Source organism: Mediterraneibacter torques (genome assembly GCF_044591705.1).
Lineage (GTDB): Bacteria > Bacillota > Clostridia > Lachnospirales > Lachnospiraceae > Mediterraneibacter > Mediterraneibacter torques.
In genome coordinates, this window is the sequence record NZ_CP172594.1 from 115343 (window position 1) to 1038088 (window position 922746).

Sequence of the window (922746 nt, forward strand, 5' to 3'; positions counted from 1 at the left end):
CCAATCGACCGGATTTTATGCAAGCGACGATCAGATTTCAGATTATGAATCGCTGGGAACAAAAGAGCGGCCTCTTAGCTATAATGAGGCGGTCTTAAATCCGGTAAGCGGAGCGTTCTTCCGGTTGAATCCGATACAGGAAACAGATGTTGTGAACAACGGAAATGACCTCATGGTCAGATCGAGAGGACTGTTGGAGCTTACAGATGGAAACAAAGCGTCTTTTGTCGATAAATTCCGTGAGGGAAGTTATTTGCAGATCACACAAGACGATCCGCTGAGAAACAAAGTATTTCGGACTTCATGGTCGATTTTGGAAAATTCGGTATATGACGGTGCGTCGGGAATGTATACGGAAGGTTATATTGCGGATAACATTCTTGCGCTGCATCCGACGGCAAGAACGGTGGAAAATGATCCGGAGATTTTGAATAATACAGTGACGGATGTAAGAACATATACGGCGTCAGACGACAGAAATGTAAAGAGCGCGGACGGAAAAGGGTATCACTATCCGAGTTCAAACAGAGAAGGACATGTATCGGAAAAGAACGAGACTTTTGTTTTCAGAAGCTATCTCGATCCTGACAACCTTCAGAAAAACGGGATCCATCTGACTGTGGCGTATAAAAACGATCTGATCAGCGGAGGACTGATCATTACAAAAACCGTCGATCAGATCGATCCGAAAAAAGATCATACATATAAATTTCATGTTCATTATACTGACGTAGCCGGAATGAGCCTTGAAGGAAATCTCGGATCGGGAAGCATGTCGGAAAGCGGAAGCAGTATTGTTCAGGAAATCGACGTAACTGTTCCGGCGGGAAAACAGACTGCAAGCGTAGCAGTGTACGGTATTCCGAAAGAGACTGTATATACGATCCACGAGGAAAATGAGATACCGCAAAATATCGAGATCGGCGGGAATTATACTTATCCTCAAAACGTGGCAAAAAATTTCGTGCAGACAGATCCTGACAGAGGCGGTGTACGCACAGGTGATGAGTATGACCACAAGGTGAAGGTGGGAACAAAGAAATATAATGTGAACGGAACGGAAGTCGAATATAAAACGGCGGAAGGTACAATGAAAGAAAGCGTACAGGAAGTTACGTTTGCGAATAAACAAGTGCCTGCTCACGGAGAAATTAAGATTACGAAAAAACTTCAGGGAAAAGCGTATGGAGAAGAGCGGGGTTATTTGTTCCATATCCATTATAAAACAACGGATGAAAACAATAAGGAAAAGGTCGTTGTCGTTCCGCAGACTGTAGTTGTAAAAGCAGGGGAATTGACAGGAAGTACTGTCTATGAAAATATCCCGCTTGGCGCACAATATGAAGTACATGAAGTAGATGAAACCGCTCTTCTGACTTTGGAAGCGGACGCAGGATCAACGGTATTGGGAAGTGATGACCCACTTTCGGATACCGAACAGAATCATTCTCATACAGATGTAAAAGCAGAGAAGAAGCATATTTCGATCATTCCGGAAGAAGAAGGGGCGATCGGAAGCGAATGTGCGAAGAAAGGGTTTTGGACAGCGCAGGGCGGAACGGGAGAAAGCCGTCATAATTTTACGTTTACAAATATCGGCTCTCATAATGTTGCGGTCTTGAAAACAGACAGTTCCCGAAACGTGCCTTTGGAAAACGCAGGTTTTACGCTTTATGATACGGAAGATAATATCGTTCAAAACCGGACGGCCGTTTATATGTGGCAAAATGAGATCAGTATAAGCGATCCGAATTATGACAGTTCGAGCGGAAGGTATCATCGGGGAGATACGTCTTATACGGTATATACGCTGAAAGGCGATCCGGCTGAGAAAAACGTTTATTATGTACCGCTGACGAACGAAGAGATTGCCGCATATAAAAAGGGAATGGAAGATCCTGAAAGCGCGGAAGGAATGGATGCACAGAATCGTGAAAAAGTTCGCGCGGCGGCATGTTTCGAGAACCTTGCGGCAGGAGAATACGTTTTAAAAGAGACGACGCCTCCGAACGGATACGGCGCGTCAGATCCGATTCGGTTTAAATTATCGATACAGGAGGGAGAGGAAAATCAGTTTGTACTTCCTTACGGAGTAAGTTTGGAAAGTCCTCTCTCCAATAAAGAAAATGTGACTCTTCAGGTGAGAAATGAAAAAAACAGCGGAGTCGTAAGCTTTACAAAGGAAAACCGAAAAGGAGAGCCTTTGAAGAACGCGAAGTTCGCTTTGTACCGGCTGATCTGCAGCGATCCGTCTCATGGAGGAAAGCATGATAAAGATCTGATCCGGCACGATGAAAACGGTAGTCTCGACGCCGGATATGCGTATAAAGATTGTTGGAAATTGCAGGGAACGGCGGTTTCGGATGAAAACGGAACAGTCGAATTCCTAAATCTTCCGGCAGAAGAAGGCACAGAGTACCGTCTGGCGGAGTTGAAAGCTCCGAGCGGATACGTGACGGCGAAAGGTCAGTGGAAAGTCACATATGAGAAAGAGACTCATGAACTGAAGATAACCGGAAGCGTAAAAAGGCCTCCGGCATTTTCGGGGGAAGGAACGGATGAGAATCCGTATAAAGTGATCAACTATACTTATGCCGAATTTCCGTTATCAGGCGGAAGGGGATACAGCTATCTTGCAGGCACGGTTCTGATCGCGGCGGCAGCCGGGTTGTGGTTTTGGTATGATTCGAGAAAGAGAAAAACTGTAAGATCACGCGGCATGAGAAAAGGGGGATATAAATAATAAGGAGCTTCCTGTATAATAAAAAATGTGGATGTTGAAAATTGAAAATACCTCAGAGTACAATAAGACTACTGACTGGCAGGTTAGTAAAAATCTTATTGAACAGAGAGGTATCTACAATGAAGTCTAACACACAGAACGCAAAAATTGAAGCTATTACAGAAAAAACTTTGGTACTCGGAATCGATGTCGGAAGTGAAACGCATTATGCCAGAGCTTTTGATTACAGAGGAGTCGAGTATTCGAAGAAACCATTCAAATTTAGTAACACGGAAGCAGGATTCGTGACATTTAAGGCATGGGTTCTGGATATCAAAGAAAAGCATGGGAAGGATAAGGTGATTCCAGGGATGGAACCAACTGGTCATTACTGGTTTAATCTTGGAAAGTTTCTTCAAGATAATGAAATGAAACCGGTTCTTGTAAATCCTCACCATGTGAAGAAATCAAAAGAACTCGACGACAATCATCCGACAAAGAATGATCGTAAGGATCCAAAAGTCATTGCAGGATTAGTTAGAGAGGGACGATACATGATCCCATACCTGCCAGACGGTGTTTATGCTGATCTTAGAACGGCATCAAACATCAGATTTCAATTACAAGCGGAGCTTACACGAATTCAAAATAGGATTAATCGTTGGTTCAATATATATTTTCCTGAATATAAGACGGTATACGGTAAGCCGGATGCCAAAAGTGGAATACTGATTCTAAAGGAAGCACCACTCCCAGAAGATATTCTGACGTTGAGTATTGATGGAGTGAACCAGATTTGGCGGGATGCAAAGTTGAGAGCAGTTGGAAAGGCGAGGGCAAAGACCCTGATCGAAGCTGCTGAGCACAGTGTCGGAAGCAAAGAAGGTGCAGTATCTGCAAGAATGGAAATCCGAATGCTTCTGGAGGACTATGAATCCAGAAATATACGTCTTCAGGAAGTGATGGGTCTGATTGAAGGATTGGTAAATCAGATTCCAATGGCTGAAAAGCTGTTGGAAATCAAAGGTGTAGGAATCAAGACAGTGTCTGGATTTCTTGCAGAGGTAGGCGACATCAGACGCTTTAATGACCCGAAAGAACTGCAGAAACTTGCAGGTTTAGCACTGGTTGAAAATAGTTCTGGAAAACACAAGGGCAAGACAACAATAAGCAGACGAGGTCGAAAGAGACTTAGATACCTGCTCTTCGAGGTTGCAATGTCGCTTGTAGCGAAGAACCCAGAATTTAGGGAACTCCATAATTACTACACAACTAGAAGGCTAAATCCATTAAAGAAGATGCAGTCACTTATGGCAATAGCAGCGAAGCTGCTTCGTGTTTTTTATGCCATACTGACAAAAGGCGTGGGCTATGATCCCAAGAAGATGGTCAATGACATCAGGAGACCGGCGGCTTATGCGCAGGCTGCGTAAGAAAAACAAGTAACTATAGTGGAGGCTGTCATCTGGGCAGCCACCGAATAAGCAGAATGTAACAGATAACGTCCACTGAACACAGTGCTGGAACAGGAAGCGAGTCAGTAATCAATAATACAAAGAATGAGCCAGTAGTCGGCAGGAATATTTTCCATGGGGCATGACCCCGTTAGGGAGCAAAGCTGACACCTTGGTTATGGGCAGGCAGTACGAAGGAAGTTAGGATCTCTGGAGACAGAGATGATCCTGGTGGATATAGGAGGTTAGCTGCCATAGAGGGAAGGGTATACACAAGGCCAGTAAAGCGAAAAACAATGACGTTTTATTTCGTATACCCATTAATCACTATTTCAGTACCCGATACACGGAAATGCTTGTAGCTGAGGCCTATTCACTGAGATATAAAAGGTTGAAAAACCTTGAATTTTCAATAAAAAACACTTGATTATATGAGGAGGTACTACTATGAGCATTATCCGACCATTTAAAGGAATCCGCCCTCGCGCAGACTTAGCTTCTGCCATAGCCGCCCTTCCTTATGATGTATACAACAGCGAGGAAGCAAGAGAAATCGTGGCTGCCGAACCGAAGTCTTTTCTTCAGATCGACCGAGCCGAGACGCTTCTTCCAAAAGGCACAAATCCATACAGCGAAGCAGTATATAAAACAGCATCTGAAACACTGAACCGTATGATCGATGAAGGTTCTTTTCTTCAGGACAAAGAACCTTGTTACTACTTATACGCGCTTACAATGAACGGAAGAACACAGACAGGGCTTGTAGGCTGCGCTTCGATCGACGATTATTGCAACAATGTGATCTTAAAACACGAAAATACACTGGAAGCAAAAGAGCAGGACAGAATCCGTCACATCGACGCATGCAGCGCCCAGACCGGACCGATCTTTCTCGCTTACCGCGCCGACAAAAAACTAGGAGAGATCATCAAAAACGTCCGATTAACACCTGAAGTCTACGACTTCACCTCTGACGACGGGATAAGACACGAGGTGTGGCGTATAGATAAAATGTCAACGATTGTTGACATTTCTAAGATTTTTGAGGCGATTCCACATCTGTACATTGCAGACGGACATCACCGCGCAGCTTCTGCTGTCAAAGTCGGACTGAAACGCAGAGCAGAAGATCTCCATTTTTCAGGAACAGAAGAATACAATTATTTTCTTTCTGTCCTCTTCCCCGCGGACGAACTGGCGATCTACGACTACAATCGAGTTGTTACGGATATGAACGGGTATACATTTGAACAATTTCTTGATACAATAAAGAGCAGGTTCGATGTGGCTTTGGCCGGCGTAGAAGCAGTCCGCCCGCAGAAAAAAGGCGAATTCGGAATGTATGCCGACGGAAACTGGTATCGTGTAAACGCAAAAGCAGACCTTTTCTCCGGCGATCCGGTAAAAGATCTGGATGTTTCCGTTTTACAGGATCACATCCTTTCCCCGGTTCTGGGCATCAGCGATCCCAGAACAGATTCCCGCATCCGTTTTATCGGCGGAATCCGGGGACTTGACGCGCTGAAAGACGCCGCAGATCAGACAGGCGGGATCGCATTTGCAATGTATCCCACTTCTATGACTGAATTGATGGGCGTTGCGGACGCCGGGCTTCTCATGCCTCCGAAATCAACATGGTTTGAACCAAAACTGCGAAGCGGCCTTTTCATTCACCGCTTTTAAAATACAGTAATAAAATAACTACAAGGAGATGTTATTCATGGAAAGAAATGAACTCTGTTGGTGCGGCAGCGGCAAAAAATACAAAAAATGCCATATGCCGATCGAAGAAAAAATTCTTCTGCATTCAGAACGCGGCGAGATTGTTCCGACACGGGCAATCCTCAAAACGGCTGAACAGATCGAAAAGATCAAAGAAAGCGCCAGATTAAATACCGCTGTACTCGATGAAGTCGCAAAGCACATCCGCATCGGAATGAGCACTGCCGAGATCGACGACATCGTATATACGTTCACGAAAGAACACGGGGGAATCCCCGCGCCGCTTAATTATCAGGGATTTCCGAAAAGTGTCTGCACTTCGCTCAACAACGAAATATGCCACGGTATCCCGGATAAAAATATCATTCTTCAGGACGGCGATATAATCAACGTTGACGTCTCTACAATCTTAAACGGCTACTTTTCCGACGCCTCCCGTATGTTTAAGCTCGGAACGGTTTCCGAAAGAGCCGAAAAAATCGTCCGCGTAACAGAGGAATGCGTCAACCTCGGACTTGCGGCCGCAAAACCGTGGGGACATCTCGGTGATATCGCGCATGCGATCAACACTCATGCCCGGGAAAACGGCTATTCTGTCGTAGAAGAGATCGGCGGACACGGAATCGGACTTGAATTCCACGAAGATCCGTTTGTCAGCTATGTCACTCCAAAAGGAAGTGAAATGCTTCTCGTTCCCGGTATGATCTTCACGATCGAACCGATGATCAATGAAGGCAGTCCCGACTTCTTCGTTGATGAGGATAACGGTTGGACTGTATACACGATCGACGACGGACTGTCATCCCAGATCGAATACATGGTACTTGTCACAAATGACGGCGTAGAAGTTTTGACGAAATAGTAAATACCGCAGAACAGTAGTCTTCTTTTCTTCTGTTCTGCGGTTCTTTTATTTTCTCGCCGCAAACATCCTGCCTGCGAAAACAAGCAGCAAGATCCCTGCGATAATCATAACAACATACTCTTTCACCCATTGCGGCATTCCCTGATTCTTTTCATCATCGAACGCCTCACCCCCATTTTCTTCCGCCACTTCATACGGAATCCGTTCTCCGCGTACTAAAAGCCTGTGTGTATTCACTCCGTAAGGCGTACAAGTCAGAAGCGTCACATAATCTTTATCGTGATATGTCTGCAGTTGTTCCAATTCTTCCGGCTTAATAACTCTCACCTGATCTACCTTGTAGGCGAGCGTTTTATCAAGGATATGGAGAAAAAAACGATCTCCCTTTTCCAATTCATCTAACCTTGTAAATAATTCCGCGCTTGGAAGACCTCTGTGCGCGCTGATGACCGGATGCCGGTTCACTCCGCCGATCGGAAGAGCGGTCACGTCGACATGTCCCGCGCCTTTTTCCAAAACTTCTTCACTTGTGCCATGATAGATCGGAAGATCGACTTTGATCTTCGGGATCTTCAGATACCCCATTACGCCGTCTTTGTTTACATTCAGCACACTTTCATAATTATCGGGAAGCGCATATCCTGTTCCCGGAATAAACGGATCATGAACGGGATCACCGAGAAGAGTCTCGTTGTATTCTTCTGCCAGTTCCCACTGTCTTGCCATCTTGTCTTTATCAATTTGTTCTACAGTCTGAGCGTACTCTTCTATGACTTCTTTTTGCTCACGCTGCGCCAGATAGTTGCTTAACGCCGGATAAATGAAAATCCCGACGCCCGCCGCAAATAAAAGCAGGGACGTCAGGAATATGACCGGTGTTAATATCTGCCCGCGTTTATTGTGCCGTTTTCGGCTTTTTCTTTTTTCGCGCATACAGACAAACCCTTTTCTTTCTGTCTTTTTCTTTCTCTATTTGTTTTTCTGCCTTTTCTCTGTCTGTTTTCCGTTCGGAACTTTTTTCTTTTCTTCCTGAAACTTCCTATCTTCTGCTTCTGCGGATCGCATATGTAAGAAGCATTACCGCTCCTGCCATGATCATAATTCCGCCGATCGTAAAGACTGCCGTTCCGATGCCTCCTGTAATCGGAAGGTTGAAATTACTTTTGCCGTTTGTAAGAACGAAGTTCAACTGCCATGTTTTTTGTGTATCAACAGATGCCGAGTTTGCTTTCACATTCGTTCCTTCTGCTTTTGACTCATCCAGCGTACCGTTTACAGCGTCTTTTTCAGACAGCGTGATTGTCGTCTCAGGATTTCTCGGCAAAGTATAACCTGACGGCGCTTTCGTCTCTGTCAATGTATATGTTCCAAGATCAAGACCTGCGATAAGCATTTCTCCATTTCCATCTGTCGTCAGTTTTGCATCTCCGTCTGCTGCCGGATAATACATCTTTCCGCTTTTCGCAAACTTTATTTCTGTATCGCCTTTTTTCAAAGCAAACTCCGCACCTTGAAGCGCCGTATTCTCGTCCTTGTTGTCTACCTTTTTAATCTTTACGCCATACGTATATAACTGACGGTCCACATTGATCTTTTTTTCAACGCCCTGTGTATTATAAGAAACGCTGTTGTACTTCAAATACGCTACGTTTTTCAAGTTATCCGGTGTTTCATAAGCTTCTGATACAACTTTTGCCTTATAAGTTACGATAATCTGACTTGCACCGTTGACTGCTGTTTTCAAATTGCCGTAATCTTTGACGCTGTATTCAAATTTTCCTTCTGTTTTTATAAAGTGTTCCGAAAGATCTGTCTGCGCACCTGACGGGTTGATTGCCACTGAATCTTCAACCAACGCTACACCGGATGGAAGAACATCTCCGAAAACAAATGTTTTTACATTTGCACTATCAGGATAAACCGGAATATCAACTGTCAGTTCGTAAGTTACCGTATCTCCGATCGCCGTCGTAGATATTTCTTTTCCGTCTGCATTTTTTACAGTTTTCTTGATCGTCGGGTTTGTTCCCTTTGCGGTAATTGTAATATCTCCGTCTACGATTGCCCATTCTTTTGTATCGTCGCTAAACTTCGGATAAATATGTGTAAATACCGGAGAATAGATCTTGCTTCCGCCTGTCATCAGCAGAAGATATCCGCCCATTGAAAGATTTCCGATCGTCGATTCCGTCTGACCTTCACCCGGCTGAACGCTTCCTGCCGCTCCCATCTGAATCGTATCTGCCGCGATCGCCGACGACATCTTATCTGCAAATTCTTTTACCTTAACCGCATCCTTATCCGTATCCATTGTTATAAACGCTTCTGTTACGCCGTTGCCGTCCGCTTCAATATAATCTTTAAAGTTTGTTCTGACCCATTCTGCGGCGTTTTTGTTCCACACATAAGCAGGCTCTTTCGGCTGCTGGTTGTCAAAATCAAAATTCACATCGATCACCCGGTACGCCGATGCTGTCCATCCGCTTTCATCTGCCGTAACTTTGATAGAACCTTTCGACTCTGCATCGATCTGCGCCCATGCCGGCATCGTCATCCCGATGACCATGATTACCGCAAGACAGATTCCCAACACTTTTTTCCAAATACCGCTTGCCTTTTTTTCTTTCATTTTTGTTTTCTTGTCCATTAACTTTTTCCTCCTCATATAATCAAGTGTTTTTTATTGAAAATTCAAGGTTTTTCAACCTTTTATATCTCAGTGAATAGGCCTCAGCTACAAGCATTTCCGTGTATCGGGTACTGAAATAGTGATTAATGGGTATACGAAATAAAACGTCATTGTTTTTCGCTTTACTGGCCTTGTGTATACCCTTCCCTCTATGGCAGCTAACCTCCTATATCCACCAGGATCATCTCTGTCTCCAGAGGTTAGTAACTTCCTTCGTACTGCCTGCCCATAACCAAGGTGTCAGCTTTGCTCCCTAACGGGGTCATGCCCCATGGAAAATATTCCTGCCGACTACTGGCTCATTCTTTGTATTATTGATTACTGACTCGCTTCCTGTTCCAGCACTGTGTTCAGTGGACGTTATCTGTTACATTCTGCTTATTCGGTGGCTGCCCAGATGACAGCCTCCACTATAGTTACTTGTTTTTCTTACGCAGCCTGCGCATAAGCCGCCGGTCTCCTGATGTCATTGACCATCTTCTTGGGATCATAGCCCACGCCTTTTGTCAGTATGGCATAAAAAACACGAAGCAGCTTCGCTGCTATTGCCATAAGTGACTGCATCTTCTTTAATGGATTTAGCCTTCTAGTTGTGTAGTAATTATGGAGTTCCCTAAATTCTGGGTTCTTCGCTACAAGCGACATTGCAACCTCGAAGAGCAGGTATCTAAGTCTCTTTCGACCTCGTCTGCTTATTGTTGTCTTGCCCTTGTGTTTTCCAGAACTATTTTCAACCAGTGCTAAACCTGCAAGTTTCTGCAGTTCTTTCGGGTCATTAAAGCGTCTGATGTCGCCTACCTCTGCAAGAAATCCAGACACTGTCTTGATTCCTACACCTTTGATTTCCAACAGCTTTTCAGCCATTGGAATCTGATTTACCAATCCTTCAATCAGACCCATCACTTCCTGAAGACGTATATTTCTGGATTCATAGTCCTCCAGAAGCATTCGGATTTCCATTCTTGCAGATACTGCACCTTCTTTGCTTCCGACACTGTGCTCAGCAGCTTCGATCAGGGTCTTTGCCCTCGCCTTTCCAACTGCTCTCAACTTTGCATCCCGCCAAATCTGGTTCACTCCATCAATACCCAACGTCAGAATATCTTCTGGGAGTGGTGCTTCCTTTAGAATCAGTATTCCACTTTTGGCATCCGGCTTACCGTATACCGTCTTATATTCAGGAAAATATATATTGAACCAACGATTAATCCTATTTTGAATTCGTGTAAGCTCCGCTTGTAATTGAAATCTGATGTTTGATGCCGTTCTAAGATCAGCATAAACACCGTCTGGCAGGTATGGGATCATGTATCGTCCCTCTCTAACTAATCCTGCAATGACTTTTGGATCCTTACGATCATTCTTTGTCGGATGATTGTCGTCGAGTTCTTTTGATTTCTTCACATGGTGAGGATTTACAAGAACCGGTTTCATTTCATTATCTTGAAGAAACTTTCCAAGATTAAACCAGTAATGACCAGTTGGTTCCATCCCTGGAATCACCTTATCCTTCCCATGCTTTTCTTTGATATCCAGAACCCATGCCTTAAATGTCACGAATCCTGCTTCCGTGTTACTAAATTTGAATGGTTTCTTCGAATACTCGACTCCTCTGTAATCAAAAGCTCTGGCATAATGCGTTTCACTTCCGACATCGATTCCGAGTACCAAAGTTTTTTCTGTAATAGCTTCAATTTTTGCGTTCTGTGTGTTAGACTTCATTGTAGATACCTCTCTGTTCAATAAGATTTTTACTAACCTGCCAGTCAGTAGTCTTATTGTACTCTGAGGTATTTTCAATTTTCAACATCCACATTTTTTATTATACAGGAAGCTCCTAAAAATCATCTGTCAGATAACTATACCACAGGCGAAAGCGGTTTGTCACGGGAGAGTCGACCTGAAGTGCGGTAAAAGTGGATATCTGTATGGCTGAACTGTTAGACAAAAACCGACATTTTACTTGCCCGAATTATAAAAATATAGTAGTATTAATTTTTAAAGGAGAGGAAATTATGTGGTATTGGATTATAGTAGCTTTACTTGTGTCGGGCTGTGCCGCGATGTTGTTTGTATCGTTTTCGGGAATCAAACAGAGCAAAGCGGAGTTGGCGCGGGCAGAAGGAAGAGGAAGAAAAAAACGTCGGGATGAATATGAAGATGAGTATGAGGCGGAAGTCCGCACGCGTTCAAAACGAGAACGAGAGGCGCAAGCGTATGCAAAGGATCAGCGCCCGAAACGTAAGAAACGCCGCTGGAAGATCATTCTGGAAGATATTGACAGTTGGGAAAAATATAGCTTTACATTTTGCGACAGCGTAGGGATCGGCAGAGGAAAGGACGGAAGCATGTATGAGAGATATCTTCCGCTCACTTCTGACGGAAGGATCTCCAAGCTTCATTGTGTAATCATACATAAGAATGACAAATTATATGTAAAAGACGAGGATTCGAGAAACGGTACATATTTAAACGGTGTCCGTATCGACCGGCCGATGGAGATCCAAAGAGACGATATTATCGGAGTCGGGGAGACGCGGCTTGAAGTGCAGAGGATTTTGCGTGAGAGCGATTAAACGCAGCATATAGAAAAGAACAGTCCGTTTTGCGGGAAGGCAGACAGTTGCCGCACTGTAAAGCGGGCTGTTTGCCGTATAGGAAGCGGCGCGTTTTTGGCAGTCACATTTTCGGGGAATGAACATATAGTACACATATAATATCAGTTCGGGAGTGAGTGCGATGAACGAAAAACTGCCTTATTATATGGCTTATCCGATGCCCTTTTCTTTTGATGACGAGCGGATCGAGAGAATGGATCTTGAATATTTGAAAAGTATGTATCCGAAGATTCCGAAACGGATTCTTCCGTATGTAGAAGAAGAATGCGACCGTATGGAATACGAAAACAGTATGGTGTACGACGCATATCCTGATAAACTGCAGTTGAAGCTGATGTGCACGCGGGTGTGTGACAATATCAGACGGCATGAACATATTTGCCGGGAAGAGGATGAGAAGGAGGAAGATTTATCCGAAGATGAAGCAATAACTATGGAGAATCTGAGGGATCTTGTGGAGGTAATGCTGTTTCAGGAGTTATACAAACGCCGTTGTGACCACAGAAGATGTTGTCGCAGATTTTTTAAATAAGCGGAACTGTTTTATGCAAGTTTTGTGAGGCGAAGCGGAACTGTTTGGCAAAAAATATGTTTTAGTTGAAAATTACATGAAATATTTGCTTGAATTTTATGTATATTTTACAGAAATTTTCAAAGAAGCTCTCTTGATGTCAATAACTTATGAAAATGTCACTTTTTAATATAGAAATTTATTTGAAAAAATGTCACTTTCATAAAAGGGCTAATGCCCTTTTATGAAGCTGACTGCTGCTTCTCGAAAAATAGCTCATATAAAAATTTAAGTGACAGATTATAATCCTCCATCCACCAGATTGCTTTCCATTCATCACTGCTGTGACGCAGCTGAAGGTGTGGTTCTACTGTTTTTGACACTTTTTGGGGAACTTCTGTATTGGCATTTTTGTTCTGAGGTTTCAGATAACGGATGGTATTATAGATTCGTCCGCCGTACTCTACACGAATTCCAAAACGTGGGTTAATTAATACAGTGATCTCACGGCGGGCATTGATAATCGGAAATCCCTCATCTAGGATTTGAAAACACCGATTTTTAAACGAAAATGTCCCGGCTGCATCTGTTTTTCTCGTGTGCTTTACACAAAGGATGGAATCCAGATTCAAATCTTTTGCGGCAGAGACAAAAATAGACTCTGCTTCCGGCTCAACGGCAAACCTCTGATTGAAAAGTTCCCTGTACTCTGTTTCCAGAAAACGGTTTGCTTCTGACACAGTAGTAATCCCACGTTTTGCGAACTCAACAGGGAGCCTGCTCTGCAGTGTGACCCATAAACGTTCAATCCGCCCCTTTGCCTGAGGAGTCTTTGCGAAAATAAGGTCAATGCCCAATTCGTGCAGGGAACGTCCGAACTGGGTAAGATGGACAGTCTTGCCTGCGATTAGTTCATCAACAGTCAGCTTTCCGGTTTTAGGAGAACGGAAGATGGTATGGTTGTCAGAATAAACCGTCTGTGGGATGCCGAAATCAGAGCAGCATTGACGCATGGTTTCCAGATAACCGTAAAGGCATTCATTCTGTGTCAGGAAAAGTCCGACGACCTGCCCGGTAGCATCATCGATAGCACCATGAAGGGCGTATTTGATATTTCCCCCAAACCACTCGTAAGGCGTGGCATCGATCTGGATGAGCTGTCCGGGATGGGGCTTACGTTTGCGCCGATGTGTGCGGTGTCGGATTTTTTTCTTTTTAGGGCTTTCAAAACCAGCATTTTTTAGTATACTGGAAAGAGCAGAGTAGGAAAGTTGAATTCCGAAATCTGCAGAGAGTATATCTTTGAAATGGAGGAAGTTGGCATTAGAGAATTCTGGGCGGGAATAAATCTTAAGGACAGCTTCCTTCAATTCGTCAGAAACGGAGTGAACGGGTTTTCTACCGGTATTTTTATGAATGAGGGATTGAGCGCCAGAGGTAAGGACTCCTTTCTTTAAGCGTGTGATCTGGCGTGTGGAGAGACCCAAAAGTTCAGCAGCCTGTTGTCTGGAAATAGACTTGTCAATGAAACGGTTGATGACAGTCAGCGTTTTCAGTTGTTCTTGTGACAATGTAATTTTACCTTCTTTCATAGCTTTAATAGAATACCAAAAAGAGACAAAACCTCAAGTGAATCTTAAGGAGACATTATCACAAGTTAATAACACAAAGAAGCTCTCTTGATTTACTATTAAGATGAAATGTGATAAAATAAATAAGATATAGTAATGTATATTAGGTGGGGAATAAAATAAGGCGGAGAATACATATGAAAAAAAATTTGATTTTTATAGGGATGCCCGCAGTAGGAAAGAGTACGGTCGGCATCGTTGTGGCGAAGCGTCTCGGAATGCAGTTTATCGATACAGATCTGTTGATCCAGGAGCAGGAGAAGAAACTTTTGTGTGAGATTATAGCCGAAGTGGGAGAAGATGGGTTTATTGAGATCGAAAACAGGGTGAATGCAGACGTCGATGCGGAAAACGCGGTCATTTCCCCGGGCGGAAGTGTGATTTATTGCGAAGAGGCGATGAAACATTATAAAAATATCGGAACGGTCGTATATTTGAAAGCGTCTTATCAGACAATAAAAAAGAGAATCCGCAATCCGAAAAAGCGCGGAGTTGTTCTGCGCGACGGACAGACGTTTCGGCAGCTTTATGAAGAGCGCGTGAAGTTCTTTGAAAAATATGCGGATATTACGATCTGTGAAGACGGATGCGAGATCGAAGATACGATAGAAAATGTCCTGGAAGAAGTAAAAAAACTTGACAATGTACAGTGAACAACACTAGAATGATACGTTGACAAAAGTTGGGATTTAAAAAAAGCCGGATATGTGGTAGAATAAAAACGGCAGACTGAAAAGATATTATAAAGAATATAAGATAGAAAAGAGATATAGAAAAAACGTACGGGAAAGTACAAGTATGATAATAAAATCTAAACAGAGGTGTGATATGGAACAATATATCATAAAAGGCGGAAATCCGCTTGTCGGAGAAGTGGAGATCGGCGGCGCGAAAAATGCGGCGCTTGCAATTTTGGCGGCTGCAATCATGACGGATGAGACTGTTCAGATCGATAATCTTCCTGATGTGAATGATGTGAATGTGATGTTGGAAGCGATCGAGGGAATCGGCGCGATGGTGCAGAGGATCGATCGTCATACAGTAAAGATCAACGGAAGTACGATCGGCGATTTTAATATAGAGTATGATTACATTAAGAAGATCAGAGCGTCTTACTATTTGCTGGGAGCTCTTCTCGGGAAATATAAAAGGGCGGAAGTCGCGCTGCCGGGAGGATGCAATATCGGAAGCAGACCGATCGATCAGCATTTGAAAGGATTTCGGGCTCTTGGAGCGGACGTTGATATTGAACACGGCAAGATTGTCGCAGAGGCGGAGAAACTTCGTGGAACGCATTTGTATTTTGATGTTGTGACAGTCGGGGCAACGATCAATGTGATGATGGCGGCTGCTATGTCCGAAGGTCTTACGATCATGGAAAACGTGGCGAAAGAGCCGCATGTTGTTGATGTGGCAAACTTTTTAAACAGCATGGGCGCGAATATCAGAGGCGCAGGTACTGACGTGATCAAGATTCGCGGCGTGAGATCGCTTCATAAGACGGAGTATTCCATCATACCGGATCAGATCGAAGCGGGAACATTTATGTTTGCGGCTGCGGCGACAAAAGGAGACGTAACGGTATTGAACGTAATTCCGAAGCATCTTGATGCGACGATCTCTAAATTAGTGGATATCGGATGCGAAGTGGAAGAGTTTGACGATGCGGTTCGCGTTGTTGCAAAGAAGCGTCTGAGGTGTACCCAGGTGAAGACGCTTCCGTATCCGGGATATCCGACGGATATGCAGCCTCAGATCGGGGTGGCGCTCGCTTTGGCAAAAGGAACGAGTACGATCACGGAAAGTATTTTTGAGAATCGTTTCAAATATCTCGGTGAACTGGCCCGTATGGGAGCACAGGTAAAAGTGGAAGGCAATTCTGCGACGATTGAAGGCGTTGAGCGGTTTTCGGCTGCTCGTGTGAGCGCGCCGGATCTTCGCGCGGGAGCAGCGCTTTGCATTGCGGGTCTTGCGGCGGAAGGCATTACGATCGTGGATGATATCGTTTATATTCAGAGAGGATATGAGCGGTTTGAAGAGAAACTTAGAGGGCTCGGCGCTATGATCGAGCGTGTATCCAGTGAAAAAGAGATTCAGAAGTTTAAATTGAAAGTTGGTTAAAAAAAGGCAGAACCGAGAAACGGTTCTGCCTTTTGGCTCTTTCGGCGATGGAAGATATAAAAAGAAAAAGTGCGGTTTCCGGGAAGTGGAAAGGAAACTGCACTTTTGGCGTTTTGGATAGTTTTTATCGGATTTTTCGAGTGGACTCCCGTACTTTTAATTCTACAGGGAGAAGGATCTGCTGTTTTAATACGGAGTTGCTTTTGATCTGACGAATCAACACTTCTGCCGCCAGTTTTCCCATTTCGGCAGAAGGAAGCCGGACGGTTGTCAGGGCAGGCGAAAAATTCTTGGAAAGGGAGATGTCATTAAAGCCGACGACACCGATGTCCTGAGGACATTTTAAGTTCAGCTTTTTAAGCTGAGAAAGGATGACGCTTGCCAGAGAATCCGAACCGGCGAAGATCACTTCGGTTTCGGGATGCTTTGAGAGCAGTTCCTTTACCTGTGCCGCACATACTTTTGAATCCCAGTCGCAGTTATAGATCAGTTCGGGATCGTAAGGAATATTATTTGCCCGAAGCGTTTCACGGAAGATCATCATGCGGCAGCAGGAGTCGAAGTCGGATGGGGCGGATGAGTTGGAAGCGCCGCCGATGTAGGCGATCTTTTTGTAACCGCATTTGATAATGTGGTCGAAGATCAGTTGGTTTGCATATACGGTGTTGTATCCTATATTGCAGTATCCGTCAATATAGTTGTCGACAAATACGATTTTTTTATTGAGCGTTGTAATAAATTCAAGAGTTTCGGGCGGAATTTCCGTAATGATCAGTCCGTCCAGTTCCGAAAGCTGCTTTTTGAGTCCGGGAGTCATATTATGCAGCTGGGAATAACTTACGATCAGGGAAATAAACGCATTGTGAGATGCGCAGTAAGATTGAATCCCTCCCAGAATATCATTGAAATAAGGATCGGAGTAACTATAAGTAAGAGACATGATGCAGCCGATGTGGAGCTGACTTTTTTTTCCTGTATACTGATAATGAAGTTCCTCTGCTGTTTTCAGAACGCGTTCTCTTGTTTCCTGACTTGCCCGAAAATCGGGATCGTTAGAAAGAATTTTGGAAACAGTAGTAATGGAAACGTTTGCCGCTTTTGCGACTTCTCTAATTGTAGCCATAATATCCCTCCTTGTTTAGTAAACATAGTATCACAAAAAATAGAGAATGTAAACCTGAATTTTATGTAAATTATCAACAAAAAATAAAGTTTAGTAAACAAAATAGGTTAAAATAACTATAAAAACCAGACGAAAATAAAATAATTTGTTAAAATTACTTGAAAATAAATAAAACAAATATTATTATCTAGATAAACAAAGACAGATTATTTAGTAAACGGAGGTGCAACATGAAAAAATTTACATTTATAGGAGCAGGATCTTTGGATTTTACAAAAGATCTTGTAAGAGACATTCTTACGTTCGAGGCATTTCGGGATGCGGAACTTATGTTGATGGACATTGATCCGAAACGTCTTGAATATGCGGTAAAAGGAGTACAGAAAATCGTAGATGCCGGAAAATATCCGGCAGTAGTAAAAGGAACGCAGGACCGGAAAGAAGCATTGAAAGATGCGGATGGCGTTCTGATCACGATTTTGCAGGGAGGTGTGGAAGTATGGCGTCATGATATCGAGATTCCGAAGAAATATAATGTAGATATTTGTGTAGGAGATACGCGTGGCCCGTCCGGTATTTTCCGTTTTTTGAGAACGGCTCCGGTGCTTCTCGATATTATAAGAGACTGTGAAGAGGTATGTCCGAACGCGGTAGTTCTCAATTATACGAATCCGATGGCAATGCTCGTAAGTTATCTGCAGTCGATGTCTGACATGAATATTACAGGATTATGTCACAGTGTTCAGGGAACGGCGGAAATGCTTGCAAAATGGATCGGAGCAGAAGAAAAGCAGGTTCGTTATACATGTGCAGGAATCAATCATCAGGCGTTTTATCTTGATTTTGAAGTGGATGGAAAAGATGCTTATCCGGATCTTTATAAAGCAATCGAAAGAGAAGAAGTGGCGGCTGAAGAACCTGTCAGAATCGAAATGTTCAAGAAACTTGGATATTTTAATACAGAATCGTCGGGACATAATTCGGAATATGTGGCATGGTTTAGAAAACGTCCCGATCTGATCGAAAAATATTGTACTCACGGAACAGGATGGAATCCGGGAGCGTACGGATTTATACTGGATGAGTATTTAGGACGGGAAGATACATGGGAAAAGGAATATACGGACTGGCTTGAAAACGGAGAAGTCGATCTTGAAAGAGGAGAGGAATACGCTTCCAATATTTTCAACGCAGTGTTCGGCGATCACACACCTTACTTCTTTAACGGAAACCTGAAAAACCATGGTTATATTACAAATGTGAAACAAGGCGTATGTGTGGAAGTTCCGACAGTCGCAACAGAAGCGGGAATCGTTCCGATCAAACAGATCACGCTTCCGGATCATCTGGCAGTGCTTGTAAATAATTCGGCGCTGATCGAAGACCTTGCCGTGAAAGCTGCCATTGAAGGCGATCCGAACCTTGTATTCCAGGCTGTTTTGTATGATCCGCTTACAAGCGCGGTCTGCAGCATGGATGAAATCCTGAACATGGTTCAGGAGATGCTTGATAAAAATGCAGAGTATTTGAGTTACTTTAAGTCGTTAAAGATAAATATGGAGGTGCTTCATGAAAAAGAGAATCGTTAGTTTAATATTATGTGGGCTCATGGTATTTTCAGCGGCAGGATGTTCAGGCGGCGGAGAAAATAAAGCAGGAAAAGACGACGTTACACTGACAATGTGGACACATATCAATGAGCCGTGGAATGCGGCATATAAAGATGCGATCAAAGAGTTTGAATCGGAAAATGAAGGCGTTCGGATTAAACTTGAGACGTTCCCATATGATGAGTTTGAATCAAAAGTACAGACCGCTTTGATCGATGGTGAAGGCGGAGCGGATATTTATGAATTGTGGGGAGGCTGGGCATTAGATTTTACTCCTTACGGAACATTGATGGAACTGCCGGAGGAAATGGCAGAAAAAGTGAGAGAAGAAAATTACGAGCCGACATACGGAGCACTTGAGTATGAGGATAAAATGTATGGTATCCCGCTGGAATATAATATCGAGTACGGCGGAATGCTTGTGAACGATACATTGCTCAAGGCGAAGGGGCTTACTGTTCCGAAAACATGGGAAGAACTTCGTAAAACGGCAATCGAAGGAACAGAGCACGACGGCAATATTTTCCAGTGCAAAGGTTTTGATTTTGTGAACTGGGATTCTGTGCCATATTATTTCCTTGCCTTTATCCTTCAGCAGGATGCGGATTACATGACGGCGGACGGAAAATTCGACGTGACGACAGATGCGGCTAAGACAGCGTTTAATGAACTTGCGACAATGGTAACAGAAGATAAAGTTACAGATCTTGAAGGACTGACAGGCGGAGCGGATATGGAAGGTTATCAGCAGTTATATGCCGGACGCAACATGATCGTACCGCGCGGACCGTGGACGATCTCCGAAGGAGAACAGTCATTCGGATTAAAACTCGGCACGGATTTTGATTATGCAGCTATGCCGCAGTATGGAAACAATCAGAAATTTGCTTCGGAAAACGGATGGTCGCTGGCGGTAAGTTCCAGTTGTAAAGAACAGGAAATCGCTTTGAAATTCCTTGAATATCTGTATCAGGATGATGTTATGTTAGAGCATAACATACGCTGCACACAGATTCCGGCAAAGAAAAGTCTGGCTCAGAGCGAAGAGTACAAAAAAGAAGTTCCGTACGCGGACGTTCTTGTAGGAATTCTCGATCAGGGACAGTTTATCGGAAACTTTAACACGGATCGTCTGAAAGAAACAATCAACAATACGTTTGTTTCCTATTGTTCCGGGGAATACGGATCGTTGGACGAGGCGATGGAAGATATGAATACGAAACTGAATGGAATACTGGAATAAAATAAAAAGACTGCCGTAAAACGGCAGTCTGACTCACAAGGGGGTGCGTCATGAAAAATAAAAAATTTGTAGGGACGGTCATGGTACCGGCTATGCTGCATATGTTTGTATTTATCGTTATCCCGATCGTGATAGGTCTTGTGATTTCTTTCTTTAACTATAATCCACTCAGTTCAGACAATAAATTTATAGGACTGGAAAACTTTGTAAGGCTTGTTCAAGACGCGGATTTTCGTAAGGCGCTTTTAAATACGCTGTTATTCGTGCTCATCACGGTTACTTTGAATATCGGCATCGCGCTCGTTGTGGCGCAGATGATCTCATGGTTTAAATCAAATAAGGTGAGAAGTTTTTTCCGTATGGTATTTTTCCTGCCGTGTATTGCGCCTATGGTTGCAACATCCGTTGTATTTGCCCGTTCTATCTTCCCGACGACAACAGGATTTCTGAACGTGGCTCTGAACAAGATCGGGATCGACTCGATCAACTGGCTCGGAGATCCGAAAGTAGTGATGATCTCACTTATTATTTATACGATCTGGGTAGACGTCGGTTATAACGTGATCCTGTTTTCGGCAGGTATTGACGGAATTCCTTCTTATGTGTATGAGGCGGCAGATCTGGACGGAGCGAGCGAATGGGTAAAATTCCGCAAGATTACATGGCCTTTGCTCGGAAGAAGCTTTCAGTTTGTCATTGTACAGACGTTGATCTCACATTTTCAGATGTTTGCGCAGTTTGCAGTGCTCATTTTGAAAGACGGCCCTCAGAATTCAGGACTTGTTCTTTCAAGATATATTTACAAGATGGCGTTTGAGTATAAAGACATGGGATATGCATCGGCTGTGTCGCTTGTTCTCTTTGTCATTATTATGACACTGTCATTGATCGAGCAGAAGAAGAGCGCGGTAGACTGGGAGTATTAGGAGGCATATTATGAAAATGTTAAAAGACAAAAAGAACAGAAAACTAAGGATTATTTCATTCGTGATTTTGTTTTTGGCAGCGATCGTGTTTCTTGCGCCGTATTTTTGGATGCTTTCCAATTCCTTTAAATCTACGAAAGAGATTTTGCTGGAGCCTACGAATATGCTGCCGAAGCAGTTTACGCTTGACGGATATGTGAAAGTGATTACAGATTCGCCGTTTTTCAGATGGATGGGAAATTCGCTTTTTGTAACGGTTATTGATACGCTTGTCGTTTTGTTTACGAGCTCTTTGATCGGATTTGTGCTGTCGAAATATAAATTCAAACTGAACAAATTTTTGTTTTATGTAATATTGATCACAATGATGATGCCGACGGCGGCAATGATGATCCCGAACTTTTTGCTTATATCAAAACTGGGATGGTATGATAAGATCATTTCTCTTGTTGTGCCTACGTTTGTAAATGCATTTGGAATTTTCCTGTGCAAACAGTTTATCGACGATATGCCGAAGGAACTTTTCGAGTGTGCGATGCTTGATAATGCGGGGCCGTTTACGATCTATCGAAAGATCGTGCTTCCGGGAATCCGCCCGGCGCTCGGAAGTCTGACGATCTTTACCTTTTTAGGATTGTGGAATGATTACCAGACGCCGTTGATCTATTTGAACAGCTCGGAAAATATGACTCTGCCTCTTGCAATGTCGTATTTTTCAACTCAGCATTTATCGGATCTTTCGGCGACGATGGCTGCCGCTTCCCTTATTATGATTCCTGCGTCGATCGTATTTATTATATTCCAGAAGCAGTTCATCAAAGGAATTACGATGACCGGAATGAAATAACGAAAAATGTGGAAAAGAAAAAGTTAAAAAAGCAAGAAGTATAAAGATAAAATGTAAATGCTAAGGACATAAAAAGAGGAAAACATAAAAAAGAGAATCAGAAGGGGTGATTCTGTATGGAATTGGAAAAATTTGATCCTGTCTGCGCCGCAGTGCTGAAAAAAACAGAAATTGAAAAACCGGCATATCCGGTGATAGATTTCCATATGCATATGGGAAAAATGCTGTTGGGCGAATCGTATGAAACAAAGTATGACACGAAGGAATATGTCCGGGAACTGCAAGATGCCGGCGTTGTATGCGCTGTGAATATGGATGGATATTTCGGAAAAGATCTGGAAAAGATGCAAAAGAAACAAGAAGGATTCGAGGAAATGTTTTTTAATTTTATGCAGCTTGATTTTTCTGCGTATGATGATCCTGATTTTTGCGATAAAACGAAAAAGGTAATAGAAGATTCCTGTATGCGCGGATGCCGGGGGATCAAATTATGGAAAGATCTTTCGCTGTGGGAGCGGGATAAATACGGCAGGCCGATCCGTACAGATGATCCTCGTTTTGATATCATCTATGATACGGCGGCGAAACTGCACATTCCGGTGCTGATGCATGTAGCTGATCCGGCGGCGTTTTTTACTCCGAAAAGTGAAAAAAATGAACGATGGGAAGAGCTTGATGTCTGTCCGGAATGGGATTTTTCAGATCATGAAAAGTATATGAGTTTTGAAGAACTTATGGAAATGCAAGAGAATACGGTACGCAGTCATCCGGAAACGACGTTTGTGATCGCTCATGTCGGAAGTTACGCGGAGAATCTGGAATGGGTAAGCGGGCAGCTGGAAAAATATCCGAATATGTATATAGATGTTGCGGCCCGGCTGGCGGAGCTGGGAAGAGTTCCGTACAGTGCGAAGAAGTTTTTTGTGAAGCATCAGGATCGGATCTTGTTCGGTACGGATTGTACGCCGCTTGGTATGGGATATCATAAGATTTATTATCGTTTCTTCGAGACAAAAGACGAGTATTTTCCGTATCAGCCCGAAGGAGAACTTCCGGGACAGGGAAGATGGGCAATCTACGGAATCGGACTGGAAGATGAGATCTTGAAAAAGATATATTATAAAAATGCATGTAAAGTTCTTTCTCTTGATGAAAACCGCTTTGTAGGAGGTGTGAGATGAGACGGTATTTAAGCGTTGATTGTGGCGGAACAAAGACGGCGTTTCTTTTGTGCCGTGAAACGGGAGAGCTGGAAGCTGCGTGTACGTTAGGCCCCGGCAACTATATGGTGAACGGAATCGATCATGTGCTGTCAGTATTAAAAGACGGTATTTTGCAGATCTGCTGTCAGGCGGCAATCGCGCAAAGTGAGATCACTCACAGTTTTATAGCTATCGCAGGGTTTAAAGATATACCGGCGGATGTGCCGGTGCTTACCCGCCTTGTACGGGAAACGTTTCCGAGGATGTCGATCACTCTCGGGAACGATACGGAAAATGCACTGGCAGGATCTCTTCTCGGAAAACAGGGAATCCATGTGATCGCCGGAACGGGATCGATCGGGCTTGGATTTGACAAGGACAGTTACTATGTGCGAAGCGGCGGATGGCATCATCTTTTCGGAGGGGATGAAGGAAGCGGTTATTGGATCGGATGTCAGTTGATCCGGCATTTTACAATGCAGGCGGACGGAAGAGAAGAAAAAACGATGATGTTTGATTATATTTTGGAAAAATACGGTCTTGCGTGTCCTGAAGAGATATTAAGGCTCGTTATTAATGAGTGGAAGGGAGAACGGGATAAGATCGCATCTATGTCAAAAGATGCATATGAACTTGCGGAACAGGGCGATTCTGCGGCGGCAGGCATTTTTAAAAGCGCGGCGCGCGAACTTGCGAAGATCGTAAAAGGCGTGTACAGAAACGGGAATTTTGATATACCGGTTTATGTGTCTTATTCCGGAGGTGTGTTCAAAGCGATGAAGTATATAAAAGAAACGCTGGAAGAAGAGCTGCGGGACGTATCGTGCGTTTTCACAGAGCCGTGTCTGCTCCCGTCGGCAGGCGGGATTATACTGGCGTGCAGAGCTGCGGGAAACGAAGTGAGTGAACAGATGATAGAAAATCTGCGTACGGCACAGCATATGCGGGTATAAAATTGATATGAAAAAATGAAAGAAAAGTATAAAAAATATATTGGAAATAAAGCCTTTTATATGATGGTCATGGCGATCGCCGTTCCGATCATGATCCAGAACGGACTTACAAATTTTGTGAACCTTTTGGACAATATTATGGTTGGAAGACTGGGAACAGAAGAGATGTCGGGTGTTTCGATCGTCAATCAGATCATATTTGTGTATAATTTATGTATTTTCGGCGGAACAGCAGGTGTGGGAATCTTTACCGCCCAATATTTCGGACAAAAAAATGATGAAGGGATACGCAGTACATTCCGATATAAGATTTGGTTGGCGCTGATAATTACTGTCGGCGCCGCTTTTCTTCTTCTGTTTTTCGGAAAGCAGCTGATTCTTTTGTATCTGATGGGAGAAAACGGAGGAAATGAAAAGCTGGCGCTGGAATATGGGATGACGTATCTTCGGATTATCTTATTGGATCTTCCGGCGTTTATGATCCTGCAGGTTTATGCCAGTACGATGCGTGAGTGCGGGGAAACAGTAGTGCCGATGAAGGCGGGAGCTGCGGCTGTGGCGGTCAATCTTATTTTCAATTATCTGCTGATATACGGAAAGTTCGGATTCCCCCGGCTGGGGGTGGCGGGAGCGGCTGTGGCAACGGTGCTTTCGCGTTATACGGAAACGGCGATCGTCGTAATATGGGCGCATACCCATGAGAAAGAAAATACATATATGACAGGACTTTATAAAACGTTGTCCGTGCCCCGGGATCATGTAAAAAAATATTTTATAAAGGGAACGCCGCTTTTGCTGAACGAAGCGTTATGGTCTTTCGGTATGGCGGTTTTGGCACAAAACTATTCTGTGCGCGGGCTGACGGTGATCGCGGCGATGAACATAGCGAATACGATCAATAACTTATTCAGCGTTGTGTTTGCGGCGATGGGAGAATCCGTGGCGATCATAGTCGGGCAGGCGCTTGGCTTCGGAGATATGAAAAGAGCGAGAGAGATCGACAATAAGATGATTGTATCCTGCGTTCTTATCAGTTTCGCAGTATCGGTTTTTATGTTTCTTTTCGCGCCGTTTTTCCCCCGGATTTATAATACGACGGAAGCTGTGCGAAAGGCGGCTATGGGACTTGTTTTGGCACAGGCGGTGTTTATTCCCCAGAATGCATTTCTCAACGCCGCTTATTTTACCCTTCGGGCAGGCGGGAAAACAGGTGTCACTTTTTTCTTTGACTGTGTATTCTTATGGTGCGTCAACATTCCGATCGTTTTTGTTTTATGCCGATATACCGGACTTGCCCCGTGGGCGGTCTACAGTGCGATGCAGATCGGGGAATGGCTGAAGTGTATTGCGGGCGCGGTAATGGTGAAAAAGGGAGTGTGGCTTGAGAACCTGACCGGTAAAGGGGAAGATGAAAAATATCTTCTGCGGGAAAATGAAGAAAAGCATTGACATTTCCGAGTGTACATTGTAAAGTCTTGTTTGTAACAAAACAGTTTAATAAAAATACTTTCTCTTATTCAGAGCAGTGGAGATACAAAGGATCTGAGAAGCTGCGGCAACCCCTGAACAGGAAGGTGCCAACCTGAGCGAGTCATCGAACAATAAGAGGATTGTTGTGATAGAGAGACAGTCCGCTTTTACGGGCTGTTTTTATTTGCGGCGGCGAGTCAAAGTCCGGGTCATCCGGGGATCTTGACGACTGCTTATGATCCGAAGCAGTCTGCCGCAGGCAGATATCTTTCTTGATCGTAAAGAAATAGAGAAAGTGAACGAAAGGAGAATGGTTATGGAGAGAGAAAAGATTTTATTTACTTCCGAGTCGGTTACGGAAGGACATCCGGACAAGATGTGCGATCAGATTTCGGACGCTATTTTGGATGAACTTATGAAGCAGGATCCGATGAGCCGTGTCGCATGTGAGACATGCTGTACGACAGGCGTCGTTATGGTGATGGGAGAGATCACGACGAAAGCTTATGTAGATATTCCGAAGATCGTACGTGACACGGTTCGTGAAATCGGCTATACAAGAGGAAAATACGGATTTGACGCCGATACATGCGGCGTGATCACAACGATTGACGAACAGTCGTCCGATATTGCGATGGGAGTGGATAAAGCGCTCGAAGCAAAAGAAAATAAAATGTCAGAAGACGATATTGAAGCCATCGGAGCAGGAGATCAGGGAATGATGTTCGGTTATGCGTCTGATGAAACAGAAGAATATATGCCGTATCCGGCGGCGATGGCGCATAAGCTTGCGCGCCGTCTGACAGAAGTAAGAAAGAACGGAACACTGCCGTATCTTCGCCCGGACGGGAAAACACAGGTAACTGTGGAATATGATGAAAACGGCGTTCCAAAGCGTTTGGATGCGGTTGTGCTTTCTACACAGCACGATCCTGAAGTGACGCAGGAGCGGATTCATGAAGATATTAAGAAATATGTATTCGATGAAGTGATTCCGGCAAATATGACAGATGATGAAACAAAGTTTTTCATTAATCCGACAGGACGTTTTGTGATCGGAGGACCTCATGGAGACAGCGGTTTGACAGGACGTAAAATCATTGTTGATACTTACGGAGGAATGGCGCGTCACGGCGGCGGAGCTTTCTCGGGAAAAGATTGTACAAAAGTGGATCGTTCCGCGGCATATGCGGCGCGTTATGCGGCGAAAAATATTGTTGCGGCAGGTCTTGCGAGACGATGCGAGATCCAGCTTTCTTATGCCATCGGCGTAGCGCAGCCGACGTCGGTATCCGTAGATACGTTCGGCACAGGGAAGGTTTCGGATACAAAGCTTGTGGAGATCATCCGTGAGAACTTTGATTTCCGTCCGGCGGGAATTATTAAAATGCTGGATCTGCGCAGACCGATCTATAAGCAGACCGCTGCGTACGGACATTTTGGAAGACTTGACGTTGAACTGCCGTGGGAAAAACTGGACAAAGCAGACGATCTGAAAAAATATCTTGAATCATAAAACAGATTTACCGGCGGGAAAGACCGGTATAGAAAAAGGATAGAAAACTAAGATGACGATTCGGCCGTCTTTTCGATACAGGGTAACGGATATCCATATCGAAGAGGCGGCTGATTTGTTTATAAAAAGTTTCGTTGAAGAAGGGGAGGGGTAACGGTATAATATATAATATCATGCAAAAGTGAGAATCTGTTTTAGGAGGAGCGCCTATGAAGCTTAGGACAAAATTGATCGTGGCATTTATGTCTGTTATGATTTTGCCGATGATCTTTTTGAATGTAGTGATGCATACGTTCGCGTCGCGGGAAGTAGGAGAACTTCAGCAGCTTTATATGATTGTCGTATTCATCACAACGACGCTGCTGATTTATTGGATCTACCGTTCGGTTTCTGTTCCGCTGGCGAAACTGCAGAAGGCGGCAAGAAATATCAAGGAAGGGAATCTTGATTTTGAGATCAGGCAGGAGTCGGATGATGAGATCGGACAACTCTGTCAGGATTTTGAGGAGATGAGGCTTAGGCTGAAGGCGAACGCGGAAGAGAAGGTTGCATTCGACCGGGAGAACAAGGAGCTGATCAGTAATATTTCCCACGATCTGAAAACACCGATCACGGCGATCAAAGGATATGTGGAAGGAATCATGGACGGGGTTGCGGATACCCCCGAAAGGATGGACAGATACATTAAGACAATATATAATAAAGCAAATGAGATGGATCTTTTAATCAACGAACTGACGCTTTATTCCAAGATCGACACGAATCGTATTCCGTATAATTTTACGACGATATCGGCGAAAGGGTATTTTGGAGACTGCGGGGAAGATCTGCATATGGAGCTTGAGTCGAAAGGAATCGAATTTACTTATTGCAATACGATGGAAGAAGACTGCAAGGTGATCGTTGATCCCGAGCAGCTTAGAAGGGTGATCAATAATATCGTATCGAATTCGTTGAAATATATGGACAAGCCGAACGGAAAAGTCACGATGGAAGTAAAAGATGTCGGCGATTTTATACAGGTTGAATTAGGCGACAACGGCAAAGGGATCGCCGCAAAAGACCTGCCGTACATTTTCGATCGCTTTTACAGGACGGATGCTTCCCGCAATTCATCGAAAGGCGGAAGCGGAATCGGTTTGTCGATCGTGAAGAAGATCGTGGAAGAACATGGAGGAAATATATGGGCGACCAGTGAAGAGGGCGCCGGAACAACAATGTATTTTGTAATCAGAAAATATCAGGAGGTATCTATTGATGAGTAAGCGTATTTTGATCGTAGAGGATGAAGAGAGTATTGCGGATCTTGAGAAAGATTATCTTGAACTGAGCAACTTTGAGGTGGAAGTGGCGAATGACGGAGATACAGGTCTGCAAAAAGGACTGGGCGGAGATTTTGACCTGATTATTCTTGATCTGATGCTCCCGGGAGTTGACGGTTTTGAAATATGCCGTCAGATCAGAGATCAGAAGAATACGCCGATTATTATGGTTTCTGCCAAAAAAGACGATATTGATAAAATCAGAGGTCTGGGCCTTGGAGCGGATGATTATATGACGAAGCCGTTTAGCCCGAGTGAGCTTGTGGCCCGCGTGAAAGCGCATCTTGCCAGATATGAACGGCTGATCAACAGCAATGCGGAGGAAAATGAAGTGATCGAGATCCGCGGATTGAAGATCGATACGACGGCGAGACGCGTATGGGTCGGAGGAGAAGAGCGGTCATTTACGACGAAAGAGTTCGATCTTCTTACATTTTTGGCGAGTCATCCGAATCATGTGTATACGAAAGAAGAGCTGTTTCGCGAGATCTGGGATATGGAGTCGATAGGAGATATCGCGACTGTGACAGTGCATATTAAGAAGATTCGGGAGAAAATCGAATATGACACGTCTCATCCACAGTATATCGAGACGATATGGGGAGTGGGATATCGCTTTAAAGTGTAATGGCATGACGAAAACACAGTTTGATTTTATATTTGTCATGAGAGAAAAGGGGTTTCGTTTTTCGGAACTCCTTTTCTATTGTAAATGAGAATAAATGCGTGTATCATATAGAAGTCAAAAGGGAAGCGGCATAATATGGAATATATATGCCGTGTATGGGGAAAACAGATTAAGATCATAGGGTGGTTTTTAGAAATGGAAAAGAAAAAAAAGAGTCCGAGGAGACTGAAGTTCAATACGGTGCAGACGGTTGTTATCGGATTTTTCGGGGTGATACTCGGGGGCGGAATACTTTTGAGCCTTCCGATCTGTAATCAGAAGCCGATCGAGTTTATAGACGCGCTTTTTACGTCTGTCAGCAGCGTATGCGTTACCGGCCTTGTGACGATTGTTCCGGCGGAACAGTTTACATTGCTAGGGAAAATTATTTTACTGCTTTTGATACAGGTCGGCGGACTTGGAGTGATCGCCTGCATGTCTGCGTTTTTCCTTTTATTGGGAAAAAAGATCAATATGAAAGGAAGAATCACGATCCAACAGGCATATGGACTGGATACGCTTTCAGGTCTTGTAAAGTTCGTGATCCGTATTTTAAAAGGAACGTTTTTGGTAGAGGGGATCGGCGCGGTACTTTTTTCGCTCCGGTTTATTCCTGAGTTTGGGTTTATAAAAGGCGTCGGTTACGCAATCTTTCATTCTGTTTCGGCATTTTGCAACGCGGGTATCGATATACTTGGAAGTACGAGCTTTATACAGTATTCAGGGTCGTGGCTTATTAATTTTACGACAATGTTTCTGATCGTTATGGGCGGACTTGGTTTTCCGGTATGGCATGACATTGCGATCAATATAAAAAAGATGACGGAAATCAAGAAAAGACCTTTAAAATGGCTGTTTACAAGACTTTGTCTGCAAAGTAAGATCGTTCTTACGATGACGGGACTTCTAATCCTGTGCGGCGCCGTCGGATTTTTCCTGCTGGAGTTTAACAACCCCGAAACAATGGGAGATATGAATCTTCTTGAGAAGATGACGGCATCTTTATTTCAGTCGGTGACGACAAGAACGGCGGGATTTGCGACAGTTCCGCAAGGAGACTTAAGAGAAAGTTCGAAGCTTTTGGGCTGTATGCTTATGTTCATCGGAGGATCTCCGGCGGGTACGGCAGGCGGCGTTAAGACAACGACGATCGCGATGCTTTTGCTGACGGTTCTCTGTGTACTGAAAAACAAAAGAGATACAGAGTGTTTTGCAAGAAAGATTGATAATAATATCGTCAGATCGGGAATTACGATCACAATGATCACTTTGATCTTCCTGATGTCGGGAATTACCGCACTGACAATCTTTGAACCCGGAATTGATTTCCTTGATCTTACTTATGAAGCGGCGTCCGCAATGGGAACGGTCGGACTGACGGCAGACCTTACTCCGATCCTGAGCAGGGGAAGTCATGTGATCCTTATGATCCTTATGTATGTCGGAAGGATAGGACCGCTTACTATGGCGCTTGCATTATCGGGAAGAAGCGATAAGATTTCTAAGTTCAGAGAACTTCCGGAAGAAAATGTGATGCTCGGCTAAGTGGGAGAGACAACGTAATGCTTGGATAATTGGGAAAGAAAATGCAATGCAGAGCATGAAGATGAGAATATGGACAGAGAAATAAAAAAGTAGAAATACAAAACCGGAAATGTAAAGACAGAAGCATTTAAAAGGAGGGAACATATTATGGATAAACAATTTGCGGTGTTGGGACTTGGAAGTTTCGGGTCAAGCGTTGCGCTTACATTGGAAAATATGGGATGCGATGTGCTCGTCGTAGACGAGTCTTACGAGAAAGTACAGGAAATATCCGACAAAGTTTCTTACGCGGTCAAAGCGGACGTGTCAGAGCCTGACGCGCTGCAGGCTCTCGGAGGACGTAATCTTGACGGAGTGGTAGTTGCCATTTCGGAAAGTTTAGAGGCAAGTATTATGGCGACGATGCTTTGCAAAGAAATGGGAATTCCTCTCGTCGTTGCAAAGGCGAAAGACAAACTTCAGGGCGCGATCCTGCAAAGAGTCGGAGCGGATCGTATCGTGTATCCTGAGATCGAGATGGGAAGCCGCGTGGCAAAAAGCCTCGTGTCGAAAGAATTTGTGGACTGGATCTCTCTTTCAAATGATTACAGTATGGTAGAGATCGTCGTGCCGCAAAACTGGGTAGGAAAGAGTCTTGTCGATCTCGGAGTCAGAGAGCGTCTGGGAATCAATGTCGTCGGTATTATCAAGAACGGAAAGATCGAAGTCGCGATCAATCCGCAGGAGCCGCTTCGGGAAAAAGAAATATTGATCGTGATCGGTTCTAACGATATTCTTGAGAAATTTGACATGAAAAACAGATAGAAAATGCAGGTGAGAAAATGATTACAAGTACATCGAATATACAAGTAAAAGAATTGCTTCGTTTGCAGAAAAAAAGCCGTGAGCGGGAGAAAGAGGGCGTATTTATCGTAGAAGGACCGCGCATGGCGGAAGAGATCCCACGGGAGCGCATTGTAAAACTGTATGTGTCGGAAAGTTTTCAGGCGAAATGCGTCAAAGAAAAAAACGATCGGTTTATTCAAGAGGCGGAAGTGATGTCGGATACGGTATTTGCGCATGTGTCGGACACGAAGACTCCGCAGGGAATCCTTGCCGTCGTACGCCGGATGGAGTATACGGCGGAAGATATTTTAGGGGAGACTCCGCATGTGCTCGTTCTTGAAAATATTCAGGATCCGGGCAATCTCGGAACGATTTTCAGGACTGCAGAGGCGGCGGGGGCTACAGGCATTGTTTTGAGCAAAGACTGTGTAGATCTGTATAATCCGAAAGTGATCCGTTCTACGATGGGAGCGATTTTTCGGATTCCGTTTATTTATACGGATGATCTGAAAGGAACGATCGACGAACTGAAACGGGAAGGAATCACGGTTTATGCGGCGCATCTTAAAGGGGAAAACTCCTATGATATGGAAGATTACAAGACGGCATGCGCATTTCTTATCGGAAATGAAGGAAACGGTCTGACAGAAGAAACTGCGGCATGTGCGGATCGGAAAATACTGATCCCGATGGAAGGCGGCGCAGAGTCGCTGAATGCAGCGGTGGCTTCGGCAGTACTTATGTTTGAAGCGGGCAGACAAAGGCGGAACAAGAGAAAATAAGGCGGCGCGAGTCTGTAAATGATGATCAAAGTAAATGAAAACAAATGTGAATAATTGAAAGTAAATAAATACAGATAAAAAATAAATGAAAAGAGAGGATAAGACAATGGATTTAAAAGGAAGACATTTTTTGACACTGAAAGATTTTACACCGGAAGAGATCATTTATCTTTTGGACCTTGCCGCAGAATTAAAAGAAAAGAAGAAAAAAGGGATACTTGTCGATCATCACAGAGGGAAAAATGTGGCGCTGATCTTTGAAAAAGACAGTACGCGTACACGCAGTTCTTTTGAGATAGCGGCACATGATCTCGGAATGGGGACGACTTATATCGGAACGATGGGATCTCAGTTCGGGAAGAAAGAGAGCATCAAAGATACGGCAAGAGTACTTGGAAGAATGTATGAAGGAATCGAGTACAGAGGATTCGGACAGGAGATTGTCGAAGAGCTGGCTCAGTATGCGGGAGTACCTGTATGGAACGGATTGACAAACGAGTATCATCCGACACAGATGCTGGCAGATATGCTGACGATCCGTGAACATTTCGGGAAACTGAAAGGTCTGAAACTTGTATATATGGGAGATGCCCGTTATAATATGGGCAATTCGCTCATGATCGCCTGTGCAAAACTCGGACTTGATTTTGTGGCGTGTACGACAGAAGACTATTTCCCGAATGAGGAGCTTGTAGAGGAGTGCCGCGTATATGCAAAAGAATCAGGTTCTGAAATTACATTGACAAGCGATGTGAAAGAAGGAACAAAAGGCGCTGACGTCATCTATACAGACGTATGGGTATCTATGGGAGAACCTGACGAAGTGTGGGAGAAACGGATCAGAGAGCTGACTCCGTACAAAGTAACAAAAGAAGTGATGGAAAATGCAAAACCGGAAGCAATCTTTCTTCACTGCCTTCCGGCGTTTCATGATCTTGGAACGAAAGTCGGAAGAGAGATCGGCGAGCGTTTCGGAATCACAGATATGGAAGTGACGGACGAGGTATTTGAGTCTGAACAGTCGAAAGTGTTCGATGAGGCGGAAAACCGGATGCATACGATTAAAGCGGTTATGGATGCTACATTGAAGTAAAAAATAAGTAGAAAAGAAGATAAAAACAGAGAAGATACAAAGGCAAAAAGCAAGAAAGATAAAGACAACGAAAAGCTGAGAACGTAAAAAAGATAAAAAGTCGAGAGAATAAAAAGACGAAAACTTGAGAAGGCAAAAAGCCAAGAAAGTAAAATCAGAGAAGGCGAAAAGCAGATAAAATTATGAAAGCAGAGATTTTGAAAATGCTGCGGGAAGCAGACGGGTACATTTCGGGGCAGGAAATCTGTGAGAAGTTCAATGTGTCGCGCACTGCGGTCTGGAAGGTGATCCGCCGGCTTCAGGAAGACGGCTACGAGGTGGAAGCTGTGCGAAACAAAGGGTATCGCATGGTGGAAAGTCCCGACATTTTGACAAAAGAAGAAGTGGAAAGCTGTATGCATACGGAATGGGCGGGAAGAAATGTCGTATGTTATAAAGTGACGGATTCAACGAATCTGCGCATCAAGCAGATGGGAGATGAAGGCGCTTTAGCCGGAACGCTGGCTGTGGCGGAAGAGCAGACGGCGGGAAGAGGGCGCAGAGGACGTTCGTGGGAATCACCTGCCGGAGCGGGGATCTTTATGTCGGTTCTTTTAAGACCGAAGATCACGCCGGATAAAGCGTCTATGCTGACGATCGTGACGGCGTGCAGTACGGCGAAAGGAATAAAAAAATATTTTGAAAATGAGGGAGCTTCCTGTCCGGATATTCAGATTAAGTGGCCGAACGATCTCGTTGTCAACGGGAAAAAACTGGCAGGTATTCTCACGGAGATGAGTACGCAGATCGATTATATCAATTATGTGACCGTCGGGATCGGAATTAATGCAAACACAAAAAAGTTCCCGGAAGAATTAAAAGATCATGCAACATCGCTGTATCTTGAATGCGGACATATGGTGAAACGAGCGTCTGTCATTGCGTCGATCATGAAATGTTTTGAGGAAGATTACCGCCTGTTTCTTGAGACGGAAGATTTATCCGGACTGATGGAAACGTATATGTCGATGCTTGTCAACCGGGATCGGGACGTTCTTGTACTTGATCCAAGCGGAACATATAAGGCAAAGGCACTGGGGATCGATAAAAACGGAGAGTTGATCGTGAGAAGGGAAGACGGAACTTCGGAACATGTCTATGCCGGAGAAGTCTCGGTCAGAGGTGTGTACGGTTATGTATAAATGCATGTGCGGGATAAGAAATGCATGCATAGGATAAGCTGAGAGATATGGATGAGTATAGACGAACTAAATGCAGATTTTAAGTTCGGAAAAAAACAGGAAAAAGAGAGGTAATGTATGGAAGAAGAGGTTGTGCTTTGTGCGGCAAGCGCATATGAACAGAAATTTTATTTGAATCCTCAGTTTGAGTCGCTGCCGGAAGCAGTGCGTCAGGAACTGCAGATCATGTGCGTATTGTATACGGAAGATGTGGGAGGCATTCTCCTTGTCGTATATGATGAAGAAGGAAATCTCGAGTTAAAAGTAGAGCACGAAGAAAATGATTTTGCTTTTGATGAGATAGGAAGTGTGCTGAAGATCAAACAGCTTCAGCAGACGAAAAGAGAATTGTTTGAATCGCTTGAAACATTTTACAGGGTGTTTTATCTCGGAGAGGAGTAGGGTGTGGAATTTTTACAAAAGGTCATCCAACTGTATGCTGAGAGAAAAGAATGGTTTCTGGATTTGTTTGCGGCACATGTGGGGCTGGCTTTAACGGCGGCTGTGAGCGCGGGGATCATAGGACTTCTTTTAGGGATTTTTATTTCGGAACATAAAAAAGCGGCAGGTCCCGTTCTGACGATCGCAAATATCGGTTATACGATTCCGGCGATCTCACTTCTGGGAATGCTGATCCCGGTTTTGGGGATCGGAGATAAGACGGCGATAACCGCTCTTACGATTTACGGCATCATGCCGATGGTGCGAAATACGTATGCGGGAATTACCGGCGTCGGGGAAGAAGTAGTCGCGGCGGCGGAAGGAATGGGGAGCACGCGCTTCCAGATCATGACAAAAATCAAACTTCCACTGGCAGCGGGAGTCATCATAGCAGGCGTAAGAAATATGGTCGTTATGACAATCTCTGTGTCGGCGATCGCGTCGTTTATAGGAGCGGGAGGTCTTGGAGTAGCGATTTACAGAGGTATTACGATCTATGATTCGGCAATGACGTTTTGCGGTAGTTTTCTGATCGCGCTTCTGGCGATCGTAAGCGATCTTTTGCTCGGATTGCTGGAACGGAAAGTGAAAAAGAAAACAGGCATAAAAAACAGATAAAACAGGAAAACATAAATAAAAAAACATAAATAGAAAAATATAAATAGAAAAATATAAACAGAAAATCATAAAAGGACACTATGAATAAGGAGGCAAAAGATGAGATTAAAGAAGATCACGGCGCTTTTTCTGACCGGCGCGCTTATACTTTCGATGGCCGGATGCGCGGGAAACGGAAGCAAAGATAAGAAAGAAGGAAGTGCGGGAAACGAAGCTCAAGAACCGGTTAAGATCGCCACAAAGCCGATGACAGAGCAGTTTATCCTCGGAGAAATGTTGAAAAAGCTTATCGAGGAGAAGGCAGGTTATGAAGTAGAACTTACAAAAGGTATCGGCGGAGGAACGAGCAATATCCAGCCGGCAATGGAAAAGGGAGAGTTTGATCTCTATCCGGAATATACATCCAGCGGATGGATTCTTGTGCTCGGACATAAGGCAGGTGAAGTAAGCGATGATAAGATGCTTGCAAAACTTCAGGAAGAATACGAAGAAAAATTCGATATGACGTGGGTAGGGCTGTATGGTCAGAACAATACGTATGCCGTTGTCGTAAGAGAAGATACGGCAAAGAAATACAATCTTGAGACATGCTCGGATCTGGCGGCGGTTTCGGATCAGCTTGTTTTCGGAGGAAACCCGGATTATATCGAGAGAGCGGACGGTCTTCCGGGGATGTCTGCGGCGTATGGATTTCAGTTTAAAGAGATCAAAGATATTGATATCGGTTTGAAATATCAGGCGCTTAGAAACGGTGATATTGATGTGACGAACGGGTATACGACAGACGCTCAGATCAGTCAGGATGATGTGAGAGCGTTAAAAGACGATAAGTCTTATCAGGTAAATTATTTTTGTTCAACGGTTGTCCGCAAAGATGCGCTTGAAAAATATCCGAAGCTCAAAGAGACGTTAGAGCTGATGGACGGAATTCTTACAGATCAAAAAATGGCGGAACTGAATTATCAGGTTGAGGAAGAAGGACGTGACGAAGCGGAAGTGGCGGAAGAATTTTTAAAAACGTCCGGGTTACTGTAAAATATTTTCCGAAAACCGTGAGAACAGAACCGTTTGAAGAAACTTTCGAGAAGAAACAAAAAAGTACAGGGGAATGAATGCGTATGGAAATGATACGTCTGGAACATGTGACGAAAAGCTTTGGCAGATATAAAGCATTGGATGATGTGAGCATTGTTGTGGAAGAAGGCGAATTTTTGACGGTGATCGGCAGATCGGGATGTGGAAAGACGACGATGCTTCGGATGATAAACGGATTGCAAAAGCCGGATTCGGGAAAAGTATATGCGGCAGGGGAAGACGTAGGAGAGGCAGATTTGATCCGGCTTCGAAGAAAGATCGGCTACGTGATACAAAATAAAGGGCTTTTTCCTCATATGACTGTTGAAAAAAACATTATTTACGTTCCTGTTATAAGCGGACAGAAGGATAAACGGCAAAACCGGAAACTGGCGGAAGAATTGATCGGTCTGGTCGGTTTGGAGCGTGAGATGCTTGACCGTTATCCCGAAGAACTCTCCGGAGGTCAGCAGCAAAGAGTCGGGATCGCAAGGGCGCTTGCGTCCCGCCCGAAACTTCTTCTGATGGACGAGCCATTCGGGGCGCTGGATGAAATTACAAAGCGGGCTATGCAAAATGAACTTCTGGCATTACAGAAAAAATTAGGAATGACAGTCGTGTTTATTACGCATGATATCAGGGAAGCGATGAAATTGGGAGACCGGGTTCTTGTGATGGAGCAGGGAAAGATCGCGCAGTGCGATACGCCGGAAAATGTAAAGAAAAATCCGGCGGATGAATTTGTGAAAGAACTGATCGGATGAAAAAACTATGAAAAAACGTAATCTGACAAAAGGAAATGTGACGGCTGTAATGCTGCTGTTTGCCGTGCCGATGATCCTTGGAAACATCATGCAGCAATGTTACAATCTGGCAGATACATGGATTGTCGGGAGGTTTGTCGGCGCGGAAGCGCTGGCGGCTGTCGGAAGCGCATATACGCTTATGACGTTTTTAAATTCGATCCTGATCGGCATGTGTATGGGGAGCGGAGCGCTTTTTTCAATCTGTTATGGCCGAAGAGCGTTAAGAAAACTAAAAGAATATATTGTTTCATCGTTTGTGCTTATTTTTTCAGTGACAGTGATTTTGACGATTGTTTCATATGTGTGCCTTGATCCGATTCTCACGCTGATGCAGATTCCGGCGGATATTTACGGACTGATGCGCTCTTATATGGGGCTGATCCTCGCCGGATTGATCTTTGTTTTTCTCTATAATTATTTTGCGTTTCTGCTCCGTTCATCGGGAAATTCGGTGATTCCTCTGATTTTTCTCGGCGTCGGAACTGCGCTTAATATCGGACTGGATTTTTTCTTTGTCGCAAAACTCGGGCGCGGAGTGAAAGGGGCGGCTGAGGCAACGGTTCTTGCTCAGGCAGCGGCAGGACTTGGAATCGCATTATACGCTCTTGTGAAAGAACCGGAACTTAACATGAAGAAAATGAAAGAAGAGGGGATCGGTATAAGGGCAGATCTTTTGAAAGAGATCTTTTCTTATTCTGCATCGACGGGAATCCAGCAGTCTGTGATGAATTTCGGGATACTTATGGTTCAGGGACTTGTGAACAGTTTCGGAACATCGGTTATGGCGGCGTTCGCTGCAGGGGTAAAGATTGATACATTGGCATATATGCCGGCACAGGAATTCGGGAATGCATATTCGATATTTATCTCGCAGAATTATGGGGCGGATAAAAAAGAACGGATCAGAAAAGGAACAAAAAGCGCTGCCGTGACTGTCATAATGTTTTGCGCGGCGGCATCTGCGGCAGTCTTTTTCGGAGCAGAGTTTTTGATGGGGATTTTTATTGATCCGCAGAAAACACAGATCATTCAGATCGGAACAGGGTATTTGAAAACAGAGGGAGCGTGTTATTGCGGGATCGGAATCCTGTTTTTGCTCTACGGATATTTCCGGGCAGTGGAAAGACCGAAAGTTTCTCTTCTTCTTACGATCCTCTCACTTGGAACACGGGTTGTCCTTGCCTATGCATGTGCGCCGTTGTTCGGCGTTGGAGCGATCTGGACGGCGATACCGATCGGCTGGGCGATGGCGGATGCGGCAGGAATCATCCTGTTAAGACGCGGCGAGCGTACTAACAGGATGAATGAAATTATGTAATTGTCGTCTGTCAACGTATAAACTGTTTTCTGTAAGCGGTAGGAGTCATGCCGCATATTTTTCGGAAACATTGGGAAAAATAGCTTGAAGAAGAGAAGCCGCACTGTTTTGCAATCGCTGCCTGGTTCAGATCCGTTGAAGTAAGAAGTTCCTGACTTGTGAAGATCCGTTTCTGAGCAAGATAGTTCATAGGCGCGATCCCGTAAATTTCGGTAAATGTATGGGCAAAATAATATTTATTCAGATGGGTCAGCTCCGCAAGTGTGTCAAGAGTGATGTTTTCTCTGAAGTTAGAATCGATGAAGCGCTTTGCGTAACTGCATTCGCGGGTAATCTTTTTTGAGGAAGGAAGCATTTCTACGGGCGATCCGGTATGTCGTGAAAGTTGAATGATGAGAGCTTCGAGAAGATTTTGACAGATCGTCTCGTAGCTTTCTTTTTGTTCGTCCATCTCCCGGAGGATCGTATGAAAGTAGAAGTCGAGATTTTCGGAGAAATCTTCGCACTGTATATTTAAATATTCTTTGTCGTTATAAATAAGAAAGTTTAGTCCCTCCACGCCGAGGACAATGTATTCCAAGGGAGAATTTTTGTCTGAAACTTCCGTGTGGCGGATGCTCGGGTTGATGATGATCAGATTCTGTTTTCGGATCGGAAATGATTCTTCTTCTACAATGAAGCTTCCGCATCCGTTCAGTACGTAAAAAAGCTCGGAAAAATAATGGGTGTGCGGGTAGCTTTCCCAGTCTTGTTCGTACTTTGAATAACTGGAGTAGAGCAGGCGGTACGGCATTTGCGAAAATGTTGTTTCCTGATTAGAAGTGTTGAATGAATGTCGTATATTTCCCATAAATACAGCCTCCGTTGTTTATCTGGAATAGTTTAGAAATTTTGTTTTTAACTAAAAAAGTAAAAAATTAATGTGTTTATTATAGTGAATTCTTAAAAAAAAATCAAGGGAAAATGGATGTATTGTAGAAGCGGCGAAAAAAGAAATTATATATAATGCACAAAAAAATAAATATAAAAAAGTTTTTGTCGGAAAAACGCAAAAAAAGTCGGGGGAAATACAAAAAAGCAATATTTATAAAAAAAAGGACAAGAATGGGTATTGAAAAATTATCGGATTTCGTTTATTCTAAGACCAAGAGAAACAAATCGTTAAATAAAGGAGGACCAACGATTATGAAAAAGAAAAAACTGATCAGTCTGTTACTTGTTGCTTCTATGGCATTCAGCCTTGCAGCTTGTGGTTCATCAGGCGGAGACGACAAAGACGCTGACAAAGGTGGAGACGAAAAAACACTGAAGGTTGCAGCGGTAGAAACAGCTTACGGCGCAGACATGTGGAAAGAAGTTTGCTCAGCATTCGAGAAATCTCACGAAGGCGTTAAGGTTGAACTTACAATCGACAAAAAGCTCGAAGATGTAATCAACCCGCAGATGAAATCCGGCGAGTATCCGGACGTGATCTTAAGAGCTGTAGGAGCTGAATCGGGAATCACAGAGACATTCGTAAAAGACAACAACCTTGTTGATCTGACAGATGTTCTTGATATGACAGTACCGGGCGAAGAAGTAACTGTAGGAGACAAGATCCTTCCGGGATTCGTTGAGAATACAATTACAAATCCGTACGGAGACGGAAAAACATATCTGATGCCGATGTTCTACGGCCCATGCGGACTGTTCTACAATGCAGGACTGTTTGAGGAAAAAGGCTGGGATGTTCCGACTACATGGGATGAGATGTGGGCACTTGGCGACAAAGCGAAAGAAGAAGGAATCGCATTGTTTACATATCCGACAACAGGTTACTTTGACGCATTCTTCTATGCTTTGATGCATGAGACAATGGGAGACGATTTCTCTAAAGCGCTGACATATGAAGATGGTATCTGGGATACAGAAGGCGCTAAACAGGCATTTGACATTGTTGCAAAACTTGCTACATATACAGAAAAAACAACACCGGCTAATGCAAACGACAACGATTTCCGTAAGAACCAACAGCTTGTACTTGACAACAAAGCGCTGTTCATGCCGAACGGAAACTGGGTAATCGGCGAGATGGAAGATGCTCCGAAAGCAGACGGATTCGAGTGGGGATTCACAGCTCTTCCGGCTGTTAAAGAAGGCGGAGAGAGAGCTTCTTACACATTCTTCGAGCAGATCTGGATGCCGGCAGAAGCAAAAGAGCAGGATCTCGGAAAAGAATTTATCGCTTACCTGTACTCTGATGAAGCAGCTAAGATCTTCTTCGATAAAGGCGGAGCAGTTCAGCCGATCGAAGGAATGTCTGATATGATCACAGATGATAATACAAAACTGTATTACTCAATCTACGACACAGGCGCAGTTGCAGTTATGGATGCATTCGCAGCAACAGAGCCGATCGAAGGTCTTACAACACGTTCTACATTCTTTGATCCGGTTAACTCTCTTGTAACTGGAGACAAGACAGAGCAGGATTGGATCGATCAGATCAAAGCTGACAGTGCTAAATTCCATGAAGCGCTGAAATAAATAAAAAATAAATCACCGGAAATTTACCGGTTCTGATGACCGGAAGAATATCACAGGTGTAGGCGGGCGGTGAATCTGTTTTCACCGCCCGTTTTATCCTGACAGGAGATGAATTAATGAAAGCAAGAAAAGGAAAAGGGCTGTTTGTATTTTGCTGTCTTGCCCCGGCAGCGATATTGTTTATCGTATTTATGATCCTGCCTACGATCGATATTTTCCGTATGTCTATGTTTAAATGGGGTGGATATACAGATAATAAGACATTTGTAGGATTGGACAACTTTAAAATACTTTTCAAGAGTGACAAATTTTATCAGGCGTTCCAGAACTCGATTTTGCTGATCGTTCTTGTTACACTTGTAACATTTACATTTGCGCTTGTATTTGCTTATATTTTGTCACGGGAAAAAATTAAAGGAAAAACATTTTTCAGTGTTATTTTCTACATTCCGAACATTTTGTCGGTAGTAGTTATCAGTGCTATTTTCTCGGCAATCTATGATCCGAACCTTGGACTTTTGAACTCTTTTTTGAATCTGTTCAAAGGAGCGGAAAACCCGACGCTTTGGCTTGGAGATCAGAAGATAGTTATTTACAGTATTGTGATTGCACTTGTATGGCAGGCAATCGGTTACTATATGGTTATGTATATGGCAAGTATGGCAAACGTGCCGGAAAGCCTTTATGAGTCGGCGGCTTTGGAAGGCGCGGGAAAGATCAGACAGTTCTTTACGATCACAATTCCGCTGATCTGGACAAACATCAGAACAACACTTACATTCTTCGTTATCAGTACGATCAATATGAGTTTCCTGCTTGTAAAAGCAATGACAAACGGCGGACCGGACGGAGCGTCAAATGTATTCTTAAGTTATATGTATCAGGAAGCGTACACGAACTCTTCCTATGGATATGGTATGGCGATCGGTGTTATGGTATTCCTCTTCTCGTTTGCACTTGCGGGAATTCTGAATGTGGCAACAAAACGTCAGGAAATCGAATTTTAAGGGAAGGAGATCAAGATGGGAAAAACAAAAGTAAAAGAGTCAAAAAAACCATTGACACTTTCAAAAGTGGTAGTATATATCTTATTAATTCTCCTTGCGATCACAATTATCATTCCGGTCGGCTGGGTATTTGTTGCATCTGTTAAGCAGAATTCAGAGTTTTACGGAAGTCCGTGGGTACTTCCGGAGAAGATTTATTTCCAGAACTTTATCGATGCGTGGGAGAAGGCGAGCATGGGAACTTACATGCTCAACTCAGTGATCGTAACAGCGCTTGCATTGCTTTTGCTGATCGTGATCTCTCTTCCGGCGGCATATGTATTGTCCAGATTCAAGTTTAAAACGTCAAAATTCTGGAACGTACTTTTTATGGCAGGCCTGTTCATTAACGTAAGTTACATTGTTGTACCGATCTTCCTTATGCTCAATAACTGGGATAAAACGCTTCGTCAGCTCACAGGAGGTACGTTCTTTTTGAACAACCTGTTTGTGCTGGCTCTTGTGTATGCGTCTACGGCGCTTCCGTTTACGATCTATCTTTTGTCCGGATATTTCAGATCTTTGGCAAAAGATTTTGAAGAAGCCGCTTATGTAGACGGAGCAAGTTACTTTACAACGATGGTAAAGATTATTTTCCCGATGGCAAAACCGAGTATTGTTACGGTAATCTTGTTCAGTTTCCTGTCATTCTGGAATGAATACATTATTTCAATGACACTTCTGACAAAACCGGAACTGAAAACTCTGCCGGTAGGACTTATGAACTTGATGGCGGCGCAGAAATCTGCAGTTCAATACGGTCAGATGTATGCAGGTCTTGTTATCGTTATGCTGCCGACGTTGATTTTGTATATCTGTGTACAGAAGAAACTGACACAGGGTATGACACTCGGCGGATTGAAGGGGTAGGAGGTTGATATTATGGATGAAAGAACAAAACAGGTTTTAGTAGGAATCATTGTTGCTGTTATTTTTATCGCGTCTGTAGCCCTTATCATTATCGGTCAGAAAAATATCGGACCGCAGGGGCTTCTGACAATGCTTGCAGGACTTGCGGGTCTGATCGGACTTCTTGCTTTTTATAATCATAAATATAAATAGCAAAATATAACAGAAAACAGAAAAAGAAAACAGGAAAGAACAAAGAGGGTATAATTCATGGAAAATTCAAAAGGACTTGTGACCATCCCTACAGATCTCGACGTTGTTCCCGAGACTTTGGAACTGATGAAGCGCTGGGGAGCAGATGCGATCAGAGACTGTGACGGTACAGATTTTCCGGAGGCGCTCAAAGACGCAGACGCGGAAATTTATTCTACATATTATACGACAAGAAAAGACAATGAGTGGGCGAAGGCAAATCCGGAAGAGATACAGCAGATGTATCTTATGACGCCGTTTTATACGGCTGATTCCGAGAGTCTGTCGATTGAGATCATGAAAGGTCTTTATCCTGACATGCTCAGTCCGAATACACGGGATGACATTAAGCGTTGGTGGGAGGTTGTAGACCGCACGACAGGAAAAGTCGTTCCGACAGACGAGTGGGATTATAATGAAGAGGAAGGAAAGGTTACGATCAAGGCAGTTCCGTTCCATGAGTATACTGTGAGCTTCCTCGCCTATATCATGTGGGATCCGGTGCATATGTACAATGCCGTAACAAATGACTGGAAAGATGTAGAGCATCAGATCACCTTTGATGTCCGTCAGCCGAAGACACATGAGTATACATTGAAACGTCTGAGAAAATTTATTGAGGATCATCCGTATGTAAACGTACTTCGTTTTACAACATTTTTCCATCAGTTTACACTTGTATTTGACGAGCTTGCCCGTGAGAAATATGTAGACTGGTACGGATATTCGGCGTCGGTAAGTCCGTATATCTTAAAACAGTTTGAAGAAGAAGTGGGATATCCGTTCCGCGCGGAATATATTATCGATCAGGGATATTACAATAATCAGTATCGTGTTCCGAGCAAAGAATTTCAGGATTTTCAGGCGTTCCAGAGAAGAGAAGTTGCCAAGATCGTAAAAGAGATGACAGAGATCACGCACGAATGTGGTAAAAAAGCAATGATGTTCCTCGGAGATCACTGGATCGGAACAGAGCCGTTTATGGAAGAGTTTAAAACACTTGGTATTGACGCTGTTGTAGGAAGCGTAGGAAACGGTTCGACGCTTCGTCTGATCAGTGATATCGAAGGAGTGAAATATACAGAAGGACGTCTGTTGCCGTACTTCTTCCCGGATGTGTTCAACGAGAACGGAGATCCGGTCAAAGAAGCAAAATATAACTGGGTGACAGCAAGAAGAGCAATCCTTAGAAAACCGATCGATCGTATCGGATACGGCGGTTATCTTAAACTTGCGCTTCAGTTCCCGGAATTCCTTGATTATGTAGAGCAGGTATGCAACGAGTTCCGTACGCTTTATGCAAATGTAAAAGGAACGACACCGTACTGCGTGAAGAAAGTCGCAGTGCTTAACTGCTGGGGCAAGATGAGAGCATGGGGATGCCATATGGTACATCATGCACTGTATCAGAAACAGAACTATTCATATGCAGGAATCATCGAGTCGCTGTCAGGAGCGCCGTTTGACGTTGTATTTATCAACTTCCAGGATATTCTGGATAATCCGGCGATCCTTGACGATATCGATGTGATCATCAATGTCGGGGATGCAGATACGGCGCATACAGGAGGAGAATGGTGGGAAAACCCGAAGATCATCGAAGCGATCCGCGGATTCGTTTACAACGGCGGAGGAATTATCGGTGTCGGCGAACCTTCCGGTCATCAGTATCAGGGACATTTCTTCCAGCTTGCTAACGTATTCGGTGTAGAGGAAGAAACGGGCTTCACACTCGGATACGACAAATACAACTGGGATGAGCATGAACACTTCATTTTGGAAGATTCTGAAGAAGTAGATTTCGGAGAAGGCAAGAAGAATATTTATGCTCTTCCGAGTGCAACGATCCTTGTGCAGAAAGAAAAAGAAGTACAGATGGCAGTAAACGAATTCGGAAAAGGACGCGCTGTTTATATCAGCGGACTTCCGTACAGCTTCGAGAACAGCCGTGTACTTTACCGTGCAGTGCTTTGGAGCACACACAGCGAAGATGAACTGAACAGATGGTTCAGTACAAATTATAATGTAGATGTACATGCTTATCCGAAGAACAACAAATACTGTGTTGTAAATAATACGGATGAGCCGCAGCAGACAACGATCTACCGCGGAGACGGAAGCAGCTTTGAGCTTGCTCTTGAGCCGAACCAGATCATCTGGTATGAGATCGCGTAATGTCTGGATCGTATCGTGCAGGCAGTGTTCTGCCGATTCATTTGCGGTCGTTTTGTTGGGGAACAGACGACGGCAGAAAAGTTTGTGAAAAAGAAAATAGAATGAATGAAAAAATATTACGGTTCATATGTATATATGAGCCGTAATATGATATTGGAGGAAAGCAATGGCGAAACGTGAGAAAAATCCGGCATCGGATAAAACGGGAAACGACACAGGCATCTCGTTGCTTGTGCTCGGTATTGTGAGCGTTATTTTCGCACTTTGGATTCCGATCGTCGGGATCGTTCTGGGGACTGTATCGCTTGTAAGAGTGCGGAAAAGAAATGATCTGTCAGGAACAGCCATGGCAAAGGCAGGAAAAGTCTTAAGTATCGCGGGAATATGTATAGCCGTTGTAAACTGGATTCTGGCAATCGTCCTTACATTTATGACGTTAGCATAAGCATGATAAGAATAGCATAGGAAAGAGGAGCAGACAGGAGAAATGTTAGCATACACATATGAAGAAAACGGAAAGTTTGTTTTGAAAGAGAAAGAAAAACCAACGCTGCAAAGTGAGGACGACGCGATCGTACGTGTGACTTTGGCAAGTATTTGTTCCAGCGATCTCCATATCAAACACGGCGCCGTTCCGAGAGCAGTTCCGGGGATAACGGTCGGTCATGAGATGGTCGGGATCGTGGAAGAGACAGGAAGGCGTGTGACAAAGGTAAAACCCGGAGATCGTGTCACTGTAAACGTCGAAACATTTTGCGGGGAATGTTTTTTCTGTAAAAATGGGTTTGTGAATAATTGTACGGATCAAAACGGCGGCTGGGCGCTCGGATGCCGGATCGACGGCGGGCAGGCGGAATATGTCCGTGTTCCTTATGCCGAGCAGGGGTTAAATAAGATTCCGGATTCGGTGACGGATGAAGCCGCTCTTTTTGTAGGAGACGTCCTCGCAACCGGGTTTTGGGCGGCGCGGATTTCAGAGATCGGAGAAGAGGATACGGTCGTCATTATCGGAGGAGGACCTACGGGAATTTGTACGCTTTTGTGCGTGATGCTTAAGAATCCCGAAAAGATTATTTTATGCGAAGTAGATCCGAAGAGGATCGCATTTGTAAAGGAACATTATCCGGACGTACTTGTCGTGAATCCGAAAGAGACGGATGCAGAACGATTCGTGAAAGAAAACAGCAGGCATAACGGGGCGGATCGAGTTTTGGAAGTGGCGGGAAGCTCGGATACATTTGAACTTGCATGGAAGGTCGCGCGCCCGAATGCGATTGTCACAGTCGTGGCGCTCTATGAAGAAAACCAGACGCTTCCGCTTCCGCAAATGTACGGGAAAAATCTTATTTTCAAAACAGGAGGCGTAGACGGATGTGACTGCGATGAGATATTGAAACTGATCGAGCAGGGACGTATCGACACAACGCCGCTTATCACACATACATTTCCGCTGGAAGAAATAGAACAGGCATATGATATTTTTGAAAATAGAAAAGATAATGTGATCAAGATCGCAGTCAGTCACATTTAATTGTGATCATCGTAATGTAATCACTTCGGTCTTTGATAGACATTTCATTTAGTCCTTCTTCGTATGCATACCCTGTAAGCGTCAGATTGTGTTTGCGGGCATAATAAAGGATCGAGCGGTAGATTTCGGGAAGTTTTCCCCAGTCACCGATGCAAAAAGCGCGCAGATATGTTCCGGCAGGCAGGATTTCATCATATACGTCAGAAGTTTGCGGGCAGTATGCAAAGAAGGAGTGATAGCTGTTAAAACTGTTTTTTTGGATATCTTCTATGGAAATACAGCTTCCGAAATTGTCATAAAGATGAAATAATTTTTTCAGGCGGAGAGAGAACTCCGCGGCGATGGAAAAATCGTCTTCGTCGTATTCTCCCGAAATAGGGGATGAGAAGATGATCTTTCTCTCGGGCAGCGTACAGCGTTCGATCGTTCCGTGCTGCGAATACATTCCTATTTTTAATCTCTCTGCTTTTTGTTCTAAAAAAGCCTGTGCAGATAAAAGCTGTTCGATGGACTCGTCGATCAGCTTTTTCTTTTTTGTCATCATCTCTGTAAAAGATTCGTCGGAAGGGCGGGATGAGTAATCTTTGATCTCGTCTATGGACAGACCGATCTTGCGCAATGTAAGGATCAGTTCTAACTCTGTAAATTGAAAGCATGTATAGTAGTGGTATCCGTTCTCTCCGATAATTTCGGGGCGGAACAGCCCGATTTCATTGTAATAGTGCAGCGTGCGTTTGTTGACTCCGGTCAGTTTTGCAAATTCCCCGGAAGAATATAAATAATTTTTTCGATTCATAAAAAACTCCTTGACTGTACAGTTACTGTACATTATATGATACATGATGAAAAGAAGAAAATCAATGATAAAGCGCAGAAAGGAGATCGGGATGGAGTTTATATGTGCCGAGGAGAAACAGTGGAAAGAGATAAAAACAATTTATATGGAAGCATTTCCGAAGCGGGAGAGAAAACCATATTTTGCACTGCGGCATTCCGTAAAAACGAAAAAAGCGGTTGTTATGGCAGCAACCGAAGGTGAACAGGTGTTGGGATTTATCGTCCTTATTCCATATAAAGATATGGTAATGGCAGATTATCTGGCAGTGTCATCTAAAGTTCGCAGCAGAGGAACCGGAAGTTATATTATGCAGAATGTGTGCAGGCAGTACAAAGATAAAAAAATTGTTCTTCTGATCGAGCGCCTTGATGATAAGGCAGAGAACAAAGAACAGAGGATTGCCCGCAGAAAATTTTATTTGAAAAACGGATTTACGTCGTCTGATATTTTTATAACGGGAGCAAGCGGGGAAATGGAGATTATGAATTTCGGAGAAAAGGTTTCGGAAGAAGCGTATATAGATCTGCAGAAATATGCGCTTGGAACGGTGATGTTCAGATTGTCCAAGATCAAAGTGGCAGAGAAAACGCCGCATAAGAAAAGAGAGGAGGCTGACCAGGGATGAAAACAATATTTTCAAAAGTAAAGTTAAGGTCGGGTCAGATCGTTCAGTTGTTTTTGCTTGTATTGCTGTCGGCAGTAGGGCAGATGCTTTTACCGTCGTTTTTGGCACAGATGATCAGCCATGGCGTGGCGGAAGGAGAAAACCGTATTGTCTGGATGTATGCCGTGATCATGGCGGGAGTAACATTGTTTTCCTGCGTGATCAGTTTTCTCTCTGTTAAGATTGCATCTTATATTTCTACAGATTTTGCGGCACAGCTTAGAACTCAGGTCTTTTCTAAAGTGCAGGAGTTCTCGGCGGCAGAGATGGATCGGTTCGGAACAGCGAGTCTTGTCACAAGAAGCACTTCGGATATTACGAATGTACAGAACTTTTTGACATTGCTGCTTAGAGTCGGATTGCTTGCGCCTATGATGGCTGCGGCAGGACTAGTGTTTTCCGCAGCTACGGGAGGAGAAGTCAGTTCGGTTCTTCTTGTCGCGATACCGGTTCTTCTGACTGTATTGACGATCATCATGGTACTGGCATCGAAGTATTCGATCCGTCTGAGAAAAAAGCTCGATCAGATCAACAGATTGTTTTTGGAATCGTTGGAAGGAGTACGCGTGATCCGCGCGTTTAATAAGCAGAAGACAGAAAATGCACGTTTTGAAGAGGCAAATGAAGATTATGCGATGACGGCAATGGCAGCAGGGCGGATCACAAGCCTTCTGATGCCCGCTATCAGTGTGATCTTCGGAGTGACGACGGCGGCTGTATTGGGCATGGGCGCATATTATGTAAGTACAGGCGCTATGGAAGTAGGTTCTTTAGTGGCAAACAGCCAGTATATCAGTATGGTACTTACATCTGTGATGATGCTGTCTCTTGTCATTATGATGTTTCCTACAAGTTATGCATGTGCGAAACGAATCGCGGAAGTTTTGCAGACAGACAGCTCGATACGGGGTGGAAAGTTTCAGATGGAAAATCGTCCGGTGCGCGGAACGGTTGAGTTTCGTCATGTGACATTCGCTTATCCGGGAGCGGATGAGCCGATCCTGAAAGATATTAGTTTTGAATCCCGTTCGGGAGAAGTTACGGCGATCATCGGAGGAACGGGACGGGGAAAATCAAGTATATTAAAACTGATCCCCAGACTTTATGATCCGATGTTCGGAGAAGTGCTGATCGACGGAGTGAACGCGAAAGAATACCGCACGGAAGATCTTCGTTCTTTGATCGGATACGTACCGCAGAAAAATGTTCTTTTCTCGGGAGATATTGCAGATAATCTTAATTTCGGAAATGAAAACGGAACGGAAGAAGACTGGAAACAGGCGGCAAAGACTGCCTGTGCGGATGAGTTTATCTGTAAGAAGAAAGAAGGATATCACGATTCGGTCGCCCAGGGCGGCACGAACTTATCCGGCGGGCAGCGTCAGCGTATGGCGATAGCGAGAGCGATGATGAAAAAACCGGAAATTTATGTGTTTGACGATAGTTTTTCTGCTTTAGATATGAAGACTGACCGTCAGCTCCGTCAGAATCTGAAGGAAAGCATCGAAGATGCAACGGTCATCATGGTAGCGCAAAGGATTAGCACAGTTCTTGACGCAGACCGGATATTAGTAGTTGACGACGGGCAGATCGTAGGAAACGGAACGCACAGGGAATTGTTGGATACTTGTCCGCTTTATCGGGAAATTGCAGAGATTCAGTTAGGAAAGGAGGCGCTTTGATATGAAAAATACGACAATATTTAAGAGGCTGCTGGGCTATTTAAAAGCGTACAGACTTCGGTTATTTTTTGTACTGCTTTCAGCAGTTATCAGCACTGCCTTTATGGTTCTTGCTCCGTTTCTTGTAGGAAAGGTGACGACGACGTTGTTTGCAAGTATTGCCGATAAAGTTTTTTACTGGGAAACGATCATCTGGCTTTTGGCGGCGTTGGTAGCGTTATATTTTGTATCACAGTTGTTTTCCTTTTTGCAGGGATTCGGTATGGCAAAGATCACTGCAAATGTGATGCAGACGATCCGCAGGGAAATCGATGAGAAAATGCATCGGCTGAAACTGAATTATTATGACGTTCATACACACGGAGATATTCTCAGTGTAATTACAAACGATGTAGATACGATCAACAATACGATCAGTCAGAACTTAACTTCGATCGTAACACAGGTTACGACTGCCATCGGCGTACTTATTATGATGCTGATGATCAGCCCGAAGCTGTCTTTGATCCCGATTGTTATGGTGCCTCTTTCTCTATTGAGCGCCGCAGGAGTGATGAAAGCGAGCGAAAAGTATTATGGAGAACAGCAGGAGCTTCTCGGTAAGCTGAACGGATATGTAGAAGAGATGTATAACGGACAGTCCGTTGTGCAGACGTTTAATTATCAGGAACGTGCGAAAAAGAAATTTTCTCAGTTGAATGACGCGCTTAAAAACAGTTCAAGAAAAGCGGAGACAACAGCAGGGGCGATCAGTCCGATTACAACTCTTGTGAATGATCTTGGGTATGTTCTTTGCGCCGCTTTAGGATGTCTCTGGGCGATCGCCGGAAAGATCGCAGTCGGAAACGTACAGGCTATGTTGGAGTATACATGGCGTTTTGCAGAGCCGTTTTCCGCAATCGCCGGAATGGTAGGAAGTTTCGGAGCGGCAGCGGCAGCAGGAAACCGTATTTTCGGACTGCTTGACGCAGAAGAGGAAATTCCGGATTCAGACCAGTGCATCGTACCTGATGACCGCAGCGGTCGCGTTACATTTGAAAATGTGACGTTCGGATATACGCCGGATCATCTTTTGATGAACGGGATCGATTTGACGGTAGAACCGGGGCAGAAAGTTGCGGTAGTAGGACCTACCGGAGCGGGAAAAACAACGCTGATCAATCTTTTGATGCGCTTTTATGAGGTAAATAACGGATCGATCAAAGTGGACGGAACTAAGATCACGGATATGCCAAGGGAAGAACTGCGCGACAGATTCGGTATGGTTCTTCAGGATACATGGCTGTTTGAAGGAACGATCGGAGAGAATATCGGATATGCCGAGGATAATATGAAGAAAGAGAAAATAGTAGAAGCCGCGAAATCGGCATGCGCCCACAGTTTCATCAAAACACTCCCGGGCGGATACGATATGACGCTTAGTAAAGGAGCGGAGAACATTTCGCAGGGAGAACGCCAGCTTCTGACGATCGCAAGAGCGATCGCTTCCGATCCTGAGATCATGATCTTAGACGAGGCGACAAGTAACGTAGATACCCATACGGAAGTTCTTATTCAAAAAGCGATGGCAGAACTGATGAAAGGACGCACAAGTTTTGTGATCGCCCACAGACTTTCTACGATCCGTGACGCAGATATGATCCTTTATATGGAAGACGGAGATATCAAAGAAGTCGGAAATCATGAAGAACTGATGAAAAAGAACGGGAAATATGCGGCTCTTTATATGAGTCAGTTTGCGTAACCGGATTATAGAAATTTTACAGCGGGGCAAAGGAACTGAAATAGAGGGGAAAGATGCACTATTCGTAAAATACTGGAAATTCGTTGTTTTTTGTAAAAAACGCTTGCAGAAAGTAAAAAAAGAAAGTATATTATCAAATGGGAAAAATAGTGTAACAGAATAATAACCGGAGTCTTGCGTGATCTATTCCACAACTCTCCGGTTATATTTATGTAAAGGTATATTTTGTAAGGAGGGAAAGCATGAAGATGCAGAAGAACAAGAAACTTGTGCAAGCTGCTGCGGTAGGACTTTCAGTCTGTGTGCTAGCAGGAGGCGGTCTGTTCGTATGGAATATGTACGGCAAAAATGCAGAAGAAAATGAAAAGCAGATCGTATCAGATGAAGTTGCGGAAATTGAAAGCTTGAATTCACGCGACAATGTTGTAGATTTGGAGGAGCTTTTCGAGGGAGAAAAGGCGTCGGGAAAAGAAGATGTGACGAGCGAGAAAACGGAGAAGAAAGAAGATTCTTCGACGAAGTCAGGCTCTTCTCAAAAGTCGGATTCTTCTAAGCAATCAGGCGGGGCAAAAAAACCGGAGTCATCAAAAGATACAGATACATCAAAGAAGCCGGATAAGAAACCATCCAAACCGGACGAGAAGCCATCAAAACCGGATGAACAACCGTCAGAACCGGATGACAAGCCGTCTGTGCCGGATGAGAAGCCGTCCGTACCGGATGAGAAACCGTCCGTACCGGATGAGAAACCGTCCGTACCGGATGAACAACCGTCAACCCCGCAGAAACCGGCATTGCCGCAGGTGAATGAACCGGGGTGGATCACAGGTATATATTAAGGAAGGAATATGAGAGGGATGAATCAAAAGAGAAAGAGATTAGGGTTATGGATACTTTTTCTGGCAGCGCTGCTTTTGACGCAGTTCACCGTTCCGGTTAAGGCATCCGAGCCGCAGATACAAGATGTAAACATACAGATGGTTGGAGGGCAGATTCGTACGATCGATCCGATGGGGCTGCGAATGGTTGCCTGCATCAAGAAATCATATATTCAAGAGTTGGAAAAAAGCGGAGCGACGGTAAGTTATGGAATCGTACTGCTTCCGAAAAAGTATTTGACAGAAGGTCAGGCATTGACGCTTGACGGCAAGTACCTTTATAACGGCTCGGTCTATAAGCCGGCAAAAGTACCGGCAGTAAAGAAATTTTCAGAAGACAATGATAGGATTTACTTTACAGCCGTTTTGGCAAATCTGCCGAAAGAAAGATATAAAAATGATTACGCGGCGAGAGCTTATGCAGAAATCACGAGAACTGTGACAGAAGACGACGGAAGTCTAACGATAAAGTATCTACAAAATATATTACGATGCAGTCGCTGATCGATCAAATGAAGGCAAATCCAGGCGGAACTTATACTCTGGAGCATGATATAGACGCAAGTATGGTTCAGGGAGATGATTACCTTGTTCCGACATTTAGCGGTACGTTTAACGGAAATGGATATAAGATCAAAGGTCTGACAACAACTCTGTTCGGAACGGTTTCTGGAGGTAAGGTACAAAATGTTAAACTTGAAAATGTTTCCATTACAAAAGTAAACAGTTATAAAGATGCAGGTGGTGGAACAATAGCGAATAAAGCTCAGAAAGATGCTGTGATCGAGAACGTACATGTAAGTGGAAGTTTGAAAAGTACAAACAGCCGAGAACTTCTCGGAGGTCTTGTAGGGCGTATGGATTATGCGAAAGTAAGTAAATGCTCTGCTAATCTGGAGATTACAGGATCTTTCAATACGACGGGCGGACTAATCGGTCAAATGTCCAATCAAAATGAAGGTCCTAATATTGTAGAAAATTCATATGCTGTTGGATCAATTCGAGGAAATAGAACGAATGGGGCGCTTGGCGGACTGATCGGATGGCATAACTGTAAAACAAACTTTTCAGTAACAAATTGTTATGCCGCTATCAATATGGAACTGACTGGAACCAACAGACAGCCAGGAGGATTCATCGGATATATAGGAGAGGCTGATGCGACAGGTGTACTAAAGAGCAATGTTTCATACAGTACCGGAAATGCAGGATATAAGTTTGATGGATCAACTGAAACTATCAAATATACTACGGCACAGATTGAAAATCTTTATAGTTTAAGAGAAAGCAGACTGAAAAGAGAGAGTAGTCGTACCGGAAATACGAATCTGACTCAGATCACAGATGTTACAGTGGATAAACTTTCACAAAAAGAGTTTTACACGAACATGGGCTGGAGTGAAGACGTTTGGGATTTTGCTCCTCTGAAAGAAGGAAAAACTCCAATCCTTGGTGGATTTTCAAAACCAAGACATATGCATGTAATGATACCAGACAAAGTAGAGATTTCCAGAAAGGCACAATTACAGACCGATATAAAGAAAGCCGATATAGAGCTGAAAAATGAGCTTTCATATGGTCGGAATGATAACTCTACGAAGGATATAAATACGGCATCTAATAAAGTAATAGAGAAAAATAATACAAGTAATAAGTATGGAGTAAGTAGTTACAGTATAAAGAATCAAAAGATAAATTATGAGTGTGGGGAGGGAGAAAGCCTGTGATGGATGAGATACAAACATATTTAGGTGCAGATGGACTGATGCATTGTACTGTTTGTAAGGAACCTGTGGAAGCATTTTATCCAAAAGGCTCATTACTTGAAATGAAAAAGCATCACAGGCAGTGTGCGTGTGAACGACAGGCATATGCAGAAGAGGCACAATATTTTAAAGAAAAAGAACGTAGGGAACTGGTTGTAAGAAATAAGAAAATCTGCTTTGAAGAAAAAGAAATGGAGGGTTTTACATTTCAAAATGTAGACAGGGGAAAAGCGTTAGTGTCGAACACGTTTTGAAGTTAAAAAAACAGTTACAAGGATATGGAATTGTACCTAAAAAAATTGAAGATATTTTATATTCTCGAGATGATGAAATTAGATTTATTATGTCTGGAAATATTGATGAGTATGAGGTGTATACTTATAATATTCCTGTACCACAAAAGATGAATGCACATCCTTTTTTTGCAAAGGCAACACTTGCCTATTTCCCGCAAAGTGATAGAAATCAAGGAGTTGATTATACATCAACAGAAATGGATATTCATTTTGGAAGAATAAAGGGACAGGATGAAAAGGCAGTTATTAAAGCAATAGATTATAATAAACAGGCAGAAGAGGGACTTAATACGATTTATGAAGAAGATGCACGAAAACTATACCGGAAATGGGATAATGTTAAGCATATAAGTGAGGCGTTAAAGGAAAATGGACGCCCGCGTAAAGTGTATCAATCGGGACTATGGGGATTAAGTATTAAAACAAAAGAGAGACTTGATCCCAAAGCAGGACGCGGATTGCGTTTTGGAATAGTAGTTACTTTAAGAGAAATGAATGGTGAAAATAGAATTGATGACTTCATAAAAATGTGCATGATGAGAGGTTGGATTGTTAATAGACTTGATGTACAAGCACAGGCAGATGTATATTTTAAAGCAGAAGAAGAAATTACTTTTGAATAATATTAAAAAAATGCACAAAAACATAGAGAACGTTGAATTTTCAATTGTTCCCTATGTTTTTTGTTTACTATTTTATAATTTATTGTATAATAAAAGAAGTAACAGAACGATACAACTATAACAGAGAGGTGACACTATGAACATAGCAGCCTATTGCCGAGTCTCCACCGACAAAGCCGATCAGCTCAACAGTCTGGAAGCCCAAAAGGAATTTTTCTCAGAATACACAAAACGCACAGGGGACACTTTAGTAAGATTATATGCAGATGAAGGCATTTCCGGAACTAAAATTAAAAATCGAAAAGAATTTCTTCGTATGATGACTGATGCAGAGCATGGATTATTTGATATGGTTGTTGTAAAAGACATCTCTCGTTTTGCAAGAAATACTGTAGATCTTTTACAAAATGTCCGTAAGCTAAAATCATTGGGAATCGAAACGCAGTTCTTAACCGCAAATATGACCAGCATGGGAAACAGCGAGTTCGTACTAACCATCTTTGGAGCTCTGGCACAGGAAGAAAGTGCCAATACTTCCAAGCGTGTAAAATTTGGAAAGAAGATGAACGCAGAAAAAGGACGAGTTCCTAATATTGTATATGGATACGATAAAACAATCGGAGATTATTTTAATCTTGCAATCAATAAAGAAGAATCTAAAGTTGTACAGCAGATTTACAAGTGGTATACAGAAGAAGGTTACGGTGCGGCCAAGATTGCAAATATGTTAAATGAAAAAGGTTATAAGACAAAACGAAATTGCAAATGGAGTCAGAATGCAACGTGCCGTATTTTAACAAATGAAATATATACCGGAAAAATCATCAATGGCAAGCAAGAAGTCAGTGATTTTCTGACAGGTCAGAGAAGAGACAAGGACGAGACTGAATGGATGGTTGTGGAGCGACCGGAACTTCGAATCATAGAAGATGAGACATTTGAAAAAGCACAGGAGATTTTAAGAGGCAGACATGATGCATTTAATCTTAGTCACGAACGGCAGAGTAATAAGCATCTGTTTTCGACATTGATCAAATGTAAAGAATGTGGCTGGTCCTTCCGTAGAACGGTTCGTACTTATAAGAACACGTATGTACGGTGGGTATGCTCGGGGCGAAATGGCCGGGGCGTAGATAGCTGCCCCAATAAAACGGTTGTGGATGAGGAAGAACTCATTGAAGTTCTGCAGGAATATTTTACAAATGTATTGAAACAAAAGAAAAAAGTCATTGCTCATGTGGTAAATGAGTTTCAGCGTGTATATAAAGCTAAAGATGAAAATGTAGAGTACGAAAAAGAATTAAATGCAGAACTTGCTAAATTGCAAAAGACCAGACAAAAATATATGGATATGTATACGGATGATTTGATTTCCCGTGAAGAGTTGAATGAGAAGATTGGCGGTTCTCGTCAAGAGATGGAGCGGATAGAAAATGAACTCAAGATGGTATCTTATCATTTAACCAAGGGAGAACAGTTAGAGAACATTTTAAATAATACATTTAAGGAGATTGAGGACATCACAGATGTACACCAGATGACCAATCAGCAGTTAAAACGATTGATTCAGAAGATAGAAGTAGATAAGGAGGGAAATGTAGATATTTATTTACGCTTGCTTGGTGATCTTGGGTTAGATGAGTCTGTATTAATTGAAGAAAATGAAACCGTTCTAAATTGTGACGACCAAACATAAAGATGTAACCGAACGACTCATACAGATCAACCCGGCTTTAGCAAAAGAGGCGCGAAAGGTATTGGATACGAATAAGTCAGAACGTCATATTCGGGGAGGGATGGCTACGCGGGAAAAATATTTGCACAAAATGTTATCTGAATAGAAGTGAAAGTTCTTTACAAATCGAGTCAGAGCCGAATATACTAGAAAGATACAGTAAGGTACGAATTAGCAGTAAGAGATAAACGCGAAGGTTTATATTTAGGCGGAGGTGACGAATGAGGATCGTAATAGTTGACAGCGAAGAGACATCCAGAGAAGTCATTAAACAAGCTATAAACACAGTGGTTGAGACACATAAAATAAAATCAGGGTGCAAAATTGTCGGGGAAGCGGCAGACGGACGGAAAGGGTGTGAGATAATCGTGAAAGAACGCCCGGATCTTATTATCATGGATCTTGAACTGCCGGGGAAAAACGGTTTGCCACTTTTGAAAAAGATACGGTCTGAGCAAATTCACAGCAGAGTGCTTGTAATTACAAAAGATAATGATTTTGACAGGACAAGACAGGCAATTAGTTTTGGAGTGGACGAATATTTGCTGAAACCGGTGAAAAAAGTGCAAATTGCAAAAGCGCTGCAGATGATTGAGGACAAGTTGGCGGGAGAACTTGTGATAGAAACAGCTCTTTCCGTAGAAAATATTTTTATGGCATGTTTAAACGGACAGATCCACAGAGATGAGATTGTTGACGGAATTACACACGAAAAGTATGGATTTACGCTTGCCGATCGCGGAAACCTGTTTGTGGTATGGCTTGGAAACGGCTATATGGAGCAGAGGGAGATGACGCAAAAAATATTAGAAAAACTTGGACAGAATCAAGAATTTTCGGTTTGTGTGCTTCCTATTGATGAATGGCATCTTTTTACTGTGATCATATATGGACCGGAGAAAAAAACAATACGGTATCCTTTTTTCAAAAATGAGGTAGTGTCACGATTAAGCGGAATGATCCGAGGGGAACTGGTCTGTTTGTGGGAGGATGTGCAGCATTTAGAAATGTTGAATGTATCACTTAAAAATCTACGGATGATACGGGAGTGGAATCTTTTCTTTGACAGAGGAGATCTGATCAGACGCGAGGATGTAGAATCTATGGAAATCGTTCCTCTTAAATATCCGGCAGAACTGGAGAACAGGCTGCGCCGGTCGGCAGTTATTTCCAATCGAAAAGAAATCATAAAGTGTTATTATACGTTGTATGATCTGTGTAAACGCGACCCGCATAGTCCGAGTCAGATAAAAGAAGTTTTGATTCGTTTTAACATGGCTGTTTTGAACGCATATAAGCTGAAAAGAGAAATTCATTCGGAACTGCAGGTGCAAAAAAGCATGCAGGATATTGCGAAGGCGATGAGTTGGGGAGAAATTCGCGCCGCGGTAGAATTATTTTTCAGGACACTGAATTTTCAGGCAGAGGAAGAAAACGAAAATGCCGATTTAAGTCCGCTGATTCAAAAAGCGCTGCAGATGGTAAAAAAGGAATACGATCAGGGGATTACCTTGGAAGAAATGGCAGATAAATTATTTGTATCAGAAGAATATTTGAGCAGTCAGTTTAAAAAAGAAATCGGGGTAGGCTTTAAAGAAATGGTTCGTACATTACAAATAGAACGAATCAAAGAACTGCTTACCAACACGAAACTGAAATTGAATCAGATTGCGGAATTGGCAGGATATTCAGATGCAAAATACATGAGCAGAGTATTCAAAGATGAAGTGGACGTACTGCCAAGTGAATTCCGTAAATCGGCGCATTGCTGATACGATAAATGCATTAAAAAAGTACTCTTTTATAAAGAAATTCACCCTTTTAACTTTGGAAAAATATGATAATATGAGGTCTGGAAATTACAGATGATTGTTTTTAGGGAAAAATAGAAAGAAAATATTCTAAAAATATAAAAACAATTAAATTTCGCATAAATATTCAAAGGAGAGGTGAAAAATGAGTGAAATGAAGATTACATTCAAGCATCCTGATGAGATTCTTGATTTTGTAAACACGGTCTCCAAGTATGAATTTGACATGGATATGAAAAAAGGACATGTAGTCGTAGATGCAAAGTCATTACTTGGAATTATGCATCTTGGTATTAATAATGAAATTGCTTTGCAGATGTACACAGATGACTGTGAAGAACTTTGCAGAGAAATTGCAAAATATGCAGCATAAGAAATTTTATGTTTAAAGAGATGTGTATGAAAGGTTGTCCGAATCTTGAAATTACAATCTTGCAAATAAAACATGAATAGAACTTGAATTAAAACCGAATTAAAACCGAAACGATGGAAACTACAAAATAGTTGAGAATAATAAATTCCTGACGTATAATAAAATACGTTGGGAATTTTTGTTGCACTTGTAAAAACGGAAACGCCCAACTATAATGAGTACATAAAAAGCGGTTATCATGCCGTGTTAAACAGGAGGACAATCTTGAAGAATGAACTTGTGATCGTGCTTGATTTCGGCGGACAGTATAACCAGCTTGTTGCCAGGCGCGTAAGAGAATGTAATGTATACTGCGAGATCTATTCTTACAAAACAGATATTGAAAAGATCAAAGCAATGAATCCGAAGGGAATCATCCTGACAGGAGGACCGAATAGCTGCTATCTGCCGGATTCACCTACCTATACAGAGGAATTATTTAAACTGGGCATTCCGGTACTTGGCTTGTGCTACGGTGCACAGCTTATGATGCATGTTCTTGGCGGGGAAGTGAAGAAAGCAGATGTGAGAGAATATGGAAAAACAGAGGTTTTGATTGATAAAACTTCTTCAAAGATTTTTGATAATGTTTCACCATCTACAATTTGCTGGATGAGTCATTTCGATTACATTTCCCGAATTGCTCCGGGATTTGAAATATCCGCACACACGGCAGACTGTCCTGTAGCTGCCGCAGAAAATGCAGAAGAGAAGCTTTATGCAATTCAGTTTCATCCGGAAGTGCTTCATACGGTAGAAGGAACGAAGATGATCAATAATTTCGTGAAAAATGTGTGCGGCTGTACCGGAGATTGGAAGATGGATGCGTTTGTAGAAAGCACGATTGAAGCAATCCGCGCAAAAGTCGGAGACGGAAAAGTGCTGTGCGCTCTTTCGGGAGGCGTAGATTCTTCTGTTGCTGCAGTTATGTTGTCAAAAGCAATCGGAAAGCAGCTTACTTGCGTATTTGTCGATCATGGTTTGCTGAGAAAAGATGAAGGCGATGAAGTTGAAGCCGTTTTCGGACCGGAAGGACCGTATGACCTCAATTTTATTCGTGTCAATGCTCAGGAAAGATTTTATGCAAAATTAAAAGGTGTGGAAGAGCCGGAAGAAAAACGTAAAATTATCGGTGAAGAATTTATACGTGTATTTGAAGAAGAAGCAAAGAAGATAGGTGCAGTTGATTTTCTTGTGCAAGGAACAATCTATCCGGATGTAGTAGAAAGCGGTCTTGGAGGCGAGTCTGCGGTTATTAAGTCGCATCATAATGTAGGCGGCTTGCCGGATTATGTTGATTTTAAAGAAATTATAGAACCGTTGCGAGATCTTTTCAAAGATGAAGTGAGAAAAGCCGGATTAGAATTAGGAATTCCGGAATATCTTGTGTTCCGTCAGCCATTCCCCGGTCCGGGACTTGGTATCCGCATCATCGGAGAAGTGAACGCTGAAAAAGTGAAAATCGTGCAGGATGCGGATGCCATCTACCGTGAGGAAATCGCAAATGCAGGATTAGATAGAAGTATCGGCCAGTATTTCGCGGGGCTTACAAACATGAGAAGCGTCGGTGTTATGGGCGATGAGAGAACTTATGATTATGCTATTGCACTCAGAGCGGTGAATACAGTTGATTTTATGACTGCGGAAGCAGCAGAGATTCCGTATGAAGTGCTTAATAAGGTAATGAGCAGAATTATCAATGAAGTTAGAGGCGTGAATAGAGTTATGTATGATCTGACAAGTAAGCCGCCGGGAACGATTGAGTTTGAATAGTTGACGCTGGGCTACAAAGCCCGTAACCACGGGGCTTTGCGGCTTTGGGTGTTTGAAATTGCATTATCATTGCATTTTTATATTTCTTTGTGATACATTGCAGTATGCTGATTACTGGTATAATTAGCAATACTTTGAGAAGCTGACTGGTAGCTGAGAACCCCGGTCAGCTTCTTTGCAATCTCAATATTGGTGTTTGGATACAGATGACCATAAGTTCCTAGTGTCGTCTGTATTTTTTCATGTCCAAGACGCTCTTTAATCAGCAGTGGATTTTCGCCCATGCTGATAAGCAGGGAAGCATGCGAATGTCTCAGGGCATGAATTTTGATTCTGTGGACACCAGCTAAATTTGCCAATTTCTCTAATGCTCTTGGAAGCGTTGTTTTGCTGGTGGGTGTACTGTTATAACTCAGTACGAATCCACAATTTGGTAAAACCTTTGCCTGGACCGCCTTCCATTCTTGTAATTCCTTGATGGTATCAGCATCAATATAAATGGTACGGTTGCTTGCCTGCGTCTTAGGTTCAACGAATTTGTAGTCATTCATTGTTTTATAGTACAGTGTTTTACTAATAATCAGCATACCTGTTTCAAAATCAATATCATCCCACTGTAAGGCGGCAGCCTCTCCAATACGCATTCCAGTCATAAATAAAAGCCAGAACGAGATGAAGAGATAGTGCTCGTAGTAGTCACCTTTGTACAGCAGGGATATTACCTTCTGAAACTCCTCCAAAGTCCAGAAGTCGATCTTTACTTTTTTAGATTTGATATTGCCGATCATGCGGGCAGGATTCTTCTTTGCAAGTCCGAGGATAATCGCCCGGTCAAAAGCTAAACATAACATTCCCTGAACAATGCGTACATAGTTTGGACTGAATTGTTTTGCCAACTTGAGCTGCCAGGTCTGTACATTTATCGCTTCTATTTCGGACACTTTCTTCTTGTAGAAATAGGCAAAGTGTTTTTGAATGGTCGAGTAACGATTCTTGTAGGTACTTTCTTTCACCTGAGTTTTGTACCACGGAAGATAGATTTCTTCAATAAACTTTTTGAAGGTAATGTCTTCCTTCTTATCAGCTAATTCTTCCGTTGATGCAAGAATCAATTTGGAATACTCGGCACGGGCTTCTTTTTTTGTTGAGAATCCGCTGCGGTATTTTTGAATCTGTTTTCCGGTTACAGGATGATATCCGAGGTTGGCTCGAAAATAATAAGTGCCGTTTTCTGCTTTTTTAATTGGATCTTTTGCCATGATTTCACTCCTTACTAAAATGCAAAAAGCACGATCATTCTTGCTTATCGGGCAAAGTAATCCCTAATAATTCTTCAACGGCTTCTTTTGGAACCCTGTCTAATTTTCTGGATTGATAATAGGTATGCCCCTTTTCTACCATAAGTTCCTTTGCTTTTTTGATAATATCAGCAGCAAAGGAAGGACCGTAGCCTAATTCAATCAAATCCCTTTTTGTTACAGTTATCATGAATCTCCTTTCCACAGACAGGGAATCAACTTGATACCTGTCTATTATTATATCAAATTTTGAGTAAAAGTTCTCTAATAAAAGCGCTATAAGCTAAAATCCCAAAAGTCTATGTTATTCTTTCAGAAGCCAGTTCCTATGCCCGTTCCGGCCACGTAAAACGGTGTTACTTTGTAACTATTAAGCTGCAGGCGTGCGAAGATGCAAACTATCTGCAGTCACCTATATCAATCTCCCGAAAGATTTCTTTTGTTTTCAAGGTACGGCGAATGGATATATTACCCATTCAATTAAGGAATAGGGGGCTTTTCTTTAAGATTGAAAAATTTTAAGAAAAAATGATAAAAATAAAAGCTGCCTTGATTTGGCAGCCACGGAAATCTATTTGCGTTTTAGAGCCAGACGATTCAGCATGGAAATGAGCGCAAGCATATCCTCGTCATCGAGTTGTTTCATCAGATCAGTTGCTTTGTCAATCAGAGGAAGATTGTGCAGCTCTGAATCGAAGAACTGTTGAGGAGTGACTTCCAGATAGTCACAGATATCCAGAAAGCTCTGCATGGTAGGCAGAGAACGTCCGGAAGTGAGGGACTGGATGTAGCTTTTATTTTTGCCAAGATCCAGACTCATCTGATATTCAGATACATTTTTCTTTAAACGCAGTTCGCTGATGCGTTCTCCAATAAAGTTTTTATCCATACATTTACACCTCTCTTCCACATTTTAAACTATTTACTTACAGCAAATTACGGAATAAAATAGAGATATATTTGAAATATAGTGATTATTCCGTAATATAACCGTAATTTACTAAAATGATACAAAAAAAGAAATTATGGATGATAGAAAATGGATTTTGGGGTATGATGATAGCAAAGGAAGTGGATGTCTGTGCGGATTATAGGAAATGAGCAGGAAATTGAATGGGCGAAGGAAGCACTGCGGAATCAATGTAACGATTGTCCCTACTTGGACTGCTGTAATGAAAAGGCGAAAGAGGAGTCAAAGCAGTGTGGAACGGTTCGGTTTGGCTGCCGGGAGTATCTGAAAGAGAAGATTGAATTCGTAGTAGAAAAATAGATGTAGTATTTTGAACAAATATAAACACCATATATAGTATAAGCCTGAATTGACATGAGGAATATCTTGTGCTAGTATACTGATATAGTTTATTTTATGCACACCCTTTTTGGGGAGTTTCGGGATTCATAAGAATCTCCAAACTTACAGGAAACAGCAGGAGCTGATTCCTGGCATAAGTAGTTTATGTTTGTAGTGAGTGTCACGGTATGCCTTTTTTGGCTGCGTGGCACTTTTGTTTTTTCAGGAAGAAACCAGACTTTTAAGAATGAACAGAGAAAAGACTCTCTTTTCATTCTTTTTTTGTGCTTACATTTAGGTTTCGGCATAGTTGCATGCCACAACCAGCTTCGGCTGTTGATGGATAAATATTATTTTAAGAAAGGTGGAATAAGAACATGAATGAAGCAAGAGTGTATGCAGATGGATTTGAGAGATCCTTTGCAGAAGTAAAAGATCCTTGATATGAAAGCCATGTTTGAGACAACCTGCGAATATCTGAATCTGAATTTCAAAGGCAGTGTTTACATGGAGGGCTCTGGTATCTATGACCATTCCATTGTATCTGCCATGTGGAAGCTCGGAGGAAGTCAGGAACTTCTGGATACTTACCGAAAAGCACTGGATGCACACGGAATGGATGAGAAGATCCTGTCACCGGCACTTCGTTTTACCACATCTGACGTGGCAGCGAGCGGTGCAAATCTGTATCCGATGCTTTTGACAGACGGACCAAACGGCGTTATCAGTCTGGGAAGTCCAATCAAGCTGGCTCACGATAAAGGGGCAACGATTCTGGACTTCCGGAAAAATCTGGAGCAGGTATGCGCCCGCTATGTGGATGCGATGAAGAATCTTACTCAGCTTATGGACATTGAGATCCGTAATCCGGTGAACTGCCTGAAGCTGCTGATGAAGGAACTTGGCATTAAACAGAAGATCCGGAATGAGGTGGTGGAGCTATTTGTATCCCAGAACGGGGAAGGTGCCTGTACGGCACATGATCTTTATTATGCCATGAATGAAGCCTCCTTTTTTGCAGCCTGTGAAGGAATGTCCGGACAGGGCATCCTGAAGCTGGAGGAGGATATTACGAAGGCGCTTATAAAAGACTGGAAAAAATATGACGTTTATGGAGCAGTCAAATGTTAGGAGGAATTGGAATGAATAACAAAGCAGAGTATACACCGGAAAAGGTTGTGGATATCAGTAACCTGTCAAGAGAAGACTGGTTGGAATACCGCAAAAAAGGAATCGGCGGCAGTGATGTAGCGGCAATCATGGGGATCTCTCCATTTGCCACTATCCGGGATCTGTTTTACAACAAAACAGGTGTGCAGCCGGTCATTCAGGAGGAAGAGGAAAGCAACTGGGTTGCCAAGGAAGTCGGACACCGGCTGGAAGATCTGGTGGCAGAAATCTTTTCCAAAAAGACCGGACTGGAAGTATTTCCGGTACGTGTCATGTTCCGGCATCCATTATATCCGTTCATGCTTGCAGATGTGGATTTTTTTGTTCGTATGCCGGATGGGACATTTGCGATTCTGGAATGTAAAACCTGCAATTATAATGCGAAAGATAAGTGGGCTGATGAGGGTATTCCAGCTCATTATGTGCTGCAGGTAAGGCATTATCTGTCTGTGATGAATATGCAGAAAGCCTTTATCGCATGCCTGTATGGAAATAACGAGAATGAGTTTGTGTATCGCACCATTGAGCGTGATCTGATTGAGGAAGAAGACATCATTGATCAGGAAACGTATTTCTGGCAGGAACATGTATTGAAAAATGTAGTACCGCCGCATAACGGGAATTCCGATCTGGTTCTGGCAAATATCCGTAATTATGGTGGTTTTGCAGACAAATCTATTCCAGAAATTGTGCTTTCCGGTCTGGAATCAAAAAATCTTGAGAAGTATCTTACCCTTTCGGAGGAAAAGTCACAGTTGGAAAAACGGAAAAAGGAAATCGAAGCAGAACAGCGGGCAATCAGTGTTCCTTTTGTGGAACAGCTGGGGCAGGGCTGCAAGGCAGTGCTGGAGGACGGCACGAACCGTTACCGTATTACCTATAATCCGACCAGACGTACTTCGGTTGGGAAAGACCAGATGGAGAAGCTGAAAAACCAGCATCCGGATATCTATGAGGAATATACAAAAACAACGGAGAGCCGTACTTTCCGAATTAAGAAGGAGGCGGCGTAATGAGAAAACCAAATGAATGGATGCGGATAAAAAGCTGGAGGGATATAAACAATGAGGTGCAGATTTAAACATAAGATTTTCCAGAATGAGGAGAATGGGTATACGATTGCCATATTCACCACACAGGATACGTCTGTCCCCCTGTCAGCCAGAGACAAATATCTGGCATCCCGGAATATCATCGGCTTCTCAGCGATTGGATTCGGTCTTCCGCTTACAGACGAGATTGAGCTTGAGATGGAAGGCAGATGGGAGAGCGGAGAGCATGGAACTCAGTATCAGGTGGAAAATTTCATGGAGGTTGTACCACGGACAAAGGAGGGTATCTTAGGATACCTTTCTTCCGGTGCAGTCAAAGGTATCGGTCCCAAGATGGCAGATACTATTTTCCGGAAGTTTGGGCTTCAGACACTGGAAATCATGGAAAACAACCCGCAGGAACTCTTGAAGATCCGTGGAATTTCCGAGAAGAAGCTGGCTGCTATTGTGGAATCCTATGGAAAAAACCAGGTGTTCCGGGAACTGATGACGTTTCTGGCGCCTTTTAAGGTAACACCCAAAAAAGTGAATATGATTCTGAAGAAATTCGGAAATGAATCGGTGGATATTATCCGGCACCGCCCTTACATGCTGAGTGCAGTCAAAGGCTTCGGGTTTCTGACTGTGGATGCGATCGGAAGACAGTGCTGCTGTGCACTCAATGATCCCATGCGGATATCCGGGTGCATCGGACATATCATGAATCAGGCAATGAAAGAAGGACATCTGTTTAAGCAGCGTCAGGAGGTTATCAGGGAAGCACTGGAAATGCTGAACCGGGATCTGCAGGTCATGGCAGTATCGGAGCAGGATGTCAGTCAGGTGCTTTACCGGCTGGTGCTGCAAAAAAGCATTGTTGTGGAGGAAGAACGGATCTATTCTATCCGGCAGTATGAAGAAGAAACACAGACCGCTTCCATGATAGCCAGACGGCTTTTGGAGAAGCCGGTTTTGCTGTCCATTGAACCGGAGCTGGAAAAGGCACAGAAGACACTGGGGATCACGCTGTCAGAAACACAGAAACAGGCAGTGCGAATGGTGTTTGCACATCCCATCAGTATTATTACCGGAGGTCCCGGAACCGGAAAGACAACGGTTCTCAAGGTGATTCTCTATATCCATCAGGCGTTATGCAGGTCAGAGGTACAGCTTATGGCTCCGACCGGACGTGCGGCAAGACGTATGGTGGAGAGTACCGGCTGTGAAAATGCATCCACGATGCATCTGGCCCTGGGGCTTTTGGGAGATGATACGGATTTTGAACCGGATTTTGAGTACCTGTCTGCCGGATTTCTAAATGTAGATGAGGTGTCCATGGTGGACATGCATCTTGCCTATGAATTTTTCCGGCGGGTTAGCAGACATGCCAGAGTCCTTTTAGTCGGGGATAAGAACCAGCTCCCATCCGTAGGAGCCGGGGATGTGTTCCGGCAACTGATTGCCTGCGGGCTGATTCCGGTCACGGTACTGGATCTGGTTTACCGGCAGGGCGCTTTGAGCAGCATACCTTATAATGCAAAACTGATGCAGGAGAACAAGACTAATCTGAGCTTTGGGGAGGATTTTCAGTTCATTGCCTGTAAAGGAGCAGATGAAGCGGCAGAGATTGTCCGGAGGATTTATCTGGACGAGATTGCAAAAAACGGCATGGATCAGGTACAGATCCTGACTCCGTATCGGAAACGCAGTGCTGCCGGAGTGGATGAATTGAACAAATCTCTGGAAGATTTTGTAAATCCGCCGATCGCAGGGAAGAAGGAACTGCATATCGGCAGTCAGGTGTTCCGGGTTGGCGATAAGATTTTACAGAATAAAAATACCGAGATGGCGAGTAACGGCGATATGGGCAGGATACTGGACTGTATCACGGATGAGGATGGAAATGCCAGGGCAGTGATCGGATTCCCGGACGGGCGGCAGGTGCAATATGAAGCTGACCAGATGGAAATGATCGAACATGCAAACGCAATAACCATCCATAAGGCACAGGGTTCCGAATGTCCGGTTGTCATCATCCCTTGGGTGAAAGCCTTTTACATGATGCTGAAGCGCAATATTCTCTATACCGGAGTGACCAGAGCGAAAAGCAAGGTTTATCTGGTAGGGGAATGGGCTGCAGTCTGTCAGGCAATCCACACGGACGACAGCGGGACAAGGAACACCATTCTGAGTGAGCGGATCGTACAATATTACGATCAGTATCAGAGTGAACAGAAACCGGAAATGGAGCAGTTAAAACTTGTTGTTTAAAAATATTTTTCAACTTTTGAAATAAGCGGACTATTACTCTTATATAGGGGAACGTCTGCTTTTCTAAATGAAAGGAGCAGAGAATGAAAGAATTATTGTATAAGAAATCAGAGGCAGTTGCCGCTTTAAACCGTGTGGATGGCTTCCATCCGATGGAACTGGCAAGAAAGATTGGAGAAGAAGGGCAGGAGGAGCAGCTTTATCTGGATGTGAAATACCGGAAGCTCTGGTTTCGTCTGGTCAATCCGGCAGGAAAGATCATCAGCCGGATTATCACTTTCACAGAGAATATGGCAGTTGTGGAAGCACGTATCTATCTGGATAAATGTGATCAGGAAGACAATTATGTAGCCAATTCCTTTTCGCAGAAATTCCGGAGCGATGATCCGAAGTTTGGAGACAAATTTTTGGAAATGGCGGAAACAGCAGCCGTAGGAAGGGCATTATCGGATGCCGGATATGGTGTGCAGTTTGCGGATGTGGGAGAGGAAAATGATCCTGCACAGGTAGATGCCGGAATTCCATATCAGAATCCACAGATGCCGGATTCAGATGCCATGGCAAATGCCGCTATGCCAAATTATGGAGAGATGCCAGGTCAGCCGGAATATGCAGGCCAGCAGATGATGAATCAGTTCTATCAGCAGGCACAGGCGGCGGGAAGCACCATTTACCATGGCAGTGGACAAATGCCTGGCTACGGTTCCGCTCCGGCTGCCTCTACGCCGCCAAAGACCGGACAGATGCTGCAGGGAGCATTACAGAATCTGGATACGTCCCTTCCGGTAGAAGAACTGATGAAACACATGAACTATGAAATGGCAGTCGGGACTGTGATTCCGGGAAAGGGAAAATACGGCGGAAAGACCATGGGACAGGTGGCAGTTGAAAGCCCGTCAACGATCCAGTGGTTTGCCGAGCAATATTCCGGACCGAACAATCTGGTTCCGGCGGCAGCAAAGGTAATTTTACAAAAAGCAATGCCGATGGCTGGTTAAGGAAGAACCCCGCAGAGAGCTTTTTTCTGCGGGGGAAAGGAGGAAGAGACCGGGATGTATTATGATATGTCTGGGTTTGATTATGGAATACTGGATGTGGTGCAGGTGCTGCATCTCAGAAAGCGGCGGGGAAACTATTATGACTGCCCGTTTTGTGGAGAGACGCATGGAAAACTGAATATCAATGTGGAAAAGAATGTATTCCGGTGCAACCGCTGTGATGCGTCCGGGGGGATGCTGAAGCTTTATGCGGATTTGCACAATGTTACACTCTCCGAAGCAAATCAGCAGATCCGGGAAGCATTAGGAAAAGGAGAATACCGGACGGATTATATCAAAGCAACGCCGGTACAGGAAGAAAAGGCAACGGCAGAGCTTGCACCCATAGAGGAAATCCACCGGACGTATCAGAGAATGCTGTCCATGCTCACGCTTAACAGGAAGCATCAGGAGGATCTGCAAAGACGAGGATTAAAACCGGAACAGATCGAAGCACAGCGTTACCGGAGTGTCCCGCTGTTTGGAATGAAGAAGCTGGTCAAAAGGCTGGCAGAAGAAGGATATATGGTGAAAGGCGTGCCGGGATTCTACCGGGATACAGACGGAAACTGGACGATTAACTTCAAAGCAGAAAACTCAGGAATCCTGATTCCCATAGTTTCTTTGGACGGGTTCATCCAGGGTTTTCAGATCCGGGTAGATCATGTGACTGACACGAAAAAATATATCTGGCTGTCCAGTGTCAATTATGACCAGGGAGTTTCCTCCGGAAGTCCGGTACATGTGATCGGTGATCTTGCCGCAGAACGTGTCTATCTGACCGAAGGAGCCTTAAAAGGGACCATAGCCCATTATCTGTCCGGCGCTACCTTTGTGTGCGTTGCCGGAGTGAACCAGTACCGGAATCTGAAACCGGTGCTGGAGCGGATGAAAGGATATGGGATGAAACAGCTTTTGGAGGCGTATGACATGGATAAGAAGATGAAAGTAGCCTGCAATAAGCATGACAGTAAGTGTGCGGTCTGTTTTGAGCGTTCCCCTGTTATCTGCCAGCATAAGGCGGAGAAACGGAGGATTATCCAGAACGGCTGCAATAAGGTCTATGAAATCTGCCGGGAGCTTTCCCTGCCGATGAACCGGATGGTCTGGGATATGGACGAGAGCGGGGAGTGGAACGGGAAACACAAGGGGATTGATGACTATTTAGCCGCCATCAAACAGAAGGAAGGAACCGGGGCACAGACTTCGGCTCTTCCGAAAGGAGAACAATCATGAGAAAAAAAGGAAATACGGTTCTTGCAGGACTCATTATCTGCCTGTTGCTTGTTTTTCTCGCAGCGGCAGGAAAACTCTTTGGTGCTTATCTGAAGTATCAGAAAGGGGACGTAAGTTACGAGAAACTGCAGGAATATGTTCAGGAACCAGAGGAAGAAGAATCACCGGAGTCTGAGAAAGAAAAGGAGGAACCTAAGAATAGGTATCTAGAAATTGATTTTGCAGGTTTAAAAGCGGTTAATCCGGATGTCATAGCGTGGATTCAGATTCCGGCACTGGATATTAGTTATCCGGTGGTACAGGGGAAAGATAATGCATATTATCTTCATCACCTTTTTTCGGGAGAATCCAATATCAACGGGAGCATCTTTGTGGACTGCCATAATCAGCCGGACTTTACGGATCAGAATACGATCGTGTACGGGCATAATATGAAAAACGGGAGCATGTTCGGAACTCTGGATAAGTACCAAGACAAAGAGCTATTTGAACAACATCCGGAGTTTTATCTCTATTTGCCGGACAAGATCCTCAAGTATCGTATCTTTTCCTGCTATGCGGGAAGAACCGGAAGTGAGGGATATAGGTATCATTTCCCGGAAGCGGAAGATTTTCAGACGTTTCTGGATACGGTGTCTTCTTATAGGGATTATGATACCGGCACCGAGCTGTCGGCAACGGATCGGATAGTTACGCTGTCTACCTGTGTCAATTCCAGACGGAATTATCGCTATCTGGTACATGGAAAATTAAGCAGTGAGATCATCACAGAGGAATAAAAGAATCGTGCTGGTGTGAGAAGAAATTTCTTATGCCAGCTTTTATTATGGGAGGAAATGTAATGGGAACAGCATTGGTTATGGAACATGCAAACGCACTGGCACAGATGATAGTCAGTGAAAAGGACAAGTTATTTGATGAAAGAGTGGAGGCTCTTGTAAAACTTTATAGAAGGGCGGAATTTTATCTGAAGCAGGGATTTCTGGAGAGCATCGTCTGCGAGTTCCATCGGAAGAAAGTGGAAATGATTATGCAGGCGGAAACAAAAGGAGAGATTACGGAAATACTGAAGTTATCAAAACCGCATTTTGACGGGAAAAAATTTGTCTATACCTCTCCGTATGCTGTGGAAGAGGAAGAGCTTCTCCTTTGGTCTCTGACATCACTGCAAGGTCCACTCCGGGATGAAGGGTATCGAAGATATCGGGAATTATTTGAGAAGTGCCTGCCGGAGATGGCAGAAAAGATTCCGGCGTAGAACAATGGCATAACAAAGGAACGAAAAAACTATCTTTTATTTTACTGTAATTTCACTCTTTATTGAATCTGCAATACTTTACAAAGTTTTTTACGGAAAAATGCTTCGGATTAATATACTTAACACCAGTATCTATCAGCTTAAATTTTGAATAACCAAACACCAGTGTTTCATTATTCACAAAAATCGTCATCTATCCAGAAAGCAGGTAAAATATGTTCACAATAATCAGAGTATTTTCTGCATTCAATACATTCTTCATCTAAAGAATCTACGCCGACATAATGAATATGATAATCTACAGTATCGTTTACAAATCTTTCAAGGAAGATGTTCAAAACAAAGGCTACTCTATCATCACAATAAACATAACCAATTAAATTCTTATGAATGATACAGTAAACGAGATAAACACAGCGTGTATCAACGATGCAGTTGAAATTGTATCCAGATTAAAGCCTATTTATACTTTAAAGCATGCACGGAGACAGCAAGAAGACCTATTCCTGTACGGAAGAGGTCTTCCCGTCCTTATACTAAAGTTAATTGGTATGCTGAAGTCCCGCAAAAGCAACATTTAATTTACCTCCAGATTACCGCTTTTAAGAGATAGATAATCGGAACTTCCGCTAAGCAGATAGAAAAAATATTCCCCTTTTTCATCTGGTGAGAAACTATATTTTCCACTCAGTTCATCGAACACTTCTCCTTCATACATTATCCCGTCTTTTACATAACCGATAATCAAATCTTGGGATACTGTAATGTCTGATTTATATTTATCAAACGAAATGACTATATTATCTTTATCAGTTAGTTCCCATCCCTTTCCATTGTCTTGTGTAAGTACACAAAGTGAATTGTTGATTAGAATTATTTCTGGAATGATATACATTTCATCTGATTTATCAGTAGGAATCTCTACTATTGATGATGGTATGAAATTAGGCATCAGACTGCTTTTAACAATTCTGCTTTCAGGAAATTCTGATGAAGATTTGGCTAATTCCTCAATATCAACAACTTTCCCATTTTCATTGGTATATACACCGTCTTTTAATATGATGTAGCTTCTATCATTGGTTTCTGTCCCGATTAAATGTCGATTAAATAACATGCTTCTACCTCATAAATTCAGTGAATACTATAGCAGTGGTTTAATAATGGGAATGTGTATTTTCAAAAAAGGGAACCGAGAAACCAAGTTAAAAAGCTTCAATTAAAATCAGGATAAGTACTCACCAGCACTTGAAATATTTTCCACTATTAAAATGTAATAGAAAATGATTTGATTGTAAAGGCATCAGAGGACAGATTAGTTACCATGCCGTAATAGTAATCTGTTGCCTGTGTCGTAAATCCTGAACGCAAACCACTTGCTGTAATCTCACGCACAAATTCTGATGAAGGTCCAGCTACGTATGCGCGTACTCTTGAACGATGAAAAGCAGAACGGCTCAAAGTGTAATTTATAGTTATGTATCTGCCGCTATTACAATAAAGTCCCATACTGTTATTTGATGGTGTTAATATGGCGACTTCGCCATTTTTCAATGTGATTCCGCGCCAAGTATATCGGGCATATGCATTTGGAATAACACCTTCTTCAACAACTTTCTGCAGGCTTTCGTCAGCAAACACAGTGTACTTCCATTCAATCATATTAGGGTCATCTGTAAGCGGCTCTGCTGCAAAAACATTAACACTTAGCGACAGCATCATAACGAGTGTTAGGATAAAACTGATTATTTTTTTATAAGCCTTCATATATGTACACGACTCCTTTCCAAGGTTCCCTTTGTAATAAGATACACAGTAAATATTGTAACGGTTGCATTTATTTAAAAAATTAAAAAAGATAATTTTTAATTTTTGTTTTTTGAATTTTTTGATTGGTAAAATAAGAAAATGGATTATAAAGAGTTGCACTCTAGGTACCTCCTACGTACAGAATAAGTATCAAATACAAAGGAGTGAAATCATTATGATTAAAAAATTAAGAGTAGCCGTGGATCACGGGAACCGGAACATGAAAACCTGTCATTTTATCTTTACCACAGGACTGACGGAACAGGATAAAAAGCCTGCCAGGGGAGAGAAGTATCTGAAATATCAGGGAAAGTATTATACCCTTAGTGAGAAGCGGATTCCGTACCAGAGGGACAAGACGCAGGACAGCCGGAACCGATTCTGGATTCTGACCTTATTTGCCATTGCAATGGAGCTGGAGCAGAAAAGCCAGATCCAGCCGGAGGATGTCATTCAGGTGGAACTTCCGATTGGGCTTCCGCCGAAGCATTTTGCAGAGCTTTGTGAGAGATATGAACGCTATTTCAAAGGGGACGGGAAGGTGCAGGAACTGTGCTTCAACGATAAAGTCTATCACCTCTGTATACAGAATGTAATGGCGTTTCCGCAGGATTATGCAGCCATGATGACGAGGATGATGGAAATCCGTGAGATTCCGAAAGTCGTAGGGATTGATATTGGCGGATTTACTTCTGATTATCTTCTGATGAGAAGTGGCAGACCGGATATGGATTATTGTGATTCTCTGGAAAAAGGTGTGATTACCATGTATAACGATATCATTTCCAGTATTAAAGCGTTTTTTCTGAGTAAGGGATCTCCGGATGATTCTGTAGGATCATGTAAGGGGACTGCCCCTGCATAATCAGTGGGGAAACCAGTTCATCCAGCCTTATCAAATCTTCAGGAGAAATGTTGATACCAGTTCGCGATTCAATCAGAACGGTTCGATATTCCCTGTGAGCAATCGTGGCTCTATAATAAGCCTTATCCAAACGGCATCCGCTTTTTTTACTGCAAGCATTGCATACAAAGGGAGCTTTATCTAGTTTGGAACAATGATAACTGCGAGGAATGAAATCATCGCAATGGGAATTACAGTGGTTGCAGAGTTTACACATTCTTTTGCATATCGGAGCATAGATTTCACAGATATTCTTTTTTTTGCAGTCTTTTATTAGAGCACATTTATTTTTTGATTCATTGAAGTGGCTATGTTCCTGAATAGTGCGGTGCTTTTTAATTTCTTTGGAGATAGTGGTTGGATCTTTTCCTAACTGTAGCGCAATGCTATGGAGGGAGTTTCCTTGATCCAACCTTTTTTCAATTATAATACGCTGATCCATTGTCATATGCTTTTGATTTCCAGGGATAGATTTACACATAAGTACCTCTTTTCTACTGCGGATAGAAGGTACTAAAATAATATAGGATATAGAAGAAGAGAGTAAGACTAAATTCAGCATGATGGTGGAATTTAGTTTTTCATTTAAGGCATATATTTTATCGTAGATTAACACTATACGAAATGCGTTAAAGTGCGTTATGATAAGCAGGATAACACATGCACAAATGGCAGATTTGATGAAGATCTGTATCAGGAACTGGTAAGTACATTGCTTCAGTGTATCCAGAGATTCCAGATAATTGAGTAAGTTATCTTAAACAAAGGCTGCAATCACTCTCAGGGGAGTAACATCCTCTGGGAGTGATTGTTTTTTGAAGGGTGATATTGCCTCAGTTCGAAGCGGCAGACGGTGTTGATCTATTATGTTGCCTGATGCTTTAATGCTCTTTTGTTGTTGCCAGTTCTTTATGAAGATGTAGAGCCATAAACACAGTAACAATAGCAGAAATTACATCGGCAATCGGTTGTGCATATAGTATTCCATTTATGCCCCAGAATGATGGGAGCAACAGAATGATCGGAACAAAGCAAATACCTTGTCGGCAAGCCCCAAGAACGAATCCGGCGGTGCCTTTTCCAAGTGCAAGAAACAGAGAAGAATACACTGTGTAAAATCCAAATACGAAGAAGGAAAATCCATTTGCCATTAGCGATTTTTGACCTACAGAAATCATCTCTGTATTGCCTTCTGTAAATTGCGAAATAATCTGTGTGGAAAATAGGGCTATTGTCAATCCCACAACTACACAAAATATTGTTGACCATAAGATAGAAGTTTTAATTGCTTCCCTGAGCCGATCAAACTTTTTGGCACCATAGCTAAAGCCGGCAATTGGTTGGAAACCTTTTAAGAAGCCGAACACAACCAGAGTTCCCATTGAAGTGATTCTTGTAACAGCGCCCATTCCGGCGATAACAGCATCTCCATAGATATTAGCTTCCCGGTTTATGAATGCGATAGAAAGGCTTGTAAGAAGCTGGAAAGTCAATGTGGGTATACCGATTTTCAGAATTTCAGTTATGATCTGCTTAGAAGGACAAAATTCCTTAATGGAAAATGTAAAAGCGCTTTTTTTCTGTAATGCATAAATTAAATATACAAGAGTAGAAGCCATTTGAGAAATTGCTGTAGCGATTGCCGCACCAGCAACCCCCATGTCGAGAGTATAGATGAAAATAGGATCTAAACCAATATTCAATACAGCTCCTAATAATAATGCACACATAGTTGTTTTTGCGGCGCCTTCACTTGCAACGATATTGTTCATCGTTACATTAAATACATTGAAAATACATGAAATAACATAGATTCTTCCATAAGAAAGGGCGTATGGCATAATCGTGTCTGTTGCACCTAACATGGTTAAAATAGGTTTCAAAAAAATTGCAGTTCCGATAATAATAACTGCGCCAATACAAACACTGCTGTATAATGCAGTACTGGCGACTTTACTTGCAGCTTCCCTATCTCCTCGCCCTAAAAGTCTTGATAAGTAGGAGGCGGCACCATTGCCAAACATCAGACCTAAACCAACAACTACTTGTCCTAAAGGAAACGCAATGGAAATTGCACCCATTTGACTCTCGCCAAGTCCTCCTATGAAATAAGCATCCACCAAATTGTAGAGAGCGTTAATAAGCATACCAATCATTATCGGTATACCAAGAGCCATTAGTGCTTGGGGAACAGGTGCATTTCCTAATAAATCCATTTTGTTGTTATTCTTGTTCATTTCAAATACTCCTTTCAATTAAGAATATAAATTATAGTAGTATAAATTATAGTATACTACGTGAGAGAATACTACTATAATTTATAGTAGTTGTCAAGCGTGTATCCTGCAATTTCCTTGACAAGAGGTATAAAATCAAATACTATAAATTACAGTATATATAACCGTAAGTATTTTATAGCTTTCGTGGATATAGAAAGTGGGTGAACTATGGCTACAATAGATTTAATTGTGTTAGGAATATTGAAAAAGGAACCGATGGGAGCCTATGATATTCAAAAATTAGTGGAATATCGTAATATATCAAAATGGGTAAAAATCAGTACACCATCCATTTACAAAAAAGCAATTCAGTTGGAGGAAAAAGGCTTCATTAAAGGAGAAATTGTGAAAGAAGGTAAGATGCCTGAAAAAGCAGTTTATTCATTAACAGATGAAGGCGAAAAAGAATTTGTAAAGCTTATGATGGAAACAGCCTCTAAACCCATTCACTTTTTTTTAGATTTTAATGCAGTAATTGTAAATTTGGATAAGTTACCGCCTGAAAGTCAACAATCATGTATTGCCAGTATTGAGGAAAATATTGAAATATTAAAAACTTATCTGGAGGAAAATCTTCGAGAGAAAGAGAATGATCCGGAAATCCCTAAGACTGGTATGGCAGTATTGCAACAGCAGATAGTTTTGGCGGATGCTATTGAAAAATGGATTATTTCTCTAAAAAAAGACTTTTGATGAAGAAGTCACTAGCTGATTTCTTATTAGGTCTGCAGGATTGGGAAGAAACAGGGATGGATGCCGACCTATGTTCCGGCTTTGTAGCCAGAACATAGAAATTTTCTTAGTGGGGAATCTCCCTCAAACCCGGTGCTCCTTATATCCTGCAGATTAAACTTCAAATTTATACCCATATCCAACTACTGTTTTTATGTAATTCTTGTCGCTGGAATACTTTTTTATCTTCTTGCGTATTTGAAAAATAGTGTTTTCCACGGCGTGGAAATAACCATTTGCTTTTTCATGCCAAACTGCTTCATAAATCTGTTGTTTAGTAAAAGCCATCCCTGGATTAGAATATAGCATATAAAGTACATCAAATTCTTTTACAGAAAAGTTAATGTCTTTTCGTACTATTAAGCCGTAGGTCGTAAAGGTCTGCGACTTTAACTTTACCCGGAAAGGAGCTGCCACATATATAGGCAGTGCTGTAATTTTAACAGTAACGGTCACCAATCTATGGGGATGGCTTGTATATCCGGCTGAAATGCTAAAAAATCAGTGGTTCTTATTTATCACTTCACTCTGCCCCGGTAATTATGTGTTTGCCGTTTCTGGCTCTTGCAGCTATTGCGATTCTACTGGTCTATTACCAGACTATTTGCAGGTAAAGCATTGCTCTGGTTTTGAATTTGAGTTTTGGCAGTCTAATAATAGCATTTTAGATTAGCTGTGATAAGGTGAAACAGATTAGGAGGAAAGTAAATTGCATTACAAAGACAAAAACCTACAGATAGATATTCGCTGTCATACTGTTTTTATGAATGATCAAAAGATTGAATTGAGTCTGAAAGAATTTACGGTACTAAAATATCTAACAGAACATCCTGGCTGGGTATTCTCTCACGAGGAGATTTATCGTAATGTCTGGAAGGAAGAACCGATTGACTGTGCTAATGCGGTTATGTGCTGCATTAGCCAGCTTCGTAAAAAGTTAAAAGTAGATTCACGGAACTGGAATTACATCCGCACCGTCCGAGGTGTGGGCTATAAGTTTCAACCACTCTCAGGGGAGTAACATCCTCTGGGAGTTTTTTGTCATATTTGTTGCACTTTTCGGCTCTGGTACGTACAGAAATAGAAAAGAAACATATCCCAAAATGTATACATTTTAGAAGTACGTTCCGGAAAGGGGGATTATATCTTAAAAAGGTTACACACACAGTTTTGAGATATGCCAACAAAAGTGTGGATATTTTGGGACAGGGAAAGGAGAAATGTGGATGCAGATATATGGATATCACCGCACCAGTACAAAGGAGCAGCATCTTGATCGTGGCATACAGGAAATTGAGCGGTACTGTAACGAGCATGAGATGGCACTTACGAATATTTTTACGGATCAGGAGACAGGGAAGAATTTTAATCGTCCGAGATATACCGTTTTAGTGGAGGATGTCCTGCGGCTGGGAGATATTTTGATTGTTACAGAATTGGACAGACTGGGGAGAAACAAGCATGACACCATGCAGCAGATCCAGCGGATCAAGGACATGGGAGTGCGGCTTATGGTTTTGGAACTGCCGACTACGCTTATGGACTTATCTGTGATGGATAATGCGATGGCAAGGATGATGCTGGAAACAATCAATAACATGATGCTGGAGCTTTATGCTTCTATGGCGCAGGCAGAGCTGGAGAAAAAGGAGAAGCGACAGCGGGAAGGTATAGAAGCGAAGAAATTGCGGGGTGAATGGGATGATTATGGAAGACCAAGCGTGATGAAGCAGGAAACCTTTGACGAGAACTTCCAGAGCGTTATTTCCGGAAAAATGACACCGACGCAGCTTCGGAAGAGTCTGGGAATGACACACTCGACTTTTTACCGGTATCGTAAAACTTTTTATGAAAAATATCCGGAACTTTCCAATACCTAGAATGAAAGCCCTATTACTTATATAGAACAAAGAATTTCAGGAGGAAAGCAATATGAGTGAAAAAAGAATAGGTACTTTGATTTATGATCCATCTATGGGAAGATATGATATCCGGTTTGGTATTGAATCCTATTATGGGGGACTGCATTGTGGAGACTGCTTTGATGTGAAGGTAAGGGATGTATGGATTCCGGTTCGGATTGAAATGGACGAGAACTGGTATCTTGTGGGACTTTCGAAGACACGCCTCGGCGGGCTGACTGTTCGGATGTAGAGGAGATAGATGATGGAAGCCAAAAAGAAATATGTAAAGCCCGCCTTCCGATTTGTGACAGATCTGGGGAGTATTCTGGAATGTCTGTATGAAGTATATGGAACGGATGGGGAGCTGCTGCTTAAAGGGGAAAAGCTGTCAGATACAGTAATCTGCCCGTTTGTCCGCATGGTTCAAAAGAAATGCAGTGTGGTGGATGCGGAAATCCTGCATTTGATGCTCTGGAAGATATATATGGTAAGTGCGAGGAAAGAAGCATTTGTAGCGGATGCTAAGAAAGAGCTACATCCCTTATTTGACCAAGAAAGATGAAAAACAGATTGACACCACATATGACACCACATATACTATAGATAGGAGGCATTAAAGATGTCGAAATGGGATAAACTATTGACAAGAATTTGCTCATTATCGAAAGACCTTCGTTTTGATGAATTAAGAAAAGTATTAGAAAGTTATGGATATGAGATAAATGCTCCGAGAAGTGGGAGCAGCCATTATACATTCCGTAAAGCGGGATGCCAGCCGATAACAATACCGAAACACGAACCAATCAAGAAAATTTATGTTGAAATGGTAAAGCAGATTGTAGAAAGTGAGGCGAAAAACGATGAAGACACTGAATGATTATTTGGCAATGTCCTATCGCATGGAAATTGTGGAAGATAAGGATGAAGGTGGATTTGTGGTTTCTTATCCGGAACTGCCGGGATGCATCACCTGTGGAGAGACGATAGAAAGGGCAGTTGAAAATGCAGCGGATGCAAAAAAAGCATGGTTAGAAGCTGCACTGGAAGAAGGGATTGAGATTCACGAACCGGGAAGCCTGGAAGAGTATTCGGGACAGTTTAAAATAAGGATGCCACGCAGCTTACACCGGGATCTGGCGGAACACTCAAAAAAAGAAGGCATCAGTATGAATCAATACTGTATATATCTTCTTTCAAAGAATGATGCGCTGTTAGTAAAATAAATATACAAGAATATAGATGAAAAGAGCCGTCCTTATGGGCGGCTCGAAGTATTCTTTCTTTGATTAAAAATGATATTGTTCTAGCAGATAGATAGGAAGTGTTTGTACATTCCCAGCGGTTCCGCCTTTGGTATCACCTTTCAGATATAGTAGTTTATTGGCCTTCCCCTGTTCCAATGCCTTCAAGGCAGTAGATGCAGTTCCCTTACCGGCTTTAACTTCAATCAGATAGCGGATGTGAGTTTTCAATGTCTGAGCTACAAAATCAATTTCACCACCTTTATAAGTAGCAAAAGCCGGTGTCTCAAAGATAATTTCTTCCGGGAATTCCTGGCGTTTGGACAAGTTAATGTAAACATAGTTTTCGTTCAATGAGCCATCCATAGTTGATACAGTAGCACCAGTTCTGGAGAGATAATAATATGCAACTCCAAGATCCATGAAGAAGCAGCGGCTTCCCGGTTTGAAATTCAGGATGTCCAGTTCTGTGATTTTGCCACAGAAACCGATGATTCCAGAATGATAAAGCCAGTTGATAGCACGATAGCAGGTTGCTTTAGAAAGATTACTGGAGTAATTCTTTGTAACGAGCTTTTGCAGTTCTTCACTTATACTGTCCTCATCTAATCCTTTCTTTTCACGAAGCAGAATACGGCAGATGCTTAAAAAGATGTTGGTAAAAACACTAATATCTGTGATGTCATCAAAGTACCGCATAGATTCGTTTAAGAAAATGCGGATGATTCTAACAAGCTCTTTTTGAGCTGCTTCCACGTCTTTTGTGTTAAGGTATGTTTCCACAACCTTTGGATAGCCGCCAATCTGTCTATAGATGTCGTAAACATTCTTTAATTCGTCATATAGTTCCGGTACGGTGTCATCTGCATGATCCAGTGGAAGTGATAGATATTTCTGAAAAAGCTGGTCATCCAATGCTTCCAAAAACTCTTTAAAGGAAAGGGTATAAATACGGATACTGGTAATATCTCCACTGGAGAATTTGAATTCCGGTTCCAGTACACGTCCCAGATAACTTCCAGTTACAATGAAATGCGCTTGAAAATAGCGGGTAAATTCTCGGATACGGTTGAATATCTCTGAGGATTCCTGAATTTCATCAATAATGATGACTGTATCGTTGGTATCTTCAAAATCCGGATCGAAGAGTTTAAAAGCATCGTGAAGCGGCTGCTCCGGTCGTTTTGTACCGGGAGTCCAGTCTGTGGCTTTTTTGTAACATTCCATAAATTGTTTGCCGGACAAATCAAACAGGTTAATGTAGATCTTGTGCCTGAAGTTCTCATCCGCAAATTTATTGATAATATATGTTTTTCCGACCTGTCTGGCACCATTCACTTCCAAGGTGCTGTGGACGGTATCGTTTTTCCAATCCAGAAGCTGATCGTAAACTTTTCTTTTCAGATACATGGGAAATGCTCCTTTCTTTCAACTGTTCCTATTATATCAAAATATGAATGGATAATATAGAGGGTAATTTCTGATAAATGATGAATTGTCTAGTCTGAGCAGTTCTTCACGGGTATTCCGGTTTCTGTCATTACTTTTTCGTACTGAAGAAGCTGTTCCCAGGTCAGCCATTCCGGTTTCTGATCTGTGGGAAAACCATTCCATAATTCTTTCATACGGGCAATATGGTTTTGAACGCTATGATTGCATAGGATAGACGGACTGCGATTTCCGTAGCCCAGATAGTATTCACAGTCAGACTGTAATTTACTTAACATCCGGTACTCGAATTCATAGGAACTTCTTTGATACGGAGCCGGATGAAATGTGTACTCCTGCTGTATGGGATGGGAAGGTTCTCCATCAATATGGTTAAAAGATAAAGAATAAAGATTCGGTTCAGGCTCTTTGCCAAGGTCAATATCCTTCCACAACTTTCCGAATTGGTCCTTATATACCGGACAGGAAAAATCATCCATGCCAGTATACTCAAGCACTAATTTTGTTTTTGCATTTTCATTCATTCTATTAGACCATCCTTTCCTTTATTGCAGACATTGAGGTATATTATTGGGCGCTGTTTCTGCATTCCACTGCAGCTTCGCACGTACATCCATCAGGATGATTCCTAACTGGTTTTCTCCGCAGTTATTGACTTTGCCCCAGAAATAGTCACCCCAGTTGTTTCCTTCAATAAGTGTGGACTCTCCGGTTGCAAGAAGTTTATCCCGGAGTTCCGGGTTCTGCATGAATTTGCACATGCAGATTTCATACATGAGCCGGACTTTCACTTTTTCCCAGTCCGGGCGTAATGTAAGATCTCTGCCGAGTTTCTTTGCATCAGAAGGATTATGCATCCGAAAAATACAGAATTTGCGTTGCTCTCTCGCAGAGAGTGTTTTCTGCGCTTGAAAAGCAGCTTCATTATTTGCATAGGTTTGTCCCATGTAAGAGACCGGTGCCGGATAGAAATTGCTTAGAAAAGCATAATCTCCCCGAAATTCATTGATCTGTGTAGGTATGCGCTTGCTTGTATTTGTTTGATTCATTATAAATTCCTCCTTTGTAAAAGAGGTGCGGCCTTTCAGCCACACCTCAAAATAATTCTCATCTATTGCAGAGATGGTTATGCAATCATCTCCAAAAATTCAGCTTCTGTAAGAATTGGAATACCAAGGCTCTGGGCTTTTGCCAGTTTGCTGCCGGCTTTTTCCCCGCAGATCAGGTAATCGGTTTTCTTTGTTACAGAGCTGCCAGGTTTGGCACCAAGCTCCAGAATCTTATCGTTGATACCGTCTCTGGTAAAATGCTCCAGTTTCCCTGTTGCTACGATGGTACATCCTGTAAATTTGTTTTCTTTTGTCATAATGGTCTCTTCCTTTCTTTGTTCAAATGTGAATTCGTTCTGTAAGTTTTTCCATAAATCAAGATTTGCTTCATCTGCAAACCAGGAATGGATGTTGTGATTTAAGATTTCGCCAAAATCCTCTAACTGAGTGAAGTCGTAATCTCCGACAGCCGCCTGTTCAAATGCAGTTAAATTTCCGGAAAATACGGTGTCCAGAATCCGGCTTTTGGTTCTGCCGATCATAGGAATATCCATGGAAACCAGATAGCGGACAAAGCTGGTCCTCCGGCTGGCGTTGATGGATTCCCACAAGCGGTCGAAAGATTTCTCACCATATCCGTCCAGTGCCACAATATCTTCCCGGTGTTCCTCCAGATGATAGATGTCCTGAAAAGAGTGCAGATAGCCCAGATTCAGGAATTTTTCTAAAGTGGCTTCTGACAGTCCTTCGATGTTCATTGCCTTCTTGCTGGCAAAATGGACAAACCTTCTTGTGATCTGGCTGTCGCACTGCGGATTATCACAATGCAGAGTTTCTACGGTGCGACCGTCGCTGGTCTTACGGCTGTAGGTTCTGGTTTTGGAACCACAGCAAGGGCAGACCGGAGGCGTGATGTCGGTATACCTTCCACGATCCAGATTATCCTCTATATGTGGGATGATCATGTTTCGTTTGGAAACAAGAATCCGGCATCCGGGTACAAGCTCCAGATTTTTGATAAAGGTCAGATTATGAAGGGAAGCTCTGGAAACATCACAGCCGTCAATCTCCACGGTATCGAAGATGCCGACCGGAGCAATCTCTCCGAATCTGGTCGGTGTCCATTCAATTTCACGCAAGAAAGTTTCGTAGGTATCATCCTCAAACTTATAGGCGAGGCCGTCCTTATAGTGGTGTCCGGTTTTTCCGCAGCTTTTGGAGTAGCTGAGACTGTCAAAAATCATGACAATGCCATCGATAGGAAGATGTAAATTTGCTGCTGTGGATACCAATTCCTGAATGAATTTCTCCGCATATTCTTTTGAAAGTCCGGTTCCTGAAATTGAGAAAAACGGGCAGTAACCAAAGCCCAGGTGTGTTAAACCTTCTAATTTGCAGGCTCTGCTGTCCGGGAAGGGAACATCCTCCATTCCTTCTAATACATTGAACGGAAGAAAGCGAACACAACGTCCGATACAGTTCTTCGGATCAAGACTTCGTACTGATCCGGAAGCAAAATTACGTCCGTTTTTATAAGGTTTTCCATTTCCATCACGCAGAGTATCTTTCAGACGTTCAAAATCATTGGTTGGTATAAAAGACTCACCGGTAATGACCAGACGTTCTTTGTGTGGAATGGTAAGCGGTACATTTAAAAATGCCGGGATATTGTGTGTAATATCTTCCCCCACTTCACCATCTCCACGGGTAGAAGCCTGAATCAGTCTGCCATCTTCGTAAATGAGTTTGCTAGTCAAACCGTCCAGTTTCAGCATAAAGAGAACTTCCTGTCCTTTCATGAAATCTAAAAGCTCTGAAATCAGTTTTGTTTTCTCAAGCGAGAGCAGTGGAATCGGATGGGTGACTTTGGCAAGTTCACTGACCGGATAATATCCAACCGTCTGTGTCGGAGAATTTGACAGGATGAAACCAGTCTGTTCCTCCAGTTCCTTCAGTTCGTCAAAGAGTCGGTCATACTCGGCATCAGATACCAGAGGGGCATCCTGATTGTAGTAGGCATGACGGTATTCATTGAGTTGTTTTACAAGATTCTTAATTCTTTTGACTGACATAGAGTCTCCTTTCTTTTGTGGCGTGCCAGTTCCGGAATCATTTGTTTCCGTAATCCTCCTTTCCCCGCGTTCAGGCATAAAAAAAGAGAATGACGCTTATGTTCATTCTCAAAATAGATGCAGTTTCCTGCAAAATAAAAAAAGCCAGAAGTCCCTGCTGCTTGTTGGGCATAGGAAAACTCCTGACTACGTTTCAAACCTAAACTGCGTGTGATAAATCCTTTCCGGATTGACACAAATAATTGATATAAGAACAGTATAACACTAGATGTAGTATATGTCAAATGAAATAGATTCCTCAATGAAGCTTTTGCCTTATGTTGATGACAAATTTGTCGGCTACAGGAATAAAAGCGTTCAGGATTTCAGATTTGCCCTAAGCGAAGGAATTCGTAGCCAGGTATTTTTTGCCACTTTCGTGGAGAAAGTCGAAAACCAGATAAAATCAATCTCTGTCATAAATGCCTCTAAACTGTTTTTACATCGTAGTGGTTATGCAAGTTCTAAATTTAAAAATAATTTTCACGAATAACTAACTTTTCTATATGCTGAATTGTCATAAAATATAGATTATTAAATTTGAAAGCAGATTGAAGGTGATAAACATGAGAAGTTATAAACGGTATACCAGGCGAAAGAGACTTTTGAAGCAAATCGCTGTGGTTGCTTTATCTCCTAATCGGGTATTCACGAAAGAACAGACCTAACATTTAAAAATGGAGTGACAGCGGTAGATCATGTGGATCTGGAAATCCCACATACGTATCATTCCATTCCATGTAGCTGACATTTCCACGAAGAGATATTCCGGTGGAATCTATTTTCTTGTGGGAAAATAAATTGCCAATCCAGCATAAATCAGGATTCTGGTTCAGAATGATGTAGGTTTCCAGGTCCTCCCACAAGTCATATAGTCCTTCCGGATTTCCTTCTGTATAAAAGATCACATCATCACAGCAGATATTTGCCATTACACATCCACCTCCGTTCCAAAAGTTTCACCCATATTCTGGTTGGAAACCGTAAGGTTTACAGGGGATAAGGTGCCAGAGGCAAGCCATTGTTCGATTGCATCAATTACCTGCTCCAGCGTGTCGTTATAAGCCACATTGCAGTCTTCCAGTCGGAGAAACTGCAGGTATGCTTCATGAAGAAGGCTTGGATCATCACGCAGCGTTTCATATGGAAGGTTGCAGAGTCCGATTCTTTCCTCCAGACGTTCCATGGAGCGGCGGATGAAGTCGCAGGAAATAAATTGTTCCCGGTAGATGTTATAAGCAGCTTCAAGCTGGTCATAGGTCAAAATAAATGAGACTTTCTCGCAAGGATTAGATGGTTGTTCTTTCATGGTAAATTCCTCCATTCATACTATGATTGGCTGGTGGTACGGATTCTCTTTGTTCGGGAGTAAGATGTACCAGTAGTTTCCAGCGCAGGTCGATTTCTCGGTGAATCCAGGTATCATTTTCATAAACTTCATGTGTCAAAAAATTGTAAATTGTCGGTTCTTTTTCTATATCATCCAGATCTGCGACCAGACAAGTTGCCTGATTCACATAGGGCCAGAGTGCCTGTTCGACCATATGGCGTAGTTCCAGTATCAGAGGATATATCTGTCCTACATCATAGGTTTTGGACATGCAGGAGCTGATTTTCTTCAGCATCCCGGAAGTTTGTATCATCTGGTTGATGACGGTACATTGTTCCTCCACATCTGCATCCGGATTCAGGACCAGCCGGTGGAGCAGCACAGATTTTGCATAGGCAGAAGCGGTCAGGTTGATGTTTCTGACCAGTTCTTCATACGGCTGCTTATACTGTGTCTTCAGCACTTCCAGAGGCACATGTTCCCGGTTCTTCTTTAAGGTGGAGAGGAGCCCCGAAAGGCAGCTCTCCAGTTCTTCCATTCTTGTCAAGCACACATCGCCTCCAGCTCCATCGGAACACGGGTGTAGCTGAGACGGTAAATACTGTTGCAGGTCTCAAATACCACACCGTTTTCGGATACTTCCAGAATACTCTGCACCGGACTGGTAGCAAAGGTCTGGTTATAACTATAGATCCACGCCCGTTCTCCCAGATGGAGGGGCAGGGACAGGATTCCGGTGAGGACATATTCTTTCTTTTGGGTGGTGTGTAAGGTTATATTTGTATTCTTCATTGATTTCACGCTCCTTTCCTTACTTAATTTTGTTTGCAATTACGGCAGCGACCAGTTTAGCGCATCCCAATTCCATCTCGGATAAATGCTGTCCGGTTCTGGAACAGAGAAGAAGTGCCAGCGGCTCTCTGTCTTCCCTTAAAATCGGGAAAAAAGCACAAACCGGTTGACGGGTGTTGGATACCGGGTAGACAGGGCAGTTCTCAGCAGAGATCAGTTCCTGGCCGTCCGCAACCAATTCGGCGAGTTCTTCTGTAACGGGAGTGCCTTCCGGAAGATAGATGCCCGCAGATACGAGTATGTGAGCCTCACTGCAAATTGCGATACCACAGTGGATGACACTGTAGAGGACGGAAAGATAGGAAGCCATTTCCTCTTTTCCGTTTAAGTGGGTAGGGCATTTGCGTAAAAGCAGCTCCATTCCCACATTTTCCAGTTCCAGTGCATCTCCGTCTGAGAGCTTCATTTGTTTCCGGATTTCTGCAGGGATGACGATACGCCCCTGAGAGTCCATGGTCCGGATGAGTGCAATATTCATAACTAAAGTCTCCTTTCTTAAAAAGAGGAGAAGCAGTAAAGTACCGCTTCTCTTCTGAAAATTTAGGCAGCGTAAGGCGGAGCCTGTGCTGTCTGTTGCATTTGACTGTTCTGCTGGTCTGCCAGCATCCGTTTTCCGTTATTGATCAGTGATGCAGCAATCACCGTTTCCCAGTTGGAAATATAGGAATCCGTCCGCTTCAGAAGCGTGAACAGATCCATGTCGGTAAGCTGGATGGCTGTCGTCTTTTCGGACTGGAAGCTGCGTGGCTGCATGTAGGAACCACCGTTCTTATTCTGTGCTTTGATGCCTTTCCCATTTACAATCTGGATTTTCCATGGGCTTTTCATAGGCTGCCCTTTGGAATCATAGGGATGTCTGGAGATATAAAACATCTGGGCTGTGGAATAACCGTTCTGATCGGGATTGCCGTAGATCTTGCTCTGGCTCCATTCAAATTCCTGAAAACCGGAAGTGATCCGGGTTAAGAGGAACTGGATCTGTTCCGGTGCCAGGTTGAAACGGGTGATGATATTCCGGTCTCCGGTACCGTTGGAATAATCCTGAATGGTGATGCAGATTAAAGAATGTACTTTATGCCCGTTTTCCTGATATTCCCCTTTGGCATGTAGCTGTGCATAGTTGCCGAGTGGTGCGTAGCGGAGCCGGTCATAAAAGGCAATGAGTGCCCGGTCATTCTGGATCTTGCAGATCTGGTCGGTAATCCGGTTTTGATAAGTTTCATTCATGAGTATTCACCTTCCTTTATTTGAGATGCTGTTTGACAAGCTGTGCCATATTCTTTGGAAGCTCTTCCAGTTTCGTGATATCCAGGAATCCGTCCTTGTAAATCCTGCGGATATTTTCCTTATCGTCACCAATGGCAGCCGCAAACAGGATGACATCCCGTTTTTCGTATTCTTTCTTGATGCCCCGCAGATCTGCCTCTGCTTCCGTTCCGCTGTAGCCGTAATCGGCTGGCTGACCGTCAGAAATCAGGATCAGCAGCTTCTGAAGCTCCGGGCGTGTGCACAAATGCTCTGCTACGAAGCGGAGAGCTGCGCCGTCCCGGTTCCCGTTGCGGTCGCACATATCCATCAGCCGGTAACAGTCCTCATTGTCCACAGAATCAAATTCTGCATAGGAGTAAAGAGCAACGCCGCCTGCATCCGTGGAATGCCCGTAAATGGTGATAGGGATACCGAGGCTTTTACAGAAATCATAAAGGACAATGGCAGTCTTTCTTGCATGTGTCATCCGGTCACCCCAACCCATCGAACCACTCTCGTCAATCAGGAGGGCAACAGCCAGACGTTTTTCCTCTCCTGGAAGTCTGGTTCTGGTAAAGATGGTTCCGTCTGTCTTATAGAGAGCATGGGAGTCCAGACGTTTTCCAAACAGGAGATTCTTCTGCTTTCCGCCTTGCTGTTCTTCTTTCAAAAGCGGCAGGATGGTGCTTTGCAGCTTTTTGGAAGCCCGCAGGAGCGGGGGAGCAACTGTCTGGTATTCATTCTTCAGGTAATCGGAAACACTGGTCAGGCGATGGATGGTAACATGGATGCCTGCATGGGCATTGCCGTAATGAATATCATTGGCTGTTTTCTGCAGTTCCTCGGTCAGTTCCGTCTGACAGTCTTCCTGCACCTTTTCTGCAGCCACATCGTTCAAGATCCGGAACAGATCCTCTGCAGCATGCTCATAGCCGCTGCCCTGATACTGACTGACATAAGTGACGCCGGGGTTGTTTTCATCCAGAATGGTATTGGTCTTTGTAAGAGCGATGCGCCCGCCTTCTTCCGAAAGCACCTGTTTGGCTTCCTCTATAGCATCCTCTTTGGTACGTGGACCGGAAGGAGCATTGCCCTCATCATTCCCGCTTCCTTTTGGGGAAGCTGGTTTGATATTCTTTGGAATGGCACCGCTTTTTCCGGTCGGAAGAGGAGCGCCGCTGCTGACTTCATCCCCTAGAAGATCTTCCAGAGCATCGGCAGCGGAATCCTCGCCATGCATTTCCAATTCCTCCCGTGTTTTTTCGATGAGCGGCTGGATATAGTTCCAGGTCAGGGCTAAGAGCGCATTGGAAACCAGCATCCGGTCAGTGCCTTTTTCCGATTCCATTGCCGTATCCAGAAGATCGGTACAATCGGAAATGGTATCCAGATAATCCCCCTGATAGCCGGTGGGATTGTTGATGTTTCCGGTCCGGCAATAGGAAAGGATCAGGTTGGCAATGATGGAAAATGGCTGGTATTCTTTGTCAATTTGTTCCTGTATGGAAGGAATCTGTTCGGACATACGCAGGTTATTGAGTTCAATCCCCTGTCGGAAGGTGCCGTGGAATTCCTCACACATACGGTCTTCAATATGGATGTCTTCCAGAATGTTTTGAAAAGTTGCGGCGCATCGTGCCAGTGTCAGGCATCCGGCTTTGTCCTTTTCTTCTAACACTTCTTTGATCTCCTCCAGTGCTGTCTGATAAGCTGGAAGGGATAGCTCCGGCTCCTTCGGATAGAAGGAACCGTTTTCCAGACTCCTCAGATGAACAGCGTGGGCTGTGAAATCAGAATAGAGTAAGTGCCCCACTTCATGCCCGGTGATCCCTGTCAGGCTCTGGGAACGTAAGAAACGGGTGGGGAAAGACTGGGTGATCGGGTTCGCTGCGTTGAGATGTACCTTATAATTGTCGGTATATGCAACGCCTGCCTGTTCGGAAATGTCCCAGTCCAGCAGTACCTGCAGTCCATACCGGTAACGTCCGGTAACGGCTCTGGCAAGGGAGGTCTGGTACTTCTGATAGGCAGCGGAGAGGAATAACTCCTCATCCGCAATGGAATCCTCTTTTGCCCGGATTAGTTTCTTTAAATTTCTTTGGCTGTGATTCACGTGATATTCTTCCTTTCTTTTCTTAGATTTTTTGTCAGCAGTTCCTCCATCGTGCAGCCGTAATACACAGCAAGGCGAAGGACGGCATAAGCCATCGGGGAGGAGTTTGCATTTTCATAATTCATAATGGTTTTCGGGGGAAGATTTAAGATTCTGGCAACTGCCTTTTGTGATAACTTCGGTGTTTTGGCTTGCCGGAGATAAGACAGATTATCTGCCAGATGCTTTCGGATCTGGGCTTCTGTGAGTGCTGCTTTTCTCATAGGCGTGTCCTACGCAGCAAGCACAGTATCCAGACAGCTTTCTTCCACTTCCGTACGGTTCTCAGCATCGGCAGAGGCAGAGGCAAGCACCGTGTAACGGGCCGCTTCCCGGATATCCCCGCAGACCATGTAGGACTGCACCCAGGAAATCAGCTCCCTCATGCCACAGCAGCCATCTGTAATGAGATTTTCCCGGCAGTAGACAGCCATGGATTTGACAATGCGTGTCATCAGACGTACCGTTTTTGCATCCTTGCATCCGGTAACAGCCATGGCACGTTCTACCTGTGTATCCTCATCCGGTTCATCCAGATCAATCACAAGGTTCATTCGGGAAATGACAGACTGGTTCATCTGTTTACAGCCTGCATAGTCATTGTTTGTGGTGATTACGATGGTCGTATCCGGATGACGGTGGATGGTTTCTCCGTTTGGAAGATATACGCTGTTACAGCGGTCTAAAAGGGAGTTAAGTCCAACCAGTACACCGGGATTAGCAATGACCGTAGGCTCCTGTATCTCAAGAATATACCCATAGCGGATGGCTTCGACTAGAGGCGTATCCACATACTGGAAGTTCTGTCCGGAGGTGTGTTCCTTATAATAGCTGTGCATTTCATCAAAAATCGTATCGATCAGCTTCTGGTAGGTGCCCTCGGCAGAAATTTCTTCATCATAGTTTCCGGTCAGCTTCTGATAGGCACCGGAGGGATCTAACTGGATTTCCTGAAAAGACGGGTACTGCCGCTGAAGCCGGGTGCGTTTTCCGTCCACATCCGGAAGAATCTGACCTAAAAGGTCGAATACCTCTGTATTTGCGGAACAGGTAATGCAGCGGTAAGGAAGGTGAAGTGCGGAAGCAATGGCTTTGGCTCCTTCGGTCTTTCCGGTACCTGCCGGTCCCCGTAAAAGAAAATTCCGCATCGGCTGTGTGGTATCCGTTGTCAGTTTTGCGTGTTCGCAGATCCGTTTGATTTCCGGAGGGATGATGTACCACTCTGCCAATGTCGGAACAGATACCTCCTCTTCCGGAGACAGCCTTCGGGATGCGGTCAGGATAAATTTCCCAACAAAATCATCTCTGGAAATGGCTGCCTGTGCTTTCTTAAATCCACTTCCTGGACGTAACACCTGAAAGTCTCCATGGAGCACTTCGGTTGGTGCATAGACCCCCTTCTGGATATTTAACGGTTTGATCAGCGACAATACGCCGTTTGCCGGAAGGTCAATCTTAACACCACCGGTCGGGAGACCTGATGCATAGCGGGTTCTCCGGTAAATGTTGTCGCAGAGAACGGCTGCTGTTTCCGCAGCGGCGTCCAGATCGGGATAACCGTTGTCCCGGTGCGCTTTTAATTCCTGATACTTTTCATTACACTCTTCATCTGCCAGAAAAACCGGCATCAGTGCGAACAGCAGAGCCGCACCGGACTGTTTGGAGTCTTTAAATTCGTATTTTTCCGGTGTGCTTTCCACATCCGGCGGAGGAGTATAGCAGCCTCCGTAAAACTTTCCGTTTAGCTGGTTGTAGACAACCACCTGAAGATCACCGGTTTTGCTCGGATATTCCGCCACAACAAAATTGTTGGATTGGGTACCGACCGCCCCAAGCTTTTCCGGCGGGGTACTGCCAACCGGGTTTTCCAGCTCCAGATAAGCAAGGACTGCCCGCAGGGTAGCTGCATGAAGCGTGGATTTTTTCCGTGGCTGAGTACAGTATTTGGATGCAATGTCATCAAAGATTGCATGGTCCGTATAATCCTCAAATGGTTCCGGGAGTTTGCGTTTGAACCCCCAGGTTGCTACGATGTTATTTGCCATGATTCGTTCCTCCTTCTTATGAGATCCAGGACAGTTCCAGTGCCTGCTCGGTCTCTTCTGTGGTCAATTCATCTTCAGTAAAAATCTCCGTCAATTCGCCCCAGTAATCTTTGGGCGGGAAATGTTCCAGCTTTCCCCGGACTTCCGGTTCAGTGCCGTTCAGAATATAGACATCTCCCTGCTCGTTGATAAACAGCTTTTCATAGCCCCTTGCCTGTAAGTCACCGACCAATTCCATCAGTAGCGGTTTCCCAATCAGGGAATACCATGATTTGGGATTAACGGCTGGTCTGGAATCCGGATTTCCTTCTGACGGTTCCTTTTTATGTAAGGATTCAATGGTCATCATCTGAAGCGTCAGACTGCCACGGGCATCCATGAGAATTTCCGCAAAATTATAACTTCCGGTATTCCGTGTGCGAATCCGTAATGGTTCCCCATCCAGTATCTGGGAGAGCGGTGGTTCTTTCACAAAATCCCATGTGGCATCCGGGAAGGCTTCCTTGAGCTTTCCGGTAATCTGGAATTTGATCTGTCTCCAGAGAATGGTTTCCAGATCAGGTGTTCCTTCCAGATGACGAGTTCTTTCTGGGCGTTTTCGTAGCTTATGCTCCCTGTTTTTCAGGCGTTCCGTGAAAAGCGGGAGAAGATAACTGAACAGCGTGACTCCGATACCGATCAGGGCAATGCCTGCAATCAGAAGCCGGTTGGCATCCTGTGGTACGAAAAGTGCTGCAAGAAACAGTACAAGCACGACAAACTGTAAGAATTTTTTTCGATTTGATTTTTTCATGAGCTGATTCCTTTCTGATTCATGATTCTTAGACAAGCCCGGAAGCTGGATGGGAAATCGCCGCTTCCGGACATGAAAAAGAGGAACTGCATCATCACAAAGATGATAAATGCAATTCCTCAACATAGGGTTCCTTGAGAGTTAATAGGGCAACTGGGATGCCATCTGTTCCGGCACATTTTGAAAGCCGTCAGTTGGCTGACTGCCCGGCATACCTCCGTAATTTGGCATTCCGGTATAACTGCCCTGCGGCGGGTAGCTGCTCTGTGGCTGACCGGTTCCGTTTGGCGGAGCCTGATACTGTCCGCCATTTGCAGGAGGCGTGTAGGCACCGTTAGCAGGAGCCATTCCCTGCTGTGGATAGCCGCCAGGCATTGCCTGATTCTGGTAGCTGCCATTGGGATTTCCCTGCATTGGGTAGCTGCCATTGCCGGCTGCACCGGGCGTTGCCGCACCACCATTCGGCTGGCTGTTCTGGTTTGCACCCGGATGTCCGGTATTGCTGTCAGAACGGTTGGATGGTACAAAGTGCCAGTCCTTGACATTGATCCTCGGACCGGCATTTGCCTGCCCCGCATTCTTTCCTTTCTGATAAATGAACGGATGAAGCTCCAGATCACCATAGATCATCAGCCCGGTTCCTTTCTTTACGCCTGCTTTTGCTAAGCGTTCTGCAAGGAACTTGTTAAAATAGCACTGATAGTAAATGGTTTCTTCCTTTCCATCCTGGCCTCGCTGTGAAACTGCAATGTCCAGAGAAACATATTCCGTACCGGAATTTTTTCCTTGCTGCATCTCAGGATCTCTTGTGGCCCTCCCTAAAATTGTTAAAATTGCTGACATAAAAATTCTCCTTTCTGCCTCTTTGGGCGTTAAAATAGATTAAAATAAAAAAAGTGCCATTATAGCACCGTATAAAACGGCAGTATAATGACACGATTTTCCAAACTTAAACTGCATATGCTTCTGGATGAATGGTCCAGACTCCCATGACGGGACAGCACAAAAACTTAAATACAAGATTATATTAACACAAGATATAGCATATGTCAAAAGAATTAGAACTATATATAGCATATGTAGACGAGGTGGAAGGATAATATCAAAAGAATTTTGGACATAGTTATAAAAGTGCAATATAATATTGTTTAAATCGGAAAATGGAAGGATGAGAAAAATGGAGCAGAAAAACAGAATTCTGATTGTAGAAGACGATACGGATATCAATAATCTTTTATATACGGCATTACAGAAAGCAGGGTATGAGACGGTACAGGCTTTTTCCGGGACGGAAGCGAGGATGCTGTTCCAGATGGATAAGGCGGGCTTTTCTTTGATTCTATTGGATCTGATGCTTCCGGGAATTTCAGGAGAAGAGGTGCTTGCCCAGATTCGGAAACAGGGCAATACGCCGGTTATTGTCCTGACAGCCAAAGACGGATTGGATGAAAAAATCGGGCTTCTTACCAGTGGGGCAGATGATTACATTACAAAACCGTTTGAGATACAGGAGGTGCTTGCCCGGATTCAGGTTCAGCTCCGCCATATGCAGCAGGAGCCGGAACATAAAAGCGTGTCATATAAAAACCTGGAACTGGACCGTGAGCGCTTTGAAGTCCGGATTGCCGGAGTGCTGCTTCCCAAAATTACAAAGCAGGAATTTGCAATTCTGGAGCTTTTACTGGAGCATCCGAAACAGGTCTTCAGCAAAGAAGAGATTTTTGAATATGCGTGGGATGAACACTATATGGGAGAGACAAAGACACTGGATGTACATATCAGCAATATCCGGAAAAAGATAAAAGCAGTAACGCAGGAGGAATATATTGATACCGTATGGGGAATCGGCTACCGTCTGCATTCTTAATCTTTACTCTTTTTTTACTATTTATTTGCGTTTGATTAGGATTTATCCGATATGATAACAGCAGATAAGAAAAGGAGATGAAAGCATTGAGTGAATTGTTATTAAGTACAAATGGATTGACGAAGCAGTATGGTCATCATAAGGCAGTGGATAAAGTAAACCTTCACATAAAAAAGGGTGCTATCTATGGATTTATCGGACGGAACGGTGCGGGAAAGACGACTTGCCTGAAGATGATCAGTGGACTTGCAAGACCGACAGCCGGAGAGATTGAGATGTTCGGGTGTAAAGGAAAAGAACTGGAGAGGATTCGTTCTCGTGTGGGGTGTCTGATTGAAGCACCGGGGCTGTATGGCAACATGAATGCATATACAAACCTGAAAATAAAATGTGAATTGTTTGGTATTCGGAAAAAGGGATACATCGAAGATATCTTAGAGACGGTCGGACTGGAAGGTGTCGGAAAGAAAAAAACGAAACATTTTTCCCTTGGAATGAAGCAGCGTCTCGGAATCGGGCTGGCACTGGTCGGGGAGCCGGATCTCCTGGTCCTTGATGAACCGATCAATGGGCTTGATCCCCAGGGAATTGCAGAGGTGCGTGATACCATACAGAGACTGCGAGATGAACGGAATATGACGATTTTGATATCCAGTCATATTTTAGAGGAATTATCTAAGATTGCAACGGATTATGGAATTATCCATAATGGAAGTCTTCTGCAGGAGCTGACAAGCGAAGAACTGATGAAACGCTGCAGTGAACGGATTGAAATAGAGTTAATCCATCCGGAGCAGGCAGTCCCGATTCTGGACAGAATGGGATTTACCAACTATCAGGTTACAGATAAGAGCCATATCCATATATTTGAACGATTGAATGAAAGCGCCAATGTCAATATGGAACTGGCAAAAGCAGGAATTTTGGTCAATGGAATTTCCATTACCAGTGAAGAACTGGAAACCTATTTCTTGAATCTGACAGGAGGGAATCAAAATGCTTAATATGATAAAAATGGATCTGTACCGGATGGTCCGGACAAAAAGTATGTATGTGGTATGGATTGTGATGGCGGCAGCTATATTCTTCTCCACATCCATGTCGAAACTGGATATTGATACGATGAACAAGGAAGCGGAACAACAGCAGACAGAAAGCATTGCAGAAACAGTGAAACCAGAAACCATCAATATGGGAATGTCCGTATTCCTGCCGACACAGCCGGGAGAAAAAGTAACGGTCTTTGATCAGGTATATGCAAACCTGCAGGCGAAGTTTGTGGCGTTGTTTCTGGTGATTTTTACAGTGCTGTTTTCCAGTGCAGATATAGGAAGCGGTTATATTAAAAATATCGGCGGGCAGGTAAGGAGCCGGAGAAACCTGATCTTTTCCAAAGCTTCCGTGTTGTTTGTGTATACGACTGTTACCATGCTGCTTTATTTCATCATTCAGATTATTGCACAGCAGATGTACTTCGGATATCTGGAGTGGGGGAATGGAAGCGAGTTGCTGAGATACTTTGGTATTCAGATTTTGCTTCATTATGCACTGGTACTAATCAGTATGGCGATTGCGGTGGTTTTGAACAGCAACGTGTTCAGCATGACGATTGTTATCTGCCTGTGCATGAATACCATGATTGTCTTATACGGAGTGATCAATCATTTGATCCAGAAGGCAGGTGTGGAGAATTTCCAGATTTTGAAATATACAGTGACAGGAAAGATTGCACTTTTATCCATGTCACCGACCAATAAGGAATGCCTGACGGCAGTTGTGATTGCGGCGGCGTTCGGAATCGTGGTTACATTACTGACAGCATGGGTATTCAGAAAGAGAGATATCTAAATGATAAAACTAGGGTTCGTGCTATTGATAGCAGTGATACTGGTACAAGGAATGTTATTTTGGAAATACCAGCGGCAGGTGAAAGACATCTGCCGCCAGTTGTCGTTTCTGATGAAGCACGACAGCAACATGCTGATTACCAGAGAAATGGATTTTGGAGGCATTGGTGAGTTGGCAGATGTTTTAAACGAATGGCTGGAACTGAAGCGAAGGGAAAAGAAGGAATACTTGAAGAAAGAGGAGATGATTTCGGATACATATACAAATCTCTCACATGATATCCGTACTCCTTTGACATCCCTTGACGGATATTTTCAGTTAATGGAAACCTGTGAAGACCAGGAAGAGCAGAGACGGTATATGAAGATCATACAGGAGAGAATCGGCAGCCTGAAAGAAATGCTGGAAGAATTATTTACTTTTACAAAACTTAAAAACGATTCTTTTCATCTGGAAATGTCATCCTGCTGTATCAACAAGATTTTGAAAGATACCATATTTTCCTACTACGATGAATGGACGGGCAGAGGAATTGAACCGGAGATACAGATTACAGATAAACTGCTGTTTATGAACGGAAATGAACAGGGAATCCAGAGAATTTTTCAGAATATCATAAAAAACGGACTGGATCACGGGGAGAAGAAAATCAGTATTTCACTGGAAGAAGTTGAAAACAACATCCGGATACAGATAAAAAATCAAGTATGTCATGTGGAAAAAATAAATGTAGATCAGGTGTTTGAACGGTTTTATAAAGCGGATGAAGCACGCAGTAAGACTTCCAGCGGTCTCGGCTTATCAATTGCGAAAGAGCTGGTACTTCGTATGGATGGGAAAATCAGCGCCCGGATAGAAGGGAATGAGTTCTGTGTGGAGATTGTGTTTCCAAAATAAAAGGAAAAATTTATATTAAAGCAAGTGAAAATGGGGAATGACTTTATATAGGTTTCATGGTAGAATTACAGTAGAAAGAGAAGAGTCACTCAGTCATTTGTTGTATGAAAGGATGAGTATAATGTATAAAGTAGAACTTAAATTTGATACAAGCAAGCTCGCTCCGGAAACGGTAAATCAGATGTGTGAACAGGCAGATCAGATTTTTGAGCAGGAGGATTTAAGCTGTGCAGTCAAAGCCCTTGGAAGCAGGATTTATCTTGACCGGGGACGCAAGCAGGACTATGGAAGATTCTGGGCAGCAATCTTTCAGTTGAAAAACTCCGTAGGAATTGCAGAGAATTTGTTAGAGTGTTTCTGGTATAACGGAACAGAAAAGGAGAACCTGATTACAGACTTTATAAGGAACTAACAGATGGACAGCTTACAGAGGAAAGGCATCAATTTTGACCTGAATACACAAGCACTAAAGGAATATTATCCGAAAGGTGACTTGCATAATGCATATGCGGATGTAAGGGACTTTTTTGAAGCAAACGGATTTGAGCATATTCAGGGATCGGGATATCATTCGGTGGAAGCAATGTCAGAAGCAAAAGCCATGGCAGTTATTTATCAGATGACAAAAGAATTTCCATGGCTCAATTATTGTGTGAATGTGTGTACCATATCAGATGTACCGGAACTGTTTGATATCTCGCATGTATTTGCCAGAGAAGCGGAACGGTTGGAAAAGAAAAATGCATGATTTGACAAATTATTTCCAATATGTTATATTTATCTCAAGCAAAAAAGGGAGTAGCTGAACGCCTTGAAAGAGGTGGTTTTGTAACCGACAACCGGTATCGAGAGATACCCGTAGCAAATGAGATAGCAAGACTTTTATTGTGGCAGAGGTCATGATAGGAGTCTTTTTTTATTATGAAATATAGAAAATCTGCCGCAATAGTCTGCTAAAAAGAAAGAGAGGATAAACGATGAGTAACGAAATGATGAAACGGGAAATGCAGGAAGCAGTACAGGCAGGGGAGCGGGCGCTTCAGAGCCTTTACGCAGCAAGGGATAAGTTGGGAAGTGCGAGAAACTGGGGCATTTTTGATATGCTTGGAGGAGGCTTTATCAGTGACTTTGTGAAGCATTCTAAAATGAATGACGCAGCTGCGTTGATGGAACAGGCGAAAAGCGATATTCAGCGTTTTCAGAGAGAATTAAGAGATGTGCAGGTTTCCTTGGATCTGCGCATGGAAATCGGCAGCTTCCTTTCCTTTGCGGATTTCTTTCTGGACGGGCTGGTGGCAGATTATATGGTGCAGAGCAAGATTGCAGATGCAAGAGAACAGGTGGATGATGCCATCAACCGGATGTGGCATTTCAAATATGTGGTTTAGAAGTAGAAGAAAACTGAAAACCGTATTCCACGATTTGAAAGGATAGAGGTAAATGAGCATGGAAAAAACAGTATATATCACAGAGAAAGAACGGGAAATGTGCTACAAAGTAATTGGTGCGTTTGCGGAACTGTACGAAATGGAAGATGAAGATATTTTAGTGGTTGATGTTGGTAGGTACGGTTTTGTTAAATTGCAGTGCTATACATCGTCATATGGCTTTGAAGAACTTGACACCTATACAGACAGCCATAGTTTATTTGAAGGGCTTTGGGAGGAATGGCTTAGTCTAAATGTGTTTTTACTTGCTAGGGAAATGCAGTTAGACGATATTCTTTATGAGGATTTATTCAATAATCTGCCAAAGGAAAAACAGTCGGAACTTACCGGGAGAAAAGGCTATTTTGCAAAAAAAGCGGGTATCATTCTGTAAAATGAATTTTGCAGAAAGAAAACGCTCTATGTAGAGGGTAAAAAGATTAGAATGGCTCTGTATATGATAATATGCAGGGCTTTTCTTAATAACCAATATGCTCATTTTGATAAAGACCAAAAGACAAGCATTGTGGAAATGTGCATAACTGGCTATGGAATCATGGATAACTCTATTCACAGCACATGGAAAAGCTAAAGTGCAGCTTTCCCACGTCCTGCAAACAGAGTTACCCACAATTCCATGATACAGCCAGTTATACACATTACGCACGATGCCGACTACTACGGAATCCAAATCATTTTTTCACAGAACAAGATTTGCTTTTACAGAAAGAGATTATAGGTTGGAATGGAGATAAGGGAACCTGCATAGAGCACAGCGGAAAAGTTGAAGAAACTGATTGAGGAAGAATTTGCCGGGCTTGTGTTTCTGTCTGCTGAAGATATGGAGTAATAACAAATTGGGACATAATGGTATAACTCTTTGTCCCAATTTGTTTATTGTTTAAATTACCCGTATTAGAATTGATATGCTTGCAGAAATCAAATATCTAACATAATTCCTCCCACTGTAATAATACCATACAAATTTTATGAATACAAGACTGTTTATATAAGCTGACACATGCTAAACTAGCCTAGCAATGTTTCAGTAAAACTTTCTTTCATTTTTCAAGGAGGTCATAATCATTATGGGGAATAATCAGACAGAAAAAGCGTTTGAAGAAAAAAGATTAGCACAAACAATCTCTTTAGCCGAGGAACAATTAAAGCAGGCAAAAGAAGCGGCAGACAAAAAAAAATCAGAAATTATCGAAGCCAAAAAAGATGTGCGTGAAAATACAGAACACGGCATTACATCACTGTACACATCAGACGGTTTCGAGGCACTTGTTGAATTAAGCCAATATATCAATCCTGTTACAGACAAAATTATAGATTATGAAGAAGAAGAACATAAAATACTTCTGTTAGAAAAGATGATAAAATCGCCCTATTTTGCCCGAATTGATTTTAAATTTGATGATGAGGACGAATTTGAAAAAATATACATTGGACGTTCTTCTCTACGAAAAAACAGCTATCAAGAGATGTATGTTTATGATTGGAGATCGCCGATTGCCAGTGTTTTCTATCGTTTTATGACAGGCGAAGCGTTTTATGACGCTCCATGTGGACGAGTAACAGGCGAACTCAATTTGAAACGCCAATATGAAATAAAAAACGGAACACTGGAATATTTTTTTGATTCAGATGTTCAGATTGTTGATGAATTTTTAAGGCAATTACTGTCACAAAACACTACTGCTAAAATGAAAGCTATTGTTGAAACAATTCAGCATGAACAGGACGTGGTTATTAGAGATATGGAAAATGACCTGCTAATGGTACAGGGTGTAGCGGGAAGTGGAAAAACCTCTATTGCTCTCCACCGGGCTGCTTATCTTATGTATCAAGGTTTACAAACAAAGCTGTCCGCAAATAACATTATGATTATTTCCCCAAATTCTATATTTGAGCAATATATTTCAAATGTATTGCCCGAATTGGGAGAAGATAATGTTATTTCTTCCGTGTTTGAAGATATACTTAGTGAGTTATTAAATGGCAGGAAAATTCAGTCAAGAAATGATTTTTTAGAAAACTTGATTGTCAATTCAAAATACAAGGAAATTTCAAGAAATAGTATAGAATTTAAAACGTCAAGTTTTTTTAGGGAAATTTTAGACCAATTTCTCATTGATATACCCCGCCAGTGGATAGAATTTGAAGATGTTTATTATGAAGGAAAATGCGTTGTAAGCGAGCAAATTCTAAAAGACAAGATATTAGGAAGACCAGAAACACCATTAGGCATAAAATTAGAACAATTAGAAGATTATATTTTAGAACAAATATTTGGAACAGGAAAAGGGCGGGGGCATAAAGAAGAAAAAAATCTAATCAAGCAGGAAATACAGAAATTTATAAAAATTGACATTGTTGAATTATATAAAATATTATTTAGCAATATCTGATTATATACAGATTGAACCCATGCAGATCACAACCGCTTCCGTGTTATCTTTTCCGGGACTGGAAATAAAGCAGAACCAACGCCGGGTATTTCAAGACGGGGAGGAAGTAAGCCTTACCCGCCTTGAATACAGTACCCTTGTATATCTTGCTTCCAACCCCGGCATTGTCCTCACACGGACACAAATATTTGAAGCCGTTTGGAACATGGAAAGTGAAAGCTGCCAGTCAAGCGTTGCAAATGTGATTTACAACCTGCGGAAAAAAATAGAGCCGGACAGCCGCAAGCCCACCTACATCAAGACGGTTTTAGGCATGGGCTACAAGTTTGCTTCCGGGGAATGAAAACCAAATAACCGCCGCCCATTATGGCGGCATACCATGACAGGAAATCAAGAAAAGGTTTCCTGTTTTTTTGCGCCAAAAAACGAGCCGATTTTTCAACTTTGTCGAAAAGTTTTATCAAAAAGTTTCCCAAAACTTTGCCATATTTGCATTTCTCTGCGTAGTAAGGAATAGAGGGGGAAATTTACGCTGTTTTCTTAGAGCAAGATTCTACCACAGTACCAAATTTCGCTGACCGCTCAATTTTGTCCTGCGGGAATCTTGTTGGGGTTGCCACCCCAAGCCCGCCTTTTGCGGCTTGCGCCGCTTTGAAAAATCCCCGAAAATTTTTTCGGATTTTTCAAAAAACACTTCCGCTTATGCCCCTGTTTTTCTCCTATTAGTGAAAGGGCAAAGCATAAAAAGAAAGGAGGTCTACGACCATGAAAAAATACAATACGCCCCACCGCCACCGGGTAATCAAGACCCGCTTGACCGAGGAAGAATACGCCGAGTTTTCCGAGCGTGTTTCCCTCTGCAAAATGAGCCAAGCCGAGTTTATCCGGCAAGCACTAACCAAGTCAAGGATATGCCCGGTCATTACTGTTTCCCCGGTCAATGATGAACTGCTCTCTGCCGTTGGGAAACTTACAGCAGAGTACGGCAAAATCGGCGGGAATCTGAATCAGATTGCCCGCTGTCTGAACGAATACGGCGCACCCTATAACACACTCTCCAATGAGGTACGCGCCGCCATAGCGGAGCTTGCCGCCTTGAAGTTTGAAGTCTTGCAGAAAGTAGGTGAAGCCGTTGGCAACGTTCAAACATATCAGCTCTAAAAATGCCGACTACGGGGCGGCTGAACAGTACCTAACCTTTGAGCATGACGAGTTTACCATGAAGCCCACCCGTGATGAAAACGGGCAGATTGTTCCGAGGACAGGCTATCTCATTTCCTCTCTGAATTGCGGTGATGAAGATTTTGCAATCGCGTGTATGCGCTCCAATCTGAAATACGGCAAGAACCAAAAACGGGAGGACGTAAAGAGCCACCACTATATCATCAGTTTTGACCCCCGTGACGCACAGGACAACGGCTTGACCGTAGACCGGGCGCAGGAATTGGGCGAGCAGTTTTGTAGAGAACATTTCCCCGGACACCAAGCCCTTGTATGCACCCACCCGGACGGGCATAACCACAGCGGCAACATTCATGTGCATATCGTAATCAATTCTTTGCGGATTGCGGAAGTGCCGCTACTGCCCTACATGGAAAGACCAGCGGACACAAGGGAGGGCTGCAAGCACCGCTGCACGGACGCAGCTATGGAATATTTCAAAGCGGAAGTCATGGAGATGTGCCACCGGGAAAACCTCTATCAGATTGACTTACTGAACGGGAGCAAGAGCCGCATTACCGAGCGGGAGTATTGGGCGAAACGGAAAGGACAAGCCGCACTGGATAAAGAGAACGCTTCCCATGCCGCCACAGGAGAACCGCCCAAACTTACAAAATTTGAAACCGATAAAGAGAAGTTACGGCGCACGATCCGCACCGCCCTTTCCTCTGCCATTTCCTTTGAGGACTTCTCCGGGAAGCTGCTGCAACAGGGAGTGACCGTCAAGGAGAGCCGGGGGAGGTTATCGTATCTCACGCCGGACAGGACGAAGCCAGTCACCGCCCGGAAGTTGGGTGATGATTTTGACCGCACCGCCGTACTGGAAACACTCACCATAAACGCACAGAACGCCGTCAGAGCCGCCGAAACGCCCGCACCCAAAGAGGAACACCCCCGCAGCATAAGGGAGCGTTTACAACGTAATAAAGCCGTAATAAACGCCCCGAAACAGGACACTTCCCAACGGGAAGCTGTACAGCGCATGGTAGACCGGGAAGCCAAGCGAGCCGAGGGCAAGGGAATAGGATATGACCGCTGGGCGGCTGTACATAACCTAAAACAAATGGCGGCGACCATGAGCATTTACGAGGAATCCGGCTTTTCTTCCCCGGAGGAACTGGAAGCCACCCTTGCTGCCGCCAGTGCGGAACTGAACAGCGTCCACGCCGGACTGAAAGCCGTGGAAAGCACTTTACGGGAGAAAAAAGACTTGCAGAAACAGCTATTAGCCTACATCAAGACCAAGCCCACCCGTGACGGGCTGAAAGCACAGAAAACAGAGAAAGCCCGCAAGAACTACCGGGAGCAGCACGAAAGCGATTTTATGATAGCCGAAGCTGCCACCCGGTATTTTAAGGCAAACGGCATTGCCAAACTTCCAGCTTCCAAGACCTTACAAGCGGAAATTGAGCAGCTTATGAGGGAGAAAAACACGCTTTACAACGAGTACCGGGAAAAGCGGGAGAAAACAAAGGAATTGCAGACAGTCAAGGGTAACATTGAGCAGATTTTAAGGCGTGAGCCGGAGCGCGGAAAGGGGCGGGATAATGAACGATAAACACCCATACATGGACTATTTACAGTACCGGGCGGCTTGCCGGCTTGTGCATGAGTGCTGTAATTACGATAACGGCAACTGTATCTTACTGGATAACGGCGAGCCTTGCGTATGTGTGCAGAGTATCAGCTATTCGCTTCTCTGCCGCTGGTTCATTGCCGCCGTGCTGCCGCTGGACGGGAAGCTGGAAGCCGCCCTTTTGCACCGGGCAGACAGAAAACGCTGTACCGAGTGCGGCGGGTATTTTCTCCCCAAGTGTAATAATTGCTTTGGATTTGTTACGCAGTAGAAGCGCGGTTTCGGGGAATAAGGTATAAATCCCTTGCCGCGCCAGATACACACCCGCAAAACCGCTTGTAGCAAGGCTTTTTCTGCCCCTACTGCGTAACAAAGGGCATGAAAAAAGCGGCGTTCCTGTTCTCCCATGTAGAGAGTAAGAAACGCCGCTTCTGCGTCGTATTCAGTTTTTAGTACAATACCCTGCTTGTCCGTCGCTCGAAAAACCTTGATTTTCCAGTGTTTTCAAAAGTATCGTTATCTAACGTCAGCTTTCCAAAGACCCGGCTTCCAGTCCATGCTTGCCGACATTGAAGCGGGGCTTGTGGGGACGGTCATTGTAAAGGATATGTCAAGATTAGGGCGAAACTACTTACAAGTGGGAATGTACACGGAAATGATTTTCCCACAGAAAAACGTCCGTTTCATTGCAATCAATGACGGCGTTGACAGCGCACAGGGCGACAATGACTTTGCCCCTCTGCGTAACATTTTTAACGAATGGCTGGTGAGGGATACGAGCAAGAAAATCAGAGCGGTCAAGAGGTCAAAAGGCATGAGCGGGAAGCCTGTCACAAGCAAGCCCGTGTACGGCTACCTCATGGACGAGGACGAAAATTTCATTATTGACGAGGAAGCCGCACCCGTGGTAAAGCAGATTTACAGCTTATGCCTTGCCGGGAACGGACCGACCAAGATAGCCCGTATGCTTACGGAGCAGGAAATCCCCACGCCGGGAACGCTGGAATACCGCCGGACAGGGAGAACCCGCCGCTACCACCCCGGCTATGAGTGCAAGTGGGCGGCAAATACCGTGGTGCATATCCTTGAAAACCGGGAATACACGGGCTGCCTTGTGAACTTCAAGACCACCACCCAATCCTACAAAAACAGCAAGATTATCTACAACAGCGAGGACAAGCAGGCAGTATTTGAGAACCACCACGAAATCATCATAGACCGTGACACATGGGAACGTGTGCAGGAGCTACGCAAGCAGCGCAAACGCCCCAACCGCTATGATGAAGTGGGCTTGTTCTCCGGCATACTCTTTTGTGCCGATTGCGGCAGCGTCATGTACCAGCAGAGGTATCAGACAGACAAGCGGAAACAGGACTGCTACATATGCGGCAGCTACAAGAAGCGCACGGCAGACTGTACGGCGCATTTTATCCGCACCGACCTGTTGACCGAGGGAGTGACCGAGAATTTGCGGAAAGTCACACAGTATGCCGCCAAGCACGAAGCCCGGTTTATGAAGCTCTTAACCGAGCAGACCGAGGACGGGAGTAAACGCCGGAACGCCGCCAAGAAGAAAGAGCTGGAAGCCGCCGAGAAGCGTATAGGCGAGCTTTCCGCAATCTTCAAGCGGCTATATGAGGACAGTGTAGCCGGACGCATTTCAGACGAGCGTTTCACGGAATTGTCGGCAGACTACGAAGCCGAGCAAAAGGAACTGAAAGAGCGTGCCGCCGTTCTGCAGAGCGAGCTTTCACGGACGCTGGAAGCCACGGCAAACGCTGAAAAGTTTATGAAAGTGGTACGCAAGTACACCAGCTTTGAGGAACTCACCCCTACCCTGTTACGGGAGTTTGTGGAGAAAATCGTAATCCACGAATCGGAAGCCCTTGACGGGAAACGCCGGGGGAAGCTCCGCAGACAGGAAATTGAAATCTATTATTCTTTCGTCGGCAAGGTAGAGTTGCCCGACGCATAAAGCCCGACCTGTCCGGCAGTCAGCCGGATAGGAACGGCAAAATTTTTTACATTTCTTTTACTTCTTTATCTCACATGAGCAAATGCTCATGGCATTGAAGCGGATACAAACACTATTGTTTGATAGAAATAAGAGAGGTTATTTATAATAAAATGAGCCGCCAGAACTGTAGGGGTGATGCAGTACGGGCGGCTCATTTTCTATCTAAACGGATGTATCCGGAAGTTCCGGCAGTTGATCGGTGAGTTCTTCATATCCGAGAATATCTCCGGCACATGGCATCGATTGCCCTGTTCCCTGCTGTGGTTTCCGGAAGTACAGCCGATACCGATGTCCCTCTAGGAGTTTGATATTCTTTTCCAGTGAGAAGGCGTATTCCTTTCCGTTATCACTGGCAAACCAATATTGCTGGTTTTTCCCGAAGAGTGTCTGTTCCCGTTTCGTGCAGCTTACGTCCAGTGACAGATAAGCATGTGTATGGATCAGGTGGTAGAAACTGAGTGCACGCAAGATGCTGCAGATTCCGATGAGGAGGCTCATGAGGATAAAGAGCCGGTCATGGGTGGCGATCCCGAAGATGCACCCAAAAAGTACACAGAAAAAGCCGATTGCACTGATGGCAACCAGCTTTGTGAAAAATGGTTTTGGCATAAGGTTCCTTCCTTTAACATGTATGAAATGTGATTTGTTTATTCAGGTACAAATTAGCAATAGCCTGCAGCACTGGATACTGGGTATGGTGAATCTGGACATCATCCACAAGTGTTTGGTAAGTTGTCTCCGGTTCTGTGTATAACTCATCCATAATATCCGATTCGTTGTGGATTACTTTTTCCTGCTCCATACTTGTGACAAGCTCAGCGGTCGTGAGGGATACCTTATCAGCCAGCTTCAGAATGGTATCTTCCATCGGTGAAGAGGGTTTCTTCTTTAAATATCTGCCAAACTCTTTTGCACCAATAGTTCCTTCCAGATAAAGCTGAACGCAGCCAAAGAGCCGGATGGGAAAGGTATCCTTCAAGGGAATAATGGTCAGACTGCCGAGAAGGCGATATAAGGCATCCACCCCTGTCAGTCCAATTCCGCTTACAACCAGACCGCGTAAGGAAAGTCGGTTCAGATAGTGTTGGAAGGATAAGCCTTTCGGACCTTCTTTCTGTATCTGGCGCAGGGTATAGGCATCCTGGAGTTCATGGAGCGTCAGAATCTGGAAGGCAAGACAGCTCCAGAGCAGCAGCTCGTCATCCGATAGTCCATATTCTTGTCCATCGTTGATTACAAGAGGAATGGATTTTCCGCCTGTCGTTTTTTGAAATTTTAAGGTTCCGACAGCAGTATAAAGTGTCAGCATAAAAGTTCCCTCCTTCAAGGTTAAGTCAGAAGTGCATAGAGTGCATCATCCTGCTGTAATAGTTTCCGTGCTTTGCTCTGCCATGCCCGTACACGATTGGCTGGTACTTGGTAGTGTTTTGCCAAGTCAAAGCTGGTATATCCCTGCTGTTGCAGATAGAGGGCTACAATTCCCTTCTGAATAGTTGAGGACTGTCCGGTGCCAAGCTGGGTTAAATGCTCAAGAAGCAAGGTCTGGTTTGTGTCCTTTTCCGGGTGAGTTGTTTGTGTATCCTCGTAGGAAAACAAATCACGATAATGGAGATGTTCATCTTCAGATGATGCTTCGTCCAGAGAACAGAGCATGGAGCGGTCACGGGCAATTTTCCGCCAGTAGTCAAAGATGGCATGACGGATGATAGTTTTGGCATAAGGCTGGAATGATCTTCCTTCCTCAAATCCGACAGCCGACCGGCACAAAGCCAGATATCCAATCTGACATAATTCCTGTTGTTCTTCCTCAGTTACATAGGCAGCGGTGCGGGTCATGGAACGAATCATGATCGGAACCAGATCCATGGATTTTTCCACCAGTTGTTTTTGCTTTTTATTTAGTGGTAAGGTCATCATCAATCACCGCCTTTCAGCTGGCTGCCCGGAGGCGGAAGGGAATATGGTTGTTCTTTAAAACATCTGCGGATTCCCGAATGAGCTGGTCGCACATATAGTTGCTGAACTGTCCGATGTGAGCCTGCTTATCTGTCAGACAGAACTTATCTGCCACCCAGCGATATGCTTCCGGTTTGGAAAGGATGCCCTGTTGCCAGATCTGATCGAAAATTCGATGTGCCTGAATCCGCTTTTGACGAAGCTCCCGGTTGGCGAGCGTTCCTTTTGGTATCTTGGTTCCCGGATGTACCCCGACATAGGAATTGCAGGATGGATAGTGGGAGCAGACATAAACCTGTCCGCCATGAGAATGCGTTCCATATACAAAGGATGCATCTCTTAATATTGCTGTTCCGCCGCAGTAAGGGCAGCGGATGATTTTTGGTTTCTTCATCTGTTTTCACCTCGCTTGTACATACACGATACGTAACGTGTACGTGAATAACCAGTACGTACTGTATACTTATATTGTAAGTAAGCAGGTGATGAATTCCCATAGGACGCAAGCGGATACTGATCCCAGATTCGGACTAAATGGCACGAATCCCCATTTTTCAGATGCCGGGATAGAAAATTGCTCGGATGAGCGGGAATAAGCCGCTGTCTGTGAAACGTGGATAATTAACCGGTGTAAAGATGAACTTCTCACAGAAAATCCGTAGCAGGAATAAGCTGATCAGTACCAGACAGAGCAGGTAAGTGTTCCTGCGCCTTCTGGTCCATGGCTTTTTCGGACGGAATTTCACATACAGGACAAAAATCATGGGAATAAATATCAGGTTCGTAAAGACCTGATCGATACATTGGATGATTGAAATTACGTTTAACATAGGCAGTGCCTCCTTTCTTTACATATCCTGTACGTATAAGAGCCTGAAAGTGCAACTTTTTGTTACCAGTCATATTGCTGGTTCTCCTGAAGCCGGAGCAGTGCCGGAATGGGACATGGCTTTAAAGGCAGCTTCTGAGCGGCCAGATAGGGCAGATAAAGCTCTGTAAAAGCAGCAATGCTCATGCTTCCGGTACATTCGGTTGGCTCCGGTATCCGGGGAAACAAAAGCGCTGCATCTGAAAGAGGGAGGATGCAGGGGCTTCCCGTTTCATCCGGATGGAATAAAAAGCCAGAGTTCTCACAGCTTTCCTGTGCGTTACAAGTGCGGCACCAGACGTAGATACAGGAGTGCCAGTTCCCTTCACAGAGGTTCAGAAAATGACGGATGTGCTTGGCATCTGTCTTGCAGTGGGGGTGTTTCATATTCATCACCTACTAAAGAAGCAGGCAGTTCCATGTGGGAGCTGCCTGCAGGAGTCTTCGTTATGAGTTACTGATGTTTCTTTTTGCGTTTGAAGTAAACGATGCCCAGGACACTTGCACCTGCAAGTGCAGCTATGGCGATTCCGGCATACAGGAGAAGCGGCGTCTCATCGCCGGTCTTTACAGGCGGAGCTACCGGAGGCGTCTCCGGTTCTTTCGGAAGCTCCGTCATGTGTACGGTCTGACCTTCATCCTTCAGATCCTCATGGGAAGCAATCTCATGCTCGGTTTTTCCGTCTGTATAGTAGAGCTTTTCAAAGACAACCACATCCTGTCCGGCAAGAGCAGAAGCGTCGAAGGTAAAGGTAACTTCCACAGAGCCGCCAGCTTTTTCTGCTTTAAATTCTGCCTGAGCGGTAACTGGTTTTCCGTCTTTTAACAAAGCCTCTCCGGTTTCCTTATTCATCAGGGTTCCGATGACTTTGTACTCAGATCCAGGCATCAGACCATGATAAGTGACCGTATCTACGATAGTCGCTTCCTTGGAAGCAGAGACATCCTGATCCCCGTCACTGCCGTCTTTGGCTGTGGTTTTGATTTCCGGGAAGTAGATGGTCTGGTTGGCATCTTTGATGTCCGCATGTACCGCTACTTCGTGATCTTCAAAAGTCATTGTTTCAAATGCCACGAGCGTTTTTCCGGAAAGTGCAGAGGCATCAAAGGTAAAGGAAAGCTCTACGCTGCCGTTAGCTTCTTCCGGAGTGAAACTTGTTTCTGCAGTCACAGCTTTGCCATCCACATCGAAAGGTTTTTCGGTTTCCGCATCCATGAGTGTTCCTGTCAGCTTGTACTCTTTGCCTGGGATCAGGTTTTTGTATTCCACAAGGTCTGTAAGCGTCAGTTCTTTTTCCGGTTTTGCATAGTGTGTGCCGGAAGCAGCATCTGTTGCAGTGGTTTTGATTTCCGGGAAGTAAATAGTCTGTCCTTCATCCGCAATGTCTGTGTGTACGGCAACTTCCTTGTCTTTGTAAGCCAGGGATTCAAAGACAACTACTGTTTTCCCTTTTAAGGAGCTGGCATCAAAGGTAAAGGTAACATCTACCGTACCAGCGGATTCTTTTGGCTTGAAGGATGCTTTTGCTGTCACCGGTTTTCCGTCTGCTTCGACTGGTTTCTTTGTTTCTTTATCTATCAGAGTTCCAGTCACTTCATATTTCTGGTTAGGAACCAGCCCCTTAAAGGAAACCGTATCCACCAGCGTGATTTCTTCCTTTGCACAGGAAATATTGGAGTTCGTGTCCGCATCTTTCGCAGTAGTCTTGATTTCCGGGAAATAGATGGTCTGGTCTTCATCGTTGATGTCGGTATGGACTGCAAGCTGCATCTCATCCTGATATAATTCCTCGAAGACAACGGTTGTTTTTCCCTTTAAGGAAGTTGCATCAAAGGTAAAGGTTACTTTGACGGAGCCGGAGGATTTCTTTGCAGTAAATTCAGTTTCAGAAATCACCGGTTTTTCATCCACAAGGATTGGTTCCCCGGTTTTTTTATCCATTAAGGTTCCAGTCAGTTTGTATTTCTGGCCCTTTTTCAGTCCTTCGTATTCCACAACGTCTTCAATGGTCACTTCTTTTGCCGGCTGGCTCATGTGTGTACCGGTCTCGGCATCCAGAGCAGTCGTACCGATCTCAATGGCATCATCGGTCAGAGTTCCAACCTGTATCAGAACAGAATCCTTATAAACCTTGACTTCAAAGGTTAAAAGATCCATGCCTTTGTTGGAATCACAACGCTGTTCCGCCAGAGTGTAAGTATCGTAAATGAGAGCGCCTTTGGAATCATCCGGTTTGGAGGTGCCGAACCAGATGCCGTCTTCCGAAGACTCACCCCGGTTGGTATTTGCGGTATGTTTGTTCCATTTGGAGGAAGTGCTGGCATAACCGTTGGCATCTGTCACAATCACATGGCTTTCGCCTGTTGTTTTGGAAGTGATCTTAAATGGCACATTTGCCAGACGGTTCTGGCTGCCGTCAGCAATCTTGACAAATTCCAGATCCCCGCGGATGACCTGATTGGAGATGGAATTGTCTTTTGCAGTCAGTTCCACGATTTTTCCCTGTTCTGTGATGTCAAATTCTACAGAGATCTTTCCGCTGTTCAGATAACCGGAAGGTGCAGTTGTTTCATCCACACGGTAATGTCCGAATGGGAGAGCATCTTTTGCAGTTGCAGCAGAACCGGATTTATCGGCAGTAAGTGTAAGGACAACCTGATCTTTCGTGTAGGATGTTCCGTCTACTAATACCGGATTTTCATTTAACGTAGTGATCGCAAAGACAGTACCTTCCAAAGTGGCAGAACCCTGCGGTTTTGCTTCTCCGGTCTCGCTGTCACGTTTCTGGATCTTCACTCCGCCACGGATGACAGATTCTTCTATGGTAGAAGACTGGTATACCGAAACCATTTCCTGCTTACCGTCACCTGTAATTTTCTGTACGAAGACAGTTGGATTGAGCTGGTATCCGGCAGGGGCTTTGCTTTCCTGTACCGTTATGGTACCGAGCGGAAGACAGACGGTCTTGCCATCACTGGTATAGTAAAAGGCATCGCCGCTTACAAAGGAATCTTTGGTAAAATGCATCTTTCCGGAAACATCTGTTTTTAATACCCAGGTACGTGCCGGTTTCTTTCCAGCTTCCGCAGGATCACTGTCAGACTGCTCGGTATAGAACTTGACTGTAAATTCTGCGTTTGCAAGGGAAGCTGCTCCCTGTGGGGAGGCTTTCTTTGTTTCGGCATCCAGCTTTTCAAGCACCAGATTCATGGGATTATTCTGCGGAATATCTGTTACGTTTGCAGCAGAAGTCTGTTCTGCTTTTACGGTGACTTTGTGAGCTTTGGTGTCTACAATGTAGCCTTTGGAAGCAGAGAGCTCTTTTATGGTATAATCGCCTTCCTCCAGTTCGCCGGATCTGGCATACCCGTTTTCATCAGTGGTCAGTTTCTGGATGAGCTTCTCACCCTGATAGATCCCATACACAGCACCCTTTAAGCTGTAATTCGGATTCCCGTCCGATACGCTTCCGTTGGCAGAAGATTTTTTCAGTTCGATCCAGCCGTTTGGAACCTGATACCAGCTTCCGGCAATGGTCTGGCTGCCCTGTCCCGGAACGATGAATGCCCGGAAGCCTTCCGGCGGGTTCGGAAGTCCCTGAATGGCACTGGCTACTTCCAGTGCTTTATCAATATAGGACTGCGGGGCGCCATGGAAAGCTCCGGTGTCAGCGGAATTACCGGCATAGATGTAAGCGACAACCAGATGTCCGATGACATAGCTGTTATCATCACTCCAGCCACTGAAATATTTATCCTTGACGACTTTATCGTAGCCGTAACCGCCGTTTAAGTAGTAGAGCGCTTTTCTGAGCGGGGAGTTCTGGCTTAAAAGGTCATAGGAATAGGAACCAGAGGAAGGTGTTTTCTTCAGTGGTTCCACGCAGTAGGCAGTATTGCTCCCGTCAAAGCTCATGCGGGAGGTAAAATAGCTGCCGTAAGGGATATTGGCACCTGCCTTATAGCTGATGGTGCCGTCGGCTGCATGAACCGGAAAACTGCCGGAAAACAATGCGCCGACTGCGACAAGGACTGCCAGCAGCATAGCCAGCGTCCGTCTGGTATAGGATTTGTATGTCTGTAACATAAGTCTCCTCCTTCTTGAAGTTCAAATGAAAAGGGCAGCGTCAGTGCTGCCAAAAGTTACACAGCCTGTTTCTTCTGTTTCGCAAGGATTTCCAGAAGCTCCTGCCGATCTGTGGTAATCAGCTCCTTTTCCAGATTGGAAGCCTTAAATTCCACAGTGATGTTATTGTTGTTGGTTGAGATCAGACCGTTGCCCCGCTGGAAATGGGTGATGTTCATTACTTCTGTTTCCGATAGATGCAGGATAGTCTTCACCCGCTGTGCCTCTTCATCCTCCATGTTCAGGATAATCTTGGTCTTGCAGTTATTGATGATACCCTTGCCGTACTTCCCGTCATCCAGAGCAAAGAAGTCGTTTAAATCCTGTGTGGCAAAGATGCCGGCTCCGGAGTAAGCACGGATGATCTTGGCAATCTCCAGTACGAATTCCGCTGCAAGCCGGTTGCTGGATGCACCGATGAGCTGCCAGACCTCATCGACAAAGATGGCTTTCTCTTCGGTACGGTTTTCCTTCGCTTTATCCCAGACATAATCCAGGGCAACGAACATGCCGACCGTTAAAAGATCGCTGGAACCGGTCAGTTCGGAGATATCCAGTACCGTATATTTATTGGTCAGGTCCACATTGGTCTGCTGGTTAAAGGAAGAAGCAGAACCGTGAACCAGGCGGTTCAGGATATGAGCCAGACGTTTGGTATCCTCGCTTTCCAGCAGGACATTGTAGACATCCTCCAGAATGGGCATCTTTTTGTACTGCTCCGGATGCTGCGGATCTGTCAGGGATTCATTTTTATGTGTAATCCCTTTTCTGGCATAGGTTTTGATTAGGGCTTCATCCAGAAGCTGCTTCTCCTCATGGGACATATCCGGGATCAGCAGACTGAAGAAGATGTGAAGCCTTTGGATCTTGCCTGCCAGTGCGGAGGCATCCAGTGTCGGTCCGTCCAGCAGTTCATTTACAGAATTGTCTACCTTCCGGATTTCCATGATGTTGATACAGTTCTTACTGGCAGGAGAGATCTGGATAAATTCTCCGCCGACATTCCTTGCAGCCCGGTAAAATTCGTGTCCCTTTAGCGGAGCGATGATGAACACCTGGATGCCTTTTCTTCGCATCCTTAGTGCCATGGTCTGCATGGTGAAGGTCTTTCCTGCTCCCGAACAGCCTAAGATACAGATGTTGCTGTTCTTGTACTGCCTGGAATCAAAGATATCCGCAATGACCAGGGAATTGTTATGCTTGTTTACCCCAAAGAGGATTCCGTTATCATCGCAGATACTGTAGCTGACGAAGGGATAGCAGCTTGCCGCCCCGGAAGTCAGTACGTTCCGCTTGGACAGCTTAAAAAGCTTCTTGTCCAGATTTGCCAGCGGCAGAGAGGATAAAAATCCCTGCTCCTGTAAAAAGTAGCAGGAGTGTAAGTTCATATCCTGCGAGATCAGGAGCTTTTTCATTTCCTGAATCCGCCACTGCAGTTCTTCCAACGTGGAAGCAGTAATGGTGATGAGAAGATTCATGTAATAGAAATCTTCGTTGTTGGCAAGTCCCTGCTTCAGAAAATATCCGGAGCGGATGGCAGAATCCAGATCGTCATAATCAGTGTTGGTATCGGACGCATCCTTTAATTTGGAACGGTTGATACGGATCTGCTGACCGAGACGCTGCTGAATCTTGTCCTTTGGCTGTTTCTGGAGAAAGAAATCAATATCAATCCCTTCCCCGGCATTGACAAGGAGTGACAGCCATCCGGGAGTTACCCGGTTTTTGTAGCCGTCAGACGGCACAAGCAGGTAGGAATGGTAAAGCCCATTGATCTGCACATAATGGGAGTGCTTGAAATCCACACTTTCCGGTGCGAGAAACTCGTTGATCCGGATGTGATCCAGTTCCTCCATGCGATTTTCCTTTGTATAGGCGGACAGTACAGTGCTGATCCGGTTCGAAAGCGGAACCTCCGTACAAAGGGTACGGTTTAAAAGGGTGTAGAGAACATCCGTAGTAAATTCATCCTCATTGTCATGGGAGACCACTTCATTCCCGCACTGGTATAGAAAGGTTTTGGCGGTCTGGGAGGCTGTCTCAAGAGCAGCAAGGATTTCCCGTTCCTCTTCCTTTCGGTTTGCGTTGAATGGTTCATATTCAAAGATCAGAAAGAACCGTCTGGATACTGCTTCTCTGGAACTTAAGTTCTGGACAAACTGGATGTAGTCACGCTGCAGTTCCTGACAGTGGGGATCGGTTTCCCGCTCCAGCTCCAGCTGGGACTGCTCCAGATGCTTATTGATGTCTGCTTTTTTGGAGATCATCTTGATCTGGAGTTTGACAGGGCTGATCTTTAAGTAACTGATAAAGCTGTAGATAATGCCCTGCTGTTCCCTGGCACTTCGAAGCAGAAAGTTGATTGGTTCAATCTCCAGGATCTTCACGTACCGTCCGTCTGTGGTATAGACGATTCCGTTTGCGATTTTTTCCACCGGAAGATAATCCTCCAAGGTCTGGTCTTTCTTTCGCTTTTTCCGGGAAACGGGTTTTGACGTGGCAGATGAGGTGTCCTCCTTGGAAACCACCTTTTTTTTCTGCTCTTTTTTTGCAGCCCGCTTTTCGGAAACTGCCCGTTTTTCTTCCTCCTTTCGTCTCCGGGCTTCCGTTTTTTTCTGTATTTTTATCTGTTTCGCCGCCTCTTTTTTCTGTCGGCTGGCTTCTTTCTGCTCCCACTTCAGATAACGGATATCTTCCTTTGCCTGTTTTTTGATGCCCCGCTTGGTGGAGGTATCAAACTGCCGGTGTTCTTTTTTTTTACTTTTTGGCGGAGCTGGTGCGTCCGGTTCAGACTGTGGGGGGAGCCGATGCCATTACTTTGGAAGGCTCTGCCATTTTTTCTGCTTTCCGGTGTTTCTTTGTCTTTGGCTCTTTGAAACGTGGTTTCCTGCGTGGCTTTCCTTCCGGAAGACTGTCGGACCTCCAGATTACCCTGCGGTTCACTACAAAACGCAGGGCATTCATCAAAAAGGCAGTGATGCTCTCCCCGCCGATTCCAATCAGGGCTACCATTGCCGCTGGAAGTGCGGTCATGCAGAGAATGATGATGCGGGCAGTCAGGGACAGCGGCAGGTGGAAAACAGGGATACCGATTGCCAGGGAAAGAACAATGCTTTCTATGGCATTGCGGATGTCAAAAGTTCCGTTTAGGATCTTGCCTTTCTCAATGAAGTTGGAAGGGATAAAGGAAACCGGTGTTTCTTCTGGCTGTGTCATGGCTGCACCTCCTTTTTCGTATCTTTCGCATCTTCGGAAGGCACAGAGGCACTGCCGGATTCTGTGTCCGGAGCTTCCGGGCTGTCAGAAGTATCCGGATACCCGCCTTCCTGCAGGTGTTCAATGTCCTGCGAAGTCAGGGACGGCAGGGAATCATCGGTTTGCTTTTCGTAAACAGTCGTATCTGCAGAGACCTGTACCCCGTCTTCTCCAAATAAAAACACACCCGTCGGGGTGTGGTAGGTAACCGGAAGCGTATCCTGATCGGAAAGTGAAAACATCAGGCAGACGGTTGTTTCGGTAGGGTAGCTGGTTTTTTCCGGCAGGAAGGTGATGCTTGTCTGTTCTTTTTTGACATACTCTTTTAGGTAGACAGGAAACTGCCCTTTGAGAGAAGCAATCTGGCTGTCGGAGAAAAATGCTTTTAAAGCATCAAAATCCAGATATTCCGGCATGGGGGTATCAGAATTTGTTTCTGTTGTTTCCTTTGCCGGTTCCCTGCCTTTGTTTCCGGAAGCTTCTTTTTTCTGGCTTTTCCAGAAACTGGGGAGAACCAGTCCGGCAAGCAGCAGAAACAGCATCAGAAAAATGGAAAGAATCACTTTTGTTCTGTTCATAATGGCTCCTTTATTTTTTGTCGAAGATCCAGTAGGCATTTGCCGTAGCATGGATTTCCGACATCATATCAAATTCACGGTTAATATAGTTCTTTGCGTCACTGTCATTGGGATCATTGACCAGTACCTTGCCGTTTGCCGTAACACCTCGGAGTACGATGAAGTGTCCGCCGCTGGTGAAAAGTCCTGCCCGCTGAGAGGAGATGACCGGACAGCCTTCGGAGAGTGCCTGAAGTACCGTATTGGCATTGCTGGTCTGTGTGACGCTGCCACAGCCGAAATGACTGGCTGCAGCCTGAAAGTAGCTCCAGTAGGTTCCAACTCCCGGCTTGTAATAGGAATTCCCGCACCATGCCACCGCATCCGGAGGGGTAATGGTATTCCCGGTCAGGTAGCTGGCGATCATGGCAAAGCTGGTAGGCCCGCAGCCGGAAGATGCGATGGAGCCGCCGCCATAAGGAATGTTCCCGTAATCGGTCTGGAGATAGTGCGGAATCTGCATTCCGTTTGCCGGATAGCTTCCGCCGGTATTGGTAATCTGATAATACCGGAGAACATGCTCCACATATTCCTTGTCCCCATACCGGTCATAATGCCAGTTCGGACGGGCACACATCATATCCGAATAAGCAATGGCGTTTTCTTTGGTATAACCGCCGTCACGTTCCATTGCCCAGTCGATATAGCCGGAGCCGTAATTGTAACCCTGAAGCGCCAGCTTGATGCGGTCCAGGTCGGTAGGTCCGGTACATCCTGCTTTATCCAGTGCATACTTTAATTCCTGAATCCCACATTCGATGGAATAAGCAGGATCGGTGATGCCGTTGGGGACATGGGGGTATTTCTTATTAAAGCCGCCTTCTGCCGCCTGCATGGGATCGCTTCCACGCCCGCCGCTTTCCTGCATCATGACTGCCATGAGGAGTTCCACATAAGCTTCCATGCCGTATTTCTGTGCGACCTGCTGGATGGTAGCCCGGTAAGCCAGCACCTCATCGCTGACACCTACCGCCATGGCAAGACCGGAAGCGGAGCCGCCAAAGAACATGGTCAGGTTTTCCACATAACTGTCTGCCGTTTTTTTCTGCTTATCGGTCAGATGAAAGACGTGATCTGCAAAGTAGGCATCTCCGGCATAGCTGACCGTGTATGTATGGCGGGTAAAAGTAACCTTTCTGGGTGGTGCATTTTCCTCTTCCGCCGGAACTTCCACCGTGGCCGTTTCTGAAGTAACGTCATAAGAAAAAAGCCCGTCCTCGTTTTCCCGGATCAGGCTTTTGAGTTTGCTGATATTTATATTTTTATAGTCATCCTGGCTGGCACAAAACTGTGCGATGAGCTGGTTCGCATTTACGATGATACTGGAAGCGTAAGGATCGCTGATAGAGGCAGTATCTCCTTCCGGGAGTCTGGCAATTTCCGCATTGATCTTAGCAAGCAGTGCATCATGGCTTTCCTGAAGCACCTCCACGATTGCCTGATTGGAAGCCCGGATATTTTCACTGATTACCGTGTTGCTGGTCAGTGCTCCGGTATTTTCAGAGAGGTCTCCGAAGACGAGTCCCGGAAGCATGACAAGGAACAGAATGGGAAGCATCAGTACACCGCCGACGGCTGCTCCAGTTTTCGCAAGGGTGCGCCTGTGCCGGAATACTGTACCGATGACAGCAAGAGGACTGCCCATCAAGGCTGTTTTTGGCATGTTACATACGCTCCTTTCGCTGTGGGGCTGGCGGCAGTTTCTGGACAATGGATTCATTGTAGGCTACTTTGCCGCTGCCGGAAGTATATGGTGTTTTTTCGACCGTATCCTGTGCATACTGCTTGTACCAGGTGGAACCATCCACGGACTGTACCGTAGAGTAGGAGCCCTGAGTAGGAGCTGCATACTGGTCGGCATGGTACAGGGCAAAATCCCGGTTTCCGGAGCTTCCGGTTTCGGTACCGGTGATCCTTCCGCCACCGATTTCTACATTATCATAGGAGGAACCGCCGCCCGGATTGATGCCCATATAGGAAGTAAAGGCTTTCTGTGCGTCTGCTCCCTTGATGGAACCTACCTGACCGTAATTTCCCTGTGCAATGTTGCTGATGACCTGATTGGCAAAGTCTCCGCCTTTGTTCAGGGATGACTGGTAGAGCATGTTTCCGATACTGCTGTGTTCGGTATAACCGGTTGCGGAATTGACCGCTTCTCTTTGTACCTGTCTTCCCACTGCCCCGGCAAGCCCGCCGGATAGGAAGCTTCCTGCGACAGCCGCACTTCCGGGAGAAGAGGCTTTGTGGTAGCCGCCACCACCATGGGAACGCATGGAACCGGTCAGGCTCCGTCCTGCAATCAGAAGTTCAGCCATCATGTTTCCTCCGGTATTGCCGACATTGATGCCAAGCGATGCCAGAAAAGAATCAATTTTCTGGGATACCTTTAAAAAGGCAATGGCACACAGGAACCAGACGAAGACATTTCCGGTTACCGCTTCCTTTCCCTGACTGGCAACTGCCGCTTCCACGTCTGCTTCCGTAAGCTCCGCTGCAAAGACCGGCATGGAGCAAAACAGTACCAGACAGGCAGTTAGTACCAGGAATGGTATGAGTTTCTTTCTAAGTTTCATTTTGGTCCTCCTTTCTTATAGGGATAACGGATTGGCAAGGAAGGTGCCGACCATAGAAGTAAACAGCCGCAGGCACCACGCATTCATCAGAAGCAAAAAGAACTGGCCGCCAAGCATCCGGCACCAGCTTTTGAAGATATTTCCGGTTGACTGGCTGGCACCCATGGAAAAAGCTGCCGGGGCTGTGTAGACCAGTACCCCCAGAAGAATATAGCGTTCTGCCGCTTCAAAGAGCAGTTTGATGTAGTTCCACGCCAGAATCAGTACCAGAATCAGTGCAATGATGGCTACCGCCCCATTTGCACAGACTCCCAGGATGACTGTGACTACGGAGTTAAAATCCGCAAATTTTAAAGGCGGCAGGTCTTCCGTCAGAATCCAGTTGTACGGTGTTCCTGAAATCTTCAGGAGCAGATCCACAATATCTTTCGCATAGAAGGTGAGAAAGATAAAGAGGAAGGAACGGATGGACAGCTTAATGGGATCTTCCGCTTCGATACCGGCTCCCATAAAGTAATTTTTAAAGAGCTGCCATACCCAGTTTAAGAGGATCAGCCCGATGCCCAGTGCCAGAAAGACCTGATACATGGTCTCGGCAGCAGGAAAGTAGCGAAGAAACGTATCCATGGAACAGCCCAGAGCACCGAGGACTGAAGTGGTGATCAGATCCAGAATGTTCATGACCTGTTCGGCAATCCATTCCACGATTCCGTCAAGTATTCCCATAGTGGCATCTCCTTTCGTCTATCCGTTCCATTTTCCGCCTGCAAAGAACGGGGTGATGTAAGCCATGATAAAGCCAAGCCCGTTTAAGATCGCCCAGGTAATGACGATACGCTTGAGCCATGCACGTGATTCGTCCACGGTTTTTCCGCTTTTGGAAAAATTCATCATCAGAAGGGCAACCGATGCCGTTACGACTGCAGCAATGGTGGAAATGAGGATAATCTGGTTATAGACATCCTTCATGATCTCATTGGCTTTGGTCCAGATGGTAGCGGCAAAAACCGGCTGTGTGTATCCGCAGAGGACTGTGACAGCCAGAAATGCAGCATACAGGCATCTGCCATAATTGACATGCCGTTTTGTGTCCGGCGGAGCGTTTTTCAGTTTGTGTTTCACGTAAAAGTACCTCCTTTTTATAAGAGCGGCAGGAGAATTACCTCCCCTGCCTTTGCTTATGGTTTTCCTGCCTCAAGAAAGGACGCAGCCCGGTCAATGCAGGCTGCGTCCTAAATCAAAGTATGAAATTGTAAAGATCCTCCTATCTTACAGAAAAAACGCAGCTTATTTGCCGCAGGAGAGGCTTCCCATACGGCAGTGCTGCGTTTCGTTCTGCATATAATTTTGACAATATCAATTTTAACATGGGTAAATTACCGCTACAATCGCAGGACTGTGCCAGTTACAGACGATGGAGTGCCAAAAATGTGACCAACGCTAAAAGCGTTATAAATGCAATCCTTATGGATACTGTAAGCGTGATTTGCAACCAATTATACTGGATTTACATGACTAATGCTTTAAGCGTTAGTGAATACTGGAAGGAGGAGGTGTGCGTGTGAAAGGAATGGGAAAGGCAATCCGCAGGTACAGGGAAGAGGCAGGAATTACGCAGGAGAGACTGGCTGAACTGGTGGATATCAGTACCAACCATCTGGGTGCGATTGAGCGGGAAGTGAAAACACCTACGATGGAAACATTTGTAAAGCTGTTGAATGTATTAGGTGCGGAACCGAATGAAGTGCTGAAGGAAGTGATTCCTCTTACCAGAATGGAACATACTTCTGTAGTGGAAGGAAAGCTGGAAAGGCTCACACCGAAGAAGCAGGAAAGCGTGCTTCGGATGCTGGATGTGATAATTGAAGAGATGATGAAATAGAAGCTGTCTGCGAAATTGCCGCAGGCAGTTTTTTTGAAAGCTGTATATGCAATAAAACACATAAAAATATGCGATTTATGATGAAAGTGATTGCAAGATTTGATATAGTAATCCTAAAAGCATTATAAAACTAATTCTTAAAGGATGACTATAATATGAAAAAGGGATATGTGGGATTATTGGCATGTGCGTCAGGAATTCTGATCGGACTGGGAATCAGCCGGCTGGATCTGACAGGTTATCTTGAAAAAACACAGGAGCAGGAATATCACCCGGTAGAAAGAAAGGTGCCTGAATCAGTAGAAAGCAAGCTGAAAGATCCAAAACAGTGCTGGCTGTGTGGAAGCGATGAACGGAGTATGATGGATTATTTCCGGAAGTTTGACGATCTGGGAGTGATCTGTACCAATCACTGGTATGTGATGGATATGCATATCCGGAATCATGATGAGGACGGGAATCTTACCGGCCCGCAGGGAAACGGGCATATGGGTTATACCGGGACAGGAGAAGGCGGCTGCTTTTTCCATACGGAGCAGATGTCGGATTACGGGATTTCCGAAGTATCGGTGGATTACGGGGAAGATAGTATCTTCGATGTGAAAAAAGTACAGAACCATCTGTGTCAGGAATGCCTGGATAAGCTGGTGGAAAGCATGGAGGTATTCTGTGAGGAAACGCAAAAACCCAAGCCCCGTGATCTGGTACTGGTGGATTTTCAGACATTGGAGCTGTACGCCATTCAGGAGCATAATGCGGGATACTTTATCCGGGATTATTATGTGGAAATTGAGTCGGAGGAAGATGGGGTGGAAGTAAAGGCATTTTACTGCCCGAAGCTTAATAACGGGAAAAAGGATGGAGAATAAATTGAGGTTTGCATTGGTGAGGAGTATAATGTAAGTACGTGTTATGTATTGGAAAAACTTGAATTTAGCAGAAAGAAGGATTGTTATGAAATTTATCAATACTAGAAAATTCACATGGATAATTTGTATAATAGGATTTTTGCTTGCTCTTGTAAGTATATTTTTCTTACCGAGTATTATTCCAGTACATTTTGCAAATGGGATTGCGGATGATTATGGAAGAAAAATACAAATATTTTTATTTCCTATATTACAAGTGCTTATCACTTTTTTGACTGGACGAGAAAAAGTAAAATATTGCCTGACACATTCAAAAACTTTCTTAACGGACATTCAGTTTAATTGGATGATAGATGGTGTACTTTTATTGGTAATGTTTGCAGAAATATGGGTTATCTATGCTTCATTTGCATAGAAATACTTGCATAACAATTTACATTTGATTGAGCAGATAAAAATGATTTGAGGTGGTAGCAATGAAAAAGCGATTGGGAATCATAGCCGGAATTTTAGGAATTGTATTGGCAGTCATTGGCATTGTACTGAAGCAGAAAGAAAACACAGCCGTTTCTGTTATTGGTGGTGCGGATGGCCCGACTTCTATTTTCATAGCAGGGAAGTTAAATGGTGATAATTTTATTTTTATGATTGTAGTTGGAATTATTTTATTGATTTTGGCAGGAGTTATTTTTTACAAACGTAAGCATTAAGTTACAGTTTTTTAGACTGTGTATGGCGGAAGAACCGGGAAAGTGTAGATATATCATGGGGATTTTGGAAAAAAATAAAAAAAGTAAGGGTACAGCGTTTGTCTATGATGAGAATAATGATTACTATAAGATGGAAATAAACGGGATTGAATTTGTCTGTGACAGTATACATTCCGATTATGAGAAGCATGCAGTTGAACTGGCACAGGCGTATGAGAAAAGGCTGCCGGATATCGTGGATTATCTTATGCCGGATATAAAGGAGATGTTTGGAATTACAAATCCAGATGTAATAGCAAACTCACTAGGAAAGCCGAGTATAGATTTGGATAGAGGAACACTGACTTATCTGGAGCACACAATGGACAGCCTACATATTATTGAAATGGAATTTGACGGTATCTTCACGGCATTCTATAACTCCTGTATTGATGGATAGGACTTTAGTAACATAGAGCTGCAGTTGTCTACAGCTTTTATCCAGACTTCGGATGTTACAGAGAAGCAATCAGAAATGGATTGATCGATTTCTGAAGCAGTATCCGGTGAAATCCTTGAACATATGAAGGAAAAGTATGTATGTTAATTTTATTTTTATTGTAGACAAAAGATAGGACTGATATGATAAAAGAACAGGTTATTACAAATAGAGGTGGAGTATTTGATGCAGAAAATATTATTACTGGAGGATGACTTGAATCTAAATCGGGGAATTGCCCTGTTACTTTCACGGGAAGGGTATGAGGTTCGTCAGGTTTATACAATAAAGGAAGCAAAAGAAGCATTTCAAAAAGGAGATTATGCTCTTGTTATCAGCGATATTACATTGCCGGATGGTACAGGACTGGATTTTGGAAGGATGGTACGTGCAGGTGGAGATACATATCTTATCTATCTTACGGCTTTGGATCAGGAAATAGATATTGTAAATGGTTATGATACAGGGGCAGATGATTATATTACCAAACCATTTTCACTGATGGCTTTGGTGTCGAAGGTGAACGCATTGATGAGACGGCTTTCTAAGGTACAGGCACAGATTATGTCTTCCGGAGAGATTACGGTGCATATGAAAACGATGCAGGTGTATAAAGGGGATGAACCAGTTACTTTAAGTAAGAAAGAATTCTCTCTGTTGCTGTATCTCTGGGAGAATGCAGGACAGATTGTTTCAAAAGAAAGTATCCTGGAGCATGTATGGGATATAGACGGTCAATTTGTCGATGATAATACGGTTACTGTCAATATAAGCAGACTGAAGAATAAACTTGGAACAGAAGAGATAGCGAATGTGAGAGGACTGGGATATATATGGACCGGAAAGGTAAACAAAAATTAAAACGGTATTTTATCGTATATGTAATCTTTGCAGTATTTTTTACAGTAGGAATGTATCTGATAACAAAGTATGAGGAAAATGCGAAAGCAACGCAGATAGCACTGCTCCTTGCAGAACATCCTGAACTGGAAGGGGAAATAGTTGCAATCTGGGAAAAGTCAGGAACAGTAGATTTTATAAGAGACCGGGACGATCAGAAGATAGAAAGAGTCGTACAGATGCTGGAAGAAACTTATGGTTATCACTCAGGGAGTGGATCTTCAGATGTGGTTATAAGGATTATCTGGGGAATTGGATTACTAGTGGGAGTCATAGTATGTAGCCTGTTCTTGTACCTGGACCGAAGAAAAAACTGGAGCAGATACGGTGATGAGGAACAATTACAGCAATTATATGAATGTCTGCAGGAATTCAGAAAAGGAAAATTCCAAACATATCCTGAAGAAACATCAGAATCGGAACAATGGTTAAAGGTGTGGGAATCTGTAAAGGAGCTGGGGCAATATTTCGAAGATTTGAAGGAACGTCTGGAGCAGGAAGAAAATGGTACGAAGAGTCTGATTACAGATATTTCCCATCAGTTGAAGACTCCGCTTGCATCACTCCGGATGAGTCATGAGCTGGTGGCAGAAAATCGGGTTACAGGAGAAGAACAGAGGGAGTTTCTGGAGCAGGAATCACAGGAACTTACCAAACTGGAACAGCTCTTGAATGAACTGGTAAATCTTTCAAGGCTGGAAACACATATGATCCAGATACATTCGCTTCATGAAAGCCTGAAGAAAACGCTAACAGAGGCTGTCAGTCAGATTTATATGAAGGCAAGAGGAAAAGATATTTCCATTCAGGTGGAGATGGATGATGATATAGTTGTGAACCATGATTCAAAATGGACGGTAGAAGCATTAACGAATATCCTTGAGAATGCAGTCAAATATTCACCGGAACATACAACGATTACAGTGAGGACGCAGGAGCTAGCAAGCAATGTGCTTATTGAAGTAGAAGATGAAGGAATGGGCATTCCTGCGGAGGAACTGCATAAGATCTATCAGAGATTTTACCGGGGAAGGAAAGCAAAGGAACAGGTAAAAGACGGAGCGGGTGTCGGTCTGTATCTTGCCAGAAAGATCATAGAAGAACAGGGGGGGACAATAGCAGCCAAAAGAAAGGCTGAGAAAGGTATGATATTTAAAGTGACACTGCCGCTCATAATAGGAGAATAGTCGGAACCCTTACAAAACTGTTATGGTTGTTGTAAGGGTTTTGTAATGCAGGAATGTTATAGTAGGGGTATGAAATGGAAAGGGGACTTGAAGATATGAGTAGTATTTTAAAAGTAGAAGATCTAGTAAAGTATTATGGAGAAGGCGAGAATCAGGTGAGAGCCGTGGATCATACAAGTTTACAGATAGAGAGAGGCAAGTTTACAGCTATCGTAGGACGTTCCGGCTCCGGAAAATCTACACTTCTGCATCTGATTGGAGGGCTTGACAGACCGGATTCCGGCAAAGTATGGATTGATGGAACCGATATCTATTCTCGAAAAGATGATAAACTGGCACAGTTTCGAAGAAAGAAGATAGGATTTATCTTTCAGGATTTTAATCTGATTCCATCGCTGAATGTGTGGGAGAATATCGTTCTTCCGCTGGGACTTGATAATCGCAAGGTAAAGCCGCGGGAAGTGGAAGATATTCTCAAAAAAATCGGACTGCAGGATAAGAAAGATGCGATGCCGTCTGCTTTGTCTGGTGGACAGAAACAGAGAACTGCGATAGCCAGGGCATTGGTGACAAGACCGGCGATAATTTTGGCGGATGAGCCGACTGGAAACCTTGATTCCCAGACTGAGCTAGAGGTTATGAGCCTATTGAAAAGCTGCGTGTCGGATTTCGGGCAGACGCTTATCATGATTACCCATGATGAAACGATTGCCCAGATGGCGGATGAAATGATTATCATTGAAGATGGCAAGGCGGTGAGAAGATAATGAAGATGACGACCAGAGTTGCATATTGCAATATGCGGCATTATAAGAGCAAAAACATACTGATTGGAATTGCCATTATCCTGACAACATTACTGCTGTTCGTAATCCCATCAATCGGAAAAGATATGGTGGAAGTGAACTTTGCGGTAATCAATAAGATTTATCCAACATGGCATGCCCTTTATCGGAACGTGGACGAGAGTACAGTTATGAAACTGGCGGCACATCATGATGTGAAAACTTACGGACTCCGCAGCGATGCGGGGTACATGAATCTGGAAGATGCGACGGTTTCCATGATGTATATGGACAGAACAGGGATGGAACTTTATAAAGTGAAGCTGAAAGAGGGGCAACTTCCGCAGAAAGAAAATGATATTGTGGTTTCAAAAGGAATACTGGAAGCATTAGGACAGAATGGGAAAATCGGTGACACTATCACAGTACCTTATCAGATTCTGAAAGATGACGGACTGGATTATACGAAGGAGAAAGACTTTCGAATCTGTGGTTTTTTAGCAGATAATGAGAGCAGCAAAGAACAAAAACAATATACATCATTGGTTTCAGAGGCCTTTCTGAAAGCGGAGATACCGGTAGAACAGGTGAAATATCGGTTTTTACTTCAGGTGAATGGACAGAAAGGAAATACGACTGCAGATTATACAGAGACGATACAGAATATTGCCAGACAGTTCGGGATTTCCGAGGATGACATGAATATTAATAAAGAGTATCTTGCAGCAAATTATGTGGATCCGGCTACAATTCCGGTGATTGTAGGAATCATGCTTATTGTTGTATTGGCGGGCATTATCACAATTTATAGTGTTTATTATGTATCTATGAACCAGAGGGTTCGGGAATTTGGAAAGTTAAAGGCAATCGGGGCTACGAAACGGCAGCTTAGACAAATCGTACTAAGAGAGGGAATGGGAGTGGCGTTGTTTGCCATTCCGATAGGACTTTTGATCGGAACAGTTGCTGTGAAAGTTGTACTTCTCCAGTTTGTAGAACATGCAAAGGATTCAAACGTACTTATAACAGAGGCATACAAGGTTGTAGCTAAAGGAGAAGTCCAACTTTATTATTGGTGGATTTATCTGTTGGCAATTGCAGTGACTCTGTGTACAGTGTATCTGTCACTGATGAAGCCTATGCGTATGGCGGCGAAGGTATCAGAAATAGAAGCTATGCGTTACCAGGGAGGCAGTAAGCGACAGAAAAGCAGCAGGAAGGGATATCAATTTCTGAATATCGGACGACTGACCAAGAGAAATCTTGCAGAGAATAAAAAGAAGAGTACTATCACGATTGTATCTATGGCCGTTACCGGAATATTTGTCATGATGGTAGCAACGGTGCTGTCTTGTGCAAATCCGATGGAAAGTGCAAAGAGTTCGATTGTGGGGCAATATGAGATTTCTCCAATTGTGGAATCCGGGAATAAAGAGCATCCTGAATATGAATGGGCGGAGGTTCAAAAGAATAATCCATTAAATGAAGGACTAAAGCAGCAGATAGAGGAGCTTGACGGTGTTGAGCGGGTAGATGTGTTTACCGCGTTGAAGGTATCAGGAGGACCTTTTGAAGAAAAAATTGGAACCGAATTTATCAATGGAGTGCCGGAAGAATACGCAGAAGAGCTGAAAAAAGGAATCACTGAAGGCAATGTCACATACGAGGAATTGAAATCCGGGGATAAAGTGATTCTGGACCGCGCGCTACTTCACTGGTATCCAGATATTAAAGTGGGAGATAAGCTGAAACTCAATATTCATGATGGAGATAATACCTTTCAAAAAGAGATTGAAGTGGCAGCAATTGGTGAATATGGAACAGGTCTGACAAACTATAACTGTCTTATCATGGCAAAAGAAGGGGCAGAGAAACTTACCATAAATAATTCTTCCAGCTATTTTCAGGTGATTGCAGATAAGGATTATGATGAGGCACTGGAAGCATCTCTACAGGCTATTGTGGATGGATCAGGCAGACTGCAGATGCGTACCTGGAAGAATGAGTACGATACATGGGAAAATGCCATACAGATGACTAGAGGTGCATGTTATGCATTTATCATCATTCTGGCAGCAATCAGCATTATGAACTTGATTAACACAATGATCAATAGTGTCCATGTGCGAAAAAAGGAGCTTGGCATGATGCAGGCAATCGGAATGTCGGACCGTCAGTTGATGAAGATGCTCCAGTTGGAAGGTATATTCTATACAGTAGGCACTCTTATTATCAGTATCGGAGTGGGAAGTCTTGCAGGATATCCGTTGTTTTTATATGCAAAGCGTACAGGAATGTTTGATATCAGCACATACCATTATCCGGTAACAGCAGCTATTATTATAATTTTAACATTGTTTGTGATACAGATGTTATTGGCAATATTCATTGCAAAGTCAGTAAGGAAAGATTCATTGATAGAGAGAATTCGTTTCAGTGAGTAAGAATATAAATTTCTGATGTTTAATGCAGATACTAATCAATGTCATAATAAAAAGGGGGACTTGATTTCTCAAATCCCCCAGTGTATAATGAACTCAAGAAAGGTATTCAGATGCAAAATCTGATGCCCTCAGTTAAATTTTATATTCTATGTATAAGTCATAGCATCCAAAACTTTCCTAGGGTCGTGGATGCTATTTCTTATTATGTCGATCTATATAAGTCAAAGCCGCAAAAATTACCAATAGTAAAGTCAATACTTCCATTGTATTCATGGGCATCACCCTCCTTGGATACTAGAGGGCAAAATCGAAATGCATCCGTCTTTCCGGTTCAGTAATACCGAATCAGTATAACACGTTACCGTTTTCAGTACAATAAGGTAATGGTCTGAAAAATACTTTATTCTGTCACCTTATGTAGCTGTATCGTGAGTATTTGCTGGACTAATTGGTGCTGTATATGAAAAAAAGCTATTTAAAAATAAGGTGGAAGCCTTATATGGTCTGCTTGATGATGCGGGTGATGATGCCGAGGGCAACATTACGCTCTTCATCAATATGCGTCACCACAAAGGATACCTGATCCTTTTTCCCGACTGTCCGGCTGTCATAGCAGGAGTGGGCAATGGCATTGACACCGATGGAGAGCCGGACAAAGACGGTGCCTTTATGGATGTCTTCCACAGTTCCGGCGTATTTTCCCTGAATCTTACATTTTTTCATGTTTTCCTTGCTGGTGTTGCCTTCCACACTTTTGACATCTGCGTGGACAATGACCTGCTCCGGTGAGTCTGCCCGCACATCCAGGATGCGTACCAGGATGTGATCGCCTACCTGGAAGCGTTCTCTGGCATCACCCATCCAGTCGAAGGACAGGTCTCTGGCAAGAATGGAGGTTTCCACACCGAAAATTTCTGCCCGGACTACCTTTTCCGCAACAGCAATGACTCTTGCCTGCACGATACGGTCTTCATAAACTTTCGGCATTCCGGAAGCATCTTTATCCAGATAGAAGATCTGGCGTTTCTTCAGCATCGCTTCTTTCCGGCTGGCGACAATGCTGCGTGTCTTCGGATCTAATCCCTTAATCAGAAAATCAATCTCACATCCAAGCATATTGTTGAGGATTTTGTTCTGCCGCAGAGCAAGCTCCCCATAATCGTGTGCTTCATCCTGCATGAGATGGATCATCATCTCAGTTACTGGGATGACAGTACGGAAATCCTTGTAGTAAACCACGGCAATGAGGCTGCCGTTTTCTGTTTTCTCGATACCGCCAAGCATTCCGGTTAAGATCCGGCGGGTACGGTAGGCATTCTGGATCTCATGCCAGGTAAGGTCTGAAATGGACTGGGCTGTTTCCAGCTTCGCATCGGAATCCAGAGTTAAAATAGGTGTGTTGGTTGTTTCGTTTGGCATCATAGTGTCTCCTTTCAAATTATGACATGATAGAATCTTTATCTAAAGGAACCATGTCTGTGTGATCCGAATAGTTATCTGCTGAGAAGTCATCCGGGAAATCGTGATAGCCAGGTTCCTGATAAACGCTTTGCTGGTCAAAGTGCGGTTCAGCTTTTTTCTTTTTCTGCTTTCCATAAGAAGCGGTTTTTTTCGGGTGGGAAGCAGGAATAGTTGGAGTGTACGTATATTCTTCACTACATGCTCCTTTTCTCCATTCCGGAATATGTTCGGAAGCCTTCCGGGGAATGAGTTTTTGGGCATCCGGGTGCAGGGTGTAATCGTATTTTTCTACCTGCAGTACCTTCTGACCACGCAGGATAATCAGTGCAGTATCCAGCGGGAGCCGCAGGATCTCATCCGGAGTTAAGAGCTTTCGTTTCCCGATGGATCTGGTCTGGCGGTATTCCGGTGTATAATCGGATACCCTCCAGCTATTTAATTGTTTGGCTTCGCTGCTGACACCAACGGTCACATCACCGGAGCGGTTAGAGATAAATGTAGCAGTTACCTCATCCGTACAGCCTAAAAATAGCTGAGTGTCGCAGTTCCCGATGATTTCCTGCCATTGGTTTAAGGGATACCGGTTCTGCATCTGAGGCAGGTTTTGGAAAATGCAGGAAATACTGAGGTTTCGACTTCGGATCACGGAAATCTTTTTGTTGAGCGATAGGATTGCTCCCGTATTCGCCAGCTCATCAGCCAGGATATGTACCGGAACCGGCAGTTTTCCATCTTCCCCATAGGTGTCTGCATAACGGACCAGTTTGATAAATACGAAGGTCATAAACAGGGAAGAAAGAAAATCAAAAGTGCTGTCTTGATCCGAAGTGATGCAGAAGTATGCACATTTTTCTTTTCCCGGCAGCGTCAGGTTGATCTCATCATAGGAAGTGATCTGGCGGATCAGCTTGTTCTGGAATACCTGAAGTCTGGAACCGAGTCCGATGATGACGCCGGAACGTACCGTGTCACTTGCCTGCTTATAGATGCAGTAGGGGACTTTTGCCGGATGGGAGACCGGAAGCAGGTCAAAGAGGCTGTTCAGTTCTTTTTCCGAACTCATGGTCAGGAGTTTGTATACCTGTCCGATATTCTTTGCCTCCGGTGGGAATCCCTGATCCACATAGAGAATCAGAGCTTTTAATAAGTTCATCTCGGCATTGTCCCAGAAGTGATCGCCTTTGGCAGAACCGGTATTCTGGATGATGACATCAGCAAATACCTGTGCCATGGTTTCCTGTCCGCCAATTTCACCCAGACAATTCCAACTATCCGAGTTTTCCGGGTTTACAAGATTAAAGGATTTCACGATATATCCGGCATTCTCAAGGTAAGTGGCTGTACTTTCGTACAATTCCGATTTTGGATCGGTGATGATGAGGCTTTCCCCGCGGGCAACACACTGGAAGATCATGTTGCGTGCAAAGGCCCGGCTTTTCATGGAACCGCTGGCACCGTAAACGGCAATATTCCGGTTCATGCGGGTATCCTTCGGGAGACAAACGGCTTTTCCGTTCAGTTTTCCAAGAATGGTTCCCTTGTGTTTCTTGACATCATTCGTAAGCTCCAGTACCTGATGCATTTCCTCCAAAGTCATAAAACCGGAAGTCCCATAGGTTCCCTTTGTGGAATAATTCAGGTTCCGGCCCCGGTCTGTTATTTCCCCGTTTCGGTCAAATCCCATACGCATGAGAAGGAAGGTCAGGAGTCCAAAAGCTGCCAGACATAGAAAAATCCCATACAGATTGTACGGGAAAGCAGTCAGGGCATCCAGACAGGCGAGCGGGTGCGGGGAGGGGATCTGCGGGGCAGTTCCGTTTCCGGCAAAATTGCCGGCAGATTCCCAGGTCTGATAGTTGCGGATAAATTGAGCAACATAGCCTCCTGCATAGAGGGTGCAGAAGGTGATCGGAAGCATATAAATGAGCTTCCACCATTTACGGTTCATGTAAAAACCCCCTTTTGAATTTGCAAAGGTCAATACTGGAGAAATGGATTGTGGCAGTTAAGTATTTTTTCAGGACCGGAATCTGAAAATCGAAACAGATCAGGTTCCCGGATCTGCCGTATACATTTAAGCCGGTATTGAACCGGTTGATTCGCTGCATGTCAAAATCATAAGCAAGAAGGATGGGGTTCCCGGAAGCATCCGTGGCATCATGTTCCAGTGGAATTGAATCGCTGCGGCAGCCCAGATCGGACAGCAGGAGGTTGTCCAGCTTTTCCATGATCTCAGGGTGAACCAGCAGTTTTAAAAGCACTTCCCCTTCCGGAGTATTGGGAAGGTAATGGAAATGCTCGAAGGAGGTGTCCAGCATAAACAGGCTCTTTTTGTAGCCTCCGGTACTGGTAAACAGCCGGAAAGCCATTTCCATGTCGGTTCCGGTCATGATTGCCCGGATCTGTGGATGTCCGTTGTAAGGGTAGCCTTGCAGGTAATGCTGCAGGAAGGCGTTTAAGCGGACTTCCGTTCGATATTCCCATTTCAGGACTCCGTTTCCCGTGTTATAAAGGACATAGACACATTGCGGTGCCATCAGGATGCCCATGCTGCGGGAGTTCCTAATCTTCGTGGTCTCCGGGCCCAATTCCTTAATTTCTCTGGAAGCGTAAAAAAGAGGAAGGCTTCGCATACCGATGGAACCAGCTTCGCGGTGATTACAGAAGATGTCAGGTTTTACATCCGGATAAAAGGGAATCCCGGCATGAAGGAGTGTCAGATACGTTTCGGCTTTCTGATGTAAGCGGATACGTCGGGATACTTCACTTCGGATGAGGTTCGTCTCGGTATTGCCGGTCAGATAGCACTGGAAGCGTAGCGGCGAGACAGATAACAGCATCTCTTTCGCAGCTTTTGTAAGACGGTAGCCTCTGAGAGCATCCCGGTAGTGGGTACGGATGAGGTGTTCCGCCTTCAAATCCGTAATGAGTTTTTCCGCATAGGAGGCACTTGGGATGAGTCTGTTTAGCTGGTCTGCGGGAAATTCCCCGCACATCCCTATCATTTCCAGTAAGCGGTATTTCGTAGTGTCAGGTCTTATCAAATAAGCATCACCTCAATTCAGTTCTTACCCATGCAAGCCTATACTTGGGTAAATCTCCGGTGGTTTGGAGATAAAAAAAGCAAGAAAACAAAGTTCCCTGCGGTGGTTCTTACCGATGTCGGATTTCTGCCTGAGAAGTCAGGAGATTTTCCGACATGCTTTCGTGATGATTTTTCTGGTTCTGCAGCCATTTCGGAAAGTCAGCTTTTTCCATAACCGATACCAGTGTACAGTCCTTTAAGCCAAGCTGTGTCGTGTAGTAGGAATCACAGAAAAAGCCGCTGTCATCTGTCAGAACATAAGTACAAAGTGTATCCAGAATCTGTTTAAACTCCAGATTGTCATAATCCCGGATACGTCTTTGAGGAAGTTCCCTGTCATATATTTGACTGAAACATATCACGCAGTCACGATAGAGGGGCAGGGCATTTTGTTTTACATACTCCCGAAGCATATAATTAAGCGGTTCATGGAGAAATGCAGTGTTTGTGTGGACTCTTCGTTTCGGAAGCAGTCCGGGAAGCGTAATGGTGAGAATCCCCTGCTGTTCTGCAATCCGCATTCCCTGTGCATCTGCCGCTTTGGGAAGATAAGCTGCTTGATTTGGGGAGAGAGCCGGACAGACAAGGTTACGCATCTGGCAGGCAATCCGCTCCGCCCGAAGAGCAGCACTGACGCTCAGTTCCTCAAAATTTTTATCATAATTCTGGATATCAGTGACCTTCAGAGCGTAAACGGTATTCGTCAGTTTTTGCAGCTCCCCTTCCAGTTTTTCAAGCCGCTGGTAAATGGTTGGTGTATTTTGCGTCATAATAACCTACTTTCTCATGTAGTAACTGACAGCACCGGATTCATTTACAAGGCAGTAAGCGGCTACATCATCAATGGTGATTTTGGCAGCCTGGCTTTCGGATTCTAAGACAATCAGGCGTTTGGAACCATGTGATGGGATACTTTCCATCACATGATTGATCAGAGCCTCCTGTTCTTCACCGATATAGATGATTTCGTATTGTTCATCTTGCGAAAAGAAATTGAGCTTGATTGGAAATTCGCCACTGGTGTGGTATACAACACCTTTCTTAAAATCCAGCAGTACCCAGAAGCATGTAATTATAGCATAGTCAGGATTCTCAGCAGACTGCTGGCTGTCACAAAGAAGGTCATGCTCTTTATCGTAAATGATGCGCCCTTGTTTGATGAGGCTGGTAATCAATGACTTGATAGACTGCTCATGTCGGGAGAAAAGTTGTAAAACCTGGTCATACCTCAGAGTATGGTAAGTGGTAATGAACCGTAAGAGCTTGGCTCCCTCTCCTTGATAGATTTCGTTCCTTGTTTTCATGATTGACTCCCTTCTATATATAATAGGAAACTTTATACATATGGCTGTACGTACAGGATACGTTTGGTATTGTAAGTATAGTGTACGTACAAAGTACATAGAACCTGCTGTCAGCGATTGAATTTACAGGTACAAAAAAAGCACCATCTATGGGTGCTGGAAATAAGGAAAACTATAAGCAATACCTATTGTAGCATGGGTAATTTTACGCTTCAATCGCAGAAGCAGGTCATTTCTGTGCCATTTTCACTGGTTGGCATAAAAAAAGCAGGAAACCATTTTGATTCCCTGCATGGTGTATTGTTGTGCTTTTGTGTAGTTCTAATGATTACTTGTCTTTATAAAATGCTTCGAAAGCTTGTGCGAAGAATTCGGCTGTACCATTGCCGTATTTTTCATCTATCATAGGTTTGATTTTTTCATTACGGTAATATTGAGCCTGTGCAACCATCAGACCGTGTTCTTTCTTTATCTGTGAAAGTTGTTTCATAAGAAAACCGTATTCGGAAACAAGTTCTCTTACTTCAGAAGAATCTGGTGAACATACTTTTTTAGCTGCTAATTTGTATAAAAGATTGTCAAATTGTTGGTTGTAACTTTCTGCAGCCTCTTTGCTAATAGGATTGTTGGCAACAGACAGGAATTGCTCTTTTCCTCCATACCACTCAACAACTTTAGCATAGCCTTTCTGCATTTCTTCTGATGAAACTGTCTTAATATAATGCTTTTTCCATTCTTCAATGCTTCCAAACTCTTTTACAGCAAGTTCTTTCATATTGTCAGGCATATGTTCAAACATAGTTTGGAACATTTCTTCAACTTCCGTTTTACTAAAAATCGCAAAATCCATTTTATTCTCTCCTTTCAGGATATCATCAATGCTGGCAATCAGATGTTCCATACGTTCTTTCTTTGCTACCAACATTTTTCTCTGCATTTGCAAGATCTGGTTCCTTTCAAGAGCAGGATTCTCCAGAACAGCTTTGATTTCTTTCAAAGGAATGTCAAACTCACGGAAAAACAGAATCTGCTGTAATATTTCCAATGCCCTATCGTCATAAAGCCGGTATCCCGCATCACTTTTTTGTGTTGGTTTTAAAAGCCCGATTTCATCGTAATAGTGAAGCGTGCGAACGCTGATACCTGTAAGTTCTGATATTTCTTTGACTGTCCTCATAGTTGCTGACCTCCTGTTCCTGATAAGATAACTGTACGCTATGACGTTCCGTGAGAGTCAATATATATTTTGCATTTTTTAGTATAACATTTTTATGATATTACGAAAAGCCGAGGAGATAGGCGATATGTATTACTCTGGAAAGAACTTGTTGAGCGTATCCAATGTCTCTTTTGCAGTAAATCCCCAAAGGATGGTACTGAGTGCTTCAATCGCAGCCCTGCGTTTCCGGTAATAGGTGCGGTAGGAAATATTGGTGATGTGGTGAGCCAGCTTATCCAATATCTCATCTGTATTTTTCATTTCCTGTGGAGAGAGAAAAGCGTAGTAGAGAATCCAGTAATACTGTTCCCCATGCTTGTGATTGTTCCGGAGGAGATCGATGGATGATTCCAAAAGCTTCAGCATCTGGTTGCTTCTGGCAATACTTTTTGCCCGTTGTTCGATGTCGCTTCCGGTAAGATCAGCCCCGGCAGCATAGATGGAGTCCAGAAATTTGTCGATGTCATTGTCGTATTGGAGCTTAAACTGGTGCTCCATCTGGTGTACGACTACCTTCAGGCTGTAGGTTGCATCCCGGTATCTGCGTAAAAACTGATAGGTGTCGTGAAAACGTGGATCTTCTTCGGGTGAAGGAAATCCCTGTGTATTGCGGTTTGCCATGTCTATTCCCCCCCTTTCAGTGCAGAAGGCTCTGCCACGGCAGGCATCTTTTGGGCAGACTCATCCCCTGGACTTACGGACAACTCAAACCGATAAGCGGCATTTCCGTAGGGACAGATAATATTTAGAGTAAATGTATTAAATATATCTTTGCAGGCTGATAATGGAGATAATATATAGCGGGTTTTGGAGCAGTGGCAACATGGAATCCCTTGTGAATCCAATAGTTCTGCGACTTTTTGCACGATAAATTTCATGTGTGAATCTGGAACGCAGGAATCATTTTTTGTAACGGTGATTTGTGAGTCTGTGACAGTTTCTGAAACGCTAACAGAAGCAGAATCCTCAATAGTGATTTCTTCAGGTACATGGATTGGTAATTGCATCTTCATAGCGATCTCCTCCTTGTCAATCATAACGTCGCTGATATTAAACATCACGGACAGGTAATTGTTGAGATAAATTACGCTTCCGTGTTTTCCTGTAAATGAGATAAGTGTAATGTATTCTTTTTCCTCCAGTTTCTTCAAGAGTCGTGATACCGATGCCTTTGACAGACTCCACCTTTCACCCAGTTCATTAAAGCTGGTAAGGGGATTTCCGGTATTATCCCGGTAATAGACAATGGGACCGGAATCAGATCCCAGGACAGAGGAATCGTTGTAAACTGCATGAATCCACAGATCCAGAATAACATCCATTTCCGAGCATTTTCCAATGCCAATTAGTTCGTGAACTTTGGCAATCGGGAAAAAGAAAAACCCTGTATCTTTTTTACAGGGATAGTTGTATTCCAATACGGTATTGTCTTTGGGCCAGTCTGATATTTTGAATTTGACCAGGCGGTTTTTGCCGAGAAGAGAGTAGGTAATGTAATTCTGCTCTTCAAAAAATCGAAGGATGGACAACGCTTGATGTTGGAAACGGCAGCGAAACCATTCCTGAAGATGAAGGACATTTCTTCTTGGGAAGGTTCAGCAACGGAACTGGTTTCTCTGATAAAGGTAGAAATTCAGCCCCACGTTATTACAAGAAAACTGAACATTCTTTCAGGGAGATTGTATGCAGAACATGGCATTTATTATAAGAACAACCGTACCCATGATGGAAGAAAAATACGGTTTTGGAAAGACGATACGGAAACAGCGTGACAGTTGGTGACAGTTGTGACGGTATTTTTGACAACGGGGGCAGTATTAAAATAACCGTCACAACTGTCACATACCGTCACAGAGAGGATGGGATACGATGAGAAATGTGCAAATATCACAGGAATTATTTATGCAGCTGCTCCGCTTTCATTTGATTGAAGATGAGAGTTGCGAGAAAGAAATTAAGAAGGAGTTGGAGAAAAAATTGGACAAGATGGTCATGCGTGACCTGTTTGGAAAATCAAAAACTGCACCGACAAAGGAAGAACGGGAACGGGCAAGAAAAGAATATCTGGACAGACGTGGAACTGACAAAAGCAGAGGAAAAAACTCTGATCTGGCTTGCCGGATGGGAAGAAAGTACCGTAGATAATCTGCTGTCAGTCATAGAAAAAGCAGCCCGGATACGGGCAGAGAAAAAGGGCGGATACGCCCATAAATCTAAGCATGAGTCCGAGAAGTAATCGGATTTTGTTAAACAAAAACAAGCCCTCGGCGTTTGAGAGCGAAATACACCCATCGCACAAACTTCGTTTATGCTCGGCGTATTTCGCCCTTGCAGGGGGCAAGCCGCCGATAGGCGGATAAGTTCGTAAACAGGTGCCTATGCACCTACTCACAGTAAAGCCGGCGCAAGCCGAGAAAGGAGGATGCTTATAGGCAGACATTCATTTATCAGACAAAGTAAGCTGTCCGATGTGGCAGGGCGTATTGATTATATTTCCAATCCCAAAAGGCAGGAACATCTCTATGCTACCTATCAGACGGAAGGGGCAACACCTGAGTTTTGGAAAAATCTTGCAAGAGAAAATCAGTTGGATTTTAAGGCGAGAGGAACGGCAGGGAAATGTATCGAAGGGCGTGAGTTTATTATTGCACTTCCCGAAAGTTTTGTTCAGTATAGGGCAGATGATGTGGTAAGACTTTTTACGGAAACTTTCCATAAAAGATATGGCGTGGAGTGCAGCGCAGCCCTTCATCACAACAAGACAAAGACGAATTATCATATTCATCTGGTATTCAGTGAACGGAAAATGTTGGAGCAGCCCGAAGTGAAGATTGCCACCCGAAATATGTTTTATGATGAGCAGGGAAAGCATAGACGCACGAAAAAAGAGATTTTAGACGTGCAGGGAAATATCCGAGCTGGGTGCAGTATTATCCCTAAAGGGGAAGTATATGAAAGTCATATCTTCACAAAAAAAGAGGAATGGTTTAAGAACAAAGCCTTTACCAAAGAAGTTAAAGAACTGTTTACCGATACGATTAACTGTTATGTAAAAGAAGAATCAGAAAAACTTTCTGTATTCCAACAGGGCGGTGTTTATCTGGCAATGAAGAAAATCGGAAAGAACAATCCGAAAGCGGAGGAGATAAAGGCAGACAATGCGGCAAGGCAGGAATGGAATCGGACAGTTGATGTGGCATTGGTTGAGGGTGTTCCTGAAGAAGATATTTTGAAGATTAAGCAGGAAAAAATCACAGACGAAACGCTGCAATCTATCAGGACACACGGTTGGCTGCCGGATATGTTCCGTCAGATTATCCGAGGAGCAAAAGACTTTTTACAGGAGGTGATTTTCAAATTTAAGCTGCCGCCAAGAACTGTGCCAAAGATTGACTTGCAGGAATGGAAGGATATGCAGAAGCTCATGTATGAATTACAGGGACAGTCAAGGGAGATAAAACGCACACAACAGGATATTTCTTCTTTGAAAAAGCAACTGTCAGAGTTACGAGGACTATTTAAAGGCAAAGAACGAAAATCTCTGGAAGGGAAAATTGAGCTGTTAGAGGATTTGGAAAAGCGTTTGCACAGGAGTATGGGGCGGATCGTAAAACGGGAAGGTTATCCCAATGTGCAATCCTTTCAGAAGGTTTATAACAAGGCAGAAGAACTGATTATGGAATACAATGAAGAACTGAGAGCGTGGAAAAATCAGACGAAACCGAAGAAAGAGAATCCGTTAGAACAGCCCCAAAAAGCGAGTGTACTGGAAAAATTGCACCGCTATCAGCAGGAAGGCAGGCAGCAACCGAAACGGTCAGTTAAGAAAAAATCTATGGATAGAGAACGATAAGAAAGGTGGAAACGATTATGAAGAAAACAATATTTGAAGAAATGGGCGGCATTTATATCAGACACGGGGATTATCTTATCCCCTGTCTTACCTTGCCGGAGGAAGAAGAACAGAGATTTATCGGTGTATGGGGACAAAGGCATAAACGCTATTTGAAAGAACATAAGAGAGCGGCTTATATTACTCTGCTTACAAGTGGCAGGCTGAATAGTTATCTTGCAGATATAGAAGAACAGGCACAAGAACGCTTTGAAAGGATTGTAGAGCAGATGAAACAGGCGCAGGGGGCAGGGGATTACAGAATAGTTAAAGGCAGATGATACCTTAAAATGGATAGGGAGAATGAGTAATATACAAACGTGTGCGAGGGAGATTGTGGATAATGAGATGATTTATCAATAAGAAAAGGTGTATGGTGGAAAGCAAGTCTGAAAACAAAATGATAATATTAGCTCGTATAGGCAGGATAATATGGATAAATCAAATAATCAAAAGAACTATAAACACGATAACGAATAATATCTAAACAAAATTGATTAGGCGTTGTCAGATTCGAATAACAGACAGAAAACCTCGGATGCCCATTTTACAAGGGTTTCCGAGGTTTCTTTATGCCTGTTGGATCTATTTTTTTGACGGAGTATTATTTATGCGTTAATACCGAAAAACTTCTCCATATCCTCTTCCACGGTGCCAATTCCTGCAATGCCGAAGTTCTCGACCAAGACCTTTGCAACATTCGGGCTGAGAAATGCCGGAAGTGTAGGGCCAAGGTGGATATTCTTCACACCAAGATATAAAAGAGCCAGAAGAACGATAACAGCTTTTTGCTCGTACCATGCGATATTATAGATAATTGGCAGATCGTTAATATCGTCAAGCCCAAAGACCTCTTTGAGTTTCAAGGCGATTACAGCAAGGGAATAGGAATCATTGCATTGACCTGCATCCAGAATACGCGGGATGCCATTGATATCGCCTAAAGACAACTTGTTATATTTATATTTTGCACAACCGGCAGTAAGGATGACAGCGTCCTTCGGCAGAGCCTTAGCAAATTCTGTATAGTAGTCGCGGCTCTTTGCTCGACCATCACAGCCCGCCATAACCACAAACTTTTTGATTGCACCGCTTTTTACAGCTTCTACAACTTTATCTGCCAAAGCCAGAACCTGCGCATGGGCAAATCCGCCGATGATTTCACCGGTTTCGATTTCACTCGGAGCGACACATTTTTTTGCATGCTCAATAATCGCAGAAAAATTTTTTTGTTCGCCAATTTCTCCCGGAATATGTGTACATCCCGGATATCCCGCAGCGCCGGTAGTGTAAAGTCTGTTTTTGTAACTATCCTTAGGAGGAACAATGCAGTTGGTTGTCATTAGAATAGGACCGTTAAAGGATTCAAATTCTTCTTTTTGTTTCCACCAAGCATTCCCATAATTACCAACAAAGTTAGGATATTTTTTGAAAGCGGGATAATAATGAGCTGGCAACATCTCGGAATGCGTATACACATCCACTCCAGTTCCCTGTGTCTGTTCTAACAGCATTTCCAAATCGCGCAGGTCGTGGCCGGATACCAGAATGCCGGGGTTCTTTCTGACACCGATATTTACCTTTGTAATTTCGGGGTTTCCATAGCTGTCTGTGTTAGCCTTATCCAGCATTGCCATACCGGATACTCCGTATTTTCCTGTTTCCATTGTTAGAGCAATCAGATCTTCTACACTAAGGTTGTCATTCAGCGTGGCAGCCAGTGCTTTCTGAAGAAATGCGTCAACTTCATCGTTGTCCTTCAACAGCACATTTGCGTGCTTCGAGTAAGCGGAAAGTCCCTTCAAACCGTAGGTGATTAACTCGCGCAGAGAGCGAATATCCTCGTTTTCGGTAGAAAGAACACCGACAGTTCTGGCTTTTTCTTCCCAGTTTTCAGATCCGTTCCATTTTGCGGCTTCAGGCAGAACAGTCAGATTGGTAACTTGCTTTAGCAGAACTTCCTTTTCGGTCAGTGTAGCACGGATTCTTGATTCAATGCTCTCTTTATCAAAATTTGCGTTGGTAATGGTAGTGAACAGATTCAGAGTAATCAAGTGATTGATTTTGGCAGATACCTGCTTACCTTCCTGACGCAATGCAGTCGTAATAGCCGAAATTCCTTTTGTGACATAGACCAACAGATCCTGCATGGCCGCTACATCAGGTTTCTTTCCGCATACGCCGGACATGGTGCAGCCCTTGCACCCGGCGGTTTCCTGACACTGATAGCAAAACATTTTTTGTTCCATAATATACCTCCTAAAAACTATTAAAATTTGAAATAATGTGGTTTCTTCTCAATCAAAAAAGCATATAGACGCGTTTGAATTAATCTTCCCAGGCGATTGCAGACACAGGACACGAGTCGATGGCCTCCTGTACAGCACCTTGATTTTCAGCGTTTGCTGGTTGATACGCTTCCGCCTTTCCCTGCTCGTTCATACGGAAAACTTCGTCGCAGATCCCACAGCAAAGCCCACAGCCAATGCAGAGATCCTTATCTACTTTTGTTGCTTTCATAAAATCACCTTCCTTTGTCAATTTTGCGTTTGATTAAAATACAACTACTAAAAGCATCTTGAACGCTTCCTGCCCATATACCGCATGGGGATGGCCTGCTGGCATGACAATAGATTCTCCTTCGTGCAGCAGATATTCAACGCCATCAATCGTGATTTTTCCGATACCATCCAAGCAGGTGACGAAGGCGTCCCCACCCGATTCATGGGTGCTGATCTCTTCGCCCTTTGCGAATGAGAACAGGGTAATACTTACTGCCTGGTTTTGTGTCAAAGTTTTGCTGACAACCTGCCCCTCCTGATAAGAAATTTGTTCTCTCAGCGTCAGTACTTCTGATTGAGCAATGTTTTTCATTTTTTTACTCATAGTATCTCTCCTTTTATTCCAAAATTTTACCATCCAACGAAATCGTAACAATCTGCCAAGGAATGAATTTTCCGCTTGCCTGCAACGCTTTTTTGGCAGCTAATTCCAGTCCGCCGCAGCAGGGAACTTCCATGCGTACAACCGTCACACTTTGAATGTTGTTGTTTTGAATGATCTGCGTCAGCTTTTCGCTGTAGTCTATGCTGTCAAGCTTTGGACAGCCGATAATCGTAATTTTCCCACGCATGAAATCCTCGTGCATTCTGGCATAGGCGTATGCACTGCAATCCGCTGCAATTAACAATTTTGCGCCGTCAAAATATAGTGCATTAGTCGGTACCAGTTTGATTTGGCATGGCCATTGTCCCAACTGTGATTCTGTCTGTACCCGGGCAGAAGGAGTTGTTTCTTGTGAATGTTGAATACGCTGCATTCGACTGCCGGGGCAGCCTGTATGGGGAACAGCGGCATGATTGCTTTTCGCTTTTTTCCTCATATTTTCCTGCACAGCTTTTTCATCATAGGCGGCAGCTTCTCTCTCCACAAAGGAAATTGCACCTGTCGGGCAGGTTGGCAGACAATCTCCCAAACCATCACAATAATCATCTCGCAGAAGCGTTGCTTTGCCGTTTACCATGCCGATTGCACCCTCGTGACAAGCTTCGGCACACGCACCACATCCGTTACATTTTTCTTCATCTATTTGGATAATTCTTCGAATCATTTTATACCATCCTTTCTCTTGTCTTTCTGGGCATAGTATATTATAATTAAAAATAAAAATCTGTTGTTATAACAACGAAAGGGCAAAAAATATGAAATTATCCGATATGCAGCTATTCCGTGGGTTAGAAGAAGATGACATCTCCTCGCTTTTAAGCTGTTTGAATAGTGTAAAACGCAATTATAAAAAAGGAGAAGTAATTCTTTCAGAAGGGAGTATTATAGAGAATATCGGCATTGTGCTGTCAGGCATGGCAATGATATCTTGTAACGATATTTGGGGGAATACCGGCATTTTAGGAAGTGTTGCGCCTGGTTCTGTATTTGCTGAGGTATATGCCTGTATTCCGGGACAGCCGATGCTGGTTACAGTGTCTGCCGTGGAAGATACCTCTGTGTTGTTTATGAATGTGGGACGTGTTCTGACTACCTGCACAAACGCCTGCCCTTTTCATACAAACCTTGCACGAAATCTACTGACTGTCTGTGCTCATAAAAGTCTGCAACTTTCACAAAGGATTTTGCACACCAGTTCCAAATCCATACGAGGACGATTGATGTCTTATTTTTCAGAATGCGCAAAACATGCCGGAAGTAATTCTTTTCTGATTCCATATAACCGTCAGCAGTTAGCAGATTACTTGAATGTTGACCGCAGTACTATGTGCAACGAGCTTTCTAAAATGCAGAAAGATGGCATGATTGAATACAAAAAAAATCGTATTTTGCTCAAAGACTGAGATTTAAGGAATGGTATGAATTTGAATAGGGATTGATTTTTTAAGCAAAATCGCTTATGATCTGAAATAGAATATAGTGCTATTATCCACAGTTACAGAGCAAGTGTTATCAACACCGATAACAAAATGATAACATTAGCCTGTATAGGCAGGATAATATGGATAAATCAAATAATCAAAAGAACTGTAAACACGACAGAGAATAATCTCTAAACAAAATTGATTAGTAATTGTCGAGTTTGAATAACGGACAGAACCCCGGAAATGCTGATAAAATGGGCATTTCCGGGGTTGTTTTATGGTTTTTGGCCCTAAAATGGCTCTAATTCTAGTAAGAAAAAATGCTATAACTTTTTTGAGTTGAGTAACATAGGCTTCAGAGATACCTAACTGAAATGCAATGTCTTTTTGTTTCATTCCCTCTGCCAATGTTCATGTGCGGTAAAGTATCACACAAGAAATTGAAAGATAGACACCCCTCTATTTCGTAAAAATTTGGGGGAATTTAATTTTAGTAACCAGGCAGGATTTCCTGCCAGGAAACGATTGTATCTTAAAATGATTTTTGCTATGATATAAATAATAAATTTGTAACGCATTTTGCAACAATCAACAGAAAGCTTCTACTTTCACAGTACCCTATAAAAGGAAGAAACGGAGGAATGGGAATGATAGTGACAACGACAGTGTCTGTAGAAGGAAGAAGAATTACGGAATATAAGGGAATTGTATTTGGAGAAGTCATATCTGGCGTAAATTTCGTGCGCGATGTTGCGGCTTCTTTCAGCAACTTTTTCGGCGGAAGATCAGGAAGCTATGAGGAAGAGCTTGTTTAGGCGAGACAGAACGCCCTGAAGGAGATGGAACAGCGTGCGGCAGATTTGGGGGCCAATGCGGTTGTAGGCGTTGATATCGATTATGAGGTGCTCGGTGCAGGTAACGGAATGCTTATGGTAACGGCAAGCGGAACGGCAGTGGTTGCCGAATAGCTTCGGGTGTGAACAGAAAGGGTGAGAGGGAAATTTGATGGACAGATTTATAAGGGAAATCGCAATTACAGAGATAGATGGCGTATCCATAGGACATGCGCAGGATAATGAAGCAAAGACAGGCGCAAGCGTATTGTACTTTAAACGGGGCGCACAGGCAGGCTGCGACATCAGCGGGGGAGGTCCGGCGTCGAGAGAAACGCCGCTTACAGACAGCATGACGGCAGATAATCCGCTGAACGCTGTCGTGTTGTCAGGAGGAAGCGCATATGGTCTGGCGGCTTCGGACGGTGTGATGCGCTGTCTGGAGGAGCAGGGGATTGGATACGACACGGGATTTTCCAAAATACCTCTTGTATGTCAGTCCTGCATTTTTGACTTGGGATACGGAAGAAGCGATATCCGTCCGGATGCGGATATGGGATATGAGGCCTGTAGAAAGGCGATGGAAGGCTGCGATGTATCGATGGGAAATGTCGGAGCAGGAACGGGAGCCAGCGTAGGAAAGCTGTTTGGAATGGAACGGGCGACAAAGTCCGGTCTGGGTATCTATGCGCTTCAGGCAGGGGAGCTGAAAATAGCGGCTGTCGTAGTCGTTAATGCATTCGGAGATGTTTTTGATCCGGAGAACGGACAAAAGATAGCAGGCCTTATGGATGCGGAAAGAACGAAATTTGTGGATTTGGAAGAGGCGTTTGTAGAAATGATGACGACGCCTCAGGATTTATTTCATACAAATACGACGATCGGCTGCATCGTGTGCAATGCACGTTTTGATAAGGCAAAGCTGAATAAAATTGCTTCTATGGCAAGAAATGCGTATGCGAGATGCATCAATCCGGTTGGAACTATGGCTGACGGAGACAGCATCTATGCCTGCAGTGTGGGAGAGGTAGAAAGCGATGTAAATGTAGCCGGAACACTGGCGGCAAGGGCGATGCAGCAGGCGATAAAAAGAGCTGTGACAGCGTCCGCAGTGGATGATAGAGAATATTTGAAATATTGCTTGCGAAACTAAAGGAAAATCAGTAAAATAAAAATGTTGGAAATAATCTGACCAGTTAAAAGGAGAGACAAATGAAGCAGGATATGATTGTTATTTTGGATCTGGGAAGTACAGAGAATACGGTACTCGCCCGGGAGATTCGTGAACTTGGCGTATACAGCGAGATTCATCCTCATGATATTACAGAGGAAGAAATAAAGGCTCTTGACAATGTAAAAGGAATTATTTTAAATGGCGGAGAAAACCGTGTGGTAGATGGAAAAGAAGTGGAAGTAAGACCAGAGCTTTATACATGGGGCTATCCGGTAATTTCCGTAGACTATCCTGCATCCAGATGCGACGTTCGTTTTGACAGCCTGCCGGATCAGGAGACGTTGAAAAAGTTCGTATTTGATGAATGTAAGGCAGAAGCAAACTGGAACATGAAGAACTTTATTGAAGATCAGGTAGAGCTGATCCGCAGACAGGTAGGAGACAGAAAGGTTCTTTTGGCGCTGTCAGGCGGCGTAGATTCTTCCGTAGTTGCAGCGATGCTGATTAAGGCGATAGGACAGCAGCTCGTCTGCGTACATGTAAATCATGGTCTGATGCGGAAAAATGAATCTGAAAGCGTTGTAGAGGTATTCCGCAACCAGCTTCATGCAAATCTGATTTATGTAGACGCTACAGAGCGTTTCCTTGGAAAGCTGGAAAATGTATCTGATCCGGAAGAGAAGAGAAAGATTATCGGCGGAGAATTTATCCGTGTTTTCGAGGAAGAAGCGAGAAAACTGGAAGGAATCGATTTCCTTGGACAGGGAACGATTTATCCGGACATTATCGAGAGCGGAACCAAGACTGCAAAGATGGTAAAATCTCACCACAATGTGGGAGGACTTCCGGAAGATTTGCAGTTTGAATTGGTAGAGCCGTTAAAGCAGCTCTTCAAGGACGAAGTTCGTGCCTGCGGTATTGAGCTTGGCCTGCCTGCTGAAATGGTTTACCGTCAGCCGTTCCCGGGTCCGGGACTTGGTGTTCGCTGCCTCGGCGCTATCACAAGAGATCGCCTGGAAGCTGTCCGTGAGTCAGATGCTATCCTGCGCGAGGAGTTCGCAAAGGCAGGACTGGACAAGAAAGTATGGCAGTATTTTACGGTAGTACCCGATTTCAAGTCTGTGGGAATGAAGAATCATGCAAGATGCTTTGAGTACATGGTAATCATCCGTGCAATCAATACCATCGACGCGATGACAGCCAGCATCGAGCACGTAGACTGGGAGATTCTCGACAGAATCACTAACAGAATCCTGGCAGAGGTCGAGAACGTAAACCGCGTGTGCTATGATATGAGCCCGAAGCCCCCGGCGACGATTGAATTCGAATAATATATTAGAGCCAAGAAATGCCTATTTTGCGGGCTTTCTTGGCTCTCTATGTCTAGTGACAATCAAATGACAATAATTTTGAAATTCTTCATCCGACATACGTTCATTTGAACGATGTTCAAACAGGAATTTTAGATATTATCCATTGCTCTTTTCTCCACGTCGCCGGCAGGATTAGAAACCGAATCTACAATAATCTTAATAATCCCATATTTCCAACGCCGTATAAGCGTGACTGTAATGATACCCTAATTTTTCTGCCAGTGCGGCGGATGCTTTGTTATGTGCATCCCAACTGGGATATAAGTTCCGCTTTAAGCATTCTAAGATCAGTTTTGCGGCGCATATGCAGGCAAAGCCGTTTCTCCGGTATTCTTTTCGTGTGTCAATTTCGATTTCGATGCCGTTTTGATATCTGGAGTAGGATGAAGCACCGGATATGATCAGCCCGTCTTTGGATATTACAACGCCTATTCCGAGACGGCGGTATTTTTCGTAAGTTGAAAATTGTGATACGAGATCTTTGCTCCATGCTTCTGATTTGCATAATTTGTAAAAGTGCGAGTCGATCATGGAAAGTGTATATTGTTTTGGCAGGGAAGCGACGATTTTTTCTAAATGATGTTTATTGAAAATAGGAGGTTCCTTTTTTGTTGCGTAGCGAGAAATTATTTTTGCTTTTTTACCGTAAAATTGAGTGAGCATGTTTTCCCAAAGTTTATTTTGAGGAACGGCGATCATAAAGTTTTGAGTACAGTGGGGCGGTCTATAAGCGATCAGTTCCGGGCATGGTTCGCCTGCGAAAAAGGTGAAATCCCCGATCACGGCCATAGCCGCAGTAGGGGCGGTGAGGTCGTTTGCATATATTTTCCCCATGATTCCCTGCAGGCATGACCAGATAAGGGTTTCTTCCCAGTGTCCAAATAAAGGTGAAATTTTGTTTGTGTCTTTTATTTCGTATATCATTGTTTCCTCTTGTTTCTCATTATTATAAGGAGCGGATCATTATAAGGTGTGGGCAGACTGTCAGGTGGAACAGTGGTATTAGGAGCTGTTTGCTGGAACGGTGGCTTTTCACAATACTGAAATGTGTCGTTTAGTGCTTCCGGTAATTATGTAGTGGCAGGTTTGAGTATAGTTTAATATGTTTGGTGTAAATAAGCAAACAGGAACGGAGGAAGAGAGTTCTTTTCCTTGAATTTCCTCAGACAGTATACTACAATTTAAAAAGAAGATCTGCTGCTGTGTTATATGACGGCAGAGAGTGCAGGAGTGTATGACATGAGAGATTTTGAGCAAAGTATTATAATAAATGAAAAAATAAAGCTTGAAGAAAGATTCGAGTTCCGAACTATATTCTCTGAGGAAGCTGTGCAGGCTGCGTCTGTCGAAAGAGTATGTTTCCCTCCTAACGAGGCGTGTACCGAAGAGATGATGAAGCAGCGGGCTCTTAAGATTCGGGAATTGTTTTTTGTGGCGGTTGACAGAAAAAGCGGTGAAGTGGCAGGTTTTTTGAATGGTCTGGCAACGGACGGGGATTGTTTGAAAGATGAATTTTTCAGGAATGCAGACTTGCATGATCCGACAGGTGATAACGTGATGATACTCGGTCTTGCAGTTTTGCCGAAGTACCGGGGAATCGGAGTGGCATCAGAACTGATGCGGCGGTATTCCGGGATACAAAGGCAGCAGGGGAGATGTGCGTTGATCCTGACATGTCTTGACGCAAAAGTCGAGATGTACAAAAAGATGGGCTTTGAAGATGAAGGGATATCGGATTCATCTTGGGGCGGAGAACAATGGCATCAAATGCGGAAGGGATTATAAAATAAATGAATTAAAATGGTAACAGTTCAGCCCGCGCTATTCGTAAAACCGCACTGTGTGCTTATCGTGGCTGATGCCACTGTTTTACTCATAGACGGACGCTGTATGGCTGAACTATTTACCTAAAATGCGGAAAATACCGCAAAATCAGATCGGGGAGATAAAATGTATATTGCAGATTTTCATATCCATTCCCGCTATTCTTATGCGACGAGCAAGACATGTACGCTGGAATATCTTGATTTATGGGCAAGGAGAAAAGGAATTCATATTGTTGGGACAGGTGATTTTACACATCCGGCATGGCGGGCGGAGTTAAAAGAAAAGCTGGCTCCTGCGGAAGATGGATTATATATATTGAAAGAAGAATACAGACTTTATGATGAAGCGGACGGGAAAAAAATCGACGCATACGGGCGTGGACAAAAAGAGATGATTCCGCGTTTTATTATAAGTGGGGAAATCAGTTCGGTGTATAAAAAAGAAGGACGTTCCCGGAAGGTGCACAGTCTACTTCTCCTTCCGGATTTTGAGGCGGCAGAGCGGATCGCGGATCGTCTTTCACAGATTGGAAATATCTGTTCGGACGGTCGGCCGACACTTCGGCTTGACTGTCGGGACCTTCTTGAACTGGCGCTTGACGAGTGTGGGAATTCGATTTATATTCCGGCTCATATATGGACGCCGCATTTTTCGGTATTCGGAGAGTTTTCGGGATTTGAAACGCCCGATGAGTGTTTCGGCGATATGACTTCCTATGTATATGCTATGGAGACGGGACTTTCGTCAGATCCGTTGATGAACCGAAGAGTATCTGTATTGGATGATTATCGGCTTATTTCTAATTCGGACGCTCATTCTCCGGGAAATTTAGGTCGGGAAGCGACTCTTTTTGATGTGGAACTTTCTTACAGAGGCATTGCAGAGGCGATTCGGACGGGAAACGGTTTGTGCGGAACGATTGAATTTTTCCCTCAGGAAGGAAAGTATCATTTGGATGGACATCGAAAATGCGGAGTTTGTTTTACTCCTGCGGAGACGAAAGCACATGGAGGAGTATGTCCTGTATGCGGGCGCGCGGTGACGGTAGGAGTGGCTCACAGAATCGAGGAGATGGCAGACAGATCGGAAGAGGAGGCGAAGTCTGCGGCGGGGAAAGAACCGTTTGAGAGTCTGATCCCGCTTAAGGAAGTGATTGCCATGGCAAATGGATTTGCTGTGAAAGGGAAACGTACAGAACGAGAGTATATGCGGCTTCTTGTGCAGCTTGGCCCTGAATTTGAAGTGCTGCGAAAGATACCTGTAGAACAGATCAGCCGGACGGCAGGGGAACAGACGGGATGTCTGGTTGACAAACTTCGGAAAGGGAAGATAAAATGGAACTCCGGATTTGACGGAGAGTATGGAACAATCGATCCGGGTGTGATACAATAAATAGAAAGTTTTGTTTCAGAACAATAAAGGAGAAAATGTATGAAACTGGGAGAAAAACAAGTTCTGACTGTTGTGAAGATCGTTGATTTCGGCGTATATCTGGGCAACGACGAAGAGAGGGTGCTTCTGCCTAAAAAGCAGGTGCCGCAAGGGATAGAAGTCGGAGATCCGATAGAGGTGTTTTTATATAAAGATTCATCAGATCGTATGATAGCAACTACGAATGAACCGAAGCTTACGATCGGAAAGACGGCTGTGCTTGAAGTGACGGATGTTGGAAGGATCGGAGCATTTTTGGATTGGGGATTGGAAAAAGAACTTCTGCTTCCGTTCAAAGAACAGACGGAAAGAGTAGAAAAAGGCGATCGATGTCTCGTTAGTCTTTATATAGATAAGAGCGGCAGACTGTGTGCGACGATGAAAGTGTATCAGCTTCTTCGTACTGATTCACCGTACAAAAAAGACGATATGGTCAGCGGAACAGTGTATGAATTAAGTCGGGATTTCGGCGTGTTTGTCGCTGTGGACGATCAGTATTCGGCGATGATCCCGAAGCGGGAAGTTTACGGGAAGATGTATATCGGTCAGCGCATTGAAGCGAGGGTGACGGCTGTGAAGCCGGACGGAAAGCTTGATCTGAGCATACGCGGGAAGATACCGGAACAGATGGATGCGGATGCGGATAAGGTGTTTGGACGTATTGAAAAGAATGGCGGCATGCTTCCGTTTACAGATAAGGCGGATCCGGAGAGGATTAAGTCGGAGATGGGGATGAGTAAAGCGGCGTTTAAACGTGCGGTCGGAAGACTTCTGAAACAAGGAAAGATACAGATCGACAACGAGGTGGGAAAGATTTTTGCGGTAAACAAGAACAGATAGACCTTTTGCGGGTCGGCTTACGAGGTGAAAGATGAGTTTTGCACATTTGCATGTCCATACAGAATACAGTCTTCTGGATGGTTCTAACAAGATAAAAGAATATGTTGCAAGAGTGAAAGAGCTTGGGATGAACAGTGCGGCGATCACCGATCACGGAGTAATGTACGGAGTGATTGATTTTTACAGAGAGGCGAAAAGTCAGGGAATTAATCCGATCTTGGGGTGTGAAGTTTATGTCGCGCCGAATTCCCGTTTTGACAGAGAAGTGACCGGAGGAGAAGACAGGTATTATCACCTTGTACTTCTTGCGGAAAATAACGAAGGTTATGCCAATCTTATGAAAATCGTATCAAAAGGCTTTGTCGAGGGATACTATTACAAACCCCGTGTAGATAAAGAACTTCTCAGAAAATATCACAGCGGCATTATCGCGCTGAGCGCCTGCCTGGCAGGCGAGGTGTCGAGATATCTGATGAAAGGCTTATATGACGAAGCGAAGAAAGCTGCGTTGGAGTACAGAGATATCTTTGGAAAAGATCATTTTTATTTAGAACTGCAGGATCACGGTCTGCCTGATCAGGGTCTTGTAAATCAACAGCTTTTGAAAATGTCCCGGGAAACGGGGATCGAACTTGTGGCGACGAATGATGTGCATTATACTTATGCGAAAGACGAAAAAGCGCATGATATCCTTTTGTGTATCCAGACAGGGAAAAGGCTGGCGGATGAGAACAGGATGAGATATGAAGGCGGACAGTATTACATCAAGTCTGAAGAAGAGATGAAAAGTCTTTTTCCGTATGCGCTTCAGGCGCTTGAAAATACGCAGAAGATTGCGGACCGCTGTTTAGTGGAGATTGAGTTCGGGGTAACAAAGCTTCCCAAATATGACGTCCCGGACGGATATACATCGTGGGAATACTTACGGAAACTGTGTTACGAAGGACTTGAGAAACGCTATGCAGAACGGGCGGATGAACTTCGGGAACGGCTTGATTATGAATTGGGCACGATCAAAAATATGGGGTATGTAGACTATTTCCTGATCGTGTGGGATTTTATAAAATATGCGAAAGATCATGGGATCGCAGTCGGACCGGGCCGGGGGTCTGCAGCGGGAAGTATTGTTTCCTACTGCCTGGGAATTACGACGATCGATCCGATCAGATATCAGCTTTTGTTCGAGCGTTTTTTGAATCCCGAACGTGTTTCCATGCCCGATATCGACGTTGACTTTTGTTATGAACGCAGACAGGAAGTGATCGACTATGTTGTGAGAAAATACGGAAAAGACAGAGTTGTTCAGATCGTGACATTCGGAACGCTGGCGGCAAGAGGTGTGATTCGAGATGTGGGGCGTGTGATGGATATGCCGTATGCTTTTGTCGATTCGATTGCGAAGATGATACCGCAGGAGCCGAAGATGACGATTGAAAAAGCGTTGAAGGTAAATCCTGAACTGCGCAAGATGTGTGAAGATGATGAGGAAGTAAAATATCTTATCGAGATGGCGAAAAGACTGGAAGGACTTCCGAGACATAGTTCTATGCATGCGGCCGGAGTCGTGATCAGTCAGAAGTCTGTTGACGAATATGTGCCGTTGTCGAGAGCGGCGGACGGCTCGGTGACGACCCAGTTTACGATGACGACACTGGAACAGCTCGGACTTTTGAAAATGGATTTTCTGGGACTTCGTACGTTGACGGTTATACAAAATGCGGTTCTTATGGCGAGAAAAAAAGATCCTTCGGTAAATATGGACACGCTGGATTATGATGATAAAAAAGTGCTTGAATATATCGGGACCGGAAAAACAGACGGCATCTTCCAGTTGGAAAGCGCGGGAATGAAAAGCTTTATGAAAGAGCTGAAACCGAACAGTCTGGAAGATATGATCGCCGGAATCTCTCTATATCGCCCCGGTCCGATGGATTTTATTCCGCAGTACATCAAAGGGAAAAACGACGCCTCTTCAATTTCATATGACTGCCCGCAGTTAGAGCCGATCCTGAATTCGACATACGGCTGTATCGTTTATCAGGAACAGGTTATGCAGATCGTTCGCGACCTTGCGGGATATTCCCTCGGAAGAAGCGATCTTTTGAGGCGCGCCATGTCAAAGAAAAAAGGCGAAGAGATGAAACGGGAACGGCAGATTTTCCTGTACGGTGACGAGGCTTCCGGTATTCCGGGATGTGTAAAAAACGGAATTGACGAGCAGGTTGCGAATAAGATTTATGATGAGATGCTTGACTTTGCAAACTATGCGTTTAATAAGTCGCATGCGGCCGCATATGCGGTTGTGGCATATCAGACTGCGTGGCTGAAATATTATTATCCTGTTGAATATATGGCGGCTCTTATGACATCGGTGATAGACAATCCGTCGAAAGTAGCTGAATATATTTATGCAAGCCGGCAGATGGGCATTCAGATCCTTCCTCCTGACATTAATAACGGAGAAGCGGATTTTTCGGTTGACGAAGGGAATATAAGATACGGGCTGTCTGCGATCAAAAGTGTCGGGAGACCGGTTGTTAGGGCGATGCTCGAAGAACGCAGGACATTTGGTCCATATAAAAATCTTGAAGATTTTATTACCCGTGTTTCATCGAAAGAAGGACTGAACAAGCGAACTATTGAAAATCTGATCAAAGCAGGGGCGTTGGATACTTTAGGCGGAACCCGAAAACAATTCATGAGTATTTATATTCAGATCATGGATCATGTGAATCAGGAGAAAAAATATTCCATGTCCGGTCAAATGAGTTTGTTTGATCTTGTGGGAGAAGAAGAAAAGGCGGATTTTCAGATCAGAATGCCTGATGTAGGCGAGTATTCAAAAGAAAATAAGCTTGCGTTTGAAAAAGAGGTGCTCGGCGTTTATATAAGCGGTCATCCGCTTGAGGAGCACGAGGAGAGATGGCGGCGGATGATTTCGGCTACAACGGCAGATTTTCAGTTTGACGAGGAACTGAATAGAACGAAGGTGCATGACGGAGAAAAGTCGGTTGTCGGAGGGATGATCGTTGACAAGACGGTCAAGTACACAAAGACGAATCAGGTGATGGCGTTCCTTACGCTGGAAGATTTGCTCGGCACTGTGGAAGTTGTTATTTTTCCGAGAGATTACGAGAAAAATCGTCAATGGCTTGAAATAAACGAGAAAGTGTTTATCAGCGGAAGGGTTTCGGAAGAAGACGAGAAGGCAAGTAAGCTGATCTGTGAGAAAGTGATCCCCTTTGAGAGGACAAAACGAGAATTGTGGATTCAATTTCCGGATAAAGAGACGTTTCTTGATGAAGAACAGATCGTTTACGGATACCTGGCAGATTCGGAAGGCGAAGACGAGGTTATTATATATTGCGCAAAAGAACGGGCAGTGAAACGACTGCCGAAAAACCGGAATATTCAGATCAATGAGCAGGTTTTAAGCAGGTTAATGAACCATTTTGGTGAAAGTCGGGTAAAAGTGGTTGAAAAAGCTATTGAAAACCACTTCTAAATAATGTAGAATAATTTTCGACTATTGTTAAAAAAATTACAATGAATAAATATTATTAATAGCGACACTTTGCAGAAAGGTGGAAAAATCATGGCAGAGAATCAAAAAGAAAAGTACTTAGAGGAGATTGAAGATCAGATCCGTACAATCGGAGTTCTTACAAGCGGCGGTGATGCGCCGGGTATGAACGCGGCTATTCGTGCAGTCGTAAGAACGGCGCTTTCAAGAGGACTGAAAGTGCGTGGTATCAGAAGAGGATTTCACGGACTTTTGAAGGAGGAGATCATTGATCTTTCAGCGCGCGATGTGTCTGAGAAGATCCAGCGCGGAGGTACGTTCCTTCAGACGGCGCGTTGTAAATCTATGCGTACGGAAGAAGGACAGCAGAAAGCGGCTGCAATCTGTAAAAAATACGGTATCGACGGACTTGTAGTTATCGGAGGAGACGGTTCTTTTGCCGGAGCTCAGAAACTTGCGAACCTCGGCGTAAATACGATCGGCATTCCGGGAACGATCGATCTTGATATTGCCTGCACAGATTACACGATCGGATTTGATACTGCTGTAAATACGGCGATGGAAGCGATCGATAAAGTACGTGATACTTCGACGTCTCATGAAAGATGCAGCATCATCGAAGTTATGGGGCGTGACGCGGGATATCTTGCTTTGTGGTGCGGTATTGCCAATGGAGCAGAACGTATCCTTATGCCGGAAGAGCATGACTTTGACGAGCAGGAGATCATTGATGATATTTTGAAAAATAAAAAACGCGGTAAGAAAAATTACATTATCATCAATGCGGAAGGTATCGGCGATTCGATCAACATGGCAAAGAGAATCGAGGCGGCGACGGGTATTGAGACGAGAGCGACTATTCTCGGACATATGCAGCGTGGAGGAAGCCCGACATGTAAAGACAGAGTATATGCTTCGATCATGGGATCTATGGCAGTTGATCTTCTTTGTCAGGGAAAAACAAACCGTGTAGTAGGATATAAGAACGGCGAGTATGTAGACTATGATATCGAAGAAGCTCTGGCTATGAAAAAAACAGTATCCGAGTATCAGTACGAAGTGGCAAAAACACTTGCACTGTAAGAAAAAACAGACATATATTTCTAAAAACATGCCGGTATAAATTTATACCGGCTGTTTGCACGATGGAGGGAATCATGCAAATGGACTGCAAAAAGACCGCGCCTGTCGGAGTTTTTGATTCCGGAGTGGGCGGACTTACGGTTGCGAGGGAGATTTCCCGGCAGCTTCCGAATGAAAATATCGTATACTTTGGAGACACGGCAAGAGTTCCGTACGGAAGTAAGTCGCAGAATACAATCATCCGTTTTTCAGAGCAGATTATACGCTTTTTGAAAACAAAGCAGGTAAAAGCGATCGTTATTGCCTGTAATACGGCGAGCGCTTTGGCGCTGGATGCCGTGAGAGATGAATTTGATATCCCTATCATGGGTGTTGTGATCCCGGGCGCAAGAGCGGCTGTAGAGACAACCCGGAATCAGAAAGTCGGAGTTATAGGAACGGATGCGACTGTACAGAGCGGAATGTACACGAAAGTCATCCAAAGCATGGCTCCGGATATTGAAGTGATCGAAAAGGCATGTCCGCTGTTTGTTCCGCTGGTGGAAGAAGGGTTTAAGGAACATGTTGTTACAGAAGAAGTGATCGAATATTATTTGGAGTCAATGCGGCACACACAGATTGACGCTATGATTTTGGGGTGCACCCACTACCCTCTTCTTAGATCTAAGATCCGCGATTATCTCGGAGAGGAGATCAAGATTGTGAATCCGGCATATGAAACGGCTATGGATCTGAAAAAGCTTTTGTATGAAAAAGAAATGGCAAATGACGGGACAGATGCACAGCACAGTGTATACTCCTTTTATGTAAGTGATGCGGCGGAAAAATTCCGCAGATTCGCAAATACAGTAATGCCGTTTGACGTGCCGACAACGAATGTAGTGAATATTGAGGAGTATTAGATTGATGACAAAAGATGTATTAGTCAGCATTTCGGGGAAACATATCGATATTATGGACGATCCTGCAAGGGGATATGAAGTCGGAGAAGATGGGATTGAAGTTGTGACTCCGGCAAATTATTACTGCCGGAATGGAAAACATTATATTCTCTATGATGAAGTTCTTGAAGGAATGGCAGGCACGATTAAAAATAAGATCAAGATCACGGGAACGGACTGTCTTGAAATTATGAAAAGCGGAGTTACTTCCTCTCATATGGTATTTGAAAAAAATAAAAAAAATCTGACATATTATAAGACACCTTATGGTCAGATGCTGGTAGGCGTAAATACAAAAAATATGGAGATCAGCGTAGACGAAGATCAGATCGGCGTTAAAGTCGCTTATGAATTAGATGTAAATCACGAACCTATGGCAGACTGTCGCATTAATATGAGCATTGTGCCGCGAAACAGTAAAGGGGTCTCCATGCAGCTGGATATCCGGTAGGAAAGAAAAATAACAAAAAACAGACGCAGCAGAAAAGGAATATTCCTTCGTGACGTCTGTTTTTTTGCTTTTTAATTATTTTTTGAAAAATCCTTTTTTCTTTTCAGGCTGTTCGATAGAACCGCCGCGTACGCTTTTGATCTCTGTTATGTAGAGTCCGCTTACAACCGCTTTGACTTCTTTTTTCACCGGAAGAACTTCAAACACTTTGTTCTCGCACATAAGAGTCATGATCTTTGCGCCGATCTTTGCTTTTACGACCGGAACTTTTGTACGGCGAAGATACTTCGGCGTATTGTCTACGACCATCTGCGGAAGTCCCGCTTCTTTTAATCTTAGTTTCTTTTTATCGATGATGAGCATGCTGACAACTTGTGCCGCCGCTGCCATCTGCTCCTGCTGTTCCGCCTGTTTTTTCTCGGCCTTCTTTCCGAAAATGTAAAGACCGACGAGCACCCCGATCAATATCACGAGAATGACGATCATCACAATGGTGAATGTACTCATGACAACTCCTCCTAAATCCTACTGTATAATGTTATTTTCCGCATTTACGCAAATATCATTGTAACATTGTTTTTTGTGTAGTGCAAGTAAAAAGGGGTTTACTTTTGAGTAGGTGAACGAGTATACTGTTATAGTACATGAAAGTACATAAAAAGGAGTTATATTATTTATGGCAGAAATGATTTGGAACGCAGCGGTGAGTGTCTATAATTTTATTATGGATAATATTGTTCTGATCAATATTTTCCTTGCGCTGGTCATCGTCTTTTTTCAGCGCAGATCCCCGCAGACTGTTTGGACATGGCTGCTTTTGCTTTATTTTATACCGATCCTCGGATTTGTTATGTATTTGATCATCGGACAGGATTTCCACAAGAGCAGGATGTTTAAAGCAAAAGAGATCGAAGGTGAACTAAAATATGCAGTCCGGCGGCAGGAGGAGACGATTTATTATAAACGGCTTCGCATGGCGAATCCGGAGATGTCAAGGTTTAAAGATCTGATTCTTTATAATCTGGAAGCCGGGGAAGCGGTTCTGACAGATAATAACGATATTCGCGTTTATACGGACGGAAAAGAGAAGTTCCGTGCGCTTATAGAAGAGATGAAGCAGGCGAAGAGATATATCCACATGCAGTATTACATTATCCGCAACGATGAATTGTGGCAGGAAGTAGAGAAGGTACTTATTCAAAAAGCGAGAGAAGGCGTGGAAGTTCGTGTCCTTTTTGACAGTATGGGATGCAGAACGATGAAAAACCGTGACTGGGAGCGCCTCGAAAAAGAAGGAATTCAAGTTGCGGAATTCTTCCCGGCGCTGCTTGGGCAGCTGCAGCTTCGTGTGAATTACCGGAATCACAGAAAAATCGTTGTTATTGACGGAAGAGTCGGTTTTGTAGGAGGATTTAACGTCGGAAGAGAGTATCTCGGACGGGATAAGAAATTCGGTTATTGGCGGGATACCCATCTGTGTATCGAAGGCGCGGCGGTAACGTCGCTGGCAGTCCGGTTTGTTCTCGATTGGAATTATGCGGCGAAAGAAAACTTGTTTTTAGAAGATTCATTGTTTGAAATTCCGCAATATACGAGAAACGGAAGAGATCCGGTGCAGATCATATCAAGCGGACCGGACTCGAAAACGAAGATGATCCACGACAATTACTTACGACTTATTCATAGGGCACAGGATCATGTCTATATCCAGACGCCGTACTTTATACCGGACGATTCGATCTTGGACGCTTTGAAAATCGCCGCAAAATCAGGCGTTGATGTGCGGATCATGATACCGTGCAAGCCGGATCATCCGTTTGTTTACTGGGCGACTTACTCTTATATCGGAGAGATGGTTGCCGCCGGAGCAAAATGCTATGTGTACAACAACGGATTTCTTCACGCTAAGACATTGAGTATCGACGGCATGGTCGCATGTGTCGGAACGGCAAATATGGACTTTCGGAGTTTTGGGTTGAATTTTGAGGTGAACGCAGTGATTTACAGCGAGCGTACAGTACAAAGATTGGAACGTGCGTTTGAAAACGATATGACGCTGTGTACGCAGGTGACAAGGAAAGTATATGATGAAAGAGGACTTGTCATAAAAGCGAAAGAACAGTTTTCGCGCTTGCTTTCCCCGCTTTTGTAAAAGGATGATAAAGGAAAGATCAGGCGTATATAGATGGAACTCGTACGTGAAAATCAAAAAAACGTACGGCAAATATGCATGCAGTAAAAATAAATATAAATAAAAGACGCGTATAAAACGCGGACAAAAAAGGAGATTATTATGAAAAAAAGAATTGTATCAATGATGCTTGCGGCAATGGTGGCTCTTTCCGTTGTAGGATGCGGAAGTAAAACATTGTCAAACGACTATGTAACGGTAAAGCAGTATAAAGGTCTTGAAGTTGCACAGGTAGAAAAGGTTGAAGTGACAGATGAGCAGGTTGAGCAGTCTGTTCAGGCAAACTTAAATGCGGCGGCAGAAAAAGAGCCGATCAAAGATCGTGCGGCGGAAAAAGGCGATTGGGTAAACATTGACTATACAGGATATATCGATGATGTGGCATTTGAAGGGGGAACAGCGACGGGATCCGATCTGGAGCTCGGAAGCGGAAGCTTTATCGGAGCAGAGGGCGGTTATGCCGGATTTGAAGATCAGATCATCGGACACAGTACAGGAGAAGAATTCGATATAGAAGTGAAGTTTTCGGATTCTTATCCGGGAACAGATGTGGCAGGAAAAGTTGCACGTTTCCACATCGTATTGAATGAAATTTACAAACAAAACATTCCGGAATTGACAGACGAGTGGGTGGCAAGCAACAGCAAGACGGCAAAAACAGCGGACGAATACCGCAAAGAAGTCCGTAAACAGATTGAAAGCAGCGCGGAGACAGCAAATGAGACAACATTAAAATCAGAGATCCAGGAAGCGCTTCTCGAAGAGATCGATGTGAAAAAATATCCGAAAGACGCTGTGGAAGAACAGAAAAAGCAGATGACAGATTACTATACACAGATGGCAGGATTATACGGAATTGAATTGTCTGAGTTCATCACGACATATCTGCAGATGACAGAAGATGAGTTTAATTCAAAAGTAAAAGAAAGCGCACAGCAGACAGCGGCGTTTGACGAGGCAATTAAACTGATCGCGGAAAAGCAGAAACTTGAGCCGTCAGAAAAAGAATACAAAGAAAAATTCAAAGAATATGCAGAGCAGGCGGGAGCCGATGTGGATGCTTATGTAGAACAGGTTGGAGAAGATGTGCTGAAAGCTGCGATTTTAAGAGACGCTGTGCTTGATTACCTTGTGGATAATTGTGTTCAGGTAGAAAATTCAGACAGTGATGCCGACAGTAATTCAAATAACAAGGAAGACAGCAGTAAATAAGATCTGTGCCGGATGCCGGTAAATGAGATATGTGAAGGCAGGACATGCGCTGCCTGAACCGGATGTGGATCGGGCAGTGTAAAAGCAAAAGAAAGTATTCAGGGAAAAGGAGACAGAGGCAATGAAAATGGAAAACGAACGGCTCTGTATTGAGATTTCAGAGCATGGGGCTGAGGTTACCCGTATATATGATAAAAAGAAAGAGACGGAACTTCTGTGGGAGGGAAATCCCACGTATTGGAAAAGACATTCCCCGATCCTTTTCCCGAACGTAGGAAAAACCTATAAAAATAAAGTAAAGATTAACGGAATATCTTATCCGACGTCAGGACACGGATTCGCAAGGGATAACGATTTTAAATGCATCTGTACAAAGCCCGATAAGGCAGCGTTTTTGTTCTCATCAGGGGAAGAAACAAAAGAAGTATATCCCTTTGATTTTGAACTGATCGTTACATATATTCTCAAAGAAAACAGCCTGATCGTGAAATGGGAAGTGCACAATACCGGAGACGACGATATGTATTTTACGATCGGTGGGCATCCGGCTTTCCGTTTTCAAAAAGCGGATGAGAAAAAGACGGATTATAAGTTGAAATTTCCGGATAAAAAGGCACTTGAATATATTCTGGTAGATCTCTCCGAATGTGTAGCCGATCCCGGCACAGTGTACAAGCTGGAGCTGGAAGATGGATTCTGCGCTTTGAATGAGGAAATGTTTGAACACGACGCACTGATTTTTGACGGCGGTCAGTTTGACGAAGTATGGCTCTGTCACAAAGGTGGAGAACCATATGTAGGCATGAAATGTAAAGGATTTCCGAATTTCGGCATTTGGTCTGTGAAAGACGCTCCTTTCGTCTGTCTTGAACCGTGGATGGGACGGTGCGACGATGTCGGCTTTGACAAAGAACTTTCGGAAAAACCATATATCAATAAAGTGAAGCCGGGAGAGAGCTTTGAACAAAGTTATGAAATATTGACGGCAGAATGTTGATCGGCCGATCAGATAAAATCGAAAATATATATTGAATATATTTTTGGAAAATACCGATGAAAAGATTCGGTACAGCGGGAGGAAGAAGACAATGCTTCTTACGATTGATATAGGAAATACAAATATTACAATGGGTGTGTTCGAGGAAGAGTTCCTGCTCGGTATGTTCCGTATGACGACAAAACGGGCGAGGACATCAGACGAATACGGATTCACCATATGCGGAATACTGGAGCACAGAGGAATCGACTCAAAGCAGATCGATTCGGTGATCGTTGCGTCGGTTGTCCCCGACATTATGCACTCTTTTACAAGCGGTATTATCAAATATTTAGGAACGGAACCGATGATCGTATCTTCTCAGACAGATACAGGAGTTCGTGTTGTGACTGAAAATCCGACGCGGACAGGACCGGACAGAATCGTCAATGCGGCAGCGGGGTATGCTATTGCAGGAGGACCTGCGATCGTGGTTGATTTCGGAACGGCTACGACGTATGATTTGATAGGTCCTGAATGTACGCTTGAAGCATGTGTGATCGCCCCGGGCATTGAAACGGCAGGACGTTCTCTGTGGGACGGAGCGGCGATGCTTCCGGCGATTCAGATCCGAAGACCGGAATCCGTGCTTGCATCGGAGACGATTAGCGGAATGCAGGCAGGACTTGTATACGGAGCGATCGGACAGACGGAATATATAGTAAAAAAAATGAAAGAAGAGTCGGGATATAAAAATGCCTATGTGATTGCCACAGGCGGGCTGGGTAAAATTATCGCCGATGAAACAGAATGCATAGATCTGTATGATCCACAGCTTACACTGAACGGCTTGCGAATGATTCATGAGAAAGTGCAGAAAAAAAGATGAAGAAGCTGAAAATAGGAAATGTAGAATTGGAAAACCGATACCTATTAGGACCTATGGCAGGGGTGACAGACCTGCCTTTTCGTTTGCTGTGCAAGGAACAGGGAGCGGGTCTTTTAGGGATGGAAATGGTTAGTGCAAAAGCAATTTTGTATCAAAATAAAAATACAGAGAAACTCATGGAAATACATCCAGAAGAGCAGCCGGTATCTTTGCAGTTGTTTGGTTCTGATCCGAAGATTATGAGCGAGATGGCGAAAAGAATTGAAGAACGTCCTTTTGCGATTCTCGATATCAATATGGGGTGTCCGGTACCGAAAGTTGTAAAAAACGGGGAGGGGTCTGCTTTGATGAAAAACCCCTCTCTTGTTTATGAGATTGTAAACGCGATCGTTAAAGCAATAGAGAAGCCCGTTACGGTAAAAATCCGAAAAGGGTTCGACGATGCGCATGTAAATGCAGTCGAAGTCGCAAGAGCGGCGGAAGAAGCGGGAGCGTCGGCGGTTGCGGTTCACGGAAGGACGAGAGAGCAGTATTATAGCGGAGAGGCGGACTGGGACATTATCAGGCAGGTGAAAGAGGCGGTTTCCATTCCTGTAATCGGAAACGGCGATGTCACTACACCGGAAAAAGCAGAAGAACTTGTTCAAACGACAGGATGCGACGGAATTATGATCGCAAGAGGCGCACAGGGAAACCCGTGGATCTTTTCGGAAATGATCGGCAAGGAAAAAAACGGAGTAACTCCGCCCAGACCTGATAAAGAGGCAATACGGAATATGATCCTCAGGCATTCAAAGCTTCAGATTCAGTATCGCGGAGAATTTGCGGGAATGCGGGAGATGCGCAAACATGTAGCCTGGTACACGAAAGGACTGACAGGAGCGGCAGATCTCCGGCGCAGAGTAAATGAGACAGAGACATTAGATGAACTGATGATGTTATTGGAAGAACTATGAAAATCTGCACAAAAAATATCCTTTAATATGTGAAGCGGCAAGATAAAAATAGTAAAAATGCCAAAAAGCAAAAACGACCTTACAAAAATGTTACGGTAATCTATACAAAATAAACAAAGTTTTGTATAATTTATATATTACGCATAGTAACATGGAGAAAAAGGTCGTTTTTCTTTATTTCGTTTCATGGAATATGCGTGAAAATTCAGAACGAAGGAGTGCTCCGGAACTATAGGGGCGAAAAAGTTTATGAAAAATCTCAAGTGGAAGAAAGCAGGTTCGGCAGTTCTTGCTACAGCTTTGGCAGGAAGCATGGTGTTGCCGGCAACAGCCTACGCACAGGGTGAGATCGTTCAACTGGAAGGGGGAACTTCGACGCAGACAAACACAGCGCCGGAGCAGGTGTTCCTTAACAAATACAGCGGAACGGTCAGAACGCAGAACTTCAACGATAACTGGAAGTTCTATTTAGGAGACGCAAGCGGAGCGCAGACTCCGGCATTTGACGACTCCTCATGGGATCAGGTGAACCTGCCGCATGATTACAGTATCGACCAGAAATATTCACAGAAGATGGAGGCGGAAAGCGGATATCTTCCGGGCGGTACAGGATGGTACAGAAAAAACTTTACTGTAGACGAGAGCCTGAAAGGTAAGAGAATCAGTATCGACTTCGGCGGCGTTTACATGAATGCAACTATTTATGTAAACGGTAAAAAGCTTGGTACACATCCGAACGGATACACACCATTCTCTTTCGATATTACAGATAATGTGAAGTTCGGAAAAGAAAACGTGATTGCCGTTAAAGTAGATCACCAGACACCGTCAAGCCGTTTTTACTCAGGAAGCGGTATTTACAGAGACGTAGACTTTGTTGTAACCGATACAGTTCATGTAGATAAGAACGGAACAAAGATTGAGACACCGGATCTGAAAGATCATGCAGATGGAAACAATGTTGCGGTAAAAGTAAAAACAACTGTTGTAAATGAATCCGAGAACAATGCATCTGTAAAAGTAAAACATACGATCTATCCGAAAAACGGAACGGCAGAGCAGGCGGTTGGGACATTTGAGACGGAAGTTGCGACTGTGGACAAAGGTAAATCAAAAGATGTACAGGCAGATTTTACTGTATCAGGCGTAAAGCTTTGGAGTACGACAACTCCAAATCTCTATACTGTGAAAACAGAAGTCCTTATGGACGGTACTACAGTTGATACATACGAGACAGATTATGGATTCCGTTATTTTGATTTCAATAATAATACAGGATTCTCTTTGAATGGTCAGAAGATGAAACTTCAGGGAGTATGTATGCATCATGATCAGGGCGCGCTTGGTTCGGTTGCAAATGACCGCTCTACAGAGCGTCAGGTAGAGATATTGAAAATGATGGGATGTAACTCTATCCGTGTGACACATAATCCGGCGTCAGACGAATTGATCGATGCATGTAATAAACACGGAATCTTAGTGATCGACGAGGCGTTTGACGGATGGGTAGCTCCGAAAAACAGTAACTCGAACGATTATTCTAAGTGGTTTAATAAAAAGATTGAAGACGGCAACGAGATCATGGGCGCTGCAGAGAACATGACATGGGCGCAGTTTGATCTTACAGCAATGATCGAGCGTGGTCAGAACGATCCGGCGATTATTATGTGGTCGCTTGGCAACGAGATGTGGGAAGGAACAGGCGGATACAGTGATGATTATAAGACTGCTCAGGACAACCTTGTGAAATGGGCAAAGGCGGCAGACACTACACGCCCTGTTACAACCGGAGATAATAAGCTGAAAAGTAATGAGACAGGTGCTATTACCCTTGGTCAGGAATTACAGAAAGCCGGTGGAATACATGGTATGAACTACTCTCAGGAGTGGAAAAATCATGCAGGAAAGACTCATTACGATATGATTCATGAAGCTTATCCTGAATGGTGTATGTATGGCTCTGAGACTGCATCGGCAGTTAATAGCCGAGGCATTTATAAAGGAATGGGTAGTCAAACAGATTATGGCGATTATGATCTGACATCCTATGATACATCGGCAGTTGGTTGGGGCGCTACGGCAAGCAGCGCATGGTATGAAGTAATCAAGCGTGATTTTATTGCGGGAGAATATGTATGGACAGGATTTGACTATATCGGAGAACCGACGCCGTGGAATGGAACAGGACAAGGCAAACCGGGTAATGCGTCGAGATGGCCTGCACCGAAGAGCTCCTATTTTGGAATCGTTGATACTGCCGGACTTCCGAAAGACAGCTATTACTTCTATCAGAGTCAGTGGAATGACAGCGTGAATACACTTCATATTCTTCCGGCTTGGAATGAAGAAGTTGTATATAAGAAGAGTGGAAATGATGTTCCGGTAGTTGTATACAGCGATGCAAAAAAAGTAGAACTGTTCTTTACTCCGGCAAGCGGCGGTGAACAGAGATCGCTCGGTGCAAAAGAATTTACAGAAAAGAAGACGACGGCAGGATACACATATCAGATGTATGAAGGAACTGGAAAGAGCAATACAGAACATGAGAATCTGTACATGACATGGATGGTTCCATATGAAGCCGGAACAATTACCGCAAAAGCGTGGGATAAAGACGGTAAAGAAATTACAGAGAATCTTCAGGGACGAACATCAGTAACTACAGCAGGTGAAGCTAAAAAATTAAAAGTTGATGTTGATCGAACAAAAATTACAGCAAATGGAGAAGATCTTTCTTATTTGACAGTAAGTGTTACTGATGATAAAGGAAATCTTGTACCGAATGCGGATAATAAGGTGACGTTTGAAGTCAGCGGTGATGGTGTGCTTGCAGGCGTGGATAACGGAAGACCTGTAGATCATCAGTCTTACAGAGACGATAACAGAAAAGCATTCAGCGGTCAGCTTGTAGGAATCGTTCAGTCTACAAAATCTGCCGGAACAATCACTGTGAAAGTGAAAGCAGAAGGAATGGAAGATCAGACGGTAACGATTACAACAACACCGTCTTCTGACAGTTCAGAGAGCAAAAAGGCGATCAGCAGCGTAAAAATGTCGAAGAGTTATTATGTTAAAGTCGGCAATCAGCCGCAGCTTCCGGGACAGGTAGAAGTTGTACTGACAGACAAGACAAAAACGACAGGCACAGTGACATGGGAGAAAGCGACAGCAGAGCAGATCGGTCAGGCAGGTACGTTCAGCTTAACGGGAACTGTTTCTGTGGAAGGTGTTGAAAAAGCAGAGACGGTGTCAGTTAATGTCAATATGATTGATACAGTAGCAGCGCTTTTGAATTACTCGACAACAACATCAGTCGGAGTAGCGCCGAGTCTTCCGACATCAAGACCGGCAGTAATGGAAGACGGAACTGTTCTTACAGCCGCATTCCCGGTAAAATGGGAAGCTCCTGAAAAAGGATATGATGCAGAAGGAATCGTGAACGTAACAGGAACGGCAGATGTGTTTGGTGAATCTATGCCGGTTACAGCTACAGTTCGCGTTCAGGAAGCAGAATATACAGTAGGTAATAACGTTGCAAAAGAAGCGATGACATTGTCGCAGGATATCCCACAGGAGATGCAGTCTGATGATCTGGAAGCAATCCGTGATGGAAACAGAACAGTAGACGGAAATCAGGGCGGTAATACAAACTCTACAATGTGGAGTAACTATAAAAACAGCAAAGATGCCAAAGACAATGATGCTGATATTACATTCCAGTATGCGACACAGCAGATATTTAATCAGATTAAGATTTTCTTCAGATCTGACAGCCATGCAGCATCTTATCCAGCAGATAATACGACAAAAATATATGTTTCCGAAACAGGAGAAGAGGGAACTTGGACAGAAGTAACAGCAACAGAGTCACATCCAGAGGAACTCCCTGCGATTGGCGTCGTGGAATATACATATGATTTTGTTCCGACAAAGGCTGTATTTGTAAAAATCCATGTTGTAAATAATCCGGATGCAAGCGGAAAAGGCGGCGGATTTACATGTACGGGAATTGTAGAAGCAGAACTGTATCTTGCAAATCAGGCTGACTTTACAACAAACACAACAGCAAAACTTGAGAGTCTGAAGATCAACGAAACATCTGCTCCGGCAGAAGTACTTGCAGCAGGTGCAGGAAGTTGGGGAACGAAAGAAGTTGAAGCAAAAACCGTAGAAGCGGTTGGAGCAGACAATGCGGCAGTTACAGTTCTTCCGACATACGAAAATGCAGTACGCATTATTATCGAGTCAGAAGACCATAAGACAACAAATACGTTCGTTGTAAATTTGGACGCTGACGCAACAGATGATTCAAAAGATTACGATAAAGCAAAGATTACTTCAACGGTTGGAAGCGCACAATCCGGAAATGAAAAGGAGAAAGCGTTTGACGGCGATACGAATACATTGTGGCATACCCAGTGGAATAATACAAATCCGGCAGAAAGATGGATCGAGATGGAACTTGAGGATGTTCAGAATGTAATCGGTTTAAGATATCTTCCGAGACAGAATGGCGGACAAAACGGTATCGTTAAAACATATAAGATTGAAGTGAAAGCCGCAGAGGGAGACGAATGGAAAGAGGTAGCCGTTACAGAAGGAACAAAAGTGTGGGCAGTTGACAACACATGGAAGATGGCAAAATTCGAAACTCCGGTTCAGGCAAAATATATCCGCTTCAGTGGTGTAGAGACACATGATGACCAAGGCGGAAACAAGTGGATGAGTGCTGCTGAAATCAGAGTGAAAGTAACAAAAGAAGAAGTAGTGCCACCGACAGCAACAGAACTTTCATTGAAAGCACAGCCTACAAAGACGGCGTATGCAGTCGGCGAGAAATTTGATCCGGCAGGACTTGTTATTGGCGTGAAATATTCTGATGGAACAGAAAAAGAGGTCGCTTATGGACAGGATAACGCAGGAGAATTTACATTTAATCCGACACTTAGTACAGCTTTGACAAAAGATTATACAAAAGTAGAAGTTGGATATGCAGGTTTGAAATTAGATGTTAACATCACAGTATCTGAATCAGAACCAGTTATACCGGAAGCTCTTGAAGTTGTAAGCGCACCGGCAAAAACAGAGTATGAAGAAGGCGAAATGTTCAATCCGGCAGGACTTTCTGTAAAAATAAAATACAGTGACGGTTCTTATGGTGATGAAGTTGCATACGGAACAGCAAATGCGGATCAGTTTACATTTAACCCGACGCTTGATACAGCACTGAAAACAAGCGATGAAAAAGTGACTGTAACATATGCTGAGAAGACGGCAGATATCAAAATTAAAGTAAACAAAAAGACACCGGTAGTACCGGAGAACCCGACGGTAGAAAAAGTTGAGATTAAAGCAAATCCGGCTAAGACAGAGTATAAAGAAGGCGATAAATTCGATCCGACAGGACTTGTGCTTACAGTGAAATATGACAAAGGCGAAGATAAAGAAGTAGCTTACGGCGATGCAACAAAAGCAGACTTCACATTCATCCCAAGCCTTGACACAGCACTGAAAACAAGTGATGAGAAAGTAACAGTAACATATGCAGGCAAGACGGCAGAAATCGGTATTGAAGTGAAAGCTGACACACCGGTAGAGCCGGAAAAACCGACGGTAGACAAAATTGCCGTTAAGAAAGTGCCAGCTAAGACAACTTACAAAGCAGGAGAGACATTCGATCCGAGCGGACTTGTTCTTACAGTAACGATGTCAGACAAGACAACAAAAGAAGTTGCATACGGAAACGAAACAGCAAAAGATTTTGTATTTAACCCGACACTTGATACAGCACTTACAGAAGGTATGAACAAAGTTGATGTAACATATGCCGGCAAGACGGTAGACATCGGTATTGAAGTGAAAGCTGACACACCGGTAGAGCCGGAAAAACCAACGGTAGAAAAAGTTGAAATTAAAGCAAATCCGGCTAAGACAGAATACAAAGCAGGAGAGACATTCGATCCGACGGGAATGAGTCTTACAGTAACGATGTCAGACGGAACAACAAAAGTTGTTGCATACGGACCGGAGACGGCAAAAGATTTCTCCTTTAATCCGAGTCTTAATACAAAACTGACAGCGGATACGAAGAAAGTAACAGTAACATACGGCGGACAGTCGGCAGACGTAGCTGTATCGGTGAAAGCAGATCCGTCAGAGGATAAGAAACCGAATACAGAGAAACCGGACAAAGGCGGAGCGGTTCAGACAGGAGATAACTTTAACGTAACGCTGCTGATCGGACTTGTAGTTCTTGCAGGTGCGGTTGCAGGCGGAGCGGCTCTGACAATCTTCAAAAGAAACAAAAGAAAATAAGCCTTATCCGTAAATAGTACGGAAAAATGCAGGGCTGCCACTTAGTGGCGGCCCTGTTTGCATTGGAGCGGCAATGAACGAAAGACAGAAGGATCAAGACCTTGGAAAGCCGCCTGTAATCCCGGAATGTGTCTTTGGGAACTTACGGTAATTCCGGCATAACGCTGTATTGTTAATAAGCGCTATATTTTCTGCGCAATATCATGTAAAAGCTGTCTTGTTTACGCCAAAAACCTTGACATTAATGGGGTTGATGGTTATAATATTGAAATTGTGAAATAAACTAAAAGAGACAGCGTGCAGGGACAAGTTTTCCTGTCGGGAATAGACAAAAAACAGTGAAAAAGAATGACAGAAAAGGAGCGTTATCAATGGCGGAGGCAAAGAAAAGATTACTTACTTATGCCGGATTAAAGGCACTTGAAGATGAACTTGAAACTCTTAAAGTTGTCAAACGGAAAGAAGTTGCAGCTAAGATCAAAGAGGCAAGAGAGCAGGGAGATCTTTCCGAGAATGCAGAGTATGATGCGGCAAAAGATGAACAAAGAGATATCGAAGCGCGTATCGAAGAACTTGAAGGCATCCTGAAAAACGCAGAAGTGGTTGTTGAAGATGAAGTTGACTTTGATAAGATCAATGTCGGATGTACGGTAAAGGTATTTGACATAACATTCGATGAAGAGATGGAATTTAAAATTGTGGGATCAACAGAGGCAAACAGCTTGGTAGGAAAGATTTCAAACGAGTCTCCGGTTGGTCAGGCATTGATCGGAAAAAAAGTGGGAGATACGGTAAGCGTAGAAACACAGGCGGGAGAAATCAAGTACAAAGTGCTTGAAATCAGCCGTTCAATGTAAACAGATGATTATAAACAGACCTCTTTTTAAGAGGTCTGAATTCGCATGTATGGGAATGTTTTAAAGAGGCGAAAAAGGCAGATAAAGAGAAAAAAAGCGTAACGGAATAATAAGAGATAAAGCAAAACAGAGAAAAGTTATCCGGGAAAGGAGATAAGAAAGTGGCACAGGAGCAGAAGAATGTACAGGAACAGGATCTGAATCAGTTGAGAAAGGTACGCCGTGAGAAACTTGCAGAGCTGCAGGGAAGCGGAAAAGATCCGTTCGTGATTACAAAATATGATCAGACACATCACAGTGTAGAAGTAAAAGAAAATTACGAGGAGCTTGAAGGAAAGCAGGTTTCCATCGCAGGACGTATGATGTCAAAGCGAGTAATGGGAAAAGCATCTTTTTGTAATGTTCAGGATTTAAAAGGAAATATTCAGTCTTATGTAGCAAGAGACAGCATCGGTGAGGAAAATTATAAAGAATTTAAGAAACTTGATGTCGGTGATGTGATCGGAATCGAAGGAGAGGTATTCAAGACAAAAACAGGAGAGATTTCCATTCATGCATCTCATGTAACACTTCTTTCCAAGAGTCTTCAGATTCTTCCGGAGAAGTTCCATGGACTGACGAATACAGATATGCGTTATCGTCAGAGATATGTGGATCTTATCATGAATCCGGAAGCGAAAGATACATTTATCAAACGTTCTAAGATCATCAGTGCGATCCGCAGATATTTGGACGGCGAAGGATTTATGGAAGTGGAGACTCCGATGCTTGTTGCAAATGCCGGGGGAGCTGCGGCAAGACCGTTTGAGACACATTTCAATGCTTTAAATGAAGACTTGAAACTGAGAATTTCTCTTGAACTTTATCTGAAACGTCTGATCGTCGGAGGTCTTGAAAGAGTGTACGAGATCGGTCGTGTATTCAGAAACGAAGGACTTGATACGAGACATAATCCGGAATTTACATTGATGGAGCTTTATCAGGCATATACAGATTATAACGGAATGATGGATCTTACAGAAAATCTTTACCGCCATGTGGCACAGGAAGTTCTCGGCACAACGAAGATCGTTTACAATGGCGTTGAGATGGATCTCGGAAAACCGTTTGAACGTATTACAATGGTAGATGCCGTGAAGAAATATGCAGGCGTTGACTGGAATGAAGTTAAGACTTTGGAAGAGGCTCGCAAGCTTGCAGACGAGCATCATGTAGAATATGAAGAGCATCATAAGAAAGGTGATATCTTGTCATTGTTCTTTGAAGAGTTTGCAGAAGAACATTTGATTCAGCCGACGTTCGTAATGGATCATCCGATCGAGATTTCACCGCTTACGAAAAAGAAACCGGAGAATCCGGAATATACAGAGCGTTTCGAGTTCTTTATGAACGGCTGGGAAATGGCGAATGCATATTCAGAGCTGAATGACCCGATCGATCAGAGAGAACGTTTCAAAGCTCAGGAAGAACTTTTGGCACAAGGTGACGAAGAGGCAAATACAACAGATGAAGATTTCCTGAATGCACTTGAGATCGGTATGCCGCCGACAGGAGGTATCGGATTCGGTATCGACAGAATGTGTATGCTTTTAACAAACAGCGCCGCGATCAGAGACGTACTGCTTTTCCCGACGATGAAGTCGCTGAACTAATGTTCGATTGCGGTCAACGGGTAAGATTATCCAATCAGCAAATGTAGCTCCATGGATAGACATGGACTTACATGAAATTACCCGGACCCGTAAGGATTTAAATGACGTTGTATGGATTATAAAAAAATAGGAAATGGAGTCCTATGGATTCCTGACTATTTGACATTATTTGTCCAAAAAGAGTTAAATATTGATTATTTTTGAGGAGCATTTTCAAGAATAAGGTGTTTGAAGGACACTTCACTTTTGGTAGAAATACCAATTGGGAGTGTCCTTTTTGTTTTGCAAAAAAGCACGTCCTATTAGCACCTGCGAAAAAAGAAATCCATAAATTCATAATTTAAAGGATTTCCAACACAAGGAGGAACTGATGAGAAAAAGAAAAGCACAAGCACCTGATCTGGAAAAGTATCTAGATGGGAAAGGGCGTAGATTTGTAAATTATGCACAGGGTGCAAAACTCTATGACGTATCCTACTGGTCTTTTGTCAGAGCAGCCAAGGAGGCACAATCCAATTATCCGATAAGAAAAACAGCGATTGTGGATCTGAATATTCTGGAAAAGTTTTTAGAGGAAAATCCACAGGTTGTTGCCAGATTGGAAGAATCAAGGAGGAAGCGACATGAAAAATAGGAGAAAGAAGATTCCAGAATTGGAAAAAATGGTTCAGACAGGGAGAAAAAAGTTTGTACGTTATGAGGAAGGCGCAATGCTTTATTCCATGGGATTGCATTCATTTCAGAATTTGGCGAAAGATGCCGGAGCCGTATATCACGTAAAGAGGATTGTGCTTGTTAATTTGGATATCATTGATGAATATCTGGAAGCGTTTAGAGACGAAGATTTTTAACAATATAACGACAGGAGGAACGAATAATGTGTAAAGTAATTTGTGTTGCGAATCAGAAAGGCGGAGTTGGAAAGACAACAACAACCGTAAATTTAGGAATTGGACTTGCAAGAGAGGGAAAGAAAGTATTATTGATCGATGCAGATCCGCAGGGAAGCCTGACAGCCAGTCTGGGATATGTAGAACCGGATGATCTTGGGGTTACTCTGGCGACAATTATGATGGCAGTAATCAATGATGAAAGGGAGGAACTGTTGCCGAGTGAGAAGTAATAGAGCTTTCTATGCTTGTATACTTGACTAGAAACTGCTAAAATAATGTGCGAACCAATATTTACGGAGGATAAGGAATTATGTGTGAAGAAAATGTAAAAGTTGAAGAAACAGTAGCTGAGACAGCAGAAAATACAGAGGAAGTAACAGAAGCAGTTGAAGAAAAAGCGGATGCTGTAGAGATAGAGCCATTATTTGAAGAGTTTGTTGATTTTGACACATTCAGCAAATCTGATTTCCGTGTTGTAAAGGTTAAAGAATGTACTGCAGTTAAGAAGAGTAAGAAACTTCTGCAGTTTGTACTGGATGATGGTACAGGAACAGACCGTATCATTCTTTCTGGAGTACATGCTTTTTATGAGCCGGAAGAACTGGAAGGAAAGACACTTCTTGCTATCGTGAATTTACCACCGAGAAAAATGATGGGAATTGAATCTTGCGGTATGCTTTTATCTGCAATCCATAATGTCAACGGAGAAGAGCAGTTAAATCTGGTAATGCTGAATGATGCAATCCCGGCGGGAGCAAAACTGTACTAATAATAAAAAAGAGAGGCAGCGGAGAGATCCGTTGCCTCGTTTCGGTCTTACGATAGTTAATCTAATTCAGATGCCAGTTCGTGCATCCAGAAAGATGCAGCTTCGTACTCCCTGGGTTCAGAGAGAACAGGGACTGTGAGAATTTCAATTGGTACACCCAGCGTAGATGCAAAAAGTTTTAAAAGATCTTCTTTGGGTGTACGGATATCGCTTTCATACTGAGCAATCCGGACGTCGGCGCAATTTTCAGGGAATCCCATGGCTATACCGAGTTCTTTCTGGGTGAGATGATTTTTCTGTCGTAAGTGTTTTAGTTTTCTTCCAAATGTAATCATAGTAGTTATGCTCCTGTACTTCCAAATGCTCCGGTACCTCGCTCATTTCCGAGATCCAGAACAAAATCTGCGATTAAAACGGGCGTGATCACGAGCTGACCAACCCGGGTATCTTTATGAATGATCTGTGTTTCGGTGCTTACGTTGCTGAGGATTGCATGAATTTCTCCACGATAACCGGAATCAATTGGCGGAAGTTCGCATACCAGTCCTTTTGCTGCCATGCTGCTTCTTGGAAAGACATATCCGGCAAATCCGTCAGGAATGATCAGTCCGAACCCCAGAGGAATTCTGGCAATCTCTCCTGGCTGTAAAGTACAGTCATAAGGCATGAATACATCAGCACCGGCATCATTTTCATGTGGTCGGAAAGGATAGTGCTTTTCTTTCAGACCGAAATCGATGAGTTTAATTTTCATTGGGTTGCACCTCCTTCTTGATAAGCAATGGATAATCGGCTTCTAAAATATCAGCGGGAGTCCAGATCTGAGAAATAGGATTCTTACAGGACATCTGTTTTTCCATGCAGGCACTTCTTTGACAGAATGGACCTGTCAGATCGGGAGCAAAAAGTATGGGACTCAGGCTGTATAATTTCTTCCAGATGTTGAGCATTACAATTCGAGTTTCATCTGTATTTCTACGGCAGGTCCTCTGACCAATCATGTGCTTCCACTGGTAAGGTGTGGCGCTGATGATCAGAACATTACGTAAGCCCTGAGGTGTTGCGTATCCGGCTGCATCATGGTCAATTCCAGCTGAAATGAGTTTTTCATAATTATCGAGATCCGACTGACAGCTTTGGCTGTAGAGTTCCCGGATGCTGCTTTCTGCTTTTAGAATTTCGTATGGAATGGCAAAAGCCGCATGTCCGGAATAATTGCTGTACTGCAGAGAAGCACTCATGTATTTTACTTCATTCTGATGCCGGGTAATCTGTGTCAGAAATCGTCTGCTTGCACCAACGATGGCTATGGTGATGACCATAAATTTCTGAACAGTTGGATGTGGAAGACTGGCAATATTTTCTACTGTTTTCTTGCTATATGTCTGGTGGTAAAGAGTCATTAAATCTTCCATGTTACGGATTGTATGACCATGTTGTGTGAGTCTGGCAGCAAAGACCATATTCTGTTCTGCTTCCCGGATTCCGTAACAGTTCAGAATAGCTGTTTCAATGTGATCCATATGCCTGTTCCTCCTTTACCAGTGCTTTTAACAGAATAAGATAATTGATGCAGTCCGTGATTTTTTCATCCCACTGATCCATATCAAAATGAAGCAGGCTGGAATAGCACATATCGTAAAGAGATACGACATGTTTCGACATCATACCTGCCAGTGCAGCTTTCGGATCGCAATTCTGTAATGCGGCAGCAATCTTGAATGCGCTCAACCGGTCAAGATTGTCGCCAGTATATTCTTTCTTTTTATGTGCAAGAATATCAGAGCACTTTCTCATTTGAAGTTCGAAGACAACATTAAATTCTTCTTGTGTCATGTAACAATTCCTCCTTTGTTTGGCGTGATTTATCGTTCTGGTTCTATTGATTTTTCTTTGCGTTTTTCTGGAATCTGCATATGGAGAATAGCATCAATATTCTGATCTGCAGTTTCCAAATCTTTTAACTTTTCTTTCAGAGATTTTATGGATTCTTTGTCTGAATCTATGGTCTGCTGTAAATTGTTTTTTTGGATTTTCAGATCCTTTATACTGGTCATTTTTCCATCCTGGTAGAAGGACTTTAACCAGTCTCTGGCTTCTTCAAATGCCTGAATTTCAGCCGCATGTTCTTTTCGGTATTTTCCTTTGATTTTCGATTTTACAAATTTGGAGTAGACTTCCTTATTTGCAAAATACTGTCCGGTATAATGAATCTGATTGTTGAGTGTTTTTGCTTTCGTGACGCGTTGAGCAAACTGATCTTGGTATTCAGCAAGTTCTTTCTGTGAGTCAAGAAGCATTCTTTTTAACTCAGTCTGTGTATCAATTCCAAGCTCCTGTACATAGATAATCGTATTTGCCATTTGTTGTAGATTGGTAAGTTTTACACGACGAGCATAAGCCGGACTCTGCATGGCTTTGACATTTGTCTGGAGATCCACGACCAGTCGCAGATGCGATCTGACATAAAGGATGGCAATTGGATCTTTGTGCAGAAATGTCTGTTCCAGATGTTCTTTCCCATATCTCGTTCCGAGTGCACGTTCTGTGATTCGTTTCTGTCGGTCTGGATGAAGGTAACTGTATCTGCCACGATGATCAACAACAGAAATATGAAATTGCTCAAACAGTTTTGTCTGGAATTCATCAAAGCTATCGGAAGTAGCAGCACATTCATCAATGGCATTTCGCAAATAATCTTTCTGTGTCTGGAAAACTGTGGATGTTGGTTTCAGTCCGTCTGCTACGATTTCCTGATTGACTTTTTCCAATTTCTCCTGACCGGATTTTTGTGCCATATATTCTGCCTGTGTGATTTTTCTTTCAGCAGGAGCAAGTAAATCTATCTGGTGAAGCCCTTCTTGCTGACATCTATCCATGACTGCTTTTTTGAAAAATTTTATGAATTTATCAGTGGATCGGTGCTTGTAACCAGCACGTTCTTCATGTGGTTTGTCCATGTAAGGCTGCCGGTCCACTGCATATTTCCGGACACTGTTTATCACGATGTGAGTATGAATATTTCCTGATTCATTATGACCATCGGTATGTGTGACAACCAGTGCCTGGTATCCTGGAAACATTTGCTTTGCAAGCTCAATACTGATAGCCTGTGCTCTTTCGCCGGTAAGTCCGTTTTCCGTCACATCGGCAGGATCAAAGCTGATGATATAGTGATGACTTTTGATATCAGAGCGTTCCCGATTCTTATGAAAATGCATATTTGTCAGTTCGCATTCTTTATCAAAAGACATCGGATCACAGTTCAGTCCATCCATATAAAATTCTTTTCGTAGGATGCTACGGCCGGATTCATCAACAATCTTTTTCCCGGTTTTTTCATCGTGCTCAAACAGCAGATAGTTGATGGCATCTGAGTAATTTGCGTTTCTGCTTTTAATATGTTTTACGATTGCTATTCTTACCACCTGCCAGTTTCAGTACTTCTTTTCTTAGCTGGAATAAGTCCGCAATGCACTGATGGATTTCATTTTCCACAGCGAGAGAACGGGAGCCGCCAGTGTTAAAATATCTGGCAATCTGATTGAGATTTGATCCGATCTTTCCATATTCGCTGACCAGTTTTTTGAGATCATTCATGTCTGCAACGACTTCCACCTGATGATAGATTTGCTTTTCTAAAAGTAGCTTCCTTACATATTCGGAGCGACTGATTGAAAAAGATGCTGCACCCTGATCTAATAAATTCAGCTCGACATCTGTAAGACGTACTCCTATAAAATGTCTGTGATTTAATTCTTTATCTTTGTTTTCTGTTCTCATACTCCTCCTTCTGCTGAGAGTATTCCTCCCTTCGGGAGTCCACTTATTTCAATATCGGCTGTCCCTTCCGATATTAGAAATAGTGCTGTGAACGCCTTTGGGCGGAACCACCAGACGAATGAAACGTCTGGTATTGAAAGGGTATGGGGAGATTCCCATCAAGATAAAACCCATAGAGCAACAGGATGCCAAACGGCAATACTGTTAAACATGGGTGGATCTTGCTCTGTGTCTACGAACCCTTTCACATATACAAAAGATGGAGGGGAAAAATACAGGGTGTGAGTGGAAAATAATCTAAAAAATAATTACAGATAAATCCGATATGGCAAAGCAACGGCATATCCATACGAAGAAACAGAACGATTACATTATCTGGGATTTCCTTTAGAACTTGATACAAAAAGTGTCGAGAAATTGTATGAAGTTGTTTGAGATGATGTACATGAATACGGCTATGAATTATGAATCGATATTTGGACGATATGGCGGAATAATGTGTACTTGCGAGATTACAGGGAAAGGTATCTCTTATCAGATGCTTCAAAATCTAATAAAACAAGGAAGAGTACTCTTTTTTTGAAAAATAAAAACGAATTATCCGTTGATAAAAAATAAAAATATGGATATAATAGCAGTAAAAGAAAATTAACTACGTAAAATCTGTTTTTAATTTGGAGGCGTTATATGAAATTATTGAGAGTTACTGCACAAGGCTTGCCATTATTTAAAGAAAAACTGGATTTACCTTTTTATGCACAGCAAAGAGTTGCAGAAGAAGATAAAATAAATCTGTATTCCTTGTTTTCAAATATATATTTGAATCCGGCCAACGCGTTTATAGGAATCAATGCCTCTGGAAAGACATCAGTATTAAAGGTTCTTCTTCTGGCATTAGGTATTATAAATAATGAACCAATCAATCATATTAATACAAAGGAAATATTGGGAAATACAGAGAAAGCTGTTTTGAATGTATATTTTTATTCAGAGACTACCAAAGAAATTTGCAGACTGGAAACAGTTATCACATCTAAGAATACGAAAGTAGAAGGAACAGTGTATCGTATTGACTCAGAGTCACTTTGGTCAAAAAAGATAGAAGAAGTAACAACTCGTAAAGCTATGCTGGATTTTGAGGGGAGAGAACCAATCATTGTTCGGGATGAACAGGAAAGCTTTCTGTCAGATGATGTAAGTATTATGATTGCTTACAATAAGAAAACTGGTGAGCATATCAAAGCAGTCAGTATGTTGCTCTTTACCAATATTAATGTGTTGCCGTTTTCTGAAGGAATCCCGGCTGAGGTGATTTCTTACCTGGATCCAACAATTGAAAATTTGTTTTTTGAAGAAAAAAATGAAAAACCAATTATTCATTTAAAATTTAAAGGAAAAGAAGAGATTGTCCTGAACAATGCAATAGAATTAAATAATTATCTTTCGTCAGGAACTGTAAAAGGAATGATTACATTTACATTGGCACAGGAAGTTCTGAGAGATGGAGGATGTCTGATTGTTGATGAGATAGAAAATCATTTCAATAAAGAAATAGTAAGCACTTTGATTCGTTTCTTTATGGACGGAAAATTAAATAAAAATGGTGGAATGCTAATTTTTTCTACTCATTATCCGGAACTTTTAGATGAATATGATCGTAACGACAGTATTTTTATTATCAGAAATAGAGATGGAATTACAGCAGAAAATCTTTCCCATATTTTAGGAAGAAATGATATCAAGAAAAGTGATGCTTATCAGAGTGGATTTCTGGAAGGGACGACACCTACTTACGAAGCCTATATGCAGTTGAAGAAAAGCATAGCTGCATCTCTGAAATAGGAGGTGCGTTATGGAATTGGCAAAATATAAAGCATGTATATGTGAAGGTGCTGCAGAAAATGCGATTATGGATATTCTTCTGGATGAAGATTTACTCGTGTTTTCGAGAGAAGAGATGTTAGAGGAGTCGGTAATTCGATGCAGGGATGGTAAGAAATTTGAACAGAAGTATTTGAGAAAAGGATTTGCGGAGAAGATATCAGTAATCAGAATATTGGATTCAAGAAGAGAAAATTTTAAAATTGGTAAAGCGTATGAACATAAAATTGATGTGATCAATGTGATTACTGCACCGGAAATTGAAATGTTGATTATCTTTGCCGAAAATCAGTATAAAGAATTTAAAAAGTCAGGGAAAAAACCAAGTGATTTTTGCAAGGAAAATCTTAAAATGCCCGATGTAAAGTCTTATGATTATGTGTTGGATTACTTTTCTGATTCCAGAATTCTTGTAGCGGCAATAAAAGAGTATCATAGAACAGCTAAGATTCCGAAAGGCGAATATACTCTGCTTGATTTGTTAAAATAAAAAATTGCATATCAGAGGCTGTATTTTTACCCTTCTTCTTTTGTATATATGAAAGATATTTTTTATGTACAAGAGAAGGAGGATTTTTTATGCCTAAAGTAAGAAAAGAAATTCCAGAACTGGAGAAACTGGTTCAGACCGGAAGAAAGAAATTTGTCCGTTATGAGGAAGGAGCAAAACTATATTCCATGGGAGTTCATACGTTCCAAGAATTAGCGAAAGATGCGAAGGCCGTCTACCATGTGAAGCGGATCGTTCTGATCAATACGGAACTGATCGATGAGTATCTTGAGAACTTTCGAGATGAATTGTAAAGACAATCTATGAAATACGTTGAGGAGCAGAAAGTTGCTGACTTATCGATAGATAAACTGTATAATAGAAGAGTAAGAAATGAATTACAAATAGCAGGTGCTTAAGAAGGACTTGCAGCTATTATGCAGGCAGGATAAGCACAATTCATATGCTCCTCACATTATTTGTGAGGTGAAAAAATGGCAAATTCAAGAAAAGACAGCCGGGGCTATGTGTTGCGGACCGGCGAGAGTGAGAGAAAGGATGGCCGTTATTCCTATTCTTATACAGATCTGGAAAGAAACAGACGGACCGTCTACGCAAAAACATTAGTTGAACTGAGAAAAATAGAAAGAAAGATTATCCGTGATAAGGAAGACGGACTGGATCCGCAGCTTGCAGACCGGATGACACTGAATCAGTTATATGACAAATATATTGAACAGAAGTATGATTTAAAACAGTCTACCAGGGTAAATTATCTGTATATGTACAATCATTTTGTCAGACCGACATTTGGGAAAAGATTTATCGGAAAAATCAAGTATTCCGATGTAAAAAAATTCTATTACAAGATGATCTTGAATGAAGAAATGAAAGCAAATACTTTGGATAGTATTCATACGCAGCTTCATCCGGCATTTCAGATGGCTGTAAGAGATGGACTGATCCGGCAGAATCCGACAGAAGGTGTGATGAGGGAAATTAAGAAAAGTCATATCTGGGAACATAATCCAAGACATGCGCTTACGATTCCCCAGCAGAAAGCTTTTATGGGTTATCTGAAAGCACATCGGGAATATCAGGGATGGGTTCCGATTATTACAGTCCTTTTGGGAACCGGAATGAGAATTGGAGAATGTATCGGACTTCGATGGGAGGACGTGGATTTCGAAAAGCGGATCATCAGTGTGAACCATACATTGGTATACCGACCGGATGAAAACGGAAAATCCATGAAGCATATCTCAACGCCTAAAACGATTTCAGGGCGAAGGACAATTCCGATGATAGATGAAGTGTATGAAGCATTTCTGGATGAGTATGAGCTCCAAAAATGCATTGGTTTCTGTTCCGAAGAGATTGAAGGATATTCAAATTTTATTTTTGTGACAGCAACAGGAACCGCATATTTGCCGAATGCCATAAACCGTGCAATCGAAAGCGCCAGGAATGCATACAATACGGAAGAGATTGAAAAAGCGGAGAAAGAAGACAGAGAGCCTCTTATTATCCCGCATTTTTCAGCTCATCATCTGAGGCATACATTCTGTACAAGATTGTGTGAGAACGAGTCTAACTTAAAGGTAATCCAGAGTATTATGGGACATGCGGATATTACAACGACGATGGATGTATATGCGGAAGCAACACAGGAGAAAAAGCAGGAAATTGTTGCAAATCTCCGTGGAAAGATTATAATATAGTTAGTGATGTGTCTTGACGCTTGATGGACAGATCCATGCAATGAAAAAAGGGGAAAAATCGTTGATGATGTTTGATGAATTTCCGTTTTCTAAAAAAAATTTTGTACCACAAATTTGACTATACCGAGTTGGAGCTTGGTGGACTTCGGTGGAAGAATTAAAAAACTGATTCTTGGATAAGTATGGTACTCTATAGAGGAAAAAGGATAATCGTGGAAGACTTCACTACATCAATCCCGACAATGAAAACACAGGGCGGAGCTAAGAATGAAGCAAACAATTCAGTACAGGCAAAAACAGAGGAAAAACCGGCAGAAAAAATTGATTTTTCCAAAGTTGAGATCGAGCCGTTATTTAAAGACGATGTAGATTTTGAGACATTTTCTAAATCAGATTTCAGAGCGGTAAAAGTAAAAGAGTGTACGGCAGTGCCGAAATCTAAGAAACTTCTGCAGTTCACATTGGATGACGGAACAGGAGAGGATCGTACGATCCTGAGCGGAATCCATGAATATTATGAGCCGGAAGAATTGGTTGGCAAGACATGTATCGCTATTACAAATCTGCCGCCGAGAAAGATGATGGGAATTGACTCCTGTGGTATGTTGATTTCAGCGGTTCATAATGAAGAAGGGAAAGAAAAACTTCATCTTCTGATGGTTGATGAGCATATTCCGGCAGGCGCAAAATTGTACTAATTAATGTGAAATAAAATAAAAAATGATTTTTATATCAATTTTGTACCATAATGAAAACAGATTTAAAACGTTATAAAGAGATATAAAGAGATATAAAGAGATAGGCTCATGGAATGTATTTTCTATGAGCCTGTTTGTGTTATGTAAAGGCAGATGACAGTAGATGAAAGATTATCGAACCATGATTATTATTATGAGTGGAAGAAAAACAGGATTATATTTTGAAAATTACGAAAAAGAGTGGGTACTTGACGGAGCAACTGTTCTCTACGGAAGCGCCCGGAACTAAGAGCAACTCTTGAATATGATTTTTTGCAGGAAAAAACTTTATTTACAAAGGGTTTTCGATGGAGGAAATCATTCATCATCTTGCAGTCTTTGTTTCAAGATTATGGCAAATCCATATCTTTGGTGAGGAAAATACAAGAGCGACGGCAGTATTTTTAATCAAGTATTTGAGAACGCTCGGATTTTCTGCCACAAATGATATTTTTGCGAAAAATGCTTGGTATTTTAGAAATGCACTTGTCCCGGCAAATTATACGAACCTGCAAAAGGGTATCCACGAAACAACCGAGTATTTGGAGGTATTCTTGAGAAACTTGCTGAGGTTATACATAAGAAGGACTGGCTCAAATAGCAAATGTATCAGTTCAGACAATTACACAAGTGCAGTAAAAAAAGAATTGCAACAGTTAAGCACATTCTCTCAAATTAAAGAAATTAGAGACAAAGAACTAAATTCAGTAATTCTCTCGCATCTTGAAATGAGTGAAGATTTAGTTGAGGGAATCAAGAGCGAGTGGGAACAGAAGAAAATATTCAAAAAACAGATAAAGGGTGATGATGGCACTACATTAATCGAAGATAGCTATTGTACGAGAAGTTATGTTAGGGAAATAATTCTAAGATATTGTCAAAACAGAACGTTCTTTAGAACAAAATTTAACATTAAGGATGGAAATTTGTTTTGATAAATAGACTGCGAGGTGTTAGCAAATTGCGATACCTCAATTTTTGTCAATAAGATAAAATTTGATTACATACAGTTATAAAAGATGGGTTATAAAAGATGTATAGAGAGTACCTTTTGTTTTTAGAGGAATTACGTTATAATAAAATCGAAACAATCTGTTATATGTTATAATCAGAGGAGTATGAAAGAAATGTGTACACGAAATGAATTGAACTTAATATTGCAGGCGATGACTCAGGCGTATCAAGCGGTATATGGAGCAAATGTTGTGAAAATTATTTTGTATGGTTCTTATGCTAGAGGCGATTATCAAAAGGATTCAGATATAGATATAGTCGCTATTGTACAGGGAGATAGAGAAAAACTTCAACAAGGCTTGAAAAGTGTGTGGGATATTTCTTCAGACTTGGAATTAGAGTATGGTACGATAGTGTCTCCAACGGTTATTCCTTTTGCTGAATATGAGAAGTATAAAAATGATTTACCTTATTATAGAAATATCGAAAGTGAGGGGGTAGAAATCGTTGCCTGATAATAGAGAAGAATTAAAAGTATATCGCTTGGAAATGGCAAAAGAGCGACTGCATTCCTCGAAAATACTATTAGAGGCTGGAAGTTATAAAGATTCTATAGGTCGTTCCTATTATGCAATGTTTACAGCGGTGCGTGCATTGCTGGCGGTAGAAGGACAAGACTTTTCAAAGCATGCCGGAGTTATTGCATATTTTCAGAAAGAATATGTGAAGACAGGAAAGTTTGACAAGAAATATTCAAAATATATCAGTCAGGCATTTCAAATTCGAAACAATACCGATTATGCGGATTTTTTTCTTGTGTCTCTGCAAGATGCAAAGGAACAGTATGATAGAGCTGAAGAATTTGTAAAAGTGATTGAAGAGTTCTTGAAAATGGAATAGAGATTCCTACATTAGCACTACACTAAATTTACATCAATTTCAAAGAAACTTATGAAGGAGTGCAAAGGTTTTTGTGTGTTACTTAATATCAACTCTCGATAAAAATTCAGCAAGTGATATCGGAAAACGAATCCCTTTATCATGAAAATACTGAAGGATATAATCTTCAGATAAAAAATATTTTCCTATCAATTCATGAGTTATTCTTAAACATTCTGCCGGAAAGAGGACAGCGGGATATGTGAGAGTATTTATGAATCCTCTGTCGTTATAAAACAGAAACGGCTTGGAATGTTCAAAAGCTGTCATAAAGATTTCCCCGTAGAGCCTCTTTTCGATTGTTTTGACAGAGTGCTTGAATTCCGAAAAGTAGTCTCTGTCGGTTTTTAAAGATGTATATTGCTCAGGGAAGGCGTGAGAAGCCTTCCTGACGTTGTTTTTGAAAGTCAGGATCGTTTGTGAAAAAGAATTGGCAAATGTTGTAAGGGCATCTGTAAGCAGACAACATCTGTAATTCAAGTTTTCTTGATCAAGTTCTAATTGTCCGTTAGAGAGAGCGTGACTGACAGCGGGGGCGTTTGTTATATTGAGATAGAATGTTGTGATTTTTTCTTTTTCTTTCTCAATCTGCTGTTCTATGTCGTTTATGATCTTAGTGCATCCGTTGGAAAAGGTTTCGTAGTCTTTCGCCGAGATATGGTGAATGGAATGGTCATCTAAAGTTTCTTCTGCAAGAGAAAATATTTTTGCAGAAAAGGAAGACAGAGAATGTTTTATGCTCTGCATCAGTTCGTTTTCACCTATAATAGTCCACGGCTTTTTGTGTGGATATAAGGTCGTTAAATCTAGTTTTTTATTTTCTGAACAGGTCTGTTCATATAATTTTTCCCTGAAAGTATTTAACAGAATATATGCGTTTGAAACAACCGGAGCAGCGGAATAATTTTTGAGGCGGCTGTTTTGCAAAATTGCGGTTAATGTTTCGGTTAAATGAAAAATACAATGCCGGAGCGCCTCTTTTTGGAAATCGTTTTTTGAGAAAGTATTATAAATTTCTTCCGTAGTACAAAAATATTTACGGCAAAGAATTTCATCAGTTAAAATCCGATATTCTGTTTGGGTAAGATCGTTTTGAAATTTTTCTGTCTCTGTAAATGTCTCGTCAAGTTCATGGAAAAACGAAGTGACAGGGGCATTTTTTTTGAATTTACTGGCAGCTTTGATATAGCAGATTAAAAAAGGCGTAATGGGAGCGGGAACATTCCATTTGATCGCTGTGCGATCGTATTCGGATGCAAGATCGGTATATGGAGGAAACTGCAAAAAGCAGGGGGTTCTCAGGCAGAGAAACTGATACATCAACTTATGAATATATAAAAATTCATAAGGATATTGCTCGCTCTTTTTAACTGCATTGTAAGTTAAAGAAAGAAACATAGGATTAGAATAATCGGAAGAGGCGTAATACATACATTTTTTGAAAAAATTAATCCATTTGTGTAAAGTGCGTTCGTCATAAGAAGAAGTCAGATTTCTGAAAGCGCATAAAATATCGGATTCTGAAGTGATGGGAATTGTGTTTTTGTTTGCTGCTTTCATTTTTGAATCCTCCTTCGGTATAAAAGGCTGCAAAAAAAATCGGAAATTTTTTGCGGCTTCATGCTGTTTGATAAAGATGGTTTAATTATAGTGTCAGGCAATAAAATAATCTGTTTATATTGTAATGCAAAGTGAAAGAAATAGAAATAGGAGAATGAGTATGTTTCAAAAGCCGGAAGAATCAAAAAAGAACAGCTCGGCAGATAAGACTGAAAAGATAAGAGAGATTTATCGCTTCTTACTGTCTGAAACCGATTATTTGAAGGAAATTGGGAAAGAGATTGACGAAGAGACGGAGAGGCTGTTGAAAGAAAATAGAGTGAATTTGGAGAAAAAGACGTATGAAGAGGTTCGCGATGAGTTATTTGCATTAACGGAGGCTGCAAAAGAAAAAGGATTCATACAAGGTTTTCGATATGCCGTAATGTTAATGAGAGAAATTACTGTAAAGCTTTGACAATTTTCAAAATCTGCTCTTTTGTTTCATTATTGCAGGAGTGTAACTCATGGAGAATTTCCTGTTCGATGGCAGAGGATGAGTCGTTATATTCATCGGAAAGAATATAGTCAACAGTAGTATCTAACGCATTACATATCTGCACTAAAACAGAAAGAGAAACTTTGACACGGTTATTTTCGATATTACTGATATGACTTGTATTCACATCAGCAGCATTAGCGATATATTCTTGTGTTAAGTTTTTGGAAAGGCGGATTTTCTTTAATTTTTCGCCTATTTGTTCAAAGTTTAAAGTGTCCATGCAGTAACCTCCAAAAAAATATTGATTTAATTGTAATATTTACTTAGTTATAGTATAATTATCTACAGCTATAAAAATATTAGTTATAAAGGAAGTGCAAAAAGGAATGAAGTGCGAAAATTGTGGAAATGAAGTTAGGGAGGGGGCGAAATTTTGCTCAAAATGTGGAAGCAATATATTGGAGCAGCAGGAAGATCACAGCGGTAAACATAATGTTCATGAGACGAAAACGGAGAAAAGGTGTGTGAATTGTGGGAATGTACTTAGAGAAGAGTCAAAATTTTGCCCTAAATGTGGGAGCAGTACATTGGAACAAAAAGAGGATGTAAGTACATTAAAAGATGAAGAAAAGGATAAAGCGGAACAAAGTAAAGGAACATTTTATTTTGAAAAAGTAAAAATGATCGGAAGATTACGATACAAAATTATCCGAACAGAAGTAAGTAATAATGAAGAGCGTTTGGAGATAAGTCAAAAGATACATAGATTTTTAAGGAAAGAAAAAGAAAACCATTTGGAGATAAAATTATCAGAAATCGGTTCAATGGAATTAAAAACAAAAATGGATTTTTGGGATACATTGTATGCAGCGCTATTTGGGGTAATGTTTCTGATGAATATAACAGATGTAGCATGGCTTTTATTGATAGCAGTCTTTCTTTATACAGGTTATGGAAAGGTTTTAAATTTAAAAATGAAAAATGGACTGAATTTTGAAATTCCTGTAAATGGAATGACTGAAGATGTGGAACAGTTTCGGTTATTGATCGGAAAAGAATAAGGAGCGTGCGAGATGAAATATTGCAGAAATTGTGGAAAAGAATTAAATTCAGATATTCAATATTGTCCGAATTGCGGCGCTTCTGTAAGTGAGGAACAATCAGGGAAAAATGAGAATTCATATCAGGAAAGTAACGCGGATGGATCGCTTTGGGAATCTCTTGTCGAATTTTTTAAAGCGCTGATTGAATATATGAAAGAAGCGGGGCTTCATATTATCGATGCGATTGACAAAATCATTCAGATGCCGCCGAATATACCGAAAGATTCTATATGCCCGTATTGTAACAGCGAGGATACGTTTCCGATTGTTAAGAACGAGACAGAGATTAAAACAAAAGGATACAGTATGGGGCGCGGGTGCTGTGGAATGTGTTTGCTCGGTCCGTTTGGATTATTGTGCGGAGCGCTTTTCACGGGCTCTAAAGTAAAGAGCAGATCTATCACCTGGTGGGGATGTAAAAATTGCGGAAGACAACATTTAGCGCAGCATGACGCTGTTGAAACGTTAAGTTCGTTGATGGATAAAATGACAGTAAATTGTCTTTGCTATGGCGCGCTAGGTTCTCTTTTGCTTTACCCGATACTGGATGAATTAGTGCATGGATTTTTAAGAACGGTCATCGTTGTTTTGATCGCTGTCATAGTGGGAGTTTCCTTGCCGTTATATTTTTGCTATCAGTTATGCGAGGATATAGACAAACAGTTAGGGTATAGTATTTGGGATATTTTAGAAGTAGAAAAGAAACAGGAAATTTGGAGTTGTATAAAATTTTCAATGCTTTCTTTAGCCGGTACACTGATTTTTGTCTGTCCGATCTTAGTACATTTTGCAGAGTAAGATGATGATGGATAAAAGAAAAATATATAAGAAACTTATGGTGATAGGAAGAGCGACGGGATGTCATCAATTACCGGAACGAAGCTTTTCCTTTCGCGGAAAACAATTTCCGGTATGTGCGGATTATGGACAGGTGCATTTAGATGCCCGGGTGGTAGGACAGATCATAAACTATACGGCGGAAACTTGGCAGCCGGACAGACCGAAGAAAGAGCGGGAATGTAATATAGAACAGGGGAAGATCGCGGAGGAGATCACCGAACAATTTATTCGTCAGTATTATTCTCAGGAGTTGTCTTTGAAAACTTACGATGAGATCAGAAACGATGATTTTAAAAAACATGCCCCGTTTGATTTTCTGCTCTGGAAAACCGGAACGGTCAACATTGCTTTTATAGAAGAAGCAATCAGGCAGGATATTGCAAGAACACCTAATAAATTTGTGAAACTGAGCAATGTTACAAGGCGGTTATGCAGGACATTAGGCGTGAAGATCGTAGAAGTAAAATCTACGAATATAAGAAACGATTTGAAAGTAGAAAGTGATTTCACAGGGGATTATGATAATGTGAAGTCAGTGCAAAAACTGTTGGAGACGATCCGGCGTAAAGATGATGTATTCTGTTATCCGAAGTTGAAACGGCGGGAAAGTGATCCTGGATATTGTCTGGATGATTACTGCAGGGAAGTTCAGGAAAGGTTTTCGGAATTTGACGGATGTAAGGGCGAAAACCTGCGGTGCAGAGTGATCGCATGGGAGTGCGAAAATCAGTGCTGTGATATCTTTGTGAGAGTTTACCTGGATCGTCCGGCAAAAAAAGGATTTGTGATCGGATGGATGCAGAAAGAGGAATTGCTCGATGATACGGTTCAATTTAAGCGTATGAGACAGAAAAATAAATCAGAACTTGCCTTGTATTTTGCAAAGAACTTAGGAGAGACAAAAGGTATTGACTGTTTGGCGCAGGCGTTTGGAAAGCCGAAGCAAAGAGTGTATGCAAACCCATATACGCCGACAAATTTTTATCATAAAACAGATGACTGCAAGTTTATAAGAAGAGTGCTGAAAGAGGAGCTGCTCATTTTTGACAGTGAAGAAGCGGCGATTCAAAACGGAAGATTTATAAACCGATGCAGAGAATGTTTTTCAAAAGACGGATGAAGTATGGCAGAGCAGGAAATAGTTGAGGAAAGACATAGATGGAAAAGATGAGATTTGAATCTGTTGACGGTTTTCAGGAAAATATCCGCAGGCTTGCGGATATTTTCCCGTCATGCGTAAAAGAACAAAAAGATAACGATGGGAAGACAATCCGAAAAGTCGATATCAATACGTTGCAGCTTCTTTTGGGAATCAATCAAAAGGAAAGCGAAACATGCGAATTTTCATGGGTCGGAAAGCGGGAAGCCGTAAAAGAAGTTTATAAACCGATCAGAAAAACGCTGCGTCCCGTAGTGCAAGACTCTGTTGAGTGGGATTCGACAGGCAATCTCTATATAGAAGGCGATAATCTGGATGTGCTGAAACTTCTTCAGGAAAGTTATTTGGATTCGGTAAAAGTAATCTATATCGATCCGCCTTATAATACGGGAAATGATTTTATTTATGCGGATGATTTTCGGATCAGAGCGAGAGAATATGTGAATGCAGGCGGAGCTTCTCAAGATGATAAAAACCGGATGTATCAGAATTTGGATTACAGCGGAAGGTATCATTCGGATTGGTGCAGCATGATTTATGCACGGCTTCTTGCCGCCAGAAACCTTCTCTGTGATGACGGAGTAATTTTTATCAGTATAGACGATAACGAGCAGGCAAATTTAAAAAAAATATGTGACGAGGTTTTCGGCGAACGAAATTTTGTCAACTGCTTTATATGGAATTGCTCTACGGCAGGCGGTATCCGGCCGAAATTTGCGAGTAAGACACATGAATATATATTGTGTTATGCAAAAAATAAAACTTGTCTGGATATGTTTTTTGCGCCGTTGTCAGGGGAAGCGATCAAGATGTATCGGGAAAAAGACGAGCGGGGATTATACAGAGATAAAGATTTTGTGTTTAAAAATAAATCGACAAATGCAAACCAAAAATACGAGATCATCTGTCCGGACGGGGAGAGAGTGCGTCCGAAAGACGGATATATTTACCGGTTCGTGCGGGAAAGGTTTGAGCAGGCAAAGGAAGAAGGTCTTGTGACATTTAAAAGAACGAAGACAGGTCCGCTTGTCGATCAAAACGGAGATCAGGCACATTGGAACATCTATATTAAAAAATATTTGGGAGACGCGATGGGTGCTCCGTCCACTTTGATTCCGAAAGAGGCAGTCAGCATATACAATGCAGGTACGCAGTGCGTACAGGAACTGTTTGACGGAAAAAGAGTGTTTGAGAATGTAAAGCCGGTCAACGTCATACAATATTTTATCAATATGGCGGCAAAAGACGGCGATATCGTAATGGATTTCTTTTCAGGATCGGCGACAACGGCTCATGCGGTGATGCAGACTGAGGCGGATAAAAACATAGATCTGCACTATATTTTAGTTCAGATACCGCAGGAATGTGATAAAAAAAGTGAAGCGTATAAGGCAGGATATAAGACAATCTGTGAGATCGGAAAAGAACGGATCCGCCGGGCAGCAGAAAAAATAAAACGGGAAAACGGATGCGAAAACAGAGATTTTGGATTTCGTGTGCTGCGGCTTGATGAAAGTAATATGGAGGATGTTTATTACATGCCTGAAGAGTATACGCAGGAAATGCTTTACGGACTTGAGACAAATATTAAGCCTGATCGTACAGACTTAGATCTTTTGTTCGCCTGTCTGACGGAATGGGGACTTTTATTGTCAAAGCCGTACTCTTCGGAGAAAATCAGTGGTTATACAGTGCATTATTATGACGGAAAAGAGTTAGCCGCCTGCTTTAATGAAAATATATCCGAGACTGTGATCAGAAAGATTGCCGGACAGCATCCGCGCCGGGCAGTATTTTGTGACGCAAGTTTTTCGGACAGTGCTGCGAAGATCAATATGAGCGAGCTTTTTCGTACGATCTCACCGGAGACACAGATAAAAGTAATATGAAAGAGTCCTGGAGCAAAGTTATAGTCGGCAACTAAAGTCATAGTCTGCGGAAAAACTATAGTCTGTAGTCAAAGTTATAGTCAGCAGCCCAAGTTATCGTTTGCGACCCAAATGGGAGTGATATGTCCGCATATACAAAACAAAGCTGCAGTTAGATCAAAGAGAAAAAGTGTAAGTGTCCTCCGTGGAATGAGAGGGAGAAAAACGATATCCCAGTTCTTTGAATTCACGGATGTCCGAAACGCTTTCGATTTTCTGATCTGCCATCCAGCGTACCATTTCGCCTCGGGCAATCTTAGCCTGAGTGCCCTTGACTTTTATTTTTCCGTTTACCTCTTCGCCGAAAATACATGTAATGCAGCGGATATTTTTGTAGGGAAGGATTACTTTACTGTATTCTGCGGAAGCGAGATTGACAAGTTCGGTCATCCCTTCTGCGAGGAGACTTTGGTACAGCGTATCGCTCCAGTATTCATAAAGGTCGTTCTTTTTAGCAGCTTCTAACTTTGCCTGCATTTCCAAACGATAGGGAATAACTTTGTCTGTCGGTTTTAAGATTCCGTAAAATCCGGATAAAATGCGAAGGTGAACATTTACATAATGCCACTGGGCATCTGTAAAAACGGAAGGAGCAATGTGTTGATATTGAATTCCTTCATAGGCAAGAAGCGCCGGTGTTACCGCCTGATCGGGAGAAAAGGCATGAAGTCTTTGATAATTCTGTTCGGCAAGTTTATCACTGCATTTCCAAAGTGTTTTCAGTTCCTGTATATTTTTATTTTTTAAAATCCCGTGAAGCACATCTGCCCGGTCAGAAAAGACCGGGACAGTGGCGTTACAGGGGAATTCATCTGTGATATTCATCTTTTTTGCCGGTGAAATGACAATTTTCAGCATGGTAATTATTCCTCTGTTCTTTCTTTTTGTTTTTTCAGTGTGTTTTAGCAGTTTTCTCTGTCATTCGTAAGTTTTAGCTTATCGAAGAGGAAGAACATCAATCCCATGATCATTCCGACAACACATGCCAGTACCATACCTGTAAGCTGAATACTTCCAAACTGTACTTTGATACCGGATAGTCCGGTTACGAAAATAATAGAGGTCATTGCCATATTTCTTGATCTTGCGTAGTCAACTTGAGAATCGACAAGGATGCGGATACCTGACGTGCCGATCATTCCGTACAGAAGGAATGAAATTCCGCCGATAACAGGGCCGGGGATAGTGCTGATCAAAGTCGTCATTTTCCCAATGAAAGAACAGATGATCGACAGTACTGCGGCGCCTGCGATAACGTATACGCTGTAAACTTTTGTCATAGCCATAACTCCGATGTTTTCGCCGTATGTTGTTGTCGGTACGGAGCCGATAAATCCTGAGATCATCGTGGAAAAATTATCTGCAAAGAGGGAACGGTGCAGGCCCGGATCTTTCAGAAGGTCGCGTCCGACGATTTTGCTTGTTACGATCTGATGTCCGATATGTTCAGAGGCGATAACAAGGATAACAGGCAGAATGATCACGATTGCTTCCCATTTGAATTTTGGCGTGGAGAAGTTCGGAAGCGCAAAAAATGATGCTGAAGCAACTTTACTGAAATCAACGATTCCACATAAAAGAGCCGCGATATATCCGGCAATGATAGCGATCAGGATCGGAATCACGGCAAAAAATTTGCGGAACAATACAGATCCAAGGACAGCGGTTAAAAGTGTGACAAGAAATACGATCACATTTTTCGGATCGATGGAAGATGCCGTAAGACCTGCATTGGAAGCGGCTGTTCCGGCAAGTTCAAGTCCGATCAGTGCGACAACCGGTCCCATAGCGGCAGGGGGAAGTACAACGTCGATCCATTTGGAACCGAATTTGCGGATGATCAAAGCAAGGACACATCCTAAGAATCCGACTGCCACAAATCCGCCGAGTGCATAGCTGTAACCCCATTTTTCAATTACAATTCCCGCCGGTGCAAGAAATGCAAAACTGGAGCCGAGGTATGCAGGCGCTTTTCCTTTTGTAATCAGGATGAACAATAATGTTCCGATTCCGTTCATAAATAAAACAACGGCCGGATTCAGTCCGAATACGAACGGAACAAGTACGGACGCACCGAACATTGCAAACATATGTTGTATGCTTAGCGGTACGAGCAGCTTGAAAGGTACTTTTTCTTCTACTTGGATAATTTTTTTGTTTTCCAAAGTTTAAATCCTCCTCATTTTCATATTTCTCATATGTTTTTCTCATAATCTTTTACATTTTAGCATAGTAAAGGGAAGGCTGTCATTATAAATTTAGCCTCAAAGAGCTGCTTACAGTATAAATCGTCGGAAGTGCCAAAAGGCACATCATGAGATTGTAAGCAGTAGATGGGGTTTGGGCAACTTTGGACTTTTTCCTTTTTAATCATACAAAAGCATATAAGATTAATTTAGATGAAATTGCTTGATCAAATGAGAAATATTTTCTTCCGTATCTTCAAGATCATTTGCAATTTCGGAAACTGTTTTTCCTTTTTCAAGTTTTTTCTGAATGAGAGAGCAGATTTTTTGGAGAAATTCTTTTCGTTCCTCTTCTCGTCCCTGCATTCTTCCCTCTTCTCTTCCCAGTTTTCTTCCTTCTTCTCTTGCCTCTTCTCTTTGCACTTCAATATCTGTCTCATAGTCGTATTCGTCTAATAACATATTGACAACCTCGCTTCCTTTTCGCATTAAATAATCAGCAAGAATTCCTCTTTCGATGCACTCTTTTATCGCTTTTTTATAAGGCTCTTCCTCCCCGGAGATCTGATAGTTCTGCACGATTTCCATGAACTGGCTGTATTCTTTCAGTACCTGACACCTTTCTAAGATTTCATGATGTTCTTCCGGCCGGATATTGATAACTTTCACTTTCAACTCCAGACTCGGCTCACCGTCTTTTACGATATAGGCATCTGACAGGCGCAGTTCTTTTTCCTTTTCCCACTTTTCTTTTCCGTTATAGAATGTGTAAAATTCCGGTGTCGGAAGGGAAACGATTTTCTTTTTATACCGGCTTCTCGGCGGTACAAGCCTTTCATAAGCACGTCCGATGTACAGCAGACTCCGAAGGGGCATGTTTTCATTGACCGCAGACTGATGCTCGCCGAATACGATCACTTTTCCTCCTGCGTCAAAAGAAATATCGTTTTGAAAATTCATATAGATCGTATTGTCTACACGGAATTTCCGAATCTTCGTTCCTTCCGGCAACGGCTCATCATGGATTGCATTAAAAAGCGCGATCTCGTTCGCTTCTGCTGATTCGTCCTCATAGAACAGATCTACAAAGACACTGTTTTTAATTTCTCTGTTTTCTTTTCCTGTCATAGGCTCTCCTTTCATGTGCATGAATGAGTCCTATAGAACAAGAAAACTCTTTTCTGAAACGCCTTTTGCTCGTGATTTTTAAAAGGATTTTAGAAAAACGAGTTTCTTTTATTTAGAATCAGTATACGAAAAAAAGAGCTGTTCTACAAGACTATCCATGCAAAAACTGTTGTTGTATTGTATCGGGTAATTTTGAGGGAATTCCTCAGACCGGTGAAGCTGCCGGTATTTTTCACAGAAAGAATTTCTGTGAGTGGAATTATCATAGCATATCTGTAAATGAGAAACAATAATATATTATCTGTTTTGCTATTAGAAAAATTGATATAAAAATCTGTGGGAAGGAAGAATGGTGGGGAATCTGAAAATGTAAATATTGGCAAAATAGAGTAAAAATGCACAAAAAAATTAAGATATAAAAGAAATATTAGAAAAAAATACACAAAACATATTGACAGAAAAATACAGGGGGGGGGGTAAAATTATAAAGATATAACATCATTTATCATTCGAGTCGAAACAGAGATTTCGATAATTATAAGGGAACCGGGAGGTGAGGGAAGAAAAGCAATATATGAATATTTCTGCAGACCGTTGAATTATGGATTGCAAGTATAGAAAAAAGGAAGAGGTGGATAAGATTATGAAAATGAAACAGACATTCGCTTTATTATGCGCTGGAGCGATGGTTATTACAGGAAGCGCATTTCCGGTGAACGTACAGGCAAGCGCTGATTGGGTATGGAATGAAGAAGTCAGTGAATCGGGGTATAAGAAAGTGCCTTATACAGAGCTGACGACAACAGCGGATACGGAGGCGGATAATGAATCAAGTACAGGTGAAGGCGCGGCATCGCCCGGAACGGGACATGCAGTCAATGCGACAGACGGAGTGATTACGTCTTATTATCATTCGTGTTATAGCGGAGATAATCAGCCGAACAGGGAAGACGGCGCTCTGACAGGCAACAATACGATAACAGTAGAACTTCAGAACGCGCAGAGCATCCAGGGGATTACTTATCTTCCGAGGCAGGACGCGTTTGGAAACGGAACAGTGACAGAATTTAGTGTTTCGGTTCAGAAAGACGGAACTGAAAATTGGGAAAATGTAGGAAATAACTTACATATTAGTTATAACAACCCGGGAGCTAATTGGTCGGCAGAGAATAAATCCGAAAAGGAATTTGTATTTGATGCAGAAGTTGAGAATGTCAAAAAAGTAAAACTTACTGTCATTCATACGGATGGAAGCGCTCCCAATCAGCATATATCGGCGGCAGAAATCAGTATATTGACTCCGGTAAAAAAAGATGCGGAAACAGAAGCTTTAAAAATCAGAATACGAGAAAAACTTGCACAGATGGAATCACAGATGGAGTTGAACGTGCTTAGCGGAAACGCAGATTCGGGTAAAGTATATTCCAGAGCAAAATTTGATCCGATTAAGGCAGAGGCAGAAGCAAAGTTAGCGCAGGAAAGCACGACAAAAGAAGAACTTGAGGCTGTTTTCCAACAGTTGGAACAGTTCAAAATGGAATTTCAGGATGAATTGGGAACAGGAGTTTATGTGTCGGATTTAACGCACTTGTCCGGAAATACTGCATGGGGTGGAGTTAAGAAAGATCTGTGTCCGGATGGAAACAGGTTGATAGCAATCAAGAAAGATACGTCTACAATAAATACATATACAAAAGGCATAGGTGCACATGAGCCGTCTTCGATTGTATATGATGTGACAGGCTACAAGATGTTTTCTGCCGACATCGGTGTCGAGAATCATCAGATTGCGTCAGACGGCGGTGTTTTTGCAAATGTGAAAGCGAAATTTAAAGTTTCTACAAGTACAGACGGAAGTAATTATACACAGCAGTATTATGCAGAAGATCTTTCGGCAAACGGTGGATTGCGAAGTATTCGTGTGAAATTACCGGAAGGAACGACTCATATGAAGCTAGAGTGCCCTGCAAGCGCATGGAACAACGGAAATGGCGGGAAACTGCATACGTGTTGGGCAAATGCAAAATTATATGAAACTGTAGAAATCGCAGTTACGGGAATAACATTAGATCAGGATGCATTGGCTTTGAAAGTCGGAGGAACGGAAGAGCAGAAGACGGCGACGCTGCAGGCAGCGATCACCCCGGAAGACGCGACAGATCAAGAAGTTTTATGGGAATCTGATAATGAGGAAGTCGCTACTGTTGACGGCGGAGTTGTCACAGCTCATAAAGCGGGAAATGCAACAATTAAAGTAAGTTCTGTGAATTATCCTAATATAACGGCACAGTGTATTGTTACGGTTACCCGCGACGATACGGCGTTAGAAGAAGCGATTGCTGCGGCAGAAAGCAGGATGAAGGAAGAAAATTTTGCGGAGAAATATACGGAAGCAACGAGAAAAGCGCTTGAAGACGATCTTGCAGATGCAAAAGCAGCGAAAGACAATACAGCTCTTTCAGTAGAAGAGGTGAAATTGATTGTTGAATCTTTGAAGACGTCGATCGAAGGATTGCAGTTAAAGGCGGTTGTTACGATCAATAACAACGGAAACACAGAAACAAAATATTGTGAAGTCGGAGATCAGGTAAGAGTTGTAGCAGCACAGGCTCCTGAAGGAAAGAAGTTTTCACACTGGACTGTGAATGAAAAACCGATCTGTTACAATGAATCTTATACATTTACAGTATATAAAGACATAGCTGTGACATCTGTTTATGTTGAAGAAGCAGAAGAAATTCAAAAAGAAGTTTCGGTTTTGTGCGATGTGTCCTATGCAAATGGAAGAGTGAAGTTTTTGTCAAAATATTCTGTTCCGACAGATGCAGATTATAAAGTTATAAAAGCCGGTGTTGTGGCAACTGATAGTACAGGCTATGCAGCAATTCAGGAAGTACAACAAGAATTGACATTAGATACAACAGCAACTACCCGTTTGAAAAAATATGGTGTAAATACAGATTTATATTTGGCAAACTTCACACAGTATTTAAAAACGAGCAGAACAACAACTTGGTATGCAAGAGGATATGTAACATATCAGGACAATAGTGGTGAGCAACATACTGTATATAGCGACATGGCGCAATATACAATTCGATAAGAAGAGAAGGCAGGAGGAATAGAAGTGAGAAAAACATTTTTAGAGCCGGAATTAGAAGTTGTAAGATTTGGAACAGAGGATATTATTACAACATCTTTTGTTAATGATGGCGGTACTGAAGGAAATATTGGAGGCGGCGAGGATACTGATGAGTGGGGGCCAGAAACTCCATAACTAAAGTTATTTTCATTAGATGAAAAACATCCTTGGCAGATTATAAAGATCTGTCAAGGATGTTTTTATAAAATTATCTGTAGTGAAAGATAGATTTTATAGAGGAGACGTTATGCGCAATACATCTTTAGAAGAAGAACTTCGATCGGGGAAAACCTGTGTCTCTACAACCGTCGGAGACAGCATGGAACCGATGTTGCGTAATCGAAGGGATACAATTATTATAGAACCGGTTCATGGAAGATTAAAGCGATACGATCTTCCGCTTTATCGGCGACCGGACGGAAAATATGTGCTGCATCGTATCCTGCATGTGAAAAAGGAAGGATATATCATCTGTGGGGACAATCGCTGGTGGAAAGAGAATGTGCCGGAGGAGTGGATACTTGGTGTCGTGACCGAATTTTATCGTGGTGAGAAACATATTTCTGTGAGATATCCGACATACCGTCTATATGTTCATTTGTGGTGTGATTTGTTTTTGATCCGAGCGGCAATTCTTCGTATAAAAAATAAGCTGCAACGTATTAAAAAAGCCAGGACTGCTCAATGAAATAATTTATGTAAAGTATGTTTTTTACAAAGGGTGACATTCTTTGTGTACACATATACATTGGTTGTTGTATACTTGGAGTAAATAAAATAAATAGAAGAAAGCAGAGAAGTGAAAATGCAGACAAAGAAAAGAATTATTCTTGGGTCGGCTTCCCCGAGAAGGCGGGAGCTCCTTGAGCAGATCGGAATTTCATTTGAAGTAAGAGTCAGTGACAAAGAAGAAGTTTATCATAGTCTGATCCCCGAAGAGATTGTAAAAGAGCTTGCGCTTTCAAAGGCGGAAAATGTTGCGGATGATTTACGGGAAAAACAAGAGCAGGTGAAGCAGATAAGTTTTGATAAGAAAAATAATGTACTGTTGGATACGATTGTGATCGGAGCGGATACGATCGTTGTGTCAGACGGAAGTATTTTAGGGAAACCGAAAGATGAGGCAGATGCCGTCCGTATGATCCGAAGTCTGCAGGGAAGAAGTCACAAAGTGTATACAGGCGTGGCAATTTTGGATTATGACGATGAGGGAAAAAGAAAGTCGGTTGTTCATGCAGTTGAAACGGAAGTTTTTGTCAATCCTATGAGTGACGAAGAGATTCGGGAATATGCCGCAACAGGAGAACCTCTTGACAAAGCCGGAGCGTATGGTATACAGGGGCAGTTTGCAGCTTATATCGAACGGATCGACGGAGATTATTATAACGTGGTCGGACTCCCGGTATCTTATGTGTATCGACAGTTAAAAGAAATAGCGGAGAAGGACTGATGGGGGCACAGCGATGCCCATATAAAAGGCCGGACAGGATGATTGTTCAAATTTCTTGACATTTTTTGTCAAAGAGGTTATTATGGATACGGTCAAAGATGTAACAGTTTATCCCACGCCATTCGTAAAACCGCACTGCGTGCTTATTGTGGCTGACGCCACTGTTTTACTCATAAATAGGCGCTTAGCACATACAGATGTCCGCTTGCAAAAACATGCAGGCATGTTTTGTGCTTCACACACACTGTATGGCTAAACTGTTACTAAAAAATTACATATAGATTGATGACAAGGGGAGCTTGTGTTACAGGCTGAGAGGAAGTTGGGAACTTCGACCCATAACCTGATTTGGATAATGCCAACGTAGGGATTATGTTATGAGTGTTTATACCTTTTGTTTTCAATCTGAGAACAGGAGGTTTTTTTATGTTTGATTTACTTGTAAATGCAGAAGGCGGGCTGACAACTGCGGGATATGTTGTCACGATATCCGTCGGGATCGTACTTTTTCTGGCGGCAGTATTTTTCGCGGGAAAGAGATCTAAGCGTCAAAAAATGACGACAAAGCAGCTAGTATTTTGTGCGGCTGCAATGGCCCTGGCGTTTGTTACGTCTTATGTAAAGATTTTTCAGATGCCATGGGGAGGCAGTGTGACATTATGCAGCATGCTGTTTATTGTACTTGTGGCAAACTGGTACGGTGTCGGAACAGGAGTTTTGGTAGGTCTTGCTTATGGAATCCTGCAGTTTATACAGGAACCGTATGTACTTTCTTTTTTCCAAGTGTGCTGTGATTATATTCTGGCATTTGCAGCTCTTGGTGTGGCAGGATTTTTTGCAAAAAAGAAGCACGGACTGCTTAAAGGTTATATCGCGGCAGTTTTGGCAAGAGGTGCGTTTCACGCACTTGGGGGATATTTGTATTGGATGGATTACATGCCCGATAACTTCCCGAAATCATTGACAGCGATCTATCCGATTGCATATAATTATAGCTTTCTTTTGGCGGAAGCGGCGATTACGCTCGTGATCATTTGCATTCCTGCCGTGGCAAAGGGACTCGGTAAGGTAAAGCAGATTGCGGCGGAATAAAATAAAATTCACATGTGTAAAGATGACAGGCGGTTCGGAAATAAAGAAATTTCCGGATCGCCTGTTATCGTTTGTGGTATAATGATTGCACGTTGTGCAATCCAAGCCGATTGCCCGGCTTGCCGCCACAAAAAGTGGCGGATTATACCGGCGATCCACTGCTTGGAAAGGAAATGTATGAAAGGAAATTCCCGACGGCCTTTTATAAGAAAAATTTAAGAATTACATCGAGTTTTTTTTAACAGTGGAAGTGTACTGTTTATATCAGATAAAGGAAAACGAGAGGAGAGAATGATGGCAGAGGAAATGAATATGGGAGAGGTTGTCATGGTTGTTGATGACAACAAAGAAATTGTATATTCGATCAGTGAACTTTTAAAATACGAAGGATACCGGGTGATTCCGGCGTATGATGGAATGGAAGCGTTAAACTTGCTTGAGCAGAATCCGGTAGATTTAATTCTGCTTGATGTTATGATGCCACGGTTAAATGGCTTGTCTGCTCTTATGAAGCTTCGGGAGAAATACAGGATTCCGGTTATTATTCTTTCGGCAAAGACGGAGGAAAGTGATAAGGTATCGGGACTTGTGCTTGGTGCGGACGATTATGTGGAAAAGCCCTATAATCCGGCGGAGTTGATGGCTCGCGTGAAAGCGCATTTGAGGAGATACAGGGCGTGGGGAGGCGAGCTTCCGAAGGAAAATGATGATCAGATCATAAACGGAGGCCTTGTACTTGACAAAAAACAGCGGATCGTACTTGTGGAAGGGGAGGAAGTGAGGCTGACGGCTACGGAGTATAAAATTTTAGAACTTTTGATGGAACATCCGGGGCAGGTGTTTTCTTCGGAGCAGATTTATGAAAATGTCTGGCAGGAATCGGCAAACTATACAGTGGAAAACACGGTAATGGTTCATATCAGACACATTCGGGAGAAAATTGAGATTGATGCAAAGAAACCAAGATATGTAAAGGTGGTGTGGGGTATTGGATACAAAATGGAAAAATATTAAGTCAAAGGCGAAAAGTTTTTTAGAGAAATGCTGGCTTAGCAGTACAGGGATTGCAGTGAAACTATTTTGTTTTGTGCTGGCAGGGTTTGGAATCGCATTCTGGTATAGTGTTGTAGTGTACCGTACGTACCATCCGACCGGAGAATCATTGTTTTTCGGGATATTGGGAAATGCTTTATTTGGAGCAGGGCAGATGATACTGACCGCATTTCTCATTATGAGGAAATTCCGTGAATGGGATCCGGGAGAAAAGGATGCGTATGTGAAATGGCAGAACAGGTGGAAAATCAGGAATCGCAGACTGCAGTGGATAGGCGGAACAGCTCTTTTGATCGCTTTGTGGTATATGTCGTACTTAATGAACGGCGGAATGTATATAGGAACAGGATGGCAATACAATTATGCATCGGGTTATGTCATGATTTTATCGGCGCTCGTTCAGTTTGTGCTTGCCGGAGCGGTGATGAATCACTTTAAAAAGAAACAGTTAGACATGATCATGTGTAATTTTGAAAAGATAAATCAAAACAGGATCAAAGAAGCGCTAGAGATCGAGCGAAAGAGTCTTGAAAAAGTATCGCGCAGCGATCAGCTCAGAGTAGATCTTATTACAAATGTTTCCCATGATCTGAAAACGCCGCTTACGTCGATGGTCGGCTATATTGAACTGATCAAGAGGGAAGAATTAAGCGATATTGTCCGCGATTATGTGGATGTGATTTCAGAGCGGGCAGAGAAACTAAAAGAAATGATCAACAGTTTATTTAATCTTGCAAAAGCAAGCAGCGGAAATGTAGAGCTGCATCCGGAGCCGTTCGAGGTAAATCGGATGATCGAACAGATCTTTGCGGATATGGATGACAGGATAAAAGAAAGTCATTTGGAATTTGTTACCGATCTGACAAAAGAAGATACACAGCTTATATCGGACAATTCTTATTTTTACAGAATCTGCCAGAATCTGATTGAAAATGCGTTGAAATATTCTGCAAAGGGAACGCGTGTCTTTGTGAAAACGAAGCTTTTGCAGTCGGAAGGAAAAGAGGAAGTATGGCTGGAAGTAACAAACACATCGGGATATCCGATGGATTTTACAAAAGAAGATATTATCGAAAGGTTTGCAAGAGGAGATAAGGCAAGAACCGGAGACGGAAACGGACTTGGACTGGCGATCGTAAGTACTTATGCCAAAGCGCTCGGGGGAGAATTTGATATATTGATCGACTGCGATCAGTTTAAAGCCTGTTTGAAATTTCCGAAAAAGACAACATAATTTTGATTATTATGCAGAAGAATGCAGAAAAGCAAAAAATCACCCGTTTCTTATGTGAGTATATTACTTTATGATGATTCGGGTAATTTTTTGCTTTTTTACTCTCGCAGCGCAGATAGTCCAAGTCCGGGTCTATCTAAGATTTTATCGGCTGCTTACAATTTTGGAACATGCTTTTTAGAACTTCCGGCGATAGTTTTATGGGTTATGTATATATAGTAGATGATAAATGCAAGCGCTGTGATAACCCATGTTACCGGATAGCTTAAAATAATCGCCGATATCGTCGGTGAGATTTTCAGCATGGCGGCAAGCCATGCGATGCGAAGGACGCAGACGCCAAGCAGAGTAATGGCTACCGGAACGACGACGTTTCCGACTCCGCGCAGCGCTCCGGCGATAACTTCGATAAAGACATATACAATGTACCATGGCGTGATCAGAACGAGCATGTCGCATCCGATTTCAATTACATGACTGTCGTTTGTAAATAACCGGAATAAAAGGAATCGTGCGGCGATCAGAAAGACAACAAGTACGGCGGAAACAATAAAATCCATAAGAAGGCATACGCGGGTACTTTTGCGTACGCGATCCATTTTTCCGGCGCCGTAGTTTTGCCCTACGAATGTTGTGATCGCAATTCCGAACGCAGTGCTGACCATCCAAAAAATTGCGTCCAGTTTTCCGTAGGCTGACCATGCGGCGGTTGTGTCCGTGCCGAAAGTGTTGACAGCAGATTGAATGGCAATATTTGTAATAGAGAACAGGATCGCTTCAAATCCGGTCGGCAGTCCGAGTTTTAACTGCATTTTCAAAATCGAACCGTGGAAACGGATCTGTTTGACGGAAAGTTTTAATATGCCTTCAGAGCGCATCAGTTTTAAAGTGACAAGTACGGCGCTTACAGCCTGTGCGATGAGGGTGGCAACGGCAACTCCCATAACACCCATATGGAATACGATAACGAATAAAACGTCAAGCACGATGTTGATGATGCAGCAGACGATCAAATAATAGAGCGGACGTTTGGAATCTCCGGTGGCGCGCAGTATTGCCGATCCCATGTTGTAAATGAGGACGAAAATGATTCCGGCAAAGTAGATCCTTAAGTAAACGGCGGAATCTGCTACAATATCGGCAGGCGTATTCATCATCTCTAAAAGAAACGGAGTCAGAATTATTCCTGATACGGTAAGGATCAAACCTCCGAAAGCGGCGATCGCGTAAGCTGTGTGAAGACCTTTATTTGCAGAGCGGGAGTCTTTCGCACCGAAAAATTGTGCAATCGTTACGGATGCCCCGGAAGAAAGCCCGGTAAAAAATCCGACTACAAAAGCAACGATCTGAGCAGAAGAACCTCCTACTGCGGCGAGAGCTTCTTTTCCGACGAATTGACCGACGATAACACTGTCAATCGTGTTGTATAGCTGTTGAAAGAAAGTCCCGAGTAAAATGGGAAAGAAGAAAAGTAGAAGCTGCCGCCAAATAATGCCTTCTGTAATCTGGTTTTTCTGAATGTTGGTAGACATAGAACCATCTCCTTTCAATAATTTTCGGTATTAGGCGTTTGTGAAACGCCTAATATTATATATGAAAAGCGAGGTAAAACCAAGTGAAATTCAAACATATGTTGTTTTGCGGAGCTGTTTTCAAAGATGATAAAAATAAAATAAGAAAGAGCCGAGTCTTTAAGATTTTAAAGATTTTGGAAATCCGGAACAGCTCCGTTCACTTTGTCCGTCGTCTGTCGGATGAATATCATCTCTTACAGAAGCAAGAGTGCGATTAAACAAAGATTCGATCTCTTCGGATAAGGTTTTCATTGCTTCCATATATATCTGTGCTTTAAACTCACAAGTCTGTGAGGTACAAGTTTGTGGGTTGCATTGCTGATGATGCCGTTCTGCCTGATGTCTGCGGCGTTCTTGCCCGATTCGAAGATAGAGTGTCCGCAATAGCGTGGAGTTCTGTCTGTTTGTCAGATCCAGATAGCGGGATACCATATCAGGATCACCTTTTGTAAGTGCAATATCGAAAGCGTGTCGTATGGAACGCTCTACTCTTGATGGTGTTGTGTGATACTTTTTAGCGATATCGATATAGAGTGCTGATATCTTTCCGTCAGGATAGTATGGATCGGTATTAAATAATTCTATTGCGTCGCAAATATAAGTAAAACCTTTGATTCCTGCCGGAACTCCGATGTTCATCAGTACATCTATTACATAATCTTTCATCATGCCCCTCGATTCTAGTTGTTAATATTACCTAAGAAAATTGATTCATATTAAGAAAATATACCAATTTTACGGCTATTTCTACATCAGTTTACGACAGATTTAATAAAATGTCAATGAGAAACTACAATAATCTTGAAAAAGCGATTGCTTTTACAGGAAATTTGTAATATACTTTGAATAATATGTGGTGAAGAGAGGGTTAAAATCATGACGATGATCAGAAATAAGATTCGTAAGCGACGTCAGGAGTTAAACATGTCAAGAGTACAGCTTGCCGAAGCGGTGCAGGTTACACCGTCTGCTATTGCAAATTATGAGAATGGAATCAGCTATCCGAAACCGGATATTTTTGTTGCGCTGATGATCACGCTTGAAGTAGATGCGAATTACTTTTATGAAGAGTATGTAAGAAACAGAGAGATTGCCATCGCATGTAAAAGAGCGATCACACAGGATGAGATATATGCTCTTGAAAAGTACAGGCAGTTGACGAGCAGCGGGAAAAAACTTGTTCGTATGGTGATCGAAGAAGAGTATTCGAGAATGCAGCAGGAAGAATGGATTTCTTTTCCGTGTATGAAAGATATGGGAGGAGGGATTGATGCGATTTGTAAAAAAAGAGCAGAATATTTTGAATTCCGTGTACGCAAGGAGAATATGATAGACGGCATGGAATTTTGCCTGCAGCTTCAGACAGACAGATACGAGCCTGTTTTTCGGAACGGGGATGTGATCGCATTGACCGAAAAAAAAGCAGGTCAAAATGAAATAGGAATTTTCTTAGTAAATGAAGTTTATTATTTGAGATTATTATATCAGGAAAATGAAGAGAAAAAGCTGAAAGCATTGAACGTATTGGAACAGGATGTAGTAGTAAAGCCGAAAGACCGGTTTATCTGCATGGGAACAGTTCTCGGGAAGGTACAAGGGATGCCTGATTTGTGATTCTCGTTTCCGTGCAGATAAATCCGATCAGAGAAGATATCGATCATAAGAAATTCGGCTGTAAAAATTTAATCATAAAAGTTTTGTCTATAAAGAGTTTTTAATAAAGTTGTCTATAAGAATCTTCGGAGCGGTTTGATAATTTGTCTTAATGTTGCGTAGAATAATTTCTTTCCGGTGCTTAATTCTTTTGTTTTGTAATTTTCCCCGTAGGTATATTTTCCGTTTTCCATCGTTTTTGAAAAGGTTTTATCATGTTCGGCTTCTTTTCGTATAATTGCGTTTAATTCGGTTGAATCGACGGCAAGCATTAATTCGGTATCAAGATATGTGCTTCGCATGTCAAGATTGTAAGAACCGACGATACTCATGCGGTCATCTATGAGAACGGCTTTCGTATGGCAGGAATGGGGAGCCATATATTCGTAAACTTTCACACCGGTTCTCCATATCTTTTCTTTTTCATTTAAGTAATCTGTACAGCCCCACGGATTGGCGCCTTTTGCGACATCATTTGTAATGATCTCGACAGAGACGTTATTATCTGTGAGCTGAGAAAGATCGTCGTACATTTCCCTGCCGCATATAATGTAAGGGGTGTAGATCGTCGCCTGTTTTCCGGACATCATAAGCCGGTGAAGAGAGTACCACATCCACGGTTCTTTGTTTTCTGATTCGATCGGATTGCTCAAAAGAGTGATCTTATTTGTCTCAAATGTCAGTTCTTCCCAGTTTTGTTTTTCGTATGCGGCAGGATATTTTTTCTGTAGCTCTTTGTAATGTTTTTTCAGAGCTTCTGTTTTTTCGACCGTCTTTTTTCCGTTTCTTGAGCCACGGCACGGTTTGCTGTCAGAAGAATCCCATATGGAATCAAAATAAGTCTGAAGCTGGGACATAGAAGTGTTTTGCATATTTTTGCCCGGATCTGTTTCGTAAACAAACAGCTCCTTGTCGATGTTTTTTCCTTTTGAATAATCTCCGAGAAACAGGTTTGTTGTGTTGCGTCCGCCAAGTGTATACATCTGGTCATCGATGATCAGATATTTGTCATGAAGGCGGGCCTGCATATCCCATGGTTTCAAAAAATTCACAGGATTATAAATGCGGACCTGAGCGTTTTTATGAGCGTCTAAAGCAAGAAACCACGGATTGTGCTGTACATCCATAAATCCGCTGATTCCATCGACGATAACACGGATATCGACGCCCCGGTCCGCGGCGTTTAGTAAGGCGGAAAGAATATCCTGCCCCGCCTCATCATCGTTAAAATCAAAGGTCGATAAAATGATGGATTTTTCTGCTTCTTCGATCATACCGAGCCGATACAAAAGAGCGTCGTTATTATCAGTGATGTAGGCGATGCGCTCTGTCCCGGATGTGTCGGAATAATATTCGGCTGCCGCATCTTTTTCTTTGTATTCTTCCGATACAGTTTTATGCGGCAGATAAGGAACAGTAAGGAGGATAATATAAATAAGGATTAAGATAAGTACAATGTATTTCCATGAAATATGTTTTGCGAGAAAAGAAAAACTGTTTTTCATATTTTCGTAAAATCTCCTTTCTTTTGGAATAAGATAGCACATTTTTTTAAAAGGGGCAATTCATTAAGACAAAACGACAACGCGTTAGTAACATGGGGTGACACGGGATAAATGTATGCATTTTAATTCGATTTTTATTTTAACGAATTTTATTCACACTTTAAAGTGTTGAAGTAAACAAAAAGTTGTGATATACTGTATCCATATTTGCAGTGCGCCTGTTTTGAGAGCGCATGATCATGGAGGGAGAAAAGATGGAAAGAAGAATTAACGGACATACAAGGCTTTACGCGCTGATCGGTTCACCGGTAGGCCATTCGGGGTCTCCGGCTATGTACAACTACAGTTTTGAAAAGCTAGGGATCGATGCGGCGTATCTTGCGTTTGACATACCGCTGGAGAAAACAAAAGATGCGATTGACGCATTCCGCACATTAAACGTAGGCGGTTTTAACATAACGATGCCGAACAAAACCGCGGCGGCACAGCTTGTAGACAGATTGTCCCCTGCGGCGGAACTTGTCGGAGCGTGTAACACCGTCGTTGTGGAAGAGGACAAAACGATGACAGGGCATATTACAGACGGGATCGGATTTGTCCGCAATCTGAAGGAACAAGGAGTCGGGATAGAGGGAAAGAAGATCGTTTTGCTTGGTACAGGCGGAGCGGCGACTGCGATCGCAGTACAGGCGGCGCTTGATAAAGCGTCAGAGATTGCGATATTTAACCGGAAGGATGAATTTTTCGCAAACGGAGAAAAAACGGTAGAAAAGATTAAAAAAGCAGTACCGTCGATGAAAAAAATCTATATTGAAGATATTGATGATGAGAAAAAATTAGGAGAAGCTATCGCCGGAAGCGATCTTTTGATCAATGCAACACGCGCCGGAATGAGTCCTTTGGAAAACGTGCTTCCCGTTCCGGAAGAATTACTTCATAAAGATCTGGCTGTTGCGGACGTCGTGTATAATCCGAGAGAGACGCTGCTTATAAAAAAAGCAAAAGAGGCAGGCTGTAAAGCCGCAGTCGGAGGAATCGGGATGCTGCTCTGGCAGGGAGCTGCGGCGTTTGAACTGTTTACAGGAAAAGAAATGCCGGCACAGGAAGTGATGGAACTTTTCTTTTCCTGAAAAAGTATCGTGACAGCTCTTACAGATTGTATGTGTGAGCCGATATAAAAGATTTCTTTATCGCATAAACGTATCGATCACATGGAGTACGCCGTCTTCGTCATTGGAACGAGTGATGAAGTCGGCGGTTTCTTTTATGATCGGCTGTGCGTTTTCCATGGCGACTCCAAGACCGGCATATTCGATCATGGACAGATCGTTGAAGCCGTCGCCGCAGCAGATCATCTCATTAGCGGTCAGACCGATGCTGTTTAACAGCTTTTGGAGAGACTGCGCTTTGTCAATGTTTTTCGGCATGATCTCCAAGAAAAACGGTTCGGAAAGATAGATATTTAAAAGCCCGTGGTACTGCTTGCGGAGCGGTTCGATCATCGTTTCAAGTGTTTTCGGATCGCCGCAGATGAGCAGCTTATTTACCGGGAAATCAAGGGCGGATGGAAAGTCGTCCGTTGGAACAATTTCCATATTGTTTATTCCCGATTCTATTTCTACATATTTGTTCGGACAAATCCCTGAGAAAATATGAGTGTCATCGTAAGAGATGATATCCAGTCCCGGAAATGTCTTTACGTATTCCCAGACCGGACGGATGATTTCTTTTGGGATCGTTTTATTGTAAATGATCTCGCCTGTGGAACATTTTGTAATACGTGCGCCGTTAAAGGAGAGCATGTATCCGCCGAAAGTATCCATCTGAAGTTCTTTTGCAAGAGGCGCAACACCGTTGATCGGCCGCCCGCTGGCAAGAACGACAGTGCGGCCGGCTTCCTGAATCTCAAGAAGCGCCTGTTTTGTCGGCGCGGTAATTTCCTTTTTTGAATTGGTCAAAGTGCCGTCCAGATCAAGGACGAGAACCTGATATTTCATAATCCTTCTCCTATGCTTTATCAAAATATAATATTATTGCTGTAAAAATTCGACGATTTCCGGAAACTCCATTCCGTGTGAAGCCTTTACAAGTACGGTATCGCCTTCTTTTAAAAGTTCTTTCGCCTCGCGCAGAAAATCTGCCTTTGTGGCGAAATGGCAGATCTGAGTCGGAAAATGCGCAGAAGACGAAGGCGTCTCTTCGGTATGTTCTGCGTTTTTTTGCTGCTCAAGATATTCCAACGCTCCGTCTGCCGCCGACTTCATCAAACTGCCGATGCAGATCAAAACATCGATGCCTTTTCTGACGGCGTGAATGCCGACTTCGCGGTGCATCTGTTTTTCGTTTTCTCCGAGTTCAAACATATCTCCGAGTATTGCTGCTTTGCGAGTATCTGCAAAGGCAAGAACATCGAGAGACGCTTTCATAGAAGTAGGGTTTGCGTTGTAGCAGTCGTCGATGATCGTAAAATGGGGCGCACGGATCAGGTTATTGCGTCCGGCAATCGGAACATTTGCTTCGATTCCTGCGCAGATTTCCCTGTCTGTCATACCAAGAGCGTATCCGACTGCGGTAGCCGCAAGCGCGTTGTACACCATGTGAGCGCCCGGGATGTTGATATGTGCCGTAAAAGAAGAATTTGGTGTGAAAAACTGTGCGTCCGTTCCGTTTAAACCTTTGCCGGAAATATTTTCGGCGTGAAAACCGCAGCTTTCATCAAGACCGAAGTAGACAGGCGTGATTCCGTTTTCGGGAGAATATCCGCGCAGTTTGTCATCGTCTCCGTTTAAGATTATTGTTCCGTTTTCATTCATATAAGCAAACATTTCTGTTTTTGCTTTTAAGATCCCGTCTCTTGAACCTAGATTTTCCATATGGGCGACACCGATATTTGTGAGAACGCAGATGTCCGGCCGGGCAACTTTCGCAAGGCGCGTCATCTCTTCGAAGCCGCTGATCCCCATCTCAAGAACCGCGATTTCATGTTCCTTACGGAGGTTGAAAACAGTAAGAGGAAGCCCAATCTCATTGTTAAAGTTTCCTTCTGTTTTCAGAACCGAATATTTTTGTGACAGGACAGAGGCGATCATTTCTTTTGTGCTCGTTTTTCCGACGCTTCCCGAAATGCCTACAACTTTGATATCAAGGGAACGCCGATAGTGTTCTGCGATATCTTTTAAAGCCTGTTCACATGACGCCACTTTAATATAAGAATAAGGAACATCTCCGAGATCTTCTTCGGAAACGGCGCAGAGCGCTCCTTGTTCCATTACTTTCGGAATAAAGGAATGTCCGTCGACGCGTGCCCCCCGGATCGCGATAAACAGACTGTCTTTTTCTGCTTTACGGCTGTCGATGACGACGCTGCTTACTTCACGGGGGAGAAATTCAGATCCGCCGTAGTATGTACCGCCGCAGGCTGCGGCAATTTCCTGTAATGACATATATTTCATAAGATAGCTCCTGCCTTTCTTAAACAACATGTATTAATAACGCGCTTCTAACGATTTTTTGATGATCAGTTCACACAGATCGCCGTATTCGATTCCTGCCGCTTTCGCTTCTTTCGGCAGCAGGCTGGCTGCGGTCATGCCCGGCAGAGTGTTCATTTCCAGACAGTAAAGATTTCCTTTTTCATCCAGAAGAAAATCGGCGCGGCTGTATACGTTGAGTTTCAGCGCACGGAATGCTTTTACGGTAAGTTCCATCATCCGGGAAGCTGTCTCTTCGGGAATGTCCGCAGGGCATACTTCTAAAGTCGCGTCCGCCTGATATTTATTCGCATAATCGAAAAATCCTGTTTTCGGTATGATTTCGATCGGAGGAAGCGCCTCGTTGTCAATTACGCCACATGCAAATTCACGTCCTTTTATATACTCTTCTACAACGACTTCATCCTCATAGAAAAAGGATTTTTCCAAAGCTTCTGCATATTCTTCTTCTGTACTGACGATATATACCCCGATGCTCGAACCTCCAGAACATGGTTTTATAACGACAGGAAGGGAAAGACCTGTTAAAGCAAGAGAGCGGTCTTTTGATTTCTTGTGAATGGTAACGCCTGCCGGCGTGTCGATGCCTGCCTGGAGAAAGACTTGTTTTGTCAGTCCTTTATCCATAGCGACGGCGCAGCCGAGAGAATCGGGACCTGTGTAGCGGATACCGAGCAGGTCAAAAGTAGCCTGAAGTTTTCCGTTTTCTCCTTCACCGCCGTGAAGTCCGAGAAATGTGATATCTGCCAGACGACATAATTCAATGACGTTTGGTCCTAAGAAACAGTCGGATTGATCAGGCCGGGATGCTTTTACAGCGGCAAGATCAGGTTCTTCACAACTGATGTTTTTCGCAATCTCAAGACCGTGACCGGGAAGGGTAAATACGTCTTCCAAATGTTCGGGAGCGTGTTCCAGCCCTAAAAATACGTCAAGAAGAAAAGCGTCATGACCTTTTTCGATTAATGTACGGCAGATGCCGGCGGCAGAAGCAAGAGAAACGTCTCTTTCAGTGCTTAGTCCTCCGGCGAGTACGATGATTTTCATAATTGTTTATACTCCTTTGATTTCGAGATATTCGTTTTTGTTTATTTGATTTTCAGATATTCGTTTAGTTTCATTAAATTATAATATGGAACGTTTCGGTTAAGTCGTCTAAGTCGTCGATCTGATATAGATTCATAAGAGAGTTGTTCCTATCGGTTTACGTTATTTAACAGTTCGGTTTTTGTATCATAAAGTCTTTGTGAAAGGTCTACATATACTTTGTGCGGGTTAAAGAGACGCTTTGTCTCATCCCACAGAGTATTTTTCTCCTGTTCGCAGAAAGAGGCAATCTCTTTTACGGACGGAGAAGTGTATTTACATTCGCCACGGATAAAGATCGGTTTTAAAATCTCTTTCATTGTATATGTGCCGCCTTCAAGCCGTGTCTTTTTCCATGTGGAATTCGGATCAAAAAGAAGCAGATCTTCAGAAGTATCGTAAGTTTCATCTGCAAAACAGATTAGATCGGCGCGGATTTTTCCTGTATCTTTATCATAAATGCGATAGATCGTTTTGTTTCCGGGATTGGTGATTTTTTCTATATTTTCGGAAATCTTGATTTTCGGAACAAATTCCCCGTCTTTATTTTGGATGGCGGCAAGTTTGTAAACCCCTCCGAATGACGGACAGTCTTTTGATGTGATCAGATTCGTTCCGACACCCCATGAAGTGATGGCAGCTCCCTGAATTTTCAGATCGTTGATCAAAAATTCGTCCAGATCATTTGACGCGGCGATAACTGCGTCAGGAAATCCGGCTTCATCGAGCATTTTCCGTGCCTTTTTGGAAAGGTAGGCAAGATCGCCGGAATCAAGACGGATTCCGTAACTTTTCGGATGGATTCCGGCATCTTTCATTTTCTGAAATACACGGATCGCATTCGGAACACCTGATTTTAATGTGTCGTATGTGTCTACGAGAAGCGTACAGGCGTCAGGATACAGTCTGGCGTATTCTTTAAATGCCGTATATTCGTCAGGAAAACTCATGATCCAGCTGTGTGCATGTGTTCCGAGAACAGGAACGTCAAACATTTTTCCCGCGAGAACATTGGACGTTCCGACACAACCTCCGATCATGGCTGCCCTTGCCCCGTAAAGACCTGCATCAGGTCCCTGGGCGCGGCGCAGACCGAATTCCATCACGCCGTTTCCCTGTGCCGCGTGGACAACGCGGGAAGCCTTTGTTGCGATCAAAGACTGATGGTTGATAATGTTTAAGATCGCGGTTTCGACTAACTGCGCTTCCATGATAGGGGCGATCACTTTCACGAGCGGTTCCCGCGGAAAGATGACGCTGCCTTCAGGAATGGCATAAATATCGCCGCTGAAGTGGAATCCGCTCAAGTAGTGGAGGAAGTCCTCGCTGAACAGTCCGAGTCCCCTTAGATAATCTACGTCTTCATAAGAAAAATTCAAGTTTTTAATATATTCGATCACCTGCTCTAAACCGGCCATGACAGAGTATCCGCCCTTGTTTGGATTTTCGCGGAAAAACACGTCGAAAATGACCGTTTCGTTTGCCTGCGATTCAAAATATCCCTGCATCATTGTCAGTTCGTAAAGATCTGTCAGCAAGGTGAGATTTTGTGCGCTCATGGTTATTCCCTCTTTTCATTGCCATGCATAAGACGAAACGATGAAACTGCTTTCGTCTGTATCGTAAATTTGCAGAGGAAGCAGAAGTGGTTTTTACTGCGGCTTCCGTCTGCCAACGCTCATTATATCACAAGAAAATAAATTTAGAAACGAAAATCTCTTCTGTTATCCTGCTCGATCAGTTTCAGATTTTCCAAAACGACGGCACGCGCTTTCTCATTCGGAACATTGAGAACTTCTCTGTCGATCAGCCGGTCTCCGATTGCCTTTGTCTCAGGAGACGCATAATCCATCAAATATTCTTTCAGTGTCATGAGAGCGTTCGGATGACAGCAGTTTTGGATCTGTCCGCTTTTGCAAAGAGACATAAACCGATCTCCGGTTCTTCCTTCACGATAACATGCGGTACAAAAACTTGGGATGTAATCCATTTCCATAAGCCAGCGGACAACTTCGTCAAGTGTGCGGGTATCGCTGACGTCAAACTGTTCGGATTTGGCATCTTCAGGTTCCGGTTCACAGTACCCTCCTACGCTGGTTCGTGATCCGCCGCTGATCTGGGAGATTCCAAGATGAAGGACGCGCTCCCGTGTTTTCTGGTTTTCGCGGGTAGAGATAATCATTCCCGTATATGGAACGGCGATTCGGATGCAGGCAACGATCTTGGCAAAAGTATCGTCGTCGATTCCGTTGTCAAACTGATCGGGATCGATATCGTCGGCGTGTTTCAGACGAGGAACGCTGATCGTGTGCGGACCGACTCCGAACGCCGCTTCCAGATGCTCGGCATGCATGAGAAGCCCGGCAAATTCATAGCGGTATTTGTCCAGTCCGAAGAGAACACCCAGACCGACGTCGTCTATGCCGCCTTCCATGGCGCGGTCCATCGCTTCGGTGTGATAGTTGTAGTCGTGTTTTGGTCCGGTCGGATGCAGTTCAAGATAGCTTTCTTTATGGTATGTTTCCTGAAACAAGATGTACGTTCCGATGCCGGCTTCTTTGAGCAGGCGGTAATTATCGACTGTCGTAGCCGCAATATTAATATTGACACGGCGGATCGCGCCGTTTTTATGTTTGATGCTGTAAATCGTTTTGATCGATTCTAAGTAATAGTCCATCGTATTGCGGACAGGATCTTCGCCTGCTTCCAAAGCAAGCCGTTTATGCCCCATGTCCTGAAGTGCGATGACTTCTCTTCGGATCTCTTCCTGAGAGAGCTGTTTCCTCATAATATGTTTGTTTTTCGCGTGGTACGGGCAGTAAGTACAGCCGTTGACACAATAATTTGACAGATAAAGAGGAGCAAACATTACGATTCTGTTTCCGTAGAAATCTTTTTTGATCTGTTCTGCAAGCTTATAGATCTCTTTGTTTTTTTCTTCGTCCGAACAGGCGAGAAGAACTGATGCTTCCCGATGTGTCAGCCCTTTTCGTTTTTTTGCTTTTTCAATGATCGCATCGATCAGTTTCATGTTATTTTTATTCTCATCTGCATAGGCGAGCGTTTCGAGAATTTCTTCATGATTGATAAAATCATCTGCATGTTTTGAATTTACATCGTACATAGTTGAGTCTCCTTTTAATTTTTAATATTATTTTTCGGAATTTTAAATCGTTTTATCTGCTTTCAGACAGGGAAAATGTTTCGGATGAAAGTGCTTTTTATATGTTCAGGGAATCTCCTCTGGAAACTGTGATTTCATATCCGATATTTTGTATTCTCTGCTTTAAAGAACGAAGGCTTTCGGCGGCTTCGTCACCGGTGCACAGTTTACTGTCGTAAAGTAAATATTTTTCTCTCACCTGCGGCGGAGAAAGATTCGGCATGATCACGTTCGCTCCGGCAAGAATTCCCTTTTCGCGGCCGTCGGAATCAATCGTGCCAAGAGCGGTCGTGGCAGGGAGAAGGACTTTCGGAAGAAGCAGACGGATCAATCCGAGCAGAAACAGCGTTAGATCAGCGCTTCCGGCCTTTTGATCTGCAAACGGGGTGTCATGATGGGGGATGAAAGGACCGATCCCGACCATCTGTGGATTGAGTTCTTTTAAAAACAGCATATCGTCTGCCAGATTTTCAAAAGTCTGATAGGGCGATCCGACCATAAATCCGGTGCCGACCTGATAGCCGATCTTTTTTAGATCAAAAAGACATTGCTTTCGTCTGGCGGCGCTTAAGGCAGGGGGGTGAAGCTTTCCGTAATGCGTGTCATCGTATGTTTCATGTCTTAAAAGAAAGCGATTCGCTCCGGCGTCATAAAGTTGCTTGTAGCTTTCATAAGAACGTTCTCCGATTGAGAGTGTGATCGCGCAGTCACTCCATCGCGTTCGTATAGAAGAAATAATATCAGTCAGCCGGTCATCCGTAAATGAACCGTCCTCACCGCCTTGCAGAACGAACGTCCGAAAGCCGAGAGCATATCCCATCTCACAGCAGGAGAGTATCTGCTCTTTTGTCAGACGGTAACGGTTGGCATTTCTGTTACTTTTTCGTATTCCGCAGTAGAAGCAGTCGTTTTTACAATAATTTGTAAATTCGATCAGTCCGCGGATGTATACGCTGCGTCCATAATGGCGTGTGCGGACGGCCTGTGCCCGTTCAAATAAATAGTCTGCATCATCGGCCGTTCTGTTTTGAATCAGGCGGATCCATTCGTCTCTGGAAAGATTACGGGTTGCTTCTAATCGGTCAATCAGTTGTTTTGTATCGTTTTTTTCGGTCATAGTCGTGTCCTCTCGCAGAAAAATAAGTGTGACAGTTCAGTTCGCGCCATTCGTAAAACCGTACTGCGTGCTTATCGCGGCTGACGCCGCTGTTTTACTCATAAGCGGGCGTTTGGATCATATAGCTGTTACAAATAAGTTACGTTGTTTTGCCGTAGATCGTTTTCGTGCTGACGCCCGGAAGCATTCCGAGTTTGCCGGAAAGGGCGCTGATGATATTGTTCGGGGCGTCTACGGCGATACTGATAATATGGATTCCTTTTTCTTTGTATGGCAGTCCCATTCTTCCGATTACATATTCTCCGTAGTCGCTTAGAAGATGGTTTAGTTTATCGACGGATTCTCGGGTTTCGAGAAGAACGCCGATAAGAGCGATTCTAGTGTCCATAGTATGTCTCCTTGTTATAATTCGTATAGTGTAAGCAGTTGACAAGGTTTCAGACAAGTTCGGACTTTCGTTTGCAGACATTGTAAAAAGCGCGCCTGAAAAGGCGCGCGGATATACAAAGAAAGAGGGAGAGTCCCTCTGATATTCCATATGTGCGCCTTTTTGCTCAGGAGGATGCCTTTGCAGTCAGAACGTATGTCTTGTGTTTGAGTATAGCATAAAGTTGGAAGAATGACACGAAAAATTTTGGGATTCACTTGTTGTTTTATGTATTATGCATAAAACTTTAATATGTTTTTAGTGCGGTTTCTATAATATGATTTTTATGATTTCATTTGTGATATAGTCACTGTTAAAAAGTTTTTATTGGTTTAATATGAAACTAGAGTATAATAGAAAAGGGTTCGTAAATTCATTTCTATGATTGAAGCATATATTTTCAGAAATTGAGGAGGCGGTAATATGGCAGAGATCAGAAAACGGATCGTTTTTCACGGACGCGTTCAAGGCGTCGGATTTCGTTATACGGCAAAATATCTCGCGCAGTCTTTGGAATTGACAGGCTGGGTTCGCAACGACTGGGATCAAACTGTGACAATGGAAGTTCAGGGAAGAGAAGCGCTGATCAATAAACTGCTTGTCGGCTTGAATCAAGGGCGTTTCATCGATATTCAATGGATGGATACTGAAGAGATTCCGTTAGAGGAAGAACGGGAATTTACGGTGAAGTATTGAAAAATGAGCAAAACGAAAAACTGAAAAAATGATAAAACAGAGAAAATATTGAATAGAACGACGACAGATAAAAGGAAAATAGAAATATGGAAAAGGAGAATAAGATTATGAAATTAGGATTTATCGGAACAGGAAATATGGCGGGCGCGATCATGGGAGGCATTATCAGAAATGAGATCTTTAAGCCGGAAGAGATCATCGGCGCGGATATTTCAAAGGAAAGCCGAAGCAAAGTGCAATCTGCATATGGGATCAATGTGACAGAGGATAATAAGAAAGCGGCGTCAGAATCAGAAGTTCTTGTACTCTCGGTGAAGCCGCAGTATTATGCGGAGACGATCAAGGAGATTAAAGACTGTGTAAGAGAAGATCAGCTTATCATTACGATCGCTCCCGGAAAGACGCTTAAGTGGCTGGAAGAACAGTTTGAAAAAAAGGTTAAGATCGTTCGTGCAATGCCGAATACACCGGCGCTTGTAGGAGAGGGGATGACAGCCGCATGTGCAAATGATGCGGTGACAGAAGAAGAAAAAGAATATGCGTTGAAAATCTTACGTTCTTTCGGAAAAGTAGAGATTGTGGCGGAAAATATGATCGATGCTGTCGTTGCCGTAAGCGGAAGCGCTCCTGCATATGTATTTATGTTTATTGAAGCGATGGCGGATGCGGCTGTGTCGGAAGGAATGCCGAGAAAGCAGGCGTATGAATTTGCCGCGCAGGCAGTTTACGGAAGTGCAAAGATGGTGCTCGATACGGGAAAACATCCGGGAGAATTAAAAGATATGGTATGTTCTCCTGCGGGAACAACGATAGAGGCTGTCCGCGTTCTGGAGGAGAAAGGACTTAGAAGCGCGGTGATCGAAGCTATGAAAGTATGCGCTGATAAATCGAGAAAGATGTAATAACGAAGAAATAAAGTGCTGCAAAACAGACTTTTACAGAAGCAAGGAAGCGAATTGAATTTTGCAGAATGAAAGAAATAAACAGGTCGTTTAGTGACAGGAAAAAAGGAGATGAAAATTATGTATGATATCGGAATCATCGGTGGCGGGACTGCCGGAATGACAGCGGCGATCTATGGTCAGAGAGCGGGAAAAAGAACAATTATTATAGAAGGAGGAACATTTGGCGGTCAGATCACTTCGTCTCCGAATGTAGAAAATTATCCGGGGATCGCAAGTGTGAGCGGAAGCGAATTTTCCATGAATCTGCTCGATCAGGCAATGAAACTCGGCGCAGAGACACAGATGGCGCAGGTGACGGGAATTCGTGATGAAGGAGAAGTAAAAGTAATCGTTACACCGGAAAAAGAATATCCGTGCCGGAGTATTGTTTTAGCAACCGGAGTGACGCACAGACATCTTGGAGTACCGAATGAAGAGCGGCTGACAGGGGCGGGAGTTTCCTATTGTGCAACATGTGACGGAATGTTTTTCAGAGGAAAAGAAGTCGCCGTAGTAGGCGGCGGAAACACAGCGATCCAGGATGCGGAATTCCTTTCCGACTATTGCAGTAAAGTATATCTGATCCATAGAAGAGATGAGTTCCGGGGTGAAAACAGCGGTGTGAAGCGGCTGAAAGAAAAGGAAAACGTAGAGTTTATCCTCAGCGCGACAGTGAAAGAACTCGTCGGAGAATCCATGGTGGAAAAATTAATTTTAAATGATAAAAAGACGGGAAAAGATTTTGAACTTCATGTGTCAGGTGTATTTGTCGCAGTCGGCCAGATCCCTAAAAACGAGACGTTTGCAGATACGGTAAAATTAGATGAGGGAGGATTCGTTCTCGCATCGGAAGACTGCCTTACATCTCATCCGGGAATTTTTGCGGCGGGAGACTGCCGTACAAAAGAAGTAAGACAGCTTACGACGGCGGCGGCAGACGGCGCGGTGGCGGCGCTTGCGGCATGTAAATATATCGCAGATCAGAGTTTGTGAGATTTTGTGCTGAATTATCATTTTAATAAGTAAAATAAAAAACAGTTCCGTTTTACAGACAGTTCGATGAGTCTGTATGAAAAGCGGAACTGCTTTTTTATTTTTTTGATATTTTTATTTGAGTTTAAAAATATAATTTTGCATTTTTTTCAATCGTTTCTTTGATGATCGATTCTACGTGATCTCCGATATGACGTTTTGTTTCTTTATCAAGCCGGTCCGGATAGATCGGTTTTTGGTATTCGATCACGACATGGGTTTTTCTAATCTTCGGAAAATGATTTTCAAAAATTTCAGCCGTGTTGTTCATGCAGATCGGAACGATCGGACAGCCTGTTTTTGTGGCGATTTTAAAAGCGCCGTCTTTAAACGGAAGAAGGGAAAGCTCCGCTCCTGTGTTGCGCGTCCCTTCGGGAAAGATGCAGATTGAAATCCCCCGTTTAATGTAATCTATAGCAGTCAGTATAGTCTTTAGTCCTTGTTTTGGATCGGAACGGTCAAGGAAGAGACAATACAGGCGACGCATCCACGTTGTAAGTGTCAGATATTTCTCCATTTCTTTTTTTGCGACATATCCGGTGAGACGTTTGCATCGGCTGTATGTCAGGAGAATGTCGAAGTAGCTTCGATGATTTCCTACAAAGAGAACCGCTTCGTCGGGAATGTTTTCCTCTCCGATGACCGTCGTTTTTACTCCGGTTATTTTTAAAATCACTTTGAATCCCCATTGTACGATGCGCAAAGAACTTATGTCGCGGGCGTTCGGGGCAAATTTTCCGATGATCCATTCAACGATGAGGATCGGAATTGTAAGGATGAGAAATAATATAAGAAAAATTACAATACAAATAAAACGAAACATAAATAAACCTCATTTTCTTCTTAAATTTGCAATACAACGGTAATTATACAGCGGAGGATAGGAAAACACAAGACTTATAAAAGGATAGAATGATATAGGCATAAGGAAGGTGTACAGCGCATATGTTTGTATGGAAAAATGCAGAGGTTCGATCGGAATGGACCGAGGATATGCAAAAAGAAAGCTGTTAAAAAAAGATACGCAAAAGGCGGCAGTGTTCGGAGCGGTTCTGATCTGTGCCGCAGCGTTTACGGCAGCGCTGACAGGATGTGTTTCAACACAGGCAGAGACGGAAAAGATACGAGATATGAAGTACGAGGTGATTGAGGAAGAAGATATTCCCCAAAGTCTTCGGGAGATGATCAAAGGAGGAGAGAAGAAACCGTTTCGGATTACATATTCGGATCAGGGCTTCCTCTATATCGCACAGGGATACGAGGTTCAGCCGACAACCGGTTATAGTGTGGAAGTGAAGGAACTTTATGAGACGGAAACGGCCGTCTGTATAAAAACGACTCTGATCGGTCCGAAAAAAGGGGAGGAAAAAGAAAAAGCAGAAACATACCCCTATATAGTCGTGCAGACGGAAGATGTAAAAAAAGATGTTTTGTTTAAGTGAGGAGGAGAAAGATGGATCTGACGAAAAAAACAGTTCATTATACACAGGAGGGAAAAACCGTTTTTGACCGGTTTTATCTGGATGAAGATTACAATGTGCCCGAGCAGAAAGAAGCTGTTCAAAGAATCGTGTACAGCAGTGCCAAGCTTAAGACAGAGGATGTTCGTCCTGTGGAAAACTATGTGAAAGTAACAGGAAAAGCGTATTACAAAATCCTTTATATGACGCAGGGGGAGACAACGCTTTCGGTGTTGGAAGGAAAGATTCCGTTTGAAGAGATGATCTATGCGGAAAATGACGGCGAAGAGACGTTTTTTATCCGAAATGAAAGGACGGAATTTACTGTATCGGTCGTTCATTCAAGAAAACTGACTCTTCGGGTAGCTGCGGAAATGGAACTGGGAAGGGAACGGATGAGAGATGAAGAATTGACGACAGATGCAGAAAGTGATTTTCCGGTATACAAAAAACGACAGAAGATGAATGTGTCGGAATTAAAGATTTCAAAAAAAGATACGTACCGTATCAAAGAAGAAATAGTACTGCCGGGAACGAAAGAAAGTATCGGACAGATTTTATTTTTTGACATAAGCGGAAGAAAAGCGGAAATCCGCCCCGGACAGGATGAACTGCTTATACGGGGCGAGGCGGAAGTATTCTGCATGTATCTGTCACCGGAAGAAAAAGTGGAATGGATTGAACAGAGCGTGCCGTATGAGGGAAGGATTCCATGCGAAGGCGCAGAGGAAGATATGATCTGTCAGATCCGGCAAAGTCTGGAAGATCCTATCGTCGATATCCGTCAGGATGGAGACGGAGAAATGAGAGCTCTTGGTATCGAAGCGACTCTTTCTATGAAAATGAATGTTTATTCTGAAGTGGAAACAGAGATATTAAAAGATATGTATTCTCTTGACAGAGAGTGCGTACTTGAGAAAAAAGAAGGCATTTATGAGGAAATGCTTATGTACAATCAGGCAAAATGTAAGATTGCGGAGCGTCTGACGCTTCCTGAGCTGAAAGAGGACGTTTTGCAGATTATTCACAGTGAAGGCAGTATCCAGGCAGAAAGCGAGCGGTACACTGAGGAAGGAGTGGAGATTGAAGGAATACTCCATATTTCTTTTCTCTATCTGAGAGCGGATGACGAACAGCCATATGGAAGTTGGACAGGGATGATCCCGTTTTCGTATCTTGTGGAATATCCGAATCTTCCGAAAAATGTCAGCGCAAGTCCGGCGTATCATGTCGAGCAGCTTGCCGTGACTCTTGCGGGAAGCGAGGCGGTCGAAGTGAAGGCGGTGCTGACCTTTGATATCTTTTTGAAAAAGCTGATATCGGCAAGTATGATCACGAATGTTTCCGAACGGCAGTTCGATACGGACGCTTCTGTAAAACGCCCGGGGATCGTCGGTCATATTGTGCAGGATGGGGAAGATTTGTGGAGTCTGGCAAAAAAATATATGACGACGGTATCCGGTATTATGGAAGTTAATTCTATGGACAATGAAAATGTGAAAACGGGGGATAAATTATTGATTTTTAAAGAAAATATGAGTATACTGTAAGCATAATGTATACAAGATACAAGTAAATGTACAGATACACAGAGGCGGAAAACGGGCGGAGGACGGAAGATGAATGAGATTGAATTGAAATCACTGGCAAAGATCAATCTTGGCCTGGATGTGCTGGGGAGGAGAGAAAACGGTTATCATGATGTAAGGATGGTAATGCAGTCGATTTATCTCCATGATGAAGTGAAGATCGAGAAGAAGAGAAGGGAAGGAATCGAGATTGTATCGAATTTAAGATTCCTTCCTATAGGTGAAGGAAATATAGCATACAAAGCGGCGCACATGCTGATAGAAGAATTTTCATTGGAAGGCGGAGTCAGGATCACTTTGAACAAGCATATCCCGGTTGCGGCAGGACTTGCGGGAGGAAGCTCGAATGCGGCGGCGGTTTTGTTCGGTATGAACCGGTTGTTCCGGCTCGGTTTATCTAAAGAAGAACTGATGGAAAGAGGAGTGAAGCTCGGCGCAGACGTACCATACTGCATTATGAGAGGAACGGTTCTGGCAGAAGGGATCGGAGAAGAACTAAAAGAACTTCCTCCGATGCCGAAGTGTACGGTTCTTATAGCAAAACCGCCGATCAGTGTTTCTACAAAGGTTGTATATGAGGCTCTGGATGCGAAAGAAATCTCAGAACATCCTGATATCGACGGGGTGATCGAAGGATTGGAAGAAGGCAGTCTGAAAAAGGTTGCCTCTGCTATGGGAAATGTTTTGGAAGATGTGACGATTCCTATGCATCCGGTTATTGAAGAGATCAAGCAGGAAATGAAAGAGTGCGGAGCTTTAAACGCAATGATGAGCGGAAGCGGTCCGACTGTGTTCGGTTTGTTTGAGAACAGGACTGCGGCGCGTGAAGCACAGAGACGTATCAGGGAGAAGTCACTGGCAGGACAAGTGTATGTGACCAGTATCCATGGAGTGAGGAGGAATTAAGATGCCGATTGATTTTGAAGTGACGATGAATGAATACCTTCCCTTGAGAGATGTCGTATTCAATACGCTCAGGCGGGCAATCTTAAGAGGAGAACTAAAGCCCGGAGAGCGGCTGATGGAGATACAGCTTGCAAACAAACTGGGAGTGAGCAGAACGCCGATCCGGGAAGCGATCCGAAAGCTGGAATTGGAAGGACTTGTGCTCATGATACCGAGAAAAGGCGCGGAGGTAGCGGAGATTACAGAAAAAAATCTGCGCGACGTACTGGAAGTTCGGTGTGCGCTTGAAGAACTTGCCGTACAGCTTGCGTGTGACCGCATTAATCAGGAGGAAATACACGAACTTCATGCCGCTGCTGCCAGATTTGAACAAATGTTTGACAGTGACGATATAACAAGTATCGCACAGGCAGACGAGGCGTTTCATGATGTGATCTTTCAGGCGACGGATAATGAAAGACTGATTCAGCTTTTGAACAATCTACGCGAACAGATGTACCGCTACCGGATTGAATATTTGAAGAAAAAGGAATGCTATCCGCAGCTTATCGCAGAACACGAAGCGATCATGCAGGCAATCGAAGGACACGACAAAGCAATGGCGACTCAGATTACCGGGCAGCATATCAATAATCAGGTAGATACCGTAGTCGGAACGCTGCGCAGTAAAATGCCGGATTTTTGATGTATAAAAGAAAAAGAAATGTCCATACTCTCTGTAGCATAGTTATAAAAACAGCAGACGGAGGGAATACATATGGACAGAACAAAGATCAAAGATCAATTCGGACAGTTCGGCAGGAGGCGGGAATACGGGGCGGATGATGACAGAACGACTAGCCGGCAGATGAAAAAATCAAGGCGGATGTGCGCCGCAGCTGCGGTACTATTTGCATTCGCTGCGGCGTTTGCTCTGACAACGGCGGTTTACAGGATGGATGCGAAAGCGCAGAGTGATCTTCAGCGACGATTATCAGAAGAAGTGCTTCGCTTTCATGTTCTGGCAAACAGCGACAGCAGGGAAGATCAGGCGCTGAAATTAAAAGTGCGTGATAAAGTGCTGGAGTTTCTGGAGGCAAACATGGCGGATGAACAGCATATGACAGAGGATGAAACCGTGATGTGGATACGGGAGCATATCGATGAGATCGAGGATGTGAGCCGCCGGTGTGTTGCCGAAGAAAACTATGATTATCCTGTAACGGCGGCGGTGACAACTTGCTGGTTTCCCGATAAAACATATGGCGATGTAACGTTTCCGGCAGGAAATTATGAGGCGCTGCGTATTGAGATCGGTTCGGCAAAAGGACATAACTGGTGGTGCGTTCTCTATCCGAGTCTCTGTTTTCGCGATGCGGCAAATGCAGTCGTTCCGAATGAAGGAAAAGAAAAATTGAAACATGTTTTGACAGAAGAGGAGTATTCAGAAATCACGGCAGGAACAGAGTTTAAAATAAGCTGGTATTTTTGGAAGAAGAAATAAAATGACACAATTTTTAATAGAACATTTCGTAAAAGATTATGAGGACGTAGAGAAGATATCTGTAAGAACGGCGTATGGAGTGCTGGCAAGTATTGTAGGTATCTTCTGTAATGTCTTTTTGTTTGCAGTAAAATTTACTATCGGAGTGATCGCGCACAGCGTGTCGGTTATGGCGGACGCTTTCAACAATCTGTCGGACGCAGGTTCGTCGATCATTAGTTTTATCGGAGTGAAAATGGCGGAGAAACCTGCGGACAGAGATCATCCGTTCGGACATGGAAGGATTGAATACATAGCGGCGCTAGTAGTTTCTTTTCTTATTTTGGAAGTAGGGTTTACTTTTCTGAAAGATTCGATCGGGAAAATACGAACGCCGGAAATGCTGAATTTTCAGATAGCTTCGGTCATTATACTGATCTTATCGATCGGAGTGAAACTGTGGCTTGGTCTGTTCAACAAGCGGCTTGGCGAGAAGATAAATTCTAAAGTGATGATGGCAGTGTTTGCGGATTCTATGGGAGATGTGATCACAACAGGCGCGACGATCCTTTCGCTTATCGTTTTTCGAATTACGGGCTGGAACATTGACGGAGTGGTCGGAATCGGAGTTGCCCTTGTTGTAATGTGGGCAGGAGTCGGCATTGCAAAAGATACGTTGGAACCGCTGATCGGTGAAGCAATCGATCCTCAGGTATATGATCAGATTAAAGCTTTTGTAGAAAAATACGACGGCATTGTAGGAACGCATGATCTGATCGTTCATAATTACGGACCGGGAAGGAGCATGGCTTCGATCCATGCGGAAGTACCGAATGACGTAGATATCGAAAAATCCCATGAGATCATCGACCGGATCGAGAGAGATGCCAAGCAGACGTTAGGTCTGTTTCTTGTCATTCATATGGATCCGGTGGAGATGAAAGATGAAAATGTGCTCAAGATACGGAAAGTGGCGGAAAAGATCTTAAGAGAACTCGATCCTTCGTGCAGTCTGCATGATTTTCGTATCGTTCACGGAACAAGACAGATCAATCTTGTATTCGATATGGTCATTCCCATCAATTATGATGAGGAGAGAAGAAACGAGCTTCCGCTGCTGATGATGGAGAGGCTGAAACAGATCGACAACAGATATGAGTGCGTGATAACAGTCGATTATGAATTTGTGGCGAAAGCGGAAGCAGAAGAGTAGAGCGAAGGATAAAAGACGGATGAAAGAAGAATAAAGGACGATCGGAAAATGCTTTAAAAGAGGCGGAAAAGCGAAAAACAGCTGCAAGAAGAGCGTGAAAAACAACAAGAAGAATGGCAGGAAGAAGGAATAAAAATGGAGAGAGCACATAAATACGAATTTGAAGGCAAGGTAAGATACAGTGAGATCGATCACAGGGCGACAATGACTCTTCCGGCGTTGATCAATTATTTTCAGGACTGCAGTACCTTTCAGTCCGAGCAACTCGGATATGGAATGGATGTGTTGAAAAAAGAGAAAAAAGCGTGGGTTTTGGCATACTGGCAGGTGATTGTGAAAAGGTATCCGAAGCTATGCGAAAGGATCACAGTCGGAACATTTGCTTCAGGTTTTAAAGGGATGTTCGGAAACCGTAATTTTTATATGAAAGACGAAAGCGGAGAGCAGATTGCCTGTGCGAACTCGATATGGGTGTATATGGACGTAGAAAAAGGAAAACCGGTTCGTGTTGACAAAGAACAGGCGGAAGCCTATGGGATTGACGAACCGCTGGAAATGCCGTATGAGGACCGCAAAATCGAAGAAGCGGAGTCTTATGAGGAAAAAGCGCCGTTTCCGGTGCGAAAATACCATATAGATACAAATGAGCATGTAAATAACTGTCAGTATGTTCAGATGGCGCTGGAAGTGCTTCCGAGGGATATCTTAGTCAGTCAGGTCCGGGTTGATTATAAGAAGTCCGCAGTGCTTGGAGATAAGATATTTCCGGAAACAGCACAGAAAAAAGACCGCGTGATCGTCCGTCTTTGCGATGAAGACAGAAAACCATATGCGGTCATAGAATTTAAAACCGGATGTCGGTCTTAAAGATCGAGTCCGGCAAGAATATCTTCAAGAACTTCTTCTACAGAGTCGGTAATATACTTTGCATGTCCGGCGATGCCGGGGGCAGCGTTTGACATGGCGTATCCCATGCCGACTGTTTCAAGCATTTCCACATCATTATATTGATCGCCGAAGGCGACACATTCTTCGGGGGTTATGCCGAAAAGATCCATCAGATTTCGGAGCGCGCTTCCTTTGTTGCACCCGGGAACGATGAAGTCGATCCAAATGTTTCCGGAAGTGACAACTTTGATTTCGGATGAAAATTTCTCCTGAAGTTCTTTCAGACAGTCCGTTGTTCTGCGGGAAGTCATGTTCGCGAACGCAATCTTTAAAAAAGGACCTTTGACAGTTAAGAGGTCGTCCACGATCTCGGTTGTGTTGTGCATCACATTTACAATGTGGTTTGCGAATTGGGAGTTATTGTTTTCGATCAGGCAAGTATCTTCTCGTGATACTACAATCTCAAATCCGGGTTCTTTTTTTAATTCGCGCAGAATGCGGTAAGCGAGATCGTCCTCAATCAGTCCCCGGGAGATAACTTTCCCCTGATGAATGCACAGAGAACCGTTTTCGGCGATGTAGGAGATATCGTCTTTGATCTCGTGAAAGAGAAGTCGTTCGTTTGCATACTGGCGTCCGCTTGCGGCAACAAAATGAACTCCTTTTTGGGTCAGCGCCCGGATAAGTTCGATTGCCCGGGGCGTCAGCTCCTGCGCTTCGTTTTGAAGCAGAGTGCCGTCTAAGTCGCTTGCAATTAATTTGATCATAGGTCAATCCCTCCATAAAGTTATAGAAAAGTTATAGATAAATATAAGGATAAGTGTTTCTTCTGCGTGTCCGCGTATTAGATTATAACGTAAAAAATATCGGCAGTAAATAAAAAATAAGACTTAAAAAGCGCATGAAAAAGCGCTTGATAAGAGAACTTTTTGATAGAGGCAAGAAAAATCCGAAGTTAAAAAATGAGTAGAAAGAGTGAAAGTCAGATGAAAAAAGACAAGATATGGATTTTCGCGGGAACAACAGAAGGCAGACTGCTCACCCGGTATGCATCACAAATGAAAATGAAGTGTTGTGTCAGCACCGCAACCGAATATGGAAAAAGCGTTCTGGGAGAGAATGAGGGAATCCGGGTCATACCCGGGCGGATGGATCAGTCAAAGATGAGAGCGTTTATAAGGGAAAATAATATCGGACTTGCGGTGGATGCAACCCATCCGTTTGCAAGACAAGTTACAGAAAATATTTGCGCCGCATGCGAAGAAGAAAAGATCAAATATGTTCGCTGTCTTCGGGAAAGAGAAACGAACGATCCGGCTGATCATGCGGGAGAAACGAGTGACGGAAGACCCATATCTGCGGCTTCGGTAGAAGAAGCGGTGGAATATTTAAAAAAGACAGGCGGGAATGTGCTGATATCTACAGGGAGCAAAGAACTGCATTTGTATACCCGGATAAAAGATTATAAAGAAAGATGTTTTGCAAGAGTCCTTTCGACGCAGGAGGCAGTCGCAGAGGCAGTCCGTCTTGGTTTTGAGGGGAAACATCTGATCGCAATGCAGGGTCCCTATTCGGAAGAACTGAATCTGGCAATGCTCAAACATATAAATGCAGCTTATTTTGTGACGAAAGAATCAGGCGGCGCAGGCGGGTTCGAGGAAAAGAAAAAGGCGGCGCAGAAAGCCGGGGCGGAACTTATCGTGATCGCGCGCCCGAAAGAAGAAGGAAAAAGCCTTCAAGAGGTGAAAAAACTTATGGAAGAATTCCTTGCAAAGGAAAATCTTCTATGATATACTACGAATGTTGCAAAAAAACACGCATGCGGTTATCTCCGTCGGTGCCTAAGCCGGAGAATCCGGACGGTTTCGGAGGAAAACAAAACATGCGGAAGTAAAAAACCAATTTGGAGGAAAGAAACATGGGCGTTATTTCAATGAAACAGCTTTTAGAAGCAGGTGTTCATTTCGGACATCAGACAAGAAGATGGAATCCGAAAATGGCTCCGTACATCTACACAGAGAGAAATGGTATTTATATCATCGACCTTCAGAAATCAGTAGGAATGGTTGACGATGCATACAAAGCCGTTTCTGACATCGCGGCAGAAGGCGGCACGATCCTTTTCGTAGGAACAAAGAAACAGGCTCAGGATGCGATCAAAACAGAAGCAGAGCGCTGTGGAATGTATTATGTAAACGAGAGATGGCTAGGCGGTATGCTCACAAACTTTAAGACGATCCAGAGCCGTATCAAACGTCTCAAAGAGATCGAGACAATGTCAGAAGACGGAACATTCGATGTACTTCCGAAAAAAGAAGTTATCGAGCTGAAAAAAGAGTGGGCAAAACTTGAGAAGAACCTTGGCGGAATCAAAGATATGAAGAGACTGCCGGACGCAATCTTCATCGTAGATCCGAAAAAAGAAAGAATCTGCGTACAGGAAGCACACACACTTGGAATTCCGTTGATCGGTATCTGTGATACAAACTGCGATCCGGAAGAACTGGATTATGTGATCCCGGGTAACGATGATGCTATCAGAGCTGTTAAGCTGATCGTTTCTAAGATGGCTGACGCTGTGATTGAAGCAAATCAGGGAGCAACAGACGAAGAATACTACGAAGCAGAAACAGCAGTAGAAGCTGAAGAGGCTGTTGAAGAGTAAGAAAACGAGAGCTTCAGCCTAAAAATAGGTTGAAGCTTTTTGCTTGTATAGGCGACGAGCAAAAGTCCGGGCCTGCCCGAGACCTTGGCGACCGCTTACAATCCCGGAAGACGCCGTTTGGCACTTACGGTGATTTGTTTAGGTGAAAAAGAATATTGAGAAGATAATGGAGGAAATTATCATGGCAATCACAGCAGGAATGGTAAAAGAATTAAGAGAAATGACCGGAGCGGGAATGATGGACTGTAAAAAAGCTCTCTCTGAAACAAACGGAGATATGGATGCGGCAGTAGAATTCCTCAGAAAGAACGGACAGGCAAAAGCTGAGAAAAAAGCTGGAAGAATCGCAGCGGAAGGTATTGTAAAAACAGTTGTAAAAGACAACAAAGCTGCAATCGTAGAAGTAAACTCTGAGACAGACTTCGTTGCAAAGAACGATGAATTTCAGGGATTTGTAGAGACAGTTGTAAATCAGATCGTTGATTCCGAAGCGGCAGATATGGATGCGTTCATGGCAGAAGCTTGGGCAGCAGATACAACAAAAACTGTAAAAGACGCTCTCGTAGAGAAAATCGCAGTGATCGGAGAAAACCTTAACATCAGAAGATTTGAGAAAGTTGCTGCTGACAACGGATGCGTTGTATCTTACATCCACGGCGGCGGACGTATCGGAGTTCTCGTAGTGGCTGATACAGACGTTGTGAATGACGACATCAAAGCATGCCTTAAGAATGTAGCTATGCAGGTTGCTGCTATGTCTCCGAAATATGTATCCCGTGATGAAGTTTCTCAGGAATACATGGAGCATGAAAAAGAGATCCTTCTTGCTCAGGCTAAGAAAGAGAACCCGGAGAAACCGGAAAATATCATTGAGAAGATGATCATCGGACGTCTCAACAAAGAGATGAAAGAAATCTGCCTTCTTGATCAGGTATACGTTCAGGACAGCGACCTTACAGTTGCAAAATACGTTGACAAAGTAGCAAAAGAAAACAATGCTAACGTAACAGTTAAGAAGTTCGTTCGTTTCGAGACAGGCGAAGGACTTGAGAAAAAAGTTGACGATTTCGCAGCAGAAGTAGCAGCACAGGCTGGAATGTAAGCGTTTAGCACAAGCGCGACATATACAAAAAGAGGATTCGATATGAGTTTACTCATATCGAATCCTTTTTTTGTATATACCGTGCGACGCACGGTAGTGAGATGTAGCGAAGCGGAATCGAACTAAGCGCTTGTGCGGACGAATCGAGACGCACGGTAGTGAGATGTAGCGAAGCAGAATCGAACTAAGCGCTTGTGCGGACGAAGCGAGATGCACGGTAGTGAGATGTAGCGAAGCAGAATCGAACTAAGCGCTTGTGCGGACGAAGCGAGATGCACGGTAGTGAGATGTAGCGAAGCGGAATCGAACTAAGCGCTTGTGCGGAAAAAGAAAAATGTAACATATAAGAAATACTTGTAACTTTTTCGTAATGGTAATATAATGTGTTTATGTCACAAAAGAGAGTAGAAGATTCTTTTGCAGCATAAATATTATAAAAGAACAAAGAGGATAATCATTATGGGAAAATATTTTGGAACGGACGGCTTTCGTGGTGAGGCGAATGTTGTGCTGACAGTAGAGCATGCATTTAAGGTAGGACGTTATCTCGGCTGGTATTTCGGACAGGATCATAAGGCAAGGATCGTGATCGGAAAAGATACGAGAAGAAGCAGCTATATGTTTGAGTATGCTCTTGCGGCGGGATTGACAGCGTCAGGCGCGGATGCGTACCTTCTTCATGTTACGACAACCCCCAGTGTTTCATATGTGGTGAGAACGGAAGATTTCGACTGCGGTATTATGATTTCTGCAAGTCATAATCCGTTTTATGATAACGGGATCAAAGTGATCAACAGCGCAGGACATAAATTAGAGGCAGAAGTAGAAGAAAAGATTGAGGCGTATATAGACGGTGAGATCGGAGAGCTTCCGCTGGCGACAAAAGAAAAGATCGGACGTACTGTCGATTATGCAGCGGGAAGAAACCGTTATATCGGCCATCTTATCTCAGTAGCAACACGTTCTTTCAAAGATATGAGAGTCGGATTGGATTGTTCTAACGGAAGTTCATCTGCAATCGCGAAAAGCGTATTTGACGCGCTCGGAGCTAAAACATATGTTATCAATAATGAACCGGATGGTACGAACATCAATACAGACTGCGGATCTACACATATTCACGTTCTTCAGGAATTTGTGAAAGAGAAAAAGCTTGACGTCGGATTCGCTTATGACGGAGATGCAGACAGATGTATTGCTGTAGATGAAAACGGAAAAGTGATAGACGGAGACTTGATTCTCTATATATGCGGAAAATATCTTATGGAACAGGGCCGTCTTGAGGGGAACACGATCGTAACAACGGTAATGTCTAACTTGGGACTGTACAAAGCGTGTGATAAGATCGGTATGAAATATGAGCAGACGGCGGTCGGCGATAAGTACGTCTATGAGAATATGCTGAAAAACGGTTATATTCTCGGCGGTGAGCAGTCAGGCCATATCATTTTCAGTAAACATGCAAGAACAGGCGACGGCATCCTTACCTCACTTTTGATTATGGAAGTAATCCTTGAGAAAAAACAGTCTCTCGGCACACTTGCGGGAGAGGTGAAGATCTATCCTCAGCTTTTGAAAAATGTCCGTGTCACAGATAAAAAGACGGCGAGAGAAAATCCGGCAGTTCAGGAAGCAGTTCAAAAAGCGGCTGACGAGCTTGGAAGCGACGGACGTATCCTTGTTCGCGAAAGCGGTACAGAGCCTGTGATCCGTGTAATGGTCGAAGCGGCAACTGATGAAATATGCGAAAAGTATGTAAACAGCGTTGTGAAGGTGATCGAAGATCAGGGGCTGACAGAATAAGCATTACGATTTCGCGGGTAAAAATAGAGATCGGGAATTAAAAATATATGGATTTGAATAAAGAAAATATGAAAAAGATGAGAGAATTGATCGTTTTTACGATCATTCTTCTCATTGCACTTTGGAACTATAAACTGCTGTTTGAGTGGATCGGCTTTGCGTTCGGCATTGTTACTCCATTTCTTATAGGCGGAGGAATCGCTTTTGTGCTGAACGTGCCAATGAGTTTTTTTGAAGAAACTTTGTTTGGAAATAAGCGGGTAAAAGAAAAGAAACTGGCGAAAAGGCTGGCTCGGCCGTTGAGTCTTGTGCTTACGATCGTGGCAGTGATCGGAGTTGTCGTTCTGGTGATGTTCGTCGTTATTCCGGAGCTGGCGCAGACAGTGCTTTCGCTTGGAAAGACAATACAGGCATTTGTACCGGAGGCACAGCATTTTCTGGAAGAGTTATTTACAGACAACAGTGAAATACGCGCGTGGCTGAATAATCTGGACGTAGATTTGGATAAGCTTTTGGACAGCGTGATCGCTTTCTTTAGAAACGGCGCCGGAAACGTGCTGAATTCTACGGTATATGCGATCGGTTCTATCGTAAACGGTGTGACAACATTTGTAATCGCGTTTGTATTTGCATGTTATATTTTGCTTCAAAAAGAGAAACTCGGCGTGCAGGTAAAAAAAGTGATGCATGCGTTTTTGAAAGAAAAATGGGAAAAAAGATGTCTGAAAGTGTGTACACTGACTTCCAAAACATTTTCTAATTTTTTGACGGGACAATGTCTTGAGGCGCTTATTCTCGGGTCGATGTTTTTTGTGGCGATGAGCCTTTTCAAGATGCCGTATGCGCTTCTGGTCGGTGTGCTCGTGGCATTTACAGCGCTTATTCCGATATTTGGGGCTTTTATCGGCTGTGTTGTAGGAGCGTTCCTCATTTTGATGGTCGATCCGCTGCAGGCATTGTTTTTTGTCATTATGTTTCTCGTGCTTCAACAGATTGAGGGAAATCTCATTTATCCGAAAGTTGTGGGAAATTCGGTCGGTCTGCCTTCCATATGGGTGCTTGCGGCAGTAACGATCGGCGGCAGTTTGATGGGCGTTGTGGGGATGCTGATCTTTATTCCGTTAGTGTCGGTTGTATATACGCTGTTTAGAGAGAGTGTATATAAAAGACTGGAACAAAAACAGAGATAATTCATATATTTCATGTAGAAATGAATGGAATTTAATAAACATCTTGACTTACTTCCGTTTTTCGTGGTACAATACTACGGCGAATGGAAGTAGGTCTTTTTTTTATGCCTAAATTTTGACGGGGTCGCAGCCGTCAGCAACAAGTAGTGAATAATTAAAGCGGAGGTGGAAGTTGTGCGCACAAGAATTACATTGGAGTGTACGGAATGTAAAAACCGTAACTACAACATGACGAAGGATAAGAAAGCTCATCCGGATCGCATGGAAACTAAAAAATACTGCAGATTCTGCAAATCACACACACTGCACAAAGAAACGAAGTAGTCGTCAGGGGGAAGTGGAATTATGAGTGAAACAGAAAAGACTCAGAAAAAGAGCTGGTTCAAAGGACTTCAAGCGGAATTCAAAAAGGTTATTTGGCCGGATAAGAAAACACTTGCAAGACAGACCACGGCAGTTGTTGCTGTTTCCGTAATCCTCGGAGCGTTGATCGCGGTGATCGACGTAATCCTAAGATACGGTATTGACTTATTGATAAAATAGTTGACCGCAGCGGAAAGGTGATTTTATGTCAGAAGCAAAATGGTATGTAGTTCATACTTATTCAGGGTATGAAAACAAAGTGAAAGCGAATATTGATAAGGCGATCGAGAACCGTCATCTTGAAGATCAGATTCTTGAAGTACGCGTTCCTATGGAAGAAGCGACAGAGTTGAGAAACGGTGTTCAAAAAGCGGTTCAGCGCAAGATGTTTCCGGGGTATGTGATGATCCATATGGTCATGAATGACGATACATGGTATGTAGTCAGAAATACTCGCGGAGTGACAGGCTTTGTCGGACCGGGATCAAAACCGGTTCCACTCGAGGAGCATGAGATGGAAAATCTCGGCATCCAGAGAGATAATGTTATCGTGAATTTCGGAGTCGGCGACATGGTTGTCGTACTTAGCGGAGCATGGGAAGGCACAGTGGGAACTGTGCAGAGCATGAACGAACAGAAGAAGAGTCTGTCGATCAATGTTGAGCTGTTCGGCCGTGACACACCGGTTGAACTTAGTTTTTCAGAAGTGAAAAAAATGGATTAAAAGTAAGTGGGAGGGGCTTGTCCCCGACAATACCACAAGGAGGTAATTGAAATGGCAAAAAAAGTAGAAGGTTATATCAAATTGCAGATTCCTGCCGGCAAGGCAACTCCGGCACCGCCGGTTGGTCCGGCTCTTGGACAGCACGGCGTTAATATCGTTGAATTTACAAAACAGTTCAACGCAAGAACAGCAGATCAGGGCGATCTGATCATTCCGGTTGTCATCACAGTATACAATGACAGAAGTTTCAGCTTCGTTACAAAGACACCGCCGGCAGCAGTTTTGATTAAAAAAGCTTGCAAGATCCAGTCCGGATCAGGCGTACCGAACAAAAATAAAGTTGCGACGATCACAAAAGCTCAGCTTCAGGAGATCGCGGAACTGAAAATGCCGGATCTTAATGCGGCAACAGTTGAGTCTGCTATGAGTATGGTAGCAGGAACATGCCGTTCTATGGGTGTAGTAGTAGAAGAGTAGGCACAGAGTTTCGTCTGCATATTCAAAGCGCGGTGAGGATGAATCGGTTTTGAAGGGCAGAATGTAAACATCCGTGATGCATTGAAACAAACATCAAGTGATTTGAAAGAAGTGGGAGGGGCACGTTCCCGCAAATACCACAAGGAGGTTATTGTAAAATGAAACGAGGAAAGAAATATATCGAAGCTGCAAAACTGATCGAGAGAGGAAACCTCTACGAAAAAGAAGAAGCGGTAGCATTAGTGAAAAAAGCAGCAACAGCAAAGTTTGACGAGACAATCGAGGCTCACATCAGAACAGGTTGTGACGGACGTCATGCAGATCAGCAGATCCGCGGCGCGGTTGTTCTTCCGCACGGAACAGGTAAAAAAGTTCGCATTCTTGTATTTGCAAAAGACGCAAAGGCAGAAGAAGCAAAAGCAGCAGGAGCTGATTTTGTAGGAGGAGACGAGCTTATTCCGAAGATCCAGAACGAAGGATGGCTTGACTTTGACGTAGTTGTAGCTACACCGGATATGATGGGTGTTGTAGGACGTCTCGGACGTGTACTTGGACCGAAAGGTCTTATGCCGAACCCGAAAGCCGGAACAGTTACGATGGACGTGACAAAAGCGATCAACGACATCAAAGCCGGTAAGATCGAGTACAGACTTGACAAAACAAACATTATCCATGTTCCGATCGGTAAAGCATCCTTTACAGAGGAACAGTTAGCGGACAACTTCCAGACGCTTATCGATGCAATCAATAAGGCAAGACCGTCAGCGGTTAAAGGACAGTATTTGAAGAGCATTACTCTTACATCTACAATGGGACCTGGCGTGAAGGTTAATCCGATGAAACTTGCATAATTAAAGTAATATACAGCGAGACAGCATATCATAGTATGTGCTGTCTCGTTTGTTTTATAGGAAGCTTATAGAAACCGGATGAAAGTCCGGATATGCCCAGAAACTTGGCGATCGCTTATTTGTTTTAAAGTATGTGAATATGAAACACATGTGTAAAAAAGTAAAAATAGTAAAATTGACAAATTTTTGAAGAGAAGATGCGCCCGGAAAGGCTGTTTTCATAGGATGAAAAAGGAAATATTGTTAAAAATCACAAAAAAATTATGTAGGGTTGAGTGAATAAGTAAATTCCATATGTAAAAGTAAATTCCATACAGAAGACTAAATTCGATATTTTAGGGTTTGACGAATTGTGTCAAATCCTTTAAAGTGGAATTTAACCAGATAATAAATGCTTTTCTGCAATAAAAATGTATGCTAATGAGACAACTGGAATCTGCTCTGTAAGACTAAATTCCACTTGTCTGGTATGTGTGATATGGAGCCTTTATCCGCAGATTTGTTTTATTATCTGGTTTTATTTTTTCAATAATGCAGGCGTTAATACGATCTCATCTGCCGGTATTTCAGTGAGAGCAAAAAAATTTAAAAGTTCATGTGGGAGCATGATTTTTGCAAGAGCCATAGGCGACAATCCACCAAGGCTTTGTCTTGGAGTACTGTTGATATGGCTCATCATCAGATTGATCTCTTTTTGCGAGTAATCGTCAAAGGATGTTCCTTTCGGGCATATTTTTCGGATATATTCATGGTTCTTTTCACAATGCGGCTTTTGCCAGGAACACATCGGATCACAATAATAAATACTTGTCCGAATCAGGTTGTCTTCACCACATTCCAATGCATCCGGAATCTGAAATTCACCGCCTCTGTCCGTTAAAATCAGCGAAAAAGCAGAGGCAAAAGAAAAGGTTCCAATCGCATGCTCAATGGAGTCAAATACATTTTTTATATGATCGGATTCTTTGCTGTCAAGAAGATACGCCATCATAAAAGAACATTCGGAAAAGTGGAAAGTGAGTAACACCTTGTGGGAACCTTCACAGCCGAGAACGGTATCCATTTCAGTAACTCTTGTATCCGGGAACTCTTTTAAAAATGCCTGAAAGTCTTTGTAAGTACGACCTTCATAGATTGTTTTATCAACTAATTCAGAAGAGCCGGAAGAACGGAGCTTATATTTTACTTTTTTAGGCAGATCGATATTTTTAACACTCAAAGCTCCGGATTCAATGTAATTGTAAAGCGTTTTTTCTGAGTAAGGGATCTCCGGATGATTCTGTAGGATCATGTAAGGGGACTGCCCCTGCATAATCAGTGGGGAAACCAGTTCATCCAGCCTTATCAAATCTTCAGGAGAAATGTTGATACCAGTTCGCGATTCAATCAGAACGGTTCGATATTCCCTGTGAGCAATCGTGGCTCTATAATAAGCCTTATCCAAACGGCATCCGCTTTTTTTACTGCAAGCATTGCATACAAAGGGAGCTTTATCTAGTTTGGAACAATGATAACTGCGAGGAATGAAATCATCGCAATGGGAATTACAGTGGTTGCAGAGTTTACACATTCTTTTGCATATCGGAGCATAGATTTCACAGATATTCTTTTTTTTGCAGTCTTTTATTAGAGCACATTTATTTTTTGATTCATTGAAGTGGCTATGTTCCTGAATAGTGCGGTGCTTTTTAATTTCTTTGGAGATAGTGGTTGGATCTTTTCCTAACTGTAGCGCAATGCTATGGAGGGAGTTTCCTTGATCCAACCTTTTTTCAATTATAATACGCTGATCCATTGTCATATGCTTTTGATTTCCAGGGATAGATTTACACATAAGTACCTCTTTTCTACTGCGGATAGAAGGTACTAAAATAATATAGGATATAGAAGAAGAGAGTAAGACTAAATTCAGCATGATGGTGGAATTTAGTTTTTCATTTAAGGGAAAAATTATGTAGTGATAAAAAATATTGAGTTTTATGATGAAAAAAACTATAATAATGAGAGAGTCGCTAGAGGCGAGTTGGTTTTTTATATCGACTCTGACTAAATCAGGATATAAACTTTTTACTGGAAGTTTATTAGCAGAAGTAACGAGAGAAGTACGAAAACGTGTTTTCTCTCGTTAAAAATTTTAAGAAAGCAGAGAGGTAAAAAATGGGAAGGAAAATGAAAAAGTTAACGCGCGCCGGCGCGGGAGCGCTTGCCGGAGTAATGGTCTTCGGATTGGCAGCTCCGCTTGCACCTCTAAGTGTTGAGGCGGCAGATGAAGTGAAAAATCTGGCGATTGGTTCAACAGCAACAGTCAACGATAAAGAAACAGACTATTGGGGCGCGGATAAAGCTGTTGACGGTATTGTTAACAGAACTGCAGCAAAAAGAGATCAGTCCCGTTGGGCAACGAACGTAGGCGGAGATGCAGATGCAAAGTGGCTGAAGATTGATTTGAAAGAAGCAAAAACATTCCAGTCGTTTGTTCTTGCATGGGAAAGAAGAAATATTACCGGTTATAAAATCCAGATTTCACAGACAGGCGAAGATAATTCATGGGAAGACGTCTATACAAAAACAGGAGCAAGTCATATTTCTCATATAAATGAAAATATTCATTTGCCAGAGGCAAAAACAGCACGTTATGTACGTTTATATATTGACGGATATACGGCGAATGCGGCAGATGATCAGACAAATTGGCGATCAGTTTCTCTTTATGACTTCCAGATCTATGCAAATGAGATTCCTGATACGGTTCTCCCGGATGAAAACTACTGTCTGGAAGGAACAGCAGAAGCAAGCAATTTTGAAGAGGTTCAAAGCGAGCCGGGAAAACAAGGTCCGGCAAAAGCGATTGACGGAGATTTAACAACACGCTGGGCAACAGAAAGCGATGGAAAAGGAACGACAGCCCGTACGCTGACTGTGAAGCTTCCGGCAGCGCAGTGGGTAGAATATGTGAAGATCGACTGGGAAATGCCGGCAAGCGGAGTTCCTACTCCGAAGAAATATACGATTGAATCGGCAGAAAAAGAAGGCGGCGAATTTACTGTAGTTCATACAAACAGCGAGCAGGTTACAAAAGCCGAGCAGATTATCAAGTTAGACAAACCTGTATGGGCAAAAGAACTGAAATTAAACGTAACGGAGTACGGCGCTGCGACAGGAACTTGGTATAATGTTTCTGTGGCAGAATTCGGCGCATATGCGATGAAGCCGGAGTCAGGCGTCATCGATGAGAATGCAACAGCAAAACAGATTGCGGACAAGCTGGCAGCTCCGACTGTAAAGGCGGACAAAACCGGATTAGAGTGGCAGGATGTGCCGGAAGGAGTTACTGTAGAGTTCCTCGCAGATTACGAACAGGTTGTCGGAAGAGACGGCAAGATCTATCAGCCGCTTAGAGAGACAACTGTAAAGGGAATTTACAAAGTAACAAAAGGTGAAGAGACAGCAGAAGGCGCAAGAGAACATACAGTTACGATTCCGGGTAAATATGATAACGCTGGAACAAATGCGAAACCGGTTGTAATTCCGGAACTGGCAGAGTGGTATGGCGGAACAGAGGCCGGATCTGTTAAGATCGGTGAAGGCACAAAGATCGTTTATAAAGACGCCGCGTTTAAGGCAGCGGCAGAAGCTCTTGCAGCAGATTATAAAGCAGAGTACGGCGTTGATCTTCAGGTTGCAGACAGCGGAGAAGATGCAGGCGATATCGTCTTTACAAAAGATGATAAAAACGGACTCGGTGAAGAAGGCTATATCATGGAGATGGACGATAAAGTAAATGTAAAGGCTGAGCAGGCGCAGGGAGCTTACTGGTCGACACGTTCCATTCTTCAGATCGTGAAACTGAATAACGGTGAGATTCCGAAAGGTATTACAAAAGACTATCCGAAGTTCAAAGTAAGAAGCTTTAGCTTGGATGTTGCCCGTAAACCGGCATCTCTTGAGTCATTGGAAGATTTTGTAGACGCTATGGCATACTACAAGATGAATGATTTTCAGGTTCATTTGAATGATAACTTGATCTTCTATGAGAATTTTGAAAGCGCAGAAGTCGCTCGAGAAAGGGCGTATACAGGATTCCGTCTTGAGTCCGATATTAAGGCAGGCGGAGAAAATAAAAAAGATCTGACTAACGAAGACCTTTTCTATACAAAGGAAGACTTTAGAAACTTTATCGAAGAGTCTGAAGCGCAGGGAGTAAGTATTGTGCCGGAAATTGATGCTCCGGGACATTCGGGTGCATTTACAAAAGTTCGTCCTGATCTGATGCTTCCGCAGAATCAAGCTGTCAACGGAAATGCAAAACGTGCAGGCGAGCAGTTTGACTTAAGCGGTGATGTGAATTCCAAAGACAGTCAGTATGGTAAGAGCCTTTCATTTGTTCAGGGTGTGTGGGATGAATATCTGACAGACAATATGTTCGACGACAGTATGACAGTACATATCGGAACAGATGAATATTATGGTGAAGAGAATGCTTTCCGTCATTTCTCCGATGATATGATCAAATATATTCAAGGTAAAGACCGTACAGTCCGTATGTGGGGAAGTTTGACGCAGATTGACGGAGACGGAACAGTTCCGGTAAAAAGCGAAAATGTACAGTTGAACGTATGGAATACAGGATACTCCAATCCGAAACAGATGTACAACGATGGATTTGATCTTATCAATACACTGGACGGTTCTCTCTATATGGTTCCGAATGGAAGCGGAAGCAGAGGAGGATATGGCGATTATCTGAGAACAGAAGACCTTTACAAAAATTGGATTCCGAATAATATGGGCGGAACAGTAATTCCGGCAGGATCTGATCAGATGCTCGGAAGTACGTTTGCGATTTGGAACGATAATATTGACACTGCTGCACAGGGAATCTCAGAAGTTGATAACTTTGAGCGTTTTGAAGATGCGCTTCCGATTCTTGCAAGCAAAGGCTGGGGCGAAGGTGAAGATCTTGAGTTTGCCGCAGTAAAAGAAAAAGCGGAGAAACTGGGAGATGCTCCGGGAAGCAATCCGTACTATGAAGAAACGGCAGATAAAGACGGCAAGTATATGTCTTACGGTTTTGACAATAAAGAAGATTCGTCTGAAAACAACAGAGATATCAAAGAGACAAAGAATGCAGATATTGACGGCGCGCTGAAACTGAAAGGCGGCGAAAGTTATGCGTCGACACCGATTGAAAAACTTGCAGTCGGAAACGCCCTGTCATTTGACGTTACATTAACTGAAGAAGCAAGAGCAGGACAGATCCTGTTTGAAGCAGATACACCGGGCGGAGAAGATTATGTACATGATATCCGCATCATGGATGACGGAAGAGTTGGATTCAGAAGAGAGCTTTATGATTACTACTTCGATTATAAACTTCCGGTTGGCGAGAAAGTTCATATGGAAATCGTGACAGATACGTTGAAAACTGTGTTGATCGTAGACGGAAAAGAATATCAGGCAACAGGAATTTACATCAACAGACAGACTGATAATACGCTCAGAAAACAGGGGATTAAAAATGCAACACTGCTTCTGCCTGTTCAGCGTATCGGATCAAAGACGAATTCAATCGTCGGCACGATCGATAATGTAGAAGTAAAGACAGCAGATCCGATCTCGTCAAAAGATGAGTATAATAAAGCGGCATGGACAAAAGTATCTGTTGATACAGAAACCAATATTGCTGATAGTAAAACAGAAGGTCTTTTCACATATGCATTTGACGGAAAATCAAATACAATCTGGCATTCAAATTGGAAAGATGGAAAAAGCGATAAGCTGAAACCGCAGGGAAGTTTTGATGAGATCGGCGGAGTGATCAATCTCGGTCAGAAATATACGATCAATCAGTTCTCCTTCACTCCAAGACAGGGAAATGCAAGTGGTCAGGTGACAAAAGCTGATTTATATGTGAAGGCAAATGAAGGTGACGAATGGGTAAAAGTTGCCGAAAATACAGAATTTGCCGCTGATGCATCTAAGAAGACATTCTACTTTGACGAGCAGGAAGTTCAGTTTGTAAAATTCGTTGCAAAAACATCTAATGACGGTTGGGTAGCTGTATCTGAATTTGATGTTGACAATGAAAAGGTAAAAGAAATGACAGTTTATGCTGCGGCTCAGAAGGGCGGAAAAGTTACAAGCAGCGCAAAAGACGGAAAAGTAATGCAGCACGAGAACGTTACTGTAACAGCGACTCCGAATAAAGAGTATAAGTTTGCAGGATGGTATGATATTCTTACAGGAGAAAAGGTATCTGATGATGCGGAATATACATTTGCTGTAGAAATGAATACATCTTTGATCGCTCATTTCACGAAAAACGGTGAAACGCCGGATCCGCAGCCGAAAGAGTGGACGGTAACGATCGACGGGACAGGACATAAAGTAAAAGACGGCGAAACACTGACAGTAGAAGAGCCGTCTAAACCGGGTCATGCGTTTGCAGGGTTCTACCTTGTTGGAACAGATACGGCTGTAGATTTCACAAAACCGATCACATCTGATATGAATGTTGAATCACGCTTTACACAGTATAAAGTTACAGCAGTAGAGAGTGAGAACGGAACAATCACAGTCAGCGAGATGAATGACAAAGGTGAAGTAACTGTTACAGCAAAAGCAAATGACGGATATGCACGCCCGATGTATAGCAGACTCCGAAGGAGCATGTTTTCGTTGACCGTAGACGGATGCTCGCCGAATACGATCACTTTTCCTCCTGCGTCAAAAGAAATATCGTTTTGAAAATTCATATAGATCGTATTGTCTACACGGAATTTCCGAATCTTCGTTCCTTCCGGCAACGGCTCATCATGGATTGCATTAAAAAGCGCGATCTCGTTCGCTTCTGCTGATTCGTCCTCATAGAATAAATCTACAAAGACACTGTTTTTAATTTCTCTGTTTTCTTTTCCTGCCATAGGCTCTCCTTTCATGTGCATGAATAAGTCCTGCAGTACAGGCGGGAAAATACTTTTAAGCTTACTGTTTTCAAACTTGCTGCTTTTAAGCTTGCTTTCGTCAAAAGTCTTCCTCTGAAAAAGAAAATTTTTTCTCTTTTTTAAGACCTTCTCTTAAAAATCAGTATACGAAAAAAAGAACTGTTCTACAAGGCTATCCACGCAAAAACTGTTGTTGTATTGTATCGGGTAATTTTGAGGGAATTCCTCAGGTCGGCGAAGCTGCCGGTAGCTTCCACAGAAAGAATTTCTGTAAGTGGGATTATCATAACATACTTACTAATTAGAAGCAATGATCTTTTATCTATTCAATTTTCACCATTAAAAAATATCAGAGTAGCTTAATGGCGAAAGGGAAGCAAAGAAAATCCCCTTTTGAATTGTCGAAATGCACAAAAAATATGATTTAAAATAGAAAAAGTATACAAAAATTATATTTTGTGTAAATAAAATATACCTGAAAAATGTAAAGGTGTTATAATGAATATGATTATGCTCGGTGTTTTGTGAAAAACATAGATTATGTCTAAATCACCGTAACAAAGATTAAAAAGGAGAAAGTGTATGAAAAAGAAAGTAGTGAGCTGTTTGTTGGCAGCGGCTATGGTCGTAAGCAGCGGAGCGGCTGTTCCGGGATTTTTCTTTACGCCTGAAAAGGTACAGGCTGAGGAAAATGATACGAAAGCGGAAAAAGAAAATCTTGCGTTAAAAGGTACAGCTGCGGCAAGCGAAGCAGAGGCTGATTCCACATCGGCGGCTAAGGCGATTGATGGAAATAAAGGTACGCATTGGGGCACATCACAGAACAAAGTGACAAACGAGTGGATAGAAGTGACACTTGAAAAGCCGACGAAAGTAAGCGAAATCAAGGTGTTTTGGGAGAGAACGGGAGCAGCCGGAAATCATCAGAATAACATCAAGCAGTGGAAAGTTGATGTGAAGACGATGAGCGGCGAGTACAAAAATATTTATCAAAAGACGGATGAAGATACATATGCGCCGTCAGAGCAGACGATCACAGTGGCAGAGGACGCGCAGGAAGTTGTGACTGCAGTTAAGATCACAGTGAACAAGGCGGATAGAGGACCGGATGATTTCTGGAGCAATATCGGACTTAGCGAAATAGAAATTTACGGAGAGGAGTCCGATATCGAAGCGGCAGAGAATAAGAATCATGTGAATGCAGCAGGCGTTACGGCGGAAGCGTCTACGACAGAGGCATCTTCGCTTCCGGTTTCTAATATTAAAGACGGCAACAACCAGACGCGCTGGGCTTCGGACTATTCGGAAGCAAGTAAGCAGACGGTAACGGTAACATTTCCGAAGGTGACGCTTGTAAAAGAGCTGGATTTTGATCTTCATACTCGAGACGTGGCGCCGATGCCGTCTAATGTGAAGTCCTTTGATCTTGTTTATGCAGATGCGGCAGGAACAGAGCATACGGTTAAGATCAGCAACGCGAAATCGACAGAAAGCGGCAAGACAGGCTATGTGACAAATGTACAGCACATTTTTGAGACGCCTGTTTATATGAAGAGCTTCAAGATGACGAACTTTGATCTTCAGATTGACATTGAAGGACAGAACGGATATAACAACATCAGTATTCTGGAAGTGAGAGCATATTCCAATGATCAGTCTGAGACGCCGCAGGGTCAGACACTTGACGAGGTTGTTGCTTCGATCAAAGGCACTAAGATTGCAAAAGATGTAAATGAATTTACACTGCCGAATGTACCGGACGGATTTACGATCGAGTCGAACGGAGCTGATTTTGAGCAGATCATCGGAGAGGCGGATAAAGAGACAGGAAAACTTCCTGTTGTTCATCCGATGACGGACAAAGAAGTGCAGATTTCTTTCAATGTAACTGAGACAAAAACAGGAAATGTGAAAAATACCGGAGATCTTGCATTTACGGTAGAAGGTACGAAAGATACTACAAAGGCGAAAAATGCGAAACCTTCGGTTATTCCGGAGATACAGGAGTGGTTTTCGGAATCCGATCAGAAAGTGTCGGTTGATACACTTACGGAAGTAACATACAGTGATGATTCATTAAAAGCGATTGTAGATGAATTTGTATCGGATTATAAGGATTTTACAGGCAAAGAGTTAAAAGCAGGCAAGAGCAGCGAAGGAAAGGCAAATGCCTTTAACTTTAAGAAAGCCGCGCCTGATGAGCTTCTTGGCGACGAAGGTTATACGATGGATATCAAATCCGACAGGATCGACGTACAGTCTGTCTCTGTGACAGGTAATATGTACGGTATGCAGACGATCCTTCAGATGTATAAGGGAAGTGAAGACGGCGGATATAGTATCGGTACGATGCGCGACTATCCGAGATACGAGACGAGAGGATTTCTTTTAGACGTTGCCCGCAAGCCGGTTTCTCTTGAGATGATGAAAGAGATCACAAGGACGATGCGTTATTATAAGATGAATGATTTTCAGGCGCATTTGTCGGATAACTATATCTGGCTTGGCGAATACGGAAAAAATGGAACGGAAAACAATGCGTTTAGTGCGTACGAGGCATTTCGTCTTGAATCCGGATTGACAAACGAAGCAGGAGAAAGTCCTACTGCGAAAGATTACTCGATTACAAAAGAACAGTTCAAGAAATTTATCGCAGACGAACGCGCGGTAGGAATGAATATTGTTCCGGAGATCGACGTTCCGGCGCATGCATTGTCATTTACAAAGATCTGGCCGGAATTGAAAGTGAGCAATAAGCTTCATAACAACAACCCGCTGATCGATCATTTTGATCTGACAAACGACGCTGCGGTTACGAAGATCAAGGAAATTTTTGACGATTATACAAAGGGAACGAATCCGACTTTCGATGCAGATACGGTTGTTCACATCGGAGCGGATGAGTTTATGGCGGATGCAAAATCATACAGAGAGTTTGTCAACGAGATCATACCATATGTAGACAAAACGAATACCGTTCGTATGTGGGGCGGCTTGACGCAGATCAAAGACAATCCGCCGACAGAGATCAACAAAGACGCTATTGATGGCGTTCAGATCAATCTTTGGTCAAAAGACTGGGCAGACGGAATCGATATGTACAATATGGGATATGATCTGATCAATACGATCGACGATCACGGATATCTCGTTCCGGACGGAAGTCTCACAAGAAAAAATGCTTACGGAGATTTGCTGGACATAGGCCGTATTTTTAAAGACTTTAAAGTAAATAATGTAAGAACGAAAAACGGAGCTTATAAAGCGGTTCCTTCAGGAGACGATCAGATGCTCGGCGCGGCATTTGCCCTGTGGAGCGACAACATTGACAGAAAAGCTTCGGGACTTTCCGAGTCTGATCTGTATTGGAGATTCTTCGATGCGATGCCGTTCTACGCAGAGAAAACCTGGGCGGCAACAGGACAGGAAAAAGGAACTTCGGCAAAGCTGACAGCTCTTGCAGAGAAGATGGGAACAGGTCCGAATACGAATCCGTATTATCAGGAGGAGAAAAAAGGCGAAGAGTATGAGAAATATGAGTTCGCTGATATGAAAGACAGTTCAGAGAATAAACGAGATCTGAAAGAAGGAAAAGGCGCGGAAGTCAAAGATGGCGTATTGAATCTTGGCGATGAAGAAAGTTATGTCACAACTCCGATCGAGCAGCTTGGAAACGGCAATGCTATTTCCTTTGATCTTGAACTGAACAAGCCTTCCAAACCGGGAGATATTCTGTTTGAGGCAGATCCGGCGTACGGAACGCACGATATCCGGGTGATGGAAAACGGAAAATTAGGATTTACAAGAGAGCTTTACGATTATTATTTCGATTATGAACTTCCGGTAGGAAAGAAAGTCAATCTGAAAATTGTTTCTACACAGCAAAAGACAGAATTATTTGCAGACGGTCGATCCGTAGGAACGGCTGTCGGAAAATTCGTGCATAACGGTCAGGTGAAGAAAGAAGGAATTAAAAACGCTACGTTTGCGCTTCCGATTGAGCGAATCGGATCTAAGACAAATGCGCTTGCAGGAAAGATCGACAATGTTGTTGTATCGGCAGTGAATACAGAAGATAAGTATAATAAAAAAGATTGGACTATTACTACAGACTCAGAATATTCCAACAATTCTGCGACAGAAGGTGAAGTTACAAAGGCGTTTGACGGAAAAGCGGATACAAAGTGGCACTCAGAGTGGCAGGCGGGAGCAGGAGAGACAAACGGAAGACTTCATGACGGAGCGCCGACAGGTCAGGGTACGGTAGATACGATATTCGCACAGGCAAAGTTTGACAAAGGTTATGAGATCGACAGGATCGCATTTACACCGAGACAAGATCAGCCAAGCGGATATGTAACAAAGGCAGACTTATATATTCAGACAGAGAAAGACGGAGAAATGAAGAAAGTTGTCACAGACGCACAATTTGCGGCAGATAAGACGCAGAAAGTATTCCGTTTTAATAAGCAGACTGTATATGGATTCAAGTTTGTTGCGAAAGCGTCCAATGACGGATGGGTAGCAGTGTCTGAATTCAATGTAGGCGATGAGATTCAAGTTGTCGAATCCGGAAAGAATACAATTTTCGTAAATGCAGAAAAAGGCGGAAAAGCCGAGATTGTCGGAGCAGAAGCAGGAAAACCGTTTGAGGTGGATAAAGGAGCGAAAGTAACGGTAAAAGCAACTCCTGATAAAGATTATCATTTTGTAGGATGGTATCATTCATCTAATGCAGAAACTCCGGTTTCTACAGATGCAGAGTACGAATTTACGGTATCGGGAAATTATGCGCTGACAGCGAAATTTGAAAAAGATAATGTAACGCCGCCGGTTGAAACAAAAGATGTTACATCTATCGACAAACCGGAAAAAGTAACGGTAGAAGAAGGAACAACATTTGAAGATCTTAAGAAAGACCTTCCGAAGACAGTGACCGTACATTTCGGAGAAGGCGAGAAAGCAGAGACGGCAGACGTAGAAGTGACATGGGAAAAGGGAGAATATAAAGGAGAAGCAGAAAAGACATATACGTTAAGCGGAACACTTGGAAAACTTCCTGAAAATGTTACGAATACGAAGAATCTGAAAGCTGAGATCGAAGTTGAAGTGACAAAGAAAGAGGTAACGCCGCCGGTTGAGACAAAAGATGTTATATCCGTTGAAAAACCGGAAAAAGTGACGGTAGAAGAAGGAACAACATTTGAAGATCTTAAGAAAGACCTTCCGAAGATAGTGACCGTACATTTCGGAGAAGGCGAGAAAGCAGAGACGGCAGACGTAGAAGTGACATGGGAAAAGGGAGAATATAAAGGAGAAGCAGAAAAGACATATACGTTAAGCGGAACACTTGGAAAACTTCCTGAAAATGTTACGAATACGAAGAATCTGAAAGCTGAGATCGAAGTTGAAGTGACAAAGAAAGAGGTAACGCCGCCGGTTGAGACAAAAGATGTTATATCCGTTGAAAAACCGGAAAAAGTGACGGTAGAAGAAGGAACAACATTTGAAGATCTTAAGAAAGACCTTCCGAAGATAGTGACCGTACATTTCGGAGAAGGCGAGAAAGCAGAGACGGCAGACGTAGAAGTGACATGGGAAAAGGGAGAATACAAAGGTGAAGCGGAAAAGACATATACGTTAAGCGGAACACTTGGAAAACTTCCTGAAAATGTTACGAATACGAAGAATCTGAAAGCTGAAATCAAAGTTGAAGTGACAAAGAAAGAGGTAACGCCGCCGGTGGAAAAAGAAGAGTACACGATTACAGTCAGTGTAAACGATTCGAAGATGGGAACTGTGAAGCTTAATCCGGAAAAAGACAGCTATAAAGAAGGAGACGTTGTAACTGCAACGGCAGCGGCAAAAGAAGGATACAAATTCGTGAACTGGACGGTAGACGGAAAAGCAGTTTCAGATAAAGCGGAGTTTACGTTTAAAGTTGACAGAACGCTGACTTTGAAAGCGAACTTTGAAAAAGCAGCGGAAAATCCGAATCAGGAAGATCCGAAGGATGATGATAAAGCAGTGCAGACAGGAGACACGGCAGGATCACCGATCGTTCCGATCGCAGGACTGGCGTTGGCAGCAGGCGCTGTTATGGCAGCTGTTAGAAAGAAAGAAGACTGATGCTGTGCAAGTGATTGGTTATCGCTGATATAATAAGATTTAAAAGAAAGACATAATAAAAATTCCGTATCAAGATCGGTAAGATCGAGATACGGAATTTTTATATGCTCATTTATATTCGATATAGGTATAAGATGTATTATTTTTCCTCGGTGAAAGCTGTCTGTGCGGCGCTTTCAGAGGAAGAAAGTTCGCTTTTGTTGTCAGCATCATGTTTTTCTGGAAGATACATACGAACAGATTCTACCCGGTTTTTATCAAGCGCCTCCACGATAAGGCGAATTCCGTTATCGGTACATACTTCATCTCCGACTTCAGGGAGGCGATCCAGATGTTCGATGATAAATCCGCCGAGGGAATCGTAATCTTCGGATACAAGATCCGTTTCCAGACGGTCGTTTATATCGTCCAGATTCATAGATCCTTCGATGATATATTCTTGTTCGGAAATCTGTCGGAACATATCGTCCTCTTTTTCGTCGTATTCGTCATGAATCTCGCCTACGATTTCTTCCAGAATATCTTCCAGTGTGATCAGTCCTGCCATTTCGCCATATTCGTCAAGGACAATGGCGATGTTAAAAGTAGAATCCCGCATTTCCACAAGAAGTTCGGAAATATCTTTGTATTCATATGTGAAATGCGGCTCGCGCATAATATCACGAATGTTGAACGTCTCTGTCTTTTTGTTATAGAGCAGAAGATCTTTCATATTAATAATACCGACGATATTGTCCGGAGTATCTTCATAAACAGGAAGACGTGTGAACTTATCTTCGCGGAAAATGGCGATCAACTCTTCGTAAGTATTATTTACTTCTGCGAATGTAACGTGAACGCGGGGAACCATAATATCTTTTGCGTTGGCATCGCCGAGATCGAACACGTTGTAGATCATCTCTTTTTCGTCTGATTCGATTACTCCGTCTTCGTGACTTACATCGACGATCGTACGAAGCTCGTCCTCTGTCATTGCGGTTGAAGCTGCGTTCGGATCGATACGGAGCAGAAACATAAATGCGCGCGAAAAAAGGTTGATGATGAAAATAAACGGAGTCAAAACGATCATAAAGAATCGGATGATCGGTATAAATTTTAGAGTTAATTTTTCCGTGTTCATTGTAGCGTAATTTTTAGGGGTAATCTCTCCGAAGACAAGGATCATAACCGTTAAAACAGCAGTGGCAATGCTGACCATATAACCGCCGAATGAATAGGCGAGAGAGGTAGCGATTGCCGATGCGGAAAGGTTGACGATATTGTTTCCGATCAGAATGGCGCTCAGCATTTTGGAAGTTTTATTCTCCACAATATCAAGAGCCAGGGCGGCCCGCTTGTTGCCTGATTCGGCAAGGGAACGCAGCCGTATTTTATTTACGGACATGAGCGCTGTCTCGCTTGATGAAAAAAATGCTGAAAGCACTAAAAGAATTATAAGTATAATTAGTTGAAAACTGTCACCAGAATCCACAGTTCTAAATTCACTCCTTTTTAATAAAAAATAAAATAAGCCATTTTATGGCATGCAAAAATATAGATACCTCATCAGTATACACTCTTTTGGAGAAATTTGCAAGAATCGGATAATAATGACAAGGAGCGGATAATAATGACAAGGAACGGAGAAGAGAATCCGATAATATCAGTAAAATCGGATATGCGGCGGTAATCGGTGACGTTTCGCTTTACTTTGCATTAGGCGTGAATTATAATGTATCATTATAATGAAGATAATTAATATATAAAAAACAGAAATATGGAGATATTTATGGAGTTGTATAAAGCATTATGTGAAATATCAGGAGAAGGTAATGTATTAAAAGACGAACCGATGAAGATGCATACGACATTTCGCATTGGCGGACCGGCAGATTATTTTATTCAGCCGTCGAAGATAGAAGAGATCCGCCGGATCGTTGCTGTGTGCCGGGAGTGCTCTACCCCATATTATATTATGGGAAACGGGAGTAATCTGCTTGTAGGTGACAAAGGATTTCGGGGAGTGATCGTACAGGTCTTTAAGCAGATGAGCGATGTGTATGCAGACGGAGAGCGCGTTTATGCACAGGCGGGAGCTCTTTTATCAAAAACGGCTGCTGTTGCGTGCGAGGCGTCGCTTACAGGGATGGAATTTGCATCGGGCATTCCGGGAACGCTCGGCGGCGCGCTTCGTATGAATGCGGGAGCATACGGCGGAGAGATGAAACAGATCGTCGAAAGTGCGGAAGTGCTTACGTCTGAAGGCGAAGTTTTAAATTTGACGAATGAAGAACTTGGTATGGGATATAGAACAAGTGTTATTGCGAAAAATGATTATGTGGCTCTGTCTGCGGTTTTGAAACTGGAGAAAGGAGATCGGCAGGAGATCCGTGCATATATGGAAGATTTAAAGGAACGACGCGTTACAAAGCAGCCGCTTGAATTTGGAAGCGCCGGCAGTACGTTTAAGCGCCCGGAAGGGTATTTTGCGGGAAAACTGATACAGGATTCCGGTATGCAGGGATATAGAGTCGGAGACGCTCAAGTGTCTGAAAAACACTGCGGATTTGTTATCAACAGAGGAAATGCTACGGCAGCGGAAGTCATGCAGTTGATGAAAGATGTTGCGGATAGAGTGGAAGAGAAGTTCGGGGTACGGTTAGAACCGGAAGTAAGAAGGATAGGAGAGTTTTAACAATGCGTTTTGTTATCGTGACGGGAATGTCAGGGGCAGGAAAATCGACAGCGCTTAAAATGTTGGAGGATATGGGGTATTTTTGTGTAGACAATCTGCCGATCCCGCTTCTTCCGCGTTTTGTGGAGATGTTCAGCGAACCGGACGAAGAAGTGAAAAAGATTGCGCTCGGGATTGATATCAGAGGAGGACAGGATTTCGGAGGACTGAAAGATGTTCTTGATGAGATGGATGTCAAAGAGATCGAGTACGAGATTCTTTTTCTTGACGCGCAGGACGATGTGCTTATTAAACGGTATAAAGAGACAAGACGTCAGCATCCGTTGAGCGGTTCCGGGCGTGTTGATACAGGGATTGCAAAAGAACGAGAAAAGATCATGTTCTTGAAGATGAGAGCGACTTATATATTGGATACAAGTAAGATGCTTACGAGAGAATTGAAACTGGAACTTGAGAAGATTTTTGTGAAGGGACAAAACTTTTGTAATCTTTATATTACAGTTATGTCATTTGGTTTCAAGTATGGGATTCCAAGCGATTCGGATCTCGTATTTGACGTGCGTTTTTTGCCCAATCCTTATTATATAGACGGACTTCGGGAGAAGACGGGAAATGATCCGGAAGTTCAGGATTATGTAATGGGAAATGAAAAGGCGGAACAGTTTTTGGACAAATTAAAGGACATGACAGAATTTCTGATTCCGAACTATATTCTGGAAGGTAAAAACCAGCTTGTTATTTCGATCGGCTGTACGGGAGGAAAACATCGTTCCGTAACGTTGGCGAACGCGTTGTATAAAGTTTTGGAAAAACAGGAAAATTACGGGGTGCGTATTGAACACCGCGATATTGAGAAAGATACAATTACAAAAAGGAAGTGAGACGATGTCTTTTTCGGGAAAAGTCAGAGAAGAACTTTCTGAGAACATCAGTCAGGCGAGACATTGCCGGATCGCAGAACTAGCTGCGTTTATCGGCATGTGCGGAACAGTATCGATTGACAGTTTTGACAGATATCATATTAAGATTCATTCGGAAAATATCGTTGTTGCAAGAAAAGTCTTTACATTGTTAAAAAAAACATTTAATATAAGAACTGATATCTCTGTAAAGAGAAATGTAAAAAGAGAGAGTGTATCATATCTTGTCGTGATAAAAAGTCACGAGGATGCGCTCAGAGTCCTTCAGGCAACGAAGATGATCGGAGAACAGCAGGTGGGAACGGATGCGATTTGCGGATTTAATCCTCTTATAATCCGTCAGGTCTGCTGCAGAAGAGCATTTCTGCGAGGCGTATTTCAGGCGGCAGGCTCTATGAGTGATCCGAATAAATCATACCATTTTGAAATTGTATGCACGATTTCGGAGATTGCCGAGCAGATCAGGTCGGTTATATGCAGTTTTGGTCTTGACGCTAAGATTGTACGCAGAAAAAAGTCTTATGTTGTTTATTTGAAGGAAGGATCTCAGATAGTAGATATATTGAATGTAATGGAAGCGCATGTAGCTCTTATGGAATTGGAGAATGTAAGGATTCTGAAAGAGATGCGTAATTCCGTAAACAGGAAGGTGAACTGCGAGACTGCCAATATTAATAAGACGGTGTCCGCGGCGGTAAAACAAGTCGAGGATATTACATATCTCAGAGATATGATCGGTTTTGAAAATATGCCGGATAATCTGGTTGAAGCGGCATATGCAAGGCTGGATCATCCCGACGCTACGTTAAAAGAACTGGGAGAGAGTCTTACTCCTCCTGTCGGGAAGTCGGGGATCAATCACAGGCTGAGAAAACTGAGCGAAATGGCAGAGAGTCTCAGGCAGAAACAAGGAGGATTATTATGATTAAGACACCTGTTGTAGTAAAGACGGAAGAAGATTTTGATGGACGTCCGATCGCATTGCTTGTTCAGGAAGCAAGTCAGTACGCAAGTACGATTTATATTCAGGTCGGAGAGAAACACATTAATGCAAAAAGTATTATGGGTATGATGAGTCTGAGTCTTGCCGATGGGGAAGAGATCACTGTTGTGACAGATGGAGAAGACGAGCAGCGAGCGGCTGAAGGTATAAAAACATTTTTTGCAAAAGGCAGAAAATAGAGTGGATGGATAAAACGAATAAAAGGAGGAGGGCTGTACATCTGTGTGCAGTCCTCTCTTTTCACGAGATGGAAATAACAAAGTATAGGGGCGGTGACGCAGTATGAAAAAAATGTTATTTATCTATAATCCGAATGCCGGTACGGGAAAATTAAAACCTAAACTTGCGGATGTTTTGGATATTTTTACGAAGAGCGGATATGAAGTGACTGTTTATCCGACACAGAAAAGATATGATGCGGCTGAAAAAATACAAGAAAGCGGGAGTCAGTATGATCTGATCGTATGCAGCGGCGGAGACGGTACTTTAGATGAGGCGGTTACAGGAATGCAGCTTTGTAACTGTAAAGTTCCGCTGGGATATATCCCGGCGGGGACGACGAATGATTTTGCGACAAGTCTCGGCATCCCGAAAGATATTCTTGAGGCGGCGGAGACGGCGGTAAACGGAACGGTCTTCCCGTGTGATGTAGGGATGTTCGGGGAAGATTATTTTGCATACATCGCAGCGTTCGGACTGTTTACGGACGTGTCTTATGCCACGGATCAGAATGTGAAAAATGTTCTTGGGCATATGGCGTATATTTTGGAAGGCGCGAAAAGAGTGTTTAATATTCCGTCTTATAAGATTAAGATCACGCATGACGGCGAAGTGATAGAGGATGAGTTTATATTCGGAATGGTGACAAATTCCCGATCTGTCGGTGGATTCAAGGGGATTATCGGTCCGGAGATCGTATTTGACGACGGAGTATTTGAAGTTACGCTGATCAAGACACCGAAAAACGCAATAGAATTGAATGAACTTCTCGGCGCGATCGTGATGAAACAGTTAGATTCAAAACGGATGTATTCGTTTAAGACGGGAGAAATTAAGTTTGAGTCAGAGGAAGAAATCCCGTGGACGTTAGACGGAGAATTTGGCGGGGCGCACAAAGAAATTACCGTTAAAGATAAGAAGCAAGCCGTGCAGATCAAAGTTGACTCAGAGGTGGCGGCAGGTTTATCAGTGGATTCCGAAAAAGTAAAAAAGTAAAATGTAAAAAATAAATCAAAAAAATTAAAAAAATACTTGCATATAGTAAAAACATATGTTATATTTATATTCGCTGTGAGGAACACCAAACAGCGAATATAAATAAGGCTCCGTGGTCAAGCGGTCAAGACGCTAGCCTCTCACGCTGGAATCAGGGGTTCGATTCCCCTCGGAGTCATTTGGAAAGTCCGTATTTACGGACTTTTTTTATTTTGCCAAATGGATTCCCGCGACTGTTCCGTCTGCGACTGCCGTTGATACTTGACGTACTTGTTTTACTCGGATATCTCCGACTGCATAAACTCCTGCTATGTTTGTTTCCATATTTTCATCAACCGGGATAAATCCGTTATCTAATTCTAATTCTGAATATAACTCTGTATTCGGTGTCGTTCCGGCGTAGACAAAGATACCGCATCCGCAGTCTGCGATCTTTTCGACAGAACCTGTCTTTTCATCGGAAATTTCCAACGCTTCTACCTGTTCTGCTCCATATACGGCGTGAAGTCTTGATCCTAAACGCAGTTTTATGTTTGGAGTTTGTTCTGCTTTGTTTTTAAACTCCTCAATGCAGCCGAGTGTATCTTCAAAATGAATGATCGTAACTTGTTTCGCAAATTTTGATAAATACAGAGCTTCCTTTACAGCTCCGTCCGCGCCTCCTACGACGTAAATGTTTTTGTCTGTATATTTTCTTCCGTCTCTTTGAGCGTTCATTCCCATCCCTTTGCCGGTAAGTTCTGCTTCTCCGGGGATGTTGAGTTTTCTGGGGGTTGTACCGTTTGCCAGAACGATTTTTTTTGCATCATAGGCGCCGTCTTTTGTGAACACTTTTTTAATGCTGCCCTGCAGCTCAACTTGCGTCACTTCTTCGTATATGATATCAATACCTGTATTTTCTGCCTGGATTTTCAGTCTCTTGGCAAAAGAACTTCCGGTTTCTTCTGTCATAATTCCCGCATAATGGGTAACGGTAGATACTTTTCCGATCAATCCTCCCACGGTGTTTTTTTCTGTGATCAACACTTTTTTTCCTCTGCTTGCCGCATAAATTCCCGCGCTGATCCCTGCCGGTCCTGCTCCGATGATCACTACGTCATACATCATAACTTCATCCTCTTTTCTTTCATAAATTGCATTTTAAAGTGTTCCCTTAATTCATACTATACACTTGGATAGTTATTTTGTAAAATTATAATAAACTATATATTCATAAATATTTATTATGATAATAGGCATTATATAAAGAGCGGATTATGGATATTTTCAAAATATAATATGAAGAAAACAGTATTGTAAAATCGTTATGAGAGCGTTATTTGAAATTTCATTCGTGACGTCTGTAATATAAATCGAATTTTGATTGTCTTTTTTTAAGAGATAAGCTATAATGAACGCAGAGCTTAAATTAACATTTTCGGTCAGATGCAGCTTGCTTATGAGATGTATCTGCGCGGAGAAGAGAATTGGAGGAAAACAATATGTTAGTATCAGCAACAGAAATGCTTCAAAAAGCAAAAGCAGGACATTATGCAGTAGGACAGTTCAATATCAACAACCTTGAGTGGACAAAAGCAATTCTTCTTACAGCACAGGAGTGCAACTCTCCGGTAATCCTCGGTGTATCTGAAGGAGCCGGAAAATATATGACAGGATATAAGACAGTTGTAGGCATGGTAAACGGAATGCTGGAAGAACTCGGAATCACAGTTCCGGTTGCTCTGCATCTTGATCACGGCAGCTACGAAGGATGTATGAAGTGTATCGAAGCAGGATTCTCATCTATCATGTTCGATGGATCACATTATCCGATCGAGGAGAACGTAGAGAAGACAAAAGAGCTCGTTAAGATCGCTCATGAGAAGAACATGTCCATCGAGGCAGAAGTCGGTTCTATCGGCGGAGAGGAAGACGGAGTAATCGGAAAAGGCGAGTGTGCCGATCCGCAGGAGTGTAAGATGGTTTCCGATCTCGGAATCGATTTCCTTGCAGCAGGTATCGGAAATATCCACGGAAAATATCCGGAGAACTGGGAAGGATTAAGTTTTGAGACTCTGGATGCGATCCAGCAGCTTACAGGCGATATGCCGCTCGTTCTTCACGGAGGCACAGGTATTCCGGAAGATATGATCAAAAAGGCAATCAGCCTCGGCGTTGCTAAGATTAATGTAAATACAGAGTGTCAGCTTGCGTTTGCGGCAGCTACACGCGAGTATGTTGAAGCAGGAAAAGACCTTGAAGGAAAAGGATTTGACCCGCGTAAACTTCTTAAACCGGGTACAGACGCAATCATGGCTACTGTAAAAGAGAAAATGGAATTATTCGGTTCTATCGGACAAGCTTAAGCAGCGGCGCAGCATATCTGACGTCTGCTTTCGGCGGCTGAATTTTTCAAAAAAATACTTGCCTTTTTTAGTTGGCGGAGTTATACTGACTGACAGAGACATGAACAGGGGCGTTCCAGCATAGCATGGAGTGCCCTTTTTGTAATAGCAACGAGCTAAAGCACGGGAGTGCCAGAGATCTTGGCGGCTGCTTACGATCCCGGAATGTTCTCTTCGGTGCTTCCGGTGATTTATGGTATGCCATAATCTTTTTTGTATTATATTGTAAAAGCAGTAATACATAGAGTAGTCTGATACAAAAAAGCGTTCATGCAGTCTTGTTAAAAGGTAGGAAGGAAAGGTGAATTATGAGTACAGAAGCAATCAATGTAGCTGAAATTTTTGGACAGAATGTTTTTGACGATACAGTGATGCAAGAGCGTCTGCCGAAAAAGATTTACAAAAATCTGAAGCACACGATCGAAGAGGGCAGGGAACTTGATCTGGAGACGGCCGATGTCATAGCTCATGAGATGAAAGAGTGGGCGATTGAAAAAGGCGCGACGCATTACACACACTGGTTCCTGCCTTTAACAGGCGTTACGGCAGAAAAGCATGATTCATTTATATCGGCTCCCCAGCCAAGCGGAAAAGTTCTTATGAGTTTTTCGGGAAAAGAATTGATCAAAGGAGAACCGGATGCTTCCTCGTTTCCGTCAGGAGGATTAAGAGCTACGTTTGAGGCAAGAGGGTATACAGTGTGGGATTGTACTTCTCCGGCATTTATAAGAGAAGACGCGGCAGGCGCGATCCTGTGCATCCCTACTGCATTTTGTTCTTATACCGGAGAGGCGCTTGATCAGAAAACACCGCTTCTTCGTTCGATGGAAGCGCTCGATACGCAGGCAATGCGTCTGCTTCGCTTATTCGGAAATACAACTTCAAAGAAAGTGACGCCGTCTGTCGGTGCGGAACAGGAATATTTCCTTGTAGATTCAGAAAAGTTTCTTCAGAGAAAAGACCTGATCTATACAGGAAGGACGCTGTTTGGCGCGATGCCTCCGAAAGGTCAGGAGATGGACGATCACTATTTCGGAACGATCAGACAGAGAATCGCATCGTTTATGAAAGATGTAAACGAAGAACTTTGGAAGGTAGGCGTTACGGCGAAAACTCAGCATAACGAGGCTGCGCCGGCTCAGCATGAGCTTGCTCCGATCTATGCAAAAGCGAATATTGCGGTAGACCATAATCAGATCGTGATGCAGACTTTGAAACGGGTGGCAAGCAGGCACGGAATGAAATGTCTGCTCCATGAGAAACCGTTTGCAGGGGTGAATGGATCGGGAAAACATAATAACTGGTCGCTGATAACAGACGATGGCATCAATATGCTCGAACCGGGAAAGACACCGCATGAGAATATTCAGTTCCTTCTTGTTCTGACATGTGTTTTGAAAGCGGTCAACAGACACGCGGAACTTCTCAGAGAATCTGCGGCTGATCCGGGAAATGATCACCGGCTTGGGGCAAATGAAGCGCCTCCGGCAATTATTTCCGTTTTCCTTGGAGAGCAGCTCGAGGATGTGATCGATCAGCTTGTAAGTACAGGGGAGGCGACACATAGTTTGAAAGGCGGAAAGCTGGAGACGAGTGTGCGTACTCTTCCTGATCTGATGAAAGATGCGACAGACCGGAACAGAACTTCTCCGTTTGCATTTACGGGAAATAAATTTGAATTCCGTATGGTAGGTTCGAGAGACTCGATCGCATCTGCCAATATTGTGCTCAATACGATCGTGGCGGAAGCGTTTTCGGAAGCATGTGATGTTATGGAACAGGCGGATGACGTTCAAAAAGCGATCCATGACCTGATCAAGGAATATGCGATCGAGAACCAGAAGATCATTTTTAACGGAGACGGATATTCACAGGCATGGGTAGAAGAAGCGCAAAGAAGAGGACTTCCAAACATTAAGTCTATGGTTGAGTCGATCCCGGCGCTTGTATCTGATAAGTCGGTAGAACTTTTTGAGAAATTCGGAGTATTTACACGCACAGAGCTTGAATCCCGCGCGGAAATTCGCTATGAAAATTATTCAAAGGCGCTCAATATCGAGGCTCGTACGATGATCGATATGGGAAGAAAACAGTTTATTCCGGCGATCATTAAATATACAAAGACGCTGGCGGATACGGTTAATTCGGTAAAAGCCGCAGGTGTGGATGCCAGTGTTCAGCTTGCGACGCTTGATGAGATTACCGTGCTGCTCAAAGAAGCAAGCCGCGCTCAGGCACAGCTTGAGAAAGTGACGGAGACGGCTTCTTCCATGGACGACGGTCCTGATAAAGCGGCTTATTATTATGAGACAGTGTGCCCTGCAATGGAGGATCTGCGTGCGCCGATCGACAAGCTGGAGATGATCGTTGATAAAGAGGCATGGCCGATGCCGTCTTATGGAGATCTGATATTTGAAGTATAATTAGAAACAATGTTCTTGCGAACGATGTTTCGATAAAGTGGAAACAGAGACTTTTTGAGATATGATTCCGAAAGCCTCTGTTTCTTTTTATAATTGACATCTGAAAAATCTCGGGGCATACTTATTGCAGAAAGAAGAGCTGGAGACTGTATTATTACCGGAATGCGGCAAAAACACACATTGTCCGAAATGAAAACAGGAGGTTGTACTATGATAGGAGGACACTTATTACACGGTGGAGACTATAATCCGGAACAATGGATCGAATATCCGGAGATATTGGAAGAAGATTTAAAGTTGATGAATAAGGCAAATGTAAACTGTGTGACGCTCGGAGTGTTTTCTTGGGCGGAGTTAGAGCCTAAGGAGGACGTTTATACGTTTGAATGGCTGGAGGAAATTATAGATAAACTCCGAGAGAGGAAGATACAGGTAGTTTTGGCGACTCCGTCGGGAGGAATGCCGCACTGGCTTACACAAAAGTATCCCGAGACGCTTCAGGTGCAGGCGGACGGTACGGTAAACCTGCCGGGGAAGCGCCATAACTTCTGCTATTCCTCTCCGGTCATGAGGCGGAAGGTAAAGCAGATAGACCGGGCTCTTGCGCAGCGATTCGGAAAGAAAGAAAATGTGATCCTCTGGCATATTTCCAATGAGTTCGGAGGAAACTTCAAAGATTCCACATGTCATTGTGAAAAATGTCAGAAAAAGTTTCGGGAATGGCTGAAAAACAAGTACGGAACACTGGATAAGCTTAATGCGTCGTGGTGGACGGGATTTTGGAGTCACAAATATACAGATTGGGATCAGATCCACAGCCCTTCTCCGCAGGGCGAATGTCTGACGACAGCGTTGACTTTAGATTGGAAGAGATTTTCTTCCGAGCAGATTACAGATTTTTGCAAAATGGAAGCCGATGCATTGAGAGAATTTTCCGATCTTCCGACAACGACGAATATGATGGGATTTTTCAAAGGAGTTGATTACAATACTCTGAAAAATGCAGTTGATATCATATCATGGGATAATTATCCGTTTTGGCATGAGAGAAAAGATGAAGTGCCGGAGGCGGTATATACATCTGCGGGTAATGCTCTTATGAGAAGTCTGAAAAGAGAGCCGTTTCTTTTAATGGAAAGCACGCCCTCTTCTGTGAGCTGGCGTTCTCACAATCCGCTGAAAAGACCGGGGATGCACATGCTTTCTTCTATGCAGGCAGTTGCGCACGGAGCAGATTCGGTTCAGTATTTTCAGTGGAGAAAGAGCAGGGGCGGCTATGAGAAATTTCACGGAGCAGTCGTAGATCATAAGAACGGTTCTGATACGAGAACATTTCGAGAAGTGACGGAAGTAGGAAAGCGGCTGGAGCACTTAAGCGGCGGGATCAAAACTTTTTTAAACAGGGCGAAAGCGGCCATTGTTTTTGACTGGGATAAAATGGAGTACAGTTTATAGTAGTGTATAGCGTGTACCAAGTTATAATTATGGGGTTGAAAATAACAGTATACACAGATAATGTGGAAAAATGTGTATGACGTTTATATAGAAAATAACATTGAAAAAGAAATTCAAGAATGGGTAAATTCATTAAATTTAAAATAGAATAATAATTACATGAGTGACAGAAGATAAGAATCTGAATTCCCTGTCACTTTTATATTATTTGATAAGAAAAAAGAACTGGTTTATATCCGATAAGAATATAGACTGGTTCTTATTTTTAATATGCTATTATATACACAGGGAGTCGGGGAATGTCGAACTATAGCAAGCCGGAAAAGAAAGCATTGATATCGGTATGAAAGAGTTTTGCAAGTGCAACTAATTCAGATGCCTTAATGTTCATGCGATTTGTTTCCAGTTTGGCATAGGTACTTTTGGTGATGGAGATACCCATAAGATTTAATTTTGCAACTACTTGGTCTTGAGTCATATTGTTTTTATATCGAATTGCTTGGATATTTTTACCAATATCCATATCTGGTCTAATCTTTTGCATAATGATGAACTCCCCTTATAAAATAAAAAGTTTCGTAATACAGAAACATATATATTGATTCTAAAGAATTTAAATTTTATAATGTTTCGTAATAAGGAATTATTTTTAACAGGAAGAGGTAAAAGTATAATGGATGTGGAGATGGAAAAGAGAAAATTTTTAAATCTATGTGGCAAAAGAGATCGAGCATTATTGTCAGGTGAAAAAAGAATGACATTGGGGGATATGGAACGATTGACATATCTGACAGAATTTTTTGAACTGGAGAACTATGGAATCGCCTTATGGAAAGAATTTGGTGATGATGTAAAAGAGCCATTTGAAGCGATGATGAAAATGTTAGATGAGCCGGAGTGCATAGAAGATCGATGGCTTGATGACGAAGCAAAAGGGGAAAAGTGGTTGTTAGAATTTCAGGAACTGGCATTAACGGAAGAATACAGGGAATGGATTCGAAATTATATCGATAAAAAATATGAAGAAAGAGGATTACCATATCCGACAGGAGCAGACTTCGATTAAGAGGTCTGCTTTTTTCTGGTCTTTTGGGAGGTGATAAGAGGTGGAAGTAAGTATTTATGAACTCTTGGCGGCAGCAAGAGAATCGGCTAAATCTGATTATATAAAAGGGGACAGCATTTTGTGTGAGAAGAGATTTCATCCAGATACCCATTACATGGTAGAAATAGAACTGCTGAAAAATGATAACAAGCTGGGAAAAAAGGGCAATTATATACGGAAGTTTTTGACAGAACCGGAGTATCTTCCCATTTTACAAAAGCAGGAAAAACATCTCATAAAAATAAAAAGACAGGCAATTGTTCAAAAAGGAAACTTGCGATATATCCCTCCCCCGGACAGGCCTAACCGCCGCCGGGAGAGGGATCTTTTATAACCGGCTGGGAAGGAACAGTAGTGTTCCTCTGGCGATAGTGGTATAAAAAAGCCAGATTTTCCGCAGGTTTTGGGACGCTGGAACATAGAAAAGTGTTCACGAATGGCACTTTTGCAACGATCCGTTGCAGCAGTGACAACATTTTTGACCTTACGTTAAACAGAAAAAATGAAAGGATGTGATTGCGATAATCATAGGAATTGATCATGGCTATTATGCCATTAAAACAAGACAAGTGTCTTTCCCAAGTGGAATTATTGGGTATGATTACGAGCCGTATACCATGCAGAATGTTCTGCAATATCAAGGAAAGTATTATGTCTGCGGTACGGGAAGACAGACGCTGGTAAAAAATAAAACGTCAAATGATAATTATTATCTGCTGACGTTGGCAGCCATTGCAGAAGAAATCAAGCATCGGAAAGCGGAACGAAAGACAGAGGTAATTCTGGCTGTTGGACTTCCGCTTTCAAGTTTTGGAAGAGAGAAACAGGGATTCAGGGAGTATCTGTTGCGGAAAGAGCAGCCAGTGCGATTTTTATATGAAAGTGAGTTATATGAGATAACAATAAAAGATGTGAAACTGTTCCCACAGGGATACTCTGCGCTTGCTCTGCATCCAGAGTATCTGAAGAATGAACCGTCTGTTCTGCTTGTTGATATTGGTGGCTGGACCGTTGACCTTATGAGGCTGGACAATGCTGTTCCGAATGCAGCAACGTGCAGAAGTCTGGAACTTGGAGTAATCCGATGTATTGATGAGACAGCAGAACAAGTGCGTAGAAATACCGGACTGTCTGTGACAGAAACTCAAATTGAGCGTGTGCTTCGGGGAGAATCTTGCAGTATGGCAGAAGAGGCCAGACGGATCATACAGGAAAACGGACGGAAATATATAGAAAGAATACTGTCTGCGGTGACAGAATCCGGGTTTGATCTCCGGGCAGTACCCACCGTATTTATGGGGGGAGGCTCTGCAATTTTAAAACGCCACGTGACCACACAGGACGCGATTTGCCGCCCCGTTTTTATAGAGGACGTCCATGCCAACGCAACAGGGTATGAACGGATTGTAGAGCAGATGTGGACGAGATGACACGCCCGGTATATTCGTTCCGCCCGAACCTGAAAAATCCAGAACACCAGAGGGCATGGGAGAAATTTCAAAGTGTTCCAGAAGGGCAGAAAAGCCAGTATCTGGTTCAGGCAATTCTGGAAAAAGAGGATCGGAAATGGATGGAAGAAGTCATTCAAAAGACGATAAAAGAAAGTGTTCGAGAATTAGGAATATGTGGCACTACGGAACAATCGACAACGAACCCATCATCGGAAGAAATACCAGATCAGATGATGGATTTTCTATCTCAAATGGAAAATTTGTAAAGGGGGTGAGGCCTATGATTGCACGATACATACATTGTTGGATCTGCTAGGGGTAAGGCATAAAATGCATCGTTATCTTTGGTGGGTATTGTGAATAGCTTTCCATGCGGCTTTGGAGTATGTTGTGTGTAGCGAAAGAGAAAGGAGAAAGGTTATGGCAGAAATGAAAAATATCTGCGGAAAGATCCCGATGGACTTACATGAGAAAGTAAGAGAAGAGATTGAACTCACAGAAAGCAGCACACAAAAATTTTTACAACAGGTCATTGAAGAACATTTCAACAGACTGGAAGGAAAAGGAGAAATAAGCATGGGAGCAGTAAGAACAGTAGCAGTACAGGTATCAGAGGAATTATTCCAGAGATTAAAAGTAGTCATCGGAAAGAAACACATGAAACAGAAAGACTTCTTAATTCAGATTATAGAAGAAGCACTGGAAAAGGCAGAGGCCGAATGGCAAAGCAAAGATCAGCCTGAAGAATCCGAACAGACAATTGGAGAATTGGGAACAGAAGAAACACAACCGGAAGAAAGCACTGAGCCGGAAAGGGACAGCGAACCAGAAGAGGAAAGCGAACCAGATGGAGAGAGCGAACCGAAAGAGGAAAACGAACCAGAAGGGGAGAGTGAACCGAAAGAGGAAAACGAACCAGAAGGGGACAGCGAACCGGAAGAGGAAACTGAACCAGAAAGAGAAACTGATCTGGAAGAAGAAACCAAAACAGAAGAACCAACAGAATGGTAACCAATTGATACAGAATAACGAAGGGCGGTATGAGAAATCATGCCGCCTGTTTTTATCAGCAAAAAGGAGGTTGATAGCCGCAACCATTCAATTTTTTGATCTCTTTAGCGGAATCGGGGGATTCCGTGAAGGCTTAAGACGGGCAGGAAACTTTGTCTGTGTCGGACATTGCGAGGTGGATACTTATGCGGATAAGAACTACCGATTGCTGTTTGACACAGAAGGGGAGTGGTATTGTAGTGATGCAAGAACAATTGAACCAGAACGAATGCCAGATTTTGATTTACTCTGTGCAGGATTTCCTTGCCAGGCATTCTCTATCGCCGGAAAGCGAGAAGGATTTGCTGACGCAAGAGGAACTCTCTTTTTTGAAATTGCCCGGATTCTTGAAGCTAAAAGACCATCGTATTTTATCCTTGAAAATGTTCCCGGTTTGTTATCGCATGACAAAGGCCGGACGTTTTGCACCATCCTCAGTACGCTTTCTGAACTGGGGTATCATGTCGAATGGAAAGTGCTTAACAGCAAGGATTTCGGAGTCCCCCAAGCAAGAAAGCGGGTGTATATTGTCGGATATCTTGATTTCCGATGTGCCGGAAAAGTATTACCTGAACCAGAAACAAATGGAGCAGCTCTTGTTCAAATCCGGGCAGGAAGTCAGGGAAAAAGAGTCTACAGTCCCAAAGGATTAAGCTGTACCCTGACATCACAAGCCGGAGGAATGGGTGGAAAGACAGGATTATATGATGTGGGTGTTCCAATTAAAGAAAATACAAAGCTCGGCTACAAACTTGCAAGAGAGGGTGACAGCATCGATTTAGGCTATGCGAATCTCAACAGCAGGAGAGGAAGAGTCGGACACCAGATCGCACATACCCTGACAACAGGTGTTCAACAGGGAACGCTGCACTTTGTCGATCTTTCACCTCCGCCGGTGGTAACGGAAGAATGCAGAAGCCTGAATACCAGACAATGCGGTGTCCACAAATACAAAGGAGAATGTTCTGGTGTATTAGCAGAGGATGGAGCAAGAGCAGTCTTAACACCAGCAAAAGAGAATGTTCGTCAGAACGGCAGACGTATGAAAGAACCCGAAGAACCGATGTTTACAATTACTGCAACCGATCGTCATGGCATCTTGTATCACGGCAGAATAAGAAGGTTAGTTCCGAGGGAATGTCTGCGACTGCAGGGTTATTACGACTGGCAGATTGATAAGATCATAGACAGCACTTCTGACGCACAGCTTTATAAACAGGCTGGAAACGGAGTAACTGTCAATGTTATCGAGGCAATTGGCAGATTGTTACAAAAGGCAGACTCCGAACTCAACACACAGGAAGTGTCTGAGAAAGGAATCCATTAGGCATGATCGGTATAAAAGACCAATACTTTGGCACAGAAATCGAGATGACAGGAATTACCAGACAACGTGCTGCAGAAGTTGTTGCTGAAATGTTTGGAACAGAAGCATATTATGACGGCACTACTTATGGAGTCTGGTCAGTGATAGATTTGGAAGGAAAAAAGTGGAAATTTATGTCTGATGGGAGCATTTATACACAACGAAAAGTATACGGTCGAATTGTAGACGCAGGTGGAGAATATTCAACAGAAATGGTATCTCCGAAATTATCCTATGATGAAATGGGTAAGTTACAGGAAGTAGTACGATGTCTGCGACAGCATGGCGGTTTTGTAAATGAGTCCTGTGGTCAGCATGTTCATGTAGATGCATCGAATCATACACCGCAGAGTCTGAAAAATGCACTGACAATTATGTATGCAAAGGAAGATATTCTGTTCAAAGCACTGAAAGTGCAGGAGAGAAGAGCAAATAGTTATTGTCAGAGGGTGCGACCGGAGGTATTGGAGAAAATCCGAAAAATACCAAATAAATCAATCACAATGGACCGAGTAAGAAATGTCTGGTATGGAGGCAGGGATGGAAGTCATACCCATTATGATCATACCCGTTATTATGCTCTGAATCTTCATGCTGTGTTTTCAAAAGGAACTTTGGAATGGCGCTGTTTTGAAAGCACACTTCATGCAGGAAAGGTAAGAGCAAATATTACTCTGGCATTAGCCATTTCCGCACAGGCGATCAATCAGAGATCGACACAGATGAAAAAGACACTGATATCAGAAAATCCAGCATTTACATTTCGTACATTTTTATTGAGACTTGGGTTAATTGGAGACGAATATAAAAATGTCCGAAAACATTTGCTGGCAAATCTGGATGGTGATCTTGCGTGGAGATATGATAAAAGCACGTATGAGTGTTTGAAGAAAAATCAAAGGACAGAAGGAGTCAGATAGAGGTGAGAAAAAATGGAAGATAGATATTACTTCGCTTATGGCAGCAACATGAATCTGGAGCAGATGAAGTACAGGTGTCCGGCTGCGGAAGTTGTGGAAAATGTCCGGCTTGAAGATTATCGGCTGGCATTTCGAGGAAAGGCTCCGGGTAACGGAGTAGCAACGGTACTGCCGGAAAAGGGAAGCTGTGTCGAAGGAGTTTTATGGAAAATCACAGAAGCGTGTGAGAAGAGTCTGGATTTCTATGAAGGATTCCCAAGTTTTTATGGGAAAGAATCGATTCAGGTAAAAAATCAGGATGGAGTGGAGAAAGAGGTGTTTGTATATATGATGAACGCTCCGCACAAAGATGTTCCGGCAAGACCATCGAAGTTTTATCTGGATGGAATTCTGGAAGGATATAAGGATAACCAGATTCCAACAGATTCTGTCATGAAAGCGGTGAAGCGTACCAGACAGGAAGTGAAAAAAGAAAAAAATCGATATACAAGATAAAACGTACCGCAGAGGAAACATCTTCTGCGGTATTTAATTAAAAAAATCTATTTATAATTAGGAAGGAAAAGCACATGAAGGTTAGAAAATTAAAGACCAGAATAGCTGCTTTTGGACTGGCTGTCCTGATGGGCATCAGTACCTTGAGCAGTGTAAATGCGTTTGCGGTCGAACAGACAGGCTCGGAACAGCAGACGGAAGTACAGGCGGTAACAAGCCAGAAAGATACATCGGTTACAGCAGATGATATCACAAAAGCGGTTTCGGATGAAACATTTGCGGTGGAAACCTGTATGGAAGGAATCCATTATGATGCAGAAAAAGAAGATGTTACGCTTGTAAGTATCAAAGATGAGAATGGTGGAGAGTATCATTCTGACAAAGCAGGAACATATATTGCCACTTATATGGTCGTTCCAAAAGATAAGAGTGACAGCTATACCATCACCCGGAAAGTGACTCTGACGGATACAGAAGGTCAGGCACATTCTGAAGAAAATGGTGGAGAGAAACAGAAGTCAGATACAGAATCTGAAGATGATTCGGATTCGCCTGTGCAGAACTACACAGATGTAGAAATTGAAACATCCGAAGAAGATGCATCTGCACAGGCAGTCAAAGAACTGAAAGAGGACATCGAAGAGGGAAATGTGATGGTATTGTCTGCGGCTGAAAGAGCTACAAGCAGCGGTTCCACAGTTACATTGACAAAGGGGAGAACTATTTATTATCCAAGTTATATTGGAAATTATCTTACTTGCCTGTTTACAGTCAATGGGAAAATTGCATACTGCCTTCAGTCCCAGAAAGCATCCCCACCGAGTGGAAGTTATGTAGCACAGGTACTGGACAGCAATAAAAATCTACAGAAAGTCCTTTATTATGGTTATGGCGGGGCAGGAGATCTGACAGGAAGTTATCTGTCTGGAAAAACGGAAGATGAAAAGTATGTGTATACACACATTGCAGCCAGCTACGCTTATGCAGGAGAAGCCGGATTTACAGGGTGTAATTATAATGACCTTGTAAATGCAGGGGTTATCGCATATATCAATTATCTGTTTGGACAGGAAGAACCGCCAAAAGGTGAACTGAGCCTTTCAAGCACAAAGCTGAATGCAGTACGGGATGGAAACATCCAGAAAACACCAAATATCACACTGTCTGGAGATCACAGAAACTATGTGACATTGAGTGTACCGGAAAATGTGACAGCACATAATCTTTCCAAAGGAACAAGTGTTACAAATGGAAAAATCCAGATTTATGGTGGAGATACATTCTATCTGTCTGCGGATTTATTACTGACAGGCAGTTATGCTTCCGGCAACTTATATGGTTCTGTCGGAAAGACATGGAGAACACTGGTGCTGACAACCGGAAATTCCAAGCAGGATATCGGTGTATTTGAAAGTGAAACAGCAGCTCCGGTAAGTTTTAGTGTACAGTGGCTGAATATGACACGCATTGAACTTATGAAGAAAGATGTCAATACACAGAATCTACTGTCAGGAGCAGTTTATGGTATTTATACTGATAAGAAGTGTGAAAACCTGCTGATGACAATGTCAGCAACCGGAAGAGATGGAAAAGCAGTCAGCGATTATTTTGATTCTGCACTGAAAACTGTGTATGTAAAAGAGATCACTGCTCCGACAGGATATAAACTGAATACAGAAGTATATAAAGTAGATGTTGCAGCCGGAAAGACATTGAATGTAACAGCAACAGATGAGAGAGTCACCGGAAAAGTAAAAATCGCAAAGATCGATAAAGAAACACTTGCATTTAAAGCGCAGGGGGACAGTGCTCTTCGTGGTGCGGTGTATGGTCTTTATGCCAAAGAGGACATCGTGCATCCGGATGGCACAACAGGAGTTCTGTATAAACAGGACAGCCTGATTGCACAGGGAGTCATCGGAGATGACGGAACACTGGAATTTTCAGAATTATACCTTGGAGAAATGTATCTAAAAGAAATCACTCCACCGGAAGGATATACACTGGATACTACCAAATATGAGGTATCAGTAACTTATGAAGGTCAGGATGTTGCCGAAGTGACAAGAGACCTTACGGTAAAAGAGCAGGTAAAGAAACAGGCATTCCAGTTAATCAAAATCAGTGAAGATGGAGAGCAGACAGAAACGGACCTGGTTGCAGGAGCAAGATTTAAGGTATATCTGATCAGCGACCTGACACAGGTGAAAAATGGGAAACTGAAACCGTCCAATGGAGAAAGCTATACAGCAAGTGATTTCAAGAATTATGACTTCAGCAAAGAGCAGGTTGCAGTTACTTATGAGAATGGAACCGCCGTACCAGTACCGGAACTGATCACTGATACCAAAGGATATGCAGTCAGCCCGGAACTGCCGTATGGAAGTTATGTTGTAGTGGAAAGCACTACCCCGGAGAATCTGAAAACCATTGATCCATTTGTTGTAAATGTGGAAAATGACAGCAGAGAACCAATGCAGTGGAGAGTATTTGATGACCGTCCGTTTGAATTTTTGTTGAAAATCGTAAAGAAGGATGCACAGACTGGAAATACGGTTTTAAAGGCCGGAGCCTCTTATAAGATTTACGATGTGACAAATAAGAAATATGTGGAACAGGTTGTTCAGTATCCGAAGAAAGAAAAGATCAGTGTATTCAAAACAAATGAGGAAGGATATCTGATCACACCGCAGGAACTGAAGTGCGCTACCTATCGAATCGAAGAAGTAAAAGCACCGGAAGGATTTGTAAGACAGGGAAGCGAAGAGTCCCTGTATGATGGAACAACGATTATTTCACCATTAGAGCAGACTACAAAAGGAACATATAAAGAAAATCCACAGAATGGTATTGTAATTACAGTATCCTCAAACACTGCACATCAGATTGATCCGGATACAGGAGCTGCGATTGTAGAAGTAGAACAGAAAAATGACGAACAGGTAGGAAGCCTGCTCCTGACGAAAAAGGGAGAACAGCTTACCGAAGTAACCGGAGATTCTGTTCTGGCAAAAGTAAAAGCACTGGTTTCTAAAGTAAGAAATACCGTATCTGGTAAAGAAGAAACAGGTATTTATAAAGGCTTTAAATATGAAGAAACCGGAGTAGAAGGTGCTGAATTCGAAGTATATGCCAAAGATACCATCTATTCACCGGACGGAGCAAAGGACGAAGAAGGAAATCCAGTTGTTCGTTATGAGAAAGATGATCTGGTAGCCAAACTGACTACAGATGAAAATGGAACAGCAGTTATCAACAATCTGCCACTGGGAACGTATTATCTGAAAGAGGTTGTAGCAGGAGAGAATTTTGTCCTGAATACAGAACAGAAAGAATTTACCCTGACAGCAGAGGATGATACACAGGCAGTCGTTTATGAAGGCGTTACCTATAAAAATGAAAGACAGAAAGTTTCCGTATCGGTAGAAAAGAAGGATTCTGTCACAGGAGAAAAGCTGGAAGGTGTTATTTTTGGACTGTATGCTGCGGAAGATATTCTTTCTAATCAGGGAGAGGTTCTCGTAGAGAAAGATACCCTGCTGGAAAAGAAAGCAACAGATACAAAGGGAACACTTACTTTCGACAGTGATCTTCCACATGGAAAATACTATGTCAAAGAGGAAGTCAGAAAAGCCGGATATCTTCCAAATGAAGAAGTATGGAATGTAGATGCAACCTATGAAAATCAGAATCTTGCAAAGATTGAACTGAACAAAGAAGTTGAGAATCAGCCGACAGAAACACGTATTACCAAAACAGATGCAACAACCGGAAATGAGCTGGAAGGAGCAAAACTGCAGGTCATTGATAAAGACGGAACTGTTGTGGAAGAGTGGATTAGTACGAAGGAAGAACATGTCATTTACGGACTGCCGGAAGGAAGTTATACCTTACATGAGGAACTGGCTCCTTATGAAGATGGCTATGTGTCTGCCAGCGATGTGACGTTTGAAGTCAAAGAAGATGGAAGTGTGACAAAGGTTGAGATGAAAGACGAATATTCCAAAGTGGAAATTTCAAAAACAGACCTAACAACCGGAAAAGAACTGGAAGGGGCAAAGCTTCAGATCATCCGCAAAGATGGAACTGTTTTGGAAGAGTGGATTACGGATGGAAAGCCACATTCCGTTGCAAAGCTCCCGGTCAATGAAGAACTTACTCTGCGTGAGATCACAGCGCCGGATGGTTACGAGATTGCGGAAGATGTTACATTCACATTGAAAGATACAATGGAAGTCCAGAAAGTAGAAATGAAAGATGCCAGAACACCGGAGAAAACAACAGAAAAAACAAATGCACCAAAAACAGGTGATAACCAGAAAGTATGGCCGTTTGTTCTGCTTGCACTGGCATCTGCCGGAACAGCTACAGGAGTGACTGTATACCGCAGAAAGAAGTCAAAAATGACAGACAACAAAGAAGAAACAGAAGTAAAATAAAATAAAAATTACAGGATAAACCAATCTGACAGGGCAGGAGATGTTCATAAGGCAGCGCCTGCCCTGTCTGTAGATAAGGAGAAGAAAGATGAGACGTTTTTATACAGCAGAATCAGTAACAGAAGGACACCCGGATAAAGTATGCGATCAGATAGCAGATGCAATCTTAGATGAATGTCTGCGTTACGATCCATCTTCGAGAGTGGCGTGTGAAGTCCTTGCTACAAGAGGAAATGTGTTTGTAGCAGGAGAAATCACCAGCGGATATGAACCACCAGTGTTTGATGTGATCCGAAAAGTTTTAGAAGAGTGTGGATATTGTACAGATGGGATAGAAATGGATACGTTTGTACACCAGCAGAGTCCAGATATTGCGAAAGCAGTGAGTGTGTCGAAAGAATTTCGGGATAATATCGGCGCAAAATTAAGAGATAGAAGCAGGGGAGCTGGAGATCAGGGTGTTATGGTCGGATATGCGTGTGATGATACTCCGCAGCTTATGCCAATGCCGACTGTTCTGGCACACCGGATCACACGTGAACTTTCGGCTTGCAGAAGAAGCGGATATATCAAAGATATCTTTTCGGATGGAAAAGCACAGGTAACCGTAGAATATGAAGATGGAAAACCAGTGAGACTGGAAAGTGTTGTTGTTTCCTGCCAGCATGGTGCAGAAAAGAACCTGAAGAAGTTAGATGCCGAGATCAGAGAGAAAGTGCTTCGCTCAGCACTCAGATTACTGCCGCCGGATGAGGATACGAAGATTCTGATCAATCCGTCAGGAAAATTTGTGTGCGGAGGATTTGATGCAGATACCGGACTGACCGGAAGAAAGCTGATGGTGGATACTTATGGCAGTATGGTTCCGCATGGCGGCGGTGCATTTTCGGGAAAAGACTGTTCGAAAGTAGACCGTTCGGCAGCTTATATGGCAAGGTATATCGCCAAAAATATAGTAGCTGCTGAGTTTGCAAGCAAGTGTCAGGTGTCTTTGGCTTATGCAATCGGAGTAGCAGAGCCGGTTATGATTGAGGTAGACACCTTTGGTACAGGAAAAGTGTGTGCGGATGATTGTCTGGCGGCAGCAATCCCTCTGGTGTTTGGAGTGACACCTGTCCAGATCATGGAATCTCTCCGGCTGAACCGTCCGATTTTCCGTCAGACCGCAGTTTTTGGACACTTTGGAAGAAAGGAGTTTCCTTGGGAGCGAACCGATAAGGTACTGGCTCTTCAGGATACCATTCTGTAATGCCCTGGGTAACGGAAGAAGAGATTCAGGCAGCAAAGAATATGACTGCGTATGAGTATTTGCGAACGCATCAGGCACAGAGACTGCAAAAGACAAGGACCAGAAATGAATGGCAGTTGACGGATCATGACAGTTTTAAAATCAATGAACTGTCCAGCAAATGGCATTGGAAATCCAGAGATATCGGTGGCGTGTCCGCACTGCGGTTCCTGATTGAAGTAGATGGAATGAAATTTACAGATGCCGTAAAACTGTTGTGCGAAGAGAGTCCGTCTTTTATTCCGACACAGTCTGCGAAAAAGGAAAAACCACCCTTTAAGCTGCCGGAGAGATATTGTAATTGCAGACGAATCAGGGCTTATTTAAACCACAGAGGAATCAGCGATGAAGTGATCACGTATTGCATTTCGCATGAAATCCTTTATGAAAGTGTCCCGTACCATAACGCTGTTTTTGTTGGAAAAGATGAATCCGGAAAAGCAAGATATGCATTCCTGCGAGGAATCTATGAAAAAAACGGGAAAGGATTCAAGATGGAGCAGACCGGGAGTGAAAAAAAGTACAGCTTTTGCATTCCACCGGAAAGAGAAACAAAACGAGTTGTCGTATATGAAGCGTGTATTGATGCACTGGCCCACATGACACTGGAAGAAGGAAAGAGGGATAAATATCGTCTTTCCCTTGGAGGAATCGCTGCTCCGAAAGAAAACACACAGATACAGAGTGAACGTTTTAAAAAGCTGCCGGATGCACTGGAAGAGTTTCTGAAGAACCATCCGGAAATCAAAGAAATTGAAATCTGCACCGATAATGACTTTGCCGGGAGATGGGCGAAAGAACAGATGAAAAAACATTACGAGGGAACGTATCAGATTATTTGCAATCTGCCGGAAAAAGAAGGGGCAGATTATGCAGACCTTGCGAAAGAAAAAAAGCAGACAAATAAATGCAGGGACAGACCATTAGAAAGAAGGTGATAGAGAATGGAAGAAAAAGGAACGATGCACGTACATCTGTTGACGGAGCTGACTGGAAATCTTTATTCAGAAGAATCCGAATGGGAAGAAGAGTGGTCGGAGAGTGATGAATATGGAATGCCATTAGATGGAACAGAACTTGCCGATTATGAAGAAGTCATCCGAGAAGAACTGGAACGCTATGGGGAAGATGATCTCATGCAGTATTTTGACGGAAGTGAGTCCATTCAGGAAAAGATACAAAGTGCAGTTGTTACGATAGAAAACAAAGACGGAATCCTGTACGGCTGTACCAAACTGGAATTAAATGAATTTTTAAGTCAGGAAGAACTACAGGAATTCACCGAATACATTACAGGGCAGTACAGTGACGGGTGGGGTGAAGGATTTGAACAGAGGGATATCAAGGTAGATGGTGGAACGATGAATGTGCATTTTTGGCATCCTAATATGGAACAGCCGAAAATGTATGAAAAGAAAACAGAGCAGATTCCGACAAAGCCTGAGAAACAACGTCCCAAGTTACAGCTCCTTGGACATGATGGGAATATTTTTTCCATTATGGGCGATGCCTCAACTCTTTTGAAAAAGAATAAACAGACAGCAGAAGCAAAAGAAATGCGTAAAAGGGTATTGGAAAGTGGGGACTATTACAAAGCACTTTTGATTATCAGCGAATATGTAGAAACTGAGTTGAGTCCGCCGCCCAAAGAAAATAAAAAGACAAAGAAGAAAAATCAGCCGGAACGCTGAGAAAAGAAAGGATGATGCCTATGACAAATGGCCTGAGTTTGGAAGAACTTATGAAAGAGGGAACATACCCGGAGGAATATACTGAAGGGGAAAACTGGAAAATATTACATGGAGATACATTAAAACTGGTCAAAGCATTCCAGCCGGGAATCTTTGATGCAGTTATTACCGATCCGCCGTATGCATCCGGTGGAACAAAACAGAATGAAAGAAATCGTACTACAAATCAGAAATACAGCAGTATGAGTGCTGCCAATGCACTTCCGGATTTCGATGGGGATAACAAAGACCAGAGATCTTGGACGCACTGGATGGCTGAATGGCTCTATGATGTGCGGAAAGCCTGCAAGAAAGGTGCTCCGATCTGTCTGTTCATTGACTGGCGTCAGTATCCATCGATTACCGATGCATTGCAGTGGGCAGGATGGATCTGGCGAGGAACAGCGGTGTGGGATAAGGGAAACTCCCGTCCACAGAAAGGCCGTTTCCGCCAGCAGGCTGAATATATTGTGTGGGGCAGAACCGAACGATGCCGATCAACCGTCCGGTATCTTGTCTGCCGGGCGTCTTCCGATATGGCAATCCGCAGAACCGGATTCATGTGACAGAGAAACCGTTGCAGCTTATGAAAGATGTTATCCAGATTTGTGAACCGAGAGGGCTGATCCTGGACCCGTTTGTCGGAGCAGGAACAACTGTCCTTGCAGCGGTTATGACAGGTTATCGTGCAGTGGGAATTGAGGTAACAGATGCCTACTACAAACTGGGAAGTGACAGAGTGAAAATTGCATTAGAAGCAGAGCAGAAAGAGGATGAAAAGTAGCCGGGATGTCCAATTGGACATCTTGTTTTTTATAGAGAAAATGAGTGGCATCCAACTGGATGCAGGAAGGAGATGGAGCGTATGGAACAGGCGCTGGCTTATGTGTGCTGTTCAGCAGAAGAAAGCCGGGTAAAAGTGCAGAAATATTGCAGAAAAATCTATGAACTTGGGTATGTACCAATCTGTCCGAGATTTGTATTCTCACCATTCTTGGAAGAGTCTGATGCAGAAGATATGCAGGGATATGGAAGAATGTCCCATATCCTTTTACGGAGATGCCGGATGGTAGTCGTATGTGGGAAAGAAGTGACAGGAACAATGAATACCGAAATCAGTATGGCAGACAGACTCCATATCATTTGTACGACACTTGATGGACTGGTACAGATAAAAGAATCAAAATAAATCAGAATCGAGTCAATCCGGTGCTACAGAAACTGGCGGTACTCGTTTTGCAAGCATAGCGTTTGGATATCCAAACGCACTTTGGGGAGAACCCCAATCCCCCGGACACAGACGGAAATGGAAAGGAAGGATCAAGTCATGTTAAGAAATGGAGTAATGATTGTAATCGCATTGATGAGCGGAGGATTTATAGGAGTGATAGTGACCTGTTGCATGGTTGCAGCGAAAAAATCCGATGAGGATCTTGGCGGTATGATGAAAGAGGAAGAGAAAAAAGAAGGGACGGTGATGCAATGCGAAAACGAAACCATGTGATCCCGGTACGGCTTAATGCAAGGGAAGTCAGGGAACTGAATGAGCAGGTCGAAAGAAGCGGTCTGAGCCGGGAAGAGTTTATGCGTTCGTTGATTTTAGGAGCGCAGGTTCATGCAAAACCCTGTGAGCATCATCCCGAATTGCTCCGAAAGATTGCAGGCTTATGCAACAATGCCAATCAGCTTGCACATGTTGCCAATGCTTCTGGTATGGCAAGCGAGCAGAGTATTCAGGAAATGCTGCGGCTTACCAAAGAAACATGGCATCTGGTAAAGGAAGAGTGGTAATGCCGGATGGCTTATACAAGTGTTATCCCCGTCCACCGCCTGGACCGTTCTATCGAATATGTGAAAGATAAAGAAAAAACCACACAGAAAGCGGACTCTCTGGAGGCTGCCATCGATTATGCCATGAATCGGACCAAGACGGAACAGGCGGTCTTCGAAGATACCATCGGATGTACCAATGAAAATGCGTATGAAGATATGCTGGCAACGAAAAAGAGATTCCATAAGATGGGCGGTGTAGAAGGATACCATCTGGTACAGAGTTTTGCAGAAGGTGAAGTGACACCGGAACTGGCACATCTCATCGGGCAGGAATTGGCAGACCGGCTCTTAAAAGGACAATTTGAAGTCGTCATAACAACACATCTTAATACCAGACACTATCACAATCATATTGTCTGGAATTCTGTAAGCATGGTGGACGGACATAAGTACCATAGTAATGCCAAGAGTTATTATACGGAGATCCGTAAGATTTCCGATGACCTGTGCAGAAAATATGGTCTGTCTATCATTGAATCCAATCAGAAAAAATCAATCCCTTATGTACAGTGGAAAGCAGAACAGGAAGGAAAGCCGACATGGAGAACGGCGATCCGTTTGGATATCAGGGAATCGGTACAGGAAAGCTACTCCTGGTCACAATTCCTAAAAGAGATGGAAAAGCGGGGTTATACATGGAAACTGAACAGGAAATACATTTCTTTAAAAGCTCCGGGAATGGAGCGGTATATTCGTCTGCGTTCCCTTGGAAAAAATTATTCTGAAGAGGAAATACGTGGGCAGATACTACAGCCCAAGGTGAAACGAGTCTATCAAAAGGCAGTACAGATTCATCCCAAAAAGAAACTGACCGGGATTCAGGCACTGTATTATTCCTATTTATATCAAATGGGGGTACTGCCAAAAAGACCGAAAAGGAGTCCATACGCTGTCAGAGAGGATATCCGGAAACTGGAACCGCAGGATTGAACAGATTGAATTTCTAATGAAACATGACATCATAACCAGAGAGCAGCTTGCCGCATACCGAGAGCCATTGCAAAAGCAGATTGCGGAACTTATGAAAGAACGCAGAAGATTGTATCGGAATGGGGGCAGCAAGACGGGGGAAGAACGATTGTCCGAAATCAATGAGGAATTGAAGCGACTCCGTAAGGAAGTTCGTATGACCGTTCAGATTGAGAAACATTCCTTGGAAATCGAAGCGAAACTTCAGAAAGCAGAAGAACAGAGCCAGAATGAAAAACGTGTGGAAGATAAAGAAAGAATGCAGAAGAGTCAGGAGGTGAGATAAGTATGAATTATGGAGCAGAACCGGCTGATCAGGTGGTGCGGTACAGTCTGGAAGGAATGGAATACTCTTTGAAGATTACCGGAAATGTGGCAAAGCACGTGGCAATCTTTATTGCGGCCGCATTAAAGGATCAGAAAAAGACAAGAGGGAAAACAAGGCTTACCAGAATGTTAAAGGAACAGCGCCCGATGAAATTTTTTACCGTTCCGGGTGACCGTTTAAAAGAATTTGCAAAAGAAGCCAAGGCGAGAGGTATCTTATATGTAGTCATCAAAGATAAGGTGAATCCGGACCAGACAGAGGTCATGGTATTTGCAGATGATGCCGCGAAGATGAACCGGGTATTAGACCGGATGAATCTGGATTTTGTAAAAGCAGAATCAGGTTCTATGGTTACAGAAGCAGTGGAAAAAGAGACTGCACCGGAAAAGACAGAAAACCAGATGGAAAAAGAATCAAGGGAGAATGTACGGACAGAGACCGTTGTCCTGCCGGAAGGCAAGATAGAATTTGAACTGGACGATGCGGAAGAAATGTTCCAGATCGGGGATGAGGCTTTCCCGGAAGGAAATTTTACACAGGCGCAGGAAGGGGAAGAAAAGAATCCATCCGAACCTTTCTCGCGCAACAGAAATACTTCTTCCGATCGGGAAACTAGCTGGAAAGAAAAGAATGAAAAACCATCTGTGCGGAAAGAACTCGGAGATATCCGCAAGGAGCAGGAAGAGAAACGTAAACGGCCGGACAGACGGAAAAATGCCAGAGAGAGCAGGAAGAAACGCAAGAATATGAAAACGAAAGGCAGGTAATGTATATGGATTTAACAGATATGATTTCAGGTGGAACGGAAGAACAGCCGATTCCTGAACAGAAATTGACGAAAGAAGAATATGCAGCCAAAAAACAGCAGGAAAGAGAAGAGGTATGGGCTGAAGTAGATTCACAGGCACAGGGAGTTTTTCAGGATGGAGAAAAACTGAAAGGTTTTCTGGATTTTATGGCAGAGTGTAATACACAGAGAACACCGAATCTGCTTTTGATCTATGGACAGCATCCGGATTTTAAGGTGGTAAGGTCTTATGAACGCTGGAGAGAAGAACACCGTTCGGTAAAAGCAGGGGAGCATGGCATTACTTATATGATTTCCACTGAATATGAAAAAGATGGAGAAATGCGGAGAGGGTATACGATCGGAAAAGGATTTGACATCAGCCAGATGACAGGGAAGCCATTGGAAGAACGCCCTCAGCGAAGCCTGACAGAACTGGTAGGAGCTGCCTTAAAAGACCAGTCGGTACGTGTGCAGATTGAGGATAATCTGCCAGACAAAGTGCAGGCCCAGTACAATCCAAGATATCGTACCATCTATATCCGCAACGGAATGAGTGAAGTAACGACATTCCATGCACTGAACAGAGAACTGGCGTGTGCAGCGATGGATCAGCATACCGGAACCTACAGCCGACAGAAAGTCAGCGCACAGGCTTATTGTGCTGCCTATGTGATTGCGAAACGTTATGGTGTAGATGTTACCGGATTCAATCTGGAGTATATTGCACAGAGGAATGAATGTGGAAAGAAAGATCCGCAGGAACTGAGAGACTTTTTAAATGATGTCCGTCAGGCTTCCTACAGTATCCGAAACCATATCGAACGCAATTTTGGTGCAAAGGAACAGGAGTATGTAACCGATGAGTTCGCAATCGGAGACCCTGTAAAAACACCGGAAACCAAGGATGAAAAAGCATCCGGAAAAGAGAAAAAAGCAAAGAACCAGCCGGAACGATAAAAGTGAAAAAGTTGGACGGTTGGAGTAGCTATTACGGAGGTCTTGTGATATGGTTGGTGTAACAAAAAAAGGAGGTCAGCCAGATGACAAAATACTATTTGAAGATGGATAACATTATGAAAAATATGTTCGTGGTGGCACTGAATGATGAGCTGCAGGCACAGAATGAGCAGGACGAATGTTTGGAAGAAACGAAAGCTCTTCTGAAAAAAGTAAGTGAATACGACCTCGCCCAGAAACGGCTGCAGATTACAGCCGGGGAACAGAGGCAGATCCGTAAGGCACTGAACAGACTCAGAAGTAAATATCTTGCAGCCGGAAGATACAGTGACGGAATAGATAAAGTCATCCTTCAGGTTGCAAAACCGAATACCACCAGACACATGTTCTGGTAGAGAAAGGAGTGGTTGATTGGTCATTTATTCAAGAGAAAAAGTGGCACGACTTAGAGAACAGTATCCGGCAGGAACAAGAATCTGTCTGGATTCGATGGACGGAGAAGCGGATATGCCGCAGGGACTGGAAGGAACTGTGCAGTATGTGGATGATGCGGGTCAGCTCGGCATCAGTTGGGACAACGGCAGAAGTCTCTCACTGATACCGGGAGTGGATTCCTTTCATAAGAAAGAAGGACAGGGACATCCAGAAGAAAAGCCACGAAAGAAAAGAGAATCTGACTTGCAGAGATAAGTACAAAAAAGCAGGACTGGGTTCTGTATCTTGTCTTTCTGCCATTTGTCTGGTGGGCGGCAGCGATTACCGCTTGTGCCATTGCACCGGATAAGAATTTTATTCAAATCTTAGAAATGCTGAGCGAAAAACTCGAACAGCCGTTTTTTATCACGTATACACCGTATACGTTCAAATGTATTCTGATATTCACAGCAGCCTATTTCTTAGGCATTGGTATTTATGAATCCCAAAAAAGAAATTATAGAAGAGGTGTGGAACATGGTTCCGCAAAATGGGGCAACGTGTCCGAAATCTGCAGACGTTACTGCGAAAAACAATACACGCAGAATCTGCTTTTAACACAGCATTTCCGTATGGGACTGGACGGCTATAAGCACAAACGAAACCTAAATGTGCTGGTAGTCGGAGGTTCAGGAGCTGGAAAGAGCCGGACGTATGCAATCCCAAACATCATGCAGTGCAACTGTTCGATGGTGATTACTGATCCCAAGGCAGAACTTTTGCGTAAAACCGGAGGTGTTCTGGAACGGAATGGATATGAAGTCCGGGTTTTTGATTTGATCAATCCGGAGACTTCCTGGTGTTATAATCCGTTTGCGTATGTCCGGGATGATAAGGATGTACTGAAGCTGATCAATAACCTGATCCGCAACACAACACCGAAGGGAGCGCAGAGTTCAGACCCGTTCTGGGAGAAGTCCGAGACTGCACTTTTACAGGCACTTATGCTGTATTTGCTGCATGAGGCTCCACCGGAAGAACAGAACTTTCCGATGATCATGGAAATGCTTGGAAGCGCTCAGGTCAAAGAAGATGATGAGGATTACCAGTCCCCATTGGACATTTTGTTTGAAAGACTGGAAATGCGGGACCCGGAGAGTATTGCGGTCAAGCAGTATGCCATTTATAAGCAGGCGGCCGGCAAGACTGCGAAATCTATTTTGATTTCTGTTGGTGTCCGTCTGGCAGCGTTCAATCTGAAACAGATCGCCAATCTGACCTGTACAGACGAACTGGACTTATACAGTATCGGGGAGAAAAAAGTGGCACTGTTTTGCTGTATTCCAGATGCGGACACCAGTATGAATTATCTGGTCGGCATGATTTACAGCAATCTGTTTCAGACACTGTATTATGTGGCAGACCGGAAGTACGGAGGAAGGCTTCCGATTCCGGTACACTGTATTATGGATGAATGGCCAAACGTAGCCTTGCCGGATGATTTTGACAAGATTCTGGCAACCATGCGTTCCAGAGGGATTTCCTGCAGTATCATCATCCAGAACATCGCACAGATGAAAGCCTTGTTTAAAGACTCGTATGAGAGCCTTATCGGTAACTGCGATGAATTTTTATATCTGGGTGGAAATGAAAAAGAAGGACATAAGTATGTCTCGGAATTATTGGGAAAAGAGACATTGGATACCAATACCTACGGACAGACAAAAGGGCGTAGCGGCAGCTATTCGGTGAATTATCAGCAGACTGGAAGGGAACTTTTAACACCGGATGAAATACGGCTTTTAGATAACCGCAAAGCGATTTTGTTTATTCGTGGGGAGCGTCCGATCATGGACGATAAATATGATTTAAAAAAGCATGTGAATTTCAGATACACAGAGGACGGTGGTGCATCGCCTTATGATTATGCGAAAATACCACTGGCTCACGACGACCTAAAGATTGACATTAACAGATTAGACGACTACGAACTGCTGTCTACCGAGGACATTCTTGGTGAATAGCAGTTTTTTGATGGATGGGAGTGATGTGTATTGAAGAAATTTCTCACAGGAGAAAAGAATAGAACAAAAAAGAATACAACTGAAAAAATGACAACCCCGATGCCGATGGGGAGAAAACAGAAAAAGTGGATGAGTCTTTATATGGCACTGGTACTGACCGTAACGGTCGGAGCAACGACCGCATTCGCAGCCGGAGATCCGCTGTCCGTTATCAATAACCTGTCTACTTTTATTTTTTCCCTGATTCGTGCGATCGGTTTGATTTTGCTTGGATTTGGTGTTGTGCAGGTTGGTCTGTCTTTAAAAAGCCATGATCCAAGCCAGAGGGCAAATGGATTTCTGACACTGGCCGGAGGGGTAATTATTACGTTCGCCAAAGAAATCCTGGATCTGATTATGGCGTAAGCCTCTTTGAAAAAGTATATCAGGAGACAGCAGGAGTGCCGGAAGGTACTCCTGCATTCAAAAATATGTTCAGGGAGGTGAGAGTTTTTGAGTGATAACTGGATTGTACAGAATCTAAACTCAGCACTATCCACATGGAGTGAAAAGATGGCAGAACTGTGGACTCTGCTGACTGAAAATCCGGCAACTTTTAAGGGTGGCGGCATCTGGCGGATTATGACCAATATCAATGATACACTGACAGCCATTGCCTATGGATTACTGGTGTTATTTTTTGCAGCCGGAATCATAAAAACGTGTGGCAGTTTTACAGATCTGAAAAAGCCGGAACATGTGCTAAAAGCATTTATCCGGTTTGCACTTGCTCAGGGAGCAATTACATACGGGATGGAACTTATGCAGGCACTGTTTTCCATTGTGCAGGGAATCGTGACAACCGTAATGAGTGGCTCCAGTATGGCAGGAAGCGTGACGGAACTGCCAACGGAGATTGTAGATAAGATTGAGAGCGTGGGAATGCTGGAATCCATTCCGTTGTGGATTGTCACACTGCTTGGCAGTCTGCTGATTACTGTATTGTCATTTGTAATGATTCTGACAGTGTATGGCAGAATGTTCAAAATCTATATGTATACAGCAATCGCCCCGATTCCGATTTCCTCGTTTGCAGGAGAACCCACGCAGTCCATCGGAAAGAACTTTATCCGTTCATATATAGGCGTGTGTCTGGAAGGGGCAATTATTGCACTGGCGTGTATTATCTTTTCTGCTTATGCGGCAAGTCCTCCGGCAGTCGGAGATACGGAGCTGAGTGCAGTTACAATCGTGTGGAACTATGTAGGAGAGCTGGTATTCAATTTACTGGTGCTGGTTGGAGCAATTAAGGCATCTGACCGTATTGTCAGAGAAATGATGGGACTTGGAGGTTAAAAATATGGATACAAAGAAAACATTAAGATATAACTGGGAATTCGGACGTGAGACAGTAGCGATACGAGTGAGCTCTTATCGGAACAATGGAAATTTATATGTAGGACTCTGCCATAAGGAAGGGAGAGACTGGGAAGATTTTGGAGATGTAACCATTAATCTGCCCTATCAGTTCTTAGAGCCAAATGAGGCTTTTATAACAGGAGATTTTACCAAGGATATGCTTCATTTTATCAAGGAACATAAACTTGGAAAAGTGTTGAATGAAACAGGAAGATCAGGATATGCAACCTATCAGAAGGTAGCGTTTGATCTAGCAAGACTTGCGGAATTTGATCCGGAAGGCGTTGCGGAACACTGTAGATTTGCTGGGATAGAAGTACCGAAAGAAAAACCACAGAAAACGAAGAAACAAAACAGGGGAGAGGAACGATAATTTATGGAAGTAAAGATGAACAAAGAAATCAGGGACTATCAGGAATCCATGTTTATGGGACTGGACCTGAGACAATGTGTGTGTTCTGTTCTTGCGATTCTTACAGCAATCGGAATTTACTTTGGAATGCGTGATATTACCGGACAGGAAATAACCGGATGGCTGTGTGTGCTTGGTGCTGCTCCATTTGCTGCCTGTGGCTTCTTCAAATATCATGGTATGACAGCCGAACAGTTTTTATGGGCAGTGATCAAATCCGAATTGCTGTATCCGAAGAAACTGGTGTTTCAGTCGGAAGATATCTACTACTCCTGCATGCAGGAGACCATCTCGCTGGGAGAAAAGAATCAAAAGGATGGAGCGGAAATCATAAAAGAGCGGGAGCAAAAAGCAGAAGCAAAACAGAGAAAGAAACGCAAGGGAAGGAGTGATGCCTTTGATTAAAACCTTAAGTCAGGCACTTCGGATGGATAAGGAACGCTTCAAAGTTCCGAAATCCGTCCAACAGGCAATTCCCATCCAGCGAATCTGGCCGGATGGAATTTTTCAACAGGGAACGAAATTCTCAAAAACATATCGTTTTACAGATATCAACTATTATATTGCGAGTAAGGACAATAAGACAGAAATGTTTCTGGATTATTCCGAACTCTTAAATTCACTGGATTCCGGTATTTCTGCCAAAATTACCATCAATAACCGGAGAATCAATAAAGAAGAATTTGAAAAATCAATCCTGCTTCCAATGAAGGAAGATGGACTGGACCACTATCGGGAAGAATACAACGAAATGCTCCTGTCTAAGATTACAGGAACAAACAACAGCATCTATCAGGAACGGTATCTGACTGTCAGTGTACATAAAAGATCGATTGATGATGCAAGAACCTATTTTGCACGTATCGGAACAGACATCGTAACACATCTGGCAAAGTTATCATCCACAGCAGAAGGACTGGACGCAGAGAGCCGGCTCCAGATTTTCAGGGACTTCTTTAAGGGAGATGTCCCACAGGCATTTCCGTTTGATCTGAAACAATTTGCCAAGAAGGGAACAAGTTTCAAGGACTGGATGTGTCCGGATTCTATGGAATTTGAACGTGACCATTTTAAAATCGGTGACAGGTACGGAAGAGTCCTGTATATGCAGGATTATGCAAGTTATGTCAAAGATGACATGATTTCAGAACTGTGTGACTTCAGCCGGAATCTGATGTTGTCGATTGACATCCTGCCAGTCCCTACGGATGAAGCAGTAAGGGAAATCCAGAACCGACTGCTTGGTGTGGAAACCAACGTGACCAACTGGCAGAGAAGGCAGAACGCAAACAATAACTTTTCAGCTATCGTCCCATACGATATGGAGTTGCAGAGGAAAGAAACGAAAGAAATGCTGGATGATCTGACAACCAGAGACCAGCGGATGATGTTTGGAATTCTGACGATGGTACATCTGGCAGACAGTAAAAAGCAACTGGATTCCGATACAGAACTGCTCCTGTCGGTGGCAAGAAAGCATCTGTGCCAGATGTCAACATTAAAGTGGCAGCAAGTGGACGGACTCAATACAGTGCTTCCTTACGGACTGCGAAAGCTCAATGCGCTGCGTACACTGACAACGGAATCAACGGCTGTTTTAATCCCGTTCCATACACAGGAAATCCTGCAGCCGGGAGGTATCTATTATGGGCAGAATGCAGTCAGCAAGAACCTTCTGGTAGCCGACCGGAAGAAACTGATGAATGGAAACAGTTTCCGGTTGGGCGTCAGTGGATCAGGAAAGAGCTTTTCGGCAAAAGAAGAGATTGTGCATCTGGCATTGAGTACCGATGACGATATCCTGATTCTTGATCCGGAGTCCGAATTCACAAAATTAGTAGAGGCTCTTGGTGGACAGGTTGTAAAAGTATCTGCGACATCAGACAATCACCTGAATGCAATGGATATGGACGCAGCCTACGGCAATGAAAAGAATCCACTGATTGAAAAATCGGAGTTTATCCTGTCTGTGTTCGAACAGTTGGTTGGAGCAGGAAATCTGTCAGCAAAAGAAAAGTCAATCCTGGATCGCTGTGCTGCAGATGTGTACCGGGATTATATCCGAAGTGGTTATACCGGAGAAGTTCCGACATTGAAAGATATGTACCGACAGCTGATGTTACAGCCGGAAGAAGAGGCAAGAGGACTGGCATTATCATCCGAACTTTTTATCAATGGAAGCCTGAACACCTTTGCACAGCCGACCAATGTGAATAAGAAGAACAGGATCATGGATTATGATATCCGGGAACTGGGGGAACAGCTGATGCCACTGGGAATGCTGGTTACCTTAGACAGTATTTTCAACAGGGTAATTCAGAACTGGAAAGAAGGAAAAACGACATGGATATTTGCCGATGAGTTTTATTTGTTATTTCGCTATGAATACAGTGCAAATTTCTTCTACCGACTGTACAAGAGAATCAGAAAATACAATGGATTCGTGACAGGTTTAACCCAAAATGTTGAGGAACTTCTGAAATCGGACACTGCAAGACTGATGTTGGCAAACAGTGAGTTTTTGATTCTTTTGAATCAGGCAAGTACAGACAGGGAAGAACTGGCAACTCTTTTGAATATTTCCGAAAACCAACTGTCCTATATTACAAATGTATCGGTCGGCAGTGGTCTGATCCGTTGCTCTGGGAATATCGTACCATTTGAGAATACATTTCCAAAGAATACAGACCTTTATAAACTAATGACAACAAAACCGGGAGAATCATAATGAAGAAAAAAGAAGAAGTAACGATAACTTTTTATGCTGCAGAGTGCGGTGAGTTCCATGATTTAGGAGAATATACAAAATGCAGAACGCTGGAAGAGGCATATAAAAAGTACCAGAAGTATTGTAGAACATCTGCCAATATGTGTCCGGCTATTGAGTTTTCTATCCATGATCCAGAATCAATTTATTCAGACATGGAATATCCATTACCGTTGTCATCAAAAGACAGGGGGGATTTGGAACTTGTGCCATATTACAACGAGCATCCACTGGCAAATGAAGCAATCAGACAGTTGGAGCAGTTGCAGAAACAGCAGGAAAAAAAGAAACATCGGGATGTTGCCCGATGAGATAAGAGATACGGAAAGAGGGTGACCGGATGAGAGATATCAAGGAACGGGTAAGGGATAAGAATCCGAAGATTCGAAATCCGGCTGCCCGGCTTCCGAAAGAGCTGGTTCGCCAGACGGTACTGGAGGCAAAAGAAAAGCCAAGGGAACTACATGAGAAAAGCAGTGGGCAGTCAGACTCCCCAACACAATATGGAACTGAAAAAATAGAATCCGTACAGTACAGGGCGGCGAGTGTGGCAGGAAGAACCATAGGAAAAACCACATATCGAGGTGGAAAAAAACTTGCCGGAGTGACCTACAGGAAGATAAAGGAAAGAAAAAGCAGACAGGAAGAAGCGAAAGCCGCTGAAGAAGCAATGGAGCAGGGGGCAGAAAGCGGAAAAAAATTAATCAAGCTGAAACCGGAGCAGGCGGCACTTGCCAAGGAGAATGGTAAACGGCAGGTGAAAGCAGCACCGAGAGTGGTAAAAGTATCCGGTCTGTCTCAGGAGAAAATAAAGACACAGGCATCCATGCAGAAACAGCAGGTGGAAAAGAGCCTTCAGGCGATGCAGAAAGCAAGAGTAGTCCAGATGGCAAGAAAATCGGCACAGGCATCGGCAGAAAGTGGAAAAGCAGTCTTTCAGGTAACTGGAAAGGGTTCAAAGTTATCCGTACAGGGAATTACAGCAGCGATTCAAAAAGGGGTAGTAGCTCTTGAAAAAATGGGAAAATGGATTGCTGCCGGAGGTGGTGCATTTCTTCTGGTATTTATTCTGATTGTGGGAATCATTGCAGGAGCAGCTTTCAGCAGTAGTTCGGAAAGCTCCGAATCCCTAAGTGAAGAAGTGCTTGCGTATACTTCTGTGATACAGCAGTATGCATCCCAATACGGCATTCCGGAATATGTGTCTGCGATACAGGCCATCATGATGCAGGAATCTGGAGGCAGGGGAACAGACCCGATGCAGTGTTCGGAAAGTCCATATAATACAAGATTCCCACACACTCCTGGTTCTATTACTGATCCGGATTATTCGATAGAGGTTGGAGTACAGACCTTTGCAGACTGTATCAGACAGGCAGGATGCAGCAGTCCACAGGATCTGGACAAGCTGAAACTTGCATGGCAGGGATATAACTATGGAAATGGCTACATAGGATGGGCATTGCAAAGAGGCGGTTATACAGAAGCCAATGCATTGCAGTTTTCACAGGAACAGGCAGCTTCGCATGGATGGAGCAGTTACGGAGATCCCCAATACGTTCCCCATGTGATGCGGTATTATTCCGGTGGCAGCCTGTTTGCTGGTTTGTTTGGTAATCAGCAGATTGTGTCGGTTGCAATGGGGCAGCTTGGAAACAGTGGCGGTCAGAAGTTCTGGAGCTGGTACGGATTTGACAGTCGGGTAGAATGGTGTGCCTGTTTTGTAAGCTGGTGTGCGGATCAGAGCGGTCTGATTGCAAGTGGGAATGTTCCTAAATTCTCATTGTGCAGTGATGGAGTGTCCTGGTTTCAGGGAAAGAATAAGTGGCAGAGTGGCGGAACAACTCCGACAGCTGGAATGATCATCTTTTTTGACTGGGATCATGATGGAACATCGGATCATGTAGGAATAGTAGAAAAGTGTGAAGGTGGAAGAGTTTACACGATTGAGGGAAATTCCAGTGATCAGGTACGGCAGAGAAATTATGCAGTAGATTACAGTTCTATAATGGGATATGGGGTGATAAATTGATGGTTTCTTTCATAATTTGTTAAGGATTTTATAAGGGAGTTAATGAATCCTTTGGAAAATAGTCACAAAATAGGCACAGTTGATTGATAAATTGTTATTGTAACTTTTAGTGATAGACATATAAAGAGTTAGAAATCTTTATAATTGACTTGAATTAGGAGGTAGTGAATATGAGTGATCAGAATGTAAAAGCAGCACAAAAATATTTAAATGCGATGTTTGGTGGACATAAGGATTGGGTAAAACTGGATGAAGATGGAAAGACCGGAACAGCCGTGATGCAGGGAATCATTCGTGCATTTCAGATTCAGAATGGAATCTCAACGATTACAGGAACGGTTGGACCACTTACTATTAATACCATGAAGAAGTTAGCCATTATTACAAAAATGGATCCGAATGATACTCCGCAGGTTAATGTATGCTTGATTCAGTGTGCTCTGTTTTGCAAAGGATATGCTGCTGGAGGAATTACTGGAATTTATTATACATCAGGAGTAAATGCAGTTAAAAAGATGCAGGAAAATGCAGGACTGGAAGTTACGGGCAAAATTGATTGGAAAGTTTGGTCTGGATTGTTATCCCTAAACTGGTTTACAAAGGTTTCTGGTGGGGATTCCAATATTGTTCTTATTCAACAGCAATTAAATAGTGACTGGTCAGATGTTATTGGTGTTGGACCTTGTGATGGAATTGCCTCAAGACAGACAATTTTGTCTTTAGTTGGTGCATTGCAGGCGGCTGAAGGAGTTACAACTGAATTAATTACAGATTTGAATTCAGTTAATTTTGGCGATGCAACAACAAATGCGTTTCCGGGTACATTACAGAACGGACAGAACTCGACGAAATATGTTCCATTTAATAAGATTGCTCAATACGGACTATATTTTAACGGATATAATCCGGGAAGATTCGATGGCGTGTTTGATTCGACTACAGAGTCAAAGGTGTCAGAATTTCAGGAGTTTTATGGTCTGACAGGAATTGGACTTGTAACAAAAGGAAAAGTAAATGTTTCTACTATGAAATCATTGCTTACGAGTAAAGGCGATACAAACAGGGCAGCAAAAGCGTGTGACTGTGCAACAGTATTAAATAAACAACAGGCATTAGATATAAAAAATGCAGGGTATACTCATGTAGGACGTTATCTGACAGGTTCTGTTGGAAAAGAACATACACCGAAATATTTGACATCAACAGAAGTGAAAAACATTGAAAATGCAGGATTATCGGTATTCCCGATATATCAGGATGGAGGATATGAATTAAACTATTTTAAGGATCCGTCCCAGGGAAGTGTTGATGCACAGACAGCAATTTTAGCAGCCGAGAGAATCGGTATACCAAGTGGAACGACTATATACTTTGCAGTGGATTTTGATTGTTATTCATATCAGATTGATACATTTATTATACCTTATTTTGAACAGATTCACATGATCTTTTTCAGTTCGACAAATGATAAAAATTATAAAGTCGGCATTTATGCACCAAGATATGTATGTACTAAAGTTTATGAAGCAGGATTGGCAAGTAAATCATTTGTGGCAGATATGTCAACTGGATTTAGCTGTAATTTGGGATATTCGATGCCGAAGAACTGGGCATTTGATCAATTTTGTGAGTTGAACTCATTTTCTTCATCACCTTCGTTCCCACTGGATAAAGATGCATATTCAGGGAGAGATACTGGATTTAAAAAGTTCGATGCCGTATCGACAAAAACAGATGAGGAAATAGCGCAAGAAAATCTTCGGGCAAAGGTAAAAATAGCACGAAATCAATATGTCTATAATGTAATGGAGCCGCTTGGTTATCTGAATAAAATTATGGATGTGGGTGTGGAGTATGATAAGGAAATTTCACTGGGAACAATGATGAGTCCTCAAGGAGCAATTGATATTTCTACTAAAATATCCACATCGCTTGAAAGTTCAACTGGTAAAATTTATAATATAAAAGTGGATATAGGAAATGATGGAGAATTGACACAAACTTGCAAAAATCAAATTATGGAGATTTCATCAAATTTATCAGATACAGGTATAGAGGGAGCAGATAACTTTGGAAATACGATAGAAAAAATTGCTTTATCGGTTAAATCTGGTAATATTGCTTTTGAAATAAATAATGTTTTTGCCAATAGTGTAGAGTTTTCCATTGTATTTAGTACATCAGATTTGCTGCCAGAAGAGGAAAAAGAGTGGACAATATCGGTTGCTTTGATTTTTACAATGACATTAAATTCTAATAGTGGTCTTGAATTTAATGTTGTAGAATTCACAAAAGAGCATAGTAATATACTGGCAGGAGCCGTAATATTAGTTCTTGCGGGTGCATTAGTTGTAAATGCAATTCCGTCAATTATTGCTTTATTTTCAGCTGGAGCAGGTACTGTTTTTGGTTTGTTGATTCAAGCGCTGTAAATTGTAAAAGAATAAAAGAGACAATGGCCAGAGGTTCGATTTTATAAAGAGGACCTCTGGCAAAAGGGGGATTAAGAAGAATGCATATTAAATCAATTGTGTCAGATGAGGATAGGGAAGAATTAGAAAGAATGCTTTCGCTTGGGTTTATAATTCCTAATCAATTATTTAAAACAAGACAGAAAAGTAGAATGATTATCTATATTTTTACACCTGTAGAATTTTTACTGTCGATTAATTGTTATCTGTCGGAAAGTTATTTGATGTTTGGAATAGGGATTGGAACTTGTGTGGCTTGTGTGGCTTGGATTATTTGGTATCAAATGATTGGTAAAAATTTTGAAAAAAATGTTCATGAATTTGTCTGGGGTAGATCAGGATATGAAACGGTGGATATCGATGAAAACGCAATTAAAATAGATGAAGATCAAATTTATGAATTTAAAAATATTGATAGAATGTTCTTATATAAAAACTTCTTTTTTTTCATAACAAATGAAAAGAAAATATTTATATTTAAAACGACAGATATGGAGTCGGATGAACTTATAAAAATTATTAAAACAACAGGGATTTTATTTGAAAAAAAAGAAAAACCATTTAATATTTATAAGTATTGTAAAAAAGGAAAAAGTTTTTAAAAATAAGCAGAGGATGGTGGATTTATCATCCTTTTAGAGAAGAGCATGTATTTTAAAGGGAATCTGGTTTTGCAGGTTCCCTTTTTGCCATCAAAAACGTTGATGTTTTATCAAATGACGCTAAAAATAAAAAGAATAATGCAGGGGGTGACATTATTAGTTATCGCTGTAATATTTGGATAAAATATAAATAAAACATAAAAAATATAAATAAATTATAAAATGGCGACAGTTTTTTCTTGTTCAAGTGTTTATTATATAGAGGACAAAATAAGACAGCAAAGGAAGTGGTGCTGTTGCATCGGAAAAATGACACAAAATTAGTGATGTCCATTCGGGAAAAGAATTGAAGGGGATTCTTTTCCCCATTTGTCGTGTTACGAAAGACTGAGGGTAAGAAAATATGCTAGAACTTGCAATCTGTGATGATGACATCATCCTATGTAATTGGTTAGAACAGAAGCTGCTCCATTATGGGAAAGCGAATGACTGTCAGATATCTATAGAAATATACTATTCTGCGGAGCAGCTTCTTAACAGGCTGGAAGAAGAATCCTACGATATGTTATTCCTTGATATTTGTCTGGAACATGAGAATGGAATTGATATCGGAACGGAGATACGAAAGAAAAATTATGGAAAAGAACTGCGGATTACCTATATTTCAACATATCAGGAATATGCTATGAAATTATTCCGTATTCATCCATTTGATTTTCTTGTAAAGCCAATCCGAGAGGAAGAACTTTTCCGGGTGATAGGTGAATTACGGGAACTGTTAAAAGAACGGAAGAAAATATTTGAATATACGGATACAAAAGGAATCCACAAGATTTCTTATGACAAGATCCTGTATTTTTATAGTCTGGGAAAAAGAGTACATATCGTGACATCGGAAAAAGAATATGAATATCGAGGAAAATTAAAGGATGTAGCGGATGTAACAGAAGAATATTTCTTACTGATTCACAAGTCCTATCTCATCAATATGGAACACGTGGAGCATTACGAATATGACAACGTGGTTATGAAAGACAAGACACGTCTCAGTATCAGTAAAGCAAATCGCAAGAAGGTCAGGGAAAGACTATTACAAACGGAGAAGAAAAGATTATGAATATCCATTTGATCACTTATCTGACAAGTAAATTATTCTGGATTTATACTGTGTTCCGTTACAATACCATCCTGTATCCAAAAAATGAGGATACACAAAAGCTATTTGCATATTTTTGTGCATATCTGCTTTCATGCTGGGGAAGCATGCAGTGGGGAACGATGTACGGAGATCTGATCTTTGAGCTGATAGCTCTGTTAATTATAACAGTGGCATATCAGGCAGACTGGCAACATCATGTCTGGAATACACTTATGGTATATATTATGGGAATTTTATGTGATGGGATTCCAATCGTGTTCTTTCAACGGTATGCGGTAGCAAGAAATCCGGTGCATCATCACATGGGACCGGGAACTATTGTAATGGGAAATTTTATATTCTTTTTACTGGAAGTCATTATTGAAAGAAAAGTAGGTGTAAAGAGAAGTTATTATATAAAGAACCGTCATTGGCTTGCTATGCTTTCTGTCCCGGTGATCAGCATTATAGTCTGTATCAGGATATTGCTGCCAGACAGAAGAGGTGTGCGGTCTACGATTGTATTATTCTTACTGTTTATCAATGTGTTTATTTTCTATCTGCACGATGAGGTTCAGAAAAGTTATATTGAAACAGCAAAACAGGAAGAGATGAAAATTCAGATGAGCCAGTATGCAAAAGAACTGGAGATGATGATGAAATCACAGGACAGGCTGAATAAGATACATCATGATTACAAGCACCATCTTACAACAATAGGGGCAATGGCAAAAACGGGAGGAAATGAAGAGATTCTATCGTATCTGAAACAAATGGAGAATATAGCCGGAACAGCCTTATGTCATCATTTATATACAGAAAACCGTAATATGAATAATCTGCTGAATTATATTTTGGAAGATTCGAAATCAGTAATTGAAAATCCGGAGATTTCTGTAGAAATACCGAATCATATAGGGGAAGAATTATTTGATATAAGTATAATAGTGGGAAATCTTATGGATAATGCTATTCGTGGGACAGCAGCTTCAGATGAAAGGAGATTATCGTTTCAGATGTATTATGGAAAAGGAATCATGAATATCCAGATTGAGAATAGCATAAAAGATACACCAAAAGTGCGGAATGGAATTTATCTGACAACGAAAAGCAGGAAAGAAGGACATGGAATAGGATTACAAAATGTGAAACTCGTAGTAGAAAAATATCATGGTCAGATGGAGATCTGCCATACGGAGAAATCCTTTCAAGTGAAAATATTATTATATATGAAATTAGATGAAAAATAGTAAGGCGATGGTGTCTTACTATTTTTTTCGACCGATTTCGTCTATTTTTGCCACCTCAAGGGGCATTTTTACCATTTATGAAAATTTTGTGATTTTTTAGATTAATGTAGCAACGGAGACAAGAGAGGATGGAAAGACAGCCTCTTATACTTATAATGAGCAGAATAAGCTGACCAGTGCAACTGGATATAACGGAGCAACGGTTACTTACAGTTATGACGGTAATGGAAATATGGTCACATCTACAAAACCGGATGGAACAGCCATTACCTATACTTACGATGACAAACATCGTATGGTATCCCAGACAGACGGCAGAGGTGTCACAACAACGTATTCGTATGACGGACCGAACATGACCGGATATGTGGATGGAAATGGAGCAGCATGGGGATTCACGTATGACGCGATGAATCGTGCAGTTACCATGACAGATCCACTTGGAAATGTAACCTCGAACAGTTACGATGCGAATGGCAATCTGACTTCCAAGACAGCAGCCGATGGCGGTGTGACCGCTTATACGCTGGATGGTGTGGGAAATATTACAGCAAGTACTGACGCACTGGGGAATACCACCACTTATACTTATGATAAGATGTACAACATGACCAGTGGTACAGATCCGAAAGGAAATCAGATCAGCTACGTTTATGATAAGAATTATCAGCAGGTCAAAGCAACCGATGCAAAAGGAAATACAATTACTTATAAGTATGACAGCATGGGACGTGTCATAGAAGAGAGTAATAAAGATTTTGGAACAAAGCTCTATGAATATGACAAAGCAGGAAATCTGAAAAAATATACCGATGGAAATGGAAATGCAACCGTATCCAAGTTTGATTCTCTTGGACAGGTGCTTCAGTCCAAAGATGCAGTTGGTAATATAACCAAATATGAATATGACGCATTAGGAAATGAAACCAAGATTACTTATGGAGATGGAAGCAGCCATTCCAAGGAATATGATAACTGCGGAAGACTCGCTAAAGAGACAGATGAATTAGGTGCAGTTACCACTTATACTTATGATGCGGCAGACAATCTGGTATCAAAATCAGATGACAGTGGAAGAACCTGGACTTATACCTACGATAATACAGGAAACCGCTTAAGTGAAACCAACCCAGAAGGTGGAACTACCACATATACTTATGATAAAGCAGGAAATCTGGTATCTTCTACCGATGAAGAGGGAAGAACAGATACTTATGCTTACGACAAGGCAGGAAATCTGACTACATCCAAAGATGCCCTTGGATATACCGTATCCATGAAGTATGACTTAAATGGAAATCTGGTATCCTCTACCGATGAAAATGGAAATACCAGTACCATGACTTACGATGGTAATGGAAACATGACATCGGTAAGCGATGCAAAGGGCAACATTACAGCAATGAAATATGATTCCACCGACAATCTGGAACAGACGGTGGATGCCCTGAAAGGAAAGACCACTTACGAATACGATTCACAGGGCAACAGCACAAAGATGACAGATGCCCTCGGCAATGCGTATAGTTATGTGTATGATAAAGAGGGAAATAACACATCCATAATACTGCCGACAGGGGACAAGGTGCTGATGGAGTACGATGCCATCGGACAGCTTGTAAAATGTACGGATGCACAGGGACTCGTAATTACCTATCAATATGACGGAGCAGGCAACCTGATCCATTCCTCCGACAATGGTGGAAACAGTATGGATTATACTTATGATGGTGCCGGAAATGTACTGACACAGACCGATGAACTCGGCCGGACAGCAACCTATCAGTACGATCAGTATGGCAGACTCCTGAAACTTACTGAAGCAGACGGAAGTACCACATCTTATGGGTATGATGTTATGGACCGTATTACAGCGGTAACGGATGCAGAAGGACATAGAACCACCTTTACTTACGATAAAGTTGGCAACCAGTTATCTATGACAGAAGAAGACGAAGCCACTTACCAGTACGCATATGATAAGAAAGACCGGGTGATCTCCCAGACAAATCCTCTCGGAGCATCTAGTACCTTTAAATATGACGGAAATGATAATGTGACGGAAGCGGCGGATGAAAACGGTACAGTCACCAAATATGCTTACGATAAAAACGATAATCTCGTATCCCAGACCGATGGAAATGGAAATACGACAACCTACCAGTATGATGAACTGGACCGCAAAATTGGAGAGACATCTCCATTAAAAGAAACCAATGAATACCGCTATGATGCCATTGGTAATCTTACCAAATCGAAAGATCCGATGGGACTTATTACGGAATACAAATATGACAGCTTAAGTAATCTGACAGAACAGATTTCTCCAAAGGGAGCAGTTACCAAATATGATTACGACAAGCATGGCAATGTCATTTCTGTAACGGATGCAAAGGGAAATGAGACACAGTACAGTGTTGACCTGAATGACAATGTCACAAAGATGACACAGGCGAATGGCGGAGAGTATACCTACAGTTATGATAAAGCCGGACGTCTGAAGAGTATGACCAGTCCACTGGGTTATACTAAAAATTTCTCTTATGATAAAGTGGACAATGTGGTAAAAGAAAGCGACAGCTTAAAGAGTACCACCACTTATACTTACGATAAGCTCCATAACATGAAGTCTTCTACCAATGCACTGGATGGAACAACCAGCTTTTCTTATGATAAGTATGGCAATCTGGTGAAGGAGACAGATCCACTTGGACGGAGCAATACCTACAGTTATGACATGGCAGGCCAGATGACTTCTGCAGCTGATCCGCTTGGTAAGATAACTGCTTATACTTACGACCCGGCAGGAAATATTACTGAGATCACCAAACCGGGTGGAAGAAAGACCAGCTATGGATATGATAAGAATTATAATGTTACATCTGTAACAGACCCGATGGGCTATGTTGCAAAGACAGTCTACGATAAAGACAACCGTGTAACAGAAGAGACCGATGCACTGGGGCAGAAGGAATCCTATACCTATGATAAGGACAGCAGGGTAACTTCTATTACAGACAAGCGTGGATTCACAACGGGATTTGATTACGATGCACATGGTAATATTCAGGTTGTTACAGATAAGACCGGATTAAAGAGCCATCTGGAATATGACAAGAATGACAATCTGACAAAAGTAACCGATGCCCTTGGCGGTGTAACAACTTACGGTTACGACAACATGGATAACCTGGTGACCTTCACCAATGCAGCAAATAAGACAACGAATTATACTTATGATTTGGAAGGCAACCTGACATCCATCAAAGATCCGGCAGGAAGAACAGAGAAATTCGACTATGATGAAAAAGGCAGACTGACCGGACATACACAGGCAAGCGGCAAGAAAACCACGTATGATTACGACAAACTGAATGACCTGTTGGAGAAATCATATCAGGACGCAAAAGGCGAGAAATCCGAAAAGGACGTGACCTACGCATATAACAGCGCCGGGGAACGGGTATCCATGAAGGATCAGACTGGTAAGAGCAGTTACGAATACGATGCGCTCGGAAGAATCACAAAAGTAACAAGCGGTTCGAAAAAAGATGTCAGCTACGTCTATGATGATGCAGATAATCTGCAGGCAATCGTATACCCGGATGGTACAAAGGTCAGCTATGAATATGACTTAAATGATAATCTGGTAAAACTGACAGACCGTAATGGAAAAGTAACCACCTACAAGCATGATGCACTGAATCGTGTGACAGAAGTCATTAGAAGCAATGGAACAAAGACGGAAGTATCTTACGATGCAGAAGATCATATCACAAAGATTGTGAATACCTGTGGTTCCTGCGGCAAGGTAATCAGCACTTATGAGTACAAGTACAATGATCAGGGATATGTAGTCAGCGAGACAGCGACCGAACTGGAAGCCGGAACAAGAAAGGCACCAAGCTGGGAAGACTGGTACAACTGGGGCGACACACAGAAAGAGACAGACAAAGCAGACTGTGAGCATCAGGAAAAAGAGATCCAGACGACTCGTACCTATGAATACGATGACAACTGGGAACTGACGCGCTGTACAGAAAAAGCAGAGGGCGGTAAAAAGACAGTCCATAATTATACTTATGACAAGATTGGAAACCGGACCTCTTACGAGAAGATCGAAGATGGTGTCAGCAAAGCAAAATATAACTACAAGTACAACGATTCCAACCAGCTCATCAAACGCACGAATGCAAAAATCTGGGGCGATCCGGGAACAACCTACAGCTATGATAAAGATGGCAATCTGATCCAGGAATGTGATAAGACAAACAGTGCAGATCCGGTCACTTATGAATACACAGCTGAGAATCGACTGGCAGTCGTAAAACAGGGTGGAACAGTCCTGATGGCAGCCATGTATGATGGAGATAACAACCGGGTATTCGAACTGGATAACACCTATAAATGGGAAGACTGCTATGGCGATGAAGTCCTGATCCCGGAGAACCAGCGTACAGAAGATGGTGACAGTCCGAAAGAACAGCTTGCATCTCTGGTAAAAGGTGGTTCAAATGCTAAAGGTTATACACTGACAGAGTATATCAACGATATCAATCGTGAAAATACAGAAGTCCTTGCAGAGTATGGATCAGACGAGAAAGTACGTCAGGCTTATACTTATGGAGAAAGTGGAATCGGAGAACGGGTAAGCGTTGATAAATCGAAAGAAAGCAGTTATTATTTATATGACGGAAGAAACAGCGTGACCGGAATCCTGACCGAAACAGCTAATCTGACGAACAGCTATCAGTATGATCCATACGGAAACCTTACATCAGGAACCGCAGATGGAGTCAATTATTATGGCTACAACGGGGAGTCCACAAATGTAAAAACAGGACTTCAGTATCTGCGGGCAAGATACTATGACGCAGAGAACGGAACCTTTACAACTGAAGATAGTGACCTTGGAACGACAGAAAATCCATTAACCAGAAATCGCTATGACTATACGACCAATAATCCGTTGAATTACAGTGATCCAACAGGACATTCATTATGGAGCAGGATTAAGAGTACAGCTAAAAAAGCAGCAAAAGCAGTCAAGAGTGTCGGCAAGAAAATCGTTAATACTGCAAAAAAGGTAGTCAAAACAGTAGTAAATACAGCTAAGAAAGCGGCAAAAACTATTGTTAATGCAGTAAAGGGTGCAGCAAAAACTGTAAAAAATGCGGTTACACATCCAAAAAAGACATATCAATCTGTGCGGAGTAGCGTGACGAATTCATACCGAAAAGTTGTATCAAGAGGTAGCAGTTTTGTCTGTTCGGTAAGTAATGGTGTTCAGAAAATTGGAAAAACTTATACATCTTTTAAATCCTATGTTTCAGAACGAACATCAGAAATTCGTTCTGAAGTAGTACGCCACATGTGTACCACAACGAATCGTATTACAGATCAGTTGGGCAAAGTAAACTGGAAAAATGTAGCGATTGGTGTAACAGCAATGGTAGTGTCCGGTGTTGTGGTTGCGGCAACAGGCGGTTTAGCAACTGGAGCAGTTCTGGCAGCATTGCCAGCAATGGGTGGATTAGGAACTGCGATGGTTTCAGGAGCTGTAGCAGGTGCAATTGGTGGTGCTTCTTATGGAGCAATAAGTTCTGGATTGTCAGGAAATAGTTTGAAGCAAGTTGCAAAAGATACCTTAACAGGCGGATTAACAGGAGCAATATCTGGAGGTGTTTTGGGTGGTCTTACTTATGGCGCCGGTAAAGCACTTAGTGCAGTGAAGGACTTGGTAAAAGGAAAATCTAGTTCAACTAAGCCGGGGCATATCACTGAAATGGCTACAAAAAAACTGGATTATACAAGTGAAAATGAAGCACCTTTATTAACACAAACAGATCAATCTTCCGCTTCAAAGGTTACCGCAAGAAATAATTCCGCTTCTATATCGGACAATAATATTGAGTCAGTGGCTGCGGGGAATAATACTACTAAGTCGACTACAGCATCAAAACAAGGAAATAATGTAAAAACAGCTACTACGAATACCGCTGAAAATAATGCTGAAGCAACATCGGGATACTATAAAGATAATAATGGTAGATGGCATAGGAAAAATGGACAGTTTGCATCAAATGAAGAGGTTGGCATACCATCTAAGAAAACAAGTGCTAGTCATAATCATGGAAACTCTTTGGAAGATACAAGAACAAATTATGGATATGCATTAGTGGATAAAGATACTAATGAAATATTAAAATTTGGTGAAACATTGAATCCTGAAAAAAGATATTCTCAAAAGTATCTAAATGAAAATAATGCGGTGATGAAAGTTATAGAAAGTGGAAGTAAGCGAGATATTCATATGTGGCAATATGATATGAACAAATATTATGAATCAAAGTATGGAGAATTTCCACCATTATTAAAAAGTAAGGGATGGTGATGAAATAATAAATAAAAGTTTAATTAATGAAATTGTTTAGGTAGTTGGTAATGAATATAGAAGGAGGTTATAAGAAATGGAATTGAATATTAATTCGCCATCATATTTTACAAAACAATATGGGGTTATCGATGAAATCTACAGCATGTGCAGAGGTATATCAAAACATGTTGAAAATAAGCAGTACAGTGATCTTGTAGATATAGTTGGTATAACACCAATTATAGCACCTAAAGATATTATAGAACAGGGCCTTTTTAAACAAGAAAAGAAGTGTGATATAAAATATGGTTTTGCATCGGTTAGTCTCTGGATTGATTATGATGAATACTTAAAAGCTGATATAACGGATAAACAGATTATGATAGTAAAAAATATATTAGCATCCATAAAAACGATATCTCGAAAAGCAAAAATAGATTATAAACAGTTTTGTGAGGATATATTTCAATATTGCAAGCTGATAAATCTTCCGATAGAATCAAATTTAAAAGTATAAATTAGTCAGTGGAGGTGAGAGGCATTGTTAATAATTACAATGCCTCGAAAATATGAGACGAAAAATTATAATAGTAATTGTAGTTGTGGTTCTGGTTATAGTAGCTACAATAACATTTTTTGTGATAAAAGATTTACAGCAGGAGAAAAGTCTTCGAAAAGAAATTGATGAAATTCAAAAAGAAATGGTAGATTTTGAACAAATAGATGTAGACAAAATAAGCAAAAAATTAAAAGCTACAGTAACTACAGGAGATTATGCCAAAATTGAGAAAGCCATAAAAAACTATATGGCAGATAATTTAAATACGATGCTAACAATTTCAGAGGCTTTAAATGATGAAGTAATACCAAATGCGCTTACTGCAGAAAATTATCAGAATGATGGTCCCGATTTTGTAAAAACAAGGAAAATTTTAAAAAATACACAAGATAAACTCAGTGCTTCAAAAGAGACGATGATAATATTGTCAAAAGACGATACGGTTATGTCTTATTTAAAGAATGTTGATGATTCGTATTATATTGATTTATATAAAGAAATGGTGGGAGAAGAAAGTTCGGTTGATGATATTAAAAAAAATATTGACGATATAGTGAATTTGATTCAATCCCAGCAAAATGTTTTGGAATTTCTTTCAGAAAATAAAAATATGTGGAATGTGCAAAACGGAAAAATTCAGTTTGATGATGATATTTTATTAAATCAATATAATCAATTACTTTTAGCCGTTCAATAAAAAACGAAGGAGAGAATATGCAAAAGAAGAATTGTGTTTTGTGCATAAGTATAGGAATTATAGTATGTATATTGTTATCAGCTTGCTCCAAACAACCAGACTTCGATGCCAAATCCTACGTCCAAAGTTCTCTTGATGCATACTATCATGGAGAATATAAGGACTATGCGAATCTGTTAGAAATCTCGGAAAAAGATGCCAAGAAAGAAATCGAAGAGGATTTTAATGAGAGCATCCAACAGCAATTTGATGATTCTGATAACATTACGGACAAAGGAATTGCTGATTATGCGGAAAAACTGGCAGAAGTAAAGAAACTGGCAAAATACAAAGTACAGGATGTGAAAGAAGAGGATGGAGTCTATACAGTAAGTGTACAAGTTGAACCATCCAATGTATTTCAGACATTGCAACAAAGCTCTACAGAGGTAAGCAATGAAAAAATAAAGCAGGGATTGGATGGAAATGATCCAGAAGTCTTTGCAGCTGTATTAACAGAAAGTGTCCAGAAGAGTCTTGAAAAGAACAGTTATGGAAAAACTGTTACTGTAAAAGTATCAGTGGAAAAAGATAATTCAGGAAAGTATGGTCTTTCGGATACAGAGATGAGTAAGCTGGAAACAGCGATGTTTCCAACAGAATAAGAATGAATGGAAAGCTATCAGAGGAAAAAAACTGGTAGCTTTCTTTTGTTTCAAAAACAGAGACTTGTTAAAAAGCTATTGTAATAAGCGAATCAGAAAAGTTATAATAAATGATAATGGATGGCAGAGGTCATCCATTCATTATGAGAAAAAGAAGGGATCCCACATGAACCAACAAGAAATATTCACATACATCCAAAAGCAATACCCCACCCATCCAGACACCATCAACAAATCCGGATACCTCGTCACCATCTTCAAAAACCCAAGAACCGCCGCACCTTATGCCATCTTTTACCAACCAGCTGAAAGAACAACTTTCATGGAAGTTCAGGCAGAGCCGGACATGATAGGCAACTACATCGAAATGTATCACCTTGCTCCGGCAAAGTACATGGACAAGAAGCACTGGCTGGCAGTTCCGTTGGATGGTTCTGTCAGCGATTCAAAAGTTCTGGATTTACTCGATATGAGCTACGACCTCGTAGACGGACAGGCAGAAACAGATGGAGAGACAGGAGCAGATAGATAGGGGCAGACGGACAGGCAACAGACAGTACGCCAGAAGAAAAAGATTGACAATTCTGACCACACATTCCATAATGACGATAGTGGTTCGAGAGAACTAACAGGAAAAATGGGAGAGACAACATGAAGAAAAAAAGCTCATACCGATGGCTGATATGGATCATTCTGGCAGTGGTTTTAATCGGGGTAGCACTTATGCATATCCTTCCCCCATACATCGACCGATGGAAATCCGCCAGAGATTATGACAAACTTGCCGAGGAGTATGTAAATGATGAGTCCGAACCAGATGATGGAAAGCAGAAGAAAAAAGACTGGTGGGCAACAGACGTAAAAGTAGAGTTTGACAAACTGAAAGCCGAGAATCCAGATGTTATCGGATGGATACGGTTTGATAATCAGGACGAACTTGGCATCAATTATCCAATTCTGTATTCAGGTGACAATGAGAAATATCTGAGAACCGACTTGTATGGCAACAGCCACATCGCAGGGTGTATCTTTTTGGAAGGTCTTAACAAATCTGATTTTTCGGATTATTACAACATCATCTACGGTCACAATATGAATGACGGAAGCATGTTTGGGAGCCTGAAAAAATATAAGGATGACGGATTCTGGAAAAAGAATCAATACTTCACTGTATATTCTGAGACAACCGCCTACCGTTATCGAATCTTCTCTTATGAAGATGCGGTCAATGGCGGTGATGTGTATAAAGTAGGATACCAGCCTGGCGAAGAGTATCAGAAATTTATCGATCAGATGATAAAAGATTCCGATGTCGATACAGGAGTAAAGCCGCAGACCAGTAACAAGATACTGACACTTTCTACCTGTACAGGGAACGGATACAGCAAGCGGCTTGCCATCCATGCAGTCTGCGTTGACGCACAGACTACGGATGAGTCAAAATTAAAGGAAACAGGAAATTAACTATGAAAATATCCAAAAGTATGTGAAAAAAGAAATAAAAACATATTTTTGGATATTTTTATATGGAATTATAATGTTGTAGCGGAAAATGCATTGACAAACCTGAAAAAAGGACAATATAATTAAAAATACATGGTTTGAACCAACTAACCAAAGCGTAATCGGGAAATAAGAAACAGAGGAAAAAAAGTAATGGAAACAAAGAAAGTGGCAAAAGAATACCTGCAAAAAGATATTCTGCGGACGATTTTTCAGATGTGGTATTCCTTTTACACCACAGAGATTGGAAAAGAGAGAAAAGCGGCTATCGAAGATATGCGGTTTAAACGGGATGGCTGGCTGTACATAGAGCCTTGGGAGATTTGGTTGGAACTAACGGAGCATCCGGAAAATGAGGATGATAGAATAATCTGGTATCAGAACATGCATGGAATCTGGAAGAAGGCAGAAGTAAATGATCAAATCATCAAAATCCCTGCCACAGCATTTCACATAGAGTACGAACAGCAGTGGTTGGGTGAAATACACTTCACCTGTAATCTGGGGGTGTCGCAGAGAAAAAGAAAGGCTCCAAGAAAAAAACGATATGCTTACTGGATGGAAGGCTTTTGCAGAAAATACCGGATATCGTGTAGCGGACAAATATATAAAAAAGACAGGTGGGAAAGGTAAAATGGTAAAGAAGATTGAAAACAGAAATATTGATGTGACAAAAGCCAGAGGCGAACTGGAAGAAGATCTTCTGGAATATGTCTACCGGACATGGAGGCAGGGCAGACAGATCACATCGAAAGAGTATGCCAGAGAAGTGAACATAACCGGATATGAAGCGGCAGGCCTGGTGCGGAGTCTGGTGAAAAAAGGATTTTTGTGTGAGCCGGAAAACGGACATCTGGAACTGAGCGATAAGGGAAAACTGGAAGGTATGGAGTGCCTTGCACGCCATGAGAAACTGACACAGTTCTTTCAGATGGTAAGTGGAATGGATCAGCAGAGGGCGCAGGAAGATGCCTGTAGAGTGGAACATTATATCAGTCCGGAAGGGTTAAAAGGAATTGAAAACTTTCTGCAGTACGGTGACGTATACGACAGAGTTTATGACGATATGGACTTGTATACCTTTTATGAGGATGGTGAGTTCCCGATGGCATTCGGACTGTATGAACCGGAACGACGCAATCCAAGGTTCCTTGCACCAGAGTACGGGAAACTGGAACACTCTGTCATATTAAGAGTGAAAAAGTCACAGAACTGTTTCCTGCTCAAGACAAAAAAAGACGAATCCATCGGCTATGTATGGTACAGAAGAGATGATGAATGGATACAGGCGAAAGAAGAAAAAGGTGTTTATCAGTTACCGACAGACATCTGTACTTATACTGCGAATACAGGAATCCCGATTACAGAAGCAGTGGCAATCATTGCGATTACACGCTTTGAACAGAAGCCATTGCCAATCGATTATCGGGAATTGAATATTCATGTATGGTGACGAAGAGAGGAACAGGAAAATGGAAAAAGGTGAACATCTAAAGAGACAGAACAGACCTACGATGCTACAACTGCAATATTTACAAGGTCTGTCAAAAGTAGAAAAGAAACGTGGAGCTCAGGGAAGTATCGCAGAATATTATGGCGTGAACCGATCAACGGTGAACCGTTATTTTAAGAACTGCATAGAAAGAGGAATTCTGACAGAATCACTGGAATTTACTCCTGTGGGAGAAGAATGGCTGGAAAGATATACCAAGCTGTATGAGAATCTTGAAAAATATCTGGAAGAAATCGGTGCAAAACCGGAAGAAATCGAGGAATCACTGGATGTTATGGTGGAGAATATCGACATCCACATGCTGGAACTGATGATTAACGCCTATACAGAGAAAAAATCAGTATACAAGAAAAAAGAGAATGAACTGGATCAGGAGATACAGCACAATCTGCAGAAATGTGAAAGGCATCCGGTAGTGTTCCGACTTTACCGGATGAATAAAAAGCAGGGGCAGGGAAGAGACTCTATGGCGATGAGAGGATTTGAAGAAATAGCCGAAATCGTTCAGGAGAATGGAGAAAGCTATCTGGAATTAAAGCTGAAAGAGATGGCAGCACACTCCAGAGTGAGTGGTGAAATGATGGCTGGAAAACTGAAAACATTGAAGTATGAGCATAATGAAGTCCTTGAAGAAGCAAGAATAGAGAATAATATAGTGAAAATCCCGATGGAAGCGTGCAGAATCCACCGATGGACGGGGATTGGCACGATGGGAATTGTACCAGTTACCGTTACCTGCAGCGTAGGACCAATGCACATGCCGGAAAGCACTGCACTGTTATATTTCTGGGTATAAATAAGAAGTGAGAAAAATTCTCATTTACGCATATCATGTAACAAAATAAGAAAAAATTTCAATAAAGTGTCGCTGTTGATAAAACACTATCAATAACGGCACTTTTACGTCTATTGTTGTCTGAATAGCAACAAAATCAAAGGAAATAACGGCTCGTTTGTTGCAATTCAGGCAACAAACTTGTAAAAAATGGTGTTGACATTGGATGGCAAATTATGGTATCTTTTGGACAAGGAGTTAGACGTGGGTAACCGGAATAATTCTCATGGAACTCTAAGTATCATAACTAATAAATTATTAGCAAAAAAGCTAATGCCAAAAAACGAAAAGGAGGATTACAGTTATGAGAAAGATCAAGAAATTAGTTGCTACACTGTTAGCAGCAACAATGGTAATGGCAATGGGAGTTACAGCGTTTGCTGCAGATTCATTAGCAGATGGTAAGTACACAGCAAAGCAGAATCTTTATAAGAACTCAGCTTATACAACAACATCTATGGGAGATGCTGCACTCAATGATATGCGTGCAGAAATTACGATTGCAGATGATGAGGCAACACTTGTTGTTCATACTCATGAGATTACATATTTAGGTCTGACTGGACATTTAGGAAAAATGGTAGTTAATGGAAAAACAGTTACTCCGAAACAGACTACAACTAATGGCGTAACAGATTACTACTTCACATTCACAGGTTTAGATGCATCTACAATTTATGAAGGCTGTGTAATTACTGGTAAATTCACAACATACGTTGGAAGTATGCCGATGAACGCAACAGGATATTTGAAACTTACAGACATCACAGCAAAATAAAATAAGTAAATATGTATGTAAAGCAAGCTGCTGTACCCAAAAGTGCAGCAGCTTGTTGATACGGAGACCAGCTATGAAAAGTCAACCATAAATTAGCAAAAAATTTCTTTTTCATATCGGTGGTAAAAAAGGGTAACTTTAATAGAGCTCCCTTAGGGTGCTTTTTCAAAATCTATCGATATAGGTATACAGATCTCTTACTCGAGGTTAAATTCTACTTCGTCAGTGAGCATCTTCCAGATGACTCTGACAAGCTTGCCGGCACAGTGCCCAAGTGCATTGTAGTGAGACCGGCCTTCAGCCCTCTTGGCATCATAATAAGCCTTGAAGGTTGCGTTGTTCCTGACAACGTTCCAAGCTGCATTTACAAGAGCATATCGTAAAACACGAGAGCCACGTTTGGACATCCTTGTTGTCTTAGCCTGAAAGTTACCAGACTGATAAACAGAAGGATCCAGGCCTGCAAAAGCAAGCAGCTTGTTTGGATTGGAGAAACGGTGAATATCGCCTATTTCACCAAGGATCATTCCACCATTGATATAACCGATACCAGGAATGGTCATGATGACAGAATCGTTAAATTTCATGATATCCGTCATCTCAGCTTCAATCTTTTCTAATTGGCTATCCAGTAACTCGATTTGTTGAATGGTTTGAGTTATCTGAATAGATATAGCGCTGTCGTTGGCACCGACAGACTTCTGTGCGAGAATTCTTAATTCTTTGGCCTGCTCTTTAGTAAAATGTCCGTGCGAGTTCACTTTGAGCAGATTTGCCAGATGAGTCATATGCATGGAAGCAATCTCTTTTGGAGAAGGTGCTTCTTTTAAAAGAGCATAGACAGCATTCTGATGCAGACCGGATTTGAAAAAGTATTGAATCTCCGGGAATACTTGATCAACATAGGTTGTCAGTTGGATTTTCAATCGGGTGCGTTGCTTAATGGTTTTCTGCCGAAAGCGCCCCAAGGCCTTAAGATCCATCATATCGAGATCAAAGAAGGTAATAAATCTTAGGTCATCCTGCATCATAAGAGTTTTAGCAATAACAAATGTGTCGACCTTATCTGTCTTTGTTTTACGAACATTGTTCTTACGCATCTGACAGGTTTTGATGGGGTTCAACACACACACTTGGTAGAACTCAGCAACAAGGTATCGAACAAGGTTGTCACCGTAGTGTGCCGTCGACTCAAGACCGATGATGATGCTGTTCTTATCGAATGATTCGAGCTTAGAGACCAGCAGTTGGAAGCCATCAGCGTCGTTTGTGAATTTGAACGGCTCAATGAGTATTTCACCGTCCGAAGAAATCGCAGCGGCGAAATGGTTGAGTTTGGCAATATCAATGCCTACAAAAATTTTCATGAGGTTGTACCTCCCTTTCATAAAGTCTGATACCATGATGTCCACCATCGATTATCATCGTAGACTTGATAGAAATAAGTACTCTGAGTGAAAAACACTCCGGCAACATCCAGCTAATAAACAATTCAGATAAAGGTAGCGGCAATACACTCCAGTCGAGTAGTCAAGGCTACAGGGAAAAATCAAAAGTCCATAGTATCTGAATTGTATTGAACCACGATATTAAAAGAAAGGAAACGTGTGATAATTAACTTCCTAATTATCATACAAGGAAAAATGAAAAAAATAAAAAAGATATTAGCCTTTGTATTGAGTACAAGTATGTTACTTGGCGGTATGAATATACAAGCGTTTGCTGGTGAACAGAAAGAAACAAATACCGCAAATACAGAGTTAGATAACCAAAATGAATATGTTGTTCCACTGACTTTTTATGGACCTTCTGGAAAACTGCTTACGGAGGAGCCTTATTCGGGTACAGTTCAGGATTACATGGATAATGTTGCACTAGTAAAAAAGAATGATAATGGAACATATCATGTAACCTTACAGATTGAAAATTATGAAAAAATTGATATTTTGCAGTTCTCAAAACCGGGTGTAATTTCAGATGATATAGCACCTTCGAATGCACCTATGGGAACTTTTAATATTCCAGAAAAATATATTGCTAATAATGAGGAAAATCCATCAGAGGCAACGGAATATTTGAAGGAACAAGGACAAATTAATGAAGAGTGGAATGATAAATACATTCAAAATTATTCTGTTGAAAAAGCAACAACGGGTGTGTCGTGGTATTCTTTTGATGTGGATACACTGGAAGGAACGATGTATACTAAAGCTTTCTATAGTTATGGAAGAACAGATGATGACTTGGAAAGCTATATGTACGGAATTGTAAACGGAAAATTTACATTTGATGTAAATAATGCAGTAGTTGCTAAAGAGATTAACGAAGAAAATTATAAAAATATTGGATTGGAGCTTTCTAAAGTTGTAACCAGTGTTGGAGATTCACCGGATTTCACAGGATTTGTAGCAGAAGAAAAAACTGCAAATGATTTGTTTAGTGGTACTTGTGAAGCAAAAATTGAGAATGGAAAAGTTACTGTTACAGCAGAGACAAGTAGCATTGATTCAATAAGAGTACTTGAAGAAATTATGGATTTAGGCGAGTGTACTTATCCTTCAACTTCTTCATATCGTCAATATATGTATGCGTATTCGAGAGAAGTAAAAAAGAATAAGTATATTTCTGTTTATTCAGACAATATTTTGGAAGATGGAAAATTTTCCATTGAATACGAAAACTTAGAAGAAGCTATTTTTGGAAAACAGGTTGAGATACAAACAGAAGATGGTACCTACTATGGAGAATTGCGAGTAAGAACAACACCGAAAGAAAAACTCGAATTGACAGATGGTGATGTTACACTTGTAACAGATAACTATACAGTTAATAGTAAAGCAAAATTTGGAGCAGAACTTTTACAGGAAACCTCAGATGAAGATAGTGAATATAACAAATATTATTCTTTATTAGCAGGAAACGCTTCAAAAGCATTGATCTATAATTTGTCATTAAAAATGAATGACTCGCAGGTTATTCCATCGAGAGCAGTAGAATTAAGAGTAAAAATTCCGAAAGACTGGGATACGAGCAAAATAGAAGTTCAATGGTATTATCCAGTAAATGAAATGTTTAATCCGATAGAGTATTTTGATTCATCTTCCTATAAAAATGATGATGGAAGTATTCACATGGAGGGCGATGAACTGGTTATAACAGGCACTACTCGTGTTTATAATACAATCGCCATTACACAAAAAGCGGATAAAGTAGATATTTCAGAAATCCAGGACGGAACATATAATGTTAATGTTACTATGTGGCAGCAGGATCAGCCGGATAGATTGTCTATGAGCAATTCTGCGGTTGTAAATGATTCAGCTCGTTTGGTAGTAGAGAATGGAAAGAAACATATCTATTTTGATACACAAGGAATTGTGATTACGGGCAGATATGGTTATACAAATGGAATATTCTGGGCAAATAATGAGCAGACAGAAGAAAACGGACTTCCGATATTAAGTGAATATACACCGCTTGATTATTATAGTTACTACCTAAATGATTCGGGAAGCACAGATATGGATTCCTATGCGGAAGAATATGACTTATATTATCCGAAGAGCGTAGGTTTTGAATTTCCAGAATCAGCAGACAGAGATGATGGGGTATATTTGAACTTCTTTGTTCCTATCATGGATGAACTTCAGCATAAAGTTCCTGGATCTGGTGAAGGATGCAGAACTGCATTTATGACTTTATCTGGTTTAACACCTGTGGCAGAAATTAACGAGCCAACCCACGATAAATCTGTTTTAGTTGTAGCAGTTGATAAAGCATCTAAATATACAGCCGACAATTATACAGAGGAATCTTACAAAGTATTATCTGACGCAGTAGCAAAAGCTCAGAAGGTAATCGACGGAACAACTTCTGCAAACGATTCTGAAATCGTAGCATTAGATAAAGAAATTTCTGATGCAATCAGCGGATTAAAAGAGGCAACTGGACTTGACAAATACAATAAAGTCCTGAAAAATGCCAAAGCATTAAATGAAGCAGATTATACAGCAGAAAGCTGGGCAGACCTTCAGGCAGTGATTACTGCTCAGGAAGGAAAGGTAACAGAAGAAAATGCAGATCAGGCATCCGCAGACCTTCAGTCAGCAGTAGATGCACTTGTACCGATGTCAACAGCCGTTTCCATGGAAAAAGGTGTTTACGAAGTACAGGCAACACTTACCAATCAGGATGGAACAGCAAGTGATTTGAATGCAGGATTAAAATCTGCTCGTTTATATACAGATAAAGACGGCAATGTAACTGCTTATCTGTACGTGGACGGAATTACCGGTATGCAGTATCGCAAGGGTGCCGGATATGCGGATGCAGATACAGACGCAGGCAGACTTGTAGTGAAACTTCCTGCAAATGTAGAAAACCATAAAGTAAAAGTAACAACAGAAAGCGGAGAAGCAGAACTCCTGTTAAATCTTGATTTAAAATCTGCAGTAAAACAGGAAATTAAAAAATCCGATCTGGAATCAAAACTGAATGATGCAAAAGTATTAAAAGAGAAGAATTACACAAGTGATTCATTTGCAGTATTGACAAATGCCATTGCTACAGCAGAGAGTGTTCTGGCAGACAAAGTGGCATTCCAGTCAGAAATCACAGCAGCGGAAGTTACTCTGGACACAGCAACAGCAGGTCTTGTAATGAAAGAAGACGTAAAAGCAAGAGCAGAACTGGATCAGGCAGTTTCCGATGCGAAAAATAATTATGCAGAAGCAAATTATACAAAAGACAGTTATGAGAATCTGAAGGCTGCAATCAAGGAAGCTGAAGAAGTATTAGCAAAATCTGATGCGACAGTAGATGAAATGAATGAACAGGTTGACAAGCTGGATAAAGCAGTGAAAGCACTTGTTCGTCTGGATGATGCAGTAGATAAGTCAGAATTAAATGGCTATATCGAAAATGCACTGACCAAGACAAATGACGGCACTTATACAGACAACAGTTGGAACAGTTTCCAGGCAGCAATCAAATCTGCTCAGAAAGTATCCGCTGATGTCAATGCAACAAAACCAGAAGTAGAAAAGCAGACAAAACTGCTGACCTCTTCTTATGAAGCACTTGTTGTTAAAAACAAACAGAGTGATCTCTTTGAAAAATATCCGCAGATTTTTGAAGGTACATATTCCGTACCGATCAAACTGCTCAACGCAACATCCGATGAAGATTCTATGGGAAATGCTTCCATGATTCAGAACGGAATTGTAAGAGTTACGGGTAAAGGTGAAGTAACACTGGAGATGAACTTCCAGTCCATGAAATTTGCCGGAATGACAGGTTATCTGTACAAACTGAAAAAAGTAGATATGGATACGGTTGAATACAACAAATATAATTATCCGGTAAAATATGAAGCTTCCGATGCAACAATTCTGGAAGAGTACACAGATGTTTACGATTTATTTAATGACAAGAACTCTGAGTATTACGACAAGAATACAGAAGGAAACTGGTATCCAAAAAAATTATCAATCCCGATTGAACTGAACGACAACCTGTTCTATGTAGAGGTTTATGTTCCGGTTATGGAAAGCATCGGTGAAGGACAGGGTACAAAGGTTGCCAGAGTTTCTATCGACTGGGCAAACATCAAACAGGAGACAGGAGTAGAAAGAGACAACAGTGTAATCGAAGCACTTCTGAATCAGGTATCCGGTATGCAGCAGGGTGATGTTGCTGACGAATACTGGAACGCTTTAAATGCGGCTTACATGACAGCTCAGGATGTTTACAATGATATGAATTCTACACAGAAAGAAATTGATCTGCAGGTGACAGCTTTACAGGCAGCCGTAGATGCAGTAGAAACTCAGATCGTAGACAAGACAGAACTGAATGCTTTGATTGAAAAAGCAACAGCAGAAGCAAATCGTACCGATGTTGTTTATACTTCTGCAACATTAGAAGCATTAAAGACAGCAATCACAAATGCACAGGCAGTAGCAGCAAAAGAAGATGCTACCAAGGCAGAAGTTCAGGCACAGGTTACAGCACTTCAGACAGCACTTGACAGTTTAAGAGTTGTTGATAAGACAAACTTAAATGCCCTGATTGAAAAAGCAAAAGCTGAGGCAGCAAAAACAGATGTTTATGAAAGCAGCAGTTTGACGGTCCTGAATACAGCAATTACACTGGCTGAGAATGTTGCAGCAAATCCAAAAGCAACAGAGGCAGAAGTTGCAGCAGCAGAGAAATCTCTGACAACTGCATTAAACGGACTGGTAGAAAAAGCAGTTGTAGATAAGAGCAAACTGGAAAGCAAGATTGCAGAAGCAAAGACATATTTAAGCCAGACAGACATTTATACAGAAAGTTCTCTTGCAACATTACAGAGTGCAGTAGGTCGTGCTCAGAATGTAATGGATAATGATTCTGCATCACAGAAACTGGTAGATGATCAGGTGACAAAACTGACAGAAGCAATCCAGCAGTTAGCAAAGAAGAGTGATGGAAAACTGGATATCAAGAACCTTGCTGATGGGGTTTACTCTATCTATGGAACAATGGTGAAAGTAGACAAGAATACTTATTCTATGTCAAATGAAGCAATCAACCATACAATTAAACTGACAGTGAAGAATGGTAAATACTATATCACTCTGAACTTCAACGGACTGACCGTAGGACAAAAACTTGGATATTTAAGCCAGCTGAAATACTTCACAACAGGTTATAGTGTTGATCCTCAGTATGGTAATCCGCAGGGATCACTTGCAGATGTTACCGTAGATAGTTATCAGAAGAATGCAGATGGAACGTTAGTATCTGATTCTTATGGAACAAACTATCCAGATGTCGTTACATTCGAATTGATTCCGGAAGCTCTGAATGATGGATATGTTCCGTTACAGGTATTCGTTCCGATTATGGACGCAATCAGCTCTGGTACAGGAACACAGCCAGTATACCTGAAACTGGATAGGAGCTCATTAAAAGCAACAACATCCGATGATCCAGACTTTGATAAGAACGACAACAATAATAGTAATTCCAACGGAAATAACAACAGTAATTCTTCTATTGGAAACAGCTCACTTGGAAATAATACCCTTGGAAGCAGTTCTCTTGGAAGCAGCAAACTTGGTTCTTCCTCACTTGGAAGTGGTTCTTCAAGTCTGAAGAGTGGAACATCCAGCCTTGGATCAGGTTCCAGCCTGAAATCAGCATCCAACGTTAAGACTGGTGATGTTGTACAGAACAATACCCTGTGGGCAGCTATCCTTCTTCTCGGAGGAGTCGCTTTACTGGCAGGAATCATGGAGTACAACAGAAAGAAAAAAGCAAACATAAAATAATTAAGTAGAGATTTGGCAGACGACCCTCCCATTCCTTCGGGACTGGGAGTCTGCCAAACTCATTTAACAGGAGATAAGGAATGAAATTAGCAGCGAAAAAAAATAAAATATTGTCTGCCATTATGACTTGTGTGCTTGCCATTACTTTAATGGCAGGCTTTCCTGCTGTTAAGGCTTATGCCGCAAGCGGGACAGTGTATAGCTGTACAATTAACAGATGTTACGCACACCCGGTTACCGGAGTAATCGAAGATTCCGGTGGAGAGAGTTCTTATGCAACAGGACAGGGCATGGTAGAAGGTTGTGTATACAGCAATGGTATCTTGGAAGTATCAGACGATGGAGCTTATTATCTGACCATCCGCATGAGTCTGATGGACTACACCAGTGGACATAGTTTTCAGGTACAGAATGTAGGAGATTCCGGCTGGTCTACACCATCAGAAATCGGTATTACAGGAAATGGTTCAGACAGCAACGGTACAACAGCCGATGTGTGTATGCGTGTGCCAAGCGAAAACTGTGTAGTCAGAGGTTCCATGTATGTAGAACCGATGGGAAGAGATGTTATTTTCTATCTGTATCCGAGCAACTACAGTGAAGGAAACAATACAGACATGAACGCAACTATGGTAACAGAAAGTTCTGATGGAACAGCAGTAGAATCCAGTGGTTCTGGTTCAGTAGATAATTCAGGTTCTACTTCCAGTGGAAGTTTAAGTTCTGGAAGTTCTTCTCTTCAGAGTTCCGGCTCATCCGATAAAAGCAGTTCTTCCAGCAGCTCATCAAAGAAACTGGAGAGCAGTATTACAGAAGCTGCAAAACCGAGCAGTGATTCTTCTTCACTGGATACAGAAAATCCAGTAAATTCTTCAGAAGGATTAAGTCTTTCTACTGCGAAAGATGGAACAAGTGACAGCGATTCCGATAGCGGAAATACTTCTTCCGGCAACCGGATTTTTCAGATTGCATTGGCAGTTGTAGTAACAGGTCTGATTCTGCTTGGAGCAGTATCCGGAGTGATTTATTTCTTCCGTAAGAACTGGAAACGTTGGGGAGGTGCAGAGGACGATGATGAATAGGCGTTTGAAAAAAGCATCGGCTGTTCTCCTTGCAATGACCATGATTTTTTCTCTGGCAGGTTGTGTAGACCAGAGTCAGGGAAAGAAAAGCAGTGATTCTGCTACGCAGACAGAGAGCAGTACAGATGAGACAGCCAGCAGTAAGACGGCAGATAAAAAGACTTCTGACAGCAAATCGGACAAGGATTCTTCCAATGAAGATGCCAAGTCTCTCTTAGAGATTAATGATCCGGAAGAAAAGGCAGCCGTAGAAGCAGCCAAGAAAAAAGTACAGGCTATGAAAGAAAGCCCAAGAATTATAGCGACTTCTCCGGCAACCGCAGATATCTGTGACAAGCTGGAACTGGATTTGGTAGGTGTTTGCAGTAGCACCGTATCCACAATTCCAGACAGATACAAAGATGTAGATACAGTCGGAACAGCCATGAGTCCGGATATGGAGATTGTATCCTCACTTAATCCAGACTGGATTTTAAGTCCGGTGTCATTGCAGAGTGATCTGCAGCCGAAATATGAAGCAATCGATACAGACTGGGCGTTTTTGAATCTTAGAAGTGTGCCGGGTATGTACCGTTCCATTCAGGAACTGGGTGAGATTTTCGACAGAGAAGATCAGGCACAGAAACTGGTGGACGAGTTTACAGAATTCTATGATGATTATAAGAAAAAGAATGAAGGAAAAGACCATCCGAAGGTAATGATCCTGATGGGACTTCCGGGGTCTTATATTATCGCAACACCGAATTCCTATGTAGGAAGTCTGGTGGAACTGGCAGGCGGAGAGAATGTATACTCTGACACCGATCAGGAATTTTTGACCGTAAATACTGAAGACATGAAAACCAAAGAGCCGGATATTATCTTACGTGCCGCACATGCACTGCCGGATCAGGTGGTAGAAATGTTCAATAAAGATTTTGCGGAGAATGACATCTGGCAGCATTTCGATGCTGTGAAGAACGGCAGAGTTTATGATCTGACTTATGAATATTTCGGTATGAGTGCTACGTTTAAGTATCCACAGGCACTGGAAGAATTACAGCCAATCCTTTATCCGGAAAGTGATGAAGATTCAGCAAAAGCAAAAGAAACCAGTGATAATGCACAGAAGAAAGCAAAGGATTCTGACGCAACTGAAAAATACAACGAACAGCAGAGCAAGTAGAAAGGAGAGGACAGATGAAAGAGACAGAATTAAAAAATACTTCTGAGACTTCCGAAAGGGAAGTCCAGAACCTCTCCGGTCAGGATAAAGCAAGAAAGCATCGGAAAACAGCAAAAGCAGCCATTTCCTTTATTGTAATGATCGTATTGCTGGTTGCATTATTTTTTGCGGCAGTGAATATCGGAAGCCTGAAAGTCAGCTTCCCGGAACTACTGAAAGGATTATTTGTAAAGTACAATGAAGACGTGGCAACAATCTATGACTTACGATTCCCACGAATTGTAATCTCCATGTTAGCCGGAGCTGCGATAGCGGTATCGGGTGTGTTATTTCAGGCGGTATTAAAAAATCCACTTGCCGATCCGGGAATCATCGGTATTTCCAGTGGAGCAAGTTTTGCGGCGGTACTCATTACCGCATTTGCACCGACTTTATTTTTCTTCACTCCATTATTTGCATTTCTTGGTGGTGTGATTGCATTTGTCTTAGTTTACAGCCTGTCATGGAAAGGGGGATTAAGTCCCTTAAGAATTATCCTTGTCGGTGTGGCAGTCGATGCAATGTTCACCGGATTATCCAGTGCGCTGAATTCAATGAATGGCGGAAACATGTCTGGCGTGGCAGCCATCGTCAATGGTAATATCACAATGAAAACTTGGGATGATGTGAAAACCTTAGTACCGTATGTAATTATCGGACTGGTTCTGGCACTGATTATGACGAAGATGTGTAATCTGTTAGCACTGGAAGATAAGACAGCACGAAGCCTTGGAATCAATGTCAATGCAATGCGTATCGTGATTTCACTGATAGCAGTATTGCTTGCAAGTATTTCCACAGCAGTAGCCGGAGTGATTAGTTTCTTAGGACTGATTGTTCCGCATATCGGAAGAATTTTAGTAGGAAGCGACCACAAGGCATTAGTTCCATTTAGTGCTTTGTTCGGAGCGTTTACGTTCCTGCTGGCAGATACCATCGGAAGAACGATAGCTGCTCCGTATGAGGTATCCGCATCCATCATTATGAGTGTGGTCGGAGGCCCATTCTTCATCATTCTGTTAAGGAGGTCTAAGAAGTATGCGAAGTAAAGAAAAGAATATGGATTTGACTTCTACAGAGAATGAAGCAGCAAAGAAAGTGAAAAAAGCGGATAAGTGGGCAGACAAGCCTGCGATGGAAGTTAGAGATCTGCACTTTTCCTATGGAAAAAATAAAGTCTTAAAGGGCGTATCCCTGAAGATTGAAGAAGGTAAAATCACAACGATTATGGGAGCAAACGGATGTGGAAAATCTACATTGTTTTCCCTGATGACGAAAAACTTATATCCGAGAAAAGGAAATATTTTCCTCAAAGGAAAGAATATCCAGAACCTGAATTTAAAAGAATTTGCCAGAAAGGTTGCGATTGTTCAGCAGTATAACAGTGCATCAGACGATATCACCGTTGAGAATCTGGTGGCATTCGGAAGAACCCCACATAAGAAAATGATGCAGGGAGACAGTGCCGAAGATGAGCGTATGATTCAGTGGGCATTGGAAGTAACCAATCTGACAGAATATCGTGACAGAGAAGTGTCAAGACTTTCCGGTGGACAGCGTCAGCGTGTATGGATTGCAATGGCACTTTGTCAGGGAACAAAGACGCTGTTCCTCGATGAGCCGACTACCTATTTGGATATCCGGTATCAGATTGAGATCCTGCAACTGGTGAAAAAACTCAATCAGGAATTTGGAATAACCATCATCATGGTACTGCACGACATCAATCAGGCAATCGCATATTCAGATAATGTCATCGGCATGAAAGATGGAAAAGTGCTGGTGGAAGGTGATCCGGAAGAAGTGATTACGGAAGAGAGCATCCGGGAACTGTATGGCATTGAGCTTGGTGTGACAAGGGTTGATGGACGGAAGTTTGTGCTGGCGGTGTAAGAAGAAAATAGTAGTAGAACGACAAGAAATAAAGGGGAGGAAAACTCCCACAGGAGAACAGAAAGAAGATGAAAAATCCTTTAAAAGTAGTATGGATCGTGCTTGGATTTCTTTGCCTGGGACTTGGTACGATAGGAATTGTACTTCCTATCCTGCCAACCGTTCCGTTTTATATGGCAACACTGTTTTGCTTTGCAAAGAGTTCTAAGAAACTGCACGACTGGTTCGTAGGAACGAATCTTTATAAGAAACATCTGGACAGTTTTGTTCAGAAAAGAGCCATGACAATAGGAACAAAATGCAAGATTATCGGAATGGTAACGGTAGTCATGGCAATCGGCTTTATCTGCATGAAGAATGTACCAATCGGAAGAATCTGTATCGCAGTGGTTTGGGTATGCCACCTGTTATACTTCTTCCTTCGAGTGAAAACTTTAAAAGTGAGAGAAGAATTACCGGAAGGTGCAGAAGTGGAATAATATGATGGATAAAGTAGAAAAGAAACGACAGAAGGAACAGCATGTCGTGGAAGAGATGATCCGGCTGTATTGCCGGAAAAAACATCCGAAAGAAGACAGGCAGGCAGGGCAGATTTGTCCTGTCTGTCAGGAACTTTTGGATTATGCAAGACTTCGAAGTGAAAAGTGTCCTTTTATGAAAGAAAAGACATTTTGCGCAAACTGTAAAGTGCATTGCTATAAGCCAGAGGTGAGAGAACAGATCAGGCAGGTTATGCGTTTTTCAGGACCAAGGATGTTATTATACCATCCAGTTCTTGCAGTATGGCATCTGGTATGCAGTAAAAAAGAATCGAAGAAAGAAACAAAAGGGTAAGATTTTTATGATTAAAACAAGACTGGTGGGGCTGTTGTCCCACGCAAAAAAGTATATCGTGTATACGATTTTGTGGCAGTGGGCAGCCCTCCTGTCGCAAGTGTTGGCAGTCTTTTCTATCGCAGATTTACTGGAACGGGTAGTGTACCGGGCAGTAACCGTACCGATCATTGAGCGGACAATACTGATTTTAGTTCTGGTTGTGGTGATTCGATTTATCTGTGAACGGATGGGAGCAAGGTCTTCCTATCTGGCGTGTGTGGATGTAAAGCGGATTCTGCGTGAAAAGATTTATGAGAAAATGTTAAAGTTGGGAGCTTCCTACAGTGAGCAGGTATCCTCTTCGGAGGTCGTACAGGTGTCAACTGAGGGTGTGGAGCAGTTGGAAACATACTTTGGAAAATATCTTCCACAATTATTTTACAGCCTGATTGCACCACTGACATTATTTATCATTCTTTGCAGAGTGAGCCTGAAAGCGAGTGTGATCCTGCTGATCTGTGTACCACTGATCCCGATTTCTATCGTGGTGGTACAGAAAGTGGCGAAGAGATTATTAAATAACTATTGGAGCATCTATACTGGACTGGGAGATTCGTTCCTTGAAAATTTACAGGGACTTACCACACTGAAGATTTATCAGGCAGACCAGCAGAAAGCAGATGAGATAGATGTGGAATCCCAGAATTTCCGTAAGATTACGATGAAGGTGCTGACCATGCAGCTCAATTCCACAAGCATGATGGATATTGTTGCCTATGGTGGAGCTGCGATCGGTATGGCAGTCGCGGTGTCCGAATTCTTAAAAGGAAATATCAGTGTAGCAGGAACGTTATGTATTGTTCTGCTTGCCAGCGAGTTTTTCCTGCCACTCAGACTGCTTGGTTCATTCTTCCATATCGCAATGAATGGTATGGCAGCGAGTGATAAGATTTTCAAGATTTTAGATCTGCCGGAACCACAGGCTGGAGAAAAAACACTGCCGGAGGTCGCGTTAGATGTTACATTAAAAGATGTGCACTTTTCTTATGAAGAGGACAGAGAGATTTTAAAAGGAATCAACTTAAATCTTCCGGCAGGAAGTTTTGTATCACTGGTTGGTGAATCCGGATGTGGTAAGAGTACGATTGCCGGAATCCTTGCAGCAAAGAACCGGGGATATAACGGAGAAATTACCATCGGTGGCGTACCGCTTAATGAAGTGAATGAAACCAATCTGATGCAGAGGGTTGTTCTGGTTCGCCATAACAGCTACCTGTTCAAAGGTACAGTAGAAGAAAATCTGAAGATGGCAAAACCGGACGCAACGAAAGAAGAGATGGAAGCTGTCCTTCAGAAAGTGAATCTCTTAGGGTTCTTACAGACACAGGATGGCTTGCAGACACAGTTGCTGGAAAAAGCAAGTAACCTGTCCGGCGGTCAGTGTCAGAGACTGGTGATTGCCAGAGCGTTGCTTCGGACAGACAGTGCGGTTTATATTTTTGATGAAGCCGCATCCAATATCGATGTAGAAAGTGAAGAACTGATCATGAATGTGATTCACGAACTGGCAAAGACAAAGACGGTGCTTCTGATCTCTCACAGACTGGCAAATGTTGTGAAGTCTGACAAGATTTATTTCTTAAAAGACGGAGAAATCAAAGAAAGCGGAAAGCATGACGAACTGATGAGCCGGAATGGTGCGTACAGACATCTGTATGAAAGCCAGATGGCATTGGAAAACTATGGAAAAGGAGGAGTGGCATAATGAGTGAAAATACGAATACAACAAAACGCAGAAGTGCCCTCCAGATCATGGGAAGTCTGATTGGTCTGGTAAAACCCCTGCTCCATATCATGCTGGCAGCAATCATCCTTGGAACATTGGGTTATTTATGTGCAATCTTCCTGACGATACTGGCAGGACAGGTCATCGTGCATGGTCTTCTGACAGGAGTAGCCGGAATGATTGTTCCGGTGGACAATATGTGGCTGGTATTTACTCCAGTAAAAACGATTATCACAGTCATGATCGTAATTGCAGTGCTTCGTGGAATCCTGCATTATGTGGAACAGTATTGTAATCATTTTATCGCATTTAAGCTGTTGGCAATCATCCGCCATAAAGTGTTTGCAGCACTGAGAAAACTCTGCCCGGCAAAACTGGAAGGACGGGACAAGGGAAATCTGATCTCGATTATTACAACCGATATCGAATTACTGGAAGTGTTCTATGCACATACCATTTCCCCGATTGCGATTGCAACACTGACCTCAATTATTATGGTGATTTTTATCGGAAGATATCACTGGTTAGCAGGCGTGCTTGCACTGGCAGCTTATCTGATTGTCGGAGTAGCCATCCCGATGTGGAATGGAAAACGTGGCAGCCAGAAGGGAATGGAATTTCGGACAAACTTCGGAGAACTGAACAGCTTTGTTCTGGACTCTTTACGAGGATTGGACGAGACCATCCAGTACGGACAGGGTGAAAAGAGAAAAGAGCAGATGTCTGAGCGTTCCAAAAATCTTGCAGGAATGCAGGAGTCATTAAGCAAAATGGAAGGCTCACAGCGTTCATTTACGAACATGGTTATCCTGCTTGCATCCTTTGGAATGCTGGCACTGACAATCTGGCTGTACGACAAAGGTGCGATGGGATTCGAGGGAATCTTAACCTGTACCATCGCAATGATGGGTTCTTTCGGACCGGTAGTAGCATTATCAAGCCTTTCCAACAACCTGAACCAGACATTGGCAAGTGGTGAACGTGTTCTCTCCCTTCTGGAAGAGACGCCGCTTGTGGAAGAAATTCCGGGGGATGTGGAAACTTCCGGTGTAGAGAGCATGGAATATGAATTTAAAGGAGCAGAGGCAGAGAACGTAACATTTGCTTATGGTGAAGAAGTTATTTTAGATAACTATTCACTGAAATTACAGCCGGGTAAAATCACAGGGATTCATGGTGCGAGCGGTTCCGGAAAATCTACACTCTTAAAACTGTTGATGCGGTTCTGGGATGTGCAGGATGGAAGTGTATCGGTAGACGGTACAGATGTCCGCAAGATTCCAACCAAGCATTTAAGAGATATGGAAAGTTATGTTACGCAGGAAACACACCTGTTCCATGATTCCATTGCAAACAACATTGCCATCGCAAAGCCGGGAGCATCCAGAGAAGAGATTATGGAAGCCGCAAAGAAAGCATCTATCCATGATTTCATTATGACACTTCCGAAAGGATATGATACAGAAGTCGGAGAACTGGGTGATACGCTGTCCGGTGGTGAAAAACAGAGAATCGGAATTGCAAGAGCATTTCTCCATGAATGCCCCCTCATTCTACTCGATGAGCCTACATCGAACCTCGACTCTTTAAATGAGGGAATTATCTTAAAATCATTGAAAGAATCGGCCAAGAAGAAAACAGTTGTCTTGGTATCCCACAGAGTATCCACAATGAATGTGGCAGATGTGGTATATGAAATGGAGAATGGCAGAATTTCTTAACAGCAGGAATGCAGAAGAAATACTTTCCAAAAGGGGATAAAGTAGTATATGAAAATTGGAGAATCCAAAGAAGATTATCTGGAAGCGGCGTATGTATTGAAACGTCAGAAAGGATATGTTCGTAATTCTATGCTTAGTGATTATCTGAACTATTCCAAAGCGAGTGTTTCAGTTGCAGTACGTGGACTGCTGGCAGATGGATATGTAATAAAAGACCGATATGGCAGCATTGAACTGACAGAAGAAGGAAGAAAGATTGCAAAAAAAATCTATGCAAGGCATGTGCTTTTAGAAGAATTTTTACGACGAATAGGAGTATCTTCGGAAACTGCAAATCATGATGCGTGTCGGATGGAACATACAATCAGCGAAGAATCTTATAAAAAGATTCAAGAATTGGTACGGAAGATGAAGGAAGAGAATACGTTAAACGAAGAAATGAAATTAACGAATTAAATCAAAAACAGGAAAGGCGGTGGAGAGATTTCACTGTCTTTTCTGCTTTAAAAATGAAGTAACATAAGAAAAGGGATACAAATGAAAAAAGTATTGATTGCTGCGGATGAGGTAGATAAGTGGAGTCAACTTTGTGAAGGGTTAAAAAATGAGTGGGAATGTACGACCGTTAATCTGGATGTGTTTGAAAAATTCCATACCATAGCGGTCTATGACGCAGTATTGATGCTTGTGAGAAATGATAACGGAAAGCTGGGCAGGCTGATTTGGGAAGTCCGGCAGTACAGCAGGGCTCCGATTATTGTAGTGATACCGGGGATTCAGGCGGTAAAAAAGTATATCGAATGGGGTGCAGACCTAGTATTTCCACATCCTTCGGTCAGCTTGATCAACACGTACCTGTATGCATTACTCAGACGTTCCGATATCACATGGAACACTGGAAGAAAAAAGAGAAAAGCAGGAGATCATAAGGAAAGGAAAACTTCTAATTGACTGCCGTTATCATACTGTTTACTGGGGGAAGCATGAGCTTGCAACCCTAAATGAGCGAGAAAAGGCATTCCTGTATCTGTTGGCAGATGCCTCCAGACAGGTAGTTACCCATGAGATTATCTTTGAACAGTTATGGAAAGAACCATATGGAGATGACTCTGCCAACATGATCTGGTGTTTTGTACGCAGACTCCGCAAAAAAATGGAAAAGACAGAACCGGAGGCTGCAAAGATAATTCAGAGTATACGAAAGGTGGGATATTATTTAGATATAGACAGACATTGAGCAAAATGTAGAAAAATGTCGAATTATGCGAAAAGTGACTGGCAGATGACTGTTACATTACACAGTTCTGACAGTCTTTTTCTATATACTTCTTTTTGTGGTGTTTTAGTAAGGCATGACAAGGAGAAGAGTTATATTTGCATCAATGGAAGTCCTTAAAAAAACAAAAGAGTAAGGGAAAAAGAAGTGCTGTAATCGAAGAGGTTGCAGCATTTTTTTATTCGACATTTTTCGAACATTATAACGTACATATCCGGTCACCGCCATGCTCCGATTTGATTTCTATACCAAAAATCAGATCGGAGGAAAGCTAAATGGCTTATAACAAGACAAGTGAAGAACGAAAGTGGAATTATTGGAAAGAACAGGAAGAAAAGAAACTGCGTGAACTGGGAATGGAAGAAGAGAAGATCCAAAAGTTGCGCCAGATGGACAGGGAAGATTTTCTGGAAGAGCGCAGATTCCGGGAACATCTGGATGAAATGATGCAGGATATGGATTCCATAAAACAAAGGGACAGAGGACGGTTTGCACAGGATATCCGAGAACTTTTAGACAACATTGGAGACCGACGGATCTATGAATTATTAAAGGGCACAGAACATCAGACATTAGAGATACTTTTGCTTAGTACATGGGGATATTCAGGAAGAGAGATTGCCAAAATTATGGGAATGGCAGAACAGACCGTTTATACCAAAAGAAACCGTTTAAGAAAAAAATTAAATAATTTGTCGAAAATTGAATAATAACAGCATTTTTCATCGGCTATTTAATAGGCAGGTAAATTTTGCCAGTGTACTTTGACAATCCTATACCAGCATTACAGGTACGTTCCCGTAAGTAGAAGCGTGTTAGGAAGGCGCGAGGACAAATGAAAATGACAGGAAAGAATATAAAAAATTCTTTGCTGGTGTTTTTGTTTCGAGCGAATTACCTTTAACTGAAACAGACCGTGGCGGTCTTTTGCGAGGATCACTTACGAGGGGATAATGATACATAGGAACTGCCAGTGAGCAGAGGATGGACTTTGGGTTGTAATCAGCAAGACCTTTAGAAAATCCATGAGTGGTGCAATGCCAAGCATCCGCCTGTAATGTTCCCGTAAGGCAATGGGGGAGTCGAGGACAAATACAACGCCAAAAAACAAAAGTATAAGAAATCAAGGAAGAATGTGTCGTTGATATCAGATACATGCGGCTGTAGGGAGAAATCCTTTACAGCCGTATTGATGTGGTATCAGCACGCATATTAGGTAACAAATTATGTATTACACAAAAGAATATTTAAAAAGAGCGCATCGTGAAATTGATACAATCTTTCGTGTGCTGTTTCCAGAACATGGAATGGCAGTAAGGGAAGAACAGATTATGTTATGCCACGAAATGCTGGATAACCTGCTGGGAAGAAACATAGCACTGTGTGATGCGGGTGTCGGTATCGGCAAGACGTATGCCTATCTGGTGGCCTGTGTTCTGATGAGAAAATATTCTCTCCTTGCAGAAGGATGTTCCCCTTATGAGCAGCGTCCGATCGTGATATCTACTTCCAGCATTACACTCCAGAAAGCAATTCTTACAGAATATATCCCTTTTCTCTCCCGGATTCTTCAGGAGAACGGGACGATTCAGGCCCCTATTAAAGCTGTGATACGAAAAGGGAAAGAGCATTTTGTCTGCGATGAGAGGTTGGAGCAACGAATCGTTGCAATCGAAGAAAAAAACAAAAATGCGTTGCAGAAAGAAGCTCTGCTGTCGTTGAAAGAACATTATGATATGGACGAAGTGTCCAACTTAAGTGGGTTTGACAGAAGGATGGTGAGTGTACCGAAGTTCTGTTCGGGAGACTGCCCGAAAAGAGGCTCATGCAGGTATCAGCAGTATCTGGAGCGTTCCAGAGATCATGAAATGTTCATTCAGATCTGTAATCACAATTATCTGCTGGCTGATGGTTATCACAGGCTGCAGGATTACCGCCCGTTATTAAAAGACTACCGGGCATTGATTGTCGATGAAGCACATAAGCTGCCGGATGCGGCAAAGCAGATGTTCGGGAAGAGCCTCTGTTATGACGATATCCGGGAAATCTGCTTTTATCTTGGGAAAGAGTACCAAGGCCCGGAGATAAGAAAACTGTCTGGGACGATCCGTATGGTGCTGGACATCATAGGAGAAAACCACAGAACCAGATATGGGATAAAAGAAGAATTCCACATGACAGAAGAGTGTGCAATGTATTTATGTGAGGGGATACAGACCATGAATAAGATCATAGAAAAATTAGAAAAGAAGATTCCGAAGTGGATCAGAAACAAGCTGGAAGAAACCAGAAGTGTGTTGGAATACTTTTTCCATCAGGATAAGAAGTATGTACTGCATCTGAAGCAGGACCATGATCACAGGATTATATTGTGTGCATCCAGCAGGCGGATTCCACAGTATCTGGACCAGATGTTATGGAGCAGAGGAATGGGAGCGATTCTTACAAGCGGAACTTTAAAAACCGGACAGGGATTTTCCCACATTCGGAAAATGACAGGATTACAGAGAGTGCGGAGAGTCCGGGAATATGTGGCAGACTCCCCGTTTGAATATCAGAAGAACTGTCTTTTATATCTGCCTAAGAATTTGAAAAAATCCAGAAGAGGAAGTCAGGAAGAGGCGGAGATGATAGCAGGCCATATCCATTCACTGATCTGTTCGACTTACGGGCATACGCTGGTGCTGTTCACATCTTATCATTTGATGGGAAACGTTTACCAGATGTTAAGGGATGAAATTCCGTTCCCGATGATAGAGGTGTGGAGACATTCACCGGAAGAGATCACAAGATTTAAACAGATGGACAATGCTGTCCTTTTTGCAGCCGGCTCCTGTTGGGAAGGAGTAGACTTCCCTGGAGATATGGTATCTTCGCTGATTATAGTAAAACTGCCCTTTGCTGTTCCTGATCCCATCAGCGAAGCACAGAAGAAGGAATATGCCAGCCTGAAAGATTATATTCAGGCAGTGATTGTTCCAGACATGCAGAAAAAACTAAGACAGGGATTCGGACGGGCACTCCGCACCGAGACAGATACTTGTGTCGTGTCCATTTTAGACGAGCGTGCAGGAGAAGGCGGCAGGTATCATGAGGAAGTGATGTGTGCGCTTCCAAGCTGCAAGATGGCAAAAGACATCAAGGATATCCAGCACTTTATCCGAAACCGGAAAGGCGTGGAATACTACCTGTAACCGTTCGTGGTTCTGCTACAGAAATAGCAGATTTAGCACGAAAAGTTTGGTCGTATTTCAAGGGCGTTTTCGGTGGGATTGTTGGTATTGATGAATAGCTATTTCGGCATGAAGTGGGTATACTGTGTATAGCGTTAGAGGAAAGGAGGCAGCTTATGATATACAAGGTGGAAACGATAAAAGATGGAACAGAAAAATATTTTTTCATCAGAAATCTGGAAACAATGAGTATTGAAGAACTGCCAAGTAAATATCTAATGCATAAGATTAAATGTAAACGTTCACCAAATACAGTGAAACGCACAGCATTTTCAATCTGCTATTATATGAAATATATGGCAGAGAAAGAAATGGAACTCACAGAAGTCTATCAGTTAGATTATGAAAAACAGACAGAACACTTTGTGGAATTTTTATACTGGCTTAAAGCCGGAAACCATACAGAGCAAACGGCTGGAGAAAAGAAGTGTCCGAATGAAGGAACCTGCAACGCATACTTAAAAGATGTGTTCAGGTTCTATTTATTTATAGAGGCAGAATATGAACAGTACGGAAGTCTCAAAACCTTATCGTATAACCAGATTATAGCGGTTAATCAGGTGGGAGTAAAAAAGGTACTGCGGAATCATTCTTTTAAAGCCTATCTGAAGGAAGAGGAACATCGTGGGAGAACAGCAAAAGAAAATCAGATTATTACAATTTTACAGGCCTGTACGAACCGAAGAGATCAGCTTCTGTTACTTATGTTAGCAGAAACCGGATACAGAATTGGGGAACTACTGGGAGTAAAATATGTCAAAGATATTGATTATAGGAATCACATGATAAGGGTATGCTTCCGGGAAGATAATGAAAATGAAGCGAGAGCCAAAAATGCGGAATACAGAAGTGCCAAGATAAGTAATGATACGTTTGAATTTCTCATGGATTATCTGGCAAAATATCGGAAAATCCTGCAACATCAGGATTACCTGTTTGTGAATATCATGGGTGAGAACATTGGAAAGCCATTAAGAGTGGACAGTGTATATGATATGTTGGACCGAATGGAAAAGAAAACCGGAGTTAAAATCACACCCCACATGTTACGTCACTATTTTGCAAATATGCGAAAGCAGGCAGGATGGGAACTGGAAATGATCAGTCAGGCATTGGGGCATAAACATTTGGATACGACTATAAAGTATCTGGACTGGCTGGATGATGAACTGATAGAAGCAAGTAATGAGTTTTATGCACAACACACTGCTATTTATGGGGCGGAACGTCTGCTGGAGTAGGGAGGTGTGAGAAATACCTATATATTTATTGCAACAGGCAGAACACATAACAGAATCTGAAGTAGATATTGAGAAGAAAAAGCAGGAACTATATTCAGAAATTGATGCACTTGGAATAAAAAGCGATTCAAGAATTAACAAATTGAAAAAGTTCTTGGCAGATAGAAAAATCTGGCATCTGGAAGAAATGGATTATCCTTTGCGAAATTCGTATGAACAATATTTAAGAGGACAGATACGATCACAAATTGTATCTTTCTATTTGAAAATATATGATACGGTAAAACAACAACATATCTATCAACAAATGCAGACGCTAAATGGAAAGCGGATATATGAATGGAAATATCAAAATAAAATTTATTTTCTGAAGTATTATCCGGAAAAGGAAATAGCTGAGACCTTTGAAACTTCTTATAAAACAAACCTATTGGTGTGGGATTTTACACAAAATTGTTCAGAAGTTTTAAAGAAACAAATTTTTTATACGTTGAGTCGTATCATTGCCAATACTTCAATGTCTAAGGCTTATAGAAATGTCAGGTTAAAATCCTTAAAACTTCTTTATGATTCTTGTGTTCAGTTAAATATTACGGATATTGGATTGCTGGAAATGGAACAAGTGGAAACTATTTTAAAGAATTTTCCCGAAACGAGTCAACGAAGTATTTTAGGTGAATGCAGAAGAGATGCGTTTATGCAGCAGGAACAGATCCAATGGGAAGCAAATGTATGGTATCTGGAACGATTACATCTTGGAAAACATCGGATAGACGAAAGTAAATCCTTAATTAGCATTTCTTTTATGGAAGTCAAGGAAATACAGAATCGAGAAATTTTACAGGCATACATGAAATATGAACTGGGAATTACTGGACAGGCAGTCAGCACGATTGTACGAAGATTTGTATGTATTAGAAATTTTATTGAACTGCTGGAACAAGAAAAGATACTGGCGATTCATGCAACTGTCGCAGAAGTAAAAAAGTATGCAGACGGCTTGCGAGAACGGGGAATACAGGCAAAGGGATTTAATGAAAGAATTTTCGGTATCGGTCATTTTTATAAATTCATGGAAGTTAAACAGTATATTACAAGAATGCCATTCCGAATTGAATATTTCCAACAAAAAGAAGTAATAGTACATCATGATCGTAGCGTTGAGGAAACAGTATATATGGAAATTTTGAAAAAATTATATCTTTTTCCAGAGCGATTACGATGTATGTTCCTACATCTGTGGTGTCTAGGATTACGGGCGAGTGAAGTGTGTACATTGAAAGGAAATGCTTATTATCAGCAGGGCGAGGATTATTGGATTCAGGTGTATCAGGTCAAAATGAAGAATTATAAAAGGATTCCAATCCCACAGGCACTTTATCAGATTATGAAAGTATACTTGAAAAAACATGAAATTCAGCCTGAAGAATTCATTTTTAAAAACAGCAGAGGTGGTGCTTGTCTATATGGTACATTCCGAACTCAGATGATAGAAGCGTGCCGGGAAAATAAGATTGCAAATGGAGAATATTTATTTCAATCACACGATTATCGACATACAGTAGCAACTATGTTTTATGACAGTCATGTATCACTGCAAAGTATCAGGGATTATCTTGGACATACTTATGAAGAGATGACAAGACAGTATATTGATTATATGCCGCAAAGGATTGCAAAAGCAAATGATGAGTTCTTTGAAATGCAAGGAAGTAGTTTAGCATCATGGCTAAAGAAAGAGGAAAAAGATGGAAAATGATATTATATACTTCAGCGATTTCCCCAATTTACAAGAAACAGGGACACGTAAGGATAATGGAAAATTTGATTTAACGTTGCTTCCAACGCAAGAATTAAAGGAAGAGTTTCGAGGTTATATTATGTATCGCTGCAAAAACGGAACGTTTAGAGCATTGATTCAGGATCGAACAGCTTATAATCATATTGCAAAGTTTTTGAACAGCAGAATAAATCGGAGAATCAAAAGCCTTGGAGATAGAAATCCAGAAAAATGGATATCACTTTTAAAAGGCTGGATGTTAGAACAGGGAATAACTATTGTAAAAGAAAAGAAGAGTGTGTATGGTACAGTAAGCTATGGCGAAGCAGTGACGATATTATATTTCAGAAACGTACTGAAATTTTTAGGGCCAGAAGATTTACGGGATGAGATAGAAAAAGATGTTTGGGAACTAAAAAATCTGGATATTAAAATCAGATCCAATCCAATTTATAATGTAAAAACACTGGATTTCAGAAAAATATATCAGCCAGATATCAGGGAAGAATGTAAGAAAGCTGTTTATATGAATCTGCAGTATGAAGCAATAGGAACTGTACAGGGAGAATTGACAATAATGAGGATATTCTCAGAATATCTCCAAAAAGAGTATTCCAAAATAAAAAGCTGCAGTGAAATAGACAGAGAAGTGTTGGAAGAATTTTTGATACATCTGTCAACAAAAGATACTTCCCATAGTGCGAATAGTTCTTATGTAATTTCATTAAGACGACAGTTAGAGACAATCGGAAAAATTTACAGCTATGAAAGATTGGAGCATTTATTTATTAATACGGATATTCCACCGGAAGTAAATGCAGAATTTAGAGTGTATTCTGATGATGAAATGAAACGACTGAATGCGGAAATTACACAGATGGATGTACAGATTGCAAGATGTCTTCTGATACATCAGATGCTTGGAACTAGGATATCAGATACCCTTACACTGAGACCAGATTGTCTGACGAGAGAAAATGGCCAAGATATGATTGAAATATATCAAGTTAAAACTAAAAGATATAAAAAACCGATCAGTAAAGAACTTGCAAAACTGTTACAGAGTTCTATTGAATATACACAGGAAAAGTTCGGTGATACAGAATACATATTTGTTAATGAAAAAGAACCTGACCGCCCGATGCAGTATATGGCTATAAAAACAAAAGTCATGTCCATGATACAGGAAAAGCAGTTGAAAGATGATCATGGCGAATTATTCGGGTTTGGAACGCACATGTTCCGGCACTACTATGGCGTCAAACTTACAGAAATGCATCTGGATGACTGGACGATAGCGAGACTATTGGGGCATAAAAGACTGAATAATGTACAGCATTACCGGAAAATGAGCAATCAAAGAATGGCAGACGAAACCAGAGAAGTAAGACAGAGGATGAGTGACATCATATATATGAGTCTGGCAAGATGGGGTGAAGAATATGAGCAAATACGACAAGATGATTGAGGAAAATCAGAGAAAAAGTAAAGAGAAAATTGAACTGGCATTGCAAGCAATACAAGATATGCTGGCAAATAAAGAACGTATCAGCGTTCCAAAGCTGATGAAGAAAACTGGATTGTCGAGAGGATTCTTTTATAAAAATCCAACCGTCCGGGATACATTGAACCAAGCAGTAGAGCAACAGGCCGGAATGATAGATCCAAGAAGAGAAATTCTGAACATGGCGATGGAAAAACAGATTGAACTGTTGAACCAGAAGGTGGCAGCTCTGAGCAGAGAAAATAAGGAACTGAAGAGAAAGAACGAAAAGTTACAGAAGGCATTACGGAAACAGGATTTGAATTTTATTAAGAACTTATAACATTGAAAATAATAAGATGGAAGAGATGTGTGCAGACACATCTTTTCATCGTTGAGGATAAAATATATAGAATGAGAATGGGATTGTTTTATGGTATACTAAAAGTGAAATGCTAACTTTGATATGAGGTATAAAACAATATGACAGAAATACAAATTAAAAATTTAATTAAAGAATATGAAAAAGAATATATTGAGTTTATGGAAATTGAGAAATTACCACAGTATAAGATAGATTTTTTTGAAATTAATGTTGAGGAAAGCGATGCAGCAGGATTCGCTTCAGCCGCCCAAGCTTACTATAATACGAAAACAGATGAACATATATTAAGGATATGCAAAAGTTCGGAAATACCAAGGTATATTGTGTTTCATGAATTTACGCATATTTTAGATACGGAAATGTATGCAAAGCAAGATTCTTGGAAATATATGGCTTTGTCTGGTTATACAGAATATCATGCAGCACAAGTTGAATTGATGATAATGTTAGGAGCAGATAGTATACAAACTCAAGATTTTTCATTTACAGTTGATGTTGAAATAGGTAATAGTACAGTTAGGAATTACCTAAACTCAAGACATCAATTAGTAGTGAATATGATGAATAGAACAGATTTTCCAAGAGATATTGAAGCATTAAAAACAACGGTAGGTGTGCTATATAATTATTTTGGAGTGCGTTCTATATGTAAAATGTATGCGAAAGATTATACTGAAGAAGTGGATAACACAATTATTATTCAGAAACTTTCAAAAGTATTATTTGAAGAGATAAATAGCTTTATGGTTGGATGGTTTAATGAAGCACAAGTAGAGCTGAGCTTTGTGTCATATATGAAAATAATGTGGCCTATGCTTCAAAGCTATTTTGGAAAAGAATGAAAGATAGTAACAGTAAACACAGTTTTGTATACAGTTAAACCCAGTAAAATCAACGCATGAGGGGAACTGGCTACATTTTAATATACAATATGGTGGTAAAAGGTTTACAGACAATTTTGCAGAATTTATAAAAAAATACGGTGAGTACTACATGACAGATATGTATGCAGCCGGATTTTATCCATATCCGTCTGAGGAGGCAAAGTGGGGATACTGGTCAAAACATGCATTGATGAACCGCTTTGATCCTCCGGCATTGCCGCTTTATACAGAGCTTTATGATCTTGTAAAGAATAAAGAATATTTTGTACTTACAACCAATGTGGATCATCAGTTTTATAAAGCGGGATTCGATGAAAAAAGAATATTTGCAACACAGGGAGATTATGGGAAAATCCAGTGCCAGAAAGCCTGTCATTCAAAGACTTACGATGCAAAAGACCTGTTTCGTAAAATGGATAAAGCAAGAAGAGACTGCCTGATTCCATCAGAACTTGTACCAAAATGTCCGGTGTGTGGCGGCAATATGGCTATGAATCTCCGTTGTGATAATTATTTTGTGGAAGATGAAGCGTGGCATGAGGCAGCCGACAGGTATGCGGGGTTTCTGGAACAGCATAAAGATAAAAAGGTTGTTCTTTTGGAACTTGGAGTTGGATTTAATACGCCGATTATTATACGTTTCCCTTTTGAAAAGATGGTGAGGGAGAACTCGTCTTATAGTTTGATACGCCTGAATATGGATGAAGCGGTAGTTCCGGAAAGCTTCGGGGAACGTGCAATCGGTATTGGCGGTGATATGGCAAAGGCAATTACTGATATAAGGGGGCTGGTATTATGACACAGGATGAGCAAAGAGAATATCTGATTCAGTATCTTTTAAAAGAAGAAATACCGTTTGGCAGACAGAACATTCCTACGGATAAGCAGGGGCAGGAAAATCTGCTCCGCTCACTTATGAATGTCAGACCGCCAAGACCAATCAGTAATGATTTTTTGAAAATACAGGATGAGTATCTTACAGAAAGAAATATAGAGCGTGGAATCACAGATGTTGACACGCTTGCACCTGTAAAATCCGATTCGAGATTATATATCTGGCAAGGGAATATTACCACTTTGAAATGTGATGCGATCGTGAATGCGTGTAACTCACAGATGCTTGGTTGTTTTTCACCGATGCATGCCTGTATTGATAACTTTATTCATACTTATGCTGGAATGGAACTTCGTCTGAAAATGCATGAAATTATGGCAAAGCAGGGGCATGAAGAAGAGACCGGCAAAGCAAAGATAACATCGGGATACAATCTTCCGACAAAATATATTCTTCATACGGTAGGACCTATTATACAATGGAAAGTCACAAAAGAAGATGAAGACCTGTTGGCAAGCTGCTACACAGAGTGCCTAAAGCTTGCAGCGGATACTGGTGTGGAATCTATTGCATTCTGTTGTTTGTCTACAGGTGTATTCCGTTTTCCACAGCAACGAGCTGCCGAGATTGCAACGAGCACTGTAAAGCAGTATCTTAACAAAGACAGCAGAATAAAAAAGGTAATCTTTAATGTGTTTAAGGATGAAGATTTAAAAATATACAGTGGATTGTTATAAACGTCTGTTGAAATATCCGATAAATCTTATTGTACTGTTACTGCCTGAGAATGTGATTTATATTGGAATCCGATGTTAAGTGAAAGAATGGTGGGAAGAACGAGAATATTATTAAAAAAGTGGACAGTTCACCAATTGGGGGCTGTCCACTGAGAGGACGGCGGTTAGTCACGAGACTATGAAGAAAAGTCTGTAAATATGATCTTCTATGATAAGAATGGGCGATAGGCTTAAACAAAATCAGCTTTTCGCCCTTGCTTTATATATAACAGTTACAAAATTGCATGTCAACAGCAGGCGGGTAATCCGCCTGTTTTTCTGCTTTTTTTATTACTCTGGCAAGCGACCTTCATACATGATACTTAACTCTCCATAAACCTGAGCCCAGTTCCGGATTGTTGCAGTCCATTTTTTTGTAGCTTCAAAGGTAGCCAGATAAAGGGCTTTTAAAAGGGCTGTATCGCTTGGAAAGACGCTTCTCTGACGGTTCAGCTTCCGATAAGTGGAATTCAGAGATTCAATGGCATTTGTTGTATAAATGACCTTTCTAACCGCTGCTGAAAACTTGAAGATTGGGGAAATAGCATCCCAGTTATCCTTCCAGCGTTTCATGGAATTCGGATATTTTGCAGTCCATTTTTCCATTACCCGATCCAAAGCTGCCAAAGCTTTCTTTTCATCCGCTGCCTGATATATCGTTTTCAAATCTGTGGCAAATGCTTTTCTGTCTTTATCTGGAACATATTTCAAGGTATTTCGCACTTGATGAACGATACATCTTTGATATTCTGTCTTAGGAAATGCTGCCGCAATCGCTTCTTTGATACCTGTGAGTCCATCTGCACAAATGATCAGGATATCTTTTACACCACGATTTTTTAATTCGTTTAAGACGGAGAGCCAATACTTGGAACTTTCATTTTCTCCAATACTGATAGTAAGCACTTCTTTCTTACCTTCCGCATTAATCCCAAGAATGACATACGCAGCAAGCTTCCGGATCACTCCATTATCACGGACGGAATAGTGAATCGCATCAATATACAGGATTGGATAAACTTCATCTAATGGCCGATTCTGCCAGTCTTCAATTTGTGGGAGAATCTTGTCTGTAACATCTGATATAAAACCTTCGGATGTTTCAAAACCATAAATATCTTCGATTGTTTCTGAAATCTGCCGGGTTGTCATACCTTTTGCATACATAGAAATAATCTTCTGATCGATATCTGAAATGTCTTTCTGACGTTTCTTTACTACTTGAGGTTCAAAAGTTGATTTTCTGTCTTGTGGAACTTCAATCTCCATAGAACCATAACGACTATTCACTCTTTTTCGCTTATAACCATTGCGATAATCACCGCTATCAGAACGTTGTGATTTTTCATATCCCAAGTGGTCATCCATTTCCGCTTCCATCATCTCTTTGATGGTTCCACCAAGAAGATCTTTCAGCGCATCCTGGATATCTTCTGCTGATTGGATATCGTATTCTTTCAAGAGCTGGTGAATGATGTTACGTTTTCCTTCTGTCATTTGTACTTTGTGTACAGGTTTCTTTTCTCTTGCCATAATAAAAGGCCTCCTTATGATAAAATATTTTACCATAGAAGACCTTCTAAAACATTATTTACAGAAAAAGTTTCACATTCTCTTAGTCACCGCCTCCTACTCAATTTTTAACAGGAAATATTAAAGTTCAAGTGAATCTTCTGCATCAACCCACATCTGTAAATTTCCATCAAGATATAATCTTGCATATTCCAGTGGTTCGTCAATAGCAAGTGTATTTAATGCACAGTCTGATCCAGGCGTGGTTTTTAAGTCCTTCTCAGTTTCCCAGCAGTCAATGCGAAGCATATAGCCGGCACTGGTATAAACATCAATACTGTTGCATTGTGGATTATATTCTGCAAATATTGTTCTCATCGTATCTTATCTCCTTATCGATCAATAAATCATCAGTTACAAAAATCAGAAGCATTTCAATCAGTTCACCATGTCACTTTTATTTTGTGTTATACTGTTTTATATGATTTTCTTGCCCTTGTATTTTCCCTTATCAGAGTTTGTAAACACTGGCGGGACGATATAACACAAGGGAAACAATAAGGGAAAGCTCACCTGCGACAAATCCAGTGTTTTCAAGGGTTTACAGAGAATTTAATAACAAAATATAACAGTTATTAAATCTCTTAAAACAGGTGAAATCTCAATCGGAAGTTGCAGTGCAAAAAGCATTAGATGAAGCACAATTATTATTTGATAGCTTAATGCAGGAGTATTTTGGATGATGGGAAGGAAAATTATGGGAGAAACAGGAATAAAGCCTATAGTAATAGAGACCAGCTATGAAAAGTCAACCATAAATTAGCAAAAAATTTCTTTTTCATATCGGTGGTAAAAAAGGGTAACTTTAATAGAGCTCCCTTAGGGTGCTTTTTCAAAATCTATCGATATAGGTATACAGATCTCTTACTCGAGGTTAAATTCTACTTCGTCAGTGAGCATCTTCCAGATGACTCTGACAAGCTTGCCGGCACAGTGCCCAAGTGCATTGTAGTGAGACCGGCCTTCAGCCCTCTTGGCATCATAATAAGCCTTGAAGGTTGCGTTGTTCCTGACAACGTTCCAAGCTGCATTTACAAGAGCATATCGTAAAACACGAGAGCCACGTTTGGACATCCTTGTTGTCTTAGCCTGAAAGTTACCAGACTGATAAACAGAAGGATCCAGGCCTGCAAAAGCAAGCAGCTTGTTTGGATTGGAGAAACGGTGAATATCGCCTATTTCACCAAGGATCATTCCACCATTGATATAACCGATACCAGGAATGGTCATGATGACAGAATCGTTAAATTTCATGATATCCGTCATCTCAGCTTCAATCTTTTCTAATTGGCTATCCAGTAACTCGATTTGTTGAATGGTTTGAGTTATCTGAATAGATATAGCGCTGTCGTTGGCACCGACAGACTTCTGTGCGAGAATTCTTAATTCTTTGGCCTGCTCTTTAGTAAAATGTCCGTGCGAGTTCACTTTGAGCAGATTTGCCAGATGAGTCATATGCATGGAAGCAATCTCTTTTGGAGAAGGTGCTTCTTTTAAAAGAGCATAGACAGCATTCTGATGCAGACCGGATTTGAAAAAGTATTGAATCTCCGGGAATACTTGATCAACATAGGTTGTCAGTTGGATTTTCAATCGGGTGCGTTGCTTAATGGTTTTCTGCCGAAAGCGCCCCAAGGCCTTAAGATCCATCATATCGAGATCAAAGAAGGTAATAAATCTTAGGTCATCCTGCATCATAAGAGTTTTAGCAATAACAAATGTGTCGACCTTATCTGTCTTTGTTTTACGAACATTGTTCTTACGCATCTGACAGGTTTTGATGGGGTTCAACACACACACTTGGTAGAACTCAGCAACAAGGTATCGAACAAGGTTGTCACCGTAGTGTGCCGTCGACTCAAGACCGATGATGATGCTGTTCTTATCGAATGATTCGAGCTTAGAGACCAGCAGTTGGAAGCCATCAGCGTCGTTTGTGAATTTGAACGGCTCAATGAGTATTTCACCGTCCGAAGAAATCGCAGCGGCGAAATGGTTGAGTTTGGCAATATCAATGCCTACAAAAATTTTCATGAGGTTGTACCTCCCTTTCATAAAGTCTGATACCATGATGTCCACCATCGATTATCATCGTAGACTTGATAGAAATAAGTACTCTGAGTGAAAAACACTCCGGCAACATCCAGCTAATAAACAATTCAGATAAAGGTAGCGGCAATACACTCCAGTCGAGTAGTCAAGGCTACAGGGAAAAATCAAAAGTCCATAGTATCTGAATTGTATTGAACCACGATATTAAAAGAAAGGAAACGTGTGATAATTAACTTCCTAATTATCATACAAGGAAATATGTGATCTTGCCAAAAAGTATAATGTAAAAAAAGTAATTCTGTTTGGCTCAAGAGCAAGAGGAAGCTTTAAAGAAAAAAGCGATATTGATTTGGCTGTGCAAGGCGGCAATTTCGTGCATTTTATGTTGGATGTAAATGAGGAGACGAGTACCCTTTTGTGCTTTAATATTATTAATTTGGACGAAGAAATACAGAGTGAATTAAGAGATTCTATCAAAAAAGAAGGGAAAACAATATATGAAGAAATTTGAGCATTTTAAATCAAACTTGAAAGTGCTTGTGACAGCAGAAAATGAAGACTTATCAAATGAATTTATTGTGGGTGGTATTATTGATAAATTTTTTGTGCAGTTTGAGTTGGGCTGGAAAGTGTTAAAGGAATTGTTAAGTTATGAAGGACAATCTATCTCTGCGACAGGTTCTCCTAAAATGATTCTGAAAACTGCATATACGATTTTTGATTTTATTGATGAGGATATTTGGCTTGGAATGTTAAAGAGCAGAAATGATTTAACACATATTTATGATGAGTCGTCAGCAAGAAGATTAGTTGGCGTTATTTTAAAAGACTATATTCCGGCATTTGTAAAAATGCAGAAGGGGATTGAAGAGTATTACGGTATTGAGTTAGAAAACATATAAAATGAACAGATTTTTTGAAGTTTTCGTATATTTTTATTAAAAACGTGAGGCAGAAAGAATTATAGGGAAGTTTAGCTATTATTTGATAGTATGACACAGAATTATTTGGGATAGAAGGGGGACGGATAAATGGCAAAAATGACAGTATATCACGGAGGGTATATATCAGTTGAAAATCCCCAAGTTCGTATAGGAAGAAATACAAAGGATTTTGGAACAGGGTTTTATTGTACCGTTATCAAGGAACAGGCTCAGAGATGGGCAAAACGCTACGATACAAAAGTTGTTTCTATTTATGAAGTAAGATTAAATTTGGATTTGAACATCAAAGAGTTTCAAGAAATGACGGAAGAGTGGCTGGATTTTATTATTGATTGCCGGAGTGGGAAAAGTCATAATTATGATATTGTAATTGGAGCGATGGCTGATGATCAGATTTATAATTATATTTCAGATTATATAGAGGGAGTTATTACAAGGGATCAATTTTGGAGTTTGGCAAAATTCAAATATCCGACACATCAGATTAATTTTTGTACGGAAAAGGCATTAAAATGTCTTGAATACCGAGGGTTTGAGGAGGTTGTGTAATGCAGGATAATATTGGCAGAGAATCTTCAAAAGATAACGATTTGTTTTTTACATGCAGTCTGATCGACTATATTGCAAGGAAAACGAAAAATACAAGAATGGATGTTGTAAATACGTTAGGGAAAAAACGTATTGAAAAAATTTATGATTTGGCAGATGTGTACCATAGTGACAATATAGATCGTGTGAGTGATGATTTCATAGTGGAATCAGGAATGAAAGAAGGAAATTTTGACAATGTAAAAGCATGTGGTTATGCAATACCGTCGCATTGGGATATCGGTAAAGTTTATAAAAGGCTGATAAAAGGAGTCGCTGATAGGGAAAAGACAGGAGTGATTGACGCGCTGTTTCATGTTTATAATTCTTTTGTAAGTGCCAAGATAGATGATTATAATAGTAGTATGTATTATGAAAATCCATCTTACTTACTGGAGTGTTATTTGGAAAATAGAGTGATTGAATAAAAGATGCATTGCGCTGGCATTAGGTTGCGTAGTTTTGGTTGAAGGATGTTGGTACAAGTCGAAAGGGGAGTATCAACATGGAAGAAAAAATTGTACTTATATTGAACGAGATGTCAGAGTATCTGTCGATTGCACAGATGAAAAAATTACAGGAAGTTGTGTTAAAAACATTTTCGGAAAATGAAGCTGATAAACAAGAAATATCAAATAATGATTTTTTGCAAATGTTTTTGGATGCTAAGCGGATTGAAGGGTGTTCGGAAAGAACAATACAGTATTATCGGGTCACTGTGGAACATTTATTTTCAAAAATGAATCAGAGTGTAAGGAGGATTACCACGGAAGAGATTCGTACTTATTTATCAGATTATCAGAAAATAAACAGGTGTTCAAATGTGACGATTGATAATATCAGACGAAATATATCCAGTTTCTTTTCATGGCTAGAAGAGGAAGATTATATTTTGAAAAGCCCAATGAAAAGAATACATAAAATAAAGACAAAGACAGTCGTCAAAAGTGTAATTACAGATGAAGGAATAGAAAAACTTCGCGATAATTGTGCAGAAATACGTGATTTAGCAATAATTGATTTACTGTATTCGACCGGAATCAGAGTTGGAGAATTAGTAAATCTGAACATTGAAGACATTGATTTAGAGGGGCGAGAATGTATTGTATACGGAAAAGGAGATAAAGAACGGCGCGTTTATTTTGATGCGAAGGCAAAAGTCCATCTGAAGGAATATATTGAAAAAAGAAAAGATAATAATGAAGCATTATTTGTAACGTTGGATGCACCGCACGATCGTTTGAAAATAAGTGGAGTCGAAATACGATTGCGGCAGTTAGGAAGACAACTGAAATTGGATCGTATACATCCCCATAAATTTCGACGAACGATGGCAACGAGAGCAATCGATAAAGGAATGCCGATCGAGCAGGTACAAAAGATTTTAGGGCATTCTCAGATAGATACAACAATGCAGTATGCGATGGTAAATCAGAATAATGTAAAAACATCACATCAAAAATATATGTCTTAAAGTGAAATGTATCCCTCAAGCAAATTAAGATTTGTGGGGATGATATATGAGAGTAAAACTAGGAGATGTCTGTGAACGTGGGACATCAAATTTAAAACTGTCAGATGTATCTGAAAAGAATGGGGAATTTTCAGTTTTTGGTGCATCAGGATATATTGGAAGTGTAGATTTTTATCAGCAAGGATATCCGTATGTCGCAGTTGTAAAGGATGGAGCTGGAATTGGAAGGGCAATGTTATGCCCGGGAAAAACTTCTGTAATAGGTACGATGCAGTATCTTTTACCGAAAGACAATATATTGCCAAAGTATCTTTTTTATGTAGTAAAATATATGAATTTGGAAAAATATTTTACAGGCGCAACCATCCCGCATATATATTTTAAAGATTATAAAAACGAAGAATTTAATTTTGATTTTTGGGAACGGCAAGTTGAAATTGTAAGTGTTCTTAGTAAATGCGAAAAAGTTATTGATTTGTGTAAACAGGAATTACAATTATTGGACAAGCTTATCAAAGCCCGATTTGTCGAACTGTTTGGTGATCCGGTTTCAAATTCTTACGGTTTACCAGAAGCTACATTACCTGACTTGGGAGAATTTGGTCGAGGAGTATCTAAACATAGACCAAGAAATGATATTAAGTTGTTAGGTGGTAAATATCCATTAATTCAGACAGGAGATGTTGCAAATGCTGGACTATATATTACATCTTATAGCAGCACATATTCGGAACTTGGATTAAAACAGAGCAAAATGTGGGATAAGGGGACTCTTTGTATTACGATTGCTGCTAATATTGCTAAGACGGCTATATTGGAATTTGATGCTTGCTTTCCTGATAGTGTGGTTGGATTTATTGCAAATGAAAGAACAAATAATATTTTTGTTCATTATTGGTTTTCTTTCTTTCAAGCAATTCTGGAATCACAGGCACCTGAGTCTGCTCAGAAGAATATCAACTTGAAAATTCTTAGTGAATTGAAGGTAATAGTGCCAGAAAAAAGGAAACAAGATCAGTTTGCTTCTTTTGTTAAATTAACCGACAAATCAAAAGTTGCAGTGCGGAAATATTAAAAATTTGCTTGAGAGGAGGAGCTTATCATGGAAATGAATTTTGCATTTCTTGAGAAGAAACAAGAATATGAATTGTTTTCAGGAGCGTGTATTGATGCGGAAAGAATATTAGAATCTTCGCCGGTGATGAGCGCGGTAGCTTCAAGAAAAGCATTGGAATTGTGTGTGAAATGGATTTATTCGATTGATTCTGCATTAGAACCGATTGGAAATAGAGAAGGATTGCAGTCTTTACTTCACAATAATGGCTTTCCTTCTTTGATGGATATTACATTGTGGAGAAGGCTTCAGCACATTGTTCGGAATGGAAATGAGTCTGTACATACTTCAAAACGACTGACGCGAGACAATGCAGTTCTTTCTCTCAACATATTATTTGATTTTGTGGAATGGGTTGATTATTGTTACGGAAGAGATTATGTTGAACGAGTATTTGATGAGAAAAAGATTCCTGATGCGACAACGGATATGAATGTGGTACAGGAAGAGTATCGGCAGGTTATTAAAGACGTTCAAAAAAACGCTGATAAAATAGTGAATGAAAAAGATAAAGAAATAGAACGTCTTTTAGCTTTGAATAAAGAACTTCGTAATGAGATGAAAGTTCAAAAAGCCCGTAATATAAAAAATCGGGAATATGTTTACGAACCGGATCTGTCAGAATGGACGACGAGAAAAAGATATATTGATGCAGATTTAGAGGCGAATGGATATGTGTTCGATCAGGATAAAAAGAGAAATTGTGTGGAAGTTGAATATCCTGTTGTCGGAATGCCGAATCAAACAGGACGGGGATATGTGGATTATGTTATATGGGGAGATACAGGAAAGATTATTGCTGTAGTAGAAGCAAAAAAGGCAAGCGAGAGCGGAGATAAAGGGCGGAATCAAGGGAAATTATATGCAGACTGTATCCAAAATATGCAGGGAAAAAGACCGATTATATTTTATACAAATGGTTTTGAAACTTATCTTTGGGATGATGCAAACAGTGCGCCCAGACTTGTGAGCGGCATCTTTCCGCAAAAAGATATCAATGCAATGATTGAGCGGCGATGTATAAAGAAATCGGTTAACAGCATTCAGATTGATAAGCAAATTACGGATCGCTGGTATCAATTAAGAGCAGTTACAAAATGCTGTGAAAATTATGAAAAGGGAATCCGAAAATGTTTGCTTGTAATGGCGACGGGTACAGGGAAAACACGAACAGCGGCATCGATAGTAGATGTGATGACGCGCAGTGAGTTAATGGGAAAAGTGTTGTTTTTGGCAGATCGCAAAGAATTGGTGAAGCAGGCAAAGGATGCGTTTTATAAATATATAGAGAATACAACAATGTGTAATCTTTTACTAAATAAAGATGAGCGAAATGCAAAAATTATATTTTCAACATACCAGACAATGTTACATGCGATTGATACTATAAAAAATGCGGATGGATCGCGATTTTTTTCGCCGGGGCATTTTTCGTTAATTGTAATAGATGAAGCACATAGAAGTATTTTTAATAAATATAAAGCAATTTTTCAATATTTTGACGCTTGCCTGCTGGGATTGACTGCGACGCCGAAGAATACGATTCATCAGTCTACCTATACATTTTTTGATATGAAAAATAATATACCGACGGATGTATATGAGTATGAGGAAGCGGTGGAAAAAGATCATGTGTTAGTTCCGTTTTATTTAATTGAGACTTCGACACAGATTTCAGATGATGGAATTACATATGCGGATTTGGACGAGGAAGAGAGGGAGGCATATGAAGCAGAGTTTGTCGAAGATGGAGGAGTGCCTGAACATATTCCGCCGGAGAGAATAAATAAATATATTTTTAATGTCGATACGGTTGATAGAATGATTTCAGATTTGATGAATAACGGCATTAGACATAAAAATGGAAATCATGTCGGGAAGACAATTATTTTCGCACAAAATAAATTGCATGCAAAATTTATTGTTGATCGATTTAATGAATTATATCCGCAATATAAAGGTAATTTTTGCAAGTTGGTGGTTTGTGATGAGCCATATGCAGGACAAAATCTTAAGGATTTTAAAAAAGCGGATGACTATCCGTTTATTACGGTGACTGTAGATATGCTGGAAACCGGGATAGATGTGCCGGAAATTACAAATCTTGTTTTTGCCAAGAAAGTTTATAGCCGGATTAAATTTGAGCAGATGTTAGGTCGAGGAACAAGACTTTGTGAAAACCTTTTTGGGGAAGGCGAGGATAAAAAAGAATTTGTTGTATTTGATTATATGAGGAATTTTCAATTTTTTGACGAACATCCAAAAGGAAGAGAAGCAGGGAAAGTAGTTGCTCCGGTTGCGGCAAGATTTATCCGAATGGTCCAGATGATCAAATGTTTGCAGGATGCAAATTATGTAGATGTGAAGTATCAGAATATTCGGGAGAATTTGATAGATCATGTCGTAGATGATGTGAAAGCTATGGGAACAGAAAGGGTTGAAGTGCGCTTAGAACTAAGGTATGTAGAAAGATATAAAGAACGAAAACAGTATGAATGCCTTGAGGAAATTCATAAAGAAGAAATTATAGATCACCTTGCAAAACTTGTCGTATCAGATGAGAAGGACGAAGCGGCAATTAGTTTTGATGTGCTTATGTATGGACTGATGTTGTCAGTTATGACAGGAGGAAAAAATTTAGGAAGATTAAAAAGGTATGTTGTTGGTAATGCAAATATTCTTTTGAAAGAATGCGCTACGATTCCGGATATAAAAGTTAGAATTTCGGAATTGAAAGAACTTGTATCAGATCATTATTGGGATGTTCAGGATGTTTTGAAATTTGAAGAAACAAGAAAATCTTTACGTGAAATTATGAAATACATTCCCGCGAAGAAAGAAAAGCTTCATTATTCAAATTTTAAAGATATAGTTGTGTTTAGAGAAGAAGGAAGATTGACGAGTCTGTCTGCATCTGATTTTGAAGATTACCGGGCAAAAGTAAACGAATACGTTGAAGCACATAAAACGACGCCGGCGATTAATAAACTCCTGCATAATGAACCGATTTCTGTGGAAGATTATAACGAGTTAGAGCGAATATTTACTGTAGAATTAGGGACGGCAGAAGATTATGAGATGAATTATCAAGATACACCGTTCGGTTTGTTGATTCGTAAAATTGCAAAGATGGATCGGACTGCTGCATATGCTGCGTTTTCCACATTTATTTTAGAAGAAAGACCAAATACAGAGCAACTTCATTTTATTGAACAAGTTGTAGATTATGTCGTAGAAAATGGGTATATTAATAATGTTCTTGATTTGATGAAAACGCCGTTTGACAGACCATATAAATTTAGTTTGATTTTTACATATGAAGAACAGGTAAAATTTGTTAAGATTATTAACAATATCAAAAATAATGCTCTTGTTACTTAAATATAAAAGATCAATTAAGTCGGCAAAGAGACTGCTGCTTGAGTTTGAAGTTTCAAGCGACAGTCTTCTATTGCCATATTTAATACTTTTTCAACACTCGTTTTTCCACTACATTGATCAGAGCATACAATCCCATTGCCATAATACAGAGCAAAATAATCGACATGAGAAGCCAATCCATCTTAAATACCTGACTGGAATAGATGATCAGATATCCAAGTCCGCTTTTGGCAGCGAGAAATTCTCCGATAATGACTCCCACAAGACAAAGTCCGATATTGACTTTCATATTGCTTATGATTGCCGGAACAGAGGAAGGCAGTACAACTTTTGTAAGCGCATGCCTGCGGTTTCCGTGCAGTGTATATATCAGTTTGATCTTTTCCTGATCGACATTGATAAAGGCGGTATACAGATTCAAGATACTTCCGAAGATGGCGACGGACATTCCGGCAATAATAATTGTTTTTGAAGTTGCGCCGAGCCATACGATCAGAAGAGGGGCAAGCGCGGATTTCGGAAGGCTGTTTAGCACAACGAGGTATGGTTCCAGTATTTCCGATAGCTTTTTACTATACCAAAGCAAGATTGCCGCAAGGATGCTGAGCAATATGACGAGTATGAAGCTGATAAATGTTTCGTATAAAGTAATCCCGATATGAAGGAAAAGAGATCGGTTTTTCAACATTTCCAAAAAACAAAGAGTGATTTTTGAAGGACTGCTGAAGATAAAGGAATCTATAATTTCAAAACGAGCGCATAATTCCCATAAAAAAAGAAACACAGTTAAAATAAGGACACGGCTGATCAAAACTGTGATCCTATGACGGCGAAGGCGCGTTAAAAAAAGTTTTTGTCCGTTAGATTGATCATTCATCTTGATTTAGCTCCTTCCATATTTCGTTAAAATATTGTTTGAATTCCGGGGCATTTCTTCGGTTTAGCGGGGTATCGTTTTCGATGGAAAATGCAATCGGAACAATTCGGGCAATATGTGCGGGGCGTTTTGTCAATATGATGATCCGATCGGCAAGGCTGATTGCCTCTGAAAGGTCATGGGTTACAAGAAGCGCGGTTTTTCCTGAATGTTTGATGATTTTTCCGATATCATCGCTGACGGTAAGACGTGTTTGATAATCGAGAGCGGAAAAAGGTTCATCTAAAAGGAGCAGTTCGGGATTCGGCATGAGAGTGCGGATCAGAGCTGCTCTTTGCCGCATTCCACCGGATAATTCAGACGGGCGGGAGTTAATAAAACGCTTTAATCCGTATTGACGCAGAAGTTCTTTTGCCCGTTGTTTCGTTTCCTGGGATACACTTTTGTTGATTTCAGCGCCGAGCAGGACGTTTTTTAAAATGCTCCTCCATTCAAAAAGGTGATCATGCTGAAGCATATAGCCTATTTTGGCAGATTTTCTGAAAGATTTTTCCGATGGTTCGCCGTCTAGGAAGATTGTTCCGTTCTCTGCCTCTATAAGTCCTGCGATTAACGAAAGAAGTGTGGATTTCCCACATCCGGAAGGTCCGACAACGGCGGCAAATTCTCCGGGGGCAAGCTGAAAAGAAATATCGGATAAAGCTTTTGTTTCTCCGTCTATTGTATGATAAGAATAACTGATGTTGTTTAATTCCAGTAAAGGTCTCACAGAGTCACTTCCGTTCTTATTTAAGTATCTAAGATTAATGTATGAGAGCCGGCGGCAGTGTGTGAATATCGACATATCGGAACTTGATCTGATTTGGAAATGAAACGGATTGACATTGTAATTTGGAAAAAGAGATGATATCTTATTATAAGTAGAATAAACAAAAAGGTAACGCAGCATATAGGAGAACAGTTAAGATGAATGTTCAGAAAATCAATTATCAAAAGGAATTAGATAAAATATTGAAACGTCTTGAAGAGGAAGGCCGTGTCCCGACTCTTTTGATCCATAGCTGTTGTGCGCCGTGCAGCAGTTATGTGCTGGAATATTTATCCCGCTATTTCAGGATCACGGTGCTTTATTATAACCCGAATATTTATCCTGAGAGCGAGTATACAAAGCGGATCATAGAGCAGCAGAAACTGATAAAAGATATGCGGTTTCAATATCCGGTCTCATTCCTTGCGGGAAAGTATGATAAGGAGAAGTTCTATGAAATGGCAAAAGGGATGGAGCATTTGAAAGAAGGCGGCGCACGATGCATGAAATGCTATGAACTTCGGCTTGAAGAGGCGGCGCAGCAGGCAGCGGAAGGCAGATTTGATTATTTTACGACGACTCTGAGCATCAGCCCTCTGAAAAATTCGCAGAAGTTGAACGAGATCGGAGTGCGAGTCGGGAAAAAGTACGGCGTAGAGTATTTAGTTTCGGATTTTAAAAAGCGGAACGGATATAAACGGTCTGTAGAATTATCCGAAGAATATGGGCTCTACAGGCAGGATTACTGTGGATGTGAGTTTTCAATGAGAGAACGTGAGCATAGAGAAAAACAGTTTTTATAAAAAGTATGGACATTTCGCACGTTAATGTGTTAAACTAGGTGAAAAATGCAGAACAGAAAAGAGGAGATGAAATGGCACAACTATGGGGTGGTCGTTTTACGAAAGAAACAGATCAGTTAGTTTATAATTTTAACGCTTCGATTTCTTTTGATAAGCGTTTTTATAAACAGGATATCAGAGGGAGCATTGCTCATGTGACGATGCTTGAAAAACAGGGGATTCTGACAAAAGAAGAGAAAGATCAGATCATAGAGGGTCTTGAAAGTATATGCAGAGACGTAGAGAACAAAACGCTTGAGATCACAGAAGAATATGAAGATATCCACAGCTTTGTAGAAGCGAATCTGATCGACAGGATCGGAGATGCGGGGAAAAAATTACATACAGGGCGAAGCAGAAACGATCAGGTCGCTTTGGATATGAAGCTTTATACGCGAGATGAGATCACACACCTTGACAGTTTGTTAAGAGAACTTATGGAAGTTCTTTTGAAATTGATGGAAGAAAATACAGAGACATATATGCCGGGATTTACACATCTGCAAAAGGCGCAGCCGATTACTCTGGCACATCATATGGGAGCTTATTTTGAAATGTTTAAGCGCGACCATCAGAGGATGCGGGATATTTATAAAAGGATGAACCTTTGTCCTCTCGGAAGCGGAGCTTTGGCGGGAACGACATATCCGTTGGACAGAGAATATACAGCTTTGCTTCTCGGATTTGACGGTCCGACTTTAAACAGTATGGATTCGGTGTCGGACAGAGACTATCTGATTGAACTTCTGTCTGCCATGTCAACGATTATGATGCACCTTAGCAGATTTTCGGAAGAAGTGATCATCTGGAATACAAATGAATACAAATTTGTTGAGATTGACGACGCTTACAGTACGGGAAGCAGTATTATGCCGCAAAAGAAAAATCCTGATATCGCAGAGCTTGTACGAGGAAAAACAGGACGCGTTTACGGAGCTCTCACTTCACTTTTGACGACGATGAAAGGGATTCCGCTTGCATATAATAAAGATATGCAGGAAGATAAAGAACTTGTATTTGATGCGATCGATACGACCAAAGGATGTCTTGCATTATTTACAGGAATGTTAAAGACAATGCGTTTTAACAATGCCCGCATGGAAGAAAGTGCAAAGCACGGTTTCACAAATGCGACGGATGCTGCGGATTATCTCGTAAATCACAATGTTCCGTTCAGGGATGCCCATGGTATCGTTGGAAGACTTGTATTGTATTGCATTGAGAAAAATATTGCTTTGGACGATATGTCTTTGGAAGAATTCAAGGCGATTTCTCCTGTCTTTGAAGAAGATATATATGAGGCGATCAGTATGAAAACATGCGTGGATATGCGTAACACAATCGGCGCGCCGGGGAAAAACGCAATGGAAGCGGTGATCAGAGCAGAACGGCAATATTTGAAAGAACAGCCTGCTTTATAAAGAATTTCGCAGAGTCAGGCTTTTACAGATAGAAGATACTATAGAGGTTATAGAGGCAAGCGGAAGCTGACGTGGATATGGCGCTATAGTAAGAAAGATAACAGGAAAAATAACAGTAAAAGGAGAAAGAAGATGGAACAGAAATTAAAAGTAGGTATTTTAGGTGCGACAGGAATGGTAGGTCAGAGATTTATCTCTCTGCTTGAGGATCATCCGTGGTTTGAAGTTGTAACAGTTGCGGCAAGCCCGCGTTCTGCAGGAAAGACATATGAGGAAGCGGTAGGCGATCGCTGGAAAATGGATACGCCGATGCCGGAGGCTGTGAAAAAGCTTGTTGTTCTTAACGTAAATGACGTAGAGCATGTAGCTTCGACTGTAGATTTTGTTTTCAGCGCGGTTGATATGAGCAAAGAAGAGATCAAAGTGATCGAAGAGGCATATGCAAAAACAGAGACTCCGGTCGTATCAAACAACAGCGCGCATCGCTGGACGCCGGACGTTCCGATGGTAGTACCGGAGATCAATGCAGAACATTTTGAAGTGATCAAAGATCAGAAGAAACGTCTCGGTACAACGAGAGGATTCATTGCAGTAAAACCGAACTGTTCGATCCAAAGTTACGCTCCGTGTTTGGCGGCATGGAAAGAATTCGGACCGAAAGAGCTTGTTGTTACAACATATCAGGCAATTTCAGGAGCAGGAAAAACATTCAAAGACTGGCCGGAAATGCTGGGAAATATTATTCCGTTTATCGGAGGAGAAGAAGAGAAAAGCGAGCAGGAGCCGCTTAGAGTTCTCGGAAAAGTGGAAAATGGCGAGATCGTAAAAGCCGAGCTTCCGAAGATCACATGTCAGTGTGTGCGTGTTCCTGTATTAAACGGACATACTGCGGCGGTATTTATCAATTTTGAAAAGAAACCGACAAAAGAACAGCTAATTGAAAAACTGGTAAACTTTAAAGGATTCCCGCAGGAAGCAGAACTGCCGAGCGCGCCGAAGCAGTTTATCCAGTATCTTGAGGAAGAAAATCGTCCGCAGGTAACGGCAGACGTAGATTATGAGCGCGGCATGGGAGTGTCTATCGGACGTCTCAGAGAGGACAGCATGTATGACTTTAAGTTTATCGGACTGTCACATAATACAGTAAGAGGTGCGGCTGGCGGAGCAGTGCTTTGTGCAGAAGCGCTTACGGCAAAAGGATATATCGCAAAGAAATAAAAATGATGTGGCAAAGACCATATTTATGAATGATAAAGGGGGTCTCAAAAATGGGAATGACGATGACGCAGAAGATTTTGGCTGCTCACGCAGGATTGGATACTGTGGAAGCAGGGCAGCTGATCGAAGCGAAACTCGATATCGTGATGGCGAATGATATTACAGGACCGATGGCTTTGCCGATCATCAGACAGATGTCGGATAAAGTATTTGATAAAGATAAGGTTGTGTTTGTACCGGATCATTTTACACCGAATAAAGATATCAAATCAGCGGAAAATTCAAAAGCAATTCGTGAATATGCGAAGGAGCAGGGGCTGAAATGGTATTTTGAACAGGGAAAATCGGGTGTGGAACATGCGATTCTTCCCGAAGCGGGAGTTGTCACCGCAGGTGAGTGTATCATCGGAGCGGATTCACATACATGTACATACGGAGCTTTGGGCGCGTTTTCAACAGGAATGGGAACGACCGATGTGGCAACCGGAATGGCGACAGGAGAAATCTGGTTTAAAGTGCCGTCGGCGATCAAGTTTGTTCTGACGGGAAAGCCGGGGAAATATGTAAGCGGAAAAGATATTATCATTCACATTATCGGCAAGATCGGAGTGGACGGCGCGCTTTATAAATCAATGGAATTTACAGGTGACGGAATTGGAAATCTGTCTATGGATGATCGTTTTACGATGGCGAATATGGCGATTGAGGCCGGTGCGAAAAACGGGATTTTTCCGGTGGATGAAAAGACGGTCGAGTATCTTGACGCTCATTGTGAGAAACCGTATACAGTTTACGAGGCGGACGAGGATGCGGTTTATGACGACGTTGTAGAGATTGATCTGTCAAAGGTGCGTCCGACGGTAGCGTTTCCGCATTTGCCGGGAAACGCAAAGACGATTGATGAGATCGAGGCAGAGGAACAGGTTAAGATCGATCAGGTTGTGATTGGTTCTTGTACGAACGGACGAATGGAAGATATGAGGAAAGCTGCGGCAATACTGAAAGGTCATACGGTACATCCTGATGTGCGTGTGATGGTTGTTCCGGCTACACAGAAGATTTATAAGCAATGTATCAAAGAAGGACTGCTGGATATTTTTGTAGATGCAGGATGTGCTGTAAATACTCCGAGCTGCGGACCGTGTATGGGCGGGCATATGGGAGTTATGGCAGCAGGAGAAAAGTGTGTTTCCACAACGAACCGTAATTTTGTCGGACGCATGGGACATGTTGATTCTCTGATTTATCTGGCATCGCCGGAAGTTGCCGCTGCAAGTGCGATCAAAGGGTATATTGCAAATCCCGAAAAAATAAGCGCTGCAGACGAAGAGGCAGATTCGCGGAATATTCAATGTGCAGAACAGAAAGAAGGAGGAAGATCATGAGAGCGCACGGACATGTTTTTAAATACGGAGACAATGTAGATACAGACGTTATCATTCCGGCAAGATATCTGAATTCCTTTGATGCACAAGAACTTGCCAGCCACGCTATGGCAGATATAGATCCGGATTTTGTAAAAAAAGTACAGTCGGGAGATATTATTGTGGCAAATAAAAATTTCGGATGCGGATCATCCAGAGAACATGCGCCGCTCTGCTTGAAAACGGCAGGAGTAAGCTGCATTATCGCGGAAACGTTCGCAAGAATCTTTTACAGAAATGCAATCAATATCGGTCTTCCGATTATTGAATGTCCGGAAGCGGCACAGGGAATTGAAGCAGGTGACGAAGTTGAGGTTGATTTTGACAGTGGTATGATTTACAATCGTACAAAAGGAACTGAATTTAAAGGTCAGCCCTTCCCGGAATTTATGCAGAAATTGATTGCCGCAGGCGGATTGGTCAACTATACAAACAGTAAAAAGAAATAATATATAAAGTTTTGGCTCTTTTAGCCGAAATTCGGGCAAAAAGAAAAGCGGCAGGCAGTACTGCCGCCTTTTTGCAACGGTTATTATATCTAAAACGAAAGGGAGAATTTAATGGGAAATGAAAAACAAAAGGGAAAGGCTTTTGCGCTTCTGCCTATAGGCGTGTTTTTGGTAATCTTTTTAGGCGCGGGAATCTTGTTTAAGGATTTTTACGCAATGCCGGCAGTAGTTGCATTTCTGATTGCTTTATTTGTTGCGTTTTTGCAGAACCGTAAAGTAAGTTTTCAGAAAAAGATGGAAGTGATCGCAAAAGGACTCGGAGAGGAAAATATTATTACTATGTGTCTTATTTTCCTTTGCGCGGGAGCTTTTTCGGGAGCGGTAACCGCAGCAGGCGGAGTGGACAGTACGGTGAATTTGGGACTCTCTCTTATTCCGCCGCATTTTGCAGTGGCAGGTCTGTTTATTATAGGATGTTTTATTTCAGTGTCGATGGGAACTTCCGTAGGAACAATCACGGCGCTTGCTCCGATTGCGGTCGGAATCAGTAAACAGACAGGGTTTTCTATGGCAATCTGTGTAGCTGCCGTCGTGTGCGGGGCAATGTTCGGCGATAACCTGTCGATGATCTCTGATACGACGATTGCGGCAGTAAAAACGCAGGGATGCGAGATGAAAGATAAGTTTAAGATGAATTTTCTGATCGTACTTCCGGCGGCGATCATTACAGTCGTGTTCTTTTGGTTTGTGACGCGCAATGTAGCGTACGATATTACAGAGAATTTAGACTATAATTTCTGGCAGGTTGTACCGTATCTTGTCGTGCTTATAGGTGCGTTGATCGGAATCAATGTATTTCTCGTGCTGATCGGCGGAACTGTTATTTCACTTATAGCGGGAGTGGCAACGGGAAACATTGTTTTAGCGGATATGTTTACTGTTGTAGGAGATGGCGTTGTATCGATGTATGATATTACTGTAATATCTATTCTTGTAGCATGTATTGTATCGCTTGTGAAGATGAACGGCGGAATCCAGTTTATTCTGGATCAGATCAAAAGCAGGATTCACGGAGCAAAAGGAGCACAGGGAGGAATTGCGCTGCTTTCGTTTTTAGTTGATCTTTGTACGGCAAACAATACGGTAGCGATTGTTATGACAGGCCCGATCGCGAAGGAAATCAGTGATGAGTTTGACGTTGATCCAAGAAGATCGGCATCTCTGCTGGATATGTTTACATCCGTTGGACAGGGGCTGATCCCTTACGGCGCTCAGCTTCTTACGGCTGCGGCTCTTACAGGTCTGACTCCGTTTGATTTTATGCCGTATTTGATCTATCCGATGCTGATGGCAGTATGCGGTATTGTGGCGATCTGCATAAGGCGGGAACGAAAAAGTGCCTGAGTATTCAGGAATATATTTAGTTGAAAATTGTGTTGCAGAAAGAAAAAGAGGTAAAATAATGAATTTATTGTATAAGAGTACAAGAAACTCAGAAAAAACAGTGACGGCATCCGAGGCGATCTTGAAAGGTCTGGCAGATGACGGGGGATTGTTTGTTCCGGAATCTATTCCAAAGCTTGACGTTACGCTTGATGAATTGAAAGGGATGTCTTATCAGGAAACAGCTTATGCTGTGATGAAACAGTTTTTTACGGATTTTACGGAGGAAGAGTTAAAACACTGCATCAACAGTGCGTATGATTCCAAGTTTGATACAGAAGTGATCGCTCCGCTTGTAAAAGTGGGTGACACATATCATTTGGAGTTGTTCCACGGAGCAACGATCGCATTTAAGGATATGGCTTTGTCGATTTTGCCGCATCTTCTTATTACGTCGGCTAAGAAAAATAATGTGAAAAATGAAATTGTAATTTTAACGGCAACATCAGGAGATACGGGAAAGGCGGCTCTTGCAGGTTTTGCGGACGTTCCGGGAACGAGGATCATCGTTTTTTATCCAAAAGGGGGCGTCAGCCGTATTCAGGAGCTTCAGATGGTGACTCAAAAAGGAGAGAACACATCAGTAGTGGCGATCCACGGAAATTTCGATCATGCACAAAGCGGTGTGAAAGCGATTTTTGAAGATAAAAAGCTGGCGGAAGAGTTGGCAGATGCCGGATACCAGTTTTCATCTGCGAACTCTATCAATATCGGACGTCTTGTTCCGCAGGTAGTATATTATGTTTACGCTTATGCAAAACTGCTTGAGAATGAAGAAATCAAAGCGGGAGAAAAGATCAATGTGACGGTTCCGACAGGAAACTTCGGAAACATTCTGGCTGCTTATTATGCGAAACAGATGGGAGTGCCGATTGCAAAGCTGATCTGTGCATCCAACGAAAATAAAGTGCTTTTTGATTTCTTTAAAACAGGGGTTTATGATAAAAACAGAGAATTTATCCTGACATCTTCCCCGTCTATGGACATTTTGATTTCCAGCAATCTGGAGCGTTTGATCTATACAATCGCAGGGCAGGATGCAGGGAAAAATGCCGAGTTGATGAGACAGCTTAAAGAAGAAGGCGTTTATGAAATAACAGAAGAGATGCGCGGACAGTTAGGTGATTTTGTCGGAGGATTTGCGACGGAAGAAGAGACGAAAGAGACGATTAAAAATACATATGAGAAAACAGGGTATGTGATGGATACGCATACGGCGGTAGCGGCACATGTATGCGCACAATACCGCAAGGAAAGTGGGGATGAAAAGAAGTGTCTCGTAGCTTCGACGGCGAGTCCGTATAAATTTATCCATAGCGTTATGACTGCCATTGACGATAAATATGCAAAGAAAGATGAATTTGAATTGATCGATGAGCTGAGCGCCCTGTCGGCAACGGAAATTCCGAATGCGATCAAAGAGATCCGAAATGCTCAGATCAGACATAACAGAGAATGCGATTCGGACAAAATGAAAGAAATCGTGAAAGAAATTTTGAATGTATAATTTATGAGAGGCTTGTCGTGTAGAAAATGCAGGATTGATAAAAAAATCCTGCATTTTTTAAATGGCGACGAGTCAAAACCCAGATTTTTCGGAAACCTTGACAATCGCTTAAAATCCACAAATGTGCCTTTTGACACTTCCGGTGATTGAAATGTAATTTTGTTTTTTTTAGAAATAAAATAGAGCATATGAATTTGCAGTTTATAAAACTTTCATATAATCGAGAGAGATAGATGAATATTATTGTTGATTTTTGGAAAATGATTTTGTATAATGAAAGCATAACGCTGGCATTAAGCGGCGTAGATGTGAAATATACATTTTAGAAAGAGAGAGGTAAGACATATTATGGCAAACATTGATCTTAGTCAGTATGGTATTACAGGAACTACGGAAATCGTTTACAACCCTTCTTATGAGCTGCTTTTTAAAGAAGAGACAGATTCAAGTCTTGAAGGCTTTGAAAAAGGACAGGAAAGCGAACTGGGAGCTGTTAATGTAATGACAGGTATTTATACAGGACGTTCTCCGAAAGATAAATTTATCGTAATGGATGAAAACTCCAAAGATACGGTTTGGTGGACATCAGATGAATACAAAAACGACAATCATCCGGCAAGCCAGGAAGCATGGGATACATGTAAGGCGATCGCGCTGAAAGAACTTTCCAATAAGAGACTGTTTGTTGTTGACGCATTTTGCGGAGCAAATGCAGATACACGTATGGCAATCCGTTTTATCGTAGAGGTTGCTTGGCAGGCTCATTTTGTAAAGAATATGTTTATTCAGCCGACAGAGGAAGAGCTTGAGAACTTTAAGCCGGATTTTGTTGTATACAATGCATCAAAAGCAAAAGTGGAAAATTATAAAGAACTGGGATTGAACTCAGAGACAGCGGCTATGTTCAATATTACAAGCCGTGAGCAGGTTATTCTGAATACATGGTACGGCGGAGAGATGAAAAAAGGTATGTTCTCTATGATGAACTACTATCTGCCGCTGAAAGGAATCGCTTCTATGCACTGTTCCGCAAACACAGACATGAACGGAGAGAATACAGCAATTTTCTTCGGACTTTCAGGAACAGGTAAGACAACGCTTTCCACAGATCCGAAACGTCTTTTGATCGGTGATGACGAGCACGGATGGGATGATAACGGTATCTTTAACTTTGAAGGCGGATGTTATGCAAAAGTAATCAACCTTGATAAAGAGTCAGAGCCGGATATTTATAATGCAATTAAGAGAAACGCTCTTCTTGAGAACGTAACTCTTGATGAGAACGGAAAAATTGACTTTGATGATAAGAGTGTAACAGAGAATACTCGTGTGTCTTATCCGATCGATCATATTGAAAAAATCGTGCGTCCGATATCGGCAGCTCCGGCAGCGAAAAATGTAATTTTCCTGTCAGCAGATGCGTTTGGAGTGCTTCCGCCGGTATCGATTCTTACACCGGAGCAGACAGAATATTATTTCTTGTCAGGATTTACAGCAAAACTTGCAGGTACGGAGCGTGGTATCACAGAGCCGACACCGACATTCTCAGCATGTTTTGGACAGGCATTTCTTGAGCTTCATCCGACAAAATATGCTGAAGAGCTCGTTAAGAAAATGAAAGCTAACAACGCGAAAGCATATCTTGTAAATACAGGATGGAACGGAACAGGAAAACGTATCTCTATTAAAGATACTCGTGGTATCATCGATGCAATTTTGAACGGAGATATCGCAAATGCGCCGACAAAAACTATTCCGTACTTCAACATTGAAGTTCCGACAGAGCTTCCGGGAGTTGACACAAACATTCTTGATCCTCGTGACACATATGCAGACGCTTCCGAATGGGATGAAAAGGCAAAAGATCTTGCAGGAAGATTTATTAAAAACTTTGCAAAATATGAGAGCAACGAGGCAGGAAAAGCTCTTGTTTCAGCTGGTCCGCAGTTATAAGAACAGTTTTTTCGTTAATCAAAGAAAATCATATTCAGCAGAGAATATGATGATTGTCGATATAAGAAATGTGAAAAAGAAATCGCTGAAGTTTTATACTTCAGCGATTTCTTTGTATAGGAGATGAGACAAAGTCTGGATTTTCCAAAGACTTCTTCTTTCATAAATTGGATTTACTTGATAATATATAAAAAAGAAGATATAATTATATCAATAAAATGATATAAAAATAAAGAAACATGAAAGGGTGAAGAAAATGATTATTAAAGCTTCGGCAACATTACGAAACGATTATTCTACGATTTCCAATCTTGCAAGGGCAACGAGTGAACCGATTTATATAACAAAAAATGGCGAGGGTGACGGAGTATTTATGAATATTGATGCCTTTGAGAAAAGGGAACAGGCATTGGAACTTCGTGCGAAAATCATGCAAGCAGAAGAAGAACGGTTAAACGGAGCAAAGACAAGAAGTATCTCCGAAGCAAGAAAGGAATTGAGAGAACGTGCAGGAACAATATAAGGTTGAGATTCTTCCTACTGCGTGGGAAGATTTGAAAAGTATTGAGGACTATTATTTACTTCAATTCGGTGTGGAATCTGCGATGAAAGTAACAGATCAGATATTAAATAGTATTGAACGTTTGGAGTTATACCCGAATTTTGGTTCACTTACACCTGACAAATGGTTGAACCGAAAGGGGTATCACATGATTATATCTGAAAGGTATGTTTCTATATATCGACTGATAGAAAAAACAGTTTATATATATCATATTGCCGATACACAGACAGAGTACACTAAACTGTTTTCGTAAATGAAATTGAATAAGAATTTTAAGCAGAAGAACTGCCTGTCATTGAAAGATTGATGATAGGCAGTTCTTTTACTAGGAGATGAGACAAAGTCTGGATTTTTCAGAGGCTTTTGGCGTTTCCGGTGATTACCGAAAATAAGTGTTAGCAATTTTGTTACATGTATATAGGTATTTTTGAAATCATGAAAAAGATTTCCGTAGTTTCTCCACAGCCCCTTTTTCGATTCGTGAGACATAAGAACGGGAAATTCCAAGTTGTCTTGCAATTTCCCGCTGCGTATATTCTTCTCCGTTATAGAGTCCGTAACGCATTTTTAAAATAATACGTTCCCGCTGCGATAATTCTTTTTCGACTTTTTCATAAAGTGTCTGTATATTTTCTTTTAGGTGAATTTTTTCGGCAACTTCTTCTTCATCAGTCTCGATAATATCATATAATTTTATTTCGTTTCCTTCTCTGTCAGTGCCGATTGGTTCATAAAGAGAGATTTCTTTTGCGGCTTTTTTCTTGGAACGAAGATACATAAGAATTTCATTTTCTATGCATCTGGAAGCATAGGCGGCGAGGCGGTTTCCTTTGTCAGGATTAAAAGTGACAACGGCTTTGATCAGTCCGATTGTGCCGATAGAGATCAGGTCTTCGGGATCTTCTTCGGAATTTTGATATTTTTTGATTACATGTGCGACAAGTCTTAGATTGCGTTCGATCAGGATGTGTTTTGCCTCGAGGTCACCTTCTGTGTATTTTCGGATATAATATTTTTCTTCCGACGGCGTGAGCGGATTTGGAAATGATTTCAAGATAACACCTCTTAGCACATTTGATATAGTCTATGTAAAAGACATGTTGTTTGTGCTTTTCCATCTGTAAACTGGGAAATAAATTCTGTCATTTCGTGAAATTTTCATTTTTTTCTTGACGCTCATTTTTTTATGAATTATCATAAATCTACATTCCCGAAGAAATTCATCTTCGGCAATCTGACCTCTGAAAGAGGTGTCTGACCGGATCGGTTGGAATTCAATTATTTTAAGTGGTGTTTCTTCTATAATAAATAGTGTATAAATCAACAGTATAAACGATAGAAGATCTTGTTATTTTAACAAAGGAGAACAGGAAGCTCATAGAAAGGAGTGCAAATGAGTTTCAGTACAATTTTATCTGCGGTGATTGAAGGTCTTGAGGTGGCGTTTATTCATGTAGAGGCAGATATATCGAACGGCCTGCCGGTATTCCATATGGTGGGGTATTTGTCATCGGAAGTAAAAGAAGCGGGAGAAAGGGTGAGAACTGCAATTAAAAATTCGGGATTTGAGTATCCGGCAAAGCGGACTGTTGTGAATTTATCACCGGCTACAATGCGAAAGCACGGCGCGTCTTTTGACCTGCCGATCGCCGCGGCGATATTGACTGCATTAGGACAGATTGAAAAGCCGGAGAAAGACTGTCTGATTATCGGAGAACTCAGTCTTGGAGGAAGTGTGAAGAAAGTGTCTGGAGTTTTGCCGATCGTAATGGAAGCGAAAGAAAAAGGGGTGAGAAAGTGTATTGTTCCGTCTGAAAATGTAACGGAAGCGTCGCTTGTCAGTGAAATGGAAATTGTAGGAGCTGCGACTTTGCAGGAAGCGGTTGAGGCAATGCAAAACAGAAGAAAGAGAAAGAAGATACAAAATAAAGAGATAACGGATTGTGGGAATTTGAGAAAAACAGTTCAAAAAGAAACGAAATTTCCTGATTTTGCAGATATGAAAGGTCAGGAATTTGTAAAAAGAGCAGCGGAAATCGCAGTTGCAGGAGGGCACAATCTTCTTCTTATCGGTCCGCCGGGCAGTGGAAAGTCAATGACGGCAAAATGTATTGCCGGGATATTGCCGCCGCTTGATTTGCGAGAAAGTTTGGAGATTACAAAAATATACAGTGTATTAGGGTTAGTTGATGAGAAAACCCCGCTGATTGTAGACCGTCCGTTTCGTGAAGTGCATCATACGGCAACAAAAGCTGCTTTGATCGGAGGAGGAACGATTCCGCATCCCGGAGAAATCAGCCTTGCTCATAAAGGCGTTTTATTTCTTGATGAACTCCCTGAATTTCGCAGAGATACGTTGGAAGTGCTTCGACAACCATTGGAAGAGCGGTATGTGAATCTGTCGCGAACATACGGAAATTATACATTCCCGGCAAATTTTATGCTTGTGGCAGCTATGAATCCGTGTCCGTGTGGATGTTTTCCGAATGCAAATTGTACATGTACACCTTTGCAGATCCAAGCGTATCAGAATCGTATCAGCCGTCCTTTTCTGGATAGGATCGATCTATGTGTGGAAGCTTCTCAAGTAAAATATGAGCATTTATCAGATGAGCAGAAAGGCGAAAGTTCAAAAGAAATACGAAAAAGAATTTGCCGGGTCAGAGAGATGCAAAGAATACGATATAAGGAAACAGGAAATTTAACAAATGCAATGTTGGAAGGGGATGCTTTAAATAAGTATTGCAAGTTGGGAACAAAAGAAAAAAAGGTGATGGAGCAGGCCTTTTCGGTTATGAATTTGACGGCCCGGGGATATAGCAGGATTTTGAAAACAGCGCGAACGATTGCAGATTTAGAAGAAAGTGATGCGATCAAAGTAAAGCACTTGCAAGAAGCGCTTGGATATAGAATGGATAACAGGAAATATACTGTATAGGAGGATAAAATGAAAACGGAAGTGAAGAGAACGGTCGAGGCGAAGTAATGTGAAATGTGAATAGATAAATAAAGTATGAAATAAAAGGAGAATGTATGAAGTACGAATATTGGTTTGCTAAAATACAGGGAATAAATTTGCGAAAAAAAATCCGCCTGCGTCAATGCATGAAAACAGCAGAAGCGATTTATTATATAGAAGAAACACAGCTGAAAAAAATAGAATTTTTAAACGAATCAGAGCAAGATAAAATTTTGAAGGCAAAACGGCAGGATCCGGAAAAAGAGTATGAAAGTCTGTGTGAAAAAGGAATTCGTTTTATTCCGCATTTTACGGATGAATATCCGGAAAAATTAAAACGGATTTCGGATTATCCTTATGCACTTTATGTAAAAGGCAGCCTTCCGGATAAAGCTGCGAAAAAGGCGGCTCTCGTGGGAGCGAGGAGATGTACTCCTTATGGTGAAAAATATGCAGTTGATTTTGGAAAAGTTTTGGCAGAACATGGGGTGCAGATTATAAGTGGAATGGCTCGCGGCGTAGATGGAATGGGTCACAGAGGGGCGCTTCTTGGAAATGGTAAAACATTCGCGGTATTGGGGTGTGGCGTAGACGTTTGTTACCCGAGGGAGCATATCGGGCTTTATGTAGATATATTGGAACAAGGAGGTGGAATTATTTCCGAGATGCCGCCTGGAACGCCTCCGTTTCCTCAAAACTTTCCGGCTCGGAACAGAATTATAAGCGGATTGTCAGATGTTGTGCTTGTTATGGAAGCGGGAGAGAAGAGCGGCTCGCTTATTACAGTCGATCTGGCATTAGAACAAGGGAGAGAAGTGTATGCGCTTCCGGGTCCTGTAAATAGCCGGATGAGTATCGGATGTAATGAATTGATCCGTCAGGGAGCGGGAATTTTACTTTCACCGGAAATGTTTTTGGAAGAATTGGGATTATCAGGTAAAAAAACAGAGAAAGAAGGTAAAAATAAAAAAATGCTTGAAACTCAAGAGGAATTGTTGTATAGTTGTCTCGGTTTGTACCCAAAGAGCGTGGAAGAAATTTTGAAAGAAACAAAACTGGAAGTACGTCAGGTGATGGAAATATTGGTTTCTTTGGAATTGCGCGGGTACATACGGGAAATATCAAAAAATCATTATATTATTGTTTAAAATGAATTTTCCTGCAGTTTGATTTGAGTTTGAAAATCATAAAAACAGCTTTGGGTTAAAAATGGGCACATACCGCTCAGATGGAGGAGTAATTTTTTATGGCACATTATCTTGTTATCGTGGAGTCTCCTGCGAAAGTGAAAACGATCAAAAAGTTTTTGGGCAGCAATTATACAGTTGCGGCTTCTCAGGGACATGTACGGGATCTTCCGAAAAGTTCACTTGGAATCGATGTAGAACACGATTACGAACCAAAATACATTACAATAAGGGGAAAAGGCGATATTCTTGCGGCTTTGCGGAAAGAGGCGAAGAAGTCGGACAAAGTATTTCTGGCAACTGACCCTGACCGTGAAGGAGAGGCGATTTCGTGGCATCTTGCGACTGCGCTGAAATTAGATGAAAAGAAGATGCGTAGGATTACCTTTAATGAGATTACAAAAAATGCAGTGAAGGCATCCTTGAAAGCTCCGCGGGATATTGATATGAATTTAGTTGATGCGCAGCAGGCACGCCGCGTTCTGGATCGTATGGTCGGATACCGGATCAGCCCGCTTCTTTGGGCAAAAGTAAAACGCGGACTGAGCGCGGGGCGTGTGCAGTCGGTAGCGCTTCGTCTTGTGGCAGACAGAGAAGAGGAGATTAATGCGTTTATTCCGGAAGAGTATTGGACACTTGACGTGATTTTGAAGATAAAAGGGGAAAAGCGCCCTCTTACAGCAAAGTTTTACGGAACAGATCAGAAAAAAATGACGATCAGATCAGAGCAGGAATTAAATGAGATTGTCAAAAAGATCGAGAATGCAGAATTCAAAGTTTCAGATATAAAAACGAGCGAGCGGTTCAGAAAAGCTCCTCTTCCGTTTACTACGAGTACACTGCAGCAGGAAGCGGCGAAGGCTCTGAATTTCGGAACTCAAAAGACGATGCGCATTGCGCAGCAGCTTTATGAAGGTGTTGATATTAAAGGCGGCGGAACAGTCGGTGTCATCACTTATCTTCGTACGGATTCTACTCGAATCGCAGACGAAGCGGACGCATCGGCAAGAGAATATATCGCTTCTGTTTACGGAGAAAAGTATATTGCGGCGGGGCAGACGAAGCAGGCGGAAGGAAAGAAAATACAGGATGCACATGAGGCGATCCGTCCGACGGATATCAGCAGAACTCCGGCTTCGATCAAAGAATCTCTCACAAGAGATCAGTTCCGTTTGTATCAACTGATATGGAAACGTTTTGCGGCAAGCCGTATGATGCCGGCGCAATATGAATCTACTTCGGTTAAGATTGCAGCCGGGCAGTATCGTTTTTCGGTTTCGACATCAAGATGTGTATTTGACGGGTTTAGATCTGTCTATACAGAAGCTGATGAAGAAAAAGAGGAAAGTAATGTTCTTGTAGGACACTTAAGTATGGATTCTGTATTTACAAGAGAAGATTTTGATACAAAACAGCATTTTACACAGCCGCCGGCGCATTATACAGAAGCCAGTCTTGTAAAGGCGTTGGAGGAACTTGGAATCGGGCGTCCGAGTACGTATGCCCCTACGATTTCAATCATACTTGGGCGCAGATATGTGACAAAAGAGGCGAAAAATTTATATTTGACGGAAATTGGGGAAGTGGTGAACAATATTATGAAACAATCTTTCCCAAGTATTGTGGATGCAAATTTCACGGCAAATATGGAAGGCCTTTTAGATATGGTTGAGGAAGGAAAGGTTGCATGGAAAGATGTGATCCGTAATTTTTATCCGGATCTGGATGAGGCGGTAAAACGTGCGGAGATCGAGCTTGAAAGTGTCAAGATCGAAGATGAAGTGACAGATGTGATCTGCGAAGAATGTGGAAGAAACATGGTAATCAAGTACGGGCCTCATGGAAAATTTTTGGCATGCCCCGGGTTTCCGGAATGCAGAAATACGAAACCATACCTTGAAAAGATAGGCGTACCTTGTCCGGTATGCGGAAAGGACGTTGTGATTCGTAAGACAAAGAAAGGCAGAAAATATTACGGATGTGAAAATAATCCGGAGTGTGATTTCATGTCGTGGCAGAAGCCGTCGAAAGAAAAGTGTCCTGACTGCGGCGGTTACATGTTGGAAAAAGGAAATAAACTCGTATGTGCAGATGAAAAATGCGGATATGTAAAAACAATCGGGAAATAGAGTGGAAACCAAACAAAAACAGAGGCATTCGGATTATAAATAAAAAAAATAAAAAATAAGAAATAAAACTGCGGAAATGTATTGAAATCAGAAAAATTGTGTGATAACATATTATTATCTATATATTTATCTGGATTTGTGTATACAATTATTGGCTTGTAAGAAGCAAACGGAGGAAATAATGAGCGTACAACTGTTAGACAAAACAAGAAAAATTAATAAATTGCTTCATAACAATAATTCAAGTAAGGTCGTATTTAATGATATTTGTGCGGTATTGACCGAAATTCTTGATTCAAATGTTCTTGTGGTAAGCAGAAAGGGGAAGATTCTCGGCGTAAGTAAAAGCCCGGATGTTCAGGAAATCAGTGAATTGATCACAGAGGCTGTCGGATCTCATATCGATCAGATGTTAAATGAAAGACTTTTAAGCATTCTTTCTACAAAAGAAAATGTGAATCTGGAGACACTTGGATTTTCAGCAGAGGCGGTGCAGGGGTGCCAGGCAATCGTAACTCCGATTGATATTGCGGGAGAGAGGCTTGGAACATTATTTATTTATAAGCAAGATAAGACGTATTCGATAGACGACATTATTTTGAGCGAATACGGAACTGCTGTTGTCGGTTTGGAGATGCTTCGTTCTGTAAATGAAGAAAGTGCGGAAGAAACAAGAAAAGAACATATCGTGCAATCGGCGATCAGTACACTGTCATTTTCGGAGTTAGAAGCGATTATTCACATTTTTGATGAGCTCGGCGGAACGGAAGGTATTCTTGTCGCAAGTAAAGTAGCTGACAGAGTAGGCATTACACGTTCGGTTATTGTGAATGCGCTGCGTAAGTTTGAAAGTGCGGGAGTAATTGAATCTCGTTCTTCCGGTATGAAGGGAACCTATATAAAAGTGTTGAACGACTATATTTTTGAAGAACTTGAGAAAATTAAAAAAGAACGTATGTAGTTTTTTAAAAAGCGGAAAGTCAGATAGAGGCAGGCAGGAGGAAGAACGATGTACGAAGGAAATCCCGTAGATCTGCGTATGGAAAAAATCATATCGGCAGATGGAATTTTTGATGAAGCGACAAGGCAGTGCAGGGTTGAAAAATATGATCCGGAGGAAGATTACATTTATCTTGAGTTGAAAGAAGATGAATTGACGGTAATTTCACTCGATGCTAAATACAGATGTTATATTTCGACAAGGACAGAACTTTTGTATTGCACAGGGGTTGTGAAAGAACGATATTGTCGCGATGACCGAAAGTTTTTGAAGCTTCGGATTGAAAATGGTTTTTACAATGTATATGAAGGCAGAAAAATGACGAAACGTGCGTAGATGCGTTTCGTCTTTTTGTATCAAGAAAACCACGCGATAGTCGCGTGGTTCCGTGAAAGCTTTAGCGGTGTATTCAGAAATAAAAACTCCTAATGTGTATAATAAAAACGTGACCTGCCAGTTACGTAAATAAAAACACATTAGGAGGACCGTATAATGTCAGAACAAAATACAGACGTAAAAAGCTTAGCACATACAAAATGGAATTGCAAATATCATGTAGTGTTTGCACCTAAATATCGAAGGAAAGTATTTTATAACGAAAAGAAAGAAGCAATTCGTGAAATAATCCGAACACTGTGCCAATGGAAAGGTGTTGAAATCATCGAAGGAGAAGTATGTCCGGATCATATTCATTTACTTCTGAGTATCCCGCCCAAAATGAGCGTTTCGGGATTCATGGGATACTTAAAAGGAAAGAGTAGCCTAATGATATTTCAGAGATTCGGAAATATGAAATTTGCATACCGAAACCGCGAGTTTTGGTGTAAGGGATACTATGTTGATACAGTAGGGAAGAACACGGCAGCAATAAAAAGTTACATAGCCAACCAGCTAAAACAAGATAAGGAAATGGATCAGATTAGTCTATTCGATCCGCGAGACCCGTTTACGGGTAGCAAGTAATCCTGCGCGTGGCTGGCAGGCCAATAAAAGACGCACTTGTGCGTGGCTAGTAATATTAGGGCTATGCCCGAAAATGAAAAACCACCCGCTAGGCGGGTGGATGTTTATTTATGGGCGATGAGCCAAAGATCGGGCTTACTGAAATATTGTCAACTGCTGATTGATCTATAATGTGCGTTTTGGAACTTCCGGTGATTGTTGTTATTTTTTCTATAAAAACCTCATAAACTGTGTTGACAAATTGAAAACAGAGTGCTATTTTATATTCATGAAGTTTAGCACTCGTAATAAATGAGTGCTAACAGGCAAATTTAAAGGAGGAATTACAATGAAATTAGTACCGTTGGGTGACAAAATTGTTTTGAAACAGTTAGAAGCAGAAGAGACGACAAAATCCGGTATTGTTTTGCCGGGACAGGCAAAAGAAAAACCGCAGGAAGCAGAAGTTATCGCTGTAGGACCGGGCGGAAATATAGATGGAAAAGAAGTAGTAATGCAGGTAAACGTGGGAGATAAAGTGATTTACTCTAAATACGCAGGAACAGACGTGGAACTGGACAAAGAAGAGTACATTATCGTAAAACAGAGCGATATTCTCGCAATCGTAACAGAGTAAAAATAGTCAGAAGACAGATGATCACAGGTAAGAATAAGGAGATGTTTAACGATGGCAAAGGAAATCAAATACGGATCTGAAGCAAGAACAGCCCTTGAAAAAGGTGTAAATCAGTTAGCGGATACAGTAAAAGTAACACTCGGACCAAAAGGAAGAAATGTCGTTCTTGACAAATCTTTCGGAGCGCCGCTTATTACAAACGATGGTGTGACGATTGCAAAAGAGATCGAATTGGAAGACGGATTTGAAAATATGGGAGCGCAGCTTATCAGAGAAGTTGCTTCTAAGACGAACGATGTGGCAGGAGATGGAACAACAACGGCAACAGTGCTTGCGCAGGCAATGGTACATGAGGGAATGAAAAACCTTGAAGCAGGAGCGAATCCGATCGTTCTTAGAAAAGGTATGAAAAAGGCAACAGATAACGCGGTTGAAGCGATCCGTGCTATGAGCAGCAAGGTGAATGGAAAAGAACAGATCGCGAGAGTTGCGGCAGTTTCTTCCGGCGATGAGGAAGTCGGACAGATGGTTGCGGATGCGATGGAAAAAGTATCGAATGACGGAGTCATCACGATTGAAGAATCCAAAACTATGCAGACAGAATTAGACCTTGTAGAAGGAATGCAGTTTGATCGAGGATATATTTCTGCATATATGGCAACAGATATGGAAAAGATGGAAGCGATTCTTGATGATCCGTATATTTTGATTACAGATAAGAAGATTTCTAATATTCAGGATATTCTTCCGGTGCTTGAGCAGATTGTCCAGTCCGGCGCAAGACTTCTTATTATCGCAGAGGATATTGAAGGAGAGGCTCTCACAACATTAATCGTAAATAAACTTCGCGGAACATTTAATGTTGTTGCAGTAAAAGCTCCGGGTTATGGAGACAGAAGAAAAGAAATGCTTCAGGATATCGCAATTTTGACAGGCGGACAGGTGATCTCAGAAGAACTTGGATTTGATCTGAAGGAAACAACTATGGATCAGCTTGGCCGTGCAAAATCTGTAAAAGTTCAGAAAGAAAATACTGTTATTGTAGATGGATGCGGAGATAAAAAAGCGATTGAAGACAGAATTGCACAGATCAAGAAAGCGATCGAGGAGACGACTTCTGAGTTTGATAAAGAAAAATTGCAGGAAAGACTTGCAAAACTTGCAGGCGGTGTAGCTGTTATCCGTGTCGGCGCTGCAACAGAAACGGAGATGAAAGAAGCTAAGCTTCGTATGGAAGATGCACTGAATGCGACAAGAGCGGCCGTAGAAGAAGGTATTATTGCAGGCGGTGGTTCTGCGTATATCCATGCTTCAAAAGAAGTGGCTAAATTGACAGAGGAATTGGAAGGTGATGAGAAGACAGGAGCCAAGATCATTCTGAAAGCATTGGAAGCTCCGCTTCATCAGATTGCTGCTAATGCAGGACTTGAGGGCGCTGTGATTGTAAATAAAGTAAGAGAATCCGATCCGGGAGTAGGATTTGACGCTTATGCGGAAGAATATGTTGATATGGTAAGCAAAGGAATTCTGGATCCGGCTAAAGTGACAAGAAGTGCTTTGCAGAATGCAACGAGCGTTGCATCCACGCTTTTGACAACAGAATCTGTTGTGGCAACGATTAAAGAAGATGTACCGGCTATGCCGGCAGGCGGTGCAGGCGGAATGGGTATGATGTAAAAATAGTATCTAACCATATTATAGTGTATAGAAGGTCTGTGGGAATTTCCTACAGACCTTTAAAAAATGAAAATTGAAATACCGGTACCGATAGTGTATTAGGTGTTTGGGAGGGCGGATTATGAGTAAGAAAGTTCTTGTTATCAGTACGAGTCTGAGAAAGAATAGTAATTCGGAAAAACTTGCAGAGGCATTTGCATCAGGGGCTGAGGACGCCGGTAATGTAGTGGAATTTCTTTCCTTAAAAGATAAAACAATCGCGTTTTGTGAAGGGTGTATGGCGTGCCATAAACTGGGACGTTGTGTGATCGATGATGATGCGAATATGATTGCCCGAAAAATGTATGAGGCAGAGGTTATCGCATTTGCAACACCGATCTATTATTATGAAATGAGCGGACAGATGAAGACAATGATCGATAGAGCAAATAGCTTGTATGATTCGGATTATAAATTTACGGATATTTATATGTTGACAACTGCTGCGGAAGATGAACCGGAAGTTCCGAATCGGGCGATCGGTGGTTTGACAGGATGGATAGATTGTTTTGATCGAGCGCATCTTTCAGGAAGCGTATTTGCCGGAGGAGTAAACGAATCAGGAACGATCAAAGGGCATAGTGCACTGAAAAAGGCGTATGAGATGGGAAATTGTATTAAATAGCAAATGACAAATCTGCAAGGGGTAAGGTCTCGGTGAGCGGATTTTGAATGAGTATTTTGAAAGCAATATTTATGACTGAAAAGAAGCGGTAAAAAGGGTAATTGTTTGAATTATCTGAAATAAATAAAAAACAAGAAAAACATTGACAATTACTTCCATACATGATAGGATATCACTTGTCGCTGATGACGGCTATACGAAATACAGGAACAGACTTTTGGAGACGCGGAGGCGGAACAGCCAAAGAATGGGAACTGTAAACGATCGGATAGCGGGAGACAACAGAAAAACTTATCTGAAGACGCGGAGGCGGAAGATCAGAAAGTGAAAAAAGTTGTTGACAATATCACAGCGATGTGGTAATCTATTAAAGCTGTCGCTTGAACGGTCAGCAAAAAAATAAAAAGTTCTTGACAAATGATAAAGCTTTTGATAGAATATAAAAACTGTCGCTTGAGACAGAACAGAGAAAGAACCTTGATAACTGAACAATAGACAACAACCCTTGAAAATTTCTTTAAAGAGAAAAATTTTTAAGAACTACATTGATACAAGATGAGGTTCGGCTTTCACACTAAATTCGTGAGAGACTCATTAAGTGTTCAATGCCAAAACAGTAAAGAGGGAAAGAATTGCTAGTAGTGATTCTTGACCAAGACAAACACTTTTAACGAGAGTTTGATCCTGGCTCAGGATGAACGCTGGCGGCGTGCCTAACACATGCAAGTCGAGCGAAGCACTTTGCTTAGATTCTTCGGATGAAGAGGATTGTGACTGAGCGGCGGACGGGTGAGTAACGCGTGGGTAACCTGCCTCATACAGGGGGATAACAGTTAGAAATGACTGCTAATACCGCATAAGACCACAGCACCGCATGGTGCGGGGGTAAAAACTCCGGTGGTATGAGATGGAACCCGCGTCTGATTAGCTAGTTGGTAAGGTAACGGCTTACCAAGGCGACGATCAGTAGCCGACCTGAGAGGGTGACCGGCCACATTGGGACTGAGACACGGCCAAACTCCTACGGGAGGCAGCAGTGGGGAATATTGCACAATGGGGGAAACCCTGATGCAGCGACGCCGCGTGAGCGAAGAAGTATTTCGGTATGTAAAGCTCTATCAGCAGGGAAGAAAATGACGGTACCTGACTAAGAAGCACCGGCTAAATACGTGCCAGCAGCCGCGGTAATACGTATGGTGCAAGCGTTATCCGGATTTACTGGGTGTAAAGGGAGCGTAGACGGATGGGCAAGTCTGATGTGAAAACCCGGGGCTCAACCCCGGGACTGCATTGGAAACTGTTCATCTAGAGTGCTGGAGAGGTAAGTGGAATTCCTAGTGTAGCGGTGAAATGCGTAGATATTAGGAGGAACACCAGTGGCGAAGGCGGCTTACTGGACAGTAACTGACGTTGAGGCTCGAAAGCGTGGGGAGCAAACAGGATTAGATACCCTGGTAGTCCACGCCGTAAACGATGACTACTAGGTGTCGGGTGGCAAAGCCATTCGGTGCCGCAGCAAACGCAATAAGTAGTCCACCTGGGGAGTACGTTCGCAAGAATGAAACTCAAAGGAATTGACGGGGCCCCGCACAAGCGGTGGAGCATGTGGTTTAATTCGAAGCAACGCGAAGAACCTTACCTGCTCTTGACATCCCGCTGACCGGACGGTAATGCGTCCTTCCCTTCGGGGCAGCGGAGACAGGTGGTGCATGGTTGTCGTCAGCTCGTGTCGTGAGATGTTGGGTTAAGTCCCGCAACGAGCGCAACCCCTATCTTTAGTAGCCAGCGGCCAGGCCGGGCACTCTAGAGAGACTGCCGGGGATAACCCGGAGGAAGGTGGGGATGACGTCAAATCATCATGCCCCTTATGAGCAGGGCTACACACGTGCTACAATGGCGTAAACAAAGGGAAGCGAGACCGCGAGGTGGAGCAAATCCCAAAAATAACGTCTCAGTTCGGATTGTAGTCTGCAACTCGACTACATGAAGCTGGAATCGCTAGTAATCGCGAATCAGAATGTCGCGGTGAATACGTTCCCGGGTCTTGTACACACCGCCCGTCACACCATGGGAGTCAGTAACGCCCGAAGTCAGTGACCCAACCGTAAGGAGGGAGCTGCCGAAGGCGGGACCGATAACTGGGGTGAAGTCGTAACAAGGTAGCCGTATCGGAAGGTGCGGCTGGATCACCTCCTTTCTAAGGAAGAAATAACTTCTTTCGTCTGGAACAATCCAACTAAAACGGAAGAAGAAGTAAAGTGAGTCGTTGTCTATTGTTTAGTCATCAAGGATGACAAAACTTTTTGGTGGCGATGCGTTCAGGGGTAACACCCGTTCCCATCCCGAACACGATGGTTAAGACCTGAACGGCCGATGGTACTGCACTGGAGACGGTGTGGGAGAGTAGGTGGCCGCCAAATCAAAAAAAGAAAAAACGAAGACAGAAACGCTGTCGAAGTTTAGAATAAATACAGGCAGGGATGAGCAACACCTCGTCAAGCCAACCCAATCAGCAGGGCAGTGCTGTTGGAATAACTGGGTTCACCAGTGATTAGAGTTTAAAAGAGATTTTAAGTTCTAATGACTGATGAAAGATCAGTCAAGATGTGTACCTTGAAAACTGCATACAGAGAAAATCAATGATAAGATAAAATATCTAATCAAGACATCCGAGGTAATGTTATTTAACAATTACTATAAAGTTTGAAGAAAACAAACTAAAAATAAATTGGCCTAGAACCAACACATGTAACGCTATACATGTGTGGATAGAAGTTCATTCCCGTGAACAACTATCGTTTGGTTATGCTGATAAGAGCGTATGGTGGATGCCTTGGCACTAAGAGCCGATGAAAGACGTGATAAGCTGCGAAAAGCTTCGGGGAGGGGCAAATACCCATCGATCCGGAGATTTCTGAATGGGGAAACCTAACTGAGCAAACCTCAGTTATCCTGACGCCAATCCATAACGTCAGGAAGGGAACCCGGTGAACTGAAACATCTAAGTAGCCGGAGGAAGAGAAAACAACATGTGATTCTGTGAGTAGCGGCGAGCGAAAACGGAAGAGCCCAAACCGGGATGCGTGCATCCCGGGGTTGGACCGGCGGAATTGATTCAACAAGTTTAGCAGAACAGTTTTGGGAAAGCTGACCAAAGAGGGTGAAAGTCCCGTAAGCGAAAGGCGAGTTGACATGGCGGTATCCAGAGTAGGTCGAGACACGTGGAACCTTGACTGAATATGCGGGGACCACCCCGTAAGGCTAAATACTCCTTAGTGACCGATAGCGCATAGTACTGTGAAGGAAAGGTGAAAAAGAACCGGGAGGGGAGTGAAAAAGAACCTGAAACCATATGTTTACAAGCTGTGGAACATCTTTATATGATGAACCGCGTACTTTTTGTAGAACGGTCCGGCGAGTTACGCTGGCTGGCGAGGTTAAGCACTGAAGGTGCGGAGCCGAAGGGAAACCAAGTCTGAACAGGGCGAAAGTCAGTCGGAGTAGACCCGAAACCGGGTGATCTATCCATGTCCAGGTTGAAGTTGCCGTAAAAGGCAATGGAGGACCGAACCCACATCCGTTGAAAAGGGTGGGGATGAGGTGTGGATAGGGGAGAAATTCCAATCGAACCCGGAGATAGCTGGTTCTCCTCGAAATAGCTTTAGGGCTAGCCTCATACAAGTCTTGCGGAGGTAGAGCACTGAATTCCTACGGGGGCGTCAAAGCTTACCAAGGGATATCAAACTCCGAATGCCGTGTAGATGATGTATGGGAGTCAGACTATCCGAGATAAGTTGGGTAGTCGAAAGGGAAAGAGCCCAGACCTGCAGCTAAGGCCCCAAAATGTGTGTTAAGTGGAAAAGGATGTGGGATTTCGAAGACAACTAGGATGTTGGCTTAGAAGCAGCCATCCATTAAAAGAGTGCGTAATAGCTCACTAGTCGAGAGGTCCTGCGCCGAAAATGTCCGGGGCTGAAACACACTGCCGAAGCTCAGGAATCTGCGAATGCAGGTTGGTAGAGGAGCATTCTTAAAGAGACGAAGCTGTACCGAAAGGAGCAGTGGATTTTTAAGAAGAGAGAATGCCGGAATGAGTAGCGAGAAAGAGGTGAGAATCCTCTTGGCCGAATATCTAAGGTTTCCAGGGTAAAGCTGATCTGCCCTGGGTAAGTCGGGGCCTAAGGCGAGGTCGAAAGACGTAGTCGATGGATAACAGGTTGAAATTCCTGTACTATCCTGTAACAGAACTGTGGGGACGCAGACAGAGAGCACAAGCCGGGAATGGAAAGACCGGTGCAAGCGAGGTAGGAGTACATCAGGCAAATCCGGTGTGCAATCCGAAGACGTGATGCGGATCGAAAAGAAGTAGAGAAGTGTGTGAGCTGGCTGCCAAGAAAAGCCGCTATTGTTTACAGGATACCCGTACCGTAAACCGACACAGGTGGATGAGGAGAGAATCCTAAGGCCGACGGGAGAAGCATTGTTAAGGAACTCGGCAAAATGACTCCGTAACTTCGGGAGAAGGAGTGCCATGCGAATGGCCGCAGAGAATTGGCCCAAGCAACTGTTTAGCAAAAACACAGGTCTATGCGAAACCGAAAGGTGAGGTATATGGGCTGACGCCTGCCCGGTGCTGGAAGGTTAAGGGGAGAGGTTAGCGCAAGCGAAGCTTTGAACTTAAGCCCCAGTAAACGGCGGCCGTAACTATAACGGTGCAAGGTAGCGAAATTCCTTGTCGGGTAAGTTCCGACCCGCACGAAAGGCGTAATGATTTGGGCACTGTCTCAACAATGCACCCGGTGAAATTGAAATACCAGTGAAGATGCTGGTTACCTGCGCCAGGACGGAAAGACCCCATGGAGCTTTACTCTAGCTTGATACTGGGATTCGATATTGCATGTACAGGATAGGTGGGAGACTAGGAAGTGGTGACGCCAGTTGCCATGGAGTCAATGTTGGGATACCACCCTTGCAGTATTGGGTTTCTAACCAGCAGCCGTGATCCGGCTGGGGGACAATGTCAGGTGGGGAGTTTGACTGGGGCGGTCGCCTCCGAAAGGGTATCGGAGGCGCTCAAAGGTTCCCTCAGAATGGTTGGAAACCATTCGAAGAGTGCAAAGGCAGAAGGGAGCTTGACTGCGACACCGACGGGTGGAGCAGGTACGAAAGTAGGACTTAGTGATCCGGTGGTATAAAGTGGGATTGCCATCGCTCAACGGATAAAAGCTACCCTGGGGATAACAGGCTTATCACTCCCAAGAGTTCACATCGACGGAGTGGTTTGGCACCTCGATGTCGGCTCATCGCATCCTGGGGCTGTAGTCGGTCCCAAGGGTTGGGCTGTTCGCCCATTAAAGCGGTACGCGAGCTGGGTTCAGAACGTCGTGAGACAGTTCGGTCCCTATCCGGCGTGGGCGTAGGATATTTGAGAGGAGCTGCCCTTAGTACGAGAGGACCGGGGTGGACTGGCCGCTGGTGTATCTGTTGTATTACCAAGTGCATAGCAGAGTAGCCAAGCCGGGAAGGGATAAACGCTGAAGGCATCTAAGCGTGAAGCCCCCCTCAAGATGAGATATCCCATAACGTCAAGTTAGTAAGACCCCTTGAAGACGACGAGGTAGATAGGGCAGAGGTGGAAGTGTGGCAACACATGGAGCTGACTGTTACTAATAGGTCGAGGGCATAACCAAAGCGGAGATAGGCACATGTCGTTGGTTAGCATCTGTGTTTTAGATGCTTATCAAAGACGGTACCCGTAAGGGTAGGATGAAAAAGATTCTTTGTATGTAGTTTTGAAGGTATATGTAAACGAGATATAAATAAGAAGAGAATATTTTCCAAACGGAATGAGAGAAGGCAGCGTCTGAAAAGGCGTTGCCTTTTTTTGCGGCAGAGACAAGCTAAAGTCGGGCTTGTCAGGAATATTGATTTAGAAAGAAAAACTTCCAATGTGTATAATATTAAAGTGATATATATTCTATATATTATGAAAAATCATGGTGAAATTCACTATATAAGTATAACTTATAAATAAAGGTTAAAATAAATCAATGCTGAAAATCGTGAGCATTCTCTGAAAGGGTTGACATCAGTTCTGAATTTTTGTAGTATATCAAATAACATTTACTAGTATGGATTGGTAGAAAGAGAGGTCAAAGGACATGGGAAAGATTATAGGAGAAGGTATTACGTTTGATGATGTGCTGTTAGTTCCCGCATATTCAGAGGTAATTCCGAATGAAGTAGATCTGTCAACATATTTGACTAAAAAGATAAGACTTAATATTCCGATGATGAGCGCCGGAATGGATACGGTTACAGAACACCGTATGGCGATTGCAATGGCTCGTCAGGGCGGCATCGGTATTATTCATAAAAATATGTCGATTGAAGCTCAGGCGGAAGAGGTGGACAAGGTAAAAAGATCTGAAAACGGGGTTATTACAGATCCGTTTTATCTGTCACCGGAGAATACTTTGGAAGACGCTAATAATTTAATGGCAAAATTCCGTATTTCAGGAGTTCCGATAACAGAAGGGCGTAAACTTGTCGGTATTATTACGAATCGTGATTTAAAATTTGAAGAGGATTTTTCTAAAAAAATTAAAGAATCTATGACTTCTGAAGGATTGATTACAGCAAAAGAAGGAATTACTCTTGAAGAAGCAAAGAGAGTTCTTGCAAAGGCAAGAAAAGAAAAACTTCCGATTGTGGATGATGAGGGAAATCTGACAGGATTGATCACAATCAAAGATATTGAGAAACAGATCAAGTATCCGTTGTCTGCAAAAGATTCGCAGGGACGCCTTCTCTGTGGAGCGGCAATCGGAATTACAGCAAATTGTCTTGAGCGAGTAGATGCTCTGGTAAAGGCAAAAGTAGATGTTATCGTTATGGATTCTGCGCATGGTCATTCTGCAAATGTTCTTCGTACTGTTCGTATGGTGAAGGAAAAATATCCGGATCTTCAGGTAATTGCCGGTAATGTGGCGACAGGAGAAGCTGCGAAAGCATTAATTGAAGCCGGAGTTGATGCGGTGAAAGTCGGTATCGGACCGGGATCTATCTGTACGACTCGTGTTGTTGCCGGAATCGGTGTGCCGCAGATTACTGCGGTAATGGACTGCTATAATGTTGCAAAAGAATACGGTGTGCCGATTATTGCAGACGGAGGCATCAAATATTCAGGAGACATGACGAAAGCAATCGCCGCAGGAGCAAACGTATGTATGATGGGAAGTATTTTTGCGGGATGTGATGAAAGTCCGGGAACATTTGAACTTTATCAGGGAAGAAAATATAAAGTATACCGTGGAATGGGTTCAATCGCTGCTATGGAAAACGGAAGCAAAGACCGTTATTTCCAGGAAAATGCAAAGAAGCTCGTTCCGGAAGGTGTAGAAGGCCGTGTAGCTTATAAGGGAACGGTTGAGGATACTGTATTCCAGCTTATGGGAGGACTTCGTTCGGGTATGGGATATTGCGGAACACATACGATCGAAGAACTTAAATCAAACGGAAGATTTATTAAGATTTCAGCAGCATCTCTTAAAGAAAGTCATCCGCATGATATTCATATCACAAAAGAAGCGCCAAACTATAGCGTAGACGAATAAAGAAAATCAGCATCATTACATAACAGAAAAACGGTTTGTGTGACGATGGGAATCAAAGTAAATAGAAAACGTGATCAAATAAATGCCTGTTGAATTTCTGACAGGCATTTGTTTTTATAACGGCGACGAGCCAAAGTCCGGGCTTGTCCAAGACTTTGTCACCGCTTATAATCCCGGAATGTGCTTTTTGTCACTTTCGGGGATTCATCATATCAGCAGACCAAAATGCGAAAGATACATAGAACAGAGGCAAAGAAATGAGTCTTTATAAAAAAAACAGAAGAAAAGTATCGAAAAACAGAAAAAATGCATCGGGACATAATACTGGAAGATCAAGTACAAAGAAAAGCCGTTCTGTAAAATCGAATTCGTTAAAGCAGAAGATGAAAAAGAAAAGAATCAGAATAACGGCAGTTGCAGGACTCGCAGTGCTTCTTATTCTGACGATTATTTTAGTTGTGCGCTCCTGTATCGGAGAGAGAAATCAGTTTGTAGAAACAGATGCTTCACAGCCGGATATTGATGTACAGCTTTTGGATGTAAATCCCTATTCAAGGCCCGGAATCGAGAGCGAAGGAGTAAAAGGCGTTGTTATTCATTATACTGCAAATCCGGGAAGTACGGCTCAGGATAACAGAGATTATTTTAATGGCCTTCAATATTCCGGGCAGACGGAAGCAAGCAGTAATTTTATTGTAGGATTGGATGGAGAGATCATACAATGTGTACCGACATGGGAGATCGCTTATGCATCGAATGAGCGAAATGCAGATACAGTATCGATTGAAGTCTGTCACCCTGATGAAACAGGAAAGTTTACTGATGCGACATACCGTTCTCTTGTACAGCTTACAGCATGGCTTTGTGTCAAATTTGATTTGAAAGAAGATCAGATTATTCGCCATTACGATGTTACAGGAAAAAATTGTCCGAAATATTTTGTAGAAAACGAAGATGCATGGGAAATGTTTAAAGATAATGTGTGGGACGCGGTTCAAAAGAAATAGATGATCCGCTTGTTTGGAAAATTATATTGAGGACAGTTTCTTTGATTTTCGGAAAATTTGCGCAGACTGTATTTGTAAAATCCCTTGTCATGTTTCTATGGAATTGATATAATGTGTTAGATTTGTTAGTTTGAGTGAAATGTGGAGGGTAAAGATGAACGATCTGGAAATGTATCGTGAACAGCTTGCGATGTGTGATGATAAGCTTATAGATGCGCTTGTAGAGCGAAATGGAATCATCGAAAAGATAATGTCATATAAAGAAACATACGGGATGCCGATTTTGCAGCCTGCGCAAGAGGAAAAGCAGGAAAAAAGGTTGGAAGAAAAGTTACAGGGAAATAAATATCAGGAAGAAATCCATGATGTATTCCAGAGGATTTTGCGGAACAGCAAAAGAATTCAGGCAAGAAAGCTGTTTCCATATAATATTGTATTAATCGGGTTTATGGGAGCGGGAAAGTCTACGATTTCAGATTATCTCAGCACGATGTTTGATATGAAACTTGTGGAGATGGATCAGGAAATTGCCGAGAGGGAGGAAATGAGCATTCCGGATATTTTCGCAACATATGGGGAAGAATATTTCCGCAATCTTGAGACGGAATTATTAAAGGAACTTCAGACAGGCAGAAATTGTATTATTTCTTGTGGGGGCGGAGTAGCGCTTCGCAGTGAAAATGTCGTTGAAATGAAGAAAAACGGAAAGGTCGTTTTATTGACTGCCAGCCCGGAAACAATTTATGAACGCGTAAAAGACAGTAATGACCGCCCGCTTTTAAAAGAAAATAAAAGTGTGGAGTTTATTGCACAGTTGATGGAAAAAAGAAAAGAGAAGTATGAAGATGCGGCAGATGTTGTGATTCGCACGGATGGAAAAACGATATTGCAGATCTGCGAAGAACTGATTACAAGACTGATGGAGTTGGAAGAGAAATAATGTTTGAAAGATTTTTCCCGGATGAATATGTGGTATCTACATATGTAATCCCATTTGAAAGATTGTATGAAGAGGGATATCGAGGAGTAATTTTTGATATAGATAATACTCTTGTGCCTCACGGTGCACCGGCAGATGACAGAGCAAAAAAACTGTTTCGGAGATTGAAAGAGATTGGATTTTCCTCCTGTCTCATTTCTAATAATCAAGAAGAACGAGTAAAAATGTTCAATCAGGAGATTCGGACAAATTATATTTATAATGCGCATAAACCTTCAACGAAAAATTATGAGAAAGCGATGAAGATTATGGGAACTGATAAAACAAATACATTTTTTGTCGGAGATCAACTGTTTACAGATGTCTGGGGAGCGAAAAGAACAGGAATACATAATATTCTTGTGAGGCCGATCAATCCAAAAGAAGAGATTCAGATTGTTCTTAAGAGGTATCTTGAGAAGATCGTTCTTCATTTCTATAAAAAAAGATTGAAAAATGAAAGAAATTAGTATAGAATTATTAAATGGAGTGCTAAAATAGTGAACGATTTTGAAGGAGGAAGATAAATGATTTCAGCAGGAGATTTTAAGAACGGAATTACTGTGGAAATTGATGGAAATATTTACCAGATTTTGGAGTTCCAGCATGTAAAACCGGGAAAAGGTGCAGCTTTCGTAAGAACAAAATTAAAAAATATTATCAGTGGCGGTGCGGTAGAGAGAACATTCCGTCCGACAGAGAAATTCCCGAAAGCTCATATTGACAGAAAGGACATGCAGTATCTGTATCAGGACGGTGATTTGTACAACTTTATGGATGTTGAGACATATGATCAGATCGCTTTGAATGCGGATGTCGTAGGAGATGCTTTGAAATTTGTGAAAGAGAATGAGACAGTTAAGATCTGCTCACATAACGGAAATGTATTTTCTGTTGAACCGCCGCTTTTTGTCGAGCTGGAGATTACAGAAACAGAGCCGGGATTTAAGGGCGATACTGCACAGGGAGCAACGAAACCGGCTGTTGTAGAAACAGGCGCTACGGTTATGGTTCCGCTTTTTGTTGAGCAGGGAGATGTTCTGAAGATTGATACTCGTACAGGAGAGTATTTGTCAAGAGTTTAATCAAAGCGATATTTTAGATTTTGTGTCTATATAGTGTTTTGAAATTATATAAAAAGATTCCGTCTGAGGGCGGAATCTTTTTTGTGCAATATTACATGTTGCATTTTCTTTTTTGATTCTCTATAATCAAGAGCACATAATATTTTTCAAATTATCAATGTATTTCAAGGTACAGTTCGTACCGGATTTCTCATTTAATTCAAATTGAACCGCATAAAAAGGAAGGAGTTATATGACTTATATTGAATTTGCAGATGCGGTAGAAAAGATGATGAACAAAAAGATGAAAGGGGGCGTTCGTGCAAGCTTATATACGGCAATGAAAAATAATGGGAAAGAGAGAACGGGTATTTTGATTGAAATGCCCGGGATCAATATTTCTCCGACAATCTATCTAGAAGAGTATTACGAAAGCTATGTGGCGGGTAGAAAGATAGAACAGATTGTAGATGACATCAAGCAGCTTTATGAAGAAATAAAACAGGAAAAACCGTGGGATTGTGAATCTTTTCGGGATTATGAAGGGGTCAGAAACCGGATTGTATTTAAAGTGATCAACACGGCAAAAAATCGAAAATTTTTAAGAACCGTTCCCCATTTAGCGTTTCTTGATCTGTCTATTGTTTTTTATGTTCTTGTTGATGTGTCTGAAGAAGGAACAGCGGCAATGGTTGTTAACAGAAGCCATGCAGACACTTGGAAGGTGCAGGCAGAAACATTGTGGGAAGACGCGGTGAAAAATGTAAAAAATCTGCTTCCGGCAGAATTTGTTACGATGAACCATGCATTAAAATCTCTTTTAGGGGATGTGGAATATGAAGAGGGAGATCTTCTTTTAGAAAAGAAAAAAGACTATGATCAGATGTATGTTTTATCAAATAAATTCAGAAATTATGGAGCGGCATGTATTGCTTATCCTAACGTGCTCGAAATGATCGGTCAGATTTTAAAGAAAGATTATTATATTTTGCCAAGCAGTGTTCATGAAGTGATCATTGTGCCATATTCAGAAATCTATGTATGCAGTAAGTTGGATGAGATGGTAAGAGAAATCAACAGTACACAGGTTGAAGAGGAAGATGTATTAAGTAATCATGTGTATTTGTATGACAGAGTTTCCGGTAAGCTTCGTGTCGGATCATCTGTACAGACAGGGAGGATGATGGCATGAGACGATGGATGAAAGTTGTATTTTGTTTTCTTTTTGGAATCATTTTTACGAACATGTTCACTATGGATCAGGCAGTCGCAGATGAAAGCTTTGGAAAAAGAGAAATCTCAGCAGAATCATCCGTATTGACGCAGAAAAAACAAGCAGTGTTAGATATGGAAACAATGACATTTTCGTTGGAATCAGAGGCAGATGAAGACGGAGATACGATATCGAAAGGTATGATACTGACAACTGCGGGAATCACATCGGATACATATCCGGCAGTTTTGACAAAATCGGATGAGATGTTCAAAAAAGCGGCGGCAATTTCAGAAAGATCAAAAGTAGAACTGACAGTAGGAGAAGAGATTTATTATGGCAATTACAGCACTAATTATTTTGATGTAAACGGAAAACCTGCATACTGTCTTGAACCGCTGAAAGATACTCCAAATTCAGGTTCGTATGAAACGCAGGCATTAACCGGCGGAGCTGTAAGAAAAGGATTGTATTATGCATATGGCGGTCCAGGATATGAATTGTATAGGGCAAAATATGGTGCGATCGGCATTGGAGAAAATTATTCTGTAAATGACGAATACTGTATGAGTCATTGCATTTTGTCGTATCTTTATATGGGAACGGAGGAAGCGTTTCTAGGATTAGATCAGCAGGTAATTGAAAATTTAAAACAGAAGGCAAAAAATATAGAAAGTATGCCGGATCCGCCGGAATCATTTTACGCGTTTTTGTTTAACTTAAATTCAGCCGGACAGACAATGGGAGGAAGTGGAAAAGACAGAGTCGGATCTATTGAGATTTATAAATATTCCGATCATCCGGAATGGATAGAAGGAAACAGATGCTATTCTCTTGCAGGAGCGGTGTTTGGTATCTATGAAAGCGGAAAAGACAAACTATTATGGGAATTGACTACAGACGAATCAGGTTATGCAAAAAAAGAAAATATTCCGATCGGAAATTATGATATCAGGGAATTAAAAGCTCCGGCCGGACATGTTATACAATTTAAGCCGCAATCTATCCGAATAGATGAAAACAAAGTATGTACATATAAGTGCACAGATCAGGCGCAGTATTATCCGATAGATCTGATTTTACAGAAAAAAGATAAAGAAACAGATCAATCAGAAGCTCAAGGAGCGGCAACATTGGAAGACGCTCAATTTTCTATTAAGTATTATTCCGGATATTATGAAAAAAATCCGGCAGATTCAGGAGTAACACCGGTCAGAGAATGGATTATGAAAACGGATTCAGAAGGAAGAATAAGAATGAAAGAAGAACAAAAAGTCAGTGGAGATCCGTTTTATAAAAACACGGAAGGAGAAGTTGTTCTTCCGCTTGGAACTGTTACATTTCAGGAAATAAAAGCTCCTGAAGGATATTTGCTCAACAATGAAATTTTTATAGAAACGGTTAGGGAAGAAGGCACAGGACAGACAGATACAATTTTTCAATGTCCTACAATACCTGATCAGATCATCAGAGGTAATCTGCAGATTGTAAAATTTCGTGAAGATAAAGAGGAAGAATCAGAGCAGGGCGAACAAAAAGTACCTTTGGAGGGAATTGTTTTTACAATCACATCAAAAACAACAGGCTGGCAGTGTGAAATTGTAACAGATGAAAACGGATATGCGTCAACATTCCGACAAGGAGAAGAACAGCAGAAAGGAGGTCTTGTATATGATACATATATTGTGAGCGAAAAAAAGGCGCCGGAAGGGTTGACTCCGGTAGGAGATTTTGAGATTACAATAGAAGAAGATGCGAAAACGCTATATTACATATTAGAAAATAAGAAAATATTTTCTCCGGTAAAGCTCGTGAAAAAAGATAGCGAGACAGAAAAAATAATTCCTGTTGCAGGAGCGGTGTTTCGGCTTTTGGACAAAGATAAAAAACCGATTACGATGACGACACATTACCCGAATGAATCAGTTTACGATCTGTTTAAAACAGACGAAAACGGAAGTTTTGTTTTGCCTGAGAAACTTCCTGCCGGAAATTATTATTTTCAGGAGGTGGAAGCGCCGCAAGGTTATCTTATAGAAGATGGATTAATTCCATTTACAATTATAGAAAATCATGACTGGGAGAAACCTTTTATTGTTGAGTCGAAAGACAGACCGGCGAAAGGGCGCATTTATATTCAAAAAAATGATTCTGTAACAGAAAAAGGAATCTCAGGAGTAAAATTTGAGATAAAGGCAGCAGAAGATATTTGTACTCCTGACGGAACTGTTCGTGTGGAAAAAGGAACAGTAGTCGGATCATTAGTGACAGACCAAAGCGGGAAAGCATGGTCGGAAGAATTGTATCTTGGAACGTATGAGATCATAGAGACAAAGCAGGCAGAAGGTTATATTTTGCCGGAAAAGAGCGTTGAGATCGAATTAGAGTACGAAGGTCAGGACGTACCGGTTGTGACAAAAGAGACGGAAATATTAAATAAGCCTACGTCTGTAGTTATCCGAAAATCAGATGGGGAAACAAAGAAAGCACTTTCTGGCGTGAAATTTGAACTGCGGGAAAAAATATCGGAAATAAACGAAGAATCCGATGCAGAAGAGGAAGATCTCAGCGAAGAGAAAACAACATATATTACAGATGAAAATGGAGAAATACATCTTTCTTATCTGCGTCCGGGAGTCTACTGTCTTTATGAGTCTGAACCTTTGACAGGATATATAAAAAATGAAGAAGTGTGGGAGTTTCAGATCAGGGAAGACGGAACAGTAGAAGGAGAACAGGAAAAAATTCTGGAGATTGAAAATCATCATACACGGATCACGGATACACACGCCGTTTGGAAAGAAAGCAAGGCAAAAGAAATTATTGCAGGAGAGGAACATATTATCTGCGATACAGTCAATTTTAAATATATGGAAGCAAATGCATCTTATACGATGAAAGGCATATTGATGGATGCAGATACAGGAAAAGAACTGCTTCAGGACGGGAAACCGGTAACATCAGAAAAAACATTTAAGGGGAAAGACGCAAAAGACGGGATTACAATGGAATTTGATGTTGATTCAAGAAAATTTCCGGGGAAAAGAATTGTAGTTTTTGAAGTATTGTATCTCGGTGATTGTTTGATTGATGCACATCGAGATCTGAGAAATCAGGAACAGACAGTATCTATTTTGAAAAAAGAAGAAGTTACGGTAAAAACCGGAGATAATAAGGTATATATGAAGCAAACGATTTTGATTATGTCGGCGTCTGTCTGTATTTTATATGCTACTTGGAAACGAAAAAAACGAAGACATTAAAAACGACCGATCAAGGATGCAGCAGCTGAATTGTTCTATTTGAGAAATTGCTTTAGAAATTTATTTAAAGATTGCTTATTAGAATTATTAAAATTAGTATTTAGAGCTTGCTCAAAATTACTGGGCTTAAAATTACTGTTTAGAATTTGCTCAAAATCAGTAGTAATATAAAGCGGTTAGTGTTATAATATTGAGAAAGTAAAGACTGTTTTTCAGAACAGAGAAAGGACGTAGATTATGAGCAAAGTAGAAGAATTTATCGCCGAGACAAAACTGAATGATCTGCTGCACAAAAAAGAGGCGGAAAGTCAGAAAAATAAAGTGATCTGGGTATTGGCAATTATTGGAGCAGTGGCAGCAGTTGCAGGAATCGCTTACGCAGTGTATCGTTTCTTTACACCGGATTATTTGGAAGAGTTTGAAGATGATTTTGACGATGACTTCGATGATTATTTCAGCGAAGACGATCAGGTGTAAGAAACTGTTTGCAAAAGTAAAACAGAATATACAGGCAGAGTGTGGATGAAACTGCACCCTGCCTGTTTTGCAGTTGAAAAGGTGTCTGCTTTGCAATGATATATGGATGAAGGATTGACATAAAAGTTAACAGAAAAATTGATAAAAGAGTAAGAGTTAATGCGGTAATTTTCTGCTGTGTTAAAAAGAAAAATTATTATGAAAGGAAAAGCTTATGAAGAAAGGGCAGATTTTTGAAGGAATAATTGAAAGAGTAGATTTTCCGAATAAAGGACTTGTGAAAGTTGAAGAAGAAGGTAAAGATGCCAGATATGTGACTGTAAAAAATGCAGTACCGGGGCAAAAAGTGCGATTCATTATAAATAAATTTAAAAAAGGGAATGCAGAAGGCAGGCTGTTAGAAGTTCTGGAAAATTCCTCTCTTGAAACGAGGAAACCTGTATGCAGTATTTTTCCGGCATGCGGTGGATGCATGTATCAGACAATGCCGTATGAAGAACAGATGAAAATGAAAGAAGGACAGATCCGAAGAATTATGGATGAAGCTGTGGACGGCGAGTATTTGTTTGAAGGTGTGAAGGCAAGTCCGAAAGAATTTGCATATAGAAATAAGATGGAATTCTCATTCGGAGATGAATATAAAGATGGTCCTTTGTCGCTCGGACTTCATAAAAAAGGAAGTACTTATGATGTGCTGACCGCATCCGACTGTAAACTCGTGCATGAAGATATGAATAAAATTCTCGTGTGCGTATTAGAGTATTTTAAAGAGCGGAAAGTCAGTTATTATAAAAAGATGCAGCATGTCGGATATTTAAGACATTTACTTTTAAGACGGGGAGATACGACAGGAGAGATCCTTGTCAATCTTGTCACAACAACGCAGGAAGAATACGACTTATCAGAACTGACAGAACAGCTTTTACAGCTTCCGCTTGAAGGGAAAATCGTAGGCATTCTTCATATTTTGAATGATTCTTTGTCAGACGTTGTAAAAAGCGATGAGACGAGGGTTTTATATGGTCAGGATTTCTTTTATGAAAAACTGCTCGGATTACAATTTAAGATTACACCGTTCTCCTTTTTTCAGCCAAATACAAAGGGGGCGGAAGTGCTTTATGAAACAGTGCGTGAATACATAGGCGATATCCGTGATCTGACGGTGTTTGATCTGTTCAGCGGAACAGGCACGATCAGTCAGGTGCTTGCTCCTGTGGCAAAAAAAGTGATTGGCGTAGAGATTGTAGAAGAAGCAGTGGAAGCGGCAAAAGAGAATGCAGAAAGGAACGGACTTTCTAATTGTGAGTTTATTGCCGGGGATGTGTTTGAAGTGCTTGATGATATAAAGGAGAAACCGGATGTGATCATATTAGATCCGCCAAGAGATGGAATCCATCCGAAGGCATTACCGAAGATCTTGGATTATGGAGTGGATCGTATCGTATATATTTCATGTAAAATGACAAGCTTGGCGCGGGATTTAGAGTTGATACAGCAGAGAGGGTATACGGTTGAAAAAATGACGGCAGTGGATCAATTTTGTGAGACTGTGCATGTGGAGACGGTTGTTCTTTTGTCCCAACAAAAACCAGATGACACGATAGAGATCGACTTAGACCTGGACGAGCTGGATGCCACCAGTGCCGAGTTGAAAGCAACCTATCAGGAAATCAAAGATTATGTGCTGAAAGAATTTGGCTTGAAGGTTTCAAGTTTATATATTTCTCAGGTAAAACGCAAATGTGGAATTGAAGTGGGAGAAAACTATAATCTTCCAAAATCAGAAAATGCAAGAGTTCCACAATGCCCGAAAGAGAAAGAAGATGCTATCAAGGCTGCCCTGAAATATTATGCGATGATCTAAGGACATCGCTGATTTCAAGGAGGAATAACACATGAAAAGCACATTTGAAAAAATGGGTGGAACCTACACACTTGGCGCAGACGGAATTTACTATCCGAATCTTGTCAGTACAGATGAAGAACCGCATTATGGGAAATACGGAATGTTGCGGAAAACATATCTGAAAGAGCATCGTCCGGCAATGTATTCACTGTATATGTTGGAAGACAGATTGACAGAACATCTGAATGCGGTGGACGATGAAACACAGGAGAAAATGGATATTCTGGTGAGTCAGATGATGGAGAAGCAGGGCATTACGGAAGAATTGAAAGCTCGTGACCAGATGGAATGGGTTAGAGCGGTAAATAATGTCCGGAATGCTGCAGAAGAGATTGTGTTGAAAGAATTGATTTACAGGTAAACAAAGGGCTGAACAGGTAGGACGAAAAATCCTATTTGTTCAGCTCTTGTGTTTATAATGGGCAAAGAAGAACCAAATTATAATTCCATATCATACGACCTTTTCTTAGTTCGAGCAGGCTGATTTCGCCGTATTTCCTGTTTCCTCTGATATTCAAGTTCCCAGGCACGATGGGAAAAAACATCAGGATCTTCCACATTGAGATAATCTACCTCATTGGCTGCAATATCACGGCGGTGATAGTCATAATACTTACCAAAAGTACCTTTGAGCTGTTCGATCAGCTTATCCCGAAAATCAGGACGTATCTGGATTCGGGTGTCCAGCAATTCTGTATACTGTTCTGGTTCAGGACGAAATTTTTCTTCCCGGAAAGCGGCGGCGTCTTTTTCAAGCTGCTTTTTGAGCGAGGTGTCCTGAGAATACAGGATATCCAGATTTTTATTCATCTGGTCATATTTCTTGGATAGATTCGTCATATCTTTATTGGTAGAGCATTCTGCCTGGAAGATTAGCTGCTCTTTCCTTGATTTCAGTTCTTCGATTTCTTCGGTAATAGTGGTAAGCTGCTGATTTAATTTTATATGCCGGATGGGATTCAAAATACTGGTTTTATCCTTTTGCACATTCAGTTCTTTCCGTTCCGTAACTTTAGCTTTGAGTTCCTTTTTAACTGTGTTGTATTTATTCAGTATTGGATTGAAATGATTCATCCAGTCATGGATCACTTCTTTTTGCATCTCATTATGAAGTAAATGATACTGTATAAAAATCATATGATTGCGGATCGCTTCTAACGTTTCAGCTATTATTGGAATAGACTTTTCTACAGCTTCAGCCAGTTTTGCTACCTTTGCTTTTAATTCTCGGAGCATTTTGTTATCCGCACGAATCTGACGGTTGATTTCACAGCGGTCTGCTATCATGCCTTTCTTTTCCATATTCTGGGCAATGTAGCCTTCATGGATGGTTGGCTGTTCGGTGATTCCCTGATCTGCAAAGCTGCGGTGATCAATGGTAGCATTTATCTGATTACGTGCAAGCATTTTATTTACGGCATCTGCCCAGTTTGCCCGCCAGATACAAAGTTGTTCATCACTGTTCCATTGTTGGGAAATAGGATTCTGTCTGCCATATCGGCTGCTCTTGGGGTGTTTATCAATTCGTTCATATCCTTTTTCCTGTGCAACAGAAGAAGTCAGATATTCTTTCTTTTTCCCAACTTTATAGCGATATTGCTTTTCCCATCCCTGTTTCTGAGCAGTTTTAAATTCAGAAGCAGTAAACCCTTTTTCTTCCCCATCTTTGATACAGAGATATTCTTTTTCTGTTTTATACTGCCATGTTCCATTTTCATTTAATGGTCGGACAGTAAGAAGAATGTGTGCATGGGGATTGTGACCATCTGTATCGTGAATGGCAAAATCAGCACACATCCCCATATCTACAAAATTTTTTTAATAAAATCTTGAAGAAGAGAAATATTGCTGTCTTTATCCAACTCAACGGGGAGTGCGACAACAAATTCTCTTGCAAGTCGGCTGTCTTTGGTCTTTTCGTTTTCTTCCACAGCATTCCAGAGTTGTTCCCGGTCATTCCATTCCAATGGAGCCATTGGAGGAAGCATCACCTCCTGATAGATCAGCCCCTGCTTTCTGGTATAGTCATGCTGGATGCCGTCATAATCATTGTACATGCGGCTACAGCTCATATAAGCAGAAGCAGCAACAGCAGACCGACCGGAACCGCGGCTGACGACTTTGGCTTGCATATGATAAATTGCCATATCTGGCACCTCCTTTCGATGTTGCCTGCAACAGCGGATAAAGCCCTCGGCAGAGCGCACGAGCCCCGAAGGGGATACCACTGCCTGATTTATCAGGTGGTGAGTAAGTGCGCCCTTCGGGATGAGAAATTGCTGGTGTCAACTAGTGTCAGATTCTTTTGAAACGGTTTAACAATTCCTGTCTGATCTGCGACGGCTCCATTGTCTGGAATTCCGGGAAGATGCTCTCCAAAACGGCACCCTCCTGAATCAGCCTGCGTGTCCGGGCATTTCGCTCTTTCACACGGTTCCGTGCCTGTGCTTCCTCTGCTCTGTGTCTTGCCTGTAATAATTCTTTTCTGATTTCTGTTTGTGTTTTTTTATCTGTCATATTGGCCTCCTTTCTTCTATGACCGTTTCCGGTCAGATTTTTAAGCAAGTAGTTTTCGGGCTTCTGACATATTAGCTACAGCGTTCAGTTCCCGGATATTCTGGTTGTTGATCTTTAGTGGGACACAACGCTCCAGAATCCGGTCATAGATCCTGCTGTGTGCTAAATCTTCCGGATGTTTTAATTCTTCCAACGTCAGATTTGTTGTAATGATCATAGGTTTCATACTGCGGTAACGGCTGTCGATTACATGGAAGACCTGTTCTAAAGCAAATTCGGAATTTCGTTCCACACCCAAATCATCAATGATCAGCAGGCTGTACTGATTTAAACTATTGATAAATTCATTCCGATCCTGCGGATATATTCCGGTCAGAGAATTTAAGATTTTGGCGAAGTTCGTCATGAGTACGGGAACCCCTTTATCTAGCAGAGCGTTTGCAACACAGCCTGCAAAAAAGGATTTCCCAGTGCCGACATCACCCCAGAGCAGCAGCCCCATGGCCTTGGATTTTATTTCCTCCCAGTGAGTAACATAATTTTTTGCCTTTTCAATTTCCGGGTTGATACCGTTATCGTGAGCAAAAGTGAATTCTCTTAAAGCCGGGTCTTGCAGACCGCTGGATTTCAGCCGGGAGATGTGTTCTAGAAATTCCTGGTGTTTTCGTTTTGCTTCTTCTTTTTCATATTGTTCCTGCTGGCATTGGCAGCGGATGATCGGAAACATGATTTTTCCTAAAAATTCTATCTTTTTCTGCCGTGGGGTGTGGCACTTGGAACAGTAGATCAGACCGTCCGTTTCGCTGATATATTCATCTTCTAAAGGCTGCCGGGGAGAAAGGTTCGGCAGTAGGTTTTGTGGTTTTATCATAGGCTTTCATCCTCCTTACATTCATAATGGCGTTTTACTGAATCATTATTTTTCTTCTCTTTATTATTAGGGGACAGTTTTCTGACTGTCTGGCGGACAGAATTCTGTCTGTCAAAGGGACGGTTTTCTGACTGTCTAACAGACAGTTTTTCTTCTGTCTGTGTTGAAAAATCAGCCGGGACTTTTACATAAATCCGGTTGGGATTCCCGGTTCCCTGACGAGCACGACAGATAAGGTCTACTTGTTCCAAAGCACTCAGAGATGTTTTGATGGTTGTCTGGCTTTTGCGAAGTGTTGCTGCCATATCTTCAATGGTGAAATAGGAGAACACATGACCTTTTTTATCAATCCAGCCGTCATTTTTTTGTGATAATCTTGCCCGGTTTAAAAGCACCATATAGAGCAGTTTTGTGGTTTCGGAGAAATCACAGTCCAGAAGAAAACTGGGAAATGCCATATATGGCGGTAGAGTACTGTTTGCAGTAAGAAAGGTTGTCATGCACTCACCTCCCCTCAGATGACGAACACTTATCTATTGCAGTATTTTTCATCTGTAACAGGACTTCCTCTTTGTGTTTTCATAAAAATCCTCCTTTCCGATAATCTTTTGTGCGGATGTTTCGCACAGGATTAGTTTATTGAAAAGAAGGGGGAATGGCATTGAGCCGGGATTGAGTGAGAATTGAGTTACAATGAACTTTCAAATATAAACAGGAATAGTTACAACGAAAAAACGGGTGTATAATCAGGTTAGTAAATATTATTTATTAATCACATCTATTTATGGATTGACAACAGTGAAAAAATAAAGTAAACTAAAGTTAGTTAAAGCTAATTAAAAAACGGCTTATGTTTAGATAATGGGATAGGTTTATAAAATTATAGAAACGTACATCTGATGTTTTTAATGAAAGCAAGGTGTGCATATTTTTTTCACATGAATTAGTTAAAACTAACTATTGATAAAGAAAACTTACTGGGTAGAGTAGATTCATTTTCAGAAAAGATGTTTAAGGAGAAGTGAAAGAAAATGTCAGAGGAAATGTTAGTATGCCATTGTTCACCTACGTTAGCAGGACTGAAAACGGGAAGTCTTTTTTCATGCCCTTATAGTTCACAAAAGATGATTATAAAAGAAATACGTGAATTTAATCAAAAACTGACACAGAAAGGGATCCGGATTATCCCGGTTCGCATATCAGACAAACGGATGCTGGTTTATGTCTATCGTCCAGAAAAGTTAAAAGAAGATTTTTCTGATGAGAAAACTCAGATCATATTGAAATGTAAGGGATATGATTGTACGAATCTATCACAGTGCATCTGCAGACTGATTCAAAAACTGCAGAGTGCCCCAGACTTTCCGCATGAAATAGGTTTATTCTTAGGGTATCCGGCAGAGGATGTAAAAGGATTTATTGAGAATAAGGCGGCCTGCAGCAAATGTTCTGGGTGTTGGAAGGTGTACGGGGATGAACAGGCCGCGAGGATTCTGTTTAAAAAATATAAAAAATGCACAGAAATTTATTGCAGGAGATGGAAAAGTGGCGTGGCTGTTGAACAGCTTACGATTACTATATAATCACAAACTTCAGAAAGGAAGGTAAAAATCATGAGTAAAATTGCAGTAGTTTATTGGAGTGGCACAGGAAATACAGAAGCCATGGCAAAGGCAGTACTGGAGGGCGCGAAGGAGAAGGGGGCAGAGGTTGTATTATTAACTCCGGATGAATTTGATGTTTCTATGATGGATTCTTATGATGCGATCGCTTTTGGATGCCCGGCAATGGGAGCAGAAGTATTGGAAGAAGAGGAATTTGAACCGATGTTTGCTTCTTGTGAATCAAAACTTTCAGGAAAAAGAATTGCACTGTTTGGCTCTTATGGCTGGGGAGATGGAGAGTGGATGAGAGACTGGGAGACAAGATGCAAAGAGGCGGGAGCTGTCTTGATTTGTGAAAGCGTGATCTGCAATGAAATGCCCGATGATGAGGGGATTCAATCCTGCAAAGCGTTGGGTGAAAATCTGGATTAATAAATATTGGGGAATGCTGCGAGAAAAGATTTTAATCAGTTAATAGCAGCGTTCCCATAATACGATTTAGAACGCAACCGATGATCAAGAACGGATGATTTTGTAGATATCTGCTATCGGAGCGTTTTATGAATATATTAAAAATGGGAGGTTGGGTATGAGTGTTGTTATTATAGGCGGGCATGATAGAATGGTCTGTCAGTACAAAAAAGTTTGTAAAAGTTTTAATTGTAAAGCGAAAGTCTTTACACAGATGTCTGCAACTTTAAGTAAACAGATTGGGAATCCAGATTTGATTGTACTGTTCACGAATACGGTTTCCCATAAGATGGCCAGGTGTGCAGTGGAGGAGGCGGAACGCTGCAATGCGGATGTAGTGAGATGCCATTCAAGTAGCAAAAATGCGTTACAGGAGATTCTTGGAAGTATCTGTATGTAGCGAAATTTTTTTATATATTAAGAATAGATATTGTTTTGGTGAGTTGATAGAGGTATAGGTTATGTCTTTTTTTCAAAATACTTGTAAGCCAAAAGGAATCGGCGGCAAAATTATGGTTCATATGATGAATACTGGTCATTCATCTATGGCTGAATGGGGATTTACACATATGGAAATTCAAAGCGATAATGTATGTCTGGATATTGGATGTGGCGGTGGGGCAAATGTCAGAAAGTTATTAGAAAAAAGTCCGTATGGCAGAGTGGTTGGCATTGATCATTCAGAAATCAGTGTAGAAAAAAGCAAAAAAATCAATAAAGCAGGGATAGAAAGTAAGCGTTGTGAAATCCTGCAGGGGGATGTCATGAAACTCCCTTTCAGAGGTGAAACTTTCGATGTAATTACTGCATTTGAAACAATATATTTCTGGCCGGATATTAGTGAGGCTTTTAAGAAGGTATATAAAATTTTGAAAATCGGCGGAACGTTTATGATCTGCAATGAATCAAACGGTGAAAATCCAAAGGATGAAAAGTGGACGAAGATAATACAGGGGATGAAGATTTACAATTCTGAGCAAATAGAAAAATCTTTGGAGGATGCCGGTTTTAGAGGAGTAAAAGTAGATAAAACAAAAAAAGGTTGGATTTGTGTGGTGGTAAAAAAGTTATGAAAAGCAAAAGAAAACGATGGTATTTATTGTGGTTTGTAGGCGCAGTAATATGGCTGACTAACTTTTTTGACAGTTTCAGAAAAGATGGGGTTGATTTTGTGGTAAGCATGCAACTTTTAGCCGCAATACTCTTCTTTGCTGCAGGTATTGTTGGGCATATTCGATATAAGAAGCACGATAAAAATCAATAATGCAATACTAAATATGGAAAATGAAAAGATTTTAGAAACCGGGAAAGTATGAAATTCCCGGTTTTAAAATGCCATTCAATTTATAGTGAGAAGAGAGTTATTTGATATGCTTTTTGAGGGCTTCAAAACTTTCAGAACTAATGACATGTTCTATCCTGCATGCATCTTGTGCGGCAATATCCGGATCAACACCAAGACGTTCTAGCCAGGAAGAAAGAAGAACATGGCGTTCATAAATCTGTGTAGCTATTTCTTTTCCAGATTCAGTTAAATTAATATATCCTTCCGGAGATACCGTTATATGTCCGCTTGTACGCAGTTTCTTCATAGCCACACTTACGCTGGGTTTTTTAAAGTCTAATTCTGTAGCGATGTCCACAGAACGAACAACAGGACGTTTTTTGCTTAATATTAAAATAGTTTCCAGATAGTTTTCACCAGACGAATTTATGTGCATAGCTTGTCACCTCCTATATCATTCGGATTCTTTTATAAAAATTGTATAGTTATTGTATCATGATTCATGGTATTCAGCCAGATATATTTATAAAAGAAAAATAAAAAAGTATTAAATAATTATTGACAACTCACCGGGATTAGAATATACTAACAACGTCAAATGAGAAAAAACATCGAATAGCTGTGAGTAAATTTTAAGTATAATTGTAAAAATGACTATAAGGAGCGAGTGGATATGAATTTAACAGAAGCCAAAGAAGGGGAAGAATATATCATTAAGGAAATTTTGACAGATGATGAAGAACTGACCTCTTTTCTGTTTTCTCTTGGCTGTTACAGTGGTGAACCAATTACAGTGGTTTCTCATCTGAAGGGTGGCTGTGTAGTTTCCATTAAGGATGGGCGTTATAATATTGATACTGATCTGGCGAAAGCCATTTCAATATAATAAAAAAATAGTAGTTTCCACTATTTTTTTTGCACAAAGGTTAGTGCATACTAATAAAGATAAGATGCGTATAATTAAAGACGTCGAAAAGGAGGAGAATTATGAGGATTGCTTTTGCAGGAAATCCCAACAGTGGAAAGACGACCATGTACAATGCACTTACCGGCAGGAATGAACGTGTCGGGAACTGGGCAGGCGTTACGGTCGAAAGAAAAGAAAGTCCGATCAAGAAAGGTTATTATGACGGGACGGAGGAGTTAGTTGCGGTAGATTTGCCGGGCGCTTATTCTATGTCTCCTTTTACATCGGAAGAAAGCATTACCAGCGGATACGTCAAGAATGAGAATCCGGATGTGATCATCAATATCGTGGATGCTACGAATCTGAGCAGAAGCCTGTTTTTTACCACACAGCTTCTGGAACTTGGGATTCCAGTAGTTGTCGCACTGAATAAGAGCGATATCGTTAATAAGAAACAGACAAAAATTGACGAGAAGATTCTGTCTGAAAAGCTGGGCTGTCCGGTAATCAAGACGATTTCCACTTCTTCCGGACATGAAGGACTCAAAGAGACTGTAAATGCTGCGGCTGCATTAAGAGGAAAAGGTCAGAAAGCACCTTATGTGCAGGGGGATATTGATTTCAAAGATAAAACGGCAGTAGAAGCGGCCGACAGAAAGCGTTTTGAGTTTGTGAATGGAATTGTAAAGCAGGTAGAGAAGAGAAAAGTTTTTACAAAGGATAGAAACGTACAGGATAAGATTGACGGTATCATCACACATAAGATTATCGGTATACCGATTTTCGCAGCAGTTATCTTCCTTGTGTTCTACATATCCCAGACAACGCTCGGTACCTGGATCGCAGACTGGCTGGTGGCATGGATCGAGACTTTCCAGGGATGGGTCGGCGGACTGATGGAAAATGCAAACCCGCTTCTGTATGCACTCCTTGTAGATGGTATCATCGGTGGCGTTGGTGCAGTTGTCGGTTTCCTTCCGCTTGTTATGGTCATGTACTTCTTAATTGCATTATTGGAAGATTGTGGATACATGGCAAGAGCTACAGTAGTTCTGGATCCGATTTTTAAGAGAGTAGGGCTTTCCGGTAAATCTGTCATTCCTATGGTCATTGGTACAGGATGTGCGATTCCGGGCGTTATGGCTTGCCGTACAATCCGTAACGAAAGAGAACGTCGTACCACAGCGATGCTTACACCATTTATGCCATGTGGAGCTAAAATCCCAGTGATTGCTCTTTTTGCAGGTGCATTCTTTGCGGACGCATGGTGGGTTTCAGCAACTATGTATCTGGTGGGTATTCTCTTAGTTTTGCTTGGAGCTTTACTTGTGAAAAAGATTACAGGACAAAAATACAGAAAATCTTTCTTTATTATTGAACTTCCGGAATATAAGTTTCCAAGCTTGAAAAGGGCATGCGGCTCTATGCTGGAGCGAGGAAAAGCATATATCGTAAAAGCAGGAACGATCATTCTGGTATGCAATACGGTGGTACAGATCATGCAGAGCTTTAACTGGCAGTTCCAGCTTGTAGAAGAAGGTGCAGAAGGGACATCTATTTTGGCATCCATTGCCCATCCGTTTGCGATTTTGTTCATACCGCTTGGATTTGGAGTGTGGCAGCTTGCAGCAGCGGCAGTGACAGGTTTTATCGCAAAAGAAAACGTAGTTGGGACGCTTGCAGTAGTTTACGGTATCACAAACTTAATAGATACAGATGAACTGGCGTTGGTTGGAAGTGGGAATGAAGTAGCAACTGTTATGGGACTGACAAAGGTAGCAGCTCTTGCTTATTTGATGTTTAACCTTTACACACCACCTTGTTTTGCAGCTCTTGGAGCGATGAATTCAGAAATGAAGAGTGGAAAATGGCTGCTTGGAGGAATCTGTCTCCAACTTGCAACGGGGTATACCGTAGCTTTTGGTGTATATCAGATTGGTACATTGATCACAACAGGATCTTTTGGCACCGCATTTATTCCGGGACTTATCGCGGTTATTGTATTTGCTTTGATTATTCTCTGGAGAATCCGTAAGTCAGATAAAGAGTTTGCTTCAGAATACAGCCTGCATTCTGTAAAATCATAAAGGATAAAAGTTATAGCAGACGGTGGACAGAGAAGAAGTACTTTGTCCACCATTTTTATTAGAAAAGGATGTGAAATGCTCTATGGAAAATATGATAGCAGTTCTTGTTATTGTAATCTTAGTAGGGAGTGCAGCTGCATATCTTATTAAGGCAAAAAGAAGCGGAGTGAAATGTGTTGGATGTCCAGCGGGAGGAAATTGCAGCAGCAAAAATAAAAAGAAAAAAAAGAAATTGACGGGTCCGGTCATCGCAAAGAAAACCATGTTTATTACAGGAATGCATTGTGAACATTGTGTACAAAGTGTGACAGATAGCTTGAATCGGATTGATGGAGTCTCCGCCAGAGTAGATCTTAATAAAAGTTGTGCTGAGATATCCCTTGATCGTGAAATAGGGGAAGATATCCTGATCTGCGCAGTAGAAAAAGCAGGGTTTTTAGTTGAGTCTATTCAAAGCTAGACCGTGGTATTTCATATGGGAGAAAGCGGGTATGAACGGTGAAAAAGAAAGTATTATTATAAAACTGAAAGAAAATGGCTGCAGAATTACAAAGCAGCGTAAAATGATTTTAGATATTATCCTGGAAGACAGGTGTTCCAGCTGCAAGGAAATTTATGCCCGGGTGGTGAAACTTGACCAGAGCATTGGGATGGCAACCGTTTACCGTCTGGTAAAGGAATTGGAGAATATCGGGGTGCTTAGCAGAGAAATCGTATATAAGTAGCCTGCAAATGACAAAATTTATCAATAAGGACTGTTAGAATTGACTATCTTAAATGAAAGTTGTTACTATGAAAAAATAAACAGAGTCTTATAGAAAAGGAAGTGATGTGGTTGTGAAACAACATAGGTTTTGGGCGTGGGCGTCCGTCTTTTGCTTTTTGATGGTATTCTATACAGGCTATAAACACAAATAATCAGGAGGTACATAGGATGTTTAGTGATTCTACTTTGAAAAAAATCGGATGTTTTGTAGGAGGAGTCGTATTTGGGACTGCGGGTGTAAAGCTCCTTTCCAGTAAGGACGCAAAAAAAGTATATACAAACTGCACTGCGGCTGTACTGCGGGCAAAAGACTGTGTTATGAAGACTGCTACAACAGTGCAGGAGAACGCAGAGGATATCCTTGCAGAAGCACAACAGATCAATGAAAAGCGTGCACAGGAAGAGGCAATGCAGGTGCAGGAAGATGATGTTCAGGAGGATGGTGCGTCTGAACAGGAAGAAAACGAATAGGTAAAAGATGAGATTTCTTATCAAGCATGAAGTACAGGGCCGTCTCCGTATCCACGTTATCCGAAACCGAATGACATGTACGGAGGCGGATGTTCTTTGCTGGGCTCTTGAAAAACAGAAAAGTGTTATAAAGGTCAAAGTATATGAGCGCACCGCAGATGCTGTGATCTATTATACAGGGGACAGAGAAGAACTGATCCATAAATTAAAAAAGTTTCATTTTGAGAAAGCAGATGTTCCGGATAATGTATTATCAAGTTCAGGGCGTGCTTTAAATTCCGCATACAGGGAAAAGCTGATAGCAAAAACATTGCTCCATTATGGAGGGAAATTGCTCTTGCCAAATTCGGTGAGAAAAATATGGCTTACTTTTAAAGTGGTCCAATATATCGGAAAAGGGATTCGATGTCTGGCCAGACGGAAGATAGAGGTGCCGGTATTAGATGCTACAGCGATTGGCGTGTCCGTGCTGCGAGGAGACTTTAATACTGCCGGTTCTGTCATGTTTCTGCTGGGAATTGGAGAATTGCTGGAGGAATGGACACATAAAAAGTCTGTAGGAGATCTGGCACGCAGCATGTCTTTAAACATAAAGAAAGTATGGCTGAAAAGAGAGGAGCAGGAAATTCTTGTTCCGGCATCCGATATTTTGCCGGGTGACAGAGTGATCGTACACATGGGCAATGTAATCCCATTTGATGGAGAGGTGTCTTGCGGAGAAGGAATGGTGAACCAGGCATCTTTGACCGGAGAATCTCTTCCGGTACGAAGAACTGAGGGTCAGTCCGTATATGCAGGAACCGTTTTGGAGGAAGGAGAGTTGGAAATCATAGTCAGGGCCGTATCAGGTGCTACCCGGTTTGAAAAGATTGTGACTATGATTGAAGACTCAGAAAAGTTGAAATCCAATCTGGAAAGCAAGGCAGAGCATCTGGCGGACCGTCTGGTACCATATACGCTTCTGGGGACAGGGCTTGTCTGGGCTGTCACACGCAATATGACAAAAGCTCTTTCTGTTCTTATGGTGGATTTTTCCTGCGCATTGAAGCTGGCTATGCCGATTTCTGTCCTTTCTGCAATACGGGAAGCCGGACAGAATGGAATTACCGTAAAGGGTGGGAAGTATCTGGAGGCTGTGGCAGAGGCAGATACCATCGTATTTGATAAGACCGGTACGCTGACAAAGGCGAAACCAACTGTAAAAGAAGTCATTGTGTTTGGCGATTATCCTGAACCGGAAGCTCTGCGGATTGCTGCCTGTCTGGAAGAACACTTTCCACATTCCATGGCAAAAGCTGTCGTGGATGCTGCAAAGAGAAGAAGTCTGTATCATGAAGAAATGCATTCAAAAGTGGAGTATATTGTAGCCCATGGTATTTCCTCCTATATAGAAGGAAAGAAGACCATAATAGGGAGCAGTCATTTTGTGTTTGAGGATGAAAAGTGCCGGATACGTCCGGAATATCAGGAACGATTTGATACGCTTCCTGAAGAATACTCTCATTTGTTCCTTGCCATTGACGGAGAATTAGTTGCTGTAATCTGTATTGAAGATCCTCTCAGGGAAGAAGCCGGGGAGATGGTAAGATTTTTGAAAGAAGAAGGTGTTTCCAAGATCGTCATGATGACGGGAGACAGTGAACGTACTGCAGCATCTATTGCGAAACGAGTGGGAGTGGATGAATATTATTCCGAAGTACTTCCGGAAGATAAGGCAGGATTCATTGAAAGAGAGAAAGCGGCAGGAAGAAAAGTAGTGATGATCGGTGACGGAATCAATGATTCGCCAGCGCTTTCAGCAGCAGATGCGGGAATTGCAATCAGTGATGGAGCAGAACTTGCGCGAGAGATCGCAGACATTACGATTGCTGCTGAGGATCTGCGGGAAATCGTAGTACTGAAACGTTTGTCTAATGCGATGATGCACCGTATTCAGGGGAATTACAGGGGGATTGTCGGTATTAATGCAATGCTGATTGCACTAGGAGTGGCAGGAATTATTCAACCAACGACCTCTGCGTTACTACATAATACTTCTACTTTAGCTATCAGTTTGAAGAGTATGGGAAATTTATTGCCGACTAATTAATATAAAATATTCATATTGTTATAAGTTTTAATGTCTGAATAGTTTGATTTGTAGACTATTCAGACATTTTTAGTAGAGCTCAATAATTGTTGTCCAATTTGTATTCCAGCATTGATATACAATTCTTGTATTTGTTGGTATTTATTATCGATAGCTTCCGGTTCAGATTCCCATACTATTTCATAGATTGCCATAGCTTTTTTGAGATGGGAGGTAGCCTGTTCTATATCAGCCTGTACCAGATAGGCAGTTCCCATAGCTTCCTGAATAATGGCATAGTCCAGACACTGATCGGAATTGTATTCTTTTACCAGCCGGGCACATTTGCGTAAGGAGGATAATCCACGAGACGCTTCACCGGTATCTGTAAGGAGAGCTGCATAGTTGCAGATTTGAACAATACTGTCATTCATATAGAGAAGCTGGTATTGTTCTAATAAGCTGATTCCCTGCTCCATAGCCTGTTTTGCCAGTTCGGTATTTCCCTGCTGGTGATATAGTCCACCCAGATTTCCATATAGATTTGCGACGAGGTGGGCGTTTTCAGGTGTAACAGGAGAAAGCAAAGACATCGCTTCTTTTTCCAGCTTTACGGCTTTTCCAATATTTCTTTCAAGGGTAGCTTTATAGTCCAGTAATAATGCCCGGTCAGACACGGTTCCGATAGAAGTGTCTTCCAGCAAAGAAGATAGTTCACGCAGGATTCTTTGCATACCATTTTCTTCGTGGTATTTTTCCATATATGGGAAAACATCTTCTAAGAATAATAAATAACCAGAAATATCATCTTTAGTTGTTTTTGTAATAATGTTTTCAACGGTTTGGAAAACAAGTCTGTAGTAGGAAATATCATTGCCGTGTAAAAGGCAGATGTTTTGCAGACTTTCCAGTAAAGGGAAACAGGTTTTTACAGACGGCTGCATATCTGCAACAGCGATTTCCTGTATCATGGGATGCAGTACAATGGTTCTTCCGGTTTTTGGCTGAATAAATCCCATTTCAATTAAATCATTTACGGCATTCAAATCCGGTAAATTCAGCCATGCAGCAAATCTTCGTGCCGGAATACCGGTTAAAGGAATCAGGCACAGACATCTCATTACATCTTGTTGAGTTTCAGAAAGCTGATATAGAGAGAATAAAGTATGTATGTGTCCATAGTAGGTTTCTTTGCTGCTTTGCCCGTCTTTTATAATATTGATTTTATCAGTTGCATCAAGAGCGACATTTTCTTCCAACAATTTTTTTAAGAGCATTTCTGGTTCCAATATTCCGGTTTCCAGTAAGCGTGATGCCAGTTCTACAGCGAGCGTATGGGCATGGACAGCTTCTATGATCTGTTCTATGACATCAGATTTTTCTTCTGTGTCGGAGAAAAATTTTCCTGCAAGTTGCAGAAGCGTTGTTTTATCGGAAATTTCTTCCAACAGCATACAGGAATGTCCGTCCAGACGGCTTCTGGTAGTAAATAATATCTGACAGCGGTATTTGAGTATGACCGAAAGAAAACTGTCCTGTATGGAAGTGGCGTTGAAATTATCTACAATCATCAAAGTATCTTCTTTGAGAGAACGCAGAAAACGGTTGTGTTTTCGGAAGCGTTCTTCATCAGAATCCTGCGGAAGATCATCCGCAAAATCCATGTCTGTAATATCCTGTTTTAAATCACCGCTGTAGGTGAGATACAGGATATTGGTATATTCTTTCTTATACTGCAGGGCATAAGCCTTTGCCAGTTCACTTTTCCCGATTCCGGCAATTCCAGATAAAAATACTTTACGCTCTTTTTCCAACAGAGAATGCAGCACTTCGATTTCTTCAGAACGTCCACAAAAATGCCTGCATGGACGGGGAACGTCATTTCCCATTACAAAATCTGTTAAGACAGGAGAAAGATTTCCGGCGGCTAATAATTTCTTGGTTCGTGTGTCACGTTTCACAAAATTCCGTTCCATTCCGAAACACAGAACCCTTGTTATGAAAATATGTATGGTGTCTATATCAGCGGGAGAATAAGAACAGATTAGTTCCTGTTTTTTTGGCTCTGAAATAGATGTATCCTGTAATACTAACTCATATAATTCTTTTGCTGCCATAGCAGAATCATACATCAGAGGAATAATATGTCGCTGAATGTTTCCTGCCAATTCTAATTGATGTTCTTTATCTAAAAAGTAGGTTACGATCCGGGGACTTACTTTTGCCTGTCCTGTCATCCAACGGCAGACCTGTCCATTGTCAAAATCAAAGTCTATGGCTTCATCGCTGCACATAAACGTGTCAAATAACAGATAGGTAAAATCTATTTGATTCATTCCTTTATCTTCGCTGATATAACGGCGAATGATCGTCATAATCGAACCAAAATCACATCTTTCCAAATAGAATCCCCTCCTGTTCTGTAAAATACTCAATTTCCGCTCAATCTATGCTCAATGAGTTTCTTATGAAATTCCATTAAACTGACATCAGGCTGAACGGAGTTGGTCTAATAGAAATTATAGCACAAATTCCAGATCAGCTAAAGAGTACCGCCGAAAAATGCGTGGTGACAAGAAATATCGGTTTGGAAGGAGGAGCTATGGCACACACAGTTGAATTTGAACGATGTGTTGATTTTCTTGCCAGAATGATAGAAAAATATGGCAGTGAGCTCCTTCAGGAACTGAATGGATTACCGAAGGAGGACAAAGCAGAAGATAACTGCCAGCAAGAGCAGCAACAGAATACATTGGGAAATGATTAGGGAGAGCATAGATGTTGGCTCTCTTTTTTCTTGCGTGATATTTGTGCATTTTACCTATATTGACGAGTATGTGCAGCTACGGTAAAATATAGTTGGGACAAATAAAAAGTAAACTGTAATTTGGTATGGAGAATATAAATGAAAAAGCGAAGATGTTATATATACACAAGGGTATCTACGTCTATGCAGGTAGAAGGATACAGCTTGGAAGCACAAAAAGAAAGATTGAGAAAATATGCAGATTTTCAGGAAATGGTGATTGTCGGAGAGTATTCGGATGAGGGAAAGTCAGGAAAAAGTATTGAAGGACGGCAGGAATTTATGCAAATGCTTCGGGATATTGAAGAAGGTAAAGATCGTGTAGAGTTTGTCTTGGTATATAAGTTATCCCGTTTTGGAAGAAATGCTGCAGATGTACTTAATTCTTTGCAGAGAATGCAGGATTTTGGAGTAAATTTGATCTGTGTTGAAGATGGTATAGACAGTTCTAAAGACAGCGGTAAGCTGATGATTTCTGTTCTGTCTGCGGTAGCAGAAATTGAACGTGAAAATATTCTGGTACAGACAATGGAGGGGCGCAGACAAAAGGCGAGAGATGGCAAATGGAACGGCGGATTTGCTCCGTACGGATATAAGCTGTTAAATGGAGAACTGGAAATTGCAGAAGATGAGGCAGAAATCATTCGTATTATTTTTGATAAATATATTCATACCAATATGGGAGTAAATGGCATTGCAGCCTATCTGAATGAGCATGGCTACAAGAAGAAAAAGAGACAGAATAATACGTTGGATGCGTTTGCTACTTCTTTTATAAAGGGTGTCCTTGATAATCCTATTTATTGTGGTAAATTGGCATTTGGAAGAAGGAAAACTGAAAGAGTGCCAGGCAAGAGAAATGAATTCCGTATTGTAAAGCAGGATTCTTATATATTAAGTGATGGTATTCACGAAGCCATTATTTCCGAAGATGATTGGAACTTGGCAAAACAGAAACGAAATATAAATGGAGTAAAGCATGAGAAAATCCATAGTTTGGAGCATGAACATATTTTGTCCGGAATTCTTAAATGTCCAATTTGTGGAAAGGGAATGTATGGAAATGTAAACCGTAAGAAGAAAAAAGACGGAACATTTTATAAGGATTATTTTTATTATGCCTGCAAGCATAGGTATTATGTGAATGGTCATAAATGTGATTACCGGAAGCAGTGGAACGAAGAAAAAGTAAATGATGCGGTAGCAGAAGTTATTAAAAAGCTGGTGAATAATCCGAAATTTGAAGCCGCTATACGTGCAAAAATCAATTCTAAGATAGATACCGGAGAATTGGAAACAGAGCATGAGAACTTGAAAAAACAGCTGCGGCAAGTATTGGGAGCTAAAAATAGGTTAGGACAACAGATGGACAATCTGGATATTTCTGATAAAATGTATGACAGGAAGTATCAGGATATGCAGGATCGGTTAAATGGTTTGTATGATGAGATTGAACGACTGGAAAGTCTGATCGATGATATAGTATCCAGAAAAGAGTATATCCGTCAGCAGAAAATTTCTGAGGATGGAGTGTATCAATATCTTTTGTACTTTGACAAACTGTATGATAAATTCACCGATATGGAGAAAAAAGAATTTATGAACAGTTTTGTTGAAAGAGTTGATATTTACGAGGATGAACAGCCGAACGGAAGATTTTTGAAGCATATAAAATTTAAGTTTCCGGTATTTTTTGACGGTGAAGAAATTCAGGAACTTAGTTGGGACAACGAAACAACAGTTGAGACAGTCGCTCTGCTTACGAGAAAAGCCCGGTAAATCAAAGGTTTTCGCCGATTTGGGGCAAAAATGGATGTGTGTTTCTGTTTCCGCAGAGTGATGATATATCAGGAGGTTTACCCCAGGGGATAGGCTTTGGAGAACGGGAGATATACATTTTGGCGAAAGAATACTTTTTCGCAAAAGCGGTTTTGTTAAAGGAGCGTATGATGAAGGAAATTGAACAGTTCGCAACCCAATTTCGAAGAGCGATTGACTTGGCTTTGGAAGCAGGGGAGTTTGATAACGACAGCATATATCGCAGATTTCCACGTGCTTGCTGCGGAGATACGAGTGATTTGTTAGCTCAGTATTTATTGGATAAAGGTATCAAAACAGATTATGTCTGTGGAACATATTGGGGTAAACCGGATGGAAACGGACAATCTCATGCATGGCTGATGGTAGACAAATATATTATTATAGATATCACAGGTGACCAATTTAGTGGCAAGTCTACTTTTCTTAATTATGACAAATCAGTTTATGTAGGTGAGGGAGATGATTTCCATAGGCTCTTTGAGGTTGAAGATAGAGATGTTCATGAGCATCGTGGGTTGAGTGCTTTGGGTGGTTTTTGTGGACCGAGGCTGTGGGATTTATATAGAAAAATTCTAAAATACATTTAGTCAACCACTTTTTATGGGGATAAAACCATTACCCCACTTTGAAAACCTATTGCATACTTTCGCTATGCAGTATAAAATAAATGTTCAGGGGAATATTGAAACCGTATGTCTGCTTTCAAAGAAACCTTGATTTTCTGCGGTTTGTGGGATATTAAGGAACGAAAATGGATATGTGTTTTGTAGCCTTATGAATGAACCATTTGAATATCGCAGCAGTGGGGTGTTTTGAAACTCTGCTGAATAATAGGCTTTTGCTAAAAGGTATCACTTTTGTGAAAATGTATGATACTTCCTGGCAGAAGCCTTTTTATATAAAGATAACTTGACTTCTAAATCTTACTGATGTAATATTTACACAAGTGCAGTAGGATTGCGGACGAAATTTTTTTGTTGCGAAATCTTACGCATGTAATAAAAGGAAGGAGGAATGCATAGTACGATATACCCAGCAAAGAGAAATTTTTTTACTTCAAAATCTTACGAGTGTAATATTTTGAAGATATAGCGTACATTGAAAATAGAATATGACCATATCAGCAAAGCAAAATGAATGGAGGTCAATATGAAGAAAGGAAAAAGCAGAAACAAGCGAAAGAAAACAAGAAGCAGGCTCCTATGGATTGCGATTGCTGTTATAGGAATAGCTGCGGTAATTTCTGCAGTATGTGTGGCAGGAATGTTGGCAACAAAGGAAAATGCCTGGAAGACACCGGAAGAACTTCTGGTGGAGTACATGGATCATATTCCAAAACAGGAGTATGAAGAAATGTATGCAATGCTACATATTGAGGCATCGGGAAATGTCAGTCAGGAGGATTTTGTAACTCGAAATTCAGCTATTTATGAAGGTATAGAAGTCCAGAATATAGCTGTCCAGATTATTGCATATGACGAGGAGCAAATGACGGTAACCTACCAGACTTCTTTCGATACAGTTGCAGGAACTATCAGCTTTGAGAATAAAGCACTTTTCCTAAAGGACGAAGAAGGATATCAGTTAGTTTGGGATGATTCCCTGATTTTTCCGAATCTGGCATCTACAGATAAAGTAAGAGTTTCCACTACACAGGCAGAACGAGGAGAAATTCTGGATAGGAACGGACGTGTCCTTGCAGGAAAAGGTACAGCATCTTCGGTTGGAATCGTTCCGGGCAAGTTGGAAAACAGAGAGGAAGCAATCGCACAGATTGCAGAACTAGTGGAAATCACACCGGAAGCGATAGAAAAGAAACTGTCTGCAAAGTGGGTAAAGGATGATTCTTTTGTTCCCATTAAAACAATTCCAAGAGTGGAAGAAATTGAGTTAATGTCTATCAGTCCAGATGAAGAAGTCCTAAAGGAGAAAGAAAGGCATGAAAAGTTGCTGGAGATTCCCGGAGTGATGATATCTGATGTTGAAGTGCGTGAATACCCATTAGGAGAAGCAGCGGCACATTTGGTCGGATATGTTCAAAGTGTTACTGCGGAAGATTTAGAGGAGCATGCAGGAGAAGGCTATACAGCCAATAGTGTAATCGGCAGAAGCGGAATGGAGAGCTTGTTCGAGAGTGAACTGAAAGGCCAGAACGGTTGCAGGATTTACATTGTAAACTCGGAAGGCAAAGAGAAGGAGGAACTTGCTTGTATCCTGGTACAGCATGGGCAGGACATCCAGCTTACGATAGATACTGATTTACAGGTTTCCTTGCATGAGCAGTTTAAGGAAGATAAAAGCTGCTCGGTAGCCATGAATCCTTATACCGGAGAAGTATTGGCTTTGGTCAGCACACCGGCCTATGACAATAACGATTTTATTATGGGATTGTCGAGTGAGCAGTGGACTGTACTTAACGAGGATGAGAATAAGCCAATGTATAATCGCTTCCGGCAAGTGTGGTGTCCGGGGTCTACATTCAAGCCAATTACCGCAGCGGTCGGCTTGGAATCAGGAGCAATCGATCCAATGGAAGATTACGGCAACGTAGGCTTAAGTTGGCAAAAGGATGCATCGTGGGGTTCCTATCATGTAACAACACTCCATGCATATGAACCAGTCATTTTAGAGAATGCCCTAATATATTCCGACAATATTTATTTCGCAAAGGCAGCATTAAAGATTGGCTCAGAAGAGATGGAGAGTTCTTTGACTGGACTTGGTTTTAATGAGGAACTGCCATTTGAGATTAAGATGGCAGAGTCGCAGTATTCTAATTCAGAGGGAATTGAAACAGAAATACAGTTAGCAGACAGCGGTTACGGTCAAGGGCAGGTTTTGGTGAATCCATTACATATGGCATGTATCTATTCTGCTTTCTGTAACGAGGGAAATGTTATAAAGCCGTATTTAGTATATCAGAAAGACGCAGTAGCTGAGTATTGGATTCCGGGAGCCTTTTCTAATGAGACAGCAAGCCGTGTATTGGAAGGAACAAAAAAGGTTGTGAATGATTCTAATGGAACTGGATATGCAGCCCATCGGGATGACATTCTTTTAGCAGGAAAAACAGGTACGGCAGAAATCAAGGCATCGAAGGATGATACTTCGGGTACGGAATTAGGATGGTTTGCAATTTTTACAGCAGAAGATACGGTAGAACGTCCTATATTGATTATTAGCATGGTAGAAGATGTGAAAGGAAGAGGAGGAAGCGGATATGTTGTTAAGAAAGACAACCTGGTTCTGGAAGAGTGGTTTGGCAGCAATTAGCTTTGTATTAATACTTAGTATTTCGGGGTGCAGTGATGCACCCCCGGAAGAAAATACAGTTTCGGAAACGGTAATAGATGTTCAGGCTATTCAGGAAGAATCAGAGGAGGATGCAGATGAAATTATAAGCGTCTGCATTGATCTTTATGAGAAAGCAGAAGAAGAAAATAAATTAGCGGATTTGGAAACAATCCGTAGTATTGTAAATCGTCTTGGAGAAAATGGTTATTCGGCAGTTGACAGCAGAAATCAAATTAACATGACGGAACCAGAGAAGGTAGTGGAATTCTGCGAAAAGGTGGATGCACAGGAGGAAGCAGAAATAACGATTCTTGAAATCAGTTATTTGGGCGGATTTGTAAAATACGATTTGCACACAAAAGGCGGAAATGTGGATGTGGTCAGAAGCTATTACAAGTATGAAAATGGAAATATGAAAAGAGAGGTTATAGGAAACTATCAAGCGGAGTATTGGAATTATACAGAAGAAGGTTACCTGATGTTTTCCGGTGTTTGGTTTTCAGAAGAATTATATGTTCTTACATTGAGTGGAGCAGAGGAACATACCGCATTACGGGTACAGCCATTGGATGAAACATATAGGGAGTTGAGTCGGAAATATCTCAACCCAATCAGCTTTGAACGGAATAATATGTTCATTGTGGATTGGAGTGAGGAGGATTTCGGGGATTTGAATTTCTATGATATGTATGACATTCTTTATCCAAAAGTGAATGGTCAATATGCTCCCTATGTTGCTGATGACAACTTATCAGTCAGTGCAGTTTATCAGATTCCAAAAGAAGAATTTGAAAGTGTTATTATGAAATATTTCAACATTGATAGTGAAACGCTACAATCAAAAACCATCTATGATTCGGAGAATTTGACTTATGAATATAAGCCGAGAGGCTTTGAAGAAGTAGAGTACCCCGAATATCCATATTCAGAGGTAGTAGGTTTTACAGAAAACAATGATGGGACAATTACACTTACAGCCAATGTAGTATTCCCTTATGCGGGTGATTCCAAGGTATATGCTCACGAGGTTGTGGTTCGCCCTTTAGAGAATGGACGGGTACAATATGTATCTAATCGAATTATACCATCCGAAGACAACTACAGAGAAACTTGGCATACGCCACGGTTGACGTTAGAAGAATGGGAAGAATTGTACGGAGGAGAATAATGGAGGATTTGAAATGGCTGCTTAGAAAATGTGGACTTCTAATTTTACTGCTGTTGATTTTCGTGATAGTTGGGGTAATCTGTTGGGGGAAAATGCATGAAGAAGAACAAAAGGTGGCAGAAGAAGTATGGGAGCCACCTGTAGAAATCGAAAATAGCGAAGCAGAAACAGAAGAAGCCGAGAATGCGGAAACTTCCACAGAGTCAGCATATTGGTTTATTCCGCAAGCCAGTGATTGTCTTATCTCAGATGAGGAAAAGGAACAATTTAGTGAAAAGGCAGAAGCAAAGAAAAATGGACGCATGACCGTTGTAGAAGTTGCAAAGGGAGGGAGCTGCATCATTCGGAATATGGAGACACATGACGGAATTGTAAATATGATCAGAAGTTATTGTATTTATGAGAATGGTAAATTAAAGCAATCTTCAGAAGATATATACAGGACAGAATCATGGGAATATACAGAAGACGGACATTTGATGTTTTCCGGTCGGTTAGCCTTTGAAGGATCTTATGAAGTTACGAGAAATGAGATTATGGAATATATGGCATATAGGGTACTGTCATTAGATGAAACATGCAGAGAACTAAACCGTAAATATATACTTCCGATCGGATATGAACGTAATAATATGTTTCTGACAGACTGGAGTGAAGAAGAGTTCGCAGAGCTAGATTTTTATGATATGTTTGATTTGTTTTATCAGGAAAATCATACGGCGAACGGAGAGTTTACTTTTGGAAATGCAATGGGAACAAGCGCGGTATATTTAATTTCAAAAGAAAAATTTGAACCGGTTATCAAATCTAAATTCAAAATCAGCAGTGAAGTGTTGCAGTCGAAGACAGTTTATTATCCGTGTGAAGAAGTCTATGAATACAAACCGAGAGGGCTTGAAGAAACAGAATATCCGGAATATCCGTATCCGGAAGTTATTGGATATGTGAATAATGATGACGGAACTTTGACATTGAAGGTACAGGCTGTTTTTCCTTATAGAGGGGTATCAAAAGCGTACATCCATGAAGTAACTGTGCGCGATACGAAAGATGGAGGTATACAGTATGTGGGAAATCGGATTATCGAGCCGATAAACAATCCGGAGATTAGATGGCACGTACCGCGCTTGACAAGAACAGAGTGGGAAGAGTTGTATGGAGATAATTAGTTTATCTCCATATATTTAAGTCCGATAAAACAGATAAGGTGATTTCTGAAGCCTTTTTACCGGTGGCGTGTTTTTGATACTGAATATTGGAAGCAAAAAAATAAGTATTATCTGCATTTTCTACAAAGCCGATAAACCAACCGTTGACATCTTGTCCGTTTACTCGTCCTGTTCCGGTTTTTCCGTAGAGGTCACCGAAAGCAGAGGAGGAGATGTGGAGGGCGTTCTTTACAGTCCCGGTGTTTTCTAAGGAGAATCCGAAGCGGTTATTATGCAGTTTGACTAAAAGCTCGACCTGTTCTATCGGGGAAATCTTCAGGGAGGAATTCAACCAATAGGAAGAAAGATTACCGCTTAAATTCTCATTTCCATATCCGATTTGGTGAAGGTATTTCTGAATAGAGTCGGCTCCAAGCCGTTCATCAATAGTCTGAAAATACCAGTTGACGGAAGCTCCCATAGCTGATTGTAATGTTTGATCGGTGTTCCACGCTTCAAAAGGATAGTTTTTCCCGTTCCATTTGATCAAGGAATTTGCAGGGGTGATGACACCTTCTTCTAATCCAAACAAAGCATCATATATTTTGTAGGTGGAGTTTGGAGCAACTCGTAAGACAGCTCGGTCTATATTGTGTATTTTCCAGACATCTCTTTTTAAGTCATATAATACAAAACTACCTTCATATTTTCCGAAATAATTACGAAGGTCTATTTCAGAACAATTCTTTGAAGTTGTGTTCCACTGATATTGCTTTTCATCTGTCGCATAGGTAGAGACAAACGGTGTAAGTCCGAAAAGGAGAATAGATATCATCAGAAAAGCAATGAAGCTTTTCAGTTTTTTTTGTAATGTCGGTTTTTCATAAGAAGCAATATTTAGGATTCTTCGCTTCATCTGCTTCATATTTCCTCCGATGCCGGAGGAAAAGGGAAATGGAGTCAGAGAAATCTTTTCGGCAAAGTTAATCAGCGTATTTCCATAAGTTACATAATCGTCGGATTTCAGCAGGTTTAAAACAGAACTATCACAGGCAATTTCCCTGTCGCCGCGCATTTCTTTCAGTGCGTACCAGACGAACGGATTGAACCAATATATCATTCCGGCGAGGTTTATCAAATAGTTGATAAATCCGTCTTTGTGTTTATAGTGCTGAAGTTCATGCAACAACATATACCGGATATCTGTTTCATTTTTATCCGATATCAGGTGAACGGGAAGAAAGATGCACGGTTTCCAAAATCCTGCAATAACAGGAGATTTTAGATAAGCAGCGCTGTATACGGGTATACTTTTTGTAATATTTGTGTCATTTAGGCAGCGTCGATATAATTTTTGAACATCCTGATCTTCAAGAGGTGATGCAGATTTTTTTAATGAATGCAGGAACAGAGCAGATCGGATTGCTAATATTATCATAATGATAATACCCAAAATCCAAAGAGTAAATAGCAGATAACCGATTGCGGATGAGGATGCTTCGTTTACGGAGAGCGCAAAGTCATCCATCCAATCTTTTGCGCCTGCGATGTTCGTGTGAAGTGGTGGAGCCGAGGCGTTTTTTGTGGCGGCAGAAGGAAGAAACTTTAAGTTCGTGAAACCGAAAAATAGTTCTGAAAACTTGAAAAAATGAGAAGGTAAGAATGGAACTGTTAAAAGTCCAAGCAACAGAAACCATAAGTTATACTGCATCCGGCTTGACAGACAATTTTTTAAAATATGTTTCATAAGCAAAAGGATACTGATGATGCCGCAAAATAATATGTTGCAGATAAGAAAGCGAATCATGAAATCAGACATATTATTCTCCTCCTTTTTCCTGTTTCTGTGAAAGAAGAGTTCGGAGTGTATCTAATTCCGATTTTGATAATTTGTCATTTTCTATATAGGAAGATACCATAGCTGTAATATTGCCATCATAATAACGGTTCAGAAAAGAAGAACTTTGTTGTCTGATGTATTCATCTTCTTTTACTGCAGGAGTATAAACAAATACACGACTTTGTTTTTCGTATGTGAGCGCGCCTTTGGTCACAAGGCGTTTGATTAAAGTTTGAATTGTTTTAGGACTCCAGTTTGTAGTAGGCAATAACTTTTCGGTAATTTCATTTGTGTTGATAGGTGCGTATTTCCATACGATCTTCATGACCTCAAATTCTGCTTCGGAAATCTGCGGGAATGTGCTCATAAGTTCTCTCCTTTTAAATCTTACGATTGTAATATAAACATTATAGATGGGAATAGAAAACTTGTCAATTTATGCGGCAGAATAAAATATTATGTAAAATAGCCAATTGGATAAATCCAGTCGGTTTTTTGTGGGAAATCTGGATTATCACTCAGATTGTATACATGATTCTGGCAGTAATCTAGTCCCGTATGTGTAGTTCATGGCAAAACGTAATTTATTGGATAAAATGAGAAAACATTATGAAATGACGGAGAAAAATGACTTAAAAAATCTGAACAGATATAACAGGAGCTGCAAAAAGATGATACGCATTTTACACAATGACAGTTATGTAAGCATGGAAAAAGTGATATAATAGGCAAAAGATTAGGAAAGATAAGTAGAACGAAGAGGTAAGATTTGGGGTGTTTTGCAACTGAAGAAAACACGGAAGATGATAACCCTCCAATAGGGATTAATTATAGTAGGAGAAGATTCAAAATGAAAAGTGTTACACGATATTTCAGAAATGCTGTGGCAGCAAGTATGCAAGGAACCGTAAACTATAAAAAAGAGCGTTTTTTTGTAGTTACAGAAGGGGAATTATTATCTGGAAAGTTAAGTGAAGAGAATAATTTTAATATATGGAAGAAGGAGTATGATGCAGAGAGCGATAATGATGAAGAAAAATTAAAGATAAAAAATGTAATTATTGCATTAAAGACATTAGCAACGGAATTCCGGGATGGCGGAAAGATGGAAGACAATATAGAAGAGATGACTTCATTTTTCTTTTTGCCGTTATGCGTAACCCGTACCGGAAAGTTATGTATGCCGGTTGAAGGGAAAATACCTTGGATACCGCGGGAGTATTTAAGACCTATGGAGGATCCTTTGCTTGCTGTAGGAGATGGTGAGAAATATGATGAATTTTTGGAGCATACTACGAACGAAAGATATCAGTTGGATTCGTGGCAGGATTATTTAGCATATGCGATCAAACTCTATGAATTTGTTGCAGAGATACCATTTAAAAGTAACTACATTAGAAATGGAAATGAACTGTTTAAAGCAGATGGCAGATATTATTTGTTTCAGGATTCGACAGTTAATGCTTCTTTTTATATTTTGCAGTTGTATAATGCGTTGATAAAGGGAACTGTTAATTCCTTGTATGATAAAATAACGAATGGAAAGATAGAGCCCTCAAAACCGCTGATAAAAAATACTGATATAAGTAAAATGAAAGCTCATGTCGGACAAATGGGAGGGGCATATCCATTGTCACCATCTCAGCGTGAGGCAATGAACCATTTTGGAGAAATAAAAGAAGGAAATCTTTTGGCAGTCAGTGAACCTCCGGGAACAGGAAAGACTACTTTTTTGCAGTCTGTAGTGGCAGACATGTATGTAAAATCTGCATTGAAGAGGGAAAGGGCACCGATTATTGTTGCAGCATCCACTAATAATCAGGCGGTTACAAATATTATTGATTCTTTTGGACAGATTTCAGAGATTGGGATTTCTAATTTAGAACATAAGTGGATTACTGGAACAGATAGCTTTGCAGTTTATTTTCCCTCCAATGGGAAAGTAAAGGAAGCTGCCCAAAAACGATATCAGTATACGACGGTACGCGGGGGTGGATTTGTAGATGAACTTGAGTCAAAAGAAAATAGACGTTCCTCAGGAAGGTTATTTAAACAAGAATTTCATCAATATTTTCGAAGAGAGACAGCAAGTATTGATTTTGCGTTATGTGAAGAAATATTGTGGAAGGAATTGGAGAAAGTAAATAAAGACAGAATAAATTGTATCTCTATGTTAGATAATATAAAAAGCGTTCTCGGTAGGGAATCGTATGGAGCATATGTAGAAAGGATAATGCAGAACATACGGAAAGAAGAAGCGATTAGAAATGATTTGCAAAATCAAATAGAAAAAATTCAGGAAACTACACAATGGTTTTTAAATAGGATGCAGGAATGGCGAAAAGCTTATCAGCAATTTCCGTGGTATGTACGATTATTAAAAAAGTTTTTCTGTTTTAAAAGCAAGATACAAAGATGGTCATTTCCCTTTGTAAATCAAGCGGAATTATCCTTTTTAAGACGTGATATGTCAATAGATGAGATAGAAAAAGTTTATATGCAGAAAATATGTGATAATGATTTGCAAAAAAGTCAGTTGCAGGAACAGAAGCTTTGTATAGACGATAAAATAGAAAAATTAAAAAGTCAAAAAAAAGAAATAGATATAAAGATGGAACATTTAAAAGAAGGATATCAAAACTTTGAAAAATATAATGTTGCAGTTCCGGAGGACAGTGTGTTAAATGAATTCGACTTGTGTAAATTGAACGATGTATTGGATCGGGTAAGATATGCAGAATTTTGGCTGGCAGTACATTATTATGAGAGTCGTTGGTTGAAGGAAGATAATCCGGTCAGTGAGAAGCAAAAAGGAAAAACATTTAAAAATATACTGGATGATATGTATCATCGGATTGCTATGATATCACCGTGTATGGTTATGACATTTTTTATGCTTCCAAAACAGTTTTGGGCATATGACGGAAATGATAAAAAGAACTATTTTATGTGTAACTATATAGATTTATTAGTCGTAGATGAAGCGGGACAGACATCTCCGGAGATTGCTGCCGCATCGTTTTCCTTAGCTAAAAAAGCAGTTATTGTAGGGGATGAAGAACAAATACCGCCCGTATGGGGAACTGCAAGAGCTCTTGATATTGCAATGGCAATCAGTAATGGTGTAATTGCAAATAAAGGTGAATACGGTATGCTTGAAGAAAATGGTTTAAATTGTTCTCAATCCAGTATTATGAAAATGGCTGCACTATCCTGTGAATTTAATAAATATAAAAGAGGGCTATTTTTAAGTGAACATCGCCGGTGTTATAATGAAATAATTACATATTGTAACAAACTGGTATATGAGGGGAAATTGGAACCTAAGAGGGGTTCCTTTTATGCAGCTGAGTACAATGAATTAAGAGGGCTTCTTCCGGTAATGGGATTCAGACAGGTTACCACCGCAAAATCAGAGAAATACGGAGGAAGCAGACGAAACAGAGAAGAAGCTGAGGCTATTATAATGTGGCTGCAGAAAAAATATGAAAAAATTTTATTATGCTACAGCGACAAAGATGGCATTGAGGAGAGAGGAGTATTGGGGATTATCACGCCTTTTAAGAGCCAAAGTTTTTTGATAAAGAATCTTATAAAACGTAGACTTCCGGAGTATTCAAAGTTTATTGATGTTGGAACTGTACATACGTTTCAAGGGGCGGAGCGAAAAGTCATTTTGTTTTCCAGTGTGTATGGAAGTGAAGATGGGTGTTATTTTATTAACAGAGCACCGGATCTTATGAATGTTGCGGTGTCTCGGGCAAAAGATTCGTTTTTGGTTTTTGGAGATAAAGAGTGCCTTACAGGAGGGGAAAAAACTGCGGCAGGATTGTTGAAAAAAATGGTGTTTGTGGAAGGGGAGGAACTATGTTAAGGAATATGATTAACAACATAAAGAAGTCTGTATGTAAAGCAAATGAGGACTTTATATTTGGTACGGATTTTGCGGACAAAATGGGATGGAATGAATTAGATGATATTAGACGAACAAATGGAATTTGTGATTTTTTTTAAGTTGGGACTATAAAGAAGATGAAAGAGATCGGAAATACAGAAAGGTAGAACAATGGCATTTTTAAAATTTATAGATAAAAAAGGTGCGGATTCTTTTATATCAGGAATAGTACAATTTGGACGGCTAAAAGAATATTTGTATATTGAAAAGAAAAAATGTGTTGGAAAAAATGATGAGATGGAAGGTAAATATTATACGACAAAATATCAGACGCCACAAGGAAAAGGGGTTAATTTTACGATTGATGCTAATAAACAGAAAAGGAATTTTGCCTTATGTTTATATCATTTAAATAACAAATATAGTACATCGAGAATAGAGGAGATGTTTGAATTTGGAGAGTATGTTGTAAAAATAGAGGATGAATTAGAATTTGATAAAAGAATAAAAAATGGGGCAAAAGAAAATAAATATCAGCTCTATAGCAGAGACGTTTTATATTATCGAGATGAGAGCATTAAAGATGAAATGAAAATTATGGATTTGATGACAAATAGTCTTGATGATTTGTCATTTATAAAGAGAAAGGAAATTTTCTCGTATCAAAATGAATATAGATATTTAATTGTAGATGAATTAGAAGAAAGAAAAAATATTAGATTTGAGATAGGAGATTTAAAAGACTTAGCAACTATTATGAGTAAATCTGAATTCTTGAAAACTTTATAAATGGGTGATTTCCTGCCTAAATTTGTAATCATTATGATTATAAAATAGGAAACGATAAAGAAATAGTGAGCGTGGTTGCTTAGTGGACGATTCAAAATGAGTAGAGATAAATACAAAATCTATTGCAGTCTATTACGCAAGATATGATAAAGAATAAAGATTGATGCATAGTCGATTGATTTCAAGATTAGGATTAATCGGTTATAGTTATGCACTAATGTTCAGAGGAGAGTTTTTTAGAGATGTGCTATATAAGAATATTTGAATTATGCGATAGATTATTATTAAATAATAAAATAGAGAGAAAAAGATGCAAGCGATGTCCTGCATCTTTTTTACAAAGAAAATATGTATGTCAAAGGGAATGTATGTTCGATATATTCTTGATTTATATCGGCAATTATGATAGCATGTTACCATGATAATAGTAGTGATGGGGAAAAGTACACAAAGTTATGTACGGATTTTTGGGTTGATATTAGACATAGTAAGAGAAAATTTCACTATGGAACATTTTGGATTAGTATCGGAATACGCCCTTACCGGCGATCAGCCGCAAGCTATTTGTTTTGCTCATTAATAAGGCAATTTTTATTACAGCAACTATAGAGAAAGAGAATAAGTTTAATTGTAAAGGAATTGAATTTGAAATCGAAATTCGAAATAAAGTAAAGGAGAAATTATGGATCATTTTGAATTAGTATCAGAATATGCTCCGACCGGCGACCAGCCGCAGGCCATCGACCAGCTTGTAAAAGGCTTTCAAGAAGGAAACCAATGCCAGACTTTACTGGGAGTTACAGGCTCTGGCAAGACGTTCACAATGGCAAACGTCATACAACAATTAAATAAACCAACACTCATAATCGCACACAACAAAACGCTGGCTGCGCAGCTATATGGAGAATTCAAAGAATTCTTCCCGAATAATGCGGTAGAATACTTTGTATCCTACTACGACTATTACCAGCCGGAAGCTTATGTTCCGTCCTCGGACACATACATTGCCAAAGACTCTTCCATCAATGATGAGATTGACAAGCTTCGCTTATCTGCCACAATGGCATTGACGGAACGGCGGGACGTGATCATAGTTGCCAGTGTATCGTGTATTTATGGTTTGGGAAGTCCTGTAGATTATCAGAATATGGTGATTTCTTTACGCCCGGGCATGACAAAAGACAGAGACGAGGTTATGGCAAAATTGATAGAAATCCAGTATGACCGTAATGACATGGATTTTCACCGCGGAACTTTCCGTGTTCGCGGCGATGTGGTGGAGATCATACCGGCGTATGAGAGCGATGTGGCGATTCGTATCGAATTTTTCGGAGATGAAGTTGAGCGGATTACGGAAATTGATATTTTGACAGGAGAGGTCAAAGACGAATTGTCACATGTGGCGATTTTCCCGGCGTCACATTATGTGGTGGATAAAGAAAACATAAAGCGTGCTGTAAATGATATAGAAAAAGAACTGGATGAGCGTGTGAAGGAGTTTAAACATGCAGATAAACTTTTGGAAGCGCAGAGAATTGCAGAGAGAACAAATTTTGATATTGAAATGTTGAAAGAAACCGGATTTTGTTCCGGAATCGAAAACTATTCGCGGCACTTGGCAGGACTTAGTCCCGGGCAGGCGCCATATACATTGATAGATTATTTCCCGGATGATTTTATTATTATGATTGATGAATCGCATAAAACCATTCCTCAGATCGGAGGTATGTATCACGGAGATCAATCAAGAAAATCTACCTTGGTAGATTATGGATTTCGTCTTCCGTCTGCGAAGGATAACCGTCCGCTGAACTTTGAAGAATTTGAGAGCAAGATCAACCAGGCGTTATTTGTATCTGCAACACCGGGAGTATATGAAGAAGAACATGAGCTTCTCCGTGTGGAACAGGTGATTCGTCCGACCGGACTGCTCGATCCGGAAGTTGTCGTGCGTCCTGTAGAAGGTCAGATAGACGATCTGATCGGGGAAATAAACAAAGAAATTTCCCAAAAGAATAAAGTTCTCGTAACAACTCTGACAAAGCGGATGGCAGAAGATTTGACGGATTATATGCGTGAGGTGGGAATTCGTGTGAAATATTTGCATTCGGATGTGGATACACTGGAACGTACAGAGATTATTCGTGATATGCGTTTAGATGTATTTGATGTGCTTGTGGGAATCAATCTTTTGCGAGAAGGTCTGGATATTCCGGAAATTACGCTTGTAGCGATATTGGATGCGGATAAGGAAGGATTTTTGCGTTCGGAAACGTCATTGATACAGACAATAGGACGTGCGGCGCGTAATGCACAAGGGCATGTTATTATGTATGCGGATAAGATAACGGAATCTATGCAGCTGGCGATCGATGAAACAAAACGGCGTCGTGAGATTCAGATGAAATATAATGAAGAGCATGGTATCACACCAAAGACGATTCAAAAATCAGTACGCGACCTGATCAGTATTTCTAAAAAAGTTGCGGCAGAGGAGCTGAAACTGGAAAAAGATCCGGAATCTATGAGCGTAAAAGAACTTAAAAAGCTGATTGCCGATCTTACAAAACAGATGAAGAAAGCGGCGGCAGAACTGAATTTTGAAAGCGCGGCAGAATTGCGGGATAAGTTGACAGAATTGAAAAAAATGTTGAATGAAATAGAAGGATAAAATACAAAATAAAATATGACTACAGGGAGGAAAAAGACGGATTATGAGTACGAAAATGGATGTTCGGAAATATATCAAAATAAGGGGAGCGAATGAGAATAATCTTAAAAATATAGATGTGGACATTCCCCGGAACGAACTTGTTGTACTTACAGGATTGAGCGGTTCGGGCAAATCTTCCCTCGCGTTTGATACGATTTATGCAGAAGGGCAGAGAAGATATATGGAATCATTATCTTCCTATGCAAGACAGTTTTTGGGGCAAATGGAGAAACCGGATGTGGAAAGCATAGAGGGACTGTCGCCTGCAATTTCCATTGATCAAAAGTCGACAAATCACAATCCGAGATCTACGGTCGGAACAGTGACTGAAATTTATGATTATTTCAGACTTTTATATGCAAGAGTCGGAATTCCTCATTGTCCTAAATGTGGAAAAGCAATTTCAAAGCAAACAGTCGATCAGATGGTTGATCGAATTATGTCAATGCCGGAAGGAACGAAAATCCAGCTTCTTGCTCCGGTCGTAAGAGGCCGGAAAGGAACACATGCAAAATTATTGGAAAAAGCAAAGAAAAGCGGATATGTGCGTGTACGTGTAGACGGAAATATGTACGAATTGACGGAAGAGATTATTCTTGACAAGAACTTGAAACATAATATTGAGATTATTGTTGACCGATTGATCGTAAAACAGGGGATTGAGAAGAGGTTAACAGATTCTGTGGAAAGTGTTCTGCATTTATCGGAAGGTTTGCTCAGTGTAGATGTGATCGGCGGGGAGATGTTGAATTTCAGTCAGAGCTTTTCCTGTCCGGATTGTGGGATCAGTATCGAAGAGATCGAACCAAGAAGTTTTTCATTTAATAATCCCTTTGGGGCATGTCCGACATGTTATGGATTAGGATATAAGATGGAGTTTTCAGAGGATTTGATGATTCCGGATCCGTCATTGTCGATTAATGAAGGTGCAATAGCGGTATTAGGGTGGCAGTCTTGTACAGACAAATCAAGTTTTACTCATGCGATACTTCAGGCGCTGTGCAGAGAGTATCAATTTGATCTGGACACACCGTTTGAAAAATATCCGAAGAAGATTCATGATATTATTCTTCATGGCACAAACGGGAAAGAGGTGAAAGTGTTTTATAAAGGCCAGAGAGGCGAAGGCGTTTATGATGTTGCGTTTGAAGGGTTGATTAAAAACGTAGAGCGCAGATATAAAGAAACCGGTTCGGAGACGATGAAAGCCGAATATGAGACATTTATGAACATAACTCCGTGTTCGGCATGCCACGGGCAACGTCTGAAACCGGGAGCTTTGGCGGTAACCGTCGGAGAAAAAAATATTGCAGAAGTAACGTCGATGTCTATCGGAAAATTGCAAAATTTTCTTGAAGAGCTTGTATTAGGAGAAACACAGATGCTCATCGGAGGGCAGATTTTGAAAGAAATCAGAGCTCGGATCAAATTTCTTATGGATGTGGGACTTGATTACTTGACGTTGGCTCGCGCTACCGGAACACTTTCAGGCGGTGAGGCGCAGAGAATACGTCTGGCAACGCAGATCGGATCGGGTCTTGTGGGAGTAGCATATATTTTGGATGAGCCAAGTATAGGACTTCATCAGCGGGATAATGACAAGCTTCTTGCAACATTAAAGCATCTTCGTGATCTGGGAAATACGCTGATAGTCGTAGAGCATGACGAAGATACAATGATGGAGGCGGATTATATTGTAGATATAGGACCGGGAGCGGGAGAACACGGAGGCGAGGTTGTTGCCGTCGGAAATGCGAAAGAGATCATGAAAAATGAAAATTCGATTACAGGCGCATACTTATCGGGAAGGATCAAAATTCCGGTTCCGCAAGAGCGCAGACAGCCTAAGGGATGGTTGAAGGTGGTCGGCGCCCGGGAAAACAACTTGAAAAATATCGATGTGTCATTTCCTCTTGGAGTTATGACTTGTGTTACCGGAGTTTCAGGTTCGGGAAAAAGCTCTCTTGTAAATGAAATTTTGTATAAAAGGCTTGCACGTGATTTGAATCGCGCGAGAACAATTCCGGGAAAACATAAAAAAATAGAAGGGTTAGATCAGGTAGATAAGGTGATTGATATCGATCAGTCGCCGATCGGGCGAACCCCAAGGTCAAATCCGGCAACCTATACAGGTGTGTTTGATCTGATAAGAGATTTGTTTGCGGCAACTCCGGATGCAAAAGCGCGCGGATATAAGAAAGGGCGGTTTAGTTTTAATGTGAAAGGCGGACGCTGCGAGGCGTGCTCGGGAGACGGCATTCTTAAAATCGAAATGCATTTTTTGCCTGATGTATATGTTCCGTGTGAAGTTTGCGGGGGAAAGCGATATAATCGAGAGACTTTGGAAGTAAAATATAAAGGGAAAACGATTTATGATATTCTCAACATGACAGTGGAAGAGGCGTTGGAATTTTTTGCTCATGTTCCGAGTATCAGGCGCAAGATAGAGACATTGAACGATGTAGGTCTTTCTTATATCCGTCTCGGACAGCCTTCTACAGAATTGTCCGGAGGTGAAGCACAGCGCATTAAGCTGGCAACGGAACTTAGTAAACGGAGTACAGGAAAAACTGTGTATATTTTGGATGAGCCGACGACAGGACTTCATTTTGCGGATGTGCATAAATTGACGGAGATCTTGCGGCGTCTGACAGATGACGGAAATACGGTTATTGTAATCGAACACAATCTGGATGTTATAAAAACAGCAGATTACATTATTGATATCGGTCCGGAAGGCGGAGAACGCGGTGGTACGGTCGTTGCACACGGAACACCGGAAGATGTGGCAGAGAATGAAAATTCCTATACAGGGAAGTATATAAAGAAGATGCTGTAGAAAACACTGTAGTTATAAAAAATAACAGTTCAGTCTGCGCCATTCATAAAATCACGCTGTGTGCTTATTGTGGCCGGCGCCACTGTTTCGCTCATAAATGTGCGCTTGTCGCATACAGATGTCCGTTAGCGAAAACATGAGAGCATGTTTTGTGCTTTCCGTACACTGTAGGGCTGAACTGTTACAATAAAAATTATAAAAAAGTTGTAAAAAGTATCATGTAATTAAAAAAAAGGGTTTTCATTTTTTGTTGAGTCGATTATACTAAAGAATGCAGATTGGATGCAGGGGTATCATCCGGTCTGGAAATATGTGAATGATAAGACCTGTTTGGGGAGAGATACAGACATTTTCGTTTTTGAGGAGATGTCAGCGGGAAAAGAGTATAAAGATTTAGAAGGGAGAATGGAATATGTCGGTAGATATCGGAATAGATCTGGGAACAGCCAGTGTGCTTGTCTATGTCCGCGGCAAAGGAGTCGTTTTGAAAGAACCATCAGTTGTCGCGTTTGACAGAGATACGAATGTAATCAAAGCGATCGGGGAAGAAGCGAGACTGATGCTCGGAAGGACGCCTGGGAATATCGTTGCGGTTCGTCCTCTCAGGCAGGGCGTGATTTCGGATTATACAGTGACAGAAAAGATGATCAAATATTTTGTCCGAAAGTCGCTTGGTAAGAGAACATTCAAAAAACCGCGTATTAGTATCTGTGTGCCCAGTGGTGTCACAGAAGTGGAAAAGAAAGCGGTAGAAGAGGCTACTTATGCGGCAGGTGCGCGGGAAGTGCACTTGATTGAAGAGCCTGTAGCGGCCGCGATTGGCGCGGGAATTGATATTGCAAAGCCATGTGGGAATATGATTGTAGATATCGGCGGAGGTACTGCGGATATTGCGGTAATCTCACTGGGCGGCACTGTTGTGAATACATCGATTAAGGTGGCGGGAGATGATTTTGATGAGGCAATCGTCCGTTATATGCGTAAAAAACATAATCTTCTGATCGGTGAAAGAACGGCGGAAGATATAAAGATAAAGATAGGAACAACATATCCTCTTGTAGAGGAAGAGACTATGGAGGTTAGGGGAAGAAACCTTGTAACAGGATTACCGAAAACTGTTACGGTAACTTCTTCGGAGACAGAGGAGGCTTTGAGGGAAGCCACCGGGCAGATTGTTGAAGCTGTGATAGCGGTATTGGAGCAGACTCCGCCGGAGTTGTCGGCAGATATACTTGACCGTGGAATCGTTTTGACAGGCGGAGGTTCTATGCTTCGCGGATTAGAGGAATTGATCGAGGAGAGGACAGGCATTAACACGATGACAGCGGAAGATCCGATGAAAGTTGTTGCGATCGGAACAGGACAATTTGTTGAATTTATGAGCGGACGGGGCGAAGTCTGACGTGAAGAGCTGATTTGGCAAAGAGAGAGAAGGAGCAGGGATGTGAGCAATACGGCACATCCCTGTTATAATGTGGATATAAAGCGAAATATTGTGGAAAACAATAACGGAAAGAGGAAAGATCTGTGGAAAAAGTTACGGGATATGTAGGTCACATTGTGTTTCGGAATGCAGAAAACGGATATACAGTGTTTCATTTGGAAAATGATGACGGAGAAGTGACCTGTGTGGGGAATTTTAATTACATTACAGAAGGGGAACTGTTGGAAATAACGGGGGAGTATGTGACTCATAGTGTGTATGGAAATCAGTTGAAGGTAATGTCTCACGTTGTGAAAGAACCGGAAGATCTCGTATCCATAGAACGGTATCTTGGATCGGGAGCCGTTAAAGGAATCGGGGCGGCTCTGGCGGGACGTATTGTCAGGAAGTTTAAAGAAGATACTTTTCGTATCATAGAAGAAGAACCGGAGCGTCTTGCCGAAATCAAAGGAATCAGCGAGCGTAAAGCAAGAGAGATTTCATCACAGTTAGAAGATAAAAAGGATTTGCGAAAGGCAATGATCTATCTTCAAAAGTATGGAATTTCTGCGAAATTGGCAGCAAAGATATATAATCATTATGGTATGCGTGTATACAAAGTGATGGAAGAAAATCCGTATGAACTTGCGGATAATATTGAGGGGATCGGATTTCGTACCGCAGATGAGATTGCGGCACGCATCGGAATCCATACAGATTCCGATTACCGGATTAAAAGCGGACTGTTTTATACATTGCAGCAGGCAGTAGGAGAAGGGCATATCTATCTTCCTCAGGAGGAACTTTTACGTCGTGCAAGAACGCTTTTGGAAGTGGAGATTGACGATATAGAAAAGCATGTGATGGATCTGTGCATTGAGAAAAAAGTGGTTATGAAAGAATGTGTCAATGAAAACAAAAATGAAAATGAAATCAGGATTTACCCGGCACATTATTATTATATGGAATTGAATACGGCGAAAATGCTTCATGATTTGAATATAAATTGTGATATGCCGGAGGAAATGATGGAAAGACGGCTCTGTAAAGTGGAGCGGGCAGAAGAGATCAAATTGGATCCTAAGCAGCATACAGCGGTGATTGAGTCGATCAAACACGGTTTGCTTGTGTTGACCGGAGGACCGGGAACGGGAAAAACAACGACAATTAATACAATGATCCGTTTTTTTGAGAGCGAAGGGATGAGCATTCTTTTAGCAGCGCCAACCGGAAGGGCGACAAAGAGAATGACAGAAGCTACCGGATATGAGGCGCAGACGATCCATCGTCTTTTGGAAGTGAATGTAAATCCCGAAGAAGCGGAAAATTCGGGAGGATTTTTAAGAAATCGGCAGAATCCCCTTGAAGCGGATGTGATTATTATTGATGAAATGTCTATGGTTGATCTGACATTGATGCATGCGCTTTTGTCTGCAGTTATACCGGGGACAAGACTGATACTTGTAGGAGACGTAGACCAACTTCCGTCTGTGGGACCGGGAAGCGTATTGAAAGATATCATTGCATCGCATCGGTTTCCTGTTGTGACACTGACTCGTATTTTTCGTCAGGCAGGAGAAAGTGATATTATAGTAAATGCACATAAAATCAATGCAGGAGAGCCGGTTATTCCCGATAATAAGAGCAGAGATTTTTTCTTCTTACGAAGACAGGATGCAGATACGATCATAGGTATTGTGATCATGCTTATCCAGAAAAAGCTTCCGAAGTATGTAGGGGCAGATCAAAACGAGATCCAAGTTATGACGCCGACGAGAAAAGGACTTCTTGGGGTAGAACGTTTAAATGAAATCCTTCAGAAATACTTGAATCCGGAAGAACCGAAAAAGGCGCAGCGTGAGATTAACGGCAGGCTGTTCAGAGAAGGCGATAAAGTAATGCAGATTAAAAATAATTATCAAATCGAGTGGGAAGTATCTACAAAATTCGGTCTGACGGTAGACAAAGGAACCGGTGTGTTTAACGGAGATATGGGAGTGATTACAGAGATTAACGAGTATACGGAAACGATAGAGGTAGAATTTGACGAATCTCGAAAAGTAAAATATGGGTTTGATATGACAGAAGAACTGGAACTGGCATATGCAATTACCGTACATAAGTCACAGGGGAGCGAATATCCGGCAGTTATCATTCCTCTTTTGCCGGGCCCGAAGCTTCTTTATAACCGGAATCTGTTGTATACTGCGGTGACAAGGGCAAAAAAATGTTTGACGATTGTAGGGAGTGAGGCAGTATTTCAGGAAATGATACAAAACAAAAACGAACAGGCGCGGTATACAAGTTTGGCGGAACGTATACAAGAATTTTAAATCTGCTATATCCGAAAGTATGCCCTTTCTGCGGGGAAATTTCGCCGGAAGGGGTTTGCGCGGAGTGTAAAAAGAAGATTATATACGTCAGACAGCCAAGATGTATGAGATGTGGGAAGCCGATAAAAGATGAATATAAAGAATATTGTTCGGATTGTGCAAAAAGAACATCGCATATTACCCAGGGGCGAAGTTTGTGGCTTCATAAAGAACCGGTATCAACGGCGATATATAAATTCAAATATAATAATAAGCGCAGTTGGGGAGAATTGTTTGCGGCAGAAATGGCACAAGCTTATAAAGATCAAGTTATAAAATGGGGAATTGAGGAAATTATCCCCATTCCTCTGCACAAATCTCGAAAGAGAAAAAGAGGGTATAATCAGGCGGAGATTATAGCAAAATGTTTGTCGGAAAAGACAGGAGTGTCTCTAGTGTCAGATGCTTTGTTTCGAGTGAAAAAAACGACGGCGCAGAAAAAGTTGGACAGGCAGGAACGAATGGGAAATCTAAGGGATGCATTTGCTTTGTCAGAAAGATGGAAACCTGTGGCGAATGTGCTTCTGATCGACGATATTTATACAACGGGAGCGACAGTAGAGCAGGCAGCAAAAATATTAAAAAAGGCAGGGGCGCAAAATGTGTACTTTTTGACTATAAGCATTGGACAAGGTATTTAAATATATGATATAATAATCATACATATGTAATTATTTACCGTATTTGGAATATAGTATATGGATTTCGGAAAATACATAGGAGGACGGGAAGACGTCATGTTAGATAAGAGGAAAATACGTTTGATGACTCGGGCTGCTATTTATGAAAAAAACTATGGAGAAGAAGATTTTAAGATCAGCAGCTATTATAAGAAAGATTATTCGAGTTTAAATACATGGGTCACGCTTATTTGGATCACAGTCGGTTATGGATTGGCGGTTGCAGTGCTGTTTCTCGGTTGGGGAGAGGCTGCGATGGAAGGCATCACGCTTGCAAAGTTATTTGTTTTTGCCGCGGTGGCGATAGGCGCTTATGTGTCGCTGCTGATAGCATATGGAATCGGTGCGGGAAGCTTTTATAAAAATAAGCATATCAAGGCAAAACAGAGAGTGAAAAAGTATCTGAGAGACCTTTCCAGAATCGAGAAGATCAACAATAAGAAGGAGATAAATTAATCATGAGTACATTGCTTGTTTGGAGAGAAAAGCTGCAGAGAATATATGCGTTATATTCAATTTATATTCAAAAAGGGCTGCAGTTTGTGACAGGGCTGGTTTTGTTTTGGGTTATCAACTCTAACATAGGTTTTATGAAGCCGGCATCTTCAGTTTTTTGCACATTGGGATTGGCAGTGATCTGTACATTTCTTCCGATGACAATTACCGTTTTAGCGGCGACAGCATTGATACTCGCACATTTTTATGCGTTGTCGCTTCCGATTGCGCTTGTGGCGCTCGTCATTTTTATTTTAATGTATATTTTCTATTTTCGTTTTACCCCGAAAAAAGCATGGCTTGTGTTGATTTCGGGACTTGCGTTTAGTTTGAAAATCCCGTTTGTAATCCCGATTGCATTCGGTCTGCTTGGATCGCCGGTGTGGATTGTTCCTGCATCATGCGGAATTATCACCTATTATATGACAGATTATGTGAAAGTATCCGCGGCAGCGCTAAAGGAGGCAGATGCATCCGGTATAGCGGCTAATTTGATGAGTTTTACAAAGCAAGTGCTTGCAAGTAAAGAAATGTGGCTTATGGTCATGGCAGTGACGATAGGAATTCTTGTTGTGAATTTTGTCCGTACAAGAGGTGTGGATCATTCTTGGAAAATTGCGTCGGCAGCGGGAGCGGCAGTAACGGTTGTTGTTTCAGCGGCAGGTAATATTGTATTAAGTACAAATATATCTTATATAGAAATTATATTGAGCGCGGTTCTTGGCGCGGTGACAGGACTTGTGCTGGAACTTCTTTTCTTTTCCGTAGATTATTCTCGTACGGAGAATATCCAGTTTGAGGATGATGAATACTATTATTATGTAAAAGCCGTTCCTAAAGTCGGAGTAGCCGTTCCGGAAAAGAAGGTAAAACGGATTACTGAAAACCAGCCTCAGGAAACGACGGTGATCAGAGAAGATGCGGATTTGAACAATATAAATACAGAGAATGATGCGGATGATATTCTTTTGACAAGAAGTTTGAGTAAAGAACTCGGTTTGGAAAAACAAAGACCGGAGTAAATCGAAGTAAACGGTAAGGTGGTGATTACGGTATGTTAGATTGGATAAAAAGTATTTTAGACAATTATACAAATGGAATGTATTTTCCTAACATCCATATTAAAGATGTGATCGAAATACTGATCGTTGCCGTAATCGTGTATGAGATCATGCTTTGGATCAAGAATACAAAAGCGTGGATGCTTCTTAGAGGAATTATTATGCTGGGGGTATTTATTCTTTTGGCATGGATTTTTCAGATGCATACGATTTTGTATTTGGCGGCGCAGTCGATCAACGTACTGGCTATTGCGGCTGTAGTGGTGTTTCAGCCGGAACTGCGTCGTGCGCTTGAAAAACTCGGAGAGAAAAACCTGCTTAGCAATATTAATCCGTTTGATAAAAACAGAGAGAATGAACGTTTTTCTGATCAGACAGCAGAAGGTATAGTGACGGCATGTTTTGAAATGGGAAAAGTATGTACAGGAGCCTTGATCGTAGTAGAGCAGGCGATTCAGCTTACAGAATATGAAATGACCGGAATTGAATTGGACTGTAAGGTGTCACCTCAGGTTTTGATCAATATATTTGAACATAATACACCGCTTCATGACGGAGCGATTATTATACGAGGAGACCGGATTACTTCGGCTACATGTTACCTTCCTCTTTCTGATAATATGCGCATCAGCAAAGATCTCGGAACGAGGCACAGGGCGGCTTTGGGAATGAGTGAGGTATGTGATGCTCTTGTAATCGCGGTGTCGGAGGAAACAGGTCTTGTTTCCGTAGCTATGGGCGGTCAGCTTGACAGAGGGATTACAAGGGAAGAATTGAGAAAGCGTCTTAGTCAGATTCAGTATAGAAATGCCGAGTCAAAGCGGTTTTTCTTGCGGAAAGGATGGCGCAGAAAATGAAAAAATATAAGTTTACGGATAATTTGGGATTAAAGATCATAGCGGTTATTTTTGCGGCGTTCTTATGGCTTATTGTTGTGAATCTTGATAATCCCGTAAGTACACAGACTTTCAGCGAGGTTCCGGTAACGATTATAAATGAGGATATTATTTTATCGGCAGGCGATACCTATCAGGTGCTTGGGGAAGAAAAAGTAAGTGTTGTTGTATCGGCGACAAGACAAGTGCGGCAGAAACTGACAAAAGAAGATATTGTCGCGACAGCGGATATAAAGGAGATGGATACAAGTACAGGACTTGTTCCGATCAAGATTTCCATACCGAATTATGCCGGAAAATATGAATCTGCGGAGGCGGCGCCGAGAAATCTTCAGATACAGAGAGAAAAATCGGGAAAGAAAGTCCTTTCCCTTACGGTAAGCACAGGGGATTCTAAAGTAAGAGATGGGTATATTTTAGGTGATATGACGGTTAATCCGGATAAAGTGACGATCACAGGACCGGAGTCGATCCTTGACCAGATTGATCGGGCGGTTGCTCTTATTGATGTAGAGGGATTGGCAAAGGACAGCGAGGAGACAGCAAAACTTGGGTTGTATGATATCAGCGGCAACCCGATCAGTCAGACACGGCTGGGAAATAATCTTGGCGAGGGCGGCATTACTGTGTCTGTTGAAGTGTTAAAGATCAAGAGCGTTCCGATTTCACTCAGTGTTTCGGGAACTCCGGCAGAAGGCTATAAGTATACAGGGTACAGCAGTGAACCGGAAACTGTTCAGATTTACGGGGAAAAAGATGTGGTCGATAAAATTGAGGAAATAGATGTTCCTGTTATTGATGTCAGCGGAGCTTCACAACCGATTCAGAAATCTGTCAATATCTCAGAATATCTGCCGGAAGGAGTTCAGCTGGTAGATGAGAAAACTGCCAATATAACAGTTACTGCAATGGTGGAAGAAGAAGGAACGCGAACGATCAATTTTATGGTAAGTTCGATCCAGATCAATAATCTGGCAGAGGGTCTGCAAGTATCTTATGAGCCGGATGCGGAGATAGCGCTTCGTTTTAGCGGTGATCAGAAAGCATTGGAAATGCTGGATATCAGCAATGCGGTTTCTGTGGATATGTCTGCATATGTAGTGCCGGGAGTATATGATGTGCATGTAGATGTGGATATTCCGGAAGGAATTACATTGATGAAGAAAGTGACAGTTCAGCTTACTGTTGCGGAGAAAGAGCAGGAAGGCGGCAACGAAAGCGATACGAATACAGAACAAAAAGGACAGTAAGCTGCTTTTGGAACGGAAGATGGCTGTTATGAATGGAAAGTAGGCGAAAACAGAGAAAAAGCAGCAGCATAAAGGGAGACGGAATAATGGTAAGAAAAAAAATAGTGATCGATAATCCTACAGGACTGCATTTGAGACCTGCAGGAACATTCTGTAAAGCTGCGATTCAGTTCGAGAGCAAAATCACAGTTCAGAAAATTACAAAAAATGAAAATGTAACTGCAAATGCCAAGAGTGTACTCAGCGTACTTGGGGCGTGTATTAAAGATCGAGATGAAATAGAAATCATCTGTGAAGGCGAAGATGAAGAAGAAGCTTTACAGGAGATGATCCGAGTTGTAGAAAATGAACTTATTTGAATATAATATCGTGTGATTGAAGAAAGAGGAGAAAAAGATGAGCAGAGCGACATTGGTTATAATGGCGGCAGGAATAGGGAGCAGATTCGGAGGGGGAATTAAACAGCTTGCCCCTATAGGACCGAACGGAGAGATCATAATGGATTACTCCGTTTATGACGCGATAGAGGCCGGATTTGATAAAGTTGTGTTTGTTATAAGGAAAGATCTGGAGAAAGATTTTAAAGAAGTAATCGGAAATCGGATCGCACAGAAGGTTGAAGTTGCGTATGCCTATCAGGAAGTTTCGGATATTCCGGCAGAATATGCCGAAAAGTTTGTAGGAAGAACAAAACCGTGGGGAACAGGTCAGGCAATTTTGTGTTGTAAAGATGTTGTTTCTGAACCGTTTCTTGTAATTAATGCGGATGATTATTACGGCAAGAGCGCTTTTAAAGAAGCGTACTCTTATTTGACAAGTATTCCCTCTGCTGATAAAATACAGGTTTGTATGGTTGGATTTGTATTGAAAAATACCTTAAGTGAAAACGGCGGTGTGACAAGAGGAATTTGTCGTGTTGATGAAAACGGAATGCTTCAGGAGATCATTGAAACACATAATATAGAAAAAGACGGAGATAAAGCGGTTGTTCGGGAAGGCGATATTGAAACAGAGTACGATGCAGACTCTCCGGTATCTATGAATATGTGGGGATTAACGCCGGAATTTTTTGCAATATTAAAGAACGGATTTGAACAGTTTTTAAATAAAACAGATATGGAAGATTTGAAAGCTGAATACTTACTTCCGACGATTATAGGCGAACTGCTGAAAGAAGGAACTGTGAGCGTAAAAGTGTTGAAGTCTGAAGATCAATGGTTTGGAGTGACATACAAAGAAGACCGTGAAACGGTTGTGGAAGCCGTGAAAAGTCTGATAGATAAAGGAATTTATCCGGACAAGCTGTAAGGCTGAACAGGGTACACATAAAAAACCGTACATTTGAAAAACGGAAAAAGGAATTGCTGAAATGTCAAAGAAACAAAAACCGACCGGAAATACCGGACGAAAAAATCAAATTAAGGGAAAATATGCGGAGAGATCCAGAAAAAATGGTTTCGGAAAATTCTGTCTGATTTTGCAGGTTATTATGAGTGCGGCATTTATGGGAGTACTCGTACTGCTTGATATGCTTCCTTTGAAATATTTGGCGCTTGCCGCGCTGATCCTTTTCTTTTTGTGGTGCATTACATTTACGACACAGGCAGTTAGAAAGAAAAAAGGAGTGACGGGAAAAGTATACAGTATTCTTCTGATTGCTGTTTTAGCTGTGGGCACATATTACATTGCAAAGACAAATGATATGATCGCGGCAATTACAAGCGGCGGTTCAAAAGTTGATAAGATGGTAGTGGCTGTTTTAAAAGATGATCCGGCAGAAACATTGGAGGATGCATCCGATTACGAGTTCGGAGTTCAATTTAATACCGGAGCTGAGAACATGAAAGCTGCTGTTATGGATATTCAGGATCAGATCGGAGATATATCCACAACAGAATACAAGTCTGTTCAGGAACAGGCAGAGGCGCTTATTTCGGGAGAAGTGGACGCAATTATATACAATCAGTCTTATACAGAATTGATGGAAAATGCTGTTGAAGGCTACAACGATCAGATCCGGATCATTTATAAGCACGAGATTGAAACGAAGTTTGATTTCGGAGGTTCGGCAAAAGACGACAGTTTGACTAAAAAGCCATTTACTGTGTATATTAGCGGAATTGATACATACGGAGACGATGCGGACGATGACCGTGATTCCATACGAAGTGATGTGAATATCATTGCAGTCGTAAATCCGACGACGCATCAGATTTTGCTGATTACGACACCGCGAGATTATTATATTCCGATACCCGGAATATCCGATGGAATGAACGATAAGCTGACACATGCCGGAACATATGGAATAGATGTGTCCATGGAAACGCTCGGTGCGTTGTATGAAACGGATATTAACTATTATGTAAGATTAAACTTCAGTTCCCTTATTGAGATTGTAGATATCTTAGGAGGAGTAGATGTTTACTCGGAATATGCATTTACGACAGGATGGGAATCCGGTTATGAGATGGAAGTACAGCAAGGAATAAATCATTTTGACGGAAAACAAGCGCTTGCTTTCAGCAGGGAACGGCATGCATTGGAAGGCGGAGACAATCAAAGAGGTAAGAACCAACAGGCTGTTATAACAGCTATGCTTAAAAAAGTGCTTTCACCGACGATGCTTTTGAAAGCAAATTCGATCATTAATCAAGTGAGTCAGGATGTAGAGACAAACATTTCACAGGGACAGCTGAATTCTCTTGTGAAAAGCCAGCTTAAGTCAGGGGCAAAATGGACAATTCAGTCTGTGGCGGCAAGCGGAACAGATGGGGAGGATTATTGCTACTCTGTGCCGGACATGCCTTTATATGTGCTCTATCCTGATGAAGAAGTTGTGAACAGTATTGTTGAATTGGCGAATATCGTGGAAGAAGGCGGAAGTCTTGAAAGCGGAGAGGCGTTGAATTAATACTGATTATAAAGAATGCATAGAAATAACGTTACTGTTATATTTGAATTATAAAAGAAATAGATGAAAAGCAGAGCTGTTTACAGGCGTGGAATAGATAACTGTAGAAAGCTCTGTTTTTTGTTATCTTGAGTACGTGGAAAGAAATTATGAAATGATATGTAAATAGTATGGCGCTAAAAAGTGGTGGTAGTGGTTGTATCTATATATGTAAAAATCAGTTGACATTGATTTTACAAAAAGTTAAACTAATAAAGAATTTAAAAGAAAATTAAAGAAAAATTAATAATATACATATTTTAGAGGTGCAAAAATGCAGAAGTTTCAAAAAATGATTAAATATTTAGGAACAGCTATATCCGTTGTAATGGTAGGATTAGCGATATTATTAGGATTTAGCGTTCGGTGGATGTTTAAAACATGGCCTAATTTGGCAGTAGATGAATTGGTATTCCATCTCACGGAACCTTTAAGTGGTGCCAATCAGGATATGATTATAGAATATATAGTACAGTGTATTGTACCAATGCTTCTTGTTTTAATTTTGTTTTCTGTGCTTTTATTTTTTAAAAGAAAAACAAAGTATTATGTTTGTTTTGTTATAACGGGAATATTCTTTTCAATGGGTGCGATTGTGGTTTCTTTGTATATAGCATGGGAAAAAGCAGGAATAGGAGAATACTTATATAATCAATTTGCAAAATCTAATTTTATAGAAGAAAATTATGCAGATCCGAAAAATATAGATTTAGAATTTCCTGAGCAAAAAAGAAATCTTATTTATATTTATTTGGAATCTATGGAAACAACATATGCAGATGAAAACAACGGCGGTGCGTTTACGGAAAATTATATTCCGGAGTTGACGAAGCTTGCACAAGAAAATGAAGACTTCTCGGGAGAAACAACAGATCTTAACGGTGGCCATACAGTAGAAGGAACTACGTGGACAATGGCAGGAATGTTTGCACAGACTTCGGGACTTCCGTTAAAAACAAGCATAGATGCGAATGATATGGATACGCAGGAACATTTCTTCCCGGGTATTACGACTTTGGGAGATATATTAAAAGAACAGGGGTATTCTCAAACACTGCTTATCGGATCAAAAGCTGAATTTGGCGGGAGAAAAGTATATTTTTCAGAGCATGGAGATTATTTTCTGGATGACTATGATTATGCAATAGAAAATTCTAAGATACCTTCTGATTATAAAGTCTGGTGGGGATATGAAGATGAAAAGTTGTTTGAGTTTGCAAAAGAAAAATGTACGGAGCTTTCCCGGCAAGAAGAACCTTTTAATCTTACAATGCTTACGGTAGATACACATTTTGAAGATGGATATATGTGTGAAAAATGTCCGAATGATTATGGGGATCAGTATGCAAATGTTATGGCGTGTTCAAGTAAACAAGTTTATGAGTTTATTGAGTGGGTAAAACAACAGCCGTTTTATGATAATACGACAATCGTATTATCGGGGGATCACTTGACAATGGACAGTGACTTTTGTGTAAAAGTAGATGAAGAAGGAAAGTATGATCGAAGAACATATACGGCGTATATTAATTCTGCTGTTAATCCGGTAAATAATATGAAGAGAACATATACAACAATGGATAATTTTCCTACAACACTGGCTGCAATGGGCGTCAAAATAGAAGGAAACAGATTAGGACTTGGAACGAATTTATTTTCAGAAGAGTTGACATTAATGGAAAGCGTTGGAGAAGAGGAGTTAAAAGCAGAGCTGAAAAAGAAATCTGAATTTTTACAAAAAGTTTCAGGAATAGATAAAAATAATGAAACTGTACTAATTAGAGGAGGAAAAATGGAAGGAGCTTGTATTGAAGCAGAAGTAGGATCAGATTCTATAAAAGTAAATATAGAAGAAATAAATCCTGCAATAAAAGAAAAGTTAAAGACGATTGTTTTGGCGGTGTGGACAGAAGAAGGTCAAAGAGACTTACAGTGGATAGAGGCTGAAAAAATTAGTGATAATCAATATGAAGTAAGTATAAAAATGGATTTATTCAATAATGCAAAAGGGAAATATTATATTGATGTTCGGGCAGTAGAATTTACAGATGTAGAATATGTAATAGGAAGTACTGAATGTAAAGTAGAATAAGAAGCTACAAGGGGATTCTTCCTTAAATGGAGGAATCCTTTTTGCAATGGAAAAACTTTGTAGGTTTGTCAAACATATGTTACACCCCGATCAATAAATTCCCTCAGAACAGTTTGTGGTGATTTCCACCCCAGAGGTCTCATGGGAAACTGGTTATAATCCCTACGGTTATAGGTTTGAAGCTGCTTGGAAAAATCCTCAAAGGAATAGAAAGTATGCGAGGTATAAAAACGTTCATTATCCTTGCGGTGGCTGCGTTCCACTTTTCCGTTATGACGTGGTGTAAAGGGTCGGATCAGTTTATGCTGGATGCCAAGTTCTTTTAAAGTCCGTTGGAATAAAGTCAATGTTTCTTTGCCGGAAGTGGAAAAGCGCTTTGTAAACTCCACGCCGTTGTCTGTCTGAACGCATTCGATTGGCATAGGAAAGCGTTGGATCAGATGCTTGAGGAACTGTGCGGATGAATAGGTGCTGTGTTCTTCAAAAGCTTCCACATACCGCCAGCGGGAGTACTCATCAATGGCGGTATACTGATAGAATTTCTTTCCTTTCGCATTATTGACAAGACAACATGCAGGAACGAATTTCACATCGACCTGGATACGCTGTCCGGGATATTTCATCTGCTCATAAGGCTTCGGAATATATTTGGGATTCGGAAGTTTTTGAGCCAAGATTCCCTGTTTCTTCAGAAAACGATACAATCCTGGGATGGAACGTTTATAACCGCGCTGCATAAGTTTGACCCAAAAGACAACCAGACCAGAATGGGGATTGCGCCTACGCATATCTTGGATCAGCTTGATTTCTTCAGGTGTATGCTGATTGGGATGGTGATGGGGACGGCGTGAACGATCGCGGAGAGACTCTATTGTGCCGTCATAGCGGCGCTTCCAACGATAAATATACTGGCGGTTTGTCTTATATTTAATTGCTGCTTTTGAGACACCATATTTTTCGGCGAAACGGATCAAGGATAGACGATACCTCATATCTTGTGTTATACTTGCCATGCGGGAATACTTCCTTTCTTAAATGTTTAGGTTTGGTAGCTTAAAGCATAACACAGAAAAGGTATTTCCGCTTTTTAATTATTCAGTTGTAACACATGTATTGTAATCCTACAGGAATCCTTTTTGCAATGGAAAAACTTGTAATTGTAAAGAAACTTTGTTTTTGTTATTATTAGTAAGTAGTATTTAATAAGGTGAATAAGAGGAGTGTGACAATATGAAGAAGAAAAGATGCTTATCGGTAGTGATAATAAGTTTATTGCTTGGAATATCTTGTTTTATTATGGCAGGTTGTGCAAATAAAGACGATGAAGATAAAGACGATACGAAAATAGAACAAAATCTAGATAAAAAAGAAGATGCAGAAGATTTCAATAAAAAAGATGAAGAAGCAGATGAGAATAAAAAGGTTGAAGAAGATGAGGATGAAGACGAAAATTCAAGGGAAGCCAGAGTTTATTATGTTGATGACATAACCGGAGAGATAATGGGAAAAACCATTACAGTTAAAACGGAATATGATATATGGAAGGCTCTTCAGGAAAACGGAATTTTGACGGAAGGTTGTCAGCTGTTAAGTTTTAAAGTAAATGAAGAAACACATCTGATCGATCTGGATTTTAATGCTGCAACCGGAGAATACATACGAAGTATGGGAACAACCGGTGAAATACAGATTATAGGATGCATTATTAATACATATCTTGAGACATATGACTGTGATGGAATAAAACTGACTGAAGAAGGAAAAGTTTTGCAAACATCACATGGAGCTAATTATGACGGTTATAGCGGAATAATGTCATTTTGAAATTGAGATTAAAGAAATAGTATAAGAAGAAAAGCGAGTAAGGAGATATACAAGAGAAGTATGAAGAGAAAAATAAAAAAGATAATTGCAGGAATCTTGTTTGCCAGTATGCTTACAGGAAATGTTTCGATGAATGTTGTTTACGGAACGGAAAACTATGGAGATAGAATAGAAGAAAATCAGTCAGCGAGTATAGAAGATGGGGGTAAACAATTTACTGAAGAGGATAATACACAGAATCAAAATCAGAATAAAACAGAAGATGGACTAAATGAAGATCAGTCTTCTGTTAATACAGATGCCACTGAAGGAACAGAGCAAGAAGTAGAAAGTGGAAAAATAGGGATTACTTATGGGAAAGTGAACTTTGTGTATATTGAAAGTCCCTATGTACAAACTCCCGGTACACAAAGAATTGTGTTTTCATTTGATAAAGAAATTACAGGGGCAGAAACAATAGCCTTAATGATCGAGGATGAAGAAGGTAATCAAGAGGAATGGAATCTCGCAAAACAGTCGGGAACGTTATATCTGTTTGAAAAAGAATATGCGCAGGGTGTATCAGCGGGAATTTATAAAGCAACAAATCTTCTTATAAAAAGTAGTGCAGAAGAAAAGAAAATTGCACTTGATGATATCGGGGTCAAAGCTGAATTTGGTGTGGATACCGAATATGAAGGGATTGAAGAATTAAAACCGGTTGAAGGTCAATTTTCTGAAGAAGAGTCGAGTGTAGAAACTTCGGTTGTAACAATAGATGAAAATGGAGTTGCAGAAGCACAAGATAATATAGCAGAAGCATTGGAGGTAGTCAGTGCAGATCGAATGAATACGGTAAGTACTTATGGGAACGCTTCTGATGCAAAATCGGGAAATATTGTGGTCGCGTTAGACCCGGGGCATGATGCAAATGATGCGGGAGCACAAGGGTATGGATTAAGGGAAGAAGACTTAACATTAAAGATTGCCAATTACTGTAAACAGGAACTTGAGCAATATGCAGGTGTTACAGTATATATGACACGCACAGGTGCTGCGTGTCCTTACAATAAGCCGGGAATTACGTGTATGGAAGATCGCGTAAAAGCGGCTGTAAATGCAGGAGCTAAAATATTTGTTAGCTTTCATCTTAATTCTTCTGTATCGTCAGCTGCAAGTGGAGCAGAAGTAATTGTGCCTAATAATAGTTGGAAAGCAGAAGTGGGTGCGGCAGGTCGTAAATTAGGAGAAGCAATTTTAGATGAGCTTGTGGCAATCGGATTAGGAAGACGGTCTGTATACAGTAAAGATACTACAATTAATGAAAAATATCCGGATGGTTCTATTTCAGACTATTTTTCTGTTCAGATTCATTGTAAAGAACATGGAATTCCGGGACTTATTGTAGAACATGCATTCCTTTCAAATGGTAGTGATGTAAATAATTTTTTGAAAACGGAATCAGGACTTAAAAAGCTTGGAGTTGCAGACGCTACAGGGATTGCAAGATATCTCGGATTGCAAAAAATGGGAGTAAGAGTTAATGTTCCGGAGGGAACGTACACCTTGGATAGTGTATTGGCATCAGGAAAAGGTATTAAAATAAGCAATGATCTTTTCACTTCAGGAGCGGGAACAGTTTTATCCACAAAAAAAGAAAATATTTCTTCACAACGATTTGAAATAGTTAGTATCGGAAATGGTTATTATAATATCATTGCTGAGCATTCGGGAAAAGCGTTGCAAGCAGTTGGAGATGGAAAAGCAGGTTACGCGTATATAGAACAAAGAGAGAGAAATAGTGCTTTAGAAGCACAAAAATGGTGTTTTATTGATGCGGGAAACGGAACATATTATATTATGTCAGCGTTGAATACTTGTATAGATATACACTCGGGAGTGACAAGCGATGGGAATACAGTATGGACATATACTTGTAATCAAAGCAATGCTCAAAAGTGGAAATTGACTAAAGCTGATAATAAAACGATAGAAAACGGTACATATACGATTGCAAATAGTGTAAATAAAAATCAAGTTCTTACAGTATCAAAAGAATCATCAGATAATTTCGCCAATGTTGAATTAGATAGTCTGAAGAATATTTCGGCACAGAGATTTGAAGTGGAATATGTCGGAAACGGATATTATAAGATCGTGGCAGAACACTCGGGAAAAAGCTTAGATATTTTAGATGGATCTGAGAAGAAAAATGCGAATTTGCAGCAATATGCATGGAATAGCAGTGATGCTCAACTTTGGAAATTTGTAAAAGCAGATAACGGAACATATTATATAAGATCAAAATTAGGAACAACAATAGGGTTAGCAACATCGAATGTGGTTTCGGGAACGAATGTATGTATGGATCAGGTGAATGGAAATAATATCCAGAAATGGGTGCTGAAAAAAGCGGAGAATGCACCTGTTGCAAATGGAAGGTATGTTATTTCAAATGCAAAATTTTCTGAGAATGTAATTTCGATTAACGGACAAAATGCTACGCTTGGAACATATGTGGGTGCGAAAAATCAGATGTTCGATATAAAGTATATGGGAGCCGGATATTATCAAATTTTATCGGTTCAATCAGGAAAATCTTTGGATGTGGCAAATGCATCGAGTGAACCAGGCGCAAATTTGTGGGAATATTCATGGAACGGAAGTAACGCTCAACTTTGGAAGTTTATCGTTAATTCGGATGGAAGTTATTACATAAAATCAAAATTGGGAACAGTTGTAGATATTTTTAGTGGAATTATCGCCGAAGGAACAAATATTCAAATGTATACGGCGAATGGAAGTGACGCGCAAAAATGGAAACTGGAATCGGGAAAAGATGGGATTGATGAAAGACCTCTTGAGAACGGAACATATACGATATCAAATGCAACAAACAGTAAGCAGGTTTTAGATATAGCGTCTGCGGTGGAAACAGATTATGCAAATATCCAGATGTATGCCTCCAATAATACATCAGCACAGAGATTTGAACTATATTATGTGGGAAATGGATATTATCAGATTCTTTCTGAAAAGTCCGGAAAGTCCTTAGATGTAGCAAACGGATCCAAGAAGCAGGGTGCGAATGTATGGCAGTATTCATGGAATGGATCAGAAGCACAACTTTGGAGGATTATCAAGGCGGAAGACGGTGGATATTATTTACAGTCGAAACTGGGAACATTTCTTTCCATTAGTGGAAATACAGCTTCATCAGGGATGAATGTACAGATGAGTTATCTGGAGAGCGGTAAAAGACAACAATGGAAATTTGAAGCATCTACTTATCAGCCGGTGAAAGATGGAAAATATACATTAAGAAGTTCTAAAGAATCTGAATACACTATAGATGTAGCGAATGCTTCTAAAGTGGATGGTGCGAATGTATGGTTGTATTATTATAATGGCACGAAGCCACAGCGGTTTAATATTTCCTATGTGGGAAAAGGATATTATAAAATTATTGCCGAGCATTCGGGAAAAGCACTGACAGTAGAAAATGATACGCGAAAAGCGGGTGTGAATGTAGTGCAAAAAAAATGGGTTGCAAATTCAGATACACAGCTTTGGAAATTTGTGAGTACAAGCGAGGGGTATTATATTCGATCCAAAACAGGTACAGTTCTTGATATTTGGAGCGCTGTGTATGCACCATATACAAATATTTGGACGTATACAGCAAACGGTAGTTTGGCACAGAAATGGCATTTGGAAAAAGAATATGATTCGATCGAAGTTCCGGAAGGAATATATACGATTCAGACAGCGTTAAGTTCATCGAAAACTTTAGATATCGCCAATGGTTCTAAAGCAAATTTTGGAAATATTTGGATCTATAATATAAATAACACGGAGGCACAAGAATTTGAGATTGAGAAAGTGTCTGACGGATATTATAAGATAGAGTCAAAATTATCCGGAAAAGTATTGGATGTGGCAAATGGATCAAGAACAGCAGGTGCAAATGTATGGCAGTATTCGTGGAACGGCTCTGATGCTCAGCTTTGGAGATTTGTGGATGCGGGAGATGGTAAATATTATATACAGTCAAAATTGGGTACTGTATTAGATGTTACATCTGCATCTGCAGCAGCAGGGACAAATGTTCAAACTTATACTTTTAATCAATCGACAGCCCAAAAATGGACACTTTTAGAAACAGAAAAAACGTTGTACTCTATTATGGGTAAAACAAATGTGTCTGTTTCTCAAATGGTTAAGTTTTATAAAAATAAGGCGACGGTATCATATCCATACAGTAATGTGAGCGAAGCGCCTACAATAGAGAAGTTCTGTCAGATATATAAGGAGGAAAGTGAAGTAGAAGGCGTAAAAGCAGAGGTCGCTTTTGCACAGGCAATGATGGAAACTGGGTTTTTGAAGTTCGGTGGAGATGTTAAGAAAGATCAATATAATTTTGCTGGGATAGGAGCTATTGGCGGGGGATCATCAGGAGCAAAATTTGATTCTATTCGGATTGGAATCAGAGCTCATGTTCAGCATCTGAAGGCATATGCTTCAAAAGAAGCATTGAAACAGCCTGTTGTAGATCCACGTTTTCAATATGTGAAACGTGGAAGCGCAGAATATGTGCAGTGGTTGGGACAAAAAGAAAATCCAAATGGATATGGATGGGCGACAGCTAAAAATTATGGAAATAATATTGTAAAACTATATATTCTTCCAATGAAGAAATATTGATGAAATCAGAGCATTCCAAATCGGAGAAAAAATGGAATGCTCTTTTAAATTGGATCTTTCCTTTCTATGCTTGTGAAATGCTTGAAATTTTAAAAGGGATAGCGTATACTAGTACAGAATGTAGAAAAAGGAAAGGTGAAAGGAATGTATATTAAAAATATCATAGATAATTTTAAAAAGTATTCATTTTTATTGAGACAATTAGTCAGCAGAGATTTCAAAGTGAAATATAAGCGCTCTGTACTAGGTGTTTTATGGAGTTTATTATATCCGGTTTTGATGATGGCGGTTATGGCTGCTGTGTTTTCTAATGTCTTTAAGTTTTCCGTACCGGGAGTAAACTATCTTGTTTATTTAATGACGGGACTAACATTTTTTAATTATTATAGTGAAGCATCAAATTCATCCATGAGTGCTGTAGTGGCAAATTTCTCTTTGTTGAACAAAATATATATTCCTAAATATATTTTCCCTTTGTCAAAATGCTTATTTGTGGGAATTAATTTTTTGTTAACATTAATTCCTTTATATGGTGTGATTTTGTTGTCGGGCAGTGGTGAAACGAAATGTCATATTACGGCATTACATCTTCTTTTGCCCTATTCATATTTGTGTTTATTGCTTTTTACAGTAGGGGTTGGATTCATTTTATCCACGATATCCGTATTTTTACGGGATATGTTCTATATTTATGGAATTGTACTGACAATCTTGACTTATTTTACGCCTATAATGTACGACATTAATATGCTGGATCCATGGATACAACAAGTGTTGAAATTTAATCCGTTGTATCATTACATTACGTTTGCGAGAACGATTATTTTATATGATCAAATGCCGTCAGTAAAAAGCTTTATTATATGCGGAGCATCATGTTTAATTACATTAGTTATTGGGATGATTGTATTTAAGAAAAATCAGGATAAGTTTATTTATTATATGTAGGATCTAGGAGGCTGTTATGATAGATGTTCAAAACGTATCGATGCGTTTTAATTTAGGAATTGAAAAAAATAACTCTTTAAAACAGATGGCAGTAGATTTGTTCAGTAAAAGTGCAAGAGAAAAACGAAAAATGCACAAAAAAGAAAATGAGTTTTGGGCATTGCAAGATGTTAGTTTTAAAGTGGAAAAAGGTCAGGTGGTTGGATTTGTCGGATCAAATGGAGCAGGGAAATCTACACTTTTAAAAGTGGTTGCCGGAGTTATGAAGCCGACAAAAGGAAAAGTTCTCGTAGGAGGAAATATTTGCCCGATGATTGAATTGGGGGCAGGTTTTGACCTTGACTTAAATGCACGGGAAAATATATATCTTAACGGTGCTGTTATGGGATATTCAAAAGATTTTATTGACAGCAAATATCAAGAAATCGTAGATTTCTCTGAATTACATGACTTTTTAGAAGTGCCTGTAAGAAATTTCTCGTCAGGAATGATTGCTCGTTTGGCATTTTCAGTTGCAACGATTGTAGAGCCTGAAATATTGATCGTGGACGAGATTCTTTCAGTGGGAGATTTGAATTTCCAGAAAAAAAGTGAAAATAAAATGCGGAGTTTGATTTCAGGAGGTACAACAGTTCTTTATGTATCGCATTCTATAGAATCTATTAAAAGTTTGTGTGATAAAGTGGTTTGGTTAGAACATGGAAAAGTAATTCAAGTAGGTACAGCGGAAAAAGTATGTGCCGCATATTATGAGAGTCAAATAGGAAAATGATTACTCATTTATGTAGAAAAGGGGATTGAGAATTAAATGTTGGATAGAGTGCAAGGCATGATAGAAAAACTAAAATATCTTAATCGGAAAATTTTAGAGATTGATAAAAAACAGTCTTTGTTAGTTGAAAAAGAAGAACTTTTAGAAAAAAATTTAGAGCAAAGAGTTGAAAAAGTGATTGTTTCTGTAGATCAGATGAAACAATTTACAGAACAATGTGCAGATCGATTATTTGAGCAGTTTTCCGAAAGAGCAGTATTAGGAAAAGTTAATGATTATGTGAATTTGGAGTATTTTAAAGTTCCATCTGATAAATCCCCGAAAGTATTATTGGTTGGTTTTTATGGAGCGGTTAATCTGGGTGATGAATTGATGCTGCAAAAATTGTACAGAGACCTGAATGTCATTAAAAATGACATTTATGTGATGATGTGTGACAATGAAAATTTAGATGCTTTTCGCTATCCCGGCATGAATATTATTCATTATCCTAAAACAAAATTTGATTTTAATCATTTGGCCGATATATTTGATAGTGTTATTTTTGGAGGTGGAGCAATTTTAGATGATAGCGGATATCTTCAAGAAGAAAGCTTTAAATATGATTTAGGGAAAATATTCATTGAATTGGCATTATCATTTATAGAAAAGAATAAGGAAGTGCATGCCATCGGGTTGAGTACAAATGAAAAAATAGTCAATGAGGAGTATCAGGAAAAGTTAAAAAGAATTATTGACGGAAGTATTAATTTTAGCGTGAGAGATAAGTACAGTAAAAGACTCATAGAGTCTGCTTGCGGACACGAAATAACTATGATAAATGATATTGTTTTAACAAATGAATATCCAAAGGTAATGAAAGAAAAAGGTGAAAAATATAAGATAGGAATCATTTGGATTTGTCAGGCGGATTTACTGGGATCTTTAGAAAAGTTAGTTGAACATATTCAGAGTACGTACGATATAGAAAAAACAGAAATTCATTTTATTCCGTTTTATAATTATCACGATTGCGATTACAAATTTTATAATGAATTTTGTGAAAAGAAAAGTGAATTTAATTTTTCTATAGAATCTATGGCATATAGTTTTGAAAATATTTGTCAAAAAGTACGAGAATGTGACGTGGTTATCAGTATGCGTTATCATGGCGCTTTACTGGGACTCATGAATGGCTGCAGAACTTTCTCGCTGTTATACACACAGCACCCACACTATTATAATAAAATGATGGATTTATATGAGAAATTTGAGTGCGTACAAGATTTGTTTTTTAGTGTGGAGGAGCTCGTTGAAGCCTTACCGGTTAAGAATGATGTAGTAATTAATTCGGTAGATTTTGATAATACATCATATACTCAGATTGTACAGTCGATTATAAAAAAACAGAAAGAAAGAAAGGAGAAAATGGATTTTTAATCCTGAAGAACGCATGAAAGCATTAACAATATTAATTCCGGTATATAATACAGAAAAATATATAAAAAGATGTTTAGATTCGTTGATTGTTTCTGAAATAATGGATGATATAGAAATACTTGTAGTAAATGACGGAGGAAAAGATCATTCCGTTGAAATTATTCAAAAGTATGTGGATAGTTATCCGGAGACAGTCAGACTGATTGATAAAGAAAATGGAGGGCATGGCTCTACAATAAACGCAGGCATCAAGGAAGCAAAGGGAAAATATTTTCGAGTTTTAGATAGTGATGATTGGTTTAACTCTACTGATTTTGTGAAATTTGTGAATAGATTAAAATCGGAAGATGCAGATTTAGTTGTGTGTGATTATCGAAAGGAACATACGTACAATAGTAAATCGGAATATTTTGTATATAAGAATTTAGAAGATAGAAAATGTTATTGCTTTGATGATATTGATCTGAAAATTCTTGAAGGTGAATATTTTGTTATGGCAACATCTACGTATAAGACAGAAATTTTAAGAACGTCCGGTCTTAAAATGTTAGAAAAAACATTTTATGTAGACATGCAGTATAATGTTGTTCCTATGACGAAAGTTGAGACTTTTACGTATTATCATCTGGATATTTATCGTTATTTTATCGGAAGAAAAGAACAAAGCATGAATATGGATAATTTTGTCCGAAATCAAGAACACCATAAAAAAATGATAAAATGGCTGATAGAATATTATACACATATTTCTTCAAAGTTGTCGTCAAATAAAAGAGAATATATAGAAATTATTCTCACATATACGTTAAATACACATTATTCTATCTATTGTGAATATGATAAGGATCATGCAAGAGCATATAAAGAAATAGTGGACTTTGATCAGTATTTATTGAAGGTGAATAAGGCTTTATATGAACGGATAAATTGTATGGCATATATAAGATATAATCGAAAGACAAAGTTTAAATTTGTCAGATTGAATGGTAGAAAATGGAACACTGCAATGAAAATGGCAAGAAGATTGAAAGGAAAATTCTAATGAAGAAAATATTAGTTATAAGTTGGTTTTATCCGCCGATAAATTCATCAGAAGGATTAGTGACATATAAACTTCTCAGAAATTCTAAATTGCAATATGATGTTTGTATGCAGGAAAGTAATGCATCTTGGTCATATGGAAATAAAGAATATCTGCCGGAATGCGAAAATGTTCGGAAAATTCCAATTCAGGCAGACACTTTGGAGATATGGAAAAACAAAACAATAGAGTATTTTAACGCTCATAAAAAAGAGTATGACATTATTATGACTCGTTCCATGCCTCCGGAATCACATGAGATCGGATTGAAAATAAAAGAAATTAAACCGGAAATTAAGTGGATTGCATCGTTTGGAGATCCAATCGCAAATAATCCTTTTGTATTAAAAACTATAAAAAAGATTTCTCCGTATTCATTACAGAATAGATATATCAGACCGATGGGAATTCGGGAAATTATATCACCTAAGAGAATGATTAAGAACGAGATATGGAAGAAACGAATGAAAAAAGAGCAGATTCCGTATAAAAAGGAGCAAGAATTAGAAGATGCCATTATAACAAAATCTGATTATATTATTATGAATAATCCATATCAAAAGCAATATATGACCGGCAAATACTCAGACGCTATAAAAGCGAAAGCAATCGTTCTTCCGCATAGTTTTGATTATTCTTTGTATGATAAAGAGATTGATGCAGAAAATAGTGGAAAGATACGGATGGTATATATTGGACATCTTGATGATATCAGAACGCCGCATTTGTTTCTTAAAGCTATAGCTAGTATGAAAAAAGAACATTCGGACTTGGCGGAGAAATTAGAAGTTTTCTTTTATGGAAATATGTCTGCAAAAGAAAAAGTATATCTTTTAGATAATGAATTGTTAGATATTGTTCAGATCAAGAAACCTGTGGACTATAAAACGAGCTTAGCCCTTATGAAGAATAGTGACTGGCTGATTCATATTGATGCAAATTTGAGCGGTGTGTTAGATGAGAACATTTTCTTCGCTGCTAAATTAGCTGATTATATTGGCGCGGACAGACCGATTTTTGGAATTACGATGTTTGATGGAGCGGGGGCTGATGTGGTACGCGATGTGAATGGACTTACGGTTTCCTATACAGTAGATGAGATCAAAAATTATTTATATTTGATTTTATACGAAGGATATCAAATTGAAGTAAACGAAGAAAACCGCAAAAAATATGATGCAGTAAATGTGGCAAAGAAATTTGATGATTTTGTTGAAAATAAGATTTTACATTAACTTATGATGGTGAGAGGTAGCAACATGAGAAAAATTAAAGTGATGACGGTTTTTGGAACGAGACCGGAAGCAATTAAAATGGCACCGTTAGTGAAAGAATTACAGTCGCGAGAAGAGATTGAACAGATTACATGTGTTACGGCACAGCATAGACAGATGTTGGATCAGGTTTTGGAAACTTTTCAAATTAAGCCGGAATATGATTTGGATATTATGAAACAAGGTCAGACATTGAATGATGTAGTTCAGAGAGTGTTAGGAAGCATTAGTGAAGTTTTGGAAAAAGAAAAACCGGATATCGTATTAGTTCATGGTGATACTACAACTACTTTTGCAGGAGCATTGGCAGCGTTTCATAGTCAAATTGCAATCGGACATGTTGAGGCCGGACTCCGTACATGGAATAAATATTCCCCATATCCTGAAGAAATGAATCGTCAAATGGTAGGATGTCTCGCCGATATGCATTTTTCTCCGACAGAGGTGAGCGCTCAAAACTTGTTGAATGAAGGAAAAGACAAGTCTAAGATATATATTACAGGAAATACAGCCATTGATGCGATGGCAACTACTGTTGATGAAAATTATCAGCACCCGATTTTTGAGTGGGTGGGCGATAACCGAATGATTCTTTTAACTGCTCATAGAAGAGAGAATCTAGGGGAGCCGATGTATCATATTTTCCGGGCGATTAAGAGACTTGTAGATGAATTTGATGATGTGAAAGTCGTATATCCTATTCATCTGAATCCTCGTGTAAGACAGGTGGCTAACGATGTATTTCAAGATTGTGATAAAGTGCGTTTGATTGAACCATTGGAAGTGTTTGATTTTCATAATTTCCAAAACAAAAGTTATTTGATTATGACAGACAGTGGAGGAATACAGGAAGAGGCACCGTCTCTCGGAAAACCGGTTCTCGTATTACGTGATACAACGGAGCGGCCTGAAGGAATAAAGGCAGGAACGCTAAAACTTACAGGTACGGATGAAGAAGTCATTTATCAAGAGGCAAAGAAACTATTAACAGATGAAGAAGCATATCATGCGATGAGTCATGCAAGTAATCCATACGGAGACGGGCATGCAAGTGAACGTATCGCAGATGCGATTATAGAAAAATTTGGTGATCTTTTGAAGTAAAGGAGAAAAGCAGATGGATAGAAATGTAAAATATTTGATTATTGGCGCTGGAATATCCGGACTTACTTTTGCAAACTACGCAGACGGTGATTATTTAATTATCGAAAAAGAAAAAGAAGTGGGTGGATATTGCCGTACTATTAAGAAGAAAGATTATGTTTGGGATTATGCAGGGCATTTCTTCCATTTTAGTACAGATGAATTCAAAAAGAAATTTCTTGATAGCGTGAATCCGGAAGATATTAAATATAAAGATAAAAATACAAAAATTATTTATAAGGGAGAATTGGTGGATTATCCGTTTCAGACAAATATTCATCAATTAGAGAAAGAAGAGTTTATAGATTGTCTCTATGATTTATTCCATAAAGAAGAAAAGGAAGATTATGACAGCTTTTTGGATATGCTCTATGGGAAATTTGGAAAGTCAATCGTTGAAAAGTTCTTAAAACCATATAATGAAAAGTTGTATGCGGTTGATTTAAAGACATTGGATAAAGATGCAATGGGCAGATTTTTTCCGTATGCAGACATTCCGGCAATCATAGATAATATGAAAGCAAATAAAGACAGCACTTCATATAACAATAGCTTTCTTTATCCAAAAAACGGAGCGGGTTCCTTTATCCAGATTCTGTATGATGCATTGGATAGTTCTAAAATTTTGATGGAACATGAAGTTGTTAAAATTGATAATGAACATAAAGTTGCGCAATTGGATGACGGCAGCAAAATAAATTATGAATATTTGATCAATACTTCTCCGTTAAATCACTTTTTAGGATATTTTGAAGGTGAAAAGTTTTCTGCTTTGAAGAACCGATTGTCATATAATAAAGTTCTCGTATTTAATCTTGGGTTCAACAAAAAATCAAAATTCACAGAAGAGCATTGGATGTATATCCCGGATAAAGCAGTAAATTTTTATAGAATTGGATTTTACGATAATATTTTGGATGCAGACAAACTTAGTATGTATATTGAGATCGGATATGGAAAAGAAGATGAGATTACAGAACAAGATGTAGAAATGCAGTTAAAATTAACTCTTGAAAATTTGCATAAGTTGGGAATTATTGATGATGATACAAAATTAGAAGAACATTCGACTATTATCATGGATCCGGCTTACGTGCATATCAATACTGAGACAGAGAAAATGGTTCAGCAATTTAAAGCGGAAGAAGAAAAAAATGGAATCTATACGATTGGCAGATATGGAGCGTGGACATACTGTTCAATGGAAGATTGCATGATTGCTGCCAGAGATTTAGCAATGAGTTTGTGTCAGGGCTAAATCGGGAGTAGGATATAATGAGTGAAAAATTAAAAAAGCAAAGTGTAATAATTTCTTTAATATGGGCTTTTGTGGGGACGATCGGTGTCGTTTATTATATTAAGATAGGAACGGGAATGGATGTATCTCCCAATTATGCAAATAATATAATCTATTATTTTATTTATGCGGCATCTGCTTTTTCAGTGTATTATTGCTGTAAAGTTATCACAAAGAAGAAAGCGGTTTTTGCAGGAATTCTTTCGTTATTATTTGCATGTATCTGTATTATAGGTGCTCAGATAGAGTATTTAAGAGCAATTAATTGGTTATGGATTACATGGATAAAAGTTCTCTGTTTGGCAATTTTTTTATTTCCACTTTTTGTATTATTGGTTTACATTTTAGATGATTGTAGATTTAAAGCTGCGGAATCTTGTGTGAAAAATATATCAAAATGGAAAATATTCTTAGCGATTATTGTTATATGGGGCATTGCTTATCTTGCTATGTTTCCGGGAATTTATGATTATGATTCAATAGATCAAACATTGCAATTTTTGGTTACAGGGAACGTGAGTGGCCACCATCCGGTTTTACATTCATTATTATTGTCCGGTTTTATGAAAATCGGATATGTTGTTTTTCATAGTTATGAAATTGGGTTAGGGATATTTACACTTTTACAGGTATTGTTTTTGGCATATGCGGCGATGAAAGTTGCATGGTTTTTGTTGCAAAAAGGTTATAATCGACTTTTTTGGTTTACGATGTGCTTTTATTTGTGCTTCCCATTGCATTATATTATGAGTGTGTGGGATACAAAGGACAGTATCTTTGCAGGTTTTTTTGTTTTAGTTAGTTTAAGTTTGATCGAGATGGCGGATCGCACATCAGGATTTTGGGATAATCGGTGGAATTTAGTCAAGTTTGTTTTATATGTAGTATTAATGTGTATGTTTCGGAATAATGGATTATATGCATTGATCTTGCTCATACCGATTTGCTTTTTTTGTTTTAAAGAGAGAAGAAAGGCAACTATTATTTTGTTTATGTTATCAATGTTAATCTATGTATCATATCAGAATATTTTGCTTCCAAGTCTAGGCGTTAAATCCGGCAACATTCGTGAAATGATGAGTATACCATGCCAGCAGTTGGCAAAAGTGTATGTCGAAACTCCGGAAGCGTATACGGATGAGGAAAAAGAAGCTCTATTGGAATTGATACCGGAAAAAAATATTATGGATTATCAATATAGACCGATGATTTCAGATGCAACGAAGAATTATTTGAATTCAGAAGTTTTGAAAAGTGATCTGCCCAAATATGGAAAGTTATATGTAAGTATTGGATTGAAAAGTCCGAGAAAATATATAGAAGCTTTTTTGCAGAATAGTTGTGGGTTTTGGTATCCGAATAAATCATATCCGGATGAAAGAATGTTTCATCCGTATACTGAATTTGATATGGCAGATCCAAATTTGTTTAAAGGAGATTATATTTATTTAGAGCGAATGAGTTTGTTCCCGCAGTATGAAGAAATGTTGAGACCGTTTTTTCAAAGTGCTGTATGGAAAAAAATTCCGATAGTTTCCAACTTTTTTGTTCCGGGCACATATTTTATTGTATTATTGTTTGGAATAAGTGTTAGTTTTTATAGAAAAAATTATAAGCAATTATTTGTGTTTGGCTTTTGGGGGGCATACTGGTTCACGTTGTTGATCTCCCCTGTAGCACTCGTTCGTTATGCATACCCTGTGATTATGTGCTTACCGCTTATGTTAAGTTTAATTACTCAAAAAGGGTTGTTATCATGGAAAAGAGAAAGGAAAAATACAAAAAATGGATAAAATAGCAGTTTTGATTCCTTGTTATAATGAGAGTCAGACGATTAAAAAAGTAGTGGAAGATTGGAAAAAAGAGTTGCCGGAAGCTACAATTTATGTGTACGACAACAATTCTTCGGATAACACGGCTGCAATCGCAAGAGAAGCAGGAGCTGTTGTTCGTTATGAATACCAGCAGGGAAAGGGAAATGTAATCCGTCGCATGTTTCGTGAAATAGATGCGGAATGTTATATCATGATTGATGGCGATGATACGTATCCGGCAGAATTTGGACGGGAAATGGTTACGAAAGTATTGGAAAGAAATGTGGATATGGTAGTAGGAGATCGTTTGTCATCCACTTATTTTGAAGAAAACAAACGTCCGTTTCATAATTTCGGAAATAGCCTTGTAAGAGGAACAATTAACCATCTGTTTAAGAGCAATATTCGTGATATTATGACAGGCTACAGGGCGTTCAGCTATCAGTTTGTAAAGACGTTTCCGGTTCTGTCAAAGGGGTTTGAGATTGAAACAGAAATGAGTATTCATGCTGTGCATAAAAACATGCTTGTTGAAAATGTAATCATTGAATACCGCGACCGTCCTGACGGAAGCGAATCAAAGCTGAATACTTATTCCGATGGATTTAAAGTGCTCAAGACAATCGGCAGATTGTATAAGAACTATAAGCCGTTAGGATTTTTCGGAATGTTGTCAGCGCTGCTGGTTCTAATTGCGGCAATCTTATTCATTCCTGTCTTTGTGACATATTTAAAGACCGGATTAGTACCTAATTTCCCGACATTGATCGTCAGCGGATTTGTTGCGCTGGCAGCGATTCAATCTTTCTTTGCAGGATTGATTTTGACAACGATCGTGGAAAAAGATCGTCAGGACTTTGAGTTTAAACTGCAGATGATCAGTATGGAAAAAGGAAACAAAGCCCATGAGTAATACAAAGAAATTATTTTCCCAGATTATAAAATTCGGGTTTGTAGGCGGAACAGCTTTTGTTATTGATGCAGGATTATTGTTTTTACTGACGGAATTTTGCGGGATTCATTATTTGATTTCGGGAATGATTTCTTTTACGGCATCAGTGATATACAATTACATTTTAAGTGTAAAATGGGTATTTGATGCGAAAAAGGATGCGAATAAGACACAGGAATTTATTGTGTTTATTGTGTTAAGCGTGATCGGTTTGGGAATAAATCAGTTGTTTATGTGGCTGTTTGTTGACATGATGCATATTTACTATATGTTGTCAAAGATCATTGCCACTGTGATCGTTATGGTCTACAACTTTATAACAAGAAAGATTTTTCTCGAGAAAAAGTAGTTTTAAATTGCAGAATTTTGTGAAAAATATATAGAATAAAAAGGCATCTTAAAGAAGGATGTCTTTTTTCTTAAATAAAAATGTAGAAAATGATGAAACCTTGAAAAAAGGTACAAGATATACTATAATCTAACAGATATAGAACAATGCAGAAGAAAAGAGGAGTATATAGCGATGCATACTGGGAAGCTGGAACAGTATAAGAGGCTGATACGTTTTGGATTTAATATATTATTATTGGCGATATTGATATTCTTTTTCATTCATATATGGGATGAAAACTATAACGATGGAATTGTTTTTCCGTTTTATTATAAAGGCTATCTGATGATGGCTGCGTTTTACGCGTTCTTTTTTACGGTTTTTTCTTATATTTTAGGCGGAATGAAGATCGGATATTTAAAAAGCAGCAGTTTAATGTTGTCGCAGACGCTTGCTTTGTTGGCATCAAATGTGCTGATTTATTTGGAGACAGTTCTTTTGTCGGCGAAATTCATTCCTGTTGAAGCTATGATCGTTCTGACATTTATTGATGTCGGGGTTATTTTAGTGTGGACATTAGTTGTAAATTGGATTTTCAGAAAACTATTTCCGCCCAGAGATATTCTACTGTTATATGAAGAATACGATCCGACATCCTTTTTGAGAAAAGTAAATTCAAGAAAAGATCGATATAATATAAAAGAATCCATGAATGTAGAAGAAGGCTGGGATCGTATCACAGAAGAAATGAAGAAGTTTGACGCGGTATTTCTCTGTGATATACATTCTCCTTTGCGTAATAAATTAGTAAAGTTTTGTTATGCAGAAGGGATCAGGTCGTATATTACACCGAAAATTTCGGACATTATTATTCGCAGCTCCGAAAATATTCATTTTTTTGACACTCCATTATTGCTGTCGCGTAATAATGGGTTTACTTTTGAACAAAAGTTTGTAAAGAGAACATTGGATATTATTATTTCTGTTTTTATGCTGGTGATAACATCTCCAATTATGCTTATTACCGGAATCGCGATCAAATTGTATGATGGAGGTCCTGTCTTTTTCAGGCAGAAAAGATGTACGATCGGGGGAAAAGTATTTGAAATTCATAAATTCCGAAGTATGATCGTAGATGCGGAAAAAGAGGGGGAAGTCATACCGGCAAAAGAAGATGACGAAAGGATCACCCCTGTCGGGAAATTTATAAGAAAGACCAGAATTGATGAATTGCCGCAGTTTATCGATATTTTAAAAGGAGATATGAGCGTTGTAGGTCCTCGTCCGGAGAGAGTGGAACATGTAGAACAGTATACGGCAGAAGTGCCTGAATTTTCTTATCGGTTGAAAGTGAAGGGCGGACTTACGGGATATGCCCAGATTTATGGAAAATATAATACGACAGCGTATGATAAGCTGAAGTTAGACCTGATGTATATACAGAATTATTCGATTTTGCTTGATTTGAAATTGATCATCATGACGGGGAAAATACTTTTTGTAAAAGAGAGTACGGAAGGATTTGAGGAAAAGAAGTGATGGCATCTATAAAAGCGTATTACGAAAAAACGTATAGAGGAAGTAAAAATAGATTTTTAGATTTTTTGCAGAAAAGGCTTGATGAAAAGAAAGGCTGTTTTGTTGTGACAGCCAATCCGGAGATTTTTATGCTCGGAAAGAAGATGCCGGAGATGAATCGGGTTCTTATGGATAAAAATACAGTGATTGCTGCAGACGGTATCGGCATTGTAAAGGGTGGAGAGCAGTTGGGATTCCGTTTTAAAGAAAGGATACCGGGAGTGGAATTGTGTGAGGAACTGCTTAAATATGCAAATGAAAAAAAGTGCTCGATTTATTTGTTCGGAGCAAAAAGAGAGGTTTTGGATTCTTTTGTCAGACGGATTGAGAAAGAGTACAAGAATGTCATTATTTCCGGATATACAGATGGATATGTAGAGGATAAAGAAAAGGTAATGCGGCAGATAACGGAGCTTGATCCGGATTTGGTGTTTGTCGCATTAGGCGCTCCTCAGCAGGAACTTTTGATTCATAAATATTTCCGTTCTGACAGAAAAGGAATTTATATTGGCGTCGGTGGGAGTTTTGATGTTTTAAGCGGTAAGAAACAGCGTGCTCCCTCATTTTTTATACGTCATAATTTGGAGTGGCTGTATAGGATTACGAAAGAACCGAAGCGTATAAAACGTTTTTGGAACAGCAATGTGAAGTTTTTGTTTGAATTGAGAAAGGAAAGTCATGGCGGGAAAAGAACTCATAAATAAAATCAGAAAAAAGGGTGTATGCGGAACAATCAAGATGATTGCCGTGAAGTGGAAGAAAACAGAGCGTGACTTATGGAATCCGCCGATCACTCGGGTGAGGAAAGAGCTTATAGATCGGATTTTAAGAAGAGGTTATTCCAGGATTGTTATTTATGAGAATCACTTTGGATATCACAACATAATGATGCAGCGTCCTCAGCATATGCTTAGAAATATGGGGGATGAGGAGACGCTCATTTTATACAATTCGTATTATGATATAGATTTTAAGGATAGACGGCGTATCACGCCGATTGCGCGTCATGTATATGTATTGGATCTGTATTATTATAGGAAGTATTTATTAAATGCATTGAAGCAGATAGAAAAGAAATACGTCATGGTATATTCTACTGATACCGTTCCGGTAAGCAGAATAAAACAATATTCAGAACTTGGATTTCGGATTATTTATGAGTATGTAGATGATATTAATGAGGAACTTATTTCAAGAAAAAAAATCGCGCAGATCCGATCGAGACATCAATATTTGTTAAGAGCAAAAAATGTGTTGACTGTAGCGACTGCGGATAAACTGTATAAAGAGGCAAAGTCGAATAATAAAAAGACGAGGATCGTTCAAATTTCCAATGGGGCAGAGTGTGACAAGTTTGTACCGGAGAGCGTGACGGAAGATCAAGTCTACAGACAGTGGCTTAAAGAAGATATGCTGCATGTCGGATATTACGGGGCATTGGCGGCTTGGGTTGACTATGATCTTTTGAAAAGACTGGCAGATAATGAGAAGATCCAGTTGATCCTGATCGGGATTGAGCATGATGATTCGCTGAAAAAGAGCGGGCTGCTTGATTATAAAAATGTGAAGTATTTTGGAAAAAAACCTTATGAGTCATTAGCAGGATATGTACATTTTTGGGATGTATGCATTATCCCGTTTTTGATCAATGATATTACAAAAGCAACTTCTCCTGTTAAATTATTTGAATATATGGCGATGGAGAAACCGGTTGTTTCAACAGCGCTTCCGGAATGTTTAAAATATACTGCGGTAAAAATCGCCCAAAATGTACAGGAATTTGTTTCATTGGTTGAAGAATGTAAGGACGACTGCAAGGATGAAAAACGGAAGGAGCTCCTGAAAAAGTGTGCGTGGGAAAATGACTGGTCTGTGAAAGCGGCAGAATTGAAAGCGTATATGGGAGAATGGGAGAAAAATGAAAGATAAGATCAGTAAATTGAAAAATCTTGTAAAAAAATATGGGTTGGCAGGAACGATAAAAAAGGCGGCAGGATATATTTATTCTAATTATCTTGTAAAGCTTTCTGTAAAAGAAAGAATTTATGTCGCTGTTAATAAAAAGAAATTTATCGAGGGAATCGACCGGATTCTTTCAAAAAATTCTTACGATCGGATTGTGATCTGGAGAAGTTCATTTGGATGGGATGTGCCTTTGTACCAAAGACCTCAGCATATTTTCAGCAATTTTGCGAAGCAAAGAACGCTTGTCTTTTATGAAGTGACACGTTTTACGGATGATGTGAAGCGGATCAAAAAACAGGCGGATAATTTATATCTGGTCAACTATGCGAATACAGCATTTTCAAAGCTGCTTTTTCAGGAACTTGAAAAATGCAAAGCTCCGAAATATGTTCAGTTCTATTCAACAGACTGGACTTTGCCTGCGGCAAAGATTAAAGAGTATATGCAGCAGGGATATAAAATCGTTTATGAGTATATTGACGACCTGAATCCGCATCTTGCGGGAACAGACGAACTTCCCGTGAACGTAAAAGAAAAGTATGATCTGGCTATGACAGATAAAAATATTTTTGTTGTTGTAACTGCCGAGGCGCTGAAGAAAGATGTCATTGAAAAGCGAGGAGATGTTCGGCTTGCTTTTTCAAGTAATGGCGTGGATTATGCTCACTTTCATGATGGGTGCGATCCGAATTTTAAGTGTGATGAAGAGTTTGAGTCTATCTTGAAAAAGGGGCAGCCGGTTATCGGATATTATGGGGCGCTGGCAAAATGGTTTGATTATGATCTGTTGAAAAAAATTGATCAGGAAAATAAATATCAAGTTGTACTTTTTGGAATCAAATATGATGATTCTTATGATAAATCGGGAGCAGATCAATGGAAAAACGTTCATTTTTGCGGGTCGCGTCCATATGAGATCCTTCAGAATTATGCCGCCCGTATGGATGTTTTAACGATTCCGTTTTTGATCAACGACATTACGAAAGCGACTTCTCCGGTTAAATTATTTGAGTATATGGCGCTTAATAAACCGATCGTGACAACGGATATGGACGAATGCAGGAAATATGAATCGGTGTTGATCGGACATGACCATAAAGAATTTTTAGAGCAGTTAGATAAGGCAATATTGCTGAAAACAGATGAAACATATAAGGCGTTATTGGATAAAGAGGCTTTAGAGAATACATGGGAAGAAAAGGCGAGAACGATTCTTGAACAATTAAAAAAATATGAATAAGTATATTGTGCGAAATAGCCTCAATATGCAGATAAAAATCCCCGGGGAACTTTGGGGATTTTTATTTAATCTTTTCAGGGGAAATGATTGAATAATGTAGAGATTTGTTGTATCATGGTATGATGTAGATTAAGTATATACTAAAATAGGTGAGAAAATATGTCAAAGAACAAGGTGAAGCGTAATTCATCCCGCAGAAGGCAAGCAATGCACAGGGGAAAAGAGACGTCAACTAAGCCAAAGAAACCGGTTACCCGCAGGAAAGATTTTTCCGCTTCAGGAAAAGGAAAGAAGCGCAAAAAGAGACGTGTTCATAAGATGAAGCCATGGCAGATCGCATTAATCTGCGTAGGAGCTTTCATCGCAGCGCTTTTAGCATTCGGATTAATGTATGTTTATGCGAAGTGGAGTAAGATTGATACGAAATCAATTAAAGCGGACGACATCATTATCAATGAAGAAGTGAAGAAAAATAAAAATGTAGATCTTGGAGACGGTTATACGAATGTTGCGCTGTTTGGCGTGGATTCAAGAGACGGTGACTTGGGAGAAGGAAATCGTACGGATTGTATTATCGTTGCAAGCTTGAATAATAAGACAAAGGAAATCAAGATGGTGTCAGTGTACAGAGACACGCTGCTTGATCTTTCAGAAGGAACTTATCAGAAGTGTAATGCGGCATATAGCTACGGAGGTCCCGTACTTGCTATCAATATGTTGAACATGAATCTTGATCTTGATATTCAGGATTATGTGACGGTTGATTTTGGCGCGATCGCAGATGCGGTAGATCTGTTGGGCGGCATAGAGATTGAAGTTACAGAGGAAGAACTTCCGTATATTAATCAATATATTCCTGAAACGGCAAATTCGGCGGGAAAGGCGGCAAATCTTCTTCAAAGTGCAGGCCTTCAGAAATTAGACGGAACGCAGGCGACAACTTATGCCAGAATTCGTTCTACGGCAGGCGGAGATTTTACTCGTACGGAGCGTCAGCGCCTTGTAATAGAAAAAATGTTTGAAAAGGCGAAGGGAGCGGATATCGGAACGTTAAACAAGATCATCGATAAAGTGTTCCCGCAAGTTTCAACAAGTTTTACGCTGCCGGAGATTTTGAAATATGCTTCAGCTTACAGTGAATATAAACTGGTAGGAAATATGGGATTCCCGGAAGATAAGTATACAGATATGCTTTCAGAGATCGGAAGCGTTGTCGTGCCGGATAATCTTGTATCGAATGTAACAAAGCTTCATGAATTCCTGTTTGGCATTACAGGATATGTTCCATCGTCTACAGTGCAGACGGTCGGTTCTAATATTTCGTATACTGCAAGTGCAAAGAAGTCTTCGGGAACAGGATCGCAGTCGTCATATGATAGCGGTGAATCTTATAATGACAGTGGATATACCGATAACAGCAGTAATTACGAAGGCGGAAACACCGGCGGAAATTATGATGACGGAAGCATGAGCGGAAACAGTGGTAATACCGGAAATTCGGGAGAAACAGGCGGTGTCGGAGGAAATGGCAGTACCGGGGATAATACAGGCGGTACAACTGTAGAACCTCCGGTTGTGCCGGATGGCGGAACAGACAGCGGCGGCGGACAGACCGAAGCACCTCCGGAAGGTACAGTTCAATAATATCCAACCGGAACAGGGGAAGATAAAAAACAGAAAGAGGTTAAGTATATGAAAGTATTAAAGAAATTTGCAAGCATTATTATTGCGGTATGTTTGATGATTCCGGTGTTGAGTACGGTGGTATTTGCGGCGGATGGCGTATTGATGTTTTCTGATCCGTCAACGAAAGTCGGAGAGAATGTGAGCGTTGATTTTGTTGTTCAAAGTTCAGGCGGTACGATCGGAAGTGTGGATGTTACAATGAGTTATGATCCGAAGGCGCTTGAATTTGTCAGCGGCGATGGATTTACGGCAGACGGTGCGGGTACGCTGACTTATAAAGGTACAGGCGGCGGAACAGAGCTGAGAACGGCGGTAGTTTTCAGAGCTCTTACGGTTGCGAATACGCAGATTTCTGTAAGCAGCAGCTCAGCTACGATTTCTTCCGGAGATACATTAAATTTGAACAATGGATCTTCCGCAATTTCGATTGCAGCGGCAGACGATGGAACAACAAGTGTAGAACCGACATCGGCTCCTAATTCACCGGCAGGTGAAAGTACAGATATTGTTGTGACTGTAGACGGAAATGATTATCATTTTTCGGAGGCGTTTACGACAACAGATATTCCGGAAGGTTATTCTGAGACAAAGATGACATTTAACGGAGAAGAGAGAAAATTTGTAGCAAATGACGCGGGAGTTTATCTTGGATTTTTAATGGATGACGCAGGAAAAGGAAAATTTTTCCTGTTTAATACAGAGGATGCAACATTTGCTCCTTTCGCACAAATTGCAATATCGGATACAACATCTTTGATCGTTGTTGATGCACCGAAGTCGGCAAAACTTCCGAGCAGTTATCAGGAAGTGGACATGACAGTTCAGGAAGAAAACTTCCCGGCATGGTCTGATCCGTCCAATTCCAGATATTATGTTATTTATGCATTGAATACAAGGACAGGTGAAAAATCTTTCTATCAGTACGATACAGAAGACGGAACATATCAGTATTTTGAGGCTCCGAAAGAGGAGACGGAAAAGAAAGACAGTGAGAGCGGCATAGTTGCGAAGCTGGGCGAATTTGTAGCGGAAAATACAATGGTTGTTCTTGTAGCGGCGGCAGCATTGTTTTTGCTTCTCTTGATTTTGGCAATCGTATTTGCGGTAAAACTTGTCCATCGAAATCAGGAATTAGATGATCTGTATGATGAGTACGACATTCCATTCGAGGAAGAAGAGAAAAAGTTGAGTGCAAAGTCCGCTAAAAAAGGAAAAGCAAAAGATGATTACGATGATGACTTTGATGATGAATCGGATGAGTCAGAAGAGTATGCTGAGTATTCGGATGAATATGAAGATGAATATGCCGACGAGTATGAAGATGAATATGACGACGAGTACGACGATGACTATGAGGAAGAAGGTTATCTGGACGACGAGTCGGACGAATATGGGTTTGACGATGATTTTGAAGTCGGATATGATGACGATTATGAGAATGAATACGACGATGAAGCGTTTGATGAGCCTGAGGAAAAACAGGCAGTAGGCAGAAGCAATAGAACATCTTCAAAAAAAGATGGCTTTGATATTGATTTTGTAGATTTATAAAATGAAAGACCGGATAGAAAAGATGAAATTTTCAATCATTTTCTAAGTCCGGTCTTTTTTTGTGTTTTCAATTCAATATTTGTTAAATGAATAAACACAAATTCATCACATTAATCCGCTATGATAAGACCATAGAAAAAAAGAAAGAAAGCGGGTAGTGTTATGGACAATCAATATAATTATTATAATCCAAATGAAAATTCAAATAACGAAGATCGGCAGAGAATGAATTCTCAGAGCGAAGGCAGCCAAAACGGAGAACAAAAGGGAAATACCCCACAGTGGCAGCCGGGCGGCGATCATTTGAAAAAGGAAAAAAAGCCGCATAAGAATTTGATGCGGACGGTTGCAGTCGTAGGTTTTGCTATTTTATTCGGTGTTGTTTCAAGTGGGATTTTCCTTACAACAACGGTGGTTGGAAACCGGGTGTTTGGGTTGCTTGACTCTTCAAAATCTACAACCGCATCTTCTGATAAGGTAAGTAAAGGGACTCCTCTTTCAAAATCATCCAGCGTAGTGACATCTGATGTATCTGAAGTTGTGGATCAGGTGATGCCGTCTATCGTTTCTATCACAAGTATGTCGGTAGAAGAAGTCCGCAGCTTTTTCGGCGGAACTTATGAACAGCAGTCAAAAGGCGCAGGTACCGGAATTATTATCGGAAAAACAGACACAGAGTTATTGATCGTGACGAACAATCATGTTGTTGCGGGAAGCGATACTCTTACAGTTGCCTTTACGGATGAATCAACTGTAGAAGCAAACATTAAGGGTACAGATGCCCAGTATGATGTTGCAGTTATTGCAGTGCCTATTGAGAATATTTCGGATGATACACTGGATGCAATCTCAGTTGCCACTCTGGGTGATTCCACGAGCCTGAAAGTCGGCGAACCTGCGATCGCCATCGGAAATGCACTTGGATACGGACAGTCTGTGACAACAGGCGTTATCAGTGCATTGAACCGTTCTGTTTCTATGACAAATGAAGAGACTGGAGATACACAGGAAAGCGGTGTGAAATTGATCCAGACGGATGCGGCGATCAACGAAGGAAACAGCGGAGGCGCTCTTGTCAATGTAAATGGGGAAGTGATCGGCATTAATTCTTCAAAACTTGTAGGTGACAGTGTGGAAGGAATCGGATATGCAATTCCGATCAGTGATGTCGGTGATTTGATTGAAAACCTTATGAACAGAGAAACAAAAACAAAAGTTGCGGAAGATAAAAGAGGCCTTATCGGCATAACCGGAATCAGTGTTTCGGATGCCTTTTCACAGCAGATTGAGATGCCGGCAGGAGTATATGTAACAGAAATTGCAAAAGGCGGCGGTGCAGAAAAAGCAGGAATGACAAAAGGGTGCATTATCACAGCTATTGATGACATAACAGTAGACAGCATGGAGGCTCTTCAGGAGCAGCTGCAATACTATGAGAAAGGTACAACTGTGACGTTAAAAATCCAGATTCCTCAGACAAACGGAGAGTATAAAGAGCAGACTATAGAAGTGACGCTGCAGTAAGTGTGAAAGAGAAATCCTTTTTCTGAAAATATATAAATGAAAAATTATTTCCCCTCCCGGAGAGAGAAAACTCTGAAACGGGAGGGGAAGTTTGTGTTGCAGTGATTATTTATCAAACTCGGGATTGACAGCATAGAAGTTTTTGCTGTCGAGTTTTTCCTGTACAATGCGTAAACTTTCACCGAAACGTTGGTAGTGGACGATTTCACGTTGTCTTAAGAAACGGATCGGATCGCATACTTCAGGATCTTTTACGAGACGAAGAATATTATCGTACGTTGTACGCGCTTTCTGCTCTGCCGCAAGATCTTCATGAAGATCGGTGATGGGATCTCCTTTTGATTGGAAATAAGTTGCTGTCCATGGGGCGCCGCTTGCTGCCTGTGGCCAGAGGGCAAGTGTGTGATCTACATAATAAGGAGCAAATCCGGAGCGTTCGATTTCCTCCGGAGAAAGGTCCTTGGTGAGCTGATAAACGATGGCGCATACCATTTCCATGTGAGCGAGTTCTTTCGCTCGTAGAAGATGCAACGAATGAAAAACGCCGCTATTTCGGCACTTTTGGAAACACATCAATTTCAAAATCAGAACGATCCTGCCCCTTTTTGTTTCGTTTTGTCTTTGTGAACATGATTTTTTCAATTAAAACCTTTAAAGCGCTGTTCTTTTCGGGAATTGTAAGTCTACCCCATTCGCCGAGCAAATTCTTACAGCGCGGAACGAAATTTTTACGGTTTGCCTGTAGTGCGAGTGTGGCGTGAAGGTCGTTCTGCGCGGAGATAATGTGCTCCATACATTCTTTTACGCGTCGCTCAAGAGCGTTTGACCGCTCGATAAAAATTTCCTTCGTATAGATACCCTGCTCGAGAAAATCAAAAAGGGATTCACGTTGCTTTAAAAGTGTTTCATGTTCTTTTTCAAAATTCTTAACAATCGCTTCTTTTGCAGCGACGTTCTCCACGTCTTCGGGCAACGCGTCAGTGAGCTCGTATTTATCTATGTAATTCCGCAGCCATTCCAACAAGGCGAGCTCTAACTCATCAATTCGGATACCGACTGTAGGGCATTCAGTATATTGACAAATCAGAATGTCATAAGGCGTTTTAGTATGCGCTTTTTTACGAACCATCAGCCGGCCACACTGGGAACACCGGACAAGACCGGCAAAAATATTCTGAATCGGTCTGTCATCACGCACCGGAGCGGAGCAGCCCCCTTTTGGCTGGTTGGCACGCTGGAAAAGGTCCGCGCTGATCCGGGGCGGCCAAACTGCATCGGCAAGAATATAATCTGACGAGTGCGGGCGAGAACGAGAAATTTTCCCATCTTTGACCGTACGAACCGTTTTCCGATGTCCCCAGCGAACTTTTCCGATATTTGCCGGATTAGATATAATTCCTTTTAGCGTGGACGGCGTAAACGGGCGTCCGCTTCTTGATAAAATTCCCATTTCGGCCATATGAGTACATGCTTTTTGATAACCGTATTGTTTATTGCCGCATAGATCATACATCAGATCGAGCACGGGGGATTCGGTTGGATCGGGAGCAAGAGAGAAGTGCTTACCATCAGGAGCGATAACGCGACGCCATCCGTAGGGCGGTATATTTCCGACATAATATCCGTCAGAGCTGCTTCGTTCTCTGCCACGCTGCATCCTGCGCTTAATTGTTGCGTATTCTCTGCGACTCATAAACAGACTAAATTCAAAGTATTCGTTATCGTACTCGTTTGCCGGATCATACGTCTTGTTAGGAGTAACGATCTTTGTGTTTGAGTAGAAAAATGCACGCTGTACCCGCCCTTGATCGATCGTATCTCCGCGGGCGAGGCGGTCAACGTCCATAACAAGACATCCGTCCCACATACAAGACTCTACTTCGGCCATCACTTGAGACATCACCGGGCGGGAATCAATACTGTCGCCGGAGACGACTTCGCGATAAATTGCCCCGATCGGAAGCGACAGCGTTTTGGCAAGCTCCAGCAAAGTGGTGATATGGCGCTCGAGCACATCGATTCCCAACGCTTCGAGATCAGCATCCTTCCTTGATTTACGAGCATAAATAAAATAAGACATTGCATCACACTCCTATGTAATTATATGTAAAAAGGTATAAAAATAACAGCTATCAAAAACAGATGTTCTGATTGCGATAGCTGACCGAAGATGATACAATATTTTTTGGTTGGAATGCTGTAGCATCTCCGGAGATGTTATAGTTAAGCCGTCCTATCTCTGCTGTGCGGAGAGGGCGTGTTGACCGCTCCTGTTGACGCAGGGGCGGTTTTTCTATCTATCTTCCAGTTTCTTTTGCTCGCGTTCGATCTGCTTAATGCTTTTAGTTGGGGTGGGGAGATCCTCTGGCATCGTTCCCCCTAATCGTGAAATAGTATCACGAACTTCTTTACCGACGTTATAGTGCGTCTGGTTGGCATTTTCTTTCCCTTGTATATTATCACGTTTAATTTTAGCCTCTGTTTGTGTGGCGCGAAATAAATTAGCGGCAAGTTCTTCATATCCCATATGGTCAAGGATTTTTTGAGATGGTTTCAATCCCTTATGGTGATGGATAGCCTTTGCATCCATACCACCGTATAAACCACGATACCCATAATTTTGAAAGATAGCGTAATCAAGGTTTGTTTCAACTCCTGCATTTTTTGCGGCTTCTACTAATAATTTATTATGCTCTGCCATTTCACGTCTGATAGCTAATCTCTTTTGGTCTTCATTTAATTCGTTAAAATTATCTATTAATTCTTGTTGTCTTGTCTTTACGGCGAAGTATGTCTGACCGAGAGCAATCACCTTTTTCCGGGAATCGCCATTCTGTACAATTAAATAACATGCATAGCGGGAGAGTGCGTAATCTGTAATTTCTTTTGTTGCAGATTTAGGCATATCTATCGTTTTGTTGACTTCAACAAAATGATGAAAGACATCATTTCCGCTATTTTCACAAGCGGTTACAGCTCTATCAATAACTCTAGAAAAGTTGCGCCACTCAGTATATTCTAGAGCACGCTGAAGTTCTCTTGCGTACCAAAACTCCTCTCCATATTCATTGATATGTTTAATGGATTCAAATAAAGATTCGGTATAGCTGTTCTGTTCATCCTCGGTAAGAGCCTTACTAAGAACACGATCATGTAATTCGGTTAATTTGTTTTCAAAATCATCCATTTATCACACCCTCTTTCTAACTATTTGGAAAATCTAGATAGTTGACATTTATGGTACATTTGCTATAATGTACTTAACAGGATAGCCGGAAGGTGACTGCATCTCACCCGCTCCGGTGCAACTTAAAAAACTATAAGAAATAGTCGTCAGCTTTGTCAGGGCAGGACGGCTATTTTTTATGCGTATAATTCAGAATGGCTACAACCAAAAGCGCAATGCTTATGATCAAACTGAGTTCTTCATATGTACTCATAATTACCACCCCCCCTCCACAGGATTCTCGGAATGGGTGGAAGCTCGTCCTCCGGCTACCCTGGTAAATACATTTTCCTTCGTATATGCTCCGGCGACTTTGGGAGTGTCGGGTATATTTCGTATAACGTAAAAGACCCCGTATTACTACGGGGTCTAAGTTGTGCAGGTAAACTGCATTGTCCTAATGTTATACACGCTAAGGTGTTTTGTTCTATAACATTATATGTTGGTATGCCCCAAAAGTCAATACTTTATACTATAATTATTTACCAATATATAATTCGCAGATTTTTTTATCTATTATATTTAAACTTTCATCGCTTAATTTTATACCTGCAAAAGCATCGGAATAATGCAAAGGTTTTGTTATTCGTATTTTGCTAATTGTTGTGATTTGAGAAACTAAGCCAATGCTTCCAGTTTTCATTAAATCAATTTCTTTTTGCACCTTATCGGCTTCCGTTGTATCTACTGTAAAAGCTATCGTTATTTTCTCTCCGGCATACACCGGATTTGGCGATACTTTCACATCTTGAATTGAATTATTGAATTTTTGCATATACTTTTGATGGAGCTTATCATATATTTCGTTTCCCAAATCAATAGTGAATTTATTAGGTGTGGTATATTCTTTTTTAGATGAAAGAGGAAGTACGGTTAATATATCGGAATAAGGGGAGTCTTTTTTATTTAAAACAACCGCATAATGCAATCCGCCTTCTTCATGACCAATACGAAAGCCTAGGTCAACTTGAATAATTTCACCTCTTTTGTATACTTTATTTTTTGAAGCATCAAATGTTTTTTCTTTTTTAATAAATCTACAATATGTATTGATCCAATACGAAAGCAGATTTATTTTTTTGAGATGGGAATCGTTTTCTGTTGTGCTGTCTTCAGGTGCTTTTTTAATGTGTGCTTCAAGCAGCTCATTAAGGGTTTTTATAGCTCTTTTTTTATTTCCGATGACCTCATTTTTATCGAAAAAATATTTTTCTTTTTGTTTCATAGCGTTTTTACTTCCCTCTCTTTCTTTTGTCCCCTGTTCCTTTAACACCACTTTATATAATCGCCGTAGCGGTTATACCTTATTTATGCGCAGACATTTCGATTTTCTGTACATCTATTTTCTCAAAATCACGCTCCTTTATATGCCTAATCGCATGGTTAATTGCCTTTAACCGTTTGCTTTCACATAAATTTGCGTTTATAAAAATAGTGAATGAATTATCTTCATTCTCGGTTATTACTTCATTAACGGTCATTCCGTCCATGAAAAAAATTTGATAATCAAAACTCATTATTATCACGTTCCTTTTTCTTTAATGCCATAAGCATGTCATATGTTGTTTTCAAATCTTCCGGAGTAGCATCTTTTGCAGCATCGAATAAGACACGCAAATCTTTGTTTTCAAATAGTTTTTGTGCCATCTCAGCGGTTTCTTCGTTTAAATAGTACTTCTCACCGCCTTCCTTTTCTTCGCCAGTACGAATATACTCTACTGATACTCCAAACAAGTCAGCAATTTTTTGTAGTTTTGCATCTTTGGGGTTGCTTCTTCCATTCTTCCAGTCGGAGAAAGTTGACTTGGTAATCCCAGTTTCCCTTGCAACGTCAGCGTCTTTCATGCCTTTGGCATCTCTTAACTTGCAATAAATTTCATACATAATACACCTCACAAAAAAATTCTGAAATCAGTACAAAAGCTATTGACAAGTTCTGATATCCGCACTATAATAAAGCTACAAAGTTCGGAAATCAAAACAGAATTGTAACTTAATTCTTTGTCAATGTATCTGGTAAATATATTGTATCTGATTTCCGAACTAAAATCAATAGGAAAGTTCGGAAATGAGGTGATTATTTAATGTATGAAAAATATGTAGAAATCAGGGATTCAAGAAAACTGACAGATTATCGTGTGTCAGAAGATACTGGAATAACTAAATCTACATTTTCTGATTGGAAGTCAGGAAGAAGTAAGCCAAAGATGGAAAAGCTCAAAATCCTCGCCGACTACTTCGGAGTATCTATTGAGTACTTCCTAGAGTAGTGTAACAGGAAAGGTGTTCGGTAAACATGACTTTGAAGCAGAAGAGGAGGTGAAGGTAATAATGAGAATAAAAATAATTTTTCACATAACAAGGATGGACGATGTTAGTGATGTTTTGAAGAAAGCAGAAGAATTAAAGAAAGAGAACCCCCATACAGAAATTAGTATAGAGGTTCTAGTATAGAAAGATTATTTCTTTCTGATTTCGATGGCTTTTAACCCAGTTGTAGAAATTGTGTAACTTGTACTAGAACTATACAGGTAAATCTCTGAGTGAATCCTAAAATGCTGAGATGCAATTTCATCGCCCGAATATGTTCTTATTCCGGATGAAGTAGGAATTTCGATTTTATCTACATTCGTGCACAAGTGATCATTTCCATCGAAATATGAAAAATAAACATCATACATATAGTAGCTACTCCCTTCTTAATACTCGGCATGCCGGTGCCTGTATTTAAAGTATAGGAGATTTTTAGGGACAACGCAACAAGTACAAACATTAAAACATAAACATAAACAGGAGGTGAAGAACGTGATTGTTGAAGAAATCCGCATAAGAGGTGCAACAATCCGAGTGCATGACGACAGTTATGTAAACCGTACAAAAGAAGAGATCCAAAGCAGTATAGACGCATGCAGTCGGATTATCAGAGAAGCATTAATACGAAAAGAGAAAACCGCGTAAGCGGTAGAAAGGAAGGACAAGCATGGAAGAGATGAAATTACAGGCAGCGCCGGAGTTGGAGCTGATCCCGATCGAGCGAAGAAATTTTCCGGAAGCGGATCACAAGCGGGAGAAACGAAAGATCCAGCGCAAAAGAAAAGAAAGAGACAATGCTGCAAGAGGACTGATCGCGGTAACGGTTGCCAGCATGATGTTAAATGCGGTGATGGCTGTGATTATTTACATCCTGCAGGCAGGACCGATCTAAGGAGGTGAACAAAGAAATGGACGAAGAAATAAAGAAAGACGCCGAAGAAGAAATGAACTGCATCTTGGATCTGCTCGAAGATTGGTGTCTGAAATACGATCAGGATTATGTAAATACGGTCGTACTTGTAAAAAATGATCAGATCACATCGTGGGGAAGCGTAGGCAACCAAGAAGACTTTGACGTTTACAGAACAAAAAAGCGCCCATAAGAGGCGGCAGCCTCTAGGACGCATAACTAAACAACCAAGATTATTGTAACAGAAAGGATGAGAAAAGCGAAGAAGTTTAAACTAACAAGCGAATTTATTGTAGATATTTCCGGCGTGAAACTGTTTCGCATTAAAGCGTTAATTGAGTTTGGCAATGTAAAAGCCGGGGATTTGGGAGGATACATAGAAAAAGAAGAAAACCTGAGTCATATGGGCGATGCATGGATTTACGGCGATGCACAGATTTCCGGCAATGCACAGGTTTTCGGCGATGCACGGGTTTTCGGCAATGCATGGGTTTTCGGCAATGCACGGGTTTTCGGCGATGCATGGGTTTTCGGCAATGCATGGGTTTTCGGCGATGCACAGGTTTTCGGCGATGCACAGGTTTTCGGCGATGCACAGGTTTTCGGCGATGCATGGGTTTTCGGCAATGCATGGGTTTTCGGCGATGCACGGGTTTCCGGCAATGCACGGGTTTCCGGCAATGCACGGGTTTTCGGCAATGCACGGGTTTTCGGCAATGCATGGGTTTCCGGCAATGCACGGGTTTCCGGCGATACACAGGTTTTCGGCGATGCACGGGTTTTCGGCAATGCATGGGTTTCCGGCAATGCACGGGTTTTCGGCGATGCACAGGTTTTCGGCAATGCACGGGTTTCCGGCAATGCACGGGTTTCCGGCGATGCACAGGTTTTCGGCGATGCACGGGTTTCCGGCGATAAGGATTATGCATATGCTCACGGTTTCGGATCTTGTAATCGCACAACCACATTCTTCCGGCTTAAAGATGGAGATGTAGGCGTACGCTGTGGATGTTTCTACGGAACGCTTGCGCAGTTCAGAGATAAGGTCTGCGAAACGCATGGAGAGACAAAGAAAGCACAAGAATATTTAATGTTAGCGGACTTGATGGAGATCAGATTCAAAAACTAAAAAACATTTTAACGAAAGGAATTTGTAAAGATGATTAAATGCAGTAAAGGCAATGTGGAAATAAAAGGAAATTTAATATTATTAGAAGCAGAAACAGTCATGATATTAAGAGGAATAAGAAACATCCTCGAAGAAGAGTACGGAAAAAAACACGCAGAAAAGTCAATGCAAGAAATAGCGAGAGAAGCAGCGAAACACCTCATGAAATGAAAGAAGAAGTTATTTTGTGGATCATCCGCTGGGGAGATCCGTACGCATTAGAGTGCAAGACAATGACCAGATCGGAAGTCGAAGCGTATGCGCGCGAAAAGCAAAAAAAGCGCGGCGGTACATATGTAATCAATTAAAAAAGCGCATCACAGCAACTGATGCGCTTAAAAGATGGCGTTCCCGCCTCTTGTTAGGACAAATATATTGTATCAAATAAGAGGCGGGAAGTCAAGCGATACACGCGGGGACTCCCGCTTTTAAACCTCGATAAAGATATTAAAGTTAGGACAGATAAAAGATGGCAACACGGAGAAAAACGTACAAATTACGGGGCGGAGACGTCTACGACGTAGAGGAATATCCAGACGGAAGATATGGAGCAAAAGGAAAGGCACGGCAAAAGAAAAAGAAACCGACGCCGGAACAGATGGCGGCAGTCAACCGAGCCAACCGAGCGAAGATATGCAGACGATTACTGATCGAATATTTTGATGCAGGAGACTACTTTGTAACATACACCTACAAAGTCGAGCAAAGACCGAAAGACATGACAGTGGCACTAAAAGACTTACAAAAAGCACTCCGAAAGCTCCGTCCGAAATATAAAAAGGCAAACACTCCGTTTTACTGGATCAGAAACATAGAGCGGGGCACAAAGGGTGCATGGCACATCCATCTAGTCATTAAAAAAACATCAGGGGCGGCAGAATGGATCGAAGATGCATGGGAACACGGAGCAATCTATATTACGCAGATCAAAAAAAGCCGGTTTTACGATGAGGATTTTACAAAACTGGCAAACTATATGACAAAAAACGAAAAAACAAGAGAAAAACGATCGGACGGAAGCAAAGGAAAACCGCGACTAAAAGAAGCAAGCTACAACCATGCGAAAAATATGCCGTTACCCGAACCGAAATCCCAAAAACTTGTACGCTGGCAAAAAGAAGTAAAACCCAAAAAAGGCTATTACATCGCAAACAGTTACGAGGGGATCAACCCGGCTACGGGGATGAGATACCGCAGATACACACTGATCAGAATCCACAGGAGGATTTAAAATGAAAACAGTAAATATCTACATAGAAACCACCATAAAATCCCCCATTGTAAAAGATGGGAAATACGCATCCGCCCTAGTATTTACTAAGTCAAACGGAGAAGAAGCATACCGGGTCATGAGTGGCGAAGAGTGCGAATCTACTTACAACAGATTGACGCTGATCGCAATCATAAAATCATTACAAAAATTAAAAGAGCAGTGTCATGTTGTAATTCACACTGATAACGCTTATATCAAAAATATTTCAGAACAAGGAGCGCCGGAGAAGTGGCGGCGATCCGAGTGGAAAAAAGCCACAGGCGCGGAAGTCCAAAATAAAGAATTATGGAAAATGTACCTTGAGGAAGCGGAGAAACACGAAACGGAATTTCGCTTTTGCGCCAGCAATGATTATCAGGGATTGCTAAGAGAAGAACTAACATAAGGAGGACACCATGAGAATTACAAAAGAAGCAAGATGCGCGAAAAACGCAAGGGAATACATCGGCAACCGCCCAAGACTCGTTGAAGGAAAGATATATACGTTGATTTTCCGGCAGCAGCCGGAAAGAAGCGAAAAACACACTGCCATCAAGAAACGGATGCGCTTTTTAAAAGCGTTTCCACACCACGCACTTTTTGAAAACCCTTACGGGATCAAAAGGTCGTTTACTTGGTGGGAAGTGGAAAAATTACTGAAAGGAGAGCAGATATGATACAAGATATTGCAATCGAACAGTTAGACATACACCCGCAGAACGTGCGGAAGGTATACACCGACATTGACGAGCTGGCGGAAAGCATAAAAGCTCGTGGCGTAATGCAAAATTTGACTGTAGTACCAAACCCGGACAAAAAAGACCACTATCTTGTAGTGATCGGAAACCGAAGACTGACGGCAGCGAGAAAAGCGGGATTGAAAACAATGCCCTGTTCCGTTGTGGAAATGACGGAAAAAGAGCAAATATCAACGATGTTGTTGGAAAACATGCAGCGCAGCGATCTATCAGTAAGCGAGCAAGCACAAGGATTCCAGCTCATGTTGGATTTGGGAGAAACAGAAACAACAATCGCGGAAAAGACCGGATTTAGCAGAAGTACAGTACGACATAGGTTAAATCTTGCAAAACTGGATCAAGAAACACTTACGAGGCGCGAAGAAAATAAGAACTTCCAACTCACATTAACGGACCTTTACGAGCTGGAGAAGGTACAAGACATCAAAAAAAGGAATGAAATCCTTAAGACTGCAGTATCGTCACGCGAAATCGCATGGAAAGCAAAACAGGCCGTGAAAGAAGAAAAAATAAAGAAAAACGCTCAAATAGTGTTTGAAATACTGGAAGAAAAAGGAGTAAAAGCCGCGCCGAAAAGAGCGAAAGAAGAAAGATGGACCGGAAAATGGAAAGAGATAACAAATATTGATCTATCACAGTGGGAGGATCAAACAAAAATCGATCTGCAAGACACAAAAGATCAGCTCTATTATTATCAATACTACGATAGGATCTATGTAGTAAAAAAAGTAATACAAAAAGAGCGGGAAAAAACGGAACAGGAAAAGAAAACGGAGAAAATCAAGGAAAACAAAAGAAAAATAACGGAAATCCTGAAAAGGATGAGAAGGGAAAGGAACGATTTTATTAAAGAACTTGTGTCGGGAAAAATCACAATACCGAAAGAAGTTGATGTAAAAGAAACAGGCTGGAAGATCATGATAAACCGGATAACGGACGGCGGAAGCGTAGCACACATGAACGCGGTGTATGGATTTTACGGGATCGAAAACGCGTACGAAGCGAAAGAAGAGGAAAAAGAACGGATCGAAAAAGAATTTGCAGAAATAAGCCAAGAAAAGCAAATGCTGATCCTCTTGACCCGGACGGCAGAGCCGTACGAAGCAACTGACTATTACGGACACTACGAAAAAGGGATGAAATGCCTAAGAGACTTCTATAGATTACTTCAGCAGATGGGGTTCTCATTTCGATCACTGGAAGAACTAAAGATCCTAAACGGGACTCATGAGTTATACACACAGGAGACGGAAGATGAGCATTGACTATTCGGACATGGCTTTCCCGAAGCCGAGAAAGAAGAAAAAACGGAAAATCCACAAAAAAAGCATTTTAAACAGTCAAAAGGGCATTTGCTACTTATGCGCCCGGTTAAACGGCGACTATTCCGTAAAGCAGACGGAAGAGCATCATATCCTGTTCGGGGCAGGACAAAGAGCGATATCTGAAGAAAACGGGTTAAAAGTAGACCTATGCATTGAGCATCATCGAACGGGGCAGCAGGCAGTACACAACAGCCGAAAAACAAGGGAGCTGCTCTGTAAAATCGCACAAACAGAGTTTGAAAAGGTTCACACCCGAAAAGAATGGGAACAGATCGCAAGAAAGAATTACCTTTAGTACCTCCGCTGTATGGCGATGATACATAAAATGTCACGCGCAACCAGTAAATACAGGTTTCCCCGCCGTTTTATGCGGCGGGAGAAAGGAGGAAAACGTGAGAATTTTAAAAATTAAAACAAAAACAGGCATCAAGACCGTTTATGATGTGACTGATTGGGGATGGAGCGCCGAAACAGGCGATCTTTATTACAGGACAGAAAAAGGGTTGCATCACAAATACTGCATAAGCGCCGAAGAAATTATAGTATAAAAGGATAGAAAAAAGGATCAATCAAAAACCTGCTACAAACAGTAATTACTGTTTTGAAGTGGGATTTTGACATCTCGAAAAAAAGGATGAAAAAGAGGAAAAACAATGGCAAAAAGAAACGATTACATAACAGGACGGGAAGATGGATTATTAATGGCGCTTGAAATCGTCAAAAATGAGGGTGTCGAAGCGTTGGAAAAAGAAATCAAATTCAGGAATGTCACCGGAATCCGTACCGCCTTAGCAAAAAAAGACATTAACAGGGCGACAATCAAGATCAAAGAACAGACAGTAGACACAGTAACAATCCTTTCCGTGGCAACCTTACATGACGAGTTCGGCTTCGGAACACAAAGATGCGACCGATTTATTAAACGATTTAACAAAAAAGCAGAATGCATCATGGATGACATGGCAAGCTGGAACGATTATATAAAAACGATCAAAGAGGAACTAGGGATTGAGCTGGGGATCAGAGAGAACAAGTAAGGGACGAAGAAGAAATTGCAGAACACGACACACACGAATACAACATCTGGAACATACGGGAATTAATATAAATTTTTGATGAGGTAGAAGATGAACAGAGAAATACTTTTTAAAGCAAAGAGAAAAGATAATGGTGAATGGGTGGAAGGATATTATGTTTATTGCAGGAAACGCCGCTATATTCTCCTGATCCTAAATAAAGAAATAGGTTTTGATGAAAGAGAAAATGAATGGATTGAAATCGACCCCGGCACCATCTGCCAGTACACAGGACTTACTGACAAGAACGGTAATAAGATTTGGGAGAATGATATCTGCAATAGAAAAGAAAAATATCCTGAAATCGTGACATACAATAAAGGAGATTGGCAGTTAGATTACAGTTATGTATTTGGAAAAGAGATGCACACAGACGCTTGCAATCTTGGATTTTATGTATGTGAAAGGAACTGTGTTGAAGTAATCGGCAATATTTTTGATAATGCAGATTTGTTGGAGGTGGAGAGATAAATGAAAGCACCTAAAGAAATAGCAAGTAAAGCAGAAAGATATAAGGAGCTAAAAAAAGAAATAGATAAACTTTATGAAGAATTGGAAGAGTTTGCTAATGAAAATGGTTTTGAGGATTTTTGGATAGACGGTTTTGGGGTATCTCAAGAACCAAACGGAGAAGAACAAACAGATGGAGAATATTGTGACCAATGGATGCGCGGGGAAGATTCCGGAGATGGAATATATTACTATCCGATTGAAGGAAGTACGCAATATTTTTGGGTAGCATATTCATTTTGATTGGAGGTGAAGTGATGCTAAAACCAGCGCAATTATACAAAGAGGAATTAGAAAAACTTTTTTTGAGGACATGGTACGACCTTAAATATATGTTCTATAGCGGATGGACAGGGAGCGAACTACCAACAATTCCTGACAATAATTATGACGCTCATCATTTCGCATCAGTTGATAACAATGGAAATGTGATTGGGTACATATCTTATCGTATAAGTTGGATAACAATGAGTGCAGATAACTTCGGAATTATAAGTTTTGGAAATCATATAGAGTTCGCAAGAGATGTTTATAAAGTGATTTGTGATTTATTTGAAAAACACGGCATGAATAGAGTATCATGGAGTGCATTTGTCGAGAACCCAGCAGTTAAAGGATATAGAAATTTTATTAAAAAGCATGGCGGTAGAGAGTGTGCTTATCATAGACAGGTTGCAAAACTACTGGATGGAAAGTTGCATGACGATGTGGAATTCGAGATTTTAGCATGTGAATTTAAGAAATAGTTTGTTGGAGGTGGAGCAATGAAATATAAATGCAAGAAGTCTTTTTGCGTAGATAGATACGACGAAGATGGATTTCTAATCGAAAATAGTTCGATTGTAATCGACGAAGGAAAAGCTTATGAATTAGATGAAAGCGGTCACATGATGATTGGCGGTCAAGACCATGTTCATATTGATGCTGTAGATTATGGTTCGTGGCTGGAAATAACCAAAAAGCATTTTGAAGAATACTTTGAACTGTTGAAGGTGGAGTGATGGAAGATGTAGAAGTTGTAGTTAGGTGTATTCCTACCTCTGTTGTATTTGAATGTCCGTATTGCGAAGAAGAAAATGAATATGATTATTCAGAATTCTGTGATTTATGTGGACACCCGTCAGATTGGGATTATGAAATATTAGAATGTCAAAAATGCGGAAAGAAGTTTGAAATACAAGGTCAAGAATGGAGTTGAGAACATGAACGTACTAGAGAAGATTTTGGAAGAAATTGAAAGTAGAGAGTTCACAAATACGACTATTAGACACAGCACGGCCGTAAAAATGAAGGACATTAGAAGCATCTTTCGCAAGTACATGGACAAAGCTACTTACAAAAGATCTGATGATTTGATAGACCGGAAAACACTGAAAGAGGAAGTAGAAAGCTTCAGAATAACAATTACTGGAATGCGAAATGGGAAAACAATAACTGCTTGGGCATTAAGAGAATATAAGAAAAGCATATTGAGAATAATTGATGAGCAGCCTTGTCATGGTGAGGGTATAAATATCCCTACTAGAATACTGGAAGAGAACGAGGGGCAATAATAATGCAGAAATGGGAAGAAATCGAACAGAAAAAAGAATACCTCAAGGGATATATAAAAGCAAAGAATAGAGAAACTTTAATAAAAGATCAAATACAACAACTAAGACTCGGAATGATGCTTCCGGCGCTGCAAGGTGATGGAATGCCACGGGGCAGCAGTCAAAAGGATCTATCGGATTGCTACGCAAAAATCGAAAGCCTCACGGATGAGTTGAAAAAAGAATGGATTGAAAGCGTGATCCGGTACGAACGCATCAGAAAAGCAATAAACAAAATGAATGATGAACAAGAAAAAGAAGCACTTACAAGATACTATTTACTTAGAGAAAACAATAAAGCGATACAACGAAAAATGGGAGTAAGTAAGGCGAAACTATACAGAATATATGATAGTGCACTGGAAAACTTTGAAATTTTATAGAAATTTTATAAAATGAGACTCCGTGAGACTCGAAAATGTGATATAGTATAAACTGAATTAAAAGACAAAGAGGGAAATAACCCTCTCATAACCACGCGCAAGGACATCCGAAAGGGCGTCCTTTTTTTGAAAACTATTTTGAAAGAGAGTGATGACATGTTTTGCAATTACGATCAATACAAAGATAAAGAGGTAGTTAAAAAGCATGAGCAACTTTTAAAACAACTAGGGGAAAAAGACAGAGTATTTTCGCTGGAATGGAACGAAGAAAACATTACACTGATGGAATGCTGTGACTATTGTTTCGGGCATGATTTAACCAAAGAAGAGTGCAAAGAATTATCGGAAGTATTCCGAGAGTTAGCAGAAGAGCTGGAGAAATAAAGAACAGCGGAAACAAATAAAAGAATCGAAGAAAAGTAAACAGAGAAATACAAAGGGCAGCAGGCGAAAGTCGGCTGCTTTTTTGTATATAAAGAAAAAGGATGAAGGCATGGCATACAGACCGGATCGAGATGGATCACACCGAGGAGCGTTTGAACGGAATAAGAAGAAAATATATGCAACACAGACGGTATGCGGGATATGCGGGAAACCGGTTGACTTCGGATTAAAATATCCGCATCCGTTGTCGCCGTGCATAGATCATATTATCCCGATAGCAAAAGGGGGACATCCATCAGATATAAACAATCTTCAGCTTGCACACTGGACGTGCAACAGGCAGAAGAGTGACAAGTTGATAAAGCGGAGAGACAAAGAAAAGGATGAAGTTATAAGCAACAGAGTGTTGCCGCACACGTTTGATTGGAAAAATATAAGACGCAGTAAATAGGAAATAAGGGGGCATACCACCCCTATACACGGGCATGGACGTACTTCACGCCGTCACTGTGAAAAAAAACACACGCTAAAAGAAAGGAAGCTAATATGGCAGATTACAGAGGGGTAAATTATTTACGAAGACGTTTACAGATAAAGAGCGAACGAGTGAAAATGCGTTACAAATACTATGAAATGAAGAACAGGGTGAAGGATTTTCAGATATCGACACCGCCAGAATTGAGAAACGTACAGTCGGTTCTCGGATGGTGCGGGAAAGCAGTGGATAACCTTGCAGACAGGATTGTATTCAGAGAATTCACAAATGATAATTTTGACATCGGAGAAATTTTTTTGATGAACAACCCAGATACATTTTTTGACAGCGCCGTACTGTCAGCGCTTATTTCTTCATGCTGTTTTGTTTATATATCAGTAGACAAAACAGGATTTCCGAAATTGCAAGTAATAGACGGCGCGAATGCAACGGGGATCATAGACGATAGCACAGGTCTGTTGGTGGAAGGTTACGCCGTACTCGAACGAGATAAAAACAAAAACCCGAAAACAGAAGCATATTTTACAAAAGACGACACATGGATATACAGAAAAGGAGACGAGACGCCGGAGAGAATTAAAAACAACGTACCACACCCGCTTCTTGTCCCGATCGTATTCCGGCCGGATGCGGTAAGACCGTTTGGTCATAGCAGGATCAGTCGAGCGTGCATGGATATTGTCAACAGTGCAATGAGGACGGTAAAACGATCAGAAATTGCGGCAGAGTTTTACTCGTTTCCGCAAAAATATGTAGTTGGAACTGACCCTGATCTAGAACCGATTAACAAATGGAAGGCTGCAATGTCGAGCTTGTTGGAATTTACGAAAGGCGAGGGCGGCGACAAACCGCAGCTAGGGCAATTTGCGCAGCAAAGCATGTCACCTCACAACGATCAGCTAAAAATGTTTGCCGGATTATTTGCCGGAGAGACAGGTCTAACGCTGGACGATCTAGGGTTTGTAACAGACAATCCAAGCAGTGCGGAAGCAATCAAGGCAAGTCACGAAAATCTTAGACTAATCGCAAGAAAAGCGCAGAGGACGTTTGGCACAGGTTTTTTAAACGCGGGATACATCGCGGCGTGCTTGAGGGATAACTACCCGTACGAGCGGAGGCAGTTTTATTTAACAAAACCAAAATGGGAGCCGGTCTTTGAACCGGACGCGGCCGCATTGAGTAGTTATGGAGACGGAGCTATAAAAATCAATCAGGCAATCCCGGGATATATTACACAAGATAAAATGAAAGATTTCACGGGGATATAAGAGACCAGCTATGAAAAGTCAACCATAAATTAGCAAAAAATTTCTTTTTCATATCGGTGGTAAAAAAGGGTAACTTTAATAGAGCTCCCTTAGGGTGCTTTTTCAAAATCTATCGATATAGGTATACAGATCTCTTACTCGAGGTTAAATTCTACTTCGTCAGTGAGCATCTTCCAGATGACTCTGACAAGCTTGCCGGCACAGTGCCCAAGTGCATTGTAGTGAGACCGGCCTTCAGCCCTCTTGGCATCATAATAAGCCTTGAAGGTTGCGTTGTTCCTGACAACGTTCCAAGCTGCATTTACAAGAGCATATCGTAAAACACGAGAGCCACGTTTGGACATCCTTGTTGTCTTAGCCTGAAAGTTACCAGACTGATAAACAGAAGGATCCAGGCCTGCAAAAGCAAGCAGCTTGTTTGGATTGGAGAAACGGTGAATATCGCCTATTTCACCAAGGATCATTCCACCATTGATATAACCGATACCAGGAATGGTCATGATGACAGAATCGTTAAATTTCATGATATCCGTCATCTCAGCTTCAATCTTTTCTAATTGGCTATCCAGTAACTCGATTTGTTGAATGGTTTGAGTTATCTGAATAGATATAGCGCTGTCGTTGGCACCGACAGACTTCTGTGCGAGAATTCTTAATTCTTTGGCCTGCTCTTTAGTAAAATGTCCGTGCGAGTTCACTTTGAGCAGATTTGCCAGATGAGTCATATGCATGGAAGCAATCTCTTTTGGAGAAGGTGCTTCTTTTAAAAGAGCATAGACAGCATTCTGATGCAGACCGGATTTGAAAAAGTATTGAATCTCCGGGAATACTTGATCAACATAGGTTGTCAGTTGGATTTTCAATCGGGTGCGTTGCTTAATGGTTTTCTGCCGAAAGCGCCCCAAGGCCTTAAGATCCATCATATCGAGATCAAAGAAGGTAATAAATCTTAGGTCATCCTGCATCATAAGAGTTTTAGCAATAACAAATGTGTCGACCTTATCTGTCTTTGTTTTACGAACATTGTTCTTACGCATCTGACAGGTTTTGATGGGGTTCAACACACACACTTGGTAGAACTCAGCAACAAGGTATCGAACAAGGTTGTCACCGTAGTGTGCCGTCGACTCAAGACCGATGATGATGCTGTTCTTATCGAATGATTCGAGCTTAGAGACCAGCAGTTGGAAGCCATCAGCGTCGTTTGTGAATTTGAACGGCTCAATGAGTATTTCACCGTCCGAAGAAATCGCAGCGGCGAAATGGTTGAGTTTGGCAATATCAATGCCTACAAAAATTTTCATGAGGTTGTACCTCCCTTTCATAAAGTCTGATACCATGATGTCCACCATCGATTATCATCGTAGACTTGATAGAAATAAGTACTCTGAGTGAAAAACACTCCGGCAACATCCAGCTAATAAACAATTCAGATAAAGGTAGCGGCAATACACTCCAGTCGAGTAGTCAAGGCTACAGGGAAAAATCAAAAGTCCATAGTATCTGAATTGTATTGAACCACGATATTAAAAGAAAGGAAACGTGTGATAATTAACTTCCTAATTATCATACAAGGGGATAAATGAAAGATATCGCACCGGAATTACTGGAAAAAATAAAAAAAGATTTTGAAAAGAAATTAAAAAAAAGCGAGACGATCAAAGCGTTTCGAGAAAAGGTTAAGAAAAAAACAGCGACATATAAAGATGCGAATGATTTTGCGATCGAAACAGGGGAACTACTAGCGGATGCGTTTCAAAGCAATTTATCAAAAGAAATATTACCGGATGGCAAAATGTATTACAATATCGCTGACAGGGTAATAAGGGAACGACTGGAACATAATTATGATATTACAGCAGAGGCAGCAGTAGAAGTTCAAAAGATATTAAACGAAAAAGCAGGAATCGGAATCAAAGCCATAAAACCGGAAATGAACGAAGATAGGGTTCGAGGAATTATTAACATCGTATCAGGAGGAAAATACGAGGATGTCGCGTACATACTAGGAGAAGCGGTCGTAAACTTTACGCAATCTGTAATAGATGCAGCGGTAAAAGAAAATGCAGATTTTCACTTAAAAGCAGGGTTAAGACCGAAAATCAGAAGAACATCAACAGGAAAATGCTGCGAATGGTGCAACAGGCTTACAGGGGTATATGATTACGAAGCTGTATCGGACACCGGAAACGATGTGTTCAGGCGGCACAAGCATTGTAGGTGTACCGTAGAGTATGACGCTGGAGACGGAAAAGTAACAAATGTACACACAAAGAAAACGACAGACAAGAAAGATGTAAACAGAAGAATAGAGAATACGAAAGAGTGGTCTAACAAGCAAAAAAGTGATAAGATAAAAGAAACGCCAAAGGAAAAAGAAAAAAGGATCAAAGAGGAAAACGGACTCGATCTTGCTTCAAGAATATCAGGACACCCCAAAATGTTAAGCGCGTATACACCGAGAGGTTTATACTACGCACTGAAAGAATCGGGATATGAGATAAAACCTTTAAAAGGGGAAAATTACAGAGATATTCCATTTGAAGAGGGCGGAGGATACAGGGTAAACTTCGGGGGAGATGGATTATTAATGTATCACCCAGGAGAAAGAAGTCATCACGGAGGTGAATACTATAAAATTTCTACAGGAGAAGGAGGTGTGAAAAGATATGATATCAACGGAAAAGAAAAAGAAGATTGACGAAAGATGCAAGGCGTTAGAAAAAGAATTTGAAAGAAGATACAAGAAAGAAACAGAAGTGCGAGGGAAAAAGTGCTTTGCTGTAAGAGAGGACGAGTTTTTTATTGTATCGGGGCTGAGTTGGGCAAACGCGATCGTATTAGAACACGCATTCTCAAAAACAGAAGTGGAAAAAAACATGTTTGAGGATGGAAAGCTGTTCTACATGGAAGAAATGAATGAAAAAGAAATGTTTGAAAAAATGATAGAAGAGATCGAAGGGTGAGGCGAAATGGCAAAAGACGATTATTTTGTAATTGTATACAAGATACTATCGTACTTGTATGTAAAATTGAAATCGGGGGAAGATGTAAATCCAAACATGATTACTCACGACAATCAACTACTGCAGATCAACCGGAAATACTGGGATTATATCATGAGAAATTTAATTGAAGACAGATATATAACATGCGAAACAGAAAAAGTGTGGGGCAAAGAATTGATTTATGATTTAAAAACGGCAGAGATCACACCGGAAGGGATTGCGTATGTGTGCAACAACTCCTTGATAGAGAAAGCGAAAGAATTTTTGAAAGACATAAAAGAAATAACTCCATTTACTTAAGCGCGCGAAAAGCGCGTTTTTTAATGCAATTTAAAAAATATCCCTTCAGGCAATGGGGTGATATTGCCCATGAAAGATATAGTTAAAAGACAGGAGGAAAGTTATGACGGAAACGAGACTGGGACGTCAGACGCCTACTCAATCCGTAACGATTCCTTACTCAAAAACACGAGGACAAGAAGCTGCGGAACTGTACGCGAAGACGGGGAACGAGCTGCTTGAATGGCAGCAGTTGCTACAATGCGACATTATGGCCGTAAACGATGATGGTTTATGGATGCATCAGAAATATGGCTATTCAGTGCCGAGACGAAACGGAAAGTCGGAAAATGTGTTGGCGCGCTGCCTATGGGGACTGAAAAACGGCGAAAGAATTCTATACACGGCACACAGAGCAACAACATCACACGCAGTGTGGGAGCGGCTGGATCGAATGTGCGAAAAAGCAGGAATCAAGATATCATCATCATTTAAGGCGTTCGGAAAAGAACACTTATACACAAGTGATGGAGGTGTGGTGGAATTCCGAACAAGAACATCATCGGGCGGACTTGGCGAAGGGTACGACGTGTTAATTATAGATGAGGCACAAGAATACACGGAAGCACAGGAGACGTCACTGAAATATATTGTATCAGACAGCGAGAACCCACAAACAATCATGCTTGGAACGCCGCCGACGGCGGTATCGGCCGGAACAGTTTTTACAAAATATAGGGAGACAGTACTTGCCGGCCGGGGATTTGACTCTGGATGGGCGGAATGGTCGGTTGAAAACTTGACATCCGCGAACGATGTTGAGGCGTGGTACGAAACAAACCCGTCGTTAGGAACAATACTGACAGAAAGGAAGATCCGGGCAGAAATTACAACGGATGATATAGATTTTAACATCCAAAGACTGGGACTGTGGTTAAAATATAATCAAAAATCGGCGATTAGTAAAACAGAGTGGGAATCACTGGCGATCGCATCAAAACCAAAATTAAAAGGAGAACTTTTTGTTGGGGTTAAATATGGACATGACGGACAGCATGTTGCGATGTCGGTAGCATCAAAAACGAATGAAGGAAAAATTTTCGTTGAGGCACTCGACTGCAGAACAATCCGCGAAGGGAACGACTGGATACTATCATACATTGCGGAAATGAAACCCAAAACGGTAGTTGCAGACGGAGCGAACGGGCAGCATATACTCGAAAAAGACATGAAAGATGCAAAAATGAAAGCACCAACCCTGCCAACTGTAAAAGAAATTATAGGAGCAAACGCGACTTTTGAACAAGGACTGTTTAAAGGAAATATCTGTCATTCTAACCAAGCATCGTTAACACAGTCTGTAAGCAACAGCGAAAAAAGGGCGATAGGATCAAACGGAGGATTCGGATACAGATCATTAAAAGAAGGGGTTGAAATCGCGCTGCTTGACAGTGTGATCCTTGCATACTGGAAATGCACAGAAACAAAGGAACGAAAAAAACAGATAGCAAGATATTAAAAAGACGCTGGAAACAGCACTTTTTTAATATACAAAAATACCAAAACCACCGGGTTAAGCGGGGAAAGGAGAACAAAAAATGAGTGATTTTGAAGCTATTGAAACGCGAGAACAGTTCGAGGAGGCTGTGAAAGATCGGCTGGAACAGGAAAGAGAAACGGTAAGAAGGGAATTTAGCGGATACTTATCACCAGAAGCTGTGGAAGAGAAGTACAAAGAGTACTTATCACCGAAAGAAGCAGAAGAGAAGTACAAAGGGTATTTATCCCCGGAAGATGCGGCGAACAAAGACGCCACGATCGCAAAGTACGAAAAAGAATCGAAAAGGGTAAAAGTGGCAATGGAAAACGGAATTCCCTACGAACTTGCAGGGAAGTTGTCAGGGGGAACAGAAGACGAAATGAAGAAAGACGCGGAAGCTTTTTCTAAATTTTTGAAGGGAAAAACCACATACCCGAACTTTACACGAGACACAGACAATAAAGACGACTCGATCAGAGAAGCAACGAAAAAAATGTTAAACAATTTGAAAGGAGAATAAGAACATGGCAACAGGAAGAGAAAATTTATTTGACGCGGTACTTGTAAAAGATCTAATGAACAAAGTGAAGGGAAAATCATCTTTAGCGGTTTTGTCGGGACAGACGCCGATCCCATTCAACGGACTGAAAGAATTTATTTTTTCAATGGACAATGAGATCGATATTGTAGCAGAAAACGGGAAAAAGTCAGAGGGCGGCATTACTGTAGATCCGGTAAAAATCGTGCCAATCAAATTTGAGTACGGAGCGAGAGTTTCAGACGAATTTTTGTACGCGACAGAAGAAGAACAGCTTGATATTTTAACAGCGTTTAACAATGGTTTTGCGGCAAAAGTAGCGAAAGGTTTTGATCTGGCAGCGTTTCACGGCATTAACCCACGGACAGGCGGAGCATCAACAGTTGTAGGCACGAATCACTTTGACAGTAAAGTAACACAAAAAGTCAAATATACAAAAGGAACGCCGGATACAAATCTGGATGCGGCGATTGCAATGGTGCAGGGATCGGACGGAGACGTTACAGGGATAGCGCTGTCAAATGCATTCGGGGCAGACATGGCAACGGTAAAGGAAAACGGAGTCAGACAGTACCCAGAATTTAGGTTTGGAGCATCGCCGGAATCTCTCGGAGGAATGAAAACAAGTGTAAACAAGACTGTATACAACGACACTGTGAAAGATCACGCAATCGTGGGCGATTTTTCCAACGCTTTCAAGTGGGGGTTCTCGAAAGAAATTCCTTTGGAGATCATCAAATATGGCGATCCGGACAACACGGGAAAAGATTTAAAAGGTTACAACCAGGTTTACATCCGCGCAGAAGTCTATCTCGGATGGGGAATTCTTGTGCCGGAATATTTCGCAAGGGTGGTAGACGAAGCTTGATATACAGAAACAAACGAACAGGGAATGTGATCGAAACACAGTGCGAACTGAAGGGTGGAGACTGGGAGGCAGAAAAGCCGCCCAGATCCACCACTAAAAAGAGAAAGACGGTGAAAAAAGATGAATAATTTTGCCAAGATCGAAGATGTTGAAAAACTGTGGAGATCGCTGACAGAAGACGAAAAAGAGCGCGCAAAAAACTTACTGCCAATAGTAGAGGATAGCTTGAGAATGGAAGCCGATAAGGTGGGGAAAAACCTTGATCGTATGATAGAAGAAAAATCATATTTAGAAAATGTTGCAAAGTCTGTAGTTGTAGATGTGATAGCGCGCACGCTTATGACGTCAACAGACGCAGAGCCGATGACGCAACGGTCAGAATCGGCACTGGGTTATTCTGTTTCTGGGACATACCTAGTACCGGGAGGCGGATTATTTATTAAAAAAAGCGAGTTGGCAAGGCTCGGACTGAAACGACAAAGAATAGGGGTGATTGATCTGTATGGCGATGATAAAAGGGATCACAGTGACACTTTATGAAAAGGAAAAAATAAATGAAGATCCATTTGGAAAACTGATCTACAAGGAAACGCCGACAAAAGTTGAAAATGTACTTGTAGCCTCCACGAATACACAAGAGGTTTTGGATGCGCTGAACTTAACGGGGAAAAAGGCAGTTTACACGATCGCAATACCTAAAGGAGATAAGCACACATGGAAAGATAATAAAGTAGAATTTTTTGGAGAAATCTGGAAAGTAATAGGATTTCCGCAGCAGGGAATCGAACAAAATATACCGCTGGAATGGAATCAAAAGTGGATGGTAGAGCGATATGGGTAAGAAAGCGAAAATTGTCTTAAATAGAAAAGGAATCACAGCATTATTGCGGTCGGAAGAGATGCGCGCAACCATACAAAAACACGCGGAACGAATTGCCGGAACATCCGGCGGAACAGTCGAGACATATGTAGCACAAACAAGGGCGGTTGCGGAAGTAACAGGAGACGACGGAAACAACAGCCTATTAAAGGCGGTGGGAAAATGATCGAAGAAATTGTAAGAGAACACCTAAAAACGATTTTGGACGTACCGGTGTTAATGGAAGAAGAAAACAAGGAAAAGAAATATATCTTGCTTGAAAAGACTGGAGGAAGCGAAGTGGATCATATTAAACATGCAACACTGGCGGTCCAGTCTTTTTCTGACACGCTCTATTCCACGGCAAAATTAAACGAAGAAATGAAGGAAGCGATGAAGCGAATCACGGAAAGAGATGGCGTTTGCAGGTGCGAACTAAACAGTGACTACAATTACACGGATACAAAAAGAAAAAAATACAGATATCAAGCGGTATTTAACATAGCGTACTACTGAAAGGAGACCAGCTATGAAAAGTCAACCATAAATTAGCAAAAAATTTCTTTTTCATATCGGTGGTAAAAAAGGGTAACTTTAATAGAGCTCCCTTAGGGTGCTTTTTCAAAATCTATCGATATAGGTATACAGATCTCTTACTCGAGGTTAAATTCTACTTCGTCAGTGAGCATCTTCCAGATGACTCTGACAAGCTTGCCGGCACAGTGCCCAAGTGCATTGTAGTGAGACCGGCCTTCAGCCCTCTTGGCATCATAATAAGCCTTGAAGGTTGCGTTGTTCCTGACAACGTTCCAAGCTGCATTTACAAGAGCATATCGTAAAACACGAGAGCCACGTTTGGACATCCTTGTTGTCTTAGCCTGAAAGTTACCAGACTGATAAACAGAAGGATCCAGGCCTGCAAAAGCAAGCAGCTTGTTTGGATTGGAGAAACGGTGAATATCGCCTATTTCACCAAGGATCATTCCACCATTGATATAACCGATACCAGGAATGGTCATGATGACAGAATCGTTAAATTTCATGATATCCGTCATCTCAGCTTCAATCTTTTCTAATTGGCTATCCAGTAACTCGATTTGTTGAATGGTTTGAGTTATCTGAATAGATATAGCGCTGTCGTTGGCACCGACAGACTTCTGTGCGAGAATTCTTAATTCTTTGGCCTGCTCTTTAGTAAAATGTCCGTGCGAGTTCACTTTGAGCAGATTTGCCAGATGAGTCATATGCATGGAAGCAATCTCTTTTGGAGAAGGTGCTTCTTTTAAAAGAGCATAGACAGCATTCTGATGCAGACCGGATTTGAAAAAGTATTGAATCTCCGGGAATACTTGATCAACATAGGTTGTCAGTTGGATTTTCAATCGGGTGCGTTGCTTAATGGTTTTCTGCCGAAAGCGCCCCAAGGCCTTAAGATCCATCATATCGAGATCAAAGAAGGTAATAAATCTTAGGTCATCCTGCATCATAAGAGTTTTAGCAATAACAAATGTGTCGACCTTATCTGTCTTTGTTTTACGAACATTGTTCTTACGCATCTGACAGGTTTTGATGGGGTTCAACACACACACTTGGTAGAACTCAGCAACAAGGTATCGAACAAGGTTGTCACCGTAGTGTGCCGTCGACTCAAGACCGATGATGATGCTGTTCTTATCGAATGATTCGAGCTTAGAGACCAGCAGTTGGAAGCCATCAGCGTCGTTTGTGAATTTGAACGGCTCAATGAGTATTTCACCGTCCGAAGAAATCGCAGCGGCGAAATGGTTGAGTTTGGCAATATCAATGCCTACAAAAATTTTCATGAGGTTGTACCTCCCTTTCATAAAGTCTGATACCATGATGTCCACCATCGATTATCATCGTAGACTTGATAGAAATAAGTACTCTGAGTGAAAAACACTCCGGCAACATCCAGCTAATAAACAATTCAGATAAAGGTAGCGGCAATACACTCCAGTCGAGTAGTCAAGGCTACAGGGAAAAATCAAAAGTCCATAGTATCTGAATTGTATTGAACCACGATATTAAAAGAAAGGAAACGTGTGATAATTAACTTCCTAATTATCATACAAGAAAGAAAAATGACAAATGTGAACAATGTAAGTGCAGGAAAACCCAAAATAGGAGGAGCAGTCTTCGTAGCGCCGATTGGAACAGAGCTGCCGGAAGATGTAACGACACAACTTAACGCGGCTTTTAAGGGACTTGGATATTGCTCTGACGATGGGATAACAAACACAAACAGCCCGGAAACTGAAGAGCAAAAGGCATGGGGCGGAGATACAGTGCTGAACATGCAGGCAAGCAAAGCAGATACGTTTAAATTAAAGCTCTTGGAAGTGCTGAATGTAGATGTATTAAAAACAGTGTACGGGGAAAACAACGTAACGGGAACGATAGAAGACGGAATAACAATTAAAGCAAACAACAGTGAGACAGAACAAGTATCTTGGGTATTTGACATGATACTAAAAGGAGCGGTGAAAAGAATTGTAATTCCGCAAGCAAGCATCTCAGAGCTAGGGGATATTGTATACAAAGACAACGAGGCAACGGGATACGAATTGACAATCGCAGCAGTCGCAGACAAGACGGGAAATACACACTACGAATATATTAAAAAAGCAGGATCGGAGGTAATGAAAAATGATTAAAGGAACAACAAAAAGCGGGTTTGACTATACAGTACAAGAAGAAGCATTAGACGATTACGAACTGCTTGAAGAATTACGGGAAATAGACAAAGGAAACACAAGTCTGGTAGTAGACGCAATAGAAAAAATCATTGGACCAGAACAAAAGGAACAATTAAAAGAACATGTGAGAGACGAAGCGGGAAGAGTGTCGATAAAACGAATGTTTGATGAAATCGGGGAGATTTTAAGAGGAAACCAAGAGGGAAAAAACTCTTGATCCTCGTTTGTATGCTAAACACAGACGAGGAGGCGCTCGTATGCGATTTTGCGGAAACGTATCGGATTTATAACTATAAAGAGATACCGTGTAAAATGGCGGCGATATATGCAAAAGGTTTAAAAGAAAACGCGAGAATAAAAATGAAATTGGCAGGCGTTAAAGTTACGCTGGAAGATATGCTATTGGCATCTATCGCAGATCATACAAAATTGCTGACATGGATGCAAACAGAAGATGCGCGTAAAGGAAGAAACAGACCCAAAACGATATTACCGAGACTACTTGGCGAAGAAGAACGAAAAATCATATCGTTTGAAACTGGGGAAGAGTTTGAGAAAGAATGGAAACGGCTGACAGAAAAGGGGTGAAATAGTGGAAAAGACAGAACTTGCGAAGGCGTATGTGCAAATTATACCGTCCGCAAAAGGGATAGGCGGAATGCTGCAAAACGAAGTAGGCGGAGAAACGGATGCGGCAGGAAAATCGCTCGGAGGCAGAATCGGCGGAGCGATCAAAGTCGCTGTAATCGCGGCGGGGATCGGAAAAGCCATTTCTGCGTCAATCAGCGAAGGTGCAGAACTAGAGCAAAGCATAGGCGGAATCGAAACACTATTTAAAGACAGCGCAGAGAAAGTAAAACAAAACGCTGCGAACGCCTACAAGACGGCTGGGATGAGCGCAAACGAATACATGCAGTTAACAACAAGCTTCTCCGCGAGTCTGTTACAAAGTTTAGGAAATGATACAGCTAAAGCGGCAGATGTGGCAGATATGGCAATGACAGACATGTCCGATAACATGAACAAAATGGGATCGAACATGGAGGATATCAAAAACGCATATCAAGGCTTTGCAAAGCAAAACTACACAATGCTGGACAACCTAAAACTAGGATACGGCGGCACAAAAACGGAAATGGAGCGGCTGCTTGCGGATGCGGAAAAAATCACAGGAGTAAAGTATGATATCAATAATTTATCAGACGTATACTCGGCGATTCATGTAATACAAGGAGAGCTTGGAATTACAGGAACAACGGCGAAAGAAGCGGCAACAACACTGTCGGGGTCTTTGGCATCCATGAAAGCGGCGTTTAAAAATCTGCTCGGGAATATTGCGATAGGAGAGGACGTTACAGATGAATTGAAACAGGTCGGAGAAACGGTCGTTACATTCTTGACAGGTAACTTAATACCGATGATCGGAAATGTACTGGCGTCAATTCCTGATTTGCTCGGAAAGGATTTTGCAGCGGCAGGGCTGAACATGATCGCAGAGAACAGCGATCAAATATTGGAATCAGGAGTTTCGTTCGTGACGTCGCTTGTAACAGGAATTATAACAGCGCTTCCGTACCTTGCGGAGGCGGCGCTGAACTTGGTAGCATCTTTTGCAAATGCGATTTTAACGATGGATTGGCTGCTTGTTGCACAAAATCTGATAACGGGATTAAAAACGGGATTGGAGACAGCGACGGTTGAAACACTGGGAACAGATACAAATATAGTAGACACGATCATGACGGGAATATCGGAGAAATTACCGGAATTCTTAAACAAAGGCGTCGAGATGGTGACGAAAATTGCGAACGGAATACTAGAATCGCTCCCACAATTAATTACGATGGCAGGCGAAGCAATAGTAAGTTTTGTTAGCGGAATGCAGTCGATGCTTCCGACGATAATGCAAAAGGGAGCGGAGCTTATTTTAAATCTTGTCAACGGTATTATAACGAATTTGCCGCAGATTGCATCAGCGGCAGGAAGTGCAATTATACAATATGTAGCAGCAATAGGGAGAAACCTGCCGTCTGTATTACAAAGCGGAATCGAAATCATCGGGAAATTAGCTGCGGGATTAATACAGGCAATACCGAAATTGATCGCACAAATACCAACGATCATAACGAACATAAAAAATGAGTTTTTATCCGTGGACTGGGGAAAAATCGGGTTAAATATCATAAAAGGAATCGCGAACGGATTAGCAAATGCAGCAGGCGCATTGTGGGACGCGGTAAAAAGTGCGCTGGGAGACTTTAAAGACAACATATTAGGCTTCTTCGGGATTCATTCGCCTTCGCGCTGGGGAGAATACGTAGGTAATATGATCGATCAAGGAATTGCAAACGGAATTTCGGGCGATGCGAAATTAGTAACAGACTCCGCGAACCTTGTAAAAAAAGCTGCATATGACCCATTGACAACAGATCTATCATATACGACAAACATCGGAAAAATAGGGAACGAAAACGGGCGACGCGGAATTGAAGAAAGACTGGATGCACTAGAAGAAGTGCTGATTACTATAGCAGGGAAAAAGCAAGAAGTTACAATGCTTCTAGACAGACGAGAATTAGGCAGAGCTTTGTTGGAAGTATAAAGGTAAAGCAAAAATGATACGATATATCAATTCAGAAGGAAAAGAATATAAATTTTACGATGCAAGAGTGAGAGCAACAAGCGGAAATTTTCACAAGCACGCTTGGACGCCGGAAACGAGCAAAAGAAAAATAGGAGAAATTGTACAAGGTTTTGAGAAAGACGCGGCGGAGTACGAAATCACTTTTACGGTTAGAGGAGCGTTGGAAGATCGAAAAACATTTTTGGATGAAATGCAGGATGCGTTCGAAACAGATGTTTTACTAGAGAGACCGGGAAGAATTTATTTTGGGGATTATTACATAGATGGGTTTGTAACATCGTCCGAAACAAAAACGTCGGATATAGCAGTCTATTATTCGCAAAATAAGGTGAAATTGTATTGTCCACGTCCAATATGGACAAAAGAAAACCCGTATACGTTTTACAGTTACGGCGCATCGTCATCTGATAATAAACGTTACCCCGGGCGTTACCCGTTCCGATACGCGAATGGCATGAACAACATACATGTCCAAAACCCTCATTTTACAGATGCAAATTTTACACTTGTAATTTATGGGCCGGTCGTAAACCCTCAAGTCATCATCGGAGATAAAAGCTATTTAGTTAATATTGTTTTGGAGCAGGGAGAACGGTTGGAGATAGACAGCCGCACAAGAACCGTTACAAAAATATCAAAAAACGGTGAGCAAGTCAACGCGTTTCATAACCGGGAAAAAGGAAAGAAATTTTTTAAAAAGATCCCACCCGGACGGCAAAAAGTTGTATGGTCGGGTAAATTTGACTGGGATCTCGTGATCTACGAAGAAAGGAGCGAACCAAGATGGAGCGGGTGGAAGCAACGCTAAATGGGAGCACGCAGAATTTACCGGGAATCGGAAAAGATCGCTACCAAGGAAAACTAAACGCGCCGACAACGAAAGCGAAAGAAGCGGTTTACCCGGTAATGATTACCGCGACTGGGGATAATGGCGGAGTAACAGAAGAGACACGAGACTTGATCGTGCGAAACGCAGACCTATTCCCACTGGAATTTATCATTGCCCGAAAAAACGGAGAAGAGCTGGGATTTTTAGATCAGAGCGTTGCGATCGACATGGATCTTGGAGATACGGACGACTTTGAAATCCGCTTACCGCAGGAAGAGTGGACAAAAGAATGGTACTGGTACGGAAATCGCATTTTTGTACCGGGAACAGAATACGGCGGAATCCTAAACAGCCTCGAAGTGATGACCAAAACGCAAGAAATTGTGTGGTGCGGCACAACGTGGAGAGGACTGTTAAAGCAAAAAATCATAGAACCGCCGGAGGGAGAGGACCACCTGACGGTGAGCGGAGACTTGAACGACATCTTGAGAGAACTTATCAAAGACCGATTCGACGGTCTTTTTTTTGTACCGGAAGAAAAGGCGGGGATCACCGTCACAGGCTGGCAGATCGACCGATACGTCACGTTATATGATGCAGTCGATAAAATGTTAAGCACTCAAGGATATCGCCTGCAGATCAGCTATATTGAGCCGGAAAACCTTGATTACGGGTATGTTTCCATCAGAGCTGTACAAGTCAAAGACTACTCGGAAACACTGGAATACTCACAAGACGGAGAGGTACAGTTTACCATAAAAGATTACAGAGGCGGTGTCAATCACTTGATCTGCGCCGGAAAAGGACAAAACGAAGAGCGGATCATCCTGCATTTATACGTACAAAAAGACGGAAGCGTCGGAAAGACTCCGTATTACACAGGACTCGAAGAAAACGAAGCGGTTTATGAGTTTTCGAGCGCGGACAAAGAAAAGCTGGAAGAGGATGGAACAAAGCGACTGAAAGAGCTGCAAAACTATAAAAGCATCAACGTCAACGTAGAAGGGATTGACTTGGAAATCGGCGATATTGTCGGCGGATATGAAGAAATTACAGGGACGAGACTACAACAGCCGATCGTCAGGAAAATCATAAAAATAAAAAACGGAAAAACAACAACAGAATATAAAGTAAAAGGAGATGATTAAGTGGGAAAGTTGAAAGGAATTACAATCAATACCGACCCAGCGGCGGAGGCACATATTTGCGCGGAAGACGACGCAGCGATTTATCAGAGCATCGTCGGATCAGACGGGGTCATGATGATCGGCCAGCAATGTGAAAGTCAAGTAATCAGTAACAATAAAGTCAGGGTAAAAGACGGAGTTATCGTAGTAGGCGGACATTTTGCCCGCATCCAGTACGGAGATTATATTGATTGCGAGATCGCCAACGGGCAATCCGGAAGAAACCGAAACGACATCATCATAGCAAAATTCGTCACCACGGGAACAGGCGGCATCGACACCTATACATTAGAGGTCAAACAGGGCGCATCCACAACCGGGGCGGCAACCGATCCGGCGCTAACACAAAACGATCTGTACCAATCGGGAAAAATCAGAGAAATGCCGCTCTATCGAGTGAAAATTGAAGGATTAAGCATCACAAAAGTAGAAAAGATGTTCGAAAGCATCCCGACAATCCCTATGTTAAATACATATTTGTCAGAGTTACAGTTGTATCACGATAAAAAGATGCTCACACCGACTGATCTCGGATTGAACACTGGGATTTGGAAAACAATAGTAAACAACTCTTACAAGACCGGTAACACGATACACCTAAACATGGAAATCTACACAACCGCTATAATTGTTGCAAATAATGTGTACAACAATGCTTTTACGATACCGTCACAGTACCGACCGTTAATTGATACTGCTGTCAATGTAACTGCATCAGATGGAGAGTATAAAAATCCAGTTGCCTGTACCTCTTTAGCAAAAGCAAACGGCAATCTGTTTTTCTGCATCCCAAAAGCCACAAATAATTACATTTTTATTGATGCAGAGTGGGAAATTAAATAACACTTATCACTTCCATGTTCCGCCATCGTAGTTATGGAGTACATAAAAATGTCGGATTAAGCGCTTATACACACTATGTCACGCAAGCTACAATATAGCCCCCACTTACAACTTGTGCCTCATTATTTCCGATAAAAATTCCTACTTTTCCCGGGGGATTGGCATCAGCAGGCGTTATAGAAACAAAATAATCTCCTCGTGTTTGCCCCCGAACCAAGGCAGACGACATTACATAATTAGAGGGTATATCCTCCGATGGTAGTCTTACGATATCGCCTGCTGTAGGACTGCTCGCGTTAACAAGACTGAGCACGCGGAGTTTTCCGTAGCGCGTCAAACGCACGCCGGTTTTAAGGGTGACATCTTCACGATCTGATAACTCTGACAAACCTTTATTATTCAAATAGATGCACAGAAAGGAATGATATTTATGAAGCTTATTTTTAATGATGCAACCGAGATTATTGTTCAGCAGGTTGAATCCCACGGGGATTACCTGCGAATTCTGACGGTTGGAATTACTCCGGAACAGTTAAAGGTGCTGTTTACTGACTCTAGCCGGACATCCCGCATGATTGTACAGGAGCGAGGGCAGACGATTGCGACCTACAAAGGTTACACGGCATACGACCATGCAGAAATCTACACAGGGCAGATCTATGGAGTGGTGTTATACAAGGAGGGGACAACGACCGAGGAACGTCTCACCAATGTCGAGGATACTGTTAACCAGACAAACACAGATCTGCAAATGGCAATCGCGGAGTTGACAACAGTGATCGCTACGCTTGCGACTTCAGCAGCGGGGACGCCGCAAAATATAGAGGGGGGTGAAGCAGATGTTTAATGAAAACAGCGTTATTGTAAAAACGTGGGTAAGCCTTGTCCTCGCCGGTACATATACCAGGGAGCAGGTCCCAGGTTTAAGCAATCTTCGGGATGTGGTGTATCAAGTGCTTGATGGAACGAAAGGAGAATAATCATGACATTTACAAAAAACAGTATTTTAGTAAAAACTTGGGTAAGTTTAGTGGTTTCCGGAGTATTTACATTCGATCAGGTTCCAAACCTGTTTAATCTCCGGGCGGTAGTGATCGAGATTACAAACGACCTGGCAGGAGAGTGAGAATGGCGGTAGTATAAATGTATCATAAGAGACATGACCACATAGAAATCAGAGCAAGACCGTAACAGGTCTTTATTTTTATGCATAAAACAAAACAGGAGGATAGACCGATGCATATTACAACAGACACGATTATAACCGCGGCAACGCTAATCGGCGCGCTCGGCGTAATCGGAGGGACAATAGTCGCGATATATAAATTTTATCAAAAACCAGCAAAACTAGAGAAAAAACTAGAAAACTTACAAAAAACGCATGATGAAGATATCAGGAAAATAAACGAGGAACAGTGTCTTGCCACTTACGGATTGTTGGCATGCCTGAAAGGCTTGAAAGAACAGGGGTGTAACGGCCCGGTAACAGAAGCAATCAATAAAATCGAAAAGCACTTGAACAAACAGGCGCATGACATGGAGGAATAATTATGAGTATGGAACTTTTAATGCAGTATGCAACATTTGCACTGATGGCAGTCGGTGTGCTGGCATTTTTGACAGCTCTGATTACACAAGTAATTAAAGAGATGCCCGGACTGAGGAACATCCAAACAAATGTAGTTGCGTTTGTAACTGCGTTAATCCTAACCGCACTGGCAGTAGTGATCGCATGCATCTACTATAATATCACATTGCTTTGGTACTATATCGTAGCGGCGGTAATTGCATCGTTTATTGTGTATTTAGTAGCGACCGGCGGCTGGGAACGCGTTGCGGAGATTTGGCAGCGGACGAAATTTAATAAACATAAATAATACGTAAAGATACGTGAAAAAAAGATTGACATACGTAATGATACGTGATATAATACAATCATGATAAGGAAAGGAGATACAAAAGATGCCAATGACACCGAGAGAGATGATAAAACATCTCAAGAAAAACGGGTTTGAGGAAATCAGTCAAAATGGTTCTCATGTAAAACTCAAGAATCAGACGACAGGGATAACAGTTATTGTTCCTTATCACTCCAAAGCCATGAAAAAGGGGCTGGAGCAGGCGATATTAAAACAAGCGGGGCTTAAATAGCCCTGCGCCTGAAAAAGAAAGCGGAGGTATTACGTATGGAAAAATTATTTTATCCTGCAATTTTTCACGAGGCGGAAGAAGGCGGTTTTTGGGTATCCTTTCCGGATTTGCCGGAATGCTTAACAGAGGGAGATGATATGCAGCAGGCTTATGAGATGGCAGTAGATGCGCTGGGACTCTCTCTTACAAGCAGGAAAGCAGAAGGCGAACCGATTCCAAAACCGACAGAAATAAATAAAGTAGATGCGGAAGACGGAATTTTAGCTGTCGTAGAGTTTGATATGATGGAATATCAGAAGAAACACAATTCACGTGCAATCAAGAAGACGCTTAGTATTCCGGAATGGCTGAACGAAGAAGCGGTTGCCAGAGGAGTTAATTTTTCACAGGTATTGCAGGAAGCGCTGATGCTGAAACTAAATATAGGAAGATAGAATAATTTAGAGAGCTTGGAGGCAGGCTCTCTTTTTTTGCGCTGGCGCAAATGCCGGAGAGAGGAGAAGAACATGAGTATTTGTAGAGGAGCAGCAGGACTTAGAGGTGGAAATCCGAGAGGAATTTTTATTCACAACGATGCAGGATCACAAAATGCAAATGCAGCGTTTTACAGAAAATGGCTGCAAACGCATCCGTTAGAAAACGGATTTGCTCACGCTTATGTAGCTAGTGACGGGATCTTGTATGCGGAAGATGATGCCTACGCAGCATGGCACTGCGGGCAGACAGACGGAAACCGGAACTATTATTCGATCGAGGTCTGTCAGAGTATGGGGGATTTGGAAATCTTTAAGAAAAATGAAGAGAATGCGTTGAAGTTGGCGGCGCAGAAGTGTAAGCAGTACGGTATCGTTCCAAACACGAATACAATCCGGATGCACAAGGAGGTATTCGCGACAGCGTGCCCGCACAGATCTGTAGAGATTCATGGGGGCACATCTGGCTGTAAAACATATTTTATTAATAAAATCCGTGAGTATATGGGAATGGACAAGTTGCCGGATGCTCCGGTTGTCAGTGGAGGCGGAAGCAGTGCAGCATCCGGTGATCCCGGCATTGTGTTTACTTATGGCGTTATGTTGACCGACGGAACAATCCTGCCCTTTGTGAATAACCTGTCTGATTTTGCAGGACTTCCGGGTCGTACAATCGCCGGTATCGCGATAAAGGTTAATAAAGGTACTGTAAAATACCGCGTGCATGTAAAGGGCAAGGGATGGTTACCTTACGTAACCGGATGTAACTGGTCTGACGCAAACAACGGCTATGCTGGATATCCGGGAGCTGTGATCGATGCCGTAGAGGTATATTATGATACTCCGGCGGATATTGTTGCAAAATATGGTTATCAAAAAGCGCAGTACAGAGTTGCTCCGATTGGCGGCGGTTACTATCCGTGGCAATTCGACAATGAAGTAGGAAACGGGCAGGACGGATATGCCGGATGTTTCGGCATTGCGCTTGATAAATTCCAGTTATATTAAAAATATTCCCCGGAGTATCAGCTCCGGGGAGAAATATTGCATCATCTTATCATTATTTAATTAGCTTCATCTTCTACGAGCGAGTTCTTCTGTTCCTATATCGGTTAGCGTTCCTGTTACTTCCTTATACGGCATAGTATATCTTTGAGAGAGATAGCGCATAGATGCGGCCAGTTCTCCGTCGGGACCTCCGAATTGACTGATGATGATCTTTGCAATTTTAGGATTGGTTTGTGTGATTTTTACCGGATATTGAAGACGTTTTTCATAATTCCACATAAATCAGCATCCTCCTTCCTGCCATGGCCACGGTTCATTGATCCAGTTCCATCGTTCGGCACAGGAATAATCGGCTGTGTCGACAGTCAGTGGTCCGTAGGCAGAAGCATATTGTTTTAAAGCGTCGTTGCGGTGGGCGCTCATTTCATGAAAATACGCAAGCGCTTCGCTGTCGCAAGGATGCGTATCGAGATAAAGTTTTACTTCGTCAACAGCAAAACTAACCTGGTTGATATGCTCCATAAGCTGGTTTCGGTTCATAGAACGATGCATATTTTTCATTGAAGCGTTATTTAAAGAACAGTCTTGAGTATTATTATTTGTGACAGAACAGTTTGAGTTAGAATAAGGATAGTTTTTCATCGGCAGCAGGCTCCTTTCCCTGAGAATGGTTTATTTAATTCCTCAAAGATCGTTCCGTTTTTAAGAGCGCGGCACGGTTCATAAATGTTCTGCCATTTTTGCCATGGAACATATGCCATTGCAATCGGCATATTTGCAGGGAAAAAGTCCCGGGTATTCGGACATCCGTTCATAGGAACTGTTTCGTGACACGGGCAGGAGGTGTCGGGCATTGTACGGCGCATATAACGCATCTGATTATTTGTTTGACAAGTTGCCATTGGCGGTATCTCCTTTTGTTGTAAATTCATTATTATAATATGAACGACTTACGTTTTTGCGAATGATATATGGAAAAATCCTTTACAACTGCCATTAAATTATATATAATAGGTAAGTCATCGGGGTGTGGCTCAGTTTGGTTAGAGCGCACGGCTGGGGGCCGTGAGGTCGCAGGTTCGAATCCTGTCACCCCGACTGATCTATTGCGGCGGCGAGCCGAAGTTCGGGCTTGCCCGAGATTTTGGCGGACGCTTGCGATTTCGGAGCGTGCTTTTTGGCACTTCCGGTGATTGCAGAAGTATATTTTTGTTTTGAAGAAGATATCATATACGAGAGATCAATGAGGGATCAGATCAGGTAAATGGCTTACCGGAAACTGATTCCTTATCTATTATTTCGGATATTATGGAAAGGAAGAAGAAAAATGTGTGGTTTTGCAGGTTTTGTCGGTAAAGTAGAAGATCGGGAAACTGTTCTTGTAAATATGATGGATACAATCATACACAGAGGACCGGACAGTGCAGGGAAATATGTTGATGAGGATGCGGCTCTTGGATTTCGGCGTTTGAGCATTATCGACCTGTCTTCAGTCGGAGATCAGCCCCTTTATAATGAAGATAAAAGCATGGTGCTTGTTTTCAATGGGGAAATCTATAACTATCAGGAACTGCGAAAAGAATTGATCGAGGCTGGACATGTATTTGTCTCTAATACAGATTCGGAAACTCTGATACACGGATATGAGCAGTGGGGAGAGAAACTTGTCGATCGTCTCCGGGGAATGTACGCGTTTGTGATTTGGGATACAAAGAAAAAAAGACTTTTCGGTGCAAGGGATATTTTTGGAATCAAGCCTTTTTACTATGCGCAGATGAATCAGACCTTTTTGTTTGCGTCTGAGATCAAAGCATTTATGGAACATCCGAAATTTGATAAGATTTTTAATGAAGATGCTTTGGGAAATTATCTTTCCTTTCAGTTCGTACCGACTAACGAAACCTTTTTCAAAGGAGTATTTTGTCTTCAGCCCGGTCATTACTTTATTTATGAAGATGGGAAAATGGAAATATCGCGGTATTTTGAACCGAATTTTACAGGAAAATATGAAAAAACATTCGATGAAGCTGCGGCTGAAGTGGAAAAAGTCATGAAGGAGTCGGTAGAGAAGCATAAGATTAGCGATGTGGAGGTTGCGTCTTATTTATCAAGCGGAGTGGATTCCAGTTACCTGACTTATCTGGGACAAGTCGATCATACGTTTACAGTCGGATTTGACGAGGGAGAATACAGTGAGATTCAGGATGCAAAAGATTTTGCCGAAAGTATTCATATGAAGAATGATGCGAAGGTGATCACGCCGGATGAATACTGGGACAGTCTTTCGGATATTCAATATTATATGGATGAGCCTGTGGCGGATCCTGCGGCGGTTGCACTGTATTTTTTGAGTAAAGAAGCGGCAAAGAAAGTAAAAGTTGTGCTTTCGGGTGAAGGATCGGATGAATTGTTCGGAGGATATAATATTTACTGTGAACCTCTTGAACATACTGCTTTTAATAAAATCCCGATGCCGATCCGGCGCTTTATGGGAAAATTTGCAGAATACTGTCTGCCGAGGGGGATGAAAGGCCGTGGATTTCTTATGCGTCATGGAAAGACGCTGGAAGAACGGTATTTTGCCAATGCTACGAATATATTTACAGAGCGTGAGGCTGCTAAAATTTTGAAAAAGGGATGCAGACCGGAAATTCAGGATGTGACAAAACCTTTGTATAACCGGGTGAAAGATAAGGATGCGGTGACAAAAATGCAGTATGTGGACTTGCATCTTTGGCTTGTTCACGATATCCTTATGAAAGGGGATAAGATGGGCATGGCGAATTCTTTGGAAGTCAGAGTGCCGTTTCTTGACCGGAATGTTCTGGAACTTGCGGAAAGCCTTCCTCTTCAATATAAAGTGCAGGCACCGCGCACGAAAGTTGCTCTCCGGGCAGCGGCGGAACGCAGTATCAGAAACAAGACGGCAGAGAAAAAGAAACTTGGTTTTCCGATCCCGATTCGGGTTTGGCTGAAAGAGGAAAAATATTATAATCGTGTGAGAGCGATGTTTGCATCTTCTATGGCGAAAAAATTCTTTAATACCGATCTGCTTATGAAGATGCTGGAAGATCACAGAGACGGAAAGAATACGAATGAAAAAGCAGATGACAGCCGCAAAATCTGGACGGTATATATTTTCCTTGTATGGTATGACCGCTTTTTTGAACATGGGAAACCGGTGCATCCTTCCATGACAGCAGGTAAATAAGATTGATGATGGGTGTGATGATATGAGAAGCAGGACTGTGCGTCCGATCAAGAGACGCGAACAGGGCAGGAAAAATGTAAAGAAGCAAAAGAAAAGAAACCTCGGAGATACGATGCCGATGCGTCCCGTCAGAGAAGATGTGTACGATACGGCGCCGATGCGTCCGATGAATATCAGAAGCGGGTATGAGGGATACCGCAGAACGATTGACCGTAGGCGTGAAGTGATACGGACGGAGCGTCCGGTTTCTCGACGTGTGAATTCCCGCAAAGGGAAAAAGGAACGTACGTCAGGCAGAACTCGTTATGAAAACAGAAATAGTTTATCGGCGCTGATCGCAAGACAAAGAAGTGCAGCGGGAAAAGAACAATATTTTGACTATGACCTTCTTTTTGTGATTATTTTTCTGATGTGTTTTGGTCTTGTTATGCTTTATAGTGTCAGTTTCTATGAAGCGCAGGCTGATTTCGGAAATGACATGTACTATTTTTCAAAACAGGCGTTGATCGGTGTGGGCGGATTTATCGGCATGTATCTTGTGTCAAAGTTAGATTATCATCTGTATGGAGCGTTTGCATTTGAAATCTATGTAATTTCGATGTTTTTGATGGCGCTTGTACAGACTCCGCTTGGCGTGACTGTCAATGGCGCGAGACGTTGGATCGGACTTCCCGGCAACCTTTCGCTGCAGCCTGCCGAGATTACAAAAATAGCAGTGATTCTATTTATATCTTATGAGTTATGCCGTCTTGGGAAAAGGGCATATTCGCCGAAAGGAATTGCACAGATACTTGCATTTGGCGCAGTGGCATCGGCAGGCGTTTTGTTTTTGACAGATAACCTGAGTACGGCGATCATCGTGGCGGGGATTACATGTATTTTGATTTTTGTAAGCCATCCGAAGACGAAGCCGTTTCTTGTAATAATCGGGATCGGGATTGCGGTAGCGGCAGTCGGGATCGCAATTCTTTCGGTAACTGTGGCGAACAGTGATAATTTCCGTCTCCAGCGAGTGATCTCGTGGCTGAACCCGGAAGCTACGGCCGATACGGGAAGTTTTCAGGTCATGCAGGGACTTTATGCGATCGGAAGCGGAGGACTGTTCGGAAAAGGACTGGGAAACAGTACACAGAAATTGGGCGTGATTCCCGAAGCGCAAAATGACATGATCCTTGTCGTTATTTGTGAGGAGCTTGGCGTATTTGGCGCGGTTGTTATTTTGGTCCTGTTTGCATTGTTGTTATACAGACTGATCTTTATTGCGAAAAATGCGCCCGATCTTTTCGGTTCGCTGATCGCGACTGGGATATTTGCGCATATCGCATTACAGGTTATTTTGAACATTGCTGTCGTGACGGGACTTCTTCCGACAACGGGTATTACGTTGCCTTTTATCAGTTACGGCGGAACTGCAATCGTATTTTTGATGGCGGAAATGGGAATTGCGCTTGGAATTTCACGGAAAATAAGATTAGAATAGAAAAAGCTTCCTTTCTTATGAGATGTGTGATATATTTATATGTGGTATTAAAAACTACATACAATAGAAGCGTAAAATATATTTTGCGTTTCAGGAGGAAGTGTTATGGATTATAAAATTGTTTTGGATAGTTGCGGAGAATTGACATATAAGATGAAGGAGAGCGGGATTTACCATACGGCGGTTTTGAGTATGCTCGTTGACGGAGATACGATCTTGGATGATGAAAGTTTTGACCGGAAAGATTTTCTGAAAAGAGTAGCGGTGAGTCCGGAATGTCCGAAGTCTTCCTGTCCTTCGCCGGATGCATATATGGAACTTTACGGCGGAGCGGAGAAGAGGGTTTATGTGGTGACCTTGTCAGCGGAATTAAGCGGATCGTATAATAGCGCTCAGCTTGGAAAAGAGCTGTGGAAGGAAGAAAACGAAGACGGGGATAAACAAATCTATGTATTTAATTCGCGTTCGGCATCGGTAGGTGAAAGTTTGATCGCATTGAAAATACAAGAGTGTGAAGAAAAAGGGTATTCTTTTGAAGAAGTGATAGAGCATGTGGAAGCATATATCGAAGAACAGCACACATATTTTGTTCTTGAAAATCTGGATACACTTCGGAAGAACGGAAGGCTTACAGGAATTAAGTCGTTGATGGCAAGCGCTCTTAATATCAAACCGGTGATGGGGTCAACTCCGGAGGGAACGATTTGTCAGCTTGGTCAGGCGAGAGGAGTTAAGAAAGCGATTGCGAAGATGGCAGAGCATATTGTGGCAGATGGCAAAAATACAGAGAATAAAGTGTTGGCGATCGCTCACTGCAACTGCCCGGAAAGAGCAAGAGAGATAGAGCGTATGATTCTCGATAAGATAAAAGTAAAAGACAGTTTTATAGTAGAGACAGGCGGAATCAGCACAATGTATGCAAATGACGGTGGAATAATAGTTGTACTGTAGAAGTGTTTGTGATAAAATGTCCTCATGCGTAGTATCTTATCTGAAAGGAGTAATACGGGATGAGTCAGGAAAAGGTTGACCGTTATAAACAGGAAAAAGTAAACAGAAAACAGATCATGCGTAAGCAGAAGCTGATGAATAATATGCGTAAAGGGGTGCTTGTGGTGGTAGCTCTGGCATTGATCGGATGGCTTGGTTATTCTGCTTATGATATCTATGAGTCGGGAAAAGAGAGAACTGTCTCAGAGGTGAATTATGACGCCGTATCTGATTATTTGAACGGACTGAATGCAGAAGGTTCTGCTGAGTAAATGGTGTGGTGTGGGGAGTGAGCGCCGAATTTGAAGAGCGCACACCCTTGCACCCAAATTTTTTTTAAAACTTTAAAGTGAATAAATTCATTAAAAACACAACATGTAGGGTATTTGGAACATCAATGCCATACATGTTCTTTTTTTGCGAAAAATCCTGTTTTTTGATTCGTTTTTAGCCGAAAAAAGGACACAAAAAAATCTCAAAAAAGGGTTGAAAAAGGGGGAGTGGTGGTTTAGAATGGAGTCAAGTGGTAAAGAGTGGAGGCTAGTGGAGTAAAGTAGGGGCGATGTGGAGCTCACATTAAGAGAAAGGATTCCAGATGTTATTAGGAGAGTTTAACCATAGTATTGATGAAAAGGGAAGACTCATCATTCCGGCAAAACTGCGGGATGATCTTGGTGACAGTTTCGTTATTTGTAACGGACTGGAAGGCTGCCTCTTTGTTTACTCTCAGGAAGAATGGAATAAATTCGTTGCTGAACTTGAGACTTTGCCACGCATGAGTAAGGATGCCAGAATTTTCAAGCGTTATTTTTTCGGAAGCGCTTCGGAGGGCAGTTTCGACAAGCAGGGGAGAGTTCTTGTCCCGCCGTCGCTCCGCAAAGCAGCCGGATTAGAAAAAGATGTAGTCTTAGTGGGAGTTCAGGATCGCATCGAGATATGGGATAAGGCTCTTTGGGAGGAACGCAGTCAGATCAGCGAGGAAGATCTGGACGCGATTGCAGAGCGTATGGAATCCATAGGAATTCGTATTTGATAAGGAGAAGACAATGGCATTTGAACATGTGTCTGTTCTACTGAACGAAACAGTAGACGGGTTGAACGTCAAACCGGATGGGGTTTATGTAGACGCTACGCTTGGCGGAGGCGGACATGCCTATGAAGTGTGCAGAAGGCTTGGCAGTAAGGGGAGATTTATAGGAATAGATCAGGATGCCGATGCAATTAAAGCAGCGGGAGAACGCCTGAAAGGCTTCGGGGAGAAGGTTACGATAATTCGGAGCAATTATCGTGATATGAAGCCGCAGCTCCAGAATATAGGTGTTGACAAAGTAGATGGTATTGTGATCGATCTGGGAGTTTCATCATACCAGCTTGATACCGCCGAACGCGGATTTTCTTATCGGGTGGATGCGCCGCTTGATATGAGAATGGATCAGAGACAGAAAATGACGGCGAGAGACATTGTCAACGAATACAGTGAGTCGGAACTTTACCGTGTGATCCGCGACTATGGGGAAGATAAATTTGCTAAGAATATTGCAAAGCATATTGTGGCGGAGCGTAGGAAAAATCCGATTGAAACAACGGGACAACTGAATGAAATTATCAGTCATGCGATACCGATGAAGTTTCGTAAGACGTCAGGTCATCCGTCGAAAAGGACATTTCAGGCGATTCGGATCGAGTTGAATCACGAACTGGATGTTTTGAGGGAGTCGTTGGATGACATGATCGAGATGCTGAATCCGGGTGGAAGGATATGCATTATTACATTTCATTCGTTAGAAGACCGCATTGTGAAAAGTGCATTTAGGAAAAACGAAAATCCATGCACTTGTCCGAGTCATTTTCCTGTATGTGTCTGTGGGAAGATTTCAAAAGGGAAAGTGATCACGAGAAAACCAATTTTGCCGTCGGAGGCAGAAACGGAATCAAACAGCCGTTCAAAAAGTGCGAAACTCAGAATATTTGAACGGGCATAAATTGGGAGTGTATCATTATAGAAACGAATTTCCGAGGGGAGGGGAGAACCCTTAGGAAAATACAAAAAAGGAAGGGGCATTTGTCATGGCAGCAAACTATCGTACATCCAAATACAGAACGACAAGTCTAAGTGAAAGAGACAAAAGTGGATTTTATGTATATGGAAATACTGTACGTCAGGCAGAAACTCTTCCGAGAAAAACGAAGAGTCCGTATTCGCAGCAGAGGGAGCAGACGAAACGGACAAGCAGCCGGGTTGTTAAGAACCGAAACCGCGCGATGAGTATTAGTCCGGCTTATGCTGTATTTCTTACGGCAGCGGCAGTCTGTGCGGTATTGATTTGCGTTTTATACTTAAATCTTCAGTCGGAGGTCGTAAGCAGATCGGAAAATGTTACGGCAATGCAGGAACAACTTGCAGATCTGACGGAGGCAAATAATACTGCATATAATTCGGCGGCAGACTCGGTGAATCTCGAGACGGTGCGGGACAGAGCGATGAATGAAATGGGGATGGTTTATGCTGCTCAGGGAACAATCGTAGAATACGATAGTCCGGAAGGGGATTATGTAAAGCAGTATAACGATATTCCGGAAAGCGGTGTGCTCGCAAAGTCCAGCGATGTATTAAAGTAAGGAAAAAATTATGGCTGTAAAGAAAAGAAAAAAGAGTAGATTTGAATTTTTGACAAGAAAATTCCCGCTCAGAATGCAACGGAAGCTGGTAATGCTATTTATGGCAGTAGTACTGGCTTTTGTTGTTCTTATAGGAAGAATAACCTATATAAATGTAACGAAGGGAAGCAAATATACAAAAGTTGTTTTAGATCAGCAAAACTATGACAGCAGGGTGATCGCTTTTAAAAGGGGCGATATTGTCGATCGTAACGGAACAAAGATGGCGACAAGTGAGCGCGTATATAACGTGATCCTTGACGTGGCGGTTATGATGGACAAAAAGGAGTATATCGAACCGACAAAGGAAGTATTGAAAGAATGTTTCGATGTAGAGGGGGACGTTGTTGATAAATTGATCGAAGAGTCTCCGGACAGTCGTTATGAAGTGCTTGTGTCAGATGTGGATTATGCGACTGCTCAGAAGTTTAAGAAGATTGATGAAGATGATAAAAAATATCCGAATGTGAAAGGAATCTGGCTGGAAGAAGACTATTTGAGGAGTTATCCATATGGTTCTATGGCGAGTGATGTGCTTGGATTTGTATATGGAGGAAATCAAGGGGCGCTTGGAATCGAAAGCGCGTATAATTCAATTCTCAACGGAACGGATGGAAGAGAGTATGGGTATTTTGACTCCGATTCTTCGGTAGAGCGTACTGTCAAACCTGCGAAGAACGGAAATACGGTCGTGTCTACCATTGATGTGACATTGCAAAATATTGTGGAAAAATGCATTTTAGAGTTTAACAGTGCGCATGCCGCAGATGGAAATCCCGGCAGTAAAAACACAGCCGTTATCATTATGAATCCGAACACAGGAGAAATACTGGCGGAAGCATCGTACCCTAATTTTGATTTGAATGATCCGAGAAATCTATCTTTGCTTTATACAAAAGAGCAGTGGGATGCGATGAGTGAAGAAGATCAGGTCGAAGCGATGAATGATCTTTGGAGAAATTTCTGCGTAAGTGACGCTTATGAGCCGGGGTCTACTGCGAAACCGTTTACTGTGGCGGCCGGCTTGGAAACAGGAACATTGACCGGAAACGAAAGCTATTACTGCGGGGGTTCTAAAGACGTTCTCGGAACGAAGATCAGCTGTCACTATAAGTCGGGACACGGACAGGAAACGATACAGGATGCCATTGCAAATTCATGTAATGTAGCTCTTATGGATATGGCAGCGGTGATCGGTCCGGAAAATTTTACAAAATATCAGCATATTTTTGGGTTTGGAGAGTATACAGGGATTGATCTTCCGGGAGAGGCGGAAACGTCAGGACTGCTTTATACGGCGGATACGATGGGAGAGATCGATCTGGCTACCAATTCATTCGGACAGAATTTTAATGTAACGATGACACAGATGGTTTCTGCATTTTCTTCTCTTGTGAACGGAGGATATTATTATGAACCCCATGTTGTAAAACAGATTCAGGATGAAGACGGCAATGTAATAGAGACGAAAGATCCGGTTCTTTTGAGAAAGACAGTGTCTTCCGAAACGTCTAAGATGTTGAGACAGTATTTGAAAGCGACGATGGATTACGGAACAGGAACGAGGGCAAAGGTGGAAGGGTATGATATCGGCGCTAAAACGGGAACAGCGGAAAAACTTCCGAGGGGAAACGGAAAGTATCTGTTATCTTATATCGGTTATGCGCCGCAGAACAATCCGGAAGTCGTAGTTTATGTTGTGATCGATGAGCCTAATACGGCTGTACAGGATGACAGCTCCCTTGTTCTGGGATTAAGTCAGAAGATCATGTCTGAGGCATTCCCGTATCTTGGCATTACGACTATTGCACAAAGCGGGCAAAACGCTCAGGCGCAAGGTCAGAATTTCGGCAATACAGAATATACGGATTATGATGAAAATTATGAGGATACATACGGAAATGCAGACGGATCGTATGTGGATGAAAACTATACACCTGATTTAGATGATTGGGCGTCGTCTGACGTTTCAGAGTAGAGGAATAACCCTGCAGAAGATATAATAAACTGTAAAAATATCTTCTGTGGGGATTTTTTGTTATGAGAAACAAAATAGAGGAAAGAATAAAAAATAAAACTTATAATAAGAGAAAAGTACTTGTCGTTTTTTTATGTGCGGCTTTCGTGCTTTTTTGTCTGATAGGCAGACTTGTTTATCTTATGATATTTGATGCGGAGTATTATCAGAACATGGCGGAGGAACTGCATGAAAGGGAGAGGGAGATCAAAGCGGCCAGAGGGGAGATCGTAGACAGAAACGGAGTTGTTCTTGCGACAAACAGGACGGTGTGTACGATTTCGGTTATTCACAGTCAGATAAAAGATCCGCAGCAGACGGCAGACATGCTCAGTAAAGAGTTGGAACTTGACAGGGAGGATGTTTTGAAAAAGGTAGAGAAAGTATCTTCTATGGAAAAAATAAAGACGAATGTTGACAAAAAGACAGGCGACCGTATCCGTGAGTATAATCTGCCGGGAGTAAAAGTGGATGAAGATTTCAAAAGATACTACCCATATGACCGGCTTGCGTCAAGAGTGCTTGGATTTACAGGGAGCGACAATCAGGGGATCATCGGTCTTGAGGTGAAATATGAAGACGTATTAAAAGGAACAAATGGGAAGATACTGACGGTTACAGATGCCAGAGGAATAGAGTTGGAAGGAGTTGCGGAGGACCGGATTGAACCGGTTGCCGGAAATACATTAAAAACAAGTCTTGATTACAATATCCAGTCGTATTGTGAGCAGGCGGCCGAAAAGGTGCTGGAGGAAAAGCAGGCAGAAGGGGTATCGGTCTTGCTGATGAATCCGCAGAACGGAGAAATTTATGCTATGGTAAATGTGCCTGAATTTAATTTGAATGAACCTTATCGTTTGAATGACAAAACGGAAGATCAGATGACAGATGAAGAACGTCAGAACAGACTGAATCAGATGTGGAGAAACCGCTGCATTAACGATACGTATGAGCCGGGATCTACTTTTAAGATCATTACGTCGGCGGCTTGTCTTGAAGAAGGCGTCGTCTCTTTAGACGATACTTTCTCCTGCCCGGGGTATCGGATCGTAGAAGACAGGAAAATCCGGTGTCATAAAGTAGGAGGGCATGGAACGGAAACTTTTGTGCAAGGGATTGAAAATTCGTGTAATCCGGTATTTATGGATATCGGACTTAGACTGGGATCAGAGAGGTTTTGCGACTATTTTGAACAGTTTGGTCTGATGAGCCTGACGAACATCGATCTTCCCGGAGAAGCGGGGACGATTATGCATAAAAGAGAAGATATTAAAGCGGTAGAACTGGCCACAATGACGTTTGGTCAATCATTTCAGATTACGCCGATCCAGATGGCGGTGACGGTCAGTTCGATGGTAAATGGCGGCAGGCGTGTAACGCCGCATCTTGGCGTGTCGGTCTTAGATAAGAAAGGGAAAACGGTCAAGACGTTTAAGTATGGGGAAAAAGAAGGGATTGTTTCGGAGAAAACATCGGAGACAATGCAAGAACTTCTGGAGAAAGTTGTTTCCGAAGGATCGGGAAAAAACGCGTATCTTGAAGGATATTCTATCGGGGGAAAGACGGCGACGTCTCAAACGCTTCCAAGAAGCGCCGGAAAATATATTTCTTCGTTTATAGGATTTGCTCCGGCGGACGATCCTCAGATTCTCGGAATGGTCATCATCCATGATCCTCAGGGAATTTATTACGGCGGAACGATCGCTGCCCCGGTGCTTCGGGACATATATGATAATGTGCTCCCCTATCTCGGGATTGAAAAAAAGTAATGGATGGTTTATACTTTATGAGATAAAAGAGATGAAGAGGTGGATTTATGAGTAGTCATGTAGTGATTCCGGTTCTTGCGGCATTTGCGGTAAGTCTTGTGCTCGGACCGATTGTGATTCCTTTTTTGCGGAAACTGAAAATGAAGCAGACGGAGCGTGTAGAAGGCGTTCAGTCTCATTTGAAAAAAGCGGGAACTCCGACGATGGGCGGCATTATTATTCTTGCGGCTGTTATTGTGACATCCCTGTTCTATGTGAAAGATTATCCGAAGATCATTCCGGTTTTATTCCTTACAGTGGCGTTTGGTTTGATCGGATTTCTTGATGATTATCTTAAAGTTGTGTTGAAACGTTCGGATGGACTGATGCCGATGCAGAAAATGGCTCTGCAGATTATTGTAACGGCTGTGTTTGCATTCTATCTCGTGAAAGTGGCGGATATTCCGCTTACGATGCTTGTGCCGTTCTCTAACGGATATTATCTTGATATCGGCTGGATGGCAGTTCCGCTTTTGTTTGTGGCAGTGATCGGAACAGTCAACGGAACAAACTTTACAGATGGACTGGATGGCCTTGCTTCCAGTGTGACCGTTCTTGTCGCAACATTTTTTACAGTTGTGGCGATCGGAACGAAAAGCGGGATCGAACCTGTCACCTGTGCTGTAGTCGGGGCGCTGCTTGGATTTTTACTGTTTAACGTATATCCGGCAAGTGTGTTTATGGGAGATACAGGGTCTTTGGCTCTTGGAGGATTTGTGGCAGGCACGGCTTATATGATGCAGATGCCTTTGTTTATCCTGATCGTTGGAATTATTTACCTTGTGGAAGTGGCTTCGGTCATGATTCAGGTTACTTATTTTAAGAAAACAGGCGGAAAGAGGTTTTTTAAAATGGCGCCGATCCACCATCATTTTGAATTATGCGGATGGTCTGAAACGAGAGTGGTAGCTGTATTTTCTATCATAACGGCGTTGCTTTGCCTCATTGCGCTGATGGGGGTATAAAAATGGATATAAGAGGAAAAAAAGTGCTCGTCTTCGGTTCGGGTATCAGTGGAGAAGGATCATGCAGGCTTTTGCTCGAAAAAGGCGCGGAGGTTGTTTTGTATGATGGAAATGAAAAACTGTGCGCCGATGAGATTGAAGCTAAAATTTTAGAAACTAAAAAAGAAAACGGGCAATTCAGTATAGTGCTCGGAACATTTCCGGAAGAGATTATAGAAGAGCTTTCATTTGTAGTGATGAGTCCGGGAGTGCCGACGGATCTTCCGATCGTTGAAAAAATGCGTGAAAAGAGCATCCCGATCTGGGGAGAGATCGAACTTGCATATGTGTTTGGAAAAGGAGACGTTCTTGCAATTACAGGAACAAACGGGAAAACGACGACGACAGCCCTTTTGGGACAGATCATGCAGGACTATAAAGAACATGCTTATATTGTAGGAAATATAGGAACTCCGTATACAAGCGTTGCACAAGAAACGACGGACGACGCGGTAATTGTAGCGGAAATAAGCAGTTTCCAGCTTGAGACAATACATACATTTCATCCGAAAGTAAGCGCGATTTTGAATATTACTCCCGATCATTTGAATCGTCATCATACAATGGAGGCATATATCGAAGCGAAAGAGCGTATTGCTGAAAATCAGACAAAAGCAGATGTGTGCGTATTGAATTATGAGGATGATGAACTTCAGAAATTCGGAGAAAAAACGGCAGCGCAAGTTCTATATTTCAGCAGTGCGCGTAAACTGGAAAAAGGGATATATCTTGATGGAACAAAAATCATTTGCGCGGCAGATGTTCCGGTCGAGCTTTGCGATGTCAGTGAACTGAAGATTCTCGGAACACACAATTATGAAAATGTGATGGCTGCTTCTGCAATGGCGTATGCATATGGTGTTCCGATCGAGGTGATCCGCAAAAATCTTCTGACATTTCCCGGAGTGGAACATCGAATTGAGTTTGTGGCAGAAAAAAGAGGTGTCCTTTATTATAATGACTCGAAAGGAACAAATCCGGACGCAGCGATCAAAGGGATTCAGGCCATGAACCGTCCTACCATACTGATCGGGGGAGGTTACGACAAAGATTCCGAATATGATGAGTGGATCAAGGCGTTTGACGGGAAAGTGAGAAAACTTGTTCTGCTTGGCGCAACGAGAGAGAAGATCGCGCAAAGCGCTCATGCAAACGGATTTGACGATATTATTATGGCAGATACCTTTGAGGAGGCGTTTGAACAGTGCGTGAAATATGCGAAGCCGGGCGATGCGGTGCTTTTATCGCCGGCGTGTGCAAGCTGGGGGATGTTTAAAAATTATGAAGAACGTGGAGATAAATTCAAAGAACTTGTAGACCAACTATAAGGAGTGGAGCTGATTGACGCGTTCTGAAAAGAAAAAACGATATGACGGGATGCTTATATTTGTTGTATTGCTTCTTGTTGCCGCAGGGCTTGTGATATTGTACAGCACAAGCGCTTACAATGGGCAGGTGAAATTTCACGATCCGTTTCATTATTTGAAAAAGCAGGGGTTTGCGACACTGCTAGGACTGTTTGGTATGGCGCTTATCGCCCGCGTTGATTATCATAAATGGGTTCCGCTGGCGATTCCCGCATATGTGACGTCGATCATTCTGTCTGTGGCTGTTATATTTTTCGGGGATGAATACAACGGGTCCAAAAGATGGTTGTCTTTGGGCCCGATTTCTTTTCAGCCTTCAGAGTTTGCAAAAGTAGCCGTTATTTTTTTCCTTGCATGCCTTGTGAGCAGAAATGTACAGCGGATGAAACGTTTTCGCACAATGATACTTATGATGATTCCGGTTTTGCCGATCGTAGGTCTGGTCGGAGCAAGTAATTTAAGCACTGCGATCATCATTCTCGGAATTGCGGTTGTTCTGATTTTTGTAGCGGATCCGAAATACGTCCGTTTTATATTGATGGGAAGTATCGGCGTAGGATTTATGACGGTTTTTCTGGCGATGGAAAGTTATCGATTGGAACGCCTGGCAATCTGGAGACATCCGGAGCAATATGAAAAAGGGTATCAGACGCTGCAGGGACTATATGCAATCGGCAGCGGAGGTCTGTTCGGAAGGGGATTAGGCAACAGTGTACAAAAACTCGGATTTCTTCCAGAGGCTCAAAATGATATGATTTTTTCTATTATCTGTGAAGAATTGGGATTGATCGGAGCAGGATTTATCATTCTTTTATTTTTGATTCTTATTTGGCGTTTTTTTGTGATTTCAACAAAAGCGTCGGATCTGCTTGGCGCTTTGATAGCGGCAGGGGCAATGGCGCATATGATGATCCAGGTTATATTAAACATCGCGGTAGTTACAAATTCAATTCCAAACACAGGGATTACGCTTCCGTTTATCAGTTACGGAGGTACATCGGTTGTATTTCTTCTGTTGGAGATGGGACTTGTGCTTAGCGTATCGAATTACGAAGGTTTACGGTATGGAGGTTCAGAATAGATGAAGAGAAAAAAACACAAAAAGAGAAAGGTGTGGCCGATTATTTTAGTTGTGCTTACTGTCTTGATCGTTATGGCAGCTGCGGCGGTATTTCTATTTCGCACAAGGTCATATAAAGTGGAAGGAAATTCTTATTACGGAGAGAGAACGATCACAACATGGATTGAGAATGATCCGCTTTCGGTAAATTCTCTGTATGTTCTGTATAAATATAATTTTACCGATGCCGATCTTCCGTCAGGAGTAGAAAGTCTGAGTATTTCACTGAAAGATCCGTGGACGGTGAAGGTGAAAGTGAAAGAAAAAGAAATGGCCGGATATGTAGATTATGACGGTGCATATCTTTATTTTGACAGAACCGGAACGGCAGTATTGCGGACAAAAAAAATAATCGAAGGTGTTCCTCATATCGAAGGTCTTATGTTTGATTCGGCAAAAGCTAAAATAGGGAAAAAACTTCCGGTGGAAGATGACAGTATTTTTGAAAAAATTGTAGAAGTTTCAAAAAATTTAAAAAAATACAATCTCACACCTGACAGGATGGGGTGTACAGATGGAGGCGTACAGATATATTTTGAAATTGTACAGGTCAGCCTTGGAAACGGGAATTATGAAGAAAAGCTTAGACAGGTAGAACCGATTCTTAAAAAACTGACTGAATTATATCCCGGAAAGGCGGGCGTGCTGCATTTAGAGAATTACGATGCCGAATCGGAGTCGATTCCGTTTGTTCCGGCGGCATAGCGGCGGCGGATCATCTGTAAAAGTGTAATAATTCAGAAAAATAGCAAAAAATCTATTGATTATTTGCTAAAAAGACTTTATTATATACTTATTGAATTCTATCGTTCAATATTAAGGGATGTATAAGAAATTAGTAAGACGACGAAGGAGGAAGTACTCTTGTTAGAAATTAAAACCAACGAATCAGAAGCGGCCGCAAGAATTATTGTAGTCGGAGTCGGTGGAGGCGGAAACAACGCAGTAAACCGGATGATTGACGAACAGATCGCGGGCGTGGAATTTATCGCAGTGAATACAGATAAGCAGGCACTGCAGCTTTGTAAAGCACCGACATTAATGCAGATCGGTGAGAAGCTTACAAAAGGGCTCGGCGCAGGGGCACAGCCGGAAGTAGGAGAAAAAGCGGCAGAGGAAAGTTCAGAAGAGATCTCGGCAGCGCTCAAAGGTGCGGACATGGTGTTCGTAACATGCGGTATGGGCGGCGGAACGGGTACAGGTGCTGCACCTGTTATTGCACGTATTGCAAAAGAGCAGGGAGCTCTTACAGTCGGAGTTGTCACAAAACCTTTCCGTTTTGAGTCGAAAACAAGAATGCAGAATGCATTGAGCGGAATTGATAAATTAAAAGAAAATGTAGATACGATTATCGTAATTCCGAATGACAAGCTTCTTGAGGTTGTTGACAGACGCACAACAATGCCGGAAGCTCTTAAGAAAGCTGATGAAGTTCTTCAGCAGGGTATTCAAGGTATCACAGATTTGATCAATGTTCCGTCACTGATCAACCTTGACTTTGCGGATATTCAGACAGTTATGAAGGATAAAGGCATTGCTCATATCGGTATCGGTGCAGGACGCGGAGACGATAAGGCTCTTGAGGCGGTAAAAGAAGCTGTTGCGAGTCCGCTGCTTGAGACGACGATTCAGGGTGCGTCGAATGTTATCGTTAACGTATCGGGAGATATTACTCTTATGGATGCTTCTGATGCGGCTGATTATGTACAGGAACTTGCAGGAGAAGGCGCAAGTATTATTTTCGGTGCTATGTATGATGACGCGAAGTCAGATGAATGTACGATCACTGTTATTGCGACCGGGTTACATAATGTAGGCGGAAGCGCATCAAAATTAAAGGCGAGATTGGAAGGACAGCAGAAAGTCGGATCGATCCTTCCGTCCGGTGAATCGACAGTAAGAAGTCGTCTTGACAATGATGGAAGCAGAGTATCTGCGGCCAGACCACAGACATCTGCCAGACCGCAGGGAGGTACGATGCCGACTTTACAGCCGCGTACGCCATCCAGTACGGTGAAAGAGCAGTCTATTAAGATTCCGGATTTCTTTAAGAAATAAGCGAATCGGTATAATAATATAGAATTTTAAGACAGAATGGAATTTCATGTAAGAGTTCCATTCTGTTTTTTTGTTTTTTGTCGAAATATATTTACAGATACATGTCAATATATGACAAAATTTTCCTGTTTCTAAATATATAATAGATTCCGCACTACATAATTACGGAAGAGAAAGAAGGTGGACTATGTACTATGAATTATACATAGATGTATTTTTTTTAGAAAATTTTATGTTAGACAGTCTGCTTTTAATGGCTGTAAACCGTGTTATGCAGTATAGGAATTCTTATGCGCGGATGCTTGCAGGAGGGGCAGCAGGCAGTTTTTTGACTTGTGTTGTGATAGCGCTTCCGCTTATGCCGGCGATAAAAACACTTCTGTTTGGCGTTGGGATTAATAGTGTGATGATATTTGCGGGACTTGGCGGAGATGTTTTGAAAAAGGGTAGAAAACAAAGTAAAAAAGAACTGGCTGCCTGGTTTTTGAGGACGCTGATCGTTCTGTATGCAGCGGCAGTTGTCTTCGGAGGGGCTGCGAATCTGTTTCGTCCGTATATGAAATTTGCCGGAGTGTTTTACGCAGTATTTGCAGTCGGATACTTTGCATTTACGGGAATGTGGAAGTTTATATCGCGCATAAGACAGAATACGAAAAATCTTCCGGAAGTAACATTGTATACAAGTCTTGGGGTAAAGAAAGTGATCGGTCTTATAGATACGGGAAATGAGCTCCGCGATTTTGCGTCTGATGATCCGGTCAATATTATTGATCCGCGATTGGCAGAGTCTATTACGACACATCCGGAATGGGAAAAAGGCTTTCATATGATTCCGTACAGCAGCATCGGGGGAGATGGAGTGATGAAGGTGTTTCGGATTGAAAAAATGTGTATTCACATGGATGAAGACATATGGATAGAAAATCCGCTTCTCGGGATGAGTGAAAGAACTCTTTCGGAAAAAGAACGATATGAAATGATCCTGAATCCGGGGATCTTTTTATAAGCGGGAGTTAAAAAATATGGATTAATATCTTTGACAGTTTATATTTACTGCCGCTTAAAATTACTAAAACAGGGGAATATAGGAGGATATGACATGATGATGAAAGTAGCTGTTCCGCAGCGGTTTAAGTTAAGAGTAGTACCTGATGTGAAAACCTTGATTTTCGGGAGCGGGAGAGAGGTGCATTATATAGGAGGAACGGAAGTCCTTCCGCCGCCTCTTGAGGGGATGAGAGAAAGCGAGATGATTAACCGGCTCGGAACAGAGTATGCAGAGGATGCAAAAAAAGTATTAATAGAACACAATCTCCGGCTTGTTGTATACATTGCGAAAAAATTTGACAATACAGGCGTAGGCGTTGAAGATTTGATTTCGATCGGAACGATCGGTTTGATCAAAGCAATCAATACGTTTAATCCGACAAAAAAGATCAAACTTGCAACATACGCATCCCGATGTATTGAAAATGAAATTTTAATGTACTTAAGGCGTAATAGCAAGACAAAGATGGAGGTGTCCATCGACGAACCTTTGAACGTTGACTGGGATGGAAACGAGCTGCTTTTGTCGGATATTTTGGGAACGGAAGAAGATACGATTTATAAAGATCTGGAAAATGAAGCGGAGAGAAAACTTTTGATTCGTGCTCTGAATAAACTTAACAGCAGAGAAAAGCTGATTGTAAGTATGCGATTTGGATTGGATAATCCGGATGGAAAAGAAAAAACACAAAAAGAAGTCGCAGATCTGCTTGGGATTTCGCAGTCATACATATCGAGGTTAGAAAAAAAGATCATGCAGAGATTAAAAAGGGAAATGGTAAGATATGAATAATAGATGAAAAAATAAATGTATGCAGTCGGTTTTCGGCAGCATACATTTATTTTTATAATCCGGGAAAGTAAACAGATCAAGCGCGGTAATAGTGAGCGTAAAGTCCGTTTTTATCAAGCAGTGATCCGTGAGTTCCGCGCTCGGCAATGCCATCTTCTGTGATGACGATGATTTCATCGGCGTTTTTGATTGTAGAGAGGCGGTGTGCGATTGTGATCGTTGTTCTGTCTTTAGAAAGTTCTTCGAGACTTTTTTGTATTCGCCGTTCGCTTTCATTATCAAGAGCGCTGGTAGCTTCGTCAAGAATCAGGATCGGAGGGTTCTTAAGGAAGACACGGGCAATAGAAATCCTTTGTTTTTGTCCTCCTGAGAGACGGGTTCCGCGCTCGCCTACATAAGTGGAATATCCATCGGGAAGTTCGCTGATAAAATCGTGAATATTTGCACGTTTTGCGGCATCTATGATCTCTTCATCCGACGCGTCCGGTTTTCCGTAGGCGATGTTGTCGCGAATCGTTCCCGAAAACAGATATACGTCTTGTTGTACAACGCCGATATGGCTTCGAAGACTTTTTAAAGTCAATGTTCGGACGTCTTTTCCGTCTATTGTGATCCTGCCGCCTGTCACATCGTAAAAACGTGGCAGAAGGGAACAAATCGTTGTTTTTCCACTTCCCGACGGACCGACAAGAGCGACTGATCTTCCGGCGGGAATTTCAAAAGATATGTGAGAAAGGACAGACGTATCGTCATCAGCATAGTGAAAAGATACGTTTTCATAGCGGACGAGGCCTTTTACATCTGTTAATTCTTCTGCGTCGGAAGCGTCTTTGATTTCAGGTTCTGTTTCCACGACGTCAAGAAAACGGCGGAATCCGGCAAGACCTTTTTGAATCATTTCAATAAGTTCTACGAGGATTTGGATCGGACTGATGAAAATACCGATATAAAGTGCATACATGGCAAGGTCTCCGACGTTCATGAATCCTTTTGCGATAAGGTATCCGCCATAGATAAGAGTGACTGAATACATCAACCCCTGAAACAGAAGATTCCATCCCATAAAACTTCCGATACAGTGATAATTCTCTTTTTTAGAGAGAAGAAAAGCGTGATTGCTTTTCTGGAATTTTTTCCGTTCTATTTCCTCATTTGTGAAAGATTGTACAACACGGATTCCGGCAAGGGTATCCTGGAGACTTGCATTGACATCTCCGATCTTTCTCCGGTTATCCATAAATGTTTCTTGCATTTTTTTGTTTTGGCGTATGGAAAAAACGAACATACATAAAACAATAATGGCAAGGGGCAGGGCGAGCCGCGCATTGATCAGAAAGAGGAAAATAAAAGAGCCGATGATCTTTACGACAGAAATAAAAAGGTTCTCAGGTCCGTGATGTGCAAATTCGGCAATGTCAAACAGATCGGAGACGAGTTTGCTCATCATCTGTCCTGAATTATTTTTGCTGTAATAAGAAAAAGAAAGTTTTTCATAATGATCAAATAGTTGTCGGCGCATATCACGTTCCATGCAGGCGCCCATCATATGTCCCTGGTAACTTACATAATATTTGCAAAGACTTTGTATAAGATACATGAAAAGAAGTCCGGCTGCAATGAATGGGAGCGCATGAAGGATGAGACTGCTGTCTTTCGTAAACAAAGTATTTGTCAGCACGCGCAGGATCTGCGGGTAAGCAAGATCGACAATGCTGATGAATGCAGCGCAAAGAAGGTCGATAAAAAAGACGGTCTTGTACGGTGAGTAATAGGTGATAAATTTCCGTAATGTATTCATAAACGTTATGCTCCTTTTTGGTAAAAAATACTGTTCTTATCTTAGCACATGAGATTTTTCTTGACAAGGCAGGGGCGCTGTAATAATCTAAAGGTCGCGGGATGAACTGTTACTAAAGGTCATATATTGATTAAAGGAGAGTTATTATATATGAATATATATCTTGCCCCATTGGAAGGAATTACGGGATGGATTTACCGCGGCGCCGTACAGAAGTGTTTTGGAGGGTTTGACAAGTATTTTATTCCGTTTATTAAGCCGAATCAAATGGGACGTTTCAGCGCGAGGGAGAAAAAAGATATTCTTCCGGAACATAATAAGGGGATGCATGCTGTTCCTCAGATATTGACAAATTGTGCAGAGGACTTTGTACAGACGGCAAAGAAGCTGGAACAGTACGGGTATAAAGAGATTAATCTGAATGTAGGATGTCCGTCTAAAACTGTTGTGACGAAAGGGCGGGGAGCGGGCTTTTTAGCATTTCCGGAACGTTTGGATCTTTTTCTGGAAGAAGTGTTTCAAAATTGCCCGATCGATATTTCTGTAAAAACGCGGATCGGAACAGAAAGTGGTGAGGAATTTCCGAAACTTATGGATATTTATAATAAGTATCCGATAAAAGAGCTGATCATTCATCCCCGTACACAAAAAGATTTTTATAAAAATATTCCGCATATGGATGTGTTTGAAAAAGCGCTCGGCACAGGAAGGCATAAAATATGTTATAACGGAGATCTTACATCGGAAGAAGATGTCCGTAATCTTTCGGAACAGTTTCCGGAAGTAGAGAGTATAATGATCGGCAGGGGAGTTCTCGCCGATCCGGCGATTGCCCGGAAGATAAAAGGCGGAGATGGTGCGGATAAAGCGGAAATGCGTCATTTTCATGATATGCTATATGAAGCATATTGCGAGGAAATGTCCGGTGAAAGAACAGTTTTGTATAAGATGAAAGAACTGTGGTTTTATTTGGCGTCCTCTTTTACTAATAGCAGACCATACGCAAAGAAGATCAAAAAAGCGGAAAAATGTGCTGTGTACGAAAAAATTATAGAGGAACTTTTTGCGAATGAGGAAGTAATATAGAAATACAAAAAACAGCCGGATCTAAAAACATCCGGCTGTCTGTAACATAAGGATAATAAGAGGGGAGGAGTAATCCTTCCCCTTTGTTATTTTATAAAGCGTGCTCGTATACGGCTTCGGAAGTGAGCTGCACTTCCAGTTTCTTAAAGATTTTAATGTCTACGTCTGACAGCATGACAGATGTGTGCGCCTGGCATCCTGCAAGTTCGGGAAGCTGGGAAAGGGCAAGGCGTGCCTGCGGATTTGTTGCCGCGCTTGCGGATAGGGCGATAAGTACTTCATCTGTATGAAGCCGTGGATTTTTGCTCTTTAAATAATCTACTTTTAATTTTTGGATCGGTTCGATCGATTCAGGAGAAATAATATGAGTTTCGTGATCGATACCTGCAAGCACTTTTAGTACATTTAACAGAAGCGCCGCGCTTGCTCCGAGAAGATTGGTTGTTTTTCCGGTGATGATCCTTCCGTCACGCAGTTCAAGAGCGGCAGCGGGACCGTCTGTCTCTTTGGCGCGCTCTAAAGCTTTGATTACAACTTTGCGGTCTGTGACAGTAATCCCTGCCATATTCATAAGAAGTTCGATTTTCTGAGCTTCTTTCTCGGAAGTGCTGCCCTTTGCAAGAGCGTTCAGAGCATCAAAATAACGGCGGATGATCTCTTGTTTGGAAGCTTCACGGCAGGCTTCGTCGTCGCAGATGCAGTTTCCTGCCATGTTGACGCCCATATCAGTAGGAGACTTGTAAGGACTTTCTCCGTAAATCTTTTCAAAGATTGTATTTAATACAGGGAAAATCTCAACATCACGGTTATAGTTGACAGTCGTTTCTCCATACGCTTCAAGATGGAACGGGTCGATCATGTTTATGTCGTTTAAGTCGGCAGTTGCCGCTTCGTATGCAAGGTTAACCGGATGCTTAAGCGGGAGATTCCATATAGGGAACGTCTCGAATTTTGCATATCCCGCAAGAACGCCCCGTTTATGCTCGTGATAAAGCTGGGAAAGACATGCTGCCATCTTGCCGCTTCCGGGTCCGGGAGCAGTGACGATAACAAGAGGTCTGCTTGTCTTGATATAATCATTTTTTCCATAACCTTCGTCGCTGATGATAAGCGGAATATTAGATGGATATCCGGGAATAAGATAATGAAGATATACCGGAATATGCAGCTTTTCAAGTCTGTTTTTGAACAGGAGGGCACTTTCCTGACCGGAAAATTGAGTGATTGTAACACTTCCTACATATAATCCCTGATCCTTGTATGTCTGAATCAGACGGAGAACATCTGTGTCATAGGTGATGCCCAGATCTCCGCGGATTTTATTTTTTTCAATGTCTTTGGCGCTGATGACGATAACGATCTCTGCCTGAGAACTCAACTCTTTTAAAAGACGGAGTTTACTGTCAGGAGCAAATCCCGGAAGAACACGGGACGCATGATAATCATCAAACAGTTTGCCTCCGAATTCAAGATAAAGCTTGTTGCCAAATTTTCCGATCCGGTTTCGGATATGTTCGGACTGCATTTTCAGATATTTTTCATTGTCAAAACCGATTCTCATTTTATTCTTCTCCACTTTTTTGTTCATTTTAATCCTGCATGCAAAAGAATAGCGGCAGGACACATTTCGTACTCAGTATACTATAAAATCTAACTGTTTTACAATATTTTCATAATCTTTTTATTGATTTATGCAAAAGCTGTACTTATAATGGTAATAACGTCATGCACGTTGTGCAATGACGCCGAAGATTTTTAGGAGGAACAGGATGGATAACAACCAGAATAAGAAGAATAATAAAAATAATCCGAATAATAACCGGCAGGGTTTGGGCATTGTGCTTATAACGACCCTGCTGGTGGCTTTTGTATTGATCGGATTCTTTTCTGCTATGGGCAATACAAGTCAAAGGGAGATCAGTTATGACAAATTTCTTAAACTTGTAAGTGAACATAAAGTAAAAGAGGTAAAGTTAGACAGTGAAAAGATTTATATTACATTAACGGACAAAGCCCGTGAGGAAGCGCGGGAAAAAGCTGTTGAGAAAGCGGAAAAAGAAGGACGCCTCAGTCCGTTTGAAGAAGCGATGGAAAGATTGCGTATCCAACTGCCTTCCGTAAAAAAAGAAGGGAAAGAACACGCGCCTGATTTTTATACGGGATATGTTGACGATGATACGCTTGTGACAAAACTTGACCGTGCCGGGGTTAAGTTTCAAAGTGAGATTCCGGATACGATCGGTCAGTTGTTTTTTGAAATGTTTGTCACGGTGATCCTGCCGCTTCTGCTCATGGTGTGGCTGTTCACATATATGATGAAGCGCATGAATAAGGGCGGCGGAATGATGGGCATTGGAAAGAGCAATGCGAAGATGTACATGGAAAAAGAAACAGGAGTGACGTTCCGGGATGTGGCAGGAGAAGATGAAGCGAAAGAATCGCTTCAGGAAGTCGTTGATTTCCTTCATAATCCGGGAAAATACAGTGGGATCGGAGCGAAACTTCCGAAAGGAGCGCTTCTTGTAGGACCGCCGGGAACAGGAAAGACACTTTTGGCAAAGGCGGTTGCGGGAGAGGCAAAAGTTCCGTTTTTCTCATTATCGGGTTCTGCGTTTGTGGAAATGTATGTCGGTGTCGGAGCATCCCGTGTTCGTGATCTGTTCAAACAGGCTCAGCAGTCGGCTCCGTGTATTGTGTTTATCGACGAGATCGATGCGATCGGAAAGACAAGAGATACGGCGATGGGCGGAAATGATGAGAGAGAGCAGACTCTGAATCAGCTTTTGGCGGAGATGGACGGATTTGATACGAATAAGGGACTTTTGATTCTGGCGGCAACAAACCGTCCGGAGATTCTTGATCCTGCGCTTCTTCGTCCGGGACGGTTTGACAGACGGATCATTGTTGATAAGCCGGATCTGAAAGGCCGTGTCGATATTTTAAAAGTACATGCAAAAGACGTTCGGATGGATGAGAGCGTGGACTTGGAAGCAATCGCGCTTGCAACATCCGGAGCAGTTGGTTCGGACCTTGCGAATATGATCAATGAAGCGGCGATCAATGCAGTAAAACACGGAAGGCAGGTTGTGAGTCAAAAAGATTTGTTTGAGGCGGTTGAAGTTGTTCTTGTCGGAAAAGAGAAGAAAGACCGGATCATGAGCGAGGAAGAGCGGAAAATTGTTTCTTATCATGAGGTAGGTCATGCCCTTGTGACAGCGCTTCAGAAAAATACAGAGCCGGTACAGAAGATCACGATCGTTCCGAGAACGATGGGCGCGCTGGGGTATGTGATGCAGACTCCGGAAGAAGAGAAGTTCTTAAATACAAAGAAAGAACTGGAAGCGATGATCGTTGTTGCGCTCGGAGGACGTGCGGCGGAAGAAATCGTGTTTGATACAGTAACGACAGGCGCGTCAAATGATATTGAACAGGCAACGAAAATCGCCCGTGCCATGATCACGCAGTATGGAATGTCAGACAGGTTCGGACTGATGGGGCTTGAATCGATCCAGAACAAATATTTGGACGGCCGTGCGGTTCTTAACTGTGGAGAGGCGACAGCGGGAGAGATTGACGAAGAAGTAATGAAGATGCTGAAATCTGCGTACGCAGAGGCGAAGAAACTTCTTTCCGAAAACAGAGAAGCTCTTGATAAAATCGCGGAATTTCTCATTGAAAAAGAAACGATCACAGGAAAAGAATTTATGAAGATATTCAGAGAAGTAAAAGGAATTTCCGAGCCTGAAGAAGGCGCGGTATCCGGTATAGAAGAGCGTGGGAGAATTGCGATGAAATAAGGAAATAAGGGTTGTTTTCCGTTTGAGAGAAAGCGGAGAGCGATCCTTTTTCTTTTGAAATCATAAAATCCGTCGAATCTTTCGGAATTTTGGAAGAAAAGAATTTCCGGGAACGGATAGTTTGAGAATAAGAGGGAAAATGGATGGAATACAGAAACAGTTATATATCGCCGCTTGGCAGGATATTGCTGACAGCGGATGAGATCGGACTGACCGGACTGGCGTTTGAAGGACAGAAAAATGCTGTTCAAGGTTTGATTCGGGAAAGTGAGGAGAAAGAGACAACACTTTTTTCGGGTGTGAAAAAATGGCTGGATATATATTTTTCAGGAGTGGAACCGGACTTTCAAATACCGATTCATTTGGAAGGAACCGATTTTCAGATGTGTGTGTGGGAGATGCTTTGCACGATCCCGTATGGAGAGACAACGACATACGGCGCAATCGCAAAGCAGATCGCACATGACAGAGGGATTTCAAAGATGTCGAGTCAGGCGGTTGGAAATGCTATCGGACGCAACCCTGTGTCGGTGATCGTTCCGTGTCACAGAGTGATCGGAGCAAAAGGAAATCTGACAGGATATGCAGGCGGAATTGAGAGAAAAGCAGAGCTTTTAAAAATAGAACAAAACCAAAATGCCACTGAGCAGTATCCCTTTTGATAAAGTGAAAGAGAATGTTTATAAAAGATAAGTTTTTCTTGTTTTTTTATATATGGGAAGTATAATAAAGTTTATGGAAAACAATAATTTTAACATACAGGAAGAATTAAAAAAGCTTCCCGCAAGACCGGGCGTATATCTTATGCATGACGAGCGGGACGAGATCATTTATGTCGGGAAAGCGATCAGTTTAAAAAACAGAGTGCGGCAGTATTTTCAAAGCAGCAGAAATAAAGGCGTCAAGATAGAACAGATGGTGACGCATATCAGGCGTTTTGAGTATATTGTGACAGATTCGGAGTTGGAGGCTCTTGTATTAGAGTGTAATCTGATCAAAGAACATCATCCAAAATACAATACGATGCTGATGGATGATAAAACATATCCATTTATCAAAGTGACGGTGAATGAACCCTTTCCGAGAGTTTTGCTGGCAAGGAAAATGCTGAAAGATAAGGCAAAATACTTCGGTCCGTACACGAGTGCGCAGGCGGTTAGAGATACGATTGATCTGATCCATAAATTGTACCATGTAAGGAGCTGCAATCGAAATCTTCCAAAAGATATCGGGAAAGAACGTCCTTGTCTTAATTATCATATCAAGCAGTGCGACGCTCCGTGTCAGGGCTATATTTCTCAGGAAGACTACGGGGCGGCGATCGTGGAAGTGTTGAAGTTTTTGAATGGAAATTATGATGTGATCTTGAAAGAGTTGGAAGGAAAAATGAATACCGCCTCTGAGAATCTGGAGTTTGAACGTGCGATAGAATACAGGGAACTGATAAACAGTGTGAAAAAGATTGCTCAGAAACAAAAGATCACAGATTCGAGCGGAGAAGACAGAGATATTCTGGCGGCAGCTTCGGAAGGGGAAGATGCGGTTGTTCAAGTGTTTTTTATAAGGGGAGGACGGCTGATCGGAAGGGATCATTTTTATCTTCGTATCTCAAGCGGAGAAAAAACATCCGGTATTTTAGACAGTTTTATTAAGCAGTATTATGCGGGAACGCCTTATATTCCGGGAGAACTGATGATTCAGGAGGAAATCAAAGACAGAGAATTGATCGAAACGTGGCTTACCTCAAAGCGTGGACAGAAAGTGACGGTAAAAGTTCCGAAAAAAGGAACAAAAGAAAAACTGGTCGAATTGGCCTCTGACAATGCGAAGCTTGTTTTGAGCAAAGACAAAGAGCGGATGCGAAGAGAAGAAGGCCGTACAATCGGAGCTGTAAAAGAAATAGAAGCACTGCTTGGCATTTCGCAGATCAGGCGTATGGAAGCTTACGATATTTCCAATACGAACGGTTTCGAGTCAGTCGGATCTATGGTCGTGTATGAGAGAGGAAAACCAAAACGAAATGATTACAGAAAGTTTAAGATCAAAGGAATCCAAGGCGCAGATGATTACGGAAGTATGAGAGAAGTGCTGACCAGACGTTTTACTCATGGTTTGAAAGAACGGGAAGAGAACGGAGAGCTTGGAAAGTTTACTGTATTTCCGGATCTGATCTTGATGGATGGAGGAAAAGGTCAGGTAAACGTGGCGCTTCAGGTATTAGAGGACCTGAATCTGAATATTCCGGTGTGCGGCATGGTAAAAGATGATTTTCACCGGACGAGAGGACTCTATTTTCAAAACGAAGAGATTTCGATTGAAAAATCATCCGAAGCTTTCCGCCTTATTACACGAATTCAAGATGAGGCGCATCGGTTTGCAATCGAATACCACCGGCAGCTCAGAGGAAAAGGTCAGGTACATTCCATCCTGGATGATATAGAAGGGATCGGACCTGCGAGAAGAAAAGCGCTTATGCGTCATTATTTAAGTCTGGACGCGATCAAAGCAGCTTCAATAGAAGAACTTGCGAAGCTTCCTTCTATGAATGAAAAGGCGGCGCAGGCGGTATACAATTTTTTTCATACATGATATGATAAGAGAAATGAATAAAGAATGTCGCCGGATGAGGGGAAAGCCGATCCGGCTATGAAAAATAAAATGAAAGGAACGGAAAATATATGGGACGAGGAATTAAACTAAGTGAAATCGCAGAAAGGATGGATCTGAAAAATCTGACGCCGGAGTTGGATCTGACAGAGAAAGAAGTCCATGTGCCGGACGTCAACAGACCGGCGCTTCAGTTAGCGGGCTTTTTTGATCATTTTGACTCAAACCGCGTACAGATCATCGGGAATGTAGAGTACACATATATGCAGACGCTGACAGAAGAGCGGAGAGTGTATATTTATGAAATGCTTCTGAAACACCCGATTCCGTGCATGGTATTTTGCCGGGGGATAGAGCCGGGCGACGTGTTTTTAAAAAAGGCGGTGGAAAGTAATGTGCCGGTATTTAGCGCATCCAAACCGACATCTGATTTTTCTGCGGAGATCATCCGTTGGATGAACGTAAAGCTTGCGCCGTGTATTTCGATTCACGGAGTTCTTGTAGATGTATATGGCGTCGGTGTTTTGATCATGGGAGAAAGCGGGATCGGAAAAAGTGAAGCTGCACTTGAGCTGATCAAGAGAGGACATCGTCTTGTGACGGATGATGTAGTGGAAATACGGAAAGTGAGCGATGAGACGCTTGTAGGCTCTGCGCCGGATGTGACGAAAAACTTTATTGAGTTAAGAGGAATCGGTATCGTCGATGTAAAATCAATGTTTGGTGTCCAAAGCGTCAGAGAAACTCAGAACATCGATCTTGTCATTACACTGGAAGACTGGAGCAGAGAAAAAGAGTATGACAGGCTCGGACTGGAAGAAGAGTATACGGAATTTCTCGGAAATAAAGTCGTATGCCACAGTATCCCGATCAGACCGGGAAGAAATCTTGCTATTATCGTAGAGTCAGCCGCGGTAAACCACAGACAGAAGCAGATGGGTTATAACGCGGCGCAGGAATTATATAAACGTGTGCAGGAAAATCTTGCGAAAAAAAGATAAAAGATAAGGAAGGAGATCAGGAATTATGAATTATTGTTTCGGCGTTGACATCGGAGGCACAACAGTTAAGATAGGGTTGTTTGAAGAGACGGGAACTATTGTTGAAAAATGGGAGATTCCGACGAATACATTGGCTGATGGAGAGGCAATTTTGCCGGATATTGCATTTTCGTTAAAAACAAAGATAGAAGAGAGAAAACTATCCGAAGAAGACATCCTCGGGATCGGAGTCGGAGTTCCGGCGCCTGTGACGGCAGAAGGAATTGTAAACGGGAGCGCAAATCTCGGATGGAAATATAAAGAAGTGAAAAAGGAAATGGAAGAGCTGACAGGTTTGAAAGCGTACATCGGAAACGATGCGAATGTTGCCGCTCTCGGTGAAATGTGGAAAGGAGGCGGAGCCGGAGAAAAAAATATGATCATGGTAACGCTTGGCACAGGAGTAGGAGGCGGAGTGATCATTGACGGAAAGATGCTCGTCGGCAACAACGGAGCAGGAGGAGAAATCGGACATATCTGCGTAAACTATGAAGAGAACGATCGATGTGGCTGTGGGAATAAAGGGTGTTTGGAACAGTATGCGTCTGCTACGGGAATTGTCCGCCTGGCAGAACAAAAATTAAAAACAGAAAAACGGGAAACGATTCTTAATAAAGCTGCGATTACGGCAAAAGATGTGTTTGATGCCGTAAAGGCAGGCGACGAAGTGGCGGATGAGATTGCGGCTGAGTTTGGAAAATATCTCGGATACGGACTTGCCAATCTTGCGGCAGTCGTGAACCCGGCAGTGTTTGTCATCGGCGGAGGCGTTTCCAAAGCCGGCGAAGTACTGATTCCGTACATAGAGAAACCGTATAAAGAAAGAGCGTTTTTTGCAGATAAAAATGTAAGATTTGTTCTTGCGCAGTTGGGAAATGATGCGGGAATCTGTGGATCTGCCAAGCTCGTGTTAGACGAGAAGAAAAATTGATGTTTTCTTCGTTTGATGTTTGAAATATCTGAAATAAAGAATATATTTTTAAAACAAAAATATTTGAATTGAAATCATTGAAAAAAAACCACAATATAGGATAAAACGATATGGAAAAAATAAGTTTATCCTATGTTGTGTTTTTTTAATTTTTGTTTTTAACAATCAAAATGTAAAAAATAGACAAAAAAAGAATACTTAATACGATAAAAACGGATTAAAATTAAAAAAATGTTGTGTAAACAGACTAAAATCTTTGAAACAAAGAAAAAGTGTTGACTTAAAAGAAATATATGATAAAATATAGACAAATAAAGAAATAAAGTTTCCGGCCGGAAGCTAAAGAGCATGAAAATGCGGGTGACTGAAAAAAGTAAAATTTGAAAAGAAACCCCGGAATACAGAATGGAAAAAGAGGAGAATGAAAAGATGAAAGCATTAGCAAGATATGGAAAAGAATTTGGCGGATATCGTATGATCGACGTTCCGAAACCGACATGCGGTCCGGAAGATATTATTATTGAGATCAAGGCGGCTGCAATCTGCGGAGCAGATATGAAACACTATAAAGTGGATAATGGCTCCGATGAATTCAACTCGATCCGCGGACATGAATTTGCAGGTGAGATCGTAGAAGTTGGCGAGAAAGTAACGGACTGGAAAGTGGGACAAAGAGTTGTGTCTGACAACAGCGCTCATGTATGCGGCGTTTGCCCGGCTTGCGAACAGGGAGATTTTCTCTGCTGTGAAAGCAAAGTAAACTTAGGTCTTGATAATAATACATGGGGCGGCGGATTTTCTAAATACTGTAAAGTTCCGGGAGAGATCCTGAGAATCCATAAACATGCGATCTGGGAGATCCCGGAAAATGTAAAATATGAAGAGGCGGCGGTACTTGATCCGATCTGTAATTCATACAAAGCGATCGCGCAGCAAAGTCATCTCCTTCCGGGACAGGATGTCGTAGTATTCGGAACAGGACCGCTTGGATTATTTGCAGTACAGGTAGCAAGAATTATGGGCGCGGTCAACATCGTTATGGTAGGACTTGACGAGGATGTTCCGGTTCGTTTTCCGGTTGCAAAAGAGCTTGGAGCTACACACTGCGTAAACGGTTCCAAAGAAGATGTAGTAAAAAGATGTACAGAAATCTGCGGAAGAGATAACTTGGGTCTTGTCGTTGAGTGTTCGGGAGCAAACATTGCTTTGAAACAGGCAATCGAGATGCTTCGTCCGAACGGAGAAGTTGTTCGTGTAGGAATGGGATTCAAACCGCTTGAATTTTCAATCAACGACATTACTTCATGGAACAAGAGCATTATCGGACATATGGCATATGACTCCACATCATGGAGAAACGCGATCCGCCTTCTTGCTTCCGGTCAGATCAAAGTACAGCCGATGATCACTCACAGACTTGGACTTTCCGAGTGGGAAAAAGGATTTGAACTGATGGCGAAAAAAGAAGCAATCAAAGTAATCTTTACATATGATTTTGATGACGAGGATTGATGACCGGGGGAGAAGCAATGGAAAAGAAATTAATGCTTGCACCGTCTATGGGTTGTTGTGACTTATATGATTTCGGTCATCAAGTAAAATTTATCGATGAACATGCAGATTTCCTTCATATTGATATAAAGGATGGAAATTATGTAAAAACATTTGGCGTTGGTCCTGATTTTATGACAGTATTGAAAAAAGTTGTAAAAAAACCGATGGATGCACACTTAATGGTAAAACATCCGCAAGATTATATTGAGGCATGTGCTGCAGCCGGAGCAGCTTATATCACTCCGCACACAGATTGCATTGAAGGTGATGCTTTTGTGACGATCAACAAGATTATCTCTCTGGGATGCAAAGCCGGGATTGCCATGAACCCGGCAGCTCCTTTAGAGGCGATTCGATATTACCTTCCCCTTCTGTCGAAAGTAACGATTATGATCGTAGATGCAGGATATGCCGGACAGAAGGTGATCACACAGATGTATGATAAAATACGTACCCTTGCAAAATGGAGAGAAGAGATGAAGCTTGACTTTCTGATCGAGGCAGACGGATCGATGAATGCAGGCGTTTATGCTCCTCTTTATGAAGCAGGTGCAGATATGGTTGTACTCGGACCTCCGGCTCTTTGGAATAAAGATGAGGATATCGAAAAGGCGTGGGCAATCATGGAACAGGAAGTAAAAAGTGAACTCGCCGGAATGTAAAATACAATACAGACAGTTTCATGTACATAGAAAAAGAGGCTGTCACAAAGAATGAGAAAAGAAAGGGAATTAATTATGGAAACAAGAAAAAGCGCAAATATCGGCGCAAGACTCGATCGCCTTCCGAATTCGGGATGGCATATTAAAATGTGGCTTGTTACAGCATTTGCCTTGTTGGTGTGCTGGTCAAACGGAATAGGAGGATCGGTTCAGAATATTTTGCTTAACGAGCTTCATTGGTTAGAACCGGGTACAAAACTCCTTGCAATGTGGGGAACAACTTATACGGCAGGACAGCTTTTCGGAGCGCTTGTCGGAGGTCCTATCGGAGATAAAATAGGACGTAAAAAAAGTATTCTTTTATATGAAATTATCCATATTATCGCCATGATCGGCGGCGCGATCGCACCGAACATTTATGTATTGTATGTATTCAGACTTGTACAGGGATTCGGACTCGGAGCGCTTCTCGTAGTTCTGTTTGCAGGATTTACAGAGTATGTGCCGGGAAGAAACCGTGGTGTATGGTCAAGCCGTAACTCCTTTATCGGAAACTGGGCTCACCCGATCTGTAACGGAATTGCATTTTTGATCGTGACAACAGGAATCAGCTATAATATGAACTGGAGAATCCAGTATATGATCCCGTCTGTTCTTTCTATTATTGCATCCATCATTATTGCAAAGAAGCTTCCGGAGTCTCCGCGTTGGTTAGAGGCACAGGGAAGAGTTGACGAAGCAGACGCAATCCTTACAAAGATTGAAAAAGAAATTGAAGCGTCAACAGGAAAACCGCTTCCGCCTGTAACAGAAGAGCCGAAAGAAGTAAAACAGCTTCCGTACTCGGCTCTGTTTAAAGGCAAACTTTTGAGAAGAACGATCGTAGGTTCTCTCGTATTGATCGGTATGAACACGATCCAGTATACATTGATGACATGGATGCCGTCCTTGTTGAAATCAATGGGATATGATACATCACAGTCACAGTTTATGACAATGTTCGGACTGTTCGGCGCTCCGTTTGGAATCTTTATCGCATCACTGATCATGGATAAGATTCCGAGAAGAGTTATGGGCGTGATTCTTCTGGCAGCAATGGCTGTACTTGGAGTTATTACAGGACAGCAGACAACAATGACAGCATTGATCGTAACAACATTCTTGCTGAACACGGCAATTTATATGTACGTATGCTATGCTTCCGCGGTGTATGTTCCGGAAATGTGGCCTACGTCGGCAAAACTGTCCGGTTCCGGCTTCTGTAATGCGATCGGACGTGTCAGCAATATCTTCTTCCCGTTCCTCGTAACAAGCGTTGCAGCAGGTTCTATGGGAAGCACGGGAGTATTCGTCCTGATCTCTGTTGTTGCCGTAATAATCGGAGTATGTATTTTGATCTTCGGCGTAGAGACTAGAGGAGAATCTGTAGAAGATATCGGAAATGTTGATTAAACAGAAGTAATAGGTAAATGAGTTTCCTGTTCTCCTAGTATTGGGGAACAGGAAAAATTGTAAAAGATGAAAGGTGAAAGGAAGGATATAAAATGAAAAATTCAGAAGCAATCTTAGTGACTCCAAAACATTTTGAAATACAGGAATGTCCGGTTCCGGAGCCGAAAGATCATGAAATTCTTATGAAAGTAGAGTATGTCGGAATGTGCGGATCTGATATTCATGGATTTGAATTTGGACCGTTTATTCCTCCGAAAGATCCGAATCAAAAGATCGGTCTCGGACATGAGGTGGCGGGAGAAGTTGTTAAAATAGGAGCGAAAGTAACAAAATTTAAAGTCGGAGACAAAGTGCTTATTGAGCCGGGTGTTCCGGATGATACATGTGAGTATTGCCGTACAGGCCGTTATAATATTTGTCCGGGAGTTGACTTTATGGCAACACAGCCGAACTATAAAGGGGCGCTGACACAGTATATGACTCATCCGGAAGAATGGACATATCATATTCCGGAAGGGATGACAACGATGGAAGGGGCTCTTGTAGAGCCGGCGGCAGTTGGAATGCATGCTGCTGTTCTCGGAGGAGCACAGCCGGGTAAAAGTATCGTCATCCTCGGAGGAGGAACAATCGGTCTGATGGTTCTTCAGGCTTGTATCAGCCTCGGGGCAACAGATATTACAGTTGTAGATGTTATTGAAAAACGTCTGGAACTTGCAAAAAAATTAGGTGCTGCAAGAGTAATCAACGGAAAAGAAGAAGATACGGTTGCGGTTCTTAGATCGGAAGAAATGTACGGAGATCATGGCGTGGATCTCGTATTTGAGGCGGCGGGAGCTGTATTTACGGCACAGCAGGCAGTACAGATCGTAAGCCGGGGCGGTAAAATCATGATGGTAGGAACACAGTCGAAGCCGGTTCCGATCGATTTCTTAAAGATTAACCGAGAAGTGACGATTCAGACATCATTCCGTTATTGCAATAACTTCCCGCAGACGATCGAAGCGATCTCATCAGGAAGATTTAATGTAAAAGATATGGTAACGAACATTTATGATTATGAAGACGTGCAGAAGGCATTTGAAGAAGCGATCGATCCTGTGAAAAAGACGGAGATGGTTAAAGGCGTGATCAAAGTAGCAGAATAGTAAAATTGTGAATCTATCCGACTCGGGCGATATGAAAGTGCATAAATCCAAGCTTGGGTCGTTGAAAAGAAAAGGAGAAAAGTTATGATTTCAGATATCAGATATTGGGAAAAGAAAGCAAGTGAAGGACATTATGCAATCCCTCATTTTAATGTATGGAATGCAGAGATGCTGATGGGAGTTATTGATGCGGCGGAAGAACTGCGCGCGCCGATCATTATTTCATTCGGAACAGGATTTACGGGAAATACTTCTTTTGAAGATTACTGTTATATGATGGAATCTATGGCGAAAAAAGCAAGTGTTCCGGTAATTCTTCACTGGGATCACGGCCGCAATATGACGATCCTTCAAAATGCCGTAGACCATTGCATGAATTCTGTAATGCGTGACGCTTCTGCTCTTCCGTACGAACAGAACGTTGCAGAGATCAAAAGATGCGTAGATTATTTCCACGCTTATAACATTCCGGTTGAGGCAGAACTTGGACATGTAGGAAACGAGACGATCTACGAAGAAGCGTTGTCCGAGTATCACTATACAGATCCGAAACAGGCAAAAGATTTCGTGGACAGAACAGGATGCGATTCTCTGGCTGTTGCGATCGGAAACGTACACGGCGTTTATTCTTCTGAGCCGAAGCTGGCATTTGATATTTTGGAAGAGGTTGCAAATGCAGTTGACGTTCCGCTTGTACTTCACGGAGCATCAGGTATCGGAGATGAAGATATTAAGAAAGCGATCTCTCTTGGAATCGCTAAGATCAATATACATACAGAATTATGCCAGGCTGCTATGGAAGCGATCAACGAACATAAAGACGAGCCGTTCTTGGCTGTGGAACGTGCGGTAAGACAGGCTGTAAAAGAACGTGCAATGTACAAGATCAAATTATTTGGTGATGACGGAAGGGCTGATGAATAAGGTGAGTAAAGATTTGGACGTAATGATTATCGGGGCGGCGATCGTAGATCTGCCGCTGCGCCCGGTAAGTAAAGAAGTGTTTGACGTTGTATCTTATCCGGTAGACGGAATTGCAATGACGATCGGAGGAGATGCGCTTAATGAATCGACCATTATTACAAGACTGGGACATAAAGTTGCTTTGATGAGCTGTATCGGTGTCGATGTAGCCGGAGCGTTTGTGTTAAGTCATTGTGAAAGAACAGGAATCGATACAAAATATATCAAACAAGATCCGGCAATCGATACTTCGATCAATGTCGGTCTGGTAGCGGCTGACGGAGAGAGAACTTTTATCACGAACCGTCAGGGAAGTCTTTGGAAATTTAAGTACGAAGATTTGGATATGTCAGCTTTAAAAGGAGCAAAGATTCTTTCGTTTGCAAGTATTTTCAACAATCCGCTTTTTGATAATAAAGCGCTTGTATCTGTATTTTCCAAAGCAAAAGAAGAAGGTATGATCATTTGTGCCGATATGGTGTCGCCAAGATTGAATGAGAAACTGGAAGATATTACGGAAGCGTTGAGTTATGTAGACTATTTCTTCCCGAATTTTGAAGAGGCAAGTGAAATGACGGGAGAGACAGACGAAGCGAAAGTGGCTGATAAGTTATATGCCTGCGGTGTGAAAAACGTAATCATGAAGATCGGTAAAAGAGGATGCTACATCCGTAATGCAGACGGTGCGATGATCGTTCCGGCATGCAAAGGAGTGACGGCAATCGATACGATCGGAGCAGGAGATAATTTCGCATCCGGATTTATTACAGGCCTTTTGGAAGGAAAAGATATCCGTGAATGTGCGATCTATGCAAACTGTACTGCAGCTGTTTCTGTTCAGTATGTCGGCGCGACAGGCGGTGTGACAGATAAAGCGATCGTAGATAAGATGCTTGCGAAATACCGTGAAGATTATAAATAATATCTGCATACTTAAAAGTGTTTGGTTGGATGAAATAGGTTAAGAAAGGGATAGACAGCTATTATGAAAACGATGAAATTAGGAAAGACAGGAATAGATATTTCAAGAATCGGACTTGGAACATGGTCGATCGGAGGCGGTTCTGCGTGGGGCGGAGATCATGAGCTTCAGACAGTTGTAGATACGATAAGGGAAGCTCCTAAGGCAGGAGTCAATCTGATCGATACAGCGCCGGGATACAATTTCGGAAACAGTGAAAAAATTCTCGGAAAAGCTCTTGAGAAAATGAATCGCGAAGAAGTTGTGATCATTACGAAATGCGGAGTTACATGGGATCAGGAGATGAAAGGAGACCTGTTTAATAAAGTAAACGGGATTCAGCTTTATAAAAACCTGAACAGCGAGTCTGTGAAAAAGGAAATTGTCGGCTCTCTTGAGCGTCTCGGAACAGATTATGTGGATGTGTATATGACACATTGGCAGTCTGTGGAAGGATCAGAATATTATGTGCCGATCCAAAAGACAATGGATGTTTTAAATGAGTTAAAAGCTCAGGGAAAGATACGTGCGATCGGAGCGGCAAACGTAGATATCGACCAGATCAAAGAATATTTGAAATGGGGAGATCTTGATATTGTTCAGGCGAAATATTCGATACTTGATCGTGGTATTGAAGATGAGATTATTCCGTGCTGTCGTGAAAACGGTGTGACGATCCAGGCATACTCTCCGCTTGAGATGGGACTTCTTTCGGGAACGATGCCGAGAGATTATCAGCCGGTCGGAGCACAGATTCCGAAAAAATGGTTCCAGCCGGATAATATGCAGGCGGCAATGGATATGATGGATAAATGGAAACCGCTTTGCGAAAAATATAATTGTACAATCGCAAATCTGGCTCTTGGATGGATACTGGCACAAGGAGATTTCCTGAATCTTCTCAGTGGCTCGACAACAGTAGATCAGATTAAAGAAAATGTGAAATCAGCTGAATTGGAACTTGATCCGGAAGATGTCGCTTATATGCGCGAGCTTGCGGAAGAAATCGATAAATAAGAGGCAACTGTATTTTAAAGATTGTTTGCCTGTATATATTTCCGAGTCTGAATATTTCAAAAGGAGAAATCATGTTTTCAAAGAATAAAGGTCTTGCAAAAACCAACTCAAAGGAGTTATTATTAAATAAAAGTGGTGTGAATAGCGGTGGAAAAGGTACAGAAAGGGAAGAAAGCATGGCGGGCAAGGAAAGATTGATGGCAATCCGTCAAACGATACAGATGCAGAAGAAAGCGTCTGTAGGAGAATTGAGTAAAATATGCAGAGTGACGGAAGAGACAATACGCAGAGATTTGGATAAGTTGGAGGCGGATGGCGTCGTGACCCGGGTTCACGGCGGTGCGATCTGGAATGAAGGCATTCAAAAAGAAGGAGTTCATTTTTATCGGAGGATGAGCAAACATCTGAAAGAAAAGCAGGAGATTGCCCGCAAAACGGCGAAACTTTTCGAGGGAAAGACAACGATGATCGCGGATTCTAGCACAACGGTGATGGAGGCGTTGAAGCTGCTGCCTCAGTCTCCTGATATAACAGTTGTGACAAATTCAACTGAGGTATTCCGTGAATTTCAGCAGTCTCCTCTTAATATTATCTCGACTGGGGGAGAGTATAATAAAAAATCACTTTCTTTACAAGGGCAGCTTGCCAAGACAAACATTCTGAAATATAACGTAAGCCTTGCATTGATCAGCTGTAAAGGACTGAGCATTGAAAAAGGTGTGCTTGATTCAAACGAAAGCGAAGCTGAGGTAAAGAAGGCAATGCTCTCGCAGGCTGAGGAAGTTGCGCTCTTAGTTGATTTTTCAAAATTTGATCAGTCGGCATTTGTGAACCTGATCGATCTTCAGAAGGTGAATTACATTATTACAGACAGGAGTCCTTCAGAAAAGTGGATAGAGTATTGCTCCGAACAAGGGATTGAATTGATTTATTAAATTGTTTAGGAAATTTTCGGATTTCGATTAAGAATTATCATTTGAATAAAAAAAGGAATGACCGATGCGTTTTTTTGTAGCGGTCATTCCTTTTTTATATAGGTATTAAATTATGTGTAGAAAACAATCATAAACAAAATGTATGAATCAAAGAAAATAGAAGAAAACAAAAAAATATATAACAAAAATAACGGATGAAATCTGTTTAAAACATAGAAAATCTTTGAATCAAAGAAATAATATTGACAATAATTTGCCGAAAATGTACAATAAATATCAAGAAATCCCATTGTATTCGACGATATAGACATAAAGGGATAAAAACGAAAAACACAGAAAGTTAAGGAGATGGAGAGATGAAAGAAAAAGAAAAAAAGAATACGATCGTGAAACGTATGATATTCGCGGTGGCAGCCGGATTCGTGGTTGGTTTTCTCATGCTCTTTTTGAGGGAATTTCTTCTGGAAAGCGGGAAATCAGGAATATGGAAAACAGTGGATGCAATCTTTTTTCAAGATGTAACAAAGACAAACGGAATTGAAGGTATCGGTATTTTATATATTGTCGGTCAGTTGTTTATGAGAGGACTTCAGTTGGCTATTGTTCCTCTTGTACTTACTTCGCTGAGTCTGGCGATGTGCAGTCTGGCAAATCCGGAGAGACTCGGAAAGATTGCAGGGAAGACATTTATCACATACATTTGCTTTTATGTAGTGGCAGCGGCTCTTGCGGGAGCAGCGGCATATTTTGTGAAAACAATGGGATGGTTCGACGTACAGCTTCCTAACGAGATGGTGACAGAAGCGGTGACGATGGAAGGATATAACCCGCTGGTGACAGTCGTCAATGCAGTTCCGTCTAATATTTTTTCGGCATTTTCATCTAATAACGAGATCATATCTGTCGTAGTTGTTGCGATCATTCTCGGATTGTGCATGACAGTGCTTGGCAAAAAGACAGAACCTCTTCGTAAAGTCATTGAAAATTTAAATGATGTCGTACAACTTTTCTTGAATTTCCTGATCGATAAGATCGGACCGGTTGCAATTTTTTGCATGATCACAAGAACGCTTGCGGTGTATGGAATCGAATATATTAAACCGACGCTTGTATGGATCGTTACTACGATTGTTGTAAGTCTGGTGCTTGTATTTACAATTTATCCGGTAGGGATATTCCTTACAACCCGGCTGAATCCGATTCCGTTTGTGAAGAAAACGTTGAAGATCGGCTTGTTTGCGGCAGCGACAAACTCTTCTGCGGCAACACTTCCGCTGAATACAAAGACATGTACGGAAGAACTGGGATGTTCAAAAGAAATCAGCAGTTTTGTTCTTCCTACAGGTATGACGATCAACATGAACGGTACGACAGCGATGCATATGATTGCGATTACATTTATTGCGACAGCGGCAGGAATTGATATTAAGCCTTCAACACTTGCCATAGCAGCTTTTCTTTCTATCTGCACGGCGATGGGAACTCCGGCAATTCCGGTTGCGGGAACGACGATGGTGTATGTTGTCATGACAGGGTTGGGAATGAGCTCTGAATTATGTATGATCGGATATTCGCTTGTACTGGCGATGAATTATCTTCCGGGAATGGCGGTAATTACCTTGAATGTAATCGGTGACGCAGCTACAAATGTGATCGTAAGCTTTAAAGAGAAAGTGCTGAATAAAGATGTTTATTATAAATAGAAGATAAATAAAATTGTAAAAGTACAGAATAAAGAAGTAGTTTAGAAAAAAAGAAGATAATGAAATCTTGTAATATCATGATGAAACAAAAAACAGGAATCGCCGCATTGAACTTAGTTCAGTGCGGCGATTCCCGCTTTTGCGTGTAAACATCCCACTATGAGATTCGCAGACAGTTAAGAGATGTTACGGCAATCAGTTTCGAGATTGAGGAATGACTTCAGGCCCTTCCGGTTCGGGATTCGGTTCGGGATCCGGCGTAGGCGGAATCGGATCCACATCATCGCCATCATCTCCGTTTGTATTTCCTAAGTTTTCGGAGCTGCCTGAATTGTTGTTTGTCGAATTATCCTCGTTGTTCTCGTCATCTTTACTTTCGTCATCTGTCTTTCCGTGTCCCGGACAAGTTTCTTTTGTCAAAGTGTCTTTATCAAAATACTCTGTGATGGAAGGACATCCGTTCACTGCAAGTTTTCCTGTCTGGGTACAGATTGTTCTTTGTACAACAGAAGCAGGAGGAGTGAAGTTTTTATATTCTAATTCTGCGTGGATGCGATCCATAATGTGCTTCCATATTACTTCGTGCCATGACTGATTCCAAAATTGTTCCAGTGTTTTATCCTCGTCATATCCGGTCCATACAGAACAGGTGTAGTAAGGCGTATATGCGGATAACCAGAGATCAGTACTGTTTTCCGTTGTACCTGTTTTACCTGCTGCAGGCATGTTGTTAAGTCTTGCAGGCGTTCCGGTTCCACGGTTGATTACGTCCTGCATAGCGCTTGTCAGAAGAAATGCTGTCGATTCTTTTAAAACACGACGTGTTATAGGTTTTGAATTATCGATCAGGACGTTGCCGTCGTGATCAAGAATTTCTGTATAAAGGAGCGGTTCGGTATAAATTCCGCTATTTGCGATCGCGGCATAAGCGGCGGTCATTTCAATATTGTAAACACCTCTTGTAATACCTCCGAGGGCGGTAGCCTGTGCGATATCCGACATACCCGGATAGTTCGGATCATTATTTACAAGCGTCGTAAAACCGAAGTTTTCGAGATATTTGTATCCCTTTTCAAGTCCGACTGTCTCGGTCAGAGTGCGTACGGCGCAAACATTCATGGAGTGTTCGATAGCATAGCGTACGCGGGCGCTTCCGATGTATTTGTTATCCCAGTTGTTTACCGGCTGTCCGCTGGCGTACCGGTACGGCTCGTCTTTGATCGTTGTTGCAAGAGTCATGCCGCACTCGTTTAATCCTGGGGCATAAGTGGATAAAACTTTAAAACAAGATCCCGGCTGTTTTGGGGAAGCTGTGGCGCGGTTTAAAGATAAGCTGGTCGTCTTTGCTCCGCGTCCGCCGACAATGGCTTTTACATGTCCTGTATATTGATCCATTAATACGACGGAAACCTGAGGCTGAAGCGTAATGTTTAAACGTTCGTCTACAATATCGCCTGCATCTGTATTAATACCGAGAGTGCCTTTATATTGTTCGATAGAAGCTTTCGCTTCATCTTCCGAACTGAAAACAAACGGAGCGGCAGAGCCTCGTACAGAGATCAGATACTGCTTTAAGTTTTCCTTACTGTAGTTTTCGGCAGATCCGTCCGCACGGTGGATTGTCAGTGCGTAGTCTGTGATACCGTATTCTACGATCGGATAATAAGCATCATTGGAGGCTTCTTCGTCACAGATCTGTTGGATCGCCAGATCCTGAGTAGACTTGATAGTCAATCCTTCGCTGTAGAGAAGGTTATAAGCCTGTGTTTCCGAGTAACCTTTCTCGTCCATAAGATCTTGAATGACATCTTCGATCAAGGCATCTGTAAAATAAGAGTAAGGCGTTGTATCTTCGGTGATCGCGGCTGTCTGTAAAATGCGGTCATACACAGGGTCGGCAAGCGCTTCGTCGTACTGCGCCTGATCGATGTATTTTTGTTCAAGCATGTTGCCGAGAACTTTTTCACGGCGTTTGGCGTTAGATTCCGGATTCGTTACAGGATCGTACTCTGTCGGGTTCTGTGTGATCGCGGCAATGACCGCACATTCCGAAAGGGTCAGATCCGCCACATCTTTGTTGAAATATCTTGTAGATGCCGTCTGTACTCCGAGACATCCCTGACCGAGGTTGATCGTGTTAAGATAGGCTTCTAATATCTCGTTTTTGTTCATCTCTTTTTCAAATGCGAGAGCGAGATACTGCTCTTGTAATTTACGTTCCACTCTGTCAAAAAATGTTTTTTCGTTGACAAAATCAAATACGTTGTTTTTGATAAGCTGCTGTGTCAGGGTACTGGCTCCTTCGGTAAAATCAAAACCGTTCATGACTCCGACGACGCCGGCTCTTAAAATTCCCTGAATATCGATTCCGTTATGTTCATAGAAACGTTCGTCCTCGATCGCCACAAATGCATGCGGAAGAAAATCTGTTTTTGCCGTGATCTCGTCATAAGTACGGTAGACACGGTTTGAATCAGAATCTTTCAGAGTGTCGATGACTGTGCCGTTTTGATCGACAATCGTTGTTGTAAATCCTTTCGGCTGAATGTCTTCGGCAGATACGTCCGGGGTGTTGTCAATGATTTTTTTTGCAAAAATTATACCGCCGACAAGCCCTATAACGACAAGCAGAAGCATACAGGTGATAACTGCTTTAAAAAAACGAACTCCTACGCGTTTCTTTTTCATTTTCTTTTTCGAAGAGATTGATGATTTTCTCTTTGAAAGATTATTTTTTCCGTAGTTCACGAATAACATCCTCCTTTTCAACTTCTATGATTATATCAAATAAGGTCTTTTAAATAAAGAAAAAAATGAAATCTTCATATTTTATAAAGAATTTTAATCATAATATCAGTATCTTCACGTTCGTACAGGCGAGAGATCCGCATAATGGTTGTACATGTTCCATGTCTTTGCTATAGTAGAAAAGGTATGGAACTGTTTTATGAAAAAGGAGAAGATAAAAATGGAGTGTTATCATACGGTATATACAGAAGGAACAGGAGAAATTGTGGAAAAAAAATCCCGTTTTATAGCAGAGGTATTTCCGGTTTCAAATGAAGAAGAGGCGTTTGCGCATTTGGAAGAAATCCGAAAAAAACACTGGGATGCCAGACATCACTGCTGGGCATATGTAATCGGAAGAAATCCGGCGGCAGAGAGAATGAGCGATGACGGAGAACCGGCAGGAACGGCGGGGAAGCCGATACTGGAAGTGTTAAGAGGGAAAAAACTGACAGATGTATTTGTTGTTGTCACCAGATACTTTGGCGGCACGCTTCTCGGAACAGGCGGTCTTGTAAGAGCGTATACGTCGGCGGCGGCAGAGGCGCTTGCTCATACGGTTATTATAACCAAGATACATGGGTTTAAACTGAAAATTATTACAGACTATACGGGACTTGGAAAAATTCAGTATATTTTAGGACAAAGGGGATTATCCGTTCTTGATACAGTGTATACAGATAAAGTAGAACTTACAGTTCTTGTGCCGGATGACGAAGAGGGATTTCTGATGAAAGAGCTGATGGAAGGCACGAACGGACAGGCGATGACGGAAAAAACGGAGCAGTGCTGGTTTGCGGAGACAGAAGAAGGAATAAAAATTTTTGAACAATAAAAAGAACGCTGCTTACAGGCGACAGTCTGCCTGTAAGCAGCGTTCCTTATTTGTATAGGCAACGAGCAAAAGCCCGGATTTGCTAAATGATGAGATTACTCATCAATACATTCCAGTTTGCTCACTGACACTTCATATGCCGTTCTTGTCTCTGTTTCTGTTTCGGATAATTTCTTTACATATTCTCTGCTTTGGATCCTTCCCAGTATACGCACATGTTCTCCTACATCGAAGTTCGATGCGTACCGTGCGTTTCTTCCCCAGCAGATACAAGGGATATAATCTGATTTCCCGTAAGGGCGGTTTACGGCAAGAAGCAGATCCGCAATCTCACGTCCTAAAGGGGTTTTTCGATATACCGGTGTCTTGCACATATATCCTTCCAGTAAAATATGATTTGTCTTTGCGCCGTCCGGTTCTTCTTCGATGAACTCCATTTCCCGTGCAAACACTGAAAGAACAAGTCTGTTTTTCTGTTCTTCATGACGGTTATATGACCGGAATTGTCCTGACACCATAATGCTTCTGCCTTTGTAATCTTGCGTTACATCGATGAGTCGTTCCGAGACCATGACCGGGATCCTGTCACTGGAATTGCTCAGCCGTTTCACGAGAATATCTACCATATAAAATCCTTCTCCGAATACTTCATGGCTGTATGTAAATTCCGAAGCCACCGATCCTATAACCGTTACCTGATTGTTCTCAATAATCTTATCTGACATGCTCTGTAATTCTCCTCTCCTCTTATCGCCGGGGTATCTGTCCGGCACTGCTTGTATTTTTGAGTCACTACTAAATTTATGTTTTTTTCATCTTGTTTAGAACTGATTTCATACAGAATCGTTCGACACAAAATTTCGACATGCGTTCTTGTAAAATGAAAATTTTATGATAAAATATAACAGTTGCAGTAAAACTATAACTATAAATCACTCCCTTAGCAGGGGAAAATAAAGAAAGAGTGTATATTTATGAAGACAAAACGTGAAGATGTAAGAAACATTGCCATCATCGCCCATGTTGACCACGGAAAGACGACATTGGTTGACGAGCTTTTAAAACAAAGCGGTGTTTTCCGTGAAAATCAGGAAGTGGCGGAACGTGTTATGGACTCGAACGATATTGAGCGGGAACGTGGGATCACGATCCTGTCCAAAAATACGGCAGTTCATTATAAAGGAACAAAGATCAACATTATCGATACGCCGGGACATGCGGATTTTGGCGGAGAAGTAGAACGTGTGCTGAAAATGGTCAACGGCGTGATCCTCGTTGTCGACGCATTTGAAGGCGCAATGCCGCAGACAAAATTTGTATTAAGAAAAGCGCTTGAATTAAGCCTTCCTGTCATTGTCTGCATCAACAAGATCGACCGTCCCGAAGCAAGACCTGACGATGTAATCGACGAAGTTCTTGAACTTTTCATCGATCTTGGCGCATCTGACGATCAGCTTGAGTGCCCGTTTGTATATGCATCCGCCAAAGCAGGAGTTGCATGCCTTGATCTGTCTGATCCGCAGCAGGACATGAAACCGTTATTTGAAACGATCCTCGAATATATTCCCGCTCCGGAAGGAGATCCTGAAGCTCCGACGCAGGTGCTGATCAGCACGATCGATTACAACGAATATGTCGGACGTATCGGTATCGGAAAAGTGGATAACGGAACGATCAGTGTGAATCAGGATATGATACTTGTCAATCACCATGATCCGGACAAACAGCAGAAAGTAAAGATCAGTAAATTATATGAATTTGACGGATTGAGCAAAACAGAAGTTAAAAGTGCAACGATCGGATCGATCGTCGCTATTTCCGGTATTTCTGATATATCGATCGGAGATACGCTTTGTTCTCCTGAAAAAGCAGAGGCAATTCCTTTCCAGAAAATTTCAGAACCGACGATTGCGATGCAGTTTATTGTAAACGACAGTCCTTTTGCCGGACAGGAAGGAAAATATGTAACTTCCCGCCATCTGCGTGACCGCCTGTTTAAAGAGCTGAACACAGACGTAAGTCTTCGAGTGGAAGAAATGGAAAATACAGACAGTTTTAAAGTGTCGGGACGCGGAGAACTTCATTTGTCCGTTTTGATTGAAAATATGCGCCGCGAAGGATATGAGTTTGCAGTAAGCAAAGCGGAAGTTCTCTATCATACGGATGAAAACGGAAAGAAACTTGAGCCGATCGAGACAGCTTATATTGATGTGCCGGATGAATTTACAGGAGTTGTAATCGAAAAACTCGGCCAAAGAAAAGGAGAACTTCGCAATATGGGGGTTTCCAACGGCGGTTACACACGTCTTGAGTTTTCCATTCCGTCCAGAGGATTGATCGGATATCGCGGAGAATTTATGACAGATACAAAAGGAAACGGTATCATTAATACAAGCTTCGACGGATATGAGCCGTACAAAGGCGATATCCAGTATCGTAAGCAGGGATCGCTTATCGCATTTGAGACAGGTGAATCTGTAACTTATGGTTTATACAGCGCGCAGGAACGCGGAACTTTGTTTATCGGACCGGGAGAAAAGGTTTATTCAGGTATGGTGATCGGCCAGAATGGAAAAACAGATGATATTGAGTTGAACGTATGTAAGACAAAGCATCTGACAAATACACGTTCCTCCAGCGCAGATGAAGCTTTGAGACTGACTCCGCCTAAAATTTTAAGTCTTGAGCAGGCTCTTGATTTTATCGACACCGACGAGCTTTTGGAGGTGACGCCGAAGACGCTGCGTATCCGCAAAAAAATCCTGGATTCAAGGATGCGGAAGAGAAGTATGATGAAATAAATTATGATAATTTAATGAAATTTGAAGAATTTACAGAATTCAAAACGATTTATTATATACATTAGAGCTGTTCTGTGTTATAATATTTTCATAATATAAACATCCTTTTTACACATGTTTATGTTAAGTATATACAAAAAGGAGTTGAACAGCATGAATTTTATCATCAGCGGAAAAAACATTGAAGTAACACCGGGGCTTAAAGAGGCTATCGAACAAAAGTTAGGAAAACTTGAGAGGTATTTCACTCCTGAAACAGAAATCATCGTAACGCTTAGCGTGGAAAAAGGACGTCAGAAAATCGAAGTGACGATTCCTGTAAAAGGATCTATCATCCGCTCCGAGCAGACGAGCAGCGACATGTATGTGTCGATCGACCTTGTAGAAGAGGTTATTGAACGGCAGCTTCGTAAATATAAAAACAAACTTGTTGCGAAAAGCCAGGGACATCCTACTGCTGCTGTTCCGTCAGGAAGCATTAAAAAAGAGTTTATCGAATCCGACGACGAGTCATCTGATGACGATGAAATCCGCATCGTCCGCACGAAAAAGTTTGGTATTAAACCGATGTTCCCTGAAGATGCCTGCATCCAGATGGAACTGCTCGGACATAGCTTTTTCGTTTTCTCAAACGCAGAAACAGATGAAGTAAATGTTGTATACAAAAGAAAGGACGGATCTTTCGGACTGATCGAGCCGGAATTTTCATAAACTGACCGAATTGTCATTTTTCATCAGTAAACAGAATTAACGTACAGAACGCCCGCAAAACTGTTCGCACTGTTTTGCGGGCGCTTTGACTGTTGTGTAGCTGCCCCCCGATAAGTTGTCTTGAAAGGTTTATGAGGAACTTCACATGAAAGATAAAATCAAATTATTGTCAATAGCCGCAGTATTTGTTTTATTGATATGCGCGGGATATTCGATACTTAGTTTTAAGCAGACTGATTTACAAAGTATCTTAAAAAAGGAAAGTTCTAAAAAAGATTTATTTATTGATCATAATGAGAGCAGAGTTTGTTCCATACAATATGAGGCGAAGGATAACCGGACAGAGAAGATTTATTTTGAATTTGCCGATAAATATATATTTGATATGGAGTCTAAGTTTTCGGTTTATTATGACAGCAATTATTTAATGATAGACTCTTTTGAATATGAGGTGTTAAAAAACAATCTGATCCATACGAAGTGTATTGAAAAGGGGAATGCACCTGCATCGTCATATCATGGAGTTATATCATGGTATAATAAATTCAATGTAGCCGGCTGTAACGTGACAAAAGTTACGATAGGTTTCAAGGTGATCGATCCGGAAATCGACCTGTCAAATATTACAGAGATTTTATCTTTGCATGAGGAATAAAGACGGGTATGATCTGACGAACCGGTTATCGAGAAACTGTAACAGTTCAGCCCACGCCATTCGTAAAACCGCACTGTGCGCTTATCGTGGCTGAATTGTTACGAGAAACTTTGTGAAAAGGATATCATATGTTGAGATGCGAACTCAAATGTGATATCCTTTTTTGAGTAGAGAAAAATCCGTTTTTGATTCAATAATGAGCCGCAGGAAAAAAACTTGTAGTGAACGATTGTTTTTGAAACGTGAAATGATACAGGCAGGAGGAAAATAAAATGATTAAAATAATGATGCATGGATGCAACGGAAAAATGGGAAGGATGATCACGGAGATCGTAAAAAATGATGAAAATGCCGTTATTACGGCAGGTGTTGACACATATACAGAAACGCCGAATGATTATCCGGTATTTGATTCGGTGGAAAAATGTACGGAAGACGCAGATGTTGTGATCGATTTTTCAAATGCGGGAGCAGTGGATTCGCTTTTGGATTATTGCGTGGATAAGAAACTTCCGGTTGTGCTTTGCACGACAGGACTTTCGGAAGAGCAGCTTGCAAAAGCAGAGAAGGCGGCAGAGAAGACGGCGGTGTTAAAGTCGGCGAATATGTCTCTTGGAATTAATCTCCTTTTAAAACTTTTAAAAGATGCGGCAAAAGTGCTTGCTCCGGCGGGATATGATATTGAACTTGTGGAAAAACATCACAATCAGAAACTGGATGCCCCGAGCGGAACAGCGCTTGCACTTGCGGATTCGGTGAATGAAGCGCTTGGAAACGAATATCATTATGTATATGACAGAAGCACTGTCCGCCAGAAACGTGATGCAAAAGAAATCGGAATTTCAGCTCTTCGCGGAGGTACGATCGTAGGGGAACATGAGGTGATCTTTGCGGGAACAGACGAAGTGATCGAATTTAAACATACGGCATACTCGAGAAGCGTATTCGGAAAAGGCGCTGTCGAGGCGGCAAAATTCCTTGCCGGAAAAGAAAGCGGTATGTATGATATGAGCGATGTGGTCGGATTGTGACATCCGACGTACATGAGAGATATAAATTGTGCGGTGTATTGTGGAACAAGGGGGCAGACAAGCATGAAAGAAGAATATAAAGAACTGAAAGAACTCCAGAAACGGTATTTGACCCGATTGTCAGACTTATATCCGACAATCGCGGCGGCATCGACGGAGATCATCAATCTTCAGGCGATTTTGAATCTGCCGAAAGGAACAGAACATTTTCTGACAGATGTACACGGTGAGTATGAGGCTTTTTCTCATGTTTTAAAAAACGGATCCGGATCTGTCCGAAGAAAGATCGAGGATGTGTTCGGAAATACGATGAGTGCCGCAGATAAGAAATCTTTGGCAACGCTGATCTATTATCCGAGAGCAAAGATGGACCTGATCCGGCAGACAGAGACGAATATGGAAGACTGGTATAAAGTACATCTATATCGTTTGATCGAAGTTGCCAAAAGAGCGGCGAGCAAGTATACGCGGTCGAAAGTAAGAAAGGCGCTTCCCCCAAATTTTGCTTATGTGATCGAGGAACTGATCACGGAGAAAGCGGAGGTACATGATAAGGAATCATATTATAATGAGATTATTTCAACGATTATACGGATCGGAAGAGCAGAAGATTTTATCGAGGCAATTTCAGAGTTGATCCAAAGGCTCGTTGTAGATCATCTGCATATTGTCGGCGATATTTATGACAGAGGTCCCGGTCCTCATATTATTATGGATAAACTGATGTCTTATCACTCTGTCGATATTCAGTGGGAAAATCATGATATACTTTGGATGGGAGCGGCTGCGGGACAATGGGGCTGTATTGCGAATGTGATCCGCATCTGTGCACGTTACGGAAATCTCGATATTTTGGAGGATGGATATGGGATCAATCTTCTTCCTCTGGCAGCATTTGCCCTTCGGATTTACGGGGATGATCCGTGTATTTGTTTTCGGTTAAAAGCGGTTGAAGGGATAGATCCTGATGAGATGCAAATGAATATGAGGATTCATAAAGCAATCTCCATCATTCAATTTAAAGTGGAAGGGCAGATCATCCGTCGGCAGAAAGCATTTCATTTAGAAAACAGGGCGCTTTTGCACAGAATTGATTTTGAAAAAGGTACGATTGAACTGGACGGAAAGAAATATCCGCTTTTGGATACGGCGTTTCCTACAGTCGATCCGAAAGATCCGTACGCTTTTACTCAAGAGGAAGAGGAGATCATGAAGCGGCTTGAAAAGGCGTTTCTGCACTGTGAGAAGCTTCAAAGGCATATGAGGTTTTTGCTGAACAAGGGAAGTTTGTATAAAGTTTACAATGATAATCTTCTCTATCACGGATGTGTTCCGCTCACAGAAGACGGAAAATTGAAAGAAATTCGGCTTTTCGGCAAGTCTTACGGTGGAAAAGAACTTTATGATGTTCTGGATTCTTATGTGAGAAAAGGCTTTTTTGCTCTTGATGAGAATGAAAGGCAGGATGGAAAGGACATCATGTGGTATATATGGCTGCATCCTGATTCTCCGCTTTTCGGAAAAGATAAGATGGCAACTTTTGAACGGTATTTTCTGCAAGATGCGGAAACTCACATAGAGAAAAAGAATCCGTATTACTCCCTGCTTGAAAATGAAAAAGTTATCAATCAGATATTGGAAGAGTTTGGGTTAGACCCGGCGGTGTCTCATATTGTCAACGGACATGTTCCGGTGAAACGAAAAGACGGGGAAAATCCCGTGAAATGCGGCGGGAAAGTGCTTGTGATCGACGGCGGATTTTCCAAAGCGTATCAGAAAGAAACCGGAATTGCAGGTTATACTTTGATCTTTAATTCATATGGACTTCTGCTTGTTGCGCACGAGCCGTTTGAATCTACAGAGTCGGCGATCGCAAAGGAAAAAGATATCCATTCCGAAACGATGATAGTGAAAAGAGTCAGGGAGAGGCTTTTAGTCGGAGATACGGATATCGGTGAGGAACTCAAACGTCAGGTAAAAGATCTTGAACGACTGCTTGTCGCATACAGAAACGGTGAGCTCAGAGAAAAACGATAGCAGGTATCGGATATATAACAGAACATAAAGAGAATATAAAACAGATAAATAAAAGTGAGGTTTGTATGGGAAAAGAAGAAATTCAGGAGTCAGAACCGCTTCGGATCTATTTGAATGAGATAGGGGAGATTCCTCTGTTGGACGAGACGGAAGAAAAAGAATTGGGCAGAAGAATCTCAGACGGAGACGAATCCGCAAGAGCGAGACTGGAAGAAGGGAATCTTCGTCTCGTCGTTTCTATCGCAAAACATTATACGGGAAGAGGTTTGCCGTTAATGGATCTGATTCAGGAAGGAAATATCGGATTGATGCATGCTGCCGAAAAGTATGACTATACGAAAGATAACCGTTTTTCAACTTACGCGTCATGGTGGATCAAAGAGGCAATTACAAGAGCCATCGATCAGCAGTCAAGAGAAATTCGAGTTCCGGTTCACGTTGCGGAAAATATAAAACGGGTGCAAAAAGCAGCAAAAGAACTGCAGCAGGAATTCGGAAGAGAAGCAGAACCGGGGGAGATTGCAAAGAAGCTTGGCGACCGGACAGAAGAGGAAGTGAAAAATATTCTTTCTTATATTCGAAATCCGGTATCTTTGGAAACTCCGGTAGGGGAAGATGGCGAGGACAGTCTTGGAGATTTTGTAGAAGACAGATCTGAGACGACGCCGGAAGATGCGATGGACGTTCTTGTCAGGAAAGAAGAAGTACAAGAACTTCTTGAAACTTTGAACGACAGAGAGAAAGAAGTGATCAGCCTTCGGTTTGGATTGGGGAAAGACCGCACATATACATTAGAAGAAATCGGTGAAAGTCTTGGTATAACAAGAGAGCGTGTGCGTCAGATTGAATCAAAAGCGATGGAAAAACTGAGGAAAAAGGCTCTGTAGCAAAAAGAAAAAATCCCGAATGTATAAATATTGAAAATATTGCAGATATTAGAACTACAACAATATTTATGGAAAGGGAGATATTCTTATGAAAAAAATGAAACAACTCATTTTGCTGACGCTCTGTGTGTTCACTTTGTTTGGCATGACAGCATGTGCGGGCAAAGATAAAACAGATAATGCGGCGGATCAGACGACAACGGATAAAGACAGAGACAACGATCGCAACGATGCGTCGGACAAGTCAGATAAAAAAGGAGACGGTATTCTTGATGATGCGGTAAATGATGTGACTCAGGGAGTTGATGACGTAACAGATGATGTCACAGACGGAATTGACGATGTGACAGACGATGTCACAGACGGTGTTGACAATGCGGCGGATGATCTGACTGATGAAAACGGAGCGAAAAAAGAAGGCGACCGTATGAAAAATACAGATCAGGGAGATGCAACAGGAAATGCCGATGACTCTATGAGATAGTTTTTTGTCGCATGATAAGAACAGTTATAAAATAATCGGGATTGATTCGACCGCAGAGAGAAGGAACTTTATGTCTGCGGTCGATCTTGTAATAGTGTAAACAATACATAAGGAGAAGGGCAGATGAAATTCAGACCGTGCATTGATATTCATAACGGAAAAGTAAAACAGATTGTCGGTGGAAGTTTAAAAGATGAGGGGAACATGGCAAAGACGAATTTCGCATCTGATTTAAACGCCGCATTTTATGCGAATATGTATAAGGAAGATTGTCTGAGAGGAGGTCATATTATTCTTTTAAACAGCCGGCAGTCAGAATATTATGAACAGACAAAACAACAGGCGAAAGAGGCTCTTCGTGTTTATCCGAAAGGACTGCAGATAGGAGGAGGGATTACAGACGAGAATGCATATGAATATATAGAATGCGGAGCGAGCCATGTGATCGTCACATCGTATGTGTTTCGCGGAGGAGAATTTTGCAGAGAAAATCTAAAGAAGCTTGTTCATGCCGTAGGAAAAGAGCATATCGTGCTCGATTTGAGCTGCCGAAAACAAGGTGAAGATTATTATGTAGTTACAGATCGTTGGCAAAAATATACGAATCTACGTTTGAACGCCGCTGTTCTTGAGGAATTATCTTCTTATTGTGATGAGTTTTTGATCCACGGCGTTGATGTAGAGGGAAAACGATCGGGAATGGAAGAACAACTTGTACATATGCTTGGGCAATGGGGAAAAATTCCGATTACATACGCCGGAGGAATCAGTTCGGAAGACGATTTGGAACGGTTTCGGAGTTTGGGCGGCGGACAACTTGACTTTACGATAGGAAGCGCCCTCGATCTTTTCGGAGGAACTGTTTCATATAGAAAAATTGTGAACAAATATAACTGATGAAAAGATGCATAACAGGTGACTATTTGAGAAAAAATGGTATATTTTGAAAGGTCTGTTTGGTATTAATAGATAGAAAAGAGCATGATATAAGCGGTGCAAATGTACAACAAGCAATACAAATGTATAAATTGACATTTTTGAGAAAATTTGCTATTCTGATAAAGAGCAAAGACATAGATGGCGGCTTTGAACAGATAAGATCAGATATTTTCTATGCATTATGCCGGAAAATATCCGATCTTTTTTTCTGCCTGTATTCGGCGTGGCGTCTTGTATAGAGATATGCCATGATATAGAAAACAGATATGCTGCTTCGGTCTGATATTATGATAAAGGAGTGGAAGAATGCAAAAGAAGATTAGAAAGATCGTATCATCGATTCTTGCTTCCTGCATGGTTATTAGCGCATTTGCGGGCATAGCTCCGCAAAAAGCAGAGGCGAAGACAACGCTTGTCAATGTTGCCGTTAACGGTACGGTAAGTACGCAGAACGGTGAGAATGGAAGTTATGTAATCGGAAACATCAATGACGGTGATCCGAAAACAAGCTGGCAGACACAAGGAACGTGGCCTGCAACGGCTGTGATCCAGTTGGATAAAGGACGCAGTATTTCAAAAGTGGCTGTAGAACTTGGCGAAGACGGGGATAACAGTACAGGAAGAACGGCGCTTGTGACAGTTCAGTATGCACAGAACGGCATTACAACGGATTTGATTGATTTCGGAAGCAAGAGAATGACGGTAGATTCAAAAGAAGAGTTTACAGCGGACGTGCCGAAGTCGGCAACGCATATTTATGTAACGCTTTCCGATCCGCAGAATTCTGATGGAAGTCAGGGCGCGTTCTGGCCGTCGGTTCAGGAAGTGGAAGTGTTTGAAGAGCAGGAAGAAAAAGTGTCTGATTACAATAACATTGCAAATCAGGCGAAGATCACAACAGACGGAAACGAAAATCAATCTGAAGGATCAGCAAACCTTGTTGACGGAAACGACAAAACATTGTATAAGTTCCACAATGAAGCGCAGACTTCAGAGAAGTACATCGCTTTGAATTTTGACGAGGCAAGAACGATGGATGCGTTCCGCATTGCTTTTGAGCATGTGGGAGATACGGACAGTGTTGATTTCGCGTTCGAGTACAGCATCCTGGCGAAGAAAGCAGGAGACAGCGATTATACGAAGATTGCAGATCACCAGAAGGCAAACCGTACAGATAATTATGCGCAGGTTTATAAGTTTAATGCCGCGCAGTATTCAGAAGTGAAGATTGTTATGCATTCTTGTAAGACACAGGGCGGAACGCAGAACGGATGGCCGGCAGTGGCAGAGTTTGAGGTGTACGGAAGCGAGATCGAAGTACAGGATACAGGCAGTATCGCATTTAAGAAACCGGTACATACGCCGTCTGGAAAAAATACGGCGAAAAATATTACGGACGGAAGCAAAAAGACACAGTGGACCGGCGCATATTATCCGTCTTATGTAGATATTGATCTGGAGAAAAATTATAACCTTGATACGGTAGAAGTATATACACCGGAGAATGGATATTCTCAGTATACGATCTATACAAGTATGGACGGAAGAGATTTTGATAAACTGGCAGAGAAGACATCAAAAGATTCCTGTGATGCTGAAAAGGGAGAAGTTTACCAGGCGGAAGGAAAAGAAGCGAGAATCGTCCGCGTTTATATGGAATATAATTCCGCGTCTACGGCGGCTGTACTGAACGAAGTCCGTGTGACAGGAAAAGAGAGCAAGTCAGAAGTTCAGAAAAGACCTGAGATCAATACAGTAAAATATGAAGAGTCAGAATATAATGTAGAGATTACAGAAAATGATACGAAAAACGAAGTTTACGGTATTATCGAAAGAAGACTCGGAAAAGCTTACAAAGACTGGTTTAAGCTTGAACTTGCGGAGAATCCGAAAAAGAACGGTTATGATTACTTTGAACTTTCCATGGATGGAGATCAGGTGAAAATCAAAGGAAACGACGGTGTTTCTCTTGCGACAGGACTGAACCATTATCTGAAATATTTCTGTCAGGTAAATCTTTCACAAGTGGGAGATCAGGCAGATATGCCGGAAAATAAACCTGTTGTGACAGAAAAAGTATTTAAAGAGACGAAGGCGGAAGTCCGCTACTCTTATAACTACTGTACGCTTTCTTATTCTATGGCGTTCTGGGGAGAGCAGGAATGGCGTGACGAGTTAGACTGGCTGGCGTTAAACGGCGTGAACGTCGTTCTTGACGCGACAGCGCAGGAAGAAGTATGGAGAAGATTTTTAGGAGAACTTGGATATTCTCACGAAGATATTAAAGACTTTATTGCAGGACCTGCATATTATGCGTGGGCATATATGGCGAACCTTTCCGGTTTCGGAGGCCCGGTGCATGACTCGTGGTTTGAAGAGAGAACAGAGCTGGCAAGAAAGAATCAGCTTATTATGAGAAAACTCGGAATGCAGCCTGTACTGCAAGGTTACAGCGGAATGGTTCCGACAAATATTCACGATTATGACAAAAATGCAGAAGTGATCGAGCAGGGCGAGTGGTGTTCCTTCCAGCGTCCGACGATGTTAAAGACAACTTCTTCTACATTTGAAAAATATGCGAAGAAATTCTATCAGTGTCAGAAAGAAGTTTACGGAGACGTAAGCAACTATTATGCGACAGACCCGTTCCACGAAGGCGGCATTACAGGCGGTATGAATGCGTCCGACATTTCGGAAAAAGTATTAACTGAAATGATCACGGCAGACAAAGATGCGGTTTGGATCATCCAGTCATGGCAGGGTAATCCGACAACTGCATTGTTAAACGGTCTTGACAGAGTGGAAAAGGGAACAGATCATGCGCTGATTCTTGACTTGTACGCAGAGAAAGACCCGCATTATGATGAAGGACGTCCCGGCGCGGAAGCATATGGAGACGAGGAAGAATTTGACAAGACTCCGTGGCTGTTCTGTATGCTGAATAACTTCGGAGGACGTCTCGGACTGCACGGACATCTTGACAACCTTGCAAATAATATTCCGAAAGTATTTAATGAGACGAAATATATCGCGGGAATCGGAATCACTCCTGAGGCGAGTGTAAATAACCCGGTATTGTATGATTTCTTGTTCGAGACGATCTGGCAGGATGATGCGTCACAGAAGATGGAAGTGATCGATCTTGACACATGGCTTGATGATTATGCGACGAGAAGATACGGAGCAGAGAGTGAGTCGGCAAATCAGGCATGGGATATTTTGAAAGAAACAGTATATAAGGCGAGCTTAAACGGCCTTGGACAGGGTGCGCCGGAGTCAGTTGTAAATGCAAGACCGAATCTTACGATCGGGGCGGCTTCTACATGGGGCAACGCGGTGATCAGCTATGAAAAAGGCGATCTTGAAGAAGCGGCAGCGCTTCTGTTAGCTGATTATGATAAGCTGAAAGACAGCGCAGGATATCAGTACGATCTGGCAAATGTTTTGCAGCAGGTACTTTCCAACAGCGCTCAGGAATATCAAAAAGGTATGTCTGCAGCGTTCAGCGCAAAAGATCTGGACAGCTTTAAAAAATATTCGGAAAAATTCATGTCAGTGATCGAAGACATGGAAAAAGTAACGGGAACAAGCGAATACTTCCTTCTCGGAAGATGGGTAGAGCAGGCAAAAGCGCTTGCAAATAATGCGGATGACTTTACAAAAGAACTGTATGAGTTCAATGCAAAAGCGCTCGTTACTACATGGGGATCGAAAAATCAGGCGGAAAAAGGCGGTCTGAAAGATTACTCTAACCGTCAGTGGTCAGGCTTGATCGGTGATTTCTATAAAGCAAGATGGCAGCGCTGGATCACAGCAAGAACAAACGAGCTTTCGGGAACGGATTATGAGAGTAATATCGACTGGTTTGAGTGGGAATGGGAATGGGTACGCAGCAATAAAGAGTATCCGACAACTGCGACACCGCAGGATCTGAAAACACTCGGAGCAGAAATTTTAGAAAACTACTCTGTAAAAAATCCGGCGGCAAATGATGAGTTTGACCTTCCGACAGAAGGGATGACTGCTACGGCAGGAAGCGCGCAGCCGCAGACAGGGAAAGAAGGACCTGCATCATATGTTCTGGATAAAGACGTGTCAACGCTTTGGCACAGTAAATATGAAGGCGACGACCAGAATAATCTGTGGATCGATATTGCCCTGGGAGAGAGCAAGACTGTCAACGGACTGCGTATACTTCCAAGAAACGGCGCGGTGAACGGTGTGATCGTTGAATACCGTATTGAGGTAAGCAATGATAACGGACAGTCTTATCATGAAGTGGCGACAGGAACATGGACAAATGATTCAGGATGGAAATGGGCTCAGTTTGATCAGACAGAGGCGACAAACGTTAGATTATATGCAGTGAGAACATTGTCAGATCAGGCAGGAAAGAACTTTGCATCTGCGGCAGAAATCCGTATAATGGCTCCGAAAAAAGAAGAACCGCAGCCGGAACAGGTAAATAAGCAGTTCCTTGAATTTTTGATCGGATACGCACAGAGCGCGAAAGAAAAACCGGAATATGAACATGTCGTTCCTGAAGTGAAAAAAGCGTTAGATGCAGCGCTTGCGAAAGCAGTTCAGGTGAAAGATAATGAAAAAGCGTCACAGGAGCAGGTTGACGAAGCGTACACAGAATTGCTTGAAATCGTACATATGCTTGACTTTATAGGTGACACGACAAGCCTGAAAGTATTGGTCGATGCAGTGAGCGATAAGACTGAAAAAGACTATACTCCGTCCACATGGCAGCCGTTTAAGAGCGCATTGGATGCGGCAAATGAAGTCTTGAAAAATGAAAATGCGCTTGATGCGGATATCGAGGCGGCTCGCACAGCGCTTGAGACAGCGGTAAACGGACTTGTAAAACGTGCAGATTTCACAAAACTGCAGGCTTCGGTTGATGAGGCGAAAAAAGCGTACGGGGATCTTTCGGGATATACGGAAGAATCCGCAGCGAAGTATACGCAAGCGCTGACAGCGGCTGAAACGGTACTTAAAAACGCGGATGCTTCACAGACAGAAGTAGATCAGGCGAAGACGGATCTTGAAACTGCGATCAGCGGACTGACTGCAAAACCGAGTCCGGATAAAGTGGATAAGACTGCGCTTCAGAGTTATGTAGATTTCGCAAAGAAATACGCAGATAAAGAAGAAGAGTATACTCCTTCGACATGGAATGCTTTTAAGGCGGCATATGATAAAGCGCAGGAAGTTCTTAAAGATGAGAAGGCGGCACAAAAAGAGGTAGACGACGCTTTGGCTAAACTGCAGAAAGCTGCCGTTGATTTGGAAATGAAGCCGAGCAAAGAAAAGTTAGAGGAATTAAAGAAAGCGATCAAAGCGGCTGAAAAGAAAGATTTAAGCGGATATACGGATGCGTCTGTCGAAGCATATAAAGATGTTGTGGAAAAAGCAAAAACAATGTTGTCAGATAAAGAAGCAACGGCAACAGAGGTTGAAGATATGCTGAAAACATTAAAAGATGCAGACAAGCTTCTCGTAGAGAAAGACAATCCGCAGGAAGAAGACAAAAAGCCGAGCAAAGAGCAGTTAGAAGCATTGAAAGAAGCGATCAAAGCGGCTGAAAAGAAAGACTTAAGCGGATATACGGATGCGTCAGTGAAAGCATATAAAGACGTTTTGGAAAAAGCAAAAGCGGTATTGGAAGACAAGAAAGCGACGGCAAAAGACGTTGAAGATATGTTAAAAGCGTTAAAAGATGCAGAGAAACTGCTTGTGAAAAAAGATGACGTTAAGGAAGATGAGGATAAAAATCCGGATTCACAGAAAGGTCAGGCAGTTCAGACAGGCGATCAGACACCGATCATGTTCTGGGCGTTCATGCTGGTAGCTTCCGCAGTTGTTATTTTCAGAAGAAGAAAAAGAGCATAGAGCAATGCATAAAAAAATCAGCACAGGATAATCAAATATTGTGTGCGGATGAATGAGAAAAGCACAGAGCCTTTGGAATGGGTTCTGTGCTTTTTGCAATGGCGATAAGCCAAAGTCTGGGCTTGCCCGTGACCTTGGCGACCGCTTGCACTCCCGGAATGTGCCTTTTGGTACTTCCGGTGATTGAATGATTCTGAATGGGATCATTATTTCCGATATAAGAGTATCGTTTTTGTGCGTAAAAGGCGGTGCGCGTATGGTTGTCAAAACAATTTTTGAGTATTGAATTACGCTTTGGTTAGTGTTAAAATGAAGAATAGTGGTGGCATCGGAGCTATTACCGATGCTAAATTTATATAAGGAGTTAATTACAGAATATGGGTATTATAGAAAAGATTTTCGGAACCCACAGCCATAATGAGCTGAAAAGAATTTATCCGATCGTAGACCGGATCGAAGCTCTTGCTCCTGCGATGGAGGCGCTGTCAGATGAGGAACTGAAAGGAAAAACAAAGGAGTTTAAGGACAGACTGAATGAAGGAGAGACGCTTGACGACATTCTTCCTGAGGCTTATGCCGTTGTAAGAGAGGCAGCATGGAGAAGTATCGGTATGCGTCATTACAGAGTACAGCTTATCGGTGGTATTATTCTGCACCAGGGTCGTATTGCCGAGATGCGTACAGGTGAAGGTAAGACGCTTGTGTCTACACTTCCGGCTTATCTGAACGCACTTTCAGGAAAAGGCGTCCATATCGTTACGGTCAATGATTATCTGGCAAAACGTGACGCTGAATGGATGGGAAAAGTACATGAATTTCTTGGATTGACAGTCGGTGTTATTTTAAACGGAATGGACAATAAAGAGCGCCGTGCGGCATATGACTGCGATATTACTTATGTAACGAATAATGAACTCGGATTTGACTATCTGCGTGACAACATGGTCATATATAAAGAACAGCTCGTACAAAGAGGTCTGAATTTTGCGATCATCGATGAGGTTGACTCTGTTTTGATCGACGAGGCGAGAACGCCGCTTATTATTTCCGGGCAGAGCGGAAAATCGACAAAGCTTTATGAAGCGTGTGATATTCTTGCCCGTCAGCTTGAACGTGGCGAGGCAAGCGGAGAATTCTCCAAGATGAATGCGATTATGGGAGAGGATATCGAAGAGACGGGTGATTTTATTGTCAATGAAAAGGAAAAGGCAATTAACCTGACAGAAGACGGAGTTAAGAAAGTAGAGAAATTCTTCCATATTGAAAATCTTGCCGATCCGGAAAATCTGGAGATCCAGCATAATATTATCCTTGCTTTGCGCGCGCATAATCTGATGTTTAAAGATCAGGACTATGTTGTGAATGCAGAAGGAGAGGTTATGATCGTCGATGAATTTACAGGACGTATCATGCCGGGAAGACGTTATTCGGACGGGCTGCATCAGGCGATTGAGGCGAAGGAACACGTAAAAGTGCGCAGAGAGAGCAAGACGCTTGCGACGATCACATTCCAGAACTTGTTTAATAAATTTGAGAAGAAGAGCGGTATGACAGGTACGGCTCTTACAGAAGAAAAAGAGTTCCGTGATATTTACGGAATGGACGTTATAGAAATCCCGACAAACAAACCGGTTCAGAGAAAAGACCTTGAAGATGCGGTATATAAAACAAAAGCAGAAAAATATCATGCTGTCGTTGAAGAAGTAAAGAGAGCTCATGCTACAGGTCAGCCGGTTCTTGTCGGAACGATCACGATAGAAGTGTCCGAACTTTTGAGCGGTATGCTGAAAAAAGAAGGAATCAAACATAACGTTCTGAATGCGAAATATCACGAGCAGGAAGCAGAGATCGTAGCGGATGCAGGTGTTCACGGCGCCGTAACGATCGCGACGAACATGGCAGGTCGTGGTACGGATATTAAACTTGATGAAGATGCGAGAGCGGCAGGCGGATTAAAGATTATCGGTACGGAAAGGCATGAGTCAAGACGTATTGACAATCAGCTTAGAGGACGTTCCGGTCGTCAGGGAGATCCGGGTGAATCAAGATTTTATATTTCACTGGAAGATGATCTTCTTCGTCTGTTCGGTTCGGACCGTCTTATGGGAGCTTTTAATGCGCTGGGTGTTGCAGACGGGGAACAGTTGGAGCATAAGATGCTTTCCAATGCGATAGAGACAGCACAGAAAAAACTGGAGACAAACAACTTCGGTATCCGTAAAAATCTGCTTGAGTATGATCAGGTTATGAACGAGCAAAGAGAGATCATTTACGGAGAGAGAAGAAGGGTTCTCGACGGCGAGAGCATGAGAGATACCGTCTATAATATGATCACAGAATATGTTGAAAATATTACAGACCGTTTCGCCTCTCCGGAAGCGGCAGCAGAAGACTGGGATGTAAAAGGTCTGGAGCTGAACTTGCATAAGATTATTCCGATGATGGAGCTTCCGTCAGAGAAAGAATGTATTGATATGCGTCAAAAAGAGCTGAAACATCTCTTGAAAGAACGTGCGGTGAAAGCGTATGAAGTGAAAGAAGCGGAATTCCCGGAAGCAGAACAGATCCGAGAGTTAGAGCGTGTCGTACTTCTAAAAGTAATCGATGCAAGATGGATGGATCATATCGACGATATGGATCAGCTTCGTCAGGGAATCGGTCTTCAGGCATACGGACAGAGAGATCCGCTTGTTGAGTATAAGATGACAGGGTATAATATGTTTGGCGAGATGACAAATATGATCGCCGAGACAACGATCCGTACACTGTTCAATGTTCGTGTCGAGCAGAAAGTAGAAAGAGAAGAGGTAGCGAAAGTTACAGGAACAAATAAGGATGACACTTCCGTACGCGCTCCGAAAAAGCGGGAAGATAAGAAAGTTTATCCGAACGATCCATGTCCTTGCGGAAGCGGGAAAAAATACAAACAATGCTGTGGAAGAAAACCGGTGTAATAGACGGTATTATAAAAAACAATAGAATCCGTATAATAAAAGATAAGACAGGATTTGTATAATAAATGAAAGAGGTGATCAAGGTGGTTTTGTTAGATGAACTGAAGTTAAGACTAAGCGCATATGAAGAACCGCTGAAAGATTTGAGGGATTCACTTTGACTTAGCTTCTAAGAAGCTGCGGGTTGAAGAGTTGGAGAAGCGTTTGGAAGAACCGGGATTTTGGGATGATCCGGAAGTTTCCCAACAAGTAATGAAAGAATTAAAAGGGCTGCAGGACTCTGTAAAAGAAATCGAAAAGCTGTATTCAGATTATGAGGATATGATGCTTCTGATTGAGATGAGCGAGGAAGAAGACAGCGAGGAAACAGCGGAAGAGATTGAAGAAGAATTGCAGCAGTTTGAAGAGACGTTTGAAGAATTGCGTATCGGGACACTTCTTACAGGACCATATGACAGAGATAATGCGATCGTGACGCTTCATGCCGGGGCGGGCGGTACAGAATCTTGTGACTGGACCGGAATGCTCTACCGTATGTATACGAGGTGGGCGGAAAAGAAAGGGTACAGTATCGAAGAGCTGGATTATCTTGAGGGAGATGTGGCAGGAGTAAAAGGCGTGACTTTTGAGGTGAAGGGCGAGAATGCATACGGATATCTTCGCTCGGAAAAAGGAGTACACCGTCTCGTGCGTATTTCTCCGTTTAATTCGGCAGGAAAGCGTCAGACATCATTTGCATCCTGTGATGTGATTCCGGATATAGAGGAAGATATCGATATAGAGATCAATGACGATGATCTGAAGATCGACACATATCGTTCCAGCGGCGCGGGAGGTCAGCATATAAATAAGACGTCCTCGGCAGTGCGTATTACGCATCTTCCGACCGGAATCGTAGTTCAGTGTCAGAATGAACGCTCTCAGCATATGAACAAGGATAAAGCGATGCAGATGCTCAAATCAAAGCTTTATTTGATGAAGCAGCAGGAACAGGCGGAAAAAATGTCTGATATCCGCGGAGAAGTAAGGGATATTAATTTTGGAAATCAGATCCGTTCCTATGTCATGCAGCCGTATACGATGGTGAAAGATCACCGTACAAATGCGGAAGTAAGTAACGTAGGCGGAGTGATGGACGGAAATATCGATCCGTTTATCAACGCATATTTAAGTGCAAATACAGAACAGGCATCCGAGCAGTGATCGGAAGCCTGTTTTGGCTAATAGTGGTTTTGTGAAATGTTACGAACAGAAAAAGGGATAGGAAAGGAAGAATAGGATGATAAGTATAGCGGTATTGGGATATGGCACAGTCGGTTCGGGAGTTGTAGAAGTGCTCGAAAAAAATAAGGATGTTATCAATCAGAGAGCAGGAGATGAAATCAGTGTCAAATATGTTCTTGATCTGAGAGATTTTCCGGGAGATCCGATACAGGAAAAGATAGTGCATGACATTGATGTGATCATTAATGATCCGGAAGTTCAAATCGTAGTGGAAGTAATGGGTGGAGTAGAACCGGCGTATACATTTGTAAAACGGTGTCTGGAAGCGGGAAAGAGCGTGGCGACATCCAACAAAGCGCTTGTGGCAAAGCATGGCGCGACTCTTCTGTCTATCGCAAGAGAGCGGGAGATCAATTTCCTGTTTGAAGCAAGTGTAGGAGGAGGTATCCCGATTATCCGCGCGTTAAATTCTTCGCTGACGGCAGACCGCATTGAGGAGATTACCGGAATTTTGAACGGAACGACAAACTATATGCTTACGAAGATGTTTTATGAAGGTGCTCAGTACGACGAAGTGCTTAAAGAAGCGCAGGATAACGGCTTTGCGGAGCGCAATCCTGAGGCTGATGTAGAAGGATATGACGCATGCCGGAAAATCGCGATTCTTTCTTCTCTTATTTCAGGACATCAGGTTGATTTTGAAGATATTTACACAGAAGGTATCACGCAGATAACAAAAGAAGATATGATGTATGCAAAAGAGATGAAAATGACGATCAAACTTCTTGCATCGAGTAAGCGTGACGGCGACCACCTCCATGCGATCGTTGCTCCGGCGCTTCTTGGAAATGAACATCCGCTTTATAGCGTAAACGGTGTGTTCAACGCAGTGTTTGTAAACGGAAATATGCTTGGAGACGCAATGTTTTACGGAAGCGGAGCAGGAAAACTTCCTACGGCGAGCGCTGTTGTAGCGGATGTTGTAGATGAAGCAAAACATCTTCACAGAAATATTATGACAATGTGGAAAAATGAAAAGCTGGAACTTCTTCCGATAGAGGATACGGAAAAACGTTTCTTTGTACGGATCAGCGGCGACGAAAAAATGCGTCGGGAAGAAACAGAAGCGGCATTTGGAGCAGTGACTTTTGTGAGAGCGGAAGGTCTTGAAAATGAGTTCGGTATCATAACAGAAGTGATGACAGAGGGAGCATACAGAAAGATCGCGGAGAAATTTGAGGGAATCCTTCATATGATCCGTGTTGAAGAGTAAAATAAAGAGGACGAAAATTATGAAATATATCGTTATTTTATGTGACGGAATGGCAGATGAACCACTGGAGTCTCTGTCAGGGAAAACACCGCTTGAAGCGGCAAAGACTCTGAATATGGATCGTCTGGCAAAAAACGCGGAGATCGGGATGGTTCAGACAGTTCCGAAAGGAATGTCTCCGGGAAGCGATACTGCAAACCTGTCGGTGATCGGATATGATCCGAAGAAGTATTATTCAGGACGTTCTCCGTTAGAAGCTTTGAGTATCGGCGCGCAGATGGGGGACTTGGATGTGTCTTTTCGGTGCAACCTTGTTACATTGACAGAGGATGAAGATTGTTATGAAGAACGCACGATTCTTGATCACAGTTCGGGAGAAATATCGACAGAGGATGCGGCAGTTCTTATGGAAGCATTAAGTAAAGGGCTTGCAAAAGACGGATATCATTTTTATGTAGGAACGAGCTACCGTCACCTGCTGATCCAGAATAACGGACATGTGACAGAATTGACGCTGCCTCATGATATTTTGACAAAGAAGATCGGCGGATATCTCCCGGAAGATGAAGTGCTTCGGGAAATGATGGTGAAAAGCTACGATATATTAAAAGATCATCCGATCAATATAAAACGCAGGGAAGAAGGGAAAAACCCAGCCAATTCAGCATGGTTTTGGGGAGCGGGAACGCGTCCTGCGCTGACTTCGTTTGAAGAAAAAAACAAAGTAAAAGGCGCAATGATCTCTGCTGTCGATCTGTTAAAAGGAATTGCAGTAGGCGCAGAAATGGATAATATTACGGTAGAAGGAGCAAATGGCGGACTCCATACAAATTATGGAGGAAAGGCTGAAGCTGCGGTGAAAGCGCTTACAGAGGACGGCTATGATTTTGTTTATGTACATATTGAAGCGCCGGACGAGATGGGACATCAGGGAAGTACGGATGATAAGATCAAAGCGATTGAATTGATAGACGACCTTGTGATCGGTCCTGTGGCAGAAGGACTTGAGCAGGCGGGTGAAGATTACAGGATGCTGATTCTTCCGGATCATCCGACGCCTGTGCGCGTGCGTACTCATACAGGTGATCCTGTTCCGTATATGTTGTATGACAGCACAAATGCAGTAAAAGGACAGGATGAGTATTCTGAACGGACGGCACAGAAAACGGGGATCTTCAGAGAAAAAGGAGATCGTTTGATCGATCATCTTTTGGAACGTGAATAATTGATTTTGCAGGAAAATAAGCAGAGAAAAAGAAAGCACCACTTTGTGTTGAGGTTGAGTTTGCAAAGACAAAACTTGCAGCAAGGAAGGTGCTTTCTGCGTTTAGAAGCAGTTTCAGGCTTGACAGACATTCTTATTTTGATGTAAAATAGCCGTTGTAAAGTAAAAATGATTATGAAAGTGTTGAAGAGGACAGTAAGCTGTCCGGTCATCTCAGAGAGGGATCTGTATGGTGTGAAGATCCTGATGTTCCGGCTGACTGAATACCACCTCGGAGCGGCCTTAATACGGCACGGTGATTCCGTTATCATCACATGAATTAAGATGGTTTTCTGACGAAGACAAACAGGGTGGAACCGCGGGAGTTTTCCCGTCCCTGTGTGGAGTGTTTCCGTGCAGCATAGATTCATAGATAAGAGGCATTCCGTATGGAGTGCTTCTTTTATGTTTGCGGACAGGGAAGAATAACAAAAAGAAAGGAAGAAAAAGATGAAGATCACATTAAAAGACGGATCAAGCAAAGAATATGCACAGCCGATGAGTGTTTATGAAATTGCGCTTGATATTAGTGAAGGGTTGGCAAGAGTTGCTACGGCAGGGGAAATTGACGGAGAGGAAGTTGATTTAAGAACTGTTGTTGACAAAGATTGTGAATTGAATATTTTGACATTTAACGATGAAAAAGGAAAAGGAGCTTTTCGTCATACAGCATCTCATATTATGGCGCAGGCGATTAAAAGGCTGTATCCCGATGCGAAACTTGCGATCGGACCGTCGATCGCAGACGGATTTTATTATGATATAGACAAGGAGACTCCGCTTACAGCAGAGGATCTTGATAAGATCGAGGCTGAGATGAAGAAGATCGTAAAAGAGAATCTTGAGATCAAACAGTATACAATGCCAAGAGAAGAAGCGATTGCGTATTTTAAAGAAAAAAATGAGCCTTATAAAGTAGAATTGATCGAAGATCTTCCGGAAGGCGAAACGATCAGTTTCTATTCACAGGGAGAATTTACCGATCTGTGCGCAGGTCCGCATCTTATGACAACAAAACCGGTGAAAGCATTTAAATTAACAAGTCTTGCAGGCGCTTATTGGAGAGGCGACGAACATAATAAAATGCTTCAGAGAATTTACGGAACTGCTTTTTCCAAAAAGGCAGAGCTTGAAGAATATCTGACGATGATTGAGGAAGCGAAAAAGCGTGATCACAGAAAACTTGGAAAAGAACTCGGTCTGTTTATGATGCGCGAAGAAGGACCGGGATTTCCGTTTTTCCTTCCGAACGGTATGGTTCTGAAAAACACACTGCTTGATTACTGGAGAGAGATTCACCGCAGAGCGGGATATGTAGAAATTAATACGCCGATTATGTTAAGTCGCCATTTATGGGAAACATCAGGTCACTGGGATCATTATAAAGAAAATATGTATACAACAGTAGTTGATGAGGAAGATTTCGCAATTAAACCGATGAACTGTCCGGGCGGAATTCTTGTGTATGAGTCAGAGCCGCGTTCTTACCGTGATCTTCCGATCCGTATGGGAGAGTTGGGACTTGTGCACCGTCATGAAAAATCAGGTCAGCTCCACGGATTAATGAGAGTTCGCTGTTTTACACAAGATGATGCGCATATTTTCATGACGCCGGAACAGATTAAAGATGAGATCAAAGGCGTTGTAAAACTGATCGACGAAGTGTATAGTTTGTTTGGATTTAAGTATCATGTCGAGCTTTCTACACGGCCGGACGACAGTATGGGAAGTGATGAAGATTGGGAAATGGCGACAGATGCTCTTAGAAGCGCGCTTGATGATATCGGACTTCCGTATATTGTAAATGAAGGGGACGGAGCTTTTTACGGTCCGAAGATCGACTTCCATCTGGAAGATTCTATCGGAAGAACGTGGCAGTGCGGTACGATCCAGCTTGACTTCCAGCTTCCGCTTCGATTTGAACTTGAGTATACAGGAGCGGACGGAGAGAAGCACAGACCGATTATGATCCACCGCGTTGTATTCGGTTCTATCGAACGTTTCATCGGAATTCTGATCGAGCATTTTGCGGGCGCATTCCCGACATGGCTTGCTCCGGTACAGGTGAAAGTTCTTCCGATCTCTGACAAATATCTTGATTATGCAGGTAAAGTGCTTGAAGATCTGAAGGAGGCGGGTATTCGCGCAGAAATTGACAGTCGTGCGGAGAAGATCGGATATAAGATCCGCGAGGCACAGATGAAAAAGATTCCGTATATGCTCGTTGTAGGAGCGAAGGAAGAAGAGGAAGGCAAAGTATCTGTAAGAAGCAGATTTGCCGGAGATGAAGGTCAGTGTGGTCTGGAAGAGTTTATAGAACAGATTAAAGAAGAAGTTGCAGCAAAGAAACTCAGAGAGACAGTGCAGGATAAATAAATCATAAAATAAATTAAGAAGAGTTCAGAACAGATGATACTATCATACTGCTGAACTCTTTTTTGTATTGGGATCAAAATGTAAAAGAAAAAACATCTGTTTTAAGGTTCTTCTTTTTTGTAAGATTCATCGGTGGAAATTGTGACCGGAATGTCGATGATCTTATGCGGAGTAATATTTTTAACTAAATATTCAAATAAAGTTTTGATCAATAAATATCCTTGGTTTACCGGTTCTTGTCCCAATACGAAATCAACAACCTGTGTTTGGAGCAAGTGAATGGAGCCTTCTGTAAGATCGTGACAGATCACATGGATATTCTCAGAATCATCTATGATATCCAAGGCGCTTCCCACTCCGGCTATACCGCCGCCTGTAATATAGATTCCGTCCAGATCGGGAAGTTTGTTACAGTATTCTAAGGTGATGCGAAAGGCATCTTCTTTTTTATCTTGATTTTCAGAAATGCCGACGATTTTGATATCCGGTCGTGTTTCCGAGATTTTATTTTGAAAACCAAGCAGTCTTTGCTGATGGCATGAAAGTTTTGTACTGCTGATAATGATTCCTATTCTGGCATCTTTCGGAAGAATCTTACACATTAATCCGGCTGCGGTTCTTCCGCCTTTATAATGATCCTGTCCGATAAAGCATAAACTTTTTACTTCGGGAGCAGGAGAGTTAAAGGTGATTACGGCGATTCCTTTTTCGATAAGGGAGTTAAGAAGGGCGTAAACATTTGGGTGATCCAGAGGAAAGACTGCCATTCCGCTGACTCCGTTTTCAGTTAAATCGTTAATAATCCGGATTTCTTCGGAAGGATCAAGACTGGTCATCAGTTTGATGATTACTTCGATTCCAAAAGCAGAAAATTCCTTCTTGGCACGGTTGATTCCCGAAATAATATCATGGATAAAGGGGTTATAATCCGGTGTTAAGATGACCCCGATTTTTAAGGATTCCTTTTTAGATACTAACGCTTTGGCAAGGAAGTTCGGTTCATAGTGCAGTTCTTTTGCGATTTTCAAAACTTTTTGGCGCGTTGCCTCGCTGACTCCGGAACGATTGTTTAGTACCCGGTCTACAGTACCTCGAGAAACGTTTGCCAGCTCTGCAATTTGTTTTACGGTTACCGCCATGTAATAATCACCTCCCATATAATACCATTTTTACTGCTAATAATATAACATAATATCGTGCTCGTGTCTAGTTACAAAAAATAAGAGTTTGTGCAAAAAAAATATATGTAACATACAACTCAATATAAATGTAAAAAATGCACAAAAAATACAGTGAAAAAATGGTGAATATATAGTATTGAAACAATAAAATGAACATGGTACTATAAATACAAGAAAAACGTGCACGAGCACGAAAAAGAAGGAGGATGAAGATGAAATTTGGAACATTATATTCTTATTGGGGAACAAAATGGCAATGTGATTATTTGAAAACATTAAAACGAGTTTCAGACATCGGATTTGACATTTTGGAAATGGGTGCTCCTCACTTGTTGGAAATGTCAGATTATGAACTTTCAGAATTGAGGCGCGCGGCGAAAGATATGGATATGGTATTGACGGCAAATATCGGACCGGCAAAAGATAAAGATCTTGCTTCTCCTGATCCGGATATACGAAAAGCGGGAGTAAACTATTTGATCGATATATTAAAAGCAATGGAAAAAGTAGGATCTAAATCACTTGTTGGAGCAATGTATTCTTATTGGCCGTGTCAATTTGAAATAACGGATAAGGAAGCTGCCTGGGAGAGAAGCATCGAGGGGATGAAAGAGGTTGCAGAAGCTGCGGAATCATTGGGAATCGAATGCTGTCAGGAAGTTTTGAATCGATATGAAACTTATATTATCACAGATTGCAGGGAAGGATTGGAATACTGCAGGAGAGTCGGAAGTGAAAACGTTAATCTCCTTCTTGATACATTTCATATGAATATCGAAGAAGATAATATTCCGGAGGCTATCCGGCTTGCAGGAAGAAAATTGGGCCATCTGCATGTGGGAGAATCAAACAGAAAGCTTCCGGGAATGGGATCCCTTCCTTGGAGAGATATCGGACGGGCGCTAAGAGATATCGGATATGAGAAAGGCGTCGTTATGGAACCGTTTCTTCTTCAAGGAGGAGAGGTCGCTCGGGACTGTAAAGTGTGGAGAGATTTAAGTGGGAATGCAGATGAGAAAATGCTGGATCGCTATATAAAAGAATCTTTAACATTTTTGAAACATGAATTTACGTTTTGAGGAGAGGATATGAAATGGCAGAAATTTGGACGATGGGTGAAATGATCGTGGAAATTATGCGGGAGAAAGAAAATGAGCCACTGGATAAAGCAGGAGTTTTTCGAGGACCTTATCCGAGCGGAGCACCGGCGATTTTTATTGATACAGTGGCGAGACTCGGACATAAGGGCGGAATTATCGGAGGAGTAGGCAAAGACGATTTTGGAAAATGTCTGTTGGACAGATTGAAAAGTGACGGAGTCGATGTGTCGCATGTGATTGAAAATCCAAAAAAAGCTACAGGATGTGCGATTGTAACATATTTTGATGATGGCTCCCGAAAATTTATTTTTCATATGGGGAATACTCCGGCTGTTGAAGCGAAAGCGCCGCAGAAGGATGTGCTGGATGGAGTTCGGTATTTTCATGTAATGGGCTGTTCTTTGTTTGCTGATATAGAGTTTGCAAAAGAAATTTTAAAAGCGGCACAAACGGCAAAAAAAATAGGGGCGAAGGTTTCTTTTGATCCGAATATCAGAAAAGAATTAATAGGGGAAAAAGAGACGGATAAAATTCTGGAGAATCTGATGCGGTTGACGAATGTTTTTTTGCCCGGGGAGGAAGAACTTCTTTTGTTGACAGGAAAAGAAACAGTGGAAGAAGCTGTTGAAGAATGCTTTAAAAATCCTGAGCTTGAAATATTGGCATTAAAGCAAGGTTCGCGGGGGTCAAAGATTTATACGAAGGAAAAAACGGTTGAAACAGGAATTTACAGAATTCAGCCTGTAGATGCAACCGGAGCCGGAGATAGTTTTGACGCGGCGTTTATCTGCGGACTGTGTGAAGGAAAGAGAATTGAAGAGGCGGCGAAAATGGCAGCAGCAGCAGGTGCGATTAATACAGCGGCGTTTGGTCCTATGGAAGGAAAGATCAGCGTGGAAGCGATAGATAAGATGATAAAGGAGACCAGCTATGAAAAGTCAACCATAAATTAGCAAAAAATTTCTTTTTCATATCGGTGGTAAAAAAGGGTAACTTTAATAGAGCTCCCTTAGGGTGCTTTTTCAAAATCTATCGATATAGGTATACAGATCTCTTACTCGAGGTTAAATTCTACTTCGTCAGTGAGCATCTTCCAGATGACTCTGACAAGCTTGCCGGCACAGTGCCCAAGTGCATTGTAGTGAGACCGGCCTTCAGCCCTCTTGGCATCATAATAAGCCTTGAAGGTTGCGTTGTTCCTGACAACGTTCCAAGCTGCATTTACAAGAGCATATCGTAAAACACGAGAGCCACGTTTGGACATCCTTGTTGTCTTAGCCTGAAAGTTACCAGACTGATAAACAGAAGGATCCAGGCCTGCAAAAGCAAGCAGCTTGTTTGGATTGGAGAAACGGTGAATATCGCCTATTTCACCAAGGATCATTCCACCATTGATATAACCGATACCAGGAATGGTCATGATGACAGAATCGTTAAATTTCATGATATCCGTCATCTCAGCTTCAATCTTTTCTAATTGGCTATCCAGTAACTCGATTTGTTGAATGGTTTGAGTTATCTGAATAGATATAGCGCTGTCGTTGGCACCGACAGACTTCTGTGCGAGAATTCTTAATTCTTTGGCCTGCTCTTTAGTAAAATGTCCGTGCGAGTTCACTTTGAGCAGATTTGCCAGATGAGTCATATGCATGGAAGCAATCTCTTTTGGAGAAGGTGCTTCTTTTAAAAGAGCATAGACAGCATTCTGATGCAGACCGGATTTGAAAAAGTATTGAATCTCCGGGAATACTTGATCAACATAGGTTGTCAGTTGGATTTTCAATCGGGTGCGTTGCTTAATGGTTTTCTGCCGAAAGCGCCCCAAGGCCTTAAGATCCATCATATCGAGATCAAAGAAGGTAATAAATCTTAGGTCATCCTGCATCATAAGAGTTTTAGCAATAACAAATGTGTCGACCTTATCTGTCTTTGTTTTACGAACATTGTTCTTACGCATCTGACAGGTTTTGATGGGGTTCAACACACACACTTGGTAGAACTCAGCAACAAGGTATCGAACAAGGTTGTCACCGTAGTGTGCCGTCGACTCAAGACCGATGATGATGCTGTTCTTATCGAATGATTCGAGCTTAGAGACCAGCAGTTGGAAGCCATCAGCGTCGTTTGTGAATTTGAACGGCTCAATGAGTATTTCACCGTCCGAAGAAATCGCAGCGGCGAAATGGTTGAGTTTGGCAATATCAATGCCTACAAAAATTTTCATGAGGTTGTACCTCCCTTTCATAAAGTCTGATACCATGATGTCCACCATCGATTATCATCGTAGACTTGATAGAAATAAGTACTCTGAGTGAAAAACACTCCGGCAACATCCAGCTAATAAACAATTCAGATAAAGGTAGCGGCAATACACTCCAGTCGAGTAGTCAAGGCTACAGGGAAAAATCAAAAGTCCATAGTATCTGAATTGTATTGAACCACGATATTAAAAGAAAGGAAACGTGTGATAATTAACTTCCTAATTATCATACAAGGAATGAAAATGAAAAAAGTAAATATCGGAGTAGCGGGACTTGGATTTGGAAAAGAATTTGCGGCGATTTACTGTGATCATCCGCTTGTTGATAAAGTGGCGATCTGTACAAGGAATCCCGAAACTTTAAATAAAGTGGGGGAAGAACTCGGAATTCCGGAAGAATTAAGATTTACAAATTATGATGATATGATTTCACATGAAGAATTGGATGCGATTCATATTGTGACGCCGATTAAAGAACACTATCCTCAGTCGATCAAAGCGCTAAGAGCCGGGAAACATACTGCATGTACAGTTCCGATGGCGACATCTTTGGATGAGTTGAGAGAGATTGTAAAAACATCCAGGGAAGTTGGAAAAATCTATACGATGATGGAAACTTCGCTTTATACAAGAGAATACCTTTATGTAAAGAGATTAAAAGAAAATGGTGAACTTGGAAAAATTCAGTATTTAAAAGGTGATCATATGCAGAACATGTCTCTGGAAGGCTGGGGAGACTACTGGCAGGGATTTCCGCCGTTTTGGTATGGCACGCATGTACTGTCACCGATTCTGGATCTGGCCGGTACAACAGCTAAGAGTGTGCGGTGTCTTGGAAGCGGAAGGGTAAATAAAGAAAGAGCTGAACATTACGGGTGTCCGTATGCGGTAGAAACCGCTACATTTAGATTGAGAAACAGCGATATCGTAGCAGAGGCACATAGATGTCTTTTCGAGACAGTACGTCAGGTAAGAGAGTGTTTTGATGTTTACGGAGATAAAATGTCGTTTGAGTGGGAGCCGACGGCAGACGAAGGACATACTATTTTCACAGGCATTGATGATTTTACAAAGTTTACAGCTCCGGACACAGCGGAACTTTTGCCAAAAGAGATTCAAAAGTATACGTTGCGTTCAGCTATTAAAGATCCAAATCAGCCGTCCTTTATACAAGGAAGCGGGCATGGAGGTTCTCATCCTCATCTTTGCAATGAATTTGTGAATGCGATCGTAGAGGGAAGACAGCCGTATATGGATGCGGTTCGCTCGGCAAATTATACGGCGGCCGGTATTTGCGCACAGGAATCAGCAGACCATGGCGGAGCAGAAGTAGAAATACCGGATTTTGCAGAAGAATTTTAAGCTGTTTAGGAGGGACTTATGGAAAAATTACTGGAAATGAAAGAAATCTGTAAGTCTTTTGGGACGAATAATGTCCTGAAGAATGTGCAGTTTGATCTTTTTGCCGGAGAAGTTCATGCCTTGATCGGAGAAAACGGAGCAGGAAAATCTACACTAATGAAAATATTAATGGGTATGTATAAAAAGGATTCGGGAAGTCTTTCTGTTTTGGGATCAGATGAAGCGTACACAAATCCGGATCAGGCGCTCAAAGCCGGAGTTGCCATGATTCATCAAGAACTCAATCCGATTCCGGATATGTCTGTTGCTGAAAATATATTTCTTGGGAAAGAAAAAAGAAAATGGATCTTTACGTCTAAAAAAGAGCAGGAAAAAGAGTCAAAAAGATATTTGGATATGTTGGGAATCGATCTGGAACCGTCTGTACTGATGAGAGAATTAAGTGTTTCTGAAATGCAGATGGTGGAAATTGCGAAAGCACTTTCTTATGGGGCAAGAATTATTATCATGGATGAACCTACTTCTGCAATTACAGAAGCGGAAGTGGAGAAATTATTTCAAAATATAAAAATGCTTAAAGAACAGGGAACAGGGATCATTTATATTTCTCATAAAATGGATGAATTGTTTGAAATATCGGATCGCATTACAGTGCTTAGAGACGGACAGTATGTATTTTCAAAAAAGACAAAAGATCTTTGTCCGAATGATCTGATCAAAGCTATGGTAGGGCGTGAGATCACGGAAATTTATCCGGAAAGTAAGAGTAAAATCGGCGAAGTGATCCTTAAAGTAAAACATGCTTCACGGAAAGGCGAGTTTAAAAAGATTGATTTTGAACTTCGGAAAGGTGAAAAACTTGGAATTGCCGGATTGATGGGAGCCGGAAGAACAGAATTGATGATGGCTGTTTTCGGAGCGGCGAAACTGGAAGAAGGTGAGATTGAAATAGGCGGAGTTCCTGTCAGAATACAAAGTCCGAAAGATGCAATCAGGCAAAAAATAGCGCTTGTGACCGAAGATAGGAAACGTTACGGTTTGAATTTGACGGCATCAGTCGAGGATAATGCGGTTTCTGTAATTGAGAGCAGTCTTTCCAAATTTGGATTTTATAGAAGAAAGTTGGGAAGAAAAGCTGCGGAGGAAATGATCAGCCGTATGAACACAAAAGTTACGGGAATGGATCAGATTGTCGGAAGTCTTTCGGGTGGGAATATGCAAAAAGTTGTTCTTTCAAAATGGCTTTTAAATGATCCTGATATTATCATTTTTGATGAACCGACAAGAGGAATTGATGTTGGCGCAAAAGCAGAGATATATAAGATTATAGAGGAATTAGCCTGTAAGGGAAAGGGAATCATTATTATTTCGTCGGAAATGCCGGAGTTGATCGGGTTAAGTCAAAGAATTATTGTGTTGCATGAAGGAGAACAGACCGGAGAATTGCGAGGAAAAGAGATGACGCAGGAAAATATTATGACTCTTGCATCGGGATACAGAAAGGAGGAAAAAGAATGAAAGTTTTAAGTAAAAATTCTGTTATGGAATTTGTAAAAAAGACGGCAATACTCTGGGTTATGATTATTCTGATCCTTATTTTATCTGTTATCAGTCCAAGCTTTTTCAGAGGGCAGAATCTTCTGAATATTATAAAGCAGGCGTCTATTACAGGGGTAATCGGCGTAGGGATGACATTTGTTTTGATCACAGGAGGGATTGATCTTTCCGTCGGATCTGTAATGGCGTTATCGGGAACAATGGCTGCATCTGTAGCTGTGGCAGAAAAAAATATGCCGATTGCTCTGGTTATTTTAGTTGGAGTCGGACTTGGGGCGCTGTGCGGACTTATAAATGGAATCGGTGTATCATACATTGGATTTCCGCCGTTTATTATGACGTTGGGCATGATGACGATTGCAAGAGGGATTCCCCTTGTTTTTACAAACGGAACTCCGATCTTCGGACTATCTGAAGAGTTTAATATGATTGCGAATTCAAGAGTTTTAGGAGTACCTTCACTTGTGATTTTCCTTGTGATCACTGTTTTAGCGGGACATATTATCCTGAGTAAAACTGTTTTGGGAAGACGGATTTATGCAGTGGGAGGAAATGAAGATGCAGCGAGGTTAAGCGGTGTGTCCACTGCAAAAGTAAAGTTGTTTGTTTATGTTTTTTGCGGAATTTTATCGGGAATTGCAGGAATTTTGATTTGTTCAAGAATTACGTCGGGGAATGGCACTGTGGCGGAAGGGTATGAAATGAACGCTATTTCGGCGGCAGTAATCGGCGGTGTCAGCATGACCGGAGGATCGGGAAATGTTCTTGGCATGGTTGTCGGGGCAATGATTTTAACGATTATTCAAAACAGTTTTGATATTATGGGAGTAAATTCGTTTTATCAAAATATCATTAAAGGAATTATTATTTTACTCGCCGTATTTTTGGATTTAAGAGGAAAGAAAAAGAAAAATTAAAAAATGAGTTTTAAGGAGGAAAAATGATGAAGAAAAAGATGTTGGCAGTGGCAGTATGTGTGTCTATGTGTATGATGGCTTTTGCGGGCTGTACAAGTGAATCCGGCGGAGGTTCGGATAAGAAAGCAGAACAGACAGAAGGGAAAAAAGAAGAATCCGGAAAAGTGTTTATGACAGTAAGTAACCAACAGAATGAGTTTATGGTCGGAATGGCAGAAAATTTTAAAGAGGTCGGAGAGGCAGCAGGGTATGAAGTGCAGTTGATGGATGCTGATCTTGATGCTACGAAACAAGTATCTCAGATTGAGACGGCTATTTCTGAAAACGCGGAAGCTATTCTCGTTGAACCGTGCAGCGTGGACGGGTTGACGACAGGGTTGAAAGAGGCTCATGACGCGGGAATTCCGGTGTTTGTTATCCATAATAATGTGTCGGCAACCGACTTGGTCACATCTCTGATTCATGTAGATGTAAGACAAGGCGGGGAATTGAAAATGGAACAGGTTATTAAGGATTGTGGAGAAGATGCTAAAATTGCGATTATGACAGGAACGCTTGGGCAGGATACGACAAATCAGATCTGCGGTGGTTATGACGCTGTTCTTGAAAAATACCCGAATGTAGAAGTTGTATTTGAAGGGGCAGGCAACTGGGGAGCTACGGATGCTGCGCCTTTGGCAGAAAACTGGCTGGCTTCAGGAAAAGAAATTGACGCAATCGTCTGCAACAATGATGGAATGGCTCTCGGAGTAGTGTCTGTATTGAAATCGGCGGGAAAATCGGAACAGATTAAAGTTTACGGTCTGGACGCAACAAATGAAGGATTAAAAGCAGTTGATTCAGGAGAAATGGCAGCGACGATCTATGTTGATTCCAAGGCAGAGATTGAAAAAGCGTTTGAAATGCTTGAAGATCTGAAAGCAGGGAAAAAGGTGGATGCAGAGTATAAAGTACCGTCTGTGCTTGTTACAAAAGAGAATGTAAAAGAATATATGAAATAGCAGGTGAGTCTTATGAAAGCAGCAATATCCGGAGAGACGCTTGGAAGTGTGATGGAATTAGACGAAATTTTATCTTTATTTCAAAAAAACGGGATTCATTTTATCGAAATATGGCCGGAAAATATTCCTGTAAAAGTCGGAAAAACACTTCTGCATAAACGTTTGTATGCAAACAGAGATGTGGAACAAGCAAAAAAGATACTGGAGAAATATCAAATAAAAGCAGCGTGTGTATGCTTTGGAGCAGGATTTGATAAAGAATTGGCGAAAGATCCGGAACTTTTTTCGAGAGAATTAGAACGAGCTGTTGAGATAGCTTATGAGCTGGGAGCAAAAGTTGTAAATCATTATTGTTATCATGTCGCAATGGGTCCGGAAATTTCTTTTTCTGAATTGGAAAAGTATTATGGGCGGGCGATCAGGAAAGCGAAGCATAGGAAAATCTATCTGGCTTTGGAAAATGAGGCTCATGATATTACTCAAAGTCCCGAAGGGATGAAAACGATTGTAGAGCATATGAATTCGGAATATTTTAAAACAAATTTTGATGCGACCAACTATTATCAGGCGGGATATGAAGGTTTTCCGTATGCATATGAAGTTTTGAAGGAGTATATTGTTCATGTACATATAAAAAACGGTTGTTTTTATCATCCTGAATTCGGACACGAAAAGCAGTGCAGAGGAGGGAAAATGACGGGGATGTTTGCGGGAAATGATATCTATTATCCATATGCATCTGACGGAGCGGTGAACATAGACGGACTTTTGCGGAGGCTTGAAAAAGACGGATATACAGGTTTTTGTACGATGGAACCTCATACGACTCCTGAAAAGTGTCTGGACTTCTACAGAGAAGAGACGGCTTATTTAAGAGAAAGAGGAATCAAAGAATAAACGATATATACGGCGAAGATGACAGCGGTCATTTTCGCCGCATTTTTATGAATGGGCAGGTGAACTGTCACATTTTTACCGGAAAATTCTGTATAACGGTTGATTTTGATATTGTACATAGAGTAGATTATAAGTAGATGAAACAGGATAATAAACGTGTGCAAATATAGAGGCAAAAGCGAATAAGATCGGGGAGAATAACTTATGGAAGAAAACAGATGTCGAGCGCGGTCAGTTATAGGGGAAGTGGAGAAATCAGTCGTTGGGAAAACAGATATTTTAAGAAAAGTTATGACAGCAATTCTTGCCGGAGGTCATGTTCTGATCGAAGACATTCCGGGAACGGGAAAGACGACGCTGGCGCTTTCGTTCTCGCATGCAATGGGACTTAAGGTGAATCGGGTGCAGTTTACGCCGGACGTACTTCCGGCAGATCTGAGTGGATTTACGATATATGATAAAGCATCAGGGACATTTGTGTATCAGCCGGGTGCAGCTATATGCAATCTTCTTTTGGCAGATGAGATAAACAGAACGTCGCCAAAGACGCAGTCCGCGCTTTTGGAAGTAATGGAAGAGCATCAGGTAACGGTTGATGGAAAAACTCACAGGACAGGAGAGCCGTTTATTGTGATCGCGACTGAAAATCCGGTAGGTTCCGCCGGAACTCAGCTTCTGCCGGAGTCACAGCTTGATCGTTTTATGATCTGTGTGAGTATGGGCTATCCGACGGCAGAAGAGGAAATTGAGATTTTGAAACGGGAACAGTCAATAGAAAAAACGAGAGAACGAATCGATCCGGTTGTCAATGCAGAGGAATTGATCGAAATGCAAAGAGAAGTTAAGGAGGTTTTTGTACATGACCGGATTTTCGGTTATATTGTGGAACTTGCAAAAGCAACAAGGGAAAATGAATGGACAGAGTTAGGTTTAAGTCCTCGCGGAACTGTCGCGTTGACAGCTATGGCGAAAGCATGTGCGTGGCTGAATGGACGGGAATATGTCGTTCCTTCCGATGTACAGGAAATATTTCCGTGTGTCACAGAGCATCGGATCATTCTGAATATGAAAGCGAAGGTAGGCCATATAAAAAAAGAAGAACTGATCCGGCGGGTTCTGGAGAGTGTTCCGACTCCGACAATGAGACAGAAATATTGAGGATGAACAGATGGTAAAAAGAATAATCGGATATCTGGCAGTTCTTATACTTACGATATATTTATTTTTTATGTATAACGATACTGTAATCTCAGGACTTCTTATATTTGTTATAATGTATCCGCTTTTATCATTTTGGTTTTTGATGATCCAGCGAGGAAAAGTCGGAACAGATATGACGCGTATTCCTTCGATGGGTGAAGAAGGAAAGACGATAAAAGCCGGGATTACCGTAAAAAATCAATCCGCATGGAATATGCGGTATGAAGCTGTGATCCTTGTGGGAAACAAGATTGAAGAAAAAAAGAAACAGAAGCGGATACGGGGAGTGATACAGGCGGAAAATGTCAGAACATTTTGGTATGAGCTGCCGGGGAATATTTGTGGCAGTATGGAAATTACGTTGAATGAAATAAGAATTTATGATCCCCTTTGTATTTTTTATATCAGGAGAAGAGAGGCTGAAACAGTATTTGTGAAGATCATGCCTGAATTTGAACTGATGCCTGTTGAGATCACAAGAAAGACGAGAGAATTTCAAACAGATGCGGAAGAATATTCCTGTGAGAAAAAGGGAGATGATCCTTCTGAAATTTATCAGGTGAGAGAGTATCGAAGAGAAGATTCTTTAAAAGATATTCATTGGAAACTGACTGCCGCGAAAGAAGAGCTTGTAGCAAAAGAGAGGGCGTTTCCTTTAGGATGTGCCGTACTGATCTGGTTTGACATCAGAGAAAAAGAATGTACTGCGAACGGTTTTTCTAAAATGCTAAAGACAGCATCATCATTATCGATCACTCTTGTTGAAGAAAAATGTATTCATCTGGCTGCGTGGTATGAAGAGGATACAGAACAGATTGTGACTGTGAAAGTGAAAGATGAAGAAAGCTGCTGTCAGATGGTATGGGAATTGATCGATATAAAGCCGTGCGGAAATACAGAGAAAAGAGATTCCTATATGAGGGAGCGTTTTAAAGGGGCAGAGTTTAGCAGTATAGTTACGATCGATGGACAGGGACAGATTAAAAAAGATGGGAAAGAAGAGTTGTTTCTTCGTTTATAAAAGTGGGGATGCCGATGTGGAAAAGAAAAATCCGGAAATAAATTTTGTGAAAGCGCTTAGTGCTGTTTGTGCAGTCTTATTATGGCGGAATGCATTTTTATCTGTATTTGATTTGGAAGCGCTGGCAAATCAAATAGGACGAAAAGAAATCATTTTTGCAGAGATTGCCGTGAGTTTTGCGGTATTTATTTTGTTGATTGCGGCATTCAAAGTAAGGAGGCTGCGCGTAATTGCTTATTTGGTTATTTTTGCACCGTTTATATCTGCTGCATGCGCGCGAAAATTTCCGCCGCCATGGGCGTCGTGGATGTTGGTTTTTGCCGCGGTATTGTATGGAACGTGCTGTGCAATGGAAGGATGCAAAGCTAAACAGGTTTTTCGTTCACTTGTTTTGATTTCGGCGGTCTTTGGGATTGCTGCGGGAATTTCTGTTTTTGCGGGAAAACAGATCGATCAGATCAGAGTAGGCGAGAATGGATTTTATCAGGAAACGAGACAGAAAATCAGAGAGAACGTAATCGGAAAAGCAGAAGAACTGGCTGAAAAAATAAAAAATAAAAAAGACGGCAAAAAGTTAGATGAAGAAAAAACAGATGCTGAAAGCAAGCATGACAGAGAAGATATAGAAGAAAAAAATCCTTTCCGGCCGGAAAATGATCCGACACAACAAAACGGAAAAAATGACAATATGACGTCGGGCGGAAAAATGGACGATCTCAAAGCTATTTCTTCTTTTAAGCCGTCTTCGGAAGTGTCTACATGTGTTGTGCTTGAGAAAAAGAAAACATACCTTTATGATAGGTGGGGGACGACTTATGAGGACAGTGCGTGGACAAATGAAAAACTAGAAGAGGTAGTGTATTCTTCAAAGTATTATTTTGAAGAAGAAAAAGAAGAGCTATTTTTACAGTATCCTTCGGAACTTACCCGTATGCAAAAAATGTGCGAAGGATGGGATAAGAGTTCGTTTTCTGCTGTGAAAAATCAGATTGACGAAGCTTTGTCGAATATAGTTTATGATACGAATCCTGGGAAAACGCCTGCAAAATGGGATTTTGCAGAGTATTTTCTGTTTGAAAATAAAAAGGGATTTTGTGTACATTTTGCCACAACAGCAGCTTTACTTTACAGGATGTGCGGCTACCAGTCGATTTATGTGGAAGGTTTGGTAGTTCCGGCTTCTGCGTTTAAAGAAAAAGAAAACGGAACTTATGAGGCGCAGGTTGACGGAACAATGGGACATGCATGGTGTGAAGTATATGATGAGAAAACAGGAGAGTGGATCACAATGGAACATACGCCGGCATCTTCAAGAAACGAGATGCAGGGAGCGGATGCGGCAAAACAAAAGAAAGAAAACAGTTTTAAAAGCAATCAGGTTTTTCGGTTGATTGTGTGTGTTGTTTTTGTGGCGGGGGCTGCGTTTGGAGGCGTTTTTATTCAGGCTGTAGTCAGAGGAAAACGTCACAGGAGAAAGATTGGGACGACTCGGGGCGGAATCGGTATTCTTACAATGTATGACGATGTAGTTAAAGTTGCAAGACTGACGGAAAAACCAAAGAAGCAGATTTTCGGAAACAGGCATTCGGATACAGATGATTATTCGGAAGTTTGGTTGAAACATCTGAAAAAACAGTATCCTCAGATTTCGGAGGAAGAGTGGAATAGTTTTTATGAAGAAGTGCGGCGCATTTTGTTTTATTATCCGACAAAAGACCGGAGAATATGGAAAGAATCCTATAAATTGTATCGGAAGTTTTATGCTGAGGCAAAAAGGCGGATGAATCCCGGAATGCGGCTGCTTCTAAAATATATTTATTGCATTGAAACGCCTTTTTGTGAAAAAGATGCAAGTTTTATGAAAAAGAAAAAGAAAAGGAGAAAGTAAAATGATAAGAAAAATGAGATCAGAAGACAAAAAGACTTATATGGAGATGGCGAGAGAGTTTTATCATTCGGATGCCGTATTACATCCGGTTCCGGACACCTATTTTGAACGGACTGCAGATGAGGCGCTTCGCTCTGATGTCTATGCCGAGATATTTCTTTTTGAATGTGAAAACGAAGCGGCGGGATACGGGCTGATCGCGAAAACTTATTCTCAGGAAGCGGGAGGAATGGTTTGGTGGATTGAAGAAGTGTATGTGCGGGAAGCGTTTCGTTCCAAAGGGATCGGAAGGGAATTTTTTGCATATCTTGATAAGGTGAAAGGCTCGGCGGTGACAAGGATGAGGCTTGAAGTGGAAGAAGATAATACAAGAGCCGTAGCTCTGTATAAAAAACTTGGATACAAGCCTTTGGAATATGCGCAGATGATCAAAGATGCTCCCTTGAAGTAAAATCGTTTGAAAACAGAGCATTTTAGCCAAACAGAGATATCGTATACTTGTATACAATATCTCTGAAATTCTTTTAATACCCCATTGCAAGAAGAGACAGAACAATGTTATAATTCATAGTAGCGTACTTTTGTCCGAGGGCAAAAGACAGCAGTCCGCGATACGTTCATGCCCGGACTGCTGCAAAAATGATGAGTAGGTGACAGATTTGAAGAATAAGATCAAACGATTTGCCAAAGGCGACTTTCATATTCCGCAGCCGGAAATTATATTTCCGGAAACACATATTGTAATGAGAGTCGGAGAAGGGGAAAAATACAGAGGAAGTTTTTCATTGAAAAATCAGGGGGAAGGAACGATCAGAGGCCTTGTCTATCCCTCTTCTTATCGTGTGCAGTGTGACGAACAAGGTTTCGACGGGAATCCTGTCAATATATATTATACATATGACGGCAGCGGGTTGATGCCGGGGCATGTCGAACATGGGAAGTTTACGATCGTTTGCAACGGCGGCGAGTATGATGTCGCATTTACCGCGATTATCGAGAAACCGTATGTTATGACGAGCTATGGGAAGATACAAAGTCTTGACGATTTTAAGAAGCTGTCTTTTCGGGATGCGGCTGAGGCAGTAAAGCTGTTTCGCTCCAGAGATTTTTACGAAATACTGAAATACGAAGATAAGCGGATCCAGGCGCTTTATGAAAATATGCGGAAATGGGAACTGGATCAGCAGGCTTTGGAAGAATTTCTCGTAGGATGTAAGCAAAAAGAGAAGATATTCCTGACACTTGAGGAGGAAAGCCGGGCGTTTATGTCGCTTTCAGAGGCGCGGAAAGAGACGTTTACTATCAGAAAAAATACGTGGGGATATTTAGAAATCGACGTACATACAGAAGGGGAATTCCTCTCTGTTGAACATACCCGTGTAACGACGGAAGAGTTTATCGGAAATTCATACCGGCTGGAATATTTTCTGAATGTGGAAGCACTTCATCCGGGAAGTAATTTCGGCAGGATCATATTAGAATCTCCGTACGAGACTCTTACCTATGAGGTTGTCGTAGAAAAAGATATAAGCAGAGATGAGGATTATCGTGCAAACGACAGAGAGTTTGCGGGAATTGTTAAAAACTATTTAAAATATGAAAGTGGAAAACTGGAACTGAACGAATGGGTCGAGGAAGCAATCCGTCGGATCAGCCATCTGAGGGAAGTTGATGACAGAAATGAATTCTATCTTCTTGCGCATGCACATATCTGTCTGATCGGAAAACGTTTGGAAGAGGCGAAATGGCTTCTCGAATCATATAATTATAATCGCTTTGCCATCGGTAAGGATGTGGAACTTAGTTCATATTATTTGTATTTGACAACGCTTTTGTCAAATGACACGATCGGGCAGCGAAAGGTTGCGGAAGAGCTTTCCAAGTCATTTATGAAGCATCCGGATAGTTGGAAGATTTTGTGTATGCTTGTGGAAGTGGATTCGGAGTATAAAATATACAGTGAACGTCTTCGGGCTTTGGAAAAACAGTTTTATGATGAAAAGTCGCATAGCGTCTGGTTCTATTTACAGGCGTTTAAATGTTACAGGGAAAAGAGTTCTTCTCTGAAAAAGCTCGGAATGTTTGAAGTTCGGGTTCTTCTGTTTGCAGTCAAACATAAACTGATGACAAGAGAACTGGCGCTTTACACTGCAAATCTTGCAAGTCAGATGAAAGTTTTTGACAAACAGTTATATGCGGTTCTTGTCGGTTCTTATAAGATGTATAAGGAATCGATGATACTGACGGCGATCTGTACTCTTCTGATCAAAGGAAACTGTGTGGAAAGCTGTTATTTTCAGTGGTATGAAAAAGCGGTGGAAGCAGAGCTTAAGATTGCTCAGCTTTATGAATATTATATGGCTTCGGTTGTTCCGGCGGATTTTCACAAAGCGCTTCCGAGATCGGTATATTTGTATTTTATGCACGGAAATTCATTGGATTACCATAAATGCGCATTTTTATATTCAAACTTGATCACATATGAAGATGAAAGCAGCGAGATTTACGCTCATTACAGAGACGAGATGGAAGCGTTTGCATGGAATCAGCTTGACCGGAGAAATGTTGACGAACAGCTTCGTATCATTTATAAACGGTTTGTAGTAGAGGCATCTATGAATCCTGAAAGGGTAAAAGCGCTTTATGATGTATGTCATGCATACCGGATTACGACGAAAGTGCCGAATATGAAATTTATTCATGTTATTGCAGATGACGGCACGATTACTCAGAAATCACCGTATACGGAAAACGGAGCGCGTGTATTCTTGTATGCGAAAACCGATCGGCTTGTGTGGGAGTCAAAAGACGGAAGGCATTATACAGATTCTATCCCATATGAGAGTCAGAGACTTTTTTATGAGCTTCGCTATATGGATATGTGCAGGAAATATATTAACGGCCTGAGAAGAACGCGGGAGGAAGAAGAAGTTCAGGAACTGACGACAGAGATCGTCAGAGAAAACGGAGTTGAAAATTACGAAGAAGATGAACTTTTGGGACTTTGCAGCAAAACGATCAGAGAGAATAATTATGAGAATGATGATTTTCTTACATATGTCTGCTTTGAATTGTTTAAAAAAGGTCAATATGACAAGGTGATCCTGACGTATTTGGCAAGCTATTACTGCGGCGCGACATCTGATATGAAGATGCTTTGGAGAGAGGCGCGGGATTATGAAGTACATACGCATAAGCTGGCAGAGAGGATCCTGACACAGATGCTCTTTTCGGAAGAATTATTTCAGGAAGCGCAGGTGTTTGAGCAGTATTATGCGGAAGGTGCATATTTCAGGCTTCAGCAGGCGTATCTTGTGTATATGTCGAGAGAATATGTGGTGGAAGAAAGAAAAATCAGCAGGAGTGTGATCGATATCATCTGCCGTGAATATGAAAAGGGCGAGGATACGATCGATATATGCAAAGTAGCGGTATTAAAATACTATTCGACGAGAGAGTACAGTCCGCAGACAAGAAAGACGTTAAAGAAATTCCTTCAGGAATTGTGTGGAAAGCAGATTTATTTTCCGTTCTTTCTTTCATATGAAAAAGACTGGCTGATTGAACTGCAGCTTTGGGATAAAACACTGATCGAGTATAAAGGTCAGAAGGGAAGCAGGGTAATGCTTTATTACAGCCTGCAAAAAGGAGGAGAAGAATCGTCCGATTATTCGACGGAAGTGCTTACTCCGATGTATGAAAATATTTATGTGAAAAAGTTTGTTCTTTTTGCAAATGAAAAGTTAAAATATTATTTTAAAGAGACGATCGACGGAAACTCTTACAGAAGTGATAAGGAACTTTGTGTGCGGGAAACTGTTCAGGGAGAACCGGGGCGCTATGGAAGACTGAATGATATCCTGATCGAGAAAAACGAAAGTGAGCGCAAGAAAAAAATTCAGGCATATGCAAGAGAAGATGCGGCTGCAGCGCAGATTTTTACAAAAGAACAGGCGTAAGATTAAACAATAGGAGGTTGTTTTTTCATGGGACAGGGAAGTATCATCGGATATGAGATAAATGAAAAAACATGTCAGATCAGTTTTTATAACGAAAAAGACTTGGAGCCGGATACGCTGGAAGTGGATACGGACAATTATCAGATTCCGCTTATCATAGGAAAACTGCGAGACACGTGGGCGTATGGAAAAGAAGCGAAAAGACTTGTTACGATCAAAGACGGATTTACCGCAACGAGACTTCTAAGCAAAAGTCTTGCTGGGGATAAGATCGAGTTTGGAGAAGAAACATACGACGCAGTGTGGCTTTTATCTCAATTTATTCAGATGTCGCTTCAGTCATTTCCGGAGATCGACGGTATTGTTTTTACAGTTCCGTCTCTTTCGGAAGAAATGGCGCAGATGCTCAGAGGAATCGCCGTACGGATGAATATTGATAAACGTAATATTTTTATCCAGGATTACAAGGAGAGTTTTTGCAATTACCTGTTTTATCAGCCGAAGGAATTGTGGCAGTATGACGCAGCGCTGTTTTGCTGTGACAGAAATGAGATCAAAGCGTATATGCTTAGGAGGCTTCGGCCGGGGCTGGGAGGCGGAAAAACGACGTTTGTTACAGTAGATGAAGTGGCAAGCGCTCACATGAAGGAACTTGCGATGGTATATCCTGTCTTGAATGAAGATAAGGCAAAAGAAGCGGATGCAATGTTCAGCAAATTTATAGAGAGCGTATTTGACAAACGGATTGTTTCCTCTGTATTTTTGACAGGAGAAGGTTTTGAAAACGACTGGTATCCGAAATCTTTGCGAGTGCTGTGCAACGGGCGGCGAGCATTTATCGGTAATAATCTCTACAGTAAGGGCGCTTGTTATACAGCGTATAGAAAGTTGTATATGCATATTGAAAATCCGGTATATCTGTCAGAAGATAAACTGACGGATCAGATTACGGTCAATATGCGGGTTGGAGGCCAGGAGATGTGGTATCCGATCGTTTCATGGGGGAACCACTGGTATGAGTCGAATAATCAGTGGGAAGTGCTCATGGAAGACGTAGAAGACATCGAGCTTCGGATTGAGTCTCTTGTTCAGGGAAATGTAAGAACGGAAACACTGTCTCTTGACGGATTTCCGAAAAGGGCGGAGTATTCCATGCGTTTACAGCTTGAGACACTGTTTCTTGATGAAAAAACATGCAGAATTTCCGTAAGGGATGCCGGATTTGGAGATTTCTTCCCGGCGACAGACTTCCATGCGGAGAAGACGATACATTTAGGAGGCAATGATGGGAAATTTAATTCTTTGTCATGACAGACATGCGGCACATCCGTATGAGATTACGCGCATCCATTGCCGTATTTTTACAATAGAAGAATTGTGCTACTATCTGTGTAATAATTTATATTTGATCGATTATACGATTATGAACGGGCAGCTTTGCGACTGGCTTGACGAGGAACTGGAGATGAAGGCGCTTGCATCAGAGTTAAGAGACGTTCTTCGTCTGCACGGTTCGGTTGAAAAGTTTGTTTTAACTATTTTGAAATCGTCTCGTTTGTATCGTGAGCCGGAGATGATTCGTATTCAGAATGTTTTGGAACATTTGAAAAATCAAAAAGATATTGAACGGCAGAAATTTAAAGGCGACAATCTTCTTGAAAGCGGGGAAGTGGAAGAGGCGATTCTTGTATATCAGGCTATTTTAAACGGGGAAAAAGATGAGACTGTAGATGAGAAGTTTTACGGAAAGATTTATGCAAGTCTCGGAGCGGCATACGGTCGTTTGTTCCTCTATCAAGAGTCGGCGAAAATGTATGATTGTGCATATCAGATCTGCGGGGATAAGACGTTGATCAAGCCGTATCTTTATGCGTCGTACAAATATATGTCGCTTGAAGAATACCATATTTTGATTACAAAAAGCGAAGAATATATGGAAATAAACGCCCAGATGCGCAGGGAAGTAGATAAGATCAACCAAGAGGTGTCTGTAGAACCGGAACCCGGAATCATGGAAAAGTGGAAACGAAGTCATAGAAGAAGTCATGCATAATATATATTGGCAGATCAGATTACAATCTGGTCTGTTACAATCGGTGAGAAGAAAGACCCTCTGTGTGTTGACACGGAGGGTTCTCCATGTTAGAATACAGAGGTAACTTTACTGTGGTACAGTGACTCATTAGTAAAGAAAGAAAGCGAGAACTATAAGTTTGGTTGTGGAGGTTATCTATGAAAAGAAGAGTGTTAAGTGTTTTGTTGTGTGCGGGACTTGTTGTTTCAGTGTTGGCAGGATGTGGTTCTGATGATGCAAAGAAAGATTCGGGAAAGAAAGCAGCTTCAGAAAGCGATCTCGATTATGTAAAGGAAAAAGGAACGCTTGTCGTGGGAATCACAAATTTTGAGCCGATGGATTACCAGGATGAAGAAGGCGAATGGATCGGTTTTGATGCGGATATGGCGAAGGCGTTCGGAGAGAGCCTCGGCGTAGATGTAGAGTTTGTGGAGATTGACTGGGATAATAAGATCTTAGAACTTGACGGGAAGACGATCGACTGTGTATGGAACGGAATGACGCTTACCGAAGAAGTTACAAGTTCTATGGAATGTACAGACGCATACTTAAATAATGCACAGGTTGTTGTACTTCCGGCGGATAAAGCAGATAAATATCAGGATGAGAAAAGCCTGTCAGATCTGTCGTTTGCGGTAGAATCGGGAAGCGCGGGAGAAGATGAAGTGGAAAATCGCGGACTTGATTTCACTCCGGTGACAGCACAGGCGGATGCGTTGATGGAAGTTGCGGCAGGTACGTCGGATGCGGCTGTGATCGATCTTCTGATGGCGACGGCGATGATCGGAGAAGGAACAAATTATGCGGATCTTGCTTATACGGTAAGATTAAGCGAGGAAGAGTACGGCGTTGGATTCAGAAAAGGTTCTGATCTTGCAAAAGCTCTGAACGATTTCTTCGCAGAGTGTTATGAAGACGAAAGCATAGTGAAATGTGCGGAAAAATATAACCTTCAGGATATGCTTGTGAAATAAGATAAAAGACGGAGTTGTAGACAAAAAATGGATTTGATATTAGAACAGTTTCCGATTGTGTTTAAATCACTGAATATCGGATTTCTCCAGACATTAAAGTTGTTTTTTGTGACACTGCTCGGAGCGGTTCCGCTTGGGCTTGTCATTGCATTCGGATCGATGTCGCGGTTTAAACCGCTTAGTTATCTGACGAAGATTATTGTGTGGATCATAAGAGGAACGCCCCTTATGATCCAGCTTTTGATCATCTATTTCTTTCCGGGACTTGTTATGGGAAACAATATCTGGGGCGGGGGAGAAGCCGGACGTTTTCTTGCGGCGGCAGTTGCATTTATTTTTAATTACGCATGTTATTTTTCAGAAATATACAGAGGCGGTATTCAGGGAGTACCGCATGGTCAGGAAGAGGCGGGGCTTGTGCTTGGCATGACGCGAAGTCAGATTTTTTTCAAGGTAACTTTGCTTCAGATGGTAAAACGGATCGTACCTCCGATGTCTAATGAGATCATTACTCTTGTGAAAGATACGTCTCTTGCCCGCATTATTGCGCTTCAGGAAATTATATGGGCAGGACAGGCATTTCTGAAAGGATCGCAGGGAATTGCCGGAGTCATCTGGCCGCTCTTTTTTACAGCGGTATATTATCTGATCTTTAACGGTATTTTGACAGTGCTTCTGGGACGTCTTGAGAAGAAACTGGATTATTTCAAGTAGGAGGTGGAGCGTGTGGCAATTCTTGAAGTAGAACATTTGAGTAAAAGTTTTGATCGAACGGAAGTGTTGAAAGACATCACCTTTTCTCTTGAGAAAGGACAGGTTCTTTCAATTATCGGTTCTTCGGGAAGCGGAAAGACGACGCTGCTTAGGTGTTTGAATTTTCTGGAAAGACCGGACGGTGGATCGATCAGTGTAAACGGAGAAACATTGTTTGATATTCATGATCCCATAACTTCACAGGAGGGAGAAATTCGGAAAAAACGGCTTCATTTCGGGTTGGTATTTCAATCGTTTAATCTGTTCCCGCAGTATACGGCTCTGAAAAATGTAATGTTGGCAAAAGAGCTTCTCGCAAAAGAACAACCGGATTATAAACAACATAAAAAAGAGATCCATGAGGAGATTGAAAAAGAGGCAAGGAGGCTTCTGACCCAGATGGGACTTGCGGATCGTATGGAAAATTATCCACATCAGCTTTCCGGCGGACAGTGTCAGCGTGTCGCAATCGCCAGAGCCCTTGCGTTAAAGCCGGATATCTTATGTTTTGATGAGCCGACGTCGGCGCTTGATCCTGAATTAACGGGAGAAGTGTTGAAAGTGATCCAAAGTCTTGCAGACCAGGAGACGACGATGATCATCGTCACACATGAAATGGCGTTTGCAAGAGATGTGTCCAGCCAGGTGATTTTTATGGATGGAGGATGTATTTTGGAACAGGGGACTCCGGAGGAAGTTTTTGAAAATCCGAAAGAAGAGAGAACGAAGCAGTTTTTGTCTCGTTTTACTAATGGATGAGTTTCTAAATAATGTTTTTTATAAAAAAGTAATAAATAATACTTTGTTTATAAGAAAAACTTATTAAATGGCAATGAATAAAATAATGAGATGACAGAAATACAAGGCGGAGGGTATGTTGATTTTCCCTCCGCCTTATATTATAATCGGATTTGCGGGATGTATTAAAAATAAGACATGCCGTATACTAATCACTCCAGATTTGAAAAATTAATGAAAAGGACAGGTGTGGATGTTATGAAAAAATTAGAACAGCTCTATGAAGGAAAAGCAAAAAAAGTATTTGCCACAGAGGATCCGGATGTTGTGATCGTTGATTATAAAGATGATGCGACAGCTTTTAACGGGGAGAAAAAAGGAACGATCGTCGGAAAAGGCGTGATCAACAACCGTATGACGAATTATGTATTCCAGGTTTTGGAAAAAGAAGGAGTTCCGACACATTATGTAGAAGAACTCAGCGATAGAGAGACAGCCGTGAAAAAAGTGGAGATCGTTCCGCTTGAAGTAATCGTGCGTAATGTGGCAGCAGGAAGTTTTTCTAAGAGACTGGGAATCGAAGAAGGAAGAAAACTGCTCGCACCGACTTTGGAATTCAGTTATAAAGACGATGATCTCGGAGATCCGCTGATCAATGATTATTTTGCGATTGCCATCGGAGCGGCTACAAGAGAAGAGATCGATAAGATTACAGAGTATACATTTAAAGTAAACGATGTTTTGAAAAAGTTCTTTGACGAAGCGGGAATCGATCTGATCGACTTTAAGATCGAGTTCGGAAGATATCACGGAGATATTATTCTTGCAGATGAGATTTCACCGGATACATGCCGTCTTTGGGATAAAGAAACACATGAAAAACTTGACAAAGACCGTTTCCGCAGAGATATGGGAAATGTAGAAGATGCTTATCAGGAAGTATTTAAACGGATCGGCATCAAATAAGAAAAGGATTGTATGATACAAAAAGGAGAGAACCAGACATGAGCAATGATCGTTATGTAAGTCCTCTTTCCGAACGCTATGCGAGCAGAGAAATGCAGTATATTTTCTCCCCGGATAAGAAGTTCCGCACATGGAGAAGACTTTGGATCGCACTGGCGGAGACAGAAAAAGAATTAGGACTCAATATTACGGATGAGCAGATTGAAGAATTGAAAAGTCATGCAGATGATATCAATTACGATGTGGCAAAAGAACGGGAGAAGATCGTACGTCACGATGTAATGTCTCATGTGTATGCATATGGCGTACAGTGCCCGAAAGCAAAAGGAATCATTCATCTTGGCGCGACATCCTGTTATGTCGGAGATAACACAGATATTATCGTGATGTCCGAGGCGTTGAAACTTGTACGCAGAAAACTGATCAATGTAATTGCCGAGCTGGCAAAATTTGCAGAAGAGCAGAAAAGTCAGCCGACACTTGCGTTTACACATTTCCAGCCGGCTCAGCCGACAACAGTCGGAAAGAGAGCGACACTTTGGATGCAGGAGTTCGAGATGGATCTGGAAGATTTGGATTATGTTCTCGGGAGCTTGAAACTTCTCGGATCGAAGGGAACAACAGGAACTCAGGCGAGTTTTTTGGAGCTTTTTGACGGAGATCAGGAAACAATCGATAAGATCGATCCGATGATCGCGGAAAAGATGGGATTTAAAGCTTGTTACCCTGTTTCCGGTCAGACATATTCAAGAAAAGTGGATACGAGAGTGCTGAATGTGCTGGCGGGAATCGCCGCAAGTGCGCATAAGTTTTCAAATGACATTCGTCTTCTCCAACACTTAAAAGAGATCGAAGAGCCGTTTGAAAAGACACAGATAGGGTCTTCGGCGATGGCATATAAGAGAAATCCGATGAGAAGCGAGCGTATTGCATCACTGTCAAGATATGTGATGATTGATGCACTGAATCCGGCAATTACATCCGCTACACAGTGGTTTGAAAGAACATTGGATGATTCGGCGAATAAACGTCTCAGTGTACCGGAAGGATTTCTTGCGATCGACGGCATTCTTGATCTTTGTCTGAATGTTGTTGACGGGCTTGTCGTTTATCCGAAGGTAATTGAGAAACGTCTGATGTCAGAACTTCCGTTTATGGCAACGGAAAATATTATGATGGATGCGGTGAAAGCAGGCGGAGATCGTCAGGAACTTCACGAGCGTATCAGAGAGCTTTCGATGGAAGCAGGAAAGAACGTAAAAGAAAACGGTCTTGACAATAACCTTCTTGAGTTGATTGCGGAAGATCAGGCCTTTAATATGAGCTTAGAAGATCTGAAAAAGACGATGGATCCGGCAAAATACGTAGGACGTGCAAGAGAGCAGGTTGACGCTTATCTGAAAAATGTCATTTATCCGCTTTTGCAGGAAAATGAAAAAGAGCTTGGTATGAAAGCGGAGATCAATGTATAATTGATGCTGTTCATATTAAAAAATATTATATAGAAATGTGCTAAGGAGTGTTGCAGGGGATTGCAGCATTCCTTTTTCTTTGGTATTTTATCATAGTGAAGTAATGGAAAATTTTTCCAAAGCAAAGCGAATGAGAGGATATTAAAAGATGGAATTTTGTGGTGTGTTTTATGAGACAGGATATTTAAGGGCAGTGTATGACAGAATAAGAAAACTGTTTTTCGTTTTTCTTATGGCAGCCGTTTTGACTGTCGGTATGATGGGGCAGGGAATGGAGACGATAAATTTCGGAAGTGTTCGGCTGAAAGATATGGCAGGAAGAGCTGTCGCCGAATATGCGGCGGGAGTAGGAACAACAGGTTCTTTTATGATTTCGGTAACCGAGATTCAGATTTCGGCAGATGTTTCAGCTGATCTTTTCACTGTGCCTGCGGTTATATCGGAGCGCTCGGAAGATTTGAATACGGGAAACAGCGCGGCAGTTGTTTTACCGGTTGAAGATGCGATATCGGATGCTTTGATGGCTGAAGAAACTATATCGAACATTTTGCCTGGAGAAGAAACCGTACCGGATGCTCCGATCATTGAGACGATTCTGCCAAATGATCCGCCGATCAGCGGAGAATTGTCAGACATTCCGGTAATCGATGAAAATATATCGGATGATCCGGCTTTAGAAGAAGGCGGTGTAGGAGATAAAACAGTAATAGGCGGCGGATTTGTTACAGACGCGTCAGGAATGATTTGCGGGATTTCTGATCTGTCGGTTATTTCGGAAGACGGATATCTCATACTTCCTTCAGAAGGATGTAGGGGAATTGCGGCAGGAGCATTCGCTTCCTGTAAAGATATTATTTCAGAAATCTATATTCCTGCTAATATATCAGAGATTGAAGAACGTGCGTTTACAGATTTGACTTCACTTGGATGGATTGAAATGGAGACCTCCGCAGGATATTATACAGAGGACGGAGTTTTATTTTCAAAAGACGGAACGTGTCTTTTGGCATTTCCTCCGGCAAGAACGGGAAATTATAAAGTTCCTTCACATGTGACAGAAATTGCGGACGGAGCGTTTGACCGGGCGGGAATTTCCGTCTTGGATGCTTCTGATTGTTCCGTTTTAGAAATCAGGAGTTTGCCGTCTTATATTGAACTGAGACGGTGAAAAGAAAGTATACAGCGTCTTGAACATTTTTTGCAGTTGTTTTATAATGTTGCCTGTAAGTTTTATACAGAAGACGGTTCTGTGACAGAAAAATGAAACGGCCAGAGCCGGGACACTGCACAGAGCAGGAAAATAGAAGAAATAGAAGTGGAGAAAAAACATGGAAAATAAAGTAAGAACAAGATTTGCGCCCAGTCCGACCGGAAGAATGCATGTGGGGAATTTAAGAACAGCGCTTTATGCATATTTAATTGCAAAGCATGAAGGCGGAGATTTTATTTTAAGAGTAGAAGATACAGACCAGGAGCGTTTTGTTGAAGGCGCGCTTGATATCATATACAGAACAATGGAAAAAACAGGACTTCTTCATGATGAAGGACCTGATAAAGACGGAGGATTCGGTCCGTACGTTCAAAGTGAAAGACAGGCATCCGGACTTTATCTGGATTATGCGAAACAGCTTGTAGAACAGGGAGACGCTTATTACTGCTTCTGTGATAAAGAGCGTCTTGAAAGTCTGAAAACATCGGTTTCTGACGACGGAACAGATATTGTTGTTTATGACAAGCATTGTCTCGGCCTTAGTAAAGAAGAAGTGGAGAAAAACCTTGCGGAAGGAAAACCATGGGTGATCCGTCTGAATGTTCCGAATGAGGGAGAGACAACATTCCATGACGAGATTTACGGGAATATTACAGTGCCGAACAATGAGTTGGACGATATGATCCTGATTAAATCCGATGGATTTCCGACATATAACTTTGCAAATGTAATAGACGATCATCTTATGGGGATCACACATGTCGTACGTGGGAATGAATATCTTTCGTCCGCGCCGAAATACAATCGTCTCTATGAGGCGTTTGGATGGGAAATTCCGGTTTATGTACACTGTCCGCTTATCACAGATGAAAACCATAAAAAATTAAGTAAAAGATGCGGTCATGCTTCTTATGAGGATTTGATCGATCAGGGATTTGTGTCTGAAGCGGTTGTGAATTATGTGGCTTTGCTTGGATGGTGTCCTTCTGACAACAGAGAGATCTTTTCTTTGGAGGAATTAGTAGAGGCGTTTGACTATCGCCATATGAGTAAATCTCCCGCTGTGTTTGATACGGTAAAATTAAAATGGATGAACGGCGAATATTTAAAGGCGATGGATTTTGACAGATTTTATGAGTTGGCAGAACCGTATTTAAAAAAGGCAGTCACGAAAGACTATGACCTGAAGAAGATTGCGGCGCTTGTAAAAACAAGAATCGAGATCCTTCCGGATATTTGCGAACAAATTGACTTCTTTGAGGAAGTTCCGGAGTATGATAACGAATTATACAGACATAAGAAGATGAAAACGGATCCTGAGAAAGGACTCGTGCTTTTGCGGGAAGTGCTTCCGGTTCTTGAAGCGCAGGAAGCGTTTGACAATGATTCTTTGTTTGAGACACTCAAAAGTTTTGCGGGAGAGAAAGAATATAAGATCGGTTATGTTATGTGGCCGCTTCGTACTGCAGTATCAGGCAAACAGAACACACCGGGCGGAGCAACAGAACTGATGGAAGTTCTCGGAAAGGAAGAATCTCTTAAAAGAATTCGTGCAGGGATCGAGAAACTCAGCCAGACTGCAGAGGCAGAATAAACATCGGTCAAAGCGAGGAATCAGATGGGATTTAATAAGGCACAAAATGAAGCGATCATGCACGGAAAAGGACCGTGTCAGGTGTTGGCGGGACCGGGATCCGGAAAAACGCTGACGATCGTAAACAGAATTAAATATTTGATCGAAAGATATGAAGTAAGACCGGAAGAGATTCTGGTCGTTACTTTTACCCGTTTTGCGGCGGCAGAGATGAAATCCAGACTTTGCAGCCTGATGGGAAAATCAAATGTTCCGGTTACTGCCGGAACGTTTCATGGCATTTATTACGGCATTTTAAAGTGGGCATACAGGCTTGGACCGGATAATATTTTGTCAGAAGAAGAAAAATATCGAATTCTTCGAAGAGTATCGGAAGATTGCGGAACAGAGGCGGCAGAGGAAGAAGATTTTCTGCATGATATTGCGGAAGAAATCGGACTTGTAAAAAATAACGGGCTGAAAATAGGACAGTTTGTTTCCAAGAAATGCAGACAGGATACATTCAGAGAATTATATGAAAAATACGAAGCTCAAAGAAAAGCTGTCAGGAAGCTGGACTTTGATGATATGCTTGTGTTGTGCAAAGACTTGTTTGTAAGCCATCCTGATGTATTGAAACAATGGCAGACAAAGTTCAAGTATATATTAGTTGATGAGTTTCAGGATATCAACAGAGTTCAATACGATGTGATTCGTATGCTGGCTCTTCCGGAAAATAATCTTTTTGTAGTCGGAGACGACGATCAGGCAATTTACGGCTTCCGCGGAGCTGATTCGGAATTTATGTTTCGATTTTCGGAAGATTACCCTCAGGCAAAAAGGATCATATTGAATATAAATTATAGGTCATCGGGAAATATTGTAAAAAACTCGATGAAGGTGATAGGACATAATGAAAAGAGGTTTCTAAAAGAGTTTCAGTCTGTAAAGGAAAACGGATTCTGCGTGCATGTGCAGGAAGTGAAAGACCCGAACGAAGAGGCGCAGTACGTTGCGGACGAGATAGAAAAACGTGCAGAACTGGGGATTTCGTATGAAGAGATGGCAGTCCTTTTCCGCATTCATACAGATGCGCGTCCGGTTGCCGAAGAATTTCTGGAACGGAAGATCCCGTTTCAGATGAAAGAGCGGCTTCCGAATCTATACGACCATTTTATCGCAAAAGATATTTGCGCCTATTTCAGGCTGGCTCTTGGAAATATAGAACGAAATGATCTTTTGCAAGTTATGAACCGCCCGAAACGATATATAGGAAGAGACAGTGTTGCATCAGGGAAACCTTCTTTTGAAGAAATGAGAAAATTTTATTGCGATAAAGAATGGATGCTGGATCGGATCGATCAATTTGAATGGGATGTAAAAATGCTTCGAAAAACAGCGCCATATGCGGGAATTAATTATATACGAAAGCGGATCGGATATGATGATTTTTTGAAAGATTATGCGTTTACGAGAAAAATCGATCGAGCGAATCTCAATGAAGTGCTGGCAGAGCTGGAGGAGGCTGCGCGCCCTTTTGCAACGATAGAAGAGTGGTTTCGTCATATAGAAGAATATACGCGTTTGCTCCGGCTAAAGTCGATGAAGAGACAGGAAGACAGAGAAGGGGTTCATCTTATGACACTGCATTCTGCCAAAGGACTTGAGTTTGATACTGTATTTCTCGTAGAAGCAAACGAGGGGAAGATGCCATATAAGAAAGCAAAGACGGATGCTGAGACAGAGGAGGAAAGAAGGCTGTTTTATGTCGGTATGACGAGGGCAAAAGAAGTGTTGAAAGTATCTTATGTAAAAACAAAAAACGGGAAAGAGACAAGTCCTTCCCGTTTTGTAGATGAATTATTAGAATAGGGATGAGCGGATGAAAAGATCAGTCCTCAAGCTCGTCGAGATCTATATCCGCAAAATCCTGTTCTTCCATCAACTCATTAAATGCATTTGAAACACGTTCAAATTCCTGATCGTCTTCGATGTTTTCCAGATCCGGCTCTGCGTCTTCGCCATTGTCGATGAAACGATAAAGAAATACTTGTCCATCGTCATTGTCTCCGTTTTCGTCAAGCGGAAGAAGGGCGATGTATTCTCTTTCTTCGGCTTCAAAGATGGAAAGAACGGCACATTCCAGTTCTTCATCATTTTCAAGTGTCAGTGTAACTGTGATTGCTTCATTTTCATTCATATGATTTTCTCCTTATCTGCATATCGTGTGTTTTATAAGATGGTATCAGAAAGAAAGAGAAAAAGCAAGAAGCAACGTGATTGTATTGACATTCATTTGAAACAAGGTAGAATAAAATAAGAACAAAAAACCTATACGGTAAAGAGGAGACGACATGAAAAAAAGAGTGATCGAATTTATATTGCTGACGGTATTTGCCGTTCTTTTTTTATCAGGCTGCAAGAAAAATGTAGGAACACCCGAAGATAATCCGGTTGTAGAAGAAGACGAAGAGTCTGTGGAACCTGCGAAAGATTATTTGTACGGATACAGTTGTGCGGATCTCAAAGATCCGTTTTATATGGCTTTGAAAGATGCTATCGGGGTTCAGGCAGAACAAAACAAAGGGCAGTTTATTGTGCGTGATGCGGGGAATGATCCGGTGAAACAAAATGAACAGCTTATGGAGATGATTGATAAGGGAGCAGACGTTGTTTTTCTTACGGCATCTGATCCTGATGCTGTCACACCGGCTTTAGAAGCTCTGGACAAAGCGGATATTCCGGTTATCTTACTTGAAACTCAAGTGAAAGAACGCGACCTGGCGAAAGCGTTTATCAGTTCGGACAATTATAATGCAGGAAAAGTGTGCGGAGAAGATTTGAAAGAGAAGATGCCTGACGGAGGAAAGCTCGTCATTGTGGAGGATAAGGCAGACCAAAACTTAAGCGAAGGAATTTCAGGATTTGAAGAAAAGATCAAAAACGGAGGATTTGAAGTTGTTAAGCGTGTTGACGGCGCTCAGACAGATGGGATGACAAAAGAATTGAATGAAATTTTGTCATCAGGTACAAAGGTTGAAGTTATTATGTGTGCAGATGATCAGATGGCTGAAGCGGTTCGCGCGACTGTGAAAGAGAGTGGAAAAAACGATATTCTCATCTATAGTATTGGCGGTTCTCCGGCGGCAAAGGCAGCGCTTTTGGCTCAGGAAGGAGCGATGGCGGGAATTGGAGCACGCTCTCCGATTATTGAAGGAAAAATTGCCGTAAAGACCGCAGATGCAATTTTAGATGACGGTTCCTATGAAGAAGAGGTTTTGATCGAAACATTTTTTATAAATAAAGAGAATGTAGAGATATACGGAACAGATGGCTGGCAGTAAGAAAGGAAACGGAATATGAGAAAAACAGAAGGAAGTCCGCTTCCGTTCGGAGCGGCTGCAAAAGAAAGAAAAGTGAATTTTTCTGTGCAGGTTCCGATGGGAAAAACGTGTGAACTTCTGCTTTACAGAGAAGGAAACACAAAGCCGGAAGTCTGCTTTGACATGCCGGAGGAAGAAGGCATAGGAGAGGTACGTTTCCTAAGTGTAGAAGAAATTGATCCTGAAAAATACGAATATAACTTTTTGATCGATGGAAAGGTATGTACAGATCCATACGCAAAAGAAATTGCAGGAAGGGAAGTATTTGGAAAACGGCAGAACGATGATAAACATGGCGTACGGGCGAAAATACAAGTTTCAGATTATGATTGGGGCGAAGATCGCCCGATTCGGCATCCATGGAATGAAGTAGTTTCATACAGTATCCATGTGAGGGGCTTTACAAAGCACAGTTCCTCAAAAGTGCTGCATAGAGGAACGTATCAAGGGGTGATCGAAAAGATTCCTTATCTGAAAGAACTTGGGGTGAACCAGATCCAGTGCATGCCGATTTATGAGTTTGATGAGTGTGCAAAAACAAAGATTAATTATTGGGGATATGGTCCGGCGTTTTATTTTGCGCCGAAGGAGGCATATTCTTCGGACGGATGTGCTGTGCGCGAGTTGAAAGATATGGTAAAAGCATGTCACAAGGCAGACATAGAGGTTGTTTTGGAAATGCCGTTTGCTGCGGGAATTTCCGAGCAAGAAGCGGCGGAGTGTCTGCGCTTTTACATGATGGAGTATCATGTGGACGGGTTTGTGGTCAATCCTTATATCGTTTCATGGGAACTTTTAAATAAAGATCCTTTTTTGAAAGGTATTCGTTTGATGCGCAAAGATGACGGGTTTCAAAATGTGATGCGCCGTTTTTTAAAAGGCGATGAGAATATGGTTAATGATGTGATCTCATCACTTGGTCACAATAGCGCTTCGGACGGAAAATGTAACTATATTACAGCGCAGACCGGTTTTACATTGAGAGACCTTGTATCATATGACTGCAAACATAACGAAGAAAATGGAGAAAATAATACAGACGGTCCTGACTATAATTATAGTTGGAATTGCGGCGCAGAGGGACAGAGCCGTAAAAGAAGTGTTGTGAATCTGCGGAAAAGTCAGATCAGAAATGCGTTTCTTTTGTTGTTGTTGGCGCAGGGAACACCGTGTCTTTTGTCGGGAGATGAATTTTACAATACGCAGAAAGGAAATAATAACGTTTATTGTCAGGATAATGCAACGGGGTGGCTTGACTGGAGCAGGCTTAAGTCTGACAGAGGATTGTTTGATTACGTAAAAGCGTTGATTACATTTCGGAAAAATCATCCGTGTTTGTGTCAGAAAGAACCGTTAAAAGGAATGGATCGTACGGCATGTGGAATGCCGGATGTCTCTTATCACGGAGAAAATGCATGGCAGGTAAAAAACGAAGTGTCAAGCCGCCAGTTGGGCGTTATGTATTCAGGAGCAGGCGTTGGAGACTGTGATTGCTTTGTCGCTTATAATATGCACTGGCTTCCTCATAGTTATGCGCTTCCATCTCCGGGAAAAGGAAAATGCTGGCATTTGGCGTTGGATACGGACAGAGGCGTTCTGTCAAAGAGTATAAAATTGGAAGATCAGAAACGTATCGAGATCAGAGAGCGGAGTATTGCAGTTCTTATAAGCTGCGAGGAAGATAAAACAGAGTTACGGAATACAAATTTTCACTCCAAAGGTAAGACCGCGGAGAAGAAATCTGTTTCGGAAACAGAAAAAACAGATATAGTAACGTCTGATGCCGAAAAAGAAAAGAAATGCAGACAGGAGTAAAGAATATGAAAGCGATCAAACATTTTCAAACGATCACAAAACATAAAATTCTCGTTATGCAGGAATGTTTTCGCGTAGGTTTGTATCGGCAGGGACTTCTTCATGATTTGTCTAAATATGGATGGACGGAATTTCGAGTCGGATGCAGGTATTATCAGGGAACAAGAAGTCCGAATAATGCAGAACGGGAAGACAAAGGGTATTCTTCTGCATGGCTTCATCACAAAGGAAGAAATAAGCATCATTATGAATACTGGCTTGATTATGATTCTCACGGAGAAGGGAAACTGGTAGGAATGAAGATGCCGGTCAGATACGTCGTAGAGATGTTTATGGATCGGATCGCGGCATGTAAAGTATATAAAGGAGCAGCATACAAAGACAGCGATCCACTGATATATTATAACAGTGGAAAAGCGGGAGATATGATGCATAAAGATACGAGGAAACTTTTGGAAAAACTTTTGCATATGCTTGCGGAACAAGGGGAAGAGACAGTGTTTTGCTATGTTCGCCGGGAAATATTGAAAAAGAAATGAAAGATATAAAAATAAGCCGTTAAAAAACGGCTTATTTAATATTTATCAGACCGGATAATTCAGTTGTTCTTCCCGAATATCCGTCAATACTTCTTCAAGAAATTTTCGGGCAAGGAAGTTTGCCATCGGAAGATTCATATCAAGATAATTTCCGCAGTCTTTGGCAGATGCTCCAGGGACTTCTCCCTTAAAAGACGCGATAAAAGAAAACATTTCTTTCATAAGAGGTAAGATCTCAGAAGAAGTCAGATCATCTGCAAGAAGAAGATAGAAACCGGTTCTGCATCCCATAGGACCAAAGTAGATCACCTGATCTTTATATACTTCATGGTTGCGGAGAAATGTGGCGCCCAGATGTTCGATTGTGTGGATTTCGGCAGTATTCATGACAGGTTCATCATTCGGGCTTGTCATTCGGATGTCAAATGTCGTGATGATATGACCGTTGACAGAGTCTTTTCTTGATACATAGATTCCGGGAATGAGGCGGATGTGATCGATCGTAAAACTTGTGATTTTATTCATATTGATGTTCCTTTCTTATGTTTGTTGAGCCATACGCCCTGATTTTTTAATCTTTTATGTAAGTGTTATGATGCAACATCGTTATTATAGACATGACCGTGAAAAAAGACAAGAGAGAAAGTTGATAAAAGAAGGCGGAAAAGGGTAAGGGATCGGAAAAAAGATCTATTGATCATAGTGGGAAAATGTGAAAAATAATAAAAAATCTGCAATATACAAAAAGCGGATAAGAAAAAAGAGAAGGAGAGAAAAGAAATGCTGCTTTATATTGTTCGTCATGGGGAAACAGATTGGAATAAGGCGGGAAAAGTTCAGGGACGTACGGATATTCCGTTGAATGAAAGGGGCAGGTATCTTGCGGAAGCGACTGCAGAAGGGATGAAGGACGTCCGCATCGATTTTTGTTATACAAGCCCTTTGATCCGGGCGAAAGAGACGGCGCAGATCATACTTGGGGAAAGAGAAATTCCTCTGGTTGAAGAAAAACGCATTGAGGAGATTTGTTTCGGAAAGTGTGAAGGAATGAAGTTCCGTGGGGAAATCACAGATCCGGGGAGCGAAGCGTTTCAGCGCTTTTTTACAGATACGGAAAACTATGTTCCTTCTGAAGGAGCAGAGTCGATCAGTGAATTATATGAAAGAACAGGCTGCTTTTTGTCGGAAATTGCAGATCGGGAGGATTTGAAAGACAGTCATATTTTGATTTCAACCCATGGAGCGGCCATGACAGCTTTGTTGAACCGGATAAAAGGAAATATGCAGATAAAAGATTTTTGGAAATATAAAGTGCCGAAAAACTGTGCTGTTTCCGTAGTGGAAATAAAAGGAAAGGATATCATAATTAAAGAGGAAGGTCTCATATACTATTAAAGTTTACAAATAAAGTATGCTTTTGAAGGAGTTTTTTCAGAAATTTACTTTATATTTTTGCAAATGATGTTACAATAGAAGAAAAGTGAAAAGGGATGGTGGACTTATGAAGCTTACATTTGTCGGGGCAGCTCATGAAGTTACGGGAAGCTGTCATTTTCTTCAAGCGGCAGGAAAAAATATCTTGATAGACTGCGGAATGGAACAAGGACCGGATCTGTATGAAAATCCGGGACTTCCGATTCCGGAAAATGAGATTGACTATGTATTTTTGACTCATGCACATATCGATCATTCGGGAATGCTGCCGAAATTGGCAAAAAACGGATTTAAAGGTCAGATTTTCACAACATTTGCAACTGCCGATCTATGTAATATCATGCTTCGTGACAGCGCTCATATTCAGGAGTTTGAGGCAGAATGGCGAAACAGGAAAGGCAGAAGGGCAGGAAAACCGGAATTTGAGCCCGTGTATGTGATGCAGGATGCGTTGGATGCGATTGAACTGCTCGTGCCGTGCGGGTATGGGGAAAGGATCACGATCTGCGATGGGATACAGATTCGTTTTACCGATGTCGGACATCTGCTTGGATCGGCCAGTATCGAAGTCTGGGCAACAGAAGGTGATGTGACGAAGAAGATCGTCTTTTCGGGGGATATCGGAAATGTAGATCAGCCGATCATAAAAGATCCAAGCTACACAGATTCGGCAGATTATATCGTAGTGGAGTCTACTTACGGAAACCGGATACATACTGCCGAGAAACCGGATTATCTGGGAGAGTTTACCCGCATTATCAAGGAGACATTTGACAGAGGAGGTAATGTTGTCATTCCTTCCTTTGCAGTCGGAAGGACACAGGAGATGCTTTATTTTATCCGTGAGATCAAAGAAAAGCATCTGCTTCCGGAATACGAAGATTTTGACGTGTACCTGGATAGTCCGTTGGCGATCGAAGCGACGAAAGTATTTACAATGAATATGCGGGATTGTTTTGATAAAGAGGCAATGGAGCTTGTCAATGCCGGAATAAATCCTCTTGTATTTCCCGGGCTTCACATATCGACAACGAGCGATGATTCCAAGATGATCAATTTTATCGAGAAACCGAAAGTGATTATATCCGCATCGGGAATGTGCGATGCAGGTCGTATCCGTCATCATTTGAAGCATAATCTTTGGCGTCCGGAATGTACGATCCTGTTTGTGGGATATCAGGCAAACGGAACTCTCGGACGAAGTCTGATTGAAGGAGAAAAGAATGTAAAACTGTTTGGAGAGCCGATTGAAGTTCATGCGCATATCGAAAGCTTACACGGGGTAAGCGGTCATGCGGATATGAACGGGCTGCTTTCATGGATTGGGGCGTTTGTCAGTCCGATTGAGAGAGTGTTTGTCGTACATGGAGAAGATACGGTGACAGAAGAGTTTGCACATACGGTAGAGGAAAAGTTCGGGTATTCTGCATGGGCGCCTTACCCTTGCTGTGAAGCGGACCTTTTGAAGAATGAGATCGTGAACGAAGGAGTGCGCGTTCCGGTCAAAGCAAAGAAAGCGGCACGGCGGAAATCAGACTCTGCTTTTGAACGGCTTGTGGCAGCAGGCAGACGTCTGCTTGATATTATTTACAAAAATGAAGGACTTTCTAATAAAGATAAGGCAAAATTTGAAACACAGATCAATAATCTTTCCGATAAATGGGAAGACTAAATGGTCTGCGTGACGGGAAATACAAAAAAAGATGATTTTGTCAAGGACTAAAAGTTTATAAAAATTTGCGGGAATCGGAATATCTTTCTTATTGAATGAGAATTCTTCTAAGTAGAAACTACTTGGGAGGATTGTTGTGATGACAGTAAATAAGGTAGAACTTTGCGGGGTAAATACAGCGAAGCTTCCGCTTCTTAAAGAAGAGGAAAAAGAAGAACTTTTTGAGCGGATAAAAGCAGGGGATGAAGAAGCCCGGGAAAAGTATATTAAAGGGAATCTGCGGCTTGTTCTAAGTGTGATCAAACGTTTTGAAAACAGCAGTGAAAATGCGGATGATCTGTTCCAGATAGGATGTGTCGGACTGATGAAAGCAGTAGATCATTTTGATCCGGGGCGCATGGTGAAATTTTCCACATATGCAGTACCTATGATCATAGGGGAGATCAGACGATATTTGCGGGATAACAGTCCGATCCGTGTGAGCAGATCATTGCGCGATACAGCTTATAAGGCAATTTATGCAAAAGAAGGTTATATAAAGCGGCATATGAAAGAGCCGACCGTTCAGGAAATCGCAGAAGAGATTGGGATTGCCAAGGAAGAGATCGTCTATGCGCTTGATGCGATTCAGATGCCGATGAGTCTGCATGAGCCTGTGTACAGCGACGGACAAGATGCTCTGTTTGTGATGGATCAGGTGAGTGATAAAAAGAATAAAGAAGAAAACTGGATCGAGGAACTTTCTTTAGAGGCCGCGATGGAACGACTGAACGAAAGAGAGCGATATATTATCACACTTCGTTTTTTTGAAGGAAAGACGCAGATGGAAGTTGCAGAGCAGATCAATATTTCGCAGGCTCAGGTAAGCCGTCTGGAGAAGAATGCTTTAAAAATAATGCGCAAGTATCTTTTAGGAAAATAAGAGTGCGAAAAAACAATACGTCAGGAGAAAGAACAGATTGTTTAAAAGTATCTTGTCAGATAAAGTGACTGATGGTAATATAAATCTGACCAAAGACAAGAGAGGATGAAAAACGGTGTACAAAGCATGTATATTTGACTTAGACGGAACGTTGACCGATACGTTGGAGTCTTTGACATTTTCGGTGAATGAGACATTAAAGGAAGTAGCGCTTCCGGCGATCACAGAGGAACAGTGCAGAACATTTGTCGGAAACGGAGCAAAGGTACTGATTGAACAATCATTGAAAGCGGCAGGAGATACAAAGCTTCTTTTGTTCGAGAAAGCCTTTGAGGCATATGGACGTATTTTTGACAGGAACTGTACCTATCATGTAAAACCTTATCCGGGGATAAGAGAGATGCTCTTAAAGCTGAAAGATCAAAACATGAAATTAGGAGTGTTGTCGAACAAACCGGATCGTCAGGCAGTTCATGTTGTGGAAGAAATATTCGGGAAAGAGACGTTTGACCTTGTGTGGGGGCAGAGAGAAGGTGTACCGAGAAAACCGGATCCTTCGGCATTGTTTGCGATGGCAGAGTCATTAGGGGTGTCTTCGGAAGAGGTATTGTATATCGGAGATTCAGAGGTCGACGCTGCGACGGGAAATGCGGCGGATATGGATACGGTTCTTGTAGAATGGGGATTTCGATCACGAGAAGAACTGGAAAAGGCAGATGCATACAGAATTGTGGCAGCGGCAGATGAAATTCTTGACATTATCAGGTAAAGGGGAAAAAGACAGATGAATGAGTACAGTGAAGAGTGTCTGAACACATTTTTGAAAGAACAGAAAAAATTATTTGATGAGCCTGTGGCAGAAAACATGGAAGAAGCAGAAGCGTTTCTTGCAGACTGTATGGCTGTCGTAGTCGATTCTATTGACGAGGTGAGAGAATACTTTGAAGAAGAGGGAGTAGATGTGGACGGAATGTCCGCAGAAGATCTTGAGGAAGCTTCGGAAGTGTTCGCTTTGCCGGACGGAACGTATTTGATCGTTGAAGGATAATACCGGTGAAAGCAAATGTATGAATAATATTTGTCAAGTATTGTTGTATGAATATAAGGCAGCAAAGAGAAAAGGCCGCAGTTATTTTACTGCGGCTTTTTCGACGGCTTCGGAAACGGCGTCCAATATAAGTTGCGACGTATATGGCGTATCTTCGGACAGAGTGATTGAATCAGGTGACTGTGTTTCATAGATTTGTTCGGCAATTTCTTCGATGGCAGGCTGGATGAGTGGGAACATAGTCGTTACTGTTTCATCAAGATTGGAAAAACGGATTGAATTGATCTTGTAAGCGTCTACGGAAACTTCTACTTCCAGGTTCGTATTATTTAGTGTGAGAGTGGAAGTATATGTTCCGGGCGTGTACTGTTTTTCGTTTTTTACGGCGCTGTCTTTTTTGCCTGTTCCGAACATAAAAATAAGCAGGACGATGACAAGGAGCGCAAGTGCCGCAAAAATGGCGGTATAAATAATTTCTTTCATGTGAAGAACAACGATTTTTGTTCTGGAACTCATAGAGTTACCTCCCGATTATCCGGCTGCCGTTTTACGGCGATCCGCTTTTTTTATAAGTGTATGTTTGGAAAAGGAAAAATATGCATGTTATCTGCGTGACAAAGGAAGAGAGATATTGTAAAATATTTGTGCTGTATAGGAGGTAGAAGATATGTTTATTATCGCGGGACTTGGAAATCCGACAAAACAATATGAAGGAACGAGACATAATGTCGGATTTGAAGTAATAGACAGGATTTCAGAGAAATATAATATAGATGTGGATGCAAAAAAACACAGAGCGCTGATCGGAAAGGGAATCATTCAGGGGCAGAAAGTTATTTTGGCTAAGCCCCAGACTTATATGAATTTAAGTGGCGAAAGCGTACGCAGTTTGCTTGATTATTATAAGGTGGATGAAGAACATGAACTGATCGTTATTTATGACGATATCAGCTTAGACGTAGGACAACTTAGAATCAGAGCGAAAGGAAGCGCAGGAGGACATAACGGGATGAAAAATATTATTGCTCATCTTGGAAGCCAAGTATTTCCCCGTATTAAAGTAGGAGTCGGAGAGAAGCCGGCGAAATACGATTTGGCGGATTATGTGCTCGGACATTTTTCAAAGGGGGAAGCGAAGTTGATGGATGAAGGGTATGACCATGCGGTTCATGCCGTGGAATTGATCGTTTCAGGTCAGATCAATGAGGCGATGAATGAATATAACCGGAAAAAGAAAGAGGAAAAATAAATTATGAAAGCGTTGCTTGCTCCCCTTGCGGAACTGGCGGATTATGAAGAAATCCGGAAAAACAGAACAAAAGAAAACGGAATGATACAGATCTCGGGTTGTGTAAATACTCAGAAGATACATTTGCTTAGTGGAATCGGATCGGGATGCGGGTATAAACTTGTTGTTTTTTCAAATGAGGAAAAGGCAAAGAAGGCATACGAAGAGTATTTACTGTTTGGAGAAGAGACGTATTTGTATCCTGCAAGAGATTTGCTTTTTTATTATGCGGATATTAAAGGGAAGACACTTACAAATCGAAGAATGGAAGTGTTAAGAGCGATTGCAGAAAAGAAAAAAGAAGAGCCGGTCACTGTGATTACGACGATGGATGCTTTTTTGGACGGGATCATTTCCCCGGATGAAATTCAAAAAAACAGAATTCATATTACAGGAGAAGATACGGTTGATCTTACGAAACTTGAACAAGATCTGACGGCTCTTGGATATGAGAGAGAAAGCCAAATAGAAGCGCCGGGTCAGTTTGCGGTCAGAGGGGGAATTATCGATGTTTTTCCTCTTGCGGAAGAGATGCCGGTGCGGATTGAGCTTTGGGGTGATGAGATCGATTCTATCCGTATGTTTGATGCTAAGAGCCAGAGGTCGATAGAAAATATTTCGGAGATCACAATTTATCCGGCTTCGGAAAATTGTTTTGGAAACAATGGTTTGGTATCCTTTTTGAAATATTTTCCGGAAAATGAAACACTATTATTTTATGATGAACCGCACAGACTGCAGGAGACGGCGGAAACAGTAGAGGCGGAATATACGGAAAGTTTGAAAAACCGGGCTGATGCAGGTATGAAAGAAGAAGGCGAAGAAGAGTTGAGAGTCTTTCAGACAAAAGATATCATCAGTGAGATGAATCGTTACAGCGGGATCGGTTTGACAACGCTCGAATCAAAATGCGGTTTATTTAAAGTAAGATCGGTTTATACGGTGCAGGCAAAAGGGGTAAATCCTTATAATAACAGTTTTGAGCTTTTGACACGTGATTTAAAGCGGTTAAAACGAAACGGGTACAGAGTTGTCCTTTTATCGGGTTCGAGAACGAGAGCAAAACGTCTGGCGGAAGATTTAAGAGACTATGATTTGAGCAGTTTTTACAGTGAAGATATGCAGAGGGAAGTAAAACCGGGCGAGATCATGGCAGCGTACGGCTATGCGTCAGAAGGGTATGAGTATCCGATGCTTAAATTTGTCGTTATTTCGGAGTCGGATATTTTCGGAAGAAAAAAGAAAAAGAAAAAACGCAAAAAGTATGAAGGTCAGCGGATTCAGGATTTTGCCGAGCTGAAACCCGGAGATTACGTTGTTCACGAAAATCATGGAATCGGCGTATATAAAGGAATTGAAAAAATTGAAGTAGAGAAGATCGTAAAAGATTATATGAAGATCGTCTATGCCGAAGGCGGAGTCTTGTATATACCTGTGGCACAGATGGATCTGATCCAGAAATATGCAGGAGCGGATGCAAAGAAACCTCGGTTGAATAAACTCGGAACGATCCAGTGGGGAAAAACAAAAAGCCAAGTAAAGAAAGCTGTTCAGATTGTAGCGAAAGATCTTGTAGAATTGTACGCGGTCAGACAACAGTCGGAAGGATTTGTATATGGACCGGATACTGTCTGGCAGAAAGAGTTTGAGGAAATGTTTCCGTTCGAGGAAACGGATGATCAGCTTCAGGCAATAGAAGATACAAAGCATGATATGGAAAGTAAGAAGATCATGGATCGTCTTATCTGCGGAGACGTAGGATACGGAAAGACAGAAATTGCTATACGGGCGGCATTTAAAGCGGTTCAGGAAGGAAAACAGGTTGTATGTCTCGTGCCGACGACGATTTTAGCTCAGCAGCACTATAATACATTTGTACAGCGACTGAAAGAGTTTCCTGTAAGAATCGATCTGCTCTGTCGGTTTCGGTCGGCGGCAGAACAGAAAAAGACAATAGAGGACACGAAGAAAGGGTTTGTGGATATTCTTGTCGGAACGCACAGAGTTTTGTCAAAGGATGTAGTGTTTAAAGATCTTGGATTGCTGATAATAGACGAAGAACAACGGTTTGGCGTGACCCATAAAGAAAAAATAAAAAAATTAAAGGAAAATATTGATGTTCTGACATTGACGGCAACACCGATTCCCCGGACGCTTCATATGAGTCTGATCGGTATTCGGGATATGAGCGTATTAGAAGAAGCTCCGAATGAAAGGATGCCCATTCAGACTTATGTAATGGAGTATAATGACGAAATGGTTCGGGAGGCAATCACGCGGGAGTTGGCAAGAGACGGACAGGTATATTATGTTTATAATCGCGTCAATGATATTGCCGATGTTGCGGGACGTATACAAAGTCTTGTTCCGGATGCGAATGTTGCATTTGCGCATGGACAGATGAAAGAGAGGGAGCTGGAAGATATCATGTATGATTTTATCAACGGTGATATCGATGTTCTTGTTTCAACGACGATTATTGAGACCGGATTGGATATTCCGAATGCGAATACGATGATCATACAGGATGCGGACCGATTCGGATTATCTCAGCTTTATCAGCTTCGGGGACGTGTCGGTCGTTCTAATCGTATGGCATATGCATTTCTTCTGTATCAGAGAGACAAATTATTAAAAGAAGTGGCAGAGAAGAGGCTCTCGGCGATCCGTGAGTTTACAGATCTCGGATCCGGAATCAAAATCGCCATGCGAGACCTTGAAATTCGCGGGGCAGGTAATCTTTTAGGAGAAGCGCAGAGCGGTCATATGGAAGCGGTAGGGTATGATCTTTATTGCAAAATGCTAAATGAAGCGGTCAGACAATTAAAAGGCGGGCCGGAAGCAGAAACGTTTACAACATTGATTGATCTAAATGTAGATGCATATATTCCGGAATATTATATTAAAAATGAATATCAAAAGCTGGATATATATAAACGGATCGCGGCGATTGAAAGTGAGGAAGAGTTAGAAGATATGACGGAAGAACTGATCGACCGCTTTGGCGATATTCCGAAAAAAGTGCAGCAGCTTCTTGTGATAGCATCTTTAAAAAGTCTGGCTCATTCGGTGTATGTTACTGCTATCGAGCAAAAAGGTGAAGAAATTCGATTTACAATGTATGAAAAAGCAAAGATCGATCCATCCGGTATTCCTAAATTTTTGGATAGTTATAAAAACGATCTGATATTCAGGGCAGAAGAACCGCCGTATTTTCTGTATTGCAGAAAAGGCAGAAACAAAAAAAGCAATACAGAAAATGTACTGGATACAGTGAGACGGATTTTGGAAGACCTAAAAAAGCTGACTTAAATTTAAGATTTTAAATTAGGACCTGACTTTAAGATTTTAAATTAGGACTTGAGATAGAAATAAAAACACGGTATACTAAAAACATGTTGTGCCGTGGTGATAAAGAACGGTACAGACGATATTTTAACACGGGAGAGGAGAATCGTTATGGTACGATTTGGAAAAAAAGCCGCTCTTCTTGCAATGGCAGGAGTGTTGACGGCGGCGTCGGTTACAGGATGCAGCGGGGCGATTGATGCAGAAGCGACTGTTGTAACGGTAGGAAAGGAAAAGGTTCCGCTTGGAGTTGTGAATTTTTATGCAAGGATGATGCAGGGACAGTATGAGACATATTATGCGGGGATGATGGGGACAACTGCAGAAGAACTGTGGACGCAGGATGCGGGAGATGACAAGACGTATGAAGAGTCAGTGAAAGACAGCGTGATGGAAGCAGTGGAAAACATGTACCTCATCTCACAGCATTCAGGCGAATACGAAGTCGTTCTAACGGAAGATGAGAAAGAAGCGATTCAAAAAGCGGCGGAGCAGTTTGATAAAGATAACAAGGATGAGTCAAAAGAGGCGGTTTCCGGTTACAGAAAAGATATCGAAAAATATTTGGAGCTTATGACGATCCAGTCAAAGATGAGTGAAAAAATGCGTGAAGGCGTAAACGAGGAAGTGTCAGATGAAGAAGCGGCACAAAAGAGTATGGAATACGTATATTTTTCTTACACATCAACAGATGAGTCGGGATCGGTAACGGAACTGACAGATGAAGAAAAAGCAAAAGCAAAATCAACTGCAGAAACGATCGCAGAACGCGCAAAAGCAGGGGAAGATTTTGCGGCAGTTGCAGCAGAACTCGGAACAGAGGTGCAAAAAACCGCATTTGATGCAAAGAGTACATCTCCGGATGCAGCTCTGATCGAGGCGGCGAATGCTTTAGCGGCAGAAGGCGATGTGACAGGTGCAATCGAGTCTGACGCAGGGGTGTATGTGGCAAAGCTGACAAGCCTTCTCGATCGCGAGGCAACGGATCAGAAGAAAGCTTCCATTATCGAAGAGCGTAAGCAGGAACAGTATGATTCTCTTCTGAAAAAATGGAGAAAAGAAACAGATATCAAAGTAGATAAGAAAGTATGGAAGAAAGTAGATTTTGAAGAAACAGGTGTAAAGATCATCACATCGGAAAAATCCTCTTCGGAAGAACCTTCTTCTGATGAAACAAAATAATTGTTTTATTAAAATAAAAACAGAATAAAAACAGATAAAGTAAACTCCGAACAGAATCTATGATTAAAAGAATCTGTTCGGAGTTTTTATAATGAAGCTGTTTTATAGAGAATGTGAAACTTTTTCTGTAAATAATGTTTTAGAAGGTCTTCTATGGTAAAATATTTTATCATAAGGAGGCCTTTTATTATGGCAAGAGAAAAGAAACCTGTACACAAAGTACAAATGACAGAAGGAAAACGTAACATCATTCACCAGCTCTTGAAAGAATACGATATCCAATCAGCAGAAGATATCCAGGATGCGCTGAAAGATCTTCTTGGTGGAACCATCAAAGAGATGATGGAAGCGGAAATGGATGACCACTTGGGATATGAAAAATCACAACGTTCTGATAGCGGTGATTATCGCAATGGTTATAAGCGAAAAAGAGTGAATAGTCGTTATGGTTCTATGGAGATTGAAGTTCCACAAGACAGAAAATCAACTTTTGAACCTCAAGTAGTAAAGAAACGTCAGAAAGACATTTCAGATATCGATCAGAAGATTATTTCTATGTATGCAAAAGGTATGACAACCCGGCAGATTTCAGAAACAATCGAAGATATTTATGGTTTTGAAACATCCGAAGGTTTTATATCAGATGTTACAGACAAGATTCTCCCACAAATTGAAGACTGGCAGAATCGGCCATTAGATGAAGTTTATCCAATCCTGTATATTGATGCGATTCACTATTCCGTCCGTGATAATGGAGTGATCCGGAAGCTTGCTGCGTATGTCATTCTTGGGATTAATGCGGAAGGTAAGAAAGAAGTGCTTACTATCAGTATTGGAGAAAATGAAAGTTCCAAGTATTGGCTCTCCGTCTTAAACGAATTAAAAAATCGTGGTGTAAAAGATATCCTGATCATTTGTGCAGATGGACTCACAGGTATCAAAGAAGCGATTGCGGCAGCATTTCCTAAGACAGAATATCAAAGATGTATCGTTCATCAAGTGCGAAATACCTTGAAATATGTTCCAGATAAAGACAGAAAAGCATTTGCCACAGATTTGAAAACGATATATCAGGCAGCGGATGAAAAGAAAGCTTTGGCAGCTTTGGATCGGGTAATGGAAAAATGGACTGCAAAATATCCGAATTCCATGAAACGCTGGAAGGATAACTGGGATGCTATTTCCCCAATCTTCAAGTTTTCAGCAGCGGTTAGAAAGGTCATTTATACAACAAATGCCATTGAATCTCTGAATTCCACTTATCGGAAGCTGAACCGTCAGAGAAGCGTCTTTCCAAGCGATACAGCCCTTTTAAAAGCCCTTTATCTGGCTACCTTTGAAGCTACAAAAAAATGGACTGCAACAATCCGGAACTGGGCTCAGGTTTATGGAGAGTTAAGTATCATGTATGAAGGTCGCTTGCCAGAGTAATAAAAAAGCAGAAAAACAGGCGGATTACCCGCCTGCTGTTGACATGCAATTTTGTAACTGTTATATATAAAGCAAGGGCGAAAAGCTGATTTTGTTTAAGCCTATCGCTCATTCTTATCATAGAAGATCATATTTACAGACTTTTCTTCATAGTCTCGTTTTATACAAGAAACAACATTCCGGTTTAAATATATTCTAATTTTTCAAAATATTGCATAAGGATGTTTGCGCAATTTTCAACCCCAAGTTCGGATGTGTCAAGTATCATATGGTAATCATTGACGTCTCCCCATGTTTTTCCTGTATGTTCATAATAATAAGAAGCTCTTTCTTCATCAGTTGTTTCGACTCTCTCTTTTGCACCGTTGTAGTCGAGGTTTTCTTTTTCCATAATTCTGCGAATACGGTCTTCTTTGTCGGCACACACGAAAATATTCAGTACGTTCATCTTGTCTTTTAAAATATCGGATGCACAGCGGCCGAGAATGATGCACGGATGCTCGGCGAGCTTCCTGATTGCTTCAGCTTCGCTCTCATACATGCGATCGTTTAACTGTTCCTCAATATAAGCCTTGTCATATACCGGTATGTCGAGACGTTTGGAAAGTTCTGTGGCAATAATGCTGGCGCCTGTTCCGAAACGACGGCTCATGGTGATTACTAACTTCATAAGAACTCCTCCTTTGTGACGTTTAAAATTTAATCAAATATTATTATAACACTTCTTCGGCGATTTGTCTGCTGAGAGAATTTAATTCCTCAAGCTGTGCTTCTTTGAGAGAAGATTTTATTGTAACGGAAGCTTCTAAAAGACGCATGTTTTTCATTTCTTTGATCTTTGCGGAAATCAGTTTTGTTGCCTGAGGAGCCCATGATCCATTTCCAAGCACGGCAATCGTACGATTTTGCAGGGAAAGAGCTTTCATGTCTTCCAAATAATTGTCCATCAGAGGATAAATGCCGTTATTATATGTTGGGGAGGCAAGTACAATGTGGCTGTATTTGAAGCTGTCGGAAATCAGTTCGGATACATGGGTCTTGGAAATGTTATGCATATGAATGTTTTTTACGCCTGCCTCTGCCAGCATAACGGCAAGGATTTCTGCCATATTTTCGGTATTTCCGTACATGGAAGCATAAGCGATCATAACTCCCTTTTCTTCCGGTTCATATCGGCTCCAAAGATTGTATTTTTCTATAATAAAATTCAGATTACTTCTCCAGACTAACCGTGGAGCGGACAGATCATCTGAATGTCAAGAGATGAGGCTTTTTTCAATACATTTTGAACTTGCGGGCCGTATTTTCCGACGATATTTGTATAATAACGGCGCGCTTCATCAAGCCACTCTCTGTTAAAATCAAGTTCATCGTTGAATAAATTTCCGTTTAATGCATTAAATGTGCCGAAAGCATCGGCAGAGAAGAGCACTTTATCCTTTTCGTCATAAGTCATCATTGCTTCGGGCCAGTGAACCATTGGGGACATAATAAAACGAAACGTATGTTTTCCGGAACAGAAAGTATCTCCTTCTTTGACTGTGAGTGTTTTCCCCGTCAGGTCAAAGCTGAAAAATTGTTCGATCATCGGGAATGTTTTTGCGTTTCCGATAATCTTTACGTCGGGATAGTGAAGAAGGAGTTCTCCGATAAGAGAACAGTGATCCGGTTCCATGTGATTGACAACGATATAGTCAAGATTGCGGCCGTTCAGTACAGACATAACGTTTTCTATAAATTGTTTTCCGATCGCATAGTCGGCTGTATCAAAAAGAACTGTCTGTTCATCCAAAAGAAGGTATGAGTTGTAAGAGACACCTTTGGCAAGAGGGAAAATATTTTCAAACAATTCAATCTGACGATCGTTTCCCCCGACCCAATATAAGTCTTCTGTTACTTTTCTGAAACATTGCATTATAAGATTCCTCCTAAATTTAATATACAAAATAAACAAGTAAGTTGAATGTTAAAAAATAGTCGATTATATTCTAGCACAATAGAAAAAAAGCGCAATATTTATGTGAGTAAAAATAAGAAAAATAAGAATTGTATCTGCAGGAAAAATGAGATACACTGTTAAATAGATTCGGCTGTATTCAAAATATTATAAAAGAAAAAATCGGTAGATTTTTCAAAGCAAAATGAAAGACCGGAAAAGGTCAGAGTAGCAAACGAAAGGAGAAAGAAAATGTTATTTGTATGTTATCCGAAATGCAGTACATGCATGAAAGCAAAAAAATGGCTGGAAGAAAAAGAAATTGAATTTGAGCAAAGAGATATCAAAGAAGAGAAACCAACAGCGGAAGAACTGAAAACGTGGTGGAGGAAAAGCGGACTTCCGTTGAAGCGCTTTTTTAATACGAGTGGAAAACTTTACAAAGAAATGCAGTTAAAAGACAGGATTCCGAATATGAGTGAGGATGAACAGATTGAACTGCTCGCTTCTGACGGGATGCTTGTAAAAAGACCGATTCTCGTGCAAAATGAGAAGGTTCTCGTTGGTTTTAAAGAAAAGGAGTGGCAGGAGATTTTATAAGCGGTTAAGATTTTTAAATATAGTTAAAAGAGAGAAGAGCATATGAATACGGTAAATGTCAGAAAGGTAGAGATAGGAAAAGGAATCCCGAAAATCTGCGTGCCTGTTGTCGGAATTACGAGAGACGATATTATTGACGCAGCTTGTAAAGCGAAAGAAACGGCGGATCTTGTGGAATGGCGCGCAGATTGGTATGAAGATGTTCTGGATTTTAAAAAGACAGAAAAGATGATGGAAGAATTAAGAGAGACGCTTGGAGACATTCCGCTCCTTTTCACATTTCGCACATTAAAAGAAGGCGGGGAGAAAGAGATTGAAAAGAGTGTATATGTAAAGCTGAATGAGATGGCAGTAAAAACGGGTTTTGCAGATCTTGTGGATGCAGAAGCGTTTACCGGGACAGATGAGGTAAATACAATCGTAGAAACGGCGCATTTGTATGGAGTAAAAGTGATAGCATCTAACCATGATTTTCAAAAAACTCCGCCAAAAGAAGAAATTGTATCGAGGCTTTGCTTTATGCAGGAGTGTGGTGCGGATATTGTGAAAATAGCGGTAATGCCTCAATCTAAAAAAGATGTGCTTACGCTGCTTTTGGCAACGGAAGAGATGGTGAGGGAGCATGCAAAGTGTCCGGTCGTTACAATGTCTATGTCGGAAGTAGGAGTAGTCAGTCGTATTTGCGGTGAAGCATTTGGTTCTGCTCTTACATTCGGAGCGGTCAAAAAAGCGTCGGCGCCGGGACAGCTCGGGGCAGAAGAGCTTCGAATGGTGCTTAAAATCTTGCATGACGTTTGATAAAAGGGCAATTAATTTCGATGAGAAGTTAGTTGCTCTTTCATTATGGATGTTTTTATAAACAGATAAAGTTGTTATGCAGATCTGAAATTTTATATCTCGATGAAAAAACAGTTGCAATATACCTAATATGGGTATATAATGCACTTATACATACCCCATATGGGTATTTTAGGTTTAAAGTATGATGGTGAGAGGGAGAAAAGGCAAAAGCCGGAAAATATATTCGGAGGATAATTATGGAAAAAGAAAAGAAATGTCCGGAATGTACACATCGGATAAAAAAGCGTACAGAAGAAGAAACAAAATTGATGATAAACCGCTTAAACAGAATAGAAGGGCAAGTGAGGGGGATTCGCAGAATGGTGGAGAATAATGCGTATTGTCCGGATATTCTTATACAAGTTTCGGCGATTACCGCGGCATTGAACAGTTTTAATAAAGTTCTTTTATCAGAACATATCCGTACTTGTGTTTCGGAAGATATCAGGGAAGGAAAAGATGAGACGATAGATGAACTTGTAACAGTTTTGAGAAAACTTATGAAATAGATTCTGAAAAGGCAATGGAATCGAGGATTTGAGAATCGAAAGGAGGAAACCGGTTGAAACAATATGAAGTTACAGGTATGAGCTGTGCGGCATGCAGTGCACGTGTAGAAAAAGCTGTATCAAAGATTGAAGGAGTTACGTCATGTTCTGTAAATCTGCTGACTAATTCTATGGGAGTAGAGGGGGCTGTCGATGCACAGACAGTTATTGAAGCTGTAGAGGCGGCGGGATATAAGGCGGCGGAGAAAGAAAGCAGGACAGGACAGGAAGCAGGCAGGATGGAAAAGAGCGGAGAATTAAAAGATAAGGAAACGCCTGAGATGAAAAAGCGATTGATCGCCTCTCTTTGTTTTTTGATTCCGTTAATGTATCTGTCAATGGGGCATATGATGTGGGGATGGAAAGTTCCGGAAATTGTGAGCGAGAATCACGTGGCAATGGGGATCATACAGCTTCTGCTGACAACAGCCGTAATGGTGATCAATCAGAAGTTTTTTATCAGTGGAGTCAGAGGACTTTTTCATAAAGCGCCGAATATGGATACCCTGGTTGCTCTTGGCGCAGGCGCGTCTTACGGCTACAGTATTTATGCTCTGTTTGCGATGACAGATGCGCAGATGCGTGGGAATGCGGCAGAAGTAATGACATATATGCATGAGTTTTATTTTGAATCTGCGGCGATGATCCTGACATTGATCACAGTCGGTAAACTTCTGGAAGCAAGGTCAAAAGGAAAGACGACAGATGCGCTGAAAGGTCTGATGGGTCTTGCGCCTAAGACGGCGACTGTTGTGCGCGGCGGCGAGGAAGTAAAAATCGGGATCGAACAAGTGCAAAAGGGAGATCTGTTTGTCGTTCGTCCGGGGGAAAGCATTCCGACTGACGGTATTGTAGTCGAAGGAAGCGGAGCGGTTGACGAATCAGCGCTTACCGGCGAAAGTATTCCGGTTGATAAAAAAGAGAGAGATTGTGTATCGGGCGCGACGATAAACCAGTCCGGTTTTTTGAGATGTAAGGCGACCAGAGTGGGAGAAGACACAACTTTGTCTCAGATTATCCATATGGTGGGAGATGCGGCTGCGACAAAAGCTCCGATCGCAAAAGTGGCAGATAAAGTGTCGGGAGTGTTTGTTCCGGTTGTTATGGCAGTTGCTGTTTTGACGATTATTGTATGGCTTGCATTCGGAGAAACGATCGGTTTTGCTCTTGCACGGGGAATCTCGGTTCTTGTGATCAGTTGTCCTTGTGCTCTCGGTCTTGCGACGCCGGTTGCGATTATGGTCGGAAACGGTGTGGGAGCAAAGAACGGAATTTTATTTAAAACAGCAGTTTCTCTTGAAGAAACGGGGAAAATTGATGTTGTAGTGCTGGACAAAACAGGAACGATCACAAAAGGAAGACCGACGGTGACAGATATTTTGCCCGGTTCGGCTTTTAGTGAGTCGGAACTTCTGACGTATGCATACATTCTTGAAAAGAAAAGTGAACATCCGTTAGCGCATGCAATTTTGAAAAAGGCAGAGGAAGAAGCAATCCAGACGAAAGAAGAAGCGAAAAACTTTACGGCAGTTTCCGGAAATGGTTTGACGGGAGAGATAGGCGGCGATAAATTTTTCGGCGGAAACTTGAAATTTGCAGAAGGAAGAACTGTTATTTCGGAAGCGGTAAGAAAGCAGGCGGAAAGTTTTGCATCAGAAGGAAAAACACCGTTATTTTTCGGAAGGAATGAGGAACTGATCGGCATAATCGCCGTTGCAGACATTATAAAAGAAGACAGTCCGCAGGCGGTCAGAGAATTGAAAAATATGGGGATCAAGGTGGTCATGCTCACAGGCGATAATGAGCGTACGGCAAAAGCGATCGGAGAGCAGGCGGGTGTAGATGAAGTGATTGCCGGTGTTTTACCTGATGGAAAAGAGGATGTGATCAAAAAATTAAAAGAAGAAGGAAAAGTGGCGATGGTTGGGGACGGGATTAATGATGCGCCGGCTCTTACGCGGGCGGATGTCGGAATCGCCATCGGAGCAGGAACGGATATCGCTATTGATGCGGCGGATATTGTGCTTATGAAAAGCAGGTTGAGCGACGTGCCTGCCGCTGTGCGCATGAGTCGGGCAGCGCTTCGCAATATTCATGAAAATCTTTTCTGGGCATTTTTTTATAATGTGATCGGCATTCCGCTCGCAGCGGGAATCTGGATTCCTATCTTCGGGTGGAAATTAAATCCGATGTTCGGGGCAGCGGCAATGAGTCTGTCAAGCGTATGTGTTGTAAGCAACGCCCTGAGGCTGAATTTGTTTAAATTATATGATGGTTCTAAAGATAGAAAAAGAAGTCAAAAAAACAAGAAAAATTCTGAAGAAGAAAAGGAGAATAAAACAATGAAAAAAGTAATGAAAATCGAAGGAATGATGTGCGGACACTGCGAGGCGAGAGTGAAAAAGGTTCTTGAAGCGCTGGATGGAGTGGAACAGGCGGAAGTCAGTCATGAAACCGGCACGGCAGTTGTTGAAATGACAGAAGAGGTTGCTGACGAAGTACTTAAAAAGGCAGTGGAAGATCAGGATTATAAAGTGTTGGGGATTGACTTCTGACAATTTGAATAGTAATATAGGTATGTAGCTATCCATTTGAAGAACGGATTTCTGAAAAGTGGGTAGCTTTTTTAACGAGCATCGTTCTTTTAAAAAGAACGGAATAAAAGGAGGAAAAACAATGAAGAAGAAAATGCTCAGCGCATTCTTGTGTGCAGCTATGGCAGTCACTCTCGTTGCAGGGTGCGGAGCTCCGGCGGCAGACGCAGGCAAAGACAAAGGAGGAGACTCCAAAAAAGAGGCGTCGGAAGGAATTCCGAAAGATGAAATCAAGGTAGGATTTGTACATATTTCCGATCCGAGCGATATGGGATATACATACAATCATGATCTGGGAACAAAGGAAATGCAGAAAGAACTGGGATTGAGCGATGACCAGATCATCAACAAATATAATGTGCCGGAAGATGCAGAATGTGATACAGCTCTTAGAGAACTCGTAGAAGCAGGATGCAACATTATCTTTGCAACAAGCTTCGGGTTTGAAGACTATGTGAAAGAAGTAGCCGCAGAGTATCCGGACATCCAGTTCTGTCATGCGACAGGATTCCAGGCATCGGATTCAGGACTGGATAACTTCCATAATTATTTTGCGTCTATTTATGAGGGACGTTATCTGGCAGGTATTGCGGCAGGACTTAAGACAGAAACAAATAAACTCGGCTACGTAGCGGCACATCCGTTTGCAGAGGTTATCAGCGGATATACAGCGTTCTATCTTGGAGCAAAAAGTGTGAATCCTGATGTAACAATGGATATTATGTATACAAATTCATGGAATGATCCGACAATCGAGTCTCAGGTTGCAAAAGCTCTTATCGACCGCGGATGCGATGTGATCTCCCAGCATTCGGATTCTACAGCTCCGGCAACGACAGCTGAGGATAATGGAGTATGGCAGGTTGGATATAATAATGATATGATTGCCGCTGCACCGAATGCGTCTTTAGTTTCTCCTCGTATTGACTGGGGAATTTATGTGACAGAAGCTGTTCAGGCAGTGATCGACGGAAAAGAAATTCCGGCTGACTGGTGCAAAGGATATGCCGACGGAGCCGTTTATTTGTCTCCATTGAATGAGAAGATCGCAGCAGAGGGAACGCAGGAGGCGATCGATAAAGCGGCGGAAGCGCTGAAAAACGGAGAACTTTTTGTATTCGGCGGTCCGCTTAAAGGAGTAAGTCCGGACGGAGAGAAGATTGAAGTTGCAGAGGGAGATCATTTCCCGGAACAGGAAGAGGCTTCTGCACCGTCATGGCAGTATATTATCGAGGGATGTAACGTAGTTCAGTAATTGTATAAAGTAATTCTAAAAAATAAATCCGAAAGAAGATATCTTCGGAAAATGAAAACAGAGCCGTCTTCGGACGGCTTTGTTTATAACATTAAATGTTTTTTAAGCGGAATACCGCTTTGTTCTATGAGGATTTCATGAGGAAATGAGAAAGATACGGCAGGAGAGAAGAAGGAGGAAAAAAATTTGGGAGAAGCAGCGCAGTATGCAATAAAAATGCATCATGTAACGAAAACATTCGGTAAAGTCGTTGCCAATAAAAATGTAGATCTTGAACTGAAAACAGGGGAGATCCTTGCGCTTCTCGGTGAAAACGGAAGTGGAAAAACAACATTGATGAACATGTTGTCAGGAATTTATTTTCCGGATTACGGAGAGATTTATGTAAAAGGGAAGGAGGTAACGATTCGTTCCCCGAAGGATTCTTTTACTCTCGGAATCGGAATGATCCATCAGCATTTTAAGCTTGTGGATGTGTTGACGGCAGCGGAAAATATCGTGTTGGGATTGGAAGGGAAAACGGTGTTAAAACGCCGTGAGATCAATCGGAAAGTAGCAGAATTAGCACAAAAATATGGCTTTGATCTTGATCCGACAAAGAAAGTTTACAATATGTCGGTTTCTGAAAAACAAACGGTGGAAATATTAAAAGTGCTGTACAAAGGCGCGGATATTTTGATTTTAGACGAACCTACGGCGGTTCTTACTCCTCAGGAAACGGAAAAGCTGTTTGCTGTTTTGAAAAACATGAAAAAACACGGGAAATCGATCATCATCATTACACATAAATTAAATGAAGTAATGGCGATATCAGATCGTGTTGCGATCTTGCGAAAGGGAGAATATATCGGAGTTGTGGAAACTTCGGAAACCGATCCGGATCAACTTACGGAAATGATGGTCGGCCGGCCGATCAGTCTTGAGATTGAAAGACCGGAAGTAAAACGGGGCGGAAAACGTCTTCGGGTGATCGATCTTACCTGTTTGAGCGGAGACGGAGTGAAGGCTCTTGATAATGTTTCGTTTGATGCTTATGCAGGAGAGATACTGGGAATCGCCGGAATTGCAGGAAGCGGACAAAAAGAACTGTGCGAGACGATTGCGGGACTTTATCCTTCTGTCGGGGGATCTGTTTTGTATTCTGAATCATCAGAAAAAGGGGCGGTAAAAGAACGTATTTTAGGATTAAGCCCGGATGAAATCGCCAAAAAAGGAATTTCAATGGCATTTGTTCCGGAAGATCGTCTTGGAATGGGTCTTGTTGCCGGAATGGATATGACAGATAATGTCATGCTTAGAAGTTATAAGTCGAACAAAGGTATTTTTGTAGATCGGAAAAGTCCGAGAGATCTTGCGGAAAAACTGATTAAGGAATTAGAAATCGTAACTCCGGGCGTGGAAACTCCGGTAGGAAGACTTTCGGGAGGTAATGTGCAGAAAGTTCTTTTAGGAAGAGAGATAGCCTGTCAGCCGTCGGTTCTGATTGTCGCATATCCGGTAAGAGGTCTTGATATCAATGCGTCTTACAGAATCTATGATCTTTTGAACGAACAGAAGAAAAAGGGAGTTGCGGTTGTATTTATCGGAGAAGATCTTGATGTGCTTATGCAGCTTTCGGACCGCATCATGGTTATGTGCGGAGGAAAGGTAAGCGGTATTGTCGATCCGAGAAAAGTGACAAAAGAAGAAATCGGATTAATGATGATCCGTACAGAACAAGATGGAGAAAAAGAGGAGGTGACAGAATGAGTTCCAATGTGACACATGCGAAAGAGCCTTTGTTCCGAATGGTAAAAAGAGATGCGATTCCTCAGAAAAAAGCGTGGATGATCCGTGCGGCTGCTTTTCTTTTATCTTTGGCTACGGGCGCTGTCGTGATCATGATGCTCGGACATAATCCGTTTTCGGTATATATTTCCATGATAAAGGGAGCATGGGGAACGAAGACTGTTTCTTATGAGACGATTAAGATCGCAATTCCGCTTCTTATCACGGCGATCGGAATTTCTTTTGCGTTCAAAATGAAATTCTGGAATATAGGGGCGGAAGGACAGATTTTGGTAGGTGCAGTTGCGGCAGGTGCGTTTGGTCTTTTTACTGCTCATATTTTTCCGAAGATCCCACTTGTAATTCTTATGATGCTGGCGGCGATCGTAGCGGGCGGTTTGTACGGTTTGCTCCCGGCTGTCTGCAAGGCGAAGTGGGGAACAAATGAGACGTTGTTTACACTGATGTTAAATTATATTGCTCTGGCATTTATCAAATATCTTATGAACGGCCCGTGGAAAGCTCCGGGAAGCAGCTATCCGAAAATAGCGATGCTTGTTCCGGGAGCGCGTTTGACAAAAGTATTCGGAGTGCACTGGGGATGGATCTTAGCGCTTATTCTCGTTGTCGTATCTTATATTTATTTTAATAAGACGAAACAAGGCTATGAAATTGCTGTTGTAGGTGAAAGCAATAATACTGCCAGATATGCGGGAATCAATGTGGGACGGGTATTCCGCAGAACGATGTTTTTATCCGGAGCGCTTTGCGGACTTGTCGGAATGCTTCAGTTTGCGGGATCGGACTTTACGATTACGGAAGGAACTGCAGGCGGCGTCGGATTTACGGCCATTACAGTTGCATGGCTCGCAAAAATGAATCCGGCGGGAATGTTGGTTGTATCAGTATTTATCGCGATGCTTGAGCGAGGGGCGAACGCAATTCAGACACAGTTTAAAATTCCGGCATCTGCGGCCGATCTGTTGATTGGTATTATTTTGTTCTTTATGCTCGGATGTGAGTTTTTTATCACATATAAGTTGATCGGAAGAGGAAAGGAGGAACATCATGCTTAATACGTTGAATGGATTATTTATTGCGGCAGTATTGGCCGGAACGCCGCTTCTTTTAGGAGCGCTCGGTGAAATACTGACAGAAAAATCAGGAAACTTAAATCTTGGTGTAGAGGGAATGATGTTCATGGGGGCGATCACGGGACTGGCAGGTTCGTATTATTATGAACAGGCAGTGATCGGTTCGGGCGGGAACCCGAACGGAGCGGTTTCTTCTGTCATAGCTCTTCTTACTTCTTTTGCGGCGGGTTCTCTTGGGGCACTGATCTACAGTTTTTTGACGATTACGCTCCGGGCAAATCAAAATGTAACAGGTCTGACATTAACAATTTTCGGAACCGGTTTCGGAAATTTTTTCGGAGAGTATATCGGACAGAAGGCCGGCGGTTATGTGGCGGTATCTGAAGTGACGAAGAAAGCATTTTCAGGGATTGATATCCCGGTTTTGTCAGATATCCCGGTGCTTGGTCCTCTTTTATTCCGGTATAACTGGGTCGTTTATTTTGCAATCGCGGCAGCGCTTTTTATGACATGGTTTTTTAATCGTACAAGAGTGGGACTGAATCTTCGTGCTGTCGGGGAAGATCCGGCAACTGCGGATGCGGCGGGTATCAATACGACGGTATATAAATATATGGCGACTGTGATCGGCGGAGGGATCTGCGGAATCGGTGGTATGTATATGAGCATGGTTACAACATCAGGCGTATGGGTGCATAACTGTGTCAGCGGGTATGGATGGCTTGCGGTAGCGCTTGTTATTTTTGCAACATGGAGTCCTGCAAGAGGAATGCTTGTGGCGCTTGTATTCGGCGGTCTTACGATCATGCGTATGTATATTAATATTCCCGGACTTCCGGCTCAGATTTATGATATGTTCCCGTACATTGCTACGATACTTGTTCTTGTGATCACAAGTATGCGCAGAAGTAAGGAGCATGCACAGCCAAAGAGCTGCGGACTGAATTATTTCCGCGAGGAAAGATAAAGGGATTCGTATATGAATATTTTATTCAGCTATGCATAGTGATTTCCGATGACGGTAATGGGTTTTGATATGTTTTCGGAAAAGTGCATAGCTGAATTTTTGTATAAGCGACGGGTCAAAGTCGGGGTGTGACCGAGATCTTGGCGAATGTTTATAATACCGGAATGTGCTTTTGAAACTTCCGGTAATTGTTTTATGTACGGTTGTTCTGGCTGTGGAAGCTGCGCAATGATAACTGTCATGGGATTGTGGGAGGCATAGAAATATGATATCCTAAATGAAAATTTATTGTATGAAGGCTGATCGGCATTTTGGGGTTATACCGTGCTGAAAAATATTCGGATATATTATTCGCAAAAATAGTGTTGACAATTTAAAGAGGGTATAATACTATAATAGCAGAAGCGAACAACTGTTCGATACTAAAAATCGTTATACAGAAGGAGATATTTTATTATGGCGGGAAATGATGAAAAGAAAAAAGCGCTGGATGCGGCGATAGCAAAACTTGAGAAGGATTTTGGAAAGGGCGCGGTGATGAAACTCGGAGAATCAGGAGCTCATGTTGCGGTAGAGACAGTTCCTACAGGCTGTTTGAGTCTTGATATTGCGCTTGGATTGGGCGGAGTTCCGAAAGGACGCGTGATTGAAGTTTACGGACCTGAGTCCAGCGGTAAGACAACGGTTGCGCTTCATATGATTGCGGAAGTGCAGAAACGCGGCGGTATTGCGGGATTTATTGATGCGGAACATGCGTTGGATCCGGTCTATGCAAAGAATATAGGAGTGGATATTGACGAACTATATATTTCCCAACCGGACAGCGGTGATCAGGCTTTGGAGATTGCAGAGACGATGGCACGTTCCGGCGCAATCGACATTATCGTTGTAGACTCTGTTGCGGCTCTTGTGCCGAGACAGGAGATTGAAGGAGATATGGGAGACAGTCATGTGGGACTTCAAGCGCGATTGATGTCACAGGCACTTAGGAAACTGACTCCGGTTATCAGTAAGTCGAACTGTATTGTGATTTTTATCAATCAGCTGAGAGAAAAAGTCGGGGTCATGTTCGGAAATCCGGAGACGACAACCGGAGGAAGGGCGCTTAAGTTTTATGCGTCTGTCCGAATGGATGTCAGAAAAACAGAGACTCTGAAACAAAGCGGAGAGATGGTCGGAAACCATACCCGTATTAAGATTGTGAAAAATAAGATAGCTCCGCCGTTTAAGGAGGCGGAATTTGACATTATGTTCGGAAAAGGAATTTCAAAAGAAGGAGATATCCTTGATCTGGCTACTAAGTTAGATCTTGTTAAAAAGAGTGGAGCATGGTATGCATATGAAGGCGATAAGATCGGACAGGGCCGGGAAAATGCAAAGACATATCTGTCTGCTCATCCGGAAATAATGGAAGAGTTGGAAAAGAAAGTAAGAGAACATTATCAACTTGGGACAGATTCTTCGGAAAAAGATGAGAAAGAAGTGAAAAAGGAAAAAGAACAAAAAGGGAAAAGTGACGATCTTGCATTAAAAGGTGATGAAAAATAATGATAGTCACTAAAATAGAGCCATGTACAAAAACGAAGTTTAAAATTTATATAGATGAGACATTTAAGTTTGTACTTTATAAAGGAGAGGTTTCCCGTTTCGGAATTCGGATCGGGGAAGAAATCCCGCCGGAAACAGAAGAAAAGATCCGAACGGAAGTGCTTTTGAAGAGGGCGAAGCTTAGGGCGATGCATCTTCTCGAGGATATGGACCGAACAGAGTCTGCCCTTCGCGAAAAACTTCGTCAGGGTCTGTATCCGTCTGACGTGACAGAGGCGGCGATTGAATATGTAAAGTCATTCGGTTATCTTGATGATGTCCGGTATGCGGAAAACTTCGTGAGGAGCAGGCAGAATGTGAAGAGTAAAAAAGAAATCGGCACGGCGCTGCTGCAGAAAGGGATTTCGTCGGAAATAGCAAAGCGCGCTATGGAAATCTGCTATGAAGAAATGGGAGAAGAAGAGGCAATCCGCAAAATTTTAAGAAAAAAAAAGTTTGATCCGAATAAGGCGGAAGAAGCTCAAATGCAGAAAATATACGGCTATCTGGGGCGCAAAGGATTTCGTTATGATACAGTCCGTCAAGTGATACAAAATTATAATGACGATGCTTGACATTGTTGTGAAAACAGTATAAAATTTAACTGTTGTATTTAAGTAATATGTACAATGAAAATTTAATAAGGAGGTGCTCCTGTGCAAGTAGATTTAGTGATCGCTATTATACTTGCTGCGGCACTCGCTTTGATAGTTGGGATGGTTTCTCGATTTCTCACAATTTCCGGTTTGAAAAAAAATGCAGAAAGTAAAATCGGAAATGCAGAGGCAAAAGCAAGAGAAATCATCGATGATGCTGTGAAAACTGCTGAAACAACGAAAAAGGAAGCTCTTCTCGAAGTGAAAGAAGAATCGATCAAGACAAAGAATGATCTTGAGAAGGAGACAAAAGAAAGAAGAGCGGAATTGCAGCGCTATGAAAAAAGAGTGCTGGCAAAAGAAGAGGCAGTTGATAAGCGTTCTGATGTGTTAGAACATCGGGAGTCGAAGCTTACGGCGAAAGAAGACCAGCTTCGTCAGCGGGAAGCCAAGGTAGAAGAGCTGAATCAGAAACGTGTGCAGGAACTAGAACGAATCTCAGGACTTACCTCCGAACAGGCAAAAGAATATCTGTTGAAAACTGTTGAAGAAGATGTTAAGCATGACACCGCAAAAATGGTCAGAGAATTGGAAACACAGGCGAAAGAAGAAGCAGACAAGAAAGCAAAAGAATATGTTGTCAATGCAATTCAGAGATGTGCGGCAGACCATGTTGCGGAAACGACAATTTCCGTTGTGCAGCTTCCGAGCGATGAAATGAAAGGTCGTATTATCGGTCGTGAAGGAAGAAATATCCGAACACTTGAAACATTGACCGGTGTGGAACTGATTATTGATGATACACCGGAAGCGGTTGTTTTATCGGGATTTGATCCCATCCGCCGTGAAGTTGCAAGAATTGCACTTGAACGTTTGATCGTAGACGGACGTATTCATCCGGCGAGAATTGAAGAAATGGTAGAAAAAGCGCAGAAAGAAGTCGATACAATGATCAGAGAAGAAGGAGAAGCGGCAGCGTTAGAAGTAGGCGTGCCGGGAATTCATCCGGAGTTGATCAGACTTCTCGGTCGTATGAAGTTTAGAACAAGCTATGGACAGAATGCGTTGAAGCATTCGATTGAAGTGGCTCAGTTGTCGGGACTTCTTGCGGGCGAAATCGGTATAGATGTCAGAATGGCGAAACGTGCCGGACTTCTGCATGATATAGGAAAATCTATCGACCATGATGTAGAAGGGTCACATATTCAAATCGGTGTGGATCTTTGTAGGAAATATAAAGAATCCTCAACCGTAATTAACGCGGTGGAATCGCATCACGGAGATGTTGAGCCGCAGACATTGATCGCATGTGTAGTGCAGGCAGCCGATACGATTTCGGCAGCAAGACCGGGTGCAAGACGCGAGACGATCGAAACATACACCAACAGATTGAAACAGTTAGAAGAGATTACCAACCAGTTTAAAGGGGTGGATAAATCTTTTGCCATTCAGGCGGGCAGAGAGATTCGAGTTATGGTAGTTCCAGAGCAGGTATCTGATGATGATATGGTGCTTATGGCAAGGGATATTGCAAAACAAATTGAATTTGAACTTGAGTATCCCGGACAGATTAAAGTCAATGTAATCCGTGAATCACGGGCAACAGATTATGCGAAATAGCAATGAATCATAACAGCAGACGAAAGACCAGCCCTTGTCGAAAGACGAGGGCTTTCTTTTATTAAAATATGTTGATTGCTGAGAGGATACGGGGAAGGAGAAAGACGATGAGTGAACAGATTAAACGTGTGAACAGAGAATTGAAATTTAAAGGAACGATTATTGATTTCTATCAAGATACAATGGAAATTAATGGGGATCATACAGTTGTATGGGATTTTATCAAGCACAAAGGAGCTGCGGCAGTAGTTCCGGTCACTGAAGATGGAAAGATACTTATGGTACGTCAGTATCGAAATGCACTTGAGAGATATACTTTGGAGATACCGGCAGGGGCTCTGGATGAGGAAGGAGAGCCGGGGTTTAAATGTGCTGCTCGGGAATTGGAAGAAGAAACAGGTTATAAAAGTGAGGAATTGGAATGGCTGATCACCTTGAGGACAACGGTTGCTTTTTGCAATGAGAAGATCGAGGTGTATGTGGCGAAAAATTTAATCCCTTCAAAACAGCATTTAGATGAGGATGAATTTATTGATCTGAAAGCATATTCTCTTGATGAATTAAAAGAAAAAATATTTACAGGAGAGATTGAAGATGCAAAAACAGTTGCATCATTAATGGCATATGCAGTAAAATACGAAGCCTGAAAATGATGTAAGAAACGGATCGTGAAAAGTGATAATGAAAAAATTCCGGCATATAATGAAATATCAATAAAAAGTAAAGTGCAGAATGGCAAAAGGATCAGCAACTGCGCGATACAGGGAGGAATAATGAAGGTATTTCATGTGAAAAAGCAGTTAGCGGCTTTGTTTATGCCGGGATTTTTAATTGGAATTATTTATGTCAATTTTCTTGCTAAAAAATATGTGGCAGCTCCGGATCTGTTCAGTGAATATTTTTTGGATCAATTCAGGGGTGTGCAGATAGACGAAAAAGAATATTTATGGTATCTGCTTCGCATTCGCTGCGTTCCGTTTTTTATGCTTTCAGGGTTGGCTCTTACGAAGTTGAAAAAAGTAAGCGCCGGGTTATTTCTTGGGTGGACAGGCATATCTGTGGGGGTGCTTGTTTCGCTGGCGGCATCGAACTTGGGAATGAAAGGCTGTCTCTTGTGTCTTATAGGTGTTTCTCCACAGTTTCTTTTCTATATTCCTGCGTATTTTATGATCCTGAAATATTGTTATGAGTCAGAAGATGGCAGATGGAACAGACAGAAAACAATTTTTGTCGGTTTGATGATGAGTTTAGGAATTATTACCGAATTATATGTGAATCCTGTATTAGTGAAGTTGTTCTTGAATTATGTGTAGTTGTCTATAGACTATGTGCTGCGCACATAGTCTATAGATCTTTTGCTCCTTTTCGGAGATGAAAAAATAAAATAATAACGGCGATTCCGAAAACAAGAAACTGACTGGTTAAAAGTCCGATCAGATAACCGTATATTCCAAACTTGGGGATTGCAAAAAATACTCCGGCAATACGAACAAGAAGACCGGCAGTGTTGACGAGAAGTGTGCAGAATGTTTTCCCAAGTCCGTTAATTATGCTTGTAAGGGCGGTATTTGTGTAAAGAAACGGGCAGATCCATGAAAGTGTTAAAATGAAACTTCCGGCAGCAGAACTATGGAACAAAACTCTTCCGAGAAAGTTTCCGAAAATCAGAAAAAACAGACAGCATCCAAGGCCTAAAATGAAACAGCTTCCTACAGATTGTTTCAATAAACGAATGATTCGTCTGTTATCATCAGATGCCTGGGCAGCGCTGACGGCAGGCATAAGCACTGTTCCGATAGAAGTTGTGAGCGCCGAAGGAAAAAGGATGCATGGCAGAGCCATTCCTGTCAATACTCCGTAAAGGCGAAGCGCTTCCGAAGAAGTCATTCCGTAGATTTTTAAAAAAGTCGGGATGGAGGCCGCCTCAATGCTTTGGAGTAAAGTAAATGCCGTTCGATTTGCTGTAAGAGGAACAGATAAAGCGGACAGTTTTCTGAAAGTTTTTGAAATGGAAGAAATCGAAGCGGCATAACAAAGCTGCTTTTGCCGATTCAGCATCTGTATCGAAAAAAGTGCGGCAGCCGTCTCGCCTGCGGCAATGCCGGCGGCGGCAAGTTTGACAGAAGGGATTTCCCCGGTTTTTTTAACAAAGAGAAAAAGCAGGACGACGAAAAGAATTCGAGCGGATTGTTCGATAAGCTGTGACAGGGCAGGAATTTTTGTCTGCTGAAGCCCTAAACTGTATCCGCAGATACAACTATGTATTGCGGCGAACGGTAATGCATAAGAGACGATAAGAAGGAGATTTTCACACCTGGCATCTCCTAAAAAAGTTGTTGCTATATAAAAGGCGTTTTTTTGGAGAAAATATAATTCTATAAGTGAGAGAAAGAGTGTGAAGCCAAGAGAAACTGCAAGAATGTTTCCGGCTTCTTTTTGCCGTTCAATATGCGGGGAGGATGAACTGGCGGCAGAGTAAGTAACAACAGATGACATTTTTTCTGCGACCATGTGTGAGACGGCGGTTTGAATCCCGAATGTGCTGACTGACAGACAAAGTGCATAGACCGGGAAAATGAGCTGATATAAACCGACGTTTTCTTCTCCGAAAGCATGACTTAAAAAAATACGAAAGAAGAATCCCATAATGCGAGTGATCAATCCGGCGGCAGTTAAAACGGCGGCGCCGCGAAATAAATTGCGGGAAGAAAAGGAGCGGAATTTGTCAGAACGGAATAACATAAAATCACCTCGATTTGTAACAACAGACATATACTTGTTAAAACATATGTCATAAGGAGACTTGACAGAACCGGGGATGAATGCTATGCTACAAAAGAAATCCCTAGTAAAATACTGGGGAATCCATTCTGCAATATTAAGAATAAAGAAATAGAGTATTTTTATTAAGGAACGGAGCGTGAGAAAGTGAAGTTATCTACAAAAGGAAGGTATGGACTTCGTGCGTTGATCGATCTGGCGCAAAATGGAGGTGAACAGCCGGTATCTATTACAAGTATTTCAACAAGACAAGATATCTCGGAACGATATCTTGAGCAGTTGATGTCTATGCTGAAAAAAGCGGGGATTGTAAGAAGTGTAAGAGGAGCCGGAGGCGGATATGTGCTTGTAAAAAGACTGGAAGATATTTCTGTGGGAGATGTGCTTCGCGCATTGGAAGGCAGTCTTGAGCCGGTGGACTGCGCGGGTCTTGAACCAAATGGAGGATGCAGTGTTTCGGACAGCTGCGTGACAAAATATGTTTGGAAGAAAATTAACGACAGTATTAACCAGACGGTAGATGAGATTAAACTTGATCAACTCGTAAAAGAAAACGGAAAAAACTGTAGAAACTGATTACAGTTTATTTAATGAAGAGATGGAGGAAAAAAGATGGATAAACTGATATATCTTGATAATGCGGCTACGACAAAAACTTCACCTGAAGTTGTGGAAGCAATGCTGCCTTATTTTACAGAACATTATGGGAATCCGTCCAGTATATATTCGTTTGCGGCGGCAAATAAGGAAGTGATTTCAAAACAAAGAGAGACGATCGCAGGTGTGATCGGAGCAAAGGAAAATGAGATTTATTTTACGGCGGGAGGAACGGAAGCCGACAACTGGGCATTGACGGCGACAGCAGAGGCGTATGGCGCAAAAGGAAAGCATATTATTACGACGAAGATTGAACATCATGCCGTTTTGCATACATGTGAATATCTTCAAAAGCGAGGGTATGAGGTTACTTATCTCGATGTGGATGAATATGGAGTTGTAGATCCGAAGTCGGTAGAGGCGGCGATCAGACCGGATACGATATTGATCTCGGTCATGTTTGCGAACAATGAGATCGGTACGGTAGAGCCGATAAAAGAGATCGGCGCGATCGCTCATGAAAAAGGAATTTTGTTTCACACGGACGCCGTACAGGCGTTTTGTCAGATACCGATCGATGTCGATGAATGTCATATAGATATGCTCAGCGCCAGCGGACATAAATTAAACGGTCCGAAGGGAATTGGATTTTTATACATCAGAAAAGGAGTCAAAATCCGCTCGTTGATCCACGGAGGAGCACAGGAGAGGAGACGTCGTGCAGGAACTGAAAATGTTCCAGGAATCGTCGGTTTCGGGAAAGCAGTTGAAATAGCTGCAGCGTCTATGGAAAGAAGAATGGAAAAAGAAAGTCAGCTTCGGGATTATTTGATCGAAAAGATTGAAAAAGAGATACCATACTGCAGATTAAACGGCGACAGAGAAAGGCGTCTTCCGAATAATGTGAATTTCAGTTTTCAATATATAGAAGGCGAGTCGCTTCTTATCATGCTCGACATGAAAGGCATCTGCGCTTCCAGCGGATCTGCGTGTACATCGGGATCGCTGGATCCTTCACATGTTCTTTTGGCAATCGGGCTTCCTCATGAAATTGCACACGGATCTTTGCGTCTGACGCTTGGAGACGATACGACAAAAGAAGATCTGGATTATGTGACGACCTGTTTGAAAGAGATAGTAGCTCGACTAAGAAGCATGTCTCCTCTTTATGAAGATTTTTTGAAAAAACAAAAAAATAAGTAAAGGAACAGGGAAAAGAAATTGACTTAAGTCAAAAGAAAAATATCGTTTGAATAAGCGGAAACAGAGAATAGGAGGAATTTATTTATGTATACAGAAAAAGTAATGGATCATTTTCAGCATCCGAGAAACGTAGGAGAACTTGAAAACGCCAGCGGCGTCGGAACAGTGGGAAATGCAAAATGTGGAGATATCATGAGAATTTATCTTGACATTGATGAAAACCAGATTATTCGGGATGTGAAGTTTAAAACTTTTGGATGTGGGGCGGCTGTAGCAACAAGCAGTATGGCGACAGAACTTGTAAAAGGGAAAAATATTCAGGAGGCAATGAAAGTAACAAACAAAGCTGTGATGGAGGCTCTTGATGGTCTTCCGCCGGTAAAAGTACATTGTTCGTTGCTGGCAGAGGAAGCAATTCATGCGGCGCTTTGGGATTATGCTGAAAAGAACGGGATCAAGATTGAAGGGCTGGAAAAACCAAAGACAGATATTCATGAGGACGAGGAAGAAGAGGAATATTAATGAAGAAAGTGGTTGTAGGAATGTCAGGAGGCGTGGATTCGTCTGTGGCGGCATATCTGCTGAAAGAACAAGGCTATGATGTGATCGGCGTTACGATGCAGATCTGGCAGGAAGAAGACGTCTGTACAGTAGAAGAAAACGGAGGCTGCTGCGGGTTAAGCGCTGTTGAAGATGCGAGGAGAGTTGCAGCGGCATTGGGCATTCCTTATTATGTGATGAATTTCAGAGAGGAATTCCAAAAAAATGTAATCGACTATTTTGCAGATTCTTATGTGAACGGCCAGACGCCGAATCCGTGTATTGCATGCAACCGTTATGTGAAATGGGAAGCGCTTCTTAAGCGCAGCATCTCGATCGGAGCAGATTTTATTGCGACAGGGCACTATGCAAGAGTTGAGCAGCTTTCAAACGGGAGATATGCTCTGCGGCGTTCGGCAACTGCTGCAAAAGATCAGACTTATGCATTATATAATCTGACGCAGGAACAGTTGAAACGAACGTTGATGCCGGTAGGAGAATATACAAAAGAAGAAGTTCGGGTAATTGCGGAAAAGATCGGACTGCTCGTTGCGGACAAGCCGGACAGTCAGGATATATGTTTTGTACAGGATGGAAACTATGCTGCTTTTATAGAAGAACATACAGGGAAGAAAGCTTCGGAAGGAAACTTTGTTACATCGGATGGAACTGTCATAGGGAGGCATAAAGGGATTATCCATTATACGGTCGGTCAGAGAAAGGGACTTGGTCTGGCACTTGGATATCCGGCATTTGTTCTTGAAATCCGTCCGGAAACGAATGAGGTCGTTATCGGAACTTATGAAGAATCTCTGACAACGGTTGTCCGTGCAAAACAGCTGAACTTTATGTCGGTAGAAGATCTAAAAGAACCGCTGCGTGTGTTTGCGAAGATCAGGTACAATCACAAAGGCGCGTGGTGTACGGTCGAGCGGACGAAAGAAGATGAAGTAACTTGCTGTTTTGAGGAGCCGCAGCGCGCGGTGACACCCGGTCAGGCGATTGTATTTTATGACGGCGAGTATGTACTTGGCGGCGGTACGATTTTGTGAGAGGTGTGAGAGGATGCCTAAACGATTAAAAGAAACAATGATACGATCTGATTTTCATATGCATACCGCATTTTCAACGGACAGTGAAGAGGCTGTTGAAAGTATGTTGAACCGGGCTGTTGAAAGAGGGCTCTATTCGGTTTGCATCACAGATCATATGGATGCGGATTACCCGCCGGATGACGAAATGGGAGAAAGTGCATTCCGGTTGGATACGGAAAACTACTTTCCGTTTCTTTTAAAAAAGAAAAAAGAGTATGAAGAACGGATTCAGGTGCGTATCGGAATTGAATTAGGACTTCAAAAGCATCTGGGGACAAGATATGAGACGTTGATCGAGAAGTATCCGTTCGATTTTGTGATCGGCTCTATGCATCTTGTCTGTGGGGAAGACCCTTATACCGGAAAGGTCTTTGAAGAGCTGGGAGATGCACAGGTATACAGGAGGATGTTCTGTGAAACGTTGGAATGCATTCGGAAAATAAAATGTTTCGATGTGCTCGGTCATTTGGATTATGTGGTTCGATATGGAAAGCATCAGGCGGAGGCGTATTCTTATGAAAAGTTTTCTGATGAGATTGACATGATATTAAGAGAATTGATCTCGTCAGGAAAAGGTCTGGAATTGAACATGGCAGGAATAAAGTATGGTCTTGGATTTGCTCATCCGCATCCGAGTGTGCTTCGCCGATATAAAGAGCTGGGAGGAGAGATCATCACCGTGGGATCTGATGCTCATAAAGCAGAGCATATCGGATATGAATTTGAGATCGCGGGCGAACTTCTGAAATCCTGTGGTTTTCGATATTATACAGAATTTGAGAATCGTAAGGCTGTTTTTCGACGGATTCCATAAAAATGTATTTAGGACTTGAATTTTTGTTCCTGTTTTAGTACAATTATGCTAGTTGATGAATTCTTAACAATGTTTACTTTGCGGGGGTTCATTTGCATAACTGGAAACAGTTAAATATTTTTCAAACTTTTAGGAGGAATTAATCATGGCAGTAAAAGTAGCGATTAATGGATTTGGACGTATTGGACGTCTTGCTTTCAGACAGATGTTCGGAGCAGAGGGATTTGAGATCGTAGCAATCAATGACCTGACATCCCCGAAAATGCTTGCTCACTTACTGAAATATGACTCAACACAGGGCAAATATGCACTGGCAGATAAAGTTGAGGCTGGAGAGGATTCTATCATCGTTGATGGAAAAGAAATTAAAATCTACGCAAAAGCAAACGCAGCAGAACTTCCGTGGGGAGAAATCGGCGTTGACGTAGTTCTGGAGTGTACAGGATTCTACACATCTAAAGCAAAAGCACAGGCTCACATCGATGCAGGCGCTAAAAAAGTTGTTATTTCCGCTCCGGCAGGAAATGACCTTCCGACAATCGTATATAACGTAAACCACGAGCAGCTTACAAAAGATGACAACATCATCTCAGCAGCTTCCTGTACAACAAACTGCTTGGCTCCGATGGCAAAAGCACTGAACGATCTTGCACCGATCAAATCCGGTATCATGTGCACAATCCACGCTTACACAGGTGATCAGATGACACTTGACGGACCGCAGAGAAAAGGCGATCTGAGAAGATCTCGTGCAGCAGCTTGCAACATCGTGCCGAACAGCACAGGTGCAGCAAAAGCAATCGGTCTTGTTATTCCGGAACTGAACGGAAAACTGATCGGTTCTGCTCAGCGTGTTCCGACTCCGACAGGATCTACAACAATTCTTACAGCAGTTGTAGAAGGCGAAGTAACAGTTGATCAGATCAACGCAGCTATGAAAGCAGCAGCAAACGAGTCTTACGGATACAATACAGATGAGATCGTATCCAGCGATATCGTAGGTATGTCTTACGGATCACTCTTTGATGCTACTCAGACAATGGCACTTCCGACTGGCGACGGAACAACAGAAGTTCAGGTTGTTTCATGGTATGACAACGAGAACTCTTACACAAGCCAGATGGTAAGAACAATCAAATACTTCGGAAAACTGCTTGAGGCTTAATTCATTTTAAAGTAATGGATTATTTTGGCGGACAGGCAGTGTCGCGCCGAACAGTTATGAAAATGACTCACAACGGGGTCCGGTCTTATTGTAGGACCGGACTCCGTTTTGTTATGAATCTTCAGAAAAATATTCAGGAGGCAATGATAATGGCAGCTCTTAATAAAAAATCAGTAGATGATATTAATGTAAAGGGACAGAGAGTCCTTGTAAGATGTGACTTTAACGTTCCGCTGATCGACGGTAAGATTACAGATGAAAATCGTATCGTGGCAGCTCTTCCTACAATTAAAAAATTGATTGCGGATGGAGGAAAAGTAATCCTTTGTTCTCACCTCGGAAAGCCGAAGGGTGAGCCGAAACCGGAACTTTCTCTTGCACCGGTGGCAGTAAGACTGGCTGAACTTCTCGGACAGGATGTGAAATTCGCAGCCGATCCGGAAGTAGTAGGAGAAAATGCAAAAGCGGCAGTGGAAGCGATGAAGGACGGCGACGTAGTCCTTCTTGAGAATACACGTTACAGAGCAGAAGAGACAAAGAACGGAGAGGCATTCAGCAAAGAACTGGCTTCTCTTTGTGATGTATTTGTAAATGATGCGTTTGGTACGGCTCACAGAGCACACTGTTCAAACGTAGGAGTTACAGAGTATGTTGATACGGCAGTTGTCGGATATCTTATGCAAAAAGAGATCGACTTCCTTGGAAATGCAGTAGAGAACCCGGAAAGACCGTTTGTTGCGATCCTTGGCGGTGCGAAAGTTTCCAGCAAAATCTCAGTTATCAATAACCTGCTTGACAAAGTAGACACATTGATTATCGGAGGAGGAATGAGTTATACATTTACAAAGGCTCAGGGCGGAAGTGTAGGAGCATCTCTTCTTGAGGAAGACTATCTTCAGTATGCACTTGATATGATCAAGAAAGCTGAGGAAAAAGGAGTAAAACTTCTTCTTCCGGTTGACACGATCGTAGCAGATGAATTTTCAAACGATGCAAATACGAAAGTTGTTTCACGTGATGCGATTCCGGACGGATGGATGGGTCTGGATATCGGACCGGAGACGGCAAAAATCTTTGCAGAGGCAGTGAAATCTGCGAAAACAGTTGTTTGGAACGGACCGATGGGATGCTTCGAGATGCCTAAATTTGCAGAAGGAACAAAAGTTGTTGCAGAAGCTCTCGCAAATACAGAGGCTGTTACGATCATCGGAGGCGGTGATTCGGCAGCGGCTGTAAATCAGCTTGGATTCGGCGATAAGATGACACATATTTCTACAGGCGGCGGCGCTTCTCTGGAATTCCTTGAAGGAAAAGAACTTCCGGGTGTAGCGGCAGCTAATGATAAATAAATGAAAGTGGTCTAGAAGAAGGAGAATATGGAAATGGCAAGAAGAAAAATTATCGCAGGTAACTGGAAAATGAACAAAACTCCGAGCGAAGCAGTTGCTCTTGTAGAAGAACTGAAACCGCTTGTAGCAAACGACGCCGTAGACGTTGTATTTTGTGTTCCGGCAATCGATATCGTACCGGTTGTTGAAGCTGTGAAAGGAACAAACATTCAGGTTGGTGCTGAGAATATGTATTTTGAAGAGAGCGGAGCTTATACAGGCGAAATCTCTCCGGGTATGCTTGTAGATGCAGGTGTAAAATATGTCGTTCTCGGACATTCTGAGAGAAGAGATTATTTCGGTGAGACAAACGAAGACGTAAATAAGAAAGTATTGAAAGCATTAGAGCATGGTATCACACCAATCATGTGCTGCGGTGAATCTCTGGAGCAGAGAGAGCAGGGTGTGACAATGGATTTCATTCGTCAGCAGGTGAAAGTAGGTCTTCAGAATGTTACATCCGAGCAGGCAAAAACGATGGTTATTGCTTATGAGCCGATTTGGGCGATCGGAACAGGAAAGACAGCTACAACGGAACAGGCAGAGGAAGTTTGTAAAGCAATCCGTGAGTGTGTTGCAGAAGTGTATGATGATGCAACGGCAGAGAAAATCCGTATTCAGTACGGCGGTTCTGTGAATGCAGGAAACGCAGCAGAGCTGTTTGCACAGGCTGACATAGACGGAGGTCTTGTAGGAGGAGCTTCTTTGAAAGCTGATTTCGGAAAAATCGTAAATTACTAATTTTTATCGAATATTTTGTAAAATAAATACGAGATCGATTTTATAAACAGACCGGACAGGTGCACAAATGCGTCAGTCCGGTCTGTTCATGCTTGCAAAACAAAGAAAAAAAAGGTACAATAAATAGCGGAATGAAAAGTACAAATGTATAGTTAAAGGAGATATGGATATGAGTAAAAAACCAACCGTATTGATGATATTAGATGGATATGGCTTGAGAGCCGATGATAAGGGTAATGCTGTAGCAGAAGGAAAAACTCCAGTAATGGACAAGCTGATGGCAGAATGCCCATTCGTAAAAGGAAATGCAAGCGGAATGGCAGTCGGACTTCCGGAAGGGCAGATGGGAAATTCAGAAGTCGGACATTTGAATATGGGAGCTGGACGAATTGTATATCAAGACTTGACAAAAATCACAAAGTCAATTCAGGATGGAGATTTCTTTGAGAATAAAGCGCTTCTTGCAGCATGTGAAAATGTAAAGAAAAACGATTCTGCTCTTCACATGATGGGACTTGTATCTGACGGCGGAGTTCACAGTCACAATACTCATATTTACGGTTTGCTTGAGCTGGCGAAAAAACAGGGAATCGAGAAAGTTTATGTACATTGTTTCCTTGATGGAAGAGATACGCCTCCGGCATCGGGAAAAGATTATGTGGCAGAACTGGAAGCTAAGATGAAGGAAATCGGTGTCGGTGAAGTGGCATCTGTATCAGGTCGTTATTATGCGATGGATCGTGACAACCGTTGGGATCGTGTGGAAAAAGCATATAATGCCTTGGTGAAAGGCGAAGGAGTTGAAGCGGCATCGGCGCTTGAAGGAATTCAGGCATCTTATGACAACGAGAAAACTGACGAGTTTGTGGAACCGTTTGTAGTGATGAAAGACGGCGCTCCGACAGCGACAGTAAAAGACGGGGATTCTATGATCTTCTTCAATTTCAGACCGGATCGCGCGAGAGAGATCACAAGAACATTCTGCGACGATCAGTTCGACGGTTTTGAACGAGGAGAACGGGTGAAAACAACGTATGTATGTTTTACAGAATACGATGTTACGATCGAAAATAAACTGGTTGCTTTTGTAAAAGAAGAGATTACAAACACATTTGGCGAGTTTCTTGCAGCAAAGGGTCTGAAACAGGCTCGTATTGCAGAGACGGAAAAATATGCGCATGTGACCTTTTTCTTCAACGGCGGGGTAGAAGAGCCGAATGAAGGAGAAGACAGAATACTTGTAAAATCTCCGAAAGTTGCAACATATGATTTGAAACCGGAGATGAGTGCGTATGAAGTAAGCGATAAGCTTGTTGATGCAATCAAGTCTGATAAATATGACGTTATTATTATAAATTATGCAAATCCGGATATGGTTGGACATACAGGTGTTGAGCCGGCAGCTATCAAAGCGATAGAAGCTGTTGACGAATGCGTCGGAAGAGCGGTTGAAGCTGTGAAAGAAGTGAATGGTCAGATGTTTATCTGCGCGGATCACGGAAATGCAGAGCAGTTGATTGACGAAGAGACAGGAGAGCCGTTTACGGCACACACAACAAATCCTGTACCATTTATTCTTGTAAATGCAGATCCGTCTTATAAGCTCAGAGAGGGAGGATGTCTTGCGGATATTGCTCCTACATTGATTGAACTCATGGGAATGGAGCAGCCGAAAGAGATGACGGGAAAATCTCTTCTTTTGAAATAAAAATTTAGCGAATTCGTTTTATATACGAACAGACCTCGAAGATTCGGGGTCTTTCGTTTATGTAGAGCAATAATGGAACTTTATATATAAAGCAGCCGTAAAGGAGTAATAAAATTATGCGGGAAAAGCTGACAAAGAGCGATGTAGAGAAAATTCGGGAAGAGATTGAACATCGGAAATTGGTAGAAAGAAAAGAATTGATTGAAGCGGTAAAAGAAGCGCGTTCTCATGGAGATTTAAGTGAAAATTTTGAATATCATGCGGCAAAAAAAGAAAAAAACAGAAATGAAAGTCGAATCCGTTATCTGGAAAGAATGTTAAAAACTGCGGTGATCGTAGAAGATGAATCTAAAGAAGATGAAATCGGACTTAATAATACGGTAGAGGTGTACTGTGAAGATGATGAAGAAGTGGAGACGTACCGGATTGTAACATCAGTCAGAGGAAGTTCCCTGAATGGTCTTGTAAGTATTGAATCGCCGCTTGGAAAAGCTCTTCTTGGACATAAAGAAGGAGATCGTGTTTTTATAAAAGTAAATGATGATTTCGGATATTATGTTATTGTGAAAAAAGTAATCAAGACGCAAAGTGAAGATGAGGATCACATCCGAAGTTTTTAAACTTTTTTTGGATGAGGGGAAAAAGGATAATAAGCATTTTTTAGAATTTTTTAGAATATGGAAAACATCAATAAAATTGATTTTCAGAGGGAAAAAGAATGAAATACAAGACGATATTTTTTGACTTGGACGGAACAATTACGGATTCCGCGCCGGGAATCATGAATAGTATTAAATATGCACTTGAGAAAAATCATCTTCCGATGCTTTCGGAAGAGCAACTCCGAAGCTTTATCGGACCGCCGCTGCGCGGACAGTTTTGTAAAGTTTGTGGTCTTGCGGATGAAGAAAGTGCGAGGATGGTTGAAGATTATAGAGAGTATTACCGTGACAAAGGGATTTTTGGAAATAATGTATATGACGGCGTGATCGAGATGTTGGAAAAACTGAGAAAAAAAGGATTTCGTTTAGCGATTGCAACATCAAAACCGGAGATGTTTGCAAAGCAGATTGCGGATTATTTTGGGTTTTCCAAATATTTTGACTTTATCGGCGGAGCCTGTATGAATGAAAGCAGGACAGATAAATATGAAGTGATAGAATATGTGATTGAGAGCTGTAACATTACAGACAGAAATGAAGTAGTCATGGTAGGGGATCGCTCTCATGATATGATCGGAGCAAAGAAAGCGGGACTGCACAGTATAGGCGTGTTGTATGGATATGGATCGAAAGAAGAATTGGAACAGTCGGGAGCGGAAATGTTAGTGGAAGTGCCGGAACAGATTGTCTCCTTGATGGAAGTTTGATTAAAACACTACATGTTGTATATAAGAGGAACAGATGATTTTTTAATAAAACGGCAGAGATGCGGGAGGTAAAACGATTTCCTACATCTCTGCCGTTTTTCGAGCTCTGTAATATTGTTTACATTGACTGATTTTCTTTTTCCATATTTTTAAAGGCAGTGGAAAGCATCAGTTTAATTCGGTTTAATTGGTTCACTTCGCTTGCGCCGGGATCGAAATCAATGGCGACAATATTTGACTGCGGATGGAGCCGGCGAAGTTCTTTGATCACACCTTTTCCTACGACATGGTTTGGAAGACAGGCAAACGGCTGCGCGCAGATAATATTTTGAGCGCCGTTTTCAATCAGTTCAAGCATTTCTCCGGTCAGAAACCATCCTTCTCCTGTCTGATTCCCAAGCGATACGATATCAGATGCCATTTCTGCTAAATGTTCGATTTTTGCAGGAGGTGAAAAATGTTTGCTTTCTGCGAAGGCTTTTGTGGCAGGAGACCGAAACCATTCAACCGCCTGAACACCGAGACGTCCTGCAAGTGCTTTTGACTTCTTCATCCCGAGATGAGAGACTTTGAAGTTTTGGTTATAAAAACAATATTGCAAAAAGTCTGCAAGATCAGGAACAACAGCTTCTGCGCCTTCTGCCTCTAGCAGTTCAACAAGATGATTATTGGCTGCCGGCAGAAATTTCACAAGTATTTCCCCGACAATTCCGACGCGGGGTTTTTTGATATCCAATATTTCGATCGAATCAAAGTCGTGAATAATGTCCCGGCAAAGCTTTTTGAATTTGTGCCGGGAAGGATATCCTTTTGAAACAAAGTCTTTGCAGATCTTTGCCCATTTGCGATGAATCTGATCAGTTGTTCCGGGAACGGCTTCGTATGGCCGCATATGATAGACACATTTCATAAAAATATCTCCGAAGAGAGCGCCGTATACGATACGCATGATAAGGGACGGGGTCAGTTTAAATCCCGGATTTCCTTCCAGGCCGCTTAAATTCAGTGAGATGACAGGAACGTGTCCAAAGCCTGCTTTTTTCAGGGCGCGCCGTATAAATCCGATATAATTGGAAGCGCGGCATCCTCCTCCTGTTTGAGTAATGATAACTGCCACTTTGTCAAGATCGTATTTTCCGGAAAGAAGTGCTTCCATAATCTGTCCAACAACGATGAGAGAAGGGTAGCAGGCATCGTTATTTACATATTTCAGGCCTACATCAACTGCCTGTTTGTTGTCGTTAGGGAGAATCTCAAACCGATATCCGGATCCTCTAAAGGCAGCTTCGAGCATTTCAAAATGAATCGGAGACATCTGCGGACAAAGAATAGTATGTGTCGCCTTCATTTCCTTTGTAAAAGGAACTTTTTCGATTGCTGCAGAGCGGATAGTGCGCTCTGTCTTTTTTTGTTCTCTGACGCGGATAGCAGCCAGCAGAGAGCGTACACGGATACGAGCCGCCCCTAGATTATTAACTTCGTCGATCTTTAAAGTTGTATAAATTTTACCTGAATTTGTTAAGATGTCGGCAACTTGATCTGTAGTAACAGCATCAAGACCGCATCCGAAAGAGTTCAGTTGGATTAAATCAAGGTTTTCTGTTGTTTTTACATAATTTGCCGCGGCATACAAGCGAGAGTGGTACATCCACTGATCCATAACATTAAGAGGCCGTTCAACGGGATGAAGATGGGATACAGAATCTTCAGTCAGTACGGCAATATTATAGGAAAGGATCATTTCCGGAAGTCCATGATTGACTTCCGGGTCGATATGGTACGGTCTTCCGGCAAGGACGATTCCTCTGTTTCCGGTTTCGTTCAAAAACCGGATCGTTTCTTCCCCTTTGCGTCTCATATCTTCCCGGCAGGAAGCAAGTTCTGTCCATGCATCGTGTACTGCGGAATAAATCTCGTTTTTTGACAGTGAGAATTTTGATCCCAGTTCTTCAAATAACCGATAAGCAATGGTTTCTTCGTTTTTAAAAGAAAGAAACGGATGGATGAAGTCGACTTCGTTTTCGATGATCGGATCGATATTGTTTTTTATATTTTCCGGATAAGATGTAACGATCGGACAGTTGTAGTGGTTGTTGGAATCTTCAAATTCATTCCTTTCATATGGAACAGACGGATAGAAAATGTGTTCGATTCCGTTGTTGATCAGCCATTGAATATGTCCGTGAGCCAGTTTTGCCGGATAACATTCGGATTCACTTGGAATGGATTCGATACCGAGTTCGTAAATTTTTCTCGTAGAAGCAGGAGAGAGTACGACACGGAATCCGAGTTTGGTGAAAAATGTAAACCAGAATGGATAATTTTCGTACATGTTAAGTACACGGGGAATTCCGATTATTCCTCGCGTGGCATCTTCTTCGGAAAGAGGTTCATAATCAAAATACCGATGAAATTTATAGTCAAACAAGTTTGGCAGCGTATTTGTATTTTTTTCTTTTCCGAGACCTCGTTCACATCGGTTTCCGGTTATAAATTTTCGGCCGCCGCTGAAGTGATTGATCGTAAGACGACAAGTGTTTGTACATCCGCGGCATTTTGTCATAGTAGTTGAATATTCAAGGGAACGGATGTCTTCAATAGAAAGCATAGTTGTTCCTTTACATTCTCCGTAACGTTCTCTGGCAATCAATGCAGCGCCGAATGCGCCCATGATTCCGGCAATATCGGGACGGATTGCTTCGCAGTCTGCGATTTTTTCAAAGCTTCTAAGGACGGCATTGTTGTAAAATGTTCCGCCTTGAACAACAATATGTTTCCCGAGTTCGGAAGCGTCTGATACTTTGATGACTTTGAAAAGTGCGTTTTTTATGACGGAGTAAGCAAGTCCGGCAGAGATGTCCGCTACGGAAGCGCCTTCTTTTTGAGCTTGCTTTACTTTAGAGTTCATAAAAACAGTACAGCGTGTCCCTAAATCAATCGGATTTTGAGCATAAAGAGCTTCATGGGCAAAATCTTCTACCGTGTAATTTAAAGACTTTGCGAATGTTTCAATGAAAGAACCGCATCCGGAAGAACATGCTTCGTTAAGCTGCACACTATCAACTGTTTGATTTTTGATTTTGATGCATTTCATGTCCTGACCGCCGATATCGAGGATACAGTCTACATCAGGTTCAAAAAACGCGGCTGCATAATAATGGGCAACGGTTTCCACTTCGCCTTCATCTAGCATAAGGGCAGACTTGATCAGCGCTTCTCCGTATCCGGTAGAGCAGGAGTGGACGATTTCAACGTCTTCGGGAAGCTGGCGGTAAATATCCTTGATCGCGGAAATTGTTGTTCCGAGAGGATCTCCGTCATTATTGTGGTAAAAAGAGTAAAGGAGTGTTCCGTCTTCTCCGACAAGAGCAGCTTTTGTTGTTGTAGATCCCGCATCAATTCCTAAAAAAGCTTTGCCTGTATAAGTTGCCAGATCTTTGATCGGAACTTGGTGTTTGCTATGACGGGAAATGAATTTATCATAGTCTGCAGATGTTTCAAATAATGGATCAAGACGCTCTACTTCAAAGTCTAATTGAATTTTATTTTCAAGGCGTTTCTGAAGCTCGCAAAGAGCTGTCGGCGTATCCTTTTTTGAATTTAAAGCAGATCCGATCGCGGCGAACAAGTGTGAGTGGTGCGGAGCGATAATGTGTTCGTCATCTAATTTTAAAGTACGGATAAAGGTTTCGCGTAGTTCTGATAAAAAGTGAAGAGGTCCGCCGAGAAATGCAACATGTCCGCGAATTGGTTTTCCACATGCAAGTCCGCTGATTGTCTGGTTTACGACAGCCTGAAAAATAGAAGCGGCAAGATCTTCTTTGGACGCTCCTTCATTGATGAGAGGCTGAATGTCGGATTTGGCAAATACACCGCAGCGAGCCGCGATGGAGTATAGCGCTTTATAGTTCTTTGCATATTCGTTCAATCCCGAAGCGTCTGTCTGAAGAAGGGAAGCCATTTGGTCAATAAAAGAACCTGTGCCCCCTGCACAGACTCCGTTCATACGCTGTTCTACATTTCCACCTTCAAAATAGATGATTTTCGCATCCTCACCTCCGAGCTCAATCGCCACATCAGTCTGCGGTGCATAGTCTTGCAGAGCTGTTGATACGGCAATGACCTCCTGTACAAAAGGAACTCCTAGATGTTTTGCGAGAGTAAGACCTCCGCTTCCTGTAATGACAGGAGAAACCTGAATTGAACCGAGTTTGTAAAGTGCCCGTCCGAGCAAGTCGGATAATGTTTCCTGAATGTTTGCAAAATGACGTTCGTAGTCTGAAAAAAGGACTTCGTTTTCACTGTCTAAAATTGCAATTTTGACTGTGGTAGAACCGATATCAATACCGAGAGTATGTAATTTGTTTAAGTTCATTGCATTATCTCCAAACTTTAAAAAAATAATGATTTTTCGAAATATTACTATAATGAAAAGAGAACTCTGAAAAAGAAAAGAGTTCCTACCTATTAAATGTATAATACTATTATACGACGTTTTCCATTATACGACATCATTTTTGGAAATACAATCGTGATTATTATGCGGGTTTTCGCTAATAATGTCGATTTATATAGCTATTTTACATAAAGATTGTGTTAAACGTGTGAAAAGAAACAACATATGTTTGACAAACAGATATGTGAAAGTTACAATTAGATAAAAATGTTAAAAGGTGAGGTAATGATTGTTGAGCTGGTTTGACAAAATGGAAAAAAAGGTTGGGCGTTATGCCATAAGTAATTTGACTTTGTACTTGCTTATTGCATATGGAATCGGTTATATGACCAGATTTCTTATGCCGGAACTTCTTCAGTGGCTGACACTGGAACCGGGATTAATACTGAAAGGGCAGATTTGGAGAATTGTTTCGTGGATTTTTGTAGCTCCGGCTGAGAAACCGATTTATTTTCTGCTTATGGTCTGGCTGTATTATTCTTTGGGAACGACTCTCGAACGTACGTGGGGAACATTTCGGTATAATGTATATATTATTTCGGGAATGTTGTTTACTGTGATCGGGGCATTTGTGCTGTACGGGGTGTTGTGCGCGACATATGATGCTGCTTTTATAGGCGGTCAGACGCTGCTCTTAACAGGAAGCGGATTATTTAGTGTTTCTTATATCTATATGTCGATCTTTTTGGCATTCGCGGTAACTTATCCGGATATGGAAGTGTTATTGTATTTTATTATTCCGATCAAAATGAAATGGATGGGGCTTGTATACGGGGTGATGATCTTGTATGGAATTATTTCAGGCAGCATGGTAACGAGAATCGCGATCATTGCATCGATTTTAAACTTTATTATATTCTTTTTATCAACGCGCAATTTGAGCAGGTATTCACCGAAAGAACGGGCCCGCAAGGCAAAGTTCAAACAGCAGTCGGCGCCTCATATGACATATGCCAACGGAGCAAGACATCGCTGTGCGGTATGCGGACGGACGGAACTGGATGATCCGTGTCTTGAATTTCGGTTTTGCTCAAAATGTAACGGTAATTATGAATATTGCCAGGATCATTTATTTACCCATGAGCATGTAAAATAGCAGTTTGTAAATTGCTTATGCGGGTGTTGAGAAAACTTATATCAGATAGATTATAAAGGAGAGAATTGATTGATGAAAAAGACAAAAGTAGTTTGTACAATGGGACCGAACACGAATGACAGGGAACTGCTGAAAAAGTTGATTGAAAACGGAATGGATGTTGCCCGCTTCAATTTTTCGCACGGAGATCATGAAGAACAAAAAAGCAGAATGGATCTGCTGAAAGAACTGCGTCAGGAATTGAATACAAACACTGCAATTCTTCTTGATACAAAGGGACCGGAGATCCGTACGGGAGTATTGAAAGGCGGAAAAAGAATAATGCTCAAGGCCGGAGAGCAGTTTACTCTGACAACAGAGGAGATCGAAGGGGATGAATCAAAAGTTTCGATCACTTACGAAGGTCTTGTGCAGGATGTTGATGCCGGTAGAGTGATTCTTATTGATGACGGATTGATTGAATTAAAAGTTGTTGGAAAAAGTGAAAAGGAAATTTTCTGCGAAGTCATAAACGGAGGAGAACTCGGTGAGAGAAAGGGAGTAAATGTGCCGAATGTAGCGGTTAGACTTCCGGCAATCACAGAAAAAGATAAGGATGATATCCGTTTTGGAGTAGAGCAGGGAATTGATTTTATCGCTGCATCTTTTGTGAGAAATGCAGAATGTGTACTTGAAATAAAAGCATACCTTAAAGAACTCGGTGCGCCATATGTTCCGATTATTGCAAAAGTAGAGAATGCAGAAGGAATTAAAAATATTGATGAAATTATCCGTGCTGCAGACGGGGTTATGGTTGCGAGAGGAGATCTTGGAGTAGAAATTCCGGCAGAAGAAGTTCCGTATCTTCAGAAAATGATTATTCAGAAATGTAATATGAACTTTAAAACAGTTATTACGGCAACCCAGATGCTGGACTCTATGATGCGTAATCCGCGTCCGACAAGAGCGGAAGTTACAGATGTTGCCAATGCTGTATATGACGGAACAGATGCGGTAATGCTGTCAGGAGAGACGGCGCAGGGGAAATATCCTCTGGAAGCGCTTCAGATGATGGTTCATATTATTCAGAATACAGAACAGCATCTCGATTATGAAGGAATGTTGGAAAAAACAGGAGGACATTTAAAAAGCGGTGTATCAAGCGCAATCGGATATTCATCTGTGCTGGCAGCATCAAATCTGAATGCCAAATGCATTATTACACCTTCTGTATCGGGAGCAACGGCAAGAGTTGTATCCAATCTGCGTCCGCGTCAGGTGATTTTAGGTGTGACTCCGAATGAGAGAACATTGCGCAGAATGTCGATTTACTGGGGAGTAAAACCGATTAAATCACAGGCATTTAATACGACGGATGACATTTGCGACGGCGCGATTGAGCTGGCAAAAGTGAAGCAGTTTGTAGAAACAGGAGAGATTGTCGTAATCACAGCGGGAATTCCTTCGCCGAATGTAAAAAAAGAGAGAAGCGCCACAAGTAATATGATGAGAATTGCAACTGTGGAATAATATGTAAAAGCAAAAAATAGGAATCAGGCTGAAGATAAAAATATGAGGAGTGAGAGAAGATGGATAAAAGACCGTTTGTGACAAAAGAGAAGGTCGAGAAAATAACAAAAATATATCCGACTCCGTTTCATCTTTATGATGAAAAAGGAATCAGAGAAAATGTAAAAGCGCTTAAAGAGGCGTTTTCATGGAACAAGGGTTACAAAGAATACTTTGCGGTAAAAGCTACGCCAAACCCGTTTTTGATCGATATTTTGAAAGAGTATGGCTGCGGCTGCGACTGCTCTTCCTATACAGAACTTATGATGTCGGAAGCTCTTGAAATTACGGGAGAAGACATTATGTTTTCTTCGAACGATACTCCGGCGGAAGAATTTATTTATGCAGATAAGCTTGGGGCTATCATAAATCTTGACGATATTACGCATATTGATTTTTTGGAGCAGGCAATCGGTCATGTTCCGGAGACAATAAGCTGCCGGTTTAATCCCGGAGGATTATTTAAAATCAGTAACGATATTATGGATAATCCGGGAGATGCAAAATACGGTATGACACCGGAACAGATTTTGGAAGCATATAAAATATTAAAAAGTAAAGGCGCGAAAGAGTTTGGTCTTCATGCATTTCTGGCAAGCAATACTGTTACGAATGATTATTATCCGATGCTTGCAAAAGTTTTATTTGAACAAGCTGTAAAACTTTCAAAAGAGGCGGGAGTTCATATTAAGTTTATTAATCTCTCAGGTGGAATCGGGATTCCGTATAAACCGGATCAAGAACCGAACGATATATATGCGATCGGAGAGGGAGTTCGGAAAGTGTATGAAGAAGTTCTTGTTCCGGCAGGAATGGGAGATGTTGCTATTTATACAGAGTTAGGACGCTATATGATGGGACCGTATGGCTGTCTTGTGACAAAAGCGATCCACGAGAAAAATACTTATAAAAACTATATCGGTGTGGATGCATGTGCGGTAAATCTTATGCGTCCGGCAATGTATGGAGCGTATCACCATATTACCGTACTTGGAAAAGAGGATGAACCGTGTGATCATAAATATGATGTGACAGGTTCGCTTTGTGAGAATAACGATAAGTTCGCTGTTGACAGGATGCTTCCTCTGATTGAGCGGGGAGATTATCTTGTGATTCATGATACAGGGGCACATGGATTTGCAATGGGTTACAATTATAATGGTAAATTAAAATCAGCCGAACTTCTTCTTAAAGAGAACGGAGAAGTAAAACTTATCAGAAGGGCAGAAACTCCTGCTGATTACTTTTCAACATTTGATTGTTTTGAAATTGGAAAGAAACTTATGAATGTATAATTTTTTAGAATATATTTTATTATTAACGGAAATAGTTTTAAATAAAAGAATTGTTTAGACTTTCTTTTTAAATAGTGGAAAGGGGAAATTATGAAAAAATTACTTATTATGATGTGTGTATTATTTATTATTAATTTAGTAGCTATCATAATTCCTTTATGGAGTTCGGAGAACACAATGATTATTTTATATCGCATGGCTATATTTTGTAACCTTGCAGTATTTGTGCCTTCAATAACTTTAATATATAGAGAGAAAGGGAAAACTCAATAAGAAAATTGTGATATTTTATTTCCGTATGGCATACTCTTTTAAAATGTTTAAAATAATTTGTAAAAGGTTGAGTGAATAAGTAAATTCCATATGTAAAAGTAAATTCCATACAGAAGACTAAATTCGATATTTTAGGGTTTGACGAATTGTGTCAAATCCTTTAAAGTGGAATTTAACCAGATAATAAATGCTTTTCTGCAATAAAAATGTATGCTAATGAGACAACTGGAATCTGCTCTGTAAGACTAAATTCCACTTGTCTGGTATGTGTGATATGGAGCCTTTATCCGCAGATTTGTTTTATTATCTGGTTTTATTTTTTCAATAATGCAGGCGTTAATACGATCTCATCTGCCGGTATTTCAGTGAGAGCAAAAAAATTTAAAAGTTCATGTGGGAGCATGATTTTTGCAAGAGCCATAGGCGACAATCCACCAAGGCTTTGTCTTGGAGTACTGTTGATATGGCTCATCATCAGATTGATCTCTTTTTGCGAGTAATCGTCAAAGGATGTTCCTTTCGGGCATATTTTTCGGATATATTCATGGTTCTTTTCACAATGCGGCTTTTGCCAGGAACACATCGGATCACAATAATAAATACTTGTCCGAATCAGGTTGTCTTCACCACATTCCAATGCATCCGGAATCTGAAATTCACCGCCTCTGTCCGTTAAAATCAGCGAAAAAGCAGAGGCAAAAGAAAAGGTTCCAATCGCATGCTCAATGGAGTCAAATACATTTTTTATATGATCGGATTCTTTGCTGTCAAGAAGATACGCCATCATAAAAGAACATTCGGAAAAGTGGAAAGTGAGTAACACCTTGTGGGAACCTTCACAGCCGAGAACGGTATCCATTTCAGTAACTCTTGTATCCGGGAACTCTTTTAAAAATGCCTGAAAGTCTTTGTAAGTACGACCTTCATAGATTGTTTTATCAACTAATTCAGAAGAGCCGGAAGAACGGAGCTTATATTTTACTTTTTTAGGCAGATCGATATTTTTAACACTCAAAGCTCCGGATTCAATGTAATTGTAAAGCGTTTTTTCTGAGTAAGGGATCTCCGGATGATTCTGTAGGATCATGTAAGGGGACTGCCCCTGCATAATCAGTGGGGAAACCAGTTCATCCAGCCTTATCAAATCTTCAGGAGAAATGTTGATACCAGTTCGCGATTCAATCAGAACGGTTCGATATTCCCTGTGAGCAATCGTGGCTCTATAATAAGCCTTATCCAAACGGCATCCGCTTTTTTTACTGCAAGCATTGCATACAAAGGGAGCTTTATCTAGTTTGGAACAATGATAACTGCGAGGAATGAAATCATCGCAATGGGAATTACAGTGGTTGCAGAGTTTACACATTCTTTTGCATATCGGAGCATAGATTTCACAGATATTCTTTTTTTTGCAGTCTTTTATTAGAGCACATTTATTTTTTGATTCATTGAAGTGGCTATGTTCCTGAATAGTGCGGTGCTTTTTAATTTCTTTGGAGATAGTGGTTGGATCTTTTCCTAACTGTAGCGCAATGCTATGGAGGGAGTTTCCTTGATCCAACCTTTTTTCAATTATAATACGCTGATCCATTGTCATATGCTTTTGATTTCCAGGGATAGATTTACACATAAGTACCTCTTTTCTACTGCGGATAGAAGGTACTAAAATAATATAGGATATAGAAGAAGAGAGTAAGACTAAATTCAGCATGATGGTGGAATTTAGTTTTTCATTTAAGGATAATTTGTAAAACAGTAAAAAAAGCTTGCAATATAAAAAAACAAGTGATATAATAATTCTTGGCTTCAAAAAAGAAGCCATTATGCGGATGTGGCGGAATGGCAGACGCACAAGACTCAAAATCTTGCGTAGGTGACTACGTGTGGGTTCAAGTCCCACCATCCGCATTAAAAAAGGATTCTGTATGACGGTGTTATACAGAATCCTTTTTGTCATATGGGAAATTTTATTTTCGTACGAGGTTACTTGGAATTTGTTTTGTTAAAAGCTTGAAAATCGGACTGAATAGTGATAATACTCATTGTATACTTGTATACAATATTAAAAAGTAATGCTTGCCAATGATGGAATAAAATGTTATGGTAGTTATGTATCAGTGTAGATTAGTATAAATAATTAATAGCAGGGTTAAGGAGGGCCATACACAAGTGATAAAGAAAAAGAAACTACTGATATGCGCACTTTTGATGTCGATGGTAGTAAGTTTTATGCCGGGCATGGAAAGTAATGCTGCAGAGCTATCGGGGGAGGATCAGGTCACAGCGACACTTCAGGATGAAAATAGTCAGCGTCTTGAGGAGACAACGGCTATGGATGAAGATGGAGCAATTTATGAAATTCATGAGGAAAAAGGTATTGTTGCGGAAGGAACGCCATCACAAAATGCAATGTTTTTGGCAAAAACATCCGGGCAGAGTAAAGTAGTCAATTTTAATACAAAAGGCAGCGCTGTAACTTCTTTTACATATGGCGGCGGAAGCGGATATACAAACGGAGCTTATGGTGCAGACGCGGCATATTTAGGTATGACTGATGATGGGAAAGTTCGATTTATGCTGTCAGGAGTGACAGGAACGGTAAATGCTTCAGAAGTTCAGGTTGTGGAGTATGCGGCGGTTTCGGATCATGTAAGTTATTATGCGGTATCCGGTGGAAAACTGATCCATTATATTTCACAAGATTTAAATAAACTTCCGGTTTCTTTTATAAATAACGGAACAGCACCTTCTTATTTAAATGAAGGTGTAAAGTATTACAGCTATGATGGACATTATTTTTATACCGATTATGCAGTGATGCTTTCGGATTATCAAAATAATACAAACGGTCAAAACGCAGTGAATGCAGGGAATGCGTTTTATAACTTTTTCCAGTTTAAAAACATGAGAGAAGCTACAAAATACAGTGGCGAGGAATTGAACGTAATGCTCCAATCGGCAATGAGCGCTGCAGGAGTTGACACAGCTTCTTCAAAATTATCGGGAACAGGACTTTCATTTGTAAAATACCAAAATGTTTATAGTGTTAATGCGCTTCTCTCTATGGGAATAGCAATTAATGAAAGCGGTTGGGGGACAAGTTGGATCTGCCGGAATAAAAATAATATTTTTGGCTTGAATGCGGTGGACAGCGCTCCCGGAATAAGCGCCGATACATATGCGAGCATTGATGATTGTATTCGCAGTTTTATGAAAGAGTGGATGGATGAAGGTTATTTAGACAGCTCGGATTGGAGAAACCATGGAACTTATCTTGGGGATAAGAGCAGCGGAATTAATGTAAGTTATGCATCGGACCCTTACTGGGGAGAAAAGGCGGCTGCCCATGCATGGAATCTGGATTTTATAGGTGGAAATAAAGATTGTCAGATTCAGGAAGAAACGCCAAATGTACCGAACGAACCTGAGACAGACGTACCTGAAACACCGGATGTACCGAGTGAACCTGAAACAAACGTACCGGAAACGCCGGATGTACCGAGTGAACCTGAAATAAATGCACCGGAAACGCCGGATGTACCAAGCGAACCTGAAACGCCGGATGTACCAAGCGAACCTGAAACAAATGCACCGGAAACACCGAATGTACCGGGTGAACCTGAAACAAATGCACCGGAAACGCCGAATGTACCGGGTGAACCTGAAACAGATGTACCGGAAACGCCGGATGTACCTGACGTGCCGAGTCAACCTGAGACAGATGCATCAGAAATACCGGATGCAAACAGAATTGAAACGCCGGGAACGGGAAATGTGCAAAACAGCGGGAATGCAGGAACGGAAACGACACCGGGCGGAACTTCTGTATCAGGAAGTCAGACAGGGACAAAAGAAGAAACAACAGTAGAAACAACAGTAGAAACAACTCCTACGGTAAATCCAGTCAGCGCAACGGTTCCATCTCCTAAAACAGGGGATGAAGGGCAGTTGGCAGTGTGGATTGTTCTTCTTGGAGTATCGCTGACAGCGGGTGTAGTTGTTATCGGAAAGAAAAAGTCCTTATATAGATAAATAGATAAGTATAAAATAATAAAAGCGAAAAGTGAATGAGTGCACTTTTCGCTTTTTGGTTTGCGCGCCATGGGCGCGCTCTAACGGGTGTAAGTCCCGAACACGCCCAGATAGTGGGAAGTGTATAGCTGAACAGCAAGTCCATCGTGAGGTGGAATCTGAAGAAAGTTGTAAGCAAATCTCTGGTCCGACGGACAGAAATCACATATAAGGCTAGGCTGTGAGAGATAAGTTGGCCAAAAGCAACGAAGTCTAATAACTATCACTTTTGTAGCAGCAGAGTAGATGTGGCGGATATATGGAGAGAAAGAGCGTGAACCTTAAGCAGGAGGTCTCACAGAGGTCTCATCAGCCTAGTAACAACGAACTGTGAGAAGTCAGCCGAGCCCATAGCAGTGAAGAAGTTTTTGTAATGGAAACGGAGCAAAGGGGCGAACAATCAATAAGTTTGAGTATGTTTCGTATTGCAGAAATGACAGCATCTGTCGTAACCAATCGGGGAAAGGGTGGTCAAATCAAGCGAGGCGGAAAGGAAAGAACACATGGACACAAGTAGTCTAATGGAGCAGATACTTTCTGGTGATAACCTCAATAAAACATATCTGCAAGTCGTACGAAACAAAGGTGCAGAGGGAGTGGACGGAATGAAGTACACAGAACTTCAAGAACATCTTGAAAAGAACGGAGAAAACATCAAGGACCAGTTGAGGTCAAGAAAATATAAACCTCAGCCGGTACGGAGAGTGGAGATCCCAAAGCCGGAGGGTGGCGTCAGAAACCTGGGAGTACCAACAGTAACAGACAGATTTATACAACAAGCTATAGCGCAGGTATTAACACCAATCTATGAGGAACAATTCAGACCAAGCGGACTGAAATACCTTGGGTTTGGATTCTGCTTTGACACAAGAGCACACCAGTTTAAGGCTAAGTCACATGCAAAATCAGTTGTGAAGTTTAAGAGAAGAATGAAAGTACTTACTTGTCGAAGAGACTAACTGCATTTGGATTAGTCTCAATGTTAGATTACTACACCGAAAGGTGTGTTACTTGTTAAGTTGATTGAACCGCCGTGTACCGGATGGTACGCACGGTGGTGTGAGAGGTCGGGGATTTATTAAAATCCCCTCCTACTCGATTTATGAAAAATATTTGGTAATTACAAATTAAGCAGATCGGAAAATTTGTGAATGGTCATTTTTGCATCAGGAACATTTCCGAATCCGTATTCGGCAAAAATAAACGGAATACCTGCAGCGTGGCAGGCGTCTGCATCGCCTTGTGTATCTCCGACATAAACAGGAGATGACAGGTGATTTCGATCGATCAGCATGCGAAGCGTTTGTCCTTTAGAAACGCCCGTTTCTCCGAAACAAAGATGATCTTTTATGAAATGTTCGATACCGATTGCCTGCATTGTTGCTTCGATATATCCGCATTGACAGTTGCTGACAATAAAAAGAGGGTATTTTTTAGAAAGCTTTTCAATAGTGTCAGCGACTCCTTCATAAATGATTCCGGGATGATTTTTTAAATAATTGTTTTCGAGCTCACAGCAGGCGGAAAGCAGAGAATCTTTTTCCGTTTCGGAAAGTGAGGGGAAAAGAATATCTCCGATGTCGGTCATTGTTTTCCCGAAAACACTTCCGAGAATTTCCCTGTCAAGTGTAATGTCGAGGGAAGAGAACTTTTTGATTGCCAAATTCCATGCGGCGGCAACAGAATCGGCAGAATCCCATAGTGTGCCGTCTACGTCAAAAATTATGCTGTCCATGTATATAATTCCTTTCATTTGTATGATCATATGATAACCATAGCATAAAATCAACCTTTTAAAAAGAGGCTTTTTAGTGTATACTTGAGTATGATTGTGAAACGGAGGTAATTGCTGCCATGCGAAAGAAAATCGTATTGATAGATGGACATAGTATTTTGAATCGTGCATTTTATGGAGTTCCCGATCTGACAACTCCGGAAGGTCTGCATACGAATGCTGTGTACGGGTTTTTGAATATTATGTTTAAAATATTAGATGAGGAGAAACCGGAGTATCTGACTGTTACATTTGATGTTCATGCGCCGACATTTCGTCATGAGATGTTTTCGGAGTATAAAGGAACGAGAAAACCGATGGCAGAAGAACTTCGTCAGCAAGTTCCCGTAATTAAAGAAGTGCTTGAAGCAATGAATATTTCTACAATAGAAAAAGCGGGGCTTGAAGCGGATGATCTGTTGGGAACGCTTTCACGCATGTGCGAAGAAAGCGGAATGGATGTATCGATCATATCAGGAGACAGAGATACGCTGCAGCTTGCCACTGAACATGTGAAGATTCGGATTCCGAAGACGAAGCAGGGAAAAACAGAGATTGAGAATTATTATGCTGCAGATGTTGTTGAACGATATAAAGTAACGCCGAGAGAATTTATCGATGTGAAAGCTTTGATGGGGGATTCGGCGGATAATATTCCGGGAGTTCCGGGGATCGGCGAAAAAACAGCAACAAAAATTATTATGGAGTATCAAACGATTGAAAATGCGTATGCACACGCGTCGGAATTAAAGCCGCCCCGGGCAAGTAAGAATATTCAGGAGTTTTGGGAACAGGCAAAAATGAGTAAAGTGCTTGCGACGATTGAAACACATGCGGATTTTGAGTTTGATATTGAAAAAGCGCATTATGAAAATCCTTATACGGAAGAAGCGTACAAAATTTTTGAGCGGCTTCGTTTTAAAAATATGCTTGGACGTTTTTCTATAGAAACGAAAGAAAATAAAATAGAAAAGATATTTCGAGAAGTTACGGAAAAAGAAGAAATAGAACGTATTTTTGCGATGGCGGAGAAAGCACAATGTGTCGGGGTAGCATTGTCAAAAGATGAAGGAAACGTACTCCCTCTTTTTGCACATCCTTCGGGATTCGGGAGAATTGCCATAGCTTGGAGTGAGAAAGATGTTGTTACGATTCCATGTGATCTTTCTACGGATATGGAATTTTTATTTGCAAAGTTGTCGCATGTTGCGGAAAAAGTGAGCTGTTTCTCAGTATGTGGTTTGAAAGAAATTCTTCCGTATATCAAAAATGTAAAGCAAAGCAGCGCGTTTGATGTGATCGTGGCAGCTTATCTGTTAAATCCTCTAAAAAGCGATTATACGTATGAAGATGTGGCAGAACAGTATCTTGGGATTGCAGGCGGGATACAGGCTGAACTTAATGTGAAGTGTTGTTATGAGGCCTACACGGCGTTTGCGGCGGCATCGGTTCTTGATAATAAATTAAAAGAAGCTGAAATGGATCGTCTTTTTTATGAGATTGAAATGCCTTTGGTTTTTACATTGTACGAGATGGAATCGGCAGGTGTGAAAGTAGAGGCTGAAGCTTTGAAATTGTACGGAGATCAGTTGGGAGAGCAGATCATACAACTTGAGCATCAGATTTATGAGATGGCGGGGGAAGAGTTTAATATTAATTCCCCGAAACAGCTTGGAGTTATTTTATTTGAAAAACTAAATATGCCACATGCGAAAAAGACAAAAACCGGATACTCTACAGCGGCAGATGTGTTGGAAAAACTGGCAGAAGAATATCCGATCGTAAGCAAAATATTAGAATATCGTCAGCTGGCAAAACTGAAATCAACTTATGCGGACGGTCTGGCGGTTTTTATCGGCGATGACGGCAGAATACACGGAAAGTTCAATCAAACGGTAACTGCGACAGGAAGATTGAGCAGTACAGAACCGAATTTACAAAATATTCCGGTGCGGATGGAACTTGGTCGGATGATCAGGAAAGTGTTTGTGCCAAAAGAAGACTGTGTTTTTGTCGATGCCGATTATTCGCAGATAGAACTTCGTGTTTTGGCTCATTGTTCGGGCGACGAGCAGTTGATCAAAGCATATCGGGAAGCGACTGATATTCATCGGATGACGGCGTCGCAAGTATTTCACACTCCGTTTGATGAAGTGACAGATTTGCAAAGAAGAAATGCAAAAGCCGTTAATTTCGGAATTGTGTACGGTATCAGTTCCTTTGGATTAAGTATGGATTTGAGTATTACAAGAAAAGAAGCGGCAGAATACATTGAGCATTATTTCGAGACTTATCCGGGAGTGAAAAAGTTTCTTGACGATTCGGTAGAAAATGCAAAAGAAAAAGGATATGCAGTTACGTTGTTCGGCAGAAGGAGACCTGTGCCGGAATTAAAATCGAGCAATTTTATGCAAAGGAATTTCGGAGAGAGAGTTGCGATGAATGCTCCGATACAAGGAACCGCAGCAGATATCATGAAAATTGCGATGATCGATGTCCATAAAGAACTTAAGAAAAGAAATATGAAATCGCGTATGATTTTGCAGGTCCATGATGAATTGCTTATTGAGGCAGAGTGTTCGGAAGTAGATGAAGTGAAAGAAATTTTAAGAGATAAGATGGAAAACGCCGTGAAATTGTCTGTTCCGCTAATTGTTGATATGCATACCGGGAAAAATTGGTATGAGGCAAAATAGACGATTTGTCGGGAAGCAGTATAAAGGATAGAAAATAGAATGAAAGTTTTAGGAATCACCGGCGGAGTTGGGTCGGGAAAGAGCGAAGTATTGGATTATTTGGAAAGCAGATATGGAGCTTATGTTTGTCAGATGGATGAAGTGGCAAAGCGATTGGAAAAAAGAGGAGAAATATGTTTCCGGAAAATCGTGGACAGGTTCGGAGAAGCGGTCGTCGGAACTGACGGGGAATTAGATCGTAAAAAACTTGGCGAAATTGTGTTTTCCGATGAAGGAAAACGGAAGATCCTGAATGAAATTGTTCATCCGCCGGTGTTGGATTATGTGAAGAAAGATATAGAAAAGCGAAAGAAGGAAGGGCGGAAGCTGTACGTGTTGGAATCGGCTCTTCTGGCAGAAGCAGGGCAGGAATTGTGCGATAAAATCTGGTATATTTATACAGAAGAAAATGTTCGGAGAATCCGCCTGGAACGATCAAGAGGGTATACTCAGGAAAAGATCACACAAATGATGGCATCTCAGCTTTCGGTGGAGCAATTTCGTGAAAATTGTACGGATGTAATTGATAACAGCGGAGATTTTAAAGAGACAAAAAGACAAATAGGAGCGAAGATACAATTATGAGAATGTGCAGCATTGCAAGTGGGAGCAGCGGCAACTGTATCTATGTCGGAAGCGATGATACGCATTTATTGGTAGATACGGGAATCAGCAAGAAAAGAATAGAAGAAGGGTTGAAAACATTAGAATTAAAAGGCGAAGATTTAGATGGGATCTTAATTACTCATGAACACTCGGATCATATTCAAGGATTAGGAGTATTCAGCAGAAAATATGAGATTCCGATCTATGCTACGCCGGGAACGATCATGGGGATCAAAAGTTATTCCGGTTTGGGGAAAATGCCGGAAGGACTATATCGCGAGATCCGTGCGGATGAACCTTTTGAACTGGGAGATATGACTGTAAAACCGTTTGCGATTTCACATGATGCAAATGAACCTTCGGGATATCGATTGGAGCAGGGAGGAAAATCAGTTGCGGTTGCAACGGATCTTGGAAAATACGACAGCTATACAGTCGAATGTCTGAGAAATCTTGATGCAGTTCTCCTTGAGGCAAACCATGACATTCATATGTTGGAAGTCGGAGGATATCCGTACTACTTGAAACAGAGGATTCTCGGTGACAGGGGACATTTATCAAATGAATTGTCAGGTCGTCTGCTTTGTGATATACTACATGATAATCTGAAACATATCGTGCTCGGGCATTTGAGCAAGGAAAATAATTACGCAAAACTTGCATATGAGACGGTCAAATTAGAAGTTACGCTGGCAGATAACGAGTACAAAGGCGACGATCTGGATATGTTCGTAGCGAACAGAGATACCGTTTCGGATATTATTACGGTTTGATCAAGGAGGAAAATAAAATGAAAAAATGTATTGTTACAGTACTTGGCAAGGATACAGTGGGCATTGTTGCAAAAGTATGTACATATCTTGCGGAGAATAAAATTAATGTTTTGGATATTTCACAGACCATTATTCAAGGATATTTTAATATGATGGTAATTGTTGATGTGACAGAACTTCCAAAAGATTTTACTCAGATGTGCGACGAGATGGAGAAACTCGGTGATGAGATCGGTGTCAGCATCCGTTGTCAGAGAGAAGATATTTTTGAAAAAATGCACAGATTATAAGAGAAGAGTTCATAAGACGACACAGGATAGAGAGGATAAACAATATGATCAATATGTATGAAGTTTCCGAAACTAATGAAATGATCGAGCATGAGAATCTGGATGTAAGAACGATTACGCTCGGCATCAGTCTTCTCGATTGTATTGATTCGGATCTGGAAGAGCTCAACCGTAAAATATACGATAAGATTACCGAGACGGCAAAAGATCTTGTATCTGTAGGTCGTGATATAGAAAAAGAATTCGGGATTCCGATTGTGAATAAACGAATTTCCGTTACTCCGATTGCTTTGGTCGGTGGTGCTGCATGTAAGAGTCCGGAAGATTTTGTGACGATCGCAAAAACGCTGGATAGAGCAGCAGATAAAGTAGGGGTCAATTTTATCGGTGGTTATTCGGCTCTGGTATCCAAGGGAATGACGAAAAGTGATGAGAATCTGATTCGTTCGATCCCTCAGGCGCTGGCGCAGACAGAAAGGATCTGCAGTTCCGTAAACGTAGGTTCTACAAAGACCGGGATCAATATGGATGCGGTACGCCTGTGCGGCGAGATTGTAAAAGCAACAGCAGAAGAGACGAAAGAAAGAGATTCTCTCGGGTGTGCAAAACTTGTTATTTTCTGTAACGCTCCGGATGATAACCCGTTTATGGCAGGTGCGTTCCTCGGAGTGACAGAGTCGGATGCGGTGATTAATGTCGGTGTCAGCGGCCCCGGTGTTGTGAAGAAAGCATTGGAAAAAGTTCGCGGAAAAGGATTTGAAGAGTTGTGTGAGACGATTAAAAAGACAGCGTTTAAAGTTACCCGTGTCGGACAGCTCGTGGCAGGAGAGGCGTCTCAAAGGTTAGGCATTCCGTTTGGCATTGTGGATCTTTCGCTTGCGCCGACTCCGGCAATCGGAGACAGCGTTGCGGAAATTTTGGAAGAAATCGGCTTGGAAAGAGTCGGGGCACCGGGAACAACGGCTGCTCTTGCGATGCTTAATGATCAAGTGAAAAAAGGCGGAGTTATGGCATCTTCTTATGTAGGAGGTTTGAGCGGCGCATTTATTCCGGTTAGTGAAGATCAGGGCATGATCGACGCAGTTCACGCCGGTTCACTTACATTGGAAAAATTAGAAGCTATGACATGTGTCTGTTCGGTAGGACTGGACATGATCGCCATTCCGGGGCATACAAGCGCAGCTACACTTTCCGGAATTATAGCAGATGAGATGGCGATCGGTATGGTAAACCAGAAAACAACGGCGGTTCGCCTTATTCCGGTAATCGGAAAAGATGTAGGAGATACCGCGGAATTCGGAGGACTTCTCGGATACGCTCCGATCATGCCGGTAAACGAATTCAGATGCGATGCATTTGTGAGCAGAAAAGGAAGGATCCCGGCTCCGATTCACAGCTTTAAAAATTAAACGGAAAAACAAGACAGAAGGAAATAAATGGTCTGAGATAGTCAGGTTTAAAGTGATAAAGGGAGAATGATATGAGTAAGATTGCGGTCGTAACAGACAGTAATAGTGGTATTACACAGGAAAGAGCGAAAGAATTAGGGATTTATGTACTTCCGATGCCTTTTTTTATTGATGGTGAGTTATATCTTGAAGACATCACACTGACACAGGAACAGTTTTATGAGAAGCTCAGAGCGGATTCGGATATATCTACTTCCCAGCCTTCCCCGGGAAATGTGATGGAACTGTGGGAAAGTGTGTTGAAAGAATATGATGAGATCGTATGTATTCCTATGTCAAGCGGACTTAGCAGTACATGCGAGACGGCAATGTCTATTGCGAGGGAATATAAAGGGAAAGTTTATGTTGTGGACAACCAGAGAATCTCGGTTACACAAGAACAATCTGTATATGATGCAATGTATTTGCGCGATAAAGGGATGTGCGCGGAAGAGATTAAAAATATTCTCGAAAAAGAGAAGCTGCAGGCAAGTATTTATATCACAGTTGATACGTTGAAGTATTTGAAAAAAGGAGGAAGAATCACTCCGGCGGCTGCGGCGATCGGAACTGTATTGAATTTGAAGCCGGTTCTTCAGATTCAGGGTGAAAAATTAGATGCATTTGCAAAAGTCAGAGGGTGGAAAGTGGCAAAGAAAACGATGCTGAATGCAATCGAAAAAGATCTCAATGAGCGTTTTGCAGATGTGAAAGAAGATATTATACTTGGTATGGCATATACATGTTCAAAAGAAGAAGCGATGGAATGGAAGCAGGAGATCATGAATCGTTTTCCGGGATATGAGTTTTTGGAAGCTCCTCTGTCATTAAGTGTTTCCTGCCATATCGGTCCTGGAGCAATGGCGGTGACATGTATCAAAAAAGTGTCGAGATAATGTTTCATAAAAAATAAAATAGAAAGACAAAAACGCATCTGCAGGATCTGAATATCCGGCAGATGCGCTTTTATAAATATCAAATTTTGAAACAGGCGCTTTCGGCTCTTTCAATCAGCCGATACCGCCAAAGAAAATTCCGAGAATGTAGACAAGTACTGCAACACCGCAGAATACATATTTTGTCATTGGTTTGAACCATTTTCCGATCGTGCGCACGCGACCGAGCTGAGCGGCATTTCTTGCAAATTTATCTCCGCATATCCAGAACATTGTAATTCCGGCAAGCAGTGCTCCGAGAGGGATTACATAGATGGAGATACTGTCCATCCATGCGCTTAAGAGCCCGCCTTCTACGAAGATTCCAACAGCGGCAGTGATGACGCCGATAAAAGTGATCGCAGATCGACGAGACCAGCCGAGCCGTTTTTGAAGCGCTTCTACCGGACTTTCTAAAAGGTTCATTAAAGAAGTGATTCCGGCAAAAAGTACGGCGAGGAAGAAGATAATTGCAAAAACTCTTCCTAACGGAATATCACGTATAACAGCGGGAATTGTAATGAACAAAAGTCCCGGTCCGGAGTTCGGCGCCATGCCGAAAGAGAATACGGCCGGGATGATAACAAGACCGGCTAGTAATGCGGCTGCTGTGTCAAAAAAAGCAACGTATTTGGCACTGCTTACAACATCTACATCAGATTTTAAGTAACTTCCGTAAACAACAGTTCCGCTTCCGGCAAGGGAAAGGGAGAAAAATGCCTGCCCCATCGCGTATACCCACGTGCGGGGATTGGCCATTTCCGACCAGTCGGGTTTGAATAAGTACGAATACCCGGGCGCTGAACCGTCGAGGAAAGCAACGCGGACTGCAAGGAATAAAAAGAGAACAAAAAAAGCAGGCATCATGATGCGGTTTACTTTTTCGATTCCCCGGGCAACTCCGAATGACATGCAGAGCAAGACAAGGAAAAGACCTAAAAGATGCCACGGAATGCTGCCAAAGTCGCGGGAAAGTTCTCCGAATATGGCAGAAGGATCTTCTTCACTGATAATTTTTCCTGTGATCGAGTCGGCAAAAAATTTCAAGATCCAGCCGATGATGACGCTGTAACCGATTGCGATTCCGAGCGATCCGATAACGGGGATCAGCCCGATGAATGTGCCAAGTTTTGACCCCTTCATTTCATAAGCCTTCTTAAATGCGCCAAGAGGTCCGGACTGCATCGCGCGTCCGAATGCCATTTCTCCGATCACTCCGGTAAATCCGATAAGGACAACGAAGATGATATAGGGGATGAGAAATGCGGCTCCGCCGAATTCACCTGCGCGGTAAGGGAAGAGCCATATATTTGCCATTCCTACAGAGCTTCCGATGCAGGAGATGACAAACCCCCATTTGTTGTTGAATTTGTCTTCAGTTGTAATTTGTTTTGATTTCATAGTGTTAAACTCTCTTTCCTTTTCTTCTTCCGTACAGATGTGCTTTTATATACGGAAGATTCAGCAAAACAATCTTGGGAGTGCGTGCTGATTATACTATCATATCATGATTTAAAAGAAGATAAAACAATAAACGATAAGTTTGTCATTTTTCATGTCGGTTCCATAATTTGCGGAAAGTTAAAGCGGAAAGTTAAGAAAAATAAAGATGTCAATAACTTATGAAAATGTCACTTTTTAATATAGAAATTTATTTGAAAAAATGTCACTTTCATAAAAGGGCTAATGCCCTTTTATGAAGCTGACTGCTGCTTCTCGAAAAATAGCTCATATAAAAATTTAAGTGACAGATTATAATCCTCCATCCACCAGATTGCTTTCCATTCATCACTGCTGTGACGCAGCTGAAGGTGTGGTTCTACTGTTTTTGACACTTTTTGGGGAACTTCTGTATTGGCATTTTTGTTCTGAGGTTTCAGATAACGGATGGTATTATAGATTCGTCCGCCGTACTCTACACGAATTCCAAAACGTGGGTTAATTAATACAGTGATCTCACGGCGGGCATTGATAATCGGAAATCCCTCATCTAGGATTTGAAAACACCGATTTTTAAACGAAAATGTCCCGGCTGCATCTGTTTTTCTCGTGTGCTTTACACAAAGGATGGAATCCAGATTCAAATCTTTTGCGGCAGAGACAAAAATAGACTCTGCTTCCGGCTCAACGGCAAACCTCTGATTGAAAAGTTCCCTGTACTCTGTTTCCAGAAAACGGTTTGCTTCTGACACAGTAGTAATCCCACGTTTTGCGAACTCAACAGGGAGCCTGCTCTGCAGTGTGACCCATAAACGTTCAATCCGCCCCTTTGCCTGAGGAGTCTTTGCGAAAATAAGGTCAATGCCCAATTCGTGCAGGGAACGTCCGAACTGGGTAAGATGGACAGTCTTGCCTGCGATTAGTTCATCAACAGTCAGCTTTCCGGTTTTAGGAGAACGGAAGATGGTATGGTTGTCAGAATAAACCGTCTGTGGGATGCCGAAATCAGAGCAGCATTGACGCATGGTTTCCAGATAACCGTAAAGGCATTCATTCTGTGTCAGGAAAAGTCCGACGACCTGCCCGGTAGCATCATCGATAGCACCATGAAGGGCGTATTTGATATTTCCCCCAAACCACTCGTAAGGCGTGGCATCGATCTGGATGAGCTGTCCGGGATGGGGCTTACGTTTGCGCCGATGTGTGCGGTGTCGGATTTTTTTCTTTTTAGGGCTTTCAAAACCAGCATTTTTTAGTATACTGGAAAGAGCAGAGTAGGAAAGTTGAATTCCGAAATCTGCAGAGAGTATATCTTTGAAATGGAGGAAGTTGGCATTAGAGAATTCTGGGCGGGAATAAATCTTAAGGACAGCTTCCTTCAATTCGTCAGAAACGGAGTGAACGGGTTTTCTACCGGTATTTTTATGAATGAGGGATTGAGCGCCAGAGGTAAGGACTCCTTTCTTTAAGCGTGTGATCTGGCGTGTGGAGAGACCCAAAAGTTCAGCAGCCTGTTGTCTGGAAATAGACTTGTCAATGAAACGGTTGATGACAGTCAGCGTTTTCAGTTGTTCTTGTGACAATGTAATTTTACCTTCTTTCATAGCTTTAATAGAATACCAAAAAGAGACAAAACCTCAAGTGAATCTTAAGGAGACATTATCACAAGTTAATAACAGTTAAGAAAAATAAAGATTGACAAAGGAAAGTATGTGTGTTAGTATAATCTTTGCGTGAAGCAAAAAACAAAGTAGAGTATCCACTCTCACCATAGCACAAGCGCGTGACTATGGTCTGATAACGAAGAACTTCCTTTCGGATTTTCCGAAATGGTTTTATTGATTGTCGGGTGGATATGATATTCACTCGTTTTTTTGTGTTTCGCATAGGAAACCTGAAGGAATTCATTTGACGGAGGTATACGACAATTAGCGATTTAATGATTAACGAGCAGATCAGAGACAGAGAGATTCGTCTGATCGGCGAGGATGGGGAACAGTTAGGTATCATGTCAGCCCGTGAGGCTATGAAAATCGCTCAGGAAGCGGAACTTGATCTCGTGAAGATCGCACCTGCGGCTAAACCGCCGGTCTGCAAGATTATTGATTACGGAAAGTATAAATACGAGCAGGCAAGAAAAGAAAAAGAGGCGAAGAAGAAGCAGAAAACGGTCGAGGTTAAAGAAGTACGTCTCTCACCGAACATTGATACAAATGACTTGAACACGAAGATAAACAATGCAAAGAAATTCATTTCCAAAGGCAATAAAGTGAAAGTGACACTTCGTTTCAGAGGAAGAGAGATGGCGCACGTTCAGCAAAGTAAGCATATCCTTGATGATTTTGCCGAGACACTGGCAGATGTTGCGGTAGTTGAAAAACCGGCAAAAATGGAAGGAAGAGCTATGAGCATGGTTTTAGCTGAGAAACGTTAAGAACCGATATGCCCGGAATGAGATCCAAAGAGGCAGCACAATAAAGGAGGAAATTATCATGCCAAAAATCAAAACAAACAGAGCAGTAGCAAAGCGCTTCAAAAAGACAGGTACAGGGAAACTGAAAAGAAATAAAGCTTATAAGAGCCATATCTTAACAAAAAAATCGACAAAGAGAAAAAGAAATCTCAGACAGTCGACAATTACAGATGCAACAAACGTAAAGAACATGAAGAAGGTATTACCATATCTGTAAGAAGAAGTCTGATCGTGCGTATGAGATGTTGTCGGACGATACAGTGATTACAGAATAATGGTCTTATTTAAGGAGGATTAAGAAATGGCAAGAATCAAAGGCGGAATGAACGCTAGGAAGAAACATAACAGAACATTGAAATTGGCAAAAGGATATAGAGGAGCTCGTTCTAAACAGTACAGAGTTGCAAAACAGTCTGTAATGAGAGCACTTACATCCGCATATGCAGGAAGAAAGCAGCGCAAACGTCAGATGAGACAGCTTTGGATTGCACGTATTAATGCAGCGGCAAGAATGAACGATCTGTCTTACAGCAAATTCATGCACGGATTAAAACTGGCAAACGTTGATATTAACAGAAAGATGCTTGCTGAGCTTGCAGTAAATGATAAAGAAGGTTTCGCAACACTTGCAGCTCTTGCAAAAGAAAAACTTGCATAATAAAAGTAAGAACAAAAAGACTCCCGAACAGTTATACTGATTGGGAGTCTTTCTTGTAAGTATATTTTGTTTTGATGAGTTTTTGAAAAGTTTTTGAAAAGATGAAAAGAAAAGTAAAAAAATATTGACATTTATATTTTAACGTGATAAAGTGGCTGTAAACCGATGAGGAAGAGCAAGTAATTCCGATAATCAGTTTCACAGAGAGCCGTAGATGGTGGAATGCGGTATACTGACTTGGGATGAATGGGCTTCTGAGGGCAAGCTGAACATTTGAAGTATAGAAGTAGGTGAGCCGGAGAGATAACTCCGTTATAAAAATGGGCATATGTTAGTATGCGTGAGTGGATGTGTTTTCACATCAAGCCGGGTGGCACCGCAGGAGTTTTGATATATAATTTAGAATTACGACTCTTGTCCCTGCAATAGTATCATTGTGTGGGACAGGAGTTTTTTATATTATTAAAGAAAGAATTTATGATGTAAAAGATATTTTGAGAATTGTCTGTAAAGGAATCATATCCGGGCAAGTTAAAGTTCCACAAAAATTCAGAGGTATATAAAGAAAATTTTGAAAGGAGAATAACAATGAGTGAGAAGAAGATCCCTTATAAAATTTATTTGGAAGAAAGTGAGATGCCGAAGACATGGTATAATGTCCGGGCAGATATGAAAAACAAGCCGGCGCCCCTTCTGAATCCGGAAACATTTAAGCCGATGACAGAAGAAGAATTAAGCGTTGTATTTTGCGAGGAATTAGTGAAGCAGGAATTGGATAATGAAAATCGTTATATAGAAATTCCGGAAAAAATACGTGACTTTTACAAGATGTATCGTCCGGCGCCGCTGATTCGTGCGTATTGTCTTGAGGAAAAATTACAGACACCTGCAAAAATTTATTATAAATTTGAAGGGAATAATACAAGTGGAAGCCATAAGCTGAATTCGGCGATCGCCCAGGCATATTATGCGAAAGACCAAGGCTTGAAAGGCGTGACAACGGAGACGGGAGCGGGACAGTGGGGAACTGCTCTGTCAATGGCATGTTCTTATCTTGATTTGGACTGTAAGGTGTATATGGTGAAATGTTCCTATGAACAGAAACCATTCCGAAGAGAAGTAATGCGTACTTATGGAGCGAGTGTTACTCCTTCACCGTCTGAAACAACAGAAGTGGGAAGAAAAATTTTGGCAGAGCATCCGGGAACTTCAGGAAGCCTTGGATGTGCCATTTCCGAGGCTGTGGAAGTGGCTACACATACGCCGGGATACCGCTATGTGCTTGGAAGTGTGTTGAATCAAGTTCTTCTTCATCAGTCAGTGATCGGGGTTGAGTCAAAGATTGCAATGGATAAGTATGGGATCAAGCCGGACATTATTATCGGATGTGCAGGCGGAGGATCCAACTTGGGAGGTCTTATCTCCCCGTTTATGGGAGAAAAATTAAGAGGAGAAGCCGATTACCAGTTTATTGCGGTGGAGCCTGCGTCCTGTCCTAGTTTGACAAGAGGCGTTTACGCATATGATTACTGCGATACAGGTATGGTTTGCCCGCTTTCTAAAATGTATACATTAGGCAGTGGATTTATTCCGTCTGCAAGTCATGCGGGAGGATTGAGATATCATGGTATGAGTTCTGTTTTATCGCAGCTTTACGAAGATGGATATATGGAAGCTCGTTCGGTAGAACAAACAGAGGTATTTAAAGCGGCAGAGAAGTTTGCGAGAGTAGAAGGCATTCTGCCGGCTCCTGAAAGCAGTCATGCGATTAAAGTTGCGATTGACGAAGCTCTTAAATGTAAAGAAACAGGGGAAGAAAAAACGATCTTCTTCGGACTGACAGGAACAGGATATTTTGATATGTATGCATATGAGAAATTCCATGACGGAAAGATGAGTGACTATATTCCATCTGATGAAGAGTTAAAAGAGGCTCTTGCAAAACTTCCGAAAGTGCCGGAAAACTTATAAATATAGTTTCAGCTCGGTGTTTGAAAATTGAAAAATGCAGATGTAAAAATCAGTTTGAATTGTCAATGTGATTAAGGAGGCTTTTCACAAGATTTTTACATCTGATTAAAAAAAGTGTTGACTTTTTTTGCTGATAATGATATTATATCATTCGTGGTCAGCAAAACAAAGATCACGAATCCTATATGGAATGCGGAAGTGTCGGAACTGGCAGACGAGCAAGACTAAGGATCTTGTAAGCATTGCGCTTGTGTGGGTTCAAGTCCCATCTTCCGCATTAGATAAAAGTAGAAAGTCTTTTTTATGAAGGATTTTCTACTTTTATATTCTGAGAGATATGGAAACAAGAGATTTTTTAAAGGGATTAAAAAGTATCTTATCTTATAGAAAATCTCATCATAAAAAGTAAAAAAACATTGACTTTTTATTCCTCCAATGTTATTATATTTCTTGTGGTCAGCAAAACAAAGATCACGAATCCTATATGGAATGCGGAAGTGTCGGAACTGGCAGACGAGCAAGACTAAGGATCTTGTAAGCATTGCGCTTGTGTGGGTTCAAGTCCCATCTTCCGCATTAGATAAAGAGAACAGGAAATCTTAGAAAGGTTTTCTGTTTTTTTGCGTGGTCTTTTTGTTTTTATGACTAGGCTCTTCAATTTGAATGATTTCTTAAAAAGCTTCAAATTGTTTCAATGGATGGTAATTCTTCCGGTAAGCTCATCCAGAGAGATTCTGAAAAAATCGGCAATCTCTATGAGCAGGTAGATATCGGGCAGTGTGATTCCACGCTCATAAGCGGAAAGTGATTGGCGGCTGATATTAAGTTTTTGCGCAAGATCTGCTTGTTTTAACTGATTTCTCATACGCAGTCGGCGGATATTTTCGCCTACGGCATTTTCTTCTTTTTTCATTGCAAGGAGGATAGATCCTGTTTTGAAAAACACACAATATATATTGATTTTATCATGCTTTTTCATCAGAGAAATGATATATCCTAAATATGAGTAAAGGCATATCCGGTATTCGGATAGCACGATAAGAAGTATCGGATACAATGGAGAAAAACGATAAGGGGATGTATAGAAGTGCTAGAGAACAGGGTGAAAGAGTTGCGTACTGAACGGGGATTGAGGCAGGGAGATTTGGCCGAAAAGATGAATGTTTCACAGCAGACGATCAGCCGTATAGAAAATGGGGAAAATGTTCTGCCATCGGATATATTGATTCATTTATCAAAATATTTTCATGTGTCAACGGATTACATATTAAAGCTATCGGACGTGAGAATGACACAGGAATATCGTTTGGAAATGGAACAGATGTTATTAAGACACTTTGAATTCTTTTTGAGTTACTGCAGGTTGAACAGGACGAATCAAAAGGTGATCAGCTTTTTGGCTGCGCAGATGGAAAAGGCAGAGGAGAAAAAAATTAAAGAATGAGTTTAAGAGTATATAAGACGGTAAAAGTTTTTAAGTATCAGTCTCATGTTGGTGGATGGGAATCAGTAAGGACAGAACAGATATAAAAGGGAAAATCTTATCAGATTTTTCTTTTTTTTATTTTACCCAAACTGTTTGTTTTATGAAATTATATGATATAATTACGATAATTTATTTGAAATTGTCAATAATATCTGAATAAATGTAAGGAGGATCAGTAATGTTAGAAAAGATAGATTTGAATAAAAAAATGTCAAAGCAGGAATATAGTGAAAGTCTTCCGAAGATAGAGGCGGAACTTGGAAGACTTCAAAGAGAGTGTAAAGATTTAGATATTCCGGTCATGATCGTATTTGAAGGATTCGGAGCATCCGGGAAAGGACTTCAGATAGGAAAGTTGATCCACAGTATGGATCCGCGGGGATTTGAGGTGCATACGATTAAAAATGAGACGGAAGAAGAACGGATGCATCCGTTTTTGTGGAGGTTTTGGATCAAGACTCCGGAAAAGGGAAAAATTGCGGTTTTTGATGGAAGCTGGTATCGAAAAGTGTGGGTAGACCGATTTGAAAAAAGGACGCGGGAGAAAGAACTGAAAGATGATTTTGCGTCGATCAATGCTTTTGAACAGCAGCTTTCAGAAGGGGGAACGCTGATTATAAAACTGTTTTTGGATATTGATCAGGATGAGCAGGAGAAACGTTTTAAAAAATTGGAGAAAAAGAAAGAGACGCAATGGAGAGTGACTCAGGGAGACAAAGAGAGAAATGTTAAATATGACGAGTATGCGTTGATGGCAGAAGAAATGCTGTTTTGTACGGATACGGATTATGCGCCGTGGACAATTATAGAAGCGACTGACAGGCGGTTTGCGACAACAAAAATATATATGACGGTGATACAAGCTATGCAAGAGCAGATCCGACGTCAAAAAGAGAATAGTGCTCTGTTGGAGAAAACAAATAAAATAGTGGAAGAAGTTTGTGAGGAAAAGGAAGTTCAGATCGCACAATATGCAGAAAACAGATTTTCGGAAGTTTCAATCTTGTCAAAAACAGATCTTTCCTGCAGCTATACAAAAGAAGAATATAAGCAAAAACTTGATAAACTTCAGAGGAAGGCGGAGCGGCTTCACGGAGAATTATATAGGAAGAGAATTCCGGTAGTGATCGGATTTGAAGGTTGGGATGCCGCAGGAAAGGGAGGTGCGATTAAGCGTCTGACAGAAAAAATGGATCCTCGGGGATATGTGGTAAATCCGACAGCTTCTCCGAATGAGGTTGAAAAAGCGCATCATTACTTGTGGAGATTTTGGAAGGCGATGCCAAAAGACGGACATGTGGCGATTTTTGACAGGACATGGTATGGTCGGGTGATGGTAGAAAGGATCGAGGGATTTTGTACGGAAGAAGAGTGGAAACGCGCATACAAAGAGATAAATGATATGGAGAAAGATCTGGCAAATGCAGGCGCGGTTATTCTGAAATTTTGGATGCATATTGATAAAGAAGAGCAGAAACGCAGATTTTGCGAAAGGATGGAAAATCCGGAAAAACGATGGAAGATTACGGATGAAGACTTAAGAAACCGTGAAAAATGGGATCTCTACGAGCATGCGGCAGATGAGATGATCATGAGGACGTCTACGGCCTATGCGCCGTGGGTTATTGTGGAGGGAAACGATAAGTATTATGCACGGATCAAAGTGCTTAAGACAGTGACAGATGCGATTGAAAAGAGATTAAAGGAAAGGTGATATTATGACCATCAGGGAGCAGCTTGAACTTCGTGAACTTGAATATTTAAGTTCTTATGCGGCATTAAGCAAAGACTCGAAGGGACGGAAAAGAAAAGAGGAACCGTGTGATATCCGACCGGCTTTTCAAAGAGATCGTGACCGGATTCTTCATTGTAAAGCTTTCCGAAGGCTGAAACAAAAGACGCAGGTTTTTCTTCTTCCGAAAGGAGATCATTATAGAACGCGGCTTACACATACGTTGGAAGTGTCCCAGAATGCGCGTACGATAGCAAAAGCATTGCGTTTGAATGAAGACCTTGCAGAAGCAATCGCTCTGGGGCATGACCTTGGTCATACGCCTTTCGGTCATGCGGGGGAAAGAGCTTTAAATCATGTATATCATTTCGCGCATCAAAAGCAGAGTCTTCGTGTTGTAGAACGGATTGAGAAAGAAGGGCGCGGACTGAACCTGACATGGGAAGTCCGTGACGGAATACTGAACCATCAGACGTCAGGACATCCTCATACTTTGGAAGGGCAGGTTGTCCGCATTTCCGATAAGCTTGCATATATCAACCACGATATGGATGATGCAATAAGAGGAGGAATTCTGACAGAGGATGATATTCCTTCTGATTTGCGGCAGGCTCTTGGAAGTTCGTGTAAAGAGCGGCTTAATACTCTGGTGCATGATGTGATCACGAACAGTATGGATCAGCCGGTTATTAAAATGTCTTCGGAAACGGAACGGGCGATGAAAGATCTGCGGAAATTTATGTTTGAAAATGTATACTTGAATCCGAACGCAAAAGGGGAAGAAGATAAGGCGGTACATATGATCGAACAGCTTTTTGAATATTATGCCGAACATACAGAAGTCCTTCCCCGGATTTTTAAGGAGGCTTTGGAAAATTCGGATGATGAGAAAGAACAGATCATCTGTGATTACATTGCCGGAATGACAGATTCTTATGCGGTTAAAAAATTCCAGGATTATTTTGTGCCCGAAGCATGGAAAATTTAAAAAAATAAAGGAAATCAAAAAGTTTTGTCGAATATAATATATAGGACAATCTTTTATGGAGGGTAAACATGTATTATCCGGATGAATTAATAGAGGAAGTAAGAACGCGAAATGATATCGTAGATGTCATATCCGATTATGTCCGTCTGCAGAAAAAGGGAAGCTCCTATTTCGGACTGTGTCCGTTTCATAATGAAAAATCGCCTTCGTTTTCTGTCAGCAGACAGAAGCAGATGTATTACTGCTTCGGATGCGGGGCAGGGGGAAATGTATTTACGTTTTTGATGGAGTATGAGAATTTTTCATTCATGGAGGCTGTAAAATTTCTTGCAGACAGAGCGGGAATTGCACTTCCGGAGGCCGAATATTCGAAGGAAGCAAAACAAAGGGCGGATTTAAAAGCGTCTATTTTAGAGATAAATAAAATCGCTGCCAGATATTATTATGTGCAGCTAAAGTCCGAAAGAGGAGTGGGAGCACATACATATTTGACGGACAGAGGTTTGACAGAAGAGACGATCACGGCGTTTGGACTTGGATATTCAACAAAATACAGTGATGATCTGTATCAATATTTGAGAGGAAAAGGGTATAGTGAAGATCTGATCCGGCAGGCCGGACTGATCAATACAGATGAACGACAGGGAGTGTATGATAAATTTTGGAATCGTGTCATCTTTCCGATCATGGATGTAAACAGCCGGGTGATCGGGTTCGGAGGCCGCGTTATGGGGGACGGAAAACCGAAATATTTGAATTCTCCCGAGACGGCAGTGTTCGACAAAAGCAGGAATTTATATGGACTTAACAGAGCGAGGACATCGAGAAAAACTTATTTTTTGCTTTGTGAGGGATATATGGATGTTATCTCTTTGCATCAGGCTGGGTTTACAAATGCCGTGGCATCTCTCGGAACGGCTCTTACATCAGGACATGCTTCTTTGATCAAAAGATATGTTCAGGAAGTTTATCTGACATATGACAGTGATGATGCAGGTACAAGAGCGGCGCTTCGAGCAGTTCCGATACTGAAAGAGGCGGGAATATCGGCAAAAGTAATCCGTATGGATCCGTATAAAGATCCGGACGAATTTATTAAAAATCTTGGCGCGCAGGAATTTGAAAATCGTATCCAAAATGCAAGAAACGGGTTTATGTTCAGTCTTGAAATATTAGAGAGAGAATTTGATATGGCTTCCCCGGAAGGAAAAACTGCTTTTTTCAGAGAGGCGGCAAATAGGCTGCTCTCATTTGAAGATGAATTGGAACGGAACAATTATATCGAGGCAGTTGCATCTGCATATAAAGTAAGCAAAGAGAGTCTGGAAAAACTTGTCGCAAAAACTGCTGTAAGTACAGGACTTGCCCGCCCGGTCACACGCCCGAAAAAAGCCGATGGGGCGGTCTTGCAAAAAGAAGACGGAATTGTTACATCGCAGAAAGTTCTGCTTACATGGATGATCGAAAATGAAAATCTGTATTCAAAGATAAGCAGTTACATAAGTCCGGATGATTTCACAGGAGAATTAAATCGGCGCGTTGCGAAACTTTTATATGAGCAGCATGAAAAAGGAGAACTAAATCCGGCAAAACTTTTGAATCATTTCACATCAGAGGAAGAACATAGGGAAGCGGCTTCTCTTTTTCATACGAAAATCCGCCAACTGAAAACAAAAGAAGAACAGGATCAGGCGTTGAAAGATACAATTTTAAAAGTAAAAGCTCACAGCATCAATGAGCGAACGCTGAATCTGGATCCGTCAGATATGGCCGGATTGCAGCATTTAATGGAAGAAAAGCGGAAGCTTGAGGAACTGAGGCAACTGCATATTTCTATAGATTAAGGATAAAATAAAACAAGATGATCTGCGTATGCGCACAGATCAGGAAGGATGGACACATGGAAGAGAATGCACAGAAATTTCTGGAAAAAATGAACGAGCTTGTCGCTCTGGGAAAGAAGAAAAAAAGTATACTTGATGTTCAGGAGATCAATGACTTTTTTGCGGACATGGAATTAAGCGCCGAACAGATGGAAAAAGTTTTTGAGTATTTAGAAGGACATAATATTGACGTCTTGCGGATCACGGCTGATACGGACGATGATGTAGATATCGACAATATGATCGCAGAGGAAGAAGAAGTCGATATGGAGAATATCGACCTTTCCGTTCCGGAAGGAGTAAGTATTGAAGATCCGGTTCGTATGTATTTGAAAGAAATCGGAAAAGTACCGCTTTTAAGTGCAGAGCGAGAGATTGAACTGGCGAAACGGATGGAAGAAGGCGACGAGGATGCAAAAAAAGAGCTGGCAGAAGCGAACCTGCGTCTTGTTGTCAGCATTGCGAAGCGGTATGTAGGACGAGGCATGCTCTTTCTTGATCTGATCCAGGAAGGAAATCTAGGCTTGATCAAAGCTGTTGAAAAGTTTGATTATCATAAAGGTTATAAATTCAGCACATATGCGACATGGTGGATTCGTCAGGCGATCACAAGAGCTATAGCGGATCAGGCAAGGACAATTAGAATTCCGGTTCATATGGTAGAGACGATCAATAAACTGATCCGTGTGTCAAGACAGCTTCTGCAGGAACTTGGAAGAGAACCGCTTCCGGAAGAAATCGCCAAAGAGCTGGATATGCCTGTTGAGCGTGTTCGGGAGATTTTGAAGATTTCTCAAGAACCGGTTTCGCTCGAAACTCCGATCGGCGAGGAAGAGGACAGCCATTTAGGAGATTTTATTCAGGATGATAACGTGCCTGTACCGGCAGAAGCTGCGGCGCAGACGCTCTTAAAAGAACAACTTGATGAAGTGCTCGATACACTGACCGAAAGGGAGCAGAAAGTATTACGTCTTCGTTTTGGAATGAATGACGGAAGAGCGCGTACATTGGAGGAAGTGGGAAAAGAATTTGACGTTACGAGAGAGCGTATCCGTCAGATTGAAGCAAAAGCTCTTCGGAAGCTGCGCCATCCAAGTCGAAGCAGAAAATTAAGAGATTATCTTGATTAATTATCCGGCAAACAGTGTAACCGAGAAAAGAGGATACAGATGGAATTATCAAAAAGACTCCGTGCAGTTGCAGATCTTGTAACTGCCGGATATCAAGTGGCCGATATCGGAACGGATCATGCGTACATACCGATTTTTCTGACAGAGACAGGAAAAACAGATTATGCGGTAGCAATGGATGTCAATAAAGGACCGCTTAGAAAAGCGCAGGAAAATATTTGTGCGTATAAAATGGAAGAACAGATAGAAACACGTCTCTCAGATGGATTTTCTGCATTGAAAGTACAAGAGGTGCAGTCTGCAGTAATTGCGGGGATGGGTGGAAATCTTGTGATTCGTATTTTGGAGGAAGGGCATGATGTAGTTTCATGCTTAAAAGAGTGTATTCTTCAGCCGCAGTCTGAACCGGATAAAGTAAGAGCCTTTCTTTTGCAGGAGGGTTTTTTCTTTATAGAGGAAGACATGGTTGAAGAGGACGGAAAATACTATCCGATGATGAAAGTCCGGCCTCCAAAGAAGAGCGGAAAGAAAGACGGAATAAAATCGGAAATGTGGAATGACGTACAGCTTCAATATGGAAAGCTTCTTCTTGAAAAGCGTCATCCGGTGTTAAAGCGTTATTTGGAACGGGAGATTCGTATCAGAACAGATATATTAAAGTCGATTGAAAAGAAAGATTCTCAGAAGATACAAGTGAGAAAGCGGCAATTGGAAGAAGAATTAAATATTGCAGAGAAAGGGATGGAATACTATGCTTTGTAAAGAGATCATTCAAGTGATAGAGGCGTCTTATCCGAAAGAAGCGGCGCTTGATTTTGATAATGTGGGACTTTTGGCAGGGCGGCTGGAAAAAGAAGTAAGTAAGGTTTATCTGGCGCTCGATGCGACAGAAGAGGTGATCGATAAGGCGATTGCATTAGGAACAGATATGCTTATTACGCATCATCCTCTTATATTTTCCCCAATGAAGAGAGTGACAGATGAAGATTTTATAGGACGCCGTGTTGTAAAGCTGCTTCAAAATGACATTTCTTATTATGCAATGCACACAAATTATGATGTGCTTGGCATGGCGAAGCTGGCAGAAGATATTCTTGGTATTGAGAAAACATATGTGCTTGATGTGACAATGGAAAAAGACGGAGCAGAAGAAGGAATCGGAAGAATCGGAATGCTTGAGCGGGAAATGACATTGGAAGAATGTTGTCTCTATGTGAAGCATAAATTGAAATTGGGAAGTGTGAAAGTGTATGGAGATATGAAAAAAAATGTACATTGTCTTGCTGTTTCTCCCGGGGCGGGAAAGTCGGCGATAATGCCGGCGATAAAAAAAGGAGCAGATGTGCTTGTGACAGGCGACATAGGTCATCATGACGGTATTGATGCGGTTGAACAGGGGTTGGCGGTCATTGATGCGGGACATTATGGAACAGAGTATATATTCATAGACGATATGAAATGCTTTTTACATGAAAAACTTCCGGTATTGGATGTGATGTCGATTCCGATAGTTCATCCATTCCAAGTGCTTTAAAAGGTGGACTTTATTTGGGTAAAAGGAGTGTGTTCCGGAAAATGGAGAAAAAAAAGTATAATATTACAGTAGGTAACGAGACAAAAGAATTTGAGGAAGGAACAACATATCAAGCTGTTGCAAAAGAGTTCTGCGGTAGTTTTTCTCATCCTGCCGTTCTTGCAGTGGAAGGAGAAAACAGACTGCAGGAACTAAGAAAAACAGTTGAGAAAGACTGTGAATTGAAGTTTATTACGACAGCAGATGCAATCGGACATGAAACTTATAAAAGAAGTTTGTGCTTTCTTCTTGTAAAAGCGGTTCATGATGTGGCAGGACATGATAAGATCGAACGCGTCAGAATTCATTTTTCGGTGGATAAAGGATATTATTGCACAGTTGACGGAGATATAAAAATTACAGAGCAGTTCCTTGCGGATGTGGCGAAGCGGATGCGTTGGCTCTCAGATGAAAAAATTCCGATTAAAAAGAAGACAATTCATACAGATGATGCGATCGAATTATTTCACAGACATGGAATGTATGATAAGGAAAAATTATTTGAATACCGGAGGGTTTCAAAAGTAAACATATATAGTATTAATGAGTTTGAAGATTATTATTACGGATATATGGTTCCTGATACCGGATATCTGAAATATTTTTCTCTTCATTTGTATGATGAAGGCTTTGTCATTCAGATGCCGGTGAAAGAACAGCCGGAAAAGATTCCCGAATTTAGACCAAGTCCTAAATTATTTCATGTATTGAAAGAGTCTGTTTTATGGGGAGATTGTCAGGACATAGAAACAGTCGGAGCGCTTAATGAGATGGTAACAAAAGGAGATATGCGGGAAGTTGTGCTTGTGCAGGAAGCTTATCAGGAACGGAGAATAGGCGAGATTGCCAGACAGATTGCAGACCGGAAAGATGTTCGGTTTGTTTTGATCGCAGGGCCATCATCTTCCGGAAAAACGACATTTTCACATAGGTTGTCCATTCAGCTTAGGGTGAATGGATTAAAACCTCATCCGATTGCGGTAGATAATTATTTTGTCGATCGGGAACATACTCCGAAAGATTCAGATGGAAATTATGATTTTGAGTGTTTGGAAGCAATCGACATTCCCAAATTTAATGAAGATATGAGGGCTCTTTTAAAAGGAGAGGAAGTGTATCTTCCCATTTTTGACTTTAAAAGCGGTAAGAGAAAGTATGAATCTAAACCGAAAAAACTTGGTTCACAGGATATTCTTGTAATAGAAGGAATCCATTGTTTGAATCCAAAATTGACAGAGACAATGGCAGATGCGAACAAATTTAAGATTTATATCAGCGCATTGACTCAGTTGAACATCGATGAACATAATCGGATCCCTACGACAGACGGAAGGTTGATCAGGAGGATTGTAAGAGATTCCCGCACACGCGGCGCTTCTGCATCGAAGACGATTTCTATGTGGGCTTCAGTAAGAAGAGGAGAGGAAAAAAACATATTTCCGTTTCAGGAAGAAGCGGATGTGATGTTTAATTCTTCTTTGATCTATGAACTGGCAGTGCTGAAGCAATATGTGGAACCGCTTCTTTTTGCGGTGGATAAAGATTCAAAAGAATTTATTGAAGCAAAAAGGCTTCTTAAGTTTTTTGATTACTTTGTTGGGATCGGAAGTGAATTTATACCGACAAACTCTCTGTTAAGAGAGTTTGTCGGCGGTGGATGCTTCCGTTTATAGATGGCGGATCATTTTGATTTTATTTCCCGCCACAGTTGATTATAGATGATTTCGTTTTCGTCTCCGAGGAAATTAAACGTCTCGCAATTTTTAAGTTGGGAGATATCGGGGAATGCAATGTTGCTTTCGCGCATTGATTCGTCTTCAATCAGTTCTCTTCCTGCTGAGTTGGGAATAGAATATGTAATATAATCAAAATTCATTTTTGCAATATCAGGACGGCAGAGGTAGTTGATAAACGCCTCTGCGTTCTTTTTGTTTTGTGCATTTTTCGGAATGACGAGAGCGTCAATCCACAAGTTCGATCCCTCTTTCGGAATCACATACTCCAGATCGGGATTTTCCTTTTGGCAATAAAGTGCTTCTCCCGAATAAATAACGCCGAGTGCAGCTTCGTTTCCGATCATTTTATCCCGAACCTGATCGATGACATAGGCCTGAACAAGAGGTTTTTGTTTGATGAGAAGCTTTTTGGCGGCTTCTAATTCATCAAGATCTGTTGAGTTCAAAGAATATCCGAGTGATTTTAAAGCAACGGCAAAAGCGTCTCTTACACTGTCTTGCATGAGGATGCTGTCCGTATACTTTTCATCCCATAAAATATTCCAGCTGTCTACAGGTTCGTCCACCATTTTCTTGTTATAAAGTATTCCGACCGTTCCCCAAAGATACGGAACGGAGTATTTGTTTTCCGGGTCATATTGTTTTGACATTTCCATATAAATATCATCAATATATTTTAAATTCGGTACATTTTCATAATTAATCTCGGCAAGCAGATCGTTTTCGATCATTCTTTGCACCATATAGTCAGAAGGACAGACGACGTCATAAGCAATCGCGCCGGACTGCACTTTCGGGTACATGATTTCATTTGTTTCATATTCTTCATATACAACGTCGATTCCGGTCTCGTCTTCAAACATCGTAATAATTTCAGGATCAATATAGTCTCCCCAGTTGTATACAATGACTTTTTCGCCGGACATATTTCCGGAGGAAGAACCATATACGAACCCGCCGATAACGATGACAAGCATGATTGCGGCAGGAGCGAAACGATGAAAGAAAAATCTGCTGAATTTGCGGAATTTTCCGGCAGGCGCATGAACGGCAGCTTTTTTGACCTTCGGATCGTCTGGGGTCATATTGACAAGAAAAAGCAGAATGAGAACCGTCAGAAACATGATTGTGGACAGTGCGTACATTTCCGGTTTGATTCCCTTTCTGACTTCACTGTATATTTTTGTAGACAGTGTATCTATTCCGGGTCCTTTTGTGAAGTGGGTGATTACAAAATCATCCAGCGACATAGTAAATGCCAGCAGAAATCCTGAAAAAATTCCGGGCATGATATCCGGCAGAACGACCTTTCTGAACGCATAAGAAGGAGATGCGCCGAGGTCAAGCGCCGCTTCATAAGTGCGTTTGCTCGTCTGTTTTAATTTAGGCATGACACTTAGGATAACATAGGGGATATTAAATGTAATATGTGCTAGCAATATTGTGGAAAATCCAAGTGTAAACCGACATGCAATGAAAAGGAGCATGAGAGAAATTCCTGTTACAATATCGGCGTTGAGCATCGGAATATTTGTGACTCCGAGAAGTAATGTACGTGCTTTTGTACGCATTGCCTGGATGCCGAGGGCGGCGGCAGTTCCGATCAAAGTTGCGATCAGAGCGGAAAGAAAGGCGATGATAAGTGTTGTATAAAGCGCATTCATGATGTCTTTGTTTTGAAAAAGCTGTAAATACCATTTTCCTGTAAAACCGTTCCATTTGGAACGTGTTTTTGTATTGTTAAAAGAAAGAACCATCAAAGTGATAATGGGAGCGTATAACAATACAAAGATCAGGAAAAGGTAGATTTTTTTTGCGGTTGATTTGATCAAAATGTATTTCCCTCCCCGTTTTTATCGTATTTGGCAATCAGAGCCATGCTTGCAATGATGAACAACATCAAAACAAGAGAAAGCCCGGAACCGACATTCCAGTTGCTTCCTTGTTTAAATTCCTGCTCTATAACATTTCCGATCAGAAGGATCTTGCTTCCTCCGAGAAGATCAGATATTACAAATGTCGTAAGAGACGGTACAAATACCATTGTGATGCCGCTGATGATTCCGGGAATACTAAGCGGCATTATGATCTTAAAAAATGTCTGCGCAGTGTTCGCACCGAGATCTCTGGCAGCGTGGATAACATCTTTATCAATCTTAGACAGCACATTGTAGATCGGAAGTACCATAAAAGGAAGAAAATTGTATACCATTCCGAGAACAATGGCAGATGGAGTATTGATGATCGACTGCTCCGGAAGATGGAGGAAATTAAGTATGCTGTTAATGACTCCGTTTTTTTCCAAAAGTGTCTGCCACGCTAATGTCCGAAGAAGAAAATTCATCCACATCGGAAGAATGAATATCAGTACGATAAAACTTGTCTGATTCATATTTTTCTCGGCAAGAATCATAGCCAGTGGATAGGCGAGGACTAAGCAGATTAAAGTGCTGATAAACGACAGTAAAAGAGCCAGTCCGAGCGCTTTTAAATTTTCGGGAGTTGTCATCTGGGAAAGATTATTCAGAGTAAAACTCCCGTTTTTGTCTGTGAGTCCATAGTACAAGATCATGAGCAGAGGAATAATGATAAAAGACATTGCCCAGAATAAATATGGACCTGCGAGTATTTTTCTATTCTTCAATCGGAACAGCCTCCTCATCTTCGGATTCCGGTTTTTTCATGATCTGGATATCAAAAGGATCGACTTTTACTCCGACTTCTGTTCCAACCGGGAACATATCGGTGCTATGAACAAGAAGCTCATAATTGTTTGCGAGAACTTCCATTTCATAGTGAACCCCTTTGAAGATCAGATTTGTGACAACTCCGTTGATAACTCCTTCTCCAGGAGCAACAAGATCAATGTCCTCAGGTCGGATTACAGCATCTACCGGTTTATTATGACCAAATCCGACGTCTACACAGTTCCAGACAGCTCCGAGTATCTTTACGACTTTATCTTCTACCATCGTAGCAGGCAGAATATTACTGTCACCGATAAAATCTGCGACAAAAGCATTTTGCGGTTCATTGTAAATGTCCTCCGGCGTACCGATCTGTTGGATATAGCCTTGATTCATAACAACGATCGTATCAGACATTGTAAGCGCTTCTTCCTGATCGTGAGTAACGTAAACAAAGGTGATGCCGAGTTCGTTTTTCAGACGGATCAGTTCGTACTGCATATCTTGGCGAAGCTTCAGATCAAGAGCTCCGAGCGGTTCGTCTAAAAGGAGCACTTTGGGTTCATTTACGATCGCCCGCGCAATGGCTATACGCTGTTGTTGTCCGCCGCTTAATGAGTCCGGTGACCGGTCTTCAAAACCTTCCAAATTGACAAGTTTTAAAGCATAGCGGATTTTATCTTTAATGTAAGCTTTTGATTTCCCTTTGATCTTTAAGCCGAACGCAATGTTGTCAGCGATTGTCATGTGGGAAAAAAGAGCATATTTTTGGAAAACGGTGTTTAGCTGCCGGCGGTTTGGCGGAATGTCATTAATATTTTTTCCATCAAAAATGATCTTTCCGGAATCAGGTGTTTCAAAACCACCTAAAATTCTCAGCAGTGTTGTTTTCCCGCACCCACTTGGTCCGAGCAAAGTCAAAAATTCGTTTTCCCGTATATAAAGATTCAGTTGGTCTAAAATGACAGAATCCCCATAAGATTTTGTAATATCGACAATATCGATCAATCGGTTAGACATAGCGGCCTCCTAAATTTCTTTTGTATAGATTTGTTTTAAATGATCCATCTTCGCTGTCATATTCTGCAGAAGAAGATCGGTAAGCGTGATCGCGGTCATAGCTTCTACAACAACGACTGCGCGGGGAACGATTACAGGGTCGTGTCTTCCGTGGATGACGATTTCGGTATTCTCATGCGCTGTATTTATCGTCTCCTGCGGTATTGCGATAGAGGATGTCGGTTTTACTGCTGCCCGGACGATCAGTCGGGAGCCGTCGCTCATGCCTCCAAGCGTACCTCCGGAATGATTTGTCTTCTTATGTACTTCTCCATTTTCAACATAGAAAGGATCGTTATTTTTTGAGCCGACAGAAGAGGCTGCCTGAAACCCATCTCCGATTTCTACGCCTTTAACAGCGCCGATCGACATGACAGCTTGTGCGAGAAGCGCGTCCAGCTTGTCAAAGACCGGTTCTCCTAAGCCGACAGGCAGTCCGTCTGCAATACATTCGATAACTCCGCCGCAGGAATTAGTTTCTTTCATTAAAGAAGTAATGTACTGTCCAGCCTGCTCGGCGATATTGTTGTTTGGCATATAAAGACTGTTCTGGCTGATCTCGGAGTAGTTATATTCTGTTTCATTTATTACGTAAGGACCGATTGCCTTCGTGTAAGCACAAAGAGAAATTCCGAGTTCGTTTAAGATTTTAGAGGCAATCGCGCCTGCTGCGACACGGCCGATTGTTTCCCGACCGGAAGAACGCCCGCCTCCTCTGTAATCGCGGATGCCGTATTTTTCCGTAAAAGGATAATCCGCATGCCCCGGACGAAACATAGAAACAATGTTTCCATAATCTCGGGAACGTTGGTCTTTATTACGTACGAGAAGAGAAATCGGTGTTCCGGTCGTTTTGCCTTCAAAGATTCCCGAGAGAATCTCGACAGTATCTTCCTCGCTGCGTCTCGTTGTAAATTTACTCTGACCGGGTTTTCGGCGGTCAAGAAATATCTGAATATCTTCTTCATTTAGAGAAATTCCGGAAGGGCATCCGTCGATCACGACGCCGATGCCGGATCCGTGAGATTCTCCCCAAGTCGTGATGCGAAATATTTTACCAAAAGTTGAGCCACTCATAAAATGATCTCCTTTCAAAATTCTGTTATATTAGGTGTTTGCGAAACGCCACAAGCCGCATAAATACGGCATTTTAACTTTTATAAAACAAAACATCTCCTCAACGGATTGTGGTAAAATAGAGTTGCCTAGAAACTATAAACCAACCACCCGAAAGGAGATGTACCTATATGATACCATATAAGCAGCTCGCTTTGGCAGAAGTTTTTGAAGATTGCCAAAATAAATTCGATAATGACAAATATCAGTTTCTTTCTCTACTTGACCAAACCATTAATCTTGATGAAATTGTTCCTGTTTCTTTTGTTACTCATTTTCACGCTTCTACAGGAAGACCTCGTAAGCATCCACTTTATCCTATGATTAAGGCTCTCCTTATTCAGCGCATTTTCTCAATCCCGACAGATACTCTTCTGATTATATTTTTAAAATATTCTCAGGAACTACGGGATTTCTGTGGCTTCCGTGTTGTTCCTGATGCCTCAAAATTTACCCGCTTTAAACAGGACTTTCTTATGGACTTACAATCGATGTTCGATCACTTAGTTGATATCACTGAACCGATCTGCCAACGTATTGATTCTAACCTTGCTTCCATGAGTATCTTTGATACTTCTGGAATTGAGGCATGGGTAACAGAAAATAATCCGAAATACGCAAACCGTATCATAAAACAGTTAAAGGCCTTTGCAAAGGCTCACAACTTTGATAAAAACTTTGATCCTTACAAAGCTGCTTACGGCTCAATGCCTGCACACGCTACTGCTAACCCAGCTATCCAACAGATGTACATCAACGGACATTTCTGCTATGCCTATAAGTTTGGTATTGTCACTAATGGTCTTGGTATTGTTCGCGATATTACCTTCTACAATAAAGATTTCCTAAATGCTCATCCTAATATCATTGTTGAAAAGAAATCCGATTCACCAGATGAAGATAAATCACTTGCGGACTCTAAGGCACTGCTCCCTGTTTTGATTGATTTCTTTCAGAAGCATCCTTTGATCAACCCTAAAACTTTTCTAGGCGATGCCGCTTTTGATACCATTGAAATCTACAAAGCCCTTTTGGATGATCTTGGCTTTGAAAAAGCATTTATTCCACTCCGGACAAAACTATCAATGGAAGAAAATGGCTACACCTTCAACGAAAATGGTGTTCCTTGCTGTCCGCATGATTCCACACTTCCTATGAAACGGGAAGGGAGTAAATCTCATCTGAGAAGCAAACTTCCCAGCATGAAGTTTGTATGCCCTAAAATGAAATGGGAATACAACCGTGAAACCAAAACGAAACGCCGTGTCTGCCGCTGTGAGAACCCCTGTACCACATCTTCCTGTGGAAGAATGATTTACATTTACCCCGAAAAGAATCTGCGTGCCTATCCCGGTGTGGAACGTGGTTCCGTAGAATGGGATGAGACCTATAAAATCCGTGTAAACGTTGAAAAATCAATCAACCATTTTAAAGACAGTTTCTGTATTGCCGGTCGTAAAACCCAAAATGAGAAAACACTACATGCAGATTTGTTGCTTGCAGGAATTTCTCAGTTAATAACTGTCATGGTTGCTGATAAAATTCACCAGCATCAATACATACGAAGTTTAAAACCACTCATAGCATAGGACTTACCAACTTCATAAGCCCATGAGGTTTATTTGTTGTGCCAAGAAATGAACGATTTTCACTTCCTATCCCAAGAATCCTGCATGACAGGAGCCTTCGCCTGTTTTCAGTCAGGATTGCGGACTTGTTTCGCAATTACCTATTCTGTTATATGTAAAGTTCTGTCGAAAAGCAGAATTACAAAAGTCATTATATAGGAAGAAAGGAGCAGTTACAAGCAAGGTCTTAATTTTTCTTAAAATAAAACAATATACTGTACTTTTTTTTACAATCGTAATATAATGTTGCCGTGATATTGAAAAAGGGAGAGAGATGATTAACGGATGAGTGAAAAGAAAAATAAATCCTTACGCCGGCAAGAAGACGTACGGCTTTTAGATGAAGAAGTGTTTGAAGAATTTGAAGATGAGGAAGATTTTTCGGAGAGTGACAACTTCAGCGCGGACGACAGCTTTGACGATGATGATATTGATGACGATGAGCTGTATGAAGATGAAGATGAAGAGGGAAAAAAGAAAAAAAAGAAAGTGCTCCGAAGAAGGGGAAAAAGACGTCGGCAGAAAAAGATGAAAGAAAATAAAGGAAAGCGGAGTAAAAAAGCGTGGATCATTGGAGGAAGCATCATAGGCGGACTGCTCGTGATATACCTTGGTATTTCGGCGTTTTTTATCAGTCATTTCTATATTAATACAACAATTAACGGAAAAGACTTTTCGGGGAAAACAGAATCGGATGTCGTAGCATATATGAAAGACCAAGTGGAAGGGTATTCTTTGAAGATTATAGAAGCTGATAATAAGACGGACGAGATTAATGGAGAGGCAATTTCAATGACGTATAAAAAAGATGATAGTGTAAAAGACGCATTGAAAAATCAGAATCCTCTTCTGTGGATACGAGCGCTTTTTTCAAAATCCAGCGCAGAAGTGACGATCAACGTTGATTATAATGAGGATGCACTGAGTAAAGCAATCGGGTCGATTCAGGCAGTGAAAGCAGAGCAGACGGAACCGGTATCTGCATATCCTAAATTTGACGGTGAATCATTCAAAGTAGAGCCGGAAGTGTATGGAAGTGCGGTAGATATGGAAATTTTGACTAAAAAGATCAAAGAGTATATTACCAATTTTGAACCGGAATTAAATCTTCTGAATGAAAAATGCTATAAAGTACCTAAATATACAACGGAATCAAAAGAAGTTCAAAAAGCGTGTGACGATATGAATAAATATTGTCAGGCAAGTATTACCTATCCGATGAAAGAAAATGTAGTTGTAGACAAAGCTCTTATTTCGACATGGGTTTCGGCGGATGCTGATATGAATGTAACATTCAATGAAGAAGCTGTCCGGGCATGGATGAGAGATTTCGGAAAAACTTATGATACAGTCGGAACAACGAGAACGATCACTTCTCCGACAGGAAAGACAGTGGAAGTATCAGGAGGTACTTACGGCTGGTCGATCGACGAAGAGGCAGAAACGCAGAATTTGATCGCAAGTATTAAAAACGGAGAAGTTGTGACAAGAGAACCTGCATATGAAAAGACAGCGGCATCTCATGCGGCACAAGACTGGGGAACGACGTACCTTGAGGTGGACCTTTCCGCACAGCATATGTGGTATATTGTAAACGGGGCGATCGCACTGGAGACAGATGTTGTTACAGGCCTTCCCGATGCGAAGCATGCGACTCCGGCAGGTGTATATTCGATTCTTTATACAGAACCGGATTCAAAATTAATCGGTGAAAAAGATCCGGAAACAGGGAAACCGATTTACGAAACGTATGTCCGCTACTGGATGCCGTTTACTTATCAAGGACATGGCTTTCATGATGCAGACTGGCAGACAGCATTCGGCGGTTCGAGATATCAGTCATATGGTTCTCACGGCTGTGTTAATATGCCGGTAGATCAGGCGGGAGCTTTATTTAATATGCTTAGCGCGGGAACGCCGGTTGTTCTTCATTATTAATGTAAATGATAAGACTTAGAATTTATTGAAAAACAGAAAATCAGAGGTTATATACATGTACGAATTGCTAAAAAAAGACGGTATGGCAAAAAGAGGGAGGTTCCATACGGTACACGGAACGATCGAGACGCCGGTTTTTATGAACGTAGGAACGGCGGCGGCAATTAAGGGAGCCGTATCAACAGATGATCTCCGTCAGATTAAAACGCAGGTTGAACTGTCAAATACATATCACCTTCATGTCAGACCGGGGGATGAAATCGTGAAAAAAATGGGCGGTCTGCATCGCTTTATGAATTGGGATAAGCCGATTCTCACGGACTCAGGCGGATTTCAAGTGTTTTCACTTGCATCATTGCGCAAGATTAAAGAAGAAGGAGTTCATTTTCACTCTCATATAGACGGACGTAAAATCTTTATGGGTCCGGAAGAAAGTATGCAGATTCAGTCTAATCTTGCGTCTACGATCGCGATGGCGTTTGACGAATGTCCCTCAAGCGTAGCGGACAGAGAGTATATGGTCCATTCGGTGGCGAGAACGACAAGATGGCTGAAACGATGTAAAGCGGAAATGAACAGGCTGAATTCTTTGGAAGATACGATTAATCATAACCAGATGCTTTTTGGTATTAATCAAGGCGGAATCTATGAAGATATCCGCGTGGAGCACGCACGACAGATCGCGGAGCTTGATTTGGACGGTTATGCGGTAGGCGGTCTTGCAGTAGGAGAGAGTCATGAAGATATGTACCGTATTCTGGAGGCGGTTGTTCCTCATCTTCCTGAAAATAAGCCGACCTATTTGATGGGAGTGGGAACTCCGGCGAATATTTTGGAGGCGGTAGACAGAGGAGTGGACTTTTTTGACTGCGTATACCCGAGCAGAAACGGGCGGCACGGGCATGTTTATACAAATCATGGAAAAATGAACTTATTCAATGCAAAGTATGAGTTAGATGACCGTCCAATCGAAGAAGGATGCGGATGTCCGGCATGCAGAAGTTATAGCAGAGCATATATCCGTCACCTGTTAAAAGCAAAAGAAATGCTCGGGATGCGTCTTTGCGTTCTTCATAACCTGTATTTTTATAATACGATGATGGAAGAAATCAGAGAAGCGATTGAAGCGGGAGAGTATAAGGCTTATAAAAAGAGAAAACTGGAAGGTATGATGCAATAACCGGATAAGCTTCTCAAAATTATGTTTATTTCAAGTTACTTCAGTATTTTGAAAAATATCCTTGAAGTATGGAAGAAAGTTGTGTATAGTAGTCTTATTGCGTTAGGAAAGTTAGGAGGAAATTATAATCATGGGTGAAATGGTAACAATGCTTGTTCTTTGGCTTGTAGTTATCGGTGTAATGTGGTTTTTGCTTATGCGTCCACAGAAAAAAGAACAGAAACGTATCCAGCAGATGCTGGCTTCTATGGAGGTCGGAGACACAGCTCTGACGACAAGCGGTTTTTACGGAGTCATCATTGATATTACAGATGAAGATGTGATTGTAGAGTTCGGAAATAATAAAAACTGTCGTATTCCGATGCAGAAAGCTGCGATTGCTCAGATTGAAAAACCGAATGCAGATTGATTTTAAGTCAATTATTTTGCATTATGAGATCAGGGAGAATTTTGAAATATTTTCAAAATTCTCCCTGATTTTTTCAAATTCATCACTTTAGCGCGTGAATTTGAAAAAATCACAGAGTACACTCTAATTTTTAGACGCAAATACTTGAAACGTGTATAAAAATGCTGTATTATAAACAGTAACATTTTAGTTTGGAGGGACGGGAAATTATGGATATGAACATCGGTGTGATCAAAGGCGACGGAATCGGTCCGGAGATTGTAGATGAGGCGATGAAAGTGCTCGATAAAACGGCAGAAGTTTACGGGCATCAGATAGAATATACTCAGCTTTTGATGGGAGGAGCATCCATTGATGTAAACGGAGTGCCTCTTACGGAAGAAACATTGGAACAGGCGAAAAAAAGTGATGCCGTATTGATGGGATCGATAGGAGGAGATGCAAAGACATCGCCATGGTATCGTCTGGAACCGTCTAAACGTCCGGAGGCGGGGCTTTTACAGCTTAGAAAGGGGTTAAACCTTTTTGCAAATCTGCGCCCGGCAGTTCTTTACAGTGAATTAAAAGGAGCCTGCCCGCTCAAAGAGGAGATTGCAGAACAAGGTTTTGATATGATGATCATGCGGGAGCTGACAGGCGGACTCTATTTCGGAAAAAGAAGTACGGAAGAAGAAGACGGAGTTCTCGTTGCAAGAGATGAGCTTACATATAGTGAAACGGAGATAAGGCGAATTGCGAAGCGCGGATTTGACATTGCGATGAAACGTCGGAAAAAAGTGACAAGCGTTGATAAGGCGAATGTATTGGATTCTTCAAGATTATGGAGAAAAATTGTTGAAGAAGTTGCGAAAGAATATCCGGAAGTAACGCTTGAACATATGTTAGTGGATAATGCGGCTATGCAGCTTGTGAAGGATCCGGCACAATTTGATGTAATATTAACGGAAAATATGTTTGGTGACATTTTATCTGATGAGGCGAGTATGGTGACCGGCTCAATCGGAATGCTTGCAAGCGCAAGTTTAAACGATACAAAGTTCGGCCTTTACGAACCGAGCGGAGGTTCGGCTCCCGACATTGCGGGAAAAGGAATCGCAAATCCGATTGCTACAATTTTATCGGCGGCGATGATGCTTAGATATTCGTTTGATCTCGATCAAGAAGCAGATGCGATTGAGGCGGCGGTAGAGAAAGTACTCGAGGAAGGATACCGGACGATTGATATTATGTCAGAAGGAATGACGCAGATCGGAACAAAAGAGATGGGAGAACGAATCTGTTCTTATATATAAAACGTGAAAGAGAGGCATAGGATAATGAGAAGCGATACAGTGAAAAAAGGGGTGCAGCAGGCGCCGCACCGTTCTTTATTTAATGCGCTTGGAATGACGCAGGAGGAGTTAGACAGACCGCTGATCGGAGTTGTAAGCTCTTATAATGAGATTGTTCCCGGGCATATGAATCTTGATAAAATTACAGAAGCGGTAAAAATGGGAGTTGCAATGGCAGGAGGAACACCGATTATGGTTCCGGCTATTGCTGTTTGCGACGGTATTGCGATGGGACATATCGGCATGAAATATTCTCTTGTTACGAGAGATCTTATCGCAGATTCAACAGAGGCGCTTGCAATGGCACATCAGTTTGACGGTCTTGTTATGATTCCGAACTGTGATAAAAATGTGCCGGGACTTCTTATGGCTGCTGCGCGTGTCAATATACCTACGATCTTTGTGAGCGGAGGACCGATGCTTGCAGGACATGTAAAAGGGCAAAAGACAAGTTTGTCAAGCATGTTTGAAGCGGTCGGATCTTATGCGGCAGGCAAAATGAACGATGAAGAAATTTATGAATTTGAAAATAAAGCATGTCCGACGTGCGGTTCGTGTTCCGGAATGTATACAGCCAATAGCATGAATTGTCTGACAGAAGCATTGGGAATGGGACTTCGTGGAAACGGAACGATTCCCGCGGTATATTCTGCGAGACTTCAGCTTGCAAAACATGCGGGAATGCAGATTATGGAGCTTGTGAGAAACAATATCCGACCTAGAGATATTATGACGGAAGATGCGATTTTGAACGCTCTTACAGTCGATATGGCTCTTGGATGTTCGACAAACAGTATGCTTCATCTTCCGGCAATCGCACATGAGATAGGAATGGATTTTGAGATTGATTTTGCGAACGGAATCAGTGAGAAGACGCCGAACCTTTGTCATCTTGCTCCGGCAGGCCATACATATATCGAAGACCTTAATGAGGCAGGCGGAGTCTATGCGGTTATGAATGAGCTGAATAAAAAAGGACTTCTTCATACAGATTGTCTGACAGTAACCGGCAAGACAGTTGGGGAGAACATTGCGGGATGCGAAAATAAAAATCCCGATGTAATTCGTCCGATCGATCATCCATACAGTGAAACAGGTGGATTGGCTGTGTTAAAAGGAAATCTTGCACCTGACGGAAGCGTTGTAAAACGATCTGCTGTCTGCGATGAGATGCTTGTACATGAAGGTCCTGCCCGTATTTTTGAAAGTGATGAAGAGGCAACGGAAGCAATCAAAACAGGAAAGATCAATCCGGGGGATGTGATCGTGATCCGTTATGAAGGACCGAAAGGCGGTCCGGGAATGCGGGAGATGCTCAATCCGACTTCGGCGATTGCAGGATACGGACTCGGCTCGGAAGTAGCGCTTATTACAGACGGACGTTTCAGCGGCGCGTCAAGAGGCGCATCTATCGGTCATGTTTCTCCGGAAGCGGCGGTGGGAGGACCGATCGCTCTTGTAGAAGAGGGAGACATTATACAGATTGATATTCCGAATTTATCTTTGAATCTGGCAGTTTCAGAAGAAGAACTGAAGAAGAGAAGAGAAAAATGGCAGCCGAGAGAACCGAAAGTAAAGACCGGATATCTGGCAAGATATGCGTCTATGGTCACATCCGGAAACAGAGGTGCGATTCTGGAAATACCGAAAGAAAAATAAGAGCGCGGTTACAGGCTGTGCGGATAAGAGATACAGGATGTTTAAAGGAGTTATGGCATGCAGTTAAATGGAGCAGAAATTGTAATAGAATGTTTGAAAGAACAAGGAGTAGACACGGTTTTCGGCTATCCGGGCGGTGCGATTCTCAATGTATATGATGAATTGTACAAACATCGGGATGAAATCAGGCACATCCTTACCTCCCATGAACAAGGGGCTTCTCATGCGGCTGACGGATATGCGAGAGCAACGGGAAAAGTCGGCGTCTGCCTTGCTACGAGCGGACCGGGGGCGACGAATCTTGTTACCGGAATTGCAACGGCATATATGGATTCAATTCCTATTGTGGCAATCACCTGCAATGTAGGGGTATCACTTCTTGGAAAAGACAGTTTTCAGGAAATAGATATAGCGGGAATTACAATGCCGATTACGAAATATAGTTTTATTGTAAAAGATGTGACAAAATTGGCGGATACTATCCGTAAGGCATTTCGGATTGCAAAGACAGGACGTCCCGGGCCGGTGCTTGTCGATATACCGAAAGATATTACGGCTAAAGTAACGGAATATATTCCGGAAGAATTGGGAAAATGCACAAAGGAAGATTCCTCGAGAAAAACTCCGAGGATGGATGAACAACGGTTTGACCGGGTGATTTCTATGTTGGAAGAAGCAGAAAAACCGTTTGTTTTCGTCGGAGGCGGAGCGGTTCTTTCAGGGGCGAGTCAAGAATTAAAAGAGTTTGTTGACAAGCTGGATGCTCCGGTTACGGATTCTCTTATGGGCAAAGGCGCTTTTCCGGGAACAGATCCGCGGTATACAGGTATGCTTGGCATGCATGGAACGAAAGCGTCCAATTTCGGAGTAAGTGAATGTGACCTCTTGGTTGTTATGGGGGCAAGGTTCAGTGATCGTGTGACGGGGAATACAGAAAAATTTGCAAAAAATGCAAAAATTATACAGTTAGATATCGATCCGGTTGAAATTAATAAAAACGTTTTGATTACGGAAGAAATCATCGGCGATCTAAAAGATGTTTTAAAGACGCTTAATAAGCGTTTAAAACAGCAGAATCATGCAGAATGGCTTGAAAAAATACAAGGGTATAAAGAAAAATATCCTCTGAAATATCATCCGAATGTATTATCGGGACCGTTTCTTGTAGAAGAGATCTATCGTCAGACAAACGGTGAAGCGCTCATTGTTACGGAAGTGGGACAGCATCAGATGTGGGCTGCACAGTATTATAAATATACAAAACCGAGAACCCTTCTTACGTCAGGCGGACTTGGAACGATGGGATATGGTCTTGGAGCGGCGCTTGGCGCAAAGACAGGATGTCCGGATAAAATCGTAGTAAATATTGCGGGAGACGGATGTTTCCGAATGAATATGAATGAGATTGCGACTGCAGTCCGGCACAATATTCCGATTATACAAGTTGTAGTGAATAATCATGTGCTTGGGATGGTTCGTCAATGGCAGGATCTCTTTTATGATGAGAGGTATTCGGCTACCGTGCTCAGAGATGCAGTTGATTTTGTGAAACTTGCAGAAGCTATGGGAGCAGAAGGAATGCGGGCTGTGTCGCAGGAAGAATTTAAGGAGGCGTTCTCTAAAGCGCTGACATTGAATCGTCCGGTTGTGATTGACTGCCAGATAGACAGTGATGATAAAGTGTGGCCTATGGTAGCGCCCGGGGCCGCAATCAGTGAAGCGTTTGACGAAGATGACATGTAAAAGTCTGCATGGGCATATGTGTAATTATAAAAACAAATAAATTAAAAATAAAAACAGGAGGAAGGAAAATGAGCAGAGTATATAACTTTTCAGCAGGACCGGCCGTGCTGCCGGAAGAGGTATTGAAAGAGGCTGCCGCAGAAATGCTTGATTACAACGGAACAGGAATGTCAGTTATGGAGATGAGCCACAGGTCGAAAGCGTTTGAGGAGATCATTAATTCGGCAGAACAGGATTTGAGAGATCTGATGAATATACCGGATAATTATAAGGTGTTGTTCATGCAGGGAGGAGCGTCTCAGCAATTTGCTATGATCCCGATGAATTTTATGAAGAACAGAGTGGCTGATTATATTATTACAGGACAGTGGGCGAAAAAAGCGGCGAAAGAGGCAGAAAAATACGGGAAGGTAAATCGGATTGCGTCTTCGGAAGATCAGACTTTCTCATATATTCCGGATTGTTCCGACCTGCCTGTTTCGGAAGATGCGGATTATGTATACATTTGTGAAAACAATACGATTTACGGAACGAAGTTTAAAGAACTTCCGAACACAAAGGGAAAAACATTGATCGCTGATGTGTCGTCCTGTTTCCTTTCAGAGCCGGTTGATGTAGAAAAATATGGAATGATCTATGGCGGAGTTCAGAAAAATATAGGACCTGCAGGTGTTGTAATTGCGATTATCCGTGAAGATCTCATTACAGAAGATGTGCTTGAAGGAACGCCGACAATGCTTACATATAAGACACATGCTGATGCAAAATCGCTTTATAATACACCTCCGGCATATGGAATTTATATTTGCGGAAAAGTGTTTAAATGGCTGAAAGCACAGGGGGGACTTGCTGCGATCAAAGAGAAAAATGAGAAAAAGGCGAAAGTGCTTTATGATTTCCTTGATCAGAGTAAAATGTTTAAAGGAACAGTTGTCAAAAAAGATCGTTCCCTTATGAATGTTCCGTTTGTAACAGGAGATGCAGATCTTGATGCTAAATTTGTAAAAGAAGCGAAAGAAGCAGGACTTGAGAACTTAAAAGGACACAGATCAGTCGGCGGAATGCGCGCAAGTATTTACAATGCGATGCCGTATGAAGGCGTTGTGGCTCTGGTGGAATTTATGAAAAAATTTGAAGAGGAGAATGCATAATCATGTATAAATATCATTGCTTAAATCCAATTTCGGCAGTAGGACTTGATCAGCTGGATGAAAATTATGTGAATGTGGAGACTGCAAAAGGAGCAGACGCTATTCTTGTGCGAAGCGCAAAGATGCACGAGATGGAGTTTGATAAAAACTTGAAAGTGATCGCCCGTGCGGGCGCAGGTGTGAATAATATACCGCTTGAACGCTGTGCCGAAGAAGGGGTTGTTGTATTCAATACGCCGGGAGCAAACGCAAACGGCGTAAAAGAACTTGTGATTGCGGGAATGCTTTTGGCAGCAAGAGATATTATCGGAGGAATCAACTGGGTTCAGGAATACGAAGAGGATGGCGATATTGCAAAGATCACAGAGAAAAAGAAAAAAGTATTCGCAGGAACAGAACTTGAAGGGAAAAAACTTGGCGTTATAGGTCTTGGCGCGATAGGTGTTCTTGTGGCAAATGCAGCCGTTCATCTTGGAATGGAAGTTTATGGATATGATCCATATGTTTCTGTTGATTCGGCATGGAGATTGTCGCGCAATATTCATCACGCGAAAACAGCAGATGAAATTTATAAAGAGTGTGATTATATTACAGTTCATGTGCCTGCATTGGAAGATACAAAAGGTATGATCAACAAAGACGCTATCAGTCTTATGAAAAAAGGCGTTGTTATTTTGAATTTTGCCAGAGATGTTCTTGTGAATCAGGAAGACATCGTAGACGCGCTTGTATCGGAGAAAGTGCGCTGCTACGTAACGGACTTCCCGACAAAAGAGATAGTCGGTGTCAGAGGCGCGATCGTGATTCCGCATCTTGGTGCATCTACAGAGGAGTCGGAAGATAACTGTGCTAAAATGGCTGCGGCAGAGGTGAAAGATTTTCTCGAGAATGGAAATATCACACATTCTGTAAACTTCCCGGATTGCGATATGGGAGCGAAAGGAGAAGGAGAGAGAATTACAATCCTTCATAAAAATATTCCGAATATGATCGGACAGTTCACCGCTCTTTTGGCTGAAAAGAATATGAATATTGAAGTTATGACAAATAAAAGCCGTAAAGAATACGCATATACGATGCTTGATGTGGATGGAACAGTTTCAGAAGATGTGGAAGCGCAGTTAGCAGCGGTAGAAGGCGTGTTGAAAGTAAGAGTGATCAGATAAGTGAACTCTTACTGTGAAGAGAGTAAAATAAATTAGATATCGTTGAGAAAGAGAGTGTGAATGACAGAACTGTTTGCGCTCTCTTTTTGTATGTAACAGTCCGGCTATACAGTAAGGGTTCGTGAATAGCGCAGGCAGAATTGTTACTTTTGTATAATAAAATACTTTAATGAAGGATTGACATATTTTGTATATTTGTATACAATTATACAAGAATACATATATCTGAGCACGAGGTGCAAGAGTATGTATAGCATACATATATACGTGTATACATATAAAAAGATGCAATCATAGGAGGAAATTTGATGGAAAACAGAAAAGTATTTTTGAATAAGCATACGAACTTGCTTGAATTAGAAGAACATATGTATCCCCTTGTTGATGTGGATACACCGAATGTATTTCGTAATTTGTTTCATTATGATGAGATTCCGAAGATTGCATTTAATGACAGGATTGTACCTCATAATATGCCGGATGAAATATGGATCACAGACACAACATTCAGAGATGGTCAGCAGTCGAGAGCTCCATATACGACTGAACAGATTGTTTCGATTTATGAATATTTGCACAGACTCGGCGGCCCGAAAGGAAAAGTACGGCAGAGCGAATTCTTTTTATACAGTAAAAAAGACAGAGATGCTGTCTATCGCTGCCTGGAAAAAGGGTATGAATTTCCGGAGATTACGAGTTGGATCAGAGCAAGCAAAAAAGATTTTGAGCTTGTGAAGGAGATCGGATTAAAAGAGACGGGGATTCTTGTAAGCTGTTCGGATTATCATATTTTTTATAAGTTGAAAATGACGAGAAAAGAGGCCCTTGAACATTATCTTACTGTAGTTCGTGAGTGTATGGAGACGGGAGTTCGTCCGCGATGTCATCTGGAAGATATTACGAGATCGGATATTTACGGATTTGTGATTCCGTTTTGTATGGAATTAATGAAATTGATGGATGAATATAAAATACCGGTAAAAATCCGTGTTTGTGATACGATGGGATACGGAGTGAATTTTCCGGGAGCTGTAATTCCAAGATCGATTCCGGGAATCATATATGGCTTAATGACTCATGCCGGTGTTCCAAGTGAACTGATCGAATTCCACGGACATAATGATTTTTATAAAGCGGTGAATAATTCAACGACAGCGTGGCTTTACGGGGCGTGCGGTGTAAACTGTTCATTGTTTGGTATCGGGGAAAGAACCGGAAATACTCCCCTTGAGGCAATGGTATTTGAGTATGCGCAGTTTCGCGGAACTTTGGATGGTATGGATACAACTGTGATCACGGAGCTTGCAGAATATTATGAGAAAGAAATCGGATATACTGTACCTTCAAGAACGCCTTTCGTAGGTAAGAATTTTAATGTGACGCGTGCGGGGATTCACGCGGACGGCATGTTGAAAAATGAGGAAATATACAATATTTTTGATACGGATAAATTTTTAAACCGTCCCGCACTGGTGTCGGTTTCCAATACATCCGGAACAGCGGGGATCGCATATTGGATCAATGCGTATTTTAAACTTCTGGAAGAACGGAAAGTTGATAAAAATTCGGAACTGGTACATCGTCTGAAAGAATGGGTTGATAAACAGTATGAGGACGGACGCGTTACGGTCTTGACAGATGAAGAATTAATTGCCAAAATAGAAAGTGTATGTAGGGAACTGCATGTTGTATTGTAGATTATAGTCGGAGGATTTCAGATGGAAGAATATCAGGATCATTCCCTTGGAAGTCGTGTGTTTCAGAAGATAAGGGATAATATTTTAAATGGAACATATAAAGAAAACGACGAACTTAGGGAAACGGCGATAGGGAAAGAATTAGGAGTGAGCCGGACGCCTGTACGGGAGGCTCTTCGTCAGCTTGAGTTGGAAGGGCTTGTGACGATTATTCCGAACAGAGGAGCTTATGTATCGGGTATATCTCATAAAGATATATGGGATATCTATAAGATCCGCTCGATGCTGGAAGGATTGTGCGCCCGCTGGGCGGCAGAACATATTACAGAAGAGCAGCTTGACCAGTTGGAAGAATCGCTTCTTCTTTCAGAGTTTCAAATGAAAAAGGAAAGCGGCTTCAGCACGGAGCAGGTTGCGGCGTTGGATGGTCGTTTTCACGCTGTTCTCTATGAAGCTTCGGGAAGCAGAATGCTGAAACATGTTCTGACGGATTTTCATAATTATGTGCAAAGAGCCAGAAAATCATCGATCGTATCAGAAGAAAGAGCCAGAAAGTCGATACGTGAACACAGACAGATTTTACGTGCGATCAAAGACAGAGATGCAGAGATGGCAGAACAGCTTGCTAATGAGCATATTATTCATGTAATGCAAAATTTGAAAAAGCAGGGATATTAGATTGCAAAAAGTACAGCTACATCGGAAGCTGTATAAGCGGAAGATGTGTTGAATAGATGGGGGCAAAAAGTTCATATATTAAAAAGGAGAAAATAACAATGGGAAAAATCAAAATGACGACACCGCTTGTGGAGATGGACGGAGATGAGATGACAAGAATTCTTTGGAAAATGATCAAAGACGAGCTTCTTATTCCGTATATTGATCTAAAAACAGAATATTATGATCTTGGATTAGAGCATAGAAACGAGACAGACGATCAGGTCACGGTTGATTCTGCAATGGCGACCAAGAAATATAAGGTTGCGGTAAAATGTGCTACAATTACTCCAAATGCAGCGCGCATGGATGAGTATGATTTGAAAGAGATGTGGAAAAGTCCAAACGGTACGATTCGTGCGATTCTTGACGGAACGGTATTTCGTGCTCCGATCGTGGTGAAAGGAATCGAGCCGTGTGTGAAGAATTGGAAGAAACCGATTACGATTGCAAGACATGCATATGGTGATGTATACAAAGGTTCTGAGATGAAAATTCCGGGAGCCGGCAAAGTTGAACTTGTATATACAGCAGAGGACGGAAGCGAGACGAAAGAGCTTGTACATAATTTTGACGGATCGGGTATTGTGCAGGGAATGCATAATATCAACCGTTCGATCGAAAGTTTTGCAAGAAGCTGTTTTTCTTATGCTCTTGATACAAAGCAGGATCTTTGGTTTGCCACAAAAGATACGATTTCCAAAAAGTATGATCATACATTTAAAGATATTTTTCAAGAGATTTATGACGCTGAGTTTGATGAGAAGTTCAAAGAAGCAGGCATTGAGTATTTTTACACGCTTATCGATGATGCGGTTGCCCGTGTAATGAAATCAGAAGGCGGATATATTTGGGCATGCAAAAACTACGACGGAGATGTGATGAGTGATATGGTGTCTTCTGCCTTTGGTTCGTTGGCGATGATGACATCTGTTCTCGTTTCACCGGAAGGATACTATGAATATGAAGCGGCTCACGGAACTGTTCAGCGCCACTACTATAAGCATTTAAAAGGGGAAGAGACATCGACAAACTCAGTGGCAACGATTTTTGCATGGACAGGTGCGCTTAGAAAAAGAGGAGAACTTGACGGCAATACCGAATTGATGGAGTTTGCGGATAAGTTGGAAAAAGCAACGATAGATACGATCGAGGCGGGAGAGATGACAAAAGATCTCGCATTGATCACAACGCTTGAAAATCCGACGGTACTCAACAGCGAGCAGTTTATTAAAGCAATCGCAAAGAGACTGTAATGATTGAAATAACAGAAAAATAAAAACATGTCCGCAGTGGTGGAAAAAGACCGCTGCGGGCATGTTTTTGTCTGGCGGAAATTAAATTTTGATCACCTTCTGCTTGTATTCATTTTGGAAGGCTGTTTTAAACTTATCGGTGACGACGGAAGTGTATAAATTAGATGCAAGCATGTCATTGCGAAGCATTTTGCGGCCTAGAGGAGGGATGGTTTCGGTTTCAGACAACCGGATAAGAAGCGGCAGTGAACTTTCTTTTGAAATGCGTGTGAGCAGTTTTTCCCGGTCTTTCCGAAAGCCTAAAAGGCGGGCGTAAAAATGATATCCGCCATCAATATATTCCTCTACGTCTGTTTTCTTTATTCCGAGCATTATATGAAGGAGTGCCCGGTTGATCCGTGTCTGCGTAAGTTCTCTTGTTTTTAGAAGGTCACAGAACTGTTTGTAGTTGAAAAAGTAATTAAGCCGGGAACAGATTCTGTTTGCCAGTTCTTCAGAGACATCCATGTATCGAAGCAGGTTTTCGGGATATTTGTTTAATAATTTGTATTTCAGGATAAGAGAAAAGTCGTTTTGATAAATCGGGTAAGAAACTTTGTGGCAATCTTTTAAAAGTTTCAGGCAGCACTGCGGCACTTGTGATTCCAATTCTCCGAAAATGTTAAAAGGGGCGGTGTCGTCAAAAGCTCCCTTTGGCAGATCGTCATATTTTCTTAAAGAAGATCCTGAATACGAAAGAAGAGAACGGATCGCCGATGCAGAACTTAAATTCTCTGTACTGAGTTCTTGGTCGTGATACCGGGCGCCTTTTCTGAGGATCGTATATGGTTTGATCGTGCTTTTTAATTTTCTGATCGCTTTTAGGTATTCGATTCCGAGAATATTATTAGGTTCATCTAAAAGAGCCGCAAAGTTTTTTTCCGGAAGATATTCTTTCAAAGCTTTTCTGCGTGCACACGGAAAGGAAAGTCCGTTTCTTAAATGTTTTTTTAAAAGAGAACGGTAATCTTTTGGCTCTTGACAGAGAAGGTCTGCAATTTCGGATAAAGCATCTAAATCTCCGCATTCACTCCCGAAACAAAGCGAGTCTACAATTTGAAGCTGGTCCAACAAAGCGACAGCGCTTTCGGCAAACAATTCTGCGCTTCCGGTAGAATAGCAGACAGGAAGTTCAAATACAGCGGAAGCACCGCATTCCAGAGCGGATTCGGCTCTTAAACGCTTTGGCATGACAGCCGGAACACCTCTTTGGACATAATCGCCGCTCATAACAACGATGACAGCGTCGGCACCGGTTGTACGTTTTGCCTGTTGGATATGGTAGAGATGTCCATTGTGAAATGGATTATATTCTGTAATAAGTCCTACAATTTTCATAAGAAACTCCTTGTATATCATTTTCTGCCATATTATACTATAAAAAGATGAATTTTTACAGTGGAATATGTAACGGTTCAGTCCGTGTTGTTCATAAAACCGCACTGCGTGCCTATTATGGCTGAATTGTTACAAAAAGATATCTTGGAAGATGAGGAGTTAGGCATGGATCAGGAAAACAGACTTGACGTAGAGCAGATGATCGAACTGCTTGAAAAGCATGATTTTAAAAAATTAAAGGAAGAACTGGAGTCTGTGCATCCGGTAGACATTGTAGATGCATTGGAAGAATTGGACAAAAAACAACGTATTTTGATCTTCCGTCTTCTGGCAAAAGAAGAAGCGGCGGAAGTGTTTACGGATATGAACAGCGACATGAGAGAAGATTTGATCAATGCGCTGACGGATTCGGAGTTGGAAGAAGTTATGGAAGAGATGTACGTTGATGACACCGTCGACGTATTAGAAGAAATGCCGGCAAATGTAGTGGATCGTCTTTTGATGGCAACGGATGAAGAGACAAGAAAGAAGATAAATGCGCTTTTGCAGTATCCGGAGGACAGTGCGGGCAGCATTATGAATATCGAGTATATCAGCCTTCGTAAAGAGATGACGGTTGCGGATGCTATTTTAAAGATTCGTCAGGTCGGTATTAATAAAGAGACGATTTATACATGCTATGTGACGGAAAAAAGAAGATTGATCGGCATGGTCGATGTAAAGGATCTTCTTACGGCAGGAGAGTCGAGACTGATAGAAGAGATCATGGATGAAAACGTGCTTTACGCCCGCACACTGGATGATCAGGAGCATGTGGCGAATATGATCAATAAATACGGATTAGTAGCAATTCCCGTAATTGATCATGAAGACTGTCTTGTCGGAATCGTAACAGTAGATGATGCGATGCTTGTATTGCAGGATGAAACGACAGAAGATATCAGTATTATGGCCGGTGTCAGTCCAAATGAAGATTCTTATTTTGAAACATCCGTTTTCCAACAGGCGAAAAACCGTACGCCGTGGTTGATGCTACTGATGCTTTCGGCAACGATCACGGGCGAAATACTGGGATATTATGAGCAGGCGATGGCTGCGATGCCGATCTTGATCACATTTATTCCGATGTTGATGGGAACGGGAGGAAACTGCGGATCTCAAAGCTCGACTCTGATTATTCGAGGTCTTGCGGTCGGCGAAATTGAGTTTTCGGATATTTTTAAAGTTATCTTTAAAGAGATCAGAGTGGCGCTTGTTGTCGGAACTCTTCTTGCGTTTGTGAACGGGGTAAGAATCTGTATTATGTATGATCGTAACATTATGCTGGCAGTTGCCCTTGGAATTACAATGATCGCAGTTGTAATGATGGCAAAGTGTATCGGGTGTATCCTTCCTCTTCTGGCAAAGAAGATCGGACTTGATCCGGCAATCATGGCGGCTCCGCTTATTACAACAATTCTTGATACATGCACAATCCTTGTTTATTTTAACATCGTAACAACGATGTTTAGGCTGTGAGGGTAAAAGAACGGAAGAAAAGAACAAAGGGAAGAGAAAACAAATAACAAAGGGCATAAGAAACCAAAGATTGATATTTTTATAACAATCATACAAAGATGAAAAGAAATTGTATAAAATTGTACTTAAAAATGCACATGGAATCCCCTTGTATACAAAATCCCTTTGCGTTATAATAAAAATATAATTGTGAAAAATGAAAGGTGGCTTTTAAATCATGGGATTTATCGATGAAATCAAGGCAAGAGCAAAAGCTGATAAAAAGGTGATTGTTCTTCCTGAGACAGAGGACGAAAGAACTTATAAGGCTGCGCAGACGGTCTTAAGAGAAGGGATTGCAGATTTGATTCTCGTAGGAAACGAAGAAGAAATCGAGAAAAATAAAGGCGCATATGATATTACAGGCGCTGTGATCGTTGATCCGGCTAAAAATGATAAAACAGAAGAGTATATTGCAAAGCTTGTTGAATTAAGACAGAAAAAAGGAATGACAGAAGAGCAGGCAAGAGAGCTCCTCCTGAATAATTATCTGTACTACGGCGTTATGATGGTGAAAATGGGAGACGCCGACGGTATGGTGTCCGGAGCATGTCATTCTACGGCGGATACACTTCGTCCGTGTCTTCAGATCTTGAAGACAAAGCCGGGAACAAAACTTGTATCTGCATTCTTTTTAATGGTTGTTCCTGACTGTGATATGGGAGCGGACGGAACGTTCATCTTCGGAGATGCCGGACTTGAGCAAAACCCTGATCCGGAAAAACTGGCAAACATTGCACTTTCTTCCGCAGAATCTTTCGAGACGCTGACAGGAAAAGAACCGATTGTAGCGATGCTTTCTCATTCTACAAAAGGAAGTGCAAAACATGCAGATGTCGATAAAGTTGTAGAAGCAACAAAGATCGCGCACGAACTTGCGCCGGAATTAAAATTAGACGGAGAGCTTCAGCTTGACGCCGCTATCGTTCCGGAAGTCGGAGCATCGAAAGCTCCGGGCAGTGAAGTGGCAGGTAAAGCGAACGTGTTGATCTTCCCTGATCTTGATGCCGGCAATATCGGATATAAACTTGTACAAAGACTTGGAAAGGCAGAGGCATACGGACCGCTTACACAGGGAATCGCAGCTCCTGTCAACGATCTGTCACGCGGATGCAGCGCAGAAGATATTGTGGGTGTTGTTGCAATTACGGCGGTGCAGGCACAGGCAGAGTAAGATCGAGTACATAGAGAGTTTCAGTAAAACTTTCTGTTTATATAGTTTATAAAAACAAAAATGGAGGAGAAGTAATGAACGTATTAGTAATCAACTGTGGAAGTTCTTCATTGAAATTTCAGCTCATTAACGCGGAATCAGAAGAAGTTTTGGCGAAAGGAATTTGTGAGAGGATCGGAATTGACGGACGTCTGACGTATCAGCCGGAAGGCGGAGAAAAAGAGGTGTCGGAAAAGGCGATGCCGACCCATACAGAGGCAATTCAGTTTGTGATTGAAGCTCTTACAAATCCGGAAACGGGTGTTGTTAAGAGTTTGGATGAAATCGGAGCTGTAGGACATCGTGTCGTACACGGCGGAGAAAAGTTTGCATCCTCAGTTGTGATTACAGAAGAAGTGAAGAAAGCGATAGAGGAATGTAATGATCTTGCGCCGCTTCATAATCCGGCAAACTTGATCGGTATTACAGCCTGCGAAAAACTTATGCCGAATACACCTATGACAGCTGTATTCGATACGGCGTTCCATCAGACAATGCCGGAAAAAGCATATATGTACGGACTTCCATACAATTATTATGAGGATTATAAGATCAGACGTTACGGCTTCCATGGAACAAGCCACAGTTTCGTATCTAAGAAAGCGGCGGAAGTGATGGAAAAACCGTATGAAGAACTGAAGACGATCGTATGTCATCTCGGAAACGGATCAAGTGTGACAGCTGTCATGAACGGACAATCTGTAGATACTTCTATGGGAATGACTCCGTTGGAAGGTCTTGTAATGGGAACACGTTCGGGAAATATCGATCCTGCGATCATGGAATTTATCGCAGAGAAAGAACATCTTGATATTGCAGGCGTGATGGACGTTCTTAATAAGAAGTCAGGTGTGTTCGGTATTTCGGGAGAACTCTCAAGCGATTTCCGTGATCTGACAAATGCGATGAATTCAGGAGATAAAAAAGCGAAGATCGCAATGGACGTATTTTCCTATAATGTTGCCAAATATGTCGGAGCATATGCGGCGGTAATGAATGGGGTAGACGATATTGTATTTACTGCGGGAATCGGTGAGAATGACGATTATGTAAGAGAACAGGTGTGTTCTTATCTGGGATATCTCGGAGTTGACTTTGATAAAGAGGCAAATACAGGTTTGAGAGGAAAACAGGCTGAGATTACAAAAGCGGGTTCAAAAGTAAGGGTATTTGTTATTCCGACAAATGAAGAGCTTGCGATTGCAAGAGAGACATTGGCGCTTGTAAAATAGTAAATGAGTTGAGTTGTCTTAAAGATCGTATGGAAAATACTATATTTTGTGTGTTTTCATGAAAATGACGGTTGACAAACAGAATTTACATGATATAATAATTCAGGTATGAATAGGAGTAAATAACAATGTTAATTAACCTATCAGACGTTTTGTCAGACCAGCATAAGACAGTTGAAGAGACTGTGCCGCTTACAATGGGAGAGATCCGGATGAAATTCGGGAAGTATCCGATTGTCGAGAGTGAGCCGGTTCATGTCCGGGTAGAACATGTCAGGGGAAAGGAAATGCTTATTTATGCAGATACCAGACTTGTGACGGTCATTCCCTGTGACAGATGCTTGGAGGATGTAAGATATGAATTTGCTTTAGATTTTGCAAAACATGTCGACATAGGTCTCTCCGACGCAGAACTGACAGAGGAGCTGGATGAATCAAACTTTATTGACGGATATCATCTTGACGTGGACAAACTACTCAGTAATGAGATCTTGTCGGGATGGCCGGAAAAAGTACTGTGCAAGGAAGATTGTAAAGGTCTTTGCCCGGTATGCGGTCAAAATTTGAATACAAAGTCCTGCGATTGTGAAGATACGGGGCTTGATCCTAGAATGTCAGTTGTCCGTGACTTATTTAAGAATTTTAAGGAGGTGTAACCTATGTCAATCTGCCCAAAGAATAAATCTTCTAAAGCAAGAAGAGATAAAAGAAGAGCTAACTGGAAGATGAGCGCTCCGAACCTTGTAAAATGCAGCAAGTGCGGCGAACTCATGATGCCTCACCGTGTATGCAAAGCTTGTGGCGCATACAATAAACGTGAGATTATTTCCGTTGACTAATCGTGAATTGAATGAAGAGGACGTAAAATATGATTTTACGTCCTTTTTTTATTGCTATGCGTATGATAAAAAGATGTCCGACGGACATTTTTTAGTTGATTTTTACAATAATATCAATTAGAATGATTTCAGTAGCGTTAGGAGGAATGAAGATGTCTGACATGACAAGAGTAGCGCTTGATGCAATGGGCGGCGATAATGCGCCGGTGGAGATGGTAAAAGGCGCTGTAGAAGCAGTACAAAAGCGGAACGATATTCAGGTTCTGCTCACAGGAAAAGAAGAGATATTGAAGGAAGAACTTGCAAAGTATACATATCCGGATGAAAAGATTCATATTGTGAATGCGACTGAAGTGATCGAAACTGCAGAGCCGCCGGTAAAAGCAATCCGCAGCAAGAAAGATTCCTCTCTTGTGACGGCAATGAAACTTGTCAGAAACGGTGAGGCAGACGCTTTTGTTTCGGCAGGAAATTCAGGCGCGGTTCTCGTTGGAGGACAGCTTCTTGTCGGCAAGATTAAAGGGGTAGAGCGTCCGCCGCTTGCGCCGCTGATTCCGACGCTGAAAGGAGTTTCCCTTTTGATCGACTGCGGAGCGAATGTAGATGCCCGACCGTCTCATCTTGTCCAGTTTGCAAAGATGGGATCTATCTATATGGAGAGCGTTGTAGGTAAGAAGAATCCTACGGTTGGCATTGTGAATATCGGCGCGGAAGAAGAGAAAGGGAATGCCCTTGTGAAAGAGACGTTTCCGCTTCTGAAAGAGTGTCCTGATATCAATTTTATCGGAAGCGTGGAAGCGAGAGAGATCCCCTATGGCGATGTAGATGTCATCGTATGTGAAGCTTTTGTCGGCAACGTGATCCTTAAGCTTTATGAAGGCGTTGCAGGGGCGCTTGTCAAGAAGATCAAAAGTGGTATGATGGCAAATCTGAAGAGCAAAATAGGCGGTCTTTTGGTGAAACCGGCCTTGAAAGATACGTTGAAAGATTTCGACACAAGCGAACATGGCGGAGCACCGCTGCTCGGATTGAAAGGTCTTGTTGTCAAAACACATGGAAGCTCGACATCAAAAGAAGTATGTAATTCGATTATTCAATGTGTGACATTTAAAGAGCAGAAGATCAACGAAAAGATAACGTCAGTTATTCAAAAAAATCAGGAAAATATTTAAAGATCAGGTAAGGAGAAGATATTATGGAATTTGAAAAGCTTCAAAAAATTATCGCGGAAGTTCTTAATTTAAGTGAGGAAGAGATTAGACCGGACAGTACATTTGTAGATGATCTCGGAGCAGATTCTCTTGATGTATTCCAGATCATCATGGGAATCGAAGAAGAGTTTGACATTGAGATCGATAATGAAGAAGCGGAGAAAATAACAACAGTTCAGGATGCTGTTGATCAGATCAAAAAAGCAGTGGAATAATTTGGTGTAAAATGAAAAAGCCCCTGTGGGCTTTTTCGTTTTACATGGAAAAGAAATAAAGGACGGTGCAAGACACCGGGAAAGAGTAGAAAATGCATAAGAAATTAAAAGAGTTAGAACAGAAGATAGGTTATCGATTCAGAAATTTTTCTTTTCTTGAACAGGCAATGATGCACAGTTCCTATACGAATGAGCATCGGATGGAAAAATACAGATGCAATGAACGTTTAGAGTTTTTGGGAGATGCGGTCTTAGAACTGATTTCCAGTGAGTTTTTGTTTCGGCAGTCTCCGAAAGTTCCGGAAGGAGAGCTGACAAAAACAAGGGCAAGCATGGTGTGTGAGCAGTCATTGGCTATGTGCGCGAGAGACATCGATCTTGGAAGCTATCTTCTTCTCGGAAAAGGGGAAGAGGTAACAGGAGGGCGTTTTCGTGATTCTGTGACTTCAGATGCACTGGAAGCTTTGATCGGAGCAATATATCTGGATGGTGGTTTTACTAATGCAAAAGAGTTTATACATCGTTTTGTTTTGACGGATCAGGAAGATAAGAAACTCTTTTATGATAGTAAAACTATCCTTCAAGAGATTGTTCAGGCTGAAAAACTAGGAGAGATAGAATATCATCTGATAGGCGAGGAAGGACCTGATCATAACAAATCATTTTCTGTGGAACTGACGATCCGGGGCAGGTCGTACGGTAAAGGCAAAGGAAGGACTAAAAAAGCGGCGGAACAGCAGGCTGCCTATGAGGCGATTCATGTGCTGAAAAAAAGATAAAGCAGGTGTTCTATGTATTTAAAAAGTATAGAAGTGCAGGGGTTTAAGTCCTTTGCAAATAAGATTAAATTTGACTTTCATAACGGAATTACAGGTATTGTCGGACCAAATGGAAGCGGAAAGAGCAATGTTGCGGATGCAGTTCGCTGGGTACTGGGAGAGCAACGGGTAAAACAGCTCCGCGGCGGTACGATGCAGGACGTAATCTTTTCGGGAACAGAGAACAGGAAACCGTTAAGTTATGCCTCTGTAGCGATCACATTGGATAATGCGGATCACAAATTGCCTGTTGATTATGAAGAAGTTACTGTGACGAGAAAGCTGTACCGTTCAGGAGAAAGTGAATATCTGATCAACGGAGCGTCCTGTCGGCTGAAAGATATTAATGAAATGTTTTATGACACAGGTATCGGTAAAGAAGGATATTCGATTATAGGTCAGGGACAGATCGATAAAATATTAAGCGGGAAGCCGGAAGAAAGAAGAGAATTGTTCGACGAGGCTGCCGGAATCGTAAAGTTTAAGCGGAGAAAAAACCTATCGGTAAAGAAACTTGAAGAAGAACGTATGAACTTAACCCGCGTAAACGATATTTTACAGGAACTGGAAAAGCAGTTGGGACCTTTGGAAAAACAGTCGGAAACAGCGAAAGAGTATTTAAAGAAAAAGGAAGAGTTAAAGACATATGATATTAATATGTTCCTTTTGGAAGAAGAGAGGATCCGTGACTGTTTAAAAGAAACACAAAAGAAACTGGAGATCGCATCATTAGAATTAGAAGAGTCAAATATCAGTTATGATAAGATGAAAACGGAGTATGAGGCGATTGAAGAGGAAGTAGAAGAGATCGACCTTGCAATCGAAACTGCAAAAAATCGTTTGAATGAAACAAATTTACTGAAGCAGCAACTGGAAGGTCAGATCAATGTATTGAGAGAACAGATCAATACGGCTCGTATGAATGATGAGCATTATGATAACCGGTTGAATACCGTCCAATCGGAAATCAATATGAGAAAAGAGCAGAAAGCGTCTTTTGAAGAAGAAAAGAAAAATCTTTCGGAAAAGCTGCGTGAAGCGTCGCAGGCAGATACGGTTGTAAAAAAACGACTGATCGATGTGCAGACACAGATTGCGGAGCATACAGAAGAGATCGAACAGCGGAAACAGGAAATTATGGATCTTCTTGGAAACAGAGCTTCTACGAAAGCAAAAATCCAACATTTTGATACAACGAGAGATCAAATATCAACAAGAAAATCCGTGCTTGCAAGAAATATTTTAGAAGTGTCGGCAAAGGCGAAAGAGCAGGAAGAGCAGCTGCATGAACATGAAGAGCGGTTGTCTGAGATTCAAGATAAGATTCGGCTCTATAATATGCAGATTACCGAAAATGAACAGAAGATACAAAAACTTCAAGAAGAGTTAAATGTCAGACAGGAAAAATTGAATGTCGGACGAACAGCATATCACAGAGAGGCATCCAGGCTGGAATCACTGAAAAATATTACGGAGCGTTATGATGGATATGGAAACAGTATCCGTAAAGTGATGGCAAATAAGGATAAAAATCCGGGATTGATCGGCGTTGTTGCAGATATTATCAAAGTCGATAAAGAATATGAGATTGCGATTGAGACTGCTTTGGGCGGAAGTATTCAAAATATTGTTACGGATAATGAAGATACAGCCAAGAAAATGATTTCTTTTTTAAAGACGAATAAGTTCGGCCGGGCAACATTTTTGCCGCTTACAAGTATGAGAGGCGGAGGCGGAATTCGCAATGAAGAAGCGCTTAAAGAACCGGGAGTGATCGGTACGGCAGATAAGCTTGTTTATGTAGAGGCGCGTTTTACCGGACTGGCAGAGCAGTTGTTAGGAAGAACCCTTGTCGTTAGAACGATCGATGACGGAATTCTCATTGCAAGAAAATATAAGCAGTCGATTAGACTTGTTACTTTGGAAGGAGAATTGATCAATCCGGGAGGATCGATGACGGGAGGCGCATTTAAAAATTCCAGCAACCTGCTGAGCAGAAGACGAGAGATCGAAGAATTTGAAAAGACGGTAGCCATGCTGAAAAAAGATATGGATGCCGCCGAGGCAGATGTAAGCAGGATTAAATCTGAACGCGCGGGATGCTACAATATGGTAGATGATATCCGTCAGGAACTCAGAAAGGCATCGGTCATCGAAAATACAGCGAAGATGAATGCCGAGCAGACGAAGACGCGTATGGAGGAGGCAAAACAAAGCTGTGCAGGTTATGTCGCAGAACAAGGAAAGCTTGAAAGAGAGTTAGGAGAGATAATAGAGAACGAAGAGTCGATCAGGATGGAACTTGAGGTATCTGAAAATTTAGAAAAAGAACTCAATCTTCGGATCGAAGAACTTCATGCTCTGCTTGAAAAAGAAAGAGATACGGAGAGTGAACAGCTTAAGATCTCAGAAGAATCACATTTATCTTTGGCAGGAATGGAACAGCAGAATCTTTTCGTATCGGAAAATATTTCACGTATTGAAGAAGAGATCGTCAAGTTTCAGGCAGAACTGGAAGAATTGGATAAAAATAAAGATTATGCGTCAGATGAGATTAAGGAAAAGGAAGACAAGATAAAAGAGCTTCGGGGAACGATTGATAATTCAAGAGAATTGTTTGATGAAATTGAAAAAGAAATAAAAGAACAGACAGAGGGAAGAGATGCATTAAACAGGAAGCATAAACAGTTTCTGCAAATGCGGGAAGACTTGTCAAAACATATTTCGGCTCTCGATAAAGAATGTTTCCGCCTGGACAGTCAAAAACAATCTTACGAGGCGGCGTCTGAAAAGCAGATGAATTATATGTGGGAAGAATATGAGATCACATACAATCATGCGATGAAGCTTCGTGACGAAAATCTGACGGATCTTGCGTATATGAAGCGTCAGATACAAGAGTTGAAAAATGAGATCCGAAAACTCGGCACAGTCAATGTCAATGCGATTGAAGATTTTAAAAATATTTCCGAAAGATATGCATTTTTGAAAAATCAGCATGACGACCTTGTCGAGGCGGAGCAGACGCTGATGCAGATCATTGATGAATTAGATGCTGCAATGAGAAAACAGTTTGCCGAGCAGTTTTTAAAAATAAAAGAAGAGTTCAACACAGTGTTCCGACAGTTGTTCGGAGGCGGAAAAGGAACATTGGAGTTGATGGAAGATGAGGATATTTTGGAGGCGGGAATCCGTATCATTGCCCAGCCGCCAGGGAAAAAACTTCAAAATATGATGCAGCTTTCCGGCGGCGAAAAAGCGTTGACGGCAATTTCTTTATTATTTGCGATCCAGAATTTAAAACCGTCGCCGTTTTGTCTTCTTGATGAGATTGAAGCGGCGCTGGATGATAATAACGTGACCCGCTTTGCACAATATCTGCATAAACTGACGAAAAATACGCAGTTTATCGTAATTACGCATCGTAGAGGAACGATGACGGCAGCAGATAGACTGTATGGAATCACGATGCAGGAAAAAGGCGTTTCAACGCTTGTTTCAGTCGATCTTTTGGAAGATAAATTGGATCGCTGAGAATTGATAAAGGAATCAGAGAAAGGAATTAATTAGATAAATGGAAGAAAAAAAAGGATTTTTCAGGCGTCTTGTATCAGGTCTTGCAAAGACAAGAGATAATATTGTATCCGGGATGGACAGTATTTTTCATGGCTTTTCAAAAATAGACGAGGAGTTTTATGAGGAGCTGGAAGAGACGTTGATCATGGGCGATCTCGGAGTACACTCTACAATGGAAATATTAGAAGACCTCCGGGCAAAAGTAAAAGAAAGACATATCAAAGAACCGATTGAGTGCAGACAATTATTGATTGACAGTATCCGGGAACAAATGGATGTAGGAGAGACGGCATATGAGTTTGAAAACAGAACATCTGTCGTGTTTGTGATCGGAGTAAACGGAGTCGGGAAAACAACTACGATCGGAAAACTGGCGGGAAAGTTGAAAAGTCAGGGGAAAAAGGTTGTTTTGGCGGCAGCCGATACTTTTCGTGCTGCGGCGGGAGAACAGCTTCGAGAATGGGCGAACCGTGCCGATGCAGATATGATCGGAGGGCAGGAAGGAGCAGATCCGGCAGCTGTAATCTATGACGCGGTAGCTGCGGCAAAAGCACGTCATGCAGATGTGCTTCTCTGTGATACGGCAGGAAGACTTCACAATAAAAAGAACCTGATGGAGGAACTTAAGAAGATCAACCGTGTGATCGACAGAGAGTATCCGGAAGCTTTTCGGGAGACACTTGTCGTATTAGATGCGACAACAGGACAAAATGCTTTGGCACAGGCAAAAGAGTTTAATGAAGTGGCAGACATTACAGGTGTTATTCTTACAAAGATGGACGGAACGGCAAAAGGTGGAATTGCAGTTGCGATTCAGGCAGAACTTGGAATTCCCGTAAAATATATCGGAGTCGGAGAGACGATAGACGATCTTCAGAAATTTGATGCAGATGAGTTTGTAAACGCATTGTTTTACAGAGAGGATGAAGAAAAATGATGACATTGGAGAAATTTGAAGAAGCCAGCGAGCTTGTAAAAAAAGTGACGAATTCTACAAAGCTTGTGTACAGTGATTATTTAAGCGAGCAAAGCGGAGGAAAGGTTTATTTAAAGCCGGAAAATATGCAGCATACCGGAGCATACAAGATCAGAGGAGCTTATTATAAAATCAGTACGTTATCGGATGAAGAACGAGGCAGAGGACTGATCACGGCATCGGCGGGAAATCACGCTCAGGGCGTTGCCTTTGCCGCAAAAAAATTTGGCTGTAAAGCAGTTATCGTTATGCCTACGGTTACACCTCTTATAAAAGTGAACCGTACAAAGAGCTACGGCGCGGAAGTGATCCTGCACGGAGATGTCTATGACGATGCTTATGCCTATGCGTGTGAGCTGGCAGAAAAAGAGGGATATACGTTTGTACATCCGTTTAATGACATAGATGTAGCAACAGGCCAGGGAACGATCGCAATGGAAATCGTTCAGGAACTTCCGACTGTTGATTACATTCTTGTTCCGATCGGAGGAGGCGGACTTGTTTCCGGCGTTGCGACGCTGGCTAAGATGTTGAATCCGAAAATAAAAGTAATCGGAGTAGAACCGGCAGAGGCGGCAAGTATGAAAGCGGCGCTTGCGGCAGGCGAAGTCGTACAACTTGAAAGCGCCAATACGATCGCGGACGGAACGGCCGTGAAAGCTGTAGGAGATAAAATTCTGCCCTTTGTTAAGGAAAATGTAGACGACGTTCTTCTTGTAGAAGATGATGAATTGATCGGCGCATTTCTTGACATGGTAGAGAATCATAAGATGATCGTTGAAAATTCAGGTCTTTTGTCAGTAGCGGCATTGAAGCAGCTTGACTGCAAAGGGAAAAAGGTAGTCTGTGTATTAAGCGGCGGTAATATGGACGTAATTACGATGTCATCTATTGTACAGCATGGATTGATCCAACGCGACAGGATTTTTTCTGTATCTGTACTTCTTCCTGACAAACCGGGTGAACTTGTCCAGGTGGCGCAGACAATCGCAGAAGCTCAGGGAAATGTAATTAAGCTGGAGCATAACCAATTTGTAAGTACAAACAGAAATGCGGCAGTAGAGCTTCGTATTACGATGGAGGCATTTGGAACAGAACACAAGCAGGAGATACTAAAAGCATTAGAGAAAAAAGGATACCGTCCGAGATTGATCGGTGCTAAACTGTATTAAGTTTGCAAAGCGATGAGGGATACATTTGGAAACTATAAAAACGGTACAGTCTCAAGATAAAAGAATCTTTTGACTGTACCGTTTTTATAGCTCTAAGTTTCATTGTATAGCAAACAAACATTCAAGCGCCGGTCTTTTAAAATCAATTAGTTACAATATATTTTATACTGTATGCACGATCAAATCTGTTCGCCGCGGGCATATTTTTCAAGCAGAGCATGAATTTTGTCTGTCGGATTCATTACAGCACCGATTGTAATATCGTGATTAAGAGAATCAATGATCAAAGCGAGAAACTTACTCATATCTGCTTTTACGAAATATGGTTTTTTGTATAATTCTGCAGGCAGATATGTAAGGTTTGTCGTAATAACTTTATTGATATATCCCTTTTCATAGTATTCGTCAAATTTTTCAAATCCTTCGGTGAATAAACCAAAAGTTGTACATACAAATACACGGCCTGCTTTTCTTTCTTTTAACTGTTTTGCGACATCAAGCATACTTCCTCCGGAAGCGATCATATCATCTACGATGATAACATCTTTTCCGGCAACGTCATCGCCGAGAAATTCATGAGCCACAATCGGATTCTTACCATTGATGATTGTAGAATAGTCACGGCGTTTATAAAACATTCCCATATCGACACCGAGAATATTGGAAAAATAAACGGCGCGGTGCATCGCTCCCTCATCAGGGCTGATGATCATAAGGTGATCTTTATCGGGGATAAGATCAGGAACGGCGCGAAACAGCGCTTTCATAAATTGGTACGGCGGATTGAAGCTGTCAAATCCGCTTAGAGGGATCGCGTTTTGTACGCGGGGATCGTGGGCGTCAAAAGTGACGATGTTTGAAACTCCCATTGCGTTTAATTCTTCAAGAGCAAGCGCACAGTCAAGAGATTCGCGTTTTGTACGTTTGTGCTGGCGGCTTTCGTACAGGAAAGGCATAATGACGTTAATACGCTTTGCTTTGCCGGTTGCAGCGGAGATGATTCGTTTCAGGTCCTGGAAATGATCATCAGGAGACATGTGGTTTAGATGTCCGTTTACAGTGTAAGTAAGGTTGTGGTTGCAAACGTCGGTCATGATGAAAAGATCTGTTCCCCGGATAGTTTCTTTAAGAAGTCCTTTTGCTTCTCCTGTGCCAAAACGGGGACAGCAGCAGTCTACGAGATAGTTGTTTGACTTGTAGTTTACATACAGAGAAGATTCGGATACTTCGTTGATTGTATTTTCACGAAAAGAAACAATATAATCATTTACTTTTTGTCCGAGTTCTCTGCAGCTTTCCATTGCAATGAGTTTTAGCGGTGCGGCCGGAAGAGTTTTTTCTAAAAGTTCGATATTTGACATAGTATTCTCCTGTTAAATAATAGTATAAATTGAGTTTTAAGCCGGAGCATAGAAAAATGCAAACGACTTTACAGCACTAGAATCATATCATTTTTCAGCCTGAAATTCAAGCGCCGCTTCTTTTGTATGTATGTTGTATTGGTGAAGTACAGTCTTTGCGAAGAGGTTTAAATGTGTTATAGTATGTGATAGAATGAACAGCAAATAAGGGGAATAACAAATGACAGGAAAAAAACATGAGCATATTGTCAAATCAATCATGCCCGGCAGTATTGCGGAGGAATTAGGCATTGAACCCGGAGATAAACTTCTTTCGATCGACGGTCAGGAGATTGAAGATATTTTTGATTATCAGTTTTACGTGGAAGACGAAGAAATCGTACTTTTGATTGAGAAACAGGACGGAGAACAGTGGGAGCTTGAGATTGAAAAAGATGCAGACGAGCAGCTTGGAATAGAGTTCGGGCAGGGGTTGATGGATGAGTATCGTTCCTGCCGGAATAAGTGCATGTTCTGCTTCATCGATCAGATGCCGGAGGGAATGAGAGATACTCTTTATTTTAAAGACGATGATTCAAGATTGTCTTTTTTACAGGGAAATTATGTGACGCTTACAAATATGAGTGATCATGATATTGAGCGGATTATTAGGTATAGGTTAGAACCGATCAATATTTCGTTTCAAACGACGAATCCACAACTACGCTGCAAGATGCTTCACAATCGTTTTGCGGGAGATGCGCTGAAAAAAGTAGACAGACTTTTTGAAGGCGGTATTGAAATGAACGGACAGATCGTACTGTGCAAAGGAGAAAACGACGGGGCTGAGCTGGAACGTTCTATTAAAGACCTGACGGCATATATTCCGCTTCTTCGAAGCGTTTCTGTCGTTCCGGTAGGGCTTACAAAGTTCAGAGACGGTCTGTATCATTTAGAGCCGTTTACGAAAGAGGATGCCAAAGAAGTATTATCAGTTATACACAAATGGCAGGATCGCATTTATGAGCAGTACGGAATTCATTTCATTCATGCAGGGGATGAGTGGTATTTGCTCGCAGGACAGGAGGTGCCGGAGGAAGAGCGGTATGACGGATATCTTCAGTTGGAAAATGGGGTCGGAATGCTCCGTCTTCTTTTTGAAGAATTTACAGAAGGGTATAAAAGCCTTACAGGAGACGAGCGGCAGGAAGAACTGTCGATTGCCACAGGAAAGCTGGCATATCCTTATATAAGCGCCATGGCGGAAAAGATAGAAGAGAAATTTCCTAATTTGGAAATTCATGTCTTTTCTATCCGAAACGACTTTTTCGGAGAACGCATTACTGTGTCCGGACTGATCACGGCGCAGGATCTGACAGCGCAGCTTAAAGGAGAGCGTCTTGGCAGCAGACTGCTCATTCCGTGCAATATGTTAAAGACAGATGAAGATGTGTTTCTTGATGATTTTACGGTAAGACAAGTATCCGACGCTTTACAAGTGCCTATTGATATTGTAAAATCAAGCGGACAGGATTTTATAGATGCGGTGATCGGAGAAAAACAGACAGATCCGGACTGCAAAACCGAAAGATTGATTTGAAAGGAAAATAATATGAGTAAACCAGTAGTTGCCATTGTCGGCCGCCCGAATGTCGGAAAGTCAACCCTTTTTAATGCTTTGGCAGGAGAGATGATTTCTATTGTGAAAGATACTCCGGGAGTGACAAGAGACAGGATTTATGCGGATGTGACATGGCTTGATAAAGAATTTACAATGATCGATACAGGCGGTATAGAACCGGACAGCAAAGACATCATTTTATCACAGATGAGAGAGCAGGCTCAGATTGCGATTGATACGGCGGATGTTATTATTTTTATAACTGATGTGAAGCAGGGACTTGTGGATGCGGATTCTAAAGTCGCGGACATGCTCAGAAGATCCGGAAAGCCGGTTGTCCTTGTTGTAAATAAAGTGGATAATTTTGACAAATATATGGCAGATGTATATGAGTTTTATAATCTTGGTATCGGGGATCCGGTTCCGATCTCGGCAGCATCCAGATTGGGACTTGGCGATATGCTTGACATTGTCGCGGAAAACTTTCCGGAAGGAAGCGCTCAGGCGGAAGATGATGACCGCCCGCGGGTTGCGATCGTAGGGAAACCGAACGTCGGAAAGTCGTCGATTATCAATAAACTGCTCGGAGAGAATCGAGTAATCGTCTCGGATATCGCGGGAACAACAAGAGACGCCATTGATACTGAGATTCTTCATAACGGAAAAGAATATATTTTTATTGATACGGCAGGACTTCGCAGAAAGAATAAAATCAAAGAAGAACTGGAACGCTACAGTATTATCCGTACGGTAACAGCCGTGGAAAGAGCAGACGTAGTGCTTATGGTTATCGATGCGACAGAAGGAGTGACGGAGCAGGATGCAAAGATTGCGGGAATTGCTCATGAACGTGGAAAAGGCGTGATCATCGTTGTGAACAAATGGGATGCGATTGAGAAAAACGACAGAACGATGCGTGAGTATGAAAGCGATATCCGTCAGGTGCTTTCTTATATGCCGTATGCGGAAATTATGTATGTATCCGCAGCAACCGGTCAAAGATTGAACCGGTTATATGATATGATCGATATGGTTATCGAGAATCAGACACTTCGGATCGCAACCGGAGTTTTAAACGAGATTATGACAGAAGCAGTGGCAATGCAGCAGCCTCCGTCAGATAAAGGAAAAAGACTGAAGCTTTATTATATTACGCAAGTTGCGGTAAAACCTCCGACTTTTGTTATCTTTGTAAACGATAAGGAATTGATGCATTTTTCATATACGCGGTATTTGGAAAATAAGATCAGAGAAGCGTTTGGTTTTAGAGGAACTTCCCTGAAATTCTTTATAAGAGAACGGAAAGAAAAGGGGTAAAGAAATATGGAACGATTGATCTGTCTTGCGGTCGGATATGTGTGCGGTCTTTTTCAGACCGGATATCTGGTCGGTAAGATGAACCATATAGATATCAGAAAAGAGGGAAGCGGAAATTCGGGAACGACAAATGCTCTTCGTGTGCTCGGATGGAAAGCGGGGATCTTCACTTTTCTCGGAGATGTTTTAAAATGTGTGGCTGCATATTTTATTGTACGTTTTATGTATCGGGGGAGCGATTGTCTTCCGTTGCTTGTAATGTACGCAGGGGCAGGAGTGACTCTCGGACATAACTTTCCGTTTTATATGAACTTTAAAGGCGGAAAAGGAATTGCGGTTATGGCAGGACTTGTCTTTATTAACAGTGTGTGGCATATGCCGCAGAGTCTTTTTCTTATACTTGTTACGGCATTATTCTTTTTTATTCCTGTGATCGTGACAAGGTACATATCTGTCGGTTCTCTTTGTGCATACACAGCATTTTTAATTGAAATGATCCTATTTGGACAGTGGGGATGGTTCGATATGGAAGCAGGCTACTGTTATGAACTATATGGGATCGCAGTTCTTTTGACTGCATTGGCATGGTATCGCCATAGAGAGAACATAAAGCGTCTGGTCAAAGGAACAGAAAATAAATTCGGTTCAAAAAGAAAGGGGCATTGATTTATGGCAAATGTAGGAGTAATCGGTGCGGGAAGCTGGGGAACGGCGTTATCGGTTCTTCTGGCTGACAACGGACATCATGTGACGATCTGGTCGATCGATGAAAAAGAAGTTGAAATGCTGGATAAAAAGAGAGAACACCTGACGAAGCTTCCGGGGGTGAAACTTTCCGACGGCATGACGATCACGGGTGATCTGGAATCGGCAGTCAAGGGAAAAGACTTTCTTGTACTTGCAGTTCCGTCGCCGTTTACAAGGGCAACTGCGAAGAAGATGTCAGCTTACGTCGGGAAAGGTCAGATTATCGTTGATGTGGCAAAGGGAATCGAGGAGAGTACACTTTTGACATTGTCTGCTCAGATCGAAGAAGAAATCCCTCAGGCGGACGTAGCGGTTCTTTCAGGACCAAGCCATGCAGAAGAAGTCGGAAGAAAGCTTCCGACAACATGTGTCATCGGAGCAAAAACAAAAAAAACGGCGGAATATTTGCAGTCTGCGTTTATTAATAAAGTGTTCCGTGTATATACAAGTCCGGATATTTTAGGAATTGAGCTTGGCGGTTCTTTGAAAAATGTCATTGCTCTTGCAGCGGGAATCGCAGATGGCCTTGGTTACGGAGATAATACAAAGGCAGCGCTTATTACCCGCGGAATTGCGGAAATTGCCAGACTGGGCGTGAAGATGGGCGGGAAGATCGAGACGTTCACAGGTTTGACGGGAATAGGAGATTTGATCGTTACGTGCGCCAGCGTCCACAGCAGAAACCGGAAAGCAGGATATCTTATCGGACAGGGAAGGTCAATGCAGGAAGCAATGGATGAAGTTCAGATGGTTGTTGAAGGCGTTTATTCGGCAAAGGCAGCGGCGAAGCTGGCAAAAAAATATGATGTTCCCATGCCGATCGTGGAAGAAGTCAATAAAGTGCTTTTTGAAGGGAAATCACCGGCGGAAGCTGTGGATGACCTGATGCTTAGAGAGTCGCGTTCCGAGCATAGAGCGCTTCAATGGGAAAAATAAAGTCATACCCCCGTTTGCGGATGCATAAATTGTATCAGCAGAACAAGGGGGTATTTTTATGGAATCATTTCAAGTATACAAAGATATGAAGGCGAGGACGAACGGGGAAATTTATATCGGGGTAGTCGGACCGGTTCGGACAGGCAAATCAACATTTATCAAGCGGTTTATGGATCTTTTAGTGCTTCCGAATATGACAGATATACATGCAAAAGAACGAACGCAAGATGAATTGCCGCAGTCTGCTTCCGGTACGACAATTATGACTACAGAACCGAAGTTCGTTCCGAAAGAGGCGGCGGGGGTGAAGCTGTCAGATGATCTGGAAGTGAAGATACGAATGATCGACTGTGTCGGTTTTATGGCAGAAGGAGCATCCGGCCATATTGAAAAGGACGAAGAGCGGCAGGTAAAGACACCGTGGTTTGAATATGAGATCCCGTTTACGAAAGCGGCTGCAATCGGGACGCAGAAAGTGATCCGGGATCATGCTACAATAGGGATTGTTGTAACGACAGACGGAAGCGTTACGGATTTGCCGAGGGAAAATTATATTCAGGCAGAAGAAAGGACGGTAAAAGAACTCAAAGCGATAGGAAAGCCGTTTATGATATTGCTTAACTGTAAGAAACCATATACAGAAGAATCTAAGAAGCTTCAGGAAGAACTTCGTGAAAAATACGAAACGGCAGTATTGCCTGTGAATTGTGAACAGATGAAAGAAGAGGATATCCATGAAATTATGCGTCAGGTTCTCTATGAATTTCCGGTCACAGAGGTCGAGTTTTATGTGCCGAAATGGGTGGAAATGCTTTCGAGGGAACATAAGATCAAACAAGATCTTTTTGAGCATGTAAGAAAGATCATGGAGACGATGGATGATATCCGAAGTGTCGTGTCGCGGTCTTTTGAGGCTGAAGGACCGTACATAGAGCGTATCCTGACGGAAAAGATCGAGATGGATACGGGAAAAGTACAGGTGAAAATTGAATTTGCCGAATCTTATTACTATGAAGTGATCAGTGAAGTGACAGGAGAAGAGATTCACGGCGAATATGAGCTTATGGCAGTGATGAAAGAGTTGTCGGCAATGCGGGAAGAATTTTCCCGGATCAAAGATGCTTTTGCCGATGTGAAAATGAAAGGATACGGCGTCGTGAGTCCGTCAAAAGAAGATATCCGGCTTGAAGAGCCGGTGATTATCAAACAGGGAAGTAAATTCGGAGTAAAGATTCGTTCGGAGGCGCCGTCGATCCATATGATCCGTGCAAATATAGAGACAGAGATCGCACCGATCGTCGGAAATGAGAAGCAGGCGGAAGATCTTGCCGGATACATTAAAAAAGAGAGTGAGACTCCGGAGGGCGTATGGGGAACAAATATTTTCGGAAAAACAGTAGAAGAGCTTGTGATGGACGGCATGAGAAATAAAATAGCGATGATTAATGATGAAAGCCAGGTAAAACTTCAGGATTCTATGCAGAAGATCGTAAATGATTCAAATGGCGGCATGGTATGTATTATTATCTGACAGCAGTTCTTGACAAGAAAATAAAAATAGTCTAGGCTTTCAGTATGACAAAAGAATTCAATAGGAGGCGTAAGATGAGTACGCAGTTTGACAAACTTGAGAAATGCTATGAATATTGTAAAACAGTGACAGATTTTATCCCCCGCGTCGGTCTGATCTTAGGATCCGGACTCGGGGGATATGCGAAAAATATGAAAGTTGTAAAAGAGATATCATATGACCAAATTCCGGGGTTCCCGGTTTCAACAGTGCAGGGACATGATGGAAAATTTCTCCTTGGTTATATAGGGAAAGTTCCTGCAATGGTAATGAAAGGACGCGTTCATTTTTATGAAGGATATACGCCTCAGGAGGTTGTTCTTCCGGTGCGTCTTATGAAGCGTATGGGGATTGAAATTCTTTTTCTGACGAATGCATCAGGTGGAATCAATCGTGATTTTCAGGTAGGAGATTTTATGATGATCACAGATCATATTTCATCTTTCGTTCCGTCTCCTTTGATCGGAGAGAACGTATCGGAACTTGGCGAAAGATTTCCCGACATGACAAAAATCTATGATGCCAATCTGAATCAGATCATTGAGAAAACTGCCGCGGAAGAAAAGATTATTTTGAAAAAAGGGGTATATCTTCAGACGTCCGGTCCGAATTTTGAAAGTCCGGCAGAAGTGCGTATGTATGGAATATTAGGTGCAGATGCAGTCGGAATGAGTACGGCGTGCGAAGCGATGGCAGCTCGTCATGCGGGAATACGGGTGTGCGGGATCTCATGCGTCTCTAATATGGCAAGCGGATTGTCGGGTGAAGAATTAAGCCATCTTGACGTACAGGCTGTGGCAGATCGAAGAGCTCAGGAGTTTGAACGTCTTGTGACAAGATCGATTGAAAAGATGTGCGAGGATGAAAGATCAGAGTAGGAGAAAACGGATGAGGACGAGAATATACAATGCAAGAATTTTGACAATGGAAGAAAAACGACCTGTTTTTAAAGGTGAGATCTATATTGACGGCGGAAAGATTTTCCGCATAAAAGAAGCCAAAACGGAAAAAAGTGAGCGGACAGAAAAACCGGCTTTAAATGAAGAAGAAAAATGGGACGAAGAAATCGACGCAGAGGGAAATCTGATTATGCCCGGGTTTAAAAATGCGCATACTCATTCTGCTATGACATTTCTGCGTTCTTATGCAGATGATATGAAACTTCAGGAATGGCTTTTTGATAAGGTATTTCCGGCAGAAGCAAAGCTGACATCCGATGACGTATATCATTTGACAAAACTTGCGATTTTGGAATATTTGACAAGCGGGATTACGGCGGCTTTTGATATGTATAAATTAAAACAAGACAGTGCAAAAGCGGCAGAAGAACTGGGCTTTAGAATGGTTTTTTGCGGAGATATCAATGATTTCGGCGGTACTTTAGAAGAGATGGAGCAAGACTATTTTCGGTATCAATGTGAAGAAACTCCGCTTTTGTCCTATCAGTTCGGATTTCATGCAGAATATACGACAAGCCGCAATTTGATGGAAGGGATCGCGCAGCTTGCCGGAAAATATAAAAAGCCTGTTTATGTCCATTGTTCGGAGACAAAAAGAGAAGTGGAGGAATGTCGGGAAAAAACAGGTATGACACCGATCGCATATATGGATTCTCTCGGCCTTTTTGAAAACGGAGGAGGATTATTCCACGGCGTTCATTTAGATGAAGCAGATTTTGACATTATGAAAAAGAAAAAAATATGTGTCGTTACAAATCCGGCTTCTAATTTAAAACTGGCAAGCGGAATTGCCCCGGTCAAAACGTATCTTGAAAAAGGAATTCCGGTTGCTATAGGAACAGACGGACCGGCAAGTAATAATTGCCTTGATATGTTTAAAGAAATGTTTCTTGTGACAGGGCTTCAAAAAGTAGTTCATAATGATCCGGAGGCTGTTCCGGCAGCAGACGTACTGAAAATGGCGACTGTCAACGGAGCTTACGCGATGGGACTTGACAACTGTGATATACTTGCAGAAGGAAAATACGCAGATTTGATTATGATAGATCTGATGCAGCCGAATATGCAGCCGATACAAAATATTGAAAAAAATGTTGTGTACAGCGCCAGTAAGCTGAATGTAAAAATGACGATGATAAACGGGAGAGCTGTTTATCAAAACGGGAAGTTTAAAATCGGGGAAAGCGTGGAAGACATTTATGAAAATGCAAACCGGATCGCAGAGAGGATACTAGATGGCAAAGAATAAATGCTCACAGACGTATCGGAGATTTATTATTTGTGCAGAAGGGGAAACAAATGATTAAAACAGATAGAGAGAAACAAATGAAAGGGGTTACAAAGCAATGAGAACAGCAATATTTACGATCGATACAGAAAGTTATGAAGCAAAGAAAAAAAGTGCGGCAGGAGAGGCTTTGAAGCGTATGCTTGAACAAAACAGGCTGGAAGTGAAAGCTGCGAAAGTTTTGCCAAGAGATAAAGAAGTTGTGGCGACAGTTTTTCGCCAGCTGGCAGACTCGGGCTCTGTCGAACTGATCATAACGACAGGGGCGACGGGATATTTAGAGCAGGACTGTGCTCCGAAGGCGGTAGAAGAAGTCGCAGAGCAGCTTATTCCGGGAATCCCGGAAGCGCTTAGGGCATATAATCTCAGGTATTCCAAGAAAGCAATGCTCGACTGTATGGCGGCAGGCATTCGGAAAAATACACTTATTGTGAATCTGCCGGAAAGTGCAAAAACAGCGAAAGAAGATATGGAATACATTTTATCGGAAGTAGTACAAGTAGTGGAGAGTATTAACTTATGATGAAGATCACATATATCGGACACAGCGGATTTTTTGTGGAAATGGAAGATGCCTGCTTTTTATTTGATTATTACAAAGGAACGATTCCGGAAACAGACGGAAACAAAAAAATGTATGTTTTCGTAAGTCACAGGCATCATGATCATTATAACGAGGAAATTTTCAGGCTGCAGGAAAAATTCCGGGATATACAATATATTATTTCTTCAGATGTATATGAACTGGCTTCTCATCCTGAGAAAAACGATAAAATCATTTATATGAAAGCAGGAGAAGAGGCGGACATAAAAGGATGTTATGTGCGAACGCTCCGGTCAAATGATGAGGGAACGGCATTTTTCATTCGCTATAAAGACCAGACGATCTATCACGCAGGGGATTTGAATTGGTGGCACTGGGAAGGGGAGCCGGATGAGTATAATAAAAATATGCGTCGTTCTTATCAGTCGGAGATCAACAAGCTTTGCGGAGAAAAGATTGATGCGGCGTTTGTTCCGGTCGATCCAAGACTGGGGGAACAGTATTGTCTCGGAATCGACTGTTTCATGAAACGAACGGAAACAAAAAGAGTATTTCCGATGCATTTTTGGGGAAATTATGATGTGTGCAGCCGTTTGATGCTCGAAGAATGCACAAAAGATTATCAGGACAAGATTGTGAAGATCGAGAGGGAAGGACAGACATTTCTATGCAGGTAAAAATATATACAGACGGGGCGGCACGGGGAAATCCGGACGGACCGGGAGGATATGGAGCGATTCTTGAATATGTAGATACGAAAGGGACGCTTCATACAAAAGAACTATCCCGGGGATATGTCAGAACAACAAACAACAGAATGGAACTGATGGCAGTGATCGCAGGATTGGAAGCGTTGAACAGACCTTGTGAGGTAGAAGTTTATTCTGATTCACAGTATGTTGTAAATGCGTTTAATAAACAGTGGGTAGACGGATGGATTAAGAAAGGATGGAAGCGTGGGAAAAACGAACCGGTTAAAAATCCGGATCTTTGGAAGCGTCTTCTCAAAGCAAAAGAAAAGCATAAAGTGTCGTTTCACTGGGTGAAAGGACATGACGGACATCCTCAAAATGAGAGGTGTGATCTGCTTGCCACTTCGGCAGCGGATGGAGATACACTTTTTGTTGACGAAGGAGTAGGAAAATAGTATAATCAGATACTGTGTTAAGTAAGACAGACAATCGCGGATGTAAGTGCCGAAAGGCAGCAGACGAGGAAAGTCCGGGCTTCATAGGGCAGGATGCCGGATAACGTCCGGTGGAGGTGACTCCCAGGCCAGTGCAACAGAAATAAACCGCGTCGGATTCCATATCGGCGTAAGGGTGGAAAGGCAGTGTAAGAGACTACCGCCTCTGCGGTAACGGAGAGGGCACATGTAAACCCCATTCGAAGCAAGACCGGATAGAAGCAATGTGGCGGCCCGTCACGCTTCAGGTAGGTCGCTTGAGCACGGCGGCAACGTCGTGCCTAGATAGATGATTGTCCACGACATAACCCGGCTTATCGTTTTGCTTAACACATTTTGTTACCCCGAATGCTTTAGCAATATAAAGCTGTGATTCGCTAAAATACATGTCGGATCTGTCAAGAGGATACTAATTTAAAAAGAAACAGGAGAAAAAACTATGGGTATGAAAATAAATGCACACCTTCCGATTCCTGCTGATTTGAAAGCAGAATATCCGCTTTCTTCTCAAATTCTTAAACTGAAAGAAAAAAGGGATCGGGAAATCAGAGAGATTTTTGAAGGGAAATCAGACAAGTTTCTTGTAATTGTAGGACCATGCTCGGCGGACAATGAAGATTCCGTATGTGAGTATGTATCGAAATTGGCGACAATCAACGAAAAAGTATCAGATCGCTTGATGATCATCCCAAGAATTTATACGAATAAGCCGAGAACAACAGGAGAAGGATATAAAGGAATGCTTCATCAGCCAAAGCCGGACGAAGCTCCGGATCTGTTAGCCGGAATCATAGCGATCCGAAAGATGCATATAAGAGCGATTGAGGAGAGCGGACTTACCGGGGCAGATGAGATGCTCTATCCCGAAAATAGAAGTTATCTTGACGATATTTTGTCTTATGAGGCAATCGGAGCAAGATCTGTGGAAAATCAGCAGCATCGTCTGACGGCAAGTGCGATGGATATACCTGTAGGAATGAAAAATCCGACAAGCGGAGATTTTTCTGTAATGCTCAATTCTGTAGTGGCAGCACAGAGTTCTCATTCTTTTATATACAGGGGAATGGATGTGACGACAGAGGGAAATGATCTGGCACATGTCATATTGCGCGGAGGCGTAGATAAATACGGGACATGTATCCCAAACTATCATTATGAAGATCTTATCCGTCTTTTGGATATGTACAGGCAAAGGGAATTGAAAAATCCGGCGGCGATCATTGACGCAAACCATTCAAATTCAAATAAACAGTTTAAAGAACAAATCCGAATTGTCAGTGAAGTGCTTCACAGCAGAAATTATAACAGTGAATTAAAAAAACTGATCAAAGGGGTAATGATCGAAAGCTATTTGGAAGAAGGATGCCAGAAGATCGAGGAAAACCGCATTTACGGAAAGTCGATCACAGATCCGTGCCTTGGCTGGGACGATACGGAAAGACTGATCTATAAGATCGCAGAAGAATGCTGATAAAAAGCAAGCCGATTCAGTTTGGCATACAGCAGAAAAAACAAGTGTAAAATAAGAGTGATTATAAAAAGGAAATGGATGCAGTGTAAAAAATTGTTCTTACAGCTCACCATTTCCTTTTGTATATTACGACTTATAAAGCCGGATTTTATTATCGTTGTCTTCGATGTTTTTCTTCGCAATATTTACAGCGGTAGATCTGATTTTCTTCATCTGTCAGAACAAAGACATGATCCAGTTCCTGTTCGATCGAAGTGATGCAGCGTGGGTTTTTGCACCGGATCACATTTCGGATCTCTTTTGGAAGCGTGAGCTGCTTTTTAGCGACAATTTGTTTGTTTTCTATAATATTGACGGTGATATTGTGATCGATAAAACCTAAAATATCAAGATCCATGAAATCAATCGGACATTCGATTTTCATAATATCTTTCTTTCCCATTTTATTACTGCGGGCATTTTTGATAATGGCTACACAGCAGTCCAGTTTATCAAGGTGGAGATATTTATAAATTTCCATACTTTTTCCGGCCTCGATATGATCAAGGACGAAGCCTTCTGTAATGCTTCCGACATTCAATGTGTTTTTTACCATGATCTGTTCCTTTTACCTTTCTTAATCAACATGAATTTCAAGCAGTGTAAGAATTAATGCCATGCGCACGTATACGCCGTACTGAACCTGACGAAAATAAGCGGCGCGCGGATCATTGTCAACTTCGGTTGAAATCTCATTTACTCGCGGAAGCGGATGGAGAACATACATATCTTCCGGCGCAAGCTTCATTTTTGCTTTGTCAAGTATGTAGAAATCTTTCATGCGGACATAATCTTCTTCATTGAAAAAGCGTTCTTTTTGAACTCTTGTCATATAGAGAATGTCCAGAGAGGGCATTGCATCTTCCAGACGGACAACTTCTTCATATGGGATGTTGTTCCGGTCAAGTACTTCGTGGCGGATATAATCGGGAAGCCTTAATTCTTCGGGGGAAATCAAGATAAACCGGATTCCTTCATATCTGACGAGAGCATTGATCAAAGAGTGAACGGTACGTCCGAATTTTAAGTCGCCGCATAAACCGATCGTCATATTTTTAAGACGTCCTTTTACGTTGCGGATTGTGAGCAGGTCGGTCAGCGTCTGTGTCGGATGCTGATGCCCGCCGTCTCCTGCGTTGATAACAGGAATTGAAGAGTGCTGACAGGCGACCATAGGAGCGCCTTCCTTCGGGTGTCTCATAGCACAGATGTCTGCATAGCAGGAAATCGTGCGGATCGTATCAGATACACTTTCTCCTTTTGCTGCGGAACTGGAATCGGCAGAAGAAAATCCCATGATACTTCCGCCCAGATTTAACATGGCTGCCTCATGACTTAACCGTGTGCGTGTACTCGGTTCATAAAAAAGTGTTGCAAGTTTTTTTCCTGCACAGGCATGTGCATATTTTGCCGGATGTGCTTCAATATCCTGAGCAAGATCCAGCAGTTTGTCAAGTTCTTCCACTGAGAAATCCAGCGGACTCATTAAATGTCTCATACAAAACCTCCTAAAAATCTTTAATTATAATATAATAAAACCCTTTTCTTTTCAACCGTATAGAGAAAACAAACAGTCGGAAATTTTATAAACAGATAAATGTATATTTGCTAAAATAGAGAGATACGGCAAAGAAGAATGAACAAAAAGAAAAGTTTAAAGCCGGAAAAACAGAAACAAAATATGAAAAAGAAGGCGGCGTATCGTATCATAAAACGAAGACGCCACTCTTTTACTCATAAGCGGACACCTGTATGGATGAACTGTTATCTTAGTTTGTCATTAATTTTGTAAACATGTAGATTTTGAAAGAAAAATATACTATACTGTTGTGAAAAGAAAAATTTGGGGGCATCGGAGGAGAAAAAATGACATCGCTTGGAGAATTGAGAGAAGCACTTGATAAAATTGATAATGAAATAGCAGAGCTTTATGAAAAACGGATGGAAGTCTGCAGAAAAGTCGGAGAATATAAAGTGAAATCAGGAAAAAAGGTGTTTGACAGGCAAAGAGAAAAAGAAAAACTTGCAGATGTAATGTCAAAAGTAGAGGGGGATTTCAATAAGAAAGGAATCCAGGAGCTGTATCAGCAGCTCATGTCTATGAGCAGGAAGCTTCAGTACAGTCAGCTTGTGGAAGCGGGAGCGCTGGGACGCCTTCCGTTTATCAGAATCGAAAATCTGGATCGTGAAAATGCCCGTGTTGTATTTCAGGGAACAGAAGGAGCTTATTCACAGGCTGCAATGTATCAGTTTTTCGGAAGAGATGTAAATAATTTTCATGTGAGGACATTTCGGGAAGCGATGGAAGCGATAGAGGAAGGTTCGGCTGACTATGCGGTGCTTCCGATCGAGAATTCCACTGCCGGTACGGTGAACGAGATGTATGACCTGCTTGATGAATTTGAAAACTATATTGTAGCAGAGACGATCCTTCCGGTTGTGCATACATTGTCGGGACTTCCGGGCGCGAAGCTTTCGGATATAAAAAAAGTATATTCAAAAACAGAAGCTCTTATGCAGACGTCTGAGTTTTTAGACGACCATGGTGATTGGCAGAAAATCAGTGTTGTCAATACTGCGGTGGCGGCAAAGAAAGTGATTGAAGAACAGGATATTTCACAAGCTGCAGTATGCAGTGCTTATGCGGCAAAAGTCCACGGACTGGAAGTTTTAGTCGATGAAATTAATGATGATGAGGACAATTCCACACGTTTTATCGTTGTAACGAATCAAAAAATATTTTTGAAAAATGCTTCCAAGATAAGCATCCGTTTTGATTCGCCGCATCAGAGCGGTTCTTTGTATGGAATTTTATCACATTTTATTTATAATGATCTGAATATGACGAAGATTGCATCTCGTCCGATCAAAGGGAGACCTTGGGAATATTGTTTTTTTGTTGATTTTGAAGGAAACCTTGAAGACCCTGCTGTGAAAAATGCAATTCGCGGACTTCGTGAAGAGGCAACAAACTTAAAAATACTCGGCAATTATTGAGACGGCAGATGCCGTAATCCAGTAGTTTCTGGGAGAAAAGACAGGATGTTTAACATAAAACGGTAAAGCAGGAAAAAACGGAAGGAGAGAGAACAATGCGTACAAATGAACTGATGCTGTATAAAAATATGGAGCATGGCAGAATATTAAAAAACATGACGTTTCTCATGGAAAATTGTGGAAATGATTACTATAACAGGGAAGATTTGAGAAGTCTTCTTTTTGAATGTATGAATGAGATATTAGAGATTTCTGCCAGTCATGGATTCGAGGGGAATCTTTGGCATACATATCTGACGTTTCTTCTTGTAAATGATGAAAATGCTTACAGCACGTCATGTGAGATTGTAGGAGAGATTGACGGAAGCATTAACAGGATTGCCCTTCATGACTTTCAGATATTTAAAGAATTGTTTGATTATGATTTTCAGGAGATGGAGCGTGAATTTTCGGCAGAATGTATGCAGATTCTTTTTGAATATAAAAATACGAGCAATGCGGGGAAGGTTTTTAACCGGCGTATTCGGGATCGTATCTGTAATCTGGCAGAAGGACTTGCAGATTCGTCGGACGCAATAGACTTCAAGAGGAAGATGACACAGTTTTACAAAGAATTCGGAGTCGGTAAATTCGGCCTTCATAAAGCGTTTCGTATCGATCATCCGGAAGGAAAGACGATGTCGGTAGAACCGATCACAAATATTGCGCATGTACATCTTGATGATCTTGTAGGTTATGAGATTGCGAAGAAGAAGCTGATCGATAACACTGAGGCTTTTGTGAAAGGGAAAAAAGCAAATAACTGTCTCTTATTCGGCGATGCCGGAACAGGAAAATCTACGTCGATCAAAGCTGTTTTAAATCAGTATTACGATCAGGGGCTTCGGATGATCGAAGTATACAAGCATCAGTTTCAAGATTTAAATGATGTGATCGCGCAGATTAAAAATCGGAATTATAAGTTTATTATATACATGGATGATCTTTCATTTGAAGAGTTTGAGATTGAATACAAGTATTTGAAAGCGGTAATAGAAGGAGGTCTTGAGAGAAAGCCGGATAATGTTTTGATTTATGCGACTTCTAACAGACGTCACCTGATCCGTGAGACGTTTCGGGATAAAGCAGACAGAGATGAAGAGCTTCATACAAATGATACGGTTCAGGAAAAGTTATCGCTTGTCGCAAGGTTTGGCGTGACGATTTACTTTGGCTCGCCCGATAAGAAAGAATTTCGTCAGATTGTTCGTACGCTTGCGCAGAAAAATAAAATAGAAATGCCGGAAGAAGATCTGCTTCTGGAAGCAAATAAATGGGAATTGTCTCATGGAGGTTTGTCGGGAAGGACGGCACAGCAGTTTATTGATTATCTTATGGGACAGAATTAAGAACGATAAAAGGCGTCAGACATGTATCGGTGTTTTTCGGCATGTTTGACGCCTTGTGATGTTTTAACAGTGAAAAGCCGGGCAGAGAGAATAGAGACTCCTTTGCTAATTCTAACTGCCGGATATTTTTTGGATGCCTCTTATATCGCTGTCGATGACGAGAGAGTAATTTGTATAATAGACAACAAAACCGGGTTTTGCGCCTTTTGGTTTTTTAATATGTTTTTTCTCTATATAATCGATTTCGACTTTTTCGCTGCCTCGCATACTTGAATAATAAGCGGCAAGTTTGCCCGCTTCTTCAAATGTACGGTCGGGAAGTTCTTCCCCGTTTGTTTTTACGATCACATGTGATCCGGGAGCTTGTTTTGCATGAAACCACCAGTCGCATCCGGCGGCAAAATCAAATGTAAGGGCGTCGTTTTGAAGATTATTTTTCCCTACATACATATGAAAACCATCGCTTGAAATATAGTGCAGCGGTTCGTTTTTAAGTTTTATTTTCTTTCGTACGGTTTTGCGGCGCACATATCCTGTTTCAGACAGCTCTTCTTTGATGGCGGCAAGATCGTCCTCTGTCATTGCAATATCGAGAGAGGTCTGTATGGATTCGAGATAGGAAATTTCATCTTTTGTTTCCCGGATCAACTGGGTGAGCGCTTCAAAAGTACGTTTTTGTTTGTTGTATTTGGCAAAAAAACGCTGTGCGTTTTCCTGCGGAGTGCTTGTTGGATCTAACGGGATCGTAACCGTTTCGTTTGTGTAATAGTTCAGCGCCTCCATCTGTTTGGCGCCTTCGGGAACATTGTAACCATAAGCGTTGATCAGTTCGCCGTAAACTTTGTATTTGTCTCTGTTTTCGGTATCTTTTAACTGCCGCATCTGCAGATCATATTTTTTCCGATTCCTTTCAAGAGCAGTTTGTACAATGTGTCTAAGATCGACGGATTTCTGGCGAATCCTCGTAATCAGGCTCCGCTCAGAGTAGTAAGTACGAAGAATTTCGCAAACAGAAGGAAAGAGACGTTTTTCATATGCTGAAAGATACGTCAGTTCAAGAGCGGAAAATTCCTTCGGTTCTTGTTTGTCATAGTAGATAGCGGGCTCAAATCTGCCTTCTTTTATTGCTGACAGATAGATCGTAAACTGGGTATACAGATGGAAAAGAACATCCTGACTGTATTCTTTTGCCGGAAGAGTTGAGTCGATACCGGCAAGATAACAGATTTCCTCTGCGGTAACAGGACTGATCCCTGTAAAGCTTGTATAAAGAGCTTTTGCCACAGACATCGGTTTATCATTAACGGAAAGGGAAAATTCTTTCCATTCTGTTGTGAGCGGATCTTTTTTATGCATTGTATCAGGAATAAAATATTTCCGTCCGGGAAGAACTTCTCTGACAGAACTCATCTGTGCAGATACATGCTTGATACTGTCAATGATCGTTCCGTCTTCGGAACAGAAAATGATGTTGCTGTGTTTCCCCATGATTTCAACAATGAGCTTCTTTTGGCAAAGGTCGCCCAACTCATCAAAATGTTCGATTGTAAAACAGATGATACGCTCCAGTTTTGGCTGTGAAATATCCGTGATCCGGCTGTTACTGATATGTTTTCTAAGAAGCATACAAAAATTAGGAGCCGTGATCGGGCTTGGTTTATTTGTGTCTGTAAGATAAATAAGCGGAAGAGAAGCGTTTGCTGAGATTAAAAGCCGATGTTGTCCACAGGGGGATTTGATCGTAAGAAGCAGTTCATCTGCTTCCGGCTGCGCGATTTTCGCAATTCGTCCGTCTGTTAGTTTTTGTTTCAGTTCGTGGACAAGACCTGCCACGACAATTCCGTCAAAAGCCATAATAAATTCTCCATATTTTGAATTGTTCAGAAGGGAAATGATAAAACATTTTTCTTTTGAACATGAATATATAAGAAAGTATATCATAAAGAGGAGAATGAAAAAAGACCTGTTGACCATTTACGCGCATTAGAGGTATAATAACTAAAATTGCAGTAATCGGCAGTTCTAAAAAACAGATAAATTTGATATATAGACTGCCAAGGAGAAGAACACGAGGAAAGACAAGATGATAAAAAGTATGACAGGGTTCGGAAGATGTGAAGTTCTGAAGGACTCAAGAAAATTTACGGTAGAATTAAAAAGTGTGAATCACAGATATCTCGATGTAAACATTCGGATGCCGAAGAAATTGAATTTTTTCGAGACGTCCATCAGGACGCTCCTTAAATCATATGCAGACCGGGGAAAGGTTGACATTTTTATCACGTATGAAGATCTGTCTCAATCGCAGGTGTCGGTAAAGTATAACGCGGCTCTTGCGGCAGAATATTTAAAATATCTGAATCAGATGGCAGAAGAATTTTCGTTAGATAATGATGTTCGCGTCAGTACATTGTCCAGATATCCCGAAGTCTTTACGATGGAAGAATGCAGCGAGGATGAAGACGAGCTTTGGAATGGATTAAAAGAAGCGTTGGAAGGCGCGTTTTCACAGTTTGTAGAGATGAGGACAAAAGAAGGAGAACGTTTGAAAGAAGATATTCTTTTGAAATTGGATCTGCTCAGTGAACAGATTCGGTTTATAGAAGAGCGTTCGCCGCAGATTATTGCAGAATACAGGACAAAATTAGAAGAAAAGATGCGGGAATTATTAGAGGATACGCAGATTGATGATAATCGGATTGCGGCAGAAGTGATTCTCTTTGCGGATAAGATCTGTACAGATGAGGAAGTTGTAAGACTAAAAAGTCATATTCAGCATATGAAGGAGACATTGGAAGAGTCTAACGGAATCGGAAGAAAACTTGATTTTATCGCACAGGAGATGAATCGTGAGGCGAACACGATCTTGTCTAAGGCGAATGATCTGGATATATCAAACCGCGCGATCAGTCTGAAAACAGAGATTGAGAAGATCAGAGAACAGATACAGAATATCGAATAGGAGGAAACAAAGTGAACAGAAAAGGAATTTTGATCGTTGTATCGGGATTTTCGGGTTCGGGAAAAGGAACGCTGATGAAAGAACTTCTGTCAAGATATCCTGATACGTATGCACTTTCTGTCTCGGCGACTACGAGGCAGCCAAGAGATGGGGAACAGGATGGAAGAGAATATTTTTTCATATCAAAAGATGAATTTGAAAAAATGATTGCCAAAGATGAATTGATAGAGTATGCTAGATATGTGAAAAATTATTACGGTACTCCAAAAGAGTATGTGCGAAAGCAGTTGGATGCGGGAAAAGATGTGATCCTTGAAATAGAGATTCAAGGCGCATTAAAAGTGAAAGAGGAATTTCCCGATACTTTGCTTTTGTTTGTGACACCTCCGAGCGCCGGTGAACTGAAAAAAAGGCTCGTAGGCAGAGGCACAGAGACGATGGATGTGATCGAGTCCAGAATGAACCGTGCATGTGAGGAAGCGGAGGGAATGGATTATTACGATTACCTTGTCGTTAATGACGACCTGAATATGTGCGTTGAAGAAATGCATATGATCATTCAGGGAGAGCACCGAAGAAGTTTTCGGAATGAAGCATTCATGAAGACAATAAAAGAAGATTTGGAAAGATTGAAAGGAGAAAATTAAATATGCTGCATCCGTCTTATACAGATTTGATGAAAGTTGTAAACAAAGATGTCGAAGAAGGGGAAACAAAGATCGTCAACAGTCGTTATTCGATCGTTATGGCAACATCGAAACGTGCCAGACAACTGATTGCCGGAGACCTTCCGCTTGTCGATGTGAAAGAGGGAGAGAAACCATTGTCGATCGCAATCGAAGAATTGAACAAAGGCGAGTTGAAGATCAAAGCCGAGAGTGCGGCAGAAGAAGAGTAAAAACAATGAGGCAGAACCAAACGGTATCTGCCTTTTTCATGTTAGCGGATGAATCTTGCCACATTAAAGTACAAAAGTGAAAAGTATAATAAAAAGGAAGAGGAGGTATGGAACAGATATGAAAATATTGTTTATCTCTCTTGGATGTGACAAAAATCTCGTAGATACAGAAGTGATGCTCGGACTTTTGGCATCTAGAGGATATGAGATGACAGATGATGAAAGACAGGCAGATATTATTGTAATTAATACATGCTGCTTTATCCATGACGCAAAAGAAGAGAGCATTCAAAATATTCTTGAGATGGCAGAATATAAAAAGTCGGGACAGGTAAAAGTGTTGATCGTGACAGGATGTCTGGCACAGAGATACAGACAGGAAATATTAGATGAAATTCCGGAAGTAGATGAAGTTCTCGGAACGACGGCATATGATAAGATTTTAGATGCGGTAGACCGAGCATTGGAAGGAGAGCAGGGCATTATACTTTCGGATCTTAATGCGCTTCCGGTTTCAGGAGCAAAGCGTCTTGTGACGACGGGAGGACATTTTGCATATTTAAAGATTGCGGAAGGGTGCGATAAGCATTGTACATATTGCATTATTCCGAAAATACGTGGAAATTTCAGAAGTGTTCCCATGGAACGACTGATCAAAGAAGCGAAAGAGCTGGCAGAGCAAGGTGTCAAAGAACTGATCCTTGTGGCACAGGAAACGACACTTTATGGAAAAGATCTGTATGGAGAAAAATGTCTTCACAGGCTTGTGGAAGAGTTATGCAAGATTGCGGGAATCCGCTGGATCCGAATTTTGTATTGCTATCCGGAGGAAATTACAGATGAATTGATAGAAGTGATAAAAAAAGAACCGAAAGTGTGTCATTATCTTGATCTTCCGATCCAACATGCAAGCGACAGTATTTTGAAAAGGATGGGCAGAAGAACGTCAAAACAGGAACTGACAGATATTGTAAAAAAATTGAGAAAAGAAATTCCTGATATTTGCCTTCGTACGACGTTGATCACCGGCTTTCCCGGCGAAACAGAAGATCAGCATGAAGAATTGATGCAGTTTGTCGACGAAATGGAGTTTGATCGTTTAGGAGTCTTTACCTACTCACCGGAAGAAGACACCCCGGCGGCTGTTATGCCAGATCAGATCGCAGAAGAAGTAAAAGAAGAACGACAGGCGGATCTGATGGAACTTCAGCAGGAAATTGCATTTGACAATGCAGAAAATATGATCGGCAGAGAAATGCTTGTTATGATTGAAGGCAAAGTTGCGGATGAAAATGCTTATGTCGGCAGGACATACCGCGATGCGCCGAATGTGGACGGATTGATCTTTATTAACACAGAAGAAGAACTGATATCCGGCGATTTCGCAAAAGTGAAAATAACCGGAGCTTTAGAATATGATCTGATAGGAGAATTGTTATGAATTTACCAAATAAATTAACTGTTTTGCGCATTATCATGGTACCGTTTTTTGTATTTTTTATGCTTACGGATGTAGGCGGAGCGGCTAATAAGTGGATTGCTCTCGCAATTTTTGCAGTTGCGAGTCTGACGGATCTTTTAGATGGGAAAATAGCGAGAAAATATAATCTTGTGACAAATTTCGGAAAATTTATGGATCCTTTGGCAGATAAACTGCTTGTTTGTTCGGCTATGATCTGTCTGATTCCTTCCGGAAAATTAGCTGCCGAAATTGTAATAATCATTATTGCAAGAGAGTTTATTATAAGCGGATTCCGTCTCGTGGCATCTGACAACGGAATTGTGATCGCAGCAAGCTATTGGGGAAAATTCAAAACTGTATTTCAGATGGCGATGATCATCGTTCTTATTGCAGATTTAGGCGGTGTGTTCGACTTGATCGGAGAAATTCTTATTTGGGCAGCAGTGGCACTTACGATCATTTCTCTGATCGATTACGTGTGGAAAAATAAACAGGTACTTACACAAGGTGGGATGTAAACATGTATCTTGAATGGTATTTAAAAGAAAAAAAAGCATATGAGAAAACTTTAGAGGAAACGGTGACGGAACTTTTATCTGAAAAACACCTTCACGTGACGACTGCAGAGTCCTGTACAGGAGGACTGATTTCAGGAACACTTGTAAATGCGGCAGGCGCGTCTGCAGTATTGAATGAGGGGTATGTCACTTACTCAAATGAAGCGAAAGAGCGCCTGCTTGGAGTTTCTCATGAGACGCTTGAAACTTATGGGGCAGTCAGTGAACAGACGGCGAAAGAGATGGCGGAAGGAGCGGCAAAAGCCGCAGGTGCAGAAGCGGCTCTTAGCGCGACAGGAATTGCCGGTCCAAGTGGAGGAACAGAGGACAAGCCTGTCGGACTCGTGTATATAGGATGTTATCTGAACGGGGAGACAGTAGTAAAAGAATGCCGTTTTCACGGAAATCGTATGGAAAACAGAGCTCAAACAGTTGAAACTGCACTTGAGATGCTGAAAGATGCATTGTTAAAAGAATAGGATTTTCGGAAATAGGAAAGAAAATTTTAAAATAGTATAAAAGCATTATAAAAACATAAAGTGAACACTTTGAGTGAAAACTTTGTCAAAGTTTGATTGACGAATGCGGTAATTTATGAGAAAATAAAATAGGTATGGCACGAGTATGTGTTCGTATGCAGAAGAAAATCATAGATATTGAAAGGAGTTTTAACATGATTTATTCACATGAAGTAGAAATGATGTGTCCGGTAGCGCAGGGCGCAAATCACGGACCGGCTCCGATCCCGGAAGAAGCAAAATGGGTGAAAGCGAAAGAAGTAAAGGATATTTCCGGTTTGACACATGGTGTTGGCTGGTGTGCTCCGCAGCAGGGTACATGTAAGCTGACTCTGAACGTGAAAGACGGTATTATCCAGGAAGCGCTTGTAGAGACAATCGGATGTTCGGGAATGACACATTCCGCAGCTATGGCATCTGAGATCCTCCCGGGCAAAACAATCTTAGAGGCACTTAACACAGACCTTGTCTGTGATGCGATCAATACAGCAATGAGAGAACTTTTCCTTCAGATCGTATACGGAAGAACTCAGAGTGCATTCTCTGAAGACGGACTTCCGATCGGAGCAGGACTTGAGGATCTTGGAAAAGGACTTCGTTCTCAGGTTGGTACAATGTACGGAACACTTGCAAAAGGTCCTCGTTACCTTGAGATGGCAGAAGGTTATGTAACAGGAATCGCTCTTGACGAAAACAACGAGATCATCGGATACCAGTTCGTAAGCCTCGGAAAATTCACAGATTTCATCAAAGCAGGCGATACGCCGAACGATGCTTGGGAAAAAGCAAAAGGACAGTACGGCCGTGTTGATGACGCAGCGAAGATCATCGACCCGCGTAAGGAGTAATCGGGATTTAGCGACATATTAAGGTAAATAAATCAGGAGGATACATAAATGGCTTTATTTGAATCATATGAAAGAAGAATTGATAAAATCAATGAAGTTTTAAACAGCTACGGTATCGCTTCTCTTGAAGAAGCAGAGAAGATTACGAAGGATGCCGGACTGGACGTATACAACCAGATCAAAGGCATTCAGCCGATCTGTTTTGAAAATGCATGCTGGGCTTATATTACGGGTGCGGCAATCGCAATCAAAAAAGGATGTACAAGAGCAGCAGACGCAGCAGCAGCAATCGGAGAGGGACTTCAGGCATTCTGTATTCCGGGTTCTGTAGCAGATCAGCGTAAAGTAGGTCTTGGTCACGGAAACCTTGGAAAGATGCTTCTTGAAGAGGAAACAGACTGTTTTGCATTCCTTGCAGGACATGAGTCATTCGCAGCAGCAGAAGGTGCAATCGGTATTGCGGAAAAAGCAAACAAAGTTCGTAAAAAACCGCTTCGTGTTATCTTGAACGGTCTTGGAAAAGATGCTGCAAAGATCATTTCCAGAATCAACGGATTTACATATGTTCAGACAGATTATGATTATTATACAGGCGAACTTAAAGAAGTTTCCAGAACAGCTTACTCTGACGGACTTCGTTCTAAAGTAAACTGCTACGGAGCAAACGATGTTCGTGAAGGCGTTGCAATTATGTGGAAAGAGGGTGTTGATGTTTCTATTACAGGAAACTCTACAAACCCGACTCGTTTCCAACACCCGGTTGCAGGTACATACAAAAAAGAATGTATCGAGCAGGGTAAAAAATATTTCTCAGTTGCTTCAGGCGGTGGTACAGGACGTACACTTCACCCGGACAACATGGCAGCAGGACCGGCTTCTTACGGTATGACAGATACACTTGGACGTATGCATTCAGATGCTCAGTTCGCAGGATCTTCTTCCGTACCGGCTCATGTTGAGATGATGGGACTTATCGGAGCAGGAAACAACCCGATGGTTGGTATGACTGTAGCTGTTGCAGTTTCCATCGAGGAAGCAGCAAAAGAAGGTAAATTCTAAGATAGGTGCAAAAAACCTTGATTTTATGGGGCTTTTCAAGTCGTAGTTTGGCTTGGGAAGCTCTTTTTGTATCGGCAAGACACATGTAAGCCACACTTGAGTTTATGATGGGTTGCCCCTTTTTAAACTAGAGATTTTGACATCTCCACTCTACAGAGTTACAATGCCAGACAATACAAGGGTAGACAGGCTCGTTATATTTGACTGACCCCATTGGAAACTGTATACTAGCCGGTGTCAATGGTGCAGGTAAGTCAACCCTTTATGAAGCATTAAATGAATTAAAAGGAATGCCACGCATAAACACTGATGAGATTGTAAAAGAAAGAGTGAAAATAAGGATAAATAAGGGTGGACATGGAATTTCAGAAGAAGATATTGAAAGACGTTATGTAGAGACATTCAAAAATTTAAAAGATGTTTTAAAATATTGTGATTTGGCAGCGTTCTACGATAACACGAAAAACTTTCACCGTTTTGCCATTTTTCGTAATGGTGAGATTGCTAGGATATCCACTATTTTACCGACATGGTTTAAGGAGAAAGAACTTGTTTGTTCTACAAACCTGTCTGTCAGCGTTAGTAATAAATTATTATAAATACTTCTTTATCACTGTAAAACTAAGGGCTATCGCAGTTCGTAATGTTCTGCGACAGCCTTTAATTCTGCCGTGTAGTACATGCGAGGCAGTACGTAACTTTAGGTATCAGCGTTCTTGCTGCAGACAGATTATTTGAGTTCGGTTCGTCTAATGACCACAAAAGATGTAGTTCCTAAAATGCCGATAATGAGTAATAAAGAGAAAGAGGGATAGAAGTAGTTAATTGTATCGCCCTTCACAAAACCGGCTGCTTTCATAAAGAAATTTAAAATATTTTTTACCAGTTCAGCGGAAAATACATATCTGAATAATGCAGTGATAAGCACTATGCATCCGATGAAAAGAATGCCGCAATAGATAGACATGGTTTTGCCTATTTTATTGATTATAAGTATCGTTAAATATAGAAGACAACAAAACATTACATACACAAGGAAGAGCCAGAGCCAGTTCATCACTATATTGTCATAGCCGTAGATTCCGCTGTATAGGGATGTATAATCCTTATTAAAATAATGAAGAAAATTTCCTACGACTGTATCTATAAATGCCATGATTCCGGACATAAAACTAAATAAAGAAAGCGCCGCAATGAAAATATATTTACGTGTAAATCCGTTTTGTATAAGTGTTTTAAAATCTTCTTTAAACCCTAAGGCGCCCAAAATGCTTACGAAAAACAAAGTATTGATTTCCAAACAATTTGTTCCGACATTTTCAAAGCTTCCGGAGACAATGCCGATGATCAGAGTGATAAGTCCGACGATTGCATATTGGATTGCGTAGAAGATCCATATATATTTAAAAGAGGTCATGCATTCGTATTGGATGATTGATTTTAATTTATTCATACTATTTTCCGCCTTTCTCTGTCAATTTTACGAATAATTTTTGTAAATTCATGGATGAAAAATGAAGGCTGCTGTCCGGGGGGATGGACGTTTTGTTATCTAATATATAGGCGATTTTCATATTGCCTAATTCGTCATGCCCGATCACGTTTTTATCTGAGCAATACTGATCAACTTCGTGAGAGATTCCTGAGACACTGTATCCTGTTTCTAAAAGACTCTCAACAGTATCTTGTAATATAATCTTTCCGTGATCGATCAAAACAACTTCTTCAATAATATTTGTTACTTCTTCAATCAAGTGTGTAGCGATAATGATTGTTCGTTCATTATTTTCAAAATCTTGTAAAAGCAGTTCATAAAACAGTTCTCTATGATTTGCATCTAATCCTAAGACTGGTTCGTCAAAGATTACATAAGGAATATTTAATGACAATGCCGCTGTTAATTTAAAAATGGATTGGTAACCTTTAGATAACGATCTGAATTTTTTGTTGATGTCAAGGTCAAACATTTTGGCAATAGTCAAGGCCTTATTTAAATCAAAACAATCATAAAACCGATTGATCCACCTGAAGTGTTCTTTTATTTTTAAATCTTTATCATATAAATCAGCTTCGCTCATACAAAACACTTTTTCGTGTACCTGCATATTTTCTTTTGCCGGAATGTCATCTACAAGAATCATTCCTTCGTCGGCAAAAATACGATTTGCGATTATATTGATAAGTGTAGATTTGCCCGCTCCGTTTCGCCCCAAAAGGCCGTAAATTTTTCCGAACTCAAAGGAAAATGAAACATCGTCAAGGGCTGTTAAATTATTATATTTTTTTGTGATATTTTTAATCTGAATTTTGTTCATGTTCAAAACCCCTTTCTATTAATGAAATAATTTCTTCTTTTTTCATATGCAGTTTGGATGCCTCTTGAATCAATGCAGCAACGTATTGTTCGTAAAACTGACTTTGCCGTTTTAATAGGATTTTATTGACTGCTCCCTTTTTTACAAACATGCCCAACCCTCTTTTCTTGTATATGATTTCCTCGTCTACTAAAAGATTCATTCCTTTTAAGACAGTATGAGGATTAATATTCAATAAAGAGGAGAGTTCATTTGTCGAAGGGATTTTTGTTTCTTCAGGAAACACTTTTGTAAAAATGGAGTCTTCAAGCTGCTCAGCTATTTGAATAAAAATAGGTTTTTCTATATTAGGATTGATATGCATCGTATCACCACCTTGTGCATTAGTTTGTTAGTTGAGTAACTAACTAGCTTTGAGTATAGTATATGTACGGAAGAATGTTTTGTCAATACTCAAAAAATAAAATATTTGAATTACTATTTACAAAATACAAACAAAATGATATCATAATGATATCAAACAAGAACAGGAGGGATAATGATGAAAGAAAAAGTACTGAATAATAAGAAAAACGGAATGCTTGTCTTGATTCTAACAACATTGTTGTATCTATTGTCAATCGCAGTCTGCGTTGTGGGAGCTATGATCGGAAATCCGTTGCTGCTCGGGATCAGTATTTTTTGGATGTGTGTAGGCTGGTTTCCGTATTGTGGACTGCGTGTGCTGAAACCTCAAGAAGCGCTTGTGTTGACATTGTTCGGAAAATATACAGGCACATTGAAAGGAGAAGGATTTTATGCGGTAAATCCGTTTTGTACAAGTGTAAATCCGGCGGCGGATACACATCTAAATCAAAGTGGTGATGTTGACAACAGTACAAGAAAATCTTCACTTTCAGGATTATTGGCAGGCACTTCGGAAAAATCCGGTTTGGAATCGGCAGGAAAGAAGATTTCTTTAAAGATTATGACTTTGAACAACAGCCGTCAAAAGATTAACGATTGTCTCGGAAATCCGGTAGAAATCGGTATTGCGGTGATGTGGCGAGTTGTAGATACGTCAAAAGCGGTTTTTAACGTAGATAATTATAAAGAATATCTTTCTCTTCAGTGTGATACAGCTCTTAGGAATATTGTACGTGTTTATCCGTATGATGTTTCTCCGAATGTAGATACAACCGGCGATGGTGTAGCAGACGAGGGAAGTCTGAGAGGCTCCAGCGAGGTAGTGGCTGCAAGAATTCGTGATGAGATTCAAAAAAGAGTAAGTGAGGCAGGTCTGGAAATTCTGGAAGCAAGAATCACATATCTTGCCTATGCGCCGGAGATTGCGGCAGTGATGCTTCAAAGACAGCAGGCATCGGCTATTATAGACGCAAGAAAAATGATTGTAGATGGAGCGGTCGGAATGGTAGAAATGGCGCTTGATCGTCTCAGCGAAAAGAAAGTTGTAGAACTGGATGAAGAAAGAAAAGCTGCAATGGTTTCAAATCTTCTTGTCGTCTTGTGCGGCAACAAAGATGCGCAGCCTATTGTAAATTCGGGAAGTTTGTATTGATCATGGCAGATCAGAAAAAGAAACAGATTCCGCTTCGGCTTTCTGCAAAATTGTATGATGCCGTGGCAGCTTGGGCAGAAGATGATTTTCGCTCAGTCAACGGGCAGATTGAATATTTGCTGACCGAGTGTGTAAGGCAGAGAAAGAAAAACGGAAAATATGTATCGGAACATTTAGATGAACATCCTGAATTTGATATAAAATAAGAAGAATGATAAAAAAGAAACTGTATTGCAAATAGATATGAAATTCGTTTGCAGTACAGTTTTTTTCAACAGTGGTCGTTAAAGTCTAAGACTGCCGAAGAAGAGCTTTCAAAAGTTTTGTTTTATGATATACTGATAAACGAAAAGAAAAACAGCAGCGCAGCGAATGGAAGCTGTCATATTTGAATCGCACAGTCATAGAAGAGAGGAGTGGAGAAAAGTATGCGCGAAATGGAGTTTACGATTGAAGACACAGAAGCTTTAAAGCCGGGGATGGAAGTGGGAGTGACAGAAGGAGTCCTTCCGACGTCTTATTACTACACGATCGAGCACGCACTCGGGATGAGCGCTAATTTCAAACAGGCAGAGCGGTTAAAAACCAGAAGAGGAATTGTGAAAGAATTAAAAGAAACGCCGCAGTTTCATATTGCAGTATTGGAATTTGACGAGTAGCATATTAAAATGCTGCTTGTTAAAAAAGAAATAAAATGTTATAGTATGAATAAAACTAATAACATTTAAAAAGCTTGATACAAACAAGGCGGGGGAGATAAACTGATGAGCCAAAACGCAGAATCAAAATTTGTCAATACGAAAAATAAAAAATTTGATTTTTTTAAAAGTTGTATAAAAAAAGAAGTATGGGAATTATTTTGCAAGAAATTTAAAAGTGATGTTACAGCAGCATCATATAAATCCGATCTGTCAGAATTTTGTCGCTTTACGGAAAAGTGTTTTCAGGAAACAGATTTTTCGGATGTACAGAAATATTATATCTATATGCAAAAAAAGATAAAAAATGGACAGATCGGTCCATTGACAGTGACAAAAAAATTCAGGGAACTTCATTCTTTTTCAAAATTTTTGTTAGAAGAGTGGAGCGACAGATTAGAAGATGAGTCAAAAACAAGTTCGTTTAAAGACTATTTTGAACCGTATTTGAAACAACTGGTAAAGGAAAAAGAGTTGGCGAGGATGATTCCTTTGGAGCATATAGATCGATTGTTGACAGCATCGGCGGAAAATCATATGGTGTATACGATCTTAACTTTAATGTATAGGGCAGGACTGTCCTCTACGGAAATTATAGCATTGAAAGGGCCGGAAGATTTTGTACAGTATGGCGACGGATTGTATGTGTTTTTAAAAGGAAGGCAAGAGCCGTGTTATATACCGGAAGATGCAAAAGAAATTTTGTTTTCTTATTTGGAAGAATGGGAAGAAGGAAGATCCCTTTTTTATAATCGGAGCAAAAATCCTCTGAATACGATGTATATCAGCCGAATGATGAAGAAGTATTGTGAAAAGGCAAAAATTCCATCTTACAGCGCAGAAGCAGTGAGAAATTGCTGTGCGTTTAATTTGTTTGCATATGGTGCGACTGAAGAACAGGTATCGGATCAAATGGGAAGAACTGTGTGTCAGATCAAACGGTACAAAGGGATGGGATATAAAAAGAATCTGAAAAAACGCTCGGCAGATCTTGTGAAGATCCGAATCGAGCGTCCGATATAGAAAAACCTTTTGCTATTTTCTGCTGTGGAATATTTTAAAGGTATTTGCGGATCAGGCAGGAGATGATCCCCGCTGCACAAAGTCCGAATAAAACATTATGCATAGAACCGTATACTTCAAGTCCGCCCTTTAGTCCATAGATGATATCCGGAGTTTCGGGAAGAAACCGATTGATCCAGAATGCAGCATAGGAGGTGAGAAATACAAGTAAGAAAGAATTCAGTCCTCTGCCGGTATCTTCTTTGTGAACTCCCCATTGATCTCGAACTCTTACTTTCGTCATAGACCAGAGAAGTGCAATAAATTCGCTTAAAAGAAAAATAAGCGCAACAGATAAGTATGCGGCAAGTGAGAGAGGAACGGTTTTTGTATTAACAGCTTCCATAATATCTCCGTAGGGCGCACTTGCACGGAGAAATGTCCAAGAGGCGAATATCATGACAGCTAAAATTAAAAGAGCCGTCAGGCTGCGGATCAGAGAAGCGGAAATGTTGGAAAGGATACGTCCTCCTTTTCTGATAGGTGCAGCCAGAGGTATTTTAGAATTTTTTCTTCGTTTTTTCTTTTTGGTACGGTCATCGGGATCGGTGTGATCATAGTCACTGTTTTCATCATCACTTTCGTAGTATTCATCTTCATAGTCATCATCATAATAATCGTCATCATAATAATCGTCATCATCATCATAGTCGTTATAGATGTCGTTACTTGACCTATATTCATTTGGAACGTATTCCTCATATGTCACTTCAAAATCATCATCAAATAACTCTTCAAATTCAGGATTTTTTCTCATAAAATAAAACTCCTTTTTTGGATAAGCTGATATAAAATTATTTCCTTATGTTATAACTTTTCCAAAAGAGATACAAGTGATAAAAGAGAATTTAAGAAATTTTTCATTGTTCTTTATGCGCCTTACGAAAGTGTAAGATGCATGCTTGGAAATGTAAGACAATCCATGTGGAAAAAATTTTTCTTTTTTCTACAATAAATACATACAGATATTTAGGAGGTAAAATGAGATGAAATTGTCTGTGAGCAGAATTGTCGGACGGCTGATCGGATGGCTGATGATCTTATTTATTGTTTTGATCATTATGCCGATTGGAATGATTTCTTCTATATTTTCATATTGTTTTAAAAATCTTTCCCAAATCTTAAGAAATACCTCGATGTTATCTTAAGAAGGGTCAAGTATTATTTAGGCTGTAAATAATAGCATTAAGAAATGAGAGATGAAAAAACGCTGTGTTTCAGCCCGTTAGGAGCATATGGAACACACTGAGGAGGAAAAGTTATATGAAATACATTACGTTTGCAGTTCCGTGTTATAATTCTGAAAATTATATGAGAAGATGTGTGGATTCTCTTCTTATCGGAGGGAAAGATGTAGAAATTATTCTGATCGATGACGGTTCTTCTGATCGTACTGCACAGATTGCCGATGAATATGAGATTGAATACCCGGATATTGTACGTGTTGTGCATAAGGAAAACGGGGGACATGGTTCCGGTGTGAATAAAGGACTCGAGTTGGCAAACGGTATTTATTATAAAGTCGTAGATTCGGATGACTGGTTTGATAAAGAATCATATCAGAAACTTCTTGTCAAGCTAAAAGCGTTTACAGGCGAGCGTCCGGATCTGATCGTATGTAATTATGTATACGATCACCTTGATGAAGGAATAAAAAAATCAATGGATTACAAAAATGTATTTCCGATTGAAAAACAGTGCACATGGGATGAAATCGGAAAGTTTTATCCGTCCCAATATTTGATCATGCACTCGCTCATGTTTCAGGCGAAAGTGCTCAGAGAATCTGAAGTGAAACTGCCGGAGCATACATTTTATGTAGATAATCTGTTTTCATATAAGCCGCTTCCGTACGCCGAGACTATTTATTATATGGACATCGATCTGTATCATTATTACCTGGGCAGAGATGATCAATCTGTAAATGAAAAGGTGCTTATGAAAAGGATCGATCAGCAGATCTTGGTAACAGATCTTGTAACCCGCAGCGTTGATCTGGCGGAAGTAAAGAAAATCCATCCGAAATTAGAAGCATACATGGTGCGAAATATTTCAATTATGCTTACAATTTCATCTATCCATCTGCTCCTTATCGATACAGCCGATTCCTATAAAAAGCGAAAAGATATGTGGAATCATGTAAAAGAGTATAATGAAGCTCTTTACTATCGGCTTCGCTTTCGTACTTTGAGCGGTTTTACATATTTACCCGGAAAGATCGGCACAAGCTTGACAATCGGGGGATATCGTCTTGCAAAAAAAGTATATCGCTTTCAATAAAGAACGATGATCGGTAAAAAAGACAAAAGGAAAAATGTATTGTTAATCCGGAAGATTTACATTACAGGGGGAAAGGATGAACTAATATGACAGAAATATACATAGCATTTGTAGATACACCGGGAATTTTTGCTTCGATTATTCGAAGAGTAATTAAACAAAAATATATTCATGTGGCAATCGGGCTTGATGAGAATCTGGATGAAGCATACAGTATCGGAAGGAGACATCCGTCGATTCCTCTGATTGCAGGATTTGAAAAAGAAGAGAAAAGAAAAATTTTGCGGGCATTTCCGGGAGCGGATTATATGATCTGCTCAATTCCATGCACTCAAGAACAAAAGCAGTTTATTAAAGAGGAGCTTCATGAGGCGATGAAGAACAGATATCGCTATCATTATACAATTCTCGGACTTCCGTTTTTACTTTTCGGAAAACCGTTTTATCAAAAAAATCATTACACATGTTCTTCCTATGCTGCCGAGTTGCTTGAAAAGGCAGGCGTCTGTACATGGAACAAGCATTTTTCGCTTGTTACGCCAAAGGATTTTTATGAATATAAGGGGAAACAGAAAATTTTTGAAGGTAGTTTGAGAGAACTTACCGAAAGAGAGAAAAAGACATATCCGGAGTATGGAACACTTACTTTTCCGCCGATATCCCGCCCGGCATATCTATCTGCTGCGGGAAATTATATAACAATGGCGCATGTACATAATGTCCGGGAAGAAGAAAGAAAAGGACGGAGGAGAAGGTATGAGCGTTAAGAAACGAATTCTTGAAGTAACGATTTTCTTACTTGTAATGTTTTTGACGTTTTATACACTTTTCAGTGGGAAAAATCTTGGTGAAATTGCAAATGCCGTTTCAAAAATGTCAGTAGGATACTTGGTTCCGGCGGCTGCTCTTGCTATCTTTTTTGTATGCGCAGAAGGATATATGATCTGGTATCTGCTTCAGGCAATGAAAGCAAACCGAAGAAAAGAAGGAAGTTCTTTGATTCGTTGTATCCAATACTCTTTTATCGGATTTTTCTATTCTGGCATTACGCCGTCTGCAACAGGAGGACAGCCTGTGCAGCTCTATTATATGAGCAAAGACGGGAACAGAGGATCGGACAGTACGGTTGTGCTTATGACAGTTGCTGTTGTTTATAAATTTGTACTTGTAATTTTAGGAGCGGCGATTTTATTATTTTGGTACCGGCCTCTCTATTCGGAGTTAGGGAAATTTTTCCCTCTCTATCTTTTCGGACTTTTATTAAATGTAATTTTAGTTGTGGTCATAGCGGGAATTATGTTGATGCCGAATATTATGCTGCGATGTGCGCTTTTTTTTGAAAAGCTGTTTGTTAAAATGAGCATTTTGAAACCTTCTGAAAAGCGTCCTGAAAAAATTCACGAGTTTATCGGAAGTTATCAAAACGCAGTTTCATGGCTTAGGACACATAAAGGAAAGCTTTTGTTTATTGTGCTTGTTACATTTTTACAAAGATGTAGCGTATTTCTTTTGACATATATGGTATACCTTGGATTCGGGCTGCACGGAACCGGAATGATGAAAGTTATCCTTCTTCAAGCCGCAGTCTATATAGCGGTAGATATGCTTCCGCTTCCGGGAGCGCAGGGAATTACAGAGCTGATGTATCAAACTGTGTTTGCCCATGTATTTACCGGTACATATCTTATACCGTCCATGCTTGTAAGCAGAGGAATTAATTTCTACTTTTTGCTCATTGTCAGTCTTATTATTGTTTTGGTAAATAAAATTCGGTATAAATCGACGGTTTGCCGGAATGTAAAGATTGAAAACGAATAAAAGAGAAACAATAGATAATCATAAAAATAATAAAAAAGCATAGGTAAAATCTACTTGACAACTCCTTGCAGACATCTCAAAATGAATGAGAGAAAATGGTTTGCAAGGAGTTTTTTATGAATATTATAAATGTGGAACATCTCTATAAAATATACGGTGAGAAAATAATATTTGACGATGCGTCATTCGGAATTCAAAAAGGAGATAAAATCGGGATCGTAGGGATCAACGGTACCGGAAAATCAACGCTTCTTAAAATGATAGCAGGAGAAGAAACACCGGATAAAGGACAGATTATAAAACAAAATGGACTGAAGCTTGCCTATGTGCCGCAAAATCCGGTTTTTTCAGAAGACAGTACGATTCGGTCATATGCATTAAAAAAAGGGGAAGAGAATTGGAAAGTAGAAAGTAATCTGACGGAATTAAATATCACCCGGTTTGATCAGAAAATCGAGCATTTATCAGGAGGACAGAAAAAACGGGTTGTGCTTGCAAAAATACTGTCAGATGATTTTGACGTACTTTTGCTGGATGAGCCTACGAACCATTTGGATGAAGCGATGATCCGATGGCTGGAAGAATATCTTCGGTCCTATAAAGGAACCGTTATTATGGTAACTCACGACCGGTATTTTCTTGACAGAGTTACAAATCGTATTTTGGAGATCAGTCATGGAAAAATGTATGGATACGACTCTGACTACTCAGGGTTTCTTGAACTGAAGGCGCAAAGAGAAGAGATGGAATCAGCATCTGAACGAAAGAGACAGAGTGTTTTGAGAATGGAACTTGAATGGGCGAAACGCGGGTGTCGTGCCAGAACAACGAAACAAAGAGCGAGACTGGAGCGTCTTGAACAACTGAAAAACGGAAATACTCCGATAAAAGATCAAACAGTAGAACTTGATTCGGTAGAAACCAGAATGGGGAAAAAGACGATCGAACTTCATCATGTGAGTAAAAAATACGGAGAAAAAGTGATACTGGATGATTTCAGTTATATTGTGTTAAAAAATCAAAGACTTGGAATCATAGGACCAAATGGATGCGGAAAATCAACTCTTATGAAAATGATCGCGGGACAGGTGATTCCGGACAGTGGAAACATTGAGATCGGAGAAACGATCAAGATCGGATATTTTGCACAGGAAGAACAAGAGATGGATCCTTCTCAAAGAGTGATCGATTATGTGAAAGATATTGCAGAATATATTACGACACGAGAAGGAAAAATCAGTGCGTCAGCGTTGTTGGAGCGTTTTTTGTTTACTCCTGATATGCAGTATGCTCCGATAGGTAAACTTTCGGGCGGAGAGAAGAGAAGGCTGCATCTTCTTGGCGTACTTGCCGAAAATGCAAATGTTCTTTTGTTTGACGAGGCGGGAAATAATCTTGATATTCCCACACTTACGATTTTGGAAGATTATTTAAACTCTTTTTCGGGAATCGTGATCACCGTATCGCATGACCGCTATTTTTTAGATAACATTGTGGATCGCATTTTCGAGTTAGATGGGAAGGGGCATATCCGTCAGTTTGAAGGAGGATATACCGATTATTTGAATGTAAAGAAAAGAGAATCTGCATCAACGCAGTTTACAGACAAAACCGAAAATTCGCGCGGAAATCTTCCGAAAGATCCTGCGGAAAGTAATCCGAAAAGCTGGAAACAAAATGCGCCGCAGAAGGTTAAATTTTCTTATAAAGAACAAAGAGAATTTGAGACGATTGATGACGATATCGCAGCGCTTGAAGAAAGAATAGAAAAAATTAAAATGCAGATCAATGCGAATGCGACCAATTCTGTTAAACTAAAAGAGTTATTTGAGGAACAGGAGAAAGTACAGGCACAGCTTGACGAAAAAACAGAAAGATGGGTTTATTTAAACGAGATTGCAGAAAAGATCGGCTGCGTATAACTTTTGATTTCATTCTTGATTTTAGACTGACTGAACGGTCATCAAATATGTAAAAATTTTAGCACAACATCTTGACAAAGAATAGCTGAGTTGGTAATATTATAAAATATAAAAACAGAACGCACTCTGTTTTTTTAGAGAAGAAGGAGAGGAACACATGAGAAGTCAGGTATTTTCATTGCTTGTAGACAATAATCCGGGAGTGTTGAGCCGTATTGCAGGGTTATTCAGCAGACGCGGATACAGTATAGACAGCATCACGGCAGGTGCGACGACCGATACGAGGTTTACGAGGATTACAGTAGTTGCATCGGGGGATGAGCTGATTTTATCCCAGATAGAAAAACAGGTAAGGAAGCTGGAAGATGTCGTTGATATAAAAGTTTTGAAAGACGGAGAGTCAGTATACCGCGAACTGATCATGGTAAAACTGCGGGCAAACGCATCCCAAAGGGGCGAGATTATTTCAGTGGCAGATATTTTCAGAGCGAAGATAGTTGATGTCGAAGAGGACTCGCTGATCATCGAACTCACCGGAACTCAGAGTAAACTGGAAGCTTTTCTGAATCTTCTTCGAGGATATGAGATACTGGAACTTGCAAGAACAGGTATTACAGGTCTTTCCAGAGGAAGTAAGGATGTAGCATATTTTTAATTATCATTTAGGAGGAATGCAAAATGGCAGCAAAAATTTATTATCAGGAAGATTGTAATCTCTCACTTCTTGAGGGAAAAACAATCGCGATCATCGGTTATGGAAGTCAGGGACATGCTCATGCACTGAATCTGAAAGAATCAGGATGCAATGTCGTGATCGGACTTTATGAAGGAAGCAGATCATGGGCAAAAGCAGAAGCGCAGGGATTTGAAGTATATACAGCGGCAGAAGCGGCAAAAAAAGCAGATATTATTATGATCCTGATTAATGATGAGAAACAGGCTGCTTTATATAAAAACGATATTGAGCCGAATCTTGAAGAAGGTAATATGCTGATGTTTGCACACGGCTTTAACATTCATTTCGGACAAATCGTTCCGCCGGCGAACGTAGATGTGACAATGATCGCTCCGAAAGCTCCGGGACATACTGTAAGAAGCGAGTATCAGGTTGGAAAAGGAACTCCTTGCCTTGTAGCTGTAGAGCAGGATTATACAGGAAAAGCTCTTGATAAAGCTCTCGCATATGGTCTTGCGATCGGAGGAGCAAGAGCCGGTATCCTCGAGACTACATTCCGTACAGAGACAGAGACAGACCTTTTCGGCGAACAGGCGGTTCTTTGCGGCGGTGTGTGCGCTCTTATGCAGGCAGGCTTTGAGACACTTGTAGAAGCGGGATACGATCCGAGAAATGCATATTTTGAGTGTATTCATGAGATGAAGCTTATTGTTGATTTGATCTATCAGTCCGGTTTTGCAGGAATGAGATATTCGATTTCCAATACTGCCGAATATGGTGATTACATAACAGGACCGAAGATCATTACAGATGATACGAAGAAAGCGATGAAGCAGATTTTGACAGATATTCAGGATGGTACGTTTGCAAAAGACTTTCTTCTGGATATGTCCGAAGCCGGAGGTCAGGCACATTTCCGCGCAATGAGAAAACTTGCGTCAGAGCATCCGGCAGAGAAAGTAGGAGAAGAGATCAGAAAACTTTACAGTTGGAGCGATGAAGATAAACTGATCAATAACTAATAGGATATAATTACAAAAAGACGCCTTGCATTACGCGAAGCGTCTTTTTGTATGAAAATGTCTTTTTGTTTATGATGATAAGATTATGTACAAAAAAAGACATCTGCCTGACGGGAGCAAATGTCTTTTCTATTTTTATCAATTCTATTAATAAGATTAAGCAATGCTGCTTACAGCTTTGGAAAGACGAGAAATCTTTCTGGAAACAGTTTTTTTGTGATAAACACCTTTTGTTCCAGCTTTGGAAATCTCGACGATCGCTGCGCGAAGAGCAGTCTTAGCAGTTTCAGCGTCTTTAGCGGCAACTGCAGCTTCCACTTTCTTTACAGCAGTTTTTACTTTAGACTTAATTGCTTTGTTTCTTGCAGCTTTTGTCTCGTTTACTAAAATTCTTTTCTTAGCAGACTTAATGTTAGCCAATGCGTACACCTCCAAATATATCTATGATTTCAAATGTAATTTGAGTTTCCGCAGACTCGGACACGGACGTTCTGCTGAAACATACTCATTTATTTTATGCCAACTCTAAAGGGTTGTCAATACATATTTTAATAAATATTGGGAATTATGGAACATATATAGAGAAAAACTGCATTATTTGGAAAACCGGAATAAAAAAACACAGTATCTGCATTAAAAAGACGGTTTGAATATAAAAACAGCAGGAATACTATAATAAGAACATAAAAAGCGAGGATGAGATATGATAAAAAATTATAGTGTGCGGACAGATCTTGCGCTTGAAGAAAAAGAAAGGTTTGAATCAGATCATGTAGAAATATCAGGGGTAGTTCTTGAAGAAGATTATGATGAAGCATCAGAACTTCGTGTTACAAGAGTGGAGATCAAAACAGAAAACGGAGCAAAGGCAATGGGAAAACCTGTAGGAACTTATTTGACGATAGAAACTCCTAATTTGGCAATGCCTGATGAAAAAAGTCAGACCGTGATTGCCGAAAAGGTATGTTCTTTTATAAAGGAACTGATCCGAAAATTTGAAGTAAAAGATAAAGATCTATCTATTCTTGTAGTAGGGCTGGGGAATAGAGAAGTTACTCCGGATTCACTGGGACCTTGCGTGGCAGATCATTTATCCGTGACGCGGCATATTGTAAAAGAATATGGAAAATATGCAATAGGAGTCGACGACGCGCCGATGATCAGCGCTGTCGTGCCGGGAGTGATGGGGCAAACGGGAATGGAAAGTGCGGAGATCGTGCGTGGGATTGTATCGGAAACGAATCCTGATGTTATTATTGCAGTTGATGCATTGGCAGCAAGAAACAGTAAGCGATTGAACCGGACGATTCAGATCGCAGATACCGGGATTCATCCCGGAAGTGGAGTGGGGAATCACAGAAACGGGATGACAATGGAAACATTAGGAGTACCTGTTATCGGAATCGGTGTGCCGACAGTTGTAGACGCAGCAACGATTGTAAATGATACAATGGAAAACTTTATAAGGGCTCTTGAATCTTCGGATTCTTTAAAAGGAGTCGGGGAAGTGCTGCGTTCCTATAACGCCGGAGAAAAATATGAATTTGTAAAAGAGCTGATCTCTCCTCATTTAAACGGAATGTTTGTCACGCCTAAAGATGTTGATGAAATGGTTCATCATATCAGTCATACTTTATCGGAAGCGATCAATATGCTTTTTTCGGCCGGTTCAGGCAGATCGGAAGCATAAGAGAAAAGAACAAAGCATACACTGTCAGAAGTAATAGAAAGGACGATGTCTGATGGCGGATCGATTTCGGATATTAGAAAAAGAACGAGAACGGAAGAAGCGGATGATCCGGTTTCTGTTTTTCTTTCTGGCAATGATTTGTTTGATTTCGGAAGGAATGTGGTCGGCTCGAATGTATGGTTTCCAAACTCATATTTTTTCGGGTGCGGAAGAGATGTACATGCCGCGGCTTGCATATTTGAACAGAAGCCCGCAAAAAACAGTTCACGAGTTTTTTATAGAACAATCTTATCTGTTTCTTCCGACAGCAGGGTATGCGATGGAGCATAGGAGAGAGGAATTTACGGCAGAAGATCAAGAAACTGTTGCTCAAATTTTAGAGGCGCAGGCAAACGATGAGAACTGTATCGATGAAAACGGAAATCTTATTAGTAAAGAGTCTCCTGAAACGGCGCAAAATGTGCAGCCGTCGGGAGAAACGTCACTTTCTTCTGTCGATATGTCTATTGAGAGGTTAAGAGATTTTGATTATTTGCTTAGTAATTTTTATACGGTAGACAGCTCTACGATGATTGGTCCTGAACAGTTGAATGCAGATGACCTTCTTGGGAGGAGTATGAAGATCAATAAAAAGGAAGATGGTCCGAAAGTATTGATATTTCATACTCATTCACAGGAGGAATTTGTCGATTCAATTCCGGGAGATCCTGCCACAAGTATTGTCGGAATAGGGGAATATCTGACAGAGCTTTTAAATAAGCGGGGAATCAAAACAATCCATGACACAGGGGTATATGATATTATTAACGGACAGCTCGACAGGAGTAATGCATATGAAAACGCAGAAGCGTCTGTCAGACCGATTCTGGAGGCAAACCCAACGATCGAGGTGGCAATCGACCTTCATAGGGATGGCGTTGCCGAGGGAACGCACTTAGTCACAGAAATAAACGGAAAGCCGACTGCAAAGATCATGTATTTTAATGGATTGAGCCGATCTCGCACAAACGGAGATATCGATTATCTTTATAATCCGTACATACAGGATAATCTGGCGTTTTCTCTTCAGATGCAGCTTGCGTCAGAACGAATGTATCCCGGGTTTGCAAGACATATTTATCTGCGGGCATATAGATATAATCTGCATCTGCTGCCGAAGTCTCTGTTGATTGAAGCCGGTGCGCAGACAAATACTGTAGAAGAAATGAAAAATGCGATGGAGGTCGTGGCAGATACGCTGTGTGAAGTTATACTGGAATGACAAGGATTCTATTTACAAGATCGAAAACGGGTGGTATCATAGAAAATGATACCCTCAGATGAAAGGAACAACATCCGGCATCTGAGGGTACAATCTCGTTATAGCGTGAAACAAAATTAGTGCGGCATAAGAAAAGAAGTCGAGAAAAATAGAAGGAATGATCCGGTAAAGGAGAAGGTAAATGGCTGGAAATAATACATATGATGCAGGGAGTATTTCTGTATTGGAAGGATTAGAGGCGGTACGAAAACGCCCGGGAATGTATATCGGAAGTGTATCGACAAAAGGTCTGAATCATCTTATTTATGAAATTGTGGACAATTCCGTGGATGAACATCTGGCAGGATTTTGTACGGAAATCCGTGTTGTTTTAGAAAAAGACGGAACGGCAACAGTAACCGATAACGGGAGGGGAATTCCGGTTGATATGCATCAAAAAGGAATTTCTGCGGCAAGGCTTGTGTTTACCACACTTCATGCAGGGGGAAAATTTGACGATTCGGCGTATAAGACAAGCGGAGGTCTTCATGGCGTCGGTTCTTCTGTTGTAAATGCACTTTCTACATATATGGATGTTAAGATCAGCCGTGATGGGGCGGTATACCATGACAGATATGAGCGCGGAGTTCCTGTCATTGAACTGGAAAACGGACTTCTTCCTAAGATCGGAAAGACAAAAAAGACAGGAACAACAATTAATTTTCTGCCTGATGATACGATTTTTGAAAAGACGAAGTTCCGGGCGGAGGAAGTAAAAAGCAGGCTGCATGAAACAGCATATCTTAACCCGGAACTGACGATAATATTCGAAGATAAAAGAGGAGATCAGACCGAGCATATCGAATATCATGAACCGGAGGGAATCATCGGGTTTATCAGAGATCTGAATAAGAAAAAAGAGGCGCTTCATGAGCCTGTTTATTTTAAAGGGGAAGCAGACGGTATTGAAGTGGAGGCGGCATTTCAGTATGTTAATGAATTTCATGAGAATGTGCTCGGTTTCTGCAACAATATTTACAATGCCGAGGGCGGAACGCATTTAACCGGATTTAAAACGACATTTACGACGGTTATGAATCAGTATGCAAGAGAAATCGGTATTTTAAAAGAGAAGGATACGAACTTTACGGGAGCTGATATCCGAAACGGGATGACAGCGATTATTTCGATCAAACATCCGGATCCTAGATTTGAAGGGCAGACAAAGACAAAACTGGACAATCCCGACGCGGCAAAAGCGGTCGGTAAAGTTGCGGGAGATGAAATTGTTCTTTATTTTGACCGTAACCTGGACGTTTTAAAAACGGTATTGTCAAGTGCGGAAAAGGCGGCGAAAATCCGTAAGACAGAAGAAAAGGCGAAAACGAATCTTTTGACGAAGCAAAAATATTCGTTTGACAGTAACGGAAAACTCGCAAACTGCGAGAGCAGAGATCCGAAAAAGTGCGAGATATTTATTGTTGAGGGAGATTCGGCGGGAGGTTCGGCAAAAACGGCCAGAAACAGAAACTTTCAGGCGATTCTTCCTATTCGCGGGAAAATATTAAACGTGGAGAAAGCAAGTATTGATAAAGTCCTTGCGAATGCAGAAATAAAAACGATGATCAATGCGTTCGGATGTGGATTTTCCGAAGGATACGGCAATGACTTCGATATTACAAAGCTTCGATACGATAAGATCATAATTATGGCAGATGCAGATGTAGACGGAGCTCATATTTCAACACTTTTGCTGACGCTGTTCTATCGGTTTATGCCGGAACTGATTTATGAGGGGCACGTGTATATTGCAATGCCGCCGCTTTATAAGGCAATGCCGAAAAGCGGAGAAGAGGAATATCTTTACGATGATAAGGCGCTTGAAAAATATCGAAGGACACACAAAGGACCGTTTACTCTTCAGAGGTATAAAGGGCTTGGAGAGATGGATGCAGAACAGTTGTGGGAAACAACACTTGATCCTAAAAGACGTCTTTTAAAGCTTGTTGAGATTGAAGATGCGAGAATGGCTTCCGGTGTGACTGAGATGCTTATGGGAACGGAAGTGCCTCCGCGGCGGGCATTCATCTATGAAAATGCGACAGAGGCGGAACTTGATATATAATCTGTATGACGAAACAGAGTCGACGTGATTTGTGTCAGAAAATGGATTTGCTTTGTGTCATATGAGCAAAATGAAATGAAGGAGACGAGAAATGAACAGTGAATCACAGATCATAAGAACGGAATATTCGGATCTTATGAAAAAATCATATATTGATTATGCGATGAGCGTAATTATTTCCAGGGCACTTCCGGATGTAAGAGACGGACTGAAGCCGGTTCAGCGCCGTACGCTTTATGATATGTACGAACTGGGAATCCGCTATGATAAGCCGTACAGAAAATGCGCGCGTATTGTCGGAGATACGATGGGTAAATATCATCCTCACGGCGACAGTTCGATCTACGAATCTCTTGTTGTTATGGCTCAGGAGTTTAAAAAAGGAATGGTACTTGTAGACGGTCACGGAAACTTCGGTTCGATAGAAGGTGACGGCGCTGCGGCAATGCGTTATACTGAGGCAAGACTGACGAAATTCACGCAGGAAGTCTGCCTTGCAGATCTAGATAAAGATGTGGTAGATTTCGGACCGAATTTTGACGAAACAGAAAAAGAACCGCTTGTACTTCCGATGCGTGTGCCAAACCTCCTCGTAAACGGAGCGGAAGGAATTGCGGTAGGTATGGCGACAAGTATACCGCCTCATAATCTCGGAGAAGTGATCGATGCGGTAAAGGCATATATTAAAAACGATTCGATCACTACAAAACAACTGATGAAATACATAAAAGGGCCTGATTTTCCGACAGGCGGAATTGTTGTTAATAAAGATGATCTGATCAATATATATGAAACGGGACAGGGAAAGATCAAAGTCCGGGGAAAAGTAGAGACAGAAGAATTAAAAGGCGGCAAAAAGCAGCTTGTGATCAGTGAGATCCCATACACGATGATCGGAGCGGGAATAGGGAAGTTTTTAAATGATGTAGCCGGTCTGGTAGAGACAAAGAAAACAACAGATATCACAGATATTTCAAACCAATCTTCCAAAGAAGGAATTCGGATTGTGTTGGAATTAAAAAAAGGCGCAGATGTAGAAAATCTAAAAAATATGCTTTATAAAAAGACGCGCCTTGAAGACACATTCGGCGTGAATATGCTTGCAGTTGCAGACGGAAGACCGGAAACACTCGGACTTAAGAAGATCATTGAGCATCATGTAGATTTTCGATTTGAACTGGCGACGAGAAAATACAAAACACTTCTTGCAAAAGAACAGGAAAAAAGTGAGGTGCAGGAGGGGTTGATCAAAGCATGTGATGTGATCGATCTTATTATTGAAATCCTTCGAGGCAGTAAATCTGTAAAAGATGCAAAAGCATGTCTTGTAAATGGCGTAACAGATAATATTAAGTTTAAATCTTCTATTTCCAAAAAGATGGCGGTGCTTTTACGCTTTACAGAACGTCAGGCTGCTGCCATCCTCGAGATGCGCTTATATCGCCTCATCGGTCTGGAAGTACAGGCTTTGATCGCGGAACATGAACAGACGGTGAAGAATATTGCGCGTTATGAAGATATTCTCAATAATTATGATTCTATGGCGCAAGTTATTGTGGAAGAACTTGAATCGTTTAAAGAAGAATATGCAAAAGCGCGCCGTACAGTCATTGAAAATGCTGAAGAAGCCGTTTTTGAAGAGAAGAAGATCGAAGAACAGGAAGTCGTATTTTTGATGGATCGGTTCGGATATGCAAGAATAGTAGACGTTGCCGTTTACGAAAGAAATAAGGAAGCGGCGGATAGTGAGAATAAGTATATTGTCCATTGTATGAACACGGGGAAAATATGTATTTTTACCAATAGCGGGAAAATGCACCAGGTGAAAGTAATTGATCTTCCTTATGGAAAATTCAGGGATAAAGGAGTTCCGATCGACAATGTCAGCAATTACTCCAGTTCTGATGAACAGATTGTCTCGGTATACGATTCCGAGCAGATGAGATTTGCCATGCTTTTGTTTTCAACGGCGCAGGGAATGGTAAAAAAAGTCAGCGGAAGTGAATTTCAGGTGGCAAAACGAACAATTCTGGCTACAAAACTTCAGGAAGAAGATTCTCTGGTCGATGTTCGGGTTGTTAATGAAAATAAGCATGTCGTTCTTCAGACAAAGAACGGGTACTTTTTGAGATTCCCGGCCACGGAAGTTCCTATAAAGAAAAAAGCTGCAGTCGGTGTCAGAGGTATCCGTCTTCAGAAAAAAGATGAACTGGAAAAGGTATATCTTTTTGAAGAAGGAACGGAAACAAAGATTCTATATAATGAAAAAGAGGTCTCTTTAAATCGATTGAAAACGGCGAAACGTGATGGAGCAGGAACAAAAGCAAGAAAATAGAGAAGAAGCCTTGCAATATAAAAAAAACAGTGCTATACTATGAAATAGTTACATAGAAATCCGGCAGAAGAGTGAACGAAAGTTCACTCTTCTTTGTTGCTATGCATACGACAAAAAATATCTTATAGATATTTTCAGTTGTAAATTCACGATAACAAAAGAAACATAAGCGGCAGATAGCTTCTGCCAAATGAGAAGAAAGGAAGTATAGCGTGTCAAAAAGAGAAGAATATGAACAGAAAACAGAAGAACTTTTAGAACCGATCGTGTCTGCACTTGGATTTGAACTGGTTGACGTAGAATATGTCAAGGAAGCCGGAACATGGTATCTTCGTGCGTATATCGATAAACCGGGCGGGATTACGGTAGATGACTGTGAGGCGGTCAGCAGAAAGTTTTCGGATATTCTCGATGAAAAAGATTATATCCCGGATTCTTATGTATTTGAGGTGAGCTCACCGGGGCTTGGCAGACCGTTAAAAAAAGAAAAAGATTTTAAGAGAAGTATCGGAGAAGAAGTAGAGATCCGTACTTACCGGGCAATCGATCGTCAGAAAGAATTTACCGGTATTTTGAAAGGGTTTGATGAAAACACTGTGACCATTATATATGAAGATGAAACAGAACAAGTATTTGACAGAGCAGAAATTGCATTGATTCGTCTTGCTTTGGATTTTTAAAATTTAGGAGGAAATGACAAAATGAACACAGAGTTAATGGAAGCGTTGACAATTCTTGAGAAAGAAAAAAATATCAGTAAAGATGTTATGATGGATGCGATTGAAAATTCGCTGATCAGCGCATGTAAGAATCATTTCGGAACATCGGATAACATTAAAGTAATCATGGATCGTGATACTTGCGATTATGCTGTATATGCAGAGAAAAATGTAGTAGAAGAGGTAGAAGATCCTGCGTTGGAGATCAGTCTCGAAGAAGCGGAAAAGCTGGATTCTGCATTACAGGTCGGCGATATCGCACAGATTCCGGTACACTCAAAAGAGTTTGGGCGTATTGCGACTCAGAATGCAAAGAACCTGATTCTTCAAAAAATAAGAGAAGAAGAAAGAAAAGTTGTATTTGACCAGTATTTTGAAAAAGAAAAAGATATTGTGACAGGTGTTGTTCAGCGATATGTCGGGAAAAATATCAGTATTAATCTTGGAAGAGCAGATGCAATGCTTACTGAGAACGAGCAGGTGAAAGGGGAACATTTTAAACCTACAGAACGTATTAAACTGTATGTAGTAGAAGTGAAAAATACTCCGAAAGGACCGAAGATACTTGTATCCCGTACACATCCCGAACTTGTGAAACGTCTTTTTGAAGCAGAGGTGGCAGAAGTAAGAGACGGTACAGTTGAAATTAAGAGCATTGCAAGAGAAGCAGGTTCCCGTACAAAAATGGCTGTATGGTCAAACGATCCGAATGTAGATCCCGTAGGCGCTTGTGTGGGAATGAACGGAGCACGAGTAAACGCAGTTGTTCAGGAACTTCGCGGTGAAAAAATCGATATTATCAACTGGGATGAGAATCCGGCGCTTCTGATAGAAAATTCACTTAGCCCTGCAAAAGTGATTTCTGTAATGGCAGATCCGGAAGAAAAAATCGCGAGTGTGATCGTTCCCGACTATCAGCTTTCACTTGCAATCGGAAAAGAAGGGCAGAATGCACGTCTTGCTGCAAGACTTACAGGATATAAGATTGATATTAAGAGCGAGACACAGGCGATAGAGGCAGGAGAACTTCCAGAAAATTATATGGAAGAGATGGGACTTGTCGGTGAAGAAGGTTATACAGGAGATTACGAGGAAGAGTATAACGAAGAATACAGTGAAGAGTCTTATGATGAAGCGGCAGAAGATCAGAACGAAGAGTCGGAAGAAATTGAATTTATCGAGACAGAGAATGAGTAATATCTAAAGGAGTGGGTTATTTGGCAGTTAATAAAAAAATTCCTATGCGTAAATGTGTAGGGTGTGGAGAAATGAAACCTAAAAAAGAATTGCTGCGAATACTCAGGACAGAAACCGGAGAATTCGTCGTGGATGCACTTGGAAAAGCAAACGGCAGAGGCGCTTATCTTTGCCGGAGCGTAGAATGCTTTCAGAAAGCTGTGAAAAACCGTGGATTGGAACGGTCGTTTAAGCAGGCAATACCGCCGGAAGTATATGAGAGAATGGAAAAGGAGATGGGAGAGCTTGAGTAAGAGAGATAAGGTCCTTTCCCTGATCGGACTGGCGATGAAGGCCGGAAAATGTGTAAGCGGCGAGACAATGACAGAAAGCGAGACGAAATCAGGAAAAGCGAAGTTTGTCATTGTCGCCGGTGACGCATCGGAGAACACGAAGAAAAAATTCGGGGATATGTGTAAGTTTTATAAAGTTCCATTTTGTTTCTACGGAGATAAAGATACCTTAGGGCATGCAATGGGAAAAGAGTTCCGTGCATCTCTGGCGATACTTGACGAAGGATTTGCAGATGGAATTCAAAGAGAGCTGAAAAACCGAGAGGATATTGCATAAGGAGGTAGTTTTAATATGACAAAAATGAGGGTACATGAACTTGCGAAAGAGCTTGGAATGGAAAATAAAGAGCTCATCGATTTGTTGCATAAGAAAAATGTGGAGGTGTCAAATCATATGAGTTCGATCGAGGACAATATAGCAGATGAGATCCGAAAAGAAAAAAACACAAGATCAGAAGGAAAGTCAGAGGGAGAAGAAGCTCCGAAAAAGAAAAATCTGGCATTTGTGATTCGTCCGCAAAACTCTAAAAACAGCAGTCGCATACAGGGAAAACGTCCGGCTCAAAAGTCTGCGCGTCCACAGCAGAGTGCGCGTCAAAACGAGGCAAAGGCAGCGACGACGCGTCCGGCATCACAGGGAGCACGTTCGGAAAAGTCAGGTGCAGAAAAGTCACAGGCTGCGCGGCCGGTTCCTGCTCAAACTGTAAAAGCCGAAACTGCTGCCGAACATTCAACTACAGAAAAACGACCGGGTACGCAAGCGCAGTCAGCAGCGGAAAAGCCGCAGGGAGTACGTCAGGAAAAGCAACAGCCGGCACGTGCGGAAAAACCGGTACAGGTACAGTCCGAAAAGGAGAAAAGAACAGAGAATGACCGTCCGGCAAGAGAAAATCGTGAAGCAAGACAGTCCAATGATCGTCCGGTAAGAGAAAACAGAGACGGAAAGCCGGTAAGAGACGGAAAACCGTCTGACAGACAAGGCAGATTCGATCGCGGATCCAATGATCGTTCGCGCCAGGAAAGACCACAGGGAAATCGTCAGTTCGGTGACGGAAGACAGAGCCGAGGCGGAGACAGAGACCGCAGACCGGGAGGACAAAATGGTCGATCTGACAGAGAGAAAAGAGAGTCACGAAGAGATGATGTGGCGGCACCGATCGTGGAGCAGCAGAAGAGCCAGCGTAATAAGGCGAAAGATAAAGAACGTGATAATAAGAAAAAAGAATACAGAGACGAAGCCTTTGACGGAAAAGGCAAAAAAGGCAAAAAACAAAAACAGGTAGCAGAAGTGAAAAGACCGCAGCCGAAAGAAGAGAAGAAAGAAGAAAAGATTAAACAGATTGTAATTCCGGAAGTTCTTACGATCAAAGAACTTGCAGATAAAATGAAGATTGTTCCTTCTGTTATCGTGAAAAAACTGTTCCTTCAAGGAAAAGTTGTAACAGTGAATCAGGAAATCGATTATGATACTGCAGAAGAGATCGCAATGGAATTTGAAGTTCTCTGCGAAAAAGAAGAAGTCGTAGATGTGATCGAAGAACTGTTAAAAGAGGAAGAGGAAGATGAAAATATGATGGTAAAACGTCCTCCGGTCGTATGTGTTATGGGACACGTTGACCATGGTAAAACATCTCTTCTTGATGCGATCCGTCACTCAAATGTGATCGATCGTGAAGCAGGTGGTATCACTCAGCATATCGGAGCATATGTTGTGGAAGCAAACGGAGAAAAAATTACGTTCCTCGACACGCCGGGACATGAGGCGTTTACGGCAATGCGTATGCGCGGTGCAAGCTCTACGGATATCGCCATTCTTGTCGTAGCGGCAGACGACGGAGTAATGCCTCAGACAGTAGAAGCAATCAATCATGCAAAAGCTGCCGGAATTGAAATTATTGTTGCAATCAATAAGATTGATAAACCAAGTGCAAATATCGAACGTGTGAAACAAGAACTGACAGAATATGAGTTGATTCCGGAAGATTGGGGCGGAAGTACGATTTTTGTTCCTGTATCCGCACATACAAAAGAAGGAATTCCGGAGCTTCTTGAAATGGTTCTTCTGACAGCAGAAGTTATGGAGTTAAAAGCAAATCCGAACCGTGCGGCAAGAGGTCTTGTGATCGAGGCGGAACTTGATAAAGGAAAAGGATCTGTTGCGACAGTTCTTGTTCAGAAAGGTACTCTTCATGTCGGAGATGCAATCGCGGCAGGAAGCGCACATGGTCGCGTTCGTGCGATGATGGACGATAAAGGCAGAAGGGTGAAAGAGGCAGGTCCGTCACAGCCGGTAGAGATTCTCGGATTAAATGATGTTCCAAATGCGGGAGAAGTGTTTGTCGGATGTGATTCCGAAAAGGATGCAAGAAGTTTTGCAGAGACGTTTATCGCTCAGAATAAAGTGAAACTTCTTGATGAGACAAAATCAAGAATGTCTCTTGATGATCTGTTCAGCCAGATACAGGAAGGCAATTTGAAAGAACTCAACATTATCGTAAAAGCAGATGTTCAAGGTTCAGTAGAAGCAATCAAACAGAGTCTTTTGAAACTTTCAAATGATGAAGTTGTAATCAAGATCATTCACGGTGGAGTAGGCGCAATCAATGAATCGGACGTCAGCCTTGCATCGGCTTCCAATGCGATCATTATCGGATTTAATGTACGTCCGGATGCGACGGCAAAAGAAATCGCCGATAGAGAAGGCGTTGATTTAAGACTTTACAGAGTCATTTATAATGCGATAGAAGATGTGGAAGCTGCAATGAAAGGAATGCTTGATCCGGTATTTGAGGAAAAAATTCTCGGTCACGCGGAAGTGCGTCAGACATTTAAAGCATCCGGAGTCGGAACGATTGCAGGATCTTATGTTCAGGACGGTATTTTTGAAAGAAACTGTTCTGTACGTCTTATCCGTGACGGAATCGTAGTATTTGACGGACCGCTGGCATCTTTGAAACGTTTTAAAGACGATGTAAAAGAAGTAAGAGCCGGATATGAATGTGGTTTTGTATTTGAAAATTATAATGATATCAAAGAAGGAGATCAGGTTGAAGCTTATAAAATGGTTGAGACTGAGAGAAAATAAATTTGATTCAAAAAAACCGAATGATTAGTTTCGCAGATGAAAAGAGGGAGCATTAATGAGAAAAAACAGCATAAAAAATACCCGTGTAAATGCGGAAGTTCAAAGAGAACTGAGCAATATACTGCGTGGCGGGATCAAAGATCCGAGAGTGTCGCCCATGACATCTGTGGTGGCAGTGGAAGTGGCGCCGGATCTGAAAACATGCAAAGCATATATCAGCGTACTCGGAGATGAAAAGGCACAGCAGGATACGATCAAAGGGCTGCAAAGCGCTGAAGGATTTATCCGTCGTGAGCTTGCCAGAACGATTAATATGAGAAACACTCCGGAGATTAAGTTTATTGTAGATCAGTCGATCGAATATGGCGTAAATATCAGCAAGAAGATCGACGAGGTTACAAAGGATCTGAAAGATGAGGCCGGTGATATTGATGAATAGTAAAAAAATTGATTTAAAAGAGCTGCTGAAAGAGAAGAAAAAAATTGCCCTGGGCGGACACGTCCGCCCGGATGGCGATTGCATCGGATCGGTAATGGGGTTATATCTTTATTTAAAACAAGAATATCCGCATATTCAGACAGACGTTTATCTGGAAAAAATACCTGAGACATTTCGTCTGATCAAAGGAACAGATGAAGTTCGTTCAGAAGTAAACAATAACGAAACGCCGTATGATCTGTTTATCTGTCTTGATTGTGCAGATCCGATGAGACTTGGATTTTCAAGTTCGGTCTTTGAAAACGCAAAAGAGACGGTTTGCATCGATCATCACATCAGCAACGAATCGTTTGCAGACTTGAACTATATTGTTCCGGATGCAAGTTCTACGTCTGAGCTTGTAGTTACTTTGCTCGATGAAGAGAAAATATCAAAAGAATCGGCAGAAGCTCTTTATATGGGAATTGCTCACGATACAGGTGTTTTCAGATATTCGTGCACATCGCCGGAAACGATGGAAAATGCGGCTAAACTGATGAGAAAAGGGATAAACGGAAACGCGATCATTGAGCAAACCTTTTACGAAAAAACATATGTGCAAAACCAGATTTTGGGAAGAGCGCTCCTTGAGAGTATGCTCATTATGGATCGTCAATGCGTTGTGTCGGTTATCCGCAAAAGTTCGATGGAATTTTTCCATGCAGAGCCGTCTGATCTGGAAGGGGTAGTAAGTATTCTCAGGCAGACAAAAGGTGTGGAAGTCGCTATCTTCTTACATGAGCTTGAACCTCAAAAATATAAAGTAAGCCTTCGTTCTAAACAATATATTGATGTGAGTGTAATCGCAAAACATTTCGGAGGCGGCGGACACATACGGGCGGCAGGTGTGACAATGACAGGATCTGCACATGACGTGATCAACAATATTACCGAGCAGATCGCCCGTCAGTTTGAAAAACTGGAAGAAAAATCAGTGATTCCGCAATGAAATAAGGACTAGAATCAGAAGTATGATAAACGGAATTTTAAATATTTACAAAGAAAAAGGTTATACATCGCATGATGTGGTGGCTCGTCTTCGGGGAATCTTCGGACAAAAGAAGATCGGTCATACCGGAACGCTTGACCCGGATGCGGAAGGAGTGCTTCCGGTATGTCTTGGACGGGCAACAAAAGTATGTGATCTGCTGACAGATAAAGATAAAACGTATGAAGCGGTGCTTTTGCTTGGAAAAGAAACAGATACTCAAGATATTACAGGGACTGTTTTAAAAGAATGTGATCCATCGGAAATCACTGAAGAAACAGCAAAAAAATGTATTGAAAGTTTTATAGGGGAATATGATCAGATTCCTCCTATGTATTCTGCACTAAAAGTAAATGGAAAAAAGCTTTATGAATTGGCTCGGGAAGGGAAAGTCGTAGAACGGAAAAGCAGAAAAGTACAGATTTATGACATTCGGATCAAGGAAATGAAACTTCCTCGCATACGGATGGAAGTTTCTTGTTCAAAGGGAACATATATCCGTACTTTATGTAATGATGTAGGAGAAGTTCTTGGCGTTGGCGGATGTATGGAATCACTGCTTCGTACAAAAGTCAGTCGGTTTGAGTTAAAAGACAGTATGAAGCTTGCAGATATTGAAAAGGCGAAGAATGAAGGAAGGACAGAAGAAATAATATTGCCTCTGGATGAAGTATTTGTCGAATATCCTAAGATAATCGTAACAGGACGCCAGGCTCAGTTGGCATATAACGGAAATCCTTTTCCGAAAGAGTCTGCGAAAAATTTGATTTTACCCGGAAAAGACGGAGGAGAGGATGATCTTTCCGACATTTTTTCTAGATATAAAAAATATAGAGTATACGATGAGCAGGGACGGTTTATCGCTATATACTCTTATCAAAAACAAAGGCAGTTATTCAGAATCGAAAAAATGTTTTTCGATCCTGATGGAAAATAGAAAAATTCGTTTCAAATTATGTAAATGAGATGAGAATAATATGAAGCGGATAAAAGGAAGAGTAGATCATGGAGTACATCACGGGGATTGAGCAATATGCAGGAATAGAAAAGACAGCGTTAACTCTCGGCAAGTTTGACGGTCTTCATAAAGGACATCAAAAACTGATCGATAAAATATGCGCTTATTCGGGAGAAAATTGTAAAAGCGTCCTCTGTGCTTTCGATATGCACCGGGAGTCGTTAATGACAAAGCAGGAGAGGCGGAGTCATCTTGAAGGGAAAATCGATTGTTTGATCGAATATCCTTTTACGAAAGAACTGCGTGAAATGGAAGCGGAAGTGTTTATTAAGAACATCTTGTGCGAAAAACTTCATGCGGCGCATATTGTTGTAGGAACAGACTTTGCTTTTGGTCATGAAAAACGAGGAAATACAGAAATGTTGAAAATGTTTTCCGAAAAAGGGGGATATACGCTGGATGTCATCGAAAAAGAACGATATGATCAGATCGTGATCAGCAGTACTTATATCAGAGATGTCCTTTCACAAGGCAATGTAACTCTTGCGGCAGAGCTTCTCGGATATCGGTATGGAGTAACCGGAATTGTTCGGCATGGCAGACAACTGGGGCGGACGCTCGGCTTTCCTACAATGAATGTCGAGCCTGAAGAAAAAAAAATACTGCCAAGATTCGGAGTGTATGTCTGCCGTATCAATATAGACGGAAAATGGTACAACGGCATTGGAAACGTAGGGGTGAAGCCGACAGTTACGGAAGAACACAAGCGTCTTGTCGAAGTATTTGTTTATGATTATGAAGGAGATGCATACGGGAAAGAAATTACGGTGGAATTTTGTGATTTTGAAAGACCCGAGATAAGATTTTCTTCTGTGAACGAATTAAAAAAACAAGTGGCGAAAGATCTCCGTTATGGAAAAGACTACTTTAAGGCTTCAAAAGAAATCTAAAATAAATTCTTTACATTGTAAGTGGCATATGATATACTACTTGAGGTTAGAAAACCAGCCGATGTTCGGTAATCGGATCACTCCGACCGTTACTTAATATCAGGCGTTTATAAAAGTATTTAAGGAGGAGTTACAACATGATCGCAAAGGACAAAAAGCAGGCAATCATCAAAGAGTATGGAAGAAGCGAAGGTGATACAGGATCACCGGAAGTACAGATCGCAATTCTTACAGCAAGAATCAACGAACTGACAGATCACTTCAAAGCAAACCCGAAAGATCACCACTCAAGAAGAGGTCTTCTTAAGATGGTAGGACAGAGAAGAGGTCTTCTTGCATATCTTAAAAAAGTAGATATTGAAAGATATCGTGCATTGATTGAGAAACTCGGACTCAGAAAATAGTCAGAGGTTTCAATGTAAGCAAAAAAGGGGCAGATTTGATCTGTTCCTTTTTTATATGACGGAAAGTCTAATTCCTTGTCTGGAAGGATCTTGGTGTGTACGACCGTTTTAGAAAAAGACCCAATACAGAGGAATCATCCTCCGTACTGAGTCTCAATTTTTAATTTGGGCGGGATGAGGGCGATTGGGAAATTTTGCCTCTACTACGCTATCTCAACTTGCCCTTAATTATTATTCTGCAACGTCTCTGATGCTGAAGCTGAATCTTCCCATTTTGTCTTTTCCAAGGCAAACAGCTTTTACAACATCTCCGAGAGAGAGTACATCTTCAACTTTATTTACACGTTCTTTAGCGATTTTTGAGATATGAACGAGACCTTCTTTTCCCGGTGCAAACTCAAGAAAAGCGCCAAATTCTTTAATACTTATAACTTTTCCTTCAAAGACCTGACCTGCTTCAAAGTCGGTTACGATCGTGTGTATGATCTTCGCAGCTTTTTCCATTGCTGTTTTTTCTGTACCACAAATGGAAACGGAACCTTCATCATCAATGTCAATCTTCACACCTGTCTGTTCGATGATTGCGTTAATCGTTTTTCCGCGCTGTCCTACAACATCGCCGATCTTTTGCGGATCGATCTGCATCTGAATGATCTTAGGTGCAAATTCACCGACTTCTGCTCTTGGCTCAGAAATTGCCTTATTCATGATTTCGTCAATGATATAGGTTCTGGCTTTCTTTGTCGCAGAAATTGCCTCTTCAATGATCGGTCTTGTAAGTCCGTGAATCTTAATATCCATTTGAATAGCTGTAATACCTTTATGTGTACCGGCTACTTTAAAGTCCATATCTCCGAAGAAGTCTTCCAGTCCCTGGATATCGGTAAGAACAAGATAGTCATCGTCTGTATCTCCAGTTACAAGACCTGCGGAAATACCGGCTACTGCAGCTTTGATCGGTACTCCGGCTGTCATAAGCGACATACTGGATGCGCATACGCTTGCCTGTGAAGTAGAGCCGTTTGATTCAAATGTTTCAGATACTGTACGGATGGCATATGGAAATTCGGCTTCGCTTGGAAGTACCGGGAGAAGAGCTCTTTCTGCCAGCGCACCATGTCCGATCTCACGTCTTCCAGGTCCTCTTGACGGTTTTGTTTCACCTACAGAATATGAAGGGAAATTATAATGGTGCATATATCGCTTAGTCGTTTCTGATTCATCAAGACCGTCAAGTCTTTGTGCTTCAGACAAAGGCGCCAGTGTCGTTACCGTACAAATCTGGGTCTGTCCTCTTGTAAACATTGCAGAACCATGGACTCTTGGAAGAAGATCCACTTCTGCTGCAAGAGGTCTGATCTGATCGATAGCGCGTCCGTCCGGACGTTTGTGATCTTTTAAGATCATTTTTCTTACAGTTTTTTTCTGATATTGGTAAATGGCTTCGCCAAGGAGAGAGAGCCATTCTTCATTATCTATAAATGCTTCTTCTAATTTTTCTGTAATCTGACGAATATTGTCTTCTCTTATCTGCTTTTCGTCTGTAAATACAGCTTGTTCCATTTCGGCAGGCGGTACGATTTCTTTGATTGCGTCAAACAGTTCTTCGGGAATCGCACAGCTTTCATACTCATGTTTCGGCTTTCCGCATTCTGCAACGATCGTATCGAAAAAAGCAATGACTTTCTGGTTTAATTCATGTGCTGCAAAAATTGCTTCGATCATGCGGTCTTCCGGAACTTCGTTCGCTCCGGCTTCGATCATAATCACTTTTTCTTTTGTAGAAGCAACCGTAAGTGCGAGATCAGAAACTTCTCTTTGAGCTGCCGTCGGGTTAAACACAAACTCTCCGTCAATGAGTCCGACCTGTGTTGTAGATATCGGGCCGTCAAACGGAATATCGGAAATACTTGTCGCAAGAGAAGCTCCAAGCATTGCGGTAAGTTCCGGGCTGCAGTCCTGATCTACTGACATTACAAGGTTTTCCAAAGTTACGTCATTTCGATAATCTTTCGGGAAAAGAGGGCGCATCGGACGGTCGATAACTCGGTCGGTTAAAATTGCGTTTTCGGATGCTTTCCCTTCTCTTTTATTAAATCCTCCCGGGATTTTTCCGACAGCGTAAAGTCTTTCGTTATATTCAACACTAAGAGGGAAAAAATCAATTCCGTCTCTTGGCTTTTCAGATGCCGTTGATGTACACAAAACAGTTGTGTCTCCGTAATGCATCAGAACAGCGCCGTTTGCCTGTTTGGCAACTCTGTCTACATCTACACGCAGTGTTCTGCCTGCAAGTTCCATTTCATACATTTTGTACATGTTATTCTCCTTTTCAATCTATGTTGTCATCAATCGTGAACGGTTTTTACAAATGTCCCGAAACTACTGAAAAACATATTTTACGAAAAATATATTTTTCAGTGGTCTCGGATACTTTGAACTGTCCATAATCTTATTTATTATATCATACAGTGATAACTTAGGCAATTATTTGTCAATAACTTATGAAAATGTCACTTTTTAATATAGAAATTTATTTGAAAAAATGTCACTTTCATAAAAGGGCTAATGCCCTTTTATGAAGCTGACTGCTGCTTCTCGAAAAATAGCTCATATAAAAATTTAAGTGACAGATTATAATCCTCCATCCACCAGATTGCTTTCCATTCATCACTGCTGTGACGCAGCTGAAGGTGTGGTTCTACTGTTTTTGACACTTTTTGGGGAACTTCTGTATTGGCATTTTTGTTCTGAGGTTTCAGATAACGGATGGTATTATAGATTCGTCCGCCGTACTCTACACGAATTCCAAAACGTGGGTTAATTAATACAGTGATCTCACGGCGGGCATTGATAATCGGAAATCCCTCATCTAGGATTTGAAAACACCGATTTTTAAACGAAAATGTCCCGGCTGCATCTGTTTTTCTCGTGTGCTTTACACAAAGGATGGAATCCAGATTCAAATCTTTTGCGGCAGAGACAAAAATAGACTCTGCTTCCGGCTCAACGGCAAACCTCTGATTGAAAAGTTCCCTGTACTCTGTTTCCAGAAAACGGTTTGCTTCTGACACAGTAGTAATCCCACGTTTTGCGAACTCAACAGGGAGCCTGCTCTGCAGTGTGACCCATAAACGTTCAATCCGCCCCTTTGCCTGAGGAGTCTTTGCGAAAATAAGGTCAATGCCCAATTCGTGCAGGGAACGTCCGAACTGGGTAAGATGGACAGTCTTGCCTGCGATTAGTTCATCAACAGTCAGCTTTCCGGTTTTAGGAGAACGGAAGATGGTATGGTTGTCAGAATAAACCGTCTGTGGGATGCCGAAATCAGAGCAGCATTGACGCATGGTTTCCAGATAACCGTAAAGGCATTCATTCTGTGTCAGGAAAAGTCCGACGACCTGCCCGGTAGCATCATCGATAGCACCATGAAGGGCGTATTTGATATTTCCCCCAAACCACTCGTAAGGCGTGGCATCGATCTGGATGAGCTGTCCGGGATGGGGCTTACGTTTGCGCCGATGTGTGCGGTGTCGGATTTTTTTCTTTTTAGGGCTTTCAAAACCAGCATTTTTTAGTATACTGGAAAGAGCAGAGTAGGAAAGTTGAATTCCGAAATCTGCAGAGAGTATATCTTTGAAATGGAGGAAGTTGGCATTAGAGAATTCTGGGCGGGAATAAATCTTAAGGACAGCTTCCTTCAATTCGTCAGAAACGGAGTGAACGGGTTTTCTACCGGTATTTTTATGAATGAGGGATTGAGCGCCAGAGGTAAGGACTCCTTTCTTTAAGCGTGTGATCTGGCGTGTGGAGAGACCCAAAAGTTCAGCAGCCTGTTGTCTGGAAATAGACTTGTCAATGAAACGGTTGATGACAGTCAGCGTTTTCAGTTGTTCTTGTGACAATGTAATTTTACCTTCTTTCATAGCTTTAATAGAATACCAAAAAGAGACAAAACCTCAAGTGAATCTTAAGGAGACATTATCACAAGTTAATAACATAACTTAGGCAATTATTTTGAAAGTCGAAAAGGAATATGTTATATATTTTTTTAAAATGTTCAGACTATAATAAGAGATAAAAACAGGAGATGAGTCCGGAAGATGAAAATGAAAAAATTAAGTGAATATTTGTTTATGGGAGCGTTGGGAGGAACGCTTTATTATATGATAGAAATTATTTTCAGAGGATATTCTCATTGGTCGATGTTTTTGTTGGGCGGAATCTGTTTTATATTTTTCGCACAACAAGGGTTATGGACGAAGTGGAGAGAGCCTCTCTGGAAACAAGTCCTTTGGTGTACGGCGTTTGTAGTATCTGCTGAATTTATCACAGGGATCATAGTAAATAAAGTTATGGGATGGAATGTCTGGAATTATACAGATCAGCCGTTTCACCTTATGGGGCAGATCTGCTTTCCGTTCGCTGTTCTTTTTTCGGGACTATGTACATTCGGGATTATTATAAGCGGATATCTGCTTTGCTATTTATACAGAGAAATAAAGCCGGGTTTTCATATTCTATAAATTTATATTGCTGTCAAAATGAACTGATGCCGATTTTTGCTCATTAGAATTCTTGATGTTGAACGCATTGTCTAAAAATGCTATACTACCATAGAATAAGAGCGTAGTGGTACTATGTTTAAAACTGTTATTTTTATGTACAAAGGAGTAGGAATGTGGCTGAATTAACACCAATGATGAAGCAGTATATGGAGACAAAGTCTCAATATCAAGACTGCATTCTATTTTATAGATTGGGTGATTTCTATGAAATGTTTTTTGAAGATGCCCTGACTGCATCAAGGGAGTTGGAAATCACTTTAACCGGGAAAAACTGCGGGCAGGAAGAAAAGGCGCCTATGTGCGGAGTTCCGTATCATGCCGTAGAAGGATATTTAAACAGACTTGTTGCCAAAGGCTATAAAGTGGCAATCTGCGAACAGGTAGAAGATCCGAAAACGACGAAAGGAATCGTTAAAAGGGAAGTTGTACGTATCGTAACCCCGGGAACAAATCTTGATACACAAGCGTTGGACGAAACAAAGAACAACTATATTATGTGTATTGTATATATTGCAGACAGGTACGGCGTTTCTGTTGCCGATATTTCGACGGGAGATTATTTTGTAACGGAGATTCCGGACAGTGCGAAATTATTAGATGAAATCTATCGATTCTCACCGTCGGAGATTATATGCAATGAAGCGTTTTATATGAGCAGCGTCGACATGGACGGAATGAAAGATCGGCTTGGAATTACGATTTATTCGCTTGAATCATGGTATTTTGACGATGAAGTATGCCGTAAAAAACTTTTGGAACATTTTGAGGTTTCCTCGTTTGCCGGACTTGGACTTGCAGATTATGATTGCGGAATCATCAGCGCCGGAGCTCTTCTGCAGTATCTGTTGGAAACACAGAAAAACTCGCTTTCAAATCTGACACATATTACGCCTTATGCCGCAGGCAAGTTTATGATGATCGACAGTTCGACAAGAAGAAATCTTGAACTTTGCGAAACTCTCCGTGAAAAACAAAAAAGGGGATCTCTTCTGTGGGTTCTCGATAAAACAAAGACAGCAATGGGAGCTCGTACATTGAGAAAATATGTGGAGCAGCCGCTGATCGATAAGACAGAGATTATTCGTCGTCTGGATGCAGTACAGGAATTGAAAGAACAGGCGATTTCTCGTGAAGAAATCAGAGAATATCTGTCTCCTGTGTATGATTTGGAACGACTGATCACAAAGATAGCGTACGGATCTGCCAATCCAAGAGACCTGACTGCCTTTAGAAGTTCTCTGGAGATGCTTCCCGCACTTTTGTATATATTGCAAGAAATGAAAGCAGAACTTTTAAAAGATCTTGCTGTTGATCTTGATCCTCTTGAAGATCTCTGTATACTTGTAAAAAAAGCAATCCGGGAAGATCCTCCCATTGCGATGAAAGAAGGAAATATTATTAATGACGGTTATAACGAAGAAGTTGATAAGCTGCGCCGCGCAAAGTCCGATGGAAAAGACTGGTTGGCAAAGCTTGAAAATGACGAGCGTGAAAAGACCGGGATTAAAAATCTAAAGATTAAGTACAATAAAGTATTCGGATATTATTTAGAGGTGACAAACTCTTACAAAGAAATGGTTCCGGAATATTATACACGGAAACAGACATTGGCAAATGCAGAAAGATATATTACTCCCGAGCTGAAAGAATTAGAAGACATGATACTTGGAGCGGAGGACAAACTTTATGCATTGGAATATGAACTGTACAGTGAAGTAAGAGATTTGATTGCAAGTCAGATAGAGCGTATCCAAAAAACCGCTAAAGCAGTAGCGGCGCTTGACGCCTTTGCTTCCCTTGCTCTCGTTGCGGAACGCAATAACTATGTTCGGCCTAAGATCAACGAAAAAGGAGTAATTGATATAAAAGAAGGACGTCACCCTGTTGTAGAGCGGATGATCCCGAATGAAATGTTTATTTCAAACGATACATATCTTGATGATAAAAAACACCGGATTTCTATTATTACAGGACCGAATATGGCAGGAAAATCGACGTATATGCGTCAAACGGCGCTCATTGCTCTTATGGCGCAGATCGGCTCGTTTGTACCTGCCAAAAGCGCTAATATCGGTCTTTCAGACCGTATTTTCACAAGAGTCGGAGCCTCGGACGATCTTGCTTCCGGTCAGAGTACATTTATGGTTGAAATGACGGAAGTTGCAAATATTCTTAGAAACGCTACGTCAAAAAGCCTGTTGATTCTTGATGAAATCGGGAGAGGCACAAGTACGTTTGACGGATTGTCGATTGCCTGGGCGGTGATCGAATATATAAGCGACAGCAGACTTTTAGGTGCAAAAACGCTGTTCGCAACACATTATCATGAACTGACAGAACTGGAAGGAAAAATCGATAATGTAAACAATTACTGTATCGCGGTAAAAGAAAAAGGTGATGACATTGTATTTTTACGAAAGATTGTCAAAGGCGGAGCAGATAAAAGTTACGGAATTCAAGTTGCAAAACTTGCAGGTGTTCCGGAGCTTGTGATCGGCCGCGCAAAAGAGATTGTAGAAGAGCTAAGTGATGAAGATATTACGGCAAGAGTAAGTGAGATTGCGTCAAAAGAACGTGTCGTAAAAAAGAAACCGAAAGTAAAAAAATACGATGATGTAGATATTGCGCAGATGTCGCTCTTTGACACAGTAAAAGATGACGATGTTCTTGAAGAATTGAAAAATCTTGACGTTGGAAATATGACTCCGATCGATGCTCTTAATACGATATACAGATTACAGAATAAATTAAAGAACCGTTGGTAAAGTTGATAAAATCAAAAAGAAAAGGAGCAGTCATGCCTCATATTCAAGTTTTAGATCAGATAACGATTGATAAGATCGCAGCCGGGGAAGTTATTGAAAGACCCGCGTCTATTGTGAAAGAACTGGTTGAAAATGCGATTGATGCGAAAGCCACCTCTGTTACAGTCGAAATTAAAGACGGAGGAATTTCATTTATCCGTGTTACAGATAATGGATGCGGGATTGAAGCAGATGAAGTAAGATGTGCTTTTTTGCGCCATTCAACTAGTAAGATCCGTACAGCGGAAGAACTTGTATCCATACATTCTCTCGGATTTCGTGGGGAGGCTTTGTCGAGTATTGCCGCGGTAACAAGAACAGAAGTTATCACAAAAACAGAGGAAGGACAAAGTGGAATAAAATATGTCATAGAAGGCGGAAAAGAGACTGCATTGGAAGAGACAGGAGCTCCCAACGGAACGACTTTTCTTATTCATCAGTTATTTTATAATATACCCGCGAGGCGAAAATTTTTAAAAACACCGGTGACAGAGGCGGGGCATGTGCAGGATCTGTTGATCCATCTGGCGCTGTCACATCCGGAAGTTTCATTTTTATTTATCAATAACGGACAAGAAAAACTTCGGACGTCAGGAAACGGAAAACTAAAAGATGTGATTTATAATGTATATGGACGCGAAGTGACGTCGAATCTTTTGGAACTTGATTATAAAAAAGACGGTCTTTCTATTTCCGGATTTTTAGGTAAACCGGTCATCACCCGAGGAAACCGGAATTTTGAAAATTTCTTTGTGAACGGGCGTTATGTAAAAAGTGCAATGCTCTCTAAGTCGCTGGAAGACGCTTATAAAGATTTTACGATGCAGCATAAATTTCCGTTTGCTGTTCTTCATTTCCAGGTAGAAGGGGATCTTATTGACGTAAATGTTCACCCGACGAAAATGGAGCTTCGTTTTCAACGTCAGCAGGAAGTTTACAATACAATGTACGAAGCTGTTCACAGAAGGCTTCTTGAACCTGAATTGATTCAAACAGCTACAGTTCCGGATCCGGCAGATGCAGCTCAAAAGAAAAAAGAAAGTCCGTTTTTGCTGAAACCCAAATCTATAGAAAATACAAAATATGATCCAATAGAAAAAATCCGGGAAAAGATGCAGGAAAGAGAACCGGAGCAAGTACGGGAGAAAGCGCAGGAAACGAAACCGGAGCAAGTACGGGAAAAAGTACAGGATGAAGAACAGGGGCAAGCCCGGAAACAGACGTCTGCTATCGAGGCAGATAAAGAATCTGTTTTGCAGTCTGAACCTCAAATTCATGATGAAGATTATTTTATAAGGAAAATGCGGGAAAGGGTGAAGGCATATCATGAACGCTCCTCGTCTGCAGAAGTTTTAGACCGTGGGGAAATTTATCGTCCGCAGCAACAGGCAGAACGAATCCGGGAAGCTGCTGCATATCGGGCAAAAGAGGCAGACAAGACTCCGAAGCAGATGGATCTGTTTGAAGAAAATTTCTTGAAGCGTGAAGTGAAGGCAGAATACACATTGATCGGTCAGGTGTTCGATACATACTGGCTTGTACAATTCCAAGACAGTCTTTATATTATAGATCAGCATGCCGCGCATGAAAGAGTGATGTATGAGAGAACTTTAAAAGAGATGAAATCCAGGGAATATACATCTCAGTATTTAAGCCCTCCGATCATTTTATCGCTTTCGATGCAGGAAGCTCAGCTTTTGGAGGAGCATATAGATCGTTTTACGAGAATCGGTTTTGAAATCGAACATTTTGGAGGAGAAGAATATGCTGTCAGGGCAGTGCCGGATAATTTGTTCGGTATCGCAAAAAAAGAACTTCTTATGGAGATGATCGACGATCTGGCAGATGGGATAAACACATCTATGACTCCTGATTTGATTGATGAAAAGGTAGCGTCTATGTCTTGTAAGGCGGCGGTAAAAGGCAATAACCGTTTATCGGCAAAAGAAGTAGACGCTCTGATCGGTGAATTACTTACTTTAGATAATCCGTATCATTGTCCCCACGGAAGACCGACGATCATTGCCATGACGAAACGAGAATTAGAGAAGAAGTTTAAGAGGATTGTATAAATGAAAAAACCACTGATTATTTTGGCCGGACCTACAGCGGTCGGAAAAACAAAAGCATCTATAGGGCTTGCAAAAAGAATAGGGGCAGAAATTATTTCGGCAGATTCTATGCAGGTATATAAACATATGGATATCGGTTCGGCAAAGATTACGCGCAGTGAAATGAGCGGGATTTCGCATCACTTGATTGATATTCTCGAGCCGGAAGAGGAATTTAATGTTGTTCGTTTTCAGAAGATGGCTCTTGAGGAAATGGAACAGATTTATGAAAAGGGAAAAATTCCTTTGATTGTAGGAGGAACCGGTTTTTATATCCAATCGGTTCTTTATAATATTGATTTTACGGAAAATGATTCTCCAAATGATTATCGGAAAAAACTGGAGATTCTCGCAAAGGAAAAAGGGGCAGAATACTTGCATACAATGTTGACGGAAGTAGATCCTAAGTCGGCATTGCAGATTCATACAAATAATATAAAACGGACAATACGTGCGCTTGAATTTTATCATCAGACAGGAATGAAAATATCCGAACATAATGAAGCGGAAAGAGAAAAGGAATCTCCGTATCAATATGCATATTTTGTTTTGACAGACGACAGAGCAAAACTGTATGAACGTATTGACCGACGCGTAGATCTTATGATGAAATCAGGTTTAGAAGAGGAAGTTCGTTTCTTAAAAGACCGAGGCGTGAGTTCAACTTCTACAGCGATGCAGGGACTTGGGTATAAAGAATTGTATGCATATATGAACGGAGAGTATTCATTGGAAGAGGCGGTACGTATTATAAAACGCGATACAAGACATTTTGCCAAGCGCCAGCTTACATGGTTTAAGCGAGAAAAGGATGTCACATGGATAGATCGTGCCGTTATCGGAGACGACGAGGAACATATTCTTGATTTTATGATCGAAGAGTTGAGAAAAAAGCAGATTTTAGTATAAAATATAAAACCAACAAAATAATGGATCAATATAACGAAAACTTTACAAGATTAAAGAGAAAAACTAATAAAAAAAGAGGAAAATATATATGAGTAATACAGAAACAAAAACGATATACCGACAGTTGGGAATTTCAGAAGATGTGTGGATATATGGGCAGAAGATAGAGGAAGGTCTGAAAGAACGATTTGCAGAATTCGACAGTAATGCAGAATATAATCAACTGAAGGTGATCTCTGCCATGCAGCAATGCCGGGTAAATGAAAGCTGCTTTAATTATGCAAGTGGATACGGTTATAACGATCAAGGACGCGATACGCTGGAAGAAGTATATGCGGCGGCATTTCATACAGAAGCGGCTCTTGTGCGTCCGCAGATTACATGCGGTACACATGCACTTGCACTTGCGTTATCGGCAAACTTAAGACCCGGTGATGAATTGTTATCTCCTGTAGGGAAACCCTACGATACACTGGAAGAAGTAATCGGCATTCGCCAGTCTAAAGGATCTCTCGCAGAATATGGAGTGACATATAAACAGGTCGATCTGTTGGAAGACGGTTATTTTGATTATCCGGCAATCGAAAAAGCATTAAACGAAAGAACAAAGCTTGTGACGATCCAGCGTTCAAAAGGATATCAGACACGTCCGAGTTATTCTGTAGAAAAAATAGGAGAACTGATTGCATTTATAAAAAAGAAAAGACCGGATGTTATTTGTATGGTAGATAACTGCTACGGAGAATTTGTAGAACGGATCGAACCAAGCGATGTAGGTGCAGATATGATTGTCGGTTCATTGATTAAAAATCCCGGCGGCGGTCTTGCACCGATCGGAGGATATGTGGCAGGCAAAAAAGAACTTATCGAAAACTGTGCGTATAGATTGACATCCCCCGGATTAGGGAAAGAAGTGGGAGCGTCTCTCGGAGTGATGCAGTCTTTTTATCAAGGATTTTTTATGGCGCCGACAGTTGTATGCGGAGCGCTTAAAGGAGCTGTTTTTGCAGCGAATATTTATGAAAAACTCGGGTATTCGGTTGTTCCAAATGCAAGCGAGAGCCGTCATGATATTATTCAGGCAGTTACGTTTGGCAGTGCAGATGGAGTGATTGCATTTTGCCAGGGAATTCAGGCAGCGGCTCCGGTAGACAGTTATGTAACTCCCGAACCTTGGGCAATGCCGGGATACGACAGTGAAGTCATCATGGCTGCCGGAGCATTTGTACAAGGGTCCTCGATTGAACTATCTGCAGATGGTCCGATCAAACCTCCCTATGCCGTTTATTTTCAAGGCGGTCTTACATGGCAGCATGCGAAGCTGGGCATTTTAAAATCTCTTCAAAGTTTGATTGATGCAGGAGTTATTGACAGATCCAAACTTCAGTCGCTTTAAAACAGTGTTTTGATGCTTAGAAAAGAAAAGGATTTATATTATGAGAAAAGTAGCGATAATCGGGGCGGGAGCAGCCGGGATGACGGCAGCGATCACAGCAGCTTCAAACGGGGCAGAAGTAGTTGTATTGGAACATATGGACCGCGTCGGGAAAAAAATTCTTTCGACAGGGAACGGACGATGCAATTTTACAAATACTTATCAGGATCGAAGCTGTTATCACTCTGATAACGAATCATTTCCATGGAAGATCATTGAGAAATTTAATGCAGAGCAGATTATAAAATTGTTCGAAGAACTCGGCGTTTATGCGAAAAACAGAAATGGATACATGTATCCCTATTCGGATCAGGCATCGTCTGTAACTGAGGCTTTGAAAATGGAATTAGAGCGTCTGCAAATCGATGTAAGACTTCAAACAGAATGCACGAATATTTTCCCTCGTAAAAAGGGGTTTACTCTTCAGATTGTTAAAGACGGGAAAAAGGGGAAAATATATGCGGATCATGTAATCCTGTGTACGGGATCCAGAGCTTTCCCTGCCAGCGGATCCGATGGTTCCGGTTATGATCTGGCAAAAAAACTCGGACATAAAATAATTCCTGTTCTTCCTGCTCTTGTACAATTAAGATGTGAAGAAAAATTTTTTAAATCAATCGCAGGAGTAAGAGTTCAGGGAACTGTTTCGATATGGTCGGAAAATCAATGTCTGGCAAAAGATACGGGAGAATTACAACTGACCAATTATGGCATATCAGGTATTCCTGTATTTCAAGTGAGCAGATATGCGGCGATTGCATTATATAAAAAGAAAAAAGTTCAGGCGATTCTTGATTTTATGCCGGAATTTTCGGAAGATGAGCTGGAAAAGTTTTTAATAAAACGGGCGAAAATGCGTCCGTATAAGAGAGCAGATCAATTTTTCACAGGGTTATCTAATAAAAAGTTGTCCGATCTTTGGGTGAAAGAAGCAGGGATTTCAAAAGAGAAAAAAGTCGGAGTGTTTGCAGAAAAAGAAATTCAGCAGCTTGTCCGTTTAATCAAGAATTTTAAAGTGATTGTAACAGAAACAAATTCTTATGAGCAGGCACAGGTTTGCCGAGGAGGTATCGATACAAAGGACGTTCATCCTGATACTTTAGAATCGCGTTATGTTCCGGGACTTTATTTTGCAGGAGAAATACTCGACGTAGATGGCATGTGCGGTGGATATAATCTGACATGGGCATGGGCGAGCGGTGCAGTCAGCGGAAGAGAAGCAAGTTTTTAGAAAACCTGATTAAAAACCAAAAAGAGAAGTATCCAAAATCTTTAAATACAGGATACTTCTCTTTTTGTCTTATGATTTTTTCGGTACTTTATATTCGGAAGTTATGAGAAAAATCTCATCACAGCAATAACTTTACCTAAAATAGTAACATTCTTTACAATGATCGGATCCATAAAATCATTTTCAGGCTGGAGACGAAAAACTCCTTCTTCCTTATAAAATGTTTTTACGGTTGCTCCGTCCTCGATCAACGCAACGACCATATCTCCATTAGAAGCTGTGGAATCTTCTTCCACAAGAACCATATCGCCGTCAAGTATACCGGCATTGATCATACTTTCTCCTTTTACCTTTAAAAAAAATGTCTGTTTATTCGGCATACGATCAGCGGGAACCGGCCAGTAATCTTCAATGTTTTCCTGAGCCAGAATCGGTTCTCCTGCGGCAACTTGCCCGATAATCGGTACATGAACCATTTCACGCCGCGTCAGGTTGAACATATCGTCCAAAATTTCGATCGCACGGGGTTTTGTCGGATCGCGCCGAATATAACCGTTTTTTTCTAATGTTTCAAGATGTGAATGAACAGAAGAAGTAGACTTTAAATTTACAGCTTCGCATATTTCCCGAACAGCAGGCGGAAACCCCCGTTGAAGAATCTGTGATTTAATATATTCTAAAATTTCCTGTTGTTTTTTACTTATTTTTCCTTGTGACATAGTTTCCTCCGATATTATAGTCCGTTTATTTTATTAAAATAATGGTAACACAACGAAGAACAAAAAGCAAACATTTGTTGCGAAAATATGTTCGATTTCCGTGTTGACAAACATTTGTTCTTATTGTATAATCCAAATATAGAACATAAGTTCGCGGAACAAATATTCGAATCGAAGAATACATGTATACATTTTTCTTGCAGACTGAATATTACAAAATAATAAGAGAAAACAAAGTGTAAAAATAAGCAGAGATAAAGGGGATACTATTATGAAGGGAAAAAGAAATGAAAAAAGATCAAAAAAATCGGCTATATTAAAACAACATGCTCGTAATTTATTCGTGGGAGTTGTTATTGTTTTATTTGTAAGTATGTCGTTTAGTGCATTTTTTGTTTCCGCAAAGGAAAAGGATACGCCGGATCACGAAAGTACTTATATCTATTATAAAAGTATTAAGATTGAAAAAGGCGATACTTTGTGGGATATCGCAAATGAAAATCTTCCTGAAAAATATAGTTCGACAGAAGAATATGTTAAAGTTCTTAAGGAGATAAACGGACTTTCTTCTGATAAAATTTATTCGGGAGAAAATCTTATGATTATGTATATGACTGAATGATATGTTTAAATCGGTATCAATATACACCCTATGTATTGATATATACACTCCAACCGACAGCCGTGAGAAATAGAAGTAATACTCATTTTTATCGGCTGTCTTATAATATAGATCAATCTATACGACAAATACTGATTTTTCCAAAAGATATGGACGTAAAGATATACATTTGATATAATATGTATATCCGAATAAATAAAGGAGGAATATAATTATGGCAAATAAGGAAAATACTTCAGATGAAGGTTTACGTGTAAGTTATGATGTAAAAACATATCATGAACAAAAATATATCGATTATACATTACGGCTAAGGGAAATATTAAAAACATTACCATCGTTTGCGAAAGATTATTTCAGAGCTATAGAGCCAACGACATCCGCTAACACACGAATTTCCTACGCATACGATATTCGTGTGTTTTTCCGTTTTTTAATGGAAAATAATCCGGTTTATAAAAACTATACGATCGATCAGTTTACATTGGCAGATATAGAAAATCTTGAACCGGTTGATATTGAGGAATACCAAGAATATTTAAAAGTATATAAAAATGATGAAAAGCAAGTTACAAATACAGAAAAAGGACTTGCAAGAAAAATGTCAGCGCTTCGTAGCTTTTATGGATATTATTTTAAACGTCAGGCAATATCGAAAAACCCGACTCTTCTTGTAGATATGCCTAAACTTCACGAAAAGGCAATTATTCGTCTTGATGCGGATGAAGTTGTCCGATTGCTTGATTATGTTGATCATGGAGGCGATCATTTAACCGGACAGAAAAAGGCTTATTTTGAGAAAACGAGAAACAGAGATCTTGCTATATTAACTTTGCTTTTAGGAACGGGCATTCGTGTTTCGGAATGCGTGGGGCTGGATATCAATGATGTGGATTTTGAAAATAATGGAATCAAAGTGATGCGAAAAGGCGGAAATGAAATGATTGTATATTTTGGCGAAGAAGTGGAAAATGCACTAAAGACATATATGTATACAACACGGAGAACTACTCTCCCGCTTCCGGGGCATGAAAATGCGCTTTTCTTATCTACTCAGCGAAAACGTATGGGCGTTCAAGCTATTGAGAATATGGTAAAAAAATATGCCCGGGAAGTAACGCCTAACAAGAAAATAACTCCTCATAAGCTTAGAAGTACCTACGGTACCTCCCTTTATAAAGAAACAGGAGATATTTATCTTGTTGCCGATGTTCTCGGACATAAAGATGTAAATACAACGAAAAAGCATTATGCAGCCATTGATGAAGACAGACGCCGGCAGGCTGCAAACATAGTGAAACTTCGCGAGGTATAAGTATTTATTTTGAATTCCATTGACCGATCACTTCATTTACAGTAGAGACGGTAACGAATACTTTCTGCCCACATGAATGAAGATAATTTAAAAGTGTACGATATTCTTGTTGTGTGATAATTGTGATCAATTCGGTTCTGTGTGTTTCGTCATAAGCGCCTTGAGCTGTATATAAAGTTGCTCCGCGATTTAGATCATGAATAATATATTGTTGGATCGGACGGTAATCATCTGCAATAATACATACGCGTTTTCGTTTTTTAAAGCCGTCAATAAAATAGTCTACTGCTGCTCCGTTTGCATATGTTCCGAGAAGACTGATAATAAGTGTCGGTATATCGTAAACAAATATAGAAGTCATTGCAGTGATAAGCCCGGAAATTGTCAGTGCTTTTCCTATTTCAATATGTGTAAACTTATTCAGCATCTTTGCCACAATATCTAATCCTCCGGAAGATGCGTTTACATGGAACAGTAATGCCTGACCAAGAGCAATCAGCAGAACATAAATTACGAGATCGATTACCTGTTCATTGGTAATCGATTTGTCAAGTGGTATGAAATGCTCGAAAATCCAAAGATATACAGGGAGAAGCATAGATGTGTACACTGTCTTTGCTCCAAATTCTTTTCCGATGAAGATAAACCCGATAATAAGAAGGAATGTATTTAAGATAAATGTTAATACAGAAACTTGTATCCCTAACAATTTCGATAATACGAGAGCCAGACCGGAAACACTTCCGGCTACGATATTTCCGGGAATCATGAAGAAATAAACCCCTGCGGCTACAAGAAACATTCCAAATGTAATGATTAATATTTCACGAATAGATATTCCTTTGTTTTTCATTTTAATACTCTCTTTTCTGGTAAAATATAGTTACGGGACATCTATTTACAAAAAAATAAAAAATAAATTTTCCCTAAACAATATCTTATCTCTATCAGAGATGAATTTCAATCAAATTCTTTGATTATTTATTACTATTTTTAACTTACGGATCGTAATCTGATTTTTTTCATAAACAACCGGTGATTCTATGATTTTCTGTAAGTTTTCGACTTGTATTTATATTCTTCTGCCGATATAATATAAACGTTATAATTACAGATCAATCATGAAAGGTAGGAAGAAAATGCAGTTACAACGGTTACTCAGTTATACGCGTAAAGCAGTGGATGAATATAGTATGATACAGGAAGGGGATCATATTGCGGTAGGTATTTCGGGCGGAAAAGACAGCCTTACCCTGCTCTATGCGCTTCATGGATTAAAACGGTTTTATCCCCGTAAGTTTGATTTAAGTGCTGTAACTGTAGATCTTGGATTTGCAGATTTTAATTTGGAACCGATTCAAAATTTATGCAGGGAATTAGAAGTTCCTTATAAAATAGTAAAATCAGATATTTATGATATTCTTTTTAATGTACGCCAAGAGAGTAATCCTTGTTCGCTTTGTGCAAAAATGCGTAAAGGCGCCTTAAATGAGGCGGTTAAGGAGATGGGGTGTAATAAAGTGGCTTATGCTCATCATAAAGATGATATTATTGAAACAATGTTGCTCTCATTGATTTTTGAAGGAAGATTTTATTCCTTTTCTCCAAAAACATATTTAGATCGTATGGATCTTACTGTTATCCGTCCTATGATGTTTATAGATGAAATGGAAGTAATCGGTTTTCGCAATAAATATTCTCTTCCGGTTGTAAAAGGAAAATGTCCTGTAGACGGACATACGAAGCGGCAATATGCAAAAGAACTTTTAAGAGAACTTAACAAAGAACATCCGGGAACAAAAGAACGAATGTTTCACGCTATTTTAACAGGAGATATTAAAGGTTGGCCGCAGCGCACGATATCGAGACGTTAAATAAGATCTTAAAAGTGAATAAACTAGCGGCAAGTAAAACACATCCGATGTTTAATCCATCGGATGTGTTTTTATAATATGTGACATTATCGCATGTCAACACCTATTATTTATTATAAGTATTTCTTTTCCTGAATAGGATCAAGGAAAATCCGGTGCAAATCATCAGCAGAAATAGAGGTATTATATGAGTTGAGTCACCTGTTTTTACTGCTGTACTTTTTTCTGAATGAGTGATGTTTTGATTTGGCCGGTCAGAAGTTTCTAAGTCGGCTTTTTTTTCGGTTAATCCGTTGATTGATTTTTTAATACTATTGATTTGCTGTTCAAGTTGTTCGGCAGTGACGTTGTCTGTTAAAAGCGCCTCAGATTTTATGATTTGCTCTTTAAGTATTTTGACTGTTTCGTCTGTGTATTTACCGGATTCCACTTTTGCTTGAGCAGTTTCAATGAGTAGAGCTAATTCCTGTTTTAATTGTTCAATCTTTCCTGAATCAGGTGTATCCGGATCAGTAGGACCTTCCGGGTCGGTAGGGCCTTCCGGATCAGTAGGACCTTCCGGGTCGGTAGGACCTTCCGGGTCGGTAGGACCTTCCGGATCAGTAGGACCTTCCGGATCGGTAGGACCTTCAGGGTCAACAGGAGGTTCTGTTGATCCGGTGCCTATGATCACATTTAGGGAAATCTCGTCTCCAGTTGCTTTTCCTGCACCGATCAAATTCCCTTTTAAAGTGAGGATCGTATCTTCAGCAGAAGTATATTCTGAAAGATCCCAGTTTACAAATAATGATGCCAAGTCCAGTATTTTATCACTGTCTTTTAATGCAAGCTTTCCACTGATAATTAAAGGAAGCAGCTTTCTTAATTCTTCTTGTGACGTACCTTTGTCGATTTTAATATCGCTGATCGGCATATATTCTTTTAATTCTGTTTCGGAGGATATCCTCTTTCCTGTTATGGTAAGCTCTTCTAAACCTACACAGTTTCCGACAGCAGCACTGTTTAATTCACGGAATAATAATTTGACATACCTTCCGATGATTGGTTGATCAAGTGAAATTTCATCTGTTGGATGGGCTGCTCCGTTCGGTTCGTTTTTTATCGTTTTTGCAGTGATCCAGTTTTCTTTATCAGCAGATACGAGAACGTCATAGTCTGTCGGATAAACTAAATTAAAATACTCTGCAGTAAGTGATTCGATGATATTTGTTTCTTCACCGAGATCAACGATGATCCATGCTTCTTCAGATGCATGATCGCCTTTGATGTAATTGCTGTTCCATCTTGTCTCACGGTTCCCGTCCACGGCAAAATCTTTTTGATCTCTGTCAAGCTCGGTTCCTGATACCTCTACCGGACGGTTTATAGCAAGATTTTCTGAATCCGGGATTTCAGGTTGTTCAGGCTTTGGTTTTTCGGAATCTGCTTCTGTATCGATGATTTGTTCTACATAGATTCCGATATCATCTGTATTTTGTTTTTCATCTTCGTTTGTATAAATTTCATATATAGAAGGCGCTTTTCCCTCTGCCCATTCAAGTCGAATCGCGAAAATATTGTCATATTCTGATACATCAAAAGTTTTTGTTCCCTTATCAAATGTACCTAAGTCTTTCCATTTATCAGTTCCGGTTCGTACCTTTACATTAGCTTCGGAAATAGTATGTACATCTTGCAAAATAGAGAACGATTTTAATTTTGTATTGTCTGTCAGTTTATATTCCAGCCATCCGGCAGTTTTGTTTTCTGTTGTAAATACAGTGGACAGATCCTGATCGATACATTTTTCAAGATTACCTTCTGCACTCGAAGCAATCGGATATGTACTTGTATTTTCTTCAATATTTTTGTTAAATTCAATTTCTTTGATACAAAGGAACGGATTATCATATTTACCGATAACGTCATCTGTTACGAGAATACGAAGATATCTGCTCTTAGCTCCCTGGGCATTTGCTCTTACATAACGATAGGGAGGTTCCACTTTTGTATTGTCATTTTTTACAGACGCGATCGTGGTCCACTCTTTTTTATCAGAGGAGATTTGTATATCTGCATCGTATAAATGAGGTTTTCCATCCGCTGTGACGATTGTAACATCATAAAGCGGTGTTGAAGTTCCGAGGTCTATAATAATGTATCCGCCATTATTTTGACCCTGATTCGTCCAGGCATGGGTTGTAAAATCTCCATCAAACATATTCTCCCACGTACCTTCTTTAAGCGGATTTGTAAAACTTGTTTCGCTCATCTTCGGTGTGATCTTAAGATTATTTACGGAAATACCTAGTTTTGTCAATGATCCTTTTAGCGTTTCATTTGTCTGATTGACAAGACGGACATATCGCATCGGTTGTGGCCCTTTGAAATTTTTCGCATCTGTCCATTCAATTCCATTTGTTGAATATTGTATTTTTGCTTTTTCAAATTCGTCTGATTCGGAAAAAATATCAGACACTGAGACAAGGGAGGTCATTTTGATACCGACATATTCATTCGGTTTTAATTCTAAATCCTTAATGTCTCTTATACGAAATTCGTTTTCGTAAATGTGGATCGGAGTCTCTTTTAATTTTTCAATATTTGTATAAATACGTTCCCCGTCAGTAAATTTCTTATTTACTGTAAATTCGCGTACTTTTGTCCAATAATTTGCTTTGTTCGGAGTTGTCGTTCCTGTCTTGGTAAGACGCAGACGCACATAGCGTGCATTTATGTTTAACCCTGTTTTTTCTATTTTATGTGATTCATCTGTTTCTTTGTACTCCTGAATTGTGACCCATGAACCGTCTTCACCTGTTTCAGAATATTCTAAAACGAAATTGTGGAAATAGTCATGATCAGTTTCTGATGCTCCCTGAAGAATTGTAATATCTGTTACAGGGATAACACGACCTAAATCTACGCCATAGTAATCTCCTATCTTTTGGTTTTGATTCCATTCGCCGGCAGTTGATGGATCTTTGTCAAATAATTTTGCGGAAACAGTATCATCTGTTCGTTTTACACCTGCAAGAACTGCATAAAACGAAGGAATTACATTCGTATTATCAGGATCGAAAAACGGTGTTAATTTATTTTTTGCCGTTGCGGCTGCTTTCGATACGAACGGTTGGATACGTTTACTTCCTGCTTCTGCGCCTTCTTTTACTCCTTCTGCTGTCGGATATGTATTCCATGTTTGTAGCGCCTTGCCTGCTGTTGCAAACGTTTCCCAAGCTGTATCTATGTCTTTTTCTTGAATAGCAATGATACTTTCGATAATTGCCTTTCCGCCTGAAGCGATATCTTGCAGTGATTTCAGCCATGGATCTAATTCTGATTTTAAATCAGCATTGTCACATGTTGATCTAAATGTTTCGATTGCAGCAAGAATAGATTCAAATTCCGATTTTAAAGCTGCCGTTTCTTTATCATTTTTCAAGTTCTCTCCATTACTGATTTTAGCTGTAACATTTTCAAGCTTTTCTTTCAGATATTCTGATTCCGGAAAGCCTTGCGGTACACGTACGGAACGAGGACAGTTTGCAACATTAGATGCAATTTTAAAGTAAGCGTCCTGTACTTCAGGTTCAAGATAACGGAATGCATCCTGCCAAACAGTTTGCGCGTTTGCAGTGTAATTAGTATTGTTCCAGAATAGTGATGCAAGCTGGAACAGACCGACTTTATTACTCTGTGCAAAGCGGGAAGGGTTTGAGACAGCTCCTGTAAGTCCTGTTATGCCATCGCGGGCGTAATGTGTGATATCTCCAAGATAAAGTCCTGATTTTCCATGTTCGTTTACCGGATAATTCAGCCAGAAACAAACTTTGTGTCCTGTTTTCTCTGAAACATAATCGATTGTTTCCTGTGTGATCGGCGAGTTTACGTCATCACCTGTCCAATATAGGATAATTGACTTGTCAAGTTTTTTTAATGCACTTAATTCAGCCTCTTTTGACCATGCTTTGTTATATCCCTGCATACAGTAAGTGATCGGCTTGCAGTTGTTTGGAATAATGAATTCTTTTGTCAGCTTATTTAAAAGATTTACTACATCTTCATGAGTTCCTTGTCCGAAGTCGTCATTTAAAATGTCAAATTTTCTAACGCCTGCGTCATAAAGCTGACGGAATTTTGCAAGTAGTTTCTGATACCGTTCATTATAGGCGGTTTCATTCGATGTATCTAAATTGGTGAAAAATCCCGAAATATGTACGGACCATGTATAGTAACATTTTGTCTCTTCACCTACTTTTACAAGTTTTTGTATCTGATCGATTTCGCTTTGCGGATAAAGTTCTCCCCATTTTGATGTATGATAAGGATCAGTTTTTGATGCATAAATATAATGGTTCATTTTAACATCACGTGCAAATCTCATAAGGCTTTCCCGTGATTTATAATCCCACCCTCCGTAAAAGCCTTCAATAAATCCTCGATATTGTATGTCAGAAAAATCCTCGATCTGTACGCTGCGAAGGGCTGGATCTTCATAAGATGTAAGCATCATCTGTAACGTAGCGATACCGAAAAATGTACTGTCGGTATCTTTTCCTACGATTGAGATAATATTTTCTTTGGCGCTAAGTATATATGAATCAGTTCGATTGAAAAGATCAGACGTTTTAATCGTTGTATTTTTATTGATATAGCTGTCCGCTTTTCCATTGGAACCTTTTATTCCCAACAGGATCGTAGTTTCTCCGTTGACGATCTCTTCAGAATGTACAACTGTTTTCCCATAGTCTGTTATAACTTCTTCCAAAAAGTTCTGTGTAGCTTTATCTATACCTTCCTCGAAGACAACATGAACTCTATCTGACATCACAAATTGTTCGTTATCATATACAACAGAATGAGGAATCGGATAAATTTTATATTCGTTTGATTCTGTGTTTTTTTCCTTGGCATGAATTCCGATACCGCTGCATAGAGGTATGATAAGTAGTGATATGAGCAAAATGCTCAATATGCTTTTGATTTTCCTAAAGAGTTTCAGCTTTTTCATAAAATGTTCCCGCTCCTTTTTCGTTATTTCATACAAAAATTACCTATTATTTTAATGATACTACACAAATCAACTAAAATCAATGAATAAAAATTATGAAATTACACAATAAAAACCCGAAAATCATAAAACATCATCTTAATTTCAAGATCGGTTTTATAGTTTTCGGGCTTTTTAAGTTATTCTAAGTTTCTTTATTTAAATTCGTTTGCTTTCTTTCGCAATACTTTCTTTTAGTTTTACATAGTCAATAATCGCATTCGCCGTTCCGTCTATGCCAAGTTCGGAACTTGTAAGACAAAGTTCGTAGCTTTTTGAGTCGGGCCATTTTTTATTTGTATAATAATTATAATAACCTGCTCGTTTTTTATCTGTTTTTAAGATCATATCTTTTGCCTTCGCATCCGTCAGATTATAGATCCTTGCAATACGGCGTATTCTTGCATCAAGATCGGCATGAATGAAAACGCTTACTACATTTTTATATGATTCAAGTGCATAATCTGCACATCTTCCGACAAGAATACAAGGTCCTTCATCTGCGATTTTTTTGATTGCATCAAACTGTGCAAGAAAAACCTTATGATTGATCGGCATATCTGTATAGGTGTTTCCGGAATATCCCATTGAATATGTATCCATTACTAGTGAATAGAGAAAACTGCTTGTAGGTTTTTCGTCATGTGATTCAAATATTTCTTCACAGATTCCGCTTTCTTTTGCTGCACGGGCCAGCATTTCTTTGTCATAAAGTTTGATTCCGAATTCTTTGGCTACTTTATATCCGATTTCCCGGCCGGCACTTCCGAATTCTCTTCCAATAGTAATGATCGTATTTGTTTTCATTTAAGGTCACTCTCCTTTACGTCAACAATATGTGATTTTGCATAAAAAATACATATACAAATGAACTATATGTGAGTATTATAACTAAAAACAAAGAAAAATACAATCAAATTTCTATTTTCTTTTCTTTTTTCCTTCAACAAAATCAGCGTTCTTCTAATTGTTTGAGAAGTTTATTAAAATATTCCGGAAGAGGTGCGTCGACTTCGATATATTTCCCTGTGGAAGGATGAGTGATTCCAAGAACTTTTGCATGTAATGTCTGACCCTGAAGTTTAAACGGACATTTTGACGGACCATACATACTGTCTCCTAGAATGGGATGTCCAATGCTTGCCATATGAACACGAATCTGGTGGGTTCGTCCTGTCTCCAGTTCGCATTCGATATAAGTATAATCTTTAAATCTGCGCAGGACGGTATAATGGGTAACTGCATGTTTTCCGTTCTTTGCTTTCGTACTCATTTTTTTTCGATCAATGGGATGCCTTCCGATAGGAGCGTTTACCACTCCGTTATCTTCTTTTATCTTTCCATGAACGATCGCATGATATCGTCGGGTAATCGAATGTTCTTTTAGCTGTTCTGCTATGATCTGATGCGCCTTATCATTTTTGCATATCAAAAGCGAACCTGTTGTATCCATGTCGATTCGATGTACGATTCCCGGACGAAGTATACCGTTAATTCCGGACAGATTATCTTTGCAGTGATACATTACTGCATTTACAAGAGTGTGCTCATAATGCCCCGGCGCCGGATGAACGACCATATTCTTGGGTTTATTAACAATAAGGATATCACTGTCTTCGTATAAAATATCAAGCGGAATATTCTCGGGAAGAATATCCAATACTTCAGGATCCGGAATAAAAACTTCGATCTTATCGTTTTCACTGATTTTATAGTTGGGTTTGACCGAGCTTTGATTGACGGAAATTTTGCCGTCTTTTAGCAGTTTTTGAATATAAGAACGGGAAAGGTTCTCAAGATTTTCACTCAAAAATCTATCAATCCTTTCCCCGCTGCGATCGGCTGTAAATTTAATCTGTTCCATAATATACGAACCTTTCTGTTTTATAGGTTAAATTGCAGTGCAGACTGATTTTATCTGATCAAATCCGATTTTTTTGTTTGCGCAGAAAATCAAAATCAGAGTCTTCTTTATAATAAAATAAAATCAAAAAAGCGAAAATAATGCATGCCACGACAACATAGCAGTCTGCCACATTGAAAATCGGGAAATCGATTAATTTAAAATAAAAGAAATCGATAACATAATTTAGTCTTACCCGATCGATCAGATTTCCGACAGCCCCGGCGATCAAAAGGATCGAACAGATACGAAGAGGCATATACTTTTTTGTATATGGAATTCTCCCGTATATGAGGAGAATCGCTCCACATATAACCAGAGCGCCAACGACAAATAAAAACTGTTTATTTTGAAGTATTCCAAAAGCCATACCTCGGTTTTCAAGATATTGAAGCTCAAAAACACCGTCTATCAAAACTTTTGCATGATTATTTTTCAGATACGCCACTGCAAAATATTTTGTAATCTGATCTATAAAAATTGCTGTTCCTATCCAAAAAAATGCTATAATATAGCTTTTAAATAAACGAAATTTCGGATTTTCTTTTTGCAAAGCCATTGTGTTTCTCCATCTCTAAATATATTTCTGTATCCTGACGTATATTCTGTGTTTTCTGGTTTTATTTCCGATTCCTGCAAAACGAAATTTTCCCATTTTGCGAACAGAGATAAGATCACCTTCATTTGGCTGGTAGCCATTACTTGTAATAAGTTTCCCGTTAACAAAGACTCTTCCGCCTTCAATCAATCCGCTAAGTTTTGTCCGGGAAGATGAAAATGCAAGTGATAATAAACTATCAAGTCGAACTGACGCAACGGTTCCCGTGAGTTCTTCATATTTGGGCGTATATTGAATGTCAAATGAAGGAAGTTCTTCTGTTTTGACCGATGTGTGCCGAATCCGTGTCAGCTCACTGCATAAAAAAGATACAATATCATCATGTGCAAATAAAATCGCTGTATTATTTTCAATAAGAATGTCTCCGGTTTTTGACCGGTCAATACCCAAATTAAGAATTGATCCCAGATAGTCTCTATGTGTGAGATCTTCTGAAAATTTTCGGTTTAACGGAAGGACCTGAAGAGCTTTGAAAGGATATCTTATCAAAGCAGGATCGAGCTCCTTTTTTCCGCAACGCAAATAAAGAGCATCAGGGATAAATGCAGCCATCTGACGCTCTGCCATGCCATATCCGCCGAAAGTAAGTATTTGTGTAAACAAATTTTCTTTCGGCAGCGTATGCAGTATATTTTGTTCATTTAGATTCAGAAAATCAGAGTATGTGATAAAATCTCTTTGATATGCATTTCTGGATAATTCAATAAAACGCTTTTCCAGAAGATACTGATCTTTCTCAAGATTGCCGCTTCCCATATCTGAATTAATATCTTCCTTTCACACTCGGTGTTTCCATCGAACCGCCGAGAAGATCTTGTAAATCACCGGAAATATCAACATTTGTCGGTGTTACAAGGAATATGTAATTTGAAATTTTCTGAAGATTACCGTTAATTGCAAATGTGGCGCCTGAAATAAAATCAATGATGCGCTGAGCAAGTTCAAGATCCATACCTTCAAGATTCAGGATAACAGTGCGTCCTGAAAGCAATGTCTCTGTTATTTCGCGGGAATCGTCAACAGAACTTGGTTTTACAACACAAACTTCCATATTTCCACCCTTTCTGGATGCAGGATGTCTCATCGGAGTCACCTTGCTTGAGGAAGCAGGCTGAAATTTCTTTTCCTCTTCCATATCAAAATCATCAAAAGATTCTTCCTTCGTATTTTTCTTTCCGAACAAAGAACGACGGGCAGGTTTTTCATCAAATTCCTCATCGTCGAAATATTCATCTTCTTCATCATAAAAATCATCATCATAATCATCGTCGTTCAGTTTCATAATGTCCAGAAATTTATCAAATACACCCATTTTTTACACTCCTATCTTGCGCTGCATATGCTCGCGCAATTTTATTATTTTCACGGCTCTAAGACTACAGCTATTCTGTCGGACAAGTCTTCTGCCATGTTATACTTTCATCCCAGATCTTACATCAGATATTGTAATTTCTGGCACCAAAGATTCCTGTTCCGATACGGACCATAGTTGCTCCTTCTTCGATTGCAACTTCATAATCATTGGTCATCCCCATTGAAAGTATGCTCACAGTACCATTATCAATGTTTTTTTGCTTAATGTCAACATATAATTTATGTAAATCTGCAAAAATTGCACGGTTTTCTTCTGGATTTTCGACAAATGGAGCTATTGTCATAAGCCCTTTTACACGTATATGTGGTAATTGCGAAAATTTTTCCATTAATGGAATAACTTCTTCTGTCTTTAATCCAAATTTACTGCTCTCCTGAGCAACATTCACTTCAAGTAAAATATCGATTATGCGATTTTGTTTGGCAGCTTCTTTTTCGATTACTTCTCCTAACTTAAAAGAATCGACAGAGTGGATCAATTTTACTTTATCGACAATATACTTTACCTTATTTGTCTGAAGATGTCCGATCATATGCCAATCAATGTCTTTTGGCAAGACTTCATACTTTTCACGAATTTCCTGAACTTTGTTCTCGCCGAAGATTCGCACTCCGAGATCGTAAGCTTCTTGAAGCATATGAGGAGGCTTCGTTTTGCTTACGGCGATCAGAGTAATTTCTTCTCGTTTTCTTCCGGCTTTTTTACATGCCGATTGTATTCGTTCTTCCACCGTCTTTAGATTTTCTTTAAGCATTTTTATTTCTCCTCTTTCCGAATAGTTAAAAGTTTTATTTTTTAGATTTTATTGAAATACGACATCATTTGAATTTACGCTTGAACCTTCCTGCACGATATGGTCATAATTAGAAAGACCATACGGTTCGTTTTCCTGCACGATATAATATTCGTCGTTTTCACAGAGAACACTTACTTTTCTGAATACGGCATATCCTTTATTGATATTATATACACCTTGCAGATTTTTTGTTTTTCCGACTACAAATGTATCGGATGACTCCGGTTTAACGAGTACGCTTCCATCTTCTAAATCCTGCTTGCTGACAAAAACGTCTCCATTTTCAGAAATGTCATAAATATTTACGGCGTGAAATACGGCGCTCCCATTCTCTTTTGCAAGCATTACACCGCTTGCGCTGCTGTTTCCGCCTGTCGTAATGTATTCTTTCGGAATGATAAAAAATTTCTCGTTAACTACAGAAGATTTCGGGATTTTTAATCCGCTTTCATCTTCCATGATCAATTCTATATTTAAAAATCTTTCCTCGGCATATCTTATCATTGAATTATCAAAATCAAGCTGACCGTAATATTTTCCTTGCCGTTCGATAACAGTAAGTTTTCCCCAAAGAGTTTCGCTGTCTTTGTCCATCCGTACTTTTATTCCGGATACATCTTCATGTTTTAACTTTATAGCTGTTTCTTTTGAAAGAGGAACGATAACCGACCAATCTTCACTTGTGATCATCCGGTAAACAGGATCTCCTGCTTTAACTTTCGTTTCATCGGATAAAGAAGAAACTTCATATTTTGTTTTATCAAAAGCAGATTCAGTAAATGTTTCAGTAGTCAATCCTTCATATCCATCGACTGTGAAGGCTACAATGCCATCCTGCTGTGCCTGATAAGACAACACATCCAGACCGCTTGCGGCAATCACTGCTCCAAGTTGTTCTGTTCGGGTCGCGCTGAATTCGTTTTGAAGCATTGTAGTGATTTCAGATTTCAGCGAATATACCGAACCGAAATCATTTGCACGATACCCTTCGATAAAATTTTGTATTTGAAGGGTAATCGCAGAACTGACTTCAGGATTTACTGTTATGGACTGACCTTCTGTGTGTTCTCCCTGTGTGGAGTCTGTTTTGCTGCTTGTATCAAGCTTTTCAGGGGAAAGGGCATAAATATTCATTCCGCGCTTGATCTTACTGTTTTCGGCCTGATAATAGCTTATATAACCGGATGATTCGGCAGTTACAGCCGTCTCTTTACGAATAATAAGTCCGGTATAAGAATTATCTTTCACAATGCTGCCTTCCCGTACTTCATAAACAGAGATCCGGTCTCCAGTAAAATACAAAATAATTGTTACAACCAAATAAATAAACACGATTGCAAAAAGAAAGATACCGAGATTGAATTCTCTTTTTGTTTTATATTTTTTTATATTGACTGAATTATTTTTTTTGGATGACAATTCAGTATACACCTCCTGCTTTTTTCTGGCGTTGCTAGTATATCATTTTTTTTAGTATATTTCCACTTTTTATGGACATAATAAAAAATATTGGTAGCTGAATTGTTACAAATATTGAGATGATAAAGGAGGAAATAACATGAAATGGTTTGACAATACAGCTCTGACACTCGTTATTATAGGCGCCGTAAACTGGCTTCTTATAGGGGTGTTCAGATTTGATCTGGTGGCATTTATATGCGGGAATATGAGCTGGCTTTCCAGGATCATTTATACGCTAGTAGGTTTGTGCGGCTTATACTTGATCAGTCTTTTTGGCAGAATCAAATCAATGTCAGAATAAAAGAAAAACACCTCGTAAAATGATATGATCGAATTATTTATCGGAAATTTCATTTTTACGGGGTGTTGTATTTTTTATAACGGCGGCAGATCAAAGTTCAGATTTGTCCGAAAACTTGCATCGTTTGCGATTCCGAAAGATGTCTTTTGACACTTTCGGGGATCTATTTCATTCCTGCATCAAGCAGTTCGTTCATTTCTTCGTAAAGAAGCGGTTTGTCAGAAGCGCCCATGATAACGGAAATATACGGTTCTCCTGCGGTGTTTTTTTCATATAAAATTACACAGTTTCCTGCCTGATCGGTTGTTCCGGTTTTTCCTCCGTATACGTGTATCCCGTCAGGCGGCGTCGCTTCTCCGGCTGAGTAATAATTCGTCGCCTGCCATGTAGGAGTATACGAAGTTCCGTCTGCCGAGGTAACTTTTGCCGTATATGAGTTCATAGAAATAATATCGAGAAAAGCTTGATCCTTTAATGCTTCATTAAACATTAAATACAAATCATATGTTGTTGTGTAATGATTTTCGTCATGAAGTCCGTGAGGATTTACAAAGTGAGTTCCTGTCGCTCCAAGTTGTTTTGCTTCTGTATTCATTAATTCGGCAAAAGCTTCCTGGCTTCCCGATATATGCTCCGCAATAGCGGCCGCACAGTCATTTCCGGATTGTAAGAGCAGACCGCATATGAGATCGTACAAAGTCAGGGAATCTCCGGCAGAAAGACCACAGGTAGACTCATCCCAATTAAAATTCGTGGAAGTGGCGCTCATCGTTACAACGTCATCCAAATTTCCATATTTTAAAGCAAGATAAGCAGTCATAACTTTCGTTGTACTTGCAGGATATAATTTGTCAAACAGTTTGTATCCGTATTTGATCTGAGAATCTGCTATATTGAATAGTCCTTCACCGTGAAATCCCGGATCTGCTTCAACGCCGTCAAGAGATACATCTTCTGAAGCAACACAGAGATCTTCAGCGAAAAGTTCTCCTGTGTATTGCTTTTTATTATATGATGCAAACTCATATTGCCGGATATGATCTTTTGAATATTCCTGCAATATGAAAAATCCGACAGCGCCTGCGCCTGCAATTAGTATAAGACAGATCAGAAGAACCGCAATTACTGTAGAAGTTCGTTTTCGGCGCCGTCTTTTTTTTACGTAAATAGGTTTTCGGCGTCTGCGCCTGTTATCTGAATAATGATTTCCCTTCATTTTATTCCTACCATTTATTTTTTGATGTATTAGATGTATTATTTGTACATTTCACGCCAATCTAAGTCTCCTCTGTCAAGTGCCAGTATAAGAGCTTCGGCAGTTGCGATATTTGTAGCTGCCGGAATATTGTACATATCACACATTTTTACAATATCACTTACGCTCGGCTCGTGAGAGCGTGGAGTAAGCGGATCTCTGAAAAAGATAAACAAATCAATTTGATTGCTTTCAATCTGAGAGGAAAGCTGTTGGATTCCACCGAGATGTCCCGGAAGAAATTTATGGATATTAAGGTTTGTTACGCTCTCGATCAGTGCTCCTGTAGTTTCCGTTGCATACAAACTGTGTTTGCTGAGTATTCCACGATAAGCGATACAAAAATTCTGCATTAATTTTTTCTTTGCGTCATGCGCGATCAATCCGATATTCATAGCTGTCATTCTCCTTATTGATACTTATTAGGCTGTAATCCGACATTTAAAACGAGTCCGATTCCCATAAAGAAACATACGACGGATGTAAGTCCGTAGCTGACAAAGGGAAGCGAAAGACCTGTGTTCGGAAGAATCAAAGTTGCCACACTGATATTGATGAAACTTTGAATGCCAATCAGTGCGGCTACGCCGCCGCAGATAATGCGTCCTCCCGTATCTTTCGCTTTTAAACCTATTAAGATACATTGTATTACAATTAATAATAACAAAAATATGACTCCGCAACAACCCACAAATCCTAATTCTTCTCCGATAATTGCAAAAATAAAATCTGTTTGCGGTTCGGAAACAAAATTTCCGTTTTTAACTGAAGTTGTGGCATCGTTATTGTATCCTTTTCCCGAAAGCTGACCCGAACCGATTGCCATAACAGAGTTTAACTGTTGATATGATTCATCATCCGCATATTTTTCCGGCTCTAACCAGGCAAGAATACGATCCTGCTGGTAGTCATGCAAAAAAGGCTGATTCGGCTGCACCGCAACGGCAAGAAAGATCGCAACGGCAGGAATCGTAATCGCAAGAACTGTTCCGACAAATTTGTAATTTAATCCTGCCAGAAAAATGAGAGCACAAAAAAGCGCTGCGATACAGATTGTAGTGGAAAGATTCGGCTGTGTCACAATAAGGATGAGCGACGGAATAAGCAGCGCAACAGACTGAATGATTACTTTGGGGCTGCTGATCTTAAGCTCTCTGTCAGAAAAAAATCTGGCAAAAAAAATAATAAGAAGTATTTTTGTCAAGTCGGAAGGCTGAAGCTGCATAAACCCGAGGTTGATCCATCTTTGCGCCCCGTTTGCCGAATGACCTAATCCTGGAATTTTTACTGCGATCAAAAGAATCAAATTTATAACATAAAGTATCCAATAAAAATTCATGATCCATTTATAGTCGATCAAAGAGACAACAACCATTGCTCCGAACCCAAGGATCACCCCCATGATCTGTTTTGTCATAAAATCCGGTTTAGCGCTTCCGACCATCATGATACCGATGACAGAAATTGCAACTACTGAAATAATAAGTCCGAATTTATAATCTTTTATATGATATTGCTGTTTAATATGATTGATTAAAAATTTCAACGATCTTCTCCCATGTATTTTATATGTATATCGCTGCGTGTAATATCGATTGAAAAATATGCGGGATTGATTTCCGTATATTTTGAAACCGCATGATATAAGTCATTTTTCATTTGTTCCGTCAAATCTGCCGTACAGTGCATTCTGTCTGCGGCAAGCAGATTCTTCAGCCGGTATTTGGCGATCGAAACTGAATGAACACTCATCGGTTTTCCTCCTGATTTCTATGAAAAAATTGCGCTATTTTTCCGAAGAAACCTTCTGATTTTGAATAGTCGTTGACCGGAACGTCTTCTCCTGTCAGTCTGCGGCAGATATCCATGTAGGATCTTCCGGCCAGACATTCTTCTCCGGCAACGGCTTCTCCTCTGTTAGTTGCAATAACGACTTGTTCATCGTCGGGAATTACTCCGAGGAGATTTACGGCAAGGATTTCGGTGACATCGTCTACGGACATCATATCGCCTCTCTTGACCATATCGATCCGCAGCCGATTAATCAAAAGATCTGTTTTGCGAATACCCGACGCTTCCAGAAGTCCGATAATGCGGTCGGCATCCCGAATGGCAGAAACTTCCGGGGTCGTGACAACAACAGCATGTTCAGCGCCTGCTATTGCATTTTGGAATCCTTGTTCGATCCCCGCTGGGCAATCCAGTAAAACAAAATCAAAATCACTCCGAATATCTTCGATAAGTTTTTTCATCTGTTCCGGGGAAACCGCAGACTTATCTTTCGTTTGGGCAGATGGAAGCAGGCAAAGCTCCGGAAACTGAGTATCTTTTATCAATGCCTGTTTTAACCGGCAGTTGCCGTTTATGACATCCACGATATTATAAATGATCCTATTCTCCAGCCCTAATACGACATCCAGATTTCTAAGGCCGAGGTCTGTGTCAATCACTATAACTTTTTTCCCGAGTTTTGCTAGACCGATTCCGATATTTGCTGTCGTTGTCGTTTTACCGACTCCGCCTTTTCCTGATGTAATGACAATTACTTCTCCCATGATGCTTTTCCTCCTACATATGTCCTGTCTCAATCCGTAAGGGGATCAAGATAGATACGGTTTCCGTCGATCACGGCGATTTTGGGGCCTTTAATATTTAAGCTCTCCTGATAAATGATCTGACGTTTTGCTACGATATCTCCGATGCTGAGATATTTAGGCTGCATAGAAAGTGCTACGACATACGCCGACGTATCGCCGGATGCTCCGGCACAGACAGATCCATATAACGTACCGATTATGATCACACTGCCTTTTGCAATTACTTTTGCACCAAGTTCTACATCACCTAGTATGACAATACTTTCTTCTGCCTCTAATATCTGCCTTTTTCTTAAAGTCCCCTTGTAGAAAATTCCTTCTTTTTTATAGATATCTGAAAGACTTTGTTCTACTACGCTTCTGTACATCATCTCATTTTTATCATTTGGTTCGATAATACACAAAATTTCAATTTGTGTATTTTCTCTTATGACGGCAAGAACACGATCTTCCTCTGCTCGCGTCAGTTCGCGTCCGCTGAAACTAAGCGCCATCTGTGCATCTTTAAAAAAGCGCCCGGATTGTTTGAATTTTTGTCCGAGAACTTCAAGAAGTTGATCGAATTCTGTTTCGGAATCAAATTCAATATCTAATCCGTATCGATTACTTCTGATGGTCACAAGTTTGTTCATTGTCATTCCCCCGTCTTTTAGTCTCCTGCAATTCCTTCTCCGAGATTAGCTGCGCTTCCGGTAATTAATTCACCGGCTGTTTCAGGATTAAAATAGACTTTTGCAATATCTCTGCCGATCTCTGATGCATATCCCGAATTATAGCCATAAGTAATGCGGACTGCAATCGATAATTGAGGCTGTTCGGCCGGAGCATATCCTACAAATAATACATGGTCGGCATGCAATTCGTTATGTTGGGCAGTACCGGTTTTTCCCGCCATAGAAAAATCAAGGCCTGTAAAAGTGGTTGAGCTTGCAACCATCTGTTCCATTCCCTGGTGAATAAGATCCCATGTGCTGGAATTGATTTCATCCATTGTACTGTCTACTTCTGCAGAATAATCTTTAATAAGATTTCCCGCCGCATCTGTCGTTTTATCGATAAGCGTCAGATCATAAACAGTTCCGCTGTTTGCAACTGCGGTTACATAACGGTTCAGTTGACTTACCGTAAAGTTGTTCGTACCTTGTCCGATTGCAGATTGAATCGAATATTCATCAGATATCTGCGGTGCAGCTTCCGGTATTTCTACGCCGGATTTCCTGTCTAAGCCATACATAGCCGCATATTTTCTCAACTTGTCTGTTCCAAGATCACTGTCATAGTTTCCATTGGAATCGATTCCCATATTGTATCCCAGTTGATAATAAAAGACGTTGCAGGAATGCTGCAATGATTGAACAACATTCAACGCTCCGTGACCTCCCGGATAGATCCAACATTTCGGACTCGGAGTAACCGTATTAAATGAACCGCTGCAATATGTTGTTGTGTAAGCGTCAATATACCCTTCTTCCAGTCCGGCTGTGGCCGAGATCATTTTAAAAGTTGATCCCGGAGCTGTTTTTTCCTGTGTGGCACGGTTATAGAAAATATTTGCACGTCCGGTATTAAGCTGATTGTAGTAAGCGGAATCCATTGTATTTGCCAGACGGTTATTATCATATCCCGGATAAGATACACATGCCAGAACATCTCCGCTATTTGGATCTGTAACTACAATTCCGCCGGAACACGGCTCTAAAGCGAGCTGCCCGGGCGTAATCTGCAATGTTTTAATCTTATCATATAGCCAGCCATAAGCGTCTGTCGTTCCGTTTAAAAGACCGTTATACGCATTCTCATCCATTGGCAGTACGCCTTGTTCATAAACGATCGCACAGATCTGTGCGCCGGTGACACTTCCTGATTTTATAAGATATTTGTAGAGAAGTTTGTCGAAATTACTGTCTTCCTTTAAATATTCTTCAAGGTATGCCAAAACACCGCTATAAATCTCTTCAGAACTCGAATAAGCGCTGTCTCCCAACTTTGAGGTATCGATCCAGTTTTTGGAGATTGCATAATTTAAATACCGGTTCAAACTAATTGTCTCTTGCGTTGCCCAGGCAATTTGTGTTTCATCTTCTGCTTCGATCTTGTCTGACATCAGGATTCCTGTCGTTTGTTTTAGAAGAGTATCGCATATATAGTCCATATAAGCTTTCATTTCTTTTGAAAGATCTTTATATGCCGGAGCATTTTCGTTCTGAAGCTGTGCCATTAATTCGGAAAGTATCTCGGCTTTTTTCTGAGTAAACGTATTATAGACAGCCTGTTCGGCAGGTTTTGCGTCTGTTCTTCCGAATTTTTTCATATCGATAATCTCATTTGCAATAAATGAATTATATGCATCTCCTACGGGAATTTTAATATATTTCGTATCTTTTTCCGCAGAAGGATCATAGTCTAATACATTGCTTAATTTGCTTAAAACGATTCCGGCAAGTTTTTCTTCCAGAAGTTTATAAGCAGAAATCTGTAAATTTTTATCGATCGTAAGGTAGACGTCATTTCCTGCTTTCGGATCTGTCATACTTACAGTATCGGTTACTTTCCCGAGATTATCTACATAGAATGTCGTTTTACCTTTTTCGCCCTGAAGAACGCTATCGAACGTGTGCTCAATGCCTGATTTTCCAACAATATCCGACAAAGAATATCTCTTTTTTTCATCATCGCTTAGATCATCATATTCTTCCTGCGATATCTGACCCGTATATCCGATAATCGATGCAAAATATTGACCGTCAGGATAACGCCGCAGGGAATCCTCAGAAATATCTACTCCCTGAAGGGAATCCTGATTTTCCATAATAGCCGCTGCCGTAGCATCACTGACATCGGAAGCAAGTACGGTTGTAAGCCATTGCTGATAACTATTCAGTCCCATAGCATAACGCATATTGACCATTTTCAGAATATATGCGGCATCATGTTCGGAATAATCCAATCCGTATCGTTTGCATAAATAATGTACGATCTGCTCGGCTGTCTTATTTTTTTCTTTTTCTGTAAGATCATCAATAAAACTTTTTCCATGCACATCCGCCACAAAACGAAGTCTGGATGTTTCGTTTGTCTCGGCGAATTGATAACTACCCGATGAATCAAGAATGATTCCGAAATTGTCGATCACACTGTCTCCGTTTTCTTCAACGATCGAAAGCACACTGTCAAGCGTATCATTTAATATTTTGTTTTTATCTTCGGTTTTAGTGTCTGTAGGGATGATATCCTCGATCGTCACGGAATAAGCCAATTCATTGTAAGCAATCACTTCTCCGTTACGATCAAAAATATTGCCTCTGGTTCCGGGTACAGTTCTTGTCTTTCTTATTTGCAGCTCATAATTTTCCAAGTAATCTTCTCCGCGCACGATCTGAAGATAAAAAAGTCGTCCGATCAATATCGAAGATGTAAGGCAAAAGACAATAATGAGAACGATCAACCTTGAACTCATCAAATATTCAACAGCTTCTTTTATTCGATCTATAATTCTTCTAAACAAATTTACTTGCACTCCTTTTTTCTTCGGCTTCAAGTTTATGATTGATAAACAAAAGAAGCGGATAAACTCCAAGCGTTATTACAATCGTGTAAATCATCTCAGGAACGATGATCCGGTTTAAATAGTAGGTAAAACGAAAATCGCTGTTTAGCAGAAATGTGAAGAAATATATAGTGATTCCATAAAGGAAGTCACTGACCGCTATAAGAAACAGGGGAAGTTTAATATCTTCGTCATAGAACATCTGCTCAAACAAGCCATTTAGGAAACCAACTACAAGATAGATCAAAGCGTAAAATCCGATCATCTTTCCAAATTGTATATCAATCAAAAGTCCCGATAAAAATCCGACGAGCATTCCGGATTTTGAACCTCTCATAAATCCAAATGACGCAGTGACGATTAATAGAAGATTCGGCTTGATTCCGGCAATATCAAGTACCGGAAATACCGTACACTGAAGTACATATGCCACGAGAATGACAAGCGCCGTTATAAAAATGCGTTTGACCTTCATTCTTTTCATATTTTAATCTTCATTCCTTTCTTTATATGTCCGTCTGTAAAGAAACTCATTCTGTCTTGTTTTCACCTGTAAGTTCTGCTTTTGTTGTCGTAATAACAAGCACTTCCTGAATATTTTTAAAATCGACTGCCGGTGTAATGTATCCCGAACGCGTCAGATTATTTGAGTCTACATTTACTTCACTGACCGAACCGATCAAAATACCTTGAAGATACTTATCGCTGATATAAGACGTCACAATCTGATCGCCTACAGCGACTACATTGTCATTGTTTTCCATCTGGGAAAAAGCGATCTGACCTGTTCCCATAAGCGCCATATCTCCGCTTACGATACATGTATCCGAAGTAGAAATCGCCATTGCGCTTATATTGGAAGAATCGTCGATGATCGAGCGTACTTTTGCCCAGGTAGGACCTACATCTGTTACGATCCCGACAAGTCCGCTTCCTGCAAGGACATTCATGTTGACTTCAATACCGTCTTTACTTCCTTTGTCTATTGTAAATGTACCGAACCAGTTTCCGGCGTCTTTCCCGATCACATGGGCGGCTGTTTTCTCATATTCGGCATAATTCTGATCCAGTTTATATAATTCCTGAAGACGTTCAAATTCATAACGCTCTTCCTGTAAATAGTTATTTTCTGTTGTCAAAGCATCAACTTGTTCCCTCAGTTTTTTATTTTCTGATTTTAGTTGTTTCATCGTTGAGAAATTGTCTTTCATATCTCCCATCCAGCCACCGATCTGATTCATCCCTTGTTGGAGTGGGATTACCGTAACATTTGCAACCGTCTTAAACGGACCGCCGACTTTGTCAGAGAAAGAGGAAAGCACCATCATAAGCACACAAAATATGGAAAGCCCAAGCAGGATATATCTGTTTGTATGAGACATTTGATTTTTCTTTTTCATTACCTTAACCACCTATAATCTTCGTCTAACATCGAATAAGTGAGCTTTTTATAATACTCCTTGTCCAAAATGATCTTTTGAAGTCCTTTCACAGCACATAATTCGGGTTCGTCAACAGTTGTAACAGGAAGACCGACACGTTCTCTTATGTATGTAGGAAGTCCTTTTAAATTTGTCAGTCCTCCGGTAAGATAAATTCCTTTTTCTTCGATTGCCCTTCTTACATCCGGAGGCGTTCTATCTAACATTAGTTTAATCGCACGGACGCATTCATCAAGGGGGTCTTTTATTGCAGCGCGGACAATTCCTATAGATACATCGGTCTGCGAAGGAACACCGGTCACAAGATCTCTTCCTGACACGGTAATCGTACTGTTTGTGCTTTGCTCAAAAACCCCGAATTTTTTACGAAGCATTTCAGCAGTTGTCTTTCCTATGAGAAATTCTTTATTATGACGTACAAGTCCTGTGATCGCAGAATCGAAATCATCACCGCCTATTTTTAAAAGACGGTTTAAGACAAGTCCGCCGGATGAAAGAACTGATAATTCTGTAATACCGCCACCGAAGTTTGCAATAAAAATTCCCTTTTCTCTAAAAATATCAATGCCTAAACCGACTGCATCAGCCAGTCCTCTTTCGACAATACGGACTGATTTTGCTTTTGCCTCTGAATGCAGAACCAAGTCGCAAAAAGCTTTTTTTTCAACTTCCGTAACATCTGTAGGAACGGCAACAACGTATTCCGATCCCCAGACTGAACGTTTTTTTGTTCTTAACAAAGTACCGAGCAATGTCTGCATATTATCAAAACGGGCGATCACACCGCTTTTCATCGGAAAGACAACTTCGATATCATCAGGAGCCTTCTCGTACATTTCATATGCTTTGTCACCGATCGCAAAAATATTTTTTTTATTTTTAATTGCAATAACGTCTCTCTCCCGACAAATCTTATCCTGCTTTTTATCAAATACTTTGATCTCATATGTGCCGAGATCAAGTCCGTATATATTTCCAAACATATTAACCAACCCTTACTTTAAATAAAATACTCTCCCTTAATAAAAACTGTATACTTCAATCTTATATTGCGCAGTATGCTATTTTCCGAAAACCCCTTTTTCTTTCATACTTACAAAACAGTTATCACCGATAACGATATGATCGAAAAGGCGGATGCCAAGCAGTTCCCCGGCTTCATAAATTCTTCTTGTTATCATTACATCTTCTCTGCTCGGAGTGGGATCTCCGCCGGGATGATTATGAAGCAGTATGATTCCGTAGGCGTTTCTTTTGAATGCTTCGATAAACAATTCCCTCGGAGATACAAGTGCACTGTCTATCGTTCCTTCCGAAACATTACACTCCCCTATTAATCTGCAGCGTGTATTTAAAAAGATTAATTTTAATATTTCTCTCGTCCTGTGACGCATATCTTCCATGTAATAATCGGCGATCGTGCGCGGGGATGAAAAATCAAGTTTTCCGACTGTGCTTGTACGTGCCAGCCGTTTTGAAAGTTCTGACAGACATACAAGCTGGATTGCTTTTACTTTCCCGATCCCCTTAATCTGTATCAATTCGTCGAGAGACCATTTGTGTATCCCTGCCAGTCCATTATGAAAGCCGTTTTTGTAGAGAAGCTTTCGTGAAAGTTCTAATGAATTTTCCCCTTTTGTCCCTGTGCGTATCAAAATTGCGAGAAGTTCTGTGTCTGTCAGATTCTCTGCTCCGAATTTTTCACATTTTTCATAGGGACGATCTTCTTTGTACATTTCTTTGATCGTATTGATTTTTTCCATTTTCTCACTTTATAATCAGTGCGATGATACAATACAACGATATATTTTAGCACAATTTAAAAAATGTGTATAGAGATTGTTCCTTAAAATTCTGTGAAGATTCAGACACTATCGGGAGCAGAGAAGGTTTTTATAATCGCTTCCGCAACTTTCATGCCGTCCATAGCCGCAGAAGTAATGCCGCCTGCATATCCGGCTCCTTCACCGCACGGGTAAATCCAGGGAAAAGAAGAAGTAAAGTCTTCTTTTCTGAATATTTTTACAGGTGAAGATGTTCTGCTTTCTACACCGGAAAGTATGACGTCATCATGATCGAAGTCTTTGATCTTTTTCCCCATCGCACGAATCCCCGATTCAATCGATTCTGCAAGTTCCGGAGGAAATATATTGCGCACATTGCCAAATACATATTTCCCTTTTATGTTCGGAGTAACATTTCCTGTCTTTACTGATATTGTCCCTGTGCAGAAATCGGCAAATCGTTGTATCGGAACATTGCCGCCGCCTTCTTCCCATGCCTTTTTTTCGAGCCGTCTTTGAAATTCCATCCCGGCAAGAGGATGATCAGATCCATAATCGTCTTTTGTTACGGTAACGATCACAGCGCTGTTTGCATTTTCTCCGGCTCTGTCATGATAACTCATGCCGTTAACGGCTAGACGTCCTTGCTCGGACGACGCATTGACAACATATCCGCCGGGACACATACAAAACGTGTATACTCCTCTTCCGTTTTCAAGCTGTGCTGTCAGTTTATATGCTGCGGCACCAAGCGGGCCTCTTTCTTTTCTGCCATACATCGCCTCATCTATCATATCCTGTCTGTGTTCCGCGCGGACACCTATGGCAAATGATTTAGATTTCATTGCAACATTCCGGTCAAAAAGCATTTGAAATGTATCTCTTGCACTGTGTCCGACGGCAAAGACAGCAGCGTCGGTTTCTATCCGATGGCATCCGTTTACGATCAGACAGTTTTCTTTAGGAAGGATATCTGTTACCTGCGAATGAAAAAGGAATTCCCCACCGAGTCGGATAATTTCTTCTCGCATTCTTTCTACCACTTCGATTAAAATATCTGTTCCTATATGAGGCTTGCTTTCCCATAAAATTTCTTCCGGGGCTCCGAATTTTACAAATGTTTCTAGTACGAAACGATTTCGTCCGAATTTATCTTTGACAAGAGTATTTAATTTCCCGTCTGAAAAAGTGCCTGCACCACCCTCTCCAAACTGTACGTTTGAGGCAGTATTTAATATGCCGTCTTTCCAAAATTGTTCTACAACCTTTTGGCGTTCTCTCACAGGCGCGCCCCGCTCGATCACAAGAGGTTCGTATCCTTCAAAGGCAAGTAAATACGCGCAAAACAGGCCCGCCGGTCCACTTCCTATAACAACAGGTCTTTTCCGGAGCTTTTTGGCGCCGTGTTCGGGAATATGATAGTTTTTTTCCTGAACAGTTTGTAATTTCCCTTTGGAAATTTTTTTTACATGCTCTTCATTTGCAACGATAAGATCAACTGTGTATACGTAGTAAAGTTCCGGTTTTTTCCGGCCGTCAACAGATCGTTTTCTAATAAAAAACTGCTTCAGATCCTGCTCTTTTATATGAGCTGTTTTCAGAAGTTTCTTTTTTAATTGTGCTTCTGTATGCTCCACAGGGAGCTTTAGCTGACTGATTCTTAGCATCTTTTACCTCCATTATTGCTATATGATTAATTGTATCAATACGTCACCGGAAGTGTTCAAAGGCGCATTCCGGGATTGTAAGCGGTCATCGAAGTTGCGGATCCGTCACCCGGACTTCTGTTTATCACCGTTACAAAAAGAGCCGGTTTCCAAAAGAAATCGACTCTTATCTGAAAACAATCAGAAATAAAATAATTCTTCAAATTTTTTATCCAATGCAATACATATAATCAGCGCCAGTTTTGCAGTCGGATTAAACTGTCCTGTTTCAATCGAGCTGATCGTATTGCGGGATACTCCTACCATTTCTGCAAGCTCTCTTTGTGAAATCTGTTTCTTGGCACGCGCCTCTTTTAAGTTATTTTTTAAAACTAATTCATTTTCCATAATTCACCTTAAAGAAATTCCATAAGATAGTGTCCGGGATTCAAAATTCTGAAAATCGTAAGTCCGATACAAAAGATCAGTAAAATCCCCTCGGCAATCCGCCATTTCTTTTTATCAATCAAATAATACTTTAAATTCAAAGCAAACTGACTTAAAAACATGATGAAAAAGAGTGTTCCGCCAAAAACAATTTCCCTTTGTCCGATCCAGAGTTTGCCGGTAATAATTCCGAACACTTCACAAGTGCACAAAAGCAAAAACCCGGCTGAAACGATGAGAAGCGAACTGTGCTCTGCACGATTTCTTTTTTGTAAAACAGATTCTTTATCCATAATAATACCTCCCATCTTGCCAAGTTTACTTGTTGATTTAATTATATCATACCAAGTTTACTTGTCAAGAAAATCTGCGTATTTAGGATTTCATTTTAAGATTTTCAGAAATCTGCTGAATTAATCGAGATCTTTTACCGTGATTTCTTTTCCGTCTTTCCATGCACGTTCAATGTTATAAAAATCTCTGCTTTCTTTATCAAACACGTGAATGATCACATCTCCGAAATCAAGCAGTATCCAACTTCCCGATGCGCGCCCTTCTCTCTGACGAAGAGAGAATCCTGCTTTATGCATTTCTTCTTCCACGTTGTCGACAAGAGCTGTCACCTGACTTGAGCTGTTTCCGTTAGCAATTACAAAGTAATCGCCAAGAGTAGATACTTCTGCAATATCTATGATTTTAATATCTTCACCTTTTTTTTCATTCAATGCATCATAGGCGATACGTGCCATTTTTTTTGACTGAGTCATAACTTTCCTCCGTAAAACTCATAAGTTTTTATTGTCATAGGATCAATTTTATTCCCGTTATCTTCCAGATAACGTATAGTTCGTTCGGAAGACAAACAGATTGCCTGATCGATATTTTGAAATACTATTTGTCGAATTTTAGAAAGTCCCGGAATTTCCCTCCGATTGGGTTCAATATAATCTGCAATATAAAGAATTTTTTCCAACATTGTCATTTCCGGTCTTCCGGTCGTATGATAAGTGATAGCATCGAGCACTTCCCTATCTTTAATGCCATATTCATTTTCAGCCAGATAAGCGCCCAGTTTTGCATGGATCAGCGCAGGCATGGAGTGTTCTAAATCAGTCAGCGTTATTTTATATTTTTCACACAATTTTAACTGCTCTTTTGCGGAACAATATTTTCCGCAATCATGAAGCAGTCCGGCAGTCATTGCCTTTTCGATGTTTGCCCCGTAACGCATAGCTAACGAAGCAGATGTATACATAACGCCGACTGTATGCTCGAAACGTTCTTTTTTTAACTTTTTTGATAATTCCTTTTTTATATGAAGCAGTTCTTCTTTCATTTTTATTCCTACCCCTTCTTATTATGCGTACTGCTTATCTGTATTCGATTGAGGAGGGATACAGATATATCCGTTATAAGAATTCGTTTGTTTGATAAAGTTCATGTTCTTTTATATAATTTGAAACAGAATCGGGAACGATATAACGTATGCCGCGTCTCATTGCCGCTCGCTTTCTTATAGTCGTTGATGAGATTTCCAAAAGAGGCGCTCTGAGCAATTCGATTTTTGCGCCATAGCGCTCTTTGAGATAAGAGATCTGTTCCTGCATTGTACGAACATCCTTATCATCTCTCATAGCGGCAAGAATTGTACATGTCGGAAAAATCTCCTTAAAATATCTCCACTCTTCGATTGCAAAGAGTGAATCTGCGCCCAAAATAAAATAGAATTCACATTCGGGATACATGCGATTAAATTTCTGCATAGTACTGTAAGTATACGAATGTACATCTGTTTCGGCTTCGGAAAGATCTATTTTAAAATGAGGCATATCACTGATCGCAAGTTCGATCATTTTAATTCGATGTGCAAGAGCTTTTTTACTTTCGTCCGTTTTCTTGTGGGGCGGATTTCCATTCGGAAGAAACCAGATTTCATCTAACTTAAAATCTTCATAAGCAAACTCTGCGAGAAGCAAGTGTCCGATATGAATCGGATCAAATGTTCCGCCCATGACTCCTATTCTCATAATGGCAGGATGATCTTTTTCTTATCATCTTTTCCTTCACGGTATAAAACGATTTTTTTACCGATCACCTGTACAACTTGAGAACGTGTTCTTCCTGCGATGATCTCAGCCAATTCTCTCGGATCATCCCCGCAGTTATTAAGCACGCTGATCTTAATGAGTTCACGCGCTTCTAAAGCTTCTGAAACAGCCTCTGTCAGTCCCGGACTCATACTTGATTTTCCAATCTGAAAAATAGGTTCGATTTTCATCGCGAGACTTTTCAGATAAGCTCTTTGTTTTGTAGTCATATTTATCTCCTTCCTTTTAAGAATATTTTTTCGTGAACACTCTTGTTTAAAAAAAATCATTTGTAATAATCAAATTGAAGACCATACATTTTCACCGTATCACCTTCTTGTATTCCTTTTGCTTCTAACTCATCAAGGATTCCCGTTTCTTTCAAAAACTTCTGGAAGAAAGCAAATCCTTTTTCAGAATCAAGATTTGTATATCCAAGCATTTTTTCGATTTTGGGACCTTCGACTATATACATACCGTCTTCCAGTTCTACAGTATACGGAAGTTCCTCGTAGATAAGTTCGTCTTCAGGGAAATATTCCTGCTCAAAAACAACAGTCTTGCGATCCATCGTTTCTAACTGAGCGCTGACATAATAAAGCAGTTCGGAGATACCTTTTCCCGTAACTCCCGAAATAGGAAAAACTTTGATGCCCTTCGGCTCAAATTCCTTTTTCAAACGTTCTGTAGGATCTTCATCAGCCTCAAAAATAAGATCAGTCTTATTTGCGGCGATCACTTGAGGACGTTTTGCGATTTCGGGATTATACGCTTCCAATTCCGCATTAATCTTATAAATGTCATCAATCGGATCTCTGCCTTCTGTGCCTGCGGCATCAACAACATGGATCATCAATTTTGTTCTTTCGATGTGACGTAAAAACTCATGACCTAATCCGACGCCTTCAGACGCTCCTTCGATCAGTCCCGGAATGTCTGCCATCACAAAACCTTTTGCACCTTCAAGATCTACTACACCCAGATTCGGACTTAATGTTGTAAAATGGTAATTGGCAATTTTGGGTTCCGCGTTTGTCACACGGGAAAGTAAAGTAGACTTTCCTACATTCGGGAATCCGATCAGTCCCACATCTGCGATTACTTTCAATTCAAGTTTTACTTCCAATTCCCTTGCAGGTTGTCCCGGCTGTGCATATTTCGGAACCTGCATTGTCGATGTGGCGAAATGTTGGTTTCCAAGTCCTCCTTTTCCGCCTTTTAATACAATCTGTCTGCGGTTATCGCCGGACATATCGGCAATAACTTTCCCTGTCACAGCTTCTTTGATCACTGTTCCCTCCGGAACATAAAGGATAAGATCTTTCCCGTCTTTTCCGTGGCATCGCCGTTTTCCGCCCGGTTCTCCGTCTCCTGCCGCATATTTTCGTTTATGGCGGTAATCTACAAGCGTATTTAATCCTTCATCGATTGCAAAGATTAAATCTCCTCCGCGTCCTCCGTCTCCGCCGTCGGGTCCGCCGTTCGGTACATAGAGTTCTCTTCTGAAACTGCAATGTCCGTCTCCGCCCTTGCCGGAACGGATATATATTTTCGCTCTGTCTGCAAACATAATTTCTCCTTTATCTTTCCTGCTTTGTATATCAGGAAGAATCAAATGATAATTGTTACCGAAAAACTTCATTAAAAGTTTATCTCATGTATAGAAACAAAAGCCCCAGACAAAAAGTCTGGGGCTTATACTGCCTGTTATACGAGTGAAAAGTTCCGGCAAGACTTTTCGTCAAGTCCGATTATTCAGCTACCGGATAGATAGAAACCTGTTTCTTATCTCTTCCTTTTCTTTCATATCTTACTACACCGTCTACGAGAGCGAACAAAGTGTCATCTCCTCCGCGTCCTACGTTCAGACCCGGATGGATCTTAGTTCCACGCTGTCTGTAAAGGATGTTTCCAGCTTTTACAAACTGTCCGTCTGCTCTTTTGGCGCCCAGTCTCTTAGACTCGGAATCACGTCCGTTCTTTGTAGAACCTACTCCTTTTTTATGAGCAAAAAACTGAAGATTCATTTTCATCATGGTACTTACACCTCCTTGAAAATAATGTCAATGTATGATTCATACTCTTCACTGTCTTCTATATCTTCCAGACCAAGAATCATGGAATCCAGCAATAGTGCGGCGTCATGCGATGGATGATCTTTGAAACGAAATTCAACAGTTCCGCTGTTTTCATCAGAAACACAACTTGTCTTATCATCCGTAAAACGCTCGATTGAATTCAGTGTATTAATGACAAGTACCGAAACCGCTGCGCATACGATATCTTTTCCGATATCGTCATATCCAGCATGTCCGGACATATCAAACCCTGCATATTCATGCCGCATGGTCTTATAAACGGTTACCTCAATCATAACAAAAGTTATTATGCGTTGATCTTGTCGATCTTAACAGCTGTATACTGCTGTCTATGTCCGTTTTTCTTGTGGTATCCTGTTTTTCTCTTATACTTGTAAACAACAACTTTTTTCGCTTTTCCGTCACCGATTACGGATGCTGTAACTGTAGCTCCTTCTACTGTAGGATTACCTACGACAAGCTTATCGCTGTTTACTGCGAGCACCTGGTCGAATGTATAAGTTTCTCCGGCCTCAACACCAAGTTTTTCTACTTTAATGATATCGCCTTCAGCTACTTTGTACTGTTTACCACCTGTTGCTATAATCGCGTACATATAGCACCTCCTATTATCATTACTCGCCAATTACGGTGTCTGTTTTACAGAACTTGAACCTCATTGTGCGGCATACTGTTAGAATATAACATATCATTCTGGAACAAGTCAATAGTCTTCCGGTAAATTTTTTAATTTTTCGTAACAATATTCCATAATACTCTTTCTTGTAACAATTCCGATAAATTTCTTCTGGTCGTCTACGACAGGAACAAAATTCTGATTCATTGCTTTTTGCAGAAGATCTTCCATATCTGAATTAATTGATACGGCTACATAATCTACTTTTCGTGGAAAATCTTGTATAAATATATTTTCCGCCTCTTTCAAATTCAGATTCGTATATCTTTTGATTCCCCAAAGAAGATCTCCTTCCGTAATTGTTCCGACATATTCGCCCGATTTATTCAGCATTGGGATAGATGCATATTTATGATACTCCATTGTCTCAAGAACCTGTCTTAAAGTGCCATAGTCGTGAACATAAGCCACTTCGCTTTTTGGTTTTAAAAAGAATAAGATATTCATTGTATATTTCCCTTTCCACACATAAACGCATCAAAATGATGCGTTTATTGAGTATAGATCTTATGCGGTTTTTTAACAAATTTTTCTTGATATATTCTTCCTATAATGGTAATCCAATAAAAACAAACGGATATAGATTTTTATATCTGGGTAAGGACAAAAATTTCATATAACGCACGGATCGCATTTTTAAAATCATCATGTCTGACTCCGATAATGATATTCAATTCACTTGATCCCTGATCGATCATTTTGACATTGATATGTGCGTGGGCAAGTGCGGAGAAAATGCGGCCGGCAGTTCCTCTTGTTGATTTCATACCGCGTCCTACTACGGCAATAAGCGCAAGATTAGACTCCAGTTCGATATGATCCGGATTTACCGCTTTATGGATATCCGCTAAGATTTTCTGTTCTTTTTCCTCAAAGACATCTTTGTTTACGAAAATCGACATTGTATCAATACCCGATGGCATATGTTCGATAGAAACTCCGTTATCTTCAAATACCTGCAGAACTTTCCGACAAAATCCGACTTCCGAATTCATCATTGCTTTTTCGACTGTGATTGCTACAAATCCATCTGTTCCTGCAATTCCGGTAATCGTATATTTCGGCTGACGACATGTTCCTTCAACAATTAATGTTCCTTTATCCTGCGGTGCATTTGTGTTCCGGATATTGATCGGAATCCCCGCTTTTCTTACAGGAAAGATCGCATCCTCGTGGAGCACGCTCGCTCCCATATATGAAAGTTCACGAAGTTCTTTATAAGTAATTGTTTCGATTGATTTCGGATTTTTTACAATGCGGGGATCCGCGATCAAAAATCCGGAAACATCCGTCCAGTTTTCATACAGATCCGCCTGTACTGCCAAAGCTACAAGAGATCCCGTAATATCTGATCCGCCTCTTGAAAAAGTTACGATCGTTCCATCTTTTTTTGCTCCGTAAAATCCCGGAATTACAGCTGTTTTACAATCCTGAAGCCGCTCGGATAAAAGAGTATTCGTAACTTCATCATTGAAAGAACCGTCATCATTAAAACGGACAACTTCGGCAGCATCCACAAACTCAAAGCCGAGGTAAGCAGCCATGATCTTTCCGTTTAAACATTCTCCTCTGGAAGCGGCATAGTCAGCTCCCGCCTTGTTACTGAAATTTTCTTTAATTTGTACAAAATCAAGATCAAGAGAAAAATCGAGATTCAATCCATCAATAATCTCCTGATATCTTGCGTGAATATTATCAAGCTGTTCTGAAAAATCTTCTCCGTTGGCTGCACTTTCATAACAGGCATAGAGCATATCTGTTACTTTTGTATCTTTTGGAAATCGTTTTCCCGGCGCAGACGGAACAACATACCGTCTTGTATCATCTGCTGTAATGATCGCTCCGACCTTTTTGAACTGATCTGCATTTGCCAGAGAACTTCCCCCGAATTTTACTACTTTTTTCAATCTTCTTTCCTCCAAATGTAGAACTCACGCAGCGCTTTTTCGCTGCTTTTATTTATCGATCCATTTCTCTTCTCATGAATAATGAGAAAAATTTTTGTAAGCGCAATTTTCAGCGCGCTTTCGGTAAAATATTATAACGCCTCGATCTCTGCTTGTAAATAATTTTCCTGTTCATAAAGCGGTTTTCTTACTTTTTTTCTTGTGATTTCTACAAGTCCGAGCATCGTCATGTCAACCAAAGTAGTCGGAATCGGATCTTTCGACAAAAAGTTTCGGAATTCTTTTAATAATATCCCGGTATCTTCTTTTGATTCAAGATTTACAAAATCTACAATAATGATTCCTGACAGATTACGCAGACGAATCTGCTTCGCCGCTTCTTGAGCAGCCTCCATGTTTACTTTCATCGCTCCGGCGCTGTTTTTCGATTTTACTGCCATCTTCCCGGAATTTACGTCAATGACTGTCAAAGCTTCCGTTGGCTGGATAATAAGATATCCGCCGTTTTTCAACCATACAAACTCTTTCAACGCCTTTTCCAATGCGGTTTCTGTAGAATACAATTTGCAAAGTGGAAAATCAGGATTCTCATAAAGTCTGAGAAGTTTTACTTTTTCAGGAAATTCTGTAAGAAAGTATTCTTGTATTTCCGTATACAAGTCTTTTCCTTCTATGACGATTTCTTCCATTCCTTCCATGTATACGTTTTTTAAGTCTGATATATACGTCGGAGGAGCCGATTTCAAACGTGAAAAAGCAACTCTTGACAATGCTGTATTTAACAACTTTTTATATTCTTCTTTCAGACGTTCAATTTCGTCTTCGACCTCCTGAAACGGTACGCCTTTTGCATTTGTCCGTATAATGATGCCGAACTGTTCATTTTTCATACGTGACAGGCGGTCTTTGAATTCATCCCGAAGCGCCCGTGGAATTTTTGAAGATACGCCGATCCGGGTGTTTCCATGAGTTAAGACGGCATATCTTCCCGTGAAGCTTAAATGAGAAGTTACAGTAGGCGCTTTCGTTTTTACCGCTTCCCGGCTGATCTGTACGACAAGTTCATCGCCGATACAAAGTGGTTTTTTCCCGGATTTATGGGTAAAATATGCGTTTTCTGCATCTTTCAAATCAAAATAACAGTTTACTCCTTTTGTAATTTCTATAAATGCCGCACCGATATTTTGGACAATATTCTGCACTTTCCCGATGTAAATATCCCCTAGTTTCCCCGGAGGTACTTGCTCTTCATTGATACTGGTATGTATTTCAACAATATCATCATCTTCAATAAGGTATGTCCGTATTTTATTTTTGCTTTTTTCTATTAGTATTTTTCGTTTCAAACCAAAATCCTTCCCATGTCATTACAGATTTACTACAGGTCTGTCTTTGAATTCATACAGATTTCTTCTCCGAGATTTTCAAGAGGAATGAGCTTCCTTTCTCCGTTGCCGCTTTCATCTGCATACATCTCAAGGCGATGATAAAAAAATCGTACATCATCTGAAATATTTGCATATTTTAAAAATGTTTCCATCACAAGATCCGGTTTTAAATTTTCCGAACTTCCCGCTGCAAGAAGAAGATAGATCTGTTCATCACGAATCTCCCATGAATCGATAAGGGCACGTATGTCAACCATTCTCTCGCTTCTTTTCGTCTGTTTGATAACTTGAATTTCCGGTTGAGACATAAACTTGGAAAACTGTTCTTTCCAGTCAGAAGGCAGTGCTCCTTTTCTGACAGAGACGAGATAATCTGCCCCTGCAAGGATCGTCATTCCCGTCTGTTTTTTATCATCCGGAATTTTTCTGAAACTAATTATTTCAATTCCTTCTATACTGACTTCATTCATACGTTTTACAGCCGTTTTACTGTCGATCGCTTCAGTCAGTTCAATATCAAAATATTCCCCGTCACTTGTGAGACCGATTCCAAGAGGACTCGCAAACGACATGATCATATGCGGACTGTACCCTCCTGTAAAGGCGATCGGTATTTCAGCCCTGCGCATTACTTTTTGGAAGAAGCGCATTACATCAAGATGTCCGATAAAACGAAGCGCTCCGTATTTTCTGAATTTAATTCTTGCCTTCATAACAGACACCTCCTCCGAATTTTGATGCGCCGCATCCTGAACAGTGTTCCCGACAATTCGGTGTCACCTCAGCATTCATTGCCCGTTCCCATTCCTTTCTGAGAAATTTTCGACTGACCCCGGTATCGATAAAATCCCATGGGAAAAGTTCGTTTTTATCTCTTGTACGAAGCGTATAAAACTCTTTTTCGATTCCCGTGTTCAAAAAAGCTTTCTCCCATAAATCATCTCGAAAACTTTCGGTCCATGAGTCAAATAAGCATCCGAGTCTGTAAGCTTCTTCAATCACTTTTCCGATTCTTCTGTCACCTCTTGCCATAATACCTTCCAAAACAGTTACATTTGCATCATGCCAATTATATTTTAAGCTTTTCCGATTTAACTGCGCTTTAAATTCATCATTGACAAGGTGAGCACGTCTCGTATATTCTTCAGCGGTACACATTGGCGCCCACTGAAACGGAGTAAACGGTTTCGGAACAAAAAATGAGGAACTTGCAGTAATCTGACATTTTCCGTTTCTTTGATCTTTCGGGATTTCATAATATTTGCGGGCAACCTTTTCACATAAATGGGCGATCTCCTTCATATCTTCTTCGGTTTCCGTAGGAAGTCCGAGCATGAAATACAGTTTTACTTTTGTCCATCCTCCTTCAAAAGCCTGACTTGCGCCACCCATAATATCTTCTTCGGTAAGTCCTTTATTGATTACATTTCTCATTCTCTGTGATCCGGCTTCGGGCGCAAATGTAAGGCTGCTTTTTCTGATATCCTGAACCTTACTCATTACATCTAAAGAAAAGGCGTCGATTCTCAAAGACGGTAATGAAATATTGATTGCTTTTTCTTTGAATTCATCAATCAAAAACATTACAAGTTCTTTCAAATCAGAATAATCACTTGAACTCAAGGAACTAAGTGAGATTTCTTCATGTCCTGTATTTGTCAACATCGTTTTGGCATACTCTTTCAGACGTTTTACATTACGCCCTCTTGTGGGACGATAAATCATTCCCGCCTGGCAAAAACGGCATCCCCGGGTGCATCCCCTTTGAATCTCAAGTACAACGCGATCTTGAGTTGCTTTTATAAACGGAACGACCGGCTTCATCGGATATACCGTATCTGTTACATCCATAACAACCTGCTTTTTCACACTTGCAGGGGCACATATATTATTCGGTATAAATGATCGAAGTGTACCATCCTCGTTGTATTCGGCATCATAAAATGACGGCACATAGATTCCTTCGATGCGGGCCGCCTGTTCAAGAAACTCTGTTCTCGTACTTCCCTCTGCCCGACATTTTTTATATGTATCTAAAAGTTCATCATAAACAGTTTCGCCTTCTCCGATATAAAACAAATCGAAAAATTCCGCAAGAGGTTCCGGGTTATAGACACATGGACCTCCACCGATCACAATCGGATCATTTTCCGCGCGGTCACATGAATGCAGAGGAATTTGGCTCAACTCTAAAATCTGCAAAATATTTGTATAGCACATTTCAAATTGGATCGTAATTCCTAAAAAGTCAAATTCTCTGATCGGATCTTGTGACTCTAATGCAAAAAGCGGAATTCCCTCTTTACGCATAATTGTATCAAGATCTGTCCACGGAGAATAGACGCGTTCACACCAAACATCGTCTCTTCTGTTAAACATATCATACAAAATCTGAATGCCGAGATGCGACATGCCGATCTCGTAAACATCCGGAAAACACATGGCGAAACGGATATCCACCTCATTTTTATTTTTCATTATCGAGTTTACTTCATTCCCGATATACCGGGCAGGTTTTTCGATACTTAGTAATATTTCATCATCTAAAGCAAGCTTTCTCATATATTTCCTTCCTGTTTTTGTATATATTTTATAAATTCTTACGAACCTATTTTGGACTTTTCAAAGGGAAAAATCGATATTTTTTATGTTGTTTTTCGTATTTATACAAGACGATACAACATTACAGAAACATCTTCTATGTGATTGAATCATCCAATCTACATCATTATATACATTTTAGGGAAGAACTTCAAGCAAATATCTTTCGTCAATCGGAATCAATCGGTGCTGGTGTTCTTAGACAAAAACTCCAAAGTAAAAGATATGATTTCGCAGTCAGCATTGTATACAACTCTTTTCGTTTTAATATAAATTTTCAGGTAAATCAGCTGAATAAATAGTTATCATTCAAAATTTTCCCATACTTCCTTCACGGCTTCCAGCTCCACATCCCGTTCAATTTCATTTATGATTTTTGTACTGTTTACATTAGCTACTTCCGCATGATTTTGATCCATATATACAAAGAAGATGAAACAGAGAATACAGATTACAAGCCGCATATAAAAGCTTCCGCCTGCTTCTTCACCGCCTTCGTCTTGTTCTTTACATAAATTGCCATAACGAGGATGAATCGGAGGAACAGTTTCACGTTCACCATAGAGCTGTTTCGTTTGTCGAAGAAGTTCTCTTCTTCTTAACTGAGCATCATTCATACTGTTTTTTCCCCTCTGTCTCTCTTCTTTTGATTTTTTGTATTGCATTCCAAAGCAGATAAACCGCCGAAACCTAAAGATACATTCCAGAATTGAAAGCGATTGTTAAAATTTCGGGAAACGCAAGGTTTTTCGCCATACAAAAAAGCATAAGACATTGTTTTTACAACATCTTATGCTTTTAGATTCTTTTCTATACCGGTTTCTAAAGACGTAATCGCCTTATCTGTCTGCCAGTTCACTTGTAATATCTTCCCACGTAACTCCCCGTTCTACCATGAGTACCATCGCATGATAAAGGAAGTCCGAAATTTCATATTTAATTTCTTCGGGATTCGGGTTTTTTGCTGCAATAACGATTTCTGTAGCTTCTTCTCCTACCTTCTTTAAAATTTTATCAATTCCTTTTTCAAACAGATAATTTGTATAGGAACCCTCTTTTGGATTCTGCTTTCTGTCAACAATCGTATTATATACGGATTCAAATACTTGAAGAGGATTTTTTGCATCATAATCAGTGCCGACGATCGTTGTATAAAAGCAGGATCTGTTGCCTGTATGGCAGGCAGCGCCGACTTGATCGACTTTTGCAAGTAAAGTATCTTTATCACAATCGACAGATAATGACTTCACATATTGAAAATGTCCGGACGTCTCACCCTTTACCCACTGTGCATTCCTGCTTCGACTGTAATATGTCATACGACCTGTTTTTACTGTATGATCAAACGCCTCTTCATTCATATATGCCATCATCAGAACTTCGTTTGTCTTGTAATCCTGTACGATTACCGGGATCAGACCGTCAGAATTTAACTTAAACTCGGAAAAATCCATCATGCTTTCAAACGAAGTCATTTTAATTCCGGCTCGCATACACACTTCTTTAAAGTCGTTAAAATCCATATCGACACTGCTGATAAACATTCCGGATACGCCCTTTACACCGTTGCTTTTTAAAATCCGCAATATTTCGCTTTCATCCATTGTATCTGTTACAACAACGCACGGGATTTCCGTTACATTTACAACAGAATTCAGATCAAGACGGTGCATGAACACGATCTCAGAACTATATTGTTCTATTAAATGCTGTTGTTTAAAAAGCGTGTCAAAATCATTTAAAGATACTGCTATTTTTTCTTTTCCGAAACGTAAGGAAACTTCTTTAATTAAATCGATGGAAACTTTTTTTGAAAAATTCAACATCGCACGTTTTACACCCGCATAAAGAAGTTTTTTAACATCCTCTGCTCTTCGTATATTTCCTCCCGCAACCATCGGAATACTGATGATCCGGTTTATTTTTTTGATCAGATCGATGGATTCTTCATGATCTTCATCAGAATCTGAAAGATCAAATACAAGCAGTTCATCTGCTCCGTTTGCATTATATTGCTTAGCAAGCGCAATTACATCCTCTGTCAATACAGTGCGGTCGTCAAACCATCTTACCGCCTTACCTCCCGCAATAAAAATGCAGGGAGTCAGTCTTTTATAACTCATGATTATTCTCCTAATTTTTTATTTGTACGAAACGGCATTGAGTCAGCCGTTTGTTATAAAGCCCCTTTTGTAGACCATATTTCTGTCATTCTAGGCTCCGGAGACACTGCCATATCAAGCGCTTTTCCAAACGCTTTAAAAAGCGCTTCTGCCATATGATGGTTATTTCCTCCGTCTAAAATTTTCAAATGCAGATTCATCTGTGCACTATAAGAAACGGCATAGAAAAATTCTTTCACCATTTCTGTATCCATTGTCCCTAATTTGTCTGTTGTAAATCCGGCGTCAAACTTAAAATAAGGACGTCCCGAAAGATCTGCTGCACAAAGAGCAAGCACTTCATCCATCGGAAGAATAAAATAACCATATCTTTTAATTCCGGCCTTATCTCCGAGCGCTTTTTTAATTGCTGTTCCAAGGACAATTCCCACATCTTCTATTGTATGATGACTGTCCACTTCAAGATCTCCGTCTACTTTTACCTCAAGATCAAACAGTCCATGTCTGGCAAATCCGTCAAGCATGTGATCAAAAAAAGCAATCCCCGTATCTATTTTATTTTTCCCCTGACCGTCTAAATTAACAGACAAGGTGATATCTGTCTCTTTTGTTTTTCGCGTGCAAACCGCTATACGTTTGTTTTTTTCACTCATAATATTACTCTCCTCGTTCTGATTCAAAACGAACCTTTATCGAATTTGCATGAGCTGTCAAATGTTCAGCTTCGGCAAACCGTTCGATATCCGAATGAATTTTTTCAAGTGCTTCCCTTGAGTAGGAAATAATACTTGATTTTTTAATAAAATCATCTACAGAAAGAGGAGAGAAAAATTTTGCAGTTCCGTTTGTCGGAAGAACGTGATTCGGTCCCGCAAAATAATCGCCAAGCGGTTCGCTTGAATTTTCCCCGATAAATATAGCGCCTGCATTTCGGATCTTTGTCATCACTTCAAATGGGGATGCAGTCATGATTTCAAGGTGCTCTGATGCAATTTCATTTGCGGCGTCAATCGCCTCATCCATTGTATCCGCCACAAGAATATGTCCGTAATTATCGAGAGATTTTCTGATAATCTCTCCCCGTGATAATTGACTGATAAAAAGTTCTGTCTGCTCGGAAACTTTCTCTGCCAATTCCATACTTACTGTCACTAAAATCGCGCTTGCCATTTCATCATGTTCCGCCTGAGACAAAAGATCTGCGGCAACATAACGCGGGTTCGCCGTTTCATCTGCAAGCACGAGTATTTCACTCGGACCTGCGATAGAGTCAATACTAACATGACCATATACCGCCTTTTTTGCCAGTGCGACATAAATATTCCCCGGGCCGACGATCTTATCTACTTTCGATATGCTTTCCGTTCCGTAAGCAAGAGCGGCAATCGCCTGCGCGCCTCCGACTTTATAGATTTTATCCGCTCCGGCTTCTTTTGCCGCAACAAGTGTGGTGGGAGTTACTTTTCCGTCTTTTCCGGGCGGAGTAACCATTATGATTTCTCTTACTCCCGCTGTTTTTGCCGGAACGATATTCATAAGAACCGAAGAAGGGTATGCAGCTTTCCCTCCCGGCACATATACGCCTACCCGATCGAGAGCCGTCACTTTCTGACCAAGGATCGTTCCGTCAGGTTTACTGTCAAACCAACTGTACTGTCTCTGTTTTTCATGATACGTCTCAATATTTTTCAAAGCCTTTCTGATTATCTCAATCAATCCTCTGTCGACTTGAGTATAAGCTTCTTCAATTTCTTCTTCTTTTACAAGAACAGACTGCTGATCAAGACAGAAGCCGTCGAATTTTTCTGTATATTCAAAAAGGGCTTCATCTCCTCTTTTTTTCACATTATCTAAGATTGCTTTTACCTGTTCTTCATACATCTCATAGCTATTCGGACTTCTTTTGAGTAAATCTTCCAAAAGATTTTTTTTCGTAGTTTGATTCAGTTTTTCAATTCGCATGGCCGCATTGCTCCTCTCGTAAAAGTTCTCTTAAATCTGTGACTATTTTCTTTATCCGATCGTTCTCCATACGCATGCTCACCGGATTAACGATCATTCTTGCTGAAAGCGGACATACTTCTTCCAGAACAACCAGACCGTTCTCGTTCAAAGTCGTTCCTGTTTCTACAATATCAACAATCACCTCTGACAAACCAACAATCGGAGCAAGTTCGATAGAACCATTCATTTTGATCAGTTCGACTGTCTGATGCTTCTTATTATAAAAATAATCCTTTGCAATTTTAGGGTATTTTGTCGCAACCCGGATTAATTCATGACGATTCAGAAGTTCTTTTGTCTCCTGACGTCCGCAGACGCACATTTTGCATTTTCCGAAACCGAGATCTAAGACTTCGTGGACTTTTCGTCCTTCTTCAATAATCGTATCCCTTCCGACAACTCCTATATCAGCCGCTCCGTATTCTACATATGTCGGTACGTCCGGGCCTTTTGCAAGAAAGAATTTCAGTTTTAATTCTTCATTTGTAAAAATCAGTTTTCGTGAATCTTTTTCTTTCATCTCCTCACAAGTAATACCAAGACTCTCAAGCATTTTCATCGTTTTTCCTGCGAGCCTTCCTTTTGTAAGGGCAAATGTCAAATATCTCATATTCTGCTCCTTTTATACTGACGGCAATTATTCTGCAATGTTTGCCGTTTTCTTTTCTCCTGTAATCAAATTGGTCATTTCCAACTTTTTATCGTCGCAAAGATAGATTAAAGCCGCAGCATTTTTTCTTTTTGCATATGATTCATACAGCGATTTATCCTGTCCTTCTTTTTGCCTGATCAATTCGATACAGCGTCCCTTTTCCCGAAAATTACCGGCAAGGATGATCGCATTGCTTTCAGTCTCTTCGTTATATACAATGATGTTCCGCCTTATCGTGTCTACCGAAATTTTCTGTCTTGAAAGAGCGTTCATCAATTCATCTACAATGATCGCAAATCCAATAGACGGAGTCTCTTTTCCGAATTTTTCAAGAAGATGATCGTATCTTCCGCCTCTTACAACCGCATCACCTGTTCCGTATGTATATGCCCGAAATACGATTCCGGTGTAATAACCATAACCTCCGCTCATACTCAGATCAAAAGTTACATGATCCGAAGCATTATACAGGCAAAGAAGATGATTGATCTGACGAAGTCGTTCAATGGCGGCTTTTGCTTTGTCGCTGATTGCAAATTGCTGCGCCTTGTCCAGAACATCCTCTGTTCCCATTAATTCCGGGAGGATCGCAAACGCCTCTTTGATTTCTTTTTTTACATCCTTTTCTTCAAGAAGCTCTTCTGCTCCGAAAAAGTTGCGATTTCCGATCAATTCCCGTATACGTTCCACAGTTTCCTCGTCTAACTCCGCTGCAGATAAAATACTTTGGAGAAAATCGACATGACCGATACTAATCTGAAATTCTTCCAGTCCCGTCTTTTTCAATGCGTCTGCAACCATTGCTATCATCTCCGCATCTGCCTCAACAGAATCAAGCCCGATTAGTTCCGCGCCGAATTGTGTATTTTCCTTTAACTTGCCGCGATAGCTTGTATGATTGATAAAAGTGTTTCCGACATAACAAAAACGAAGCGGAAAATCTTCAGTATCAAAAAGTGTAGCCGCCGCCCTTGCAACCGATGGAGTAATGTCCGGACGAAGAGCCAATATATTTCCTTCACGATCGAAAAATTTGTATAACTCCTGTGTAGAAGTAGAACCGATCTCTTCTCTAAATACATCGTAATATTCAAACGTCGGAGTCTGAATATCGCGATATCCATATAAATGGAGAACTTGATTTAATTTTTTCTGTAGTGTGAGTTTTATTTCACATTCCCTGCTGTAAATATCCCTTACTCCTTCAGGCGTATGTAATTTTTGTTCCATCGCAAATAAAACCCCCTTCACTTTACTATGCTAATTCGTTAAACTCTTTCGGATATTATACGAAGTTTCGTTCAATCTGTCAATCCCTTCTGTCAAGGTCTTTTTGTATACAATCCAGATAAGGGACAAAATATCCTCTTTTCAGTTCCATAAACCAATTTGACTCCAATTCATCAAATCGAATACTTTTTCTGCCGCCGTTTTTCGCACGATCCCAAAATTTTTGTATTTGCCTGTACCGCATATAGTATAACTCATCCCTTGTCGTATAATAAATCAACAGAAAAGCAATTCCTCCCTGTTCTTCAAACTTTTGCATAAACTCAATCTGATGTTCATGGACATTTGCAAGAGGAAACGTATCTGTCTTACATTCCTTTGCGTCAAAACATACGGGAATTCCCTGTACTGCTCCTATGTAATCAACTGTACTTACTTTATCAAAGTATGCAAGCGTAATATGTCTGCTTCCCTGATCAATTTTTACAGGAGTAATAGGCGTCGGTATTTTCTGTATTAAGGCAAGGTTCATCTGTTCATATTGTTCATTTGTCTGATTGATAAGTTCTTCAAAGGTCGAACCCCGAAGACCTCTTGAATTCCATGCAGCCATTATTGTTCACTCCTTTATCAATACAGATCTTTTTAAATAAATCGGGAACAGGCGCAATGATCTGCCTGTTTGGCAGATTTTTTACTAGTTCCACATCCGGAAAACAAAGCTGATAAGCATGAAGAAGCTGTGTTTTCAACCCATATTTTTTCTTATAGGCTTCATTTATTTTAAAATCTCCATATTTATAATCTCCTATGATCGGATGACCGATCGCTGCCAGATGTGCACGGATCTGATGTGTTTTTCCCGTAATTAGGTGTACTTTTAAAAGTGTTACATGATCAGAAACAAAAAGAGGGGTATATTCTGTTTCAATCGGAAGCGCTTCTTTTGTTTCCCTCTTTTCTTTTGTGACAGATACCTTATTTGTTTTTGTATTTTTTTTCAAATATCCGCAAATCCTCTGTCCGTCCTTTATCTTTCCCGAAACAAGGCACAAATAATATTTTTCCAATGATCTTGTTCGGAACATCTCATTTAATATCTGAAGCGCGCTCAGTGTCTTTCCTCCCGCAACGATCCCGCTCGTATTTCGATCGAGCCGGTTACATACCGCGGGATGAAAAGTCTTTAGTTCCTCTCTTGTTACCTGCCCTGAATCCAAAAGATACTCTATTAAATATTCTACAAGAGAAGTATCTTCCCGATTTGCTTTCTGGGAAAGCATTCCGACCGGTTTGTTCAGAAAGATCACATTTTCATCCTCATATAATACATTCAGTTTTACTTTGCTTTTAGCGGTATTTTTCTGTACCGGCCGAAAAACTTCTTCTGAAGTTTTTGAAAATTTTTTAATTGTTTCATCCGAAAAAAACAACTTCACATTATCGCCGAGAGCTAAAATTTCATTTCCCGCAGCCTTTTTCCCGTTTAATGTAATATTCTTTTTACGAAGCATTTTATAGAGAAAACTTTTCGGAGCCTGATCCAGATATTTTCCTAAAAATTTATCAAATCGCTGTCCCGCTTCATTTGAGTTGATTTCTATCTCTTTCATTTGACTTAATTCCTTTTTATTTACATAGAGATGTTTAGAATAAGACCACGTACCGTTTCTTCTTTTGTTTTTGTATCTTCCTGTTCGACAGCCGCAATATTATTTAAACCTTCCGCTCTTGTAATAAACGGCTTATACTCATTTAATATACGAATTTGAAATCCTTTGTAACCGTTTTGTGCTAAAATTGTTTTTATATGATCGGCAAGTTCTGTCGTGTTTACTTTATTATAATGGGTATATCCGAAAATATTATGTCCGGATATCACAATGCAGTCAACAGGCATTATATGATCTCTGCTCGTGATCACCATATCATAACAAACAGTCAGAAGATCAGTTTTTGACGCGATTTCTTTCGCTCGTTCTCCATCGATCGAACGATAAGGAAAGCGTGTAATAACTCCTACAAGCGCTTTCGATGCCGGAAGACATCCGACAATAGCTACTACTGTAAGAAGATTTAATTTTGTTCCTGTCTGAAAATATCCGAGAAGCAATATTGCGATCACGATGCCAAAATAGGCAAGCGTTCTTATGATTTCTATTTTTCTTTTATAATTTAAATATCCCGGCATTCCTTTTTCTGTCTTTTTCATGATACAAATAGTTCCTCCGCTTTCAAAATAAGACTTACCGGCAGCAGTTTTGTCATAATTTCTGCCGCTTTTATTCCTGCTCCATATACAGAAACAGATTTCTTCTTTCTGCTGTCAATAAGAGCTCTATGAACAACTTTATTTGCCGCCGCCATATTCAGCTTTTTGAGGGGATTTTTTAATTCTCCGCTCACCTCGAAAAATTCTGTTTCCACAGGTCCCGGACAAACTGCCGTCACATAAATGCTTTTTTCTCTTAATTCTTGTCCCAGAGCACGTGAAAAACTTAAAACACATGCTTTAGACGCCGCATAAACAGCAAAAGAAGGCTGCGGACAAAACGCCGCCGCACTTGCCATGTTTATAATACGGCTTCCCATCTTCATATAAGGAAGCGTCATTTGCGTTATGCGGATAAGCGCAGTGCAATTCAGATCGATCATATCCGTATGAATCCGTTTTCCTTTTTCGGCAATTTCCGAAAAAGTTCCGCTTTTGCCAAAACCGGCTGCATTGACAAGCATTCTTATATTAGGGTGCCATTGACAAAGCTCTGTATAAAATTGTCTGTATACATGTTTTTTCTGTAAGTCTCCCGCAAAAATGCGAAGCGGAACATTAACTTCTTTCCTAAGCTGCTCCAACCGTTCTTCCCTTCGTGCAATTACCCATATTTCGTCGAGATCCTTATAAAAATATTCCAATTGACGAACAAACTCTCTTCCTATACCTGATGACGCTCCGGTGACAACTGCAACTCTCATTTTCATTTATCCTCATTTCTTTCTATGCACATTTCTGATTGTCTTTTTCTTATAGTTTGTTTTCTTATCTATCTTTTTATAAGCTGGCTTTTTACTTGTATTTACTTGTTTTTCACGTCCTGTATTTGTACTGTCTTTTTCACGTCCGGGACGGATCAGACACTTTGGTCCGTAGCCGACAAGATCCATTCTTCCCGTTTTTCTCAAAGCTTCCAAAACAAGGTCATAATGTTTCGGATCACGATACTGAATCAAAGCGCGCTGCATCGCTTTTTCATGCGGGGATTTCGGAACATAAACAGACTGACCGGTGCGCGGATCGATTCCCGTATAATACATGCAAGTTGAAAGCGTAGAAGGTGTCGGATAAAAATCCTGCACCTGCTCCGGCATATATCCGAGGTCACGGCAGTATTCTGCCAGTTCAACAGCTTCTTTTAACGTTGATCCCGGATGAGAAGACATAAGGTACGGGACAAGATACTGATCCATTCCGAGTCTTTCATTCATTTTCTTAAACTGTCGTGTAAACTCTTCATATATTCGATGTTCCGGTTTTCCCATCAAAGAAAGCACGGGAGCGCTGATATGTTCAGGCGCCACTTTCAGTTGTCCGCTTACATGATACTGACATAGTTCTTTTAAAAATGTATTCTTTTTATCTGCCAGCAAATAATCAAATCGGATTCCCGAACGGATAAATACTTTTTTTACTTTCGGGATCTTTCTTAATTTTCGTAATAGTGCAACATAATCACTATGATCTGCATCTATATTTTTGCAAGGAGCAGGAAAGAGACACTGCTTTGTCGCGCATACACCGTGCCGAAGCTGTTTTTCACAAGATGGATGACGAAAATTTGCGGTCGGACCTCCTACATCATGGATGTATCCCTTAAAATCTTTTTCTTCAACCATTTGTTCCGCTTCTTTTATAAGCGATTCATGACTTCTGACCTGTACAATACGCCCCTGGTGAAATGTAAGCGCACAGAAACTGCATCCTCCGAAACATCCCCTGTTGCTGATCAGGCTGAAGCGGATCTCCGAAATTGCCGGGATTCCTCCTTTCGCTTTATAAGACGGATGATAAGTCCTCATATACGGCAGATCATAAATATCATCCATTTCTGTAACACTTAACGGTTTTGACGGCGGATTCTGAACGACATATAAATGTTCCGAATAAGGTTCTGCAAGTCGTTTCCCGCTAAATGCATCCGTATTTAAATATTGTGTATAGAAGCTTTTTGCATACATTTTCCGATCTGCTTTTAGCTCCTCATAAGAAGGCAGAAACTGGGCGTCATATATTTTTTCTTTCTCTTTTATTTTAACGACAGTACCATCAATATAAGTAATTTCTTCGATTGGTATTCCCGCCTCTAAAGCTTCGGCAATCTCCAGGATCGAGCGTTCTCCCATTCCGTAAGAAACAATATCCGCACCGGAATCAAGAAGGATTGACCGTTTTAATTTATCCGACCAATAGTCATAATGTGCCATACGTCTTAAACTTGCTTCGATACCGCCCATAATTACTGCGGTCTTTTTATATTTCTGTCGTATCAGATTTCCATACACAACACAGGCATGGTCCGGGCGTTTTCCCATCTCTCCGCCTGGGGTATAAGCATCTGTTCTTCTTCGTTTTTTCGATACAGAATAATGATTTACCATCGAATCCATATTTCCGGCAGAAACAAGAAATCCCAGTCGCGGTTCTCCGTAAATACAAATACTTTCCGGATCTTTCCAATCCGGTTGAGAAATAATTCCGACACGATATCCTCTTGATTCTAAAAGACGGCTGATGATCGCATGACCAAAAGACGGATGATCCACATATCCGTCTCCGATAATATAGGCAAAATCAACGCTCTTCCACCCGCGTTTTTCCATATCTTCCCTGCATACAGGTAAAAAATCATGGTTCATATTTTTCAATTCAGCACCTTTCGTAAGTGTTTTTTAAAACGTCAAAAAAATCTCGGATAAAATAATCCGCGGCAGCCTTTTTCTCCGCTTCGTCTGCTTTTGTAAAATCATCTGCTACAGCGCACACTTCCATGCCCGCGTTCTTTCCTGCCAGAATTCCATTGATAACATCTTCAAATACAAGACAGTTTTTCGGGTCTACATTCATGTCGTCTGCGACTTTTAAATAGACATCCGGCGCAGGTTTCCCTGCCGCAACTTCCGAAGAAGTACGTACAGAATCAAAATATTTCGTCAGTCCCCGTCCGTTCAGCGCAGCTTCTGCAATTTCCCGATCATTGCTTGTGGCAATACCGAGACGGATACCGTTTTGTTTCATCAAATCCAGAAACTCAACTGCGCCGGCCTTTGGAAATACTTTCGTTGCATACAGCTCAACTGTCATATCCCGCCATTCCTGCATTACGTCTTCTACTGTTTGATTTAATGTTGTAAAGGTATCGACAAAATATTGTGCGGTCTCTACATAACTCATCCCCTCTATATCTCTGTGAAATGTATCCGGTGCAGTCAAGTGATATTTATCCATATAAATACGGTCAACTTCCGGCCAGATCCACATCGAATCTACAAGTGATCCATCCATATCAAAAATGACCGCTTTTTTTCCTGTCAACATAATTGTTCTACCTCTTCTTCTGTTAATTTTCTATATTGTCCGGGTTTTAAAGACGGATCCAATGTCAATGTTCCAAACTGAATCCTTTTTAAATAAACAACTTCTTTTCCTACCGCACGAAACATACGCTTCACCTGATGGAAACGACCTTCTTTGATTGTAAGATAGATTTCCGAATATCCGTCTTCCTTTTCATCTGTTTCATTTTTTGTTTCAGGCAATATTTTCTGCTCTTTTATCTTTTCTTTCCGCCGTTCTTTTTGTACAGAAAGAATTTCAAGCGCCGCCGGCATCGTAGGTTTTTCATCTCCGATATGTACGCCTTTCTCAAACAATCGTACATCTTCTTCTGTCACAATTCCTTTGATTTTTGCATAATAAATTTTATCCACATGCTTTTTCGGGGAAAGAAGGCGGTGCGCAAGCTGCCCGTCATTTGTAATTAAAAGAAGACCTTCTGTATCTTTGTCAAGCCGCCCCGCGGGAAATAAGTCTTTTCTTTTGCTTTCTTTGATCAGGTCTATGACTGTACGCTCTTTTTTATCTTCCGTTGCAGACACAACTCCGGCAGGCTTATTCAACATAAAATATTCATACCCTGCATAAAAGATCTTTTCTCCTTTAAATATAATCTCATCTTTTTCTGTATCAACTTTCCGCTCAGCTTTCTTTGCTATCTCTCCATTGACGGAAACGCTTCCTTTTAAGATCTCTTTTTTCACCTGACTTCTTGTGCCGCATCCCATTTCCGTCAAATATTTATCTAACCGCAATTTCATGATGACTGCCACCGCCATCCCGGCAGATACTTATTCTTCAACATCTGTCCTGACAGCTTGCCAAAACCGAGAGGATAACCGTCTACGCATACGAGATACCACCCCTTCTCTTTTGAGGAAACGAGATCTTCAACTTCCAATGTCTCTCCCTTTAAATACTTTATAATCCGTTCATCATCAACCGAAAAATCTAGTACATTTTCATATTCTTCTTTTTTCAAATTCATAGCCAGCGCCTGACTTGGCTCAAAACGCCTTTTTTTCAATTCTCCCAAGAGTAGCCCGGACCGTAAAAACCGCACTCCGTTTAACTTTGGAAGACCTTCCGGCATATAATATACATTTTCTCCCCGCATATCAATTCTGGATGAATCGAATTTTCTTTTTACATTTTTCAAAAATTCCGTAAGTTCGTCCGGTAATCTTTTTTCTTTTTCATTTTTATTTCGATTGTTTTTTTCTTTTTCCTTTAAGTTTTCTGAAACTGTCTCTTCTTCTTTTTTTAAAAGCGCGATAAAATGTCCTTCTCCTTCCATTTTATGAGGAAAAATGCGGATTGTTTTCTTTAACTGTTCATTGCCGCTCAAAGAAGCTTTTAAAATCCCATCTGAAAACCCTTCGTATCCTTTGATATCACAAATCTTAAATTGAGGGTATTCTTGTAACAGAAATTCAATCGTCTGTTCATTTTCTTCCGGTGAAAAAGTACATGTAGAATAAAGTAGCATTCCGCCCGGTTTCAGCATCTGCGCCGCTTGTGTAATAATGCTTCTTTGAATTTTTACAAAAAATTCCGGACCATGTTCTTCCCATGCCTTTACCATTTTTCTGTCCTTGCGAAACATGCCTTCTCCGGAGCACGGCGCATCGATCAAGATCTTATCAAAATACTCCGGAAAATAATTCACAAGCTTTCCGGGTTCTTCACTTAAAACAAGAACGTTTCCGATTCCGAAAAGTTCAATATTTTTCAAAAGTCCTCTTGCCCTTGAATTACTCAGGTCGTTCGCGATCAAAACTCCCGATCCGTTTAACTTTGCCCCTAACTCTGTCGCTTTTCCTCCCGGCGCTGCGCACACATCAAGCACTCGGTCTCCGGCTTCGATAGGGAGTCTGTTTGCAGGCGTCATTGCGCTTGGTTCCTGCAAATAGTACAATCCCGCAAAATAATACGGGTGCTTTGCAGGCTGATATTTTTCTCCATCATAATAAAAACCGTTTTCAATCCACGGAATCGGACGAAGCGGCCATGGAGCAATCTCTAAAAAACGATCTATTGATATTTTGGATGTATTTACACGGAGTCCATAATGGCGGGGTTCTTCATAACATTTTAAATAATCGTTATATTCCCCGCCAAGCAGATCTTGCATTTTTTCTTCAAATTCAATCGGTAGATTCATAATATTTCCTCTGTTTTCTGTTGCTTTTCACAACTCTTTTTTCATGTGTTATCTATCATATCATGTTTTGCCTCTTCATAAAAGACTTTCCGATGATTATTCTACCTGTCTGAGTATGCTTTGATTTTTCTGTTTTCAACATATTTTAACGCTGCATATGGATTGACACTGATTTCTTTTCCGTCTTTATAAATATAAATTCCAAGATGTAAGTGCACAGGAAACTTTCCTGTTGTCCCTTCTCTTTTACTGTATCCCGTATCTCCCATAAATCCGATCACATCGCCCGCTGATATAGGATCTCCTTCTTTTATTCCGGCATAAGAACTTAAGTGTGCATAATAAAAGTAAGCGCCTCCCGGTGAAGTGATTCCAACACGATACCCACCTAATTCTAACCAACCGACCGACGTTACAATCCCGTCAGTCATACTTACGACAGGAAAGTAATCCCGCTTATTGACAAACGGCATAATATCTGTCCCTTCATGTTTTCTATCTCCTTTGTAAGTCCGATCCAACATCCACGAATCTGAAAAAGAAACGTTCGCTTTCCCAAAATTAGTTTCCGCTACAGGAAAATATTCCAGGTCATTCCAGATTGCCCGACAGACACTGACATACGAGTTCCACCTCTCTGCTTTTTTCCATCTGTTTTCTGATTTTGTAATATCTCCGACTGTTTTTTCCCTTTCAAAATCACTTTCCAGCCAGTACAAACCGAGAAACTTTCCCGGATCTTCACTTTCTTTCAATTTTTTTAACACTTCATCAGATACAGGCTGTCTGCGAAAAAAATTGGAATACACAATATCTTCCGACAATCGGCTTTTCTCGCTTTGATATTGAAGTTTCGGAATCCATATAGCCGAATGCAATACGCAGAAAAACAGTACGGAAGACAAAATTGTAAAATTTTTAAAAAAGTCTCTTTTCCCTTTTTGAAACTTTCTCACACTCTGCCCCTTCCGTTTTTTGTCAATATAAAAAACACATTTTATTCTGTCTTTCACTATATGATATTTTCATACAAAAGATGTGTGCATCATAAGCATTACTATATGATTTTGTTTCTGGAAAAAAGGAGTAAAAATTGTGAAATGCTCATCTAGTAAAAACTTATTAAAAAAAATAGGTTTTCTCAATGCCGGAAGTCTGACTGTTTTTCTTTTTCTTGCAATGCTCGTTTCTCCTGATATCGTTTTTACAGGTGCTGCAGACGGACTTTTACTCTGGTTTAACACAATTTTTCCTACACTTTTTCCATTTATGTTTATTACTGCTATTCTTTTAAAAAGCGGAGGACTAAATATAATAGCAAATGTACTTGGAAAACCTCTCGGAAAAATATTTTCCGTATCTGCCGCAGGGGCATTTTCTGTTATTGCCGGATTTTTATGCGGTTATCCGATGGGTGCAAAAGTTACCGCAGATCTTGTGTGTACAAAAAAGATCGAACGCTCTGAGGCTGCTTATCTGTTATCTTTCTGTAATAATACAAGTCCTGTTTTTATCGTTAATTTTATTATACACAAGATTTTGCGTGATCGGACGTTACTTGTTCCAACGCTTATCATATTAATTGCGGTTCCGATTTTTCTTAGTTTCTTTTTCAGAAGATTTTATTTCAAACATAGTGAATCATACGGAGAATCCTTGCGCCAGACAGAATGTAAAAACAATCCGTTTTCCTTCCGCACATTCGACGAATGTATGATGGATAGTTTTGAAAACATTGTAAAGGTAGGCGGCTATATCATTATCTTTTCTGTTTTTATACGCCTTCTCACAAAATTTTCCACGGATATTCCTGCGTTTTTTTATCTTCTTCCTGTTTTGGAACTGACAAACGGAATTATCATTCTTTTTGAGAGATTCGAGAATATTGCTGTTTCATATCCGCTCATTATTGCATTAACTTCATTCGGGGGATTATGCGCGCTCGCACAGACAAAAAGTATGATTCATTCTTCCGGAATTCCTTTCATTCCATATTTAATCCAGAAAATAATAACAGCTGTAATTTCGGCCGCTGCAGCGTATGGTTATGTACTGCTTTTTTTATAATATCTACTTTCAATGGCTTTACAATATAATGAAACCTTTTACGAAAGGAGTCCGACTTATTATCTAACCTGTTGTGGTGTTAATGTCCACAAAACCATAAAGTTCCAAAACAAGGGTTGAAAGCTCCGGAACGAGCTTCCCCCCCCCTATCATTATCATAGAAAATCTTAATTACAGACTTTTCTTCATACACTCAAATTTTTAATTCGTGGAAAAGTGTTTTAAACTCATCTTCCGGCAATAAAAGTTTCAAGATAATCAACTGTGCGAACAAGTCATTTTTCCATACACATATCTTCCTTGCTCTCTTGGTAAGAAAAGTCTTTCATGAATTTTCATATCACATAAAGCATCCTTGGTACGAAAGTCAAACAGACGATCACTATGAGCACACACATTTCTGAACTTTGTCATAACTGCTAACATTATGTTAAAAATCCTTTTTTCTTCATTTCCCCGCCGCCTTTGTACTTCCCCGAAAATAAACATCCACCCGCCTAGCGGGTGGTTTTTCATTTTCGGGCATAGCCCTAATATTACTAGCCACGCACAAGTGCGTCTTTTATTGGCCTGCCAGCCACGCGCAGGATTACTTGCTACCCGTAAACGGGTCTCGCGGATCGAATAGACTAATCTGATCCATTTCCTTATCTTGTTTTAGCTGGTTGGCTATGTAACTTTTTATTGCTGCCGTGTTCTTCCCTACTGTATCAACATAGTATCCCTTACACCAAAACTCGCGGTTTCGGTATGCAAATTTCATATTTCCGAATCTCTGAAATATCATTAGGCTACTCTTTCCTTTTAAGTATCCCATGAATCCCGAAACGCTCATTTTGGGCGGGATACTCAGAAGTAAATGAATATGATCCGGACATACTTCTCCTTCGATGATTTCAACACCTTTCCATTGGCACAGTGTTCGGATTATTTCACGAATTGCTTCTTTCTTTTCGTTATAAAATACTTTCCTTCGATATTTAGGTGCAAACACTACATGATATTTGCAATTCCATTTTGTATGTGCTAAGCTTTTTACGTCTGTATTTTGTTCTGACATTATACGGTCCTCCTAATGTGTTTTTATTTACGTAACTGGCAGGTCACGTTTTTATTATACACATTAGGAGTTTTTATTTCTGAATACACCGCTAAAGCTTTCACGGAACCACGCGACTATCGCGTGGTTTTCTTGATACAATAACGAAAGGCCCCCGCAGGGGCCTTCCGGACTACGGGCTTCTCAAGTTTCCGTAGTGCGATCACTAGGTATAGTGATATCCTCAACAAACTCCTTTGTCAAGGACAACTCATACCGGTTTTATTCTATGTGCTTCCCTCATTTTTTATGTATCTGCCAGCATTTTATATCTTTTTTCTATTTCCATACGGAAACACCATTCTCTTCTAAATAGTCTATGAATTCTTTCTCCATCATGCCAGCAATCTGAGAACCCAATTCCGCAGATACCCGATATTGCTTATAAAATCCCAAAGCGGTTGCTTTTTTTGCAAAGTCTGTTACTTGTTCTATCGTTTGTTTTGTATCATACAATCGATGCCTCCCGAACTTTTCCGCTTTCCATATCCTTATATCCCGCTTCTAGCTTCTGATGAATCTCTTCCTCAGTCATGAAATCAACATTAATCGCGCCGTTCATTTTCTGCATTCCATCTAAACCTAAACCCATGCACTCTGTTTGTTCTTTCTGATCTCTGGAACACCTCCCCGTCCTTCTGAAACGATTGTAACGCTTTTTCAGACAAATGAACAGAGTTCTTCTATTTTTAATACTTCTTGAAAATGTATTTCAGATGAATGGACGCTACATCCAGATAACTGCAAAAGTTCCCATTTTTGAACACTTTCCGACACTAGATCTGTCACATTTCGAAAAGATGTCCTCCGGAAGTCGAACATGTGCACATCGGCTTTCAATACCGCTGCTTTCCGGTACAAAAGATGCCTTCCAAACAATCTTGCTTGAAAGGCATCTCTTTTTTCTTAAAAGCGTCTGCTTTTATTGTATCATATATAATTAAAAATAGTCGAAATATCCGTCACCCTAGAATAAATCGTCCTGAGAATTATATATTCCGGACTCTTCTTCTGTTGGGATATCAAGTTCTGCGCGATTTGCGCGAACGGTTTCATAACATTCCTGGAGGGAGCTGATCAGACCATCGTATTTTGTTGTATAACTATCAAGTGTATGTCCGATAATACTTTCGGCATTTGCCATAAGATCATCTGTATACTGGATTGCTCCGATCCTGATTGCATTTGCATCACTCGTTGCGTTATCTATAATCTCCTGAGCCTGTGCCGTAGCCTGCGTTACAATCTCATTTGCCTGCGCATAAGCCTGCTGCATGATCTCATGCTCGCTGACAAGCTCTGTCGTCTGTACCTGCGCTTCTTCAATCATCGCATCCGCCTTTGCCTGTGCATCCGCAAGAATCGCATCTCTGTTTGCGATAATCTTCTGATAACGTTTAATCTCGTCAGGAGTTTTCAGACGAAGTTCTCTCAAAAGCTCTTCTAAATGTTCTTTATTCACAATAATCTTGGTAGTTGACAGCGGCTGGAATTTACAGTCTCGGTCAATATACTCTTCAATCTCTTCGATAATCTGCTCAATACGGCTGCTCATTTGTTACACTCTCCTTTTGTATTCATCTTTTTTTCAAGTTCCAAAGCTACCGCCTCCGGCACGAATTGTGTTAAATCTCCCCCAAAAGCAGCAATCTCTCTTACTGTTGTAGAACTTAAATAAGAATATTCAATACTCGTCGTCAAAAACATCGTCTCAATATTCGGATCCAGTTTTTGATTTGTCTGTGACATCTGAAGTTCATATTCAAAATCTGTGATTGCCCGCAGTCCTCTTATCACAAGTCCGGCATTCATACGCGAAGCGAACTCCACTAAAAGTCCATCAAACGGAACGATTCGGATATTATCAAGATCTTTTGTCACTTCTTTTAACATTTTAACACGTTCTTCTACAGAAAACAACGGGATTTTTGCTTTATTGCTCAATACGCCGACAATTAATTCGTCAACAATTTTGCATGATCTTCGCATAATATCTATATGACCGTAAGTAACCGGATCAAAACTGCCCGGATAAATTGCTCTTAACATACTTCCTCTTTCCCCGCCTTCTCGATAAACAGGTGCTTATTCGTTTTATACGTTTTTTCTCTGATAATTTCAAATCCCAAATCCTGTAAATACGAAAAATCAGTTTCTTTTGACGCTTCCACAATGATCTGGGTATCTTCATAGACAAGACTTGAATCCGATAAATATTCTAATACCCTCTTTTCGAATCCTCTGTCATACGGAGGATCCAAAAAAATATAATCAAATACCTTTTCACCTTCCAGCTTGTAAAGCGCATTCATAACATCTGTAGTCAATGTAACCGCCTTGCCTTCTAATTTGGTAAACTTCAGATTGTCTTTAACACACATCATTGCCTTCGGATTATTCTCTACAAAAACAGCTTCGCGAGCTCCTCTGCTGAGCGCTTCAATTCCGATCCCGCCGCTTCCCGCAAAGAGATCAAGAAATACACAGTCAAACATTGACGGACCGATCATATTGAACAGTGTTTCTTTGATACGGTCAGTCGTTGGTCTTGTGTCCATCCCGTCTAAAGTTTTTAATCTGAGACTTCTTGCACTTCCTGCAATTACACGCATAAAATGACACCTCGTTTTCTTTAACAACTACGCAAAATTTTATCAGAAAAAGACGTCCGGGTCAATCCCGGACGTCTTTTTCTTTGTAATAGGGACGAGCTTTTTTATCGAAAAAACGATGTTATTTGCCTGCCATCTGTTTTTCCTGCTGCTCGATCATTTTCTTGACCATATATCCGCCAACAGATCCGTTCTGTTTCGATGTGAGGTCTCCGTTATAACCGTCTGTCAACGGTACTCCTAACTCACTTGCCACTTCATACTTGAATTTGTCCAGAGCGCCCTTTGCCTCCGGTACTGCTGCTCTGTTAGATGAACGATTTGCCATGATCAATTTCCTCCTTTTGCATTTTAACGACATTTATCGTTTTCGTTTGTTGTAACAATTCTTCCGGCTGCACATGTATGTAATCTGCTTTCTATGCAGCCGGTTACGATACATTTGCTTCCGTTTGTTTTGTTACGCTCATAGTATATGGAGGACAACAATTTTTAAACTGGCAATTTTTTACACCTTTCATCCATTACAACGTCGTTTCTAACATAATCTGTTGAATCTTATGATCGATATGATTTTTTATTTTTTTATAAGAAGGGTCTTTTAATTCAGGATCTCTTTTTAAAATTTTATTTGCTTCTTCGCCGGCGATTTTTAACACTTCTGCATCCTGAAACACATCTGCAATCTTAAAGTCAAGAATCCCGCTTTGACGTATTCCGAACAGATCTCCCGGTCCTCTAAGACGCAGATCTTCCCCGGCGATAAAGAAACCGTCGTTCGAGCGGTTCAAGATTTCAAGTCTTTCTTTTGTCTCGTCCGATTTAGACGCAGACATAAAAATACAATAAGATTGATATCCGCCTCTTCCGACACGCCCGCGAAGCTGATGAAGTTGGGCAAGTCCGAAACGCTCCGCATTTTCAATAAGCATAACTGTTGCATTTGGCACATCGATCCCAACTTCAACAACAGTTGTAGATACAAGTATCTGAATTTCATTTTTCCCAAATGCAGACATTATCTCATCTTTTTCCTTCTGCTTCATTTTTCCGTGAAGGCAGCCTACATGAATACCATCCCCCAATTCTTCTGCGAGCATTTGCGAGTAGTCGATAACATTTTCGGCATCCAGACTTTCACTTTCCTCTACCATCGGACAGATCACATAGCATTGTCGTCCCTCTAAAACCTGTTTTCTCATAAAACGATATGCTTTTTCCCGATATTCAGTATTTACGACACAATTTTTTATCGGCAATCTGTTTTTTGGCATTTCATTGATAATAGAAATGTCAAGATCGCCATATAAGATAATTGCAAGCGTCCGCGGGATCGGAGTCGCGCTCATTACAAGAATATGAGGTGTCTTCCCTTTTTGCGCCAGTGTTTCCCTTTGTCTTACCCCGAATCGATGCTGCTCATCCGTAACAACTAACGCAAGATTACGATATAAAACCTTCTCCTGTATAAGCGCGTGGGTTCCGATTATAATAGCGGCTTCTCCTGATTCAATTCGGGCATAAGCTTTCTTTTTCTGACTCATTGTCATTGACCCTGTCAAAAGTTCTGCTTGAAGCGGGATTTTATATTTTTCCAACATTTCAGATATGTTTTCATAGTGCTGAACCGCCAATACTTCCGTCGGCGCCATAAGCGCACCTTGATATCCGTTTAATGCTGACAGCAAAAGCGCCAAAAATGCAATGATCGTTTTTCCGGATCCGACATCTCCTTGAACAAGCCGCGACATGACGTTTTCACTTTGCATGTCACTTTTAATCTCCGTCCAAACTTTCTCCTGAGCATTTGTAAGATGATATGGAAGAGCTCCTAAAAATTGTTCTATCTCCGGACGATCTGCAAAATGAAATGGATTTTCGCTGCGATTTTCGGACTCCTTCATTCTACGCAGTGATAAAATAAAAAGAAGAAATTCTTCAAACACAAACCGTTTTCGTGCCCGGACAAAATCCTCTTTTTCTCTCGGAAAATGCATCGCGTAAATTGCTTCTTCATATTTCGGAAAAGAGTATTTAAGCCGAAGCTCTTCCGGAAGAATATCCTGTTCATCATCCAAAAAAGACAGTGCTTGTTTTACAGCTTTAATGACAGAATTATTCGTCAAGCCGGCTGTCAGGCTATATACCGGCTGCATTGTATCTCTTTTTTCCTCATACTTTGATGACGGATAGAATATTTCAGGATGTTCCATTACGATTTCATTTTTCTTTCTTACGATACGACCGCGCAGAACAAGTGTCCCGCCTTTTGCGAGTGTATTCCTCAAAAACGGCATTCGATACCATATAACTTTTAAAGTACCGGTCACATCTTTTAAATGTAATGTTGTTATCTGCATTTTAGAATTTGTCGATACTTGAATTCTGCCGAAAACCATACCTGCTACTGTACAAACTTTTCCTTCTTCTACTTCACCGACAGAAATCGGATCTTCAAAAATCTCAAATCCTTTCGGATAATAACGAATCAGATCTTCAACTGTATCTACTCCGATTTTTTGAAACAATTTTTCTGTCTTTTCTCCGATTCCTTTTAAGGAACTGATCTTTCTTTTTTCCACTTTCATTCCCGCCTATTTTTCTATCTGCCTATGTGATCTGATATATTTTGAGGCGTTCCCCCTTATGGAAGAGCGCCTCTTTATATCATATATTACTGCTTAGTTATAAAAATTTTGTTCTGTTATTCTACGGAGAGCACATAATAATAAATCGGCTGTCCTCCCATGTGTACATCCACATCTACATCAGGATACAACTCTTCCACTTCCTGCGCAAAATTTTCCGCATCTTCTTCCAAAACGTCCTGTCCGAAATACAGGCTGATCAATTCGGATTCTTCATCGACGAGTTGTGCAAGCATCTCTTTTGTCGTCTCTTCAACAGACTGTCCGACTGCGAGAATTCCCCGATCTCCGATTCCCATTATATCGCCTTCATGTATTTCTTTGTCATCAATGTGCGTATCACGGACTGCATATGTGACCTGTCCGGTCTTTACGTTTTTGATTGCTTCTTCTAACGCTTCAATATTTGTATCTACGTCCGCTTCCGGCATGTAACTGATAATTGCGGTAATTCCCTGTGGAACAGTCTTTGTCGGAATAACAATAATATCTTTGTCATCTGTTAATGACTGTGCCTGATTCGCCGCAAGGATAATGTTTTTATTGTTCGGAAGAATAAAGATATGGTCTGCATTCACTTCATCGATCGCACTGAGCATATCATCTGTACTCGGATTCATTGTCTGTCCGCCTTCAATGATATAATCTGCACCGAGCTCTCTGAAAATCCCATTCATTCCTTCACCGATAGATACGGCTATAAAACCAACCGGCTTTCTCGGTTCTTTTTTCTTCTTCTCAGATGCCTGTTGAGCTGCCGCTTTTTCTGCGTCTTTGATCAGTTTTTCCTGATGCTCTTCCCTCATGTTATCAATCTTCATTCTGGAAAGCTGACCGTATGTGAGCGCTTTTTGAATCGCAAGTCCCGGATCGTTCGTGTGTACATGAATTTTCACAATATCATCATCGGCAACACAAACGATCGAATCGCCGATCGATTCAAGATAAGCTTTAAACTCTGCTTCATTCTTATCTGTAAATTCTTTTTCTGTCATGATAATAAATTCTGTACAATAGCCAAACTTAATATCCGCTTCCGCCTGCTGGGAAGGTTTTACCATTTTTGTTCCGCCGCTTGCTTCGATTGCCGCATAATCTATTTCTTTTCCAAGAAATGCATCATACGCCCCATGAATCACTTCAAGCAATCCCTGTCCTCCGGAATCTACAACTCCCGCTTCCTTTAATACCGGGAGCATCTCCGGTGTCTGAGCCAAAACTTCTTCCGCATATTTGATCACTTCAGGAATGAAAACTTCCAAATCTTCCGTCGTCTCCGCAAGTTCTTCCGCTTTCCTTGAGATTCCTTTTGCAACAGTAAGGATCGTTCCTTCTTTCGGTTTCATAACCGCCTTATAAGCTGTTGCTGTTGCACGTTCACATGCCTTTGCCAAAATCACCGCATCGATCTCTTTATGTTCTCTGATCTCTTTTGTAAACCCTCTGAGCAGCTGTGATAAAATTACTCCCGAATTACCGCGAGCTCCTCTAAGAGATCCTGAAGAAATTGCCTTTGCGATTGTCAACATATCCGCATTTTCAAGAGATTGTACTTCTTTTGCCGCAGACATAATAGTAAGTGTCATATTTGTTCCCGTATCGCCGTCGGGAACCGGGAATACGTTCAGTTCATTTATAAATTCTTTTTTTGCTTCCAGATTGGCCGCACCTGCAAGAAACATCTTGCGGAACAGCTCTGTATTTATCGTTTTCACTGCCACGAAAATATCCTCCTTAATCAATCACTCTTACACCTTCAACAAAGATGTTGATCTTTTCTACCGCCATTCCGGTAAACTCCTCAACCTTATACTTTACATTGCTCATAAGATTGTCAGAAACAGAAAGGATATTCACGCCATATGCAACGATTACATGAAAATTCAATGTAATTTCATTATTATCAGAAATCGTCACTTGAATTCCATGTGTCAGACTATCTTTTTTCAGAAGACGCACAAGTCCGTCCTTCATATTTACAGCCGCCATTCCGACAATTCCGAAACACTCAACAGCAACGGAACCCGCATATTTGGCGATCACTTCCGGATTGACCGTGATAATGCCAAGATCTGTGCTCATACTTCCTTTCATAATATATACCTCCGGTTCTTTCACACAATTTTGCCATAAATAACATGTTTATTATACTATCACTTCTAACATTTTACAATATACATTCGTTTTTTTTAAAAAATACTTGCAATACTGAAATGTTTCTGATAGAATATCAGTGTTATGAGTCTATATGACGAGTTCAGATTGTTAGGAGGTGCAGTCATGGCTAAATGTGCTATTTGTGAAAAGGGTGCTCATTTTGGTAACAATGTAAGCCACTCTCATAGAAAAACACCGAAAATGTGGAAATCAAATGTAAAATCCGTCAGAGTCAAAACAGAAGGCGGTTCCAAAAAAATGTATGTTTGTACATCTTGTCTGAAGTCCGGACGCGTTGAGCGCGCTTAATCAGACACACATCATCGGAAACAATGACACGGAAAAAGCGGATCTGTAAATTCAGATCCGTTTTTTATGTCATTGTTTTTACGTTTCAAGAAAAAACATAATACCGCTTCTTTATTTTTCTTTTTAACAACAGCAAAAAAGCCGATATCCGACAAGCAGAAACAAAATAATCAAAATAACTCCCCAAATAACGTTTGGAAGCATCATCATTATAAACATTCCGATCGCCATCCAAAATAATGCAAAGCCACATATTTTTTTCATATATCGTATTCACTTTCGGGAAGCTTCTTATTCTACCCTATGCACATTCCTATAAATCCAGAACTATATTATATCATTCAAAATAATATACCGCTTACTTTTCTTTTTTATTTTTCTATTTCGGCATCAAGAATATCGTTTACTTCCTTCTCTGTCATACGTTCATCTTTTCCCGTAAAACGATCGACAACATCAGGAACCATATCAAGAATTTTTGTGATTGTATCCTGGTTTTTCACATTTACGAGCTTTGTCTTCCCTCCCTGTATAACGATCACGGCGCTCGGAGACATTTTACCTCCGATTCCCCCCATTCCTTTTTCTTTTTTATCTGCCGAAGAAGAACCTGCACCGATTCCAAAAGAAACGTCTACAAGGGGAAGGATAATTGTATCATTAATATGAATCGCATCTCCGACAACTGTTTTTGAAGATACGACCGCATCCATACCTTTAAAAAGAGCCTCTACCGTTGATTTAAAATTGTTATTACTGTCTGCCATTTTTTTCATTCCTCCTGTTTGAACTTCCAAATATCATAACTTTAATTTTTTCAAATGCGTGACCGTTATTCTCACATTCTTATCCATAAGCATATGAAAAGCAAATAAAAACAAATAAAGAAGTCTTATCTTTCCTTCAATATGCAGATCCATCTCAAAGACTTTATGTTCAAAATCCGGTATAATCTCGGTCTGCCCCTCCAAGAAAGGATAAATAATACTTATTAACGCGAGAATATAGCCTGTAACTGACGGATCTTCAAATCCAAACTTCGCTTTTATTGCGGCTTTTCGGGGACGTAATTTTATTGCGAATTGTTTTGTTTCTTTAATAAGTTTTGAAAATGCATTTTTGTGAATCTCATTTTTCAAGAACTGTTCAAGAACTTCTTTTTTCTTTATTAATGTTTTTATATTATCACATAATTTCCGAAATGTGTATTTAATCTTCTCTCCAAATGACTTCGAAGAACTTTTTCTATTTTTCGGAATTTTTTTTACTTCATCCGCTTCCCTCTCAAAACCTGTATTTTTTTCATCTGTCTGTATTTCACGGATACTTTTTGTATCAATTGTATTTGATTCGGGAAGTACTTTTGTATCGCTGCCTTCCCCGCCCTTTGTATCATCTGGCTTTGAAAAATTTTTTTCCTTCTCTTGATCTTTCTCTCTTTCCGGATCTTTTCTTTTTGAACTATCGGTTTCGTTTCTTATATTTTTTTTGTCTTTATCGTTTCCTTGTATTTCGGCATTTCCAAACTTTTTCCAAGCCGCTCTTATATTCCACGTCAAATTCCCATTATCATAACAGATTTCTCCCGAAATAAACGGTTTTATCCAATAGAAACGCAGCTTTCCCAAAATACTTTTCCCGAATTCTTCTGCAGTTAAATCGAATCGATACCCCGCCGGAGCAAAAAGAACTGTTATAACTGCAACTAACATAAGTCCTGCTAAAACAAGTATCAAAAATCCAAGTATTTTTAAGATAAGGAGTATGATATGTAACATTTGCCTACCGCCCTTTTTTCTCGTATTCAGCCTGATCTGTTAAAAGAAACTGTCTTGCATTTGCACTTTTGGTTTCTTGATATACGTCTTGAACAATTTCTTCAACAAGGAAAAGCGCTTCATCATATCCATCTGCAATTCCGATCACAAAAAGCTTTGAATGTTCAAATATGGATTGTTTTAGCAAGACGCTTGAAAAAAATTCCAGTTGATTTTGTTCTCCCTGAGATAATGTAATAACATATACTTGCGGCTGAAGTTTATTTTCCTTCAGCCTTTTTACTATTTTTCCCTTTTTCTTCTGCCAGCATTCACTAACATATAGATTATGATAAAACTCTATCTGACTCATAAACTTCACCGATTATAATAAGAATCCAGAACAGCTCCTGCGATAGATACCGCTTTTCCTCCTGCACTTCCGTCGGAACCTTCTGTAATAACAGTGATCACAAGTTCCGGATTGTCAACATTTGTAAATCCCGTAAACCATGAATGCGTTTTTTCTCCGTCTGTCATACTATATTCAGCCGTTCCTGTTTTTCCCGCGACCGTATATGACCTTCCGCTTAATACCGAACCGGTTCCTTCACTTACAACAGCCGCCATGTACTCTTTTAACTGTGCCGCTTCTTCTGACGTCATGATCCGTTTATAACTTTTCGGAACATTCTTTTTCACTTCCGTACCGGTGTAATTGGTCACTTTATCTACATAATAGGGTTGCATCAATGTACCGCCGTTTGCAATCGTCTCCGTGATCAGCGCCATATGATACGGACTTACCATTGTTTTTCCCTGTCCCATTGCCGTCATCATAATTTCTGCGGAACCGGACTTCGCATCAAGCACGAAGGAACTTTTTGTATAATCCATAACGCTTGGAAGTTTCTTATTGAACAATAAGCTTTCCGCCGTTTCCCGATAGCCGTCCACGTCAAGGCTTAAGCCGATATTTGCAAATGATGCATTACATGAGTTTGCAAAAGAACTTCTCAAATCTTCGTATCCATGTACCGTTCCGTTAAAACAGCGAATTGTGACATTGTCTTCTGTAATGGATCCCTGACAGTCATAAGAATACGAGTTATAATCCGTATCCTGCCGCATATAAGCAAGAGCAGTCACAATTTTAAATACAGAACCCGGAGCATAAGACCCGTTCGTAGCCCGATTCAAAAGCGGACTGTTTTCCTCATCCGTATTTAGGATCTCCCAGTTTTCAGCAAGCGTATTCGGATCAAAATCAGGCTTTGAAACAAGAGTAAGTATTTTCCCTGTGTCTGCCTCCATCACAATAACCGCTCCTTTGTTCTCTCCGAGCGCATCATAGGCAGCCTGCTGAAGTTCTGCATCAAGTGTTGTAACAACTGTGTCTCCCTGATCTTTTTCTCCTTTAAATTCATTTTGAATCTTTTCCATAAAAAATGCATTTGAAGTAAGAAGATCAAAATTCTGCGCGGACTCAAGTCCTGTTTTTCCAAACTGTGAATCATTATATCCGATAACATGGGAGAACAGCGAGCCGTACGGATACGTTCTTGTCTCTGTTCCGTCTTCGTCCACTTCCGTTGTTGCAAGTACATTGCCATTTCTATCTGTAATATCTCCTCTGACAACGCTTTGTGCAAAAGAATCCTGCCTTTGATTATAAGGACTATTGACAAACGTCTTGGCTTTTACAGTTGTGAAATAAACGAGGTACCCCATCAATGCAATAAACAAGATCACAAAGAAATATGTAATTTTAGCGAAATCTTTATTTTGTGCGCGTTCCCGTTTTTTTCCGCGGCCTCTGTCTTGGGACTTCTTCGAATTTCGGTCCGCTTTTTGCCGTCTTTCGGGGCGCTGTTCTTCCCACGCCATTTTTTCTTTTCCTTTCTTTTCTTAGTTTTTCTTTTTCCCGTTCCTCTTCTTCATCTTCTCTTATAATATATAGTCCCTGAATGATTCCAAACATAATCATCGTACTTAACATCGAACTTCCGCCATAACTTACAAACGGCAAAGTCATTCCTGTAGACGGAATAAATTTTGTGACGCCTCCTATTTGCAGGAAAACCTGAAAAATATAACACGTTCCCAATCCAAGTGCGATTAACTTATAAAAATTATTTCTCAATTCCATTGCAATATTCAGAAACATCACATAACAGCTTACACAGATCAAAATCAGACAAAGTGCGTAAATCACTCCCATTTCTTCTGTAATAGCAGAAAAGATAAAATCTGTCTCCGAAACAGGTATCGTATCCGGCTGTCCTTTAAAAAGTCCTGTCCCAAACCAGCTTCCCGTACCGATCGCAAACAACGATTGTGCCACTTGATAACCGCTTCCGCTGTACGTCCCGATGGGATCCTGCCACGCCTCTACCCTGACCTGAATATGCGAAAACAAATGATAACCGACAACTGCCGCGGCTGCTCCGGCTCCAAGTCCCGCTATCGCATACAGCCATTGTCTTGTCGCGACAAAAAGCATAACAAGATAAACAACAAAGAAGATCAGTGCCGCTCCCAAATCCGTAGAGAGAACTAAGATCAATACATGTGCTGCCGCAATCGCAGTTGTCACAACGATATTTTTAAATTCTTTTGATTTATTCAGACTTGCTGCAACAAAAAATACAAAAATAATTTTTACGAACTCAGACGGCTGTATATTTATGCCTGCAATTTCGAATCCCAGCTTTGCCCCGCCGGAAATCTGTGCGAACAATGCAACTGCAAGAAGAGCTGCTCCTCCTACTGCCGCATAAATATATGTCCACTGATCAAGGAACTTCATTTTTCGGATCAAAACCGGAACAACAAGTCCAAAGGTAATTCCCAAAGCAACAAATACAAGCTGTCTTACCGCCGTGCCGTAAGGAGACGGATTATCTGCGGACAATCTCGTGATCATGATCATCCCGACAGTGATCAGCATACACATATTATTTACAACAAGCCTTGACACATTCGGATAAATCAAATTATACAAAAGAATGACCGCAAGAAGAATCACCGTCAATACTGCATATAAAAACAAGATCCGAATATCTTTTGTTGCCAAATACATTGTACCAAACGCTGCAAACTGCAAAAGAAACATCAATACATCCTGCCGGATAAGCACTCTTTTTTCTTCATCTTCATAATTTCTCGTAAAAATCGAGAAACAGGAAAACGTATAAGCAGCCATAAGTATGATAATTACATATTTAGATAATTGAATGATAATATTTACCACGTTATTTCTCCTGACGATAATCGAGCGCACTTACAGTACGCCGCGTTTGAAATGCTCCTGTGTATAATCAAACTGCGGTTTTTCTCCAAATGCATCGATTGCTTGTTCTAATACTTTCTTTACTTCTTCCTTTCGCTCTGCTCCGAATCGAATCCTCAGTCTTTTCGGTGAAAGCTTTTGAATCTTTACTTTTTGTGTGCCCAAATATAAAGGAGCGCTGTTATAAACGATATTATAACATTCATCACATCGGTTTTGAACGAGAAACTCTTCTCCTATCCTGTCTTTCATCTGCGTAAAGGAAGAGTTTTTTGTACATTTTCCTCTCGTCTTCATAATACATTGCGCCGAAATCATAACCGGGCGATAACCATATACTGTCAGTTCCGCAGTTTCAAGTCCAAGTATTTTAAGCTCACTCTCATTTAATTCTGCCGGCGCTGTAAACTCAGAGAAACCTGCTTTTTTCATAAACTCTTTTGAAAACCGATTAAACACATATAAATTATCATCCGAAATTACTTTTTTGTCAAATTGTAATTGACAAAGCAGCGTATACTGTTCCCAATTCCTAATAAGTACGCCGTCTAACTCTTTTTCCGAAAACCGACTGATACATTTTTCAATCCGTTCTGCGCTTCCTTTTCTGAATACATGCGGAAGAGCAAGATAAAATTCTATCTTTTTCTTTTTTAATTTTTCGATGTATCCCGGGATATCTTCCTGAAAAATATTGCTTTCGGCGTAGATACGTGCGATTTTTATATTCTCCGTTTCTCTTTTCTCCAAATAGGCGCAGACTGCCGAAAGCTGTTCTTTATTTTCCACGAGAACCGAATAAGAAAAGTTTTCTTTTCTTTTAAATTGATCATAAGTATTGTTCTTTTCTTCTATAACCTCAGCTGCAATTCTCTTTTCTTTTTTTTCATCTGTTGTTTTTCTGTAATATTTCCCCGATAGTGCCTCGCACAATCCGCTTACCGCTTCTCTGCGAAGATCATTAAGTGTTTTAATCGAGAGAAAAATCGCTTCATCCATCTTAATATCCAAAGTTTCAAAAACAAAGGGCGTATTCCCTAATTTTTCTATTTGAGAAACGATCCGTTCTCTTTCCATCGGGCGGTTCTGCGCCTGTTCGACAATTTCTTTTGAGTACGCAGTATATGTACTTTCATTACAGTACAATTTCAAACTTGCCGGCTTTCCCACTTCCAGCGTAAGTTTTCCGTCTATCTTCTGTCTGATTGAATCTCCGATATACTGCTTATGAATCGAAGTGATAAGACTTTCGTTTCTCACTCTGTTTATTGTCGATCCCTGTTTTATATAAACTTGTTTCTGCACTACCATTGAAAAAGCTTCCCCTTTTTTCTGATCTTTTCCAATAGTATAGCTTCCTGAAATATCCAACACATCCCCTGCATGCAGGTCTGTAAGAATTTTTCCTTTGATCAATCTTCCTTTTTGGCTTTCTACCTTTACTGCCGGAACGCCTGCGTGGTTTGGACGATCCGACGCTATCATATTCTGCCCGTTATGCTGTCGATAATAACCTGCCGAAAATCCTCCTCTGTTATACAGATCCATCAGTATACGTTTATCCTCGGAAGAAACTTTATATCCCTTTTTTCCGTTTTGCATATATAAATCTGTGTATTTCCGGTACATTGCAGTTACTGCCGCTACATACTCCGGCTTTTTCATACGACCTTCGATCTTGAACGAATCGATTCCCGCCTCCGCAAGTTCCGGGATCAGATCCAGCGTACAAATATCTTTCGGACTTAAATAATATTTTTTTTCACCTTCTACTGTATACGGCAGTCTGCAAGGCTGAGCACACTGACCTCTGTTCCCGCTGCGTCCGCCGATCATGCTGCTTAAAAGGCATTGACCGGAATAACAGTAACAAAGTGCACCATGTACAAAACATTCTATCTCCAACCCTGTTTTTTCTTTGATCATACGCACTTCTTCAAGAGATAATTCCCTTGCCGGAACAACACGGCTGATTCCCTGCCCTTCCATAAATGCCGCTCCGCGATACCCTGTGATCGTCATCTGCGTACTCGCATGAATATCCATCTTCGGAAAGTACTCTCTTACAAGTTCGAGAACTCCTATATCCTGAACGATCACCGCATCTAACCCCGCTTCATAAAGCGGACTCAGATATTCGGGTAACTCTGAAATTTCGTTGTTTTTCAGCAGTGTATTTACCGTAAGGTAAAGCTTTCTTCCGTATATATGAGCTTCTTTGATCGCTTCGATCAACTCTTCTTTTGTAAAATTATCCGCATATGCTCTTGCTCCAAATTTCGGACCTCCGGCGTACACAGCATCCGCTCCTGCGTTGATCGCAGCTTTAAAAGAAGCATAAGATCCGGCAGGCGCCAATATTTCAATCCGGCGTTTTTCCATGCTGACTCCTTTCCCTACATCCCCTTTAACATACAGGTGTTTTCCCTTTATATAAAACAACAACTATCTAAAAAGACACTATCCAAAAGAAACAGGCTGTCATATGACTGACAGCCTTATTTTTATCTTCTGCGATTTTTCATTTCTGTCTCGAGCTTCACAATCTGCATTTGAAGATCGTTGTTCTCTTCTTTTAATTTTGCCAACTCTTTTTCCGCATTCTCCAGTTTGATCTGCGCTGAAATAAGTTCATGCTTTAAATCATACATTTCCTTATCTTTTAGTTCAATGTCACTCTCCAGCGAATCACCCTGTTTTTTTGCTTTGAAGTAATCATCGGCAATGTTAAGAGCGAGAAGTACATTTCTTGTGTCAGCGCTCTGTTTTCTGTATCCTTCACTATTTGTACATTCTGTTATCTTATGATTCAAATAGGAAGACACTTTCTGCAGATACTCTTCGCCCTCAAATCCGCTCAAAGTATATACTTTTCCTCCGATCAATACTTCCGTAAAATGTTTTGCTGAACTCATAGCTTCCTCCTCGCGTTTCTTAAAATTCATTATAAACTATTTAGCGGTAAAAACCAACTACTTTTTTCGGAACTATCCGTTTCATAACTATTCCGAAATTATTCATCCGCAAAAGATTCTATCCCGAGATGCCGGTATGCCAGATCAGTTACTATGCGTCCTCTCGGAGTCCGCTGTATAAATCCGTTTTTCAAAAGATACGGCTCATACACATCTTCCAATGTTCCTGCATCTTCTGAAATCGCCGCCGCCAGTGTATCCAAACCAACCGGACCGCCTTGGAATTTTTCAATCATTGTCAGCAGAATCGTTCGATCGATATGATCCAGACCATACTTATCGACATCAAGAAGGTCAAGCGCATAATCTGCCACTTTTTTCGTGATTTTGCCATCGTATTTTACTTGAGCGAAATCTCTTACACGTTTCAACAGACGGTTTGCAAGGCGGGGAGTTCCTCTGGATCGGCGAGCAAGTTCTAAAGCCCCGTCCTCTTCGATCTCTACATTTAACACAGATGCCGAACGTAATATGATCGTTTTTAGTTCTTCCGGAGTATATAATTCCAAACGGTGCATAACACCGAAACGATCGCGTAAAGGAGCTGTTAACATTCCCGCTCTCGTTGTTGCGCCGACAAGTGTAAATTTAGGCAGGTTCAAACGGATCGAGCGGGCGGCCGACCCTTTTCCGATCATAATATCAATGGCAAAATCTTCCATAGCAGGATAAAGAACCTCTTCTACTTGTCGGTTTAACCTGTGAATCTCATCGACAAACAAAACGTCTCCTTCCTGAAGACCATTTAAGATTGCCGCCATTTCTCCCGGTTTTTCGATTGCAGGTCCTGACGTTACCTTCATGTGTACACCCATTTCATTCGCAATAATTCCGGCAAGCGTTGTTTTTCCAAGTCCCGGAGGCCCGTAAAAAAGCACATGATCAAGTGTTTCCCCGCGCGCTTTAGCAGCTTCTATATAGATGCCAAGTGTTTCTTTTGCCTTTTCCTGACCGATATATTCGCCGAGAGATTGCGGACGCAATTCTCCTTCAATCTTAATGTCTTCCTCTAAGTTTTCTGTCGTTATGATTCGTTTTCCCATTGCCGTCCATTATTTCCTTTCCGCCTTATCCACATCCTCTCATCAGAAAAGATACTGCAGCGCTTCTTTCAATATATCTTCTACAGTCTGACATTGTACAGAAGTTTTCTTTACCGCGCGAAGGCTTTCCGCACTCCCGTAACCAAGCGCAACAAGAGCCTGTACCGCCTCCGATTGCATTTCATTTGCCGATGTTTTCGCCATATCTGTCTGTATTGTTTCTTCCGGATGAGCAGCATGATCAAGCATTTTTTCAATATCTACTTTGTCTCGAAGTTCTACAATTAGTTTTTCGGCAGTCTTTTTCCCGATTCCAGGCGCTGACGAAATCATTTTTGCATCTCCCGACATGATTGCAAACCGCAGTTCATCCGGAGACATACATGACAAAATATTCAAACCGCCTTTCGGCCCGATCCCGCTTACTCCGATCACAAGCCGGAATATTTCCAAATCATCTTTTGTCAAAAATCCAAAAAGCTGCATGGCATCTTCCCGCACATTCAGATAAGTGTAAAGTTTCACTTCATTTCCTACAGAAGGTAACATCGCCAGTGCCTGATGTGGCATAAACACACCATACCCTATGCCGCCCACATCAATAATTGCTTTTTGTTCCTCGATCGCAGCTAATTCACCTTTTACATATGAAATCATTTTTTTATTCCTTTAATCGTAAATTTTTAGTTCGTTTCAGTACTTCGGCAGATATCATTCCTATGAGCATTCCCGTCAAAAGCCCCGCAATCAAAAGTACAGGGAAGTAATATCCTACTTCGTATGTCTGAACCACAGCCATGGCAACCGCAAGCTGACCGACATTATGAAAAACACCGCCGCAGACGCTGACACCGACTACAGTAAATTTCCCTGTTTTTTTCAATATTCCCATAACGATCAGACTTAAAATCCCGCCTGCCAGACTATATAAAATAGAAAATAGATTACTGAATATAAAACCGCCTAAAACAACGCGGGCAACAGATAAGAGAAACGCTTCTTTCCACCCCATTTTATATAGAACAAGAATTGTTATAAGATTCGCAAGTCCCAGTTTTGCTCCGGGAATCCCAAAGTGAATGGGAATCAGCAGTTCCACATAACCTAAAATCAATGCCAGCGCTGTAAATATACCGAAATATGCAGCTCTGGTTCTCAAATCACTCTCTCCTGACTATTGTACAGTTCCGTCAAGTTTTTCTTCGCCTCCGCCTTCTATCGACACAACGACTTTATTCGGAAGACATATAATACTTTCTCCACTTCTTTTGATCCTCTGATGGTGAACACAAATCTGATCCGGACAATCAGCGGACTCCATTGAAACCGTACCCTCCGTAATTAAAACTATATTCGTTTCGTTCACTGAAACAGTTCGATCTTCAGACAACAGATATGTGCCAAAAACCTTCCCGTCTACAGTAATTTTTACTTTCTCCGTACCGTTTGCCGAGTGTAATAGCTGAATTCCCAGCACGACCAGAGCAATGAACAGGATGCCAAGTATAAGAATGTTATCGTTTTTCTTCATTTCTAACCTCACACACGTTGAAAATCCCGGCGATACACTACACTTTTAACGCTTCATTTACTCACGCTTCAAACCGTACTGTTATGATCTTTCGAGGACATTTTTCTGCACATACGCCGCAATTTGTGCATTTGTCGGCATCTATATGAGCCAAAAAGTTATTAACTGTAATAGCCCCGGCTTCGCAGTTTCGCTCGCAGAGACGACATCCGATACATCCGACTTGGCAGACGTCCATTAATGCTTTCCCTTTCTCATTTGAGTTACACTGCACAAATGTTTTCTGCTTATACGGGATCAATTCGATCAGGTGCTTCGGACATGCATCCACACATTTTCCACATGCTTTACATGCTTCCTTATCAACAACTGCTATTCCATCTACAATATGGATTGCATCAAACGGACAGGCATCCACGCATGAGCCATATCCGAGACACCCGTATGCACACCCTTTTGCTCCTCCATCCTGCATCTGACTTGCCATGATACAGTCTTTGATTCCATAATATTCATATTCACTTTTTGTCTTTTCACATGTTCCGCCGCATTTTACAAATGCAGTTTTTCTTTCGCTTGCCGAGGCGTCTACGCCCATAATCTCACCGATCTTCCCAGCTACAGAAGCGCCTCCGACCGGGCATCCTCCTACATCCGCTTTTCCCTGAGCAATCGCCGCAGCGAGGCCTGAACATCCTGCATAACCGCAGCCTCCACAGTTATTTCCAGGTAAAACATCGAGAATCGCCTCTTCTCTTTCATCAACTTCAACTGCGAATTTTTTTCCGGATACACCTAGGAAAATACCGATAAATAATCCGGCTCCACCGACGATCGCGGCAGCCAAAAGAATCGCTGTTATATTCATTCTATCGCACCTCCTATATTAATCCTGAAAATCCGCAAAATGCGATTGCCATCAGTCCGGCTGTCACAAGAACGATCGGAGTTCCTTTAAATGCTTCGGGAACATTATTGTGTTCGATTTTTTCCCGAATTCCGGCCATAAGAACAATCGCAACAAAAAATCCCGCCGCTGTCGCAAATCCGTTCACTACACCGGTCAGCAAACCGATCCCGACACCTTTTTCATAATATCCGTTTTGTACGTTTGTCAGCGCTACGCCAAGAACCGCGCAGTTCGTTGTAATCAGCGGAAGATAAACGCCGAGGGCATTATATAACGGAGGCATCACTTTCTTTAAAAACATCTCTACGAACTGTACAAGAGCTGCTATGACAAGGATAAATACGATAGTGTTTAAATATTGGAGCTCTCCTCCTAAAATTTTCGGGTTTCCAAGGATGAATTTATAGATCAATCCTGTTACAAACGAAGCGATTGTGATAACGAATACAACTGCTCCGCCCATTCCGGCTGCAGTTTTTACATTTTTAGAAACACCTAAAAACGGACAGATACCGAGGAACTGACTAAGGACAACATTATTTACAAACGCAGCTCCGACTGCAATCAAAAGTAATTCCTGCATTTATGCCTCCTCCTCTTCTTTTACATTCGTCTCTTCATGATGTGGTTCGTTTTCTGCGAGATGACCTCCGCAGATTCCTTTGCTTGCACATGCAGAGCAACCTTCGCCGCATCCTGACGATACCGGAACTTTTTTTCCTTTTTTCTCAAGATTCGCTTTCACTTTATTCTGAAGAGCTACAAGACATGCCAATACAAAAAACGCACCCGGGGCAAGAACAAAAATCGTAAGAGGTTCATATGACTGCGGCATAACACGAATGCCGAACACCTCGCCTGCACCAAGCAGTTCTCTCACAATACCGATTGCCGTAAGACCGACCGTGAATCCAAGTCCCATACCGATCCCGTCGAAAATCGAAGGAAGCACCGGATTTTTTGATGCATAGCTTTCCGCTCTCCCCAAAATAATACAGTTTACTACGATCAAAGGGATATACAATCCGAGTGATTTATAAAGCCCGGGAACAAATCCCGCCATCAAAAAATCAACGATCGTAACAAAAGAAGCTACAACAACGATAAAAGCAGGCATACGCACTGATGCCGGAATCACTTTTCTCAACATAGAAATCAACATATTTGACATCACAAGTACCGCTGTCGTAGAAAGCCCCATACCGATTCCGTTGATCGCAGATGTTGTAACCGCAAGAGTCGGACACATACCGAGCATGAGAACGAACGTAGGATTTTCTTTCACAAGGCCATTATAAAGACGTTCTGCACATTTATTCATTGATACCGCCTCCTAACTCCGTTTGATAATAAATCAGTGCTGAATCAACGGCATTAGTCACTGCATTTGTCGTAATCGTAGCGCCGCTGATGGCATCGATCTTATCATCGCCTTTTTCTCCATTTTTCGTATAAGTGAATTTTTGCACTTTTTTATCCCGAAACTGATCTTTAAATTCAGCGTCTTTCGCTTTCATTCCTAATCCCGCCGTCTCTCCGATGGAGAGCATCTCAATTCCTTTCACTGTTCCGTCCGAGGCGATTCCTACAGAAATTTCAATGTCGCCGCCATACCCTTCGTGAGAAGTGACATTGATCACGTAACCGATTACTTTCCCTTTTTTATCTGTCGCTTCCGCTACTTCTGTTATATCGTCTGTATAACCGTTTTCTTTTAAAATTTTTGCCGCCTCTTTTTCATCGAAATTGCTGGATGTAAACTCTGAAGCCTCGGGAAGCACTGTCTGAAACGCCTTTTGTTTTGTACGCTCCTGCGCCTGCGCAATCGGCTCTTTTGTAACATCGTAAACAATTCCGAGCAAAAGTCCTGAAACAACTGTTATTGCAGTTAAGATCAACGTATTTTTTATAATTTTATTCATTACTTTTCTCCTCCTTTACCGAAAGGTTTCGGAAGAGTAACCTTCTCGATCAACGGAACCAAAAGGTTACTGATGATGATTGCATAAGATACCCCTTCTGCCGAAGCTCCGAACAAACGGAACAGTCCGGTTAAGATTCCCATACAAATGCCATACAAAATCTTTCCTTTGCTCGTAATCGGAGCAGTCACATAATCTGTTGCCATAAACCATGCTCCAAGCATCAGACCGCCGCCGCATAAATGAGCGGTTATGTACCACGGATCAAATCCATTGCCGCCGAAAAGCGTGATAAAAATAACAAATGATACGATATAAGATCCCGGAATTCTAAGATCTATCACTCCTGTCAATATTAAGAACATCGCTCCGATCATAATCGCGATCACCGATGTCTCTCCGATCGTTCCCCGGACATTTCCAAGAAGCATATCCATCGTATTTACTACATTGCCGCTCTTTAATTGTGCAAGCGGAGTTGCGCCTGTCACGCCGTCATACACAAAATACGTCATTTTTTGCGTAAAACAGATTAGAAGAAAGCATCTTGCAGCTAAGGCCGGATTCATAAAATTTTGTCCCAATCCACCGAAAAGCTGTTTTACAACAACGATTGCAAATACGGCTCCGAGTACCCCCATCCACCACGGAAGCGTCGGAGGAAGATTCAATGCAAGTAAAAGACCTGTAACAACTGCGCTGAAATCACCGATTGTAACCGGTTTATGCATTAATTTTTCATAGATATACTCTGCAAGCACAGCAGCCGCCGTTGTAGCAACAACTAAGATCCACGCATTTTCATGTCTAAAATTCCAAATTCCGAATACAGTAGCAGGGAGCAGGGCAATCACAACAAGAAGCATGATATTGCTGCTTTTTATCTTATCCCGAATATGCGGGGATGCTGATACATGATAATTTTCATTCACTTTTCTCTCACCTCTCACTTACTTCTTTCTTTTATTTGCAAGCGCAATTTTTCTCATAGAACCGATAGCCTGTTTCAAAGGTCTTTTCGCCGGACACACATAACTGCATGATCCACATTCCACACATTCAAGTCCATTCATCGCAACAAAAGCCTTTTCATCATGTCTTTGGGCAAGATCGGCTAATCGTGAAGGTATAATACGACTCGGACAGACATCAACGCATCTTGCACAGTTGATACATGCCGTCTCCACGCTTTTTGAAACTATATCTTCCTTAAACGCAAGAATAGAAGAAGATGTTTTTGTTACCGGAGCTTCTGCACTTACCATGGCGAATCCCATCATAGGCCCTCCGGATATCAATTTTTCCGGCTGTTGAGAAAATCCACCCGCCGCTTCAATTAATTCCATATGGTTTGTTCCAAGAAGAACTTTAAAGTTTCCCGGAGAATTTATGGCGTCTCCGCTTACAGTAACAACACGTTCCGTAAGAGGTTTCCCCTCAGCTACTGCCATATGAATCCCGATCAATGTTTCCACATTATCAACAATACAACCCGCATCTGCCGGGAGCATAGATGAATTGATCGCACGTTTTGTCACTGCATAGATCAACTGACGTTCCGCTCCCTGAGGATATTTTGTCATGAGTGCCTTCACTTCCATATTCGGGTCATTTTCTGTTTCTTTGTTTAATTTTTCAATACAGTCTTTTTTATTATCTTCTACCGCAAAGATTCCTTTTGCATTCGGAAACAGCGAAAGGATTATACGCATACCGTTCACCAGTTGTCCGGTATTCTCCAACATCCTTCTGTAATCTGCCGTAATATACGGTTCACACTCTGCACAGTTCGCAATAATATATTCTATCTTTTCAGGTTCTTTCGGAGAAAGCTTTACCCTCGTAGGAAAACCTGCGCCTCCCATTCCGACAATACCGGCTTCACCGATTCTCTCAATGATCTCTTCTCTTGTCATCTCACCAAAAGGTTTCACCGTAAGATCGTTTATTTCCGCGTATTCTCCATCATTTTCAATGATGATACATTCTGTTTTTGTACCTGCCGGATTAAACCGATATTCAATTCCTTTCACAGTTCCGGATACAGAAGCATGGATCGGTGATGACACAAAACCTCCTGCTTCCGCAATCTTCTGTCCTTTTAAAACATGATCTCCTTTTTTTACGATCGGATTCGCAGGCGCTCCGATATGCTGTGAAAGCGGATACGCCAGTTCCCCTTTCGGCAGTAATGTACGTATTTCACTGTCTTTTGAAAAACGCTTTCCGTCATCCGGATGGATACCGCCTTTAAATGTCAGAAGTCCCATGATATTCTTCCTTTCTTTCCCGCCGAAACAGAATCTACTTATCACACTCTATTCCCGCATTATTTTCATATTACGTTATTTTACTAGAATGAAGCATAAAAATCCAGTCATTCAAACGACAAAATCATACAATTCTGTATTTTCAGAAGAATGTTATCTTTTTAACATAATAAAGAGAACGACACTCTATGCAAGTATCGTCCCCTATCTTATCCATTATATAAAATACAAAAGATAATTACTCAGCATCTGCTTCGTAATCAACAGATACTGCATCTTCTTCATCACGATCAGCTTCCAATGCTTTCATGCTCAGGCTGATCTTCTTCTCTTCTTCGTTCAGGTCAACAATCTTAGCTGTAATCTCCTGACCTACAGAAAGAACATCCGATGGTTTCTCAACATGTTCTCTCGAAATCTGAGATACATGAAGAAGCGCATCAACTCCCGGTGCAAGTTCAACAAATGCACCGAAATCTGTCATACGTGCAACTTTTCCTGTGATCACTGTACCTACTGCAAAGTTCTCTGAAGCATTCGCCCACGGGTTTGTCTCCGGGAACTTCAAACTTAAGGCAACTTTTGTATCGTGAATGTCTTTCACAAGAACAGTAAGAGTATCACCTACGTGGAAGTTTTTCTTCGGATTATCAATTCTTCCCCATGACATTTCAGAAATATGGAGAAGTCCGTCAACTCCGCCAAGATCAACAAACGCTCCGAAATCCGTCACATTTTTGATCACGCCGTCTACTCTGTCTCCGACTTGTAATCTTGCAAACAGTTCTTTCTGTTTCTCGGCACGTTCTGCAACAAGAAGCTGTCTTCTGTCTCCGATCACACGGTTTCTTCTCGGATTGAACTCGCTGATTACGAATTCAATTTCCTGACCTTCATATTTTCCAAGATCTTTCTCATAAGAATCAGATACAAGGCTTGCCGGGATAAACACTCTGACTTCATCAACTGTAGCGCAAATGCCGCCTCCGAGAATCTGTGTAACTGTAGCTTTGAGGACTTCTTTGTTCTCAAACGCTTCACGCAGTCTCTCATTTCCTTTCTCGGCTGCAAGTCTCTTATATGTAAGAAGAACCTGACCCTCTCCGTCGTTTACTTTCAAAACTTTGACTGTCATCGTATCACCTACGGATACTACTTTTGTGAGGTCAACTGACGGATCGTTGGAGTATTCATTCTTTGTAATGATACCGTCTGCCTTATAACCGATATTCAGGATAATCTCTTCCGGTTTTACATCGATTACCGTTCCCTCAACTACTTCTCCATTGTGAATCGTTTTAAATGACTCGTCTAACATCTGTTCAAAAGATAATTCTGACATTATTTTGAACCTCCTCAATTATATTGTTGGGCGTGGATGCCCCTGCTGTAATACCTACTGTTTCCACTGACCCTAATTGATTCAAATCCAAATCGTCAAGTGTCTGTATATAGTACGTATTGTCACATGCTTTGCGGCAGATCTCAACTAATTTCTGAGTATTGGAACTATGTTTATCTCCAATAACGATCATAGCATCCACCGACTCTGCAATGCTTTCAGCTTCAGTCTGACGCTCTTTTGTAGCATTACAGATTGTATTTAAAACACTTACATCATAACTCTTTTTCATTATAATTTCAACTAAATCTTTAAATTTATTGTAATTAAATGTCGTCTGGGAAACAATGCAGATTTTCTCTTTTCGATCAGCTGTAAAACATTCCGCATCTTCCGCACTTTGTATGACGGTTACATTGTCTTTCGCCCATCCTTTTATCCCTACAACTTCAGGATGTTCCGGGTTTCCGATTATAATAATATGAAATCCCTCTCCGCTCTTTTCAGATACAATATTATGAATCTTTTTCACAAATGGGCAGGTAGCATCTACAATTCTAAGACCTTTTTGTTCGATCTTTTCATAAATGCGTTTTTCCACTCCGTGAGACCGGATAATGACCGTACCTTGACTGATCATATCCAAATCTTCTTCAGAACGTAGTACGATAACCCCTTTATCCCTCATATCTTTGATAACTTCTTCATTGTGGATAATCGGACCATACGTATAAATCTGTCCACACTTTGTATCTACCTGCTTATATACCGTGTCAACCGCCCGCTTTACTCCGAAACAAAATCCGGCAGTCTTTGCTTTTATCACTTTCACTGTATTTTCCTCTCACTAATTACAGAAGCTGCATATTTTACTTACCACTTCATCAATCGTCATATCCGAACTGTCTACTAAGATCGCATCCTCTGCTTTTTTCAACGGTGCAATTTCTCTTGTCATGTCACGTTCATCTCTTTCCTTGATATCCCGTGCAATCTCGTCAAAGTCACATGATTCCCCTTTTGACGCAAGCTCATCATATCTACGTTTTGCTCTTGTTTCTACGCTGGCAGTCAGATAGATTTTCACATCTGCATTCGGAAGAATATTTGTTCCGATATCCCGTCCGTCCATGATCACATCTTTTTCGCGTGCCAGCGTTTTCTGCAATTCTAAAAGCTTTTCCCTAACCGCCGGGATAGCCGACGTTTTTGACGCCATATTTCCAACTTCTTCTGTACGAAGCATGCCTGTAATATTTTCACCGTTTAAATAAACCTGCTGTACTCCGTTTTCGTACACAATACTTACATCTGCATCTATGCACGCTTTTGCAACAGCCTCTTTGTCTTCCGGCGAAATTCCTTTTTTCAGAAAATGGATCGCCAATCCTCTATACATTGCTCCTGTATCTACATATATATATCCTTTTTCTTTCGCCACCAGTTTTGCTATCGTACTTTTTCCGGCTCCTGCCGGGCCGTCCACCGCCACATTATATCCCATTTTCTTTCCCCTTTCTTACTGCTTTTTCTTTTATTCTTCTCTTCCGGCATTCATTCCCGCAAGATATGCCGTAGACCATGCAATCTGAAGATTATAACCTCCTGTAAGAGCATCAAGATCCAAAACTTCTCCCGAAAAATATAAATTTTTAACAAACTTTGACTCCATTGTTCCCGGATGGATCTCTTTTACGCTTACTCCGCCTTTTGTAATGATCGCCTCGCTATAGCTTCTTAAACTTGTAAGCGTCATTTTAAAATCTTTGATCAGACGTACAAACCGCATTCTTTCTTCTTTTGTAATCTCATTTACTTTCTTTTCTTCCGCAATACCTGAAAGTTCTGTCATAACAGGTTTTAGTTTTGCCGGAAACAAACTATCGACTGCATTTTTAAACTGTTTGTTATGATTCGCATCGAACTCTCTGAGAATCCGTTTGTCGAGTTGTTCTTCTGTAAGCGCCGGTTTTAAGTCGATATGTAAAGTCAGCTCTTTTTCTTTCAGCCTTTTTCCTACAATACTGCTAGCGCTTAAAATAACCGGACCTGTCACTCCATAATGGGTAAACAGCATCTCTCCGAATTCTTCATATAATTTCCTTTTTCCGTCGGTCACACGGATACATACGTTCCGAAGCGACAGACCCTGAAGCTGTTTTGCATACCATTCTTTTACTTCCATCGGAACGAGAGCCGGAAAAAGTTCGGTAACCTTATGCCCGCATGTTTTTGCAAATCGGTATCCGTCTCCTGTCGATCCTGTAGCAGGATAAGAAATCCCTCCAGTCGCTATGATCACCGCATCTGCGTCAACAAAATGCTGCTTTTGTTTTTGGGAATCATCAGAAATAATGATTCCTGTTATTTTCTCGTTTTCTACACATATTTTTTCCACTTCCGTACAAAGAGATATCTGAACGCCGAGACGGTGCAGTTCTCTTTGAAGCGCCCCGATTATATCCGACGAATGATCGGAAACAGGAAAGACTCTGTTTCCTCTTTCAACCTTCGTCTTCACACCGAGATTTTCAAAAAAGTCGATCACCTGTTCATTCGTAAAACTGTAAAATGCACTATATAAAAACTTTGGGTTACTGACTACCGCCTGAAATAATTCTTCAACATCCGATGCATTTGTAATATTACAGCGTCCCTTTCCCGTTATAAATAATTTCCTGCCCAATCTGTCATTTTTCTCATAAATCTGAACATGATGCCCGTTTTCGGCGGCAAATACAGCCGCCATCATTCCTGCGGCTCCGCCTCCGACAACTATCACTTTACTCATCTTTTCCTCCTGCCGTTTCATCCGGGAAAAACGAACGTTTCATAGGATCTAATTCATCTCTGCTGTACACTTCATATTCTCCCCATATTTCCTCTAACGTCTCAAGTGTTGATACAACTTCTTTTTGTCTCTTCATGCAAAGCGCCACTACGAGAGCATTCACTACGCTTAACGGCGCTACAAGAGAGTCTACGATCGACGCCATATCACTTCTTGCAATCAGATTGCACGATGAATACAGATTCATAGGCGAATGGACGCTGTCCGTTAAAGTGATCACTTTTGCCTTTCGGTTACTTGCAAACTCCAATGCTTTTAATGTCCGCATAGAATATCTCGGAAAACTGATCCCTATGATAACATCATGTTCGTTAATTCTGATCAACTGTTCAAATATTTCACTGGAACTGTTTACATCGACAACAGATACGTTATCACAAACAAGATTTAAGTAAAATCCTAAAAATGATGCTAACGGAGCGCAGCTTCTGATCCCTATTACATAAACTCTCCTCGCATTCAGGAGCGTGTCAATCGCAAGATCAAATGCTTTATGGTCGATATCTGCAAGAGTCATCTTAATCTTATCTATATCGGATTGAAGAACAGTTTCCAGTATTTCACTTTGGCTGATTCTTCCATACGTCACTTCCATCCTCTGGATCGAATTCAGCTTATTACGGACAAGTTCTTCTAATGCCTTTTGAAATCCCGGATATCCTTTATAGCCAAGCTGTGTAGCGAATCGCACTACAGTTGACTCACTGACCCCGACGATCTCTCCTAATTTGGCAGCCGTCAAAAAAACCGCTTTGTCGTAATCATTGCATACATAATCTGCAAGACGCCGCTGTCCTTTACTCATTTTTTTATATTTTTCTTTAATTCTTAATAAAAGTTCATTTGTCGTTGTTTCATTTTGTCCCATTTTTGTTTCCTACTTTTTCTCAATTATCACCAACTGATTATATCTTATTTTTTCTTTACTGTCATTGTCCGATTTGCAGATGTGCATAATTTATATCGGTCTTGTATATCGCTTCAGCCACTCTCGCTCGTTCTCCTCTAAATACATTCCGACTTTTTCATAAACGGCAGCATGATATTCGTTCAGCATCTTTTTTTCTTCATCACTCATTTTTTCAGGGAGAATTGCATCAAGATCAATCGGAACATAGGTAAGCGGCTCAAATTTCAAAAACTTTCCGAACTCGTTCTGCGTATCTTCTACGACAAGAAGATCATTTTCAATTCTGACGCCATGTCGGCCTGCTCTGTAAATCCCCGGTTCATCTGTAATTATCATATTTTTTTGAAGAGCCGGCGCAGCATTTTTGCCTTCCTTCCATCTGAAATTAATCGGAGGCTCGTGAATATTCAAAAGATATCCAACCCCATGACCCGTGCCATGATTAAAATTCAGCCTTTCCTTCCAAAACACTTCTCTTGCAAGACAGTCTAAATTCGCACCGCTGCACCCTTCCAAAAACACAGCGTTCATAAGTCTGAGCATCGAACGCAAAACAAGAGTGAAATCTTCTTTTTCCTGATAACTCACTTCACCTAAAGCCACGGTTCTTGTAATATCAGTCGATCCATCCTTATAATGTCCTCCGGTATCTGTTAAAAGAAAATGCCCCTTTTCTAATCGTGCGTCGCTTTCCTTCGATGCACTGTAATGGACAATCGCTCCATGTTCGTAGTATGCGCTGATTGGTTCAAAACTTGGTCCTAAATATCCATCCTGCTCTTTTCTAAACTCTTCTAAACGAGCGGAAGCTGACCGTTCGGTAATCTCTGTTTTCCCGATATTTTCTTTCAGCCAATATATAAATTTTGTATGTGCAGCCGCATCCTTTAAATGCGCCCTGCGAATATGCTCTGTTTCAATATCATTTTTTACAGATTTCATTATGATTTCCGGATTCTCTTTCTCTATCATTTCAGTTTCATCCGGTATCAATTTATATAAAGCATAGCTAAGACGCTCGGGATCTATCAGCATTTTCTTCCTGCCGCTTAGTTTTCCGACCGCATTTTCGATTTCTGTATATGGTCTTAGAGCAACATGATTTTTCGCAAATTCCCGCTTCATATCATCGGAGAACTTTTCTTCATCTGCAAACAATTCAACATGATCCTTATAGATTATTAAATATGCCAAAACAAGAGGACAACACAAGATATCGTTTCCTCTGATGTTTAATAGCCACGCAATATCATCAAGACTTGATAACAGATGTACATCAGCTCCTGATTCATCCATCTTACACCTTACTCTTTCCAACTTAGAAGCTGCTGTTTCTCCCGAGTAAAATTCATCCAAAAAGAACGCTTTTTCCGTCGGCAAAGGCGGTCTGTCTTTCCAGACAACATCGACAAGATCCGAAAGATAAGACAGCGCTCCGCATTTTTCTTCGGCAATCTTTTCAAATTCTTTTCCTTGTTCTACCCGAATCGTACGGCCATCAAATCCGATCTTTCCGCCTTCCGGCAATTCTGTCCGTATAAATTCTTCGATTTCCGGGCAGCCCGGCTCCCCTGCTTTAAAAAGGATGATCTCACTGCCCTGCAGTTCTTGTTCTGCCTGTATAAAATAGCGCCCGTCTGTCCAAAGCCCCGCTTTCTCCTCTGTAAACACCACAGTTCCAGCAGAGCCTGTAAATCCGGTCATATATTGACGTTCCTTAAAATATTCACCTATATATTCACTGTTATGATAATCTGTTGACGGAATAATATAAAGATCTATCTTTTCCCGTCTCATCTCGGCTCTAAGAGCCTTAATTCTATCTGAAATGCTTCCCGAATATTTCATTCAAGACCTCCCGCTTCTCAAAATTCCTTTTTATGATACCACTAAACGAAAAAGAGTACAAATAAAACAGGATCGATCTCCTGAATAAATTCAATCGTTCGATCCTGTCACTATTCCTTTTATCTATACCGGATATGCTCCGTTCTTAGTATCTGCTACTGCAGCGTCAACTTTTGTCTGCTGTGCCTGTCTGTATTTAAAGAAATCAACGGCAACCTGCGGGAATAATGCATACGTAAGAACATCTTCATCCTGCTGTATCCACTGCTCGCACTCTTTGCGAAGTGTATCGAGCTCATTCGGGATCAAATCTGCCGGACGACATGTGATGATCTCTGCATTCTCACCTAAAATCTTTTTCTGAAGCTGAGCGTCAACCGGTTTTACAGTCGCGCCATATTTTCCTGCAAGAATATCTTTTGTCTCTTTTGTCGCCATCTTATATCTCTCACCCATCAGAACATTAAATACAGCCTGTGTTCCGACAATCTGAGAAGACGGAGTAACAAGCGGCGGCTCGCCAAGATCTTTACGCACGCGTGGTACTTCCTCAAGCACTTCATAGAATTTTTCTTCCGCTCCCTGTTCTTTTAACTGAGATGTCAGATTAGAAAGCATTCCTCCCGGAACCTGATATAATAAAGTCTTAATATTAACTCCGAGGTTTTTCGGATTAAGCAGTCCGCTTTCAAGCGCTTCATCTCTGATCGGACGGAAATAATCCGCAATCTCAGATAACAGTTTCTGATCTAATCCAGTATCATACGGCGTACCTTTGAACGTTTCCACCATCACTTCCGTTGCCGGCTGCGACGTTCCGAGAGCAAACGGAGACATTGCGGTGTCAATGATATCAGCTCCTGCCTCTACAGATTTCATATAAGTCATCGAAGCAACTCCCGATGTATAATGTGTATGCATTTCAATCGGGATATTTACTGCCTCTTTCAGCGCTGTGACAAGTTCTGTCGCTTCATACGGAACAAGAAGTCCTGCCATATCTTTAACACAAATAGAATTCGCTCCCATATCTTCGATTCTCTTTGCAAGATCCACCCAGTAATCAAGAGTATACGCATCGCCAAGTGTATAAGACATCGCTACCTGTGCATGTGCTTTTTCTTTATTTGCGGCCGTCACTGCTGTCTTCAAGTTTCTGATATCATTCAGACAATCAAAAATTCGGATAATATCAATTCCATTTGCCGCTGATTTTTGTACAAAGTATTCTACTACATCATCTGCGTACGGGCGATACCCCAGAATATTTTGTCCGCGGAACAGCATCTGAAGTTTTGTATTTTTAAATCCGTCACGGAATTTACGAAGCCTCTCCCATGGATCTTCTTTCAGGAAGCGCAAAGACGCATCAAACGTAGCTCCTCCCCAGCATTCAACTGCATGATAACCGACCTGATCCATCTTTTCAATGATCGGAAGCATCTGTTCTGTAGTCATTCTTGTAGCGATCAATGACTGATGCGCGTCACGCAGAATCGTTTCTACTATTTTAACCGGTTTTTTTTCAATTTCTGCCATTTATTTTTCCTCCATCAATTACTTAACGCCAAAGATTGCCATAAATGTTCCGGCTGCAACCGCAGTACCGATAACACCCGCGACATTCGGACCCATCGCATGCATCAATAAGAAGTTAGTCGGATCAGCCTCGGCTCCCACTTTCTGTGAAACACGCGCCGCCATAGGAACTGCAGATACGCCCGCAGACCCAATCAGCGGATTGACTTTTCCTTTCGTTGCCCAGCACATGATTTTACCGAACAACACTCCCGCCGCTGTACCGAACGCAAATGCAATCAGTCCGAGAGCAACGATTTTTAAAGTATCCCAATTCAAGAACGCCTCAGCGCTTGTTGTCGCTCCCACAGATGTTCCGAGCAAAATTACAACGATATACATCAACGCATTAGAAGCGGTCTCTGTAAGCTGTCTTACAACACCGGACTCTTTAAACAAGTTTCCGAGCATAAGCATACCTACAAGAGGAGCTGTCGTCGGAAGAATCGTACAAACAACGATCGTTACAATGATCGGGAAAAGAATTCTCTCTAATTTTGATACCGGACGAAGCTGCTCCATCTTGATCTTACGTTCTTTCTCCGTCGTAAGAAGTTTCATGATCGGCGGCTGGATGATCGGTACAAGTGACATATAAGAATATGCCGCTACCGCGATCGGTCCGAGAATCGCTGTCTGTTGCAGTTTTCCGGCAAGGAAAATAGATGTCGGTCCGTCAGCTCCTCCGATAATGGAGATCGCTGCGGCAGCTTTATCTGAAAATCCCATTGCCATAGCGCCTAAATATGCAGCAAAGATACCAAACTGAGCGGCAGCTCCGAGAAGGAAACTTTTCGGGTTCGCGATCAAAGGTCCGAAATCCGTCATTGCTCCTACACCGAGGAAGATCAAAGACGGAAGGATCGACCACTCGTCAAGGACATAGAAGTAATAAAGTAATCCACCCGTACCATTCGCTGAGTCCTCGGCATGAAGCATAATATCAGGATAGATATTTACAAGCAGCATACCGAAAGCAATCGGTACAAGCAGAAGCGGCTCAAAGCCGTGTCTGATTGCTAAATAGAGAAACACACACGCAACTGCGATCATGATCAGGTTTCCGACCGTAAGATTCATAAACGCTGTCTGTTCAATGAGGTTTCCCAGTGTATTTGAAATATATTCCATTTGTTAAAAACCTCCGTCAGTAACTAATTTAACGTAGCTAATACTGCTCCTGATTCTATCGCATCTCCTACAGCCACATCAATACTTGCGATCGTTCCCGCTTCCGGTGCAACAACCGGAATTTCCATCTTCATTGCCTCGATCACGATCACTGTATCACCCTGTTGAACACTCTGACCTACGCTTGTCGGGATCTGGAATACTTTTCCTGCCGCGCCTGCTTTCACCTGAATGTTTCCTGCGCCCGCTGCTTTTGCCACTGGAGCAGGTGCCGCTTTCGGAGCCGGAGCTGCTTTCGGAGCCGGTTTCAAAGCCGGAACAGCGCCTGCGCCTTTTTCTTCCACTGTTACATCATATACATTCCCATTTACTGTAATTGTATAATTTTTCATTTTCTTATCTCCTTTTCTTTAATTCCATTTATTTGATTTTCTTCTCTTTATAGAACGAACGATAAATCCGTCTGCCGATGTTCCTTCAGATGCCGCGATTGCCGCCGCAATTACCGCTGCAAGCTCTGTATCCTCCGTAACATCTTCCGACACTTCCGGCATCTCCGTTTTCAAAGCTGCCGTTGGTTTTTCATTTACAATCTCTGTTTTTGCACTCTTTTTAAACTTCTGTTCAAGCGCCGGAATAAATTTAAACAGTGAAATAATAAATGAAATAAAGATCAATACAACAAAAACCGTTCCCATTCCGAGAATCGTATTAAGTCCTGCTTTTTTCAAAATCTCCGCCGTACTGTAATGTGCTCCGATCGTCAGACTCTCGATATTTCCTTTCTTATCAAACGCAAATTCAAGCGCTCCGTCTCTTTCCGCAAAATCTCCTTCAACAGTCAGAAGTGCGCCTTCATTTGTTGTTTCCATTGTATAACCGTCTTTTAAGCCGACAAACTCTCCGCATTCTTGTTCTCCGGCATCCCACGCCCCCATCATCGTCAGGAAATTTTCTCCTGTTACAGGTACGCCTGCCTGAAGAAGAGTCATTTCAAGTTCAAGATCAGACATATCGGAAAAGTTCTGAAAATCCGCCTCTCCCATCATACTGAAATTCTGAACTATAAAATCGGCATACTGCTCAAGCTGTTCCTGATCATATTCTACTGTATCATCAGACTTTCCGCATCCCGAAAAACTAAAAACAAGAATGAGGATAAGCCCTAATAAACTGATTTTTTTCTTCACTTCGCCTCACCTCACTAAACCGTACCGTGTTTCTTATTCGGACGATCCTCTCTCTTTGTAAACAGCATCTCAAATGCGCCGATCACATATTTTCTCGTATCGGCAGGCGTGATGATCGCATCAACATATCCTCTGCGAGCCGCTGATTTAGCACTGGATTGGATTTTTTCATATTCTGCCGCTTTCTCTTTTTGTGTTTCCATGTCCGCGTCATCATACATGATACGAGCCGCAAGGTTTGCATCCATCATACCGATCTTTGCATTTTCCCATGCATATACCATGTCCGCACCGATTGATTTGCTGTTCATCGCGATGTATGCGCTTCCATAAGCATTTCCTATAATTACATTCACTTTCGGCACTGTTGCCTCAGCAAACGCATAAGTCATTCTTGCCACAGCTCTTGCCATATCTTTTTCAGAGTCGAGCGTAGCTGAAAATCCTTCTACATTTGTCAATGTGAGCACCGGAATCGAGAATGCATCACAGAAATTCACAAAGTCAACCGCTTTCTTACAGCCATCCACTGTAAGTGCACAATCAAATGATGCTGCCTCTGTTCCGTCTTCTGCGTAAACTTTTGTACGATTCGCAACAGCCCCGACCGTCATACCGTTCAGACGAATAAACCCTGTCACCATTTCTTTTGCGTAATCTTTCTTCATCTCTGTAAAAATCTGATCATCTGCAATCTGTGAAAGAACGATTGCAGTATCGGCTGCCGCATTTTCAACATCCGGACAAATACGATTCAGATCGTCCATACATTCTTCATAGGACAGATCATCTTCATTATTTGCCGGGATCATGCAGATCAAAGAACGAATTTCATTTAAAATATCCGCTTCTGTTCCGATACCGTCGACAAGACCTGCCGTCTCACTCTGGTATTTTGCAGCGGAAGTATCACATCTTGAAATCTCGTTTCCTGCAAGCGCATTCGGAGAATTTACAAAAAGCTTTCCGCTTTTTTCTTCCATGAATGTAAAGTCAGCAAGTCCCGGAACAACTGCAAGTCCGCCGCCGCACATACCGAAAATCGCCGCAATCTGCGGAACAACTCCCGATGCCATTGCCTGCTTGTAGTAAACACTTCCAAAAGCTTCTAAAGCATCCGTAGCTTCCTGAAGTCTCAATCCGGCACAATCGATAAGACCGATGACAGGAGCTCCCATCTTCATCGCCATATCATAGATATTTGCGATCTTCTTTGCATGCATCTCTCCAATCGCTCCGTTGAGCACTGCGGCATCCTGACTGTACACATACACAAGATTGCCGTCAATCACTCCATAACCGGTAATAACACCATCAGCCGGAGTTTCTTTTTCCTGCAAGTTGAAATCTGTGCTTCTGGCAGTAACTGCGCCGCCGATCTCAACAAAGCTTCCCTCATCAAGCAATGTAGCAATTCTTCTGCCCGCTGAGTTTCCTGTTGCATTGTAGCTCATATTTTAGCCCTCCATATAAATAAATTTGTTTAAATAAACCAAAATTTCTGCCTATTTTAGTATATACTAACATCTATAAGATTTCAATTAAAACTTACTGCAAGGCTTTCTCTTTATTCCTCCAAAACCCCCGCCTCTCTTAATTTTCTCAGAAAAGTTTTCATGCTTTTTTGCGCCTGCTCAGGTTCAATCTCATAAATCTCCAGCATGGACTCTAACAACTTATCCTCATCTGTATTTTCTTTCAGAAGATCCCACAATTCTCCGCCTGTCTCATTAAGGTTGATCATACCATGAAAGTTTTTTGCCGCTTCTCCAATTGGAACGACTACGACGCGTTCTCCTACCTGACGTTTGATAAATCCTTCTTTTATTTTCATCTTCGTATTCTCCTGATTTTATTTCTTTTTTATCGCCTTAATTGTGTTTCTTCAAACTTATACTTTACTCAAAGTCTCATAAGCCACCCGTACAGCTTCTGCTGAAATATTGCACTTTAATACAAAAAACGGAAGCTTTTGAACAAAATCGTCTGCCAATCCCATGAACTCGATCAACGTCTCAGGATCTTCAGGGAAAAACAGTTGATGAAACACTCTGTCTATAACTTCCTTATCAGCAATCTTTTGAATCTTATTTTCTTCTCCCCGTTCAATAAAGCAAACTGCCTGAATCGGCGCAGAACTTTGACTTCCAAACTTTTCTTTTCCCATCCACGGTGTGCCATATGCATACCATACGCCGTCTTTACATCTGATGATCGGCTTATCCCCGTTAATATAACTTGCTCTGCCTTCAAAATACTCGACCCACAGCTTCGTATGTGTTGTCTTTCCGACTCCGCTCTTCGCGGTAAATACATACGCTTTTCCGTCTAACTCCAATACGGCGCCGTGCATAACAAATGCCTGAAAGGCAATCAGCTTTCTTGCGATCGCACGGTAAATACATGTACTCTCACACAAAGCTCTGCTCACGCTTTCTGCACGATACCCCGCGTATTCCGTTTCAATTTCTTCATCTGTAACAGACACTTCAATATCCGGTTCGTATCCTTCATTCACCCTCCATGTTTCACATTGTTGTTCAATATACGGATATTTATAATGAATTCGGATACATAAATCTGCTGTTTTAATAAGCAGTGTTTTCTTCTTCATATCATTTCCCTTCCCTGCTACTTTTCACACTCTCTCATAATTTATAATCTACTAAAGTATACAAAAAAAAGAAAGGTTCGACAAGACTCTCTATTCTCGCAAACCTACTTTTTCTTACTTTTTTCCTGTATTCATTTCTTCTTTATTCGCTGTAAAATATGTTTCACTCGAAGGATCAACACACGAATCCAAAAGAAGTCGCACCATAAATGAACATACAGACGATACTTCCGATCTGTTATATATATATGCTCTTCTCTACGATAAAACTCTGTCACTACACCGACTATCCATTCATCCGGCACATTCTCTTTCCACCAACGATTGTCCCCACAGATAACATACCCATTCTTCTTCACATGCAGAATACGATGCAGTACATATTTCCCGTCCGGTCTTCGATAAAGTGGAAGGTCATATCGCTTCAGTCTTCCATGAACCGGTTCTATAATAATTGTATCCTTTCGATTACGCAGCATCGGTTCCATGCTGTCTCCAACCGTTGTGGAGACACAAGCTTTCCCCGATCGAAGTTCTTCTTCCAAAGATGTATTACGCATAAATTCATTGCCTCATATGCTTACTTTTCTATCTTAATTTTATTCAGATCCCAATACAACAGATATATCTTTTTTTCTGTTCAAAAAACATAAAATTCAATCAATATATAATGATAAAAAGCAAGGGTATCGCATCTCGTACGATACCCCACATTACTTCTGCCAGAAATGTTACTTTACGGATCCTCACCCTCGATAGTCCCACCATCTTCGTTATCTTCTATAACAGAAGTTGTAATGATATCCTCATCCTGAAATTTAATAACTTCCATCCCCGGCTCTAAAAATGCTCTTTTCATCTTTCTCTTCTCCTCTTAATTTTATTATTTTACTTCATAGCTCACAACATCACTATATACAGTCTGTTCCTCACCGTTCTTATCCGTGTATACAACATAACCTTTTGCATACCAAATATTCGGCTTTGTGCATTTTACACTAACAGAATAATTTCCTGCTAAACCTGTGGTCGTTGCTACTTTAGTAATAATTCTGTCTGCTTCCAGCTTAAACGCTTCTTGATTATCTTTATACAAGGCTTCCCATGCTGGTTTGCTTGTTAAAATCATTCCATGTTTTACAATCTTACATCCTTCAGGTACTGAACGTTTTGCCGTATATTTAATAGTCTGCGTAGATTTATTGTATGACACGCTGCACAACATAGCTGCCTGCGGAGTTACTTCTTCTCCAGCATCTACATAAACCGCTTCTATCGTTGTATCTCCATATACTGTGAAAGTATACGGACTCGAATAACAGATAGGAGTTCCATTGAATGTCCAGTGTGAGAACTTCTTGTCTTTCACAGTCTGTGCAACAACTCTCACCTGTTCTCCGATTTCACAGTATTTTGTTTCTATCTGATCGTTATTATTGATTGTAACTACTGCTTTTAATTGTAATTCTTCGATTGAAGCATTTAATGCATCAACAACTAATTTCACATCTTCCACAGAAAGGTTCGCGTTCTCTTTCGCAAGTTTCGCATTCTCCAAATTTTCTCTAAGAGCTGTTTTTGAAGCTTCTGTATATTTATTTTCAAAATTCTCTTCCCGTATTTTCTCTTCTGCTGCTTTGATTGCTACATCTAATGCTGTATCATCACGAGTAACAACAACTGTACATTGTGCTTTCTTTTCCGGATTCATTGTGGAAGTTGCTGTAATAATCGCCGTTCCCGCACTATTAGCTGTAACTAATCCAGTTGCACTATCAACAGAAGCGATACCCTCTGCATCAGATACCCAGAGAACTTCTTGGCTAGCATTATCCGGTGCAACTATAGCCGTTAATTGTACTGTCTCACCGACTTTCAAATTGGCCTCAGTTACATTTAATGTAACTTCTGTTACCGGAACATACTCTTGCAATCCTGCAATCGCCTGTTCTAACGCTGTAATCTTCTGCTCAACAACTACCATATCCGGAACTTCCGGCAGAATCGCTTCTTGTAATGCTGATCGTGCCTCTTTAACTGCCTGTTTGGAAGCTTCTGTATAACTGTTCCCTTCTTCAATACCACTTACTTCTTCTAAATACTGAACTGCATAATCTTTTGCAGTAACTTCCATCACTACCGGTTTCAAACCACTTGCCCATGCATTCTTTGTAGTTGCTCCTAAACGAAGCCATTCTCCTGTGTGGACTCTTGCAATTTTACTTGTAATTGTACTATTTGCACCAACGATATTACGGAATAAATCTTTGCCATCCTGATTATCACTTGAGTGGCAGACAAAGAAACTCGGTGCCGGACTGCTTGCCTGTGTTATCGGACTTTCCAATGTCATCTTAAAATAACCATTCTTTGGAGCTTTCCACGCATATGCTACTGCTGTATACGCCTCACCTTGAAATGTAGATGTAATTTCATCCTTATTCAGCTTTGCGTAATAATATGTGCCATCCAAGCCCTTATCATCATTCATCCAGCTTTTTTCACCGTTATCTTTTGTTTTTAATGCATTTGCCGGAATATCAATCCACCCTCCTTCTGAAGGCTTCTTAATCTGATAATGCCATCTATCTGCATTCTCTGTCTGATCAGCCAAATTGCCATATGCAACTTCATAATCCCAAAAATCTGATTGTTTATAGAAATTATAAGTTACTCCTTCTGTTCCCTCAGTTTCTTCAAACACACGAATGCGCTTTGCCGCCACATACTGTTGTCCGCCATTCGCATAAATCGATGTTGCAACAAGACGGATATGCGTTGCGGTTACTGCTTCGTTAAATACAATCTCCTGTGCAGTACGAGCATTCTGCAAATTTCCGGCCGCACCTGCAATATCATGAAAATCATCATCTCTCGGTTCGCCCTGCTGAACATTGGCATATTGAACCTTATATGCATTAATAGAACCCATACCATTGTCTCTTGACAGATAAGTTATTTTCTTAATTTTTTTTGCTTCTCCAAATCCTGTCTGAATCCAAATAGGATTGCTTGCGCTTACTAATCCACTGTTTACTTCCCCTTCTACAGGATTTCCCTGATATCTAGAATGCCACCAATGATTCTCATCATCAAATGCCCACCCAGCTTCACCATCATTATCCCAAGCTGCCGGTTTCTGCTCCGAATTTGCTTTTGCATTTGCCTTCAGAACTTCTGACTCAATCTCCTTTAAAACTTTTTCTTCTACAGTTACAGACTCGTTCTCGATATCTACAGCAGCATGTACCATTCCAACTCCCATATTGCCAAATGACACGAATGTCACAATCATGGCCGCTGATAAAGCACACGCCAGAACTCTTTTCATTTTCATTCTTTTTTCCTCCTTCTTCCCACCCGTTTATTTCATAAATTTAACTTCGTAAACATTGCTTAAAGTATTATATATAAAACACTTATTTTTTCTTTTTTCAAAAACGCACAATGTTTACATAATGTCAGCATAAGTATACCCCCCCCCCCGCATATTTCTGTCAATATAAATATATAATAATCTTTATTTCTTATTTTTTTGTGCATCATAAACAATCCTTTATTTTCAAAAATATTTATAATTACACAAAAGGAACTATCGCTTTGAGATTTATTAGTCACCAAAGCGATAGTTCCTCCTATCCCCTGCTATCATGCTGTTTTTATCATTTTACTTTTTATTCCGATATTGTACCGGTGTTGTATGATACATTTTTTTGAACACTCGATTGAAATGTTCTACATTCTGATACCCGACCATCTCTGCAATGCTTTCTACAGTGGCATTCCCGCTTCTAAGCATTGCACGCGCTTTTTTCATTCGGATCTGTTTGAGAATATCGCCGAATGTCATGCCTGACTTTTCTTTAATATATTTTGACAAATATGGTTTTGACAGAAAGAATTTTTCCGAAAGATCTTCTAATGTCACATTTTTATAATTTGCATAAATATAATTTGTAATCTCCAGCAGTCTTTCATCTTTTCCGCCATCCACAATTTCACTCAATTTATTTACAGCAACTACAAGCGCTTCTATCGACGCTTTTATAATATCCGCATCTATTCCGACTCCCCAGTATTTCTTTTTATTGTATATTATGCCGACATAAGCGACAGCTCTCGAAGAAGAGCCTTTTGTCAAGGAATGCTCTTCATAAAATGCCAACTGATAATCCACATCAAAATAATGTTTTATCGCATTGCTCACCGCATCTAACCGACCGTTTCCTACACCCACAATTCTTCGGTCATTACCGTTATGATGGATCACCGCATCAGCCACCATTCCGTTTTCCTGTTTGAAATGACATTCATCAACTGTAAAAATCGTCTTTGCCGTAATATAGTTATCTTCAAAAATATGATATACCCAGTCCGGCGTAAGTTCTTTATGCGCTTTGTCGGAAACGTCTTTGACAAGATAACCGACTTCTTCTTTCATCTTCTCCGGCAGGCTGATTCCAAAGCTCTGTTTCAAGATATAGTTCACGCCGCCCTTGCCTGACTGACTATTGATTCTTATAACGTCAGAATCATACCGTCTTCCGACATCCTGCGGATCGATCGGTAAATACGGCACGTTCCACTTATCACACTGCCGATCTTCTCTCCATGCCATACCTTTTGCGATCGCGTCTTGATGAGATCCGGAAAAAGCCGTAAATACAAGTTCTCCTGCATAAGGCTGTCTTGGAGAGACATGCATACGCGTCACTCGTTCATACACTTCACATATATCACTCATATTTGAAAAATCTAATTCAGGATCTACACCTTGAGAAAACATATTCATTGCCAATGTAATAATATCAACATTTCCGGTTCTTTCTCCATTGCCGAACAATGTTCCTTCAATCCTATCTGCTCCTGCCAAAATACCGAGCTCCGCATCACTGATACCTGATCCTCTGTCGTTATGAGGATGCAAGGACAGTAATACATTTTCTCTGTGAAGGAGATATTTATTAAAGTACTCTACCTGACTTGCGAAAACATGAGGCATTGCATTTTCTACTGTGGTCGGCAGGTTGATGATTGCCTTATTATCTGAAGTCGGCTCCCATATATCCAAAACAGCATTACACACTTCAAGTGCGTAGTCAACTTCTGTTCCCTGAAAACTTTCCGGACTATATTCAAATGTAAAATTACCGGTCGTCTCTTTTGCCAGTTTTTTCAACAATTTCGCACCATCGACCGCAATTTGCTTAATCTCTTCTTTACTCTTTTTAAATACTTGTTCTCTCTGTGCAACAGAAGTAGAATTGTATACATGTATGATCGCATGAGGCGCGCCCTGCACAGCTTCAAATGTTCTTTTGATAATATGTTCTCTCGCTTGAGTAAGAACCTGGATCGTAACGTCATCCGGAATCATATTTTGCTCGATCAATGCTCTGATAAACTGATATTCTGTCTCAGACGCCGCCGGAAAACCAACTTCGATCACCTTAAAACCAACGTCAACGAGAAGCTGAAAAAACTCCAATTTCTCATCAAGACTCATCGGTTCGATCAACGCCTGATTTCCGTCTCTAAGATCTACGCTGCACCAGATCGGCGCCTTATCAACACAATCTTTTTTTACCCAGTCGTAACAAGGTGTCGGAGGCATAAAATAAGTTTTTTCATATTTTTTCCAATTTTCTCTCGTTGTCATCATTACAGTTCTCCTTATATTATATCAATGATATTGCTTTTTTTTATCATTCACATACTATCACATTATATTTACTCATTCTAGTGACAAATTTAATCATTTATATTGATTTTTTTTAATGTTTCGTATTTTCATACTTTACAGAAGAAATTTTCTTCGTAGATATTCTGCACATATCCAAAGTGTTCTTTCTTTTACTGTTTTTCCCGCAACAACCTCATATGATATGATCCGCTCTCCATTTACACGATAAACAATCTCTCCTATTACAGTTCCCTTTTTTATCGGAGCACAAATTTCCTTCTTAATTTTTATTTCTATCTCATCTTTATCATCTGCTCCTACTAAAATTTTTTTAGATTCCCCTAAGATCTCTACTTCTAAAAGATCTTTTCCTTTTTTAGGAAACCCTCCTGTATATCCGTTTTTTATATAGATTTTTTCTGTTCTGTCTATCTTATCCGGAGAAATCTCTTTATAACAATAATTTTCCATTCCGTATGTCATTAATTTCTTTGTATCCGACCATTTATACCCTTTATTATTCGGCCATCCACATGCAAGAAGCGCCACAATCAATGTTTTTCCGTCTTTTCGCAGCGCTCCGACATAACAATATCCTGCATCTTGCGTAAACCCTGTTTTTCCGCTGAGAGCTCCATCCATCATTTTTAAAAATGTATTATGATTTACACAGGAATAACTTTTTTCTCCTTTGCAATCGGTAAATGTATACGCATCTGCCCGTGTGATTTCTAAAAATTTTTCCTTTTGCGGAGATTCCATAATGCAATATCTCATTATCCTCGCCAACTCTTCTGCCGTCGTATGATGAATTCCGTTTTCATCCTGTCCGTCAAGCCCGTTCGGAGTAATAAAATATGTAGAATTGCAGCCTAACTGAGAAGCTTTTTTATTCATCATATCCGCAAATTTATCAACATTTCCCGCAATACATTCTGCTATTGCGACGGCTGAATCATTATGCGATTCAAGCATAAGCGAATAGAGAAGATCTTTTAAATAAAAAGTCTGCCCTTGTGTCATTCCAAGCTTTACTTTCGGTTGTGCAGACGCGACGCTGCTAACTTCTGCTTTATCAGATAAATTTCCGTTTTCAAGCGCCAGAATACATGTCATAATTTTCGTCGTACTCGCCATCGGCATCTGTTCGTCTTTATTTTTTCCAAACAAAATACGCCCTGTCTCGGCGTCCATTAAAACGGCCGAACGGGCGTATAGATCAGAAGGCTTGACCTTAATACTCTTGTGACTTTCATCCATAATTTTCTCTTGTGCCCTGCAATCAGCCCATGAAATATTCCAGACTGCCGACAGACATAACGCAAACAACATTATGAATGACAGTATACTTCTTGTATTCATCTTAAATCTCTTTTTAAATTTCTTTCTTTCCATTCCGAAACACCTTCTATGCCGATAGTCTTTCTATCTATATGCCCTCCCATACAAGCTTATTCCTACAAATATTATCATCATCCACAGTACAAAAAACACATTTCGAGATTGTAGACGGTCACTGTTGCAAAAAAAACAGGATGTGCACCGCTTATGCCATCCCTGTTTTTTCAACCTGTTTTTAAATATCTAATTTCAACTGTGCTTCATCTTCGGCTTCTTCTTTAAAATGCTCGATCTGCTCCGGATTCAGCATCGGAAGATCATCTAACGACTGCACGCTGAACCGACGAAGAAACTCTTCTGTTGTTCCAAACAAAAGAGGTCTTCCGGGGGCATCCAATCTTCCCGTCTCTTCAATTAATCCATATTCAACGAGTTTATTTACTGCATGATCCGATTTAACACCTCTGATTTTTTCTATTTCTAATTTTGTTACAGGCTGCTTATAGGCAACGATTGAAAGTGTTTCTAAGAGTACATCCGTAAGAGCATAGCGCTTTGGCTGTTTCGCTACACGAATTAAATATTCGTACATTTCCTTTTTTGTACATAACTGAAAAGAATCTTCCAACTCAATAATACGGATTCCTCTATCCTCTTTTTCATAACGCTCCATCATATTCCGAACAAGTTTTTTGGTCGTTTCTTCATCATGTCCGATTGCAAATGCAAGTTTACTTATTTCAACAGAATCTCCCATCGTAAACAAGATTGCTTCAATCGCACTTTGAAGTTTTTCAATTTCCATACGCCTCTTCCACCCTTTCAATCATGATCTCGCCGCATGTTTCTTCCTGTTCCACACGAATTTCTCCCAGCTTCATCATTTCTAAAACCGCCAGAAATGTCACTACAATATGCATCTTGCTCTTTTGCTTCTCGAGTAGCTGTCGGAAGGAGAACTTATGATGTGTATGCATGTATTCGTGTATATATATAAACTTGTCTGATACGGTGACTTCTTCTTTTTCTATTTTTCCGAACTTGCTCCGAACCGGATCGATCTTATCAACCTGCCTTTTCATCACTTCTTTAAATATCTCATTTAATTTTTTCAATGTAAGATCTCCAAGAAGTTCATCCAGATCAACCGGTTCTGCATATTCTTTCACTTCTTCCGGTATTGTCGGATCTTTATAAAGTATCATGTCTGCATCCGTCTGCCTGTCCTTCAGCTCATACGCCATATACTTATACATTTTATACTGTAAAAGCTGTTCTACAAGCTCACGCCGCGGATCTTCTTCCTCCCCCTCTTCCGTTTCCTCTTTCGGAAGCAGCATTCGACATTTTATATCCAAAAGCGTAGCTGCCATAACAAGGAATTCACTCATAATATTCAGATCTTCTTTTTGCATATTCCTTATATATTCCATATATTGATTCGTAATTTCTACGATTGGAATATCATAAATATCTATTTTATTTTTATCGATCAAATGAAGCAGAAGATCCAACGGACCTTCAAAAACTTCAAGTTTTACCGGAATTCCCATAAATTATCTCCATCATTTAAACAGCTGCTTAACATTTCGCCAGTTCACCATTTCCGCAACAAAAGAAAATCGCAGAAATTTCTAACGCCAACTCTACATTATAAAGGAGCTTTTTACTTTTGACAATGTTTTTCTTTTATCGTCTTTATCGTTTTTCCGCCTCGTTTTCCCGTCATTGTTTTCCCTGCCGGATCATATATTTTTTACTTCGTCAGCTTGCCGCCTTATTACCGGACACAGACCTCGATTGCGATAACCTCCGGCATATTAAACAAACGAATATTGATCGTATGACTTCCCAGTCCTCTACTTACAACTATCGTCTGTTCTCCTTCTCTGCGCATTTCCCCTGAATATTTCGGAAAGAGAAACCCCTGCGGCGTCACAACTGCCCCAATCCCCGGACACCGCACTAATCCTCCATGCAAGTGTCCGGATAGGATCAAATCGGCTCCCCATTTTTTATAAGCATCCATATATGCCGGGTTATGCGCCATCAATATCGAATAATCTTTTCCCTTTTTTCCGATTTTTTCTTCAACCGTTTTCTCCGTAACATCTGCTTTTTTAAATTTTCTATTCACAGACGAATCCAGTTCCAGGCCATAGATACTAAACTTCATACCGTTTTTTTCTATATTTTCGGCTTTATTCTCCAAAAAGCATACTCCACAATTTTCCAGCTTTGCTTTGTATCGTTCGTATGTATCCCCGTATATATCTGTATTTTCTTTCATTCTCTGTTCATGGTTGCCATTTGTGTAATACACCTGACAAATATGCGGTAATTTCTTCACAAACTCAAGAGCTTCCTGTACGGAACTGCCTTCTTTTGCGACCAGCATATCCCCTCCGATTAAAATCATATCCGGCATTTCTGCCTGAATCGCCTTATACAATTTATCGTTTTTATTTCCGTATACACAGTTATGAAGGTCACTTAAAAAAATCACTTTTACACAGTTTTGAATGCCGATGTTTTTTTTCGTTTTTACTTTATATTTTCTCACCCGGAATGTATGAGTTTCCCGATAAATTTCTCCTGCCGCTAAAATGAGCAAAATAAGGATAAAAATAATTATCCACCATGCTGTATTATTCATTTATAAAACTTGTATGATAATTAGGAAGTTAATTATCACACGTTTCCTTTCTTTTAATATCGTGGTTCAATACAATTCAGATACTATGGACTTTTGATTTTTCCCTGTAGCCTTGACTACTCGACTGGAGTGTATTGCCGCTACCTTTATCTGAATTGTTTATTAGCTGGATGTTGCCGGAGTGTTTTTCACTCAGAGTACTTATTTCTATCAAGTCTACGATGATAATCGATGGTGGACATCATGGTATCAGACTTTATGAAAGGGAGGTACAACCTCATGAAAATTTTTGTAGGCATTGATATTGCCAAACTCAACCATTTCGCCGCTGCGATTTCTTCGGACGGTGAAATACTCATTGAGCCGTTCAAATTCACAAACGACGCTGATGGCTTCCAACTGCTGGTCTCTAAGCTCGAATCATTCGATAAGAACAGCATCATCATCGGTCTTGAGTCGACGGCACACTACGGTGACAACCTTGTTCGATACCTTGTTGCTGAGTTCTACCAAGTGTGTGTGTTGAACCCCATCAAAACCTGTCAGATGCGTAAGAACAATGTTCGTAAAACAAAGACAGATAAGGTCGACACATTTGTTATTGCTAAAACTCTTATGATGCAGGATGACCTAAGATTTATTACCTTCTTTGATCTCGATATGATGGATCTTAAGGCCTTGGGGCGCTTTCGGCAGAAAACCATTAAGCAACGCACCCGATTGAAAATCCAACTGACAACCTATGTTGATCAAGTATTCCCGGAGATTCAATACTTTTTCAAATCCGGTCTGCATCAGAATGCTGTCTATGCTCTTTTAAAAGAAGCACCTTCTCCAAAAGAGATTGCTTCCATGCATATGACTCATCTGGCAAATCTGCTCAAAGTGAACTCGCACGGACATTTTACTAAAGAGCAGGCCAAAGAATTAAGAATTCTCGCACAGAAGTCTGTCGGTGCCAACGACAGCGCTATATCTATTCAGATAACTCAAACCATTCAACAAATCGAGTTACTGGATAGCCAATTAGAAAAGATTGAAGCTGAGATGACGGATATCATGAAATTTAACGATTCTGTCATCATGACCATTCCTGGTATCGGTTATATCAATGGTGGAATGATCCTTGGTGAAATAGGCGATATTCACCGTTTCTCCAATCCAAACAAGCTGCTTGCTTTTGCAGGCCTGGATCCTTCTGTTTATCAGTCTGGTAACTTTCAGGCTAAGACAACAAGGATGTCCAAACGTGGCTCTCGTGTTTTACGATATGCTCTTGTAAATGCAGCTTGGAACGTTGTCAGGAACAACGCAACCTTCAAGGCTTATTATGATGCCAAGAGGGCTGAAGGCCGGTCTCACTACAATGCACTTGGGCACTGTGCCGGCAAGCTTGTCAGAGTCATCTGGAAGATGCTCACTGACGAAGTAGAATTTAACCTCGAGTAAGAGATCTGTATACCTATATCGATAGATTTTGAAAAAGCACCCTAAGGGAGCTCTATTAAAGTTACCCTTTTTTACCACCGATATGAAAAAGAAATTTTTTGCTAATTTATGGTTGACTTTTCATAGCTGGTCTCCTTTAACGATATTCCTATAAAAAACTTTCCTCATTTTCTCTCATTATAAAACAGCGGTATTCTGAAACTCAAGTATTTCTTCACATCAGCACGTAAACAACTTTTTGTGTGAAATTATTCCGCAGATCTAAAGCAGCTTTTATTAATTCTTTTCTCCAATCAAAAATTTTGCCGATACCTTTATTAAATAATCCGAAAATCCTGCTTTTTGTACACCTCTTTTTGCTATGATATCGCTGCGCCCGATTTCATTTCCATCCAGAGTATAAACGATCGAGCCTACAACATCTCCTTTTCGAACCGGCGCTAATATCTTTTTATTTATTTTCTCAATTTTTTTAATTTTCTTCATATCCTTTCCTTTTACATCTAGATAAGTAAACTTTTCTCCGCGCTCTACTTCTATATTTTCTTCGACTCCATTTTTTACAACTGCATATTTTGTTTTCATCGGTTTCTCGTCCGAATACACCTGACATTTTCCAAAACCGTAATTCATCATTTTAACCGCATCCGCAAATCTCTCCTTCGATGTATCGGCAGCCATAACAACCGCGATCAACTCCACATCATCCTTCTTTCCCGTTGCCGAAACGCAAAATTTTGCTTCTCCTGTCGACCCTGTTTTCAAACCGGTAGCATATTCATACTGCCTTACAAGTTTATTTGTATTTGTAAGTCCAAATTCCGAAGTACCTTTCTTCGTTTCATGAGTAATATTTTCCATCCATGTCATCGCATACTCATGAATCTGAGGATATTTCGTAATTAATTCCCGCGACATCAGCGCAATATCTCTTGCAGTCGTCACATGCCCCTGTGCATCTAAACCGTTGCAATTTACAAAATTTGTATTATGCATCCCCAATGCTTTTGCCCGCTTGTTCATTTCTTGTACAAAAGCCTCTTCACTGCCGCTTATATACTCTGCCATTGCCACACAAGCATCGTTTGCACTTGCGATTGAAATGCACTTTAGCATTGTATCGACCGTCTGAGTTTCCCCTGTCTCTAAAAACACCTGAGAGCCGCCCATAGACGCTGCAAATTCCGATACGGGAACTTTATCTTCCAAAGAAATTTTTTTACTTTCAACAGCATCAAAAATAAGAAGCATTGTCATAATTTTCGTAACACTTGCAGGTGGACGTTTCGTATCCGCATCCTGTTCAAACAATACCGTTCCGGTAGATGCTTCCATCAAAAGAGCTGAAGGAGCACCGATTTGCATACTTGTATCCTCCTTTTTTGCGCCTTTATTTAGTTCTTCTTCATTCTCTGTATTGTTATCTTCTATCTTGCTGTTTTCTGTATTTTGATCTTTTGTTTCTTTATTTTCCGGCGCTAATAACATTTCCTTGCCTTTTACCGTATATGCGTTTCCCAACATGCAACAGATCATCAATGCACATAAAACACCTGCGATTACCGTTCTTGCATTTCTCATTTTTGATCCACTCTCCAAAATTTCATCTATTATAAATATAAGCAAATCCTGCAAAAAGTATTACTTAATCTCTCTTTTTCCTCAAGATAGATTTCAGCATATAACTGCGCTGACTAAAAATAACTATCCTATAAAAGCCTCTCAAATCTTGCTCATTTTTACCTGTTGTAGGTTTGTCAAACATATGTTACACCCCGATCAATAAATTCCCTCAGAACAGTTTGTGGTGATTTCCACCCCAGAGGTCTCATGGGAAACTGGTTATAATCCCTACGGTTATAGGTTTGAAGCTGCTTGGAAAAATCCTCAAAGGAATAGAAAGTATGCGAGGTATAAAAACGTTCATTATCCTTGCGGTGGCTGCGTTCCACTTTTCCGTTATGACGTGGTGTAAAGGGTCGGATCAGTTTATGTTGGATGCCAAGTTCTTTTAAAGTCCGTTGGAATAAAGTCAATGTTTCTTTGCCGGAAGTGGAAAAGCGCTTTGTAAACTCCACGCCGTTGTCTGTCTGAACGCATTCGATTGGCATAGGAAAGCGTTGGATCAGATGCTTGAGGAACTGTGCGGATGAATAGGTGCTGTGTTCTTCAAAAGCTTCCACATACCGCCAGCGGGAGTACTCATCAATGGCGGTATACTGATAGAATTTCTTTCCTTTCGCATTATTGACAAGACAACATGCAGGAACGAATTTCACATCGACCTGGATACGCTGTCCGGGATATTTCATCTGCTCATAAGGCTTCGGAATATATTTGGGATTCGGAAGTTTTTGAGCCAAGATTCCCTGTTTCTTCAGAAAACGATACAATCCTGGGATGGAACGTTTATAACCGCGCTGCATAAGTTTGACCCAAAAGACAACCAGACCAGAATGGGGATTGCGCCTACGCATATCTTGGATCAGCTTGATTTCTTCAGGTGTATGCTGATTGGGATGGTGATGGGGACGGCGTGAACGATCGCGGAGAGACTCTATTGTGCCGTCATAGCGGCGCTTCCAACGATAAATATACTGGCGGTTTGTCTTATATTTAATTGCTGCTTTTGAGACACCATATTTTTCGGCGAAACGGATCAGGGATAGACGATACCTCATATCTTGTGTTATACTTGCCATGCGGGAATACTTCCTTTCTTAAATGTTTAGGTTTGGTAGCTTAAAGCATAACACAGAAAAGGTATTTCCGCTTTTTAATTATTCAGTTGTAACACATGTATTGTAATCCTACACTCAAATCTTGCTCATTTTTACCTGTTTCATTGACTTTTATCAATCCGTAGAGTATATTAAGCAAGGGAGAATCAACGGGAAAATTAATAAGGAGGTCACTAATGAAGTCTCATACTTATTATGATATTTTAGGTGTTTCAAGAGATGCGACTTTAGACGAGATCACAACTGCTAAAAATGCACTGGCGAAAGTATATCATCCAGATGCAAATGCACATAAAAATATTGACACAACCGCTTTTATGCAGGAGATACTTGAGGCATACCGGGTTTTATCGAATCCGGAAAAGCGCCGCAAATATAACCAAGAAACATTCGGCGAAACCGAACGCGTTTTCAAAACATTTACATTAACTCCGGAAAACGAAGAAGAAAATACAGGTTCTTTTGTCACATATTGGAATATGTCTAATCAGCTTAGAACTATACTCAATAAAAGCATTCGGTTGATGAAGCAGGAAACACAAAAGAAAACACTGACCCAACGCGTTTTTCAGAAATGGGGCAAATATCAAAAAGAAGAAACGATCCGCAATCAGCAGATCGCAAAATTATCCACACAGGCCGTCCAATATATTACCGCTCTTAAAATGGCTGGAATTCCGATGGATTACTGGAGTTCCGATGCAATGAATTGGATACTTGTACGTTGGGGGCAAAAACAATCTGTCGATTATCATACTCTCTTTTCACGCTATGATGATTATGTAGAAGAAACATTGTCAAATTCCGAAAAAATTCGATTAAAAAATCAAAACAAACGTTTTCATCACAATTTAAAAAAACTGCTCTCCTACGCTTTAAAAGCGTAAGAGGCAGTCATTCAAAAGAGCCTCGCAACCCTTTTTTACATCTCTGTAAGTCGTATCAAAGTCACCTGTATACCACGGATCTGCAATGTCTTTTCCTTTTTCCTCTGTAAAATCAAGCAGCTTCGATACTTTCCCTTCAGGATCTGAATTACCTATAATTCTGTTTATATTTCTAATATTCCATGAATCCATACCAATAATATAATCATATTCATCATATTCATGTTTCTGCATTTGACGCGCTTTATGATTTCCGCAATAAATTCCGACTTCTTCTAACTTATGACGCGTTCCGTAGTGAACCGGATTACCGATCTCCTCGCGACTTGTAGCCGCAGAGTCAATGAAAAAAGTATCCGATAAACCAGATTTATTAACTAATGCCTTCATTACATATTCTGCCATAGTAGAACGACAGATATTGCCGTGGCAGATAAAGAGCACTTTTATCATTGTTGCATAACCTCGCATTTCTTAGTTTTTCTTGGTTTTTCGGGCTTTGTAAGCCCTTGTACTTTTTTGTTTTCTGGCATAACCTGGTTTATTTTCGCATAATATCGTCCGCAAAAGGTGTAAAATAAGGTGTATGTTTTTCTATTTTACACCTTGCTATTTTCAATTAAAAATCGTAATTACACAACCTGAATCCGGGCAATTTCTTCCCTGGCATCCTCAAGATTTACATGCGTATATGTATTCAGCGTTACGCTGATATCTGAGTGGCCCATCAAATATTGCAATGCTTTTGGATTCATTCCGGATTTTGCCATATTTGAGCAATAGGTATGCCGACATACATGCGGTGTAATGACAGGCATCTGTACTTTATAAGTATTATTATACTTCTGAATGATGTGTTGAAAATAATGCTCCCAATGCAGGGAATAACAGATACTTTCATTTTTATCAAAGTATAAGAATCCACTTTTTCCATCTACCATAGGTTCTGATTTGGGCGGGTTCCGTTTTTCTATTATTTTCCGAAAGCATTCCTCTACATCCGCAGTCATAGGTATCTTTCTCGTTCCACTGGTTGTTTTAGTCTCTTGAATATAATATCCGATTTTTGATTTTTTCTGCAATTGATGATCGATGTTGATCGTATGCTCCTTGAAATCAATATCAGAAATCGTCAAACCACAAAATTCCGAAATGCGAAGACCTGTTTTAAACAATATGTAGATTCCCTCATAATACCTGCAAAAATGAGGATCCTCTTTCACAAATCGTAGAAACTTACGTTCCTCCGCTCTGCTGATTGCTTCTCTTGTCACACTGTCATTCACAACCACTTCCATTAGCTGAAACTGAAATGGATTTTTCCTGATCAGGTCATCATTCACTGCCAACTGAAATGCCGGACGAAGAACTCCTCGGATTGAATGGATGGAACTATAGCTTTTCTTTTCTACCTGCTGAAGATGTATCAGCCAACATTTTGCATCCGAAATCCGAACCGTATCAATCCTTCTTTTTCCAAATGGATCTTTCTTCAATAAATTGATAACTGTTCCGTATCCTGCAACTGTAGTAGGTCTGACACCGGTTTTTGTTGATGTATATTTTTCAACCAGTTCCAGTACCGTCATATTTCCGCCATTTGTTGCAATCTGTTCAAAATGATCTGCCTGGATTTTCTTCTCCATCTCCCGAAGCGATAAAGCCCGGCGCTTTCCTTTCGGAGTTGCATCGTTATGGTCTAAGCGCCAGCTATATACGCAGCGCTCCTTTCCCATCTCATCGACATACTTAAATCGATATCTGCCATCAGATAACTGTATTTCTCCATTGTGTAATATACGTCCTCTATGATCTCTCCTTTTTTCACTCATATTATTTTAGTCTCCTTCATCAAATGTTCATTTAACTTGGAAGACCGTCTCGGTTTATTCATTATACCACAAGACCTTCCCTTCGCTAAGATAGAATGAACATTATTTTCATTACTATTTTTTCTATTCTGTCACTTAAACTGTGCTGGCTGTATCCAGATAATCTTCAAATAATTTTCTTTTGAATCGGATGTGCGAACCAACTTCCAAAATAAAATCTGCTCCTTCATTTTCACCTGCAATCTGTCTTAATCTCTTTTCTCCGATTCCGTAATATTCAGCTGCTTCGGAAACATTTAAAGAATATTTCTTCCAAACAGGTATTGTTTTTTCTGTATGATTCATTCGCATTTCTCCTCCCCTCTGTTGGTATTCAACAAGGTTTTCGCTTTCTCCATTTTCATACTTGCAATCGCTTCTCGTTTGCTTGTGCCTCCAACATACATTGGCGTACACATTTCTAAAATACGGTCATAGATACGCCTTTTATCCAACATGGTCTCGCTTTTTATTTCTTTCAGTGGAAGATTAGTCGTAATGATCAATGGTCGTCCTGAACGGATCCTACGATCTATGACACTGAAAATAATTCCTAATGCATATTCTGAATTTCGTTCCACTCCAAGATCATCAATAATCAAAAGCTGGTAAGAAGCCAATGCATTGATATATTCCGTTTTGTCTGCCAGTGGAAATATATCATCGATAATGGTATTGAAATTTGTCATCTTCACCGTTACTTCCTGCTTAAGAAGTTCATTGGCAATGCACCCGGCAATATAACTTTTCCCGGTACCAACCGGTCCCCAAAACAAACAACCAATATGATTTCTTTTCATTTCATCCCAGTTATCAACATAATTTTTTGCCTTATGCATTACCGCATCTGACATATCTGCATTCTCAAATGTCCACTCTTCCATTCTGCTCTCATCAAAACAGATGCTTGTATTTCTGTTGACTAATTCCCGGTGTTCTTTGTCTTTAAAATATTTTTGTTCTTCTTCATATGCTTTTCTGTCACAAGCACATTGCCTGGAATGTTTCTTCATCCCCATAAAACCGCCCTCAGGGAAAAAAGCTTCTTTCGCTTCCCCACAGACTTTACAGTATCGCAAACCATCACTGCCTACACATACAGTATCTTCTTCTCTCATCACAAACTCTCTCCTTCCCCATAGCAATAATTTACTTCATGATATTTATTTCTTTTATTTTTCTCAGTTACTTTACTAGGTGCCACATTTCTGACTCCTGCACAGCCATTTTTACGACCAGATGATGGGTGCTTTTCCGACTCTATTACAGCCATCTTTTCAACCGCCTTATTGTCAACCGTCTGTAAACCGATCTCATCAGATGGAATTTTTACATATAAATGATTGGGTTTTGAAAATCCACCGGATCTGCGAACCAATAATCCCTCATCATCTAATTCCTTCAATGCTGTTTTTACAGAAGATTTGCATTTATCGATTTGAACAGACAATTCATCTATCGGAAAAGAAACATATTTATTCTTCAATGCATGTTCAACAACAAGCTTAACTCCATTTTGAAGATTAGATGAATGAGGCAAAACCCCCAATTCTGCTGCTTTCGTATAATAGTGCTCTGAACCATAATAGCTTTCTATAAATCCCTTGATTTTGGAAAGCTCTGCTTGATTTGTATTATCTTTTAATGCTTTCAAATCATAGTTTCGCTTATCCAAATTTATAATTCTTTCAAATACCGTTTTCATTGAACGTTGCTGCCCAAGATAGATAGCAACACCGCCGTTATGACACAACTTTATTGCATTATAAATGGCCACATCTGTAGATAATGATAAATCTGGAAAGTATTTATTACTTCTTTCTCGGGGTAACTTCTTCAATTGTTCAACTCGAAGGATTCGGGGAATATAATAATCTTCATTTGATTTATCATCAGAAAAGAAATGAATATCCCTTTGTGTCGATGAAAATCCTATTGATTTAGGTGTAGATACAATACTATCATCTGTCGCCAAACAACCTCTATCCTCAAACAACCACTGTGCAATATCCCCTGAATTTGGCAATACCGCAGATAGCAAAACCAACTGCTGTTCGCTCGTTATGTTCTGACGTATATGTGTTACTAATAACTCATATGTTGCACCTCTCCCTCCATCATCAAACATATGACCTTCATCAAACACAAATAAATCTATAGCACTTAAGAAAAACGGATCATGATGTAATACATAACTCAGTTTCTCTGGCGTACATATTAGTATCTGCCGTTTAATATCTTCAGAAAACAAATTCCAGAAATCATTTTGAAGTACATCAGAAAACTGATTTATCGTGACATCATTTCCAAAAGCTTTGTACATATCCATTGTTATTTCGTTGCACAACGCTCTTAATGGTGCCACTATAATAGCAATATTCGCTCGTTCAGATAAAAAAGCTGCTCTAATAATTAGTTCAATACTTCTTGTCTTGCCTACCCCTGTCGGAAGTTGAACGATAGAACTTTCTCCACGCAACAATCCCTTTTCGGCTATTAATCTTTGTGCTGGCCATAACATCTTTATTGACATCTTCTGCGTCTTCTTTAAGTTCAGTATCTTCTATGTAATTTCTTCGAATGTGCAATGCCCAGTCATCAAGAATACTTTCATCATCTTTATAATCAATTTTATAGCATTTTAACGGTATGTCATCTTTAATTACAATACCAGTTTCTTCAACTATCCAATCGATGTATTGTGGCTTTTCCATGTAGTATTCCTTTCCTAACTTTTAACCTTTATACATCCTTCAACAACATCCGGATTATTCTTAGATGTGATTTTATATGGTATCTCATCAATCTCATTTTTCACAAAAAGGATTGTCGGGAAAGCAACAGTTGTATTATGTTTTATATAATCTACTTTAAGCTTTACAATATACTTATCTTCACTTGAATAGAATCCATAACAAAACACATCTTTTATCTCATCAGTGAAATCATCACTATAATCCGGAACATATCCAGGCAAACCATATGGACGTGCTCCATACGAAGTTCTTCCATTTTGCTCTGATTCTGAATATTCAATATATTCAGATGTGCCTTCAATTCCGAACAAAATACTCATATCACAATCTGTAAGCAAATATCCTATCTCTGCATTATTAAACTTAGGGAATTCACCTAATGTAAGCAAGGATTCTTTTGGAACTTCAAACATAATTTCAGCATCTTCGTCAATGGCCTTACCACAATTCTGAATTGCTAATTTAATACAATTCATTCCAGAAAACGCTTTCTCAACCGGAGCCCATTCCAAAGCTTTAGAAATAGTTTCATGCAATCTTTTGATTTTCCAATATTTCTGCTTTTCTTCGGATGTTCCATTCAACTTAGGACCACTGAGTAGATTTGATGTTAAAGTATCTTGGTTTAAATTTCCAAGTTCAAAAAAGGAATCGGACAACTTACGCTCCAGCTGTTCAGCCACAGCAGTAATAAACTCTTTTTCATCTTCATCTATGTCAACAGGGCTTGTAAATCCAGCAAAAAAAGTATTAGCTGTAACAGATCTACCACCTACATTCATATCAGAAATCTCCTGATACATATTCTTAATCGAAGTAATGTATTCTTTCATGGTAATCTCTGCATTTAACACGAATGGGCATACCACCGCTTCTTCAGTCAATCTTCCAGTTTCGTCAATACCTAATAACTTTAACTCAGAACGATATTCATTGGCTGTTTCACTTACCCTCTTTTCTGTCAAAAAATGCATGGAAAGATGGGCAAAAAACATCTTTTTAAATTCTTCGTCGGATGAATAAGTGAAATATATTCCTTTGTCTTTATATTTGTCACGGAATGCTTGTATTTTCTCATAGCCGTCACCATTTATTTTTGATGGTGGGATAGGCTTATCCGAAAAATACATAAACACTTGTTTTCCAGATTGAAGCATAATTTCAATTTCTTCTTCTGTTCCAGAACCATACTCATCAGTAGGTGAGCCAAATCTTGTCCAGAAAATCGCAACTGCTGCATCACATTTATTTACAAACTGCTCGTTAAGTAATGCCTGTGGTTTTCCTCCAGACTGAGCATAAGAACTTTTACTCCAATGGCGAGTTTTTATTGTGATTCCTAAAGTTTCAGCATATAATTCATTAAACTCATCTAATGTCGATATAGTAAACAATAACCTTTTTAATGTCATTATCCAATTCTGGAATCGCCTGATGAATAATACGGTTCATGGTCACTTTATCAAGAAGTTTGGATGCGCTGTCCATTAAATTTGGCACGTAAGCAGGAATTGTACCAAGCTTGCTATCAGAGATAGCACCTTCCCAGAAAGAATCCAGAGAATCTTCATTTTTCAAGCCAGGAATCAAAAATTTAATTTTATCCATTGTCTGAACCGGATTACGATAAAGTTGAACTCCATCTTTAATTTCCAGCACATCGAATTCAGCCCCATCTGCGACAAGACGATCACGGGTTGTCTGAACAGAATTCAATCCAATATCACAATGAATAAATTTTCTGGCCAGTTTGTTTGCCACTGCTGCAGTAACACCACTACCTCCAAAAAAATCTGCAACTATCATATTTTCATTTGATGAAGATGTGATAATTCTATTCAATAGTGCTTCTGGTTTTTGCGTAGAATAATTTGCCGACTCAGCAGATCGACCTGCAACATACGCAATATCTGACCAATTATCATTTAAAGGAACTCCCGGAAGTTCGTCCATAAACACAATGCGGCAACGTTTGATAGGCTTTCCATTTTTTCCAAGTCTTACACGGCCATGGCTATTGGGAACTTCTGTTTGAGGGGCATTCCACAATTCTTCAAATTTTTCTGGCGTTGTTCTCCAACGTGCAACTGTGCCATGAAAATCGTAAGCTGCCATTTTATTCTGTGGATCAAGCATATTTTCAAATTTATAGTATCGTCCAGAAGGTGCTTTTGTCCATTCATCAGCAATGTACTCTTCTGTATAAGGTGTGTATTGTATATTAAATGGATACTCTTCTGAACGAGAATAGAAAAATATACTGTCTTTAACTCTACTATAATTTTGCTTACTATCATTATGTGAAGCTGTCCTTACCCAAGTAATTTCATTTCTAAAATTATCTTCACCAAACACTTCATCGAGAAGAATCTTAACATAATGCCCAATATGCCAATCAATATGTACATATATGGACGCATTTTCACTCATTACCGATTTAATCGCCATAAGATTTTCGTACATCCAGTTCAGATATTTTTCTTTATCCCATACATCACCATACATCTTTTCTTCAAAAGCTTTCAATTCATCTACATCCAGCTCTTGTTCAGCCTGTGCAATAACTTCTGCTACTTTCGGATTTCGACGAATATATACTTTCTTTGCGTAATCGGCACCACTTGCAAATGGTGGGTCAATGTAAACAAGGTCAACTTGAATGCCTTGCTCTTTAAGATAAGCACAGGCAGAAACACATTCTCCACGAATAACCATATTACCATCGGAGTTTTCGCCCACAGTTTCCTGTTTTTCCATTTCATATAAAGGCATGCCACGTTGCAATGTCATAGAAACATCGTCAGCGCCTTTGTATCTCAATATTCTATTAAAATTACCAAGCACAGCCTGTCCTTCCACCGGCTCCGGTATAAACGGTACATATTTAATTGGCATTATTTGATTCCTCCATTTTTCATATAACTTACAAATTGTTCAAAAGAAATTGCCATACTATATGATGTTATAAATTCTTGTGCCAATTTTGCTTTTTGTATGTCATCCAACTCGTCTAATGCCTTAATAAAATCAAGCAATTTATTTTTTGCATTAGTATATTTATCATCAAACTCTATGCCTACAGTAGGTCTAATTCCATTCATTACGCTTTCTCCTTAAAAAACTCACAGATTTTTTGATGTGTCTGTGTCAATCTATCTTTCTCTGGCATCGTATCTTCCAAATACAGGTAATCAAAACGTTCATAACCATACGCAGCATTATTCTGTTTTGAAAACTCTGTTTCCATAAAATTCTTCTTATCTTTAAAGACTGGATCTTTGGCATAAATCTGCCCCTTGGTTTCCACTACAATAACCTTATGGATAACGCCATCTTTTCGTTTAATGATAAGGAAGTCCGGTGTGTAAATACCAATGTAATTCCATTTTCCACTGGTTTTCTTATAGCACTTGATCTTAAACTCCGTCATAGCACGGTCGCCATTGTAATACACTTCCAGACCTAATTCTTCGATAATATCAAAGGACAATACTTCTCTTAAAAATGTTTGTTCAAAACCACTGTCTGTACGATATGGCAAGTAGTGGAACGAACGATTCTTATTTGGGTGAGATGATACACGCTGTTGCAATTCCAAAACGATTCTATCGTTTCCAGTTTCTATAGCGAGATCAATTAACTGCTGTGTCTTTTTATCAACTTTCAATTTTCCCTGATCGTCAGCCATTATGTTTTCAACAACATTCTGTCTTGGATAGTAGTCATCCAGATTATCTGCATATATCTCAGAAGTAAAATTCGCAATGTTCAACAAATTAGCTTCTTCTGGTATCAGTTCTTCTGTTGTATTGAAATCCGTTTTGTCACAAAAAGCTTTGCGAATATTGGCTTCTACCAACTTTTTATTGTACTTCGAACTGAAATATCGTGAGCCACCTTTTTCGTATGTGATTTTTTCATATACTACTTTTAACTGCTCTGTATATGCATTTAATTCTGCCATGGAAGGTGTTCCAAATCCACTTCTCATAATGCCATAAATCCAAGAATTAAAGGTTGCATATTCTGTACCATATTCAGCATCATCCACCTGGATACTGATATTATTTACATTCATAGAAAGATCTGTTGTTTTGATAATATTACCTGCAATTTGCGCTGAATCAACAGATTTTTCAATAGAAACTTCAGGATTTGCCTTTTCCACAGTAAGTGTAAAGTTATGTGCAAATGACGGATTTGTTGGCTCGTTATAAGCAAAATATAAATCCAAGTAAATAAATGCCGCCATCAAATACGTTTTACCTGCACCCATAGGAAGGCTAAACAGATAATCCGTATAGGAAACACCATAAAACGCATTACGAAAGAATTCATTATAATCAATTCCCGTTGGATCTTTCTTTATCTGTTTTTCCAGTTTTTCAGATACCTGTTCACCTTTATCATTTGTCAAACATGCATATTCAAACAATGTCGCTGCCGCTGGATTCTGAAACAAATATTCACGAGTGGATTTTGACAATTCTATCTCATTCAAATCAATAGAATTAAAGAATCCCTGTCTAAACAGCTGTGTCAACGGCTTACATTCACAGGCAATTTTTAGAAACAGATATACCTTAATAGCCTCAATCTGAGCATCACGCATCTGCCCTGTTTTCTCTATATATTCAATTAAGTTTTTAACCGTACACCGTTCTGATTCATACCATTGTGTACACTTATTTTCTATCATTTTATAGAACATGTATTTACTCCCGTCTTTGAAATGTATATCATTATTTTTTCTCAAAGCACAAATTTTTCACTTTGAATCACGTTTAATATGCAATTCTAAAATAATCCAAATACGCCTTATACTTGTCCTGTGCGGTCAGGCAGGTATCAGTCAGATATCCTTTTTCATTGTTCCATTCTTTCAATCCACGATAATAGAACATCTTCAGATTATCCTCGATGATAAACGGAACGATATTATATTTCAGGCATTCCTTAAACATAATTAATCTGCCCACACGACCGTTGCCGTCCTGGAATGGATGGATACGTTCAAACTTCACATGGAAATCCAGAATATCCTCAAAATTCTTTTCTTCTTTTCCGTTGTACTCTGTCAGCAGAGTTTTCATTTTATCGGCAACTTCTTCCGGAAGTGCTGTATCCATACCACCGACTTCATTCGGTATCTTTTTATAATCGCCTACTGCAAACCAATCTTTTCTGGAATCACTAGTACCGCTCTTCAAGATCAGATGAAGTTCTTTGATAAACTTCTCTGTCAGAACTGCCTTTGCATTATCAATAATCATATCAATACAGCGGAAGTGATTTGCTGTTTCAATCACATCGTCCACATTCAGCACATCTTTTTCTACACCGATGGTGTTGGTTTCAAAGATATATCTGGTCTGATCATGGGTCAGGCGGCTGCCTTCAATATGATTGGAGTTATATGTTAAATCAATCTGTGTCTTATGATAAATCCCACCAGAGTATTTACTTGCCTTCTGCTCCTGCAGAATATCCAGCAATGTAATTGGCTGCTCTTTCTTTTTATTGGAACGCTCCGGCTTTTCTGCATTTTCGGGAATTCTCCACGTCTTTCCTATAAGAAAAGCACCATCCACTCGTCCATGAGCACAATAATTTCTAACACTTCGCTCTGATATATTCCATTTTTTTGCTATTTCAGTAACTGAAAGATGTTTCATCTGCTATCCTCCGTCATAAATCAAAAACGTACTAATCTATTACTTAGTATATCATATTATCGGCAAAAATACTATTATTTTCAGCCGATACATTATTCTTTTTAGCCGATACGTAACGCCTTTTTCCTTCAATCAAAAAAGACGTAAGTTTTCCCTACGTCTTGATTACCAATCCGATCTTCCAAAGGTGTAAATAAGGTGTAAATTCTACGTTTCCATCCAAGAACCCCAATAAACTCAAGGCTTTTGCCCCGTCCCTTAAACACTGCCGTGGCAGATGAAAAGTATTTTTATCATTGTTTTATTTCTCCTTGAATTGCCCCGGAATGCCCTTGTTTGCAAGGGATTTCGGGGATTTGTGAAATGTGTGATTTAGGTGGCATCTTGGCAAAATGGTGCAAGATGGAGCATGTTGTTACTACCTGTTAGTAGTAAAGTTAGTAGTAAAACGGAATGGGTTACTACTAAGGATTATATATTATAATCTGCATATACTGAAAGCATACTCTCAACACTCTTCACAAAGTTCTTAGAATTATCATCAAACTCGTACTCTCCAAGTATGGTATGATACACATTTCCCGTATATTCTGTAACAAAAATTGCATCGTATAACTGTTGGATTTTTTGTTCAACAGTAACTACACTCTTACCTTCTTCCACTTCAAAGGCTTCATTTCTATTCAGCAATCGTGTAGCCAACCATTCTCCCTTATCAGAATCTTTATAAATATCCATAAGTGGTTTCGAACTTTTTCCGCATACAAATTGGTTATATAACGATATATCAACAATTTTTAGTCCTACAAGAATTGGAACCACATACATCAATAAAAGTTGTCTTCCTTTTTCATCTGAAAAAGAAAAATCAAATTTTCTACTCTCATGTGTAGGCTCATATGCTGCTGTTTTCACTTGTCGATAAAAACGAGTGGCTTCACGCAACTCCATATTATATGTATCTATTACTTTTCGACATATTTTTTCTAAGACATAACTAGATTCCAACCCCATTTCCCTATAAAATGCAGTTTTATCTGCTGGTGGCAAGGATATTCTCATATCAAAAAATCTGTCTAAATATCTGCACGCATCAAATGTATTACCATAATAATGCTTTATTGTATGTTGTAGCTCACCTAAATTAACAGAAAAAACAAACGTAATTCTGTCATCATATAAATAATGTTTTATTCTTTCTAATAATTGAACAGCATAGCTTGGCTTACATCTATCCAATTCATCTATGAAAACCACTAACCGATTTCCTCTTTCAACTAACAACTCCGTAAAGAAATTTTTAATATTCTCGTGTAAATCTTTTTCTTCTTTAATCTTTGTAAGCGGATTATCGCTTTTTAAGTTTTCAATAATACCGTTTATATTTCTACCAGTAAGTGCCTCTAACACAGACCCCGCCAACTTGAATGCATTGCTATTATCATCAAAAGCATAATTTATTCCTAACTGCTTTATTATTTCGTACACCAAAGACAATACCGGGTCTGTACCATTATCATTTTCCCATGCGTCATAATAAACTGCCACATCATAATTCTCTGGCATGTCTTCTGCTTTTTTCGGAAATGGAAGTGCGTATACAATACTTGCTTTCTTTTCATCATCCATATCGCTCATCGGATTTTTTGCATTTATTAGCAACATAGATTGTTTCACAAAAAAAGTCTTTCCACTCCCCCATCTGCCATCAATAGCAATAGAAGAAGCTCCTTCTTGTACTAATATCAAATCATAAAAACGCACTAAATCTTTGTTTCGTTTCAATAAATCTTTGTCCAATGTATGTATCAAATTTTCTTCTGTAGGAATCAATTCAAAACTATTCATGCCCATTTTCCTCCTGTAAAATATCTTGTAACTGTTTATTTCGATTAATAATTACATCCACAATATATTCTAGAAACTTAACATACTGTTCTGGTTTCAACTTTAATAACTTTTCAACAGTATCATATTTATCGTTTTCTAAAATTTCCTCTATGAATACACTTCTATAAATACTACCATAAACTAGTTTCGTAAATTTAGCATGCCGTTTATAATACACATTGGGTATATCATAGCAATGTGCCATTCCTCTATTTATATTCGCCCCTGGCCATGTTGGAATTATGTTTCCTATATCATAGTAGTGTTCTAAAAATCCTTTTATTTCCGGTAAATCGTTTACGTCACTAAATTGTGGATAATTCTCACTTAAAAACTTATCGGAATAAAGGCGCTGTCTCGTATCCCCCTTTTCATCTTTCACCTTAATATCCGTCTTCACATTATCTCCAAATAATTGTCGATAATAAATAAAAACCCCAATAGCATATACTCCTCTAAAAGAGAATAATACATCCGGACATTCCCAATTCAGTTTTATGATTTTATCAACATTATATTTTTCAACAGTTTCTCTCTTATGAAAAAATTCTTCTACAGATTGTAATTTCATCTTTAGCACTTCCTCTTTAAAAGATAGCATTTATATTATACTATTTCTTTTGATAATCCGCCACAAATTCAATTTCAGCAACATTGTAAAAAACGCCCCAGCCAAGCCGGAGCGTTATCCATCTTCTGTATCAAATTACCTTAAACATCTTCTGTGACATCGGTTTCTCCTTCTTCTGTTCAACCTCCGCCCGTGCCTTCCTAAACTCTTCTATTCGTTTCAGTTCTTCCTCAGCATCATCAAATCCGATATGCGTGTACACATTCATCGTGACTGATATATCCGAATGCCCCATAAGATACTGTAATGTCTTGGGATTCATTCCCGGTTTTGCCATATTGCTGCAATAGGTGTGTCGGCATACATGAAGCGTGATGTTTGGCATCTGCACCCGGTAAATATCATTGTATCTGCCGACCATGTGATTGAATCGATGCTGCCAATGCATTGCCACAAGTGGCATTCCATTATCATCATAGAATAGGAATCCGCTATAGCCGTCTATATCTTTCTCCACTTTCGATGCATTCCTGTCCTCGATGATTGCCTGAAACATTTCTGCTACATCCTCTGTTATCGGTAGTACCCTTGTTCCAGCATCTGTCTTTGTGGTTTCTATGATATATCGCATATCCGATGTTCTCTGCAACTGGTGGTCGATATTCACTGTCATTTTCTCAAGATCAATGTCCTTTAGTGTCAGTCCACAAAATTCCGATATTCGCATTCCCGTATGAAAGAGTATGTACACCACTTCATAATATTTACAATATGCCACATCGTCATGCACAAACTTTAGAAACTTCCGCATCTGGTCTTTGTAAATTACCTCTCTTGTGACTGCATCATTTACCAATACTCCGGCAAGCTGAAATCCGAATGGATTCTTTACCAGAATATCATCATCCACCGCCATCTGAAAGGCTGGTCGCAGCACTCCTCGAATGGTATGAATGGAACTGTAGCTTTTCCCATCTTCCTGCTACAATTTGATAAGGAACAGCTTTGCATCGGATGTTTTCACACTTCGTATCGTCTTTTTGCCAAATGTTTCCTTCGCAAGCAATCTCTGCACTGTAACATATCCCTGTTTCGTACTTTGCCTTACTCCTGTCTTTGTTTTCAAATATCGGTCTACCAGTTCACAGACAGTCATCTGTCCGTCCACGATATTTACAAGCAGTTCCAAATCTGTGTTTACCTGTTTTTCCAACTCACGAAGGGAAAGGCATGGCTTTTTACCCTTTGGAAGTTTATCCGTAGGCTCCAGTTTCCAACTGTATACAAAATGTGGTTTTCCATCAATATGATATTTATATTGATATTTTCTGTCTGCTCTTACACTCTCTCCCGGTCTTAATACTCTACGTTTGGAATCCCGCCTTGTCTGTCCCCTTCCTGCCTTTGCCATTATACCCGTCTCCTTAGTTCTGGATGGTTATGCAGATACCTTTCAAAGGCTACACGAAGAATCAGCTTGCGTTCTCCGTAGTATGCCAGAAACTCTTCTCCATCCGTATCATTCAATAAATCATAAAATTTTCTCCTGCTTAAAACGAAATATTCAATTGCCTCAGAAGGATTCAAAATATCCTTTTCCGCTAAATTTGGTCTTGCCATAAAGCACTTTCTTTCTGCCAAAAGTGGCTGTTTTCAAGGGTTTTCGGGGTCATCCTATGTTCGCTCTTATGCCCTGTAATAGCAACTACTTTTGGCAGATAAAAGGAACTATATTTCTGAAGAATTAAGGATGAATTCTTCGAACTTCGGACGGATAATAAGAAATCTGTTTCCACAGTACACCGCCACTGTTCCAAGGTTGTCCTCTGCAATTCTTCTCAATCTCTTTATACCAATATTAAAATAAGCTGCTGCCTCCTTGATGGTGAGCATATACTTCTCACTAACAGGAAGCGTTTTATTGCATTCTGCCTCCATAGTATCTCTCCTTCCGACAAGGTGGTCACACAGCTGACTCCTTTGTACTATTTTTCCTTTTTTGTCATTTTCACTCTGATTCTGTGATACTTGCCCCAGGGGCAGTCTAAATCTCTGTCACCTTTTATGCCGGGCAACGGTGCCGCCCCTTCACGCGCAAAAACTGCGAATTTAAACGGGGTATTAACCCCCAATATGTTTTTAGGAAGGCCTTTAACTAGCCAAGATGTACCAAAATATTCCTGAAGACTACCAGATATAATAGTTTTTAATTTGTTCTCAATCTCGCACAACTATTACCGTATTCAAACAAAACTGACTCCGTTAAAAAAACGAAATCAGTTTGTTGCTTAAAATTTAATTATTCTACCATAGACCTGTTTTTTTGTGCTGTCTGCACAACTTGGGGCAGTTCAATTCGGGCGAGGTTATCACTTTATGCTTTATTCTTATTTGACCTGTAAAGCCTGGTCTATGAGTTTTTCAAGTGTCTTTGCTTGATTTTTTTCAGTGATTGCACCAACGATTGGCTCGCCTACAATGTTGCCGTTCTTGTCGACAACATATGTTGTTGGGTAAGAGAAAAGGCCTGATGTGAACTTGCCTGCATCGCTGTTTGAATCAAACCAAATGTTCTTGTATGTTACACCTTTCTTTGAAAGGATGTCCTTTGCTTCTGAAATTGCTGTCCTGTCACCGTCAATTGTGAATGTGTTGATGCCGACAACCTGACCGCCTTTTTCAGCAAGTTTCTTGTTGAGTGCTTCTAATTCCGGAAGTTCGCCGACACATGGCTTGCAAGTGCTGAACCAGTAGTTAACAACTGTTACATTGTTGCTTTTGAAAAAGTCACTGCTCTTTATATCGTTGCCATCAAGGTCCTTGCCGTCGAATGACGGAAAACTTGTTGCGCCACCGCCTTTTGAAATAACGCCGTTGCTGTCAGCCGGAACGCTGTCACCGTTTGAAGGTGCATTTGCACATTCAGGATATTTTTGCTCCAAGATTGTGAGTTTGCCCTCAATTTCCTTGATTTGTTCTGCACCGGCAACGAGTTTTTTGTATTCCTCATCTGTGAATTGGTCCTTTGCACCCTCAATTGTCTTGAGAAGGAAGTCACCGTAGTTTGTGCCGTCCTCAATCATTGGAGTGTCTTTGTTTGAAGCCATAAATACTTTTTCCCAAAGAGCTTTGTCTGTTGACAAGATTTCATTTTCTTTTTCCATAAGCTGATTGTAGAGCTTTGAAGCCTCGTCAGCGCTGTTCGGTTCTGTTGCCATCAAGGTTGAACTACTTGAATCTATTGATTGTTTTTCGTCTTTGTTGTTTTTTGATGTTGAGCAAGCAATAAGGCTAATTGCCAATACAGAAACTAATAATACTACTATTAAGATTTTTGAGAGTTTTGAAAATTTCATAATTATTCCTCCGTTATAATTCCTCTTTTGTTTCGTTTTTGTTTGTTTTGTTTTCAATTTTTACGTTTTCGTCTACTGTTTTTCTAAACAAGCCAAAGCCGTATTGAAAGCTGACCGCTTCGGTAGGACAGGCACTTATGCACTTTCCACATCGGATACATTCGGTGCTGTTAGGTGTTTTTGTAACATCAACATCCATTTTGCACACCTTTGCACATTTACCGCACGAAACGCATTTGTGCTCGTCTACCTTCATCTCAAGCAGCGAAACCTTGTTGAACAGTGCATAAAATGCACCGAGTGGGCAAATCCATTTGCAGAACGGTCTGTAAAACAGCACGCTCAAAACGACTACCGAAATCAGCACAACAAGTTTCCACGAAAACAGTTTTCCCAATGCCGAACGGATACCTTCGTTGACTGCCGAAAGTGGCAACGCACCCTCAAGCACACCTTGCGGACATATATATTTGCAAAAATATGGGTCGCCCATCCCCAAATCATTTACTATGAGCACCGGTAATAAAACAACTGCCAACAGCAGTACTGCATATTTGATATATGTCAGTGGCTTGAGTTTTTTTGTTGAAAACTTTTTGGTCGGGACTTTGTGCAACAAATCCTGTAACCAACCAAACGGACACAAAAATCCGCAGACAAAGCGTCCGAGCAGAACTCCCAACAAAATGAGAAATCCTGTTATATAATAGGAAAACTTATATTTTGACGAGCCGACTACCGCCTGAAATGAGCCGATTGGACAAGCACCCGATGCGGCAGGACAGGAATAGCAGTTCAGACCCGGCACACAAACAGCCTTGCCTTTGCCTTGATAAATTTCGCCTTTAAAAAAGTTTGGCAGATGAATATTTGTCAGCAGAGTTGCTCCTGCCTGAATCCATCCTCGGAATTTGGCTAATTGGTTTGATGCCGTATATTTTTTCTTATTATGGTTTTTATTCTTTGTTTTCTTTTTATCCAATTCCTACACACTCCAAACAAAGCCTGATTGCCTTGCTCAAAACGGTTTCAGTTTCGCCACGCATTGCGCCGAAGCCGAGCATAATAGATCCCGAAATAAGCAGTACTGCCTGTGATAAAGCCTTTTTTGCTCTGGTCAATTCAATCACTCCTTTCATTTTCTGGCGTCATTGTAGCACATCGGATATAAAATTTTCGTTAAGAACAGAAATTTAACACAGATTTTATGTTTTTGTGCTATAATTATAAATATACTTTAAAGCAAGGAGAGTTTTTATGCACATTTTAGTTGTTGAAGACGAAAGAATATTGTGCGAAACAATCGCTCGTAGCTTGAAGCGTCTTGCTTATAGCGTTGACTGTTGCTATGACGGAATAACCGCAATGCAAATGCTTGCTGACGATAACTTTGACCTCGTTGTGCTTGATTTGAATTTACCGGATGCTGACGGCATGACTGTTTTAAGAACACTCAGAAAAACCGACCGTGACACAAAGGTGCTGATTTTGTCTGCCCGTAGTGAAGTGTCTGATAAGGTTGACGGTTTGGATGCAGGTGCAAACGATTATTTGGCAAAGCCGTTCCATTTGGAAGAACTTGCTGCAAGGATTCGCAGTCTTACCCTCCGACAGTTCACTCAAAATGATGTTGTGCTGACCTGCGGTGATGTTTCGTTTGACACAAAATCTCGCAAGGCTATTGTCGGAGGTGAACCTTTGCCGTTGACCCGCAAGGAAACAGGCATACTTGAATATCTTATGGTAAACAGAGGTCGCCCCATAAGTCAGGAAGAATTTATTGAACATGTGTGGGACAATAGCGTTGACAATTTCAGCAATTCGATAAGGGTACATATTTCTGCTTTGAGAAAGAAACTTCGCACTTCTCTTGGATATGACCCGATTCGCAATCGTATCGGTGAGGGCTATGTAATGGGGGAAGAAGAATGAAAAAAATATCTCTTCAATGGCGTATCACTTTGATGACTGCTATACTTATAGGTATAACCTGCGTGTCTATGAATTCCCTTATCGGTTATTCGGGGAGACATTATATGGATTCTATCGGCAGTGGCATTTCTGCTAACAGCGATTCGTATAAAGGTGAGCAGGAATTTTTTGACCCTGAAAGTGCTGACCTTGACCAAGAAGTAACTATTATAGTTAACGGTGCGCAGGAGTCGTTTTCCACTACAAATTGGTGCATAACAGCGGTTGTAACATTGCTTGGCGGTGTTTTGGCATGCTTTGTCAGTGGCAGAGCATTGAAGCCTTTGCACACCTTTGCTTCAAGGGTTGAAAATGTTCAGCCGAATAACTTGCCCGATATGAAGATAACCGATGATGTGCCTGCCGAGTTCAAGCAATTCAGCATTTCTTTTAATCAGATGCTTGACCGACTTGACGAGGGGTTCACGGCACAACGGCAGTTCACCGGCAATGCCGCACACGAATTGCGCACCCCTCTTGCATTGCTTCAGGCACAACTTGAACTTTTTTCTGTTGAGCATCCTAATTTGGATGCCGAAAGTGCCGACTTCCTCAAATTATTGCAGGAACAAACAGAGCGAATGTCGCAGGTTACAAAGACCTTGCTTGAAATGAGCGAGCTTCGAACTGTGCCGTGTAATGACTGCATTGAGCTTGCACCGATGATTGAGGAAATTCTTGCCGACCTTTCTCCTGTGGCAGAGAAAAAAGGGGTCACTCTTGAATGTGACGGCACCGGCACTATGGTGGGCAGTGACACCTTGATTTATCGTTTGATCTTTAATTTGACGGAAAACGCAATCAGGTATAACCGCCCTGACGGAACTGTGCGTGTTTCTGTTTCTCAGGAGGGTGACGATCTTGTTGTCAGGGTTGCCGACACAGGTTGCGGAATACCAGAAAAGTATAAAGAAAGTATTTTTCAGCCGTTCTTTCGTGTGGATAAATCCCGTAGCAGAGAAAATGGCGGTGTGGGTCTTGGACTTTCTTTGGTTTGGGAAATTGCTGATATTCACGGTGGCAAAGTGCAGGCAGAAGAAAGTACAGAAAAGGGAACTGTTATGACAGTTACTTTTCCGTTGAACAAAGAATACAAGGATGATTAGTCCAAAATAGAACGAAATATATACAACAAAGTGGCTTGAATTCAGTATTTGAGCCACTTTTTTAGTTACAACCACTGGTGCTAGAATATAAATAGTACAAGTCAAAATGAGAATTCCTTATACAGTATTTCATGGTATGATGTATGTATGCACTGAAGGAGGATCTCATTACGGCAAAGCACTATGATAAACAATTTAAAATTGATGCGGTTCAATATTACCATGACCACAAGGAGCTGGGATTGATAGGCTGTGCTTGAGAATGTGAAACTTTTTCTGTAAATAATGTTTTAGAAGGTCTTCTATGGTAAAATATTTTATCATAAGGAGGCCTTTTATTATGGCAAGAGAAAAGAAACCTGTACACAAAGTACAAATGACAGAAGGAAAACGTAACATCATTCACCAGCTCTTGAAAGAATACGATATCCAATCAGCAGAAGATATCCAGGATGCGCTGAAAGATCTTCTTGGTGGAACCATCAAAGAGATGATGGAAGCGGAAATGGATGACCACTTGGGATATGAAAAATCACAACGTTCTGATAGCGGTGATTATCGCAATGGTTATAAGCGAAAAAGAGTGAATAGTCGTTATGGTTCTATGGAGATTGAAGTTCCACAAGACAGAAAATCAACTTTTGAACCTCAAGTAGTAAAGAAACGTCAGAAAGACATTTCAGATATCGATCAGAAGATTATTTCTATGTATGCAAAAGGTATGACAACCCGGCAGATTTCAGAAACAATCGAAGATATTTATGGTTTTGAAACATCCGAAGGTTTTATATCAGATGTTACAGACAAGATTCTCCCACAAATTGAAGACTGGCAGAATCGGCCATTAGATGAAGTTTATCCAATCCTGTATATTGATGCGATTCACTATTCCGTCCGTGATAATGGAGTGATCCGGAAGCTTGCTGCGTATGTCATTCTTGGGATTAATGCGGAAGGTAAGAAAGAAGTGCTTACTATCAGTATTGGAGAAAATGAAAGTTCCAAGTATTGGCTCTCCGTCTTAAACGAATTAAAAAATCGTGGTGTAAAAGATATCCTGATCATTTGTGCAGATGGACTCACAGGTATCAAAGAAGCGATTGCGGCAGCATTTCCTAAGACAGAATATCAAAGATGTATCGTTCATCAAGTGCGAAATACCTTGAAATATGTTCCAGATAAAGACAGAAAAGCATTTGCCACAGATTTGAAAACGATATATCAGGCAGCGGATGAAAAGAAAGCTTTGGCAGCTTTGGATCGGGTAATGGAAAAATGGACTGCAAAATATCCGAATTCCATGAAACGCTGGAAGGATAACTGGGATGCTATTTCCCCAATCTTCAAGTTTTCAGCAGCGGTTAGAAAGGTCATTTATACAACAAATGCCATTGAATCTCTGAATTCCACTTATCGGAAGCTGAACCGTCAGAGAAGCGTCTTTCCAAGCGATACAGCCCTTTTAAAAGCCCTTTATCTGGCTACCTTTGAAGCTACAAAAAAATGGACTGCAACAATCCGGAACTGGGCTCAGGTTTATGGAGAGTTAAGTATCATGTATGAAGGTCGCTTGCCAGAGTAATAAAAAAAGCAGAAAAACAGGCGGATTACCCGCCTGCTGTTGACATGCAATTTTGTAACTGTTATATATAAAGCAAGGGCGAAAAGCTGATTTTGTTTAAGCCTATCGCCCATTCTTATCATAGAAGATCATATTTACAGACTTTTCTTCATAGTCTCTTGAAATCATGAGGATTGCTTCAATTTCTAAATTAATATTAAATTTTACAATATATGATTTTATCATACACTACTATTTAAATTTCGCAAATAATAGTCAACTACTATACAAGTTGTGTCTCTATCTATAGCAATTTGTTCTGAAGGCAGCCCATAAATTTCATAGATATCATCAAATTTCCAACATATAAAATATCCATGCTCGTGTTTTTTGTATTCAGTAACATCATGTCCTTGCTTTATTCGTTCTATCGCTTTTCCAATATTGTTACTACTTTGATATTTTATTTTTAAGGTTGCTTTTCCAACATAATGTGATAATTTACCCACAAAATTTTTATCATATGCCCAATCATCGATATTATCTACGCTCATTTCAACTTGTTGTGCATTCTCAGCCAGATAGTCCAATAAGACTTTTACTTCTCCATCTAATAGTCTTCTTGATGATAATATTTTCATTTGAAGTTCGTCTATTTCTTTTTGTTTCTTTTTCTTCTTAAAATCAGCAGCCTTTATTGTCTCTACTAATCTTTCAACTTCCTTTAGACATTCTCCATTATATGACTCTTGTATCGTCTTCTTTTTCCAATGAGCCCGTAATACTTTCTTGTTATTTATTTGCCTAATAATTTCATCTTTATATTCTAACAATAACTCATTTATCATATTTTATAATCGCAGATTTTCCTTTTTCTTTTTCAACAGCCTCTGTAAGACCAATTTCCCAACCACCAAACAAATTTTCAAACTTTTCTTCTTGCAATTGATATTGTTTATTATCATCTTGATGGTTTTTAAACATAACAACCAGTTGGTGATTGTCTTGTGGATCATACCCATTATCTCTGCTATTTAATACAAAGGATATTTGTCCAACAATTCTAAAGCTTCTTTTAATATTTATATTTCTTCTATCAGCAGTAATTTTTCCAACATATGTTACATACATTTTCTGCTCATTTTCATCGTATCCACACTTCATAATCATTTTTTCACCAGTAATTACATACTGCTGATCTTTTACATCATAATAACCATAGGATTGTTTAAATTCATTTTTGAGAAATGAATTAGTAAACTGTACCATTGTCATATTTTCTTCAACAATAGAATTCCTTTTTAATTGAACCAGCTTTCTAGAATCAATTGCAATACTATAGCTACAACTTGATGTATTAAGATTTCCTATTAACCGCTCCAAAATCACAATTACATTTTCCAGTGACTCTGGTCTATTTTCAGGCTTTTCTTGAACTAATGATAATAGAATATCTTTTATCTCTTTTCTTCCAGTCCACTCCTCAATTCTACTATTAATATCACTTCCATTTTTTTGTGATAATAAAATTTCACTCATTATTATTCCTATTGAATAGTAATCACATTTTTCTGTGATATTTTTACCCAATATAAGTTCTGGTGCAGAATAACCTTCTGAATATAATGGCATAATTCACCATTTTCATCACCATACAATGATGCCACTTTTCTCAATTCATCAATAACAGTATCGTGTGGTACTTCAACGCCACCTTCTTCATTTACAACAGAATTGATTACTTCTGGCAATGCCATGCACATCTTATAAAATGCATCTTCTTCACCAGTAAGAATTGCATAAAACTGATCCATGCTTACACGGCGAATTAATCTATGCTGTACATTTTTTCCATCAACTTTTGTTGACCACTTTATATTCTGTGATTTCTTTGCAATTGCTTCAACCAACAGGCATGCACAATCATCGTCTTCCAGAATCTGTCCTTGCATTTTTATATATGTTTTTGCAGAAGATGCAGAATTCATAGTATTGTGTTTGTTCTTCATTTCTACATATATTGTATGTACAATATCTCCATCTGGCATTTGTATTCCATCTGGATTTCTGTAAATAACATCCCAGCCTGCCTGTGGGACTTCACAGCCTTTGAAATAAGAAAAAATATTCTGATGAAAATATCCTATATCATTATTATTAGACTTATCTCTCTGCCGGAAAATTTCATTATTTACAATTTCTTCCCAGCTTGTACGATACACCGATTTATCAAAAATCAGCTTGATTGGATCAATCAGATTACTGTTGAATCGCTTCAAATCATACGATTCTAGTTTTTCTCCATATTTCATAATTGTTGCACGCACATGCTTCTTAAAATCTTCTTCTGATATAAAATCTAAATTCCACACCATTTATTTTACCCCCTCTAATGATTTATGTATCTCCAACCCAATTTCATATGCTAAGTTGACAGGAACAGCATTGCCAACCTGTTTATACTGAGATTGAACACTTCCACAAAACTGCCATTCATCTGGAAATGTTTGGCATCTTGCATTCTCACGTACTGTAAACGGTCTTGCTTCCAATGGATGACATCTTTCTGTTTGTTTCTGGGATGGTGATGTCAATACCGTCAATGATGGTTCATCCAGACTCATTCTCCTAAGAATTCCTGTTCTTCCGCCTTCCATATCCCAGCAACTTTTCATATATGCTTTTGCAATCTCCGGATCAATATCTCTCCAATATCCTCCAGGTGGAACTAATTCAAATATTTTTCTTTTATTTTCTCCATATGGTACTCCTGGTCCTTCTGGACAATCCAATAAAATATCTCTCAAAACAGGCTTATAATTATGTTCTTTGGGAAATGAGAATGAAACTTTTCCCACTAAATCATTTCTAATTCCAACAGTAATTAATCTCTCTCTTTTCTGCGGCACACCAAAATCCCACGCATTTAAAACCTTTTTCTGAATGGTATATCCCGCCTGTTCAAAAATATTTGTTATCGTTGCATATGTTCTTCCCTTATCGTGAGTCAGCAATCCTCGCACATTTTCAAATAAAAACATCTTTGGCTGTAATTTCTGTAAAAAAGTTGCATAGTGATAAAAAAGTGTTCCTCTTGCATCTTCAAGTCCTAATCTTTTTCCAGCATAGGAAAAAGCCTGACACGGTGCCCCTCCCGATAATAAATCCAGTTCTCCTTTTTTTATACCAAAATAATCTTCCAAATCCAAACAAGATATATTAGCTATATCATCATGAATAACTCTCCAGTTCGGCCTATTGGTTTTCAAAGATTCTGCAGCATCTTTATCAAATTCTATTAGTCCCAATGGTTCAAATCCAGCTTTTTCTATCCCTAAAGCCAAACCTCCAGCTCCAGCAAACAGTTCTATGGTTGTAAACGCATCACTATCGATTTGTAATGGTTCTTCTTTTTGTATCTCTACAACATCTTCTATCTTACAATTTAATGTAAAACATATTTTTTCTATTGATTCAAATGAAACTGGCTCATTCTTTCCTAACCGAGCTAACACATTAAAACTTATTCCTGACGCTTCCTTCAATTCTGTGCGGTTCATTTTTTTATCTATCAGTAATTTCCATAATTTGTCATAACAAATCGCCATTATTTTTCCTCCATGCTCATAATTTCCGTGATTTACATCATATCATATCGTGCGAACCCAAACAAGTGTTTTCTCACGATATCATTAGATTTTCTCCTTTGCTTTAGAAACCCATTTTTTTCGTATCATCTTATAAAACAACATCAAATATCATTTATTCTTGATTACATTATTATAAAAAAGCCATGAGACTTAGTTAATAAAAATCTCATAGCTTTCCATGATCATGTCACGTTCCCAATTATAATTCTTTACTTTATACTACTTGCCAAAAATTAGTGGGGTATTTTCGGGTTATTTCTTCCCCACAAATGCCTCTCAAGTATTGATTTTACTGACTTTTTAAGGAGTTTTTCAAAGAGTGCCGTGGCAGATGAATAAAACTCTAATCATAAATTTCTCCTGTTCTGATATGCCCTATATTGCCAAGTTTTGCGTTGGTTTGTCGACTTTTCCGGGCATCCTATTTTTCTTCTCCCCAACTACACTTTTTGCAAAATAATGCAAAGCACTTCCATATACAGTAGTCAAATCGTAGTCAGCTCGGAGGGGCAGACTACGAATAGGGGTGTGCATCATTAAAGGCTTGATATATAAAGCATTATATAATACCGCACTTCGCCTAAATATTTTTTTGTGTTTCACACCTAAAAAATCTGTAATAACGTGGATTTAATTACTTCATCTGGCAATTTAATATATTTAAAAAAACTAGCATAAACGATAGCAAACAAGGGTGTATATATCTTTGCACTTTCCCCCCATTCAACTGTACCAGAATGTGTCTTATTATTACGCATGTAGGTTTGTCAAACATATGTTACACCCCGATCAATAAATTCCCTCAGAACAGTTTGTGGTGATTTCCACCCCAGAGGTCTCATGGGAAACTGGTTATAATCCCTACGGTTATAGGTTTGAAGCTGCTTGGAAAAATCCTCAAAGGAATAGAAAGTATGCGAGGTATAAAAACGTTCATTATCCTTGCGGTGGCTGCGTTCCACTTTTCCGTTATGACGTGGTGTAAAGGGTCGGATCAGTTTATGTTGGATGCCAAGTTCTTTTAAAGTCCGTTGGAATAAAGTCAATGTTTCTTTGCCGGAAGTGGAAAAGCGCTTTGTAAACTCCACGCCGTTGTCTGTCTGAACGCATTCGATTGGCATAGGAAAGCGTTGGATCAGATGCTTGAGGAACTGTGCGGATGAATAGGTGCTGTGTTCTTCAAAAGCTTCCACATACCGCCAGCGGGAGTACTCATCAATGGCGGTATACTGATAGAATTTCTTTCCTTTCGCATTATTGACAAGACAACATGCAGGAACGAATTTCACATCGACCTGGATACGCTGTCCGGGATATTTCATCTGCTCATAAGGCTTCGGAATATATTTGGGATTCGGAAGTTTTTGAGCCAAGATTCCCTGTTTCTTCAGAAAACGATACAATCCTGGGATGGAACGTTTATAACCGCGCTGCATAAGTTTGACCCAAAAGACAACCAGACCAGAATGGGGATTGCGCCTACGCATATCTTGGATCAGCTTGATTTCTTCAGGTGTATGCTGATTGGGATGGTGATGGGGACGGCGTGAACGATCGCGGAGAGACTCTATTGTGCCGTCATAGCGGCGCTTCCAACGATAAATATACTGGCGGTTTGTCTTATATTTAATTGCTGCTTTTGAGACACCATATTTTTCGGCGAAACGGATCAAGGATAGACGATACCTCATATCTTGTGTTATACTTGCCATGCGGGAATACTTCCTTTCTTAAATGTTTAGGTTTGGTAGCTTAAAGCATAACACAGAAAAGGTATTTCCGCTTTTTAATTATTCAGTTGTAACACATGTATTGTAATCCTACAACCAGAATGTGTCTTATTATTACGCAATTTTACAAAAGATGCTATACTATTCTCATTTACTGAAGGTAACGAGTATTTTGACACAATTTCATCCACTATATCACTATTTTCATTATATAGTGTAAGTATTTTCTGTTTCAATGTATAATCCAGATATTGAAAAGCACTACTCATTGTAGTTTCTTTATTTACATCAATTTCATTATGTGCTTTAGTAAATTCGGCTATCGTATTTTTAATATTCTTTTTTAGTTCCTCAATAAGTGCATCTTTCTCTCTTTTTCTCTTATCATCTAGTTGGTAAGAAACTTCTAACGCCGTACATAAATCTTGAACATTTTTAATCGATATTCGGTTAACCATCTTATTATCTTCTGGAAGAAGTTCCAGCAATGAATTAACCTTACCATTTACAATTCCATCTATTAAATTGGGAATATAATCAAAAACACTAAATATTGGAATCACTTTATGCCATTGCCTTATAGAATAATTCTCATAAGAATCAAAAATTTTACATATTCCTGTCTTAAAATACTTTTGTTCAGAATTTCTTTGACTAAGATATACCTCTTCAAAGCAAATATTATTTTGAGAAGTCAAAATCGCAACAATTTTTCTTGCTATAATGTAATATTTTTCCATCTTTTCAAATCCTTGAGCATTTTCAAAGGAAAAACGAAAAAAGGTATACACTTTTCCAAGATTATATGCACCCCTATTTTCTGCATTATTAGTTTCTGCGGTTTGTCCTATTGAAACAGTTAATGTTACTTTTTCATTTTCAATCTGAAATTGTGTTGTCCGAGTATAGGCACTCCAAGGACGCATTTTTATTGTTCTTGCTCCATCATATTTTAATAATTCGGAGACATCTGGTTGCTCGATTGCTATGCCAGGAGTATCTCACAGAGTGCGTGGACAAAATGTAGATACGCATTAGCTGCATCCGCATCCTCTATCATCTTTTTGAACCAAGGAAATGTAACTCTACACTTCCAATTTTAAAGTTATCAATCGTAGTAAAAACTTGGGCGCGTTACTACCAACCTGCTTTCGAAATAACTATTTGATTAACAAGATTATTTTGTAATTTTACATAATATACAAATGCATTCGCTACTTCAAGCAGTACAGGATTTGCTTTTTCTTTTAATGGCAATCCAACTGAGAACTCAATATCATACTGTTCTGATGAAGATGTAGTTACACTCGAATAAAACGCTTTTTCGGCCAAATGGACATATTCCGAAAAATTTCTATACACTAAATCTAATTTAGCATCATATTCCGCTAATCTTTGTCGCAAAATATAGTCCTTCATTTTATTTCCACGATTATCTTTCATATCACTAATTTTCTTTCCAACAAAGAATCCGTCAATAAAATCTGTCTGACTTTCTGCAATAAAGGCCGCGAAAATCCGCATACAATTATCTATCTGCGAACGTACAAAATCCCTCCACAAGCTAAGTTTCTATTTTTTATCATCTCAGAAATTCCATCTAATAAAACAACGCTTCGATCCATAGCAGAAGTAAAAAAGAAATCCTCCTTATAAAGTGTATCTCCAATAATTGCCTTACTCAATTCGATTATTCTTTTTCGTAATTCATTCAAAACCTGTAATCTACCATCCAGTTCATCTAAATATTTTTCATTATTCATAAATATATTTTCTCCAAAGTCATACACATCTCTTGCCTTACAAATATGTATACTTTATTTTGCTTGAAACAAAAGTTTTAGAAAAAGGTAGCGTTTTGTCTTTTTAACTTAGGGAAGCGCAATTCAACTCCCCTATAATTATATTTCCTCAAAATCAATAAGCTGCGAAATATTATCAATTTCCAATGCTTCTGCTATCTTAG

The 922746-nt window shown here is 41.3% G+C and carries 845 protein-coding genes, 5 tRNA genes, 3 rRNA genes, 1 other RNA gene, 18 pseudogenes, 2 riboswitches and 1 other annotated feature (2 of these 875 only partly in view); of the genes and pseudogenes, 594 read left to right on the forward strand and 278 right to left on the reverse strand.

The features are described from left to right. From ACH9UM_RS00425 to ACH9UM_RS00440, 4 genes are all read left to right on the forward strand, one after another. Positions 1–2743, forward strand: the final stretch of a protein-coding gene (locus ACH9UM_RS00425; protein ID WP_022003088.1) for a SpaA isopeptide-forming pilin-related protein. 3779 nt of this gene lie to the left of the window's left edge; the window shows 2743 of its 6522 coding nt (coding positions 3780–6522); the start codon falls outside the window, past its left edge; the stop codon is at positions 2741–2743. Between the two features lie 119 nt (positions 2744–2862). Then, positions 2863–4155, forward strand: a complete 1293-nt coding sequence (locus tag ACH9UM_RS00430; protein WP_129795082.1) for an IS110 family transposase — start codon at positions 2863–2865, stop codon at positions 4153–4155. Positions 4156–4623: 468 nt separating this feature from the next. Then, a complete protein-coding gene (locus tag ACH9UM_RS00435) occupies positions 4624–5859 on the forward strand; it encodes a DUF1015 domain-containing protein (protein WP_009320672.1) in 1236 nt (411 codons plus the stop codon). 37 nt (positions 5860–5896) lie between these two features. Further along, positions 5897–6760, forward strand: a complete 864-nt coding sequence (locus ACH9UM_RS00440) for a methionyl aminopeptidase (RefSeq protein ID WP_004846059.1) — start codon at positions 5897–5899, stop codon at positions 6758–6760. A 48-nt stretch (positions 6761–6808) separates the two neighbouring features. On the opposite strand, the gene ACH9UM_RS00445 is transcribed toward ACH9UM_RS00440, so the two are convergent. The 3 genes from ACH9UM_RS00445 to ACH9UM_RS00455 form a co-directional block, all read right to left on the reverse strand. Then, the gene (locus tag ACH9UM_RS00445; protein WP_004846060.1) at positions 6809–7696 is read right to left on the reverse strand and encodes a class C sortase; all 888 of its coding nucleotides are present in this window, start codon (positions 7694–7696) and stop codon (positions 6809–6811) included. Positions 7697–7802: 106 nt separating this feature from the next. Continuing rightward, a complete protein-coding gene (locus ACH9UM_RS00450) occupies positions 7803–9410 on the reverse strand; it encodes a SpaH/EbpB family LPXTG-anchored major pilin (protein ID WP_009242496.1) in 1608 nt (535 codons plus the stop codon). 471 nt (positions 9411–9881) lie between these two features. Continuing rightward, the gene (locus ACH9UM_RS00455) at positions 9882–11174 is read right to left on the reverse strand and encodes an IS110 family transposase (protein WP_004846057.1); all 1293 of its coding nucleotides are present in this window, start codon (positions 11172–11174) and stop codon (positions 9882–9884) included. A 293-nt stretch (positions 11175–11467) separates the two neighbouring features. Between ACH9UM_RS00455 and ACH9UM_RS00460 the strand changes: the two genes are divergently transcribed. After that, entirely contained in the window at positions 11468–12028 is a 561-nt protein-coding gene (locus ACH9UM_RS00460) for an FHA domain-containing protein (protein ID WP_009242494.1), read from the forward strand. A gap of 163 nt (positions 12029–12191) precedes the next feature. Then, complete coding sequence (locus ACH9UM_RS00465; protein ID WP_004847844.1) at positions 12192–12602, forward strand: hypothetical protein; 411 nt, start codon at positions 12192–12194, stop codon at positions 12600–12602. A gap of 221 nt (positions 12603–12823) precedes the next feature. On the opposite strand, the gene ACH9UM_RS00470 is transcribed toward ACH9UM_RS00465, so the two are convergent. Then, positions 12824–14152 (reverse strand): ISNCY family transposase, encoded by a 1329-nt coding sequence (locus tag ACH9UM_RS00470; protein ID WP_009321027.1) that lies wholly within the window; start codon positions 14150–14152, stop codon positions 12824–12826. A gap of 197 nt (positions 14153–14349) precedes the next feature. On the opposite strand from ACH9UM_RS00470, the gene ACH9UM_RS00475 reads away from it, so the two are divergent. Next, entirely contained in the window at positions 14350–14865 is a 516-nt protein-coding gene (locus ACH9UM_RS00475; protein ID WP_004847848.1) for a shikimate kinase, read from the forward strand. 175 nt (positions 14866–15040) lie between these two features. Continuing rightward, positions 15041–16333: a UDP-N-acetylglucosamine 1-carboxyvinyltransferase gene (locus ACH9UM_RS00480; protein ID WP_009242493.1), complete on the forward strand. Its 1293-nt coding sequence runs from the start codon at positions 15041–15043 to the stop codon at positions 16331–16333. A 124-nt stretch (positions 16334–16457) separates the two neighbouring features. Here ACH9UM_RS00480 and ACH9UM_RS00485 read toward each other — a convergent pair whose 3' ends face one another. Further along, positions 16458–17456, reverse strand: a complete 999-nt coding sequence (locus ACH9UM_RS00485; RefSeq protein ID WP_004847851.1) for a LacI family DNA-binding transcriptional regulator — start codon at positions 17454–17456, stop codon at positions 16458–16460. A 230-nt stretch (positions 17457–17686) separates the two neighbouring features. Here ACH9UM_RS00485 and melA point away from each other — a divergent pair, with 230 nt between their 5' ends. The 20 genes and pseudogenes from melA (at position 17687) to ACH9UM_RS00585 (ending at position 38934) form a co-directional block, all read left to right on the forward strand. Beyond that, positions 17687–19045 carry an alpha-galactosidase gene (melA, locus tag ACH9UM_RS00490; RefSeq protein ID WP_009242492.1) on the forward strand — a complete coding sequence of 453 codons (1359 nt, stop codon included), beginning with the start codon at positions 17687–17689 and terminating at the stop codon, positions 19043–19045. Further along, on the forward strand, positions 19026–20309 hold the full coding sequence (locus ACH9UM_RS00495; RefSeq protein ID WP_004847853.1) for an ABC transporter substrate-binding protein: 1284 nt from the start codon (positions 19026–19028) through the stop codon (positions 20307–20309). The genes melA and ACH9UM_RS00495 overlap by 20 nt, the downstream gene beginning before the upstream one ends. Positions 20310–20359: 50 nt before the next feature. Further along, positions 20360–21235: a carbohydrate ABC transporter permease gene (locus tag ACH9UM_RS00500; protein WP_004847854.1), complete on the forward strand. Its 876-nt coding sequence runs from the start codon at positions 20360–20362 to the stop codon at positions 21233–21235. A gap of 10 nt (positions 21236–21245) precedes the next feature. Then, positions 21246–22082, forward strand: a complete 837-nt coding sequence (locus ACH9UM_RS00505) for a carbohydrate ABC transporter permease (protein ID WP_004847855.1) — start codon at positions 21246–21248, stop codon at positions 22080–22082. 116 nt (positions 22083–22198) lie between these two features. Continuing rightward, a complete protein-coding gene (locus ACH9UM_RS00510) occupies positions 22199–23263 on the forward strand; it encodes an amidohydrolase family protein (RefSeq protein WP_004847856.1) in 1065 nt (354 codons plus the stop codon). After that, entirely contained in the window at positions 23260–24237 is a 978-nt protein-coding gene (locus tag ACH9UM_RS00515) for an N-acetylglucosamine kinase (protein WP_004847857.1), read from the forward strand. Before ACH9UM_RS00510 ends, ACH9UM_RS00515 begins: the two co-directional genes overlap by 4 nt. 15 nt (positions 24238–24252) lie before the next feature. Next, positions 24253–25686 carry an MATE family efflux transporter gene (locus ACH9UM_RS00520; RefSeq protein ID WP_009242478.1) on the forward strand — a complete coding sequence of 478 codons (1434 nt, stop codon included), beginning with the start codon at positions 24253–24255 and terminating at the stop codon, positions 25684–25686. Positions 25687–25747: 61 nt separating this feature from the next. Further along, positions 25748–25845, forward strand: a riboswitch (SAM riboswitch). A gap of 178 nt (positions 25846–26023) precedes the next feature. After that, positions 26024–27223, forward strand: coding sequence for a methionine adenosyltransferase (metK, locus tag ACH9UM_RS00525; protein WP_009242477.1), 1200 nt, complete (start codon positions 26024–26026; stop codon positions 27221–27223). Positions 27224–27432: 209 nt separating this feature from the next. Further along, positions 27433–28488, forward strand: coding sequence for a cell wall metabolism sensor histidine kinase WalK (locus ACH9UM_RS00530; RefSeq protein ID WP_009242476.1), 1056 nt, complete (start codon positions 27433–27435; stop codon positions 28486–28488). Continuing rightward, positions 28481–29173, forward strand: a complete 693-nt coding sequence (locus ACH9UM_RS00535; protein WP_004847271.1) for a response regulator transcription factor — start codon at positions 28481–28483, stop codon at positions 29171–29173. Before ACH9UM_RS00530 ends, ACH9UM_RS00535 begins: the two co-directional genes overlap by 8 nt. Before the next feature lie 135 nt (positions 29174–29308). Continuing rightward, positions 29309–30757, forward strand: coding sequence for a TrkH family potassium uptake protein (locus ACH9UM_RS00540; protein WP_004847273.1), 1449 nt, complete (start codon positions 29309–29311; stop codon positions 30755–30757). A 111-nt stretch (positions 30758–30868) separates the two neighbouring features. Then, positions 30869–31561, forward strand: a pseudogene (locus ACH9UM_RS00545) (potassium channel family protein); the annotation flags it as partial. A gap of 17 nt (positions 31562–31578) precedes the next feature. Beyond that, positions 31579–32364: an RNA methyltransferase gene (locus tag ACH9UM_RS00550; protein WP_004847277.1), complete on the forward strand. Its 786-nt coding sequence runs from the start codon at positions 31579–31581 to the stop codon at positions 32362–32364. A gap of 106 nt (positions 32365–32470) precedes the next feature. Beyond that, positions 32471–33457 carry an ornithine carbamoyltransferase gene (gene argF / locus ACH9UM_RS00555; RefSeq protein WP_009242474.1) on the forward strand — a complete coding sequence of 329 codons (987 nt, stop codon included), beginning with the start codon at positions 32471–32473 and terminating at the stop codon, positions 33455–33457. Positions 33458–33639: 182 nt separating this feature from the next. Continuing rightward, complete coding sequence (locus tag ACH9UM_RS00560) at positions 33640–34638, forward strand: biotin--[acetyl-CoA-carboxylase] ligase (RefSeq protein ID WP_004847281.1); 999 nt, start codon at positions 33640–33642, stop codon at positions 34636–34638. Between the two features lie 117 nt (positions 34639–34755). Further along, on the forward strand, positions 34756–35079 hold the full coding sequence (locus ACH9UM_RS00565) for a DUF6145 family protein (RefSeq protein ID WP_004847283.1): 324 nt from the start codon (positions 34756–34758) through the stop codon (positions 35077–35079). A gap of 3 nt (positions 35080–35082) precedes the next feature. Next, positions 35083–35736 carry an ABC transporter permease gene (locus tag ACH9UM_RS00570; RefSeq protein ID WP_009320670.1) on the forward strand — a complete coding sequence of 218 codons (654 nt, stop codon included), beginning with the start codon at positions 35083–35085 and terminating at the stop codon, positions 35734–35736. 99 nt (positions 35737–35835) lie between these two features. Beyond that, positions 35836–36771: a glycine betaine ABC transporter substrate-binding protein gene (locus tag ACH9UM_RS00575; protein ID WP_004847286.1), complete on the forward strand. Its 936-nt coding sequence runs from the start codon at positions 35836–35838 to the stop codon at positions 36769–36771. Positions 36772–36854: 83 nt separating this feature from the next. Next, entirely contained in the window at positions 36855–37574 is a 720-nt protein-coding gene (locus ACH9UM_RS00580; protein ID WP_330360054.1) for an ABC transporter ATP-binding protein, read from the forward strand. A gap of 7 nt (positions 37575–37581) precedes the next feature. Beyond that, the gene (locus tag ACH9UM_RS00585) at positions 37582–38934 is read left to right on the forward strand and encodes an MATE family efflux transporter (RefSeq protein WP_004847291.1); all 1353 of its coding nucleotides are present in this window, start codon (positions 37582–37584) and stop codon (positions 38932–38934) included. 10 nt (positions 38935–38944) lie between these two features. On the opposite strand, the gene ACH9UM_RS00590 is transcribed toward ACH9UM_RS00585, so the two are convergent. Continuing rightward, entirely contained in the window at positions 38945–39784 is an 840-nt protein-coding gene (locus tag ACH9UM_RS00590) for a helix-turn-helix domain-containing protein (protein ID WP_009242471.1), read from the reverse strand. Positions 39785–40038: 254 nt separating this feature from the next. Between ACH9UM_RS00590 and ACH9UM_RS00595 the strand changes: the two genes are divergently transcribed. From ACH9UM_RS00595 to ACH9UM_RS00625, 7 genes are all read left to right on the forward strand, one after another. Further along, positions 40039–41460: a carbohydrate ABC transporter substrate-binding protein gene (locus ACH9UM_RS00595; protein ID WP_004847297.1), complete on the forward strand. Its 1422-nt coding sequence runs from the start codon at positions 40039–40041 to the stop codon at positions 41458–41460. A gap of 116 nt (positions 41461–41576) precedes the next feature. Beyond that, positions 41577–42467: a carbohydrate ABC transporter permease gene (locus ACH9UM_RS00600; RefSeq protein ID WP_004847299.1), complete on the forward strand. Its 891-nt coding sequence runs from the start codon at positions 41577–41579 to the stop codon at positions 42465–42467. Between the two features lie 15 nt (positions 42468–42482). Then, a complete protein-coding gene (locus ACH9UM_RS00605) occupies positions 42483–43376 on the forward strand; it encodes a carbohydrate ABC transporter permease (RefSeq protein WP_004847301.1) in 894 nt (297 codons plus the stop codon). A gap of 12 nt (positions 43377–43388) precedes the next feature. Beyond that, positions 43389–43568 (forward strand): DUF6903 family protein, encoded by a 180-nt coding sequence (locus tag ACH9UM_RS00610; protein ID WP_004847303.1) that lies wholly within the window; start codon positions 43389–43391, stop codon positions 43566–43568. Between the two features lie 57 nt (positions 43569–43625). Beyond that, on the forward strand, positions 43626–45782 hold the full coding sequence (gene gnpA / locus ACH9UM_RS00615) for a 1,3-beta-galactosyl-N-acetylhexosamine phosphorylase (protein WP_004847306.1): 2157 nt from the start codon (positions 43626–43628) through the stop codon (positions 45780–45782). Positions 45783–45948: 166 nt separating this feature from the next. Beyond that, positions 45949–46227, forward strand: coding sequence for a DUF4190 domain-containing protein (locus ACH9UM_RS00620; RefSeq protein WP_004847310.1), 279 nt, complete (start codon positions 45949–45951; stop codon positions 46225–46227). A 42-nt stretch (positions 46228–46269) separates the two neighbouring features. Then, a complete protein-coding gene (locus ACH9UM_RS00625) occupies positions 46270–47313 on the forward strand; it encodes an alcohol dehydrogenase (protein ID WP_009320668.1) in 1044 nt (347 codons plus the stop codon). Here the strand turns inward: ACH9UM_RS00625 and ACH9UM_RS00630 are convergent. Then, on the reverse strand, positions 47300–48109 hold the full coding sequence (locus ACH9UM_RS00630; protein ID WP_009242467.1) for a MerR family transcriptional regulator: 810 nt from the start codon (positions 48107–48109) through the stop codon (positions 47300–47302). The genes ACH9UM_RS00625 and ACH9UM_RS00630 overlap by 14 nt on opposite strands. A 91-nt stretch (positions 48110–48200) precedes the next feature. Here ACH9UM_RS00630 and ACH9UM_RS00635 point away from each other — a divergent pair, with 91 nt between their 5' ends. From ACH9UM_RS00635 to guaA (ACH9UM_RS00695), 13 genes and pseudogenes are all read left to right on the forward strand, one after another. Beyond that, positions 48201–48776, forward strand: coding sequence for a GNAT family N-acetyltransferase (locus tag ACH9UM_RS00635; RefSeq protein ID WP_009242466.1), 576 nt, complete (start codon positions 48201–48203; stop codon positions 48774–48776). Further along, a complete protein-coding gene (locus tag ACH9UM_RS00640; protein WP_009320667.1) occupies positions 48773–50497 on the forward strand; it encodes an ABC transporter ATP-binding protein in 1725 nt (574 codons plus the stop codon). Before ACH9UM_RS00635 ends, ACH9UM_RS00640 begins: the two co-directional genes overlap by 4 nt. A 1-nt stretch (position 50498) precedes the next feature. Then, on the forward strand, positions 50499–52241 hold the full coding sequence (locus ACH9UM_RS00645; protein WP_009242464.1) for an ABC transporter ATP-binding protein: 1743 nt from the start codon (positions 50499–50501) through the stop codon (positions 52239–52241). Between the two features lie 242 nt (positions 52242–52483). Beyond that, positions 52484–53080, forward strand: coding sequence for a hypothetical protein (locus ACH9UM_RS00650; RefSeq protein ID WP_009242463.1), 597 nt, complete (start codon positions 52484–52486; stop codon positions 53078–53080). A 9-nt stretch (positions 53081–53089) separates the two neighbouring features. Continuing rightward, positions 53090–53623: a hypothetical protein gene (locus ACH9UM_RS00655; RefSeq protein ID WP_400091651.1), complete on the forward strand. Its 534-nt coding sequence runs from the start codon at positions 53090–53092 to the stop codon at positions 53621–53623. A gap of 8 nt (positions 53624–53631) precedes the next feature. Beyond that, positions 53632–54846, forward strand: a complete 1215-nt coding sequence (locus ACH9UM_RS00660) for a ZmpA/ZmpB/ZmpC family metallo-endopeptidase-related protein (protein WP_400091653.1) — start codon at positions 53632–53634, stop codon at positions 54844–54846. Next, the gene (locus tag ACH9UM_RS00665; RefSeq protein WP_400091656.1) at positions 54846–55139 is read left to right on the forward strand and encodes a hypothetical protein; all 294 of its coding nucleotides are present in this window, start codon (positions 54846–54848) and stop codon (positions 55137–55139) included. The genes ACH9UM_RS00660 and ACH9UM_RS00665 overlap by 1 nt, the downstream gene beginning before the upstream one ends. Next, positions 55136–55804, forward strand: coding sequence for a hypothetical protein (locus ACH9UM_RS00670; RefSeq protein WP_400091658.1), 669 nt, complete (start codon positions 55136–55138; stop codon positions 55802–55804). The genes ACH9UM_RS00665 and ACH9UM_RS00670 overlap by 4 nt, the downstream gene beginning before the upstream one ends. A gap of 136 nt (positions 55805–55940) precedes the next feature. Continuing rightward, the gene (locus tag ACH9UM_RS00675; protein WP_009242450.1) at positions 55941–57500 is read left to right on the forward strand and encodes a recombinase family protein; all 1560 of its coding nucleotides are present in this window, start codon (positions 55941–55943) and stop codon (positions 57498–57500) included. Beyond that, positions 57487–57645, forward strand: a pseudogene (locus ACH9UM_RS00680) (sporulation transcriptional regulator SpoIIID); the annotation flags it as partial. The gene ACH9UM_RS00675 and the pseudogene ACH9UM_RS00680, both read left to right, overlap by 14 nt. A 115-nt stretch (positions 57646–57760) precedes the next feature. Continuing rightward, positions 57761–59311 (forward strand): response regulator, encoded by a 1551-nt coding sequence (locus ACH9UM_RS00685; RefSeq protein ID WP_400091661.1) that lies wholly within the window; start codon positions 57761–57763, stop codon positions 59309–59311. Positions 59312–59495: 184 nt separating this feature from the next. Continuing rightward, on the forward strand, positions 59496–59723 hold the full coding sequence (locus ACH9UM_RS00690) for an HPr family phosphocarrier protein (protein ID WP_004847338.1): 228 nt from the start codon (positions 59496–59498) through the stop codon (positions 59721–59723). Between the two features lie 264 nt (positions 59724–59987). After that, positions 59988–61535, forward strand: coding sequence for a glutamine-hydrolyzing GMP synthase (guaA, locus tag ACH9UM_RS00695; RefSeq protein WP_009320664.1), 1548 nt, complete (start codon positions 59988–59990; stop codon positions 61533–61535). Positions 61536–61612: 77 nt separating this feature from the next. Here guaA (ACH9UM_RS00695) and ACH9UM_RS00700 read toward each other — a convergent pair whose 3' ends face one another. The 3 genes from ACH9UM_RS00700 to ACH9UM_RS00710 form a co-directional block, all read right to left on the reverse strand. Next, a complete protein-coding gene (locus ACH9UM_RS00700; RefSeq protein WP_005333347.1) occupies positions 61613–62794 on the reverse strand; it encodes a tyrosine-type recombinase/integrase in 1182 nt (393 codons plus the stop codon). Between the two features lie 34 nt (positions 62795–62828). Then, positions 62829–63023: a DUF3173 domain-containing protein gene (locus tag ACH9UM_RS00705; RefSeq protein WP_005333349.1), complete on the reverse strand. Its 195-nt coding sequence runs from the start codon at positions 63021–63023 to the stop codon at positions 62829–62831. 381 nt (positions 63024–63404) lie between these two features. After that, complete coding sequence (locus ACH9UM_RS00710; RefSeq protein WP_005333350.1) at positions 63405–63722, reverse strand: helix-turn-helix domain-containing protein; 318 nt, start codon at positions 63720–63722, stop codon at positions 63405–63407. A gap of 186 nt (positions 63723–63908) precedes the next feature. On the opposite strand from ACH9UM_RS00710, the gene ACH9UM_RS00715 reads away from it, so the two are divergent. The 8 genes from ACH9UM_RS00715 to ACH9UM_RS00750 all read left to right on the forward strand — a co-directional run bounded on the left by ACH9UM_RS00715 (position 63909) and on the right by ACH9UM_RS00750 (position 72127). After that, entirely contained in the window at positions 63909–64103 is a 195-nt protein-coding gene (locus ACH9UM_RS00715; protein WP_005333351.1) for a hypothetical protein, read from the forward strand. Positions 64104–64568: 465 nt separating this feature from the next. Continuing rightward, entirely contained in the window at positions 64569–65255 is a 687-nt protein-coding gene (locus ACH9UM_RS00720) for a hypothetical protein (protein ID WP_400091667.1), read from the forward strand. Further along, positions 65249–66307: a YqaJ viral recombinase family protein gene (locus tag ACH9UM_RS00725; protein WP_005333354.1), complete on the forward strand. Its 1059-nt coding sequence runs from the start codon at positions 65249–65251 to the stop codon at positions 66305–66307. Before ACH9UM_RS00720 ends, ACH9UM_RS00725 begins: the two co-directional genes overlap by 7 nt. Positions 66308–66358: 51 nt before the next feature. Next, positions 66359–68596 (forward strand): ATP-dependent RecD-like DNA helicase, encoded by a 2238-nt coding sequence (locus ACH9UM_RS00730; RefSeq protein WP_270475431.1) that lies wholly within the window; start codon positions 66359–66361, stop codon positions 68594–68596. 83 nt (positions 68597–68679) lie between these two features. Next, on the forward strand, positions 68680–69594 hold the full coding sequence (locus ACH9UM_RS00735) for a hypothetical protein (protein WP_270855545.1): 915 nt from the start codon (positions 68680–68682) through the stop codon (positions 69592–69594). 54 nt (positions 69595–69648) lie between these two features. Beyond that, the gene (locus tag ACH9UM_RS00740) at positions 69649–70869 is read left to right on the forward strand and encodes a CHC2 zinc finger domain-containing protein (RefSeq protein ID WP_005333381.1); all 1221 of its coding nucleotides are present in this window, start codon (positions 69649–69651) and stop codon (positions 70867–70869) included. Further along, on the forward strand, positions 70866–71648 hold the full coding sequence (gene srtB / locus ACH9UM_RS00745; protein ID WP_005333383.1) for a class B sortase: 783 nt from the start codon (positions 70866–70868) through the stop codon (positions 71646–71648). Before ACH9UM_RS00740 ends, srtB (ACH9UM_RS00745) begins: the two co-directional genes overlap by 4 nt. Positions 71649–71680: 32 nt before the next feature. Next, positions 71681–72127 (forward strand): hypothetical protein, encoded by a 447-nt coding sequence (locus ACH9UM_RS00750; protein ID WP_005333384.1) that lies wholly within the window; start codon positions 71681–71683, stop codon positions 72125–72127. 577 nt (positions 72128–72704) lie between these two features. On the opposite strand, the gene ACH9UM_RS00755 is transcribed toward ACH9UM_RS00750, so the two are convergent. Continuing rightward, positions 72705–73244 (reverse strand): hypothetical protein, encoded by a 540-nt coding sequence (locus ACH9UM_RS00755; RefSeq protein WP_400091672.1) that lies wholly within the window; start codon positions 73242–73244, stop codon positions 72705–72707. A gap of 149 nt (positions 73245–73393) precedes the next feature. Further along, a complete protein-coding gene (locus ACH9UM_RS00760) occupies positions 73394–73894 on the reverse strand; it encodes a hypothetical protein (RefSeq protein ID WP_020436705.1) in 501 nt (166 codons plus the stop codon). A 217-nt stretch (positions 73895–74111) separates the two neighbouring features. Between ACH9UM_RS00760 and ACH9UM_RS00765 the strand changes: the two genes are divergently transcribed. Then, the gene (locus tag ACH9UM_RS00765) at positions 74112–74801 is read left to right on the forward strand and encodes a ParM/StbA family protein (protein ID WP_400091675.1); all 690 of its coding nucleotides are present in this window, start codon (positions 74112–74114) and stop codon (positions 74799–74801) included. Here ACH9UM_RS00765 and ACH9UM_RS00770 read toward each other — a convergent pair. Continuing rightward, complete coding sequence (locus ACH9UM_RS00770; protein ID WP_400091677.1) at positions 74728–75321, reverse strand: helix-turn-helix domain-containing protein; 594 nt, start codon at positions 75319–75321, stop codon at positions 74728–74730. The two genes, ACH9UM_RS00765 and ACH9UM_RS00770, sit on opposite strands and share 74 nt — an antisense overlap. A 153-nt stretch (positions 75322–75474) precedes the next feature. Here ACH9UM_RS00770 and ACH9UM_RS00775 point away from each other — a divergent pair, with 153 nt between their 5' ends. Continuing rightward, on the forward strand, positions 75475–75591 hold the full coding sequence (locus tag ACH9UM_RS00775; protein ID WP_400091679.1) for a helix-turn-helix domain-containing protein: 117 nt from the start codon (positions 75475–75477) through the stop codon (positions 75589–75591). 130 nt (positions 75592–75721) lie between these two features. Here the strand turns inward: ACH9UM_RS00775 and ACH9UM_RS00780 are convergent, their stop codons facing one another. After that, entirely contained in the window at positions 75722–77077 is a 1356-nt protein-coding gene (locus ACH9UM_RS00780; protein ID WP_005333407.1) for an MATE family efflux transporter, read from the reverse strand. 210 nt (positions 77078–77287) lie between these two features. Here ACH9UM_RS00780 and ACH9UM_RS00785 point away from each other — a divergent pair, with 210 nt between their 5' ends. Continuing rightward, on the forward strand, positions 77288–77812 hold the full coding sequence (locus ACH9UM_RS00785) for a PadR family transcriptional regulator (RefSeq protein ID WP_005333410.1): 525 nt from the start codon (positions 77288–77290) through the stop codon (positions 77810–77812). Between the two features lie 153 nt (positions 77813–77965). On the opposite strand, the gene ACH9UM_RS00790 is transcribed toward ACH9UM_RS00785, so the two are convergent. Beyond that, positions 77966–78307, reverse strand: coding sequence for a helix-turn-helix domain-containing protein (locus ACH9UM_RS00790; protein ID WP_005333412.1), 342 nt, complete (start codon positions 78305–78307; stop codon positions 77966–77968). 253 nt (positions 78308–78560) lie between these two features. Between ACH9UM_RS00790 and ACH9UM_RS00795 the strand changes: the two genes are divergently transcribed. The 6 genes from ACH9UM_RS00795 (at position 78561) to ACH9UM_RS00820 (ending at position 80978) form a co-directional block, all read left to right on the forward strand. Further along, positions 78561–78872, forward strand: a complete 312-nt coding sequence (locus tag ACH9UM_RS00795; protein ID WP_023921561.1) for a winged helix-turn-helix domain-containing protein — start codon at positions 78561–78563, stop codon at positions 78870–78872. Between the two features lie 205 nt (positions 78873–79077). Continuing rightward, positions 79078–79731: a recombinase family protein gene (locus ACH9UM_RS00800; RefSeq protein ID WP_023921562.1), complete on the forward strand. Its 654-nt coding sequence runs from the start codon at positions 79078–79080 to the stop codon at positions 79729–79731. 52 nt (positions 79732–79783) lie between these two features. Next, positions 79784–80005 (forward strand): DUF5348 domain-containing protein, encoded by a 222-nt coding sequence (locus ACH9UM_RS00805; protein WP_008373966.1) that lies wholly within the window; start codon positions 79784–79786, stop codon positions 80003–80005. A 9-nt stretch (positions 80006–80014) separates the two neighbouring features. Beyond that, positions 80015–80317, forward strand: coding sequence for a hypothetical protein (locus ACH9UM_RS00810; protein WP_028088060.1), 303 nt, complete (start codon positions 80015–80017; stop codon positions 80315–80317). Between the two features lie 57 nt (positions 80318–80374). Beyond that, the gene (locus ACH9UM_RS00815) at positions 80375–80632 is read left to right on the forward strand and encodes a type II toxin-antitoxin system HicA family toxin (RefSeq protein WP_005333422.1); all 258 of its coding nucleotides are present in this window, start codon (positions 80375–80377) and stop codon (positions 80630–80632) included. After that, the gene (locus ACH9UM_RS00820) at positions 80616–80978 is read left to right on the forward strand and encodes a type II toxin-antitoxin system HicB family antitoxin (RefSeq protein ID WP_005333424.1); all 363 of its coding nucleotides are present in this window, start codon (positions 80616–80618) and stop codon (positions 80976–80978) included. The genes ACH9UM_RS00815 and ACH9UM_RS00820 overlap by 17 nt, the downstream gene beginning before the upstream one ends. Positions 80979–81041: 63 nt before the next feature. Here ACH9UM_RS00820 and ACH9UM_RS00825 read toward each other — a convergent pair whose 3' ends face one another. From ACH9UM_RS00825 to ligA, 4 genes are all read right to left on the reverse strand, one after another. Beyond that, on the reverse strand, positions 81042–82406 hold the full coding sequence (locus tag ACH9UM_RS00825) for an ATP-binding protein (protein WP_008373962.1): 1365 nt from the start codon (positions 82404–82406) through the stop codon (positions 81042–81044). A gap of 89 nt (positions 82407–82495) precedes the next feature. Next, complete coding sequence (locus ACH9UM_RS00830; RefSeq protein ID WP_005333427.1) at positions 82496–82969, reverse strand: LPD11 domain-containing protein; 474 nt, start codon at positions 82967–82969, stop codon at positions 82496–82498. Between the two features lie 21 nt (positions 82970–82990). Beyond that, positions 82991–83494, reverse strand: a complete 504-nt coding sequence (locus ACH9UM_RS00835; RefSeq protein ID WP_023921566.1) for an NADAR family protein — start codon at positions 83492–83494, stop codon at positions 82991–82993. Positions 83495–83571: 77 nt separating this feature from the next. Beyond that, complete coding sequence (gene ligA / locus ACH9UM_RS00840; protein ID WP_173792338.1) at positions 83572–85566, reverse strand: NAD-dependent DNA ligase LigA; 1995 nt, start codon at positions 85564–85566, stop codon at positions 83572–83574. A gap of 277 nt (positions 85567–85843) precedes the next feature. On the opposite strand from ligA, the gene ACH9UM_RS00845 reads away from it, so the two are divergent. Further along, positions 85844–86098 carry a hypothetical protein gene (locus tag ACH9UM_RS00845; protein ID WP_005333435.1) on the forward strand — a complete coding sequence of 85 codons (255 nt, stop codon included), beginning with the start codon at positions 85844–85846 and terminating at the stop codon, positions 86096–86098. Positions 86099–86276: 178 nt separating this feature from the next. Here the strand turns inward: ACH9UM_RS00845 and ACH9UM_RS00850 are convergent, their stop codons facing one another. From ACH9UM_RS00850 to ACH9UM_RS00900, 11 genes are all read right to left on the reverse strand, one after another. Next, entirely contained in the window at positions 86277–86537 is a 261-nt protein-coding gene (locus tag ACH9UM_RS00850) for a hypothetical protein (RefSeq protein ID WP_400091685.1), read from the reverse strand. Further along, positions 86537–86914: a hypothetical protein gene (locus ACH9UM_RS00855; RefSeq protein ID WP_005333460.1), complete on the reverse strand. Its 378-nt coding sequence runs from the start codon at positions 86912–86914 to the stop codon at positions 86537–86539. The genes ACH9UM_RS00850 and ACH9UM_RS00855 overlap by 1 nt, the downstream gene beginning before the upstream one ends. Beyond that, complete coding sequence (locus tag ACH9UM_RS00860; RefSeq protein WP_005333462.1) at positions 86895–87473, reverse strand: hypothetical protein; 579 nt, start codon at positions 87471–87473, stop codon at positions 86895–86897. The genes ACH9UM_RS00855 and ACH9UM_RS00860 overlap by 20 nt, the downstream gene beginning before the upstream one ends. Before the next feature lie 5 nt (positions 87474–87478). Next, a complete protein-coding gene (locus ACH9UM_RS00865; protein WP_005333464.1) occupies positions 87479–87727 on the reverse strand; it encodes a hypothetical protein in 249 nt (82 codons plus the stop codon). Between the two features lie 19 nt (positions 87728–87746). Beyond that, the gene (locus ACH9UM_RS00870) at positions 87747–88265 is read right to left on the reverse strand and encodes an AbrB/MazE/SpoVT family DNA-binding domain-containing protein (RefSeq protein WP_005333466.1); all 519 of its coding nucleotides are present in this window, start codon (positions 88263–88265) and stop codon (positions 87747–87749) included. 62 nt (positions 88266–88327) lie between these two features. Beyond that, positions 88328–89014, reverse strand: coding sequence for a hypothetical protein (locus tag ACH9UM_RS00875; RefSeq protein WP_005333468.1), 687 nt, complete (start codon positions 89012–89014; stop codon positions 88328–88330). A 16-nt stretch (positions 89015–89030) separates the two neighbouring features. After that, positions 89031–91148 carry a vWA domain-containing protein gene (locus ACH9UM_RS00880; RefSeq protein WP_400091688.1) on the reverse strand — a complete coding sequence of 706 codons (2118 nt, stop codon included), beginning with the start codon at positions 91146–91148 and terminating at the stop codon, positions 89031–89033. Next, positions 91145–91411 (reverse strand): helix-turn-helix domain-containing protein, encoded by a 267-nt coding sequence (locus tag ACH9UM_RS00885; protein WP_005333471.1) that lies wholly within the window; start codon positions 91409–91411, stop codon positions 91145–91147. Before ACH9UM_RS00885 ends, ACH9UM_RS00880 begins: the two co-directional genes overlap by 4 nt. Positions 91412–91420: 9 nt before the next feature. Then, entirely contained in the window at positions 91421–93232 is a 1812-nt protein-coding gene (locus ACH9UM_RS00890; RefSeq protein ID WP_400091691.1) for an AAA family ATPase, read from the reverse strand. 16 nt (positions 93233–93248) lie between these two features. Continuing rightward, positions 93249–94025, reverse strand: coding sequence for a hypothetical protein (locus ACH9UM_RS00895; protein WP_022415111.1), 777 nt, complete (start codon positions 94023–94025; stop codon positions 93249–93251). A gap of 141 nt (positions 94026–94166) precedes the next feature. After that, a complete protein-coding gene (locus tag ACH9UM_RS00900; protein ID WP_005333477.1) occupies positions 94167–94868 on the reverse strand; it encodes a single-stranded DNA-binding protein in 702 nt (233 codons plus the stop codon). 325 nt (positions 94869–95193) lie between these two features. On the opposite strand from ACH9UM_RS00900, the gene ACH9UM_RS00905 reads away from it, so the two are divergent. The 14 genes and pseudogenes from ACH9UM_RS00905 (at position 95194) to ACH9UM_RS00970 (ending at position 107250) form a co-directional block, all read left to right on the forward strand. Continuing rightward, positions 95194–95892 (forward strand): response regulator transcription factor, encoded by a 699-nt coding sequence (locus ACH9UM_RS00905; RefSeq protein ID WP_005333481.1) that lies wholly within the window; start codon positions 95194–95196, stop codon positions 95890–95892. A gap of 77 nt (positions 95893–95969) precedes the next feature. Continuing rightward, on the forward strand, positions 95970–96896 hold the full coding sequence (locus tag ACH9UM_RS00910; RefSeq protein ID WP_008373911.1) for an ABC transporter ATP-binding protein: 927 nt from the start codon (positions 95970–95972) through the stop codon (positions 96894–96896). Continuing rightward, positions 96889–97740, forward strand: a complete 852-nt coding sequence (locus ACH9UM_RS00915; RefSeq protein WP_008373910.1) for an ABC transporter permease — start codon at positions 96889–96891, stop codon at positions 97738–97740. The genes ACH9UM_RS00910 and ACH9UM_RS00915 overlap by 8 nt, the downstream gene beginning before the upstream one ends. Continuing rightward, complete coding sequence (locus ACH9UM_RS00920; protein ID WP_005333486.1) at positions 97741–98637, forward strand: sensor histidine kinase KdpD; 897 nt, start codon at positions 97741–97743, stop codon at positions 98635–98637. A gap of 121 nt (positions 98638–98758) precedes the next feature. Further along, the gene (locus ACH9UM_RS00925; RefSeq protein ID WP_022415108.1) at positions 98759–99049 is read left to right on the forward strand and encodes a hypothetical protein; all 291 of its coding nucleotides are present in this window, start codon (positions 98759–98761) and stop codon (positions 99047–99049) included. A 3-nt stretch (positions 99050–99052) separates the two neighbouring features. After that, positions 99053–99385, forward strand: coding sequence for a hypothetical protein (locus tag ACH9UM_RS00930; RefSeq protein ID WP_400091696.1), 333 nt, complete (start codon positions 99053–99055; stop codon positions 99383–99385). A gap of 229 nt (positions 99386–99614) precedes the next feature. After that, positions 99615–100025 (forward strand): hypothetical protein, encoded by a 411-nt coding sequence (locus ACH9UM_RS00935; RefSeq protein WP_400091698.1) that lies wholly within the window; start codon positions 99615–99617, stop codon positions 100023–100025. Between the two features lie 58 nt (positions 100026–100083). Then, positions 100084–100458, forward strand: coding sequence for a hypothetical protein (locus tag ACH9UM_RS00940; protein WP_117500109.1), 375 nt, complete (start codon positions 100084–100086; stop codon positions 100456–100458). Between the two features lie 694 nt (positions 100459–101152). Then, positions 101153–102478 carry a HelD family protein gene (locus ACH9UM_RS00945; RefSeq protein WP_400091701.1) on the forward strand — a complete coding sequence of 442 codons (1326 nt, stop codon included), beginning with the start codon at positions 101153–101155 and terminating at the stop codon, positions 102476–102478. 19 nt (positions 102479–102497) lie between these two features. Next, positions 102498–102821, forward strand: coding sequence for a winged helix-turn-helix domain-containing protein (locus tag ACH9UM_RS00950; protein ID WP_400091703.1), 324 nt, complete (start codon positions 102498–102500; stop codon positions 102819–102821). A 422-nt stretch (positions 102822–103243) separates the two neighbouring features. Next, positions 103244–103639, forward strand: coding sequence for a plasmid mobilization protein (locus ACH9UM_RS00955; protein WP_117687776.1), 396 nt, complete (start codon positions 103244–103246; stop codon positions 103637–103639). Further along, positions 103611–105257: a relaxase/mobilization nuclease domain-containing protein gene (locus tag ACH9UM_RS00960; protein ID WP_400091705.1), complete on the forward strand. Its 1647-nt coding sequence runs from the start codon at positions 103611–103613 to the stop codon at positions 105255–105257. The genes ACH9UM_RS00955 and ACH9UM_RS00960 overlap by 29 nt, the downstream gene beginning before the upstream one ends. Further along, positions 105247–105519 (forward strand): annotated as a pseudogene (locus ACH9UM_RS00965) (cysteine-rich VLP domain-containing protein); the annotation flags it as partial. The gene ACH9UM_RS00960 and the pseudogene ACH9UM_RS00965, both read left to right, overlap by 11 nt. A gap of 243 nt (positions 105520–105762) precedes the next feature. After that, complete coding sequence (locus ACH9UM_RS00970) at positions 105763–107250, forward strand: DUF4368 domain-containing protein (protein ID WP_400092381.1); 1488 nt, start codon at positions 105763–105765, stop codon at positions 107248–107250. 204 nt (positions 107251–107454) lie between these two features. On the opposite strand, the gene ACH9UM_RS00975 is transcribed toward ACH9UM_RS00970, so the two are convergent. The 14 genes from ACH9UM_RS00975 to ACH9UM_RS01040 all read right to left on the reverse strand — a co-directional run bounded on the left by ACH9UM_RS00975 (position 107455) and on the right by ACH9UM_RS01040 (position 121809). Further along, positions 107455–107901 carry a hypothetical protein gene (locus tag ACH9UM_RS00975; RefSeq protein WP_005333500.1) on the reverse strand — a complete coding sequence of 149 codons (447 nt, stop codon included), beginning with the start codon at positions 107899–107901 and terminating at the stop codon, positions 107455–107457. Positions 107902–107914: 13 nt separating this feature from the next. Beyond that, entirely contained in the window at positions 107915–108601 is a 687-nt protein-coding gene (locus ACH9UM_RS00980; RefSeq protein ID WP_005333502.1) for a hypothetical protein, read from the reverse strand. A gap of 20 nt (positions 108602–108621) precedes the next feature. Continuing rightward, complete coding sequence (locus ACH9UM_RS00985) at positions 108622–109209, reverse strand: sigma-70 family RNA polymerase sigma factor (protein ID WP_005333504.1); 588 nt, start codon at positions 109207–109209, stop codon at positions 108622–108624. A gap of 13 nt (positions 109210–109222) precedes the next feature. Continuing rightward, positions 109223–109642, reverse strand: coding sequence for a DUF3268 family zinc-finger domain-containing protein (locus tag ACH9UM_RS00990; RefSeq protein WP_005333505.1), 420 nt, complete (start codon positions 109640–109642; stop codon positions 109223–109225). Positions 109643–109893: 251 nt separating this feature from the next. Further along, on the reverse strand, positions 109894–110151 hold the full coding sequence (locus ACH9UM_RS00995) for a hypothetical protein (RefSeq protein ID WP_005333506.1): 258 nt from the start codon (positions 110149–110151) through the stop codon (positions 109894–109896). Further along, positions 110141–110503, reverse strand: coding sequence for a hypothetical protein (locus ACH9UM_RS01000; RefSeq protein WP_040015509.1), 363 nt, complete (start codon positions 110501–110503; stop codon positions 110141–110143). The genes ACH9UM_RS00995 and ACH9UM_RS01000 overlap by 11 nt, the downstream gene beginning before the upstream one ends. A gap of 67 nt (positions 110504–110570) precedes the next feature. Continuing rightward, entirely contained in the window at positions 110571–114203 is a 3633-nt protein-coding gene (locus ACH9UM_RS01005; RefSeq protein ID WP_023921579.1) for a VaFE repeat-containing surface-anchored protein, read from the reverse strand. 56 nt (positions 114204–114259) lie between these two features. Then, the gene (locus tag ACH9UM_RS01010) at positions 114260–116923 is read right to left on the reverse strand and encodes an ATP-binding protein (protein WP_306780031.1); all 2664 of its coding nucleotides are present in this window, start codon (positions 116921–116923) and stop codon (positions 114260–114262) included. A 106-nt stretch (positions 116924–117029) separates the two neighbouring features. After that, complete coding sequence (locus ACH9UM_RS01015; protein WP_243864604.1) at positions 117030–117458, reverse strand: cell division protein FtsW; 429 nt, start codon at positions 117456–117458, stop codon at positions 117030–117032. Next, on the reverse strand, positions 117455–118075 hold the full coding sequence (locus ACH9UM_RS01020; protein ID WP_023921583.1) for a DUF5038 domain-containing protein: 621 nt from the start codon (positions 118073–118075) through the stop codon (positions 117455–117457). The genes ACH9UM_RS01015 and ACH9UM_RS01020 overlap by 4 nt, the downstream gene beginning before the upstream one ends. 10 nt (positions 118076–118085) lie before the next feature. After that, on the reverse strand, positions 118086–119777 hold the full coding sequence (locus ACH9UM_RS01025) for a lysozyme family protein (RefSeq protein ID WP_005333517.1): 1692 nt from the start codon (positions 119775–119777) through the stop codon (positions 118086–118088). 1 nt (position 119778) lies between these two features. Then, on the reverse strand, positions 119779–120687 hold the full coding sequence (locus ACH9UM_RS01030; protein ID WP_005333520.1) for a hypothetical protein: 909 nt from the start codon (positions 120685–120687) through the stop codon (positions 119779–119781). A gap of 15 nt (positions 120688–120702) precedes the next feature. Further along, on the reverse strand, positions 120703–121413 hold the full coding sequence (locus tag ACH9UM_RS01035) for a hypothetical protein (protein ID WP_005333522.1): 711 nt from the start codon (positions 121411–121413) through the stop codon (positions 120703–120705). 18 nt (positions 121414–121431) lie between these two features. Then, the gene (locus ACH9UM_RS01040; RefSeq protein WP_005333524.1) at positions 121432–121809 is read right to left on the reverse strand and encodes a hypothetical protein; all 378 of its coding nucleotides are present in this window, start codon (positions 121807–121809) and stop codon (positions 121432–121434) included. Positions 121810–122257: 448 nt separating this feature from the next. Between ACH9UM_RS01040 and ACH9UM_RS01045 the strand changes: the two genes are divergently transcribed. The 9 genes from ACH9UM_RS01045 (at position 122258) to ACH9UM_RS01085 (ending at position 129942) form a co-directional block, all read left to right on the forward strand. Then, the gene (locus ACH9UM_RS01045) at positions 122258–122569 is read left to right on the forward strand and encodes a helix-turn-helix domain-containing protein (protein ID WP_179960461.1); all 312 of its coding nucleotides are present in this window, start codon (positions 122258–122260) and stop codon (positions 122567–122569) included. A gap of 155 nt (positions 122570–122724) precedes the next feature. Beyond that, positions 122725–123438 carry a hypothetical protein gene (locus ACH9UM_RS01050; protein ID WP_005333529.1) on the forward strand — a complete coding sequence of 238 codons (714 nt, stop codon included), beginning with the start codon at positions 122725–122727 and terminating at the stop codon, positions 123436–123438. A gap of 85 nt (positions 123439–123523) precedes the next feature. Further along, complete coding sequence (locus tag ACH9UM_RS01055) at positions 123524–123853, forward strand: DUF1648 domain-containing protein (RefSeq protein ID WP_022415592.1); 330 nt, start codon at positions 123524–123526, stop codon at positions 123851–123853. A 61-nt stretch (positions 123854–123914) separates the two neighbouring features. Beyond that, complete coding sequence (locus ACH9UM_RS01060; RefSeq protein WP_005333531.1) at positions 123915–124148, forward strand: LPXTG cell wall anchor domain-containing protein; 234 nt, start codon at positions 123915–123917, stop codon at positions 124146–124148. A 55-nt stretch (positions 124149–124203) separates the two neighbouring features. Further along, complete coding sequence (locus tag ACH9UM_RS01065; RefSeq protein ID WP_226850873.1) at positions 124204–124587, forward strand: hypothetical protein; 384 nt, start codon at positions 124204–124206, stop codon at positions 124585–124587. Positions 124588–124812: 225 nt separating this feature from the next. Then, complete coding sequence (locus ACH9UM_RS01070; protein ID WP_005333533.1) at positions 124813–125487, forward strand: response regulator transcription factor; 675 nt, start codon at positions 124813–124815, stop codon at positions 125485–125487. After that, a complete protein-coding gene (locus ACH9UM_RS01075; protein WP_005333534.1) occupies positions 125460–126713 on the forward strand; it encodes a sensor histidine kinase KdpD in 1254 nt (417 codons plus the stop codon). The genes ACH9UM_RS01070 and ACH9UM_RS01075 overlap by 28 nt, the downstream gene beginning before the upstream one ends. Before the next feature lie 95 nt (positions 126714–126808). Then, positions 126809–127480: an ABC transporter ATP-binding protein gene (locus ACH9UM_RS01080; RefSeq protein ID WP_172676439.1), complete on the forward strand. Its 672-nt coding sequence runs from the start codon at positions 126809–126811 to the stop codon at positions 127478–127480. A gap of 5 nt (positions 127481–127485) precedes the next feature. Then, positions 127486–129942, forward strand: a complete 2457-nt coding sequence (locus ACH9UM_RS01085; RefSeq protein ID WP_227338367.1) for an ABC transporter permease — start codon at positions 127486–127488, stop codon at positions 129940–129942. A 495-nt stretch (positions 129943–130437) separates the two neighbouring features. Here the strand turns inward: ACH9UM_RS01085 and ACH9UM_RS01090 are convergent, their stop codons facing one another. From ACH9UM_RS01090 to ACH9UM_RS01125, 8 genes are all read right to left on the reverse strand, one after another. Continuing rightward, positions 130438–131361, reverse strand: coding sequence for a S1 RNA-binding domain-containing protein (locus tag ACH9UM_RS01090; RefSeq protein WP_023921587.1), 924 nt, complete (start codon positions 131359–131361; stop codon positions 130438–130440). Positions 131362–131380: 19 nt separating this feature from the next. Further along, the gene (locus ACH9UM_RS01095; protein ID WP_022415647.1) at positions 131381–133351 is read right to left on the reverse strand and encodes a VirD4-like conjugal transfer protein, CD1115 family; all 1971 of its coding nucleotides are present in this window, start codon (positions 133349–133351) and stop codon (positions 131381–131383) included. Next, on the reverse strand, positions 133341–134408 hold the full coding sequence (locus ACH9UM_RS01100) for a hypothetical protein (protein ID WP_005333540.1): 1068 nt from the start codon (positions 134406–134408) through the stop codon (positions 133341–133343). Before ACH9UM_RS01100 ends, ACH9UM_RS01095 begins: the two co-directional genes overlap by 11 nt. Before the next feature lie 148 nt (positions 134409–134556). Then, entirely contained in the window at positions 134557–135258 is a 702-nt protein-coding gene (locus tag ACH9UM_RS01105; protein WP_005333541.1) for a DUF6100 family protein, read from the reverse strand. A gap of 6 nt (positions 135259–135264) precedes the next feature. Continuing rightward, positions 135265–135792: a DUF5697 family protein gene (locus tag ACH9UM_RS01110; protein WP_005333543.1), complete on the reverse strand. Its 528-nt coding sequence runs from the start codon at positions 135790–135792 to the stop codon at positions 135265–135267. A gap of 328 nt (positions 135793–136120) precedes the next feature. Next, positions 136121–136969, reverse strand: coding sequence for a MerR family transcriptional regulator (locus ACH9UM_RS01115; protein ID WP_005333545.1), 849 nt, complete (start codon positions 136967–136969; stop codon positions 136121–136123). 132 nt (positions 136970–137101) lie between these two features. Continuing rightward, positions 137102–137632, reverse strand: coding sequence for a hypothetical protein (locus ACH9UM_RS01120; protein ID WP_005333547.1), 531 nt, complete (start codon positions 137630–137632; stop codon positions 137102–137104). A 2-nt stretch (positions 137633–137634) separates the two neighbouring features. Beyond that, positions 137635–138429, reverse strand: a complete 795-nt coding sequence (locus ACH9UM_RS01125; RefSeq protein WP_243113533.1) for a helix-turn-helix domain-containing protein — start codon at positions 138427–138429, stop codon at positions 137635–137637. A gap of 117 nt (positions 138430–138546) precedes the next feature. Between ACH9UM_RS01125 and ACH9UM_RS01130 the strand changes: the two genes are divergently transcribed. The 4 genes and pseudogenes from ACH9UM_RS01130 to ACH9UM_RS01145 all read left to right on the forward strand — a co-directional run bounded on the left by ACH9UM_RS01130 (position 138547) and on the right by ACH9UM_RS01145 (position 141266). Next, positions 138547–138783: a hypothetical protein gene (locus ACH9UM_RS01130; protein WP_400091720.1), complete on the forward strand. Its 237-nt coding sequence runs from the start codon at positions 138547–138549 to the stop codon at positions 138781–138783. A 97-nt stretch (positions 138784–138880) separates the two neighbouring features. Continuing rightward, the gene (locus ACH9UM_RS01135; protein WP_004847351.1) at positions 138881–139156 is read left to right on the forward strand and encodes a hypothetical protein; all 276 of its coding nucleotides are present in this window, start codon (positions 138881–138883) and stop codon (positions 139154–139156) included. Between the two features lie 277 nt (positions 139157–139433). Next, the gene (locus ACH9UM_RS01140; protein WP_004847354.1) at positions 139434–140864 is read left to right on the forward strand and encodes a MobA/MobL family protein; all 1431 of its coding nucleotides are present in this window, start codon (positions 139434–139436) and stop codon (positions 140862–140864) included. A gap of 17 nt (positions 140865–140881) precedes the next feature. After that, a pseudogene (locus tag ACH9UM_RS01145) lies at positions 140882–141266 on the forward strand (TnpV protein). A gap of 245 nt (positions 141267–141511) precedes the next feature. On the opposite strand, the gene hcp reads toward ACH9UM_RS01145, so the two are convergent. The 4 genes from hcp to ACH9UM_RS01165 form a co-directional block, all read right to left on the reverse strand. Beyond that, a complete protein-coding gene (gene hcp / locus ACH9UM_RS01150; protein ID WP_004847357.1) occupies positions 141512–143152 on the reverse strand; it encodes a hydroxylamine reductase in 1641 nt (546 codons plus the stop codon). A gap of 79 nt (positions 143153–143231) precedes the next feature. Next, positions 143232–143423, reverse strand: coding sequence for a ferredoxin (locus tag ACH9UM_RS01155; RefSeq protein ID WP_004847359.1), 192 nt, complete (start codon positions 143421–143423; stop codon positions 143232–143234). A 33-nt stretch (positions 143424–143456) separates the two neighbouring features. After that, positions 143457–143789 (reverse strand): cupin domain-containing protein, encoded by a 333-nt coding sequence (locus ACH9UM_RS01160; RefSeq protein WP_009242442.1) that lies wholly within the window; start codon positions 143787–143789, stop codon positions 143457–143459. 13 nt (positions 143790–143802) lie between these two features. After that, positions 143803–144513, reverse strand: coding sequence for an ATP-binding protein (locus tag ACH9UM_RS01165; RefSeq protein WP_009242441.1), 711 nt, complete (start codon positions 144511–144513; stop codon positions 143803–143805). 91 nt (positions 144514–144604) lie between these two features. Here ACH9UM_RS01165 and ACH9UM_RS01170 point away from each other — a divergent pair, with 91 nt between their 5' ends. The 4 genes and pseudogenes from ACH9UM_RS01170 (at position 144605) to guaA (ACH9UM_RS01185) (ending at position 148611) form a co-directional block, all read left to right on the forward strand. Beyond that, on the forward strand, positions 144605–145252 hold the full coding sequence (locus ACH9UM_RS01170; RefSeq protein WP_004847365.1) for a Crp/Fnr family transcriptional regulator: 648 nt from the start codon (positions 144605–144607) through the stop codon (positions 145250–145252). A gap of 668 nt (positions 145253–145920) precedes the next feature. After that, positions 145921–146241: pseudogene (locus ACH9UM_RS01175) on the forward strand (putative heavy metal-binding protein). 37 nt (positions 146242–146278) lie between these two features. Further along, a complete protein-coding gene (locus tag ACH9UM_RS01180; protein WP_009242439.1) occupies positions 146279–147259 on the forward strand; it encodes a P1 family peptidase in 981 nt (326 codons plus the stop codon). 59 nt (positions 147260–147318) lie between these two features. Continuing rightward, a complete protein-coding gene (guaA, locus tag ACH9UM_RS01185) occupies positions 147319–148611 on the forward strand; it encodes a glutamine-hydrolyzing GMP synthase (RefSeq protein ID WP_004847372.1) in 1293 nt (430 codons plus the stop codon). A 198-nt stretch (positions 148612–148809) separates the two neighbouring features. On the opposite strand, the gene ACH9UM_RS01190 is transcribed toward guaA (ACH9UM_RS01185), so the two are convergent. After that, complete coding sequence (locus tag ACH9UM_RS01190; protein WP_004847374.1) at positions 148810–149577, reverse strand: GNAT family N-acetyltransferase; 768 nt, start codon at positions 149575–149577, stop codon at positions 148810–148812. 315 nt (positions 149578–149892) lie between these two features. On the opposite strand from ACH9UM_RS01190, the gene ACH9UM_RS01195 reads away from it, so the two are divergent. The 7 genes from ACH9UM_RS01195 to ACH9UM_RS01225 all read left to right on the forward strand — a co-directional run bounded on the left by ACH9UM_RS01195 (position 149893) and on the right by ACH9UM_RS01225 (position 158749). After that, positions 149893–150438, forward strand: a complete 546-nt coding sequence (locus ACH9UM_RS01195) for a GNAT family N-acetyltransferase (RefSeq protein WP_009242437.1) — start codon at positions 149893–149895, stop codon at positions 150436–150438. Between the two features lie 165 nt (positions 150439–150603). Further along, on the forward strand, positions 150604–151872 hold the full coding sequence (locus ACH9UM_RS01200; RefSeq protein WP_004847378.1) for an endonuclease Q family protein: 1269 nt from the start codon (positions 150604–150606) through the stop codon (positions 151870–151872). A gap of 39 nt (positions 151873–151911) precedes the next feature. Next, positions 151912–152751 carry a S1 RNA-binding domain-containing protein gene (locus tag ACH9UM_RS01205; protein WP_004847381.1) on the forward strand — a complete coding sequence of 280 codons (840 nt, stop codon included), beginning with the start codon at positions 151912–151914 and terminating at the stop codon, positions 152749–152751. 31 nt (positions 152752–152782) lie between these two features. Beyond that, positions 152783–156256 carry a DNA polymerase III subunit alpha gene (locus ACH9UM_RS01210; RefSeq protein ID WP_009320662.1) on the forward strand — a complete coding sequence of 1158 codons (3474 nt, stop codon included), beginning with the start codon at positions 152783–152785 and terminating at the stop codon, positions 156254–156256. Positions 156257–156346: 90 nt separating this feature from the next. Next, positions 156347–157357, forward strand: a complete 1011-nt coding sequence (gene pfkA, locus ACH9UM_RS01215; RefSeq protein ID WP_004847387.1) for a 6-phosphofructokinase — start codon at positions 156347–156349, stop codon at positions 157355–157357. A gap of 74 nt (positions 157358–157431) precedes the next feature. After that, positions 157432–158259: a glutamate racemase gene (murI, locus tag ACH9UM_RS01220; protein ID WP_009242435.1), complete on the forward strand. Its 828-nt coding sequence runs from the start codon at positions 157432–157434 to the stop codon at positions 158257–158259. 4 nt (positions 158260–158263) lie between these two features. Continuing rightward, positions 158264–158749, forward strand: a complete 486-nt coding sequence (locus ACH9UM_RS01225) for a DUF1934 domain-containing protein (protein ID WP_004847393.1) — start codon at positions 158264–158266, stop codon at positions 158747–158749. A 75-nt stretch (positions 158750–158824) separates the two neighbouring features. Here the strand turns inward: ACH9UM_RS01225 and ACH9UM_RS01230 are convergent, their stop codons facing one another. Next, positions 158825–159256 carry a hypothetical protein gene (locus ACH9UM_RS01230; RefSeq protein ID WP_004847395.1) on the reverse strand — a complete coding sequence of 144 codons (432 nt, stop codon included), beginning with the start codon at positions 159254–159256 and terminating at the stop codon, positions 158825–158827. Between the two features lie 169 nt (positions 159257–159425). Between ACH9UM_RS01230 and cls the strand changes: the two genes are divergently transcribed. The 12 genes and pseudogenes from cls to ACH9UM_RS01290 all read left to right on the forward strand — a co-directional run bounded on the left by cls (position 159426) and on the right by ACH9UM_RS01290 (position 175459). After that, positions 159426–160901, forward strand: a complete 1476-nt coding sequence (gene cls, locus ACH9UM_RS01235) for a cardiolipin synthase (RefSeq protein ID WP_004847397.1) — start codon at positions 159426–159428, stop codon at positions 160899–160901. 141 nt (positions 160902–161042) lie between these two features. Next, positions 161043–162152, forward strand: coding sequence for a trigger factor (gene tig / locus ACH9UM_RS01240; protein WP_009242430.1), 1110 nt, complete (start codon positions 161043–161045; stop codon positions 162150–162152). Between the two features lie 121 nt (positions 162153–162273). Next, positions 162274–163149 (forward strand): aldose 1-epimerase family protein, encoded by an 876-nt coding sequence (locus ACH9UM_RS01245; RefSeq protein WP_278360694.1) that lies wholly within the window; start codon positions 162274–162276, stop codon positions 163147–163149. Between the two features lie 91 nt (positions 163150–163240). Next, positions 163241–164017: a type III pantothenate kinase gene (locus tag ACH9UM_RS01250; protein ID WP_004847405.1), complete on the forward strand. Its 777-nt coding sequence runs from the start codon at positions 163241–163243 to the stop codon at positions 164015–164017. Continuing rightward, a complete protein-coding gene (dusB, locus tag ACH9UM_RS01255; protein WP_004847407.1) occupies positions 164014–164973 on the forward strand; it encodes a tRNA dihydrouridine synthase DusB in 960 nt (319 codons plus the stop codon). The genes ACH9UM_RS01250 and dusB overlap by 4 nt, the downstream gene beginning before the upstream one ends. A 249-nt stretch (positions 164974–165222) precedes the next feature. Continuing rightward, positions 165223–171288, forward strand: a complete 6066-nt coding sequence (locus ACH9UM_RS01260; protein WP_004847408.1) for a discoidin domain-containing protein — start codon at positions 165223–165225, stop codon at positions 171286–171288. 371 nt (positions 171289–171659) lie between these two features. Beyond that, the gene (gene greA, locus ACH9UM_RS01265) at positions 171660–172145 is read left to right on the forward strand and encodes a transcription elongation factor GreA (protein ID WP_004847410.1); all 486 of its coding nucleotides are present in this window, start codon (positions 171660–171662) and stop codon (positions 172143–172145) included. A gap of 161 nt (positions 172146–172306) precedes the next feature. After that, positions 172307–173788: pseudogene (gene lysS, locus ACH9UM_RS01270) on the forward strand (lysine--tRNA ligase); the annotation flags it as partial. Between the two features lie 379 nt (positions 173789–174167). Beyond that, entirely contained in the window at positions 174168–174431 is a 264-nt protein-coding gene (locus tag ACH9UM_RS01275) for a DUF6462 family protein (protein WP_055297247.1), read from the forward strand. Continuing rightward, positions 174421–174648, forward strand: coding sequence for a DUF6462 family protein (locus ACH9UM_RS01280; protein WP_302544732.1), 228 nt, complete (start codon positions 174421–174423; stop codon positions 174646–174648). The genes ACH9UM_RS01275 and ACH9UM_RS01280 overlap by 11 nt, the downstream gene beginning before the upstream one ends. Positions 174649–174674: 26 nt before the next feature. Next, positions 174675–174902, forward strand: a pseudogene (locus ACH9UM_RS01285) (ParA family protein); the annotation flags it as partial. Between the two features lie 98 nt (positions 174903–175000). After that, a complete protein-coding gene (locus ACH9UM_RS01290; RefSeq protein ID WP_055297700.1) occupies positions 175001–175459 on the forward strand; it encodes a methionyl-tRNA formyltransferase in 459 nt (152 codons plus the stop codon). Positions 175460–175515: 56 nt separating this feature from the next. Here ACH9UM_RS01290 and ACH9UM_RS01295 read toward each other — a convergent pair whose 3' ends face one another. From ACH9UM_RS01295 to ACH9UM_RS01320, 6 genes are read right to left on the reverse strand one after another with little or no spacing between them, the layout of a single operon-like run. Continuing rightward, positions 175516–175794, reverse strand: coding sequence for a helix-turn-helix domain-containing protein (locus tag ACH9UM_RS01295; RefSeq protein WP_400091734.1), 279 nt, complete (start codon positions 175792–175794; stop codon positions 175516–175518). A 5-nt stretch (positions 175795–175799) separates the two neighbouring features. After that, positions 175800–176213: a dUTP diphosphatase gene (locus tag ACH9UM_RS01300; RefSeq protein WP_055297698.1), complete on the reverse strand. Its 414-nt coding sequence runs from the start codon at positions 176211–176213 to the stop codon at positions 175800–175802. Beyond that, positions 176203–176982, reverse strand: coding sequence for an FAD-dependent thymidylate synthase (locus ACH9UM_RS01305; protein WP_055297697.1), 780 nt, complete (start codon positions 176980–176982; stop codon positions 176203–176205). The genes ACH9UM_RS01300 and ACH9UM_RS01305 overlap by 11 nt, the downstream gene beginning before the upstream one ends. Then, positions 176969–177295, reverse strand: coding sequence for a hypothetical protein (locus ACH9UM_RS01310; protein ID WP_055297696.1), 327 nt, complete (start codon positions 177293–177295; stop codon positions 176969–176971). Before ACH9UM_RS01310 ends, ACH9UM_RS01305 begins: the two co-directional genes overlap by 14 nt. A 29-nt stretch (positions 177296–177324) precedes the next feature. Next, positions 177325–178878, reverse strand: coding sequence for a relaxase/mobilization nuclease domain-containing protein (locus ACH9UM_RS01315; RefSeq protein WP_370768604.1), 1554 nt, complete (start codon positions 178876–178878; stop codon positions 177325–177327). Beyond that, the gene (locus ACH9UM_RS01320; RefSeq protein ID WP_400091737.1) at positions 178856–179242 is read right to left on the reverse strand and encodes a plasmid mobilization protein; all 387 of its coding nucleotides are present in this window, start codon (positions 179240–179242) and stop codon (positions 178856–178858) included. The genes ACH9UM_RS01315 and ACH9UM_RS01320 overlap by 23 nt, the downstream gene beginning before the upstream one ends. A gap of 687 nt (positions 179243–179929) precedes the next feature. Here ACH9UM_RS01320 and ACH9UM_RS01325 point away from each other — a divergent pair. From ACH9UM_RS01325 to ACH9UM_RS01365, 9 genes and pseudogenes are all read left to right on the forward strand, one after another. Beyond that, a complete protein-coding gene (locus ACH9UM_RS01325) occupies positions 179930–181084 on the forward strand; it encodes an ATP/GTP-binding protein (RefSeq protein ID WP_055297692.1) in 1155 nt (384 codons plus the stop codon). A gap of 10 nt (positions 181085–181094) precedes the next feature. Further along, positions 181095–181613, forward strand: coding sequence for a hypothetical protein (locus ACH9UM_RS01330; protein WP_337489338.1), 519 nt, complete (start codon positions 181095–181097; stop codon positions 181611–181613). A gap of 89 nt (positions 181614–181702) precedes the next feature. After that, positions 181703–181927, forward strand: coding sequence for a DUF6462 family protein (locus ACH9UM_RS01335; protein ID WP_055297690.1), 225 nt, complete (start codon positions 181703–181705; stop codon positions 181925–181927). Between the two features lie 180 nt (positions 181928–182107). Next, positions 182108–183334 carry a tyrosine-type recombinase/integrase gene (locus tag ACH9UM_RS01340; protein WP_373249772.1) on the forward strand — a complete coding sequence of 409 codons (1227 nt, stop codon included), beginning with the start codon at positions 182108–182110 and terminating at the stop codon, positions 183332–183334. A 236-nt stretch (positions 183335–183570) separates the two neighbouring features. Further along, positions 183571–184032: pseudogene (gene metG / locus ACH9UM_RS01345) on the forward strand (methionine--tRNA ligase subunit beta); the annotation flags it as partial. Between the two features lie 163 nt (positions 184033–184195). After that, complete coding sequence (locus ACH9UM_RS01350) at positions 184196–184321, forward strand: hypothetical protein (protein ID WP_004847414.1); 126 nt, start codon at positions 184196–184198, stop codon at positions 184319–184321. A gap of 58 nt (positions 184322–184379) precedes the next feature. After that, a complete protein-coding gene (locus ACH9UM_RS01355) occupies positions 184380–185006 on the forward strand; it encodes a hypothetical protein (protein WP_004847416.1) in 627 nt (208 codons plus the stop codon). Between the two features lie 192 nt (positions 185007–185198). Further along, positions 185199–185540, forward strand: coding sequence for a nucleotidyltransferase domain-containing protein (locus ACH9UM_RS01360; RefSeq protein WP_009242425.1), 342 nt, complete (start codon positions 185199–185201; stop codon positions 185538–185540). A 34-nt stretch (positions 185541–185574) separates the two neighbouring features. Next, on the forward strand, positions 185575–185925 hold the full coding sequence (locus tag ACH9UM_RS01365; protein WP_004847421.1) for a HEPN domain-containing protein: 351 nt from the start codon (positions 185575–185577) through the stop codon (positions 185923–185925). A gap of 78 nt (positions 185926–186003) precedes the next feature. On the opposite strand, the gene ACH9UM_RS01370 is transcribed toward ACH9UM_RS01365, so the two are convergent. Beyond that, a complete protein-coding gene (locus tag ACH9UM_RS01370; RefSeq protein WP_004847425.1) occupies positions 186004–187524 on the reverse strand; it encodes a hypothetical protein in 1521 nt (506 codons plus the stop codon). 154 nt (positions 187525–187678) lie between these two features. On the opposite strand from ACH9UM_RS01370, the gene ACH9UM_RS01375 reads away from it, so the two are divergent. Continuing rightward, the gene (locus ACH9UM_RS01375) at positions 187679–187981 is read left to right on the forward strand and encodes a hypothetical protein (protein WP_227070165.1); all 303 of its coding nucleotides are present in this window, start codon (positions 187679–187681) and stop codon (positions 187979–187981) included. On the opposite strand, the gene ACH9UM_RS01380 is transcribed toward ACH9UM_RS01375, so the two are convergent. After that, on the reverse strand, positions 187965–188285 hold the full coding sequence (locus ACH9UM_RS01380) for a helix-turn-helix domain-containing protein (protein WP_004847428.1): 321 nt from the start codon (positions 188283–188285) through the stop codon (positions 187965–187967). The two genes, ACH9UM_RS01375 and ACH9UM_RS01380, sit on opposite strands and share 17 nt — an antisense overlap. 106 nt (positions 188286–188391) lie before the next feature. On the opposite strand from ACH9UM_RS01380, the gene ACH9UM_RS01385 reads away from it, so the two are divergent. Genes ACH9UM_RS01385 through ACH9UM_RS01400 form a run of 4 tightly spaced genes read left to right on the forward strand, consistent with a single transcriptional unit; the run spans position 188392 to position 192996 of the window. Continuing rightward, positions 188392–189066, forward strand: coding sequence for a zinc ribbon domain-containing protein (locus ACH9UM_RS01385; RefSeq protein ID WP_004847429.1), 675 nt, complete (start codon positions 188392–188394; stop codon positions 189064–189066). 12 nt (positions 189067–189078) lie between these two features. After that, positions 189079–189906 carry a zinc-ribbon domain-containing protein gene (locus ACH9UM_RS01390; RefSeq protein WP_004847431.1) on the forward strand — a complete coding sequence of 276 codons (828 nt, stop codon included), beginning with the start codon at positions 189079–189081 and terminating at the stop codon, positions 189904–189906. A gap of 1 nt (position 189907) precedes the next feature. Next, on the forward strand, positions 189908–191068 hold the full coding sequence (locus ACH9UM_RS01395) for a DUF2085 domain-containing protein (RefSeq protein ID WP_400091745.1): 1161 nt from the start codon (positions 189908–189910) through the stop codon (positions 191066–191068). Positions 191069–191106: 38 nt separating this feature from the next. Then, on the forward strand, positions 191107–192996 hold the full coding sequence (locus ACH9UM_RS01400) for a site-specific DNA-methyltransferase (protein WP_022003293.1): 1890 nt from the start codon (positions 191107–191109) through the stop codon (positions 192994–192996). 156 nt (positions 192997–193152) lie between these two features. Here ACH9UM_RS01400 and yaaA read toward each other — a convergent pair whose 3' ends face one another. From yaaA to ACH9UM_RS01415, 3 genes are all read right to left on the reverse strand, one after another. Continuing rightward, on the reverse strand, positions 193153–193893 hold the full coding sequence (yaaA, locus tag ACH9UM_RS01405) for a peroxide stress protein YaaA (RefSeq protein WP_022003292.1): 741 nt from the start codon (positions 193891–193893) through the stop codon (positions 193153–193155). 44 nt (positions 193894–193937) lie between these two features. After that, positions 193938–195200, reverse strand: a complete 1263-nt coding sequence (gene uraA / locus ACH9UM_RS01410; protein WP_009320650.1) for a uracil permease — start codon at positions 195198–195200, stop codon at positions 193938–193940. A gap of 225 nt (positions 195201–195425) precedes the next feature. Then, complete coding sequence (locus tag ACH9UM_RS01415) at positions 195426–196370, reverse strand: hypothetical protein (protein WP_370810159.1); 945 nt, start codon at positions 196368–196370, stop codon at positions 195426–195428. Positions 196371–196992: 622 nt separating this feature from the next. On the opposite strand from ACH9UM_RS01415, the gene ACH9UM_RS01420 reads away from it, so the two are divergent. The 7 genes from ACH9UM_RS01420 (at position 196993) to ACH9UM_RS01450 (ending at position 204320) form a co-directional block, all read left to right on the forward strand. After that, positions 196993–199452: an NPCBM/NEW2 domain-containing protein gene (locus tag ACH9UM_RS01420; RefSeq protein ID WP_009242413.1), complete on the forward strand. Its 2460-nt coding sequence runs from the start codon at positions 196993–196995 to the stop codon at positions 199450–199452. Between the two features lie 24 nt (positions 199453–199476). Further along, positions 199477–199626: a hypothetical protein gene (locus ACH9UM_RS01425; RefSeq protein WP_004847741.1), complete on the forward strand. Its 150-nt coding sequence runs from the start codon at positions 199477–199479 to the stop codon at positions 199624–199626. 112 nt (positions 199627–199738) lie between these two features. Continuing rightward, a complete protein-coding gene (locus ACH9UM_RS01430) occupies positions 199739–200179 on the forward strand; it encodes a S24/S26 family peptidase (RefSeq protein WP_009242412.1) in 441 nt (146 codons plus the stop codon). A gap of 117 nt (positions 200180–200296) precedes the next feature. Next, entirely contained in the window at positions 200297–200941 is a 645-nt protein-coding gene (locus tag ACH9UM_RS01435; RefSeq protein WP_004847743.1) for a nucleoside triphosphate pyrophosphatase, read from the forward strand. A 281-nt stretch (positions 200942–201222) separates the two neighbouring features. Continuing rightward, positions 201223–201331: riboswitch (TPP riboswitch) on the forward strand. Positions 201332–201367: 36 nt separating this feature from the next. Then, a complete protein-coding gene (locus ACH9UM_RS01440; protein ID WP_004847744.1) occupies positions 201368–202033 on the forward strand; it encodes an energy-coupled thiamine transporter ThiT in 666 nt (221 codons plus the stop codon). Positions 202034–202327: 294 nt separating this feature from the next. Next, a complete protein-coding gene (locus ACH9UM_RS01445; protein ID WP_009242409.1) occupies positions 202328–203047 on the forward strand; it encodes a response regulator transcription factor in 720 nt (239 codons plus the stop codon). Further along, on the forward strand, positions 203022–204320 hold the full coding sequence (locus ACH9UM_RS01450) for a sensor histidine kinase KdpD (RefSeq protein WP_009242408.1): 1299 nt from the start codon (positions 203022–203024) through the stop codon (positions 204318–204320). The genes ACH9UM_RS01445 and ACH9UM_RS01450 overlap by 26 nt, the downstream gene beginning before the upstream one ends. Positions 204321–204475: 155 nt before the next feature. Here the strand turns inward: ACH9UM_RS01450 and ACH9UM_RS01455 are convergent, their stop codons facing one another. Together ACH9UM_RS01455 and ACH9UM_RS01460 are read right to left on the reverse strand one after the other, a co-directional pair. Then, complete coding sequence (locus tag ACH9UM_RS01455; RefSeq protein ID WP_004847747.1) at positions 204476–205852, reverse strand: MATE family efflux transporter; 1377 nt, start codon at positions 205850–205852, stop codon at positions 204476–204478. A 159-nt stretch (positions 205853–206011) separates the two neighbouring features. Further along, complete coding sequence (locus ACH9UM_RS01460) at positions 206012–206563, reverse strand: sporulation initiation factor Spo0A C-terminal domain-containing protein (protein ID WP_004847748.1); 552 nt, start codon at positions 206561–206563, stop codon at positions 206012–206014. 207 nt (positions 206564–206770) lie between these two features. Between ACH9UM_RS01460 and ACH9UM_RS01465 the strand changes: the two genes are divergently transcribed. Continuing rightward, the gene (locus ACH9UM_RS01465) at positions 206771–207508 is read left to right on the forward strand and encodes a helix-turn-helix domain-containing protein (protein WP_004847750.1); all 738 of its coding nucleotides are present in this window, start codon (positions 206771–206773) and stop codon (positions 207506–207508) included. Between the two features lie 113 nt (positions 207509–207621). Here the strand turns inward: ACH9UM_RS01465 and ACH9UM_RS01470 are convergent, their stop codons facing one another. Next, positions 207622–209052 (reverse strand): phosphatidylserine/phosphatidylglycerophosphate/cardiolipin synthase family protein, encoded by a 1431-nt coding sequence (locus tag ACH9UM_RS01470; RefSeq protein WP_009242406.1) that lies wholly within the window; start codon positions 209050–209052, stop codon positions 207622–207624. A 254-nt stretch (positions 209053–209306) separates the two neighbouring features. Between ACH9UM_RS01470 and aroE the strand changes: the two genes are divergently transcribed. Then, complete coding sequence (gene aroE, locus ACH9UM_RS01475) at positions 209307–210182, forward strand: shikimate dehydrogenase (protein ID WP_009242405.1); 876 nt, start codon at positions 209307–209309, stop codon at positions 210180–210182. Between the two features lie 57 nt (positions 210183–210239). Here aroE and ACH9UM_RS01480 read toward each other — a convergent pair whose 3' ends face one another. The 7 genes from ACH9UM_RS01480 to ACH9UM_RS01510 all read right to left on the reverse strand — a co-directional run bounded on the left by ACH9UM_RS01480 (position 210240) and on the right by ACH9UM_RS01510 (position 218297). After that, complete coding sequence (locus ACH9UM_RS01480; protein ID WP_004847757.1) at positions 210240–211049, reverse strand: Cof-type HAD-IIB family hydrolase; 810 nt, start codon at positions 211047–211049, stop codon at positions 210240–210242. Positions 211050–211082: 33 nt separating this feature from the next. Continuing rightward, positions 211083–212504, reverse strand: a complete 1422-nt coding sequence (murF, locus tag ACH9UM_RS01485) for a UDP-N-acetylmuramoyl-tripeptide--D-alanyl-D-alanine ligase (RefSeq protein WP_009242404.1) — start codon at positions 212502–212504, stop codon at positions 211083–211085. A 33-nt stretch (positions 212505–212537) separates the two neighbouring features. Continuing rightward, entirely contained in the window at positions 212538–213590 is a 1053-nt protein-coding gene (locus ACH9UM_RS01490; protein WP_004847761.1) for a D-alanine--D-alanine ligase, read from the reverse strand. 149 nt (positions 213591–213739) lie between these two features. Further along, complete coding sequence (locus ACH9UM_RS01495) at positions 213740–215188, reverse strand: nicotinate phosphoribosyltransferase (protein ID WP_004847763.1); 1449 nt, start codon at positions 215186–215188, stop codon at positions 213740–213742. Positions 215189–215331: 143 nt separating this feature from the next. Continuing rightward, complete coding sequence (gene hydG, locus ACH9UM_RS01500; protein ID WP_004847765.1) at positions 215332–216753, reverse strand: [FeFe] hydrogenase H-cluster radical SAM maturase HydG; 1422 nt, start codon at positions 216751–216753, stop codon at positions 215332–215334. A gap of 97 nt (positions 216754–216850) precedes the next feature. Next, positions 216851–217909, reverse strand: coding sequence for a [FeFe] hydrogenase H-cluster radical SAM maturase HydE (hydE, locus tag ACH9UM_RS01505; protein WP_004847767.1), 1059 nt, complete (start codon positions 217907–217909; stop codon positions 216851–216853). 139 nt (positions 217910–218048) lie between these two features. Then, on the reverse strand, positions 218049–218297 hold the full coding sequence (locus tag ACH9UM_RS01510; RefSeq protein WP_004847769.1) for a TM1266 family iron-only hydrogenase system putative regulator: 249 nt from the start codon (positions 218295–218297) through the stop codon (positions 218049–218051). Between the two features lie 462 nt (positions 218298–218759). On the opposite strand from ACH9UM_RS01510, the gene ACH9UM_RS01515 reads away from it, so the two are divergent. The 3 genes from ACH9UM_RS01515 to trxB all read left to right on the forward strand — a co-directional run bounded on the left by ACH9UM_RS01515 (position 218760) and on the right by trxB (position 220969). Further along, positions 218760–219032 (forward strand): acylphosphatase, encoded by a 273-nt coding sequence (locus ACH9UM_RS01515; RefSeq protein ID WP_004847771.1) that lies wholly within the window; start codon positions 218760–218762, stop codon positions 219030–219032. 107 nt (positions 219033–219139) lie between these two features. Continuing rightward, a complete protein-coding gene (proC, locus tag ACH9UM_RS01520) occupies positions 219140–219934 on the forward strand; it encodes a pyrroline-5-carboxylate reductase (protein ID WP_009242403.1) in 795 nt (264 codons plus the stop codon). Positions 219935–220054: 120 nt separating this feature from the next. Then, positions 220055–220969: a thioredoxin-disulfide reductase gene (gene trxB / locus ACH9UM_RS01525; protein ID WP_009242402.1), complete on the forward strand. Its 915-nt coding sequence runs from the start codon at positions 220055–220057 to the stop codon at positions 220967–220969. Positions 220970–221093: 124 nt separating this feature from the next. On the opposite strand, the gene ACH9UM_RS01530 is transcribed toward trxB, so the two are convergent. After that, the gene (locus ACH9UM_RS01530) at positions 221094–221831 is read right to left on the reverse strand and encodes a 1-acyl-sn-glycerol-3-phosphate acyltransferase (RefSeq protein WP_009320646.1); all 738 of its coding nucleotides are present in this window, start codon (positions 221829–221831) and stop codon (positions 221094–221096) included. Between the two features lie 130 nt (positions 221832–221961). Here ACH9UM_RS01530 and ACH9UM_RS01535 point away from each other — a divergent pair, with 130 nt between their 5' ends. The 7 genes from ACH9UM_RS01535 (at position 221962) to ACH9UM_RS01565 (ending at position 228505) form a co-directional block, all read left to right on the forward strand. Beyond that, on the forward strand, positions 221962–222450 hold the full coding sequence (locus ACH9UM_RS01535) for a protease complex subunit PrcB family protein (RefSeq protein WP_004844901.1): 489 nt from the start codon (positions 221962–221964) through the stop codon (positions 222448–222450). Positions 222451–222461: 11 nt separating this feature from the next. Continuing rightward, on the forward strand, positions 222462–224018 hold the full coding sequence (locus tag ACH9UM_RS01540) for an SPOCS domain-containing protein (protein WP_009242399.1): 1557 nt from the start codon (positions 222462–222464) through the stop codon (positions 224016–224018). Positions 224019–224087: 69 nt separating this feature from the next. Then, complete coding sequence (gene ispE / locus ACH9UM_RS01545) at positions 224088–224963, forward strand: 4-(cytidine 5'-diphospho)-2-C-methyl-D-erythritol kinase (protein ID WP_004844903.1); 876 nt, start codon at positions 224088–224090, stop codon at positions 224961–224963. Position 224964: 1 nt separating this feature from the next. Further along, on the forward strand, positions 224965–225648 hold the full coding sequence (locus ACH9UM_RS01550; protein ID WP_004844904.1) for a GntR family transcriptional regulator: 684 nt from the start codon (positions 224965–224967) through the stop codon (positions 225646–225648). 72 nt (positions 225649–225720) lie between these two features. Then, positions 225721–226446: a stage II sporulation protein R gene (gene spoIIR, locus ACH9UM_RS01555; protein WP_004844906.1), complete on the forward strand. Its 726-nt coding sequence runs from the start codon at positions 225721–225723 to the stop codon at positions 226444–226446. Position 226447: 1 nt separating this feature from the next. Continuing rightward, positions 226448–227638 carry a cation diffusion facilitator family transporter gene (locus ACH9UM_RS01560; protein ID WP_004844907.1) on the forward strand — a complete coding sequence of 397 codons (1191 nt, stop codon included), beginning with the start codon at positions 226448–226450 and terminating at the stop codon, positions 227636–227638. A gap of 135 nt (positions 227639–227773) precedes the next feature. After that, entirely contained in the window at positions 227774–228505 is a 732-nt protein-coding gene (locus tag ACH9UM_RS01565; RefSeq protein ID WP_004844908.1) for an acyl-[acyl-carrier-protein] thioesterase, read from the forward strand. Here the strand turns inward: ACH9UM_RS01565 and ACH9UM_RS01570 are convergent. Further along, a complete protein-coding gene (locus tag ACH9UM_RS01570; RefSeq protein WP_004844909.1) occupies positions 228502–229293 on the reverse strand; it encodes an HAD family hydrolase in 792 nt (263 codons plus the stop codon). The genes ACH9UM_RS01565 and ACH9UM_RS01570 overlap by 4 nt on opposite strands. A gap of 219 nt (positions 229294–229512) precedes the next feature. Between ACH9UM_RS01570 and cobK the strand changes: the two genes are divergently transcribed. The 10 genes from cobK (at position 229513) to rplA (ending at position 237701) form a co-directional block, all read left to right on the forward strand. Further along, positions 229513–230316 (forward strand): precorrin-6A reductase, encoded by an 804-nt coding sequence (gene cobK, locus ACH9UM_RS01575; RefSeq protein WP_009242397.1) that lies wholly within the window; start codon positions 229513–229515, stop codon positions 230314–230316. Positions 230317–230444: 128 nt separating this feature from the next. Then, positions 230445–231191 (forward strand): 30S ribosomal protein S2, encoded by a 747-nt coding sequence (gene rpsB, locus ACH9UM_RS01580; RefSeq protein ID WP_004844911.1) that lies wholly within the window; start codon positions 230445–230447, stop codon positions 231189–231191. Between the two features lie 181 nt (positions 231192–231372). Beyond that, positions 231373–232293, forward strand: coding sequence for a translation elongation factor Ts (tsf, locus tag ACH9UM_RS01585; RefSeq protein ID WP_009242396.1), 921 nt, complete (start codon positions 231373–231375; stop codon positions 232291–232293). A 459-nt stretch (positions 232294–232752) separates the two neighbouring features. Beyond that, positions 232753–234096 (forward strand): phosphoglucosamine mutase, encoded by a 1344-nt coding sequence (gene glmM / locus ACH9UM_RS01590; protein WP_004844913.1) that lies wholly within the window; start codon positions 232753–232755, stop codon positions 234094–234096. 47 nt (positions 234097–234143) lie between these two features. Further along, positions 234144–235286 (forward strand): AI-2E family transporter, encoded by a 1143-nt coding sequence (locus tag ACH9UM_RS01595; RefSeq protein ID WP_004844914.1) that lies wholly within the window; start codon positions 234144–234146, stop codon positions 235284–235286. Between the two features lie 174 nt (positions 235287–235460). Beyond that, positions 235461–235610, forward strand: a complete 150-nt coding sequence (gene rpmG, locus ACH9UM_RS01600) for a 50S ribosomal protein L33 (RefSeq protein ID WP_009321242.1) — start codon at positions 235461–235463, stop codon at positions 235608–235610. Positions 235611–235631: 21 nt separating this feature from the next. Next, complete coding sequence (gene secE / locus ACH9UM_RS01605) at positions 235632–235829, forward strand: preprotein translocase subunit SecE (protein ID WP_004844916.1); 198 nt, start codon at positions 235632–235634, stop codon at positions 235827–235829. A 25-nt stretch (positions 235830–235854) separates the two neighbouring features. Next, positions 235855–236373 (forward strand): transcription termination/antitermination protein NusG, encoded by a 519-nt coding sequence (gene nusG, locus ACH9UM_RS01610; RefSeq protein ID WP_004844917.1) that lies wholly within the window; start codon positions 235855–235857, stop codon positions 236371–236373. Between the two features lie 51 nt (positions 236374–236424). Then, positions 236425–236850: a 50S ribosomal protein L11 gene (gene rplK / locus ACH9UM_RS01615; protein ID WP_004844918.1), complete on the forward strand. Its 426-nt coding sequence runs from the start codon at positions 236425–236427 to the stop codon at positions 236848–236850. Positions 236851–237008: 158 nt separating this feature from the next. Further along, entirely contained in the window at positions 237009–237701 is a 693-nt protein-coding gene (gene rplA / locus ACH9UM_RS01620) for a 50S ribosomal protein L1 (protein WP_004844919.1), read from the forward strand. 517 nt (positions 237702–238218) lie between these two features. Here the strand turns inward: rplA and ACH9UM_RS01625 are convergent. After that, a complete protein-coding gene (locus tag ACH9UM_RS01625) occupies positions 238219–239535 on the reverse strand; it encodes an IS30 family transposase (RefSeq protein WP_004845211.1) in 1317 nt (438 codons plus the stop codon). A 335-nt stretch (positions 239536–239870) separates the two neighbouring features. Here ACH9UM_RS01625 and ACH9UM_RS01630 point away from each other — a divergent pair, with 335 nt between their 5' ends. Next, the gene (locus ACH9UM_RS01630; protein ID WP_400091769.1) at positions 239871–244448 is read left to right on the forward strand and encodes a discoidin domain-containing protein; all 4578 of its coding nucleotides are present in this window, start codon (positions 239871–239873) and stop codon (positions 244446–244448) included. On the opposite strand, the pseudogene ACH9UM_RS01635 reads toward ACH9UM_RS01630, so the two are convergent. Continuing rightward, a pseudogene (locus ACH9UM_RS01635) lies at positions 244334–244645 on the reverse strand (hypothetical protein); the annotation flags it as partial. The gene ACH9UM_RS01630 and the pseudogene ACH9UM_RS01635 overlap by 115 nt on opposite strands. A gap of 582 nt (positions 244646–245227) precedes the next feature. On the opposite strand from ACH9UM_RS01635, the gene ACH9UM_RS01640 reads away from it, so the two are divergent. Further along, positions 245228–250774 (forward strand): Ig-like domain-containing protein, encoded by a 5547-nt coding sequence (locus tag ACH9UM_RS01640; protein WP_004847598.1) that lies wholly within the window; start codon positions 245228–245230, stop codon positions 250772–250774. Positions 250775–250913: 139 nt separating this feature from the next. Here the strand turns inward: ACH9UM_RS01640 and ACH9UM_RS01645 are convergent, their stop codons facing one another. Beyond that, on the reverse strand, positions 250914–252245 hold the full coding sequence (locus ACH9UM_RS01645; RefSeq protein WP_009242386.1) for an HlyC/CorC family transporter: 1332 nt from the start codon (positions 252243–252245) through the stop codon (positions 250914–250916). Positions 252246–252542: 297 nt separating this feature from the next. Between ACH9UM_RS01645 and murB the strand changes: the two genes are divergently transcribed. The 6 genes from murB (at position 252543) to ACH9UM_RS01675 (ending at position 256764) form a co-directional block, all read left to right on the forward strand. Further along, positions 252543–253448: a UDP-N-acetylmuramate dehydrogenase gene (murB, locus tag ACH9UM_RS01650; RefSeq protein ID WP_009242385.1), complete on the forward strand. Its 906-nt coding sequence runs from the start codon at positions 252543–252545 to the stop codon at positions 253446–253448. Positions 253449–253450: 2 nt separating this feature from the next. Further along, the gene (gene rapZ / locus ACH9UM_RS01655; protein ID WP_004847595.1) at positions 253451–254329 is read left to right on the forward strand and encodes an RNase adapter RapZ; all 879 of its coding nucleotides are present in this window, start codon (positions 253451–253453) and stop codon (positions 254327–254329) included. Between the two features lie 4 nt (positions 254330–254333). Beyond that, on the forward strand, positions 254334–255293 hold the full coding sequence (gene whiA, locus ACH9UM_RS01660) for a DNA-binding protein WhiA (protein ID WP_004847594.1): 960 nt from the start codon (positions 254334–254336) through the stop codon (positions 255291–255293). Further along, the gene (locus tag ACH9UM_RS01665; RefSeq protein WP_004847593.1) at positions 255290–255550 is read left to right on the forward strand and encodes an HPr family phosphocarrier protein; all 261 of its coding nucleotides are present in this window, start codon (positions 255290–255292) and stop codon (positions 255548–255550) included. The genes whiA and ACH9UM_RS01665 overlap by 4 nt, the downstream gene beginning before the upstream one ends. 103 nt (positions 255551–255653) lie before the next feature. Then, the gene (locus ACH9UM_RS01670; protein WP_004847592.1) at positions 255654–256586 is read left to right on the forward strand and encodes a diacylglycerol kinase family protein; all 933 of its coding nucleotides are present in this window, start codon (positions 255654–255656) and stop codon (positions 256584–256586) included. A gap of 106 nt (positions 256587–256692) precedes the next feature. Continuing rightward, positions 256693–256764: transfer RNA gene (locus tag ACH9UM_RS01675), tRNA-Glu, on the forward strand. A gap of 29 nt (positions 256765–256793) precedes the next feature. Here the strand turns inward: ACH9UM_RS01675 and ACH9UM_RS01680 are convergent. Continuing rightward, complete coding sequence (locus tag ACH9UM_RS01680) at positions 256794–257693, reverse strand: NAD(P)/FAD-dependent oxidoreductase (protein WP_004847591.1); 900 nt, start codon at positions 257691–257693, stop codon at positions 256794–256796. A gap of 374 nt (positions 257694–258067) precedes the next feature. Here ACH9UM_RS01680 and fba point away from each other — a divergent pair, with 374 nt between their 5' ends. The 3 genes from fba to ACH9UM_RS01695 all read left to right on the forward strand — a co-directional run bounded on the left by fba (position 258068) and on the right by ACH9UM_RS01695 (position 262848). Continuing rightward, complete coding sequence (gene fba / locus ACH9UM_RS01685) at positions 258068–258931, forward strand: class II fructose-1,6-bisphosphate aldolase (protein WP_004847590.1); 864 nt, start codon at positions 258068–258070, stop codon at positions 258929–258931. A gap of 347 nt (positions 258932–259278) precedes the next feature. Next, the gene (locus ACH9UM_RS01690; RefSeq protein WP_004847589.1) at positions 259279–261393 is read left to right on the forward strand and encodes a glutamine synthetase III; all 2115 of its coding nucleotides are present in this window, start codon (positions 259279–259281) and stop codon (positions 261391–261393) included. A gap of 210 nt (positions 261394–261603) precedes the next feature. Further along, positions 261604–262848, forward strand: coding sequence for a beta-galactosidase (locus ACH9UM_RS01695; RefSeq protein ID WP_400091777.1), 1245 nt, complete (start codon positions 261604–261606; stop codon positions 262846–262848). Positions 262849–263155: 307 nt separating this feature from the next. Here the strand turns inward: ACH9UM_RS01695 and ACH9UM_RS01700 are convergent, their stop codons facing one another. Then, positions 263156–263392, reverse strand: a complete 237-nt coding sequence (locus tag ACH9UM_RS01700) for a helix-turn-helix domain-containing protein (protein ID WP_005341369.1) — start codon at positions 263390–263392, stop codon at positions 263156–263158. Positions 263393–263602: 210 nt separating this feature from the next. On the opposite strand from ACH9UM_RS01700, the gene ACH9UM_RS01705 reads away from it, so the two are divergent. The 43 genes and pseudogenes from ACH9UM_RS01705 to ACH9UM_RS01915 all read left to right on the forward strand — a co-directional run bounded on the left by ACH9UM_RS01705 (position 263603) and on the right by ACH9UM_RS01915 (position 308982). After that, positions 263603–263914 carry a hypothetical protein gene (locus tag ACH9UM_RS01705; protein WP_215727210.1) on the forward strand — a complete coding sequence of 104 codons (312 nt, stop codon included), beginning with the start codon at positions 263603–263605 and terminating at the stop codon, positions 263912–263914. Positions 263915–263954: 40 nt separating this feature from the next. Beyond that, on the forward strand, positions 263955–264287 hold the full coding sequence (locus ACH9UM_RS01710) for a DUF5720 family protein (RefSeq protein ID WP_368179641.1): 333 nt from the start codon (positions 263955–263957) through the stop codon (positions 264285–264287). A 187-nt stretch (positions 264288–264474) separates the two neighbouring features. Next, positions 264475–265383 carry a ParM/StbA family protein gene (locus ACH9UM_RS01715; protein ID WP_208728885.1) on the forward strand — a complete coding sequence of 303 codons (909 nt, stop codon included), beginning with the start codon at positions 264475–264477 and terminating at the stop codon, positions 265381–265383. Beyond that, positions 265380–265670 carry a hypothetical protein gene (locus ACH9UM_RS01720; protein WP_015513323.1) on the forward strand — a complete coding sequence of 97 codons (291 nt, stop codon included), beginning with the start codon at positions 265380–265382 and terminating at the stop codon, positions 265668–265670. The genes ACH9UM_RS01715 and ACH9UM_RS01720 overlap by 4 nt, the downstream gene beginning before the upstream one ends. 154 nt (positions 265671–265824) lie before the next feature. Then, positions 265825–266415 carry a hypothetical protein gene (locus tag ACH9UM_RS01725; protein ID WP_015513324.1) on the forward strand — a complete coding sequence of 197 codons (591 nt, stop codon included), beginning with the start codon at positions 265825–265827 and terminating at the stop codon, positions 266413–266415. A gap of 70 nt (positions 266416–266485) precedes the next feature. Further along, entirely contained in the window at positions 266486–267781 is a 1296-nt protein-coding gene (gene dcm, locus ACH9UM_RS01730) for a DNA (cytosine-5-)-methyltransferase (RefSeq protein WP_215686504.1), read from the forward strand. A 2-nt stretch (positions 267782–267783) separates the two neighbouring features. Further along, a complete protein-coding gene (locus ACH9UM_RS01735; RefSeq protein ID WP_006426990.1) occupies positions 267784–268740 on the forward strand; it encodes an amidoligase family protein in 957 nt (318 codons plus the stop codon). Positions 268741–268752: 12 nt separating this feature from the next. Next, the gene (locus tag ACH9UM_RS01740) at positions 268753–269235 is read left to right on the forward strand and encodes a gamma-glutamylcyclotransferase family protein (protein ID WP_015513326.1); all 483 of its coding nucleotides are present in this window, start codon (positions 268753–268755) and stop codon (positions 269233–269235) included. 74 nt (positions 269236–269309) lie between these two features. After that, positions 269310–273674, forward strand: a complete 4365-nt coding sequence (locus ACH9UM_RS01745) for a SpaA isopeptide-forming pilin-related protein (RefSeq protein WP_349159733.1) — start codon at positions 269310–269312, stop codon at positions 273672–273674. 88 nt (positions 273675–273762) lie between these two features. Next, complete coding sequence (gene metK / locus ACH9UM_RS01750; protein ID WP_015513328.1) at positions 273763–274923, forward strand: methionine adenosyltransferase; 1161 nt, start codon at positions 273763–273765, stop codon at positions 274921–274923. After that, the gene (locus ACH9UM_RS01755; RefSeq protein WP_006426986.1) at positions 274923–275900 is read left to right on the forward strand and encodes a DUF3991 and TOPRIM domain-containing protein; all 978 of its coding nucleotides are present in this window, start codon (positions 274923–274925) and stop codon (positions 275898–275900) included. The genes metK (ACH9UM_RS01750) and ACH9UM_RS01755 overlap by 1 nt, the downstream gene beginning before the upstream one ends. A 6-nt stretch (positions 275901–275906) precedes the next feature. After that, positions 275907–276653, forward strand: a complete 747-nt coding sequence (locus ACH9UM_RS01760) for a hypothetical protein (RefSeq protein ID WP_007884619.1) — start codon at positions 275907–275909, stop codon at positions 276651–276653. A 20-nt stretch (positions 276654–276673) separates the two neighbouring features. After that, a pseudogene (locus tag ACH9UM_RS01765) lies at positions 276674–277476 on the forward strand (DNA-methyltransferase). 81 nt (positions 277477–277557) lie between these two features. Further along, positions 277558–277881 (forward strand): hypothetical protein, encoded by a 324-nt coding sequence (locus ACH9UM_RS01770; protein WP_015513330.1) that lies wholly within the window; start codon positions 277558–277560, stop codon positions 277879–277881. Between the two features lie 138 nt (positions 277882–278019). Continuing rightward, the gene (locus tag ACH9UM_RS01775; protein WP_015513331.1) at positions 278020–278196 is read left to right on the forward strand and encodes a DUF3789 domain-containing protein; all 177 of its coding nucleotides are present in this window, start codon (positions 278020–278022) and stop codon (positions 278194–278196) included. Beyond that, positions 278175–278483, forward strand: coding sequence for a plasmid mobilization protein (locus ACH9UM_RS01780; RefSeq protein ID WP_015513332.1), 309 nt, complete (start codon positions 278175–278177; stop codon positions 278481–278483). Before ACH9UM_RS01775 ends, ACH9UM_RS01780 begins: the two co-directional genes overlap by 22 nt. Before the next feature lie 6 nt (positions 278484–278489). Continuing rightward, positions 278490–279780, forward strand: a pseudogene (locus ACH9UM_RS01785) (relaxase/mobilization nuclease domain-containing protein). 2 nt (positions 279781–279782) lie between these two features. Beyond that, positions 279783–280589, forward strand: coding sequence for a PcfB family protein (locus ACH9UM_RS01790; protein WP_117550166.1), 807 nt, complete (start codon positions 279783–279785; stop codon positions 280587–280589). Between the two features lie 5 nt (positions 280590–280594). Next, positions 280595–281569 carry an ArdC family protein gene (locus ACH9UM_RS01795; RefSeq protein WP_215686502.1) on the forward strand — a complete coding sequence of 325 codons (975 nt, stop codon included), beginning with the start codon at positions 280595–280597 and terminating at the stop codon, positions 281567–281569. A gap of 83 nt (positions 281570–281652) precedes the next feature. Continuing rightward, on the forward strand, positions 281653–281964 hold the full coding sequence (locus ACH9UM_RS01800; RefSeq protein WP_023923439.1) for a hypothetical protein: 312 nt from the start codon (positions 281653–281655) through the stop codon (positions 281962–281964). A gap of 40 nt (positions 281965–282004) precedes the next feature. After that, positions 282005–282259, forward strand: a complete 255-nt coding sequence (locus ACH9UM_RS01805) for a DUF4314 domain-containing protein (RefSeq protein ID WP_318299347.1) — start codon at positions 282005–282007, stop codon at positions 282257–282259. Beyond that, the gene (locus ACH9UM_RS01810; protein WP_400092391.1) at positions 282256–284007 is read left to right on the forward strand and encodes a VirD4-like conjugal transfer protein, CD1115 family; all 1752 of its coding nucleotides are present in this window, start codon (positions 282256–282258) and stop codon (positions 284005–284007) included. The genes ACH9UM_RS01805 and ACH9UM_RS01810 overlap by 4 nt, the downstream gene beginning before the upstream one ends. Positions 284008–284094: 87 nt before the next feature. Continuing rightward, entirely contained in the window at positions 284095–284412 is a 318-nt protein-coding gene (locus ACH9UM_RS01815) for a hypothetical protein (RefSeq protein ID WP_006426976.1), read from the forward strand. A gap of 87 nt (positions 284413–284499) precedes the next feature. Then, on the forward strand, positions 284500–285342 hold the full coding sequence (locus ACH9UM_RS01820) for a hypothetical protein (protein WP_172676580.1): 843 nt from the start codon (positions 284500–284502) through the stop codon (positions 285340–285342). Positions 285343–285346: 4 nt separating this feature from the next. Then, positions 285347–285778, forward strand: coding sequence for a DUF4313 domain-containing protein (locus tag ACH9UM_RS01825; RefSeq protein WP_055215240.1), 432 nt, complete (start codon positions 285347–285349; stop codon positions 285776–285778). Between the two features lie 3 nt (positions 285779–285781). Next, positions 285782–286222 carry a PrgI family protein gene (locus ACH9UM_RS01830; protein ID WP_023923453.1) on the forward strand — a complete coding sequence of 147 codons (441 nt, stop codon included), beginning with the start codon at positions 285782–285784 and terminating at the stop codon, positions 286220–286222. Continuing rightward, positions 286209–288545, forward strand: coding sequence for a VirB4-like conjugal transfer ATPase, CD1110 family (locus ACH9UM_RS01835; RefSeq protein WP_117538059.1), 2337 nt, complete (start codon positions 286209–286211; stop codon positions 288543–288545). Before ACH9UM_RS01830 ends, ACH9UM_RS01835 begins: the two co-directional genes overlap by 14 nt. Continuing rightward, positions 288545–288895 carry a hypothetical protein gene (locus ACH9UM_RS01840; RefSeq protein WP_015513338.1) on the forward strand — a complete coding sequence of 117 codons (351 nt, stop codon included), beginning with the start codon at positions 288545–288547 and terminating at the stop codon, positions 288893–288895. The genes ACH9UM_RS01835 and ACH9UM_RS01840 overlap by 1 nt, the downstream gene beginning before the upstream one ends. A gap of 29 nt (positions 288896–288924) precedes the next feature. Beyond that, positions 288925–290616: a lysozyme family protein gene (locus ACH9UM_RS01845; protein ID WP_015513339.1), complete on the forward strand. Its 1692-nt coding sequence runs from the start codon at positions 288925–288927 to the stop codon at positions 290614–290616. A 170-nt stretch (positions 290617–290786) separates the two neighbouring features. After that, positions 290787–293048, forward strand: coding sequence for a glycoside hydrolase domain-containing protein (locus tag ACH9UM_RS01850; RefSeq protein ID WP_007884642.1), 2262 nt, complete (start codon positions 290787–290789; stop codon positions 293046–293048). A gap of 80 nt (positions 293049–293128) precedes the next feature. Beyond that, positions 293129–293689 (forward strand): hypothetical protein, encoded by a 561-nt coding sequence (locus tag ACH9UM_RS01855; protein ID WP_006426967.1) that lies wholly within the window; start codon positions 293129–293131, stop codon positions 293687–293689. 403 nt (positions 293690–294092) lie between these two features. Further along, positions 294093–294806: a LytTR family DNA-binding domain-containing protein gene (locus tag ACH9UM_RS01860; RefSeq protein ID WP_015513340.1), complete on the forward strand. Its 714-nt coding sequence runs from the start codon at positions 294093–294095 to the stop codon at positions 294804–294806. Then, on the forward strand, positions 294803–296077 hold the full coding sequence (locus ACH9UM_RS01865; protein ID WP_055215245.1) for a sensor histidine kinase: 1275 nt from the start codon (positions 294803–294805) through the stop codon (positions 296075–296077). Before ACH9UM_RS01860 ends, ACH9UM_RS01865 begins: the two co-directional genes overlap by 4 nt. A 100-nt stretch (positions 296078–296177) precedes the next feature. Next, a complete protein-coding gene (locus ACH9UM_RS01870) occupies positions 296178–302471 on the forward strand; it encodes an RHS repeat-associated core domain-containing protein (protein ID WP_400092395.1) in 6294 nt (2097 codons plus the stop codon). A gap of 76 nt (positions 302472–302547) precedes the next feature. Continuing rightward, a complete protein-coding gene (locus ACH9UM_RS01875; RefSeq protein ID WP_015513343.1) occupies positions 302548–302970 on the forward strand; it encodes an Imm44 family immunity protein in 423 nt (140 codons plus the stop codon). A gap of 52 nt (positions 302971–303022) precedes the next feature. Continuing rightward, entirely contained in the window at positions 303023–303709 is a 687-nt protein-coding gene (locus tag ACH9UM_RS01880) for a hypothetical protein (RefSeq protein WP_015513344.1), read from the forward strand. 17 nt (positions 303710–303726) lie between these two features. Continuing rightward, positions 303727–304353: a hypothetical protein gene (locus ACH9UM_RS01885; RefSeq protein WP_055247014.1), complete on the forward strand. Its 627-nt coding sequence runs from the start codon at positions 303727–303729 to the stop codon at positions 304351–304353. Between the two features lie 166 nt (positions 304354–304519). Then, complete coding sequence (locus ACH9UM_RS01890; protein ID WP_015513345.1) at positions 304520–304885, forward strand: MmcQ/YjbR family DNA-binding protein; 366 nt, start codon at positions 304520–304522, stop codon at positions 304883–304885. Positions 304886–305004: 119 nt separating this feature from the next. Beyond that, positions 305005–305817 (forward strand): class B sortase, encoded by an 813-nt coding sequence (gene srtB / locus ACH9UM_RS01895; protein WP_055247017.1) that lies wholly within the window; start codon positions 305005–305007, stop codon positions 305815–305817. A gap of 192 nt (positions 305818–306009) precedes the next feature. Continuing rightward, complete coding sequence (locus tag ACH9UM_RS01900; RefSeq protein WP_015513346.1) at positions 306010–306489, forward strand: hypothetical protein; 480 nt, start codon at positions 306010–306012, stop codon at positions 306487–306489. 1 nt (position 306490) lies between these two features. Beyond that, complete coding sequence (locus ACH9UM_RS01905; RefSeq protein ID WP_055247019.1) at positions 306491–307309, forward strand: metal-dependent transcriptional regulator; 819 nt, start codon at positions 306491–306493, stop codon at positions 307307–307309. A 19-nt stretch (positions 307310–307328) separates the two neighbouring features. Then, complete coding sequence (locus ACH9UM_RS01910) at positions 307329–308165, forward strand: hypothetical protein (RefSeq protein ID WP_055247021.1); 837 nt, start codon at positions 307329–307331, stop codon at positions 308163–308165. 343 nt (positions 308166–308508) lie between these two features. Then, the gene (locus ACH9UM_RS01915; protein WP_400091790.1) at positions 308509–308982 is read left to right on the forward strand and encodes a hypothetical protein; all 474 of its coding nucleotides are present in this window, start codon (positions 308509–308511) and stop codon (positions 308980–308982) included. Between the two features lie 197 nt (positions 308983–309179). Here ACH9UM_RS01915 and ACH9UM_RS01920 read toward each other — a convergent pair whose 3' ends face one another. Further along, positions 309180–310349 carry an IS110 family transposase gene (locus ACH9UM_RS01920; protein WP_009243756.1) on the reverse strand — a complete coding sequence of 390 codons (1170 nt, stop codon included), beginning with the start codon at positions 310347–310349 and terminating at the stop codon, positions 309180–309182. A gap of 276 nt (positions 310350–310625) precedes the next feature. Between ACH9UM_RS01920 and ACH9UM_RS01925 the strand changes: the two genes are divergently transcribed. From ACH9UM_RS01925 to ACH9UM_RS02025, 21 genes and pseudogenes are all read left to right on the forward strand, one after another. Next, the gene (locus tag ACH9UM_RS01925) at positions 310626–316295 is read left to right on the forward strand and encodes an NEAT domain-containing protein (RefSeq protein WP_400091792.1); all 5670 of its coding nucleotides are present in this window, start codon (positions 310626–310628) and stop codon (positions 316293–316295) included. A gap of 80 nt (positions 316296–316375) precedes the next feature. Beyond that, the gene (locus ACH9UM_RS01930; protein WP_055159318.1) at positions 316376–317377 is read left to right on the forward strand and encodes a heme-binding Shp domain-containing protein; all 1002 of its coding nucleotides are present in this window, start codon (positions 316376–316378) and stop codon (positions 317375–317377) included. After that, on the forward strand, positions 317367–318542 hold the full coding sequence (isdE, locus tag ACH9UM_RS01935; protein ID WP_055247030.1) for a heme ABC transporter substrate-binding protein IsdE: 1176 nt from the start codon (positions 317367–317369) through the stop codon (positions 318540–318542). Before ACH9UM_RS01930 ends, isdE begins: the two co-directional genes overlap by 11 nt. 14 nt (positions 318543–318556) lie before the next feature. Continuing rightward, positions 318557–319630, forward strand: a complete 1074-nt coding sequence (locus tag ACH9UM_RS01940; RefSeq protein ID WP_015513351.1) for an iron ABC transporter permease — start codon at positions 318557–318559, stop codon at positions 319628–319630. Then, the gene (locus ACH9UM_RS01945; RefSeq protein ID WP_229092161.1) at positions 319620–320474 is read left to right on the forward strand and encodes an ABC transporter ATP-binding protein; all 855 of its coding nucleotides are present in this window, start codon (positions 319620–319622) and stop codon (positions 320472–320474) included. Before ACH9UM_RS01940 ends, ACH9UM_RS01945 begins: the two co-directional genes overlap by 11 nt. 68 nt (positions 320475–320542) lie before the next feature. Further along, positions 320543–320953 (forward strand): YbaN family protein, encoded by a 411-nt coding sequence (locus ACH9UM_RS01950; RefSeq protein ID WP_015513353.1) that lies wholly within the window; start codon positions 320543–320545, stop codon positions 320951–320953. A 4-nt stretch (positions 320954–320957) separates the two neighbouring features. Beyond that, positions 320958–321308, forward strand: a complete 351-nt coding sequence (locus ACH9UM_RS01955) for a nitrous oxide-stimulated promoter family protein (protein WP_015513354.1) — start codon at positions 320958–320960, stop codon at positions 321306–321308. 7 nt (positions 321309–321315) lie between these two features. Continuing rightward, positions 321316–323055, forward strand: a complete 1740-nt coding sequence (locus tag ACH9UM_RS01960; protein WP_015513355.1) for an ABC transporter ATP-binding protein/permease — start codon at positions 321316–321318, stop codon at positions 323053–323055. After that, positions 323055–324797, forward strand: coding sequence for an amino acid ABC transporter ATP-binding/permease protein (locus tag ACH9UM_RS01965; RefSeq protein WP_015513356.1), 1743 nt, complete (start codon positions 323055–323057; stop codon positions 324795–324797). The genes ACH9UM_RS01960 and ACH9UM_RS01965 overlap by 1 nt, the downstream gene beginning before the upstream one ends. Positions 324798–324845: 48 nt before the next feature. Then, positions 324846–325253, forward strand: coding sequence for a metal-dependent transcriptional regulator (locus ACH9UM_RS01970; RefSeq protein ID WP_015513357.1), 408 nt, complete (start codon positions 324846–324848; stop codon positions 325251–325253). Positions 325254–325334: 81 nt separating this feature from the next. Next, positions 325335–325748 carry a hypothetical protein gene (locus ACH9UM_RS01975; protein WP_400091796.1) on the forward strand — a complete coding sequence of 138 codons (414 nt, stop codon included), beginning with the start codon at positions 325335–325337 and terminating at the stop codon, positions 325746–325748. After that, on the forward strand, positions 325657–326034 hold the full coding sequence (locus ACH9UM_RS01980; RefSeq protein ID WP_400091799.1) for a winged helix-turn-helix domain-containing protein: 378 nt from the start codon (positions 325657–325659) through the stop codon (positions 326032–326034). Before ACH9UM_RS01975 ends, ACH9UM_RS01980 begins: the two co-directional genes overlap by 92 nt. A gap of 314 nt (positions 326035–326348) precedes the next feature. After that, positions 326349–326783, forward strand: a complete 435-nt coding sequence (locus ACH9UM_RS01985; RefSeq protein WP_015513359.1) for a LuxR C-terminal-related transcriptional regulator — start codon at positions 326349–326351, stop codon at positions 326781–326783. A 516-nt stretch (positions 326784–327299) separates the two neighbouring features. Then, complete coding sequence (locus ACH9UM_RS01990) at positions 327300–329267, forward strand: ATP-dependent DNA helicase (RefSeq protein WP_015513360.1); 1968 nt, start codon at positions 327300–327302, stop codon at positions 329265–329267. 155 nt (positions 329268–329422) lie between these two features. Further along, entirely contained in the window at positions 329423–330547 is a 1125-nt protein-coding gene (locus ACH9UM_RS01995) for a tyrosine-type recombinase/integrase (RefSeq protein ID WP_006426957.1), read from the forward strand. 28 nt (positions 330548–330575) lie between these two features. Then, positions 330576–332306 (forward strand): tyrosine-type recombinase/integrase, encoded by a 1731-nt coding sequence (locus tag ACH9UM_RS02000; RefSeq protein ID WP_007886448.1) that lies wholly within the window; start codon positions 330576–330578, stop codon positions 332304–332306. Further along, entirely contained in the window at positions 332296–333795 is a 1500-nt protein-coding gene (locus ACH9UM_RS02005; RefSeq protein ID WP_006426955.1) for a tyrosine-type recombinase/integrase, read from the forward strand. The genes ACH9UM_RS02000 and ACH9UM_RS02005 overlap by 11 nt, the downstream gene beginning before the upstream one ends. Then, the gene (locus ACH9UM_RS02010; RefSeq protein ID WP_015513361.1) at positions 333770–334153 is read left to right on the forward strand and encodes a DUF6262 family protein; all 384 of its coding nucleotides are present in this window, start codon (positions 333770–333772) and stop codon (positions 334151–334153) included. The genes ACH9UM_RS02005 and ACH9UM_RS02010 overlap by 26 nt, the downstream gene beginning before the upstream one ends. A gap of 140 nt (positions 334154–334293) precedes the next feature. After that, on the forward strand, positions 334294–335037 hold the full coding sequence (locus ACH9UM_RS02015; RefSeq protein ID WP_006426953.1) for a hypothetical protein: 744 nt from the start codon (positions 334294–334296) through the stop codon (positions 335035–335037). An 82-nt stretch (positions 335038–335119) separates the two neighbouring features. After that, positions 335120–335878 (forward strand): annotated as a pseudogene (locus tag ACH9UM_RS02020) (Sir2 silent information regulator family NAD-dependent deacetylase); the annotation flags it as partial. After that, complete coding sequence (locus tag ACH9UM_RS02025) at positions 335875–336651, forward strand: protein-ADP-ribose hydrolase (RefSeq protein ID WP_005426052.1); 777 nt, start codon at positions 335875–335877, stop codon at positions 336649–336651. The pseudogene ACH9UM_RS02020 and the gene ACH9UM_RS02025, both read left to right, overlap by 4 nt. A 330-nt stretch (positions 336652–336981) precedes the next feature. Here the strand turns inward: ACH9UM_RS02025 and ACH9UM_RS02030 are convergent, their stop codons facing one another. From ACH9UM_RS02030 to ACH9UM_RS02040, 3 genes are all read right to left on the reverse strand, one after another. Further along, complete coding sequence (locus ACH9UM_RS02030; RefSeq protein ID WP_009321026.1) at positions 336982–338223, reverse strand: IS256 family transposase; 1242 nt, start codon at positions 338221–338223, stop codon at positions 336982–336984. Between the two features lie 120 nt (positions 338224–338343). Continuing rightward, complete coding sequence (locus ACH9UM_RS02035; protein ID WP_005426055.1) at positions 338344–338580, reverse strand: DUF6061 family protein; 237 nt, start codon at positions 338578–338580, stop codon at positions 338344–338346. A 546-nt stretch (positions 338581–339126) separates the two neighbouring features. Then, complete coding sequence (locus tag ACH9UM_RS02040) at positions 339127–340296, reverse strand: IS110 family transposase (protein WP_009243756.1); 1170 nt, start codon at positions 340294–340296, stop codon at positions 339127–339129. A gap of 274 nt (positions 340297–340570) precedes the next feature. On the opposite strand from ACH9UM_RS02040, the gene ACH9UM_RS02045 reads away from it, so the two are divergent. The 7 genes from ACH9UM_RS02045 to ACH9UM_RS02075 all read left to right on the forward strand — a co-directional run bounded on the left by ACH9UM_RS02045 (position 340571) and on the right by ACH9UM_RS02075 (position 347815). Next, positions 340571–340825, forward strand: coding sequence for a nucleotidyltransferase family protein (locus tag ACH9UM_RS02045; RefSeq protein ID WP_055159511.1), 255 nt, complete (start codon positions 340571–340573; stop codon positions 340823–340825). After that, entirely contained in the window at positions 340812–341216 is a 405-nt protein-coding gene (locus ACH9UM_RS02050; protein ID WP_004847127.1) for an HI0074 family nucleotidyltransferase substrate-binding subunit, read from the forward strand. The genes ACH9UM_RS02045 and ACH9UM_RS02050 overlap by 14 nt, the downstream gene beginning before the upstream one ends. A gap of 129 nt (positions 341217–341345) precedes the next feature. Continuing rightward, positions 341346–341807: a DUF3990 domain-containing protein gene (locus ACH9UM_RS02055; protein ID WP_004847129.1), complete on the forward strand. Its 462-nt coding sequence runs from the start codon at positions 341346–341348 to the stop codon at positions 341805–341807. After that, positions 341807–342274, forward strand: a complete 468-nt coding sequence (locus ACH9UM_RS02060; protein ID WP_004847131.1) for a hypothetical protein — start codon at positions 341807–341809, stop codon at positions 342272–342274. Before ACH9UM_RS02055 ends, ACH9UM_RS02060 begins: the two co-directional genes overlap by 1 nt. Positions 342275–342351: 77 nt before the next feature. Further along, positions 342352–343320 carry a site-specific tyrosine recombinase/integron integrase gene (gene xerA, locus ACH9UM_RS02065; RefSeq protein ID WP_004847133.1) on the forward strand — a complete coding sequence of 323 codons (969 nt, stop codon included), beginning with the start codon at positions 342352–342354 and terminating at the stop codon, positions 343318–343320. A gap of 46 nt (positions 343321–343366) precedes the next feature. Next, a complete protein-coding gene (locus ACH9UM_RS02070) occupies positions 343367–344395 on the forward strand; it encodes a restriction endonuclease subunit S (protein ID WP_004847135.1) in 1029 nt (342 codons plus the stop codon). A gap of 27 nt (positions 344396–344422) precedes the next feature. Next, positions 344423–347815, forward strand: a complete 3393-nt coding sequence (locus ACH9UM_RS02075; RefSeq protein WP_400091806.1) for a DEAD/DEAH box helicase family protein — start codon at positions 344423–344425, stop codon at positions 347813–347815. A 79-nt stretch (positions 347816–347894) separates the two neighbouring features. Here ACH9UM_RS02075 and ACH9UM_RS02080 read toward each other — a convergent pair whose 3' ends face one another. Further along, positions 347895–348692, reverse strand: a complete 798-nt coding sequence (locus tag ACH9UM_RS02080) for an ABC transporter permease (RefSeq protein WP_004847138.1) — start codon at positions 348690–348692, stop codon at positions 347895–347897. Then, positions 348685–349461 (reverse strand): ABC transporter ATP-binding protein, encoded by a 777-nt coding sequence (locus ACH9UM_RS02085; protein ID WP_009243702.1) that lies wholly within the window; start codon positions 349459–349461, stop codon positions 348685–348687. The genes ACH9UM_RS02080 and ACH9UM_RS02085 overlap by 8 nt, the downstream gene beginning before the upstream one ends. Positions 349462–349658: 197 nt before the next feature. Here ACH9UM_RS02085 and ACH9UM_RS02090 point away from each other — a divergent pair, with 197 nt between their 5' ends. The 10 genes from ACH9UM_RS02090 (at position 349659) to ACH9UM_RS02135 (ending at position 360575) form a co-directional block, all read left to right on the forward strand. Next, on the forward strand, positions 349659–350303 hold the full coding sequence (locus ACH9UM_RS02090; RefSeq protein WP_004847140.1) for an epoxyqueuosine reductase QueH: 645 nt from the start codon (positions 349659–349661) through the stop codon (positions 350301–350303). Positions 350304–350374: 71 nt separating this feature from the next. Beyond that, positions 350375–351763 carry an argininosuccinate lyase gene (gene argH, locus ACH9UM_RS02095; RefSeq protein ID WP_004847141.1) on the forward strand — a complete coding sequence of 463 codons (1389 nt, stop codon included), beginning with the start codon at positions 350375–350377 and terminating at the stop codon, positions 351761–351763. 132 nt (positions 351764–351895) lie between these two features. Continuing rightward, positions 351896–352981, forward strand: a complete 1086-nt coding sequence (gene asd, locus ACH9UM_RS02100; RefSeq protein ID WP_004847143.1) for an aspartate-semialdehyde dehydrogenase — start codon at positions 351896–351898, stop codon at positions 352979–352981. A 50-nt stretch (positions 352982–353031) separates the two neighbouring features. Continuing rightward, entirely contained in the window at positions 353032–354366 is a 1335-nt protein-coding gene (gene leuC, locus ACH9UM_RS02105; protein WP_009243701.1) for a 3-isopropylmalate dehydratase large subunit, read from the forward strand. Continuing rightward, on the forward strand, positions 354363–354854 hold the full coding sequence (leuD, locus tag ACH9UM_RS02110) for a 3-isopropylmalate dehydratase small subunit (RefSeq protein ID WP_004847150.1): 492 nt from the start codon (positions 354363–354365) through the stop codon (positions 354852–354854). Before leuC ends, leuD begins: the two co-directional genes overlap by 4 nt. Before the next feature lie 111 nt (positions 354855–354965). Then, complete coding sequence (locus tag ACH9UM_RS02115) at positions 354966–356258, forward strand: Na+/H+ antiporter NhaC family protein (RefSeq protein ID WP_004847159.1); 1293 nt, start codon at positions 354966–354968, stop codon at positions 356256–356258. A 58-nt stretch (positions 356259–356316) separates the two neighbouring features. Then, positions 356317–357804 (forward strand): threonine synthase, encoded by a 1488-nt coding sequence (thrC, locus tag ACH9UM_RS02120; RefSeq protein ID WP_004847161.1) that lies wholly within the window; start codon positions 356317–356319, stop codon positions 357802–357804. Between the two features lie 348 nt (positions 357805–358152). Then, positions 358153–359757, forward strand: coding sequence for a phosphoenolpyruvate carboxykinase (ATP) (gene pckA / locus ACH9UM_RS02125; protein ID WP_004847165.1), 1605 nt, complete (start codon positions 358153–358155; stop codon positions 359755–359757). Between the two features lie 256 nt (positions 359758–360013). After that, complete coding sequence (locus tag ACH9UM_RS02130; protein WP_004847167.1) at positions 360014–360280, forward strand: type II toxin-antitoxin system Phd/YefM family antitoxin; 267 nt, start codon at positions 360014–360016, stop codon at positions 360278–360280. Next, positions 360264–360575, forward strand: a complete 312-nt coding sequence (locus ACH9UM_RS02135; RefSeq protein ID WP_004847169.1) for a type II toxin-antitoxin system RelE/ParE family toxin — start codon at positions 360264–360266, stop codon at positions 360573–360575. The genes ACH9UM_RS02130 and ACH9UM_RS02135 overlap by 17 nt, the downstream gene beginning before the upstream one ends. Positions 360576–360755: 180 nt before the next feature. Here ACH9UM_RS02135 and sigK read toward each other — a convergent pair whose 3' ends face one another. Next, positions 360756–361376 carry an RNA polymerase sporulation sigma factor SigK gene (gene sigK, locus ACH9UM_RS02140; protein ID WP_009320944.1) on the reverse strand — a complete coding sequence of 207 codons (621 nt, stop codon included), beginning with the start codon at positions 361374–361376 and terminating at the stop codon, positions 360756–360758. 339 nt (positions 361377–361715) lie between these two features. Between sigK and ACH9UM_RS02145 the strand changes: the two genes are divergently transcribed. The 22 genes from ACH9UM_RS02145 to ACH9UM_RS02250 all read left to right on the forward strand — a co-directional run bounded on the left by ACH9UM_RS02145 (position 361716) and on the right by ACH9UM_RS02250 (position 389403). After that, positions 361716–363260, forward strand: a complete 1545-nt coding sequence (locus tag ACH9UM_RS02145; RefSeq protein ID WP_004847174.1) for a YifB family Mg chelatase-like AAA ATPase — start codon at positions 361716–361718, stop codon at positions 363258–363260. A gap of 95 nt (positions 363261–363355) precedes the next feature. Continuing rightward, positions 363356–364429: a DNA-processing protein DprA gene (gene dprA, locus ACH9UM_RS02150; RefSeq protein WP_004847175.1), complete on the forward strand. Its 1074-nt coding sequence runs from the start codon at positions 363356–363358 to the stop codon at positions 364427–364429. 98 nt (positions 364430–364527) lie between these two features. Then, positions 364528–366597, forward strand: a complete 2070-nt coding sequence (topA, locus tag ACH9UM_RS02155) for a type I DNA topoisomerase (RefSeq protein ID WP_004847177.1) — start codon at positions 364528–364530, stop codon at positions 366595–366597. 181 nt (positions 366598–366778) lie between these two features. Beyond that, positions 366779–367558, forward strand: coding sequence for a GTP-sensing pleiotropic transcriptional regulator CodY (gene codY, locus ACH9UM_RS02160; protein ID WP_004847178.1), 780 nt, complete (start codon positions 366779–366781; stop codon positions 367556–367558). 48 nt (positions 367559–367606) lie between these two features. Further along, the gene (locus tag ACH9UM_RS02165) at positions 367607–367933 is read left to right on the forward strand and encodes a hypothetical protein (RefSeq protein ID WP_004847181.1); all 327 of its coding nucleotides are present in this window, start codon (positions 367607–367609) and stop codon (positions 367931–367933) included. A 156-nt stretch (positions 367934–368089) separates the two neighbouring features. After that, a complete protein-coding gene (gene tnpA, locus ACH9UM_RS02170) occupies positions 368090–368560 on the forward strand; it encodes an IS200/IS605 family transposase (protein WP_004845078.1) in 471 nt (156 codons plus the stop codon). 328 nt (positions 368561–368888) lie between these two features. Continuing rightward, a complete protein-coding gene (gene groES, locus ACH9UM_RS02175) occupies positions 368889–369176 on the forward strand; it encodes a co-chaperone GroES (protein ID WP_004847185.1) in 288 nt (95 codons plus the stop codon). Positions 369177–369227: 51 nt separating this feature from the next. Then, on the forward strand, positions 369228–370853 hold the full coding sequence (gene groL, locus ACH9UM_RS02180) for a chaperonin GroEL (RefSeq protein ID WP_004847187.1): 1626 nt from the start codon (positions 369228–369230) through the stop codon (positions 370851–370853). A gap of 121 nt (positions 370854–370974) precedes the next feature. Beyond that, positions 370975–371517 (forward strand): flavodoxin family protein, encoded by a 543-nt coding sequence (locus ACH9UM_RS02185; protein ID WP_004847189.1) that lies wholly within the window; start codon positions 370975–370977, stop codon positions 371515–371517. Between the two features lie 666 nt (positions 371518–372183). Beyond that, positions 372184–373714: ribosomal RNA gene (locus tag ACH9UM_RS02190) — 16S ribosomal RNA — on the forward strand. Positions 373715–373819: 105 nt separating this feature from the next. Then, a 5S ribosomal RNA gene (gene rrf, locus ACH9UM_RS02195) occupies positions 373820–373937 on the forward strand. A 381-nt stretch (positions 373938–374318) separates the two neighbouring features. Continuing rightward, positions 374319–377207 (forward strand): 23S ribosomal RNA (locus tag ACH9UM_RS02200). Together the 16S, 23S and 5S rRNA genes form the textbook arrangement of a ribosomal RNA operon. A gap of 471 nt (positions 377208–377678) precedes the next feature. Then, positions 377679–379133, forward strand: coding sequence for an IMP dehydrogenase (gene guaB, locus ACH9UM_RS02205; RefSeq protein WP_004846637.1), 1455 nt, complete (start codon positions 377679–377681; stop codon positions 379131–379133). A gap of 257 nt (positions 379134–379390) precedes the next feature. After that, positions 379391–380140 (forward strand): N-acetylmuramoyl-L-alanine amidase family protein, encoded by a 750-nt coding sequence (locus ACH9UM_RS02210; protein WP_004846636.1) that lies wholly within the window; start codon positions 379391–379393, stop codon positions 380138–380140. 154 nt (positions 380141–380294) lie between these two features. Then, positions 380295–381080: a shikimate kinase gene (locus ACH9UM_RS02215; RefSeq protein WP_009242897.1), complete on the forward strand. Its 786-nt coding sequence runs from the start codon at positions 380295–380297 to the stop codon at positions 381078–381080. Beyond that, positions 381080–381589 carry a YqeG family HAD IIIA-type phosphatase gene (locus ACH9UM_RS02220; protein WP_004846632.1) on the forward strand — a complete coding sequence of 170 codons (510 nt, stop codon included), beginning with the start codon at positions 381080–381082 and terminating at the stop codon, positions 381587–381589. The genes ACH9UM_RS02215 and ACH9UM_RS02220 overlap by 1 nt, the downstream gene beginning before the upstream one ends. A 57-nt stretch (positions 381590–381646) precedes the next feature. Next, positions 381647–382204, forward strand: coding sequence for an elongation factor P (gene efp, locus ACH9UM_RS02225; RefSeq protein ID WP_004846631.1), 558 nt, complete (start codon positions 381647–381649; stop codon positions 382202–382204). Positions 382205–382436: 232 nt separating this feature from the next. Next, on the forward strand, positions 382437–383375 hold the full coding sequence (locus tag ACH9UM_RS02230) for a DUF5688 family protein (protein ID WP_004846630.1): 939 nt from the start codon (positions 382437–382439) through the stop codon (positions 383373–383375). Beyond that, positions 383372–386659 (forward strand): SpaA isopeptide-forming pilin-related protein, encoded by a 3288-nt coding sequence (locus ACH9UM_RS02235; protein WP_055159331.1) that lies wholly within the window; start codon positions 383372–383374, stop codon positions 386657–386659. The genes ACH9UM_RS02230 and ACH9UM_RS02235 overlap by 4 nt, the downstream gene beginning before the upstream one ends. A 237-nt stretch (positions 386660–386896) precedes the next feature. Beyond that, the gene (locus ACH9UM_RS02240; protein ID WP_004846628.1) at positions 386897–387136 is read left to right on the forward strand and encodes a hypothetical protein; all 240 of its coding nucleotides are present in this window, start codon (positions 386897–386899) and stop codon (positions 387134–387136) included. Positions 387137–387350: 214 nt separating this feature from the next. Continuing rightward, the gene (gene rlmD / locus ACH9UM_RS02245) at positions 387351–389000 is read left to right on the forward strand and encodes a 23S rRNA (uracil(1939)-C(5))-methyltransferase RlmD (RefSeq protein ID WP_055159329.1); all 1650 of its coding nucleotides are present in this window, start codon (positions 387351–387353) and stop codon (positions 388998–389000) included. A gap of 31 nt (positions 389001–389031) precedes the next feature. Then, positions 389032–389403, forward strand: a complete 372-nt coding sequence (locus ACH9UM_RS02250) for a TnpV protein (protein ID WP_008689726.1) — start codon at positions 389032–389034, stop codon at positions 389401–389403. Positions 389404–389480: 77 nt separating this feature from the next. Here the strand turns inward: ACH9UM_RS02250 and mobQ are convergent. The 4 genes and pseudogenes from mobQ to ACH9UM_RS02270 form a co-directional block, all read right to left on the reverse strand. After that, a pseudogene (gene mobQ, locus ACH9UM_RS02255) lies at positions 389481–391189 on the reverse strand (MobQ family relaxase). 148 nt (positions 391190–391337) lie between these two features. Beyond that, complete coding sequence (locus ACH9UM_RS02260) at positions 391338–391559, reverse strand: hypothetical protein (protein ID WP_008689723.1); 222 nt, start codon at positions 391557–391559, stop codon at positions 391338–391340. 40 nt (positions 391560–391599) lie between these two features. Continuing rightward, positions 391600–392430 (reverse strand): ATP-binding protein, encoded by an 831-nt coding sequence (locus ACH9UM_RS02265; protein ID WP_008689722.1) that lies wholly within the window; start codon positions 392428–392430, stop codon positions 391600–391602. After that, the gene (locus tag ACH9UM_RS02270) at positions 392427–392930 is read right to left on the reverse strand and encodes a replication initiator protein A (RefSeq protein ID WP_008689721.1); all 504 of its coding nucleotides are present in this window, start codon (positions 392928–392930) and stop codon (positions 392427–392429) included. The genes ACH9UM_RS02265 and ACH9UM_RS02270 overlap by 4 nt, the downstream gene beginning before the upstream one ends. A 531-nt stretch (positions 392931–393461) precedes the next feature. Between ACH9UM_RS02270 and ACH9UM_RS02275 the strand changes: the two genes are divergently transcribed. From ACH9UM_RS02275 to ACH9UM_RS02295, 5 genes are all read left to right on the forward strand, one after another. Then, positions 393462–394013 carry a DUF3793 family protein gene (locus ACH9UM_RS02275; RefSeq protein ID WP_400091827.1) on the forward strand — a complete coding sequence of 184 codons (552 nt, stop codon included), beginning with the start codon at positions 393462–393464 and terminating at the stop codon, positions 394011–394013. 30 nt (positions 394014–394043) lie between these two features. After that, positions 394044–394466 carry a flavodoxin gene (locus ACH9UM_RS02280; RefSeq protein WP_008689719.1) on the forward strand — a complete coding sequence of 141 codons (423 nt, stop codon included), beginning with the start codon at positions 394044–394046 and terminating at the stop codon, positions 394464–394466. Between the two features lie 157 nt (positions 394467–394623). After that, positions 394624–394905 (forward strand): DUF2325 domain-containing protein, encoded by a 282-nt coding sequence (locus ACH9UM_RS02285; protein ID WP_008689718.1) that lies wholly within the window; start codon positions 394624–394626, stop codon positions 394903–394905. Positions 394906–394966: 61 nt separating this feature from the next. Next, positions 394967–395578 carry a class I SAM-dependent methyltransferase gene (locus ACH9UM_RS02290; RefSeq protein WP_008689717.1) on the forward strand — a complete coding sequence of 204 codons (612 nt, stop codon included), beginning with the start codon at positions 394967–394969 and terminating at the stop codon, positions 395576–395578. After that, positions 395575–395769 carry a hypothetical protein gene (locus ACH9UM_RS02295; RefSeq protein ID WP_008978798.1) on the forward strand — a complete coding sequence of 65 codons (195 nt, stop codon included), beginning with the start codon at positions 395575–395577 and terminating at the stop codon, positions 395767–395769. Before ACH9UM_RS02290 ends, ACH9UM_RS02295 begins: the two co-directional genes overlap by 4 nt. A 97-nt stretch (positions 395770–395866) precedes the next feature. Here ACH9UM_RS02295 and ACH9UM_RS02300 read toward each other — a convergent pair whose 3' ends face one another. Next, a complete protein-coding gene (locus tag ACH9UM_RS02300) occupies positions 395867–396226 on the reverse strand; it encodes a metal-dependent transcriptional regulator (RefSeq protein ID WP_008689715.1) in 360 nt (119 codons plus the stop codon). A 237-nt stretch (positions 396227–396463) separates the two neighbouring features. On the opposite strand from ACH9UM_RS02300, the gene ACH9UM_RS02305 reads away from it, so the two are divergent. From ACH9UM_RS02305 to ACH9UM_RS02330, 6 genes are all read left to right on the forward strand, one after another. Further along, positions 396464–396676: a FeoA family protein gene (locus ACH9UM_RS02305; RefSeq protein ID WP_008689714.1), complete on the forward strand. Its 213-nt coding sequence runs from the start codon at positions 396464–396466 to the stop codon at positions 396674–396676. 101 nt (positions 396677–396777) lie between these two features. Next, positions 396778–398784, forward strand: coding sequence for a ferrous iron transporter B (locus ACH9UM_RS02310; protein ID WP_008689712.1), 2007 nt, complete (start codon positions 396778–396780; stop codon positions 398782–398784). An 82-nt stretch (positions 398785–398866) separates the two neighbouring features. Further along, positions 398867–399244 carry a heavy-metal-associated domain-containing protein gene (locus ACH9UM_RS02315; RefSeq protein ID WP_008689711.1) on the forward strand — a complete coding sequence of 126 codons (378 nt, stop codon included), beginning with the start codon at positions 398867–398869 and terminating at the stop codon, positions 399242–399244. Positions 399245–399275: 31 nt separating this feature from the next. After that, the gene (locus ACH9UM_RS02320) at positions 399276–399509 is read left to right on the forward strand and encodes a transcriptional repressor (RefSeq protein ID WP_008689709.1); all 234 of its coding nucleotides are present in this window, start codon (positions 399276–399278) and stop codon (positions 399507–399509) included. A 209-nt stretch (positions 399510–399718) separates the two neighbouring features. Continuing rightward, the gene (locus ACH9UM_RS02325; protein WP_008689707.1) at positions 399719–400021 is read left to right on the forward strand and encodes a DUF6110 family protein; all 303 of its coding nucleotides are present in this window, start codon (positions 399719–399721) and stop codon (positions 400019–400021) included. A gap of 7 nt (positions 400022–400028) precedes the next feature. Beyond that, entirely contained in the window at positions 400029–402110 is a 2082-nt protein-coding gene (locus ACH9UM_RS02330; protein ID WP_008689705.1) for a heavy metal translocating P-type ATPase, read from the forward strand. A 59-nt stretch (positions 402111–402169) separates the two neighbouring features. Here ACH9UM_RS02330 and ACH9UM_RS02335 read toward each other — a convergent pair whose 3' ends face one another. Beyond that, entirely contained in the window at positions 402170–404491 is a 2322-nt protein-coding gene (locus ACH9UM_RS02335) for an ATP-binding protein (RefSeq protein ID WP_008689703.1), read from the reverse strand. A 200-nt stretch (positions 404492–404691) separates the two neighbouring features. On the opposite strand from ACH9UM_RS02335, the gene ACH9UM_RS02340 reads away from it, so the two are divergent. The 6 genes from ACH9UM_RS02340 (at position 404692) to ACH9UM_RS02365 (ending at position 412347) form a co-directional block, all read left to right on the forward strand. After that, the gene (locus ACH9UM_RS02340; RefSeq protein ID WP_008689701.1) at positions 404692–404856 is read left to right on the forward strand and encodes a hypothetical protein; all 165 of its coding nucleotides are present in this window, start codon (positions 404692–404694) and stop codon (positions 404854–404856) included. A 138-nt stretch (positions 404857–404994) separates the two neighbouring features. Further along, positions 404995–406674 carry a recombinase family protein gene (locus tag ACH9UM_RS02345; RefSeq protein ID WP_055159326.1) on the forward strand — a complete coding sequence of 560 codons (1680 nt, stop codon included), beginning with the start codon at positions 404995–404997 and terminating at the stop codon, positions 406672–406674. Between the two features lie 119 nt (positions 406675–406793). Further along, positions 406794–407303 (forward strand): hypothetical protein, encoded by a 510-nt coding sequence (locus ACH9UM_RS02350; protein WP_049889967.1) that lies wholly within the window; start codon positions 406794–406796, stop codon positions 407301–407303. Positions 407304–407865: 562 nt separating this feature from the next. Continuing rightward, positions 407866–409989: a penicillin-binding transpeptidase domain-containing protein gene (locus tag ACH9UM_RS02355; RefSeq protein ID WP_009320925.1), complete on the forward strand. Its 2124-nt coding sequence runs from the start codon at positions 407866–407868 to the stop codon at positions 409987–409989. Next, positions 409937–411178, forward strand: coding sequence for a DUF6070 family protein (locus ACH9UM_RS02360; RefSeq protein ID WP_009320924.1), 1242 nt, complete (start codon positions 409937–409939; stop codon positions 411176–411178). The genes ACH9UM_RS02355 and ACH9UM_RS02360 overlap by 53 nt, the downstream gene beginning before the upstream one ends. After that, positions 411178–412347: a DUF6070 family protein gene (locus ACH9UM_RS02365; RefSeq protein WP_400091839.1), complete on the forward strand. Its 1170-nt coding sequence runs from the start codon at positions 411178–411180 to the stop codon at positions 412345–412347. Before ACH9UM_RS02360 ends, ACH9UM_RS02365 begins: the two co-directional genes overlap by 1 nt. Before the next feature lies 1 nt (position 412348). Here ACH9UM_RS02365 and ACH9UM_RS02370 read toward each other — a convergent pair whose 3' ends face one another. Together ACH9UM_RS02370 and ACH9UM_RS02375 are read right to left on the reverse strand one after the other, a co-directional pair. Further along, positions 412349–414145 (reverse strand): BlaR1 family beta-lactam sensor/signal transducer, encoded by a 1797-nt coding sequence (locus ACH9UM_RS02370; RefSeq protein WP_009242830.1) that lies wholly within the window; start codon positions 414143–414145, stop codon positions 412349–412351. Position 414146: 1 nt separating this feature from the next. Next, positions 414147–414533 carry a BlaI/MecI/CopY family transcriptional regulator gene (locus ACH9UM_RS02375; RefSeq protein WP_004846616.1) on the reverse strand — a complete coding sequence of 129 codons (387 nt, stop codon included), beginning with the start codon at positions 414531–414533 and terminating at the stop codon, positions 414147–414149. Between the two features lie 483 nt (positions 414534–415016). Here ACH9UM_RS02375 and ACH9UM_RS02380 point away from each other — a divergent pair, with 483 nt between their 5' ends. The 15 genes from ACH9UM_RS02380 to ACH9UM_RS02450 all read left to right on the forward strand — a co-directional run bounded on the left by ACH9UM_RS02380 (position 415017) and on the right by ACH9UM_RS02450 (position 437624). Then, the gene (locus tag ACH9UM_RS02380; protein ID WP_400091843.1) at positions 415017–418040 is read left to right on the forward strand and encodes an AAA domain-containing protein; all 3024 of its coding nucleotides are present in this window, start codon (positions 415017–415019) and stop codon (positions 418038–418040) included. Between the two features lie 192 nt (positions 418041–418232). Continuing rightward, a complete protein-coding gene (locus tag ACH9UM_RS02385) occupies positions 418233–418850 on the forward strand; it encodes a hypothetical protein (RefSeq protein WP_004846609.1) in 618 nt (205 codons plus the stop codon). A 682-nt stretch (positions 418851–419532) separates the two neighbouring features. After that, complete coding sequence (gene uvrB, locus ACH9UM_RS02390) at positions 419533–421521, forward strand: excinuclease ABC subunit UvrB (protein WP_004846603.1); 1989 nt, start codon at positions 419533–419535, stop codon at positions 421519–421521. A 43-nt stretch (positions 421522–421564) separates the two neighbouring features. After that, on the forward strand, positions 421565–424402 hold the full coding sequence (gene uvrA / locus ACH9UM_RS02395) for an excinuclease ABC subunit UvrA (protein ID WP_004846601.1): 2838 nt from the start codon (positions 421565–421567) through the stop codon (positions 424400–424402). A 412-nt stretch (positions 424403–424814) separates the two neighbouring features. Then, positions 424815–425804 (forward strand): rod shape-determining protein, encoded by a 990-nt coding sequence (locus ACH9UM_RS02400; protein WP_004846599.1) that lies wholly within the window; start codon positions 424815–424817, stop codon positions 425802–425804. 125 nt (positions 425805–425929) lie between these two features. Beyond that, positions 425930–428158 (forward strand): ATP-dependent RecD-like DNA helicase, encoded by a 2229-nt coding sequence (locus tag ACH9UM_RS02405; protein WP_009242826.1) that lies wholly within the window; start codon positions 425930–425932, stop codon positions 428156–428158. Further along, positions 428152–428838, forward strand: coding sequence for a ComF family protein (locus ACH9UM_RS02410; RefSeq protein ID WP_227182371.1), 687 nt, complete (start codon positions 428152–428154; stop codon positions 428836–428838). The genes ACH9UM_RS02405 and ACH9UM_RS02410 overlap by 7 nt, the downstream gene beginning before the upstream one ends. A gap of 57 nt (positions 428839–428895) precedes the next feature. Beyond that, positions 428896–429333, forward strand: a complete 438-nt coding sequence (locus tag ACH9UM_RS02415) for a hypothetical protein (protein WP_004846594.1) — start codon at positions 428896–428898, stop codon at positions 429331–429333. A gap of 2 nt (positions 429334–429335) precedes the next feature. Beyond that, on the forward strand, positions 429336–430394 hold the full coding sequence (locus ACH9UM_RS02420) for a hypothetical protein (protein ID WP_004846593.1): 1059 nt from the start codon (positions 429336–429338) through the stop codon (positions 430392–430394). 32 nt (positions 430395–430426) lie between these two features. Then, positions 430427–431290, forward strand: a complete 864-nt coding sequence (gene cdaA / locus ACH9UM_RS02425; protein ID WP_004846591.1) for a diadenylate cyclase CdaA — start codon at positions 430427–430429, stop codon at positions 431288–431290. Next, positions 431287–432579: a YbbR-like domain-containing protein gene (locus ACH9UM_RS02430; RefSeq protein WP_009320760.1), complete on the forward strand. Its 1293-nt coding sequence runs from the start codon at positions 431287–431289 to the stop codon at positions 432577–432579. The genes cdaA and ACH9UM_RS02430 overlap by 4 nt, the downstream gene beginning before the upstream one ends. Positions 432580–432665: 86 nt before the next feature. Further along, entirely contained in the window at positions 432666–432938 is a 273-nt protein-coding gene (locus ACH9UM_RS02435; protein WP_009242823.1) for an HPr family phosphocarrier protein, read from the forward strand. 37 nt (positions 432939–432975) lie between these two features. Continuing rightward, a complete protein-coding gene (locus ACH9UM_RS02440; protein WP_004846587.1) occupies positions 432976–433887 on the forward strand; it encodes a sugar phosphate nucleotidyltransferase in 912 nt (303 codons plus the stop codon). Positions 433888–433948: 61 nt separating this feature from the next. Continuing rightward, a complete protein-coding gene (locus tag ACH9UM_RS02445) occupies positions 433949–435493 on the forward strand; it encodes an LCP family protein (RefSeq protein ID WP_004846585.1) in 1545 nt (514 codons plus the stop codon). A gap of 313 nt (positions 435494–435806) precedes the next feature. Next, positions 435807–437624, forward strand: coding sequence for a sulfatase-like hydrolase/transferase (locus ACH9UM_RS02450; protein ID WP_004846584.1), 1818 nt, complete (start codon positions 435807–435809; stop codon positions 437622–437624). Between the two features lie 68 nt (positions 437625–437692). Here ACH9UM_RS02450 and ACH9UM_RS02455 read toward each other — a convergent pair whose 3' ends face one another. Then, positions 437693–438637 carry a DDE-type integrase/transposase/recombinase gene (locus ACH9UM_RS02455; RefSeq protein ID WP_009243765.1) on the reverse strand — a complete coding sequence of 315 codons (945 nt, stop codon included), beginning with the start codon at positions 438635–438637 and terminating at the stop codon, positions 437693–437695. Between the two features lie 217 nt (positions 438638–438854). Here ACH9UM_RS02455 and ACH9UM_RS02460 point away from each other — a divergent pair, with 217 nt between their 5' ends. From ACH9UM_RS02460 to ACH9UM_RS02550, 19 genes are all read left to right on the forward strand, one after another. Continuing rightward, positions 438855–439448 (forward strand): hypothetical protein, encoded by a 594-nt coding sequence (locus ACH9UM_RS02460; RefSeq protein WP_227077136.1) that lies wholly within the window; start codon positions 438855–438857, stop codon positions 439446–439448. Between the two features lie 60 nt (positions 439449–439508). After that, a complete protein-coding gene (locus ACH9UM_RS02465) occupies positions 439509–444131 on the forward strand; it encodes an RICIN domain-containing protein (protein ID WP_227077137.1) in 4623 nt (1540 codons plus the stop codon). A gap of 144 nt (positions 444132–444275) precedes the next feature. After that, on the forward strand, positions 444276–445079 hold the full coding sequence (locus ACH9UM_RS02470) for an ABC transporter permease (protein WP_004846573.1): 804 nt from the start codon (positions 444276–444278) through the stop codon (positions 445077–445079). A gap of 16 nt (positions 445080–445095) precedes the next feature. Next, positions 445096–445851 (forward strand): ABC transporter ATP-binding protein, encoded by a 756-nt coding sequence (locus tag ACH9UM_RS02475; protein ID WP_004846571.1) that lies wholly within the window; start codon positions 445096–445098, stop codon positions 445849–445851. Between the two features lie 36 nt (positions 445852–445887). After that, the gene (locus ACH9UM_RS02480) at positions 445888–447270 is read left to right on the forward strand and encodes a polysaccharide pyruvyl transferase family protein (protein ID WP_022002998.1); all 1383 of its coding nucleotides are present in this window, start codon (positions 445888–445890) and stop codon (positions 447268–447270) included. Between the two features lie 13 nt (positions 447271–447283). Continuing rightward, entirely contained in the window at positions 447284–448312 is a 1029-nt protein-coding gene (locus ACH9UM_RS02485; protein WP_009242819.1) for a glycosyltransferase family 2 protein, read from the forward strand. Continuing rightward, positions 448312–449586, forward strand: coding sequence for a glycosyltransferase family 1 protein (locus ACH9UM_RS02490; protein WP_022002999.1), 1275 nt, complete (start codon positions 448312–448314; stop codon positions 449584–449586). The genes ACH9UM_RS02485 and ACH9UM_RS02490 overlap by 1 nt, the downstream gene beginning before the upstream one ends. Positions 449587–449610: 24 nt before the next feature. Next, a complete protein-coding gene (wecB, locus tag ACH9UM_RS02495) occupies positions 449611–450729 on the forward strand; it encodes a non-hydrolyzing UDP-N-acetylglucosamine 2-epimerase (protein ID WP_009242817.1) in 1119 nt (372 codons plus the stop codon). 13 nt (positions 450730–450742) lie between these two features. Beyond that, a complete protein-coding gene (locus tag ACH9UM_RS02500; RefSeq protein WP_022003000.1) occupies positions 450743–452026 on the forward strand; it encodes an NAD(P)/FAD-dependent oxidoreductase in 1284 nt (427 codons plus the stop codon). Positions 452027–452043: 17 nt separating this feature from the next. Further along, positions 452044–453858, forward strand: a complete 1815-nt coding sequence (locus tag ACH9UM_RS02505) for a DUF6020 family protein (protein ID WP_022003001.1) — start codon at positions 452044–452046, stop codon at positions 453856–453858. Continuing rightward, positions 453851–454792 carry a glycosyltransferase family 2 protein gene (locus tag ACH9UM_RS02510; protein ID WP_004846559.1) on the forward strand — a complete coding sequence of 314 codons (942 nt, stop codon included), beginning with the start codon at positions 453851–453853 and terminating at the stop codon, positions 454790–454792. Before ACH9UM_RS02505 ends, ACH9UM_RS02510 begins: the two co-directional genes overlap by 8 nt. Beyond that, positions 454785–455180: a GtrA family protein gene (locus tag ACH9UM_RS02515; RefSeq protein WP_004846556.1), complete on the forward strand. Its 396-nt coding sequence runs from the start codon at positions 454785–454787 to the stop codon at positions 455178–455180. Before ACH9UM_RS02510 ends, ACH9UM_RS02515 begins: the two co-directional genes overlap by 8 nt. A 174-nt stretch (positions 455181–455354) precedes the next feature. After that, positions 455355–456701, forward strand: a complete 1347-nt coding sequence (locus tag ACH9UM_RS02520) for a sugar transferase (RefSeq protein WP_009242816.1) — start codon at positions 455355–455357, stop codon at positions 456699–456701. Beyond that, complete coding sequence (locus tag ACH9UM_RS02525; protein ID WP_129794900.1) at positions 456701–457444, forward strand: WecB/TagA/CpsF family glycosyltransferase; 744 nt, start codon at positions 456701–456703, stop codon at positions 457442–457444. The genes ACH9UM_RS02520 and ACH9UM_RS02525 overlap by 1 nt, the downstream gene beginning before the upstream one ends. Then, positions 457419–458669: a glycosyltransferase gene (locus tag ACH9UM_RS02530; RefSeq protein WP_129794899.1), complete on the forward strand. Its 1251-nt coding sequence runs from the start codon at positions 457419–457421 to the stop codon at positions 458667–458669. Before ACH9UM_RS02525 ends, ACH9UM_RS02530 begins: the two co-directional genes overlap by 26 nt. After that, positions 458659–459945 (forward strand): glycosyltransferase, encoded by a 1287-nt coding sequence (locus ACH9UM_RS02535; RefSeq protein ID WP_004846548.1) that lies wholly within the window; start codon positions 458659–458661, stop codon positions 459943–459945. Before ACH9UM_RS02530 ends, ACH9UM_RS02535 begins: the two co-directional genes overlap by 11 nt. A gap of 159 nt (positions 459946–460104) precedes the next feature. After that, positions 460105–461589, forward strand: coding sequence for an LCP family protein (locus tag ACH9UM_RS02540; RefSeq protein WP_278604213.1), 1485 nt, complete (start codon positions 460105–460107; stop codon positions 461587–461589). A gap of 48 nt (positions 461590–461637) precedes the next feature. Then, complete coding sequence (locus ACH9UM_RS02545) at positions 461638–463182, forward strand: hypothetical protein (RefSeq protein ID WP_306543433.1); 1545 nt, start codon at positions 461638–461640, stop codon at positions 463180–463182. A 162-nt stretch (positions 463183–463344) separates the two neighbouring features. Next, positions 463345–464706, forward strand: a complete 1362-nt coding sequence (locus tag ACH9UM_RS02550; protein WP_004846541.1) for a S1C family serine protease — start codon at positions 463345–463347, stop codon at positions 464704–464706. A 105-nt stretch (positions 464707–464811) separates the two neighbouring features. On the opposite strand, the gene ACH9UM_RS02555 is transcribed toward ACH9UM_RS02550, so the two are convergent. The 6 genes from ACH9UM_RS02555 to ACH9UM_RS02580 all read right to left on the reverse strand — a co-directional run bounded on the left by ACH9UM_RS02555 (position 464812) and on the right by ACH9UM_RS02580 (position 469816). Then, positions 464812–465279, reverse strand: coding sequence for a manganese catalase family protein (locus tag ACH9UM_RS02555; protein WP_009321308.1), 468 nt, complete (start codon positions 465277–465279; stop codon positions 464812–464814). Then, positions 465254–466786, reverse strand: a complete 1533-nt coding sequence (locus tag ACH9UM_RS02560) for a recombinase family protein (RefSeq protein ID WP_400091857.1) — start codon at positions 466784–466786, stop codon at positions 465254–465256. Before ACH9UM_RS02560 ends, ACH9UM_RS02555 begins: the two co-directional genes overlap by 26 nt. A 213-nt stretch (positions 466787–466999) precedes the next feature. Continuing rightward, a complete protein-coding gene (dinD, locus tag ACH9UM_RS02565; protein ID WP_009242811.1) occupies positions 467000–467893 on the reverse strand; it encodes a DNA damage-inducible protein D in 894 nt (297 codons plus the stop codon). Between the two features lie 169 nt (positions 467894–468062). After that, on the reverse strand, positions 468063–468146 hold the full coding sequence (locus ACH9UM_RS02570) for a putative holin-like toxin (protein WP_238095111.1): 84 nt from the start codon (positions 468144–468146) through the stop codon (positions 468063–468065). Between the two features lie 264 nt (positions 468147–468410). After that, positions 468411–469208, reverse strand: a complete 798-nt coding sequence (locus tag ACH9UM_RS02575; RefSeq protein WP_400091860.1) for a type II toxin-antitoxin system PemK/MazF family toxin — start codon at positions 469206–469208, stop codon at positions 468411–468413. Between the two features lie 230 nt (positions 469209–469438). Continuing rightward, entirely contained in the window at positions 469439–469816 is a 378-nt protein-coding gene (locus tag ACH9UM_RS02580; RefSeq protein ID WP_129795053.1) for a helix-turn-helix domain-containing protein, read from the reverse strand. Between the two features lie 200 nt (positions 469817–470016). Here ACH9UM_RS02580 and ACH9UM_RS02585 point away from each other — a divergent pair, with 200 nt between their 5' ends. From ACH9UM_RS02585 to ACH9UM_RS02705, 25 genes are all read left to right on the forward strand, one after another. Further along, complete coding sequence (locus ACH9UM_RS02585) at positions 470017–470202, forward strand: helix-turn-helix domain-containing protein (protein ID WP_129795054.1); 186 nt, start codon at positions 470017–470019, stop codon at positions 470200–470202. Between the two features lie 61 nt (positions 470203–470263). Beyond that, the gene (locus tag ACH9UM_RS02590; RefSeq protein ID WP_009242807.1) at positions 470264–470386 is read left to right on the forward strand and encodes a hypothetical protein; all 123 of its coding nucleotides are present in this window, start codon (positions 470264–470266) and stop codon (positions 470384–470386) included. Between the two features lie 351 nt (positions 470387–470737). Then, complete coding sequence (locus ACH9UM_RS02595; protein WP_009242805.1) at positions 470738–470890, forward strand: hypothetical protein; 153 nt, start codon at positions 470738–470740, stop codon at positions 470888–470890. A 22-nt stretch (positions 470891–470912) separates the two neighbouring features. Next, on the forward strand, positions 470913–471137 hold the full coding sequence (locus ACH9UM_RS02600) for a hypothetical protein (RefSeq protein WP_400091863.1): 225 nt from the start codon (positions 470913–470915) through the stop codon (positions 471135–471137). Positions 471138–471153: 16 nt separating this feature from the next. Next, positions 471154–471348 (forward strand): hypothetical protein, encoded by a 195-nt coding sequence (locus ACH9UM_RS02605; protein WP_009242803.1) that lies wholly within the window; start codon positions 471154–471156, stop codon positions 471346–471348. A gap of 57 nt (positions 471349–471405) precedes the next feature. Further along, positions 471406–472284, forward strand: coding sequence for a hypothetical protein (locus tag ACH9UM_RS02610; RefSeq protein WP_400091865.1), 879 nt, complete (start codon positions 471406–471408; stop codon positions 472282–472284). A gap of 30 nt (positions 472285–472314) precedes the next feature. Beyond that, positions 472315–472494 carry a hypothetical protein gene (locus ACH9UM_RS02615; protein WP_400091867.1) on the forward strand — a complete coding sequence of 60 codons (180 nt, stop codon included), beginning with the start codon at positions 472315–472317 and terminating at the stop codon, positions 472492–472494. Then, entirely contained in the window at positions 472491–472631 is a 141-nt protein-coding gene (locus tag ACH9UM_RS02620; protein WP_009242799.1) for a hypothetical protein, read from the forward strand. The genes ACH9UM_RS02615 and ACH9UM_RS02620 overlap by 4 nt, the downstream gene beginning before the upstream one ends. A 161-nt stretch (positions 472632–472792) precedes the next feature. After that, on the forward strand, positions 472793–473554 hold the full coding sequence (locus ACH9UM_RS02625) for a hypothetical protein (protein ID WP_400091870.1): 762 nt from the start codon (positions 472793–472795) through the stop codon (positions 473552–473554). A 1-nt stretch (position 473555) separates the two neighbouring features. Further along, complete coding sequence (locus ACH9UM_RS02630; RefSeq protein ID WP_400091872.1) at positions 473556–473981, forward strand: RNase H family protein; 426 nt, start codon at positions 473556–473558, stop codon at positions 473979–473981. Positions 473982–473991: 10 nt separating this feature from the next. Continuing rightward, positions 473992–474252: a hypothetical protein gene (locus tag ACH9UM_RS02635; protein WP_009242796.1), complete on the forward strand. Its 261-nt coding sequence runs from the start codon at positions 473992–473994 to the stop codon at positions 474250–474252. Beyond that, positions 474249–475598, forward strand: a complete 1350-nt coding sequence (locus tag ACH9UM_RS02640) for a ParB/RepB/Spo0J family partition protein (RefSeq protein ID WP_302013744.1) — start codon at positions 474249–474251, stop codon at positions 475596–475598. Before ACH9UM_RS02635 ends, ACH9UM_RS02640 begins: the two co-directional genes overlap by 4 nt. Then, entirely contained in the window at positions 475588–475953 is a 366-nt protein-coding gene (locus ACH9UM_RS02645) for a hypothetical protein (RefSeq protein ID WP_055159389.1), read from the forward strand. Before ACH9UM_RS02640 ends, ACH9UM_RS02645 begins: the two co-directional genes overlap by 11 nt. Positions 475954–476050: 97 nt before the next feature. Beyond that, positions 476051–476206, forward strand: coding sequence for a hypothetical protein (locus ACH9UM_RS02650; RefSeq protein ID WP_155236839.1), 156 nt, complete (start codon positions 476051–476053; stop codon positions 476204–476206). A gap of 105 nt (positions 476207–476311) precedes the next feature. Then, entirely contained in the window at positions 476312–476695 is a 384-nt protein-coding gene (locus ACH9UM_RS02655) for a hypothetical protein (RefSeq protein WP_055159392.1), read from the forward strand. A 90-nt stretch (positions 476696–476785) separates the two neighbouring features. Continuing rightward, positions 476786–477205 carry a YopX family protein gene (locus ACH9UM_RS02660; protein ID WP_302013745.1) on the forward strand — a complete coding sequence of 140 codons (420 nt, stop codon included), beginning with the start codon at positions 476786–476788 and terminating at the stop codon, positions 477203–477205. Continuing rightward, positions 477206–477487: a hypothetical protein gene (locus ACH9UM_RS02665; protein WP_055159395.1), complete on the forward strand. Its 282-nt coding sequence runs from the start codon at positions 477206–477208 to the stop codon at positions 477485–477487. Positions 477488–477501: 14 nt separating this feature from the next. Further along, positions 477502–477990: a GNAT family N-acetyltransferase gene (locus tag ACH9UM_RS02670; RefSeq protein WP_055159397.1), complete on the forward strand. Its 489-nt coding sequence runs from the start codon at positions 477502–477504 to the stop codon at positions 477988–477990. A gap of 18 nt (positions 477991–478008) precedes the next feature. Further along, entirely contained in the window at positions 478009–478245 is a 237-nt protein-coding gene (locus ACH9UM_RS02675; protein WP_055159399.1) for a hypothetical protein, read from the forward strand. After that, positions 478245–478442: a hypothetical protein gene (locus tag ACH9UM_RS02680; RefSeq protein ID WP_055159401.1), complete on the forward strand. Its 198-nt coding sequence runs from the start codon at positions 478245–478247 to the stop codon at positions 478440–478442. The genes ACH9UM_RS02675 and ACH9UM_RS02680 overlap by 1 nt, the downstream gene beginning before the upstream one ends. A gap of 4 nt (positions 478443–478446) precedes the next feature. Then, entirely contained in the window at positions 478447–478797 is a 351-nt protein-coding gene (locus tag ACH9UM_RS02685; RefSeq protein ID WP_400091879.1) for a hypothetical protein, read from the forward strand. A gap of 2 nt (positions 478798–478799) precedes the next feature. Further along, positions 478800–479219, forward strand: coding sequence for a DUF1492 domain-containing protein (locus tag ACH9UM_RS02690; RefSeq protein ID WP_400091881.1), 420 nt, complete (start codon positions 478800–478802; stop codon positions 479217–479219). A 156-nt stretch (positions 479220–479375) separates the two neighbouring features. Beyond that, on the forward strand, positions 479376–479603 hold the full coding sequence (locus tag ACH9UM_RS02695; RefSeq protein ID WP_055159407.1) for a hypothetical protein: 228 nt from the start codon (positions 479376–479378) through the stop codon (positions 479601–479603). Positions 479604–479712: 109 nt separating this feature from the next. Continuing rightward, positions 479713–480054: an HNH endonuclease gene (locus tag ACH9UM_RS02700; protein ID WP_302013488.1), complete on the forward strand. Its 342-nt coding sequence runs from the start codon at positions 479713–479715 to the stop codon at positions 480052–480054. A gap of 95 nt (positions 480055–480149) precedes the next feature. After that, the gene (locus tag ACH9UM_RS02705; protein ID WP_302013487.1) at positions 480150–481367 is read left to right on the forward strand and encodes a phage portal protein; all 1218 of its coding nucleotides are present in this window, start codon (positions 480150–480152) and stop codon (positions 481365–481367) included. Between the two features lie 134 nt (positions 481368–481501). On the opposite strand, the gene ACH9UM_RS02710 is transcribed toward ACH9UM_RS02705, so the two are convergent. Further along, on the reverse strand, positions 481502–482671 hold the full coding sequence (locus ACH9UM_RS02710) for an IS110 family transposase (protein WP_009243756.1): 1170 nt from the start codon (positions 482669–482671) through the stop codon (positions 481502–481504). Positions 482672–482949: 278 nt separating this feature from the next. Here ACH9UM_RS02710 and ACH9UM_RS02715 point away from each other — a divergent pair, with 278 nt between their 5' ends. The 11 genes from ACH9UM_RS02715 (at position 482950) to ACH9UM_RS02765 (ending at position 488975) form a co-directional block, all read left to right on the forward strand. Continuing rightward, on the forward strand, positions 482950–484068 hold the full coding sequence (locus ACH9UM_RS02715; RefSeq protein WP_227077286.1) for a hypothetical protein: 1119 nt from the start codon (positions 482950–482952) through the stop codon (positions 484066–484068). Beyond that, positions 484037–484333: a hypothetical protein gene (locus tag ACH9UM_RS02720; protein WP_055159413.1), complete on the forward strand. Its 297-nt coding sequence runs from the start codon at positions 484037–484039 to the stop codon at positions 484331–484333. Before ACH9UM_RS02715 ends, ACH9UM_RS02720 begins: the two co-directional genes overlap by 32 nt. Positions 484334–484339: 6 nt before the next feature. Next, positions 484340–484675 carry a YjcQ family protein gene (locus ACH9UM_RS02725; protein ID WP_302013486.1) on the forward strand — a complete coding sequence of 112 codons (336 nt, stop codon included), beginning with the start codon at positions 484340–484342 and terminating at the stop codon, positions 484673–484675. Between the two features lie 103 nt (positions 484676–484778). Next, entirely contained in the window at positions 484779–486173 is a 1395-nt protein-coding gene (locus ACH9UM_RS02730) for a terminase (protein WP_302013485.1), read from the forward strand. Positions 486174–486252: 79 nt separating this feature from the next. After that, positions 486253–486714 carry a DUF4355 domain-containing protein gene (locus tag ACH9UM_RS02735; RefSeq protein WP_227077289.1) on the forward strand — a complete coding sequence of 154 codons (462 nt, stop codon included), beginning with the start codon at positions 486253–486255 and terminating at the stop codon, positions 486712–486714. A gap of 4 nt (positions 486715–486718) precedes the next feature. Further along, positions 486719–487600, forward strand: coding sequence for a phage major capsid protein (locus tag ACH9UM_RS02740; RefSeq protein ID WP_302013484.1), 882 nt, complete (start codon positions 486719–486721; stop codon positions 487598–487600). Then, entirely contained in the window at positions 487597–487728 is a 132-nt protein-coding gene (locus ACH9UM_RS02745; RefSeq protein ID WP_256126831.1) for a hypothetical protein, read from the forward strand. The genes ACH9UM_RS02740 and ACH9UM_RS02745 overlap by 4 nt, the downstream gene beginning before the upstream one ends. Then, the gene (locus ACH9UM_RS02750) at positions 487721–488140 is read left to right on the forward strand and encodes a phage Gp19/Gp15/Gp42 family protein (protein WP_055159423.1); all 420 of its coding nucleotides are present in this window, start codon (positions 487721–487723) and stop codon (positions 488138–488140) included. Before ACH9UM_RS02745 ends, ACH9UM_RS02750 begins: the two co-directional genes overlap by 8 nt. Continuing rightward, positions 488103–488441 (forward strand): hypothetical protein, encoded by a 339-nt coding sequence (locus ACH9UM_RS02755; protein ID WP_227077291.1) that lies wholly within the window; start codon positions 488103–488105, stop codon positions 488439–488441. The genes ACH9UM_RS02750 and ACH9UM_RS02755 overlap by 38 nt, the downstream gene beginning before the upstream one ends. Continuing rightward, a complete protein-coding gene (locus ACH9UM_RS02760) occupies positions 488434–488646 on the forward strand; it encodes a hypothetical protein (protein WP_055159427.1) in 213 nt (70 codons plus the stop codon). The genes ACH9UM_RS02755 and ACH9UM_RS02760 overlap by 8 nt, the downstream gene beginning before the upstream one ends. Beyond that, positions 488643–488975: a hypothetical protein gene (locus ACH9UM_RS02765; protein WP_055159429.1), complete on the forward strand. Its 333-nt coding sequence runs from the start codon at positions 488643–488645 to the stop codon at positions 488973–488975. The genes ACH9UM_RS02760 and ACH9UM_RS02765 overlap by 4 nt, the downstream gene beginning before the upstream one ends. 137 nt (positions 488976–489112) lie before the next feature. Here ACH9UM_RS02765 and ACH9UM_RS02770 read toward each other — a convergent pair whose 3' ends face one another. Beyond that, the gene (locus ACH9UM_RS02770) at positions 489113–490282 is read right to left on the reverse strand and encodes an IS110 family transposase (protein ID WP_009243756.1); all 1170 of its coding nucleotides are present in this window, start codon (positions 490280–490282) and stop codon (positions 489113–489115) included. Between the two features lie 279 nt (positions 490283–490561). Here ACH9UM_RS02770 and ACH9UM_RS02775 point away from each other — a divergent pair, with 279 nt between their 5' ends. The 15 genes from ACH9UM_RS02775 (at position 490562) to ACH9UM_RS02845 (ending at position 500311) form a co-directional block, all read left to right on the forward strand. Next, positions 490562–491134, forward strand: a complete 573-nt coding sequence (locus ACH9UM_RS02775) for a phage tail protein (protein WP_155234561.1) — start codon at positions 490562–490564, stop codon at positions 491132–491134. Continuing rightward, positions 491127–491393, forward strand: a complete 267-nt coding sequence (locus tag ACH9UM_RS02780) for a hypothetical protein (RefSeq protein ID WP_009242768.1) — start codon at positions 491127–491129, stop codon at positions 491391–491393. The genes ACH9UM_RS02775 and ACH9UM_RS02780 overlap by 8 nt, the downstream gene beginning before the upstream one ends. Positions 491394–491488: 95 nt before the next feature. After that, positions 491489–491764 carry a DUF5361 domain-containing protein gene (locus ACH9UM_RS02785; RefSeq protein ID WP_227069735.1) on the forward strand — a complete coding sequence of 92 codons (276 nt, stop codon included), beginning with the start codon at positions 491489–491491 and terminating at the stop codon, positions 491762–491764. A 4-nt stretch (positions 491765–491768) separates the two neighbouring features. Further along, positions 491769–493778: a hypothetical protein gene (locus ACH9UM_RS02790; RefSeq protein ID WP_400091891.1), complete on the forward strand. Its 2010-nt coding sequence runs from the start codon at positions 491769–491771 to the stop codon at positions 493776–493778. A 13-nt stretch (positions 493779–493791) separates the two neighbouring features. Next, positions 493792–494628: a phage tail protein gene (locus ACH9UM_RS02795; protein ID WP_400091894.1), complete on the forward strand. Its 837-nt coding sequence runs from the start codon at positions 493792–493794 to the stop codon at positions 494626–494628. Then, positions 494604–495797: a hypothetical protein gene (locus ACH9UM_RS02800; RefSeq protein ID WP_009320729.1), complete on the forward strand. Its 1194-nt coding sequence runs from the start codon at positions 494604–494606 to the stop codon at positions 495795–495797. Before ACH9UM_RS02795 ends, ACH9UM_RS02800 begins: the two co-directional genes overlap by 25 nt. Next, positions 495798–496679, forward strand: a complete 882-nt coding sequence (locus tag ACH9UM_RS02805) for a hypothetical protein (RefSeq protein WP_009320728.1) — start codon at positions 495798–495800, stop codon at positions 496677–496679. Positions 496680–497109: 430 nt separating this feature from the next. Then, positions 497110–497526 carry a hypothetical protein gene (locus tag ACH9UM_RS02810; RefSeq protein WP_009242761.1) on the forward strand — a complete coding sequence of 139 codons (417 nt, stop codon included), beginning with the start codon at positions 497110–497112 and terminating at the stop codon, positions 497524–497526. Then, positions 497519–497659 carry a hypothetical protein gene (locus ACH9UM_RS02815; RefSeq protein ID WP_009242760.1) on the forward strand — a complete coding sequence of 47 codons (141 nt, stop codon included), beginning with the start codon at positions 497519–497521 and terminating at the stop codon, positions 497657–497659. Before ACH9UM_RS02810 ends, ACH9UM_RS02815 begins: the two co-directional genes overlap by 8 nt. Positions 497660–497661: 2 nt before the next feature. Beyond that, entirely contained in the window at positions 497662–497805 is a 144-nt protein-coding gene (locus ACH9UM_RS02820; protein WP_009242759.1) for a hypothetical protein, read from the forward strand. A gap of 110 nt (positions 497806–497915) precedes the next feature. Continuing rightward, positions 497916–498227, forward strand: a complete 312-nt coding sequence (locus ACH9UM_RS02825) for a branched-chain amino acid ABC transporter permease (protein ID WP_400091899.1) — start codon at positions 497916–497918, stop codon at positions 498225–498227. A gap of 2 nt (positions 498228–498229) precedes the next feature. Then, positions 498230–498556 (forward strand): hypothetical protein, encoded by a 327-nt coding sequence (locus tag ACH9UM_RS02830; protein WP_009242757.1) that lies wholly within the window; start codon positions 498230–498232, stop codon positions 498554–498556. 85 nt (positions 498557–498641) lie between these two features. Next, on the forward strand, positions 498642–498830 hold the full coding sequence (locus ACH9UM_RS02835; RefSeq protein ID WP_009242756.1) for a type II toxin-antitoxin system HicA family toxin: 189 nt from the start codon (positions 498642–498644) through the stop codon (positions 498828–498830). 35 nt (positions 498831–498865) lie between these two features. After that, entirely contained in the window at positions 498866–499264 is a 399-nt protein-coding gene (locus tag ACH9UM_RS02840; RefSeq protein WP_009242755.1) for a type II toxin-antitoxin system HicB family antitoxin, read from the forward strand. 72 nt (positions 499265–499336) lie between these two features. Next, complete coding sequence (locus ACH9UM_RS02845) at positions 499337–500311, forward strand: N-acetylmuramoyl-L-alanine amidase (protein ID WP_400091903.1); 975 nt, start codon at positions 499337–499339, stop codon at positions 500309–500311. Between the two features lie 78 nt (positions 500312–500389). On the opposite strand, the pseudogene ACH9UM_RS02850 reads toward ACH9UM_RS02845, so the two are convergent. From ACH9UM_RS02850 to ACH9UM_RS02860, 3 genes and pseudogenes are all read right to left on the reverse strand, one after another. Further along, positions 500390–500590: pseudogene (locus ACH9UM_RS02850) on the reverse strand (manganese catalase family protein); the annotation flags it as partial. Between the two features lie 3 nt (positions 500591–500593). Then, positions 500594–500872 carry a spore coat protein CotJB gene (locus tag ACH9UM_RS02855; protein ID WP_004846537.1) on the reverse strand — a complete coding sequence of 93 codons (279 nt, stop codon included), beginning with the start codon at positions 500870–500872 and terminating at the stop codon, positions 500594–500596. 77 nt (positions 500873–500949) lie between these two features. Next, positions 500950–501213, reverse strand: coding sequence for a spore coat associated protein CotJA (locus tag ACH9UM_RS02860; protein WP_009242751.1), 264 nt, complete (start codon positions 501211–501213; stop codon positions 500950–500952). A gap of 121 nt (positions 501214–501334) precedes the next feature. Here ACH9UM_RS02860 and ACH9UM_RS02865 point away from each other — a divergent pair. The 17 genes from ACH9UM_RS02865 to sigE all read left to right on the forward strand — a co-directional run bounded on the left by ACH9UM_RS02865 (position 501335) and on the right by sigE (position 519864). Next, positions 501335–501409, forward strand: a tRNA-Pro gene (locus tag ACH9UM_RS02865). A gap of 229 nt (positions 501410–501638) precedes the next feature. After that, positions 501639–503522 carry an asparagine synthase (glutamine-hydrolyzing) gene (gene asnB, locus ACH9UM_RS02870; RefSeq protein ID WP_009242750.1) on the forward strand — a complete coding sequence of 628 codons (1884 nt, stop codon included), beginning with the start codon at positions 501639–501641 and terminating at the stop codon, positions 503520–503522. A gap of 112 nt (positions 503523–503634) precedes the next feature. Next, positions 503635–505002 (forward strand): FtsW/RodA/SpoVE family cell cycle protein, encoded by a 1368-nt coding sequence (locus tag ACH9UM_RS02875; RefSeq protein WP_009242749.1) that lies wholly within the window; start codon positions 503635–503637, stop codon positions 505000–505002. A gap of 105 nt (positions 505003–505107) precedes the next feature. Continuing rightward, on the forward strand, positions 505108–505953 hold the full coding sequence (locus ACH9UM_RS02880; RefSeq protein ID WP_004846527.1) for a DegV family protein: 846 nt from the start codon (positions 505108–505110) through the stop codon (positions 505951–505953). Positions 505954–506012: 59 nt separating this feature from the next. Further along, positions 506013–506264, forward strand: a complete 252-nt coding sequence (locus ACH9UM_RS02885) for a hypothetical protein (protein ID WP_004846524.1) — start codon at positions 506013–506015, stop codon at positions 506262–506264. Between the two features lie 323 nt (positions 506265–506587). Continuing rightward, a complete protein-coding gene (gene mraZ, locus ACH9UM_RS02890; protein WP_004846523.1) occupies positions 506588–507025 on the forward strand; it encodes a division/cell wall cluster transcriptional repressor MraZ in 438 nt (145 codons plus the stop codon). 13 nt (positions 507026–507038) lie between these two features. Then, entirely contained in the window at positions 507039–507974 is a 936-nt protein-coding gene (rsmH, locus tag ACH9UM_RS02895; RefSeq protein WP_227182367.1) for a 16S rRNA (cytosine(1402)-N(4))-methyltransferase RsmH, read from the forward strand. Between the two features lie 85 nt (positions 507975–508059). Then, complete coding sequence (locus tag ACH9UM_RS02900; RefSeq protein ID WP_004846519.1) at positions 508060–508611, forward strand: hypothetical protein; 552 nt, start codon at positions 508060–508062, stop codon at positions 508609–508611. A 10-nt stretch (positions 508612–508621) separates the two neighbouring features. Next, a complete protein-coding gene (locus tag ACH9UM_RS02905) occupies positions 508622–510628 on the forward strand; it encodes a penicillin-binding protein 2 (RefSeq protein ID WP_118188505.1) in 2007 nt (668 codons plus the stop codon). 62 nt (positions 510629–510690) lie between these two features. Further along, positions 510691–512436 carry a penicillin-binding protein 2 gene (locus ACH9UM_RS02910; protein ID WP_004846515.1) on the forward strand — a complete coding sequence of 582 codons (1746 nt, stop codon included), beginning with the start codon at positions 510691–510693 and terminating at the stop codon, positions 512434–512436. A gap of 47 nt (positions 512437–512483) precedes the next feature. Beyond that, entirely contained in the window at positions 512484–513440 is a 957-nt protein-coding gene (gene mraY / locus ACH9UM_RS02915) for a phospho-N-acetylmuramoyl-pentapeptide-transferase (protein WP_004846514.1), read from the forward strand. 2 nt (positions 513441–513442) lie between these two features. Next, positions 513443–514807, forward strand: a complete 1365-nt coding sequence (murD, locus tag ACH9UM_RS02920) for a UDP-N-acetylmuramoyl-L-alanine--D-glutamate ligase (RefSeq protein WP_009321326.1) — start codon at positions 513443–513445, stop codon at positions 514805–514807. A gap of 49 nt (positions 514808–514856) precedes the next feature. Next, positions 514857–515927 carry an FtsW/RodA/SpoVE family cell cycle protein gene (locus ACH9UM_RS02925; protein WP_004846512.1) on the forward strand — a complete coding sequence of 357 codons (1071 nt, stop codon included), beginning with the start codon at positions 514857–514859 and terminating at the stop codon, positions 515925–515927. Continuing rightward, positions 515928–516671, forward strand: a complete 744-nt coding sequence (locus ACH9UM_RS02930) for a cell division protein FtsQ/DivIB (protein WP_004846511.1) — start codon at positions 515928–515930, stop codon at positions 516669–516671. A gap of 159 nt (positions 516672–516830) precedes the next feature. Next, positions 516831–518024, forward strand: coding sequence for a cell division protein FtsZ (gene ftsZ / locus ACH9UM_RS02935; RefSeq protein WP_009242740.1), 1194 nt, complete (start codon positions 516831–516833; stop codon positions 518022–518024). A gap of 187 nt (positions 518025–518211) precedes the next feature. Beyond that, positions 518212–519030, forward strand: a complete 819-nt coding sequence (locus tag ACH9UM_RS02940; RefSeq protein WP_004846509.1) for a sigma-E processing peptidase SpoIIGA — start codon at positions 518212–518214, stop codon at positions 519028–519030. Between the two features lie 93 nt (positions 519031–519123). After that, positions 519124–519864, forward strand: a complete 741-nt coding sequence (sigE, locus tag ACH9UM_RS02945; protein ID WP_004846508.1) for an RNA polymerase sporulation sigma factor SigE — start codon at positions 519124–519126, stop codon at positions 519862–519864. Positions 519865–519940: 76 nt separating this feature from the next. Here sigE and ACH9UM_RS02950 read toward each other — a convergent pair whose 3' ends face one another. Further along, a complete protein-coding gene (locus ACH9UM_RS02950; protein WP_129794974.1) occupies positions 519941–521662 on the reverse strand; it encodes an ABC transporter ATP-binding protein in 1722 nt (573 codons plus the stop codon). Positions 521663–521812: 150 nt separating this feature from the next. Between ACH9UM_RS02950 and ACH9UM_RS02955 the strand changes: the two genes are divergently transcribed. Beyond that, positions 521813–522748, forward strand: coding sequence for a tRNA-dihydrouridine synthase (locus ACH9UM_RS02955; protein ID WP_009320718.1), 936 nt, complete (start codon positions 521813–521815; stop codon positions 522746–522748). Between the two features lie 91 nt (positions 522749–522839). Here ACH9UM_RS02955 and ACH9UM_RS02960 read toward each other — a convergent pair whose 3' ends face one another. Beyond that, positions 522840–524309, reverse strand: coding sequence for a DUF1846 domain-containing protein (locus tag ACH9UM_RS02960; protein WP_009242737.1), 1470 nt, complete (start codon positions 524307–524309; stop codon positions 522840–522842). Between the two features lie 208 nt (positions 524310–524517). Here ACH9UM_RS02960 and ftsH point away from each other — a divergent pair, with 208 nt between their 5' ends. The 14 genes from ftsH (at position 524518) to ACH9UM_RS03030 (ending at position 541518) form a co-directional block, all read left to right on the forward strand. Beyond that, entirely contained in the window at positions 524518–526545 is a 2028-nt protein-coding gene (gene ftsH, locus ACH9UM_RS02965; protein ID WP_009320715.1) for an ATP-dependent zinc metalloprotease FtsH, read from the forward strand. 143 nt (positions 526546–526688) lie between these two features. Next, the gene (locus ACH9UM_RS02970; protein WP_009320713.1) at positions 526689–527207 is read left to right on the forward strand and encodes a methylated-DNA--[protein]-cysteine S-methyltransferase; all 519 of its coding nucleotides are present in this window, start codon (positions 526689–526691) and stop codon (positions 527205–527207) included. Between the two features lie 73 nt (positions 527208–527280). Then, positions 527281–529134, forward strand: a complete 1854-nt coding sequence (uvrC, locus tag ACH9UM_RS02975; protein WP_009320711.1) for an excinuclease ABC subunit UvrC — start codon at positions 527281–527283, stop codon at positions 529132–529134. Between the two features lie 89 nt (positions 529135–529223). After that, on the forward strand, positions 529224–530153 hold the full coding sequence (gene hprK, locus ACH9UM_RS02980) for an HPr(Ser) kinase/phosphatase (protein WP_004846499.1): 930 nt from the start codon (positions 529224–529226) through the stop codon (positions 530151–530153). A gap of 25 nt (positions 530154–530178) precedes the next feature. After that, positions 530179–531123 (forward strand): ROK family glucokinase, encoded by a 945-nt coding sequence (locus tag ACH9UM_RS02985; RefSeq protein ID WP_004846498.1) that lies wholly within the window; start codon positions 530179–530181, stop codon positions 531121–531123. A 429-nt stretch (positions 531124–531552) separates the two neighbouring features. Further along, positions 531553–532635, forward strand: coding sequence for a zinc-binding dehydrogenase (locus ACH9UM_RS02990; RefSeq protein ID WP_044929722.1), 1083 nt, complete (start codon positions 531553–531555; stop codon positions 532633–532635). A gap of 17 nt (positions 532636–532652) precedes the next feature. Continuing rightward, positions 532653–533339 carry a hypothetical protein gene (locus ACH9UM_RS02995; RefSeq protein ID WP_009320707.1) on the forward strand — a complete coding sequence of 229 codons (687 nt, stop codon included), beginning with the start codon at positions 532653–532655 and terminating at the stop codon, positions 533337–533339. Between the two features lie 51 nt (positions 533340–533390). Beyond that, positions 533391–534791: an MFS transporter gene (locus ACH9UM_RS03000; RefSeq protein WP_009320705.1), complete on the forward strand. Its 1401-nt coding sequence runs from the start codon at positions 533391–533393 to the stop codon at positions 534789–534791. Positions 534792–534883: 92 nt separating this feature from the next. Continuing rightward, positions 534884–535939, forward strand: coding sequence for an NAD(P)-dependent alcohol dehydrogenase (locus ACH9UM_RS03005; protein ID WP_004846494.1), 1056 nt, complete (start codon positions 534884–534886; stop codon positions 535937–535939). 84 nt (positions 535940–536023) lie between these two features. Beyond that, positions 536024–536863: a class II fructose-bisphosphate aldolase gene (locus ACH9UM_RS03010; protein WP_004846493.1), complete on the forward strand. Its 840-nt coding sequence runs from the start codon at positions 536024–536026 to the stop codon at positions 536861–536863. Beyond that, positions 536856–537824 carry a carbohydrate kinase family protein gene (locus ACH9UM_RS03015; protein WP_004846492.1) on the forward strand — a complete coding sequence of 323 codons (969 nt, stop codon included), beginning with the start codon at positions 536856–536858 and terminating at the stop codon, positions 537822–537824. The genes ACH9UM_RS03010 and ACH9UM_RS03015 overlap by 8 nt, the downstream gene beginning before the upstream one ends. Before the next feature lie 63 nt (positions 537825–537887). Beyond that, the gene (locus ACH9UM_RS03020; RefSeq protein WP_004846491.1) at positions 537888–538880 is read left to right on the forward strand and encodes an aldo/keto reductase; all 993 of its coding nucleotides are present in this window, start codon (positions 537888–537890) and stop codon (positions 538878–538880) included. 71 nt (positions 538881–538951) lie between these two features. Further along, positions 538952–539815, forward strand: coding sequence for a DeoR/GlpR family DNA-binding transcription regulator (locus ACH9UM_RS03025; RefSeq protein WP_004846490.1), 864 nt, complete (start codon positions 538952–538954; stop codon positions 539813–539815). Between the two features lie 356 nt (positions 539816–540171). Further along, a complete protein-coding gene (locus tag ACH9UM_RS03030) occupies positions 540172–541518 on the forward strand; it encodes a dicarboxylate/amino acid:cation symporter (RefSeq protein ID WP_004846489.1) in 1347 nt (448 codons plus the stop codon). Between the two features lie 195 nt (positions 541519–541713). Here the strand turns inward: ACH9UM_RS03030 and ACH9UM_RS03035 are convergent, their stop codons facing one another. Beyond that, positions 541714–544266 (reverse strand): transglycosylase domain-containing protein, encoded by a 2553-nt coding sequence (locus ACH9UM_RS03035; RefSeq protein WP_009320701.1) that lies wholly within the window; start codon positions 544264–544266, stop codon positions 541714–541716. A 220-nt stretch (positions 544267–544486) separates the two neighbouring features. Here ACH9UM_RS03035 and ACH9UM_RS03040 point away from each other — a divergent pair, with 220 nt between their 5' ends. Then, positions 544487–545140, forward strand: a complete 654-nt coding sequence (locus ACH9UM_RS03040; protein WP_009320699.1) for a YigZ family protein — start codon at positions 544487–544489, stop codon at positions 545138–545140. 95 nt (positions 545141–545235) lie between these two features. Here ACH9UM_RS03040 and ACH9UM_RS03045 read toward each other — a convergent pair whose 3' ends face one another. Then, positions 545236–545865, reverse strand: coding sequence for a single-stranded DNA-binding protein (locus tag ACH9UM_RS03045; protein ID WP_004846486.1), 630 nt, complete (start codon positions 545863–545865; stop codon positions 545236–545238). Positions 545866–546114: 249 nt separating this feature from the next. On the opposite strand from ACH9UM_RS03045, the gene typA reads away from it, so the two are divergent. The 14 genes from typA (at position 546115) to thrS (ending at position 569674) form a co-directional block, all read left to right on the forward strand. Further along, positions 546115–547941: a translational GTPase TypA gene (typA, locus tag ACH9UM_RS03050; RefSeq protein WP_009242723.1), complete on the forward strand. Its 1827-nt coding sequence runs from the start codon at positions 546115–546117 to the stop codon at positions 547939–547941. Positions 547942–548094: 153 nt separating this feature from the next. Beyond that, entirely contained in the window at positions 548095–548652 is a 558-nt protein-coding gene (gene hpf, locus ACH9UM_RS03055; RefSeq protein ID WP_009242722.1) for a ribosome hibernation-promoting factor, HPF/YfiA family, read from the forward strand. A 145-nt stretch (positions 548653–548797) separates the two neighbouring features. Then, positions 548798–549307 carry a hypothetical protein gene (locus ACH9UM_RS03060; RefSeq protein ID WP_004846483.1) on the forward strand — a complete coding sequence of 170 codons (510 nt, stop codon included), beginning with the start codon at positions 548798–548800 and terminating at the stop codon, positions 549305–549307. Positions 549308–549579: 272 nt separating this feature from the next. Continuing rightward, positions 549580–550338, forward strand: a complete 759-nt coding sequence (dapB, locus tag ACH9UM_RS03065; protein WP_004846482.1) for a 4-hydroxy-tetrahydrodipicolinate reductase — start codon at positions 549580–549582, stop codon at positions 550336–550338. 63 nt (positions 550339–550401) lie between these two features. Then, a complete protein-coding gene (locus ACH9UM_RS03070; protein ID WP_400091924.1) occupies positions 550402–552375 on the forward strand; it encodes a fructose-1,6-bisphosphatase in 1974 nt (657 codons plus the stop codon). A gap of 65 nt (positions 552376–552440) precedes the next feature. Next, positions 552441–553262 (forward strand): RNA polymerase sigma factor RpoD/SigA, encoded by an 822-nt coding sequence (locus tag ACH9UM_RS03075; protein ID WP_004846480.1) that lies wholly within the window; start codon positions 552441–552443, stop codon positions 553260–553262. 88 nt (positions 553263–553350) lie between these two features. Next, positions 553351–553746: a hypothetical protein gene (locus tag ACH9UM_RS03080; protein WP_004846479.1), complete on the forward strand. Its 396-nt coding sequence runs from the start codon at positions 553351–553353 to the stop codon at positions 553744–553746. 123 nt (positions 553747–553869) lie between these two features. After that, positions 553870–554643 (forward strand): phosphoribosylformimino-5-aminoimidazole carboxamide ribotide isomerase, encoded by a 774-nt coding sequence (gene hisA / locus ACH9UM_RS03085; protein WP_004846478.1) that lies wholly within the window; start codon positions 553870–553872, stop codon positions 554641–554643. 348 nt (positions 554644–554991) lie between these two features. Next, a complete protein-coding gene (locus ACH9UM_RS03090) occupies positions 554992–560583 on the forward strand; it encodes an alpha-N-acetylglucosaminidase TIM-barrel domain-containing protein (RefSeq protein WP_400091928.1) in 5592 nt (1863 codons plus the stop codon). A 377-nt stretch (positions 560584–560960) separates the two neighbouring features. Further along, positions 560961–563537, forward strand: coding sequence for a preprotein translocase subunit SecA (secA, locus tag ACH9UM_RS03095; protein ID WP_004846474.1), 2577 nt, complete (start codon positions 560961–560963; stop codon positions 563535–563537). A gap of 83 nt (positions 563538–563620) precedes the next feature. Continuing rightward, positions 563621–564740 (forward strand): peptide chain release factor 2 gene (gene prfB, locus ACH9UM_RS03100; RefSeq protein WP_114148667.1). Its coding sequence is split into 2 segments (ribosomal slippage): positions 563621–563695 and positions 563697–564740, totalling 1119 coding nucleotides; the frame shifts between segments, so codons are not numbered across the junction. A gap of 76 nt (positions 564741–564816) precedes the next feature. Continuing rightward, positions 564817–566034 (forward strand): homoserine dehydrogenase, encoded by a 1218-nt coding sequence (locus tag ACH9UM_RS03105; RefSeq protein ID WP_004846471.1) that lies wholly within the window; start codon positions 564817–564819, stop codon positions 566032–566034. A 19-nt stretch (positions 566035–566053) separates the two neighbouring features. Next, positions 566054–567259, forward strand: coding sequence for a cofactor-independent phosphoglycerate mutase (locus ACH9UM_RS03110; RefSeq protein WP_400091932.1), 1206 nt, complete (start codon positions 566054–566056; stop codon positions 567257–567259). Between the two features lie 174 nt (positions 567260–567433). Beyond that, positions 567434–567640 (forward strand) — a binding site (T-box leader). A 108-nt stretch (positions 567641–567748) separates the two neighbouring features. Next, positions 567749–569674 carry a threonine--tRNA ligase gene (gene thrS, locus ACH9UM_RS03115; RefSeq protein ID WP_004846467.1) on the forward strand — a complete coding sequence of 642 codons (1926 nt, stop codon included), beginning with the start codon at positions 567749–567751 and terminating at the stop codon, positions 569672–569674. Between the two features lie 101 nt (positions 569675–569775). Here the strand turns inward: thrS and ACH9UM_RS03120 are convergent, their stop codons facing one another. Beyond that, positions 569776–570813, reverse strand: coding sequence for a LacI family DNA-binding transcriptional regulator (locus tag ACH9UM_RS03120; protein ID WP_009242715.1), 1038 nt, complete (start codon positions 570811–570813; stop codon positions 569776–569778). Between the two features lie 254 nt (positions 570814–571067). Between ACH9UM_RS03120 and ACH9UM_RS03125 the strand changes: the two genes are divergently transcribed. Both ACH9UM_RS03125 and ACH9UM_RS03130 read left to right on the forward strand, forming a co-directional pair. Continuing rightward, positions 571068–571934, forward strand: coding sequence for a sugar phosphate isomerase/epimerase (locus ACH9UM_RS03125; RefSeq protein ID WP_009320692.1), 867 nt, complete (start codon positions 571068–571070; stop codon positions 571932–571934). A gap of 14 nt (positions 571935–571948) precedes the next feature. Beyond that, on the forward strand, positions 571949–572908 hold the full coding sequence (locus ACH9UM_RS03130; RefSeq protein WP_227077302.1) for a sugar kinase: 960 nt from the start codon (positions 571949–571951) through the stop codon (positions 572906–572908). Between the two features lie 101 nt (positions 572909–573009). On the opposite strand, the gene ACH9UM_RS03135 is transcribed toward ACH9UM_RS03130, so the two are convergent. Further along, the gene (locus tag ACH9UM_RS03135; protein ID WP_009243756.1) at positions 573010–574179 is read right to left on the reverse strand and encodes an IS110 family transposase; all 1170 of its coding nucleotides are present in this window, start codon (positions 574177–574179) and stop codon (positions 573010–573012) included. Positions 574180–574458: 279 nt separating this feature from the next. On the opposite strand from ACH9UM_RS03135, the gene ACH9UM_RS03140 reads away from it, so the two are divergent. From ACH9UM_RS03140 to ACH9UM_RS03235, 20 genes are all read left to right on the forward strand, one after another. Further along, positions 574459–575577: a Gfo/Idh/MocA family protein gene (locus ACH9UM_RS03140; protein WP_400091938.1), complete on the forward strand. Its 1119-nt coding sequence runs from the start codon at positions 574459–574461 to the stop codon at positions 575575–575577. A gap of 18 nt (positions 575578–575595) precedes the next feature. Beyond that, on the forward strand, positions 575596–577095 hold the full coding sequence (locus tag ACH9UM_RS03145) for a sugar ABC transporter ATP-binding protein (protein WP_004846462.1): 1500 nt from the start codon (positions 575596–575598) through the stop codon (positions 577093–577095). Then, positions 577092–578051, forward strand: a complete 960-nt coding sequence (locus ACH9UM_RS03150; protein WP_004846461.1) for an ABC transporter permease — start codon at positions 577092–577094, stop codon at positions 578049–578051. The genes ACH9UM_RS03145 and ACH9UM_RS03150 overlap by 4 nt, the downstream gene beginning before the upstream one ends. Positions 578052–578074: 23 nt before the next feature. Then, on the forward strand, positions 578075–579052 hold the full coding sequence (locus ACH9UM_RS03155) for a sugar ABC transporter substrate-binding protein (protein ID WP_004846460.1): 978 nt from the start codon (positions 578075–578077) through the stop codon (positions 579050–579052). Positions 579053–579064: 12 nt separating this feature from the next. After that, positions 579065–579949, forward strand: a complete 885-nt coding sequence (locus ACH9UM_RS03160) for a sugar phosphate isomerase/epimerase (protein ID WP_004846459.1) — start codon at positions 579065–579067, stop codon at positions 579947–579949. A gap of 204 nt (positions 579950–580153) precedes the next feature. Continuing rightward, complete coding sequence (locus tag ACH9UM_RS03165; protein WP_004846458.1) at positions 580154–581107, forward strand: MoxR family ATPase; 954 nt, start codon at positions 580154–580156, stop codon at positions 581105–581107. 10 nt (positions 581108–581117) lie between these two features. Beyond that, positions 581118–582170 carry a DUF58 domain-containing protein gene (locus ACH9UM_RS03170; protein ID WP_400091944.1) on the forward strand — a complete coding sequence of 351 codons (1053 nt, stop codon included), beginning with the start codon at positions 581118–581120 and terminating at the stop codon, positions 582168–582170. Beyond that, positions 582139–584058, forward strand: a complete 1920-nt coding sequence (locus ACH9UM_RS03175) for a transglutaminase-like domain-containing protein (RefSeq protein ID WP_227077157.1) — start codon at positions 582139–582141, stop codon at positions 584056–584058. The genes ACH9UM_RS03170 and ACH9UM_RS03175 overlap by 32 nt, the downstream gene beginning before the upstream one ends. A 1-nt stretch (position 584059) precedes the next feature. Beyond that, positions 584060–584509 (forward strand): N-acetyltransferase, encoded by a 450-nt coding sequence (locus ACH9UM_RS03180; RefSeq protein WP_004846455.1) that lies wholly within the window; start codon positions 584060–584062, stop codon positions 584507–584509. A 208-nt stretch (positions 584510–584717) separates the two neighbouring features. Then, complete coding sequence (locus ACH9UM_RS03185) at positions 584718–588017, forward strand: DUF5717 family protein (RefSeq protein WP_009242548.1); 3300 nt, start codon at positions 584718–584720, stop codon at positions 588015–588017. Between the two features lie 27 nt (positions 588018–588044). Beyond that, complete coding sequence (locus ACH9UM_RS03190) at positions 588045–589328, forward strand: DUF5716 family protein (protein WP_004846453.1); 1284 nt, start codon at positions 588045–588047, stop codon at positions 589326–589328. After that, a complete protein-coding gene (locus tag ACH9UM_RS03195; protein ID WP_009242549.1) occupies positions 589303–590070 on the forward strand; it encodes a hypothetical protein in 768 nt (255 codons plus the stop codon). The genes ACH9UM_RS03190 and ACH9UM_RS03195 overlap by 26 nt, the downstream gene beginning before the upstream one ends. 179 nt (positions 590071–590249) lie before the next feature. After that, a complete protein-coding gene (locus ACH9UM_RS03200) occupies positions 590250–591065 on the forward strand; it encodes a transporter substrate-binding domain-containing protein (RefSeq protein WP_004846451.1) in 816 nt (271 codons plus the stop codon). A 27-nt stretch (positions 591066–591092) separates the two neighbouring features. Further along, a complete protein-coding gene (locus ACH9UM_RS03205; protein WP_004846450.1) occupies positions 591093–591779 on the forward strand; it encodes an amino acid ABC transporter permease in 687 nt (228 codons plus the stop codon). 12 nt (positions 591780–591791) lie between these two features. Beyond that, positions 591792–592577 carry an amino acid ABC transporter ATP-binding protein gene (locus ACH9UM_RS03210; protein ID WP_009242550.1) on the forward strand — a complete coding sequence of 262 codons (786 nt, stop codon included), beginning with the start codon at positions 591792–591794 and terminating at the stop codon, positions 592575–592577. 237 nt (positions 592578–592814) lie between these two features. Next, a complete protein-coding gene (gene purC / locus ACH9UM_RS03215; protein WP_044929555.1) occupies positions 592815–593522 on the forward strand; it encodes a phosphoribosylaminoimidazolesuccinocarboxamide synthase in 708 nt (235 codons plus the stop codon). A gap of 38 nt (positions 593523–593560) precedes the next feature. After that, positions 593561–594994 (forward strand): adenylosuccinate lyase, encoded by a 1434-nt coding sequence (gene purB / locus ACH9UM_RS03220; protein WP_009242552.1) that lies wholly within the window; start codon positions 593561–593563, stop codon positions 594992–594994. 148 nt (positions 594995–595142) lie between these two features. Beyond that, positions 595143–596162, forward strand: coding sequence for a leucine-rich repeat protein (locus tag ACH9UM_RS03225; protein WP_004846445.1), 1020 nt, complete (start codon positions 595143–595145; stop codon positions 596160–596162). A gap of 160 nt (positions 596163–596322) precedes the next feature. Beyond that, on the forward strand, positions 596323–597798 hold the full coding sequence (gltX, locus tag ACH9UM_RS03230; RefSeq protein ID WP_004846444.1) for a glutamate--tRNA ligase: 1476 nt from the start codon (positions 596323–596325) through the stop codon (positions 597796–597798). Between the two features lie 24 nt (positions 597799–597822). Then, on the forward strand, positions 597823–599649 hold the full coding sequence (locus tag ACH9UM_RS03235; RefSeq protein ID WP_004846443.1) for an ATP-dependent helicase: 1827 nt from the start codon (positions 597823–597825) through the stop codon (positions 599647–599649). Between the two features lie 19 nt (positions 599650–599668). Here the strand turns inward: ACH9UM_RS03235 and ACH9UM_RS03240 are convergent, their stop codons facing one another. Next, a complete protein-coding gene (locus tag ACH9UM_RS03240) occupies positions 599669–599977 on the reverse strand; it encodes a DUF1292 domain-containing protein (RefSeq protein ID WP_004846442.1) in 309 nt (102 codons plus the stop codon). Positions 599978–600131: 154 nt separating this feature from the next. Between ACH9UM_RS03240 and ACH9UM_RS03245 the strand changes: the two genes are divergently transcribed. The 3 genes from ACH9UM_RS03245 to ACH9UM_RS03255 are packed head-to-tail and all read left to right on the forward strand — an operon-like array spanning position 600132 to position 603514. Next, a complete protein-coding gene (locus tag ACH9UM_RS03245; protein WP_004846441.1) occupies positions 600132–601121 on the forward strand; it encodes a substrate-binding domain-containing protein in 990 nt (329 codons plus the stop codon). 15 nt (positions 601122–601136) lie between these two features. Next, positions 601137–602975 (forward strand): alpha-amylase family glycosyl hydrolase, encoded by a 1839-nt coding sequence (locus ACH9UM_RS03250; RefSeq protein WP_004846440.1) that lies wholly within the window; start codon positions 601137–601139, stop codon positions 602973–602975. A 5-nt stretch (positions 602976–602980) separates the two neighbouring features. Further along, positions 602981–603514: a DUF5662 family protein gene (locus ACH9UM_RS03255; protein ID WP_009242556.1), complete on the forward strand. Its 534-nt coding sequence runs from the start codon at positions 602981–602983 to the stop codon at positions 603512–603514. 45 nt (positions 603515–603559) lie between these two features. Here the strand turns inward: ACH9UM_RS03255 and ACH9UM_RS03260 are convergent, their stop codons facing one another. Next, entirely contained in the window at positions 603560–604039 is a 480-nt protein-coding gene (locus ACH9UM_RS03260) for an S-ribosylhomocysteine lyase (protein ID WP_004846438.1), read from the reverse strand. Between the two features lie 255 nt (positions 604040–604294). Here ACH9UM_RS03260 and ACH9UM_RS03265 point away from each other — a divergent pair, with 255 nt between their 5' ends. The 5 genes from ACH9UM_RS03265 to ACH9UM_RS03285 all read left to right on the forward strand — a co-directional run bounded on the left by ACH9UM_RS03265 (position 604295) and on the right by ACH9UM_RS03285 (position 608590). Next, complete coding sequence (locus ACH9UM_RS03265) at positions 604295–604909, forward strand: histidine phosphatase family protein (RefSeq protein ID WP_004846437.1); 615 nt, start codon at positions 604295–604297, stop codon at positions 604907–604909. Between the two features lie 106 nt (positions 604910–605015). Continuing rightward, the gene (locus ACH9UM_RS03270) at positions 605016–606620 is read left to right on the forward strand and encodes an MBL fold metallo-hydrolase RNA specificity domain-containing protein (protein WP_004846436.1); all 1605 of its coding nucleotides are present in this window, start codon (positions 605016–605018) and stop codon (positions 606618–606620) included. A 139-nt stretch (positions 606621–606759) separates the two neighbouring features. After that, the gene (gene sigG / locus ACH9UM_RS03275; protein WP_004846435.1) at positions 606760–607542 is read left to right on the forward strand and encodes an RNA polymerase sporulation sigma factor SigG; all 783 of its coding nucleotides are present in this window, start codon (positions 606760–606762) and stop codon (positions 607540–607542) included. A 115-nt stretch (positions 607543–607657) separates the two neighbouring features. Further along, complete coding sequence (locus ACH9UM_RS03280) at positions 607658–608311, forward strand: HAD family hydrolase (RefSeq protein ID WP_009242558.1); 654 nt, start codon at positions 607658–607660, stop codon at positions 608309–608311. A 15-nt stretch (positions 608312–608326) separates the two neighbouring features. Next, entirely contained in the window at positions 608327–608590 is a 264-nt protein-coding gene (locus ACH9UM_RS03285) for a glyoxalase (RefSeq protein ID WP_009242559.1), read from the forward strand. 81 nt (positions 608591–608671) lie between these two features. Here ACH9UM_RS03285 and ACH9UM_RS03290 read toward each other — a convergent pair whose 3' ends face one another. Beyond that, complete coding sequence (locus tag ACH9UM_RS03290; protein ID WP_004846432.1) at positions 608672–609106, reverse strand: hypothetical protein; 435 nt, start codon at positions 609104–609106, stop codon at positions 608672–608674. A 151-nt stretch (positions 609107–609257) separates the two neighbouring features. Between ACH9UM_RS03290 and pth the strand changes: the two genes are divergently transcribed. The 4 genes from pth (at position 609258) to ACH9UM_RS03310 (ending at position 615839) form a co-directional block, all read left to right on the forward strand. Further along, positions 609258–609839 (forward strand): aminoacyl-tRNA hydrolase, encoded by a 582-nt coding sequence (pth, locus tag ACH9UM_RS03295; RefSeq protein ID WP_004846431.1) that lies wholly within the window; start codon positions 609258–609260, stop codon positions 609837–609839. Positions 609840–609842: 3 nt separating this feature from the next. Then, positions 609843–613190 carry a transcription-repair coupling factor gene (mfd, locus tag ACH9UM_RS03300; RefSeq protein ID WP_004846430.1) on the forward strand — a complete coding sequence of 1116 codons (3348 nt, stop codon included), beginning with the start codon at positions 609843–609845 and terminating at the stop codon, positions 613188–613190. Positions 613191–613337: 147 nt separating this feature from the next. Continuing rightward, on the forward strand, positions 613338–614408 hold the full coding sequence (locus ACH9UM_RS03305; RefSeq protein WP_004846429.1) for a peptidylprolyl isomerase: 1071 nt from the start codon (positions 613338–613340) through the stop codon (positions 614406–614408). 189 nt (positions 614409–614597) lie between these two features. Then, positions 614598–615839 (forward strand): IS256 family transposase, encoded by a 1242-nt coding sequence (locus ACH9UM_RS03310; RefSeq protein ID WP_009321026.1) that lies wholly within the window; start codon positions 614598–614600, stop codon positions 615837–615839. Between the two features lie 184 nt (positions 615840–616023). On the opposite strand, the gene ACH9UM_RS03315 is transcribed toward ACH9UM_RS03310, so the two are convergent. Together ACH9UM_RS03315 and ACH9UM_RS03320 are read right to left on the reverse strand one after the other, a co-directional pair. Continuing rightward, positions 616024–616509: an AAA family ATPase gene (locus ACH9UM_RS03315; RefSeq protein WP_004846428.1), complete on the reverse strand. Its 486-nt coding sequence runs from the start codon at positions 616507–616509 to the stop codon at positions 616024–616026. A gap of 43 nt (positions 616510–616552) precedes the next feature. After that, positions 616553–617754, reverse strand: a pseudogene (locus tag ACH9UM_RS03320) (FprA family A-type flavoprotein). A 273-nt stretch (positions 617755–618027) separates the two neighbouring features. On the opposite strand from ACH9UM_RS03320, the gene ACH9UM_RS03325 reads away from it, so the two are divergent. From ACH9UM_RS03325 to ACH9UM_RS03385, 13 genes are all read left to right on the forward strand, one after another. Then, positions 618028–618375 carry an arsenate reductase family protein gene (locus ACH9UM_RS03325; RefSeq protein ID WP_009242562.1) on the forward strand — a complete coding sequence of 116 codons (348 nt, stop codon included), beginning with the start codon at positions 618028–618030 and terminating at the stop codon, positions 618373–618375. Positions 618376–618417: 42 nt separating this feature from the next. Beyond that, on the forward strand, positions 618418–619173 hold the full coding sequence (gene aroD, locus ACH9UM_RS03330; RefSeq protein WP_004846425.1) for a type I 3-dehydroquinate dehydratase: 756 nt from the start codon (positions 618418–618420) through the stop codon (positions 619171–619173). A 239-nt stretch (positions 619174–619412) separates the two neighbouring features. Continuing rightward, positions 619413–619724 (forward strand): metal-sensing transcriptional repressor, encoded by a 312-nt coding sequence (locus ACH9UM_RS03335; protein WP_009242563.1) that lies wholly within the window; start codon positions 619413–619415, stop codon positions 619722–619724. Between the two features lie 53 nt (positions 619725–619777). After that, positions 619778–622318: a heavy metal translocating P-type ATPase gene (locus ACH9UM_RS03340; RefSeq protein ID WP_118188833.1), complete on the forward strand. Its 2541-nt coding sequence runs from the start codon at positions 619778–619780 to the stop codon at positions 622316–622318. 121 nt (positions 622319–622439) lie between these two features. Continuing rightward, positions 622440–623612, forward strand: a complete 1173-nt coding sequence (locus tag ACH9UM_RS03345; protein WP_004846421.1) for a BMP family ABC transporter substrate-binding protein — start codon at positions 622440–622442, stop codon at positions 623610–623612. Positions 623613–623828: 216 nt separating this feature from the next. Beyond that, positions 623829–625361, forward strand: a complete 1533-nt coding sequence (locus ACH9UM_RS03350; RefSeq protein ID WP_004846420.1) for an ABC transporter ATP-binding protein — start codon at positions 623829–623831, stop codon at positions 625359–625361. After that, on the forward strand, positions 625358–626455 hold the full coding sequence (locus ACH9UM_RS03355; RefSeq protein WP_004846419.1) for an ABC transporter permease: 1098 nt from the start codon (positions 625358–625360) through the stop codon (positions 626453–626455). The genes ACH9UM_RS03350 and ACH9UM_RS03355 overlap by 4 nt, the downstream gene beginning before the upstream one ends. After that, positions 626448–627440 (forward strand): ABC transporter permease, encoded by a 993-nt coding sequence (locus tag ACH9UM_RS03360; RefSeq protein ID WP_004846418.1) that lies wholly within the window; start codon positions 626448–626450, stop codon positions 627438–627440. Before ACH9UM_RS03355 ends, ACH9UM_RS03360 begins: the two co-directional genes overlap by 8 nt. Positions 627441–627896: 456 nt before the next feature. Further along, on the forward strand, positions 627897–628988 hold the full coding sequence (gene recA / locus ACH9UM_RS03365; RefSeq protein WP_004846417.1) for a recombinase RecA: 1092 nt from the start codon (positions 627897–627899) through the stop codon (positions 628986–628988). Next, positions 628988–629602 carry a regulatory protein RecX gene (locus ACH9UM_RS03370; RefSeq protein ID WP_009320458.1) on the forward strand — a complete coding sequence of 205 codons (615 nt, stop codon included), beginning with the start codon at positions 628988–628990 and terminating at the stop codon, positions 629600–629602. Before recA ends, ACH9UM_RS03370 begins: the two co-directional genes overlap by 1 nt. Before the next feature lie 96 nt (positions 629603–629698). Next, complete coding sequence (gene rny / locus ACH9UM_RS03375) at positions 629699–631243, forward strand: ribonuclease Y (protein WP_009321175.1); 1545 nt, start codon at positions 629699–629701, stop codon at positions 631241–631243. Positions 631244–631350: 107 nt separating this feature from the next. Next, positions 631351–631890, forward strand: a complete 540-nt coding sequence (locus tag ACH9UM_RS03380) for an NUDIX hydrolase (RefSeq protein ID WP_009320459.1) — start codon at positions 631351–631353, stop codon at positions 631888–631890. 126 nt (positions 631891–632016) lie between these two features. After that, on the forward strand, positions 632017–632556 hold the full coding sequence (locus ACH9UM_RS03385; protein WP_004846413.1) for a hypothetical protein: 540 nt from the start codon (positions 632017–632019) through the stop codon (positions 632554–632556). A gap of 31 nt (positions 632557–632587) precedes the next feature. On the opposite strand, the gene ACH9UM_RS03390 is transcribed toward ACH9UM_RS03385, so the two are convergent. Beyond that, a complete protein-coding gene (locus tag ACH9UM_RS03390; protein WP_400091962.1) occupies positions 632588–633985 on the reverse strand; it encodes an oligosaccharide flippase family protein in 1398 nt (465 codons plus the stop codon). Positions 633986–634171: 186 nt separating this feature from the next. Here ACH9UM_RS03390 and ACH9UM_RS03395 point away from each other — a divergent pair, with 186 nt between their 5' ends. The 11 genes from ACH9UM_RS03395 (at position 634172) to ACH9UM_RS03445 (ending at position 644643) form a co-directional block, all read left to right on the forward strand. Continuing rightward, positions 634172–634600 (forward strand): Rrf2 family transcriptional regulator, encoded by a 429-nt coding sequence (locus ACH9UM_RS03395; RefSeq protein ID WP_009242570.1) that lies wholly within the window; start codon positions 634172–634174, stop codon positions 634598–634600. A gap of 36 nt (positions 634601–634636) precedes the next feature. After that, positions 634637–635824 carry a cysteine desulfurase NifS gene (gene nifS / locus ACH9UM_RS03400; RefSeq protein WP_004846410.1) on the forward strand — a complete coding sequence of 396 codons (1188 nt, stop codon included), beginning with the start codon at positions 634637–634639 and terminating at the stop codon, positions 635822–635824. Positions 635825–635908: 84 nt separating this feature from the next. After that, entirely contained in the window at positions 635909–636346 is a 438-nt protein-coding gene (nifU, locus tag ACH9UM_RS03405) for a Fe-S cluster assembly scaffold protein NifU (protein ID WP_004846409.1), read from the forward strand. Beyond that, on the forward strand, positions 636346–637416 hold the full coding sequence (gene mnmA / locus ACH9UM_RS03410) for a tRNA 2-thiouridine(34) synthase MnmA (RefSeq protein ID WP_004846408.1): 1071 nt from the start codon (positions 636346–636348) through the stop codon (positions 637414–637416). Before nifU ends, mnmA begins: the two co-directional genes overlap by 1 nt. 13 nt (positions 637417–637429) lie before the next feature. Further along, positions 637430–638272: a histidinol-phosphatase HisJ family protein gene (locus ACH9UM_RS03415; RefSeq protein WP_004846407.1), complete on the forward strand. Its 843-nt coding sequence runs from the start codon at positions 637430–637432 to the stop codon at positions 638270–638272. A gap of 145 nt (positions 638273–638417) precedes the next feature. Beyond that, a complete protein-coding gene (gap, locus tag ACH9UM_RS03420) occupies positions 638418–639437 on the forward strand; it encodes a type I glyceraldehyde-3-phosphate dehydrogenase (protein ID WP_004846406.1) in 1020 nt (339 codons plus the stop codon). A gap of 149 nt (positions 639438–639586) precedes the next feature. Then, on the forward strand, positions 639587–640786 hold the full coding sequence (locus ACH9UM_RS03425; RefSeq protein ID WP_009242573.1) for a phosphoglycerate kinase: 1200 nt from the start codon (positions 639587–639589) through the stop codon (positions 640784–640786). A 33-nt stretch (positions 640787–640819) separates the two neighbouring features. Beyond that, positions 640820–641566, forward strand: a complete 747-nt coding sequence (tpiA, locus tag ACH9UM_RS03430) for a triose-phosphate isomerase (RefSeq protein ID WP_009242574.1) — start codon at positions 640820–640822, stop codon at positions 641564–641566. 169 nt (positions 641567–641735) lie between these two features. Then, positions 641736–643274 carry a 2,3-bisphosphoglycerate-independent phosphoglycerate mutase gene (gpmI, locus tag ACH9UM_RS03435; RefSeq protein ID WP_009242575.1) on the forward strand — a complete coding sequence of 513 codons (1539 nt, stop codon included), beginning with the start codon at positions 641736–641738 and terminating at the stop codon, positions 643272–643274. A gap of 116 nt (positions 643275–643390) precedes the next feature. Next, positions 643391–643894: a transcription elongation factor GreA gene (gene greA / locus ACH9UM_RS03440; protein ID WP_004846402.1), complete on the forward strand. Its 504-nt coding sequence runs from the start codon at positions 643391–643393 to the stop codon at positions 643892–643894. A gap of 98 nt (positions 643895–643992) precedes the next feature. Continuing rightward, positions 643993–644643, forward strand: coding sequence for an HAD family hydrolase (locus tag ACH9UM_RS03445; protein WP_009320471.1), 651 nt, complete (start codon positions 643993–643995; stop codon positions 644641–644643). Positions 644644–644761: 118 nt separating this feature from the next. Here ACH9UM_RS03445 and ACH9UM_RS03450 read toward each other — a convergent pair whose 3' ends face one another. Then, positions 644762–649018: a 2-hydroxyacyl-CoA dehydratase gene (locus ACH9UM_RS03450; protein ID WP_004846399.1), complete on the reverse strand. Its 4257-nt coding sequence runs from the start codon at positions 649016–649018 to the stop codon at positions 644762–644764. A gap of 331 nt (positions 649019–649349) precedes the next feature. On the opposite strand from ACH9UM_RS03450, the gene ACH9UM_RS03455 reads away from it, so the two are divergent. The 3 genes from ACH9UM_RS03455 to ACH9UM_RS03465 all read left to right on the forward strand — a co-directional run bounded on the left by ACH9UM_RS03455 (position 649350) and on the right by ACH9UM_RS03465 (position 653038). Further along, positions 649350–650195 carry a hypothetical protein gene (locus tag ACH9UM_RS03455; protein ID WP_004846398.1) on the forward strand — a complete coding sequence of 282 codons (846 nt, stop codon included), beginning with the start codon at positions 649350–649352 and terminating at the stop codon, positions 650193–650195. A gap of 72 nt (positions 650196–650267) precedes the next feature. Further along, positions 650268–651704: a pyruvate kinase gene (gene pyk, locus ACH9UM_RS03460; protein WP_004846397.1), complete on the forward strand. Its 1437-nt coding sequence runs from the start codon at positions 650268–650270 to the stop codon at positions 651702–651704. A 59-nt stretch (positions 651705–651763) separates the two neighbouring features. Next, positions 651764–653038 (forward strand): diaminopimelate decarboxylase, encoded by a 1275-nt coding sequence (locus ACH9UM_RS03465; RefSeq protein ID WP_004846396.1) that lies wholly within the window; start codon positions 651764–651766, stop codon positions 653036–653038. A 586-nt stretch (positions 653039–653624) separates the two neighbouring features. Here the strand turns inward: ACH9UM_RS03465 and ACH9UM_RS03470 are convergent. Then, on the reverse strand, positions 653625–654941 hold the full coding sequence (locus ACH9UM_RS03470; protein ID WP_004845211.1) for an IS30 family transposase: 1317 nt from the start codon (positions 654939–654941) through the stop codon (positions 653625–653627). 195 nt (positions 654942–655136) lie between these two features. Here ACH9UM_RS03470 and ACH9UM_RS03475 point away from each other — a divergent pair. The 3 genes and pseudogenes from ACH9UM_RS03475 to ACH9UM_RS03485 form a co-directional block, all read left to right on the forward strand. Continuing rightward, positions 655137–655219, forward strand: a tRNA-Leu gene (locus ACH9UM_RS03475). A 261-nt stretch (positions 655220–655480) separates the two neighbouring features. Beyond that, positions 655481–657343, forward strand: a complete 1863-nt coding sequence (locus ACH9UM_RS03480) for a glucosaminidase domain-containing protein (RefSeq protein WP_004846395.1) — start codon at positions 655481–655483, stop codon at positions 657341–657343. A 542-nt stretch (positions 657344–657885) separates the two neighbouring features. After that, positions 657886–658332, forward strand: a pseudogene (locus ACH9UM_RS03485) (hypothetical protein); the annotation flags it as partial. A 170-nt stretch (positions 658333–658502) separates the two neighbouring features. On the opposite strand, the gene ACH9UM_RS03490 reads toward ACH9UM_RS03485, so the two are convergent. Further along, positions 658503–659117: an HAD family hydrolase gene (locus tag ACH9UM_RS03490; RefSeq protein ID WP_009242581.1), complete on the reverse strand. Its 615-nt coding sequence runs from the start codon at positions 659115–659117 to the stop codon at positions 658503–658505. Positions 659118–659236: 119 nt separating this feature from the next. Here ACH9UM_RS03490 and polA point away from each other — a divergent pair, with 119 nt between their 5' ends. The 6 genes from polA to ACH9UM_RS03520 all read left to right on the forward strand — a co-directional run bounded on the left by polA (position 659237) and on the right by ACH9UM_RS03520 (position 665904). After that, positions 659237–661852, forward strand: coding sequence for a DNA polymerase I (gene polA / locus ACH9UM_RS03495; protein ID WP_004846391.1), 2616 nt, complete (start codon positions 659237–659239; stop codon positions 661850–661852). Positions 661853–661891: 39 nt separating this feature from the next. After that, complete coding sequence (coaE, locus tag ACH9UM_RS03500) at positions 661892–662476, forward strand: dephospho-CoA kinase (RefSeq protein ID WP_004846390.1); 585 nt, start codon at positions 661892–661894, stop codon at positions 662474–662476. Next, positions 662473–663270 (forward strand): MBL fold metallo-hydrolase, encoded by a 798-nt coding sequence (locus ACH9UM_RS03505; protein WP_004846389.1) that lies wholly within the window; start codon positions 662473–662475, stop codon positions 663268–663270. Before coaE ends, ACH9UM_RS03505 begins: the two co-directional genes overlap by 4 nt. Positions 663271–663287: 17 nt before the next feature. Then, the gene (locus ACH9UM_RS03510; RefSeq protein ID WP_004846388.1) at positions 663288–663560 is read left to right on the forward strand and encodes an ACT domain-containing protein; all 273 of its coding nucleotides are present in this window, start codon (positions 663288–663290) and stop codon (positions 663558–663560) included. Between the two features lie 44 nt (positions 663561–663604). Beyond that, a complete protein-coding gene (locus ACH9UM_RS03515) occupies positions 663605–664969 on the forward strand; it encodes a PFL family protein (protein ID WP_004846387.1) in 1365 nt (454 codons plus the stop codon). Between the two features lie 71 nt (positions 664970–665040). Next, positions 665041–665904: a DegV family protein gene (locus ACH9UM_RS03520; protein ID WP_009320478.1), complete on the forward strand. Its 864-nt coding sequence runs from the start codon at positions 665041–665043 to the stop codon at positions 665902–665904. Positions 665905–666018: 114 nt separating this feature from the next. Here the strand turns inward: ACH9UM_RS03520 and ACH9UM_RS03525 are convergent, their stop codons facing one another. Together ACH9UM_RS03525 and ACH9UM_RS03530 are read right to left on the reverse strand one after the other, a co-directional pair. Then, positions 666019–667344: a sodium-dependent transporter gene (locus ACH9UM_RS03525; protein WP_009242585.1), complete on the reverse strand. Its 1326-nt coding sequence runs from the start codon at positions 667342–667344 to the stop codon at positions 666019–666021. Positions 667345–667637: 293 nt separating this feature from the next. Further along, complete coding sequence (locus ACH9UM_RS03530) at positions 667638–668966, reverse strand: ISNCY family transposase (RefSeq protein ID WP_009321027.1); 1329 nt, start codon at positions 668964–668966, stop codon at positions 667638–667640. A 356-nt stretch (positions 668967–669322) separates the two neighbouring features. On the opposite strand from ACH9UM_RS03530, the gene infC reads away from it, so the two are divergent. From infC to ACH9UM_RS03560, 6 genes are all read left to right on the forward strand, one after another. Next, complete coding sequence (infC, locus tag ACH9UM_RS03535; protein ID WP_004846383.1) at positions 669323–669817, forward strand: translation initiation factor IF-3; 495 nt, start codon at positions 669323–669325, stop codon at positions 669815–669817. Positions 669818–669875: 58 nt separating this feature from the next. Further along, positions 669876–670073 (forward strand): 50S ribosomal protein L35, encoded by a 198-nt coding sequence (gene rpmI / locus ACH9UM_RS03540; RefSeq protein WP_009242587.1) that lies wholly within the window; start codon positions 669876–669878, stop codon positions 670071–670073. 84 nt (positions 670074–670157) lie between these two features. Next, positions 670158–670514: a 50S ribosomal protein L20 gene (gene rplT, locus ACH9UM_RS03545; protein WP_004846381.1), complete on the forward strand. Its 357-nt coding sequence runs from the start codon at positions 670158–670160 to the stop codon at positions 670512–670514. Positions 670515–671102: 588 nt separating this feature from the next. Then, a complete protein-coding gene (locus tag ACH9UM_RS03550) occupies positions 671103–672485 on the forward strand; it encodes a TrpB-like pyridoxal phosphate-dependent enzyme (protein ID WP_004846379.1) in 1383 nt (460 codons plus the stop codon). A gap of 192 nt (positions 672486–672677) precedes the next feature. Beyond that, positions 672678–672762, forward strand: a tRNA-Leu gene (locus ACH9UM_RS03555). A 214-nt stretch (positions 672763–672976) separates the two neighbouring features. Beyond that, a tRNA-Leu gene (locus tag ACH9UM_RS03560) sits at positions 672977–673061 on the forward strand. A gap of 115 nt (positions 673062–673176) precedes the next feature. Here the strand turns inward: ACH9UM_RS03560 and ACH9UM_RS03565 are convergent. After that, on the reverse strand, positions 673177–673398 hold the full coding sequence (locus ACH9UM_RS03565) for a helix-turn-helix domain-containing protein (protein WP_227070336.1): 222 nt from the start codon (positions 673396–673398) through the stop codon (positions 673177–673179). A gap of 174 nt (positions 673399–673572) precedes the next feature. On the opposite strand from ACH9UM_RS03565, the gene ACH9UM_RS03570 reads away from it, so the two are divergent. The 8 genes from ACH9UM_RS03570 to ACH9UM_RS03605 all read left to right on the forward strand — a co-directional run bounded on the left by ACH9UM_RS03570 (position 673573) and on the right by ACH9UM_RS03605 (position 682950). Beyond that, entirely contained in the window at positions 673573–673929 is a 357-nt protein-coding gene (locus ACH9UM_RS03570; protein WP_009242588.1) for a helix-turn-helix domain-containing protein, read from the forward strand. Between the two features lie 220 nt (positions 673930–674149). Continuing rightward, positions 674150–675685 carry a polyphosphate:AMP phosphotransferase gene (pap, locus tag ACH9UM_RS03575; protein ID WP_004846234.1) on the forward strand — a complete coding sequence of 512 codons (1536 nt, stop codon included), beginning with the start codon at positions 674150–674152 and terminating at the stop codon, positions 675683–675685. A 4-nt stretch (positions 675686–675689) separates the two neighbouring features. Then, positions 675690–676691, forward strand: a complete 1002-nt coding sequence (locus tag ACH9UM_RS03580; protein WP_004846233.1) for a deoxyguanosinetriphosphate triphosphohydrolase — start codon at positions 675690–675692, stop codon at positions 676689–676691. A gap of 68 nt (positions 676692–676759) precedes the next feature. Continuing rightward, positions 676760–678535 (forward strand): DNA primase, encoded by a 1776-nt coding sequence (gene dnaG, locus ACH9UM_RS03585; RefSeq protein ID WP_004846232.1) that lies wholly within the window; start codon positions 676760–676762, stop codon positions 678533–678535. A 56-nt stretch (positions 678536–678591) separates the two neighbouring features. Continuing rightward, positions 678592–679704 carry an RNA polymerase sigma factor RpoD gene (rpoD, locus tag ACH9UM_RS03590; protein ID WP_009242592.1) on the forward strand — a complete coding sequence of 371 codons (1113 nt, stop codon included), beginning with the start codon at positions 678592–678594 and terminating at the stop codon, positions 679702–679704. Between the two features lie 39 nt (positions 679705–679743). Continuing rightward, on the forward strand, positions 679744–680466 hold the full coding sequence (locus ACH9UM_RS03595) for a class I SAM-dependent methyltransferase (protein ID WP_004846230.1): 723 nt from the start codon (positions 679744–679746) through the stop codon (positions 680464–680466). Further along, positions 680456–681238 carry a Nif3-like dinuclear metal center hexameric protein gene (locus ACH9UM_RS03600; protein WP_004846229.1) on the forward strand — a complete coding sequence of 261 codons (783 nt, stop codon included), beginning with the start codon at positions 680456–680458 and terminating at the stop codon, positions 681236–681238. The genes ACH9UM_RS03595 and ACH9UM_RS03600 overlap by 11 nt, the downstream gene beginning before the upstream one ends. Before the next feature lie 41 nt (positions 681239–681279). Further along, entirely contained in the window at positions 681280–682950 is a 1671-nt protein-coding gene (locus ACH9UM_RS03605) for a nucleoside kinase (RefSeq protein ID WP_004846228.1), read from the forward strand. An 8-nt stretch (positions 682951–682958) separates the two neighbouring features. Here ACH9UM_RS03605 and ACH9UM_RS03610 read toward each other — a convergent pair whose 3' ends face one another. The 4 genes from ACH9UM_RS03610 to aroC are packed head-to-tail and all read right to left on the reverse strand — an operon-like array spanning position 682959 to position 687836. Continuing rightward, a complete protein-coding gene (locus tag ACH9UM_RS03610; protein ID WP_009242593.1) occupies positions 682959–684845 on the reverse strand; it encodes an extracellular solute-binding protein in 1887 nt (628 codons plus the stop codon). After that, positions 684842–685657, reverse strand: coding sequence for an ABC transporter permease (locus tag ACH9UM_RS03615; protein WP_009242594.1), 816 nt, complete (start codon positions 685655–685657; stop codon positions 684842–684844). Before ACH9UM_RS03615 ends, ACH9UM_RS03610 begins: the two co-directional genes overlap by 4 nt. After that, positions 685647–686720 carry an ABC transporter ATP-binding protein gene (locus tag ACH9UM_RS03620; protein ID WP_004846225.1) on the reverse strand — a complete coding sequence of 358 codons (1074 nt, stop codon included), beginning with the start codon at positions 686718–686720 and terminating at the stop codon, positions 685647–685649. The genes ACH9UM_RS03615 and ACH9UM_RS03620 overlap by 11 nt, the downstream gene beginning before the upstream one ends. Before the next feature lie 9 nt (positions 686721–686729). Beyond that, on the reverse strand, positions 686730–687836 hold the full coding sequence (gene aroC / locus ACH9UM_RS03625; RefSeq protein ID WP_004846224.1) for a chorismate synthase: 1107 nt from the start codon (positions 687834–687836) through the stop codon (positions 686730–686732). Between the two features lie 170 nt (positions 687837–688006). On the opposite strand from aroC, the pseudogene ACH9UM_RS03630 reads away from it, so the two are divergent. The 12 genes and pseudogenes from ACH9UM_RS03630 (at position 688007) to ACH9UM_RS03685 (ending at position 703750) form a co-directional block, all read left to right on the forward strand. After that, a pseudogene (locus tag ACH9UM_RS03630) lies at positions 688007–689393 on the forward strand (transposase). A 638-nt stretch (positions 689394–690031) separates the two neighbouring features. Further along, positions 690032–691441, forward strand: a complete 1410-nt coding sequence (locus ACH9UM_RS03635; protein ID WP_004846222.1) for a peptidoglycan binding domain-containing protein — start codon at positions 690032–690034, stop codon at positions 691439–691441. 55 nt (positions 691442–691496) lie between these two features. Beyond that, positions 691497–692621, forward strand: a complete 1125-nt coding sequence (tgt, locus tag ACH9UM_RS03640) for a tRNA guanosine(34) transglycosylase Tgt (protein ID WP_004846221.1) — start codon at positions 691497–691499, stop codon at positions 692619–692621. Positions 692622–692751: 130 nt separating this feature from the next. Continuing rightward, entirely contained in the window at positions 692752–693030 is a 279-nt protein-coding gene (yajC, locus tag ACH9UM_RS03645) for a preprotein translocase subunit YajC (RefSeq protein WP_004846220.1), read from the forward strand. Between the two features lie 209 nt (positions 693031–693239). Then, positions 693240–694322 (forward strand): 3-isopropylmalate dehydrogenase, encoded by a 1083-nt coding sequence (gene leuB, locus ACH9UM_RS03650; RefSeq protein WP_004846219.1) that lies wholly within the window; start codon positions 693240–693242, stop codon positions 694320–694322. Between the two features lie 24 nt (positions 694323–694346). Then, the gene (gene ilvD / locus ACH9UM_RS03655) at positions 694347–696020 is read left to right on the forward strand and encodes a dihydroxy-acid dehydratase (RefSeq protein ID WP_004846218.1); all 1674 of its coding nucleotides are present in this window, start codon (positions 694347–694349) and stop codon (positions 696018–696020) included. Positions 696021–696077: 57 nt separating this feature from the next. After that, the gene (gene ilvB / locus ACH9UM_RS03660) at positions 696078–697763 is read left to right on the forward strand and encodes a biosynthetic-type acetolactate synthase large subunit (RefSeq protein ID WP_004846216.1); all 1686 of its coding nucleotides are present in this window, start codon (positions 696078–696080) and stop codon (positions 697761–697763) included. A gap of 68 nt (positions 697764–697831) precedes the next feature. Next, positions 697832–698914 carry a 3-phosphoserine/phosphohydroxythreonine transaminase gene (serC, locus tag ACH9UM_RS03665; RefSeq protein ID WP_009242596.1) on the forward strand — a complete coding sequence of 361 codons (1083 nt, stop codon included), beginning with the start codon at positions 697832–697834 and terminating at the stop codon, positions 698912–698914. A gap of 2 nt (positions 698915–698916) precedes the next feature. Further along, a complete protein-coding gene (locus tag ACH9UM_RS03670; RefSeq protein WP_004846214.1) occupies positions 698917–700080 on the forward strand; it encodes a phosphoglycerate dehydrogenase in 1164 nt (387 codons plus the stop codon). 308 nt (positions 700081–700388) lie between these two features. Next, positions 700389–701777, forward strand: coding sequence for a 2-isopropylmalate synthase (locus ACH9UM_RS03675; protein WP_400091988.1), 1389 nt, complete (start codon positions 700389–700391; stop codon positions 701775–701777). Positions 701778–701798: 21 nt separating this feature from the next. Next, positions 701799–702455, forward strand: coding sequence for a GntR family transcriptional regulator (locus ACH9UM_RS03680; protein WP_004846212.1), 657 nt, complete (start codon positions 701799–701801; stop codon positions 702453–702455). Positions 702456–702553: 98 nt separating this feature from the next. Further along, positions 702554–703750: an NADP-dependent isocitrate dehydrogenase gene (locus ACH9UM_RS03685; RefSeq protein WP_400091991.1), complete on the forward strand. Its 1197-nt coding sequence runs from the start codon at positions 702554–702556 to the stop codon at positions 703748–703750. A gap of 81 nt (positions 703751–703831) precedes the next feature. Here the strand turns inward: ACH9UM_RS03685 and ACH9UM_RS03690 are convergent, their stop codons facing one another. Next, positions 703832–705127 carry a nucleotidyltransferase gene (locus ACH9UM_RS03690; RefSeq protein WP_009242600.1) on the reverse strand — a complete coding sequence of 432 codons (1296 nt, stop codon included), beginning with the start codon at positions 705125–705127 and terminating at the stop codon, positions 703832–703834. A gap of 165 nt (positions 705128–705292) precedes the next feature. Here ACH9UM_RS03690 and mgtE point away from each other — a divergent pair, with 165 nt between their 5' ends. The 11 genes from mgtE (at position 705293) to ilvA (ending at position 717936) form a co-directional block, all read left to right on the forward strand. Beyond that, a complete protein-coding gene (gene mgtE / locus ACH9UM_RS03695; RefSeq protein WP_009242601.1) occupies positions 705293–706645 on the forward strand; it encodes a magnesium transporter in 1353 nt (450 codons plus the stop codon). 217 nt (positions 706646–706862) lie between these two features. Continuing rightward, complete coding sequence (pta, locus tag ACH9UM_RS03700) at positions 706863–707858, forward strand: phosphate acetyltransferase (protein ID WP_004846207.1); 996 nt, start codon at positions 706863–706865, stop codon at positions 707856–707858. 74 nt (positions 707859–707932) lie between these two features. Beyond that, positions 707933–709129, forward strand: a complete 1197-nt coding sequence (locus ACH9UM_RS03705; RefSeq protein WP_004846206.1) for an acetate kinase — start codon at positions 707933–707935, stop codon at positions 709127–709129. A 128-nt stretch (positions 709130–709257) separates the two neighbouring features. Continuing rightward, a complete protein-coding gene (locus tag ACH9UM_RS03710) occupies positions 709258–709785 on the forward strand; it encodes a DUF177 domain-containing protein (RefSeq protein ID WP_004846205.1) in 528 nt (175 codons plus the stop codon). 3 nt (positions 709786–709788) lie between these two features. After that, positions 709789–709968, forward strand: a complete 180-nt coding sequence (gene rpmF / locus ACH9UM_RS03715; protein ID WP_004846204.1) for a 50S ribosomal protein L32 — start codon at positions 709789–709791, stop codon at positions 709966–709968. A gap of 152 nt (positions 709969–710120) precedes the next feature. Continuing rightward, positions 710121–711140, forward strand: coding sequence for a phosphate acyltransferase PlsX (gene plsX / locus ACH9UM_RS03720; protein ID WP_009242604.1), 1020 nt, complete (start codon positions 710121–710123; stop codon positions 711138–711140). Positions 711141–711163: 23 nt separating this feature from the next. Beyond that, the gene (gene acpP / locus ACH9UM_RS03725; RefSeq protein ID WP_004846202.1) at positions 711164–711394 is read left to right on the forward strand and encodes an acyl carrier protein; all 231 of its coding nucleotides are present in this window, start codon (positions 711164–711166) and stop codon (positions 711392–711394) included. Between the two features lie 92 nt (positions 711395–711486). Further along, positions 711487–712173 carry a ribonuclease III gene (rnc, locus tag ACH9UM_RS03730; protein WP_004846201.1) on the forward strand — a complete coding sequence of 229 codons (687 nt, stop codon included), beginning with the start codon at positions 711487–711489 and terminating at the stop codon, positions 712171–712173. A gap of 12 nt (positions 712174–712185) precedes the next feature. Continuing rightward, positions 712186–715746 carry a chromosome segregation protein SMC gene (gene smc / locus ACH9UM_RS03735; protein ID WP_004846200.1) on the forward strand — a complete coding sequence of 1187 codons (3561 nt, stop codon included), beginning with the start codon at positions 712186–712188 and terminating at the stop codon, positions 715744–715746. A gap of 40 nt (positions 715747–715786) precedes the next feature. Next, a complete protein-coding gene (ftsY, locus tag ACH9UM_RS03740) occupies positions 715787–716725 on the forward strand; it encodes a signal recognition particle-docking protein FtsY (RefSeq protein ID WP_004846199.1) in 939 nt (312 codons plus the stop codon). Further along, positions 716722–717936 carry a threonine ammonia-lyase gene (gene ilvA / locus ACH9UM_RS03745; protein WP_004846198.1) on the forward strand — a complete coding sequence of 405 codons (1215 nt, stop codon included), beginning with the start codon at positions 716722–716724 and terminating at the stop codon, positions 717934–717936. Before ftsY ends, ilvA begins: the two co-directional genes overlap by 4 nt. Positions 717937–718115: 179 nt before the next feature. Here ilvA and ACH9UM_RS03750 read toward each other — a convergent pair whose 3' ends face one another. Further along, positions 718116–719297 carry a ribose-phosphate pyrophosphokinase gene (locus ACH9UM_RS03750; protein ID WP_004846197.1) on the reverse strand — a complete coding sequence of 394 codons (1182 nt, stop codon included), beginning with the start codon at positions 719295–719297 and terminating at the stop codon, positions 718116–718118. Positions 719298–719517: 220 nt separating this feature from the next. On the opposite strand from ACH9UM_RS03750, the gene ACH9UM_RS03755 reads away from it, so the two are divergent. The 12 genes from ACH9UM_RS03755 to ACH9UM_RS03810 all read left to right on the forward strand — a co-directional run bounded on the left by ACH9UM_RS03755 (position 719518) and on the right by ACH9UM_RS03810 (position 730915). Then, positions 719518–720876, forward strand: coding sequence for a DUF512 domain-containing protein (locus ACH9UM_RS03755; RefSeq protein ID WP_004846196.1), 1359 nt, complete (start codon positions 719518–719520; stop codon positions 720874–720876). 12 nt (positions 720877–720888) lie between these two features. Further along, complete coding sequence (gene der / locus ACH9UM_RS03760; RefSeq protein ID WP_004846195.1) at positions 720889–722214, forward strand: ribosome biogenesis GTPase Der; 1326 nt, start codon at positions 720889–720891, stop codon at positions 722212–722214. 6 nt (positions 722215–722220) lie between these two features. After that, positions 722221–722880, forward strand: coding sequence for a glycerol-3-phosphate acyltransferase (locus tag ACH9UM_RS03765; protein WP_004846194.1), 660 nt, complete (start codon positions 722221–722223; stop codon positions 722878–722880). Positions 722881–722883: 3 nt separating this feature from the next. After that, positions 722884–723897: an NAD(P)H-dependent glycerol-3-phosphate dehydrogenase gene (locus tag ACH9UM_RS03770; RefSeq protein ID WP_004846193.1), complete on the forward strand. Its 1014-nt coding sequence runs from the start codon at positions 722884–722886 to the stop codon at positions 723895–723897. Positions 723898–723955: 58 nt separating this feature from the next. Next, on the forward strand, positions 723956–725428 hold the full coding sequence (gene spoIVA / locus ACH9UM_RS03775; protein WP_009242610.1) for a stage IV sporulation protein A: 1473 nt from the start codon (positions 723956–723958) through the stop codon (positions 725426–725428). Positions 725429–725502: 74 nt separating this feature from the next. Then, positions 725503–726345 carry a purine-nucleoside phosphorylase gene (locus ACH9UM_RS03780; RefSeq protein ID WP_009242611.1) on the forward strand — a complete coding sequence of 281 codons (843 nt, stop codon included), beginning with the start codon at positions 725503–725505 and terminating at the stop codon, positions 726343–726345. Between the two features lie 10 nt (positions 726346–726355). Then, on the forward strand, positions 726356–727675 hold the full coding sequence (locus tag ACH9UM_RS03785; RefSeq protein ID WP_009242612.1) for an amidohydrolase family protein: 1320 nt from the start codon (positions 726356–726358) through the stop codon (positions 727673–727675). Positions 727676–727772: 97 nt separating this feature from the next. Next, the gene (locus tag ACH9UM_RS03790) at positions 727773–728237 is read left to right on the forward strand and encodes a molybdenum cofactor biosynthesis protein B (protein ID WP_004846189.1); all 465 of its coding nucleotides are present in this window, start codon (positions 727773–727775) and stop codon (positions 728235–728237) included. Beyond that, positions 728234–728935, forward strand: a complete 702-nt coding sequence (locus ACH9UM_RS03795) for an MBL fold metallo-hydrolase (RefSeq protein WP_004846188.1) — start codon at positions 728234–728236, stop codon at positions 728933–728935. The genes ACH9UM_RS03790 and ACH9UM_RS03795 overlap by 4 nt, the downstream gene beginning before the upstream one ends. After that, complete coding sequence (gene rnhA / locus ACH9UM_RS03800; RefSeq protein ID WP_004846187.1) at positions 728926–729405, forward strand: ribonuclease HI; 480 nt, start codon at positions 728926–728928, stop codon at positions 729403–729405. Before ACH9UM_RS03795 ends, rnhA begins: the two co-directional genes overlap by 10 nt. A gap of 18 nt (positions 729406–729423) precedes the next feature. After that, positions 729424–729777, forward strand: an RNA gene (gene rnpB / locus ACH9UM_RS03805) — RNase P RNA component class A. Between the two features lie 106 nt (positions 729778–729883). Further along, a complete protein-coding gene (locus tag ACH9UM_RS03810) occupies positions 729884–730915 on the forward strand; it encodes a 3-deoxy-7-phosphoheptulonate synthase (protein WP_004846186.1) in 1032 nt (343 codons plus the stop codon). A gap of 151 nt (positions 730916–731066) precedes the next feature. Here ACH9UM_RS03810 and ACH9UM_RS03815 read toward each other — a convergent pair whose 3' ends face one another. Together ACH9UM_RS03815 and pyrB are read right to left on the reverse strand one after the other, a co-directional pair. Next, positions 731067–731510 (reverse strand): aspartate carbamoyltransferase regulatory subunit, encoded by a 444-nt coding sequence (locus tag ACH9UM_RS03815; protein WP_004846185.1) that lies wholly within the window; start codon positions 731508–731510, stop codon positions 731067–731069. A gap of 21 nt (positions 731511–731531) precedes the next feature. After that, complete coding sequence (pyrB, locus tag ACH9UM_RS03820; RefSeq protein WP_009242615.1) at positions 731532–732452, reverse strand: aspartate carbamoyltransferase; 921 nt, start codon at positions 732450–732452, stop codon at positions 731532–731534. A gap of 368 nt (positions 732453–732820) precedes the next feature. Here pyrB and ACH9UM_RS03825 point away from each other — a divergent pair, with 368 nt between their 5' ends. Together ACH9UM_RS03825 and ACH9UM_RS03830 are read left to right on the forward strand one after the other, a co-directional pair. Then, positions 732821–733951, forward strand: a complete 1131-nt coding sequence (locus ACH9UM_RS03825) for a bifunctional chorismate mutase/prephenate dehydratase (protein ID WP_004846182.1) — start codon at positions 732821–732823, stop codon at positions 733949–733951. Positions 733952–734046: 95 nt separating this feature from the next. Beyond that, the gene (locus ACH9UM_RS03830; RefSeq protein WP_004846181.1) at positions 734047–735339 is read left to right on the forward strand and encodes an ATP-binding protein; all 1293 of its coding nucleotides are present in this window, start codon (positions 734047–734049) and stop codon (positions 735337–735339) included. Positions 735340–735450: 111 nt separating this feature from the next. On the opposite strand, the gene ACH9UM_RS03835 is transcribed toward ACH9UM_RS03830, so the two are convergent. Further along, positions 735451–737193: an NFACT family protein gene (locus ACH9UM_RS03835; protein ID WP_009242617.1), complete on the reverse strand. Its 1743-nt coding sequence runs from the start codon at positions 737191–737193 to the stop codon at positions 735451–735453. 229 nt (positions 737194–737422) lie between these two features. On the opposite strand from ACH9UM_RS03835, the gene ACH9UM_RS03840 reads away from it, so the two are divergent. From ACH9UM_RS03840 to ACH9UM_RS03880, 9 genes are all read left to right on the forward strand, one after another. Further along, a complete protein-coding gene (locus ACH9UM_RS03840; protein ID WP_004846179.1) occupies positions 737423–738301 on the forward strand; it encodes a YicC/YloC family endoribonuclease in 879 nt (292 codons plus the stop codon). Between the two features lie 11 nt (positions 738302–738312). Beyond that, complete coding sequence (gene gmk, locus ACH9UM_RS03845) at positions 738313–738948, forward strand: guanylate kinase (protein ID WP_009242618.1); 636 nt, start codon at positions 738313–738315, stop codon at positions 738946–738948. 2 nt (positions 738949–738950) lie between these two features. Then, positions 738951–739199, forward strand: a complete 249-nt coding sequence (rpoZ, locus tag ACH9UM_RS03850) for a DNA-directed RNA polymerase subunit omega (protein ID WP_009242619.1) — start codon at positions 738951–738953, stop codon at positions 739197–739199. A gap of 118 nt (positions 739200–739317) precedes the next feature. Next, positions 739318–740640 (forward strand): 30S ribosomal protein S12 methylthiotransferase RimO, encoded by a 1323-nt coding sequence (rimO, locus tag ACH9UM_RS03855; protein WP_009242620.1) that lies wholly within the window; start codon positions 739318–739320, stop codon positions 740638–740640. Then, positions 740637–741179, forward strand: a complete 543-nt coding sequence (gene pgsA / locus ACH9UM_RS03860; RefSeq protein WP_004846174.1) for a CDP-diacylglycerol--glycerol-3-phosphate 3-phosphatidyltransferase — start codon at positions 740637–740639, stop codon at positions 741177–741179. The genes rimO and pgsA overlap by 4 nt, the downstream gene beginning before the upstream one ends. A 2-nt stretch (positions 741180–741181) precedes the next feature. After that, the gene (locus ACH9UM_RS03865) at positions 741182–741697 is read left to right on the forward strand and encodes a CinA family protein (RefSeq protein WP_009242621.1); all 516 of its coding nucleotides are present in this window, start codon (positions 741182–741184) and stop codon (positions 741695–741697) included. 194 nt (positions 741698–741891) lie between these two features. Beyond that, positions 741892–742584, forward strand: a complete 693-nt coding sequence (locus tag ACH9UM_RS03870) for an iron-sulfur cluster assembly scaffold protein (protein WP_009242622.1) — start codon at positions 741892–741894, stop codon at positions 742582–742584. A gap of 48 nt (positions 742585–742632) precedes the next feature. Further along, a complete protein-coding gene (locus ACH9UM_RS03875; protein ID WP_004846171.1) occupies positions 742633–743643 on the forward strand; it encodes a GGGtGRT protein in 1011 nt (336 codons plus the stop codon). 200 nt (positions 743644–743843) lie between these two features. After that, positions 743844–744242 carry a hypothetical protein gene (locus tag ACH9UM_RS03880; RefSeq protein WP_009242623.1) on the forward strand — a complete coding sequence of 133 codons (399 nt, stop codon included), beginning with the start codon at positions 743844–743846 and terminating at the stop codon, positions 744240–744242. Positions 744243–744373: 131 nt separating this feature from the next. Here ACH9UM_RS03880 and ACH9UM_RS03885 read toward each other — a convergent pair whose 3' ends face one another. The 3 genes from ACH9UM_RS03885 to ACH9UM_RS03895 are packed head-to-tail and all read right to left on the reverse strand — an operon-like array spanning position 744374 to position 746322. Beyond that, the gene (locus ACH9UM_RS03885) at positions 744374–745096 is read right to left on the reverse strand and encodes a hypothetical protein (RefSeq protein WP_009242624.1); all 723 of its coding nucleotides are present in this window, start codon (positions 745094–745096) and stop codon (positions 744374–744376) included. A gap of 1 nt (position 745097) precedes the next feature. Next, positions 745098–745958 (reverse strand): ATP-binding cassette domain-containing protein, encoded by an 861-nt coding sequence (locus ACH9UM_RS03890; RefSeq protein WP_009320583.1) that lies wholly within the window; start codon positions 745956–745958, stop codon positions 745098–745100. After that, positions 745939–746322: a GntR family transcriptional regulator gene (locus tag ACH9UM_RS03895; RefSeq protein WP_004847460.1), complete on the reverse strand. Its 384-nt coding sequence runs from the start codon at positions 746320–746322 to the stop codon at positions 745939–745941. Before ACH9UM_RS03895 ends, ACH9UM_RS03890 begins: the two co-directional genes overlap by 20 nt. Before the next feature lie 177 nt (positions 746323–746499). Here ACH9UM_RS03895 and ACH9UM_RS03900 point away from each other — a divergent pair, with 177 nt between their 5' ends. The 4 genes from ACH9UM_RS03900 to ACH9UM_RS03915 all read left to right on the forward strand — a co-directional run bounded on the left by ACH9UM_RS03900 (position 746500) and on the right by ACH9UM_RS03915 (position 749237). Further along, the gene (locus ACH9UM_RS03900; RefSeq protein WP_009242626.1) at positions 746500–747516 is read left to right on the forward strand and encodes an SPFH domain-containing protein; all 1017 of its coding nucleotides are present in this window, start codon (positions 746500–746502) and stop codon (positions 747514–747516) included. Positions 747517–747518: 2 nt separating this feature from the next. Then, the gene (locus ACH9UM_RS03905; RefSeq protein WP_004845173.1) at positions 747519–747722 is read left to right on the forward strand and encodes a hypothetical protein; all 204 of its coding nucleotides are present in this window, start codon (positions 747519–747521) and stop codon (positions 747720–747722) included. A gap of 222 nt (positions 747723–747944) precedes the next feature. Then, positions 747945–748175, forward strand: coding sequence for a hypothetical protein (locus ACH9UM_RS03910; protein WP_004845172.1), 231 nt, complete (start codon positions 747945–747947; stop codon positions 748173–748175). Positions 748176–748280: 105 nt separating this feature from the next. Continuing rightward, a complete protein-coding gene (locus ACH9UM_RS03915) occupies positions 748281–749237 on the forward strand; it encodes a hypothetical protein (RefSeq protein ID WP_004845171.1) in 957 nt (318 codons plus the stop codon). 34 nt (positions 749238–749271) lie between these two features. Here the strand turns inward: ACH9UM_RS03915 and ACH9UM_RS03920 are convergent, their stop codons facing one another. After that, positions 749272–750033, reverse strand: coding sequence for a hypothetical protein (locus ACH9UM_RS03920; RefSeq protein ID WP_004845170.1), 762 nt, complete (start codon positions 750031–750033; stop codon positions 749272–749274). A gap of 229 nt (positions 750034–750262) precedes the next feature. Between ACH9UM_RS03920 and ACH9UM_RS03925 the strand changes: the two genes are divergently transcribed. The 7 genes from ACH9UM_RS03925 to ilvC all read left to right on the forward strand — a co-directional run bounded on the left by ACH9UM_RS03925 (position 750263) and on the right by ilvC (position 756994). Continuing rightward, a complete protein-coding gene (locus tag ACH9UM_RS03925; protein WP_009242630.1) occupies positions 750263–750424 on the forward strand; it encodes a hypothetical protein in 162 nt (53 codons plus the stop codon). Between the two features lie 115 nt (positions 750425–750539). Then, a complete protein-coding gene (locus ACH9UM_RS03930; protein ID WP_400092014.1) occupies positions 750540–751556 on the forward strand; it encodes a glycosyltransferase family 2 protein in 1017 nt (338 codons plus the stop codon). Positions 751557–751642: 86 nt separating this feature from the next. Next, positions 751643–752323 (forward strand): hypothetical protein, encoded by a 681-nt coding sequence (locus tag ACH9UM_RS03935; RefSeq protein ID WP_004845168.1) that lies wholly within the window; start codon positions 751643–751645, stop codon positions 752321–752323. Continuing rightward, a complete protein-coding gene (locus tag ACH9UM_RS03940) occupies positions 752313–753374 on the forward strand; it encodes a lysylphosphatidylglycerol synthase transmembrane domain-containing protein (RefSeq protein ID WP_009242632.1) in 1062 nt (353 codons plus the stop codon). The genes ACH9UM_RS03935 and ACH9UM_RS03940 overlap by 11 nt, the downstream gene beginning before the upstream one ends. Before the next feature lie 116 nt (positions 753375–753490). After that, positions 753491–755296, forward strand: coding sequence for an ABC-F family ATP-binding cassette domain-containing protein (locus tag ACH9UM_RS03945; RefSeq protein ID WP_044997870.1), 1806 nt, complete (start codon positions 753491–753493; stop codon positions 755294–755296). Positions 755297–755453: 157 nt separating this feature from the next. Next, positions 755454–755951, forward strand: a complete 498-nt coding sequence (ilvN, locus tag ACH9UM_RS03950; protein ID WP_004845165.1) for an acetolactate synthase small subunit — start codon at positions 755454–755456, stop codon at positions 755949–755951. Positions 755952–755974: 23 nt separating this feature from the next. Continuing rightward, a complete protein-coding gene (gene ilvC, locus ACH9UM_RS03955) occupies positions 755975–756994 on the forward strand; it encodes a ketol-acid reductoisomerase (protein WP_004845164.1) in 1020 nt (339 codons plus the stop codon). 156 nt (positions 756995–757150) lie between these two features. On the opposite strand, the gene rpsT is transcribed toward ilvC, so the two are convergent. After that, positions 757151–757414 carry a 30S ribosomal protein S20 gene (rpsT, locus tag ACH9UM_RS03960; protein ID WP_009242635.1) on the reverse strand — a complete coding sequence of 88 codons (264 nt, stop codon included), beginning with the start codon at positions 757412–757414 and terminating at the stop codon, positions 757151–757153. A 283-nt stretch (positions 757415–757697) separates the two neighbouring features. Between rpsT and gpr the strand changes: the two genes are divergently transcribed. From gpr to rpsO, 14 genes are all read left to right on the forward strand, one after another. Beyond that, positions 757698–758684 carry a GPR endopeptidase gene (gene gpr / locus ACH9UM_RS03965; protein ID WP_004845162.1) on the forward strand — a complete coding sequence of 329 codons (987 nt, stop codon included), beginning with the start codon at positions 757698–757700 and terminating at the stop codon, positions 758682–758684. A gap of 52 nt (positions 758685–758736) precedes the next feature. Continuing rightward, positions 758737–759945, forward strand: a complete 1209-nt coding sequence (gene spoIIP / locus ACH9UM_RS03970) for a stage II sporulation protein P (RefSeq protein ID WP_009242636.1) — start codon at positions 758737–758739, stop codon at positions 759943–759945. 181 nt (positions 759946–760126) lie between these two features. Then, positions 760127–762049 carry a type IIA DNA topoisomerase subunit B gene (locus ACH9UM_RS03975; RefSeq protein WP_004845160.1) on the forward strand — a complete coding sequence of 641 codons (1923 nt, stop codon included), beginning with the start codon at positions 760127–760129 and terminating at the stop codon, positions 762047–762049. Between the two features lie 91 nt (positions 762050–762140). Beyond that, positions 762141–764384 carry a DNA topoisomerase (ATP-hydrolyzing) subunit A gene (locus ACH9UM_RS03980; RefSeq protein WP_004845159.1) on the forward strand — a complete coding sequence of 748 codons (2244 nt, stop codon included), beginning with the start codon at positions 762141–762143 and terminating at the stop codon, positions 764382–764384. A gap of 212 nt (positions 764385–764596) precedes the next feature. Next, the gene (gene rimP / locus ACH9UM_RS03985; protein ID WP_004845158.1) at positions 764597–765064 is read left to right on the forward strand and encodes a ribosome maturation factor RimP; all 468 of its coding nucleotides are present in this window, start codon (positions 764597–764599) and stop codon (positions 765062–765064) included. 21 nt (positions 765065–765085) lie between these two features. Continuing rightward, positions 765086–766300: a transcription termination factor NusA gene (gene nusA, locus ACH9UM_RS03990; protein WP_009242638.1), complete on the forward strand. Its 1215-nt coding sequence runs from the start codon at positions 765086–765088 to the stop codon at positions 766298–766300. Between the two features lie 20 nt (positions 766301–766320). Next, positions 766321–766593 carry an RNase P modulator RnpM gene (gene rnpM / locus ACH9UM_RS03995; RefSeq protein ID WP_009320585.1) on the forward strand — a complete coding sequence of 91 codons (273 nt, stop codon included), beginning with the start codon at positions 766321–766323 and terminating at the stop codon, positions 766591–766593. Continuing rightward, positions 766556–766909, forward strand: coding sequence for a ribosomal L7Ae/L30e/S12e/Gadd45 family protein (locus tag ACH9UM_RS04000; RefSeq protein ID WP_044929579.1), 354 nt, complete (start codon positions 766556–766558; stop codon positions 766907–766909). Before rnpM ends, ACH9UM_RS04000 begins: the two co-directional genes overlap by 38 nt. 15 nt (positions 766910–766924) lie before the next feature. Continuing rightward, positions 766925–769717, forward strand: a complete 2793-nt coding sequence (gene infB, locus ACH9UM_RS04005) for a translation initiation factor IF-2 (RefSeq protein WP_004845154.1) — start codon at positions 766925–766927, stop codon at positions 769715–769717. A 55-nt stretch (positions 769718–769772) separates the two neighbouring features. Further along, the gene (rbfA, locus tag ACH9UM_RS04010) at positions 769773–770156 is read left to right on the forward strand and encodes a 30S ribosome-binding factor RbfA (RefSeq protein WP_004845153.1); all 384 of its coding nucleotides are present in this window, start codon (positions 769773–769775) and stop codon (positions 770154–770156) included. Further along, positions 770149–771144: a bifunctional oligoribonuclease/PAP phosphatase NrnA gene (locus ACH9UM_RS04015; RefSeq protein WP_004845152.1), complete on the forward strand. Its 996-nt coding sequence runs from the start codon at positions 770149–770151 to the stop codon at positions 771142–771144. The genes rbfA and ACH9UM_RS04015 overlap by 8 nt, the downstream gene beginning before the upstream one ends. 22 nt (positions 771145–771166) lie before the next feature. Beyond that, positions 771167–772120 carry a tRNA pseudouridine(55) synthase TruB gene (gene truB, locus ACH9UM_RS04020; protein ID WP_004845151.1) on the forward strand — a complete coding sequence of 318 codons (954 nt, stop codon included), beginning with the start codon at positions 771167–771169 and terminating at the stop codon, positions 772118–772120. A gap of 68 nt (positions 772121–772188) precedes the next feature. Next, the gene (locus tag ACH9UM_RS04025) at positions 772189–773091 is read left to right on the forward strand and encodes a bifunctional riboflavin kinase/FAD synthetase (protein ID WP_004845150.1); all 903 of its coding nucleotides are present in this window, start codon (positions 772189–772191) and stop codon (positions 773089–773091) included. Between the two features lie 137 nt (positions 773092–773228). Further along, on the forward strand, positions 773229–773495 hold the full coding sequence (gene rpsO, locus ACH9UM_RS04030) for a 30S ribosomal protein S15 (RefSeq protein ID WP_004845149.1): 267 nt from the start codon (positions 773229–773231) through the stop codon (positions 773493–773495). 231 nt (positions 773496–773726) lie between these two features. On the opposite strand, the gene ACH9UM_RS04035 is transcribed toward rpsO, so the two are convergent. Both ACH9UM_RS04035 and ACH9UM_RS04040 read right to left on the reverse strand, forming a co-directional pair. After that, positions 773727–775814, reverse strand: coding sequence for a polyribonucleotide nucleotidyltransferase (locus tag ACH9UM_RS04035; protein ID WP_004845148.1), 2088 nt, complete (start codon positions 775812–775814; stop codon positions 773727–773729). Positions 775815–776071: 257 nt separating this feature from the next. After that, positions 776072–777400, reverse strand: a complete 1329-nt coding sequence (locus tag ACH9UM_RS04040) for an ISNCY family transposase (protein WP_009321027.1) — start codon at positions 777398–777400, stop codon at positions 776072–776074. A 198-nt stretch (positions 777401–777598) separates the two neighbouring features. Here ACH9UM_RS04040 and ACH9UM_RS04045 point away from each other — a divergent pair, with 198 nt between their 5' ends. From ACH9UM_RS04045 to ACH9UM_RS04070, 6 genes are all read left to right on the forward strand, one after another. Further along, positions 777599–778021, forward strand: coding sequence for a putative ABC transporter permease (locus ACH9UM_RS04045; RefSeq protein WP_009242642.1), 423 nt, complete (start codon positions 777599–777601; stop codon positions 778019–778021). Positions 778022–778194: 173 nt separating this feature from the next. Continuing rightward, entirely contained in the window at positions 778195–780828 is a 2634-nt protein-coding gene (gene mutS / locus ACH9UM_RS04050) for a DNA mismatch repair protein MutS (protein ID WP_400092404.1), read from the forward strand. A gap of 32 nt (positions 780829–780860) precedes the next feature. Next, a complete protein-coding gene (gene mutL / locus ACH9UM_RS04055) occupies positions 780861–782939 on the forward strand; it encodes a DNA mismatch repair endonuclease MutL (RefSeq protein ID WP_009242644.1) in 2079 nt (692 codons plus the stop codon). Next, positions 782940–783887, forward strand: coding sequence for a tRNA (adenosine(37)-N6)-dimethylallyltransferase MiaA (gene miaA / locus ACH9UM_RS04060; RefSeq protein ID WP_009242645.1), 948 nt, complete (start codon positions 782940–782942; stop codon positions 783885–783887). Between the two features lie 88 nt (positions 783888–783975). Continuing rightward, positions 783976–785283 (forward strand): methionine gamma-lyase family protein, encoded by a 1308-nt coding sequence (locus ACH9UM_RS04065; RefSeq protein ID WP_004845143.1) that lies wholly within the window; start codon positions 783976–783978, stop codon positions 785281–785283. A 40-nt stretch (positions 785284–785323) separates the two neighbouring features. After that, positions 785324–786553 carry an NAD(P)/FAD-dependent oxidoreductase gene (locus tag ACH9UM_RS04070; RefSeq protein WP_400092028.1) on the forward strand — a complete coding sequence of 410 codons (1230 nt, stop codon included), beginning with the start codon at positions 785324–785326 and terminating at the stop codon, positions 786551–786553. A gap of 101 nt (positions 786554–786654) precedes the next feature. Here ACH9UM_RS04070 and lexA read toward each other — a convergent pair whose 3' ends face one another. Then, positions 786655–787272 (reverse strand): transcriptional repressor LexA, encoded by a 618-nt coding sequence (lexA, locus tag ACH9UM_RS04075; RefSeq protein WP_004845141.1) that lies wholly within the window; start codon positions 787270–787272, stop codon positions 786655–786657. Between the two features lie 271 nt (positions 787273–787543). Between lexA and ACH9UM_RS04080 the strand changes: the two genes are divergently transcribed. Then, complete coding sequence (locus ACH9UM_RS04080) at positions 787544–787894, forward strand: LysM peptidoglycan-binding domain-containing protein (protein WP_004845140.1); 351 nt, start codon at positions 787544–787546, stop codon at positions 787892–787894. Positions 787895–788108: 214 nt separating this feature from the next. Further along, entirely contained in the window at positions 788109–789209 is a 1101-nt protein-coding gene (locus ACH9UM_RS04085) for a tyrosine-type recombinase/integrase (protein WP_004845139.1), read from the forward strand. Between the two features lie 4 nt (positions 789210–789213). Here the strand turns inward: ACH9UM_RS04085 and ACH9UM_RS04090 are convergent, their stop codons facing one another. Then, positions 789214–790062 carry a YitT family protein gene (locus ACH9UM_RS04090; RefSeq protein WP_004845138.1) on the reverse strand — a complete coding sequence of 283 codons (849 nt, stop codon included), beginning with the start codon at positions 790060–790062 and terminating at the stop codon, positions 789214–789216. Between the two features lie 286 nt (positions 790063–790348). Between ACH9UM_RS04090 and ACH9UM_RS04095 the strand changes: the two genes are divergently transcribed. Then, positions 790349–791083: a tRNA 2-thiocytidine(32) synthetase TtcA gene (locus tag ACH9UM_RS04095; protein WP_009242648.1), complete on the forward strand. Its 735-nt coding sequence runs from the start codon at positions 790349–790351 to the stop codon at positions 791081–791083. Between the two features lie 106 nt (positions 791084–791189). On the opposite strand, the gene ACH9UM_RS04100 is transcribed toward ACH9UM_RS04095, so the two are convergent. From ACH9UM_RS04100 to ACH9UM_RS04135, 8 genes are all read right to left on the reverse strand, one after another. Then, on the reverse strand, positions 791190–796076 hold the full coding sequence (locus tag ACH9UM_RS04100; protein WP_022003065.1) for a beta-N-acetylglucosaminidase domain-containing protein: 4887 nt from the start codon (positions 796074–796076) through the stop codon (positions 791190–791192). 198 nt (positions 796077–796274) lie between these two features. Next, positions 796275–796922: an AAA family ATPase gene (locus tag ACH9UM_RS04105; protein WP_400092034.1), complete on the reverse strand. Its 648-nt coding sequence runs from the start codon at positions 796920–796922 to the stop codon at positions 796275–796277. A 145-nt stretch (positions 796923–797067) separates the two neighbouring features. Next, positions 797068–797979, reverse strand: a complete 912-nt coding sequence (locus ACH9UM_RS04110; RefSeq protein ID WP_004845133.1) for an RluA family pseudouridine synthase — start codon at positions 797977–797979, stop codon at positions 797068–797070. A 58-nt stretch (positions 797980–798037) separates the two neighbouring features. Further along, positions 798038–798577 (reverse strand): signal peptidase II, encoded by a 540-nt coding sequence (lspA, locus tag ACH9UM_RS04115; protein WP_004845132.1) that lies wholly within the window; start codon positions 798575–798577, stop codon positions 798038–798040. A 15-nt stretch (positions 798578–798592) separates the two neighbouring features. Beyond that, positions 798593–799393, reverse strand: a complete 801-nt coding sequence (locus ACH9UM_RS04120) for a YlmH/Sll1252 family protein (protein ID WP_004845131.1) — start codon at positions 799391–799393, stop codon at positions 798593–798595. 7 nt (positions 799394–799400) lie between these two features. Continuing rightward, on the reverse strand, positions 799401–799949 hold the full coding sequence (locus ACH9UM_RS04125) for a cell division protein SepF (RefSeq protein WP_004845130.1): 549 nt from the start codon (positions 799947–799949) through the stop codon (positions 799401–799403). A gap of 124 nt (positions 799950–800073) precedes the next feature. Next, on the reverse strand, positions 800074–800766 hold the full coding sequence (locus tag ACH9UM_RS04130) for a YggS family pyridoxal phosphate-dependent enzyme (RefSeq protein ID WP_004845129.1): 693 nt from the start codon (positions 800764–800766) through the stop codon (positions 800074–800076). A 48-nt stretch (positions 800767–800814) separates the two neighbouring features. Further along, the gene (locus ACH9UM_RS04135; RefSeq protein WP_009320587.1) at positions 800815–802227 is read right to left on the reverse strand and encodes an HlyD family efflux transporter periplasmic adaptor subunit; all 1413 of its coding nucleotides are present in this window, start codon (positions 802225–802227) and stop codon (positions 800815–800817) included. Between the two features lie 139 nt (positions 802228–802366). Here ACH9UM_RS04135 and ACH9UM_RS04140 point away from each other — a divergent pair, with 139 nt between their 5' ends. Further along, the gene (locus tag ACH9UM_RS04140; RefSeq protein WP_009242651.1) at positions 802367–802570 is read left to right on the forward strand and encodes a DUF378 domain-containing protein; all 204 of its coding nucleotides are present in this window, start codon (positions 802367–802369) and stop codon (positions 802568–802570) included. A 163-nt stretch (positions 802571–802733) separates the two neighbouring features. Here ACH9UM_RS04140 and ACH9UM_RS04145 read toward each other — a convergent pair whose 3' ends face one another. The 42 genes from ACH9UM_RS04145 to ACH9UM_RS04350 all read right to left on the reverse strand — a co-directional run bounded on the left by ACH9UM_RS04145 (position 802734) and on the right by ACH9UM_RS04350 (position 840786). Further along, positions 802734–803786, reverse strand: coding sequence for a D-alanyl-D-alanine carboxypeptidase family protein (locus ACH9UM_RS04145; RefSeq protein WP_004845126.1), 1053 nt, complete (start codon positions 803784–803786; stop codon positions 802734–802736). Positions 803787–803824: 38 nt separating this feature from the next. Beyond that, a complete protein-coding gene (locus ACH9UM_RS04150) occupies positions 803825–804220 on the reverse strand; it encodes a methylglyoxal synthase (protein ID WP_009242652.1) in 396 nt (131 codons plus the stop codon). Positions 804221–804234: 14 nt separating this feature from the next. After that, the gene (locus tag ACH9UM_RS04155; protein WP_009320588.1) at positions 804235–805371 is read right to left on the reverse strand and encodes an FtsW/RodA/SpoVE family cell cycle protein; all 1137 of its coding nucleotides are present in this window, start codon (positions 805369–805371) and stop codon (positions 804235–804237) included. Continuing rightward, entirely contained in the window at positions 805368–805577 is a 210-nt protein-coding gene (locus ACH9UM_RS04160; RefSeq protein ID WP_004845123.1) for a cell division topological specificity factor MinE, read from the reverse strand. The genes ACH9UM_RS04155 and ACH9UM_RS04160 overlap by 4 nt, the downstream gene beginning before the upstream one ends. Then, entirely contained in the window at positions 805574–806380 is an 807-nt protein-coding gene (gene minD, locus ACH9UM_RS04165; protein WP_004845122.1) for a septum site-determining protein MinD, read from the reverse strand. Before minD ends, ACH9UM_RS04160 begins: the two co-directional genes overlap by 4 nt. Positions 806381–806409: 29 nt before the next feature. After that, positions 806410–807054, reverse strand: coding sequence for a septum site-determining protein MinC (minC, locus tag ACH9UM_RS04170; RefSeq protein ID WP_004845121.1), 645 nt, complete (start codon positions 807052–807054; stop codon positions 806410–806412). Between the two features lie 17 nt (positions 807055–807071). Beyond that, on the reverse strand, positions 807072–809879 hold the full coding sequence (locus tag ACH9UM_RS04175; protein WP_155236700.1) for a penicillin-binding transpeptidase domain-containing protein: 2808 nt from the start codon (positions 809877–809879) through the stop codon (positions 807072–807074). Between the two features lie 40 nt (positions 809880–809919). Then, positions 809920–810453: a rod shape-determining protein MreD gene (gene mreD, locus ACH9UM_RS04180; RefSeq protein WP_004845119.1), complete on the reverse strand. Its 534-nt coding sequence runs from the start codon at positions 810451–810453 to the stop codon at positions 809920–809922. 46 nt (positions 810454–810499) lie between these two features. Continuing rightward, complete coding sequence (mreC, locus tag ACH9UM_RS04185) at positions 810500–811369, reverse strand: rod shape-determining protein MreC (protein ID WP_004845118.1); 870 nt, start codon at positions 811367–811369, stop codon at positions 810500–810502. Next, positions 811369–812394, reverse strand: a complete 1026-nt coding sequence (locus ACH9UM_RS04190) for a rod shape-determining protein (RefSeq protein ID WP_004845117.1) — start codon at positions 812392–812394, stop codon at positions 811369–811371. Before ACH9UM_RS04190 ends, mreC begins: the two co-directional genes overlap by 1 nt. Positions 812395–812472: 78 nt before the next feature. Further along, the gene (gene radC, locus ACH9UM_RS04195; RefSeq protein WP_400092045.1) at positions 812473–813174 is read right to left on the reverse strand and encodes a RadC family protein; all 702 of its coding nucleotides are present in this window, start codon (positions 813172–813174) and stop codon (positions 812473–812475) included. A gap of 101 nt (positions 813175–813275) precedes the next feature. Beyond that, positions 813276–814862, reverse strand: coding sequence for an NAD(P)/FAD-dependent oxidoreductase (locus ACH9UM_RS04200; RefSeq protein WP_004845115.1), 1587 nt, complete (start codon positions 814860–814862; stop codon positions 813276–813278). 180 nt (positions 814863–815042) lie between these two features. Then, complete coding sequence (locus ACH9UM_RS04205) at positions 815043–815249, reverse strand: helix-turn-helix transcriptional regulator (protein ID WP_004845114.1); 207 nt, start codon at positions 815247–815249, stop codon at positions 815043–815045. An 8-nt stretch (positions 815250–815257) separates the two neighbouring features. Further along, positions 815258–815581, reverse strand: a complete 324-nt coding sequence (locus ACH9UM_RS04210; protein ID WP_009320590.1) for a hypothetical protein — start codon at positions 815579–815581, stop codon at positions 815258–815260. A gap of 120 nt (positions 815582–815701) precedes the next feature. Then, a complete protein-coding gene (gene rsfS / locus ACH9UM_RS04215) occupies positions 815702–816055 on the reverse strand; it encodes a ribosome silencing factor (protein ID WP_009242658.1) in 354 nt (117 codons plus the stop codon). Beyond that, positions 816052–816624: a bis(5'-nucleosyl)-tetraphosphatase (symmetrical) YqeK gene (gene yqeK, locus ACH9UM_RS04220; RefSeq protein WP_004845111.1), complete on the reverse strand. Its 573-nt coding sequence runs from the start codon at positions 816622–816624 to the stop codon at positions 816052–816054. Before yqeK ends, rsfS begins: the two co-directional genes overlap by 4 nt. Positions 816625–816697: 73 nt before the next feature. Next, complete coding sequence (nadD, locus tag ACH9UM_RS04225; RefSeq protein ID WP_004845110.1) at positions 816698–817315, reverse strand: nicotinate-nucleotide adenylyltransferase; 618 nt, start codon at positions 817313–817315, stop codon at positions 816698–816700. Continuing rightward, on the reverse strand, positions 817312–817605 hold the full coding sequence (yhbY, locus tag ACH9UM_RS04230; protein ID WP_009242659.1) for a ribosome assembly RNA-binding protein YhbY: 294 nt from the start codon (positions 817603–817605) through the stop codon (positions 817312–817314). Before yhbY ends, nadD begins: the two co-directional genes overlap by 4 nt. Positions 817606–817661: 56 nt before the next feature. Next, positions 817662–818945 carry a GTPase ObgE gene (gene obgE / locus ACH9UM_RS04235; protein ID WP_009320591.1) on the reverse strand — a complete coding sequence of 428 codons (1284 nt, stop codon included), beginning with the start codon at positions 818943–818945 and terminating at the stop codon, positions 817662–817664. A 181-nt stretch (positions 818946–819126) separates the two neighbouring features. Next, complete coding sequence (gene rpmA / locus ACH9UM_RS04240; protein ID WP_004845107.1) at positions 819127–819411, reverse strand: 50S ribosomal protein L27; 285 nt, start codon at positions 819409–819411, stop codon at positions 819127–819129. Positions 819412–819416: 5 nt separating this feature from the next. Further along, positions 819417–819749, reverse strand: a complete 333-nt coding sequence (locus ACH9UM_RS04245) for a ribosomal-processing cysteine protease Prp (RefSeq protein ID WP_004845106.1) — start codon at positions 819747–819749, stop codon at positions 819417–819419. 11 nt (positions 819750–819760) lie between these two features. Continuing rightward, positions 819761–820069 carry a 50S ribosomal protein L21 gene (rplU, locus tag ACH9UM_RS04250; RefSeq protein WP_004845105.1) on the reverse strand — a complete coding sequence of 103 codons (309 nt, stop codon included), beginning with the start codon at positions 820067–820069 and terminating at the stop codon, positions 819761–819763. Between the two features lie 108 nt (positions 820070–820177). Next, on the reverse strand, positions 820178–820597 hold the full coding sequence (locus ACH9UM_RS04255) for a CBS domain-containing protein (RefSeq protein WP_004845104.1): 420 nt from the start codon (positions 820595–820597) through the stop codon (positions 820178–820180). 140 nt (positions 820598–820737) lie between these two features. Next, a complete protein-coding gene (locus ACH9UM_RS04260; protein WP_009242662.1) occupies positions 820738–822057 on the reverse strand; it encodes an aspartate kinase in 1320 nt (439 codons plus the stop codon). A gap of 131 nt (positions 822058–822188) precedes the next feature. Then, positions 822189–823403, reverse strand: coding sequence for a ribonuclease E/G (locus tag ACH9UM_RS04265; RefSeq protein WP_009242663.1), 1215 nt, complete (start codon positions 823401–823403; stop codon positions 822189–822191). A gap of 32 nt (positions 823404–823435) precedes the next feature. Continuing rightward, the gene (locus ACH9UM_RS04270; protein ID WP_004845101.1) at positions 823436–824158 is read right to left on the reverse strand and encodes a TIGR03936 family radical SAM-associated protein; all 723 of its coding nucleotides are present in this window, start codon (positions 824156–824158) and stop codon (positions 823436–823438) included. Beyond that, positions 824142–826007 carry a TIGR03960 family B12-binding radical SAM protein gene (locus ACH9UM_RS04275; protein ID WP_004845100.1) on the reverse strand — a complete coding sequence of 622 codons (1866 nt, stop codon included), beginning with the start codon at positions 826005–826007 and terminating at the stop codon, positions 824142–824144. Before ACH9UM_RS04275 ends, ACH9UM_RS04270 begins: the two co-directional genes overlap by 17 nt. 344 nt (positions 826008–826351) lie before the next feature. After that, positions 826352–826663, reverse strand: a complete 312-nt coding sequence (locus ACH9UM_RS04280) for a hypothetical protein (RefSeq protein WP_009242664.1) — start codon at positions 826661–826663, stop codon at positions 826352–826354. Between the two features lie 222 nt (positions 826664–826885). Further along, positions 826886–828169: a bifunctional phosphoribosyl-AMP cyclohydrolase/phosphoribosyl-ATP diphosphatase HisIE gene (gene hisIE, locus ACH9UM_RS04285; RefSeq protein WP_004845096.1), complete on the reverse strand. Its 1284-nt coding sequence runs from the start codon at positions 828167–828169 to the stop codon at positions 826886–826888. Between the two features lie 53 nt (positions 828170–828222). After that, entirely contained in the window at positions 828223–828822 is a 600-nt protein-coding gene (hisB, locus tag ACH9UM_RS04290) for an imidazoleglycerol-phosphate dehydratase HisB (RefSeq protein ID WP_004845095.1), read from the reverse strand. Positions 828823–828826: 4 nt separating this feature from the next. Next, complete coding sequence (gene hisD, locus ACH9UM_RS04295) at positions 828827–830131, reverse strand: histidinol dehydrogenase (RefSeq protein WP_004845094.1); 1305 nt, start codon at positions 830129–830131, stop codon at positions 828827–828829. After that, entirely contained in the window at positions 830121–830783 is a 663-nt protein-coding gene (hisG, locus tag ACH9UM_RS04300; RefSeq protein WP_004845093.1) for an ATP phosphoribosyltransferase, read from the reverse strand. The genes hisD and hisG overlap by 11 nt, the downstream gene beginning before the upstream one ends. A 27-nt stretch (positions 830784–830810) precedes the next feature. After that, a complete protein-coding gene (hisZ, locus tag ACH9UM_RS04305; protein ID WP_004845092.1) occupies positions 830811–832055 on the reverse strand; it encodes an ATP phosphoribosyltransferase regulatory subunit in 1245 nt (414 codons plus the stop codon). 79 nt (positions 832056–832134) lie between these two features. Further along, positions 832135–832668 carry a Holliday junction resolvase RecU gene (locus ACH9UM_RS04310; protein WP_004845091.1) on the reverse strand — a complete coding sequence of 178 codons (534 nt, stop codon included), beginning with the start codon at positions 832666–832668 and terminating at the stop codon, positions 832135–832137. Then, positions 832625–833668 carry an RluA family pseudouridine synthase gene (locus tag ACH9UM_RS04315; RefSeq protein ID WP_004845090.1) on the reverse strand — a complete coding sequence of 348 codons (1044 nt, stop codon included), beginning with the start codon at positions 833666–833668 and terminating at the stop codon, positions 832625–832627. Before ACH9UM_RS04315 ends, ACH9UM_RS04310 begins: the two co-directional genes overlap by 44 nt. Positions 833669–833688: 20 nt before the next feature. Beyond that, positions 833689–834267, reverse strand: a complete 579-nt coding sequence (locus tag ACH9UM_RS04320; protein WP_004845089.1) for a hypothetical protein — start codon at positions 834265–834267, stop codon at positions 833689–833691. After that, entirely contained in the window at positions 834264–835031 is a 768-nt protein-coding gene (locus ACH9UM_RS04325) for an SDR family oxidoreductase (RefSeq protein WP_009242667.1), read from the reverse strand. The genes ACH9UM_RS04320 and ACH9UM_RS04325 overlap by 4 nt, the downstream gene beginning before the upstream one ends. 12 nt (positions 835032–835043) lie before the next feature. After that, the gene (locus ACH9UM_RS04330) at positions 835044–836969 is read right to left on the reverse strand and encodes a YgiQ family radical SAM protein (protein ID WP_004845087.1); all 1926 of its coding nucleotides are present in this window, start codon (positions 836967–836969) and stop codon (positions 835044–835046) included. A gap of 10 nt (positions 836970–836979) precedes the next feature. Further along, positions 836980–837648 (reverse strand): HAD family phosphatase, encoded by a 669-nt coding sequence (locus tag ACH9UM_RS04335; RefSeq protein WP_004845086.1) that lies wholly within the window; start codon positions 837646–837648, stop codon positions 836980–836982. Beyond that, a complete protein-coding gene (locus tag ACH9UM_RS04340; protein WP_004845085.1) occupies positions 837642–838427 on the reverse strand; it encodes a pseudouridine synthase in 786 nt (261 codons plus the stop codon). Before ACH9UM_RS04340 ends, ACH9UM_RS04335 begins: the two co-directional genes overlap by 7 nt. Then, positions 838424–839830, reverse strand: a complete 1407-nt coding sequence (locus ACH9UM_RS04345) for an RsmF rRNA methyltransferase first C-terminal domain-containing protein (RefSeq protein ID WP_400092059.1) — start codon at positions 839828–839830, stop codon at positions 838424–838426. Before ACH9UM_RS04345 ends, ACH9UM_RS04340 begins: the two co-directional genes overlap by 4 nt. Positions 839831–839931: 101 nt before the next feature. Further along, positions 839932–840786, reverse strand: a complete 855-nt coding sequence (locus tag ACH9UM_RS04350) for a M23 family metallopeptidase (protein ID WP_009320593.1) — start codon at positions 840784–840786, stop codon at positions 839932–839934. A 139-nt stretch (positions 840787–840925) separates the two neighbouring features. On the opposite strand from ACH9UM_RS04350, the gene ACH9UM_RS04355 reads away from it, so the two are divergent. After that, positions 840926–841897 (forward strand): nucleoside recognition domain-containing protein, encoded by a 972-nt coding sequence (locus ACH9UM_RS04355; RefSeq protein WP_009320594.1) that lies wholly within the window; start codon positions 840926–840928, stop codon positions 841895–841897. Positions 841898–842486: 589 nt separating this feature from the next. Here the strand turns inward: ACH9UM_RS04355 and tnpA (ACH9UM_RS04360) are convergent. From tnpA (ACH9UM_RS04360) to ACH9UM_RS04405, 10 genes are all read right to left on the reverse strand, one after another. Next, positions 842487–842957 carry an IS200/IS605 family transposase gene (gene tnpA, locus ACH9UM_RS04360; protein ID WP_004845078.1) on the reverse strand — a complete coding sequence of 157 codons (471 nt, stop codon included), beginning with the start codon at positions 842955–842957 and terminating at the stop codon, positions 842487–842489. A 318-nt stretch (positions 842958–843275) separates the two neighbouring features. Next, the gene (locus tag ACH9UM_RS04365) at positions 843276–843452 is read right to left on the reverse strand and encodes a UPF0175 family protein (protein ID WP_004845077.1); all 177 of its coding nucleotides are present in this window, start codon (positions 843450–843452) and stop codon (positions 843276–843278) included. Further along, entirely contained in the window at positions 843445–843588 is a 144-nt protein-coding gene (locus ACH9UM_RS04370; RefSeq protein ID WP_004845076.1) for a hypothetical protein, read from the reverse strand. The genes ACH9UM_RS04365 and ACH9UM_RS04370 overlap by 8 nt, the downstream gene beginning before the upstream one ends. 375 nt (positions 843589–843963) lie before the next feature. Continuing rightward, a complete protein-coding gene (locus ACH9UM_RS04375) occupies positions 843964–844551 on the reverse strand; it encodes a hypothetical protein (RefSeq protein WP_004845075.1) in 588 nt (195 codons plus the stop codon). Beyond that, complete coding sequence (gene coaD, locus ACH9UM_RS04380; protein WP_004845074.1) at positions 844548–845045, reverse strand: pantetheine-phosphate adenylyltransferase; 498 nt, start codon at positions 845043–845045, stop codon at positions 844548–844550. Before coaD ends, ACH9UM_RS04375 begins: the two co-directional genes overlap by 4 nt. Next, complete coding sequence (gene rsmD / locus ACH9UM_RS04385; RefSeq protein WP_004845073.1) at positions 845039–845608, reverse strand: 16S rRNA (guanine(966)-N(2))-methyltransferase RsmD; 570 nt, start codon at positions 845606–845608, stop codon at positions 845039–845041. The genes coaD and rsmD overlap by 7 nt, the downstream gene beginning before the upstream one ends. Positions 845609–845729: 121 nt before the next feature. Continuing rightward, on the reverse strand, positions 845730–845936 hold the full coding sequence (locus ACH9UM_RS04390; RefSeq protein WP_009242677.1) for an alpha/beta-type small acid-soluble spore protein: 207 nt from the start codon (positions 845934–845936) through the stop codon (positions 845730–845732). 196 nt (positions 845937–846132) lie between these two features. Then, entirely contained in the window at positions 846133–848196 is a 2064-nt protein-coding gene (gene recG / locus ACH9UM_RS04395; RefSeq protein ID WP_004845070.1) for an ATP-dependent DNA helicase RecG, read from the reverse strand. Positions 848197–848312: 116 nt separating this feature from the next. Further along, on the reverse strand, positions 848313–849977 hold the full coding sequence (locus tag ACH9UM_RS04400; protein ID WP_009242679.1) for a DAK2 domain-containing protein: 1665 nt from the start codon (positions 849975–849977) through the stop codon (positions 848313–848315). Positions 849978–849990: 13 nt separating this feature from the next. After that, positions 849991–850350 (reverse strand): Asp23/Gls24 family envelope stress response protein, encoded by a 360-nt coding sequence (locus tag ACH9UM_RS04405; protein WP_004845068.1) that lies wholly within the window; start codon positions 850348–850350, stop codon positions 849991–849993. 186 nt (positions 850351–850536) lie between these two features. Here ACH9UM_RS04405 and rpmB point away from each other — a divergent pair, with 186 nt between their 5' ends. Beyond that, a complete protein-coding gene (rpmB, locus tag ACH9UM_RS04410; RefSeq protein ID WP_009320597.1) occupies positions 850537–850722 on the forward strand; it encodes a 50S ribosomal protein L28 in 186 nt (61 codons plus the stop codon). 123 nt (positions 850723–850845) lie between these two features. Here rpmB and ACH9UM_RS04415 read toward each other — a convergent pair whose 3' ends face one another. The 39 genes from ACH9UM_RS04415 to ACH9UM_RS04605 form a co-directional block, all read right to left on the reverse strand. Beyond that, a complete protein-coding gene (locus ACH9UM_RS04415) occupies positions 850846–850986 on the reverse strand; it encodes a hypothetical protein (protein ID WP_167528104.1) in 141 nt (46 codons plus the stop codon). Positions 850987–851093: 107 nt separating this feature from the next. Further along, complete coding sequence (locus ACH9UM_RS04420; RefSeq protein WP_009242681.1) at positions 851094–851489, reverse strand: GerW family sporulation protein; 396 nt, start codon at positions 851487–851489, stop codon at positions 851094–851096. 33 nt (positions 851490–851522) lie between these two features. Continuing rightward, a complete protein-coding gene (locus ACH9UM_RS04425; protein ID WP_004845063.1) occupies positions 851523–852500 on the reverse strand; it encodes a DUF2953 domain-containing protein in 978 nt (325 codons plus the stop codon). Between the two features lie 4 nt (positions 852501–852504). Further along, a complete protein-coding gene (locus ACH9UM_RS04430) occupies positions 852505–852852 on the reverse strand; it encodes a hypothetical protein (RefSeq protein ID WP_009321153.1) in 348 nt (115 codons plus the stop codon). 5 nt (positions 852853–852857) lie between these two features. Next, a complete protein-coding gene (locus ACH9UM_RS04435) occupies positions 852858–854210 on the reverse strand; it encodes a penicillin-binding protein 2 (protein WP_009321152.1) in 1353 nt (450 codons plus the stop codon). Positions 854211–854259: 49 nt separating this feature from the next. Further along, positions 854260–855732: an FtsW/RodA/SpoVE family cell cycle protein gene (locus ACH9UM_RS04440; RefSeq protein ID WP_009242686.1), complete on the reverse strand. Its 1473-nt coding sequence runs from the start codon at positions 855730–855732 to the stop codon at positions 854260–854262. 30 nt (positions 855733–855762) lie between these two features. After that, entirely contained in the window at positions 855763–858153 is a 2391-nt protein-coding gene (locus ACH9UM_RS04445) for a U32 family peptidase (protein WP_004845059.1), read from the reverse strand. A 122-nt stretch (positions 858154–858275) separates the two neighbouring features. Beyond that, complete coding sequence (zapA, locus tag ACH9UM_RS04450; RefSeq protein WP_009242690.1) at positions 858276–858686, reverse strand: cell division protein ZapA; 411 nt, start codon at positions 858684–858686, stop codon at positions 858276–858278. Positions 858687–858784: 98 nt separating this feature from the next. Continuing rightward, entirely contained in the window at positions 858785–859789 is a 1005-nt protein-coding gene (ruvB, locus tag ACH9UM_RS04455) for a Holliday junction branch migration DNA helicase RuvB (protein WP_004845056.1), read from the reverse strand. Between the two features lie 42 nt (positions 859790–859831). Next, positions 859832–860446 (reverse strand): Holliday junction branch migration protein RuvA, encoded by a 615-nt coding sequence (gene ruvA, locus ACH9UM_RS04460; RefSeq protein WP_004845054.1) that lies wholly within the window; start codon positions 860444–860446, stop codon positions 859832–859834. Positions 860447–860450: 4 nt separating this feature from the next. Continuing rightward, a complete protein-coding gene (locus ACH9UM_RS04465; RefSeq protein WP_009242691.1) occupies positions 860451–860948 on the reverse strand; it encodes a Gx transporter family protein in 498 nt (165 codons plus the stop codon). Between the two features lie 15 nt (positions 860949–860963). Further along, positions 860964–861320 (reverse strand): NusG domain II-containing protein, encoded by a 357-nt coding sequence (locus ACH9UM_RS04470; protein ID WP_004845051.1) that lies wholly within the window; start codon positions 861318–861320, stop codon positions 860964–860966. Between the two features lie 61 nt (positions 861321–861381). Next, the gene (locus ACH9UM_RS04475) at positions 861382–862188 is read right to left on the reverse strand and encodes an RnfABCDGE type electron transport complex subunit B (protein ID WP_004845050.1); all 807 of its coding nucleotides are present in this window, start codon (positions 862186–862188) and stop codon (positions 861382–861384) included. Between the two features lie 13 nt (positions 862189–862201). After that, entirely contained in the window at positions 862202–862813 is a 612-nt protein-coding gene (locus tag ACH9UM_RS04480) for an electron transport complex protein RnfA (RefSeq protein ID WP_004845048.1), read from the reverse strand. After that, positions 862814–863551: an electron transport complex subunit RsxE gene (gene rsxE / locus ACH9UM_RS04485; RefSeq protein WP_004845046.1), complete on the reverse strand. Its 738-nt coding sequence runs from the start codon at positions 863549–863551 to the stop codon at positions 862814–862816. Beyond that, complete coding sequence (locus ACH9UM_RS04490) at positions 863544–864152, reverse strand: RnfABCDGE type electron transport complex subunit G (protein ID WP_004845045.1); 609 nt, start codon at positions 864150–864152, stop codon at positions 863544–863546. The genes rsxE and ACH9UM_RS04490 overlap by 8 nt, the downstream gene beginning before the upstream one ends. Then, a complete protein-coding gene (locus ACH9UM_RS04495) occupies positions 864152–865084 on the reverse strand; it encodes an RnfABCDGE type electron transport complex subunit D (protein WP_022003092.1) in 933 nt (310 codons plus the stop codon). Before ACH9UM_RS04495 ends, ACH9UM_RS04490 begins: the two co-directional genes overlap by 1 nt. 18 nt (positions 865085–865102) lie before the next feature. Then, positions 865103–866422, reverse strand: a complete 1320-nt coding sequence (rsxC, locus tag ACH9UM_RS04500) for an electron transport complex subunit RsxC (RefSeq protein ID WP_004845041.1) — start codon at positions 866420–866422, stop codon at positions 865103–865105. Positions 866423–866660: 238 nt separating this feature from the next. Beyond that, a complete protein-coding gene (gene rpsA, locus ACH9UM_RS04505) occupies positions 866661–867764 on the reverse strand; it encodes a 30S ribosomal protein S1 (protein WP_004845039.1) in 1104 nt (367 codons plus the stop codon). Further along, entirely contained in the window at positions 867745–868596 is an 852-nt protein-coding gene (gene ispH / locus ACH9UM_RS04510) for a 4-hydroxy-3-methylbut-2-enyl diphosphate reductase (protein WP_009242693.1), read from the reverse strand. Before ispH ends, rpsA begins: the two co-directional genes overlap by 20 nt. A 15-nt stretch (positions 868597–868611) precedes the next feature. Then, positions 868612–869268 carry a (d)CMP kinase gene (gene cmk / locus ACH9UM_RS04515; protein WP_004845034.1) on the reverse strand — a complete coding sequence of 219 codons (657 nt, stop codon included), beginning with the start codon at positions 869266–869268 and terminating at the stop codon, positions 868612–868614. A gap of 30 nt (positions 869269–869298) precedes the next feature. Next, a complete protein-coding gene (locus tag ACH9UM_RS04520; protein WP_009321148.1) occupies positions 869299–870555 on the reverse strand; it encodes an NAD(P)/FAD-dependent oxidoreductase in 1257 nt (418 codons plus the stop codon). Next, the gene (locus ACH9UM_RS04525) at positions 870548–871483 is read right to left on the reverse strand and encodes a MurR/RpiR family transcriptional regulator (RefSeq protein ID WP_004845030.1); all 936 of its coding nucleotides are present in this window, start codon (positions 871481–871483) and stop codon (positions 870548–870550) included. The genes ACH9UM_RS04520 and ACH9UM_RS04525 overlap by 8 nt, the downstream gene beginning before the upstream one ends. Positions 871484–871573: 90 nt before the next feature. Then, positions 871574–873373, reverse strand: a complete 1800-nt coding sequence (locus tag ACH9UM_RS04530; protein ID WP_009242697.1) for an aminopeptidase P family protein — start codon at positions 873371–873373, stop codon at positions 871574–871576. 123 nt (positions 873374–873496) lie between these two features. Next, on the reverse strand, positions 873497–874912 hold the full coding sequence (locus tag ACH9UM_RS04535; RefSeq protein WP_004845028.1) for an oxaloacetate decarboxylase subunit alpha: 1416 nt from the start codon (positions 874910–874912) through the stop codon (positions 873497–873499). A gap of 18 nt (positions 874913–874930) precedes the next feature. Next, positions 874931–876082 carry a sodium ion-translocating decarboxylase subunit beta gene (locus tag ACH9UM_RS04540; RefSeq protein ID WP_004845027.1) on the reverse strand — a complete coding sequence of 384 codons (1152 nt, stop codon included), beginning with the start codon at positions 876080–876082 and terminating at the stop codon, positions 874931–874933. Positions 876083–876105: 23 nt separating this feature from the next. Continuing rightward, positions 876106–876474, reverse strand: coding sequence for a biotin/lipoyl-containing protein (locus ACH9UM_RS04545; protein WP_004845026.1), 369 nt, complete (start codon positions 876472–876474; stop codon positions 876106–876108). Positions 876475–876492: 18 nt separating this feature from the next. After that, a complete protein-coding gene (locus ACH9UM_RS04550) occupies positions 876493–877272 on the reverse strand; it encodes an OadG family transporter subunit (RefSeq protein WP_009242698.1) in 780 nt (259 codons plus the stop codon). Positions 877273–877286: 14 nt separating this feature from the next. After that, on the reverse strand, positions 877287–878726 hold the full coding sequence (locus tag ACH9UM_RS04555) for an acyl-CoA carboxylase subunit beta (RefSeq protein ID WP_004845023.1): 1440 nt from the start codon (positions 878724–878726) through the stop codon (positions 877287–877289). Between the two features lie 113 nt (positions 878727–878839). Further along, positions 878840–879106 carry a PqqD family protein gene (locus ACH9UM_RS04560; RefSeq protein ID WP_004845022.1) on the reverse strand — a complete coding sequence of 89 codons (267 nt, stop codon included), beginning with the start codon at positions 879104–879106 and terminating at the stop codon, positions 878840–878842. Positions 879107–879163: 57 nt separating this feature from the next. Then, a complete protein-coding gene (locus tag ACH9UM_RS04565) occupies positions 879164–879886 on the reverse strand; it encodes a hypothetical protein (protein ID WP_004845021.1) in 723 nt (240 codons plus the stop codon). 131 nt (positions 879887–880017) lie between these two features. Further along, positions 880018–880446: a S24/S26 family peptidase gene (locus ACH9UM_RS04570; RefSeq protein ID WP_009242699.1), complete on the reverse strand. Its 429-nt coding sequence runs from the start codon at positions 880444–880446 to the stop codon at positions 880018–880020. A gap of 176 nt (positions 880447–880622) precedes the next feature. Next, a complete protein-coding gene (locus ACH9UM_RS04575; protein ID WP_009242700.1) occupies positions 880623–880745 on the reverse strand; it encodes a hypothetical protein in 123 nt (40 codons plus the stop codon). A 24-nt stretch (positions 880746–880769) separates the two neighbouring features. Then, complete coding sequence (locus ACH9UM_RS04580) at positions 880770–883223, reverse strand: Ig-like domain-containing protein (RefSeq protein WP_009242701.1); 2454 nt, start codon at positions 883221–883223, stop codon at positions 880770–880772. A gap of 330 nt (positions 883224–883553) precedes the next feature. Continuing rightward, complete coding sequence (locus ACH9UM_RS04585) at positions 883554–885548, reverse strand: 2-isopropylmalate synthase (protein ID WP_004845016.1); 1995 nt, start codon at positions 885546–885548, stop codon at positions 883554–883556. Between the two features lie 135 nt (positions 885549–885683). Further along, complete coding sequence (locus ACH9UM_RS04590) at positions 885684–886964, reverse strand: D-alanyl-D-alanine carboxypeptidase family protein (protein WP_009242703.1); 1281 nt, start codon at positions 886962–886964, stop codon at positions 885684–885686. A 181-nt stretch (positions 886965–887145) separates the two neighbouring features. Then, on the reverse strand, positions 887146–887715 hold the full coding sequence (gene scpB, locus ACH9UM_RS04595) for an SMC-Scp complex subunit ScpB (protein WP_004845014.1): 570 nt from the start codon (positions 887713–887715) through the stop codon (positions 887146–887148). Further along, positions 887705–888463 (reverse strand): ScpA family protein, encoded by a 759-nt coding sequence (locus tag ACH9UM_RS04600; protein WP_004845013.1) that lies wholly within the window; start codon positions 888461–888463, stop codon positions 887705–887707. The genes scpB and ACH9UM_RS04600 overlap by 11 nt, the downstream gene beginning before the upstream one ends. A gap of 227 nt (positions 888464–888690) precedes the next feature. After that, a complete protein-coding gene (locus tag ACH9UM_RS04605; RefSeq protein ID WP_004845012.1) occupies positions 888691–889566 on the reverse strand; it encodes a metallophosphoesterase in 876 nt (291 codons plus the stop codon). Between the two features lie 279 nt (positions 889567–889845). On the opposite strand from ACH9UM_RS04605, the gene ACH9UM_RS04610 reads away from it, so the two are divergent. After that, complete coding sequence (locus ACH9UM_RS04610; RefSeq protein ID WP_009243756.1) at positions 889846–891015, forward strand: IS110 family transposase; 1170 nt, start codon at positions 889846–889848, stop codon at positions 891013–891015. Between the two features lie 276 nt (positions 891016–891291). Here ACH9UM_RS04610 and ACH9UM_RS04615 read toward each other — a convergent pair whose 3' ends face one another. Together ACH9UM_RS04615 and ACH9UM_RS04620 are read right to left on the reverse strand one after the other, a co-directional pair. Further along, positions 891292–892596, reverse strand: coding sequence for a D-alanyl-D-alanine carboxypeptidase family protein (locus ACH9UM_RS04615; protein WP_009242706.1), 1305 nt, complete (start codon positions 892594–892596; stop codon positions 891292–891294). Positions 892597–892772: 176 nt separating this feature from the next. Beyond that, positions 892773–893717: a DDE-type integrase/transposase/recombinase gene (locus tag ACH9UM_RS04620; RefSeq protein ID WP_009243765.1), complete on the reverse strand. Its 945-nt coding sequence runs from the start codon at positions 893715–893717 to the stop codon at positions 892773–892775. Between the two features lie 215 nt (positions 893718–893932). On the opposite strand from ACH9UM_RS04620, the gene ACH9UM_RS04625 reads away from it, so the two are divergent. Further along, positions 893933–894643: a J domain-containing protein gene (locus tag ACH9UM_RS04625; protein WP_004845009.1), complete on the forward strand. Its 711-nt coding sequence runs from the start codon at positions 893933–893935 to the stop codon at positions 894641–894643. Here the strand turns inward: ACH9UM_RS04625 and ACH9UM_RS04630 are convergent. The 19 genes and pseudogenes from ACH9UM_RS04630 to ACH9UM_RS04720 all read right to left on the reverse strand — a co-directional run bounded on the left by ACH9UM_RS04630 (position 894632) and on the right by ACH9UM_RS04720 (position 911901). Beyond that, on the reverse strand, positions 894632–895096 hold the full coding sequence (locus ACH9UM_RS04630) for a low molecular weight protein-tyrosine-phosphatase (RefSeq protein ID WP_009242707.1): 465 nt from the start codon (positions 895094–895096) through the stop codon (positions 894632–894634). The genes ACH9UM_RS04625 and ACH9UM_RS04630 overlap by 12 nt on opposite strands. A gap of 179 nt (positions 895097–895275) precedes the next feature. Further along, a complete protein-coding gene (locus tag ACH9UM_RS04635; RefSeq protein WP_400092088.1) occupies positions 895276–896475 on the reverse strand; it encodes a tyrosine-type recombinase/integrase in 1200 nt (399 codons plus the stop codon). Positions 896476–896610: 135 nt separating this feature from the next. Beyond that, complete coding sequence (locus ACH9UM_RS04640) at positions 896611–896820, reverse strand: excisionase (RefSeq protein ID WP_004844954.1); 210 nt, start codon at positions 896818–896820, stop codon at positions 896611–896613. Then, on the reverse strand, positions 896817–897632 hold the full coding sequence (locus ACH9UM_RS04645) for an ATP-binding protein (protein WP_400092092.1): 816 nt from the start codon (positions 897630–897632) through the stop codon (positions 896817–896819). The genes ACH9UM_RS04640 and ACH9UM_RS04645 overlap by 4 nt, the downstream gene beginning before the upstream one ends. Beyond that, positions 897632–899035: a DEAD/DEAH box helicase gene (locus ACH9UM_RS04650; RefSeq protein ID WP_400092094.1), complete on the reverse strand. Its 1404-nt coding sequence runs from the start codon at positions 899033–899035 to the stop codon at positions 897632–897634. The genes ACH9UM_RS04645 and ACH9UM_RS04650 overlap by 1 nt, the downstream gene beginning before the upstream one ends. Next, entirely contained in the window at positions 898932–899228 is a 297-nt protein-coding gene (locus tag ACH9UM_RS04655) for a hypothetical protein (protein WP_400092097.1), read from the reverse strand. Before ACH9UM_RS04655 ends, ACH9UM_RS04650 begins: the two co-directional genes overlap by 104 nt. Before the next feature lie 14 nt (positions 899229–899242). Next, positions 899243–900682 (reverse strand): hypothetical protein, encoded by a 1440-nt coding sequence (locus tag ACH9UM_RS04660; protein ID WP_400092099.1) that lies wholly within the window; start codon positions 900680–900682, stop codon positions 899243–899245. Continuing rightward, positions 900639–902165 carry a DNA methyltransferase gene (locus ACH9UM_RS04665; RefSeq protein ID WP_400092101.1) on the reverse strand — a complete coding sequence of 509 codons (1527 nt, stop codon included), beginning with the start codon at positions 902163–902165 and terminating at the stop codon, positions 900639–900641. The genes ACH9UM_RS04660 and ACH9UM_RS04665 overlap by 44 nt, the downstream gene beginning before the upstream one ends. Beyond that, a complete protein-coding gene (locus tag ACH9UM_RS04670) occupies positions 902165–902371 on the reverse strand; it encodes a hypothetical protein (RefSeq protein WP_009243564.1) in 207 nt (68 codons plus the stop codon). The genes ACH9UM_RS04665 and ACH9UM_RS04670 overlap by 1 nt, the downstream gene beginning before the upstream one ends. After that, a complete protein-coding gene (locus ACH9UM_RS04675) occupies positions 902371–903981 on the reverse strand; it encodes a hypothetical protein (protein ID WP_400092104.1) in 1611 nt (536 codons plus the stop codon). The genes ACH9UM_RS04670 and ACH9UM_RS04675 overlap by 1 nt, the downstream gene beginning before the upstream one ends. A gap of 73 nt (positions 903982–904054) precedes the next feature. Next, positions 904055–904945: a DNA-binding protein gene (locus ACH9UM_RS04680; RefSeq protein WP_009243566.1), complete on the reverse strand. Its 891-nt coding sequence runs from the start codon at positions 904943–904945 to the stop codon at positions 904055–904057. A gap of 471 nt (positions 904946–905416) precedes the next feature. After that, the gene (locus ACH9UM_RS04685) at positions 905417–906793 is read right to left on the reverse strand and encodes a P-loop NTPase fold protein (protein ID WP_081017356.1); all 1377 of its coding nucleotides are present in this window, start codon (positions 906791–906793) and stop codon (positions 905417–905419) included. After that, entirely contained in the window at positions 906786–907406 is a 621-nt protein-coding gene (locus tag ACH9UM_RS04690) for a hypothetical protein (protein WP_400092107.1), read from the reverse strand. Before ACH9UM_RS04690 ends, ACH9UM_RS04685 begins: the two co-directional genes overlap by 8 nt. Positions 907407–907536: 130 nt before the next feature. After that, positions 907537–908817 (reverse strand): annotated as a pseudogene (locus ACH9UM_RS04695) (tyrosine-type recombinase/integrase). Next, positions 908817–909026: an excisionase gene (locus tag ACH9UM_RS04700; protein WP_009321143.1), complete on the reverse strand. Its 210-nt coding sequence runs from the start codon at positions 909024–909026 to the stop codon at positions 908817–908819. The pseudogene ACH9UM_RS04695 and the gene ACH9UM_RS04700 overlap by 1 nt, the downstream one beginning before the upstream one ends. Before the next feature lie 108 nt (positions 909027–909134). Then, entirely contained in the window at positions 909135–909344 is a 210-nt protein-coding gene (locus tag ACH9UM_RS04705; protein WP_009243285.1) for an excisionase, read from the reverse strand. 449 nt (positions 909345–909793) lie between these two features. Further along, on the reverse strand, positions 909794–910762 hold the full coding sequence (locus ACH9UM_RS04710) for a TlpA disulfide reductase family protein (RefSeq protein WP_009243286.1): 969 nt from the start codon (positions 910760–910762) through the stop codon (positions 909794–909796). A 13-nt stretch (positions 910763–910775) separates the two neighbouring features. Then, a complete protein-coding gene (locus tag ACH9UM_RS04715) occupies positions 910776–911744 on the reverse strand; it encodes a 4Fe-4S binding protein (RefSeq protein WP_009243287.1) in 969 nt (322 codons plus the stop codon). Next, positions 911737–911901, reverse strand: coding sequence for a CD1871A family CXXC motif-containing protein (locus tag ACH9UM_RS04720; protein ID WP_009321141.1), 165 nt, complete (start codon positions 911899–911901; stop codon positions 911737–911739). Before ACH9UM_RS04720 ends, ACH9UM_RS04715 begins: the two co-directional genes overlap by 8 nt. 118 nt (positions 911902–912019) lie before the next feature. Between ACH9UM_RS04720 and ACH9UM_RS04725 the strand changes: the two genes are divergently transcribed. The 3 genes from ACH9UM_RS04725 to ACH9UM_RS04735 all read left to right on the forward strand — a co-directional run bounded on the left by ACH9UM_RS04725 (position 912020) and on the right by ACH9UM_RS04735 (position 915421). Continuing rightward, positions 912020–912694: a response regulator transcription factor gene (locus ACH9UM_RS04725; RefSeq protein WP_009243288.1), complete on the forward strand. Its 675-nt coding sequence runs from the start codon at positions 912020–912022 to the stop codon at positions 912692–912694. Then, positions 912691–913839: an ATP-binding protein gene (locus tag ACH9UM_RS04730; protein WP_055159351.1), complete on the forward strand. Its 1149-nt coding sequence runs from the start codon at positions 912691–912693 to the stop codon at positions 913837–913839. Before ACH9UM_RS04725 ends, ACH9UM_RS04730 begins: the two co-directional genes overlap by 4 nt. Before the next feature lie 340 nt (positions 913840–914179). Further along, positions 914180–915421: an IS256 family transposase gene (locus ACH9UM_RS04735; protein WP_009321026.1), complete on the forward strand. Its 1242-nt coding sequence runs from the start codon at positions 914180–914182 to the stop codon at positions 915419–915421. Between the two features lie 221 nt (positions 915422–915642). Here the strand turns inward: ACH9UM_RS04735 and ACH9UM_RS04740 are convergent, their stop codons facing one another. From ACH9UM_RS04740 to ACH9UM_RS04780, 9 genes are all read right to left on the reverse strand, one after another. Next, the gene (locus tag ACH9UM_RS04740; RefSeq protein WP_400092113.1) at positions 915643–916248 is read right to left on the reverse strand and encodes a hypothetical protein; all 606 of its coding nucleotides are present in this window, start codon (positions 916246–916248) and stop codon (positions 915643–915645) included. Next, positions 916238–916939, reverse strand: a complete 702-nt coding sequence (locus ACH9UM_RS04745) for a hypothetical protein (protein ID WP_400092116.1) — start codon at positions 916937–916939, stop codon at positions 916238–916240. Before ACH9UM_RS04745 ends, ACH9UM_RS04740 begins: the two co-directional genes overlap by 11 nt. A gap of 8 nt (positions 916940–916947) precedes the next feature. Continuing rightward, positions 916948–917775, reverse strand: a complete 828-nt coding sequence (locus tag ACH9UM_RS04750) for an Eco47II family restriction endonuclease (RefSeq protein WP_400092119.1) — start codon at positions 917773–917775, stop codon at positions 916948–916950. Continuing rightward, the gene (gene dcm / locus ACH9UM_RS04755; protein WP_009319784.1) at positions 917776–919008 is read right to left on the reverse strand and encodes a DNA (cytosine-5-)-methyltransferase; all 1233 of its coding nucleotides are present in this window, start codon (positions 919006–919008) and stop codon (positions 917776–917778) included. Between the two features lie 809 nt (positions 919009–919817). Continuing rightward, the gene (locus ACH9UM_RS04760; protein WP_009243765.1) at positions 919818–920762 is read right to left on the reverse strand and encodes a DDE-type integrase/transposase/recombinase; all 945 of its coding nucleotides are present in this window, start codon (positions 920760–920762) and stop codon (positions 919818–919820) included. Positions 920763–920836: 74 nt separating this feature from the next. Continuing rightward, complete coding sequence (locus ACH9UM_RS04765; RefSeq protein ID WP_400092122.1) at positions 920837–921706, reverse strand: hypothetical protein; 870 nt, start codon at positions 921704–921706, stop codon at positions 920837–920839. 211 nt (positions 921707–921917) lie between these two features. Next, entirely contained in the window at positions 921918–922304 is a 387-nt protein-coding gene (locus tag ACH9UM_RS04770; protein WP_009243319.1) for a hypothetical protein, read from the reverse strand. Positions 922305–922312: 8 nt separating this feature from the next. Beyond that, complete coding sequence (locus ACH9UM_RS04775; protein WP_009243320.1) at positions 922313–922543, reverse strand: hypothetical protein; 231 nt, start codon at positions 922541–922543, stop codon at positions 922313–922315. A 138-nt stretch (positions 922544–922681) separates the two neighbouring features. Continuing rightward, a protein-coding gene (locus ACH9UM_RS04780) for a helix-turn-helix transcriptional regulator (protein ID WP_009243321.1) crosses the window boundary here: on the reverse strand, positions 922682–922746 show its 3' end. Its footprint extends 160 nt past the window's final position; 65 of the gene's 225 nt are visible here — the last part of the coding sequence; the start codon falls outside the window, past its right edge; the stop codon is at positions 922682–922684.

Coding starts and splice junctions, on each gene's coding strand:
- asnB (WP_009242750.1), top strand. CDS start 501,639: ATGTGTGGTTTTGCAGGTTTTGTCGGTAAAGTAGAAGATCGGGAAACT.
- ACH9UM_RS00945 (WP_400091701.1), top strand. CDS start 101,153: ATGGGGAATAATCAGACAGAAAAAGCGTTTGAAGAAAAAAGATTAGCA.
- ACH9UM_RS04520 (WP_009321148.1), bottom strand. CDS start 870,555: ATGAGTAAAGTGATAGTTGTCGGAGGCGGAGCCGCAGGAATGATGGCG.
- sigG (WP_004846435.1), top strand. CDS start 606,760: ATGACAGTAAATAAGGTAGAACTTTGCGGGGTAAATACAGCGAAGCTT.
- plsX (WP_009242604.1), top strand. CDS start 710,121: ATGTCTGACATGACAAGAGTAGCGCTTGATGCAATGGGCGGCGATAAT.
- ACH9UM_RS02465 (WP_227077137.1), top strand. CDS start 439,509: ATGAAGAGAAAAATAAAAAAGATAATTGCAGGAATCTTGTTTGCCAGT.
- ACH9UM_RS02050 (WP_004847127.1), top strand. CDS start 340,812: ATGAAGAAATTTGAGCATTTTAAATCAAACTTGAAAGTGCTTGTGACA.
- typA (WP_009242723.1), top strand. CDS start 546,115: ATGAAGACAAAACGTGAAGATGTAAGAAACATTGCCATCATCGCCCAT.
- ACH9UM_RS01570 (WP_004844909.1), bottom strand. CDS start 229,293: ATGATCAAATTAATTGCAAGCGACTTAGACGGCACTCTGCTTCAAAAC.
- ACH9UM_RS01225 (WP_004847393.1), top strand. CDS start 158,264: ATGACAAAAGATGTATTAGTCAGCATTTCGGGGAAACATATCGATATT.
- ACH9UM_RS02675 (WP_055159399.1), top strand. CDS start 478,009: ATGAAATATAAATGCAAGAAGTCTTTTTGCGTAGATAGATACGACGAA.
- ACH9UM_RS00440 (WP_004846059.1), top strand. CDS start 5,897: ATGGAAAGAAATGAACTCTGTTGGTGCGGCAGCGGCAAAAAATACAAA.
- ACH9UM_RS01290 (WP_055297700.1), top strand. CDS start 175,001: ATGTGTGAAGAAAATGTAAAAGTTGAAGAAACAGTAGCTGAGACAGCA.
- ACH9UM_RS03360 (WP_004846418.1), top strand. CDS start 626,448: ATGCTTAATACGTTGAATGGATTATTTATTGCGGCAGTATTGGCCGGA.
- ACH9UM_RS03750 (WP_004846197.1), bottom strand. CDS start 719,297: ATGTCAAATATCGAACTTTTAGAAAAAACTCTTCCGGCCGCACCGCTA.
- ACH9UM_RS03165 (WP_004846458.1), top strand. CDS start 580,154: ATGGAAGAAAACAGATGTCGAGCGCGGTCAGTTATAGGGGAAGTGGAG.
- ACH9UM_RS00475 (WP_004847848.1), top strand. CDS start 14,350: ATGAAAAAAAATTTGATTTTTATAGGGATGCCCGCAGTAGGAAAGAGT.
- ACH9UM_RS04570 (WP_009242699.1), bottom strand. CDS start 880,446: ATGCGTAATACATCTTTGGAAGAAGAACTTCGATCGGGGAAAGCTTGT.
- ACH9UM_RS01250 (WP_004847405.1), top strand. CDS start 163,241: ATGCTTCTTACGATTGATATAGGAAATACAAATATTACAATGGGTGTG.
- ACH9UM_RS02960 (WP_009242737.1), bottom strand. CDS start 524,309: ATGAGAATCGGTTTTGACAATGAAAAATATCTGAAAATGCAGTCCGAA.
- ACH9UM_RS00720 (WP_400091667.1), top strand. CDS start 64,569: ATGAAAGCCATGTTTGAGACAACCTGCGAATATCTGAATCTGAATTTC.
- ACH9UM_RS01135 (WP_004847351.1), top strand. CDS start 138,881: ATGAGAAATGTGCAAATATCACAGGAATTATTTATGCAGCTGCTCCGC.
- rpmB (WP_009320597.1), top strand. CDS start 850,537: ATGGCTAAATGTGCTATTTGTGAAAAGGGTGCTCATTTTGGTAACAAT.
- ACH9UM_RS00940 (WP_117500109.1), top strand. CDS start 100,084: ATGGAAAAAACAGTATATATCACAGAGAAAGAACGGGAAATGTGCTAC.
- rimO (WP_009242620.1), top strand. CDS start 739,318: ATGAAAATATTGTTTATCTCTCTTGGATGTGACAAAAATCTCGTAGAT.
- ACH9UM_RS02715 (WP_227077286.1), top strand. CDS start 482,950: ATGAAAGATATCGCACCGGAATTACTGGAAAAAATAAAAAAAGATTTT.
- ACH9UM_RS02075 (WP_400091806.1), top strand. CDS start 344,423: ATGGAAATGAATTTTGCATTTCTTGAGAAGAAACAAGAATATGAATTG.
- spoIIP (WP_009242636.1), top strand. CDS start 758,737: ATGGCGGATCGATTTCGGATATTAGAAAAAGAACGAGAACGGAAGAAG.
- ACH9UM_RS04435 (WP_009321152.1), bottom strand. CDS start 854,210: ATGGGGTACCTCGTTTATTTCACAACTGTAAAAGCCAAGACGTTTGTC.
- ACH9UM_RS00610 (WP_004847303.1), top strand. CDS start 43,389: ATGGATGAAAGAACAAAACAGGTTTTAGTAGGAATCATTGTTGCTGTT.
- ACH9UM_RS00685 (WP_400091661.1), top strand. CDS start 57,761: ATGAGGATCGTAATAGTTGACAGCGAAGAGACATCCAGAGAAGTCATT.
- ACH9UM_RS03175 (WP_227077157.1), top strand. CDS start 582,139: ATGGGAAAGAAGAGTTGTTTCTTCGTTTATAAAAGTGGGGATGCCGAT.
- hisIE (WP_004845096.1), bottom strand. CDS start 828,169: ATGAGTTATAAAAGACTGACTCCCTGCATTTTTATTGCGGGAGGTAAG.
- ACH9UM_RS03415 (WP_004846407.1), top strand. CDS start 637,430: ATGCCTAAACGATTAAAAGAAACAATGATACGATCTGATTTTCATATG.
- gltX (WP_004846444.1), top strand. CDS start 596,323: ATGGAAAATAAAGTAAGAACAAGATTTGCGCCCAGTCCGACCGGAAGA.
- coaE (WP_004846390.1), top strand. CDS start 661,892: ATGAAAGTTTTAGGAATCACCGGCGGAGTTGGGTCGGGAAAGAGCGAA.
- metK (WP_009242477.1), top strand. CDS start 26,024: ATGGAGAGAGAAAAGATTTTATTTACTTCCGAGTCGGTTACGGAAGGA.
- ACH9UM_RS00585 (WP_004847291.1), top strand. CDS start 37,582: ATGAAAAAACGTAATCTGACAAAAGGAAATGTGACGGCTGTAATGCTG.
- nifS (WP_004846410.1), top strand. CDS start 634,637: ATGGATAAACTGATATATCTTGATAATGCGGCTACGACAAAAACTTCA.
- ACH9UM_RS01085 (WP_227338367.1), top strand. CDS start 127,486: ATGACGACCAGAGTTGCATATTGCAATATGCGGCATTATAAGAGCAAA.
- ACH9UM_RS01840 (WP_015513338.1), top strand. CDS start 288,545: ATGAAGAAAAAAGAAGAAGTAACGATAACTTTTTATGCTGCAGAGTGC.
- ilvC (WP_004845164.1), top strand. CDS start 755,975: ATGGCAGCAAAAATTTATTATCAGGAAGATTGTAATCTCTCACTTCTT.
- ACH9UM_RS02420 (WP_004846593.1), top strand. CDS start 429,336: ATGAGTACATTGCTTGTTTGGAGAGAAAAGCTGCAGAGAATATATGCG.
- ACH9UM_RS01795 (WP_215686502.1), top strand. CDS start 280,595: ATGGATTTAACAGATATGATTTCAGGTGGAACGGAAGAACAGCCGATT.
- leuC (WP_009243701.1), top strand. CDS start 353,032: ATGGGAATGACGATGACGCAGAAGATTTTGGCTGCTCACGCAGGATTG.
- lexA (WP_004845141.1), bottom strand. CDS start 787,272: ATGTCACAAGGAAAAATAAGTAAAAAACAACAGGAAATTTTAGAATAT.
- ACH9UM_RS02355 (WP_009320925.1), top strand. CDS start 407,866: ATGAAGAAAGGAAAAAGCAGAAACAAGCGAAAGAAAACAAGAAGCAGG.
- ACH9UM_RS03180 (WP_004846455.1), top strand. CDS start 584,060: ATGATAAGAAAAATGAGATCAGAAGACAAAAAGACTTATATGGAGATG.
- ACH9UM_RS00950 (WP_400091703.1), top strand. CDS start 102,498: ATGCAGATCACAACCGCTTCCGTGTTATCTTTTCCGGGACTGGAAATA.
- ACH9UM_RS04675 (WP_400092104.1), bottom strand. CDS start 903,981: ATGTTCTATAAAATGATAGAAAATAAGTGTACACAATGGTATGAATCA.
- ACH9UM_RS04610 (WP_009243756.1), top strand. CDS start 889,846: ATGAAAATTTTTGTAGGCATTGATATTGCCAAACTCAACCATTTCGCC.
- ACH9UM_RS04705 (WP_009243285.1), bottom strand. CDS start 909,344: ATGGAGGCAGAATGCAATAAAACGCTTCCTGTTAGTGAGAAGTATATG.
- ACH9UM_RS03145 (WP_004846462.1), top strand. CDS start 575,596: ATGGAAAAATTACTGGAAATGAAAGAAATCTGTAAGTCTTTTGGGACG.
- rplU (WP_004845105.1), bottom strand. CDS start 820,069: ATGTACGCGATTATAGCAACAGGTGGTAAACAGTACAAAGTAGCTGAA.
- ACH9UM_RS02820 (WP_009242759.1), top strand. CDS start 497,662: ATGACATTTACAAAAAACAGTATTTTAGTAAAAACTTGGGTAAGTTTA.
- ACH9UM_RS02480 (WP_022002998.1), top strand. CDS start 445,888: ATGTTGGATAGAGTGCAAGGCATGATAGAAAAACTAAAATATCTTAAT.
- ACH9UM_RS04700 (WP_009321143.1), bottom strand. CDS start 909,026: ATGGCAAGACCAAATTTAGCGGAAAAGGATATTTTGAATCCTTCTGAG.
- ACH9UM_RS04470 (WP_004845051.1), bottom strand. CDS start 861,320: ATGAAGAAAAACGATAACATTCTTATACTTGGCATCCTGTTCATTGCT.
- ACH9UM_RS04690 (WP_400092107.1), bottom strand. CDS start 907,406: ATGAAATTACAATCTGTAGAAGAATTTTTTCATAAGAGAGAAACTGTT.
- purC (WP_044929555.1), top strand. CDS start 592,815: ATGAAAAAATTAGAACAGCTCTATGAAGGAAAAGCAAAAAAAGTATTT.
- ACH9UM_RS02345 (WP_055159326.1), top strand. CDS start 404,995: ATGAAAAAGCGAAGATGTTATATATACACAAGGGTATCTACGTCTATG.
- ACH9UM_RS03425 (WP_009242573.1), top strand. CDS start 639,587: ATGGCAGCTCTTAATAAAAAATCAGTAGATGATATTAATGTAAAGGGA.
- ACH9UM_RS01815 (WP_006426976.1), top strand. CDS start 284,095: ATGACAACCCCGATGCCGATGGGGAGAAAACAGAAAAAGTGGATGAGT.
- pckA (WP_004847165.1), top strand. CDS start 358,153: ATGGCAAACATTGATCTTAGTCAGTATGGTATTACAGGAACTACGGAA.
- ACH9UM_RS04720 (WP_009321141.1), bottom strand. CDS start 911,901: ATGAAAGGAGTGATTGAATTGACCAGAGCAAAAAAGGCTTTATCACAG.
- ACH9UM_RS01955 (WP_015513354.1), top strand. CDS start 320,958: ATGGATAAAGTAGAAAAGAAACGACAGAAGGAACAGCATGTCGTGGAA.
- argF (WP_009242474.1), top strand. CDS start 32,471: ATGGATTTAAAAGGAAGACATTTTTTGACACTGAAAGATTTTACACCG.
- murD (WP_009321326.1), top strand. CDS start 513,443: ATGGATATAAGAGGAAAAAAAGTGCTCGTCTTCGGTTCGGGTATCAGT.
- xerA (WP_004847133.1), top strand. CDS start 342,352: ATGGAAGAAAAAATTGTACTTATATTGAACGAGATGTCAGAGTATCTG.
- ACH9UM_RS04205 (WP_004845114.1), bottom strand. CDS start 815,249: ATGGAAAATGAATTAGTTTTAAAAAATAACTTAAAAGAGGCGCGTGCC.
- dnaG (WP_004846232.1), top strand. CDS start 676,760: ATGTATTATCCGGATGAATTAATAGAGGAAGTAAGAACGCGAAATGAT.
- rpsA (WP_004845039.1), bottom strand. CDS start 867,764: ATGTCAGAATTATCTTTTGAACAGATGTTAGACGAGTCATTTAAAACG.
- ACH9UM_RS03785 (WP_009242612.1), top strand. CDS start 726,356: ATGAGGACGAGAATATACAATGCAAGAATTTTGACAATGGAAGAAAAA.
- ACH9UM_RS03355 (WP_004846419.1), top strand. CDS start 625,358: ATGAGTTCCAATGTGACACATGCGAAAGAGCCTTTGTTCCGAATGGTA.
- ACH9UM_RS00915 (WP_008373910.1), top strand. CDS start 96,889: ATGCTTAATATGATAAAAATGGATCTGTACCGGATGGTCCGGACAAAA.
- ACH9UM_RS02540 (WP_278604213.1), top strand. CDS start 460,105: ATGTCAAAGAACAAGGTGAAGCGTAATTCATCCCGCAGAAGGCAAGCA.
- ACH9UM_RS03310 (WP_009321026.1), top strand. CDS start 614,598: ATGGCAAGAGAAAAGAAACCTGTACACAAAGTACAAATGACAGAAGGA.
- ACH9UM_RS02280 (WP_008689719.1), top strand. CDS start 394,044: ATGAGTAAAATTGCAGTAGTTTATTGGAGTGGCACAGGAAATACAGAA.
- ACH9UM_RS01775 (WP_015513331.1), top strand. CDS start 278,020: ATGTTAAGAAATGGAGTAATGATTGTAATCGCATTGATGAGCGGAGGA.
- ACH9UM_RS03040 (WP_009320699.1), top strand. CDS start 544,487: ATGGAGTGTTATCATACGGTATATACAGAAGGAACAGGAGAAATTGTG.
- ACH9UM_RS03810 (WP_004846186.1), top strand. CDS start 729,884: ATGGGTATGAAAATAAATGCACACCTTCCGATTCCTGCTGATTTGAAA.
- ACH9UM_RS01065 (WP_226850873.1), top strand. CDS start 124,204: ATGGGGATTTTGGAAAAAAATAAAAAAAGTAAGGGTACAGCGTTTGTC.
- ACH9UM_RS03315 (WP_004846428.1), bottom strand. CDS start 616,509: ATGAAGTTAGTAATCACCATGAGCCGTCGTTTCGGAACAGGCGCCAGC.
- ACH9UM_RS01565 (WP_004844908.1), top strand. CDS start 227,774: ATGGAGAGAGCACATAAATACGAATTTGAAGGCAAGGTAAGATACAGT.
- zapA (WP_009242690.1), bottom strand. CDS start 858,686: ATGAGTTCAGCAAAACATTTTACGGAAGTATTGATCGGAGGAAAAGTA.
- rpmI (WP_009242587.1), top strand. CDS start 669,876: ATGCCAAAAATCAAAACAAACAGAGCAGTAGCAAAGCGCTTCAAAAAG.
- ACH9UM_RS03915 (WP_004845171.1), top strand. CDS start 748,281: ATGAGCCAAAACGCAGAATCAAAATTTGTCAATACGAAAAATAAAAAA.
- ACH9UM_RS00890 (WP_400091691.1), bottom strand. CDS start 93,232: ATGGCAAATAACATCGTAGCAACCTGGGGGTTCAAACGCAAACTCCCG.
- guaA (WP_004847372.1), top strand. CDS start 147,319: ATGAAGCAGGATATGATTGTTATTTTGGATCTGGGAAGTACAGAGAAT.
- ACH9UM_RS02210 (WP_004846636.1), top strand. CDS start 379,391: ATGAGTCTTTATAAAAAAAACAGAAGAAAAGTATCGAAAAACAGAAAA.
- ACH9UM_RS04660 (WP_400092099.1), bottom strand. CDS start 900,682: ATGACATTAAAAAGGTTATTGTTTACTATATCGACATTAGATGAGTTT.
- ACH9UM_RS02275 (WP_400091827.1), top strand. CDS start 393,462: ATGTCAGAGGAAATGTTAGTATGCCATTGTTCACCTACGTTAGCAGGA.
- ACH9UM_RS04190 (WP_004845117.1), bottom strand. CDS start 812,394: ATGTTTGGAAATATATACGGACTTGATCTCGGCACATATGAGATCAAA.
- ACH9UM_RS01160 (WP_009242442.1), bottom strand. CDS start 143,789: ATGAGTAAAAAAATGAAAAACATTGCTCAATCAGAAGTACTGACGCTG.
- ACH9UM_RS04045 (WP_009242642.1), top strand. CDS start 777,599: ATGAAAATGAAAAAATTAAGTGAATATTTGTTTATGGGAGCGTTGGGA.
- ACH9UM_RS02295 (WP_008978798.1), top strand. CDS start 395,575: ATGAAAAGCAAAAGAAAACGATGGTATTTATTGTGGTTTGTAGGCGCA.
- ACH9UM_RS01415 (WP_370810159.1), bottom strand. CDS start 196,370: ATGCACATGAAAGGAGAGCCTATGACAGGAAAAGAAAACAGAGAAATT.
- ACH9UM_RS01875 (WP_015513343.1), top strand. CDS start 302,548: ATGGAATTGAATATTAATTCGCCATCATATTTTACAAAACAATATGGG.
- groES (WP_004847185.1), top strand. CDS start 368,889: ATGAAATTAGTACCGTTGGGTGACAAAATTGTTTTGAAACAGTTAGAA.
- ACH9UM_RS03025 (WP_004846490.1), top strand. CDS start 538,952: ATGTTTTCAAAGAATAAAGGTCTTGCAAAAACCAACTCAAAGGAGTTA.
- ACH9UM_RS02795 (WP_400091894.1), top strand. CDS start 493,792: ATGATACGATATATCAATTCAGAAGGAAAAGAATATAAATTTTACGAT.
- gpmI (WP_009242575.1), top strand. CDS start 641,736: ATGAGTAAAAAACCAACCGTATTGATGATATTAGATGGATATGGCTTG.
- coaD (WP_004845074.1), bottom strand. CDS start 845,045: ATGTTAAGAGCAATTTATCCGGGCAGTTTTGATCCGGTTACTTACGGT.
- ACH9UM_RS02880 (WP_004846527.1), top strand. CDS start 505,108: ATGGATTATAAAATTGTTTTGGATAGTTGCGGAGAATTGACATATAAG.
- ACH9UM_RS00865 (WP_005333464.1), bottom strand. CDS start 87,727: ATGAAGAATACAAATATAACCTTACACACCACCCAAAAGAAAGAATAT.
- der (WP_004846195.1), top strand. CDS start 720,889: ATGAGTAAACCAGTAGTTGCCATTGTCGGCCGCCCGAATGTCGGAAAG.
- ACH9UM_RS02535 (WP_004846548.1), top strand. CDS start 458,659: ATGAAAGATAAGATCAGTAAATTGAAAAATCTTGTAAAAAAATATGGG.
- ACH9UM_RS01755 (WP_006426986.1), top strand. CDS start 274,923: ATGCCCTGGGTAACGGAAGAAGAGATTCAGGCAGCAAAGAATATGACT.
- tnpA (WP_004845078.1), top strand. CDS start 368,090: ATGTCAGAACAAAATACAGACGTAAAAAGCTTAGCACATACAAAATGG.
- ACH9UM_RS02505 (WP_022003001.1), top strand. CDS start 452,044: ATGAGTGAAAAATTAAAAAAGCAAAGTGTAATAATTTCTTTAATATGG.
- ACH9UM_RS01360 (WP_009242425.1), top strand. CDS start 185,199: ATGTGTACACGAAATGAATTGAACTTAATATTGCAGGCGATGACTCAG.
- rsxE (WP_004845046.1), bottom strand. CDS start 863,551: ATGAATAAATGTGCAGAACGTCTTTATAATGGCCTTGTGAAAGAAAAT.
- ACH9UM_RS03490 (WP_009242581.1), bottom strand. CDS start 659,117: ATGGACAGCATAATTTTTGACGTAGACGGCACACTATGGGATTCTGCC.
- ACH9UM_RS02605 (WP_009242803.1), top strand. CDS start 471,154: ATGGACGAAGAAATAAAGAAAGACGCCGAAGAAGAAATGAACTGCATC.
- topA (WP_004847177.1), top strand. CDS start 364,528: ATGGCACATTATCTTGTTATCGTGGAGTCTCCTGCGAAAGTGAAAACG.
- ilvB (WP_004846216.1), top strand. CDS start 696,078: ATGCAGTTAAATGGAGCAGAAATTGTAATAGAATGTTTGAAAGAACAA.
- serC (WP_009242596.1), top strand. CDS start 697,832: ATGAGCAGAGTATATAACTTTTCAGCAGGACCGGCCGTGCTGCCGGAA.
- ACH9UM_RS04490 (WP_004845045.1), bottom strand. CDS start 864,152: ATGAATAAAATTATAAAAAATACGTTGATCTTAACTGCAATAACAGTT.
- ACH9UM_RS04775 (WP_009243320.1), bottom strand. CDS start 922,543: ATGAATAATGAAAAATATTTAGATGAACTGGATGGTAGATTACAGGTT.
- ACH9UM_RS02995 (WP_009320707.1), top strand. CDS start 532,653: ATGGAAAAGAAATTAATGCTTGCACCGTCTATGGGTTGTTGTGACTTA.
- ACH9UM_RS03155 (WP_004846460.1), top strand. CDS start 578,075: ATGATGAAGAAAAAGATGTTGGCAGTGGCAGTATGTGTGTCTATGTGT.
- ACH9UM_RS02315 (WP_008689711.1), top strand. CDS start 398,867: ATGGAAAATATGATAGCAGTTCTTGTTATTGTAATCTTAGTAGGGAGT.
- ACH9UM_RS03090 (WP_400091928.1), top strand. CDS start 554,992: ATGCAAAAGAAGATTAGAAAGATCGTATCATCGATTCTTGCTTCCTGC.
- ACH9UM_RS01390 (WP_004847431.1), top strand. CDS start 189,079: ATGAAATATTGCAGAAATTGTGGAAAAGAATTAAATTCAGATATTCAA.
- ACH9UM_RS04685 (WP_081017356.1), bottom strand. CDS start 906,793: ATGAATAGTTTTGAATTGATTCCTACAGAAGAAAATTTGATACATACA.
- ACH9UM_RS04325 (WP_009242667.1), bottom strand. CDS start 835,031: ATGAGAGTTGCAGTTGTCACCGGAGCGTCATCAGGTATAGGAAGAGAG.
- ACH9UM_RS02625 (WP_400091870.1), top strand. CDS start 472,793: ATGGCAACACGGAGAAAAACGTACAAATTACGGGGCGGAGACGTCTAC.
- ACH9UM_RS04340 (WP_004845085.1), bottom strand. CDS start 838,427: ATGAAATTGCGGTTAGATAAATATTTGACGGAAATGGGATGCGGCACA.
- ACH9UM_RS01090 (WP_023921587.1), bottom strand. CDS start 131,361: ATGCCAAACGAAACAACCAACACACCTATTTTAACTCTGGATTCCGAT.
- ACH9UM_RS04745 (WP_400092116.1), bottom strand. CDS start 916,939: ATGAGTGAAATTTTATTATCACAAAAAAATGGAAGTGATATTAATAGT.
- ACH9UM_RS00650 (WP_009242463.1), top strand. CDS start 52,484: ATGAAGATGCAGAAGAACAAGAAACTTGTGCAAGCTGCTGCGGTAGGA.
- tgt (WP_004846221.1), top strand. CDS start 691,497: ATGTACGAATTGCTAAAAAAAGACGGTATGGCAAAAAGAGGGAGGTTC.
- recA (WP_004846417.1), top strand. CDS start 627,897: ATGGCGGGAAATGATGAAAAGAAAAAAGCGCTGGATGCGGCGATAGCA.
- ACH9UM_RS01490 (WP_004847761.1), bottom strand. CDS start 213,590: ATGAAAATCATCGTACTCGCCGGAGGACTAAGCACTGAAAGAGACGTT.
- ACH9UM_RS01350 (WP_004847414.1), top strand. CDS start 184,196: ATGAAAGATTATCGAACCATGATTATTATTATGAGTGGAAGAAAAACA.
- ACH9UM_RS02710 (WP_009243756.1), bottom strand. CDS start 482,671: ATGAAAATTTTTGTAGGCATTGATATTGCCAAACTCAACCATTTCGCC.
- ACH9UM_RS01550 (WP_004844904.1), top strand. CDS start 224,965: ATGCCGATTGATTTTGAAGTGACGATGAATGAATACCTTCCCTTGAGA.
- ACH9UM_RS00575 (WP_004847286.1), top strand. CDS start 35,836: ATGAGATTAAAGAAGATCACGGCGCTTTTTCTGACCGGCGCGCTTATA.
- ACH9UM_RS01625 (WP_004845211.1), bottom strand. CDS start 239,535: ATGTGTAAATCTATCCCTGGAAATCAAAAGCATATGACAATGGATCAG.
- ACH9UM_RS02265 (WP_008689722.1), bottom strand. CDS start 392,430: ATGATAAAACCACAAAACCTACTGCCGAACCTTTCTCCCCGGCAGCCT.
- pyk (WP_004846397.1), top strand. CDS start 650,268: ATGAAAAAGACAAAAGTAGTTTGTACAATGGGACCGAACACGAATGAC.
- ACH9UM_RS03020 (WP_004846491.1), top strand. CDS start 537,888: ATGAAAACGATGAAATTAGGAAAGACAGGAATAGATATTTCAAGAATC.
- ACH9UM_RS01845 (WP_015513339.1), top strand. CDS start 288,925: ATGAGAGATATCAAGGAACGGGTAAGGGATAAGAATCCGAAGATTCGA.
- ACH9UM_RS01310 (WP_055297696.1), bottom strand. CDS start 177,295: ATGACACAAGAAGAATTTAATGTTGTCTTCGAACTTCAAATGAGAAAG.
- ACH9UM_RS02615 (WP_400091867.1), top strand. CDS start 472,315: ATGATTAAATGCAGTAAAGGCAATGTGGAAATAAAAGGAAATTTAATA.
- ACH9UM_RS01920 (WP_009243756.1), bottom strand. CDS start 310,349: ATGAAAATTTTTGTAGGCATTGATATTGCCAAACTCAACCATTTCGCC.
- ACH9UM_RS03125 (WP_009320692.1), top strand. CDS start 571,068: ATGAAATTTGGAACATTATATTCTTATTGGGGAACAAAATGGCAATGT.
- ACH9UM_RS02585 (WP_129795054.1), top strand. CDS start 470,017: ATGTATGAAAAATATGTAGAAATCAGGGATTCAAGAAAACTGACAGAT.
- ACH9UM_RS00540 (WP_004847273.1), top strand. CDS start 29,309: ATGGAATATATATGCCGTGTATGGGGAAAACAGATTAAGATCATAGGG.
- ACH9UM_RS03565 (WP_227070336.1), bottom strand. CDS start 673,398: ATGAAAAAAGAAGAAAATGCCGTAGGCGAAAATATCCGCCGACTGCGT.
- ACH9UM_RS03140 (WP_400091938.1), top strand. CDS start 574,459: ATGAAAAAAGTAAATATCGGAGTAGCGGGACTTGGATTTGGAAAAGAA.
- hisZ (WP_004845092.1), bottom strand. CDS start 832,055: ATGGAACAAAAATTACATACGCCTGAAGGAGTAAGGGATATTTACAGC.
- ACH9UM_RS02875 (WP_009242749.1), top strand. CDS start 503,635: ATGCCGATGCGTCCCGTCAGAGAAGATGTGTACGATACGGCGCCGATG.
- ACH9UM_RS04070 (WP_400092028.1), top strand. CDS start 785,324: ATGAGAAAAGTAGCGATAATCGGGGCGGGAGCAGCCGGGATGACGGCA.
- ACH9UM_RS01780 (WP_015513332.1), top strand. CDS start 278,175: ATGCGAAAACGAAACCATGTGATCCCGGTACGGCTTAATGCAAGGGAA.
- guaB (WP_004846637.1), top strand. CDS start 377,679: ATGGGAAAGATTATAGGAGAAGGTATTACGTTTGATGATGTGCTGTTA.
- ACH9UM_RS01745 (WP_349159733.1), top strand. CDS start 269,310: ATGAAGGTTAGAAAATTAAAGACCAGAATAGCTGCTTTTGGACTGGCT.
- ACH9UM_RS00820 (WP_005333424.1), top strand. CDS start 80,616: ATGAAGACACTGAATGATTATTTGGCAATGTCCTATCGCATGGAAATT.
- ACH9UM_RS01760 (WP_007884619.1), top strand. CDS start 275,907: ATGGAAGAAAAAGGAACGATGCACGTACATCTGTTGACGGAGCTGACT.
- ACH9UM_RS01015 (WP_243864604.1), bottom strand. CDS start 117,458: ATGACACAGCCAGAAGAAACACCGGTTTCCTTTATCCCTTCCAACTTC.
- ACH9UM_RS02630 (WP_400091872.1), top strand. CDS start 473,556: ATGAAAACAGTAAATATCTACATAGAAACCACCATAAAATCCCCCATT.
- ftsY (WP_004846199.1), top strand. CDS start 715,787: ATGGAAGAAAAAAAAGGATTTTTCAGGCGTCTTGTATCAGGTCTTGCA.
- ACH9UM_RS01855 (WP_006426967.1), top strand. CDS start 293,129: ATGCATATTAAATCAATTGTGTCAGATGAGGATAGGGAAGAATTAGAA.
- ACH9UM_RS01665 (WP_004847593.1), top strand. CDS start 255,290: ATGATTAAGACACCTGTTGTAGTAAAGACGGAAGAAGATTTTGATGGA.
- ACH9UM_RS02930 (WP_004846511.1), top strand. CDS start 515,928: ATGAAGAGAAAAAAACACAAAAAGAGAAAGGTGTGGCCGATTATTTTA.
- ACH9UM_RS04590 (WP_009242703.1), bottom strand. CDS start 886,964: ATGGAAAGAAAGAAATTTAAAAAGAGATTTAAGATGAATACAAGAAGT.
- secA (WP_004846474.1), top strand. CDS start 560,961: ATGGGTATTATAGAAAAGATTTTCGGAACCCACAGCCATAATGAGCTG.
- ACH9UM_RS02030 (WP_009321026.1), bottom strand. CDS start 338,223: ATGGCAAGAGAAAAGAAACCTGTACACAAAGTACAAATGACAGAAGGA.
- ACH9UM_RS03345 (WP_004846421.1), top strand. CDS start 622,440: ATGAAGAAGAAAATGCTCAGCGCATTCTTGTGTGCAGCTATGGCAGTC.
- ACH9UM_RS04730 (WP_055159351.1), top strand. CDS start 912,691: ATGAAAAAAATATCTCTTCAATGGCGTATCACTTTGATGACTGCTATA.
- ACH9UM_RS02845 (WP_400091903.1), top strand. CDS start 499,337: ATGAGTATTTGTAGAGGAGCAGCAGGACTTAGAGGTGGAAATCCGAGA.
- ACH9UM_RS02460 (WP_227077136.1), top strand. CDS start 438,855: ATGAAGAAGAAAAGATGCTTATCGGTAGTGATAATAAGTTTATTGCTT.
- ACH9UM_RS00435 (WP_009320672.1), top strand. CDS start 4,624: ATGAGCATTATCCGACCATTTAAAGGAATCCGCCCTCGCGCAGACTTA.
- thrS (WP_004846467.1), top strand. CDS start 567,749: ATGAAGATCACATTAAAAGACGGATCAAGCAAAGAATATGCACAGCCG.
- ACH9UM_RS00755 (WP_400091672.1), bottom strand. CDS start 73,244: ATGTTATTTAATCGACATTTAATCGGGACAGAAACCAATGATAGAAGC.
- ACH9UM_RS03325 (WP_009242562.1), top strand. CDS start 618,028: ATGTTATTTGTATGTTATCCGAAATGCAGTACATGCATGAAAGCAAAA.
- ACH9UM_RS04025 (WP_004845150.1), top strand. CDS start 772,189: ATGGAGTACATCACGGGGATTGAGCAATATGCAGGAATAGAAAAGACA.
- ACH9UM_RS04405 (WP_004845068.1), bottom strand. CDS start 850,350: ATGAAAGGAAGTATGAGCACAGATCTTGGCATTATCACGGTCAATCCG.
- hisB (WP_004845095.1), bottom strand. CDS start 828,822: ATGAGTGAAAAAAACAAACGTATAGCGGTTTGCACGCGAAAAACAAAA.
- ACH9UM_RS03635 (WP_004846222.1), top strand. CDS start 690,032: ATGAAAGAAAATAAAGGAAAGCGGAGTAAAAAAGCGTGGATCATTGGA.
- ACH9UM_RS01355 (WP_004847416.1), top strand. CDS start 184,380: ATGGAGGAAATCATTCATCATCTTGCAGTCTTTGTTTCAAGATTATGG.
- ACH9UM_RS00495 (WP_004847853.1), top strand. CDS start 19,026: ATGAAAAAGAGAATCGTTAGTTTAATATTATGTGGGCTCATGGTATTT.
- ACH9UM_RS02735 (WP_227077289.1), top strand. CDS start 486,253: ATGAGTGATTTTGAAGCTATTGAAACGCGAGAACAGTTCGAGGAGGCT.
- ACH9UM_RS04080 (WP_004845140.1), top strand. CDS start 787,544: ATGAAGGGAAAAAGAAATGAAAAAAGATCAAAAAAATCGGCTATATTA.
- ruvB (WP_004845056.1), bottom strand. CDS start 859,789: ATGGGAAAACGAATCATAACGACAGAAAACTTAGAGGAAGACATTAAG.
- ACH9UM_RS04145 (WP_004845126.1), bottom strand. CDS start 803,786: ATGAAGGGAAATCATTATTCAGATAACAGGCGCAGACGCCGAAAACCT.
- ACH9UM_RS04270 (WP_004845101.1), bottom strand. CDS start 824,158: ATGAAGGCAAGAATTAAATTCAGAAAATACGGAGCGCTTCGTTTTATC.
- ACH9UM_RS04255 (WP_004845104.1), bottom strand. CDS start 820,597: ATGAATATCTTATTCTTTTTAAAACCAAAAAGCGAAGTGGCTTATGTT.
- ACH9UM_RS01700 (WP_005341369.1), bottom strand. CDS start 263,392: ATGCAAAAGATTAGACCAGATATGGATATTGGTAAAAATATCCAAGCA.
- ACH9UM_RS03515 (WP_004846387.1), top strand. CDS start 663,605: ATGATCAATATGTATGAAGTTTCCGAAACTAATGAAATGATCGAGCAT.
- codY (WP_004847178.1), top strand. CDS start 366,779: ATGAGCGTACAACTGTTAGACAAAACAAGAAAAATTAATAAATTGCTT.
- ACH9UM_RS01000 (WP_040015509.1), bottom strand. CDS start 110,503: ATGAAACACCCCCACTGCAAGACAGATGCCAAGCACATCCGTCATTTT.
- ACH9UM_RS04390 (WP_009242677.1), bottom strand. CDS start 845,936: ATGGCAAATCGTTCATCTAACAGAGCAGCAGTACCGGAGGCAAAGGGC.
- ACH9UM_RS02230 (WP_004846630.1), top strand. CDS start 382,437: ATGACTTATATTGAATTTGCAGATGCGGTAGAAAAGATGATGAACAAA.
- ACH9UM_RS04175 (WP_155236700.1), bottom strand. CDS start 809,879: ATGAGTTCAAGGTTGATCGTTCTCATTATTGTCTTTTGCCTTACATCT.
- ACH9UM_RS04200 (WP_004845115.1), bottom strand. CDS start 814,862: ATGCTAAGAATCAGTCAGCTAAAGCTCCCTGTGGAGCATACAGAAGCA.
- ACH9UM_RS03905 (WP_004845173.1), top strand. CDS start 747,519: ATGGCAGATCAGAAAAAGAAACAGATTCCGCTTCGGCTTTCTGCAAAA.
- ACH9UM_RS00560 (WP_004847281.1), top strand. CDS start 33,640: ATGAAAGCAGAGATTTTGAAAATGCTGCGGGAAGCAGACGGGTACATT.
- ACH9UM_RS03680 (WP_004846212.1), top strand. CDS start 701,799: ATGGAAGAATATCAGGATCATTCCCTTGGAAGTCGTGTGTTTCAGAAG.
- ACH9UM_RS00625 (WP_009320668.1), top strand. CDS start 46,270: ATGTTAGCATACACATATGAAGAAAACGGAAAGTTTGTTTTGAAAGAG.
- ACH9UM_RS04640 (WP_004844954.1), bottom strand. CDS start 896,820: ATGAATCATACAGAAAAAACAATACCTGTTTGGAAGAAATATTCTTTA.
- glmM (WP_004844913.1), top strand. CDS start 232,753: ATGGGAAAATATTTTGGAACGGACGGCTTTCGTGGTGAGGCGAATGTT.
- ACH9UM_RS00515 (WP_004847857.1), top strand. CDS start 23,260: ATGAGACGGTATTTAAGCGTTGATTGTGGCGGAACAAAGACGGCGTTT.
- cdaA (WP_004846591.1), top strand. CDS start 430,427: ATGTTAGATTGGATAAAAAGTATTTTAGACAATTATACAAATGGAATG.
- hisD (WP_004845094.1), bottom strand. CDS start 830,131: ATGCGAATTGAAAAACTGAATCAAACTACGAAAAAAAATCTTTTGGAA.
- ACH9UM_RS00920 (WP_005333486.1), top strand. CDS start 97,741: ATGATAAAACTAGGGTTCGTGCTATTGATAGCAGTGATACTGGTACAA.
- ACH9UM_RS02785 (WP_227069735.1), top strand. CDS start 491,489: ATGGCGGCGATATATGCAAAAGGTTTAAAAGAAAACGCGAGAATAAAA.
- wecB (WP_009242817.1), top strand. CDS start 449,611: ATGAGAAAAATTAAAGTGATGACGGTTTTTGGAACGAGACCGGAAGCA.
- ACH9UM_RS03255 (WP_009242556.1), top strand. CDS start 602,981: ATGAAAGCGATCAAACATTTTCAAACGATCACAAAACATAAAATTCTC.
- ACH9UM_RS00705 (WP_005333349.1), bottom strand. CDS start 63,023: ATGATAACTGTAACAAAAAGGGATTTGATTGAATTAGGCTACGGTCCT.
- rnhA (WP_004846187.1), top strand. CDS start 728,926: ATGCAGGTAAAAATATATACAGACGGGGCGGCACGGGGAAATCCGGAC.
- ACH9UM_RS04525 (WP_004845030.1), bottom strand. CDS start 871,483: ATGGGACAAAATGAAACAACGACAAATGAACTTTTATTAAGAATTAAA.
- ACH9UM_RS04160 (WP_004845123.1), bottom strand. CDS start 805,577: ATGAGTGTTCATTCAGTTTCGATCGCCAAATACCGGCTGAAGAATCTG.
- ACH9UM_RS01080 (WP_172676439.1), top strand. CDS start 126,809: ATGAGTAGTATTTTAAAAGTAGAAGATCTAGTAAAGTATTATGGAGAA.
- smc (WP_004846200.1), top strand. CDS start 712,186: ATGTATTTAAAAAGTATAGAAGTGCAGGGGTTTAAGTCCTTTGCAAAT.
- ACH9UM_RS02260 (WP_008689723.1), bottom strand. CDS start 391,559: ATGACAGATAAAAAAACACAAACAGAAATCAGAAAAGAATTATTACAG.
- ACH9UM_RS02380 (WP_400091843.1), top strand. CDS start 415,017: ATGAAAAGTGTTACACGATATTTCAGAAATGCTGTGGCAGCAAGTATG.
- mnmA (WP_004846408.1), top strand. CDS start 636,346: ATGAAGAAAGTGGTTGTAGGAATGTCAGGAGGCGTGGATTCGTCTGTG.
- ACH9UM_RS02340 (WP_008689701.1), top strand. CDS start 404,692: ATGGCACACACAGTTGAATTTGAACGATGTGTTGATTTTCTTGCCAGA.
- ACH9UM_RS03795 (WP_004846188.1), top strand. CDS start 728,234: ATGATGAAGATCACATATATCGGACACAGCGGATTTTTTGTGGAAATG.
- ACH9UM_RS03005 (WP_004846494.1), top strand. CDS start 534,884: ATGAAAAATTCAGAAGCAATCTTAGTGACTCCAAAACATTTTGAAATA.
- ACH9UM_RS02330 (WP_008689705.1), top strand. CDS start 400,029: ATGAGATTTCTTATCAAGCATGAAGTACAGGGCCGTCTCCGTATCCAC.
- ACH9UM_RS03605 (WP_004846228.1), top strand. CDS start 681,280: ATGGAGAAAAAAAAGTATAATATTACAGTAGGTAACGAGACAAAAGAA.
- ACH9UM_RS00985 (WP_005333504.1), bottom strand. CDS start 109,209: ATGATGACCTTACCACTAAATAAAAAGCAAAAACAACTGGTGGAAAAA.
- ACH9UM_RS03245 (WP_004846441.1), top strand. CDS start 600,132: ATGAAAAAAAGAGTGATCGAATTTATATTGCTGACGGTATTTGCCGTT.
- ACH9UM_RS00835 (WP_023921566.1), bottom strand. CDS start 83,494: ATGAATCAAACAAATACAAGCAAGCGCATACCTACACAGATCAATGAA.
- ACH9UM_RS01260 (WP_004847408.1), top strand. CDS start 165,223: ATGAAAAATCTCAAGTGGAAGAAAGCAGGTTCGGCAGTTCTTGCTACA.
- ACH9UM_RS02940 (WP_004846509.1), top strand. CDS start 518,212: ATGTACTATGAATTATACATAGATGTATTTTTTTTAGAAAATTTTATG.
- ACH9UM_RS00905 (WP_005333481.1), top strand. CDS start 95,194: ATGAGAAAAATGGAGCAGAAAAACAGAATTCTGATTGTAGAAGACGAT.
- ACH9UM_RS01690 (WP_004847589.1), top strand. CDS start 259,279: ATGAGTACAGAAGCAATCAATGTAGCTGAAATTTTTGGACAGAATGTT.
- ACH9UM_RS01680 (WP_004847591.1), bottom strand. CDS start 257,693: ATGATGTATGACGTAGTGATCATCGGAGCAGGACCGGCAGGGATCAGC.
- ACH9UM_RS04330 (WP_004845087.1), bottom strand. CDS start 836,969: ATGAACCATGATTTTTTACCTGTATGCAGGGAAGATATGGAAAAACGC.
- ACH9UM_RS02320 (WP_008689709.1), top strand. CDS start 399,276: ATGAACGGTGAAAAAGAAAGTATTATTATAAAACTGAAAGAAAATGGC.
- uvrB (WP_004846603.1), top strand. CDS start 419,533: ATGGATCATTTTGAATTAGTATCAGAATATGCTCCGACCGGCGACCAG.
- ACH9UM_RS00700 (WP_005333347.1), bottom strand. CDS start 62,794: ATGGCAAAAGATCCAATTAAAAAAGCAGAAAACGGCACTTATTATTTT.
- ACH9UM_RS00450 (WP_009242496.1), bottom strand. CDS start 9,410: ATGGACAAGAAAACAAAAATGAAAGAAAAAAAGGCAAGCGGTATTTGG.
- ACH9UM_RS01330 (WP_337489338.1), top strand. CDS start 181,095: ATGGAATTGGCAAAATATAAAGCATGTATATGTGAAGGTGCTGCAGAA.
- secE (WP_004844916.1), top strand. CDS start 235,632: ATGAGTGAAACAGAAAAGACTCAGAAAAAGAGCTGGTTCAAAGGACTT.
- ACH9UM_RS04345 (WP_400092059.1), bottom strand. CDS start 839,830: ATGAATCTACCGATTGAATTTGAAGAAAAAATGCAAGATCTGCTTGGC.
- ACH9UM_RS04110 (WP_004845133.1), bottom strand. CDS start 797,979: ATGGAACAGATTAAATTTACAGCCGATCGCAGCGGGGAAAGGATTGAT.
- murF (WP_009242404.1), bottom strand. CDS start 212,504: ATGAAATATATGTCATTACAGGAAATTGCCGCAGCCTGCGGCGGTACA.
- ACH9UM_RS03465 (WP_004846396.1), top strand. CDS start 651,764: ATGGATAAAAGACCGTTTGTGACAAAAGAGAAGGTCGAGAAAATAACA.
- ACH9UM_RS02665 (WP_055159395.1), top strand. CDS start 477,206: ATGAAAGCACCTAAAGAAATAGCAAGTAAAGCAGAAAGATATAAGGAG.
- ACH9UM_RS02825 (WP_400091899.1), top strand. CDS start 497,916: ATGCATATTACAACAGACACGATTATAACCGCGGCAACGCTAATCGGC.
- ACH9UM_RS01060 (WP_005333531.1), top strand. CDS start 123,915: ATGAAAAAGCGATTGGGAATCATAGCCGGAATTTTAGGAATTGTATTG.
- ACH9UM_RS01535 (WP_004844901.1), top strand. CDS start 221,962: ATGGAAAAATGCAGAGGTTCGATCGGAATGGACCGAGGATATGCAAAA.
- ACH9UM_RS02705 (WP_302013487.1), top strand. CDS start 480,150: ATGGCAGATTACAGAGGGGTAAATTATTTACGAAGACGTTTACAGATA.
- mreD (WP_004845119.1), bottom strand. CDS start 810,453: ATGAAAAGAATGAAGGTCAAACGCATTTTTATAACGGCGCTTGTCATT.
- ACH9UM_RS03670 (WP_004846214.1), top strand. CDS start 698,917: ATGTATAAATATCATTGCTTAAATCCAATTTCGGCAGTAGGACTTGAT.
- ACH9UM_RS02730 (WP_302013485.1), top strand. CDS start 484,779: ATGACGGAAACGAGACTGGGACGTCAGACGCCTACTCAATCCGTAACG.
- ACH9UM_RS04280 (WP_009242664.1), bottom strand. CDS start 826,663: ATGAATGATGCTCAGTTAAGAAGAAGAGAACTTCTTCGACAAACGAAA.
- ACH9UM_RS04430 (WP_009321153.1), bottom strand. CDS start 852,852: ATGAGTCAGATAGAGTTTTATCATAATCTATATGTTAGTGAATGCTGG.
- nifU (WP_004846409.1), top strand. CDS start 635,909: ATGTATACAGAAAAAGTAATGGATCATTTTCAGCATCCGAGAAACGTA.
- rpsB (WP_004844911.1), top strand. CDS start 230,445: ATGGGCGTTATTTCAATGAAACAGCTTTTAGAAGCAGGTGTTCATTTC.
- ACH9UM_RS00875 (WP_005333468.1), bottom strand. CDS start 89,014: ATGAATGAAACTTATCAAAACCGGATTACCGACCAGATCTGCAAGATC.
- ACH9UM_RS01930 (WP_055159318.1), top strand. CDS start 316,376: ATGAAATTAGCAGCGAAAAAAAATAAAATATTGTCTGCCATTATGACT.
- ACH9UM_RS00760 (WP_020436705.1), bottom strand. CDS start 73,894: ATGAAGGCTTATAAAAAAATAATCAGTTTTATCCTAACACTCGTTATG.
- ACH9UM_RS02435 (WP_009242823.1), top strand. CDS start 432,666: ATGGTAAGAAAAAAAATAGTGATCGATAATCCTACAGGACTGCATTTG.
- ACH9UM_RS03925 (WP_009242630.1), top strand. CDS start 750,263: ATGAAATTGTCTGTGAGCAGAATTGTCGGACGGCTGATCGGATGGCTG.
- purB (WP_009242552.1), top strand. CDS start 593,561: ATGAGCAATGATCGTTATGTAAGTCCTCTTTCCGAACGCTATGCGAGC.
- radC (WP_400092045.1), bottom strand. CDS start 813,174: ATGGAAAAAATCAATACGATCAAAGAAATGTACAAAGAAGATCGTCCC.
- ACH9UM_RS01905 (WP_055247019.1), top strand. CDS start 306,491: ATGGTAAAGAAGATTGAAAACAGAAATATTGATGTGACAAAAGCCAGA.
- ACH9UM_RS02560 (WP_400091857.1), bottom strand. CDS start 466,786: ATGTCTTATTTTATTTATGCTCGTAAATCAAGGAAGGATGCTGATCTC.
- ACH9UM_RS00895 (WP_022415111.1), bottom strand. CDS start 94,025: ATGAAAAAATCAAATCGAAAAAAATTCTTACAGTTTGTCGTGCTTGTA.
- ACH9UM_RS00780 (WP_005333407.1), bottom strand. CDS start 77,077: ATGAACAAGAATAACAACAAAATGGATTTATTAGGAAATGCACCTGTT.
- ligA (WP_173792338.1), bottom strand. CDS start 85,566: ATGTCAGTCAAAAGAATTAAGAATCTTGTAAAACAACTCAATGAATAC.
- ACH9UM_RS03870 (WP_009242622.1), top strand. CDS start 741,892: ATGATTTATTCACATGAAGTAGAAATGATGTGTCCGGTAGCGCAGGGC.
- ACH9UM_RS02885 (WP_004846524.1), top strand. CDS start 506,013: ATGAGTCAGGAAAAGGTTGACCGTTATAAACAGGAAAAAGTAAACAGA.
- hprK (WP_004846499.1), top strand. CDS start 529,224: ATGGGACGAGGAATTAAACTAAGTGAAATCGCAGAAAGGATGGATCTG.
- pgsA (WP_004846174.1), top strand. CDS start 740,637: ATGAATTTACCAAATAAATTAACTGTTTTGCGCATTATCATGGTACCG.
- ACH9UM_RS01420 (WP_009242413.1), top strand. CDS start 196,993: ATGAAAATGAAACAGACATTCGCTTTATTATGCGCTGGAGCGATGGTT.
- ACH9UM_RS03150 (WP_004846461.1), top strand. CDS start 577,092: ATGAAAGTTTTAAGTAAAAATTCTGTTATGGAATTTGTAAAAAAGACG.
- ACH9UM_RS01365 (WP_004847421.1), top strand. CDS start 185,575: ATGGCAAAAGAGCGACTGCATTCCTCGAAAATACTATTAGAGGCTGGA.
- ACH9UM_RS02750 (WP_055159423.1), top strand. CDS start 487,721: ATGAATAATTTTGCCAAGATCGAAGATGTTGAAAAACTGTGGAGATCG.
- ACH9UM_RS03120 (WP_009242715.1), bottom strand. CDS start 570,813: ATGGCGGTAACCGTAAAACAAATTGCAGAGCTGGCAAACGTTTCTCGA.
- ACH9UM_RS02580 (WP_129795053.1), bottom strand. CDS start 469,816: ATGTATGAAATTTATTGCAAGTTAAGAGATGCCAAAGGCATGAAAGAC.
- ACH9UM_RS03685 (WP_400091991.1), top strand. CDS start 702,554: ATGGGAAAAATCAAAATGACGACACCGCTTGTGGAGATGGACGGAGAT.
- ACH9UM_RS00660 (WP_400091653.1), top strand. CDS start 53,632: ATGAAGGCAAATCCAGGCGGAACTTATACTCTGGAGCATGATATAGAC.
- ACH9UM_RS02485 (WP_009242819.1), top strand. CDS start 447,284: ATGAAAGCATTAACAATATTAATTCCGGTATATAATACAGAAAAATAT.
- ACH9UM_RS04065 (WP_004845143.1), top strand. CDS start 783,976: ATGAGTAATACAGAAACAAAAACGATATACCGACAGTTGGGAATTTCA.
- ACH9UM_RS00530 (WP_009242476.1), top strand. CDS start 27,433: ATGAAGCTTAGGACAAAATTGATCGTGGCATTTATGTCTGTTATGATT.
- ACH9UM_RS01465 (WP_004847750.1), top strand. CDS start 206,771: ATGACGATGATCAGAAATAAGATTCGTAAGCGACGTCAGGAGTTAAAC.
- tig (WP_009242430.1), top strand. CDS start 161,043: ATGAAAAAAAGAATTGTATCAATGATGCTTGCGGCAATGGTGGCTCTT.
- ACH9UM_RS02910 (WP_004846515.1), top strand. CDS start 510,691: ATGAGAAACAAAATAGAGGAAAGAATAAAAAATAAAACTTATAATAAG.
- ACH9UM_RS01740 (WP_015513326.1), top strand. CDS start 268,753: ATGGAAGATAGATATTACTTCGCTTATGGCAGCAACATGAATCTGGAG.
- ACH9UM_RS02780 (WP_009242768.1), top strand. CDS start 491,127: ATGATTAAAGGAACAACAAAAAGCGGGTTTGACTATACAGTACAAGAA.
- ACH9UM_RS02115 (WP_004847159.1), top strand. CDS start 354,966: ATGGGAAATGAAAAACAAAAGGGAAAGGCTTTTGCGCTTCTGCCTATA.
- ACH9UM_RS00770 (WP_400091677.1), bottom strand. CDS start 75,321: ATGTGTAAATCTATCCCTGGAAATCAAAAGCATATGACAATGGATCAG.
- ACH9UM_RS00910 (WP_008373911.1), top strand. CDS start 95,970: ATGAAAGCATTGAGTGAATTGTTATTAAGTACAAATGGATTGACGAAG.
- ACH9UM_RS02375 (WP_004846616.1), bottom strand. CDS start 414,533: ATGAGCACATTCCCGCAGATTTCCGAAGCAGAATTTGAGGTCATGAAG.
- ACH9UM_RS02360 (WP_009320924.1), top strand. CDS start 409,937: ATGTTGTTAAGAAAGACAACCTGGTTCTGGAAGAGTGGTTTGGCAGCA.
- ACH9UM_RS03940 (WP_009242632.1), top strand. CDS start 752,313: ATGAGCGTTAAGAAACGAATTCTTGAAGTAACGATTTTCTTACTTGTA.
- ACH9UM_RS03170 (WP_400091944.1), top strand. CDS start 581,118: ATGGTAAAAAGAATAATCGGATATCTGGCAGTTCTTATACTTACGATA.
- sigE (WP_004846508.1), top strand. CDS start 519,124: ATGATGATGAAAGTAGCTGTTCCGCAGCGGTTTAAGTTAAGAGTAGTA.
- rlmD (WP_055159329.1), top strand. CDS start 387,351: ATGAAGAAAGGGCAGATTTTTGAAGGAATAATTGAAAGAGTAGATTTT.
- ACH9UM_RS03110 (WP_400091932.1), top strand. CDS start 566,054: ATGAAATATATCGTTATTTTATGTGACGGAATGGCAGATGAACCACTG.
- ACH9UM_RS03840 (WP_004846179.1), top strand. CDS start 737,423: ATGATAAAAAGTATGACAGGGTTCGGAAGATGTGAAGTTCTGAAGGAC.
- ACH9UM_RS04750 (WP_400092119.1), bottom strand. CDS start 917,775: ATGGTGTGGAATTTAGATTTTATATCAGAAGAAGATTTTAAGAAGCAT.
- ACH9UM_RS00995 (WP_005333506.1), bottom strand. CDS start 110,151: ATGACTGGTAACAAAAAGTTGCACTTTCAGGCTCTTATACGTACAGGA.
- murI (WP_009242435.1), top strand. CDS start 157,432: ATGCAAATGGACTGCAAAAAGACCGCGCCTGTCGGAGTTTTTGATTCC.
- ACH9UM_RS03975 (WP_004845160.1), top strand. CDS start 760,127: ATGGCTGGAAATAATACATATGATGCAGGGAGTATTTCTGTATTGGAA.
- pth (WP_004846431.1), top strand. CDS start 609,258: ATGTTTATTATCGCGGGACTTGGAAATCCGACAAAACAATATGAAGGA.
- ACH9UM_RS04210 (WP_009320590.1), bottom strand. CDS start 815,581: ATGGATAAAGAATCTGTTTTACAAAAAAGAAATCGTGCAGAGCACAGT.
- ACH9UM_RS03250 (WP_004846440.1), top strand. CDS start 601,137: ATGAGAAAAACAGAAGGAAGTCCGCTTCCGTTCGGAGCGGCTGCAAAA.
- ACH9UM_RS01200 (WP_004847378.1), top strand. CDS start 150,604: ATGTATATTGCAGATTTTCATATCCATTCCCGCTATTCTTATGCGACG.
- ACH9UM_RS00900 (WP_005333477.1), bottom strand. CDS start 94,868: ATGTCAGCAATTTTAACAATTTTAGGGAGGGCCACAAGAGATCCTGAG.
- ACH9UM_RS01305 (WP_055297697.1), bottom strand. CDS start 176,982: ATGGATCACATTGAAACAGCTATTCTGAACTGTTACGGAATCCGGGAA.
- ACH9UM_RS04090 (WP_004845138.1), bottom strand. CDS start 790,062: ATGAAAAACAAAGGAATATCTATTCGTGAAATATTAATCATTACATTT.
- ACH9UM_RS02925 (WP_004846512.1), top strand. CDS start 514,857: ATGCTTATATTTGTTGTATTGCTTCTTGTTGCCGCAGGGCTTGTGATA.
- cmk (WP_004845034.1), bottom strand. CDS start 869,268: ATGGGATATAATGTGGCGGTGGACGGCCCGGCAGGAGCCGGAAAAAGT.
- ACH9UM_RS04625 (WP_004845009.1), top strand. CDS start 893,933: ATGAAGTCTCATACTTATTATGATATTTTAGGTGTTTCAAGAGATGCG.
- ACH9UM_RS03525 (WP_009242585.1), bottom strand. CDS start 667,344: ATGAAATCAAAACAAATTACAACTGAAGACAAATTCAACAACAAATGG.
- ACH9UM_RS04420 (WP_009242681.1), bottom strand. CDS start 851,489: ATGGCAGACAGTAATAACAATTTTAAATCAACGGTAGAGGCTCTTTTT.
- murB (WP_009242385.1), top strand. CDS start 252,543: ATGGAGTTGTATAAAGCATTATGTGAAATATCAGGAGAAGGTAATGTA.
- ACH9UM_RS01995 (WP_006426957.1), top strand. CDS start 329,423: ATGATATACAAGGTGGAAACGATAAAAGATGGAACAGAAAAATATTTT.
- ACH9UM_RS03225 (WP_004846445.1), top strand. CDS start 595,143: ATGGAATTTTGTGGTGTGTTTTATGAGACAGGATATTTAAGGGCAGTG.
- ACH9UM_RS03600 (WP_004846229.1), top strand. CDS start 680,456: ATGCTTTGTAAAGAGATCATTCAAGTGATAGAGGCGTCTTATCCGAAA.
- aroC (WP_004846224.1), bottom strand. CDS start 687,836: ATGAGTGGCTCAACTTTTGGTAAAATATTTCGCATCACGACTTGGGGA.
- ACH9UM_RS00740 (WP_005333381.1), top strand. CDS start 69,649: ATGTATTATGATATGTCTGGGTTTGATTATGGAATACTGGATGTGGTG.
- ACH9UM_RS04710 (WP_009243286.1), bottom strand. CDS start 910,762: ATGAAATTTTCAAAACTCTCAAAAATCTTAATAGTAGTATTATTAGTT.
- argH (WP_004847141.1), top strand. CDS start 350,375: ATGGCACAACTATGGGGTGGTCGTTTTACGAAAGAAACAGATCAGTTA.
- ACH9UM_RS02765 (WP_055159429.1), top strand. CDS start 488,643: ATGATCGAAGAAATTGTAAGAGAACACCTAAAAACGATTTTGGACGTA.
- ACH9UM_RS03675 (WP_400091988.1), top strand. CDS start 700,389: ATGGAAAACAGAAAAGTATTTTTGAATAAGCATACGAACTTGCTTGAA.
- ACH9UM_RS01735 (WP_006426990.1), top strand. CDS start 267,784: ATGATCGGTATAAAAGACCAATACTTTGGCACAGAAATCGAGATGACA.
- ACH9UM_RS00550 (WP_004847277.1), top strand. CDS start 31,579: ATGATTACAAGTACATCGAATATACAAGTAAAAGAATTGCTTCGTTTG.
- ACH9UM_RS03135 (WP_009243756.1), bottom strand. CDS start 574,179: ATGAAAATTTTTGTAGGCATTGATATTGCCAAACTCAACCATTTCGCC.
- ACH9UM_RS02530 (WP_129794899.1), top strand. CDS start 457,419: ATGGCGGGAAAAGAACTCATAAATAAAATCAGAAAAAAGGGTGTATGC.
- ACH9UM_RS02060 (WP_004847131.1), top strand. CDS start 341,807: ATGCAGGATAATATTGGCAGAGAATCTTCAAAAGATAACGATTTGTTT.
- ACH9UM_RS02130 (WP_004847167.1), top strand. CDS start 360,014: ATGATTATTAAAGCTTCGGCAACATTACGAAACGATTATTCTACGATT.
- ACH9UM_RS03190 (WP_004846453.1), top strand. CDS start 588,045: ATGGGACAGGGAAGTATCATCGGATATGAGATAAATGAAAAAACATGT.
- ACH9UM_RS02445 (WP_004846585.1), top strand. CDS start 433,949: ATGTCAAAGAAACAAAAACCGACCGGAAATACCGGACGAAAAAATCAA.
- ACH9UM_RS03200 (WP_004846451.1), top strand. CDS start 590,250: ATGAAAAGAAGAGTGTTAAGTGTTTTGTTGTGTGCGGGACTTGTTGTT.
- ACH9UM_RS04560 (WP_004845022.1), bottom strand. CDS start 879,106: ATGAAAATAAAAGAAGGATTTATCAAACGTCAGGTAGGAGAACGCGTC.
- ACH9UM_RS01480 (WP_004847757.1), bottom strand. CDS start 211,049: ATGAAATATCAGGTTCTCGTCCTTGATCTGGACGGCACTTTGACCAAT.
- ACH9UM_RS02040 (WP_009243756.1), bottom strand. CDS start 340,296: ATGAAAATTTTTGTAGGCATTGATATTGCCAAACTCAACCATTTCGCC.
- ACH9UM_RS00605 (WP_004847301.1), top strand. CDS start 42,483: ATGGGAAAAACAAAAGTAAAAGAGTCAAAAAAACCATTGACACTTTCA.
- hydG (WP_004847765.1), bottom strand. CDS start 216,753: ATGTACGATGTAAATTCAAAACATGCAGATGATTTTATCAATCATGAA.
- ACH9UM_RS00975 (WP_005333500.1), bottom strand. CDS start 107,901: ATGCCAAAACCATTTTTCACAAAGCTGGTTGCCATCAGTGCAATCGGC.
- ACH9UM_RS02285 (WP_008689718.1), top strand. CDS start 394,624: ATGAGTGTTGTTATTATAGGCGGGCATGATAGAATGGTCTGTCAGTAC.
- ACH9UM_RS00665 (WP_400091656.1), top strand. CDS start 54,846: ATGGATGAGATACAAACATATTTAGGTGCAGATGGACTGATGCATTGT.
- ACH9UM_RS03505 (WP_004846389.1), top strand. CDS start 662,473: ATGAGAATGTGCAGCATTGCAAGTGGGAGCAGCGGCAACTGTATCTAT.
- ACH9UM_RS02515 (WP_004846556.1), top strand. CDS start 454,785: ATGAGTAATACAAAGAAATTATTTTCCCAGATTATAAAATTCGGGTTT.
- ACH9UM_RS00930 (WP_400091696.1), top strand. CDS start 99,053: ATGGACAGCTTACAGAGGAAAGGCATCAATTTTGACCTGAATACACAA.
- ACH9UM_RS01070 (WP_005333533.1), top strand. CDS start 124,813: ATGCAGAAAATATTATTACTGGAGGATGACTTGAATCTAAATCGGGGA.
- rapZ (WP_004847595.1), top strand. CDS start 253,451: ATGCGTTTTGTTATCGTGACGGGAATGTCAGGGGCAGGAAAATCGACA.
- ACH9UM_RS01865 (WP_055215245.1), top strand. CDS start 294,803: ATGAATATCCATTTGATCACTTATCTGACAAGTAAATTATTCTGGATT.
- ACH9UM_RS03790 (WP_004846189.1), top strand. CDS start 727,773: ATGAGAACAGCAATATTTACGATCGATACAGAAAGTTATGAAGCAAAG.
- ACH9UM_RS01210 (WP_009320662.1), top strand. CDS start 152,783: ATGAGTTTTGCACATTTGCATGTCCATACAGAATACAGTCTTCTGGAT.
- pap (WP_004846234.1), top strand. CDS start 674,150: ATGTTAGAAAAGATAGATTTGAATAAAAAAATGTCAAAGCAGGAATAT.
- ACH9UM_RS01165 (WP_009242441.1), bottom strand. CDS start 144,513: ATGATTCGAAGAATTATCCAAATAGATGAAGAAAAATGTAACGGATGT.
- ACH9UM_RS03290 (WP_004846432.1), bottom strand. CDS start 609,106: ATGAGTTCCAGAACAAAAATCGTTGTTCTTCACATGAAAGAAATTATT.
- mfd (WP_004846430.1), top strand. CDS start 609,843: ATGAAAGCGTTGCTTGCTCCCCTTGCGGAACTGGCGGATTATGAAGAA.
- ACH9UM_RS00730 (WP_270475431.1), top strand. CDS start 66,359: ATGAGGTGCAGATTTAAACATAAGATTTTCCAGAATGAGGAGAATGGG.
- ACH9UM_RS01295 (WP_400091734.1), bottom strand. CDS start 175,794: ATGATTACATTTGGAAGAAAACTAAAACACTTACGACAGAAAAATCAT.
- ACH9UM_RS03080 (WP_004846479.1), top strand. CDS start 553,351: ATGAAAAAAATGAAACAACTCATTTTGCTGACGCTCTGTGTGTTCACT.
- ACH9UM_RS04475 (WP_004845050.1), bottom strand. CDS start 862,188: ATGAATATAACAGCGATTCTTTTGGCTGCCGCGATCGTCGGTGGAGCC.
- rsmD (WP_004845073.1), bottom strand. CDS start 845,608: ATGCGTGTAATTGCAGGAAGTGCAAGAAGTCTCAGATTAAAAACTTTA.
- ACH9UM_RS03390 (WP_400091962.1), bottom strand. CDS start 633,985: ATGTTATTCCGTTCTGACAAATTCCGCTCCTTTTCTTCCCGCAATTTA.
- ACH9UM_RS02300 (WP_008689715.1), bottom strand. CDS start 396,226: ATGCACATAAATTCGTCTGGTGAAAACTATCTGGAAACTATTTTAATA.
- leuD (WP_004847150.1), top strand. CDS start 354,363: ATGAGAGCGCACGGACATGTTTTTAAATACGGAGACAATGTAGATACA.
- ACH9UM_RS01790 (WP_117550166.1), top strand. CDS start 279,783: ATGAATTATGGAGCAGAACCGGCTGATCAGGTGGTGCGGTACAGTCTG.
- ACH9UM_RS01030 (WP_005333520.1), bottom strand. CDS start 120,687: ATGAAACTTAGAAAGAAACTCATACCATTCCTGGTACTAACTGCCTGT.
- greA (WP_004846402.1), top strand. CDS start 643,391: ATGCGGGAAAAGCTGACAAAGAGCGATGTAGAGAAAATTCGGGAAGAG.
- ACH9UM_RS03910 (WP_004845172.1), top strand. CDS start 747,945: ATGCGCGAAATGGAGTTTACGATTGAAGACACAGAAGCTTTAAAGCCG.
- ACH9UM_RS02635 (WP_009242796.1), top strand. CDS start 473,992: ATGAGAATTACAAAAGAAGCAAGATGCGCGAAAAACGCAAGGGAATAC.
- ACH9UM_RS01280 (WP_302544732.1), top strand. CDS start 174,421: ATGAAAAATAGGAGAAAGAAGATTCCAGAATTGGAAAAAATGGTTCAG.
- ACH9UM_RS03510 (WP_004846388.1), top strand. CDS start 663,288: ATGAAAAAATGTATTGTTACAGTACTTGGCAAGGATACAGTGGGCATT.
- ACH9UM_RS02680 (WP_055159401.1), top strand. CDS start 478,245: ATGGAAGATGTAGAAGTTGTAGTTAGGTGTATTCCTACCTCTGTTGTA.
- ACH9UM_RS02955 (WP_009320718.1), top strand. CDS start 521,813: ATGAATATATATCTTGCCCCATTGGAAGGAATTACGGGATGGATTTAC.
- ACH9UM_RS03620 (WP_004846225.1), bottom strand. CDS start 686,720: ATGTCTAACCGATTGATCGATATTGTCGATATTACAAAATCTTATGGG.
- ACH9UM_RS01560 (WP_004844907.1), top strand. CDS start 226,448: ATGACACAATTTTTAATAGAACATTTCGTAAAAGATTATGAGGACGTA.
- ACH9UM_RS01435 (WP_004847743.1), top strand. CDS start 200,297: ATGCAGACAAAGAAAAGAATTATTCTTGGGTCGGCTTCCCCGAGAAGG.
- ACH9UM_RS02005 (WP_006426955.1), top strand. CDS start 332,296: ATGGAAAATGATATTATATACTTCAGCGATTTCCCCAATTTACAAGAA.
- ACH9UM_RS02440 (WP_004846587.1), top strand. CDS start 432,976: ATGAGCAGAGCGACATTGGTTATAATGGCGGCAGGAATAGGGAGCAGA.
- ACH9UM_RS02325 (WP_008689707.1), top strand. CDS start 399,719: ATGTTTAGTGATTCTACTTTGAAAAAAATCGGATGTTTTGTAGGAGGA.
- ACH9UM_RS04655 (WP_400092097.1), bottom strand. CDS start 899,228: ATGGAAAAGCCACAATACATCGATTGGATAGTTGAAGAAACTGGTATT.
- ACH9UM_RS02270 (WP_008689721.1), bottom strand. CDS start 392,930: ATGACAACCTTTCTTACTGCAAACAGTACTCTACCGCCATATATGGCA.
- ACH9UM_RS03930 (WP_400092014.1), top strand. CDS start 750,540: ATGAAATACATTACGTTTGCAGTTCCGTGTTATAATTCTGAAAATTAT.
- ACH9UM_RS04100 (WP_022003065.1), bottom strand. CDS start 796,076: ATGAAAAAGCTGAAACTCTTTAGGAAAATCAAAAGCATATTGAGCATT.
- ACH9UM_RS01095 (WP_022415647.1), bottom strand. CDS start 133,351: ATGAACCGTAAATGGTGGAAGCTCATTTATATGCTTCCGATCACCTTC.
- ACH9UM_RS01900 (WP_015513346.1), top strand. CDS start 306,010: ATGGAAACAAAGAAAGTGGCAAAAGAATACCTGCAAAAAGATATTCTG.
- ACH9UM_RS01915 (WP_400091790.1), top strand. CDS start 308,509: ATGAGAAAGATCAAGAAATTAGTTGCTACACTGTTAGCAGCAACAATG.
- ACH9UM_RS03920 (WP_004845170.1), bottom strand. CDS start 750,033: ATGAGAAAAAATCCTGAATTTGAAGAGTTATTTGATGATGATTTTGAA.
- ACH9UM_RS02240 (WP_004846628.1), top strand. CDS start 386,897: ATGAGCAAAGTAGAAGAATTTATCGCCGAGACAAAACTGAATGATCTG.
- ACH9UM_RS04140 (WP_009242651.1), top strand. CDS start 802,367: ATGAAATGGTTTGACAATACAGCTCTGACACTCGTTATTATAGGCGCC.
- ACH9UM_RS00750 (WP_005333384.1), top strand. CDS start 71,681: ATGCCAGCTTTTATTATGGGAGGAAATGTAATGGGAACAGCATTGGTT.
- ACH9UM_RS03755 (WP_004846196.1), top strand. CDS start 719,518: ATGACAGGAAAAAAACATGAGCATATTGTCAAATCAATCATGCCCGGC.
- ACH9UM_RS03450 (WP_004846399.1), bottom strand. CDS start 649,018: ATGAACTTAAACAAATTACATACTCTCGGTATTGATATCGGTTCTACC.
- ACH9UM_RS04375 (WP_004845075.1), bottom strand. CDS start 844,551: ATGAGCAGCCGTATTGAGCAGATTATCGAAGAGATTGAAGAGTATATT.
- ACH9UM_RS03130 (WP_227077302.1), top strand. CDS start 571,949: ATGGCAGAAATTTGGACGATGGGTGAAATGATCGTGGAAATTATGCGG.
- ACH9UM_RS02385 (WP_004846609.1), top strand. CDS start 418,233: ATGGCATTTTTAAAATTTATAGATAAAAAAGGTGCGGATTCTTTTATA.
- ACH9UM_RS00445 (WP_004846060.1), bottom strand. CDS start 7,696: ATGCGCGAAAAAAGAAAAAGCCGAAAACGGCACAATAAACGCGGGCAG.
- ACH9UM_RS00955 (WP_117687776.1), top strand. CDS start 103,244: ATGAAAAAATACAATACGCCCCACCGCCACCGGGTAATCAAGACCCGC.
- ACH9UM_RS01460 (WP_004847748.1), bottom strand. CDS start 206,563: ATGATGAAAGATTATGTAATAGATGTACTGATGAACATCGGAGTTCCG.
- mreC (WP_004845118.1), bottom strand. CDS start 811,369: ATGAAAAAGAAAAATCAAATGTCTCATACAAACAGATATATCCTGCTT.
- ACH9UM_RS01990 (WP_015513360.1), top strand. CDS start 327,300: ATGTATTACACAAAAGAATATTTAAAAAGAGCGCATCGTGAAATTGAT.
- recG (WP_004845070.1), bottom strand. CDS start 848,196: ATGAAAGTGGAAAAAAGAAAGATCAGTTCCTTAAAAGGAATCGGAGAA.
- ACH9UM_RS03455 (WP_004846398.1), top strand. CDS start 649,350: ATGGAAAAAAAGGTTGGGCGTTATGCCATAAGTAATTTGACTTTGTAC.
- ACH9UM_RS01020 (WP_023921583.1), bottom strand. CDS start 118,075: ATGAACAGAACAAAAGTGATTCTTTCCATTTTTCTGATGCTGTTTCTG.
- ACH9UM_RS03830 (WP_004846181.1), top strand. CDS start 734,047: ATGCGTACAAATGAACTGATGCTGTATAAAAATATGGAGCATGGCAGA.
- ACH9UM_RS02430 (WP_009320760.1), top strand. CDS start 431,287: ATGAAAAAATATAAGTTTACGGATAATTTGGGATTAAAGATCATAGCG.
- ACH9UM_RS04545 (WP_004845026.1), bottom strand. CDS start 876,474: ATGAAAAATTATACAATTACAGTAAATGGGAATGTATATGATGTAACA.
- ACH9UM_RS04120 (WP_004845131.1), bottom strand. CDS start 799,393: ATGGGAAGCGGCAATCTTGAGAAAGATCAGTATCTTCTGGAAAAGCGT.
- ACH9UM_RS01005 (WP_023921579.1), bottom strand. CDS start 114,203: ATGTTACAGACATACAAATCCTATACCAGACGGACGCTGGCTATGCTG.
- ACH9UM_RS02900 (WP_004846519.1), top strand. CDS start 508,060: ATGGCAGCAAACTATCGTACATCCAAATACAGAACGACAAGTCTAAGT.
- ACH9UM_RS00630 (WP_009242467.1), bottom strand. CDS start 48,109: ATGAATCGAAAAAATTATTTATATTCTTCCGGGGAATTTGCAAAACTG.
- minD (WP_004845122.1), bottom strand. CDS start 806,380: ATGGGAGAAGTAATTGTCATTACATCAGGAAAAGGCGGAGTCGGTAAA.
- ACH9UM_RS02695 (WP_055159407.1), top strand. CDS start 479,376: ATGTTTTGCAATTACGATCAATACAAAGATAAAGAGGTAGTTAAAAAG.
- ACH9UM_RS04770 (WP_009243319.1), bottom strand. CDS start 922,304: ATGCGGATTTTCGCGGCCTTTATTGCAGAAAGTCAGACAGATTTTATT.
- ACH9UM_RS00465 (WP_004847844.1), top strand. CDS start 12,192: ATGAACGAAAAACTGCCTTATTATATGGCTTATCCGATGCCCTTTTCT.
- gpr (WP_004845162.1), top strand. CDS start 757,698: ATGATAAAAAATTATAGTGTGCGGACAGATCTTGCGCTTGAAGAAAAA.
- ACH9UM_RS03160 (WP_004846459.1), top strand. CDS start 579,065: ATGAAAGCAGCAATATCCGGAGAGACGCTTGGAAGTGTGATGGAATTA.
- ACH9UM_RS01800 (WP_023923439.1), top strand. CDS start 281,653: ATGACAAAATACTATTTGAAGATGGATAACATTATGAAAAATATGTTC.
- ACH9UM_RS03000 (WP_009320705.1), top strand. CDS start 533,391: ATGAGAAAAGAAAGGGAATTAATTATGGAAACAAGAAAAAGCGCAAAT.
- ACH9UM_RS02520 (WP_009242816.1), top strand. CDS start 455,355: ATGCATACTGGGAAGCTGGAACAGTATAAGAGGCTGATACGTTTTGGA.
- ACH9UM_RS03595 (WP_004846230.1), top strand. CDS start 679,744: ATGGAATTATCAAAAAGACTCCGTGCAGTTGCAGATCTTGTAACTGCC.
- ilvA (WP_004846198.1), top strand. CDS start 716,722: ATGATGACATTGGAGAAATTTGAAGAAGCCAGCGAGCTTGTAAAAAAA.
- ACH9UM_RS02080 (WP_004847138.1), bottom strand. CDS start 348,692: ATGAATGATCAATCTAACGGACAAAAACTTTTTTTAACGCGCCTTCGC.
- ACH9UM_RS04085 (WP_004845139.1), top strand. CDS start 788,109: ATGGCAAATAAGGAAAATACTTCAGATGAAGGTTTACGTGTAAGTTAT.
- ACH9UM_RS03780 (WP_009242611.1), top strand. CDS start 725,503: ATGAGTACGCAGTTTGACAAACTTGAGAAATGCTATGAATATTGTAAA.
- ACH9UM_RS00505 (WP_004847855.1), top strand. CDS start 21,246: ATGAAAATGTTAAAAGACAAAAAGAACAGAAAACTAAGGATTATTTCA.
- ACH9UM_RS04635 (WP_400092088.1), bottom strand. CDS start 896,475: ATGAGTGAAAAAAGGAGAGATCATAGAGGACGTATATTACACAATGGA.
- ACH9UM_RS03070 (WP_400091924.1), top strand. CDS start 550,402: ATGAAAGAAGAATATAAAGAACTGAAAGAACTCCAGAAACGGTATTTG.
- ACH9UM_RS02810 (WP_009242761.1), top strand. CDS start 497,110: ATGAAGCTTATTTTTAATGATGCAACCGAGATTATTGTTCAGCAGGTT.
- ACH9UM_RS03770 (WP_004846193.1), top strand. CDS start 722,884: ATGGCAAATGTAGGAGTAATCGGTGCGGGAAGCTGGGGAACGGCGTTA.
- ACH9UM_RS02660 (WP_302013745.1), top strand. CDS start 476,786: ATGAACAGAGAAATACTTTTTAAAGCAAAGAGAAAAGATAATGGTGAA.
- ACH9UM_RS03935 (WP_004845168.1), top strand. CDS start 751,643: ATGACAGAAATATACATAGCATTTGTAGATACACCGGGAATTTTTGCT.
- ACH9UM_RS00500 (WP_004847854.1), top strand. CDS start 20,360: ATGAAAAATAAAAAATTTGTAGGGACGGTCATGGTACCGGCTATGCTG.
- ACH9UM_RS00765 (WP_400091675.1), top strand. CDS start 74,112: ATGATTAAAAAATTAAGAGTAGCCGTGGATCACGGGAACCGGAACATG.
- ACH9UM_RS02620 (WP_009242799.1), top strand. CDS start 472,491: ATGAAAGAAGAAGTTATTTTGTGGATCATCCGCTGGGGAGATCCGTAC.
- ACH9UM_RS01275 (WP_055297247.1), top strand. CDS start 174,168: ATGAGAAAAAGAAAAGCACAAGCACCTGATCTGGAAAAGTATCTAGAT.
- ACH9UM_RS03030 (WP_004846489.1), top strand. CDS start 540,172: ATGAAAGAAAAAGAAAAAAAGAATACGATCGTGAAACGTATGATATTC.
- ACH9UM_RS03520 (WP_009320478.1), top strand. CDS start 665,041: ATGAGTAAGATTGCGGTCGTAACAGACAGTAATAGTGGTATTACACAG.
- efp (WP_004846631.1), top strand. CDS start 381,647: ATGATTTCAGCAGGAGATTTTAAGAACGGAATTACTGTGGAAATTGAT.
- ACH9UM_RS04725 (WP_009243288.1), top strand. CDS start 912,020: ATGCACATTTTAGTTGTTGAAGACGAAAGAATATTGTGCGAAACAATC.
- ACH9UM_RS03350 (WP_004846420.1), top strand. CDS start 623,829: ATGCATCATGTAACGAAAACATTCGGTAAAGTCGTTGCCAATAAAAAT.
- pfkA (WP_004847387.1), top strand. CDS start 156,347: ATGGCAGAGAATCAAAAAGAAAAGTACTTAGAGGAGATTGAAGATCAG.
- ACH9UM_RS00600 (WP_004847299.1), top strand. CDS start 41,577: ATGAAAGCAAGAAAAGGAAAAGGGCTGTTTGTATTTTGCTGTCTTGCC.
- ACH9UM_RS04735 (WP_009321026.1), top strand. CDS start 914,180: ATGGCAAGAGAAAAGAAACCTGTACACAAAGTACAAATGACAGAAGGA.
- hisG (WP_004845093.1), bottom strand. CDS start 830,783: ATGAGATATTTGACATTTGCCCTTACAAAAGGAAGGCTCGCAGGAAAA.
- ACH9UM_RS00855 (WP_005333460.1), bottom strand. CDS start 86,914: ATGAAAGAACAACCATCTAATCCTTGCGAGAAAGTCTCATTTATTTTG.
- ACH9UM_RS04095 (WP_009242648.1), top strand. CDS start 790,349: ATGCAGTTACAACGGTTACTCAGTTATACGCGTAAAGCAGTGGATGAA.
- ACH9UM_RS02830 (WP_009242757.1), top strand. CDS start 498,230: ATGAGTATGGAACTTTTAATGCAGTATGCAACATTTGCACTGATGGCA.
- ilvD (WP_004846218.1), top strand. CDS start 694,347: ATGAGAAGCGATACAGTGAAAAAAGGGGTGCAGCAGGCGCCGCACCGT.
- ACH9UM_RS00645 (WP_009242464.1), top strand. CDS start 50,499: ATGAAAAATACGACAATATTTAAGAGGCTGCTGGGCTATTTAAAAGCG.
- ACH9UM_RS04245 (WP_004845106.1), bottom strand. CDS start 819,749: ATGATTGAGGTAACCGTTTATAAGACCATGCGGCATGAATATGCAGGG.
- ACH9UM_RS02640 (WP_302013744.1), top strand. CDS start 474,249: ATGATACAAGATATTGCAATCGAACAGTTAGACATACACCCGCAGAAC.
- ACH9UM_RS01170 (WP_004847365.1), top strand. CDS start 144,605: ATGAAATTATCCGATATGCAGCTATTCCGTGGGTTAGAAGAAGATGAC.
- ACH9UM_RS02600 (WP_400091863.1), top strand. CDS start 470,913: ATGGAAGAGATGAAATTACAGGCAGCGCCGGAGTTGGAGCTGATCCCG.
- dcm (WP_009319784.1), bottom strand. CDS start 919,008: ATGGCGATTTGTTATGACAAATTATGGAAATTACTGATAGATAAAAAA.
- ACH9UM_RS02725 (WP_302013486.1), top strand. CDS start 484,340: ATGGCAAAAGACGATTATTTTGTAATTGTATACAAGATACTATCGTAC.
- hydE (WP_004847767.1), bottom strand. CDS start 217,909: ATGACCGAAAAAAACGATACAAAACAACTGATTGACCGATTAGAAGCA.
- ACH9UM_RS04480 (WP_004845048.1), bottom strand. CDS start 862,813: ATGCAGGAATTACTTTTGATTGCAGTCGGAGCTGCGTTTGTAAATAAT.
- acpP (WP_004846202.1), top strand. CDS start 711,164: ATGGAATTTGAAAAGCTTCAAAAAATTATCGCGGAAGTTCTTAATTTA.
- ACH9UM_RS01830 (WP_023923453.1), top strand. CDS start 285,782: ATGGAAGTAAAGATGAACAAAGAAATCAGGGACTATCAGGAATCCATG.
- dinD (WP_009242811.1), bottom strand. CDS start 467,893: ATGGATGATTTTGAAAACAAATTAACCGAATTACATGATCGTGTTCTT.
- ACH9UM_RS01965 (WP_015513356.1), top strand. CDS start 323,055: ATGAGTGAAAATACGAATACAACAAAACGCAGAAGTGCCCTCCAGATC.
- ACH9UM_RS00810 (WP_028088060.1), top strand. CDS start 80,015: ATGATGGAAGCCAAAAAGAAATATGTAAAGCCCGCCTTCCGATTTGTG.
- ACH9UM_RS02310 (WP_008689712.1), top strand. CDS start 396,778: ATGAGGATTGCTTTTGCAGGAAATCCCAACAGTGGAAAGACGACCATG.
- ACH9UM_RS03815 (WP_004846185.1), bottom strand. CDS start 731,510: ATGGTAAAAAACACATTGAATGTCGGAAGCATTACAGAAGGCTTCGTC.
- ACH9UM_RS02510 (WP_004846559.1), top strand. CDS start 453,851: ATGGATAAAATAGCAGTTTTGATTCCTTGTTATAATGAGAGTCAGACG.
- ACH9UM_RS01400 (WP_022003293.1), top strand. CDS start 191,107: ATGGAAAAGATGAGATTTGAATCTGTTGACGGTTTTCAGGAAAATATC.
- ACH9UM_RS02700 (WP_302013488.1), top strand. CDS start 479,713: ATGGCATACAGACCGGATCGAGATGGATCACACCGAGGAGCGTTTGAA.
- ACH9UM_RS04315 (WP_004845090.1), bottom strand. CDS start 833,668: ATGAAAGAGATAGAAATCAACTCAAATGAAGCGGGACAGCGATTTGAT.
- ACH9UM_RS00935 (WP_400091698.1), top strand. CDS start 99,615: ATGAGTAACGAAATGATGAAACGGGAAATGCAGGAAGCAGTACAGGCA.
- ACH9UM_RS02590 (WP_009242807.1), top strand. CDS start 470,264: ATGAGAATAAAAATAATTTTTCACATAACAAGGATGGACGATGTTAGT.
- ACH9UM_RS01110 (WP_005333543.1), bottom strand. CDS start 135,792: ATGAAAACAAGGAACGAAATCTATCAAGGAGAGGGAGCCAAGCTCTTA.
- ACH9UM_RS02840 (WP_009242755.1), top strand. CDS start 498,866: ATGGAAAAATTATTTTATCCTGCAATTTTTCACGAGGCGGAAGAAGGC.
- rplA (WP_004844919.1), top strand. CDS start 237,009: ATGAAACGAGGAAAGAAATATATCGAAGCTGCAAAACTGATCGAGAGA.
- ACH9UM_RS01860 (WP_015513340.1), top strand. CDS start 294,093: ATGCTAGAACTTGCAATCTGTGATGATGACATCATCCTATGTAATTGG.
- ACH9UM_RS00690 (WP_004847338.1), top strand. CDS start 59,496: ATGAGTGAAATGAAGATTACATTCAAGCATCCTGATGAGATTCTTGAT.
- hpf (WP_009242722.1), top strand. CDS start 548,095: ATGAATTTTATCATCAGCGGAAAAAACATTGAAGTAACACCGGGGCTT.
- asd (WP_004847143.1), top strand. CDS start 351,896: ATGGAACAGAAATTAAAAGTAGGTATTTTAGGTGCGACAGGAATGGTA.
- ACH9UM_RS03580 (WP_004846233.1), top strand. CDS start 675,690: ATGACCATCAGGGAGCAGCTTGAACTTCGTGAACTTGAATATTTAAGT.
- rsxC (WP_004845041.1), bottom strand. CDS start 866,422: ATGGGACTTCTGACATTTAAAGGCGGTATCCATCCGGATGACGGAAAG.
- ACH9UM_RS01440 (WP_004847744.1), top strand. CDS start 201,368: ATGTTTGATTTACTTGTAAATGCAGAAGGCGGGCTGACAACTGCGGGA.
- minC (WP_004845121.1), bottom strand. CDS start 807,054: ATGAACAAACTTGTGACCATCAGAAGTAATCGATACGGATTAGATATT.
- ACH9UM_RS03105 (WP_004846471.1), top strand. CDS start 564,817: ATGATAAGTATAGCGGTATTGGGATATGGCACAGTCGGTTCGGGAGTT.
- spoIVA (WP_009242610.1), top strand. CDS start 723,956: ATGGAATCATTTCAAGTATACAAAGATATGAAGGCGAGGACGAACGGG.
- ACH9UM_RS04320 (WP_004845089.1), bottom strand. CDS start 834,267: ATGAAAAAGACAGAAAAAGGAATGCCGGGATATTTAAATTATAAAAGA.
- ACH9UM_RS01155 (WP_004847359.1), bottom strand. CDS start 143,423: ATGAAAGCAACAAAAGTAGATAAGGATCTCTGCATTGGCTGTGGGCTT.
- ACH9UM_RS04370 (WP_004845076.1), bottom strand. CDS start 843,588: ATGGGTTTAGGTTTAGATGGAATGCAGAAAATGAACGGCGCGATTAAT.
- ACH9UM_RS04425 (WP_004845063.1), bottom strand. CDS start 852,500: ATGTTACATATCATACTCCTTATCTTAAAAATACTTGGATTTTTGATA.
- rpsO (WP_004845149.1), top strand. CDS start 773,229: ATGATCGCAAAGGACAAAAAGCAGGCAATCATCAAAGAGTATGGAAGA.
- ACH9UM_RS01130 (WP_400091720.1), top strand. CDS start 138,547: ATGTTGGAAACGGCAGCGAAACCATTCCTGAAGATGAAGGACATTTCT.
- ACH9UM_RS02690 (WP_400091881.1), top strand. CDS start 478,800: ATGCAGAAATGGGAAGAAATCGAACAGAAAAAAGAATACCTCAAGGGA.
- ACH9UM_RS00430 (WP_129795082.1), top strand. CDS start 2,863: ATGAAGTCTAACACACAGAACGCAAAAATTGAAGCTATTACAGAAAAA.
- ACH9UM_RS00980 (WP_005333502.1), bottom strand. CDS start 108,601: ATGCTGACACTTTATACTGCTGTCGGAACCTTAAAATTTCAAAAAACG.
- ACH9UM_RS03835 (WP_009242617.1), bottom strand. CDS start 737,193: ATGGCTTTTGACGGAATTGTCGTGGCAGGTCTTGTCCACGAACTGAAA.
- ACH9UM_RS01320 (WP_400091737.1), bottom strand. CDS start 179,242: ATGAGAACAGAAAACAAAGATAAAGAATTAAATCACAGACATTTTATA.
- ACH9UM_RS00535 (WP_004847271.1), top strand. CDS start 28,481: ATGAGTAAGCGTATTTTGATCGTAGAGGATGAAGAGAGTATTGCGGAT.
- pyrB (WP_009242615.1), bottom strand. CDS start 732,452: ATGAGACATTTAATGAGTCCGCTGGATTTCTCAGTGGAAGAACTTGAC.
- tpiA (WP_009242574.1), top strand. CDS start 640,820: ATGGCAAGAAGAAAAATTATCGCAGGTAACTGGAAAATGAACAAAACT.
- ACH9UM_RS00455 (WP_004846057.1), bottom strand. CDS start 11,174: ATGAAGTCTAACACACAGAACGCAAAAATTGAAGCTATTACAGAAAAA.
- ACH9UM_RS01880 (WP_015513344.1), top strand. CDS start 303,023: ATGAGACGAAAAATTATAATAGTAATTGTAGTTGTGGTTCTGGTTATA.
- ACH9UM_RS01890 (WP_015513345.1), top strand. CDS start 304,520: ATGAACCAACAAGAAATATTCACATACATCCAAAAGCAATACCCCACC.
- ACH9UM_RS01245 (WP_278360694.1), top strand. CDS start 162,274: ATGAAAATGGAAAACGAACGGCTCTGTATTGAGATTTCAGAGCATGGG.
- ACH9UM_RS01595 (WP_004844914.1), top strand. CDS start 234,144: ATGGATTTGAATAAAGAAAATATGAAAAAGATGAGAGAATTGATCGTT.
- ACH9UM_RS04680 (WP_009243566.1), bottom strand. CDS start 904,945: ATGAAACATCTTTCAGTTACTGAAATAGCAAAAAAATGGAATATATCA.
- rnc (WP_004846201.1), top strand. CDS start 711,487: ATGCATAAGAAATTAAAAGAGTTAGAACAGAAGATAGGTTATCGATTC.
- rsfS (WP_009242658.1), bottom strand. CDS start 816,055: ATGACTCAGTCAAAAAAAATGGCACGTATCGCCTATGATGCATTGAAT.
- ACH9UM_RS01195 (WP_009242437.1), top strand. CDS start 149,893: ATGAGAGATTTTGAGCAAAGTATTATAATAAATGAAAAAATAAAGCTT.
- ACH9UM_RS02610 (WP_400091865.1), top strand. CDS start 471,406: ATGAGAAAAGCGAAGAAGTTTAAACTAACAAGCGAATTTATTGTAGAT.
- ACH9UM_RS02215 (WP_009242897.1), top strand. CDS start 380,295: ATGAACGATCTGGAAATGTATCGTGAACAGCTTGCGATGTGTGATGAT.
- rpoD (WP_009242592.1), top strand. CDS start 678,592: ATGGAAGAGAATGCACAGAAATTTCTGGAAAAAATGAACGAGCTTGTC.
- ACH9UM_RS03705 (WP_004846206.1), top strand. CDS start 707,933: ATGAACGTATTAGTAATCAACTGTGGAAGTTCTTCATTGAAATTTCAG.
- ACH9UM_RS01115 (WP_005333545.1), bottom strand. CDS start 136,969: ATGAGGACAGTCAAAGAAATATCAGAACTTACAGGTATCAGCGTTCGC.
- mgtE (WP_009242601.1), top strand. CDS start 705,293: ATGGATCAGGAAAACAGACTTGACGTAGAGCAGATGATCGAACTGCTT.
- ACH9UM_RS01445 (WP_009242409.1), top strand. CDS start 202,328: ATGGCAGAGGAAATGAATATGGGAGAGGTTGTCATGGTTGTTGATGAC.
- ACH9UM_RS01985 (WP_015513359.1), top strand. CDS start 326,349: ATGGCTTATAACAAGACAAGTGAAGAACGAAAGTGGAATTATTGGAAA.
- yaaA (WP_022003292.1), bottom strand. CDS start 193,893: ATGCTGAAAATTGTCATTTCACCGGCAAAAAAGATGAATATCACAGAT.
- ACH9UM_RS04665 (WP_400092101.1), bottom strand. CDS start 902,165: ATGCCAATTAAATATGTACCGTTTATACCGGAGCCGGTGGAAGGACAG.
- ACH9UM_RS01335 (WP_055297690.1), top strand. CDS start 181,703: ATGCCTAAAGTAAGAAAAGAAATTCCAGAACTGGAGAAACTGGTTCAG.
- ACH9UM_RS02835 (WP_009242756.1), top strand. CDS start 498,642: ATGCCAATGACACCGAGAGAGATGATAAAACATCTCAAGAAAAACGGG.
- ACH9UM_RS03045 (WP_004846486.1), bottom strand. CDS start 545,865: ATGTCAGATAAGATTATTGAGAACAATCAGGTAACGGTTATAGGATCG.
- rpoZ (WP_009242619.1), top strand. CDS start 738,951: ATGCTGCATCCGTCTTATACAGATTTGATGAAAGTTGTAAACAAAGAT.
- ACH9UM_RS01670 (WP_004847592.1), top strand. CDS start 255,654: ATGAAAAAAATGTTATTTATCTATAATCCGAATGCCGGTACGGGAAAA.
- ACH9UM_RS02015 (WP_006426953.1), top strand. CDS start 334,294: ATGACAGAAATACAAATTAAAAATTTAATTAAAGAATATGAAAAAGAA.
- rbfA (WP_004845153.1), top strand. CDS start 769,773: ATGAGAAAAAACAGCATAAAAAATACCCGTGTAAATGCGGAAGTTCAA.
- ACH9UM_RS02950 (WP_129794974.1), bottom strand. CDS start 521,662: ATGAATACATTACGGAAATTTATCACCTATTACTCACCGTACAAGACC.
- pta (WP_004846207.1), top strand. CDS start 706,863: ATGGGATTTATCGATGAAATCAAGGCAAGAGCAAAAGCTGATAAAAAG.
- ACH9UM_RS01640 (WP_004847598.1), top strand. CDS start 245,228: ATGAAAAAGAAAGTAGTGAGCTGTTTGTTGGCAGCGGCTATGGTCGTA.
- ACH9UM_RS01395 (WP_400091745.1), top strand. CDS start 189,908: ATGATGATGGATAAAAGAAAAATATATAAGAAACTTATGGTGATAGGA.
- ACH9UM_RS04575 (WP_009242700.1), bottom strand. CDS start 880,745: ATGAAAAGAGCATTTTTAGAGCCGGGGATGGAAGTTATTAAATTTCAG.
- spoIIR (WP_004844906.1), top strand. CDS start 225,721: ATGGACAGAACAAAGATCAAAGATCAATTCGGACAGTTCGGCAGGAGG.
- ilvN (WP_004845165.1), top strand. CDS start 755,454: ATGAGAAGTCAGGTATTTTCATTGCTTGTAGACAATAATCCGGGAGTG.
- ACH9UM_RS01850 (WP_007884642.1), top strand. CDS start 290,787: ATGAGTGATCAGAATGTAAAAGCAGCACAAAAATATTTAAATGCGATG.
- ACH9UM_RS02235 (WP_055159331.1), top strand. CDS start 383,372: ATGAGACGATGGATGAAAGTTGTATTTTGTTTTCTTTTTGGAATCATT.
- fba (WP_004847590.1), top strand. CDS start 258,068: ATGTTAGTATCAGCAACAGAAATGCTTCAAAAAGCAAAAGCAGGACAT.
- rplT (WP_004846381.1), top strand. CDS start 670,158: ATGGCAAGAATCAAAGGCGGAATGAACGCTAGGAAGAAACATAACAGA.
- greA (WP_004847410.1), top strand. CDS start 171,660: ATGGCGGAGGCAAAGAAAAGATTACTTACTTATGCCGGATTAAAGGCA.
- nadD (WP_004845110.1), bottom strand. CDS start 817,315: ATGAGAATAGGAGTCATGGGCGGAACATTTGATCCGATTCATATCGGA.
- ACH9UM_RS03385 (WP_004846413.1), top strand. CDS start 632,017: ATGAAGGTATTTCATGTGAAAAAGCAGTTAGCGGCTTTGTTTATGCCG.
- ACH9UM_RS01540 (WP_009242399.1), top strand. CDS start 222,462: ATGGATCTGACGAAAAAAACAGTTCATTATACACAGGAGGGAAAAACC.
- miaA (WP_009242645.1), top strand. CDS start 782,940: ATGAAAAAACCACTGATTATTTTGGCCGGACCTACAGCGGTCGGAAAA.
- ACH9UM_RS02905 (WP_118188505.1), top strand. CDS start 508,622: ATGGCTGTAAAGAAAAGAAAAAAGAGTAGATTTGAATTTTTGACAAGA.
- ACH9UM_RS02305 (WP_008689714.1), top strand. CDS start 396,464: ATGAATTTAACAGAAGCCAAAGAAGGGGAAGAATATATCATTAAGGAA.
- ACH9UM_RS01035 (WP_005333522.1), bottom strand. CDS start 121,413: ATGGGAATACTTGACGGAATCGTGGAATGGATTGCCGAACAGGTCATG.
- ACH9UM_RS04150 (WP_009242652.1), bottom strand. CDS start 804,220: ATGAATATCGGATTGATCGCGCATGACGCAAAGAAAAAATTAATGCAG.
- ACH9UM_RS02720 (WP_055159413.1), top strand. CDS start 484,037: ATGATATCAACGGAAAAGAAAAAGAAGATTGACGAAAGATGCAAGGCG.
- tnpA (WP_004845078.1), bottom strand. CDS start 842,957: ATGTCAGAACAAAATACAGACGTAAAAAGCTTAGCACATACAAAATGG.
- uvrC (WP_009320711.1), top strand. CDS start 527,281: ATGGAAAACAATAATTTTAACATACAGGAAGAATTAAAAAAGCTTCCC.
- aroD (WP_004846425.1), top strand. CDS start 618,418: ATGAATACGGTAAATGTCAGAAAGGTAGAGATAGGAAAAGGAATCCCG.
- ACH9UM_RS04035 (WP_004845148.1), bottom strand. CDS start 775,814: ATGTACAAAATGTATGAAATGGAACTTGCAGGCAGAACACTGCGTGTA.
- ruvA (WP_004845054.1), bottom strand. CDS start 860,446: ATGATTTCATATGTAAAAGGTGAATTAGCTGCGATCGAGGAACAAAAA.
- ACH9UM_RS00635 (WP_009242466.1), top strand. CDS start 48,201: ATGGAGTTTATATGTGCCGAGGAGAAACAGTGGAAAGAGATAAAAACA.
- ACH9UM_RS04630 (WP_009242707.1), bottom strand. CDS start 895,096: ATGATAAAAGTGCTCTTTATCTGCCACGGCAATATCTGTCGTTCTACT.
- ACH9UM_RS00710 (WP_005333350.1), bottom strand. CDS start 63,722: ATGGATAAAAACTTTATTGGAGAACGCATCAGCGAACTGCGTTTAAAG.
- ACH9UM_RS02570 (WP_238095111.1), bottom strand. CDS start 468,146: ATGAGTACATATGAAGAACTCAGTTTGATCATAAGCATTGCGCTTTTG.
- ACH9UM_RS01325 (WP_055297692.1), top strand. CDS start 179,930: ATGAAATTATTGAGAGTTACTGCACAAGGCTTGCCATTATTTAAAGAA.
- ACH9UM_RS02250 (WP_008689726.1), top strand. CDS start 389,032: ATGAAAAGCACATTTGAAAAAATGGGTGGAACCTACACACTTGGCGCA.
- ACH9UM_RS01050 (WP_005333529.1), top strand. CDS start 122,725: ATGAAAAAGGGATATGTGGGATTATTGGCATGTGCGTCAGGAATTCTG.
- ACH9UM_RS02760 (WP_055159427.1), top strand. CDS start 488,434: ATGGGTAAGAAAGCGAAAATTGTCTTAAATAGAAAAGGAATCACAGCA.
- ACH9UM_RS00825 (WP_008373962.1), bottom strand. CDS start 82,406: ATGTATCTGAAAAGAAAAGTTTACGATCAGCTTCTGGATTGGAAAAAC.
- ACH9UM_RS02770 (WP_009243756.1), bottom strand. CDS start 490,282: ATGAAAATTTTTGTAGGCATTGATATTGCCAAACTCAACCATTTCGCC.
- ACH9UM_RS01180 (WP_009242439.1), top strand. CDS start 146,279: ATGGACAGATTTATAAGGGAAATCGCAATTACAGAGATAGATGGCGTA.
- ACH9UM_RS00785 (WP_005333410.1), top strand. CDS start 77,288: ATGGCTACAATAGATTTAATTGTGTTAGGAATATTGAAAAAGGAACCG.
- ACH9UM_RS02070 (WP_004847135.1), top strand. CDS start 343,367: ATGAGAGTAAAACTAGGAGATGTCTGTGAACGTGGGACATCAAATTTA.
- ACH9UM_RS01205 (WP_004847381.1), top strand. CDS start 151,912: ATGAAACTGGGAGAAAAACAAGTTCTGACTGTTGTGAAGATCGTTGAT.
- ACH9UM_RS00850 (WP_400091685.1), bottom strand. CDS start 86,537: ATGGCAAATATCTGCTGTGATGATGTGATCTTTTATACAGAAGGAAAT.
- ACH9UM_RS02455 (WP_009243765.1), bottom strand. CDS start 438,637: ATGGCAAGTATAACACAAGATATGAGGTATCGTCTATCCTTGATCCGT.
- ACH9UM_RS00565 (WP_004847283.1), top strand. CDS start 34,756: ATGGAAGAAGAGGTTGTGCTTTGTGCGGCAAGCGCATATGAACAGAAA.
- ACH9UM_RS02220 (WP_004846632.1), top strand. CDS start 381,080: ATGTTTGAAAGATTTTTCCCGGATGAATATGTGGTATCTACATATGTA.
- lspA (WP_004845132.1), bottom strand. CDS start 798,577: ATGGCTTTGCAAAAAGAAAATCCGAAATTTCGTTTATTTAAAAGCTAT.
- ACH9UM_RS00925 (WP_022415108.1), top strand. CDS start 98,759: ATGTATAAAGTAGAACTTAAATTTGATACAAGCAAGCTCGCTCCGGAA.
- ACH9UM_RS04600 (WP_004845013.1), bottom strand. CDS start 888,463: ATGGGAATTCCGGTAAAACTTGAAGTTTTTGAAGGTCCGTTGGATCTT.
- ACH9UM_RS04310 (WP_004845091.1), bottom strand. CDS start 832,668: ATGGCTGCATGGAATTCAAGAGGTCTTCGGGGTTCGACCTTTGAAGAA.
- dprA (WP_004847175.1), top strand. CDS start 363,356: ATGAAGTACGAATATTGGTTTGCTAAAATACAGGGAATAAATTTGCGA.
- leuB (WP_004846219.1), top strand. CDS start 693,240: ATGGATATGAACATCGGTGTGATCAAAGGCGACGGAATCGGTCCGGAG.
- ACH9UM_RS04015 (WP_004845152.1), top strand. CDS start 770,149: ATGAATAGTAAAAAAATTGATTTAAAAGAGCTGCTGAAAGAGAAGAAA.
- ACH9UM_RS04335 (WP_004845086.1), bottom strand. CDS start 837,648: ATGTTGACAGGAAAAAAAGCGGTCATTTTTGATATGGATGGATCACTT.
- ACH9UM_RS02500 (WP_022003000.1), top strand. CDS start 450,743: ATGGATAGAAATGTAAAATATTTGATTATTGGCGCTGGAATATCCGGA.
- infB (WP_004845154.1), top strand. CDS start 766,925: ATGACAAAAATGAGGGTACATGAACTTGCGAAAGAGCTTGGAATGGAA.
- ACH9UM_RS01980 (WP_400091799.1), top strand. CDS start 325,657: ATGCATTACTCAGACGTTCCGATATCACATGGAACACTGGAAGAAAAA.
- whiA (WP_004847594.1), top strand. CDS start 254,334: ATGTCTTTTTCGGGAAAAGTCAGAGAAGAACTTTCTGAGAACATCAGT.
- ACH9UM_RS03380 (WP_009320459.1), top strand. CDS start 631,351: ATGAGTGAACAGATTAAACGTGTGAACAGAGAATTGAAATTTAAAGGA.
- ACH9UM_RS02055 (WP_004847129.1), top strand. CDS start 341,346: ATGGCAAAAATGACAGTATATCACGGAGGGTATATATCAGTTGAAAAT.
- ACH9UM_RS03235 (WP_004846443.1), top strand. CDS start 597,823: ATGGGATTTAATAAGGCACAAAATGAAGCGATCATGCACGGAAAAGGA.
- ACH9UM_RS01025 (WP_005333517.1), bottom strand. CDS start 119,777: ATGCCAAAAACAGCCTTGATGGGCAGTCCTCTTGCTGTCATCGGTACA.
- ACH9UM_RS01975 (WP_400091796.1), top strand. CDS start 325,335: ATGAAAAAAGTATTGATTGCTGCGGATGAGGTAGATAAGTGGAGTCAA.
- ACH9UM_RS03060 (WP_004846483.1), top strand. CDS start 548,798: ATGAAAGATAAAATCAAATTATTGTCAATAGCCGCAGTATTTGTTTTA.
- ACH9UM_RS01940 (WP_015513351.1), top strand. CDS start 318,557: ATGAAAGAGACAGAATTAAAAAATACTTCTGAGACTTCCGAAAGGGAA.
- ACH9UM_RS04540 (WP_004845027.1), bottom strand. CDS start 876,082: ATGGAATATATTTCAAATACACTGGGAAACCTCATTGAACAGACAGCG.
- ACH9UM_RS04130 (WP_004845129.1), bottom strand. CDS start 800,766: ATGCTTAAAGAAAATCTAAAGACGGTGGAAGAACGAATACAATCGGCA.
- rpmF (WP_004846204.1), top strand. CDS start 709,789: ATGTCAATCTGCCCAAAGAATAAATCTTCTAAAGCAAGAAGAGATAAA.
- ACH9UM_RS02165 (WP_004847181.1), top strand. CDS start 367,607: ATGTACGAAGGAAATCCCGTAGATCTGCGTATGGAAAAAATCATATCG.
- ACH9UM_RS01835 (WP_117538059.1), top strand. CDS start 286,209: ATGCCTTTGATTAAAACCTTAAGTCAGGCACTTCGGATGGATAAGGAA.
- ACH9UM_RS01470 (WP_009242406.1), bottom strand. CDS start 209,052: ATGAAAAACAGTTTTTCTTTTCTCGCAAAACATATTTCATGGAAATAC.
- ACH9UM_RS02415 (WP_004846594.1), top strand. CDS start 428,896: ATGGATTTCGGAAAATACATAGGAGGACGGGAAGACGTCATGTTAGAT.
- nusG (WP_004844917.1), top strand. CDS start 235,855: ATGTCAGAAGCAAAATGGTATGTAGTTCATACTTATTCAGGGTATGAA.
- ACH9UM_RS00805 (WP_008373966.1), top strand. CDS start 79,784: ATGAGTGAAAAAAGAATAGGTACTTTGATTTATGATCCATCTATGGGA.
- ACH9UM_RS02470 (WP_004846573.1), top strand. CDS start 444,276: ATGTATATTAAAAATATCATAGATAATTTTAAAAAGTATTCATTTTTA.
- ACH9UM_RS02985 (WP_004846498.1), top strand. CDS start 530,179: ATGAATTATTGTTTCGGCGTTGACATCGGAGGCACAACAGTTAAGATA.
- ACH9UM_RS01695 (WP_400091777.1), top strand. CDS start 261,604: ATGATAGGAGGACACTTATTACACGGTGGAGACTATAATCCGGAACAA.
- ACH9UM_RS03885 (WP_009242624.1), bottom strand. CDS start 745,096: ATGAATAAATTAAAATCAATCATCCAATACGAATGCATGACCTCTTTT.
- ACH9UM_RS01885 (WP_055247014.1), top strand. CDS start 303,727: ATGCAAAAGAAGAATTGTGTTTTGTGCATAAGTATAGGAATTATAGTA.
- ACH9UM_RS01380 (WP_004847428.1), bottom strand. CDS start 188,285: ATGGACACTTTAAACTTTGAACAAATAGGCGAAAAATTAAAGAAAATC.
- ACH9UM_RS04670 (WP_009243564.1), bottom strand. CDS start 902,371: ATGAATGGAATTAGACCTACTGTAGGCATAGAGTTTGATGATAAATAT.
- ACH9UM_RS00655 (WP_400091651.1), top strand. CDS start 53,090: ATGAGAGGGATGAATCAAAAGAGAAAGAGATTAGGGTTATGGATACTT.
- ACH9UM_RS01105 (WP_005333541.1), bottom strand. CDS start 135,258: ATGACGCAAAATACACCAACCATTTACCAGCGGCTTGAAAAACTGGAA.
- mutS (WP_400092404.1), top strand. CDS start 778,195: ATGATGAAGCAGTATATGGAGACAAAGTCTCAATATCAAGACTGCATT.
- ACH9UM_RS01970 (WP_015513357.1), top strand. CDS start 324,846: ATGAAAATTGGAGAATCCAAAGAAGATTATCTGGAAGCGGCGTATGTA.
- ACH9UM_RS02555 (WP_009321308.1), bottom strand. CDS start 465,279: ATGTGTTTCCAAAAGTGCCGAAATAGCGGCGTTTTTCATTCGTTGCAT.
- ACH9UM_RS02670 (WP_055159397.1), top strand. CDS start 477,502: ATGCTAAAACCAGCGCAATTATACAAAGAGGAATTAGAAAAACTTTTT.
- ACH9UM_RS03895 (WP_004847460.1), bottom strand. CDS start 746,322: ATGCATATCAATCCTAATATAGAAAAACCTATTTTTATTCAAATAGCT.
- metK (WP_015513328.1), top strand. CDS start 273,763: ATGAGACGTTTTTATACAGCAGAATCAGTAACAGAAGGACACCCGGAT.
- ACH9UM_RS02740 (WP_302013484.1), top strand. CDS start 486,719: ATGGCAACAGGAAGAGAAAATTTATTTGACGCGGTACTTGTAAAAGAT.
- ACH9UM_RS03875 (WP_004846171.1), top strand. CDS start 742,633: ATGGCTTTATTTGAATCATATGAAAGAAGAATTGATAAAATCAATGAA.
- ACH9UM_RS02475 (WP_004846571.1), top strand. CDS start 445,096: ATGATAGATGTTCAAAACGTATCGATGCGTTTTAATTTAGGAATTGAA.
- ACH9UM_RS01190 (WP_004847374.1), bottom strand. CDS start 149,577: ATGATATACGAAATAAAAGACACAAACAAAATTTCACCTTTATTTGGA.
- ACH9UM_RS03900 (WP_009242626.1), top strand. CDS start 746,500: ATGAAAGAAAAAGTACTGAATAATAAGAAAAACGGAATGCTTGTCTTG.
- nusA (WP_009242638.1), top strand. CDS start 765,086: ATGAACACAGAGTTAATGGAAGCGTTGACAATTCTTGAGAAAGAAAAA.
- ACH9UM_RS00860 (WP_005333462.1), bottom strand. CDS start 87,473: ATGGAAGAACTGGAGAGCTGCCTTTCGGGGCTCCTCTCCACCTTAAAG.
- proC (WP_009242403.1), top strand. CDS start 219,140: ATGAAATTAGGATTTATCGGAACAGGAAATATGGCGGGCGCGATCATG.
- ACH9UM_RS01370 (WP_004847425.1), bottom strand. CDS start 187,524: ATGAAAGCAGCAAACAAAAACACAATTCCCATCACTTCAGAATCCGAT.
- ACH9UM_RS03370 (WP_009320458.1), top strand. CDS start 628,988: ATGATAGTCACTAAAATAGAGCCATGTACAAAAACGAAGTTTAAAATT.
- ACH9UM_RS04760 (WP_009243765.1), bottom strand. CDS start 920,762: ATGGCAAGTATAACACAAGATATGAGGTATCGTCTATCCTTGATCCGT.
- tsf (WP_009242396.1), top strand. CDS start 231,373: ATGGCAATCACAGCAGGAATGGTAAAAGAATTAAGAGAAATGACCGGA.
- ACH9UM_RS03550 (WP_004846379.1), top strand. CDS start 671,103: ATGAGTGAGAAGAAGATCCCTTATAAAATTTATTTGGAAGAAAGTGAG.
- ACH9UM_RS01960 (WP_015513355.1), top strand. CDS start 321,316: ATGATTAAAACAAGACTGGTGGGGCTGTTGTCCCACGCAAAAAAGTAT.
- ACH9UM_RS01705 (WP_215727210.1), top strand. CDS start 263,603: ATGACATTGGGGGATATGGAACGATTGACATATCTGACAGAATTTTTT.
- ACH9UM_RS00640 (WP_009320667.1), top strand. CDS start 48,773: ATGAAAACAATATTTTCAAAAGTAAAGTTAAGGTCGGGTCAGATCGTT.
- rplK (WP_004844918.1), top strand. CDS start 236,425: ATGGCAAAAAAAGTAGAAGGTTATATCAAATTGCAGATTCCTGCCGGC.
- ACH9UM_RS04740 (WP_400092113.1), bottom strand. CDS start 916,248: ATGATAAATGAGTTATTGTTAGAATATAAAGATGAAATTATTAGGCAA.
- ACH9UM_RS04650 (WP_400092094.1), bottom strand. CDS start 899,035: ATGTTATGGCCAGCACAAAGATTAATAGCCGAAAAGGGATTGTTGCGT.
- ACH9UM_RS01510 (WP_004847769.1), bottom strand. CDS start 218,297: ATGGACACTAGAATCGCTCTTATCGGCGTTCTTCTCGAAACCCGAGAA.
- ACH9UM_RS01770 (WP_015513330.1), top strand. CDS start 277,558: ATGGAACAGGCGCTGGCTTATGTGTGCTGTTCAGCAGAAGAAAGCCGG.
- ACH9UM_RS03825 (WP_004846182.1), top strand. CDS start 732,821: ATGACATCGCTTGGAGAATTGAGAGAAGCACTTGATAAAATTGATAAT.
- ACH9UM_RS04585 (WP_004845016.1), bottom strand. CDS start 885,548: ATGATGACAACGAGAGAAAATTGGAAAAAATATGAAAAAACTTATTTT.
- ACH9UM_RS01455 (WP_004847747.1), bottom strand. CDS start 205,852: ATGTCTACCAACATTCAGAAAAACCAGATTACAGAAGGCATTATTTGG.
- ACH9UM_RS02685 (WP_400091879.1), top strand. CDS start 478,447: ATGAACGTACTAGAGAAGATTTTGGAAGAAATTGAAAGTAGAGAGTTC.
- ACH9UM_RS02370 (WP_009242830.1), bottom strand. CDS start 414,145: ATGTCTGATTTCATGATTCGCTTTCTTATCTGCAACATATTATTTTGC.
- ACH9UM_RS03270 (WP_004846436.1), top strand. CDS start 605,016: ATGAAGCTTACATTTGTCGGGGCAGCTCATGAAGTTACGGGAAGCTGT.
- ACH9UM_RS02545 (WP_306543433.1), top strand. CDS start 461,638: ATGAAAGTATTAAAGAAATTTGCAAGCATTATTATTGCGGTATGTTTG.
- ACH9UM_RS01720 (WP_015513323.1), top strand. CDS start 265,380: ATGACACGCCCGGTATATTCGTTCCGCCCGAACCTGAAAAATCCAGAA.
- ACH9UM_RS02145 (WP_004847174.1), top strand. CDS start 361,716: ATGAGTTTCAGTACAATTTTATCTGCGGTGATTGAAGGTCTTGAGGTG.
- ACH9UM_RS04000 (WP_044929579.1), top strand. CDS start 766,556: ATGAGAGAATGGAAAAGGAGATGGGAGAGCTTGAGTAAGAGAGATAAG.
- obgE (WP_009320591.1), bottom strand. CDS start 818,945: ATGTTTGCAGACAGAGCGAAAATATATATCCGTTCCGGCAAGGGCGGA.
- gnpA (WP_004847306.1), top strand. CDS start 43,626: ATGGAAAATTCAAAAGGACTTGTGACCATCCCTACAGATCTCGACGTT.
- ACH9UM_RS00520 (WP_009242478.1), top strand. CDS start 24,253: ATGAAAGAAAAGTATAAAAAATATATTGGAAATAAAGCCTTTTATATG.
- ACH9UM_RS03710 (WP_004846205.1), top strand. CDS start 709,258: ATGTTAATTAACCTATCAGACGTTTTGTCAGACCAGCATAAGACAGTT.
- srtB (WP_005333383.1), top strand. CDS start 70,866: ATGAGAAAAAAAGGAAATACGGTTCTTGCAGGACTCATTATCTGCCTG.
- melA (WP_009242492.1), top strand. CDS start 17,687: ATGAAAAAATTTACATTTATAGGAGCAGGATCTTTGGATTTTACAAAA.
- ACH9UM_RS03015 (WP_004846492.1), top strand. CDS start 536,856: ATGAATAAGGTGAGTAAAGATTTGGACGTAATGATTATCGGGGCGGCG.
- ACH9UM_RS03260 (WP_004846438.1), bottom strand. CDS start 604,039: ATGAATAAAATCACAAGTTTTACGATCGATCACATCCGCCTCATTCCC.
- hcp (WP_004847357.1), bottom strand. CDS start 143,152: ATGGAACAAAAAATGTTTTGCTATCAGTGTCAGGAAACCGCCGGGTGC.
- ACH9UM_RS03945 (WP_044997870.1), top strand. CDS start 753,491: ATGAATATTATAAATGTGGAACATCTCTATAAAATATACGGTGAGAAA.
- ACH9UM_RS00830 (WP_005333427.1), bottom strand. CDS start 82,969: ATGAATGAAAATGCAAAAACAAAATTAGTGCTTGAGTATACTGGCATG.
- ACH9UM_RS04645 (WP_400092092.1), bottom strand. CDS start 897,632: ATGAGAGAAGAAGATACTGTATGTGTAGGCAGTGATGGTTTGCGATAC.
- ACH9UM_RS00815 (WP_005333422.1), top strand. CDS start 80,375: ATGTCGAAATGGGATAAACTATTGACAAGAATTTGCTCATTATCGAAA.
- ACH9UM_RS00460 (WP_009242494.1), top strand. CDS start 11,468: ATGTGGTATTGGATTATAGTAGCTTTACTTGTGTCGGGCTGTGCCGCG.
- trxB (WP_009242402.1), top strand. CDS start 220,055: ATGTATGATATCGGAATCATCGGTGGCGGGACTGCCGGAATGACAGCG.
- ACH9UM_RS00675 (WP_009242450.1), top strand. CDS start 55,941: ATGAACATAGCAGCCTATTGCCGAGTCTCCACCGACAAAGCCGATCAG.
- ACH9UM_RS04765 (WP_400092122.1), bottom strand. CDS start 921,706: ATGCGTCCTTGGAGTGCCTATACTCGGACAACACAATTTCAGATTGAA.
- ACH9UM_RS03285 (WP_009242559.1), top strand. CDS start 608,327: ATGAATGAGTACAGTGAAGAGTGTCTGAACACATTTTTGAAAGAACAG.
- ACH9UM_RS02990 (WP_044929722.1), top strand. CDS start 531,553: ATGAAAGCATTAGCAAGATATGGAAAAGAATTTGGCGGATATCGTATG.
- ACH9UM_RS03075 (WP_004846480.1), top strand. CDS start 552,441: ATGGGAAAAGAAGAAATTCAGGAGTCAGAACCGCTTCGGATCTATTTG.
- ACH9UM_RS00885 (WP_005333471.1), bottom strand. CDS start 91,411: ATGAGAAAAGCAGCACTCACAGAAGCCCAGATCCGAAAGCATCTGGCA.
- ACH9UM_RS01430 (WP_009242412.1), top strand. CDS start 199,739: ATGCGCAATACATCTTTAGAAGAAGAACTTCGATCGGGGAAAACCTGT.
- ACH9UM_RS03890 (WP_009320583.1), bottom strand. CDS start 745,958: ATGAACAAAATTCAGATTAAAAATATCACAAAAAAATATAATAATTTA.
- ACH9UM_RS01340 (WP_373249772.1), top strand. CDS start 182,108: ATGGCAAATTCAAGAAAAGACAGCCGGGGCTATGTGTTGCGGACCGGC.
- ACH9UM_RS02550 (WP_004846541.1), top strand. CDS start 463,345: ATGGACAATCAATATAATTATTATAATCCAAATGAAAATTCAAATAAC.
- ACH9UM_RS02010 (WP_015513361.1), top strand. CDS start 333,770: ATGAGCAAATACGACAAGATGATTGAGGAAAATCAGAGAAAAAGTAAA.
- ACH9UM_RS03690 (WP_009242600.1), bottom strand. CDS start 705,127: ATGAAAATTGTAGGACTTATTACAGAATATAATCCATTTCACAATGGA.
- ACH9UM_RS02185 (WP_004847189.1), top strand. CDS start 370,975: ATGAGTAAGAAAGTTCTTGTTATCAGTACGAGTCTGAGAAAGAATAGT.
- cls (WP_004847397.1), top strand. CDS start 159,426: ATGGCAGAAATGATTTGGAACGCAGCGGTGAGTGTCTATAATTTTATT.
- ACH9UM_RS02755 (WP_227077291.1), top strand. CDS start 488,103: ATGGCGATGATAAAAGGGATCACAGTGACACTTTATGAAAAGGAAAAA.
- ACH9UM_RS03980 (WP_004845159.1), top strand. CDS start 762,141: ATGAACAGTGAATCACAGATCATAAGAACGGAATATTCGGATCTTATG.
- ACH9UM_RS04535 (WP_004845028.1), bottom strand. CDS start 874,912: ATGGCAGAAATTGAAAAAAAACCGGTTAAAATAGTAGAAACGATTCTG.
- hisA (WP_004846478.1), top strand. CDS start 553,870: ATGAAATTCAGACCGTGCATTGATATTCATAACGGAAAAGTAAAACAG.
- ACH9UM_RS01910 (WP_055247021.1), top strand. CDS start 307,329: ATGGAAAAAGGTGAACATCTAAAGAGACAGAACAGACCTACGATGCTA.
- ACH9UM_RS03205 (WP_004846450.1), top strand. CDS start 591,093: ATGGATTTGATATTAGAACAGTTTCCGATTGTGTTTAAATCACTGAAT.
- ACH9UM_RS02450 (WP_004846584.1), top strand. CDS start 435,807: ATGCAGAAGTTTCAAAAAATGATTAAATATTTAGGAACAGCTATATCC.
- ACH9UM_RS02035 (WP_005426055.1), bottom strand. CDS start 338,580: ATGAGAACAATATTTGCAGAATATAATCCACAATGCAACAGTATTGAT.
- aroE (WP_009242405.1), top strand. CDS start 209,307: ATGGAAAGAAGAATTAACGGACATACAAGGCTTTACGCGCTGATCGGT.
- ACH9UM_RS01075 (WP_005333534.1), top strand. CDS start 125,460: ATGGACCGGAAAGGTAAACAAAAATTAAAACGGTATTTTATCGTATAT.
- ACH9UM_RS04275 (WP_004845100.1), bottom strand. CDS start 826,007: ATGAGAAAGCTTGCTTTAGATGATGAAATATTACTAAGTATCGAAAAA.
- ACH9UM_RS00800 (WP_023921562.1), top strand. CDS start 79,078: ATGCAGATATATGGATATCACCGCACCAGTACAAAGGAGCAGCATCTT.
- ACH9UM_RS04125 (WP_004845130.1), bottom strand. CDS start 799,949: ATGGGTGTATTTGATAAATTTCTGGACATTATGAAACTGAACGACGAT.
- ACH9UM_RS04105 (WP_400092034.1), bottom strand. CDS start 796,922: ATGAAAACAAATACGATCATTACTATTGGAAGAGAATTCGGAAGTGCC.
- gap (WP_004846406.1), top strand. CDS start 638,418: ATGGCAGTAAAAGTAGCGATTAATGGATTTGGACGTATTGGACGTCTT.
- ACH9UM_RS01950 (WP_015513353.1), top strand. CDS start 320,543: ATGAAAAATCCTTTAAAAGTAGTATGGATCGTGCTTGGATTTCTTTGC.
- ACH9UM_RS00580 (WP_330360054.1), top strand. CDS start 36,855: ATGGAAATGATACGTCTGGAACATGTGACGAAAAGCTTTGGCAGATAT.
- ACH9UM_RS02365 (WP_400091839.1), top strand. CDS start 411,178: ATGGAGGATTTGAAATGGCTGCTTAGAAAATGTGGACTTCTAATTTTA.
- ACH9UM_RS01530 (WP_009320646.1), bottom strand. CDS start 221,831: ATGTTTCGTTTTATTTGTATTGTAATTTTTCTTATATTATTTCTCATC.
- ACH9UM_RS02025 (WP_005426052.1), top strand. CDS start 335,875: ATGACACAGGATGAGCAAAGAGAATATCTGATTCAGTATCTTTTAAAA.
- ACH9UM_RS03265 (WP_004846437.1), top strand. CDS start 604,295: ATGCTGCTTTATATTGTTCGTCATGGGGAAACAGATTGGAATAAGGCG.
- ACH9UM_RS02970 (WP_009320713.1), top strand. CDS start 526,689: ATGGAATACAGAAACAGTTATATATCGCCGCTTGGCAGGATATTGCTG.
- ACH9UM_RS01515 (WP_004847771.1), top strand. CDS start 218,760: ATGGCAGAGATCAGAAAACGGATCGTTTTTCACGGACGCGTTCAAGGC.
- ACH9UM_RS02800 (WP_009320729.1), top strand. CDS start 494,604: ATGGAGCGGGTGGAAGCAACGCTAAATGGGAGCACGCAGAATTTACCG.
- ACH9UM_RS02525 (WP_129794900.1), top strand. CDS start 456,701: ATGGCATCTATAAAAGCGTATTACGAAAAAACGTATAGAGGAAGTAAA.
- ACH9UM_RS04530 (WP_009242697.1), bottom strand. CDS start 873,373: ATGAAATATTCGGGAAGCATTTCAGATAGAATTAAGGCTCTTAGAGCC.
- ACH9UM_RS04605 (WP_004845012.1), bottom strand. CDS start 889,566: ATGAATAATACAGCATGGTGGATAATTATTTTTATCCTTATTTTGCTC.
- ACH9UM_RS04565 (WP_004845021.1), bottom strand. CDS start 879,886: ATGAAGAAGAAAACACTGCTTATTAAAACAGCAGATTTATGTATCCGA.
- ACH9UM_RS04580 (WP_009242701.1), bottom strand. CDS start 883,223: ATGAAAATGAAAAGAGTTCTGGCGTGTGCTTTATCAGCGGCCATGATT.
- ACH9UM_RS01945 (WP_229092161.1), top strand. CDS start 319,620: ATGCGAAGTAAAGAAAAGAATATGGATTTGACTTCTACAGAGAATGAA.
- mutL (WP_009242644.1), top strand. CDS start 780,861: ATGCCTCATATTCAAGTTTTAGATCAGATAACGATTGATAAGATCGCA.
- ACH9UM_RS01375 (WP_227070165.1), top strand. CDS start 187,679: ATGAGTATGTTTCAAAAGCCGGAAGAATCAAAAAAGAACAGCTCGGCA.
- ACH9UM_RS03195 (WP_009242549.1), top strand. CDS start 589,303: ATGGGAAATTTAATTCTTTGTCATGACAGACATGCGGCACATCCGTAT.
- ACH9UM_RS01925 (WP_400091792.1), top strand. CDS start 310,626: ATGAAAAAAATAAAAAAGATATTAGCCTTTGTATTGAGTACAAGTATG.
- ACH9UM_RS01300 (WP_055297698.1), bottom strand. CDS start 176,213: ATGAAAATTAAACTCATCGATTTCGGTCTGAAAGAAAAGCACTATCCT.
- ACH9UM_RS02490 (WP_022002999.1), top strand. CDS start 448,312: ATGAAGAAAATATTAGTTATAAGTTGGTTTTATCCGCCGATAAATTCA.
- ACH9UM_RS02090 (WP_004847140.1), top strand. CDS start 349,659: ATGAATGTTCAGAAAATCAATTATCAAAAGGAATTAGATAAAATATTG.
- ACH9UM_RS04615 (WP_009242706.1), bottom strand. CDS start 892,596: ATGAGAAATGCAAGAACGGTAATCGCAGGTGTTTTATGTGCATTGATG.
- polA (WP_004846391.1), top strand. CDS start 659,237: ATGCGAAAGAAAATCGTATTGATAGATGGACATAGTATTTTGAATCGT.
- ACH9UM_RS01385 (WP_004847429.1), top strand. CDS start 188,392: ATGAAGTGCGAAAATTGTGGAAATGAAGTTAGGGAGGGGGCGAAATTT.
- rsmH (WP_227182367.1), top strand. CDS start 507,039: ATGGCATTTGAACATGTGTCTGTTCTACTGAACGAAACAGTAGACGGG.
- ACH9UM_RS02655 (WP_055159392.1), top strand. CDS start 476,312: ATGGCAAAAAGAAACGATTACATAACAGGACGGGAAGATGGATTATTA.
- ACH9UM_RS00715 (WP_005333351.1), top strand. CDS start 63,909: ATGTCTGTGCGGATTATAGGAAATGAGCAGGAAATTGAATGGGCGAAG.
- ACH9UM_RS03765 (WP_004846194.1), top strand. CDS start 722,221: ATGGAACGATTGATCTGTCTTGCGGTCGGATATGTGTGCGGTCTTTTT.
- groL (WP_004847187.1), top strand. CDS start 369,228: ATGGCAAAGGAAATCAAATACGGATCTGAAGCAAGAACAGCCCTTGAA.
- ACH9UM_RS04445 (WP_004845059.1), bottom strand. CDS start 858,153: ATGGAAAAACGCCGGATTGAAATATTGGCGCCTGCCGGATCTTATGCT.
- ACH9UM_RS01055 (WP_022415592.1), top strand. CDS start 123,524: ATGAAATTTATCAATACTAGAAAATTCACATGGATAATTTGTATAATA.
- ACH9UM_RS00990 (WP_005333505.1), bottom strand. CDS start 109,642: ATGAAGAAACCAAAAATCATCCGCTGCCCTTACTGCGGCGGAACAGCA.
- ACH9UM_RS02855 (WP_004846537.1), bottom strand. CDS start 500,872: ATGAAAAATATGCATCGTTCTATGAACCGAAACCAGCTTATGGAGCAT.
- ACH9UM_RS04555 (WP_004845023.1), bottom strand. CDS start 878,726: ATGAGCTACAATGCAACAGGAAACTCAGCGGGCAGAAGAATTGCTACA.
- ACH9UM_RS02860 (WP_009242751.1), bottom strand. CDS start 501,213: ATGGCAACTTGTCAAACAAATAATCAGATGCGTTATATGCGCCGTACA.
- ACH9UM_RS04620 (WP_009243765.1), bottom strand. CDS start 893,717: ATGGCAAGTATAACACAAGATATGAGGTATCGTCTATCCCTGATCCGT.
- ACH9UM_RS00595 (WP_004847297.1), top strand. CDS start 40,039: ATGGGTATTGAAAAATTATCGGATTTCGTTTATTCTAAGACCAAGAGA.
- ACH9UM_RS01495 (WP_004847763.1), bottom strand. CDS start 215,188: ATGAGCGCACAAAATCTCACCTTGCTGACAGATCTTTACGAACTGACA.
- ACH9UM_RS00845 (WP_005333435.1), top strand. CDS start 85,844: ATGTCAAATGAAATAGATTCCTCAATGAAGCTTTTGCCTTATGTTGAT.
- mraZ (WP_004846523.1), top strand. CDS start 506,588: ATGTTATTAGGAGAGTTTAACCATAGTATTGATGAAAAGGGAAGACTC.
- ACH9UM_RS02815 (WP_009242760.1), top strand. CDS start 497,519: ATGTTTAATGAAAACAGCGTTATTGTAAAAACGTGGGTAAGCCTTGTC.
- ACH9UM_RS00485 (WP_004847851.1), bottom strand. CDS start 17,456: ATGGCTACAATTAGAGAAGTCGCAAAAGCGGCAAACGTTTCCATTACT.
- ACH9UM_RS03305 (WP_004846429.1), top strand. CDS start 613,338: ATGGTACGATTTGGAAAAAAAGCCGCTCTTCTTGCAATGGCAGGAGTG.
- mraY (WP_004846514.1), top strand. CDS start 512,484: ATGAGTAGTCATGTAGTGATTCCGGTTCTTGCGGCATTTGCGGTAAGT.
- ACH9UM_RS03335 (WP_009242563.1), top strand. CDS start 619,413: ATGGAAAAAGAAAAGAAATGTCCGGAATGTACACATCGGATAAAAAAG.
- ACH9UM_RS01120 (WP_005333547.1), bottom strand. CDS start 137,632: ATGGCAAACCGCAATACACAGGGATTTCCTTCACCCGAAGAAGATCCA.
- ACH9UM_RS03470 (WP_004845211.1), bottom strand. CDS start 654,941: ATGTGTAAATCTATCCCTGGAAATCAAAAGCATATGACAATGGATCAG.
- yqeK (WP_004845111.1), bottom strand. CDS start 816,624: ATGAAAGAAGAACTGCTTCATATAAAAAAGGAATTATCAAAAAAGTTA.
- scpB (WP_004845014.1), bottom strand. CDS start 887,715: ATGGAAATTGAAAAACTTCAAAGTGCGATTGAAGCAATCTTGTTTACG.
- ftsH (WP_009320715.1), top strand. CDS start 524,518: ATGGATAACAACCAGAATAAGAAGAATAATAAAAATAATCCGAATAAT.
- ACH9UM_RS00510 (WP_004847856.1), top strand. CDS start 22,199: ATGGAATTGGAAAAATTTGATCCTGTCTGCGCCGCAGTGCTGAAAAAA.
- yajC (WP_004846220.1), top strand. CDS start 692,752: ATGGGTGAAATGGTAACAATGCTTGTTCTTTGGCTTGTAGTTATCGGT.
- ACH9UM_RS02400 (WP_004846599.1), top strand. CDS start 424,815: ATGTCGGTAGATATCGGAATAGATCTGGGAACAGCCAGTGTGCTTGTC.
- ACH9UM_RS01825 (WP_055215240.1), top strand. CDS start 285,347: ATGGATACAAAGAAAACATTAAGATATAACTGGGAATTCGGACGTGAG.
- yhbY (WP_009242659.1), bottom strand. CDS start 817,605: ATGACTACAAAACAAAGAGCTTATCTGAAAAGTCTCGCGATGAAAATC.
- ACH9UM_RS01630 (WP_400091769.1), top strand. CDS start 239,871: ATGAAAAAGTTAACGCGCGCCGGCGCGGGAGCGCTTGCCGGAGTAATG.
- ACH9UM_RS00620 (WP_004847310.1), top strand. CDS start 45,949: ATGGCGAAACGTGAGAAAAATCCGGCATCGGATAAAACGGGAAACGAC.
- ACH9UM_RS04415 (WP_167528104.1), bottom strand. CDS start 850,986: ATGAAAAAAATATGTGGCTTTGCATTATTTTGGATGGCGATCGGAATG.
- ACH9UM_RS00735 (WP_270855545.1), top strand. CDS start 68,680: ATGAAAGAATTATTGTATAAGAAATCAGAGGCAGTTGCCGCTTTAAAC.
- dusB (WP_004847407.1), top strand. CDS start 164,014: ATGAAGAAGCTGAAAATAGGAAATGTAGAATTGGAAAACCGATACCTA.
- ACH9UM_RS03240 (WP_004846442.1), bottom strand. CDS start 599,977: ATGAATGAAAATGAAGCAATCACAGTTACACTGACACTTGAAAATGAT.
- ACH9UM_RS01140 (WP_004847354.1), top strand. CDS start 139,434: ATGCTTATAGGCAGACATTCATTTATCAGACAAAGTAAGCTGTCCGAT.
- ACH9UM_RS00590 (WP_009242471.1), bottom strand. CDS start 39,784: ATGGGAAATATACGACATTCATTCAACACTTCTAATCAGGAAACAACA.
- truB (WP_004845151.1), top strand. CDS start 771,167: ATGATAAACGGAATTTTAAATATTTACAAAGAAAAAGGTTATACATCG.
- isdE (WP_055247030.1), top strand. CDS start 317,367: ATGATGAATAGGCGTTTGAAAAAAGCATCGGCTGTTCTCCTTGCAATG.
- ACH9UM_RS01230 (WP_004847395.1), bottom strand. CDS start 159,256: ATGAGTACATTCACCATTGTGATGATCGTCATTCTCGTGATATTGATC.
- ACH9UM_RS03445 (WP_009320471.1), top strand. CDS start 643,993: ATGAAATACAAGACGATATTTTTTGACTTGGACGGAACAATTACGGAT.
- uvrA (WP_004846601.1), top strand. CDS start 421,565: ATGAGTACGAAAATGGATGTTCGGAAATATATCAAAATAAGGGGAGCG.
- infC (WP_004846383.1), top strand. CDS start 669,323: ATGATTAACGAGCAGATCAGAGACAGAGAGATTCGTCTGATCGGCGAG.
- ACH9UM_RS00725 (WP_005333354.1), top strand. CDS start 65,249: ATGTTAGGAGGAATTGGAATGAATAACAAAGCAGAGTATACACCGGAA.
- rpmA (WP_004845107.1), bottom strand. CDS start 819,411: ATGATGAAAATGAATCTTCAGTTTTTTGCTCATAAAAAAGGAGTAGGT.
- dapB (WP_004846482.1), top strand. CDS start 549,580: ATGATTAAAATAATGATGCATGGATGCAACGGAAAAATGGGAAGGATG.
- srtB (WP_055247017.1), top strand. CDS start 305,005: ATGAAGAAAAAAAGCTCATACCGATGGCTGATATGGATCATTCTGGCA.
- ACH9UM_RS01725 (WP_015513324.1), top strand. CDS start 265,825: ATGGCAGAAATGAAAAATATCTGCGGAAAGATCCCGATGGACTTACAT.
- ACH9UM_RS00870 (WP_005333466.1), bottom strand. CDS start 88,265: ATGAATATTGCACTCATCCGGACCATGGACTCTCAGGGGCGTATCGTC.
- ACH9UM_RS03010 (WP_004846493.1), top strand. CDS start 536,024: ATGATTTCAGATATCAGATATTGGGAAAAGAAAGCAAGTGAAGGACAT.
- cobK (WP_009242397.1), top strand. CDS start 229,513: ATGAAAAAAGACAAGATATGGATTTTCGCGGGAACAACAGAAGGCAGA.
- ACH9UM_RS00480 (WP_009242493.1), top strand. CDS start 15,041: ATGGAACAATATATCATAAAAGGCGGAAATCCGCTTGTCGGAGAAGTG.
- ACH9UM_RS03865 (WP_009242621.1), top strand. CDS start 741,182: ATGTATCTTGAATGGTATTTAAAAGAAAAAAAAGCATATGAGAAAACT.
- thrC (WP_004847161.1), top strand. CDS start 356,317: ATGAATTTATTGTATAAGAGTACAAGAAACTCAGAAAAAACAGTGACG.
- ispE (WP_004844903.1), top strand. CDS start 224,088: ATGAATGAGATTGAATTGAAATCACTGGCAAAGATCAATCTTGGCCTG.
- ACH9UM_RS02775 (WP_155234561.1), top strand. CDS start 490,562: ATGACAAATGTGAACAATGTAAGTGCAGGAAAACCCAAAATAGGAGGA.
- ACH9UM_RS01100 (WP_005333540.1), bottom strand. CDS start 134,408: ATGATAGGGATGTGCGGGGAATTTCCCGCAGACCAGCTAAACAGACTC.
- ACH9UM_RS01045 (WP_179960461.1), top strand. CDS start 122,258: ATGGGAAAGGCAATCCGCAGGTACAGGGAAGAGGCAGGAATTACGCAG.
- ACH9UM_RS02290 (WP_008689717.1), top strand. CDS start 394,967: ATGTCTTTTTTTCAAAATACTTGTAAGCCAAAAGGAATCGGCGGCAAA.
- ACH9UM_RS02645 (WP_055159389.1), top strand. CDS start 475,588: ATGAGCATTGACTATTCGGACATGGCTTTCCCGAAGCCGAGAAAGAAG.